The following is a 922,746-nucleotide window of genomic DNA, read 5'->3' as shown; positions in this document are numbered from 1 at the left end:
CGCCGCCGCCGCCACCACCACCACCGGCGCCCTCGGCCTGACAGGCCTCGCCGTCGGCCGAGCGCAGGCCGATCTGCTTCCACGCCAGCATCACGCCGTCGGTCATCCGCTCGGTATCGAGCAGGTAGGGCGTCATGTCTTCCTCGCCGCCGATGACGTTGTCGGTGGTGTTGACCGTGTCGGGCTGACCGAACTCCGAGTACTCGGGGTGCGAGTCGAAGATCTCCTCGTTCAGCTCATCGGTGAAGAAGAGCTGCGAGGTCGTGTAGACCGAGCCCTCGAGCCCCTCGGGCCACACGCGGAAGTGGATGTGAACCGCGCGGCTCGAGTACCAGCCGGGGTAGCAAGTATCGAAGTACACCCGGCCGTCGTCGTCCGTGACCTGCGTGCCGCGGAAGTAGAGGTAGTTCTCCGCGTCCGCGTCGTCGCCGTAGCAAAACGAGCCGCTGGGCGTGACGCCCGAGTACACGCCGGTGCGCTGGGTGTGCCAGATCTCGATGGACGCGCCCTCGATGGGCTCGCAGGTGTCCTCGTAGACGAAGCGCAGGCACAGGCGAACGGGCAGGCCCGTCCAACCGTCGCTGATGTCCTCGCGTACGGCCGTGTCCGCCGTGCAAGGACCCTCTGTGGTCTCGCAGATCAGCAGGCAGGCGTTCTCGTACTCCTCGAAGGGATCGGGGTAGCAAGCCTTGGAGACCATCGCGGCGGTGCCGCCCATGGCCCAGGCGTCGGCGGCTCCGCCACACTCGCTAGAGGTGTCGGTCGTGGTGCCCTCGGTATCGGACTCGGTACCAGCGTCACTGGTTCCGGTTCCGTCAGTGGTGTCACCGGTCTCGGTGTCACCGCTGGAGTCTGATGTATCTCCGTCAGTACCGGTGTCGGAGGCGATGCCATCGCCAGCGCCGCCGTCATCCGTGCAACCAAGGAGGTGAACGATGGGGGCGGCCACGAGGCCAGTCCCGAGTCCGCGGAGCACACGGCGCCGGGTCAAGGAGGGGGGTGGGGCTTTGGGGTCGGACATGACCACCAAGCTGAACCGACAACCTTTAGAGAATCTTAAGCATACCGACAGATTTACGTCCCGGTAAAACGCCGGCGCTGAATATTGTACTTTCGCATCTTGCTCTGGAGTGTGCTGGGTTTTAGCCCTAGAAGGGCCGCTGCACCGTCTTCTCCGTAGATTTTCCCCGCTGATGCGCGAAGCGCACTCGAGATGCACTCGACGATCGCCGCGTCTAGAGTCTGAAGGTCTCGTGAAGGTAAATCTGAAGATACCGAAATTTCGGTATCTTCAGGCTTGGCATCGAGGGCAGGAACCTGCGGAGCGCTGGCAGGGGGCTCGGAGGGAGTCTCGGCACGCTCGAGTTCACCGATGGCGCGTTGGAGATCACCGATATTTCGGTGACTCCTTCGGCACTGCGCCGCCGTGCGTGCGAGCCACACGAGCTTTCGAGAGCCGGCCTCGAGGGCCTCCAGCAGGCGCGCCTGGAGGCCCTCATCCTCCACGAGTTCGTCCACGGGATCTTCGAGGAGCACGCTCAGGAGCCCGTAATTCCCCACCGGGACGCGAACCTGCGCCCTAACCTCGGCCAGGCTGATGCGTGGCATCCCCACCGAATCCTCGGTGAATTCGGGCGCCGATACCTCCTGCCGCTCGATGAAGCGGGACGAGCGTTGCCGGGTCCAGCGCTGGCCGGTGCTCGGACACAGCGCCCGGATCATCACCGCGTCTCGCCTCGGATCCAGCTCGGCGATCTCGACCTCGACGACAGCGATATTTCGGTGGAGTGCGCGGGTCAGCCGGGGCAGCAGAGTCCGGAGGTTTGCGCTGCGATCGAAGGCCACCGAAATGTCGTGGAAGAGTTGAAGTCGATCCAGCATGGTCAAGCCGACGCTCGCACCGAAATCGAGCGGGAAAATTATCCATGGATGGCGTGACTGACTCAAGCCCACCGATATATCGGTGGGATTGTGTGCACGTTTTGTAAACCAAGACCGGACAGTCATGTCCGGTTGGCACCGAGAGCCAAGCTCGTCCTGAAGCGAGCGAAGGCGGCCATACCGAAGCTTCACTCCCACCAGGAAGATCCTTGCGACGGCGACCAGCGCCAGCGTCAGCTCCCTCCATGAGCGATTTTCCCATGGCCGTCTCTCACTCCACATGCGCCTTTCCCTCACCTGCGACAGCTTCGCGCGTGTGCCCAGGCGTGGATCCCGAACTATCGCCGCTCTAGCATGCGCCCCATGACCCGCCGCCTCGGCCTCATCTGGCTCGGCACAGCCCTCTCCCTCGTCGCCTGCAAGCACCGGCCGACCGCCGACATCGGCCAGGCGACCGCGCTCGACGGCGGCGATCTCCAGGCGCCGGAGGCCGCCGGTCAGGTCCAGGATGGAGAGGGCGCGAGCCTCGGCCCGCGCTGGGTCGACATCGCCATCGAGTCCGAGTTTGGCTGCGCCGTCGAGCGCACCGGCGGAGTCTACTGCTGGGGGCGCGGACCAGCCGCGGAGATGGCTCTGCGCGAGCTCCCGGCCCAGCCCTCGACGGATCCCCTCGACTTCAACTCGACCCGAAAGTGGGGCCCGGCCTCGCGCCTGGCGATGATTCACGACGCCACCAAGGTGTCGACGGCCTCCTCGCTGGGCTGCGCCGTGGTCGAGGGCGGGCGCGTGCGCTGCTGGGGCGCCGCGCGCTGGGGCGCCCACCACCTCTATGACATCCCGGGCATCGAGCACGCCGTCGACATCGAGATCAGCGACGGCCAGTCCTGCGCGCTGCTCGAGGGCGGCGCGCTGTGGTGCTGGGGCGTGGACGACTACGGGATCCCTCGTCAGCGCCTCGACAACGTCATCGCCGTGACCGCGAGCGACAGCCTCGGCTGTGGCCTGACCGCGCAGGGCGAGGTGCTGTGCTGGGGACAGCCGGTCTCCGACTGGCACCGCTACAACGTCCAGCTCAACGCGCCGCCAGGGACCGGGGGCACACACCAGCCGCCCTCCGAGGACCAGGACTTCCCCGACACCATGGAGGTCGGCCGCTTCCACGAGGCCGTCGACATCATGCTCTCGGGCTGGAACAACCTCTGCGTGCTGCGCAGCGACGGGCGCGTGATGTGCAGCGAGCACGACCTGTTCTCGCTGCTGCGCGGCGAGGAGCTCGCCATGCGCGAGGTCGGCGGAAACCCGGGGGTCCAGAGCTTCGAGTCCTCGCGCAGCCACAAGTGCCAGATCGACGCCCAGGGCAAGGTCCAGTGCTGGGGCCGCAACGTCTACGGTCAGCTCGGCGACGGCACCGCCACCATGCGCGACGCCCCGACCCCGGTCGTCGGCCTCGAGGGCGTGGTCGCGCTCTCGCTCAGCGAAGACCTCAGCTGCGCGGCCACCCGCGCGGGCACGATCTCGTGCTGGGGCTTCGACCGCGGCGAGGCCATGGGCCGCGAGGACGTCCACGTCAACACCATCGAGGGCCTGCGCGCCGGCTCGCTCGCCGCCTCGGGGCGGACGACCTGCGCCGTCGACGACACCCAGACCCTGCGCTGCTGGGGCACCGACATGATCGAGCAGCTCGGCATCCAGGTCGGCTCGACCCCGACGCCCATCGATCTCCCGTCCATGGCCAAGGGCCTGCGCGCGATGTCCAGCGGCTGGGAGGCCTGCTTCCTGGGCGAGAGCGGCCAGCTCCAGTGCGGCAACTGGTCGACCTCGGGGGCCTCGCCCTCGCCCCTGCCCACGCCCTCCTCCGCCGGCTCCGCCCAGGCCGCGCCGAGCTTCAACGTGACGATCACCAACACCGACGTCCGCGACCTCGCCGCTGGCCCGCCGCCGCTGTGCACGATCATCGGCAAGTCCGGGCGCAGCGAGCTCCAGTGCGGCAAGGACGTGGCCTCGCTCCGGGTCGAGTCCAAGCTCAAGGCGCCCACCTCCGTCTCCGCGGCGAACATGCGCGCCTGCGTCATCCACGACGGCGGCAAGGTCGGCTGCTTTGGCGACTACTACTTCTGGGACCAGCAGCCCCCGCCCCGCGAGATCACCAAGATCCCGGGGATCAGCCAGGCCCTCGACCTGGTCAGCAGCAACTTCCAAGACTGTGCTCTGCGCAAGGACGGGCGCGTGACCTGCTGGGTGGGCCGGACCGAGACCACTTGGACCGACGACGGCTCCCACGTCAAGGCGGTCAGCTACAAGGCGCAGACCCCCAAGGACATCGGCATCGACAGCGTCGTCCAGCTCGTCGCCGGAGGCACCAAGCTGTGCGCCCTCGACAAGCGCGGCGGCGTGCGCTGCTGGGCCGACAACCCCTACAGCGAGACCCTCGTCTGGCTGGAGGTCCCCGAGCTCGGGGGAGACGTCGCGCAGCTCGCCGCCGGCTCGGAGCACGTCTGCGCCCGCCACAAAGACGGCCGCGTGACCTGCTGGGGCGACGACACCTGGGGTCAGCTCGGCCACGTGCCGGGGCGGGTCTACCTTGAGCCGCACACGCTCCCGGTCGACTGAGAGTCTGCATCATCGGACCGACCTCGGCCCGCGCGCGCCGCCCTTCGGCTGCGCGACAACCTCGACGCCAGCGCGGACGCCTACACGGATGAGGACGAGCCGCGCTGACCCGCCCTCAGTCGGTGCAGCACAGCGTGTAGGGCTCGCTCGCCGCGACCTCGCCGACCTGCTCGGCGACGCCCTCCCCGTCGCAGCTCGCCTCGGGCTCACCCGGGTTGAAGGTCGCGAGCTCCACGTCCGCGGTGTCCGAGGGCGTGCAGTCCTCGGCGCTGACGGTGAACAGGCCGACGCAGTCGTTGTCGTCGAGCTCCTGGAGGTTGATGGTCGCCGTGCACTCGCCGACCGGATCCCCGCAGTCGCAGCCCTCGCAAGACCGGCTGTCCTCGATGCCGCCGTAGATCTCGACCTTGTTGCTGTAGCTGCCCGCGGGGCACTCTTCCACGCCGGCCTTCCAGATACACACGCCGGGCTCGAGGGGCGAGGCCGGGACGGGGGCGCACAGGCCTTCGGAGATCGCACAGGCCGGGAGGCTGCCCGCGGGCTCGCAGATCAGGTACTCGACCTCGAAGGCCGCCGGCCCGATGTCTGCGCTGATCTCGGCCTGACAGGTGCCCCCGAGGATCGCGCTGGGCTGCATGCCGAACCAGTCCAGGGCCAGGGGCTTGGAGCTGCCCCCGTCGTCCGAGAGGCTCGTGGGCAAGTTGCCGGTGATCGACTGGCAGGCGTTGGCCTCGCTGAGCACGACGGTGTGATCCGGGGTCCCGCTGCAGCCGTCGAGATCCCAGATCTCCAAGGTCCCGCTCGTCGGGCAGCTCGCCCCCGTGGCCTCGCACGAGCAGCCGCACTCGAAGGCCCCGGGATCGAGCTCGCTCGCGGCCGTGACCGCGGTCATCGAGTAGCCCTCGCCGCAGCTCGGGTTTTGGCTCGCGGGGGTCACGTCGTGGGCGACCGGCCCGTTCCAGCCATCGGGCACCGGATCGACACAGATCGAGCTCGCGTCGCACTCGTCCGGGTCGCCCGTCACCGTGCTCTCGCTCGTGTCGGCGCTCTCCTCCGAGCTCCCGGCGCTCGACGAGCTGTCCCCCTCGCCCTGCGTCCCCTCGGCCGTCACGTCGTCCTCCGAGCCCGTCTCGGCGCCTTCGGCCGCGGACGTGTTCGGGTCGAAGCACGCCGCCAAGGGCATGAGCCCAATGAGGATGAAAGCAGAAGAGGAGCGCCAGTTCATTGAAAAACGATGCCAGCGCCCCCTGGGTCAGTCCAGCACGTGGTGCCTGCACGCCCGCGCAATTCGGTGGCCCCAACGATGGGCCTGGAGAGACTTCACGAGACAGTCACCGCGGAGTCTCGCGGCTGTCACGAGGACTCCAACATCCCGCGCACGCGCTCGAGCAGCTGCATCGCCCGGAAGGGCTTCTCGATCAGATCGATGCCCCCGAGGGCCGCGACCTTGGCCTGATCCAGCTGGCCATCGGTGAACCCGCTCATGAACAGGATCTTGGTCTGCGGCCTGATCTCGCGCAGCCTGTGGGCGAGGTCGAGGCCGCCCAGGCGCGGCATCACGAAGTCCGTGAGCACGAGGTCGATGGTCCCGTCGTAGCCGGCGATCAGCTCGAGGCATGCCTCGCCGTCCTCGGCCACGAGGACCTCGTAGCCGTGCAGCCGGAGGATCTGCTCGACGGTGCGCCGGACCGGGGCCTCGTCCTCGACGACGAGCACCGTCTCCTTGCCCTGGGCCAGGCTCGGCTCGACCTCCTCGGGCTCGGGCGCCGGCGCGACCTGGCTCGAGCCCTCTGCCCAGGGCAGCCAGACCGCGAAGCGCGTGCCCTCGCCGGGCTCGCTGTCCACGGTGATCTGGCCGTCGGACTGCTGAACGATCCCCAGCACCGTCGACAGCCCCAGGCCGGTGCCCTTGCCCACGCCCTTGGTGGTGAAGAAGGGCTCGAAGATGTGCGCGACCGTGTGCTCGTCCATGCCCGAGCCCTCGTCGCTGACCTCGAGGACCACGTAGCGCCCCGGCAGCAGGGTCTGAGGCTGGGCCGGGCGCGCGTGGCGGAGCTGCTCCTCGCGGGTCGACACGAGGATCGGCCTGCCCGGCTCGCTGGCGTCGCGGGCGTTGATCACCAAGTTGAGCACGACCTGCTCGAGCTGGCCGGGGTCGACGCGGACCCGGCCGAGATCGAGGGCGAGCTCGATGTGCAGCTCGTACTCGGCCCCGAGCAGGCGCTCGAGGATCTTGCCGCTGCGCGCGACGAGGTCGTTGAGGTCGACGAGCTCGGGCTGGAGCACCTGGCGGCGCGAGAACGCGAGCAGCTGGCGGGTCAGCGCCGCCCCGCGCTCGGCGGCCTCGCGGATCACCCGGACCTCCTCGCTGCTGCGATCGACCAGGACCATGGCCGCGTCGAGCTCCGGGGCCTCGATCCTGAACTTGCGCGCGCGGCTGGTCAGCACGTCCGTCGAGCCGATGATCGTGGTCAGCAGGTTGTTGAAGTCGTGTGCGACCCCGCCGGCGAGCTGACCGATCGCCTCCATCTTCTGTGACTGGCGCAGCTGAGCCTCGAGCTCGATGCGCTCGGCCTGGCTGCGCTCGCGCTCGGCGATCTCGGCCTCGAGCTGGCTCTTGGACTCGGCGAGCTCGTCCGCGCGGGCGCGCAGCTCCTCGTTGAGGGCCTTGAGCTCGTCGTAGTAGCGCGCGTTCTCGAGGGAGATCGCCGCCTGCGAGAGCAGGATCTGCAAGACCTCGGTGCGCGCCCCGGTGAACGCCCCGGCGGTCAGCTCGTTCTCGAGGTAGAGCACGCCGACGAGCTCGTCCTTGTGGCGGATCGGAGTGCACAGCACCGAGCGCAGGCGCCGGCGCAGCACGTGGGGGTCGCCGGTGAACGCCCCGAGCTCGGCCGCGTCCTCGAGGACCACGTTCTCCCCGGTGCTCAGCACGTGGCGGACGATGCTCAGGGCGAGCTCGGCCTCGTCGAGGGGGTAGCGCTGGTGGAGGTTGATGCTGTCCTCGCTGTCGGCCGCGACCTCGACGCGCAGGCCGTCTTCGGCCTGGAGGATCAGCAGCCCGCGGCTGGCCCCGGCGTTGAGCAGGATGATCCGCATCATCCTGGCGAGCAGGCGGTCGAGGTCGATCTCGCTCGAGATCGCCTGCGAGGCCCGGGTGACCGTGGCCAGATCGAGGGCCTGGGAGCTGCCCGAGCCGATCCACATCTCGGAGCTGACGAAGGCCGCCCGCGCGCGCTCGGAGAAGGGCAGGTCGCGCAGCAGCTCGGGGAACTCGGCCTCGAGCTGGCGAGCGCGGCGTGGCGCCCCCCAGCTGCGGTAGCTGGTCAGCGCGGCCGCGAGGTAGGGGCGGGCGAGCTTGCGCTTGCCGTGGGCGAACCACATCCGGGCGGCGCGCTCGTTGGCGATGGCGTAGACCTGCACGAAGCCCTGCTCGGCGGCGGCCTCGATCGCCCGGTCGTAGAGGTCGAGGGCCCCGAGCAGGTCGTCGTCCCAGCGCGCGAGCTCGGCCGCGACCAGCAGGTACTTGTGCTCGAAGTTCTCGGGGCAGCTGCGCGCCCACAGCCGCAGCTGGTCTTGGTTGTGCTCGATGGTGACCAGCGCGAGCCGCCGACGCTCCTCGCCAAAGCCGCCCATGGCGGAGATCAGCGCCAGCGAGTGGTAGAGGTTGCGATCCGCGAGCGCGACGTGACCGAGGGCGTAGGGCGCGAACTCCTTGCTCGCGTTGATCGCCTCGAGGGCCGCGAGCGGGTCGCCGTGGATGTAGCGCGCCTGAGCCAGGTAGATCTGGTGCACACACAGCGCGATGTAGCTCTGGGCCTGGCGGCTCGCGACCTGAAACTCGCGGGACTGGACGGCGAGGGCCTCGTCGTCCCCCCCGGGCTCGTCGAGCAGGTTGGCGACGACGAGCTGCAGGCCGCGGACGACGTTGGCCGCGTAGACGTGGTTGATGCGCTCGAGCTCGGCGCGGGCGTCGGCGAGCTGCCCGGCCATGCGCGGCAGCGGGGCCCCGGAGAAGAGCTCGTGGAGCTGGCGGTGGTAGCGGATGTAGCCGACGAACTGGAGCTGGCCCGACTCGATCCCCGCCCGCAGCCCGTGCTCGTGCAGGCTGTCGCACTCGCGCACGTGGATCCGCCAGGGCAGGATGTAGCCCGCGACGATGTCGCAGACCCGGCACTCCTGGCCGAGGTCGCCCTGCTTGCGAGCCAGCGCGAGGGCGAGCTTGCCCCACTCGTGGGCGCTGACGTGGTCCCCGAGCACCGCCCCGACGAAGGTCCCGTGGTGCGCGAAGCCGTAGCTCGACTCCGGCAGCAGCCCGTGGGTCAAGCTGAGGTTGACCAGCATCAAGGTGATCAGCGGGAACAGGTGAACGTCGGCCGACAGCGCCGCGCTCATCATCGTTGCGAGCAGGCGGCCGAGCGCCATGGTCTCGCGCTCGGTCATGCTCGGCAGCTCGATCAGCGAGGCCACGGAGCGCCCGGCGAGGCCCTCGCGGTACTCGGCCAGGGCCCGGGCGATGGCCTGATCCACGCCGTCTTCGCTCTCGGGCAGGTGGACGTCGAGCAGCGCGAGCGCCCGCCGACCGGTCGCCAGGGCCTCGGCGTAGCGCGTGGCCATGGTCTGCTGAAAGACCAATAGATCGTAGAGCGCGACCTGCTCGGCCGGGCCGCGGGCGTGCTCGAGGGCCGCGGCCACGCGCCGCCGCGAGGACTCGACGTCGTCGATCAGAAACTCCGCGTTGGCGAGCTGCCGATGCAGGCGCGAGCTCAGCTCGTGGTGGTCGCGCCAGGCCGCGCGCAGCGTCGGGCCGGGCGTGTCCTCGAAGCGGTCGAGCAGCGCCAGGGCCTCGACGCCGATGCTCAGGTAGCGCACCGCGCTGGCGTAGGCCGCGGCCCCGTGCGCCCGCGAGCCGGCCAGGCTGGCCAGGCGCGCGAGCTCGACGAGCTCCTCGGGCGCGTCGATCAGCGTGCGGCCATAGTCGAGGTGGTCGACGATCGCGAACACCCGCTCGTTGAGGCGATCGCTGGGCGTGTTGGCGAGCAGCATCCGACCGATGCGCAGGTGCGTGACGGCCCGGACGCGCTCGGGCAGCAGCGCGTGGGCGGCCTCGCGGACCCGGTCGTGGGCGAAGTCCCAGCGCTCGTCTCGGCCAAAGAAGAGCATGCCCGAGTGGCGCGCGGCCTCGAGGTCGACCAAGGTCGCCGCCGCGCTGGTCTGATTGATCGCCGCGAGGGTCTCGCAGGTGAACGAGGCCCCGACGCAGGCGGCGCTGCTCAAGGTGTGCTGGGCGGCCTTGGGTAGCTGGCGGATCCGCCGGGCGAGCAGCTCGCCCACGGACTCGCTGGCCTGCATGCCGCGCATCCCGGCCTCGTCCCAGCGCCACGACAGGCTCGGGAGCTCCTCGACCAGCGCGAGCTCCTCGGCGACGAGCAGCTGCTCCTCCCAGGCCGACTGCAAGAAGGTGCGCACGAAGAGCGGGTTGCCGCCGGTCCGCTCGAGCACGAGCTCGGCCAGGGCGCGGACGCGCTCCGGGGGTCGCCCGAGGGTCTCGACGATCAGCGCCTCGACCTCGTCGAGGGCGAGCCCGCGCAGCGGGAGCTCGAGCATGTTGACCCCGCGCTCGCGCAGGCGCTCGATGGTCGCGCGGGTCGGGTGCTCGACGTCGAGCTCGTCGGCGCGCACGCTCCCGATCAGCAAGAGGTGGCCCTGATCCGCGTCGCAGGCCAGGTTCTCGAGCAGCGCCAGGCTCCCGGGGTCAGCCCACTGGAGATCGTCGAGGAAGAGGGTCAGGGGGTGCTCGGCGCTGGCGCAGGCCCGGACGAAGCGACGAAAGACCAGGTTGAAGCGGTGCTGCGACTCCTCGGGGCCGACCGCGGGCAAGGGCGGCAGCGCCCCGACGATCGGCTCCATCTCGGGGACGACGTCGAGGACCACGCGCCCGTTGCTGGCCAGCGCAGCGCTCAGCCGCGCCCGCCAGGCGGCGAAGTCGTCGAGCCCCGCCCCGAGGATCCGCCCGGCGAGGCCGCGGAAGGCCTCGGCGAAGCCCTCGTAGGCGGCGCGCCCGGCCAGCTGCCCGAACTTGCCGCTGATCAGCACGCCCGGCCGCCCGCGCAGGCGCTCCTCGAGCTCGCCGACCAGCGCCGACTTGCCCACGCCGGAGCTGCCCGTGACCAGCACCGTGCTCGCGCGCCCGGACGCCGCCGCCGCCCAGGCCCGCTCGAGCGCGGCGAGATCGCGCTCGCGACCGAACAGGCGCAGGGGCACGCGCAGCTGGGCCCCGTGGTCGTGGCGGCCGAGCTCGAAGTCCTCGATGCTCCCGTGCGCGGCCAGGGACTCGCGGCAGCGCTGGAGATCGAGCAGCAGGCTGCGCGCGCTCTGGTAGCGGTCCTCGGGCGCCTTGGCGAGCAGGCGCATGATCAGCCGCGAGAGCAGCTCGGGCAGCTCGGGGCGCAGCGAGCGGGGCGCCTCGGGCAGCTTGGCGAGGTGGCAGTGAACGAGCTCGAGGGCCTCGGAGGCGGTGAAGGGCACCCGCCCACACAGCAGCTCGTAGAAGGTGACGCCCAGAGAGTAGAGGTCGGCGCGGCGGTCGAGGCTGCGCTTCATCCGGCCGGTCTGCTCGGGCGAGATATAGGCGAGCGTGCCCTCGAGGCGGTTGGTCGTCGCCGTCAGCTCGCCGCCCTCGTCGAGGCGCGCCGAGACCCCAAAGTCGATGTACTTGACGCGCTCGAGGGCCTCGTCGACGAGCACGTTGCCCGGCTTGACGTCCTTGTGCACGACCCCGCGGGCGTGGATCGCCGCGAGCCCGCGGGCGAGCTGAACCGCGAGCGCCAAGAAGCGCTCGACCGCGAAGCCCTGCGGCGGGATGCGCTCGGCCAGGGTCAGGGCCGAGAAGTCCTCCATGACCAGGGCCGCGTAGTCCTCCCCCAGCTCGAGGCCGAGGTAGCGGATCACGTTGGGGTGCTCGATGTCGCTGGCCAGCTCCCACTCCCGGCGCAGGCGGCTGAGCGCGGCCGTGCCCCGACGATCTTCGTCGAGGGTCTTGAGCACGACCGACGTCCCGTCCTCGCGCCGAGCCCTGAGGATCCTCGAGCGGGAGCCGGCGTGGATCAGCGGGCCGGGTTCAAAGCCGGGCGGGGTGGTCACGACAGTCGGTGGGGGGTGGCGTCAGTTGCCCTTGCGGCGGTGTTTTTCGAGCTCTTCACGCATGGCCCGCTGGAGCAGGGCCATATCGAAGGGCTTGTCGATGCGCCGGGTCTGGATCTGCTCGATGAACTCGGCGGCGCGCTCGGTGAACGCCCCGCCGGTCATGAACACGACCCGCTCGGCCATCGCGGCGTGGTGCTCGAGGATGTGCTCGTAGACGTCGCGGCCCGTGAGGTCGGGCATCATGATGTCGCAAAAGACCAGCTCGAAGCTGCGGCCGTCGTCGAGCAGCTTGATGCCCTCGCGCCCGCTGGTGACCACGGTGATGTCGTGCTCGGGGAAGGTCCGCACGAAGCTGCGCCCGATGTTGGCCTCGTCGTCGATGACCAGGATCGTCGCCCGGGGCACGGTCTGCTCGGGCTGGGCTGGCTTGAGCTCCTTGCTCGGGCTGCCGGTCGCGCCCTCGGGGGCCGGCGGCAGGCGGACGATGAAGGTGGTGCCCTTGCCGGGGCGCGAGTCGACCTGGATGACGCCGCCGAGGCCCTGGATGATGTCGCGGCAGATGTACAGGCCCAGGCCCGTGCCCACGCCCACGGGCTTCATGGTCACGAAGGGCTCGAAGATCCGCTCGATCAGCTCCTTGGGGATGCCCGTGCCCGTGTCCGAGACCTTGACCTCGGCCCAGCCGTCGGCGGCCGTGCAGGTGATCAGCTCGATCAGGTTCTCGTCGGCGGCGCCGTCGGGGATCGCCTGGGCGGCGTTGACGATCAGGTTGAGGAAGACCTGGCCGAGGCGCGAGGAGTTGGCCAGGATCTTGGGCACGTCCTCGTAGCTGCGCTCGAGCTTGGCACGGTGGCGGATCTCGTTGATCGCCATGCGCACCGAGGAGTCGAGCACCTTGCGGACGTCGACGGGCTGGGTCTCCTCGGAGGAGCGCGAGAAGGTCTTGAGGTCGCGGGCGATGTCGCGGACCCGGCGGGCGCCGTCGGCCGTCTCGCGCAGCAGCTCGAGGGTGTCCTCGGAGCACAGCAGCTTGCGGGCCTTGTCTTGCTTCTCGCTGGGGACGATCGCCTTCTCGGCGCGCTTGCCCAGGATGTGCAGGTTGGCGAGGATGTAGGTCAGCGGGTTGTTGATCTCGTGGGCGACGCCAGCGGCCAGGGTGCCGATCGAGGCCATGCGATCCGAGAGCATCAGCCGAGCCTGGAGATCCTTGCGGTCGGTCATGTCGAGCATGACCCCGTCCCACACGACCGTGCCGTCCTCCTCGCGGATCGGCCGGGACTGCGCCTGCAGCCAGCGGATCTCGCCGTTGGGCATGACCAGCCGCCCCTCCCAGGTCCACAGGCTCAAGCTCGCCGCCGAGCGGGCCAGCGACTCGCCGAGGTCGTCGCGGTGCTCGGGATGGATGAGATCGAGGAAGGCTCGCGCGTCGGCGAGGACCGCGTCGGGCTCGACCCCGAAGGTCTGCTCGGCGCTCTCTGCCAAAAAGGTGAACGCGAAGTCTCCGTCGGGGCGACGCTCGAACTGGAGGAGCACGCCGGGGATGTTGGAGGCGATCCGGCTGATCCGCGCCTCCGTCGAGGCCAGCGCCTCGCGGGTGTCGCGGACCTCCGCGGTGCGCAGCTCGACGAGGCGCGCGAGCTCCTTGCGCTGCTGATCGTTCTCGGCCTGCAGGCGCCGGTTGTCGTCCTGGAGCGACTTGACCCGCGCCGCCGAGGCCACGACCTTGCGGATCTTGGTGCTCGAGACCGGCTTGGAGATGTAGTCGTAGGCCCCCGAGCGAACCGCGCTCGCGGCCGTCTCCACCGTCGGCTCGCCGGTCACGAGGATGACCTTGATGTTCGGCCAGCGCTCGGCGATCGCCTCGAGCAGCGAGACGCCGCTTCGGCGGGGCAAGATGATGTCCGAGACGACGACGTCGAAGTCGTCGGTCTCGAGCGTTGTCAGCGCTTGATCGACATCCTCCGCCGTCTCGACTTCGTGGCCATCGTCACGAAGGAAGAGGGCGAAGGTGCGACGCAAGCTGCGTTCGTCGTCGACGACGAGGACTCGGGCCATGGCTTTGTAACGCACGCCGGACGCGGACTGCGTCCGACCTTTCTCCGCGGGGTCGTGCCGGTATAACATGGCGAACCGATCCGCCGACATGGGAACTAGCGACGAAGAGTCGGAAGACCCCGACCGCGAGGGGCCTGGCGTCGGGAGGGGCGGCGACGCCCCGGGCGCGGAGCGTCTTTGGCCAAGCGATCACTCGCGCGCCCAGACGGGCAATGAGACGGGTGACGAAAACGAGACGGGCGACGAAGAAGACGCCAGGATCATCGAGCTACGGCGCGAACTCGCCCGAGCACGCGCGGAGCTGCGGCGCGCCCGCGACGACCTGGACGTGTTCTCACAGCTGACCTCCGGCTACTGGTGGTTTGCCGAGGTCCAGGCCCTGCGTGATGACAAAAGCCCCATCCTCGAGCGCCGCGCCTGGGCGACGCGCAGCTTCACGCGGACGACGGGCTACGACGCCGAGCACATCCGCCAGCTGCTATCGCCCTCGATCGTCCACCCGGAGGACTTCGAGGGCGTCTCCCAGACCATCGCGGCCGTGCTCGCGGGCCGGGAGGCCGGTGGGCGCGATCAAGCAATTCACGAATTCCGACTGCACGGTCGTGATGGCTCACTCATGTGGGTCCGCCAGCGGCTCGAGGGCCGGGGCGAGGGGATCGGCCGGCGGATCTACGCCAGCGGCGAGCTCGTCACGGAGCGCAAGCGCACCGAGGACGCCCTCGGCCACGTCGAGGCCCGCTTCCTCTCCCTGGTCGAACACGCGCCCAACGTGATCGTGACGATCGACCTCGAGGGCACGATCCTCTTCGTCAACCGCCAGATGCCCGGCGACGGCCGCGAGCCCTGGGAGCTGATCGGGAGCACGGTCTTCGACCTCGCCAGCGAGCGGGGCCAGGCCGCGATGCGCGAGGTGATCGCCGGCATCGTCGAGACCAACGAGGCCCAGGAGTTCATGCTCCAGGGGCGCGGCGACGGCCAGGACGAGCCCAGCCCCGAGGCCGCCGCGACGCGCTGGTACGAGGTCCAGGCCGCCCCGGTGATCCGCGGCCGGGAGGTCGCCGCGATCACGATGATCCTCACCGACGTCACGCAGCGACGCCTCGCCGAGCAGGCCCTGCGCCGCTCCGAGTCACGCTGGCGCTTTTTGTGGGAGAACGTCCCCGACGAGATCACCGAGCTCGACGACGAGGGCCGCGTCGTCGTCACCAACCGGGGCCTCGGCAAGCTCGACCCGGCCGCGCTCTACGGCCGACCGATCTTCGACTTCCTCGACGCGGAGCGGGCCCAGGCCCTGCGCGAGGCCATGAGCGTCGCGCGGCTGACCGGCGAGCCGACCAGCTACGAGATCGCCCGCCCGCCGGGCCCGTCGTTCGGGTCGGACGCGCGGCCGGCCTACCAGGGCATGTGGGAGACCTGGTGGTCGATGCGGGTCGTCCCCCACGTCGAAGGCGACGCGCGCGGCTTCCTGCTCGTCGGCACCGACATCACCGACCGCCGCGCGGCCGAGCGCGAGCGCGCCAACCTCGAGGCCCAGCTGCGCCAGCAACAGAAGCTCGAGTCCATCGGCACCCTGGCCAGCGGGGTCGCCCACGAGATCAACAACCCGATCCAGAGCATCATGAACTACGCGGACCTCGTGCAGATCCGCGCCGAGCCCGAGGGCCCCGTGGCCGAGTTCGCCGGCGAGATCGTCGCTGAGACCGAGCGCGTCGCCGACATCGTCCGCAACCTCCTGGCCTTCGCACGCCAGGAGAAGGAGCACCACAGCCCCGCGCGCATGTACGACATCGTCGAGTCCTCGCTGACCTTGATGCGCGCGGTCCTGCGCCGCGATCAGATCGTCTTGCGCGTGGACGTCCCCGAGGACCTGCCCAAGATCAAGTGCCGCAGCCAGCAGATCCAGCAGGTGTTCATGAACCTGCTCGGCAACGCCCGCGAGGCCCTCAACCGCCGCTACCCCGAGTTCGACGACAACAAGCTGATCACGATCAGCGCGCGCACGATCCTGCGCGAGGGGGAGCCCTGGGTGCGGACCACCGTCGAAGACCACGGCACCGGCATCGCCCCCGAGGTCCTCGAGCGCATCTTCGACCCCTTCTTCACCACCAAGGGCCGTGACGAGGGCACGGGCCTGGGACTCTCGGTCAGCCACGGCATCGTCCGCGAGCACCGCGGCGAGCTCGAGGTCGAGAGCGCCCAGGGCGAGTACACCCGCTTTCACGTCAACTTGCGCGTCGACAACGGCTGGAGCTTCGGCCGCGCGCACGAGGACTGAGCGTCAGCGCTCCGGCACGCGGCGCCCGAGTCCACAGCGTCAGCGCTCGCCCCAGACGTCAGCGCTCGAGCCACGCCGCGCGCGGCTCGGTCAGGCTGCCGATGTAGACGCGCTCGCCTTGCTGCTGCGCGCTGGTCGGGGCCGCGAAGCGCCGCCCTTCGGGATCTTGGAGCGTGCGCTGGAGGGTCCCCTGCGCGTCGAAGACCGCGAGGATGGGGTGGCGCGTGGGCGCGGGCTGGACGAAGGCGGGCAGGCGCAGCACGACCTCGCGCAGGCCGGGGCTGTCGTCGAGGGCGTCCATGATCGGGTTGCGCGTCGAGGCCAGGGCGACCCAGAACAGCCCGTCCTCGCCGCGGCTGACGCCATCGGGGAAGCCCGGGAGGTTGTCGACGAAGCCCTCGTCCTCCCCCGCCCGCGGCCCCGAGATCCAGTAGCGACGCACGCGGTAGCGCGCGGTCTCGTTGACGAGCACGAAGCTGCCGTCGGCCGCCAGCGCCACGCCGTTGGCGAAGTAGAGCCCGCTCAGCACGACCTCGCAGGTCCCCCGCCCCGGCAGCCAGCGCAGCAGCCGTCCGTCCGGGCGGTTCTCGATCAGCGTCGCGATCGAGTCGTGGTAGCTGTGGCGCGTGCTCGCGTCGGAGAACCACACGCTGCCGTCGGCGGCGATGTCCAGGTCGTCGGCGAAGTTCACCGGGCTGCCGTCCTCGGTCTGGTCGCACAGCGTCGTCAGGCTCCCGTCGGCCTCGAGGCGCAGCAGCCCCGCCTCGCCGTCGGCGATGACCAGCCGACCCTCGCCGTCGACGTGCAGACCGAGCGGCCGCCCCCCGGTGTCCGCGACGATCTCCGGCGCCCCGCCTGCCCGCGGCCAGCGGACGATGTGCCCGGCGTCGGTGCCCGTGTAGATGAAGCCGCCGAGCTCGTGGAGGTCCTCGGGCCCGGCCTCACCCGGCGGGAGCTCGAGCAGCTCGACCTCGGCCAGGGCCTCGTTGACCGCCCAATCCCCGGTCAGGGCTGGCGCCTGCGGAGCCTCCCAGGCCTCGGGCTCGAAGGCCACCGGCCACAGCGCGAGGTAGGCGAGCAGCGCGAGCGAGAGCCCGAGCGCGACCTTGGCGACGATCTTCAGCGGCTTTTGGGCCATGCGCACGAGCGTCGCACGAGCGGCGCTCTCGCGCTCGGGTGTCGCTCGTACTCAGGCCAGCTCGAGCAGGCCGCGGCGGATCGCCTGGACCACGGCCTGGGTCCGCGAGCGGGCCTCGAGCTTGTCGAGCAGCGCGTCGACGTGAAATTTCACCGTGTGCGCCGAGATGCCGAGGCGCTCACCGATGACCCGGTTGGACAGGCCGTCGGCGAGGAGCTCGAGGACCTCGCGCTCGCGCGGGGTGAGCTCGGCTAGCGGACGCGCCCGCGAGGCGGCCGGCGCTTCGGCGACGGTCTGCTCCGGAGACCAGCTCGCCACCACCGCGTCGCCGGGGTCCTCGTCGAGGATCACCAAGCCGAGCTCTGCGGCGAGGACCGCCGCGCGCAGCCGCGAGTTGCCGGCGTCGCGGTCCAACACCCCGCGCACACCCAGGGCCAGCAAGGGCATGGGGTCGACGCCCTCGGGGAGCAGCGCGACCACGGTGGGCGGCTCGCCCGACTCGCGCCGCGGCTCCAGGGCACCCGGCGGCAGCACGGGCATGCCGTCCTCGCCGAGCTCGAGGCCGAGGGCGTCCCAGATCAGCACCCGGGCGCGCTCGACCTCGTCGACCACCGCCAGCTCCCGCGCCGAGGTCAGCCGCGTGCGCAGGGCCGACTCGACCAGGGGGTCCGCGCTGATGACCGCGACGGGGATCGCGGTCAAGTCGGGCAGAGAGAGGGCGGCGGCGCTGGCGAGGGCTACGTTGCTGTCGAACATGATAGGCGGCGCAGGTGGGACTCGGGTGAGTGGCCCGGTCCAGAGGTTCGCTGCGAGGTGATGATCGTTGCATCTTCTCGCAGGGATCTGACGAAAAAACTGAAATTCCCAAGCGCCTGTCCAAAGTACAGGGTGAGGCGCGGGCCGTGGGCGTGGATCGAGCTTGAACCGCTTCGCGAGCAATTTCGAACCATCACCGCCCAGCGGCCCGCGCAACCCCGCTGCGCTCAGATCCGCCGCAACAGCGCGAGCCCTGCGACCTCCCCTGCGCCGGCCTCGCGCAGGGCCTCGAGGCAGGCCGCCATGGTCGCCCCCGTCGTGGTCACGTCGTCGATCACCAAGACGCGCCGGCCCGACACCCGAGCTCGAGTTCGTACGCGAAAGGCCCCCCTGACGTTGACGCGGCGGGCGTCGGCGCCGAGCTCGGTCTGGGGGGTGGTCGCCCGCCGGCGAGTCAGCACGCGCTGGAGCTCGGCGGCGCCCATGCGCGCGCCGTGGCGCTGGGCCCAGCGCGCGAGCTCCTCGCTCTGATCGAAGCCCCGGGCGAGGCGGCGCCGCCAGTGCAGGGGGACCGCCGTGATCACGTCCCAGGGCGCGCCGCTCGGGCTCGCGCGTAGCCAGGGATCTTCGGCGAGCAGCCGACCCAGGGGCCCCGCGAGGGCGAGGCCGCCCGAGAATTTGAGCGAGACGACGGCCCGCGCCAGCGGCCCGTCGTAGCTCCAGGCCGCGCGCACGCCCTCGCGCACGCTCAGCGAGCGGGGCAGCCGGGCTTGCTCGGGGCCGCAGCGGCTGCACAGGGCCAGGGCCAGATCATGGCGCAGCAGGCAGCCGCAGCCGAGACAGGTGGGAGGGAAGAGTAGCGTCCACATGCCCAGTCTTCGGCCCGGGCGCGCCGCGAGTGCGCTCGAGGCATGAAAAAAATTCTCGCTACTCGATCTTTCCGGTGTCGAGCAGGCCGCGCGCGGCCTCGACCGCGTGGGCAGCCCCGGCGAGCACCAGGCTGTCGCCGGGATCCAGGCGGTCTTGGCCCGAGGGCATCGAGGTCGTCTCGCCCTCGTGGGCGATCGCGATGACGGTGGCCCCGGTCAGGGCGCGGATGTTGAGCTCGGCCAGGGTCCGCCCCGCGGCCCAGGCTTCGGCGGACACGACCACCCGGGAGGTCGAGCCCAGGCCAGGGAGCAGGTCCTCGCTCCGCGGGCCGGGGCTCGGGTGCCCCCCTGCCCGGGCGTCGCCCTGCGGGTGCTCGCTCTCGTCGGCCATCTGACGCCCGAGCAATTCGACGAGCGCCGTGGCGCCGGCGCGCACGTGACCCTGGAGGTTGGTCGCCGAGCGCCAAAACAGCACGGCGAGGCCCAAGGTGAGCGCGGCCAGGCCGATCAGCCCCCAGGGCGCGCCGACCAGGGGCGCCGTGAGGGCGACGATCGGCGCCCCGACGGCGAGCACGACCATGGACTGGAGGGCCACGACGAAGGCCCGACGCGGCGCCTGGCCAGGGTCCATGGCCCCGGGCGAGCGCATCGGGATCACCCGCTCGGCGAGCAGGTGGCCGGCCCGCCGAGCCGAGCGCAGCAGCGCGATGATCAGCGGCAGGCTCAGGATCGCCCCGGCGAGGATCACCAAGATCCCCGGCACCCGCGGCCCCAGCCAAGCGCCGATCTCCACACGGAAGTGCGAGATCAACACCCAAATCCCGGCCAGGGCCAGGCCGTCGATGGTGATCACGATCGCCGTGTTGCGCAGGTGCGAGCGCTTGTCCGGCGAGGGCGGGGCCTCGCGCACGGCCTCGAACCACGACTCGCACAGGCTCGCGAAGGTCTGTAGCGGCCGCGGGAGGACCTGGTCCACGGCCTTGGCCAGGCGATCCGAGACCCGGACCATCAGCGGGGTGGTGAACGCGGTCAGCACCGCGACGGTCACGACCACCGGCTGGAGGTAGTCACCGACGATCCCCGCGCTCACGCCGATGGCGGCGATGATGAACCCGAACTCGCCGATCTGCCCGAGCGAGAGCCCGGCGGTGACCGAGCGCCGGACCCCGTTGCCGCTGAGGATCCCCGCAGTGCTGACGGCCAGGAATTGCGTGACGATCACCACCGCCGCGACCAGCAGCGACAGGCCGATGTGATCGATGGCCAACATCGGGTCCACGGACATGCCGACGGACACGAAGAAGACCGCGGCGAAGAGGTCGCGGACCGGGTGGACGAGCTCCTCGATCCGGTGAGTGCGGCCGGCCTCGGCGACCAAGGTGCCCGCGAGGAAGGCCCCGAGCGCGACCGAGTAGCCGAGGTGCTCGGCGAGGCTTGCCATGACGAAGCACAGCGCGATCGCGCCGACCAGCAAGGTCTCGGTGCTCCCGCGGTCGGCGAGGAAGCGGACCAGGCGTGGGACCACGAACAGCCCGACGACCGTCAGCCCGACCAACACCCCGAGCAGCTCGAGCAGCGTCGAGCCGAGCATCTCCGGCGAGAGCCCGGCGCCGGCGGCGACGGCGGTCAGGCCGGCGACCAGCACGAGCGCCGCGAGATCCTGGATCACCAGCACCCCGAACACCAGCTCGCGGACCCGGGGATCCGGCGGCCGCTCGGCGAACACCTTGGCGACGACCATGGTGCTGGAGATCGCCACGCTGGCCGCGAGGAAGACCGCGTCCATGACCTCGAAGCCCAGGCCCCGGGCGACCGAGAAGGCCACGGCCATCAGCGCGCAGACCTGAAACAGCCCGGTGAAGCCGGCCGTGGGCAGCACCCGCAACAGCCGGCGCACGCTGAACTCGAGGCCGACGGCGAACATCACCAGCACGACCCCGAACTCCGAGAGCGCGCCGATGCGCTCGGCGTCGGCGAAGATCGGGATCGGGATGTAGGGGCCGACCACCAGGCCCGCGAACAGGTAGCCGAGCACGCTCGACTGACCCAGGCGCTGGAAGATCACGCTGATCAGCGCGGCCACGCCCAGGAGCATGGCGAGGTCACCGACGAATTGGTGGTGCACCCAGCTTGTATGTCTCCCCCGGGCGCGGCGAACAAGTCGCGGGCGACCAGGATCGCTCACCTCGAGCACCGGCGCGGCCCGAAGCGGGCGCGGCGCGAGAGCAGGCCTCGCTCGGGAGGCCTGCTCTCGCGCGAGCGAACCCGTGAAAAAACCCCAGCGCAGCCGCGAGCGCGCTCCCGACGAGCAGCCCGGCGCTACTCGCCGGCTTCGGAGCCCTGCGCGCCCACGGAGACCTCACCTTCGGCCGCGGTCCCGGCAGGCTCCACCGCGGGCGCCGGCTCGCTCCCGCCGCGGGCCTCCGCGCCCTTGAGCACGCGAAACTCGATGCGCCGGTTGTTGGCCCGGCCCTCGCGGGTCGCGTTGCTGTCGACCGGGACGTCGGGGCCGTAGCCCACCGTGGTGATCCGGTCCTCGGCCACGCCCATGCCGATCAGGTAGCTGGCCACCGACTCGGCGCGGCGCCGCGACAGGTCCATGTTGTGGTCGCGCGCGCCCTTGCTGTCGGTGTGCCCGGAGATCTCGATGCGCACGTCCGGGTACTTGGTCAAGGTCCGCACGGCCTCGTCCAGCGCCGGCAGCGAGCTGCGCTTGATGATCGCCTCGTTGGTCTCGAAGGTGATGCCCTTGATGCTGCCGTTGAAGCGCTCGACGGCCTCGGGCAGCGCGTCGGGGCAGCCGTCGGCGTCCTCGAAGCCGTTTTCGGTCTCGGGCTCCTCGACGCACTGATCCACGTCGTCGAAGATCCCGTCGCCGTCGGTGTCGCGGATCGGGCAGCCATCGGGCTCGACGCCGGCCTCGTCGGGGCAGGCGTCCTGCGCGTCCCAAAAGCCGTCGCCGTCGCGGTCCTGCTCGGGGCAGCCGTCCTCGTCCTCGAAGCCGTTGACGGTCTCCGGATCGTCGACGCACTGATCCACGTCGTCGAAGATCCCGTCGCCGTCGCTGTCGCGCGGCTCGTCCGGCGGCGGCGGCGTCGACTTGCGCTGGGCTCGCGAGCGCCCGAGGACGATCGACAGGCTCAGCAGCGCCTCGAGGTTGTGGGCCTCGAAGGTCTGCTCGACGCCGCGGCGGTTGCTGACCACGTCGCGCACGTCGAGGCGCAGGCTCACCCAGCGGTCGAGGTAGAACTTCACGCCGCCGCCGAAGTGCAGCGCCGGATCCACGTCGTCGCCCAGGGCCTCACGGGCAGAGCGCACGCCGATCAGCCCGCCGCCGACGAGCACGAAGGGGGTCACGCTCCACAGCCCGAGCTGACCCACGACCTGACCGCGGACCATGAAGGGCATCACGCCCTGGCCGTCGTCGACGCGGCTCGGCGCGACGCCGCCCTCGGCCTCGAGGCCGAAGAAGCGCAGCGGGTAGTAGCCGATGCGCAGACCGAGGTCCGGGTTGACGCGACGCAAGGGTCGAAAGCCCTGGTCGTCCTGGTCGAGGTCGGGCTCGAAGAGCTCGTGGTCGGCCGAGAGCAGCAACACGCCGCCGTAGATCCCGATCTCACCGGTGTTCGCCTCCGGCGCCCAGCGGCGGATCCACGGGATGTCCTTTCGCTCCCCCGTCTGGCGCGCGTCGGACTCGGCGGGGCCCTCCTCCGGCGCCTCCCATCCCCCCTCTTCTCGACGCGTCTCCCAATCGTCCCCCGATTCGGGTGCTCGCGCGTCGAGCTGACCTGTGGGCTCATCCGCTGGAGTAGCGCTGACCTCCGCAGCCTCGCGCTGCTCGGCCGGCTGACCGGCACCAGCCACGGCCGGCGCTAGCGCCAGCACCACGCCGGGTAGGAAAAGGACGACACATGAACGCATGACACGACCGGGACGAGCCCGTTCATGGATCGTGCCCGATCCATGCACGCTTCGCAGTTTTTCGGCGAATCTCCGGGGCAAAGACGCTCTCTTCGTGTGAGCAGGACCTCTTTCTGCCCATCTGCGCAGCCAATTCGGTAGGTGGGGACTCTTGATCCAGATCACATTTGTCTCCAAAACCCGCGCCTATCCTGCTCCAATGCGCGCTTTTCCTAAGACCTCCCTCTTCCTCGGGCTCGGGCTCTGTTTCGCCTCCCTCGTCGCGTGCAGCGACGACGGCGGTGGCGAGGGCAGCGAGGACGTCGACGACACCGCTGGCGACTCGACCGAGTCCACCGACACCGCGGACTCGACCGACACCGACATCGACACCACCGAGTCCACCGACACCACCGAGTCCACCGATACGGACGTCGACACCACCGAGTCCACCGACACCGACGCCGACACCGACTCGACCGACACCTCGGAGACCACCGAGAGCGTGTGCGAGGTCTGGGAGATCACCTACGATCTTACCGACAGCGAGTTCGAGATCAAGGACACGCCCGCTGCTGGCGCAGGGGATCAGGTCAACGTCGTCCAGGAGCCCTACACCGACAACGACCACGTCGGCCCCGGCAACTTCGTGCTCCGCTTCCAAGATGTCGACGGCGACCCCGGGGGACTCGCGGCCATGGTCTCCTACGACATGAGCCTGCACTTCGTCGTCGAGTCCGCCGTCACAGTGGCCACGGACCTCGAGACCAGCGCCGGCCCCGACGCCTGCGGCGTGACCACCGGGACCGTGAACGGCACCACCGTCGCCTGGGAGCCGGCGGCGATCGTCGGCATGGAGTCCATGGGCCAGCTGCTGTGCACGGGACTGCTCTGCTCCCTCGGCGGATTTCCCGACGGCGAGCCCGTGCCCCAGGACGAGGTCAAGGATCAGCCGGCCAGCGACTTCGTGTTCAACGCCGACTTCAGCGGCTTCACCATGGCGACCACCGTGATCGAGCAAGACGACAACTCCACGGTGACCTGGACCTACGTCGGCACCGAGGTCAGCCGCGAGCTCGTCGGCGCGCCGGCCTGCATGTGCAACTGAGCGCCCAAACGCCGGTCTTTGCATGACACGAGCCCGCCTCGGCCACGAGCCGACGGCGGGCTCGCGCGTGTCGGCGCGCCGCAAATGACCGCGGGGCCCCAAACCAGCTACAGTCAGCGGCCATGGCCAAAATGACCGTGCGCCGCAAGCTCGCCATCGCAACCTGGCGAAGCCCCAGCGAGGGCAACATCTACGGCAAGATGACCGTCGACGCCGAGAACGCCCTGCGTTACATCGAGCACCTGCGCGCCGAGACCGGCGAGAAGGTCACGATGACCCACCTCGTCGGCAAGGCGGCGGGCATGGCCCTGGCCCAGGCGCCCACCCTCAACGGCTTCTTGCGCTTCGGTCGCTACCACCCCCACGAGCGCGTCAACGTGGCCTTCCTCGTCGCCCTCGAGGGCGGCCGCAACCTCGCCAAGGCCAAGGTCGAGGACATCGACCAAAAGCCCGTGACCGGGATCGCCGGCGAGCTCCGGGCGCTGGCCACCAAGCTCCACCGCGGCGAGGACGAGCAGTTCGAGAAGACCCAGGGCCCCCTGCACTTCTTGCCCACCTGGATCATCCGCCCGCTGGTCCACTTCACGGGCTGGCTGACCGGCGCCCTCGGCCTCGACATGCGCGGCGTCGGCCTCGAGCCCTTCCCCTTCGGCGCCTGCATCGTGACCAGCGTCGGCATGTTCGGCCTCGACGAGGCCTTCGTCCCGCCCACGCCCTTCGCCCGGGTGCCCGTCTACGTGCTGATCGGGGCCGTGCGCCCGGCCGCGACCGTCGTCGATGGCGCGCTCGAGGTCCGCAACCAGGTGACGATCACGGCGACCATCGACCACCGCTTCATCGACGGCTTCCAAGGCGGCGTGCTCGCCAAGGTCGTCAAGCAGGTGATCCTCGAGCCGTGGACCCTCGACGGCCTCGACGCGCCGCCCTGGGCGAGCGCGCCAGCACGGACCGGACCTGGCACACCGGGACTCGCCGCCACCAGCGAGCCCCAGGCCGCCGCTCTCGGGCCCAATTGAGCGCGGGCTCGGGGCCAAGAGCTGGCACCCGAGCCCACGAGGTCGTCTACTGCTCGCTCGGCGCCGGCCGGCTCAGGCCGCGCCGCCGCTCTCGGCCCGAGAGTAGCGCTGGAGCTTGCGGTAGAGGGTCTTGCGGTCGAGGCCCAGGGTCTTGGCCGCGAGGCTCTTGTTGCCGCCGACGACCTCCATGACATGGAGAATGTAGCGGCGCTCGATCTCGGCGAGCTCGGCGAGCTCCGAGGGATCGTCGCTGCCGACGACGAGCTGAGCGCGGCTGTGGGTGCGCACGCGCTCGGGCAGGTCCTCGACCTGGATCTCCGGCCCGCGCCCGAGGGCCACGGCGCGCTCGATGCAGTTGCGCAGCTCGCGGACGTTGCCGGGCCAGTTGTAGGCCATCAGCCGCTCGGCCGAGGCCGAGCTGAGGCCCTCGACGCCCTTGCCGAAGCGCGCGGCGTAGCGCTCGAGGAAGCTCTGCGCCAGGAGCAGCACGTCCCCACCGCGGGCGCGCAGCGGCGGCACGTGGATGTGGATCACGTTGACGCGGAAGAACAGGTCCTCGCGGAAGCTGCCGTCCTCGACGGCCGCCTCGAGGTCGCGGTTGGTCGCGGCGACCAGGCGCACGTCGACGTCGGCCTCCTTGTCGGCGCCGACCGGCCGGACCTTGCGCTCCTCGAGGGCGCGCAGCAGCTTGGGCTGGACCAGGAGCGGGATCTCGCCGATCTCGTCGAGGAAGAGGGTGCCGCCGGTGGCCTCGACGAAGAGCCCCGAGCGAGACTTGCGGGCGTCGGTGAAGGCCCCCTGGGCGTGACCGAAGAGCTCGCTCTCGAGCAGCTGATCGGGGATCGCCGAGCAGTTCACGGGCACGAAGGGCCCAGCGCTGCGGGCGCTGCGACGGTGCAGGGCCCGGGAGACCAGCTCCTTGCCGGTGCCGCTCTCGCCGGTGACCAGCACGGAGGCGTCGGTCTCGCCCGCGCGGGCGACCAGATCGTAGAGCTTCTGCATCGGCGCCGAGGTCCCGAGCAGGCCCTCGAAGCCCCGCTCCTCGGCGACGATCTCCCGCAGGCGCTCGACCTCTCGCTGGGTGTCGCGCTCGCGGACCACCCGATCGAGGCGGTGGACGAGGGCGTCGATGTCGAGCGGCTTCATCAGGTAGTCGTAGGCGCCCGCGCGCAGGGCCGTGACCGCCGACTTGATGCTGGAGAAGGCGGTCATCACCATGACCACCGCGTTGGCGCGCTCGGACACCACCCGCGAGCAGAACTCGAGGCCGCTCATCCCAGGGAGGTTGATGTCGGTGACGATGATGTCGTGAGCGGCGACTTCGAGCATCTCGAGCGCCCGCTCTGCGGACCCACATACGTCGACGTCGTAGCCCCCGTCCTCGAGCCCGGCTTCGAGCAGGGCGAGGAGGTCGACGTCATCGTCCACCACCAACACCCTGGCCTTCTTGCGTGCGATTGAGTCGCTGGCCATTGCTGTACTTTATGGCAGGCAGCTTCGGCGGGTGACAAGGGCCTGGGCCCGAAAGCTCCGAATTATACGCGCGCGAGCCGCTGAGCACCGCTCTCTCGCCAAGCCTGGGGGCTGGGCCGTCGCACAAATTGGTGGTCCGTCCGGGCTCGCGGCATACTCGAACGCCGGTGACTTCCGACCTACGCGAGCGACCCCGCGCCTGGGCGGATCAGCTACTGGACGCGATGCCGAGCCGCGCGGCGCTGCTCGACGCCGAGGGTCGGGTGATCGCAGCCAACGGCAATTGGCTCTCTCCGCCAGACTGTGACCCCCCGGACGCGCCGCCTCGGCGACCGATCGGCAGCTACTACGTCGCGCGCCTCAACCCGCGTGGACCCAGCGACGAGCTCGGCTCGCTGGTCGCCGGCGTGCTCGAGGTCCTCGACGGACGCCGGCGCTGCTTCGACCTGGAGATCGCCCGCGACGGCCCGCGCGGCCGCTGCTGGTACGCGATCCAGGTCAGCGCCGTGGAGGGCGCGCCGCGCATGGCCCTGGTCACGGAGGAAGACGTGACCTCCCGACGCAGGGCCCAAGAGGCGCTGCTGGCCAGCGAAAACCAGCTGCGCACGATCATCACGGGCGCGCCGATCGTGCTCTTCTCCGTCGACGCCGACGGGATCTTGTCGCTCTTCGACGGCCTCGGCGCCTCCGGCCTGGGCGTCTCTCCCGAGCGCGTCGTCGGCCGCTCGGTGTTCGAGGTCTTCGCCCACGTCCCCCAGATGCTCGGTGCGGTCCGCCGCGCCATGTCTGGCGAGACCGCGGTCACCAGCGCGCCGATCGGCCGCATGACCTTCGAGCTGCGCTGCTCCCCGGCCTTCAGCGCCACCAACCACATCGAGGGCGTGGTCGGCATCGCCACCGACATCACCGAGCGCGCCCGCATCGAGCGGCTCAAAAACGAGTTCGTGTCGATCGTCAGCCACGAGCTGCGCACGCCCCTGACCTCGATCCGCGGGTCCCTGGGCCTGCTCGACGGCGGCGTCGCCGGTGATCTGGACCCCCGAGTCCAGAGCCTCGTCAAGATCGCCCTGAGCAACACCGAGCGACTGATCCGCCTGGTCAACGACATCCTCGACCTCGACAAGATCGAGACCGGCAAGCTCGAGCTACGCAACGAGCTGCTCGACCCGGTCCGCCTCGTCGAGGACGCGATCGCCGAGATCTCGGGCTTCGCCGAGGAGTGTGGGGTGATCCTCGTCCGCGAGTTCGGGGCGACCTGCGAGATCCACGGCGACCGTGACCGCCTGCTCCAGGTGCTGATCAACTTGCTCTCGAACGCGATCAAATTCTCCAAGCCCGGGGACACGGTCACCGTCGAGCTCGAGGAGATCTCTTCGGGCACGGTGCGCTTCTCCGTGTGCGACGAGGGCCCGGGCATCCCCGAAGAGCAGATGTCCAAGCTCTTTCGCAAGTTCTCCCAGCTCGACGAGTCGGACACGCGCTCCGTCGGCGGCAGCGGCCTGGGCCTGGCGATCTCCAAGGCCATCGTCGACGCCCACGGCGGCGGCATCGGGGTCGAGAGCCAGCCCGGGGTTGGCTCGCGCTTTCACTTTGCCATCGGCGAAGGTGAGTTCGACCGCCCCCAGCGGCGCTTTCGGGCCGAGTCCAGCCCCTTCCACGCGGCCAGCGAGCGGCCGCGCACCAAAGACCGCTCGCTCGACGCGATCCTCGATCTCATCGATCAGTCGGTGGTCCTGATCGGCTCCCCCAACAGCGACGGCGATCGCAGCTTGACTCAGCGCCTGCACCTGCGCGCCAAAGAGCTCGCCCGCCAGCGCGGCCTGGCCGTGCCCGTGCGCTCGGGGCTGCTGCGCCTGTCGACGGTGCTGAACAACCTCGCAGCGAGCAACAACCTCGCCAACGAGCGCGACCACCGTCAGGCACTGGCCGAGGCCCTGCGCAACCTCGAAGACGAGACTCGCCGCCAGGCCTGAGCGGGGCCCAGCGACGCACCTGACGACGCGCGGGAAAAATTCACAGACTCCGAGCCGGCGCCGGCAAAGATCGCGCGCATGACCCTGCGCCCCGTGGCAGCGGGATTCACCCTCGACATGGAGCGCGCGCGTCCCTCAAACTGGACGTCGGCGCGCTCCCTCGAGGGCGCTCCCTCGAGGCCCCGGTGACCACCATTCGCTCGATCATGCTCGTCGACGACGAGCCCGACATTCGCACCATTGCCCAGATGAGCCTGGCCCACGTCGGCGGCTGGGAGACCTTCCTCGCAACCTGTGGTCAGGAGGCCATCGCGCTCGCCTCCAGGCACAAGCCGGACGTCATCATCCTCGACGTGATGATGCCCGAGATGGACGGCGTGGAGACCTTCAAGGCCCTCGCCGCCCAGGCCGAGACCCGCGACATCCCCGTGATCTTCATGACCGCCAAGGTCCAGACCCAAGAGCGCGAGCGCTACGTGGGCCTGGGCGCGGCGGGGGTCATCGCCAAGCCCTTCGATCCCATGCGCCTGCCCGAAGAGGTCAAGAGCATCTTTGCGCAGCCCGCGAAGCAGCGCGGCCGCAACCGCATGGACGCCCTGCGCAAGCGCTACGCCGAAGGCCTCGGCGCGAAGCTCGACGGGCTCCGCGCGGCCGTCGACACGGTCCGCACGGCCAGCGCCGAAGACTTCGCCAGCGCCGTGGAAACGGCTCACCGCACGGCGCACACCCTCCACGGCACCGCCGGCACCTACGGCTACCAGGCCGTGTCCGAGGCCATGGCGCAGGTCGAGGCCGCCCTCGAGCGCCTCGGCCAGGCCAGCGACGAGGCGAGCCTGGAGGCATGCTGGCAGGCGGTCGACGCGAGCCTAGAGGCGGCCGCTCGAGCCAGTGACGCCTGAGCTGCGAGTCCGCGAGCGCAGCGCGATTCGCAGCTGGCCCAGACACAGCTCGGGCCGCACGCTCGACCAGCCGACGGCCCGGTCAATGCGCACACGGTGCCGCCAGACTTCGTCAATCTCTGCGGGTTTAGCCGCCCTTCGGCTATTGTAGACCCCATGCCCGGACTCGAGTGGCTCCCGGAGCAGACCCGCGCGCACATTCACGAGGCAGCGAGCGCCGCCGAGGCGGCCCTCGCCGAGCGCTTGTTGGCGGTCTGTCTGATCGGCGCCGCGGCAGGCCCCAACCGCAACTATCGCGGGGGCATGCCCGAGCTCCTCGTGGTCGCCCAGACCCTCGACCCCGCGCTCCTCCATGACCTCGCCCTCGGCCTCGCCGGGCCACTGCGTGCCGGCTTGCAGATCCGCACCGTGACCGCCCTCGAGCTGCTCGGCTCGACGGACGTCCACGCCCTCGAGATCGCCGAGTGGCGGGCGCGCAACGTGGTCCTCGCCGGAGACGACCCCTTCGCTAGCCTCGAGATCACCCCCTCCGACCTCCGCCACGAGCTCGAGCGGGCGCTGCGGACCCTCAGCCACCGCCTGCGCAACCGCGTGCTGTGGTGCCTGGCCACGGATCAGCGCCGCCTCGACCCCGTGCTCCGCGAGGCCCTCGAGCGGCTGACGATGATCGGCTACCACACCCTCGAGCTGCGCGGCGAGAACCTGCCCCTCGATGAGGCCAAGGCGCTCGAGCGCTTCGTGGCCTGGCTCGACGGCGACTCGGTCCCGCTGCTCACCCTGCGCAATCGGCTGCTGTCCAACGGCATCCCCGAGGATCCGCTGGCCGAGCTCACCGCGCTCTCGCTGGTCACCGAGGCCGCCTGCGCGAAGATCGACGTGCTCTTGGTCTGAGCGTGAGCTCCATCCGTTTCGGGATGGTCGTCCGCATGCGCGGGCACGAAGGAGTCGTGAATCGAGCAGGCCAAAGCCTGCGTCGACCGACTCCCTGGTGCCCACGATAGGCGCCACGAACAGGCCAAAGATGAACCAGCAACTTCAATTACAGCCTCGTCTCGGCGAGCGCGTGCTTGCTTCGAGCCTCGCGCTCGCCAGCTCGGCCCTCACCGCGATGCTCCTGCTCACCAGCGCCTGCGCCAGCGATGACGGCCCGGGCAGCGACACCGACACGAGCGGGGGAGACGAGCTCGGCGACACCGAGGGCAGCGGCACCGAGGGCAGCGGCACCGAGGGCACAGGCGGCACCGAGGGCACAGAGGGCAGCGACACCGACGCCAGTGACACCGACGCCAACGACACCGAGGGCAGCGACACCGAGGGCGGAGAGGACCCCCTCGATCTCGACGGTAAATTCCGCGTCGGCATCAACCACGGCTACCCGAACAGCGCGTGGAGTGACGCCGATCTCAGCGCGCTCTCGGCCGCCGCGGGCTGCAACAGCCTGCGCGCCAAGCTCCCGGAGTACCACCTCGACCAGTGGGGCTGGGAGATCGAGCTCGGCGACATGCAGGCCTACGCCGACGACGGCAAGCGAGACCTCCTCGCCTTCTTGGTCGGCCCGACCCTCGAGCACGCCACCGCCCCCGCGGACACGCCCAACTGGCAGCTCGACAACTGGGCCCCCCGCAACCTCTACGAGCCCATCTTCGTCGACGGGGAGATCAACCCCGACAACTACTGGGCCGACTACGTGTTTCAGACGGTCAGCACCTACGGGGACTACGTGAAGCTGTGGGAGGTGTGGAACGAGCCCGACTGGGTCTCCGACTGGACCGTGACCCAGACCTGGGACACGCAGCCGCCGACGGCCGACCAGCTCCCGCACTTCAACGCCGACATCTTCGCCTACATCCGCATGCTCCGGGTCACCAAGGAGGCGGCGACCTTCGCCGACCCGGAGGCCAAGATCGCCCTCGGCGGCATCGGCTGGGACAACTTCCTCGACGCGATCGTCCGCTACACCGACAACCCCGAGGGCGGCGCGGTCACGACCGAGTATCCCGAGCGCGGCGGGGCGTGGTTCGACATCGTCAGCTACCACTTCTACCCCCACTACGAGCCGGCCAACTCGAGCGGCGCGGCCCGGGCCTTCGTCGCCAAGCGCGACGCCCTCGCCGAGGTCCTCGCGGCCAATGGGGTCACCGGCAAGGCCTTCGTGTCCACGGAGTCCGGGGCCTCCCACGTCGCCATCGCCGACACCCCGAGCGGGCCCGCCTACGCCCGCAACTACATCATCAAGGTCATGGCCCTCGCCCAGGGCGCGGGGATCCTCGGCGTCGACTGGTTCCTGCTCTCCGACGGTGAGGCGCTCGACTCCGGGTCCGAGAACCCCTACGCCTTCATGGGTCTCTACGAATACGTGGGAGCGCTCGCCGAGACCAACGAGGCCGCGCTGACCGACACCGGGGTCGCGCTGAAGACCTACGGCGGCCTGCTCGGCGAGGCCGTCCTCGACTCGAGCGCCGCCGAGCTCGGGCTGCCCGCGGACGTCGACGGCGTCGCCCTGCGCCTGCCCGACGCGCGCGCCGCCTGGGTGCTGTGGGCCGTGGCCGAGGGCACGAGCGAGGACGCGGCCGCCGAGTACGCGCTCGCCGTCGACGGCGATGTCGACCTCTACGCCTGGGACTACGCCCAGACCGAGGCCCTCACCCACGCCGAGCCCGAGGCCGGCACGGTGGCGCTCTCGCTGACGGGCGCGCCGTGGATCATCATCGAGAGCGCGCCCTGAAGCGCCCACCACCACCGAAAAAAGCCGCAGGGGCGACCTGCGGCTTTTTTGTTTCCGGGGAGGGTCGAGCGGCTTCAGGCCGGGACGAGCTCGGACTCGTCCTCGTCTTCGCCCGCGTCTTCGGCCTCGGGTTCGGCGGCGGACGCGTCGGCCTCGTCCGCCTTCGCCTTTGCCTTCGACTTGTCGTCTTCGGCCGCGAGCGTCCCTTCGGCCCCGTGGAAGTGCAAGAAGAGCAGCAGCAGGGCGACCCCGCAGACCAGGGCCGTGTCGGCGACGTTGAAGATCGGCCAGTACTTCTCGGGGTTCCACGGGTAGTAGAACTGCAGGAAGTCGACCACGCCGTGGCGCGGGGCGAACTCGCCGTTGATCCACACCTCGTCGATGCGGAAGAAGCGGTCGTGGAGGTTGCCGCTCGCGCCCGCGGCGATCAGCCCGACGGCCACGAAGCCGTAGGCGCGCTTGGTCGACATCTTGAGCGCCAGCCAGCCCATGTAGCCCAGGGCCAGGAAGGTCACGGAGATGAAGAAGAGCCGCGCCCAGGACTCGTCGCGCAAGAAGCTGAAGGCGGCGCCGGTGTTGAAGCCGAACTTCAGATAGAAGAAGCCTTCGATGACCTCCACCGCAGGCTGATCACGCAGGTGCTCCCAGGCCCAGGCCTTGGACCACAGATCCAGACCGAGGGCGACGAGGGCGACGACCCCCACGAGGATCAGCCTGCTGGCGCGAGAAGGCTCCCTGGAGCTGCCGGCTTGGGCCATCATGAGCGGCGAAGACTAGCAAGCGCGGTCCGCCTCGACCACCGAGGGCGTCGGGTGCGAGCGCGCGTGCTCGGCTCTGGTCATGCGCGCCCTGCCCCGAGGCTACTCGCCGCTGCGCGCGGCTCTGGCCGAGGATCGCGTCGAGCCGCCCAGAGACGCTTGCGTCAGCTCACAGCCTCTTCGCCGGCCTCGGGCGGGTCGGCCTCCGGGGGGATCAGGCTGCGAGCGTTGCGAGCCAGGTAGATCAAGAACACCCCGAGGCCGACCACCAAGAAGATGTCGGCGACGTTGAAGGACGGCCAGCGCCGCCCGGGCCAGTAGTAGACGACGATGAAGTCGACCACTCCGTGGCGCGGGAGGTCGACGAAGCTGCGCCCGCGGGTGACCGCCTCGGCCAGCGCTCGCGGGTGGTCGATCATCACGCGAAAGGGGATCCCCTCCCGGGCGATGAAGAAGCGGACATCGTCGAAGCGCAGCAGCCGGTCCACGAGGTTGCCGAGGGCTCCCCCGACCATCATCGCCAGGGCCACGGGGCCGCCGGCGCCGGTCTCGGCGGGCAGCCGACGCAAGAGCGCGACCATGTAGAAGACCGAGGCGAGGGTCAGGGCGATCAGCACCGCCCGGGCGCCTGCTCGATCCGCGAACAGGCCAAAGGCCGAGCCGGTGTTGAAGGCGTAGTCGAATTCGAACACGCCGGGGACCAGCACGCGACGCTCGCCACCGCGCAGATGGGCGAAGGCCCAGGCCTTGCTGAGCTGGTCGACGGCGATGATCCCCCCGGAGATCCACGCGGCCGTCAGCCAACGCCGAAGACCAGGGCGCATGACCGGAGGGTATGCGACGCCCGGGCGTCGGGCGAGCCTGCGCGCTCTCGCCCGCCGCAAGACATGCGGCTTTTGCTCGATCCCAGCGGACCATACTGATCTCGTGGAGTCTTTGCAGCTCGATACGGGAGTGGGCGCGCAGGTGCAGGCGGAGATCCGGCGCGAGGACATCCCCGCGCTCCCTCGTCTGGCCCGCCTGCGCGACGCGGTGCTCGACGCCGAGTACGGCCTGTGCACGCAAAAGGCGGAGCTGCTGACCGCAGCCATGCACGACCACGCGCCCATGCCCGCGCTGACCCGCTACCTCGCTCCCCTGCACTTCGCGGCCCTGCGCGAGGCCCTGGCCCGCAACCTCAGCTCGGGCGAGCCCGCCACCCGCAGGCAGCTGCAGGCCTCGAAGCTGCTCCAGACGCTGTGGCTGCGCCTCGACGAGCGCGCCGCCAGCGAGGCGACGATCGTCAGCTTCGCCCGCGGCCTCGCCCACGTCCTCGACCACGCCGAGCTGCGCATCTACCCGGACGAGCTGCTGGTCGGCAACCCGACCCGGCACCGGGTCGGCGCGGCCCTGCACCCGGACTATGGCGCTTTGCTCCTGCTCCCCGAGCTCGACTCGCTGCGCACGCGCCCGGTCAACCCCCTCGCCGTCAGCGACGCCCAGCTCCACGTCCTGCGCGAGGACATCTTCCCGTTTTGGTTCACGCGCTCGATCATGTCGCGGGCGCCGCTGCTCGCCGACGACCTCGAGCTGCAAAACAAGCTCACCGAGGGCCGCCGCTTCGTGCTCACCCAGTTCGCCGGCATCTCGCACGTGACCTTGGACTTCCCCGCGGTGCTCGAGCACGGCTTCGAGGGGCTGCGCGAGCAGGTCCGCGCGGCCCGAGCCGCCACGCCAGCGCGCGCCCGCGAGCGCCGGGACTTTTATGACGCCGCCGAGATCACCATCGACGCCGTGCTGCGCTTCTCTGCCCGCTGGAGCCGGTACTGCGCGGCCGAGGCCGCCCGACACGAGCGCCTCGGCTCGCGCGAGGCCAGCGAGCGCGCCGCCGAGCTGCGCGCGCTCTCGCAGATCCTCGCCCGCGTCCCCGCCAAGCCCGCGCGGACCTTTCACGAGGCCCTGCAGAGCGTGGTCACCACCTGGGTGGCGATCCACCAGGAGAGCTTTCAGCACGGCGTCTCCTTCGGCCGCGTCGACCAGTACCTGTGGCCCTACTACGCCCGCGACCGCGCCGAGGGTCGCATCGATCCCGCCCGCGCCGTCGAGCTGCTCGGCTGCCTGCTCGCCAAGGCCTCCGAGCAGCTCCCGCTCTTCAACCAGCTGGCCACCGACTTCTTCTCGGGCCTGTCCTCGGCCTCGGGGCTGACCATCGGCGGCAGCGACCGCGAGGGCGCCGAGGCCAGCAACGAGCTCAGCGCCCTGCTGCTCATCGCCTACGACCGCGTGCGTCTGCGCCAGCCCAACGTGCACATGCGGGTGCGCCCCGACACCCCGGCGGCCCTGCGCACCCTCGCCTGCGAGATCCTCGCCCAGGGCGGCGGTCAGCCCTCGCTCTTCAACGACCAGGCCGTGATCGCGGCGATCGAGGCCCTCGGCGTCAGCGAGGCCGACGCCCGCGACTTCGCGGTGGTCGGCTGCGTCGAGTGGGGCGTGCCCTACAAGTCCTTCCCCGCCGCGGGCGCGGCCTTCATCTCGCTGCCCGCGGTGCTGCTCGAGGTCCTCGCCGACGAGCAGCTGCGCGCCCACCCGCGCCCGACCATGGACCTGCTGTGGTCGCGCTTTTGCGCCCGCCTGGCCGAGACCGTCACCGAGGCCGTGCGTGGCAACGACGCCATCGAGGCCGCGCACATGCGCTTTCGGCCCACGCCCCTGCTCTCGGTGGTCGTCGGCGGCTGCATCGAGTCTGGCAAGGACGTGACCGCCGGCGGGGCCGTCTACGACTCCACCGGCATGCAGGGCGTGGGCCTGGCCGACGTCGCCGACTCGCTCGCGGCGATCGAGGCCATCGTCGTCGAGGGCGGCCAGCTCGGCCTCGGCGAGCTCATGACGGCCGTCGACCTCGACTTCGTCGGCCACGAGGCGCTGCGCCGGACCTTGCTCGAGAAGCTGCCCAAGTACGGCCAGGGCCGCGGTCGCCCCGAGCGCTGGGCCAAGCGCGTGGCCGAGCGCTACTGCGAGCTGGTCCGCGCCCACCAAAACCCGCGCGGAGGCCCCTACGCCCCGGGCTTTTGGTCGATGACCACCCACGTGGGCTTCGGCGCCCGGCTCGGCGCCCTGCCCAGCGGGCGCCAGGCCGGCCGACCCCTGGCCAACGGCGCCTCGCCGGTCAACGGCGTCGACGATCGCGGGCCCACGGCCTCGCTGCTCAGCGCCGCCGAGCTCGCCGGCCCCCACGTCGCCAACGGCCTCGCGGTCAACGAGAGCCTCGATCCCCAGCTCGCCCGCGGACCCGAGGGCGCCGCCCTCATCGACGCCCTCGACCGCGGCTACTTCGCCGCCGGAGGCATGCACGTGCAATACAACGTCGTCGACATCGACGAGCTCCTCGACGCCAAGCGCTGCCCCGAGCGCCACCGCGGCCTGGTCGTGCGCATCTCCGGCTACAGCGCCTACTTCAACGATCTCACCCCGGCCATGAAAGACGAGATCATCACCCGCACCCTGCACGGGCGCCCGGCGTGTCAGCTGGTCTCGCTCGAGGAGCCCGACCCCACGCGGACCATCCCCAGCGTCGGCGTCAGCGTGGACACAATCACCCAAGAAGAGCTGCGCGCGTGAGCGAGGCGAGCGAGCACCCCGATCGCGCCGTCGTCTTCGACGTTCAGCGCTTTTGCGTCCACGACGGCCCGGGCATCCGCACGGTCGTATTCTTCAAGGGCTGCCACCTGTCTTGTGTGTGGTGCCAAAACCCCGAGGGTAAGCGCCACGCCCCGGAGCTCGCCTATCACGCCGACCGCTGCCTACCCGGCTGCCGCGCCTGCCTCGACGCCTGCCCCGAGGGCGCCCTCCTCGACCAGATCCAGGCGCGCGTGAACTGGCAAGCCTGCACCCACTGCGGACGCTGCGTCGAGCCGTGTCCGAGCGCCGCCCTCGACATGGTCGGCCTGACCCGCAGCGGCGAGGACCTGCTCGCCGAGGTCCTCGCCGACGCGCCCTTTCATGCGAGCAGCGGCGGCGGCCTGACCCTGTCCGGCGGCGAGCCGGTGCTGCACGGGCGCTTCCTCGCCGAGTTCTTGCCGACGGCCAAGGCCGCGGGGCTGCACGTCACCCTCGAGACCAGCGGGCACTACCCCTTCACCTTGCTCGAGCCCCTGCTCGATCACCTCGACCTGATCTTGTTCGACGTCAAAGCCGGCGGCGAGGCCCGCCACCTCGAGCTCGTCGGTCAGCCCACGCAGACCATCGACGCCAACTTGGCCGAGGTCCTCGCCCGCGCCCGCGCTGGCGGCCCCGCCGTCGAGGTCCGCATGCCGATCGTGCCCGGCCTAAACGATGGCGACGACGCCCTCGCGGGCCTCCTCGACCGGCTGCGTCCCCTCGGCGTCGAGGCGATCACCTTGCTCCCCTACAACCATCTGTGGGAGGCCAAGCTCGGCTACCTCGAAAGCGAGCGCGCGCCCCTCGGCCTGCGCGTTGCCAGCGATGACGCGGGCGCGATCCATCGCCGAGTGATCGATCGCCTGGCCGCCGGAGGCGTGGCGGCGACCATGATTCGAGGGCGGATCCAGTAGCGGCTACTCGTGGATCTCGGCCGCGCGCAGGAGATCGAAGAGCGCGGGCTTGCGCCGGCTCGGCCAGCTCTCGGGCGACTTGGAAAGGGCCCGGCGGCCGCGAGAGACCCGCTGATCCATGGCCTGGCGCGAGAGCCCGTCGAGCGCCACGGGCCGCTGCTCTTGGAGATCCGTGACCTCCATGCGGTCCTCGCCCAGCAGCCCAGCCAGGGCGTTCTCGAGCAGCACCGACTCCGGCAGACGAAGCTCGCGCAGCGCCGCCCGCAGGCGCGCCCGCATGCGCAGGGTCTCGCGCTCGTCCTCGCTGACCAGGCGCAGCGCCTCGACGCGCTCGGCCGCGTCGCGGGCCAGGGCCAGGCTCCCGGCCGCGACCATCACCGGCAGCGGCCGGATGTCGCCCTCGCCCAGGGCCGGCTCGGCGAGCAGCGCCTCGACCTCGGCCCAGGCGATCGCGTCGATGCTCTGATCGTCTCCACCCAGGGCCTCGAACTCCGTCGAGCTCCAGGCCGTGACCAGCAGGCGCAGGCGCACCGACTCGAACATCAGCAGCTCGGACAGGGCCGCCTGGAGCTGGGCCGGGCCGTCGCCAGCGCTGGCTGGGTCGGCGCCTTGGGCCTGGACGAAGAGGTCGTCTTGGAGGTGCGCGAGCCGGCCGATCTGCTCGGCCGCGACCGCCTCGCTGATCCCCTTGGCGCCGCGCCGCGCGGGCAGGCGCTCGCTGACCTCGTCGCCGCCGATGGTCGCCACCCAAGGCTGCAGCTCTTTGGGGATCTCGAGCAGCAGCGCGTCGCGCAGGCCGCTGTGAAAGGCCACCAGGTTCGCAAAGCGCTCGTCGGTGACGGCCTCCGCCAGGCTGATCCCCCGCATCCGCGCGTCGAGGGCCTCGAGGGCGACCTGCTCGAGGTCGTCGCGGAGCTCCGCGAGATCGACGCCGGAGGCCATGGTGGATCCGGTCTCGGGGAGCGCCTGCACGACGGCTGAAGTGATCGACGGATCCATGACAGACGCTTGTAAGTCCGCATCGCAATCGCGCAAGCCGGCGTCTCGTGCGCAAGCCACTTTTCTCGAGAATGTGGCGCCAGCGAGCCGCGAGCGCGCGCTCAGCCCACGAGCTTCACGCGAACGCGTCGCTTGCGCCCGATCTGCAGGCGCAGACCCTCACCTCCGCAGCGCGCGGCGTCGATGTTCTCCATGGCCTCGGTCACCACCTCACCGTCGAGCTTGACCGCCCCGGATTTGATGCGCTCGCGAGCCTCGCGCTTGGACTTGAAGCCCACGACCTGGTCGTGGACCACCAGGTCGAGCAGGCGGATCTCCGACTCGGCGATCTCGACGCAATCGACCGCGCTCCAGTCGTCGCCGCCGCCGAAGGCCTGGACCGAGGCCGTGCGCGCCCGCCCGGCCTCATCCTCGCCGTGGAGCATCTTGGTGGCCTCGAAGGCGAGCACGGCCTTGGCCTCGTTGAGCGCCCGGCCCTCGCGGTTGGCGAGCCCGTTGATCTCCTCGATGGGCAGCTCGGTGAAGTAGCGCAGCAGCCCCTCGACGTCGCGGTCGTGGCAGTTGATCCAGTACTGGTAATAGTCGAAGGGCGAGAACTTGTCGGGGTCGAGCCAGACGGCACCCTTGAAAGTCTTGCCCATCTTGTTGCCGTCGGCGGTGGTCAGCAGCGGGTAGGTCAGGCAGTAGGCCCCCGTGCTCTCGCCTTGCTCGGCGGCCACGCGGCGGATCAGCTCGACGCCGGCGATCATGTTGCCCCACTGGTCCGAACCGCCGACTTGGAGGTCGCAGCCCTCTTCGCGCTTGAGGTGCAGGAAGTCGTAGGCTTGGAGCAGCTGGTAGTTGAACTCCAAGAAGGACAGGGGCAGCTCGCTCTCGAGGCGGTCGCGGTAGGTCTTGGCCGCGACCATGCGGTTGACCGAGAAGTGCCGGCCGATGTCGCGCAGGAACTCGATGTAGCCCAGGCCCATGAGCCAGCGCGAGTTGTCGACCATGATCGCGTCGTTGGCCGTGCCCTCGTCGAAGTGCACGAAGCGCGCGAACTGGCGCTGGATCGCCTCGCAGTTGCGCTCGATGGTCTCGAGCTCGACGAGCTTGCGAGTCTCGCTGCGCCCCGAGGGGTCGCCGACCATGGCCGTGGCCCCGCCCATGAGCACGATCGGCCGGTGGCCCGCGCGCTGGAGGTGGCGCATGGCCATGATCGTCAGCAGGCTGCCAGCGTGGAGCGAGTCGGCCGTGGGGTCGTAGCCGTTGTAGAAGGTGACCATCCCGGCCTGCATGGCGGCGTCGATGACCGCGAGATCGGAGGCCTGCTCGAAGAAGCCGCGCTCGATGAGGACCTGGAGCGCCGGCGAGCTCACGCTGGGAGGCTGGTCTGCCATGGTGGCCGAAGGTAGCGGAGGCTCCGGCGTGACGCGAGCGACGAATCCTGCGCTGTGGCCGGCCTCGTCGGCGGCACGCTCACGCGCCTCCGCGGGCCCTCGTGGCTGACCACCGACAACGCGAAAGCGGAGCGCAAAGAGCAGGGCTCAGGGCTGCGAGACCTCGAGCGCCGCGAGCTCGGCCTCGTGCTCGCCGATCGCCTGCTCGAGCGCCTCGAGCCGCGCCTCGACTCGGGCCCTGTAGCGCGCCCGCAGGTCCTTCTCGCGAAACAGCTCGTCGGCGATCTGCATGGCCACGAGCAGGGCCATGCGCTGCAGCGAGTAGGTGCGACGTCCGCCCGAGAGCGAGCGCAGGTGACCGTCGACGTAGTCGGCGAGCTCCTGCACGTACTCGGGACCCTCGTCGCTGCGGATCGACAAGGTCTGCCCGGCGATCTCCACGCTGACCGACTGCTTCACGGCACCCTCCCGCGCGCGAGCATATCAGAACTCTCGCCTGGGCTTTTGGCAGCTTGCCACATCTGGCTGTTCGACCCGATCAGGACGCGAGCTCGGCCATGCGCGCGGCCTCGTCTTCGGAGCGCAGGGCCGCGAGCACGTCCTCGATGTCGCCGTCCATGAAGCCCGGGAGGTTGTGGCGCGTGAGTGAGACGCGGTGATCCGTGATCCGGTCCTGCGGGTAGTTGTAGGTCCGGATCTTCTCGGAGCGCTCGCCGGTGCCGATCTGCTCGCGGCGCGAGGCGGCGCGCTCGGCATCGGCCCGCTCGATCTCGGCCTCGAGCATCTTGGAGCGCAGGCGCTGCACGGCGAGCTCGCGGTTCTTGACCTGGGATTTCTCCTGGTCGCAGCGGACCGCGAGGCCTGTGGGTTTGTGGGTCACTCGCACCGCCGAGTCGGTGGTGTTGACGTGCTGGCCGCCGGCGCCGCTCGAGCGCATGAACTCGAACTCGAGGTCCGCGGGGTCGAGCTGGATGTCGACCTCCTCGGCCTCGGGCATGACCGCGACGGTGGCGGTGGAGGTGTGGATCCGGCCTTGGGACTCGGTCGCCGGCACGCGCTGGACCCGGTGGACGCCGCGCTCGAACTTGAGCTGGGCGTAGACCCCCCGGCCCTGGACGCGACCGCTGATCTCCTTGAAGCCGCCGGCCGAGTTCTCCGAGAACTCGACCTGATCGATGCTCCAGCCCCGACGCTCGGCGAAGCGCCCGTACATCCGCCACAGGTCCGCGACGAAGAGCCCGGCCTCGTCCCCGCCGGCGCCGGCGCGGATCTCGAGGATCACGTTCTTGTCGTCGTTGGGGTCCTTGGGCGTGAGCAGGCGCAGGAGCTCGGCCCCGCTGGCCGCGATCGACTCGTCGAGCTCGCGCAGCTCGGACTGGGCGACCTCCCGCATGTCGGGGTCCTCGAGCAGCTCGCGGGCCTCTTCGCGCTGGCGCTCGAGCTCGATGAACTTGGCGAACTCGAGTGCCACCGGGGTGAGCTCGGCGTGCTCGCGGGACAGACCCAAAAACCGCGCCTTGTCGGACACGACCTCGGGATCACAGATCATCTCGCCGAGCTCCTCTTGGCGCTCGCTGATGCTCTCGATCTTTGCTCGCAAGCTGGGGTGCATGGCGTGTGCGGGCCTACGGGCCGGCCCCGGAGTCGGCAGACTTAGCACCGGCCCCGGGCGCCAGCAATGGCCGCCCAGAGGGTGTGGTCCATCACGATTGCCTCGCGCCGAGCGGGCAGGTATGAATCGCACGCCATGGGCGACGAGCGACGTTGGGCCGCGGGCTACCAATTCCTCGAAGAGCTGTGGCGAGGTCGGAACCGGATCATCTACGACCGGAGCCTCGAGCAGCCGCTGCATCGCGGCGAGCCCGAGGACGGCCCCCTCGCCACGCTGATCGATGCGCTGATCCCCCGGGCCAGCGCCGACGCCCGCGTGTGGATGGCCCTCGATAACGACCGCCGCGCGGCGTCCTTCGCCCGCGACCGCGGGGGCACGATCTTCCTCGACCTCGACGCCGCCGGCGAGATCGCCGGCGACGAGCCGTGGGAGGTCGCGCTCGTCGACCTCGGCGAGGGCGGGCTGTCCGACGAGTCCGGCGGCCTCTCGCCCGAGCTCGAGGCCCTGCTCGAGCTCCTCGGCGAGCGCGCCAGCGACGATCCCGAGCGCAGCGTGGCGATCACCGTGGGCTGCGCGGGCCTCGACGAGGACGCCTGCTACGAGCAGCTCGCCGACCTCGTCGACGAGCTCTTTGGCGACGGCCGCGTCTACGGCCTGACCCGGCCGCGCGTGGCTGCGTTCTACGACTTTGGCCCGGTCCTCGAGTCCGAGGGCGGCGGCGAGGGCAGCGACGACGAGCCTGGCATCGAGGTCGACAACAGCCTCGGCAGCGAGTCCCCGCGCTTCGAGGCCTTCGTCGCGGTGATCGGCCGGCGGCTGCCCAGCGAGGGCGTCACCTTCGTCGAGGTCGCCGGCGGAGGCGAGCGCCAGGTCGCCGCCTCCGCGCCTGGATCCAGCGCTGGCTCCAGCGCCGGGGACGAGGGCGCCGCGGCCCTGCGTGCCCAGCTCGCCGAGGCCCAGCGCCGCGGCGATCTCCAAGCCATCGAGCGCCAGGAGCTGCTCGAGAAGCTCGAGCTCGCGGAGGACCGCATCGCCAGCCTCGAGGAGACCCTCGAGGTCGGCGACGACGAGCCGTCCGGCGAGGCCGACGACAGCCCGCGCCTCGACGCCGCCCTCGCCCGGGAGCAGACCCTGCGCTGGGAGCTGGCGCGCCTGCGCGGTGAGCTCGAGCTCGCCCAGGCCCGCCCCGTCGAGGCCCTCGAGGCCGAGCTTGCCGGCCTTCGCGCCAAGCTCCAGACCGCCGAGGCCGCCCTCGCCAGCCGCGCAGACGAGGACGAGCTCGACGACGAGGACGACTTCGACGACGACTTCGACGACGAGCTCGACGACGGGGAGCTCACGCTGATCGTCGAAACCGCTCAGCCCAGCTCAGCCCGTCTCCGCCACTGGAAGCGCGCACGTGGCCAGATCGAGCGCTTGCTCAGGAAGCTCGAGCGAGGCGGACGGCTGTCGGCCCTCGAGCTCCACCGCGAGCTCAAAAAACTTCTATAGGCGATCTCGGCAAGTCCCTTGCCTGGTCGAAGGGTGTGGGATTATCCTCATTTAGCGCGATTCACGACCGCGCAGCACCGACCACGCCGCCTGACCAGCGGCATCGCAGCCGAACACCCCCCTTCAACGCGGGAGCCTCGTCCGACCTACGGGGCTGCGTCGGCAATTACCTTGCAGAGGAAGCCAGACTAAGCATGCGAGTTGATCCCTCCCGACCCAAACCCGATTGGTCAGCGCTCGAGACCGCCTTCGAACACAACGCCCCCGAGACCCACAGCTACCTCGACCTGGACACCGGACAGGTCGTCACGATCGTGGATAGCCGGCCCGAGGACGAAGACAAACGTCGAGCGATCCGTGTCCAAGCGGGGCGCTATGTCCACCTCGATCCAGCCTCCTCGCGGGAGCAGTACCGGTGGATGGAGCGCTTCGTCGCCTCCGTCGAGGACCCGGCCCTGCGCGAGCGGCTGATCCTCGCCATCGATGGCAAGGGCGCGTTTCGGCGCTTCAAGGATGTCCTGCTGTCCTACCCCGTCGAGCGCGACCGGTGGTTCAGCTACCGCGCGAACCTGCTGCACATCTATATAAACAGCTGGCTGCGCACCAAGGACATCGCCCTGGGCGAGAACCCGCCCTGGGGCAGCCCCGACCAGCCGCCCGAGCCCGACATCCCGCTCGAGAAGCCCGTCGGCCGCCGCGGCGAGGGGCCCACGGAGACCCTGCGCAGCAAGGCCAAGGATCTCGTGGAGCAGCTCCCCGCCCTCGAGCTGCCCTCGGCCATCGCCTACTTGCGCTTCTTGCACGAGCGCATGCCCTCGGTCCACGACTGAGGTCGATGGACCCGACACACCTCCAGCCAGGGGACCCCGGCTGTGAGCGCGCGCGAATGCGCCGCTTCGTCGGGGTCAGCCTCGGTGGTGGCCGCGGCAAGACCACGGCCATCGCCCGCTTCGAGTACGAGGGCGACGGTCGCCTGGTGCTCGCGGAGGCCCGCTCGCGCTGGGGCCAGCGCGGCGGCGGCCTCGTCGAGGACGCCGAGGGCTCCGAGCACGCCGAGGCGCCCTTCCGCGACGACGTGCTCGTCGAGTGGCTCGGCCGCTGGGTCGACGAGCGCACGGTCGTCGCCTTCGACGCCCCGCTCACTCTCCCGCCTTGCGTGCGCTGCACCCTCGCCTGCCCCGGCATCGCCAGCTGCGAGGTGCCGGTCGTCGCGTGGATGCGCGAGCACGGCGAGCGCCTCGTCATCCGCCGCGGACGCAGCGACCCCCGCAAGCCCGCGCTGACCCCCTACACCCAGCGGGCCACGGAGCTGCTGCTCGAGCGCGCGACCTTGCAGCCGCGCGAGACCCTCGGCCAGGGCATGGGTCCACTCGCGGCGCGGGCGGCCTACCTCCGCCGCGCGCTCTCGCCAGCGCTGCGTCTGCACGAGAACCTCATCGAGGTTCACCCCAGGGCCACGCTGATCCGCCTGTTTGGAGACCGCCGCGAGCGCAGGACTCGGCACGGCTCCGCCGCCCAGACCTGGGAGGTCCGCAAGGAGCTCCTCGGCGAGCTCGCCGAGGGCATGGCCTTCGACCGCGTATGGCCCGACCTCGTCGTCCGCAAGGTCCATGTCTTCCACGCCGTGGTCTCGGCCTTCAGCGCCTACTGCTGGGCCAAGGAGCGCTGGCGTGGCCCTGAAGACCTGCTCGCTTCCCCTGCGGTATCGCAGCCTCCAGACAGTCGCGAAAACGAACACGGCGACCCCGAGTTGCTGCGCGCGGCAGTCGACGCCCTCGGCGAAATGTGGCTCGAGGACGGGTGGATATGGACGCCACCGCGCCACCCTCGAGGGCCGGAAACCCAACTCTAGGAGCCTGTGGTGGAACCCAGCGCGGCCAACTGCCTGACCAACGACAACTGCCCCGGCCGCGACGGCTGCATCACCGTGACCATGTCTGTCGCTCATCGGCGGCAAGAAGCTGTGCTTCTGAGCGGCTCGCTCGCCGCGAGGCCCCTGCGCTTCGCCCGGGTCCGCCGGCGCTGAGCGAAGCCTGAAAAAGGGGGGAGGCGCGCAGGAGCGGGCGCCCACCGCTCGAACGCGCGCTCCCCGTGGCGCCTGCCTTCCACCCACGTCGCGACCCGTGAGCCGCCCTACGCTCGCGGGCTCACGCCAGGCCCCCTGTCTCCAGCGCACCGGCCAGGGCGTGGCGAGCCCACCTGTGAGCCGCGGCCTCGACTCGCCTCGACCCACCTCCAAGGCCGCCTCGCCCAGCCCCACCACAGCCTCCTAGGGTAATATCGTCGCCCAACGCGAGCGCTCGACACGCCCGCGCCGCCGGAGTCAGCCGCCTTGAAGCGACGATCCAAAGCCGAGCCCGAGGGATCCTCGACATGAAGGTCGTCGTCGTCGATCCCGAGCGCGCTCGCCAGGAGAACACCCTCGCCTGGCTCGCCGAAGCCGGCCACCAGGTCGACGCCTTCGACGAGCTCGACCCTGGCGCGACGATGCCCCGCACGGATCTGCTCGTCGTCGCTGGCCCAGATGTCCCCGAGCTGTGCGTGGCTTTCAGCCGCACCCGACGGGCGCGCTGGATCGTCGCCCTCGTCCCCCCCGAGCAGGTCCGCGTGGCGCTCGAGGCCGGGGCCCAAGACTGCCTGCTCCCGCCGCTGACACGCGAGGCCCTCGAGGTCCGCCTGCGCGTCGCCACGGCCAGCGGCGCCCTCGCCCCCGATCTGCCGCCGAGCCCGAGCCAGGCGCCCAGCCACGAGCCCCCCGGGGTCTCGCTCCCGGGCGTCGACGCCCTCGCCCTGCGCCGCGTCCTCGACGTCATGCCGGCGCCCGTCGGCCTCGTCGATCGAGACGGGCGCTTCGTGCAGTGCAACCGCGAGCTCGAGCGCGCCTTCTATCAGCCCCTCGGCAGCATGATCGGCCACCAGCTCGAGGAGTTCTTCGTCGCCGAGGACGTCCAGGACCTGCGCGAGGAGATCGTCGAAGAGGGCATCATCCACAACAAAGAGCTGCGCCTGCGCCACACCGACGGCAACACCTACTGGGTGTCCGGCAGCGCGCGGTGGATCAGCGGCGGCTACGCCGTCGGGACTTTCACCGACATCACCGAGCGCCGGCTGACCGAGGAGGCCCTGCGCCAGTCCGAGACCAGCTTGCACTCGGTCCTCGAAGCCTCGCCCGACGGCATCATCGTGCACAGCGAGGGCCGCTTCCTCTACATCAACCCCACCGCGGTCCGGCAGTTCGGCTACGACGACGCCACCGAGCTGATGCACACCTCGATCTACGATCGCATCCACCCCTCGGAGCTCGAGTCGGTGCAGACGCGGGTCGAGGAGATGCTCGCCAGCGGTCAGCCCGCCACCAACCGCGACATCGAGTTCACGCGCCGCGACGACGCCACCTTCGTCGGCGAGGTCGCCTCGATCCCCGCGATCTTCGACGGCCAGCGAGCGATCATCTCGCTCATCCGCGACGTCGGCGAGCAGCGCCGGCTCCAGGGCCAGCTCTTCCTCGCCGATCGCCTGGCCACCGTCGGCACCCTGGCCGTGGGCGTCGCCCACGAGATCAACAACCCGCTGTCGTGGGTGGTCGGCAACCTCGGCCTGCTCGCCGACGAGTTCGACAACCAGGTCCGCATGCGCGAGGACCCGAACCACGACCCCGAGTTCGTCGCGCGCTCGCGGGCCCGCGTCCGCGACCTGCTCGCCCGCGCCCAGGAGGGCACCGAGCGCGTGCGCCGGATCGTCCGCGACCTGACCCGCTTCGCCCGCTCCGACGCCATGGAGGACGAGGTCGTCGATCTCCACGCCCTGCTCGACTCGACCCTCGAGATCGCCGAGGTCCAGATCCGCCACCGCGCGCGCTTGACCCGGGAGTTTCGCGCCGCGAACACCGTCCGCGGCAGCGAGGGTCGGCTCGGCCAGGTCTTCCTCAACTTGCTCGTCAACGCCGGCCAGGCCATCGAGCCCGGCCGCCCCCGCGACAACCGCGTCCACGTCGCGACCCGCGGGCTGCCCGACGGTCGCGTCGAGGTCGAGGTCAGCGACACCGGCTGCGGTATCCCGCAGAGCAAGCTCGGGCGGATCTTCGACCCCTTCTTCACCACCAAGGCCGCCGGCGAGGGCACGGGCATCGGCCTGGCGATCTCCCACAACATCGTCAACGCCCACGGCGGCGAGCTGCTCGTCGAGAGCAAGGTCGGCCAGGGCACGACCTTCCGCGTGCGCCTGCCCGCGGCCGAGGTCCACGACCCCAGCCGCCCCGCCCGGATCGTCCGCACGCCCAGCGCCAACGCCGAGGGCCGCCACGCCCGGGTGCTGGTCGCCGACGACGAGCCGCTGATCCGCGAGATGGTCTGCGACGCGCTCTCGGCCCACGAGGTCGCCGCCGTGTCGACCGGTCGCGCCGCCCTCGACCGCCTGCTCAACGAGGACTGGGACCTGATCCTCTGCGACCTGTTCATGCCCGAGCTGACCGGCATCGAGCTGTGGGAGCGGATCAGCGAAGAGCGCCCCGAGATCTGTCAGCGCCTCGTGTTCATGACCGGCGGAGACCTCTCGGGTCACGAGCAGCGCTTCCCCGACGGCGTCGAAGTTCGCTGGCTCGAGAAGCCGTTTTCGATCCGATCCTTGCGCGAGCTGGCGGCCGCGGCCGCGGCCTCGTGACCCGTCTGCGCGGCGCGTCTACGCGGTGACGTGTCTGTGCGGCGCCTGTGCCGAGCGGCCGCCTGGCTTGCATCTGCGCGATTACGTGATAGTAATTGATTGAACGCACTTCTCGAGACGACTCACGCCACTTCTCACGACCCCGCCAGGGGCCCTCGTTCGAGGAGGCAGCGCAGAGGCCCAGAGAGTGCCCCCACGCGTCAAAGCGCCGTCCCCTGGCGCTGCGCAGACCATGATTCAAAGGAGATCAAAATGGGAACGAGTATGATAATTGCTGGAATGAGCGCCATCTTCGCCGTGGTGATGCTCGGCTTCTCGGCCTTCAGCGCCCAGGGTGCGGCCGGCGGCGTCAGCTCCAACGCGGGCTTGTTCAAGAGCGGCAACCCGACCATCGACGGCCACCCTGCAACGCAGAGCATGACCATGCCCCACGTCGAGCCGCCCGAGACCATCGAGCGCGCCCGCCATCCCCACGCCGAGGCCTGATCACACTGAGCACCCTGATCAATCTGATCAATCTGATCAATCTGATCACCATGATCACGCCGAGGCCCAGAGCCATCGACGCCAGCGCATGAGAGGAGAGAGTCTGTGAGAGGACCACTCATCGCCTGGGCCAGCGCCTTCAGACGAGCGCGCCGCCGACCTCGAGCGAGGTCGGCGGCGCGCGACTTTTCACGTGACTCGCTCAGCGCCCGATCTGCGCGGCCGCCCGCTCCAAGGTCCGGTCGAGGCGGACGAAGAGCGCGTGATCCTCGTCCTTGGGCGCGAGCGCCGAGCGCAGCTCGTTGAGGATCAGCTGGCGGCGCGGCCAGATCCAAGCGGCGACCTGGGGGATGGCCCGGCCGACCGCGGCGACCCCATCCAGGGTCGAGGTCTCGGCCGCGACCGTAGCGACCTCGGTCGAGCTCGAGGCCGCCGGCTTGCGGCTGAGCTGCGAGACCACCCAACACGGCCGGACCGAGCCCCGCCCCTCCTCCAGATCCCGCGCGAGGCGATCCACGGCCCCCTGGAGGGATTCGGTGGAGGTCAGCGAGGGCAGGGTGATGGGGGCGTTTTGCTGGCGAGTCATCGTTTGCGTCCGATTTCTTGCCTTCAAGATGCGGCCAGCCCCCCCGGACCGTCAGGGACGCCAGCGCAACCGCGAGGTCTCCAACCCGAACCCCGGGTCGGGTGGTCAAAAGTGCCCAATTCACGACCTTGGAGCCCATCTGAGCCCCACCCCTGGTGACTCGAACCTGGTGTAACCAATAGTCACCGACGCCAACCTCGGTTGGCCGCGGCTCACCGCGCTGCGCACCATCGCGCTCCATCTACAACCGCCCAGCAGCGCGTAGCGTGGCTCACCGCTGGCAAAAAGAGAGAGCCCGCCACCGGCGTACGCCGATGACGGGCTCGTCTGCTCGCGGGCTCCAGGCGCCCGCGAGAGCCGCTCAGTAGCGGTAGTGCTCGGGCTTGTAGGGGCCCTCGACGGGCAGGCCCAGGTACTCGGCCTGCTTGTTGGTCAGCTTGGTCAGCTTGGCGCCGACCTTGGCGAGGTGGAGCGCGGCGACCTCCTCGTCGAGCTTCTTGGGCAGCACGTAGAGCTTGCCGCGCTCGTACTTCTCGGGCTCCTGCCACAGGGTCATCTGCGCGAGGACCTGGTTGGTGAAGCTGTTCGACATCACGAAGCTGGGGTGGCCGGTGGCGCAGCCCAGGTTCACGAGGCGGCCGCGGGCGAGCACGATGATCGCGTGGCCGTCGGCGAACACGAAGCGGTCGACCTGGGGCTTGACGTTGATCTCGGTGATCGTCGAGTCCTTCTCGAGCGCGGCGATCTCGATCTCGCTGTCGAAGTGGCCGATGTTGCAGACGATCGCCTCGTCCTTCATCTGCTTCATGTGCGCGTGGGTGACCACGTCGCAGCAGCCGGTCGCGGTCACCACGATGTCGGCGACGGGGGCGGCGGCCTCCATGGTCGTGACCTCGTAGCCCTCCATGGCGGCCTGGAGCGCGCAGATCGGGTCGATCTCGGTGATCAGCACGCGAGCACCGAAGCCGCGCATCGACTGGGCGCAGCCCTTGCCGACGTCGCCGTAGCCACAGACCACGACGGTCTTGCCGGCGACCATGATGTCGGTGGCCCGCTTGATGCCGTCGGCGAGGCTCTCGCGGCAGCCGTAGAGGTTGTCGAACTTGCTCTTGGTCACCGAGTCGTTGACGTTGATCGCCGGGACCTTGAGCTCGCCCTTCTCGGCCATCTTGACCAGGGCGTGGACGCCCGTGGTGGTCTCCTCGGACAGGCCCTTGATGCCCTCGAGCATGTCGGGGTGATCACGGTGCACGACGATGGTCAGGTCGCCGCCGTCGTCGAGGAGCATGTTCGGGCCGCTGCCGTCGGCCCAGCGCAGGGTCTGCTCGATGCACCACCAGTACTCCTCCTCGCTCTCGCCCTTCCAGGCGTAGACGGGGACCCCGGTCACGGCGATGGCCGCGGCGGCCTCGTCTTGGGTCGAGTAGATGTTGCAGGACGACCAGCGCACGTCGGCGCCGAGGGCCGTGAGGGTCTCGATCAGCACCGCGGTCTGCACGGTCATGTGCAGGCAGCCGCAGATGCGGGCGCCGGCGAGCGGCTTGCTCTCGCCGTAGCGCGCGCGCAGGGACATGAGCCCCGGCATCTCCTTCTCGGCGAGGGCGATCTGCTTGCGACCGAGCTCGGCGAGGCCGATGTCGGCGACCTTGTAATCAGGGGTGTTGGTTTCGCGGGCGGCTTCCATGATGATGTTGCTGCTGTATGTGTTGAGTTGAACGTCAGGCGCGGTACTGGGGGACCCAGCCGGCGCGGTCCTGAAACAGACGCACGCAGCGGATCTGCTTGCGCTCGGTCAGGAAAAAGCGGTGATAGCGGTCCTTGGGGACGACGATGAGATCGCCGGGCTGGACGGTGACCCGCATCCAGCGGTCGTCATCGTCGCGGATCTCGAACACGCCCTCGCCCTCGAGCACGAAGCGGACCTCGTCCTCGGTGTGCAGGTGCTCGTCGGCGAACTTGGCACAGATCTCGTCGAGCCCCCCCGTGTCCGGGCGCAGCTCGACGATGTCCTGCTCGATGTAGCCCTCGGCGGCCTTGAGCGCGTCGAGGGGCCCCTGGTAGCGCTCCCCCGCGAGCTCGAGGCGCTCGTAGGTCACCCCGCAGCCGCGCAGGTGATCGACGCTGAGCGAGGGGTAGTCGGGCTTGGGTTCGAGCCAGGCGAGTTCCATGGCGTTGGCGTTGCTCCGGGGCGGGGGGATCGGGGCGGGGGGATCGGGGCGGGGGTCGAAACGAAGCTCAAAGCGGCAGGCCGAGGCGGTGCGCCTCGACGGCCGCGCGCATGAGGTAGTCGAGGCACTCGGCCTGGGTCTTGGCCCGGACCCAGTCCTCACCCCACACATAGATACCGTGTCCAGCGACGAGCACCGCGTCGACGTCGGGGTGCGCGACCATGGCCTCGGCCATGCTGTCGCGCAGCTGCGCCTCGCGGGCGGTGTTGGGGATGATCGGCACGCGCAGCTCGTCGAAGCAGCCGACGCCGCGCAGACCTTTTTGCATCTCGAGGTTGCGGCTGCGAAACACCCCGGCGCCACCATCGGGACAGGCGACGCGAGCGGCGAGCACGGCCCACAGCGAGTGGCTGTGGATTACCGCGCCGGCGCCCCGCAGGCGAAAGGCATTGAAGAACAGCGGCTGACACTCCGACAGGCGCAGCGCCGGGTTCGCCGGGGGCTCGATGACCTCGGCTCGATCCCAGCGCGCCTCGAGCAAGAACACGTCCTGGGGCGCGATGCGCTCCTTTTGCACCCCCGAGGGCGCCATCCAGACCCCTCGGTCGTCGCGGATCGAGATCCCACCGCCCGTGCCGCTCACCCAGCCGAGCCCGTAAAACTGCTTACACAGCTCACTGATGAGCGCAGCGGTGGCGCGCGCTTCAGATGCGGCCACAGGCGGCAATTCGGCGGCAGATAGGGGCATCGACGCGGGCCAAGGATATACGCTGGCATCGCGCTCACCAGGGGCGAGGCCGTGCGGAAGCTCCACGGCCTACGAGCCCAATTGCAGCGCGAGCGGCCTCGCAGCTGGTCTTGGGCGCTTCGCTCGGCACATGGACCCGTCGCAGTTAGCATGGCGGCGTGCGCGACCGAGCCCACGATTTTTCCTCGGTGATCTCTCCTTGCCTCGCGCTGGTGATCCTCCTCGCTCCCCAGCTCGGCTGTGAGCGGCCCTCGACCACCGCCGAAGCCTCCTCCAAGTCCGGCGAAGCGCCGCCCAAGCCCGCGGCCGCCTCTCCCGGGGCAGGGGCTGCGACCGCTCCAGGGGCTGGGGGCGAGGACCCCGAGCGCGCCGACAAGCTCGCTGATCTCGAGGACATGTGCGTCGCCATCGACCACGACTACAAGGACGGCACGCTCGGGGACTACTACGCCGACATCGAGCCCAGGACCGCCTGGGGCAGGAAGGTCCGAGACGCCGGAAACGAGTCGATCCAGCCCGGCAGGCTGCTCGAGAAGGAGATCCAGGCCCTCGACCCCAGCGGTCGGGAGCCGGCCCTGAAGACCTGCCGCGTGCTCCTCGACTACCTCGACGACGTCGAGTGATCACCCCTGATTGGGGCCCTCCCTCCAGGTCCGATCACCCTGGTCACCCACGGGGATCTCGCTGAAATCACGGGCCCACTGTAAAGTTCCCGCGCGGCCCACGTCCAAGCCGCCCCGAGCGACGCTCACTTATTCCACAAGGATCTAAACCCCACGATGCGCAACTCCTGGAACTACTTCGTCGGCGCCGCGGCCTTGGCCTCCGCCTTCTTCCTCTCCTCCACCGCCCAGGCCGGTCAGCTCGACGCCTGCGGCAACATCTTCATCGATCCCGGAGCCAACTGCGAGATCCTCGTCGAGGGCGGCTGCCAGGCCCAGTGCGAGCCCTTCGCCTTCAACGCGTCGTGCGCCGCCGAGGGCTCACTGGGCTGCTCCGGCAGCTGCGACATCGATGCCGACGTCGAGTGCACCGGCAGCTGCCAGGGCTCCTGCGAGGCCGAGTGCGAGGTCGACCCCGCGACCTTCGACTGCCGCGCCACCTGTGAGGGCAACTGCTCGGCCGACTGCTCCTCGCGCTGCGCCGCCGACTCCGACCGCGCCGAGTGTGAGGCCTCCTGCGAGGCCACCTGCGGCCTCGAGTGCGATGCCGGCTGCGACGTCGACCCCGGCGAGGTCGACTGCGTTGCCCAGTGCCAGGGCTGCTGCTCCGGCGAGTGCCGGGCCGAGATCAACATGGACTGCCAGATCGACTGCCAGGCCGATCTCTACGTCGAATGCCAGGCCGAGCTCCAAGGCGGCTGCGAGGCCCAGTGCGAGCAGCCCGAGGGCGCGCTGTTCTGCGACGGGCAGTTCATCGAGGTCAGCGAGGCGAACCTCGACGAGTGCATCGACGCGCTCGCGGCTCTGCTCGACATCGAGGTCGAGTTCGAGGCCTCGGCCTCGGCCTCGGTGAGCCTCGGCTGCAGCGTGGACGACAACGACCCCCTGCGGGGCGGTGGCGCGCTGCTTGGCTTCGGCCTGCTGTGCCTCGTCTCCATCGGCCGTCGCCGCCGCTGATCCCAACCTTCACCGCGAGGCCCTTCCGGCACCGAGCTGCCGCGAAGGGCCTCGCGCAATTGGGTCGCGCAGCCGAACAGCCACCGCTTAGCAGCCAGAAAGCGCCAAGCTCGCGATCACCTCGTTTACAGCTCAAATAGGCAGTTCAGACCGCCATGAGTAGGGTACTGGCCGCGCCCGAGCGTTACGCGCACGACTTTGAGTCGAGTCCCCGACCTGCGCGCTGTCATGTCGCGCAGCCTTTGTTTAGGGTGTCTTCGAGGCATCGATGAGCTCGACCTGGACCTTCCTCAGCAACCACGCCCATGTGCTGCTGTGCATCGCCAAGGATCCCGAGATCCGCCTGCGAGACGTCGCCGAGAACGTCGGCATCACCGAGCGCGCGGTGCAAAAGATCGTCTCGGAGCTCGAGCACGCCGGCGCGCTCACCAGGCTCCGCGAGGGTCGGCGCAACAGCTACGTCATCCACATCGACTGCCCCATGCGTCACCCCATCGAGCAGCATCAGACCGTGGGCAAGCTGCTCGCCCTCGTGATCACGCCGCAGCAGCTCAAGGAGCTGCGCGACCGGGCCCGAGCTCACGAGAGCTGAGAGTCCCGAAGCCTCCTAGGAGCCCGTGGTGGAACCCAGCGCGGCTCCTGGCGCCGGGATTTTTGTCGAGGGCGCGAAGCCAAAACGCCGCTGTACCGGGCGTACTGCAAGTTTTGGCGACAAAGCCCTCGGCGAAAAGACCAAGCGAGGTGTCGTGTTGGGTTTCACCACGGGCTCCTAGGAGCCCAGCGACGCACCTGACGACGTGCGGGAAAAATTTACAGACTCTGAGCGGGCTCAGGCGCCCGTGCTCGCGACCCGGGCGTCGACCTCGCGGATCCGGGCCTCGGTCGCCGCGATGCTCGCGTCGAGCTTGGCGCGCAGGGCCTCGTCGGTGGTGGCCAACATCCGCAGGGCAAAGAGCGCCGCGTTCTTGGCCCCGCCGATGGCCATGGTCGCAACGGGCACGGAGCTCGGCATCTGGACGATCGAGAGCAGCGAGTCGAGGCCCTGGAGGTGGCGGCTGGGCACGGGCACGCCGATCACCGGCAGCGGGGTCAGGGACGCCAGCATCCCCGGAAGGTGGGCGGCGCCGCCGGCTCCGGCGATCAGCATGAGCAGGCCGCGCTCGCGGGCGGCCCGGGCGTAGTCGAACATGTGCTCCGGCGTGCGGTGGGCCGAGAGCACGCGCAGCTCGTAGCTGACACCAAACTCGTCGAGGGTGGTCGCGGCGGCCTGCATCACCGGCAGGTCCGAGTCGCTGCCCATGCAGATCCCGATCAGGGGGGCGGCCTTCGTGGTCGCGTCGCTCATCGCCGCCATCATAGCGTGCTCAGAGCGTGATCCGCCCTGCGGCCCGCTCGGCGCGCTCGCGCAGCTCGTCGATGTCCTCGCCGAGCACCGTGAGGTGACCCATCTTGCGGCCCGGACGAGACTCGCGCTTGGCGTAGAGATGCAGCGCCACCCCCGGGACGGCGAGCGCGTCCGCGAGGCCCTCGACCCGGGTCGGCCCCGCGCGGCTGCCGAGCAAGTTGAGCATCAGCGCGGCTGGGACCACCAGCGAAGGGTCACCCAGTGGCCAGCCGAGCGTCGCCCGGAGGTGGTTTTCGAACTGCGAGCTCGCGCAGGCCTCGATGCTGTAGTGCGCGCTGTTGTGCGGGCGCGGGGCGAGCTCGTTGACCAGCAGGCGACCATCCGCGAGTTCGAACAGCTCGACGGCGCACACGCCCACGACCTCGAAGCGCTCGACGGCCGCCTGCGCGAGGGCGCGGGCCGCCTCGGCCACGCTGGCGGCGATCGGCGCTGGAGCGACGACCGCCGCGCAGCGGTGGTCGTCTTGCTCGGTGTGGACCACCGGGTAGACGGCGCTCTCGCCCTCGGGGCCCCGCGCCACGCTCACGGCGAGCTCGCGCACGAAGGGCACCCAGGCCTCGATGAGCACGCCCCCCTCGAAGCCCGAGTCTTCTTCCGGCGCCTCGGCGAGGGCCTCCCAGGCCGCGCGCAGCTGCTCGAGGTCGTCGGCCCGGCGGTTGCCGTAGCCGTCGTAGGCCCCGCGCCGGCGCTTGACGAGCACCGGCCAGCCAAACCCTCGGGCCGCGGCTTCGGCCTCGGCCAGGCTCGCGCAGCCGCGGAACTCTCCGACCGCGAGGCCAGCGTCGACCAGGGTCCGCTTTTGCACGAGCTTGTCGCGGATCAGCGCCATGGTCTGCGCCCGCGGCCAGCAGCGCGGCGGGACCTCCCCCGCCGCCTCGAGCTCGGCGAGGACCCGCTCGAGCTCGGCCAGCGGCGCCCACTCGGCCTCCGCGGTGATCACCGTGCAGCCGCGGGCAAATTCACGCAGGACCTGCGGATCTCGCCATTCGCCGACCATCAGCTCACCCACGCCAGCGGTGGCGCCGCTGTCTCGAGGGGTCAAAAAGCGGATCGCCACACCCAGGCGCAGCGCCGCGAGCCCCAGCATGCGCCCGAGCTGACCGGCCCCGAGCACCCCCACGCGAAGGGGCGCCCCTGCTTCGGCCAGGTTCATGGCCGGCATGATGGCGAGGGCCCCTGGCCCTGGCAAGCGCGCGGCCCCCGATCCCACGACGAAGTCACGGAGCGCGCGCTAGCACCCCCATGCGCCGGCTGCTAAGCAACGTCGTCATGACACAGATCCGTGTCGAAGCGGTCGCCAGTCTGGCCATTGGAGAGGTCCGCGTGTTCGACTTCGAGCGCGACGGCGAGGCTTTCGAGGGCTTCGTGGTCCGTCACCAAGGCGGCCTGTCCGCCTTCCTCAACCGCTGTCCCCACTGGAACGTCGACCTCGACATGGGCGAGCGCCGGTTCTACTCCCGCGTCGTCGGGCGGATCTTCTGCGTCAACCACGGGGCGCTCTTCGAACCCAGCAGCGGCTACTGCGAGAGCGGCCCCTGCCTCGGCGCCAGCCTCGAGCGCTTCGAGCTCCGCCTCGAGGGCGAGCACGCCCTCGTCGAGGTCCCCGGCGCGAAGGCCTGAGCGAGCGTGTCCTCCAGAGGACCTGAGAGGCCCCAGGCTCGGAGCAGCTCGCGCCCCATCAGCGACCGGCGGTCCGGCGCCCGAGACTCCTCGGGTCCACTGGAGCGCACACGCGACGCAAAAATTGAAGTGGCCCGCCGGCGAGCGCCGAGCGGGCCACAGCGGGTCATCGACCCGAAGCTCAGTTGCGGGGGAAGTGCAGGTCCAGCTCCATCGCGACCTCATCCTTGATCAGGTCGTCGGCCATGCCGGCGTAGTCGATGCCCCAGTCCTTGCGGTTGATCTTGAACTCGGCCTTGCCGGCGACCTCGCCCTCGCCGACCGTGACCGTGGCCGGGAAGGTGATCTTGTTGGTCTTGCCGTGCATCTCGAGGTTGCCGGCGATCTCGTGGGTCGCCCCGCCCTCGCCAGCCTTCTCGGTGATGCTGACGCTGGTGAACTTGGCCTCGGGGTAGGTCTCGACGTCGAAGAAGTCGCCGCTCTTGAGGTGCTCGGTCAGCTTGTCGGCGTCGGTGCTCAGCGAGGCGAGCTTGGCGGTGACCTCGAGGGACTCGGGCTTGTCGCCGGCCATGGTCAGGCTCCCGCTCACGTCGCTGAAGCTGCCCTTGTGATCGGCGGTGACCTTGGCTCCGATGAAGCCAACCTTGGAGGTGTCGGCGGCGAGCGACAGGGTCTTGGCCTCGCCAGCGTCCGCGTCGGCCTTGTCCGCGCCAGCCTCGGCGGCGGCGTCCTTGTCCTCGACCTTGGCGGCCGGCTCGGTCTTCGCCGGCGGCTTCTCGTCGATCTCACTCTTGCACGCGGCGACCGAGGCGAAGGCCATGGTCAGCACGAAGGCGTGGCGGAACGATTGGGTGCGGTTCGCAAACATCCTGCGTATCCTATTCTGCTTTCGGTCGCCTGCCTCCTGGCCGCGCCCCAAAAAAGCTCGATGGCTGCGTTCGCGCGCCGCGATGCCCAAGGCGCCCTCACGCGCGCGGGCCCACGAGTCAGGGAAAAACAGGCGACTAGACGCTGTTTTTTCTTCGCCAGCGCTCGGCCCAACGCCTCCTCTCGGGCTCCTCTCACGAAGCCCGAGGCCCGCACGCTCGTTTTGATCTCCGCTCAATCTTCGAAGAGCGAGCGCTGAGCGCTCGGGCGTCGGAAGCGCCTGTCTCGGCCTTCATGCAGCGCCTCCGGCCCGACGCCGAGGCCGAGGCGCCGCCGGTGCGCCTCGAAGACCGCCTCGATCACCGCCCAGCGCGGGCCCTGACCGCGCATCCGCGCGCCGAAGCGCGCGTCGTTTCGCCGACCACCACGCATGTCCTCGATGGCGTGGAGCACCTTGCCCGCGCGCAGCGGCACCAGCGAAGACAGGCGCTCTTCGAACACCGGGCGCACCGGCCCGGGCAAGCGCACGAGCAGCATGAAGGCCCAGCGCGCGCCGGCGTCGGCGGCCGCCTCGAGGATCTCGGGGATCTGCTCGTCGTTGAGCCCGGGAATGACCGGTCCAAGGGAGACCCCCGCGGGCACGCCCGCCTCGCTCAGGGCCGCGAACGCCTGCAGCCGTCGACTGGGCGCGCTCGCCCACGGCTCGATCTTGCGAGCGAGCGCGTCGTCGATGAAGGGGATCGAGATCGTCACCGTCGCCCCGGCCTCCGCCTCGAGGGCCGCGAGCAGCTCGGCGTCCCGCCGGACCAGCGCGCCCTTGGTGATCACCTGGACCGGGTTGCGGTGAGCCAGGCAGACCTCGAGGCACGCCCGGGTCAGGCCATAGTTGGCCTCGAGGGGCTGGTAGGGATCCGTGACCCCAGAGAACACGAGCGGCTCGCCGATCCACGAGCGCCTGGCGAAGCGGGCCTCGAGCAGCGCCGCGGCGTTGACCTTGACCACGAGCTTGCGCTCGAAGTCGCTGCCCGCACCAAAGCCCAGGTACTCGTGCCCCGGGCGCGCGTAGCAGTAGATGCAGCCGTGGTAGCAGCCGCGGTAGGGGTTGAGCGACCAGCGAAAGGGGATGTCGGGGCTGTCGTTCTCGACGACGATCGAGCGCGCCTGCTCTTCGAAGATCTCGAGCTTGGCGTCCGGCGGCGCGCCCAGCCACTCGACGTGCTCGCTCGACCAGGGGTTGGGCGGGTTCGAGACTGGGCGAGGCACGTCGATGGTCGCGCTTGGTCTGCGCTGCTGGTTCGCGTACTGGGTCTACGCGACTGGTTCACACGATGGGTTCACGCGATGGGTTCACGCTATTGGGCGATCGGCCCGTCGTCGCTGCCCGAGGGCCGCTCGAAGATCTCATCGACGTCGAGGACCTCCGAGAGCCCGAGCAGCTCCACGTAGGCGTGGAGGTGCTGGTACTCGGCCTGCGCGGTGAAGGTGGGCTGCAGCGAGGTCTGGAGCCGCCCCTCGAGCACGTGCGCGGGGGGCTGCTCGTACTCGACGCCCTGGCGCTCGATCTCCGTGGAGATGGCCTCGACGAGCACGCGGATCATCGCCGGCTCGCGCACGTGGGGCGCGTAGAGCTTCGGCAGCTCGAGCATCGTCTGTGGGTCCCACAGCGCGGGCACGTGATCGAGATGGTTTTGGATGAACTCGGCCTCGGGCAGCCGGTCTTCGAGATAGGAGATGAAGTCGCCGTTGCCGAAGCAGGGCGCGGCGAAGGCCGTGCAGTGGACCTTGGCGCGGCGCTCCGCGTCCCAGGCGGGGTCGCGCGCCCAGGCCCCGTCTTGGGTGTCGCGCAGCCACAGCGCGGCGGCGACCGCCAGCGATCCGCCGGCGCCGTGCCCCGTGACCCGCAGCGAGAAGCGACGATCTCGAGACGCGTCCACCAGGCGCTCGCGCAAGAACTCCGTGAGCGTGCGACCTGCCCCCAGGCAGCCCTCCTCGGGGGCCAGCTCGCGCAGCGCCCCGAGCTTGCGATGCAGCCCCGCGCAGATCGCCGGGGCGAGCCCGTCGGCGTCGCCGGCCCAGCTCCAGGGCTCCTGCTCGAGGCAGCCAAAGCTCTCGAGGCTGGCGTCCCACAAGCTCGCGGGGGCACCACCGCGCAGCACCAAGAAGCACTCTTGCGCCTGCGGTGCGCCGACCACGAACGCGACCACCGCGGGGGCGCTCGGTTGCCACCAGACGCGCACGCTCGCCGGGCCCCACAACAGCTCCAGCTCTCGCGTCGGCGGCGTGCGTGTCAGCCAGGTCGAGACGCATCGCCGCAGCGCCGGACCGCCCTTCGCCGCCTCCCCCGTCGAGCCCGCGTAGGCGAGCATCGCGAGGCAAAGCTGCACTTGCTCCAGGCTGGACACGATTCTCGAAGCTAGCAGGCTCGCCGCAACAACGCCACGCGGGCACATCCACGACGCACGCAGCATCGAAGCGCGAACCTGACTTCGAGGGACGTGTCGGCGCCGTGCGCCGGCTCTGCCCACGCGCGGCGTCGAGCCGCTCGGGCGCATGTCCCGGTGAGGCAAATGCGCCCCTGTCCCTCCTGTGAAAGGTCCTCAAGGCACCCCCCTGACCAAATCGGGCCACCGCCCTCACCGTGACGCCGCGGTCCAAAACCTCCGCCGCGCGGCGAATACGAGCACCTGGACGCCACAGAGGCCGGTTCGGCCCCCGGCTCGACTCGTACCTCTGCGGCCAAGTCGTCGCCACATCGGCGGATGCCGTGAGGCCCCTCGTGGGCGGCGCGCCCCAGCGGACGAGCAGCTCAGCAGCCGCGATCGAAGGCCACGCGGCGCGCGACCGCTCGCGCGACGCGATCGAGCAAGAAGATCAGCGCGTCGCGCTCGGCGTCGCCGGTCTGGCTGATGAGCAGGGTCGAGCCGCTGTTGAAGTGCACCTCGACCTCGCAGCGCGAGGAGCCGGTCCCCTCCTCCTCGCCCTGGATCTGCCGGACCGAGATCCCCCGGAGCAGGTCGGCATAGCGCGCCAGCTGACTATTCAGTCGCTTTTGAACCAGGCTACCGAGCTCTGGGTCTTCGAGGAGGGCTGGGCCTAAGTCGAGATCCACCGCAGGCAGCTTGGCTTCGGTTTTTCTTTGAACAAATAGAAAAACAATAGGTTTTAATTAGATGAAACCGAACCTTCGGCGCGGCCATGCAGTCCTGGATCAACTACCACCACCTGCTCTACTTCTGGATGGTCGCCAAGGAAGGCAGCATCGCCAGCGCGGCCAAGCGTCTGCACGTCTCCCAACCGACGATCTCGACGCAGATCCGCACCTTGGAGGAGCACCTCGAGATCGCGCTCTTCGACCGCTCCGGCCGGCGGCTCGCGCTGACCGAGGCCGGCCAGGTCGCCCTGCGCTACGCCGAAGAGATCTTCTCTCTAGGCCGCGAGATGGTCGACGTGCTCCACGAGCGGCCGACCGGCCAACCGCTGCGCCTGGTCGTCGGCGTGACCTACGTGGTCCCCAAACTGATCGCCTACCAGCTGCTCCGGCCGGCCCTCGAGCTCGAGGAGAACATCCACATGGTCTGCCAGGAGGACACCTTCGAGAACCTGCTCACGCGCCTGGCCAGCCACGAGCTCGACCTGTTGATCTCCGACGCCCCGATCGGCCCCAACGTCTCGGTCAAGGCCTTCAACCATCCCCTGGGCTCGTGCGGGCTGAGCTTCTTCGCCGCCCCCGCGCTCGCCAGCAAGTACAAGCGCGACTTCCCTGGCTCCCTGGATCGCGCCCCCTTCTTGCTGCCGATGCCCAGGAGCACGGTCCGCCGCGAGCTCGATCGGTGGTTCGACAGCCACGGCCTGACCCCCGAGGTCGTCGGCCAGTTCGACGACAGCGCCCTGCTCAAGGTCTTTGGCCAGTCGGGGGTCGGCGTGTTCGCGGGGCCCTCGGCGATCGAGGACGAGATCAAGCGCCAGTACGGCGTGCAGGTGCTCGGGCGGACCGACGAGATCCAGGAGCGCTTCTACGCGATCTCGATCGAGCGCCGGCTCAAGCACCCGGGGGTCGTGGCGATCTCCGAGAGCGCCCGGCACGAGCTCTTTGGCTAAAACACGGCTCCTAGTGTGCGCGCTGGCGCGCACACTAGGAGCCCGTGGTGCAACCCAACACGACACCTCGCTTGTTCTTTTCGCCGAGGGCTTTGTCGCCAAAACTTGCAGTACGCCCGGTACAGCGGCGTTTTGGCTTCGCGCCCTCGACGAAAAGCCCGGCGCCAGGAGCCGCGCTGGGTTTCACCACGGGCTCCTAGTGCACCTGGCCGAGGGCGTGGCTGATGATCTCGCGCAGGAGCTTGACCGCGTCGCCGTGGTCGCAGATCGCGTCGTGGGCGGCCCCGCCGTTCTTGCCATCCACGACCTCGAACTGCCGGACCGCGCCGTAGTCGGTGCCGGCTTTGTAGCGCTGAGACTGATCCGGGAAGAGCGCCCTGGCGGAGGTCGCGGGCACCGTCCCGTCGCCCCGCGTGTTGCGCGTGGTGACGTAGCCGCGATCATCCGGGAAGGCCTGGGCCTCGGTCAGGCTGACCGTCTCGCCGTTGCTGCGCGTGGCCTTGTAGAGGATGACCGGCGGAGAGTAGGGGCTCGTCGGGATCACGTCGCCGAGCTCGGGGTCCTCGGGCGGGAGTTTGAAGTGACAGCGCGTATCCGTGCCCTCGACCCCGGTCCCGTAGATCGTCCAGGTCTTGCCCTCGTACTTCCAGCGCCCGATCTCGTCGTGGAATTGCTTGGCGGTGTCGAGGTTGGAGAGCAGCGCGTCCCGGTACTTCTTGGGGATCGCCCCGCGCTCGCCCTCGGCCGCGAGCAGGCCCTCCGGCGAACGATCGCTGCGCTTGTAGAGCGTCCATGTGTCGCCCTCCCAGCTGCGCTTCACCCCCGGATCTTCGAAGGTCTCGTAGGTGTACCACCAGGCCTGCGCCGGGGCCTCGTCGCGGTAGTTGGAGGTGACCAGCAGCTGGATCGGCCCGGTCGAGTGCGAGACGATCTTTTGGAAGGACTCGCGGCTGCTGCCGAGCAGCTGGCTCATCACGAAGCCGTCCTGGGCCGCGCCGTCGAACATCCGGCGGATGAACACCGGCGCGCCGTCGGCCGGCTGGGCGACGTGGATCACCGCCAGGCACTTCTCGCGGATCCCGTCGTCGTTCTTGAGGCAGGCCCGGGTCGCGAGGCCGCCCATGGAGTGGCTGATCAGCACGAAGCGCTCGGCGTCGTTCTCCTCCATGATCTCGCCGATGCGCGTGGCGAGGTAGGCCCCGGACACCTTGTTGGACTGGCGCCAGTCGTAGCCCGCGGCGTAGACCGGGGTCTTGTAGCGACCAAAGCGCATCTTGCTCAGGTTCTCGAGCACCTTGCGATAGAAGTCCTTGGCGACCTCTCCCCAGCCTCGCGCCTCCTGCTCGTCACTGAGGCCCTTGCCCTCGCGGACCAGCGGCGCCCGGGCGCCGTCCTCGGGAGGGGTCAGCTTGTCGCTGACGAAGCTGGGCAGTGCCATCACCCAGCCGGGGAGCATGACCGTGGCGGTGTGGTCCGGGTCCCAGTCGAAGGCGTTGGGGATCGAGATCCGCGAGCCCATGACCCCGGGCACGAACACGATGGGGATGGTCCCGGTCTCGAGGACGTTGTCGTCTTGCCGGCAGACTTGGGTGTTGTGGGTGCTCGCGTCGTTGGTCATCGGGCGCCTTCCACGATCACGCTGGCGAGGAGTCGCTCATGGATCTCGCGCAGGCTCTGGCCGAGATCCCCCGGGCCCGAGAGGCGGACCTCCAGCTGGCGGATCTGAATGGGGTTGCCGACCTCGTAGCGCTGGACCGAGCGGCTGATCACTCGCTGGTCTTCGGCCGCGGCGTTCGGGTCCTGGCCGGCGCGCAGGCGCAGCCACTCACCGTGGATGATCGGCACGAGCTCGCGGGCGAGCTCGGACTCGCCGCCGCGCAGGTCCCTGCCCTGCTCGGCCTCGGCCTCGAGCTCGACGCGCGGGCCATCGAGGGGGTGGACGATCACCTCGAGCAGGGCGCGGCCGCCGAGGCCCCTGTGCTCGAGCTTGGGCGCGCAGTGGTAGCGCTCGGGCAGCAGGTAGGACAGGCCAGCCATCCACCAGCGCCGCGTCCCCGCGGGCGCCGAGCCCTCGCGGCCCGTGGCCTCGACCGCCGCGGCGATCAGCTCATCGATGGCCGCGTCGGCGTCCGCCCGCGTGCCCGGCCCAAACCAGCCCACCCGCAGGATCGCGCCTGCGCCGTAGCGCTCGGGGTCGAGGGCGACCAGCAGCTGCGCGCCGGCCTGGGCCTGCGCCGGCAGGGCGAAGCTGTAGCGCTGGCCCGCGCGACCGGCGAGCGCCGCGTCCTCGGCCTCCCCCAGGTCGGCGTCGGGCATGACCTGGAGCAGGCGAGCGCGCAGCTCGGCGACGACCTTGGCCGGCTCGCCGTCATCGCCACGCTCGACGGCGAGGGTGTGCTCGGCGTCGTCGCGGTAGTGCTGCGCGACGGGCTCGCCGAGCTCGACCGGCAACTCGAAGGTGACCTCTTCCAGACGAAAGCGCATCGCGGGGGCCCGATTCTACAGGATCTCGACGAGCCCAGGGCAGGAGCCTGCAGACCGCTCAAGTCGGCGGCTCAGCGGCCTCTACGCGGTGCGCTCCCCCCAGACCCTCGCCCTCTCCCTCGCTGGCCACCGCTTCAAAGCGCGCCCAATGGGCCGCCAAAGCCTCCTCGCTCAGGCGCTGCGGCTCCGCGATGTGCAACCCCTGATCCTCAAAGCTGGCGTACTCACTGTCACTCAGCACGGGGTTGAGGTGAACGCTGCGCCGCTGCGGGTGGACGCCGATAAGGAAGCGATCAAAGAGCTTGTGCAAGTCTGCGCGCAGCAAGACCCCGTTCGCTAGGTCGTTGTCCTTCTCTCCGCGGTAGGGAGACAGGTGGGCCGCCTCCAGGGCCTCGCGGACGCGACAGCCGGAGATCGCGCACACCGCCCCATCCCGGTCGATCAGCGCCCGACGAAAGCGCTGCTGCCCTCGCCGCTGGACCATCTCGACGAGCAGGCGCTCGCGCGTGTCGGCGTCGCTGAGCTGATAGCCCCCGGGCTCCTCCTCCGCGGACAGGGCCCCGCCCGCGCGCCTTCGCCCCGCCGCCTCCCGGTGCTCGTGCGTCCAGGGCTCCCCCGAAACGAACGCGCGCAGCCACGGCTCGGACAGCGGCGCGCTGGCCGGAAAGCGCAGATGCAGGGCCAGCTGCTTTTGTGTGTTCCCGCCGCCTGGCTTGGCGTCCGCCGCCCGGCCGATCCTCGCCGCCCCCCGCCCAATACAGATCCGCAGCGCCCGGTAGTCTCGAAGCGCGCTCAGGTCGAGGGGGAGGCGTATATCGTCAAGCGCCACCACGCGCGCCTGGATGGGTAGGCTCGCCGTCACCTGTGAGTCGACCTCCACCGCGAGCAGCGAGGCCTCCGCAGCGCCCAGGCGCTCGAGGAGCAGCTCGAGACCCTCGTTATAGTCCGCGTTGCGAGCTGGCCGGCCCCCTGCGCTCCGAAAGCGCAGGACCGCGTCGGCGCCAGAGGCCCCCGCGACCTCAAAATGCGCGTCGAGGCCTCTGCCCTCGTCACTGAAGACCTTGACGTCCATCAGTCGCCACTCACTTGATATCGTTTTACGCGAGTTTGAAGACCCTTGCGAACGCTTCGAGTAAATTGCGAAGTCTCCCAAACACCGGCAGGCCGGGGCGCAAGGACCTGCGCGCCCCCTCGGCCCTTCCCCGCGGACCCTACGCCTGGACGCTCACAGCTCGCTTTTGGGGCATCTAGGGGGGGCTATGCTATCCTCCGCCCGTCGTTTGGCTTGGACATACACATGAGCAACGCCTACCGCATCCTCCCAGCCCTGCTCTTCCCCCTCGCCCTCGCTTGCTCTGGCGGGGAGGAGACGGACGACACGGGCCCGCAGTTCACCTCGAACGGCACCGACGAAGACGGGACCGGCACTGCTGACGAGATTGGAGACGAGAGCGGCGACGCGGATCAGGGCACCGACAGCACCGGCACGGGTGAGGAGTCGAGCAGCGATGGGGTCGACACGGACGACGACACCACCACCACCGCGGGCACCGACACGACCGGGGCCGACAGCGGGGAGACCGAGGGAGAGTGCGCGACCTCCAGCGACGCCGTCGGCTCGAGCTGCGGCCAGGACAACGCCAACTACGGGTCCATCGCCATCGGCGAGACCCTCTCGGACCTGCCCCTGGGCACGATCTACATGGTCGATAACGGCCTCGGCAACGGCTACGAGGACTGGTACCGCTTCGACTTCCCCATCGACGACGCCAACCCCCGCCCGAGCGCGGGCACGGCGAGCATCAGCTTCACCACCAACGACAACGAGGACTACCGCTTCGAGCTCTTCCGCGACTGCGGCGCTCAGGTCTACGGTCAGGGCCTCGCCGCGGAGTTCGGCTCGAACGCGCCGCCTTTGCTCGAGTGGTCCTTCAACGACCTCGACCCCGGCGCCGAGGAGCAGCTCGACTACCTCGAGATGGTGCTGTGGCCGTCCACGGTCTGGGTCCGGGTGTTCCGCACGACCAACGACCAGACCTGCAGCCAGTATCAGCTCGAGGTCACGCGCTCGCTCTGAGCGCGCTCAGGCGGGGTTGCGCGCCAGCCAGCCGTTGATCCACCTGGCGCTGTCGCTCCAGCCCGAGATCACGTTGTCGGCGGCGGTCTTCTCGACGATCTTGCCGATGCCGAAGACCTTGGCCGCGACGGTGAACACCGTCACGCGCTTGCACTTGCCCTCGCCCAGGGGCTCGAGGCGCATCGTTCCGTTGATCGCCACCTTGTCGCCAAAGGCCGAGAGGACCAGGCGCCAGCGCCACTCGCCGGCGCTGCGCACCCAGTCGCCGATCTCCTCGTAGCCGGTCCTGTCCCCGACGATCTTGGCGAGGGCCTTGGGGACCTCGAGCTTGGGCACGCAGATCATCCGCCGGTGGAGGACCTCGCCGTCGTCGCGGCGCTCGGCGATCTCGCACTTGGGGAAGCCCAAGCCCTGCTCGTACATCTCGACGTTGAAGGCGTCGTCGAAGAACAGCGCCCACTTGCGCTCGATGGGGCAGTCGATGACGTTCTCGAGGCGGTACTCGGCCATGGCCGACCCCGATACCCCATCGTCACATGCCTGGCAATCACGGGCGCTCGAGGCTCCGCAGCAGCCGGAGCCCAGCGATCGGCTCGGCAGAGACTGCCGCGAGCACGCCCCCGAGCATCGCCCCCATGACGCCCACGGTCGTCACCTCGCTGCCGGCGAAGTACAGGCCCTCGATCGGCGCCCGCGGGCGCAGCCAGGGGTTGCGGAAGCGCTCGGGCGTGGGCTCGAGGCCGTAGATCGAGCCGGCGTAGGGCCGCGCGAAGTGGGCCGTGCTCAAGGGCGTGGACAGCTCGGCGTGGACGATCAGCGGCTCGAGCCCGGGCATGCGCTCGAGCAGCTGGGCGCGCAGCTGATCCCCGAGCGCCTGCTTGAAGGCCTCGTAGCTCGGGCCGCGGTGGTGCCAACGAGTGCCGCGCCAGCGCTCGAAGGCGGACCAGGGCACGAAGGTCACGACCTCCCCCGTGTGCCGCTGGTGGGGGCCGGGGTCGTGGGTCGGATCCTTGAGCGAGGGGAAGGAGCAGTAGAGCACCGGCGCCCGCCCCGGCGCCCGCCCCGGCTCGACCTCCCAGGCCGCGACCTCGGGATCCCAGCCCTCGTAGAACCACTTGTTGGCCGAGCCCGCCCCCGCGGCCCGGATGTCGCCCTCGAAGCCCAGATAGAGGCAGACGTGCGCCGGCCCGGGCGAGAGCTCGAGGATCGAGCGCGCCCAGGGCTGGTCGCAATAGTCCGGCGGGAGCAGCCGGTTGATCGTCGACCAGATCCCCGCAGCGCTGATCACCCCGCGCGCGGGGATCAGCTGGCCGCGGTCGCCGTCCCGCTCCACGAGGCGCACCCCGACGACCCGGTCGTCCTCGACGATGATCTCGTCGACGTCACCGCGGATCTTGGTCCACCCGCCGGCCGCGGCCACCGTCCGCAGCAGGGAGTGGGCGATCTGCTGTGAGCCCCCGACCGGGTAGTAGCCGCCCCAGGCGAAGTGACGCGTGACCAGGGCCTGCATGGCGAAAGAGGAGCGACTCGGCGGTGAGCCGTAATACCCCCACTGCGAGAGCAGAACGGCGCGAAGGCGTGGATCCGCGCACAGCTCCCCGGCGACGTCGGCCGAGCGCCGCTCGAAGTGCCGCTTCGCCGAGCCTGCGATCAGCCGGTCCGCCAGGCCCCCAAAGCGCGCCGGAAGGGTCCGCGCGAGGTAGTAGCGGCGCATCGCCTCGGACACCTCACGCGAGAGCGAGAGCCAGCGATCGACGGCCGCGTCGGCGCCGGGAAAGGCATCCAGGAGGTTGGTCCTGAATTGCTTTGGCGAGTCGGGGAAGTCGATCCGAAAGCCCTCTGGCCAGTGAAATTCATCATAGACCGGGCCCAAGCTGGCCCAGCGCAGCCGCCCGCCGCTGAGGTGCTCGAGCAACCGGCCCGGGAGCGTATGCTGGCTGACCTCACCAACGGCGTGTACGCCCACGTCCCAGCGCCAGCCCCTGCGCTTGAAGGTGTGCGTGAAGCCGCCCGGCTCATAGTGCTGCTCGAGCACCAGCACCCGCTTGCCCAGCTTGGCGAGCATGGCAGCGCAGGTCATCCCGCCCATGCCCGAGCCGATCACGATGTAGTCGAAGGACCCATCCGGTGTCTTATTGCTCCAGGGTCGCAGGTCGTTCACCCCCTGATCATACCCCTGGATCCAGCCATCGAGACCACACCACGTGATGACAGCAGACGAATGTGCTAGGCAATCGGCGAGGACCCGGCCACCGCCGAGCTCTCGCTCCGACGCCGTCGGCCCCGATGATTACATCCGCCTGGCCTACGTCGACGTCGAGGGTCCTCCCGAGGTCGACCATGATCGCACCACGACATAAATCACCCCCTCTCTCCCTCCACGCCCTCCCTGCCCTGCTCTTGCCCCTCGCGCTCGCGGCGTGCAGCCCCCGGGTCTTCGAGGGCAGCACGGCCAAGGTCATCGAGCCCTCCGCCCCCGTCGTCGCCGAGGCCCCCAAAGAAGAGCCCCGCGTCGAGGTCACCGACGACAAGATCGTCATCCGCGAGAAGGTTCAGTTCGACTACAACAAGGCCACGATCCGCTCCGAGTCCGACGACCTCCTGGCCGAGGTCGCCTCGGTGATGAACCAAAACCCGCGCATCAAGAAGATCCGCGTCGAAGGTCACGCGAGCTCCGAGGGCGACTACAAGCACAACGTCGACCTGTCCAAGCGCCGGGCCAAGGCCGTGCTCGACCACCTCGTCAAGCGCGGCAAGGTCGACAAGGGCCGGCTCGAGTCCGAGGGCTACGGCCCCGACCGCCCGATCGCCGACAACGACACCGAGTCCGGCCGCGAGGCCAACCGCCGCGTCGAGTTCACGATCCTCGAGCAAGAGTTCACCGAGACGACCACCACCGTCGACCCCGAGACCGGTGAGGCCTCCGTCGAGACCACCCAGAAGGTCGAATAGCCATGTCCACGCGAACCACTACCGCCGCACTGACCCTCGGCCTCGCGCTGCTCACGAGCGCCTGCTCCTTCGCCGCCCGCGACACCGACAGCTACCGCGAGGACACCTCGCAGCTCCTCGACACCCGCGAGGGCCAGCTCCAGGCCTGCTACGACCAGGAGCTCACCCGCAGCCCCGACATGGCCGGCAAGCTGACCGTGACCTTCACCGTGCAGGAGAAGTCCGGCGAGCTGACCTCCGTAACCTGGGACCGCGACCGGAGCACCGTCAGCGAGAGCCTCGCGACCTGCGTGGTCACGGCCCTCGGCGGCCTGGCCCTCGATCCCCCCGACCAGCGCGCCGGCGAGGCGACCTTCAGCTACACCTTCGCCAACTCGGCGCCGACCAGCTGAGCCGCTCTCGACGCCCGCGCCCGCGCCCGCCACTGCACCGCGGACGCGGGCGCTCGCGTCCGCGCCTCGCGTCTCACGACCCCGCAGCGCACCAGCTGCGCCGGTCTCCGGCTCAGTGCCCGGCTCGCGAGCCGCCGGTGTCGAGCAAGAAGGAGTCGAGCGCGTCGCTCTCGCGCAGGTCCGTGACGGTCTGATCTTCGATCTCCACGGTCCTCGAGTCCGAGGGCGCGTAGTGCTCCTGCGGCCGCTTGCGCACCGGCCGAGAGTCGATCAGTCCGGCGCTGAGCCGGCGCTCGCGCGTGGTTCGGACGTAGTAGCCGTTGTTGATCTCGGTGAAGCGATGCTCGGCGCGGGACAGGCAGGCCAGGGCCTCGCTGGTGTCCCCCCGGGCGATCGCCAGCTCGGCCTCGGCGCGGCACAACATCCCAGCCTCGATCAAATTGTCCTGCTCCTCGGCGCAGACGATCTCCCGGGCGTGGTCGAGGGCCGCGACCGCGGCCGCGAAGTCGTCGGCGGCGATCAACACCTCGGCGAGGGTGCGCTGAGCGATGGCGTAGTGCAGGGGGTTTCGTGCGGGGCCCGAGGACGCGCGCTCGCTGGCCTCGACGAGGTGGCTGCGGGCCTCGTCGAACTTCCCGCGCGCGGCCGCCAACGAGCCGCGGCCGATCAACGCCTGGATGACCAGCAGCTCCATGCCGGCCGCCCGCGCGCGCTTCTCCACACCCGCGAAGCGCTCCTGCGCCGCGCCGAATTCCTCGAGCGCGAGGTGGATGTGACCCGCGAGCACACAGGCGTGCTCGCGCGCGAGCATGATCCGCTCGATCGGTGAGTACTGGAGCGCCCGCGAGATCAGGGCCTGGGCCTCCTCGAAGGAGCCGCGCTGCCACGCCAGGTAGGGCTTGAGGTACTGCACCCAGGGATCCGGCGGGACGCCGATCCGTCGGCAGTTGGACTCGATCAGCTCGAGCTGCGCCATGGCCTGCTCGTAGCGCCCGGTCCACGCGTACCACAGGCAAGGGTAGGCCCAGACCTGGTTGTAGAAGTCCGGCTTTTGCAGCTCGTCGACGGCGGCGATGCCAAAGTCGACGAGGCGCTGCTCGAAGCGCTGGCCCTGAAAGACCGCGTAGTTGGAGAACACCGCCGCGCCGACCCGAGCCGAGAGCGCGAAGCTCTGGCCCTCGAGGTCCCCGTCGAAGAGCAGCTCACGCGCGCGGATCAGGATCTCGCTCATGTCGTCGAAGTGCCCGGCGGACTGCATGCAGCCGGCGACCGCGGTGCACATCGCCCCCTCGAGCGGCGTCCCGCGCACGGGCAGCAGCTCGAGCGCGCGCTCGCCCAGGCTCATCCCGCTCAGCGGCTGGCCGGCGTGACCCGAGGCCACGCAGCCGAGCACGTAGTTCTCGAGCAGCTTGGGCATCCACGCCGCCGGAGAGGGTCGGCGCTTGAACAGGCCGGTCCCCGCGGCCTCGTGGCGGTAGACCACCGGCTTGTTGAGCCCGGCCATGAAGCGCCTGCGGATGAAGGCCGGGCAACGCTCGATCACCGCGACCACCCGCTTCATCCGCCTCGACACGCGCTCGGGGTCGTCGCGGGACTCGAGGGCCTCGCGGCAGCGCGCCGACATCTCGACGGTCTTGAGCGGCCACAAAGCCAGGGCGTTCTCGGCGATCCGCGCCTGGAGCTCGAAGAGCAGCGCGTCTCGATCCTCGCGCGGCGGCGGCTCGGGGCTCTCGAGGATGTTGATCGCCTGACTCCAGTAGTCGATGGCCGAGGCGTCCGCGCCCGCGGCCTTGGCCTGGTCGCCCGCCTGCAGCGCGTAGCCGAGGGCCTTGAGCAGGTCCTCGCCGCGGCTGAAGTGGTGGGTGAGCTCGTGGAGGTGGCGCTCGATCTCGCCGGCGTAGCGCCCCTCGAGGTGCTCTCCGGCGCGCTGGTGCAGCGAGCGGCTGCGCTCGACGGGGATGTCGGCGTAGAGCGCCTCGCGGACGCGATCGTGGGGGAAGACCAGGCGGCGATCTTCGCGGGTCAGGAACTGGCGCTCGGTCAGGACCTCGACGGCCGTGAACAGCCCCTCCTCGCTGACGTCGGCGAGGGCGAGCAGGGCCTCGCGGTCGAGCGAGCGCCCGAGCACGGCCGCGACCCTGGCGATCTCGAGCACCCCCGGCTCGAGCCGGGCGAGGCGCTCGCGGACCGCGCTCTCGACGCTGCTCGGCAGCGCGTGCGGCTCCCAGTCACTCGGCAGCGCCCAGTGATCTTCACTCGCGACCAGCGAGCCCTGCTCCATCAGGTCACGGAGCACCTCGGTCACGAAGAAGGCGTTGCCCGCGGTCGCGGCGTAGAGCGAGCGCACGAAGTCCTCGGTCGCCTGGAGCCGCGGGAGCATCGACTCGACGAGCTGGCGGACCTGCTCGCGGCCGAGGGGCTCGAGCTCGAGGCGCTCGGTCTGCCCGTCTTGGACCGTGAACCACAGCGGGCTGCCCAGCCAGGTCTCGTCGCTGCGCACGGTCGCCACGAAGAGCAGCCGCGTGCCCAAGATGTTGCGGATGCAGTGGTTGAGCAGCTCGAGGCTCGGGCGGTCGCACCACTGCAGGTCATCGATCGCGACGACCACCGAGCTGCGCGAGCCAGCCAGGCTCAGCCACTGCGCGACCTCGTCGGCGAGGCGCAGCTTGTCGAGGTTGGCCTGGCCGCTGCGCAGCTCGGCCGCGGCGAGCTCGATGTCCTTGAGCACCTCGCGGTGCGCCTCGACCTCGTCGGCGTTCGACAGCGAGAGCAGCGGGCGCAGGGCGTGGAGCATCGGCTCGTAGGGGGTCACGCCCGGCTTGCACTCGGCGTGGAGGACATGACTGCCGCGAATCTTCGCCTGCATCAGGACCTCCTTCATCAGCCGCGACTTGCCGACCCCCGCCGGGCCGCCGATGAACACGGAGCGCCGCCGGCCGTGCTCGGCCTCGTGGGCGAGGACCTCGATGTACTCGAACTCCCGCGCCCGGCCGACCATCATGTCGCTGACCAGGTAGCTCTCGTTGACCGCGAGGTCCTGGCGGATGCGATGGACCCCGGCCAGGCGCGCGAGGTCGTCGGCGACCTCGGCCGCCGTCGCGTAGCGCTCACGAAGGTCGCGCGCGAGCAGCCGGCGGACGATGGCCTCGAGCCCCGGCGGCGCGTCGTCCCGGTAGGCGCGCAGCGGCTCGGGGGTCTGGAAGAGGTGCGCCTGGAGGGTCTCCTTCTTGGTCCCGAGGAAGGGCGGGCGCCCGCAGACCAGCTCGTAGAGCACGCAGCCCACCGAGTAGAGATCCGAGGCCGTGTCGAGCGGCCCGCCGAGGATCACCTCGGGCGCCATGTAGGCCGCCGTGCCGATCAGGCTCGCCGAGCTCCGGCTGCCCGACCACTCCATCAGCCCAAAGTCGATCACCTTGAGCACGCCGTCCTCGCGCACGCGCAGGTTGCCGGGCTTGATGTCGCGGTGGACGTAGAGCCGCGAGTGAACGAACTCGAGGGCGAGCAGCAGCTGGAGCGTGAGGTCGTAGATCTTTGCGAACTCGAGGGTGCCGGCCTGGAGCAGCTCCGAGAGCTCCTGCCCCGGGACATACTCCATGGTCAGGTACTCGGTCTGCCCGTCGAGGAAGCCGCAGTCGTAGACCTCGACGGTGTTGGGGTGGCGAAGCCGCGCCATCGCCCGAAACTCTTCGCGGAAACGAAGCCTCCGCTCCTGCGTGATCGGCAGGTCCGAGCGGAAGGTCTTGAGCGCCAGCTCGCGGTCGCCATCGAGGGTATCGACGACGTGGTAGACCGTGCCCATTCCGCCGCTGCCAAGCTCGCGCAGCACGCCGAATCGGTTGGCGATAAGCTCCATCGGCACTGTTATGTATGGTGCCAGATTTCTGGTTCGCACGCTCATTCGAACAAAGCGCGACCACGCCGACACCCTCGTCAGACAGATCGGCCGCAAGCGCGATTACCCTCGGCGCCACCAAAGTAGCGCGCCAGCGCTCACCCCTCCCAAAAGCGCGGATGCGCGACCGATCGCGGGCCGAGGGTCCACAGTCACCGGCCGCCCAAATACGACCCATGGGTTGAATCGCCCCACTGCGTCATATGAACCTTGGCGCCAACGCTTCGAAGCACCGGGGACGACCGATCACCCGTGGCCATCCTCGGGGCAGGCTCGTGCGGGCGACTTCAGCCCAGCTAAGTTTGCGCTCGAAAACAGGCCAGCGCCACCGCCGAGGCGCGATGACACATCGCGAGATCACTCGAGCTCCCGAGCGATGGGTGAAACGCTGGTCGCGGACGATGTCGAATTGTTTCCCCAGTGGCCATGTGAATTGACGTGGCCCCTAGGGCCATGGGATCAAAAGCCATGACCACACGCCCGCGGGTCGGTGCCCTCGCGCCGCGAGTCAGTTTGGTCAGCTTGATCGCAACGCTGTCAGCCGCGGGTGCATGCGAGCGCGAAGAGGCGCTCCCGCCAGCGCCGAGCGCAGCGCTGAGCGTCGGGCACGGGGCGATCCGCGTCCAGGCTGCCCCCGCGCGCCTCGGTCAGCTCGAGCGCCAGATCACCGCGACCGGCCTGACCGTGGCCTGGCGTGACGCCAACCTGCGAGCGGAGGCCGGCGGGCAGGTCGTCGCCCTCGAGGTCGACAACGGAGACAGGGTCGAGGCCGGCGATCTCTTGCTGCGCGTCGACGGCTCCCGCCAGCGCATCGCGGTCTCGGGCGCCTCTGCCCGGGTCACGGCCCTCGAGCAGGACGTCGAGCTCGCGCGCACGGACTTCGAGCGCAAGCAAGCCCTCGCCACCAAGGGCAGCCTGCCCACGGCCCAGCTCGACGTCGCCCGGCTCAACCTCGAGCGTGCCGAGGCCGCCCTGCGAGGCGCGAACGCGGACCTCGGCTCGGCTCGGCGCGCGACCCGGGACACCCGGATCAGCGCGCCAATCGCGGGGCTCGTCACCAACCGGCACGCCGACCTCGGGGACACCATCGGCGCAGGCACGCCGCTGCTCGACATCGTCGACCTCTCGCGCGTCCGCGTGCACGTGGGCCTCGCGGGCGCCGAGATCGCCCGCCTCGATCGCGACGCGGACGTGCAGATCGTCATCGAAGATCTCGGCGGCCGCGAGCAGCTCGGGCGCATCGCCGCGGTCGCCCCGACGGCGGACCCCGTCACCGGCCTGTTCGACGTCGAGCTCCACCTCGACAACGCCGACGAGTCCGTCCGCGGGGGGATGGTTGCGAGCGTCTCCTTGCCGCTGCGCGGCGGCCCCGAGCGCGTGCTGGTCCCGCGCGCCGCCTTGACCCGCCGCGGGGGCAAGCTCGCCGTGTTCGTGCTCGAGCCCGACGAGCCCGACGGAGCCGGCAGCGAGACGGGCGAGCGCTTCCACGTCGCCCGGCTGCGCGAGGTCCGGGCCGGCGCCTACGGAGACGATCTCGTCGAGATCCTCGCGGGCGTCGAGGTCGGCGAGCAGGTCGCGACCACCACCCAGCACGCCCTCGCCGACGCCGTGCTCGTCGAGATCGACGCCCCCCCCACGGACCCATGATCCGCTTCTTCCTCCAGCGGCCCATGCTCGTCCACGTGATCACCATCGCGGTGCTCGCGATCGGCATCCTGGTGCTCTCCCGCAGCCAGCGCGAGGGCTTCCCGGCCGTGACCATCAACGAGGTGGTGATCACCACGGTGCTCCCCGGCGCCTCCCCCGACGACGTCGAGGCCCAGATCACCGTGCCCATCGAGGACGCGATCCGCGAGGTCGACGGGGTCGAGGAGACCAGCTCCACCTCCCAAGACGGGCTCTCGCAGATCGTGGTCTCGCTCTACGAGGACCTCGGGCCGCGCGAGGTCGAGGCCGCCGAGCGCGACCTGCAAAAGGCCGTCGACGCGATCACCGACTTCCCCGACGACCTCGACGCCCCCCCGGTGCTCACGCGCTTCAACCCGGCCAAGCGCCCGGTGATCGAGATCGGCCTGACCGGGCCGCCGGCGGCGCTGCGCGAGGCCACCGAGCTGCTGCGCCCGCGCATCGAGGAGCTCGGCGGCGTCGGCGAGGTCAGCGAGGTCGGCCTCGGCGACCGCGAGATCGAGGTGCTCCTCGACCCGGTCCGCGCCCGCGCCCAGCAGGTCACCCTCGACGAGGTCATGGCCGCGCTCCAGCGCCGCAACGTCGCCAGCACCGGCGGGCGACTGACGGCCTACCCGCTCCACCGCCAGGTCGTGCTCTCCGGCGAGTACCGCGACGTCGAGGAGATCCGCGAGTCGATCCTCCGCTTTCACCCCACCGGCGGCGCGCTGCGCCTGCGCGACGTGGCCATGGTCCGCGAGACCGTCGAGGACACCGGGCTGCGCGTCCACGCCGAGGGTGAGCCCGCGGTCAGCCTGATCGTCCGCAAGCGCGAGTCCGCCGACATCCTCGACACCGTCGACGCGATCTATGCGCTGATCGACGCGGCCGCGCTCCCCGAGGGCGTCCAAGCCCACATCTACAACGACGTCTCCCGCGAGACCCGCAACCGCCTCGACGTGGTCATCACCAACGGCGTCGGCGGCGTCGTCTTGGTGCTCGCGGTCCTGCTGATCTTCCTCTCGGCGCGCGTGTCCTTCTGGGTCGCCTTCGGCCTGCCCTTCGCCCTGCTCGGCGTCACCGCCCTGCTCCCGGCCCTGGGCATCTCGATCAACATGATCTCCCTGGCCGGCTTCGTGCTGGTCATCGGCATCGTCGTCGACGACGCGATCATCATCGCCGAGCGCATCGCCTTTCACCTCGAGGCCGGGCTCCCGCCCGTGGACGCCGCGGTGACCGGGACGCGCGAGATGGCCGTGCCGGTGATCGGCTCGTCACTGACGACGATCCTCGCGTTCTCGCCGCTGTTCTTGCTCGGCGGCCTGCCCGGCAAGTTCTCTTGGGCGATCCCCGCGATCGTGATCATGACCCTGGCGGTCTCGCTCTTCGAGTGCTTCTTCATCTTGCCGGGGCATATCGTCGGCAAGGGCGAGGGCGCCAAGACCCTCGACAAGCCCAAGGCCCGCTTCATGGTCGCGCTCGAGCGGGGCTATAGCGCGCTGCTGCGCAAGATCCTGCCCCGCGGCGGGCTGATCGCCCTGCTCTTCTTGCTGCTCTTCGTCGGCACCCTCCAGTACCTGCGCACCTCGATGCCCGTGGTGCTCTTCCCTCAGGACGACTCGGACACCTTCTACATCAAGGTCAACGCCCCCCTGGGCACGCCGATCGAGCGCACCGAGGCGATCGTCCGCGACCTCGAGCGCCAGCTCCCAGCGATCGTCGGCGAGGATCTCCAGGGCGTCACCGCCCGGGTCGGGCACCAGGAGATCCTCCAGCTCGAGCGCGAGATCGGGGCCGCCGAGCACGAAGCCCACGTCAGCGTCTATCTGCGCAACGAGCCCAGCTACTCGGCCCACGCGTGGATCTCTCGGGTCAAGCGAGAGCTCCAGGTTCCCGCGGCCGTCGAGGTGCTCTACGAGGCCAAGGTCATCGGCCCGCCCATGGGCAAGCCCGTCCAGGTCCACGTGTCGAGCAACGACGACGCTCAGCGCCGGCGGGTCAGCAACCAAGTCCGCGCCTACCTCGGCGGCCTGCCCGGGGTCGCCGAGCTCGAGAGCGACGCACGCCCGGGCATCCGCCAGATCGATCTGCGCCTCGACTATCGCCGCCTGGCCCTCGAGCAGGTCAGCGTCGACACGGTCTCGCGCACGGTCAAGGCCGCCTTCTTCGGGCTCCCGATCACCGAGCTGCGCGACCTCGACGAGCGCGTCGACATCCGCGTGCGCTTCGACCCGGCCGCCCGCGCCGACCTCGACATGCTCCTCGCCACCCCGGTGCGCGGCGAGGACGGCCGGCTCCACGCCCTGCGCGAGCTCGTCGAGCCCGTCGAGGTCGACGCCCTCGCCGCCCACCACCACCGCAACGGCGTGCGGACCACGACCTTGATGGGGATGGTCGAGCAGGGCTCCGGCGAGACCGCGACCTCGCTCGCCAAGCGCATCGAGGCCGAGCTGCTCCCGGAGTACCGCGCGCTCGAGCCCGGCCTGCGGGTGAGCATCGGCGGCGAGGCGACCAAGACCGGCGAGACCCTGGGCGAGATGCCCCTGGTCCTCGGCCTCGCGCTGCTCGGCATCATCATGGTCGTGATGCTGCTGACCGGCTCCCTGACCCAGGCCCTGTTCGTGGTCTCGGCCGTGCCCCTCGGGCTGATCGGCGTGGTCTGGGCCTACGCCACCCACGGCATCCCGATCTCGCTCTTCGCCCTGCTCGGGGTCACCGGCCTGTCGGGCGTGGTCGTCAACGACTCGATCGTGATGGTCACCTCGCTCAACCGCACCGGCCACGGCGAGGGCGGCGAGCTCCACGAGCTCGTCGACGAGATCGCAACCATCGCCGCCGAGCGCCTGCGCCCGGTGCTGCTGACCACGCTGACGACCGTGGCCGGGGTCATGCCCACGGCCTACGGCTTCGGTGGCGCCGACGCCATGCTCTCGCCGATGTCCTTGGCCATGGGCTACGGGCTGATCTTCGCGACCTCGATCACCTTGCTGCTGGTGCCCTCGCTCTACCTGATCCGCCGCAAGGGCGAGCGCCGGCGGGCGCGCCGACGAGCCGCCCGCGAGGGCTGAGCGCCGTGCTCAGAGTCTGTGAATTTTTCCCGCACGTCGTCAGGTGCGTCGCTGGGCCCCGAGGCTCAGTCTTCGGAGCCGTCGAGCGCGGCCGGGCGGCCGGGCTCACTCCCCCGCAGCGAGGGGCAGCGAGCGAGCGTTGGCGTCCTCGAGGCCGTCTTCGACCTTCAAGCGCACCGGCCCGAAGAGCTCCGGGTAGCGGCCGCTCTTGTCGCCGTAAAACGCCCGGATCTGGTCCATGTCGGCCTTCACGTCGCCCGTCGGCCACAGCAGCGGGCCGTAGCCGCCGCGCTTGTTCCCGAAGTCCAAAAAGCCCATCAAGATCGGCACCTTGGCCGCCAGGGCGATGTAGTAGAAGCCCGACTTCCAGTAGTCGCGGTAGCCGCGGGTGCCCTCTGGAGGAACCGCCAGGACCATGCGCTCACGCCGCGAGAACTCCTCGGCGACCTGCGCGACCAGACCCTGGGGCGCCCGGCGATCCACCGGCACCCCGCCCAGGGCGAGGAACAGGCGCTTGCCGAAGCCACGAAAGAGCGTGTGCTTGCCCATCCACGACAGCGGGATGTCGAACACCCACGCGAAGGCCAGCATGTGGAAGAGATCCCAATTGCTGGTGTGGGGCGCGGCGATCAGCACGTACTTGGGGACTTCGGGGCGCTCGCCTTCCCAGCGCCAGCCGATCAGCCGCAGATAGCCCTTGCCCAGGAACCGCTTGAGGCGCTTCACCAAGGCCGAGCCTACGCGGGATGCGAGCCGCGCACTGTCATCGTTTCGTCGCAGAGCCCCGCGCGCCTGCGCGCGTTCACCGAGCTTCACCCATTCGCCGACACGGGTCAGGGTCGCGAGCGGCGCAGCAGCACACGCAGCCGGCTGGCCGGTGGTTCCTTCACCCCCGCCCCGCTGGCGCTGAGCTCGAGGGTCACGCTGCGACCGCGCAAGGCCGCGATGATCGCCTCGGCGCGCTGCTTGCCGAGGGTCCGGGCGGCCTTGCTCTTGTCCTCGCCGAAGCCGACGACCTCGACCTCGATGCGCCCCGCGTCGAAGCGAGCGAGGCGATCTCCGAGCTGTTCGAGGGCCGCCTGGGCCTCGGGATGCAGCGCCGCGTCGATGAACCAAGACCCGGCCGCGTCGCCGCCCTCGGGCAGGCGAAGCTCCCCCAGCGGGCCGCCCTGCGCGAGCGTCGGCGCGCCCTCGCTGCACGCCTCGAGGGATCCGGGCCCGCCCTCCCCCGCGTCGGGGTCCTGCGCGCCGAGGGTCTCGAGCGCGGTCAGGGTCGCCGAGGCGTAGACGAAGTCGCTGACCACGGGGGCCTGCGCCGCCGCGTCGCCGTCGAGGATCCCTGCCCGGCTCGCGGTCGACCACGCGCTGGCGAGGGCCTGATCCAGGAGCGAGGAGCGCCCGCCCGTGGCCACGAACCACGGCCGCGCGCCGGCGGCGTCGAGGAAGCAGCGGCCCGCGACCATGCGCTCGGCCGCCTCGGCCTCGACCCCAAAGCGCCGGATCACGCTCGCGCGCAGGGCCTGGCCGTCGCCTCCCTTTTGATGGGCCCTGACCCCGCGATAGTAGGAAGTCACGATCTCGGTGACGAGCTCGGGATCTCGATCGATGAGCGCGTTGCTGGCCACGAGCACGCCGATGATCGTCTTTGGCAGATCCGCGCTGCTCGCGACCACGCGCATGCCCGCGGCCTCCGCTCGCCCCAGCCAGGGCTCGGGCAGCACCGCCCCGACGACCCCGTTGCCCTCGGCCGAGACCGCCGCCCACGCCGCCGCGGCGTCGACGAAGCTCGCGTCGAATTTCAGGCGCGGGGGCGGGCCTTCGTCCTCGTCGCCGAGGGCAGCGAGCAGCTCGCGCAGCTCGAGGCCGAAGCGCTCGTCGGGCCCCTCGGCCATCGCCAAGCGCGGCTGCGAGGCGAAGGACTCGGCGTGCTCCGGCAGGTAGGCGGGGAGCAGCTCGAGGGCGTCGAGGCCCCCGTACTCCGCGCTGTCGAGGACCAGGCCGTCGCCGCCCGCCGAGAGCTCGACCAGGGCGACGATCTTCCCGGGCGGGCGCGCACGCAGGACCTGATCGAGGGTGGTGAACGCGAGCTCGGCCTCGCCAGCGGCCAGGGCCTCCAGGGCCGCGCCGCCGGGGGCGTCCTCGCCTTGATAGTCGACGCCCCGCTCGCGCAGCCCCGGTAGCTCGTCCGCCAGCAGCCCCTCCGCGACCAGGCCACCGCCCACGATCCTCGCCCCGTCCACGACCTGCTCGCCGCCATCGCTCGCGCCCCCGTCGAGCAGGCCGCCCAGGCTCTCGCTGAGGTTCTCGCTCAGCGCCTCGCCGTCGATCAGCCCGAGGGCCGAGGCGCCGAACAAGCCCCCCACGCCCAGGCCAGCGATCACCCCGAGGGCGAGCAGCGCTCGCAGCAATGGACGCCGGCGCCGAGGTGGTGGCTGGCCGTGATCACCCAGCGTGGGGCGCGGGCCCGTCGGCGCCCGCTGACCCGCGCTCGGCCGCGCCGCGCCGCGCCCTGCCTGGCCCACGCCCGGCCGCGGATAGTCGTCGACGTCGAGCTCCAGGCCGCTCCCGCGTCCCCGCGCGCCCCCTCGATCGCCGAGCTCGAGCTCGAGGGCCCCCGTGTCCACCGGCGCCTGGACCTTCGCCGGCGGTTCGAACTCGGACTGGAGCTCGAGCCGCTCGCCGCCTGTCGCCTGCTCGTGGCCGCGGCTGGGCTCGCGCGCCTCGGCGCCCGGTCGCGGCCCACGCGAGCCCACCCCGGTCCCCGCGAAGCCGCCCTCCGCGGGCAGCGGCGCGTCGCCTCGCGCCGGCGGATCGGGCACCGGCTCGAAGTTCACCCCCGCCCCGAGGCCGATGTCGTCGAGGCCCAGGCCCGCGCCGATCTCGTTGATCGGATCGAGCAGGTCCGACTCGAGGGCGATGGCGTCGTCGCTCTGCAAGAACGTGTCCTGGCGACCGAGGTGATCCGAGGCCTCCTCGGTGTCGAGGAAATTCTCGAGCGGCGCCTCGGCCCACTCGTTGGGCCCGCGCAGGCGCTTGACGAGCTCGGCCGCGGCCAGCGAGGCGTTGCGGTACTCGGGCCACGCGTAGACCATCTCGAGGGCCTCGCGGGCGCTGGCGATGCGCCGCCGGGCGTCGGGCTGGAGCAGCCCGCGGCGCACGGCCTCGAGGCCCGGCGGGATGCTCTGGGGGCGCAGCGGGGTCGGGACCACGCCCTCCATGACCATGCCCAGCAAGGTCGCGTCCTCGACGTTCTCGCCGCGGAACACCTCGCCGTCGAAGAGCTCCTGCATGATCGCCCCGACGGCGAAGAGGTCGACCCCCGGCGAGCGCGACTCACCGCGCAGCTGCTCCGGCGGCATGTAGCGGATCTTGCCTTTGACGTGGGTCCCCGAGGTGTCCTCGCTCGACAGCCGCGCGACCCCGAAGTCGGCGAGCTTGACCTCCCCCGAGGCCGAGAGCATCACGTTGTGCGGGGAGATGTCGCGGTGGACCAGGCAGGTCGCGAAGCCGCGGGCGTCGACGAGCTCGTGGGCGTAGCTCAGGGCCTGGAGCAGCTCGGCGACGATATAGGCGATCAGCGCCGTCGGCATGGTCTGCCCGAGCTCGCGCATGCGCTTGAACAAGCGCGAGAGGTCCTCGCCGTCGACGTACTCCATGGCGATGTAGGCCTCGCCCTCGTGCTCGCCAGCGTCGAACACGTGCACGATGTTCGAGTGGCTGAGCATCATCGACAGCCGGGCCTCCTCGGCCAGGCTCCGGCGGTAGCGCTCCTCCCGGGCCAGGCGCCGAGGCACGCGCTTGAGCGCCAGCGTTCGCGAGACCCCGGCGTCCTCGCGCCGGGCCAGCCAGACCTCGCCCATGCCGCCAGAGCCGATCTGTCGCAGGAGCTGGTAGGGGCCAAAGCGCATGAAAGACGCGCCCACTCGCGGGCTGCGTCAGTGTACACGCAGCGGCCCGGTTTTTGATCCTGGTGCGCGCTTCACAGCCTCGAAGGCCGCAAACACCAGCGCGCTGGCTGCTGGCAGGCGCCGGGGGGTGGCACCCGCCAACACCCGCGGCGCTGTGATCCATGTGCCTGGACCCCGCGCGCCTCGGCTCTTCATCATCGCCGCGCCATGAGCGAGGCGTCATTCGAACACGAGGTCGACTACATCGTCGTTGGCGGGGGCTCGGCGGGCTGCATCGTCGCCGCCCGCCTCGCGAGCGAGAGCGCGGCCAGCGTGCTGCTCCTCGAGTTCGGCGAGCACGGCGAGGACAACCCCGAGACGCTGATCGTCGACGGCTACAAGCAGGCCTTCATCAACGACCGGGTGATGTGGCCCAAGAACTCCACCCCGCAGCCGGGCTGCCTCGGCAAGTCGCTGTTCGTGGGCTCGGGCCGCGGCCTGGGCGGGAGCGGGGCGATCAACGCCATGGTCTACCTGCGCAGCTCCGTGGCCGACTTCGCGGACTGGGGCGTGGACGCGTGGCGCTGGTCCGAGGTCGTCGGCGACTACGAGGGCATGGAGCGGGTCTTGGATCCCCACCGCCGCCCGCCCACGGCCTTCACCGACGCCTGCGTGGCCGCGGCCGAGCAGGCCGGCTTTCGCCACGAAGAAGATCTCAACGCCGGCGACCTCGACGGCGTCCTCGGCCACGAGTGGATGAACTACCGCGGCGAGGAGCGGCGCAGCTCCTACGTCGCGTTCTTGAAGCCCGCCCTCGATCGCCCAAACCTCCGGGTCGAGACCGAGGCCCGCGCGCGGCGGGTGATCTTCGCTGGTGATCGCCGGGCGATCGGCGTCGAGTACGAACGCCGCGGCCAGGTCGTCCGCGTCCGCGCCCGCCGCGAGGTGATCCTCTGCGCCGGCGCGGTCGAGAGCGCCAAGCTGCTCAAGCTCTCGGGCCTCGGCCCCGCCGCCGAGCTGCGTCGCCACGGCCTGCCCGTGGTCCGCGACAGCCCCGAGATCGGCGAGAACTTCCAGGATCACCCCAACATCGCGCTCTTCTATCTCGGCCGCAACGAGGTCGACGCCAAGTACCCGCAGCTCTACGGCTTCCACCGCGCCAACACCGAGAGCGAGCTCCCGCCCGGGCAGCCCGACACCTGCTACGTGTTCTACCCGGCGCGCTCGAGCCTGCGCGAGATGGTCATGCGCATGCTGCCGACCATGATCCTCCCGGCCCAGCTGCGCGACCGAAGCCCGCTGCCCGAGGGCATCCGCGGCGCCGTCTCGCTGGCCTTCCGCAGCCGCCAGCTCCAGCGCCTCGTCGAGCGCATCTATGGGATGATCGTGATCCTCGGCAAGCCCAAGAGCCGCGGCCAGGTGACCCTGGGCGGGCCGCGGCCGAGCGACGATCCGCGCATCGACCCGGCCTACTTCAGCGACCCCGAGGACCTCGAGACCCTCGTCCGCGGCATCGAGCTCGCGCGTCGGGTCACCGGCGCCCCGGCCCTGCGCGCGTGGGGCAGCCGCGAGCTCCTGCCTGGCCGAGCGCTGCGCTCGCGCCGGGTGCTCGAGGGCTTCATCCGCGCCAACGCCATGACCACCTACCACTTCGCCGGGACCGCGCGCATGGGCGAAGACGCGAGCAGCGTGGTCGACCCGCAGCTGAAGGTCCGCGGCGTCGAGGGCCTGCGGGTCGCCGACGCCTCGGTGATCCCCGCCGTCCCGGTCTCGGCTCTCAACGCGCCGAGCATGCTGATCGGCTACCGGGCCGCGAGCATGATCCTCGGCGAGGACTGAGCGCGGCCCTGCGGGGGCTGCAGGCCCGGCACCTCCGTGCGGAAAACGCAGCCCCCGAGCGCCGTCCCCCATCGACATCCATCGAAGATCATTGAAATTTCGGGGCGGAATGATCCGTGCTTGGTGGCTACACCATGACGCGAACACTGCCCCTGGCCGCCCTCGCGCTGGCCGTCCTCGCCGCCGCAGGCTGCGATCCTGCCCTCGATGACTCGGACCTGCGTGACATCGAGGAACACGACCCCCTCGCCGACATGGAGCCTCCGGGCCCGATGCACCCCGACGCGCGCAGGCCTCCGCCCCTCGCCCACGTCCTCGAGGTCGCCGAGGCGCAGCTCGAGCTCGACGCTGCCCAGGGCGAGCTGATCGCCGAGCTGCGCGCGCAGCTCGAGGACCCGCAGACCGCCGCCGCTGCTGCCACCGCCGCCCTCGCCAGCGAGCTGCGCGAGGCCGTCGCCGCGGGCAGCCTCGATCCTGCACAGCACGAGCTCGCCGCCGCCAACCTCGACGCGGCCACGCACGAGCTCGCCGCCGTGGCGCGGCCGGGGCACGAGGCGCTGCTCGCTGCCTTGCGCCCGGACCAGGCCCGCGCGCTCCATGAGGCTCTGGCCGAGTCCGAGCCGGGCTGCAACGAGGGCGCCCCGCTCCCTCCCGGCGCCCTGCTCCCGCGGCCCAAGGCGCTCTTTCACGCCCTCGCGCTCAGCCCCCAGCAGCGCGAGCAGCTCGCCGAGGCGATCGCGGCCCCTCGCCACGCGCCCCCGCCTCCGCCCAGCGCGAGCGCGCAGGTCGATCTCGTCGCCAGCTTGCTCCCGCTCCTCGACGCCAGCCAGCGCGCGCTGTTGATCGAGCTGCTCTCGCCTCGGCAGCTCGGTTGAGCGCTCGCCTGTCACTAGTGCGGGGAACCGGGCAGCACCAAGCCCCCGCGAGCCGAGTAACATGACCCCGACCTTGCTGCTCTCGCCCAAGCTCGAGCCTCGGCTTCGTTCGCAGCGCCTGCGCGTCGGCTTCGTGCTGGCCGGCGTGACCATGGCCGCGATCATGCTGGCGACGACGATCTCGATCTGGGCCGGCGCCCGCGAGCTGTCCCAGACCGTGACCGCCGGCCAGGCGGCGCTGTTTCAGTCCACGCTCATCCGCGCCCTCGAGCTCGACACCAACCCGAACCCGCTGCTCGGCCCGCCCCCGCTCCCGAGCGCCCGCGAGCTCGAGCGCGCCAGCGAGGGCCTCGATGAGCTCGGCCTCGTCCACGTCGGCATCTATGGCCCGGGTCAACTCGTGGCCGGCTTCGGGGACTCGAGCGCGGCCCTGGATCCGCGCTTCATCCACGAGCTCATCCGCGCGCGCGTGCTCGAGCGCAGCGTCGACGGGCGAACCACCACGTGGACCGCCTTTCCCCTGCCCCGCCTGGGCGTGATCGATCCTCTCGCGGACGGCCAGTCGCCCCCCGAAGGTGCGCAGCTTCCCCCAGACGGCAGCCAGCCCCTCTCCGACGGCGCCCGGCCGCTCCCCGACGGCGTCCGGCCACCTCCCGGGGCCGGCCGTCCGCCCCGCGGCGAGGGCCCGCCCCCCGCGGGCCGGCTCCCCGCGGGGACGCCCCCAGACGGCGCCCTCCCAGACGGCACGGCTCCGCCCCCCGGCGCGCCGCGCTTCCACATGGTGGTCGAGTTCGAGCCGCTGCGCGCCCAGGCCCTGCGCGTCCAGGCCAACCGCACCCTCGCCGTGGGCATCGTCGGCGCGCTGCTCATGGTCCTCGCCTCCCTGGTGTTCTGGCGGCTCTCGCTCCGGGTCGAACGCAACGAGCGACGCATGATCCAGCAGCGCCAGCTCGCCACCCTCGGCGAGATGTCGGCCGTGCTCGCCCACGAGCTGCGCAACCCCCTGGCCTCGCTCAAGGGCCACGCCCAGCTGCTCGAAGAGCGCCTCGAGGGATCCGAGGTCGACGCGCGCACGCGCAAGAAGGCCAGCCGCGTGGTCTCCGAGGCCCGGCGCATCGAGGTCCTCAGCCAGGATCTCCTGGCCTTCGTCCGCGCCGGCGAGCTCGCCCGCGAGGACAGGGATCCCCGCCGCGTCGTCGAGGCCGCGCTCGCGGATCTCGACATCGCCCGCGTCGACCTCGACTGCGCCCGCGCGCCATCGAGCTGGTCCCTCGACCCCGTGCGCATGCAGCAGGTCCTGACCAACCTCGTCGACAACGCCCTCCAGGCCAACGAAGACCCCCAGGCCCGCGTCGAGCTCCGGGTGTTCGCGGCCAAGCGGCGCTGCGTGTTCGAGGTCCGAGATCACGGCCCCGGCGTGCCCCCCGACGCCCGCGAGGCGATCTTCGAGCCCTTCCACACCACCCGCGTGCGCGGAACCGGCCTCGGTCTGGCCATGGCCAGGCGCATCGTCGAGCTCCATGGCGGTACGATCCGCGTCGACGACCACCCCGAGGGCGGCGCCCGCTTCGTGGTCGAGATCCCCCGGGCGTGAACGAGGAGCGCAGCGCGAACATGGCCAAGATCCTGGTGACCGACGACGAAGAGGGCATCCGCGAGTTCATCGCCGAGGTCCTCGAGGACGAGGGCTACGAGGTCGACATGGCCGCCGACGGCCTCGAGGCGCAGACCAAGCTCGAGCGCGCCGCCTACCAGCTGCTGCTCAGCGACATCAAGATGCCGCGCCTCGACGGCATGAGCCTGGTCCGCTGGGCGCGGGAGCACCAGCCCGAGCTCGAGATCGTCATGCTCACCGCCCACGGCTCGGTGACCAGCGCCGTCGCGGCCATGAAGCTCGGCGTGTTCGACTACCTGCAAAAGCCCCTCGACAGCCCCGCCGAGCTGCGCCTGCTGGTCGAGCGCGCCCTCGAACGCCAGCGCCTGCGAGCCCTGCAAGAGGCGGTCGTCCGCGACGCCGAGCCCGAGCAGCCGCTGAGCTACGGCGCCCCGACCATGGCCCCCGTCATCGCCGCCCTGCAAAAGGTCGCGGTCACCGACGCCACCGTCTTGCTCGCCGGCGAGAGCGGCACCGGCAAGGAAGTCAGCGCCCGCGCCGTGCACCAGTGGAGCCGCCGCGCCGGCGGCCCCTTCATTGCGATCAACTGCGCCGCGCTCTCGGCCAGCCTGCTCGAGAGCGAGCTCTTCGGCCACGAAAAGGGCGCCTTCACCGGCGCGGGCGCCCGCCGCCGCGGTCGCATCGAGCTCGCCGCCGGCGGGACCTTCTTCCTCGACGAGGTCGGCGAGCTCGACCCGGAGCTCCAGGCCAAGCTGCTGCGCGTGCTGCAAGAGCGAGAGTTCGAGCGCGTCGGCGGCAACCAGACCATCCGCGCCGACGTCCGCTGGATCGCCGCGACCAACCGCGACCTCGAGCAGATGATCGCCGCGGGCCGCTTCCGCGAGGACCTCTACCACCGCCTGTGCGTGTTCCCGGTCCACCTCCCGCCGCTGCGCGAGCGTCGCGAGGACATCGTCCCCCTCGCCGAGCGCCTGCTCGTGCGCGTCGCCGCCGATCTCGGCCGCCCCGACATGCGCCTGGGCGCGGACGCCCGCCCGGCCCTCGAGCGCGCGCCCTGGTCGGGCAACGTCCGCGAGCTCGCCAACACCCTCGAGCGCGCGGCGATCCTCGCCGACGGCGACGAGATCACCGCCGACCTGCTCTTCGCCATGCCCGGCCGCGGCCGGGTCTCCCCGACCGGCACGGGCTCCGCCGGCACGGGCTCCGCCAGCACGGGCTCCACCAGCCCAGTCACCCCCGACGACGTCCAGACCCTCGCCGACCTCGAGCGCAAAGCGATCCTCGCCGCCCTCGAGCGCCACGAGGGCAACCGTCGCAAGGCCGCCGAGGACCTCGGCATCGGGCTGCGCACGCTCTACGACAAGCTCAAGCGCTACGAGATCAACAGCGCGAGCGGCTGAGCCAGACAAGAGCCGCCCAATCTCCCCTCCCGTATTCGGGCCTCTCCAGCTCTGGTCTTGCCCCGAAATTTCGGACGCCTGGTTTCATGCGGCCTGACTCACCGCGAGCGCCTCACAGTAGTCCCGCTCGTACGACAGGTGTTCTTCTCGGCCTCGAGGCGCTCACGGACACGCAGGGGCTCGCCCCCGCCGGTCATCACCGGTAGCGCTCGCCGTCAAAGGTCCAGCGCCGCTTCACGCTCCCCGCCTCGCAGGCGGCCCGAACACCGCCGCAGTCGGTGGTCGTCTCGGTCTCGATGACCTTTGGAAGATCCCCGCTGAGGCTCACTACCCCGGAAAGCGTCGGCTCCGGCTCGCTCCCGGTGGCGCTCTGGTAGAGCGTGAAGGGACCAAAGACGTCGGTGAGGGCATCGCCGCGCAGCTCGACGTATCGCAGGATATAGCCGCTCTCGTGCAGCTCGTTCGACTCGCCGCCGCCCTCGATGACCTCGATGGCTACGCGACCCGGCGCGCTCAATTCGACGAAGCCAAGGGTCTGCGGACCGACAAAATCGGGACGCGCAGGCCACGGCTCTGCAGGCCGTCGTTCCATGGCCTGAGTAATCGAGAGGCTCTCGTCGAGGGGGCACCAGCGCCCTGACTCGTCAGCGCGTAGAACCATCACAGCGATCCTTTCTTCGCTGCCCGTGGTCAGCCGAATCTCCACCACGCGCTCGCTCGGCTCTGCGCCGTCGAGCTCGACCTCGTGGATCTCGACGGCCTCCGCTGCGAGTGGGCGCGCGCTCGACTTCCGCCACATGAACCACCGCCGCGAGAAGCCGAGCTCGTGGAGCAGCTCGCTGGTCGCCGCGCCGGCCTCCGCGGACTGGATCGCCGAGCTCCACTCAGAGAGGTCGAGCTCGGTGCAGCCCCTCTTTGCGGCGAGCCTGGGGAGGTCTTCTGGCACCTCGCCCCAACAGCGCAGCTCGCCCTCGAGCATCACGGCGCAACCGTAGCCGTGAAAGAGAGCGAAGCCGAGGGCGCCGTCGAGCCCGGCGATCGCCCTCGGCGTCGGGGAAGCGGGCTCCCAGGGCGGGCGCCCGAGGACGCCGGTGTCGTCCTCGCCCCAGCACCAGACCTCCCCCTCGGCCGTCATCGCACAGGCCCCCGACTTCGTGCAGGCGAGCTGGCGAGCCGGCGGCAGCTCGACCTTCTGAGGATCGCTGTGTCGATCGCGGTCACCAAGACCGAGCTGACCGCGATCGTTCTCGCCCCCGCAGATCACCTCGTCGCCGACGAGCGCGCAGAAGTACCCACGTTGCTCGCAAAAGCTGGTGACTCCCTCGAGGCTACCCTGCTCACACTCGAGGACTCCCTGGCGTGTCCTGCTACAGCCCCCGGCCCGCGAAATCTCGACGATCTCCCCCTCGCGCTCGTCCTCGTCGAAGCGCAGCTCCCCATCGTCGACGAGCGATGCCTCCCCACGTCGGCCTCCGCTCGCCACGACCAAAAACAGGCCGTTGAGCTCGAAGTCGTCGATCGCTTCGTAGCTGTAGCTGGGCTGCTTTCGATAGTAGCACTGCAGGCGTCGATCCGCGTGGAGTACGCAGAGCATCGTGCGCCAGTGGCCGCTCGCTGTGACCACGTCGCTCTCGCCCGCCAGCGGATGCGTGGCATCGGGGCACTGCCAGGGCTGCTCGCCGATTCGCGCGCAGGGCCCGGACGCCAGCGACCCATCGCCCGGTTTGGGACCCGTCGCCTCGCTGGGGGGGGCGCCCTGCTCTTCGCGCGCCCGCGCCTCGCCCTCCACGGGGGGCGAGGGAGCGCGAGTGCAGGCGGTGAGCAGAGCTGTGGCGATCAACGCGCGCGCGTGCATGGGCAGAGGGTAACCCCGACTGGCGCGCTCGCGGATCCGCAAGGCCAAGCAGGAGCTGCGCTGCGTCCTCGACGAGCTGACGCGGACGCGGACGCAGACCCAGCTCGACAGCGTCATCCAGGGCCTCGAGACCTGGGCCGCCCAGCTCCGCGTCGCCTGGCAAGGCGAAGAGAGCTGACGCGAGCGCCCCACGGCTCGGGCCTGCCTCCGCTCAGCTGCGGCCGAGCTGCTCGCGCAGCTTGGCGTAGACGCCGTGATAGTCGCCCGTGAACTCGAACGCGGGGTTGAGCGACTCGGCGCGCCAAACCTGCCGGCCATCGACATGCAGTGAGGCACAGATCGACCCTGCGCAACCGTGATCGAGGATCTTGCCGACCTCGAAGCTCTTGTCCTCGATCCCGTAGACGACGAGCGACTCGGACGCACGCGCGCCGACGCAGTCGAACACCAGCCGATTGCCCCGCGCGTCCGATGCTTCGGCGTGGATCTCCCGGACGCCGTCGACCTCGGTGAAGGTGAAGTCGTGAAGCGTTCCGAAGTGGCCAGGGCTAAACGAGTAGAACGCGTCGTCGAGCTGGAGCCCGAAGCTCCAGCCGGCGCCGGGCATCTTGCCTTTTTCGTAGACGATCCCGAACACGAGCGAGGCCCTGACCGAGGGCTCGCTCCACTGCTGGCAGCCGCCCCAGATCCACGAGCTCGGGAAGCCGGTGCCGTGGTAGCGCTCCATGTAGGCGCGATGGGTCACCGGATGGAAGTCGACCCGGCCCATCGGTCCCCTCCAGTAGCCGCTGACGCTCGCGTTGGAGATCAGAATGTCGGGGAAGAAGGTGTTGAAGGGGATCAGGGTCATCAGGCCCATGATCGACTGCTGAAACCAGTTGTAGGGGTGATTGGGACCCTTGTCGGCGTAGGTCGCCGAGACCTCGAGCAGCTCGGGCACACCGCCGAGCGCGTCGAGCCTCGCGTCGTTGCTGTGGTCACCAAGCTCTCGACCCCAGTAGCGCGTGCGCGGCAACCTGAGCTCGAGACCCTCGCTCGTAAACGAGTTACCGCCAATCTCGATCGCAAACTCGAGCCCCTCGCCTTGCGCGGTCGGGATCCGGACCTCGGACAGCTCATAGCGATAGTAGAAGATCACCATCGCCGCGTAGTCGAGCACGAGGATATACGCGCCCTCATTGTTGCGATGCTTGCCGCCAGACTTGCGAATCAGGAACGCGACGTCGAGGCTCTGGCCGGAGCTCGGCGCGCTGATCGTCACGTACCAATCGTCCTGGCACTGTTGGTCCCGGCGCTTGCGCTGAAACGAGGGCCGACCGGGCACGAAGCGCGGGTGGGTGGAGTGTTTGGCCGGATCGACGAACGCGAGCACCGCGAGGGTCCCGAGCACGATCGGCGCGCACAGCCACGGGACACCTGCAACGAGCGCTGCCACGACCGAGGCCGTGCTCAGACCGAGAACGACAAATAGAGGGTGCACAGGCCACCAGCGTCGAGGGTCCCAGACATCACCACAACGGGCGCGCGGGCGGGTCTGACCCCAACCGCGTCGCCGTGCCACTCCGGGCTAGGCGAGAATCGAGATGAAGGGCTGGAGGTAAGCCTCGGCCTCGTCCCGGGTCTTGCAGACCGAAAAGGGGTGCGGCGGCGGCTTGAGCTGAAACGCGACCTTGAGCGCGCCACGAACCATGGCTGAGGGCACGACGAAGGCCAGGGCCCGGACGTAGGCCTCGAGCATCTTGTGGTTGGTCTCGCCGAACTCCGCGAAGCGTTTGACGTGGGCGAGGTCGATGCGCGTGGTTTGCTCGGCGTCGGCGAGGACACAGATCGACTCGCGCCGTGCGAGCTCCAGCTCGACCTCGGCGAAGATCTGGTCGAAGGACTCCAGGGTCGGCGTCGGCTCGAGGGTGATCCGCACGAGCGGCCTTTGCGAAGTGTCGACGGCCTCCACGAGCGCGAAGCATACTTGCTGATTGGGGTCGGGCCCACCTGAGTGCCGAGTCATCGCTGCGTCACTTGCGCGGTCCAGAAATGGCCCCTTTGGCGGCGTCCGAGGTGGGGTTTTGGATCGACCGTCGGGGTGTTCGAAGGCACTTGGCCCGCTGCTAGCGTGCAGCCGCGGTGACCGAGATCCAGCTCCATGCGCACGTCTTGACCGCTCGCGCAGCCGTGCTCGCCGAGTCCGTGACCATCGCCGTCATGGCCGCAGTCGTGATCCTCGTCGACCAACTCTCGACGACCACGCTCAGCCCCTGGCTGAGCCTTCATGTGCCACTGATCGCCCTCGGCCTTGGCCTCCTCGGTGCCGTGTTCGCCGGGTCAGGGGCGGTTGGATACATCCGCAACCCGAGCTACGTGCTCGTCTACTACGCGGCGATCGCCGCGATGATCGCCGTCGACCTCGGGGTCCGCTGGCTACTCGGTGGGGAGCTCGCCATGGTCTTCGCCAACTGGGCCGTGCTGATCGGATCGGCGAGCGCGATCAACTTGCTGCTCACACGCCTGCCCGTCCTGACGGCCCGCCACCTCGTCGATGAGACGGAGATCTCGACCTTTCATCCGATCGCGCTGGCGATCGTCGTCATCGTCCAAGTCGCGCAGGCGGCGGTCTCGGTCCTCGGCGCGGGCTGGCTGGTCGTCATCGCCTCGCTCGCCGCGCGTCGCGTTGCGATCTTGCCGATCACCCACCTGATCGCCCGGCGCAACTATGGGCCTGACTGCGCGCTCATGCTCCGGCACCGGGAGACCGTCGAGTACTGCGCGACGTGGTCGGTCGCCGACGATGACGGCCGCGTCATCGAGCCCGAGGCGCTCGAGCGTAGCGTCGTTGGGGCCATGCTGTTGAAGCTGCCGATGTTCGCGGGCGAGGCGATGAGCGCCGGCCGCGAGAGCCTCGTGCGGCTCGGCGACAAGCTGGTCTTCGTCGAGCAGATGCTGGCTTTTTCATCGCCGACGATGGTCGTCAGCCGCGTGGGGGCACTCGGTCACACCGCCTTCATTCGCATGATGCTCCAGAAAAGCGGCGCGAGCTCGAGCCACAACCCGCGGCTCGCCGATCGCGAAGCATGCAAGCTCGGGGTTCGCTACGCGCTCGCTGGCGAGTGGGCGCGCTACCGTGAGACACGCGCGAAAACACGAGACTGAGGACGGACTTTGTGCTGACCTTGGGACGAGTTACAGGCGTTCGTCCCCGGTGCTATAAGCCGAACCTCAGTTGGAGGCATGGGAGTGAAGCCACATAAAGGGTTGGCTTGGCTCGAGCTCATTCGCGTATTCAATATCCCCATTCCGCTGGCCGGGATGTTGGTTGGTGCCTGCGCTGCATCGAGCCAACTTGGCGAGTTGTGGGGGGTATTGGCGCTGGCATCGATCTTGGGTTGCGCCGCCACGCAGTGCTTCAACGACTACGAAGACCGCGAGGTCGACGGCCAGAACGCGGCGTTTCGGCCCATTCCATCCGGCGTGCTCGCTCCGCACGAGGTCTTGATCGTCGGCCACGTGCTCATCGCCATCTGGGCGGGCTTGTCGCTGATCTACTCGGGCTGGGCGGCGGCGATCGTCGGATTCGTCTACTTGCTCACCCGCTGGTATTCACGGCTCAAGCGAAGCTCGCTCATTCATCATTTACTGCTGCCAGCGGCGCTCGGCCTGATGCCCATCTATGGGTCGTTCTTGGCCACGGGCCAGGTCCACGCGCTCGCCTGGTTTGCCGCATGTTCGATCTTCTTGATTGACATTAACATGAACATAATTGGCACATTCAAAGACCTGTTCGAGGGCGCGGCTCACGAGCGCGTGCTCCCCCTCGTGTGGGGCTCACGCCCAGCCGTACTCACAGCCCTGCTCGTTGGCCTGCTTGGGATCACCGTGCAACTGCTCGCGCTCGGCCTCGGCCTGTGCGGCGCGCTGCCAGCCATTCCGCTCGCGCTCGGTGCCGCGTTGACCCTCGACAGTCGTCTGCGCTTGCTGCGGACGCCCAACGCGAGCGTGGGCTATGCCGCGCTCAAGTCGGGTCGGCTGACCGAGTGCCTGACCTTTCCAGCCTTGCTCGCGGGCGTGTTGCCCCTGCGCTTGGCGGTCTTCATCATCGCGGCGCTGACCTTGTTCGCGCTCTTCGCTCAGACCCTGATTCCCGAGGCCGAGCTGCCCGCGGGAGCCGAGACCAAGTCGGGCTAGGACGATGGCGCACTACCACTCGACGGTCTCGTGTCCCGCGCTGGCCTACCCCCCGCACCGCATGGACCTCGCCGGGATGCTCGACATGGCTCGTGAGCACTACGGCGAGACCCCTCAGTTTCGCGTGATCGAGCGGATGATCACCAACACGGAGATCGCCGAGCGGCGCTTCGTCGTGCCGGCCAACGAGCTCGGCAAGCAAAGCGGCCTCGCCGAGCGCACGGCCTCGTACATGGCCCACGCGCGACCGCTCGCCCGAACCGTGGCCGAGGCCGCGCTCGCCAACGCCGGGCTCGAGCCGCGCGACATCGACATGATCATCGTCGCCTCGTGCACGAGCTTCGTGATGCCCTCGCTCGACGCCTACCTGATTGATGATCTCGGGCTTCGGCCGACGACGCGGCGCATGCCCCTGGCCCAGCTCGGCTGCGTCGCGGGGGCCTCGGCTCTGGCCAAAGCCAACGATCATTGCCGCGCCTACCCCGACGCCCGGGTCCTGGTCGTCGCGGTCGAACTCAGCTCCTTGTGCTTCTTCAGCGAGCACAAGGACCTGACCTCGGCGGTCTGCGCGAGCATTTTTGGTGATGGCGCCGCGGCCTGCATCGTGTCGGGCTCGGCCCACGACGGGGCCGGGTGCCTGCGGCTTGGCGCGAGCCTCAGCTACACCCTGCCCAGCTCGGATCACTACATCCGCTATCTCGTGACCGACGCCGGCTATCACCTGACCCTCGACCGCGAGGTCATGCACTCGGTCCCCAAGCTCGCGCCGCTGCTGCGTCAGTTCTTGACCGACGAAGGCGTCGACCGCCTCGATTTCGTGCTCGCGCACACCGGCGGCCGGCGGATCATCGATGGCGTCGTTCTCTCGCTCGAGATCGACGAGCGGCTCGTCGACCACTCGCGCGCGAGCCTCCGCGAGCACGGCAACACCGCCAGCGTCAGCGTCTTCGACGTCGTGCGCCGGGCCTACGCGCGCGAGGCCCTCGACCTCGCCGGCCGGCCCAACGACGGGCTCGTGCTCGCGTTCGGCCCCGGCTTCACCATGGAAGCCGTGCACGCGAGCTGGGCCTGAACCAAACTCGCGCGCGGGCCAGCTCGTCGAGGGCGAGGCGCTCGGGGGCTGCGAGCGCCGCAAGGGCGAGACCACGCCGCCCGACGAGGGCGGGGACGGAGCCGAGGAAAGCGATGGAGGTGAGGACGACGCGCAGGGGAGGTTGTTGTCCCCCCTCCCTCGGCGTCGCCCCGCTGACCTGCGTCGACCAGCTGGGCACCAAAGTCTGCGAGTGACTGTCTGCCAGCGAGCCAGGGGTTCGGCATCAGGCGACCTCGACGGCGGGCGCGGCGGGCCGGACCTCGGCGTCGACGCGCTCCAGCCAGCCGCGCAGGCGGTCGAGGTAGTCCTCCGCGTCGGCGATGCCGTCGAGCTCGGCGAAGAGCTCGGCGAGCAGCGCCCGCTCGTGGGCGGCCTGGGGACAGCGCGGCCCCGGGGCGGCGCCGATCGTCGCAAGCCGGGCGCGGACCCCCAGCTCCGGGCGCGGGAGCGCGACGGCGCTGAGCCGGCAGGGGATCGCCGGGAAGTCGGCGCTGGCCTGGTCGAGCCGCTCCTCGCAGGCGATGTGCTCGAGCAGCGCGGGGAGCTCGGCCGCGGACGCCCCGAGCTCGAGGTAGAGCCCGCGCAGCTCGGCGCGCATGCGGCCGGCGTCTCGCAGCAGGTGATCGCTGGGGAAGCGAGCGTCGAGGGCCGAGGCCAGGGCGCCCGCGAACTCGGCCACGAGCGAGCTCCGAGCCATGGCCGAGAGCTGGCGCAGCCGGGCCCCGAGGGCGTCGATGACCAGCCGGACCTGGCGGCGGTAATTGCCCAGCTCCCAGCCCATGGGGTCGCCCGCCCGGGCCAGGAGCTCGGCGGGCACGGGGCCCTGGGCCCGCGAGGTGATGACCTTGGCGCACAACCCCTCGCCCAGGAGCACCGGCAGCTCGAGGTCGAGGAAGCGCCCGTCGAGGGTGAAGTTGTTGTGGTAGGAGCACCAGTGCACGCCGTGGCGCAGGGCCGCGGCGAGCCGGGCCCAGCCCGCCGTGAACGCGGCCTCGAGCTCGGCGGCGAGACGCTCGGGGGTACAGTCCTCGGGTCGCAAGCGCGGGCGCCCGGGGCCGCGGACGAAGCGGGCGATGGCCTCGCCCAGGGTGCTCAGGGTCCCCGCGAGCGGCGCGCTGTGGTGGGCGAGCCACAGAATGTTGGACCAGCGCGCGAACTCGCCGGGCTTGACCGAGATCGCCTGCAGGTGGCGGTCGCAAGCGGGCGCCGCGAGCTCGGCCGCGCCGAGGGCCGCGCGCCAATTCGCGGCGAACTCCGGCGCCATCGCGCGGACCAGCAGGCCCTCGCAGGGCACGATCAGCTCGCCGAGGCCCTTGGCCCGGAGGTAGCGGCTGGCCACGAGCTCGCGCACGCCCGCGCTCGCCGGCATGTGCCCGGTGGCGTGGGTCAGCTCCCGCGGCCTCGACCAGTTCAGAGCCAGGGGCGTGCGCCCGACCCCCTTGAGGTAGACCGTCTCGCCCGCGCGCGGATCGTGAAAGAACACCGCCCGGCCAGCGCCCTGGCGGCGGGCGTGGGGCAGCTCGGCGTCGAGCTGGTAGTCGGCGTAGCCCAGGAGCTCGACCCGCGCGGCGTCGACCTTCGGCACGCCGAAGGGCGTCAGCTGGCCCAGGTCCGTGACCAGGTCGAAGGCGGCGTGGGCGGGGTCGAGGGACGAGAAGCCCCCCGGGCGCAGGGGCACGGGCGCGGCCCAGGGGCTCGTCGCCCAACCTTGGTCGATGGCTTCGCGGTGCATGGTCACCGCCCCCTTCGCGGGCCCGCGCCCGGGTCTGACGGGGCGGCGCTCACTTGGGGAAGAACAGGTCGCGGGTCGGCGGGAAGCTCAGCCGCGAGACCGGCGTCGCCTCGACCCGCGGGATCTTGGCGAACACCCAGCGCGCCAGCGCCCCCTCGTCCTCGTCGAGGCTCGCGCGCAGGCCGGGGAGCAGCCCGAGCAGCTCGGGGTTGCCGGCGAAGCTGCAAAGGCGCAGGCGCTGGTCGAACCAGTGCAGCCGCGACGCCGGCGCGAGGCCGCGCTCGGCGATGGCGGCGTCCGGGTCGGGGAAGGCGGCGAGGTTGATGAAGCGAGCGTCGATGGGCTGAGCCATACCGCTGGAGCCGCTGGAGCCGCTGGAGCCCTGCGGGCCCCCGGCCAGGGGTGCGCGCCAGGTCTTCGCCGCGTCGATCGGCGCCCGCGACAGCCGAGCCTCGCCGCCGACGATCTTGGCCCACAGCCGCCGTCCGAGTTCGTCGAGCACCTCGCGCTGCCAGTCGGCGTCGCAGGCCACCGGCTCGCCCGCCGCCTCCCGCGAGGGCGCCGGCAGGCCGCCGAGGTGGCACAGCCACTCGCGGATGTAGCGGCGCTGGACCTCGCCGTAGCTCAGCTCGTGCTCGAGCCAGCGCAACAGCGCGGGGCTGCGGCTGACGTCCTGGAGGTCGAAGCCCTGGAAGCGGCCGTGGCAGTAGAACTCGCCCAGGGCGCGGAGGAACTCGGGGCGCTGGGCGTCGAACTCGGGCCAGGCCCGGCGAAACTCCGGGGCGTCCTCTTCGCGGTAAGAGATGGTCAGCTGGCGGAAGGTGCTGCCGATGTCGAGCTCCGCGCGCAGGTCGATGCGCGACAGCCACCAGTAGTCGAGACCGACCACGGCCACGGCCTCGGTGACCAGCAGCGCCCAAGCCTGGGTCTCGAGGCCCTCGGGGCTCAGCGTGGCCGTGCCGAAGCCCAGCGCCGGGGCGAGCTCGTTGATCTGCAGCGACGCCCAGGCGTGGAGGTAGTCGTGGACGCAGAACATCAGCTCGCGGACGAACTGATCGCGGACGTTGAGAGCGCGCAGGTCGTGCTCGCCGTCGAGCCAGCGCGCGACCAGGGAGTTTTGCGCGATGTGGACCTCGGCCCGGACCGGGTTGAAGCCCACCCCCGCCCGGGAGGTGTGGCGGCCATAGTCCCACTCGGCGTCGATGGGCTGGCGGATCGTCCGGACCTGGGGGTCCCGGAGCCACTGCCCCACGGGCCCGAGGCTGCGCAGGCGCGCCGAAGCGGCGCGCGGAGAGGTCGGTTCGGTGCGGGCGTCGAGGGGGGCGTTCATGGCGGGCTCGTCGGGGTCTGGAGGGGCAAAAAGAGCAGGGCGCCGCGCGGAGTTGGGGCTCCGCCGCGACGCCCCTCGGGAGTCGATTCGAGGCGGGCCTCAGCCCTCCCACTCGCACTTGGCGCGCTGCTCGTCGGTGGTGAAGAAGTCCTCGGCGGTGCGGACCTCGATGGTCTTCTTCTCTTCCTCGGCGGTCGCGGTCGCGGTCGCGGTCGCCTCGGCGTAGGCGCCACGGACGTTGCGGAGGTCGGCGAGGGTGAGCTCTTTTTTGGCGTTGAACATGTCTGGTTTTCCTTGATGCTGGAGGTGCTGGATGCTCGGGCGCTGCTCGGGGCGACGCGCCCTGGACACTCAGCTCATTGCCTGCGGGCCGCGAAAACCTGATGCCCGGGCGTCGATTTTTTTGAGATTTTTTGCGCCGCCCCGGAGCGCGCGCGGACCCGCGCTCACGGGAGCCCTCCAGCGGGCGGCGTCAGATCTGCGCGCGGCGCCTCGAAGGAAGCCGCGATGGAGTTCCGCACGGAAGCCATGTACGCCGACGAGGACGCCCTGGGCCCCCTGTCCCTCGCGGCCCCCCGCGCCGTCGAGATCCGCAGCCCGGCCGTGCTGCGCCTGCCCCTGCTCGCCGCGGGCGTGCTCGGCATGGCCATCGCGGCCGCCTCCCTCATGGCCGGCGACGAGCTCAGCCGCGGCCGGGCGGTGCTCCGGGCCCCTGGCTCGACGCACCTGCGCGCGGCCGCGGGCGCCAACGTCGAGTCCATCGAGGTCGCCCCGGGCGAGGCCGTCGAGGCCGGTCAGCTGCTCGCCCGCCTCGACGCCCCGGAGCGCGAGCGAGCCCTGAGCCAGGCTCGAGCCCGGGCCCGCGAGGCCATGCTCGCCTCGCTCCGCTCGCCCAACGACGCCGCCCTCGAGCGCGAGCTTCGGGCCGCCCGCGCCGAGCAGGCCGCGGCCGCGGTCGAGCTCGCGGCCTTCGAGCTCCGGGCCCCCCGGGTCGGGGTCGTGTCCTCGCTGCGCGCCGAGGTCGGGGCGCGGGTCGAGGGCGGCGACATCGTCGCGACCCTCGCCCCTGATGCCGAGGACGAGCTCGCCGCGCCCATGGAGCTCCTCGCCCACTTCCCCGGGCCCGCGAGCATCGAGGTCGGCGCGGTCTTGAAGGTCGACCTCGCCAAAGGCGGGCGCGGCCGCGAGCCCGCGTTGTTCCGGGTGGTGTCCGTGAGCCGCGACTGGATCGACCCCGAGGATCCGCGGGCGCTGACCGAGCTCGGGCGGAGCGCGGGCCTCGAGGGCGCGCCCCACAGCGTCGTCGCGGTCCGGGCCCGGCTCGAGCGCGCGCCCGCGGGCCTCGAGCTGCGCGACGGCATGCTCGGCGAGGCCCAGCTCGTGCTCCGCGAGCGCTCGGCCCTGCGCCGCGCCGCCGAGAGCCTGGGCTTCGCCCCCGCCGACCAGCCCGACCAGCCCGATCAAGAAGGAGCCCTGCGATGACCTCCGCCAGCGCCTTCATCGACGCCCTGCGCGGGGCCATGCACCGCCGCGCCGGTCGCCGCGAGCTCGTGGCCCAAGGCCGCGCGAGCGAGTGCGGCCTGGCCAGCTTGACCATGGCCCTGGCCCGGATCGGGCGGCGGACCACCGCCAGCCGCCTGCGCGCCGCCCTCGGGCCGATCCCCGCCACGGGCGTGAGCCTGGCGCAGATCGCCGAGGCCGCGGCGAGCTTCGGGGTCCGCGTCCAGGGCTACCAGATCGAGCTCGACGAGCTGCCCGCGGTCGCCCGGGGCGAGGGGCCCCTGGGCGGGCCCACGGCGACGATCCTGCACTGGGACATGAACCACTTCGTGGTCCTCGGCGGGCGCCGGCGCCGGGCCGGGCGCGTCGAGCTGGAGATCCTCGACCCCGCGGCGGGCCGGCGCTGGCTGCCACTAGCGACCATCTCCAGGCACTTCACGGGCGTCGTGCTCAACCTCTGCCCGGGCGACGACTTCGAGGTCGGCAACGACCGCGGCCAGCCCCTGTGGCCGCACATCCGCCGGGTGCTCGGCGCCCGCCGGGCCCTGGCCGCCGCCGTGCTGTGCTCGCTGCTGCTCCAGGTCGTCGGCTTCGCCGTGCCCACGGGCTTCGCCCTCGCCGTCGAGGAGCTCATCCCCTGGTCCGAGGCCCGCGGCCTCGCCATGCTCGGCGCGGCCCTGGTCATCGCCGCCTTCGCCCAGATGTGGACCCAGGTGGTCCGCGGCCGCGTCCTCGCCCAGCTCGACGTGGAGCTCGAGGCCGAGATGCGCGGCCACTTCCTGTTTCACCTCGCCCACCTCTCGCCGCGGGTGCACGCGGCGATCCCCACCGGCGACCTGCTCCAGCGCGTCAACGGCCACGGGAAGATCCGCGAGGCCATCTCGGGCCTGGCCCTGTCGGTGGTCCTCGACGCGTGCATGGCCGCGCTCTTCTTCCTCGCGCTGCTGTGGCTGGTCCCGAGCGTGGCCCTGGTCATCGGCCTGCTCGCGGGGCTCCAGGCCGCCATGGTCCGGGTGACCCGCGGCGCCCGCGAGCAGATGATGGCCGACGCCCTGCACACCGACGCCGCCTGCCAGGCCCGCCAGGTCGAGCTGCTGCACAACATCGAGAGCGTCAAGGCCATGGGCCGCGAGGTCGCCATGCTCCAGCGCTGGTCCCGGGACTTCGTCGCCAGCTTGGACCAGCGCCGCCGCCGGGCCAACTTCCAGGTGCTCGTCCAGTCCCTGTCGACACTGAACTTCGTGCTCGTCCCGGCCGCGGTGATCACCCTGGCGGGCGCGGCCGTGATGCGCGGGGACATCACCCTCGGGGCCCTGTTCGCCGTAAGCAGCCTCTCGCCCGCGTTCATCGGCCCCGTGTCCAACCTCGTGTCGGCCGTCGAGCAGCTGGCCGACGCGCGCTCCGTGGCCCGCCGCGCCAACGAGGTGCTCGCCGAGCCCACCGAGCTCGACCCCGGCCTCGCGCTGCACACCCTCGAGGGCCGCGTCGAGCTGCGCGGGGTGAGCTTCGGCTACGGCGCCGATCAGCCGGTCATCCGCGACCTCGACCTCGACATCGCGCCCGGCGAGACCGTCGCCCTGGTCGGGTCAACGGGCTCGGGCAAGAGCACCCTCGCCCGCCTGGTGCTCGGCTTCGAGCGCCCCGACGCGGGCGAGGTGCGCATCGACGGGCGGCCGCTCCAGACCCTCGACCCCGTGCACCTGCGCCGGCAGATCGGCGTGGTCCCCCAGCGCGTCCAGCTCATCGCCGGCAGCCTGCGCAGCAACATCTGCTTCGGCCACCCCGCGCCCCAAGAGGCCGTGGAGTGGGCGGCCAAGACCGCCGAGCTCCACGCTCGCATCATGGCCGAGGCCTCGGGCTACGCGACCCCCGTGGCCGAGGGCGGCAGCTCGCTCTCGGGCGGCGAGGCGCAGCGCCTGGCCCTCGCCCGCGCCCTCGTCCACCGCCCCAAGCTGATGATCCTCGACGAGGCCACGAGCGCCCTCGACACCCAGACCGAGGCCCGCGTCCACGCCAAGCTCCACGACCTGCCCTGCACCAAGCTGATCATCGCCCACCGCCTGTCCACGGTGCGCCGGGCCGACCGCATCGTGGTCCTCGAGCGCGGGCGGGTGGTCGAGGAGGGCAGCCACGCGCAGCTCCTGGCCGCCGACGGGGCCTACGCCGAGCTCGTCCGCGCCCAGGACCCGCGCGCGGCCTTCCCCAGCCCCCTCGAGCTACTCGCCGAGGGCGCGAGCTCCCCTACCCGAGCCGCGGCCCAGACCCCGAAAGGTGACGCAGCATGATCCCCCTCCGAGTCCTCCTCCACGGCCTGCTCCGCTGTCTCGTGCGCGGCTCGAGCGACCGCTCCCTGCCCGCGCTCGGCTGCGCCTTGACCCTGAGCCTGGCCGCGGGCTGCGTCGGCGAGGCGCCCCCCCGCGAGCCCCCCGCCCCGAGCCCCCAGGCCCCGGAGCCCGCCGCTTCCGCACCCGCACCCGCACCCGCACCCGCACCCGCCGAGGCACCCGCCGAGCTCGCGTGGTCGACCCCCGCCGTGGTCGTCAGCGCCCGCCACCTCGACCTCGCCGCGCCGCGCTCGGGCTTCGTGCGCTTCGCCGACGCCCAGCCCCTCGCCCGCCTGGTCCAGGCCGACGCTCCGCTGTTCGAGGTCGAGCGCGGCGTCGACCAGGCCCGCCGCGCCAAGGCCCGCGCCGCCGTCGAGGTCGCCCACGCCGAGGGCCGCCGCGCCACGGTCCGCGCGCGCCAGCACGACGACGAGCAAGACGCCCTGCGCAGCCTCGCGGGCGTCGTCGCCCAGGGCGACATCACCGAGGCCGAGCGCGCCGCCGCCCTCGCCCGCGTCGACGCCCAGGCGGCCCAGGCCCGGGCCCAGGTCGCCCGCCGCGAGCTCGAGATCGTCGACGGGGAGCTGTCCGCCGGGCAGGTCCCCGCGCCCTTCGACGCCCAGATCACCCAGCTCCTCGCCCAGGCCGGGGAGTGGGTCGAGGCCGGGCAGACCGTGCTGCGCCTCGAAGACACCGCGGACCTGCGCCTGCGCCTGGCCGTCGAGCCCGAGCGCGCCCGCGAGCTCGAGCTCGGCGCCCGCCTGCGCTGGCGCGGCCCCACGGGGGAAGTCGGCGAGGCCGAGGTCGTCGCCCGCGAGCCCCGGGTGCGCCCGATCTCCGGCCTGGTCTACCTCGAGGCGACGATCCTCTCGGGCGAGGCCGTCGTGCTCGGCGAGGCCGTCGACTGCCTCGGCGGCTGAGCCCGCGAGCCCGCGAGCCCGCGAGCCCGCGAGCCCGCAGAGGTGGTGGACCTTCGCCGACCCGGCCGGGCTCAACCCAAGATGACCGCCAGCGCCCCCACCAGCACCAGATAGGGCACGAAGGGAAGCAACCCGAGCTTCTCGATCAACGCCAACAACAAGCGCAGCGCCGCCAGCCCCACCAAGAAGCTACACACGAAGCCCACGGCAAAGGGCCCCGCCGCGATGGCCACGGGCACGTCCCCCGTGAGCAGGTCGAGCGCCTCCTTGCCCGTCGCCGCGGTGATCGCCGGGATGCTCAGCAAAAACGAGAAGCGCGCGGCCCTGGCCCGGCCCAAACCCAGAGCCAAGGCCGCCGCGATGGTCGAGCCGCTGCGCGAGATCCCGGGCACCACGGCCACCAGCTGCGCCACACCGATCACCAGCGCCGCGCGCCAGCTCGGCGGCTCGTCTCGCTCGTCGAGGGGCGCCTCTTTCCGGTGGGTGAAGCCGAGCATGGCCGCGGTCACCAGCAGGGCCACGCCGATCGCCCGCACCTGGCCCTCCATCTGCACGACCAGCTCCTCCACACCGGGGATCAGCACCACCCCCAGGGGCAGCGAGCCCACGATCAGCGCGAGCAGCGTGGGCCGAGCCCAGGGCACCCGCTGGGGATCGAAGAGCCCCCGCAGCAAGCCCAGCAGATCCTCGCGGAACACCAGGAGCACCGCGAGCAGGGTCCCCGCGTGGACCACGATGTTGAAGCTGTGCCCCGCCGCCTCGGCGTCGACCCCGAGCCAGGCCTCGAACAAGGACAGGTGACCGGAGGAGGAGATCGGCAGGAATTCCGCCACCCCCTGCACGGCGCCCAAGAAAGCTGCCAGGCCGTAGCCAAGCTCGGCGTCGGGGCTGACGAGCATCCCCTCGCTTGTATCGCGCCCCAGACGGGGCGCAAAAAAGCTGCCCCGGCGCTACCATCCGGCCATGCCCTGGGCCATCGCCATCCTCGCGCTCATCGGCCTGGTCCAGAGCGCGGTCTGGATCGGCCAGGCCTCGGCCCCCGTCGGCAGGCGCCTGCTCGCGGTCTTCCTCGCCCCCCTGGCGGCCCTCACCCTCGTCGCCGCGCTCACCGCCATCCGCGTGGACGCGCTGCTCTGAGCGGCTCCGCGGGGCTCTTGCCTACCTGTCCTGCGCCTGGAACCCCGTCGAGTCCTCTGGAGCGCGCACGAGCGCCGCTCTAGGAGCCCGTGGTGAAACCCAACACGACACCTCGCTTGGTCTTTTCGCCGAGGGCTTTGTCGCCAAAACTGGCAGTACGCCCGGTACAGCGGCGTTTTGGCTTCGCGCCCTCGACGAAAATCCCGGCGCCAGGAGCCGCGCTGGGTTCCACCACGGGCTCCTAGCTCGCTCGATAGGCAGCCTCGAGGTCGAGCCCACAGAGCTCGATGTGCGTGGCCAGATCCCCCGCGCGCGCAGGCATGAACGCGGTCGGCAGCCGCAGCGCCCCCTTGCTGCGGACCAGCAGCTCGAGCGCGATCGCCTCACGCCAGCTCTGGCTGCCCAGCGAGAGCGCCGCAGCCAGCGACGCCGAGGTCATGGGCTCACCGCCGAGGTAGCGCCGTCCATCCTCGAAGCGATCGCCGTGCGCCTCCCACCACGCCGCCGCAGCGTCTACCGTGTCCGCGCTCGCGCCCGTGGCCACGTTGAAGCCCGCGAGCGCGCGCGCGCACTCCTGCTCCTCGCCGCGCTGCGCGAGCTCGAGGCTCGCGCGGATGCCTACGGGCCATCCGCTGACGCCGAGCACCCAGCCGGCGTAGGCCGGCGCGGCCGCGCGCGAGGCCCAGCTGACGAGGCGCTCCCGATCCCGGCTCGTGCCCAGCGTGGCCAGCAGCAGACAGGGCGCGGGGAAGTCGGGGGCGCGCGCGGCTTGCTTGCACTGCATCCACGCGGAGGGACGATCCAACACCAGGCCCGCGACGATCGCCTCGCTGCGGATCGCAGGCTTGGTCGACAGCAGCTTCCGGTCGACCTGTGTGGCGAAGGACTGGGCCTTGGCATGAAAGGGGAGCATGCGCAGGCCCATCGCGAGGGCGTCCCGCTCGCTCGCGTCGAGCAGCTCGTGGATCAACTCCGCGCCCGGGTCTGCGGCTCGACGCACGAACACATCCAGCCAGCTCAGGCGCTGTGCACCGTCCACGAGCGCGCTGCCCATGGCGGCGATCGACTCGGCGCGGACCTCGTCATCGAGGTACGCGAGCGCGCGCGTCACCGCGTGATGACACCCCTCGTCGAAGCCTTCGAGCGCGTCGAGCAGCCCGGGGCTCCCCTTCATGTTCAGCAGCGCCATCGCGGCCGCGAAGCGCTGCTGCTCGGGTTGCTCTGCCGTGAACAAGGTCGGCAGCAGCACGAGCTCGGCCGCGCGCTCGCCGTTGAGCTCGAGCACGCCGAGGCTCGACTCCCAGCGCGCCTGAGCACCCTCGGCGAGAGCGCTCAGATCTCGGCCCGGCGCGTCCGAGAGCGCTTCGTGCAGCGCAGCGACGGCAGCTTCGAAGTGCTCGGCGAACACCGACTCGGACAGCTCCGGCGCCTTGGCAGGCGATGGGTCTTGGACCCTGCCGACCTCGATTGGCGCGCTGTGAGGCTCCGCCCTCGGGGCGGACTCGGGCTCACTCGTCCACGCGGGTGGCGGCAGCGCGCTCTCGTCGAGCTCGAGCGTCTTCGGCGGCCGCGCTCGCGCGTGGGTTGGGTCCTTGGGCGGAACGCTCTCGGGATCCGTCGGCGCCGGTGCAACCCGGCTCACCTCGCGCGCGATGGTCCGCGCAGCTTTCGCCATTGCGATAATTTCATCACGCGGAATCGTGATAGTTTGATCGGCGAAAATCTGTTCGCGCGACACGAGGCGCGTGGGCTCATCATCCTCACCCAGTTTCGCGGCGAGCTGCATGCCGTATAGCGAAATCACCTGCGTGGCCTGCTCGACGTCATCGACGGGGTCCACGGGGTCCATGGCGAAGGGCATCCGCTCGAGCGGCACCACCGCCGTGCCCTGGCTCTGGCCGATCCTGGGCGCGGCACGACGCGGTCGCGCCATGCTCCCCCTCACCTGCGAGGTATAGATGAGGGTCTCCGAGCGCTCGGGCGGCGCGCTGAGAACCGTCCCCCCGCGCTCGGGCGGCGCGCTGAGAACTGTCCCCCCGCGCTCGGGCGGCGCGCTGAGAACTGTCCCCCCGCGCTCGGGCGGCGCGCTGAGGACTGTCCCCCCGCGCTCGGACGGGGTGTAGCTGACGGCGAATACATCCGTCGATGGCTCATCTCGCAGGTACGCCTCGGTCTCGGCGGGCTCGTGGCCGACATGCACCTTGGCCTGCGGCGCTTCGAACCCTCGACCCTGCTCGGCGGCGAAGCGATCCATCGCGCGCCCTTCGGTGTCAACACTTGGCGGGGACGTTCGCTGGGGGTCCGAGCGTGGCATCGAGTGATGCCGCCACACCCACCACGCCAGGCCCAAGAGCAAGAACGCGACAATCGAGGCCAGGGCCAGGATGATGAGTTCCGAGTGGACCACGCAGCCTGGCGGACAGTCTATGGCTCCGTGCTGGAAGACACAAGATCGATACGCCGGCACGAAGATCGAGGCTTGACCTCGACATCGCAGATTCGAGATGCTGCCGCCAAGTTGATGAATATCGCCAATCCACTAGCACTAGCGACACTCGAGGTCGAATTTAGGTGTGAGGATACCGAGCCCGCGACCTTGCAGGTCCGTCGGCTGTCGTTGAGCGAGCAAGTCGACTGCGACTACCAAGCCAACCTCATGCTCTCCTCGCATGAGGACTTCGACCCGAACGCGCTGCTCGGCGCGGACTGTGAGCTCGTCATCTCGCGGGGCGTGATCGAGCGGCGGCGGCTGTTCGGGGTGATCGAGGAGGTCGAAGATCGTGGCGAGCTCGATCACCAGCACTGGGTCGAGCTTCGCGTCGTGCCCGCGTTCGCCTTGCTCGACATGGGCCAAAACACCCGCATCTGGCAGCACCGCTCGGTCCGCGAGATCATCAACACAGTGCTCGAGCGCTCGCTGGGCGCCTACGGTCGCAGCTTCGACTTCGGCATGACCACGCGCGGCGCCGCCAAGCGCGACTACTGCGTCCAGTATCGCGAGTCGGATCGCGCGTTCGTGCGTCGCCTGCTCGAAGAGGAGGGCCTGGCCTACGACTACGTCCACGAGCCCGGCGCGGGCGTCGAGCAGCTCACGCTGCGTGACGCCAACAACCAGTATCCCAAGCTCGAGAACCTCGACGGCAGCGAAGAGGTCCCCCTCGTCGAGAACGACGCCGCGCACATCCTCCTCGAGTCGATCCAGGCCTTCGGCTACGCTCGCAGGCTGACCGTGACCGGCGCCCTGCGCCGCGACTACGACTGGCGCGAGCCCAACAGCTGGCTCGACGAGCGCAGCGAAGGCGAGGATCAACGCGCTCGCCAGCGCCGGGTCTATCTCCACCAGCACCGTCGCTACATCCACGACGACCTCGACAACCAGGTCTCCGACACCAGCGCGGCCGAAACCTTCGAGGGCGAGGCGCTCGCGGCCCGCAGCAACATCAGCGCGCTCATGCCCGGGATGCGCTTCAGGCTGACCGACGCGAGCGCGGAGCTCGAGCAGGAGTACCTCGTCACCCGCGTCAAGCACGAGTACCAAGACACGGAGGACGGCTCGACCTACGGCAACGAGTTCACTTGCGGACCGAGCGAGCGCCTCTACCGACCGCGCCAACGCACGCCCAAGCCCCGAGTCCACGGGCCGCACACGGCGACCGTCGTCGGCGACGACGAGATCCACACGGACGAGCACGGCCGCATCCAGGTCCAGTTCCACTGGGAAGAGACGCCCAGCCACGCTGCCGACGCGTCATGCTGGATCCGCTGCGCGCAGAGCTGGTCGGGGCCGGGCTGGGGCGCGCAGTTCATACCCCGGCGAGGGATGGAGGTCATGGTCGAGTTCATCGAGGGGAACCCCGATCGCCCCCTGGTCACGGGCTGCGTGTACAACGGCGCGAACGAGTTCCCCTTCGAGGCCCCGGCCAACAAGACCCAAAGCGGCTGGCGCACGCGCAGCTCGCCCAACAGCGACGGCTACAACATGCTGCGCTTCGAGGACGCCACTGGCCATGAAGAGATCCACATTCATGGCCAGAAGGACTGGAGCATCGTCATCGAGAACGACAAGGACCAGCACATCCACCACGACGAGACCGCGCGCGTCTACCACGATCGCACCAAGACCGTGGATCACGACGAGCGCGAGCGGATCGGCAACGATCGCTGGATCGCCGTCGGCTCCAACCACACCGAGACGATCGGCCTCAACATGTCCGAGACCGTCGGCGTCAACAAGACCGTCGCCGTCGGCGTCGTGATGTCGACCACCGTCGGCGAGGACATGCACACGGTCGTCGGCGACAACATGAGCGAGGGCGTCGGCGACACGAAGACCGCGACCGTGGGCGTCGACAGCCACGAGAGCGTCGGCGCAAAGAAGGTGCTGACCGTCGGCAAGGAGTACGCGATCGTCTGCGGCAAGGCCTCGATCGTCTTGCGCAGCAACGGCGAGATCGTCATTCGCGGGACGAAGATCGACTCGGAGACCTCCGGGGATACGGACATCCGCGGCGGCATGATCAAGCTCAACTGCTAGGAGCCCGCAATGCCAAAAGCTGGACGAGTAGGTGATAACGCGGCGTGCCCGGCCGACTCCCACGGAGCGCCTTGCTGCGCGCACGGAGTCTCGGGTCCCGCGGTCGCGGGTTCTCCCGACGTCTCCATCAACAACAAGAGCGCGGTCCGTGTCGGCGACCCAGGGGTCCACTCCGCGTGCTGCGGACCCAACACCTGGCACGCGACATCGGGCTCGAGCACGGTCATGATCAACGGCGTCCCAGCCCACCGCCTGGGCGACTCCACCGCGCACTGCGGCGGCGGCGGGACGCTGGTCCAGGGCAGCGACAACGTCCTGATCGGTGACCGCGACGGCTTCACGGAGCAGCCCGTCTACGATGAAGGCTTCATCATCGTCGACGCCGACGGCGACCCGGTCCCCGATCGCCAGTACACGCTCACGCTCGCCGATGGCCGCAAGATCCGCGGACGCACGGATGAAAAGGGGCGCACCATGGTCGTGTTCAGCCTTCAGCCCGAGGACGTGAAGATCGAGGTCCTCGACGCAGAAGAGACCCTGGAAGAGGATTGGTAGACATGCGCGTGAAGGATGCATTCGACTTGTTCCCGGCGACCCTCCCGCAGGGGGACTCGTCGTGCAGCGTGGTCAGCGAAGATGGCTCCTCGACCTCTCCAACACAGAACACGGAGCGCAAGAAGGTCCAGGTCCCTGGGCGCGAGATCAAGCGGCTATTCGTGCACTGCGCGGCCACGCCCAACGGCAAGGCCTTCACCGCCGAGGACATCGATCGTTGGCACGGAGAGAGGGACTTCAACCGCAAGTCCAAGTACAAGGACACCTTCAACAAAGAGCTGAAGCATATCGGCTATCACTTCATCATCTATATCGACGGATCCCTGCATACTGGCCGGCACATCCAGGAGATCGGGGCGCACGCCTACATGCACAATAGGGATAGCCTCGGGATCTGCTTGATCGGCACGGACAGGTTCACGCTCGCGCAGTGGATCACGCTCAAGGCCCAGCTCGCAGCGCTCAAGGGGACGTACTGCGACGCGACGATCCACGGGCACCACGAGGTCTCGAACAAGATCTGCCCGGGCTTCAACGTTCCGAACTGGCTAGCGAGCGGGCAACAGATCGACAACGAGCACCTCTACCCGCCGATCACCCCGAACATCCCGGTGCCGCTCCCGCGGCCGAAGCCGCCGCAACCCTGATCCTGCCCGTGGGTGACGGGTCTCAGGCGCCGGGCCGCCGGTCCCAGACGAGGCGCGAGGAGGACTCGAAGCGCCACAGCGGCTGGCCGGTGCCCTCGCTGAGCGTGAAGTAGCCCATGGAGTCGGCGTCGATGGCCAGAGTCTCGCCCTGCGGCTCGCTCGCGACCGGGATCTCGCAGGGCTCGGCGAGCATGGCCTCGCCAATGGTCTGGCCGTCCGCGCGCGGCCACAAAAACGCGTCGATATAGCCGCGCACGGCCACGAAGTCGCCTTGCGGCGAGATCTCGCCGCCGGTCGCCAGCGCGCTCGGGTAGTTGGGATCGGCCAGCTTCTCGAGCTCGCCGGCGGCGAGCGGCGCGGCCAGGCGGTAGAGCCCGGTCTCCTCGCCCTTGGTCACGATGAACAGGTCACCGCTGACGGGATCGACGAGCAAGGTCTCGGCGTTGTGCGAGCCGTCGGGATAGGTCAGCTCCAGCGCGTCCCAGTCGGCGACCAGCAGCGGATCGTCGCCGAGCGAGGCGACGTCGGCCGGCTCGGGCAGGCGATAGATCGTGATGTAGGGCCGGGCCTCGCCGTTGTCTCCGATGTCCCCGGCGTAGAGGTAGTCGCCGGGCTCGGGCCCTGGGCCGATGGCGAGGTCCTCCCAGTCGAGCGCCCCGGCGCCCTCGAGCCGAAGCTCGGCGACGAGCTCGCCGCCGAGATCCAGCGCGAACAGCCGGGCGAGGTCCCCCGAGTCGTTGTGCACCCACAGCAGCTCCTGCGAGCGGCTGCGGACCATGCCCGAGGCCTCGTCGAGCTCCGCGAGGGTCACGGTCCCGGCGACCTCGCCGCTCGAGATCTCCGGGCACTCGCCCAAGCTACCGGTCTCCGTCTCCGTCTCACCGGCGGTCCCGGTGTCGCTATTGGTCTCGCTATCGGTCTCCGTCTCGGTCTCGGCGTCGCTCGCGTCGCTCGTGCTCGCCTCGCTGCCGCCTTCGGCGGTCGTGCCCTCGTCCTCGGTCGTGCTGGTCGAGCCGGTGTCGGAGCCGGGGCTCGACGAACAGGCGAGAGAAGCGAGCAGACAAAGCGGCGCGGCTCGGCGGATCACGGGTCCATGATAGACGTTCCTTCGCCTTCCCATCCCTTGAACTGTGCTCATGACCAGTGCGCGCATCCCCTACACCGAAGGCGAGCACATCTCCGAGCGAGATTGCGTGAAAGTCGCGCTAGCTTATTGAAGCTAACAAACCTTACGATGTGTGTCCCATGTCACACGTCAGGCCTTCGACCTCCATGCGCGCGGCCACGTACCCACCGGGATATCCGGACGGTTGGTACCGCCTGGCCGCCTCGTCGGATCTCGGGCCGGGCGAGGTGCAGTACCGCGAATGCCTCGGCCGCGAGTTGATCGTGTATCGCAGCGCCGACGGATCCACGGTCCACGCGATGTCGGCTTTTTGTCCGCACCTCGGGGCCAACCTCGCCGGCGGCTGCGTCAAGGGCAAGCGCATCGAGTGTCCCTTTCACCAGTGGCAGCTGTGCGAGGACGGCAAGGTCGGCCACATCCCTTATGCCGACAAGCTGCCGACGCGCGCGCGCCAGGAGACCTGGCCGGTGCGCGAGCGCTACGGTCAGATCTTCATGTGGTACAGCGGCGGGGATCGGGTCGCGAGCGCCAACGACGTGCCCGCCTACGAGATCCCCGACATCCCGGAGGTCGACGACGGCCGCTTCGTGTTTCGCGGCCGCCACGACGCCAACACGGTGCACATGCACCTGATCGAATTCGCCGAGAACAGCGTCGACTTCGCCCACTTCGCGCCGGTCCACGGCAAGATGTTCGTGCCTTGGACGGCGATCACCGTCCCCGGCATCGCCGTCGAGCACGTCGCCGACTGGGAGCCGGATCCCGAGCACTCGCACCTCGCCTACTTCAAGAACCGGGCCGTGCTTCACGCCTTTGGCCGGGTGCTCGAGCGCACCCGCGCCAGCGCGATGATCACCTTCATCGGCCCCGGCAGCGTGGTGACCTTTCGGTTCACGATCCCCGACATGGGGGAGATCGTGATGTTCCAGACCCACCTACCCCTGAGCCCGATGGAGCAGAAGGTGGACTTTCACTGGTTCGCCGACAAGAGCATGCCGCGGCTGCTGGTGTCCTATGTGATCGGCAATTGGGTGTCGCAATGGGCCAATGACATTGATATCTGGGAGAACAAGATCTACCTGGACAAGCCGATCTTGGCCAAAGGCGACGGTCCGATTCACCGCATGCGCCGCTGGTATAGCCAATTTTATCCCTAGAGCGGCTACTCGAGGACGGCAAAGCTCGCGCGAATCTTCGCGATCTCCTCGTCGGAGAGGTTCGTGTAGAGCAAGCCATAGACGATCCCGTCGCGGACCAGGAGATCGGCGTCGATCTGCCCGCCGACCCCCTTCCAGCGCAGGTGTCGCACGCGCTCCCCGTCGAGCTCGACCTCGTCTCGCGTGGGCGCGCCCAGCATCTTGTCGGGGCCGATCTGATCGCGGAGCAGCTGCTCCATGTAGCTCGAGACCCAGTCCTTCTCGTTCGAGCTCGCCACCTCCGTGAGCACCATGGCGGTCAGCTCCTCGCCCCCCTGTCCCCACGCCTCGACGCGGCCGCCGGGCACCTCGGAGCCAGGCTTGAGCGTGAAGCCAGCGGGGACCTCGACGCGCCAGCCGTAGCGCTGGTCGATGTGTACGCGCCCCTCGTCCTTCAGCTCCGCGAGCTCGCCCTCGAAGCCCAGGCCAGCTAGCCCCGCGGTCAAGATCGCGTCGTGAGCGGGCGAGTCCCCCACGGTCCACGTGGACACCGCGATGACCTGCCCGCGGTGCGTGCCCAGCATGAAGGCGTAGGCAAAAGGTGGATCGACGCTGCGATCGATCGCCCGCGCCCGCTCGACCTCGACGCCGTCGATGGTCGCGCGATTTCGCGTGAGCACGTCCTTGTCAGCGAGCAGCGCGTCGAGGGTCTGCGCCGGCGTCATGTCGCTGACGAAGGCCTCGATCATCAGGTGGGCCCCGAGCTCGACCTCCTGGACACGGAGCACGGTCGAAGCCGAGAGCGCGCGCGCCTTCTCGAAGTCGTCGACCTGCCAAAACCCATCTGGCGACGTCCAGGTCAGCGCGTTGGCGAAGTCGCGGAAGCGCCCTCCCCAGTACGAGCGGCGGTCTCCATAGCGACGCTGCCGAGGGGGCGTGCGCAGCAGCTCGGCGCGCAGCTGCTCGCGCTGCGACGCCGGCAGCACGCCGATCCCGGCGAGGGCGGCGTAGACCTCGGCCTCGCCCTCCTCCCCCCTGCTGCTCGGGTACCAGCACATCAGCTGCGTGATCGAGGCCTGGGTGGTCATGACCCCGTGCAGGTAGTCGATCGGGCCGTTGCGATAGTGGGTGAATTCAACGTCCTGACCCGCGATCGTGTGGACCTCGGGCTCGGCGACCGCCTGCTCGAAGCCCTCGGCGAAGTTCTCGCGCGTCACCGCGGCCAACGCCCCCGCCTTGCTCGGGGGCACCCGCTCGGAGATCAGCAGCACGTAGCTCCCCTCGGCGTCGTTGCTCAGCGCGATCTCGGCGTCGGCGCTGAGCATCTCCAGCTCGTTGCCCACGAGCATGCGCCAGGGCGCCTCGACCTCGACCGCGAGCCCGCTCAGCGCGCTCTCGAAGCGTCCCTCGCGGACCCGCCAGCCGACCCCATCGAACGCGGTCACCGGCGCGTGCTCGACCCGACGCCCGCGGACCTCCCCGGGGAGCAGCGCGAAGGCGTCCGTGAAGGCCGCCTGCCGCTCGCTGCCCTCGCCCCCCAGCGTCCAGGAGACCACCTGATAGAGGTGCTCTTGGCGATAGTAGAGCGACGACATGTAGCGGTAGCGCTGACCGTTGAGGGTGGCCGTGAACACCCGGCGCTTGCCCGCCACCCCCTCGAGCTCGACGTCCTCCTCCGACTCGATCTCCTGATCCGGGAGCGGCTCCGCCCACAGCAGCGCCGCCGCCTGCTCGAGGCTCGCCCCCGGCAAGCGCTCGACGATCACGATCCCAAACGCCCCCTTGCCGTCGAGCCCGCCCGCGATCGCGTCGGGATGCAGCTGGCTCGCGTCCTGCTCAGTGAGCAGCTTCCAGCCCTCGCCCGGCAAGTTCAGGCGAAAGCCAAAGTCCTCGTCGACGATCGGCTTGGTCGCGTCGACCGTCGAGTCGGCGGTGACCCGCCTGGCGTTGGCCTCGGCCTCGGCCTTGGACTCGGCCGCCTTCGAGCACCCGACCGACGCCGAGAGAACCGAGAGGGCTGCGAGCGCAGCCACGGCCACGAGCCGGGCACGGACACCTCGCCAAGAAGACTTCTGCCGCGAACACTGCACCGCCGCAGGCTAGCAGCCCGCGCCAGGGACACACACCATCAACCTCGCGGTCAATCCGGAAAGGCGTAGTCTTCCGGCTCGGGCTCCTCGATCTCGATCCCTGCCTCGCGCAGCGCCTCCTGGGCAGCGCGGATGCCCTCTGCCCAGCTCGACACCTCGTACCCCTTCCAGTCGTTTGGCGAGACCCAGGCCAGCTTGGCCAAGATCCCCCGGGCCTCGCCCTCGCCCACCACATGCCAGGCGCCGACGTTGACCTGGCCGTGGACCGTGTGCCGGAGGTTCGCCGCTCGATCCACGAAGATCTGGCGCACGCCGCTGGACGCGGTCTCGATCGCCCCGAGATCGTTGACGTAAGCGATGCAACCACCCTTTGCGGCGATGGCGGCGGATTCGTCGAGCAGCCAGGCGTAGAGCTTGTCGAGCACCTCCGCGTCGACCTTGCCGCGCCAGCTCGTCAGGTAGAGCGGAGCAAAGCGAGCGTCGACGAGGATCTCCCCCTTCGACCCAGTGAAGCGCTCGAGCCCGCGGCTCCCTGCGTTTCGACTCATGTGCCCCTCCGCGCCCAGAGCTGTTGGGGACACGCATCAGACTGATTTTTCCGAATTGTGTGCGCACTCGGGCACACGAAAAAGATCGATTGTGGACTCGGCACCCAGTGCATGCTCAACGAGCATAGCGCTGCTCCTTCGTGCCGCTACAAATCAGAGTCTGTGATTTTTTCCCGCAGGCCCTCAGGCGTGCATGGCGTCGTGGGGGAAAATTCACAGACTCTCAGCAGCCTCCGCCGACACCGAGATCACAGCGGAGCTGGCGAACGGCGTTGTAGACCGGCCTGGGATTGCCGCTGGTGTCCGCCCAGGCGAATGCATCCCAGCTCGCGTCCATCAGCTGAAAAGGCAAGATCGCCTGAATGCCCGCGTCGGCCAGCCAGACGTAGTTGTAGGCGTTGACCGTCCAGCTCGCGACCTGATCTTGGCTCCCGTATTCCGTGGTCCAGCCGGTCTCCGTCATGACCACGGGCAGCTGCGCCCCGATCGCCGCGAGCTCGTCTTGGTAGTAGACCAAGCCCGTCTGCGCCTGGCCGTTGACGCCGTCGTAGGCCACGAAGAACCCCCAGCCCTTGCCCTCCGCAGGGTAGGAGTGGCTCGCCCAGGCGTCGAGCTTGCCCGCCAGACCGGGCTCCGCGGCGAGCATGGCCTGGATGTACTCGATCGAGGTGATCCCGGCCTCGTAGCCGTCCCCACCACATTCACAGCTCACGGTTCCCCCCGGAGCCAGGCCGCCATTCATCACCTTGATCCGCGCGTCACCCAGACCGTGCAGGGCGTCGGCCACGTCCGCGAGCATGTGTGCGTACTCGGCGGCGGCGACCTGATAGCCCAGCCAGCCGTCGTTTTGATCGCCCGCGTCGCAGGCCCACTCGTAGCAGAGGTTGGGCTCGTTATGGACCTCGACATAGAGCGGCCAGCCCTCGCGCTTGGGCAGGCTCGCCACCGTGTCGGCGTAGGCCTGGGCGTAGGCGGCATAGTTCGCGTGCGCGCCGTCGTCCGACTGGTTGCGGACTCGGCGATCTCCCCAGGGCGGCCCGAGGCGCACGTAGGGCACCAGGTCGCGGTCGTAGGTCAGCTGCACGGCCTGCTTCCACTCGTCCGAGGCCGCGTGCATGTCCTTGGTGATCCCGGCAAAGGTCAGGCGCACGCCCCCGTGCTTGCCCGCCAAGTTGGCGGCGAGATCGAGCTGCTGCTGGTCTCCAGGCGCGACCAGGCCGATGCCAAAGATGTTGTCGTGGGCAAATTCCTCGTCTTCGCCGGTGGAGGTCGAGCCCGCGCTGGTCTCCTCGCCAGAGCTGTCCGCGCTGGCCTCGTCGTCGGTCCCCGTGCCCGTCGAGCTGCCCCCGGTCGAGCTCTCGCCCTCGCCCTCGCCCATGTCCGTGTCCGACTCGTCCCCGCCGGCGGTCGACGTGGTCGAGAACCCGTCATCGAGGTCGCCGAGGTCGCTCACGCCCTCGCCAAAGGTGTCCCCGAGCTCCTCGCCGCCACAGCCCATGACGCCCGTGACGCCCGTGACAATCGTGACGAGAGCCATGGGGCTCCACCCACCCGCGCGCAGAAATTCCATGCCGGGCTCCTACCGAGAAAGCCCGCGCTGGGCAAGCTGCCCTCCACCTGGCGGGGCCTCGGCCGCGAAACGAGAGCGTGACAGCGACGCCCGCAGCCGCTCATATTGTGAACAATGGAATTTCCATGTCTCGGCACGAGCGACCAATGACGATTCACCGACGCGAACGCCCACGCGTTCAGACGGTGAAGCTCGCTACCAATTTGATCGCGAGAGACCACCTCCAGGCGAGCTGGTAGGCTGTGGTGTGGCCCTCACCCCCGAACGAGTCCGTGCCTTCCGCGAGGACTACCGCAGCGAGAAGCTCCCCCCGCGCTACCACGGCTGGCGACATCTGGCGCTCATCAGCGCGCTGTGCCTCGCCGCCATCGGCCTGGCACTGAGCCTCGTCGATCACCTCGGCGCCGCCAGCTTGCTCGTCATCCCAACCTCGTGGCTGATCGCCAACCTGGTCGAGTACGCCGTGCACCGCGGGCCCATGCACCACCTCCAGCCCGTGCTCGGGCGCCTCTACAAGCGCCACACCAGCGAGCACCACCGCTTCTTCTCGCGCGAGCGCATGGCCATCGATGACCCACGTGACTTTCACGTGACCATCTTCCCCGCCTGGCTCTCGCTCTTCTTCCTCGTCGCGATCGGGGCCCCGGTCGCGGGCCTCGTCGCCCTCGTGTTCGGCCTCGACGTCGGCCTGCTCGCCTACGCCGGCCTGGTCTTCTACTACCTGGCCTACGAGTGGCTGCACCTAGCCACGCACATGCCCGAGGACAGCGCCTTTGGCCGCTTCCCCGGCGTCGCTCGGGCGCGGCGCCACCACAGCCTGCACCACGATCCCGCGCAGATGCGACGAGTGAACTTCAATTTCGCCATCCCCCTGGGTGACTGGTTGTTTGGTACCTGGGAGCGCTGACCCGCCCTGACGTCCGGCGCGCTTTCGTGGTAGGTCTGACCCCTTCGGAGACCCACGCATGCGCACGACCTCCCCTTCAACGAATTTGACGATCTCCTTGTCTCTCTTCCTCGCCGCGGGCCTCGGCTTCGTCGGCTGCAAGAAAGAGGGCGACACCACGGCCCCCGCCGACGCGAGCGAAGACGCCGCGGCTGGCGAGGGTGACGCGGCCGATGCCGACGCGGCCGGCGGCGAGCTCGCCTGGGCCGACATGGACCGCTCCGCCCGCATGGAATACATGGGCACCACGGTCATGCCCAAGATGAAGGAAGCCTTCATGCAGCAGGGCGTCGACTCCTTCAAGTGCGCCAACTGCCACGGCGCCGACTACAAGGAGGTCGACTTCGCCATGCCCAACGACCTCACCCCCCTCGACCCCGAGAACCCGATCCAGTCGGGCATGGATCTCGACGAAGAGGCCACCAAGTTCATGGTCTCGACCGTGCTCCCGCAGATGGCAGAGCTGCTCGGCGAGGAGACCGACGTGACCACGGGCAAGGGCGAGTTCGGCTGCCTGAGCTGCCACCTGTCCGAGTAGTCCGAGCCGTCCGAACGCGCACCCACCCCACCCGCGCGAACAGACCACCGACCCAGCCGCCCAGGCTCGGTCGGTGGTCTTTTTTCATGCCTGAGTGTGAGCGCTCGCTCGGCTTCCGTCTCCGATCAGGAGGGAAGCCGACACAAGCCCACGCTCTCCGCCCCAACCGGAGCGTCAGACTCGAACATCAGCACACACTCAGAGCCAGGGATCGCGCTACAGTCAGGGTCTGTAGTATCGCAATACGGCGCACAACAACCGAGGCTGTCACAGTCCGGCATACCTCCCTCAAAGATGCACATTCCCGAGGCACAGTCCCACAAGGAGTCACAGGCCTCGCCCGGCTCGGCAGCGTTCGTCGATATCAGGCACTCGAACATACCCGCAACACTCCCAACATAAGCACACACGCTTCCATCCTCACAATCATCCCCAAGAGGATCACAGGTGGGCCAGCAGACGAAAGGCCCTTCCTGCCCCAGAACCCGACACTTCGTCTCCGCGGGACAACTCAGGTCCTCAATGCTGTCTCCATCACAAAAGCTGATGCACTTTCCCACATACTCATCGCCATTTGTCTCGAGAAACCAACAAAAACCACCAAAGGCGCAATCATCATGCATACCAGACATCCCGTCGGTCCAACAAGGTTCTCCCGGCGCCTGGTCCCCGAGCACGTCAACGCACTTGCTGTCATTGAAATATAGCTCATTATCGCTATACGGAACGCACTTCTCCCCTTCCAGACAGTTTTGCAAGAACTGGCTGCAGTGTGATTTGCAGATTTGAAATTCAGGACTATGGCAGATCAACCCCTCATCGGAGCAGTCCGCATCTTTGGGGCTATCGACACAAAACGCCACACAGTCTCCCTCCTCACCTCCCTCATAGTCATAACAGTACGAATCAGCGTCACAGCTATCCACGCCCCCGCCTTCCCGGGTGCACGGGTCGCCAACCTGCGCCACTCCTGTGACCTCCACACAGCCCACGCTGAAGTCTTCCTCGTTCAGGTAGGTACACTTTTGGCCCTTGGGGCAGTCTCGCGCCAGCACACTACACGGGGCCTCCACCCCCGTCGTGTCGCTCTCGCTGGACTCGGCGTTCGCTTCGCCGCTCTCCGATGTCTCCGCGAGCCCCTCGCTGGCCTCACCCGCGGACGCGCCCCCACCCGGACCGGCCTCCCGTGCGGCACACGCCAACGCGCCCCCGACTACGAGTGACAGTGATAGTGATAGTGCCCGCGAAGAGCTGGCTGTGGCTGGTGTTTTAAATCGAGCTGGCATGCGACCTCGGAGCGTTGACCATCATACACGCTCAGACCCCGAACACTCGCTCACGCAGCTGCTCGGCCCAGCCCTCGAGGTTGGCGAGGGTGTCCTCGGCCGCGCGGCCCACCTCGGCTGCCGCCACGATGGACTCGGCCAGCAACAGCCGACCCCGGCGAATCCGGCTCTTGATCGTCCCCAGAGGGACGTCGAGGACCTTGGCGATCTGGGCGTCGCTCAGCTGCTCCCAGTAGTGCAGCTCGAGGGCGACCTGGAGATCCATGGGCAGCTGGCGCAGGCCCGCGAGCAGCAGGCGCTCCTCCTCCGAGCGCCCGAGCATGGTGCTGGGGGTCGGGTCGAGATCTTGCACGCTGGACACGGCCGGGTCGAAGCGCTTGTCCATGGTCGCCCGGGTTCGATAGTGCTTGCACAGCTGGCGGTAGGCGATGGCGAACAGCCAGCTGCGGAAGCTATTTTGGTTGCGGTAGCGATCGGCCTCGACGCTCTCGAGCGCCCCCAGGAAGGTCCGCTGGGTCAGATCTCCGCACTCCTCGCCGACCTTGTTGCGAAAGAAGCGGTCCACGGCGGCGTAGTGCCGCTCGAAGAGCTCACGGCCAGCGTGCTTGTCGCCCTCCCGCCAGGCCAGCAGCAGCGTGTCGTCGTCGCGCACACCACCAGTATACGCGGCACCCTCCAGTGACCCAGTCCTTGCGCAACGTGCCACCCACGAATTCCCGTGACGTTAATCCATACCCGCCCACACCGGTATTTCCCTGGAGAGCCCCCTAGGAGCCCGTGGTGAAACCCAACACGACACCTCGCTGGGTTCCACCACGGGCTCCTAGGGCGCAAAGAACGGCCATGCCAACCCCGACCCTTCACTCGAAAACTGCGCTACTTGTCGCGGGCCTCACCCTCTCGGCTTGCATCGACGGGATGACCCCCATCACAGCCGACACCGACGAAGCGGATCTCACGCTCGAGTCGGAGCCCGAGTCGGAGCCCGAGTCGGAGCCCGAGTCGGAGCCCGCGCTCCAGCTCGACTCGTCGAACCAGGCCGAGGGCAGCAGGAAGAGCGCCAGGTACATGACCTGCACCCCCGATGAGGGCATCGACACGGGCATGGTCACGGCGCGCCTCCCCGACCTCCCGATCGGCTGCGACCTCGGCGGAGGCGTCCTGCCGCTGGACTGGGACGCCGCGCCCTTCTTCGAGCCTGTCTCGGGTCTGCCGGTGCCCGCCGGCCTCGAGCCCTACTGTCTCTACACATTCACGGGCGGCACCCCCGCTCAGAGCGACTACAACGCTCTCTACCAGGCCCTCGACATCATCCCCAACATGGCCCAGACAGCCGCCGTCGACTGCGTCGCGTTCAGCGGCATGGCGGGCCTCGACGACAACTCGAGCGTCGACGACAGCCTCTACGAGGCCTTCCGCGCCAACATCGGCGCCGTCGACAGCCTCGAGGAGGAGGACCTCACCGCCGTCGGCGTCTACATCATCGACCAGATCGACGAGTGGGAGTTCGGCACGAACACGCCCCACGATCACGGCCACAACATGGGCTACATCGTCAGCGACGTGCTCTGCCCCGACAAGAGCTCGAGCTGGCTATGCGACAACCACCTGCACTTCGAAGCTGCGCTGGTCCGCGAAGAAAACGGGGCCCTCGAGTCCGAGCTGGGCGGGGGCTACGTCGGCAGCCACGTCGACATCGCGCTCGCCGTCTATCGGGCGATCATGCGCTGGCGAGCCCAGGCGAGCGACCCCACGACCAAGGAGCCCGAGCATCACGCCGTGATCATGGGCGCCTTTGGTGCCAACCCTGCCCTGGCCGTCAACACCGAGCGGGGCGCGGCCGCGGCCCTCGGCGAGGTCCTCGAGCTCGTCGCATGTAGCGGTGCGATCTTCGTCGCCTCCGCGGGCAACGCCAACGACCCGGGCTGCGAGCTCAACGAGGGCGCCCTCTACCCCGCGAGCCTCGCCGATCTCGAGGCCCCGAGCGCCGCGCGCTGCATCGACCTCGGCGCGCCCGAGATCGACGGCTACCCCGTGAGCTACGCCGACCGCGCCCTCGTCGACGCCGTCGCCATGGTCGACGCCTGGAGCGAGCTCCCCGCCCTGTCTCGAGACGCCGCGCTCCCGGATCTCGTCGCCTATGGAACCCAGGCGTGGGTCCGCAACCCCACCGGGAACATGCGACCCCAAACGGGGACGTCCGTGGCCACGGCGGTGACCGCCGCCACCATGGCCTTGGCCTGGGCCATCGAACCTGCGATGAGCGCGAGCCAGGTCCACGAGCTCGTCTATGGAACGGGCTACAAAACTGACTTGCTCCCCGACTTCGGGCTCTCGATTGCAGACTCGGTCCGCCGCCTCTCGGTCTGCAACGTCGTCTCCAAGCTGAGCTCGAACACCGTGTCCTGCGCAGCGCAAGCGCCCGCCGCCGATGGCCACCGAGAGGCCGTTCACGAGGCCCTCGACGAGGTCCTCGACCTCGGAGTTCTCGTGGATCGGGGCATGGCGACGCCTGCCCCCCTGGCGTGCATCGACCCCCAGCCCGACGCGCTGAGCAAGCCGACGCCAGAGAACCCCGCGTGCCCCTACTGCGACGTGGACACCGGCATCGACAACGAGAGCCACGCGCTCAACATCGACCTGCTCGAGAGCTTCAAGTCCGGGTCCAACGCGGTCACCTCCGGCTACCTCCTCGCCCTCGACGTGACCGGGACCCCGATCGGCCGCCACGACCTCACGAGTTCGCAGATCAGCGCGCTCAGGACCGCGCCCGACGAGGAGATCACGGTGATCGGCTTCACCCAGGCCGAGCTGAGCACGGCGACGCTGGTGTTCGGGCTGGCAAACGGCCGCACCGCCATGGGCGAGGTCATCGTCCGCTGAGCCGCCGGCTCGCCTCGCCCATGCAGCGCGCGAGGGCGAGCTTCGCCACGCTGCGCTCCTCGCCCAGCTCCGCCTCGCGCATCCTGGGCGAGAGGCACGCCCAGGTCCGCTGGCCCAGCGCGTCCATCAGCGCCCCGGCGTCCCACTCGACCTGGCCGAGGTCCCACAGGTTCACGCTCCCGTCCTCGCCGACGGACAGGGCTCGCTCCTGTCCCCCGGGCGCAAGCGCGAGGGCGAGGTCGAGGACCTCCGCGCCGTGACCCGACAAGACCACCGACGCGCCCGTGTCCAGTCGCCACAGGCGTAGCGCGCTGTCCAAGGAGGCCGACAGCACCCGGTTCCCCGGCAAGAGCGAGGCCGAGACGATCGGGCCGGTGTGTCCCTCGAGCGTGGCGAGCAGCGCCCCGTCCTCGACGGCCCAGACCCGCACGAGGCCGTCGCGCGAGCCCACGACCAGCCGCTCCCCGCTCGGGTCGAAGGCCAGCGCGGTCGCCCCCGCCTCGTCGACCCGCAGCGCGCGAGGGGCATCGAGGTCCGCGCTCGACCACAGCCGGACGCCCCCCTCGGCCGCCGCGGCCGCCAGCCAGCGCCCGTCCGCGCTCCACGAGAGCGTGTCCATGGCCAGCGGGTCCCGACCCTGGAGCACCCGCTTGACGCTCGTCTCCCCCGAGGCATCGAAACGATGCAGCCACACGCTGCCGTCGGCCCCCGCGCTCGCCAGCAGTTCGCCGCCAGGTTGAAAGGCCACGCTCACCACGCGCCCGCGGTGACCCTCGAGCTCGCGCATCCTGTCCTCGGCCAGCTCCCACACCCGGACCGTCGCGTCGGACGAGGCCGCTGCCAGGCGCGCGCCCTCGTCGTCGAAGGCGAGGTCCCAGACCTGCGCGCCTTCGTCGAGGAGCACGCGCAGCGCAGGCTCGCGCCCAGCTCCGGCTGTCGATCCGAATGCAGACCCGAGCGCCCACAGCGATACTGGGCCTCGCCCCGCGCTAGCGAGGCGCCGCCCGTCGGGGCTGAATACGGCCGCGTTGACCACGGCGTTGCCCGCGTCGAGGGTCTCGAGCAGCGCCCCGTCCTCGGCTCGCCAGATCCGCGCCCGGCCATCGAACGAAGCCGTGACGAAGCGCGTCCCCGCGGCGTCCCCCTGCGCGTCGAAGACCCGCTCGCGGTGGCGCTCCAGCGCCGTGACCAGGGGCGCCTGATCGAGGGCCCAGACCCGTATCTCTCCCGACCACGAGCCCGTCGCCAAGCGGCGCCCGCCGCCGTCCATGGCGCCCGTGAAGATGACCTGGCGATGGCCCTCGAAGGCTCGCGGCGGCCCCGAGAGCCCTGGCGCAGTCACGAAGGCGCGGGCGTCCATGCCCGCCGAGACCACCCCCTGCGGACCAAAGCCCACGAAGCGCACGTCGTCACCGTGGTCGACGAGGCGCTCGCTCGCGCCGGCGCCGGCGCGCCAGTTCGCCACGCGCACCTCCCCGTCCACGGAGCCCGTGACGACGCGCTCCCCCTCGACGGCAAAGGCCGTGATCGCTCGCTGGTGCTCGGTGATCACCATTCCCCTCGACGCCGCCCCATCCTCCGCGAGGCTCCAGCGACGCACCTGCCCGTCGTCCGCCGCCGTCAAGATCTGCCCTCGCCCGCGCCCCCCGTCCGCGCCGACGAAGGCCCCGAAGAACACGCCGCGCTCGTGACCGCGCAGCACGGCCTCGAGCGCGCCCGTGTCCGCTCGCCAGACCCGGGCGCTGCGATCTTTGGAGGTCGTCAGCACGCGCGCCTCCGCGGCGTCGAAGGCCGCCGAGTAGACCGGCCCCGTGTGACCCACGAAGGTCTGCGTCGTCCCCTTCACGAGGTCATGGACGCGAGCCAGCTCGTCCTTCGACGCAGACAGCAGCCGGCCGCCGTCGCTCGAAAAACGCAGCTGAGACACCGCCCCGCCGTAGCGCGCCAGGCTCAGGCTCCCGCCGGCTTGCGTCCACACACGCAGCTCGCCATCCACGGAGCCGCTCGCCAGCCTGCGCCCGTCCGGGCTCAGGCCCAGGCTCGAGACCTCCGCGCCGTGGCGGTAGAGCTCGCTGCCCTCCCCCGTGTCGACGGACCAGCGCCACACGGCCCCCTTGCTGTCCGCGGAGTAGAGCGCCCCGCCGGCGTCGTCGAACACCATCGCCGTGACGACGGCATCGTGACCGCGCAAGATCACCTCGCTCAGCGGCTCCCCGAGGGTCTCGTTGGCCGCAGAGCTCCACGCGCTGCTCTCACGCACCCCCGTCTCGACCTCGCGCAGCAAGAGCGCCACCACGGTCGGGTCGGCGTGCTGAACCAGCCCGCGCTCTGGTCGATAGCGACGCATCACGCTCATGCGTGCGGCGTCCCGGGCCCGCGCCCCGTCGTCGACGAGCTGGCGCAGCCCTCGCTCGCGCTCGAGGGCCAGGAGATCCTCTGTCAGGCCGCTCCAGTAGTGCGCGCGGATCTTGGCCTGGATCTGCGTCACCGCGACCCAGCTCGTGGCCGCGAGCGCAGCGATGACCAGCAAGGCCGCCAAGGTCCACAACCAGCGCCGACGCCAACGCGCCCGCGGATCCTCGGACAGGACCTCGAGCAGGGCAGCCATCGACGGCCAGCGCTCGCTCGGATCCACCGCCAGGCCGCGGCGCATGGCCGCGAAGATCCACTCGGGGACCTGCTCGCGCACGGCCTCGGGGGGCGCCTCGAGCCTGCCGCTCATGATCACGGCCGAGAGCCCCACCAGGCTCGGGGCACGGAAGGGCCGGCTGCCCACCAGGCCCTCCCACAGCGCCACGCAAAACGAGAATTGATCGCTCAGGGCGTCGCCGCGCTGACCCGAATATTGCTCTGGCGCCATGTAGGCCGGCGTACCCATGAGCGCCCCCGTGCGCGTGAGCATCTGCTCGAGCGCACCAGGCGAGGCCTCCGCGCCCGGCTCGCTCTCGGGCGCAGGCTCAGGCGTGCTCGCCAGGCCCTCCAGGCCATAGGCGAGGCCAAAATCGGCGACCCGCGCCCGCCCGTCCCGACCGACGAGCACATTGTCCGGCTTGAAGTCGCGGTGGGCCAAGCCCGCCTCGTGCGCCGCCGCGAGCCCGGCCCCGGCCTGCCTGAACAGCTCCAAGACCTCTCTCCAGCTGCGCTCGCGCGCCGCCAGCCACACCCGCAAGTCCTCGCCCTCGACGTACTCCATGGCCACGAAGAGCTGGCCCTCGTGGGTGTCGGCCTCGTAGACCGTGACCACGTTCGGGTGCGAGAGCCGAGCCATGGCCTGCGCCTCCCGCTTCATCCGCACGCGCCCGTTCGTGTTGGTGTCGGCGCTGCGCATCAGCTTGACCGCGACGCGGCGATCGAGCTGCTCGTCGTAAGCCATGTAGACGACCCCCATGCCCCCGCTCCCGAGCTTGCGCACGATCGAGAAGCGGCCGACTTTGACCGCCGGGGAGGGGTCTCCGAAGAGCGCGGCCACGACCCCTGCCTTGCGCTCGCGCGTCTCGATCCCCGCTCGGTTCTCCTGTCGAGGTGAAAGCTCCGGCAGCTCCCTCGACCCGCTCACCTCCAACACCGACGTCTTCACGTCGGCCTCGCTGCCGTCATCGCGCGTCATCGCTGGCGCGCATCCTAGCAGCACTAGTGTACGGATCAGAATCACGGAAGGCGATATCCACAGTACTTGAGCCAGCCGAGTGCGTCCGAGGCTCGGATCCGACGCAGGGACCTACGCATCGCCTTCTTGAGCTCGCTGACGGTCGTGGGCATCGCTCGGCGTATCCAAGCTTTGACCTTCGCCCAAGCGGCCTCGATCGGGTTGAAGTCGGGACTGTACCGGGGCAAGCGGACGACCTTCGCACCCCTCTCGAGCACCGCAGCCACGACCTCTGCATTCTTGTGCATGTTGATGTTATCCCAGCAAACGATGTCGCCCGGCTCGAGCGTGGGGGCCAGGCGCTGTCGGACGAAGCGCAGAAAGTCAGCGGTCTTGACCCCGCCATCGGTCGTCATCAAGGCGCTGATGCCGTCGACGCGTAAGGCCGCGATCATCGAGACGTGGCGACCGCGGGAATAGGGCTCGTGCGGTCCGTAGAGCGGCTCGCCGCGTGGGGACCAGCCCCGGCGCGGACCAATCCCTGGATGCGTGCCCGATTCGTCCACGAAGACGAGACGTCCGATGTCGAGTCGCCGCTGTCGCAACCGAAACTGGGCGCGCTCCTCGGCGACGTCAGGTCGGTCCCGCTGGGGAGCGTAGGGAGTTTTTTTTGAAGCTGAGGCCAAGTTGGTGAAGCGCCCGGAGGATCGTCGAGCGATGGACCCGGTTCTTGGGAAATCGTCGATTGAAGCGCGCCGAGAGGTGGTAGGAGCCGAGGTAGGGGTCCTTCTCCATCTCGCCACGAATCCACAGGAGGTGGCGCTCCTTCAACTTGGGCGTCCGGCCAGGTGGACTCTTCGGCACCAAGCTCTCGCCTTGGCGCAGCTTCCGCGAGATGCGTTCGACGGTGGTGACCGAGACGGAGAAGCGCTCGGCGATGAGGGGCTGACTTTCTTCGCCAGCTTCGATGGCTTCGGCGATCCGGGTGCGGAGGTCGACGGAGATTGGCGTCGTCACCCGGCCAGTAGATCACCATGGGGACTCGATGTCGATCACCCTTCCGGTCCTCTGGATCGTACACTAGTGTGCGCGGCAGAGGACTTGAAGGGTCCCAGGCGCCGGACCGCCGGTCGCTGACGAGGCGCGAGGAGGGAGTTTGTCGGGCACAAATGACTGACGAGCAACGAAGTCAGCGGCCGGTGCTCCAAGCCTGGGGCCCTTCAAGTCCTCTGCCGCGCACACTAGCTGCTACCCTGAGCGACATGCAAGCTCGCGCCGGCGCCCGCCTCCTGATCGTCACCGCGGGCCTCTCCTCGGCCCTCGCCCTCGCCTGGTGGCTGCTCTCGCCAGACTCGAGCGCGCCTTCCCCCGACGCGGGTGAAGCACAGCAGCCCAGCCAAGCCAGCGCCGTCAGCGGGCACATCTTCGACGAGGACGGCCAGCCCGTCGCCAACGCCCAGGTCTGCGCCTGGCCCTCGATTGTCAGAAACCTCAGCTACCTCGACGAGCTGCCGAGCTGCACGACCAGCGCGACAGACGGTAGCTACCGGTTGCAGCCGCCGTGGCCCGGCCCAGCCACGATCAACGCCGGCGCGCCGAGCTTCTCCCCCGGCTCATGGACCGAGCGCGTGGGCGAGCAGCACCTCGAGGACGTCCACTTCCACCCAGGCGAGATCAAAGAAGACGTCGACCTCGTCTTGAAGAGAGGGGGCAGCGCCTTGCGTGGCCATGTCCGAGACGTCTACGGCGAGCCCATCGCAGGCGCGGTGGTCTCGGGCTCGCGGGTCGCCGGAGCTCACCCGCGCCACGTGGTCACCAGCCAAGCCGACGGCAGCTTCGAGCTGTGGCTGGCTCCGGGCAAGGCCGCGGTCGAGGTCCACGCAGACGGCCACGTCATGAGGATCTCCAGCTTCACGAGCCCCGGCACCGACGCCGAGATCGCCATGCTGCCCGGCTCGACGATCTCGGGCGTCGTCGTGGACGCCGACAGCGGCCTGCCCCTCGACGGGGCCGAGGTCCACGTCCACGCCACCCTGGGACTGTTCAGCGCCGACAGCGTTCGCGGATGGAGCGACGCCAATGGTCACTTCGAACTCTCGGGGCTCCCCCCGGGGAGCTATCGGCTGAGCGCGCTCGATGACACTCACGGCATCGAGACCGCGCTGCGGACCAGCCTCGGGTTCGCGCAGAGTCGAGACGTCGGAGAGCTCGAGCTCCCGGCGACGCACGTGGTCCGCGGAAGGGTCGAGATCGGAGCGTCGCGCGAGCCCTGCCGCCGTGGCTGGGTCTGGGTCGGGAGCGAAGACGGCCACGGCGCCAGCTTCATCGACGACCGCGGTCAGGTCGAGCTCCGCGGCCTCCCGAGCGGCGAGTACCGCGTTCGTCTCAGCTGTGAGGGCTTCGTCGCGCGCGACGACTACGACAAACTCAGCGTCGGCGAGCACGACGTCGAAGGCCTGGTCTGGCCCGTCGACGCCGGCCTCGCGATCAGCGGGCAAGTCGTCGATCACGCCGACACTCCCCTTCCCGGCGTGGTCTTGCGGGCGAGCCCGAGCGACGAAAATCTCTCCCCAGTCCGCACGCGGGAGACGAGCGCCCCCTCCGATGAGCGCGGCCACTTCGAGCTTCGTGGGCTCTCGCCAGGCATCTATGCGCTCACCCCCGACGCCGGCGCCGATCGATCGGCGACGACCCCCACTCGCGCCGTGCTCGAGCGCGACTCGCTCACGGGGCTTCGCGTCGAAGTCGAACCCGAGCAGCCCCCGCCAGCGCCCGAGCCCCCCAAGAAGCCCGCGCACATCAACGGCCGCGTGCTCGACTCGCGAGCCGAGCCAGCCGCGGACGCTCTGATCTTCGCCCTTCCCCGCGACCGAGGACCCGTGAACTGGGGAGACCTGTACCACGGCTTCGAGCAGGCGCCAGCGACCAGCGGCGCGGACGGTCACTTCACCGTGAGCGGCCTACGACGTGGAGACTACGGGCTACGCGTCTTTTGCCGCGGTGGCAGCATCGCGGTGCTCGATTCGGTGACAGCCAACGCCAAAGACGTGGTCCTCGAGTGTGACCGCTTCGAGCGATTCGACGAATTCGGCGAGCTCGAAAATTGACGCATTTCGAGACGCGTCTCGAAGCACATATTTTCAATTCACAGGTCGCATCGCTGTCCCGGTGAGGCACACGACAAAAGTGACGCCGACCATGGCGCACTCGCGCACGGCCCACGAGCAATACGAGTATCGGCGCACACAGGCCTGCGTACGTCCGTGGTTGCCCCACCAATGACTGCTAGGCTCCTGCGAGCTTCGGCGACACGAGCCTGTCATGCGTACCCCCAAGTCCCCCACTGGGTCCCTCTCTCTCCACCTGATCCCCCCCTTGCTCTGCTCGAGCCTCGCCTGTTCCCCCTCTCAGGCAAACGAGGATGATACGAGCGATACGAGCGATACGAGCGATACGAGCGATACGAGCGATACGAGCACCACGAACGAGGACGAACTCGGCAGCGAAGACGACGGCAGCAGCGAGAGCGACTCCACCAGCGACTCCAGCGCAGACGACCCCAGCGACAGCAGCACCGACACCGACTCCGAGTCCGAATCCGAGTCCAGCGACACCGGCGACACCGACGACTCCCTGTTCACGATCCGCTACACCAACACCACCAGCGACACCCTGACCGTGTGGCTGGAGGGATCGCAGCCGCCCTGCTCCGCGGCCCAGGCCCTCGCCTGCGACACCCGCCCCGGCGGCGACCCGTGGCTCCCCGCCGACTACGCCGATCACTGGGCCCAGCTCGAGGCCGATGGCGTGTTCGAGGCCTCGGGCACGCGCTTCATGCTCTACGAGGGCAACGAGGCCCTGACCCAGCTGCCGGTCTCCAACCACACGGATCTCCAGCCCGGCCAGACCCTGCGCATCACCCCGCCGATCGTCGACGACCTGCCGCAGTGGTACTGGGCTGGCGACGGCCAAGCTGTCACCGCGGGGGTCAAGGCCTGGGTGACCAAGGCCGGCGTCGAGATGCCCGCCTCGGAGCAGACCCTGCTCTACGAGTACAACCTGACCGGCGCCGAGCTGTGGTGGGATCTGAGCGCCGTCGACGGCCTCAACGCCAACGCGACCATGGCCTACGCGGGGCCCGGCTGCGGCGACGCCGACTGTAGCTGCGACGCGCCCATGCCCAGGGTCTGCATGACCAAGGTCGAGCCCTACGACAGCAGCGAGGGCGGCAACGACGGCTGCCCCTACATCATCAACTACAGCGGCGCCGACACCTGCCCAAACCCCAAGTTCTACGCCGAGATCGACGAGCAGGCGGACAAGCCGGCCTGGGTCGTGCCCAGCGCTGCGTTCACGACCGACGCCGTGTCCAGCGACTACGCCGACGTCTGGCTCGCGGCGGGCAGCCCGAGCGGCGCGCAGATGGCCTCCGCGCCCAGCGGCGACGCCACCGTCAAGCCGGCCTACCACATCTGGTGGTCGACGAACCCCGTGGCCCAGGGCTGGCTCGACTACCTACAAAACAACGACGCCGGCTCCTGCAACGCCTACGGCTGGGCCTACGACGAGAAGAAGTGGGCGCCCGGCGACAGCTTCGACGAGTACGGCAACCCGCCCAACAACACCGGCGTCACCGCCAACGTCCGCTGCGACTTCTCCCCGAACACCTACCTCGACATCGAGCTGCTCACCGTGATGTAGCCGCTCGCTGGATTCACGGGGCGCGTCAGCCGTGGCTCGGGCGCGGCTCGACGGGCGGGGGCGCCGGCGCGGGCTCGATGTCCTCCGGCGCGGGCGGAGGCGTGTCGGCCGGGGCGAAGCGCCGCGAGGGATCTCCGGCGAGCAGCTCGTCGAGCTTGTCCGCGTCCATGCCCGTGATCTCGTAGTACTGCCCCATGTAGCGGTCCTGCACGTCCTCGATCAGCGCCCAGCGCTCCTCCTCGGACGCGCCCTCGTCGACGAGACGACGGATCTCGTCCTTGAACTCCTTGTTGGTGTCGTGCATGAGCGCCTCGGCGTTCTCGCGCTGCTCGGCGCTCAGCGGGGCCTCGACCAGCTCCTCGACCTCGGGCCAGCGCTGGGTCTCGAGCACCTTGAAGCCGAAGTAGGTCAGCTCGTGGACCTCGGCCACGGTCACGCCCTCCTGGCGCGCCTGGGCCTCGGCGAAGGCCGCGTTGTAGGCCATGAAGGCGTCGATGGTCGCCCGAAAGGCGACCTCGCCGGGTCGCTCCGCGCCCTCCTCGAGCGCCTTGGCGTAGGCCTCGTCCTTGATCCGCCCGATGTCCTGCGGCGCCGAGGGCTCGACCACCGTGGCCGGCTTCATGTCCGGAGGCGGCGGGGTCGAGGGTCGATCGGGGTTGAGCAGGGCCTCGCGCGCCCGCGGCTCGGCCCTGACCTGCGCCTCGTCCTCCCCCTTGGAGTGATCGGGCCACATCGACCAAACGAAGCCCCCCGCCACGAGGACGAGGGTCGCCGCCATCCACGGCCAGCGTTTTTGCATGACCGCCATGCTCACCAGCAGGGGCTGGCGATCGATACTTTCTTACCTTGGCAGCTCGAGAACTTGCGAATCCAGCAGTCGCTGTTGCAGTCGAACAGGATGTTGTAGTTGCAAGAATTCGAGCTGCTCGCGTAATTTGGCGTCCCGTACTTGCTGTTGGCCTGCTGGCCGCAGCTATCGAGCTGCGCCTTGTCCTTTGCGTGGTTCCAGTCGTACCACTGGCCATCGGGGACGGAGGCCGAATTCGCGCCGGTATAGCAGTAGCGCTTATTCGTGAATCCGTCGTAGTCCTGATCTGTCTGAACAGTGTTCCAATCGGTCAGGCAAGCGACGCGGTGGTACGCGAGCCCGATGAACAGGTTATCGCGGTAATACTCGACGTAGTTGGCCGAGTTTGCTTCGGCCGCGAAGCCGACGCTCAACATGGCGGCGAGGGAGGAGACGATGACTAACTTACGCATATCCGACTTTGTTCTTCCAACGTATCAGCGTTGTCACTATAAGGGCTGAAGCCCCGTTCGTGTCAACAATATCGTTTAATTTTTTACGCCGTATGTTCGATGACTGGAACTACACGATCGCACTGGTCTCGAGACCATTGCGTGGCCAAGAGAACACGCCTGCAAACGAATCACCGCGTGATCGCGCTTGCCTACCCGGCACTCGGCGACGCACTGGCGCTCTCGCTAGCCCCTATCGCCGTGGACAAGGCCAGGGTGCTTCGATAGGTTCACAGCGATGGGGTCCAGCAGCGATGCCACTCCCGTGGATGCGCTGGGCACCGCCAAGCCAGGGGAGCACGCGGAGGACAGCGCCTACGCCGAGGATCTGGCCCTCGCGCGCGCCGTCGCCGAGGGGGACGCGCGCGCGTGCGAGACCTATGCGCGCAGGCTCTTGCCTACCGTCCGCCGGGTCTCGCGGGGGCTGCTCCGGCGCAGCGACGATGCAAACGACGCTGCACAGGTCTCGCTCATCGAGCTGCTCCGCTCGGCCTCGAACTACGCGGGACGCGGGCCGCTCGAGGGCTGGGCCAGGCGCATCGCCACGCGCTCGACCCTGCGCTGGATGAACAAGCAAAAGCGGACGCAAGAGCGCCAGCTGGCCCAAGCGCAAGTCGCGGATCTCGAGGCCCACGCGCGGGGCAGTGAGCTGCGCACCGAGCTCCTGGATCGCCTGCCTCGCCCCCTCGAGGACTACCTGCGTCAGCTCTCCGAGCCGCAGCGCGTCGCGGTCCTGCTGCGCTTCGCCATGGGCCACACCATCCCGGAGATCGCCGAGCTCACCAGCACGCCCGTGCCCACGGTGAAGTCGCGGATCAAGAAGGGACAAGAGGAGCTGTCCCGGCTGGTCCGCCGCGACCTCAAGCTCGGCGTCCCCCGGGCCGAGTGAGCGTCTCGCGCTCAGCCTCCGCTCAGCCTCCGCGCAGGGCGTCGGCGTAGGCGCTGTTCGGGTAGTCGCGGAGGAAGGCCTCGGCCTCGGCCTCCGCCTTGGCGTCCCTGCCGAGGGCACGCAGCGCGCGGATCTTGCCGTGGCGCGCCTCCTCGGCCAGCGCCCCGCCGCGCTCGAGGTAGCGATCGAAGTGCCGCAGCGCCCTGCCCGGATCATCGAGGGGTCCGAGGTAGAGCTGCGCGAGTGACACGAGCGCGGCCCGGGCTTTTGGCGCGCTCGGGTAGGCGCGCACGAGCGCCTCGTAGCTCGCCGCCGCGGCCTCGAAGTCCTTGGCCGCGCGCTGGCTGCGAGCGCGGGCGAGCAGCTCGTCGGCGCTCGGGGTGGGCGCGGCCGCCTGTCCGGGCGATGGCTTGGCCTGCTTCGGCGCTCGCTCGGAGCCAGCGCCCGAGTCCTCCACCGCCGCCGCGTCGACGGCCGGATCCGCGGCCGGATCAGCGACCGGCGTCTCGCTGCTCGCGGACTCCCCGGCCGCCAGCGCCCGCGCCTCGCCGTCGGCTCCGGTCAGCGTCACGCTCCCCTCGTCCACGGACACCGACCAGCGCTCGGCGTGGAGCTCGGCGACGAACACCGAGCCCGCCACGGAGGTCTGCACGCGAGCGCCCGCGAGCTGAAGGGTCATGGACGCCTCGGCCTCGACCTGCGCGCGCCCATCGAGGAGCTCGAGGTCTCCGTCACCCTCGAAGCGCGCGCGGGAGCCCGGCGCGAGGCAGGCACGGGCGCCGCGACGCTCGCCGCAGCGCTCGACCTGCCCCGCGCCGACGACCCCTTCTGCCGGCGTGCCCTCGGGCTCGAGCCGCCACCTCGCCTGGGCCGGCGCGCTCGTCTGGGCGTCCGTGGCCGCAGCCGTGGCCGTGGCCGTGGCATCCGCGAGCTCGCTCGAGTCGCGCGGCACGAACCACAGGGCGAGAGCGGCCGCCGCCGCGAGCAGCCCCCCCGCCGCGATCCAGGGCGCCCGACGAGCGCGACGCGGGGCCAGCCGTGTCACCTTGGCGCCGTCGAGGTAGGCCTCGACCGCCGCCGAGATCAGCGCCTCGTCGTCCGCCTCGCTGGTTGGGCAGGAGGCGTCCTCCACGTCGGCGTGCTGACGAAGCGCAGCGAGGACGGCCGCCTCGACCCCGTCGCCCGCACTCTCGTTCGCGTCCGTGGACATCACACAACCTGCGTGGGCGGGAGAGACTCGAAACGGACGAACAAAAGTACCTTTGCGAAGTCGCTCGTTAGGTAGGCTACACTAGCTGACCACGGTGAACCCCATCACGATCACCGAGCAACTCCCTGCGCACCACTCCCCATGGCTAAAATCCTCGCAGTACGCCCGATACGGCGATGTTTGGGGCCCGTGATGGCGACCTCGGTGCGCACCTCCTTGGTGGCCGCGTGCATCTGCGGGCCCGCCTGTATCCAAGTCCACCAGCTTGGGCAGATCGACGAGGGCGAGACGGACGAGGTTGGTGCGCTCGACGAAAGCGCACAAGACGCGACCGGCGGCGAGGACTGGCCCGAGACCGGCGACACCGAGAGCGGCGACTCCGAGACCAGCGGCACCGAGACCAGCGACACCGAGAGCGGCGACTCCGAGGCCGACGACGGCGACTCCGAGACCAGCGGCACCGAGACCGACGACACCGAGACCAGCGACACCGACGGACCCACGCCCGCGTCCTGCGGTGTCATCGACCTCGGCGGAGATCCGGGCGTCGAGGTCGAGCTCTCGCTGATGACCCAGTGGGAGGATGGCTCGTGCTGGGAGGTCAGCCTCACCAACGTCTCCCCCGACAACCTGATCTGGACCCGGGACCTGCGCTTCGGCGGGGAGCTCGAGACCTACTGGAACGCCGAGGGCGAGGCGCTCAACGTGACGGACTGGCGCTTTGGCGGCACGGCCAGCGCGAGCAACATCTTGATCTTGTCTGGTGAGACCGTGGGCTTTGGTTGCTGCATGACTTGTATGCCCTAGAGCGGCAATCAGTTTGGAGGCGCGCTCTCAGGTGCGTCTGGGCGGTCTCGTGGCGAGGAGCGAGGCCGAAGCTGTGGTGGACCCACTGCGAGCGCCGAGCGACAAAGACCACGGGGCCGCCCAGATGTGCCTGAGGGTGTGAATCCAAACTGATTGCCGCTCTAGAGCGGCGATCAGTTTGAATTGTTAATAGATTCCGATCGCTTAGCGGCGCGGTTCGACAACGTCTGGCGGTCGTGATCCCGTAGGCCTCGCACGAGGCCACGCATGACGCTCCCCCGCTGGAACCCTCCCGTCACTCTGTCTCCCCGCGAAGCCCGCATCCGCAAGCGCGTCGGCAAGAAGCGCAAGCTGTTTGGCTTCCTGTGTGACCACCGGCTCGAGCTGTTCGACGACGACTTCCAAGCCGAACTCGAGCAGATGTACCGCGACACCGGAGCCGGGAAGAACCCGATGCCGCCCGCACTGCTCGCCATGGCCCTACTGCTTCAGGGCTACTCCAACGCGTCGGACTCGGAGGCCGTCGAACTCGCCGCCTGTGATGCTCGATGGCAGCTGGTCCTCGGCTGCCTTGGTTGCGATGACCCGCCGTTTTCCCAGGGCTCGCTGTTCAACTTCCGCGAGCGGCTCATCGCTCACGACATGGACCGCAAGCTGCTCGAGCGCACTCGGGAGCTCGCCAAGCGAACTGGCGCCTTCGACTTCAAGAAGCTGCCCAAGAAGCTCGACGTCGCCGTGGACTCGAGCCCGCTTCGAGGTGCGGGTCGGGTCGAGGACACCTTCAACCTCCTCGCTCACGCGGCGTGGAAGGTCGTGCTGTGCGTCGCCGAGCTACGCGCTCGACCGGCGGAGCTGCTCGTCGACGAGCTCGGCATCCCGCTGCTCGCGGAGCCGAGCATCAAGAAGGCGCTCGATATCGACTGGTCCAACCCTGCGGCCAAGAGCGCGGCGTTGAACCGTTTGCTCGGACAGATTGAGACGCTCGAACAGTGGGTCGAGACGAACCTGTCGAGCGAGAGCAGCAAGCCTCCGTTGCAAGACCAGCTCGCGCTACTCGAGCAGCTACGTGGACAGGATCTCGAGCCCGACCCCGACCGCGGAGGCCAGCGCATCAAGCGGGGCGTGGCGAAAGACCGGCGTGTGTCCGTCGAGGACCCCGACATGCGTCACGGTCGCAAGACCAAGACGAAGTCCTTCAACGGATACAAGCGCCACGTCGTCGTCAGTCTTCACACCAAGCTCATCCTCGCTGTGACGGTGGCTCCGGCGAACCAGCCGGAGAAAGACAGCCTCCCCACGCTCGTCGACCGAGTCGAACATCTGGGCCTCGAACTCGCGAGCCTGCACTTCGACCGGGGCTACATCGAGAGCTCGGACGTCCCCGAACTCGTGGCCAGCGGCGTCGAGGTCATCTGCAAGCCATGGCGGCAGTCCAACGGCGACAAATTCGCCAAGACCGACTTCAGCCTCGACTTCGTCAGCCAGACGGTGACCTGCCCAGGGGGACAGACCCAACCCATGCTCCTCGGCGAGAGCGCCCGCTTCGAGGCTGATGTCTGCAACGCCTGCGAGCTCAAGCCCAAGTGCACGACCTCGGACCGGGGCCGAGGCCTCCGAATCGCCGCCAACGAGCCGTTGCAAGCGAAACTACGGGTCCTCCAACGAGCACCGCGCGGACGCGCGCGACTGCGACAGCGCGTCGTCGTCGAGCATACGCTCGCTCATGTCGGCCAGCGCCAAGGCAACCGAGCTCGCTACCTCGGCATACGCAAGAATGAGTACGACTCCACGCGAGCGGCAGTGCTCGTCAATCTGCAGGTCATCCAGCATGAGCTGGAGTGCCCGAAGCTGGCAAATGCGGCGTAGCTCACCGAATTCAAACTGGTCGCCGCTCTAGCAGCCCAGTGCGTTACCCTGCGGGCCATGGAGCTCTCCTTCAGCCCCGAGGAACAACGATTCCGGGCAGAAGTCCGCGCATGGATCGCGGACGCCGTGCCCGAAGACCTCGCCACCGTCGCTCGGGGCTCGGGTCGCTTCAGCCACGCCCAGGTGATGCAGTGGCACAAGATCCTCCACACCAAGGGCTGGGCCGCGCCCCACTGGCCCAAGCAATTTGGCGGCCCCGGCTTCTCCCCCGCCGAGCGCTTCATCTTCCAAGAAGAGGTCGAGCTGTCCGGCATGCCCCACCTGAGCCCCTTTGGCCTGGTGATGGTCGGCCCGCTGATCCAGCGCTTCGGCAGCGACGCCCAGCGCGAGCGCTACCTGCCCAAGATCCTCGCCGGCGAGGAGATCTGGTGCCAGGGCTATTCGGAGCCCAACGCCGGCAGCGACCTCGCCAGCTTGCGCTGCTCGGCCGAGGACAAGGGCGACCACTTCCTCGTCAACGGGCAGAAGACCTGGACCACCTACGCCCAGTACGCCGACTGGATCTTCTGCCTCGTGCGCACGAGCAGCGAGGGCAAGAAGCAGGCGGGGATCTCCTTTTTGCTGATCGACATGAAGTCCGAGGGCCTCGAGGCCAAGCCGATGCTGACCCTCGGCCACAGCCCGGCCTTTTGCGACACCTACTTCACCAACGTGAAGGTGCCCAAGGAGAACCTGCTCGGGCCGCTCGACGGCGGCTGGACCCTGGCCAAGGCCCTGCTCGGTCACGAGCGCAACCTCGTGGGCAGCCCCGGCATCGTCGAGCGTTGGCTGCGGCTGGCCAAGGACATCGCCCAGGCCCAGGACCGCGGCGACGGGACCTCGGTCTACGACGACCCCCACTGGCGCCAGCGCTTCGTCGACATCGAGCTGCGCCTGCGCGGGCTGAAGATGGCCAACTATCGCGCCCTCGCCGAGGTCCAAAAGGGCCGCCACCCCGGGGCCGAGAGCTCGATCCTCAAGATCGTCGGCACCGAGCTGATCCAGACGGCCGGCGAGCTGTGCATGGAGGTCATGGGCCACGACAGCCTCGCCTGGCACCCCGAGCCCGGCATCGTGCCCGACAACGAGAGCGGCGTGGGTCCGACCTTTTGCTACGACCGCGCCGCGACCATCTACGCTGGCTCCAACGAGATCCAGCGCAACATCATCGCCAAGCACATCCTCCAGCTTCCCTCCTGACCCCGGCAGAGATCACTCGAGAGCAGAACCACCATGGATTTCGATCTCAGCGAAGACCAACAACTGCTGCGCAAGACCGTCTCGGACTTTCGCAAGTCCCGTTCGGACATCGAGCGCTTCCGCAAGCTGCGCGACGACGCGGCCGGGCGGGGCTGGAGCCCCGAGCTGTGGGCCGAGATGGGCGAGCTCGGCTGGCTCGGCGTGTGCTTCCCCGAGGAGGCCGGCGGCCTCGGCCAGGGCTTCCTCGAGGCCGCGCTGATCCTCGAGGAGCTCGGCAAGAACCTCGTCCCCGAGCCCTTCTTGGCCTCGGTGATCCTCGGCGGCTACGCGCTGAGCCTCGCCGGTGACGAGGGCCAGCACGAGCGCTTCTTGGCCCCGGCGCTCGAGGGCGAGACCAGCCTCGCGCTGGCCTGGGCCGAAGCCCACAGCCGCTTCGATCCGACGCGCGTCGCCTGTGAGGCGCGCGCCTGCGCGGGCGGCTTCACCCTCCACGGCGACAAGCGCTTCGTGCTCAACGCCCACGCGGCGGACACCATCGTGGTCTCGGCGAACACCCCAGACGGGCTGGCGCTCTTCGCCCTGCCCAGCGACGCCGAGGGCCTCGCGCGCACGCCCTTCCAGATGATCGATGGCCACCGCGCCGCGCACCTGAAGCTCGAGGGGGTGAAGGTCGGGGCGGATCAGCAGCTGAAGGCCCGGCCTGCCGCCGAGGTGCTCGCGCGCACGCTCGACTACGGCGCGGCCGCGAGCGTGGCCGAGGGCCTGGGCGTGGCCGCGCGCATGCTCGAGATGACCACCGAATACCTCGACACGCGCGAGCAGTTCGGCCGGAAGATCGGCAGCTTTCAGGCGCTTCAGCACCGCGCGGTCGACATGTTCATCGAGGTCGAGCTGCTGCGCTCGCTCTCGATCGAGGTGATGATCCGCGCTGATGAGGGCGGGGCCGGGGACGAGGACGAGGACGGCGAGCGGCAGGCCGCGATCTCGGCGGCCAAGGTCCAGCTCGGGCGCGGCGGCCAGTTCGTCAGCCGCCAGGCCGTGCAGCTCCACGGGGGGATCGGGGTCACGGACGAGGCCGACATCGGGCTCTACTTCAAGCGCATGCAGGCGCTCTCGGCGATCTGCGGGGACGCGATGTTCCACGCGCAGCGCTACGCTGGCCGTCGAGACGCCAGCGCGGCCTGATCCACGCGCAGCAGCGCAGCAGCGCAGCAGCGCAGCGAGCCCGAGCCAGGCGTCGAAGCATCGCCGGCTCGGGCTCGCCTGCGTCTGCGTCACGCGGGTCCCGTCAAAATTCGTACTCCAGCCCCACGCGGAGCTCCCCACCCGCCGGCCAGGGCGCCAGCACGCTGCGCGGCTCCCCGGACGCCTCGACGTCGACGCGCACGTTTCGAAGCCAGGCGGTCGCGCTGGCGCCGACGAGCACGGCCAGGCCCGCGTGAACGTGGAGCACGAGGTCGCCACGGACGCCCAAGCCCACGCGTAGATCCCTGCCTCCGCGCAGCGAGGGCGCGCTCCCCGAGCGCGGCTGCCAGCCGATCCACTCGCCCGTGCCCACGGCCAGCACGCGACCAGAGACGACCCGCTTTGGATCGAAGGCGTAGCCGAGCGCGAAGGACAGGGGGACCCGCTGGACGCGAAGCGGGCTGGTCTCGTCGCGGGCCTCGCTGGTGACCCAGCCCGCCGAGAGCCCGAGGGCGAGGCGCGAGCGCAGGCGAAGCCCGAGCTCCAGGCCCGCGCCGCTTTGCCAGGGGGCACTCGCGGCCAAGGTCGCGCCGAGATAGGTCAGCCCGAGACGAACATGCACGACCTGCTCCGCGGAGGGATCGCCCGCGTCGAGATCGGGCTCGGGTGAGGACTCGGGGTCAGCGTCAGACTCGGAGTCGGGCTCGGGCTCGGGCTCGGGCTCGGGCTCGGGACCCGCGTCGACGCTGCGCATGCCGCTGGGCGCCCCCGCGCGCAGGGACTCCGCGGCGCCGCGAACGATCACCGCGAGCTGCTCGGCGAGCTCGTCCGAGCCCGCGGCGCTCGGGATGTCGCGGACATAGCCGAGGTCCGTGCCCGGGGGGATCACGAAGAGCTGCACGGTCTCGGCATCGAGCCGCACCAGCCAAAACACCGCCCGACCGCGGCGCTGCGCTCCCAGGCTCCGCGCCCAGTCGAGCTGCACGAACACGTTTTGAGCGGGCCGCGAGCTCACGTGGATCTCGATGCCGAGGTCGACCAGGTTGGAGGCGAGCACCGGCTCGAGGGTCTCGGGATCGAGCTCGGGCCACTCGCCGACGAGGGCGAAGGCGATGTCCTCGACGCCCGAGGCCTCGGCCTCGTCACTGGAGGTCTCGGTCGCGGAGGCCGGGGGCGCGGGGCTCAGGACCGAGGTGCAGAGCAGGAGGCTGAGCATTCAACTCGACCTATCGAGTATCGGGAGCCGGCTACCAGGGGTCAAGCGAGCGCCACGACCTTCGGCGACGCCCACATGCACTCGCGGTGAGCACCGCGACACAACCATCAAGACCACAAATTACGGTGTCGCGCGGCCTCTCGGTGACTGTTCCAGCAAAAACGACAATGTCGGGCCCCCGGGCGTCGAGCAGGCTCCTCGATGCGGAAACTTTCATCCGATCGAAACGCGGGGCCGCACCACTTGGGTGCACTGCATGTGCCCCACCCCCAAGCGCTCCCCCCGCGAGGGAGCTCGAGGCCCAACCATGCACTCCACACACCGCCGTCACTTTCTCAAGCTCGCGGGCGCCGGGCTCGTCGCCGCGCCCTTTGTCAACCTGCTACGAACTCGGCGCGCCCGCGCAGCCGATGGCGTCGCCAAGCGGTTGATCATCTTCTTCTCGCCCAACGGCATCGTGCACTCGCACTGGCGGCCCACGGGCGGCGGGTCGGACTTCGCCTTCCCAGCGGGCGGCATCCTCGAGCCCCTCGCTGGCCATCAGGACAATTTGATCGTCATGGACGGCCTGAACTTCTTTCAGGCCGACAACCACGAGGGCGGGATGGCGGCCATGCTGACCTGCAAGGGTGACGCGGGCTCCGTCGGCGGCGGCGCGTCCATCGATCAGTACATCGCGGCCCAGCTCAACAGCGCGACCAAGTTCAAGTCCCTCGAGCTCGGGATCAAGACCAGCGACTGGGGCGGCTCCACGCAGACGCGGATCTCCTACAGCGCGGCGGGGCAGTTCATGACCCCCGACGACGACCCCCAAAACGTCTACGACCGCATGTTCGGCGACCTGCTCGGCGGCGACGAGGAGGCCGCCAAGCTCCGCGCCCGCCGCCAGCGCGTGGTGGATCTGCTCAACGACGAGACAAAGTCGCTGCGCAACGAGCTCGGGAGCGAGGAGCGCTACAAGCTCGACGCCCACCTCGAGGCCCTGGCCTCCGTCGAGCAAGGCCTCCAGGCCAGCGGCAGCTGCGACGCGCCGATCGCCCCGGACGCGGTCAGCCTGTCCCTCGACACCTCGATCCCCGCGATCGCCCAGGCGCAGATCGACCTGGCCGTCACCGGCCTGTCCTGCGGGCTGACCAACGTGGCGAGCATCCAGCTCTCGCACACCGTCAGCCCCGCGGTGTTCTCGTGGGTCGACGGGGTCAACGAGGCCCACCACTCGCTCTCGCACATCGACGACAGCAACGTCGAGGGCGTCGCCCAGTTCGCCGCCTGCGAGCGCTGGAGCGCCGAGCAGTTCGCCTACCTCCTCGACCAGCTCGCGGCCCTGCCCGAGCCCGACGGCGAGGGCACGATGCTCGACAACTCCGTGGTCCTGTGGGCCAAGGAGATGGGCGACTCGCGGGCCCACGTGTGCACAGACGTGCCCTTCGTGCTCGCCGGTGGCGGCGGCGGCTACTTCCAGACCGGGCAATACCTGAGCTTCGACGGCGAGCCCCACAACAAGCTGATGGTGTCGATCTGCCACGCCATGGGCCTGACAAACGAGACCTTTGGCGAAGCCAGCTTTGGCACCGGGCCGCTCGAGGGCCTGGCCAGCTAGGAAGGGAGACCGACATGACCCGCATGACGAACGATCTCACGAAGCCCCTGGCGGCGGCCTTGCTGCTCGGCACGCTGAGCTTTGCGGTGGGCTGCGCCAACGATGGCAGCGCCGACGAAGGCGGCGAGTGCCCCTCCGACGAGGCCTTCTTCGACGAGCAGGTCTGGCAGCCGATCGCCTCGATGAGCTGCTACAGCTGTCACAACGTCGAGGGCGCGGCCAAGGACTCGCGCATGGTCCTGCTCGGCCCCGACGAGGCCGACGCGGTCACCACGAACATGGCGACCATGGCCGCCATGGCCCAAGAGGACGTCGACGGGACGTCCCTGCTGCTGCTCAAGCCCACCTCCACCCATCCCGACGGCCACGGCGGCGGCATGGTGTTCGGCACCGACTCGGATCAGTACGCGGTGTTCGAGGAGTTCGTGGCCCGCGCCCGCGGGACCTTCGAGTGCGAAGACGAGGCCGAGTCGGGCGGCGACGCCGGCGAGCTGGTCTGCGGCGAGGACGAGCTCGCCGAGCTCGGCGTCCGGGGCATCCGCCGGCTCTCGCACATCGAGTACGACAACTCCGTGAGCGACCTCGTCGAGGTCAGCGGCGAGCTCGCCGAGCAAGGCACGAGCTTCGCCTCGGACAACGTGATCAACGGCTTCACCAAGAACGCCAGCGTGCTCACGGTCTCCAGCCTGCTCGCGGACCAGTACCGCCAGGCCGCGGAGGCCCTGGCGGATCACGTGGTCGATAATCAAGTCGAGTACCTCGGCTGTGATCCGGCCGAGGGCGAAGCCTGCGCGGAGTCCTTCGTGCGCGCGTTCGGGACCAGGGCCTTCCGCCGACCGATCACCGACAGCGAGGTCGCGCGCTACATGGACCTCTTCATCGACATCGACGCCGAGGACGGCTTCGACGAGGGCCTGCGCTGGACGGTGTCCGCGCTGCTCCAGTCGCCCAACTTCCTCTACCGCACCGAGCTCGGGGTCGACGCGGGCGACGGGAGCTACGCCCTGACCGCCCACGAGGTCGCGGCCGAGCTCTCCTACCTGATCCTCGGGACCACCCCCGACGACGAGCTCGTGGCCCTCGCCGAGAGCGGTGAGATCCTCGAGCCGGCGGTGCTCGAGGCCCAGGCCGAGCGCCTGCTCGCCGATCCGCGCAGCGAGCAGACCCTGCTGCGCTTCGTCGACGAGTGGCTGAACATCACCTTGCTATCGAGCGTGACCCGGGATCCCGACCTCTACCCCGAGTTCTCGGCGGAGATCCGCGCGGACATGCTCGGCGAGATCCACCGCGTGGCCTCCGAGGTGTTCTACGCCGGGGGCAGCCTCGCCGACCTGATGACGGTCGACTTCACCTACGTCACCGCCGAGCTCGCGGCCTTCTACGGCGTGCCCGCCCCGGACAACGTCGACGCCGAAGGCTTCGGCCGCGTCGAGCTCGACGGGGTCACCTACGGCGGCCTGCTCACCCAGGGCGCCCTCAACGCGACCCACGCCAAGCCCACGACCTCGTCCCCGATCCACCGCGGGGTCATGGTCCGCGAGCGCCTGCTGTGTCAGGAGCTCCCGCCGCCGCCGGCCTCCCTCGACACCTCGCCGCCGCCGGTCGATCCCTCGCTCAGCACGCGCGAGCGCTACGAGCAGCACTCGAGCGACCCGGCCTGCGCGGGCTGCCACGAGTTGATCGACGGCATCGGCTTTGGCCTCGAGCACTACGACGCGATCGGCCGCTTCCGCGACTACGACGGCGAGCACCCCGTGGACGCGGCCGGCGAGATCGTGCGCAGCCAGGACATCGACGGGACCTTCGAGGGCGCGGCCCAGCTCCAAGACATCCTCGCCGCGGGCGAAGAGGTTCAATCCTGCTACGTGCAGATGTGGGCCGAGTACTCGCTCGGGGCCGAGCTCGAGGGCGAGCTCGAGTGCGTGGGCGACTCGCTGCGCGAGCGCTTCGCCGCCAGCGAGGGTCGCCTCGACGTGCTCGTCGACGCCCTCGTGACCTCGCCTCACTTCCTGCGCCGCCGCGCCGATGATGGCGCGTCCTCGGGCTCCGGCGACGAGGGCGACGAGGGCGAGAGCGAGGACACCGGGACCTCGACGGACGAAGGCGGCGAGACCGAGGGCGGCGAGGACACCAGCGACGAGGGTGACGAGGGCAGCGAGGGCCCGTCGATGACCGATGGCATCGAGATCGAGATCATGGTCGACTCGATGTGGGGCCAAGGCGAGTGCGACACCGTCCACGTCTACAACGTCACCGACGCGCCGATCTCCTGGGAGGTCAGCATCGAGCTGCCAGGGACCCTGGCGAACTACTGGAACGCGGTCGCCAGCGTCGACGCCGAGCTCACCACCTTCGTGGGCGAGTCCCACAACTCGACCGTCGAGGCCCAGGGCACCGTCTCCTTCGGCTACTGCGTCGACTACTGAGGCCGCGCGAGATGGACACGATTCGTCACAGGACAATTCTCGCCGGGCTCGCGCTCGCCGTGGCGCTCGCGCCTGCGGCCTGCGCCGAGCCCAGCGAGGACGAAGGCGGGCTCACCGACGGGACCTCCGACGGGACCTCGAGCCTCGACGACGAGGCCGGCGACGGGAGCTCGGAGAGCACCGACACGAGCGAGGACGGGGCCGAGAGCGCGGGCGAGAGCTCGGACTCGACGACCGGCTCCGAGACAGACACGGACACGCAGACCGAGACCAGCGAGGGCGAGAGCGAGGGCAGCGGCACCGGCCTCGATCCCGAGCTGATCTTGTTCGAGGAGGACTTCGAGCTCGCCTCGGTGGACACCATGCCCGAGGACTGGGACAGCTTCGTCGCCTGGCAGGTCAACGCCGCCAACACCCCGGGCAGCGACAACTTCGCCCTCGTCGACGCCACCCGCCCCCACGCCGGCGCGCAGTCGCTGCACGTCGTCGGCGGGGCCAACCCCGCCATGCTGACCCGCCCGCTCCCGGACGGGACCACCAGGATCTACGTCCGCGCCTACGTGTGGCTCACGGGCAAGCTCGGCCAAAACCCCGGCAACAACCACGAGACCCTGCTGGGGATCCGCGGCACGCCCGGCCAGGCCAGCGACGAGGTCCGCTTTGGCGAGATCAAGGGCGTGATCGGGACCAACGAGGTCCCCAGCGACGACATCTCGCCAACCCAAGAGCAGTGGGGCCTGGGTCCGGAGATCAGCGCCGGCGAGTGGCACTGCATCGAGGTCGCCTTCGTCGCCGACGACGGCCCCCACCGCGTCGAGGCCTGGCGCGACGGCGAGTCCGTCCACGTCGTCGACGATCCCTCGCAGTGGAACAACAAGGTGCTCGGCACGGACTTCCTCGACGGCAAGTTCACCGAGTTCATCCTCGGCTGGCATAGCTTCAGCAACTACGCCAACGAGGTGTGGTTCGACGACGTGGTCGTCGCGCTCGAGCGCGTCGGCTGCTGAGACCCTCGCCGCTCCCCATCGGCACCCCGGCTCCCACGCCGACGGCCCAGAGCGTCGTCAGTAGGGGAAGCCGGGGACGCCGAGCTCGACCGCGTACACGCCAGCTTGGTTGAGCGTGGTCGCGTAGAGGGTGGTGCCATCGGGGCCGCCAAAGGCCAGGTTGGTGACGTTGGCCAGGCTCAGGCTCCCGTAGACCTGCTCGTCGGGGGTCACGACCATCACCTGGCCGTTCGCGGCGAAGTAGAGGTTGCCCGCGCAGTCCTTGGCCGTGCCGTCGAAGCCACCGCCGGCGACGCTGTCGACCTGGCCGCCCGCGCCCACCGAGCCGTCGGCCGCGAGGGCGTAGGCGAACAGCCCCTCGGTCCCCCCGACATAGATCTTGGCCTCGTCGAGGGAGAGCACGACGCCGTTGGGCTTGGCGACCTCCTCGGCGAAGGCCACCGCCGCGTCCGCCCCCGGGAGCACGTAGTAGGCCCGCTCCGCCGCCTGCGGGGCGGGGCTGGGCGCCTGCCAGTCGGGATCGGTGAAGTACAAGACCCCGGCGCTGCTGATCACCAGGTCGTTTGGCGAGTTGAAGCGCGCGCCCTCGTACTCGGAGATCCAAACCTGGGGCGCCGCGTCGAGCTCGTCGATGGCGTAGGTCGAGACGCTGCCGTCCTCGTGGCGCGCGGCGACGAGCTGGCCCTGGTCGTCGACCGCCAGGCCGTTGCTGCCCGCGGTGGCGAGGACCTCGACGAGGGCGTCGCCCTCGAGCCGGAGGATCCGGGCCTTGGGCGGCGGACCGCCGCCCGCGATATGCGACACGTGCAGCGCGCCGTCGATCCACACCGGGCCCTCGAGGATCTCGAAGCCCTCGGCGTAGCCGTCCTCGGGCGGCGAGGCGACGAGTTCAAAGGCGAGGCCGTCGAGGCTCGGGACCTGGCCATCGAGGCCCTCGGGACACAGCGCGGGCGGGTCTTCACCCGTGCTCGCTTCGCTCTCGCTCTCGTCCGACTCGCTGCTCTGAGCGCTCTCGCTCTCGTCCGACTCGCTGCTCTCGCTGTCCCCGGCGCTGGTGTCCTCCGTGCTCGAGCCCGCCTCCGACGAGCCCGAGCTCTCCTCGCTGCCGACGCTCTCGGTCTGCGTCTCGCCCTCGCCCTCGTCCGCGTCGCCGCCTGGCTGCTCGCCGCACGCGAGGACCAAGCTCGAGCTCATGGTCATGATCAAAAGTCCGCTCTTCGTCGCGCGCGTCGTGGCCACGCCGCATCCTACATGAGGCCGCAGCACTCCACCGCGGGCTCCTAGTCCCTAGCCTCGACCACGGCCCGCGCCGCCGCGGCCTGCTCATCATCCCCCGCCGCCTCGAAGCCCTCCGCCGCCTCTCCAGCCAACACCCGCGCCCGCTCGGGCGCCTCGTCGATCAGCGCCCGCGCCAAGCTCAGCCGCGCCTCCGCCAGCGCCTGCGTCGAAGACCTGCCCTCGCCCTCGGCCAGCAGCCCGATCCCCCGCTCGAGCTCGGCGATCCCTCGCTCGCGCTCCCCCGCCTCGAGCAGCGCCTCGCCATGGTCGCGGGCGGTGATCCCCAGGCGCGGATCCCCAGGCTCGAGCTTGTCCGCGAAGATCCCCCGCGCGCGCTCGAAGTAGGCCAGGGCCTGCGCGTGCTCACCGAGCTTGGAGTGGGTCTCCCCCAGGTTCACGCAGGTCTCCCCGACATCGACGGCCCCCTCGCCCAAGGTCCGCTCGCGGATCCCCAAGATCCGCTCGCGCAGACCCAGGGCCTCGCGACTCTCGCCGCGCTGGTCGAGCATCCAGGCGATGTGCGCGAGGACGTCGGCGATCCGCGGCGAGTTGGGTGAGCGCGCCTCGTAGATCTCGAGGGCCCGGCGGTAGTTGGCCAGCGCCGCCTCGCTCTCGCCGCTGCGGCGCTGGAGCACGGCGATGTTCGTGAGCACGGGGGCGAGGTCGACGTGATCCTCGCCCACGCTCTCGACGATCGCCGCTCGAGCGCGCTCGTAGTAGGCCAGGGCCTGGGCGTCGTCGCCGAGGTGGCGATAGATGATCCCGATGTTGCTCAGCAGGCCATAGACCTCCGGCGAGCGATCCCCCAGGCTCTCCTCGCGCAGCGCGAGGGCCTCGAGGTCGTCGGCGAGGGCCGCGTCGAACGCCCGGCGCTGGCGATGGATGATCCCCCGGACCTGAAGCAGGCCGGCGCGCAGCCGCGTGACCTGGGGGTCCTCGGTCCCCGGCGGGCTGATCCGGGTGAGCAGAGCCATGCCCACCCGGTTCCAGCGCAGCGCCGCGTCGGTCTCGTTCATCTCGACCTTGGCCTGGGCGATCTTGTGGACCACCGCCGCAGCGAGCACATCGTCCCCGCCGGCGATGGCGTCGAGGAAGGTCTGCTCGCCCAGCTCGCTGGCGGCCTGGAACTCGCCGCGTCGGCGCAGCTCGTGGACCATGCGATCCTCGATCGCCGCGCGCAGCGGCAGCCAGTCCAGGCCCTCGGCCTCGACCTCCGCCAGCAGGGCCTCGAGCTCCCCGAGCCCCTCGCTTCGCCACACTCGCCTGCGCATCACATCGATCGCCACGGCCTGATCCGCGGGCGGGCGGGGGCGCCGGCGCAGGGCCTCCTCGTGGGCGCAGCCGGCCGGCGGGCGCAAGCTCGCGACCTCGCGCACGAGATCGTCGAGGGCCTCGGGCGTGGCCTCGGGCAGCGCCGCGCTCACGCGCTCGAGCGGACCCAGGCGCTCGTCGAGGCACTCGCGGGTGAGCTCCGCCAGCGCAAAGTCGCGCTGATCGTCGACCTCGTACTCGACGCAATTGCGGACCGCGAGCTCGCGCCACTGCCCCGCGAGCTCGCCCATGCGCGCGTCGACCCGCGCCCAGCCCTGGGCGGCGCCGGGCAGCCGCGTCGCCATGAACGCCGCCTCGACCTGCTCGCGGCGCTGCCCCGACCACAGCCCATCTGCGGCCTCGCCCACCACCTCGCAGTCCTCGATCGCCGCGAGCCGCTCGACCCGCTGCGCGCCAAAGACGACGCCGAGCAGGGCCGCGCCCGCGCCCACGCCCAGCATGATCCGCCGCCGGCGCGTGGGGTCGCGCTCGAGCGCGTCGAGCATCGCCGCCATGCTCGGCCAGCGATCCTCGGGGTCCGGCTGGAGCCCGCGCACGATCGCCTTGTGGATCCACCGTGGCGCCCGCAAGCCCCGCGGCGGCGGGCGCAGCTCGCCCCGAGACACGGCCGTGATCAGCTCGCTGATCGAGCTCGCCTCGAAGGGCCGCTGACCATAAAAGGCCTCGTAGAGCGCGACGGCGAAGCTGAATTGATCGCTGCGCGCGTCGACGTCTCGGTTGGCGAATTGCTCCGGCGACATATAGGCCGGCGTGCCCATCAGCGCGCCGGTCTGGGTCAGCGGGCTGGTCAGCAGCTGGCGCTCCGCCGTCGAGCTCAGGCCCTCGGTGGGCGCAAGCTCGCGCGGCGTCGCCGAGTCCTCGCCCTCCACCGCCCGGGCCAGGCCAAAGTCCATCACCCGCACCCGCCCGTCGTCGCCGATCATCACGTTGTCGGGCTTGAAGTCGCGGTGGACGAGCCCGGCCTCGTGGGCCGCCGCGAGCCCCCGCCCGGCGGCCCCGAACACGCGCAGGATGTCGCGCCACCACCGTGGCCCCCGCCCCTCTCCCTGACCGCGCTCGTGCCGGGCCCAGATGCTGAGCTCGTGACCCTTGACGAACTCCATGGCCACGAAGAGCTGATCCCCATGCATGCCCACGTCGTAGACCGCGACCACGTTGGGGTGGTCGAGCTTGGCCAGGGCCTGGGCCTCGCGCTGTAGCCGAGCCCGCGCCGCCGCCGGATCGTCGCCGCGCGGCTTGAGCAGCTTGAGCGCCACCTTGCGATCCAGCTCGGGATCGTAGGCCGCCAGGACCACGCCCATGGCCCCGGCGCCGAGGCGCGAGAGCACCACGTAGCGGCCGATCAGCGCGCCCTGTGCGATCGACCCCGCGATCGCAGGCTTGGCCATGACCATCGAACCCGCCGCGGTCGCGTCGAGCTCGATGCTCTCGCGCATGACGCCATCTTCGGACACCCGCGACGATGCTACCCCAAGCGCGCGGCGATCATCGGCCAGAGCATCAGCCCACCGGCGATGATCACCATGACCAAGACGAACCAGCGCACGACCGCGCTGCCCTTGGCCAGCTGCCAGCGCGCCCCCAGCCAGCCTCCAGCCATGTTCCCGGCCGCCAGCACCCCCGCGGGGATCCACGCGATCTGTCCCGCGAACGCGAACACCGGCAGGGCGATCAACGTATAGCCGAGCATCAGCGTGACCTTCACGGAATTCGCCTTGACCAGGTCGTAGCCCAGGTGACCGCTCAGTAATGCGATCAGCGGGAAGCCCACACCAGCCTGCAAGAAGCCGCCGTAGACGCCGATCACCCCGGCGAGGGCGTAGGTCAGCGGGACCGGCTCGCGCGCCTCGTCGGGCGGGTTCAAGAAGCGATCGGGCTTGATGATCAGCACCACCGCCCAGACCAGGAGCACCACGCCGATCAGCGGCCGAAAGAGCGCGTCATCGAGGCGCGTCGCCAACAGCGAGCCGACCAGCGCGCCCGCCAACACCGGAGCGATCAGCCGCGCGCTCAAGGCGTGGGCGCGCACGCCCTTGCGGTGAAAGGTCGCCAGCGCGACGCCATTTTGCGCGGCGATCGCAACGCGGATCGAGCCGTTCGCCGTGCCCGCGGGCAGCCCCAGCGCGACCAGCAGCGGGATGCTCAAGAAGCTCCCGCCGCCGGCCATGGAGTTGATCAGCCCCATGAACAACCCGGCGAGCAAGACCAGGCCGACGTCGAGCCAGGGGTTGCCCAGCAAGCTCAGGCCACCGAGATTGGGGGCCACGAAGGTGGCCACGAGCGGTGAAAGTAGCGCGGCCGAGCTGCTCATCGCCCGGACGCTAGCAGCCCCCGCAAAAGCTCGCCACGCCTGCTAAGTTCCGCCCATGCGCTGGATCGTCGGCGATCTCCAAGGCTGCGCTCGCGAGTTCGAGCGCCTGCTCGAGACCATCCACTTCGACCCGGCCCGCGACCAGCTCTTCGCCGCCGGCGACCTGATCAACCGCGGCCCCGACTCCCTCGCCACCCTCCGCCTGTGGCGCGCCGTCGGCGGATTGGGGGTGATCGGCAACCACGAGGTCTACGCCCTGTGCGCGCGCAGTGGGCGATGGCCGCGAAAACACGACACCCTCGACGCCCTCTTCGCGGCCCCCGACGCCGACGAGCTCCTCGCCGAGCTGCGCGCGCTCCCGGCCCTGCGCTTCCTCCCCGGCGAGCCCAAGCGCACCGGAGGCACCCCCGACGTCTGGCTCGTCCACGCCGGCCTCGACCCGCGCTGGTCCGACCTCCACGCCCTCGCCGACGCCCTCGCCGCCCCTCCCCACGACGACGACTGGCTGCTCGGCGAGGACCTCAGCTTCGCCACCCGGGTGCGCTGCTGCACCGCCGAGGGCGAGCGCAGCCGCTTCGATCGCCAGCCCGAAGACTGTCCCCCGCCCTATCGACCCTGGGACGAATTCTACGAAGGCGACGCCCTCGTCGTGCACGGACACTGGGCCTGGCGTGGCCACTACCGCGGGCCGCGGACCCTCGGCCTCGACTCGGGCTGCGTCTACGGCGGGCCGCTCACGGCGTGGTGCATGGAGGAGGACCGCGTCGTGCAGATCCCAAACCAGAGTCAGGGCTGATCCGGCTGATCCGCTTACGGCCGGGTATCTGCGCCGATTCGTGGGATTCACGCCCCACCCGCGGTAGAGTTCGAGCGTGGCCGACCCCGCGCTTCGCTTTCGCCGCCTGCCCCCACCCCGCGTGGGCGCCCGGGCCAAGGACGCCTCGGCGCCCGAGAAGGCCGACGCGAGCCAAGCCCCCCGAGGCGAGCGCTCGACCCAGCCCGAGCACGACGAGCTCTTTGCCCACTATGGCGTGGCCGTGCGCCAACAGCCGGGCGAGCTCGCGGCGATCGTCGACGCGAGGGCTTGCCGGGGTTGTGGGTGGCGCTTGGTCAGCGCGGGAGAAGATCCGCCGCGCTGCCCGGTCTGTGGGCTGCAATAGTCACGACCACCAAAGCTGCGGCCCCAGCCGGCGCAGCGCCTCCTTCCGCGCCTCATAGTCGGGCATCGCCACCCCGAGCCGGGCCCAAAACGCCGCCGTGTGATCCGCGTGGATCAAGTGCACCAGCTCATGGGCCACGATGTAGTCGACCTGCCCCATCGGCGCCTGGATGATCCGCCAGTTGAAGCGCAGCACCCCCTGGGCGTCGCAGCTCGCCCAGCGCTTGCTCTGCTCGCGGATCAGCACCCCCGCCGCCTCCACGCCAACCACCTCCGCCCAATGCGAGACCCGCTCTTCTAGCCGCGCGCGCGCCCGGCCGCGATACCAGCCCTCCAGCGCGGCCTTGACCGCGGCAGCTCGTGCTCGGGCGTCGAGCCCCTGCGCCACCTCGACCACGAAGCGCCCGTGGTCGAGCTTGACCTCGCCGCCCTCGGCCTGTCCCCGCTCGCGGACGAGCAGCCGATGGCGCCGCCCCAGATAGGCAAAGCACTCCCCGCTCACAAACTCCCGCGCCGCCGCCGTGGGCTCGACCTGGTCGACGAGGCGCAGGCGCGCCCTGATCCACCGGGCCTTGTCGCGCACGATCGCGTCCAGCCGCTCCAGCGGCACCCCCTCGGGCGCCGTGAGCAACACCCCCTCCACCGGGTCCACCGCCACCGCCACCGTCTTGCGCCTAGGGCTGCGGCGCACCGCGTATTCGATCCGCGTGCGCCCCCACTGCACGCAGGAGCTCTCGTCACCCATCACGAGCCCCCCCGCTTCTTGGCCAGCTCGACCACCTCGACGGCCAGCTCCTTGGAGGACGCGCGGTCCATCTTGGCGGCCTTGCGCAGCTTCTTGGCCACGTTGCGGCGCAGCTCCTTGAGCACGTCCTCTTTCTTGTCCCAGTCCACGAAGCGGCTGAGCTTCTCGACCTCGTCGTCGACGCTCGCGGCCACGTCGCGGGGCAAGTTGGGGTCCGCGTCCTCGGCCGCGAACGCCCCGGCCTCCCCGGCCCGCGCCAGCAGCCCGTAGATCGCAAAGCCGCGCCCGCTCAGCCCCAGCGCCTCCGCCGAGCGTTGCCCGCCGCCCAACAGCTCCGAGCGCAGCGCCAAGCTCAGCTGGAGGCGCTTGGACTCGTCGATCCGCCCCTGCTCGTAGTCCGCGATGATGTCCTCGAGGCGCTGCTTGAGCGACCCATAGAACGCCGGATCCTGCTCGAGCTTGACGTGGATCTCGTGGCGCAGCGCGTGCTCGACCCGGCTCGCCTTGGCCTTGGCCGAGCCCAGCGCGGCCAGCTGGGCGTCAAAGGTGTCCGAGAAGATCGGCGCCTGCTCGAAGAGCACGCTCACGGACTCGGCGCTCACGGCGTCCTCGATCAGCTTCTGGACCTTGGCCCCGCAGTCGCTCATGTCGGGCCCGGCCCGCCCCGGCAAGGTCCGCGCGGCCTTGCGGACCTTGCCCAGCCAGCGCGCGTCGTCGACGAAGCGCAGGGCCTCGGGCGCGGGGTAGAGCATGTCCAGCGAGCGGGCGAAGGCGCGAAAGGCGTCGTCGAAGGCCGCCCACACGTCGTCGTCGTCGAGCACCTCCAGGCAGTCGCTGAGGCTGTCCTTGTCGCGCACGCCGTCGAAGAAGCGCAGCGCGGCGCGGTGGCGGGCCTCGAGGCGCGGGAGCTCGTCGATCTTGGGCTCGAGGGCGCCGCGGACCTCGTTGGGGTCGAAGATCCGCAGGGCCTCCTCGAGCTCCTCGGACACGCCCCAGTAGTCGACGACCAGCCCGTGGGTCTTGGTGTCCTTGTAGCGCCGGTTGGTGCGCGCGATCGCCTGGAGCAGGTTGTGCTCGCGCAGCGGCTTGTCGAGGTAGAGCACCTGCTCCACCGGCGCGTCGAAGCCCGTGAGCAGGCGATCGCAGACGATCAGGATCTTGGGGTCGTCCTTCTCGACGAAGTCCTCGACGAGCTGGGTGATCTCCGTGTCGGTCTTGGCGTGGGGGCGGAACTTGGCCTCGTCGTTGTGCCTGGACGAGATCACCAGCGCCCGCGTGGGCCCGTTGAGACGGGTGAGCTCGTCGTAGTAGCGCAGCGCGGCGTCGCGGCTGCTGGCGGCGATCTGCGCCTTGAAGCCGCTTTCCGCGATGTAGTCGCGGAAGTGCCCGATGATGTCCAGGGTGATGGCCTCGATGCGTCGCGGCGCCTCGGCCAGGGCGCGCTCGTTGGCGTAGCGCTGCTTGATCTTGGCGCGCTCCTCCTCGCTGCGATCGGCGAACACGTTGTCGAAGAGCGCGTCGAGGCTGGTCCCGATCACCCGCAGCTTGGCCAGCCGGCCCTCGTAGACGATCCGCACCGTGGCCCCGTCGGCCACGGCCTGCTGGATCGTGTAGGTGTCGATGTAGGGCCCGAAGGTGTCGAGGGTGCTCTTGTCCTTCTTGTCGATCGGCGTGCCCGTGAAGCCCAAGAACGCGGCCTTGGGCAGGGCCTCGCGCATGTTGGCGGCCAGGCCGCGGTACTGGCTGCGGTGGGCCTCGTCGACCATGACGACCAGGTTGTCGGCGTCGCTCAGGGTCCCGAAGGAGCGCCGACGCTCGCGCCGCTGGCCCTCGCCGGTCTTCTTCTTGCCCGGGTCCTTCTCCTCGCGCAGCTCCTGGAACTTCTGCACGGTGGTCATGATCGTCTTGCCGATCGGGTTGGCCAGGAGCTCGCGCAGCTGGCGGACGGTCTTGGCCCGCTCGACCTCGAAGCCGCAGCCCTTGAAGGTGCGCGTGATCTGCTTGTCGAGGGCCGTGCGGTCGGTGACGATGACCACGCCCGGGTTGTGCAGGGCGGCCTCGCGGCGCAGCTTGAGGGCCAGCCAGACCATGGTCAGCGACTTGCCCGAGCCCTGGGTGTGCCACACGACGCCGCCGCGCCCCTTGGACCCGGGCTTGGCGGTGGTGATGCGCTCGATCGCCCGGTTGACGGCCACGAACTGCTTGTAGCGGCACAGCTTCTTGACCTTGAGGCCGTTCTCGACCTCGAAGACGATGAAGTTGCGGACGACGTCGAGCAGGTTCTCGGGGCGCAGCAGGCTGTAGATCACGCGCTCTTGCTGGCGCACGCCCTGCTTTTGGCCGGCGAGCTCGGCGTCGAGGGCCTCGCCCGCCAGCGGGTAGGGCTCGCGCCACTCGAAGTAGAAGCGGCCCGGGGTCAGCGTGGTCCCGTAGCAGGCGTCCGTGCCCCAGGCGGCGATCAGGATCTGCGCGGTCTCGAAGAGCTTGGGCGCGCCCTCGTTTCGCCAGCGCTCCTCGGACTCCTGGTAGCGGTGCAGCTGCTCGATGGCGTCGCCGCGCGGGTCCGCGAGGTCGGGCCGCTTGCACTCGATCACCGCCAGCGGGACGCCGTTGACGAACACGGTGAGGTCGGGCTTGATGTGCATGTTGACGCCGCGCACCCGGTACTGGCGGGCGACGATCAGCTCGTTGTTGCGGGGGTCCTCGAAGTCGAAGAAGCGGACCTGCTTGCTCTTGATGCCCGCGCCGAGGTCCTGGCGCACCGACTCGCCGTAGGTGAGGGTTCTGTAGATCGCCTCGTTGGCGGCGAGCAGGCCCGTCGAGGGCACCTGGGTGACCATCTTGACGGCGGCGGCGGCGTTTTGAGGGGTGATCCAGGGGTTGAGGCGCTGGATCGCGCGCTGGAGGCGGCCGGCGAGGACGGCGTGCTTGGTGGAGCTGCGCTCGGCGTCGAGGGCGTCGGGGGAGACCTCGGTGTAGCCGAGGCGGACGAGGAGCTCGACGGCGGGGTCCTCGGACTGGGTGAGCTCGGTGGTGTCGCGGGCGGTCATGGGGTCACGCGGAGCTCTCCGGTGAGCAGGACGGACATGAGAGCCTGCTTGGTTACATGCAAAAACTCGCACTCTGACATGAGCGCATCAGAATAGCTGTTTGTGCTGTCCAGATGATGAGAAATCTCGGCTTGCTCACTCAGGGAGGGCATAGGAATTGGAAGCCCAAGAATATCAGGCTTCAAAACACGCGGCACGGTACTACCGCGCGTTTTGTCCAAAAGTCGTGACTGAGCATCGTCTGCAAGCAAGACGAAGATTAGGTATTTACTGAGAACCTGGCCCGCGTTGGGCCTCAGAGCCATCACTCGCCTGCTTATCTGATAGGTGCCGTTCTCGGGATAGGGCGCAACGTGGCCCACTGGAGCCTCCGTGGTTATCAAGATATCTCCTGGCCGAGTCAAACCCCTCGTAGTCCAAGCATCATAGTCAGTTGGACTGATGAACTGGCGAGGCTCCATCTTGACCCGTCCCATTCCAATATTCGCAGCGCTCAGAAGAGGGATCCCCGACTCAGACTTGGGAGGAGTTTTTCCACGATAGTCAATGACCTTCTCAAGAACACCTCCGAGGGGGGCGACCTCCCAGTCCGCCGGAATCTCCCCGATTTCGGTCCGCTTGAAGCGCTTGTGGCGACCGGGGAGCCCCTTGGTGAGCAGCTCCTGCATCAGCCCCCGCTTGACCACCTGCACCTGCTCGATCACCGCCTGCGTCTTCTCGATGGCCTCATCCACCGACGACAAGATCGCCGCGATCTTCCGCTGCTCCGCCAACGGCGGAGTTGCCACACTGAGCAAGTATGCGTCGTTCCGATTGAGTCCAGGCACTCCTGTTGCGCTATTTAATCGAGAAAGTTTTTTCTCTTTCAGCAGGTAAAATACCCACTTCAGATCACATTGGACTTGCGGGCTGACATAGTACGTAGTGTCGATAGGCCAGCATGATCCACCCGACCAGCAAACTTTCCCAACGCTGCCCTTTCGACCAACAACGATGGCTGGGCCGTCAATGAGGTGGTCGTCGTGTTGTCCAACGATACCATTTGATCCATAGACCGCAACAGAGCCAGGGCGACGCCCTTTTGCGGGCAATGGCTTGCCATATTCGAGTGCAACCACATCCCCGAGCGCGCAACCGCTCCACCCTTCAGGCAGCCCCATAGCCCAACTCCTCCAAAAACGCGTTCATCCGCGCCTCCGCCTCCCCGCGCTCCTTCTCCAGCTCCCGCAGCCGTCGCACCGCCTCCCCGAGATCGATCCGCTCCTCCTCCTCCGACGTGTCCACGTACCTCGAGATGTTCAAGTTGAACTCGTTGCCCTCGATCTCCTCGAGCGCCACCACCCGCGCGTACTTGTTCACGTCGGCGAAGCCCGCGAAGGCCGCCGCGATCTTCTTCACGTCCTGCTCGCGGAGCTTGTTTTGGTTCTTGCCCTCCTCGAACTCCCCCGAGGCGTCGACGAAGAGCACCTTGCCCTGCCGGGCCTCGTCCTTGCCGCGGGCGAGCACGACCACGGCCGCCGGGATCCCGGTGCCGTAGAACAAGCCCGAGGGCAGCCCGATCACCGCCTCGACCAGATCCTCCTCCAGCAGCTTCGCCCGGATCTTGCCCTCGGCGCTGCCGCGAAAGAGCACGCCGTGGGGCATGACCACGCCGACCTTGCCGCCCTCCTTGGTCACCGCGAGCATGTGCTGCACGAAGGCCAGGTCGCCCTTGCTCTTGGGCGGGACGCCGTAGGCGAAGCGCCCGTAGCGATCGCCCTCGGCGATCTCGCGGCCCCAGGCGTCGAGCGAGAAGGGCGGGTTGGCGATCACCCGGTCGTAGGTGATCAGCTCGCCATCGCCGGTGAGCAGCTTGGGGTCGCGGATCGTGTCGCCCTTCTCGATGCGCGTGCCCAGGCGACCGTGGAGCAGCATGTTCATCTGGCAGATCGCCCAGGTGTTGAGGTTCTTCTCCTGGCCGTGGAGCGAGAGGTTGCGCGGGTCGCCGCCGTGCGCCTCGACGTACTTGGCGCACTGCAAGAGCATGCCCCCGGAGCCGCAGGTGGGGTCGCAGATCCGCATGCCCTCGGCGGGGGCGAGCAGCTCGACGATCAGCCGCACCACCATGTGCGGGGTGTAGAACTCGCCGCCCTTCTTGCCCGCGTCGTCGGCGAACTTCTCGATCAGGTACTCGTAGGCCCGGCCCAGCATGTCGGGCTCGGAGAGGTCGGCGTTGCGCAGGCGCAGGCGCGAGAAGTGCTGGATCAGCCGGCTGAGCACGTCGTCGCGGTTCTTGGTGTCGCCCAGGCGCGTGGGGTCGTTGTAGTCGATGCCCGCGAGCACGCCGTCGAGGGCCTTGTTTTGCTCCTCCAGGGCCATGCACGCCTTGTTGAGCGCCTCGCCCAGGTTGGTGCCGGTGCGCTGCAAGGTCGACCAGCGCGCGCGCTCGGGCACGAAGAGCTCGCGGTGCTCGTCGGGGTCGCTCCAGGCGATCTTGGGGTCCTCGCCGTCGGCGATCAGCGCCTCGACCTCCTCCTCGAACACGTCCGAGAGACGCTTGAGGAAGAGCATGCCGAAGATGTATTGCTTGTAGTCCGAGGAGTCGATGGACCCGCGCAGGATGTCGGCGGCGGACCACAGGTAGCCCTCGAGCTCGGCGACGGTGAGCTTGCGGTCGCTGGGGAGCTCGAGGCCGAGCTGCTCGCCGGGGGCGTCGGCGGCGGGCTTGCGCTTGGCGGCGCGCTTTTTGGTGGTCTTCTTCTTGGGCTTGGCCTCGGCCGCGGGGGCGGCGGGCTCCTCACCCAGGATGCGCGCGGCGATCGCCGCCTTCTCCTTGCCGGAGTCGTCGAGGTCGTGGGCGCGGCAGATGTCCTTCAACTCGCTGCGGTTGAGCTCGGCCAAGACCGCGGCGAAGCTCGCCTGCTTCGAGCGCGCGATGGCGTCGATGAACGCTGCCTTGGCGTGGCTGCTGGGTAGATCCAGGTCAAAGGTCCGCGCGAGCTGGACCAGACGCTTCTTGGTGAGCGCATCGAGGGCGCTTCGCTTCTTGGGCTTGGGCATGGGCAGCGGAAGGCCGAGGATATGCCATGCGGCCGTGTTCTTGGACCAATTACGACGCGTCCGACGCGCTCGGCGCTCGCGCTCGATCTCTCGGCGCCCCGAGCTGCGCTGCGCGGCCGCTTCGTGGGCGAGCAGGGGCTCGTACGCGATTCGAGCTGGGTTCGTGCGCTGCTCGTGCTCCTCGATCTCGGTGGGTGGCGCGGGGATGAGGCGCTGATCTTCGTGGGGAGATCGGCGATGCTTGGACGGTGCGCGCTGCGAAGCCGAGTCGAGCTGGTCAGAACTCGCTGCTCGCGCTTCTGGGTCTGGTGGTGCTACTCGTGCTGCCGCCGCGGGCTGACGCGACGTCGCTGGCGGGGAGCTTTGTCCAGCGCCTGATCCTCGCGGGTCCGCTGGCTGAGAGCGCGTCCCAGCTCACCGCTTCCGCGCCCGTCGGCACGCTGCCCGGGACCTTTGTCGTCGATGATCGGGGGGCTGCGCGCTACAGCGTTCCGCTCGCGCTTCCGCCGGCTGCTCGCGGCTTCGCGCCGGTGCTGTCTCTCGAGTACGACAGCCAGCGCGGGGATGGTGGGCTCGGCGTTGGCTGGGCGCTCTCTGGGGCGTCGGCCATCGACCGCTGTCCGCGGACGCTCGCTGATGACGGCTACTTTCGCGGTGTCCACCTCGATGACGAGGACGCGCTCTGCCTCGATGGGCAGCGCCTGCGCCTCGTCGAGGGCGAGCACCTCCAGCCCGGCGCCCGCTACCGGCCCAAGCGCGATGACCTCTCGTCTGTCCGCGCCATCGCCCACGCCGAGGACAGCAAGCAGTCCTGTGCTGGCGGTCTCGGCTTCGAGGTCCGGCGCAGTGACGGCACCATCGACCTCTACGGCTGCCGCCGGGACGCCGTCGCCTTGCATCCGCGCGGCCTCGCCAGCTGGTCTCTGGCCGAGCGCCGCGACCGCTTCGGCAACGTCTACGCCCTCAACTACACGAACGAGACCGAGCTCCTCGAAGACGGCGAGGCCGACGTCGAGCGCTGGCTGACCAGCCTCGAGTACGGCGGCCACACCACGCTCCACGCCTTCACCCGCCACGTCCGCCTCGAGTGGGAAGACCGGCCAGACCCGGCCGCAGGCTGGCGCCTCGGCGCGCCGCAGCGACAGACCAAGCGCCTCGCGGCCCTGAGCACCTTCGCCGAGGGCGAGCTCGTTCACCGCTACGCCCTCGACTACGACACCCCCTCCATCACGGGCCGCAGCCTCCTTCACGCCGTCCGCCAGTGCGACGCGCAGGGCGTCTGTCGGCCGGACACCACCTTCGCGTGGACCGCCGGTGAGCTCGACTTCGACGCCGTCCCCGAGCAGACGAACTTCGCCATCGAGCTCGCCTGGCCCTACCTCGCCAGCATCTGGTCCGACACGCCCAACACCCTCGCTCCCCGCGTCCTCGCCCAGACCATCCTCGACGCCAACGGCGACGGCCGCAGCGACTTCCTGCTCGCCGTCGGCCAGTCCAACACTCCCGCCCCCGAAGGTCGCGGCTGGGAGCTGTGGACCTCCCAACCCAAGGCCGACACGGCCGTCGCCCCATGCAGCACCCGCGACGACGACCTCGCGCAATGCCTCGGCTTGGGTCACTACCTCGTCCACGAAGACCCCATCTCGGGCCTGCTCGCCGGCCCCAGCTACGACGACCTCGCCCCCGCGACGCCGCCGCTCTTCGCGGCCGACATCGACGGTGACGGCCGCGATGACGCCGTTGGGCTCGGCGACTCCATCCACTACTTCGGCGGCGCCCCACCAGCCGGCAACGCCTTCTACCTAGCCCTCGCTCGCCCCGAAGGCGGCGTCGAGCAAGTCGAGTTCGACCCTGGCGTCTCTCCAATCTGGCAGTTCACCGCCCACGACCAGACCGGCGACGGCCTCGGAGACCTGCTCTTTTGCGCTGGCGACCCGCTCCCAAACGCCCTCGACGAGCCCGAGCTCGGCACCGGCACCTGGCACTTCACTCCAAACCTGCCTGGCGAGACCTTCTCCCCCGAGCAGGTCGTCGACACCGGCGAGCCCTGCTCGGTCTACGACAAGCTCCTCGTCCTCGACCACGACGGCGATGGCCTCGCCTCGCTGCTGGTGATCCCCACCTGGGACGCGCAGCTCGGCGCCTGGATCCCCTCGTCCAAGTGGTCCAACTACCACGCCCTGCGCCTGAGCCCCGGCGACTGGAGCCTCTCGCTCGAGGACACCGGCCTTCCGCCCGACCTCGCGCAACGCTGGCGTCCCAGCCTGACCGCCCACTACAACGACGCCTACCTCGACGAGGACTTCCCCCGCTCGATGCAAGGCTTCGGCCTCGACAAGATCCTCGACATCGACGGCGACGGCCTCTCGGACATCCTCCGCTATGAGCTGGTCTCCGGCGACACGGCTGAAGACCTCGGCGTGCTCATGCAGACGATCGTCGTCACGGATCCGCCCTGGGCGGAGCAGGGCGGCATCCGTCTGTGGCGCAACACAGGCGCAGGCTTCGTCGACGGCGGCTGGCTGCTGCTCAGCCCCGAGCCGGGCAAAGGCGGCTTTCGCCGCTTTCTGGCCGCGGGCGTGCTCGACTACGACGCCGATGGCCGCCTGGATCTGCTCTCGCCCGTCAGCGATCCCAACGACGACACCTGGAACTGGTCGATCTTCAATCTCGACAGCGAAGGCGTCCTGCACGAGCACCCCGAGGTCTTTCACAGCCCGGTTCAAGAGTTCGCATCCAACGTCCACAGCGTGGGCGCCTTCGACCTCGACGGCGACGGCTTGCACGACCCCGGCGTGTTCCTGGGCAGCAGCTGGCAGCTGCGCACCCACGCCGGCGAAGTCCCCGACAAGCTGAAGACCATCACCAACGGCCTGGGCGCGCGCATCGAGGTCGACTACCGCGCGAGCGCAGACATCGACGCGCCCGAGGGCTACGCCGACGCCGAGCTCGATAGTCCGAACTGCCTCTACCCCGCCCGCTGCGACCGCAGCCCGCGGCTACTGGTCGAGGCCCACCGCGTGGACTCGGGCATCAGCGATGCCCCCCAGACCTTCACCCACCGCTACGGCACCGCCCGGCGAGACCGCGAGGCCCAGCGCAGCCTGGGCTTTCGCTTCCACGAGACCACCGAGTGGCGCGACGCGCTCCCCGTCTACCGCCGACTCGTCCGCTTCGACCCCAGCTACGACGACGACCTGCACGCCTTCCCCTTCGCAGGCATGCCCTCACTCGTCGCTGAAGACCACCGAGACCCCGAGACCGGCCGCCACGTCGTCCGCGTCACCAGCCACAGCTTGAAAGTCCATTCGACGGGCCCGGGCAGCTACCTCCCTTACGCCGCCCAGACGCTCGCCAGCCGCTACGAACTCGACGCCTGCGAAGAAGACTTCTGCGCGCTCACGGAGCTCGACGAAGACCACCGCATCACCCGCGAAGTCCACACCGTCTTCGACCTCGACGACTTCGGCAACCCCACCCACTGGACGCGCACGACCTCCACCGGCAGCGAGACCTTCACCTACCGCACCCAGACCAGCTTCCAAAACGACGCCCAGACCTGGCTGTTGGCCCTGCCCACGAAGACCGTCCTGAGCTTCGAGCAGCCGGGCATCCCCGTCCGCACGCGCGAGTCCATCGCCGCCTACGACCCCGAGACCGGCGCGCTGCTCCACCACGAGACCCAACCAAACGACGCCGAGCTGCGCCTCGTCACCGGCTACGCCTACGACGCCCACGGCAACGAAGTCACCCGCGCCGCCATCGATGGCAACGGCATCGTCCGCACGGACACCACAAAGTTCGACGACCACGGCGTCTTCCCCATCTCCACCACCAACGCCCTCGGCCACCAGACGAAGCTCCGCTGGCACCCCGGCCTTGGCGTACTCACCGAGACCCGCGACCCAAACAACCTCCGCCTCGTCGCCGACTACGACGGCCTCGGCCACGTCACCGCCTTGCGCCACTTCGCCGGCGACGACCCCCGCGGCGACGACATCACCTTCAGCTACGCCGCCCTCCAAGACCAAGACCCCGACGCCCCCGTCCTCGAGCTCCGCCAAACCACAAAGGGCCACGGCCACCGAAGCCTCGCCCTCGACCGCCTCGGCCGCATCGTCCACGAACGAGCCCTCTTCGCCGACGGCCTCGAACGCGTCACCCACAGCCGCTACGACCAAGCCGGCCACCACATCGCCCAATCTCTCCCCACCCTCGTCGGCACCCTCCCAGACGGCTACGAACGCTACTTCTACGACCACGACGACCGCCTCGTCCGCCACCTCCTCCCAGACCTCAGCGAAGAGCGCTGGGACTACGCCGGCCACGAAGTCCTCCACCACGACCTCGGCGGCACGGCCTCCCGCCTGCGCTACGACGGCGCCCTGCGCCTCGTCGAGAGCGTCCGCGCCCTCGGCTCCCCCGACGAAGAGCGCCTGTGCTTCGACTACTCGAGCTTCGAGCAGCTCACCCAAGTCCGCCCCAACTGCATCGAGCCCCACAAAGGCTTCGACCTCCCCGCCGGCGAAGCCCCACCCACCATCAAGTCCTTCGCCTACGACGACCTCGGCCGCCTCACCCACAGCCACGACCCCAGCGAAGGCCCGCGCAGCTACGCCTACAACGGCCACGGCGAGCTCGCGGCCATCCTCGACGCCAACGACCAGCTCACCACCTTCACCCACGACGGCCTCGGTCGCCTCATCACCCGCGACGACCCCGACGGCCAGACCACCTGGACCTGGGACACCACCTTCATCGGCGCCCTCGCCCACACCCAAAGCCCCAGCGGCCACGAAGACCTCTACGACTACGACCCCCACGGCCGCCTCAGCGCCCTCACCAAGGTCATCGCCGGCGAGCCCTTCACCCTGCGCTTCGCCTACGACCAGCACGACCGCCTCACCGAGATCCACTACCCCGAAAACGAGCTCAGCGAGCCGTTTTGGATCCGCAACCTCCACGCCCAAAGCGGCGACCTCGTCGAAGTCCGCCGCGGCTCCGACGACGCCCCGCTGTGGACCCTCGAGTCCCTCACCCAAGCCGGCCAGATCAGCACAGAGCGCCTCGGCAACGGCGCCCAGACCACCCGCAGCTACGACCCCCTGCGCGGCTTCGTCGAGCAGATCCAGACCCACTCCCTGCTCGGCGGAGACCTCCAGGATCTGCGCTACGACTGGAACCCCGACGGCACGCTACTGCGCCGCCAAGACCTGCTCGGCGCTCAGTCCGAAGTCTTCAGCTACGACGACCTCCACCGCCCGATCCAGACGACCACCACCAAGGCCGGCAGCGAGCACGTCCGCCACTTCGCCTACGACGCCCTCGGCAACCTCGCCTTCGCCAGCGATCGCGGCGCCTACGACTACGACGCCAACGGACGCCTCACCTACGCCGACGGCCGCACCCACACCTGGGACCCAAAGGGCAACCTCCTCGCCCGCGAAGCCCCCGGCGAGACCCTGAAGATCACCTACACCGCCTTCGACGCCCCGGCCCAGCTCCTCGAAAACAACCTGCTCACCGAGCTCGAGTACGACGCCGATCAGACCCGAGTCTACCGCTACGCCGAAGCCCAGGACGGCCCCCGCGAAACCATCTACGTCACGGATCTCTATCAGCGCCAGCGCACCCCCGAGACCACCGAGCACCACTACTACATCCCCGGCCCCGAGCGGCTGATCGCCGACGTCGTCGACACCCACAGCGACCTCGAAGCCACGCGCACGACCCACTACATCCACGTGGATCACCTCGGCTCGACGGACGCCCTGAGCTCCAAGGCGGGCGTGCTCGAGCACCGCCAATCCTACGACCTGTGGGGCAAGGCCCGCGACCCCGAAGACTGGACCCTGCCCGAAGAATTCGCCGCGCTCAGCCCGATCAACCGCGGCTACACCGGCCACGAAGCCCAGTCGGACAGCGGCCTGCTGCACATGCGCGGCCGCATGTACGACCCGCACCTGGGCCGGATGGCCTCCGCAGATCCCTTCGTGGTGGATCCCCTGAGCAGCAGCGGCTGGAACCGCTACGCCTACGTCCTCAACCAGCCGCTGGCGCGCACGGATCCCTCGGGCTTCATGCCCACGGCCGCGTCCACCGATCCCGAGAGCAGCAGCGACAGCGAGCCCCAAGACTTCGGCTTCGAGATGACCGTGCCCGTGGTCGGCACGCGCACCGCCGAGGGCGTCGCCGGCAGCGGCCAAGTCCAACAAAGCGACATCGGCGGAGGCGGCAGCGCGAGCGCGCGGGCGGATCAGCAAGCCGGCGACATCGGCCCGAGCGCAGCGCAGATCCAGCAGCTCCACGACAGCGCCCGAGCCCGCGGCGCAGGGATCGTGCGCCAACTCAACGCCCCGCCGCTCCAAGGCTTCACGGACGCCATGGTCCGGCCGGAGAACCCCTCGCAAGAGCGGCGCCGGCTGGAGGTCTCACAGGAGGCAGGCGCACGCGTGATCGCCACGATGCAAGACCCGCCGACGCACGTGGTCGTGTCGGTGGAGCTGGCGATGTTTTTCCTCTCGGGAGACGTCGAGATGGTGGGCGGTGCGCTGCGCTGGGGGATCCAGCGCGCGGGGCAGCGCAAGGCGGTGCGGGAGCTGGCGGAGGACGGTGGGGAGATCTTGATCGCGGGGTCCGTCAAGCGTAAGAAGCCCAAACCCAAGCCAGGACAAACCGGTGGTCCTGGCGCAGGTAAACGCTTCTCTGAAGGGACGAAGGACATGGCAGAGGCCCAAGCTCGCGGACGATGTGTGTTTTGCGGAAGGAAGACACAGCGAGTACGAGGGGGCACTCAGCGAAATACTGACCATGCTGTCCCAAAATCAAGGGGCGGCAACAACACCCTCGACAATGCACAGAACACATGTCGAGACTGCAACCTTCAGAAACGAACAATGACGACAGAAGAATACCTCAAAAAGGTTTCCGAATGACAGGTTCTCACGATCGCCGTTTGGTGAGGATCCTATTTCATCTGGATTCGTCAGAATGGCATGGAAGTACAACAGAGCGACTCTGGGCTGAAGGTGTAGGAAACGGCCGATACCGACTAAGGAACTCCCCCTTCTATGCATTTGGAGTCAGTCTGGGGGATGTTGTGTTTGCCAATTTGAAAGATGGCGAACTCGAGTATTGCGGAACATCAATTGCAGGAGGTCACTCCACCTACCGAATAATAAAGATCTGCGATCGCCTTTTCGCCAGCTACTGGTCCCCACTCCAAGAGATTGGCTGCACATATGAAGAAGGGCCAGTCTTCACGGTTGACATCCCTCCTTCCACTGACATTTATCAAGCTTACAATCTTCTCCAGCATGGCGAGAATGATAAGGTATGGGATTTCGAGGAAGGTCACTGTGGGCATAATGTTTGAGCCCACTGCTCCCGGGGATAGCGCCTTTTTCCTCTCGGGGGACGTCGAGATGGTGGGCGGCGCGCTGCGCTGGGGGATCCAGCGCGTGGGGCCGCGCAAGGCGGTGCGGGAGCTGGCAGAGGACGGTGGGGAGATCTTGATCGCGGGGTCCGTCAAGCGTAAAGGGAAGAAAGAAGGTGCCGCTGGCGGCCCACGTGCAGGACAGCCCTTTACCCCCCACGGGAAAAAGGAGCGTTCGTAGCCGAAACCGAGCGGAGCATGGTGGAAATCTGACATGTGAGAACTGTGGGAGGAACGATCTCATCGATCCTCCACAATCTCGGGGAGGTGTTCCAAAGCCAGAGAATGCAGGAGAGGTTGACCACATCATTCCACGTGCCCGAGGTGGCAATGGTTCTCCCGAAAACGGTCAAGTTCTTTGCCCAAGCTGCAATTTGAAAAAGGGAGCAAAATGATATTATAATCTCCAAGGTGACTCATTTTACTTCTCTCTCGGTTTTTCAGGGGGCTGTTCGCACTGCACTTGCGAGCTTAGCCTTCGAAGTCAGGTATGGAGCCGTTGAAAGCCGCCGCTGGGACAGTCCAACGCTGTACCTTGCCGATGACGGGTGCGGAAACCGTGGGGCGATACAGTTCGCAGGCCATGATTGCATTGGCGTATGCTTCATAAAAGAACTTCCTACCATTGACATCGTCTCAAAATTGACAAACATTCCTGTTTCGCTTCGAAGCGAAGTGGAATCGTTGGCAGATCTCCAATTTTTTGTTTCTAGTCAGCATTCCTCTCGTATTACGTCGGTATTTTGGAGCATTGAGGGAAAAATTGATGACAGCAACCCGTCCAAGGAGGACATGGTAAAAACTGGCGATGAGCTTTTTTCTTTTGAATTCCTATCACCTGCTCTTTGGAAGAGCCGCGCAGCCGAAGGATATGAGCTTCCTCAATGCACTCTCGATGCAATTTTTGACATCTCAACTTCCACAAACAAGCCGGGCTCACTGGTACGCTTGAGCGCAGAAAACCTCGAATTTATATTTCCTCGAGAATTTGGAGATCGAAAGTCCGCACTCGACAATCTGTTAGGGGGAGGGGCGTTTTCATTTGAAAGCACTTAGAACAATACCGCATTCGACCCGCACAATTGCACATAAAAGCTTTTGCCCAACGACACATTCATGACAATCGACCATGAATCCGACGCTCCAGTTTTCTAACTGTGCCAGACCACCAAGCCCCCCCCCCCCCGGAAATTCTTCACGTCAGGGCGGAGAAAACGAGCCACTATTCCCCGAAACAACGAGCCCTGCTGAAAGAGGATTAAAATGAACAAAACCAATACAGATGCTCAGTTGCTGACTTGCAAAAAGTACGGAGCTCGCTGGCAAGCATCTCCACTTCAGCACAAAGTAGGGGTTTCGAAGAACATTCGCTCAGGCGAAGAACCTCTCAACGGGCTGCGGCACCCTCCGCAAGGAGATACTACAGGCTGGTATCTCTGGGCAGGAGAATTTTTCGACGATGCGCCCGATTTCTTCGAGCCTCTTCATGTTGAACACCTCATAGAATGGTGTCCTTCAGTCATCCCATATCTCGGTCTTCCTCCGGGGTGGAGGTTTCTGATCACCGATGACTATGAGGATGTATGGAGCGATCCAGGCCTTCTCGCTATTTAGGAATTTCTTGGCGGCTCATCTTCTGACAAGGATTATCCAACTCCAATGCCGAAACGCTGCATCCATCACGACAAATGAGTTCTCGACAAAAGTCATTTTTTGCCACCCCCTCAGAGGTTTTCTCGTGGATTGAGGAGAGCACATCTCTACTCAGTCTGTCGGCAGTTCTTCGACATAACCCAGGCCAGGCACTTGAAGAGTGGGATGGTTCTAAGAATTCCCTTTTGACATCTTTATTCATTTATCTCGCTCAGTCAAAAACTGATCTCCGCACAGTCCCCGCTAACAACATCATGCCCGGAAAGCTGGGCTGGATAAGGGTCGTGCCCCCACGCCTGGATCAATCACGTTTATCCGAGACCGTTATTCAGTCGAGGTCTGACTGGTGGGATAATGCCATCAGGTCCACTTGTGAAAACAGGGCGACCCACCACCTATACGCAAAAATCACAAAAGTCATATCGCCGATTTTGAAGTCGCCTGTACATGCAAAGAACATCATTACGGGGCGAACATCAAGCTATCAGGATATGGGCTACACAGATGGTGCTGTCGAACTGTTCAATTCCGGTCACGGCTGGGTTCAGGAAGGGACATCTAATGTCATATTTTCCCCCCGCATCTTCTCTGAATGATCCAGTAGCGTCACCTGAGGATCGGCTGGTCACAGAGGGTCCAGAGTAGACTCTCCCCGGGCGATGATATTGCGCTCTTGAGCCAGCGCACAGCCGCTTGTCCATGCCGGCGGACGCTTAGTCGTCCAGTACGGATCCCTCGGGCTTCATGCCCACGGCCGCGTCCACGGATCCCGACAGCAGCAGCGACAGCGAGCCCCAAGACTTCGGCTTCGAGATGACCGTGCCCGTGGTCGGCACGCGCACCGCCGAGGGCGTCGCCGGCAGCGGCCAAGCCCAACAAGGCGACATCGGCGGAGGCGGCAGCGCGAGCGCGCGGGCGGATCAGCAAGCCGGCGACATCGGCCCGAGCGCAGCGCAGATCCAGCAGCTCCACGACAGCGCCCGAGCCCGCGGCGCAGGGATCGTGCGCCAACTCAACGCCCCGCCGCTCCAGGGCTTCACCGACGCCATGGTCCGGCCGGAGAACCCCTCGCAAGAGCGGCGCCGGCTGGAGGTCTCACAGGAGGCAGGCGCACGCGTGATCGCCACGATGCAAGACCCGCCGACGCACGTGGTCGTCTCGGTGGAGCTGGCGATGTTTTTCCTCTCGGGAGACGTCGAGATGGTGGGCGGCGCGCTGCGCTGGGGGATCCAGCGCGCGGGGCAGCGCAAGGCGGTGCGCGAAGGAGGGGAGATCTTGATCGCGGGGTCCATTAAGCGTAAAGGGAAGAAGCGCGGGCCCAAGACGGATCCCAACGCGCCCCACAACGCGAAAATTCGCTCGGAGGCCGAAAAGCTCGAGGAGCAAGGGTGCGAAATACTCGCAGGTGGCGGACAACGCCCCGAGAAGCTGATAAAAACTCCTGGCGGAAAAAAGTCGGGTCGACGTCCCGACATTATGTATCGCACACCCGAAGGCAAAGTCCGAGGGCGCAACATAGGAAGGACTCGAGTTGACGGAAGTCCAGTCAAACGAGAACAGGAAGCGCTCGCAGATCTAAACGGACCAGGACACACCCCTACCGACTTCACGCCTTACGATAGGTGAAAAACATGACGTCATCAATGACTCAGTTCCATGCAACCCCCGGCGAAAACACTGAATTCGCTCACCACATAGCATCTAACCAGGCAGTGCACTCCACCATATTAACCTACCCATTCCATGCGGAAGAAGTGTCTGCAGACGATATTGAGTCAAAGATGAGTGGCAGTGCAAAAACTGTTGTGTTTACCCTCAGTCCTCCCGTTCTAGAGGTAAAATCCGGTGGCCAGTTTTTCGATGCAAACCCTGGCTCTCTAGTTCTCGAAGTCGGCCGTCTACACGAACGGCAACTGGAAGAGTCTAGTTTGGGAACAACTCAAGTCGTCCCTTTGTGGCGAGGTTTTATCTCTTATCTCAAGCGAAGGACTGTCGCTGGAGCCATTGGCCGTAACGAGCAAACGGGAGCATCCGCAAGCTACCGAAGCCACCGCCTTTCCCCAGGGGCCATTGATTTTTCAAAGAAAGGCATTGTCCTACGTCAGTTCATTGGCTCACCTATTTACTTCGGTCCTGTGAGCGATGAAGCTTCTTGACAGCTGTTTTTAGGGGGATCATGTTTAAGGTAGGGCCCTCGCTAACTGTCGGAGAGTCACCTGAGTACACTCGAGAGCACGCCAACCTGGAAGAAGGCAGGAAGAGGGCGGACGGAAGTCCTGTCAAGCGAGAAGTAGAGGCCCTCGAAGACCTAAACGGCCCAGGCCAGATCCCCACAGATTTTACGCCGTGCGACAGGTAAAAAGTTGTCATCAATAACCATACAATTCTATGCAACAAGCGAAGAGCTGGCTGACATGGCGTCATTTTGGATCGATAAATATGACATCAATGCAGCAATGGTCACGTTCCCTCCATTCTCGGCCTCACCCATTCAGTATCGAGTGGGGGAGACCCTCTCATTCCTCTCAAAAGCTCAACAAATTGCGTTTTGCGAAACCGAAATTAACTATCCTTCCAATCCGGGTCTCGATTTGATGGATGTCAACAACAAACTGCTCACCCTCGAACTTGGAAGCCTCGGCCCTCGCGGGCTGTCGGAGAGCCACCTGAGCACACTCGAGAGCACTCCAACCTGGAAAAAGATTGCATCCGACCTCAAGCGACGCACGAAGGCAGGAATGAAAGGAAGGCACGAGAAGAACGGCGCCGAGGGGACATATAGGAACTTCAGGTATACGCCCGGGGCAAAGCAACTATACGACGAAGGGGTATCCTTGAGGCAGTTTGATCAGTCAGCCATCGTATTGTCTCCACTCCCAGTCAACAAGTAAGTGCCGAAGGCAAGGACGAGCACACCGACGCCAACTCCGGATCCATCGATGAGCTACGATCTCAACATCTGGGGCCGGCAACGAGAAGAACTGGCCCGGCTTCTCACCCCCAACGACGGCTGGGAAGAGCATGCTGGAGGGTTTGCGCTCTCTCGCCGAGGCTGGCAGATCTTCGTTGGAGAGCCCCAAGCAGTCGAGCATGAGGACGTCCCTCTCGAAGTTTCGAAGGCGCTCTTCGGCACTGCCTGGCTAGTTGAAATCAACCTCGAGCCTAACTCTTCGCCAGACTCTGCTCGACGGCTACTGCTAGTGTACGGATCAGAATCACGGAAGGCGATATCCACAGTACTTGAGCCAGCCGAGTGCGTCCGAGGCTCGGATCCGACGCAGGGACCTACGCATCGCCTTCTTGAGCTCGCTGACGCTCGTGGGCATCGCTCGGCGTATCCAAGCTTTGACCTTCGCCCAAGCGGCCTCGATCGGGTTGAAGTCGGGACTGTACCGGGGCAAGCGGACGACCTTCGCACCCCTCTCGAGCACCGCAGCCACGACCTCTGCATTCTTGTGCATGTTGATGTTATCCCAGCAAACGATGTCGCCCGGCTCGAGCGTGGGAGCCAGGCGCTGTCGGACGAAGCGCAGAAAGTCAGCGGTCTTGACCCCGCCATCGGTCGTCATCAAGGCGCTGATGCCGTCGACGCGTAAGGCCGCGATCATCGAGACGTGGCGACCGCGGGAATAGGGCTCGTGCGGTCCGTAGAGCGGCTCGCCGCGTGGGGACCAGCCCCGGCGCGGACCAATCCCTGGATGCGTGCCCGATTCGTCCACGAAGACGAGACGTCCGATGTCGAGTCGCCGCTGTCGCAACCGAAACTGGGCGCGCTCCTCGGCGACGTCAGGTCGGTCCCGCTGGGGAGCGTAGGGAGTTTTTTTTGAAGCTGAGGCCAAGTTGGTGAAGCGCCCGGAGGATCGTCGAGCGATGGACCCGGTTCTTGGGAAATCGTCGATTGAAGCGCGCCGAGAGGTGGTAGGAGCCGAGGTAGGGGTCCTTCTCCATCTCGCCACGAATCCACAGGAGGTGGCGCTCCTTCAACTTGGGCGTCCGGCCAGGTGGACTCTTCGGCACCAAGCTCTCGCCTTGGCGCAGCTTCCGCGAGATGCGTTCGACGGTGGTGACCGAGACGGAGAAGCGCTCGGCGATGAGGGGCTGACTTTCTTCGCCAGCTTCGATGGCTTCGGCGATCCGGGTGCGGAGGTCGACGGAGATTGGCGTCGTCACCCGGCCAGTAGATCACCATGGGGACTCGATGTCGATCACCCTTCCGGTCCTCTGGATCGTACACTAGCGCGGGTCATGACGAAGCTCGATCACCTGCCCAGGCGCATCGATCGACACGACCTCACGCAGCGGCTCCCCCTCACCGCTCACCGCCTCGACCCACACCCGGTGCTGACCGAGCAACATCGACAGCCGCCCGGAGATGACCTCGCGCTCGTCCACGAACACCCGACAAGGCTGCGCACAGCTCACCCGCAGCGAGCCCTCGCCGCCCGCCTCCAGCTCGGCGCGTCGTTCGTCATGGAGCGTCTCCAAGCGCGGGCCAAACATGGCCGCAGGTAACGCCCGCCCCCCGGCGTTTCGCAGCGCGTGATCCATGACCGCGCTGGCGATCTCCGGGCGCTCTTGCGCGAGGTAGACCCTGACCAACATCATCAACGCCAGATCTCGATTTTCGAGGACCTCGTCGTCTCCGGCCATCAGCGGGGTGTACTCGTAGAGCGCGACGATCGCCTGCTCGAGGGCGTTCGTCGCGTTCGACTGGCTGCCATTGTTCACCCAAACGAGGGTCTGCTCGAGGCGCACCTTGGCGAGCTCATAGCCGCGCGCATGCTCCGGCGAGGTCGCCTCGAGCGCCCACAGTAGCCCCCACAGCAACAGCGCGCGCATCAAAACCGGACCCCTCCGAGCCAGGCGAGATCGCTGCCCGCGTCTCGCTTGCGCGCGCGCTCCTTGCCGCCCCTGCGCTTCGTTCGAACCTCATCGACGACGAGCATGATCACCCCGCTGAGCCATAGCCCGCCACCGATCCCAAACAACGCCCAGCCACTCTCGATGTTGTCGAACACCAGCCGCGACTCACAGGGTTCCGGGCACACACCATCGAAGCCCAGCACCACCCCACCAATCAACGACAGCCCCACCCCCGTGCTGATCATCGTCAGCTCCGACCAACGCGGCGCAGCCCGGCGTGGCGCAGACTCTTCCAAGCTCACGTCGGGAGGCGGACCCACACGCTCGAAATCGATCGCCACCACATCGCCCGCAGCCTCGAGATCAACCTCCTGCTCCAGCGGTGGGCGGTGCCCATCCTTGGCGACCACCCTGACACGATAGCTCCCTTCGACCAGGAGTGGGACGGCCCCAAACACTCTGCGCTCATCAACATAGACCTCACAACGGACCTCACACTGAACGCGCAGCGTTCCGCTACCTTTTGCCTCGAGCACCGCCCGACGTTCACCGATGAGCCTCTCCAGCCGCTCCCCCAATTTATCCGCAGGGATGGTCCCCCCTAACGCCATGCGAACGGCCTCGTCTGCCGCCGCCTCAGCCTCGTCATCGTCGCCGAGATTCTGGTACGCCCGAGCGAGGCTCAGCTGCGCGAGCAAGCGAGTCTCCAACGCATTCTCGTCGAGCGGCTCTGACACCGCAATACAGGCTTCGAGCGCGGCGAGTAACACCGGTATCGCCCGTTTCGAGTCGACCATGGCTTGCTTCAGCGCATCCTCGAGCCCCCGGGTCACCGCTGCGACCTCGTTCTCGACCTCGCCCGTAGACGTCTCCCCTCCAGACTCGACGGTTAGCTCGACAACCGAGCTCAAGCTCAGCGCAACCAACATCGCAATGTTCAGACTCGACAAAATCACACCTCCTCGGAGCGCGATCAAAATCGCATCGACCAGCCCAGCATGGCCCGCTGCCCACGACGCTCGCCGACGCGGACCTCATCGACGATCAAAAACACACCGCCAAGGAGCGCAGCTGCGCCCCCAACCACAAAAAAGGGCAAGGCAGGCTTCACCGTTCGAGTGCACATCGACACCCCGCAGCTCGGGCGATCGTGAGCGAGGATCACGCCACCAACCAGAGCCAGCGTCACGCCCCCCGCGATCAGCGAGAGCTCCCCCCAGCGAGGAACGAGCCGCGACACGCTCCGCGCCTCCGAGAGGCGAACAAAGCCCACTCCCGATCGCCAGGGCGTCCCGAAATAGAGCGTCTCGACATCATCCTTGTCCGTCAGGCTCACACGTTCTCGGTGTGGCTCCCGCCTGCCCTCGGGGTCCTCGATCCACACCCGATACTCCCCAAGCAAGAGCTCGAGCGTCCCGTCTTCGACGCGGCGCTCGTTGATGTAGACGTCACAGTCGAAGCAGTCGACGATCAACTTGGCCAGCCCCTGGTTGTCGAGTGCGACCCGACGAGGGAGATAGAGGTCAACCAGACGAGGCCCCAAATTTTTGGGTTCGAGCTCACCTCCCAGCTCTCCCCGGATGGCCTCATCCATGGCCTGCTCGGCGCCCGCCTCATCGTCCACGATCAGCATCGCGCGAGCCAAGTTGAGCTGCGCCTGACTCCTGGCCGCGAGCGCATCCTGATCGGCGGCCAGCAGCGGCGCATACTCGTGGAGCTCGGTCAGCGCGGCCTCCAGGGCCTCGATCGCCGCCGCGGGGTCTCGGTTGGCCATGTCGCTCGCCATCTCGCTCGCCATCTCGAGCGCCCGCTTGGCCTGCTCATAGCCGCTCCCCTCCACCCCTGCTGAGACCGAAGCCTCGGGCGCATCGATCCCCCTCGAACTCTCGACCGGCGGCCCCGAGAAGGCCAGCACAAGACAAGCAATCATCGCGTTCATCGAGCGCTCCTCAAAAGCGGATCGGCCAGCCGAGCTCGACCTTGCGCTTATCTTTGGCCTTTTGCTTGCGTTTATCTCGCTTGCTCGCCCGGGTCTCATCGACGATCGCCAGGATCACGCCAGTCAAGTACAGCCCGCCGCCAATGACGACAAGCGCGTATCCCCCACTCCTGCCCCCATCTTCCTTTGCCTCGTGGATCAGCACGGATCCGCCAACAACCCCACCAGCGCCAACCCCCGCGAGGATCAGCTCACCCCAACCTGCGAGCAGTCGCTCTCGTTCGGGCTTCTTCGACGCCTCGGGCACCTGGAGCTCGAGCGCCTCGACCTTGGGCTTTGGCTTGGGCGCATAGCGGACCGTCACGACCTCGTCTACCTCAGTCAGCCTGGCCGTCACACGAAGCGCGGAAAATTTGCCGCTCACATCCTCGACCCAAACGCGATACTCACCCAGCGGGAGCTCCTGAGCCTCCTCGCTCATGCGCTCGTCAACATAGATCTTACACGCCCGAGCGCAGTCGACCTTCAGCTGAGCGACGCCTGCAGCCTCGATGTGGCTCATTCGCTCATCGTGAAGCTCTTCGAGCGTCGGCCCAAATTGTCCCGCATTCGGGGTATCGTCGCGCGCAGTGCGGATGGCCTCATCCATGACCGCCGCAGCCTCCTCGTTCTCCCCGGAGCGCTGGAGCTCCCGTGCCAGAAGGAGGAGCGCGCTCACTTGGCGCTCACGAGCCTCCTCGTCCGCGGCAAAGCTGGGCGCGTACTCGTGCGAACTCTCGATGGCCGCGCGCAAAGCTGGGATCGCCTGCTCCGTGGGAAGCCGCGAGTTCTTTGTCAGCTTCAGGAGTAGCGCGTTGGCCTCGGAGAAGTTCGTCGGGGTCGCATTTCCGGCGGCCTCCGCCGGCGCCTCGCCGGCGCCCTCGGGGGGAGTGAAGAGTAGGAGCGAAGAGAACAAGAGCGTGTGGAACATGGCTTGCCGTGGTTGGTAAGAGGTGGATGAAATGCGCGCTCAAGGTTGATCCGCGCCGGGGTAGCCGGGGCTCTGGATCGGATCGCCGTCTATATCTGTCAGTGGGCCGTCACCGTGACGCTCGACGTCTGCGATCAGCTTCTCGATACCACTCGACGACAAGTGGTAGTCTCCAGAGTCCGCATCTCTAAAGAAGGCCAGGTCATCCAACTCGAGGGTGCTATTTTGCGCTGTATCTCCGGGAGGTATGCACACATCATCAGAGCCCCCTACGAGGATCGAGCTAACAACGGAGAAGTATGCACCATCACTGCATTGCAGAAGGCTCCCATCGCCCACAACCGTCGAGTATGCAACATTTACCACGGCATCGTCCACTCCCACCAAGGCGTCCCCATCAGCGCCAAAGAAGCTGCTCTCCGCGGACATCTCGGCGAATGATGCCGCCTTCACCGCGACCCAGCCCTCCCCCTCGGCATACATCGCTGACGCCTCGATGAAGAGTGACGCATGACTCGATACGGAGATCACGGCGCCCCCGCCCTCACCCTCGCCTTCGCGGATCAACTTCAGCCTCGAGATTGAGAGCTCATTGCCCGCCCCCGAGATCGTGAGCACCCCGTCGCTCGAGCTCCACCGTGGCAGCGCGCCACCGACCGGCTGCCCGACAATGTAGATCTTCTTGGCTTCGGATGACACGACGATCGCGCTCGAGTGGCCTTCGTAAGGCAGCAGCCCCTCCCAGCCCAAGAGCGGCCAGACCCGGATCAGGGTCACGCCACCACCGGCCAGCTCCAGCGCTTCGACGATCCCGTCGGGATCCGCTCCCTCGACATCGATCAGCACGTCGGGCTCGGTGCACTCGCCCATTGAGCAGACCTGGTCGCTGTCGCACTCCAAGGTGCTATGGCACGGCCCAGACTCGACACCGCTGTCCTCAGCCTCCGAGTCGTCCTCCAAATCACCTTCATCCGTCTCGCCCCTCGAGCTCAAGCCGGTCTGGAGCTCGCCGCACGCGCCCTCCTCGCAAGGCTCCACACAGGCCAGCCCAACCGCTCCGAGGCCAGAGAGCCCCAGGCGGATCATCGAGGTTCGATTCATCGTTCGTGTCATTTTTCTTCTGGTCCTCTGTTTGCTCAGCGCTCGACGGGCTGGTCTGCCCCGGGGTATGAGATGGCCGCAATGCTGTCCCCATCGATGTCCTCGACCGGTCCCTCCTCTTCGAGGGTGGCGTAGTCGGACAAGACAGCAGGCGCCGCGCTTGGGCGCAGGTGAAAGTCGCCCGCCTCCGGATCCACGAAGTAGTCCGGGTTGAGCTCGAGGTCGACGTAGGTCCGGGGGAGTTCGTAGTCGCAAGCCGTCGCGCTCGGAATCCCCAGCGGGCTGGCCAGCAGTGAATTGCGCAGCTCGAGCAGCCCCTCTCCCTCGCACGCACTGACCGCCTCGGTGGCGACCACCGTGGAGTAACGCAGCAAGACCTCATCGTTTCGGTCCAAGTGGAGCCCACGCCGGCCCGAGATGAAGCTGGCCGCGACGTGGACGACCGACCCCTCGCTGAGCGCGAGCGTCTCCCCAGTCCCACGAAGCGCGGTGTTCTCGACCACCACCTCGCTGCCGACCACGCTCAAGGCTGCCGCTTCGGCCTCGCCCCCATCGACGATCAGCGAAGACAGGCGCAGCCGGCTGCTGTCCTCCACACGCACCACGCTATCTTCAGCGCCGAGCCCTTTGGGCGCCCACTGTGGGAGCACACCGTTGACGGTCTGACCGACGACGTAGATTTCGCGTCCTCCCCCGACCCGCGCCGTGCTTTGGTAGCTCGCCGCATCGCCCGACCAGCTCGCCCGTGGCCACACGCGGATCAGCGTGATCTCTTCGGTTGAGGCACCCTCGAGAGCCACCGCGAGATCGTTGGGACCCTGTTCGCGTGGGCCGATGTCGACGATGAGATCGGGCACGATGCACTCGTTGCGGTAGATGTGACAGACTTCATCCGTTGGGCAGTTGCGAGCGGTCAGGCAGGGGACGGCGGTGAGCTCTGCGCAGCCGAGGGTGCTCAGCAGGGCTCCAACGGGAAGAAGACGACGACAGCTTGATTCGAGAAACATTAGACCGAGAGCTCACAACAAAGACCCAACACACAAAAACAACCTACAGAAGATGCATGACCAACATCACACTATAGTCCCAACGCACAAACAGCGCCTCATTCTGGCTGATCCGCCCCTGGATACCCGTACCAAGGAATTTCGTCGCCATCAATATCGCACATCACAATTCCATTAGACCAGCGAGCATACTCTTTATATATCGACCACAATGGATACCCTGACACATCCACATGAAAATCACCCTCCCCCACAAACATACTACTACCTCCACTCAAAGCAGGGGTTCCGAACTGCCCTGATGTTGTTGTCGAGTACGCCATGCTCTCAACATTAGCAGCAGGATCACAAGCAAAATCCCCACTCTCACCCGGCAAAAGCGTCACATCCGACGAAAATACAGTTCCATATGACTCAACAACACCATACTGACCACTCTCCCCACAATTGTTACTGTTTTTACACTCACACAGCACAACGCTACCCGAGCCTTCACCACCTGAGAACACAGAAGAGTATTCAAAACTGACACGAGCATCATCATTCTCGAGTTTAACTGCACTGCCATCTGCCCCAACAAAACTTCGATTAACAAAAACTCGACCTTCGCCGACAGTTATCGCTACGCCATCACTCATCAGCTTAACGCGATCCAAGACCACATCCCCCCCCTCAGCAACACTAACACTACCCGAAATTTCGGCACCTTGAACAAAAACAGTTCCACCAGAAACGGTCAGAGCACCGCCACCACCTGTCCAAGTGAAGAATCCGTCGCCTTCGTCGACGTCAGAAACAATCATAACAACAAATTTTCCCCCAATGCTCAATTCAACTCCCTCACTCCACCCAGAAGACACATGAACAGCGAAGACACCGCCTTCGTCGTCCTCCAACTCCTCTTCAAGCTCACCCAGAGAGACCTCCTCATACTCACCGTCAGCATAGCACCTCCCATTGTCAACAGAAGGAATATAGATACCATTACAGATGGCATCATAGGCTACACACACCTCCTCACCTCCTTCAGAGTCACTCTCCTCCCCCGACTCTCCCTCAGTTTCAACCCCCCCACCTTCAGCATCGAACTCCTCAGTCCCATCACCCTCCGAAGTGCCGTCCTCCGACCCCCCACTCTCAGTCGACTCCTCGCTCGACTCACCACCCAGTTCCTCATCACACCCCCCTTCGTAGCACTCATTCCTAGCGCACCCTCCACCCACAACCATCGAGAGAACAACAACACCAAGTGAACCGTTGATTTTTTTCATCTTTCAAAACCTTCCGAAGATCTGAATTCCACCGTAGTCGCGAGCAACGCCCGCCGAAACTGAAACCGAAACTGAAGCCTCTCCCGGCCTCCGCCGCTCCCGCCGCGGAGCCAGGACGTAGTAATCAACCAGGACCGCCGCGATCCCCAAAGCCAACGCCCCTCCCCCGCTGACCGCAAGCACAACCCCCTCGGGGTTCAAGCACGGACAAGCCCTCGCCTGGGCCCCACAGCGCTCGCTGGTCTGAGCGCAGACAACTGTCCCCGCCACCATCGTCCCCAAGCCCGCGCCGCTCGCGGCCAGACCAGTGATCCCCAGCGGTCCGATATGCTCCACGAACTTGGACAGACTCTCCCTCTCCTTGGTCGCCTCATTCGCGGCCAGCGCCTCTGCCCCAGAGGCCGCCTCTGTATTGGAGGCCTCCTCCCACGTGGCGACCATCTCGCGGAATTTGTTGACGACCTTCTCGACTAGCCGGTCCTCGTTACACACCGGGCACTTGATGTCTTCACCCAGCGTTCGCTCGTCGGCGCTGAGCTCGAGGTGAACCGAGTAGAAGAGCGCGTCCTCGTCGACGAAGTCGATCCAGGCTCCCACACTGAGCGTGTTCTTGCCGAGCTTTCCCACGCCGTCATCGATGCGGTAGGCCTTGGCCCTGAGCGCCTTTCGGAGACTCGAGCTCATGTTCTCCTCGACCCGCTCGCTCCGGTCCGCTCCGATCTTCGAGGCGTCGACCTGTATCCGCGCGAGGGACGTGGCTGGAGCAGCCTCTCTTGGCGGAGGCGGCACCGCCTCTTCGAGCGTGGATGTAGGCGGGTCAGATGACGCCACGGGTGGGGCCGCCTGCGAGAGGCTCCCCTGGATGCTGAAGGCTACAGCGAACATGATCTGGATCGCTCGATTTGGAGCTCTTCGGACGCCAATCATGGCTGGGCTAACTTCCTTATCTTGCATCGTTCTTGCCACTTGACCACTCTGGGGTCCCTCGAAGATCTGGTCTCGGAGACGCACTCGTCGAAGAGCTCCAATTGGAAGAGCGCAGTGCCGAGTAGGTCGAGTCTGTCACCGCGATCAGCCCAACATTTCGCCTCTTCAGTCGTGATCAGCTCGAGATATTTCCAACGCCCATCTTCAAGCGCCATCTCGGCTGATTTTCGGTACTGGGCACACTCAGGCGTCTCCCAGGCATAGGTCGCTCCTCGTTTTTTCCCGTTCCCCCTAGTCCTTTTCTTTTTGGAAGCAGGAGGAGAAACTCCCCTCCCATCACTGCTCTTTTCCGGATCATCAGCAGCACTCGCGCTCGGAGGTATTCCAGACTTGTCGGACTCCGCATCGCGGACTGACGCAGACTCGGCTGGAGTCGTGGGCTGCGTCCGACGCGAGTCTGGAACCACGGGTGGCGCCGAGATCGGCTTCGGGAGGGGGTCAGGGTCCAGGACGGTGCTTTCTGACTCCTCTCGAGCAGCGCCCCCTGGCGCGTCTTCGAGTAGAAACCACGTCAGACCGAGGCTCGCCGCCACGCCGACGAGCACCACGGCGGCCAGCGTCCGCCTCGAGCCAGCGAGGATGGGCTCGCCACGCTCATCCTCGTCACTCTCGAGCGCTTCGCCGAGCCCGTGGGTCTCGACCATGCTCCTCGCCGCCTGACTCGGCCCAGATGGCAGCCTCACGAGGGGCTGCGCAGGCGAGACCGCGGCGTCCATGGCTCGAGACATCGCCTCGGAGTTCATCGACCCCCGGACCTGCGGGGCGTCTTCGGCGTCGACCCAATAGGGCTCCATCGAGACGGTGATGTCCTCTCGTTCATCCTCTTTCACCCACGCCTGGAGCCCGGCTCGCGCCACGAGCTCCCCCGCCACGAGAGGCTGCTCCCAGCTCGAGATCATCCCCGGGGGTGTACACTCGCCAAAGCCCAAGAAGCGCTCCAAGCGGACCTTGGGCACGATTTGGACATTTGAGTGTGCACAGACCAGATGTGGTTCACTGCGCACTTGCGAGGCTTCTCTTTGAGACATCGACTCGGTCTTGTGTTCTTGGTCCTGATACCGACTGTGCTCATGAATAGTGGCGGTCATCGGCGAGTCGTGCTCTCACAATATCTGAGGGACCTGCCCTCTTCCACGGCTATTATGGGACACGTGTCCCATATCTGCGCCGCTGGCTTTTGTACTTGCCAGGAAAAATTTAAAGCCCCATGCTCGGGGCATGACGCAGATTGGTGACTATAGGCTCATCCGCCGAATTGGTGCCGGCGGCATGGCCGAGGTCTGGATCGGCGAGCGCGATCACATGGGCATCACAAAGACGGTGGCTGTCAAGCTGCTGCTGCCCCATTGCGCCCAGAGCGAGGAGCATCGCCGCATGTTCTTCGACGAGGCGCGGCTATCCATGCTCCTGCGAAATTCAGCGATCGTCCAGGTCTTCGACTTTGGCGAGCAGAACGCGGAGTGCTACATGATCATGGAGTGGATTGACGGGATCAACGTCAATCAGCTCGACAGCGCGCTATGGACCCAAGGTCAGATCCTCCCGCTACACATCACCACATACGTGATCGCCGAGGTGCTTCGCGCCCTGCACCATGCCCACAACCTACACCACGGCATGTCCGAGGCGATCGTCCACCGCGACGTCTCCCCACAAAACGTGATGCTCTCCTCGGCCGGCGAGGTCAAGCTGATGGACTTTGGCGTGGCTCGCTTCGCCAACGAGGCGACTAGCGGGCTCTACGTCAAAGGCAAGCTGCGCTACATGCCACCGGAGCAGCTCAGCGGGCAGTCGGGAAACCCCTCCGTCGACCTCTTCGCCGTCGGCGCGATGTTTCAAGAGATGGTCGAGGGTCGCAAGTTCCGCTGCGAAGTTGGGGAGAACGAATCCGATCTGCTCGGCGCTGTCTTGCGTGGCGACGTGCCCGCGCTCCCGCCGAGTATCGAGCTGCCACCGGAGCTCGAGGCTTTCCGCGTGGGACTGCTCGCCCCCGCTTTGGACGTACGCACCTCCAGCGCACTCGAGGCCCTGGAGTTGCTGACGAGCTGGCCCGGCTACCGCAACGCGGCCATCGACCTCGGACGCCACGTCGAGCGCTTTCGCGAGTTCATCCCCAAGACGAACTACGCGGGGGGGAGCGACAGCCGCTCGGCCTCGGCCGTGCGCTCCTCCAGATCGAGCTCGAGTGCGAGTTCGATCTCGAGCTCACGACCGAGCGCGAGCTCGAGCGCCCCAAAGGCGCCGCTCGAGGCCGGAGAAACCTCTGTGTCTCGGCGGCTGGGAGGGGGCAACCCAGGTACCAACTCGAGACTGCGCACGCCAGCCGCCAGGCCCAGGCCCAAGCCCAGGGAGCAGCAGCACAGGAGTCTCTCTCAACGGCAGCTCGTCGCCATGCCCTTGTTCGTGTCCGCGATCACCGTCGCGCTTGCGACCATTCCCCTGGCGATGGCTCAGGGGCCCGCGGACGAACTCACACCACGAGATGAGCAGGCCCCTCTCGACCTGACCGGGTCCCAAGTCCAGTCCCCGCCAGCTCCCTTCGAGGAGCCCCCGACCGAGCCAGAGGATCCCCCCCTGGTAGAAGCCTCAGGCTCCGAGGACACCGGCTCCGAGGACACCGGCTCCGAGGACACCGGCTCCGAGGACACCGGCTCCGAGGACACCGGCTCCGAGGACACCGGCTCCGAGGACACCGGGGGGCTCATCATTTTCGATGATGATGGGCCAGATGATGAATCAGACGACCCCCCGGTCAAACCACAGACCGTCAGCGTCGTGATCAAGGCCAACGACTACTTCTATGCCTACGTGAAGATCGGCGGCAAGAGAGTGACGGTGGAGCCGGTCAAGAAGATTCGCCTTTCCCCCGGGCGCTACGCCGTGAAGATGCGCCAGAAGAAATCCGCCCCGTGGGTCAAGGCCGGCTCAGTCACGATCGAGCCCGGCAAGAACTACACGCTACTCATGACCAAAGCAGCCGGAGAGCGCCCCGGGGTCCGGGTCATCACCAATTGAGGCGAACATGACCGCCACCAGCATCATCATTCTCCTCGTTGGAGAGACACTCGCAGCCCTGCTCTTTTTGTTCGCCTGGAGGCTATGGCGCCCCCCTCCCGAGCCGCTGACCTCTGCCGAGGCCCAAGGCCACCAACAGCCAGCCTTCGTCCCCCCACGATCCGCACAAGTCCCGAGCGCCGAGCCGACCGCGTCCGCACCTCTGCCGCCGCCGGCCCCCGCAGTCGAAGAACACACCATGTTCGAGCCCCCTCCCCCGGGGATCTTCGAGGAGCCCGCGACACACATGGAGGACGAGGATGAAGACGACAGCGACTTCGAGCACCTCGACGGCGTCAAGACCATGTTCTTTTGCAGGGCCGGCGCGACCCAGATCTTGACGGATGCTGTCCCAAGCCCTCCGAGTCCCCCCAAGCCCCAGCCGCCTGCGCGCAGCAACATCTCGAGTGGACGCCAGCGGACGGCGCCAACGGCTCCGCACCGCATTCGCCAACCTCCGCTGCCTCCGCGAGGGCCCAACTGAGCTCCTCCCACGAGCGCGCCCGGTCAGCCCCGACAACGCACCAGCTTGGCCCCGTCATGGGGAGCGGGGAGTACCGCAACTGGTCGTCAATCCCGGTGCGTTCTCCTTGGCGGGGCCTTCTTTCCCCCTCACACGCGTAGCGAGGGGTCTTCCCCCCCAAACCAGGCCGACCCCGCCCGCACGGCGTTGGTCGCCGCGCCCAGGCGCAGGTTGTCGGCGGCGACGGTCAGGCACCAGCGCCGCCCGTCCTGGTCGCGGTTGTCCCGGCGCAGGCGCCCGACCAGGGCGCTGTCCCGGCGCTTCAAGGTGGCCAGCGCCGTCAGCTCGGCGCCCTCGGCCCCGGGCAGGTAGCTGACGAAGGGCGCGACGCGGAGGACCTCGGCGATCGCCTCGGCGGTGGTCGGCTCGCGCAGCTCGAGCCAGACGTTCTCGTAGTGGCCCACGGTCACGGGCACGCGACAGCACTGGGCGCCGATGCCGAGCTCGGGGAGCTCGAGGATCTTGCGGCTCTCGTTGATCAGCTTGCGCTCCTCGGAGGAGAAGCCCGAGTCGTCGGTCTTGCCGGCGTGGGGGACGGTGTTGCCGGGGTAGTTGGCGGCGTCCAGGCCCTCGCCCAGGCGATCCCCCGACTCGGCCATGGCGGCGAAGCCGGCGGCGGTCTGGGCGATGAAGTCGTCGAGCGCGGCGACCCCGGCCCCGGAGATCGCCTGGTAGCTGCTGACCGTGACCTCACCCAAGCCGAAGCGCGCGCGCAGGGGCTCGAGGGCCAAGGTCAGGGGGATGGTGGTGCAGTTGGGGTTGGCGATCAGGCTGACCGAGTCGTCGACGCGGCGGTGGTTGACGCCGGCGACGACCAGGGGGACGTCGGGGTCCATGCGGTAGGTGTTGCTCTTGTCGATCACCCGGTAGCCGAGGTCGACGAGGCGCGGGCAGTAGCGGGCGCTGTACTGGTCGTCGAGGGCGACGAAGGCCAGATCGCCTCGGGGCGCGTCCTCGGTCTCGAGCTTGGCGGCCGCGTGGACCGCGAAGCTCTCGCCGCCGTGCTCCAGGGTCTGATCCCGGCTGGCATAGAGCACGCGCTCGGCTCCGGGCCAGGCGCGATCGAGGAGGGTGAGCAGCTCGCGGCCGACGAGGCCCGTGGCGCCGAGGATGCAGATGCGCATGGCCGAAGGGTGCTATGCCCCGGCCGAGATCTCCAGCCCGCGGCGCCGAGGACCCCGGGGGCCTGCGCAAAGTAGCCAGCGAGCAGCCTCACTGTTTTGGCCGCTGCCCCCCGCAGGCCGCCGCGTCCGCGCGGTCGCGGCGCTCCCCCTTGGGGGGTCGGCCGCGCCGTGATAGCACGCGCCCATGGCCACCCGCGCGACCGCTCGCCCCCGCAGCATCGACTTCAACGCCGCCGAGCTGATGGTCAAGACCATCAAGGGCCTGACCATGGACGCGGTGCAGAAGGCCAACTCCGGGCACCCCGGCATGCCCATGGGCTGCGCGGATCTTGCCACGGTGCTGTGGACCGAGTTCTTGGTCCACGATCCCTCGGACCCGCAGTGGTTCGACCGCGACCGCTTCGTGCTCTCGGCCGGCCACGGCTCGATGCTGCTCTACAGCCTGCTCCACCTCACCGGCTACGACCTGCCGATGAGCGAGCTCCAGAACTTCCGCCAGTGGGGCTCGAAGACGGCCGGGCACCCGGAGTACGGGCACACCCCGGGCGTCGACGTGACCACGGGGCCGCTGGGCTCGGGCTTCGCCGCGGGCGTGGGCATGGCCCTGGCCGAGCGCTTCTTGGCCGCGCGCTACAACAAGCCCAAGCACCGGATCATCGACCACATGACCTTCGGGGTCGTCAGCGACGGCGACCTCATGGAGGGCATCGCGGCCGAGGCGGCGAGCCTGGCCGGGCACCTGGGCCTGGGCAAGCTGATCTACCTCTACGACGACAACCACATCTCCATCGACGGGGCCACGGACATCTCCTTCGGCGAGGACGTGGCCAAGCGCTTCGAGGCCTACGGCTGGCACGTGCAGCGCATCGACGGCCACGACCACCCCTCGATCCGCGAGGCGATCGCGTCGGCCCGCGACGACGAGCGCCGGCCCAGCCTGATCTGCTGCCGCACGACCATCGCCAAGGGCTCGCCCAACAAGGCCAACACCTCGGCCTCGCACGGCGCCCCGCTCGGCGCCGACGAGGTCGCGGCGACCAAGGAGGCCATGGGCTGGCCGGCCGATCCTTTCCATGTGCCCGAGGACCTGCGCTACGCCCTGGGCGAGCAGATGCCCGAGCACGCCCAAAACCGCGAGGACTGGGACGCGCGGCTGATCGCCTACCGCGAGGCCCACCCCGAGCTCGCGGCCGAGCTCGCCTTGCTGATCGCCGGCGAGCTCCCCTCCCAGACCTTCGCGGGCTTCGACGCGCTGCTCGAGGGCTTCGAGGTCGGCGGGGCGATCGCGTCGCGCAAGGCCTCGCACAAGATCCTGTCCAAGCTCGCCGCCAACCACCCCACGCTGCTCGGCGGCTCGGCGGACCTCGCCGGCTCCAACGGCGTGCTGCTCCCCGACACCCCCGGGCAGAGCGCGGCGCACCCCGAGGGCCGCAACCTCCACTTCGGCGTGCGCGAGCACGGCATGGCCGGGGTCTGCAACGGCATGGCCCTGCACGGCGGCGTGCGCCCCTTCGACGCCACCTTCTTGGTGTTCTCGGACTTCATGCGCGGCGCCGTGCGCCTGGCCGCACTCATGAACCTGCCGGTGGTCCACGTGCTCACCCACGACAGCTTCTGGCTCGGTGAGGACGGCCCCACGCACCAGCCGATCGAGCACGCCATGAGCCTGCGGCTGATCCCCAACCTCTACGTGATCCGCCCCGGCGACGCCCACGAGACCCTCGGCGCCTGGCGCCTGGCCATGGAGCGCAAGCACGGGCCGACGGCGCTGCTGCTCACCCGCCAAAACCTCCCGACCCTGGCCGAGAGCCGCGCCGAGGACGTCGCGCGTGGGGCCTACGTGCTCCTCGACCCCGCCGGCGAGGGGGATCTCGACGGCATCTTCATCGCCACCGGCTCCGAGCTCGCCCTGGCCCGCGAGGCCGCGCTGCGCCTGGCCGAGCAGGGCGAGCGCATCCGCGTGGTCTCCATGCCCTGCTGGGAGGCCTTCGCCGAGCAGGACGCCGCGTACCGCGAGTCGGTGCTCCCGCCCAGCGTCGGCCGCGAGCGCCACCTGGCTGTGGAGGCCGGCTCGACCCTGGGCTGGGAGCGCTACGCCGACCATGTCCACGGGATCGACCACTTTGGCGCGTCTGCGCCCGCCGAGGTCCTGGCCGAGAAGTTCGGATTCACCGTCGAGGGCGTCATCGAGCGCTGGGCGCAGATCCGCTGACCGCCGGCCCTCGCGGCGGCGCGGAGACTGCGGCGCGGAGACTGCGCCACATCCTCTGGATGCCCGCGAGGGCTCGCTCACGTCGCTCCCACCCCGATCCACTTTTGCCTTGCGGATGCTGTGGCATCCTCCGCGCGTCCGCGGGGCCTGAAGCCCCGCCATTTTCATTCCGCACACTCAACCGTCACGTAGGCACACGCCATGGACCTCGCCAAAGTTCGCAATATCGGAATCTCGGCCCACATCGACTCGGGCAAGACCACTCTCACGGAGCGCATCCTGTTTTACACGGGCCGCATCCACAAGATCGAGGAGGTCAAGGGCAAGTCCGGCGTCGGCGCGACGATGGACTCGATGGAGCTCGAGCGCGAGCGCGGCATTACGATTCAGTCGGCCGCGACCGCGGTCCAGTGGAAAGAGTACGACGTCAACATCATCGACACCCCCGGACACGTCGACTTCACCGTCGAGGTCGAGCGCGCGCTGAGCGTGCTCGACGGCGCCATCTTGGTGCTCTGCTCCGTGTCCGGCGTGCAGTCGCAGTCGATCACCGTCGACCGCCAGATGCGTCGCTACAACGTCCCCCGCCTGGCCTTCATCAACAAGATGGACCGCGCCGGCGCCGACGCCTTCAACGTCACCAAGCAGCTGCGCGAGAAGCTGCACCACAACGCCGTGCTCGTCACCTACCCCATCGGTGCCGAGGATCAGCACGAGGGCGTCGTCGACCTGCGCACGCGCAAGGCCTACTACTTCGACGGCGACAACGGCGAGAACATCCGCGTCGAGGAGTGCCCCGAGGCGCTCAAGGATGACGTCGAGGAGTACCGCGCCAAGCTCGTCGAGGCGCTGGGCGACTTCGATGACGACATCATGGAGAAGTTCCTCGGCGAGGAAGAGGTCAGCGCCGAGGAGATGGAGCCCGTCATCCGCAAGGCGACCTTGTCGCTGGGCATGACCCCCGTGTTCTGCGGCTCGGCCTACAAGAACAAGGGCGTCCAGGTCCTGCTCGACGCGGTCATGTCCTACCTGCCCGCGCCCAACGAGATCGACAACGAAGCCTTCGACCTCGACAACGACGAGGAGAAGGTGATGCTCTACTCCGATCCGGGCAAGCCCCTCGTCTGCCTGGCGTTCAAGCTCGAGGACGGCAAGTATGGTCAGCTGACCTACACCCGCATCTACCAGGGCACGCTCAAGAAGGGCGAGTTCATCTTCAACCAGAAGACCAACAAGAAGCACAAGCTCGGTCGCCTGGTGCGGATGCACTCCGACAAGATGGAGGACATCGACGAGGCCTACGCCGGCGACATCGTCGCGATGTTCGGCATCGACTGCGCCTCCGGTGACACCTTCACCGACGGCAACGTGCGCTACTCGATGCAGTCGATGCACGTGCCCGAGCCGGTCATCAGCTACTCGCTCCAGCCCAAGGACAAGGGCAGCCAGACCAACTTCTCCAAGGCGCTCAACCGCTTCTCCAAGGAGGACCCCACCTTCCGCGTCCACCGCGACGAGGAGTCCAACGAGACCATCATCTCGGGCATGGGTGAGCTCCACCTCGAGGTCTACATCGAGCGCATGCGCCGCGAGTACAAGGTCGACACCATCGTCGGTGAGCCGCAGGTGGCCTACCGCGAGACCGTGACCCGCGAGACCCCCTACAACTACACGCACAAGAAGCAGACCGGTGGCTCCGGTCAGTACGGCCGCGTGGCCGGCGTGATGCGCCCCATCGATCAGGAGACCGAGGGCGACCCCCACTACCGCTTCAACGACAAGATCACCGGCGGCGCCATCCCCCGCGAGTACATCCCCTCGTGTGACAAGGGCTTCAAGGACTCGATGGACAAGGGCGTGCTCATCGAGGCGCCGGTGACCGGCGTCGAGATGGAGCTCAACGACGGCCAGTCTCACCAGGTCGACTCGAGCGACATGGCCTTCCAGATCGCCGCCCGCGCGGCCTTCAAGGAGGCCATGAACAAGGCCGGCCCGGTGATCATGGAGCCGATCATGAAGGTCCAGGTCGAGGGCCCGGAGGAGTTCCAGGGCGGCATGCAGACCACCCTGATCCGCCGCCGCGGCACCATCGTCGGCTCCGAGAGCCACCACGGCAGCACCGTGATCGACGCCCACGTCCCGCTCTCGGAGATGTTCGGCTACTCCACCGAGCTGCGCTCGGCCACCCAGGGTAAGGCCGAGTTCACCATGGAGTTCGCGCACTACGACAAGGTGCCCGCGCAGATCCAGGAGGATCTGATCAAGAAGCACCGCGAGGCCAAGGGCAACTGAGCCCGGGTCGAGGCGCAAACTGCCAGCGAGAGGGCGGCCTTCGGGTCGCCCTCTTTGTTTTGGTTCTCGTTGGGGTTGGGGTTGATTTAGCGCGAGGTCGGCTTGGCCGTGAGCGCGAACGCCCGCTACTTGCAGCCGGTCGGCGCCAGCATCGCGGTCGGCGTGCCCTCGCTGGCGCTGACGCCGATGTTCCCGACCTTCGAGGCGCAGGCCCAGCGCACGCTGGCCCCGGCACAGCTGGCGCAGTCGACCTTCACCAAGGTGGCCTCGGCGGCGTCGCGGGCCTCGACGCCGGCCGCCCCGCTGGTCCCGCGCAGGTGCACGTGCTCGAGGTGCGTGTCGCGGGTGTGGTCGCCGAGCACGACGCCCACCCAGCGCTGACCGGCCTCGGCGGGCTCGAGGATGATCGGCGCGTCGATCGTCCCGCGCATCGCCAGGGCCCCGCGCTCGTAGTAGCCGACGCCCAGGACCACGCCGGCGGCGAAGCGCAGCCGCGTGCCCGGGGCCACGGTCAGGCCCGCGCCCTTGTCGACGAAGACGTCGCCGCGCACGAAGATCGGCGCGTCTTGTCGGGCCCACTTGGTGTCGTGCTCGATCCGCCCGCGGCTCAGCTCGATCTGCGTGTGCTCGTCGTAAATGTTGTCCGCGGCCAGGGTGCCGAGCTGCTCGGGGGCGAGGCGCAGGGCCACGGGGACGTCGACGAAGCGGTTAGCGGCGAAGGCCTCGACGCTGACCGAGGCGCCGCGCAGCTCGACGCCGACGAGGTCGTCGTGGAGCTCGCAGCCCTCGAGGCGCACGTGGGCGTCACCCTCGGCGAGGATCACCCCCTCGTCGCGCTCGCCTCCGTGGGCGAGCTCGACCCCCTCGAGGGTCAGCGCGCCGTGATCCCGGACGTGGATGCCCGCCCAGGCGCCGGCGGGCACCGGGCCGCCGCCGTCGGGGACGGCCCCGCGCAAGATCACCGCGCCGCCCTCTCGCAGACCCTCGGGGGCCTCGACGCCCGGCGGGCCGGCTTCGAAGTCGAGGTCGGCGCGGGCGCTGAGCGAGCCCGGGCCGAGGCCACCGAGGACCACGCGCGCGCCGGGGCTGAACTCGAGCACCGTCCCCGGTGACAGGCTCAGGCCCGCGGGGCGATCGAGGTCCCCCTCGACGCGCACGACCCCCTCGACTTCATAGCGGCCCGGCGACCACTCGACGGTCCGGCGGATCTCGCCTGCGCGCACCGCCACGGCGGCGCCCTCGTCGAGGTGGAGCCCCCGCAGGCCGCCGAGGGCAGCGGGCGTGCTCCGCAGCGGCGTGCCGCCGCCGGCGAGGGTGAGATCGACGATGTCCAGCTCGCCGGAGAGCGCGAGCTCCACGGCCGGGCCACCGACGACCGCTGCGATCCGCAGCTCCTCGGCGCTCACGCCCTCGCCGGTGATCTCGAGGGCCGGCCCCTCCGGACCGCCGGCGCCGGCGATCTCGAGGTGCGAGAGGCTCGAGCCCCCGGCCTGGGCGAACAGGCGCAGCCCCTGCCAGCGCACCTCGCCCGCTTCGCCCTCGCCCGCTTCGCCCTCGCTCTCTTCGGACGCAGCGGCCACCATGCGCACGGGCTGCTCGGCGCTGCCCTGGACCTCGAGCCGCCCCGGCCGGCTGCGCCCGACCTCGAGCACCGCCCCAGCTTCGAAGTGCAGGGTCACGCCAGCTGCGAGGATCAGCTCGCCGCCGTCGATGCGGTATTGGCCACGGACACGCACGCCCTCGCACGCGCTGGTGATCGTGCGCGTCCGGGTCTCGGTGCCAGTCAGGAAGTCCGGGCAGTCACCGACCAGCTCGCCGTCTTGGCCCGAGTCTGCGGGGAGCCCCGGGGCTCCCTCGCCCTCGTCTCCTGCAAGCGCCGCTTCCTCGCCCGCGTGTTTTTCAGCGCCTGAATCCGCCTGCTTGCGGGCCTTCGGCTCGTCGCTGAACAGGTAGCAGCCCGCGAGCGTGCAGGCGAGGACGAAGAGCGAGGCGCGCCTGGCCATGCCCGGCTCCTACCACAAAAAGCGGCTATATTGGCCGCCATGCCTTCGCGCCGAGTCATCGCGTCCCCCCTGGCCCTGAGCGCGGTCCTGCTGCTGACCCCGTCCATCGGCTGCAAGACCAAGAACACCAACGTCAGCGTCGCCGATCCCAACGCGCAGCAAGATGACGCGCGCGCCCGCCCCGGCCAGGAGGGCGAGGGGCAGCCCGTGCAGCGCCCCCCCGTGGAGATGCTCCAGACCTCGGGCAGCCTCAGCGGCCTCGGCGACATCCTCGACGGCGCCAGCCAGCTGATGAACATCTGGTCGCCGCCCGACCCGGGCATGCCGGCGATCAACCTGACCGACCTGGTCTCCGTCAGCCTGATCCAGGCAGGCTTCGCCCCGGGCTTCTTCGAGAGCCTGGACCTCGGCGGAGTGCACGCCTTCGAGTTCGCCTTCCCCCACGAGGGCCAGCCCCACGCGACCGACGCGGACATCGACGCCGCCTTGAGCATCGCCGCCATCGACCCGACCCGGATGATCGAGAGCCTGCCCTCCGAGGCCCAGCCCCAGCCCGTCGGCCAGGGCCTGTGGCAGCTGGTCGAGGACGACGTCGAGGTGTTCTTCCGCACCCAGAGCGCGTCGATCGAGCTGGCGACGAGCATGGAGAGCCTCGGCCGCGCGAGCAGCCTGCCCGCCAAGGCGCCCGCCCAGCCGCGCTTCAACCTCCGCGTCTCCAACCTGCCCACGGGTGACATCGACATCAGCGATCTGATCCCCCTCTACGGCGCGCCCGGCCAGGCCCTGAGCAGCGTGATCAACGAGCTCGAGGCCGTCGAGCTGCACGCCGACTTTGGCACGGACCGCGCGCTCACGGCCGTGGCCATCGCCGACGCCCCCTTCGAGCGCCTGGGCCTCGACCCCATCGGACCCGCCGCGCAGGCCGAGAGCGCGCTGGCCAAGACCCTGCCCCCCGACGCCATGGGCGTGTGGCTGATGCCCTGGGGCGACCCGGCCCTGCTCCACAAGATGCTCGACAACCTCCCCGTCGACCAGGTGCCCGCGCCCTTCGACGCCTACGCCAGCCAGCTCCTCGCCGGCGTGCACAAGTCCCTCGACGCGATCACCAAGGAGATCCTGGTCGCGCCCTACCTCGACGACAAGGGTCAGATGACCGTGGTCTTCGCCGCCGAGGTCGAGGACGAGGCCCAGGCCCAGGCCGCGCTGCGCGAGGTGTTTGGCGCCGCGCAAAAGACCATCGAGGGCCACATCGCCCTGGTCGGCTCGAACCCCGACTACAAGTACTCGGTCGCCTTCAAGCAGGGCGGCTCCAAGGCCGGCAAGTTCAAGGGCGACCTGTTCACGGTCACCGTGCCCAAGAGCATGCACGACGACGTCGACGAGATCAGCTGGTTCATCGGCCAAAAGCCCAAGCTCGAGGTCTCGGTGATCGTCGCCGAGGGCAAGCTCTTCGTGGCCATGGGCGCCGGCCAAAAGCGCTTCTTGTCGACCCTCGGCCGGCGCCTGACCAAGGCCTCGGACGCCGGGCTCGAGTCGGGCGGCGGCCTCGCCCTCGCCCGCGCGCTGACCGGCGGCTGCCAGCTCTGCGCCGCCCTCGACCCCGCCGAGCTCGCCGAGCTCGCGCTCACCGTCGTCGCCACCTCCCCCGATAGCTCCGAGCCCGAGCGCAAGGCCGCCAAGAGCTCCCTGGCCAAGCTGCGCAAGCTCGACCTCGAGGGTGAGGCCGCCATGTCCCTGCGCTTCGACGCCAAGCGCGGCAGCGTCGGCGTCGGCGTGCCCGAGCAGCTGCTCTTCATCGACCCCGCCAAGGCCACGACGATCCGCGAGCTCTTCGAGGCCATCGACGCGGCCGACACCCAGGTCGCCAGCGCCAAGTAGCGCGATCCCTTTCGCGCCCCTTCGCAAAAAGACGCGGCTGGCGAGTGACTCGCCCGCCGCGTTTTTCGTATCTTGGAGCCGTGGCCGACGCGCTCCCGCAGATCGATCTCGCCGCCATCGAGGCCGGCGGCGAGCCCTCGGCCCGGGCCCTCGCCGAGCTGCGCCGCGCCTGCGAGCACACCGGCTTCTTCTATGTCGTCGCGCACGGCGTCCCGCAGCGCTCGCTCGACGCCCTCGAGCGCGCCAGCCGGGCCTTCTTCGGCCTGCCCGAGGCGCGCAAGCTCGAGATCGCCATGGCCCGCGGCGGCCGGGCCTGGCGCGGCTACTTCCCCGTCGGCGCCGAGCTGACCTCGGGGCGCCCGGACATCAAAGAGGGGCTCTACTTTGGCGCCGAGCTCGGCCCCGACGATCCCCGGGTCCGCGCTGGCCTGCCCATGCACGGGGCCAACCTCTTCCCCGCCGAGCCGCCCGCGCTGCGCCCCGCCGTGCTCGACTACCTCGAGCGCATGACCGCCCTCGGCCACCGGCTGATGGCCGCCATCGCCCGCAGCCTCGCGCTCCCGGCCGACTACTTTCGGGCGCGCTACACCGCCGACCCGCTGATCTTGTTTCGGATCTTCCACTACCCGGCGATGGACGCAGGGACCCACGCCGCTGGCTCGTGGAGCGTGGGCGAGCACACCGACTACGGCCTGCTGACGATCCTCGCCCAGGACGAGGCCGGCGGCCTGGAGGTGCGCAGCGGCGGGCGCTGGATCTGCGCGCCGCCGGTCCCCGGCGCCTTCGTGTGCAACATCGGCGACATGCTCGACCGCGTGACCGGGGGCCGCTACCGCTCGACCCCGCACCGCGTCCGCTACCTCGCAGATCCAGACTCGGACGCGAGCGCCGACGCCACCGGTCGCGGGCGCGGTCGCCTGTCCTTCCCCTTCTTCTTCGATCCCGGCTTCGACGCCCACGTCCACGCCATCGACGAGCGCCCCCGCGTCGACGTCGAGGTCGACCGCGCCGACCGCTGGGATCGCGCCAGCGTCCACGAGCTCCAGGGCAGCTACGGCGACTACCTGCTGGCCAAGGTCGCCAAGGTCTTCCCCCAGCTGCGCGTCGAGGTCGAGCGCGAGTGCGAGTCGCAGGGCTGATCTTGGCGGCCGGCGAGGGCCGGCGCATGGGCGGCCCCAAGGCCCTCGTCCAGTTGGCCGGCCGCAGCTTCCTCGACCACGGCCTGGCCCTGCTGGCTGCCGGCGGGTGCCAGCCGCTGCTCGTGGTCGAGGGCGCCCACGCCCTGCGCGAGCGCGTCGGCCCGCGCCCGGATGTCCGCTGGGTCCACAACCCCGACTGGCCGCGCGGCCCACTCTCGAGCCTCCAGGCCGGCCTGCGCGCGGCCCTGGAGCAGGCGGCCGCCGATGGGCCGGGGCTCGACGGCCTCGACGGCCTCCTGGTTCACCACGTCGAGCGCCCACGCGTGCGCCCACAGAGCGTCCAGAAGCTGCTCGCGGCCTTCGCCGGCGAACCCCAGGCCTGCTGGCAGCCGAGCTGCGCCGGCCGCTCGGGCCACCCCCTCGTGCTCCCGCGAGCGGCCTTCACGGACCTGCTCGCCCTCGACCCGGCCACGGCGAGCTTGCGCGATCTCCTGCGCTCCTCCGCCTGGGCGCCCCGGCGGCGCAAGCTCGCCCTCGACGACCCGGGCGTGCTCGAGAACCTCGACCGCCCCGAGGACCTCGAGGGCCTCGCCTGACGGCCGGGTCTGTGTCATCACTTCGCCATGGTGGCGGATGAGCAGCTCATCAAGGGGCCGGGCGCCCTGAGCACGCGCAACTGGTTCGAGGCCCGCTTTGGCGAGGGCGTATTCACCGAGTTCGCCCGCGAGCTCGACCCGAGCTGGCCCGACCGCGTCCTCCCCGGGGAGTGGTACCCGATCCGCCCCTTCATCCACACCCTGCGCCGGGGGGCCGAGCGCCTCGGCGACACCAACCTCGAGGAGCTCACGGCCACGATCTCGATCGAGACCGCCAAGCAGGATCTGACCACGGTCTACCGCGCCTTCTTGTGGGTCAGCAGCCCACGCATGTTCCTGCGCTTCGTGCCCAGGGTCTGGGGCAGCTACGCCAACTTCGGCACCCTCGAGGACGTGAGCAGCGAGGCCGGCCGCTACACCCTGCGGATCACCGAGGTCCCCGAGGATCTGGTCAGCTGGGTGTGCGGTGCCTGGCGCGGCTTCATGCCCGCGGCCCTCGAGCTCGCGGGCGCCAAGGACACGCAGATCGAGATCCTCGACCGTCGCCCCGCGGCCAGCGGCCAGGGCTGGGAGATCAGCTACGAGGCCCGCTACAACTGAGGCGGATCCGGATCGATGCCCGCCTCTCGCAGCTCCTGGCGCCAGCGCCCCGAGCTCGTCAAGCGGCTGCGACCCATGCGGCGCTCCAGCACCAGGTAGCGCTCGAAGAGCTGCTCGCGCACGGGGTCCTCGCTGTGCTCGAAGTACCAGTCGTCGAGCACCTGAGACTGCACCATGACGTAGCTGCGCCCGTGCTCGGGGAGCTCGCGCAGGAACTGGTCGATCACGTCCTCGGCGTCGGTGAAGCGCGCCTTGGGGTAGCTCTCGCGGATCCCCTGCATCAGCGCGCGGTCGTAGCGGAGGATCGACCAGTGAAAGCCGCGGTGGCCAAAGCGGATCTGCGCGTGGGGCTGTAGCCAGCCAGGGTGAGCGTTGCCGCGCTGAAAGTGCACGCCCCGCGCGTCGAGGTACGAGCGCGACGCCCACTTGTCGTGACCCGGGCGCCCGCGCCTCCCGGTCTCCTGGTTGGCGACGAAGCTGTCCGTGAGCCCGAGGCGATCGATCAGCGGCAGGCCCGAGTGGTAGCCGATCAGCCCGATCGCCGACGTCGCGATGATCGGCTCGGGCAGCGCGGGGTCGTGCCTGGCCAGCGCCTGGCGCATGCGCCCGAGGTAGCGCCCGTCGCGGTAGTTGACGCCGCGGACACGCAGCGGCTCCCAGGTGGTGATCCGGTAGAAGTTGGCCTCGTTGGCGATGAACCACCGGACCTCGCGGTCTTCGTGCATGGGCACGGTCACGCTCGTCGCGGCGAGCAGGCCGGCGATCGCCAGGCCGGCGAGGCCCAGGGGCGCGCGCGTGCCCTCGGGCAGGCGCGTGCGCGACCGGGTCAGCTCGTGCACGAGCTGCTCACCGGACAGCAAGATCAGCGGCAGCAGCGACATATAAAAGCGGCCGAACATGAAGTCGCCGCCGATCTTCAGCACGTAGAACTCGTAGCCGAGCACCGCCGGGATCGCTAAGGCCGCGAAGCGTCGACCCGGGGTGTTGCTCGGCCGGCGGACCAGCCACAGCGCGGGCACGGCCAGCAGCACCAGCCAGATCTGGCTGGAGAGGTGGAAGCTCAGGGCGTAGATCAGGCCCTGGGCGTAGTAGCTGAGGTAGGCCGACTTGGCGTAGTAGGTGTTGGGCAGGAGCTCGCCGTAGTAGCTGAGCTTCCAGGCCGCGTGCAGCAGCCACAGGCAAAAGGGCAAGGCGTAGCCGACCATCGGCCGCAGACCCTGGCGCCAGATCCCCGCGAGCCCCTCGCTGCGCCCGCGCCAGGCCGGCACGACCCAGATCGCAAACACCACCGCCGAGCCCACGGCGTAGAAGATCGCGTGGTCCGGGCGAGTCAGCGTGGCCAGGATCCAGCACAGCCCGGCCAGCGACCACTGCACCCAGTCCTTGCTCGGCTGGCGCTCCCCCCCAGCCACGGGGCCCGGCGCACGGATCAGCGCGAGCACCCCGAGGTTGACCAACAAGCTGGCGAAGCCGGTCTCGAGCCCGCTGGTCGCGTAGTCGACGAAGGTCGGCTGGATCGCCAGGAGCAGCACGGTGATCGGCAGGCTCAGGCCGCGGGGGTCTCGCGGCGGCGCGATCTTCAGGCTGATCCGCCAGATCACCAGCAGGTTGCTCGCGTAGGCGACGAGCGCCATGACCACGGCGATCACGGGCGCCTGGAGATCCGTGACCCGGATCAGCCCGGCGATCATCACGGTCCACAAAAAATTGCTGTAGCCCTCGACCCGCTCGCCGGCGTTCCAGACCAGCCCGCGACCGTGGGCCAGGTTGTCGGCGTAGCGCAGCGAGATGTAGGCGTCGTCGAAGCAGCTCGCGACCTCGATGGCCCCGTCGACGGCGTAGGCGACCACGGCCAGGACCATGGCCAGCCGCAGCCAGCGCTCACCCGCCCAGATCTTGGGCCGGCGAGCGACCAGCGCGTTCCACAGCGTCCCCAGGAACACGGTGCCGAGCAGGGCCACGAGCATCCACGGCAGCTGCTCGCCCATGCCCTCTCGGTAGCTGGCGAGGACTTGTTCGAAGTACCCCGCCTGCGGCTCCGGAAGCTCCACACCCAAGGGTGTACCGAGCATGCCGCGCATCGATCATCTCGGCGCGCGACTCTTCGGCTTTTTGTGGGACACGCGGTGGCGAGGCGGCCGGCGGCCGGCCGGCCCGCTCAACACAGCGCGCGATAGAGGTAAGGCAGCGAGACATCGAGGCGATGGCTGACCCCCGAGTGGCCGCCATCGAACTCTTGATAGACGTGGGCGACCTCGGCCTCGACGAGCTTGCGGACCAGCGCCCGCGTGCCGAAGTGGATGAAGTACTCGTCGCGCGAGCCACAGTCCAGGTAGAGCCCGGCGAGCGAGCGCATCCCCGCCACGCTCTCGCGGCGCGAGGCGAGCTCGAGGGGATCGTGTGCCAGCCAGCGGGCCCAGCGGGCCTCGTCGCGGGCGCAGGTCGCCGGATCCACCGGCAAGCGGATGCCCAGCGGCGCGCCCTCCTCCGGGGCGTAGCTCGCGGCCATGGCCAACATCATCAAGGTGTTGAAGTGCCGCCCGGGGATCTTGCCGCCGGCCCACAGCTTGTCGAGGAAGAGCTGCGGGTCGCCCTCGAAGCCGGCCAGGGTGGTGAGCACCCCGGGGAGCTCGCGACCATAGAGCAGCTCGAAGCCGACGTCGCCGCTGTGCGAGGCCACGGCGCCCCAGCGCTCGCCGTGCTTCATGGCGTGGATCAACGCGGCGTAGCCACCGCTGGAGTGGCCGAACACCGCCCGGTGCTCGGGCCCCGGCTTGACGTGGAAGCGGGCCTCGAGCGCGGGGATCAGCTCGTCGAGGACGAAGCCCTCCCAGCGCCCGAACACCGGGGTGTCGATCCACTGGTTGCCACCGAGGCTGGTGAAGCCGTCGGGCAGAGCGAGGACCACCGGGCCCATCTCGCCCTCGGCGATCAGCCGGTCGATGCGCTGTGGCAACGACTCGCCGAAGCTCGTCCAGTTGAGCAGCTTGAGCCCGCTGCCCCCGAAGGCGGCCAGGCCGACGAAGAGCGGGACGCCCTCGTCGGCCTGATCGTCGTAGCCGGGGGGGAGATAGACCGCGCAGGTCCGCGTGGCCGGATCTCCCAGCTGGTTTTGGGCCAGCGCCTCGGACTCGATCTCGATCTCGACCAGGCGCCCACGCGGACGCGCGAAGTTGTGCCGGGGCATGGCGCGAGCGGCCGCTAATCCTCGGCGCCGAGGGCCTCGATCAGCTCGTCGAAGTCGAGCGGCTTCTCGAGGAAGCGGTTCACGAGCCCCGGGGTGATGAAGTTGCTGAGGTCGAACTGCGAGCTGCCCGAGAGCAGCATCCGCTCGCAGTCGGGGTACTTCTCGCGCACGCGCTCGAGCAGCCAGGCCCCGTTCTTGCCGTTCATGTTGAAGTCGACGAGGACCACGTCATAGACCGTCCCGTCCTCGGCGTTGGCTTTCTCCATGTGCTCGAGGGCAGCCTCGGCGCCCAGGGCGACGGTGACCTCCGCGTACTCTTGGATGAGCCGCCGAAGCGACTTGAGGACGTCGATGTCGTCGTCGACGATGAGAACTCGTTTCTGTCCGTCTTGATCCACCGTGAGTGCCTCTGATGGTTCTGCGATTGTACGGTAATCCGGGGCGGCTGCGCGGGGCGAGTTCGCCCCTTCACTCGGCCCGGCCCGCCGGGTGGCGCTGGGCGTCGCGCCCTCAGCCCTTGCCGAGGGCGACCTTCATGAGCAGCAGCGCCTCTCGGCCTGCGTTGGCGACGAGCTGGCTCTCCTCGGGCTCTCCCGAGACTGGCACCAACCCGCCCTCCCCCATGTGAAATTCCGAGTCCAGGCCGCGACCTTCGAGCTGCGAGAGGAACTCACGCTTGGTCAGGCGGAGATCCCCGCGGTAGTCGTAAACCCGCACGCGATCGATCTTCCCACGTGCGTCAACGCCGACGCCGACCTCGAGGGTCAGCACGCTACCGTCGAGGACCTTTGGTTTGGTCCTCGGATCAATGAAGATCGCCACGCCCAAAAACCGGCCCTCGCTGTCGTGGGCCACGTAGAACTCGGGGGTCTTGTCCTCGGGGTAGAGGGCGAAGCCCAGCTCGCGCTCGAGCACCGCCACCTCTTTATCCGAGTACTGATAACGCTTGATCCGCCACGCGTTGGGGTCCGCGTCGGGGAAGAGCTTCATCAGGTTGCGGTGCGTGATCTCCCAGCTGCCCCACTTGGCGAGGTGCGCCGCAGCCGGCGCGGGCGCCAGGGCGACCTGTGCCCCCAGGCCAGCGAGGGCCAGGGACGTGAGGAAGATGCGCAACCGGCTCTTGATGGGCATGGAGGGCTTCATCCGCTGGTCTCGCTGTCCGTTGAGCCAGTGTCGATGCTATCAGCTTCGTCGTCGCCACGACAAAGGTCGATGTCGACGAGGCCCTGCTTGCCCGGATCCAGGGCGTGAAACACGAACTGATAGACCTCGAGGTCGGTGATCCGCCCGGGCAGGACTCGACGCACACGCGGGCCAGGGCCCGCCATGCACGCGGCGATCGGTACGAAGGCCGCGCTGTCCGTGGGGTTCATGGTCAGCTCGGCGAACATCAGATAGCCCGGGTCCTCGTCACCCGAGGCCGAGATCGGCACCGCCGTGGCCGTGCCCCGGCTGCGCGCGCAGTCGAAGCTCAGCTGCTCGATGACCGCGCAGTCCGAGGTGTCCCAGCCCTCGGCGCAGGCCGTGCTGTTCTCGGCGATGGTCAGCTGGACCTCGAGGTCGAAGCGGATCCCGCTCTCGCTCTCGAAGCCGCAGCTGTCGGAGCGCAGGCCCTGGGGAAAGATGCGCTCGAGCTCGGCGTTCTCGATCTCCCAGTAGACCTCGACGATGCCCTCTTCGCTGGCGCACGCTCCGAGCGCGAGCGCGCCGACCACAAAAAATGGGGCGACCCGGGCAGGCGTCATCGGCCCGACGGTAGCACGTCGGCGGCGTCCCGACCGCGCTCGGCGTCGGGGCTCGCCGGCGCGGCGCTGCGAAACAGCCGATAAAAGAGCAGCGCCCCGGCGAACCACCCGCCCGCGATCCACACCGAGGGATCGCCTTGCTGGGCGAGCAGGACCAGCACGAGCACGCTCGACAAGGCATAGAGCGCCGGGGGCAGCGGGTAGAACCAGGTCTTGTAGGGACGGGGCAGGTCCGGCATCCGCCGGCGCAAGATGACGACCGCGAGCACCGTGAGCGTGCCGGTGATCAACATGGCGCTCGAGGTGTAGGCGATCAGCGTGTCGAGGCCGTCGCCGAAGATCACCAGGTCGAGGAAGAGCAGGGCCAAGGCGATGCCGCACTGCATCCACAGCGCGATCACCGGGGTCGCAAAGCGCGGGTGGAGCTCGCCGGCCGCCCGCGCGCAGTCGCCTTGCTTGCCCATGGCGAAGGCGATCCGCGAGCCCGTGAGCACCGAGCCGTTGAGCGAGCCGATCATCGCCAGGACGATCAGCCCGGTGACCACGGTGACGCCCACCGGCCCGAACATCGCCTGGGCCGCGGCCGTGCCCGCCTCGCCGACGCCGGCCAGGCCCTCGAGGGAGAACACGGCCAAGAAGCCCACGCAGAGCATCAGGTAGAGCCCGGTGACCGCCGCGGTCCCGCCGACCAGGGCCCGGGGCAGGTTGCGCGCCGGATCCTTGATCTCGCCGCCCACGTAGATCGCCGCGTTCCAGCCGGAGTAGGCGAAGTAGACCGGCAGGTAGGCCTGGGCCAGGGCGAGCGCCGTGGGCTCCTCGCCCGGCTCGACCGGAGCGATGCCCGGCGCCGCCTCGATCGCCCCCGCCGCGGGCTCGTAGTGCAGGAGCACGATCAAGCTGGTGATCAGCAGCACCGCCAGCGGCACCGAGGTGACGAGCACCTGGACCACGCCCGAGACCTTGACCCCGACGTGGTTGATGGCCGTCAAGGCGATGATGATCACCGCCGCCCACAGGTGTGAGGCTGGGATGCTCAAGCCACCGACAGCCAGCGGCTCGGCCATGCCTTCGCCGAGCAGCGTGGGCAGCTGGTACTTGGCGGTGGCCACCGCCACCGAGGCCAGCGAGCCGGGGAAGATCGCCAGCAGCTGCAGCCAGCCAGCCGCGAAGGCCACGCCGGGGCCCCAGGACTGGCGCAGGTAGGCGTAGTCGCCCCCGTCCCGGGGCATCATCGCCCCGAGCTCGGCCAGGCTCAGCGCGCCAAAGAGCGCCGCGAGGCCGCCGAGCAGCCACATGAGCATGAAGGGCAGCGAGCCGCTGACGTGGGCGGCGACCTCCGGCGGGCTGATGAAGATGCCGATGCCGAGCATCGAGCCGGCCACCAGCGCCAGCGCAGGGAGGGTCCCGAGCGTCCGAAATTGGCCGCTGGATCCGCCGTCCTGATGATCCTGGTGCACGGGCTCGCTCACGATCCGGCGCACCTTAGCCCAGCGAGGCCGATCTGTCGCCTTTGTCGCTGGCTCGCAGGGCTCGCGCGCTCGCCTCGCGCGCGCCCAGCGAGGGCGTCCCAGGGCCTCACCGCACCACCCTTGGGTGATCCCCCCCAATGGACCCCCGCAAAACCCCCCTTGTCGCTCCTGGAGCCGGTGGCCTGCGCCGTCGAAAGCGGCTAGTTTCGCGGCCGTGCGGCCCGAGCGTTCCATGCCCGTCGTTCATCGCGCCTCGACGACGCCGCGTCCGCGCCGAGGATTCCCGCGCAAGCTGCTCGTCGGCTTGCTGCCCGCGGTGCTCGTCCTCGCCAGCGGATCCGCGTCTACAGGCTGCGCCACGGGCCCCAGCCTGTCCGACGACTACGGCCAGACCGCGCGGCAAAACTACGAGCTCGCCGTCGCCAACTACACCGACCGCGACTGGGAAGACGCGATCACCTACGCGGACTTCGTGCGCATCCGCTTCCCCTTCTCGCGCTACGCCGTCGAGGCCGAGCTGCTCATCGCCCGGGCCGAGTACGAGCTCAAGAACTACGTCACGGCCCAGGACGCCTTTCGCCAGTTCATGCGCCTGCACCCCACGCACAAGCACGTGCGCAACGGCTGGGTGCCCTACATGGTCGCGGTCGCCGCCTACATGGCCTCGCCGAGCAGCGTGCCCTTCTTGCCGCCGCACTACCAGCGCGACCAGACCCTGCTGCGCGAGACCCTGGTCGAGCTCGACTACTTCTTCGATCACTTCGCGGGCTCCAAGCTCGAGCCCCTCGCCCGCGACCTCGAGGCCGAGGTCAAGCGTCGGCTGCTCGAGCACGAGCTCTACGTGGCCCGCTTCCACCTCGACCGCGACCGCCCCGAGGCCGCGATCATGCGCCTCGAGGCCGCCCACGACGTCTACCCGGGCATCGGCCTCGACGCCGAGGTGCTCTTCTCGCTGGGGATCACCTACCTGCGCATCGGCGAGATCGAGCTCGCCCGCGAGATCTTCACCGAGCTGCAGATGCAGCACCCCGAGCACCACCACGGGGCGCAGGCCAAGCTCTATCTCAAGTACATGCAGGATCGCTACGGGCCGCCGGATCCCAACCGGCCGCGACCCGAGCGCGCACTGCCCACGCCCGAGACCCCCGTCCAGGCCAAGCCCGACGAGTTCAAGGACTGGCGCTGGCGCAAGGAGCAGCGCCAGAAGAAGCGCGAGGGCGGCGAGTCGACCGAGGCCGAGCCCAAGACACCCAAGGGCAAGCGGCGGCAACCCAAGACCCCCGACGACGCCAGCGAGACGACCAGCCCGCCCGCCGAGGCAACGCCCGAGGCCGCGCCAGAAGCCACGCCGGAGCAAGATCCCGCGGCCGAGGGCTCCCCCGCAGGGGTATCTGGCGACGCCGCAGCCGAGAAGGCCGCCTCCGGCGACGCCGCGGCCGAGTTCTCCGGTGGCGCCGAGCCGCCCGAGACCGAAGCTCCGCCCGAGCCCGAAGAAGAGCCCGAGCCCGAGGAAGAGCCCGAGCCCGAGCCCGAGCCCAAGCCCGAGCCCGAGCCCGAGTAGCAGCCCAGCCCTGCCCCGTAGGCAGCCTCGGTCGCAGACCGAGACGCGCGGCTTCGCTCGGGCATCTGCCCCACCCGACGCGGGCCCTGCGAGGACACCCGCCTCTTGCCAGGGCACGGGCGTCTGCGCCATCAACCCGAGGCGGCGCTCACCACCCAAGACCAGTATGCTTGACCGACATGGTCGAGTCCTTCTCCTGGCTGCACCTGAGCGATCTCCACCAGGGTATGTGGAGCCAGGGGTGGCTGTGGCCCAACGTCCGCGAGGCCTTCTTCGACGACCTCGCCCGGCTCCACGATCGCTGCGGCCCCTGGGAGCTCGTGCTGTTCACCGGCGACCTGACCCAGCGCGGCTCGAAAGAAGAATTCGCCCGCTTCGACACGACCTTGGACGAGCTGTGGGAGAAGCTCGCCAGCCTCGGCTCGACGCCGGCGCTGCTCGCGGTGCCCGGCAACCACGACCTCGTCCGCCCGCCGCGGCTGCGCGCGGTCCATCGCCTGCTGGTCGAGTGGGAGACCAACCCCGAGGCTCACGACGAGCTGTGGAACGACCCCGAGTCGGAGTACCGCGAGGCCCTCGCCGAGATCTTCGCGCCCTACCAAGACTGGTGGTTGCGCCGCGCCGCGAGCCTGCCCGCGGACTGGCACTACCGCGAGGGCCTGCTCCCCGGCGACTGGTCGGTGGTCATCCCCTGCGGGCGCCGCAAGCTCGGCGTGCTCGGGCTCAACAGCAGCTACGTGCAGCTGACCGGTAGCGACTTCCTGGGCAAGCTGCACATCGACGTGCGCCAGTTTCACGGCGCCTGCGAGGGTGACGGACCGCGCTGGGCCCGGGACAACGACCTGTCCTTGCTGCTCACCCACCACGGCCCCGACTGGCTCGGACCGAGCGGGCTCTCGGCCCTGCGCGCGGAGATCGACGTGCCCCCGCGCTTCTTCGCCCACCTCCACGGGCACATGCACGAGCAGGCCCAGTACTCGGTCTCCGAGGGCGGCGCGGCCCTGCGGCGGCGCTGGCAAGCGCCCTCGCTCTTTGGCCTCGAGCAGGTTGGCGACGAGCTCGAGCGCGCCCACGGCTACACCGCCGGGCGCCTCGAGCTCGACGCCAACCTGGCCCGCTGTCGGCTGTGGCCGCGCAGCGCCGTGCAGACCCACGCCGGCCCCTGGCGCCTCGGGGTCGACCGCGAGATCGTGCTCGAAGAAGACGGCGGCACCCGGGCCGAGCTGCTCGAGCTGCGCGCGCTCCCGGAGCGCCCGCCCGCCGCGTCGACATCGGGTCCGAGCCCGAGCGCGAGCAGCTCGGGGGCTCGACGCGCGACCAGCAGCGGGAGCTTCAGCGACCTTCAAAAACCCGGGCAGCGCTACGACGAGCGCTGGCACATCACCCACTCCGAAGAGGAGAATTGGGCCGTCGACAGCCTGCTCGAGGGGGTCCCCGTGGCCGTGTGCGCCCCGCTGCACTTTGGCAAGACATGGTTCCTCGAGCGGATCATGGCCCTGGTCCAGACCCGCGCCCCCGAGCTGTCCTTGGCCTACGTCGACCTCGACATCGCCGACCCCAGCTCGCTCGAGTCGATGCTCCGCGGCGTGGCCCGGCAGATCGCCGGCGCCGTCGGGGCCCCAGAGCTGACCTGGCCAGGGCGCGGCAGCCCCCAGGGCCGGCTGATCGAGGTGCTCGAGACGCAGATCCGCCCGGCCGTCGCGGACGGCATGGTCCTGACCTTGGACCTGCCCGACAGCATGTGGGCCTTCCCCGAGCGCGACGGCTTCTTTCGGGTCATGCGCGTGCTCTCGGGTCAGGGCAACCCCGAGCGCTGGCGATGGTTGCGGATCTTGCTGGCCTTCTCCATGGCCCCGGCGCTCTACATCGACAGCGTGGCCCAGTCGCCCTGGAACGTGCCCGAGGTCCGGCTCGAGGAATTCTCCCGCGGCCAGATCCTCGACCTCGCCCAACGCCACGGCGTGCAGCTCGACGACGCCGACCTCGAGCGCATGCTCTCGACCGTCGGCGGCCACCCCTACATGGTCCGCCACGCCCTCTACGAGGTCGCGCGCAGCGGACGGAGCCTCGGCGAGGTCCTCGCCGACGACGAGATCGACTTTCACCTGCGCCGCCTCGAGCACCTGCTCGGCCGCGACATCGCGCTGTGCGAGTCGCTGTGTCAGCTGATCGCCGGTGAGCGCGTCGACCTGCGCCACCGCCAGCGCCTCGAGGCCGCGGGCATGATCCGCTGGGATCGCGACAGCCAGCGCTACCGCGCGCGCTTCCCCATCTACAACCGCCTGTTCGAGCGCCTGTGCCGATAGTCGGAGCCCAGCGCGGCCCTCGCTTTCAGCGCGGCGGGGCCATCGACGACGCCCGCGGCATCTACATCGAGCGCGAGGCCGACACCGCGCTGATCAACGCGCTCGAGGCCGGCGACTACTGCCTGGTGTTCGCGCCGCGTCAGGTCGGCAAGTCGAGCCTGCGGGTCCGCGCCGCCACGCGGCTGCGCGAGCAGGGCGTGCGCACGGCCTTCGTCGACCTCAGCGCCGTGGGAGCCGAGGCCCGGGCCGAGGACTGGTACTTCAGCGTCGCCCGGGAGATCGCCGCGTCCTTGGGCCTCGCCGGCGAGGTCACCGGCTTTTGGGACGAGCTCGGCGAGCGCGAGACCGCGGCCTTGCAGCTGCGCCGCTTCATGTCCGAGGTCGTGCTCGCTCGCGTCGACGGCCCGGTGGTGGTCTTCGTCGACGAGACCGACGTGACCTTGTCGCTGAGCTTCTCGCGCGACGACTTCTTCGCGGCGATCCGCGCGATGTTCAACCTCCGCGCAGAGGATCCGCAGTGGCGGCGGCTGAGCTTTTGCCTGCTCGGGGTCATGACCCGCGACGACCTCGTCGCCGACTGGGAGCGCACGCCCTTCAACATCGAGTGCAAGGAGATCCGCCTGCTCGACTTCAGCCGCGCCGAGCTCGACGGCTTCGCCCCGGGGCTGGACCTCGTCGAGGGCGACACGGCGACGATCCTCGACGCGGTCCACGGGTGGACCGCCGGGCACCCGGCCCTGAGCCAGCGCCTGCTGTGGGCGGCCGTCGACCGCGGGATCCAGCCCGGGCACGAGCAGGCCACGGTCGACGCCCTGGTCCACGAGCTCTTCCTCGATCGCGGGCGCGAGCTCGACCCGGTGCTCGGCGACACCGCTCGCCGCTTTGGCCGGCGCCGCCGCGACCCGCTGATCCCACGCATGCTCGAGATCTATCGCCACCTGCTCGCCGGCGAGCGCGTGCGCGCCGACGGCCGCGCGCTCGGGCCCGGCGGCCTCGAGATCCTCGCCCGGCTGCGCGTCGCCGGCCTCGTCGGCGAGGACGCGCGCGGCAACCTCACGGTGCGCAGCGAGATCGTCGCCCAGGTCTTCGACCGCACCTGGGCGCACAGCGTGGTCACGGATCGCCAGCTGACCGACGACCTGCGCCGCTGGCTCGACGGCGGGCGCAACCCCGCCGAGCTGCTCCACGGCCCGCGCCTCAACCGGGCGCTGCGCTGGATGGAGGGGCGCAGCGACGTGACCAACGACGAGCGCGACTTCGTGCTCGAGTCCGAGTCCGCCGAGCGCCACCGCCAGCGCAAGGCCCTGATCATCTCGGCGGCCGTCGGGGTCTTGCTGCTGATGCTGCTGATCGCCGGCGCGTGGCTGCTCTCTGTCACCCGCCAGGCCCGCGACGAGGCCCGCTGGCACCGGCTCATCGCCCTGAGCCAGCGCTGGCAGGTCGAGGGCCAGCGCCGCCTCGCGGAGCAGGCCCGGGAGAACGAGCGCGGCTACCAGGCCTCGCTCCTCGCCCAGATCGGCGGCCGCGAGCGCGAGGCCCTGTCCCTGGCCCTGACCGTCGGGAGCTGGCCGCAAGACGAGCGCCCGCGGGCGGCCGTCGCCCAGGGCCTCGTCGACGCCCTGAGCAGCTCCCACAGCCTGCGGACCATCGAGGACCCCCGCGGCCTGCCGACGCTGATGGCCCTCTCGCCGACCGGGGATCGCCTCGCCCTCGCCAGCTCCGCCGGCGAGGCGGGGGTCTGGGACGTGGCCTCTGGCGAGCCCCTGGTCGCCTTCGAACTCGACGACGAGAGACTCAACGCCCTGAGCTACTCGCCCACGGGCGACCGCCTCGCCCTCGCCACCCACGCCAAGATCGAGCTGCGTGACCCTCGCTCGGGCTCGCGCATCGGCGAGCCCATCCCCCTCGAGCAGGAGCTCCCCGAGATGGGCTTGGCCTTCTCGCCCGCGGGCGAGCTTCTGGCCACAGCGGCCGGGACCCTCATCCTCGCCGCGACCGGCGAGGCCCACGGGCGCCTGAGCGACCGCCGCCTCGGCGGCATCATGCTGCTGCGCTGGTCCGACGACGGCGAGGAGCTGATCACCGTCGACGACCGCCGCCAGGTCATGCGCTGGGATCGCAGCGGCGCGTACATCGGCACCCTCGACACCCTCGACAACATGGCCCTCGCCCTCGACGCCGCCGGCTCGCTCGTCGCGGCCTCCGTGGGCTCGGCGATCTGGCTGTGGGATCGCGAGTCGGGCGCGCCGCTGCGGGTGTTCGGGAGCTCCGAGGCGTCCTTCGGCGCGCTGCGCTTCTCTCCCGACGGCTCGCGCCTCGCCGGGGCCAACAGCGAGGGCAGCGCCCAGATCTGGGACCCCCGCACCGGCGACACCCTGGCCTACTTCGACAGCCGCGACGGCAACCTCCAGGCCCTGGCCTGGTCCCCCGACGGCCAGCTGATCGCCACCGGCGGCTTCGACCAGGCCGTGCGCCTGTGGAGCCCGAGCAGCACCGAGGCCGTCGCCGAATTCGAGACCTACCCGCGCTCCGCCCCGATGATCTACCAGCTCGCCTTCTCGGCCGACGGCCGCACCTTGGTCTCGACCTCGGAGGACGGACAGACCCAGCTGTGGGGGGTGCCCACCGGCCTCCCGACCACGCGCCTGGCCGGCCAGGAGCTGAGCGTGGCGAGCTTCGCCCCCGACGCCGAGCGGACCATCGTCGCCGGCGAGCGCCGGGCGATCCGGGTGTGGTCGAGCGCCGACGGCCAGCCCCTGCGCACCCTCGAAGAGAGCGCCTCGGTGATCAATGACGCGCTGGCCTGGTCCCCCGACGGCGAGCGCATCGCGGCCGCCGAGGGCCGCGCCATCGGGCTGTGGGAGGCGAGCTCCGGCCGGCGCCTGGCCATGCTCACGGAGCACCGCGCCGACGTCAATCAGCTGCGCTTCTCCCCCGACGGCCAGACCCTCGCCAGCGTCAGCGACGACGGGACCTTGCGGCTGTGGGACGCCAGCGCCGGCCGCCAGCTCGCGGCGGGCGAGGCCGGCGACCTCCCCCAGCTGAGCGTGCTGTGGCTCGACGGTCCCGGCGAGCTCGGCCTGGCCAGCGCGGGTGAGGACGGCCTGCTCCACTTGTGGTCCGCGGCCGGCGTCCACGTCGAGGCGCGCTCGGGCCACAGCGCCGCGATCCGGACCCTGGCCAGGCCCACGGGCGAGGACGCCCTGGCCGCGCTCACCCGGGGCAACATCCTCGCCAGCGCCAGCGACGACGCCAGCGTCCGGATCTGGAACCTCGAGGGCGACGACGACCCGCGCCTCCTCCAAGACCCGCGCCTCGACACGGTCTTCGCGATGTGCTTCGCCGGCCAGCACCTGGTCACCGCGGGGACCTCCGACGTGCTGTGGTGGGCCTACGATCCGCTCTCGATGGTCGACCAGGACCCCCTGCCGATCACCGAGCACCGCGACGACATCACCGGCCTGTCCTGCTCGCCCACGGGCGACCTGATCGCCAGCGCCGACAGTGACGGCGCGGTCGAGCTGTGGGCCGTCGACGGCGCCGAGCCCCAGCGCTACGTCAGCTTTCAGGATCGCGCGGAGATCCGCCAGCTGCTCTTCTCCCCCGACGGCGCCCAGCTGCTCACCGTCTCCAGCGAGGGCAGCGCGAGCACCTGGGACACACGCCACCAGGTCTGGGTCCAGCGCGGCTGCGAGCTGCTCTTGGACTCCGACGAGGACGAGGGCCTCGACGCGGCCAGCCGCGCGCTGTGCCTCGAGCAGTCGCCCGCGCCCTGATCTTCGACCTGATCCCCGACCTGATCCCTCGCCCTGGGGTATACAATCGCGTCCGAGCGCGTATGGAGCCCGAGACCCGAGTGCATTTCAACGTCGGTCGCGAGCACTACCTCGCCGGAGAGTACGAGCGCGCCGAGCCCCACCTGCTGGCCGTCGTCGCCCGTCACCAGGGCTTCGCCGACGTCCACAACATGCTCGGCGTCAGCCTCCAGCAGCTCGGGCGGCCCAAGGAGGCCATCGAGCACTTCGAGCGCGCCGTGGCCCTCAACCCCAACTACACCGAGGCCGCCCTCAACCTCTCGGTCTGCTACAACGAGATCGGCCGCTACGAGGACGCCAAGCAGGTCTACGAGCGCGCCGCCAACCGCGAGAGCAGGGGCAAGGCCGTCGACAACCTCGACGGCTACGTGCGGGGCAAGCTCGCCAACCTCCACCTCGACCTCGGCCTCGCCTACCAGAGCGTGAGCATGCACGAGGCCGCCATCGAGCAGCTCCGCCAGGCCCTCGAGCTGTGCCCGACCTTCGTCGACATCCGCACCAAGCTCGGCATCATCTTGCGCGACGCCGGCCACGTCGACGCCGCCATCGACGAGCTCGAGGCCGTGCTCGAGGCCAAGCCCGACTACATCCAGGCGAGGATCCACCTCGGCGTGACCTACTGGGCCGCGGGCCGACGCGACGAGGCCAGGACCCAGTGGGACGAGGTCCGTATCCGCGATCCCCAAAATCGCAGCGTGCGGGTCTATCTGCGCATGGCCACCGCGAGCTGAGCGCTGCTCTGCGCTCGTTTGTACAATTCAAACCATAGATAGCGCGAAGCCTACACGGCGCTCGTGTATTCATGGGTATTCATGCGGAAGGCTAGCCATTGATCCAAAAAAACTGGATGAACATCAGGAGTAACGTCGCCCTCGCTTGCCTCGCCCTCGCCTGCCTCCACGGCTGTGAACAAGGCCAGGGCGACGACGGTGATGAAGGGAGCACAGAGGCCGACACCGACACCGATACGGACACCGATACGGAGTCGGAGTCGGAGACCGAAGCCGACTCTACGGAGACGGAGTCCGAGTCGGAGATCGGCTCGGAGACCGAGACCGAGTCAGAGACCGAGACCGAGACCGAATCAGAGACAGAGACCGAATCCGAATCAGAGACAGAGACCGAATCCGAATCAGAGACAGAGACCGAGACAGACACAGAGACCGAGACCAGCGAGGCGATCTGCGGCGACGGGGTCGTCGACGAGGGCGAGGCCTGCGACCTCGGCGAGGACAACGCCGACGACGCGGCCTGCACCACCACCTGCGCCGAGGCAATCTGCGGCGACGGGCTCGTGTGGGCGGGCGTCGAGGACTGCGATCCCGGCGAGGGTGAAGGCGAAGGCGAGTGCACCGACACCTGCACCTGGGCCGAGGCCCCCGGCTGCGCCTGGGACTCCCCCGACCTCGAGTTTCCGCTCTTGGTGTTCTCTGGAGAGGCGGTCTACGGCGAGATCACCTTCGACGGGAACTGCGATCTCGTCGTCACCGGCGGCGAGGAAGACCCCGACATCCACCGCGTCTCGCAGCTCGACGGGAGCGTGACGACGACCCCCATCGGCCAGCAGATCGTCGCCATGACCAGCGTCAGCTACCGCGAGAGCGACGACCTCGTCTACTTCTTCGTCAACGATGAGGACTATATCGACGGCGAGGTCGTCAACACCGACGGCATCTACACACTCGACACGGACAACCAGATCGAGCTGCGCAGCTACGTCGACTCGCCCATCTTCAGCCTGGCCGTCGCCCCCGAGGGCTTCGGCGAGTTCGGCGATCAGCTGATCGCCAGCACCTACTTGCCCAGTCAGATCGTGGCCATCGACGTCGAGAGCCTCACGACCACGGTCGTCGCCGAGCTCGACAGCACGCTCCTCGGCCTCGTCTTCGACCCCGAGGGCACCCTCTACGGCGTCGACTGGAGCGCGGGGGAGATCGTGACCGTCGACCCTGGGGGCACCATCACCACGCTGACGAGCGGCCTCACCCAGCCCATCGGGCTCGCCATCCACCCCGACGGGAGCCAGCTCTTCGTCGCGCACCAGGCCGACGGTGGTCGCATCGACCCGGTCTCGCTCCCCGACGGTGTGCTCACGCCCGGCACGGTCCCTCAAAACGCTGGTTATTCGCCCTGGGGCCTGGTCGTCGACGCCGACGGCAACGTGTTCTCCGAGGTCTATGACCCAGACGCCAACGGCGCGGTGATCGAGCGCTACGCGTTTTGAAGCCAGGCAGGGCGCGGTGAGCCGAAGCGGCCTCGAGCCGCTCGCCAGGATCCGCGCTAGTGTGCGCAGCAGAGGACTTGAAGGGTCCCAGGCGCCGGACCGCCGGTTGCTGACGAGGCGCGAGGAGGGAGTTTGTCGGGCACAAATGACTGACGAGCAACGAAGTCAGCGGCCGGTGCTCCAAGCCTGGGGCCCTTCAAGTCCTCTGCCGCGCACACTAGCGCGGATCCTGGCGCCGGGATTTTCGTCGAGGGCGCGAAGCCAAAACGCAGGTGTACCGGACGTACTGCAAGTTTTGGCGACAAAGCCCTCGGCGAAAAGACCAAGCGAGGTGTCGTGTTGGGTTTCACCACGGGCTCCTGAGGTATCGTCCCCCTCGATGACCGACCCCGCCTCACCGGACGACGCCCTCGACGAGTTCCAGGCCGCTCGTCGTCGCCAGCGTTGGACTCGACTGGCGGTGACGGCCGCGGCCTTCGTCCTGGCTGCCGGCCTGTTCGCCTGGTGGAGGCTGACGGGTCTGCCTCCCCTGGACGCGGACAAGGTCGAGGAGGTGAGCAAGGCCCTCGACGACCTCGACCACCTGCCGCGAGAGTATCACGCCCTGATCGCCGCCGAGGCCATGACCGAGCTCGAGGCCGCTCGCCTCCCTCCGGCCATGACCGAGGCCTTCGCCTCGCTGAAGATGGTCCCTCCCGAGCGGATCAGCGCGGTCGCGCTCCAGCCCTTCGCCGACGATCCCGAGTCCCTCGCGGCCTGGAGCGTCGCCTGCCCGGCCGGCCCCGCGGCGATCGCCGCGGCTGGTGAGAGCGGAGACGTCGACGCGCTCTTCGCCGACTGCAAGCTCGGGCGCTGGAGCCTGATCGACGGCACCGCCGCGCGCCGCCTCAGCGTGGGACGGCTGGTCCTGGCCCACGCCGCCTGGGGCTGGTTGGTCGATCACCACTCCGAGACCGAGCTCGAGCGCCGCATACTGCGGATCTTTTTGCAGGGGTGATCGACCCCATTCGTGTGGGCTCAGCTGACCTTGTTCGCCGCCACGCCGCGATAAGCCAGCGCCCCGAGCACGCCGCCGAGGATCGGCGCGACCCAAAACAGCCACAGCTGCGTCAGCGCCGGCCCGCCCGCGATGATGGCGGGGCCCGTGGACCGGGCGGGGTTGACCGAGAGGTTGGTGATCGGGATGCCCACGAGGTGGATCAGCGTGAGGCCCAGGCCAATGGCGATCGGCGCGAAGCCGACCGGCGCCCGCGGGTCGGTGGCGCCCATGATGATGAACAGGAACATGAAGGTCAGCACGACCTCGGCCAGACCACAGGCGACGAGCGAGTAGCCCCCCGGCGAGAGCTCGCCGTAGCCGTTGGAGGCGAAGGCCCCGGCCCCATTGCCCACGGAGAAGCCCGACACCCCCGAGGCGATCACGTAGAGCACGAGCGCGGCCAGGCAGGCGCCGATGACCTGCGCGCCGATATAGGGCGCCGCCTCCTTGGCCGGGTGGCGCCCGCCGACGACGAGGCCCAGGGTCACCGCGGGGTTGAGGTGACAGCCAGAGATGTGACCAATGGCGAAGGCCATCGTCAGCACGGTCAGGCCAAAGGCCAGGCTGACCCCGAGCAAGCCGATGCCGACGCCGGGAAAGGCGGCGGCATAGAGCGCGGAGCCGCAGCCACCAAAGACCAGCCAAAATGTACCGATGAGCTCGGCGGACAGCTTACGAGACAGAGGGATCATCGACGCCGACAGTAGCGGAGAGGTCCTGTTGGGAAAACATCATTGTGCTGTGGGCGGAGGTTTTTTCAGAGAGAAGATCGCGGGCTTCACGCAAATTCACACTAGTCATGATCGACGCTCGGTCTTTGTAAAGCTCGAGAGGCTCGGCTCCCAGGGGCAATGACACGCGACGGAAACACTCGGGGCGGAGACAATGCAGGTGGGCTTTTGTCGCATGGACATCATGCTCCGCACAGTTCGCATGTCGCGATATGCGATCTATATTTCATGCTAACAAAGCCAGTTGTCCGCGTGCCACACGCAAAGCGTCAGACATCTCGAATCGAGTCAATCAGCACAGGCAGGTGGCGCGGGCGTGCTGACGCCATCGCCAGCGCGCCCGCAGCTTCAATTGGGCCGAGCGTGCCGGGACGCGAGCTTCACATATCGGTGCGGGTCGGGACATGGCCAATTGGCGGGCGTGCTCAGAGCGCGGCGCGGAGCTCGGCCACGAGCACGCGTGGCGTCGCGCCGCCGATCGACCGAAAGTCGGCGATGAGGTGCGCCTGATCGTAGTAGCCCGCCTCCAAGGCGATCTTCGACCAGTCTGGTTCGTCGGCGCCTCGCCCCGCAGCCAGCGCGCGCTGGAAGCGACGGAGCCGGGCATAGGTCTTCGGGCTGACACCCATCGTGTCCCGAAAGACGCGACGGAAGTGTCGCTCGCTCAGGCCCAGCTGCTCGGCAACCATGGCGACCGACGCGAGCTCCAGCATCTCGGTGGCGGCGGCCACCAGCCCTGTATGCCCGCTCGGGCCTCCGCCGAGCTCGACCCGCTCGGCGATGGCCTCGCGCAGGATCCCCGCGCCGCTGTCCTCCTCGTCGCGAGCACGGGCGAGCCGATCGACCAGCCGCGCCGCCTCGCTCGGTCCCCACAGATCCGAGAGCTCGACTGTATGTCCAACGATGGACGCCGGCGGAGCGCCGAGCGCCGCTCGATACGCGCCGATGGGCAGGCGCGCGAAGATGGCCCGCTGGCCGCCGAGGATGGTCTTTCGGTAGACCCTTCGGCGGGCACCCATGGCGTGGACATCGAGGCCGTTTCGCGCCGACGACCCGTAGCGAACGCCAATATGAACTTCGACGCGGGGGATCCCAACACGCACCCGGGAGCGCGCCGACTCATCGACAGACCAGACCGCGATGGGGGAAGCCTTCGCGGAGACCATGGGACGAGTCTGTCGGGGGTAGCGCACCTACGCAAGGCCTGGCCGATTCTTCCAATCTCGAGCCGAGGGCGCCCGCTACACACACCGCATGCCAGACGTGCTCGTCACTGGAGCGACCGGAAAGGTCGGAAGCCGCCTCATCCCCCGCCTCGTTCGGCAGGGCAAGCGCGTCCGCGCCCTGGTCCGGGACCTCGAGCGCGGCGCCCCCCTCCGCGGAGAGTCGGTCGAGCTCGCGCTCGGCGATCTCCTCGACCCCGAGTCTCTGCGTGCCGCCGTCCGCGGTGTAGACACGGTCGTTCACTGCGCGGCCTTCTTTCGCGGCGCCACGCCGGAGCAGGCCCACGCCGTCAACGAGCAGGGTACGCGCCTGCTCGCCGAAGCGGCGCGGGAGGCATCTGTCCGGCGCTTCGTGTTCATCAGCACCTGCCTCGTCTATGGGCCGAAGCAGGGGGCGCTCACCGACGAGGACGCGAGCTGCTCACCGGTCGACGCCTATCCGCGCAGCAAGCTCGCCGCCGAGCGCCTGCTGCTCACGATGGAGGGGCTCGACGTGCGAGTGCTACGCCTGCCCTTCGTCTATGGCGACGGAGATCCACACATCGCCGAGGCGGTCCCGCTCATGCGCCACTTTCCGCCGCGCCAACGCCTCGCCATCGCGCACCACGCCGACGTGGCCGAGGCTGTCAATTTACTCCTCGACGCGCCGGCGCCCGCCCATCACATCTACAACCTCGTCGACGACGAGGCGCCAGATCACGCCGCGCTCTTTGCTGCCGTGGGAGAGCCGCCCCCGGATGGCTCTCAGCCCGGGCGCGCCCGCGCCTTCGATGTCTTGCCGGACGGTCGTCGCATCCGCGAGGAGCTTGGCTTTCAGCCGCGCTACCCACGGCTCGCCGACGCGCTAGTGTGCGCGCCAGAGGACTTGAAGGGTCTCAGGCGCCGGACCGCCGGTCGCTGACGAGGCGCGAGGAGGGAGTTTGTCGGGCACAAATGACTGACGAGCAACGAAGTCAGCGGCCGGTGCTCCAAGCCTGGGGCCCTTCAAGTCCTCTAGCGCGCACACTAGCGACAGGAGCGCTCTAGTGCGATGCACAGCAGCGGCGTCGCAGCGTGCGCCTGGAACACCCGCGCGCCTTCGGCCCTGACCACGCGCAGCGCAACATAGTCGATCCCGCATGGCGCTCCCCCTTCGACCTGCGCACGGCCAGAGAGCTTGACGCAGCCCGCGTCCCCACGGGCGATCGCCACGGTGAGCGCTTCGACGTGGACGAGGGCGTCGACGTGGGCTGGCGCGGGCTCGCTTCCCCCTCGACGCTCACTTTCTCGTCCGCTGCTGCGCTGGCCGCTGCGCCGGTCGAGTCGATCCGCCCACAACCCCTTGGCCCAGAAGAACACCGCGCCACGCCGGCTGAAGTGCAAGCTGACGTCGACCTCCCGCAGGCCGTCCGCGCCGGCCTTCCCTACGGCAGCGAGGACGTTCACCGCGCCGGTGCTGGTGAAGAACAGCCGCTCGCTGAGGCCGAGCTCGGCGAGGCTCACCCGGCTCTCGGCCGCCTCGAGAGCCTCTCTCTCGATCTCCCCGGGGAGCGGCTCGAAGATCCCCCCACGCAGGACGCCGCGCTCCCCGAGGGCGAGGACGCGGTCGGGCGGCCAGGCTCCCTGGAGTCCGGCGCCGAGGCGTCCGGCGAGCTCTTCGAGATAGGCGCCTGCGACAGACATCGGCTAGCGCTCCATGAGCCTGGAGGCGATGAGGGCCGAGGGCGTGCGGGCCTGGATGAGAGCTCCTTCCACGGCCAACCAAGCTAGCGAGCGACACGAGCGTGAAAGACCTACCGCGAGAGTGGGTCGCATGTGTCCTTTGCGGCCATTCCTTCGGCTGGGTGGTCGGCCGGGAGAAGTCTGCGCTGGGACTGCGCGGGGACGCTCATTGCCGCTGGACCGCTCTCGTACGATGAACTCGGGCACGGCCTTCGGGGAGCTGCGCGCTGTTGGCCAGGCGCTGTCGGCGTGGCTGCGCTGGGGGATCGAGAAGTCGCGGCTGTTTCCGCGCGCGATTGGGGGACTCTGCTCGAAGAGATCCCGGGCTGTCCGCTCGACGAGCGTCCCAGACCTCCCCCGAAGACAGTCTGAGAGTCTCCTTATTGGTCTTAAGATCAAAACAAGGGCGCAAAACACGCGATGCATCGCACCTCTCCGCGGGCCGATACCCAGGAGTGAGCTCCCCCAAGACCCAGAACAGCGCCCACCGACGAGCTCGAAATCGCGCACACAGCGATGCCCGATCGCACGCACGCGTTCGTGCTCGACCCATTCACCCTGGCAGCAGCTACAAGATCACCAAGCGCTGTCTCGAGCGCCGGATGTTCCTCGCGCCTGGCCACGACCCCGAGACCCTCCTCAACTTCATCGGCTACTGCCTCGCCCACTCCGCCAACAGCCACGGCATCGAGATCCACGCCGCCGTGATGATGTCGAACCACTATCACATCGACATCACCGACCCACATGGCCAGCTCGCCGCCTTCAAGCAGCTATTCAACAGCCTGCTCGCCCGCGGTCTCAACGTCATGCGCAGACGCTTCGATCGCTTTTGGTCTGGCGATGGAGCTTGTGACACTCGCCGCTCCAGCGATGACGACACCCTGGCCGATCTCGTCTACACCCTCACGAACCCCGTCAAAGCCGGTCTCGTCAAGTGGGCTCGGCAGTGGCCGGGCTTTTCGACCAGTGGCTGGCGATTTGGTGAAACGCGGAGCTTTCGCCGGCCTGACTGGTTTTTCGATGACGCGGGGAGCATGCCCCCTGAGGTCTCGCTGACCTTGGTCCGACCACGGGTGTTCTCTGAACTCGACGACGATCAGCTCTACGAGCGGCTCATCGCTGCGGTGCGAGCTGCCGAGTTCGAAGCGCAGTCCAAGCTCCGATCGAAAGGGCGACGCTTCATGGGGCTGCGGAAGCTCGCCAAGCAAGGGTGGAACCGGGCAGCATTGAGCGCTGAAGAGCGCTTTGGTGTCGCGCCGAAGGTCGCGGCATCGTCGAAGTGGCTGCGGATGGCTCTGCTGCAACGGGACCGAGCCTGGGAGCGCGCATACGCGGCTGCTCGAGAGGCTTGGCTCGCGGGAGAACAGGTGGAGTTTCCCTCTGGGACATACTGGCTGCGGCGCTTCGCAGGGGTGGCCGTGGCTCAGGGCCCTCCATGATGCTTCGATGCGACGTAGAAGAGGATTTACAGGGCGGCGAAGGGCGGTCCTGGTAAATCGCTTTGGTTGCTCGACAGCTTTGCCCACGAGAAATCCGTTTTTGTGGGGTGACTTGGCATGCAGAAGGCTTTCAATGGTGGTTTTGAGCCCTCACTCATGGTTCGGAAGACGCCTCGCACCATCTCTCGAGTGCTCGAGCTGCAGAGACTCCCAGACCGGGATCGCCGCAAAGACTCCCAGACCGGGATCCCACCATCTCTCGAGTGCTCGAGCTGCAAAGACTCCCAGACCGGGATCCCCTATCCTGCAGACCGGGATCCCCTATCCTCCCCCCGTGGACCTGCGCACCGCCGCCCTAACCCCCCCTCGCACCACCGCCGACCTCCCCCCAACCGGCGGCCACCTCCGCGCACGCCCAGAAGACTTCCAGGTCGAAGAACTCCCCGCCTACCCCCCCGACAACCGCCCCGGCCACCTCCTCCTCACCATGCAAAAGCGCGCCTTCAACAGCGAAGACGCCCTCCGTCAGATCGCCCGCCACCTCGCCCTCCCCCGCGTCGAGCTCGGCCTCGCCGGCCTCAAGGACCGCGACGCCCTCACCCGCCAGCGGATCAGCGTCCCCGCCCCGGACCCCGCCGCCACCCTCGAGCGCCTCGCCCAATTCCACCACCCCGCGATCACCCTCGACCTCGACACCGCCGCCCCCCACTCCCACAAGCTCCGTCGCGGTCACCTCCGCGGCAACCGCTTCCTCATCGTCATCCGCCAGCCCACCTGCCCCCTCCCCGACGCCCTCACCCGCGCCCAAGCCATCCTCACCCGCCTCGCCGCAGATCCCCAGGGCGGCCTCCCCAACCTCTACGGCGAGCAGCGCTTCGGCCGAGGCGGCGCCAACCTCGACAACGGCCTCGCCGCCCTGCGCGGCAAGAGCCGCGGACGCCGACCCAAGACCGCCGACCTCATCGTCAGCGCCGGCCAGTCCGCCCTCTTCAACCTCTACCTGTGCACACGCGCCGAGCGAGGCCAGCTGCGGACCGTCCTCCCCGGCGACGTCCTCCAAAAACGCGAGACCGGCGGCCTCTTCGTGTCCGAAGACCCAGCCACCGACCAGCGCCGCCTCGACGCCGGCGAGCTCGTGATCACCGGCCCCATGGTCGGCAGCAAGACCCGCGCCCCGGGCCCCGACACCCCCGCCGAGACCCTCGAGCGCGAGCTCCTCGCCGCCGCCAACATCGAGCCCGCCCGCCTCGCCAAGCTCGGCAAGCGCGTCCCAGGCACGCGGCGCCCTCTCCTGATCTGGCCGGTCCTCGACGGCCCCCCAGAGCTCGCCCCGCCACCGGACGACGCCCCCGAGCTCGGCCCCGGTGTGGCCCTGCGCTTTTGTCTGCCATCTGGGAGTTACGCGACCGTGTTGTTGCGGGAGATCATGGGCATCAACATGGGGTGAAAGCCCTCTACGCGCGCCCCGCGACCACGCCCAGACGATCGCCTCGTCGGAAAGAAGCCCACCACAGCCCCAAAAACACCGGCCACGGGCCCAGATCCTGGTCCGAGCGCGGCCTTTCAGCTACCGTTCGCGCGGCCCGATGAACCTTCAAGAAGCCTTTCTACAAATCGCGTTGCTCGGCGCCAACTGGGTGCTGTGGATCCTGGTCCTCCTGAGCTTCGCCAGCGTGGCCGTCGTCATCGAGCGTCTGCTCTTCTTCAAGTCCGTCTCCTCGGTCGACACCGAGCTGATGAAGCCCGTCGCCGAGCGCCTCGCCAACGACGACATCGAGGGCGCCGCCAAGGTCGTCAAGAACGCCCCCTCCCCCGGCGCGCGCATGCTCGCCTCCATGCTCGGCGTCGCCAAGCGCGGCGTCGGCTCGATGAAGGCCGTGCTCGAGGGCAACCGCGCCGCCGAGAAGCTCCGACTCGAGCGCAACCTGGGCTTCTTGGGCACCGTGGGCTCCAACGCCCCCTTCATCGGACTGTTCGGCACGGTCCTCGAGATCCTCCGAGTCTTCAACCAGCTCGGTGAGGCCGGCGTGACCACCGGCGACGAAGCCAAGGAGATCATGTCGGGCATCTCCGAGGCCCTCGTCGCCACCGCCATCGGCCTGCTCGTGGCGATCCCCGCCGTCATCGCCTACAACGCCTTCCAGCGCCAGGTGAAGCGCTCCCTGGCCCGGGCCGACGGGCTCACGGGCATGGCCCTGGCCCAACTCGCCGAGCGCGAGCCCGGCGCTTTCACGGACGAAGAGGACGAGGACTAGGCCATGGCCGCCGGTGGGCTCGACGAAGACGACGAGATCACGGGGATCAACATCACCCCGATGGTCGACATCATCTTGGTGCTGCTGGTGATCTTCATGGTCACCACCACCACCATCAACCAGATCGAGGGCATGGAGGTCGATAAGCCCGACGCCGCCTCCGGCAAGAACCTCGGTGAGCTGCCCCAGAGCATCGTGCTGGTCTGCCGCGGCGAGGACGAGTTCGCCATCGACGGCGAGCCCGTCGCGGGGGACAGCGCCGAGGCCGTCGACAGCCAGATCGCCGCTGCGATCAAGGCTCGGGTCGCCCAAAACCCCGAGCTCCAGGGCATCGTCAACTGCGACACCAAGGCTCAGGTCGGGGCCATGGTCCATCTCATCGACCTGCTACGCGAAAACGGCGTGACCAAGTACGCTATCGCCACCGAGCCCCCGCCGCGCGCCGAAGGCTGAAGCCGACGAGCCCCATGGCCGTCTCCATCGACCTGCTGACCTCGCACATCGCCCTGGCTGGGCCGGTCCAGCTCGTCGATCTCCTGAGGGTCTTCATCGACCCCAAGATTTTGCCGTGGCTGGCCGCCACCGTGGCGGCGCTGCTCTACGCCCTGTCCCGCGAGAAGACCGACTACGGGATCATCGCCGTGGTCGGCGGGACCTTGGCCCACCTGCTCTTCTTGCTGCTCGCGCTCTACCTCCCGCGGCTGCTCGACCTCGTCGAGCCCGAGCGGCCCGAGCTCATCGAATTCGAGGTCGCAACGCTCCCAGAACCCGAGCCGGAGCCAGAGCCAGAGCCAGAGCCGCCCCCCGAGGAAGAGCCCGAGACGGAGCCGGAACCCGAGCCGGAGCCAGAGCCAGAGGTCAAACCCAAGGAGCCGCCGCCCAAACCCAAGACCAAGCAGGCCCCCGAGCCCGATCCCGCGCCCCCCGGCGACCCGCCGCCCCCCAAGCGCTGGGACCTGTCGAGCACCACCCAGGGCGGCAGCAGCAACGTCCAGGTCCTCCAGGGCAGCGGCGGTCAGTACGGCGGCACCGGCTCCCCCGACAGCAAGGGCACCAAGAAGGGCCCCAAGGGCGGCGGTGATCCCAAGGGCGATCCCGAAGGCAGCACCTCCGTCTGGCAGCCGCGCAGCGAGCTCTTCGTCAAGGACCTGCCCAAGCCGCTCAAGGTCCCCAAGATCGAGTGCCCCGCCACCGCCGAGCTCGGCGTCCAGGGCGACGTGATCCTCAAGGTCCAGATCCAGCGCGACGGCAAGGTCCGCCAGGTCAAGGTGGTCAAGGGCATCGGCCAGGGCTGCGACGACATCGCCAAGAAGGCGCTCAAGAAGGCCCGCTTCAACCCGGCCATGGGCACCAACGGCAAGCCCGTGGACTTCGAGCTGCGCTACGAATACGCCTTCCGCGTCAACGACTGAGCCCTTTTCGAGCTCCGGCTCCTTGCCTATCATCTCCTCCAGCGCCGGCACGTCGCCGCGCCTCGAGCCAATGCCCCGGATCCGCGCCGCCCTCGCCGCCTTGCCCCTCGCCAGCTTGGTGCTCGGCGGCGCGAGTGGATGCTCGATCGACCTCCCCGACCCGCGGCTGATCATCAGCCACCGGGTGCTGGCGATCCGCACCGCCGTCACCACCCCCCTGGTCCCGGAGGACGCCGAGCTCGCCGACCAGCCCAAGGCCCAGGCCCTGCCCTTCGAGACCGTCACCCTCGAGCCCTTCATCGTTGACGAGTCCGGGGCCGTCGACCCCGACGAGCTCGACATCGTGTGGATCGCCTGCGAGCTCAGCATCAGCCAGAGCCTGTTCGCCTGCATCCAAGACGCGATGCCCCTGACCCTCGACGCGCTCCCGGCCTGCGAGGCCCCGAGCCTCGCCGACCTCCAGTCCCTCGAAGACGGCCTGCCCGAGCTCCCCAGCCCCTGCCTGATCGCCCGCGAGGGCTCCCCGGAGTACGTCGCCCCGCTCTCGGCCAACGTGCTGCTCAGCGGCGCCGTCGAGCTCACGATGATCGCTGGCGTCCCCGAGGGCACCGACACCGACACCTGCGCCCGCGAGCTCCTCGCCGGCGAGTACGACCTCCCCGACGACTGCCTCTACGCCGTCCAGCGCCTCGAGGTCGGCCCGATCGAGCAGCTGCTCGTGCTCGCCGAGAGCTTTGGCGCGGCGATCCCCGGCTTCGAGGCCCCCGACCCCGAGGACGTGCCCGAGGCCGACCGCAACCCGCGGATCACCGAGGTCCGCGTGGGCGCCATCAACGACCAGGGCCAGCAGATCGGCAACGCCCAGATCGTCAGCGCTGGCGACCTCGTCGAGGTCGAGCTCGGCGCGACCTTGCAAGTCGAGGTCGACTCCCCCGAAGAGGACCTCCAGACCTATCAGGTCGCCGTCAACAACGGCGAGAGCTACGAGGATCGCCAGGAGACCTACGAAGGCGACTGGTACGTGACCTGGGGCGAGCTCCTGGCCGGGACCAGCGACGACCCCCAAAGCTACAACCAGTGGACCCTCGAGCCCAACGATCAGGACGAGGAAGACACCCCGCCCGAAGGCCGCGCGCGCATGTACTACGTGGTCCGCGACGGCCGTCAGGGCGTGAACTGGTTTTGGTTCGAGATCGCCGCCGTCGACCCCGAGCAGGGCGAATAGCCGCTCGGGTGAGCAGCCCGCTCAGAGCGCGCGGTTGTAAGTCTCGCCGTCGATCACCGTGTTCTCGAGCACGATCTCGCTGACCGTGCGCCCGGGCTCGAGGATCGTCGGAGGATCGATGTAGAGCCGCCCAGGATCGTAGCTCCCGTCGACGGTGAACATCCCCCAGTCGCCCTCCCAAGCCAGCTCGTGGTTATCGAAGACATGCACCCCGCGCAGGCGCAGCGTCGAGTGATAGACCCCAAAGCCGCGCAGCAGCTCGCTGTCGTTGCCGGCGATGTCGACGTCCTCGTAGACCACATCGCGTGAATTGGAGATCGTCGAGAACTGCTCGCTGCAGTCGGTGATCACGCTGTCGTGCAGGCGCAGGCCGTCGACGCTGACCAGCGACAGCCCCTCCGTCCCGCTCCCGAACAAGGTCGTGCCCGCGATCAGCACGTTGCGCCCGTCGATGATCCGGACCACGTCGCCCATGCACCACCCGTACTCGGGGCGGTGCCCGATCGTCAGGTTGAAGAGCGCGAGGTTCTCGACGTTCGTGAAGCTCAGCACCGAGGCGTAGCTGTCGGCCTGGATCAGCGCCGTCGAGCCAGGGCCCACGCCGATCAGCGCGAGATCGTGGACATCGTGGATGCTCTCCCCGTCGTAGTAAGCCGAGTCCAGCCCGTGGCCCGGGCCCTCCGACTCCGTGATTTCATAGCGCCCCGGGTGGAGCAGGATCATCGTGTTGGGCGCGATCGCGGCGAGCAGCTCGCGGGTCTCGAACACCTCGACCGCGCGCATCAGCTCGATCCCCGCCCCGGCGGCCTCTTCCATGAATTCCTCGGGCGTCGTCACCGGCCGCGCCCAGTAGCGCAGACCCTCCACCGGCGGACTCCCGGCCGCGAGCATCCCGGGATCGGGGGTGACCTCGGCCTCGACGAAGGCCGCCGGCGGGGCCCCGCTCGCAGGCGACCGGGGGGGCGGCTCGCTCTCCCCCGCCGGCTTGGTCCGCGAGCAGCCCCCGAGCCACAGCGCGCCCACACACAGGAGCCACGCCCCCCCCGCCGTCCTCGGGCTCAGACTCCGGCTCGGACTCGGGTCTCGCGGGCGACCTGCCATCGCCCGCCAGCCTACACCCGCGCGGCGCCGAGGTGCAGTCGTGCGCACGGCTCGCAAAGCCGCCGCATTGCACGGCTCACCAGCGGTTCCTCCGCGAGCATGTCCACGCGCTCACCAGCGGCCCTGCACGCCCGCGATGAACTCGTAGGGGTAGCCCGGCTCGAACTTGCGCGCCGCCGTGATCGACTCGACCTGCTCATCGCTGAGCTCGAGCGTCGCCGCCTCCAGGTTGCTCTCGAGCTGCTTCATGGTCCGCGCGCCAAAGATCACGCTAGCGACCCCCGGGCGACGCAGCAGCCAGGCCAAGGTCACCGCCGCCGGCGAAGCCTCGAGCGCCTCGGCCACCGCGACGATCGCCTCGAGCACGTCCCAGGCCGGCGTGGTCTCGATCATCTTCTCGAAGCGCTTGCGCCAGACCTCGAGGCGCGCGCCCTCGGGCGGCGGCTGGTCCCGGCGGTACTTGCCGGTCAAGAACCCGCCCTCGAGGGGCGACCAGGGGATCAGCCCCAGGCCATCGTTGACGCAGATCGGGACGTGCTCGCGCTCGAGGTCCCGGGTCAGCGGCGAGTACTTCATCTGCAGCGCGACGAAGCGCTCGAGGCCCTCGACCTTGCTGGTCCACAGGCTGTCCTTGAGCCGGTGGGCCGCGTAGTTGCTGGCGCCGATGTAGAGCACCTTGCCCGCGCGCACGAGATCGTCGAGGGCGCGCAGCAGCTCGGCCTCGGGCACGTCGAGGTCCTGCATGTGGATCTGGTAGAGGTCGATGCGATCGGTCTGTAGCCGGCGCAGGCTGTCCTCCACCGTCTTGACGATGCGCCTGCGCGAGGCCCCCGTCCCGTTGGGGCCCGGGCTCATGCGAAAGCGAAACTTGGTCGCGAGCACGACCTCGTCGCGGCGCCCGCTGTTCGTGAACCAGTCGCCGATCACCCGCTCCGAGAGCCCGTCTTGGCCGTAGACGTCGGCCGTGTCGATGAAATTGACCCCCGCCTCGAGGGCGCGCTCGAGGATCGCGTGGGCCGTGGCCTCGTCCGACGAGACCTTGTGCATGAACGACTTCTCGTCGGCCTCGCCAAAGGTCATCGTGCCCAGGCACAAGGTCGAGACCTTCAGGCCGCTCGCTCCGAGGTTGCGGTACTCCATGGCGCGACCCTAGCAGCCAGCTCCGGGTCAGCCTACGCGAGCGCGCGCGGCCCTCCCCATCCGGGCGGCCCGGCGAGGAGAGCCACGCACCGCTCGCTCACTCGGCCGCCGCGGCGTCCTCGGCCCGCGCCTGCTCGACGAGCTCGCCGAGGAATTTCTCGGGGTCTTCCTTCACCTGATCCAGGCACTCGCCCGAGCAGCAAAACACGAAGTCGTAACCCTCGTAGGTGTAGCGCCCCGAGTCCGCCTCGACCTCGAAGACCTTGCCCGAGATCGGGCACACGGTGGCATCACCGACCTGCGCCTTCCAGTTGTCGACGACCTCACGGTCCTCGGGCGCAGCTTCGGCTTCGGGCGCAGCTTCGGCTTCGGCTTCGGCGGCCGGCTCCGGGTTCGTCGTCTCGCCCTTTTCACAGGCCGTGAACGAAGCCATGAGCGCGATCGCAAAGATCCAGTGCGGTGTGCGGAACATCGCACGAATCCTACGCGAAGAAGCTTCGAATACCGAATATGCTCCTCGCCATGGAGCACTCCGAGACCGGCGCCTCTGCAATCGAGACCTCGCTGATCGCTCACCCCGAGGCCTATGACGAGTGGCTCGTATACGCCGACGCCCTGTCCAAGGCCGGAGATCCCCGCGGAGAGCTCATCGCCATCGGCGTGGCCCTGCGCCGCGGTCAAGGCGACGCCGACACATTGCGCGCACGCGAAGACGCCCTGCTCCAGGCCAACGCCGAGGCCTGGTTCGGCAAGCTCGCCAGCCACACCGACTGGCGAGACTGCTTCGCGTGGACGCTACAGACCGGCTATTGGGGACGGATCCGCTGCTGGAAGGACTACGACCACGAGCACGTCGACGTCTCCGCGCTGCTGACCTACGCCCTCGCCCACCCGAGCGCCAAATTCCTGCGCGAGCTCGACCTCGGCATCACCGACCTCGAAGCCGACGAGGGCTACGCGCCCTGCATCCGCGCCCTCGTCGAGCACGGCCCCATGCCCAGCTTGCGGCGCATGACCATCGGCGACTTCCAATACCCCGAAGAGAGCGACATCTCGAGCGTCATCGTCGACGACATCGGCCCGCTGTGGCCGCTGCTTCCAAAGCTCGAAATGCTCGAGCTCCAGGGCGCCTTCATCGAGCTCAGGCACCCACGCAGCGCTCGCCTGCGCAAGCTCGTGCTGCACACGGGCGGCCTCCCGGGCGAAGCCGCCGAGTCCCTCGCCGAGGCCGAGCTCCCCGCCCTCGAGCACCTCGAGGTGTGGTTCGGCACCGACGAATACGGCGGCACCTGCAACGCCAACCACGCCCTGGGGATCCTCCAAAACCCAAGGTTCACCAAGCTCGAGCACCTCGCCCTCGCCAACGCCGACTTCGCCGACGAGCTCGCCGCGGCCCTCGCCGCCCAGCTGCGCTTCCCCGGCCTGCCCCCTGCCCTGCGCAGCCTCGACCTATCCATGGGCACCATGACCGACGCCGGCGCGGAGCTCTTGCTGCCCATCGCCGAGCTCCTGCGCCGCCTCGGCGCCCTCGACCTCTCGCAGAACTTCCTCTCGCCAGCCATGGTCTCTCGCCTGCGCCTGGCCCTGCCCAACGCCCGCCTCGACGACCAAAAGCAGGGCGAAGAGGGCTGGTACTACGTCAGCGTGGGAGAGTGAGCATGTACGCGTTCTCCAAGGACCAATCCCAGCTCGTGTTCATGGACTGCTTTGGCCTGACCCGGCTCGGCCGCGATCAGGGCATCGCCACCAACACCACCGTCGGCGGCAGCGACTCCGCCGGCCGCGTCTCGATCTCCGCCAGCGGCAGCCTGGCCGCGAGCCACGGCAGCCCCAACGACCCGGCCTTGCTGTGGACCGTGGCCGACCTCCAGATCGCCGAGCGCCTGCCGCGACGCGGCGTCACCATCCTCCCCGCGGGGACCCACTACCTGCTCGACGCCCCCGGCAGCCTCGAGCTCGTCCCCCTCAGCCGCGCGGTCCGCCTGCCCCTGCGCCTCGACGCGCCCGCCAGGCCCAAAGCCGAGTCCAGGACCAAGCCCCGCTCCGCCCCGATCCCCCTCGATCTCGCGGGCCGCAGCGCCACCGCTGCACGCCTCCCGGCCCTCGCCCTCGGCCACGGCACCCCCGAGGTCCCCCGGCCCATACACCTCGCCCACGACGGCACCTTGCTGTGCTGGGACCGCGAGCAGCTGGTCTGCGCCACGCTCACCGGCGCCGCCCTCAGCCCGCGCTGGCGACGGACGATCACCACCGCCCCCGACGCCCGCCTCGAGCTATACGCCGACGCCCAGCGCTGTGTCTTGCTGATCCACCACGGTCGGCGCTGGACCGTCGACGTGCTCGCCGGCGACGACGCGTGGCGCTTCGACATCGAGAGCCTCGGCGTCCCCACCGTCGCCGGGCGCTGGCTCGCCTACCAGCCCGCCCACGATCGCGTCCTTCGCCTCGACCTCGGCGGCGCGGACACCAGCGAGCACCCCCTGCCCTCCACCTGCGTCGGCGTCGGCTCGATCTTCGCCAGCGCCGAGGGCCGCCTCTACTTCCTGCCCGCCCACCGCGAGAGCGTCCTCAACCTGCACACCGGCGAGGCGCACTCCCGCCAGCTCCCAGCCGACCAGCTCGAAGCCCGGCGGGCCATCCTCGCCACCGCCTTGCCCTACCGCGACGCCGCCCAGCACAGCGGCGTCACCATCGAGCTCGAGCGCGTCGAGCTCGACTCCAGGCAGGCCTCCGCCTCCCTCACCCACCGCCTCGCCGGCAGCGGCCCGCTCCTCGCGGCCTTGCTCGCTGGCCACAGCCACAGCGCCTGGCGCCGCTTCCCCATGCCCCCCGGCTGGCAGCTGGGCAGCCACGGATCCCGAGGCGAAGTCCGCAGCCCCGACGAGCCCACCGCTGGCCGCATCGTCGACAGCTACGCCGCCCTCGCCAGCGCGGGCGTCGGCTTCGCCACCACCACCCGCTACTGGGCCAAGCGCCTCGAAGACGACCAGCAGCAGCTCCGCGACCCCGCCGCCCTCGCCCTCCTCGCCCAGGCCCTCCTCGCCATCGTCCGCGACGGCCCCGACACCCCCGCAGACTTCAACACCCTCCTCGCCCGCGGCTGGCCCACCCTCGACGACGCCACCGCCGCCTTCGCTCACTACCCCCAGCGCACCCGCCAGCTCGACGACAGCGTCACCGCCCTCGCCGGCGCCCTCTTCAACCTCCTGCTTGGCGTCGAAGCCGCCCGCCTGTGGAGCTTCATCTACATCGACACCCCCTGGCCCAACGGCGTCGGCTCCCACTACGGCGACTTCGACCGCAAAGCCATCCGCCCCCTGCTGCGCGCGCACCCCAAGACCGCCCAGATCTTCCGCGCCAAGCTCCGCACCCCCGCTCGCCCTGACGACCCCCGCCGCTTCCACCTCGACCAGCTGCGCGACCTGCTCGCATAGCCAGGCACATGTGAGCCCCGGCACGTCCCCCTTGCACGACCACCCTCGCGTCGCATAGTCTGGCCGTCACACGTCGTTCCAGCGGAACAACTTCAGGGGGTGCATTGGCGTTCGACGTGGGTACGGAAGGTGAAGACAGCGTGCCGTGGGCCCAACGCCACGTAAAAACGTCGGGAAAACACAGCTGCCAACGACAGCAACTACGGCCGTATGGCCGTTGCGGCCTAATAAGCCACACGTTCACGGGTGAGGTGCTCCAGTAGTTCGTGAACGTCATCACAGGAGCTAGCGGTTCGGGCGCCCCGATCGGGCCGCGAAATTTAGGGGATCGCTCTCGAGAGGGCCCGCTGGTGGGCATGCGCGAGGGTTAAATCCAAGTACACCGGCTACGCACGTAGACGTCCCATCGGAAGGCTCGCGGACCCGGGTTCGACTCCCGGCGCCTCCACTCGAAAACGGGTAGCTAGGGCATCCTAGCTACCCGTTTTCAATTTTTGGCGTTCCATGTGCTGTCCATGTGCTGTGCGCGTGCTGCGGTTCGAGCAGCTCCACAGCGTCGCGCAGGGTCGACTCAGCAAGGTGCGCGTAGCGCATCGTGATGTCGATGCTCTGGTGACCGAGCAGCTCCTGAACGGCCTTGAGCGGCACGCCACGCATGACCAGATGCGAGGCAAAGCTGTGCCGCAGGTCGTGCCAGCCGAGCTCGAGGATCCCGGCCTTTCGCTGCGCCCGACGTAGGGGCCACTTCGTCTGGCCCTTGCTCAACATGTTCCCGTCTTCTTGGCAGAAGACCCACGGGCCCCGCAGGTGGCGATGCCGCTGCAGGGCCTGCACGACCGACGCCCCGAGGGGCATGTCTCGCGACTTGCCGCTCTTGGGCGTCCCGATCACGCCGCGCGTCACCGAGCGCTGCACGAGCATGCGACCGCGAGCGAGATCGATGTCCCCCCATTGCAGCGCCCGCGGCTCCCCGAGTCGCAACCCCGTGCGCAGCGCGAGGACGATCATCCCCTGCCACTCGGGCTCCGATTCGCTCGCGGCGATCAGTCGATCCGCTTCGTCGAAGTCGAGGAAGCGGAAGCTCGGCGCCGGAGCGGCGAGCCACACGATCCGGGGGACCTGCTCGAGCAGGCCCCAGTCGACTGCGGTGGTCAGCGTCTTGCGAAGCACGGTGAGCTGGTTATTCACCGTCTTCTTTGCGTGGGTCTTGAGCTTGGCCGCCTTGTAGCGCTCGATCTCTCGCATGCCGATGTCCCCGAGCCGCATGCGGCCGAAGAAGGGCACCAGATGCTTGCCGAAGATCGTTCGCTTGGACACCACCTCGCTGTGCTTGTTGTTGACCTCGGCGTAGTTGGCCAGGAACTCCTCGGCAAACTCCCCGAAAGTCGGCGCCTGCACGGGCGCCGGGGCTGGTGCTTCTTCCTTTCCGAACGCACCGTCGAGCAACGCCTGCCTGACCTCGCGTTCGTACTGCTCGGCACCCCGCTTGGTCTGCACCGGCGAGACCTTGCGAATGGTCTGCCGGGAGCCGTTAGGGTGTTTGTATTCGATGTGGACCATCCACTTCTCATGAACGCGACCTTGCTTGTCGCGCCATTTTCGCTTCCTAACGCTCATCTCCATTACCTTTCGGATGGGGATGACGCGCGCTTGGTTGGGCCGAGATACCATACCCGGGGACGGTGCACCACTGTGGCACGGCTCAGCCTCCCACCTGGCCGCTGGTGCGGATCCACGTCAGCACGGCCTCCCGGTGGAAGCGAAGAACACGGCCGATACGGACTACACCCGGGATCTCATCGCGCTGGACGGCTTCGTAGATGGTCTTGCGGTTGACCCGGAGGAGCGAGGCAACCTCGTCGGCTGTCATGACTTCGGGACTTGATGAGTGGTCCCTCATTCACCGATTCTGGCAGCCCTGGCTCGTCAAAACTAGCTGGCCGTGAGAGTGGACCCCGGCACACCCCGGGCTAGGGCGACTCAAGGCCCACAACGATCGTCAGCTGGGTGGACCTTCGTCCGCGACGGACAGTAGTAACTTCGTTGAGACTCAGACCGGGTGTCAATTACTCTGACTCAGAGCAACGTGACTCGGCGAAGCTCGGCGCCCCTACTATGCTCGCGGGTATAGCGAAGCTGGGGCGAGGGATCTTGAGGCTGTTGGGGCGCTTCCACGAGTGCCCGCAGGGCTGAAACACCCGCAGTTGGCGAGTAAGCGGTCAGTGAACTGCATCTGCCGCCAGAGCAGAGCCCAGGCCACGATCGGGGGATGCGTAGCACCCCCACGAACCTGGCCAAGATCCTCGACAAACGCCGCTGGACGCGAGCAGAGGCGGCCGCAGTGGTCTCGCACTGGCGTCGCAGCGGCCAGCGTCAGCGGGACTTCTGCGATGACCACGACCTCGACGTCCAGCGCCTCGCTCGCTGGGCGAAGCTTCTGCCTGCGAGTCCCGCCTTTGCCGAGGTCGTCGTGGCCGGTGGCCAACACGAGTCGAAGACCTCGACCATCGTCATCGAACTCGGCGATGCACGGGTCCTCGTCGATGCCGACGTCGACGACGCCCACCTCGCCCGAGTGCTGCGCGTCGTGGGGTCGACGTGCTGAGCCTGCCGCCGACGGTGCGCATCTTCGTGGCGCTCGAGCCCGTGGATCTGCGCAAGGGCTTCGACGGCCTCGCCAACGTCGCCCGCACAGTACTCGCCGAGAACCCGCTGTCGGGTCACCTCTTCGTCTTCCTCAACCGTCGCGGCAACCGGGCGAAGATCCTGTTTTGGGATCGCTCGGGCTGGTGCATCTACTACAAGCGCCTCGAGCGAGGTCGCTTTCGTCTGCGGCGACGCAGCGAGCTCGGTGAGGGCAAGGTCGAGCTCGAGGCCGCGGAGCTCTTGCTGATCCTCGAAGGCATCGATCTCGAGGGCGCGCGTCGACAACCTCGCTGGCAGGCGAAGAAGTCGACGAGTCGCGCTTGCACGACAGCCACTTCGTGACTATCCCCAAGAGGTGGGCAAGGGCGACGACCTCAACCTCGACACCGTCCGCGAGCGACTGGTCGAGCGACTCGCCAAGGGCGAGCACGAGGCGCTCGTCGTCGAGGTGCTGGCCTTGCTCGAGACCCTGGGGCGACGGACCGCGAACCTGGAATTCGAGCTCATGCGCCTGCGCAAGTCGGCGCAGGGACGCAAGTCGGAGCGGCTCGACGCGGACCAGCTCGACCTCTTTCTCCGGCTCGTCGCCAAGGAAGACAAGGCGCCCGAGGGAGACGAAGAGGGAGAAAGTGAAGACGGGGCCGAGGCTGCGGCGCCCTACGACGGCCGGATCGATGCCGAACTCGACAGGGCCTCGGAGGAAGAAATCGAGGCCGCGGACCAATGTGACGACCCACCGAGCGCTGAAGCGGAGCCCGAGGCCCCGAAGACGCGAGGACGCCGACGTCCTCCCGAACACCTACCAGTCGAGAAGCGGATCATCGAGCCCGATCTGTCGGACTACGAAGGACGCGAGATGGTCTGCATCGGCAGCGTGGACGCGCACACCCTCGACTGGCGACCCGGCCACTTCATCCACGTCCACACCGAGCGCCGCAAGTACGCGCCGCGTGACGGTGACGGTCCGGTGGTCATCGCTCCACCGCCACCGCAGGTGATCATCCGCGGCCTGGCGGAGGCCGGGCTTCTCGCCCACGTGATCGTCAGCAAGTACGGTGACCACCTCCCGCTGAATCGACTGGTGAAGATCTTCGCGCGGGCAGGAGTGAAGGTCACGGCGCCGACGATGGTGGGCTGGCTACGGCGCTGCGCCGAGCTACTCGAGCCGCTGGTGAATGCCCTCGGGCAGGAGGTCCGTGAGGCCTATCTGCTTCAGACCGACGACACGGGGATCCAGGTGCTGGACGTCGACGCCGACGGTGGCAGCAAGCGTGGACACATCTGGGGCTATCTCGGGGATCAGCGACTCGCGTACTTCGAGTACACGCCGAACTGGAAGGCTGACGCGGCCCGCAACTTTCTCATGCACCGCGAAGGGCCGACGCAGGCGGATGCCTACAAGGGCTACGACTGGGTCTTCAACCGGCTGGGGTCCAAGGCGGTGGAGATCGGCTGCTGGGCGCACGCGCGGAGGTATTTCGTGGAGGCGCTCGAGGGCGGGGATGCCCGAGCAGCGGTGCCGCTGCGGTGGATCCAGCGGCTGTACGTGCTGGAGCGCAAGGCGAAGGAGCGAGGGATCTCGCCAGAGAAGCTCGCAGGCTTGCGAAACAAGCTGGGGCGGCCGGAGCTCAACCGGATCTTCCGATGGATCGCCGAGCACCATGAGAGCGAGCCGCCGAGCTCGCCGCTGGCGCGAGCGATGACCTACGCGATCAATCAGCGAGAAGCATTGATACGCTATCTCGACGACGGGCTGATCCCGATAGACAACACGGGCGCCGAACGAGCGCTCCGAGGGATCGCAGTGGGTCGCCACAACTGGCTGTTTGCCGGGTCGGACAGCGGCGGCGAGCGGGCGGCGATCATGTACTCGCTGATCAGGACCTGCGAGCTCAACGGGGTGGAGCCGTGGGAGTATCTGCGGGATGTGCTGATGAAGCTGGCCCAGGGATGGCCGGCGGCGCGGGTCGGAGAGCTGCTGCCGCACCGCTGGGCTGGGGCGCAGACGGCCACCTGAGGGGAGGCTGGTAGCTGTGCCACCACAGGTCTGGTCGGGCTGCAAGATGCAGCTCGCTGACCGCTTACGTTGGCGAGCTGCAGCAGCGAGTTAGCAGGGCGCCAGAGCTAAGTCTCTCCCGCTATGTCTTGCTTCGACAAACGAACCTGAGATGTCCCCCCCGCAGACTGTATTTCGATCTTCTTATTTGACTCAAGTACACTCAGCGCATACGACAATTCACTCCCCCGAACGAGGTGGATTCGATCCTGATCAATGGGCGAGCGTGACCTCGTGGCGATGGACAGCGGCATAGGTGGCCCAAACGGCGCGCCAGCGTTTCGAGATGACGAGGGCTCGCAGTGCGAGCGTTCCTCGCAGGCCAGGCACCTCCCAGGACTGCGCGGGGCGCTTGACGCGGCGTTGCATCGTCCAGCAGGTGCTCTCGGTCGCGCCGCTACCAATGGGCAGGTTGGCCGCGTACGACGACGCATAACGCATCAGTGGTTTGCGATGGCGTATGTAGCTGAGCGCGGCCGCGACCGCCGTGCGAGCGGTCGTGTCCCGGCCCGGCAGTCGCTTCGCCCGTTCCAGAAGACCTCGCCAGATCCGCTCGATCGCTCCGTCGTCGCGCAGGAGCTCGCCGCGATACCAGCTCTTCATGTTGAAGGGATCGCCCTCGGGCTCGCAGGCATCCACGACTGCATCGAGGTAGTTGCTCGTCAGGTGCTCGAAGTCGATCAAGGTCCGGACCTTCGCGTCGCTCGGCAGCACTCGAGCCAACGCCTCGGGCAGCGCACGCAGCTCGGGCGCGGCGTCTTGGACCACGTGAACCGGGAGCTGTGGGTGGCTACGGAGGATCCACGCCACGTCCGCCGCGACCCGCTCGGCGAGCTTTCGGACGTCCTCCCCCGCATCGGCTGCGTATCGCCAGGTATGCAGCTCCTGTCCCTCCGCGTCGTGGATGGTGACGCTGCCCACCCACGCCTTTCGCCAGTGGTGCTCCTTGGGGGGCGGCGGCTTGCGGACGTACTCCGCGAGCCGCCGCTTCGGTCGCGCCGCCTCCGCGAGGTCGGCGTCGAGCTGCTCAGCCATGCGCACCGAGAAGCGATCGAGCCCGCAGCTGATCGAGGCCACTCCCGGCGGGATGGCCTCCACGGCCCTGCTCGCGGCCTCGAGCATGTCGACGTCTTCGACGATGTCGGCGGACATCAGCTTGACGCGCTTTTCGAGCAACGAACGGCTCGGAGGCCGCATCCCGACCACCCTCAGGATGTTCTCGAGCTCGCGGCTGTTCAGGTCCGCGCTCAGCTCACCAGCGATGCGGGCGAAGTCGGGGGTCAAGCGTCGGGCGATCATACCGACGCACAGCTCCAGCGGCTTGATCGTCGGCCCGTTGTGCACGCCGAGCTCCCGGTAGAGCGCCTCCTCGATCGTGTGCGGCCCCCAGCGTCCGTGGTAGGTCGCCGACGACCGCTGCGACAGGCGAGCGTAGCGTCGGCCTCCGACCTCGACCACGTCGGCCTCCGAGACAGACTCGCGCAAGTCGTCGTCCTCACGCTGCCACAGCACGTCTCGCATCAGCTCCGCCTCCAGATCACGCCGCTGCTCGAAGGTCGCATCTGGCCCGAGCTGCTCGTCGACCTTCTGCTTGATCATCGCCGCGAGCTTCCGCACCAGCTCACTGTTCGGCTTCTTGGGCTGCTTCTTGGGCTTTTTCCGGCTTGCCATGGTGACCTCCAGCCCAGCATGATCTCAGACCTCGGAAACCACAACCGGGGAGTCGCCGTCCTCCTGCAACGCGCTGGGGAGCCTGCTCAGGATCGGATCCGCCCCGCCCCCGAACACCACCAGGAATCCTATTTTCCAGTTCCGATTTCAAGACCCAGAGCTGCATCCACCCTTTGCCCTGAAGGGCGACGCAGATACGCTCACGCAGCGTAAAATCGACTACAAGAAACTGCTCCATTTGTGAGGCTAGTGTACGGATCAGAATCACGGAAGGCGATATCCACAGTACTTGAGCCAGCCGAGTGCGTCCGAGGCTCGGATCCGACGCAGGGACCTACGCATCGCCTTCTTGAGCTCGCTGACGCTCGTGGGCATCGCTCGGCGTATCCAAGCTTTGACCTTCGCCCAAGCGGCCTCGATCGGGTTGAAGTCGGGACTGTACCGGGGCAAGCGGACGACCTTCGCACCCGTCTCGAGCACCGCAGCCACGACCTCTGCATTCTTGTGCATGTTGATGTTATCCCAGCAAACGATGTCGCCCGGCTCGAGCGTGGGAGCCAGGTGCTGTCGGACGAAGCGCAGAAAGTCAGCGGTCTTGACCCCGCCATCGGTCGTCATCAAGGCGCTGATGCCGTCGACTCGCAAGGCCGCGATCATCGAGACGTGGCGACCGCGGGAATAGGGCTCGTGCGGTCCGTAGAGCGGCTCGCCGCGTGGGGACCAGCCCCGGCGCGGACCAATCCCTGGATGCGTGCCCGATTCGTCCACGAAGACGAGACGTCCGATGTCGAGTCGCCGCTGTCGCAACCGAAACTGGGCGCGCTCCTCGGCGACGTCAGGTCGGTCCTGCTGGGGAGCGTAGGGAGTTTTTTTTGAAGCTGAGGCCAAGTTGGTGAAGCGCCCGGAGGATCGTCGAGCGATGGACCCGGTTCTTGGGAAATCGTCGATTGAAGCGCTCCGAGAGGTGGTAGGAGCCGAGGTAGGGGTCCTTCTCCATCTCGCCACGAATCCACAGGAGGTGGCGCTCCTTCAACTTGGGCGTCCGGCCAGGTGGACTCTTCGGCACCAAGCTCTCGCCTTGGCGCAGCTTCCGCGAGATGCGTTCGACGGTGGTGACCGAGACGGAGAAGCGCTCGGCGATGAGGGGCTGACTTTCTTCGCCAGCTTCGATGGCTTCGGCGATCCGGGCGCGGAGGTCGACGGAGATTGGCGTCGTCACCCGGCCAGTAGATCACCATGGGGACTCGATGCCGATCCCCCTTCCGATCCTCTGGATCGTACACTAGGTCAACTATCTCGCCGTGGAAGACGATCACTGCTGGCCCGGTCAACAGGTCGAGTACAGCGGGATTATCGATTCCGAGCCCAACAGACTTGAGCACCACCATTGCCTGAACAAAAAACTGGCCGTCCTCCCTGATGGTGGAGCACCGCCGGCCTGTTGTTTTTCTCTGCCCGACTCGTCAGCTCGTCGAGCAGGTCGTCGCCGAAGCCAAGCACCTCGGAATTCCCGCCAGTCACTACGAGGGAGGGACACCGTACCCGACTCCGGATGCGACGGCTGGCAGGGAAGTCATCGTCTGCACCTACGACAAGCTGTTCAACGCAAGGTCAACGTTCAACAGAGACGACGTGCTGCTCAGGCCCTGCGCCCTCGTCTTGGATGACGCCCACGCTGGCGTCGAGAAGATCCGCGAGAACTTCTCCCTTGTCGTTACGGACAGCAGCCTCGACGCGCTCTTGAAGACGCTGAAGCCGGGCTGCAAGGACCACCACCCAGGCCCCTGGAAGGGCATCGAGAACGGGGACAGGTCTGCGCACATGGAGGTGCCGTTCTGGATATGGCGCTCATCCCTCGAGGACATCCGTGACGTGCTTGACCCGGTAGGCCAGAAGCGGCCCGGAGTGTTCTCGTGGGGGCATCTACGTGACCATCTTCGCTGGTGTCGGTGCGTGATCACCGGTGCCGGCGCGGAGATCTTCTTCGACATTCCGCCTGTGCACCTGGTCGATGCGTTTCATCGTGCCGAGCACCGGCTCTACATGTCCGCGACGCTCTCCGACGATAGCACCCTCGTACGCGAGCTTGGCTGCTCCGTCAAAGCCGCCTCGTCCCCAATCATCCCCGCGAGCGACAAGGGTGTCGGCGAGCGAATGGTCCTAGTCCCTGCGCTCGTCGACCCGAGCCTGGACCGAGATTGGGTCATGAGCTGGGCACAGGGGCTCGCCAGCTCCACCAGCATCGTCGTGTTGACCTCAAACGAAAAACTGGCCCGCGACTGGAAGTCGGTGGGCGCCGTTGTGGAGATGGGCGACGGTGTCACCGATACCGTCCAGCAGCTCCGGTCGGGTGCGACCCGCTTCGTCGCGTTTGCCAACCGCTACGACGGCGTGGACCTCCCGGACGACGCATGCCGGGTCCTCGTCATTGATGGGGTCCCACGCGGGCAAGGGATGGCCGAGGAGTACGACGGAACAATTCCGGGACGACCAGGTGGAACTCTGAGGCGTTGGGCGTACCGCATCGAGCAGGGAATGGGACGTGCCGTCCGTTCCCACGCTGACTTCGCGGTGGTGGTCCTCGCGGGTCCTGACCTGGCCAACTTCCTGGCCAAGGGCGAGGTGATGGGCTTGGTCGGCGAGGGAACCCGCGCGCAGCTCAAGTTGGCCGACGAACTGGCCGACATGGCACGCACTGCGGTCTCGGAGGCACCAACCGACGCCTTCAACGACATGGCGATGAAGTGCCTGAACCGCGATGCTGGCTGGCGTGGGTTCTACGACTCGCGGGTCCGCGGAACCTCGCCGGCCACGCCCCAGGACACAGCAGAGCGTGACATCGAGGTGGCGCATGCCGAACACGTCGCACTAATCGCCGCACTCGACCGCCGGCCCAAGGCTGCCGCCGAAGCAATCGCGAGGGTCGTCAACGAACTCGACCTGGAGCCGGAACAGGCCGGCTGGCTCCTACAGCGCAAGGCGAACTACACAGACGAGTTCGACCCAGCAACCGCTCTCCAGATTCAGGCCGGCGCGCACTCTCGAAACCGCCGGCTTTGCCCACCTCCCACAGGGGTAGTTGTTCGACCTCCGGAAGGGACTGGGCAAGTCCCCGCGGGGCTCGTTCTCGCCTGGTACAACGGGTTCGAGAACCCCAACGGAGCGATTGCAGCCGTGGAGAGCATGAAGTCGCGGCTCAGCTTCGACGCCAGCCCCGAGGCGCTCGAGCAAGCTCTTCTCGAGGTCTCCGCGGTCTTCGGAGCGACCGGCTCGCGGCCCGAGAAGGAGTACTCCCGAGGCCCCGATGACCTCTGGGTCTGGCAGAAAGTGGGGTGGGTGATCGAAGCGAAAAATGAGCGACAAGGCGAACTACCAAAGCATGATGGAGCCCAGCTCTTGTCGTCGATGCAATGGTTTTCCCAGCACTACCCCGAGTACCAGGGCACTCCGATTGTCGTTTCCCGCTCCGACCAAGCTGCTCACGACGCGACCTTCCCGAAAGGCACGCGAGTCCTCAACCCGGCTGGGCTCAACGAGTTGCGGGACAACCTGACTCGGTTCGTCGCCGAGCTCGCCACACAGACCTGGATAGCCTGGACCCAAGGGCGCGTCGCTGACCTGCTCGCCAAGCACGGCCTTCAGCACACCCAGTTCAAGAAAAATTACACCGTGCAGCTCAGGACATAATCGTGGTGAAGAGTCTGGAGCTTCCCCTGTCAATTCGCACAGTTCAGCTCTAGCTCGCGCGATGGAATTCCCACGGAGACAGCATCTCAAGCCCCTTGTGGGGATGATTCTCGTCGTAGTCCTCAAACCATTCATCGAGCTGCCCCAGGACCGTGGGGGCATCCCAGACATCTGAGGCGACCTCGATCCTGCGAGCGACGAGGCGGCCGTCGCTACGGTGGTCAGTCACTTTCGACTTTCGGGCCCGTTCGCGGGCCTGTCGGGCCCGGTGGAGCCGACGGCCTCGGCAGCTCATTGAGGAAGGCGACCCGTAGGTGAATTGTGGCGCAGAGAGCCTGAAAAGTGGCTCCAGGACTCCCATTGACCGCAAGTATCTCTGATGTCAGCATACTCCCATGCACCACTCTCAAAGAAGAAGCCTCTCGCTCCTGCTATCCTTCTCGGTCTCGTTGGCGCTGTCAGCCTGTGAAGGAAAGCTCGGTGGCGATGACGAGGTCGGCGAGCTAATTGACAATGTCTACGACTCCAACTGCGACAACCCAAAACAATGCATGCGAAAGAACAGCGCTGACAAATGGGAAGTAATCTCTGCATTTTGCGCAGACCCCATCTATGCTCTTGACAATCTAACCCTTTCTGAACAGACGGCTGAGATTCTCCTCAAGTGTCGGTCGTTGGATGACGATCCTCATGACCCGAGCGACTACCTGGCCCAGGCGCTTTCTTGCGACTCCTCAGCTCAAGCCGACTGCACGAACTGGAGCCCTGAATCGGTAGTTTCTCCAGGTGACGATGGGGCGACCGATGTCGACGGACAGACACTCCTTGCGCTCATTGAAGACCCTGATCCTTTGACGACCTGCGATACTTCTCGATTTTCCCTCCAGGACGGTGGTGGAGGTTTTTTTGCTACCAATGTAAGTGAAGGAGACCTCGCCTACGCTCTTGGGCTGCGGAGCGGTGACCTTGTCATCAGCCTCGATAGCCAGCAGATCGTTGACTACAGTGATGCCATGAATGCCCTGATTTATTTCAGCGAACTGCCAGAAGGACCGCACACGCTTCAGATTAATCGTGATGGACATACACTAAAACTTCGTTATGAGGTATCACTGTGAGTCGTCATTTTAACTGGGTTCTTCTTTGCTTGCTGGGCTTGGGCTGTTCTGAGCGACCGATTCCCGAGCCGATCCCCAATGGCACGGCGCAGCGATACGCTGCGGCTCTCTGTGCCTCTGTCCAGAACTGTGGATGCGGCTACTTCGAGTCCACCGAAGTCTGCAAAGCAGTGGTGATCGAGCAGTTCGATGCCATATCTGGGGAGCTCCGCGGCTTCGACCAAGAGTGCTTCGACGCTTTTTTAGCAAGTGGAGTATATGAGAGCTGCGCTGACCCAAGCGAAATCAGCGCCCTCTTTCCCGAGTGTGCGGCTTTCTATGGCTCGGTAGCGGAGGGAGAGTCCTGCATCCCCAACTATCTTTTTGGAGAGATGAATCCCACCGGCACCTGCGTGGAGGGGATAGACTGCTACCCCGTCACCGGTGTGTGCGATAATGACCCGCCCTTTCCAGATGTTCAGTCTGAAGGGGATCTCTGCTCTGAGGAGCTGAACAACAACTGCTTCAGTGAGTACCTCTACTGTGACGATGGAGTCTGCCAACGTCGGGCAGAGTATGGCGACCCCTGCACACACATTTCCGATTGTCACTTTGGCTTTTGCCAAGGACTACAAGAAAACGGAGAAGGGGTTTGTACACCTCAACTAAACTTCGGTGATCCCTGCGACCCAAAGGACTACAGAAGTTGTGATCCCCCACTCGAAGGTGGATATCCTTGGTGCAACCCAGCGACCCAACACTGCGAGGTCGGCATGCCCTACGCTTGCTCAACGCTGAGCGTTGCTCTTCGTCCTCCTCCTCATTACGGAGAGTAGGCTCCAGGGCTTTGGTGGCAAACTCGAACCACCAAGCTCTTCTCGTGTACACCTCCAGTGGAACTCGATACCACGCAAGTGGAGAAGCGCCCCCCGACCCCGGATTCGACTCCCGGCGCCTCCACTATATTTTTCCCTGTAATTTCAGGGACTTGCTCTGCTACGTAGCAACGAGCGTAGCAGCCGACTTCCGCCAGGATCCACCCCGCCAAGCTCGAGTAGTTGGAGGGTGGAACCGGGCGGAAAGTCGCGACTGCCTTGCAGCGCGTCGGCCAGGGGATCGTCGTGTACAGGTCGAAGGCCGCCCGCGATCCCGAGCTCGAGTGCGTCACTGGGATCAAGTGCTCGCGCTGCGCCCCATCGGCCTGCGCGAGCGAGATGAAGGTCCGCCGCGAGTCGTGGAAGCGGCGATGACGGATCCCCACGAGTTCGAGGTCTCGCCCGAAGCGTTTCCCGACCTGGTTCTTGGTCCGCATCGTCCCCGCCTTGCGGTGGCGGTGGGAGCCGTTGCCGCCGCGTGATCGTGGGCTCGGGACGATAAAGTCATCGAGCTCGGGGGTCCAGCCGATCGCCTCGCCGAAACCCTGTGCTCGCCAACCATCGAGCACCAGCCCGAGCAAGGGATGGATCGGAACCTCGCGCGTCTTGTCGTTTTTCGTCGAGCCGCCATAGCTATGAGCGATCAACAGGCGAGCGAGCGGCTCAGCGTCCTGAACGTGGCGCCAACGCAACCCTGCGACCTCGCCCAGACGTAGCCCCGTAAAGAAGGCCATCACATAGAGAACACGACGATCCGGCGGGAGCTCGGGGTGGCTGATCAGCTGAACGAGCTCATCGCGGGAGTAGACCGCCGTCGACCGCCACTCGGGATCTTTGTCCCCTGCTGGGCCCAAGTGCTTGGGGTGCACGTCGCAAGGGTCATGCTCCACGAGCTCCTCGTCGATCGCATCGGTGTAGAGCATGCGCAGCGTGCTGAGGATGTTGCGAAGCGTCCTCGGAGCCTTGTTCTGCTGGCGCAGCGCCGCGAGCATCTCCTTCACATGCGCCTTGGAGACCACCGTGAGCGGCAGCTGGCCCAAACGCGGAAGGATGTGCACTCGAAGGTGGCGCTCATCGTCCCGCCACGACCGCAACCCCCGAGCCTTGCGCGACTTCACCCAGCCATCGGCGTACTCGGCAAGCGTGGGAATCTGCTCTTCGGGTAGCTCCGCCCCGCGGCTTGCGACCGCAGCTTCAATCTCGGCGAGCGCCCTGCGAGCGAGATGTTCCTGCCCCTTGCGATAGGGCGTGCGCCCTGCCACCCGCTTCCCAGCGGGACCGCTGTAGGACCACCACAGATAAGGCGAATCATTTCGCATGTAGACCGAACCCATAGTTCTCTCCTAACGAAGACCGATTCGCGCGAGTTCCTGCGCAACCACGACTTCCTGATCAGGCACCAAATTACCTTCGAGATGATCGTCCAGTTCGCTAGCCTTGATGAGCAACTTCTGCCCCGCCCGTCGTGTTCTTCCACCGAGCGTCGCGTACGGCGATCTTCATGGCGCCGATCGACCACCGGGCCAGCTTCCTCCGCCGCAAGCCGGCCCGCGAGGCCTTCGCCACGGTGCTAGGCTGGGAGCCGGAGCGCGTGATCATGGCCCATGGGACCTGGGTCGACCGCGACGGGCGAGCCTTTCTCGAACATGCCTTTCGTTGGCTACGCTGATGGCGATACGCTCGTGGCATGAGCCACGCTCGAACCATCGCCATCATCGGCCTGCTGAGCCTCGCCTGCGGAGAGTCAGCGCCCGCACAGACGAAAACCCAACCTCAGTCAACGGCGAGCCCCATCGCCGCCCAGGCCGAAGCTGCTCCAAACCAAAACCAGCCCGCGCCGCCGAGCGAGCCCGCGTCAGCCAGAGCTCTCGCGGCGCCGAACGAGCCCAAGCCCGCGCCGCCGAGCAAGGCCGAGCGCGAGCAGAGCAAGGCCCGCTTCGGCGCCCTGCTCGATGAGGGCCGCAAGCTCAGCAAGCAGGGCAATCACGCCGCCGCCCAAACCAAGCTCCGCGAGGCGCTGACCCTCCACCCCGGCCACGGCGGCGCCCTCGGTGAGCTCGGCTGGTCCGCCTTCCAAGCCGGCGACCTCGCCCTCGCCGAACGCTCGACCCTCGCCGCGCTCAATGACGCCGACGACAACCGCCGCCGCGCCGCGCTGCTCTACAACCTCGGGCGCATCCAGCAAGCCCGCGGCCAAGAAGACGACGCCGCCAGCTACTACCGCGACTCGCTGGCGCTGCGACCCAACGCGACCGTCGAGACCCAGCTCGCGGCGCTAAACAGTGACGACAGCGACGACGACGACGACGACGACGACGACGACGACAACGACAGCGACAGCGACAGCGACGACGACGGCGGCGACTCTTCGTGGAAGGACGACCCCGACGATCTGTGCACGATCCTGCTGTCCGAGTTCGCCGGCGGCGAATTCGACGAAGGATGCTCTTGCAGCGTCGGCAAGCGCGAGACCGCCAAATCCGGCCCCTGGAGCGAGGTCGCTACCCTGGACACGATCGGCCCCGGCGACCAGCTCTGGATCGTCGAGCTCGCCGTCCACGAGGCCCGCGGGTGGCGACGACTGACCACGGTGGTCGATGAAGAAGCGCCGTGGACCGACTTTGGCGGCCAGGTCGATGTCGCCTTCGAAGAGCTCACCCCCGACAGCCCCGGCCCCGAGCTGCGCGTCGACGTCCTCGTGACCCGCACCGAGCTGACGGGCGACGATGACGATGACACCCCGACCCAGCGCGAGGCCTACACCATCATCTGCGGCTCTGCCCCCGACCTCTGGTGCGTGACCCTGCCGCGCGAGCGCGACATTCCCAAGCCCTTCGCCGCCAACCTCAAATTCGACGGCAACGGCCACGTCGACATCGAGACCACCGACCCATCCTGGTCCGGACGCAAGCGCCTACGCGACCTCCGAGCTGTCAGCGGCTTCACCTGGATCTGGCCCTGACCCCCTCCCAGCGCCGACCCAACGCCCTCCAAACGAGCCCGAGCCCAACGCCCTCCGTCCTGCGCACCTCACCGCCCTCCATTCGCAGAGTCGAAGGGCGCGACCTGGGGCCCGATCTACGCCGGCCCTCCGCGCTATGGGCCGCTCTGGTTCATGACGCTCGCGGGCGAGGAGCGCTTGCTCGCCGAGCGAGCATCGACCGAGTACCGCCTGCTCGCCAACAGAAGGGTGATCACGAGCGTCGGGATGAACGAAGACTGGATCAGAGACTTGGTCGTGGTGGGTCCCGACTCGCTCGACGAACGACTGGTCGCGCTGTCGGTGCTCGATTCGAGCTTCGACGCACCGCGGGCCGACGCCGACCCGAGCGATGCGCAGCTGCTGTACTACGTCGACGACAGGCAACCATCGAGGACGAGTGCTGCGGCGTCGACATCTTCCATGTCTGCCGGATCCAGCCGCTGAGCCCAAGCCTCCTCCTCCTGGCCCTGGGCGGCGGAGGAGAGGGGCTCGGCGCCTGTCAGAGCGCAGGTGCTCTCGCGCTCGTCCAACTCCAAGGCCGAGCGGCCAAGTGGGAAACCCAGATCCTCGACGAGCAAGACGGCATCAGCGGACTTTTGCGACTTCCAGATAGCATCCTGGTCGACTTCTGCGGAGAGATCCGAAAGTACCTCACCCCAGCATCGTGGCGAGTGTGCGCTACATGGGAATTGACGGGTCTCAGGCACCGGACCGCCGACCCTTGACGCGGCGCGAGGAGGAAGGCCCAGCTCGAGGCCCTCGCCAACGCGAAGATCGACCGGCGAAAGACCGAGTTCGAGGGGCTCGGTGAGGCCGGCGCCCTCGTCGAGGACATGCTCGGCACCGGCGACTCCGCGACCTCCACGCGCGAGGTCGACTTCATCGCCGAGGATACGGTCTTTCGCGTGCTCTCCGAGGACTTTCAAGACCCAGCCGAGCTCACTGCTGGCGCCAAGCTCATCGCCAAGAACATCGCCACGCTGGCCAACTGAGTCAGACCTCCGTGGCCAACTCCGACTCGGGGATCCCTCGAAGCCCCGCGTTCCTCCTCGTCACCGGTCGGATCTCGAGCGGAATCCTCTCCTCCAAGTCTGGCCAGTTCTCAATGTCGACATCGACAAGAACATACCACTTGATCTCGTTGCATGAAGCAGAGAAGGTCCACGGGACCTCGCCAAAGTCAGGCAGCTCGAACTCGACGCGGAAGCTGTGTTGGCCCAGCTGGCCGAGCGTCACGTGCTGTGTGTCCTCGTAGATGGTTTCGTTGCTGTAGCTCCTCTTCCCGTCCACGACGCGGTTCACATACTCCTCCGCGACGAGCTTGACGAGGGCGCCCTCGATCTTCCTGGAGCTCGCGCAGTCGATGTCCAAGGCGACGCGTCCTGCGTCTGGGCGCTCGATGTTCATGGTCAGGCGCGATAATGCTCGACGGGCGATGGCACGTTTCGTGTATATCCATAACATATACACAAAGCCCGCGCAGGCGACGATCCCAAACACGCTCATGCCGATGTCGCCCTCGATGATCGAGTTGACCGTGGAGAATACGCCGACAGCAACCATCAAGACCAAGAGCGTGGTCATGATGACGTCGAAGGTCATCGAAGACTCGGGAACACTCCGCTGGGTGATCTCGACCTCGACGTCGGTGTTCAGCTCGACGAAGAAGTCAGCGCTGGCCTCGACGTCGAGCGCCCATGGCACGTCGGCCCGAGCCTCGAGCTGCCATTCCACGCTGAACAGGCCCCCGTGATAGCTGCCCGGCTCCTCGGGACAGGCCAGATCGAAGGGGTAGCGATGGACCCCAGGTGCCCACTCGCCGCTGAAGAGCTGGAATTCGCTGCGGCCGCCGGACCTGGACTCCCCCGCCCCCTCGGCTCGCCACAGCTGGGTCAGGGCCAGCCCATCACACTTGGTCGCGGCGTCGACCTCGACACGGACCCAGCCAGTGATGCGCTCGCCGGGTCGGTAGTGACGCCTGGGGTGCTCGAGTTCGACGCTGAGCTCACACTTGGCTTGGAGCATGATGGGTTCCAGATCTGGGGGGAGCAGGTCAGGTGGTGTCTCGTGAGGTCGATGCCTCGTGAAACTGCGGTCATACTAACCCAAGTCAGCGACCGGTGCTCCAAGCCTGCGACCCTTCAGCTCCTCTGCATCGTGCACTAGTGTACGGATCAGAATCACGGAAGGCGATATCCGCAGTACTTGAGCCAGCCGAGTGCGTCCGAGGCTCGGATCCGACGCAGGGACCTACGCATCGCCTTCTTGAGCTCGCTGACGGTCGTGGGCATCGCTCGGCGTATCCAAGCTTTGACCTTCGCCCAAGCGGCCTCGATCGGGTTGAAGTCGGGACTGTACCGGGGCAAGCGGACGACCTTCGCACCCGTCTCGAGCACCGCAGCCACGACCTCTGCATTCTTGTGCATGTTGATGTTATCCCAGCAAACGATGTCGCCCGGCTCGAGCGTGGGTGCCAGGCGCTGTCGGACGAAGCGCAGAAAGTCAGCGGTCTTGACCCCGCCATCGGTCGTCATCAAGGCGCTGATGCCGTCGACGCGCAAGGCCGCGATCATCGAGACGTGGCGACCGCGGGAATAGGGCTCGTGCGGTCCGTAGAGCGGCTCGCCGCGTGGGGACCAGCCCCGGCGCGGACCAATCCCTGGATGCGTGCCCGATTCGTCCACGAAGACGAGACGTCCGATGTCGAGTCGCCGCTGTCGCAACCGAAACTGGGCGCGCTCCTCGGCGACGTCAGCTCGGTCCCGCTGGGGAGCGTAGGGAGTTTTTTTTGAAGCTGAGGCCAAGTTGGTGAAGCGCCCGGAGGATCGTCGAGCGATGGACCCGGTTCTTGGGAAATCGTCGATTGAAGCGCGCCGAGAGGTGGTAGGAGCCGAGGTAGGGGTCCTTCTCCATCTCGCCACGAATCCACAGGAGGTGGCGCTCCTTCAACTTGGGCGTCCGGCCAGGTGGACTCTTCGGCACCAAGCTCTCGCCTTGGCGCAGCTTCCGCGAGATGCGTTCGACGGTGGTGACCGAGACGGAGAAGCGCTCGGCGATGAGGGGCTGACTTTCTTCGCCAGCTTCGATGGCTTCGGCGATCCGGGCGCGGAGGTCGACGGAGATTGGCGTCGTCACCCGGCCAGTAGATCACCATCGGGACTCGATGTCGATCCCCCTTCCGATCCTCTGGATCGTACACTAGCATGTCTTTGGCTGAGCGCGGCCAAAAATCAGGAAGCCGTGCGCGCATGATCCGACGTTGTCGCCGGCAAGAGCTCGAGCATCAGCTTCTCCTCGCGGTCCGGCCACCCCTCGATGTCGAACTCGACCACCATCGACCAGCTCACATGGTTACTCCGAGCGCTAAAGCTCCAGCCGATCTCGTTCACGTCGGGGATATCGAACTCCAGACGGACTTTGCTCTCCCCCATGACCCCAACGTATGCCTCCTGGACATTCTCATACAAGAGCTCTCGGTAGGAGGTCGAGTCTGTTCCAGATCCGCTGGTCGCCGTCTCCTCGACTTCGAGCTTGGCCGTGACGCTGTTGAGCAGCTTTGTTGTTGCGCAGTCGATGTTCAAGGCGATGTGGTTGGCATCGACACGCTCCAAGCTCGCATTCATCCGCGTGAATGCCTTGCGCGCGGTGAACTTCTTGATGAGCGACATCGAGGAAATCGCCACCACCGTCAAGATCACAGAACCGATGATGAAGGACACCTTCGCGCCGTCCACCGCCATGACCATGAAGATGAGAGGAACGCCAATAACCACAGCGCCTATCCCCCGAAACATTCGCAGGGCCTTTCCGTCGTCACTATCCGACAACATCATCGCATCCACGGTGAGCTCTTCCTCTGCCACAATCTCGAAGTCAGTACCCGGCAGAGCTTCGACAAAAAATTCTATGCGCTCATCAGGATTTAGAAAGTCTGGGAGCATGGCCATGACATCGATATACCACTCCACGTTCATGTTTCGCCCGCGATAGCTCATCGGGCCCGCGGGGCAGGGAACATCAAAGGGGTACACGTACTCCCCTCGCGCCCAGTCACCATAGTAGAGCGTCACCTCACTCCCGTCGCCAGAGGCAGAGTTCCCCCTCCCATGGGTCCCCCAACGTTGGGTCAAGACCAGGCCATCACACTTGATCCTGGCGTCGGTTCGAATCCTGACCCGGCCCGTGACTCGCTCGCCCGGGTGATAACGACGATCATCGCGGTCGAGCTCGATGCTGATGTCACAAGTGGGAGAATACATGGCTCTCTCGAGGCGTTGGCCCCGAGAGAGCAGTATCAATTTTCAGCGCATCAAACCACCTCGTCGCCCTCCCTTCGCGTGACACTTCGGCGCTGACACCGAGAGACGATGGGTCCAAGTGGCGCTCGGGTTCACAAGTGAGCTGCTCTCGAGCCGAGGCCAGCTCACTGGGCCGGCCCCAACACCGGCCGGACCCTGAGCGGAACCTGCTCATCCAGCTCGGGCCCGCTCTCGACGTCGAACTCGAGGGCCACGTACCACACGAGCTGATTGTCCTTGACCTCGAGGCTCCAGCCGATCTCTCGCAGCTCGGGCAAGTCGAACTCGAGGTGAAGGCGATACGCTCCCGCGCGCCCGATGGGCTGGCGCTCTATCGCCCCGTGGACCTTCGCGTAGAAGCCGCTCTTGTTCGTGCCCACACCGCTGGTGGCCCTCTCCTCCGCCACCAAGGCGACGGTGACCTCGTTGACAACTGTGGGACTGAACCAGTCGAGCTCTGTGGCCACGCGCGTCGCGTCGATTCGCGCGAATCTGGAGTTCAGGCGCGTGAAGCCGTGACGCGCGACAGTCTTTTTCATCTCCAACCAGACGAGGAAAAGACTGAGCAGCAGGAGCGCAGATCCTCCAGTCGCCGGATAGATCCTCTGACCTTCGGGGACACGCAGAGCGATCCCGATTATGGATGCCACCCCAAATACGAGCATCAAGACAAATGCTAAAATCACGTAGTTCATGCTGACGTGCTTGCTCTTCGCCATCAGCGACTCGTGGGTGATGACCTCTTCTCCAACGACCTCGGCCTGGACCTCGGGCGGCGCCTCGACGAAGAAGTCGAGGCGTGCTTCGGTATCGATCGCTCGCGGCACGTCGGCGCGCGCCACCAGATACCAGTCCAAGCTGAACGCCTTCCCGTGATAGTTCAGCGGGTCCTTGGGGCAAGCCAGCTCGAAGGCGGGTCGTCACCGTGACGCGAGCAGTTCGTCGAGGCGAGCGCCCGAGATGGCTTCGGGCTCGGCTCCCTTGCGCGCAGACCACCGCAGGCGGCGAGCGATGATCTCTTCGAGGCGGGAGCGTGTGAGACCGCCCGCGCGTCATGGCTCGAGCGCAGCTTGGCCTAGTTGATCTCGCTGGCCTCACTGGAACCGGTGAACCTCTCCAGATTCGCGTCAGAGGGTGTCTCGAAAATCGAGATGCCTCGTGAAATGTGCGGTCTCACCATCCTATCAGCTGGTAGGTGCTACGAGCATCAGCATCGACGCCTTGGTTCATGAAACGCGAGGACCATGGAGTTCGCTTCGGACCGACCTCCCGGTTGGTGTCGGCGATCCCCGGCCATCGCGCATTGCCTCCGACGCTAGACTCGTCGGTGATGGATCGAAGCCCTGCCTCTGTCCCCGATCGTCGCCCACTTGCGTCCGCGGCTCCCTCCCCCCAGCCCGAGCCCGTCCTCGAGCGCGACCCGATCGACGAGCGCATCTCGGCCCAGGTCGCCATGATCAACCGCAGCCCTCGCGTCACCGCCCTCGCCTCCCTCCAAGCCCTGGCCTCCGCGAGTCCACGCGTCACCGCGGCCGTCCAGCGCCGCGAGGCCTTCGCCCACAGCCCCGGCGCCCAAGCCCGCGCCAGCGCCCTGACGCGTCCGGGTGGCCTGCCCGGCCCCCTCCGCGCCGGCATCGAGGCCCTCTCGGGGATGTCCATGGAAGACGTCAGCGTCCGCTACGACTCGCCCCGCCCCGCACAGCTGCGCGCCCACGCCTTCACCCAGGGCCGAGACATCTACGTCGGGCCCGGTCAGGAGCGCAGCTTGCCCCACGAGGCCTGGCATGTCGTCCAGCAGAGCCAAGGTCGCGTCCAGCCCACCAGGAGCCTCCACGGCGTGGCCATCAACGACGACCGCGGGCTCGAGCGCGAGGCCGACATCATGGGCGCTCGCGCCATCGATGTCGGCCGCTCGAGCTCCCCCGAGTCGCTGTCCGTGGGGGAGCCGGTGCGCAGCTCGGGCTGCTTGCGAGGGACGGTGCAGCGCGAGGTCATCCAGATGGATGATGACGACGCCGTAGATGCCGAGGAAGCGGATGCAGAGCCCACTGTCGACGAGCTCCTCGCGGCACTTTGGGGTCCAGGAGTAAAGAAAAAGGCCTATGTGCTCGGGGTCATGCAGTCGAATCGACATGACACAATAAAAAAAGAGTTTATCTCACGACTGGCAGGCGAAGATCGCGGAAAAAAGCTGCTCGAGTCCATGGTCAAGGGCTCTGTCATCAACTGGATCCCTGATGTCTCCAGGGTGACAAACGTCATGAAACCCATCCCACCTTCAAAAAAAGCGCAATGGGCAGCTATGATTCCAGCAGTACCCATCGCCTTGCTTGGCGGCTTCGCACTGGGAATTCAGAAGCTCCTTGCGGAGGGCTGGTCTCGCTCTCCCTTCACTAGCCATCGTGATTGGATAAAGGAACTCATGAGGCTGGAGTTCGATGTCACGTTCAGCAACCACTGGAGCGAGGCAGAGCTACGCAAGACTTATCTAGCATTTCACCTTGTCCCCGATGGAACTGTCAGGGCATGTGTGAATGGACTCGAGCGAAACAAATTTAGCATAGGATCATTCGCTAGCGGCTCAGACATCAGCATGGCAGGCCTCTTACCCACAGGATCGACCATGGGTGGCGTCGAGCCCTACTCCAGGCTGTTTGGACAGAAGTTTTTAAAAACCGGGAGCAAATACAGCAGCAGGATGAAGTACAAGAACGCCTGGACCATGACAACACTCCACGAGCTAGGACACACAGTAGACAACAAGCGAGGAGTAATGGACGCCCATGGCGAAAATAGCGAATTTGGAGGATGGACCGATTTCCACAATTCTCAGCTGGCTGACGAAATGAAAGAATCGCTCACAGTCCCTCCTCCCACACCCAACTGCATTCAGACCCCCAGGCAAATCCAAAAATGGAACCACTCCATCGAATGGTGCATAAATGACTTCGCATCCCCAGACGGAAACGGCGACAACACCATCCGAGAAGAGGCCGAAGACATCACACGCACATATAATCTCACCCCTCATGACTCTCAGGATCTAAAAAGCGCACTGGCCAGCCACCCCATGGTAAAGATGGCCAAAAAGAACTTCAAATTAGGCGCATGGAACCGAAGCGATGATACCATGAGGGAAATGGCAGCGCCATTTGGCGGACGTTACTTTCATCGCTCATATACTCAAGACTGGGTCAGCTTCGAGGTCGAATCTCGCAAAGACGCCGTCTCAAACTATCAGTACCGAGCCCCCGGCGAGTGGTTCGCCGAACTCTACGCCCACTACTACATGGGCACCCTCGACGGCCACCCCCTCAAAGGATGGTTCGAGCGCGAGATCGACCAGAATTTCGATCCCGAGACAATGCTAGCCCCACCCGCACCTCCAAACGCCGAGGATGTAGCCGCCCACGCCAACGACAACGACAACTGAGCCCCACCATGGACCGCCTCGCGCTCTTCACCACCCCCATCGTCGTCCACCCGTTCGAAGCCCAATCAACCACGAGCTCACGGCGTCTCACCGCGATCAATGACCGCCTTCTGACTCATGTCAGCTGGTGCCTCGAACACTTCATGCCCAGTGGGCTTTTCAGTCACACCATCCTCATAGTTGGCATGACTCTGTGTGCATCGGTCCTCCATACCCTCCACAATATAGCTCAGGCCGCTCTCACGGTTGGCACCAATCATCCTCTGCCATCGCCCACCGACACACGCTAGACTCGTCGGTGATGGATCGAAGCCCTGCCTCTGTCCCCGTTCGTCGCCCACTTGCGTCCGCGGCTCCCTCCCCCCAGCCCGAGCCCGTCCTCGAGCGCGACCCGATCGACGAGCGCATCTCGGCCCAGGTCGCCATGATCAACCGCAGCCCTCGCGTCACCGCCCTCGCCTCCCTCCAAGCCCTGGCCTCCGCGAGTCCACGCGTCACCGCGGCCGTCCAGCGCCGCGAGGCCTTCGCCCACAGCCCCGGCGCCCAAGCCCGCGCCCGCGCCCTGACGCGTCCGGGTGGCTTGCCCGGCCCCCTCCGCGCCGGCATCGAGGCCCTCTCGGGGATGTCCATGGAAGACGTCAGCGTCCGCTACGACTCGCCCCGCCCCGCACAGCTGCGCGCCCACGCCTTCACCCAGGGCCGAGACATCTACGTCGGGCCCGGTCAGGAGCGCAGCTTGCCCCACGAGGCCTGGCATGTCGTCCAGCAGAGCCAAGGTCGCGTCCAGCCCACCAGGAGCCTCCACGGCGTGGCCATCAACGACGACCGCGGGCTCGAGCGCGAGGCCGACATCATGGGCGCTCGCGCCATCGATGTCGGCCGCTCGAGCTCCCCCGAGTCGCTGTCCGTGGGGGAGCCGGTGCGTAGCTCGGGCTGCTTGCGAGGGGCGGTGCAGCGCGAGGTCATCCAGATGGATGGCGATGACGACGTCGAAGAACTCGATAGGCCCCCCGCTCTCGCTCCCCCCCTCACTGTAGCTCAGCTAATCACAGATTTTTGGGAAGCACCCAGCAAGAGGGCATTCCTCTCAAACAACATTCTAGCGCTTGAAAATGAGGCTATGGCCTCAGATTTCTTATATGAACTATCTTCGAACGAGGAGGGGAAGAAGGCTCTCGAGTCCGCAGCAAAGAGCGGATTCAGCGAAATACCATACATTGGAGGATACATTCCAAATATAATGTCTAAAACCAGCCTCCACCCCGCTCCCCAAGTCGCTGTGGGAGCCACGGCGGGGATAGTAACGCTAGTGGCAGGAGGACTACTCCTCGGTGCACAGAGGTTAATATCCGAGCCCATTCGTAGCAAGATTTCAAACAAGAAAAATTGGATAAAGCGCCTCATGAGCCTGGAGTTTGGCGTGACCTTTAGCGGAAGGTGGAACGAAAAGGAGCTAATCAAAACCTACATAGCCTTTCACCGCGTCCCAAGGGGAACAGCCAAAGCATGCATAGACTACATTGACCGCAACTGGAGCTCAGGATCTTTCGCACAAGAAACATCCCAGAACAAACCAGTCCCTGGACCACTAATCAACATGGGAATGCTCGTTCCAACTGAGGTAACGATGGGCAGCATCGAGCCATACTCGGCACTCGTCTCAACCTTGAGCGCATTTAACATCTTCAACTCCCAAACACGTTTCAAATTCAAGACTGGAGCATTTCTCAAAAACGGAAGCCTTTACAGCAAGAGGATGCGGACAAAAAATGCTTGGACCATGACTGTGCTCCATGAAGTTGGGCATGCTGTCGACTTCAAGCGTAAAGTCATGGACACACACGGAGAAGACTCCAACTTTGGAGGTTGGAAGACTCACCGCCCCTCGACCCTTGCCCGGGACATGCTCGCATCAATGCAAACCCCCGTTACAGCTCCGAACGGCGTCATAGATGCAAATTTCAGCCAATACAACTGGGACAAACTAGTCGAGCAATCAATAGAACTAGTCGTACACAAACAACCGATCGAAAGCGCCTTCGCCGAATCAGAGGCCCAAACAAATGTCACATTCAACCAACGAACAAAGAACGCCATAAAGTATGCAATCATGGCCCACCCCGCCACGAATATGATCAAAAAGAACAGGCCACTTGGCGCATGGGAGCGTGGTGATTCAACCATGCAGAACATGGCACAACCATTCAATGGCCGATACTTCCACCGTTCATATCCGGGAAAGATTAGCAAGGACACATTCGTTGGCATACACGGAGACACTGACACATGGATCACCGACAGTAACAGCTGGGTCAGCTTCGAGGTCGAATCTCGCAAAGACGCCGTCTCAAACTATCAATACCGAGCCCCCGGCGAGTGGTTCGCCGAACTCTACGCCCACTACTATATGGGAACCCTCGAAGGCCATCCTCTCGAACGATGGTTCGAGCGCGAGATCGACCAGGAACTCAACCCCGACGCGGTGCTCGGCGTCCCCAATGCTCCAACTGCCGAGGACCTAAATCCCGACGCCAACGATAACTGAGCTCCACCATGGGCTGCCTCGCGCTCTTCACCACCCCCATCGTCGTCCACCCGTTCGAAGCCCAATCAACCACGAGCTCACGGCGTCTCACCGCGATCAATGACCGCCTTCTGACTCATGTCAGCTGGTGCCTCGAACACTTCATGCCCAGTGGGCTTTTCAGTCACACCATCCTCATAGTTGGCATGACTCTGTGTGCATCGGTCCTCCATACCCTCCACAATATAGCTCAGGCCGCTCTCACGGTTGGCACCAATCATCCTCTGCCATCGCCCACCGACACACGCTAGACTCGTCGGTGATGGATCGAAGCCCTGCCTCTGTCCCCGTTCGTCGCCCACTTGCGTCCACCGCTCCCTCCGCCCAGCCCGAGCCCGTCCTCGAGCGCGACCCGATCGACGAGCGCATCTCGGCTCAGGTCGCCATGATCAACCGCAGCCCTCGCGTCACCGCCCTCGCCTCCCTCCAAGCCCTGGCCTCCGCGAGTCCACGCGTCACCGCGGCCGTCCAGCGCCGCGAGGCCTTCGCCCACAGCCCCGGCGCCCAAGCCCGCGCCCGCGCCGTGACGCGTCCGGGTGGCCTGCCCGGCCCCCTCCGCGCCGGCATCGAGGCCCTCTCGGGGATGTCCATGGAAGACGTCAGCGTCCGCTACGACTCGCCCCGCCCCGCACAGCTGCGCGCCCACGCCTTCACCCAGGGCCGAGACATCTACGTCGGGCCCGGTCAGGAGCGCAGCTTGCCCCACGAGGCCTGGCATGTCGTCCAGCAGAGCCAAGGTCGCGTCCAGCCCACCAGGAGCCTCCACGGCGTGGCCATCAACGACGACCGCGGGCTCGAGCGCGAGGCCGACATCATGGGCGCTCGCGCCATCGATGTCGGCCGCTCGAGCTCCCCCGAGTCGCTGTCCGTGGGGGAGCCGGTGCGTAGCTCGGGCTGCTTGCGAGGGGCGGTGCAGCGCGAGGTCATCCAGATGGCTGGTGTTGCCGCCGTGAACGCGAATGCAGCGCCCACTGTCGACCAACTCCTCGCGGCACTTTGGGGTCCAGGAGTGAAGAAAAATGCCTATGTGCTCGGGGTCATGCAGTCGAATCGACCTGACACAATGAAAAAAGAGTTTATATCACGACTTGCAGGCGAAGATCGCGGAAAAAAGCTGCTCGAGTCCATGGTCAAGGGCTCTGTCATCAACTGGCTCCCTGATGTCTCCAGGGTGACAAACGTCATGAAACCCATCCCACCTTCAGAAGGTGTACAATGGCCAGCTAAAGTTCCAGCAGTAGTCATCGGCATACTTGGCGGCTTCGCACTGGGAATTCAGAAGCTCCTTGCGGAGGGCTGGTCTTGCTCTCCCTTCACTAGCCATCGTGATTGGATAAAGGAACTGATGAGGCTCGAGTTCGATGTCACGATCAGCAACCACTGGAGCGAGGCAGAGCTACGCAAGACATATCTAGCATTTCATCTTGTCCCCGATGGAACTGTCAGGGCATGCGTGGATGGACTCGAGCGAAACCAATTTAACATCGGATCATCCGCTCCTGGTTCGAATATTGCCATGGGAGGTCTCTTACCCACAGGTTCGACCATGGGTGGCGTCGAGCCCTACTCCAGGCTGTTTGGACAGAAGTTTTTAAAAGCCGGGAGCAAATACAGCAGCAGGATGAAGTACAAAAATGCCTGGACAATGACAGTCCTTCATGAACTTGGCCACACAGTGGACTTCAAGCGGAGTGTCATGGACACGCATATGCACAGGCCGGAGTTTGGGGGCTGGCGCACTCACATGCCAACTACACTGGGTAAGTTCATGCTGGACGAAATGGATAATCAACCAGCCCCCAAATCTTTCTTCCACACAACACTGACTGGAGCAATCTCATTTCCGAAGCCGCATGGGCCATAGCAACCGGTTATCCCATCGACAATCCCCTCAACAGCTTCAGCAATATAGCAGACCCAGTGGAAAAAAACCGGACAATTCGCGCCGTCGAAGCTCACCCCGCCATCTCCATGCTCAAAAAAAACCGGCCAGAGGGCGCGTGGAACCGCGACGACAGCACCATGAGGGAAATGGCAGAGCCATTTGGAGGCCGCTATTTCCATTGCTCATACAAAATAGAAAAATCACGTCAGTGGGTCAGCTTCGAGGTCGAATCTCGCAAAGACGCCGTCTCAAACTATCAATACCGAGCCCCCGGCGAGTGGTTCGCCGAACTCTACGCCCACTACTACATGGGAACCCTCGACGACCATCCTCTCAAAGGATGGTTCGAGCAGGAGATCGACCAAAATTTCAACCCTGGCGCGGTCCTCGGCGCTCCCAATTATCCATGATCTAAACGCCGACACCAACGACAACTGAGCCCCACCATGGACCGCCTCGCGCTCTTCACCACCCCCATCGTCGTCCACCAGCTCGAGGGCATGGACCCCATCAACCACGAGCTCACCAAACGCCTGCTCACCGAGTCCGAGACCTCCCCCGGCTTCGTGCGCAGCAACGTCGGCGGCTGGCACTCCACCCCAGACCTCAGCCAGCGCGAGGAGCCCTGCTACCGCGCGCTCATGCACGCCATCGTCCACCACACCCAGCTGACCTTCGGAGAGGTCGCCAAAGCCTCGGGGCTGGACACCCGCGAGCTGCAGTTTCGCTTCGCCGTCCACGCCTGGGCCATGGTCATGCGCCAGGGGGACTACACGATCCTCCACGACCACGCCGAGTCCCACTGGTCCGTGGCCTACTACGTCGACGCCGGTGACGCGGACCTCGACGCGCACCCGACCTCGGGCCTGCTCTCGTTCGTGGATCCGCGACGCACCGGCAGCGCGATCCCTGGAGCGGAGCTCTTCCCGCCCACCTTCGACGTTCGGCCCCAAACGGGGATGCTGGTGGTCTTTCCTGGCTGGCTACAACACTACGTGCACCCCTATCGCGGCGAGCGGCCCCGCGTCTGCGTGTCGGCCAACCTGAACATGGAGCTCATGGCTCATCCTGGGCATTGATGGGGTTGCGGGGCGTACTAGAGTCTCGCCCATGTCGCTGGTCATGGCGGCGGTGCTCTGGGCCTACATCGACCACGACATCGAGCACGAGGTCACCGGGCTCAGCGCTTGCTACGGCGTCGAGCGAGCGCTCGGGCAGCGCGCGGCCGTGGGCATCGCGGAGGCGCTGCGCGGCGTCCTGGCCAACAATCGAGCCCGCCCGCGCTGTCCGAGCGCGAGTGGCAGCGAGGCCTTCAACGCCGGATCATGGCGGCGCTGAAGGTCCAGCCGTGACAGCAGCCGTCGCTGGCCGCGGTCGCGTAGATGTCCCACGCCTCGCCCGCGCTCTGGATCACCTGCGGCTCGCCGAGCTCGACGGCGTGGCTCTCCTCACCCACGCTGGCGCTGACGAAGCCACCCACGCCATACTCGACGCCGTCCTCCTCCTCGTAGCAGTAGCTGTCGTAACGCAGCTCGACGCCCTCCCACGTCACGGTCGATGTGCTGACCAGGGATTGCGCGAGGATCAGGCCGTCGTCGTCGTAGACCTCGAGCCTCTCGTTCGACCCGAAGTCGGCGGGCGTGTCCGCGTAGAAGTCGAGCACGACGCCCTGCGCTCCGCTCTCGAGGCCGACCGGCACCGCGTCCGTGGCCGCCGGCGCCTCGATGCCGACCTCGTGCGGCGTGTCGTCTCCGTCCACGAGACAAGAGAGGGTCACGCTCGAGCGCCCGTCCGCCACGCTCGAGGCGTCGACGCTGCACGCGGCGATGAAGCTGGAAGGGTCATCGTCTCCATCGACGGTCAGCGAGACCTCCGCGGGGAGGGGCTGGTTCTCGACGCACATCTCCCCAGACGTATCGTCACCGAGATCCTCAGCCTCGTCGTCGGCACAGCCCACGCCCAGGCAGGCGGCGCTGAAGCCCAGGCCGAAGGTCAGGGAGGCCGAGAGAGTTTGAAGGCGAATGCTCATCTCCCCCCAGAGGTGCCCCCAGCACGCCGTATCGATCACGGCGTGCTGAAGCAGCGCTCACGGCGTGCTGAAGCGGCGCTGGCCAGCGCGTCAGAGGCGAGGGTCGACGGGCTCGCTCTCCAGCGCCAATACGCCGAATACGGCCTCGTGGACCCGCCACAGCGGCTCGCCTTCCGCGACGCGTTGCAGCGCCTCCACGCCCAGCGCGAACTCGCGCAGGGCGAGGCTCCGCTTGACGCCGAGCTTGCGCGGACGCAAGCGCTCGAGGTTGTCTGGGGCCGAGTACTCCGGGCCGTAGATGATCCGCAGGTAGGCGGGGCCGCGGCACTTGAGCGCGGGCTGAACGAGGCCGCGTGGGCCGCGGGCCAGCCAGTGCTCCGGCTTGACCACCATCCCCTCCCCGCCGGCGTCGGTCATCTCTCGCCACCACGCCGCCGCGGCCTCGCGCTGGGCCTGATCCGCGAGCTCGACGACGCGGCACTTGGTTGCGACGAGCAGCGCCTCGTCCTGGGCGGCGAGCTTGGCCAGCTGGTCCATGTGCCAGATCTGGCTGTGTTCGAAGAAGGTCCGGCCCTCGGCGGCGAGGATGTGGAAGGGCGCCAGGCGTACGCCCTCGAGGCCCTCGGCCTTCCAGCAGTAGCGTCGCCACGCCTGGGAGTAGCTCTCGACCATGGCGCGCCTGTTGGCGACATGGCGCGGGAGCTCGCCGAGCTCGACCCCGCGCGCGGCCGCCTGCGCGACGGTGCGCTCGACCTCTGCGAGCGCGGCCTGAGCCGCCGCGCCCACGGCCGCGTACTGCGACTGCAGGAGTTCGACGGCCTTGAGCGACCAGGGCATGAGCTCCGCGTCGAGGCAGACCCAGTCGCTCGCAATCGTCGACCACCAGCCCGCGCGCTCGATCGCCTCGGCGAGGCGGGCGATCAGGGCGGCCTCGACCGCGTCATCTGCAAAGAAGGGCCGCCCCCTGCGGGTGTAGACGACGCCCTGCTTGCCGTCGCCCACGCCAAAGCGGGCCGCGGCCAGCTCGGGGGTGCGCGCGACGACCAGGACGGCGCGCGAGCCCATGTGCTTTTCTTCGCACACGACGCGCTCGATGCCCGCTTGCTCGTAGTACTCGAAGGCCTCCTCGGGCCGCTCGAGCAGGGCCGTGTCCTTTGGCGCGGTCGCGGTCGGGGCCATGGTCGGCGGCAGGTAGATCAGCCAGCGGGGATCGACCGCGAAGCGGCTCATGACCTCGAGGGCAGCGACGGCGTTCTCTTCGCGGATCGTGATGCTGTGTCGGACCCTGGTCTCGACGATCCGCGCGCCGGTGACGTCGGTGATGTCGAGCACGCCCTCGGGCCTGCTCGGCGGCTTGGGCTGCTCGAGGGGGCGCGCGGGCTCGTAGTAGGTCCGGGCGGCCTCGACCGCCACGAGCGCCATCTCGGGGTAGCGCAGCGCCGTCAGCTGGCCGCCGAACACACAGCCCGTGTCGATGCAGATCGTCCGATTCACCCAGCTCGGCTCGGGGACCGGGGTGTGGCCGTAGACCACCGTGGCCTGACCGCGGTACTCCCTCGCCCAGTCGTAGCGCACCGGGATGCCAAACTCGTCGGTCTCGCCGGTAGTCTCACCGTAGAGGCAAAAGGCGCGCACGCGCCCGGAGGCGCGGCCTTGGTAGGCCTCTTTGAGGCCGGCGTGGGCGACCACCAGGCGACCCTCGTCGAGCACGAAGTGGCTCACCAGGCCGTTGATGAAGGTCGCAACCTCGGCGCCGAAGCCCTCGGGCTCCTCGGCCAGCTGGTCCACGGTCTCCTGCAGGCCGTGGCTGAGCCGGACTTTCTTGCCGCCCAGGTGCTTGAGCAGCTTGACCTCGTGGTTGCCGGGGATGCACACCGCGGCCCCGCTCTCGACCATGGACATGACCAGGCGCAGCACCCCGGGGCTGTCCGGGCCGCGGTCGATCAGGTCGCCGAGAAAGAGCGCGCGCCGCCCTGGCGGCGGGGTGACCCGCGGCTGCTCGCGCCCGCCCTCGAGCTGGTAGCCCAGCGTCTTCAGCAGGGTCTGGAGCTCGTCGAGGCAGCCGTGGACGTCGCCGATGATGTCGAAGGGACCCGCGTCGTCGCGGCGGTCGTTCCACAGCGGCCGGCGGATCAGCTCGACCGCGTCGACTTCGTCTTGCGAGGTCAAGATGTGCACCCGGCTGAAGCCCTCGCGCTTCATGCCCCGCAGGTCGCGGCGCAGCTGGGCGCTCTGCTGACGGATGACCCGCATCCCAAAGTTGCGGTCGGGGCGATCCTCGTTGCGCGCCCCGGCGAACTTGGTCGGGAGGTTGAGGACGATCGCCACGGCCAGGCAGTCGTGCGCCCGGGCCAGCTGGACGAGCTTCTTGCGGTTTTGAGCCTGCACGCTCGTGGCGTCGACCACGGTCAGCTTGCCCCGCGCGAGGCGCTTGCCCACGATGTAGTCGAGCACGTCGAAGGCGTCGCTGGTCGCCGATTGGTCGTTCTCGTTGTCGGACACGAGGCCGCGACAGACGTCGCTGGACACGACCTCCGTGGGCAGGAAGTGGCGCCTGGCGAAGGTCGACTTGCCAGCCCCGGACACGCCGACGAGCACGACCAGGCAAGGTTGGGGGATCTCGAGCTTCATCGCGTGAACACTCCCATCTGGGTGGGCGCGCCGAGCTCGGGGTCGACGGGCCCGATCGGCTCGAGCGCGAGCGCGTAGCCGTGGCGCTCGGCGACCCCGCGCGCCCAGGCCTCGAACTGCGCCCGGGTCCACTCGAAGCGGTGGTCGCGGTGGCGCAGCTTGCCCTCGGGCAGGCTCTCGAAGCGCGCGTTGTACTCGACGTTGGGGGTCGTGACGATCACGCACGAGAGGCTCTCGGGCGTGAACAAGGTGTGCTCGAGGGCCCCGAGCCGCGAGGCGTCGACGTGCTCGATCACCTCGACGACACAGGCGGCGTCGTAGTCGAGCAGGCGCGCGTCTCGGTAGGTCAGCGAACCTTGAAAGAGCGCGACGCGGGCCCGCTGACGATCGCTCATCTCGTCCCAGCGCAGCCGCTTCTTGGCCCGCTCCAGGCAGGTGAAGGAGACGTCCATGCCGGCGACCCGCTCGAAGCTGCGGTCGCGCACGAGCGCGCGCAGCAGCTTGCCCTCGCCGCAGCCCACGTCGATGACGCGGCGCGCCCCGGCCCGCGAGAGCGCGCCGTGGACGGCCCGGAGCCGCTCTTCGTTGAGGGACAGCCGCCTCTCGAGGACCTCCTCGCTCCGGGCAGGCCGCGCCTCGTCGCCCTGCCCGCTCTGCTCGGCCGTGGCTTCGGCTTCAGCCTCGCCCTCTCCCTCGCCCTCTCCCTCGCCCTCATCCTCCAGCCGGGTCAGCAGCTCATGGGCGAGCCCGCGCTGGCGCTTGAGATAGCGCAGGGCGATCTCCTCGCGCTCGGGGTGCTCGGCCAGCCAGCCCTCGCCGCGCGCGAGCAGCTTGTCGACCTCGCTGCTCCCGACCCAGTAGTGCTTGTCGTTGTCGAGCACCGGAACGAGCACCGTCAGATGACGCAGCAGCTCGCAAAGACGCAGCTTCGCCCGCAGCGTCACGGTGGCGTAGGCGCTCTCGCCCCACTCGGGGTAGTCCGCGTCGAGCTGGTGGCGCTCGAGCTCGAGTTCGTAGCCCAGCGGTTCGAACAGCGCCCGAGTGAAGCGCTCGCCGCCACGCAGAGGCAAGACGGCGAGCTTCGCCTCGAGCGGGATCTCCTCGCTGGCCAGCTCGGGGCGCTCGCGGCTGGTGCCTGCGAGCGCCGAGCCCAGCACTCTGGAGATCGCCACGGCGAGGAAGGACGAGGCGACGTAGGGCCTGTCGTTGGTGTACTGGCCGAGGGCGAAGCCTTCGCTGCCTCTATAGTTGCGCACCAGTGCCACCGGATCGACGTCGAGGAGCAGCGCCAGGGTGCACCTGTCCTCGCTGGCCTCGGGGTAGAAAATGTGAGCCGTTCCAAACGAGAGCTCGGCGGTCTGCGCCCGCTCGGGGTGCTTGCCCATGAGGAAGCCGAGGTCCGTGGCGGGCCGTTGCGTGGTGGTAATCGTGAGTAGCATCGTTCGCGGCCGAACAGCCAGCATACAAGCCGCGGCTCGCTCGGCAAGCGTCGATCTACTCTTCGTGCCCCCTCGCTACCGCCCCAGCGCGCGCAGCAGCAAGTGTCCGAGGATCACCGCGATCATCCCCAGGTTCCGGGGGATGCTCGCCAGCCAGCGCTGGTCTTCGGGCGCGCTGCCTTCCGCCAGCGACACGGCCAGCGCGGTCAAGCTCTCGACACCGAGCGGCCAGTCGCGCACGCCCTCGAGCCAGTCTTTTGGCAGGCCCTCGAGTCCCCCCCTCGCCCCGACCAGCGCGCCGACGATCGCCGCGCACGTGTCCGTGTCGCCGCCCAGGCGGATCGCCGACTCGATCGCTCCCCGGGCGTCCTCCGACCACAGCGCGCAGTAGACCGCGGCGGGGACCGTGTCGACGATGAAGCCCGAGACCCCGCGCTCGTAGCTGCCGCGCTGCCCTCCCCACGCCTCGCGCACGCGCTGGCGAAACTCGAGATCGCGGATCATTGCGATGATCGAGTCGTCCAGCTCCCCGCGCGAGAGCTGGCGAGCCAGGCGGGCGATCAGCACCGCGCCGTCTTCCGCTCGCGGGTCCGTGTGAGTCAGCCGCGTCGAGGCCCGAGTGAGCGCGACCAGGTGCGCGTCGTCTTTGGCGCAGACGCCCAAGATCGCCGAGCGCATCGCCGGCCCGTTGCCCGCCGAGTCGACGCCGCTGCGCTCGGGCGGCACGCCCACGAGCAAGCGCAAGCTGCCGCGGAGGGTGGCGAGGCCGATCCCAGGGGGGAGCGCGAGGACCCAGCGCCTGAGCGCAGCGGCGAGAGAGCGGGTGAAGGCCTCGACCTCGCCGCCCGAGCTCGCCAGCGCGCGCGCGACCATGCTGGTGTGCTCGGTGTCGTCGCTGACCAGCCCGCAGCCGAGGAACATGCGGTGCTCGAGGGGACGCCGGCGCAGGCGTCGGGCGATCCGCTCGGGGTGCAGACCTTCGTGAGGCAGGCCGAGGGCGTCGCCGATGGCCGTGCCCAGCAACACCCCGGCGATCGTGTCGAGATCAGTCACGCATCGGCGACGAAGCAACCACCATGCCAGGCGCTCGAAGACCCGACATGGCGGCGTGACTCAGCGCCCGCGCGGGTGCTCGCTCACAGCTGCGCCACTTTGTCGGTGGCGCGCTGCGAGTCGACGACAGCGCGACACAGCTGCTCCCCGGCCTCGAAGAACGCGCTCAGGCCGGTCGCGGCCAAGCTCGCGTCCCACAGCAGACGCTCGCCCTCGGCGTCGCGCTCGGCCGGCAGCAACATCGCCGGGCCGGGCTGACCGCGACCCTCGGGGCCATAAAACGCGCCGCTTTCGACCTCGGGATCACAGGCCGCGCGCAGCAGACCCAGGGCCCCGTCCTCGACGGCGTGGGCGACCCTCAAGGTCCGCCACAAGATCAGCTGATCCAGCACCCGCGTCCCGCCGGCGTCGGAGGTCTTGGCCTGTAGCCCGCTGTTGGTCGGGCCAGGGTGGGCGCACAGGCTCTTGACCCCGCTGCCCGGGCGCTCGGCGGCGATGTGGTCGTGCAGGGCGTAGGTGAACAGCAAGTTGGCGAGCTTGGACTGCTGGTAGCGCCGCCACTTGCCAAAGCCGGGGAAGCCGTCGCCGCCGAGCTCGCCGCCCTTGGCCGCGAGGTAGTCCGCGCTCAGGGGCGCGCCTCGCCGGGCCCCGCTCGAATGATTGACGACCCGCGCCTCCCCGTGGGCCGCGGCCGCGGCCGCGAGCAACGGCCAGACCAGCGCCGTCAGCAAGAAGTGCGACAGATGGTTGGTCTGCATCTGCACGTCGTAGCCGTCGCCCGTGGCGCGATCCGGCAGACCCATGACCCCGGCGTTGTTGCACAGCACGTCCAGGCCCTCGGGGTAGCGCTGTGCGAGCAGCTCGGCGGCCTCGTGCACACTCGCGAAGCGCTGGAGATCACAGGCCACCAGCGCCGCGTCGATGCCCTCGCCCTTCAGCTCCTCCAGCGCTCGCTGTGCCCGCTGTGAGGGCCGATTGAGCATCACGATCCGCGCGCCCTCGCGCCCGCAGGTCCGCGCCATGACCAGGCCCGTGCCGCTCGTGCAGCCGGTGATGGCGATGGTCCGGCCCTCGAGGCTGGGCATGGACTCGACGAAGGCGGCGTAGTGACGGGGCTCGGGGGGCGGGTAGGACGGGATGAACATGGCTTCGGTTCCGGTGGCGCTGAGCTAGAGGTAGAGTGGTGGGATCTGCGCACTCTCGTTGGGATTGAGCAGCGCTCAGTTGAATTGAGCACTGCTTAGCGCACCTCGGCCAAAGCGGCAAGAGCTTCTTGACGCGGGCGAATTCCAATGAAATCTCGTAGGCGTGTCGGCCAAGCCAGCCCACGGCGACGCGCGCGATCACCTCGTGACCTGCGCGCTCGAGCTGCTCCACCGCGACCACCCCGACGATCTCTCGATCCGCGAGGTCGCTCGCCGCGCCGGGGTGTCATCGGGCGCGCCCTACCACCACTTCGGCGACAAGCCCGGGCTCCTCGCCGCCTGCGCCAAGGTCGGCTGGGAGGCGCTGATCCAGGACCTCGAAGCCCTCGACCACGCGCCCCCGATCGACGAGCAGCTCAGCCACTGCTCGGCGGCCTACCTCGGCTACGCCTTCGCCAACGCCGGCTGCTACCGCCTGATGATGTCGCGGCTGTTCTACGACGTCGAGCGCTTCTCCGAGCTCGATGAGCTCCGCGCCCGCGCCATGGGGGGGATCATCCAGCGGATCGCGGACTCGGGGGCCATCGGCCACGATCAGGCGCTACTCAAGGCCCGGGGCATCGGCGTGTGGTCCGTGCTCCACGGCTACGCGATCTTGCGCCTCGACGGCTCGCTCAAGGGCGAGCCCACACCTGCCGAGCAGCAGGCAGAGCTCGTGACCTTGGCGATCCGCATGGCGCTGCTACCCTCCTGATTGGCCTCCTGATTGGCCTCCTGATTGGCGGCCTCCGACCAGCTCGAGCCCCTTTGGGTGAGGCATCTTCTTCACCTCACCCAAGGGCGCCAGGCCCACGTAATTTGTCCACTTCACGACGCGGTGCTCGCTCAGCTCGTACACCGAGCAGGTGGGCGCGGCCAGCTCCTGGCCAGCCTCCGCGCACGCCCACCCCTCGCCCGCGACCGTCCACGTGTCGTCGAGTTCGAACGCGAGGCTCTGCGCCTGCTCGATGACCTGGCGGACCACGAAGTCGTGCCGCAGCGACGCCTGTGCGGAGAGGATCCCCGCGACGACCGCGTCCAGCCCGCTTTGCTCCCGCGCCTCGAAGGCGCTGTTGGGCATGTCGACCCGCACCACCTCTTGCGCGAGCCACTTCGCGTAGTCCTCGGGGTTCGTGGCCTGAAACTCGATCATGATCTGGAGACTGCGGGCGACCATCCGATCGTGAAAGTCGAGATCCGGGTCGTTCGGGTCCGTGCGCTCCGTGGGGATCAATGTGCCCTCGGAGCTCACGAACACCACCGTATTCTCGTCTGCGGCCAAGAAGTCGTTGATCAGCTCCTCACCCACGATGCTCCCGACCGTCGACTCCGTGACATGGTTGACCAGCTTGCCCCCCTCGACCTTCCATGTACCCTTGGTGACGAATTCGACGTCCTGCCCGCCGGCTTGCATCTTGCCCTTGGTCACCAAGCTGCCGTCCGCGTCGTACCAGGTCAGATATTGCATCGGGATATCATGGGTAATCTCGATGCCGCACCAGCAGCCGACCAGGAGTGTGGTGAGGTCACTGTCCGAAGGGAGGTTGTGGTTCACTGCATATCTCCTCTCACATGATCGGCACCTCGTGATCGCTCACCTGATAGAGATATATCCGGTTCGCGCCAGGGGTCCCGTACATACCGGTTCCTACTGTAGTGTAGAAGATCTCGTGGCTCAAGGTCAGGTCGCGAGTCTTTGGTGTGGTCGGGAGATCGATCCGATAGCGCAATTTGCCTCCCTTCACCTCCCAGCCCCCCTCTTCCTGGTATTCCTTCGTCACCCCGTCCGCTGCCTGGACACCCCGCGTCAGCCAGCGACCGTCCCTCGAGAAGGTCGTGACATATCGATATTGGACCGCATCGAATGTCTCGACCCCACGCCAGGATCCGAGCTGGTTGAGGGCGAGGACCTCGTCGCGATCGCTGCTCACCATGTTGTGCGCGACCTTGAAACTGTAGACAGCCTGGCCGTCCGAGTCCCTGACCGCCATCGTGTCGGTGGTCATGAACAGGATCTTGCTGGTCAGGACCCCGCCTTGGAGGTGAGGCAGGTTCGAGCGCGTGACCTTGCGCTCCAAGACCCCGCCCGAGAGCGTCCAGGTCCCCTCGTTCTCGTACTCCATGGACACCTTGCCGCTGACCATGGTCCCTTCGGAGCGCCAGTGCCCGTCATCGGTGTAGCGGGTCACGTAGCTGTAGCTGGTGCCGCCCGAGCACTCCGCCCCCTCCCAGTCCCCGATCAGCTTGTCGTGCATCCTCTGATCGTCCACGCGGTAGTTGACCAGGATCTTCTGCGTGTCCTGATAGACGACCTTCTCGCCGTCGATATCCATCACCCGCGCATAAAATCGCTGACCCCCGAGATTCGGGATGGTTGACTCCGCGATATAGTATTCGAGCGTCCCATCCTCGACGCTCCACGTCCCGCGGTTCACAAATGGGCTCACGCCAGCGACGAGGCCATTCGTCACCCACGTCTTCTCGTCATCTGACATGTTCATTTCGGACACATAGCTCATTGGCGTGCCGTGGGCGATCTCGTCCGAATACCACGACCCGACGAGGGACCTCTCGATGGCAGAGTCATCTCGATCGATTGGAGGACCAACGATCTCGACATTGGCAAAGCTCGCACCGCTGACCAGGTTCTTTTCCGCGCTCTTGGACATGACCCCCCATATCCTCCTTCAGTCATCTCCACGATCACAATGAGCGCTGACGGCGCATGTCAAAATGTTGCACACCGCCCGGGCCCGAAGCGAACAAATTACATAAAAAAACTCCACCCGGAGTCCAAGTCTCGATACTCGAGAGGAGGAGGTCCGGGTGGAGGACAGCCGGCGAGGCCGGCCTGTCAGCGCCAGGGCTCAGTTGCAGACGCCGGCGGTGTAGTTGCAGTGCAGGCTGATGCAGTCTTCCGTGATCCCGCAGGACTCGCCCGGCTCACCCGTGGTGCAGATGTTGTCGAGGTTCGAGCAGTAGGGGGCGTTCGACGAGCAGTCACCGTCGTTGACACAGGCATCGTCGGCGCCGCCGTCGGAGCACATGCTGTTGACGCAGAAGGGCGCGCTCTCCGAGCAGTCGCCGTCCCAGCTGTCACAAGCGTCGCCATCGAGGCCCTCGCTGCACGCACCCCCGCCGCAGAAGGGCGCGGCCTCCGAGCAGTCGTCGCTCACGGCACAGGTGTCACCCACGGCGCCCTCGGAGCACTGGTCGATGGCGCAGAAGGGCGCGTCCTCGGAGCAGTCGTTGTCGTAGACGCAGGCGTCCCCGATCTCGCCGGCGGAGCAGGTCCCGTCGGCGCAGAAGGGCGCGCCCGAGTTGCAGTCACTGTCGTAGATGCAGGGATCCCCGGCGTCGCCCATGTGACAGGTACTGTCGACGCAGTAGGGCGCGCCGATGCAGTCGTTGTCGTTGACGCAGGAGTCCCCGAGGCCGCCGTCCCAGCACACGCTGTCGACGCAGACGGGCGAGTTCTCGCCGCAGTGCGAGTCATAGTTGCAGGCGTCGCCCTCGTCGCCGACGGAGCAGGCCCCGTTCACGCAAACCGGAGCATACTGGCCGCAGTGCGAGCTGTAGGTGCAGGCGTCGCCCTCACCGGGGACCAGGCAGTCCGAGACGTCGAAGGTGCAAGACGAGGAGCACGCCAGGGTGCCGTCGTCGAACTGCGAGTCGACGTCCGCACAGATCGTGGAGCCAACGCCAAGGCTGGGCTCGCAGTCCTCGCCCGCGTCGAGGACCCCGTCGCCGCAGGTCTCCGAGACCGGCGTCGCGTTGGGGACGTTGGCCTCGACCGTGTCGGGGCTCGTGGCCGCGAAGTCTGCTTCGAGGTCTTGATCAACGAAGTCGTCCTCACCCTCGACGCAGCCGCCGAGGACCATGGTCACGGCGAAGAGCCCTGCGGCGGGGCGAATGAACAGCTTCAGCTTTTGGGATACTGGGGCCAGCTTCATACGCAACATGTATAAATGGAAGCCCCCAGCATGGGAAGAATTATCTTCGAATCCAAAGTCGATAATTTTCACGAGATGTGGATTTCCCGCGGCGAGACTTCACGTTGTGCCAAAGATATTGAAAATATGAAGGATCTTATCGCACAAAAGCGACATGAGACGACAGCGCCATTCTCGCACGCCCAATATCGCGCATTGCATCAAACCTGTACCAGGGGCGTGAAATATCGATGTTGAGCGCGCTGCACGGCCGGCGAAGGGCTCGCCCTGTACTCGAGCCTGGCTTCGAGTTCAGCACCACTGCCGCGCGCAAACCACGAAGCTCGAGCGCGTGGCGGGGCAGCGTCCAGACGGACACACTGCGAGTGTTTCGAGGCAGGGCCGGCTGCACAAAGGCGTGCACCTGGTCCTTTCACCACGCTTTGCTAGTGTGCGCGGCAGAGGACTTGAAGGGCCCCAGGCTTGGAGCACCGGCCGCTGACTTCGTTGCTCGTCAGTCATTTGTGCCCGACAAACTCCCTCCTCGCGCCTCGTCAGCAACCGGCGGTCCGGCGCCTGGGACCCTTCAAGTCCTCTGCCGCGCACACTAGCTCACACACGGGACTTCGAAGAGTGTGTATCAGCAGACACACAAATATCGACCAACACGCCCGACCTGTTCGCAAGATCAATCATGGGGGCTGTCCCCCACCACGCAGCGCAGCGCGGCGCGGGCTCACACCAGGCGCTCGGGTATGCTGGCCCCCATGCGCGCGCTCTCCCCTCTCCTTTGCTGCTGCTGCTGCGCTCTGAGCCTGGCCTGTGCCCACCAGGCCTCGGATCCAGACGCCACGAAAGGCCCAGGCACCACGGCAGACGCCGCGCCGGACACCGCGGGCAGCTCGGCCAGCGCCACGCCGGGGATCAACGACCGCTATCTCGACGACGACGCCGTCGACAAGTGGACCAAGGTCTTCGAGCAAGAGCGCCGCGACGTGATCTCGCACCGCGACGAGATCGTCGCCGCCCTCGAGCTCGAGCCGGGGATGGCCGTCGCAGACATCGGCGCGGGCACGGGGGCCTTCGTCGAGCCCATCGCGCGGGGCGTGGGGCCCGAGGGCAAGGTCTACGCGGTCGACATCATCCCGGACTTCCTGGCCCGGCTGCGCGGGCGCGCCGCCGAGGCGCAGCTCGACTGGGTCGAGGTCGTCGAGGCCACGCCACAGTCGCCGGCCCTCGCCCCCGCGTCCGTGGACCTGCTGTTCTTGTGCGACGTCTACCACCACCTCGAGTACCCCTCGGTCTATCTGCGAGGGCTCCGCGAGGCGCTGCGCCCCGGCGGGCGCATGATCATCATCGACTTCGACAAGATCCCCGGCAAGACCTCGGCCGGGATGATGAAGCACGTCCGCCAGGACCAGGCCACCCTGCTCGCGGAGGTCCGCGCCGAGGGCTTCGAGCTCGCCCGCGAGATCGACTCGGTCCCGCTGAAGGAGAACTACATGCTCGAGTTCGTGGTCGCTCCTAGCTCGTGACGCCCTCGGCCAGGGAGCGGCGGTGCGCCCAGTACCACTTGCGAAAGCGCAAGGTCGCCGCGTCCGAGGGGACCGAGCGCTCGTCCGCGGGCGGCGGCGCGATCGCGGGATCCGAGGACTCGACGATTCGCCGGTCCTCGTTGATGATCCGATCCTCGTACCAATTCATCGCTGGCCACAGCGGCATATCCACGCCCGCCACGAAGCGCCGCGCCGAGACCAGGAGCAGCCGGGTCTCGCCCGCCGCCCCGGGCACGCTCATCATGTGCTGACGATAGATCCCCTGCGGGCCGCTGAGCACGAGCATGGACAAGCACGGCCGATACCACCCGAGGTAGGCGCCCGAGCGCGCCGCCGGGTCCTGGAGGTCGCGCTCGCCGGTCTCGTCCCAGTGGATCTCGAACCCGAAGTCTCGGTCTTCGACGTGCTGCGCGAGCGAGCGCCCGGTGGCGTCGCGCAGGCGCTTGCCGATGGTCGCGCGGTGGACATAGGGCAGGTGCGCGACGTCCAGCATGTTCTCGGCCAGGCGGGTCCAGTGGCAGCGCCACACGAACTCGGCCTCGCGCCGGCGCAGCCCCGGCTGCTCGAGGGAGTCGGGTAGATCGGGGCCGGCCAGGACGCGCGGATCTTCGGCGCTGGCCTGCTCGTCGGCGAACACCCAGATCAGCCCGCCGCGCTCGACCGTCGCCATGGCCCCGACCCCGAGGCGATCGAGCTTGGCGCCGGGGTTGAAGGGGACGTCCACGCAGCGGCCCCCGCCGTCGAAGCGCCATCCGTGGTAGGGGCACTCCAGGCAGCCGTCGGCGGCGACGCGGCCCTGGGAGAGCTCGACGCCGCGGTGCGGGCAGCGGTCGAAGACGGCCCGGGGGGTACCGGCGCCGTCGCGGAACAAGGCGAGGCGCTCGCCCGCGAGCACGACGGCGAGCGGCCGGTCATCGAGCTGACTGGAGAAAGCGAGGGGCCACCACAATCCGCGAGCGTCGACGAAGCGCACGAGCTCTCCTTAGGCCACGCCGAAGCCCATGCAAGCCGAAGCGCTGGATTTTCTGGTCGGTGCGTGCCATGCAAACAGAGGCGGTCATGCGAACCTACGGGGCGAAAAACGCAGATCACGAGGCCAAGCGTCAGAAGATGGTCGCGCAGATTGCGCCTCTCGTCATGCGCGCGGCGCCCGAGCGCCCCAGCCTGCGGGAGATGGCCAAAGCGGCGGGGGTCAGCGTCAACAACCTGCGCCACTACTTCAAGACCCGCGAGCACCTGCTCGAGGCGGTGTTCGAGGCCATGGGCGTGGCGGGGCAGCCCTATGTTGCCCGGGCGCTCCAGTTCACCGAGCTGCCCGTCGGCGAGGGGCTGAAGACCTTGATGACCGAGCTCGGCGCGGCCTGGACGCCCGACAAGCTCGGCGGTCTGCACCGCAGCGGGATCTCCGAGGGCCTGGGCTCGGCGCGCCTCGGCCCCGCCTACGTCGAGCACCTGCTCGAGCCGACCATCGCGGTCGTCGAGCAGATGCTCGCGCGCTGGGCCGAGCGCGGCGAGATCGAGGTCGGGGATCTCCGGGTCGCCGCGATGTCGTTGATCTCCCCGCTGCTCCTCGCCCTCCTCCACCAGCGCGGGCTCGGGGGAGACTGCTCCCGACCTCTCGATTTCGAGCCTTTCATCGAGGAGCTCGTCGAGCGCTGGTTGGCAGGCTACGCACGCTGATCCAAAGCCCGATGCGCGCCTGCGCGGGCGCCGATGCTCATGGTTTCGACACCCCCCTCGCCACGGAATGTGCCAATAAAAATAGACACTATAGAGCTCACCTAAACATCATTCGGCCCCACCTCTGGGTGATCTCGAGGACAGTGTCCGAGCCTCCGAGTGGCACGCACACACAGGTGTCCGGGCTCCCGCCGAGAGCGTAATCCCCTTCACCAAGATGGGCTAAAACCGGCCCCAGGGCTTGATCTGCGCGCTTTGCAGGTTCTCACCAAAGCTAAAATTTCAATCGCGCGAGACCGCGCAGGGCGGCGCTCCGATCGTTTGGCCAGATCGTTGGTGTGGGTGACATTGCTACCCCATTTTTCACTACACAATTAATGAAATGTCGCTAGTCTAGGCGCCATGTCGACGTCGCAACTATCTCTGGAGTCCGTGCGCACCTTCGAGCTTCCCGCCAGCGTACGCGAGGCCGAGTTCGCCGACTACATCGCCGCCCTCGACCGCTGCCTCGACGACCTCGCGCCCTTCGTGATGATCGTCGACGGCAGCAACGTCGAAGGCGGCCTCGAGGAGGCACCCCGCGGCGCGTGGCCGCGGATCCGCGCCACCCGGGTCACCGCCTTTCACAAGGGCGTGGCCTTCGTGACCGGACCCAACGCCGGCAGCGCTCGCGTCCGCGCCCTGTGTGCCATGCAGCCGCCGCGTGTCCCTCACGCCTTCTTCAGCGACCGCGAGCGCGCCCTGGTCTGGGCCCGCCAGCAGCTCGAGAGCGTCTCCTCCGAGCGTCAAAACCGCAACAAGACCGTCTCGCTGATGGCAGTCGGCGGCTGACCCCAGCATCCCCCACGCGCGCCGACTTCGAGAAGACACCGAGTGCTCGCCAGCTGCATGCAGCTGGCGAGCACTCGGCTTTTTGTGACCTCCAGGCGCTCGCCGTAAGTGGACATACATGTCCACTTGAATCACGATAGGCTCGCGCGAGCGCAGCGCCACGAGCAGCGCCACGAAAGGAGTCTGTCATGAAGGTCAACGGGAAGGTCCTTGTCGTCACGGGTGCCGGGAGCGGCATGGGTCGAGAGCTGACCCTCCAGCTGCTGGCGAAGGGCGCCCGCGTCGCGGCCGTCGACATCCACGGCGACGCCCTCGACGAGCTCGCCTCCGCCGCGAACGCCGGCGAGCGCCTGTCCAAGCACGTCGCCGACATCGCCGACAAGCAGGCGATCCAGGCGCTCTACGAGGCGGTCGTCGAGCACCACCGTCATGTGGACGGCGTGTTCAACAACGCGGGGATCATTCAGCCCTTCGAGAAGCTCATCGATCTCGACGACGATCGGATCGAGAAGGTCATGGCGGTCAACTTCTTTGGCGTCCTGCACATGATCCGCACCTTCTTGCCGCACCTGCTCGAGCGCCCCGAGGCGCACATCGTCAACACCTCGAGCATGGGCGGCTTCTTGCCGGTGCCCGGCCAGGCCGTCTACGGGGCGTCCAAGGCCGCGGTCAAGCTGATGAGCGAGGCCCTCTATGCCGAGCTCATGGACACCAGCGTCCACGTGACGGTGGTCTTCCCCGGGGCGATCGAGACCAACATTACGGTCAATTCCAAGGTCAAGACGCCCTCCCTCGCGGGCGACAGCAAGGTCCCCCTCGAGCCGATGCCAGCGAGTGACGCGGCCGCGAAGATCATCGCGGGGGTCGAGCACGATCGCTACCACGTGATGGTGGGGCCGGACGCGGTCTTGCTGGACAAGCTGTGCAGGATCGCGCCCAAGCGCGCGCTGTCGATCATCCAAAAGCAGATGAAGGGGCTGCTCGAGCAGGACTGAGCCCGCTGGGCCGAGCTCAGCTCAGCTCGACGCCAAAGGTGTCCAGCAGCCCGCTCGGGGGCAGGTTCCCGATCAGCACGAAGACGCTGTCGACGGGGCGCTCGACGCTCCCGTCGGGGCCACGCAGGCGCACCCGGCCGGGCTCGATGGCCGCGAGCTCGGTCGACCACAGCAGCTCGAGGCGACCGGCCGCGCTCAGCCGGCGCAGCGCGTCGACGTTGCGCCGCTTGCCGCGCTTGAAGTCGGCGCCGCGATAGCTGACAGCGACCGCCGTGCCCGGCTGGTTGGCCAGGGCGATCGCCGCCTCCATGGCGACGTCGCCGAGGCCGACGACCAACACCCGGCGCCCGGCGAAGCTGCGGGCGTCGGCGAGGCTGTAGTGGAGGTGGTCGACCATCTCGTCGGCGACGGGGAGCGCGGCGTCGAGACGCCGCGGCGTGCCCCGGCGGCCGCAGCACAGCAAGACCCGGGCGCAGCGTAGCTCGAGCGCTCCTTCCCCCTCCGCCGAGCCCAGCGCCTCGGCGCGGATCAGCAGGTGACCCCGCGGCGGCCCGCCGACGACGCGCTCGCAGGCGATCACCCGCGTGCGCTCGCGGATGTCGAGGCCCTCGGCGTGGATGATCCGCAGCCACTTCCCCAGGAGCTCCTCTTTGGTCGACTCGCGCAGCCACAGCTCGCCGACCATGGGCATGCCCAGGGGCTGGTCGAAGACCAGCTTGCCGCGGGGGAAGCTGCGCACGCTCTCGGCGGCGCTGGCCTGCTCGAGCACGCGGTAGCGCAAGCCTCGGCGCTTGGCCTCGAGGGCCGCGGAGATCCCCGCAGGGCCGGCGCCGACGATCACCAGGTCGAGGTCGAGGGTCGCGCCGCGACGCAGGGCCGCCCGCGGGCGCTCGCTGGCCAGGGCGTCGGCGATCGCCCCGACCGCGTGGGCGCCTTGGTTGATGGCGTTGCGGATCAGCGGCAGCCCGGTGATGTCGCCGGCGAGGTGGACCCCGGGGGCGCCGAGGGCCTGGAGGTCGTCGTCGATGCGCGGGAGCTCGGGCAGGCGCTCGCCCTCCTGGATCACCAGGGATCCGTTGGGGCAGCGCTGCTCACACAAGCTCAGGCCGCAGCAGTCGTCGGGGCGGGCGAGCACGGCGACGTAGGCCCGCAGCTCGAGCACGTCGTAGGGGCAGGCGTCGACGCAGGCGTTGCAGCCGATGCAGGTAGTCGCGTCGATGGTCGGCAGGCGGCGGTGCTCGGCGGGGCGCAGGACCGGGCCGGCGGCGGCCTGCTCACCCGGGGCCTCGCTTCGCTGGCGCTCGGCCTGCGCTCGCCGCCGCGCCCGCAGCCGCGCGCCCGCCAGACCCACGCCGGCGCAGGCCAGGCTCAGGCCCAGCCACCACCAGGCCCGCGCCCCGCCGCCGCGCTCGGGGGTCGCCTCGTCCAGCCCCGGCGCCTCGGCGGCCGCGGCCTCGCGCGCCAGCTCCCACAGGGCCGCGCGCTCGCTGCCAGCGGCGTCGAGTAGGCGCTGGTGCTCGTCGAAGCAGACCACGGGCGAGCGCGGATCCACCGGCGCCCCAGGCTCCTGCACCCCCGTCTGCAGCACGCAGTGCGCCATCGGATCGTCGGGCCGCGCGGGCTCGTGACAGCGCCCGCAGCCGCCGACCTCGACCAGGGCGACGTCGCTGGTCTCGCGCCCGGTCCAGCGCAGCGCCGCCAGCTGATCGAGGTGTCCCTGCTGGCCGCCGCGCCAGCGCAGCGCCGGCTCGCCGGGCTCGAAGCGCACGCCACCTCGGGTCTCGTGGGCGCCGTGGCAGTCGACGCAGGTCAAGGCTCCGGCGGCGAGCAGGCGCGCGTGCGCGGCTCGGGCCGAGCGCTGGTCGTCGTGGCAGCCGACGCAGGCCGAGCGCGGGTCCACGCCGCCTTCGAGCGCGGGCCGAGGGCGGCCCTCGCCGTGGCAGCTGGCGCAGCCCAGGCCCGCGTCGCGGTGGGCCGGCGAGATCGCTCGGTCCACGCCGAGCTCGGCGCCCCCGCGCAGGTCGATGAGCAGGGCGGCGAGCAGGCCCAGGGCTCCGGTCGCGGCGGCGACGAGCCAGCCGCGGGTGCGCGTGACGTCGCTGGTCCGCTCGTGCCCGGGGGCGCTGCGTCGGCGACCCGCCAGCTCGCGGGCGGCGAGGCCCAGGCCCTGACCCTGACCGCGCTCGCTCATGGCCAGACCACCGTGACGATGTGGGCGACGAGGGCGACGAGCAGCGCCCCGGTGATCATCGCGTGTGGTCCATGCCAGCCGCGCAGGGCCGCGCTCCACACCCGCCGCGCCGGGAGCACGCGCAGCTCGACGCAGGTCCGCACGAGCGCGTCGAGGCCGGCGAGGGCCTCGGCCCGCGCCCGCGGGTGCTCGCCCGCGAGGCGCAGCGCCTCGGGCAGCGCCGCCTCGATGCGCGCGCGCAGCTGGGCCTCGAGCGCGCGCAGCTCCCCGCCGAGGACCAGCGCGCGCACCCAGCCCGCGGGCGCCCGGACCCAGGGGATCGCGACCTCGGCCGCGGCCTGCTTGAGCGCGGGGGAGCGCCCCGTGAGCGCGCGCTGGAGCTGATCCAGGAGACGCTCGCGCTCGCGGGCGAGGTCCTCGGGCAGCGCCCCGCTGCGCTCGAGCCTGGTCAGGCGCCGGGGGATCAACGCCTGGGCCACGGCCCCGAAGCCGCCCAGGGCCACGCTCGACCAGGCCAGCAGCGCGAGCAACCCGGCGAGGTCGAAGCGCGCGGGCAGGCCCGCGTGCGCGACGAGGGCCGCGGGCAGGAGCATGCCCAGGCCGAGGTGCGCGAGATAAAACGGGCGCACGCGCGAGCGCGGCAGGGGATCCCGGCGCGGGGCCTCGCCGCTGAGCTTCGCCCGGCGATCCTCGACCCGCGGGCGCATCCACAGACGGAGCACGCGCTTGGGCAGGGCGTAGCTGGCCAGGGCCAGCATCGTCGCCGCGGCGATCACCCCGGCGAGCCAGCCCCACCCGTGGCTCGCCGCCAGCGCGCCGCGAGCCCGCAGGCCCACGGCCAGGACCAGCGCAGCCACGCCCGCCACGCCGAGCCCAGCGAGCAGCGCCCGCCCGCCCGCTCGCCGCCAGGCGCGGCTCGATGCCCGCCGCCCTTTCCCTCGCGCGCCCTCCTCTTCGTTTTCATGTTCAGCTTCGGCGCCTCCCCCCTCGTGCCCCGCGGCGCTCGGCGGCAGGCCGAGGAGCGCCGCGACCTCGGCGAAGTCGCGCTGGGGCTCGAGGCGGACGATCGCCCCGGTCGGGCAGCTCTGCACGCAGGCCGGGGCCTGGTAGTCGCGGCACAGGTCGCACTTGGTCGCGACCTCGGGGAACATCGCCTCGAGGCTGGCCCCGCGGCGCTCGGCGGCCCGGCGCAGGCTGAGGTCGAACTGCTCGCTCGGCGCGCGGCGAGGATCCAGCGCGCGCGGGGCCATGCGGATGTTCTCCCACGGGCAGGCCTTGGCGCAGGCGCCACAGCCGGTGCACAGCGCCTCGCGGATGAACACCTCGCCCTCGACGTCGCGGCCGATCGCCCCGGTCGGGCAGTCGATCATGCACGCGGGGTTCTTGCAGTGCTGGCAAGAGTTGGGCAGCAGCAGCTCGCTGGCGCCCTGATCCGCGCTCGTGCGCAGCCGCGTGAGCACCTTGTCGCCGCGACGAACCAGGCGAGCGACGCCGTGGACCTGCGCGCAGCTCCACGCGCAGTGGCCACAGCGCACGCAGGCGTCCTGGTCGATGGTCAGCAGCGAGCGCGCCATCTGCATGCGGTAGAGATCCGCGAACACGTGGCGGGTCGAGCTCGGGGCCGCCTCGACGACCTGTGCCTGGTGCTCGTGGCGCTCGTCTCGCAGCCGCCTCGCCCGGGCGAGCAGCTCGGGGTTGCGATCGAGCAAGCTGCGATAGACCCGGGCCGGGGCGCGCAGGAGCTGGCAGCCGCCCATGGCCACGGCGCTCAGCCCCCGCGGCCGGCCGTCGAGGAGCTCGGCCTCGCCAAAGGCGTCTCCGGCCTCGAGGTAGGCGCAGACCTGCGCGCGACCGTCGAGGTCTTCGCGCTGGAGCTGCACGAGGCCATGGACGATCAGCCACAGGCCATCAGGGGCGTCTCCGGCCGTGAAGATCGGCTCGCCGCGCGCGACGGCGCGGTGCTCGACGGCGTCGAGCAGGCGCCCGCGGTCGCCCTCGTCGAGGTCCGCGGTCAAAGGCACGGCGGCGAGCAGCTCGGCGCTCGCCCGCCGCCGCAGCAGGCGAAGGGCGGGCGTGTCCTCCACGGCCCCGCCGGCGCGGCCGAGGACGCGGCGAAGGAGCGCCAGAGGCAGCTCGGCCACGACCGCCTCGCCGCGCGCCCGGGCGGCGCTGATCCGCAGCGCCCCGGCCAGCGCCGCCTCCTCGCCAAAGCTCTCCCCGGACCGGACCAGGCGCGTGCGCCCGGGCTCGAGACCGACCCCCGGCCGACTGAGCTCGATCTCGCCGCGGGCGACCACGAAGAAGGCGTCGCCCAGCTCGCCCAGCTCGTAGATCCCCTCGCCGGACGTCAGCGTGCGCAGCCGACCGGCGGCCGCGAGCGCCCCCCGGCCCACGTCGTCGAGGCTGCGGAGGATCGGCGCGGCGAACAGCGAGTCGGGCCAGGGCGAGGACATGATCAGGGCGCGAGGGTCTGGCTGACCGCGGCGAGCTCGACGACCTCGAGTTCGTCGAGCATCTCGCGGGTCACCAGGGCGCCGCTGGGCCGCAGCCCGCGGGCGGCCTGGAGCGCCTCGTAGTCCGCGAAGGCGCGGATCAAAAAGGGTGGGAAGGCACGAAAGAGCAGCCGCGCCTCGACGGTGATCGGGCCGCGCACATCCGCTGGGAGCTCGAGCTCGTAGATCCAGCGCATCGCCACGCCAGGCGGGGCCGAGCGCACGTCGATGATCGCGTCGGGTCCCTTGACCACGCCGCGGCTGGCGTCGAGGGAGCCCACGGGGAAGTAGGTCTCGAACAGCGCCTCGTCGCCGCCGAGGTTCGAGCTGCACAGGCCGGTGTCGTCGTCGAAGCCGCCGTCGGCGTAGCGCCCGGCCCGGGTCGCGGCCTGGGCTGCGTTGGCCGCCTGGCAGCGCCCCTCGCCGTCGATGAAGCCGATGCACTGCACGCAGCGCAAGAACCCGTTTTGCAGGTTGATCAGCCCGCGCCCGCGAAAGCGGGTCGGCGCGGGCTGCTGGTGCTCGCTGCGGGGGTTTCCGTCGAGGGCGCGCCACTGCGGGCGGTCGGGGCCGTCGACCACGTCGGCGCCGAACAGGCCCAGGGGTCGACCCGCGCCGTCGCGCAGCCGATCGTCGACGTTGACGCGCACGAAGAGCTTGTCGCGCAGGTCCTCGTCGCCGCGATCCACCCGCCCGACCTCGTAGAGGATCCGCCCGCTGGCGTCGCTGACCTTCAGGTGGACCCAAAACTCGCGCTCTTGCGAGAAGCCGGCGGGGATCTTGTGGCCGGCCCCGGTGTTCTCGAGCTCGATCGGCAGCTCGAGGCGGCGGCCCACGATCCGCGCGGCCGCCCCGTCGAGCTCGAAGCGAAAGCTGCGGCCGAGGAGCAGGTCCCGGCGCTGGCGGCCGCCCAGGGGGATCCCGGCGGCGTCGAGCTCGGGCTGGTCGACGTAGCGCGCGTCGAACTCGGGGGTCAGGGGGATGTCGACGCCGGAGAAGTAGTGGGTGCTCAGCTCGCGGCGCTCACCGGAGCCTGCCGCGACCCGGGTCAGCGGGCGCTCGCCGGGGCGCCGCGACTCGAAGTGGGTGCCCGGCGGGCAGCCGCGGCGCAGCGCGCTCGGATCGGTCTCGCCGGGCACGGGCGCGCTGGCCTCTCCCTCGACGCAGATCCCCGGGAAGCTGCTCATGTGGCAGTCCTGGCAGTCCGCGGGCGTCCGCCCGGCGCGGCGCTCGTCGGCGGCCCAGGCCGCCCACTCGCTGTAGGCGTTGCGCAGGCGTCGAAAGTGCTCGCCGCGGGTGGGCGTGCCCACGGCGTCGCTGCCAAACAGGCGCACGTCGTGGCAGGCCCCGCAAAATCGGCTCGACTGGAGATAGGCCCGGGCGTCGTCGCTGGGGCGGCGGTGGATCCCCCCGGGCACGCGCTCGCGGTCCAGGGCCGCGAGCGGGTCGGTGCGGCCGTCATCCGCCGCCGAGGGCTCGAGCAGATCCACGGCCAGGAGCTCGCCGGGGTCGAGCTGGTAGCCGCTGTTGGCGATCCCCGCCGCGCCCACCCGGTCCTCCGGGCGCATGAAGAAGGTCCGCCCCGTGGCCGTGGAGATCCAGCTGGGGTTGCCCTCGTAGCCGCCCAGGCGCGCGCCCCCGATCTCCACCGGGCCGTGGACCTGATGGCAAAAGCCGCAGTCGATGCCCTCGGTGGTCGACGCCGGCTGGAGGTCGCGCAGCGGTCGACGGCTGGCCTGAGCGCCCGCGCCCGCGCCCAGGCCGTCCCAGGCCGGCAGCGAGGCGCCCAGGTTCTCCCGCGGCGTATGACAGTTGGCGCACCACAGCGCCCCGCCGGCGCCGGTGATCGCGATGCCCGTGTTTGGATCCCGGCAGGCCGTGCGCGAGTCGGCGCCGCGCAAGATCCCCGCGCCCCCAGGGCAGTCGTCGCTGCGCCCGACCTGCTCCTCGATGAGGATCTCCAGGGCCTGAAAGAGCGGGCTCTTGGCCGAGTGGCCCATGACCGAGCGCTTCCACTCCGCGCTCTGGCGGGGGTGACAGCCGGCGCAGTCTTCGGGGCTGGTGTGCGCGGCGTCGAGGGGCCCGCGGGCGCCGACCTCGACGCCGGGGGGCGGCTTGGATGCCGTGGCGGTCGAGGAGTCGACGGGCGGCGCGGCCCACTCGAGCAGCCCCAGGCCGCCGGCGATCCCCAGGGCCACGAGGACGAGCGCGCCCGACAGACGCGTGGCGCTCCAGCGTCGGCGCGGCGCGGCCGGGCGCGACGCTCCAGGCTTGGAGGCGCGTGTGGGCGCTGGGGAGGTGGAGGCGCACGTGGGCGCTTGGGAAGTGGAGGTGCGCGTGGGCGCCGGGGGATTGGCGGCGGCCTGGACCCGCGCCCTCCGCTCGCGCAGCGCGGTCTTGGGATCGACGTGCTCGCGCGGGTCGGCTCGCGCGACCTCCCCTGCCAGCGCGCCCTCGAGGAGCTCGACGAGCGCCTCGGCCGAGGCCGGCCGCCGCTGGGGATCTGCGTCGAGCATCCGCAACAGGGCGCTGTGCAGCCCCGGCGGGAGCCCAGCGGCGACCGCCTCGGGCAGCGGCGGGACCCCGCGCTCGAGCTGCTCGATGGCCGCGCGCAGGCCCATGCCCGCGAAGGGTCCGTGGCCTGCGAGGCCGCGATAGAGCAGCAGACCGAGCAGCCAGCGGTTGTCGCTGGCGTCGGCCGGCCGGCCCTCGGCGGCGCTGGGCGTCAGCCACTCGCGGCGCAGCTGGCCGCCCCCGCCCTCGCTCGTCCCCCCGCCCTCGCAGGAGGGCGCGCCGAGAGATGTCGAGATCAGCGCGTCGGCGCGCAGCCAGGGCGCGCCCTCCTGCGACGGCGAACAGACCACCTCGTCCGGCCGCAGCGACCCCGGGAACAGCCCGCGGGCCTCGGCGGCGGCCAGGCGCCGGGCGACCCCGGCGAGCGAGGTGACGACCTCGACCCACGCACCATCACCGCCACCATCACCATCACCATCACCACCAGCTCGACGATCCCAGCGCTCGAGTGCCTCGCTCAGCGTCCGCGTCGCGGCCTCGCGGATCAGCCACGACCCGCCGCCCTCTTCTTCGCCGCCCTCGACGAAGCCCCCCAGCCCCAGTGCCCCGAGCGCGAGCAGCTCACGCGCGAGGGCCTCCTGGCCAGCGGGCAGGCGCCAGCGCTCCCGCCCGTCGGCCAGGACCTCGCGCTGAGCCGTCACCGTCACCGCGTCACGGTGCCCGAGCCCCGCTCGCGGCGGCAAGTCCCCTCGCAGCGTCATGGCCGGGCCCAACGCTCGCCGGCCGCGGGCGCTTTCTCCAAGGCGCGCCATACGACCACACAGCGCCGAGAACCCACGTTCGCGGGCAAAGTTCGAAGAAGGTGCAAGTCGATCCACCGCCTGCGTCGTTGTTCGCCCCGCGATGGCCCCTGCACCGGCCCCCAAGATCATCGACTGGCCTTTGGATCAGTCGGCCCAACCCGAGCCCGAGCCCGAGCCCGAGCAGACAGCCCAGCTCGCGGGCCTCCCCCAGATCGGCGACTTCACGGTCCACCGCCTGCTCGGCGAAGGCGGCATGGGTCGGGTCTACGAGGCCCGAGAGCGCCTGTCCAAGCGCCGCGTCGCCCTCAAGGTCCTGCGCAGCGAGCTCGCCCGCAGCACGGCGGGGCGCCAGGCCTTCGTCAACGAGATGGGCATCCTCGCCAGCCTCGACGACCCCCACATCGTCCGCTGCCTGCACTGCACCGAGGCCGAGGGCGAGCTGGTCATGGCCCTCGAGTATCTCGAGGGTCACACCCTGCGCGAGCACATGCTCCGCCGCGGCCCCCTGCCCTGGGACGAGGTCGTGGCCATCGCCTCGCAGATCGCCGCCGCGCTCGCGGCCGCCCACGGGGCCGAGCAGGCGATCATCCACCGCGACCTCAAGCCCGAGAACGTGATGCTGCTCGGCGCGCTCGAGCCCGGCGCCTCCGAGCGCCCGCCGCCGCGGGTCAAGGTCATGGACTTCGGCATCGCCAAGATCGTCCAGGCGGCCAGCGGGGCGACGACCCACAGCGTCGGCACGCTCCAGTACATGAGCCCCGAGCAGATCGACGCCCTACCCCTGACCCCCCGGGCCGACCTCTACGCCCTCGGCCTGCTGATGTGGGAGCTGCTCGCCGGCCGCCCGCCCTTCGCGGCCGAGTCGCCGCGCCTGCTCCTCGACAAGCAGTGCACCGAGCCCGCGCCCCAGCTCCCCGCCGACGCCCGCCGCGGCCTGCCCCGCGGGGTCGAGGCGCTGATCCACCAGCTGCTCGAGAAGGCCCCCGAGGATCGACCCGCCGACGCCGAAGCGGTCCGCGCTCGCCTCGAGCCCTTCTGCCCCGCCGAGCTCGCGCCCGCCCAGCCTGGCTGCGGCCGCGACATCGCCGTCGACGCCGTCGACGCCGTCCCCGCCCACGCCCCGGGGAGCGAGCCCACGCCGCGCGCCGACGCGGCCCCCTCCATCCCCGCGCGCAAGGACTCCGCGGCCCGGGTCGCGCCACGCCTCGACACCATCGCCCTGGTCGAGGGCACCGCCGGCCCGCGCGAGGTCTCGGCCAAGACCGCCGCGCTGGTGATCCTCGGCCTCTCTGCCCTCGCCGGGCTGATCACCTACCTCATCCGAGCGCTCCTCGCCTGAGCGCCCGCGGCACGACCTGAGCGCCCGAAACGAAACGAGACGAGACATGCGCCTGAGCACCCTCGGCATCCTCACCGCCTTCGCCATGAGCCTGACCAGCGCCACGGTCTGGTCGATGACCAGCCCCGACGACGCCCACACCGACGCCCCCCCCTCGGCCGACGCGCGCGCGAGCCTGCCCAGCTTGGGGCTGTCGACCCGCGCCCGGCTCGGCGACGCCAGCGTCGATCCGGGCGAGCCCGACCCCCTCGACCTCCCCGACGAGTCGAGCTTCGTCGCCGGCAAGACCTTGATGGTCGAGGGCCGCCTGGGCAACGCCAGCATGCTCGCCGACGCCCGCGGCGAGACCTTCTTGTTCGTCGACGTGCGCAGCGACCCCGCCGGCCTCGACCCCGGCAGCTTCACCCCCGAGCCCCTCAACCTCGCCGTGGTCATCGACCACTCGGGCTCGATGAAGGGCCAGCGCGAGCGAAACGCCCTCGACGCGGCCGCCGGAATGATCCAGCGCCTGCGCGACGGCGACACGGTCTCGGTGGTCGTCTACGCCAACGAGGCCAGCTTGGCCGTACCCGTGACCACCATCGACGCGCGCAGCCGCGCACAGATCCTCGCCCAGCTGCGCGCCGGCGTGGCCTCGCGGCCCAGCGGCAACACCTGCATCTCCTGCGGCCTCGACCTCGGCCTCGAGACCCTCGAGCGCCGCCGCCCCGGCATCGATCGCGTGCTGCTGCTCTCCGACGGCGAGGCCAACCGCGGCGTGACCGACGAGCGGGGCATGCGGATCTTCGCCCGCCGGGCCCGCAGCCGCGGCGTGACCGTGTCCTCCGTGGGCGTCGACGTCGACTACAACGAGCAGCTGATGTCGGCCCTCGCCCGCGAGGCCAACGGCCGCCACTACTTCTCCGAGACCGGCGAGAACCTCGAGCAGATCTTCGATCAGGAGCTCGAGAACCTGATCGCCGCCGTGGCCAAGCAGGGCGAGCTGGTCATCGAGCTCGCCCCGGGCGTGCGCGCGCTCGAGGTCTTCGACCGCAGCCACCAGCAGATCGGCGCCCAGGTCAGCGTACCCATGGGGACCTTCAGCGCCGGCGAGTCCAAGACCTTGCTGATGCGCGTGGAGGTCCCGCCCAGCCCCGCCGGCGCGCGGCCGATCGCCAGCGTCGCCCTGCGCTACGACGACCTCACGGGCAGCGACACCGGCGAGTGCTTTGGCGAGCTCGCGGCGCGCATGACCACCTCCCCGAGCGAGGTCGACCCCCTCGACCCCGTGGTCCTCAGCCGCCTGACTCGCGCCGAGACCTCGCGCACCCTCGAGCGCTCCAACGCGCTCTTCGCCGCGGGGCGCACCGCCGAGGCCCAGCGCGTGGTCGACGATCACCTCGACCAGCTCCGCGAGCGCCGCAAGTCGGCGACCACGGCCAGCAACGCGCCGGGCTTCTTCGATCCCTTTGGCCGCGATCTCGACGATGACTTCGCCGAGCAGGCGACCGCCCTCGACAGCGCCGCGGGCGGCTTCTCCCAGGCCGCCGAGGCCTCTGCGCCCGCAGCGAGCCGCGAGGGCAAGGCCCAGGTCAAGCGCAACACCGAGCGCGCCGACGCCTTCTCTCTTTGAGCAGCGCTGGCCCATCGCAGCCCCGAGCGCGTCCCCCGAGCTCCCGCTGGCAGCCTCCGCTGCCTCTTCGTGGTCACGTGAACACCGCAGTCACGCGACCAACTCACGCCCACGCGACGCGAGTCGACCCGTATACTCGCCGCCATGATCGCGCGCCGTGCCCTTGGTATTTGCCTCGGCCTGCTGACTTGCGGGCTCGCCTCCCTCGCTCCCACCCCGGCCCTGGCCGAGGGCCCCGAGGAGAGCGACGACTTCTCGCCCTTCTTGGAGCTGCTCTTGCTCGGCTTCGACGACGCGAGCCTCGACACCGGCTGGATCCCCCAGGGCTCCCCGGTCCAGATGCGCTTTTACGCCTCGGCCAGCAATTCCGTGGTCATGTCCCTGCCCGGCGACGCGATCTACGACTGGGAAGAGGAGACCCTGCGCTTCGAGGGCTCGCCCCTGGCCGGCGTGTTCGAATACGACGTCGGCCTCGAGCTCCAGGCCAGCGTCAAGGTCGACGTCTCCGTGGTCCAGTGGGAGTCGGACCTGCTCGGGCCCTACGACTGGGGCGTCGACGAGCTCGTCGAGTTCACCCCCTACCTGCTGCCCGGCAACCCCGACCGCCCGGCGTCGATCGTCCAGCAAAGCGACGCCTTCCCCCTGGCCTCGGTGCCGCTCATCCCCGACATCGTGATCCTCTCCGGCAACCTCGACATCGACCTCTTCGTCGACATCGACGCCCAGTTCGAGTGCGAGCGCATCGAGGTCCTCGACCCCGGCGGCGAGATCGTCAGCTTCACCAACGAAGACGAGATCCTGCCCGTGGACCCGGGCGAGGGCGAGGACGACCTCGTGCTCCCGGCCACCGCCTACTGCCGCCTGCGCACGGCCCCCACGCTGATCATCAACCCGCACCTGGTCATGGAGGTCGCCTTCCAGGAGTACGACATCGCGGGCATCGACATCCCCATCGATCTGCCGGTGGTCGACGACGAGATCGCCTTCGACACCATCGAGCTGACCTTCCCGCGCTGGGAGGCGCCCGAGCCCGAGGACACCGGCGACACCGGCGAGTCCGGCGGCGAGAGCGGTGAGGACGGCGGCAGCGCGGACGAGGTCGGCGACGAGGTCGGCGACACCGGGGACACCGGCGGCGACGATCTCGGGGGCGAGTACCTCGACGACGGCTGCAACTGCTCGAGCACCGACGCCGCCCCCGAGCGCGGGCTCGGCTGGGCCCTGGGCCTGTTCGGTCTCGTCGCCCTCCGTCGTCGGCGGCGGCGCTGAGCCTGCGGCCGCGACCAAGCCAAACCAGGCCAAACCAATCGAGAGCGGCTCAGTGGCCCTGACCGATGACCTCGATCAGCTGATGGAAGGCGTCGTGGACCCCCTCGAAGGCGGCGTCGAAGTCCGCGCGATCCCCCTCGCAGCTGGTCTGCAGGCCCTCGACGGCGCTGATGAGCCCGCTGCCGCTGGTCGTCCACGCCTCTTCGCTGCTGGCGGCCTCGGGGGCGGCCTCACCGGAGATGGTCTTGGCCTGGGTGAGCATGTCCGGGACGGCGCCGCAGGTGCCCTCGATGCGCTCCTCGCCGGGCTCGGCGTGCCACAGCGGGGCCATCACGTCGTGGAAGCTGGCCACCGACGCGGGGAAGTCGTGCTCGTGGTCCTCGCCCTCGTGAGGAGGTTGCGCCTCGGCGGTCTCGGCCCCCTCGCCCTCGGCGGGAGCCGCGTCCGCGCTCGCGTCTTCGGGGGTAGCGGTCTCGCCCTGCTTCTCGCAGGCGGCCAGGAGCATGGCGAAGGAGCAGGCGCCGATCAGGACTTTGGACATGTTCTGCATGGGGCGCGGTGCTATCCGCCCTCGCCCCCTGCGTCAAAGCTTCGCGGGCGCATAATTTCCTGATTGTCGCAGGAAAAGCCGTTCACGCGAGCAGACGCACGCGCTCAGGGGTGCCCGTCCACGCGCAGCTGAAACAGAAAATAGGGCGGCAGGCAGACCCCGACCTCCGAGCCCGTGCGCGCGCAGATGTAGTCGTCGCGGCAGGGCGCGTCGGCGCTGCAGGTGCGCAGGGCCGCCGGAAACGCCGTCTCGGCGATGCAGGTCGCGAACGGGCGCTTGGCGGACAGGCAGTCGTTGAAGCCGCGCAGCTGGGGGATCAGCCCGCAGGCGGCGTGCTCCTTGCCCTCGGCCGCGGCGCAGCTGGTCGCACACATGCCATCGGGGAAGCCCACGCGGTTGTCGTTGCAGGCCGCTGCGGGGCCGCAGGCGGGCTGTTCCTCGGGGTAGCGCACGCGATCTTTGTGATGGTCCGCCCGCGTCCGCACCTCCCCGCGCTCGCACACGCCCCCGGGACCTCCCGGCCCCGGCTCGAGGCAGGTCCCGATCTCCGCGTCGCCAAGGGCCGCGCATACCAGGCCCTCGTCGCAGGTCCAGTCGGCGAAGCCCGGGTCCCCGAGGCCGCAGTGGGTCCCCCAGGCCCCGCGATTGCGCTCGTGCTCCGAGAGCTGCCTGCGCTCGCTCGGCTGCACCCCCGCGGCGAGCTGCTCGTGCCAGACGCGGCGGCGCTCGAGCTCGCCTTGCAAGTGGGGCGAGGCGAACTCGGCCAGGGCGTCGACGGACTTGTCGGCCTCGCGCTCGGCCCCGAGCAGGTGAAAGCCCGCGATGCTCCGGCTCTCGTGGCAGCCCTGGCAGCTGAGCCCGTCGAGGCGGCGCAGGGCGGCGGCCGGCGAGCGCACCCGGTCCATGCCCGCGAAGTCGTAGTCGGCGAAGTCCTCGGGACCGAAGAGCGCCGAGAAGGGGCGGTTGGCCAGGCGCGCGAAGCCCCGCGGCGTGACCGAGACCGCCGCCTTGGCCAGGAAGCGGTCCGGCACGGTCAAGGTGCCCTGGTCGAGGCCCTCGCGCTGGTCCGCGTCGCGCAGCCAGGCGAGCAGCTCGGCCCGGGCGCCCGCGTCCTCGCGCAGGCGCTCGACGTCGGGGGTGTTCTCGAGCACGGCCGGCGCGTAGCCGCCTGGAGCGTCGGGGTCCGGGCGCAGGACCTCGAGCAGATACTCGGCGTGGCCGGCCATGTCCGGGCGGATCGTCGACGGCCAGCGCTCGACCTGCACGTCGATCTCCACGGCCTCGAGCTGCGCGGCGCCGAGCAGCTCGGGGTCGAGGGCGTGGCCGGGCGCGCGCAGCCACGCCGCCAGTTCGGTCCCGGCCAGGCCCGCGTCGGCCTGCCAGCGCCGCTGCACCGCCCGACGCCCCGCCCTCGCCTCGGCTCCGCGACTCCCCTCGCCCGCAGCCCCGCCCTCGCCCTCGCCCGCAGCCCCGCCCCCTGGGGCCGGCTGCCAAAACACCACGTTGACGGTCATCGGCAGCCGCGAGTCGACCTCGACCCCGCCTTGCTCGCGGGTGTAGGCCAGGCGGTAGATCAGCCGGGTCTCTCCCGCCGCGCCCTGACCCCGCGGGTTGGCGAAGACCTCGCGATCCATGCGGTTGACGACCCCGATCAGCTCGAAGCGCGTGTCCTCGGCCGCGAGCCAGTCCAGGTCGAACTGGCGATGGACGTAGCGCAGGCCCACGCCCGTGTGCGTGGGATCTTCGGCCGCGTTGGCGCGGAGCACCCGACGCAGCTCGCGAGCGATGGCGACGATCGGCCCCTCGCCGTAGCCCGCCAGCGCCGTGGCCTCCGGGTGCTCGTGGAGCAGGGCCGCGAAGCTCAGGCCGGCGTCTTCGAGGGCTACGAGGGCGGCGGGATCGCTGACCAGCAGCAGCGCCTCGGGCTCGGCAGCTTCGCCCGCCTCACCATCCCCATTCCCATCCCCATTCCCATCCCCCGACATCGCCGGCGACTCGCCCGGCCCAGCCACGACTGCCGGTCCATCCTGGGACCGCGCCCCACCACAGCTCGCCGCCAGCCCCGCCAGCCCCGCCAGTCCCAAGAACAAACCCGCGCTCGGCCTCACCAGGCCATCTTATCGCGCGACGAGGCTGATCCCCTCGCCATGGAGGCCCTCGTCTGGTGGCGAGTGCCATTGCCATTTCACGACGCGATGAATCATGAAAACTAACATTTTCCCAATCTAACTTCGTTTCACTCACTAATCATTGTGGCGCAGACCTTGCTTATTACTTGGGAGTATGTTGCGCCACCGCCCCTCCCTCTTGCTGTCCATGACCACCGCCCTCGGGCTTTGCTCCACCCTCAGCGCCTGCGACGGCGACGGCTCCGACGACGGCATCACCTTCGCCGGCGGCGGCGGGACCGAGGACGAGGGCGCGGACGAGGCCGAGGCCGACGACGACGCGGCGCTCCCCGACCTGCCTGGCGAAGACCAGGGCGAGGAAGAGAGCGCCGACGACGGCCCGCCGACCTGCTCGAGCACCACGGCCGTGGCCGAGAACGTGCCGCCCAACGTGGTCCTCGTCCTCGACAAGTCGCGGAGCATGGTGCTCAACACCTGGGACGAGGACGGCGATCCCCAGACCCCCGAGGTCACGCGCTGGCACAGCTTGCATCAGACCGTGGCCAGCATCGGGGCGCAGTACGAGCAGGGCATGAGCCTGGGTCTGGGCCTGTTCCCCTCGACGGCGGCGACCTCGGCCTACGACGCGGCCTGCCTGGTCAACGCGACCATCGAGGTGCCCACGGCCCTCGACAACACCGCGGCCATGCTCGCCGCGATCCCGGCCGCCGACGACATGGCGCTCTACGGCGCGACCCCGGCGACCGCGGGCATCGACGCCGCCCTCGCCCACCTCGAGGCCCTCGACGACGGGCGGCCGGCGGCGCTGATCCTGATCACCGACGGGGCCGCCAACTGCGGCGCCGACAAGCTCGAGCTCGCGCGCTTCGACGACTACGACGAGGACCTCCCCCTGGTCGTCGGCGCGGCCTGGGAGGACGCGGGCATCCCCACCTACGTGATCGGCATCGACATCCAGGAGACCAGCGAGCACCCCTTCACCACGCCGCGCGAGAAGCTCGACGAGGTCGCCGTGGCCGGCGGCGTCCCGCGTGTAGACGGCGAGGTCGCGTTCTACGACGCCGCCGACGCCCAGAGCCTGATGAGCGCCCTCGACGAGATCGCGGCCGCGGTCAGCTGTAGTGTGGAGCTCGGCCAGGCCCCGAGCGGGCCCGACGAGCTGGTGATCTCCATCGACGGCGAGGTGCTCCCGCAGCTCGAGAGCTGCGACGAGGGCGACGGCTGGGTCTACGCCAACGCCGACTACACGCGCATCGAGCTGTGCAACGCGGCCTGCGAGGCGCTCCACGACTCCGGCGAGGTCGAGGCGGAGTTCACCTGCCCTCCGCAGCCCTGATCGAGGACAAAAAAACACGCGACCGACGGCCTGGGGGCGGTCGGTCGCGTCTTTCCTTGGTTCGGAGCTCAGCCTTGGGCTCGAGCCCGGAGCCAGGGCAGTCCTCGGTCCCGAGGATCTCGGCCGCGGGGAATCACAGGTAGGGGATCAGCCACTCGGTCTGCGGCGCGGGCGTGTCGCCGTCGGGGGCGATGGAGAAGGGGTAGTCGCCCCACCACATGCCCGTGGCCCACCAGGTGAAGCCCAGCCACGCGTCTTGGTTGTCCTGCATGTACTGCAACATGTCGATGATCGCGGCCTCGCAGGTCTCGTTGTCGGCCCCGGCGAACTCGCCGAGCAGGCCGCGGTAGCCGTTGTCGCGCAGCCAGCCAGTGACCCCCGCGAGGCGCTCGCTGCCGATGGTCTCGCTCATGCACTGCTCGTGGTTGGTGCCCGAGGAGTCCGAGTCGAGGTACTGGTGAAGCTCGAACACCAAGTTGTTGGCGGGGTCGACCACGCCGCCCATGACGGCGGCGTTGGAGCCCTCGTCCCCGGCGTACCACGAGTGCGCGCCGGTCCAGCGCACCCCGGGCACGAGGATCGCGTTGCTCGCCCCGGCCTCGCGGATCGCCGCGATCGAGTCGTTGGCCGCCGACAGCCACTGCTCGGCGGAGATCCCGTAGGGCTCGTTCATCAGCCCGAACCACACGTGATCGTCGTCGGCGAACTCGACGGAGAGGCGGCTCCAGAGGTCGGCCAGGGTGTCGTTGGGCAGCTCCTCGCTGCCCACGATGTTGCCGCCGCGGTGCGCGTAGTCGTGCACGTCGAGGATCGCGTAGCCGCCCTGATCCGTGATGAAGCTGGTCAGATCGATCAGCCGGTCGAGCTCCTCTTGTTGGAGCTCCCCGTAGAGGTCGTACTGGATCCGCGCCCAGCGGAAGGGGATCCGAAACACGGTCATGCCCTGGTCGATGAAGTGCTGGGTATGATCGTGCGTGGGGTAGACGTAGTCGAAGCCGTAGTCGCCGGGGTAGCTGCTCCCGAACTCACCGCCGGACAGGTTGACGCCGCCGACCCACTCGGGGAGCTCGTTCTCCTCGCCGCCGGTCGTGTCCGTGTCCGTGTCGCCGGACTCGGTCTCGCCCACGTCGGACTCGCCGCTGCCCGTGTCTTCGCTCGTCTCGGTCTCGCCGGACTCCGACTCGCTCGATCCCGACTCGTCGGACTCGGACTCGCCGGCCTCGGTCTGCGTCTCGCCCGCCGTCTCCGAGGCCGAGTCGGCCTCGTCGTCGTTCGCGCCATCGTCCCCGCACGCGGCCAGAGGCGCGCTGAGCAGCAGGCACAGCCCAAGCGAGGAGTAGGGAAGGGACTCAAAACGATTTTTTAAACGCACACCGAACTCTGGCACCCCATGAAATCCGGCACAAGAACTAGACACATATGAAGACTGTTGCGGATGTAGCGCGCAACCTATCGGCAGTCTTCGATCCGCCGAGCTGGTCAGATGAAGAACATATATTTCGCGGACAAAAAATGGTTCAGATGCGCGCGGACCCCTGGTTTAAGCCCAGAGTTTTGATGCGCGCCCAGGCGGCGCTCAAAGCGAAAACGCGGTCCCAACACCCAGTTCGGGTACGGGGGCGCCCAACGCTCGAATCGAGACAATTGGCCATTTCGCCAATTACCTCGATTCGAGTGGGGTCAATAGTCCAATGCCCGGACCTTGTCCGGGAGCACGCGATTGATCGCCTCGCGCAGCTCGCTGCCCGTGCCGACCGCGATCGCGTAGTCTTGGCGCTGGAAGACCGCGCCGACCAGCTCGATGCCCAGCCCCGCGTCCTCGGCGATCGCCTCGCGCAGGAGCGGCGCGTCCCAGACCAGGGCGTCGATCTCACCGGCGGACAGCGCCGCGAGGGCGGCCTCCCCGGTGGCGTACTCCTCGTAGACCAGCTTGCGCTCGCCGAGGTAGTTGGCCCCGGTCGTCGCGCGGATCACCCCCACGCGCACGCGCTCGAGGTCCTCGGGGCCGCGGATCTGCTGGGTGAGGCGCTCGACGGTCAGCGAGGACGCGATCGTCGCGGTCACGCTGGCGATGATCACCATCGAGGCCAGCATCCACAGCAGGGCGACGGCGCGGCCCAGGGGGCTGCGCGGGGCCTTGTCGCCGTAGCCGACGGTGGTCATGGTCACCGTCGCCCACCAAAAGCCCGAGCCGACCCCGCGCGCGGCCTCGCTGGGGAATTGCTCGGGGTTTTGGCGACGCTCGAGCGCCCAGACCAGCGTGCCCACGCACAGCTGGATCAGCGCGAGCACGGCGATGAGCTGCAAGAAGTCCCACGAGCCCACGGTCCGCAGCACGCCTCGCCACGGCGGCTCGTGCTCGCTGGGCACGGCGATCGCCAGGCCCGTGGTGTAGAAGGGCAAGGTGAAGTCGAGCTTGGCCTCGCGCTCGGCGGTCACGGTCAAGGCCGCGACCGCGACCTCGTAGCGGCCCTCGGCCACGCCGTCGATCATCTCGGTGAGGCTCGCCTCCTCGAACTCGTAGTCGAGCTCGAGCTCCGCGGCGATATCCCGCCACAGCTCGACGCTGATCCCCGTCCACTCGCCGCCCTCTTGGTAGGAGAAGGGCGGCGCCGACTTGACGGCGACCTTGAGCGGCTCGGCCTGCTCGCCCTCGGGCGGCGCGGCCTCGGCCGACCCCGCGGCAACGAGCGCGAGCGAGAAGATGGCCAGCGCGAGGGCGCGCCCGAGCAGCCGGCGCATCGACGACTAGCAGCCCATGGTGGAGCCCAGCGCGGCTGCTCGCGCCGGGGTTTTCGTCGACACAGCCATCGGCGAAAAGACCAAGTGAAGCGTCGTGTCGGGCTTCGCCACGGGCGCCTAGCCCGTCAGCCGCGTGCTCAGGTCTTCACAGGCCGCGGCGATCTCCGCCGCGTTGCCGGTCCCGAGCAGCTCCGCCGCGTCCTCGGCGGCCGACTCGATCGAGGTATAGACGCGAGCCGTGCGTTGACGCCGGAGCATCAGGCCCAAGCCCGTGATCGCGCTGCGCAGCGCCGAGGCCCAAAACCCGCCGCCGAGCAGGACCACGTCCAGGCACTTGAAGCGCTCGCCGAGCTCGTTGAAGAGCGCGGCGGCCTTCTCTCGCGACGCGCTGTCGGGCATCGGGGTGCCCTCGAACATCACGAGCATCAACCCGACCGCAGGGTCATTCCCGAGCTGCCTGCGGAAGATATCGGCGACGCGATCGAACTTGCCGCTGTCACCGTCCCCCCCGTTATCGACCCAGATCACCAACGACCCGAGCGTAGCGATGAGCTCTTTTTCTGATTCGTAGTGGACCTGAGCCGCCACAGCGCAGAGTCTATCCCAGCCCGAGGCGCTCGCGTAGCACCCCCATGCTCGAATTATCCAAGCGAGGAGCGGGCTACACGCCAAAGTGGACGAGACTCATGGAGGCCACGCAGCTCGCGCGTGCATGGCCAGCCATGAGAGACAGCCCTGCGGCGGGGCGCCGGGCTCAGGCCTTGACGACCTTTGCGCGAAGCGCAGCCTTGCCGTCCTTGACGTAGACGCTGAATTCGACGTCTTTGACGTCGGCTCGCGCCAGCAGGCTGTCGCTTTGCTTGCGCAGCTTCTTGGCGAACTTCTCGTAGGAGAAGTTCTCCACGTCTTCACCGCAGGCAGACTTGGTCTCGACGAATTCGTCGTAGATCCGCTTGTAGTAGGACTCACGATCCCCCTCGCCACCACCCCCGGCGTCCATCCCAACGTCGAGGCCGAGACTCACCGAGTCGTCGTCGTCACTGAGCGCAACGGCTGGACCATCGGCGACGGCGTCACTGAAGGTGGGCGCGGACACTGGCGCGGGAGGCGGCTTGGGCTTGTCCTCGGCGGAGGCGTGGCGCTCGATGGGCGCCTTGGACTTCATGCCCGGGAGCTCGATGGCCTCGGGATCGTCCTCGGCGCTGCGCGGCGTGCCGCTGTCGTCGAGCTTCTTGTGGCCGCGGGTGTGCCGGCCCTTCGACCGGAGGTTGCGGGTCCCGCGGGTGCGCCGCTGGAGCGAGCCAGAGGCGGAGGGCTCGGGATCCTCCTCGCCCTCCATGGCCTCGTTCTCCCACGACAGGTGCAGGGCTTCCATGGCGCGCTGCGAGCCGAGGGCCACCTTGGCGACCTCGCCGCTGTAGGTGTCGTGGTTGACCTCGTGCTGCTTGGCCTCGGCGATCGCCCGGTACTCGGCCGCCAGCCGACGCAGGGGCGTGGAGTACTCGATGAAGGGCAGATAGAAGGTCAGCGCGAGGCTGATCACCAGCAGGCCACCGACCAGGATCCAGTTGAGCCGGCTCAGGCCGCCGCTGGCCAGGGCGGCCGAGAGCGCGGTGCTCATGTCTTGCTGCGTCGAGCCCAGGGTGTGGCTCGACAAGACGACGAACAAGGTCCCGTCCTTGCCCTTGCCGGCCGGCCCGGGCACGCGCGCGGCCGAGCCGATGCGGGCGTCGGGGCCGGTGCCGATCTGGAACACCTGGCTGGCGCCCTCGGGGGGGACGCTGTCGAGGTTGCCCTCGACCCAAGCCGTGAGGTCACCGGCCTTGGCGCCACCGATGGGGTCGCCGAGCACCTCGCCGGCGCGCACCAGGCCCGCGGGGTTCTCCGTGCCCACGACCCGGCGGAAGAAGGACCCGCCGCCGAGCTCGACCGCGCGGATGGTCAGCAGGCGACGCTGCTGCGACTCCCCCACCGGCCGCGAGACCTGGACCGCGTGGAGCTTGCCGCCGAGGGTGGCCGAGAGCCGCTCGGCCTCTTCGCTCCCGAGGGCCGTCTCGACCGCCGAGACCTTCATGAGCTCGTCGAAGAGCGGCGCGTCGAAGCCCGAGCGCGCGAGGATGTTCCCGCTCTTGTCGACGATCGCCATGCTCATGAGCGGGTACTCGTTGAGCAGGTTCTCGTTGATCACCTGCGTGAACACGTCCTGCAGCGACTGCTCGTCGGGCGAGGCGCCCTCCGGCGGCACCGCCGACTTGTCGAGGGCCTCCTTGAGGCGAGCGTCGGCGAGGACCGAGGGCCCGAGCGAGACCGGCGACGAATTGATGTCGGAGGCCAGCGCGGCCATGCCGGCCTCGGTGATCGCCCGCACCGCGGCCTCGTCGGCCTTGGTGAAGCCGCCCGAGGCGCCCGTCGACAACAGGTACATGCCGGCCAAGCACGCGGTGGCCAAGACGGCGAGGATGGCTGTCCAGATCTTGGTAAAGAGCACGACCGCCTGCGAGTGTAGGCCCTCAGCGCGCGAAGTGGAACAAAAGCCATGGGAGCGCACGAGCGCCCCGCCAGGGCCGACAAGAAGGCATGCGCAGCATCTCCTTGGCGCTCGTCTCCCTCCTGGCGGTGATCTGCGGGATCGCCTCGGCCCATCTCGGCCCCCCGCCAGGGGGGATCTTGGTCGTCCTCGCCCTGCTCTCGGCCGCGCTGCTGTCCGCGAGCCTCGGCCTGCTGCCCGTGTCCAAAAAGACGCGCGAAAGTATCGGTCTGGGGGCAGCCTTGGCCGTCGTCGGCCTGCTTCGGGGGCTGAGCCCCTCGCCCGAGGAGCCCGCGAGGGTCCCGGATCGCGGCGCCCCCTCCCCCTCCGCCGTCCGCGAATTCGAGGTCCTTCGCGCCAGCGAGCCCGGGCCGCGGTGTCAGCTGTGGGTCCGCGGGCGCGCTCAGCCGCGCAGGGCTCGGGTCCTGCGCTTGTCGGGCCCCCCCGAGCTGTGCCCCCGGGCCGCGGGGGATCGCGTCGCCGTGCTCGCGCGTCGGCTGCGCCCAGATCCCCTCGCCCGCGCCGGAGACCTCACCTTCGAACTCGGTGAGGAACGAGTCTGGTGGCCACGCCCCGCGCGTCCGCCCGAGCTCGGCGATGCCTACTGGCACTGGGTAGCTGCGCAGCGCCAGCGCGCGTGGACGCTCAGCCGCGGAGATCCCCAGGCCGGCCTGGCCGTGGCCGTCGGGGTGGGTGCGCGAACGGCCCTGCCCCCGGAGCACAGACGCGCCCTGCGACGCGCGGGGCTCGGGCACCTCCTGGCAGTCAGCGGCATGCACGTGGCCGTGGCCGCGCTGTGGATCCTGGCGGGGCTGCGCCGCGCCGCCCTCCTTTTAGGTGCCTCCCCGCGCCAGGCGACGCTGCTCGCCTGGCTCCCGCTGTGGGCCTACGTCGGCCTGACCGGCGCGCCGGCCTCGGCGATCCGTGCGGCCATCATGCTCACGGGCATCGAGCTCGCGACGATCGTCGGCCGGCCCACACACGGGCCGACCCTGCTCGCCTGGACCGCGGCGGCCATGCTGATGTGGCGCCCGAGCTGGGCCATGAACCCCGGCTTTCAGCTCTCGCTGGCCGCGATGGCGGCGATCGTCACGGATCGCGACGAGCGCGGGCCGCTGGCCATGAGCTGGCGGATCAGCTGGGCCACCGCGCCCCTGAGCGTCGCCCACTTTGGCTCGGCCCCGCTCGTCGGCGTCCTCGCCAACGCCCTGGCCCTCCCCCTCTTCGCCCTGCTCATGCCCCTGGCCGCCCTCGGCACGCTGAGCTCGGGCTGGCTCGGCGCGGCCGCCCTGGTCCCGGCCCGAATCCTGGCCGCGCCGATCCTCTCGATCGCCGCCACCCTCGAGGGCGCGCCGCCGGCCTCCGCGGCGGCCCTGGCCGGCCTCGCCCTCGCCGCGCTGATCCTCCACCGCCTGGTCCCCCACCTCGCGCGCCGACACGAGCGCTTCGCCGCCCTCCCCCCTTGGCTGCCGCCGCGGCTGGTCTGCGCGGCGGCCCTCGTCCCCGCGCTCCTCGGCTGGCTCGATGTCCCGGCGCCCGCCGACTCGCCGCGCGACGGCTCACCGCGCGACGGCTCATCGCGCTTCGACTCGCCGCGCTTCGAGTGGATCGCCGTGGGCAGCGTGGCCTCGCGCTCGCTGCTCGTCGCCGACCCCAGCCGCCCCCGCGCGGCCTGCCTGTTTCGGCCGACCCTCTCCGCCGGCCGCTGGCTCGCGCTCTTCGAGGACCAGGGCGTCGCGGTGATCACCCACCTCGACGCGGCCCTGCCCGCGCAGACCCTCGACGGCCAGGCCCCCGAGCGTGTCCACCGAGACCCCCGCGTACGAGACCTCCGCGCCCGCTTCGAGGAGGCGGGCGTCCACGTCGAGGACGGCCCTGGGCGCTGCCGCCCGCCGCCCCGCGCTCGCGTGCGCGCGGCCCTGCGAGCGTGCCGCTTTCGCCACGGCGGCCACGGCCGAGCGCTGGTCCGCGCCGAGGCCGGCGCGCTCGCCTGCTACTTCGAAGGGCGCTGGGTGGCGATGCCCGAGCTGTCCGAGTTTTCGGACCAACACTAGCCCCGGGCTATCATCCGAGGATGACCGCGACCATCGCTAGGCTGATCGAGCGCAGCGGCGACCGGGCCGGACGCAGCCACGCCCTCGGCCTCGGCGTCCACCTGCTCGGACGCGTGGGTGAGGCCGACGTCGTCCTCGGCCACGCCGACGTCTCGCGTCGCCACGCCGAGCTCGAGATCGACGCCGAGGGGGCGAGGATCCGCGATCTCCACAGCAAAAACGGCCTGCTCGTCGACGGCCGGCGGGTCAGCACCTCCACCCTCGGCGACGGGGCCGTGCTCGAGCTCGGCGAGCTCGTGCTCGAGCTCGAGCACGGCGGGGCCCGGGTCGACCGCCTGCTGGTCAACAGCGGCGAGGTCACGGTGCGTCGGCCCCTCGGCCACCGGGCCCTCGGCGCCGCGCCCGAGGACGAGCGCACCCAGACCACCGCCACCGCCACCGCGGCGGCGCCCTCGATGCTGCCGCCGGCCCTGGCCGCCCTCGGCTTTGCGATCCTCGCCGCCCTCTTACTGTTCTCTCAGCAATGCCCCAACACCCCCTGAGCAAGCTCCCCAAGGTCGACCGCGTCCTCGACCACCCGAGCGTCCGCGCCCTCGACTGGCAGCGCCGGCTCCTCCGCCACCTGGTCAACGCCGCCATCGAGGCCGAGCGCGAGCGCGTGCTGGCCGGCGACGACACCCGGCCGGTCGCCGATCTCGAGGCCATCGCCGCCCGGGTCTGCGCTCGCGTCGAGGCCCTCGCCGGCCACCACCCCCGGCCGGTGCTCAACGGCACCGGGGTCATCCTGCACACCAACCTCGGCCGCGCCCCGCTCTCCGACGCGGCCAAGGCCGCCGTGCTCGCGGCCGCGGGGACCTGCGACCTCGAGCTGGATCTGCACAGCGGCCGGCGAGGCAGCCGCTTCGCGAGCCTGCGCCCGCTGCTCGCCGCGCTCTTCGGGGCCCAAGACGCCCACGTCGTCACCAACGGCGCCGCCGCCCTGCTCCTGGCCTGCACGGCCCTGGGCGCGGGCGGGGTCGCGCTCTCTCTCGGGCAGCACGTCGAGATCGGCGACAGCTTCCGCGTCGCCGACATGGCCGCGGCCGCCGGCGTCCCGCTGATCCGCGTGGGCAGCACCAACCGCACCCACCTGCGCGACTACGAGGCCGCCCTCGACGGCACCATCCCCGGCGCCGGCCCGGCCGCGGCCCTGCTCTGGGTCCACCCCAGCAACTATGTCCAAGACGGCTTCGTCGACGCGGTGCCCCTGCCCGAGCTCGCCGCCCTCGCCCGCCGCCGCGGCGTCCCGCTGATCGCCGACCTCGGCAGCGGCTCCCTCGGCGCGGGCCTGCCCGCCCGCGAGCCGACCGTCGCCGAGGTCATCGAGCAGGGCGCGACGATCGTCGGCTTCTCCGGCGACAAGCTCCTCGGCGGACCCCAGGCCGGGCTGCTCGCGGGCGCGGCCGAGGCCGTGCACCGCTGCCGTCGCCACCCCATGGCCCGGGCCCTCCGCCCCGGCAAGCTGACCTTGGCGGCCCTGCACGCCACCGCCTTGGCCCACGCCCGCGGCCCCGAGCCGGGCAGCCCCGGCGCCCCCGAGCTCCCCGTCCACGCCATGATCGACGCGCCGCTTCGCGGCTTGCGCGAGCGTGGCGAGCGGCTGATCGCCGCCCTCGGCTGGCCGGCCGACTGCCTGCGCGAGTCCCAGGCCACCATCGGCGGCGGCTCCCTCCCCGGCGAGCGCCTGCCCAGCGTGGCCCTCGTCCCCCCCGTGGCGGTCCCCCACCGCGCGGCCGCCCGCCTGCGCCGAGCCGAGCCTCCGCTCCTCGCTCGAATCCACGACGGCCAGCTGTGGATCGACCTGCGCACGCTCCTCGACAGCGAGGACGAGGCGCTTCTCGCGGCTCTCGCGGTCCTCGACGGAGCCTGATAGATCCTCCATCGCCGTGCGCGCTGACCTGTCTTTTTGCCTCCTCCAAATTCGCAACGCCTCGGACGCCATGCGCGAGCACGAGGTCGATTGCTTCGTGCGTCGCCTCGACGTCGACCCCGGCCAGGTCACCGCCGTCGACGTGCTGCGTGACGCCATCGACGAGCGCCTGTTCGAGCAGTACGACGCGATCCTGATCGGCGGCGCGGGCGAGTACTCGGTGCTCGACGACGTGCCCCCGATCAAGCGCCTGCTCGACTTCGTCGGCGAGATCACCAACCGCGGCTTCCCGACCTTCGCCTCGTGCTTTGGCTTTCAGGCCCTCTCCCTCGCCCTCGGCGGCGCCGTCGAGCATGACGCCGGCCGGGCCGAGGTCGGCACCTACGAGATCGACCTGACCCCCCACGCCGAGGGCGACCCGGTCTTCGGCGACCTGCCCGGGCGCTTCTACGCCCAGCAGGGCCACAAGGATCACGTCACCCGCCTGCCCGAGGGCGCCCGCCACCTCGCCGGCAGCGCCCGCAGCCCCCACCAGGCCCTGCGCTTCGGCGACGCCCCGATCTGGGCCACGCAGTTCCACCCGGAGCTCACCCAAGACGACAACCGCCACCGGGTCATGGCCTACCGCGAGCGCTACGCCGACCGCCTCGAGGACGTGCTCGACATCCTCCGCGAGTCGCACGACACCCACGGCCTGCTCGCCCGCTTCGCCGACGCCCTCGCCGAGCGCTGAGCCGACCCGATCGCTACTCTAGTGTGCGCGCCAGAGGACTCGAAGGGTCCCAGGCTTGGAGCACCGGCCGGCGCCTGAGACCCTTCGAGTCCTCTGGCGCGCACACTAGTAGCTCTCGCAGCGGCTCTCGTTGGCCGCGCAGGTGAAGCGAATGTGAATATGCGAGGTGTGCCCCCTGGCGTGGCGCACGATCCCGTGATTCGTCCCGCTCTTGTTGGGGTATTGGATCACCCGCTCGAGCATGTCCTTGCTCGCCCCCGACCGCTTGGCCGCCTTGTAGAGGTACTTTTGCAGGCTGTGGCTCAAGAAGATGTACTGGATCTCGCCCGTGGCCACGAGCGCGCGGATCAGCCCCCAGCTCGCGTCCCAGTCGACCTCCGAGGCGCTGGTCGCTATCGTGCCCTTGACCCCGGCCTTGACCGGCAGGCGGATGTCGACGTCGCGGCCGCTCTGGTGCGACGAGTGCGGGCGCAACCGACCGCCCCCGCGCTTGCTGATCGACCCGATCACGAGCTTGCCCGAGAAGCCCGTGTCCTGGCGGAAGTTGGCGATCGCCAGCTGTAGGTTGTGCAGGGTGTGGGTGCTGCCGAAGGACTCGTCCGGCTTGCGGATCGTGTAGAGCTTGGCGTTCTCCGGGAGCTGGGCCCCGTTGACGATCTTGCCGCGGTTGGGCCGGCCCACGGAGACCGCCCCGCGCTTGATCGTCGACAGCGGGAGCTTGGGCCGGCCGGCGATCCCCGGCGTCGTCCCTGCGCTGGCCTTGCCCGCGCTCCCGGCGGAGCTCGACGCGGCGAGCACCGAGGGGTCGTTCAAGGGATCGAGCCAGATCACGATCTCCTGGCCGGCCTTGAACTTGCGCGGGACCTTGGGGTTCCAGCGCTCGCGCAGCTTGTCCGCGTCGACGTTGTGGGCCTTGGCGATCTTCGACCAGGTGTCGCCAAACTGGACCGTGTAGAGGATCTGCTGCTGGGGCGGCGGGATGTGCTTGGTGTAGATCGCCAGGTCCCGCCCGGCGTAGATCATCGGCCGCTTGGGGTCGAGCTTGTTCCAGCGGATCAGCGACGCCCGACGGATCTGGTAGCGGTCGGCGATCTCGTCGATGCGCTCGCCCGGGACCACCGTGTGCTTGATCCACTTGGGCTTGCGCAGGACCTTGATCTCGACCTTGGGCGCCTCGGGCTCGGACGCCTCCTCGGCCTCCGCCTCGTCCTGGTCCTGCTCCTCGACCGCGGACTCGTCCTCGATCGAGGTGTCGTGATCCTCGTCCTGGTCCTGCTCGGGGGGGCTCGCCAGGGTGCTCGCGCCCTCGCGGACCTCGGTGTCCTCACTGGGCGGGGCGAGCTCCTCGAGCTCGCCGGGATCCGGGAGATCGGAGAAGCGCGGGTCGACTGGTGGCGAGGCCGCGGTGAGCAGCGGCAAGCCGAGCAGGGCCAGCGCGCCGCCGGCCACGACCGCGCGCGCCCGTGCCCACGGCCTTCGCCTCCCCTCGAGTCGCGCTCGGGTCAGGCGGGGGCTCTCTCGTGGGTCGGTCAGGCGCATGGTCGACTCGCTCACTCGGCAGGCGATGGGGCGGGGGACGGGGCAGGGGACGGGGCAGGGGACGGGGCAGGAGACTCGGCGGAGGGCTCGGCCGGTGCCGCCGGCTCCGCGGGCAGGTCGAGGGCCGAGATGACCTCGGGCAAGACCTGCGCCGCCAGGTACTCGCTGCCGGACATGGTGAAGTGGATGCCGTCTTCGGCTCGCAGCTCGCGCTGCTTGCCCTCGACGACGGCCTGGTCCAGGAGCTCGCCCTGCTCGTCGACCAAAAATTGCGTGGTGTCCAAGTATAGGCCGCCCTCTCCGAGGGCAGCCACGGCTTGCTCCTGGATCGGACGGATCAGCTCGAGCTTTCGCTCGAGGCTGCGCATGCCCATCTTGGGCAGGCCCAGCCACAGCACCTGCGCGGCCTCCCCCCCTTCGATGGGCTCGGTGACGCGCGCGAGGAAGTCGTCGACCCGGCCGCGGTAGGCCTCGGCCCAGTCCTCGGCCTGCCAGCGCACGCGGCTGCTGCCTCGCCAGGGCGGGAGATCCTGGCCGTCGTTGCCGCCCATGATCACCACCACCAGGTCGGGCTTGCGGAACTCGACCTGCCGGAAGCCCTGGTCGAACCAATCGAAGAAGTCGGGGCGCGCGAGGCCGGACGCGCTCTTGCCCTTGCGGTAGCAGACCACGTCGGGGCGCGCGTCGAGCTTGTCTTCGAGCAGCGCGCCGAAGCCCGTGGCCGCCAGGGAGTCGCCCAGGATCAGCACGCGGCGGGGCTCCGCCGGCGCCACGTCTTGCTCGGGCGGCGCGTCCTCGGCCGCGGCGATCGCCTGCTCGGGCTCGCCCGCGTCGGCCCCGGCTCCAGCTCCGACGCCGGGCTCACCAGCTGCGAGCACGGCCTCGTCCTCGCCCTCGCCGGCTGCGCGTGCGTCCTCGTCCTGGTCGGAAGCCTCGCCCGGCTCGCCTTCGGCCTGACCCGCCTGAGGAGCGTCGAGGGCCGTGGCCTTGCTGGTCGGTTCAGTACACGCGAGCAAGGGAAAAGCCAGCGCAAAAAGCGCTGAGGCGCACGGACGCGAGAGCGAGGTCCGGATCATGGCGCTGACGCTAGCTCGGTTCGATCGCATGGGAAAATCACCTGCAAAAAGCGCGAGGATCAGTTCGCTTCGCACGCGCCGCCGGTCCTGGACATTCCCGAGCTGGGCTGGATGTGGACTGGATAGCAGTGAAAAGACTTCAGAATCGCCTTTGGCGCCACTGGTAAGCGGAGCGGGCTTGTGAAACACTGGGTGCGGAGGAACCTCATGCCGCACAACGACCCGTCCGCCATTGCCCGCTGGCGCACCGCTCGACGCCTCACCCTTGGCGCGATCGTCGTAGCCGGGACCATGTTCACCGCTGCCGCAGTCGCCCAGCGCGTGGCCGAGCACCCCTGCCACGCCAGCGCCCGCGTCGACAGCTACTACACCTACTCCGGCATCGGGGTCGAGCTCACCCAAGAGGGCGACCACTTCGTGGTTAGCCGAGTGTTCAGGGGGACCCCCGCCGACGGCAAGATCTACCCCGGCGCCGTGCTGCTCGAGGTCGACGGCCAGGCCCCCTCGGACATGCTCGACTGGACCCGCGCGATCCGTGGTGACATCGGCTCCAGCGTGGAGCTCGAGGTCGTCTACCCCTGCCAGGGTCACGAGCTCGTCTCCCTCGAGCGCGCCTTGGTCCGCGTCCGCCACTGATCCTTTTCAGGTCCTTTTTCAGGCCCTCCGAGCCTCATTAAAGGTCTACGAAGCCCGCGCTGGTCGATCCAGCGGCGGGCTTTGTTGATTTGGTCTCCCCGCCTACTGCTTTCTCGATAGAGTCCGCCCGTGCTCCGACCCCGGCTCGCATCAGCGCTCATCCCGCTGCTCCTCGCCGGCTGCCCAACTCCGACAGCCGCGCAGCTGCGGGCCAACAACAACCGCCCGCCCAAGTCCTCCTCCGAAGAAGAGGACGAGGACGAGGACGAAGACGAGAGCGGCGAAGAGGAGGCGGAGATCACGGCCAGGCCGCCCCGGACCCGCTTCCCTGCGGGCCTGCGCGCAAGCCCCAAGGCAAAGCCGCCGCCGATCGAAGACTGCGACCAAGCCATCCGCGACTACCTCGCGCTGCGCGAGCGCGCCAACCGCTGCCGCAGCGATGACGACTGCGCCGAGATCTGGCCGGGGCTGTGCCCGCACGGGCCCTACTACATCGACCGCCGCGGCCAGGGGGATGTGCTCGTCAGCCGCGAGTGGGGGATCCGCAACCAGTGCGAGATCCCCAGCTGCGAGCCCCCGGCCGAGCTCGGCCCCGCGCACTGTGAGGCGCGTCGCTGCGTCGCGGGCCGGGAGCCCGAGCCCGGCTGCAGCGACGTCTTCGTCCGCTACCTCGAGCCCAACGAGATCCACCGCCTCGTCGCCGAGAGCCCCGACCCGGACACCGCCGGGCCCGACGAAAAACGCTTCGGCCTCGCCGTCGCCAGCCGCGGCCACGTCGAGATCGAGATCGACTGGCGGCGCTGCCCCGGCTGCAGCCTGAACCTGAGCCGCCATCGTCCCGTCGACGGCCTCCAGGTGCCAAGCCGGCGGATCCGCAAAAATGGCATCGAGAAGATCGAGTTCGCGGCCAGCCGGGCGCTCTACTTCTTCGAATTGAAACCTGGACCGCGGCCCGGCGGGTCCATCGAGCTGCGCGCGACCATCCGCGACGAGAAAGACGAGCCCGTGGGCGTGTCAGCCCACGGCCGCGCCTATCTGCGCCACTGCGCCGAGACTCGCTCTAAACTCGAGCGGGAGCGCGCGGACACGCCTCCCACCAAAGGATCCCGATGACCTCCAACGCCGGACGCTTCGTACCTCGGGCCGTCGCCCTGTTCATCGATCTCGTGCTGATCGGCGCGCTCACCAGCCTGCTCGCCGGGCTGTTCGGCGTGGACAGCCACGGCGCCCTCGCCTCGCTCGTGTCCTGGCTCTACTTCGCCAGCCAGGAATCGAGCGGGTGGATGGCCACCGTCGGCAAGCGGCTCATGGGGCTCGTCGTGCAGGGCGTCGACGGCCGCCAGCTCAGCTTTGGTCGCGCGTCTTTGCGCTGGGCCGCGCGCTGGCTGTCCAGCCTGGCGATGGGCCTCGGCTACCTGCTCGCGCTCTTCAACGAGCGCCGCCAGACCCTCCACGATCTGATCGCCGGGACCGTGGTCACTCAGCGAAGCTGAGCGCCCTCGCCCTTCGAGCCCTGCTATCGTCGCGCCATGACCTTCGACGAGCTCGCGGCGCTGCTCGAGTCCACAACCCAAGATTTTCGCCAGACGGCCACGCACTGGCAGTTCGTTCACGAGGGCATCCCCATGGCCTGCCTCACGGACCTCGAGTTCGATCGCATGCGCTTCATCTCGCCGATCACCGAGCTCGTGAACCTCGACGAGCCCACCAAGGATCGCGTGCTCGAGGCCAACTTTCACACCGCCCTCGACGGGCGCTACTGCGTGTCCAACGGGCTGCTCTTCGCCGCCTTCATCCACCCGATGAGCTCCCTCGACCCCGCCCTGGCCCGCTCGGCCCTCGATCAGGTCGCCTCGCTGGTCCACAGTTTTGGGACTCGCTTCAGCAGCGGAGAGCTCGAGTTCATGCGCAGCGAAGAGGGGGAGGGCTTCGAGGACGAGGACGACGACGACGACGAGCCGCTGCTCAATTGAGGCGGCGCCCCGCAAAGCGGGTATCCTCGCCGGCGCATGCAGCAGATCTGGATCAGCCGCGCCGGGGGCCCCGAAGCCCTCGAGCTGCGCGAGGCCCCCGACCCCACCCCCGGCCACGGCGAAGTCCGCATTCGCACGGCCTACAGCGGGATCAATTTCGCCGACCTCACCGCCCGCATGGGCATGTATCCCGACGCGCCGCCGATCCCCTGCGTCGTCGGCTACGAGGTCTCGGGTCGCGTCGACGCCCTGGGTGAGGGCGTCGACGACCTGAAGATCGGCGACGAGGTCGTGGCTCTGTGCCGCTTCGGCGGCTACAGCGACGTGGTCTGCGTGCCCCGTGCCCAGGCCGTCCCCGTGCCCGCGGGCGTGTCCCTCGAGTCCGCCGGCGCCGTGCCGGTGACCTACCTGACCGCCTACTTGATGCTCATCGAGCTCGGCAACCTCAAGGCCCACCACACCGTCTTGGTCCACGCGGCCGCCGGCGGCGTCGGCCAGGCCGCGCTGCAGATCTGCAAGTCCCGCGGCGCCACGGTGATCGGCACGGCCAGCGCCGGCAAGCACGAGCGCCTGGTCCAGGCCGGCATCGATCACTGCGTCGACTATCGCACCCAGGACTTCGAGGCCGAGGTCATGCGCCTCACCGAGGGCCGCGGGGTCGACATCGTCCTCGACGCCGTCGGCGGCGAGTCCTACAAAAAGAGCTACCGCTGCCTGCGGCACACCGGGCGGCTGTTCATGTTCGGGGCGTCGAGCTTCGCGCCCACGGAGCGCCGTCGGCTGTGGCCGATCGTCCGCGGCATGATCGGGACCCCGCGCTTTCGCCCCTTCGAGCTCCTCGATCAAAACCGCGGCGTGTTCGGGGTCAACCTCGGGCACCTGTGGCACGAGATCGACCGCCTGACGATGATCTTCGAGGCGGTGATGGCCGAGGTCGGCGCGGGCACCTACGAGCCCGTGGTCGACCGCGTGTTCCCCTTCGCCGAGGCCGCCGCGGCCCACCACTACATGCAGTCGCGCAAGAACTTCGGCAAGGTCCTGCTCCAGCCCTGACCCCCTGCCCCCCTCCTCCCCCATGCTCGAGCCCATCCCCCTGTCCGAACGCCGCCGCGACCTGTGGCTGATCGCCGGCTTTTTGGTGTTCGCCTCGACGAGCGTCTTCGTCGATCGCCTGGCCGCCCTCGACGTCGACTTTTGCGGGCAACGCTCGCTCTTCGGCGCGCTGTGCTGGTACGGGCGCAACCTCGACCCGCTCTTCCTGGCCAACCCGCAGTGGCTGCGGGTGATGTCGGGGATCTCGGCGTGGGTGTTCGGCCCGCTCTACCTGCTCTTCGCCTGGGCGTTTTGGCGCGGGGTCGATGCGGTGCGCTGGCCGACCATCGCCTGGGCGGTGGCGATCCTCTACTCGATGGTCGTGCACCTGTGGATGGAGTTCTTCGGGCCCGCGCCGGCGCCCCACCCGGGGCTGCTGACGCTCATCTATCTGCCCTATGTGCTGCTCCCCATGCTCGCGCTCGCCCGCCTGCGAGGGGAGCGGCCGTTCTCGCGGGTCCGGGCCTGACTTGCGGTAGCGGTTGCGGTCAGGGGGCGCTCGTCGGCGCTTCGCTGGCTCCTCGCGCGGCGGCGCCTGGCTTGGTCGCGGCTGACTCCGCGGGTCCGCGGCCAAAGTGGCCCGCGAGCACGCCAAAGACGACCGTGGCAGCGTCCCGACGGGCGGCCTGACGCTCGCCGGCCAAGGCCTCAGCCGCGTCGGGCTCCCCGTCCTCATCCCCGTCCTCGTCCTGATCTCGGCTCGACGGCCCCGCGTCCGCGCCGGGGAGCAGCTCGCGCGCCGCGTCACCTCGGCCCGCCTCCAAATCCGCGTCCGCAGGCGCATCCGCGGGCACCCCGGCGGTGTCGGCCAGCGCCGCGCCCGGCTCACCCTCGCCTCCATCCACGCTGAGCTCCCCCGCGTCCGCGCTCGGCAGCGCTGCCGCGGCCTCCTCGGCCGCGAGCACCTCTGCCCGCCACATGTTCTGCTTCACCCGCATCAGCGCGGCCAGGAGCTCGGGCGAGTGGCCGATCCACTCGGCCCCTTCGACGAAGGCGGCCCACTCGGCCATCGAGCCCTCGCCGATGGCCTCGGCTTCGAGCACGAGGGCCTCGGAGAGCATCGGGATGTCGGCCAGCGGGAGCACGTAGCGATCGATGAGCACGTCGAGCTCCTCCTCGCTGAGCGCGAAGGCCTCGCCGAGCTCGCGGTCCACGGCGGTGCCCGCGGCGTTGCGGTAGTCGAAGCGCGCCCACTGATCCTGGACGGACTGGAGCATGCGCGCGCGCAGGACCGCCGAGGGCCCCGCCATCGGCCCGACGCCGCGCTCGACCAGGCGCAGGTCGATGCGGTTGTAGACCGCGGCCATCAGGTGATCCGCGTGCCACTCCCACGGGGAGGTCATGGCGTAGGGCCCGATCATCCCGCGGCTGACCACCGAGCTCGCGCGCAGGAAGTCCTCGCCCTGCTCGCGCTCGATCTCTTCGAACCACTGCGCCCACTCGGCCGGCGTGCTGCCGCGGTACTCGTAACGCGGCGCCGTGGCGTAAAAGTGCGGCCAGTAGAGCACGTGGACGTAGGGCTCGCCGCTCGAGTGCGGGTCGACGCGCCAGCCGTAGCGCTCGAGGCTCGAGGTGAACGTGCCGTGCGGGAAGTGGAGCTTGCGGTTCTCGCTGGCCAGGTCCTCGGCGTCGAAGTCCTGGGCCATCTGCCAGGCGTGGTCCACCTCGTGGATGAACAGGCCAAAGAGCACCAGCGGCGAGGCGCCCTCGAGCGGCCCCGCGCAGACCGTGAGCGTCTGGGTCTGGCCGAGCATGAAGCCGTTGTCGCCGGCGTCGGGGCTGATCAGCAGCTGGTCCTCGACGGCGATGGTCCGCAGCGTCGGCAGGGGCTCGCGGAACACATAGCGCAAGGTGTCCGCGGCCGCCTGCGCCAGCTCCGGCGTGAACCGGGCGCTGCGCTCGACGAGGATCACGTCGAAGTCGGCGAAGAGCTCGGCCTGGAGCTCGGGCAGCGGATCGGGCTTGCGCCGCGACCAGTCGAGGTGGTCCGGGATGCCGTCGCCGTCGCGGTCCGCGAAGCTCCCCGCCTCATCCGGGACGCCGTCGCCGTCGGTGTCCACGCCGCCCACGTTGGGGTCGTAGGGCGCCGCGTCGTAGACGTTGCGGATCCCGTCGCCGTCGAGGTCGATGTCGCCCTCGAAGAACTTCCCGCGGTACTCGCTGACGCGATAGTCGAGCACGCCGTCGCCGTCGCTGTCCCGGGTCGCGTAGGCGATCAGCTCGAGGTCGTCGCCAAACAGCCCGCGCAGCTCCTCGAGCTCGACCGGGGGCGCGGCCGCCAGGTCCCGCTCGACGCGGCGCAGCTCGGCGGCCTTTGGCGAGGGCGGCAGGGGGTTTTGGCGATAAAAGAGGTGCTCGAGGCTCTCGCGCTGCTCCGCGGCGAGCTCGCTGGCGTGGAGCTCGATGTAGGCCCCGGGGCGCAGCGGCGGGCGGTCGAAGTTCATGGCGCTCGTGCAGCTCAGCGCGAGCAACAGCGAGAGCGTCGCGGCCAGCCCTCGCGGCCGGCGTAACCGGCGTCGAAGAGGCTGCGCGGCGCTTTGGCCCATCGAATTCAAGCTATCACCCCCAACCGCGGGCGCACGCGCCTTTGCGTATTTCACCGCTGCTGCGCAGGCATCGACGCACCGCCTGCGCCAGACGTGGCGCCAGACGTGGCGATGGCTTCGCGCGCTCACGAGGCGAGCATGGGGAGACCACGCGGATCAGTGTGGTGGCCATGGCCCTTGCCACCGACCACGCGCGACCCACGAACGCCGCGTCAGCGCGCGGACGTGTCAGGACGACCCGCGACGATCTCGTCATGGTGCGATCCGAACCACGGCCGAGCGCCAGACCGCGCGGCCGCGACTTCGGGTGTCTATTTGCCGTACGTGCGCCCGCCTGCACGGCAGCTCTCGACTCGCTCGCGCGGCCTCGGCAGACCCCTCAGCGCGCTGCGCAGGACACGGCCCACGCCCAGCGTCCGCACCAGACACGGGACCGCGCCGGGTTTATCATGCCGCGCCCTCATGCCTGCGCGACCGATCACCATCGCCCCCTCCATCCTCAGCGCCGATTTCGCCCGCCTGGGTGAAGAGGTCCGCGCCATCGACGAGGCCGGCGCCGACTGGATCCATGTCGACGTCATGGACGGCCGCTTCGTCCCCAACCTGACAATTGGACCCATGGTCGTGCAGGCCCTGCGCCCCGTCACTCCAAAGCCCCTCGACTGCCACCTGATGATCGTCGAGCCCGAGCGCTACGTGGCCGACTTCGCCAAGGCTGGCGCCGACGGGATCACCGTCCACGCCGAGGCCTGCCCGCACCTGCACCGCAACCTCCAGCAGATCCGCGCGCTCGAGCGCCACGACGGCGGCCGCGTGCTCGCCGGGGTCAGCCTCAACCCACACACCTCGCTCGAGGCCATCGTCCACGTGCTCGAGCTTTGCGACCTGGTCTTGCTGATGACCGTCAACCCGGGCTTTGGCGGCCAGGCCTTCATCCCCTCGGTGCGCCCCAAGCTCCGCGCCCTGCGGGCGATGATCGACGAGCGCGGCCTCGACACGCGCATCCAGGTCGACGGGGGCGTGAGCGCAAAGACGATCGGCGCCGTCACGCGTGACGGCGCCGATGTCTTCGTCGCTGGCTCTGCGGTGTTCCGCAGCCCGCAGCACCCCGGTGACTACGCCGGCGCGATCGCGGCCCTGCGCGAGGCCGCCAACGCGACCGACGGCGCTACTGGGGGTTGAAGCAGGCGATGCTCGTGTCGATGCGGAAGTTCGACGCGCTCGTGTGGCGCTCGGCGTGGAAGATGTCCATCGAGTACTGCTGCCCGGCCGTGAGCCCGAGGTCGTCGATGTCGATCGTGTCTTCGATCGCCGAGTGCAGCCCGCCGAGGTCCATGACCAGCTGACCGTCGATGAACAGCCACAGGTCATCATCGCCGATGAAGGTGAACTGCTGGCCGGCCTCGTAGGTGAAGCTCGTGTGGATCTCGGTGGTGAAGTGGAAGTTGTGGTTGTTGCCCTCGTTGCCGAAGCCGAGATCGTCGACGGGGAAGAAGGCGTTATTGGCGTAGGAGTAGAGCCCCGGGGAGACCTCCTCGAGCACCAGCTCGACCCCAAAGGTGTAATTGACCCCGTCGACGTCGTTGTACCATTGGTTGAAATTCTCCTCGGAGGTCATCTGATTGACCATCGCCCCGGTCCCCGAGTAGACCGGCTTTTGATCGCCGCCGAGCTGCTCCTCGACGAGGCCCGTGGTCGCGCCGCTGCCCGAGAAGGACTCGAAGTCGGGGTGGCTCGAGGAGAAGTCGCGGATGGTCGCGAGGATCGTCCCGCAGTCGAGCGGGTCGCCGGTCTCGGTCGACTCTTCGCTCGAACCCGAGTCGCTCTCGCTCGACCCAGAGTCGCTCTCGCTCGACCCAGAGTCGCTCTCGCTCGACCCAGAGTCGCTCTCGCTCGAACCCGAGTCGCTCTCGCTCGAACCCGAGTCGCTCTCGCTCGAACCCGAGTCGCTCTCGCTCGACCCCGAGCCGCTCTCGCCGGATCCACTCTCGCCAGATCCGCTCTCATCAATCTCGTCGCCGCTCCCGCTCGCGCTCTCCTCGGTGCCCTGAGTCTCCCCCGAGTCGGCGCCGCTGGGGTCCTCTCCACAGCCCGCCGAGCTCGCCGCGCTCAGGGACAGCGCCAGCGCGCCCGCGTTAACCAGTCGCCTTCGTTTCATATCCTCCAAGTAGCACGGAGGCGCTCGCGATGCTCACTCGAAGCGACGCGTGGTTTCAGCGCGTGAGCCCGGACAATAACCTTGCGCGGGTCGCCGCCGCCGCGCGACACTGGCCCCGCCATGGACAAGACCTACCCATCCGCGAGCGCTGCCATCGAGGGCATGCGCGACGGTATGACCTTGATGTCCGGGGGATTCGGGCTGTGCGGCAACCCCGAGAACCTGATCGCAGCCGTCCACCAGGCTGGCTTCAAGGACATCGACGTCATCTCCAACAACTGCGGCATCGACGGCAAGGGCCTGGGGGTCCTGCTCGACGCCGGCCAGGTCCGCAGCATGACCGGCTCCTACGTCGGCGAGAACAAGACCTTCGAGCGGCTGTTTTTGTCGGGTGATCTCGAGGTCACTTTGGTGCCACAAGGGACACTCGCCGAGCGCATTCGAGCTGGCGGCGCCGGCATTGGTGGATTCTATACCCCAACCGGATACGGCACATTGGTCGCCGAGGGCAAGGAGGTCCGCGAGATCGACGGCCGCTGGTACGTGCTCGAGAAGCCGCTGCGCGCCGACTTCGCGCTGATCAAGGCGTGGAAGGGCGACCGCCACGGCAACCTCGTCTATCGCTACACGGCCAACAACTTCAACCAGGCCATGGCGACCGCGGCCGAGGTCACCATCGTCGAGGTCGAAGAGCTCGTCGAGCCCGGCGCGCTCGACCCCAACTTCATCCACACCCCCGGCATCTACGTCGATCGCATCATCGTCGGAGAGTCCTACGAAAAGCCGATCGAATTTCGGACCACGAGGGAGGCCTGAGATGGCGCTGACCCGCGAACAGATCGTCAAGCGCGTGGCGCGAGAGCTACGCGATGGTTACTACGTCAACCTCGGCATCGGCATGCCCACGCTGATCGCCAACTTCGTGCCCGAGGGCGTGCAGGTCGTACTGCACAGCGAAAACGGGCTGCTCGGCATGGGCCCCTTCCCGACCGAGGACGCCGTCGATCCCGACCTGATCAACGCCGGCAAGCAGACCGTCACCGCCATCCCCGGGGGCAGCTTCTTTGGCAGCCACGACAGCTTTGCGATGATCCGCGGCGGGCACCTCGACCTGTGCGTGCTCGGGGCCATGGAGGTCAGCGAGCACGGCGACCTCGCCAACTGGATGATCCCCGGCAAGAAGGTCAAGGGCATGGGCGGGGCCATGGACCTCGTCGCCGGGGCCAAGCGGGTGATCGTGACCATGGATCACTGCAACAAGGCCGGTGAGCCCAAGCTGCTCGAGCAGTGCAAGCTCCCGCTCACCGGCAAGGCCGTGGTCGGCGAGCTCGTCACGGACCTCGGCTACTTCCGGCTCGGACCCGAGGGCTGCCGCCTGGTCGAGATCGCCCCGGGCGTGAACGTCGACGAGGTCCGCAAAAAGAGCGGCTGCAAGATCCTCGTCGACGCCGACCCTGTGGTCATCCAAGTCGACTAGCGGGGCGCCGCCAGCCTCGGCGGTCGGGCGCAGGACGGCGCCCGACCACCGGCACCAAACATGATGATCGCGCCGGTCGGGCGCGCGAAGGCGAGGGTCGTCAGCAACCCTCGCCTTTTGAATGTTCACACCGCAAACGCGTGCATGCGCGTCTGCGCCGAATATCTTCGAGCATGGTCGAAGGTCCCCGGGCGACCTCCAAGGTGCTCGAGCGCGCCCTCGCGCGCGCCCTCGTCCTCGAGGTCGGCGCGATCATCCCAATGGCGATCACCTGGGCTGTGCTCGGGGTGGTGGATCTGCGCCTCTATCTCGCGCTGCACCTGCCGCGGATGCTCCTGATGCGCCTGCACATGCGCCGGCTGCTCGCGCCCATCCGCCGCTGGCAGGCCCTGGGCGAGGCGGCGAGCGACCGCGACTGCGTCACCGCCGACGAGACGATCCAGCGGCTGTTCGCGCGCTTTTTGCCCGGCTACGCGCTCGGCTGGCTGGCGGTCCCCGGCCTGTCGCTGCTCGCAAACGTGTTCGGTCTGAGCGACGCGCGACCCCTGGCCCCGGCCGAGCTGATCGCCTCGGGCGCGCTGCTGCTGATCGGCGTGACCATCAACCCCACGCTGCACTGGCCGCACTGTCGCCAGCTCAGCAACGACTTGATGCGCGCGCTCGGGCCGGCCCTCGTCGCCCGCCGCCTGCGCCCGCAGCGTCCGCGGGCCTCGCTCGCGCGCGAGCTCCCCCTGGTCGCGCTCAGCGTGGTCCTGGCCATCGTCTCCACCCTCGGCGCGGTGACCATTCAGCTGCGCTCGCAGGTCATCCGCGAGCGGACCGGCGCCGAGCTCCGCGAGGCCCTCACCCGCGAGGCCGCGCAGCTCGGCGCCCCTGGCTCGAGCCTCGCGCGCCCGCCCGCGGTGAGCGACCCCCTCGACGGCCCGACCCTCGTGCCCGTGGACCGCGTCCCCCCGACCCTGCTCACCGCCGCGCCGGGCGAGGACCCCCGCGCGCCACGCAGCAACTTCGACGCCCGCCGCGAGCTGGTGCTCGCCGCTCTCCCCCTCGACGGGCAGCGCTGGCTGCTGCTCGAGCGCCGCCCCCCCGAGCAGCTCGGGATCAGCCTGCTGATCCTCATCTCGCTCACCCTCGTCGTGCTCGTCTTGTCCGCGCAGATCATCGGCTCGCTGACCCGCGTGATGCTCGAGCCGCTCGCGCTCCTCGATCGCGCCACCCGCAACATGGTCGAGGCTGGAGAGATCGGCGCGCTGGTCCGCGCGACCCCGGTGCGCGCCGACGAGGTCGGCAGCCTGACCACCAACTTCAACGACATGCTCGACATGCTCGAGGAGCTGGCGACGGCGGCCAAGGCGATCGCCGCCGGCGACCTCCGCGTCGCCCTCGAGCACCCCGGCGAGCTCCACGACGCCTTCAGGGCCATGCTCGCCCAGCTCCACGACATGGTCGCGCGCCTGCAGACCACCACCTTGGAGGTCAGCTCCGCCGCCGCCGAGATCCACGCCGCGATGCAGGAGCAGGAGGCCGCCGCCCACCAAAACACCTCGGGCGTCGAGGCCCTGCGCCAGACCACGGCGGGCCTGGCCAACGCCGCCGTGGAGATCAACGAGGTCGCCGCCAAGGTCCTCCACGACGCCGAGCAGAGCCTGGCGACCACCGACGCCATGGTCACGAGGATCAACGAGCTCAGCGAGCAGACCGGGGGCATCCGCGAGCTGCTCGCGCTGATCAGCGAGGTCGCGGATCGCAGCGACCTGCTCGCCCTCAACGGCTCGCTCGAGGCCGCCCGCGCCGGTGAGGCCGGACGCGGCTTTGCGATCGTCGCCGCCGAGATGCGCCGCCTCGCCGAGCGCGTGACCGGGACCGTGGCCGACGTCCGCGACCGCGTCGCGGCGATCGAGTCGGCGACCACGACCACCGTGGCCGCCACCGAGCACAGCCGCAAGCTCGCCCAGGACACGGCCGAGGCCGCGCGGATGATCTCGACCCTCACCCAGACACAAAACGCCGGCGCCGCCGAGGCCTCGGCCACCGCGCAGTCCATGGCCGCCTTCGTGATCGCGTCGTCCTCGAGCACCTCTCAGACCAGCGCCGCCGCCGACGGCCTGCGCCGCCAGGTCGAGGCCCTCGAGCGCACGACCCGAGAGTTCAAGCTCCGCGGCGAGCCTTGAGTCTGGCGACCGCCGCTACCCCAAATACGAAGAGCCGCAGCGGTCCACCGCTGCGGCTCTTCGTTCAGCACACGCTCGAGCGTGGCGAGGAGGGCTCAGATCGTGCGCTCGAGGTCGGCGTCGTTCACCTCGGAGCCGCGAAAGCGGCTCGCCGAGGTGCAGGAGTAGGGGTAGACGTCCTCGGGGCAGCTGTCGCCGGAGCAGGTCGTGCTCGAGTAGGTCGTGGCCACGCCGTTGATGTTCTTGCCGTTGATCGCCAGCTCGACCTCGACGGTGTACTCGGCGGTGGTCTTGCTGTCGTCGTCGGGGTTGATCACCGTCACGTCGATGGAGGTCCCGCTGAAGTTGTAGGTCGACCCGCTGCGGGTGCCCTCGAGGGCGGTGACTCCACCCATGCCGTCGTCGCCAAACTCGAGGAAGTAGACGTCGTCGAAGGCGAAGATCGCCATGGACGTGGGCGTGGTGAAGTCGGACTCGTCATCGATGACGTCGTCGCTGGGCTCACCACAGTCGGCTCCAGCCTCGGACTCCGAGAAGGCGACGCGGTAGATGACGTAGTCGCCGGGCTGGATCGCGCAGCTCATGCAGGCGAAGAGGGGGGCGGCGAGGACCAGGGAGCGGAATTTAGCGAACATGATGACTCTCTATTGGGGTGCGGAGGGTGCGGGGATTGATGCGGGATAGAGCCAGGTCCCGTCAAGATTGAGCGTGGCTTTTGCGCAAAAAAATCGTCTCCTCTGACCGGAGCGAACCCACGAACTATCGATGAATCTTCTCTCGAATCCCGACAACACGGGTGACGAACCCGTCGAAAGTGGTTTTCAACGCCGGCGAGGGCCTCGCCGGAGCTGCACTAAAAACTCATTTTCCTGAAATTGGTTTTCGAGCTTCGCCCGCCGCAGAGACCCTCAAAAATCGATGTTTTGCTCGAATTCGGGGTCGACCTCGTTGGACCACTGGGGGAAGCTGCCGCGATACATCAAGTCGTAGACGGCCTGAACCTCCATGACCCGACGCGCGTATTTGGCTGTCTCGGAAAAGGGGATCTCTTCGACGAATTCGTCGAGTCCCACCCCCCTTGGGCCTTGGGCCTTGGCCTTCAGCCAGCGCGCGACATTGCTGGGACCGCCGTTATAGCTGGCGTAGGCGAAGGTCGGCTGGCCATGGAACTTGGCGAGCAGCTCGCTGATGTAATAGGTGGCCAGGCGACTGTTGTCTTCAATACGAAACAGCAGGTCGGGGTCGAAGCGCTCGCCGGGCTCGAGCTCGCCCAGGCGCTCGGCCAGCTGGCGCCCGGTCCAGGGCATGATCTGCAGGGCGCCGCGGGCCCCGACGTAGCTGACCACGTGCCGGCGGAAGCGTGATTCGGTGTACATCAGCGCCCACAGGTGATGGGGGTCGACCTCGCGCGTCCAGGCGTGGCGCTCGATCGGCTCCCGGTAGGCTCGCAGGTGCCAGCGCGTGCGGTAGGGGTAGGTGGCGGCGCTGAGCTTGGCGAAGCGGTAGGGCTCCTGCCCCGCCCAGGCCAGCTCCATGAACAGCTCGCGCATGTCCTCGCGCAGCTGCTCGTCGCGCATGGCCTGGCGACCGGCGCGGCCGACCACCGCCTTGGGGTGGCGCCACTGCGGCGCCCAGGCCAGGCCAGCGACCAGGGCCTCGGTCCGCGTGCCCGGCATGTCGCCGCCCTCGTAGACGCTGCGCGCGTTGATGTACTCGTCGAGGGCGACGCGGAGCTCCCGGCTGCCCTCCTCGCGCCAGCCCGCGGCGTAGAGCTGCTCGGCGCGGACCAGCGAGGAGAAGTACTCGCCGTAGCGCGTGGCCGCGGTCTTCAGCAGGTCCAGGGTCTGCGCGTGGTCGATCCACCGCGACTCCCAGTCGAGCGGGCCGAGCACCGGCTCGGGCCCCGGATCCTCGCCGGCCTCGCGCAGCCGGGCCCGCGCCATCAGCCCGTAGTAGATCGGCGTCCCGCCGATCACCCCGCTGGCGGCGACGCGCTGGTCGCCCTCGCCGGCCAGGTCTTGCAGGCGCTGCACGCCCTGGAGGTGGCGCGCTCGGTCCTCGCTGGCGAGCTCGAGCTTGCCCAGAAAGTAGCGCGCGGCTCGCTCGCGCTCGCCCGCGCGGCCTTGCTCGACGAGCTCGGTGAAGGCCACCCGCGCCTGCTCGTCCAGGCCCAGGCGCAGGGGCAGCCAGGCGTGCAGCCAGCGGCGCTCGCTGGCGTGGTAGCGGTGGTGCTTCTCGAACACCTCGAGCAGATCGCTGGCCCGCTGGTAGAGCCCACCGTCGACGGCGAGCTCGATGGCGGTCCACAGCGAGGCCGCGCGCGCGTCCTTGGGCTCGTCGCCGGCCCACAGATCCACGGCCTCCTCGTAGCGCCCGCCTCGCTCGAGGCAGCGGCTGAGGTCCCCGCGGGTGTCGTGGGAGGGGACCTCGCGGTAGAGCGCGGCGAAGATCTCGGCGCAGGCGTCGTAGTCCCTGGTCTTGTAGTAGGTCCAGGCCAGGGAGCGCCCAGCCTCGCGGCGCACGTGTCGAGGCTGGTCTTCGTCGGTCCACAGCGGCTCGAGCAGCGCCGCGGAGCGCTCGAGGCGACGCAGGACACGGGCGGCCCCGCCAGCGTCGATGGCCTCGCGGGCGCTCAGCGGACCGGCGTCGAACTTGGGCCGCTCCTGGTCCGCGGCCAGGGCCGTGAGCGCCTCCCAGGCCTGCTCGGCCTCGGGCTCGCCGGCGCGCTCGATGTACACGCGACGCAGGGCCGCCGCGCCCTCTTCGGTCGCGCCCGCGCGGAGCTTGGCCAGGGCGCGCTCGAGCATCCAGACGCCGACCTCGGGGTGGTTGGGGAAGCTCGAGATCAGCCGCTCGAGCGCCTTGTCGGCCTTCTTGGCCGCGCGCTTGCTGGCCCGCTCGTCCTCGCCCTGGATCGCCGCCATGGCCTCGCCCTGAGCCGCGCGCATGGCCGCGCGCATGCGATCCGGGGACAGGCTCTTGAGCGCGCCGAGCTCGTCGACGGCCTTGCGCAGCTGGATGTCGGCCGCGGCGCGATCGAGCGCGCCGCTCTTGGCCCAGGCCACCCGCGCCACGGCGAGCTCGTAGCCGACGATGTCCCGGGGCAGCTGATCGGCGAACTGCTTGCTGGCCGCGAGCGGCTCGAGGGCGAGGACCGCCTGGTCGGGCTGATCCAGGCGCATGTGCGCTCGCCCGGCGATCGCCCCGGCCAGGAACCACTCGCGCGACTCGGGGGTGCGCTCGGGCCTTCCTTGGCCAGACTGGCTATCCGCATCGGCCCCCGAGTCGCCAGCTGGCGCGCCGGCGAGATCGCCAGCCCCGCCGAGCGCATCGAGCCCGGCGAGGTGATCCAGCGCGTCTCGTGCCCGACCGAGGGCGAGGAGCTGGCCCGCCCCTTCGACGCCGGAGAGGATCGTCTCTCGCGGGGGTGACCAAGGTGGCGCGCGCTCGGCCTGCGCTGCTTCGGCGTCGAGGGAGTCGGCCGCGTCATCCTCTGGCGAGCCAGCTTCGATCGCCTCGGCCTTCGCCGCCTCGCTCGCCTCGGCCGCGCCCTCGCTGTCGCTCAGGGCCACCGGTTGCTTGCTCGGCGGGCTCGGATAGGTCGCGCAAGCGACGAAGCCGAGGCATACGCCGAGGGCCGCTCCGAGGGTGCACAAGGCGCCTTGTTTATGGTGCATGCCAGCCATGGCTGCGCGCGAACGCCTCGAATTCTAGCAAATCGTGAGCTCTGTACCATTTATCTGGCGCAGATATGGTCAAGCCCCCCAGCGGGGTCTATCGTCCGCCCCGTGACGCTGAACCGACCTCCCCACCAGCTGGTAGCGACCGTGCTGGGTGCCGGGACGATGGGCGCTGGTATTGCCGCCCACCTCGCCAACGCAGGCATCCGCACCCACCTGCTCGACATCGTGCCCAAGGGCGTCGACGCCGACGCCCCCAAGGCCGCCCGCGACAAGCTCGCGGCCGGAGCCCTCAAGCTCCTGCCCAAGGCCAGGCCTCCGGCGCTGATGTCCAAGGACTTCGCGGCCCGGATCATGCCGGGCAACTTCGACGACGACCTCGAGCGGGCCGTCGCCGAGAGCGACATCGTCATCGAGGCCATCGTCGAGCGCCTGGACATCAAGCAAACGGTGTTCAAGAAGGTCGCAGCGGCGGCCAAGCCGACCACCGTGTTGGCCAGCAACACCTCGGGCATCCCGATCTCGGACATCGCCGAGGCCATGCCCGAGGACGCCCGCAAGCGCTTTTTGGGCCTGCACTTCTTCAACCCCCCGCGCTGGATGCACCTGCTCGAGGTCATCCCCTCGAGCTTCACGGATCCCGCCGTGGTCGAGGACGTCGCGCGCTGGTCCGACGTGGTCCTGGGCAAGGGCGTGGTGCTGTGCCGCGACACCCCCAACTTCATCGGTAACCGCATCGGCATCGGCGAGATGCTGCTGACCTTCAGCACCACCCTCGAGGGCAAGTACACCATCGAGGAGGTCGACGCGCTCAACAGCAAGCCCGTCGGGCGGCCCAAGACCGGCAGCTATCGCCTCGGCGACATGGTCGGCCTCGACGTCGCCGCGCACGTGATCAACAACCTGCGCGAGAACCTCTCGGGCGACCCCGCGGCGGACAACTACGACCCCCTGCACGCGCTGATGCAGCCCTCCGCGGCCATGCAAAAGCTGATCGAGGCGGGCTGGGTCGGCGACAAGGCCGGCCAGGGCTTCTACAAGAAGGCCAAGGACGCCCAGGGCAAGCGGACGATCCTGTCCTTCGACCTCGAGACCCTCGACTACCGCGAGCGCAAGGAGCCGAGCTTCCCCGAGCTCAAGCTGCGCGGCTCGCAGGAGTCCAAGGTCAACCAGGCGATCCGCCTCGAGGGCCGCGCCGGCGAGTTCTACCGCAAGGTCTACCTCCCGCTGTTCAACTACTCGGCCCTGCTGACCGGGAAGATCTGCGACACCCCCAAGCAGATCGACGACGCGATGCGCTGGGGCTACGGCTGGGCCATGGGACCCTTCGAGCTCATGGACGCCGCCGGCGTGTCGTGGTGCGTCGAGCAGATGAAGGCCATGGGCCTGACCATCGCCCCGGCGATCACCAAGCTGCTCGAGACCGGCGGCGCCGAGGCGACCTGGTACAAGGGCGTCTACGGCAAGGGCCAGCAGGTGTTCGACGGCGCGAGCTACGTCGACGTCGAGGTCCCGGCGGGGATGCTGATCCTCGACGCCTACAAGCCCCAGGCCGAGATCACCAGCAACTCCACGGCCGCGCTGATCGACATCGGCGACGGCGTGGCACTGCTCGAGTTCCGCAGCAAGGCCAACGTCCTCGACGATGGCGTGGTCACGATGATGAACGAGGCCCCGGCCCTGCTCGCCGACAAGGGCTTCTCGGCCCTGGTCATCGGCGGTCAGGACGACCACTTCTGCCGCGGGGCCAACCTGCTGCAGATCGGCATGTGGGCGATGCAAAAGAAGTTCGACGAGCTCGACAAGGCCGTCGACGCGCTCCAGCAGACCGTCATGAACCTGCGCCACGGGCCGCTGCCCGTGGTCGTCGCGCCCTACGGCCAGACCCTGGGCGGCGGCTGCGAGGTCTCGCTCCACGCCGACCACATCCAGGCCAACGCGGACCTGTTCATGGGCCTCGTCGAGATCGCCGTGGGCGTGCTCCCGGCCGGCGGCGGCCTCAAGGAGATCGCGCGTCGGGCCTCGGCCCACGCGAGCCTGGTCCCCGGCGGCGACGTGTTCGCCTGGGTCCGGCGCGGCTTCGAGGCCGCGGCCACCGGCAAGGTCTCGATGTCCGCCTTCGAGGCGCGCGAGACCGGCTGGCTGCGCCCCAGCGACGGCGTCAGCTTCCACCGCAACCGCGTCCTCGCCGACGCCAAGCGGGCCGCCCTGGCCCTCGCCGCCAGCGGCTACGTGCCCCCCGACCGCAACGAGCCGATCCACGTCATGGGTGCCCCCGGCGGCGCCAACTTGATGCTCGGCGTCCAGGAGTTCGGCTGGGGTGGCTTCGCCAGCGAGCACGATCAGCTGATCGGCTCGAAGATGGTCCACGTGCTGTCCGGCGGCATGACGCCGACGGCCCGCACGGTCACCGCCCAGACCCTCCTCGACCTCGAGCGCGAGGCCTTCTTGTCGCTGTGCGGCACCGACAAGACCCTCGCCCGCATCCAACACATGCTCGAGTCCCGCAAGCCCCTCCGCAACTAGGCGCTGACGACGAAGGAGAACCAAGCCATGCCCGAAATTCGTGAAGCAGTCATCGTCGCCAGCAAGCGCTCCGCGGTCGCCAAGGCCCCGCGCGGGACCTTGCGAAACACTCGCCCCGACGACATGGGGGCCGAGGTCCTGCGCGCCACCATGGCGAGCATCGAGGGCTTCGACCCCGCCATGGTCGAGGACATCGCCATCGGCTGCGCCATGCCCGAGGCCGAGCAGGGCCTCAACATCGGCCGGACCATCGGGATCGGGGCGGGCTGCCCCGATCAGACCCCCGCGTTGACCGTCAACCGCTTTTGCAGCTCCGGCCTGCAGACCATCGCCATGATCGCCGAGCGCATCATGGTCGGCGCCATCGAGTGTGGCGTCGGCGGCGGCGTCGAGTCGATGTCGATGGTGCCCATGGGCGGCAACAAGCCGCGCGTGAGCCCCAAGATGGTCGCCGAGCGCCCCGAGGTCTACGTGTCCATGGGCGTGACGGCCGAGAACGTCGCGCGCAAGTACGAGGTCAGCCGCGCCGACCAGGACGCCTTCGCCCTCGAGAGCCACCGCCGCGCCCTCGCGGCCATCGAGGCCGGTCGCTTCGTGGACGAGATCGTCCCGGTCACCACCCTCGAGGGTCCGATGTTCGCGGTCGACGAGGGCCCGCGCGCCGACTCCAACGCGGCCGCCCTGGCCAAGCTGCGCCCGGTCTTCCACGTCAAGGGCTCGGTCACCGCCGGCAACTCGTCGCAGACCAGCGACGGCGTGGCCATGACCGTGGTCATGAGCGCCGAGAAGGCCAAGGCCATCGGCGCCAAGCCCCTGGCCCGCTTCGTCGGCTACGCCGTCGCCGGCGTGGCCCCGGAGCTCATGGGCATCGGCCCGGTCGAGGCCATCCCCAAGGTGCTCGCGCAGTGCGGCCTCGAGCTTGGGGACATCGACCTGTTCGAGCTCAACGAGGCCTTCGCGGCCCAGTCCCTCGCCGTGGTCAAGACCCTCGGCCTCGACACCGACAAGGTCAACGTCAACGGCGGCGCGATCGCCCTGGGTCACCCCCTGGGCTGCACCGGCGCCAAGCTGACGGCCACGCTCGTCCACGAGCTGCGCCGTCGCAAGGGCCGCTACGGCATGGTGACCATGTGCATCGGCGGCGGCATGGGTGCCGCGGGCATCTTCGAGGCGCTCTACTAGCTTCGAGTTGGCCCCGAGCCGACCGGGGCCGACCTCGGCCGCGCAGCCCTGCGCGCGGCCGCCCCAAAGCGGGCCAAGGACCACGTCCTTGGCCCGCGTTTTTTGCCGCCTGCGCCCAAAGCTCGCGTGGGCGTGGCTATCATGGGCGCATGCCCGCCCCCCGGCACCTGCTCGTCGCCCTGCTGCTCGGCGCCGCCGCGCTGACCCCCGCGTGCAAGAAGCAAGACGCGGCCAGCGTCGACCCCGAGGCCAAGGACCCCGCCGACGCCCTCGCCTACGACCTGCTCTCGGCGCTGTCTGCCGCCGACGAGGACGCCCTCGACGCCCTCGCTGGCCCCGAGCTCGGCCCCGCCCTCGCCGGCCGCGACCTCGCCGTCATCGCTCGCACCTTGCGCTGGCTCGGCCCCGTCGAGCTCGAGACCCAGTCCGAGGAGGTCGTCGCCGACGGCCAGACCCGGCGCTACCTCGCGCACTTCGACCGCGGCAGCGTCGAGCTCGAGGTCACCGCGGTCGCGGGCAAGGTCGAGGGCTTCAGCTTCGCCGACGCCCAGTGGCAGGCCATGGTCGACCGCGCCCTCGAGGCCGAGGCCGGCAGCCTGCGCGTGACCGCCTTCGCCTTCCTCGACGACGAAGACCAGCCCCTGCCCGCGCCCACGGACCCCGCCGACGTCTACTACGCGCTCAGCGTCGAGGGCCTCGACTCGCAGTTCCGCGAGCACCAGCTCAACGTCGCCAAGGTCGTCTATGACGCCGAGGGCCAGCGCGTCTACCACCAGCGCGAGAGCGACCACCTGCGCTTCCCCCAGGCCGAGGCCGGCAGCAAGGGCGGGCGCGTGACCGGCAACGTGTCGGTGCCCGGCCCTGGTCACTACACCTTGGAGCTCGAGATCACCGACCTGTTCGCCGGTCAGTCGATCACCCACCGCATCGAGTTCGACCTCCAGAGCCCCTGATCCACCGAGACCGCGAGGACCCCATGACCCAGCCCGCCTACACCCACGGCGCCAGCGCGACCCCCCTGCTCGGCGAGACCATCGGCCAAAACCTCCGCCGCACCGTCGAGCGCGTCCCCGATGGCGAGGCCCTGGTCGCGGTCCACCAGGACTTTCGCTGCACCTACCGCGAGCTGTGGGCGCACACCAGCCGCGCCGCCAAGGCGCTGATCGCCTGCGGCGTCGACAAGGGCGCGCGCGTGGGCGTGTGGTCCCCCAACCGCTTCGAGTGGGTGATCTTGCAGTACGCGACGGCGCGGATCGGGGCGATCCTCGTCAACGTCAACCCGGCCTACAAGGCCAGCGAGCTGCGCTACGCCCTCGGCCAGAGCGGCGTGAGCGTGCTGGTGATGAGCGCGGGCTTTCGGACCACCAACTACGAGGCGATCTTCGCCTCGGTCGCCGCCGACTGCCCCAGCGTCGAGCAGGTCTACGTGCTCGACCGCGACTGGGACGCGCTGCTCGCCAAGGCCGAGGGCGTCGACGACCAGACCCTCGCCGCGCGCGAGGCCCTGGCCCAGTTCGACGACCCGATCAACATTCAATACACCTCGGGGACCACCGGCGCGCCCAAGGGCGCCACGCTCTCGCACCACAACATCCTCAACAACGGCTACTTCTGCGCCCAGATCCTGCGCTACACCGCGGCCGACCGCGTGTGCATCCCGGTGCCCTTCTACCACTGCTTTGGCATGGTGATCGGCAACATGGCGTGCACGACCACCGGCGCGACGATCGTCGTCCCCGCCGAGGCCTTCGACCCCGAGGCCACCTTGCGCGCCGTCGAGGCCGAGCGCTGCACCTCGCTCTACGGCGTGCCGACCATGTTCATCGCCGCCCTCGACCACCCGCGCTTCGAGGCCTTCGACTGTAGCAGCCTGCGGACCGGGGTGATGGCCGGCTCGCCCTGCCCGATCGAGGTCATGAAGCAGGTCCAAAGCCGCATGCACATGGGCGAGGTGACCATCGCCTACGGCATGACCGAGACCTCGCCGGTCTCGACCCAGTCGCGGACCGACGACCCCCTCGACAAGCGCGTGTCCACGGTCGGCTCGATCCACCCCCACGTGGAGATCAAGATCATCGACCCGGAGACCGGCGCGACCTTGGCCCGCGAGCAACAAGGCGAGCTGTGCACCCGCGGCTACAGCGTGATGCTCGGCTACTGGAACGACCCCCGCGCCACCGCCGAGGCCATCGACGCCGGCGGGTGGATGCACACCGGCGACCTCGCGACCATGGACGCCGAGGGCTACGTCAAGATCACCGGGCGCATCAAGGACATGATCTGCCGCGGCGGCGAGAACATCTACCCGCGCGAGATCGAGGAGTACCTCTACACCCACCCCGAGATCGCCGACGTCCAGGTGATCGGCGTGCCCAGCGAGAAGTACGTCGAGGAGGTCATGGCGTGGATCAAGCCCAAGCCCGGCGCGAGCCCCAGCCCCGCGCAGCTCGTCGCGTTTTGCAAGGGTCAGATCTCGACCTTCAAGATCCCCGCGCACTGGAAGTTCGTCGACGAATTCCCGATGACGGTGACCGGCAAGATCCAAAAATATCGCATGCGAGAGATCGCCATCGACGAGCTCGGGCTGCACGAGATCGAGACGGCCTGAGCACCCGAGCGCGGCTGCCTCAGGCGTCCTCGGGGAGGTCGAGCTCGATCCCCGGGTCGCGGCCACGCAGCACCGTCGCCGCCCAGCCCACGGTCGCCACGGCCCCCCAGCCCAGGCCGATGACCACGCCCGCGTCCACGGCCCCGCGCCACGGCTGATCCAGCATGCGCACGAGCAGGATCATCGTGATGATCGCCCCGACCAGCCCCCACGAGCCGATCAGCCGCCGGCGCGTGGCGTGGACCAGGCCCATGACCATCGCCGGGGCCAGAGCGATCAGCCACCACGGCGAGGGCGTGCGCGCCAGGTGCATGGCTCGGGCGGCGACCCGCGGCGAGAACCGGCACTGAAAGCCGCGGTAGCCCTCGCTGTAGCCCAGGCCGACCATCGCGGCGAGGTAGGCGGCGGCGCCGAAGAAGTCGAGCTCACCGGCCATCACCGGCTCGAGGGCCCGCGGCAGCAGCCGGACGATGGCGTCGACGAGGACCGCGAGCACCCCAGTGACAGCCCAGAGCAGGGTCAGCAGCTGAGCGCCGCGGAGCACGGGGGCACGGCCATGAGCCATCGTCTTTCGATGGTAGGCCGCCAGCTCGCTCACCGCCACACCCGAGCGCGCTCACTCGCTGGGGAATCTTCCGCAAAACAACGTGATTGTGCGCGGTCGCCCGCGCCCCGACCGCGAGGTCAGACCATTGGATGGCCATGCGAAACTAAGCAGGCGCTCGCACGCTCCCAAGCTGCCGAATCACCATCATGAAGAAACTCAGCCACCTCCTCACCTCCGGCCTCTTCCTCTCGACCCTCTGCGCCCTCGCGGCCTGCGAGCCCAAGACCGGCGACGCCCCCGCGAGCGACGCCGCCAACGAAGCTGAGAAAGACGACGGCGAGGACTCGGACGACGACGACGAGAGCAACCCCTTCTCGGCCATGGCCCAAAACCCCTTCGCCGCGATGCTCGGCAAGAAGCTCGGCGAGCCCGGACCCTACGATCCCCCCAAGCAGTCCGAGGGCTTCGACGCCGACGCCCCGCACCTGCGCGTGCTCGCCCTGTCCGGCGCCGTCCAGGAGGTCGAGAGCTTCGATCCCTTCGCCTTCGGCTCGAGCGGCGGCAAGCAGACCCGCGCGCTCCTCGACGAGCTCGACGAGCTCGGCGAGGAAGAGCAGCTCGAGGGCCTGGTCCTGCGCGTGGGCTCGACGAGCATGGACATGGCCCGGGCCGCGGAGCTGCGCGCCGCCCTGCTCGAGTTCAAGGCCGGGGGCGAGCGCAGCGTGCACTGCCACGCCGAGGTCCTCGACAACCACAGCTACTACCTGACCTCGGCCTGCGACGACCTGACCATGGCCCCCGTCGGCACCCTGGTCCTGCCCGGCCCCGCGGCCACCCCCGTGCACCTCAAGGGTCTGCTCGACAAGCTCGGCGTGAAGGCCGACTTCCTCCACGTCGGCGCGTTCAAGGGCGCCGCCGAGCCGCTGACCCGCGAGGCCCCCTCGCCCGAGATGATCGAGACCCTCCAGGCGATCATCGACCACGGCTACGAGACCATGGTCAGCGGCATCGCCGAAGGCCGCAAGAAGCCGCGCGAGACCGTCGAGGGCTGGATCGACACGGCCCTGTTCACCAGCGAGCAGGCCGCCGAGGCCGGGCTGATCGACACCGTCGAGCCGTGGGAGGCCTACCTCGAGCGTGTGCGCGGGGAGGGTGACCAGGCCATGGGCTGGGCCAAGGTCGAGTCCAAGCAAGACATGTTCGCCGACCCCATGGCGCTGCAGCGCTTCATCGGCCTGGCCCCGCCCAAGCGCCCCAGCGAGCCGCACGTGGCCCTGATCTACGCCGTCGGCAACATCATCGACGGCAAGGGCCAGGGGGCCGTGGGCGCCCGCCAGGAGATCGCCTCGGCGCAGCTCGTGCCCGTGCTCGATCGCGTCGCCGCCGACGACAAGGTCCAGGCCGTGGTCCTGCGCGTCGACTCCGGTGGCGGCAGCGCCCTGGCCTCGGAGCAGATCTGGCACGCCGTCGAGCGCCTCAAGACCAAAAAGCCGATCGTCGTGTCCATGGCTGGGGTCGCGGCCTCGGGCGGCTACTACATCTCTTGCGGCGCCAATGAGATCTACGCCGACGCCGACACCCTGACCGGCTCGATCGGCGTGGTCGGGGGCAAGATCGTCCTCGGCGAGGCCCTCTCGCGCCTCGGCATCGAGACCTACGCCGTGACCAAGGGCGAGCGCGCGCTGATGTGGTCGGCCATGGATCCGTGGACCGCAGGCGAGCGCGAGCTGGTCCAGGGGATGATGGAGCAGACCTACGAGGTGTTCTTGTCGCGGGTCGCCGCCGGCCGCGGCATGGAGCGCGACGCCGTCCACGAGATCGCCCAGGGCCGCGTGTGGACCGGGGCCGACGCCAAGGCCCGCGGCCTCGTCGACGAGATCGGTGGCCTCGACCAGGCCCTGGCCGCCGCCCGCGAGCTCGGCTCCGTCGGCGCCGAGGTCGAGCTCGAGGTCTACCCCGGCGAGCCGACCCTCAAGGACCTGCTCGGCAGCTTCGACCAGGCCGCCGCCGTCCAAGCCAGCGTCGGCCTCGGCGCCGACGGGCTCCCGCCGGGGCTGAGCCTGGTCCTCGACGAGCTCGCGCTCGGCCTCGGCCCGGCGCAGGCCCAGCTGGTCGAGACCGTGCGCGGCTCGCTGCATACGCTGATGCAGCTGCGCGGGACCACGCTGTGGGCCGTGGAGTGGGCCCAGCCGGTCTGAGCGAGGCCAGACACCGGCTCCCCTCGGAGTCCATTGGGGTCCGTGCGCTGGCACGGGCCCCTTTTCGTCTGCGACCATCCTCGCCCATGTCCGCTCCCCCCGTGCTGCTCCTCGACGTCATGGGCACCCTCGTCCACGACCCCTTCTTCGTCGAGGTCCCCGCCTTCTTCGCCATGGACATGGACACCCTGCTCGCGGCCAAGTCCCCCCACGCCTGGCCGGCCTTCGAGCGGGGTGAGCTCGATGAAGACGGCCTCGCCGCCTGCTACTTCGCCGACGCGCGCGCCTTCGACCTCGCGGGCCTGCGCGCGTGCATGGCCGAGGCCTACCGCTTCTTGCCCGGCGTCGAAGCCCTGCTCGACGAGCTGCGCGAGGCCGGGGTCGAGATGCACGCCCTGTCCAACTATCCGCGGTGGTTCGAGCTGATCGAGGCTCGGCTCGGGCTCTCGCGCTACCTGGACTGGAGCTTCGTGTCTTGCGACACGGGCGTGCGCAAGCCCGATCCCCAGGCCTATCTGGGCGCCGCGCAGTCCCTGGGTCGGGAGCCGGGCGCGTGCATGTTCGTCGACGATCAGGCCAGCAACTGCGCCGGGGCGAAGGCCGTGGGCATGCCGGCGCTGCGCTTTCACGACGCGGCGAGGCTGCGGGCGGAGCTGTGCGCGCGAGGGCTGCTCGGCTGAGCGAGGGCGCCGCCCAGGCTGCGAGGGTGGGTCACGGGCTCCTAGAGCGTGGTGGAACCCAGCCCTGCTAGGATCGCGCCATGGCAGCGACGAGTGATTCTTTCAGCGAGTTCGACTTTCGTGGCACGCCGGCCGAGGCCGCGGCCATGCGCGAGGCCCTGAGCGCCCACATCGAGCGCGGCGACGTGAAGATCATCATCGCCCTCGGGGGTGACCTCGATCCCCTCGAGGTCGCCCAGACCGTGCGCGTCTCCAAGCAATCCCCCAAGCACGCCGAGGCCTGCGCGCTGGTCTCGAAGTGGACACAAAAGAGCGAGGCCTGAGACCAGACCCCGCTCCGCTCGGGCGTGGAACGCAGCGCTCGCTCAGCTCGTGAGCCGGTCCAGCGCCCCCGTGCAGTCGATGCTCCCGCCTCCCGCCGCAGGCATCGAGGTCGCGCCGACCGAGTCGATGTTCAGGCCGTAGGCCTGCGCGAGGCTGACCAGCAGCTTGTTGTGCGCGGGGCCGATGTCGTGGCTGCTCCACGCGCCCGCGAGGACATCCGTGGGCGCCCAGCGCACCCAGCGGCCCAGCGAGAAGTGGCTGTCGCCGCCAGCGATGACCACCGGCCAGCGCTTGAAGTCGTGGCTGCCCGAGGACAGCTCGTTGGCCCAGACCACCACCGTGTCGTCGAGCAGGCTGCCGTCGAGGTCCGGGGTCGCGGCCAGCTCGTCGATGAGCTGGGCGATCCAGGCGGCGTGGAAGCGGTGGTAGGCGGTCATCACCTGCTTGGCCTCGTCCGAGTCCTCGACCCCGTGGGCGAAGTCGTTGTGGATGTCTCCGGCCGGGGCCCCGAGGGTCGCGTTGAACATGGTGTCCGCGCGCAGGGTGATCACCGGGGCCAGGTTGCAGCTCAGGGCGATCTTGGCGATGTTCAGGTAGGCCTGAATCATCTCCAGGGGGTACTCGGCCGTGGCCCAGTCGGGCAGGCCGCTGGGCGGCTCGGGGGCGTCGCACTCGATCGCCGCGAGGCCGTCGAGCTGGAGCTCGAGGGCGCGGATCAGGTCGCGGTGCTGCTCGAGCTTGATCCGGTCCTCGCCCGAGAGCTTGGGCACCATGGCGTCGTATTGGTCCCCGACGAGGTCGAGCACGCTCGGCTGGGCGGCGCGGATGCGGTCGGCCTCGGTGGGGATCGCCTCGGGGTCGGCACCCCCGGGGAAGAGCCGGTTGTAGGCCTCGAAGACGTCGACCTCGTAGGGGATCGGCTGACCGAGGTTGTCGAAGCTCACCGGCCAGCCGCCGACGCTGTACTCGAGCGAGGGGTACTGGCCGGCCGTGGCGATGCCCTGCGAGATGATCTGGTCGATCGAGGGGCCGGTGGCCACGGCCAGGGCGTTCTCGACCTCCTGGCCGATGGTCCCGGTGAGCGCGGCGACGTGGCCGGCCTCGTGCTCGTTGATGCCGGCCACGCCGATCGGGCAGGCGGCCAGGCCGTCGAGGATCAAGGTGCGATCGCGGACGGCGTGGAAGGGCGCGAGGATCGTGCTGAACTCCTCGGGCGCGAGGCCGGTGAGGTCGAACTCCCAGTCGCTGACCTCGTCTTGGCCCTGGGGCCGCATCTTCCAGTTGTCGTAGACCGTGCCGTGACTGGTGACGATCATCAGCAGGCGCTTGGGCGCGCCCATGGCCGTGCGCCCGGTCCGAGGCGCGAGCGAGGGCAAGAAGGCGGCGCTCCCGGCCAGGCCGAGGGCGCGCATGAGGTTGCGGCGGCTCATGCCCTCGCGGGGCAAGGTGCGGCGCGCCTGGGCGCGAGCCAGGTGACGACGGGCGCGGAATCGGTTGTTGGACATGCTCATCCCTCGCTCCTGCGGGTGCGGAAGGCCTCACTGAGGACGATCTCGAGGACCAGGGTCTGGAGGTCGCCCTCGCTCTCGATGAAGGCCGCGTCGATGTCGGCCTCGAAGCACAGGTCGTCGAGGGTCGGCGAGCGACCCAGGGCCCAGCGCAGATAGTTGTTCACGGCGCAGCGCTGCGCGACCTCGCTGACCGCGAGGCGCTCGGCGAGCTCGACGGCCCCGTCGAAGGGTCCGTCGACGTCGCTGCCGAAGAGCTCACCGCTGGCGTCGACGGGGAAGCCGTTGTCGAGGTCCCGCCAGGCTCCCAGCGAGTCGTAGTGCTCGAAGCCGAAGCCGATCCCGTCGATGTTCTGGTGGCAGCCCTGGCACAGCGGATCCGTGGTGTGCGCCTGGTAGCGCTCGCGGTTGGTCTTGGGCTCGCTGGGCTCGTCCTCGGGGACCTCGGTGGACACGTTGCCCGGGGGCGAGGGCGGCGGCTGGCACAGCAGGTGCTCGAGCACGAACACGCCGCGCTGGACCGGCGAGGGGTTGACCGCGTGGGCCCGGCTCGACAAGAAGCCGGTCGTGGTCAGCACGCCGGCGCGCTGCGAGGCGTCGAGGTCGACCAGGGCCCAGTCCTCGCCGGGAGCGGCGACGCCATAAATCGCGGCCAGCTCGGGGTTCACCCAGGTCTGGTCGCTGGTCAGCAGCTGCGCGTAGCTGCCCTCGCTGTCGAAGACCACCCACTCGACGAAGCGCTCGAGCTCCTCGCGCATGGACGCGTTGAGCTCGGGGGTGAAGCTCGGGTAGGTCGCGACGTCGAGGTCGATCTGCTCGATCGAGTCGAGGTCGAACCACTGACGAAAGAAGTTGACCGTGGCCGCCCGCGCGCGCGGGTCGGCGAGCAGGCGCTCGGTCTGGGCGAGCAGCCCCGCCTCGCTCGTCAGCTCGCCGGCCTCGGCCGCGGCGAACAGCTCGGCGTCGGGCATCGTGTCCCACAAGAAGTAGGACAGGCGCGTGGCCATGCTGTAGTCGTCGAGGGTGAGGACGTCCGAGCCGCTCGACGCTCCCGACTCCAGGAAGTAGATGAATTGCGGCGACTGGAGCATCGCCTGCAAGGTCAGCTGCGCGGCGATGCGGAAGTCCTCGGCGGCCAGCTGCTCGTCGAAGAAGCCCTCGTAGGTGGCCTGGAGCGCCGCGTCGAGCGGCCGGCGGAAGGCCCGGCGCCCGAAGTCTGCGATCAGCTGATGACCGCAGCCTTGGGGATCGGCGCCGCCGTCGTCGGTGCAGGGCAGCCACGCCTCGGGCGTGACCATGGCGGCGGCCGTGACCGCGACGGCCGCCCGCTGGTACTGCTCGATGAGCAGCGCCGAGGGCGTCTGAGCCTCGGCGTTGTTCTCGTAGCCGGCGACCAGGGGATCCACCAAGATGGTCTGCTCGGGAATCTCGGCGCCGACGAAGAGGTCGCGGACCGTGTTGTTGTATTGGCTGCCGGTCAGCCGACGAAGGGGCGCCGGGCCAGGATCGTGGGGAGCCTCGCACTCGACGAGCTCCGCGTCGTCCTCGCCCTGGTCCTCGCCGGCGCTCTCGCTGCCCTCTTCACCGACGTCGTCTCCCTGGCCCTCGCCCCCGCCCGGCGTGCAGGCCGGCAGCGCGAACAAACAAAGGCCTGCGAGCGCGACGGGGCGCTTCGTCATCCAATTCATCACGCGACGACCCTAGGGTGATCGCGCATCAGGTGCAATCAGAAAGGTCGGTGAGGTCGACCATGACTTGGACCTTCCCTGGCCCATCGGGGTCTGGCGTCCCCACCCACCCCCGAGGCGCACGATCCATCCCAGGCCTCCGGAGTTGCCAAGATCATCGACTTTCGATCTCATGGCCATTCTTGGCTCGGTCCATTGAAGACGCCCAGTAAACTATCGGCACACTCTCATTTCCTGATTGCCAATGATCCAATGTGCGAACACGGTCACGCCAAGGACACGGTCCAACAGGCCGCGCCTGGGCCCTCAGCCAAAGGCGACGGCATCGAGGGAGCCGCGGCCGCGCGGCGAGACCCGGGCCCGCAGCGCCTCGAGCCCGGCCTGGTAGCCAGCGGCGTCGATCAGGTGGATCGCCGAGCACACCCGCCCGACCTCGGGGTAGCGCTCCTCGATGACCCCCAGGCGCCGGGCGTGGGCGCGGACCAGCAGCGGGAGCGCGGCATCGTTGACGATCGGCTCGACCACGGTCGTGGTCAGCACCAGGTCGTGGTCCGCGAACAGCTCATCGAGGGCGCGCACGGCCAGGAACACTCCCCAGTAGCGGTTGCGGCGGTCCGGGAGCACGGCGAGCTGATCGAAGTAGGCGATCCGCGAGCCGAGCAGCGCCTCGGGGTCGAGGCCCTGCGACCAGTCGACCTGCTCGCGGCGGTCCCACAGCGCCGAGCGGCGCAGGGCCGCGTCGTCCAAGGTCACGCTGAAGCCGACGACCTCCCCCGCGACCTCGAGCAGCCACACGCGCCCGCCCGCGAGCAGCTGGCCGTAGACGGCGGGGTCGCTGCCGAGCAAAAAGCCGCCGCTGCGGGTCCGCGCCCCCCGGGGCATGGGCAGGCCAGCGCGGATGGCCAGGAGCGCGTCGAGATCCCCACGTCCCCCGCGGCGCAGGCGTGCGCCCGGCTCGAGCTCGATCATCGGCCCTGCTCCCCGGGCGCGGGCTCTTCTGCGCGCTCGATGATCTTCGGGCCGCGGAGCTGAAGCAGGATCGCGCCCAGGATCGTGTCGACCTTTTGGTTGCCCTGGTGCTCGGGCGGCAGCGCCTCGCGGTGCTCCGGGAGCTGATACCAGGTCAGCTTGGGCGCGCGGTGGTGGGTCGCGTGCTCGTTGAAGTTGAGCAGCCACCACGAGGCCAGGCGGTTGGGTCGCAGGCTGCGGACGTGAAAGCGGACGTCCGGGCCGTAGTCCGTGTCGTAGTGATAGATGTAGACCAAGACCGAGTAGATCCAGGCGAAGGCCAGCAGCGGCGCGCCCAGGGTCAGCGCCCAGGCCCGGGCGCCCAGGGTCAGGCCCACGCTCAGGTGCAGGCCCACGCCCAGGCCAAAGGTTGCGAGCGAGCGCAGCTGGTCCGTGGTCCGCCAGCCCTTGAAGGCCGGAGAGATCCGCCGGGCCACGGGCAGGGGCATGGCCAAGAAGAGCACCACGGAGATCAGCGAGTGGATGAACCATCCCCCGCCAAATACGGCGACCAGCCACAGCAGCCAGCACCACGCCCGGCGCGGCGCCGAGGCGCGGCCGCGGACCACGAAGGTGTCGAGGGCCGAGGTCCGATGATCCCGGCGGTTGTGGCCGTGGTGAAAGGCGTGAATCTTGCGATGGATCCGCAGGGGCAGCATCAGCGGCAGGAGCAGCAGCTGGCCGAGGATGTCGTTGAGCCGCGGATCCTCGGGCCACAGCTTGCGGTGCGAGGCCTCGTGGGCGACCACGTAGAGCCGGTGCAGCCAGCAACCCTGAGCGGCGATCAGCACGGCCAGGGCCGTGCGCTTCAGCCCCGGGAACCCTGCCGCGCGCGCGTCGAGCTCGGCGAGCGCGTCACCAAAGGCGCCAGCGCGCCCGGTGCCCAGGCTGTCGACGGCGAGCAGCGCGGCCGCCAGCGCCAGCAAGCCCACGAAGGACTCGAGCAGGAGCCGCGCCGTGATGGGACGGTGGCGGGGATCGACCGACACGCTGCATTTTTCGCCCACCGCCGCCCAGTGAGCAAATCCGCGCGAATCTGCCCGCAGCCCTCAGCGCCGCCACTCGAGATCGATGCGCACGTCGACGAGCTGCATGCCGTCGCCGTGGCGCCCCTTGGGGATCAGCCGCCCGGCGATCTTGGGCTCCCGCCCGCCGGCGGTCTCGATCAACACGGCGCCGTAGCCCCTGATCATCGGCAGAAACCACGAGCCCAGGGGCTGGGGGACGCCGTGAAAGACCAGCCGCGTGCCCCCGGCCTCGGCGCTCTCCGAGGTCTCGGTCTCGCCAAAGTCGAAGTACTCGAGCGCCGCCTCCTGGAGGCGCTCGACGACCTTGCCCAGGCCCGCGGCGCGGACGAAGACCCGGCGCAGCACGGTGAGGTCGCGGCGGGCAGCCGCGCGCGCTCGCTCGGCGACCGAGTCCTCCCAAGGGAGGCGGGCGAGCTTGGCCGCGACCTCGGTGACCGGCCGCAGCGGGAGGGCGTCGTACCACTCGTCGGCGTCGAACTCTTGGAGCGCGAAGTTGCGATGCGGTCCCTCGGGCAGGGCCCCGGCGACGCTGCGCATGCCCCCAGGGACCCGCGCCTGAACGTCGTCGTGAATGCCCAAGTAGGCGATTCCGCGCACGTGGAAGGGGCTCTCACCAGGGATGTACACCAGGCTCACGTTGCCACAGTCGAGCGCCGAGGTCGATTTTCATGGCCAAGGCACCGCGGCGCGAGTAGAGCATCGCGAAGTGAGCAACCATCGCGAGCACCTCGTCCAGATCGTCGAGTCCTTCGATCCCAGGGATGTCGAGCCCGGCAGCGCCCGGCGCCTGCGCCTGTCCATGGTCGGGAACGGCCTCGGCGGGCTGATCACGGTCCCCGTGGTCGTGCTCCGCGGCCAGGAGCAAGGCCCGACCGTCGGGATCACCGCGGCCATCCACGGCAACGAGCTCAACGGCATGCGGGTGGTCCAAAACGTGATCGAGGCCGTGGATCCGCGCGCTCTCCGGGGCACGATCATCGCCGTCCCCGTCGTCAATGTTCCCGGCTACCTCAACAACACCCGGCACTTCAACGACGGCTACGACCTCAACCGGATGATGCCCGGCAAGCGCGACGGCACCATGTCGCAGGTCTACTGCCACCGCTTCATGTCCCGGGTCGTCTGTCACCTCGACTACCTGCTGGACCTGCACACGGCCAGCTTTGGGCGCATCAACACCTTTTATGTTCGCGCCGACCTCGCCAATCCGGTGACCGCGGGGCTGGCCCGCTGCCTCAACCCGCAGATTGTCCTGCACAACACCGGCGCAGACGGCACCTTGCGCGGCGCGGCCCAGGACAGCGGCGTCCAGTCGATCACCGTGGAGATCGGTAACCCCAACCGTTTCCAGGACACCCTGATCCGCGAGAGCACCCAGGGGGTGTTCAACGCCCTCGAGCACCTCGGCCTGCGCCCGACCACGCCCCCCGCCGAGCCCCCGAGCACCGTGGTCTGCGAGCGCTCCTACTGGATGTATACCCAGGTCGGCGGCGTGCTCGAGGTGCTCCCGGACCTCGGCCAGCACGTGCGCAAAGGCGAGCTCGTCGGCCGGGTCCGCGACATCTTCGGCGACATGCTCGAGGAGTACTTCGCGCCCGAGGACGGCGTGATCATCGGGCGCTCGGTCCACCCGGTCAATCAGACCGGCTCGCGGATCATCCACCTGGGCATCGAGGGCGAGGTCCAGGCGGTTCAGGCCTGATCAGGCCTGACCAAAGCGGCGCGCGCGAGCCTCGATCCACGCCCCGGGCACCTCCGGGGCGGACAGCTTGGCCTTCATGTGCAGCATGCGGGCGGCGATCAGATCGAAGTAGACCTGCATGCGCAGCGCCGGAGCCGGGCCCTCGAAGAGCTCGACGAGGCGGATCGCGGCCTCGAAGCTCGACAGCCGCCCGGGCTCCGAGGCCGTGCGCACGCCCCAGTGCCCGCCGTCCGAGCCCGGCGCCTCGCTCAGGCCCCAGGCCGGCAGCGCGGCGAGCTCGGGCACCCGCCGGCTCATGCGAGAGCACTGGGCCCAGGTCCCGTCGAGGAGCACCAAGGTCAGCGGCTTGCCCGCGAAGCTCGCGGCGGACGCGGCGTCGAGGCTCGGGGCGGGGCGCGGGTTCGGGCCCTCGGGGTCGTCGACCCGCGGGAAGATCAGCAGGACCTCCCGGCCCGGTCGCGCGAGCACCTCCCCTCGCCACGGCTCGTCGCGCGCGCCGTAGTAGACGAGCTGCGAGTGGGTCAGCAGCTGGGGGATCATTCGCCCGGTGTTCGTGGGCTTGTTGCGCTCGCGGTTGTTTTGCAGGACCACGATCTCGGTGCCCAGCGTGATCTGCGGGCGCTCGGCGCAGGCGCAGAGGTGAGCGTGCAGGCCGCAGTCGGGGCAGCGCTCGGCTACGAAGCGTCGCTGGCCCATCAGCGCAGGTCCTCCAGAGCCGCGGCCGCGGACGCGCGGATCGACGCGGGGAAGAGCGCCCGGTGAGACACGAAGCTCTCGCTGGCCAGGCCGTTGAGCACCGGCGAGGCCGAGCGCAGGCTCTCGACGCCGCCGCCCGAGAGCACGACGAGGGCCTCGTCCTCGACATAGGCCTTGACCGAGACGCGGTCCGTGGCCGTGAAGTACTCGGGGTCGAGGCCGAGTTCGCGGACCAGGGGATCGATGCGCCCGTGGACCTCGGCGTCGTCCACGTCGTCGCGCAGCTTGACGCTCTTGAACAGCCTGCGGTCGCGCATCGCCCCAGCCAAGCTGGCGAGGACCGGGTCCGCGCTGCGCGCGTAATGCCACATGGCGGCCTCGAGCAGGGAGTCGTCGAGGCTGAGGTAGTCGACCGTCGAGATCTCGCGCCCGCGCAGCAGCGCGGCCAGGGCCGCGGGTGTACCCGGGACCTCGCGCTCGCCCTCGGCGTGACGCGCGAGCAAGCGACGAAAGAGCGCCCGGACCACGACCTCGGCCGAGCGCACGGCCTTGTGCAGGTAGACCTGGCGATACATGTAGAGCCGGGCCAGGAAGAAGCCCTCGACGGCCGTCAGCCCCTTGGCGCCGTCGACGGCCAAGGTCGCGGCGCTCGCTCCCTCGGGCAGATAGAGGCGCAGCGAGGCCAGCAGCCAGTCGAGATCCAAGAGCCCGTAGCGCACCCCCGTCATGTGGCTGTCACGCATCAGGTAGTCGCAACGATCGACGTCGAAGGTGCCGGACACGGCGCGGGCGAGGTGGCGGATCGGGCACTCGCCGTGGATCAGCCGCTCGACCGCCGCGGGGGCCTGAGGGTCGAAGTCCCGCAAAACGGCGTGTACCTCGGTGTCGGGGTCCAAGATGATCTGCGAGGTCCAGCGCTCGTGCGCGCGAGCCCCGGGGAGCAGGGTCTCGAAGGTGTGCGAGAAGGGTCCGTGGCCGAGGTCGTGGAGCAGCGCGGCGGCCATGCCGATGGCCTCCCAGTGCGCGTCGAGGCGATCGTGCGCCGGGAGCTCGTCGGCCAGGGAGTGCACGCGCTCGAGGTAGCGGCTCATGACGTGGGCCGAGCCCACGGCGTGAGCAAAGCGAGAGTGCTCGCCGCCGGGGAAGGCCAGGCAGGCCAGGCCCAGGGCCCGGATTCGCCGCAGACGCTGGACCTCGCTGGTGTCCATCAGCCGGATCAGCAGGCGGCAGGCCGCCTCCTTCGCCCCCCCCGCACGGGGGGCGAAAGAGATCAGGCCGTGGACGGGATCACGCAGAATCACGGCCCGCCTTATACCCCCCGGGAGCCGCTGGATCCCCTGGACATGGGCCAACGGGCCGTCGATGTTATGCTCCTGCGCGTCCGCACCGCACCCAGCGCTCGACGGACACGCAAGATCCCCACGCCATGTTCACCTGCTCGAACTGCGGCCACAAGATCGACGACACCAAGGTCAAGGTGCCGCCCTTCTGCCCTCGCTGCGGCGCCGACACCGGCCTGCACCCCTCGCCATTCGATGACGACGACGACAGCGCGTCGCCCCTGCCGCCCCCGCCGGCCATGGGCTCATCGCTGCCGCCACCGCCCCCTTCCGGGCGAGGCACGCCGTCGAAGACCCTGTTCGGCATGCCGGGGCTGAGCATGGAGAGCAGCACCCACCTGACCTTGGCGCCCGAGGACGGCGGCCTGCCCTTCCCCGTCGACGACGATGACGAGAGCCCGCTCGCTTCCCCCTCGGCGGCGGCGGCCCCAGCTCCTGCTCCAGAAGACAGCGGCATCTCCTTCCCCACGGACGACGACGACGACGACGCCCTGCCCTTCCCCGTCGACGACGACGACGACACGCCGATCCTCCCGACGCCGCCCGAGTTCAACCCTGGCGTCCCTCCCGGGCCCTCGAGCGCAGGACCCAAGCCTGCGGGCGCGCCACCCATCGGCGCGCCACCCATCGGCGCGCCACCCATCGGCGCGCCTGGGGGCCGGCCGCCGATCATCAAGCCGGCGACCGGGGCCAAGCCGCCCCCCGGCGCGCCACCGCTGCCCAGCGCCCCCTCGACCCCAAGCGCCCCGCGCACGCCCACGATCCCGCCCAGCCAGGCCTTCGCGAGCGGCGTGTATCCCGAGGAGTCTGGCGTCTTTGGCGAGTCCGGCACCTTCGAGAAGGACGACCCCTTCTTCACCGGTCGCCCCGACGAGGTCCCCGAGCTCGGCTCGATCACCTCTGGCGACGCCACCAAGTTCATCGACGAGGACCCGGCCGGGCTCAGCGGCGTCCGCAGCCGCGCCGTCCCGGAGTTCGAGTTCGAAGGTGGCGACAGCGTCGGCCTCGAGCTCGGCGAGATCGAGCCGCCGAGCGAGTCCCAGGCCGCGATGCAGCGCGGCGCCGTGACCAACAACCTCGCGCCCAGCGGGATCGAGGGCCTCGACGTCGACGCCCCCACCCTCGCCCCCGACGACTCCCTGGCCCTGCCCATCCCCAGCGACGATGACGACGACGGCCTCGAGCTGCCGCTCGCGCCCCCCGATGGGACCCTCGAGCTCGAGTTCTCGGGCCCGCCCGCGGATCGCCCGGTGCTCCAGCCGCCGCCCTCCGCCCGCGCCCCGGGCCAGCCGCCCCGCGCCCCCGGCCAGCCGCCCGGGCGCCCGCCCGCTCGCGGCCCGGGCCAGCCGCCCGCCGCTCGCCCGCCGGGAGCCCCTCCTGGGCGCCCGCCGGGCCTGCCCCCGCGCGCGCCCGGTCAACCTCCCGGGCGCCCGCCGGGCCAGCCTCCCGCGGCGGCGCGCGGCCCCGGTCAGCCACCTCGCGCCCCCGGCCAGCCGCCCCGCGCACCCGGCCGCCCGCCGCTGACCCCCGCCGCCCCCGAGCCCCCCGACGAGCCGCTCTTCACCCCCGTCGAGGGCCCCGGCCTCGGCGAGAGCAGCCCCGAGCTGCCCGCCCCCGTGGGCGCGGCCGACAGCGGCCTCAACCTGCCCAGCGCCGGCTTCGACCTCGAGCTCCCCGAGTCCGATCTCCCCAGTCCGGGCCTCGACGACAGCCTGAGCTTCGACGACCTGCCGATGCCCAGCGCCGACCTGCCGGTGGCGGTCGACGACTTCCCGGCCCCCGTCGACGACTTCCCGGCCCCCGAGCTCGGCGGTGACCTCGAGCTCCCGGAGCTCGACGACTTCGACGACCTGCCCACCCCGGGCGACGTCCTCCCGACCCCGGCCGACGTCCTCCCGACCCCGGCCGACGTCCTCCCGACGCCCGCCGATGTCCTCCCGACCCCGGCGGACATCCTCCCGACCCCGATCGACGAACACGAAGACGTCGAGTTCGACTTCGACGACGACGCCGCCCCCGCGGGCGAAGGCGCGGACGAGCAGCCGGCCGAGCCGAGCGAGCAGCCCGAGGCCGCCGCGCAAAAGACCGGCGCGACCAAGCCCAGCAAGCCCAGCAAGCCGAGCAAACCCAGCAAGCCCGGCGCGATGCGCTGGGCGGTCTACGGCGTGCTCGGCCTGGCCGTGCTCGGCGTCGGTGGCTTCTTCGCCGCCACGGAGCTCGGCCTGATCGGCGGCGACACCGGCCCGGATCAGCCGCCCGCCCAGGGCTCCGGCGACGAGGGCGAAGACGGCTCGGCCCAGGAGTTCGACGGCACCCTCGGCGAGCGCGCCGAGACCTTCCTGGCCAAGCTGGATCAAGACTCCCCCGCCGCCTACGTGCAGACCCTCGAGGGCGCCCCCGATCCCCTGACCCAGGCCGAGGCCGCGCTCTTGCTGCACCTGCGCTACGGCCCCGACGCCGAGCGCCTGGCCAAGGCCGCGGAGCTGCTCGAACCCCACGGCGCCATGGAGGAGCCCTACGTGGCCCGCCTCGTCGGCCTCGCCCTGCTCGCCAACGGCCGCCTCGACGACGCCCTCGCCAAGTTCGGCGCCGAGGAGCCGCGCAGCCAGCTCTATCGCGCGTGGGTGCTCCAGGCCCAGGGCAAGCCCGAGGAGGCGCGCACGGCCGCGAACCTGGCCAAGACCGCCCGCGCCAACGACCTGGCCGCGGCCTTGGTGATCCTCGAGGCCCGCGTCGCTGCCAACCCCGAAGACGGCCTCGCGGCGCTGCGCAAGCACACCGACGACCACCCCAATCACATCGCCGCCAAGGAGGCGCTGCTCGACGCGCTGTTCGCCAACGGCCGCCTCGCCGACGCGGCCAGCCTCGGCGACAGCATCCAGACCGGGCCGGTGAGCAGCGCCCACAAGGCCCAGCTCCTGCGCACCCGGGCCAGCATCGCCCGGGAGCAGGGCCGCAACGACGTGGCCCTGCGCCTGCTCGAGCAGGCCCTGGCCGCGGACCCCAGCCTGCTCGCGGCCCGCATCGATCGCATCGACCTGTGGATCGCCAACCAGGACCTGGCCTCGGCGCGCAGCGACGCCGACTTGATGCAGCAAGAGCACCCCGGCGACCCCCTCGCCATCAAGGCGCAGGTCCGCGTGGCCATCGAGACCGGCGACCGCAAGGGTGAGGCCCTGACCATGCTCGACGGCCTCGGCGAGGCCGCGCAGACCGACCCGGAGGCCTACGACCTCCGCGGCCAGGTCTACGCCCTGACCATGAACGTCGCCGAGGCGCGCAAGGCCTGGGCCAAGGCCCGCGAGCTCGATCCCTTCTACATCGACGCCACGGTCCGCGAGGCCATGCTGCTGCTCAAGGCCGAGCAGGCCAAGCGCGCCTTGACCCTGCTCGACGAGCAGCGCGAGGCCCTCCAGGCCCTGTCCGAGGACCCCCGCGCGAGCGCCCCGCTGGCCGTCCTCGGCCGCCTGCGCGCCGAGATCCTGCGCGAGACCGACAAGCTCGACGAGGCCCTGGCCGCCATCGACCGCGCCGTCGAGGAGAACCCCGGCGACAACGCGGCCCAGCTCCTGCGCGCCCAGATCCTCGGCGCGCTCGGGCGCCGCGAGGCCGAGGAGGAGGCGCTGCTCGAGCTCCACGAGCGCACCGGCGGCTACCCCGGCCTGACCGCGCCCCTGGGGCGCGTGCTCCTGCGCCAAAAGAAGCTCGACGAGCTCGAGCAGCTGCTCGGCTCGAGCCTCGAGGCCCCCGGCGCCTCCGTGGAGATCCTGCTGACCGGCGCCGCCTTGCGCCTGGCCCAGAGCCGGCCAGAGCCGGCCAAGATCCTCGCCCAAAAGGTCCTCGACCGCGACTCGACCTCGAGCCGCGCCCACCTCCTGCTCGGCCGCGCGCTCCTCGACGAGGGCGACTACACCGGCGCGCTCACGGAGATCGAGGCCGCCCAGAGCCGCGACGGCGACCCCGAGGTCGAGCTGTGGCACGGCCAGGCCCTCGAATACAACGGCCGCCCGGACCAGGCCCGCGCCCACTACCAAAAGGCCATCGACCTCGACCCCAACGCCCTCCAGGCCGCCGCCCTCCTCGGCCGGCTCTACGCCTACGAGGGCGCGGCCAAGAAGGCCATCGAGCTGATCGAGCCCGTGGTCGCCCAGACCGACGAGTTTGGCTACGCCTACCTCGCCTTGGGCATGGCCCAGCGCGACCTCGGCAAGCGCGACAAGGCCGTGACCAACTTCCAAAAAGCCCAGGAGCTCGACTCCGGCTTGTTCGAGGCCTACTACCAAGAGGGCCGGCTGCACAACGACGCCAACAAGCACCGCGCCGCCGTCAAGGCGCTCCAGGCCGGCATCGACAACGCCATCGACAACGCCCAGCAGCGCCAGCTGATCGACACCTGGCGCCGCCTCGGCGAGAGCTACTACGAGCTCGGTCGCCGGCCCGACGCCAAGAAGGCGCTCGAGTCCTACCTCGAGCTCGCCCCGGGCAACGCCGCTGGGCGGGCCGAGGTCGAGCGGCTGATGCGGGACCTCTGAGCCGAGCGCGCAGCCAAGCAAAAGAGCAGCGGGGGCGACCTCGCTGCTCTTTTCTCGAACTCGGGCGCACACTGGGAGCCCGTGGTGAAACCCAGCACGGCTCCTGGCGCTGGGTTCCACCACGGGCTCCTAGCGCCGCCGCAAGAGCATGACCGGCGCGCCCAGGACCACGCCCATCAAGCAGGCCCACAGCGCCCCGAGTTCGAACTGATCCACTCCGCCGTCGATCGCCCCGAGCGCGACCAGGAGCACCGCCAGCAGCAGCCCCGCGCGCACTCGGATCTCGACCAGCGGGTGCCCGCCCAGGTCGCAGCGCGAGCGCGGCTGCGGATAGAACAGGCCGACGAGCAGCGCCAGCCCGGCGATGGTCCCAAACACTGGCAGGTGCGCCGGCACCCGCAGCGGCTCGACCCCGACCACGACCCGCGCCACCGTCACGGCCGCGACCACGCCCGCGAACACCAGGTGTCGCGGACGAGCCGCCTGCGTCCCCGCCCGGGGCAAGCCCGCGTCCAGAGCCAACGCCAGGGCGCCGACCACCCCGCAAGCCCAGCTGTTCAGCCAGGCCATCGCCGAGAAGATCGCCACCAAGATCAGACCATCGGCCAGCTCCGCGGCCTTGCCCGTGCTGCGGTTGACGATCCGCACGGCCCCCATGGCCACCACCAGGAACATCAGCGACTGGCCCCCGACCCGCGCCCAGGCGGCCAGCGCCAGCGCCATCGCCACGAAGGCCGCCGGGTCGTCGTCGGGGGAGAGCTCGCGGGTCAGGGCCCAGCTGAGGAAGGCGAGCAGCGCCGCCCCCAACCCCGCGAGCGCCGCCCCGCCCACGGACGCCCCGCCGCGCAGGGACCACAGCGCGCCGAGCACGAGGGCCGCGGCCATGAGGATCAGCAGGGCCTTGTTCGTGGGGTAAGCCGGGTCGACGGGGCGACCGATCCCCGACACGCGGTAGATCGGGCTGGGCTCCGGGGCGCCGGCGCTGACGGGAGGTTCTGGAGTGGACACCGAGGCCGAGCATAGCCCGCCCCGCGCCTTGTCGCGCCCGCGGTGCTCTGGCATGCTCTCGACCCCAGATCCACGGAGGAGTGGTCGAGTGGTTTAAGGCGGCGGACTTGAAATCCGTTGTACTCGAAAGGGTACCCAGGGTTCGAATCCCTGCTCCTCCGCATCACAAAGCGCCCTCTTGGGGGCGCTTTTTCGTTGCACTGAAAGCCAGGGCGCGCGCTGGCGCTGCGCTGCTTTGGCCCCTCGGCAGGCCATGGCGCGACGGGTCCCCGACTGACGCCCGACAACACGGCGTGTAGACTTTCGGTCCCTGGACCTACGTGCCTCACCAGGGATCAACATCCTCATTGGCGCCAACGGCACCGGGAAGAGTCACGAGATGAAGGCTGCCTACGCCGCCTGCGATCTCAGCCGCAACGAGCGCATGGACTGAGCCTGCCCCAGTTTGGAGGGCACCCCAGCTCCGCCGACTCGAGCAGCTCGTCTTGGTGATCGACGCGGAGGGGGCGACTTCAAGGGCCTGCCGGTGGCGGGAGAGCTCGAGCTCCCGCTTGGGGGAAGAAGAATGCGCTCTTCAAGCCCGAGGGCGATCAGATCAACATCGGGCTGGGAACGGGCCGAGCGCTCGACACGTTCAACGAAGAATTCCGGCGGCGCTGTTTTGCCGGCATCACGCATACCCACGGCCATGCACGTCAGGGTCCAACGGGGATTCAATCCTCGAGCCGTGCACGCGCGCGCGCGCCCGTCTCGTCGTCGAAGCTGGCGATCGTGCGCAGGACCTCGACGGGCGTCCGCGGGTGCGTGGCCAGGCGATGGCGAACGGCGTAGCCGAGCGTCTCATGATCGCGGTAGCGCGCGAGGATGTCCGCGAAGTCCTCGACCGGACCCTCACGCAGCGCCAACTCGAGCGCGGCCATCTCGGCGTGCTCGCGCACGCTCGGGCTCGTGGAGCGACGCAGCGCTTCGATCTGCGCGGGCGTGGCCTTGCCGGAGGTCAAGACCGAATTCGCGACCTCCGACGACGCTCCGCCGAGCTCGAGCAGGAGATCGAGCAGGGCCGGGTCGCAGGCCGGGTGGGCGATCACGAGATCGAACACCGGGACCGCGTGCTCGAAGCTGGCGTGGGCCCGGGCGAGCGCCTCGAGCTCCTCGCGGGGGACCTCGGGCGGGATCGCGTAGGCGAGCAGGGTCCCGTTGGCGGCGAAGTGCGCGGCGATCGTCGCCGCGGGGGTGCTCGCGCGCAGGTCTAGCTTGGCGAGCGCCATCAGCTGCAGCCCCCGGTCTCGAACACCTCGCGGGTCTTGCGTGCGAGATCGTCGAGGTTCTTGCTGATGACCTTGCGGGCGCGCTTCGACAGCGCGGGGTCACCCGGGTAGACGTCGCCCATCGCCCCCTTGAACCGGCCGTTGTCGATCCAGTCTTCCATCAGGACCCGGACCTCGCGGTTGCCGTTCTCGACGACGTGAGCGTGCAGCGGCGCGTGCTCGATGCCGCCGGCGGCGGGGCCTGCGAAGGCGTTGACCGCGACGCCGTTCTGAGTGTGGATGCGAACGAGGCCGAAGGGATCGACCCAGACCAGCGGATCCCCGACGTAGGCGTAGAGCGAGGTCGAGCCGTGGAGCTCGTCGAGGTGGTGGGGGCCGACGTCGCCGCTACGTACGTAGGAGCCGAGGACCAGCCCGCCGATGCAGCGGATCGGATCGGGCGTGATGTAGTGGCCGAGCTCGGGGTCATAGTAGCGAAACCGATTGTAGGATAGCCCGGTGGCCGCGTCGTGATACTGGCCAGCGTGGCGAAAGGGGCACAGGCTCGGATCGCCCTGACCGAGCTCGAGCGCGCCCTCGGTGTCCATGCGCCCCTCCCAACGCAGCTCGCCCGCGGCGTCGAACATCGCCCGGGGCGCGCCGCGGTGGTCGACGACGACGGCCATGAACTCGTCGCCCGAGACGCGTGCGAGCGGTGCGATGCCGTCGGCGTCGCTGATCCAGGTGACGAGCCCGTCGTTGTCGACCTCGTGGAGCAGCGCGTGTCCGTCCCAGTACCAGGTCCGCTCGCCGAGCGAGCCCGCCTGGGACACGCGGCGACCAAAGGCGTCGTAGGCGAAGCGGACCACTTCGCCGTCGGGTCGCTCGACCTCGCGCAGGCGACCGGCGCCGCTGTAGCGGTAGCGCCAGCTGGCGCCGTCGGGCGTGTGCTTGGCGATCAGCCGGCCCTCGTCGTCGTACTCGTAGCGCGTGGCGCCCTCGGCCGCGAGCGCGACCAGGGTCTGGCCGCGCGCACCGTACTTGCGCTCGCGGCGATCCTCGCTGCGGTAGAGGTTGCCGACGCGGTCTCGCGCGCGCCACCGGGTCGATCCCTCGGGGCCCTCGCAGCGCACGAGGTTGCCCTCGTCGTCGTGGCTGAACTCGACCGGCGCGCGGCGATCATCAGTGAGCACCGTGAGCCGACTGCCCGCACCCCAGGTGTAGCGGACGTCGTGGATGATCCCCCGCGGCGACCACGACACGTGGCGTTCGGGGCGACCGCTGGGATCGCGGGCCCACTGCAGCTGCACGTCGCCCGGGAGCCGCCGGCCGAGCTCGGCGCCCTCGCCATCGTGGGCGAAGCTCATGGCCCAGGCCCCGGCCCGGGTCTCGACCGCGACCCCGGTGACGTTGCCGAGCGCGTCGCGGGAGAGCTCGCTGGCGACCGCCTGCGACGAGCGGACCGCGACCCGCAGGCCACCCGAGTCGTAGCGCGACTCGACCCGGACGTCGTCCTGGCGCTCGCACAGGATCCGGCCGAGCTCGTCGCGCTCGAGCTCGATCGCGCGGGCCGAGTTGGTCGCCTCGATCAGCGCGCCGTCGGCCCGATAGACGTAGCGCGTGGCTTCGCCGTCGCCATCGCGGACCTGCGTCGGCCGTCCGCACGCGTCGTACTCGTACTCGGTCTTGCGCCTGCCCGGGGCGTGGTGCTCGACCACGCGACCGAGCGCGTCGCGGACGTAGCGGTGCTCGCGACCTTCGAAGTCGCGCTCGACCGACACGAGGCCGCGCTCGTCGAGTTCGAAGCGGTAGGTCCGGCCCTCGGCGTCGCGGATCCCGGTCAGGCGCGCCTCGCTGTCGTACTCGTAGTGAACCTCGGCCTGGCCGCGACGACGCGCGCGTACGCGTCCGCGACCTTGGAGCACAAAGCGGGTCTCGCCGGCGTCGTCGTGGATAGCGATCACGCGACCTTCGCCGTCGTAGTCGAGCCGGGCGTGGGAGCCGTCGCGCGCGGCGACCTCGACGAGCCAGCCCTCGCTGTTGTAGCGCTGCCGACGGACGACTCCGCGGCTGTCGCTCCGGCGCACCGGGCGACCGAGGCGATCGTGATCCCAGCGCTCGAGCACGACGCCCGCGGCCCGAAGCGAGCTCGGCAGGCGCTGGTCGGAGTAGCCGATCGCCCGCTGTGCGCCGCGCTCGTCGATGATGCCCACGAGCAGGCCGCGCTCGTAGAAGAAGCGCCGCTCGCTCCCGTCGGGGGCCCGCTCGATCGTCAGGCGTCCGTGGCGGTCCCGCTCCCAGGTCCACTGCGCGCCGATCTCGGTCATCATGCGCCGGGGTAGTCCGCGCTCGTCGTACTCGACCTCTACCTCGCCGCCGTCGGGCTGGCGGCGATGGACCTCGTTACCGCGCGTGTCGTGGCGGATCAGGGTCTCGCCGCCGAGCGCGTCGACCACCCGGGTGCGCTGCAAGCTGACCGCATCGTATTCGTAGCAGGTCTTGGCGCCGAGCGGATCGACGATCTCGACGACCTGGCCGACGAGGTTCATGTGGTACTGCGTGGTGAGGCCGCGCGAGTTGGTCACGAAGGTCGCGCGCTTGCGCTTGTCGTAGCTGATGACGTGGTCGAAGATCCCGCCGTCGCCCCAAGTCCGCACGCACCACGCGTCTTCGCCGAGGCCGTCGTAGGCAAAGTAGAAGCTCAGGCCCGTGCGGTCGCGCTCGCGGGTCAGCAGGTGGGTGACGTACTCGAATTGCCAGCGGTTGCCGAGCGAGTCGCCGACCTCGACGAGATCCCCGGCCGCGTCGTAGTGGAAGCTGCGGTGGCGCTCGTGGCCCTCGGCGTGGGGGCGGAGCAGGTCGATCTCGCGGACGCGCCCCTGCTCGTGCCCGTGCTCGTAGTAGTTGATGCGGATCCATCGCTCGCTGCTGTCGCGGACCCACTCGAGCCGCCCGCGCGGATCGTAGCGAAACTGGATCTCGTGAAAGCCACACCGCGACCGAATCACGCGGATCATCGCCCGGCCGTCGGCGCGCCCGTCGACCGGGGCAAACTCTCGAACCAGGCCCGCGTGATCGCGCAGCTCCCAGGCCCCGTCTTGCATGCAGCGCAGGCGCAGCCGCTCGATCGGGTTGTAGACCTCGTGGCCGGGCGCGAGCCGATGGTGCGGGAAGTCGAAGGTGTCAAACTCGATCTCGCGCCCGTCCTCGGCGAGCAGCACCAGCTTGCCGCGCTCGGCCCAGATCGCCTGGTCGAGCGACAGGCTCCAGCCGTGGCCGAGCGGCCCCTCGCGCGCGGCGAAGGCCGACGAGTAGTGGCGCTCGATCGTCAGCGGCAGCGGCCCCGGGAGCTCGGCGTCGACGAACGAGGTCACGACCTTGCCCGAGGCCACGTCGACTGGGTGACCAGTGAAGAAGCAGACCGCCTTGTGAAGGAAATTGCGAAACCGGCTCGGCTTGAGCCGGCTGACCAGCGCGTGCAGCGAGTCGGACACGAACCGGGTCCGCAGCGAGGCCATGACCGCGGCCATCAGATCGAGGGAGGGCGGCCCGCCGATGAGGATCGGCGCGCCCTTGGGCACGGCGAGGACCACGGACGAGGGCAGGCGCAGGGGCTCGGAGCAGCTCAGCGCGATGTCGCCGAGGCGCACCGCGTTGCTGCCCATGACCGAGACGGTCTTCGAGCCGAACACCACGATCGCGTCGTTCTCGGGCTTGACCGGGAGCCCGGGCGTCGGCGTCTCGCCCGGGTGGATGACCGGCTTGGGCGCCTTGGGAAAGGGCGCCCACATCGTCCCGGGCGGGATCAGGATGTGGCCGGGGATGTGCTTGGCCTCGGTGCCGGTGTTGGTCGCCGGAAACGCGGTCCAGTAGAGTACCGGGCCCTGGAAGGGCGCGCCGACGACCGCGCCGATCGCCGCGCCGAGGGCGATGCCGCAGGCGAGGCCGATCGGATCGAACACGATGCCGATGAAGGGGTTGGGGATCGGCGTCGGCACCGGGGCCGGCATCGGGACCATCTCGAAGTGGACGTCGAGACCGAGGACCGGGTCCATGAAGCTGCTAGCGATCATCGCGGGGACTCCTCAGTTGGGGCGGCCGCGTCGACCGATTGATCGAGGTCGCGCTCGTAGAAATAGACGCAACAGGGCTCTGAACCAACATGAATATGGCACAGCGACAAAGCCAGCGGTGGAAGCGCCTGAGACATCCGACCGGGCAATTTTGGCTTGCGTCAACCCCGCAGATTTATATGAACGGTGATTACTGAGGCATCTCGGTCGGGGCGTGATGAGCGCGTGACGGTCGGCGTGCCCTACGACTGCCCCGACGCCCTGCAAAACCCCGGCGATCCGGCGGTGGGCTGGGTCTACCCCGAGGGCAACTGGCTCAACCGCTACCTGTTCAGCCCCGGCACCGGCAGTTCGCTGTGGTGCCACGATCACGTGACCATCGTCGCCGCGCTCTCTGATTGGGATCAGTGGAGCCGACGGATCGGGCCCGCTGCAGGGCTCCCTCGAGCTAGCTCGATTTTGAGCGCAGCATGAGCACGCGGGCGACCCCGCCAGCGCGCAAGACGATCACCGTGGCCGGATGCCCATCGACTAGGGTCGAGTGTAGTGCCACGATTTCGCCGTCGCCGAGGTCGGTGAGCGCCTGCTCTCGCCAAGCGCGTTGGGGCGGATCGAGCGTCAAGGCGGTGAGCGTGCTGTGGTCCGAGGTGTAGAGCACCTGGACCGACCCCTCCGGCGAGCGCGACGCCGTGACCAGCTGCGGAGTGAAGGGCTCGGGGAGCCGCGCGAGCGGGGTGAAGCTGGGCCCTGTGGCGCCGAAGCTGAGGCGGGCGACCTGCGCGACGCCAAAGCGCGCCGCTTCGATGTGCAGGTCCTGTTCGAGAAAGATGTCGGGGTCGAAGAGCCAGCCTCCCCCCCTGAGCTCGAATACGCTGTCTTCGTCCAGGGGCCACGATGCACATTCGAGCAACATGGCTGGCACGTCGGCCGCGGTCGTCATGCACAAGACTTGACCCTGTGGCGCCTGAAACCAGCGCAGAGCGAGCACGTGGGCGTTGTTGGCGGAGTGGCGACTGATCGCGCTCAGCTCACAGTTCGCGACGGTGAAGATGTGCAGATCATCGAGTTGGTCAGCGACGACGAGGGTCCCCTCCGGGCCGCGTGCGACCGCGACCGGTTGGACATCGAGCGCCTGCTCGGCGCGCGCGCTCACCTCCCACGCTGTCCGCGGCTGACCACACTCGAGCGTCAAACGAGCCCTGCGGGCGTCGTGACTCGAGATAGCGAGCACCCCTGGCTCGAGCGCCACGAGCGTCGCCCAGTCGTACTCGAACGCGTACGCTCGCCACGGGGTGTCGAGGTCGCAGTCCCCCACGAGCAGCTGCTGCGCGTCCCATGTGCCAACGAGGAGCTCCGGGCAGCCGTCATGATCGCTGTCCGTGGACACGATCTGCAGCGGGGCCGCGCTTGCGAGGGGGCCGCGATAGAGCTCCCTCGTCGTGAGGGAAGCCGTGCTCATCGTTCGTGGCCCTGCCTCGCTCAGCACTCGCCCGCGGGCTGTGCTGGGGGTGTGCTCGTCAGTTTGGCAAGCACTCGCAAGCGCAATCACGGTCACGAGTGATACGAGACTCGGCGCGCTCACGTCCAGTTCCCATACCACGAGTTTCCCTGCCTCAGTTGACTCGTCAGCCGGTGAAAGAAGGGGCTTCGTGTCACACGGGAGCTATTTTTATCCGGGCGGGTTTGGCTTGCAGGAGCTGAACCCGGCGGGGGAGGGGTCGTGTGCGGTGTAGGGACGAAGCTGGCGGCCGTGTCTGTCAAATCCCCAAACTCGCGGCGCCTGAGACATCCGACCGGGCAATTTGGCTTGCGTCAACCCCGCACACTTACATGAACGGTGATTACCGGGGCATGTCGGTCGGGGCGTGATGAGCTCGTGACGCTCAGCGTGCGTCCTCGAGCCCCATCGGAGTCACTTTCCGAGCCTCGACACGCCGCGCCAAGCACGAGCTCCAGCGCGTGCTCGATCGCTAGCGGCGCTTCCACGACCGGCCGCCCACGACCGAGACCGAGCTCGCCGACTGGGCGAGGGACGTCCGGGACTAAGTCGAGGCGGCCGGACAAAAAAATGAACGGGTCTGGCCAGGCGCTGCACCTCATCATCGAGCGCCCCGCGCTGACGAGGTGAATGCGGCCATGACCACGACCATCGAGAGCGATCGCCCGGTCCTCCGGCGCCCCGGTGACCGCAATTCCTGGGAGCGTCGCCGGGGGGATGAGGGCTACCCCTACCTCCCCTACGCCTTCGTGAAGCCAGCCGCCCGCGACATGTGGACGATCCCGAAGAGCGAGTGGTTCGACGAGCGCCCGCTCGCCTGAGCCACCGCGTCCCCATCACCCGCTGGTTTCGAGCTTGGCGCGCACGCGAGCGCGCCGGAGGAGTCCTGCATGCCTTCTTGGCACATCGAATGGTTGTCCCTTGTCACGTTGGGCGAGCGAGGTCGCTGGGGAGCGGGCTTCGAGGTCGCCTTGCTCGACTCGGGGGCCGCCCCTGTCTCCGGCACCATGAACGAGCGCTTCTCCCACTTCAGCGCCGATGGCCAGAGGCAGAGCCCGAGGGATCGCCGCCGCGATTTTCACGGGACCATGGCCGCGGGCGCGCTGGCCTCGGATGACGTGCACACGCCCGGCGTCGCCACTGGGGCTCGCTGCGCGTGCTTTGACGTCTACGGCTCGCTGGCGAAGCCCGTGCCCTGGAGGGTCGCGCGCGCGCTCGAGGTCGCGCTCGAGCGCGGAGTGGACGTCGTGTGCTGCCCCTTCTCGTTGCCACAGCTCTCGCCGGAGCTACGGCGCGCGCTCGAGCGCGCCGCGCGGCTCGGTGTGCCGGTGATCGTAGCGCAGGGCAACGATGGAGACCCGGGGCACGAGTTCCCGGAGCGCGCCCGCGGTGTGATCGCCGTAGCCGCCTCAAACGAGCGGGGCCGGGTCTTGCCGGGGCGGATCGGTCCGTGGACGACGATCGCGGCCCCCGGCTGGAAGATCATCGCGCGGACCCCCGGCGGTAGCGAGTACTTCAACGGGACCTCGGCCGCCGCCCCGGTGCTCGCCGGCGTGGTGACCCTGGCCTTGGGCTACGCGCGAGCGCGCGGCGGCGAGGGCTTGGAGCGGTGGCTTCGTCATGAGCTGGTGGAGGTGCTGCGGCGCAGCGCGATCCACGGCGGTGGCGTGCCGATCTTGAACGCAGCGGGCCTCTTCGAGGCCATCAACCAGAAAGGCTGAGACGAGATGAAACGTACATGTTTGGGCGCGATCGTGGTCGCGCTCGTGATGATGGCGCCGGCGCGAGCCTGGGCGATCGGTGGGTCGGGCGAGGCGGACGCGAGCAAGACGAGCGAGCCCAGCGCGCTCATGTTCTTGAACGAGGACGAGCGCAATCGGATGAAAAAGGTCGCGTCGCTCGAGGTCCTCGTCGAGCCGGTCGAGGTAAGCGAGGTCGGGCAGCTCGCGCAGTCGGTGGGCGTCGCCTTCGCAGCGGTCTGCGATGGGCTGCCCTGGGAGCTGCCCTCGGAGCTGCCCTCGGAGCTGGAGGGAGCGCCTAAGTCGAGCGCGATCACGCTGAAGCGCGAGCTCGGCTTGGAGGATCCCAAACCGGCGCTCGGCGGGCTTCTGCGTGAGCTGAAGAGCCCCAAGGTGAAGAAAGTCGAGGAGGCGATGTTCGGGCTGTGGCAGGTGGGCAAGGAGACCCACGCGCTCTGCGGGCGGGTCCGCGGGTCTGCGCTCGTCTCTGGTGACGTCGCGCTGCTGCGAGAGATCTACGCCGGTGATGTCCTCGCGCTGGCTGCCTACCAGGAGCTGCTGAGCAAGACGCTCCAGGACGGAAAGCCGCTCGCTAGCACGATCGCTGCCTACTTCAAAGAGAAGGAGGCGATCAAAGAGGGCGTCGAGGAGGCTGAGAAGAAGCTCAAGGACGCGAAAGACAAGCTGGAGAGGGCGAAAAACCCCAAGGAGGAGGAGAAGAAGAAGGAGAAGGTAGAGGAGGCTGAGCAGGAGCTGGAGGACGTCCAGGCATCGGCGACCAAGATGAGGCAGGCGTTCGTAGCGAACGCGCGCCTCGGGGCCCTCGGGAACGCGAACTCGATCTCGCTGAGCGGTGGCTTCGGGGCGGTCGCCGAGCCCGTGTTCGAGGGGCTCGCCGAGTTCCTCATCGATCGCGCCAAGGAGGAGGCGCTGACCTTCATCCGCGAGGAGCTCACCAACGAGCTGTGTGCCAGCGACGTCGGCCTCTTCATCCCCGTGACCTGCGAGGCGCTGACGGAGCTCGAGTCCTCGATGGCGCTCACCGCCATGGGCGCGGCCTTGCACGCGGCGGTGCTCGAGGATCTCGAGGTGCTGCCCGATCGCCTGCTGGTCCTGGCGTCGATGCGCGACAAGGACGTCGCCTACGCCGCGACGCTGACCCGCGCCTTCCTGCCGATGATCACCGACGCGCAGGCGCGCAACAACCCGGTGAACTACGTGGCCTCGATCCACGGCGCCGCGCTCGCTCACTGCGAGGAGTCCCCCGGCGACTCCGACTCGAGCGAGGCTCGCTGTGCGACGACCCTGGCCCACCTGCGCACGGGCTCGGCGCTCTTCCGGGCGGCGGCGCGCAACGTTCGCGGCGACCTGAACGCCGAGCAGGCCAAGTTCGTGAGCCTCGCCGTCGCGATCGACTTTCAGGGCCTCTTCAACGTGATGCCAGAGGATGTCCGCAAGCACGCGCGCGGGACTTCGTCCAAGTTGAGCGACGACGATGTCCAGGCGATCGCCACCACGGTCGAGGGGCACCTCGCGCGCTTCGAGTGGCTAGCTCGGCAGATCGCAGCGCTCAAGCGGCGAGAGACGCCAGAGGCGACCAGCGAGCAGGAGGTGCTCGCCCTCGCCCGCCACGCGGCGGTCACGCTGTCCACACTCAGCTGCATGGACCTCCCCTCCAAGGCGAACCCATGCGGGTTCGACGAGCTCAATCAGGTGTTCGAGGCGAGCGCCGAGCTCGTCTCGATCGCCGAGGAGATCAAAGACGGCGACCGGGCACGCGCGACCTTGAAGCTGCTGGGGCTGACGCTCGAACTCCTCGAGACCCACGGCGGCGAAGCCAAGGACTCGAACTTCGAGCCGGTCGTCGAGGGTCTGCGCAAGTACCTGCCCTTGCTGATCGAGATCGGCAACGCCGAGTCGAGCGCGGACGTCAAGGCGGCGCTCGAGGCGGCCTTCCCGGCGGGCGGCTACAAGCTCAAGTACCAGCGCCCCTTCGTGGCGCTCAACGGCTTCCTGGGTCTCTACGGCGGCGGCGCCTACGCCTTCGAGGCGGACCAGGCCGTCACCGAGGAGGTGGCCATGTTCGCGCCGATCGGCGTCGAGTTTGGCGGCCCCGTGCGCGCGGGGGATGGGCGCTACTGGCGGCTGGGCGGGATGATCTCGATCATCGACCTCGGCGCGATCACGACCTCGAAGTGGCTCGAGGCCGAGTCGGGCGAGCCTACCGGCGCCGCCGAGGAGACCGTGACCACGATCGAGGAGCCGGCCAACTTCAACGTGGCCGGGCTGCTCTCGCCGGGGCTCTACTTGACCGTGGGCGTCGCCGAGTCGCCCTTTTGCTTCGGTGTGGGGGCCTCGATGAGCCCCTTTGCCCAGCAGCAGCGGGACACGAGCTACGTCGCGGGTGAGATCGACGATGAGACCCAGCGCTACCTGGCCACGCTCCGCTTCGGCGCCTTCGCGGCCGTCGACATCACGATGCTCGCCTACGGTGTGGGCGGCGGCAAGAAGCGCCGCGGCAAGCGGCGCCGCTAGAGGTTGATCGAGCGCGCTCGCTCGCGTAGCGGCGCGCCTTCGGGCCGGAGGCCGGGACCCACGCCCAGCCTCCGGCTCGACGCCGAGCACGAGGGCCACGGGTCTTCGCCCGCGAACGCTCAGTCGTCCCGCCCCCCGGGGAAGAGCGCCTTGCCGCCAAAGCGGCGGCGCACTTCGCTGAGCACGTCCTGCACCGCCTCGCCCTCGCTCTCGGCCTCGGCGCTCTCTCGCTCGTCGCTGGCTGCGCGCGCCTCGAGCAGATCGAGCTGCTCCGGCCCGCGCGCGCTCGTGCTCACCTCACTGGCGTCGACGAGCTCGCCCACGCCCACCCCGGTCAGCCGAAAGCGCCGCCCCTCGAGCTTGCCCTCGGCGTCGAGCTTGGTCAGCAGCTCGCGGGCGGCGGCGAAGATCTCCCGGGCCTCGCGGGTGGGCCGATCCAGCGTCGCCTGCCGCGTCCAGGTGGTGAAGGAGACGTCGCGGAGCTTGATCTGGACCTTGCGCCCGCGCATGCCCGTGGCGACCAGGCGGTCGGCGATGCGCGTGGCCTGGCTCAGCATTCAGTCCTCGATCTGCGCGCGGGTGACCAGGTCCTCTTCGGCGCCTAAGACATCCGACCGGGCAATTTTGGCTTGCGTCAACCACGCAGCCTTACATGAACGGTGATTACTGGGGCATGTCGGTCGGAGCGTGATGAGCTCGTGACGGTCGGCCTGCGTCCTCGAGCCCCATCGGAGTCACATCCCAGGCCGCGACGCCCGAACGTTTCAGCTCGTCGCATGCGCGTCATGGCGAGTCCGTCTTGGCGGACTGGGCTGTCGTCAAGTAGTGAGGTCGAACTCGAGTTGTCCGGGCGGCGGCGGCCGTGGTCGAAGCGGGGGCCTCGGGCCGAGGCCCCCTTCGGCGAGCACGCGGGCGATGGCCTCGGCCGTCCCCGCACTCGAACCACGAGCCGTTGAAGGTGCAGTTGCCCCCGTCGCAGTCGGCGTCGCTGGAGCACTCGGAGCAGAGGTGCTCGCGTCATCGCCGTCGTCGGTGCTGGCCTCGTCCGCGCCCTCGTGCCTCAGTCGATCTTGGTCTTGTACCAGTTCAGAGAGCCAGGAACGATCGCCTCCAGCTCGGCGGTCGGGTAGAGCTGATAGACGACGGAGTCGGGGATCGAGCAGCGCACCGTGAGGCGGGTTGTGTCGCGGTTCTGCGCGAACCTCCACATCTTGGCCTCCATCCACCCATGCTTGGCGCGGTTGACGGCCATGGCGTCAGGCGCGTCCTGCAATTGATCAATCCACGAGATCTCTAATTTGCTGCCATTCTTGATCGTGGGAACAGTAATTGTGTGCCAGCGATTGATGGACATGGAGAACATGTAGAGGCCGTCTTTTTGCCCGCTGAGCCGATTTTTGATGATGTCGATGGGGGAGGGGTCCCAGCGCGGGCCGCTGCTGCAGTTTTTGGGGAACCTGCCGTTCCAGGGGTTGCACGCGTCTTTGTTGCCGGGGTACGCGGGGGTGCCTTTCCATGCCCACGGGTCGTCCTCGTCGGGAGGGTTATCCTCGTGGAATTCGGCGTGCTCGTAGCAGTGATCTTTGTCGAAATATGATGTCCCGATCTCGCGGGCGATGCCCATCTCCTCCATGACATCGATGATGTCGCGCAGCAATAGCCCTCCCGCTTTGTGGACTCGGCGTTTGGAGCCCTCGGCGTTGACACGCTTCGTCGATACTTCTGATGCATCGTTCCAGATTCGGCTCGCCATCATTGGAAATAGTTCGTCATAGTTGAGGGCGACCTTGCCCATGCATGAGTTTTCGTCTTTGTCCCGATCGATCGGGTCGCAACAGGATTTCAGCCGGTCGAGCAGCACGCTCTTGTCAGAGTCTCCGATCTTGCCATACGATTCCAGCCGTGCGTGCCCCTTCAGGATGACTTCGCTGCGGATGAGCTCAATGAAGTCGCGGCCGTGAGGTGTCGAGGTCAGGTGCAAGAAGTCGGCGTCACTGATTCGGGTGAGGAATCCGAGGACGACGTCTTTCTTGACGTTGTCATTGCGAGAGAGCCCCTGGTCCCAGAGTATGGAGAACACGCCGAACATGGTCTGGGGATCGTTGGCCAACTTGAGCAGCGCTGTAACGATTGGCTCGGTTTGGCTCGCGCGCAAAGTTTCCAGTGCGCGCTTTTGTTGCTCGCTTTGAAGGCGAATTTGGTCTTGATCTGCCCGTAGTTCCTCTGCCCCCTTTCCTTGTAGACGATAGAATGGTAGCATGTATTCCATTCCCGCGATCTTGGCGTTGCCGAACATGTCGATCTCGCTCTCGCGGAGGTCGATGGCTTCGAGTTTTGAGGCGAGGTTTTCGATGCTGTCCTCGACATCGTCTGGATCTGAGCTGTTGCCACGCGACATGATATACGCAGCAGACTGGGTTAGCTGTTCCTCGGTCCTCCGATCTGAGGGGCGCGCGCTCAGCAGCGGCGCCATGTCGGGATCGAACTTGCCGGCGAGATCGGCGATCATTTGAGAGTCGACCTTTGGGGCGTCGGTGGTCCCGATTTTCGGCATCGCTAGCGGGAGCAGCAGTCGGCTCTCCCAGTAGAACATGGAGAATTTGGGGCCGTCGGAGGTCATGCTTGCGAAAAGGCGATCTTTGTTGAGCATGAAGATCGCCTTGGCAACATCGTCTATTTCGACTGATCCGGAGACGCCAGCCTTCTTTGCCTTTTTCCAGATGTCATTGAGTTCTTTTGCGACTTCGGAGATGGTGCGATAGCCTTTTCGCTTGCGGACGATTGTGTGGTATAGTCTGTCGCCTTGAACATCGATTTTCCCGTCCTCGACCTTCTGGATGTTCGTGTAGAGATTCGAGGAACGCTTCCTGCGCTGGATTCGTGGCTGCGGATCGAGCTTTTGCTGCGCAGCATGCGCCATCTCATGCGCGATGGTGTGCGGATCTTTGCTTGCGCTGTGGCTCAGATAGATGGTGTCGTCATAGGTGAAAGCCGAGGCGTCGAGTTGTTCAAATTGCGGCGCAGTGTCACTTCCCCGGAGGACCTTCGTGTCGGCGAGCCCGACGGAGCTTAGTGAGGACACCCCCCGCCTGGCAGCTTCGACGCTGGGGCTGGTGAAGGGGCGTAGCCCGGTCCTCGAGATGGCATTCTTCGGTGGTTTTTTGGGACGGGAAGTCTGGATATTGTTTTTTGACTGTAGCTTGAACATGATGATACCTGTCCGAAGGCTATCCTTGGAGCGGGAGGCCAACAAGCTGGCTCATAGAATGGGAAAGATGCAGGTCGTTGTGGTAGTGTGGGTTATGCGTGCTCGCGTCGGGTTCACGATCGCTCTCCTCGGAGTCGGGCTCACGAACTGCCGTGTGGACGTACCGGCGAAGGAGGAGCGGCCTGACGAGCCTTCACGTCTCTCCCCTTCGGGGCTCGACACGCGAGACGAGCCCGCGGGTGACTCGGCCCCTGAGCGGGACATCGGGGAGCAATGCGAGAGTAGTCCGCGACAGCTAGAGCTGCCGGCGATCGGAGAGGGCCCGACCGCTACGCTCGAAGTTTCTCGCAGGTGGTGGCGTGACGACCCCACGCCAGGCCGAGAGTCGAGCGAGGGCCCGACGTGCGTACGACGAGGACAAGGAGCCTGGGAGGTGCTCGATACCCCTGCCGAGATCACGATCTCCGCAGATCCAGCCCGCCCGCAACGTTGGCGGATCCGAGGTGCGGCTGTGCTCGTGCGAGTGATGCCCGATGAGGTGCTCGGGCTCCGCAACTTCGCTCATGGGTGGGGCCTCCGAGGGGAGCGTTTCACGCCTCGCCTTGCGCCGGGTGGGCCGTCCTGTATGGACGAGCAAGGCTGCTCGGTGGGGTTTCAGCCAAGCCCCGAGGGAGATTGCCTGCCGCCGATGCCGGGAGAGGTGGCTGCGGCATGTGTGGAGAGCGCCAGCTTGTGGATCACAGCTAGCCCAAAACGGCTCTCTCCATCGCGGCTAGCGGAGCTGAGCACCTTGCAAGCGGCGATCTTCTCCAGTGGAGAAGGCGGCACCGAGTCGAGCTCACAGCTAGGTGCGCTCGTCATCGAGTCCCTGAGACCCAAGCGGGGGTATCGCCTGTTCGTGGGGAACCATCACGAGCCGGATCGCATTTGGGTCCGCGAGCACGGGGTTTTCCGCATCATGGCGGGCTTCGGAGAGACGTGGGTGGTGTCTTTGACGCCAGAGGGAGAGTTGGAGGTCAGGGTCGAAGACTGACCTGGCCCCACGAGACGCGGTCGCCTCTGCACCCTGTGGACTTGGGCTCTCGAGCCAGGTCCGCGACATCGATCGCGTTCTTTGCAGTCCGCCGTCCCGACGAGCAGCCCGGAGGGCGCGCACGCCCCGTGCGCGGCGCTCGGAGCCTGCTGCGCCGTGCTCGCGGCGCTGCGGCGCTACATCCAGGTCGTCCGGCACTGCAACCACTTTTGCGGGTTCTGCTCGAACCCGACCACGCCCTACACCCACGACTTCGAGTCCATGCGCGTGCTCGTCGACGACTTCGTCGCGCGCGGCTACTTCGGGGTGATCCTGACCGGCGGCGAGCCCAGCTTGCACCCCGAGCTCCCGGCGATCTGCCGCTACGCCAGCGAGGCCGGCCTGCACGTCCGGATGATCACCAACGGCACGCGCATGGCCGATCGCAAGTTCGCCCAGGCCATGGCCGAGGCCGGGCTGAAGCTGGTCTACGTCTCGATCTACTCGGTGATCGAGGCCCTCGAGGACAGCCTGCGCGGGACCCCGGGGACGGGCACGGATCGCTGCCTGAGCAGGACTCGCTGGGTTTCCGAGCGGAGGCGGTCGAGGCCAGGGCCAACGACAACTCGACAGAATCATCGGGTCGAGCAGCGAAGCCGTGCATGGTCAATTTGGCAGTCGAGTCCGAGATACCCAGCCGGCGTGTCGCAGCGATCAAGTCAAACGCTCGACATCGAACATCATACACATGTGACCGTCACGATATTTGCAGACGAGTATAAGAGGGCAGAGCGCGTCAAACTTCAGTCGCCAAACAAAAAGAAAAACGCGATGCCCAGGAACGCAAGGATCCCACAAGTCGACCGTACTGACAAGCGCCTCATGATGATCGGCCAGCTCATCACCGAGGTCGTCGAAGAACGAATGGGAGGTGAGCGAGGGTGGATGGAGACCTCGCAGGCCGAGCTTTGCGTCGTGGCCGACGCCCTGTGGCTCCGAGAAGAGCAACGACTCGAGGCTGCGCGTACAGACGCCGCCAGGATCATCGTCGATGGCGAGCCCTACCGCCGCATGGCCCAGCCTTCGAGCCGGCTGTACCATGGTCGATGGGGAGCCCACCGGATCGAGGAGCCTCTGTACCGTCGAGAAGGAGTGCGCAATGGGCCAACGCTCCGACCTCTCGATCGGGTCATCGGTGTCGTCGATGGCTCGCTTCTCCCCGAGCTCGCACTGGCGCTGGGCAGCCTCTGCGCCGTTCAGACGAGCCGGGAGGTCGAGGAGACGCTGACCCGACTCGGCTTTCGCCCCCCAAGCCGGGCCACGATCCCGCACCGTTCGCCGCCGGGCGGTCTACGCTGCGGATCACGGAGCCCGCCAATGCTCGGCGTGCACGACCTTAGTCGATCAGCTCGGGGTTCATGACGACGCCGTCCACGATGATCAGCCAGTCATCTTGCATGAAGATGACGTTTCCGACATCACCAGTGACGATCACATCTTCGAGGACGATCACGCCACCACGAGGAGCACCGCCGCCGCAGTAGCCACAGTCGTCATCGTCGTCATCGTCGTCATCCTGCGGGATGACGTTTACGAGGAACTCGTTGTACCAGTTGGTGAAGAGCAGTCCGTTGATGCTGGCGTCGAGGGCTGCCGCGGACGTGGAGTAGTGGGCGACGCCCTCCACCCACGTCATGCCGATCGGCATCTCGCCGCCCGGGCCGCTGATCGAGCCGCTGCAATCGAGGACCTGGACGGCATTGTCCACCAGGCAGTCGAGCGCTAGCGCGGTCGGTGCGGGCGCGAGGCCATTGCTGATCGATCCGACAGCCGTCAGGCTCGAGGAAAACTGGCCATCGCCGATGTCGGTGACTTCGACCGCGGCATGGGTGATGGTGAGCGCCCCCTCGGGGGTAGCCATCGGCTCGGCGACGGGCTCCGAGGCGAAGGGGCCAGAAACGAACAGGCTTAGGAATGCAGGAGCCAGCGTTGAAGTGAGCATGCCTTCTCATTGACGGTGGTCGCGGCTGCGATGACGGGCACTCGCAATAAAAGATCGGGGCCTGGGTCATCGGGCGAGCGCGTAGAACGCCAGCTCTTGTTTGGCTTCACAGCCGAGGCGCCTAAGACATCCGACCGGGCAATTTTGGCTTGCGTCAAACCCGCACGCTTACATGAACGGTCATTACCGGGGCATGTCGGTCGGGGCGTGATGATCTCGTGACGCTCGGCGTGCCTCCTCGAGCCCCATCGGAGTCACATCCCAGGCCGCAACGCCCGAACTTTTCAGCTCGTCGCATGCGCGCGTCATGGCGAGCCCGTCTCGGCGGACTGGGCTGTCGTCAAGTAGTGAGGTCGAACTCGAGTTGTCCGGGCGGCGGCGGCCGTAGTCGAGGCGGGGGCCTCGGCCCGAGGCCGACTTCGGCGAGCACGCGGGCGATGGCCTCGGGCGTCTTCGCGACCTTCTTCAGCGACATCCTTCAGCGACATCGGGCCCTGGCATTTGGCGCAGGTCAGGACGTCGACCGCGAACACCCGCCGCAGCGACCAGGCCCACGTGTCGGGACGCCAGCTTGCTGCGAACCTCGAGCTCAGTTGCTTCACCGTCGAACTCCAGTCGCAGCTGGGTCGGTTCGAGTGGCTCGGGTGTGGGGCCGGGGACGACCTCGCTGCGCGCGTTGGCGTGTGCTGCGAGCACGCCGTGATACCCGAGCATGTGAAAGTTCGGCGGTGGGATCAGAGCGGGCCAGCCGGCCGTCGCCCAGGACCTCGCCTTCGTCCCGCCCGACGCCGTGCTCGGCGGCTACGTGACCGAGTCGGCGGCGGCGCGCATCGAGGCCGACGTCGGGCCGCTGCCCGAGGGACCGATCTCCCCGCCCAAGCCCGAGAAGCACGGGAGCCTCGGTGGTGGCGGGGGCGGGGGCGGCTGCGCCTACTGTTCGAATCGCGACGAGGAGATCGCCGGGTGGCTAGCGATCCCGGCCTTCGCGCTGCTCGGGCTGCTCGGCCTACGCCGACGACGGCGACGCGGTGAGGCGAGCCCGGCCTGCGGCCGCACCCAGCGAGCTCGCTCGGCCCCGCGCTCAGCGAGATTCGCGGATCGAACATGGTTGAACTCCCGCTCGCTCGTCGCCCACAATGGCGACAGTGAGCGCCGACTCGATCAACTTTGCGTTCCTCGCGAAGCACTCGCCGCTGATGGTCAAGACCGCCGCGCAGGCGGAGCATTACTTCGCGAGAGACCCCACCGCGGCGCTGACCAAGCTGCGCCGCCTCGGCGAGCTCCTCGCCCAGCACGTCGGCGCCAGCAACGGCCTGGCCGACAAGCTCGTCGCCCACCAGGCCCGGCTGATCGACGCCCTCGAGGACCGCGGCCTGATCGACGCCGAGCTCGCTCGGCTCTTCCACGGCCTGCGCAAGGCCGGCAACGCCGCCGTCCACGCTGACGAGGGCAGCGACCAGGACGCCCTGCACCAGCTCGAGATGGCCCACGCCCTGGCGGTGTGGTTCCACCGCGCGACCGCTGAGCCGGACTTCGATCCCGCCCCCTTCACGCGCCCTGACGCCGCCGCGCCCGACGACGGCGCGCCCGACGAGGATCCCACGGAGCGCGCCGCCCACGAGGCCCAACTCGCGCGCCTCCAGGCCCTCGCCGAGGGCGAGGACGCCCAGCAGCTGCGCCTGCGCCTCGAGCGGGCGCGCGCCGCCGCCGGCAAGCTCGAGCTCAACGAGGCCCAGACCCGCGAGCTGATCGACATCCAGCTGCGCGAGGCCGGCTGGGAGGTCGACTCCAAGCGCCTGACCCACGCCGCGGGCACGCGGCCCGAGAAGGGCCGCGATCTGGCCATCTCCGAGTGGCCCACGCGCTCGGGCCCGGCCGACTACGTGCTCTTTCGCGGGCTCAGCCCCATCGCCGTGGTCGAGGCCAAGCGCGAGTCCAAGGACGTGCGCGGGGCCATCGATCAGGCCAAGCGCTACAGCCGGGACTTCGAATTCGACGACGACATGCAGCCCCTCGGCCCCTGGGGCGAGTACGAGATCCCCTTCTTGTTCTCGACCAACGGCCGGCCTTACCTGCGCCAGTACCTCCAGGCCTCGGGGATCTGGTTCCTGGACGTCCGCGAGCCCACCAACCACCGCCGGGCCCTCGAGGGCTGGCGCCGGCCCAAGGGCCTCGCCGAGCTCCTCGATCAGGACCTCGCCGCGGCCGCGACCAAGCTCGAGGCCGAGGCCCTCGACTACCTGCCCCTGCGCCCCTACCAGCGCGAGGCGATCCGCGCGATCGAGGCGGGCGTCGCCGCCGGGCGCCGCGAGCTGCTCTTGGCCATGGCCACGGGCACGGGCAAGACCCGCACGCTGATCTGCCTGATCTACCGACTGATCAAGGCCGGCCGCTTCCAGCGCGTGCTCTTCCTGGTCGACCGGACCAGCCTGGGCGTCCAGGCCCACCAGGCCTTCGACAACCTCGAGCTCGAGCAGCAAAAGACCTTCTCCAACATCTACGACGTCAAGGAGCTGCGCGACGCCTGCCCCGACGACGACACGCGCCTGCACATCGCCACGGTCCAGGCCATGGTCCGGCGCCTCGACGCCGACGCCGGGGCCCCCGCGGTGGACCAGTACGACTGCATCGTCGTCGACGAGTGCCACCGCGGCTACAACCTCGACCGCGAGCTGGCCGAGAGCGAGGCCCACTACCGCTCAGAGCGCGAGTACATCTCCAAGTACCGCCGCGTCCTCGACCACTTCGACGCCGTCAAGATCGGGCTCACGGCCACGCCGGCCCTGCACACCACGGAGATCTTCGGCGAGCCGGTCTACCGCTACCGCTACCGCCGCGCCGTCATCGAGGGCTACCTCGTCGACCACGAGCCCCCGCTGCGGATCACCACCGCGCGCAGCCAAAGCGGCGTGCGCTGGGCCGCCGGCGAGGAGGTCTCGGTCTACCGCGTCCGCGAGCAACGCACGGACCTGATCCACACCCCCGACGAGATCGACATCGACATCGACGGTTTCAACCGCAGGGCGATCGTCCCCGAGTTCAACAAGGCCGTCTGCAGCCAGCTCGCCCGCGAGATCGACCCCTCGCTCCCGGGCAAGACCCTGATCTTCTGCGCCAACGACCGCCACGCCGACGAGGTCACGGGCTTCATGCTCGACGCCTTCAAGGAGGTCTACGGCGCCGTCGAGGAGGACGCCGTCGCCAAGATCACCGGCGCCGTCGACCGCCCCGGCGAGCTGATCGCCCGCTACAAAAACGAGCTCAACCCGCGCGTGGCCGTGACCGTCGACCTGCTGACCACGGGCATCGACGTCCCGCAGATCGTCAACCTGGTGTTCCTGCGTCGGGTCCGCAGCCGCATCCTCTACGACCAGATGCTCGGCCGGGCCACGCGCCTGTGCCCCGACATCGGCAAGCGCCACTTTCGGATCTTCGACGCCGTCGACCTCTACGACGCCCTGGCCGGCTACACCGACATGCGCCCGGTGGTCAGCGACGTGCAGACGCGCTTTGCGACGCTGCTCGAGGGCCTGGCCAAGCTCACCGAGGGCGACGGGGGCGCGGGCGAGCACGAGGACGAGCGCCGGCGCCTGTGCGAGCAGCTGATCGCCAAGCTCCGGCGCAAGCGCGTCGCCCTGCGCGGCGCCGCCGGCGAGCACTTCACGACCCTGACCGGCCTCGAGCCCGACGCGCTCCTGGCCCAGATGCGCGCGTGGTCCCCGGACCAGACCCTGGACTGGTGGCAGGCGCGCCCGGCCCTGGCGCTGTGGCTCGACGAACTGCGCAGCGGCAGCGGCCCCGTGCTCCCGATCTCCTTCGAGAGCGACGAGGTCGTCGACGTGCGCGCCGGCTACGGCGAGCACGGGCGGCCCGAGGACTACCTCGACGGCTTCGCGGCCTTCGTGCGCGACAACCTCAACACCATCCCCGCGCTGAGCGTGGTCACCCAGCGCCCCCGCGACCTGACCCGCGCCCAGCTCGTCGAGCTGCGCATGGCTCTGGCCCAGGCCGGCTACACCGAGGCCGTCCTCGAGGCCGCCTGGCGCCAGTCCACCAACCACGAGATCGCCGCCTCGATCATCGGCTTCATCCGCCAGCAAGCCCTCGGCGAGGCGCTGGTGCCCTACGAGCAGCGGGTCCGCGCCGCCCTCGATCGCCTGCTCGCCGCCCGCAGCTGGAGCGCCCCCCAGCGCAAGTGGCTCGAGCGCATCGCCAAGCAGCTCGAGGTCCAGCGCGTCGTCGACCGCGCGGTGATCGACGAGGACGAGGCATTCAAGGCTCAGGGCGGCTTCAAGCGCCTGGACAAGATCTTTGGCGGCGAGCTCGAGCAGGTGCTCGGCGAGCTGCGCGAGGCGGTCTGGGACGACGCGGGTTGAGGCCGAGGGTCACAGCGGGTATGGGAGCTCGAAGACCCCGAGGACTTCGACCCGGCGCTGGGCGATGTCCCGCCGGTGACCTCCGCCTTCCGCGAGCAGTATGTGCTCGCCCTCCCCGGCGGCGAGGACCACATCCTCGACCTCGTCCCCGGGCGCTACGAGCTCACCGCCTTTCAGCAGGACTACCTGCGGCGCGAGATCCAGCTGAGCATGTCGACCGTCGCATCGAGTAGGAACGGCAGCCACGGCCTCTCTCACGGCGTCGGGTCCAGCCGTGAAATCTCTACGCCCACCGTCCTCGGCCCGCCCTCGACCACGATGAGCTCGTAGCGACCCGCCGCGAGGTCGAGGACCTCCCCCGCCCCCACCGCGTCCACGGTGTAGACGAGCCCCTCCGGTGAGGCCGCCGTCGCCGACGGGACATCCCCCGCCTCGGGGTCCTCGCCCTCCGGCTTGACCGGCAGATCCTCATCCGGGCAGCGTTGGATCATCAGCGTGCTAGCGTCGGAGCTCAGCTGAAAGTCGCCGCGCGCCGAGACCTCGAAAGTTCGAAAGGTCCCGATGCCGCCCGAGGCGTCGGACAGGGTGTCCGAGTTGGCGCAGTCGATGACGATCGACTCGCTCCAGCGGGTGTCGCCGTCGCGCGTGAGCTCGGGAAATTCGCACGAGGCGAGCTGCGCGAAAGCGTAGGGCGCCTCGGCGAGATACTCGGCCTCGGCCTCGGCGAGGGTCTGCCCCGTGACGGCTTCGAAGGCCAGCTCGGGATCGCGGGTGTCGGTGAGCAGGTCCCGCACCGCCTGCGAGCCGTGCCGATCCCAGACCCAGCGCACGAAGTGACCCGCGCTGGCGTAGCTGACCTCGTCCTCGCCGCGGAAGAAATTGTCCGTCGGCAGCACCGAGCCCCGAAAGCTCCGGCGCATGTCGAGGGCCTCGGCGATGCCCTCGGACCACATCGGTGAGGGATCGCCCAGGGGGATGGCGAGGGCATGGACCAGCTCGTGGCCCAGGGAGCCCTCACTGGCATAGATGGTCTTCGTCTCGCGGTGGTAGCAGCCCCAGTCGCCGCCGCAGTAGCCGTCCAGCGCCGCCGGCGACGAGCGCCACAGGTAGACGTCGGCCTTGCCCTCGAACTCGGTGGACAGCTGGCCCTCGAGGTTGGCGATGTGCTGCTCGAGCCTGGCCAGATCCCCGCCGCACAGCTCGCCCTCGGCCACGCCGAGCCGCAGGTGCTCCGTCTCGTAGCGCAGCTCGAAGGGCGGCTGATCCACGCACGCCCCCACGACGGCGATCGACGCGAGCACGAAGGGGAGGTGGCGGCCGCCCTCAGGCGAGCGGGTCACGGTAGACACGGTCGACCTCGAGCGAGACCCCGATCGCGCCCAGCTCGACGGCTTCGCCGGCCCCGGCCTCGGTGAAGATCCACGCCCCGTCTTCGCCCTTACTGTAGACCTCGAGGCGCGCCTCGCCCTGCGAGACCAGCACGTAGTGGCGCAGGCTCGGGAGCCGCCGGTAGTGGGCGAACTTCTGACCGCGGTCGTAGGCCTCCGTCGAGTCCGAGAGCACCTCGACGATCAGGATCGGGTTGAGGGCCGCGTCGCCGTCCTCGTCGGCGGTCTCGAGGGGTCCGCAGACGACGCTGACATCGGGGTAGGTGCTCAGATCCGTCGCTTGCACGCGGACCCGCAGGTCGGAGCCATAGACCCGGCAGGCCCTGTCGCGCAGGGCGACGCCGAGCTCGATGGTCACGGCGGCGATCAGCGCGGCGTGCTCGGGGGTGCCCCCGGCCATCGCGTAGACCTCGCCGCGCAGGTACTCGTGCTTGGTGTCGCTGCCCCGCTCGAGCCGGAGGTACTCCGCGTAGCTCATGCACGTGACCTCGGCTTCAGCCATGGCAGGAGCATAGCACGCTCTGGCCTCCCACCCCCTCGCACTCAGGTCCCGCCGCCGCCTGGCTCCCCGCGGCGCGAGCGGCTAAGGTGCCCCCCCGATCATGAGCACGACCTCGGACATCGTCGCGCGCCTTTGGAACCTCTGCCACGTCTTGCGCGACGACGGCATCACCTATCACCAGTACGTCACCGAGCTGACCTACCTGCTCTTCCTCAAGATGATGCAGGAGACGGACAACGAGGCGCTGCTGCCCGCAGGTCGGCGCTGGGGCGACCTCGTGGCCCTCGACGGCCTCGATCGCCTCAATTTCTACCGCAAGCTCCTGGTCGACCTCAGCCAGCCGACCTTCGAGGATGAGCAGGGCAAAGAGCAGCGCGTCGCCCCCGAGGTCACGGCGATCTTCGCCAACGCCAGCACGGCCCTGCGCGAGCCCAAGAACCTGACCAAGCTGGTCGCGAGCATCGACGAGCTCGACTGGTACGAGGCCCGCGAGGAGGGCCTGGGCGACCTCTACGAGGGCCTGCTCGAGAAGAACGCCAGCGAGAAGAAGTCCGGCGCCGGCCAGTACTTCACGCCGCGGCCGCTGATCGACTGCATGGTCGCGCTGACCAAGCCGGGGCCCGGCGAGGTCGTCCAGGATCCGGCCGCGGGCACCGGCGGCTTCCTGGTCGCCGCCAACCGGGCGATCCGCGAGCAGACCGACGACCTCTTCACCCTCGGCCCCAAGCAGCAGGAGTTCCAGCGCCGCCACGCCATGCGCGGCCTCGAGCTCGTGCCCGACACCCACCGGCTGCTGCTCATGAACCTCATGCTCCACGACATCCAGGGCGAGGTCGGCCGGGGCGACACGCTCTCGGACGCCGGCGCCGCCCTGCCCAAGGCCGACCTGATCCTCAGCAACCCGCCCTTCGGGACCAAGAAGGGCGGCGGCGGCCCGACCCGCGACGACTTCACCTTTCAGACCAGCAACAAGCAGCTGGCCTTCTTGCAGCACATCTACCGCGGGCTGAAGCCCGGCGGGCGCGCGGCCGTGGTCCTGCCCGACAACGTGCTCTTCGAGGACGGCGTCGGCCAGAAGATCCGCCGCGACCTCATGGACAAGTGCAAGCTGCACACGATCCTGCGCCTGCCCACGGGGATCTTCTACGCCCAGGGGGTCAAGACCAACGTGCTCTTCTTCGAGCGCGGGCGCAGCGAGACCGGCAACACCGAGGCCGTGTGGGTCTACGACCTGCGCACCAACATGCCCAGCTTCGGCAAGCGCACGCCCTTCACCCGCGAGGCCCTGCGGCCCTTCGAGGAGGCCTTCGGCGACGCCGTCGACGGCAGCGGGGCGCGGCGGGACGAGGGCGAGGAGGGGAGGTTTCGCTGCTTTACGCGGGGGTTCATCCGCGAGCGGGGGGACAACTTGGACATCAGCTGGCTGCGGGATGAGTCGACCGGGCGGGTGGAGGACCTCGCGGCGCCGGAGGTGATCGCGGCGGAGATCTTGGAGCACCTGCGGGTGGCGACGGAGGAGATGGAGGGGCTGATGGAGGGGCTGATGGAGGAGCTGGAGGGATGAGCTCGAGCCTTCCTACAGGCTGGGTCTCGGCCTCTATCAGCAGCCTTTGCCGAGCCGACAAACCTCTGTGCTATGGAGTCGTACAACCAGGCCCCGAAGTCCCCGGCGGCATTCACCTCGTTCGTGTTTGCGATATTAAAGACGGAAAAATAGACACAAGCGCACTTCGCACAATCGCTCCAAACATCGACGACCAATACGCCCGTTCCCGTCTAGAAGGCCGAGAGGTACTAATATCCATCGTGGGCTCCATCGGACGAGTCGCCGTCGCCACAAAAGAACTTGCAGGAGCGAACATCGCCAGGGCCGTAGCCAGGGTTTTTCCTGAGCACATTGCTCTTCCAGAGTGGACAGCATTCGCACTTTCCACTCCATACGTTCAACACCACCTCATTCTTGAGTCACGAGAGGTGGCCCGCAAAACCCTGAACCTTCGAGAACTTGGGGCAACGCAAGTCCCCGTCCCCCCCCTCAACGAGCAGCGCCGCATCGTCGCCAAGATCGAGGCCCTCCAGGCCCGCAGCGAGGCCGCGAAGCGGGCCCTCGACGCGATCCCGCCGCTGCTCGAGGCATTCCGCCAGTCCGTGCTCGCGGCCGCCTTCCGGGGCGACCTGACGAAGACCTGGCGCGAGCAGCACCCCGACGTCGAGCCCGCGAGCGCGCTGCTCGAGCGCATCCGGGCCGAGCGCAAGGCCCGCTTCATCGCCGCCGCCGGGGACAAGGCCGAGGCCAAGGCCCGCGCCAAGGCCCAGGCCGCCGGCAAGCCCTGGACCGAGGCCGACGCGGCCGAGGTGGTGGAGGCCGCGCGCGCGAAGGCGGAGGCGAAGTATGTCGAGCCGGAGCCGGTCGATGAGGAGGGGCTGCCGGAGCTGCCGGAGGGGTGGTGTTGGGCGAGTACGGCTGAGATTGTTCACCCTGACACGATAATCACCTATGGCGTTGTCAAGCCAGGCCCCGAAATCGATGACGGAGTCCCCTATGTTCGAGGTCAAGACATTGTCGATGGAACCGTCTTGGTCCATCAGCTGAGGCGCATGTCGCCCGAACTTGCTGCCACCAAACCCAAATCCGAGCTCAAAGAAGGCGACATTTTACTGTGCATCATCCGTCACCTTCGCGTTGCCATTGTCCCTCCGGGCCTCGACGGCGCAAACATTACCCAGGGCGCTGTCCGCATGCGCCCCTCATTTGCCGTCCAAGGCGACTATCTTGCTGACTACCTGAGCTCTCCCCAAGCTCAAGAATGGATGAAGAGCAAACATTTCGGACTCGCAATGCCGAGGATCAACGTTGCGGATGCAAGGCAAGTCCCGATCGCTTTGCCACCTATCGACGAACAGACCCGAATTTCTGTTCTTACTCGACAGTATCTCGATCGAGCGACAAGGACCATGGCCGCGGTAGAGTTCAAACGGGAGCGCCTGCCCGCCCTCGACCAATCCATCCTCGCCAAGGCCTTCCGCGGCGAGCTCGTCCCCCAGGACCCGAACGACGAGCCCGCCAGCGTGCTCCTCGAGCGCATCCGCGCCGAGCGGGCCGCCGCCTCCCCCAAGAAGAAATCCAAGCCCGCCAAGCAGCGCGCGCCCAAGCCCGAGCCCGAGCCCCCCGCCGCGAAGCCGCCCCCCCGCGGGCAGCTCGAGCTCCCCACCCTCCCCGTCCCCGCCCCCGCCCCCACGCCGACCCGCGTCGATCCCTCCGAAGAAGCCCCCGCCGTCATGGCCCAGCTGCGCGTCCTCCTCCGGGGCCGCGGCGCCGTCGAGCGCGAGGCCACGCTCCACGCCCTCGCCGAGCACCTGGGCTACCAGCGCGTGAGCGCCCCGCTGCGCAAGCGCCTCGACGGCCACCTGCTCGCCGCCGTGCGCCGCGGGGTCCTCGAGGGCGGCACCGGCGACGAGCTGCGCCTGGCCACGCGCCGCCTCGAAGACTACGAGCGCGACGAGCTGGTCGCGGCCCTGCGCTCGATCACCCGGCGGCGCTGCGTCTACGCGCGCGACGAGCTCGCCCGCGCGCTCCTGGCCCACCTGGGCTTTCACCGCCTCACCAAGGGAGCCCGGGCCGCGATCAAGTCGGCCTTCAACGCGGCCGTGCGCCGCGGGGTGTTCGAGCGCGTCGACGCCCAGCAATTGCGCCGCGCGAGCTGAGCCCGAGGCTCGAATCAGCTCGGGCTCGACCGCCGCCGGCGCATCCCCACGAGGGCGAGCAAGGCCAGGGCCAGCCACCCGCCGGAGCGCCCGCGCTCGCTGATCCGACAGCCCTCGACCTCGTCTCCCTCGCAGGGCGGATAGTTGCGGCCCATCGACGCGAACTCGCCCTCCGCCCACCAACCCCCCGGGAGCCAGGTCCCCGCCTCGTAGTGCTCCAGGCAGTCGTTCGAGTCGGCCTCGTAGGGCACGGCCAGGGTCTCGCAGAGCTCGTAGAGCATGTCGTCGAGCTCGTCGTGGCGCGACTTGGTCTCGAACTCCTCCTCGGTCAGGCACAGGCAGGCTGAAGCCGAGCGGCCGCTGCCGTCGAAGATGACCGTCGTGCGCCCGTCCTCCCAATAGACCCGGCCGCCGGCCATGATCATGCACGCCTTCCGGCGCTCGAGGCCATCGAACACCGCTGGCAGATCGACGAGTTCGCCCCTGCTAGTGTGCGCGGCAGAGGACTTGAAGGGTCCCAGGCGCCGGACCGCCGGTTGCTGACGAGGCGCGAGGAGGGAGTTTGTCGGGCACAAATGACTGACGAGCAACGAAGTCAGCGGCCGGTGCTCCAAGCCTGGGGCCCTTCAAGTCCTCTGCCGCGCACACTAGACTCTCGGCATGATCTCTCCTACCGAATGCAGGGTAGGGCTCCTCGCCCAGCTTTCGCTCCTGGGTCTGCTCGCCAGCTGCGTCGGCCGTCCGGCGGGCTTCGACGAAGGCGACGAGGACGACCTGGGCACGACCACCGAGGACAGCGACAGCGCAGGTGACAGCACGGAGGGCTCGAGCACGGACGAGGTCGGCACGACGACGAGCGAGACCGGCAGCGGGACGGAGACGGAGACCGGCGTGGTCGACGGCTGCAATCCGGTGCAGTTCGCCGACCCCGAGCTCGAGGTCCGGGTCCGATTGCGCCTCGGTCTGCCCGACGATGTGCCCATCGACGCCGAGGCCATGGCCGGGCTCGACCGGCTCATTCTCGACGGAGATGTTCACTCGCTCGAGGGTCTCGAGTGCGCCCTGGCCCTCGAGGAGCTCCACCTCGGCGGCAGCGCCATCGACAATCTGGCTCCGATCGCGGGTCTGCCCGCGTTGCGCGAGCTCTTCTTGTCGGTGTCGGGCACCCCGGACATCCAGCCGCTGGCGACCTTGCCCGCCCTCGAGAAGCTGGAGGTCCTGCTCTTCGACGGCTTCGACGTCGCGATCCTCGCCGAGAGCAAGGCACCCCTGAGCCGGCTCATCTTCACGTCCAGCGTCCTCGAGAACCCGCAGGAGCTCGGCGCTCTCGTGTCATTGGAGGAGCTCCGGCTGAGCTGGACGCTGCTACCCGATCTGTCCTTCATCGGCGAGCTCGAGCAGCTTCGAACGCTGTGGACCTACAACGCCGGCATCGAGGACATCGCTCCGGTGGCCCAGGTGACCGGGCTCGAGACGCTGGAGCTGTACGGGAGCCCCTTTGGCGACATCGGGCCTCTCGCCGGTCACCCGGCGCTGATCGAGCTCGGCTGTGGTTCGAGCGGGGTCGATGACATCAGTGCGGTGGCGACCATCCCCACCCTCGAGAGTCTCAATGTCTCGGCCACGGCGGTGGCGGATCTCGGTCCGCTGACCGGTCACCCGGCCCTGGGCAGCTTGGGGGTCGGTGAGACGCCGGTGGTGGACCTGAGTCCGCTGGCGACCGTGCCGACGCTGTGGCGGCTCGTGGCCTACGCCATGCCCAACCTCGGTCCGCTGCCCGAGGGCCTGAGCGTCGTCGAGGTCCACCTGAGCGACAGTGGACTCACCGATATCTCGCCCATGGCGACCTGGGCTCCCTTCCTGCACTGGGACCTCATGAACAACCAAATCGAGGACCTCGGCCCGCTGCTCGCGGCCGAGTGGATGTTCGACCCCGATCCCGACCTCTGCCACGAGCTCTATCTCGACGGAAACCCGCTGGCGCCCGAGAACGAGGCGGTCGTGGCCGAGCTGTGCCAGGGCGGCGTGAGCACCTTCGCCAGCGAGCCGGCCCTGAGCTGTGCGGTGGGGAGCTGCGGGCTCATGCCGCCGTGATCCACAGTCTCTCATCTCTTCTTTCGAACACACCCATCTACCCTCGCAGTCACCTCAGGGCAGGCGAAGAACCGCGCTCTACTCGCCCTAGCCACGCCAGACACCTGGGGTCACACTCCCACCATGACATCCCCCGTCCTCGCCGCGTTCGAGCTCGGCTTCGCCTGGCCGGCCTTCGATCCCTTCTTGTTTTGCGTGCACCACGAGGACCACTACCCCGCGGGCACCGACACCCTCGGGCCGCCGCCGGCGAGCCTCGCGGGGCGCAACATCGGCATGGACTTCGAGCCCCAGGAAGGCTGGCGCATGTACCACGGCGACGTGGTCCCGGGCTTCCCTCGCCACCCGCACCGCGGCTTCGAGACGGTGACCTTGATGCGCCGCGGCTACGTCGACCACAGCGACTCCCTGGGCGCCACGGCGCGCTTTGGCCAAGGTGACGTGCAGTGGATGACCGCCGGCGCGGGCATCGTGCACTGCGAGATGTTCCCGCTGCTCGAGGCCGAGGCGCCGAACCCCGCGGAGCTCTTTCAGCTGTGGCTCAACCTCCCGGCCCGCAACAAGATGGTCGAGCCGCACTTTGCGATGCTGTGGAGCGACACCGTCCCCAAGCTCGAGCTCGAGGGCGGAGCGGTGCGCGTGACGGTGGTCGCCGGCGCGCTCGAGGGCGCCAAGCCGCCCGCGCCGCCGCCCAAGTCCTGGGCCGCCGAGCCCGACGCCGACGTGGCGATCTGGTCGATCGAGCTGGCTCCCGGGGCGCGCTGGACCCTGCCCCCCGCGCAGCCCGGCAGCAACCGCACGCTCTACTTCTTCGCCGGCGAGAGCCTCCAGGTCGGGGATCAGGTCGCGCCACCTTGCGGCATGCGCCTGCGCCCCGACCAGCCGCTGCCGCTGGTCAACGGCGCCAAGAAGGCCGAGCTCTTGCTGCTTCAGGGCAAGCCGATCGCCGAGCCCGTGGCCCAGCGCGGACCCTTCGTGATGAACACCCAGGCCGAGCTTCAACAGGCCATGGTCGACTATCGGCGCACGCACTTTGGCGGGTGGCCGTGGAAGCGCGACGACCCGGTGCATCCCCGCGAGGCCGGGCGCTTTGCGATCCACGCCGATGGGCGCCGAGAGGAGCGCTGAGCCGACTCGGCCAACTCATGGACGCGGGCGAGGCCGACGCTCGAGGCACGCTTTCTCGACGTCTTGGCCCTCTATGACAACAAGTGTGAGACAGCGAAGTCCCCGAGAGGCGAAATACCGACCCGAGTATCCCGGGCGCTTCGATGATCTCTCCGATGCCGAGAGCCACTGCCGCGACTTCTTCAACTGGTACAACAACGAACATCACCACAGCCGCCTGGGGCTGATGACCCCCCACGACATCCACCAGGCGCTCGAGAAGCGAGCCTGTGGCTACCGCAACCGCGCTCGCTTTTGCAACGCCATCCTGTTCCACTGCGGCAGCCTCGACCTCTATCCCAGCTCTCTTGCGACCAACCCGAATTCCTGAAGCCCCTTCCTGAAGCCCGTCGAGATCAAGGACCTGAAGTTCGGAAAATGAACGCGAATGAGATAACGGTGGTGCTCGGAGATGAACACGACGAGGGACTACGACGGCTCGTCGAGGACGTTCTTGGCAAGCTGGGGGCTGAATCGAGTACTCATGTTCGTGGAGTCGGAGGCTCCCAGGACATGGAGACCCTCGAAGTCGAAATCGATGGCCAACGGCTTGTGGTTGAGGCCGAGACCTACGTCGGGCTGTCGATTCACGGACCACCGGAACTCGTGCGTCGAGTGGAGTCTCAGGTCAAAACTCTGGCAGCATCAAAGCCGTAGGTCACGGGTCGAACGCTCTCCGTGTCCGCGGACCGGAACGCTGCCCACGATCGCTACCGGGCCTGGCTGGTCGAGCTTCTCCGCGAACGCACGGTGCAGCTGGTGACCGCCAGACCCACCCGCTACGAGGCCCCGGCAAGGAGTAGATCGATGTACAACGACATCATCAAAGGACTATCAAGCTCAGACCCGAAGATGAAAGAGCGCTCCGCAGACGAAGTGACCGATGTGGCAAATAATCTGCCGGAAAGCGAGGTTCAAGTGCTCGCTCAAGTACTCGCTGAGCAGGTACTTGCGGATAGCTCTGCGTCCTTCCGAGAGGCCGCTCTCAATGCACTTTGCGAGCTTCAGGATCAGATCAAGGCCGACATCGATGCCGGCGGCTATGTGGACGACCCTGAGTTCTGCATGATACGGAGCCGCCACGACCGTACCGGCTCCACCGACGCTCGGCTCGTCTATGCGGACGCCCTCTTCGTCGGAGGGTCGATGACGGCCCATGACTAGCTCGGCATCCGCTGGACCCACGCTAGTGATCACCAAGCAGGCGTCTCTTCCATCCGCAGCGTCTTCGCTGCGAGCGCAACATCGTGCAGTTGGGGGGCAAGGCGAGTCTGCCCCCACCTGCACGATGTTGCGCCCGCGCGTCCCTCAGACCGGCTTCGGCCGGGCGTCGATGCGCCTGCGGACCTCCCCATGCACCAGGTCCTCGACCCGATCCGAGCCCAGGAAGTCATGGGGAAAGCCCAGCTCGATCTCGCTGGCCGCGTCGAGCTTGGCCAGCTGCGCCTCGCTGAGCGTGACCGCGCTGGCGCCCATGGTGTCGGTGATCTGCCCGACCTTGCGCGCGCCCACGATCGGCAAATAGCGGTAGCCCTGCGCGCTGACCCAGGCGGTGGCGACCTGGGCCGAGGTCACGCCGAGCTCGTCGGCGACGGCGTCGACGACCCGGGCGATCTCCAGGTTGCGCGCGGCGGTCCGCCCGTGGGCGTCGTTGCCCTGCTTGCGCAGCGAGTCGCTGGCGTCGCCGCGGGTGTACTTGCCCGTGAGCACGCCGCCGCCGAGCGGGGCCCAGGCGAGCACCGAGAGCCCAAAGTGCTCGGCCATCGGCAGCAGGTCGCGCTCCGGGGTGCGCTGGAGCAGGCTGTACTCGATCTGTAGGCCCACGAAGGGGGTCTGGTTGCGCAGCTCGGCGGCGACGTTGGCGGCCGAGACCACCCAGGCTGGGGTGTCGCTGACCCCGACGTAGAGCAGCTTGCCGGCGCGCACGAGATCATCGAGGCCGCGCATGGTCTCCTCCCAGGGCGTCCACGGATCCCAGGCGTGGACCCACAGCAGGTCGATGTAGTCGGTCTGGAGCCGACGCAGCGAGCCCTCCACGGCGCGGACCAGGTTCTTGCGGTGGTTGCCGGCCGCGTTCGGGTCACCATGGTCCATGGTCAGGGTGTACTTGGTCGCGACCACCGTGCGATCCCGGCGACCCGAGGCGGCTTGCAGCCAGTTTCCGACGATCTCTTCGGTCTCGCCGCCGTGGTACTTGTTCGCGGTGTCGAGGAAGTTGCCGCCGGCCTCGGCGAAGGCGTCGAGGACCTGGTGGCTGGTGGCCTCGTCGGCGCCAAAGCCCCACTGGTTGCCGAAGCTCATGGTGCCCAGGCAGATCTCGGACACGCGCAGGCCCGAGCGACCCAGGAGTCGATAGCGAAGTTCGTTGGACATGCGCCGATGATACGAGGCTTCGCCCCGTGTCTTTACCGACGGCATGTCACGCTTCGTCGCGACCTCCCCAAGTCGGGAGGAGCGGCGCTCAAGCCCCCCGGTAGAGCTCGAGATCGAGGGAGAAGAGCTTGCCCTCGACGACAAAGACCCAGCGATAGGGTCGCGCCTCGACGTCCGTCAGCGAGCCGCGGGTGTGCAGCTGGACCTGCTCGTGGGCCTCGCCGAGCCACGGCTTGCTGCGGCTGGTCACGGTCAGCTCCTGCTCGAGGTGCAGGGGCGGGACCTCGTTCCTGGCGGCCTCGCCGAGGCGCGGGGTCCCGCTGAGCTGAATGTCGATCTCGAGCTCGCCGCCGTCGAGGCGCACGGTCTGATCGATGTTCGCGTTCATGGCGTAGATCGTGGTCACCACCGGCTGCGAGAGCACCCGGGCCTTGGCGTCGATCTGCGGGTCGACCTCGCGCACGTCCATGTCCACGCGGGGGTAGAGCCGCAGCGTCGCCCGCATCTGCACGGCCTGGGGGTTGGGCAGCTGCGGGTCGAACTCCTGGGCGGGGGCCTCGCCGACCAAATCCACGGTGGCCTCGTCGAGGCGGACCTGCTCCGGCGGCTCGAACTCGACGACGTTGAACAGCACCATGACCGCGCCGGCGGCGAGCAGCATCCAGCTGTTGGCGAGGATCCACTGCGCCAGCGCGCGGCCTCGCTGGCCGCCGGCGCCCGGACGGGGGCGCGCCTGGTGCTCGCCTTCTTCGATATCAGCGTCGGCGTCGGGCTCGGGCTCGATCTCCGCGTCGATATCGGCCTCGGTCTCGGACGCCTCGCTGGGCTCGCCTTCGCGCATGGCGGCACGCTGGCACAGCCGTGCTCGGCCTGAAAATTTTTGGCCGATGACGGACGGGCAAGACGACGGGCAAGACAAGGAGAGCGGCGGGCTCGACGCCCACCGCGCTCGCTCCACTCGGCCTGCCGACAGAGTCAGTCGAAGGGCACCTCGTCCACGCAGGCCACGGTCACCCAGGGCGCCGCGAGGTTGTTGCAGTTGTGCGGCAGGTCGCCGATCGCCTCGGCGTGGCCGGTGTCCGTATCCACGCTGTAGAGCACGTAGTTGTTGTTGGCGTTGGTGCAGGCGTAGAGCTCACCGGTCTCGGGATGCCACTCGATCCCCACGGAGTCGAAGGGCACGTCCAGGGGCGCCACCGGGGTCGCCGTGCCGGTGGCCGTGCTCAGGGTGTAGAGGGTGTTGGTGGTGTCGTTGATCGCGTAGAGCCCACCGATCTCGCTCGACCACGAGGTCCCCGAGTAGTGGAAGTCCAGGCCCAGCGGGCCGATCTCCGTGCCGTTGCCGGTCAGCGTGCTCATGGTCAGGAGCACGTCGTAGGACACGCTGACGCCGTAGAGCGCCTCGAGCTCGAGGCCGTTGGCCGTGATCCCGGGGATCGAGCCGAAGTTCGTCGGCCCGATCGGCGTGACCTCGCAGGTGCAAGGGTCGATGATGTCCAGGGTCTGATCGCTGCTGTTCGAACCATAGAGCGTGCCGTCGAGGCCAAAGGTGGTCGAGGGGTAGCCGTCGGTGACGTCGAGCTCGCAAAGGGCCACGGCCGCGCCGTCCGAGACCCGGAGCTTGAGCAGCTCGTGGGTCTGGTTGTTGACGCTCAGCAACCACGGCTCGACCACGTCGCCGGTCTCGGACTCGCCAGTCTCGCTCTCCGAGCTCGTGTCCGCGCTCTCGCCCTCGCCTGAGCTCGTGTCCGCGCTCTCGCTCTCGCCTGAGCTCGTGTCCGCGCTCTCGCCCTCGCCAGAGCTCGTGTCCGCGCTCTCGCCCTCGCCTGAGCTCGTGTCCGCGCTCTCGCCCTCGCCTGAGCTCGTGTCCGCGCTCTCTTCCTCGCCGCTGCCCGAGCTGCCCTCGCCGCTGGCCTCGCCGCTGCCTTCGGCGGTGACATCATCCTCGCTGGCGGTGTCCGTGTCGGTCCCGAGCCCGCCGCCGGTGGAGCCCGCGTCGTCGCCGGCGCAGGCGAGGCTGAACACGAGGCTCGAAGACAAAAAGAGGTTCACGCGTCGTCCCATCATCGCTCGACTCTTCCACGACATTGAGGCCGCTTCAACGGCGATCTGAACGGGTTTACAACCGCTCTGCGGGCGAGCACGAAATCGAACATCGACATTTGAATGTAACGATTTCACTCGGAACAATAGCTCGTATTCATACCCAAGCTCATGTTCACGACGGCCTCGCGCACAACGCACGGGCGCGCGCGCTCGTTCTCGCGCAAGCTCAGAGTCTGTGAATCTCTCCCGTACGTCGTCAGGTGCGTCGCTGGGCCCCGAGGCCCAGGACCGGAGCCGAAGGCATAGCGGGTGTATTTCGAGGCCTCGGGACACCGGCATCGGGGTCCTCGGGCGTGCATGGCGTCGTGGGGGAAGGATTCACAGACTCTCAGGTCACGACGACGCCGGGGCCGTGACGCAGCAGATACGCAGCGACCCCAAAGGCCACTGACACGTTGAGCGAGCCCTTGGTACCGGCCATCGGGATGCGAGCGATCCGCTCGCACAGCGCGAGGATGCGCGGGTCGACGCCCGAGACCTCGTGACCCAAGACGAGCACGATGCCCGGGTCCTGGGGCCCGCCGACGTCGGCCAGCAGCTCGAAGATGTCGCGGCTGCCCGGGCCGCCCTCGATCGCCCACAGGCGCAGGCCCGCGGCGGCCAGCTCGGTCGCGGCGGCCAGCGGATCCGCGTGGCGCGTCCAGGCCACGCTGGCCTCGGCTCCGAGGGCGGTCTTGACCAGCTTGGGGTGGTCCGGCGTGGGCGTGAAGCCGCCCAGGTGGAGGTGCTCGACCCCCGCCCCGTCGGCCGCCCGAAAGATCGAGCCGACGTTTTGCAGGCTGCGGACGTTGTCGAGCAGGGCCTGGATCGGCGGGCCCGAGGGCACCCGGGTCGAGCGGATCTCGTGGGTCTCGTAGGGCTCGCCCACGAAGTGGGTCGGCGCGCCGCACAGCGGGCAGCTCGCGCCCAGCTCGCTGCCTTCGGCCACGGGGAAGCGCAGGCCACAGGCCGCGGAGGAGCACAGGCGCGGCTGGTAGCGCACGGCGGGGACCATACGCGGGGGCTGGCGCGCTGAAAAGCCGCGCGCCCGTCATTGGCAGCGCGGCGGCGCCCCCTGCTCCCGGGCCGCGCAGGGCCGCCGATGATGGGCCCTCGGCCCCCCGTAGGCTGGCCCTGGGCCGGCTCGAAGACCAGGCGAGACCAGCGGCCGCGAGCGGCGATATACTCGTCGCGCGCGATGTCGTACCGGGACGAGCAGCAGGCGCTCTTGCTCGAGGTCAAGATCCTCGAGCGCGAAAACCAGCGCCTGCGCGAAGCCCTCGAAGCGTCCGAGGATCGCTTCAAGAGCGCGCTGCGCGAGGAGTTCGAGGCCCGGCGCAAGAACGTGCGCATGAGCTGCGTGATGTGTCAGGGCAACCTCCTGCCCGTGGCCATCGTCGCCGGCCACGACGTCCGCAACCCCCTGCCCCTGAAGATGAGTACCCTGCGCTTCGGCTCCCCCGACGGCGGCTTCACGGCCTCGGCCCCGGTTCGCTCCTACGCCTGCACGAGCTGCGGCTACATCCACAATTTCATCGACATGGGCTGAGGCTCCGGGCTCGCGCGAAGGCCTCGGGGACCCCTACAATGGGGCCCCGGCCCTGCGGCGCACCAGCCATGGCCATCGACGGCACCCCCAGCAACTCCGAGCACTCGGTCGATCGCTCGGTCGATCGCTCGGACGAGCGGCTCACCCACGAGCCGGCCGAGCCCCAGCTCGGCAGCGGGGATCCCATGGCCTCGATCCGCCCGGCCTACCCCGACTCGCCGCCGCCGCTGGCCCCGACCATCGAGCTCGACAGCGACTCGCCGACCCGCGACCCCCAGCTCCACGCCTCGGTCTACGAGATCACCGAGCAGCCCCACGGGGTGCTCTCGACCCAGGACAGCGGGCCGTTCGTGATCCCCGTGCGCGAGGCCGGGGAACGCTCCGAGCGCGACGCGAGCGACCCCGCCCCGGGCGCGCCCGAGTCCGGCGTGGCCTACGAGCTGATCGAGCGCATCGGCGAGGGCGGCATGGGCGAGGTCTGGCGGGCGCGGCAGCAGTCGCTGGGCCGGCGCGTGGCCCTCAAGCGCCTGCGCAAGGGTCGCGAGCGCCTGTCCTCGGTGGTCCGGCAATTCGAGAGCGAGGCCCGACTGACCGGCGCCCTCGACCACCCCAACATCGTCACGGTCCACGAGCTCGGCCGCGACCAGGTCGGCCGGGTGTTCTACACCATGAAGCTGATCGACGGCACGCCCTGGGATCAGGCGCTGAGCGCCTATCGCCGGCGGACCGCGGCCGGCGACGAGGTCGTCCTCGATCTCCGCGACCACCTCGAGATCCTGCTCGAGGTCGCCCAGGCCGTCGCCTTCGCCCACAGCCGCGGGGTCATCCACCGCGACATCAAGCCCGGCAACGTGATGCTCGGCGACTACGGCGAGGTCCTGCTCGTCGACTGGGGCCTGGCCGTGGCCCTCAGCCCGCTCGCGGAGCTCGGCGAGGCCAAGACCTGGATCCTCGCCGACCTCCCGCGCTCGGCCCTGGTCTGCGGGACCCCGGCCTACATGTCCCCGGAGACCGCCAAGGCCCAGCGCGAGCGCATCGGCCTGGCCACCGACGTCTACCTGCTCGGGGCCGTGCTCTTTCACGTGCTCTACGGCCGCCCGCTGCACGAGGGGCGCAGCGTCGAGGAGGTGATCACCCGGGCCAAGGCCAACGTCTGGTCCTTCCCCGAGGACATCCCGCGCAAGCTCAGGCCGTGGCACACGCTGCTGCGCCCGGTGATCGTCCGCGCCCTGGCCAGCGAGCCGAGCCTGCGCTTTCACGACGCCGAGGCCTTCGCCACCGCCCTGCGCCAGGCCCTGCGCAACTACGACTCGGCCAAGCAGGCCAGCCGCGCCCAGGACAAGCTCGCGCTGCTCGAGCGCGGCGAGCTCGACGTCGCCGTCGACTACCAGAGCATCGCCAAGATGGTGGCCAGCTTCGAGCAGGCCCTCGAGTCGTGGCCCGGCAACCTCACCGCCTACCACGGCCTCGGCCGCGCGCAGCTGCTCCTCGCCCGCGCGGCCCTCGACAACAGCGACCTCAACCTCGCCCGCTTCGGCCTGCGCTCCTTCGCCGAGCGCCCGCCCCCGCCCGAGCCCGAGCCCGAGCTCCAGCTCGCCCGGCTGACCTTGCATGGATCGGACCAGACGCTGATCGGCGCCCCGCGGCTCACCGACACCCTCCTGGCCATCGCCAGCTCGCGCAATTGGGTCAGCAGCGCGCTGCGGATCTCGAGCGCGGACCCCCTGGGCGGATCGAGCATCTCGGGCGAGCGCGCGGCCGCGAGCGCCTCGTCCGCGTCCGCGTCCGCGTCCGCGTCCGCGCCGGCGATCTCCCCGGCGGCCGCGACCGTCGACGCCTTCGGCCTCGTCGAGCAGCGTCGCTGTGTCCGCGCCGACGGGACCGGGGCCTCGGCGAGGCTCGAGCGCGGGCAGCTGTCGAGCCTGAGCGTGAGCCTGAGCATCGAGGGCCCCTACCTCGACGTGCGCCTGGCCGACGAGCAAGCCCTGTCCGATTGGGCACAGGCCATGCAGTCCGAGCTGGGGATGCGCGAACTTCGCGAGCAACGCCGGCGCATCACCTACGCCGGCCTGCGGATCCTCGCGGGCGTGCTCGCCCTCGGCCTGGTCCTCGTCGGCGCGACTGGCTGGCGCGCTCTCATGCGCGCGCAGGTCGAGGGCGATCGCGTCGCCCAGGTCCTGATTGACGAGCTCGCCGGGGCGATCGAGGCGGATCTCCTCGCTGGCCAGGCCGCGGAGCCGCGGGCCCTCACCGCTTCGAGCGCCGCGCTCCCCCGCGGCGTGGCCCGCGGACAGGTGTTCGTCTTCGACGCGAGCGCGCGCGTCCTCGGCCTCCCGCGTGAGGTCCCGGAGAATGATCGCGCGGCCTTGCTGGCCGATCCCCCGCGGATCCAATCCCTCGACCAGGCCCCCCTGTCCCAGGCGGCTCACCGCGAGTGGGTCGAGCGCGGGCGCCCCGAGGCGGTCTTCCGCGTCGAGCTGAACGCTCGCGCCGGGTACTGGGTCGGCGTTCGCCGCCTCGCCAGCGCCGGCGACCCGGGCCTGTGGGTCGGCGTCGTCGTGCCAGAGGACCACTTCGTGCCGCCGGGGTGAGGCCTGCGCTGCACGGATCTTGTACACTCGCGTCAAGCATGGACGCCGAAGCCGCGCTCAGCGTACACAACCTCGCCTTCCTCGAGGCCCTCTACGAGGCCTACGAACGCGACCCCAGCTCCGTCGATCCCCAGTGGATCCCGCTGCTCGAGGATCGTCAAGGCGAGGACTCGTCCACCCCTGCCCGCCTGCACAGCGCAGAGCCTGGATCGACCGCAGAGCAGATCGCTCTCCAGACCGCCGTCGACAACCTGATCGAGGCCCACCGCCTCCACGGACACCTGGGCGCGGACATCGATCCGCTCTCCCGCCCCCGCCGCGCCGACGCCACCGAGCTCGACCCCAAGCACTACGGTCTATCGGAGGCCCACTACGATCGCCTGTTCAACTCGAGCGGGCTGACCCCCGGCAAGGCCACGCTGCGCGAGATCCTCGACCGCCTGCGCAAGACCTACTGCCGCCACGTGGGCGTGGAGTACTGGCACCTCTACGACACCACCCAGCGCGCCTGGCTCCAGCAGCGCATGGAGGGCTGCCTCAACGAGGTCACGCCGCCCAAGGACGAGCAGCTGCGCCTGCTCAGCAGCCTGGTCAACGTCGACACCGTCGACCACTTCCTGCACTCCAAATTCCTCGGCGCCAAGCGCTTCTCGATCTCCGGGGCCGAGAGCCTGATCCCGCTGCTCGACTGCCTGATCGAGGGCGCGGCCGACCACGCCATCGGCGAGGTCATCTTCGGCATGGCCCACCGCGGGCGCCTCAACGTGCTGATGAACATCCTCGGCAAGTCGCCCAAGGAGGTGTTCTCGGAGTTCTCGAACACCGACGCCGAGAGCTACATCGGCGCGGGCGACGTCAAGTACCACCTCGGGTACCACCGCATCCGTCGCACGGCCACGGGCAAGGACATCTACCTGGCCCTGGCCTTCAACCCCAGCCACCTCGAGGCCATCACGCCGGTCATCCAGGGCCGGGTGCGGGCCAAGCAGGACGCCGTGTCGACCCTCGGCCACGCCGCCAGCTTGGCGGTGACCATGCACGGCGACGCGGCCTTCTGCGGCCAGGGCGTGGTCGCCGAGACCCTGAACATGGCGGCCCTCGACGGCTACGAGTGCGGCGGGGTCATCCGCGTGGTGATCAACAACCAGATCGGCTTCACCACCGACCCCAAGGACGCGCGCTCGGGCGTCTACGCCACCGACGTCTCTCACGTGCTCGGCGTGCCGGTCTTCCACGTCAACGGCGACGACCCCGAGGCCGCGGCCTACGTCGCCCGCCTGGCCGTGGACTGGCGCCAGCGCTTCCACCGGGACGTGATCATCGACCTGATCTGCTACCGCCAGTTCGGGCACAACGAGGGCGACGATCCGACCTTCACCCAGCCGCGGATGTACGAGATCATCAAGAACCACGCCTCGGTGCGCAAGCAGTACGAGGCGCGCTTGATCGAGCGTCAGACCATCAGCGAGAGCGAGTGCGAGGCCATGGCCGAGCGCTTCACCGCCGAGTTCGACCAGGCCCTCGACGAGGCCAAGACCAGCGATCCCAAGCTGGCCTTCGCGCCCATGCACGGCATCTGGGAGCGCTACAAGGGCGGCCCCGAGCGCGACGCCGGCGAGCCCGAGACGGCCATCCCCACGCCCGAGCTCGAGCGCCTCGGCGCGGCCCTGACCACGATCCCCGAGGGCTTCCACATCCACCGCAAGCTCCAGCGCCTGCTCAAGCAGGCCAGCGAGATGTACGCCGGCGAGGCCGAGCTCAACTGGGCCGCGGCCGAGCTCCTGGCCTACGCCTCGATCGTCGATCAGGGTCACCCCGTGCGCATGTCCGGCCAGGACGTGCGCCGCGGGACCTTCAGCCACCGCCACGCGGTGTTCACCGACACCAAGAACAACGAGACCTGGACCCCGCTCCAGCACATCCGCGACGGCCAGGCGCCCTTCTCGATCTACAACAGCCCGCTGAGCGAGTTCTCGGTGCTCGGCTTCGAGTTCGGCTACTCCCTGGCCGCGCCCCACGGCCTGACCATCTGGGAGGCCCAGTTCGGCGACTTCGCCAACAGCGCCCAGGTGATCATCGACCAGTTCCTGTCCTCCTCCGAGGACAAGTGGAACCGGATCAGCGGCCTGACCTTGCTGCTGCCCCACGGCTACGAAGGCCAGGGCCCGGAGCACTCCAGCGCCCGCCTCGAGCGCTTCTTGCAGCTGTGCGCCGAGGACAACATGCAGGTCTGCTACCTCACCACGCCGGCGCAGCTCTTCCACTGCCTGCGCCGCCAGGTGCTCCGCAACTGGCGCAAGCCCCTGGTGATGATGTCACCCAAGAGCCTGCTGCGCTTCCGGCCCTCGTTCTCGCCGCGCGAGCGGATCATCGAGGGCAAGTTCCACCGGGTGATCGACGACCACGCCGCCGACCCCGAGAAGGTCGAGCTCGTACTGCTCTCGGCCGGCAAGGTCCACTACGACCTCCGCGAGGCCCGCGAGACCCGCGCGCGCGAAGACGTCGCGCTCGTCCGCGTCGAGCAGCTCTACCCCTTCGACTCGACCGAGGAAGAGCTCGCCGCGGCCCTCGCCCGCTTCCCCAAGGCCAAGATGGTCCGCTGGGTCCAGGAGGAGCCGCGCAACATGGGCTCGTGGCCGTTCATCTACCCGCGCCTGCTCGAGCGCTTTGGCCAGTCCCACACCCTCGAGTACGCCGGCCGGGCCGCGAGCGCCTCGCCGGCCACGGGCTCCCCCGAAGCCCACAAGGTCGAGCTCTCCCGCGTCCTCGACGCGGCCTTCGCCTGACACCTCTCTCTCGCTCCGCTCTCACGCTCTACTCCGCTCCACCTCCCCGTACCTCCGTACACGTCCGTCATGGCAACTAATATCGAAGTCCCCGCCCTCGGAGAGTCCATCACCGAAGCGATCGTCGCCCGCTGGATCAAGCAGGTCGGCGAGCGCGTCGCCACCGACGAGCCCATCGTCGAGCTCGAGACCGACAAGATCACCGTCGAGGTCCCGGCGCCCAGCGCTGGCGTGCTCAGCAAGCAGCACGCCGCCGAGGGCGACACGGTCAACGTCGGCGACCTGATCGCCGAGATCGACGCGAGCGCCGAAGCCAGCCCCGAGTCCAAGCCCGCGGCCTCCAAGTCCGAGCCCGAGTCCAAGCCCGCGGCCTCCGAGCCCGAGTCCAAGCCCGCGGCCTCCAAGCCCGCCCCCGCCGCGAGCGGCGGCCAGACCCTGATGCCCGCCGCCCGGGCCGAGGCCGCGCGCACCGGCGTGGACACCGCTGGCGTCCAGGGCAGCGGTCGCGGCGGCCGCGTGCTCAAGGAGGACGTCCAAGCGGCAGCCTCCAAGCCCGCGGCCTCCAAGCCCGCGGCCTCCAAGCCCGCCCCCGCTCGACCCGCTGCGCCCTCCGAGCCCGGCGAGCGCGAGCGTCGGGTCCGCATGACCACGCTGCGCAAGCGCATCGCCGAGCGCCTGGTCCAGGCCCAGCAGACCGCCGCGATCCTCACGACCTTCAACGAGGTCGACATGTCCGCGGTCATGAAGATGCGCTCCTCTCTCAAGCAGGACTTCATCGACGCCCACGAGGTCAAGCTCGGCTTCATGTCCTTCTTCGTGAAGGCCACCGTGTCCGCGCTGCGCAAGTTCCCGGCCGTCAACGCCGAGATCGACGGCGACGAGATCGTCTACAAGAACTACTACAACGTCGGCGTGGCCGTCGGCGGCGGCAAGGGCCTGGTCGTGCCCGTGGTCCGCGACGCCGACGCGCTGTCCTTCGCCGACATCGAGAAGGAAATCTCCCGCCTCGCTGGCTTGGCCAAGAACAACAAGCTCCAGCTCTCCGATCTCACCGGCGGCACCTTCACCATCTCCAACGGCGGCATCTACGGCTCGATGCTCTCGACGCCGATCCTCAACCCGCCGCAGACCGGTATCCTCGGCCTGCACAACATCGTCCAGCGCCCGATGGCCGTGGACGGCAAGGTCGAGATTCGCCCGGTCATGTACCTGGCGCTGTCCTACGACCACCGCCTGGTCGACGGCCGCGAGGCCGTGCAGTTCCTCGTCCACATCAAGGACGCCATCGAGGACCCGCGCCGCCTGCTGCTCGACCTCTAGTCGACGCCACGCACCAAAAGCACAGGACAAGCCATGGACAGCTATGATCTCGTCATCATCGGCGCGGGCCCTGGCGGCTACGTCGCCGCCATCCGTGCCGCCCAACTCGGCCTGAAGGTCGCCTGCATCGAGAAGGACGCCACCTTGGGCGGCACCTGCCTCAACGTCGGCTGCATCCCCAGCAAGGCCCTGCTCGAGTCGTCCGAGAAGTACGAGGAGGCCATGGGTCACCTCAAGGCCCACGGCGTGCTCGTGGGCGAGGTCGGCCTCGACCTGCCCGTGATGCTCGGGCGCAAGGACAAGATCGTCAAGCAGCTCACCTCGGGCGTGGCGATGCTCTTTCGCAAGAACAAGGTCGCCGAGCTCCACGGCTTCGGCCGCTTCACCGGCGAGCAGGAGGGCGAGGCCAAGGTCATCGAGATCGTCGATGGCGAGGGCAAGGTCAGCCAGCGCGTCGCCGCCAAGCACGTGCTGATCGCCACCGGCTCCAAGGTCGCGACCATCCCCGGCGTCGAGCTCGACTACGACAAGGTCGGGACCTCGACCGAGGCGCTGGCGTGGACCGAGGTCCCCAAGCACCTCGTGGTCATCGGCGCCGGCGTGATCGGCCTCGAGCTCGGCTCGGTGTGGTCGCGCCTGGGCGCCAAGGTCACCGTGCTCGAGTACATGCCCAAGATGCTCCCGAGCATGGACCCCGAGGTCGGCCGCACCGCCGAGAAGCTGTTCAAGCGCCAGGGCCTCGACCTGCGCTTTGGCGTCAAGGTGACCTCGGCCAAGGTCGGCGGCCCCGAGGGCGCTCAGGTCAGCTACGAGGACGGCGAGGGCAAGGCCCAGACCCTCGACTGTGACCGGGTGCTGGTCGCCGTCGGCCGCCGCCCGATGACCGACGGCCTCCAGCTCGACACCATCGGCCTGGCCACCAACCAGCGCGGCTTCATCGAGGTCGACGAGCACTACGCGACCAAGGTCGCGGGCGTGTGGGCCGTCGGCGACGTGATCCCCGGCCCGATGCTCGCCCACCTGGCCGAGCACGAGGGCGTGGCCGCCGTCGAGACCATCGCCGGCCAGCCCGGCCACGTGAACTACGAGGCCGTGCCCAACGTGATCTACACCCACCCGGAGATCGCCAGCTTGGGCAAGACCCCGGCCGAGCTCGACGAGGCCGGCGTCCCCTACCGCGTGGGCAAGTTCCCGCTCACGGCCAACGGCCGCGCCAAGGCCCTCAACGCCACCGACGGCTTCGTGAAGATCATCGCCCACGCCGAGACCGACCGGATCTTGGGCGCGTCGATCATCGGCGCCCGGGCGGGCGACCTGATCGCCGAGATCGCCGTGGCCGTGGAGTTCTCGGCCTCCTCCGAGGACCTCGGGCGCTCGATCCACGCGCACCCGACCCTGGCGGAGACCGTGAAGGAAGCGGCCCTCGGGGCGCTGGGGCGGTCGATCAACTTCTGATCGAGCGCGCGCTCGGGCCGAGGAGGCTGCGGGCGAAAGGAGAGGGTCGACGGCGCGCCGTCGGCCCTCTCTTTTTCATGCCCTTGCAGCGAGGATCAGGGAATGTAGATCACCTCCCCCTTCATCCCCCCCGGATACCCGTACCCCGACGAGGGATCTTCATACCCATTGAAGTCGCTATACCCGTACTGAATGATCCCAAACGACCCCTCGCTGTGGATCTCGTGCGGCCCCTCCTCGACGGCGACGTTGGCCACCTCCCAGTCCCCGATCACCGCAAACGCATCGGCGATCACCACATCGTCGAGCACCACGTCGGGCCCGCCTGCCTCGCGGATCACCTGCACATAGTGCTCGTCGTAGTTGTAGCCCGTCACGAACACATAGCGATCCAAGAATTGCGCCGTGGGCACCATCTGGACCATGGCCGGCGAGCCGCGGTTGTCCGCCTCGTAGTGCCCGGCCACGTACTGCACGGGCATGAAGGGGCCGTCGGCGCTGAAGTAGAGGTTTGTCGCGTTGTCGACCACGAGCTCGGCCCAGTCGCCGCGCTTGGCCAGGGCGATCGGCGTGCCCTCCTGGGGCGGATCGACGCTGACGGTGATGTCGTCGGCGCCGGCGTAGATCCGCCAAAAGTGGCGCTCCTGGCCGCGCAGGGGCGAGTGCGGGCCGACGTACTCCATGCCCCAGTAGTCGAGGGGCAGGACCTGCTCCTGGACGAAGTCCGAGCCGCGGTTGCAGGCCGTGTCGACGTCGAGGGGCGGCGAGCAGCCCTCGATGGCCGAGCCCGAGCAAAAGGGCACCCGCAGGCCGCGGATCGCCGAGACCAGCCAGATCGGCTTGTCGGCGGTGACCACCGTGCCCGAGAGGTCCTGCGCGCAGCTGGGCGCGCCGTTCTCGAGCGAGGTGTCGATGCGCACGTTGTCGAAGCGGTTGAGCAGCTGCTCGCCCATCTCGCCGCCGGCCACGAAGGGCAGCGGCAGGTTGTCGCCGGCCGTGTCGACGCTCGGCCACCAGCGCAAGGTGGTCTGGTCTTCGAGGGCGATGGCCACGAAGTAGCTGGGCACGACGTAGGCCTTCTCGCCAAACACCACGTACTCGCCGGTGAGCATGTGCTCGGGCAAGAGCAGCGAGGAGCCGTTGGTCGAGGAGCCCTCGAAGGGCGAGTGCAGGTAGGCGACGACGGGCAGGTCGCTGACGACGTGGTGGACCGCGCCCGAGCGATACATGGAGGTGACCTCGTAGTACTCGGTCAGCTCGCCGGGCAGCTTGAACACGTGGGACTCGCCGGGCTGGAGGGTGATCGGGCCCTCGACGAGCTCCTCGATGTTGCTGCCCTCGGGGGCGAAGCGCAGCTCCACGGTGGCCGGGAGCTCGAGCTGCGGGTTGCCGACGACCATGGCGTCGTCGGGCAGCTCGTCGAGCTGGGAGTCCGCCTGGTACATGCTCGTGGCGTAAAACGAGCAGCCCTCGGAGCTGGCCGTGTCCTGCAGGGCCTCGCAAGGGCCGACGCAGGCCGCCACGCAGCTGCCGTCTTCGCCCTCTTCGAAGCAGGTGTTGCAGCTCTGGTAGGTCCCGCAGGCGCTCGCCTCCCACTCGAGGCCCGTGGCCGCGCAGGTCTCGATCACGCTGGCGTCGTCGGTGCAGCGCGTCTCCTCGGGCACGCAGATGATCGTCGGGCCGTCGTCGGTGGACTCGGAGTCCCCCGAGGGCGTGCCCTCCTCGCTGCTCTCGGCCTCGGCCTCGTCGTCGCTCCCCGGCGGGGGCTGACAGGCGAGCATCGAGATCGCCGCGAGGGAGAGCGCGCCCGAGTAGAGGAGGCTCGCTAGGGGTTCACGGTTGGGGCCAGGGATGGGGACGGCGGCGGGGGAGCGCTCGAAGTAAGTCATGTTAGGTAACCATCGATAGCACAGGCGCACGCTGGAACTTGCGTGCGCCTGTCCGTCCGGGCAGCCTGGCCGCCGTGCCCGACAACGGCCGATCCCTGGCCGCGCTCTTGCGGCCGCTGCTCTCGCGCCTGCGCGAGCAGCCCCACGTGGGCGCGGCCGCGTTGGCCTTGCTCTTCACCTACGCCTTCTTCGTCGGGCCGCCCGCCTGGAACCAAAACTCCCGCCTCGCCCTGACCCGCGCCCTCGTCGAGCAGCGCGCCGTGACCATCGACGACTGGCAGGTGACCACGGGCGACAAGAGCTTCCGCGACGGCCACTTCCATAGCGACAAGGCCCCCGGGGTCTCGCTGCTCTCCACCCTCCCCTACGCGCTCTTCGTGCTCGAGCGCCGGCTGACCGGCGGCGACCTGCCCGACGTCCGCGTCGCCCCCCTCGACCCCACCTTGGTCGCCGCGGACGCCCTGCCCGAGCCCGAGGATCGAGCCCCCGGCGACGCGCTGGTCTACAACCCCGCCCAGCTGACGGCGCTGTGGCTGTGCCGGATGTTCGCCGTCAGCCTGCCCACGCTCCTGGCCGGCGGGCTGCTCTACCTGCTGATCCTCGGCGACGCGCCCATGCCGACCCAGGCCCAGCGCCGCCGGGCCATGGCGGTGAGCTTGCTGTGGCTGCTGGCCACCCCGGCCCTGGGCTACGGCTGCGCCCTCTATGGCCACCAGCTCACGGCGGCGCTGCTGATCTCGAGCGTCGCCCTGGTCGTGCTCACGGCGCCCACGCTCGCGCGGGATCCCAGCCCACGCGCCGAGCGGGGTCTGGGCCTGCTCGTCGGCGGGCTGCTGGGCTGGGCCGTGCTCGCCGAGTACACGGCCGCGGTCCCGGTCGCGATGATCGTCGCCTGGATCGCCTGGCGCCGCGGCTGGCGCCTCGCGCTGTGGACAGCAGTGGGCGGCCTGCCCTGGGCCCTGCTCCTCGCCGGCTACCACCAGTGGGCCTTCGGCGGCCCGCTGAAGACCGGCTACGACTTCGTCTACCTGCCCGAGTTCGCCGAGGGCATGGCCGTGGCCTACGGCATCGGCCGACCCGACCCCGCCGTGGCCGTGCAGCTGCTCTTTGGCAGCTACCGCGGGCTCTTTTATCTCTCCCCGGTCCTGCTGCTCGCGGCCTGGGGCCTGGCCACTCGCAAACGCGCAGCTGACGCCGATTCTGACCCGCTCGCTTCGCTCCGCGGCGGCGACCTCGTGCTCGCTGCCGGGATCTTCGCCTGGTACCTGGGCCTCAACAGCGCCTACTACATGTGGGATGGCGGCGCGTCCCTGGGGCCCCGGCACATGGTCCCCGCCCTGCCCTTTTTGGCCCTCGGCCTGGCCGTGGCCTGGGATCGCCTGCCCTGGGCCACCCTCGTCCTCGGCGCCCTGTCCTGCGCCCACATGGTGCTGATCACCGCCGCCGGCCCCGAGGCGCCGGGCTACGGCAACCCGATCTGGGCCTACGCCCTGCCCGAACTCTTCGCCGCCGACCAGCCGGGGACGGCCACCACCCTCGGGCGCCTCCTGGGCCTGCCCGGACCGCTGAGCCTGCTGCCCCTGGGCCTGCTGTGGTGGCTGCTGTGGCCCTTCGGCTCGAAAACGCCCTGACCTGAGCGCCCCTGCGCGGACCAGACGCCGGGCTAGCGCGGCGTCTGCGGGTAATTGCATCATCTGACATTCGCCGTCGTGATCGGATCCCTCCCGTGGTGGCACGTGAAGGACGCCCACACCCCCACCGAGTCGACCATGAAGAACAGCTCTCGCTTGACCTTGTCCCTCACTGCCGCCGCGCTCGCCGCCGCGCTCCCCATGCTCACCCCGGCCGAGGCCCAGGCCTGCGGCGGCACCTTCTGCGACACCGGGCCCACGGCCATGCCGGTCGACCAGACCGGCGAGAACATCGCGTTTCACATCGGTGAGGACTCCGTCGAGGTCCACATCCAGATCCAGTACGACCCCGAGACCGAGGCCGCCCAGTTCGCCTGGGTGATCCCAGTGATGGCCCTGCCGGAGTTCGAGGTCGGCTCGCAGCTCTTCTTCGACGCCCTGCTCGCCGGCTCCGTCCCCAGCTACGGCAACCTGATCTCCCAGGACTTCTGTGGCGACGGCGGCGACGAGATCGGCGGCGGGCTGACGACCGCCGCCGACGAGGGTGACGGCAGCGGCGAGGGGAGCGACCCCGAAGATGAAGGAGGCAACCCCGAGGTCGTCTACCAGGGCACCATCGGCGCGTTCGAGATCGCCGTGCTCGACGGCGGCACCGTCGAGGGCGTGATGACCTGGCTGGGCGACAACGGCTACGAGCAAGACCCCAACGCCGAGCCGATCCTCGCCGAGTACCTGGCCGAGGAGTACCTCTTCGTCGCCATGAAGCTGTCGAATACGGCGGGCGTGGACGAGATCCACCCGATCATCTTGCGCTACGCCGGGCAGGAGGCCTGCGTGCCCCTGCGCCTGACCCGGATCGCCGCCGTCGAGGACATGGACATCCGCGTGTTCGCCCTCGGCGACGAGCGCACGGTCCCGGTCAACTACCGCCACGTGCTGGTCAACCCGCTGAAGATCGACTGGTTCAACAACGCCAGCAACTACAAAGAGGCGATCTCGCTGGCCGTGGACGCCGACGGGGCCGACGGCAACGCCTTCGTGACCGAGTACGCCGGCAGCTCCAACGTGGTCGCGACCGGCACCTTCTTCAGCGATCTGTGGGACGAGACCCCCTTCCTCGACCTCGCCGACAGCCCCGTGGGCGCGATCGAGCTGCTCGAGCAGCAGGGCCTGATCTTCTGCGACATCGACTGGGACACCACCTGCACGACCAACCACCCGCTGCTCCAGCCGCTGCTCGACGAGTTCATGCCCGTGCCCGAGGGCGTCGACCCGGTGCTCTACTACGACTGCATGGAGTGCTACGCGGACCAGATCGACCTCGAGGCCTGGGACGCGGCGCTCTTCGCCGAGCGCTTCGACGAGCGCATCATCAAGCCGGCCGAGAAGGCCCGCGATCTGGTCCAGGACAACGCCTACCTGACGCGGATGTACACCACGATCTCGCCCAACGAGATGTACGACGACCCCTTCTTCCGCGAGAACAGCACGCTCCCCGACGTCCAAAACCTGCGCTTTTCGACCCAGACCCTGCACTGCGACGGCGGCACGACCGTGACCTTGCCCGACCTGCGCGAGGTCTACTTCCCCCCGGGTGAGCCGCTGGTCTGGCCCGAGTTCCAAGACGAGATGCCCGTGGTCGAGGACGTCGATCTCGAGGGCATGGCTCAAAACGCGCCGCTGATCAACGTGGTCGACAACACCGAGGCGATCGACGAGCTGCTCGAGGAGTGGAACCAGCGCAAGCAAGACGAGGCCGACGCGGCTGCCGAGGACGCGGGCCTGAGTGCCGGCTGCGGCTGCTCCGCCAACGAGCGCGGCGGCGGGGTGGGCTTTGGCCTCGCGCTGCTCGCCCTCGCGGGGCTGATCCGTCGTCGACGCAGCTGAGCCGACGAGGGCCGCGCGTGCGCGAGCCCACCCCTGGGCCCCGGACGGCCGGGTCAAAAACGCCGTCCGGGGGCCCAGGCCACGCGTCGGGGGTACACTGGCACCCGCCCCCGTGGACACCGCCAAGACCCCAACTGCTCCGGGCGCCCGCGCCCTCGGCCTCGCCCTCGCGGCCTTCGCCGCCCTTTGTGCCTGCGACAAGGGGGCGGAGCAGCGCGATGTCTCCGGCGCGAGCATCAATCAACACTCGACGCACAGCCAAAACCCTGCGACCCAGGCCGAGCACGGCGCGAGCGAGGCCACGCCCGCGCCTCCCAGCCGGGCCGCCACCACCGGCGCCGACGCCCCGCGCTGGCTGCTGGTGCCCTGGGGCAGCCAGCTCTACCTGCACCCCGAGGCCAGCGCCCAGACCCTGACCCTCGCGGATCCCCGCGCGGCCATGAACAACGCGGCCATGAACGACGCGGAGCTCGGCCAGGCCGGCGCCGTCGTCGAGCTGCTCGAGACGCGCGAGGGCTGGCGGCGGGTCCGCTCCGTCGACGACCGGACGCTGCGCAACGCAGGGCTGCGCGAGGTCCAGCCCGTCGAGACCCTGGCGCGCTACGCCCTCGAGCTCTACCTCCCCGAGGACGTCGGCGCCCCGATCTCGGCGACCAGCCAGGCCCAGATCTCCGCGGGCTCGGGCAAGCAGCCCAAGCCCGAAGACGCGCTCGAGTCTGCGCGCGACGACTACTTTGGCGCCTGGGAGCTCGACCCCGGCAGCGACGTCTACTGGCCCGACGGCACCCTGGCCGGCGCCGTCGCCTGTCGCCACGGCTTCGAGACCGCCGGCGAGCTGCGCGAGACGGCCGCGGGCGCGCTGCGCTGCTTCGAGGTCGCGCTCGGCGAGGACCCCCTCGAGCTGTGCTTCGACCCCCAGTCCCTGCACGAGGGCGGCGCCATGCCCAACCAGCAGCTCCAGCCCCTCGACATCCCGAACAAGCACAACAAGACCAAGAACAAGACCAAAGATCAGGACTCGGACTACGCCAGCGGAACCAGCGGGAGCGGGGGCACGGTCCGCCTCCAGGCCGCCGAGGCCACCGGCATCGACGCCGAGCTCGCCCGCCGGACGATCCGCGCCCACCTGGCCGAGCTGCGCGCCTGCTACGAGCAGGCCCACGCCAAGGGGCTCGCGGGCAAGGTCAGCCTCAGCCTGAGCGTGGATCGCCGCGGCGCGGTCAGCGAGGCCGCGGCCCGGGGCTTCGACGAGCAGACCGCCCGCTGCGTCAGCGAGCAGGCGAAGACCTGGAGCTTCGCCGTCGGCCAGCGCAGCGAGATCGAGATCTTCATGGAATTCGCGCTGCGCTAGCGCGCGCGAGGAGCAGGTGTGTCCAAGCACTACGACTATCTGGTGATCGGCTCGGGCTTCGGCGGCAGCGTCTCGGCGCTGCGCCTGGTCGAGAAGGGCTACGACGTGCTCATGCTCGAGAAGGGCCGCGAGCTCAAAGCCCAGGACTTCCCCAAGACCAACTGGAACCTGCGCAAGTGGCTGTGGATGCCCAGGCTCGGCTTTCGCGGGCTGTTCGTGATGCGCTTCTTCAAGCACGTCACGGTGCTCGCCGGGGCCGGCGTCGGCGGGGGCTCGCTGGTCTACGCCAACACCTTGCCGATCCCCAAGTCCGGGTTCTTCAACGCGTCTTCGTGGTCCGAGCTCGCCGAGTGGGAGCGCGAGCTCATGCCCCACTACCGCGTGGCCCGGCGCATGCTCGGCGCCCAGGTCGTGCCCTTCATGACCGAGCCCGATCGCCTGCTGCGCCAGATCGCCGCGGATCGCGGGCAGCCCGAGGCCTTCGAGAACACCCACAACGCGGTCTACTTCGGGAGCCCGGGCAAGTCCGTGCCCGACCCCTACTTCGATGGCCACGGCCCCCCGCGCACGGGCTGCATCAAGTGCGGCGCGTGCATGACCGGCTGCCGCCACGGGGCCAAGAACACCCTCGACAAGAACTACCTCCACCTCGCCCGCGGCCTCGGCCTCGAGCTGCGCGCCGAGTGTGAGGTCGTGGATCTGCGCCCGCTGCCCGGCGGCGGCTACGAGGTCCACACCCGCGAGGGCGCCGGGCTGCTCGGGGCCTTTCGCAAGCGCGGGCGCTACACCGCCGACAAGGTGATCTTCTCCGCCGGCGTGCTCGGGACCGTGGACCTGCTCTTGCGCCTGCGCGAGCGCGGCAGCTTGCCGCAGCTGTCCGAGCGCGTGGGCTGGCGCGTGCGCACCAACTCCGAGTCGCTCACGGGCGTGGCCGTGGGCTCGCGCGAGCACGACCTCAGCCACGGCGTGGCGATCGGCTCGATCTATCAGACCGACGCGCACTCGCACCTCGAGGTCGTGCGCTACGGCGACGGCTCGGGCTTCTTCCGCACCTTGATGGCGCCCCACGTCGGCGGCGACGCGCCCGGGGCCATCAAGCTGATCCAGGCCGTGGCCAAGGCGATCCGCCACCCGCTCGGCGCCCTGCGCTCCTACCTGATGCCCAACTGGGCGCGCAGCGTGATCATCTTGCTCTACATGCGCTCGACCGAGGGCACGCTCCGCTTCCGCCGCAAGGGCCTGCTCGCCAAGCGCATGGGCAGCGACGTCGAGCTCGGCGAGAAGCCCACGGCCTCGATCCCCGAGGCCACCGAGCTCGCCGAGGCCATGGCCGAGAAGACCGGGGGCTTCGTGGGCTCGCTGCTGCCCGAGACCGCCTTCAACATCCCGACCACGGCGCACATCCTCGGCGGGGCGTGCATGGGCGACTCGCCCGCGGCCGGGGTCATCGACGAGCAGCACCGGGTGTTCGGCCACGAGGGCCTCTATGTCATCGACGGCTCGGCGATCTCGGCCAACCCTGGGGTCAACCCCAGCTTGACGATCACCGCCCTCGCCGAGCGGGCCATGAGCAAGATCCCCTGCAAGCAGGCCGGGCGCAGCTCGCCGCTGCCGCCCTCGGCCCGCGCGGCGCTGCCTCTGCTCCAGCCCGGCGAGGACTGGGCGGCGCTGCGTCCGAGCGCCGACGAGCCCTCTGCCGCCGCCGACGCAGGCTGAGAGTCTATGACGGGGCGCGACAGCCCGTACCCGCGCTCGCGTCCGCAGCAGTGGGCGCGACGCCGCTGGACCTCCCCGCTCGCGGCTGTCACCTTGTAGCGGTGTCTGCCCCCCGCTTCGCCCCGGCCGCCCGCGCCCGCCTGCTCGCCCCGCTCCTGCTCCTGACACTGGGCGCCTGCAGCTCGGTCCCCAACGGCCACGAGCCCGGCGACGATCCAGCCCAGTCGAGCGCGAGTCAGGACGAGGGCGCGACCCACATCGAGCGCGTGCTCGCGATCTCCATCGCCGGCCAGCCCGTCGGCTACGTCGAGACCACGCTCGACAAGCACCCCGACGGGACGTGGACCAACGCCGAGCGCGTGACCTTCTCGATGATCCGCCAGGGCGGAGGCGACGACGCCCAGTTCTCGAGCACGACCGAGTCCACCTCGGTCTACGATCCGGCCCACGAGTTCGTGTCCGAGACCGAGATCGAGCGCGAGGCCGGGATCACGATCACCCGCAGCTTGACCCTCGAAGGCCGCGAGTTCGTCAGCAGCTACACCGGCCCCAGCCGCGACACCCCCGAGATCAAGCGCTTCCCCCTGCCCGAGGACTACCGCAGCTCCCTGGCCGTCGACTTCGAGCTCGTCGAGGAGTTCGAGCGCACCGGCCAGCCCGCGACCCGGCGCTTCGCCAGCTTCGACGCCGAGCGCGAGCGCTTCGAGCGTAGCGAGCTGACCTTGCTCGGCCGCGAGGACTTCGAGCACGGCGGACAGATCATCCCCGCGTGGCGCTTTCGCGCCGTCGAGGAGGACGGCACGGTGATCGAGAGCCTGACCGACGCGGACTTCATGCCCTTGATGCTCGAGGCCGGCGGGACCTTCCTGGCCAGCTTGGTCGACGCGCCGCCGGTGCTCGACCCCAGCGCCCTCGGCAAGATCGACTCGGAGCTGCCCGTGCTCGGCAAGACCGCGCCAAACTGGTGGATGCTCGCCAGCCAGGAGGTCACGGTCACCGTCGAGGGCGACGACCCCGAGCTCCCGCCGCTGTGGGAGGACGGGCACTACCACGCGGTCGAGCGCGACGGCTCGCGCTACACGATGACCCTGCTGTCCACGCGCCCGCCCGCGGACTTCGAGCACCCGCAGCTGCCCCTGAGCGTCGACGACCCCGAGCTGCGCAAGTACCTCGCGCCCACGGCCATGGCCCAGTCCGACGACCCGGCGATCGTCTCCGTGGCCCGGCAGCTCGCCGGCGACGAGACCGACGCGCTCGTCGTCGCCGACCGCATCATCGCGGCCGTGTTCAGCGGGATCGACAAGCAGGCCGGCATGCGCGGCAGCGCCACGGCCTCGGAGGTGCTCCAAAACGCGGCCGGCGACTGCACCGAGCACGCGGTGCTCGTGGTCGCGTTGATGCGCGCCGCCGGCATCCCGGCCCGGGCCGTCGACGGCATCGTGCTCGCCGCCGACAGGAGCGGCCAGGGCGTGGCCGGCTACCACGCCTGGGCCGAGATCTGGGTCGGCGAGTGGATCGGCGTCGACGCGACCGTCGGCGAGACCGGGACCTCGGCGCGCTATCTGCTGTTCGGCGTCGACGAGCCGGGGACCCTCGGCGCGGGCGGCAAGATGATGCGCACCATCGGCAAGACCAAGATCGAGCTCGGCGCACACCAGCTCCTGTCCGACGACTGAGCCCACGAGCCAGCGCCCTTAAGCCAGATCACGGGCGCCCTGCGGCGCGGCCGGGTCGATCCCCGCCCACGCGCTCGGGGCAGCGTGATAAAACCGCGGCGATGACTGGATTGCTGCGGACGTGCGAATTTCGAGCCCTCGTTGGCACCTTGGCCCTCGCCTGCGTGGCCGTGAGCGGCTGCGGAGACGACGGCCCCGGCACGATCTACTCCGACGGCACCGGCAACGCCGACGACGTCGGCTCGAGCTCGAGCAGCGAGGACGAGGGCGCCGAGAGCTCCGACACCACCGCCGACACCAACGCCGAGTGCGGCTACTGCGAGGGCACCGTGTTCACCCCCTGCGAGGACGGCCTCGCCGGGGAGCCCGTCGACTGCCAGGACACCGACGAGGTCTGCATCGGCCTGCTCGGCTGCCTGCCCTGCGCGCCCGGGGTCAACACCTGCGACGGCAACGCGATCTACACCTGCGGCGAGGACGGCCAGCCCGAGGACCTCGTCGAGGAGTGCGACTCCGAGGCCGGGCAGGTGTGCAGCAGCGGGCTTTGTGTCGACGCCTGCATCGACGCCGCCGACACCCCCTCGAACGTCGGCTGCGAATTTTGGGCGGCGGATCTGCCCAACGAGCGCGGCGTCAGCGACTCCGCGTCCAAGCCCTGGGGCGTGGTCCTGGCCAACGCCGGGCAGATCACCGCCGACGTGATCATCGAGCGCAACATCGCCGCGCTCGGCGAGGAGCCCAACTTGGTCGTGCTCGAGCAGACCACGGTCCCCTCGGGCCTGCTCAAGACCATCGAGCTGCCCCAGGCCGAGGTCACCGGCTGGACGCCCGAGACCGAGGACCCGCCAGGGCCCACGGGCACGGCCAAGACCAACAACGGGTTTCGCATCACCTCCACGGCGCCGATCGTCGTCTACCAGTTCAACACCTTCACCAACGACTACAGCACCGACGCCTCGCTGATCTTGCCGACCACCGGCCTGGGCACCTCCCACCGGGTGATCGGCTACCCCACGGCCAACCCCATCGCCCCGATCCCCCTGGCCGGCGTCCCCGACCGCTCCTCGGTCACCGTGCTCGGGACCGAGGACGGCACCAGCGTGGTCATCCGCCCGGGCACGACCACGGCCTCGGACATGCAGAGCATCATCCAGGCCGAGGCCGGCGACGAGATCAACGTCTCGCTCAACAAGTGGGAGGTCGTCAACATCGCCAGCCGCGGCATCCCCGGGGACATGACCGGGACCGTGGTCGAGTCCGACAAGCCCGTGGCCGTGTTCTCCACCGGCGAGCGCGGCATCGGCCCGATCTACGACGGCGACGACTTGCCCGAGCCGCCCGGCTGGGACGGCGAGCTGTGCTGCACCGACCACCTCGAGGAGCAGGTCTTCCCGGCCACCGCCCTGGGCTCGCGCTTCGTCATCGCCCACAGCCCGCTGCGCAACGACGGCGGCTGGGTCGAGCCCGACATGCTGCGCTTCATGGCCGTGGCCGAGCCCGCGACGGTGACCACCAGCCTGCCCGCGCCCCGGGATCAGTTCACCCTCCAGCCCGGCGAGATGTTCGAGACCTGGACGCAAGAGGACATCACCATCGACTCGACCACGCCGATCATGGTCGCGCAGATCCTCGTCAGCCAGTCTTACACCGTGGCCTACACCGGCGACCCCGCGCTGACCTACTTCCCGCCCACGGCCCAGTACCGCCAGCGCTACGTGTTCTTGACCCCGCCGACCTGGACCGCCAACTACATCGTGATCACCACGCCCTACGCCATCGGCGGCGACGGCCAGTCCTCGGGCAACTTCACCCTCGACGGCGCCGGCCTGCCCGACGACTGCATCGAGCAGGTCGTCGGCGAGCTCGCCAACGTCGAGTACTGGTCGATCACCTGCCCGATCGACGAAGGCGTGCACCTGCTCGAGAGCGACGGCAACTTCGGCCTGGCCGCCTACGGCTACGGGCCCGCGGGCTCCTACGCCTACACCGGCGGCGCGGACGTCAAGCCGATCTACGACGTCCCGCCGATCCCCTGAGCCGCCGCGGTCTCGCAAAAAAGCCCACAATGGGGCGGCCCCGCCACCTCCCCCCAGAGGAGGCAGCGCCGCCCCACCGTGAGCGCGCAGCTCAGGTCTGATCCGCCGGCGGCACGCCGTAGACGTAGTCGGTCTGCGCGACCTCCTGGTGGCAGCCGACGCAGTTGCCCACGTCGGGGCCGCTGGCCGAGAGCTCGCCGCCGATCAGATCGCCAGCGCCGAACCACCAGTCGCCGAGCTCGGGGTTGTAGCCGGCCTCGGCCTTGAACATCACGGTCCCGCTGACGGGGTCACCCATCTCGTCGATGACCTCCTTGACGATGAGCGCGCCGACCGGGAGCGTGGTGTCGACGGGGTTCTCGGGGTCGATGGCCCGAAACGCGTCCGCGACGCCCGGCTCGGCGTAGACGTTGACCGTGGCGCCGCCGTGCTCGCTGGTGAAGGCCGCCGCGTTGATCAGCACGAAGTCCTCGCGGTAGCTGGCGATGCTGTCGAGGATCGCCTGTTCGTCGACCTCGACCTCCTCGCCGGTGTCCGTCTCGGTGTCCGTACCGACCTCCTCGCCGGCCGTCTCCTCGGTGTCCTCGCCCTCGCCGCCCGCGTCGTCGGAGCAGGCGGAGGCGCATAGCGCCGCGCAGAGGCCCAGGCACAGCGAGATGGGGCTGGAAGTGTGGGGTGAAAAGCGAAGGGTAGTCATGGGTGGCCGGCCAACGACGCCCAGCTCGCCGATGTTTCTCCAGGTCGAGCGTCGGGCGCAGAAAAATGCCCTGAACTTTCGCTCAGGGCATTCCCCGCCACCTCGGCGCGCTCAGCCGCGCGTGAAGGTCAGCATGTACTGATACTCGAGCAGCTCGTCGTCCTCGGAGACGAGGGTGTAGCCGGCGTCGGTCATGATCTCGGTGATCTGCTCGGCCGTCATGCGCATCTTCGCCGGCGGACCCGGGGCGTCCTCGGGGTTGTCGGCGCGGAAGTCGACGATCACCACCTTGCCCTCGGGCGCGAGCTTGCCGGCCACCGCCTCGAAGTAGGCCTTGGGATCTCCGAGGTGATGAAAGACGTTGCACATGAACGCGACGTCGACGGCCTCCGGGAGCGCCGGGGCGTTGGCCTCGCCCTGGATCGCCACGAGGTTGCTCAGGCCGTCGCGCTCGGCTCGCTTGCCCAGCCACTCGACCATCGCCGGCTCGATGTCGACGGCGAAGACCTGGCCCTGGGGCGCCGCGGCGGCGAAGCGCACGGAGAAGTAGCCCGTGCCCGCGCCGAGGTCGGCCACGCGCGCGTCCGCGGCCAGGCCCAAGCTGGCCACGACCTCGTCGGGTTTTTGCCAGGCGGTGCGCTCCTCGGACTCGAAGTGGGCCGTCCACTTCTCGGGGTCGTCGAAGCGGTGGTGGCCCTTGTAACCGTGCTCGTTCACGCTGGCCTCCTGGCCGCCCTGACCGTGGCCGTGTCCCTGTCCCTCGGCCGCAGGCGCCTCGTCGCCCTGGGCGTCCGCGTGCTCGTGCGGAGCCTCGGTCGATTCTTGCGAGTTGGCGCAAGCGACTGCGGTCAGCAGCACCGTCGCCATGAGCAAAAGGGGAGTCCTCATGTTTGAGCCATATCCCATAATCATCGTCCTTGCACGGCCTCGATCGACCGCTTGTGGTGATCGCGGTCATCGACGACCACGCGGATCGTCGGGAGATCCACGCCGAGGTGTTCGAGCGTCGCCTCGAGATGTTCCTCGCCCAGGTCCGCAACCTCTTCGCCCAGGCGCGCCGCGTCGAGCTGCGGGTGACGTGCGACAAAGAGTCCTATTGCGCGCTCACGGTAAGCTGCGACAGCCTGAGGCTGGAGCACGAAGACCTGATCGTGTTGACCCCGCGGCTCGATCAGCGGGACCGCGCCGACGGGGTGCTCGGCCTCACCAGCGACCTCCACGTCGAGGATCGCGTGCTCCTCGTGGTGGCCGCTGAGGACCACGAAGCGCGTGGTCTCGGGCGCGCGCCACAGCTGCTCGTAGAAGCCGACGATCACCGCGCCGGCCAGGGCCGGGCGGACCGAGTAGTCTTCTGGCGCGCCGAGCACCGAGCGCAGGTGCCCACAGCCCACGCTGCTCGGCTCGACGAGGTGCGCGAGCAAGGCCGCGCGGCCGGCCTCGTCGAGCGGCGGATCCCGCAGCCACGCCTCCATCGCCGCCGTATCGCTCGTCTTCGGCAAGCTATCCGCCAGGCGCGGATCCGCAGCCACGGCCCGGCGCAAGCTGACGAGGGCGTGGGTGTCGGTGTGCATGTAGAAGCTGCCGAAGTCCGCCACCCAGGCCGCGATCAGCCCGGGGACCTCGTCCACGGACACCTGCACGCCCTCGCGCTCGGCCGCGGCGAGGAGCAAGAGCAGCTCGCCGGCGTCCCCCCCCGGCGAGCCCAGGATCTCGCTGTCCGCTCGACCGTCGATGCAAGACAGACCCGCGCCGTCTCGACCGAGCTCGACCCAGTGCAGCTCGGCCATGTCCTGGGTGTGCTCGACGGCCTGGACCTCTGCCTCGAGGGTCTGGCGGAAGCGGCGCAGGCGCTCGCGTGGCGCGTCCGGAGACTCCTTGGCCCCAGAGCACCCGAGGGCGCCGACCCCCAGGGTGAAGATCAGCGCCGTGAGCCAGCCCCGACTTTGGGGGAACACAAATGATGAGCGCGCGATGTCCATGACACCGCGTTCAAAAGCAGGCACCGTGCCAGGCTCGAAACCGCCGCGAACGCCGGTTTTAGCCATGTTTCACGGCCCCTCGTTTCGGACCCATCCCGGCGTTTCGCCGCCTCGCGACGATTGACCCCCGCGCGCTCGCAGCCGAGCATCGATCATCGTGTCGCTCCTCGAAAGAGCCCACGCCTTCGCCCCCCCGCGCTGGTGGGCGGGCCTCTTTGCCCTGGCGATCTCTGCGGCCTGCGCCGCGGGCTCGCGCGCGCCCAGCCAGGCGCCGGACCCCGCGACCTCGACTCAGGCGTCCGCCACGACGGCGCCCGAGCCCGCGCCCGCGCCCGCGCCCACGAGCGCGGCCGAGCCAGCGCCCGCGGCCGAGCCAGCGCCCGCGGATCAGCCCGAGCCCGCGCTCGAGCCCGCGCCCACACCAGCGCCCGAGCCGGATCCGCCGCCCTTCGACGACGATCAGCTCGAGAAGATCCGCGCCGTGCAGGCCATCGTCCACGCCGCCGCGACCGAGCACGGCGTCGACCCTGCGCTGATCAACGGCATGATCTGGGTCGAGAGCAAGTTCGACGTCAAGGCCCGCGGGCCCGCGGGCGCCCAGGGCCTGATGCAGCTGATGCCCAGGACCGCGCAGGGCATGGCCAAGCGTCTGGGTCGCAAGCGCAAGTCCTACGACCCCGACTTCAACATCCACGCCGGCACCTTGCTGCTGTCTCGGCTCATCGATCGCTTCGACGGCGAGCTCGACCTGGCGATCGCGGCCTACAACCGCGGCTCGGGCATCGTCGCGGGCTGGGAGCGCGAGGGCGAAGAGATGCCCGAGCGCACCCGCAGCTACGTGGACCGGGTGCTCCGCGCTGCCGCATGGTTCGAGGGTCCGATCCCCGGGCTCGAGCCGACCCCCGCGCCCGCCCCCACCGCCGACGCCAACGCCGAGGACACGCCCGCGCAGACCCCCAGCGACGCGTCCGCGCAGACCACAAAATGACCGCGCCCAGCCCCCGCGCCTGGCTCCCACATCTGCGCGGGGCGCTGGTCGCCCTGCACATCCTCGCGATCAGCCTGCTCGCGCTCCCGGACGTCAGCGGGGCCCGCAACCGCTCGGCCTGGCGCTCCGCCACGGTTCAAGACGAGCTCGCGGCCTGGTCCGCGCGCCTGAACGACGTGGGCGTCGCGCTCGGCCCCGACGAGCTCGAGGCGAAGGCCTGGGACATCATGCAAGCCTGGGCCAGGCTGCGCACCGCCCTGCTCGCGCCCTTTCAGCCCTACGCCGACCTCGTCGGCGCGCGCCAACGCTGGCGGATGTTCGCCGCCCCCAACCGCGCGCCGGCCCGGCTGCGGATCGCCGTGAAGATCGACGGCGAGTGGCGCGAGGTGTACGAGGGCCAGTCCGAGGTGCACACCTGGCAAGCCGCCCGCTTTGGGACCGAGCGCATCCGCGTCCACATCCACCGCGCGTCCTGGGCCCACCGCCGCGGCGACAACGAGCGCCTGGTCCAGTGGATCGCCGACGAGGCCGCGCGCGACTTCCCCGCGGCCACGCAGGTCCGCGTCAGCTGGCTGCGCGCGCGCTCGCCCACCCCCGCCCAGGTCCGCGACGACGCCAGGCCCGAGCCCAAGGAAGAGCGCGTGCGCGTCCTGGATCTGGAGGCCCGGCGATGACCGGCGACGACGCAACGCGCGAGCCCCCCCGCAAAGCAGGCCGCCTGCGCCGGCTGTGGTCGTGGTGGATCGCGCTGCTCGGCCGCGAGGAGAGCGGCGAGAGCCTGGCCGCGATGCGCATCCTGGTCGCGCTGACCGTGCTGATCATGGTCGTGACCATGGTCCGCCAGGACATCGTCGGCGTGCTCTACTACGCGCCCGAGCAGGGCGGCTACCTCCAGTTCAGCGAGCTCCCCTGGCTGGTCCAGACCCTCGGCGGGGCGACCCCCCAGGTGGTCTGGGGCCTGCTGATCACCACGAGCGTCGCCGCCTTGGCCCTCGGCCTCGGCATCGGCGGGCGCGCGGCCGCGCTGATCGCCGGCCAGTGCCTGCTCGCCCTGCGCGGGATCAATTCCTTTCAGGGCAGCTACGGCGCCCTGGTCGGCAACGCCCTGTGGCTGTGCGTGCTCGCCCCCTGCGACCTGACCTGGTCGCTGCGCGCCCGCCTGCGCGAGGGCAGCTGGGTCAGCGCGCGCACGGCCCCCTGCTGGCCGCGCCTGCTGGGCGTGGTCCAGCTGGTCATCCTCTACACCTGGACGGGCCTGGCCAAGATCTCCGCCGCGTGGATCGGCGACTTCTCGGCGCTCTACTACATCCTCCAGGACCCCAACTGGCAGCGCGCCGACATGAGCCGGGCGGCCTACGTCTACCCGCTCACGCAAGTGCTCAGCGCCCTGGTCTGGGTGTGGGAGGCGAGCTTCGGCCTGATCCTGGTCTCGGCCTACTTCCGCGAGACCACCGACAACGCGGGGAAGAAGAGCCGCCTGCGCGCGCTCTTTCAGCGCGTCGACCTGCGCGTGCCCTACATGCTCTTTGGCGTCGCCACCCACGCCGCGATCGCCACGCTGATGGTCGTCGGCCCGTTCTTCTGGGCGACCATGGCCTTCTACCCCTGCCTGTTTTCGCCGGCGCGCTGGCGCGAGCTCCTGGCCCGGCTGCCCGGCGGCCGGCGGCTCACCACTCGAACTTGAGCCCGACCGAGGGCAGGATCGGCAACCCGGCGAGGATCGTGTTCTCGGTGTAGTCGTAGGAGTAGATCCGGCCCTCGATGTTGCGCCGGTTGTAGATGTTCTGGATGTCCACGTAGGCGTTGAGCGAGACGTAGCGCCACGTCCACTTCTTGTCGACGCGGACGTCGAGCTGGTGGAAGGCGGGGTTGCGCTCGGAGTTGCGCGGGGCGTTGACGGCGAAGGTGCCCCCGGTCGAGGCGTCGACGATGCCGTTGTAGGCCGGGCGGTAGGGGTTGCCGCTGACCAGGCGAAAGCGCCCGCCGAGGCTCCAGCCGCGCGGCAGCTTGTAGACCGCCAGCGCCGTGAGGATGTGCGGCTGATCGTAGTCGAAGGGGATCAGCCCCTCGCCGTCGTCGAGGTCGTAGAGCGCGCGGCTGAAGGTGTAGCTGACCCAGCCGAACAAGTTGCGGGTCAGGTCCTTGCGGATCAGCAGCTCGAGGCCGGCGACGTGGCCGTAGCCCGCGTTGTCGTAGCGCTCGGCCACCAGCAGGTCGCCGCGGCCGGTGTTGAGCAGCACCGCGTCGGTGGGCACGGCCAGGGAGTAGACGTACTTGTAAAAGGCCGTGGCCTCGATCAGCAGGTCGTAGTCCTCGAACACGTGGGCCACGCCCAGGCTGTTGTGCACGGACTTCTCGAGCCCGATGTTGGGGTTGCCCCAGACCTCGTTGAGCTCGAAGACGTCGGGATACTGCGAGTAGAGCCCGACGCCGCCCTTGAGCGTGGTCGCGTCGGTGATCTCCCAGGCGAAGCGCACCCGCGGATCCAAGCCGGCGCGGTCGAGCACCACCCCGTTGTAGGAGAAGCGCAGCCCCGGGTAGATCACGAAGTCCTTCGTGGCCGCGATCGTCGCCGTGGTGTAGAGCGAGAGTATCGCGAAGGGCCCGCCGACGTCGGCCGAGAGGTACTCGCCGCTGTCGCCCACCCCGGCGCTGGGGATCCCCGGGGCGCGGGCCTCGAGCAGGTAGCTGCCGGCGTTGACCTCGGTGCCCACGCGGATCGCCGCGCGCTTGGAGATCCGGTAGCCCAGCTCCCCGCGGAAGTTGAAGCTGTCGCGAGTGACCCGGAAGGAGAACAGGTCGCCCCCGCTGCCGGTCAGCAGCTCGTGGCGGTAGCTCGGCGTGAGCAAAAAAGTCCACGGCCCGTGCTCGGCCTCCCAGACCAGGTCGGCGCGGTGAAAGGCGATCTGCGTGTCGAAGGCGTCGTTCGCGTCGGCCTCCTCCTCGTTGACGCTGGGGCTGACCACCGCCAGCTGATCGTCCGAGCCGAACACCCGCACGCTGAGGTTGCCGCCCGCGAGCGGGTAGTCGAAGAGCGCCTGATAGTCCCAGTAGCGCGGGGCCGCGTTGAAGTCGATGCCCGCGTCGTCGGGGATGACCGCGAGCAGCACCGCGTCGATGTAGCTGCGCCGGGCCGAGACCACGAAGCTGCCCTTGCCCACCGGGCCCTCGACCAGCGCCCCGGCGTCGAAGAGATCGGCGTCGATGTAGCCGTGGTAGCCGTCGCGCCGACCCTTGCGCGGCTGGACGTTGATCACGCCGCCGATCGCGTTGCCGAAGCGCGCGTCGAAGTTGCCGGGGATGAAGTCGATCTGCGCGAGGATGTCGCTGTTGAACACCGAGGTCAGCGCGCCAAAGTGAAACAGCTGGGGGATCTCGTGGTAGCCCAGGTAGGTCTTGGTGTCGCTCGGGGCCGAGCCACGCACGACCAACAAGCCGGCGCCGAAGGGCGCCCGGGCCACGCCGGGGAAGTTCTGGATGCTCTTGAGCGCGTCGCCTTGCGTGCCCGGGAGCGCGTTGATCTCCTCGGGGGTGATCGTCCGCCGGGTGACCTCGGGGAGGTCGCGGTCGACCACCACCTCGGTGCGGTAGGGGTTGCTCGCCTCGCGGCGGTCGAAGTACTCGAGCTCGAGGATCGCCCCCTCGCCCGCGAGGACCTCGATGTAGTCGAGGCGCTCGTAGCCCGGCGAGAGCACGACCAGGCGCACCCGCCCCGGGGGCACGCCACGCAGCTCGAAGCGGCCCTCGGCGTCGGTGATCGTCTCGAACTGCCAGGCCGGCTCGCTGGGCGCCTCGTAGCGCTTGCCCCGGACCTCGCCCTCGGGCCAGTCCGGCGGGGCCGGGACCGCGAGGACCTTGGCCCCGTCCACGGGGGTGCGCTGGCCGGCCTCGCGGATGCGCCCGCGGATGCGCACCGGCAGCGCGCTGGGATCGACCTCCCCCGCTCCCGCCTCACTGCCCTCGCCCTCGCCCTCGCCCTCACCAAGTTCGCCCGCCCCTTCGCCTTCACCCTCGCCCTCGGGCGGCAGCACGGGCGTGGGCGGGCCGAGCTCGATGGCGATCGAGAGCACGACCTCGACCGCCTCCCCTTCGTAGCTGGCCGGCTCGAACTCGAGGCTGGCGACCGCGTCGAGGGCGACCTGGTCGAGGGCCGGGTCCACGGACTGGAGCACTTCGAGCTCCTTGGTCTTGCCGTCGACCCCGACCACATACTGGACGATCACCGTGCCCGCCGGCGGCTCCTCGCGCTCGAGCAGCGCCGGCGGATACTCGACCGTCACCGAGCCCTTGGCCGTGGGCGGGACCAGCTGCGCCTCGGGGCTCGCCTCCGAGGGCGGCGCGGCCTCGGCCACGCCTGGGGCCAGCCCGGCCAGCAGACCACAGAGCAACAACCCGCCGAGCATCGGGCGAGGGTCGAGGCGCCGCGAACTGGGGCCGCTCACGCGCCGAAGCATCGCCGTTGACGGCCCCCAGTGCAACGTAGCCCGCCCAGGTAGGGCTCGGGCCCAACCACGAGCACCTGCGCGGTCGACATCCGGGACCGCGCCGGGACTCGTACTTCACGTGACGGCGCCCGCCGAGCCCGGCGACCCCTGGCGCCTCGCTGGGCCTCCCCCGCCGCGACCTGCTACCGTCCGACCCAGGTCATGGATGATCCCGGCGTCTACCTCCTGATGATCGGCGGCCTCTTTCTGCTCGGGGCCGCCGGCGAGATCATCTTCTCGCGCACCCAGATCCCCGACGTCGTGTGGTTGATCCTCGCCGGGGTGCTGCTGCGCACCACCGGCCTCGTCGACCCGCGCAACCTCGACGCGATCCTCCCGCTCTTCTCGGCCCTGACCCTGATCGTCGTGCTCTTCGACGGCGGGCGTCAGCTGGTGATCAAGGACCTCGTCCAAGCGGCCCCGCGAGCCTCGGCCATGGCCGTGCTCAGCTTCATCATCTCGACCCTCGGCGTCGCCGTGCTCCTCCAGCTCGCCGCGCTCACCGGCCTGCTCCCCGACACCTGGAGCTTCTTTCACAGCCTCATGGTCGGGGCCATGCTCGGCGGCTCGAGCTCGCTGATCATCATGCCCTCGATGAACCTGGCCAAGGTCGAGGCCAAGGTCTCGAACCTCGTCGGCCTCGAGTCCGCGCTGACCGACGCGCTGTGCGTCGTCGTGGCCGTCGTGCTCATGAACATCATCAGCTCGGGCGAGGCCAGCGCGGGCGACACCTTCGCCGAGCTCGCCCGCAACTTTGGCTTTGCCCTGCTGATCGGCCTGCTCGTGGGCTGGGGCTGGATCCCCGTGCTCCGCCTGCTCTCGGGCAACCAGTACGGCTACCCCGTGACCCTGGCCGCGCTGCTCTTCTTGTACGTGCTCGTCGACCGCATCGGCGGCAACCCGGCCATGGCCGTGCTGACCTTCTCGATCATCGTCGGCAACGCCGGCCCGCTGATGAAGCGCATCGGCTTCAGCCTCGGCGACAAGCCGCTCGAGCTCGACAGCACCGTCGTCACCGTCCACACCCAGGTCGCCTTCATCATCAAGTCCTTCTTCTTCACCTACATCGGCCTGATGCTGGCCCCGCCGTGGAGCCTGCTCTTCTTGGGCGTGGTCGTGGGCGCCTCCTTGCTGGCCGCGCGCATCCCCGTGGTCATGCTGATCGCCCGCAAGCCCGCGTTCTCGGACCCCGAGCGCAAGATGATCTCGATCTCCCTGCCCCGGGGCATGGCCGCCGGCGTGCTCGCCACCTTGCCCGCCTCGGCGCGCTACGGCATCGAGGGCACGGAGAACCTCCCGGCGATGGTGTTCGCGGCGGTCGTGACCTCGATTGCGATCTTCGCCGTCGGCTTTCGCAAGGTCCGCGCCGAGGAGCGCGCCGCGACCCTCCCGGGGCCCGTGGCCGGGCCGGGGATCGAGCCGGGCGTGAGCGACCCTGCGCTGGCGGAGGCGATGCCCGACGGGCACTTGCCCTCGGCGGATCCCGAGCTCGAAGCAGGCGAGGGTGGCGAAGCTGTCGGCGAGGGCGAAGCTGCTGGCGAAGAGGCCGCGACCCGCGTGGACCTCGACGCCGCCGCTGCGCAGGCCGATGCGGCTGCCGATGCCGATGCCGATGCCGACGCCGACGCCGCTGCCGATGCCGACGCGGCGGCTTGGGCCAGCCCCGACATCGCCGAGGCTCAGCCCGAAGCCGCGGCCCAGGCCGATCCGGCCGTGGGCTCTCCTCCCTCGCCGAGCCAGCCCGCGAGTCCAGAGCAGCCCGCGCCCACGCCCGACTCGAGCCCTGCGCCCGCTCCCGCAGCGCCCGCGCGCACCTCGACCGCACCGGGCATCTCCGTCGGCGCCCCCCGAGCGACTCAGTCTCCCCAGGCGGCCCAGCCAGCGCCCGCGACTGCGACGTCGACCTCCAAGCCGACCACGCTCTACGGCGTGCCGGCGCCGAGCATCGATCCCCTGCCTACACCCGTGTCTGGGCCCGTGTCTGGGCCCGCCCCCCAGTCGGCCTCGCCCGCCCAGCCCAGCGCGCCCGTGCCCCAGTCGGCCTCGCCTGACCAGCCCAGCGCGCCGCGCTCTGCGGCTCGCTCGGGGCCACAGTGGCACCCGCCCCAAGCGAGCCCGCCCACCAAGCCCAAGCCCAAGCCCGAGCCCGAGCCCGAGCCCAAGTGAGCGACCCTCGTGAACGCTGGCGCTCGCCCCTGCTCGGCGAGTCTCCCAACGATCCATGACACCTCGCTCCGGTTCATCACTGTGATGGCGGCGAGCCACGGATATCTTGCATACGATTGCAACTGCCTCGGAGTAACGATCTCGGGCGCAACGAGGCGAGAAGTGCAACATGGCCAGCACTTCGACCCAGCCCGCTACTCTCACCTATACAAAGACACAAACATGGCCGTAGACTATCGGCCATGTCCCCCTCCCTACCCCGCAACTTCGGCCTCATCCTCCCCTTCGCGCTCGCCCTCGCTTGCAGCAGCAAAGAGCCCACCGCCAAGTCGACGAGCTCGGCCTCGCCTGACGCCGCCCCCCAGACCGCGGCCGCCGATCCCAAGGCCCTTCTCGACGACTACCTCGCGCAGACCCCCGCCGAGGCGCCCAGACTGTCCACGGAGATCACCGGCACTCCCGGCGCCCTCCCCGACACCGACATCTCCCGCTGCCAAAAGACCGGCTGGTCCTACTTCGAGTGCGCCCAGGTCTTCCCCGATCAGGGCCGCGAGTGGGTACGCTGGGAATGTGCCCACGGAGATCCCCCACAGCACCGCGCCATCTTGTGCTCCCGCCTCGCCGAGTACCTCCACCAGGGCATAGGCGGACCCAGGCAGCCCGAGCTCGCCTCCGCGCTCTTCGATCGCCAGTGCCAGCCCGACGAAGCCAATTACTACGGCAGCTGCTTCGTCGCCGCCCGCGTCCTGATGTTCGACGATCCCGATCGCGCCCTCGAATTCGCAAGGCGAGGCTGCAGCTCCGAGACCGAGAGCCCGGGTGGCTGTAGCAGCTTGCTCCCGCGCCTCGAGGCCGGGCTGAAGTCGCGCAAGGTCATCGTCGAGCAGGTCGAGGGGCTCGCCGGGGTCACCGTCGGCAGCGAGTGCGCGGTCTGGCTGTGGCCGACCACCCCGGGGAGCTGCGGCGCCCGGCTGGCCTGCGGCGACCTCGTGCTCTATGGCTCGGAGGAGAGCAGCGTGCCCTGCAAGGAAGATGGCACGGGCGGCGAAGACATGACCACCGCCAAAGACGGGGACCCGGCCTTTCGCCTCGAGGAGGGCGCTGTCAGCTTGCGAGACGATGACGAGGGCACGCTCGGCGCGTTCTCCTTCGAGGGCAGGGTCGAGTGAGCCACGGCCCTCTCATGAGAGGGCCAGCTCGAGACCTCCCTCGAGCTTGAAACCCGCCCCCCGAGTCGGCATCGTCCGGCCGTGCCCGACATCAAGCTCACCGCCTCCGACGGCCACCAACTCGACGGCTTCCGCCTCGACCCCAAAGCCTCCCCCCGCGGCGGCCTCGTGGTCCTGCAGGAGATCTTCGGCGTCAACGACCACATCCGCTCGGTCGTCGCGATGTACACCGGCCTCGGCTACGCCTGCCTCGCCCCCGCGCTCTTCGACCGGATCGAGCCCGGGGTCCGCCTCGGCTACGGCGACGCAGACTTCGGGACCGGGCTCGGGCTGGCGCAGAAGCTCGATCCAGAGCAGGTCATCCTCGACGTCAACGCTGCGATCGCCAACCTCGCCGCCAGCGGCGTCGGCAAGATCGCGGTCATCGGCTACTGCCTCGGCGGCGCGCTGACCTGGCTGTCCGCCGCGCGGGCCGAGGGCCTGAGCGCGGCCATCAGCTACTACGGCGCCCAGATCCCGATGTTCGTCGACGCGCGGCCGCGCGTCCCGACCCTCTTTCACCTCGGCCAGCGCGACGGCTACTTCCCGATCGCCAAGGCGCGCGAGATCTGCTCCGCGGTCGAGGGTGGCGAGGTCCACGAGTACGACGCCGACCACGGCTTCGCCTGCGACCACCGCCCGCCAGTGTTCGACGCGGCCGCGACCGCGCTGGCCTTCGAGCGCAGCATCGCGTTCTTGGCCGAGCAGCTCGGCTAGTGTGCGCGGCAGAGGACTTGAAGGGCCCCAGGCTTGGAGCACCGGCCGCTGACTTCGTTGCTCGTCAGTCATTTGTGCCCGACAAACTCCCTCCTCGCGCCTCGTCAGCAACCGGCGGTCCGGCGCCTGGGACCCTTCAAGTCCTCTGCCGCGCACACTAGGAGCGCAGGCCCGCCTCGCCGCCGAGCAGGACCATCACGAGCATGCGGTGGTCCAGCCGCGTCGCCGCGGTGACCAGCGCCTCGAACTCGTCGAAGTCGTAGAACTCCATCGCGGTCATGGGCAGCTCGAGCATCTCGATCTCGAGGAGGGGTTGTTGGGGCCTCACACAGTGAGCGAGTTCTCGTTCCCGCCGAGGCCCCGGGAAGCGTTCCCGGCGCCGCGACCCATGCATCTGACATGCGCTAAGTACGGCCCGTAATTCATGCGTTTGGAGTTCCTACACGCCATGTGGAAGCGGGGCGGCGGGATCAGGGCAGCGAGACGCGCGAGAAGATCGAGCGGTTCGAGGACGACGGCGTAGCTGCCGTCCCTCCACGCGCGCTTGAACGAGTAGACCAACCGCTGGCCGTCCTGCGCGACCGAGAGGCGCTCCTGCGAGACCGGAGGCCGCGCGATCCGAGTAGAACGCCGCCAACGCGTCGCGGAAGGTCGAGCCGGGCGGGAGGAGGACCACGTTGTAGTAGGCGCCGCGCTCGGCCCAGTAGTCCTCGATCGGCAGGCCCCGGAGCAATCGCTTGGACCGCCATGTCGTGTAGATCAGGGCCCAGGGCTCAAGGGAGATCGGCAGCTCGAGCTGCATCCCATGATGCTTCGTCCGCGATCGACTTCCTCACGAATGTGAGCGGGCATGTCCTCAATGTCATCGCGGCTGACGATGGACCAGCCGGTCGCTGCCTGGCCTGACGAGACCATCGCCAACGACCGGGCTTGCAGTCGTGCCCGTGGTGGCGTCAGGATGGGCCGTGACCAGCGACACCAACGACACCAGTCCGACCGCGCTCGGCAGAGCTCACGGCTTGCTGTCGAGCCTCAACAACTTCCTCCTCCTCCCCTTGTTCGCCCTCATGGCGCTCGAAGCCTCGGACCCGAGCGTCCGTGCGGCGGCGACCAGACTCTACTTCTGGTTCTGCGTGCCGTTCTTACTGGAGTGGTGCGTCGGTCTCGCCAATGCGGATCGCAAGTGGGCCTACGTCAAGGAGCCGAGCAACGTCGCGGACCTCCTGTCCTCGGTCCCGTTCGGCGCCGTGTTCCAGGGGTTCCGCCTCGTTCGGCTCCTGCGGCTGATGAGACTGCTCAGGATCGTCGTGCGGACCCAGAGATTCCAGGGCCGTGCGGCGAAGCTGATCCGAGCGCTGGGGCTCGTCTCGTCGCTGGTGCTCGCGGCCGCGATCGCCTTTCGCACCGTCGAGCCCCAGTCCACCACGGGACTCGAGCAGGCGCTCTGGTGGGCGATCGTCACGCTCAGCACCGTCGGCTACGGCGACGTCATGCCGACGACGCCCGCTGGTCACGTGGTCGCCGCAGCCGTCATCTTCGCGGGCCTCGGTGCGTTCGGCTACGTCGCCGGAGTGATGACCGCGGTCCTCGACGAGCCCCAACCACCCGCGCCGACGCGGGAGGACTTCGACCGCCTCCGGGCCGAGCTGGTCGAGATCAAGGGGCTGCTGGCGAGCATGCAGCCGGCCGAGCTCTCCTCGCAGGTCCAGCACGGAAGACAGTGAAACCAGTCCCGTGAGGCAGTTGCGTCCGCGAGGCGCGGCAGCAGGCGCTCGCGCTGGGCGCTGATCCGGGCCACTTCCCCAAGAAGCTGCGGCTGCTCGAATCGGTCACGGCGCTGCTGGACACCACGGCGGCCATCGAGGCCACGACGGAGGAGCAGGCCATCCAGTCCGAGTTCGACGCCGCCGGCCGGCCAAAACCAATAGAGGGGCGAGGCCTCGCAGGTCTCCCGGATCGGGGGAGGCTGCGACCTTCGGGCTTTGCTAGCATCGAGTCGGTGACGAGGATCCGCCTGCGGCGTTCGGTTCCAAGCTCGGTGTGGGCCGTGGTTGTGGCCTTGCTGGCCCTGGCCGCCTGTCGCCGAGAGCCACCCGCACCCAGCTGTGATCTCGGCGAGCTCGGCGAGCTCGCCGAGACCCTGCCCTCCGCATCGATCTCCGAGCAGGCGAGTCGGGTGTGGCCCGCCCTCGCCGGGGCATGCGCTGGCGCGATGCCCCAGCCCCTCGAGGCTCACTTCGGTGGGCTTCACGATCCCGACTCGAGGCCCCAAGTCCTGCTCCGAGAGCGAGATCCCGAGGCGGCCAGGCTCCAGCGCGCGGCCTGCCCAAGATGGGACGAGATCGCCCCTCAGCGCGCGGAGCAGAGCGCGTCGGCTCGGATCTTCGAGGACTGCGCGTTCGGACGCTACGCGGTGCTGAGTCCCGACGAGCTGGGTCCCGACCCCGCGATCATGACCTGGGCTGCGCACCAGTGGCTGCTCGACCAGGGCCTGAGCGCGGACACGGCTGCCCCCATCACGCGGGCGCTCTACGCCCTCGATCAGCTCGGCCACCGCCCGAGCTGGCGCATGAGCGAGCTACGCCTCCCGGAGTTTCGAGGCGTTGCCCTCGACGAGGGCCCCACGCTCTACGTCACGCTCGACTCCTTGGGTTTCGAGGGGCGCCCGATCCCCGGCGCCCTCGAAGCGGACCCCCTGGCGCAGCGCTCGCTCGCGGAGGTGCTCTCGCAGGCGGCCGCGGAGGCGCGAGGCCAGCGCGTGGAGGCCGGGGGTCCGACGCTCTTGGTCGCTGCCCACGTCGAGCTCTCCGCCGCTGCGCTGACGAGGCTCCTGCGCGCCGCCAAGAGGGCCGGCTTCGCGCGCGCCGGCTTCCTCGTCGAGCCCGAGGCCTACGCCCCCACCTACGTGCTCATCGCCCTCGCGCACGACGAGCCTCCGAGTACGCCCCCCTTCATGAAGGTCGAGGTCGATCGCGAGGGACTCGACCTGACCCGTGGAGAGATCGGCAGTCCCGAGCGCCACGGACCCGACGATCTCGACGCGGTCGCGAGTTTCGCCGCCGCGCTGCGACGAGACGAGCCAGAGGCTCGCCTCGCCCTCATCGCCACCACCGGGCACATCTCGCTCGCGCGGTTCCTCGCGCTCGCGTCCGCGGCACGCGGGCCGAGCTGCCGAGGCGCGGGTGTGGACTGCGTGCTCCCGGAGGTCGCGCTGCGGGTTCGAGACGAGGAGCCGCCTCGCCCCCCCCTTGGCGGTCGCATGCTCTCTGCCGAGCCCCCGCCGAGCCCCGCGACCATCGAGGGCGAGCTCGAGCGCTCGCTCATCGACCGGATCGTCCGCGCTCACCGTGCTCAGCTGCGAGCCTGCGCGACCTCGACGCTCCCCTCCGCGCAGCTCCCGAAGGCGCTGACCATCGAATTCGTGATCGACGCCAGGGGCAGGACCTCTCAGATCGAGCTCGCTGCTTCCCCGCGAGAGCAGGAAGAACTCCGCGCTTGCGTCGCAGGGATCGTTCGGGAGTGGCGCTTCCCCAAGCCCGAGGACGGTGGGAAGGTTCGAGTGATCTACCCTCTCGCGCTCCACGATGACGCGGCCTCGCCCTCGTCCTTCACCAAAGGACAGTAGACGAGACGTCCTGGCCCCCCGGATGATCGGGGAATGGCTGCGAGGCGCTGAGCGATGGGCACCATGCTCTTGCGCTCGCCATCGAGGAGAAGCCCACGCATGTAGTTGGCGAGGGCCTCGCGCCGCTCGCTGCGACCCATCTGATGAGTGATGTAGCCGAAAAACTCCTCGAGTTCGGCCTCCACCCGGGAGATTTGTTCTGGAGTCACCCCCGCAGCAGATCACAGCCGGGGATCGTTGCCGATCCCCATCTGACCAAGTAGTCCTAGGAGCCCGTGGTGGAATTCAGCCGCGGCTGATGCTGACGCCGCCGTCGGCCGAGACCATGCTCCCGGTCACGAAGGAGGCGGCGTCCGACGCCAAGAAGAGCGCGACGCGGGCGATCTCCTCGGGCGCAGCGATGCGCCCGAGGGCGTGGAGGCCCTCGACGTGGGCCCGCGCCTCGGGGCTGTTCGCCACCGTCGCGCCCAGGGGCGTGTCGACTCCGCCCGACAAGATCGCGTTGGCGCGGATCCCCTGGCGCCCGAGCTCGACCGCGAGCACGCGGACGAGGCCGCTGAGCCCCGCCTTGGCGGCCGCGTAGGCGGCCATGTTGGCGAAGCCGACCTGCGGGCCGACGAAGGACGACGTGAAGGTCAGCGAGCCGCCGCCGCGCCGCAGCAGCGCGGGGATCTGGTGGCGAGCGCAGCAAAAGGCGCCGTCGAGGTTGACCGCGAGGGTCGCCCGCCAGTCGGACAGGCTCAGCTCGTGGGCTGGCGCGAGCGCGCCGAGGGTCCCGGCGTTGTTGAACGCGAGGTCGAGCCCGCCAAAGCGGCGCTCGGCGGTGTCGACGAGCGCAGCGGCGAAGGACTCGTCGCAGAGGTCACCGGGTACGGCGGCGGCCCGACCGCCCTCGGCCTCGATGTGTTCGACGAGGGCGTCGAGCTCGGCGGCCCGGCGGGCGCCGAGGACGAGGGCGGCGCCCGCCCGAGCAAAGAGCAGCGCGGCGGCCCGGCCGATGCCCGAGCTCGCGCCGGTGATGATGGCGACCTTGTTGGAGAGCGTGTGCATGATCCCCTCAGACCACGGACGCGCCCACGAAGCTCGCCACATTCGGACCTCGCACCAAAATCAGGTGCGGCCCGAAGCTCGCACGGGCTCTTCGCTCGGGTCAGCAGACGGACCCGCCGCGTGCTTGGCTGGGATCGTCAATTTGAATTGCACGACTGATACGTGCCAGCGCTGCCGTTGCTGCTCGAGCACATGCAGCCCACGCCATCCGTGGCGTAACACGAGGTCCCAGTGCAGGTCACGGGCTTCTTCGTGCCGCAGGTCGCGGTCACCGTGACGCGGAAGCCCTCGTTTCCCCCGAGCTCACCGAAGGCCGAGACGAGACTCTCCTCCTCCTCCTCACAGCTTCCCCCGCTCTCCATGCACAGCGCGTAGTCCTCGAAGGCCAGCTCGACCCGCTCATCGGCCGAGTAGCCGTCTTCCGGCTCGGGCGCGCACGCGAACGCGAAGCTCGTGAGCCCAAACAGGCAGGCCAGTAGGGATGACTTGATACCGGTTTTGGTGGTCATGTCCGGCAGACTAGGAGTCGGCTGGGACGAGCTCCATACGACTAATGGCGCATGGCCATCGGCTCACTGTGAATTGCACATCTTGTATTCGGAGACGACCCCCTCGAGATTCGTACAAAAACACCCCAAGCCATCGTAGCCCAGACAGTTGAGGCCAGAGCACATCACGGTCTCGCCGCCGCCACACTGTATGAGCACGGGCGAGCTCCCCGTGGTGCGCAGCCCCTCGCTGGCCGCGATCTCATCGAGCGCCGAGGCCAGCGCCTCTTCTTCCTCCATGCAAGCGCCTCCGAGTTCGATGCACAGCGCATAGTCCTCGAGGTCGTGCTCCGCTCGCTCATGGGCGGAGCCGCCGCCCTCACGCTCGGCCACGCAGGCGAGCGTGAGGGTCGTGATCCCGAGCAAACAGGCCAGTATGTGTGACACGGTGCCGATTTTTGTGGTCATGGCCGGCAGGCTAGGCGTCGGCCAGGACAGCAGCCATACGACTAATGGCGCATGGCTGCCGCCACCACATTAAATGTGAGCTTGCGCAATCCCCATCTCACCGCAGAAGGGAGAGTTTCATGACTGAAGCCTCGCTCGTGATCACTCCATTTCAGAGTCGGCCGTGATCATGCAGCTCGAGCAACTCCCACTCAGCCCCTTGCGCACACACACGCACTTCGTCGAGGACCTGCTCTCGACCATGGCCGAGCGCGTCCCCAACGAGATGCTCTCTTACAACGAGATCCCAGCAGGGTGGCGGATCCAGCCAGAAGACGAGGCCTTCTCGCAGGCGGGCCTCGTGGTCTGGACCCCCGCTAGCCCGACCGCGGCGCTCAGCCTCGATGACCAGCGCGCGCTCACCCTCCGCAGGCTCCACGAGCACCCCGGGCGCTTGCGTCGAGATCAGCAGGTCGCCCGCAACTCCGACCTGTGCGAGCCCAGGCGGTGGCGGGCGACCGCGCTCTACAACGAGCTCTATCGCCCCTTGCACATCGAAAACCAGTGCCTCCTCTACCTCCCGGCCCCGCCGGGCATGGAGCTCGTTCTCGCCTACAACCGCGAGCGCGGCGACTTCTCCGACGCCGAGCTCGCCGAGCTTGGCGCGGCCCAGCGCGGCCTGACGCCGATCATCCGCGATCACTGGCGCTACCTCGAGCTCCTCGCCGAGCAGGCGCGCTGGCGTGCGCTCGCCGAGAGCGAGGGGCGCGGCGTGATCCACCTCGACGAGCGCGGCCGCCCGCGCTGGGTGAGCCCCCGCGCCCGCGCGCTGCTGCGCGAGCATGGCCTCGCGCTCGAGGGACAGCGCCTGCCTGCGCCCTTGCGGCGCTGGCTCGCCCCCCTCCATCACGCTCGCCAGCGGACCCTACCCGCGTTTCGGTGCTGCGCTCGGGATCAGCTCCTCGACGTCTCCCTCCACCCCGGGGACTCGGGCGGAGTCCTGGTCCTCGAAGCTCGGGCCGTGGCCAAGGACCCCGCGACCGCGGTCCAGGCCCACACACGCTCCCTCGCCGAGGCGCTGGACCTGACGCCACGCCAGGCAGAGGTCGCGCTGTGGCTGCGCTACGGCAAGTCCAACGCGGACATCGCCGCGCTGCTCTCGATCCGCCCGGCCACGGTCAAGAAGCACCTCGAGCGCGTGTTCGACAAGCTCGGCGTCGAGAACCGAACCAGCGCCGCGAGCCGCGTGCTCGAGGTGCTCGAGGTGCTCGAGTCAGGCTCCACGGCGCCTGCTCAGCGAAATATACATTAGCCCGCCTGCGGTGCGTCGGCGCGCACTGGCCAGGGCACCTCGACGCGTTCGTCCACGGACACCTGCTCGCCGATCTGCGTCGCCGAGGCCCGCACCAGCAGGTCGCGGTAGCGCCACTCCACGCGGATCGCCTCGAGCCGCGGCGGCGCGTCCCCGGGCAGGGGCAGCTCGCCGCTTCGCACGCTCGGCTCGCCGTAGGTCGCCTCGAGCCGCGCCAGGGTCTCGCGCAGGTCGAGCATCGCGGCCTCGGCCTGGCGGTAGCTGCGACGCAGCGAGGCGTGGCGCAGCGGGTGCTCGGGGCTGTCGAATACGAACAGCGCCCGGCCCTCCACCGGGGGGCGGCTCGCGTCGTCGAGCGCGGCCAGGGTCTCGAGCGTGCAGGCGAGGCGAATCTGCGGGTTGGACTCGCGGCTGGAGCGACGCCAGACCACCGAGGCCCCGCTGACGGCGTCGGGGTCACCGGCCGCGGCGATCTGCTCGCGCTTGTGCTCGCGCAGCCGGGCGACGCTGGCCCGCGCGCTGGTGTCGACGCAGTCGAGGCCGCGCGCGGCGAGGGCTCGGCGCAAGCTCTCGAGGTCGTCGAAGCCCACCCGCGCGCCCAGGGCCGCGCTGCTCGGCGCCCTGGCCAGGGCCTGCTCGGGCTCCTCGAATTCCGGCAGCCGGGTCTCCAGCGGTGGCAGCTGCGCCGCGGGCTCGCGGCCGAACTGCCACCACAGCGCCGCCGCGAGGCCGATCAAACCCAGACCCAGGCCCAGCCAAAACAAGCGCCTGCGCCACAGCGCCTGGCGCTCGCGCACCAGCGGCGAGGAGGTCGTCGGCTGAGGACCCTTGGCGCGCATCAGGGGCAGTTCCCGGGCTCGTCGACGAGCTCGGCGCACAGCGGGTCGAGCACGGCCATGATCGCGTCCTCGTCCTGCGTCGAGATCTCGGTCTCGGCGGCGGCGAGCACCATGTCGAGGTCATCGGCGAAGGCCTGGAAGTCCTCGACGGTGAGGGTCATGCCCTCGTGGGCGCTGACCATGTCCTTGCAGACCGAGCCGCCGTAGCTGGGGTCGAGCATGGTCGCCTCGTTGCCATAGAGGCAGGGGCCATCGATGGCGCACAGCTGGCGGGTCAGGCAGGCTTCGAAGCGAACCTGGTCGGCGCCGGCGAACAAGCCCATGATCGCGGGATCCGAGCTCACGGTCGTGTAGAAGTCCGTGACCACGGCCTGGATGCCCGGCTTGCGACCGACCCGCTGGTAGATCGTCGCGTCGTTGCTGGGGTCCTCGACGATGTCCGCCTGCATGTCGACGAGCGCGGCGACGATCGTGTCGATGTCGGCCTGGGCCACGCCCGCGTCGGTCAGCGCGCCGACGAAGTGATCCGCGAGATCGAGGAAGTCCTGCTCCGAGATCCCCAGACCTTCGTGGGACTCCTTCATGTCGCGGCAGTCGCTGCCCGGGTAGGCTTGCGGACCGCCGGAGATGTTGCCGAGCTGATTGACCAGGCAGGTGATCGTCACGCCGACGTCGACGTCGTCGTTGAGGAAGTAGGCGTTGATCTTGGGGTCGGCGGCGATCCGGTTGACGACCGCGTCGGTGACCACGGCCTCGATGCCCGGCTCCTCCCCGAGGCGCTCGTAGAGCGTGCTCCCGGCCTCGTCGTCACCGTCCTCTCCGCCCTTGCAGCCCGCGGAGAGCACGAGGGCCGAGCCCAGGCAAAGACCAAGCGCGATGCGGTGTGGCATACGCGCAGGATAGCGCGTACGTGCCCTTCGCGCGCCTGGTCCATGGACCAAAACTGGGCCCAGCCCAGCTCAGCTCTTGGCGAAGAGCGCCAGCGGGTCACGCATGGCCTTGAACTCGAGGGCGTTGCCGGCGGGGTCGAGCAAGAACATCGTCGCCTGCTCACCGACCTCGCCCGCGAAGCGGATCTGCGGCTCGATCTCGAAGCGCACCTCGGCCGCCAGCAAGCGGTCCCGCAGCTGCGCCCACTCGTCCATGGTCAGGACCACGCCAAAGTGAGGGACCGGCACGTCCTCGCCGTCGACGAAGTTGCGCCCGTGGATCCCCTGGTGACCGTCGACCTCGTGGATCACCAGCTGGTGGCCAAAGAAGTCGAAGTCGACCCAGCGCGTCGAGCTGCGGCCTTCGGGGCAGCCCATGAGCTCGCCGTAGAAGCGCCGGCAGCTGGCGAGGTCGTCGACCGGGATCGCTAGATGGAAGGGGCCCGACGCGGCGGTGGACATGGCCAGAGGCTAGCGGGTCGGGGCAGGCTTGCGGGCGGGGTCGGGCACGAAGTAGGCGCGCGCGCCCTCGACACAGGCGATCCCCCGGGCGCGGCGACCATCGAGGGACTCGCCGGCGCGGCTGACCACGCGGATGTCGTAGGACAGAGCGCTCGCCGGCTCGAGGTCCGCGAGGTAGCGGATCACCAGCTCGCGGGCCTCGTCTTCGTCGGCGGCGATCACCGTGAACCCAGCGGTGTAGCCCTGGGCGCCCACGGGCCAGCTCTCCATGAGCGACACGGCCGGCGGCGGCTCGCAGGGCTCGGGCCTGGGCTCGATGCCCAGCTCGGCCTCGACCTCGGCGCGGACCGAGACCCGAAAGGCCTCGGCCGGCTGGGCGAGCAGTCCGTGGTCGACCCGGTTGATCGTCTCGAACATGTGCGGGGTGGTCCAGTCGCGGCGACCGGACACGCGCGCGACCTCGCGGGCCTCGGCCCGGCGGCCGTGCTGCCACAGCGCCTCGAACACCTCCTCGGCGACGAGACTCGCGTAGCCGCTGCCGAGCTCGCCGCGATCGTGGAGCGTGACCACGAGATCGAGGGCCTGATAGAGCATGCGCAGGGCCTCGTCGAGATCGCCCTGGGGATCTCCGAGCACCCACGAGCCGAGCACCGCCAAGGTCAGCGGGTTGCTGCGGTCGGCCTGGTGAGCCCGCTCCATGGTCACCCGGGCGCCGTCGTAGCGGCCGAGGCGGTAGAGGGTGATCGCCTGGTTGTAGAGCGCCCCGCTGTTGAGACCCTCGAGCGAGAGCGCCGACTCGAACCGCTCGATCGCCTCCTCGAGGCGGTCGAGGTCCGACAGGCAGATGCCGTGCTCGACGAGCATCTCGACGTCGAGGGGATCTTCTTGCAGGTAGGCGTCGTAGATCTCCTCGGCCTCGTCGAGGCGACCCTGGCGACGCAGCAGAGCCCCGAGCGCGGCGTTGGCCTCGACCATGCTCGGCGCGCCCTCGTCGAGGTTGAGCGCCCGGCGGTAGCAGGTCTCGGCCTGCTGCTCGTCGCCGAGGCGCTCGAGCACCGCGCCGAGGTTGTAGTGCTGAAGCACGCCGTTGGGGTCGAGGGCGACGGCGACCTCGAAGGCCTGGCGGGCCTCGTCGAGCTTGCCGTGAAGATCCAAGACGTTGCCGAGCGCGGTCAGGATGTCCGGCTTGCGCGGGAACTCTCCGGCCGCGCGACGGGCCAGAGTCAGCGCGTGGCCGTAGTCTCCGATGTCACACAGGCCGCGGATCCACATGCAGTAGATCGGCACGCGCTCGTTGTCGGGGAGTTCGGGTTCCCACGAGCTACGGAGCAGTCGAACCGCCGAGTCGGCGGCGCCTTGATCGAGCAAGGTGGCGATGGCGTCGAGTTGCGGGCGCATTTGCAGACGCAAGGGGGTCGAAGATTTTTTGCATGAACCGCCGAGCGCTGGCAACAAAGAGTTGAGTTCCTTCGCGCTCGGCGGAGGTCGCGACGCCGAGCACGCGACGACCATTGATGGCTCTAGTGTTCGCGCCCGGCGCGGCGACCTTGCCCAGAGTTTGGTGCTCGACTCGGCGAAAACTCAGGCGCCGACGGCGGGCAAGCGCTCGCGGACCAGGCCGAGAAACATCTGCATACCGATCGGTATCAGTTCGTCTTCGAAATCGAAGTCGGGATGGTGACAACCGGGCGTGTCCTCTCCCTCGCGGCCAGCGCCAAGGAAGAAGTAGGCCGCCGGCACCTCCGCCGCGAAGTAGGCGAAGTCCTCGCCTCCAGCCATGGGCAGCCCTTCGCTGCTGGCCGCGAGGCCGACCTGCTGTGATACGCGTTGCACGGCCGCCACACACTCGGGGTGGTTCACGAGCACGGGGTAGCTGGCCTCCAGGGCGAGGTCCACCTCGACGCCATGGGTCATGCCGACACCCTTGCAGATCTCGCGCGCGCGCGAGAGCACTCGCTCGGTGACCGCGGCGGAGTAGCTGCGGATGGTGCCAGTCATGCGCGCGAACTCGGGGATGACGTTGCTCGTGGTGCCGCTCTCGAAGCTGCACACGCTGAGCACCGCCCCGCCCGCGGCGCCCAGCCCCCGAGAGACCACGGTCTGGAGCGCGCCGACGAGGGCCGCCCCGGCCACGATGGGGTCGCGGCAGTCCTGCGGCTGGCTGCCATGGCCACCGCGACCGCGCACGGTGATCTCGAAGGTGTGGACCTGCGCCATCGTCGGGCCGGCGATGACCCGCAGCTGGCCGCTGGGATAGCCGGGCCAATTGTGCAGCCCATAGACCTCGCTCACGCCGTCGAGGGCGCCCTCGGCGATCATGACTTTGGCGCCGCCACCATCGACGCCCTCTTCGGCGGGCTGAAAGAGCAAGCGGACGTTGCCGGCGATCTGCTCGCGGTAGCGGGCGAGGATCGCGGCCGTGCCCAACAAGATCGCCGTGTGCCCATCGTGGCCGCACTTGTGCGCGCGGCCGTCGTGGACCGAGCGCCAGGGCAAGTCGGTGTGCTCGGGCATCGGCAGGCAGTCGAGGTCGGCGCGCAGGGCGATGGTCGGCGCGCGTCCCTGGAGCTCGGGGCGAAGGTCGGCGATGAGCCCCGTCTTGGCGCTCTCCCGCGGCTCGTAGCCGAGCTGGCTGAGCCAGCCCTTGACCAGCCGCTGGGTCCGGAGCTCCTCGAAGCCGAGCTCCGGGTGCTTGTGGATGTCTCGCCTGATCTCGACCAGCGTCGGCTCCAGGCCGCGGATCTCTTCGCTCGGATCCTCCCAAGACATGGCGCGCAGGGTAGCTGATTTTCCGTCACAATACAGACGCCCTGCGACGCGCTACGCTGGCGCCATGGGCTCGGCAATTCGCAGCAAGGCGCTGATCCTCTATGAGGGCGAGCGCACTCCACACCGCTCCTGTGGCATCGCCCTCGCCGAGACCTTCGACCGCCCGACGGCCGCCTACCAGAGCCTGCGCCGTGGAGGGATCACGGGTCGTGGAACCTGCGGAGCGGTGGTCGCCGGGCAGCTGATCCTCGGCGAGTTCCTCGGCCACCCCGATCCCACGGGGCCGACGACGCCCGCCCTCGAGCGCGCGATGAAGCGCTACCAGGCGCGGGTCGAGGCCGAGCTCGATCGCGGGGCGAGCCCGAGCCTGATCTGCAACGACCTGACCGCGCCACACGGTGATTTTCGCGGGCCCGATCGCCATCGATTTTGTACCGCGCTCGTCGCCCAGGTCGCCCAGCTCGTCGACGAGACCCTGCGCGAGCAAGGCCTCGCCCACCCGGTCACTCCCCTGACCACGGACGAGGGCGAGCGCCTCGACTTTCGCTGACGCGCGGCCCAAAATGCCGCGCAGCCCCCAAAGGGGCGTGTTCAAAGCGTCCCCTACCGCGAACGCGCGGCCGCGGGGGTATAACCATCCAACCATGGCTGGAGAGCCGATCACCTTCGACCAGCTCGTCGTGTTTTTGGCGATCGTCGAGACCGGCAGCTTCTCTGGTGCGGCGCGCAAGCTGGCTCGGGCGCAGTCGGCCATCAGCTACGCGATCGCAAACCTGGAGCGGCTGCTCGAGCTCGAGCTCTTCGACCGCACCGGCCGCAAGCCCGTGCTGACCGCGGCCGGCCGCGCGCTCCTCGATGACGCCCGCTCCGTCAACGGTCAGGTCGATCGCCTGCTCGCCCGCGCCCGCCAGATGCGCGAGGGCCTCGAGCCGCGCCTGGCCATCGCCGTCGACGTGTTCTTCCCGATGCCCGTGCTGCTCGAGGCCCTGGCCGCGTTTCGCCAGCGCTTCCCCACGGTCCCGGTCCACCTGCACACCGAGGCGCTCGGTGCCGTGGCCAAGCTCGTCACCGACGGCGCGGTTCAATTCGGCATCAGCTTGCCCCTGCAAGAGTTTCCCGGCGGCGTGGAGCGCGAGCCCCTCGGCGTCATCGACCTGGTCACGGTCTGCGCCGCCAACCACCCCCTGGCCATGCAGTGCGGCGAGCCGATCCCCCTGGCCGCGCTGCGCGAGCACACCCAGCTGGTGCTCACGGACCGCTCGTCACTGACCGCCGGCATCGACTTCGCCGTCGCCGGCGACGACAACTGGCGCCTCGCCGACCTGCCCGCCAAGAAAGCCTGCCTGCTCGCGGGCTTCGGCTGGGGGAACATGCCCCTGCACATGGTGGCCGAGGAGCTCGAGGCCGGGCGCCTGGTGCGGCTGCACGTCCGGGAGTGGGGCACCAGCTTTCACACCGTGGACATGTTCTTGATCCATCGGGCAGCCGCCCCACCGGGGCCTGCGGGCCGCTGGTTGGTCGAGTACTTCCACGGCAAAAAAAATTCTCCATGACGCAATCTCGATCGGGGTCGCCGGGTACTACCCCGCCGTCCCGTGATGAGCGCGCCACAAGCAGTCGTCCTCGTGAGCAACCCCTCCCCCAGCTCCGGCCCCACGCCGCCCGCGCCCGAGGCCTCCGCGCTGGAGCTCGAGCGCCTGCGCCAGGAGGTCAAGGCCAGGCTGTTCGGCTCGGCCCGGAGCCCGCTGAAGATCGGCCGCTATCAGGTCATCGACTGCATCGGCTCGGGGGGCATGGGCATCGTCTACTCGGCCCGAGACGAGCGCCTCGGCCGGACCGTGGCCATCAAGCTGCTCAAGCCCGAGCTCTCGGGTAGCCAAGCCAGCAACCTCGGCGCCGAGGCCCAATCGCTGGCCAAGCTCGCCCACCCCAACGTCGTCGCGGTCTACGACGTCGGCGAGCACGACGGCCAGCTCTTCGTGGCCATGGAGTACATCGAGGGCCAGAACCTGCGCCGCTGGCTGCTCGGCAAGCGGACCTTGGACCAGGTCCTCGACGTGTTTCTGGCCGCGGGCGAGGGCCTCGCCGCGGCCCACAAGGCCGGCCTGGTCCACCGTGACTTCAAGCCCGACAACGTGCTCGTCGGCCTCGACGGGCGCCCGCGGATCCTCGACTTCGGCCTGGCCCGGGCGCCCGACGGCCACGAGGACACGGCCACGCCCCCGAGCTTCGCCGACGACGCCGAGGCCACCGCGACCAGCATGTCCCGTCACGGGGTGCTCCTGGGAACGCCGGCCTACATGGCGCCGGAGCAGCACCTTGGCGAGCGCGCCGACGCGCGCAGCGACCAGTTCGGGTTTTGCGTCGCGCTCTACCAGGCGGTCTACGGGCGCCTGCCCTTCCCCAGCGACGACCTGCGCGCGCTGTCCCTGGCGATCGTCGGCGGACGGATCACGCCGCCGCCGGTCGAGGCTCGGGTGCCCGCGAGCTTGCGCGCGCTGCTGCGCCGCGGCCTGTCCGTCGATCCCTCGAGCCGCTTCTCGAGCATGGACGCCCTGCTCGCCGAGCTCCGCACGATCCGCGGCGAGCTCGACGTCGGCGCCTCGCCCCTGGCCACCGCCCCGACGCAGCCGAGCGACGAGCTCGTCTACGACACCCAGGCGATCGCCCAGGTGTTTGGCGCCCAGCACTCGGGGCCCGACGAGCGCCGGCCCCCGCTGAGCGAGCACGAGGTCCGCGAGATCGCCGACGAGGTCGGCCTCGAGCTCTCCGACCTGCGCCCGCCCAGCCCCGCGCCCGTCCCCACCCACGGTCACAAGCCCGCCAAGCGCAAGCGCAACCGCGACCGGACCTACATGGGCATGCCCACGCAGATCCACTGCGAGCGAGCCCTGCCCGCCGTGCCCAGCCCGGAGGTCACCCGCCGGATCGTCCGCGAGCTCGAGCAAAACCTCGGCGGCGCCGGCCTGGTCGAGCACTTTGGCAGCGGCCTGGCCTGGTCCAACAGCGAGTCCGAGGCGAGCATCGATCGCCGACCCGAGGGCGCCCTGCTGACCGTGCGCCGCAACTTCTATCGCCTGGCTCGCCAGCGCCGGCGCAAGGGGGCGTTCTTCGGCCTCTTTGGCGGCCTGGTCGCGGGCGGCGTGCTCACTGACATCGTCCCCAGCCTGCTCGCCGTCGTCGAGCCCTTCTTGGTGTTCGGGGGGGCCGCGGCCGGCGTCATGGTCGGCTACGAGGTCGTCAAGAAGATCCACCAGCGGCACATGGAGGAGGAGCGCCGCGCCCTCGACTGGGTCGGCGAGCGCGTGCAGGTCCTCGTCGAGGCCGACGCGCCCCAGGCCCTGCCCCCGGGGACGCGACGTGCTTGAGGATCCCGAGCCCAGCGCGCGGCCCGGTCGCCCACCGCCATCGCTCTGCTTGCCCCCGCGCAGCCGCGCCCTCGCCCTGCCGAGCACGGTGGGCCTGGGCGCGGCCCTGGTCGCCGCCTTGATCCTGGTGACCGCCTTTGGCGTGGCCCCCCTGGTCGTCGGCGCGGGGCTCCTCGCCCTGCTCGTGGTCGACTGAGCTCGAGCCGACTGAGCTCGAGCCGACTGGGCTCAGGCCGCCCGCGCCTGGCCGCCCGCGCGATCTTGGCCGAGGTAATCCGCCAAGGTCGCGGCCACGGCCTCGTCGACAGGCGTGGCCGCGACCCCAAAGGTCTCGCAAAAGCGGCGATCGTCGATGAGGTAGGGCAGCTCCCACTGATAGACCATCTCGAGCAGCGACCGGGCCATGGGCGAGGCGATCGCGATCCCGCGCAGGGCCCACTTGGGGACCACGCGGATCCGCAGGTCCACCCCCGCCTGCGCGGCGAAGCGCGAGAAGAGCTGGCGCGTGCTCTCCTGGGCCGCGGTCGGCAGGTGCCAGACGCGACCGATCGCCTCCTCGCGCTCACCGAGCACGCTCAGGGCGTGGGCGACGTCCGGGCTGTAGCTGTAGCTGTGGGGCATGTCTGGATCCCCGCCGACCATGTACACGGCCTTGCCCGCGAGCAGGCGGGAGAAGGCGTCCGGGCGAAACACCGCGGTGTTCGGCGTCTTGGGCCCAAAGTAGTCGCTCGCCCGGCCCACGCTGACCTGCACGTCGCCGCGGGCGTGGCTGGCGAGCAGCTCCTCGGCCCAGGCCGCACGCAGCGCTCCCTTGGCGCTGCACGGGCGCACGGGCGTGTCCTCGTCGAAGGGCGCGCGCTCGGGGCGGCCGTACATGTAGAGATTGTCGAGTTGCACGAGGCGCGCCCCGGCCCGCGCCGCCGCGTCGCGGACCGCCCGATAGAGCGGGAGCAAGCGCTCGCCCCAGCTCGCATAGTCCGGCGGGTTGGCCGTGTTGTAGACCACCGCCGCCCCGCGGCAGACCGCGTCGGCGAATTCGGGCTCGGTGATGTCGCCGCGCATCCACTCGATCCCCGGGCTCGCCTCGCCCGCGGGCCCGCGGCGGACCAGCCTGACCGCCTTGCCCTGGCCGGCGAGCACCTCGGCGAGCTGGCGGCCGATCTGTCCGGCGCCGACGACGACGTGTAGAGGAGCGGGTTTCGATGTCGTTGGGGCTCGCGCCATGACGTCAATCTAAGGTTTGCAGATAGACTTGAGAATCTCGCTATGAACAAGCTAGGTTTGCGGATATGCAAACCCAGGAAGACCCGCGCTGGGACGACCTCGCCCTGCTCCTCGCCCTCGGCCGCAGCGGGTCGCTCAAGCGCGCCGCCGAGGTCCTCGGGGTCAACATCTCGACCGTCGCCCGGCGCCTCGACGCCGCCGAGGCCCGCCTCGGCGTGCACCTCTTCGACCGGACCCCCGACGGCACCTTGCCCACGGCCACGGCCGAGCGCCTGCTCCCTTACCTCGAGGGCATGGAGCAGGCCGCCGCCGACTTCAGCCGGGCGCTCGGGGGGATCGAGACCGAGGCCGAGGGCCGCGTGCGCCTGGCCGCGCCCCCGGGGGTCGTCGATCACTTCCTCGTCGCCCGGCTGCCCGCGCTGCTCGAGCGTCACCCGCGGCTGCACATCGAGCTGCTGTCGAGCGTCGACTACGTCGATCTCCACCGCCGCGAGGCCGACCTCGCCCTGCGCACGCGTCGGCCGACCGCCGGTGACTTCGTCGCCGCGCGCCTGGCCACGATGCCCTTCGCCGTCGCGGCCTCCCCCAGCTACGCGGCCGAGCTCGGCCGCCTGCGCTCCCCGGCCCGCGCCCGCTGGGTGTGCTGGGGCCCGAGCCTCAGCCACCTCGCCGAGTCGTCGTGGCTGACCAGCCAGGTCGACGACGCGCAGATCGTGTTTCGCTGCGACAGCATGACCGCGCTGATCGAGGCGACCCGCGCGAGCGTGGGCGCCATGCTCGTGCCCGCGGCCTATACCCAGCTCCACGGCCTGGCCGAGGTCGCGCTCACGGCCAAGCTCCGCGCCAGCGTCAGCGAGATCCCGGCCAATCAGCTGTGGCTCGTCGGCCACCGAGCCCTGCGCGACGTCCCCCGCATCGCCGCGGTCTGGACGTGGCTGCGCGAGCAGTTCGCACACTAGTGTGCGCGCCAGAGGACTTGAAGGGTCTCAGGCGCCGGACCGCCGGTTGTTGACGAGGCGCGAGGAGGGAGTTTGTCGGGCACAAATGACTGACGAGCAACGAAGTCAGCGGCCGGTGCTCCAAGCCTGAGACCCTTCAAGTCCTCTGGCGCGCACACTAGAGCCTCAGTCCTCGTCGAAGAGCCCGGCCCGCAGCTCCCGGGCCCAGCTGTCGAGCTGCATCGAGCTGGTCTGCGCGCTGACCTCCCCGCGGTGCAGCGCGTCGAGCTCGACCCCGAGCAGCTGCTTGGCCCGGCGCAGCCGGGTCTTGGCCGTGCCCAGCGGGATGCCGAGCACCTCGCCGATCTGCGCGGCGGTCATCGACTCCCAGTAGTGCAGCTCGAGGGCGACCTGGTGATCCAGGGGGATCCGGCGCAGAGCCATGAGCAGCAGGCGCTGGTCCTGGCCGCGAGCGAGCACCGCGCTCGGCGAGGGCTCGAGGTCGTGGACCGACATGGTCTGGAGATCCACGCGATTGCGGCTGCGGCTGCGCCAGTGCTTGGCGAGCTGGCGGTGGGCGATGGCGAACAAGAAGCTGCGGAAGCTGGCCTCGCCGCGAAAGCGATCTCGAGCCTCGACGCAGCCCAGGAAGGTCTGCTGGATCAGGTCCTCGTGGCTCGCGTCGGCCGAGAGCTTGTTGCGGAAAAACCGGGCGACGGCCTCGAAGTGTCGCTCGAAGAGCTGCTCACCAGCGAGCTTGTCGCCAGCGGACCAGGCCTGAAGCAGCGCTGCGTCGGTCACGAGGGTCGAAGGTACCATCCGCGCGTTGCGCCGCACACCGGCCCCAGCCGAGCCGAACCCGGCGATCCCTCGCCCTCGCCGCGAGCGAGCGCCGGGGGACCGCGCTCGGGGCTGTCAGGAGGCTCGGTCGCGACGCGAGCTCCCAGCCCGATCCGCCTGCGCAAAGCGGGCATCCCTGTTAAAACAGGGGAGATGCGGCGCCACCTTCACCTCCCCTCGGCCTGCGCGATCACGACGCTGTGCGCCGGCGCCTGCACCTTGGTTCCAAACCCCTACCACCAGGCCGAGTCGGACACCGAGACCGCGGGCGAGACCGGGCTCGCAGATACGAGCGCCGAGGACACCACCGAGTCCGGCACCGAGAGCAGCACCGACACGGAGACCGAGAGCGGCAGCGACTCGGAGACCGACACCTCGACGGAGACCGGCGACCCGATCTGCGGCGACGAGCCCTGCCCGCCGCAGAACTGGTTGGTCACCGTCGACAGGCCGCTCTTCCTCGGTAACCGGCTGATCCGCGTCGGCCTGGTCGAGGACGAGCTCGGCGTCGGTCAGGTGATCTGCGACGCCCTCGAGGTCGACGCGGCCCTGCCCGCGGCCGCCGAATTCGTCTCGCTGACCTTCCTCGGCGACCGCCTGCTGGGGATCACCGACAACGAGGTCCTCGTCGAGATCGACCCTTGCGCCTGCACGGCCACGATGATCAGCCCCTTCGAGGGCGAGGGCGGCGCCAACATCCAGGTGCTCGCGCTGTCCGCCGAGCACACCCCCGAGCCCGGGCGGCTGCTCGGCGTGTCCCTGTCCGAGGGCAACGTATCCGTCGTCGACATCGACCCCGCGACCGCCCAGACCCAGACCACCGCGTGGCTGGGGATCGAGTGGGGCTCCGCCGGCCTGAGCTGGCACCTGCCCAGCTCGCAGCTCGCCTACGTCATCGACGCCAAGGACTCGCTGATGCTGAGCTTCACCGGCGACAACAACCAGGTCGTCGACAACCTCGTCCTCGACGCGAGCTTCGACACCGACACCGGCGTCGGCATGACCTACCACCCCGACCTCGACGCGGTCTTGCTGTGCGGCGTGCTCGGCTCCAACGCGGGGCTCTACGCCATCGACCTCGAGTCGGGCGCCGTCGTGCTCGGCGCGGACATGGTCGTGGACGGCGAGGACAGCGTCGACTGCAAGAACCTCGCGGCGCCCTCGCGCCCGATCGCCTGCATCTCCGACGACCTTTGAGCCCTGCTCCCCGCAGCGACTCCCCCCCAGCTACTCCCCCCAGCTACTCCCCCCAGCTACTCCCCCCAGCTACTCCCCCCAGCTACTCACTGCGGCTGCGGTTGAGCAGCAGCCCCATCTGGTAGCGGCGGCGCGCAGACTCGGGGTCGGGACCCTCGAGGTCGGCCTCGACGGCCTCGTAGCCCAGGCGGGTCAAGGTGGGGTTGCAGATCCCCGCGAGCTTGGCGAGCACGGGCTCGGGCAGGCCCTGCCAGCGACCCACGCTGGACCTGTCGATGGCCTTGCGCGCGTAGGTCTTCCAGTCGCCGAAGCCCATGGTCCCGGCCTCGCCCAGGGCCCGCGGCAGCAGCTCGGCGTCCCAGGGCTCGTCCAGAAACTCGAGCAGGCGGCGGACCTCGGCCTCGGGGTCTTCGACGAGATCCTCGTAGCGCAAACTGATCGCGTCCTCGCCCTCGGCGAGCTCGGCGATCTCGGTCTCGACGTCGACCCAGGCCCGGGTCAGGGCCTCGAGCGGCTCGGGCCAGCGGCGCAGGTAGTCGTGCAGCTCGCTGACGTAGCCGCCGGTCTTGTCGACGAGGTCGCGCAGGGAGACGGCGACGTCGAGGCCGTGGCGGTGCAGGCAGACGAACTTGACGTGGCCGGTGCACAGCCGGCGGATCGCCGGGAGGTGAAAGCTGTGAAAGGCGGTCTTCTCGGCCCAGCGCGCCTTGCCCTGGCGGGCCGCGTAGTCGTCGAGGAAGCCGAAGCACATCCCGCGCAGGCGGGCGAGGACCTCGTCCTCTTCGAAGCCCGCGAAGGCCAGGCCGTCGACCACGCCGATGCGCAGCCCGGCGGCGAAGCGGTCGTGATGTAAAAAGCGCGCCGCGGCCGAGAACACGTAGGTCTCGGGCGGGCAGGCGATGCCCGGGTGAGCGTCGAGCAGCCGACGCAGCAAGGTCGTGCCCGAGCGCGGGCTCCCGACGACGATGATCCCCGGCTTGGAGCTGGACTCGCCCATGCGCGCCTACTTGTTGCGGGCGTTGGCCGCGGCGAAGGTCAAGATCCGCTCGACGGTGTCGAAGTTGTCGTAGCTGACGTCCTCGGGCCCGACCTTGACCTTGTTCTTCTCGAGCCAGGTCATCAGATCGATCATCGCGAAGGAGTCGATGGTGCCGGTCGAGAACAGCTCGGTCTGGTCACCCACGCCGCTGATGTCGGCGCGGGTCTTGCGGTTGAGGAACTTGATGAGGTCGTCTCGGGAGATCGTCACGGCTCGCCGGCCACGCTAGAGCACCCGACGGCGCTCTGGCAAATTCGCCCCGAGGCTTCTCCAGGCCCAGGCCCCGAGCGCGGGCCCAGGCGCGGCTCGGGGCGCCCGCCGCCGGGCTCAGTCCTCCTCTTCGCGCAGCCGCGCGAGCAGGGCGCGCCGATCGATCTTCCCGTTTTGGTTGAGCGGGAAGGCCTCGAGCACGTGCAGATCGCTGGGCACCATGTAGCGCGGGAGGCTGACCTCGAGGGCGTCGAGGATCCCATCGACGTCGATGTCGCCCGCGCGCACGCGCGCGGCTCCCGGGGCCACGAAGGCCACGACCCCGCTGGCGCCCGCCGGCGTCTTGGGCCAGGCCACGGCCACGGCCGCGGCGACCCCGGCCTCGCGGCAGATCGCCGCCTCGATCTCACCGAGTTCCACGCGGTAGCCCTTGATCTTGACCTGGGTGTCCATGCGCCCGAGGAAGGTCATGGGCGCGCCAGCCTGCGCCGGGCGACGCACGCGATCTCCCGTGCGATAGAAGCGCTCGGTCTCGCCCGGGGGCACCATGAAGGCCGCCGCCGTCTTTTGCGGATCCCGCCAGTAGCCGAGGGCGCGCTGCGGCCCGGCCATGATCAGCTCGCCGCTCTCGCCCGGGGCGACCTCGGCGAGCTGGGCGTCGACGATCTTGGCGCGCATGCCCGGGAAGGGCTCGCCGATCGGCACGACCTCGTTTTCGCACTCCCCGGCCGTGTGCGCGCCGATCCGGTAGGTCGTACACGCCAAGGTCAGCTCCGTGGGCCCGTAGATGTTCTCGAGCACGGCCGCCGGCGCGGCCGCGGCGAAGCTCTCGGCCACGGCCAGGGGCAGGGCCTCGCCGCAAAACAGGGCCAGGCGCAGCTCGGGGAAGGCGTCGGGGGTCAGCGCGCGCAGCTGCTTCATCAGCAGGGCCGCCGAGGGCACGGAGAAGTACACGCTCAGCCCGGCCTTGGCGACGTAGCGGGCCGGGAGCATGCGGTCGCGCTTGTCGGGCACGCACAGGCAGCCGCCCACGCTCCACGGCGCGAAGAGATCGAAGAGCGAGAGGTCGAAGGTGATCTCGAACAGGTGCGAGAAGCGGTCCTCCGGCCCGAGCTCGTAGCGCTCGATGACCACGTCCAAAAAGCGCGTGATGTTGCGGTGGGCCACCATCACGCCCTTGGGCTCGCCGGTGCTGCCCGAGGTGAACAGCAGGTAGGCGATGTCCTCGGGGACGACGCGCGGGCGCGACCACTGGGCCGCCGGGGGCAGCTCGTCGCGGCCGACCAGGGTGTGGCGCGGGTGCCTGGCCCGGCGCGCGTCGTCGACCTCGGCCTCGAGCAAGACCACGAGCATGGGCTGCTCGAGGCTGTCGAGGAATTCGTCGAAGCCGCCGTGCTCGTCCAGGCCGGCCTCGCCCTCGGCGTCGAGCAACAGCGTGCGGGCCTCGCTGCGGGTGATCATCAGGCGCAGGCGGGCCGCGGGCAGGCCGGGGACCATGGGCACGTAGCCGTGGCCCGAGCACAGCGCGCCCAGGATCCCCGAGAAGCCCGCCGCGCTGCGTCCGACCAGGGCCGCCGTCAGCCGCGGGCCGGCGTCGCGCTGGGCCGCGTGGGCCATCAAGCCCGCCGCCAGCGAGGTCGCGCGCTCGCGCAGCTGGGCGTAACTGAGGGTCTCGCCGTCGACCTCCATGGCCGGCCGCTCCGGGTGAGCCGCGGCGGCGGCGAGCACATAGCCGTGCAAGCTGGCTTCTCGCATCTGCTGCTCCACTGTCTGATGCCTGATTCTGAGGGTTCGGGTTGGCTCAGTTTGGATCCGGCGAGCCCCCGCTCGGGGTCGCCGGCTCGGGCTCGGGCGCCGGCTCGGGCTCGGGCGCGGGCGCGTCATCCTCGTCGCGGGTCCGATAGGCCACGTACTGCTCGAGGATCGCCCGGTAGATCATCTCACCGATGACCACGTGGCCCTTGGCCGTGGCGTGGCCGAGGTCGCCGCCGATCAGCCGCGGGCTCTGCTTGTACCAGCGCCCCGCCGAGCCGTCTCCGCCCATGGCCGACCAGGTGTCGAAGAAGGCGCAGCCCTCGGCCTTGGCCACGTTGCGCTGGGCCGCCACGAGCATCGGCACGATCGGCAGCGACACGATGCGCACGCCCTCGCGCTTGCCGTGGTCGAGGGGCGACATGATCAGGCAGTCGAGCTCCGGGTCGGCGCGGCGGACCTTTTGGACGACCGCGGCGAGCTCCTGCTCGTACTCCTCCTGCTTCATGTACTTGCGGGTCATGTCGTTGCCCCCGAACATGAACACCGCCAGGGCCACCGGCCGGTGGCCCAGCTGCGTGCGCAGGTGGTCCTCGTCGAGCTCGCCCAGGCGGCTGGTGAAGGCGCCGACGAGGGCGAGGCTGTTCCAGACCACCCCCGGGACCTCGCGCTCGAGGGTCACGCCGTAGAGCCGGACCTGGCCGCCGCCGCTGGCCCGCAGCTGGAGCTCGTGCGCGCCATCCTCGACCTCGAAGCTGTGGAAGCGGTCTTCGATCAGCTCGCCCTCGGTGGCGGTCTCGATGAACACCGGCTCCCGATCGTCGAGCTGGAGCTTGAGCTTGCCGCCCCGAGGCTGGGCCATGTAGGCGACGTCGAAGCGGCCCACGCGGCCCGAGCTGTGCTTCTCGCTCGGCGCGAAGCGGCTCTGCCCGCCGCCCGCCGACCAGGCCGTGACCCCGCCGAGGCCGTAGCGCCCGTCGTCCTTGCAGCGGAAGATGATGAAGCACTTGCTCCACTTGCCGTTGGTCTCGAAGTCGACCTCGCGGTGGCGGTAGGAGGTGTTCGGCGGGGTGATCGCGTGGAAACCATGGCCGGCGTCGCCGAAGCGCGCCTGCATGCGCTGGCGGATCGCCCCGGGGATGCCGTCGATGCCGATCACCGAGTCGCCCCAGTGGACGACGCGGGTCACGGCGACCTCGCTGCGCTCGCCCGCTTCCCCAGCTTCGCCCTCCTCGGCCCCCTCGCCCCCCTCGCCCCCTTCGGCATGGAGCTTGCGCGCCACGCCCTCGTCGCTGTAGGCCAGCGACTCGAGGAAGCGGTCGAGCTCGTGACCGGTGAACAGCTCGATCGAGCGCACCGGCGCCTCGTCGTCGCCGGGCTGGGGCACGTAGGCCGGGAGCGCGTCGCCCTCGTCGAGCTCGACGATCTCGACAGGATCCGGCCGGGGCGGAGGCGCCGCGGCGGAGGCCTCGGCCAGGGCCTCGCGGGCGAAGTCCTCGACCTCCTCGTGGTGCTGCTCTTGCTCCTGGGCCTCGCCGCTCTCGAAGGGTCGGCCGATCAGGTTCCAAAAGGGCAGCGGATCCTCGGGCGTGAGCGGGCGGGCGAACTCGAGCTCGGGGACCAGGTAGGTCACCACCACGCAGAACACCACGGTCAGCATCGCCGGCCCCACCTGGCGCAGCGTGGCCCAGGTCGGCTTGCTGGTCTCGACCTCGTCGGCCGGGATCTGGGGCTGGGGCGCGGACATCAGAACTGGAAGTAGATGAAGGCCCGCGGGCTGCCCGCCATGAGCAGCATCAGGCCGAGGATGAAGAGCGCGAAGAGCAGGCCGAGGATCGGCCCGGGCAGCTTGCGGAAGATGTTCTTGGCGTGGACGTCGACCCACTCCTGGGGCGTGAAGTGATAGACGAGGCCAAAGATCAGCGCGGCGGCGATCCACGGCGAGACCAGGCCCGGGCGCACGCCGTGGCTGAAGTCCGGGTGGACCAGGCCGTGGACGAAGTCCCGCGCGGTGTCGAGGTCCTGGGCGCGGAAGAAGATCCGCGAGAACACGACCAGGTGAAAGGTCAACGCGACGTGCGCGACGGTGTTGAGCTTGCTGCCGGTCTCCGGCAGCCAGGCGACCAGGGCGAAGACCGCGGCGATCACCCCGCCCAAGGTCAGCGCGCCGGCCCACTCGAGGTGCATCACCCCGCGGCCCAGGCCCACGAAGGCCGCGCCCACGGCGACCAGCAGCATCGGCCACAGCAGCAGCTTGTAGCCCCAGGAGCGCTCGCGCTCGCGGACCTGGTTCCAGCGCGAGAACACCCGCGCGCCCGCGTGGATGTTCGCGTAGATCACGAAGTTCCAGCTGGCCCCGTGCCACATGCCGACCAAGAACATGGTGATCCACACCGCCACGTAGGCGAAGCGGGCGCCCATGCGCGCGACCAGCGGGAAGAACAGATAGTCGCGCAGCCAGCCCGAGAGGGTCATGTGCCAGCGCTGCCAGTACTCGGCGATGTCGCGCGACTGGTAGGGGCGGCGGAAGTTCTCGGGCAGCTCGAAGCCCAGCATCTGGGCGACGCCGATCGCGATGTCCGTGTAGCCCGAGAAGTCGGCGTAGATCTGTAGGGTGTAGGCGTAGAGCGCGATCAGCAGCTCGGTGGTCGTGAAGGTCGCCGGCGCGTCGAAGATCTTGTCGGTCAGGTGGACCGCGATCCAGTCGCCGAGCACGACCTTCTTGGCCAGGCCCTTGGTGATCCGAAACGCCCCGGCCTCCATGGCCGCCGCCGAAAAACGCGGGCCCAGGCGCAGCTGGGGCATGAGCTCGCGGGCGCGGACGATCGGCCCGGCGACGAGCTGCGGGAAGAAGACCACGAAGAGCGCGAAGCGCCAGAACTTCTCCTCGGGCTCGAGGCGCCCGCGGGCGATGTCCAGGGTGTAGCTGAGGCTCTGGAAGGTATAGAAGCTGATGCCCAGGGGCAGGATCACGTCGAAGTGGTAGGGCGTGATGTCCCCGATACCCACGGCCCCCGCGACGTCCGCGACCGCCTGGAGAAAGAAGTTGGCGTACTTGAAGTAGCCGAGCAGCCCGAGGTTCCCGATCAGGCTCGCCGCCATCCACAACCGCTTGCGCCTGCGCGCCGGGCCGACCACCTCGCGGTCGATCTCGTCCTCGACCGCGTCGGCCAGGGCGTGCACGCGCTCGCCGCAGACGAAGTCGAGGATCGTCGAGAACACCAGCAGGCCCACGAAGTAGGCCGGGGCAGGCGCAGGCTCGGTCTTCGGACCGGCCATGTAGAAGAAGTAGCTGGCGAAGAGCAGCCACAGCCCGCGCGCCACCGGTCGATCCGCCAACAACCAAAACCCGACCAGGGTCGGGATGATGAAGAGCAGGAAGTCGAAGGTCGGAAAGAGCACGGCGGGGTCGGTCGGATCCGAGTCGGGGGCGACCCTAAGGGCTTGGATCTCGCGCGTCTAGCCCAGCGTGCTCGGCGCACGCGCACACTTCACACAGACTCGAGCATCTCCGCGTACTTGGAAATCTTGTGCCGGAGATAGCCTTCGAGCCCGCCGAGACCATCCCCCATGAAGCTCGTGAACTCGACCGAGCGGGACTTCCGGGAGATCGCGCGGGTGATTGCATCGGACGTCCCCGCAGTGGAGGCGATGGCGCAAGGCTCGTACTCGGCCAGGATCAGGTCGGGACGTAACTTGGGGTACGCGGAAAATCCGCGGCTGTAGGACGAGAAGTGCTCGGCGATCATCGGCTCGTAAACGACGCTTCGTCGCTGGCCAAGACGCTCCAGCTCGTCCATGAACGCATTCACCCCCAGCGCGGCAACGTCGAGCTCGCCGAGCTCCTCGTCCACCGCTTCGATGAGCTCGGCCATCTTCTGGGTCTCCTTGGGCTTCCCGACGGAGGGCGCGAACTTCACGATCTCCAGGAGCTTGTCGTCCAAGCTGGGAACGAGACCTTTTTTCAAAGACCGAGTCGCGCGCGGCCCGAACGCGACCCAACGAAAGGCGAACTCCGACTCGACCAACGCTGCCTGACGAGCGAGCTTCGCGTCAGCGCCCGTCACCAGCGCGGATGCCCAAGAAGAGCGAGCCGTCGACCATACCGCGATGTGCTCCCCGAAGTACTCCTCCTCCAAGGGCAGCTCCCTCGCAGCGATGAAGTCTTTCGCGTCGGAGGTCGAAGAGGCCAGCGTGCACAGCGTGAGCAGGTTCTGGTTTGCTGGGCGCCCCGGGCGGTTGGAGACCGTCGTCCGCAGCGCATCGTCGACAGCCCGAAAGGTATCCGTGAACCCTCGCTTGTCGTGCAGGACTTCGTAGAGATACTCCCGCCCCTCTGGTCGCGCCCCATCGAGACAATACCAATAGCTATGAGAATTGAGCGAATTGGTGTTCTGACGGACGATCTCTTCCTTGATCTCGGCCTCTGGGAGCGGGAGTTCAATTGTCCGCGAGAGCCCCCGGTGCGTCTTTTCGATCGCCTCGTGTAGGCCGAGCATCAGCTCGGCATCCACGGAGAAAAACACGAATAGAGACTGCCGGAGCTGATTTCGGCACAGCTCGACCATGCGCTCGGCGATCGCCGGCAAGGCCGCCTCCTTCCCTGTCCGTAAAAAAGCCTCCTGGTTGAGGCCCGCCCAACTTCGCAAGAAGCCAGCCTTGTGGACGTCATCGGCGATGAACACCCGGGCACGGTGTTCGGGGCGCTCGTAACGCTCGACCAGCGCGTCGAGCCAGCCATTTTGGGCGTTGATGGTCTGGACCGTGGTCGAGTTCGTCGCCGTCTGCACGACACCTGGATTCCCGGGCTCTCCGACGAGCGCGTGCCACAGGTTGTCACTCGGCGTGCCATGCTCCGCGTTGAAGCAGCGGTCGAAGTCGGCTTGCAAGCGCCGCGCGAACAGCGTCTTCCCGGCCCCCTGCTCCCCATGGATCAGCAAGATGGCCGCGCTTCCTCGCTCGTAGACCTCCCGAAAGCAGGCTTTGAAGGGATCCGAGAGCGGGTGCCAGTGCTCGAAGCGGACCTTGTAGGCCGAAAAGCGCCCCAAGTTCTCCGCTCGATCGGGGAACAGCAGCACCTGCTGATAGAGGGGCGACATAGCCGCAGTCTGCACAAGTCCCGATCGAGGGACAAGCCCCATGATCCCTGGCAGCCGCCGCTCGCGCGCAGCGAAAGGGAGCCCGCGCCGACCTCAGCCGTGCTCGCGCCGGTAGTCCACGTAGGCGGAGATCACCGCGTCGTAGATCCACCCGCCCACGAGCACGCGCCCGGCGTGGTTGAGGTGCTTGAGGTCCCCGGCGGCCAGCGGCGGCTTGCGCTTGCGCCACTCGTAGATGCTCCCGCCGCCGCCCATGGCCGTGTAGATGTCGAAGAAGGCGCAGCCAGCCTTGGCCGCGGCCTCGCGCTGGCCGGTGATCAGCACCTCGACGTGCTCCGGGCGGATGTCGAGCTCGAGGGACTTGCCGCGATCGCTGATCGACGTGACCAGGCAGGCCGCGCCGGGCTTGCCGCGGCGCACGTGCTCGATCACCTGGGTGTACTCGGCGACGTACTCGTCCTTGCTGAGCTTGCCGCTGGCCACGCGCCGCGAGTCGTTGCCGCCGTAGGTGAAGACGAGCAGATCCGGGTCGCGGTGGGCGATCTGCCCGGCGAGGTGGTCCGCGTCCCACTCGAGTACGCGGTTGGTGAACACGCCGAGCTTGCTGAACTGGTCCCAGACCAGGCCGGGGCCGTCGGTCTCGAGCAGCACGCCGTAGGCGCGGACCGAGCCGAAGCCCAAGCTGGTGACCTCGATCTCGTGCGGTCCCCGGGGCACGTCGATGCGGTAGTAGCGATCCTCGAGCTCCGTCGCGTCGGCCGAGGTGTCGATGACCTGGCGCTCGCCCTTGTCGACGCGCACGCCCATGCGCCCGCCGCCGGGCCGCGCCAGATACCACAGCTCGAAGGTCGAGACCTCGTCGCCGAGCTCGTCCTTGCGCGTGGAGATCGTCGTCTCGGCGCCGCCCTTGGAGTAGAAGGCCGTCCCGCCCAGGCCGTAGTGCCCGTCCTTGTAGCACTTGTAGGCGATGTAGCAGTGCTCCCAGCCCGAGGCCTTGAGCTTGACCCAGCGGTGCAGGTAGTTGGGCATGTAGCGGGCGAGGAGCACGAGCCCCGCCCCGCCGTCGCCAAAGCGGGTCTGGAAGCGCTCGCGCAGCACGCTTGGGAGATCGTCGGCGCCGATCATCGACGCGCCCATGTGCACGACCCGAACGACCCGCTTCTCGCCCTCGTCCACGGCTTTGAGCGCGTCGAAGAAGGGCGCGAGGGCCTCGGGGTTCTCGAGCGGCTGATGGACGTCCTCGATCAGGTCTTCGGGTCGCGGCTCGTAGGCGGGCGGCGGCGGCTCGGCGGGGGCTGGCGGGGTGTTGGCGGCGACTTGCTCGGGCTCACCTTCGGGCTCCGCGGCGTCTGCATCGGCGTCGGCGTCGGCGTCGGCGTCGGCGGCCGGCTCGTGGACCTCGGCGGGGTCCGGGCCTGCGCTTCGGCCGGACTCTGGGCTCGAGCAGCCGGCGGCGAAGAGCGCGAGCGCGAGCGAGAGGGACCGGGCGGCCGAAGGGAGGATGCGGGGGGAGGTCACGATTAGACGAGATCACCCGGGAGCGATCGGCTGTCAAGCGGATCGCGTGGTCGCCAGCGCGGCTGGTCGAGACCCCCATAATGACGAAGGACCATCGACAAACCTGGGGTACTCTTCGGCCTTGCAATGAGCGATTTTCTGCAGCCCTCTGCAGTCCCCCAAGCCGACCGCGTCGAGCGTGCCCTCGAGTACGCGGTCTTGCAGCACTTCCAACAAGAGCCCCTGCAAGAGCTGCTGTTCAGCGGCCGGGACGCGCTCTATTACCGCACGGCCGCGCGCCTGCTCGAGCTCATTGACACCTCGGGACAGCCCACGCAGCAGCTCGTCGACTTCGTCGAGTCGAGCGGCGACCCCCAGGCTTTCTTGCGAGACTGCTTTTCGCGCAGCGAGGTCGGCGTGACCTGGGCTCGCTGGGCCAAGACCTCGCTGTGGAGAATCGACCCCTCCAGCGCAGAGGCGTTCTTGGACGCGCTCACTCAGCTGGCACCTGCGACGCGCCTTCGCCGGGCCAAGACCCTGCGCAGCTGGCTGGAGGCGCTCGCCCCCGAAGACGCGGGCTCCACCCCCGAGGAGCTCCGCGGCCTGCTCCTGTCCCGCCCCCTCGCCCACTTTCACCTCTCGGCGCGCACCACCAATGTGTTTCATCGAGAGCGGCTCGAGTACGTGCATCAGGCCGTCTCCCTCGGCAGCGAAGGGTTGCTCGAGCTGCGCGGCTTTGGTCGGACCTCGCTGCGCGAGTTCGAGGCCGTGCTCCAGCGAGAGGCCCCTGGCGAGACCCTCGACGAGCTGGCGATGGCGCTGCGAGAGGGCGCGCTGAGCTGGCCCGACGGCGAAAAAACCGCCGCTGACTCTGCACCCCCTCCTCCGCAAGATCAGCTCGATCAGCTGAGCTGGGCCGAGCTCCCCGAGCGCTTGCCCGCGCACATCCTCGAGCTCCCCATCGCTTACCCCGAGCTCGATCTCCCGACGCGCATCCTGACCCACTGCACCCGCGAGGACCTGCAGAGCGTCCGCGACCTCGTCCGCCACTCCGAGGCCGAGCTGCGTGAATTTCGGGGACTGGGACCAACCACGCTGGGCGGCATCGCCCCTCTCCTGTGGTGTGTAGCTTCAGGCTGCTCGGCCATGCGACCGGCCAAAACCGAGTCCTCTCGACCAGGGCTCCTAGGATCAGATCGGCTCGGACGCGCCGTTTAGGATCCACGACAGGTTGAAGCGGTGGAATTCGATCCCCCGGTGCCCCCCGCTCCCCGACTCGATGCGCTCGACCAGCGCCCCCACGTGATAGTCGGCGGTCTTGGTCATGCTCGAGTAGCCGCCCAGGTTCTGGTCGCAGGTCTGCTGGGCGGTGAGGGTGTCGTGGAGCTGGCGGCTGATCGGCCAGGTCTCGCCGTCGTCGTAGCTGATCCGCACCCGCATCTTGCAGCGCGAGACCGTCGAGGCCGGGTTGAGGAAGTAGATCCGGTGCGGCGAGGAGCCGGTGTAGCGGATCGCCGAGCCCTCGACCCGCGGGTCGTAGAGGGTGCCGTGGGGGTAGAAGGTCTCGAAGCCGCCCTCGATGGTCCCGCGCGAGAGCCAGCGGCGCTTGGCGGTGTTCCAGACCGAGCCCACGGCGCGATCGTTGCGCAGCAGGTCGCCGTTGGAGAGCTCGACGATGGTGCCCTCGCTGGTCCCCGAGGGGATGGTCTCATAGTCCCAGGTCGCGCCGTGGTCGTCGCTGTAGATGTTGCGGCCGATGGCGGGGACGACGAGGCGGCCATCGTTGGCGCCGACGCTGAGCTGGATGCCCACGCCGGGGCCGACGGCGTCCCAGGCCGTGCCGGGTGGCTGGAGGGTCGAGGTCATGTCCACGGGCGTCGACCAGGTCGCGCCGTTGTCGTCGCTGTAGGCGAGCTTGACCGGGCGATCCCCGACGCCCACGGCCGTGGTCGCGGCGCCGGTGCAGGGGTTGGTGTTGGCCGACTGGCTCTTGTCGCTGGCGTTCCACGACATGAACAAGAACACCCGCCCGGTGTCGTCGTCGACGACCGCCGTGGGGTTGCCCCAGGTGCCCGCGCCCGTGCCGACGACCTCGCTCAGGGAGGTCCAGGTCTTGCCGTGGTCGAAGGAGCGCTTGTAGACCAGGTTGATGTTGCCGTGGTCGGCCGCCGAGCACTGTCGGCCCTCGGCGAAGGCGATCAGCGTGCCGTTGGCGGTGCGCACGATCGAGGGGATCCGGAAGCTGTGGTAGCTGATGTTGTAGGCGTCCGTGTCCGGGTCGAAGAGCATCATGGAGCTGTGGTCTTGAGCGCGCAGCTGCTGCTCCGACTCGTCCATCAGCTCGTCCTCGTCGTCGAGATCGAGCTCGCCGTCGCAGGCGGCCAGGGCCAGGCACAAGCCCACCAAGCGCAGCGCTCGCCGCGGACGCGGCGGCCGTGTCTGAACAACGCGAGGGCTCTGGGGGGTCTCGTTGACGCTTCGCATGGGGGCCAGTCTAGGGCTCGCGGCGCGGCGCAGCGCCGACCCGGCAAGGGGGTGAGGGCCACGCCGCGAAGCTGCGCGCGCGCTGCTGTCGTCGACGTCGTGTAGACTCGGGGCGTGCGCCGCCCCCGACCGCCCCGCCCCACCATGGCCGCGCTGCCGCGGCCGTGGCTCGCCCTCGCGGCCCTGGTCCTCGCGCCCGGGTGCGGGCACGGTGGACAGGCCCCAGCCGAGGGCTCGCGAGGGAGCGCGCCCTCGGCTGGAGCCACGAGCCAGGCCGACGCGACGCGGTCCCAGACCAGCCAGGGCGCTCACCACGGGGCCAGGGCCAGCTCGGCGACCGGCGGCCGCTCGTCCACCCCCACCCAGCTCATCGCCGTGGTCGGCCTCGACTCGGCCCAGGCCGGCGTGTGCGAGCGCCTGTGCGGGCGCGTGAGCGACTGCCTCGTCGACAAGGGCAGCTCGCGCAGCTCGGCCAGCCACCTCGAGCTGTCCTGCCTGTCGATCTGCGCGACCACCGAGGACCCGGCCGGCCAGGAATTTCGCGGCTGTGAGGCCGAGGGCCAGTGCGATCCCCTGCTCGCCTGCGCGCACCGCCACTGGCGAGACGAGCACACCCTGGCCACGACCGTCGACTACGCCGTCCAGGACCCCTGCCGCCTGACCTGCGAGGGGCTCTACTCGTGCATGTACTTCAACACCCCGCGCGGCTCGATGACCGACAGCAGCGGCGACGAGCAGTACCGGCGCGACGTCCAGAGCTGCCTGGACTCCTGTGATCCCTCGGATCCCTTCATCACCGGCTTCGCGGCCTGCACCGACGTCAGCAATTGCACGGAGCAGTGGGAGTGCTCCTCGCTCCTCAACTAGGAGCCCATGCGCACACGCCAGCTCATCGTCGTCGTCTTCGCCCCCGCGCTCGCCATCGCCATCGCCTGCGCGGGCAAGGACGGGCCAGGCGCGGCGAGGGTGACTACCGCGACGGGCTCGCGCGACGCCCAGGGCAGGGCGGCCTCCCAGGGCGCAGCTGGGGACCAGGGCGCAGCCTCGGGCTCGCGCGCCCCGAGCTCGAGTCAGCGCCCCGCCTTCGCCCTGCGTGCGGGCGAGCCCGTCGCGGTGGTCACCCTCGCCGCGGACGAGCGCCGCCCCTGCGAGCGGGCCTGTGGCCAGCTCGGTGACTGCCTGCGCGACGAAGACCCCGCGCACGGCTCCAGCGCCAGCCACCTCGAGCTCGAGTGCCTCGACCTTTGCGTCCACGCGCCGGCCGACGCCGCGGCCCGCGACCAGCTCCTGGCCTGCGGCGAGCGCTCGAGTTGCGGCGAGCTCACCGAGTGTATGGCCGCGCCGTGGTCGGCGCTGCGCGAGGTCCGAAAGCCGGCCGCCCCCGGCAACGTCGTCCTCGTCCAAGACGAGTGCAACCTCAGCTGCACGTGGCTCTATCACTGCCTGTTCACGGGTGCGCCCCCCGGCGAGCTCTCGCTGTCCTCGGACCTCGAGCTCAGCTTGCAAAACTGCTACGCGCAGTGCGAGAGCTCCTCGGACGCTGACGGCATCAACGAGCTGGTCAACGCCTACGAGTGCCTGAGCGGCCAGGGCTCGCCAAGCTGCACGCAAAACCCCTACGAGTGTCTACGCTGATTTTTTGGGTCGTCGGCGCGGACGTGCCACGGTCCTCGCATGCAGCTCGCCGCTCTCGAGGCCCGCATCGATGAACTGGTCCTGGACCTGGCCTGCTACAGCGGTCACCGCACCCTGTGGCTCGACGACCGAGGGGAGATCATCCACAGCGAACCGGATGATCTGCTCGAGACCCGGGGCTACAGCTATATCGCCACCTTGTTTCAGCCCGAGCGCGAAGAGCTGACCACGGCGATCCTGATGCTCGTCCCCGTCGAGCTCGACGAGCCCGTGCGTCGGGCCGTGAGCGACTGGGACACGCCGGCCTCGGCGATGCCCGCCTTCGCCTGAGCCCGCCCCTCCCCAGACCCCGCCCTCGCCAGATCCCGAGCGGTCGCTCGACTCCCTCGCGCCCGCGATCCCGGGCGCCAGGTCAGAGCCACGAGCGCCCCCCCCCAAAACCCCCGTCGAGCGCCCCAGGCTCGCGCTGTGCCACAGCCCGCGATCGGGGCAGCCGAGGCGAGCGCCAGCGCCCGCAGCCGACATCTGCCCCCGATGAATGGGTGCGCCTGCTACCCTCGCCTCGGTGGATGACGCGGGCAGAGACGAGCAGGGGCTTCGTCGCGAGCTCTCGGCCATCGACGCCACCGCCGTGGTGATCGGGGCGATCGTCGGCGTCGGCATCTTCTTCACGCCCAGCCGCGTCGCCGCCCTGGCCGGGAGCGCCGACATGGCGATGCTGGCCTGGGTGATCGGCGGCGTGATCGCGCTGCTCGGCGCCCTGACCTTCGCGGAGCTCGGCGCCCTCGTCCCCCGCGCTGGCGGCCAGTACGAGCTCCTGCGCGACGCCTACGGCCCGGCCACGGGCTTCGTCTATGTGATCTGCAACGCCACCGCCACCCAGGCCGGCTCGATCGCGGTGATCGCCTTGGTCTGCGTGGACAACCTCGCCGTCGGCCTGCGCGGCGAGGTACTCGGCGCCGGGGCGACGCTGGCCTGCGCCCTCGGGCTGACCTTGGGCGTGACCCTGGCCAACGCCGCGGGCCTGCGCTGGGGAGCGCGGATCCAAAACCTCACCGTCGTCGCCAAGCTCGCGACCTTGCTGGCCGTGGGCGCCGTGGCCTTGCTCGCCGCGCCCGGCCCCGAGCCTGGCCTCGAGCCGCTCTTCTCTGGCGGCCTCGCTCCTGGCCTCGCTTCAGACCTGGCCTCGGGCCCGCCGCCCTCGCGCCCACCTCTGCATCCCCTCGCCGGCCTGGCCGCGGCCCTGGTCCCGACCTTGTTCACCTTCGGCGGCTGGCAGCAGGTGCTGTGGATGGGCGGCGAGGTCGAGGCCCCCGAGCGCAACTTGCCGCTGTCGATCCTCGCCGGCGTGATCGCGGTGATCCTCGTCTATCTCCTGGCCAACTGGGCCTACCTGGCGCTGCTCGGCGACGTCGGGGTCGCCAGCAGCGAGACCCTGGCCGCCGACGCCGTCGCCGTCGTCTACGCCGATCCAGGCCGGCGCGCCGTCGCCCTGGCCGTGGCCGTCTCCGCCCTCGGGGTGCTCAACGCCCAGCTGCTCACCGGCCCGCGCCTGCTCCTCGCCCTGGCCCGCGACGGCCGGCTCTTCCCTGGCCTGGCCCGCGTCCACGCCACCCGCGGGACCCCGGTCCCGGCCATCGCCCTGCTCAGCGCCATGGCCGTGGCCCTGCTGCTGATCGCCGGCCCCGAGGGCCTCGACCGCCTGCTCACCGGCGTGGTCCTGGTCGACGCGGTGTTCTTCATGCTCACCGGCCTGGCCTCGCTGGTCCTCGCTCGCCAGCGCCCCCACGCCGAGCGGCCCGTCCGCATGCCCGGCTTTCCCCTCGTCCCCCTGCTCTTCGGCGTCGCCGAGCTCGGGGTGATCATCGGCGCCTGGCTCGACCCCGAGGTCCGCGCCGCGGCGGCGATCGGCGCGGCGTGGATGCTCGCGGCCTGGGTGCTCTACCTGCTGCGCTTTCGCAGGCCGCGAGCACCCAGGCAGCCGGCTCAGAGCGACTCGAGCACGACCACGTAGCGCATGGACTCCTCCAGGACCTCGCCCACCGCGGGCGCGTAGCGGAGCACCTCGACCTGCGTCCCGCTGAGCAGCTCGAGGTCTGCGAGGGCCATGAACACGGCCGTGTCTTGCACCGCGTCCATGACCTGCTCGAGCACCTCGCTCGACAGCTCCGCCGGCGCATCGCCCACGGACAGGTCGTAGCTGGCCTGGACCTCGAGGAAGATGTTCGGGTGCTCGCAGCCTTCGCCGAGCGCCGCCGGATCCTCCAGCTCGGGGTAGGTGAGCTCACCGACGCCCGACCAGATGATGCTGCCCTCGAAGAGCAGGCCCGCCTGGTTGCTGATCCAGCTGGCCCCGCCAAAGTCGCCGGGCGGGACGTAGAACAAGAAGCTGCCCGTGTCCTCGGCGTCGCTGATGTCCGTCCCCTGCCAGGTCACCTGCTCCCGGGCCGCGTCCTCGTCGAGGCCGAGGTCGCCGGTGTCGCAGACCACCGCCCAGCCCGTGGGCGCGAGGCTCTGGTAGTCGAAGGTCAGGATCAGCGCGCAGGACTCGTAGTCGGTGACCACGCTGTCTTCGAAGGCTGTGACCAGCAGCTCTCGCTCGCTCGTGCACGCGCTCGGCTCTCCGTCGTCTCCGTCCGTGACCTCGCCGCCGTCCGTGCTCTCGCCGCCGTCCGTGCTCTCGCTATCGGCTTCGCCCTCCGTGTCGGCTTCGCCCTCCGTGTCGGCTTCGCCCTGTGTGTCCTCGTCGAGCTGCCCGATGTCCTTGCTCGGCGGCTCACAGGCCAGCAGCAGCGGCGAGAGCACGAGGGAGAGGGCGGCCAGCGCCCGGGGAGGCATGCAGTCAAAGCGTGTTCGCATGCCCCCTCATTGCCGGGCGCCCCGGGATCCGTTCACCTCTCCACGACGTCGACGAACCACGCCACCGGCTTGCGCGGACTGACCGGCGCGGCGTAGTCCTCGGGCGCGACGAAGCTCGTCCGCAGCAAGAACTGCGGCCAGCCCCCGGACCCGCCAAACTCTTCGAGCACGAGGTCGACGTAGCCCTTCTCCTCGAGGGCCTGGGTCATCGGGTGGAAGGCCACCCCCAGCTCCCGAGCCAGCAGGAAGCTGCGCTGCCACTGGCGCCCGGTCTGGATCAGCCCCTCGAGGCCGCTCAGCCCGCGGATCACCAGCCAGCCGCCGTAGGCGTCGAGCTGCTCCCGGACCATCTTCAAGCTGCGCTCACGAAAGCGCTTCGACATCACGTCCTCGTTGTCGTAGCGGCGGACCACCGCCCCGGCGATGCCGTGGATCTCCATGCCCTCCGGGGTCAGCCCGTCGCGCTGGGCCTCGACCTCTTCGTCGGCCAGGCGCATCCACATCGCGAGCTCGCGCTGGGCGTCGTCGCGCCAGGTCTGCTGCTCGTTGGCGCCGTAGGTCAGCTCGGCCAGGCGCCGGCCCTCGGCGGAGTCGGCGGGGAAGAAGGCGAAGTGATCCAGCGGCCCGGTCAGCGCGGCCAGGGTCGTGTTGTCGAGGGGGCGATCGAGGTGGCCCTTGCGCAGCGTCCGGCGCTGTTCGAGACGCTCGAGGTTGTAGCCGCTGGCCTCGCTGGGGATCAGGCTCACGCGCGCGAGCTCGTGATCTTCTTTGGGGTCCTGGCCGACGATCTCGATCTCCGCCGTGAAGCCCGCCGCCCCCGCCGCCAGGCTGAGGTTCTCGATGAAGGCGCCCACGCTCAGGGCGAGCTCGCGGTTTTGGGGATCCACCGCGGGCAGCTCGCAGGACTCGTCGCGCTGAATGCTCAGGTTCATGCCCTCGATGGCGACGAACCAAGGCTGCGCGTTGTGCCCGCTGGGCGCGAGCGCGGCCAGGCGCAGGATCTCGACCAGCGCGGGATCGACCCCCTTCGGCGGGGGCTGCGGGCTGAGGCTCTGCCGCGTGGCCCCCGGCGCGCAGCCCAGGGCCGCCGCCGCGAGGCCAGCGCTGGCCCCACACACGAAGATCCGCCGTGAGACGCCCCCCAAGGAGCTCCTGGCCCCGCTGGAGGCTGTGGGGCCCCTGGCCCCGCTGGGGCTGCGCTCGATGTTCGTCAGCAGGTGCTCGGCCCCCGCGGGCCCCCTGGTCTTCCTCGACCCGTCAATCATCGAGTGCAAAATACCCGAGCTTCAGCCGATGCCACAGAAAGCCGAAGCGGGCTCGGAGGTGTTGTCGTCCTCCTTGCACTCCACGAAGGTCTTGTTCTCGGGGTCGATGATGATCTCGCCCTCGAACTCGACGGTGTCGTCGAGCTCGAGCATCGAGTCGAGCTCGATGACCTCGATCTGCCCGGGATAGAGGGCCTTGGTCGTCTCGACGGTGCCGATCACCGTGCTCGGCAGGCGCCGGACCTCGACCTGGACGCCCGCCGGCAAGGGCGCGAGGCCGACGTTGCGTACCTTGACCGAGATGATCATGGGATCCCCGCAGGCCACGTCGAGGTCCACGGTCGCGTTGGGCGCGTCGAACACCCCGTCGTCGAGCACGTTTTGCCGGAAGTTGTTGAGCCAGGGCAGCAGCCAGTTGGGCTGCTCGTAGCTGGGGATTCCGCCGTAGAGGTTGGGCGCGAGGCAGGCGCCATCGCCCGAATCACACACGTTGGTGACGTTGTAAGCGTGCTGGTTCCAGACCGTGCGCGTGCCCACCCAGCTGCTGTCGGCGCTGCCGAAGATCGTCAACCCGCGGTAGTAGCTCTGCGTGTCGCTGGGCGGCACCCAGGCGGGCAGGCCGGTCTCGGGGTCGCCGTCGATCCACGGCGAGGTGTTGCAGTTCCAGTTGGCGCTGTTCGAGACCCGGGCGATCTCGGCCGAGCCGTCGCCGTCGACGTCGGCGACGATCAGCGCCTCGGTCGCCGTGAAGGTCGTGTTGGGCGCGGCAAAGCGCAGCTCGCCGGTCGAGCCGTCGAGCACGCGCAAGAAGCACTCGTCGGAGTAGACGACCTCGGCCGAGCCGTCGCCCTCGAAGTCGAACACCGAGGAGCCCGTCACCGCGCTCGAGGTGTCCTTGGTCTCGTGCTGCCAGAGGATCGACAGGTCGGACTCGTAGACCACGTAGACCGTGCCGCCGGCGATGCCGATCTCCGGGACCCCGTCGCCGTCGAAGTCGGCGATGGTCGGCGGGCCGCCGCGGGTCTCCTCGAAGGGGATGTCGACGGGGCCGACCTCGATGGTCCCGGTCGCCGCGTCGAGGATCCACACGTCGCCGCGGACGACCACCAGCTCGGGCTGGCCGTCCTGGTCCGTGTCGCCGATCGCCGTGAAGCCGTCGTTGACGTTGGCGTTTTGCCACAAGATGCTGCCGTCGAGGTTGTAGACGGTGTTGCCGGCGATCAGGTCGCCGATCCCGTTGCCGTCGACGTCGGCCATGTGGCTGAGCTCGCGCCCGGTCCCGCCGCCGGTGCCCCCGGTCCCGACCCACAGCCGCGTGATCGCGTTGTCGGTGGTGCTGAAGAGCGTGCGCCCGTAGGCGATCTCCGGGTAGCCGTCGTGGTCCATGTCGGAGATCGCAATGCCGCCGCCCCAGCCAAAGGAGCCCGGGTAGTTGCCGACGATCTGATCGCTGATCCGCTGGACCACGCCGTTGCTGTCGACCATGGCGATCTTGCCCTCGCCGGTGGCCGCGATCACGTCGAGGCGCGCGTCCCCGTCGATGTCGCCGATCGCCACCGACACGCCCGACCAGCCCGTCGAGCCCTCCTCGGGCAGGCTGTTGGTCCAGATCGCCTCGCCCGTGCGCCCGTCGAGCAAGTTGAGGTCGCCGGCCTTGCAGGTCCCGCCGCCGTCGCAAGAGCAGCAGGTCAGGTTCGAGTTGCCCGACACGAAGACCACGTTGGGCGGGTCGTTCTCGTCATACTCGCCGTCGCAGTTGGCGTCGTAGACCCGCGCGACCGTGGGCGTGGACCAGATGTCGGTCTTCTCGGGCAGCGGCGACTCGAGCCCCCACTGCCACTCGGCCACGGCGTTGAGCGGCTGAGCCTCGGCCATGACCTCGCAGGCCTCGACGCAGTCCTCGGGGTCGTCGGCCGAGCCGGTGCAGACCACCGGCAGGTCCACACACTTGCCCGTGGCCGGGAGATCCAGGGTGCAGCTCAGACCCTCCGGCGGCGTCCCGGGCCCGGGGCTGGGCTCGCCGAGGCCGAGCTCGCAGTACTGGTCCTCGCCGCAGTCGTCGGCCGTCGTGCACTCGGACCCGGGCGTGATGCAGCTGTCGAACAGGCAGACCTCGGCGTCGCCGCAGCACACGTCGCCGCAGGTGCTCTCCGTGTCGCAGCAGGCCCCGCCGAGGCAGACCCCGCCAACGCAGTCGGCGTCCATGAAGCACTCGGGCCCGGTGTCCGTGCCCTCGTCGAGGGTGTCGAAGGTGGTGCTCGCCTCGTCGGCGCCCTCGTCGGTCCCGCTCTCGCTCTCCCCGCCGCTGCCGCTCAGACCGACGTCGTCATCGTCGCCGGCCCGCCCGTCGTCACCGCAGGCCAGCGGCGCGAGGCAGATCAGCGAGAGGGGCAAAAAGAGGGTGCGGGTGCGGGTCGACGGCTTGTTCATGGTGTCCTCATGCAGACGAAGGCAAAAGCGAGGGATGTACTATCTGCTACCCCTTACACCTACATCGCCACGAATGTCGATGAAAATTGCCGTGACGGGGACCTGGTGTCGCAGCAGACGGGTCGAGCCCACACCCACGCGGCGGCTCGACTCGGTGAAAGCACGCATTGCTGATCCGATCACCCCCTGAGCTCGATGCGCAGGACGTGCGCTGCGCAGACGGGCTCGCGCTGCGAAACATGCGCAAGCCGCCTCCGTGGGAACACTCGGGCAACCGGACCTCGCCGTCCACGCTCACCCGGGCCGCCCAACCAACCCGATCAGCCAAGCTCGCCAGCGCGACCAGCCGCATGCGAACACCGACGCTCAGCCGGTGGTCGTGTCGGTGTCCGTGTCGGTCTCGGTCGTGTCCGTATCCGTGTCGGTCTCGGTCGTGTCCGTGTCCGTGCTCGTGCCCTCGTCGGTCGTCGACTCGGTGCTCTCGGTCTCGCCGCTGTCCGCGGTCTCGCTCCCGGACTCGTCCGACTCGCTGTCCGTGTCCGTGCCCGAGTCCCCGCTGCTGTCTTCGTCGTCCCCCTCCGAGGTCGCCGGGCCCACGGGCTCGCAGGAGTCCTCGAGGCACTGACAGATGCCGTCGACGCAGGTGAGGTTGAGGTCGCAGAAGTCACCCGGCGCGCAGGCGCACTCGAGGTCGCCCTCGATGCAGCCGTAGTCCTCGACCGCCTCGTCGCCGTAGGTCTCGAGCTGCGCCTCGGGGCTGGTGTTGCACGCGAGCAGCGAGAGCGCAGCAGCGCAAAGGCCGAGGCTGGCCGCCGCGAAGGCCGTCCTGAAGGTCATGGCCGCCATGATAGCCGCTGCCCGCCTACTCGTCTTCGATCGCGCCGTTGATGATCCAGGTCTCGATGTCGGCGATCTCGGCCTGGGTCAGGGTGCCTTCACCGGTCAGCGGGTTGTAGGGCATGGGGTTGCCCACGATGTCCTCGTGCCCGGTGATCTTGAGGTAGAGGTAGCTCGACTCGGGCTCGCCCGGCTCGATCAAGTTGAGCGCCGGGTTTTGCTGCGAGGGCTCGAGCAGGCGCTCGTAGACCCCCTCGCCGATCAGCGCGAGGTCGGCCTCCGGGGTGATCTCGTTGTGGCAGCCCGAGCAGTTGTACTCGAGCACCTTCTCGATGCGCGCGGCCCAGGTCACGCCCTCGCCCAGCAAGTTGAGCCCGGCCGGGTCGGCGCTGTAGGAGCAGCCGGCGTAGTCGACCGCGCGGGCGAGGTCGGCCTCACCCGGATCCTCGGGGATGGTCTCGACCAGGCAAAAGAGCGCGAGCATCTCGGCGATGCTCAGCGGCTGGTTGGCCAGGGGCATGCGCGAGCCGGGGACCTCTTCGCCGCTCATCACCCCGCGCAGCCGGGCGATCAGGTAGCTGTTCTCGGGGTCGCCGGCCGAGAGCATGTGGATCGGGTCGCCCTCGCGCGCGCCGAGGGTGCCGTTGCGGTTGGCGTCGCCCTCGATGATGCCCACGGACAGCAGCTCTTGGACCTGGTCGCCCTGGTACTCGCGGACCTCACCGATCACGTGGGTGCGCCCGGGCAGGATGTACCAGAGCGTGGTGTAGTTCGCGAAGGTGAAGTCCTTGACCTCGCCGTCGGTGATGAAGGTGCGCTCGAAGCCGCCGGAGGTGTAGACCTTGGTCTGCTCCCCGGGCATCGGGTCGGCCAGGTGGATGTGCAGGCCGGGCGAGTCCTCCGGGGGCAGGTCCTCGCCCTGGTAGTAGTCGCCGGCGATGCTCTCGATCCACCCGATCTCGATCTGCCCGGACTCGTAGCCGCCGCCGCTGATCCGGAAGCGATCCCCGGGCCGCTCGCAGCGGTCGTAGACCGACTCGTACTCGCCGTACTGCACGTTGCAGTTGGCGCCAAAGGCCTTGACGAAGTTGGCCGGCGTGCGCAGGTCGGGGAATTCCTTGCTGTTGTGGCAGACGCCGTCGAAGGGCGTGCAGGTCCGCCAGATGATCTTCTGGTGGACGTCGAGGCCGGTGCGGAACTGCGACTGGGCCTCGAGCACGATCTCGTCGTCCCCGGTGTAGGGATCGGGGTCGTCGCTCTCGCTGAGCTCGGGGCGGTCGGGCTCGAACTCGATCTCGCCGGGGTCGAAGTCGCTGCCGATGGTGCAGCCGGCGGCGCCCATGGTCAGGCTGGTCAGACCGGTCAGACTGATCAGGGCGGCGAGGGGCAGAGGGCTGAAGCTAGAGGCGAAGGTGCGGGCCATGGTCGCGCTCCTCAGGCGATGAACAGGTCGTCGAAGGGCTGGTCGGCGGGGAAGAACACGTCGTGGTCGCAGCCGAGCGCGTCCATGACCGTCTTCATGGTCGCGCGGTAGCTGACCACCGTGCCCAGGGGCTCGAGGTCCTCGGCCCGGGTCTCGCCGATCCGCCGCCCGAGGGCCTGGATCGGCCCGCCAAAGAAGGGCATGGCCATCCAGCGCGTGGCGTAGTCGCCACCGTGGTCGCTGCCGCGGGCCGAGTTGAAGCGCCCGCCGCGAGAGCTGCGCGAGAACTCGCTGCCCAAGGACACGATCGTGTGGTCCCAGTAGGTCCCGCCCGAGGGGTGCTGCATGGTCTTGAGCGCCCAGTGCAGCGCCGAGAGCAGGCGGTTGAGCTCGGCCATGCGCCCGGGCAGGCCCTCCTCCTCGCCGGAGTGCAGGTCGTAGCCGCCCTGGTCGAGGTAGATCGCCGGGCAGCCGAAGGAGAACAGGCGCAGGGCCAGGCGCAGGTTGCGAGACGCGCTGCTCTGGCCGAAGGCCGTGGCCAGCTGGGCGTTGCTGACCCCGTCGATGACCTCGTCGGAGCCGTTTTCGATCTTCAGGGCGTCGCTCGAGAAGATCTCCGAGTAGGCCTTGGTCGCCTCGCGCGACTGGAGGTAGGCGTCGACGGTCGAGAAGTGCGGGCTCTGCTGGCGATCGCGAAAGCGCGCGTCGTAGTCCTGGGTCATCTCCCGGGCCCACTCGGGCAGCAGCGCGTCGGTGTTGAAGCCGAAGCGCTCGAGGTCGTCGCCGCGCAGCACCGGCGGGCGGTAGGCCGCGTACTCGCCGGACCCGCGGCCCATGCCCGGCTGACCCATGATGATCGCCGGGAGCAGCACGTTGCCCTCGGCGGCGGCGGCCTCGACCTTGGCCCGCAGGCCGTAGTTGATCATCGTGAAGATGCCGGTGCTGCCGTTGACGTAGCCGGTCAAGAAGCGCTCGAGGCCGGTGAGGTGGTTGCCGTCGGCCGAGCCCGCGAGCGGCTCGTGGTCGACGCAGGGGATCACCGCGATCTCGTTGGTGAAGTCGGTGACCTTCTTCATGCCCAGGCCCGAGAGCTCGTCGCTGAGCCAGTCGGAGCGCGAGAGCAGGTCGCCGGGGCCCCACTCGGTGCCCGAGGCCACGCTGCTCGCCGTGCCCCAGGGCGAGAACTCCGAGCTCACGTCGCAGTTGAAGGCCGTGGTGAAGCGAAAGCCGCCGGACAGGCGGATGTAGATGAAGTGCTTGGCCGTGTCGAAGCCGGAGGTCGCGGCGTGGGCCTTGGGGATCCACAGGTAGGGCGCGCCGATCGCCGCGCCCGCGGCTGCGCCGCCCGCCGCCAGGGTCTTGAGGAAGCCGCGCCGGGTCGAGGCGAAGGTCTTGGGTTGCTTGGTCTTCGTCATCGTTGGGCTCCGGCTCAGTAGAAGAGCATCTCCGCCGAGGACAGCAGCGAGAAGCAGACCGGGCGAGCGAAGCGCTCGACCGTGCAGGGTTTGGGGGTGCACTGGTCGGCGTAGCCCGCCGCCTTCTCGTATTCGGACTCGGTCGGCTCGCGGCCAAAGAACAGCCGCGTCTGGCGAGCGACGACCTCCTGGGCGTTGTCGCTGTCGAGGGCCGTCTCGCTGCTCATGCCCTCGGGCAGCAGCAGCGAGGCATCGGTCCCGCCGCCGGCCATGGAGGGGTCGCAGACCTCGGCGATGAAGGCCTCCTGGACCGCCGTGTTGAGGATCGAGACCGTGGTGAAGCGCCCGGCGATCTCGTTGGTCGGGCAGCCGCCCAGGGACTGGGCGATCCCGCGGTAGTCGGTGACCAGCTCGCGGTTCTCGTCGATGACCCAGCGGCTGTTGTTGACCAGGGCGAAGGTCCAGCCGTTGGCCGGGTTGCCGTCGTCGCCGTCGAGGTAGTCCCCCGGGTAGGAGATCCGGTGGTCACAGGTGCCCATCTGGGTGCCCGTGGTCCGCTTGATCGAGTCGATCCAGATCTCGGGGCTCGCCTGCTTGAGCGGGCCGGCGGACCAGCGGAAGTCGGTCTCGAGCGCGCCCTGGGAGCTCTGCAGGTAGGGGATCGAGGTCGCGATCGCGTAGTAGACCGAGCGGATGTCGGCCTCGTTCTCGAGCAAGTACTTGACGAGCTCGTAGCGGACCTCCTGAACCTCGGTCCCGAGGTCGTAGCCGAGCAGCTGGATGACCACGTCGTCGACGGCGGACTCCCAGAAGGTGTCCTCGCTGGCCATGATCCGCCCGGGCAGCTGGACCATCTCCCACTCGTCGGCGCTCATGTAGCCGCTCCACATCAAGCCCTCTTGATCGCCGGACTTCTCGCGGCGCTCGTCGGGCTCGAGCGTGAGCTCGTGGTAGCCCCACAAGATGCTCGTGCACTGGCCCTCGTCGATCTCCCCGTCCTCGTTGGCCGAGGGCGAGCAGTTGTAGTTGACGTAGGCGTCGGAGACCGTGCCGAGGTGCGAGTGGTCGCGGTAGCCGTTGGTCCACACCGAGTAGAGCCGGCCGAGGTCGCTGCGCTCGTCCTCGTAGGGCGGGCGGTGCAAGAACAGCTTGAACGCGGCCTCGGCCCGGTCGCCGGCGGTGTCGTAGCGCCGGGTCAGGACCGGGTGCGAGGCGGCCACCGAGGCGAACAGGTCCCAGGACACGTAGCCCTGGTAGACCTTGCGCACGAGGTCATCCATGTCGTAGATGCGCTCGACGTTGACCGTGCGGTTGTTGTAGAGCATCAGGTCGGCCCAGCGTCGCTGCTGCACGAGCACGAACTCGTCGGTCGCCATCAGCGTCTTGACCGTCTCGCCCCAGTCCTCGTGGTCGCAGACCTCGTTGACCTCGGAGGGCGTGGGGTAGCGGCCGACGAAGTCGGCGTAGAGCTTGCGGCAAGCTTGGCGGCGGTCGATGGGCTGCGAGGCGATGCCCACGCCCCACATGCTCGAGCACACGCCGACGTTGACGGGGTTGGTCAGGCCGAGGCCGTCGCAGTAGCTCTGGCAGGCGACGTCGCAGACGATCGGCTTGTCCGTCGGCGCGGTCACGTCGCGGGCCTCCGGCGCCTCATCGTAGCCGCCCGGGAAGTTGCCGTCGGTGATCGGGGCCCCATTGCCGACGAGCTCGCCGGGTCCGCGGGCGGGGTTCGCGGGGTCCATGCCTTCGACGTCCAGGCACGCGCTCGTACCGGCGAGTACGAGCAACGACAGCCCGGCGGCGACGATATTGATTCGATGGGGGCTTGCAGCCATTGAGGGCTCCTGCGCTGACACCGAGGAGCCCAGGTGGGTGGACGGGTCGACCTGCGGCGGCATCACTCGCCAATCATAGGCCAGCGCACCAGGGCCGCCCAGCCTCCCCAAAGCCACAGTCGCGGGCCCCATCGTGGTCCCCAAGCCCCACCCAAACCCTTCAGTGGGGGTGCGGTCTCGGGCCCCGTGATCTTCTCGTATCAGCACTCGCACGACCAATCTCGCCAGTCGAGGGCGGCGGTATTGCTTTGGCGCCGGCGCTGCTCGCGGTATCGTCCCGGCCATGAAGCTTGGCCAGGTTCAGCGTTTCGCCGCGGCAGCTGCGGCGTTTGCGGTGCTCGCCGCGACCCCGGAGGTGCAGGCCGCCCCCGGTAAGAAAGACAAGGCAAAGGCGGAGCCAGAGGCCGCCTCGGAGCCAGAGGCCGCCCCGGAGCCGGAACCAGAGCCGGAGCCAGAGCTGGAGGTCTCGGCCGACGCGGATCTGGAGCGAGACGCGGCCAAGCCCAGCGCGGGCATGAAGGGCCGCTTCGGCCTCGGTGGGACGCGCTCGCTCTCGGGCGTCAACGCCATCTCGGCGCGCTACTACGCCACCGACAAGCTCAGCATCGGCGCGCTGATCGGCGCCGCGACCTACTCCTACAAGGAGCCCGACGACAACGGCGACTACAACGCCACGCGCACCGTGGGCCTGCTCGGCGCCGGCGTCCAGACCTTCTACTGGCCGGTCCAGGGCGACCGCAGCAAGTACATCTCCGCGGACTTCGGCGTGGGCTTTCGCGGCCTCGTCTACGTCGGCTTCGGTGCCGACGACGACGAGAACCCCGAGACCCTCGAGGGCCCGCTCGAGATCGACCTCGAGCTCCCGCTGACCACCCACGTGTTCATCGGCGACTCCGTGGCGATCACCCCCGAGTTCGGCCTGGTCGCGCGCATCGTCCCCGGCAACCGCGAGCCCGACGAGCAGGACAACTCCGACACCAACCCGGGCAGCGGCGCCGGCGGGCGCCTGGGCGGCGACGACGGCCCCGGCCTGGGCTTCGAGCTCGGCGAGCACGGCGGGCTCTTCTTTGGCCTGTCGATCACCTACTTCTTCGGCAGCAAGAACAAGGGCGGCAAGAAGAAGGGCAAGAAGTAGCCGCGCCCGGGCCGCGCCAACCAAATCGAAAAGCCGCGGGCTCAGCTCGCGGCTTTTTTGTTTGGCCCTCGCGCGTGCGCGCGGACCGACTGCTGGCTGACTGCTACTCGCTGGCCCCGGCTGCGTTCGTCTGGGCCTCGCTGAAGAGGATGATGTAGCTGACGACACCGAAGCCGACGAGCACGAAGAGCAGGGCACCAAGGATGATGCCGTTGGGGTTGAGTTCGATGTTGGAGTCGTACCCGGCCATCGGCGTGAGTGTAGCCAAGCGTGGGCGGCTGTGAAGCCCCCGAGGGCCCATCACGCCTCCCGTGCGCTGCGCGGCCGTCTTGGGCATCCTCCAGCCCTCGCGTCCTTCACGCCTCGTCGGCGCGAGCGCTCGCAGCAGTGTCCTCGGGCGGCCCCCAGCCCCCGCCTCCGGGGGTCTCGAGCACGAAGCGATCCCCGGCGAAGACCGCGACCGTGGCCGCAGCGCCGAGCACCTCCACGCGCCCGTCGGCGCGCTCGATCCAGTTGCGGCCGGGGGCGCCGGGTGAGCCGCCGGCCGCGCCAAAAGGCGGGATCTCCCGGCGGTTGGCGAGGAGCACGAGCTGCATGTCCTCGAGGAAGCGCAGCGCTCGGCGGACCCCATCACCGCCGCGGAATTGTCCGGCCCCGCCGGAGCCGCGGCGGATCTCGAAGGACTCGAGGCGCACCGGGTAGCGGCGCTCGAGGACCTCGGGGTCCGTGAGCCGCGAGTTTGTCATGTGGGTGTGCACGGCGGAGGCGCCCGCAAAGCCCGGGCCGGCACCGGCCCCGCCGCAGACGGTCTCGTAGTACTGGCGGCGCTCGTCGCCGAAGGTCAGGTTGTTCATCGTGCCTTGGGCCGCGGCCATCACCCCCAGGGCGCCGTAGAGCGCGTCGCAGATCACCTGCGAGGTCTCGACGTTGCCGGCGACCACCGCCGCCGGATAGCGCGGGTCGAGCATGCTGCCGGGCGGGACCACGAGCTCGATGGGGTCGAGGCAGCCCTCGTTCATCGGGATGTCGGCGTCGACGAGGGTGCGGAACACGTAGAGCACCGCGGCCTGGCACACGGCCAGGGGCGCGTTGAAATTGTTGTCGCGCTGGGCCGAGGTCCCGCTGAAGTCCACGCGGCAGCTGCGGGTCTCGGGGTCGAGCTCGACGCAGACGACGACCTCGCTGCCCTCGTCCATGGCGTAGCGAAAGCGGCGGCGAAGGCCCTCCCCATCCTCCCCCTGGTGAACCGCGGCCAGGCGAGCGATGGCGGCGCGCACCGACTCCGCCGCGTTGGCGCGCACGTGGCCCATGTAGGCCCGGACCACGGGCAAGGTCCAGCGCGCGACCATGCGCCGCAGCTCGCCCGCGCCCTTGTGGTTGGCGGCGAGCTGGGCCTCGAGGTCGGCGAGGTTCTGGTCCGGGTCGCGGGCTGGCCACGGTCCCGCGAGCAGGCGCGCGCGCACGGCCTCGCGGCGCAGGGCGCCGGCGTCGACGAGCAGGAAGTCGTCGAAGCGCACGCCCTCCTCGTCGACGTGGCGGCTGTGCGCGGGCATCGAGCCGGGGCTGATGCCGCCGATGTCGGCGTGGTGGCCACGGCTGGCCACGAAGAAGTCCGGGCTCGACGCGCCCTCGCTGCTGGCGATGAACACCGGCGAGATCACCGTGACGTCGGGCAGGTGCGTGCCGCCGTTATAGGGCGCGTTGACCACGTAGGCGTCGCCCGGCAGCAGGCCGCGCCCGTCCGCGCGGCGCCCGGCGATCACGGCTCGCACGGCCGCGCCCATGGACCCGAGGTGGACCGGCATGTGCGGGGCGTTGGCGATCAGCTGGCCGTCGCCGTCGAAGACTGCGCAGGAGAAGTCGAGGCGCTCCTTGATGTTGACCGAGTGCGCGGTGTTGCGCAGCGTCGCGCCCATCTGCTCGGCGATCGAGCCGTAGAGGTTGTTGAAGACCTCGAGGCGCACGGGGTCGGGGCGGCTCAGGCTGGCCGTCGCGGCCGCGCCCGCGCTCGCGTCCCCCTCCCCCGCGTCCCCCTCCCCCGTGTCCCCCTCCCCGCGACACAGCAGCAGGTGCCCGGTGTCGAGGACGCGCGCGGTCCAGCCTGGCTCGACCACGGTGGTGCCGGTGCGCTCGGCGATGATCGCCGGCCCGGGCAGCGCCGGCGCCCCCGGGCGCAGGCGCTCGCGGCGAAACACCGGCGTGGCTCGCCGCGCTCCGGCCATGTAGACGTCCACGCTCAGCTCCGGGGCCCCGCTCCCCTGCCCACCGCCCGAGCCCGCGTCTGCCCCCAGCGCCTCGGGCCCGAGCAGCGCCTCGATCCCGAGCGCCCCGGCCTCGCTGGTCGCCACCGCCTCGGCCTCGAGGGCGTCGAGGGTGAGCTCGGCCGCGGCGTCGAGGCGAAAGCCGTAGCGCTCGCCATGCTCGGCCTCGAAGTCGGCGCGCATGGCCGCGGCCGCGCTCGCGTCGGACCCACGCCAGGTCACCGCCAGCGGCCGGTCGCTGCCGGCGTAGCGCAGGTGGGCCCGGGCCTCCACGCGCGTGGGCTCGAGGCCCTGCTCACGCAGCGCCGCGGTGACCTCGGCCCGCAGGTCGTCGAGGGTCGCCGCGCTCGCGGCCAGGGCGTCCGCGTCGAGGCCCGCGCCCACGCTGCGCTCGCGCACGGCCCGGACGTCGGCGAGGCCCATGCCGTAGGCGGAGAGCACCCCGGCGAGGGGGTGGATCAGCACGCTGCGCACACCCAGGGCGTCGGCGACCAGGCAGGCGTGCTGGCCCCCGGCCCCGCCAAAGCAGCACAGCGCGTAGTCCTCGAGGTCGCGGCCGCGCTCGATCGAGATCTTCTTGATCGCGTCGGCCATGCCGACCACCGCGATCTCGATGAAGCCCGCGGCGATCGACTCGGGCGCGCGCCCGTCCAGGGCCTGGCTGAGCGCGGCGAAGCGCTCGTGGACGGCGCCGAGGTCGAGGCCCTGATCCCCCCCCGGCCCAAACACCCGCGGGAACAGCTCCGGGCGCAGCTTGCCCAGGAGCAGGTTGCAGTCGGTCAAGGTCAGCGGCCCGCCGCGGCGGTAGCAGGCCGGGCCCGGGTCCGCGCCCGCCGACTCGGGGCCGACCTGTAGGCGGCCGTCGGCGAAGCGACAGATCGAGCCGCCGCCAGCGGCGACCGTGTGGATCTCGAGCATCGGCGCGCGCACCCGGACCCCCGCGACCTCGGTCTCGAAGCTGCGCTCGAGCTCGCCGGCGTAGTGGGTGACGTCCGTCGAGGTCCCGCCCATGTCGAAGCCGACGATGCGCGAGAAGCCTGCCTGGGCGCTGGTCACCGCGGCGCCGACGATGCCCCCGGCCGGCCCCGACAAGATCGCGTCCTTGCCCCGGAAGCTGCGCGCGTCGGTCAGCCCGCCGTTGGACTGCATGAACTGCAAGGGCGCGGCGCCGAGGGCCGCGGACACCCGCTCGACGTAGCGACGGAGGATCGGCGAGAGGTAGGCGTCGACCACCGTGGTGTCGCCGCGGCCGACCAGCTTGATCAGCGGGCTGAGCTCGTGGCTGACGCTGACCTGGGTGAAGCCGAGCTCCCGGGCGACCTCGGCGACCACGCGCTCGTGCGCGCCAAAGCGCCAGCCGTGGACCAGGACGATGGCCACGGCCTCGACGCCCGCGGCGGCGGCCGGCGCCAGGGCGGCGCGGACCTGCTCGCGGTCGATCGCCCGGATCACCTCCCCCTCGGCGCCGACGCGCTCGTCGATCTCGACGACCTGCTCGTAGAGCATGGTGGGCAGGCTGATCTCGCGGTCGAAGAGGCGCGGGCGGTTTTGGTAGCCGATCCGCAGGGCGTCGGCGAAGCCGCGGGTGATCGCCAGGACCACGCGCGCGCCCTGACGCTCGAGCAGGGCGTTGGTCGCCACGGTCGTGCCCATCTTGATCCCGCGGAGCTGGTCTCCAGGGATGGGCTCGTGCGCGGCCAGCCCGAGCAGCACCCGCACGCCCTCGACGACCGCGTCGGCGTAGCGCTCGGGGTTGTTGGACAGCAGCTTGTGCGTGTGCAGCCGCCCGCTGGGGTCGCGGGCCACGATGTCCGTGAAGGTCCCCCCGCGGTCGATCCAAAATTCCCAGCCGGGCGCGTGTTCGGGGCGGGCGGTCATCGAGCGCGGCCAGCATAGCAGCTGGCGTGCCCTGCATCGCACACTACTGCGCCGGCGCGGCGTCCGAGCTCGCGGGCACCCGCGTCGCCGTGAGCGGATCCTCGACGCGGAACACCGCCCGGTCCTCGTTGCACATCAGCAGGCCGCGCGCGTCCCAGGCCAGGGCCTCGATCTGCCCGACGTAGCTGGGATCGAGGGCGACGCGGTTGACGAGCTCGTCGAGCAAGCTGGCCGCGCTGTCCGGCGCCGGCGTGGCGAACACGTAGACGGCGTCGTAGCTGAGCAGCGCCCAGTGGGCGCCGTCTGGGGCCAGGTCCGCCGCCGTCGTGCGCCCGGCGAACTCGCTCGGCTCCTCGTCCAGGTAGGGGCCGAGGTCGAAGTCGTCGACGAGCTCGAGCACGAGCTCGTCCTCGCTCGCGTCGAGGCTGGGGAAGCGATAGAGCCGGGTCGCGTGGTCGAGGCGGTCCTTGCTGAGCACCCACAGCGTGTCGGCCCACCACAGCAGCGACTCCGCGTCGAAGTCCCCGTGCGTGCGGCCGTAGCTCTGCTGGTCCGGGTAGCGAAAGCTAAGCTCGCGATCGACGAGCACCTTGCCGACCTCGCCGGGCTCGCCCGCGGGCGCCGGCTCGGGGATGCGCAGGACCGCGAGGTCGCGGCGCTCGCTGCTGTTGTTGCCGATGTCGCCGAGCCACAGGTTGCCGGACTCGTCGCGGGAGATGTCCTCCCAGTCGATGTTCTCGGCGTTGCTGACCCGGTAGCGCGCGAGTAGCTGGCCGTCGGCGTCGATCGCAAACAGCCAGTTGCCGTTGCCCGAGTCACCGTGCGTCCAGTAGACGCCGGGGTGGGCAGCGCTCTCGACCAGGCCCGAGGGCTCGCGGACCTTGCGATCGATGGCCACGCCCGTGGGCGAAGGCTTGGCGCAGGCGGCCCCGAACAGGCCGAGGGCGAGGCAGGGGCAGAGCAGCGCGCGCATCGTCTCCACGCTAGCGCGTGATCGACACCCGGCGCATCAACTATCGCGCGCGGCGTCGTATACTATTCGCCGTGCTTCGCAACCGCGCCAGGCCACCGCTCCTCCCCCTCGGCCTCGCCACGGCGAGCCTGCTCGTGCTCGCCTGCGGGCGGACCTCCCCCGGCACCGCCTCGTGCGTGGAGCCGCACCTCGACGTGTCGACGAGCCCGAACATCGAGTCGAGCGACGACCCGAGCGCCGATGCGCTCGCCGCCTGGATCGCCTCGAACTACGCCAAGCGCGAGGTCAGGATCCCCATGCGCGACGGGGCGACCTTGTTCACGGCGATCTACACCCCAACCGAGGCCCTCCACGCCGGCGCGCCACGGCCGATCTTGCTCAAGCGCACCCCCTACTCGGTCAAGCCCTACGGCGAGGACGAGTACCCCAGCTCCCTCGGGCCCAACTCGCAGCTGGCCCGCGACGGCTACATCTTCGTCTACCAGGACGTGCGCGGGCGCTTCATGTCCGACGGCGAGTTCGTCAACATGACCCCGCGGCGGACCACCGAGGGGCCCGAGGGCGTCGACGAGAGCAGCGACACCTACGACACCGTGGCCTGGCTGCTCGACAACGTCGAGGGCCACAACGGCCGCGTGGGCCAGTGGGGGATCAGCTACCCCGGCTTCTACGCCGCCGCCGCCGTGGTCGAGCCGCACCCGGCCCTGGTCGCCGTCTCGCCCCAGGCCCCGATCGCCGACTGGTGGTACGACGACTTCCACCACAACGGCGCGTTCTTGCTGCCCCACCTGTTCAACTTCATCTCCAGCTTTGGCGTGCCCCGCGACGGCCACACCACCGAGTGGCCGCCGCGCTTCGAGCACGGTACCCCCGACGGCTTCGAGTTCTTCACCCGCCTCGGCCCGCTGAAGAACGCCAACGCGCGCTACTTCGAGCACGGGCTGCCCTTTTGGGACGCGGTCATGGCTCACCCCAACTACGACGAGTTTTGGCGGCGCCGAAACCTGCTCCCCCACCTCGCCGCGCTCGAGTCCGTGGGCCCGGCGGTGATGACCGTGGGCGGGTGGTTCGACGCCGAGGATCTCTACGGGCCGCTGCACATCTACGCGGCCCTCGAGGGCGCAGATCCGCAGGCCCGCAACAGCCTGGTCATGGGCCCGTGGTTCCACGGCGGCTGGTCGCGCAGCGCCGGCGACGGCCTGGGCGACCTCAGCTTCGGGCGCGAGACCTCCCCGGGCTACCAGCGCGAGGTCGAGCGCCGCTTCTTCGCCGTCGAGCTCCAACACCCGAGCGCGGCCGAGTACGCCGACTGCCCGGCCCTGCCCGAGGCCCTGATCTTCGAGACCGGGGCCAACCGCTGGCGCCAGTTCGAGCAGTGGCCGCCCGCCGCGGCCGAGCCCGGCGCGCTGTGGCTCGGGCCCGAGGGCGCGCTGCTCGACGCCGCCCCGCGCGATGCCGCAGCCAACGACGCCTTCATCAGCGACCCCGCGCACCCCGTGCCCTTCACCACACAGGTCGCCAAGGGCATGACCCGCGAGTACATGACCGACGACCAGCGCTTCGCGGCCCAGCGCCCCGACGTGCTCGTCTACGCCGGCCCCGTGCTCGAGGCCCCGCTGACCCTAGCCGGCCCGATCGAGGCCGCGCTGTGGGTGTCCACGGATCAGCGCGACGCCGATTGGATCGTCAAGCTGATCGACGTCTTCCCCGACGACGCCCCGGACCACGACGGCCTGCGCGAGGGCATGCACATGGGCGGCTACCAGATGATGGTGCGCAGCGAGATCATCCGCGGCCGCTTTCGCAACGACCCGGCCAAGCCCGAGCCCTTCACCCCCGGTCAGCCCACCCAGGTCAGCGTGCCCCTCCAGGACGTGCTGCACACCTTCGAGCCCGGGCACCGCGTGATGATCCAGATCCAGAGCAGCTGGTTCCCGCTCGTCGACAAGAACCCCCAGGCCTGGGTCGACAGCATCTACGCGGCCGAGGCCGCGGACTTCGTCGCCGCCGAGCACCGGCTGTGGCGCGACGCCGAGCACCCCTCGGTGATCCGCTTCGCGACGATCGATCCGGGCGAGGATCAGACCCCCGCCTGCCTGCCCGCGCCCGCCGACGAAGCCAGCGGCGACCAGCCCTGAGCTTCAAAAGCGCAGCGACCAGCTCAGGCCGACCTGCTCGCGGCCAACAACGGGCAAGGGCAGCGAGAGCGACAGCGGCGAGGCGAACATGGCCTCGCGGCGCTTTCGCTCGCGCACCCGGCCCGCGGCGATCAGCGCGATGCCGGTGATCATCAGGGCCCCCGCCGAGGCGCCCCCGGTGATCGCCAGCGTCCGACCCAGCGCGGCGCGGTCGGCCTGCTTGGCGATCTTGTCGGCGTCGGGCTCATCGGCGACGGACAGGGCGTCGTGCTGGCGGCTGGCGTCGGCGCCCACGGCCAGGCCCGCGGCCATGACGATGAAGGCCGCGCCCCCGAGGCCGACGAGCACGTCGCCGGCGAGGACCATGCGGTAGTTCTTGGGGTCGACCGCGATGGCCTGCGGCGGGGCGGGCACCGCGACGGGCCCCAGCGTCGCCTCGCCCGCCGCCTGCTCGCCCGGCTCGCCCGGCTCGCCCGGCTCGGGGCTGCCCTCAGACGGGCCGTCGAGCGACGTCGCGTCGCTCTCGGCGGTCGAGGTGGCCGCACCCGACTCGAGCGCCCTCGCGTCCTCAGCGGGAAGCTCGGGCGCCTCGGAGGGCTCCGGCGCCTCGGCGCCCTCGACCGCACCGCCGGCCTCATCACCAACCTCACCGCCGGCCTCGTCACCGGCCGCCTCGGAGTCTCCGACACCCGGAGCACCGCTCGGGCCGCCGCTCCTTGGTGACGCCGTCGAGGGTTCAGGCGCCCCCGTCAGCGCGAGGGTCAGCGCGAGGGTCGCCGCGATCGAGCTCGGGATCATCACCCCTCGATTCCACGCCTGCGACCTGCGGTCAAACTCCGCGCCCCGGAAACGCCGAGAGGGCCGCCAGCCAAGCCAGCGACCCTCCCACGCGGACTCGCCGCGAGCGGCTCAGTCCTCGACGAACTCGCGCAGCTGTTTGGCACGCTCGGCCTTGCGCAGCTTGCTGAGCGCCTTGGCCTCGATCTGGCGGATGCGCTCGCGGGTCACCGAGAAGTCGCGGCCGACCTCCTCGAGGGTGTGGTCCGAGGCCTCGCCGATGCCAAAGCGCAGACGGAGGATCTTCTCCTCGCGCGGGGTCAGGCTGGCCAGGGCGCGGCGGGTCTCGTCGGCGAGGTGGCGGTCGACGACGCCGGAGCCGGGGTCGAGGGCGGTCTTGTCCTCGATGAGGTCGCCGAGGCTGGAGTCGCCGTCCTCACCCAGGGGCGTCTCGAGGCTGATCGGCTCCTTGGCGATGCGCAGTATTGCCCGAACCTTCTCCACGGGCATGCCCATCTTGCCGGCGATCTCCTCGTGGGTGGGCTCGCGGCCGAACTCCTGCACGAGCTGACGCGTGGTCCGGATCAGCTTGTTGATGCTCTCGATCATGTGCACCGGCACGCGGATGGTCCGGGCCTGGTCCGAGATCGCCCGGGTGATCGCCTGCCGGATCCACCACGTGGCGTAGGTCGAGAACTTGTAGCCGCGCTGGTACTCGAACTTGTCCACGGCCTTCATCAGGCCGATGTTCCCCTCCTGGATCAGGTCGAGGAACTGCAGGCCGCGGTTTGTGTACTTCTTGGCGATCGAGACGACGAGGCGGAGGTTGGCCTCGACCAGCTCGGCCTTGGCGGCCTCGCGCTCGCGCCGGGCCTTGGTCAGGTCGTCGTAGAGCGCGACGAGCTCGTCGGCCGTCACCCCGAGGTCCTGCTCGACCCGGCGGATGCGCTTGTTGGCGACCTTCATGCGCGAGATCAGCTCCTGCAGCTCCCAGGGGTGCAGGCCGAGCTTGCGGCAGAGCTTGAACTCCTCTTGCTCCTTGAGGCGCACGCCCTCGAAGGTCGAGCGCAGCTCGTCGAGGTCGACCCCCGCCCGGCGCTCGCAGGCCAGGAGCTCGCGCAGCGAGCGACGCACGGTCTCGACCGTCTCGCTCAGCTCCTCGCTCATCTCCTCGATCGACTTGCGGCTCAGTCGCATGTCGTTCATCGAGCGGACCGAAGCCAGGCGCAGCTCCTCGCGCTTGGCCGCGCTCGCCTCGTCGACCGGGGCCTCGGCGACCGGGGGGCCCTCGCCAGCCACGGCCTCGCCAGCCACGGCCACGGTCACGGGCACGGACTCGCCCTCACCCTCGTCGAGCTTCTCGATCTCGCGCTGGTGCTTGCGCAGCTTCTTGAGCTGCACCTTCATGTTCTCGAGCGCCGCCTCCTGGCCGGTCGGCTCCTCGGCCTCGCCGGGGCGCTTCTCGTCGTTCTTGGCCGGGATCACGAACGCGTCCTTGACCCGGACCAGGTTGCGCTCGACCCGATCGCACAGGTCGATCACATAGGGCACCGCGATCGGGCTGTTGAGGACGATGTCGATGACCTTGTTCTCGCCGGCCTCGATCCGCTTGGCGACCTCGATCTCACCCTCGCGCGTGAGCAGCGAGATGGTCCCCATCTTGCGCAGATACATCCGAACGGGGTCGACGCTGCGGCCGCGCTCGTCGATGAGCCGGGTCTTCGCCTGCGACTTGCTGCTGGCCTTGCTGGCCTTGCTCGGAGCGTCGACGTCGGGCTTGAGTGGAATCGGGCTGTTGCTCATGGGCAGGTCCTGGAGCGTCGAAGCGCTGGGCTCTCCGCGGCTCGTCCAGTGGCGATGGAGCGAACGAGCAAAAGCGGCGAGAGCGAACCCTGGGGATCCGCGGCTCGACGAACGGTGTGCAGGTATATCCGCAAAGCGCGGATGAGCCACCACGCAGGCGTGCAGGTGCACCCTGCGGCGATCGCCTCCGCGCGCGCTGACGGCTCCGTGCTCGCCGATCTCGCCGGCGCGGGTGGAGCCGAGTGGCGTCGAGAGCCGCTTTGACGCGCCCCCACGCAGGCGCAGCCGCTCGCGCATGAATGCGCTTCATTGGCCGCGAATTGACCTCAATTGGCCCCGCGAAGCCGATTTATCCCCGCTTCATCCGCCCTACAGCAGCGCCCTGCGAGCAATTGACTCCACATCGGAGGCCGCCGCAGGGTCCCCTTCTCACCGCTTCGGGCTCGCTCGCATCCCCCGCTCGAAAGCAAAGTGCGGGCCATGAAACCATCCCCAAACTCGCCCCGAGGGCCCGGACTAAGAGACGGGGCTCACGTAGCGAAATGCCACTCCCCTCTCCACTGACCCCCCTCAGACCCCTTCCTGCGCGGCGCGCAGAGCACGCATCTCGGAATCGCGCCTTTTTCGCGTTTCCCCCCACGTGCGCTTGCCAATCACGACAGTAGCCAATAACGCCCTCGAAGAATCATGAAAACACGGCTTTCTTGATACAGTCCGCGCAGTGGATGAACTGTCCGAACGCTTCGCGCTCGCCGAACGACAAGGCCTGATCGACATCGTCCGTACGCACCCGAACCTCCCGCTGCTCGAGTTCCTAGAGCTCATCCAGCACGGTCGGACGGGGCGCCTGCTCGGAAGCCTGACGGTGGCGGAGTGTCAGGCGGGCGCCGCCAAGGCCGAGGCCCTCGAGAGCTCGGAGTTCCAGGCCACCGCGGACAAGACTTCACAGCGCGCCGCCTACGACGCACAGGTCGTCGACGCGCTGCGCAAAGCCAACGAGCCGCTGACCCCCGCCGAGGTCCACGCGCTCGTCGGCGGGACCATTCGCCAGGCCCGCGTCGCCCTCCAGCGCCTCGCCGCGGCGGGCAAAGTCGCGCGGACCTGGAAGGCGCGCAGCCAGAGCTACCGCCTGGTCTGAGCGCCGCGAGCCTGCTGCGCCACGCCCTGCTCCGAGCTCCGCTCTCAGGCGCGCAGGCTCGCAGGCTCAGCCCGCGACGCGGCGCGCCGAGAGCACGACCGGCAGGCCCTCGAGGCGACCGAGCACGCGGATCACCTGCTCCGACTGATCGACCTCGAGCTCGAGGGTGATCGTCTGCGTCCCCGAGCGCTTCTTGCTGCGCGAGGAGTGGGTCGCCCGCATGTTGATCCCCATGTTCGAGATCACGTCGGCGATGTCGCGCAGCACCCCGGGCTGGTCCAGGACCTCGAGGCTGAGCTTGACCGGGTAGCGGTGGCGATGCTTGCGACCCCAGTCGATCTCGATCAGCCGCTCGGGCTCTTGATTGTGGACGACGTTGGGGCAGTCGCGGCGATGGATGACGATGCCCCGGCCGCGGCTGATCCAGCCGATCACGTCGTCGCCGGGCACCGGTGAGCAGCAGCGCGCGGGCTGGCTGAGGATGTCCCCGACCCCGGCGACGCTGACCCCGGCGGCGTCGCGCGGGCGCTCCTCGATCTGGATCGGCGAGGGCTCGGGCTCGGGCTCGACCGCCGGCTGCTCGCGCTCGAGGATCTGCGCCGCCAGGCCCTGGGGCCCGAGGTCGCCGAAGCCGATCGCCGCGAGCAGGTCCTCGCCGCTCTTGTAGTCGTGCTGCCAGGCGAGGGCGTCGAGGTTCTCGGGCAGGGCGCCGGCGCCCAGGCCCGCGCGGGCGAGCTCGCGCTCGAGGGCCTCGCGCCCGCTGACTACGGCCTGGCCGCGGTCTTGCTGGCGGAACCACTGGCGGATCTTCTGCTTGGCGCTGGCCGTGTGCAGGTAGCCCAGGTGCGGGCTGAGCCAGTCGCGGCTGGGCTCGGGCTGCTTCTTGGTCAGGATCTCCACGCGGTCGCCGGTCCGCAGCTGGTGGGTCAGCGGGACCATCACCCCGTTGACCCGGGCGCCGCGGCAGCGGTGGCCGACCATGGTGTGGATGCGGTAGGCGAAGTCGAGGGGCGTGGCGCCCTCGGGCAGGTCGATGACGTCGCCGCCCGGCGTGAACACGTGGACCTGATCCCCGAACAGGTCGGTCTTGAGGGCCTCGGCCAGCTCCTTGGGATCGACGAGCTGCTTTTGCCAGTCGACGAGCTGGCGCAGCAGGTTGAAGCGCTCGGCGCTCTTGGCCCCGGCGCTGCGCTTGCCCTCTTTGTAGGCCCAGTGGGCCGCGACGCCGAACTCGGCGAAGAGGTGCATCTCGCGGGTGCGGATCTGGATCTCCAGCGGCTCGCCGCCCGGCCCGATCACCGCCGTGTGCAGCGACTGGTAGCCGTTGTCCTTGGGCCGCGCCACGTAGTCGTCGAACTCGCTCGAGATCGGCGTCCACAGCCCGTGGACCATGCCGAGGACCGCGTAGCAGTCGCGCTTGCCGGCCGCCGGGTCCTCGGCCTCGATGATCACCCGCAAGGCGGTGACGTCGTAGATGTCCTCGAAGGCGACCCGCTTGCGCCGCATCTTGTTGACGATCGAGTAGATGTGCTTGGGCCGGCCGTTGACCTCGGCGACGACGCCGAGGCTGTCGAGCTCGGTCTCGAGCAGCTCGAGCACGCGATCGACCACGCGCTGACGCTCGGCCCGCTTGGCCGCGAGCTTGGTGGTGATCTCCTTGTACTTGGCCGGCTCGAGCTCGCGCATCGCGAGGTCCTCGAGCTCCCACTTGAGCTGCCAGATGCCCAGGCGGTTGGCCAGCGGGGCGAAGACCTCGCGGGTCTCCTGGGCGATGCGCCGGCGGACCTCCTCGTCGCTGATCTCGCGCAGCTCACGGATGACCTCGAGGCGGTCGCACAAGGTGATCAGCACCACGCGCACGTCGGCGGCCATGGCCACGAACATCCGGCGCAGGGACTCGGCCGACTCCTCGTCGAGGGCGTCCCAGTGGATCGCGGCGAGGCGCTCGACGCCCTCGAGCAGCGCGGCGACCTCCCCCGCGGCCGCGGGCTCGGGGCTCGGGGCGGAGCCGGTCTCCGGGCCGCTCTCCTGCGCGCTCCCGTCGAGGCCGACCCCGACGAGGGCCTGGGCGCTGGCGATCAGCGTGGGCGGATCCAGGCGCAGCGCGGCCAAGGTGGCCGTGCGCCGCAGGGCTCGCTCGCAGCCGACGTCGCCGAGCTCGCGGCGGCGGCGGAGCCGGGCCTCGAGCTGCTCGAGCGCCGCCTCGTCGGCCGCCCCGCCGTGGTGCTCGCGGCAGGTCTTCAGGGTCCGAACGATCGGATCGTCCCCACCGTCTTCGAGGATGCTCGCGCCGCCCTCGCTTGCCCCGGAGATCATGGCCGCGCAGTTTAGCAAACACGGCCACACCCGCTAGACGCGGGCCCAAGCGCCCGCACAGCCAGGCTGAAGACCGCTCACGCGCGCCCGAATGTTCGAGCTGCGCGCGCGAGCCCGCGGATGAGCAGCTCGCGCCCCGCGAGCTGCCCTCCGCCGCGCTCGCTCAGCCGATCAGCTGCGAGCAGTAGCCGCCAATGCAGTCGGCATCCTCGTCGCAGCAGTCCGCGGAGGTCTCACAAACGCTGCCCATCGGCGAGCACATCGGGACCTCGTCGTCGCAGGCGAACACGCCCGGCTCCGCCTCCACGCAGTAGCCCGAGCAGCAGTCGTAGCCCGCCTCGCAGTCCTGACCGATCTCGCGGCAAGCGTCGAGCGCCGCGTAGCCGCGCATGTTGTTGTTGCCGAGCTCCTGACCGGGCAGCCAAAACGCCGGGTGGCTGGGATCCGTGCCCGCGGCCGCGTTGGGATCGATGGCCGTGACCCACAGCTGCTTGGTCCGCGTCGCCACGGCCTGATCGGTCAGCGTGTTGCCGTACTGGCGCTCTGACACGAACACCAGCCAGTAGTAGCCGCCGGAGGCCACGGGCACGAAGGTCGGCTCGTAGTTGGCCGCGGTCTGGGCGTCGGCGATGTGGCCGAAGCCGTTGGCGTTGTCGATCCGCACCGGCTCGCTGCCGTCGGCCCGGACCATCCACAGCTCACCGTTGGCCCCGCGCGTCCGCGCCTGCGTGGACCGGCCAAAGGCCAGCCACTCGCTGTCGGGGCTCCAGGTCGGGTAGCTCACCGTCGGCCGCGTCGCGTCGTTGGCGACGATCTGCTTGTGGTTGGAGAAGGCCGGCTGGTTGAGGTCGACGTCCGCGACCCACAGCGTCGCGTTGACGAAGTCGAGCCAGTTGCCGTCGGTGCGCACGCCGTAGGCGACCTTGGTCCCGTCGTGCGACCACGCCGGGTGCACCGGGTAGCCGGTCTCCACGAAGAGCTGCGCGAGCACGCCCACGCTGTCCTTGGTGCTCAGCGCCATCCAGCTGTTGGGCTGGGCGTAGAACGAGCCGTTGCTCTGGCCCCACAGCACATAGGCCCCGTCCGGCGAGACCGCCTGGAAGGCCGAGTAGCCGGCCCCGCCGGCGGCGTCGAAGGTGTTGGTGCCCTCGGGATCGAAGGCCGCCCATGGGTAGCCGCTCATGTCCTGGGCCGTGACGATGGTCGAGCCGTCGGTCGAGACGCTGTGGCAGGCCAGGCAGCCCGCGCCGGCGGGCTTTTGCAGGAACTGCTCGGGCGCCGCCTCGCCGGGCTTGATCCGCAGCACGTCGCCTTGGTTCACCGCCCAGTAGTAGATCGTCCCCGCCAGGTTCGCCGGCGCGATCGTCCAAAACTGCACCGGCGTCGTATAGGCCGTCACCCCGTCGTAGCGACGGATCTCGAAGGTGATGTCGCCCTCCGTCGAGTCCGTCAGCTTCAGCCACATGTCCTCGGGGAGCGCCGGGAAGTCCCAGCGCGAGGGGTTCGCCGCCGTGCCGTACCAGTCGAGCTCGAAGGTCGAGCTCTCCGCGTGGATCTTGTACACGTCGGCGTCGTTGCCACCGTTCCACTGCACCGTGGGCCCCAGCAGTCCACGCGGGAACACCGTGTTGTTGTAGGGGTAGAGCAGCGAGAGGCTCGGGTCCGCCGTGCTCGCCGCGTCCAACATCCCCAGCGCCAGCGGATCCCCGATCTCGTCGATCGTGTAGCTGAGCTTCACCGTCACATCGGCCGTCGCCTCGAGGCCCTCGTAGGTGAAGCTCAAGGTCCCCTTGCCGCCCAGCAGGCCCGTGGCCGTGAGCGCGCCCGGGCCGGGATCCAACTCCGCGATGTCGAGGCGGTCCCAGCTCCACACGCCGTTGCCGTCGACCTGGTACTCCTCGTCGAGGTTGTTGGTGACGATCGCCGAGAAGTCGATCTGCTCGGGGATGACCCCGTCGACGACCTCGATGACCACCGCCGGCGGGTCGATCTGCAGGTCGATGAAGGCCGGCTCGTCGGGCATGTCGAGGATCAGCCCCGAGTCCGCGCCATCGCCCGCGTCCAGGCCGTCGTCGCTCCCGTCTCCGGCCTCATCGAGGCCGACGCCGTCACCGTTGTCGTCGCTGGGCCGACCTTCGTCGCCAGCGCAGGCGGCCAGGGTCAAAGCAGGGATCAAAGAGAGGGTCAGTAGGCTTCGGTGCATGGACATGGCAGGGCTCCTCGCGGGGTTCATCATGACGGATCCAATGTCTTCAAAGGTAGGACTTTATCCGACTATCAATGAGAGCAAACTCGGGTGTGATGCCCACCGAGGACACGACATGACAGATCCGTCAAAGCATGCCGGCGCATACGTCAATGACGGCGAGCGCAAAATCGAGCGTCTCCCCAATTCATCGACTCGACACAGATAGAGCCTCCATAAAACCAACGCGCCGAGAGGCGCGGGCAGGGGGTGGGGGGAGGGACCGGCGACGGTCCCTCCATAAAACCAACTCAGCCGATCAGCTGCGAGCAGTAGCCGCCAATGCAGTCGGCTTCCTCATCGCAGCAATCCGCAGAGGTCTCACACGCGCTGCCCACCGGCGAACACATCGGGACCTCGTCGTCACAAGTGAACACGCCCGGCTCCGACTCCACGCAGTAGCCCGAGCAGCAGTCGTAGCCCGCCTCGCAGGACTCGCCGAGCTCGTGGCAGGCGTCGAGGGCCGCGTAGCCGCGCATGTTGTTGTTGTTGATCTCCTGGCCGGGCAGCCAAAACGCCGGGTGGCTGGGATCCGTGCCCGCCGGCGCGTTGATGTCGATGGCCGAGACCCACAGCTGCTTGGTCCGCGTCGCCACGGCCTGGTCGGTCAGCGTGTTGCCGTACTGGCGCTCGGACACGAGCACCAGCCAGAAGTAGCCGCCGGAGGCCACGGGCACGAAGGTCGGCTCGTAGTTCTGCGCGGTCTGGGCGTCGTCGATGTGGCCAAAGCCGTTGGCGTTGTCGATCCGCACCGGCTCGCTGCCGTCGGCCCGGACCATCCACAGCTCACCGCTGGCTCCGCGCGTCCGCGCCTGGGTCGAGCGCCCAAAGGAGATCCACTCGTTGTCGGGGCTCCAGGTCGGGTAGCTCACCGTCGGCCGCGCGGCCTCGTTGCCGACGATCTGCTGATGGTTGGCGAAGGCCGGCTGGTTGAGGTCGACGTCCGCGACCCACAGCGTGCAGTTGTTGAAGTCGAGCCAGCCGCCGTCGGTGCGCACGCCGTAGGCGATCTTGGTCCCGTCGTGCGACCACGCCGGGTGCACCGGGTAGCCGGTCTCCACGAAGAGCTGGGCGACCACGTCCACGCTGTCCTTGGGGCTGAGCACCATCCAGCTGTTGGGCTGGGCGTGGAACGAGCCGTTGCTCTGGCCCCACAGCACGTAGGCCCCGTCCGGCGAGATCGCCTGGAAGCCCGAGGTGCCCGTGGCGATGCTCGTGTAGAACACGTTGCTGCCGTCGGGGTTGAAGGTCGCCCACGGGCTCTCGCTGCCGTTTTGCGAGGCGACGATGGTCGAGCCGTCGGTCGAGACGCTGTGGCAAGCCAGGCAGGTCGTGCCGGAGGGCTTTTGCAGGAACTGCTCGGGCGCCGCCTCGCCGGGCTTGATCCGCAGCACGTCGCCCTGGTTCACCGCCCAGTAGTAGATCGTCCCCGCCAGGTTCGCCGGCGCGATCGTCCAAAACTGCACCGGCGTCGTATAGGCCGTCACCCCGTCGTAGCGCCGGAGCTCGAAGGTGATGTCGCCCTCCGTCGAGTCCGTCAGCTTCAGCCACATGTCGGCCGGGAGCGCCGGGAAGTCCCAGCGCGAGGGGTTCGCCGCCGTGCCGTACCAGTCGAGCTCGAAGGTCGAGCTCTCCGCGTGGATCTTGTACATGTCGGCGTCGTTGCCACCGCTCCACTGCACCGTGGGGCCCAGCAGCCCGCGCGGGAACACCGTGTTGTTGTAGGGGTAGAGCAGCGAGAGGCTCGGGTCGGCCGTGCTCGCCGCGTCCAGCATCCCCAGCGCCAGCGGATCCCCGATCTCGTCGAGCGTGTAGCTGAGCTTCACCGTCACGTCGGCCGTCGCCTCGAGGCCCTCGTAGGTGAAGCTCAAGGTCCCCTTGCCGCCCAGCAGGCCCGTGGCCGTGAGCGCGCCCGGTCCGGGATCGAGCTCCGCGATGTCGAGGCGGTCCCAGCTCCACACGCCGTTGCCGTCGACCTGGTACTCCTCGTCGAGGTTGTTGGTGGCGATCGCCGAGAAGTCGATCTGCTCGGGGATGACCCCGTCGACGACCTCGATGACCACCGCCGGCGGGTCGATCTGCAGGTCGATGAGCGTCGGCTCATCGGGCATGTCGAGGTTGAGCCCCGAGCTCATGCCCTCGTCGGACTCCGTGCCCTCGTCGCTCTCCGAGCCGACCTCGTCGCCGATGCCATCTTCGCTGCTGCTGTCGTCGGGACGACCACCGTCACCGGAGCACGCGGCTAGGGCCAAGGCGGGGATCAAGCTGAGGGTCAGTAAGTTTCGATGCATGGACATGGCTGGCTCCTAGGGCCGGCGCCATGATGGCGGATCCAAACGCGCGAATGCGAGGGGTTTTCCCCTAGTGCAGAAATAACCACTGGCGGCGTTTGCTGCGGAAAACTGCCAAAACAGAGTTCGTCCCCCAGGCAAGCTCACTGTGTGACAGGCGTGGAACCCACGTCACCGAGTCGGGGGAGCTGCCCCCCGATATCAGGGTCGAAGCTGAGGGTTCGTAGCGGCACCCCGCGAGTACCGCGCAACAATCACTCGCGGTCGAAGTCCGCCATGATCGCGTCGGTCACCGCCATCCCCAGGCGCACGTAGCCGCGCTTGGAGAAGTGGATGTGATCCCGGCTGGCCATGCGCGGGTTCGAGGTCGCCCAGGTGTGCATCGAACCCACGCCGCCCATGAAGGCCAGCGTGTCCCAAAAGCCGCAGCCCATCTCGTAGGCCAAATCGCGCTGGACCTCGATGATCTGCGCCAGGCGTGGGCGCGGGACCCAGACGTCCTCCTCGACCTCGCGCGGGAAGTCGCCGGGGCCGATCAGCAGGCAGCTGGCCTCGGGCGCGGCCCGGCGCAGGCGCGCGAGGACCTCGCGCAGATCGTCGCGGTAGGCCGAGATCGGCTGGTTCTCGTCGGTGGCCTCGTTGGTCCCGTAGAAGAGCGTGTAGAGGTCGGGCTTGCGGTGGGCGAATTGCTCGGCCCACACGACCTCGTTCCAGCGCAGCATGTTGGCGGCGCGGGTGCCCGAGATGCCCAGGGTGTCGACGACCACGCCCGGGCTGGTGCGCTCCATGGCCACGCCGAAGACCCGGACCTCGCCGTCGCCTTTGACCCGGACCTCGATCTCGTGGCCGGCCTCTTCGGGGGTCGTGAACTCGTAGAAGCCGGCCTGGTAGTCGCCGGTCTTCGACTCGGTGTCGACCGTGGCCACGCGCTTGCCGTCGACGTAGAGCCCGAGCTGGCCGCCGCCGGGCTGGCGCAGGAAGTGGAGCTCGTACAAGCTGGCCACCGTCGAGTCGTTGCGCGGGATCAGCTTGGTGCGGTCGCGCTTGCTGTCGCTGGCTCCGCTCGCCCCGAGCAGGCCGTAGAGCCCGTCCTTGCGCGCGCTCGAGCGCTGGGCGTGCTCGCTCTTCCAGCCCTTGGTCTCGTCGATCGACCAGTCGGCGTAGCGATACCAGCGGTTGACCTTGACCAGCGAGTAGAAGCCGGGGCCGCCGTCGCCGAAGCGGCGCTGGAAGTAGGTCCGCATGTAGCCGGGGTAGACGTCGGCCTGGGTGTGCGAGCCGCCGTAGACGGCGATGTGGACCTTGCCGTCGTCGTCCTCGCCGGATCGAAGCTTGCGCAGCGCGTCGTGGAAGTGGGCCAGCGCCGGGCCGCTCGCGGGGTTCTCGATCGGCACGTAGAGCCCCAGAGCGTTGCCGTTGACGGCCTCCGACTCGCCGACCAGCCCGCCCCCGGCGCCCATGCCCGAGGAGCCCGGCAGCGAGAGCAAGATGTCGTCCTCGACGCTGCCGACCTCGGCCCCGCCGGCCTCGATGACCTCGAGCTTGGGCGCCATCGGGTTGCCCTCGGCGTCCTCGAAGAGCGAGTCCTCGCCCAGGAAGACACGCTGCGCCTCGAGCCGGGCCGAGAGCGCCTCGGGGTTGTAGGCCGGCAGGACCTCGTCCTCGGGGCCCTCGTCAGCCTCGACCGGAGGCAGGGCCGCCGCGACCGTGCTCGAGTCGCCCTCGCCCGCCTCGGCCTCGTCCTGTGCCTGGGGCACGCGCGGCGGGCCGCCACAGGTCAGCGCCCCGCAGGCCAGGGGGAGCAGGACCAGCAGGCCCCAACGCAGCGGCCCCCGCTTCCACACGCGGGGCTCGATCTTCTCTCGGGCGGGCCATGCCACCAGCTCGTTGTGTCCGCCAGATCGCGCCTAGTCAAGCGCGCCCGGGCCCTGGCAGCCCGCGCCCACGGGCCGAGCTGCGAGCTAGCAGCCAGACCTGCGGGACTGCTACAAATGTCGGGCATGGCCGTCGAGTTCGCACAGGCCCCCACCCGGGGCCAGGGTAGGCGCGTCGAGCCCAGCGCGGCCCGCCTCGCGCGCGAACGCCTCGCCCTCGCCTCGGGCACCCCCCTGCTCGCCCCGCTCGCCTCACAGGAGCCGCTCGGCTTCGGCCGCTGAGCCGCGACCGCCATGACCGGCCTGCTGCGCTCGCTGCATACCCTCGGCGCGATGGTCGTGTTCATCGCCCAGGTCGCGCGCGCCACCTTCAGCCCCCCGCTCTACCTGCGCGAGACCCTGCGGATCATGGCGATCCTCGTCCAGCGCTGCATCGTCCCCGTGAGCCTCGCCGTGGCCCCGGTCGGCGCCGTGATCTCGCTCCAGGGCATCTCGATCTTCGCGCTCTTCGGGGCCGAGCGCATGCTCTCGAGCTTCCTCGGCACCGCGATCTTCCGCGAGTTCAGCCCGGCGCTGGCCTCGGTCATGGTCGCCGCCCAGGCCGGCTCGTCGATCGCCGCGCGCATCGGCACCATGAAGGTCCGCGGGCAGATCGACGCCCTCGCCGTGATGTCCATCGACCCGGTGCGCTACGTGGTCGTGCCCGGCGTGATCGCCTGCGTGCTCGTGGCCCCGCTGCTCAGCGTGCTCACCAACCTGCTCGGCGTGCTCTCGGGCTGGGCCTTCGCCGTGCCCCTCGGCGGCGTCGACCACGGCGCGTTCATGGACAACCTCACCGCCCAGATCACCCCCGCGGACCTGTGGGTCGGCCTGGGCAAGTGCGCCCTCTTCGGCCTCGGCGTCGGGCTGATCGCCGGCTACCGCGGGCTCGACGTGGGCAAGGGCGCCGCCGACGTCGGCAAGGCCGCCAACGACACCGTCGTCAGCACCATCGTGCTGATCCTGCTCACCGACTACCTCCTGAGCATGATCCTGCTCCAGGCCGGGCTCTAGCGCGGGCACCCCATGCGCAAGCTCGCCGACTTCGTCCGCTTCCTCGGCCTCGCCCTGCGCGTGCAGTTCACCAGCCTGCCGCCCCGGGACGTGCTCGTCACCCAGCTCGTCGACGCCGGCTGGGGCTCGCTCGCGCTGTTGACCATGCTCACCGTGTTCGCCGGGCTCAACCTCAGCGTGCAGAGCTACGCCTCGTTCGAGCGCTTCGGCGGCCAGGACCTGCTCGGGCTGTTCGCGGGCGTCGGTGGCGTGCGCGAGCTCTTCCCGGTCATGGCCGCCGTGGTCTGCGGGGCGCGGATCGGCGCCAACTTGGCCGCGAGCCTGGCCAACATGAAGATCTCCGAGCAGATCGAGGCCCTCGAGGTCATGGCCGTCGATCCTCTGCGCTACCTCGTCGCCCCGCGGCTGTGGGCGGTGACCCTCGCGCTCCCGCTGCTGTGCGGCTACGCCGACGTCGTCGGCCTCGCGGCCAGCTACTACGGCGCCGTCCACCAGCTCGGCCTCGACCCCGGCAGCTTCGTGACTCAGATCCAAGAGCAGGTCACGCTCGCGGACCTCGGCGTCGGGCTGTTCAAGGGCCTGGTCATGGGCTGGCTGATCGCGGTGATCGCCTGCTTCCACGGCTACAGCGTGGCCAAGCGCGACGGCGCCGACGGGGTCGGCGTGGCCACCAACTTGGCGATCGTCCACGGCGCCGTGATGTGCATCGTCGTCAACCTGCTCCTGTCCTGGCTGATCTATGGCTAAGCGCGAACAGCCCCCCGCCGTCGTCCTCGAGGACGTCAGCAAGTCCTTCGGCAGCCACACCGTGCTCGACGGGGTCAGCCTCACGATCCCCCGCGGCTCGATCTGCGTGATGCTCGGGCCCTCGGGCACCGGCAAGTCGGTGCTCCTGCGCTGCCTGGTAGGCCTGCTCAAGCCCGACCGCGGCCGGGTGCTGGTGTTCGGCGAGGACGTCGCGGCCCTCGACGAGCGCCGCGCCAAGGACCGGGCCAAGCTCTTCGCGATCCGCCGGCGCTTCGGCATGCTCTTTCAAGACGGCGCGCTCTTCGACGACATGAGCGTGTTCGACAACATCGCCTTCCCCATGCGCCTGCACACCACCATGAGCGAGGCGCAGATCCGCGACAAGGTCCGCGACCGCCTCGCCCGGGTCGGGGTCGGCCACGCCGAGCACAAGTTCCCCAGCGAGCTGTCCGGGGGCATGCGCAAGCGCGTGGCCTTTGCCCGGGCGATCGCCATCGACCCCGACATCGTGCTGTGCGACGAGCCGTCCTCGGGCCTCGACCCGGTCATGTCGGCGACCCTCGACGAGCTGATCCTCGAGCTCCACCGCAGCTTGGGCATGACCTTCATCATCATCAGCCACGACACCGCCGAGGCCCGCATGGTCGCCGAGCACATCGGCATGCTCGCCAACGGCAAGCTCGTGACCTTCGGCCGCGCCGAGCAGGTCTTCGCCGAGAACCACCCGGCGCTCGAACAATTCTTCACCCGCGCGACGCAGGGCCCGATCAAGGTCGTCTAGACCCTCGCCAGTCCGCCAGCCAGCTCCCCCACCAAGAGGTCCGCCTTGAATCGCAAGTACATCTTCCTCGGAGCCTTCGTGGTCGTGACCTTGGGCCTGCTGCTGTGGCTGGCCCAGAACATCGGCGCGCTCGGGGGCAGCCAGGGCACGCGCTACCTCCTCGACCTCGACCACGCCGCCGGTCTCGTCGAGGACAACGCCGTGAAGATCGCCGGGGTCAAGGTCGGCCGCCTCGAGCGCGTCGAGGTCTACCAGGGCCACGCCCGCCTGACCTTGCTCGTGGAGCCCGAGGTCGAGGTCCACGACGACGCCGTCGCCCTGGTCCGCGCCAAGAGCCTGCTCGGCGAGAAGTACCTCCAGCTCGACCCCGGCAGCCCCGAGGCCCCGCGGCTCACCGACGGCGCCGCGATCACCCACGTGCGCAGCACCTTCGAGGTCGACCAGGTGCTCAACGCCCTCGAGCCGATCCTGGGTAGCGAGGGCTCGATCGGCGCCGCCATCGAGCCGCTCCTGAAGCGCCTCGACGGCCTGATGGGCGCCGCCGCGGGCGAGGACGGGGGCGAGCCCGTGCTCACCCGCGAGGAGCTCGGTCAGACCATCGACGACGCCCGAGCCACGGTCACCGCCGTGCGCGAGCTCGCCGAGGACAACAAAGAAGACATCGGCCGGCTGATCGACAACGCCAACGCGCTCATGGAGGATCCGCGCGTCGACCGGATCATCGGCAACCTCGACCGCATCACCACGACCACCGCCAACCGCCTGCCCGGGCTGCTCGACAAAGCCGACCAGACCCTGACCCGGGCCGACAACGCCCTGGCCAGCGTCGAGAAAGCCACCGACGAGCTCACCCCCGAACGCATGGACGCGGTCGGGCAGATCCTCGACGACGTCGCCGTGGCCTCGAGCAACCTCAAGGACCTGTCCGAGGCGCTCGGCGGCGCCGGCGAAGACCTCGGGCCGATGGTCTCCAACCTCTCGCTGCTGGCCAAGCGGGCCGCGGGCCTCGACGAGCTGACGATCCGCAAATTCCTCCAAGAAGAGGGCGTGCTCGTGCGCGTGGGTGGAGGCGACCGCAAGAGCGCGACGCAGCGCATCGACGAGCTCGAGGAGTAACGCTCGAGAGCCCGGCTCGAGAGCCCCTTTCAAGGCGAGTAGCGGCGCATGTACATGTGCATCAAAAAGCGCCGAAACCAGGTGTTGATCCGCGACAGCGGCAGGCTCAGCCCGCCATGGACGACCAGCGACTCGCCGCCCGCGCTGACCCCATGGGGGAAGTCGGACCACAGCCGGTGGGGATGCAGCGGGGGCACGCCTGCCGCGTAGCCCGGGTCGCAGCCGGCCAGCCGCAGCAAGTTGTCGGCGATGGTGTGGGCCGCGAAGATGCCCTCGATGGCGCGCTGCATCGTCGGCCAGCGCCCCTCGCCGCCGTAGATCCGCGCGACGTCGCCGCCCGCGAAGATCTCCGGCTCGTCGACGCCGGGGTAGCACTGCAAGCTCGGGCCGACGCGCAGCCAGCCGTCCTCGGTCAGCGGCAGGCCCATGCGCGCGAGCACGGGCGGCGGCTGCAGACCGCCGGCCCAAAAGCCGAGCTCGAAGGCGAGCTCGCGGACCTCGCCCGCGGCGTCGCGCAGCCGCGCGAGCTTGGCCCCGCCCTCGCCCTCGCCTCGAGCCACGATCTCCTGCAGGCGCGTGCGCATGTGCAGCTCGACGCCCTGCTTCTCCAGGGCCCGGGCCGCCCACGCGCCCGCGCGCGGATGCAGGCCCGGGAGCAGGCGCTCGCCGCCGTGGACCAACACCACCTTGGGGGCGCGCCACGGCCCGGGGCGCGTCGACGCCCGGGCCAGGTGGGCGAGCTCGCCGGCGATCTCGACCCCCGTGATCCCTCCGCCCACGACCAGCGCCGTGGGTGCTTGTTCGGCCCCGGTCAGCGCCTCGCTCACCGCCAGCTTGGCGCGCTCGAAGTCCGCCGCGAACTTGTAGCTTTGCAGGGCCTCGGCCCCCTCGATGGCCGCGGGCGCGCCCACCTCGGAGCCGAGCGCCACGACCACGAAGCGCCCGCTGAAGCGCCGGCCGTCGGCCAGGGTCACCGCGTGGGCCTCGGGCTCGAAGCCGACGATCTCACCTCGCTCCCAGCGCGTCTTGGGCCGCCCGCCGACGTAGCGCGCCGTGGGCAGCACCGTCTTGGCCGCGACCCCGGTGGCCATGCGCTCGGTGAGCAGCTCGTGGCCCAGGGGGATGTAGGGGTGCTCGGCCTGGCGATCGACGACGATGATCTCGAGCGCGCGGCCGCGCCTGTGCTCGCGCAGCGTTCGGACCAGCTCCACGCCCGTGAAGCTGCCGCCGAGGATGAGCACGTGGGCGTCGTGGTCGCGCATGTCTGGCTCGCGGAGCGAGGGGACGATGACAGCCGGGGGCAGGGGCGTCAACGCGAGCGCAGACTCGGCGCCGCGCCGCTACTCCCCGAACACGAACACCTTCTCGCGCAGGTGCGCCGGAAAGCGCCGCCGGACCACCTCCTGCGCGAAGTGCTTGCTGTGCCGCAAGCTGCGATGCACCAAGACCAGCGCCTCGCCCTCGAATTTCTCGGCGTGCTCGATCAGCTCGTCCACGTGCGTATGTCCCCACTCCCGGGTCGACGCAGGGCTGCGCTCGTCGCTCCACGAGGTGCACTCGTGGACCAGGACCTGGCAGCGGCGCACGAGCTCGTTTTCCAGGAATGTGTCGATGGTCGTGTCGCCGGTGACGCAGAGGATCGGGACCTCGCGGGACTCGGTCACCGCCTCGCCGCGCTTGCGTCGGGCGTGGATCTCTTCGCCGGGCAGGCCGCGCAGCTCGGGCAGCAGCTTGTCGACGCGGCGCTCGATCACCCAGGCCAAGCTGGGCACGCGGTGGTGGGTGCGGACCGCTGTGGCGCTGAGCTTGCGACCCACGGGCACCCGATCTCCGGGCGAGGCCGGGCGAAGCTCGTAGCGGTAGTCGAAGCCCTCGATGCTCGACCAGGTGTGCATCAGCGACTCGACCGCCGGGGCGATCTCGGCGGGGAGGTGGATGATCCCCGGGGGCAGGTTCATCATCCCGCGCTGAGAGATCCAGTAATGGATCCCGCCCATGTGATCGCCGTGACCGTGGCTGATCATCAGCCGGCTGACGCTCAGGGCCTTGGGCGGGCACATGCCGATGTCGAACATCAGATCGAGCTCGGGCACCCGCAGGTTGGTCTCGACCCCGCCCTCGGCGACCCCCTGGAGGTGGAGGCCGTGAATCAGCAGCTCGTCTTCGGGTGGTCGGGGCACGTTATCGGCGTTTTAGCAGCACCGCCCCGCCCCGCAAGCTGGGGCCTTGTGCTCGCAGCCATAACTTGGTGATCTGCGCGCGGGACATCGCCATGAACAACGCACTCGATATTGGAGCCACGCTCAATCAAGCGTGGGAAGTGTTCTCGAAGAACGCCGCCGCATTCATCCTCGGCTTCTTGTTGGTCGGACTGGTCGGCGCCGTCACGCTCGGGATCTGCCTCGGGCCGCTGCTGGTCGGCTTCAACCGCATGGTCCTGCGCGCGCTTCGAGGCGAGAAGGTCGAGGCCGGCCAGGTGTTCGCGGGCTTCGACATGTTCGGCCCGGCCTTCGTGCTGATGCTGCTCGTCGGCCTGACGGTCTTCGCGGGCCTCTTGCTGTTCTTCATCCCCGGGCTGATCGCCGGCTACCTGCTGTTTTGGTCGCTTTGGTTCATGGCTGATGGCGAGCAGTCGGCGGTGGAGTGCATGAAGAAGTCCTCCGCCCTCGCCCGCGCCGACATCGGCGGCGGGCTGATCTTCGTGATCGTCAACGGGGTCATCCAGAGCGCCGGTAACGTCGTGCCCTTTGGCGGCCTGCTGACCGCGCCGCTCGCCATCACCATGGCGGGCAGCGGCTTCAGCCGCGCCGTCCATGGCATGCAGCCCCAGCCGGTCGACGCCTACGGCGCCCCCCAGCCCGGCCAGATGAACATCCAGCAGCCCTACGGCGCCCCCCAACCCGGCCAGATGCACACCCAGCAGCCCTACACCCCGCCCGGGCAGATGCAGCAGCCCTACGGCGCTCCCCCGCCCGGACAGCTCCAGCAGCCCGGCCAGGTCCAGCAGCCCTACGGCGCCCCTCAGCCGCCCGCCCCGACCAACCCCTACGACCTCCCCCCTCAGGCCTGAGCGGAGGCGCAAACACCAAGGCGGCGGCGCAGCGAGCGACCGCCGCTTTTTCAATTCCACGCGCCGAGCCCCGCCTCCCGCCGCGCGCCTCATCCCTCATGGATCGGGCAGCGGGAGCTCGAGATGAAATTTCGTCCCCACCCCGAGCTCGCTCTCGGCCCACAGGTCGCCGCCGTGATCCCTGGCGATCCCGTGGCTGACCGAGAGCCCCAGGCCGGTGCCCTGGTCGCGGCCCTTGGTGGTGTAGAAGGGATCGAAGATGTGGGCGTAGACCTCCTCGGGCATGCCCGCGCCGGTGTCGATGACCGAGAGCCTCGCCCAGCGCTTGTCCTCGCGCTCGACGACCCCGCCCTGGATGAGGATGCGCTTGTCGTCGTGGTGCCCCTCCCAGCGCTCGTTGAGGGCGTCGCGGGCGTTGGTCACCAGGTTCATGAGGATCTGCTGGATCTGCTGGGCGTGGCAGGGCACCCGCGGGAGCTCGTCGGAGACGTCGAGCTCGAGGGAGATCTGATCCTTGCGCAAGGTGCTGTGGATCAGCGAGAGGGTGTTGCCGACGATCTCGGCCAGGGAGGTGGGGGCGCGCTCGGGGGCGGTGTCGCGGCGCGAGAAGGCGAGCAGGTTGCGGACGATGGTCGCCACGCGCTCGGCCTCGTTGGAGATCTCGCCGGAGAACTCGACCACGAGCTCGGGGTCCTCCTTGCTCAGGCCGAGCAGCTCGGCGTAGTTGAGGATGCCCTGGACGGGGTTGTTGATCTCGTGGGCGACGCCGCTGGCCAGGGTGCCGATCGACTCGAGGCGCTGCTGCTGACGCAGCTGGGCCTCGAGGTCGAGGCGGCGGGCGTCGGCGAGCTTGCGCTCGGTGATCTCGGTGGCGATGATCATCACCCGGCGCGGCTCGTCTTCGATCTCGACCGGGGCGATGTGGGCGTCGTACCAGCGCTGGGCGCCCGCGCGGCCGTTGAGGGCGATCTCGACCTCGCCGCGGCGGCCGTGCTCGAGCGCCGCCTCGAGCACCTGGCGCCAGGGCTCGGCCGAGACCGGCTCGATCGCCGGCGCGCGACCTTGGGTCCAGCCCGGCAGCGGACGATTGACGAAGGTCAGCTCGCCGTTGGTGTCGAGCAGGGCGATCAGGTCCGGGGCGCCGTCGACGAGCGAGCGCCACTGGACCTCGCTGCGCCGCAGCGCGCGGTAGAGGTTGGCGTTGTCGATCGCCCCGCTGGTCTGGGCCGCGACCAGGGTCAGCAGCTGGAACTGGGCCTCGCCAAAGCATGACGCGCGCTGGCGGTTCTCGAGCACGAGCGCGCCCAGGCGGCGCTGGGCCTTGCCCAGGGGCATGCACAGCAGCGAGCGCACCCCCGTGCGGTCCACGTAGGCGTCGCGGGCGAAGCGAGTGTCGACGCGGGCGTCCTCGATGACCAGGGTCTTGCCCGTGCGCAGCATGTGGTTGACGAAGGTCAGGGGCACCAGGGCCGCGGCCGAGGTCAGCTCGAGGGGCGGCGAGAGCACCTGGACGCGGCGGGCCACGCCGCCGAGGGCGACGAGCTCGAGGCCCGCGTCGGACTCGAGCAGCAGCGCGCCGCGGTCGGCCCCGGTGTTGGCCATCGCGACCTCGAGGGCCTTGCTGACCACGGCGTCGAGGTCGAGCTCCTCGGACACGGCCGCGAGCGCCGTGGTCACGGCGTCGAGGTCGATGGTCGCCCGCGACAGCCCCAGGTTGCTGTGCCCGTCGATCGGCTCGAAGGAGATCTCCATCTCGCGCTCGATCAGGTACTGCTTGGCGCGGGCGCCCCAGCGCTGATACAGGCCCCAGGCCTCGCGCAGCGGGCCGTTGGCCGCCGTCCGCAGCCCGCGGGCCTGCATGTGCGCGGCCATGCGCTCGCAGGCCAGGGCCGCGACGTAGTAGCAGCCGCGCGGCTCGGCCTCGGTCCGCGCGGCCTCGAAGGCGTCGAAGCCCGCGACGTAGTCACCGCGCAGCATCTCGCGCTCGGCGAGGACGAGCAGGCGCAGGTGCTCGAAGTTCTCGGCGCAGGCCTCGGTCCAGCGCGTGAGCATGGCCAAGCTGCGATCCACGATCCGCTCGAGCCTGCGGCGCTCGGGCTCGGCCGCCGTGGGGTGGACGGAGGCGGCCGCGAGCGCGTGGATCAGCGCCGTGCGCGGGACCGAGGACGAGCCCATCATCCCGCGCGGGTAGTCGGCGATCTCGTCGATGATCTCGAGGGCCTGCTCGGGCTCACCCATGATCATGTGAAAGAAGGCGCGGCTCGTGCTGCTCGAGTAGCGCCACAGCTTGGGGCCCTCGGCGTAGCGCAGCGGGTCCACGGGCATGACCCTGGGCGCCCCCCCGCGGGCCTCGAGCGCGCCCAGGCCCGCGTCGATGTCACCGACCAGGGCCGCGGCCAGGCTGCCGTAGATCCGCATGACCGCCCGCGAGCCCTTGGACGCCCAGCTGCCGATGTCACGCTCGTGCTCGCGGCTGAGCTCGATCAGCTGGCGCAGATCCGTGCCCAGGTCGAAGCGCAAGCTGACGCCCACCCCGGCGAGGTAGCCGGCGAGCTCGAAGTCGCCGAGCTCGAGGGTGCGCTGGTAGGTCACCTCGACCTCCTGGGCGACCCTGGCCAGCGACCGCCCCATCTGCCAGATGAAGGCGATCGCCGCGACCTCGGTCCGCGCCTGATAGACCGGGCGCTCGCTGCCGAGCACGAGCGCGGCGTCGATCAGGGCGCAGCCCGCCTGCGGGCGACGCAGCGCCGCGCAGACCATCATCGCCAGGGTCGCCAGGGCCAGCGGCGCCGTGGGGTGGCGGCCGTGGGCGAGCATCAGCTTGATGTGCGTCGCCCCGAGCATCAGCATCAGGCGCACGTCGATGGAGAAGGCCGGGAGCACGAGCGTGGCGATGATCTCCATGGCCGCGACCACCTCGGGCTCGCTCGCGGGCTCGAGGGCGAGCAGCGCGTCGAGGTCTCGCCGACGCATGCGCAGCCACGCGAAGAACATCGCCGCGCCCGCGCGCAGGTTCCCCGGCGACTCCGGGATCCCGTAGCCGCAGCGCTCGAGCGCCCACAGCCCGAGGGTCACCGCCTCCTGCGGGCGATCTTCGAGGTTGAGCAGGCGGACGCGCCGCGCCACGACCGTGCCAAAGGCCTGCCAGTCCAGCTCGCGCTCGAGCAGCTGCTCGAACACGTGATCCGCCTGGGGGCCGCGGCCCGCCAAGGTCAGCGCCTGCGCCCGGGCAAACTCCACGCCCACGCCCAGCTGCTCGAGCGCCGGCTTGCGCTCGCCCCCTCGCCGCGTGTGCCTGTCGAGCAGCGCCGCGCCCAGGCCCAGGTAGCGCAGCGCCGGCACATAGGAGGCCATCTCGAGCGCCCGCTCGCCCGCGTGGAGGTTGAGCTCGACGAGCGCCGCGATGCCCTCGTCGTCGAGGTCGAGGCTCACGTCGATGCCGGCGTCGATGTGATCGATGACCTCGAAGCGATAGTCGAGCCCGGCCCGCGCTCGCCCAGCCTCGCCCAGGCGGCGATGAATCTCGCGGCGCCTGGCCGTGCGCGCGTCGGCGTAGATCACCTCGCGCACGAGCTCGTCGCGCAGGTAGATCCCGAGCACGTCTCCGTTCAGCTCGCCGATGATGTAGAGCCGCTCGAGGTGCTCGATCAGCTGGTCGAGGGCGAGCCCGCAGGCCTCGGAGAGCTCCTCGAGCGAGAAGTGCCGAGGCATGCACGCCGCGCCCAGGAGCAGCGCGCGCTCGCCCTCCCCGAGCAGCGCGAGGCGCTCGCGGACCATGCTCTTGACGCCCGCCGGCAGCTCGGCGGCGGCGCCCTCGAGCTCGTCCATGGACCAGCGCTCGCCGCTGCCGCGCGAGAGCCTGTCGTGGATCAGCAAGTAGCGCACGCTCTCGAGCACGAAGCGCGGGTTGTTTCCGGTGTGGCGGATGATCGTCCGCGAGAACCCGTCCTCGACCTGGCCGAGCATGTCGGCGAGCAGCTGGGTCACGCCGGTGTCGCTGAGCGGGCCGAGCTCGAGGTGGCGGCCTCGCAGCGAGCGATCGCGCAGCTTGGCGCTCAGGTAGAGCAGCGGGTGCCCGTCGTAGATCTCCATGGGCTGGTAGCAGCCGACCACCAGCAGCGAGCCCAGGCTCCCGCCCTCGAACAGCGCCTTGAGCAGATCGAGGCTCCCGTCGTCGACGCCGTGCAGCCCGTCGAGCACCAGGACCACCGGGGTCTCGGCGGCGAGCCCGGCGAGCAGGCGCGAGAACGCCAGGCGCAGGCGGTTGCGCGACTCGCTGGGCTCGAGCGGAGGCACCGGCGCGTGCTCGTCCCCGAGCAGCGCGGCGAGCTTTGGCAGCAGCGGCGTCAGCACCGAGACGAGCGCCCCGAGCTGCCCCCGCAGCCGCGCTCGCCAGCGCTTGCGCAGGCCGACGCTGGCGCTGAGCAGCTGCTCGCAGACCCCGTCGAGGGCGTGCAACCACACGCCATAGGGCACCGCCGGGCGCTGGCCGTCGACCTGGCCGCGCCCGAACAGGCCGCGGCTCGCGTGGGTCAGCTCAGCGAGCTCGGCGCACAGCGCCGACTTCCCGACCCCCGCCTCCCCCGAGACCAGGACCAGCCGCGCCTTGTCACCGCTCGCGCTGCGCTCGAGCTCCCCCGCGAGCAGCGCGCGCTCACGATCGCGCCCGCGCAAGACCATCCGCCCCGCGATCGTCGCCCACAGCGCGGGCCCGTCCTCACCTCGAAGTCGGCGATCTCCCTGGGCGAGGACGAAGCCGTCCTCGTTCTCGTCCTCGTCGAGCAGCTGCTTGATGCGCAGCAGGTCCTCGACCAGCGAGTCCGCGCGCTGGTAGCGACGCTCGGGCTGCTTCTCGAGCAGCTTGAGGATCAGTCGCGAGAGCACCTCGGGGATCTCCGGTCGCTGCGCGCTCGGGGAGCTCGGGACGTCGGCGAGCAGCGCGGCGAGCAGCTCGTCGGCGTCCTCGTGGGCGAAGGGCACCGCGCCCGTGAGCAGCTCGTAGAAGATCGCCCCCAGCGAGTAGAGGTCGCTGCGCGGGTCCACGGGGCGCAGCGACCAGCCGCTCTGCTCCGGGGCCAGGTAGGGCACGACCACCTCGCGCTCGCGCGCGTCGTCGAGGTTGGGCCGGCGACGCTCGAAGGCCGCGAGCAGCCCAAAGTCGGTGAGGAAGAGCTTCCCGCAGTCGGCCGTGATCCACACGCTGCACGGGCGCAGGGCACGATGCACGATCCCCTTGCCGTGGAGGATCACGAGCAGCTCGGCGAGCTGTCGGGCGATCGGCAAGAAGGTGTCGACGGCCAGGGGCACGCGACCACGGAACTCGGTCAGCGTGAGCCCGGGGACGCGCTCGCGGACCAGCGCCACCCCCTGCTCGCCAGCTTGCTCGATCGCCTGGAGCTCGGGGATCACGAAGCAGGGCTCAGCGATCGCGCGCAGCTTCTCGAGCTCGAGCTCGAGCAGCTTGCCCTCGACCTCGCTCATCCCCTCGATGATCTTGACGACGACCTCGCGCCCGTCGTCGCCTTGCGCTTCGTAGACGCGCGCGCGATCCCCCGAGGCACGCAGGAGCCTCGAGTTCGAATATCCAGTGATCGGCACGCCCATCGGCAACGGGCCTCGCGCGCGAGGCCACCCGATCACTATTTTGTCGTCGCACGAATCGAACCGCCACCACGAGCGCACATCAGCACCACGTAGCGGCCTCTACCTAGCCACTCCTAGCCCCCCCGTGGCGACTTCCCCGCGAGTGACCCCTCCCCCGCGATGCCGACGACCTACCCGCCCAGCCTGGGCTCAACCCTGAGCGAGAGCAAAGCCAATCGCCTCTTCGCGACTGGCAAAGACCTCACTGGGGAGATCGTGAGCCTGGTTGGTGCGAGCGAAGAAGCGCCGACGGTGTTCGTTGGAGCTCCAGCGCACGACCACCGAGAAGGCCCGGGTGATCAGCTTGTCGACCATCTCGACATAGCGCCGCTCGAGCTTGGGCGCCACCCACAGGTTGTCCACGCCCACCACCAGGGGCACTTTTCCCCGGCCCTCGTTGAGCGCCGCGATCCGCCGCTCGAGCTGCGCCTCCCAGGCCAACATGCTGGCCTCGTCCTCGATGCGCGTCTCCTGCGGATACTCCAGCAGGGCGACCCCTCGGTCGTCCCAGCTGAGCTGAAGCTCCAGCGTGCTCGTCCCCAGCTCCCGCTCGAACTCGCGCCGAGCGTCCTCGCTCACCGCAGCCGGCAGCACGTGGGCCCCGTTCACGTCGCGCTCGATCGTCTGCGCACGAACGACCGCCTCACGAGCGATCCGCCCATAGTAGTGCGGGAAGAGCCCCTTGCGGCGCGCCCCCTGATCCTCGTGGATCGAGTGCTCGAAGTAGAGCCCCTGCTTGGACAGGCGCCCCGAGTCGATGGTCAGCAAGACCAGGTCGGAGATCCCCGTGAAGTATCGGCCCAGGGTCTGGGCGACTTGTCCCGCCAACGACAGGTGGACGAAGCCATCCCGCTCGTCGAGAGCCGACAGCGGCAGCGTGCCCTCGGCGCACGCCTGACCCCAGTCTTCAACGGTGCAGATTCTGTAGAGTAGCTCGGTCACGACACAAAAATGCACGCCCAGTGGCGCGTAAAAGGGCCTGTGGCTACGAAGATGCGTCATCTTTGCTCCGAGCGCCACCGCCGACCCCCTCCAGGGTCCGGCAGTTCGTGCGACCTCGATACCCCTGTTGTGCTGCGCACAGGTGCCCGATCCGCGTCACGCCGGTGAAGAATCCACGCCAAACGAGACACAGCCCGCGCGCTTCGCCCTCGCGCCTCCCTCCCACTCGCCCAAAAACGACACCCGGCCCCCCACCTCGTGCCCCCGCCCCTGTCGAAAGCTCGACCCTCCAGTCCAGGCCCCTCTCGCCCGCCAGCCCTCCCGAAGATCACTCCACCAAAAGCGCGGCCTCGAACACCCCGACGAGCGCCCCCAAGACCTCGTCGCCCTCGAACACCCCCGGCTCCGCGCTGATACACCCCGGCGGAATCTCCAAGCGCACGCCACCTCGCCCGTCGCGAGCCGCGACCTCTCCCCAAAACCCCGGGAGCTGATCCTCGAAGGCCTTGCGCACCCGCCCGAGCGCCTGACGGTGTCCGCTGTCCAAGCCCGGCACCTCTCGCAGCACCATGAACTCCCCCGGGCGCTGGCGGGCGTGGGCGCAAAGGTGGGCGAAGAGCCGAAACTGCTGGCGCGCGAGGTCGACTCGCTGCCCGTCGATCTGCAGCTGACTGCGCCGACGATGCTCGCGGCCGATCAGCCGGACCTGCGGTCCCCCGTCCTCGCGCCCAGCAAAGGCCTCCCCCGACGCCGCCCCTTTCTTGGTCGCCCTCGCCGGCTCGCGCTCGCGTCGACGCGCCCCCTGCAGGCGCTGCAACAAGCGCTGGACCCGAGGCGCCGGCCACTCCGACTCGCGGTCGTAGGGCTTCTTCAAGAAGTCGTCCGCCCCGGCTCGAAAGGCCCGCCGACACAGCTCGTGATCCCGACCGAGCTGCGTCGTGGCGATCAGCCCGGGCCGCCGCGCCGACGGCAGCTTGGCCGCGTGGCTGATCAGGTTGAGCCCGCGCTCGACCCGGGGCGCTCGCCCGGCGTCCCAGGGGATCTGCAGATCCACGAGGGCGTAGTCGAAGAGCGTATCCGAGAGCCGCTGCTCGGCCTCGCGCTGCGAGGTCGCCAGCGTGATCTCATGCCCCAGGGACTCGAGGGTCTCGGCTGTCAGCTCGCGCTGCGAGCGATCACAGTCGACGATCAAGGCGAGCGGTCGGAGGCTGGTGGTGGTCATGGCAAAGCTCGGCTGACGGTTGGGAGCGCCGGCGGCGGCCCGCTCCAGGGCCGTCCCGAAGATGATCAGCCAGGAGGTTTGTGTGCCATCCCCGGCCGCCCTCGTCATCCTGGACCGGGGGTCGGCTCGACCGACGATGGGGATCCAGACGCCCCGCGCTCGCCCGCGCTCGCCCGCGTCGAGCACGGACATCGCCCACAAAACGACGTGCTCGCCTCGCGCCGGTCTCGCCCCTCGGGCTCGCCTCGAGTACCGGCCCGAGCGCTCGACGACCCCGATCCCCGACCGACGTCGGGGTCCTCCAGCTGGTGGCCCGGGGCCCGACCCTCGGGACGTCGGGCACGCTCCGAGGCGAGATCGCTCAGCTCGCGCTCGGTCTTCGAACCCGCCGCTCAGCCTGGACGTCTCGCCAGCGCGGCGAGGCGCTCAAAGCTCGCAGACGCTGAGCTCATCGATGAGGCCGACGTTCACCGGCGCCGTCCTGCGCGCCTCGAAGCGCTGGCCACAGCGCGCCTCGACGATCTCGCCCGTGTCCACCGAGAGCACCATGCCACCGCCGAAGGCGGTCGACACCGCCACGCGGCCGCCCTCGTCGGACCAGGCGATGCTCGTGACCGTGGCGGGGACCGGCCTGGCCCAGCGCAGCTCGTCTTTGCCGAGGTCGTAGACGCTGAGCACGGCGCCGCTGCTGCGCTGCAAGACCACCGCCACGCGCTCGCCCCTGGGATCGGGCGAGAGCTTGATGACCGAGCCTGTGCCCAGCGAGAGCGCGCGGTCCTCCTCGCCGTCGATGATCTCCAGCGTCGCCTCTCCCCCCGAGCTCGACCCCCACAACAGCCGGCCCGAGGCGTCCACGGCCATCATCCCGATCCGGCTGACGTCGACCATGGCGCGCTCGACCTCCCCCCCCGCGAGCGCATCGACGCCAGCGCGGAGGTGCTCGAGGTCGAAGCTGTGCAGCCCCCAGCTTGCCCGCGTATAGGTCCAGACCCCCCAGCGCTCGAGCGGCTGCCCGCGCGGGGCGAGCACGCCCGCCATGCTGTCCCTGTCCTCGACCAGGAAGCGCCGGCCAAAGCTCTGGGCGTGGACCTCGATCAGCACGGGGTTCGTCCACATGCCCGAGCGCACGAGCAGCACCCCGCCCTCGGGCCCCATGACCATCTCGGCGCTCACGACGTTGGTCCCGAGGTCGACGGCGTCGAGCACCTCTCCGCTGGCCCAGCGCAGGAGCTTGACCGCGCCTCCCCAGTCGACGAAGAGCAAGGTCTCGTCGTCGATGAAGTCGACGAAGATCGCGTTGAAGAGCTCCACATCCGGGACCTCGAACAGCTCCCCCGCGCCCTCGAGGTCATCGACCAGCACGCGATCCCCCGTGGTCCAGGCGACCCGGCGCCCATCCGGCGACAGCCCGGCGCCGTTGAAGGTCGCCTGCCCGTAGCCGAGATAGAGCGACTCGTCGGCCTCGAGCTCGTGGACGACCAGCCAGTTGCTCATCGACACGATCCGGGTCGAGCCGACGGCGTCGGCCACCAGCGGGCTGAGGTTTGGGTTCGAGCGCAGCGGCTCGAGCAGGACGCGGCCGCCCGCGAAGTCGACGATCCGCCCGACCCCCGTGCCGTCGTCGAGCAGCGCCCGGTCGCCGGGCAGCGCCATCACCCGCGGCTGCGCGGGGGAGACCAGGCGCGAGTCGACGCTCCGCCGGCGCCCGGTTTCGAGATCGACCTCGCTCACCACCCAGGCGCCGTCCTTTGCCTGGCGGCCCTCGACGAAGACCAGCCCGCGCCCGTCGGCGGTCAGCGAGGGGTTGTCGCGGGTCGGCGCCATGTCGAAGAGCAGCTTCTCGCGGCCCACCCCGAGCGCGATCGACTCGGGCCCGAGCTCGAGGGGCAGCACCTCCACGACGAAGCGCTCTCGCTGCTCGTCGAACTCGGCGGCGGTCAGCGCGATGACCCGCGCCCCGCTCCCCGACCCACTCTCCGACTCGCCCCCTGCCTCGCTCCCCGGCTCGGGGCCGGCGACCACGCGCAGCTCGGCGGGGCGCAGGCTCGGCTGATCCAGGCGGGCGAGCTCGCGGCCGTCGAGATCGAAGAGCCGGAGCACATGATCCGCGCCGACCCCCAGCAGCCGCTCCCCGCCCGGCAACACGAGCAGGTTCGTCAGCGGCTGCGTGGGCGGCAAGCTGGCCCGCGCGCGCATGCCCCCGTCCGCGTCGACGTCGACCACCCGCGCCCCGCCAGCGGCGTCGACGAGCGCGAGCACCCAGCTCCCCGCGTTGGGGCCGCGGGCCAGGCTCATCGAGCGCGGGTCCCGGATCGGCACGCGCATCGGCTCGCGGGAGCCATCGAGGGCAGCCCACAGGCGCACGCCACCTTTGGCGTCGCAGGTCAGCGCCCCCTGGCCCGAGGGATCGAGCCTGACCATCGCGATCTCCGCGAAGTGAGGCGTGCCCTCGCTGGCGCGATAGACCGGTTCGGACGCCCCTGAGTCAGCAGCTGCCCCGGCCTCTTGCGCGTCGGCCTCGGGGACTCGCGAGCGCTCGCCCTGCGTCGACTTGCACGCGAGGGCGCCCCCGGCCACGGCGATCACGACAGACAGACGAGCGAGGCGGGTCAAAAAGCGCATGCGAGGTTCTCTCCAACCAGGCAGCTCAGAGGCTCTCGAGGTAGGCGATCAGGTCATCGACCTGGCCGACGCTCAGGTGCGCCGTCGAGCCCATGTCGTGCACGCTGCCCTTGTCGGTCAGCAGCGCCCGCAAGGTCCGCGCCGAGCCGTCGTGATAGTAGGGCGCGCTGTGGGCCAGGCCGATCAGCGAGGGCGTGTCCACGGCCCCGATGTTGGTGTCGAGATCGTACTGGTTGCCGTCGGCCAGGCGCGGGCCGTCGTGGCAGGCCGAGCAGGCCGCGTCGGCGCTCTCGAACACCGCCCGCCCACGCACCACGGCCCCGCTGTCCGTGACGCTGGGCGCCTTGGGCGGGGGCAGGCTGCTCAAGAAGGCCTCGAGGTCGCTGACCTCCTCATGGCTCAGCCCGCTGCCGCCGAGCCGACCCACGGTGTTGGTCAAGCTCGTGCGCAGGTCCGCGTCTTTCCCGTCCCACTTGAAGGGGTGCGCGCCCTGGAGCCGCCCGCCGAGCATCGGGGTCTGGAGGTTGTGGCCCTCGATCCGCCACGACAGCCCGTCGCTGCGCCCCTCCGCGTGACAGCTGGCGCAGGCCATGACCCCGCCCCCCGACAGCCGCGTCTCGCCTCCGCGACGGAACAGCTCGGCGCCGCGCTGGGCGGCCTGCGAGCGCGCGCTCGCGGTCAGGGCCGGGCCGACCGTGGTCTTGGCCACGCCGCGCTCGCCCATGCTCGCCAGGTCGTGGCGCACGAGGTTGCGGCCGAGCTCGCAGTGCACCCACAGCCCCTCGGCGTCCACGGCCAGACCGTCGACGCCGCAGCTGTGCCCGGGGTTCGCCCAGGTGCTCCAGGCCATGTGCGCCGTGCTGCGCGAGACCTCGGCCACCGCCATGATGCGGTCGTCCCCGTAGCCCGCGAGGTAGAGCGTGTCGCTGGCCGCGTCGTAGGCCAAGGCGCGCGGCTGGTGCACGCCGATCGTCGCAAACACCACCGCCGGCGCGACGCTGTGCTCGCTGTCGACCATCGCCAGGCGATGGATGATCGAGGGCAAGAACCCGCCTCCGCCGTAGGTGCCCTCGTCCTCCCTGCCGGCGTTGGCCATGTGCGGCGCGCTGAGCTGGTGGGGCGCCACGATCAGCCCGTCGCCGACGAAGCCCACCACGTAGGTGTTGCGCGCGAACCCGCGGCCGATGTCCTGCACGTCCGCGAGCGAGGGCTTGCCCTGATTGAAGCGCTGGTTGGACAGCGAGTTATTGGTGTTGAACTGCTGCGGCCCCGAGAAGGCGTCTGCCACGGTGTTGCCCCGAGCGATCGTCCTGCCCGGGTCGAGGGCGATGTAGCTGACGCTGGGGCTGAGCCCGTCGAGCTCGACGCTGGCGAGGGCGCCCATGGACAAGAAGCCGACGACGGCCCGCTTGCCGTCGGCCGAGACCGCGACGCCGCGTGGCTCCGGGGCCAGCTCGACCGCCCAGCGCTGCGCCATGGTCTGGGTGTCGAGCGCGACGAGCTCGTGGTTGGCGACCGAGGTCACGTAGAGGGTGGCCCCGTCGGGGCTCAGCGCGAGACCGTGGGGCTCGCGGATCTGCGCGCCCGAGAGCACCTCCAGCCCGCGCCCGCCGGCGTCCCCGGGGGCGATCATCACCACGCGGTCGTCGGCCCGATCCGCCAAGAACACCGCCCCGCTCGCGCCATCGCGGACGAGCTCGCCAGCGCCAGGCGAGAAAGCCAGGCTCGCGACCGCGCGGCCGGAGGCGTCGCTGCGGACCAGCGCGCCGCTGTCACGATCGATGCTCAGCGCGCCCTCGCCATCGGCGATCACCGTGCCGCCGTGGCTGCCGACGTGAGGCAGCACCGTCGGCGCCGACACATCGCCGAGCGGGGCCCCCTCGAAGGCGAAGTCCGGCGTCGCCGCGACCTGCGGGCCGAACTCGTGGGTGTCCTCCATCATCAGCTTGCGGCCAGCGGCGTCGTCGGCCGCCGCCAGGCCCAGGCCCAGCACGGCCGCGCTCAGCAAGGACCAGGTCATCCCGGGCTTGGCGGTCATCGGGGACCAATGACGCCCGAGCGGCTGGAATGTTTTCGGCCAAGGTCAAAAAAAGTTGGCACCCGAGCCCACCCCGACCAAGGAGCCCGTGGTGAAAGGCCGCAAAACTCGCTCCGGGTACGGCCCCGAGCGCGAGAGCGCTCGATCGCTAGCCCTCAGCAGCGATGCACCAGACCGCCGCCCCCTCCATGTGAGCAACAGCCAATCGCGTGCTGTCCGAGGAAACCGCGAGTTGCCTGATCTCCGACGGCATGGGGCCGAGCGAGTACAGCTCTCCCCCGCTCTCCATGTTCCACTGGCGCAACGTCCCCTGATCTCCGCCAACGAACAACCGTCCATCTGCGCTCGACGTCATCGCCGTCATTTTTCGCGGGAACTCTCCAAATCTGAAGCTCATCAACAATGCGTGCCCTTCCACGTCCCACAGCCACCCCTCAGTCCAGTCCGCCAGCCCTGCGAGACGTCGACCGTCTCCCGTCACCTCCAAGGTGCTGTACGAACCTAGTGTGCGCGGCAGAGGACTTGAAGGGCCCCAGGCTTGGAGCACCGGCCGCTGACTTCGTTGCTCGTCAGTCATTTGTGCCCGACAAACTCCCTCCTCGCGCCTCGTCAGCAACCGGCGGTCCGGCGCCAGGGACCCTTCAAGTCCTCTGCCGCGCACACTAGTCCAACACCGCTCGGGACCTCCCCAAACAGGACCTCGCCTCCGTCAACATCCCTGAACATCAGCTGACCCGTAGTCTGCGCCACCAACCGGTGCCCACCGGGGAGAAATTTGAAGTCCGCAGATAGTTGAAGAGGCGGCTCGACATCGAACACCGCTCCCAGCTCTCGCCCAGACGGCAGTTCGTAGGCCACCAGCTCCCCTCGGTTTTTTAAGGCTACGAGACGATCCTCGCCATCAGAGATCGCCACCGGCCAAGGGCTTCCATCGTTTGGGACGCTAGCGATCGCCGAGGTCGTCGCCACGTCCCAGATCGTCAGCATCTGGGTCCCGAAGTATTCATCGATCGTTCCTGTAGTCAGAACGTATTGACCGGAACGAGAGACCTGCAGGTTCGTGAGCAACGGATCAGGAAAACCATGGACAACCCGCCCTCGCGACTCTCCCGTATCGATGTCGTAGAAATTGATCGCCTTCTCCTCCGCCAGCAAAAAGGTGTGCCCTCCCACGAAGTTCACCGGCGAGATGAAGCTATCCATGGGATCCGGCAAGGAGGCGAGCAGCTCGAAGCTCCAGCCATCCCAGGCATGCACGGGCTTACGGAGACCCACCGTGACCAGGATCTCCCCATCGGGTGAAAAGCCCACTCCGGTCCGACCCTGACCGTCGAAGTCGAACGCCTTTAGCAGCTCCCCCGCCCGACAGGGCTCATCACTCACCGCCGCCAAGGTCGTGGCCGCGCCTGTCTGGGCTGCGGGGGGAGCGGCCTCACTCACAGCCGCAGTAGCCCCGGGCGTCGCCGCCGGGACTCTCCTACATGCGCCGGTGGCCAGCGCCACGACCAGCAGTCCGATGAGCTGCACACAGCTTCGCATCGACGAGAGTCTACAGCCTCCCCGAGCTCGAGCACGAGACGCGGCGACAAAGGGCGAGCCCCGACTCGCTCGGGCCTTGCCCCCGAGCTCGAGGAGACCCTCGGTGACGCCTCCAGAACATCAAACCGGAAGATTCTCGCGCGACCACCTCGACGCGGGCCCCCGCGCTGATCCACGATCCCCCCATGAGCGGGGACCAAGCAAATAAAGACACCAGCGCCGCCTCCAAGCGCCAGGGCTGGATCGGCAAGCTCGCGGGGCTGCTGATCTTGGTGGCGATCCTCGCCTTCGTGGCCCTGCGCCTGCTGCCCAAGCTGGTCAAGCTCTTCTTGCTCGCTGTCGTCGTGGGCGCGGTGCTCTACCTCGTCCGTGAGGGTCGCCGAGACCCGACCAAGTCCGAGCCCAAGTCCGAGCCCAAGTCCTGACGCGACCGACGCGGCCGCCTCAGCCCTCGCCCGCGGCCTGGCGCTCGCCGTCGTGGGCGGCGTTGAGGCCCAGGCCGCCGGTGAAGCGGCGCGGCTGGTCCCCGTGATGGACGCGGGTGCGCACGACGTTGACCCGCGGCACGCTGCGCATGTCCTCGGCCATGTCGCGGCACCACTGCTCGCTGTGGACCCACAGCTCGGCGTCTTCTTCGAGGGTCTCGCAGTCGGCGTCGGCCCCCCGCGGCTCGGCCTCGCCCTCGTGCTCGGCACACCAGCCGCGGGCCTCGGCCCACTGCTGCGCGTGGGCCTCGAAGCTCACGCACCAGGGCGTGCGTCCGGCCAGCGGATCCGCGATCCCCCCCTCGGTGATCACCATGGTCAACACCGCCTTGGAGCCCTGGGTCTGGAGGGCCTCGTAGGCGACGTCGGACCAGCCCTGAAAGCCCGCGTCGAGGAAGAGGTACTCGCCGACGAGCTGCGTGCCGACCACGGCGATGTTGCGCAGCGCCATGCCCCCGGCGCTGTGGCCCTCGGCGAGCACCGGCGTGCGGATCTTGCTGGGGTGCGCGCCGAGGCTGTCGACGAGGACCTCGACGACCTCGGCGTGCAGGCGGTCGAAGCTGTCGCGGAAGTCCGGCGGCTGGGCGGGGTCCATCCACATCCGGTCGTAGGCCGCGTTGTGCCAGCCGCGGTGCCACGGCTCGATGCGCTTGCCGGCCGAGAAAGGGTAGATCAGCGCGACGTTGTGGTCGCGCTCGGCCTGGAGCTGCGCGGCCGCGGCCATGGTCTGCTCGAGGCGGTCCCAGCCGACCCACTTCTTCTTGGCCAGGCCCTCGCGCTTGGCCTCGACGTGCTCGCTGTAGGTTCCGTGAAAGTGATAGATGAGCTCGAAGGGCGCGGCGTCGTCGGCCCCCGGGGGGATGTAGATCAGCACGTCGCGGCCGCCGTTGCCCTCGAGCTTGCCCACCCACAGCGCCCCGGGCTGCGCCACGGCCTGGCTAAATTCGAGCAAGCCCGGCTGCGCGTCGGCGGCCAGGAAGCGGCCCGTGACGAGCTGCGAGTCGACCTCGGGCGGAGGCTCGGGCTGCTCGGGCTCGGGCTGCGCTACCGCGGGCTCCGGCTCCGGCTCCTCGAACTGGGCGTCCGCAGCTCGAGCCTCGCCAGCGCCCGCCTCGCCCTCGCCGGTCTTCGTCTTCGCCGGTCCGGCGTCCGGCGCGTCCGTCGAGCTCAGGCTCGGCCCCGGCGCGGACTCCCGCCCGCCCTGCGCGGGCAAGCAGGCGAAGGCCGCGAGACCGAGCGAGAGCGTGGACGAAAGTGAAACGAGGCGCGCGCGCATGGCCGAGTCCGATTGTGACTCAGCCACGCGGAACCGGCCAGCCTGCTACTCGAGCACGACCACGCCCGCGGGGATGTCCCCGTCGAGCCCGGGCGGCGTCTGCCCCTCGGGGGTCTCGACGTCGCGGATCACCACCCCCGTGAAGCCGGGCATCTCCTCCCCGCTCTTGAACCGGAACTCGTCGATGCGCGCGTGCTCGACCAGCGAGTCGGCGAAGGTCAGGTTGCCGCCGCGCAGGTAGAGGTTGCAGGTGCCCACATCGCAGCTCACCCGGCGGTAGACGTGGGCCGCCCCGAGCACCTCGCCCTCGAAGCTGTCCGCGCTCGAGGTCGTGGTGAAGGAGTTGAAGCTGGTCGCGTTTCCGGCTTGGACCTCGTTGTCGAGCACTTGATAGTGCCACGCCGGCGCGAAGCCGTCGTAGTGCAGGCCTGTCCACGCCGGGAGGTTGAGGGTGTGGCCGTCCATGCCCATGCGGTTGTCGGCGAGGATCGAGTCCATGGTCACGAAGTACTCCTGGAGCAGCGGCTCGTTGTCGAAGTCGTTGTCGACGAAGAGGAAGCGGCCCTGAAAGTTGATCACGCTGACGATCGAGGTCTCGTCGAGGGCGACGTCGAAGGCCCGCTCGATCTCCAGCGTCGACTCGCTCGGCCCGGCGTCGAGCACCAGCCGCCACTGCCCAGCCCCCGCGCCGTCGAGCACCTGGATCATGCAACCCGCCCAGTCGTAATCGAGCGGCTCATCGGTGCTCGGGTGGTACTTCTGCACGGTCGCGCCATCGAGCTCGATGGTGGTCCCCGCGGCGCTGACGACGTGGCCGGTGAAGATCGCGTCGCCGCCGTCGGAGGTCTGGCCGACGTAGGCTTTTTGCGGCTCGTCCGTGTCCCGGCTCGAGTGGTTGCCAACCCACAGCACGTCGCGGGTGTAGGGCCCGCCTTGGTACCAGTCCCCATTAAAAGTGGTGAACCACGCCCCGGGGTTGGGGTTGGGCTCCGTCACCCAGCCGTTGCCCTCCGCCGTGCCCAGCTGGTGGACCTCGTTGTCGTGGACCACGAAGGCGTGCGAGCGCCCCGACATGTGATAGCTGGCCCAGTACCAGTTGAGCGCCGTACCCGTGAGCGCGACGTAGTGCACGCCCTCGCGGGCGAAGAAGCTGATCGCCGCCTCGAGCTCGCAGTCGCTGATCTCGATGTTCGAGGTGTTGCGCAAGAAGAGCGCCATGGCGCCCCACGCCTCGCCGAAGTCGACGGCGATCCGCACGCCGCGGAGCCAGCCTACGGCCCCGGGCTCGGTGGCCTCGCGCGAGACCACGCGGTTTGCGAAGTCGGTCCCCGCCTCGAGGCTCAAGTCTTCCAGGGAGAAGTTCCCGCGGTAGCTCGTGTTGGGGATCGTCGCCCCCCTGACCAAAGACTGCTCGTCCAGCGGCGCGACCGGCCAGCGGATCGTCGTCTGGTCCATGCCCGCGCCCACCAGCAGCGTGTCGTCGGGCAGCTCGAGGGGCGCGCTGAGCTCGTAGCTGCCCGCGGGGATCTCCAAGGTCCCGCCCTCCGCCAGCAGCTCGAGCGCCGCCGCGAAGCGCTCGTCGTCGGTCTCGCCCAGGCTGTCCTCCAAGACCACGGTGGTCTGCGGCCACGCCGGCGCGGCCGCGATCGTCACCGTCTCGATCGGCGCCGAGTCGAAGCTCGCGTAGCGCGACCAGCCGTTGGTGCCCCCGCGACCGTTGTGGACATAAAGCGCGTACTCACCCTCGGGCACGTCCTCGGGCACGTCGAAGACCAGGCCGTAGCCGCCGGTGGTCAGGCGCTCGGCGAGGGGGAGCTCGGCCACCACCTCACCGTCGGCGACCAGGGCCGCGAGGGGATCCAGGCAGCCGCCCGCGTCCAAAGAGGTGCCCGCGACCGTGAACACGCCCCCCGGCGTGGCGCTCTCGCCTCGGTCCCCCCTCACGAACCACACCTCCGGGCGATTGACGAAGATCGCCTCGCTGCTCGCGTCGCCCATGCTCAGCCGCGCCGCGTAGACGCCCTCGCCCCAGTCGGCCGGGACCGTGAAGCTCGCGCTGCGCTCGGTCGCCGTCGGCAGCTCCACGGAGGTCCACGCGGGCACCGGCGCGGCCGCGTCCAGCGGGTCGCCGCGTGGCCAATCCGAGAGCTGGACCAGCGCGGCATCGAGCCCTTCGCCCATGCGCCCGCCCGTGACGATCACCGTGTCGTCGGGCAACACCGGCTGCGAGACCCAGTAGGCCACCGGCCCGCCCTCGCTGCCCTCGCCCAGCTCCGCCGGCGCGTCCTCGGGCACGAAGCAGTCCTCCGGCACGCTCTCGCCGCCATCGTCGGACGAAGTCTCGGTGGCGCTCTCGCCCACGTCGTCGTCGCTGCTCTCCCCCGAAGACGACCCCTCGGCCTCGTCCGCCGAGCTCTCTGCGGTCACGTCGCTCCCCGTGTCCGAGACTGGCGCGTCGTCGCCACCACATGCGGCGAGGGGCAGGGCCAGCGCAAAGATCAATTTCGACTTGGTCATCGCCGCGCACTCTCGCACGAATGCATGTTTGGCATTGCGAGGGAATGCGCGCCATGAACGAACCCATGTTCATCATGTGCAGCGCCGGCTCACCGCCGCTGCGCAATGACCTCGACAATGAAGTGTCACTCGAATGCCGGTGCCTTGCCGGCCTTCGAGGCCGACTCTCAGCTCCCCCAGGGCGTGAGCAGGTCACCGACGGTATCGCGCGTCCAGCGGACCCGCGGCAGCCTGCGCGCGCTCGCGTGGCAGACCAGCCACGAGGTCATCGCCAGGGCGTCGAAGGGCTCGCCCACCCGGGTCAGCTGCGCCTCGTTGTCGCCGGCGTACTGCGGCAGCAAGACCAGGCCGGCGCCGGCGATCGCGGCGGTCATGGTCAGCAAGGAGTGGCTGACCACGAGCGTCGGCGGCTCGCCCTCGGCGGCCGCGATCGTTTTTTTCAGCCAGCGCACGCTGGGCAGCTCGGCGTTGTCGGGGACGATCCACCGGCAGCCGCGAGAGCGCTCGATTGCGTCGAAGGCCTGAGGATTGACTGCTCGCTGGAACCCTGCTCGGGGTCGTGTCGCCTTTCATCATGGGCTGCTAGACTCGACGCCGTGCGGGGCACTCGACACGCGCTCCCGAGCGCCCTCCTGGTCCAGCTCGCCGTCGCCACCAGCGGCTGCGCGGCGCCCCTCCCCGGCGGCCTCGACGACGACGAAGCCGGCCCCACCGAGACCACCCAAGACACCGGCGAGACCAGTGATGCCGGCGAGCCCTTCGACCCCCTGGTCTGCGGTGACTGGGACCCCCCGGCCGCCACGCCAGCCGGCACCCCGCCGAGCGAGCAGGCCTGCGCCGGGGAGCTCTGCCCCGTGTTCACCGAGGTCGGCGAGGCCGCGGGCCTGGGCACGCTACAGTACCGCCAGACCCACCCCGCCAACTACGAGTGCATCTTTCCGCGGCCCTCGGGCGCCTCGCTGAGCCCTTTTTTGGACTGCGAGCCGCAGTGGTTCACCGGCGGCGCCAGCGTCGGCGATCTCGACGGCGACGGCTGGCCCGAGATCTACATGACCCGGCTCGCCGCCCCGGACCACCTCTTCCTCAACCAAGGCGACGGGACCTTCGTCGACGTCGCCGAGCAGGTCGGCCTGGGCGGGTGCAGCTGGACCAACGGGGTCAACTTTGGCGACGTCGACAACGACGGCGACCTCGACCTGTTGCTGACCACGGTCGGCGACTACAGCTACCAGCTGTGGATGAACCAGCTGGTCGAGACCGGCGCGCTCGGCTTCGTCGAAGAGGGTGAGGCCCGCGGCTTCGCCCTGTCCTCGCCGACCATGCACAGCGGCGAGAGCGTGACCTTGGGCGACTACGACCGCGACGGCTGGCTCGACCTCCACGTCAACGAGTGGCTGCGCCTCGAGCAGGCCCCGCAGCCCGGCGATCCCGGGTTCGCGTCGCACCGCGCCCGGCTGCTGCGCAACACCGGCGGCGGCTACTTCCTCGACCGCACCGAGGCCCTCGGCGTCGACCTGTGGGGCGCCGACGTCGACGGGACCTTCGCGTTCTCCTCGACCTTCGCCGACCTCGACGACGACGGCTGGCAGGATCTGGCGATCACCGTGGACTTTCACCGCTCGCGGCTGTTTTGGAACCCCGGCGCCGAGGACCCCGGCGGCCCCTTCATCGACGGCAGCGTCGCGGCCAAGATCAACCGCGAGTCCAACGCCATGGGCTCGAGCTTCGCCGACGTCGACCTCGATGGCGCCTTCGACTGGTTCGTGACCTCGATCGCCGAGTCCCGGCCCTGCGACATCGACGAGCAGCCGCCTTGCTGGGCCGGCTCGGGCAACCGCCTCTACCGCTACTTCGGCGCGCGCGAGTTCCAGCTCTACACCGACCTCGCCGGGGTCCGCGACGCCGCCTGGGCCTGGGGCGCGAGCTTCTTCGACGCCGACAACGACGGCGACCCCGACCTCGCGGTAGCCAACGGCTGGCCGGGCCGCGACATCTCCGGCGGCCTCTACCACGCCGACACGCCCATGCGCCTGTGGCTCAACCAGGGCGTGGGCGTGATGAGCGAGGAGGGCGAGGCCCGCGGCGTCGACGATCGCGGCCAGGGCCGCGGGCTCGTGAGCTTCGACTACGACCGCGACGGCGACCTCGACCTGCTGGTGATCAACCACGCCGGCCAGCCCAGGCTGCTGCGCAACGACGGCGGCAACGCCCTGCCCTGGCTGCAGGTCGAGGTCGAAGGTCAGGTCAGCAACCGCGACGGCCGCGGGGCCAAGATCCGCGTCCAGGTCACGGTAGAGGGCCCGACGCAGATCCGCGAGGTCGGCGTCGGCAGCCACTTCCTCGGCGAGGGCGAGCTCGTGCAACACTTTGGCCTCGGCCCCGACTTCGACCCCGCGCTCGACCGCATCTATCGGGTCGAGGTCGAGTGGCCGGCGAGCGGGGCCGTCCAGGTGTTCGAGCAGATCGAGGCCGGACAGCGCCTGCAGGTGCTCGAGGCTCTCTGAGCCCGCCAGGAAAGGCTAACTAGCCTTCGGCCTTGTAGTCTGCGAGGGCACCGTTGGCGGTCTGCTTCATCTCGTCGTTGAATTTGGCGCCAGCGGCGACGGTCTCGGCCAAGGTGATGAGCTTGGCCATGAAGTCTTTCTTGTCCTCGCGCTGGTCGAGCTCGAGGACGGCGTAGAAGACCGACTCGTGCAAGGTCCCGGCCTTGGCCTGGGCGATCGCTTCGTCGATCAGCCCAGGGAGAACCGCGGCGCAGGTCTTGACCGCGTCGCCCTCACCCGACTCGAAGTGGGCGAGTTCGTAGAGGGTCGAGCTAGCCCATTCGTGGGGGTCGAACTTGGCGTCCTCGGCCGCGGGCGCTTCTTTGCTCAGCACGGTGATGAGCTCGATGCCGGCCGCGCAAGCCTCGGGGTGCATACCTTCGACATCGTACAGGGCGTACGCGGCCTCGGCCCGATTGCGGAGCGAGGGGTTTTGCTTGACGGCCGCGACCAGCAGACCCCAACAAGCCTCGGTCGTGCACGCGCTCGACGGCGGCAGGAGGTGGTCGAAGGCCTCGTCATCCTCGACCTTGACGAGCGCCGCGGTGAGGCCCGCCTGGACGCTGGGGTTGGCGAGCACGCTATCCTCGAGAACACCGAAGCTGCCGGCGATGTTGCGCGAGATCTCCTCGTTGGTCTCGGTCGCCAAGGCGGCGAGGGCCATCGCTAACAGCGCCGGATACGACTGCAAGTCCAAGCTACCGAGCCGGTCGCTGGCGGCCCAGCGGACGACCTCGTTTTGGTCGCCGAGGAAGTTGACGAGGGTTCGGCTGACGGCTTTGTCGTCCTCTTGGGCCGAGACGGCGTCGTAAAACTCGTCGAAGCCGGCGCATTCACCATCGAGGCCGCCCTCGGCCGAGAGCTTGCAGGCCTCGAGACCCGCGACGAGCTCGACGAGGGGCGCGAGGTTGTCGCTCGCGCTGCGGCCACCGGGCGGCGTGACCGAGCCGGCGGCAAGGGCAGCATTCCCGCCGGTCGCGGGCTCGCCGGCCTTGGCCGCGCCTGCTTTGGCATCCGCGTCGGTCTTGGCGTCACCTTCGGCACCGGCATCTTTGGACTTGCACGCCGGCAGCGCGAGCAACGAGAGCGAGATCGACAAACACAGGGTGTGCGACAGATGTTTCATGGTTGGTGTGGTCTCCTCGCGGGCTATAATCGATCATGAAGAAAACACAACTGTGCATTTGTTCCTCTAAAAAAGGTTCCTGTGGAGGCACACAGGGATTTCTTCATCCAAGCCCCAATCGATTCTAGAGCGGCGACCGGCGATGGCGATGGCGATGACGATGACGAGTCGTGGCCGATCATGTGCTCGAGGCTCTCTGAGCGCGCTCGCTCGCCCCCCATTCACCCACGGCGCGAGAGCGTGACCAGGACCCGCGCCGGCTCCACGCACTCCCACTGCTCGACGCCATGGTGACCGCGCCCAAGCCAGTCCAAGGTCCGCGCCTGCGCCCGCGCGGCGCGTGCCGCCGGCGGGGGCTCCAGACCCAGCAGCCGACGCAGCGCCCGGGGCCGCGGCAACGCGAGCTCGACGACCAACGCCCCCGGGCGCAGCCGAGCCAGGAGCGACTCGGGCAGCTCAGGACGCTCGAGGCGAAGGCCGAAGATCAACACGTCGAGCGCATCGAGCTCGGCGAGGGCCGCCGGCTCGTCGGCGTCGAGGCGCGGCCACTCGGCCAGCGTCGCTCGCAGCCGACGTGGCGTCCGGGCAGACGACCACGCCCCCACTCGGCCCTCGGCGAAGCGAGCGGGCAGCCACTCGTGCAGCGGCGGGCAGGGCAGGTGGACGTCCACGGGCCCGAGTGTACGCAAAGCCAACCCCAGCTCGGAGGCCCCCGCGAGCGCCACGGCTCACGTGCCCCGCGAGCGCGGCTCGATCCCGCGACGCCGCGCGGTCTACAATCCCCGGCGGTGAGCTTCTTCCTCGGAGCGCCCCCCGATCGGGTCGACCTCGCGCACTTCCCCAAGGTCGCGCGCCAGCACGCGCTCGCAGCCGACGGTCTGCCCGTCCCGCCGGGCGTGGTCCTCGATCTCGCCCGCGCGCAGCAGCTGTTCGCGGCCACCGCTTCCCTCGAGCCCAACGCCGCGACCGACTCCGATCCCGCGCGGCTCTGGGTCCGCGAGCAGCTCGACGCCGGCCGCTCGCTGATCGCCCGCTGCGCGAGCACCATCGAAGATCGCGAGCACGCGAGCGGGGCGGGGCTGAGCATGTCCGTCGCCGGCCTGTCCTCGACGCGCGCGCTGGCCTCGGCGCTGATGATGATCGCCGCCCACGGCCGCGCCGCCGGCCTCGACGATCCCGGAGGCAGGCGCACGCTGATCCTGATCCAGCGCGAGGTCCCCCGCCACGCCCTGCTCGTCGCGGTGCGCGGCGGCGCGACAACGGACCGCTTCTACGCCGAGAGCCACGGCCCCGAGGCCGGCCCCGAGCCCCTGGCCGAGGGCCGCTCCCCCGAGTGGGCGGGCGCCCTCGACGAGTGGCCAGACCCGGCCCGCGAGCGCGTCGTGGCCCTCGCCGAGCGCGTCGGCGCCCGCGAGGCCGGGCCCCAGGGCGTCGACCTCGAGATCGTCGTCGACGGCGGCGGCGACCCCTGGCTGGTCCAGGCGCGCCCGCTCACCGCCCCGCTCCACCCTGGCTGGCCCGACTTTCTCGCCGCGATCGCGGCCGACCCCGACGCCGAGCCCACCCCCAACGCCGACCCGGGCAGCGCCCTGCCCCGCGGCCAGCTGACCCTCGACGGCGAGCACAACCCCGCGCCCTTGTCCCCCGCCCACGCCTGGATCACCCGGCGCCTCGCCGCGCTGCGACCCGAGCACTCGGGCAGCGCGGTGATCCTCGCGGGGTGGCTCTACATCCGCGCGACGCCACCGAGCCAGCCCGCCGAGGATCCGCCGATGTCCGCCCGCGGCGCGCTGCTGTGGCTGCGCGAGCAGGCCCTGCCCGCGGCCCGGCGGGACCTCGACGCCTTCGATGATCTCCTCGGCCAGCGCCCGCCCTTGCGCGAGGCCCTCGCGGTCGCCATGGCGCACTTCTCGACCATGAGCGACGACTACGCCGAGCGCCTCGGCCCCGCGCGGCGAGCCGCCCTGGCCTACGCGCCGCTCTTCGTCGACTCGCCGCTGCGCCCGGGCGCCCTGCCCACCACCTTGCGCGGGCGCGAGGACTTCCTCGACGTGCTCCCGGCTCAGTGGGACATCGCCAGCCCGAGCCTCAGCGAGCTGCTCGGTGACGAGCCCGACCCGCGCGAGGCCGACTCGAGCGCGGCGTGGCAGCCCGACCGAGACGCCCTGCCGCGAGACGAAGGCGAGGCCGCGCGCCTGCTCGGCGAGTGGGACGACCACCTCTTCGCCCTCGGCCTCGCGCCCCTTCGTCAGCTGTGGCTCCACGCCGCCGACCGCCTGCGCTTCGCCGCCCCCGAGCGTGTGTTCTTGCTGACCGGCGACGAGCTCGTCGACCTCGACGAAGGTCGGGGCCCCCACGGTCGGGCCCTCGACGCCCACCTCGACGCGCGCGCCCGCAGGTGGCACGCCCACGCCCGCCTCGATCCACCCACGCGCATCGTCGACGGCGCCCCCATGCCCCAGCCGATCGGCGGCCACCTCCGCGGGCTGGCCATCGGCGAGACCTTCACCGGCCCCATCGCCCAGCGCCGCGACCTCCGCGACCTGCTCTCGGACCCGCCCCCACCACAGGCCGTCCTGTGCACGCCGGCGCTCACGGCTCAGGCCGCCGTCGCCCTCCATCGCCTCGGCGTTCGGGCCGTGTGCACCGAGTACGGCGGCGCCCTGGCCCACGGCGCCCTCATGGCCCGCGAGCTCGGGCTCTCGGCGCTGATCGGCTGTCGAGGCTGCACGCGCATCATCGAGGGACGCCTGGCCACGGTCGATACCCGTGCGCGGCGGCTGGCGCTCGCCCCCGCTCGCCCACCGGCCTCCAAAACGTCTTGAAATCGCTCACTTTTCCGACCTAAGATATGCGCGATGCGGACGTCGCCGACGCATCCCGGAGCACGGTGACCAAGTCAGAGCTCATCGAGCGATTCGCTCAGGAATCAGGCCTCACCAAGGGCCGCGCCGAGATGGTGGTCAACACCATCTTCGACGCGATGACCAACGCCCTCGTCGCTGGAGACGGCGTCGAGATCCGTGGCTTCGGTAGCTTCACGGTGCGCCGCTATCAGCCCTACGAAGGCCGCAACCCGCGGACCGGAGACGTGGTCCACGTCGCCGCCAAGCGCCTGCCTTTCTTCAAGGTCGGCAAGGAGCTGCGCGAGCGCGTCAACGGCAGCTGGGACGCCACGGATGACCACGACGAGTCGAGCGCGAGCCCGCGACCCAGCGCGCCCGCGGCCGAGCGCAAGCCGTCCACGCCGCGGCGCCGCGACGAGAACCTGTCCGAAGACGTGATCTGATCCGCGGGCTGCGAGGGCTCGGCCTGAGAGCCCGCTACTCGCCTTGCGAGCTCGAGGACGGCTGGCCCACTGACGGCCGCGGCGCTCGCTCGCGCTCGAGCAGGTCCCCCGCGGCGATCATCGCGTCACGATCGTGGCGGACGATCGCCAGCTCCTCGGCCACGAACACCCGCGCCTCCCAGCTCGGCTGCGCCCGCGGCCGCTTGTTCATCACGCTCGCCGGATAGCGCGAGTGCGGCAGCCCAAAGAAGTGCCCGAGCTCGTGGCCGAGCACCACCTTGGAGCCGATGCTCGACACGATCACCCAGCGCTTGTCGGTGTTGCTGCGCTGGCGCCAGTGGACCCCGCGGATCTGCTCGCCGGGCGCGTCGACGTCGTCGAGGCGGGCGACCATGAACACGTGGACCCGGCCGCGATCGAAGCGGTCACGGCCGATGGCGTCGCGCTGCTCCCGGGTGGCGACGTGCTCGAAGTCCGCCGAGACCACGTCGACCGCCTCGATCTGAAAGCCGACATCGACCGGCTCGAACAGCGTCGCCGCGTGCTCGAGCCCCGCCGCCAGCCATGCCGGGGTCTGCACCGGACCCTGCGCGCCCACGACCACGTGGAGGTGGATCCCAAAGCAACGCGCGCGCCCCTCGGGGCACGCCGGGGTCTGGTCCACGAAGCAGGCCAGCGCGGGCGCGACCTCGGGATCGAGGAGCGCCGGGCACTGGCGCGCGCCCAGGGCGACGGGCAGCACGAGCAGGGATTGAAGCAGCACGACTTGGAGACCTTTTGGCGACCCTCTCAGTCACTATCAGACTGCTCTGTGAGTTCCCCAGAAGGAGGGCCATCACGCGCAGCGAGCACCTTTCGTTTTGTTCTCTCTCGATAGAGGAACGCAGCCACCACCGAACCAATCGTTCCCACAGCAAGGGTCGTCCCGGCGCTCGGGTGCCCTAGCCAAGCGATGACCACACCTGCCACTAGCCCGAGAACCGCAAAAAATTAGTGCAAAAAATTGTCCCTTGGACCGGCGTCTGTTGCTCTCTTCAACCACCCGAAGCTGGGACTCAACTTGTTTCTCATGAATCACCAAACAGCGCTCTGTAAAGCCCGGAACCAGAGCCTCATATTCCCTCGCAAGAGTAGGGGGAGGCATCGGTCCAGCAAAGTGAGCGGTATGAGCGAAGAACGCGAGTTCGGGGGCCGTGGGAATCGCGCCAATCGCTTGGGGCTGAGGACCCACTGGCGAGGAGTTCCCTTGAATTTTATCCGCAACGCGCTTGGCCAGAGCTTGCTGACTGAGAGATGAGGAAGAGCTCTCTTCTGTGTCCGTCTCTGCCGTTTCAGCCTGTGAAAGCACCACTTCCACCAGTCCAAGCAAAGACTCAGGGGCGCTCTCTGCTTCTTCAGAAGCAGACTGGCTAGACCTCTGCTTCATGATCTCCTTGGCCACGAGATCAGCGATCTGTGGCTCGGTCATGCCCTGACTCAACAATCGATTATAGTAATCTTCGAGGTTCATCCATCAGCTCGAAGGACACGTTCCCGGCATCGCTGATATACAGGAGCCTCAGCCGGGGTCTCGTCATCGGGGAAAAAATCGACCAGCCCAGCCGCACCATCGGCAATCGCAACCGGCCAGGACGTCACCTCACCTCGAGCATGTCCATCAGACATGGTCTCTCGCCCCTTCGCTTCAGGCCCAGCGGCCAAAATCGCCTTGACATGATCTCGTACAGCCTCCCGCTCGTACCGCTCGACGTCCTCCCGAATTAATTTTGCAATCGCCTTGGCTGTGACAACGGCGACTGCGCCTAGTGCGACCGCGCGCACGGCGGCAGCAAATTCATCTGACTCTGCGATGGCTTTTACGAGCGACTTCTCCAGAGCATCTCCCCGGTCTCCCGGTGCCGTGGTCTGCGCATCGTTGCTCATAAACATGGTGTAGCACCTTCTTGGCCTACGGAGACAACTAGCCTCCTGTTCTGCCTGCCAAGAACACGCCACTGAACACCCACATAGAGGGTGAAGCCTCCTTGACTGCTCGGGAACCATCCCCCCGGCACAGGCAGAAGAACAACACGACGGTGCCATCGGCGACTGGATACCGTGAGCCAGGCTGGCCTCGTATTTTGAACCATCGAAAGACAGCAAAAAGGGGACGGAAATGCACAGGAATCGAACCTGCCCAGGGCGCTCACGCACCCCACACCGGTTTTGAAGACCGGGGGCCGCACCAGCGGGCCGTGCACTTCCTCGAGGCCCGCCGCCTCAGCGCAGCGACGGGAAGCAGCTCATCGCGCACTCGTCGAGGTCGGGAGTGCCGTCCTCGTCGATGTCGGCCGCGGTCCAGATGGTATCGGCCTTTTTTTGGAACACGTGCTTGGAGATCGAGCCGTCGCTGTCGAAGAGGCCCTCGGGTAGCGAGGCGAACTCGTAGGTCTGGGTCGCCCCAGTCGCCTCGAGCAGGATCTCGTGGGCGCCGGAGCCCTCCTCGTCGCCTTCGTCCCCCCCATCCGCGGCGTTGTCGGGGAAGCCCACCGCGGGGGGGGCGTCACCGGGGGTGAACTCCTGCCAGACCATGCGCGACTCGTCGTACTCGTAGGCGAAGCAGCGGCAGTCCCAGGTCGAGTTGGCACCGTCGACGCAGTTGGCCTCGTTGACGCCGCTGCCGCCCCCCTCGGAGTGACAGTTCGCAGCGGCCACCACGCCATCGCCCGAGCTGAAGTTGAGCAAGAACAGGTTCTTGCGCAGCTGATCGATGGACTGGTAGCCGGTCCCGAGCAGCGAGTAGCTCTCGAGGGCCCAGACGCCCTCTTCGTCGAAGAGCCGGGTGTCTTCCTCCTTGCAGCTGCTCATGGCGGCGAGGGCGGACACAAACAAGGTAGAGGTGAGTGCGAAGCGTGCGCGCGACATCGTCGTGGATCCCCAATTCGGGTACGGGACCATACCACAGCGCGCGTTGGTGAGCGCTCGCCTCTCGCGCGCCGGTCGGCCCTCCGGCCTGCGCTTCACGCGGGTGCAGACAAGGCATTGACTGCGGCTTCCCCCAGACTTAGCTTCCTGCGCGCGGTGTCCGCAAAACGCGATTATTACGAGGTGCTCGAGGTCTCGCGCGAAGCGAGCGTTACGGAGATCAAGAGGGCCTATCGCAAGAAGGCCATGCAGTTCCACCCGGACCGCAACCCGGGCGACGACGAGGCCGAGGAGCGGTTCAAGGAGTGCGCCGAGGCCTTCGAGGTCCTCAGCGACGACCAAAAGCGCCAGCTCTACGATCAGTTTGGGCACGAGGGGCCACGCAACGCGGGCTTCCAGGGCTTCAACGGCGCCGACGAGATCTTCGCCCACTTCGGCGACCTCTTTGGTGACCTCTTTGGCAACCTCGGCTTTGGTGGCGCCCGCGGCCGCCGTGGCGGACCCCAGCGGGGCGCCGACCTCAAGATGGTCGTCGAGATCCCCTTCATGGAGGCCGTCGAGGGCAGCGAGCGCGAGCTCTCCGTCCCCAAGCGGGTCGACTGTGAAGTCTGCGATGGCACCGGCGCCGAGCCTGGGACCTCGCCCACCACCTGCCCCGAGTGCAACGGCCGCGGCCAGGTCGTCCACTCCCAGGGCTTCTTCCGCGTGCAGACAACCTGCCCGCGCTGCCGCGGCCGCGGCCAGATCATCGAGCACCCCTGCAAGGCGTGTTCGGGCAGCGGCACGGTTCAAAAAGAGACCACGCTGACGGTCCGCATCCCGCCGGGTATCGATCACGGCCAGACCCTGCGCGTCCCCGGCGGCGGTCAGCCGGGCGTCCTCGGAGGACCGCCCGGAAACCTCTACGTCGTCATCAGCGTCGAGGCTGACCCCCGCTTCGAGCGTGAGGAGTACGACATCTTCAGCGAGGTCGAGATCTCGATGTTCCAGGCCGCCCTGGGCACCAAGGTGACCATCGACACGCTCGACGGCGAGACCGAGATCGACATCGACGCTGGCACCCAGCCCGAGACCGTGATCACCCGCCGCGGCGAGGGCATCCCCGTCCTCGGTGGCCGCGGCAAGGGAGACCACCACGTGCGCGTGAAGGTCAGCGTGCCCAAGAAGCTGTCCAGCGAGCAGCACGACAAGCTCAAGGCCCTCGCCGAGGAGCTCGGCTTCTCGGTCGCCGACAAGAAAAAGGGCCTGTTGGGCTCGCTCTTCGGCTAGCCGCTCGATCTCCCCCGCCCCGCCACGGGCCCCGCCACGGCCAGCCCGCGGCGCAGGGGCGGCCGTGGTGTGCTGCGCAAAGGGTGCGGGGCGCAGGCTTCAAAGAGCCCACATGGCCCTGCTATTGTCCGGGGCCATGAAGTTCCCTGCCTTCTTCGCGCTCGCAGGCGTGTTGACCCTCGCGGCCACCAGCGTGGCCTGCGGACCGACCTCCAACAAGAACCAGGCTCGGCGTGTCGGCAAGGACGCGACCCTCGACAGCGACGCCCCGAGCACGCTGAACAACGTCGAGTTCATCGAGAGCGAGCGTGGCGGCGACCCCTTCACCGTTGGCTGCGCCGACGGCCAGCGCGAGGGCTTCGCCGACATCGCCAAGTTCCCGACCATCGCCGGCTGCCTCGGCGTCTGGGACGACGAGATGAACCTGCGCAAGGGCAAGACCAGCAAGGCCTGCGGCGACGACCTCGACGTCTGCTCCTCGCCGGCCGACGTCTGCGCCCCCGGGTGGAACGTCTGCGCGCGCACGGGCGACTATCACGATCTCACCGATCGCATCAGCGCCAACCAGTGCAGCGAAGGCGCCGGCCCGGGCAAGTTCGTGGCCGCGATCAGCCACGTGAAGATCAAGGGCGAGTGCGCCGAGGCCCCTGGCCCGACCACGCGCTACCCCTGCCTCGACAAGGGCTACGGCGCCGAGCCGATCTGCTGCGGTGAGGGCTGCGGTCAAGGTGGCTGCAAGGACAGCGTGTGGCCCGGCGAGACCCGCATCTCCATGGGCAAGGCCGAGGGCTGCTCGGCCGTCACCTCGGATCGCAACGGCGGCATCCTCTGCTGCAAGGACCCCAACGCCAAGCCGCCCGCGCCCCCGGCCAAGGCCGACGAGACCGGCGGCACCGCCGAGACCGGCGGCACCGCCGAGACCGGCGGCACCGCCGAGACCGGCGGCACCGCCGAGACCGGCGACGCCCCCGAGGCTGGCGACGCCGCGGCCAAGGCCGATCCGACCAAGATGCCCACTGGTGCCGGCAAGGACGCCGCGGCCAAGGACGGCTGAGCCAGGCTGAGCCGGGCCGAGCCGAAGAACTCGACCCATCATTCCGCCCATCCAGCGAGCCCTCTCCAACACCGGAGAGGGCTCTTTCATATCTATCGAATCGAGGGGCGCGTCGGCACCCAGAGGTGGCTTCACCCGACGCGCGCAGACCATGGCGCGCTACAGGGGGCTGTAGCGCGTCCCCCTGGCCTTGCCCTGCCAGGTGACGCGCTCGGCCTCGATCAGCCGCGCGACCGCCTTGCGAACCTGGAGCGAGGTCCCACCGACGAAGCTGCGGATCTCCGTGGCCGAGACCGGCTCTTCTGCATGTTCGATGAACTCGAGCACGCGGTTGTCATACTCGCGTCGACCTTGCGCCGTGCGCGTGTTGACCTCGTAGTTCAAGATCGGGAGCTCGCGGTCCTTGACCGTCGTCTCGGTCGTCGGCTCTTCTCCCCCGACGCCGGCGCTGAGGACGTCTCCCACCGTCACGCTGGACAGCAGCCCCGAGAATTGCCCCTTGCTGAGCTTGGACAGCTCCGCGAGGGTCATCTCGGGGTGCGAGCGGATTAATTCCAGGAAGACGCTGCGCTGCACTTCCTTGACGGCCTCGGACATTTCACGTTCGAAAGTGGACACCCACATAAGATAGCAGGAGTATTTCTTGCTGACTATAAATTCACCGGCGATCAGCAACACTTTTTCCAGGTGGCGCTAGTGAAGACGCCCTCGATTGAACATAATGCTCCTACATCCTCACGATGGGGCGATTTAGTTTGTGTGGGGCATTTTACCGCGGTTACGCTGATTGTTGCTAAATCTATCCCTTCGCGGCGTGTTTAAAGCGCGCGAACATGAGAGTCTCGGCCACACTTTTTGCAGTGTGACCATTCCCTCGAATCACCTATGCGCATAGTGCGTGGCGATATGGTAGGCTCATTTTGATTCGATGCTGCTGTGCTTCGAAATGCCGCTCACAGACTCATGGCTGGTCAATTGCCATCCCCGCTCTCGGGCGTGCCAGCCTGGAGCTTGCTCTCTAGCCAGCCCAGAACCTCATCATGCCACAGTTTGGCGTTGGCAGGGCTCAATACCCAGTGATTCTCGTCTGGAAAGTGCAGAAAGCGACTCTCGATGCCTCGACGCTGAAGCGCAGTAAAGGTCGCCAAACCCTGCTCGACGGGGACTCGATAGTCCAAAGAGCCGTGGATGACCATCATCGGCGTTCGCCACTCGTTGACATGATCGACGGGGTTGAAGCGACTATATCCCTTCGGATTTTCGAATTCTGGCCCACCTTGCTCCCACTCGGGAAACCACAGCTCCTCAGTGGCATAGTACATCATGCGCTGATCGAAGATCCCATCGTGATTGACCAAGCAACGAAAGCGATCGGGCCAGTTGCCGGCGATCCAGTTGATCATGAACCCGCCGTAGGAGGCCCCCAGGGCGCACACCCGATCAGCGTCCATCCAGGGATAGGCCTCCAGCGCATGATCCAGGCCTGCGCGCAGATCCTCGAGGGGTTTGCCGCCCCAATCACCACGGATCGCGTCAGTAAATGCCTGTCCGTAGCCCGTGGATCCGTGAAAGTCGATCATCACCACGGCGTAGCCCGCCCCGGCGTAGGCCTGGGCGTTCCAGCGGAAGTGGAACATGTTGCCAAATGAGCCCTGGGGACCCCCGTGGATCAGGAACGCGACCGGGTAACGCTCGTTGGGGTCGAAATTCGTAGGCTCGACCATCCACCCGTAGACCCTGTCGCCGCCGGCGCCCTCGAAGCTGAATTGCTCGGGGCGGCCCATGGAGACCCGCGCCATGAGCTCGTCGTTGGTGTGCGTCAGCTGTGCGTCCGCCTGCCCTCCGCCGGCCTCGCCTGCAATTGTGCCAACGTGGATCTCGGTGGGGTGGCGCAGGTCATGGACGAGCCAGGTGAGCCGCTCGCCCGCGATCCCGGGGCTCGAGACGGTGCCCTCGCTGACCCTGAGCGCCGTCTCACCGGTGGCCAGATCCACGCTGAAGAGCGGCTTTTGTCCAAGGTGCTGCGCCGTCGCCAACACCGACCGTCCATCGGGGGTGAACACATACTCGGCGACCGAGCGGTCCCATGCTTCGGTCACGGCGCGGGGCTCTCCCTCGAGGCCATTGTCGCCCCAGGGCTGCACCATCAGCACGAAGCGATCCGCCTCGAAGCCAGGGCGCGCCATGGCCAGCCAGGCTAGCTGCGTCCCGTCGGGGCTGAATTGCGGCGCGGTGTCCCAGGCAGGATTTTGGGTCAATCGATTGGGCACAGCGGCGCCGTCCACTGGCGCGTGGAAGAGGTCGAAATTTGTCGACCATGGCTCGCCGCCGCCCCCCTTGGCGTCGCGCGCCGCGAAGATCAGCCCGCTCCCGTCGGGCGTGAAGGTGAGCTCTTCGAAGCCGCCGAAGGGCTTGGAGGGGACATCGGCGTCGAGGCCCCGGCTGACGATGCGCGCGTCCTCGACCCCCAGGCCGACGTCGGCGGTGAGCAGCATCGAGCGCCGCCCGTCCTTCCAGGTGTCCCAATGGCGCACGAACATGCGCTCGTAGACGACGCCGGTGCTCGGATCGGCCGCCCGCGCGGCCTCGCGCTCGGCGGTGCAGGCGAGGTCGGGACAGTCCACGAAGAGCTCGGCGCTCATGGCCATGGTCGCGCCCTTTGGGCCGAGGGCCAGGTTGGTCACGGGCACCGGCAGCTTGGAGACCTGCTCGGGCGGCCCGGCCGCGGCGCCCTCGGCCATGGGCAGGCGCCAGACCTGGCTGTCCCCGGAGCGGCTCGACAAAAAGTAGATGAATTTGCCGTCGGGCGACCAGCTGGGCTGGCTCAGGCCCTTGGGGTGGGCGTCCAGGCGGCGCGGCGCGGCGCCGTCGAAGCCCACCACCCACAAGCTCGTGCGCCCGCGATTGGCTGCCATGTCGGTCTCGCGCAGGACGTAGGCGACGAGGCTGCCGTCGGGAGAAGGCGCGGGGCTCGACACGCGATCGACCTCGAGCATGTCGAGGATCGAGAAGGCGTGCTCCCCGGCGGGGGCGATGGCCGCGAGCTCGACGGGCGCGTCACCTTCGTCGTCTGCGCCCTTCGCCTCGAGGCCGGGGATCGGCTCGATCCCCTGGCCGTCGCTCGGCGCCTCGGCCTCGCCCGCTTTGTCTTTGTCACCTTTTGAAGCGCTGTCCCCTTGATCTGCGCACGCAACGAGCGCGGCAAGTGAAGACAATCCGAGGAAGAAACTGAGGGATGAACCGAAGCGGATAATGCGCATCTGCCTAGAGCCTATGCCATTTGCCCGCGCCTTGCCCACCCGGGCTACCCTCGATCCATGCGCACGTCCGCAAAGCTGGCAGTGTCCCTGCTCCTGACGGCCTGCTCGTCCACTGGCGAGCCAGCCGCTGCACCCGACACCCACGCGCGAGACAGCGAGGCGTCGGGCGAAGGTCGCGCGACCGACACCAAGCGACAGCAAAATGTGAACAGCGGGCCGGCCACCCGGGATCCCGTCGATGTGCCCATCGACGCGGCCGCCCTCGAGGCCGCCGGCGGCGTCGCTTACTTTGCGGGCGGCTGCTTTTGGGGTGTCGAGCACTACATGTCGCAGCTCCCCGGGGTGCTCCGCGTCGAGTCTGGCTACATGGGCGGCAGCGTCGAGGATCCCAGCTACGAAGATGTGCTCAGCCACGAGTCCGGCCACCTCGAGACCGTGCGCGTCTACTTCGATCCTCAGGTCGTGGGCTACCGCGAAGTCGCCAAGCGCTTCTTCGAGATCCACGACCCCACCCAGGCCAACGGCCAGGGTCCCGACATCGGACCCCAGTACCTGTCGGCGATCTTCGTCACCGACGAGACCCAGCGCGCGGCCGTCGAGGAGCTGATCTCGCTGCTCGAGGCCCGAGACTACGACGTGGTCACGACCATCGAGCCCGCCGGGGAGTTTTGGCCCGCCGAGGACTACCACCAGAACTACTACGTCGAGAAGGGCAGCCAGCCCTACTGCCACACCTGGACGGACCGCTTCGGCGACGGCCGCTGAGCCGCCCCGGGCGCTATACTGCCGGCGACATGGCTATCGTGAAGCTCGTCTGCCAAGGCTGCGGCGCCCGCTTGGACGCGGACTCGAACATGTGCGTGGTCACCTGCCAGTACTGCGGGACGAGCAACGCGCTCCAGCACCAGCAAGCTCCCCCCCAGCCGCGGCCACAACCCCAACAGATCCCGCCGCAGCAATTTCAGGCCCAGATCAAGCCGGCCAGGGCCAGCAAGATCGTGGGCAGGATCCTGCTTGGCACCCTGCTGCTCCCGATCCTGATCACGGGCTTCGTCGTCTTCGTCATCAACCGCTCCGTCACCCAGTTCGCGGAGGACCTCAGCGAGGGCATGTCGGGGTTCGCGGCGGGCCAGGAGCGCTTCATGTGGCGCAGCGGTCGACCCTTCGTGGCCGACTTCGACGCCGACGGCAACCAGGACGTCTTTGGGATCATCCTGAACACCGCCGAGCAGACGCTCCAGCTCGCGGCCTACTCCGGCGCCGACTGGAGTCAGCTGTGGGCCGTCGACATCGGGCCGCAGTCGAGCATCCCCGGCCAGCCCGCGCTCTACTTTCACGAGGATGAAGGTCAGGGCCAGGGCCAAGGCACCGCGCTGCTCTTCGTGGGCACGGCGCTGCGGGCCTACGACACCAAGACCGGCGCCGAGCGCTGGGTCACCAACTTGCCGGACAAGCTCCAGTCGGTGGTCCGCGACGGCCAGTCCCTGCTCGTGACCAGCATCGACGAGAGCGTCAGCGCCATCGACACGAGCACCGGCAAGCTCAGCCCCGCCGCGGCCGATCTGCCTGCCTCGGCCGTCGCCATGCGCAGCGACGAGGGCTTCGAGCTGATCCCCAAGGAGGACACCCTCGATCTGAGCAGCAATCAGTTCGACGACCTCCGCATACGAGCCGCCTTTTGTCCCCCGCAGGACCTGCCCCCGAGCTCCAGCCGCACCAACCGGCCACAGTCCTGCGCGTACCTGGTCGGCGTCGCCTTTGCGACCCGCGCCAAGGGCTCCGAAGTGCCCTACCTGCTCGGCTACGAGCGCGAGACCAAGGCCGAGCGCTGGCGCGTGCAGCTGACCCCGGCGGGCAGCCTGGCAACGGTCGAGGGCGGCTTCAGTCAACCTCGCGTGATCTTCGACCGCAACACCCCCTCGGACCAGAGCGACGCCTACCTGAGCTTCACCCCCGCCGGCGAGAGCAACGCGCACATCCGCCGCTTCTCCCTGGCCGATGGCGCGAGCGAGTGGGAGGTCGAGCTCCAGCCCAGCCCCGCCGCGAACATCGACGGCATGGTCCTCGGCGACGAGTCGCTCTTCGTCGTCTACGGCACCCGCATGCACATCCTCGACCTCGCCGACGGCTCCGAGCGCGCTCGCCTCGGCGGCTTCTGAGCGCGCCCGGTCAGACACTCGCGCGCTTTTGCTAGGGTGGGCCGTGGACCAGGCACCCGCCGCCAACCCCAGCTTGCTGCGTCGCTTCATGCGCTGGTCGATGGTCGCCGCCGCGGCCTTGCTCGCGCTGCTCGTCGCCGTGCTCTTCGCTCGCCCCGAGGCCCTGCTCTTTCACCCCCTGCCCCACGTGGGCACCACCCCGGCGAGCATCGGCTGGGACTTCGAGGCGGTCGAGCTGCGCACCGAAGACGGCGAGACCCTGGCGGGCTGGTACCTGCCGGCGGATCCCCAGGGCGCCCTCGCCAGCCAGGCGATCGCGGTGCTCTACTGCCACGGCAACGCCGGCAACATCGGCGGGCGCATGCCGGCCCTCGAGGGCCTGCGGCCCCTCGGCGTGTCGGTGCTGATCTTCGACTACCGCGGCTACGGTGAGAGCAGCGGCCGCCCCACCGTCCCCGGCACGCGCCTCGACGTGGACGCGGCCTGGCGCCACCTCGTCGAGGTCCGCGGCTTCACGCCGGCGCAGATCGTGCTGTGGGGGCGCTCCCTCGGCGGCGCCATCGCCATCGACCAGGCCGCCCGGCAAAGCGAGGCCGGCGCGCCGCCGATGGCCGTCGTCGTCGAGTCGAGCTTCACCTCCACCCTCGAGCTCGGCGCCGAGCTCTACCCCTGGCTGCCCGTGCGCAGCTTGGGCAAGGGCCTCGAGTATCCCTCGCGCGAGCACATCGCCACGGTCAGCGCGCCCGTGCTGATCGCCCACTCCCCCGACGACGACCTGATCCCCGCGGCCCACGGCGACGCGCTGCGGGCCGCCGCCGAGGCCGGCGTCGCGCCGCGGGTGGACTTCGTCTCACTCACCGGCGGGCACAACGGCGGCCACCTGACCCAGGCCCGCTACCGAGACGCGGTCGTCGACTTCCTGGCAGCGGCAGGGACGACAGGAACGATGGCAGGCGCGCGCGCAGCTCAACCGAGCTTGCGGTAGGCGTCGGGCTCGATCTCGAAGCGCTCGATCCAGCGGTGGATCTCTTTTTGGTCGCGGTGCAGCGCCCGCGCGACCTCGGCCGTGTCGCCGCCGCTCTTGGCCAGCTCGCTGACGAGCTTGGCCCGCAGCTGGCTGACGCTCTCGGGGCTCTGGGGCATGTCGCGGCGGCTGGCGAGGATCTCGTCGAGGAGGTCGCGGGAGATCTCGTCGCCCCCAGCGAGGATCGAGGCCGTCGCCAGGGTCTGGTGGAGCTCGCGGACGTTGAACGGCCAGGTGTGGCTGAGGATGCGTCGGAAGGCCCGGGTCGCCAGCTTGACCTTGCCGCCGGTGACCACCCGCGTGAGCACGCCGAGGTCCTCACGGCGGCGGCGAAGCGGAGGCAAGGTCGCGGCGAAGCCGGCCAGGCGCGAGTAGAGGTCGGGGCGGAAGTCGCCCGACTCGACGCCCGCGCGGATGTCGTGGAGGGTCGAGCAGATCACCCGCACGTCGAACTTGCGCGGCTGCTGCTCGCCCACGCGCATGACCCGACCCTCGGCGAGGGCCGCGTGGAGCTTGGTCTGGGCCACGGCCGAGAGCTCGCCGAGCTCGTCGAGGAAGAGCGTGCCGCCGTCGGCCTGCTCGAAGATCCCCGGGGTGTCCTCGTCGGCCCCGGGGAAGGCCCCACGGCGGTGACCAAAGAGCATGGAGTCGACCCGCTCATCGGACAGGGCGGCGAGGTTGGCCGCCAAGAACGGCCCAGGTCGCTCGCTGAGCTTGTGCACCGCCCGCGCCGTGACCTCCTTGCCGGTCCCGGTCTCGCCGTGGAGCAGCAGGGGCACGTCGCTCTTGGCGAGGCGCAGCAAGGTGCGCTGTGTCGCGCACAAATTGGGGTTGGAGGTGCCCGAGGGGTCGAGGAGCTTGACCGGCTCCGGGGGCAGGTCCGCCTGGTTGACCTCGCGGATCATCCAAAACGAGCGCCCGACTTCGAACACCTGCCCCGGCAGCAGCCGCGCCATCCCGGGAATCGGCTGGCGCTCGATGTGCGTGCCGTTGCGGCTGTCGAGATCGCACAGCTCGAACTCGAGACCCGTGGCCGAGGGGATCACGCGCAGCTCGGCGTGGCGACCGCTGATCCACCCGAGGGGGATCCTCATGTTGAGGTCGTCGCCCTCGCGCTCGGCGACGATCGCCTCGCCGCTGACCCGCCCGAAGCGAACCTTGGCGAGGCTCTCGACCGCCCACACCTGGCCCGCCCCAGCGAAGTCGTTCTCGCTCGACCCGATGTAGATCAGCCACGCGTGCGAAGGGCCCCGGCGATGAAGCTGCGGGGAGTCGTCGGAGAGCGTCTCTTCGGGGATCGTCACGTCCATCACCAGCCGGAGTGGAGGCCCGCGATTCTAACCGGCTTTTGGCCGCGGGCACATCCGCGCCCGCAAAGCGGCCGCTAGCGGCCTCTAGCGGCCTGTGCGGCGCCATCCGCACTGGCGCAGGCCGACACCTGATCCCGGGGTATAGTCCGCGCCGCCCATGAGCCTGCAAAACACCAGCTTCCTCGACGCTTGCCGCGGCCATCGTCCCGAGCGCACTCCGGTGTGGCTGATGCGCCAAGCAGGGCGCTATCTCCCCGAGTATCGCGCCATTCGGGCCAAGGTCTCCTTCCTCGAGCTGTGCCGAACTCCCGAGCTCGCCGCCGAGGTCACCGTGCAGCCCATCGATCGCCTGGGCGTCGACGCGGCGATCCTGTTCTCGGACATCTTGGTGGTCTTCGACGCCATGGACGTGGCCGTCGAGTTCAAGCCCGGCCCGGTGCTCCCTCAGCCCGTCCGCACCCGCGCCGACATCGAGGGCCTGCGCTGGGGCGACCCCGTGGCCGAGGTCTCCTATGTCATGGACGCGGTTCGGGCCTGCAAGCGCGCGCTGGCGGACCGCGTGCCGCTGATCGGCTTTTGCGGCGCGCCCTTCACCACCTGCAGCTACCTGATCGAAGGCGGCGGGAGCCGCGACTTCCTCGAGGTCAAGAAGCTGATCTTCAGCGCCCCCGAGCTCTTTCGCCAGCTCATGGCCAACATGAGCGCGCTGCTGGCCGACTACCTGATCGGCCAGATCGACGCGGGCGTCGACGCCGTGCAGATCTTCGACAGCTGGGCCGGCGCCCTCGGCCCCCGCGACTACGTCGAGCACGTCCTGCCCCACACCCGCGCCCTCGTCGAGCGCGTCCAGGCCCACGTCCCCGCCGGCCGCGAGCGCGTCCCGGTGATCCTCTTCGCCCGCGGCAACGCCAACCTGCTCGCGCACACGGCCACGATCCCCGCCGACGTGCTCGGCGTCGACTGGAGCATCGGCATGAGCGAGGCGATCGACATCGTCGGGCCCGAGCGCGTGGTCCAGGGCAACCTCGACCCCGGCGTGCTGCTCGGGCCCAAGGCGCTGATCCACGCCCGCGCCCAGGAGATCGTCGCCGCCGGCGCCAGGGCCAAGGCCCACGTGTTCAACCTCGGCCACGGCATCTCCCGGGTCACCGACCCCGAGCACGCCAAGGCGATGGTCGACGCGGTCCACGAAGCGCCCACAGCAAAGCCACGACGCCATGCACGCCTCTGAATTGAGCATGCTCGCTCCGATCGCCGCGCCCGCCCCTTCCGCCCCCGCCCGCAAGTGGGGGCGGATCGCCCCCCTCGCGGCCAGCGTCTTGCTGCTGGCCTGCCCCAAGCAGGCCAGCGAGCCCACCGCCGAGCCAGCCGAGCCCCCGCCGGCCGAGCCAGCCGCGCCGATCGTCCCCGAGGAGCCCGCCAAGTTCTCCGCTGGCGAGACCCTCGAGGCCACGATCCCCCTCGTCGGCGGTGAGTCCCTCGAGCTCGCCAGCTTGCGCGGCCGCCCGGTCCTGCTCGAGATCTCGGCCAGCTGGGAGCCCGGCTGGGACGCGGCCCACACCCTCTACGCCGAGCTCCTCGCCGAGCACGAGCAGCTCGCGGTGATCGTGATCGCGGCCCAGCCCGAGGACCAGGACATGCTCGAGCTCGACCCAGGGATCCACGCGGGCTGGGACCCCGCCGGGGCCCTCGCCGCCAAGTTCTCCGTGGCGATCTTCCCGACCATGTTCGTGCTCGCCCCCGACGGGCAGATCCTCGCGGTCCTCAACGGCTGGGACGAAGGCGTGCGCGCGCGCCTGCGCGAGGCCGTCGCCGCCGCCGCTGGCGGCTGATCCCCCTACGGCTCCGGGTCTCGGCCCGGAGCTTGGTCCGGGTCTCGACTACACCGGCGGCGGCAGCGGCGGTGTGCTCACGAGCGCAGTCGAGCTCGCGCAGCGCCATCGCCATCGCCCCCCAGAGCCTACAGCTCCCCCAGGGCGGACAGCTCGCCAATGATCGCTGGCGGACGCGGCCCGAGCATGTCAGGCCAACATCGAGTCAGGCGTGAGTCAGGCGCGCTTCCCCGGCGCGCCTGACTCCGGACGTTGATTCAGCACGAAACAACGTCATACGAAAACGCCCCAAGCAAAGACGACAAACAAATAGCCCAATTAATCAAACGATGATGATGACTGGGCAATCATGGATACTATCCACTATCGCCTCTCCCGAGGACGGGACCACCCCACACCTTCTGCCTCGATAGTCAACGCCTCACTTTCGAGCGAGGCCATGGAAAAGACGCATGAAAACCCAACTAAAGCCCATACTCATTGCGACATTGTTCGCGCTCTCACTGAGCCACACGGCGCAGGGAGCCGACCACACCGACTCGCCTGCGGCCGCGGCCGACTCCGCCGTCGATCTCGCCGACTTCTACGCCTGGCACACCGAGAGCGATCACCTGGTCCTCGCCGTGAATTTCGCGGGCCTCGCTAGCCCCGGGGCCGACGCCACCTACGACGCCGAGGCCCTCTACGGCTTCCACGTCGACCGCGACCAGGACGGGGTCTCGGACCACGACATCTGGATCCGCTTCGGACAAAACGGCGCGGGAGAGTGGGGCGTGCAGGTCAGCGGCCTGCCTGGCGAAGATCCCCTGGTCGGCCCGGTCGACACGGTGCTGACCAGCGACGCCGGCAGCATGGCCTTCGCCGGCCCGCGCGAGGATCCCTTCTTCTTCGACTTCGAGGGCTTCCTCGCGACCCTGGACACCGAGACCCTCGCCTTCGATCCGACGCGCGACAGCTTCGCGGGCACCAACGTGACCTCGATCGTGATCGAGACCGGCCTCGACGGCGTCGCCGACGGCTCCACCAACATCGACGTCTGGGCCACGGCCGCGCGCAAGGGATGAGCACCATGAAGACGACGATGAAGATCAACACGACGCTGTTCAACGCCAGCTTGCTCACCTTCGCGGCCATGTTTGCGAGCGCCTGCTCGGACGACGGCGAAGGCAACGACGACGAGGTCGGCGACACGACCACCGACACCACAACCGACGCCGGCACCGACACCGACTCGGACACCGAGACCACGGACTCGGGCACCGATACCGACACCGACTCGGACACCGACACCGGTGAGGACCCCTTCGTGTTCGACGAGTCCGCGCCCGAGGCCTACTCGCAGGTCGACCGCATGGGCATGCCCGCGATCAACACGGCGGTGATCACCTCCAAGGACGCGTACAACGCCGACAGCCCGGAGTCCGACATCCAGGGCGACTACGCCGGAGAGATCAGCGACAACCTCACGGCGATCCACTCGATCCTCGACGACGACCTGATCAGCCTGGCGCTCGTCCCCTGCGCCGTGGACGACTGTCTCGGGCAGGCCGGTCCGCTGGTCATCCCCGACACTCTCAAGCTCGACCTCGAGACCACGGCCGGCTTCCCCAACGGGCGCCGGCTCAGCGATCCGGTGATGGACGTGACCTTGGCGGTGGTCCTGCTCGACTTCACCATCCCCGGCCAGGACGCGGCCGCCCTCGTCGGCGCGCTCAACCCCACGGAGAACGACGTCCCCTTCCTCGACGAGTTCCCCTACCTCGCCGCGCCCAACTGAGCGCGAGCCCGCGACGCGGCGCGAATCTGATCTGATCGACGGGGCCACGGAGGGCCCCACGCCGCGGCGTGCTCAGATCGGGTTACAGGTGATCGCGAAGACCAGCATGATCAAGAAGATCACCAGGCATATCCCCATGCCGATGGTCCCCTGTCCGATGCGATCCTCGATGCCGTAGTACCAGTCGTCGAAGGCGCTCGGCTTGGACACCCGCGTGGCCGCGTCGACGAAGAGCTCGCCCTCGCCCGCCTCTTGTCCAGACTCGAGCTCGACGCCCTGCTCCTCGGCCTGTCCCGACATCGACCTTGAAAAAGCACCGATCCCCGGTGAGCGCAAGGCTCTGGCCGATCTACGCCAATTGTGCGCGCGCCAGCCCCCTTGGCGCCGCGTTCCACCAGCGTTTAGACGTGTCGCCACGCCGCCCGAGAGACGCTCAGAGCTCTGCGTCGATCCTGGGGGTCTGCGCGAGGCCACGCTCGAGCAGGCAGCGCCCAGGATCGACGACCTCGCCCCGCCGGTAGCGCGCGAGCAGCTGGCGCGAGCGCTCGGCGAGCAAGCGCCGGACCTCGCGGCGCATGCCCTTGACCCGCGGGATGCTCATCGAGTCGTAGGCCGTGGTCTGGTGGCGCAGCCAGGCGATGGTCGCGGCCTCGGCCCGACGCTCGAGCGGGATCCGCTTGGTCCGCGCGACGGTGCCGCTGCCCACGGGCACGGCGTGGTCGGCGATGGCCTTGGCCATGCGCTCAGCGAGCCCGGCGTAGCGCGGAGCGAAGGCCAAGAAGGTGAGCACGGCGACCTCGAACTCGTCGGCGTAGTCGGCCTGCTGCTTGGCCCGGCGCACGCGATCCCCAGCGAGGCGCCGCGCGTAGCTGGGGTCGGCGCGCTCGACCTCGAGGGACTCGCGGGCGGCCTCGATGTTCTCGGCCGGCGCCCAGACCCCGCGCGAGAACACCTTGCGCCCGCGGCGATGCTTGACCGTCCAGCTTGGGCCGGCCTTCTTGACGCGCCGGGTCAAGGTCGCGTCGCCGGGCAAGAGCAGCTCCCAGCTCTCGGGGACCGCGAGCATCTCCCCGCTCGGGCCGATCACCTTGCGGGCGTCCGGGCCAGGGCCAACATCGAGGGTCTGGGCGTAGACGGAGGCCTCCATGAGCCTGTGCTCGATAGCCCACCGCAGGCCGAAAGTCGATGCTCGACCCGATCTCAGCCGCAGCCTCCGAGCTCGCCCTCCCCCCGCTCGAGCGCGAGGTCGTCGACGAGCAGCGCGCCGCCGGCTCCGTCCACGTCCGAGATCCGCAGCTCGATCGCCGTGACCGCCGAGAGGTCCACGCCGGCCTCGCAAAAACGCGTCAAGGGCAAGCGGACCGGCCGCAAATAGTCGATGGCGTGGCAGTCGTCGCGGATCCACGCGCCAAAGGTCTGCGGCGCGAAGCGATCCGCCGCGGGGATCCGTCCGGCTTCACCCAGGTCGAGGTCGCCATCGCCAAAGCGCAGCTCGGCCTCGCCTTCCGCGTCGAACAAGCGTAGGCCGAACACGGGCAGCTCCACGGGCGTGGGCGAACAGCCCTGCGCACCGTCGAAGCCTCGACCCACGCGCAAACTCAGCGCCGCGTAGTCACGCAGATCACCGAGCCCGGCGGGCAGCTCGACGCGGACCACCGGGCTCGCCCCCGCCGACCAGCGCAAGCCCAAGCCGCGGGACAGGTTGCCCGTCGACCAGGGCGCGTCGAGCTGCGCCAGCTCGCCGCCCGTGGCCTCCGCGAAGCCGTCGAGGCTCAGGCTCGGCCCACCTCCGGGCTGGACGATCGTGTCGCCCTCGAAGTCGAGCAGCGCGCGGCGAGCCGCGGCGCCGTCGCTGAGCCCCGCGAACACGCCGGGCTCCCCGACCCAGCTCGCCGCGACCGAGGCCGGGACGCGCTCGCCCGTGAACAGCTCGCGGTAGCCCTCGCGCCCGAGCAGCCGCCACATCAAGAACCCGCCGATATAGGCCCGCGCCACGCTCCAGTGACCCTCGGCGTCGAGGCTGGCCTCGAGCTCCCCGCTGCCGGCGGCCAGCAGGCCCTGGTGAAAGCGCTGGTGCGTGGCCCCGTGGATCCACGCCAGCGCGTTGACCCGCTCGGGGTCGCCCGCGCGGGCGAGGTCGAACCAAGCCAGCGAGGCCCCCGGCGTCTCGGGGTCGCGCGCGCCCTGGAGCGTGAAGTAGGCCGGCGTGGCCGCGGGTGAGAGCGCCCGCTGACCGGTGCGCGTGGGCGCGAGGGCGACGATCGCCTCGACCTCGACGCCCTCGCCGGCGATGCCATCGGCGATCGCCTCGGCCGCGAGGGCCACGGCCGCGCCGCCGCGGCTGTGGCCGATCAGCGCGTAGCGATCCTCGAGGCGCGCGGCCTCGGGCCACTCGCCGCGCAGGCACTCGAGGTAGACGAGCAGCCGGTTGGCGCGGAAGGTGATGTCTCGCCCCGGCGTCCCGTCGAAGGCCGCGATCACCACGCCGTTGGCGGCCACGTGCTCGAGCAGATCGTAGTAGTCGGCCGGGTCCTGGCTGGCGCCGTGGGTCAGCACGGCGACGGGCAGCGCCTGCGCAGGCCAGCTGCCCTCGGCGTCGACCGCCGGGCGGACGATCACGCTCTCGAAGCGCTGGCCCTCGAGGTCCACGCAGCTGTCGAGGTGCTCGACGGCCACGAAGGCGTGGGCCTGGACGCAGCCCGGGTCGTCGCCCTCGCAGGTCCGGGGGCGCACGGCGTGGACCCCCGGGGCCGGCGTCGAGCAGGTCTCGCCCCGGGCCCCGGGGTCGCAGACGCAGCGCGCGGGGCCCTCGGCCTGGGCCTCGCACGCGCCGTGGCCAAAGCAGCACTCGCGCACGCCGTCGAGCTCGCGGCAGGCACACAGCGAGCCCTCGCTCGCGTCGGGCTCGGAGTCGGCCGGCTCGCAGGCGGTCAGGCCCGCGAGCGCGAGCGCGAGCGCGGCGATCATCGAGGCGCGCACCTCGTCATGGTAGCGCCTTCGCACCCACCAGCGCCGCCTTGGCCTGCCCCCCCGACCTCTCAGCCCCGACCTGCTACCCTCGACGCCATGCGACCCGCGCTCGTCAGTGCCTGCGCCCTCGCCTGGCTCGTCGCCTGCACCAAGCCAGAGCCAGAGCCCACGCCCTCCGCCAAACCGAGCAAGCGCCGCGGCGCCGGCTCGCTGAAGCTGCGCGCCGAGCCGGAGCCCGCGCCCGAGCCCGCGCAGCCCGTCGAGCGCGTCGAGGCCCCTTTGCCCGCGCAGCCCGCCGGCCAGTGGTGGTGCCTGTGCTACCAGCGCGAGGGCGCCGAGGGTCCCGAGCCGATGACCGCCTGCCGCGAAGATCGCGAGCAATGCCGCAAGCTCGAAGGTCGCGTGGCCAAGGGCAGCAAGGAGATCATCGCCGGCTCGCTGACCCAGTCCTGCCTCCAGATCTCTGGCAACCATCCCAGCGACGCCGCCGGGACCCACGACCAATGGCAGCCCTCGGCCCTCGCGGGGTCCTGGGCCAGCGAGGGCGTCTGCCAGCTCTCGGGCCTCGTTCGTGGCTCGGACCCGGCGCCCACGCAGCCCGAAGACGCGCCCGAGGAGCCGCCCGACTTCCAGCTCGACTTTCTACGCAGCGAGCTGATCGGCGACTTCGCCCTCGGCCAGGGCACCGCCAAGGTCCGCCACGCCCTCGGCAAGCCCGAGACCAAGTCGGCCATCGTCGAAGAGGCCGCGACCGGCGAGTGGGTCCAGACCTGGACCTACCCCGAGGGTCTGAGCTTCATGATGAGCGCGGACACCGAGGGCGGCCCGCAGACCATCAGCACGATCTCCATCGAGGCGCCGAGCAAGCTGAAGACGCGCCGCGGGATCGGCATCGGGGCGCGCCGCGAGGCGGTCGAGCGCGCCTACGGGGACGTGCGCAACCCCGAGGAGGAGTTCGGCGAGGACGACTTCGTCGCCGGCTCGATCTACGGCGGGCTGATGTTCCACTTCGAGGGCGACGCGGTCGAGAGCGTCTTCTTGGGCGCCGCCGCCGAATAGATCGACAAAGGGGGCTTTGCGAAAGCCCGCTTCAAAACAAGCCCACGAGGTCGTAGATCGCCTCGCGCAGGCGCATGAGCTCGGTGACCATGCCCTGGTTGCCCTCGTGCATCGCCAGGCCCGTCGCCCGGGACTCGGCGACCAGCGCCTCGACCAGCGCGGGCGCCAGGCCCAAGCTCGCGCCGAGCTCCACGCAAAAGTCCCGCTCCTCGTCCGAGAGCCCGTCGATCGCGGCGATCGTCGCCGTCCCCGAGAGCACGTAGCAGGCCTTGCGACTCGCCGGGGGGAAGAGCGCGGCGACGTCGTCGACCCGGGTGGTCGAGGCGTCGAAGTCGAGCACGTGCTGCTGAATGCTCTGGGGCAGCCCCGAGATGATCAGCAGGTACTTGAGACCGACGAGTTCCTCGCGGCTGAGGCCGTCGATCCCGGCCACGCACTTGATCGCCTTTGTCAGGTTGATCTCGTCGGCGAGGCTCATGGCCACGCCCTCGGCGCGGACCGAGTCGCGGAGCATCACCTGCTCGGCGCGCTCGCGCTCGCCCGGGTCGAGCTGCTCGAGGAAGCGGGCGGTGCTCTCGGCGATCGGGTTGTTGCTCATCGCGGCCTGTCCGCGGTCAATTTGCCACGCCTGCCCGCGCGTCTCAATCACGACGAGGGCACGACGAGGGCACGACGAGGGCACGACGAGAGGGCTGTTTCGCTCAGGGCCCGCCGCCGACACGCCCGTGTGTCGAGCGCTCGGCGGTGGGCGGCCGGCCATGGGCCAGACTCTCAGCCCCTGGGCCCGCGGTAGCTGGCCAGGGCGCGCAGCAGCATGCGCTTGGCCTGCTCGAGGTGCTCGTGATCGCGCTGGTGCGGGCCGCGGCCGCCGTGCGGCCAGCGCTGGACGAAGCGCATGCGGCCCTCGGCGGTCCAGTAGGTGATCAGCCCCGAGGAGCGGTTGCCCCCCATCATCTCGAGGGCGCGCTCGAGCACCGCGATCTTGACCGCGTCCTCGGGCTCCCAGTCGGGGTCGCCGACGATCGCCACGCCGAGCTCGTGGGCCGCGTCGGAGAGCAGCCCGCTGGCCTGCTCGTCGCGCAGGCGCAGCCACATCTCGTCGAAGCCCTCGCGCTCGCCCGTGGCCTGGTAGGCCAGGGCCAAGTTGATCGTCCCGCTCGCGCGCGCGGGGTGCCAGCGCACCGACTCGCGCAGCTCCTCGATGGCCTCGGCGTGGCGGCCGAGCTTGCGCTTGGCCTCGCCGCGGTAGACGTAGATCGCCGGGCCCTCGGTGTTCTTCATGACCTCGACGCCGTGGGCGTTGATCGCCAGGCAGCCCTCGGGGTCGTCGGCGAGCAGGTTGAGGGTCGACAGGCCCATGTAGGCCCAGCGCGTGCCCTCGACGAGCTCGACGGCCTGCTCGAGGTCGGCGCGGGCGAGCTCGAAGTTGCCCAGCCACAGGTGGAGCTCGCCGCGGTGGCAGATCGGCAGCGAGGAGCCGGGGTAGCGCGGGAGCATCTCGTCGAAGAGCGCGAGGCACTCCTCGCCCGGAGCGACGCGCAGGAGCTGGAGGATCCACCGCGACTCGAAGCGGCAGCCGCTGCGCGCGTGCAGCCGCTCGAGCCCGCCATCGACCACGTGGGTCGCGTAGATGCTCCGGTTGCCGCGCAGGGCCGCGAGCGCGGCCTCGACCGCGGCCACGGTGTCGTCCACGTCGCGGCTGTCGAGCGCCTTGCGGCCGAGCGCGGGCGCGAGCTCGACGAGGGCGGCGGCGAACTCCTCGGTGCGGTTGGGGGTGATGTTCTCGAGCGGCGCGTTCTCGGAGTAGGCGACGATCAAAAAGCGCAGCAGCCAGGCCACGAACAAGAACCCGCCGGCGTTCATCGTGCCCTGGTGGAGCTGGGCGTGGGCCTCCTCGTAGCGCTCGCTTCGCAGGTAGGCCTCGGTCAGCCACACGTGGGCCTGATACTCCTCGACCCTGCTGGCGATCGCCCGGGTCAGCAGCTCGATGGCCGCGTCGTAGTCCTTGGCGAGCACGGCCAGGCCGCCGAGCATGCGCAGGGCCCCGGCGTGCTCGGGCGCGAGCGCCAGGGCCTGCTCCGCGCGGGCCTGGGCGGCCGCGGCCTCGCCCTTCCAGCTGTGGATCTCGGCCAGCTGAACGTGGACCTCGGGCTGGTTGGGGTCGAGCTCGAGCGCGCGCTCGAGGCAGGCCACGGCGAGGCCGAAGTCGCTGGCGTCGACCGCCACGCGGGCGCCCTCGAGGCGGTAGATCAGCTCCGGGCGCTCGCCGTCGGTGTCGGCCAGCGCGAGCGCGCGCTCGAGGGCGGCGAGGGCCTGCTCGCGCTGATCCAGGCGGGCGTGCAGGCCCGCCGCCTCCATCCACAGGTGGGGGGTCTCGGGCGCGATCTCGAGGGCACGCAAGGCGTGCTCGAGGGCCTTGGTCCAGTGCCGGCCACGGGTGAAGAAGCGCACGGCCTGGGCGTGCCAGGCCGCGTGCTGGGGCTCCTCGGAGACCGCCAGCTCGAGCAGGTGGCGGACGTCGTGCTCCCAGCCCAGCCCGCCGGCGGCTCCGATCGCCAGCTGTCGCCCGCGTCGGCGGGCCCGCGGTGAGAGCTCCCCGGCCTGCTCGAAGAGATCGAGGGCGCGCTGATAGTCGCGCGTGGCGAAGCAGACCATCCCCGCGGCCAGGCTGATCACGGGGTTGTCGGCGCGGTGCTCGAGGGCCGCGTCGACGTCGGCCCTGGCCGAGCCATAGCGCCCCTCCTGGGCCAGGTAGCAGGCTCGCAGCAGGCGAGGGAAGGCGCTCGGGGTGTCGAGGATGCGGCGGACCAGGGCCGAGTCGAAGCGCCCAGCCTCGAGCTCGCTGAGCAGCTGCTCGGTCACCTTCGAGTTTCGTCGCTGCATCATCTCGTTGGTGCTCACCGCGGAATGGTCGCCCAGTGCCGACCTCGCGACAAGGGTCGACCCCCCGCCCGCGAGGCACCGCGCGACCGCGCGTATGAAGCCCGCGAGATCGGTGTCACAATGCCGACTAGTGGTTGTCCCCCTGGCCGGCTATTCGACCCGGAGGATCTTGCGCGCGTCACCCAGGGCGCAGGTCTACGAGGCCGTGCGCAAGCGCGACGACAGACCCGTCGTCGCCAAGGTCTTCGAGCTGCGCGACGGCGGGGTCGAGGCCCGGGTCGAGCACGAATTTCGCCTGCTCCAGCAGCTCGACGTCGAGGGCGTGGTCCAGACCCTGGGCATCGAGCGCGCCGGCGACCAGCTGGTGTTGCTGCTCGACTACATCGCCGGCAGCAACCTCGCGCAATTCACCGGCGGGCAGCCGATGACCGTGGACCAGTTCTTGCCCACGGCCCTGAGCCTCGCGGCGACCCTGGCCCGGGTCCACGAGCGCCGCGTCGTCCACCGCGACATCAAGCCCAGCAACGTGCTCGTCGAGTCCGAGACCGGCGCGGTCTTCCTGGTCGACTTTGGGATCTCGGTGCTGCTCGAGCGCGAGCGCGCCCACCTCTACGACCCCGAGGTCCTGGCCGGGACCTTGCCCTACGTCTCCCCCGAGCAGACCGGGCGGACCACCCACGAGGTCGACTTCCGCAGCGATCTCTACTCCCTGGGCGCGACCTTCTACGAGCTGCTGACCGGGCGCCGCCCCTTCGAGGCCGCCGAGCCGCTCGAGCTGATCCACGCCCACCTCGCGCGGCGCCCCAAGCCCCCCAACGAGCTCGTCGCGCTCCCGCGGACGATCGCCGCGATCGTCATGAAGCTGCTCGAGAAGGCCCCCGAGCACCGCTACCAGTCGGCCAGCGGCTTGCTCGCCGACCTCGAGCGCTTCGCCGCGGCCCGGGCCCGCGGCGAGCTCGACCCCGCGTTCGCGCTCGGCGGTCGAGATCACCCGACCACGCTCCAGCTGCCCCACCAGCTCTACGCCCGCGCCGGCGAGCGGGCGGCGATCGAGCGCGCCTTCGAGGCCGTCCGCGAGCATGGCCAGCGCCGCCTCGTGCTCCTCGCTGGCGGCCCCGGCCTGGGCAAGACGGCGCTGCTGCGGACCATCGCCGCCCCGGTCAGCGCCGCCGGGGGCTACGTCGCGATCGGCGACTTCGGGGGCCACGGCCGCACCCAGCCCTACGCCGGGTTCATCGCGGCCTTCGCCAGCTTGGTCGAGCAGATCCTGACCGAGAGCGACGAGCGCATGGCGAGCTGGCGCGAGCGCCTGGGCCGGGCGCTCGGCCCGATCGCCGGCGTGGCCGCAGCGATGATCCCCGAGCTCGCGATGATCCTCGGCGAGCTCCCCCCCGTGCCCGCGCTCGAGCTCGCCGAGGGCCGCAACCGCCTGCACCTCGCCCTCGCCCGCTTCGTCTCCGCCTTCGCCGAGGTCGGGCCGCTGGCCGTGCTGCTCGACGATCTCCACCGCGCCGACAGCGAGAGCGTCGAGCTGCTCCGCGCGCTGCTCGACGAGGGCGCCGAGCGCCCCGTGCTCTTCGTGGCCAGCTACCGCGAGGACGCCCTCGCCGAGGATCACCCGCTGCGCGCGCTGATCGCCCGACCGCAGGTCACCGGCCTCGCGCTGCGCCCCCTGAGCGTGCCCGACCTCGAGGCCATGCTCCGCGACGTGCTCGGGCGCGAGGGCCCCGCGCTCACCGAGCTCGCCCGCCAAGTCTCGCGCAAGACCGGCGGCAGCCCCCTGCTCGTCCGCCAGCTCCTGCTCCGCCTCGAGGCCGAGCGCCTGCTCCAGCCCAGCCCCACCGGCTGGCGCTGGCAGCCCGAGCAGGTCGCCGCCGCCAGCCCGCCCGAGGACCTGCTCGAGGTCATGCAGCTCACCCTCGCCGAGCTCGAGCCCGGCCCCCGCGCGCTGCTCGAGCTCGCCGCCTGCGCTGGCCCGCGCTTCGAGGCCAGCGCCCTCGAGGGCGGCTCGGGGCGCCCGCGCGAGGCCGTGGCCGCGGCCCTCTTCGAGCTCGAGCGCCGCGGCCTGATCCACCCCAGCGGCCAGGGCTACGCCTTCGGCCTCGAGCGCATCCGCGAGGCCGTGCTCGAGGCCATCGACCCCGAGACCAGGCGCGGCCTGCACTGGCGCCTGGGCGAGCACCTGCTCGCCCGCCACGGCTGCGATCCCGAGACCCTCGGCGAGCGGCTGTTCGAGATCATCGATCAGCTCGACGGCGGCCTGCCCATGGCCGACCTGCCCCAGCCGCGGCGCTCGCTGCTGGTCACGCTCAACACCCACGCCGGGCAGCGCTCCCTCGACCGCGCGGCCTGGGGCGCGGCGCGGCGCTACTTCGAGCTCGCCGCCGACTTGCTCGAGGCCGCGGCCGAGCCCCACCCGCTGGCCTTCGCCGCGACCTTCGGCCGCGCCCAGGCCATGGCCTTGCAGGGCGACACGAGCTCGGCCGACGCCGCCTTCGCGGCCCTGCTCGAGCGCCCGCTCTCCCAGGTCGAGCGCGCCCGGGTCCTCGCCCGCCGGGTCCGCATCCTCGAGCTGCGCGAGCAGGTCGACGACGCCCTGGCGACCGCGCTCGCGGCCCTCGCCGAGTTCGGCGTCGAGCTACCCGCCGAGCCGCGCATGGCCCAGGTCGCCCTCGCCTTCATCCGCGCCCAGCGGGCCCTCGCCAGGATCGACCGCGAGACCCTGCTGACCAGAGCGCCGGTCAGCGACCCGCGCGAAGACGCGATCTTGCACCTGCTCGACGCCGCCCGCGGCCCGGCCTGGTTCAAGGCGCAGAACCTTTGGGCGATGATCACCGCCCACCACGTCGAGCGCTGCGTTCGCGCCGGGCACCACCCGACCGCCCCGCACTCGCTGGGCTCCATGGCCATGGTGCTGATCACCATGGCCAAGGTCCCCCAGGCCCGCGCGCTGGTCGAGGACGCCGTCGCCCTGGCCAGCGCGCGCAGCAGCACCCCGGCCGCGGCGATCAGCGCCCGGGCCAACTCGCTGACCATGGTCGGGCCGCAGTGCCGGCCCTTTTGCGAGGTCGCCGGGCCGGCAGAGGCCGCCCAGCTCGAGGCCATCGAGGCCGGTGAGCGCGACGCCGCCGGGCTGATCGCCGCCTTCGGGCTCATCAACCACCTCGAGGCCGGGACCCACCTGCGCGAGATCATCGAGCTCGACGCGCGCGTGCGGGCCGTCGACGACAGCTTCGGCACGCCCGAGTTCAAGGTCGTCGCGGACTTCACCTCGCGGCTGATCGCGGTCATGGCCGGGGTCGAGGGCGCCAGCTTCATGACCCTCGACGAGGTCAGCGTCGAGCTCAGCTCGCTGACCCGCTACGCGGTGATCTGTGGCGAGGTCTGGGGCCGGGCGCTGCTCGGCGAGGTCGACGAGGCCTGGGCCCTCGTCGAGCCGCTGCTCGGCGACTACGAGCGCGTGCTCATGGGCTCGGTGGTCGTGCCCCGCGTCGCGATGCTCGCGGCCTTCCTCGCCGCGCGCCGCTCCCTCGGCCGCGGACCTCGCCAGCGCCGCGTGCTGCTCGCCTGCGTCCGTCGCCAGCACAAGGTCATCTCGCGCTGGGCCGAGATCTGCCCGCAAAACTACGCTGCCATGGCCGCGCTCGTCAGCGGCGAGCTCGCGGCCATGCGCGGCAAGTCGGGCCGGGCCCTGCGCCAGCTCGAGGCCGCCCACGCCCTGGCGACCAAGCACGACGCGCACTACGTCGCCGGCCTCGCCAGCCTCGCGATCGCCGACTGGGCCGGGCGCGAGGGCCTGGGCTCGGCCCGCGAGGGCGCGCTGCTGCGCGCGCGGGCGGCCTTCGAGGAGTTTGGCGCCTGGGGGCTGGTCGCGGCCCTCGACGCCCGCCACGGCCTCGGCGGACACCTCAGCCCGAGCGCCTCCCAGACCCTCACCCAGACCCTCACGCACAACACGAGCCTCGACGCCCCCGCGGCGGAGGGCGCGAGCCCCTCGCACCCGAGGCTGCTCTCGGCCTCGCTTGGCGCGGGCAACTCGGGCCTGTCCCTCGACCTCGCGACCTTGCTCTCGACCATGCAGATCATCAACGAGGCCCTCGACCTCGAGCAGGTGATCAGCAGGGTGCTCGGCGCCGCGATCGAGAACGCCGGGGCCGACCACGGCTTGCTCTTGCTCGAGCGCGACGACGAGCTCACCCTGGTCGCCGAGGGCGGCGCCCGCGAGCCCGCCGCGTTCATGGCCGAGCCGGTGCCCCTGGCCCTCGCCCACGAGCGCCTGCCCGTGTCCGCCGTCCACTACGTGCTGCGCACGGGCAGCGCCGTGGTCGTCGACGACGTCGCCGACTCGCGCTTCGCCGCCGACCCCTACCTGCGCCGCGAGGGCGTGCGCTCGCTGCTGTGCATGGCGATCGTCAAGCCCTCCGGGCGCGTCGGCGCGCTGGTCCTCGAGAACCGCCTGACCCCCGGCGTGTTCTCGGCCCAGCGCCTCGAGATCCTGCGCATCCTCCTGGCCCCGGCCGCCAGCGCCCTCGACAACGCCCGGCTCTACGCCGCGCTCGCGCGCAGCGAGGCCCAGTGGCGCTCGCTCGTCGACGGCATGCCCGACATCATCGCGCTGATGGACGCGCAGGGCCGGCTCGAGTTCGTCAACCACCTCCAGCCCTACGCCGCCGACCCCAGCGTGGTCATCGGCCTGAACACCGAGCAGAGCCTCGCCGAGGCCTCGCGCGAGGTCTGGCGCGAGGCCTTCGCCAGCGTCGTGGCCGGGGGCGGCCCGCGAGAGATCGAGATCTGCATCAGCCCGGCCGGCATGCCCGCGCGCTGGTACATGACCCGCCTCGCCCCGGTCGCCGGGGGCGACGTCACCAAGTACCTGTCGATCTCCACGGACATCACCCAGCGCAAGCAGCTCGAGGCCCAGGTCCGCCAGCAGCAGCGCCTCGAGTCCATCGGCACCCTGGCCAGCGGCGTCGCCCACGAGATCAACAACCCCGTCCAGGGCATCCTCAACTACGCCGAGCTGATCCACGAGCACGCCGAGGACTGCGGGACGGTGCGCGAATTCTCGGCCGAGATCACCCAGGAGTCCGAGCGCGTCGCGACCATCGTCCGCGACCTCCTGGCCTTCTCGCGCCAGGAGGTCGACCTCCAGCGCGAGCGGGTCTCGGTCCCCGCCCTCGTCGAAGCCACGCTCTCCCTGGTCCGCGCCGTCATGCGCAAGGACGACGTCCGCGTGCTCGTCGACCTGCCCGAGGATCTCCCCGAGGTCCACTGCCGCGCCCAGCAGATCCAGCAGATCATCATGAACCTGGTGACCAACGCCCGCGACGCCCTCAACGAGCGCTACCCGGGCTTCCACGACGACAAGCGCATCGAGTTCTCGGCCGCGGCCTTCACCCGCGCGGGCCTGCCCTGGGTGCGGCTGAGCGTGGCCGACCGCGGCGCAGGCATCCCCGAGCCGATCCGCGCGCGGATCTTCGACCCCTTCTTCACCACCAAGGGGCGCGACAAGGGCACCGGCCTCGGCCTCGCCGTCAGCCACGGCATCGCCACGGACCACGGCGGCGAGCTGCACGTCGAGAGCGAGGCCGGCGTCGGCACGCGCTTTCACCTCGAGCTCCCCGCCCAGGCCGCGGCCAGCTCCCAAGCTGAGCAGCCTGATCGAGCTGATCAGGCTGAGCAGCTTGATCGCTAGCGCATCCCCGGCGGCGGGAGGCGCTCGATCAGCGCGCGCGCGAGGGCCATGCGGTCGCCCGCAGCCGGCAGGTACCAGTCACCATTGACCAGCCGCCCGCCCATCTTCGCCCGGCCACACACGACCTCGGGGAAGTAGGGCAGCAGGTGCTCGGCCATGCCCGCCGGGAGCAACGCGCGAACTCGTGGGCGTTCGTCATCGACCTCGTTGTCGATGCCCAGGGCCAGCGTGTGGTCGATCGTCACCGGGACGCCGATACGCGGGGTCTTGCCGTTGCTCGCCTCGAGCCCCGGCAAGAACACCAGCTCGGGGTCCATGGGCTCGTAGCGCCAGACCAGCGGCTCGTACTTGCGCACCGCGGTGTCGAAGCAGCACAGGGCGATATGCCAGCCGGGGTACCAGCTCATGTAGTAGCTGAGCAGCAGGGGATCCACCTTGGGCCGCCTGCTCTCGGGCACCCCCTCGAGCGCGTCCTCGATGTCCCCGAGGCTCGCCGACTGGGCGAGCACGACGCTGTAGTTCCCGCTCTCGAACACCTGAGTCTTGCCCGAGAAACCGCGCGGCGTCGGCGATGAGAGGGCGTCGCGATAGCGCTCGAGCAAGCCCCGGCAGCTCGAGACGTCGAGCAAATTGTCCGGGCCCATGGGCGCGGCCGCGGGCAGCGGCAGGATCATCGCGTTGGGACCCCCGCTGAGGTTCTCGGCCAGGTTTTGATAGCCGAGCACGTGCTCACACCGCCCTTTGATCACCACGGAGCGACCGTAGAGGACCGTCGATGAGAAATGTGCGGGGGTGAGCGAGACGGACATGGCAGTGGGGGTCTCCAGATGCTGGCACGCACGACTCGCTGGCGAGCCGGCAAAATGCGCGCTCAGGTTGAAAATGGGCGCAGCTCGTCCGTGCCGTAGAGACTCACGTAGCCGCGACGCACCCCCCAACAGCGAGCCTGCTGGCTGCACGTGACGCAGACCGGCGGCTTCTCGAACTCCGCGGCCGACTCGCCGACGCCGAGCTCCGCCGGCGAGAGCTGCTCGTAGTCCCCCAGCCCGTCGGGCTTGAGGCAAAGCGGGATCGCACACATCGACTCGAAGCCGGTCACTGTCACGCCGAGGGCGCGCGCGCGCTCGAGGCCGGCGAGCAGCGGGGCGAAGACCTCGGAGTAGCGGGGGATCAGCGCCTGCGTGCGCGGGACCAGATCCGTCGACGGGGCCACGAACGAGAAGGTCAGATCCGCCCGCGGCCAGCGTGAAGCGACGAGCTCGACCACCGCGGGGAAGTCCGCGGCGTTTTGCTGGCACATCACGAAGTTGACGCGCACGCCCACCTGCTCGTGCCGCGCGAGCTGATCCAGGCCGGCGACGGTCTTGGCCCAGGTCCCCGGCGCGTTGGTCACGGCGTCGCAGATCTCGGCACGGCTGCCGTGCAGGGACACGAAGGCGGTGTCGATCCCAGCCTCGACCACCGCGCGACACAGCGCGGGATCGGCCAGGCGTATGGCGTTGGTCTGGAGCTCGATGGCCGCGACCCCGGCGGCCTTGGCGTGGCGCACGTAGTCGCACAGCGCCGGCGCCAGCGTGGGCTCGCCACCGGACAGGGCCACCGCCGCGCCGGCCGAGGCGGCCGCGTCGATCGCCGCGTAGATCGCCGCCGACTCGGCCTTGGGCAGGTGCGTGGACACGAAGCAAAAATCGCAGGCCTGGTTGCAGCGAAACTGCACGCGGATCGTGTGCACGACCCAGGTGTTGCCGGCCGTGTCTCGGCCGAGGTCATGGGAGACCAGCTCGCGGGCGATCTGGGCGTCGACGTCGGCGACCAAGGTCAGCCGTCGGCGCGCGCGGTCGGCCTGGATCGGCGCCGGCGCGAGGCTGGGGTCGCGCTCGAGATCGGGGATCGGGAAGCCCGGGCAGCGATCCGCGACCTGGCAGCCAGCGCAGCCCTCGGGGCGCGCGTAGCCGGGGCGCTCGGCCCCGCCGCGGGTCAGCGAGAACAGGTGGCCGCTGCGCCCCGGCGCGCGAAACAGACAGGGCGGGGGCGTGCGATCCATGGCCAGGCGGACGCGCGGCTCGGCCGCGCCCGCGGGTAGCTCGAGCTCGCCCAGGGCGCGGTCGCAGGCCTCGATGGCCGCGACCGCCTCGCGCAGCGGCAGGGGATCCGGGTCGCTCGGCAGGCGCAGGTGGACCGCCGCGGGGACCAGGCCGCACGCGTCGAGCAGCCGCGCGCAGAGCGTGGGCGCCTGCGCCAAGTTGGCGCGCAGCAAGGGCAGCTCGACCTCGACCGCGAGGCCCCCATCGCTCGCTGCCGCTGCCGCTGCCATGAACCCGGCCCGCGCCCGGGCGAAGCTCCCGGCCACGCCCGTGACCGCTTCGTAGGTCTTCTCCCAGCCGAACAGGTGCAGGCGCAGGCGGTCCAGGCCAGCCGCGCGCAAGGCTCGAGCCCGCTCGTGATCGAGGCCGACGCCCGTGCTCTCGACCACCACCTCGCCCACCCGCGCCCCCGGCCCGGCCTCCTCGGGGCGCGCCACCTTCCCGGCCTTGGCGAAGGCGATCAGCCGCTCGAGGTCGCGGCGCAGCAGCGGCTCCCCGCCGGCGAGCACCAAGCTGGTGAAGCCGCGCTGCTTGGCCGCGGCGATCTCTCGTGGCGCCGCACGCACGACCTCGGCGCGCTCGCGTGGCTCGCAGGCGCAGTGGCGGCAGCGCAGCGGGCAGCTGCGGTTGGTCTCGACGCGGACGACTCGCACCGGGCTCTATCCTACTTCACCATGACCGCCGCCGTGACCTCGCCCTGACCCCGCCCTGTCCCTCGCCCTACCCCCGCCCTTCATTGGGGGTTGAGCTTCGAGCAGCCCGCGAGGTCCGCGGTCCCGCTGTTCGTCGGGATCGGGTCCTCGTAGAGCAGGCTCTCGGCCAGCTCCGGGGGCTGCGCGAGGTCGAGGATGAAGATGTCGTCCTCCCCGCGGATGTCCATGGCCACGATCTCGTCGGCCTCGCCCACGAACACGATCCCCGCGGCGTAGATGTCCTCGGGGCCCTCGACCGCCGAGAGCACCGTGGCCGTGGCCCGGTCGACCTCGAGGTAGCGGCTCAGCGGCTCGGGCGGGGGCGGCCCGGGCTCGTTGGCCGAGATGAACATCGCGCCGTCGAAGCGAAAGGCCACGTCGCTGACGTGGGTCGAGTACACGCTGACCGGCTCGCCCGCCTCCGTGAGCGTCGTCGGCCCGTCGAGGAACTCGCCCGAAGCCGGGTCGACCCGAGCGATGCGGACCTCGGTCGGCTCGTTGCGCTCGTAGGTGTCGAAGACCGTCACCCAAAGCTCGCCCGCGTCGTTCATCGCCGCGCCCATGACCCACACGCCGAGGCTCGGCCCGATCACGGCGAGCTCGCCGCTGTCGACGTCGACCGCGACCAGCTGGCTGCCGCTGTCGAGGTCCTCGGTGTCCCCGGCGAAGCCATAGACCGCGTTGCTCGGGTCCGTGTACATCGCGTCGAGGTGGCGCGCCTCGCCCTCGATGGTGGTCTCGGGGCTGAGCGCGATGTGGCTGCCGTCGACCGACAAGGTCGCCAGCTGGCAGACGTTGGCCAGCGGGCTCGCCTGGCCAAAGGGCGCCCCCGCGCTCGCGCACTGGACCGCGTTGAAGCCCGAGATACAGGGCTGGCCGGGCTCGAGGCACAGGTAGCCGCACTCGGTCGCGCAGCTCGAGTCGCAGCCGTCGCCGCCGACGAGGTTGCCGTCGTCGCAGGCCTCGTCGCCCTCGACGATCGCGTCGCCGCAGCCCTCGGCGCCCTCGCTGGTGTCCGCGGACTCGCTGGTGTCAGCGGACTCGCTGGTGTCCTGCGTGTCCGTCGACTCCCCCGTGTCCTGCGTGTCCGTCGACTCGCTGGTGTCCTCCTCCGTCGTGCCCTGGGAGGTCGAGCTCTCGCCGACGTCCTCGTCCGTCGAGGACGCCTCCTCGTCCGTGCTGCTCTCCCCCTGCGTCGCCGCCTCGGTCCCCTCATCGCCCCCCTCGCCCTGATCGCCAGCGCTGTCCGAGCAAGCGAAGAGCGCGAGCGAGGCAAAGCCTCCAGTGAGGACCAAGGACGCGCGGGCGTGCTTCATCGGCGGGCAGACTACCACCGACCCCGCCCAGCCAAGCACCGCTGGGAGGCCGCGCGCGCCGTCAATCGCCGTGCCGGCGCCCCCCCACGAGACCGGACCGGCGACGCCGGCGGCCGAGCACGCACGCGCGCATGACCGCCAGCGGCCGCGCACATGCTCACTGCGCCGCGGCTTCGACCGGCTGCATCAGCGCGAAGCCGTGGGCGCGGATGTAGCTGATGTGCATCCCCCGGCAGCTCTCGGCGTAGACGCAGGTCTTGCAACGCAGCGACTTTCGCCAGTAGCGGTCGAGGATGTAGCGCTTGATGTAGCGGAAGATCTCGAGCTTGCCCGCCATGGTCATCATGCTGGTGTCGAGCTGCTCCCGGCGGCGCCGCGCGGGGCGACCGAGCACGCAGCTGGGCACGTCGTCCACGGGGACCTCGTGGCCAAAGCGCGAGAAGAAGGCCGGGAGGTCCAAGTCGCGCTCCACGGACTCGGTCAGGCGTTCGTGGGTGGGCTGGCACAGGGCCAGGCGCGCCGGGGCGCTGGGCTGCTCGGCGATCTCCAGCAGCCAGTCCTCGACCTCGCGGCTGAGCTCGACGCAGACCTCGAAGTCCGCGTCGATCGCGAGCATGGCTTTGGCCTGGGCCACGGTCTCGACGGTGACCTTGCGCAGCTTGCGACCGAGCACGCGGCCGTCCTCGTCGAGGGCCTCGGCCAGGCCGGCGTAGTCCTCGAGGTCGAGCTCGAGCTCGCCCGCCGGGGCGAAGCGCTCGAGCTCGCCGGCGGCCGCGGCCTCGAGGTCGTGGGCGACCAGCAGCAGCGGCGGCGCGTGGCCGAGCTTGGCGGCGGCGCGCTCGATCTGCTCGGCGATCGCCGGGTACTCGGGCTTTTGGTAGCCCGAGCCCGGCTGGCCGAGCAGCGGCAGGCGCAGCTTGCGGTGCTCGATCTGCTCGGGGTCCTTGCCCAAGGCCACGGCCGCCGCCTCGGCGGTGATCTGGCTGCCATCGGCCTCGGCCTGGTTGAGCAGCTCGATCATCTGGCGCCGGGTCTTGCTGCGCTCGGCCGAGGCCGGATCCCCGCCATAGACCGGGCCCTGGGCCGCGTCCCAGGCGACGTCGTAGCGCACCACCTCGAAGCTCGACGCGGCCACGGTCCCGCGGATCTCGTCGAGCTCGTCGCAGACCGGCTCGAGGTAGCAGTGCCCGCAGCGGTGCGGCGCGCGGCAGTCGAGGGGCACGCCCTCGTCGAGGAGCAGCTCGTACTCCTCCTTGCGCCCGCGGATCTCGTCGTTGAGCTTGTAGGGGTCCTGGATCAGGTTCTCGTAGCCCTCGAGGTGGGGCACCGGGAAGCGGTTGAGCCAGATGTGCATGTCCGGCCGCTTGCTGTACTCGAAGGCCTGGAGCAGGTAGGGGCGCATCTCCTCGAGGTCGTAGAAGAGCGTCTCCTTGCCCTCGGTGTAGGCGCGGCCAAAGGGGATCACGTGGAGCAGGTCGTACTCCTTGACCCCCATGTTGGTGAACTTCTCGAGCAGGTCGGGCAGGGTCTTGACGTTGCCCCGGTTGACGCAGACGTCGATGTTGATGATCACCCGCCCGTCGTCGAGGGCGTTTTGCAGCCCGATGACCTCCTGATCGAAGGCGCCCTTGGTCCCGACCAGGGCGTCGTGGATCCGCCCGTTGACCCCGTGGATCGAGAAGGTGATCTCGCCCAGGCCCGCGTCGATGCAGCGGGTCAAGAAGTCCTTGTAGGCGAACAGCCGGCCGTTGGTCACGGTCTGGACGCGCTTGTAGCCGGCCATCTGCCCGAGGCGGACGAACTGCACGAAGTCCGGGTGGATCGTCGGCTCGCCGCCCGAGAGGATCAGCCGCTCGGCGCCCTTGCGCCGACCGTCGAGGATCTGCGCCTTGATCTCCTCGCGCGAGCGGTTGGTCCCGTTGTGGGTGTGCGCGTCGAGGCAGAAGATGCAGCGATCGTTGCAGTCGAAGGTGAGCCGCACCCAATTGCGCTTTTGGTGCGCGGCCTCCTCTTTGGCTACGTCCTTGCGGGCTGGGGATTGCGCGCTGCCGCCGTCCATCCTCTGCATCATACTCGTGACAGCCCTTCCGCGTCGAAGTCAGCGGGCGAATTCGGGCGCTCAGCGATGATCGAGCTGCGCCCTGACCAATCGTGACCATCTCACCCTCACCGGCAGCTAGCGACAGGTGAGGGTCCTGACGCGCAGACGCCGGCACACCCTCGGCGAGGCCGATCTCGGTGCCGAACCCGCTCTTGGCCCGCGCAGCGCCTGCTTGGGCCGCTCGCAGCCGTGCTAAGTTGTCCGGCGATGCCCGAGCCGCGAATTTTGGTGATCCACCCGCCGATCTCCGTGGCCCGGGACTTCATCGACTACCCCTACTTCGCGGATCTCGGCGCCCTACAGCTCGCCGCCGTGCTGACCGCCGCCCTGCCCGAGGCGCGCGTCGATCTCCTCGACGCCTTCGCCCTCCCGGGCGCGCGGCTGCGCTGGCGCGAGGACGGCCGCGCCCACCTCGGCGTCGAGGTCGAGGCGCTGCTCGAGCGGGTCGACGCCAACATCGGCGCGGACCAGCGGGGCTACGACGCCGTGGTCGTCGCCTACACCGTCTTTCACCGCCCGCCCACGCGCGACGACCTCCTGGCTGCGCTGCTCGACGGCCTGGCCGAGCGCCTGAACCAAGACCCAGCTCGAGACCCAGCCCGGCGCCCGCCGATCATCCTCGCCGACTGCTACCAGTCCGGTCAGCACTACGTCGAGGTCCCCGGCGAGGCCGTGCTCGCCAGCTACCCCGAGGCCGACGCGCTGATCAAGTACGAGGCCGAGGTCGACGCGCCCGAGCTGCTGCGCGCCTGGCTCGAGCACGGCGAGCGCCCGGCCGGGGTCCACCGCGGCGCCTCGCCGAGCCTCGACGCCCTGCCCTTCCCGGCCTGGGCCAGCGTCGACCTCGACGCCTACGACAGCTTCCACGCCTCGGTCGTCGCCGACCTCGGGCGCCCCGTGTGGACCTTCCCGATCGACGGCCGCACCCTGCCCATGGTCAGCAGCCGCGGCTGCCCCTTCACCTGCATCCACTGCTCGAGCAACCCCGAGACCCCCCGCGATCAACCCAAGCGCCAGCGTCGCTACTCGCCCGAGCGCCTGCGCGACTACCTGCGCCACCTCGCCAGCCCCGAGATCGCGGCCACCCGCCTCGAGGTCCTCGACGAGCTGATCAACGTCAACGAGCGCCACTTCGACACCTTCTTGGACGAGGTCGTGGCCCTCGACTTGAAGTTCGACTGCCCCAACGGCATGCGCGCCGACTACCTGCTGCCCCGGCACCTCGAGCAGATGCACGGGCGCGTGGCCATGCTCAGCGTCAGCGCCGAGTCCGGGGTCCAGCGCGTGGTCAGCGAGGTCGTCAAAAAGCGCCTCGACCTCCAGGCGATCCGCGACGCGGCCAGCCACGCCCACGCGGCCGAGGTCCCGCTGATGATCCACTACATGATCGGCCTGCCGGGCGAGAGCGCCGAGGAGATCAACGGCACCTTGGCCTTCGCCCTCGAGCTGTGGGACGAGCACCGCGCCTGGCCGGCCGTGCAATTCGCAACCCCGCTGCCGGGCACCGAGCTCGCCGAGCGGGTCGAGGCCGCCGGCGCCAAGCTCCCGGTCGTCGACGACTGGGGCCCCTACTTTCAGACCGCCGCCAGCAACCCGACCACGGCGGTCGAGCGCGAGACCCTCGAGAAGTTCATGTGGACCTTCCAGCAGCGCCTGGCCGCCTCCCAGGGCGCCAAGAAGCTGATCATGAACGTGACCTACGTGTGCAACAACCGCTGCACCTTCTGCGCCGTGGGCACACGCACCCAGCTCGACGGGCACCCCACTCGCCAGCGCGAGATGCTGGCCAAGTACCGCGCCCAGGGCCTGAACATGGTCGACTTCGACGGGGGCGAGCCCACCCTCAACCCCGAGCTGGTCCCGCTGATCAAGGCCGCCCGCGCCATGGGCTACCAGCGCGTCAACGTGACCACCAACGGCCGGCGCTGCGTCTACGACAAGTACGCCGCCGCCCTCGTCAACTCGGGCCTGACCACCTTGCTGTTCTCCGTCCACGGCCACGACGCGCGCACCCACGCCCAGCAAGTCGGCGTCGCCGAGGCCTTCCAGCAGACCACCGAGGGCATCCGCAACTGCCTGAAGTACGCCCCGCGCGGCGTCGAGCTGGGCATGAACATCACGGTCACGAAGGGCAACCACGACAAGATCGACAAGCTCGTGCAGCTGTGCTGGGACCTCGGTCTGCGCTGGATGAACATCCAGTTCCTGACCCCCTTCGGCCGCGCGACCAGCTGGGTCGCCCCCGACACCCAGGCGGCGGCAGACCACGCGGTCGCCGTCATGGACGCCTGGCGCGACCGGATCAAATTCCAGGTCATCAATTTACCCTTTTGCTTCATGCCGAAGCACCAGCACCTCATGCAGGGCGACCTCGCCAAGCTCGAGCGTCACATGGTCTTCGTCAACAACGAGACCGTGAACCTCGCCGACTACCTGGCCGAGCGTCGGGTTCGCAAGCCGGTGTGCGAATCCTGCCCCCACGCCTGCTTTTGCGGCGGCTTCTACGAGCTCGACAAGGTCCCCGAGCCGCCGTGGCTGATCGCCGCCGAGGACCTCGTGCGCCCGATCGACGATCCGCGCCGCCACGAGTCGGTGCCCGCGGGCTTTTCCGAGCGCGTCAAAAACCGCCTGCGCGACGAGGGCATCGAGACCGTCTAGTCGCCCGTGGCGAAACACGCGACCCGCCCTCGTGCTCGGGTCTTGGCGACCACCACCCCAGGGGCGCTGGCGCCGGTTCGCGGGCCTCGGCGAGGCGTCGCGCGGCGCTCTCTTGGATGAGCTCCCCGCGCGCGCCAGCGAGTGCCTAAAATGAATGGCATGGACGCAGCCCCGCTCGAGCTCGAGACCTTCATCGACGCGCTGAGCATCGGCGTGTGCATCTGGCAGCTGGGTGAGCCGGGCGAGCGCGCGAGCTTGGTGCTGCGCGCCTGCAACCCGGCTGCGGCCAAGTTCCTCAGCGTCGAGCGTGACGCCGTGATCGGCAGGCGCATCAACGAGGGCTTCCCCGGCGCGCTCGAGACCCCGCTGCCCGGGGTGTTCACCAAGGTGATCGAAAGCGGCGAGATCATGGAGCTCGGCGACGTCCCCTACCAAGACGAGATCGTGCCCGACGGCGTGTTCTCGATCCGCGTGTCGCCCCTCCCCGGCCAGCGCGCCCTCGTCGAGTTCACAAACGTGACCAAGGAGCGCCGCGCCCAGGCCGAGGCCCAGCGCATCCTCGAGGAGACCAAGATCCTCGACGAGAAGCTCGGGCTGATCGAGAGCCAAAAGCGCGAGATCCAGCAGCTCACCGCCCCGATCCTCGAGCTGTGGACCGGCGTGCTGACCTTGCCCCTCGTCGGCCGCTTCGACGACGAGCGCAACGAGGTCGTGCGCGAGAAGCTGCTCGCGGCGATCGCCGACAAGCAGGCGCGGCAGGTGATCATCGACGTCACCGGCCTCGAGTCGATCGACGAGGGCGTCGCCGACGATCTCGTGCACCTGTCGCAGGCCGCCGCGCTGCTCGGGGCCAGGACCTACTTCTCGGGCATCTCCCCCGCCAACGCGCTGACCATGGCCAAGCTCGACCACGGGCAGCTGGCGAACAAGTGTCTGCGCAACCTTCGGGACGCGCTCGGGGTCGTCATGGGCCAGCGCGAGCGCTGAGCTCTATTCGTCGGCCCACTTGCGGAGCTCTCGCGCGAGCTTGGCCTCGACCTTGGGCCCGAGGGTCTCCCAGTCGGCGTCAGCGTCGGTCTCGGCCCACTCGCGGAGCTTGGCGTCGAGCTTGGCCTGGACCTTGCGACCGATCGCCTCCCACTCCTCGTCGCGCTTGCGCTCCTCCTCGCGCCGGCGCGCCTGCGCGCGGCGGTGACCAAGCTTCCCGCCGCCGCCACCGGAGATGAACAGGATCCCGAGGAGGAAGCCCGCGTCGTACCACCAGCCGCTGTTGTCGGCCTCGTAGAAGCGAACCTCGGTGAACGAGCTGAGGATCAACGCGATCAGCGAGATGATCCCGTGCCACAGCCCCGCCCAGAAGCCCGCCGGCGCGTCGACGCTGTAGCGCGGGTCTCCGGCCGCGCAAGCGCCGAGGATCGCGAGCAGCAGCGTGAGGGCGGCGAGGCCGGCGAGCGAGCGGCGAGGCGCGGACATGGCATGACGATGGACCGCGCCCGCGGCGAAGTCAGCTGCTCGTTTTTCGCCGCCCGCTCTCGCCGAGCGCAAGCGCTGCGTCTCGCGACGGCTGCGTCCCGAGAGCGCGCACGCCAGCGCGACCGGCCGTCTTGCCTCCAATGATTCGACCTGGCGAGGGAGGTTTCGGTCACAGCCAGTGGCCGACACCAGTTGCCAGGCCCAGGCCCTGCTCGCCTGCGAGCGCCTCCAACAAGTCTTCGAGATCACTCGAGAATGTGGGCCCGCATGGGTTGGTGCGCACATCGCAGCACCGACACGCATGGATGTCATCGCAGTCGCAGTCGTCGTTTTTCCCCTCGTGATGGGCGCGTTCGTGCTCTTGCGGGAGCGCGGTTATAGCTTCGACCTTCGCCGCCGAAAGTCCAAGCCCTTGAGCGGAGGTCGCCGCGCCTACGACCGCTGATCCCCCAATTGGGACAGTCTCGGCGACGACGAGAGGTCGTCTCACGCTGTGGTTCCGCGTCGACGTGACGAGCAGCGACGAGGCGGTCTGTGACAACCTTCCCCAGTCCTGTGCGTGGCATGACGACAGCGAGGAGCCCGTGGTGAAACACCCTCAGGTGCGCCTCCAAACTGATCGCCGCTCTAGACCGTTGTCACGACGCTGATGATCGGCGGGCTCATCGACGGCCAGCTCGTCGCTTTTTTGAAGCGGATCGAGCAGCGCCCGCGCGACGCGGCCAGCGAGCTGCTTCAGCAACCCATCCTCGCGCCTGGGTTCTCACCACCAACTCGGATAAGCTGTGTCCCACTCGGGCAGGACGCCCGCGGGGACACAGTCATCATGCAGCTCGACATTCAGCAGATCCGCCAGATCGTCACCGCCCAGCTCGCCGGCGCCGACCAGAGCCTCGAGGGCGTTCGCGCCGCCTTCGAAGCCATGGGTGCCGCCGCGATCATGCCCGAAGGGGTGAAGGTCGAGGCCGCCGAGGTCGGCATGCCGGGCGAGTGGATCACCCCCGACGAGGTCGACGGCGACCGGACCTTGCTCTACTTCCACGGCGGCGGCTACATGGCCGGCTCGCCGGCGTCCTCGCGCGCGCAGGCCTGCCGCATCGCGATCGCCTCGCGCGCGCGGATGTTCTCGTCCAGCTACCGCCTGGCGCCCGAGAACCCCTTCCCCGCCGCCCTCGACGACGCCATGAAGGTCTATCGCGCGCTCCTCGACCAGGGCGTCGACGCGAGCAAGCTCGGCCTGTCCGGGGCGTCCGCGGGCGGCGGTCTGTGCGTGGCCGCCTGCCTGCGCATCCGCGACCAGGAGAGCGGGCTGTCGCTGCCCGCGGCCGTCGGCGTCTACTCGCCCTGGCTCGACCTCGTCTCCGACTCGGCCTCACTGCTGCGCAACGACGATCCCCTGTGCCAGACCGCGCCGGTGCAGATGATGGCTCAGGCCTACCTCGCTGGCCACGACCCCCGCGACCCGCTGGCCTCGCCCGGCCACGGCGACCCCGTGGGGCTGCCGTCCACCAAGATCCTCGTCGGCGGCGCCGAGGCCCTGCGCGACGAGAGCGTGGCCTTCGGCGAGAAGGCCAAGGCCGCCGGCGCCGAGGTCGACGTCGAGGTCTGGGACGAGATGATCCACTCCTGGCCCGCCTTCGCCCCGCTGCTGCCCGAGGCGCTGCGAGCCATCGAGACCCTCGGCGCCTTCTTCCGCGAGCGCGTGCCCTGCTGAGCTGAGCCGAGCAAAGGTCGCGTCAGCGCTCGGCCAGCCCCCGACCGGGCCCCGAGCGCTCAAGAACAGCTCTGATCATCCGGCGCGCACGCGAAGCGCACGTGCAGGTGATCGTCGTGCTTGGGCTCGTGGCGAACCATCCCGTGCTTGGCGAAGCGCCCGTCGGGATACTGGAACACGTCGACGAGGGCGCGCTTGGACCAGCCGTCGCGGCGCGCGGCGGCGTAGAGCCAGCCCTGCACCTCGTAGTCCAAGAAGATCTTCTCGACCCCGCCGGGCTCGTCGGCGGTGCGCACGAGGGCCTCGACCAGGGCCCAGGTCGCGTCGGCGTCGAGGCTGTCCTCGCTCGCCGCGACGAACTCCTTGGGGTAGTCCACGGGCTTGCGCGTGTAGAACAGGCCGATGTCGATGTCGCGGCCCGACTGGTGCGAGGCGTGGCCCGAGAGCGGCCCGCCGTCGCGATCCGAGAGGTCGCCGATGGCCAGCGAGTGAACCTTGGGGAAGGCGTCCTTGACCGCGAGCACGGCGTTGATCGTGTAGTCGATCACGTGGGCCGCGGCGTAGATCCGCTCGGTCCGGCGGCGGTAGTAGTGCGGGCTGCGGGGCAGCGCGCTCGCGGCGTGGAGCCAGCCGTGACCGGGGCGCCCGCGGCTTTGACCGGTCAGCAGGCGGATCTCGCGGCGGGGGTTGGCGGCGCCGGGCAGGGTCAGCACCTGGCCCACGCGGATCATGCTGCCCTCGATGTCGTTGAGCTCGCGCAGGGCCTCGACAGTGGTTTTGTGCTTGCGCGCGATCGTCGAGAGGTTGTCGCCGGCGACCACGGTGTAGCGGCGGGGCGCGGCCTTCGACTTGGACTTGGCGGCGCGCGCGGCCTTGGCCCGGGAGCAGCGGCTGAGGTCGAGCTCGCGCCCGACGACCAGCGGATCCTCTGGGCCCATGGCGTTGGCCTCGCGCAGGCCCTCGACGCTGCAGCCGTTGTCGCGGGCGAGCTCCCACAGGGTGTCACCGGGCTGGACCACGTAGGCCCGCGGGGTCTTCGCGGCGGCGCTCGTGGGGACGAGCGCGAGCGCAGCGAGGGCGATGAGCCCCGAGGCGGCGAGCAGCGTGCGCAAAGACCCGTGCATGCCAGCACCCTCCGCCAACTCGGTACGGCGAGCAAAAAACCGGCGAACTCGCGCCACACGCACGCGCCACGGGCGGACCCGCGCGCCGAGCACCCTCCCTCCCGGGGGGCGGGGCAAATCTTTCGCGGATGTGCTAGCGAGCCCCCAGCATGATCTTCCTCGACGTCGATGAGGTCCTCGCCGACTGGAGCGGCGCCGCGCTGCGCCTGCTGGGCGTGGACGGCCAGGCCTTCAAGGCGCGGTGGTTCGCCGAGGCCCCGGAGATCTGGAACATGTTCGACGTCCCGGGCTTCCCGATCCCCCGCGACGAGGCCTGGCGGCAGATCGACGCCGCCGGGGCCAGCTACTGGTCCACGCTCGAGCCGCTGCCCTGGGCCCACGAGCTCATCGAGGCCTGCCGTGCCATCGCGCCCACGGTGCTGCTGACCAAGCCCAGCAGCCACCCCTCCAGCGCCCAGGGCAAGCTCGCGTGGATGCAGGCCCAGTTCGGCGGACGTGGGTTCTCGGACTACCTGATCGGCCCGCCCAAGCACGCGGTCGCGCGGCCGGGCGCGGTGCTGGTCGACGATCACCCCGCCAACTGTGCGGCCTTCGTCGAGCACGGCGGGCAGGCGCTGCTCTTCCCCGCCGTCGGCAACCGCATGCGCGGCCACCTCGACGATCCCCTGGCCGTGGTCCTGCCGAAGCTGCGGGCGCTCTACGGGCGCTGAGAGTCTGTGAGTCTCTCCCCACGACCGCGCGCCAACGCTCGCCAACGCGCTACGAAGCGGGCGCCCCCTGCTGCTAAAATCGGCCCGCCCCATGCGCGAGCCAAACGCAGACCCCCACGGCCTCCTCGATCCCAGCTACCGCACGGACCCCTACCCCGCGCTCGCCCGCCTGCGCGAGCACGCCCCGGTCTATCGCTTCGAGCCGTGGAACTGCTGGCTGATCACTCGCTACGAAGACGTCGTCACCTGCTTTCGTGACGACCGGCTCTCGGCCGACCGCGCCGGCGGCTACGCGGCGAGCCTGCCCCCCGCGATCCAGACCAAGCTCGCCCCGCTGATCGGCAACTTCGCCCGCTGGGCGCTGATGAAGGATCCCCCGGATCACACGCGCCTGCGCGGGCTGATCAACAAGGCCTTCACCCCGCGGCTGATCACTCACCTGCGCCCGCGCGTCGAGGCGATCTGCGACGAGCTGCTCGACGAGATCGCGGCCAAGGGCAGCTTCGATCTGATCGACGACTACGCCTTCCCCGTGCCCGTGCTGGTGATCGGCGAGATGCTCGGGCTCCCGCCCGAGGACGCCAGTCGCCTCAAGAAGTGGTCGACGGCGCTCTCGGCCTTCTTGGGGGCCACGGCCATGCGCCAGGAGATCGTCGCCGCGGCCCTCGGCGCGATCGTCGAGCTCGAGGTCTACTTCCGCGAGCAGTTTGCAATGCGCCGGGCCAACCCCGGCGAAGATCTGATCAGCTCGCTGCTCGCCGCCCACGAGCAAGACGACCGCCTCGACGAGGCCGAGCTGCTCGCGACCTGCACCATGGTGCTCTTCGGCGGCCACGAGACCACCACCAACTTGATCGGCAACGGGACCAAGATCCTGCTCGACCACCCCGAGGCCCTGGCCAGCGTCCGCGCCCTGCCCGAGGACGCCGAGGGCGAGCAGGCCATGGCCGCCGCCGTCGAGGAGCTGCTGCGCTACGACTCGCCGATCCTCCGCATGGGTCGCGTGACCAAGGAGGCGATCGACTTGCGCGGCGTCGAGATCCCCGCGGGCGAGCGCGTCTACCTGATGATGGCCGCGGCCAACCGCGACGCCGCCCAGTTCGAGGACCCCGACCGCCTCGACCTCGGCCGCGCCAACAACCGCCAGCTGAGCTTCGGCCATGGCCGCCATTTTTGCGTGGGCGCGGCGCTGGGTCGCCTCGAGGGTCAGATCGCCCTGCGCAAGCTCGTGGGCCGCTTCCCGACCCTGCGTGCCCTCGACTCGGACCAGGTCTGGCTCGACAACCTGACGATCCGCGGGCTCGCGCGCTACGGCCTGGCCTGCTGACCGCGGGCCGCAGGGCCGGACCCTGCCGCCCCTGCCGCGTTGATCGCGTCGTTCGCCTCGTCGAGTTCGAAGCGGTACATGCAGCCGAGCCGGCCCTCGGCCGCGCCGTAGATCCGCTGCGGCGTGGCCTCGGCGCCGGTGATCAGCTCGATGAGCCCGTGGCCATAGCCCATGATGGTGAGCTCGATGCAGGCGTGCCAGCGGTCGAGCTGATCGACCTCGATCTCGAAACCCTCGGGGCTTCGCGTCGCGCGGTAGCGACCTTGGTCGGTGTAGACCGACCACAGCCGGACCATCAGCTCCTGGAGCGTCGTCAGCCCGCGCTGGGCCCCCGCCAGGAGATGCGCGTAGGGGCCTTCTGTCAGCGCCCAGCGCCCGGACTCGTAGCCCAGCTTCCAGTACGCCTGCTGGTCGCCGCCATAGAGCAGCTCGATGGTCAGCTCCTGAAAGGCGATGTAGTCGTCGATGTCGACGCGGCTCGTGGGTGTGATCAGGCCACGAAAACGAGGCAAGCGCTCTTGCAGCTCGGCCTCGAAGCGATCCCAAGTGGGCTGCCCTTGGTGCGCACAAACGTAGCGCCGACGCCCAGCATAGAAGGTTCCTTTGATGATCACTGTGATCGATCCGTAGCACCAGGTTAGGGCATCGCAGATGCCAGGCCAACGATGAAAACTCGGAGCATGTGCCGCGCAGCACGCGTACTCGAACAAAAACAATGTGCGCCTTTGACGGTTCACCGCGGGATCACCGACCATCGACGAAGCCATGAACGAGGAACGCCCAGACATCATCGACGTCGACGAGTGGGTCCGCGAGGGGAGCCGCTCGCCGATTCAAACCATGGCGGCCTACCGCGAGCACTGGGCCCGCGCAGAGGCCGACCCCGACGGCTACTGGCTCGCCCAGGCCAAGCAACGCGTCCAGTGGCGCAAGCAGCCCAGCTACGGACTCGAGGGCAACTTCTCGAGCGTGCGTGACAGCCCCATCGCATGGTTTGGCGACGGCGAGCTCAACGTGACCGAGTCGTGTCTCGACCGACACCTCGAGACGCGCGCAGACAAGACCGCGATCTTGTGGGAGGGCGACGAGCCCGGTGACACCCGCAGTCTGAGCTATCGCGAGCTCCACGAGGCCGTGTGCCGCTGCGCCAACGCCCTGCGCGAACTCGGCCTCGAGAAGGGCGAGCGCGCGATCATCTACATGGGCATGGTCCCCGAGGCCGCGATCGCGATGCTCGCCTGCGCCCGCCTCGGCGCCGTTCACTCGGTGGTCTTCGGGGGGTTCTCGGCAGAGGCGCTGCGCGACCGCGTGCGCGACTGCGGGGCCTCGCTGATCATCACCCAGGACGTGGGCAAGCGCGGGAGCAAGAACATCCCGCTCAAGCAGACCACCAACGCCGCCCTCGAGGGTGAGCACGGCGTCCGCAAGGTGCTCGTGTTCCAGCGCGATCCCAGCGTCGAGGTCGAGATGAAGGCCGGCCGGGATCTGTGGTGGCACGAGGCCGTCGACAAGGCCTCGCCGAGCTGCGAGGCGGTCTGCTGCGCCGCCGAAGACCCGCTCTTCATCCTCTACACCTCGGGCTCGACCGGTCGACCCAAGGGCCTGGTCCACACCTGCGGCGGCTACCTGACCTGGACCGCCTACACCCACGCCGTGACCTTCGACCTGCGCGAGGACGACGTCTACGCCTGCGTGGCCGACGTCGGGTGGATCACCGGGCACAGCTACATCGTCTATGGCCCGCTGTGCAACGGCGCGACCAGCCTGATGTTCGAGTCGATCCCCACCTACCCGGAGGTCGACCGCTACTGGGACATGGTCGAGCGCCACAAGATCAGCGTGTTCTATACGGCGCCCACGGCCATCCGCGTGCTCGCGGCCCACGGCGAGGGGCCGGTGCGCAAGCACGACCTGTCCTCGCTGCGCGTGCTCGGCACCGTGGGTGAGCCGATCGATCCCGCGGCCTGGCGCTGGTATCACGAGGTCGTCGGCCAGGGCCGCTGCGCCGTCGTCGATACCTGGTGGCAGACCGAGACCGGCGGCCACTGCATCACGCCGATCGCCCCGGCGACCCCGGCCAAGCCCGGGTCCGCGACCTTGCCGGTGCCCGGCATCATGCCGATGATGGTCGACGCCGAGGGAGCGCCGCAGATCGGCCCCGCCGAGGGTCGGCTGTGCATCGTCTACCCCTGGCCGGGCATGGCCCGGACCGTTTGGGGCGACCACGGGCGCTACGTCGCGACCTACTTCGACACCTTCAAGAGCATGTACTTCACCGGCGACGGCGCCCGGCGTGACAGCGACGGCTACTACTGGATCACCGGCCGCGTCGACGACGTGCTCAACATCTCCGGCCACCGCATGGGCACGGCCGAGTTCGAGTCCGCGCTGATCGCCATCGACGAGATCGCCGAGGCGGCCGTGGTCGGCTACCCGCACCCGGTCAAGGGTCAGGGCGTCCACGCCTACGCCGTGCTCCAGCCCGACGCCGGCGACGACCTCGACGCGATCGGCAAGCACGCCCACGCCGCCGTCCGCGAGGCGATCGGCGCCCACGCGCGCATCGATCGCCTGCAGTTCGTCCCCGGCCTGCCCAAGACCCGCTCGGGCAAGTGCATGCGTCGGATCCTGCGCAAGATCGCCGAGGGTGAGCCCGAGCGCCTGGGTGACGTCTCGACCCTCGCGGACCCCTCGGTCGTCGAGGTCATCGTCGAGGGCGCCAAGCCCTTCACCTCGCGCTAGCGCGAGACAGGTGTCACTCTAGGAGCCCGTGGTGAAACCCAACACGACACCTGGCTTGGTCTTTTCGCCGAAGGCTTTGTCGCCAAAACTTGCAGTACGCTCGGTACAGCGGCGTTTTGGCTTCGCGCCCTCGACAAAAATCCCGGCGCCAGGAGCCGCGCTGGGTTCCACCACGGGCTCCTAGCCCCGATGCGCGGCACGGCCCAGCGTCGACAGAGGGATGAGCCCGACGCGAGCGCTCATCCTCCGGCCGTGGCCGAGCCGATCGCCTCGCAGGCGGCCAAGGTCCTCGGCTGGTCCCTGGCCGTGTCGGGCGCGGTCTTGCTGCTGATCGGCGGGTGGCTGCTGGTCCGCTGGGTCGAGCACGGGCCGACGCCGCCCTACCTGAATTCGATCACCTACCTCGACGCCTTCCCCGAGCTCGACCCCGAAGCTCGGCCCGCCCCCAAGCCTGCCAACCTCCTGCGTCTGGCCGGCTCGGGCAGCAACCTGCCCCTGACCCGGGCGCTCGCCGAGGCCTTCGTGCGCACGCGCCCGTGGCTGCGCGTGCGCGTGCACGAGGGCATCGGCAGCAGCGGCGGCGTCGAGGCCATGGACGATCGCGTGATCGAGATCGGCCTGAGCTCGCGCCCGCTGACCGCCGAAGAGGGCGCCCTGGGCCTGCGCGAGATCCCCTACGCCCGGGTCGCCGTGGTCATCGCCGCCAACTCCTCGGTCCCCGTCCGCGGCCTGACGAGCGCGGCCCTCGTCGACATCTACGCCCGACGGCGGACGCACTGGGACGATGGCTCGCCGGTGGTCGTGCTCCAGCGCGAGCCCGGAGACTCGAGCCACCTGGCCGCGGCCGCGGCGATCCCCGGCTTCGCCGAGGCCGACGCCGAGGCGGCCGAGGGCCAGTACTGGCGCGTGCTCTACAACGAGCGCGCCATGCAGGACGCCCTGGTCTCGACCTTCGGATCGATCGGGCTGTTCGACCGCGGCCTGATGGTGCTCCAGGACCTCCCGCTGCTGACCCTCGAGCTCGACGGCCAGCGGCCCAGCGAGGCGGCCTTGAGCAGCGGGGCTTACCCCCTGCGCAAGGACCTGGCCTTCGTGATCCCCGACGAGGCCGCCGGGGCGGAGGTCGATCCCCTGGCCATCGAGTTCATCAGCTTCGTGTTCTCCGACCGCGGGCGGGCGATCATCCGCGAGAGCGGCTACGTCCCCCTCGAGCCCCCGCCGCGCTCGACCTTCGCCCAGCTGCGCGCCGTCGGCCCGCCCCCCGAGCAAGCCGAGCAGGGCGACCAGGGCGAGTCCGCCGGGACCGAGTCTGGCGACGACGCGACCACCGACACCGACACCGACACCGATGATGCCTTCGTGATCGAAGCGGGCGAGGAAGCCATCCCCGTCCCTGCGCCGACCCCCGAGCCCAGCAGCGAGCCCAGCAACGAGAAGGGAGCCCGCGAACCTTGAGCGCGCCAGAGCCAGCGCCGAGCCCGGCCGCGCGCAGCGACTCCCTCGCACGCGCCGACGTCCTCGACGAGCTCGAGGCCCTCGCCGACTCGGCCGCCTCGACCCGCGCGAGCCTCAGCACCCGGGCGGTCGACCTCGAGCGTCACCTCGCCGCGCGCCTCGGGCCGCTGGCCTTCTTCTTGTTCATCGTCGTGACGATCTCCGCGCCCCTGGCCTACCTGGCCATGGGCGTGAAGACGATCCAGACCCGCGCCACCGCCAACGCCGAGCTCGTCGCCGAGCTGATCCGCGAAGAGGCGCTCCAGCGCCCGGTGCTGTGGCGCTACGACGCCGGCAAGCTCGTGCGTCACATCGACCTCCAGGCCCGGCACCAGAGCATCGTGCGCATCGACCTGACCGACGATCAGGGCGAGCTGATCGAGCTCGGCCTCGAGCCGCCCTCGGCCGAGGACCGCGAGCTGCTGTGGGCCTCGGCGCCGATCCCCCTCGAGCCGGATCTCGAGGCCGGCCGCGTGTGGGTGGGGTTCACGGCCCGCGAGGTCGAGCGCCAGGCCCTGCTCGTGCTGCTCGGCTTCGCGGCCCTCGGGGCCCTGCTCGCCGGGGTCATGTACGCCCTCCCGCTCACCGCGATCGTCGAGGCCGAGGCCCGCATCGCCCGCTCGCGCCGGGCCCTCGAGCACCTCAACGTCACCCTCGAGCATCAGGTCGCGGTCCGCTCCTCCCAGCTCTCCGAGGCCCTCGACGAGGTCCGCGACAAGGAGCAGCGCCTGCGCGAGCTCTCGGGCCGCGCCGTGGCCCTGCAGGAGGCCGAGCGCAGGTCCTTGTCCCGCGAGCTCCACGACTCCGCCGGCCAGGCGCTGACCGCCGTGCGCATCAACCTCCAGCTGCTCGTGGCCATGACCGAGGGCGCCGGTCACCAGGCCGCCCGCGACCTCGCCGCGCGGACCATGGACCTCGCCGACGCCACCCTCGAGGAGATCCGCCGGGTCGTCGACGCCCTCGCCCCGGCCGTGCTCGACGACCTCGGCCTGCGCGGCGCCGTGGAGCGCCAGTGCGACGACTTCTCCGAGCGCACCGGCGTGGACGTGGACTACATCCTCGAGCAGCTCGACGAGCCCGGCGTGGACACCGGGGTCGAGACCGCCGCCTACCGCATCGTCCAGGAGAGCCTGACCAACGTCGCCCGCCACGCCGAGGCCGAGCGCGTCGAGATCCACCTGCGCCGCGCCGACCTCGGCACCCCCAGCGACCGCATCGTGATCGACATCGACGACGACGGGCGCGGCTTCGACGTGGAAGAAGTCCGGCGCAAGGGTCGGCGCGGCCTCGAGGGCATGCGCGAGCGCGTCGAGCTGCTCGGCGGGCGCATCGAGATCGCGGCGATGCCCGGGGCGGGGTCGTCGATCCACGTCGAGCTCCCGGTCAAGCCCGAGGACGAGTAGCCGCCTCGCTCAGTCGTCCTCGCGCACCCCGCCGGGCCGCAGCGCTCGCCCGCCAAAGCGCCGCCGGACCTCGCTGAGCACGTCCTGGATCGCCTCGCCGGCCTGCTCCTTCGCCGCGGCCTCGGCCTGCGCCGCTCCCCCGAGGCCGAGCAGGGCGAGCTGCTCGCCGCCGCCTTCACGGCCCTCGCCCTTGCCCTCGACGAGCTCTCCCACGCTGACCCCCGTCAGGCGAAAGCGCCCGCCCTCGAGCTTGCCCTCGGCCTCGAGCTTGTCGAGGAGCGCGCGGGCGGCCGCGAAGATCTCTCGGGCGTCGCGGGTCGGCCGGGCCAAGGTCGCCTGCCGCGTCCAGGTGGTGAAGCTGACGTCGCGCAGCTTGATCTGGACCTTGCGCCCGCGCAGGTCCTTGGCGACCAGGCGATCCGCCACCCGCGTGGCCTGCTGGAGCATCCAGTCCTCGATCTGCGCCCGCGTGCTCAGGTCGTCTTCGAATGTGTTCTCGTGGCCGACCTGCTTGCGCTCGCGCCCCGGCACGACCGGCCGCGGATCGATGCCCAGGCTGAGCGCGTGCAGGTGGCGACCGTGCTCGCCGAGCTCGCGGACCAAGGTGAGCTCGCCCAGGCGAGCGATGTCGCCGATGGTCTCCACGCCATAGCGAGCCAGGGTCTGGGCCGTGCGCGGGCCCACGCCCCACAGCGCGCGCACGGGCAGCGGCTCCAAGAACGCGCGCTCCTCCCCGGCCGGGACCTGCGTGAGACCGTCGGGCTTGTCGCGCTCGCTGGCGATCTTGGCGATGAACTTGCAGCTCGCGATACCGACCGAGCAGGTCAGCCCCAGCTCGCTGTGCACCGCAGCACGAATCTGCTCCGCCGCCCGCCTGGCCGGACCATGGAGACGCTCGGTGCCGCTGAGATCCAAGAAGGCCTCGTCGATGGACAGGCCCTCGACCAGCGGGGTGAAGCGCTCGAAGATCGCAAACACCTCGCGCGAGACCTCGACGTAGCGACCGTGGCGGGGGCGGACGACCCTGGCCTGGGGACACTTGCGCAGGGCCACGGCCATGGGCTGGGCCGAGTGGCAGCCGAAGCGGCGGGCCGCGTAGGAGGCCGCGGCCACCACCCCGCGCTTGCCGGGGGAGCCGACCAGCAGCGGCAGGCCACGCAGCGAAGGATCGTCCCTGGCCTCGACGGACGCGAAGAAGGCGTCCATGTCGACGTGGAGGATCGTCCGCGAGGCAGACACGGGGCGCAGGCTAGCCGCCTGGCCGCCCATGGTGGAAGCCAGCGCGGTCCCGAGTGCGTCGCTGGGCGCCGAGGCCAAGGCACCTGGTCGCGCCGTGACATCGAGCGCCCCGAGCTGGGCTCGATGCACGCTCGGCGATCGCCCGCCTTCACTAAAACGTAATCAAAACAACAAAAAACCATATAAAAAAATCTCACAAACCAATATTTATTTAATTAATAACAAAACGTTGAATCCGAACATCCATCTGTGTTCAAGTCGAGCCATGAAAAAGACCATCTCCCCCATGTTCATGGCCCTGGCAGTCTGTTCCTCATTGGCAGCATGTGACACCGATGAATATCAAGATTATCAATTCGAACAAGACCGCTCGATCGAGGTCTCCTCTGCGGATCAACTGAGCGCGCCAGACGCCCAGCCCACCATCGTCCTCGGATCATCCGGAGGCGAGCTCCTCGCCAAGTCTGGGCCACTCCTCGCCTCCGACGATTTCGCCCCTCCTGCCCAGAACTTCGGTCCTGGCACCCATAGCATCAGCATCCCTGCGCTCTCCTGTGTCGCCCAAGGAGGCGCCATCTCGGGTGATTTGAACGGGTGCGAGGGGGGCACGACGACCCGAGCCAACGGAGACTCGGAATTCCCCTGCGCCATCACGGCCGAGGCCCCCGATGTCCGGACCACCTTCATCTGCCCGCTGGAGCTCCCCAGCGGCGCAAAGATCAACTCGGTGACAGCCCACGGCTACGACGACTCCAGCGACGCCTACATGGAGGCCGCGATCTGGCGGACCAGCAACGCCCACTTTGCGCCGGACTACTTCAGCCCGAGCTTCGAGGGGCAATGGCAGAGTTCAGGTCTCGCCAGCACGCCCGGGGCGTTCTCCTTCCCCGTCTATCTGAACACCGACCCCGCCCACACGGTCTCGGCGGGCTATCGCTACACTCTTGGTTTCGGCCTGGAGTATTCGACCATGACAGTGTTGGCCTTCGGCTTCGAGGTGACCTACACCGTGTCCTGAGGCGCACCTGCTCACCACGGCCGCCAGCTAGTGTGCGCGCCAGAGGACTTGAAGGGCCCCAGGCTTGGAGCACCGGCCGCTGACTTCGTTGCTCGTCAGTCATTTGTGCCCGACAAACTCCCTCCTCGCGCCTCGTCAGCGACCGGCGGTCCGGCGCCTGGGACCCTTCAAGTCCTCTGCCGCGCACACTAGCGACGTCGAGCTCCGTCGCGTGTAGATAGGCGACGTCGGGCTCGCGCAGCAGCGCACGCAGCAGCTGCGCGGGCCCGACGATCACCGCGGCGCCGCCTCCGGGCAGCACTCGCAGCGCGTAGCGTCGCCTGCGGGCCGCCCGAGCGCGGCGCTCGACGAGCGCGGCCAGCCCCTTGGCGCCCGCACGCACGCCAGGCGCAGCAGCACAATTGCCTCGAGCTGGTCCCCGCCGAGGCCCAGCTTCATTGCCCGCGCGAGCTTGGGATCGCAGCGCGGCCGCCTGGCCCAGTCGATCTTCGCCTGCGGCGGCCGGCGTCCCGGACCGCTGCGCAGCAGCTCGAGCGAGGAGCAGATCCCGGCCGACCACAGCCGGGCCTTCTCGGCATCGGACTGCCCGCCCCGCTTGGCTTGCAGGCGATAGTTGGGCCGCTTGCCGAAGGCCGCGAGGTGCATGAGCGTGATGGGGATCGCCAGCAGCCAGGTGAGCACGGAGAAGAAGGTGGTCTTGCCGCCAACGACAAAATTGTAGATGTCGACGAAGATCGAGTCGCCCTTCTTCTTCTTGCCGGGGAAGAGGTCGAGAGAGCCGACCTCGAGGGCGAGCTTGGCAACCTCCTCGACCGCCCCAAAGACGACGCCGATGACCCCGCGCAGCACGCCCACCCCCACGTCGAGGATGCTCTTGACCAGCTGGTGCGCGCACTAGCCAGCAGAACCGGCGCCTGCGCTGGTTTCTTGGCGATCGCGGCGATGTTGGTGATCGCCGCCCCGAGCCCCTCGGGGAGCACCTTGCCAGCCGCGACCATGGCCTCGCCGAGCTCTGCGATGACCTTGCCCAGCCGCTTGGCAGCCTTGGCCATGACCTTGGCGATCTGATCGACCAGGGGGATCTTGGAGAACAGCTTGCTGAGCAGCCAGTTGATGTATTCGAGCGGCTTGCTCAGCCAGCCCATGACCTTGTCGCTGACCTTGCCGACCTCCTTGGCCACCCCCTTGGCGACCTTGCTCACCTCGGTCCCGACCTCGGCCACGCCCTTGCCGGTGTGGACCTTGCCGCCGAGCTTGCGCGTGAGCGCGTCGAGGGCGTCGCCCGCCTCGTCGCCGACCCGGGCCAGACCCTTGTCGAGGGCCGCCTCGATCTTGCTCATGTCGCCCTCGGCGAGCTGCGCCAGGCCGCCCTCGAGCACCTCGAGCAGCTGCTTTTGGGTCTGGGCGATGGCCTTCCAGGGCAGCAGGTCGATCAAGAACTCGAGCAGCTTCAGCAGCTTGGCGCCGAGGCTCTCGAGCAGCTGCCACATCAGCTTACCGAGGGCCACGGTGCGGTCGAGGACGAACTCCACAGCCTCACCGGCGACGTTGATCACCGTGACCACGGTGTGCTTGCCAAGCTTGGTCACGTCCTTGCCGAGCCGTAGGCCGCCATGGCCCAGGTGCTTGCCGAAGCTCTCGATGTCGCCCTTGGCGACGTCCTTTTTCAGCTTGCGCCCAAGGGACTTGGTGCCCGAGGCCGCCGCGACCTTGGTGACCTTGGTGGGCCCTGCTGAAGAACCCCTGGAACCTCACCGACTTCGAGAGCCGAAAGCTCGACCAACTCCAGCGGACCACCCAGCGCATCTACCGGGCCTATTTGCTCGAGGAGGCTCTCGCTGCGGTGCTCGACTGCCGCTACATCTGGCTCGCTCGGTCCAAGCTCGACGAGTGGCTCAGCTGGGCCAGCCGCTCACGCCTGCGTCCCTTCGTCAAGCTCGCGCGGACCATACGCCAGCACCGCGAGGGCATCCTCGAGTACGTCCGCGACCGCCTCAACAACGGCCGCGTCGAGGGTCTCAACGGCAAGGCCCGGACGATCACCCGCCGGTCCTACGGCTTCCACTCGGCCGCCTCGCTCATCTCCATGCTCTTTCTATGCTGTGGCGGCATTCATGCGTATCCTGCCCACATCTACCCATTCTGGACCCACTAAACCTTGAGGAGAGCCATCTGTGTCCGCGTCGACGCCTGGACGCTGCCGAACGCTTAGTCGGCGATCTCAGCGAAGCAAGAGATTGACCACCAGCAGCGAGATCGCCACGACCACCACGGCCACATTGATCAGCAGCGCGGGCTTCCAAGGAGGCTTCGGCGTGGACACGGGCTGCTCAATCCGCGCTTGCAGCGAGGCGATCTTCTCCTCGAGGGCCAAGGTCTTCGCTCGACGTTGCTCCCGCATGGAGAACCTTTTCAGCGCCAGACCCAGGACGATCAGGGGCAGGTAGAGCAGGTAGGCCATCGCTCCCAGGGTCCAGGCGCCCCCGGGCACCACCTCCTCATGCCACTGGTTGAACCGCCGAATCTCCTTGGTAACGGGCCGCTCACATATTGCCCCGTAGTAGGGCTCCCAGGGGACATTTTGCAGCTTGTAGGGCCCGGTGCAGGTCTCGCAAGTGTGGGCACACAGCGCGTCGGCCTCCAGTCCAAAGAGGGGGCCACGGCCCGTGGCCATGCCGACGATCGACAAAAGGACCACCAGCACCAGCGTCACGAAATTGGCAGAGAACATGAAGCGCCCCGCCCTCACCGTCTTGCTCTTGCGATCGGCGAGCTCCTGCATGGCCCGCTGGCATCTCGCCGTCAGCTTGCGCTGCTTGAGCCGATGGCGGCTCTTGGGTATCAGGCCCAGCGCCCGCGCCCGCGTGGCGAGCCCAGGGACTGCGATGCGATGATAGGTGCCGATCGCCGCGTCGATGTCCCCGGCGAGCTCCTGCAAGTGCGCGCGAACCAGGCCCATGTCGGCCTCGCGTTTCTTGGTGACCGGGATCGCCGAGGCGCTGGCTCCGACTAGGGTCTCGACCTCGGCGATGCGCCCCCGTGCCAAGAGGCAGCGCACCCGCGCCCAACGATAGGCCGTGTCGAGCTCGAGGACCTCCGCGGCCTGATCGCAGTGGGCGAGCCAGTCCTCGGCGGCGTCGAGCTCACCGACGCCGACAGCCGCCTCGGCGAGGGCGCAACGAATCAGGTGGCGGTGGCCCGAATCACGCAGCAGGTCCAGCGCGAGCTCCAGCCGGGCGCGAGCACGGTCACCCACGCCAGCCGCGAGCATGAGCCGGCTCGAGTGGAGCGCCGCCCAACACAGCGCGTGCTGCTCTGCGCTCGAGTCGGTCCCCGCCACGGCCGGATCCTTGAGCTTGACCCACAGACTCTCGAGCTTTTCCGCCGCCCCCCCATGGGCCCGGGCCACCGCCGGGACCTCATCGAGGTCGTAGATATGACCGACGATCGGATGCTCGAGCTGGCCCCGCAAGCGCGAGAGTCTGGCGAGGTCCTCGGCCGGCGACAGCGGCTCGCGGCCATCGTCGCGATGCATCTCGACCTGGTACTCGGCGCCGCAGTAGTTGCAGCGGACCCGGTCACCGGCGTCCAAGATCAGCGCGGCTCCGCAGCCGCGGCACTCCAGATGACGGACCTCGAGGGAGAAGCTGGTCACCGCTACAACATAGCCAAAATCAGACCCCGACGCCGGGGAGCGCCGCGTCTATCAAAAATACGTCGGGCACCACCGTGCGCAGCCGCGACAGCGCCCCCACGGCCTCGCGGGCGCCGGCTTTTTGCAGCGCGGCCACGCCCTCGACCGCGGGCACCCGGATCAGCTGCTTGCGAGCCCGCGCGGCCTCCGACTCGCGACCACAGGCCGACAGCGCCCGCGCCTGCCACAGCAGGCACAGGGCCCGACGGTAGGACCCCTGCTCGCGCTCGAGAGCCCGGCCCAGGTGCCGGGCCGCGCCGGCGAAGTCCCCGGCCGAGATGGCGAAGATCGCCGCCAGGAACCGGTAGTTGGGCCCGCTGGGCGTGGCCGCGACCACTCGCTCGAGCATGGCCCGGACTTCGATCGGTGAGGCGCCCTCGAGGTGGGCCCGGGTCACGGCCACGTAGCCACGCATGGCTGCGGCCTGCGGCGTGGCCCAGCGGCCCTCGTCGAGAGCCGGCGACGCCGGGAGCTCGACGCGACCGACGGGGCCATCCCAGGAGTAGTCGACGTCGACGTAGGGCCCGAGGCCCGTGGGCGCGACGCCGGTCGAGATCCACACCCGGCTGGCCTCGGGCTCGAAGATCACGCTCTTGACCGTCATCGCCGAGACGATGCAGTTGCCGCCCAGGCGATCGTGAGCCTCCGGATCGGGAGCTCCCGGATCGCCGCAGTCGGCCAGCACGCCCTCGAGATCCTCACGGCTCAGCTGGCCACCGTGGCGAGCGCGGGCGCCATCGGCCCTTCACGTAGCGAAGCTCAGCTCGAGTTGCCCGGGCATCACCCGCCGCGGACGCGGAGGCGGCCGCGGACCCAGCCCCGCCTCCGCCAGCGCTCGCGGCGCAAGCATCGACCATGGAGGTCGGGTCGTGGGCGGAGGTTCGCCAGGCCGTGTTGGCAAAATCGCCGGGTTCGATCGCCGAGCTGAATATCGTTGGCCACGGAAACAAGAACTACCTCGGTCTTGCAGGCAAGATCACTCCAACTGCGCACGGGGTCGATGTCGACTTCACATCGTGGATGGACATTGGCGACTTCGAGACCGAGCGGATCCGAAGGATCGATCTCGAAGCCGCAAAGACCCAGACCGTGCCGGAGGATCCCGAGTCCATGGCGAATCGCTTCGCGCCGGGCGCGGCGATCAACATCTACGCTTGCCACGCGGGCGGCGGCTTCGCATTTGGGGAATCCCTCGCTAAGGCGCTGTGTGTGACCGTGCGAGCCTTCAGCCGCACGATCGGCTACTGCCCCGACATCGCCGACAATCGCAGCCGGATCACAGACCGCAGCTGGGTAGCGATCGGGGACTCGTGCGAAGGCCGAACCCGCGGCTTCACCAGCCTCCTCGGTCAGTTTGGCCAGGTCGGGCCCAACAAGCCGAAGAAGCCCGCCCTCGACCTATCGGGTGATCTATCCGACCTCTGACTCTCTAATCGCATCCGCGGCGCAGCGCCCGACTGACGACATGCTGGGGATCGTACTGGTCGACGAATAGGGCCTCGGGTCGGCCATCACCATCAAAGTCTCCGTACGCGACGGCGCCGAGGCTCAGGCCTTCGGGCAGGGGCAGCGAGCGGACCTCCGTGACGGCGCCGTCCTCGACGAGGAACTTGGAGACCGCGCTCGAAGACACGGCCTCGCCGCCCGGCTCGGCCGAGAGGTGGCGGGCGACGACCTCCAGGCACAGCCGACTCGAGTCGAGCTGCGACCGCTGGCCGAAGACCACCAGCGGGGTCGTGTCGTGCAGCGCCAGCGTGTCGTGTCGTCGCGCGGGGAGCTCGATCTGCGCGTCGACTCCGTCGTCGTCGAGGCGCAGCAACGCGACGCTGTCGCCTTCGAGGTGAAGGGCGAGCCCGATCTCGTCACCGACGACCGGCACGCTCTCGCACGCGCGCGGGACCAGGTACTCGCGGGCCTCGCCGAGGTCGAGGCGCCCGGCGTCTCGCCGCGTCGGCCACTCCAAGACGGCCAGACGACAGTGGTTCGTCCGCGGCTTGGGATGCGCGAGCAAGACCAGGCTCGGCGCTCCATCGCCGCGCAGATCCACGAGCGCGAGCCGATCGAACTCACCGAGCTCGGGCACCGGCCAGCTGCGCAGGACATGTACGGCTCCGGCCTGGTCAGCCTCGCGGCGCCACTCGAGCTCCACGATCGCGCCGGGTCCGGCCGCATAGGCGATCCCCTCGCGCAGCGTTCCTCCATCGTCGAGCACCAGCACCCGCCCTGGGCGCGCCTCGCCGGCGTCGTCGCGCCACGCGTCGACCTCGACGAGGCTGGTCTTCGTGTCCCAGCCTCCCTCGCCGCGCTCGGCTTCGACCACGATCACGCTCGTCGTCCTGTCGCCCCCGAGCAGGTACGCCTGATGGTCCCCGCGCGTCAGCGACGCGGCCGAGTAGACCAGCCTGTCGAGCCCGTCGAGCTGAACGCCGGGCTCGAGGGTGCTCGCCGCACCAAACGACACGGTGAGCTCGTTGGAGCAGCCCAGCAGCAGGTCGTCGCGGCCATCCTCGTCGAAGTCGCGCACGACCGACACGAACCACGGCATCCAGCCACACGAGCTCAGCCGGGCGTCGAGAACCCAGGAGAGGGCGTCGTCCGTGCTCGTTCCGTCGGGACTCGATGGCGCAGGGAGCTCGGGGTGGTCCGCGATCGTTCGTGGGCTTGGCTCGCACCCCGACGATTGGAGCACGCCCGTGCACAGCAGCGCGAAGACCCCCAGCGCTCGGGTCGTGGACCTCACCTGGCGATCATGGTTGACCGAGCCCGCGCGCGCAGCGAGCCGATCACGGGCTGGCTCAGGGAAGTCGGCAGACCGAGGTGGCGCGCAGCACGGCGGGGTGATCGGGATCGGGAGCGAGCTCTCCGGTCGCCAGGTAGCGCTCGCTCCCGCCGGTCACGAGCCCGCAGCAGCCGTTGTGACAGCGCAGATTGGGTCCTCCGGGGGCGGCGACGAGGGTCAGCTTGGGTCCGCGTCCGGTGTCACGCAGCGCGAGCGACGAGGCGCAGCTCGGCGGAGCGGAATTGGTGCAGGCCGTGTCGGTCTCCTCGGCCGTTCCCGCGACCTCGACCACGCCCGACGGCCGTTGCTCGAGCAGGCTCGCGATGTCGAGAGGCGTGTGCTCGCCGGCGCAGGTGGGCACCGACGGCGCGGGGCATCCCGCGGGCGGACCACCGCTGAGCGTGGTGAGCACGCCGACGGGCTCGGGCTCGGGCTCGGGCGTCGCGTCGTCCGTGTCTGGCTGCCGCACCTCGGCGGTCTCCGGCGTCGCGGTCGGACCGGCGTCGCAAGACAGCGCCCGCCGTCACGCCCAGCATCGCCAGGGAGATCACGAAGAAGGCCAGGTGGTACCAGGCGATCACGCTGGTGACCCGGGTCAGCAGGACCTCGAGCATCAGGGTCGACAGCGCGACCGCGAAGATGCCCAGATAGGTCAGCGGGCGCGAGGGGCTCGGATCGACTGCGCTGGCCTCGGTCAAAGTGGGGGCAGGCTATCAGGGGGCGGCATCCCAAAGCGCGGCGCTCGCGAAGCGCGAAATGCCGGCTCTACCCGCCCGCAGACAGGGCCAACTCGCCCTCGGCCATCCCCTGCCAGCAGGCGCAGGTCCAGGCGCTGTAGCCCTGAGCCTCGACCATGGCGGAGCCGGCCCACGCCGCGCTCTGCTCATCGCGGAGCTCGACGCTGATCGAGGCGCCCTCATCGAACTCGGGCAGCTCCGCGCTGATCCGCGCGCGGCCCTGGTCGACCTCGACAGCTGGGTCATCGCAGCTCACCTGGTCCTGCGGGCTGTCGGCGAAGACCGAGCTGCAGGTGGCTCGGAGCTCGCCGTCGACGCGGAGCTCGACCGTGTAGCTGCCCGCCGCGAACTCGCCGTCGGCGAGGGTGAAGCTGAGGATGGTGCGATCGGGTAGGCAGTCGCAGTCGTCCTTGCAGCTGGCGGGGAGCAGTAGCAGACAGGTGAGGGTGAAGGCTCTGAATCGCATGCGGTCTCCTGGGGGACGACTTTACCAGCGAGCGCGAGGCGGGTCACCAGCTCACGCACGCCTCCCATGCATCTTCTTCGGCCTTGCACTTGCGGCCGACGCGGTGGCAGCCGTCCTCGAGGTAGTCGATGACGCAGGCGTTGATCGCCACCCCCTCGGCGAAGCACCCTTGGGACGCGTCGATGTCGAGGTTGGACCAGCAGTTCACGTAGCAAAAGCCGCCGGGCTCGTAGTTGTCGTAGCCGCAAAACTCTGCGAAGTCGCAGAAGGCGTGGCAGACACCCGAGCCCGGCCGCTTGTGTCGCGCCTGCGCGCAAGAGTCCCACATCGCCGCGAAAGTCTCGGAGCAAGCGTCCCACTCTCGCTCTGGTGGGTTGGCCGACGCACATTGAAGCACCGCGATGGTGGCTGCCTCGCACACGTCCCCTCCAAGCATCCGTCCCGTTGCTAGCACATCCTCGCAGTCCTGTAGACAGCTACATGAACGGAAGCCGTTCCGCTCGTACCAGGCGCAGTACTCGACGCAGACGGGGTCGTGAATAATGAGCGGATCTTCTTCTTGACACTCGAGGACCTTTTCGCCACACGCTAGCGCCGAGAACGCTATCGCGAGGCTACAGGCGGTCAGGGACCTGCGCGTCGTCATTTGCAGCCCGGCCCAGTCCACTCGTAAGCGCCGCAAAACGAACTCGGATGAGCGTTCATGGCCGAGACTAGCGTGTCGAAGACAAAGCCTCGGATCCTGAGATTCCGACTCTCCACGGCCGAGTACTTGCCCTTCACAATCGCCACAATGCTCCGCCTCCCTCCATCCCATTTGTACACCGGCCCACCGCTATGACCCAATTGCATATCATGAGCCGTAAAAACGTATGAAATCTCCGTCCGACGGACCGACTTCAGATGGCCATACATTGATGAGCGACAGTTATCATCGGTGAGAGGCGAATCCACACAGCTGTTCCCTGACGAGGGAATTCCAAAGTTCCACACAGACTCCCCGGCCAGCGCATAGTCCTCCTTGAATCCAAAGCTTGGAAACTGAGCACTCGAAGCGTTGTCGTAGAGAACGAGAACTGCAAAGTCATGAGAGCTCCTTTCTTCCTCATACCACTTCGGCGCGATGAAGTACCACGACACATTCTTCACACCATTCGGCGTATCGTCGACCGCCACGCCACTAGTGTGCGCGGCAGAGGACTTGAAGGGCCCCAGGCTTGGAGCACCGGCCGCTGACTTCGTTGCTCGTCAGTCATTTGTGCCCGACAAACTCCCTCCTCGCGCCTCGTCAGCAACCGGCGGTCCGGCGCCTGGGACCCTTCAAGTCCTCTGCCGCGCACACTAGTTGCAGCGACACCATCCTCCCCAGCCCACCAGTCCTTGGGATAGAAGAACCCGTTCGCCCAGACCGCATGACCGACAGTGAGGAGATGACGCGGCCCGATCTTCGTGGCCGTCCCCGAGGTATTATCGATATCACTGTCTTCGAGATCCCAGCCATCTGGTGGCAGCCCACCAATCCTGACCCAGGACTGTTTCACGCTGGTCATCGAGTGACCACTATATGCGCTGCGAATCTCCCGATCATCCGAGCCGATGATCCCCTCCGCACGAAAGGTCTCCCCCTCGCCGTCATCTGCTGCTTGCGGCTCTTCCTGGTCGGCTCCCTGAACATTGGGAACCACCGAGGGCACGGTCAACTCGATGAACTCATCACGATTGCCCCGGCGAACATCCATATAAGCGGCAGCGCGTCGCCAAGGTGTTTGGCTGATCCGAGCCGATTACGGCGAAGCCAGCGCGAACTCACCGATGATCAGCGGCTCGGAGGCGGGTCCGACCTCGGGCAAGTCGTCTCTGAAGTTGTGAAGCTCCGGGTTGCTCCTGCGACTCAGGGCGATCCGCAGCCGACCCTCGAGCTCGACGGCGGCGAAGGCCAGCAGCCCCGAGGAGACCGAGCCGAGCAGCTCGCCCTCGCTGTCGAGGACGACGAGCTCGAAGGGTACCGCGGTCATCGCCAGCATCGCCCCCGACGGGCTCGCGGAGGCGGCATTCCACGATGAGATCGCGGGCGGCAGCGCCACGGTGCGCTCGCTGAGGAGGGTCTCGCCGGTGCTGGAGAGAAAGCGCAGGGTCGTCTGCGGCTCGTCCTCGTTTGTTGGGGCGCCGAGGACGAGCGGCGCGGAGCCGAACACGACCAGCTGACCCGCTCGCGGTCCGCCGTCGATGGCGACGGCCGCCATCCAGATGCCGTCGACGTCGAAGGTCCCGCGTTCGTCCCCGGTGTCGATGTCCAGCGAGATCAGTCGCCGCAGGTCCTCGTCGACGACGACCGCGTCCGCCCAGGCGCTCAGCACCCTGGGCGCGAACGCGAACGACCGACGCCAGCGCGCGTGACCGTCGAGGTCGTAGGCCACGAGCTCACCGAGGTTCGCCGACAAGTCGCGCGTGAGCACGAACAGCCGGCGACCCAGCGCCAGAAGCTTGGTCGTGGTCCCCGGTCCCAACGCCAGCGAGGCCGTGAGTCGACCGTCATGATCGAAGATCAGCAGCGCGTAGCGGTCATTCATGCAATGGATCGTGGTCGCAAACCAGCCCTCGTCGCCGACCGCGAGCGACACCAGGCCTGAGGCCACCACCGGCGAGCCGGCTTTGCAGCCAGCGATGTCGATGCCCGAGAGGTCCATGGTGGCCAGTAGCCGGCCCTGACCGTCGTAGCGCATCATGGCGTCGCGGAGCTCGAACGCACCGCGGGCGAGGAGCTCGTCGGGGCCGCGCCAGGCCAGGGCCAAGGGCTCCACGCGGTGGTAGGGGTGGGTCTGCACCCACGCGGGCTGCCAACGCGCTTTCTTGGACTGGGGGTGGAGTCGCTTTGGTTTCCAGCTGGCTGGGTGGGCGGGAGCTTGCCACAGGCTCGGTCCCTCGCCGACGGGCAGGGGGAGCGGCGTGCTGTCGGGTGCCCGCGCGGCCTCGGGTGCCGGCGCGGTCTCGGGTGGATTCTCGGGCGCCGGCGCGTTCTCGAGTACATCCTCGGCGGCCGGCGCCGCCCCACCCGACGGCCTCGCTCCGTCCCCGCAGGCCACGCCGACGATCAACGGCATCAGCGCCAGCACCAGCCTCGATGGACCAAGTGACACGAGCGATCGTACACCGCTGTTGCGACGCCATCAACAAGGGCCGGTGGGGTGATCTCTGAGCGGCTAAAATGCGTTCAACACATGGATCAGCCGCGATGTCGACCTGGCTGCCCACGAGGCGGCTGGGTTTCTCCACGACCCCAGGCCGTTGTGGAAGAGACCCGTGTTCAAGATCATCGAGAAATGGCACGCGCGCCACTCGTCCAAAAACCCCCGACCCCCCGAGCCCGAACCGTTCAGACGTCGGCCTCGACGCTGCGCGCGAACTCCCAGGGTCAGCGCCTCTCTCCCTCGGTCAAGGCACAGGTGACCGGGCCCACGGCAGCTCCCGCGCAGGAGGTCATCGTCCATGACGACGGCTTCTCCGACCACACCTGCGCTCGCCTCAACACCGCGGCCTTCACGGTCTCCAATCACGTCTTCATGTCGAGGTCGAGCGCGGACTTGAGCCAGCCGCAGAACCTTCGCACGCTAGCGCACGAGGTCGCCCACGTCGGTCAGCAGACCCGCGGAGACGTCGCACCACGCATCCAGCGGGCGAATAGCAAATACACGACCATCGCTCCCGTCGAGGCGCCCGAGGCATATGACAGCAAGCCTTCCAACCCGGCCCTCGAGAGCAGCCCCAGCGACGCTTATAAGCTCCAGCGCGTACAGGATCGCAATTATACCGATCGTGAAAATGGACTCAAGGACTCAATCAAGCTGTACTTTGATCGCCTGACATCCGAGTGGGAGGAGCAGGGGTTCTTCAATCCAGACTATCATGAAGGGCTCAAGGAAAGCTACCGAGATCTCCTGAAGAACTCGACCGACAGGCTCACCCATCACTGCATGGCGGCCGAGGCCTACGACATGGCGATCATGCAGAAGCTCTTTGCGCTCGATGGCTTGATCAATTCTGAGTACATGCTCGAGTTGCAAAAAGACTACAAATCGCAGACCAAGAAAGTCAATGATCTAATGACGAAGCGAGGTAGGCTCCGTGGCCTGGGAAATCAGAGCCTGGTCTCTGCACAGACCTGGGTGGAAAAGACCTATCCGAGTCTCGCTCGTGCTGCAAAAAAGAAAGGAAATCTCGAAAACGAGACGAATTACGAGCGCCTGCGGAAGGAGAAGGCCGTGAAGGTGGCGGCTGCGACCGATGAATTGAAGAACAGTGATCAGTACAAGAAGTTGCATGAGACCGAGGCGATACTCAATGATGTCATCTCGCCCTATTTCAATGACATGGTCACGCTCAACAAGTTGTATGAGACCGAGCTCACGGCCATCGACGAGGCCAAGGCTGCCGCTACCGAGGTTGGGTTCACGTTCCTGCCCACGAACAAACCGCGGCAGTGGCGGACGAAGGGCATGTCCAAACCGCTCAAGGCCACCATCCGCAACCACGATCTCGAGCAGGTCATCGCCAGCGCGATCATTCCCTACTGTCCGGTCATCGAGTTCGCCCCCGATCCCGACCGGAAGGCGACGTCGGAAGATATCCGCAAGCTCTATCTCAAGCTCATGGTCGCGCGCAAGCTCGACACGATGAGCGTCGACGAGATGACCACGTTCATCGAGGAGGTCGCCGTCGCGGATCCACAGCTGATGCAAGACTTCGTCGTCCTCAGCGTACTCGAATTCGCCGGGACCGAGTGGGGATCCGCCCACGGCTCCTGGCTCGATCCTCGCGGCTTGGTCAAGCTCCTCGTCGCCGACACCCTGCTCTTCGAACTGTCGAGGAAGAGTAAGCTGAAGACAAATGAAGCCAAGTACTTCAAAAATCTCAAAGACACGAAGATGGTCACCCACTACCCCGGCAGCGTCGGCGGCAACCCAGGCAAGGTGCTCGCGGCCATCTCGGAGATGCAGCCAGGTGCCGCGCTGACCTACCTCGTCGAACTGCGACGAACGTCCGGCCCTGGCGAGACCGCTGACTATCCCGACTTTGCGTGGGTCCAGACCGTGCTCAATACTCAGCTGTTTTTGCAGGACTCGTACTACAATGATGTCGCCAGTAAGTACAACAAGTACCTGACCGCTGACAGCAAGGGCCGCCTGGTGTATGATTACGCCAGTGACAATCGCATCAGCGGCAACAAGGCCGGCCGCTGGCGCCGACACATGCAGGAGTGGATGCAGCGGGGCGCGGTGTCGTGGCGAAAGATGGCGGTCGGAACGGTTACCAGCGAAGATGACAAAATTACCGCGGAAAACCCAGTTCGAGAGCCAAACTTCATGCTCAACGAGGCCGTCTGCAACGAGATCGCCGAACTCACACAGGCGAAGTGCGGCCGCGTCCAGCCCGGCGGGCTCTCTGGCAACGCGAAACAATTTGCTCTTGCACGTGGGGGGCTTCATGTCGTCAGTGATCCATCGGCGCAGTTGGTTCCGTGCGCGGCGTTGTTCTGGCTCGATTGGAGCAAGCGGAAACCCAACCCCGAGAATCGGGTGGACTATCGTGCATACTTCGAGTTGACGACGGAGGAGAAGACTCCCTTCGTGTTCGAGAAGAAGCCTGATGCGCCGAAGGAAAGTGACGAAGATAAAAAGGGTGAAGAGAATGGTGCTGACAAACCTTCATCGCCGAAGTTTGCGACTTTTGTTGAGAGCCCCTATACGTACAAGGTTCCCAATGCTTGCGCCGACGGGTCCGCTTCGGGGCAATGCCCGATCTCGAGGACTGGGCCAGACGGCTTGCAACATCTGTGGTGGAAGCATGAGGCGACCGTGGCCTTCCCTCCCTATCGCGGCCAGCTGATTACCTTTGAACCGGAGAACCCCGACCATACCGAGGGCGCGCTCAACGTCGCCCAGCTACGCAAGCGACCGCTGTCCAAGCTGGAGAAGCAATGGGATGTGCGTGTTGGTTCGGACGCCCACTCCAAGAGCGGGACAATTCTTCCGTCGCGTGCCCCCTGGGAGTTGCTCGATCGGAAAGGATCTGGAGGCGGGGGCTTCCGCGATGTCGGCAACACCGACTCCAGCTGGGGGACCTTCCTCGGCGTACCCAAGCGCGAAGCGCCGGCCGCCAAGAAGGCGGAGACCAAGCCGTCCCTGCCTACGCTCGACGATATCATCGCCAAGGTGTTTGGCTGATCCGAGCCGATTACGGCGAAGCCAGCGCGAACTCACGGATGATCAGCGGCTCGGAGGCGGGTCCGACCTCGGGCAAGTCGTCTCTGAAGTTGTGAAGCTCCGGGTTGCTCCTGCGACTCAGGGCGATCCGCAGCCGACCCTCGAGCTCGACGGCGGCGAAGGCCAGCAGCCCCGAGGAGACCGAGCCGAGCAGCTCGCCCTCGCTGTCGAGGACGACGAGCTCGAAGGGTACCGCGGTCATCGCCAGCATCGCCCCCGACGGGCTCGCGGAGGCGGCATTCCACGATGAGATCGCGGGCGGCAGCGCCACGGTGCGCTCGCTGAGGAGGGTCTCTCCGGTGCTGGAGAGGAAGCGCAGGGTCGTCTGCGGCTCGTCCTCGTTTGTTGGGGCGCCGAGGACGAGCGGCGCGGAGCCGAACACGGCCAGCTGACCCGCTCGCGGTCCGCCGTCGATGGCGACGGCCGCCATCCAGATGCCGTCGACGTCGAAGGTCGCGCGTTCGTCCCCGGTGTCGATGTCCAGCGAGATCAGTCGCCGCAGGTCCTCGTCGACGACGACCGCGTCCGCCCAGGCGCTCAGCACCCTGGGCGCGAACGCGAACGACCGACGCCAGCGCGCGTGACCGTCGAGGTCGTAGGCCACGAGCTCACCGAGGTTCGCCGACAGGTCGCGCGTGAGCACGAACAGCCGGCGACCCAGCGCCAGAAGCTTGGTCGTGGTCGCCATTCCCAGCTTCAGCGAGGCCGTGAGTCGACCGTCATGATCGAAGATCAGCAGTCCGTCGTGGCCGTCCATGCACTGGAGCGTGGTCGCAAACCAGCCCTCGTCGCCCACGGCGATCGCCACCAGGTTCGACGCCACCACTGGCGAGCCGAGATCGCAGCCGGCGATGTCGATGCCCGAGAGGTCCATGGTGGCCAGTAGCCGGCCCTGACCGTCGTAGCGCATCATGGCGTCGCGGAGCTCGAACGCACCGCGGGCGAGGAGCTCGTCGGGGCCGCGCCAGGCCAGGGCCAAGGGCTCCACGCGGTGGTAGGGGTGGGTCTGCACCCACGCGGGCTGCCAGCGCGCTTTCTTGGACTGGGGGTGGAGGCGCTTTGGTTTCCAGCTGGCTGGGTGGGCGGGAGCTTGCCACAGGCTCGGTCCCTCGCCGACGGGCAGGGGGAGCGGCGTGCTGTCGGGTGCCCGCGCGGCCTCGGGTGCCGGCGCGGTCTCGGGTGGATTCTCGGGCGCCGGCGCGTTCTCGAGTACATCCTCGGCGGCCGGCGCCGCCCCACCCGACGGCCTCGCTCCGTCCCCGCAGGCCACGCCGACGATCAACGGCATCAGCGCCAGCACCAGCCTCGATGGACCAAGTGACACGAGCGATCGTACACCGCTGTTGCGACGCCATCAACAAGGGCCGGTGGGGTGATCTCTGAGCGGCTAAAATGCGTGCAACACATGGATCAGCCGCGATGTCGACCTGGCTGCCCACGAGGCGGCTGGGTTTCTCCACGACCCCTTTTGGCATGACCAGCGAGCACACCGTGGTAGCGGATCATGTGGAAACTCGGCGGCGGGATCAGGGCGGCGAGTCGACCGATGAAGTCGAGCGAGTCGAGAACAACGACATCGGCGTAGATCTCCGCTTCCCCTTTCACGCCGCTGCGCTGGAGCCTATGCACTGGATTTAGGATTAGTAGATCACCCTGAGGTCTTCAGGGTTGTACTCAACCGATGTTCCTCCATAGCCCAACTTCCACATTCGATAGGTTTCGCAGGCGACGAACCCCCGCTTCCGGCCAAGGTGAGTAGTCCGAGAACTACTGCTGCATAGCACCTGTGTCCCCTTCTTGACCGAAACCCAATCTCCGTCCGAGTCCAAGCCCTTGGCGTTTGAGACGACTTCGGCAATGAATGGCCAGCCGCGGCTGGAGGCTTTGTTTACCCCGCACGTCCAGTAGGGGGTTGCAACGAAGTTCCTCTTGTCGATGTAAAAATAATCGGTTCCGCCGACTTCCCGCACGAGTAGCACTCCCGTGTAGTTGCCCCATCCATGGTGTCGAAGGACTTGCTGCTCCACGACGATCGGCGTCTTGTGCGCGACAGTCTTGTTTGTGGGCTTGTAGTTTTCCGGGCCTGTCTGGACATGAACCCGCGCTTTCCAATTATTCTTGGGGAGCTTGTTGGTGTAGGTTGATGGGATGCTCCCCATGACGAATCCACGCAATCCGCTGAACCTGGGTTCGTTCCTCCCTTCCTGAACCACGAATGCATCGCAATCCGGCTCGGGTTGATCGGCGGATTCGCTCCCGCTCTCCTGCTCCGGAAGTTCGTCCTCTTCCTCCACGGCGATGTCAGCGGTTGGGACTGGGGTCTTGGTTTCGCTGCTCTCGATTGGCGATTGCTCCTCAACTCGGGGAGGCTCAAGACCGGGTCCTACCGCCATCTCGGCGGTGGTGGCGGGGGGCGTGTTCTTGGCCGCTGTGGCACGGGTTTGTGTTGCTGCGGACTCGCTCGTCGCGCCGCTTGTCATCTGGCTACAGACAGACGCTGGCACTCCACATAGAATTGGGCTGACAAAGACCAGAGCGAACAGGATTCCATTCCGTTTGGCGCGTTGGTCGCTCATATTCTTGGACCTCAGCTCGTCGCGCTGGGGCATTCGCCCTTCGCCCCGACTGAAAGGGGGGAGCCAGGTTCGTGGGATGACAGGCCACGGCAGCAGCTCGTCGCTCGCGGAGCGCCTGGAGCGTCGGCCCCGACGGGCGGCTCGCTAGTGCTCCGCTCGGCCAGCGACGGTATCGGCGGATTCGACGAAGATCCCTGGACGTGCTCGAGGTGAAAGAGACGCTCGCAGTAGACCTGCTCGTTGCACATCCTGACGGGGAGCAACTCTGCGTCGAGATGGGCTGACTTGAAGCTTGGGTGTTCCATGGCTTGCATTTCAGTGGTGACGCTAGGCGGTGGAAGGATCGCTCTCACCCCGAAATAGTTCTGAAAAGCCGAGGAAGCTAGCACCGGGACTCTGTTCATGGACGAGGTCGGCGAGCTGACCCTCGACCTTCAACGGAAGCTCGTGTGTAGGAACTCCAACCGCATGAAACATACCAGCGCCCTTCGCGCATATCAGGCGTGTCCCATCACGGCACCGGGAACGCTTCCGGGCGCCTCGGCCGCCTCGGCCGCCTCGGCGGGAACGAGAGCTCGCTCGCTGTGTGAGGCCCCAACAACCCCTCCTCGAGACGACGAACAACTCCAGCGCTTATCTCACGATCAGCAACCCGACCCCTGGCCGTGCCTCCCTCGCCGCGGCCAGATCAGGTCGCGTGCTTCACGCAGCGAAGCTCCGCGTGGGGCATCGCGGACGAGGTCATCGCCGGGTCGCGGGAGCTTCCGATCGCTTTGGTCGCGCAGCTTCAGGCCATTGGCTTCGAGCTCAGCGAGCGACGCGTCCACGCCAGAACGAGCGATCCTCGAGCCCCAGCGCCTCGGCGAACACCTGCAGCTCGTGGCCGCGCAGGCGCCGGGCGAGGTCCAGGCGCTGACGGCCGAAGTGACGGCCGAAGCACAGCTTGACGTGGTCGCCACCCCCCGTCGAGTAGACATAGTCCACCGCGACGGCTGCTTCGGCGAAGGTCCGCGCGACGGCCTCGCGCACGTGGGCTTCGTAGGTCTCGTCGTGTGGCAGTCGCAGGAGCCGCCCCTCCCCGAAGCAGCTGTCGGCGACGAGCTCCTCGGCCGCGAAGCTCACGCGATCGATCGCGTGGCGGAGCTCGCCGTCCTCGACCCGAATCACGGTCCCGCTCGCGGCCCTCGCGGCGTCAGCCAGGGCCTCGATCACCCTCACGTGAGCCCCGATCTCGTCGTGCTCGAGCTCGACCTCGAACCCGGCGAACACCGGCCCGAGGAACGGCGCCTCGGGGACCGCCACGGCGCTCGTCCAGCGGGCGAGCTCGGCGTCGCTCAGCCGCCGGTGCGTGATGGTTGCGCTCGGGTCCTCATCCGGAAAGCGCTCGGCGACGTCGATCAGGCTCTCGGCCTCGACCCGGTCGACGACGTCGTCGGTCAGCCAGCCCGTGAGTCGGAGGAGGAACACGAAGCGCCCGCGAAGCTCGGTCATGGCGCCAAGCTCTAGCATGAACACACGAACCGAGTCACCGTCATGGCTCGTCCTCCTTGGGCTCGTTGGTCGTCAACGGCGGCATCATCTGCTTTTGCACGTCCGGAGGCAGGTTGTCCCAGAACTCCATGACCACGGCGCGGAGCGTGCCTGCGTCGTAGGGGAGGTTGTCGATCTCCGCGATGACACGCCAAACCTTGCCATCGCCCTCGCGCATGGTGAAGCGATCGGGCTCGGGCTGGCCTGCGGCGACTTCGTCGGCGATGAATTGATCGATGTTGGTATAGCCGGGGACCTCCTTGACCACGAGCGTGGCGCTCTCCGTCACCGATTGATCCGGGCCCAGGTCCGCCCGCAGCTGCTCGCGCGCGATCATCTCGGCGATCTCACCCGGCAGCTGCGGCTTGCCCTTGTCGTTCGCCCAGTCGATGAGTCGCCGGAGTCGGGTGCTGTGCTTGGCGACGCGGTCCAGGATCGGCTTGAGCCGATAGTACGCCGACTTGAAGCGAATCCCGGCCTGAACGTCGGGGTCGACGGCGTAGCCGTCGGCGATCATCTCGGCCCGGGCCAGCTGCTGCTTGGCCTTGCTGAGGAAGGCCTGGGCGAAGCCGACGATGTCGTGCCAGGCAAACATCGTCAGCAGGTAGGCGGTCAGGACCGCGGCGATGCCCTTGGTCACGCCGGAGGGATCGGGGGCGACCCACAGATACACGTGAAAGGTCGTCAGCGCCGCGAGCTGAGCCAGGAACATGCCATCGGTAAACGCGACATAGGCCGCTTCTTGGAGCTCTTCGGGCCAGTAGCGCCAGCTGAGCTTCAGCGCCATGCGTAGCTTCATCCCCGTGGTCACGGCGGTGAAGTCGACATCGCCCGGCTCTTCTCCGGGGTTGGCCTCGAGCCACTCGATCAGCAAGCGCTTGTCGGCCTCGGACAGCTTGTCCCACTCGGGATCCTTCTCGAGCTGCTTGTCGTACTGCTCGAGCTTGGGCGCGCTGACACCATCGCTCACGTCGGGCAGCTCGGTCGGCTCGGACGCCTGAGCGGGCTTGGCTTCGACGACGCCGGTGTCAGCGTCGCCGTCCCGCGGGTGAGCTGCCCCGAGCACGGCGTCAAGCAAGTCCAGGCACATTCGAGAAGCGAGCCTGTGGCTACCGCAACCGCGCTCGCTTTTGCAACACCATCCTGTTCCACTGCGGCGGCCTCGACCTCTATCCCAGCTCTCTTGCGACCAACCCGAATTCCTGCAGCCCCGCGCCGGGATTTGGTCCCGGCTTCGGGAACAAGATCGGGTGAGAGCCGATCATGCGCAGGTGAGCCGCTTGAACGCCTGGATCGTCACGCCCGCGGCGGAGACTGTGTCGTGGACGAGCTCGAGCAGTTGCGTGGCGTGTGGGGTCGTATCACTCCTTCAATGGGTTGATGACCATGCAGCGAGCCCTCGCACGAATGCGAGAGCTCGCTGCATGGTGGGGACTCGGGCTGGCCGAGTGCGGCTCAGTAGAGGTAGACGGCTCCGCTCGCGGAGGCGGAGTCGGCCGCCTGGTTGCCACCGATGCCCGTCGCGTTGCTATCCTCCCGATGGGCGCCGACCGCCAGCGTGTTGCCGTCGCCCGACAGCGTCATCCTCTCGCCAAAATGGTCGCTGGCGCCGGTGTTGGACGCCTTGACGTAGGCTTCCTGCGACCACGCGCTGCCGTTGCGCACGAACACGTAGACCGCTCCACTGCGGGTGGCGGAGTTGTTGGCCTGGTTGCCACCGATGCCCGTCGCGTTGCTGTCCTCCCCATAGGCGCCGACCGCCAGCGTGTTGCCGTCGCCCGACAGCGCCACGCTATCACCGAAATAGTCGTCGTCGCCGGTGTTGGAGGCCTTGACGTAGGCTTCCTGCGACCACGCGCCGCCGTTGCGCACGAACACGTAGACCGCTCCACTCCCGGAGTTGGAGTTGTTGGCCTGGTTGCCACCGATGCCCGTCGCGTTGCTGTTCTCCCAATGGGCGCCGACCGCCAGCGTGTTGCCGTCGCCCGACAGCGCCACGCTATCACCGAACTGGTCGCCGGCGCCGGTGTTGGAGGCCTTGACGTAGGCTTCCTGCGACCACGCGCCGCCGTTGCGCACGAACACGTAGACCGCTCCACTCCCGGAGCGGGAGTTGTTGGCCTGGTTGCCACCGATGCCCGTCGCGTTGCTGTCCTCCCCAGAGGCGCCGACCGCCAGCGTGTTGCCGTCGCCCGACAGCGCCACGCGGACGCCGAACCAGTCCTCGGCGCTGGTGTTGGAGGCCTTGACGTAGGCTTCCTGCGACCACGCGCCGCCGTTGCGCACGAACACGTAGACCGCTCCGCTATCGGAGGCGGAGTTGTCGGCCTGGTTGCCACCGATGCCCGTCGCGTTGCTGTCCTCATCGGCGCCGACCGCCAGCGTGTTGCCGTCGCCCGACAGCGCCAAGCTATCACCGAACTGGTCCTGGGCGCCGGTGTTGGAGGCCTTGACGTAGGCTTCCTGCGACCACGCGCCGCCGTTGCGCACGAACACGTAGACCGCTCCACTGCCGGAGGCGGAGTTGTCGGCCTGGTTGCCACCGATGCCCGTCGCGTTGCTGTCCTCCCAGGCGCCGACCGCCAGCGTGTTGCCGTCGCCCGACAGCGCCAAGCTCCAGCCGAACCGGTCGTAGGCGCCGGTGTTGGAGGCCTTGACGTAGGCTTCCTGCGACCACGCGCCGCCGTTGCGCACGAACACGTAGACCGCTCCGCTATAGGAGGCGTAGTCGTTGGCCTGATTGCCACCGATGCCCGTCGCGTAGCTGCTCTCCTGATTGGCGCCGACCGCCAGCGTGTTGCCGTCGTCCGACAGCGCCACGCTATAACCGAACTCGTCGTAGGCGTCGGTGTTGGAGGCCTTGAAGTACCCGACCGCCTCGGCGAGCGAACCGACCACGTCGACCACCGCCGACTCGGAGCAACCATCCATGTTGCACGCCAGCAGCTTGTAGCTCGCGTCGAGCCGGAAGTGCAGCGGCATCGTGACCGACACCGACTCGCCCTGGATGTCGCCGCCGACCTGCACGAAGGGCGCCACGCCATCGACGCTCTCGTACAGCTGGTAGTACTCCGCACCCAGCACCGCCGCCCAGCTGAAGTTGAACTGCTTGACCTGCGAGAAGCCGAGCTGCAGCGTCGGGGTCTCCGGCGAATCCGTGCACACGCTCGTGCAGGTGTCGAAGTCGTCCATGTTGCCGTCGTCGCACTCCTCGTTGTTCCCCCACACGAACCCGTCGCCGCAGCTCGCCGCCGCGCAGGTGTCGAGGCAATCGTCGGTGTTGTCGGCGTTGCCGTCGTCGCACTCCTCGTTGTTCCCCCACACGAACCCGTCGCCGCAGCTCGCCGCCGCGCAGGTGTCGAGGCAATCGTCGGTGTTGTCGGCGTTGCCGTCGTCGCACTCCTCGTTGTTCCCCCACACGAACCCGTCGCCGCAGCTCGCCGCCGCGCAGGTGTCGAGGCAATCGTCGGTGTTGTCGGCGTTGCCGTCGTCACACAGCTCGCCCGGCTGCATCACCCCATCGCCGCAACTCGCCGGGACACAAGCGTTACTGCACTCGTCGTCGTCGTCGACGTTCGCGTCGTCGCAACCCTCACCCGGACCGACGAAACCGTCGCCACAGGTGGCCTCGACGCAGCCCGTGAGGCAGATGTCGGTGTCGTCGTCGTTGCCGTCGTCGCACTCCTCCACGCCCGCGGCCAGATCAGGTCGCGCACTTCACGCAGCGAAGCTCAGCTCGAGTTGCCCGGGCATCACCCGCCGCCGACGCGGAGGCGGCCCCGGCCCCAGCCCCGCCTCCGCCAGCGCTCCCGCGATCTCCTCCGGCTTGACTGCGCGCGGCCTTCGGCCGTGCTCGTCTACCTACGCGTACTCCGGCCAGCAAGCTGGCCTCCCTCCGCTCCGGTTGGTGGCGATCTTCAGCAGCCGCATCGGCCCCTGACAGCGTGGGCAGGTCATGATGTCCACCGCGAACACCCCCTGGAGAAGCCACGGCCACGGGTGCCGGGAGGACGAGCGCGGCCTCGAGATCGCTCGCCTCGCCCTCGAACAACAACCTCAGCTGCCTCGGCTCCGCCGGCTCGACAGAGGCCAAAGTCGATGCTTGCGTCGGCGGCGAGCTGGAGGCGGGGAGCGGGCTCCTGCCTTGCGTGCGGCTGCGCGTTCGAGGGCCCGGTGAATATCAGGCGAAATGTGGGCCCTGAAGCTGCCGGGCTCGCGCTCGCCGAGACCAGCGCGCGCGACCGGACGCGACAGCGAGTCGGCGACGCCGCGCGAGCGCATCCACTCGTAGAGCATGTGCGCGTGGAGGTCTTCGTAGACAAAGGGCTCGCCCTCCGCGACCAGGCCAAAGCGAGCCAGCTGACAGGCTTCGAACAGAACCCCAGGATCGGGACTGACGAGCGCCTCGCGCCAGGCGGCTTCCGAGCAGGGACAGGTCGCTCTACGCAGCGCGAGGTAGGCCGGGTCGTCGAAGCTTGCTTCGAGCGAGTCGATCGAATGGGGCTCGGGGTCGCGGGCGAACGCGAGATCGAGGCTGCGAGTCAGCCCCGGGGGAAGCTCGGGGCAGGCGCGGGAGTTGGTCGAGGGCGGCGTCGGGTCCCGTCGGGCTGCGAAGCGATACCCGTGATCTGGCGCTTTTTCGCGTCGATCTGGTCGCCGAAGGCCTCGCTGTCGGGACCTGCGGGGATGGAAAATCGGCCATCTCGACTATCCGAGTGCTATCCGAGCACTACCAGAGTGTGGACATCCAATTTTCAGTGTGATGATATCACGCACATTCGAACAGATCGCGACAATCGTGCGCACGATCGGGTATGTTGGACTCATGAGCAACGATCCCGAGAACGCCGACGAGCGAACCACCACGAACAATGACGGCGTCATCGGTTGGCACGACCTCACCGTGCCCGACGCGGACGGCCTGCGCAGCTTTTACGCCGAGGTCGCGGGCTGGTCCGCGACGCCCGTGTCCATGGGCGACTACGACGACTACGTGATGAAGACCGCGGACGGGACCGTGGTCGCGGGGCTGTGCCACGCGCGAGGCTCCAACGCTGGCCTGCCCGCGCAGTGGATGCTCTACATCGTCGTCGACGACCTCGACGCGCGCCTCGCCAAGGTCTCGGCTGGCGGCGGCGAGATCATCGACGGCCCGCGCTCCGCCGGTGACGGCCGCATGGCGGTGGTCCGCGATCCCGCAGGAGCGACCTTTGCGCTCCATCAGGCCGGCTGAGGCCTGCCCGCGCTCCGTGCTGTGCTCCGCGGTGAAGCCCGGCGCGGCCACGCGTGCGTCGCCGAGCGCCCGCAGGCGTGGTCGTGGTGGGTTTCAGCGGGGGCTGCTAGCATCTGCTCGCCCCCATGCGCCGCCTTCGCTCACTCGCCACCGCGCCCTCCCTCGTCCTCGCCCTGGTCGCCGCCTCGACCTTGGTGGCGGGCTGCGCCAAGAAGCCCTCCCAAGACCAGTGCGAGGCCTTCGCCGAGCACTTCATCGAGCTGCTCCAAGAGTCCCGCGAGAAGCCCAACTCGCGGATCCGCAAGCTCGCCGAGGACAAGCACGACGAGATCGTCACCGCCTGCGTCAGCGAGGGCTCGGTCGAGGAGGTCGAGTGCGTCCTCGCCCAGTCGTCCATCGGCGAGGTCGAGGCCAACTGCAAGTGAAGTCCGGCCCGCGGCCGCGCTCGCTGCCATGACCCCGGCCAGCCTCAGCGAGCTGCCACGCTTTCCCGCCGTCGGTGGGACCTGCCTGCTCGCGATTGGCCTCTACGCCCTCGCCCCGCCCGAGGCCGTCGAGCTCCTCGGCCTCGACCTGCGCGCCTTTGGCCGCGAGCCGTGGCGGCTGCTGACCTCGACGCTGCTCCACGCCAGCCAGCTGCGCAGCGACGACCCCTTCCCTGGCCTCTTTCACGTCGGCTTCAACGTCTACTGGCTGTGGACCTTGGGCGCGCCGATCGAGGCCCGGCTCGGGCACCTGCGCACCCTCGGCCTGCTGGTGCTCTTCGCCCTCGCCGGCTCGCTGCTCGAGTACGCCATGAGCGGCTCGGCCGTGGGCCTGTCCGGGGTCGTCTATGGCCTTGTCGCGATGCTCGCCGTGCTCGGCCGCCGCAGCCCGCGGTGGTCGGGGCTGCTCGATCGCCGCGCGCTCAACTTCTTTGGGTTTTGGTTCGTGCTGTGCGTGGCCATGACCATCACCGACCTCGTCCCCGTGGCGAATTTCGCCCACGCAGGCGGAGCGAGCGCCGGCGCGCTCCTCGGCTGGGCCATGGTCGAGCGAGGGCCGCGTCGAGCCGGGGCGATCTCCACCCTGGTGGCGAGCCTCGCCCTGTTCAGCGCCGGCGCGACGGTCCTGCGCCCCACGGTCAACTTCAGCGCGCGCGCAGGCCTGGACGCCATGGTCCTCGCCGCCGAGGCCGAGCGCGCGGGGGATCTCGCGGCCGCCGTCGCGCTGGCCGAGCGCGGAACCAACTACCACCGTGCGCCAGCAGAGCACTGGGCCTATCTCGCGCGCCTGTACTACCTCTCGGATCGCATCGACGACGCACATCGTGCGCTGCGCGAGGCCGTGCTCCGTGATCCCGAGCACGCCCTGTATCGCAGCGCCCTCGCGGAGATCGAAGAAATGCTCGCCCCCACACCTCACTAGAGTTCCAAACTCAATTCCGATTAGGTGTTTTGTCCGTTCGGTCTGACACGAAAGGATCAGCGGCGAGTGACACAAAGCACGATATTCATTGCTCGGCTGGGGACTTCTTCCCCACCTCGTGCTGCCGCTTGCAAAAAAAAGTCGGGTTTATAGGCCAACATAGGCCGTTTAAGGTGGCATTTCTCCCGACGGTCTCGCTTGTGAGCGTCATCCATCCCCCCAAACAAAACGCCCGGCCCGGGGGTTGGCGATTCACGCTCTTTCGCATAGTAGCCTCCGCATCATGCGTACCCCCACTTTGCGCTTCATTGTCCCTTCCATGCTCCTCATCCTCGGCGCTTGCTCCGACGACGGCAGCAGCGACGACACCACCACTGACAGCACCACTGACAGCACCACCGACGCCGGCACCGACGAGACCGCCGGCACCTCCGAGACCACTGGCGAGACCACGGCCGAGGACGACGTCGGCACCACCACCGAGGGCGGCGGCGAGAACTACTGCGCGCACCAGTGCACCAGCGACGCCGACTGCACCATCGGCGGCGTCGACTCTGGCCTGACCTGCGTCGACAGCTTCTGCACCGGCGAGTCCAGCGGCTGCAGCACCGACGACGAGTGCATCGCGACGCTCAGCGGCTGGAGCTTCGGCACCGCTTGCACCGCGGGCGGCGGCGAGTGTGACGCGCTCGGCCAGATCTGCATCGAGGTCGAGGGCGAGGGCCACTGCGTCACCGGTCCGACCGACGTGATCAGCTGCGAGACGCTGACCATGGACGAGATCCCCACCACCGACATCGATGGTGAGGACGTCATCGTCTGCGGCCAGGCCGACGCGGCTTGCCACGAGGACGGCTACTGCTTCCTCCCCTGCTCGAGCGACACCGACTGCCTGAGCACCGCCTACCCCAGCTGCAACGTCGACACCGGCACCTGCGAGTGCGCCAGCGACAACGACTGCGCCACCCTCGGCGAGCCCGAGTTCGGCACCTGCAACGCCGGCGTCTGCGGCTGCTCGGCCGACGACCAGTGCGTCGAGGGCGACGCTGGCGACGTCTGCAACAGCAACGGCGCCTGCGGCTGCTCCGACGACGCGGCCTGCGCGAACGTCGAGTCCTCCTTCGACGGCGGCGAGATCAGCTGCGTCTCGATCTGAGCCTCCGCTCGGATTCTTCACAGGGGACGCCCGGGTGGAAGTCGCAGCAGCGGCGACCGCCCGGGCGTCGCCCTTTTCGAATACTCGGGGTTCGGCCAGTCGAGCTCGGCCAGTCGAGCTCCGGCGGTCAGGGTCGGGCCGCGTCGCGCTCGGCTCGATCGAGCACCGCGGGCGCGACGAGCGACTCGCCCCGCGCGTCGTAGACCGGCGAGGGCTGGTGGCGACCGCCGAAGTAGCCGCGAGCCAGCTGTCCGGCGACGCGGACGAGCAGCCCAAAGGGCGCGCGCTCGTAGCTGCCCGGGGGCAGCGGTCGCTGGCCGAAGCGGCCCATCACCCGGGCGCGGATCGGGCCCAGCGCGTCCTCGCGCGCGTCACCCTCGAGGGCGATGAAGGCTCCGTGCACGCCGAGGAAGGGCACCCGCGGCTTGTCGAGACCGTTGACCACCGGGGTCTTGCAGCAGCCCGCGTACCAGCGCATCAGCCCCTTGGGCGAGAGCCTCGCGCAGCGCAGGTGCTCGCGCCCTTCGTCGAGGGTGACCTGGTCGGGGTAGAGCTGGACGACCTCCGTGCCGCCGCTGGCATCGAGGAACGCTTGGCGATCGAGCCAGCGCATGTAGGTCTGACAGTCGTCGCACATGCATACCAGGTGGTTGGCCCGCCTGGGCTCGACGCGATGCATTCGACCACGCAGCGCGCCGCAGCGGCACGCGAGAGGGACATCCTGAGCCACGCCGCAGTCTATCAAGGTAGGGGGTGCCCAGGGCATGCTTCACGCGCGTCCCGCTCACACCGCTCGCGCTACCTCGATTGTGGTACTCATCGCCGACGATGCGCTTGGCCCTCGAGACGCTGTTTTGGCTGTCAGTGCTCGGTTCGCCCGCTCCAGGCGAGCAAGAGGGTGCCACGCTCCCAGACGTCGACACGCCGCCGGCCGAGAGCCTGAGCCCGGCCGAGGCCGACGCCGCAGGTCAGGCCGACGCCGCAGGTCAGACCGACGCCGCGGGTCAGGCCGACGCCTCAGGTCAGGCCGACGCTGCGGGTCAGGCCGACGCCGCGCCAGCGAGCGAGCTCCCGGCGCCCGAGCCCGCCTCCGCTTCGGACCAGGTCCAGACGCCTCCCGCTCCCCAGCTCGCGGATCCCAGCGAGCCCGCCGCGGGCGAGCCCGCGCCGCTGCCCAACATCGAGGCTCTCCCGCCGCCTCGCCACGTCCGCCGGGTCCACCGCTGCCTCCCCGAGGTCGACCCCTGCGTGCGCCCGACCAGCACCCGGCTGATCCTCGGCGCTGGCGGCCTGCTCGGCACGGTCATCCCCGTGGCCTTGATCTTCACCTACGGCGACCGCAACCGCATCGGCGACCCGGCCATGCCGATCGCTGGCTCCGGCGTCATTGCGATGAGCGCCGCGGCGATCGGCGGCATCGCGGCCCTGCTCGGCGGCGACGGCCCGACGATCCCCGATCGCATCTCGCCCTCGACCTTCGCCATCGGCCTGGGCCTGGGCGGGACCGGGACCACCGACGAGAGCGCCCCCTACTCGCTCAGCGGCTCGATCGCCCCGACCATGTCCTTCCCCCACGACCTCGGCCGCCTGCGGCTGATCGGCTCCTTTGGCGGGGACCTGGGCGCGAGCCTCGACCGCGACCCGCGGACCTCGACTGCCCTCGAAGACAACGGCGCCGGCGGGACCTTCGACCAGGCGCTCACGCGCTCGGGCTGGCGCAGCTCGATCGGCCTCGACCTCGCCTTGCGCCTGCCCTACCCGCTGATCCCCAAGGCGCCGGGTCACCTCGGCCAGCTCGAGCTGCGCTACAAGCCGCAGTTCTTCGTGGCCCGCGACAACCTCGGCCTGGGCAGCGACGCCGACCCGCGCATCAACGAGCGCGTGATCCTGACCCCGCTGACCTTTGGCTTCCGCTGGCACGTCTCGCCGCGTCAGCGCTTCACCTTTTACATGGGCCCGCGCTGGGATCGCGTCGCCCACGGGGCCCCCGACGATCTCGTCGCCGGCAGCTTCGAAGCCGGGCCGATCTACAGCGAGGCGTGGTTCGACCTCGACATCCCGATCTCCTTGCTGCCCAAGGCCCGCCGGGCCACGGTCGTCGGCCAGCTGACCTTGGGCTACGTGCACTCGCGCTTCTCGGCCCTGGGCATGAACTTCGGCTCGATCGTCGGCTTCCTCGGCCACATGGTCGCGCAGTTCTCGATCCGCGTGCGCCCCCGCGACGCGGCCGTGGCCTACCAGATCGACCTCGGGGCCCGGGTCGGCGACGGCCTCTCGCCCTTCTTGCGCTTCGGCGTCGTGCTCCCCAACCTGACAATCCCGAGCAAGCCATGACCACCGCCCGCGTCCACACCACGCTCCTGGCCTGCGCCAGCTTGACGCTGATCAACTGCACCGAGGCCGAGTGCGCCACGCCCGACTACACCCGGGCCGAGTGCCGCGTGCTCGCCGAGGACGGCTTCGCCCGGGCGCTGACAAACTCCGGCGTCGAGGTCCGCATGCAGGCCGCGGACGCCACCGACGCCGAGGCCGGCTGGCTCGCCCACGGCCTGGTCCGCGAGCGCGAGGGTCGGGTCAACGTCCGCGTGGCGCACATGGGGGACTTCGCCCTCTCGCTGCGCGCCTCGGACGAGCGCGACGCCAGCGTGGCCCTGACCCTGACGAACCTCCACCCCCGCGCCGAGCTCCGCGTCGGCCCGCTCGGCGAGGAAGCCCTGAGCTCCGCCGCCGGCGAGGGCCCGCGCCGCGAGCTCGAGATCGAGGTCCCCGCCGGCGAGGTCGTGTGGATCCGCGGCAACCTGGCCTGCACCGAGCGCTACCGGCTGATCGCCCTCGCCGACATCCAGACAAACCCCACGCACTTCTCGCGGATCATCGATCGCATCCAGACCGAGGCCCAGGACGCCGCCGCCGCCGGCGAGCTGCTGACCGGGGTGCTCGTCGCCGGTGACCTGACCGAGAGCTCCGTCGAGGACGAGTTTCGGATCTTCGCCGACCTGCTCGAGCCGGTGCCCGTGCCCTTCGCCCTGACCCCGGGCAACCACGACGTCTACGAGTCGCACCTGCCCTACTTCAACCAAAACTTCGGCCCGGGGAACTACGGCTTCGACATCTGCACCACCCACGTGGCGATGCTCGACTCGGGCTCCGGGGCCGTGGCGACCTCGGTGATCGGCCGGCTGCCCGAGCTCTTCGACCCCGGCGACACGCAGCTACAGATCGCCGCCATGCACCACGCGCCCTACCCCGGCCTGACCTCGGCCGGATGGAGCGACGAGGACCTCGCCGCGATCACCCTCGGCGAATTCGCCTACCAGGGCGGCGACCTGGTCCTCGCCGGCCACGCGCACATGCTCCGCGACTTCCCCGACCTCGAGATCGCCGGCGCCACGATGCGCGAGATCATCGCCGGGACCGCCGGGGCCTGGCAGGGCGCGGGGCCGCCGATCTACGGCTACATCCGCCTGACCATCGAGGGCGGCGACTACGAGACCTGCTTCGTCGAGGTCCCGCCCCCGGGCGCGCTGCCCCAGACGGTGACCCCGACCACGATCCCGCTGTGCACGGATCCCTGAGTCGGGATCCCCGAGCCCGGGTCTCCCCAGCTGCCCCCGGGCCCTTCATCCCGGTCTCCGGCCGAGTCCGAGCGTCTGCAGGACCCGGCGCGACCCCGAGCGCTCAGAGCAGCGGCAGCTGCGGCGTGGTCACGAGCGGGCGGACCTCGGCCTCGACCACGTCGAGCCAGTCCTCGCGGGCCGTGGGCTCGAGGCGGAGCACCGGGAGCTCGCGGGCCTCGAGCTCCCGCAGCAGCCGCTCGTCGACCGCGCGCTGGAACACCGCGTCCGTCGAGCGCATCCCGTCCTCGCGCGGCTCGTCGACGATCGGCACGTAGATCAGGCGCTGGTAGCCGCGCAGCCACCAGTTGACCAGGGCCTCGAGGCCCGGCTGGCGCCCGCAGGTGAGCAACAGGTAGACGTAGTTGTCGAGCACGCTGCGATCGCAGAGCACCGCCGGGTGGCGGGCCGCGGCCACGAGCTCGTCGGAGATCTGCGTGTGCAAGATCCACGACTGCGCCGCCAAGCTGGTGTCCTCGTTGATCGGGAGCGGGCAGCGACGCGCGACCTCGTGGACGATGTCGAGGACCACGTCCGCGGCCTTGAGCCGAGCCGCGAGGCCGTAGCACAGGGTCGTCTTGCCCACGCCGTGGGTGCCGATGAAGGCGAGCTTGAACTCCGCCACGGGGCGCAGCTTACTCGCCCGCGGCCGCGTCGGCGAACCCGCGGTAGCGCAGCGCCTCGACGAGCAGCTCGAAGGCCGCGGAGGGCTGCCGGCGGCTGGGATCGTAGAGGTGATAGCCCGAAAAAGACGGGCGGCTCGCTACGCGTCCTCGCGTGCGAGCCGCCTCCGCGTTTGACACGAAAATCCCCCGGCGCGATCGTTCCTTGGAGCCCATGAGCGCCGCGCCAGACCCCCTCGGCGAATTCCACCCCGCCGTGCGCGAGTGGTTCGGCGCCGCCTTCCCGGGCGGGCCGACCCTCGCCCAGCAAAAGGGCTGGCCGTCGGTGCTCGCCGGGAACTCGAGCCTGCTGCTCGCGCCCACCGGCTCGGGCAAGACCCTGGCCGCGTTCTTGGTCGCCATCGACCGCCTGATGTTCGAGCCCGCGCCCGAGCGCGAGCAGGTCCGGGTGCTCTACATCTCGCCCCTCAAGGCCCTGGGCGTCGACGTCGAGCGCAACCTCCGGGCGCCCCTGGCTGGGATCGCGGCGGTCGCCAACCGCCGCGGCGAGGCGCATCGCGTGCCCACGGTGGGGATCCGCTCCGGCGACACGCCTCAGCGCGAGCGCGCGCGGATGCTTCGCCACCCGCCGGACATCCTGATCACCACGCCCGAGTCGCTGTTCTTGCTGCTCACCTCCCAGGCCCGCCAGACCCTGCGCGGCGTGGACACGGTGATCGTCGACGAGATCCACTCGATGGTCGCCAGCAAGCGCGGCGCTCACCTCTTCGCCTCGCTCGAGCGCCTCGAGCACGAGCGCGGCCTCGGCTCGGAAGACGACCCCCAAACCCCGACAACTCCAACGGCAGCAGCAGCAGCAGCAGCCACGCCTCGGCCCAGCCAGCGCATCGGCCTGTCGGCCACGCAGCGCCCCCTCGACGAGGTCGCCCGGCTGCTCGGCGGCTACGAGCGCGCGCCCTCGAGCGAGGACCCCGAGCGCATGCGCCCGCGCCCGGTGACGATCATCGACGCGGGCCGGCGCCGCGCCCTCGATCTCGTCGTCGAGGTCCCCGTCGAGGACATGGCCCGGCTGGCCGCGCCCATGGCCGCGGCCGAGGATGGGGAGGAAGACGCTGACGATCTCGAGGACCGGATCCCCTCGGGCCCCGCCGCCGGCGTGGCCGCGGCCGTCGCCGCCGGTCAGGGCAGCGGGACCTCGATCTGGCCGTCGATCCACCCGCGCCTCGTCGAGCTGATCGAGTCGCACCGCTCGACGATGCTCTTCGTCAACAACCGCTCCCTGGCCGAGCGCCTCAGCCAGGCGATCAACACCCTCGCCGGCCGCGAGCTGTCCATGGCCCACCACGGCAGCGTGTCCAAGGACGTGCGCGCCGTCGTCGAAGACCGGCTCAAGCGCGGCGACCTCCCGGCGATCGTCGCGACCAGCTCCCTCGAGCTCGGCATCGACATGGGCGCGGTCGACCTCGTCGTCCAGATCGAGGCCCCGCCCTCGGTAGCCTCGGGGCTCCAGCGCGTGGGCCGGGCCGGGCACCAGGTCGGCGGGGTCTCGGCCGGGGTGCTGATCCCCAAGTACCGCCACGATCTCCTGGCCTGCGCCGCGGTCGTCAGCCACATGCGCGAGGGCCTGGTCGAGCCCACCTACTACCCGCGCAACCCCCTCGACGTGCTCGCCCAGCAGCTCGTGGCCATGGTCGCGATGGCCGGCGGCCCCGTGGCGGTCGAGGCCCTGTGGGTCCAGGTCCGCCGCGCCGCGCCCTTCGCCGAGCTCGGCCGCCGCGCCTTCGAGGGCACCTTGGACATGCTCGCCGGCCGCTACCCCAGCAACGAGTTCGCCGAGCTGCGCCCGCGGCTGATCTGGGATCGCCTGGCGGGCACCGTCGAGGCCCGCAAGGGCGCGCAGAAGCTGGCCGTGACCAACGCCGGCACCATCCCGGATCGCGGGCTCTACGGGGTGTTCATGCTCGGCGAGGACGGCGGCCCGGGCACGCGGGTCGGCGAGCTCGACGAGGAGATGGTGTTCGAGTCGCGCGAGGGCGACGTGTTCGTGCTCGGGGCGAGCTCGTGGAAGATCGCCGAGATCACCCGCGACCGCGTGATCGTGACCCCGGCCCCGGGCGAGTCCGGGCGCATGCCCTTTTGGCACGGCGAGGGCCCCGGGCGCCCGCCGGAGTTCGGCCGGGCGATCGGCGCCCTCGGCCGCGAGCTGATCGCCATGCCCCGCGAGCGCGCCGAGGCCAAGCTGCGCTCGGACCACGCCCTCGACACGCTCGCCGCCCGCAACCTCGTGGACTACCTCCACGACCAGCGCGAGGCCACGGGCGTGCTGCCCAGCGACGAGGTCATCGTGGTCGAGCGGTGGATCGACGAGATCGGCGACTGGCGCGTGGCCGTGCTCTCGCCCTTCGGCGCCCGCGTCCACGCGCCCTGGGCCACGGCCATCGCCGGGCGCCTGCGCGAGGGCTGGGGCCAAGGCGGCGGCCTCGAGGTCGACATGCTGTGGACCGACGAGGGCATGGCCTTTCGCCTGCCCGAGACCGACACGCCCCCGCCCGCGGCGGTGTTCTTCCCCGGGCCCGACGAGGTCGAGCACCTGGTGGTCGAGAACCTCGCCGGCTCGGCGCTCTTCGCCGCGCGCTTTCGTGAGAACGCGGCCCGGGCCCTGCTGCTCCCGCGCCGCCAGGTCGGCAAGCGCACGCCCTTGTGGATGCAGCGCAAGCGCTCGGCGGACCTGCTGCAAGTCGCGACCCGCTACCGCAACTTCCCGATCATCCTCGAGACCTACCGCGAGTGCCTGCGCGACGTCTTCGACCTGCCCGCGCTCACCGAGCTGCTGCGCGCCGTGGCCGAGCGACGGATCCGCGTGCGCGAGGTCGAGACCCGCAGCGCCTCGCCCTTCGCGGCCTCGGTGGTGTTCTCGTGGGTCGGGCAATTTCTCTACGACGACGATCAGCCCCGGGCCGAGCGCCGCGCCCAGGCTCTGGCCCTCGACTATGCCCAGCTGCGCGAGCTCCTCGGCGACGCCGAGCTGCGCGAGCTCCTCGACCGCGACGCCGTCGACGAGGTCGAGCGCCTGCTCCAGCGCCTGGATCCGCGCCGGCACATCCGCGACCGCCACCAGCTCCACGACGCGCTGCGCGAGCTCGGGGCGCTCAGCCGCGAGGAGATCGTGGCGCGGGCAGCCGACGAGCCCGCGCCCGAGGAGCCCGAGGAGACCGATCCCGCTCGCGCACGCGCGAGCAAAGAAGCAGCCCGGCGCGCCCGCGTCGACGAGTGGATCGCCGCCCTGCTCACCGAGCGCCGCGCCGCCGAGGTCTCGATCGGCGGCGTCCTGCGCTCGATCGCGGCCGAGGACGCCGGCCGCTACCGCGACGCCCTCGGCGTGGTCCCGCCCATGGGCCTGCCCCTGGCCTTCCTCGAGGTCTGCGAAGACCCCCTCGAGGACCTCGTCGCCCGCTACGCCCGCACCCACGTGCCCTTCACCGCCGCCGACGTGGCGACCCGCCTGGGCCTGGGTCTGGGCCCCGTGCGCGCGGCCCTCGAGCGCCTGCGCGGACAAGACCGCCTGCTCGAGGGCGAGTTCATGCCCGGCGGCCGCGAGCGCGAGTGGTGCGACGTCGACGTGCTGCGCCGGCTCAAGCGGGCCTCGCTGGCCAAGCTCAGCGCCGCCGTCGAGGCCGTCGAGGCGCGGATCTACGCGCGCTTCTTGCCGGGCTGGCACCGCATCGACCAGCCCGGCGAGGGCCTCGACGATCTGCTCGGCGTCATCGAGCAGCTCCAGGGCATCCCGCTGCCGGCCTCGGATCTCGAGCGCGCGATCTTGCCGGCGCGCCTGCGCGGCTATCAGCCCGGCATGCTGGATCAGCTCTGCGCCATGGGCGAGCTGCGCTGGCGCGGCGTGGAGGGCCTCGGCAAGGACGACGGCAAGATCGCCTTGTACCTGACGGACCACCTGGCCACGCTCTCGCCTGCGCCCGCCGCCGAGCCGCCGAGCAACCCTCGCCACCAGCAGATCCGCGCGGCCCTGGGTCGGCGCGGGGCGATGTTCTTCGCCGACCTCGAGCGCGAGGTCGGCGGCTTTGGCCCCGAGCTGCTCGAGAGCCTGTGGGAGCTGGTCTGGGCCGGCGAGGTCTCCAACGACACCCTGGCCCCGCTGCGCGCCCGGGCCCGCGCCGGCAGCGGGCTGGCCAAGCGCCGCGCCCAGACTCGCCGCCGCCCCTCGCTCCACGGCATGGTCCACGGGCGACGCTCGGGGCCGCCCGGCAGCGAAGGGCGGTGGTTTCTGCTCGAGTCACGAGCCGAGCCCGAGCCACGGGCCGAGCCCGATCCCCAGCTGGCGCCGCCCAGCGAGACCGAGCGCGCCACCGCCACGGCGATCCAGCTGCTCGAGCGCTACGGCGTCGTGACCCGCGAGGCCGTGCGCAGCGAGGGCCTGCCCGGGGGCTTCTCGGCCTACTACCCGCTGCTCAAGGCCATGGAGGCCGCCGGCAAGATCCGCCGCGGCTACTTCGTGGCCGGCATGGGCGGGGCGCAGTTCGGCCTGCCCGGGGCCGAGGACCGCCTGCGCGAGGAGCCCGAGCGCGAGGGCGAGTCGCCCATCGTCGTGCTCGCGGCCTGCGACCCCGCCAACGCCTGGGGCGCGGCCCTGCCCTGGCCGCGGCGCGAGACCGGAGCCAGGCCGCAGCGCGCCGCCGGAGCCCACGTGTTCCTCCACGACGGCCACCTGCTCGCCTGGCTGTCCCGCAGCGAGCGGCACCTGCTGAGCTTCGTGGGCGAGGACCTCCACCCCGACGTCGCCGAGCGCGAGCGCCTCGGCGAGCACCTGGCCGCGGCCCTCGTCGAGCTCCTCCACCACGCCCCGGCCCGGCGCAAGGCCCTGCTGCTCGAGAAGATCGACGACGAGCCCGCCAACGAGCACCCCCTGGCCGCGACCCTGGTCGCCGCGGGCTTTCGCAAGACCCACGACGGGCTGCTGCGCCAGCGCGACCGCGGCTGGGCCCGGGAGGACCCAGCCGAGGGCGCGCCGCGGGTGATCGGCGTGTCTTCGGAGCTCTAGAGCCCGAGCAGCGCACGCAGCTCGGCCTCCCGTGCGCGCCCACGCCGGGTCATGCCGCGCAGCTCGACGATCGCCTGGGCGGGGATCCGCCGGGCGAGAATCACACCGTTGGGCGCCTCGTAGATCCGCACGCCAGCGTCGCGGACCCGGGCTGGATCCACGCCCAGCATGATCTCGACCTGCGCCCGCTTGCCGACCTTGCTGTGCAGCCCGGCCGCCAGGTGGACGTGGGTGCGCTGCTGCGGCGACAGCCCCTCCCGCGCGACGATCGGGATCACCTCTCCGCGCGTCCCGTGCCAGATCCTGTCCTCGCCGGTGAACTCGGCCCACGAGGCCTCGAGCGCGTCGAGGCGCACGCCCGCGTCCTTGGAGTGGCCCTGGCAGGCCCGCACGCGCTCGCCCTCGATCTGGATGCGGTTCTTGTCGTTGGTGCGCACGACCTCGTCGAGGGTCGCGCGGTTCATGCGGAGGTGGCCGAGCAGCGCCGGGATGTCGACCCAGCCGGCCGGGTCCATGGCCAGCCCGACCTCCCGGGCGCCGTGGCGGAGCAGCCACGACAGGCGCTTGCTATGTTGGGTGACGCGCTGGCGGCTCATGTTTGCCCTCGTCGTCATGGTAGCGATGGTCATGGCCATAACCTAGGCCTCCCCATCATCATCGAAAAATAGTAGTTCATGATGAACTATAATTTCATGCGATAGTTTGGCATGCGCCTGAACCTCGAGTGGGTCGACGCCTTCGTCGACTTCGCCGACCAGCTCAACTTCACCCACGCGGCCCGGCTCAGGCACGTGTCCCAGCCGGCTCTGCACGCGCAGATCCGCAAGCTCCAAGACGAGGTCGGCGCGCCCCTCTACCACCGCCGCGGCCGCAACCTCGAGCTCAGCGCGGCCGGCCGACGCGTGGCCGCCTTTGGCCGAGAGCTGCGCTCGCGCGAGCGCGCCTTGCTGGCCGAGCTCCACGGCCAAGACGACGCCCCGGTGGTGCTCCAGGCCGGCGAGGGCGCCTATCTCTACCTGCTCGCCCCGGGGATCCGTCGCTTCACCCGCGGGCGCGCCAACGCCCTGGCGCTGCGAGTCGGCGACGCCCCGGCGACGCTGGCGGCGGTCCGCGAGGGCCGGGCGGACGTCGGCGTGCTGCCCCTGAGCTCGAGCGACAAGGGCGACGACGCCCTGGCCTCCGGCGCCCTCGAGGCCGAGCTCGTCGCCGAGGTCGGCCAGATGTTGGTGCTCCCCCGCGACCACCCCCTGGCCGAGCGCGCGGCCGTCGAGCTCGAGGACCTCGCCGGGCTGAGCCTGATCGTGCCCCCTCGGGATCGCCCGCTGCGGCGCGCCCTCGCCAGCGCCCTCGACGAGCGCGGCGTCGACTGGAGCGTGGCAGTGGAGGCCAGCGGCTGGGCGCTGATCCTGCAACTCGCCGCCCTCGGCGTCGGCGCGGCCGTCGTCAACGACTTTTGCCGGCTGCCCCGCGGCCTGGTCGGCGTCCCCGTGCGCGACCTGCCCTCGCTGCGCTACGTGGCCCTGCGGCGCGCTCGCCAGCCGGTCTCCAGCGCCAGCGCCAGGCTGTGGCAGCTGCTCACGGGGGTCTGAAATTCAACGATGATCTTTTCAGCGGCCTGGAGGAACAACCATTGGCCATGCTTTGCGCTCCCGCCCGCGTTCTCGCCCTCGCCCTGCTCCCCCTGACCTTCGCGTGCCTGCCCGACACCAAGGGCACCGGCCAGGAGATCGGTGAGTCTCAGGATGGCTCGGACGAGGTCGACACCGCGGTATCGGAGTCATCGGAGTCGGATTCATCGTCCGGATCATCGGAATCATCGGAATCATCGGGGTCATCGTCCGAGTCATCCGGTGGCGAGGGCGAGTCCTCGAGCAGCTCGGGGGTGGACGAGGCAGACGCGGAGTCGAGCTCCAGCGGCGCGGACGACGACCCCGATGATCCCGATGACGCCGTCGACGACGACGATGACGGTCCGAGCGAGAGCTCGTCCTCCAGCTCCGGATCGGGGGGGTCTTCTTCGGAGTCGGGCGCAGAGTCTTCCTCGGAGTCGGGCGCAGAGTCTTCTTCGGAGGAAGAAGAGGAAGAGGAAGAAGAAGAAGGGGGGTCCTCCAGCACCACCGGCGACCTCTTGTCCAACGGTGAAGCGTGCACGAACGCCAGCGGCGACCAGTGCCTGTCTGGCGAGTGCTACACGATCTCCATTTTGAGCGCGCAGTGTGGCGAGTGCGACGCTGACGAGGACTGCCCCAACGGCGGCTGCACCCCCCACAACCCCAACGCGAGCATCGGCTCGACCTGCAACATGGGCGAGCTCGGGGGCGGCTGCAGCTCCGACGGCGTTTGTCAGGACGGTCTCGTCTGTGCGCAGGTCGCCAAGCTCATCGGCGTCATCGAGCTCCGCACCTGTAGCCTCTGTGATCAGGACGCGGACTGTGGCGCGGGCGAGCTGTGCGTGCCGCTGTTCGATTTCGGAGAATTCTCGGGGGTCGAGGACTGCATCGACGCCGGCAGCTTGGCGCAAGACAGCTACTGCGACCTCGAGGGCAACGGCGACCAAGTCTGCGCCTCGGGCAGCTGCGCGCCCGTCGACTACATGGGTTTGCTCGAGCTCGGCACCTGCGGCGAGTGCAAGACCGACGCGGACTGCCCTCCGGACCAAGGCTGCGTCCCCGGCGAGTTCGACTACGACCTGGTCGAGGCCATCGGCTCGACCTGCCAGTAGCACGCGGTTACCACGAGCTCGACGAGCAGTCGGCTCGCGTCCGCGTGTGAGCTGCCCCGCGTTCGAGCCCCGAGCCCCGGCTGCAAAAAAATCGAGATGCCCCCGAGCGCGTCGCGTCTTGGAGGTGACATGACCGCTTCATTCAAACTGACAATGCTCTTCGCCCTCCCCCTCCTGTTCCTGGCCCCCGCTTGCGATGGGGACGAGGGCGACGGCGGAGACGACGTCGCCGACGAGACCAGCGGCGGCTCGGGCGGCTCCGGTGGCGACTCCGGTGGCGACTCCGGTGGTGACGCCGACGGCGACGCCGGTGGCGACTCCGATGGTGACTCCGGCGGCGACGACGACCTCGGCGAAGCCTGCTTGTACACCGACGACTGCTCCTCCAGCGTCTGCCTGGTCACCGGCGACGACGACTGGGGCTACTGCTCGAAGCCCTGCGAGGACTGGACCGACTGCCCCGACTTCTGGGACTGCGTCGACGTCGGCAACGCGGCCTTCGACGCCTGCGTCCCGAGCTGAGCAGGCCGACCGAAGACCCGGACCAACGGCCGGATCAGCCGAGGTGCCGCTCGATGGACAGGTCAATGCGACTGGCGATCAGCGCGAACAGGCGATCGAATTCGTCGCGGTTCGTAGCCAGTCGCGCGGCCAGGCCGCGGCGGGTCTCGGCGAGCAGGGTCTTGCGAGCCTTGTCGATCCGCCGGGCCACGCTCGAGCGATGCAGCGAATAGATCCCGCCGATCTGGTCGAAGCTCAGGCCGTGGAGGTAGTGGTGGCGCAGCAAGTTGCGCTGCTCGGGGCTGAGCCCGGCCATGGCCGCGCTGAAGGCCTGCTCGAACTCGACCCGGTACTGCTCCTTGACGAGGCCGAGCTCGGGGCTAGTCAGCGATGCCTCGACGTCGAGGCTCCCGCTGTCCGAGTCGGACCAGGGCTGGCTGCGGCGCTTTTCGCTGGTCGCCTCGCGGATCGCCACGATGCGCACCCAGGCGTCGATCGGGCCGCGACCCGCGTAGCTGCGGATCCGCGCCGGCCGCTCGCCCTCGGCGACGAGCAGCTTGGTGCGCACGCGCTGCTTGATGTCGTCGATGAAGTCCGGCGAGGGATCCACCCGGCCGATGACCCCCCCGAGCGGCTCGATGCAGCGCGCCTCGAGCCGGGCGAGGGCCTCGGGGTCGTGCGCGGCGCAGCGCAGCGCGAGGTAGAGATCCCCGAGCTCGACGTTGACGGCGGTCTGCGAGCCGAGCTCGTGGCGGCGCAGCGCGTCGAAGAGCTCCGGGAGGCCATGCAGCGCGCTCCAGCTGGCCGCGAGCTGCTCGAGGGCGCTGGCGAGCTCCGGGCGGTCGAGATCGGGCGGCAGCTGATGTTGCACGGCGAAAGACCGCGAGTATACACGGGCCCCCAGGAGCCGGGCAGCTCATGATCACCCTCGACGAGACCAAGATCGCGGCCTATCTCGACGGCTCGCTCGACGCCGACGAGCGCGCGGCGGTCGAGGCCGCGCTCGATCGTCAGCCCGAGTGGCTGCGGGTCGTCGCCCTGCTCGCCCGCGATCGCCAGGCGGCGCGGACCGAGGGCAGCGAGCCGGCGCCCACCGAGGGCAGCGACTCGCTTTGCGACGACGATTGTGACGAGGACAGCCCCGACGCAGCCATCCATGGCCACGGGCGCGAGCGTCGGCGTGGACGCGTGAGCTTGACCCCCGGCACCCGGGTCGGTCGCTTCGAGATCCTCCGGCGGCTGGCGACCGGCGGCATGGGGGTGGTCCACGAGGCCTGGGATCCGACATTGGAGCGCGCGGTCGCCGTGAAGATCGCCTTCGACCGTCCCCGCGATCCCAAGGCCCGCGAGCGCCAGCTCCGAGAGGCGCGGACCCTGGCCCGGCTCTCGGCGACAAACGTGGTCACGGTCTACGACGCCGGCGAGCACGACGGGCGGATCTACCTGGCCATGGAGAAGCTCTCGGGGCCGACGCTGCGCACCCACCTGGCGACGGCGCGGGCCGGCGCGGGGCTGAGCGCCGCGCAGATCGTCGGCCTGTTCATCGAGGCCGCCCGCGGACTGGACGCGGCCCACCGCAAGGGCGTCGTCCACCGCGACTTCAAGCCCGACAACGTGATCGTCGAGCGCGAGCGCGTGGTGGTCGTCGACTTCGGCCTGGCGCTGCGCTCGGATGACGAGCGGCCCGGCGGCGACGAGACCCTGGCCCTGGCCCAGACCCACTCGGTCGCCGGCACGCCGGCCTACATGGCCGGTGAACAGCGCCGCGGCGAGGCGGTCACGGCCCGCAGCGATCAGTACAGCCTGTGCGTGGCCCTGACAGAGGCCCTCGACGCGGCGCAGGTCCGGGTCTCGCCGCAGCTGCGCAAGATCATCGATCGCGGCCGCGCCGAGGATCCGAGGGCCCGCTACCCCGACCTCGGCGCGCTGATCACCGCCTTGGAGCGCGCGATGACCCGCCCGCGCCGGCTGCTGCGGGGCGCGGCCCTGGGCGCGGCCGGCCTCGGGCTCGTCGCCGCCTTGCTCCTGGCCCGCGGCGAGCCGCCGCCGGTGGCCGTGCTGCTCCCAGAACAAAGCTGCGCCGCGACCCGCAGCGAGCTCGACGCGACCTGGAACCCGGCGGCCCGCGAGCGCCTCGCGACCCGGCTGCGCAGCTTCGAAAAACCCTATCTCGACGAGATGGCGACGGCCCTGGGCGCGGCCATCGACGCGCGCGCCCAGGCCTGGACGCGCGCCCGACACGAGGTCTGCCTCGCCCTCGAGCTCGGCCTCGAGTCGGCGCAGACCCACGACCTGCGCGTGGCCTGCCTCGAGCGCCGCCGCGACGAGCTCGAGCTGTTCTTGCAGCTCGACTGGGACGAGGGCGACGAGTCGAGCGCGGCCCGGAGCCTGACGGCGCTGGCCGAGCTCAGCCCGGCCGCGGTCTGCGACGACCTCGAGCTCCTGCGCGCCGCCACGCCTCTGCCCGAGACCCCGGCGGCCCGCGAGCAGGCCGAGGCCCTGCGCCGCGAGCTCGCCAAGGTCGAGCTGCTCCACAGCGCCCGCCGCCTCGAGCAGGCCGAGGCCCTCGCTCGCGAGCTCATCACCCGCGCCGAGGACCCGGGCCTCGAGCCGATCCTCGCCGAGCTCCACGGTGAGCTCGGCTGGATCCTCGTCACCGCCGGCGATCACGATCAGGCCAGCGCCGAGCTCGACGCGGCGCTGCTCCTCGCCGAGGCCAGCGGCCACGACCTCTTGCTCGCCACGCTGTGGGTGCGCAAGCTCTGGGCCGAGGGCCACATCCAGGCCGACCTCGAGCGCGGTCGCGCGGCCGCGGCCCACGCTCGGGCCTGGCTGCGACGCATCGGCAATCCGGTCGAGCTGAGCTTCGACTACCAGACCAACCTCGGCTGGTTCGAGTACAGCGCCGGCGAGCCGCGCTCCGCCGTCGCGGCCTTCGAGGCGGCGCTCGAACTCGTCAACGACGATCACTCCCGGGCCGTGGCCCACAACAGCCTCGGCGCGGCGCTCTTCTCCATCGGCGACACGGCTGGCGCCGAGCCGCACATGCGCCAGGCGACGGCGCTGAGCACGGCCCTGTTTGGCGAGCGCCACCCGGAGACGGCCAAGATCCGCAACAACCTCGCGGGCCTGGTGCGGGTGCTCGGCGACTACGACGAGTGCGCCCGGCTCTTCGCGCTCAACCTCGACAGCTTCACCGAGGCCTACGGCCCCGATCACGAGCTGGTCGCCCAGACCGAGTTCAACCTCGCGGTGCTCGCCGCCGATCGCGGCAACTACGAGCAGAGCCTGCGCTACGCCGGCGCGGCGCGGACCAAGCTCGCCGCCAGCCTCGGCGAGGACCACCCGATCATCCTCACGGTCCAAGGCCTCGAGGCCGACGTGCTCATCAACCTCGATCGCAGCGAGGCCGGCGTCGCGCTGCTGCGCGAGGTCCTCGACGCTCAGCGCCGCACCCTCGGCCCCGAGCACCCGAACCTGGTCCCAACCCACCACAACCTCGGCATCGGCCTTGCCAAGGCCGGCCGCCACCAAGAGGCCCTCGTCGAGTACGAGCGCGCGCTCGCGCTGCTCGCCTCCGGCAAGGGCGAGGACCACTACGAGCTGTCGGCGATACTGATCAACCTCGGCCGCGCGCAACAGCAGCTCGGGCGCATGCAGGCAGCCGAGTCGGCCTATCGCCGCGCCGTCGAGCTGGCGGTGCCGATGAGCGAGCCCGAGGCCCGCAGCCACCTCGGCCGGCTGCTGCTCGAGCGCGGCCGAGACGAAGCTGGCATCGAGCAGCTCGAGCGCGCCCTCGAAGGACAGCGAGACCTCGACGCCGACGACGTGTTCATGGCCCAGACCACCTACGCTCTGGCCCGGGCGCTGTGGGAGCGCGGCGAAGAGGACAGGGCCCGCGAGCTCGCCGAAGAGGCGGCGGGGCTCTATCTCGACAACGGCGACGAGCAGAGCGCCGCCGATGCCCGGACTTGGCTCGCCCGCCGAAAGTAGGATCTGGTAGCATGACGCCATGACAACGAGAACGCCTCTGGTCGTCGGTGCCCTGCTCGTCCTGGCCTGTGGCCCCGGGAACCTCTCGGGCGACGAAGGGGACGCGAGCGCGTCCGATGACGCGAGCACGAGCGCGACCACCGAGAGCGCCAACGACAGCGAAGACTCGAGCGACTCCCAGACCGACGCGGATACCGATACCGATACCAGCAGCACCTCGGCGGGCTTCGTCCCCCAGCCCGACATCCCTCCCTCGCCGCAAACATGTAATACCTTCACTCAAGACTGCGGCGCTGGCGAAAAGTGTGCCCCCACTACATCTATGGGAATATTGACTATTATTGCGTCCCCGTCCTCGGAGATCAGGCCGTGGGCGAAGCATGCACGTCGGACGGCCTCGACGTCGCAACCGACGACTGCGACGCCGAGAGCTTTTGCCTCCCAACGAATGAAAACTACGAGGGCCAGTGTTTACCCTTTTGTCAGGGCGGCACCGACGAACTCGAGTGCCCGGCCAAGAGCACCTGCCTGTGGCACTTCTTCGTCTGTACGCCCATTTGTGACCCCATTACACAGGAAGGGTGTCACACCGCCGGGACCGGCTGCTACTGGGATGGCTCGAGCTTCGAGTGTGTAACAACGTCGCAGGACATCCCGATCGGTGAATCTTGCGGATACATCAACGACTGCACACCAGGCAGCATCTGCATCGACAGCCAGTTTTTGGTCGACTGTGCCGAGTCGGCTTGTTGCGCAGGCTACTGCTCGCTAGCCCTCGGCGACCAGGGTTGCGCAGACCAGCCCGGGACCAGCTGCTTGCCCTTGTTCGCAGACGGTGAGGCCCTGGAGGGCTTCGAAGACGTAGGCGTGTGCATGGTTCCCTGAGCGCTCGAGCTCGGACTCTGCCATGCTCACCTTCAGCTCTCACGGCACAAGCGATCCACCCGCTTGAGCATGGTCGGCAGGCGAAACCGCCCGTGCATGCGCTCGATCTGCTCGGCGGCGGCCCGGGGGTCGACGCCGAGGGCCGTGACGAAGAGCGGGCGCCTGCTCTCGCCGCGGCAGACCTCGATCGCCGGCGGGTTGTCGCGAAAGGGGTTCTTGGCCACACCGATGACCGGCAGCTCGCGCCCGAGGACCTCATAGAGGTGGCCGCCGAGGCCGTAGCGCCCAGCCGCGTCGAGGATCACATAGCCGTCGACGACGACCGTCTCGAGGGGCAGCGCGATCGTGTCGAGCAGCGCGAGCACGCAGGGCAGCTCGCGCTCGTAGAACCGACCCGGGACATAGTCGGCGACCTCGGGGATGTGGCAGACGCGCTCGAGCGCAGCTTGGGGCGCGCTGAAGTCCGGCAGCACGACGCCCGCGGCGACGGCAGCGGTCTTGCCCTGTGGCCTGTCGCGGTAGTCGACGTCGACGCACACGATCATGACGTGCAGGAGTAGCAGCCCCGACGGGGAGCGCCAGCGCCGAGATCGTGGCCCTCGCAACGCAGACGAGCTGCGCCGGCGAGGCCGACGCAGCTCGTGGTTCAAGGCGCGCTCAGGAGGCGAAGCGCTTGGTCATCTCGAGGCGCATGGCGAAGGGCACCTGCGGCATATCCATGGTGTAGGTCTCGACGCGATTGACCGAGTCATCACCGCTGAGCGTGAAGCCGGCCCCCGTCAGGACCTCCACGTCGGCGGCCACGGCCAGCTTGGTGTCGAGGCAGACCGAGATCGAGCCGTAGTAGAGCTCGGTGATGATGAAGGAGCGGCGGATCGTCATGTCGTACTTGCCCCACTGGTTGTTCTTGACGCCGTTGAGCAGGCGATCGATGCGCACGCGCAGGTCGTTGGACATGGCCCGCACCTGGATGTTGCTGAAGTTGAAGGCGCTCAGCTTGTCGAGCTCGATCTTCGTGGTCACCTCGGTGATCGCCGGATACTCGAAGCCGCCAGCGTGGTGGGCCTCGACGTGCATCGAGATGTTGGCCATGTCCCCGGACCCAAGGGGCGTGGCTTCGGCGACTGCCTGCAGGCGATGACGCTCGTCGGCGCTGATCTCCTCCATCACCTCGAGGGCGTTGAAGACGTTGCGCGGCGCCCCGGGGCGATCGAGGCGAGGCGGGATGATCCCAGCCGCGTCCCAGACCATGTCGCCGACGGCCATGTTGGCCCGCGAGGCGATGATCAGGTCGAGGTCGTAGATGCGTTGGAATTTTCGTGGTGAGTAGGAAGTCGTCATTGCACCCCTACTCGTCCCGCTCCCCTTCAATTCCGTTCGCGATTTTTCAGGGGTCGGACGAGCGCCTCGGCTCCACGCGTACGACAACTCGAGCACACCAACTCGCCTTTGCCCACGAAGCTCGAGACTCGACGATAATTTCGGGGGCCCTCGCCCTCGAAACGCGGCCGCATCGCGTCACAGACTCGAGCTTCGCACCAGAAAGTCCACCAGCGCGGGGGCCAAGGACCCCGAGTGATCTCCCGACACGATCACCCGCTCGAAGGGCACCCCCAGCGTCCAGGCCTGGTCCGCGAGCGCCCCCGCGTTGTCGATGAACCACGGATCCCCCTCGCCGACATAGGCCACGTGCGGCCGGACCATCCACGCGAGGTTCGGCCCGAGCACGCGCAGCTCGGTCTCCTCGGGGTCGCTGGGGTCGAAGCGCACCAGCTTCTCGTCGCGCGCGCTCGCGGCCCAGCGCCCGAAGGTCTCGGGCACGTAGATCCCCCCGCAGCTGCCCGTGGCCCGCAGCGGGAGCTCGGGGTAGAGGCTGAGCATCGCCGCCACGCCGCCGCCGATGCTGTGACCAAAGGCGTAGACGCGCTCGCGGTCCACGACCGGCTGGGCCGCGAGCCACTCGACCGCCGCCCGACCGTCGTCGACCTCGCCCCACAGCAGTTCGAAGTCTCCGGGGTTGCCGTTCTCGCCCCGGAGCATGGGCGTCATCACGGCGAAGCCCGCGTCCACGAAGGGACGCACGGCCTCGAAGTCGGCCCGCTCGAAGGCGAAGTCGCCGTGAAAGTAGACGAGGCCCGGCGCCGAGCCGGGGGCGGCGGCGTAGGGCTCGGCGTACCAGGCCTGAAGCTCGAGCTCGCCCGAGGGGTAGGCGACCGCCGCCACCTCGCGCGGGGGCGTGAGCTCGGCCCACTTCCCCGGGGAGGGGCCGCGCTCGCGCAGGACCGTTGCGTGCGCGTGACGGCGGCCGAGATAGGGCGCACGCGCGGCCTCGACAGGGCGCTCCTCACTCGCGGCCGAGGCTTCGGAGCCGGCGTCCGCGGGCGCTTTCGGGCTCGCACGCCCAGGCCCGCAGGCCGCGCTCGTGGCCAGGCACAGCCCGAGCAGCGCAGCCGAGACCCCTTTGCCCGAACCCGAGGCGATCTCGCGCATGGCTCATTGTAACGTCCGCGCGACCCGCGAGCGCCCTTCACCCGCGCGCATCGGCCTGTGAGCGCGAAGCGGCGGGGCCCTCGCGCTTGCACCCGGCCGGTCCCCCGTGCATGTTCCGCCGCGACCGTGCGCACCCGCGAAGACATCCGAAACCTGGCGATCATCGCTCACGTCGACCATGGCAAGACCACTTTGGTCGACGCCCTGCTGTCCGAGGCCAACGCTTTTCGCCGCGGCGAGGTCGCGACCGAGCGCGCCCTCGACAGCGGAGATATCGAGCGCGAGCGCGGGATCACCATCACCTCCAAGCCCACCGCGCTGACCTGGAAAGATCACCGCATCAACCTCGTCGACACCCCCGGCCACGCCGACTTCGGCGGTGAGGTCGAGCGCGTGCTCAACATGGTCGACGCCGTGCTCCTGGTCGTCGACGCCTTCGAGGGGCCCATGCCCCAGACGCGCTTCGTGACCGAGAAGGCGGTCGAGCTCGGGCTCAAGGTCCTGCTCGTGGTCAACAAGATCGACCGCGATGGCTGCGATCCCCACGGGGCCGTGGACGCGACCTTCGACCTGCTCGCCAACCTCGAAGCGAGCGAGGACCAGCTCGAGTTCCCGGTGATCTTCTGCTCGGCGCGCGAGCGCTTTGCGATGCTCGACCCCGACGACGAGCCCGGGCCGATCTCGCTGATCCTCGACCAGGTGCTCGAGCACGCCCCGCCGCCCCAGGTGAACATCGACGCTCCGCCGGCGATGTGGGTCTCGACCCTGCTGCACGACACCTACCTCGGCTACCTGGCCATCGGTCGCCTCGACGCGGGGACCATCGCCCCCGGCCAGCGCCTCGCGCTGATCCGCCCCGAGCCCGGGAGCGAGCCCGACGTCGAGGCCGACTGCGCCGAGGTGTTCCGCGTGACCAAGCTGCTCGCCTTCCAGGGCCTGCGCCGCTTCGAGATCGAGGGCGCCGAGGCCGGCGACCTCGTGGCCGTGGCCGGCATGAGCTCGCTCCAGGTCGGCGACACCCTGACCACCGCCGAGGTCGAGACGCGCCGGGCCTTCCCCGCCCTGGCCGTCGACCCGCCCACGCTCTCGGTCCGCTTCCGCGTCAACGACGGCCCCTTCGCGGGCCGCGAGGGCAAGTGGGTGACCTCGCGCAAGCTCGGCGAGCGCCTGTTCCGGGAGCTGCGCTCCAACGTCGCCCTGCGCGTGGAGAACACCGAGAGCGCCGACGAGTTCGAGGTCTCGGGCCGCGGCGAGCTCCACCTCTCCGTGCTCATGGAGACCATGCGCCGCGAGGGCTACGAGTTTTGCGTCTCGCGCCCCAAGGTGATCCTCCGCGAGGGCGCCGACGGCAAGCTCGAGGAGCCCTACGAGAACCTCGTGGTCCAGTGCGACGCCGAGTACTCGGGCGCCGTCATCGACAAGCTCGGGCGCCGCGGCGGCGAGCTGCGCGGGATGGAGAACTCGGACACGGGCCGCGCCCGCCTCGAGCTCTACATCCCCTCGCGCGGGCTGATCGGCTACCGCTCCGAGTTCATGACCGACACCCGGGGCACGGGCATCATGGCCTCGATCTTCGCCGGCTACGGCCCCCACCTGGGCACCCGCAAGACCCGCCCGCGCGGGGTGCTGATCGTCCTCGATAACGGCGAGACCATGACCTACTCGCTGGCCCGCCTCCAGGACCGCGGGGTGCTCTTCGTGGGCGCGCAGGTGCCCACCTACGCCGGCATGATCATCGGCGAGCACAGCCGCGAGAACGACCTCGTGGTCAACCCGAACGTGAACAAGAAGTTCACCAACGTGCGCTCGGCGGGCGCCGACGAGAAGCTGTTCTTGACGCCCCCGCGCGAGCTCACCCTCGAGCAGGCGCTGGCCTACATCGAGGACGATGAGCTGATCGAGATCACCCCCGACAACCTCCGCCTGCGCAAGCGTCACCTCGACCACAACCTGCGCAAGCGCATGGAGAAGCTCGCGGGCTGAGCCAGCGGCGCTCCCCGAGACGACGAAGCCCGAGCCCACGCTCGGGCTTTTGTCGTTTTGCGCGGGCGCTCCCGCGAAGGCGAGCGTGCTATGCATGGGCGGTGGCCCACGCCGGTCGCATCGCGCTGGCCGTGGCGCTGGCAGCCTCGCTCGTGGCCGGCTACCGCTGGTCGCTCGGGCCGCGCCTGCGCCTGGGCCCCGCGGTGGACCTGCGCTGGCGCGCGCCAGCGACCTGCGTCGAGGTCTATCGCCTGCGCATCGACGAGGACTTTCGAGATCCAGGCGTGGCCGTCTTCCTCGGCCGCGAGGAGGCCCACGAGACCTGGCTGGCGGCCTTCGAGGGCGTGGATCTCGAGCGCCGGCGAGGCGGCGAGCCCGAGCACGTGCGCGCGCTGATGATCCCCGCGGCCGCGCTCGACGGTCTCGACCAGCCCCAGTCCCAGCCCCAGCCCCAGTCCCAGCCCCAGCCCCAGCCCGAGGGAGAAGCCGAAGACCCCGCGCGCTTTCGTGACGCCTGGTGGTCGCCGAGCGCGGTCGGTCCGGCGGCGCCGGACTTCGCCTGCCGCCGCCACACCTGGGACCCTTTCGAAGACCTGCTGGCCCTGGGCTGGCCGCGGCTGCCCGCGGCGCCGGTCCGCCCCGGCCAGAGCTGGACCGGCGCCCGCGTCGAGGGCCGCTGCCACGAGACCGTCTGCCTCGACGCCGACGGCCGCTTCGCCCACGACCCCCAGCAGCCCTGCCGCGCGCGGCCGTGGTCCGAGACCCTCGCGGCCGTGGACCCAGCGACCCAGATCGCGACCGTGCGCGGCGAGTGGCGCGACGGGCACGACCCCGCGGACCCGCAGATCGGGATCCTCACGTCTCGCACCCTGGAGCTCCACGCAGGCCGGCCCCTGCGGGCGCAGCTCCAGGTCGAGCAGCGCTGGTCTGGCGTCACCCGCACGCTGACCCTCGAGGCCCTCGACGGCTGCCGCGGGCGCCCTGGCGAGGCCGCGGAGGGGGGCGAGGCGCCCGACGAGCACACCCGCAGGCAGATCGAGGCGATCCGTGCGAGGCTCGACGCTGGCCCCCGGGCAGGGCGCGCGTCTTCCCCGCGAGCCCCCTGAACACCTGGCCCTGACACGGCCTGGGAAAAGCTCCCTGCCCTCGGGCGTACTACGACCGACATGGACAAGATCGAGATCTCCGGCAAGCACCCTGGTCCCCCCGGCACTGGCCTGTGCGGCAAGCTGACCATCCGCGGGGCCAAGAACGCGGCCCTGCCCATCCAGTGCGCCGCGCTCCTCGGCCAGGGCACCACCCGCCTGCGCCACCTCCCGCGCCTGACCGACGTGTCGACCATGAACGGGCTGCTGCGCGAGCTCGGCTGCAGCGTCGCCGCGGACATGGACGCGCGCACCGTCGAGATCGACCCCGACCAGGTCGGCGCGGGCACCCTCGAGGCGCCCTACGAGCAGGTCAAGACCATGCGCGCCTCGGTCACGGTCATGGGCCCGCTGCTCGGGCGCTTCGGCCGGGCCCGCGTGTCCTTGCCCGGCGGCTGCGCGATCGGGGCGCGACCCATCGACCAGCACCTCAAGGGCCTCGAGGCCCTCGGGGCCGAGGTCGAGCTCGCCCACGGCTACGTCGAGCTGCGCGCCAAGAGGCTGATCGGCGCGCGCTTCAGCTTCGACAAGGTCACCGTCGGCGGCACGCAAAACGTGATGATGGCGGCGAGCCTGGCCAAGGGCCACAGCCTGCTCGAGAACGTCGCCCGCGAGCCCGAGGTCCAGGAGCTCGCGGTCTTCCTCAACAAGATGGGCGCGCGGATCAGCGGCGCGGGCACGGACGCGATCGAGATCGAGGGCGTCGACGCGCTCAACGGCATCGACCACGCGATCTTGCCCGACCGCATCGAGGCCGGGACCTTTGCGATCGCCGCGGCGATCACCCGCGGCGACGTGCTGCTCGAGCACGCCCCCGTGGATCACATGCACGCGGTCATCGACAAGCTCGTCGAGGCCGGCGTCGAGTGCCGCGTCGAGGACGGGGGCCTGCGCGTAATCGGGCCCGAGCGCATCCGCCCCATCGACGTCGTCACCCGCCCACACCCGGGCTTCCCCACGGACATGCAAGCGCAGATCATGGTGCTCGCCGCCATGGCCGACGGGGCCAGCGTCATCCGCGAGACGATCTTCGAAAACCGCTTCATGCACGTGCCCGAGCTCAACCGCCTGGGCGCCGACATCGTGGTCAACGGCAACACGGCGGTGATCCGCGGGCCCACGCGCTTCTCCGGGACCACGGTCATGGCCACCGACCTGCGGGCCAGCGCCTCCCTGGTCCTGGCCGGCCTGGTCGCAGACGGCCAGACCGAGGTTCGGCGGGTCTACCACCTCGACCGCGGCTACGAGGCCATCGAGGCGCGCTTGCGCCCGCTCGGCGCCGAGATCACGAGGTATCATGGCGCCGGTGCCTGAGCCGCTGACCTTCGCCCTGCCCAAAGGACGGATCCTCGAGCGGGCCACGCCGCTGCTCGCCGCCGCTGGCCTCGAGCTCGGCCCCGCCCTCGAGGCGGCCGGCCGCAAGCTGCTCTTCGAGCTCCCCAGCGGCGACCGGATCCTCCTCGTCAAGCCCGTCGACGTCCCGACCTACGTCGATCACGGCATCGCCGACCTCGGCATCGCCGGCCTCGACACCCTGCTCGAACAAGGTCGCGACCTCTACGAGCCCGTGGATCTCGGCATCGGCCGCTGCCGCATGGCCGTGGCCGAACCGGCGGACCGGCCTGCACGCCTGCGCCGTGGCATGACCTTGCGAGTCGCCACCAAGTATCCTGCCTGTGCCCTGCGCCACTATCGCGCCAAGGGCATCCAGCCCGACATCATCCACCTCTTCGGCTCCGTCGAGCTCGGCGCGATCACCAGCCTCGCCGACCAGATAGTCGATCTGGTCGAGAGCGGCGAGACCCTGCGCCAAAACCGGCTGGTCGAGGTCGAGACCGTCTTCGAGGTCAGCAGCCGACTAATCGTCAACGCCGCCAGCTTGCGCTTGAAAGAACCGGCCGTCTCGCGGACCATCAGTGCTCTGCGCGTCGCACTCCAGCGGCAGCGCCAAGCCAGGAAGGCAGCAGCGGCTTCGTGAGTCTGTTCGGGCGCAACAGGAACAAGGGCAACAAGGCGCCGCCGGGGCCTCCCGGTGAACCGCCAGCCAAGCTCGTCGCCGACGCCTTCGATGATCTGCGCGTGCACGTGCGCCTGGCCGACCAGGGCATCGCGCCCGACGAGGACATGCGCCGCAAGCTGCACGAGGCCATGCCCGAGCTCGTGCCCTACGGCTCCAACCGCTACGCCGCGGTCCGGGCGGTGCTCGACTGGGATCACCAGCTCCCCAGCGAGTACGTGCTCTTGCGGATCTACGCCGCCTACAGCCGCCACGAGGCCCGGCTCCTCGACACGCAATTTCGGGCCCGCGACCAGGCCATCGCCGCCGACAACCTCTACCCCGAGTTCGACCTGCGCGACTACGGGGAGCTCGACGCCAGCGAGACCTACATCGCCGTGCTCCGCCCTGGCGGCGCTGAATTCGAGGAGTTTCGCTTCTTCAGCGACTGGCGCAAGGAGGTCCGCCCGCCCGTCGCCCGCGCGGCCCTGTCGGCGGTCAAGAGCCTCGACTCCTACCAGGAAGCCTACCGCGAGCGGCAAAACGACGCGCTCGGCTCGGCGGTGGTCGTTGGCTGGGTGCCGCCTTGCCTGGCTCACTCCAAGGCCTGGGCCGTGGAGATCTGGCTGGTCGTGGAGTTCGACGGCCAGGTCGGCAAGGCCAAGGTGTTCATGGTCGACTCCGAGAGCCTCGAGGTCACCCGCGAGTATCTGACCGAAGTGCACGTGCCTTGAGCAGGGCCTCGAGTGGGCCCTGAGCGAGCCGAGCCGCCTATACCTCGCAGAGTTCGCAGGACTCCATCATGCACGCGTTGAGGCTATCGAAGAGCGTCGACGTGCCGCCGCACTGCGTCGTGCAATCGTCCACATCGCTGCTTTCGAAGAAGCAGGTGGCGTAGCAAAAACAGTCTGGCTCGAGAGCCGGCAGCGGAGTCGACGACTCGGCGAAGCACTCCTCGAACGCTTCGCAACACTTCGCCTTTGCGCAGCTTGCGCAATCTGTGATCTCTCCCGTGAACTCGCAGACGTCGACCGAGCTGTCGTCGCTCTCACCCTCGCTGCCATCTTCGCTAGCGCCGTCATCGGTGCCCTCCGTGCTGGCGCTGCTGCCCGAGCCCGAGCCGCTCTCTTGCCCCGTGGCGCCCTCGCTCGACGAGTCTTCGTCCGAGCCCGCGGCGTCGGTCAGCTCCCCCACCTCGTCCGCGTCGTCCCCGAAATAGGGGTTGTCCATGGTGCAGCCAAGCACCGCGCCGATGCCGACTACACCGAGGAGGGAGACGAGCGCGGCCACTGAACGACACACCATGCTCCCTAGGGTAGCGGGCCAGAGCCGCGCTCACCAATTTTGACCCGCGGGCACGCGAGCGCGTGTGCTGCCTCGCCCTGCCTGCGATCGCGGCGTTTCAGTCAGTGTCGAGTAGACCCAGGCGCCGCGCACGGGCTCGGATCTCACCCGCGGCGCCATGGATCGTCGCAAACACCGACGCGCGCATCCACATGCCGTTTCGGACCTGGCGCCAAACCACGAACCCGGGGTGATCCTCCCAGCTCTCGGGCAGCTCGTTGATGCGCGGGAGCGGGTGCATGATCACGCAGTCCTCGCGGATCAGCAGGCGGTAGTCGCTGCGCAGCACGTAGCGGTCGTCGGCGTCGAGGTCGTCGGCGCTGGCCTTGGGCTGCCCGGCCTCGCCGCCCGCGTCCCACTCTTTTTGCAGCCGGGTCATGTAGATCGCGTCGAGCTCACGGCCGCGCTCGCGCAGCAGCCCCTCGAGCTCGTTGGTGACCTCGACCTCGATCTCGTGGCGGCGCAGGTAGCCGAGCAGCTCGTCGTCGGGCTCGAAGTCCTGGGGCGAGACGAAGTGGATGCTGCCCGGGCGGAACTTGGTCAGGACCAGGGCCAGCGAGCGCGCGGCGCGGTTGCGCGCGACGTCGCCGACGATCACCAGGCGCTTGCCGTCCACGCCCCCGTGCTCGTAGAAGCTGTAGCGCAAGGTGTAGAGGTCGAGCAGCGCCTGGGTCACGTGCTGCGACTTGCCGCTGCCGGCCGAGACCACGGGGATCGGCCGCTGGCTGCGGTGCAGGGCCCAGGCCGCCTGGGTCGCAAAGTCGTCGTCGGGGTGGCGGACCACGATCGTGTCGAAGAAGCTCGACAAGGTCCGCACGCTGTCGGGCACCGACTCGCCCTTGGCGAAGGACGAGGTCCGCAGGTCCGAGACCAGCGAGACCGTGGCCCCGAGCTTCTCGGCCGCGGCCATGAAGCTCTGCGAGGTCCGGGTGCTCGGCTGGGCGAAGAGGTTCATGATCCGGTGGCCACGCAAGATCGAGAGCAGGAACTCGCGACCGTCGCGATGACGATCCAGGCGCCGGATCGCCGTCGCGGTGTCACACAGTTGCTCGAGCTCGGCTCGGCTGAACTGCTGACTCAAGAGGACGAAGAAGGGGCGACCGTCACGGTTGAGCAGCTGGCGTCGGCGTGCGCCGTCTTGGATCGCGTCTTTGAACTCGTCGTAAGAGATGCCCATGGTCCCGACCGGCGGGACTGTAGGGTAATTTTCGGCGCGGCGCGGCCTCGCTGACGCCGCGCCTGCCTGCACCTTTCGCTGGCGCGCTCACGGCCTCGCGCGAAGTCAGCGCGCCCGGTTCTCACCGCCACGCAGCCCTCGCCCGCCCCTCGCCCCATCCCTCACCAACCCTCGCCCCCCTCGCCCCCCTCGCCCCCCTGCCCGTCTGCGCACCTGTGGGAGGAGCGCCACCGCCCTGCGCCTTGCGCCCACGCCCGGCTCCCCTCGCAGCCAGTGCCGACTTCGGCGATCGAATTCGATCTCCAGGGTCTTTGCAGGTGCCTCAACACACACGTTTCACCGATCGCAGCGCTGATCTAGACTCGGGCGGTGGCTCTTCGCAGCGGCACGAGCTCGAAGGTGAGCGAGGACGGCCGTGGCGCCGGGCACGAGCGTTCGACTCGATCGAACGAGAGTGAAGAAGACACGCTCGCGCCTGGTCGCAGCGACCTTCTGGTCACGGGCGAAGACCTCAGCGGCAGGCTCAGCGAGCTGCTCGTCGGCATGCAGCCACAGGTGGCCGTGCACTACGTCGACCAAGACGAGCTGCTGGCGATCTTCACTGGCGGCGCCGTGCCCGGCGAGGGCATCGAAGAGCCCGAGATCATCGTGGTCGCCGTGTCCTTGCTCGACATGGCCACGCTGTCTTGGATGCGCCGGCTGATCGCCAGCAGTCGCCTGCCGATGCTCGCGATCGTCAAGGCCCACGCCGAGCAGCGCTCGGCCCTGCGCCGCCGCGCGCAGGAGGTCGGCGCCATCGACTGCCTGCTCTACGGCGAGCTGACCCCGGCCTTGCTCGAGGCCGTGATCGTCCACGCTCGCAACCACATCCACCAGAGCGCCCGCCTCGCCGAGCTGCGCGATCGCTTCTCGCTGGCGATCCGCGGCGCCCGAGACGGCATGTGGGAGTGGGACCTGGTCCGCAGCCGGGTGTTCTACTCGCAGCGCTGGCGCGAGCTCATGGGCATCGGCTCCGGACCGGTCGAGCCGACCATCGAGAGCTGGCTGAGCCTCGTGCACCCCCAGGACGTCGACGACCTGCGCGGCAACCTCGAGAACCACATCAAGGGCCTGCTCCCGGTCCACGAGCACGAGCACCGCGTGCGCGACAGCGAGGGCGACTGGCGCTGGGTCCTCAGCCGCGGCGTGGTCCACCGCGACATCGACGGCCGAGCCATGCGCATGGCCGGCTCGCTCACCGATCTCACGCCCTACCGCCAGCGCGAGCTCAACATCCGCGAGCGCAGCCGCGAGGACAAGCTGACCAAGCTCCCCGATCGCCCGGTGCTCTTCGAGCGCCTGGCCCGGGCCGTCGAGCTCGCCCGCGCCCACGAGGACTTCGAGTTCGTGGTCATGCTCGTCGAGGTCGACCGCATGACCCAGCTGCGCGACAGCTACGGCGTCGTCGAGGCCGACGCCGCGTTCGCTACCATCGCCGCCCGCCTGCGCGAGGCGCTGGGCTCCGAGTGCGCGCTGTTCCGCTTCGAGGGCGACAAGCTGGCGATCCTGCTCGAGGACGTCGACCACCCCGGGGTCGGCACCCACGTCGCCGACCAGATCCACCGCGTCGTCGCCGATCCCTTCGAGGTCGCCGGGGCCCTGAGCTTCACCACGGTCAGCATCGGCATGACCTCGAGCGCCCACGACTACGCCAAGGTCGAGGAGGTCATCTCCGACGTCAGCGCGGCCACGGACACCGCCCGCGAGCGCGGCCGCAACCGCCACGAGATCTTCGACACCAGCATGCGCATCGAGGCGCGGACCTTGCTCGCCCTCGAGATGTCGCTGCGCCAGGCCATCGACGAGGGCGAGCTGCGCCTGCACTACCAGCCGATCTACACGATCGCCGCCGGGCGCACGCCCGAGGAGTCGCGCTGGGTGATCGCCGGCTTCGAGGCGCTGATGCGCTGGGAGCACCCCGAGCGCGGCCTGGTCTCGCCCGGCGAGTTCATCCCGATCGCCGAGGACACCGGGCTGATCATCCCCATGGGTCGCTGGGCGATCCGCCAGGCCGCGCGGACCTTGCACGGCTGGCACGAGGAGTTTGGTCGCACCAACCTCTCGTTGAGCGTCAACCTCTCGGCCAAGCAGGTCGACGATCCGCTGCTGCTCGAGACCATCGACACGATCCTCGCCGAGACCAGCCTCGACCCCGCCTGCTTCAAGCTCGAGCTGACCGAGTCGGTGATGATGGACCGCGTCGACGAGGTCACCGAGCTGCTCCAGCAGATCCGCTCGCGCGGCGTGGAGATCTGGATCGACGACTTCGGCACGGGCTACTCCTCGCTCTCCTACCTCCAGCGCTTCCCCGTCGACGGGCTGAAGATCGACCGCAGCTTCGTGATGCAGCTCGACGGCAGCGAGCGCAGCGAGGCCATGGTCCGCACGATCATCGCCCTCGCCCAGGGCCTCGGCCTGCACGTGATCGCCGAGGGCATCGAGGAGCGCTTCCAGGCCGAGCAGCTCGGGCGCCTGGGCTGTGAGCGCTTCCAGGGCTTCATGCTCGGCAAGCCGATGCCCGAGTCGAGGATCCGCGAGCTGCTCGCGAGCCTCGACTGAGGGTCGGGGGTCGCCGCCGAGTCTCGCGTCAGCTGGTCACGCAGCTGGCCCGGCGCGCCGCCAAGAAGGCCCGCGCGGCCTCGCTGGGCGCGGCCGCCATCGCCCGCTCGTACTCCCGCGCGGCCTCGTCCAGGCGCCCGACCCGGCGCAGCAGATCCGCCCGCGCCGCGTGGTAGGGCTGGTAGCCGCGCAGCTCGGCCTGGGCAGCGGCGCCCTCGAGCACATCGAGGCCCGCGCGCGCGCCGTGGGCCATGGACACCGCGACCGCGCGGTTGATCTCGACCACGGGCGAGGGGTAGCGCCGAGCGAGCTCGAAGTAGAGCGCGCAGATCTGCGGCCAGTCGGTCTCGGCGAAGCTCGGCGCCTCGGCGTGCAGGGCAGCGATCGCCGCCTGGAGCGGATAGGGCCCCGGCCGCCCCATGCTCAGCGCACGGCGGACCGCGGCCACGCCCTCGGCGATCTTGGCCCGATCCCAGCGCCCGCGATCCTGGTCCTCGAGCATCGCCCCCCTGGTCGCCCGGCGCGAGTCGTGCAGGAGCATCAGCGCGAGCAAACCCAGGGCCTCGGCTTCGATACCAGGCAGCGTGTCCACGAGCACTCGCGCCAAGCGGATGGCCTCGTCACACAAGTCGTGGGCGAGCAGGCCCTCGCACTCGGAGTAGCCGTGGTTGAAGATCAGGTAGATGACGGCGAGCACAGCCGCGCAGCGCTCGGGCAAGGCGGCCGCGCCGGGGACCTCGTAGGGGATCTTGGCGGCCGCGATCTTGTGCTTGGCCCGGGTCAGGCGCGCGGCCATGGTCGGCGCCGAGACCAAGAAGGCCGCCGCGATCTGGTTGGTGCTCAGCCCGCCCAGGGTCCGCAGGGTGAGGGCGACCTGGGCCTCGCGGCGCAGCGCCGGGTGGCAGCAGGTGAAGATCAGGCGCAGGCGCTCGTCGGGGATCGTCCACTCGGCCCCCGCGGCCTCGGCCTCGGCCTGCGCCCGCGCCTCGGCCTCGAGCGCGATCACGGCCGAGACCGCCGCCGCCTTGTCGCGGGCCGTCGCGCCCCGGCGCAGGCGATCGATCGCCAGGCGCCGCGCCGTGGTGTTGACCCACGCCCCGGGCTTGTCGGGCACGCCCTCTCGCGGCCAGCGCTCGAGGGCCCGGGCCAGCGCGTCCTGGAGTACGTCCTGAGCGAGTTCGAAGTCGCCCAGGACGCGGATCAGACCAGCCAGCACCGCGCCCGCCTCGCGCCGAAACACGCGCTCGACGGCGACGCGGGCGGAGATCACGTGTCGAACACCATCACGGGACGGACCTCCATGGTCCCCATCTTCGCCCCCGGGCACCTCGCCGCCCACTCGATCGCCGCGTCGAGGTTGGCGACGTCGACCACGTAGTAGCCGCCGAGCTGCTCTTTGGTCTCGGCGAAGGGCCCGTCGGTGATCATCTGCTCGCCCTCGCGCACGCGCACCGAGGTGGCCGTGGCCACGCCCTGGAGCGCGTCCCCGGCGACGTAGGCCCCCGCCTCCTGGAGCGCGGCGGTGTAGGCCATCCACTCGCCAAAGCTGGCCTCCTGCTGCTCGGGGGTCTGCTCGGCGTCTTTGGCTTCGTTCGTGTAGATGAGGAGGATGTACTGCATGGTTTCACCAACTCGACGCGCGGGCGGGAGCGAGATCGACAGGGCGGTCGAAAAAGTCTCTGCCGCGAAGTTGTGAGCATACACAAGGGTGTTCGGCTTCACCTGTCGAGGACGAGGCGAGCCTGGCGCGCATCCTCGGTGACCTGCACCCGGGTCCCCAGAGCCGAGATCTCCAGCGTACCGCCAGGGACCCCCTCGAAGCGCGCTCGCCCCTCGGCGTCCGAGATGTGGGTACCCAGGTCGACGTCGAGGCTGCTCCCGAGGCCGGCGCCCTCGCGCTGCGCTCGGACGGCGACACCCGCCACGGCCGCGCCCGAGCCATCGACGACCTCGACCTCGAGGCTGCGCTCGCGCGCCTCCAGCACCAGCTCGAGCTCGATGGGCGCCGCGTCGACGATCGAGACCTCGACATGATCGACGAGCGGCGCCTCGCCAGTCTGCGCGAGGCGAAGGCCGCCCGCGAACACGCTGTGCTCGGTGGACTCGAGCGCCGGAAAAGAGAAGCGACCCTCGTCGTCGGTCACCGTGAAGCCCGCGCTGCGACCTGGCTCGGACCCGACGATGCTCATCCACACCCCCGCCGCGGGCTCCCCTCGAGGTGTCCGCAGCACGCCGCCGACCGTGGCCCGCGCCTGAAGCTCGAGCTCGACGAAGCTCCCATCCCGATCCAGCTCGATCGTGACGGGCCCCGCCCCCATCCCCAGCCGCCTCGCTCGCGCCGACACTTCATAGCGACCCGGCGGTAGGACCTCGAAGCTGAACTCGCCGCGCGCGTCACACAGCGCAGACAATTCCATCGGACCGCGCACCTGCACCAGCGTCCGGGGGCTCGGCTCCCCCTCCCTTCCCACCACCCGGCCAGTCAGCGCCCCCGTGGGCTCGAGATCCACCCGCCTTCGCTCGCGCTCCCCCGCCGCGAGCTCGAGGCGCAGCGAGTCGAGCCTCGCCCCGCGGCAACCAAGCTCGAGCTCGACCTCCCCCGGGGCCAGCCCCGAGAGCACGACTGGCTCCCCCCACACCCGCACCACCTCGCGGACCAAAGACGTCACTTCGACGACGTAGCCGTCTTTGCAAGGCTGGCCTGCGAGGGTGAGCATCAGCTCGAGATCAGCCCCCGCGTCGACGACGAGCTCGACCTCCCGCGGCTCCCCTGGATCACCGCCTGTGAGCGCGAGGCTGCCAGCGACGCCCGGACCACGGGCGATCAGCAGCTCGTCCTCCTGGGTGAGCACGGGCAGCTCGAAGCGACCGCGCGCGTCGGAGCGGGTCCGGGCGCCCGCCTTCTTTGCGAGGACCTCCACGTTGGCGAGCGGCTCCCCCCTTGGCCCCCACACCACGACGCCCTGAACGACGGTCTCGGGGACGAGGACGATCTCGACCACGCGGCCATCGAGCGCGAAGGATGCAATGCCAGGGGCATAGCCCTCCGCATAGGCGGTGAGCATCCGCAGCCGCGGCCCGGCGAAGAGCTCGAAGGCGCCGTCCTCATCGGTCCGCGCGAGCGAGCCCGGCTGCGGGATGGAAGGGTGCGAGGCGATCAACACCCGCGCCCCCTCGACGACCCCTCCGAGCGCATCTCGAACGACCCCGTGGACGCGCCACCCAGGCTCGTCCATCACGAAATCGAGCTCGAGCTCGGCGTTGGCCGTCAGCGTGACGACGCTGCCCGCCAGCCGCGACGGCCCAAACACCGAGGGCGCGTAACCCTGCGCGGCCGCACCAAAGCGCCAAACTCCCAGTCCAGCAGCGAGCGCGTAGCGGCCGTCGTCATCGCTGCGTTCGCACACCATGCGCGGAACAGGCAGCGAGACGGGATGCGCGACCCCACACACCTGCGCACCAGCGACGCCTTCACCACCTGCATCGACGACGCGGCCAGAGACCCGCGCCTGGCCGATCGCCACCTCAGGCGCGTCGATGTGTAGCGCTCGCGGAAGGCTCGCCGAAGCCGATCCCCCGACTTCGACCACCGGCTCCGGCCCCGGCGGCACATCTGCGCCTGGCTCCTCGTCACGAACCAGGAGCCAGGCAACGACCAGGAGAACCAACAGCGATAGGACCGCGATCAGCGTCGCATATCGACGGGCTTTCCTCATGCTGCTGGCACGTCGACGGGGCTCAGCCCAGCACGACCCGAACCCGCGAGATCATCTCGCGCAGCAGCTCCGTCGCCCCCTCGGTGCTCTCGTGGCGGATGATCGCCCAGCCCTCGCCCTCGTAGCTCGAGGCCCGGGGCTGGCCGACCTTGGGCAGCTGGGCCTCGACGAGCGCGTCGCCGAGGCGCTCGCGGACCTCGTCCCAGCCGCGCAGCTCGACGACCCGGTCTCCCCGCCCCTGACCGCGGAAGAAGGCCGTGCCCGCGGCCCACTTGCGGACCTTGGGCTCGAAGCGCTCGAAGCTCATCAGCTCGGCCCAGTCGGCGATCATGTCGGTCTCGTGGGCCAGGCTCATCATCGGCATGATGTGCACGCCGGGCGGGCGGGCGCCGACCTCGGAGACGAGCATGCTGCCGTCGGAGCGCTGGAACCACTCCATGTGGGTCAGCGCCGTGCCCACGCCCAGGGCCGAGAGCGCGGCGTCGTTGACCGGGTCGAAGTCGCGCCAGGTCGGGTCCTCGTACTCGCGCGGGAGCAGGACCACGTACTGCATCCACGGGTTCTCGAGCACCTCGAGGGGGCCGGGGTAGTAGCGGGTCCCGCACCGCCAGACCGGCTTGCCGGCGATCGCCACGGTCTCGCAGGTGAACTCGCGGCCGACCACGAACTCCTCGGCCTGGGCCGGCTGAGTGGGGCTGGGTGACAGGCCCAGGGCGAAGAGGCCGCGCAGCTGCTCGTCCGAGGTGACCCGGAAGGTGGCCTTGGAGCCCAGGCCCGCCGGCGGCTTGACGACGATCGGGTAGCCCACCTTCTCGGCGAAGGCACGCAGCGCCTCGGCCGAGGTCGCCAGCGCGCTCTGGGCCACGGGCACCCCAGCCTCGCGCAGCACCGACTTCATGCGGTCCTTGTCGCGAAAGTTGCGAGCGGTCGCGGCGCTCATGCCCTCGATGCCCACGGCGTCGCGCGCCTGGGCCAGCGGCAGCTGAAGCTGCTCGAGCACCCCCGCCAGGCGATCGATGGGGCCCACGCCCTTGGCGATGGCCTTGCAGGCCCGGGTCAGCTCGCCGCCGTCGAGGCAATTGTCGACGCGGTAGTGCCCGGCGATCCGCTCGCGCAGCGCCTCGGGCAGGCGCGACTCGGGGTCCTCCGAGATCACGCTGACGCGCGCGCCCTCGAGGCCGATGAAGGCGGCGGTGTAGCGCAAGGTGTTGTGGAGGAAGCGAGGGGCGACGAAGACGACGTGGCGCACGCTCGCCTTCTAGCAGGATCGCGGCGGCCGACGCCATGGGTCCAAAAACACGGCGCGCCGAGAAAGAATGCACGGATCCGCGACCACGGGGGACTCATCAGGCGAGCTCATGTTTTGCCACGGCTCCGCAGCCCGGTGTGGCTGCGCGACGGCCCCGACTATGACGGACCGTCGCGCAGCCTCGCTGCTATCACCCGGCTCGCGCCTGCGCCCTACGCCTCCGAGGCGATCGCGTCCAAGGCCGCCGCGAGGCGCTCGAGGTCCTCGTCGGTGCCCACGGAGATCCGCAGGCACCCGGAGAGCATCGGCACCCGCGTGAGGTCCTTGACCAGGATCCCCGCCTGCGCCAACGCGGCCCGCAGCCCTCGCGCGCGCGCGTCGCTGGGGAAGCGGACCAGCACCAAGTTGCCGTGATCCGGGAACAGCTCGGCGTCGGGCAGGCGACGCAGGATCTCGACGAGGCGCCGACGGTTGGCCGTGGTCTTGGCGACCATCGCGTCCTGGGCGTCGGCGAAGCGGGTCAGGGCGAGCTCGGCCAGGGCGATGCTGGTCTGCGAGACGTTGTAGGGGTGGCGGACCTTGTTGAGGGCCAGGGCGAGCTCGGGGTCGGCCACGCAGTAGCCCACGCGCAGGGCGGCGAGGCCGACCTTGGACAAGGTGGCCATGTGCACGTAGTTGGACGGGCGATCCGGGCGCCACAGCGAGCAGCCGGGGTCGTAGGCGGCGTAGGCCTCGTCGATCACGAACACCGTGCCGGGGAAGTCGGCGATCAACCCCTCGATCATCGCCTGGTCCCACAGGCTCGCGGTCGGGTTGTTGGGCCGGGCCAAGAAGCAGATCGCGGCGCCCCCGTCTCGGCCCAGGGCGGCGCGCATGGCCGCCTCGTCGAGCTCGAAGTCCGGGCGCAGCGGGACCTCGTCGACCTCGAGGCCGAGCACCCGGGCCGAGTGGGCGTACATCACGAAGGTCGGGCAGGGGATCACCAGGCGGCTGGTCTCGGGGCCGCCGGAGACCGCGGTCAGCAGCATGCCGATGATCTCGTCGCTGCCGTTGCCGAGCACGACGCGGCCGGAGTCGCAGCCGTGGCGCTCGCCCAGGACCCGGCGCAGGGTTCGACCGGAGGTGTCGGGGTAGCGCCCGAGCTCGAGGCCGCGGACGACCTCGGCGAGGGCGTCGCGGACCTCCTGCGGCCACGGCTCTGGGCACTCGTTGGCGTGCAGGCGGCTGGGCGCCGTGGACGGGGGGACGTCGTAGACCTCGAGGGCGGCGAGGCTCGGCCGCAGGTGGCGGCGCCAGTCGGTGCTGTCGGTGCTCACGGTTGATCCTCTTCGCGCTGCGCGAGCCGGAGCTCGACGGCCCGAGCGTGGCCCTCGAGGCCCTCGGCCCGGGCGAGGCTGGTGATCGCCAGCGCCTGGGCGCGCAGCGAGCTCTCACCGAGCTCGAGCAAGCTGGTGTAGCGCACGAAGTCCCAGCAGCCCAGAGGCGAGGAGAAGCGGGCTCCGCCGGCGGTGGGCAGCACGTGGCTGGGCCCGGCCGTGTAGTCGCCGGCGGCCTCGGGGGTGAAGGGGCCGATGAAGATCGCCCCCGCTCGATGGATGCGCTCGGCGAGCTCGCGCGGGCGCTCGACGAGGAGCTCGAGGTGCTCGGGGGCGTAGGCGTCGGCCTCGGCGGCCAGGGCGTCGCGGTCGCCGACGATCACGGCCGCGCCCTGATCCCGCAGCGCGGCCGCGGCGATCTGCTGGCGCGGGAGCGTGGCCAGCTGCGCCCGCAGGGCCGCGCTCACGGCCGTGGCCAGCTCGACGCTGGTGCACAGCAGCACCGGCGAGGCCTGGACGTCGTGCTCGGCCTGGCTGATCAGGTCGGCGGCGACCATGGCCGGGTCCGCGCTCGCGTCGGCGACCACGAGGATCTCCGAGGGTCCGGCGATCGAGTCGATGTCGCAGCGACCAAACACCTGGCGCTTGGCCGCGGTGACGTAGGCGTTGCCGGGGCCGACGATCTTGTCGACCCGGGGGACGCTCTGCGTGCCGAAGGCGGCCGCGGCCACGGCCTGGGCCCCGCCGATCGCGAAGATGCGATCGACCCCGGCCAGGGCGGCGGCCGCGAGCACGACCTCGCTGGGCCGCGGGGTGAAGAGCAAGACCTCGGCGACGCCCACGACCTTGGCGGGGATCGCCGCGTGGAGCACCGAAGAGGGGTAGGCGGCCGTGCCCCCGGGGGCGTAGACGGCCACGCGCCGAAGCGGCGCCACCCGGCTGTGCAGGGCCGCGCCCTCGTCCTCATCCTCGAGGCCGGTGGTGGTCAGGGCGCGGGCCTGGGCGACGTGGAAGCGACGCACCCGCGCGGCGGCCTGCTCGAGAGCGGCGCGCAGCGCTGGGTCGAGGGCGGCGAGGGCGGCCTCGGCTCGCGCGCGCGGCAGCTCGAAGTCACCGGGGGCGAGCTCGCGGCCTTCGAAGCGCGCGGTCAGCTCGGAGACGGCCGCGTCGCCGCGGGCGCGCACCTGCTCCAGGATCGATCGCGCGGCCGCGTCGGCCTCACCGTCCAGGCCAAAGGATCGCTCGCACAGCGCCCGCCAGCGGGCCCGGTGCTCGGGCGCGCTGCTCGGGCGCAGATCCAGGATCGTCAGGGCCGAAAACTCGCTCGCGGCGGCCATGGAGCCGGGACCTTAGCAGAGCGCGGGGTCAGGCGCGCAGCTGGCCGAGGACAGCCGGCTCGGCGGCCGCCAGGGCCGGCGGGAGCGCGCTGCCCAGGTGACTCCAGCAGCGCTTGGTCGCCGCCTTCTGCGTGGGCGCGAGCTGCTTGAGCACCTGCCGGCGACGGATGCCCTTGCGCTGACTGTCGATGCTCAGGGCGTAGCAGGCCTCGGGCATGGACAGGCCGGCGCGAATGCTGCGCAGGTCCACCCCACAGCCGCCGCCACAGCAGGCGTTCTCGTACACGTAGGCACCGTTGGCCACCCACACGCCCATGCCCAGGAGCACCGCCGCGATCTCGGCGTCGGCCTCCCACTCGAGCAGCGCCTGACGCGGGTCGCCGTCCTCGAGCGCGGGGCGTTCCCCGACGCGGTCGAGGGCGATGCGCCCGAGCTCCCGCGCGACGCTGGCGAGGAGCAGCTCGCGGACCTTGAAGGCCGCGGGCGCGAAGAGCATCAAGTACTCCTCGGGGCCGCGGAAGGTGTGGAGGAGCTTGCCGTTGGCGTCACCCAGGCTCTCGTAGCCGTCCTGGAGCTGCGGCCCGGCGCTTCGGGCGTCGACCTCGAGCAAGGTCATCTCGACCTCGCCTTGGCCGACGAATTCCTGGACGCCGCAGATCATGTCGAAGAGCGAGTCGAGGTCCCAGGGCGAGGCCGCGCGGCCGAGCTTCAGGTCTGCGGGGTCGGTGAGCAGCCGGGGCTGGCGCGCGGGCTCGCCGAGCTTGCCTGCGAGGTCCACGAGGCCGGCGGCGATCCACTCGCGGGCGTCCTCGTCGGGCACGAATTCGGGCGAAGCCTTGGCCGCTGAGCCGAACTGAAACATGGGCGGAATGTAGCACGCGAACCCAGCCCTCCGACGCTTAGAACCGCACGGCCGCGACCCCCGTTGTCATGAATCTCTTGCAGATCATCGGGATGCTCACACACTGAAATTCGAGGTAGCGATCACGCAGGTTCGAGGCGGGGCGTGATCGTGCACGAGGCGCGTGGGTTCGATTTTGGCCCACGCGAGCGTGGCCGCGAACACGTGGGTCGTCGTCGACCCACGCGCTCCGCCTCGTCGATAGCGGAATTGCACCTTGTCCAGGCGAGGAGGACAGCGAAATTCGAGTGGCGCGCGCCGAGGCGCGGACCTGCGATTGCTGACTCTCCTGCTCCCCCTGCTCACTTTCTTTGGCCTCGCCTTCGCCCCGACCGCGGCGTGGGCGAACCCCAAGGCGATCCGCGTGCCCCTGACGATCCACGTGGGCAACGAGGGCGGGCGCTCGGTGGTCCGCGAGCACCACATCGTCGACTCCGTCCGCCGAGCCAACCGCGACCTCGCCCGCTTCGGGATCCACCTATGGATCCGCGACATCGTCCCCATGCAAGCCGGGCCGCGGGTCGAGAGCTCCGACGAGCGCCTCGACCTCGCCCGCGAGACCGCCAGCGACGGCAGCGTGCACGTGTTCTTCGTCGACCGGGTGGCCCTGGCCAACCCGCGCAAGGGGGATCGCCGGGTCAGCGGCATGCACTGGCGCTACCACGGCTTCGACGCCCGGATCCGCGCCCGCGAGTATCTGGTGGTCGCCCGCGACGCGCCCAACACCACCTTGGTCCACGAGGTCGGCCACGCCTTTGGCCTGAGCCACGACAGCGACACGGACAACCTGATGTGCTCGTGCCGCCGCGGGGTGGACCCGGCCTTCGACAGCCGCCAGGGCCGACGCCTGCGCGGAGGCGCCCGACGCTTCATGTCGCGCCACGGGCGGCTGGCCAAGCGCCGCGCGGCTCAGCGCGCCGCCCGAAGCCGACGAAGCTCGCGGAGCTGATCGAACACGAACGAGCTCCAGGTGCCATGGGCGGCGGCCGAGTGGGGCGGCCAGACTACATGCAGTCTTCGATGTCGTCGGGGCCCTCGCAGGCCTCGAAGCCATCGGGCGCGCAGCTGTCCGGGAACAGGTAGAAGTCGTCACCCTCGCAGTACCAGGTCAGCGCGTCGTCACAGCCTTGGGCCGGGATGCAGCCCAACCACGCCGCGCTGTCGAGGCAGTTGCCCCCCGGCCCGGCCAGCACGACCTTGGAGCCAGACACCGACTGGCACAGCGGCTCGGTCTCGCAGTCCTCCTGCTCGAGGCTGGGGCAGTCGGGCTCGACCACGTCGGTGCTGTCGGCGCCCTCCTCGGCCGTGCCCTCTTCCGCCGTGCCGCCCTCGCCTGCGGTGCCGCCCTCTTCCGCCGTGCCCCCCTCTTCCGCCGTGCCCTCTTCCGCCGTGCCCCCCTCGCCTGCGGTGCCGCCCTCTTCTCCCGCCGTGCCCCCCTCTTCCGCCGTCCCGCCTCCATCGGCGGTCCCGGTCGTCCCCGAGTCACCACCCTCGCCGCCACCGCCACCGGAGCCGTCGGCGGTAGCGTCCGCCTCGGTGTCCTCCGTCTGCCCGGCCGCCTCGTCTCCGCTGGTGATTCCGTCGACGGGATCGTCGCCACAAGCTGGCGCAACAAACATGATCGCGGCGCTCCAGGCCGCTGTGAGGAGGAGGTCACGTGAGGTCATGGGCGAAGCCTAGGGCCAGGGATCTCGTCCTGCAAATGGGCCAGCGCCTCGGCCCGAGGCCGCGTACACGTCGATCTTCCGCGACCTGTAGCAACGGACCGGCCCGAGAGCCGCTGGTTCCCAGCGAGCCGTGCCGGCGAGGCTGTGCAGCAGACCGAGCGACAATCGCCCCCGTCCACGTTCGCCGGTCTGGCTCATCCGATGCGGCCCAAGTCAGCGCTCCTCGAGTCGCTTGGAGTCGACAACCATCAACGTCAGGAACGCTCGAGCCTGGGCATCTTTGCGGATGGCCATCCATGCATGGTGGGCATAGCGACATCGGTCCAAGTCTCCTCATGGCCCGCCCGCAGGACGAGCGTCCAGCCGGCAGACCACCCACGCCCCCAATCGCCGCCTCAAGTCGTTGGGATCACAACACTCGAGATTGGCACGATCTTCGTAGAGACATCCCCCATGCACCTCGAGCTGGTCCCCCCCCCGAGCCCCCAAGAACGAGCCGGCACCCGTCCGCCTCGCCACAGGCGTCCTCGCCCTCACGAGCTCCCCCGGGAGCGCATGTTGCTCTACGGCCCCGGCGCCCTCGCCGACCACGAGCTCGTCGCGCTGCTCCTCGGCGGCGGCCGAGCGGTCCAGCGCGCCCAGGGGGTGCTCGACGCCCTCGGCGGCCTGGGCGGGCTCAGTCGCGCCTGCGCCCACGAGCTGCGCGAGCTCCCGGGCATCGGCGACGCCGGATCCACGGCACTGGCCGCCGCCGTCGAGCTCAAGCGCCGCTTCGATCGCCTCGAGCTCCCCTGGGGCCGGCAGCTGCGCTCACCTCGGGAGGTCGAGACCTTCCTGCGCTCGCTGCTTCAGGGCGCCACGCAAGAGCACTTCATGATCGTCGGCCTCGACGCTCGCCAGCGCGTGCGCATGGTCAGAACGGTGGGCGTCGGCTCGCTCAGCCGCGTCGAGGTCCACCCCCGCGAGGTCTTTCGACCGCTTCTGCGGGCGGGCATGCACAGCTGCATGATCGTCCACAATCACCCCAGCGGCGACGCCCGGCCCAGCGAGGCCGACATCGACCTGACCGAGCGCCTCGTCGACATCGGGCTCTTCCTCGGCGTCCCGGTCCTCGACCACGTGGTGATCAGCGACCGCGGCTTCGTGTCTCTGGCCGAGCTCGGCCTGGTCCGCGGGGCCGTGAACACCGAGACCGACGACTGACCCAAGTCGAATCCGGCCACGACTCCGGCCCAAACTTCCGGCCCAAACTTCCGGGCCGCTCACGCGGGCCCCGGCTACAGCGCCGCGTCCGTGAACACGCAGCTCGACGCGTCGCCAAAGTTGTAGCCGGGCGCGAGCTCGGCGTAGAGCGCCGAGAGCTCGCGCCAGTCGAGGTAGCCCTCGGCGTCGAAGCACTCGTGCAGGGCAAAGTCCCCGTGGAGCATGTCCCCGACCCCGTCCACCTCCTCGATCAGCCCCCGGGCCCGGCCGGCGCCGCTGGCCTGCCAGCGCATGTCCAGCTGCATGCGCTCGCGCTCCGGGCCGCTCCAGCCGTAGCTGTCCCACTCGCCCATGAGCGCGAGGTGGAAGCTGCCCGAGCCGTCCGCGGCGCGGTGGTACGCGTAGGTCTCGTCGCTCGAGAACTCGTCGTCGTCGAGGTAGCCGGTGCGCTTGGCCTCGAAGCCCTCGAACTGCAGCGCGATGGTCTTCTCGCCGCTGGCCACGTCGCGCTCGAAGTCGATGACGACGTCGCCCGCGTAGCGCCACAGCAAGGTCGTGTCGAGGCCCGGGTAGCTCTCGAGGGTGTCGAAGTCGATGTGCACGCTCCCGTAGCGCAGGTCGTCGGCGACGGTCAGGCTGCCCTCCGAGAGCAGCTCGAAGGCCGCCGGATCCACGCTGCCCCGCGGCGCGACCAGGAACTCGAACTCGGTGTCGAGCTCGTTGCCGATCACCCGCACCATCCACGCGACCTCGCGGCCGCCCTCGTCGTCGAACGGCCCGTAGACCCGCCACGCGCCGTCGAGGCTGGTCTCGCGGTGGTCGTCGAGGAACGCCACGATGTAGCCCGAGGTCTCGACAACGGTGGTCACCCAGCCGTTGACGTCGGCCGCGGTCTGGTTGGCCCACCACCACGCGTCGCCGCGCAGGTCTCCCTCGGCGCGGAAGTCCTCGGCGGCGCTCGGCAGCTCCAGGCTCACGTCCTCGGCCTCGAGGTAGGCGCTCTCGTAGCCGCCGCCAAAGGTGCAGGCGCTGGCGCCCAGGCCAGCGAACAAGAGCGAGGAGAGCGAGAGGGCGCGCGTGAAGGTCGAGTGGGCCATGCTGCCCGCTGCCATTTACGAAACCCGGGCCAGGTCGAGTTGGCGCAAAAAACCGAGTGATTCCGGGCGCGGGCTGATCTGGCGGCGTTGCGATGAGAGACACTCGGGCGCGCTGTTGTGGTTCGCAACGTCGCCCGCCACCACGCGGCGCGAATACGAGCGCGGCTCGGCGCTCGGCTCGACCAAGCATGTTCTCGGGGAGCTCGAAGTCGAGGTAGCGAAGCCCCGCTTCGAGCTTCGCGCTCGTCGAGCGCCTCTCGGAGCATGCTCAGGGGAGCGTCGAAGTCGAGGTGGCGAAGCGCTGCTTCAGGGCTCCTGATCCTCCAGCCCCTCCAGCCCCTCCAGCCCCTCACGCCACTGGTTCAAAGGGTCATTGAAGTTGAGGTGGCAAAGCTCCGCGGGCGGCTCGGCCCACTCGAGCGGGCTGATCTTGAAAGACTCGCGGTCCTTCTCAGCCCAGGCCAACCGCCACTCTCGCTCCACCCACTTGGAGCGGGCCGCGGCTCGGCTCCAAAACAGCAGGTAGAGATCCCGGTTGAGAATCTCGTCATAGATCCGGGCCTCGAACTCTTCGCCGGGGCGCAAGTCCAGACAGTCCAAGAAGACCTCGACGTCAACGCTCTTGAGACTAGCGACGCGATCCAACACGCGCGCCCGATCTCCGTGGGCGTAGGAGGCAAAGGCCGAGCGGAAGGCCTCCCCGCGCGCGCTCGCCAGCACCTCGGGGTCCGTGGTCGCCGTCGCCGACACGACCTCGAGCTCGACGCGGACCCGCCCCACTGGCAAGCCGGCCACGCGCGCGTCGAACTTGAGCAGCCGCTTGCAGGGCGCGAGGTCTGCCGGCACATAGACGCTGAACTCGACGATCTCGAAGCCCCCGGACCAGCGAAAGCGCTGGACGGCGTCCTCGACCTCGAGATCGCGCATGCGCAGCTCGACGCTGACCTCGGTGCCCACCGACCAGCGCGTGCGCGCCAACGCGAGCCGGTGCGTCGCGTCGGCGCTGCGCCGCTCGAGCTCGGCCGCGAGCCGACCTTCGAGCTCCTCGCTGTAGACCACGAAGCGGGCGATGAACTCGTCGCCCGGGCGGACCCGCGCCGGGGCCGAGGCGCCGAGCTCGACGCTGTGGACCTCCTCCGTGAGCGCCGGCGCGTCGGCCTCTTCCCCGTGCGAGGCCTCCAGCGCATCCGCGTCGTCCTCGTCGTCCTCGAGGGGAGCGAGGGCGCTCTCGATATCGTCTCCTGGCTCTGCGGGCGCCCGCACCGGCGAGGGCTCTGGCCGCTCGCTCGGCCCGCTCGGCCCGCCCGGCACGAAGGACTCGCTTTTGTTGCCATCGCGCGTGCGCACGGGAGGCGAGGACGCCGGCGCTGGAGGAGCGCCACGACCGCCGCGCACGACCTCGCCCGGCAAGGGCGGCCCCTTGGGCTGCGGCGCGGACTCGCCTGGCGAAGCGCGTAGCGGCAGCCGAGCCACCAGCCCCCGCCCCCGCTCACCGACCGGATGCGCGCGGACCTCGAGCTCGAGCGAGCCCCCGCGCGGAACATCCACGGTCACGACGCAACCCGACGACTCGCGCCTGCCCTGCGAGACGCTCACTTCCCAGCGCAGACTCTGGGCCCAGAAGTCCGAGATCGAGATGTCGACCGGCCCCCGACCGACGAGCTCGAGCGCGTCGACCAGCTGTCCTCGCCAACGCAGGCGCAGCGCGCCGCCAGCGAGCTCGGGCTCGATGCGGAGGGTGACTCCGGGGACGACGTCGACTCTGGCCATGGCGCGCCCCAATGATAGCGGCCCTCTCAGGGCGCGGTGAAACCCATCACGACCGCAGCGCGGCGCTTCGCCGCGTCCGCCACGTCCATCGCCAGCCCGCGCTCACAGCGGCTGAAAGTGCACCGTGACCTCGGCCCCCGCCTGCGCCGGGCCGGGCGGCAGGCTCTGGCCGACCGCCAGCCCCGTGCCCGTGGCCCGCAGCTCGACGTGGGCCTTCTCGGCCTCGGCCAGCGCCTGGGTCAGGGTCAGGCCGCTGAAGTCGGGCAGCCCGGTCGTGAACTCGACCTTGCGCATGCCCGGCAGCGGGGGCTGAACGTCGAGGTCGGGGATGAAGCCCTCGACCAGCTCCGGGGCGTCCGCCGCGATCGCAATCGCCTCGGGCGAGACCTCGGTGCTGTCCTCGTCGGGCACGCCCATGTAGGCGAGCACCCGGGTCCCCAGCCGGGCGAAGGTCGGGGCCGCGACCTCGTTGCCGTAGTGGCCGCCCTCGGGGTTGTCGACGGACACGAGGATGACCAGCGCGGGGTCCTCGGCCGGGACCGCGCCGATGAAGCTGGCGTAGTACTGGTCCTCGAAGTAGCCGCCCTCGGGGTTGGCCTTTTGCGCCGTCGAGGTCTTGCCGGCCACGGTGTAGCCCTCGATGCGCGCGTTCTTGCCGGTGCCGTTTTTGGTGTGGACCACGGCGGTCAGCATCTCGAGCACGGTGTCGGCGGTGGCCTTGCGGACGATCCGCTCGCCGGCCTCGCCGTCGCGCTCGTGGTCCCAGGCCGGCTCGCCCTCGGCGTCGAGGATCTGCGAGACGATGGTCGGCTGGCGGTAGACGCCGCCGTTGGCCAGGGCCGCGAAGGCGGCCGCGACCTGCAGCGGGCTGGCGCTCATGCCCTGGCCAAAGCTGATGTTCGCGGCCTGGATGTCCGACCACTTCTGCCAGTCGGCGACCAGGCCCTTGGTCACCGCGGGCAGCTGGATGTCCGGGCGCTCGCCGAAGTGGAAGCGGTGAATCCAGCGGTAGAGCGCCTCCTTGCCCAGGGTCTCGTAGATCTTCGTGGTGCAGATGTTCGAGGACACCGCGAGGATCTCCGTGACGTCGAGCCAGCCCTTGCGCTTGGTGTCGCGGATCGCGTGGCGGGGCGTGTACTGCCAGCGCCCCTCCTCGCAAAAGAAGGTCTGGTCCGGGCGGATCGTGCCCTGCTCGAGGGCCGCGGCCACGGTGATCGCCTTGAGGGTCGAGCCGGGCTCGTAGGCGTGCTGGACGGCCAAGTTGACGGTCTGCGCGGCGCTCGGGACCGGGTGGTTGGGGTCGAAGGTCGGCCGGTTGACCATGGCCAGGACCTCGCCGCTGCGCGGATCCAAGACCAGCACGCTGGCGCCCACGGGGTGCCAGTTGCGGACCAGCGTGTCGATCTCTTCCTCGGCCATGGCCTGGATCGCCGAGTCGATCGTCAAGACCACGGTCTGGCCGCGGGACACGGCGTGGTCGGGGTGGCCGTCGACGAGCAGCTTGGTGCCCATGCCGTCGAAGGCCGCGTAGTAGGCCGGGCTGCTGGCCTCGCGCCCGGCGAGGGACTCGTTCATGCCCAGCTCGACGCCGAGGTTGCCCTGGCCCTGGGCGTTGACCCGACCGAGCACGTGCGCGGCCAGGGAGCCGCGCGGATAGACGCGGTGCGGATCCTGCTCGAGGCGCACCCCCGGGAGCTTGGCCCGGCGCACGGCCGCCGCCATGTCGTCGTCCAGAGGCAGGCGGAGCTTGCGGTAGGCCTTGTCGCGCTCGAGCTCCTCGGCGATGTAGTCGGCGTGCTCCGAGCCGAACATGGTCAGCAGGAACTCGAGCACCTCGTCCTCGCGGCCGTGCGAGCGGATCAGCCGCGGGTTGAGCACGATGCGATCGAGGCGATCGTTGACCGCCATCGAGATGTGGTTGCGGTCGACCACGTTGCCGCGGCTGGCCTCGAGGGTGTAGGTGCGCAGCTGCTGGCGGTTGCCCTGGGCGGCGTACTCGGCGTGGCGACGCACGCACAGATCCCAGGCGCGGTAGCCCATGCCCATGAGCCCGGCGACGATCAGCGCGCCGACGATCGTCGAGCGCCGCTGGATCGAGCGCGGGTCGCTGGCCATCTTGGGCACGCTTCGCCACATCTCGGCGCCGCGGCTGCTGATCAGGTCGATGTTCTCGCGGACCTTGGGGCTCATCGCGTGGCTCCTGTCTCGTGTGCTGCGCCCGCGTCGGCGGCCGGCTCGAGCTCGATGCGCTGGATCCTCGTGGGCGGCGCGGGGACCATGCCCAGGCGCGCCGCGGCCTGCTCGGCCACGCGCTCGGGTCGGCGCAGGTAGGCGCGCTCGGTCTCGAGCCGACGCTTGCGATCCAAAAGGCGCTTTTGCTGCTCGCTGAGCTCGGTGATCTCGTTGGCGGCCTGGAGGACCTCGATGCGCGCGCTGACCCGGGCCAGGCCCACGGCGGTGAGCACCGCGAGCACGGTGAAGAGCAGCAGCGGCGTGCCGTTGGCGCGGCGGCGCTGGAGCAGGCCGCGAGGCGTCCGCGGGCGGGCGTCGGGGTCCTCGGCGCGACCCCAGCCGTGGGCGCGGGCGCCCTCGTCCTCGCTCGCCTTTTGGGCCCGCTGCTTGCGGCGGCGCGCGGCCAGGGCGTCCGACTCGCCGCGTCGACGCGAGCGCGGCAAGGTCACGACGACCTGGCGTTGGGCTTCGGAGGCTGGCTGTGCGTTGCGTCGTGCCATGGTGATCTCTGTGGTCAGCTGCGGCGCTCGAGCACCCGCAGTCGGGCGCTGCGCGAGCGAGGGTTGCGGTCGCGCTCGGCCGCGTCGGCCACCACCCCGCGCCGAGGGAGCTCGGCCGCGAGCTGGAAGGGCGCCTTGGGCAGCTGGTCCGCGGTCAGGGGCAGGCCGTGGGGCAGCTCGGCCACGCGGCTGAGCGCGGCGAAGCGCCGCTTGATCCGGCGGTCCTCGAGCGAGTGGAAGCTGATCACGCCCATGCGCCCGCCCACGGCCAGGCGCTCGGGGCCGGCCTCGAGCAGCGCGTCGAGCTCCTCGAGCTCCTCGTTGACCGCGATGCGCAGGGCCTGAAAAGTCCGCGTGGCCGGGTGGATGCGCCGCCCGAGCTGACGCCGCGCTCGCGCCGACATCGCCTCCTCGACGACCTGGGCCAGCGCCCCCGTGGTCCGCGGCCGCGCCACGATCACCGCCTTGGCGATGCGCCGGGCCTCGGGCTCCTCGCCGTAGCGACGCAGGAGCTCCGCCAGGCCGGCCTCGTCGATCTCCGCCAGGAGCTCGCCAGCGCTGCGACCGCGCGTCGGATCCATGCGCATGTCCAGGGGGGCGTCCGCGCGGAAGGAAAAGCCCCGCTCCCCGGCGTCGAACTGGTGTGAGGAAACACCGATATCTGCGATCAGCGCCGCGACCGACTCGATCCCGAGCTCGTCGAGCACCGCCGCCAGGCTCGAGAAGCGCGCGTGGACGAAGTGGAGCGCACACTCGGCGCCCTCGAGGCGCGTCCGGGCAAATTCGAGCGCCGCCGGGTCCCGGTCCAGGAGCACCACCTTCGCGGGTGAGCAGCGGGCCAGCAGCGCCGCCGTATGCCCGCCTGCGCCGCAGGTCGCGTCGACCAGCACCGCCTCTGGGGTCGCGGCGATCGCGGGCACCAGGGCCTTCGCCACCGCCTCGGCGAGCACGCTCTCGTGGAACTCGGGCACCAGCTTCGGTCGTGCCAGCGACCCTCTAGCTGGTCAAAATTTGCGCTTTTCCAGCCCCCGTGCCGCCACCGGATCTCGGGAGCGCGATCACGCCATGACCCGCCTTCTGGCCCCGCAGGCCACGCGAGCGCCGAATCACCTGCAATCACGACGACTTAGCGTCCTCGCCGGGGAGTTGACCACGGCCGGAGCGGGCAGTAGCTTCCGCAACCCCACCGTCCGATCTGTGCGGACGCGGGCGCGCCGAAGGGACCCTAGATGCCGCCTCGAACGAGGAATTTTCGCCAGCTCCACGAGTCCTCGGAGCTCCTGCTCGAGAAGCTCGGGATGCTCGGGCCGCGCCAGCGAGCGCAGTTCGACGAGCGCTTTCGCATGTCGTGGATCTTCCACGACTTCGCGCTCGAGGGGACGGTGCTCACCGTCTCCGAGATCAAAGCAGCGATCGACCCGGAGATCATCTCGACTCCAGCGTTGATCCCCGCCTACAACCACATCGCCTCGCTCTACGACGGCATCGAGTTCATCCTCGCCTCACGGGGCAAGCGGATGACGCTCAACCTCGACTGGCTCAAGCGTCTGCATCAGATCTTGCTGCCAGCCGACAAGAAGGATCAGGTCCAGTACCGCAAGGACAACCCGATCCACCGCATGTATTTTCACGACCTCGCGCAGGCCGACAAGATCAGCTACCGCATGCGGAAGCTGACCGATTGGTTCCGCACCGAGGAGTGCAAGCGTGCCCATCCGATCGAGCTGGCCTGTGAGGTTCACCGCGAGCTCATCCGCGTGCTGCCCTGGCCCGACATCAGCGGGCGCGTCGCGCGGTTGGCCATGAACCACATCCTCATCAACGAGAGCTACTGGCCAGCCATCATCCACCACGTGGATCGTCAGCGCTACTACGACACCTTGCAGCGCGACCAAGATGAGCTACTGGAGCTGGTAGTCGACTCCATCGAGGAGGGGATGGTTGCCAGTAACAAGCTCTACCAAGGCATCGTTGACTCGAGCCGTGGCTTCTGAGGTGCTCTCCATCGCCCCGGCCGTTCGGGTCTACGCCCGCGCAAAGCTGCCCACACGTCACGGGCAGCTCGAGATCGTCTCCTTCACCAACGCCGAGGGCCACCGCCTGGACGATGTCGCGGTGATCAGCGGAGAGGTCGCCGGCCGCCGCGACCTGCCCACCCGCCTGCACTCGGAGTGCCTCACCGGCGACGTGTTCGGCTCGCTGCGCTGCGACTGCCGCGACCAGCTCGAGCTCGCCCTCGACCGCATCATCGCCGAGCGCCCCGGGCTGGTGCTCTACATGCGCCAAGAAGGCCGCGGCATCGGCATCGCCGAGAAGGTCCGGGCCTACGAGCTCCAAGACGAGGGCTACGACACCCTCGAGGCCAACTTGCACCTCGGCTTCGACGGAGACCTTCGCCGCTACGACCAGGCCGCCGCCATGCTGCGGGCGCTGGAGATCGAGTCGATCGTGCTGTTCACCAACAACCCCGCCAAGGTCGAAGGGCTGCAGGCGTGCGGGATCGAGGTCAGCCGACGCGAGCCGATCATCAGCCCGCCGCGAGATGAGAACGCGGTGTACCTGAGCACGAAGAAGGCCAAGATGGGCCACAAGCTCTGAGCCGTGTCTGGGTCGGCAACGTGAGCCCCATATGTGTATTTGATGTTCTGGGCTAGCCCGAGCGCGAGTACGCAGCGCAGGTGACGCGCGGCGCCACGTGTCGCCACGCTCGCGCATGAAGTACCCTCGCGGCCATGATGGACTTGAGCCCCATCACCCAGGCGATCCTCGTCTACACAGCCCTCGCCGTCGGGCTGATCGTCACCGCCCTCACCGGCTTCGCCCAGCTGCGAGAGCTGCCCAAGGCGCTCAGCGCCGGCAAGCCCAGCGCCGCCCTGGTCCGGCGCGGCTTCTTGGCCGCGAGCGTGGGCATGGGCTCGGTGGGAGGATCGATCCTGGCCATCGAGCTCGGCGGGCCTGGAGCCATCGTCTGGATGTGGGTGGCGTCGCTGCTCGGCATGGGGGTCGTCTACGCCGAGGTCCTGCTCAGCGTGCGCCTGCGCGCCGAGGGGCGGATGAACAGCGCGCGCGTGCTCGAGGCCGGGCTCCCCGGCGGCCTGGGCAAGGCGCTGGCGCTGGTCTTCGCCCTGCTCGTGATGATCTTCGCGCTCTCGGCCGGCTCGCTGCTTCAGACCCAGCAGAGCACCGAGCTGCTGGCGACCATCGGCGGTGAGCCCTGGCAGGTCGCCGCGGTGCTGTGCGCCGCGGCGGCGGTCGGCATGGCCGTCCCCAAGCTGCGCGCCTTCGTGGCCGCCCTCGGCCCGGTCGCGGTGATCCTCTACGTGTTCGCGCTGCTGCTGATCATCGTGCGCACGCCCTACCCCGTGGGCCCGGCCCTGTCCTCGATCTTTGCCGGCCTGAGCTCCGGCGGCGCAGTGGCTGGCGGTGTCGCTGGCGGCGGGCTGCTGATGGCCATGCAGGCCGGCTTTTTGCGGGCCACGCTGGCCACCGAGGCCGGCCTCGGCAGCGCCGGCTTCACGCCCGAAGCCGACGCGATCAAGGATCCCAAGGCGGCCGCCCGCGCGGCCATGCTCGCGCCTTTGGCCAGCGGCATCTTGGTGCCCACGGTGACGGCCCTGGCGGTGCTCACGGCCTCGCCCTGGACCGGTCAGCGCATCGACGAGGCCGGCGAGCGGCGGGCCAGCGCCGACGCGCGCTCGGCCAGCGAGGCCGAGCTCGAGCAGATCGCCGCGTCGCTCGGCGAGGGCGACGTCGAGGCCCTGCGCGAGGCCGACGCCCTGCGCGTCGTCGCGGCCTGGGTGCCCCTCGAACTGCCCATGTCCCGAGGCATGGCCGGCAGCCTCCAGACTGGCCAGACCGTGGTCCTGCCCAAGGGCACCGTGCTCGACCCCGAGCGCGCCTCCCAAGACCCCGCCATCGACCCCACGGACGCAGGGCCCAGCTCCCCGGGCGCCCCGACCCAGGGCCTGCGCGAGAACTACGTCTACCCCATGGTCATGCGCGGCAGCCCGCGCGGCAGCCGGATCGAGGTCAAGGATGGCCAGCGCTCGATCCTCCTGCCCTCGTCCCCGGAGACCCAGGAGATCACCGAGCTCGTCTACCGCGACCTCGACCCGGACCTCAACCGCTACCCGGCCTTCGACGTGCGCATCCCCGTCGACAACGAGCTGCTCGAGACCGGCCGCGGGACGCTCGTGAGCCTGACGCCCAGCGACCCCTCCGTCGACCTCTACCGCAAGTCCAAGGTCCGCGACGGGCCCTACGTGGTCTTTGGTGACTACTACTTCGATGCGCGAGTCACCCGCATGTTCCACCCCGAGTGGGGGGCCTTCGACGCCGCCTTCGCGGCCGACGAGCTCCCCGGCGCGCTGACCTTGCGCAGCGCGGTGACCAGCGCCTTCAGCGGGCCCTACCTCGACAACGGCGACCCCCGGCCGCCGCGAGCGATGATCGCCCGCGAGGACTTCGACGCCCCGATCGGCGCGCGCCTCCACCTCGACTACCAGGTCCCCGAGCGCGGCATGGCCATCGGCAAGCTGCTGCCCAACGGCAGGCTCATGACCCCCTCGTGGCGCTTCCTGGCCGAGACCACCCACGCGATCTTGCGCCACAAAGAAGACCCGAGCCTCGACAAGCGGATCCGCGTCCACGTCGAGCCGAGCGCCGACGGCAACAGGCTGCTGTTCACCAGCGCCCAGCCCGAGGTCGCCGACTTCATCGACGCCGGCCGCTGGGCCAACTACACCGGCCCCTACCTCGACCCGCCCCCCTACCGCTTCGAGGTCGAGGTCCACAGCGGCACGCGAGCGCCGGCGTCCAACGACTACCTGCTGCGCACCAACCAAGAGCGCAGCGGCTTCGTCTCGCCCTTCGCCGAGCGCCGCACCCTGGTCCCCACCATGTCGGCCATCGAGGCCCAGGGCTCCCGCGGTCAGCTCTACGACCCCCACCCCGAGGAGGTCGCGCCCTTCATGGCCGGCCCCTTCGTCGCCGGCGCTGGCATCGAGCGCCTCGGCTGGGCCTCCTTCTTTGGCAGCGGCCACGGCGGAGAGGTCCTGCTGGGGATCTGCGTGCTGATCCTCGCGCTGACCACGATGATCGCCTGGTCCAGCTACGGCGCCCGGGCGGCCGATCACGCCCTCGGCCGCGGCGCGAGCTGGGGCTTCCGCGTGGTCTTCGTGCTCGTCGGCTTCGCCGGGGCCAGCGCCAGCCTCGAGCTGCTGCCGCTCATGCGCCTGGTCGACTCGGTGATGATCGGCCTGCTCGCGCTCAACGGCCTCGGCCTGGTGCTCGCGTGGCTGCGCCTGCCGAAGTCCGACGACGCTCGGAACGCAGCGAGCGAGTGAGCAGCCTGACGCAGCGGCGCGCCCAGGCAGGTGACGCCGCCGCAGGGCTCGCCTGCGCGCGCACGCTCACCCGAGCCAGGGCCCCCGCGGCCGCGGCTCACAGCCCCGTGCGGATCGGCGCCTCGCCCTCGCGGGCCTGGCGATCGAGGCGAAAGAGCCAGCGATAGAGGCGAAAGCCCGAGTAGAGGATCAGCGTCCACATCAGGGCGAAGACGATCGCGGCGGCCGTGGTCGGTGCCATGGAGCGCCTTTTTAGCACGGCCGCGGCCGTGGGCGGCGCGCGATGATTGCCGGGCCCTCGCCCCGCGCGACCCCTCGGCGCCCCCTCGGTCTGGCACGAGGCCGCGGAATCAGCCAACCTCTCGGCTCCGATGCGCCCTGACGTCCTCGCATTCGAAGTCGCCAAGCTCCTCGCCCCGCACCTGCCCGAGGCCGCCGGCCTCGACGTCGACGCGATCGCCGAGCTGCTCGCGCCCCCCGCCAAGCCGGAGTTTGGCGACCTGGCCTTCCCCTGCTTTCGCCTGGCCAAGGCCCTGCGCAACGCCCCGCCCAAGATCGCCGCGAGCCTCGCCGCCGAGCTCGCCCCGGCCCTCGCGGCCGCCGGCGAGGCCGGGCTGATCGCCGCGGCCAACCCCGCCGGGCCGTTCTTGAATTTCCGCCTCCGCCCCCACGTGCTCGGCGCCCTGCTGCTCCCGGCCTGGGCCCGAGGCGAGCGCCCGAACTTCTCCGCCACGCCCGTGCACACCGACCAGAAGATCATGGTCGAGTACTCGCAGCCCAACACGCACAAGGCCTTCCACGTCGGGCACATGCGCAACCTGTGCCTGGGCGACGCGCTCGTCCGCCTGCTGCGGGCCACGGGCCACGAGGTCGTCGCCGCCAACTACCTGGGCGACGTCGGCACCCACGTGGCCAAGTGCCTGTGGGGCATGGAGGCGCTCTTCGCCGACCAGCAGCCGCCGCAGGAACACAAGGGCGAGTGGCTGGGCAAGATCTACAACGTCGCCTCCAACCAGCTCGAGGACTGGGAGAAGGCCGGCAAGGACGGCGACACCGCGGCCGCGGCCAAGTACGCGGCCGCCCGCGCGCGCATGACCGAGATCCTCCGCGGCATCGAGACCCGCGACCCGGTCTACCGCGAGCTGTGGGAGCGCACCCGCCAGTGGTCGCTCGACGAGTTCGACCAGATCTACGCCTGGGCCGGCGTCGAATTCGATCGTGTGTTCTACGAGAGCGAGGTCGACGAGCCCGGCCTCGCCCTCGTCGACGAGTTCCTGCAAAAGGGCGTGTTCGTCGAGAGCCAGGGCGCCGTCGGCATCGAGAACCCCGAGATCGAGCACATGCCCTTCTTCATGCTGCGCAAGAGCGACGGCACGGGGCTGTACGCGACCAAGGACCTCGCCCTGGCGCGGACCAAGTTCGAGGAGTTCGGCGTCGACCGCTCGATCTACGTCGTCGACGCCCGCCAGAGCGACCACTTCCGCCAGGTGTTCTTGACCCTGAAAAAGATGGGCTTCGCCCAGGCCGAGCTGTGCGAGCACGTGGCCTACGAGATGGTCGAGCTCCCCGACGGCGCCATGTCCAGCCGCAAGGGCAACATCATCACGATCCGCGCCCTGCGTGAGCAGCTCGCCGAGGCGCTGTGGGCCAGCTTCTTCACCGCCTTGCGCGAGAGCGAAGAGGGCGCGAGCTGGACCGACGCCGAGTTCGAAGCGGCCATCCACCAGGTCTCCCTCGGGGCGATCAAGTACGGGATGCTCAACCGCGACAACAACCAGAAGATCGTGTTCGACATGGCCGAGTGGACCAAGGTCCAAGGCGGCGACGGCGGGCCCACGCTCCAGTACGTGTGCGCGCGCTCGGCCTCGCTGCTGCGCAAGGCCGACGAGCGCGGCAAGGCCATCGACGCCGCCCTGGTCTCGGGCGAGCGCGCCCCGGCCCCCGGGACCCTGGGCGACGCGGCCGAGCTCGCCTTGATGCGCGAGATCATCAACCTGCCCAGCGCCATCGGCCACGCCGCCTCGCGCCTGCGCCCCTCGATCCTCTGCTCGCAGCTCTACACCCTCAGCCGGGCCTACAACCGCTTCCAGCAGCAGTGCAACGTGCTGCGCCAGGACGACGAGGCCGTGCTCCAGGCCCGCCTGCTGCTCGTCCAGGCCAGCCGCGAGGCCCTGGCCTGGGGCCTGTCGCTGCTCGGCATCCCCGCGCCCGAGCGCATGTGATCGAAGCTCCCCGCCGCCCTCGCCGGGCGGCCGTGAGACACTCTCGCTCATGTCGGCTGGAAGACTCGCCACGACCCGCGCCGCGACCCTTCAACTGATCGCCGCCCTGGGGCTGGTCGTGTGCGCCGCGTCGAGCCTGGCCTGCGACAGCCCCAAGGACGTCGCGGCGCCCAGCGAGGGCTCGCCCAACATGGCCGGCTTCGAGGGCTCGGCCGAGTCCGAGGACGGCGGCTCGAGCGACGAAGCGGGCAGCTCGAGCACCAACACAGGCACGGGCACGAGCACGAGCACGAGCACCGAGGGTGAGGGCGACGCCGGCTCGGGCGAGGGCGACTCCGGCTCCAGCGAGACCGACACCGCCGCCAGCGAGACCGACACCGGCGAGAGCTGCGAGCTCGACATCGAGCTCGAGGACACCGCTTGCGTCGCCTGCACCATGGCCGCCTGCTGCCCCGAGCTCACGGACTGCCTCGAGGTCGACGCCTGCGTCTGCGCGCTCGAGTGCATCGAAGCCGGCGGCCAAGCGAGCTCCTGCCAGCTCGACTGCGAGGCGCAAGATCCAGTCAGCGTCGCCCTGGGCAGCTGCGCGATCGTCAATTGCATCCAAGTCTGCCCGTGAGCCCGCCGACTACCGGCTGACGCGCGGCGCTGCTATCGTGCCTTCGTGGACGGCGGCGGCCCGAGCAACGACGACGAGCGAGTTCGGCGCCTGCCGATCGCGGGCACGGGCAAGAGCTCGGCCGCGCGGGTGCTCGACGACTGGTACGTGGCCTGCACCGTCAAGGAGCTCGCGGCCGCCGGCTCGCGGCCCTACGCGACCTCGCTCTACGGCGTGCCCATCGTGCTCTTCCGCGACGCCGAGGGCAGCGTCGGGGCGCTCCTCGACCGCTGCCCGCACCGCAACGTCCCGCTCTCCGACGGCCGCGTCGAGGGCTCGCGGCTGCGCTGCGGCTACCACGGCTGGGCCTTCGACACGCGCGGCCAGTGCCGCGAGATCCCGACCTCCTGCAAGGCGCCCGAGGGCCCCGCGCGCGCGGTCCAGCGCTACGCGACCCGCGAGCAAGACGGGCTGATCTGGGTCTACGCCACCCCCGACGTCGAGCCCGTCCGCGAGCCCTACGTGTTTCGCTACGTCCGCGACCCGGCCTACCACTCGGGCTGCGAGACCTTCGAGGTCGAGGGCACGATCCACGCCGTCGCCGAGAACGCCCTCGACGTCCCGCACACCAAATTCTTGCACAGCGGGCTGTTTCGCAAGTCCGGCGCCGGCAACCAGATCGAGGTCGTGGTCCGGCGCTGGCACGACCGCGCCGAGGCCGAGTTCATCGGCGAGCCGCGGCCCACGGGCATCGTCGGGCGGATCCTCGCCCCGGGCGGCGGCGTCGTCACCCACTTCGACCGCTTCGTGCTGCCGAGCATCACCGAGGTCGAGTATCGCCTGGGCGAGCGCAGCCACATCGCCACGGTCAGCGCCCTGACCCCGCTCACGGACACGCGCACCCGGCTGACCGCGATCATCAGCTTCCGCCTGCCGATCCCCGCGGCCCTGGTCCGCCCGGCCCTCGGGCCGATCGCCAGGGCGATCTTCGAGCAGGACGCCGTGGTCCTCGAGCGCCAGGCCGAGACGATCGCCGCCTTCGGGGGCGAGCACTTCGCGTCCACCGAGGTCGACGTGCTCGGGCCGCAGATCCTCCGGCTGCTGCGCAACGCCGAGCGGGGGGATCGCCAGGTCGTGGACGAGCCCCACGAGCACCGCCTGGTCATGGACGTCTGAGCCGACGACGAGGAGTCGTGGGCAGATGATCGATTGCACGCCCACGAGGACTCGTAGGGCATGTCCTTCACCCTTCGCGGCCTCCTCTCCCCCCGCCCACGGCTCGGCCTGCTGGCGTGGGCGAGCCTGTCTGCCAGTCCCCTGCTCGCGGGCTGTGAGAGCGACCCCGCAGCGGACGAAACTGGCGACGAAACTGGCGACGAAACTGGCGACGAGTCCAGCGAAGACCCCTGCAACGACCCGCTCCAGGGCGTGATGCGCTTCGAGGTCGTCGACGGCGAGCCGGCCACCACCTTCATCGAGCTCCCCTTTCCAATCCTCGGCCTTTCCGATCTCGCCCCCGCAGCCATCGGCGACTTCGACGGTGACGGCCACGCCGACTACGCCCTCGGCCGACGGATCAGCTTTGGCCCCCTGGGCCCCGAGAGCGAGCAGCTCAACCTCTCGCTCAGCGGGTTCTCGCCGACCAGCGCGCTCGCCCTCGACGTCGACGGCGACGGCAGCGACGAGCTCGTCCTCGGGCTATCCCACTCGGAAAACGGTACGCCCTCCCTCGCCTACTACACCATCTCGGCCGCCCGCGAGGCCGAGGCCAGCTCGCTGAGCTGGGCCGAGGCGCCGAGCTGGGGCCAACCCGAGCTCGCCGCGGGCGACGTCGACGGCGACGGGCTCGCGGACCTCGTGAGCATCGGTCTGGGCAGCTTCGTCATCTTCCACGCAGATGGCCAAGGCGGCTTCGAGGCGCAGCCGCGCCTGCTCGACTACCCGCTCGAGGACACGGCCACGGCGATCTCCCTCGCCCAGGTCGACGGCCAAGGCGGCCTCGACATCCTCACGACCCACAGCGAGACCTTCACCAGCAGCCTGCTCGTGACCACCGGCCTCGAGGGTGACACCCCGAGCTTCACCAGCTCCCCCATCGACACGCCGATCTACGCCGCCACCTTTGGCGACTTCAGCCAAGACGGGATCATCGACGCCGCCTTCCCCTCGGTCACGAGCTTCTACCTCGCCATCGGCGCCGAGGACGGCAGCTTCGCCAGCGAGACCCTCGCCTTCGAGAGCCTCGTCTACGCCTCCCCCGAGGCCGTGTTCAGCGCGGACTTCGACGGCGACGGTCGCCTCGACGTCCTGTTCGGGCCGCTCGGAGACGCCAGCCAGGAGCTGCTCTTCGCCCCCGCGCTGGCAGGAGGCGGGCTCGAGGAGCCCCAGCGCATGCGCGTGCTCGACTTCGAGGCCTACCTCTCGAGCCCGGCCATCGGCGACATCGACGGCGACGGCGCCCCCGAGGCCCTGGCCTTCGCCAGCTCCTGTCAGATCGGCCAGATCGAGTGAGCGCAGCGAGGGCCGAGCGTCCTGCCCATCCTCGACCGTCACACCTATCAAGACCCCTGCTCGAGCACCGGGCTCGAGCGGGGGTCTGTTGATCACCCGGAGAGGGCGGCCCCAGTCGAGGGTTCTTGGCTACTTGCGGCTGATGGAGACGACATCATCCTTGACACCAAGTTCATACTCGACATTATTGATCCAGACAACCTCTCCGTGCACACCAATCGAATTGGCGTACTCCTTGACGACCTCCGGAACAATACCATCATCCCAGTCGTCAATTTTAAATATCGTCTTACGCTCGACCCTAGTTACCGCTTTGGGATCTTTCGTAAAGCGGTGCGTAACCTCCTGCACAACGCTTCCGCTCTCAAGCTTCCGCTCGTATGATGCACGGTACCAAGTGTCTCCAGACCCCCCATTTCCGCCGTCCTTGCGCACCCATCCGCTGACGACATCTTCCGCCTCAACAATTGCCTGAGAGTGCGCATCATCGTACTCCTTGCCGGCACTTTGCTTGACAAACTGCTCATGGAGCTCATGAGCCAGAACAGCCAAGCCACTGCTTGCGACCTCACGCGACATATCCATCCCCTCCCAGCCAAACTTGGAAATATCATCGATAGATATATTACCCTTAGCAAAGGACGCAATCACAACGGACTTATCGTTCGCAGTAATAATAACAGAAGTATCAGATTTCAATATCTCACTCACAATATCAACAAATCGTTTAATCTGTGGAACATCACCACTGTACGCGATCTCCAAAATTTCATCACGAGTCACAGCCCCTCCATAACGAGGGACCTCACGATGCTCAATCTCAATTTTACCAGAATCCAATTTCTTTATTGCCTCAATAAATTTCTTTCGCCCATCACCAATTTCCAACTTGTATTGAACAGGTGCCTCCCCTGATCGCCCCCCAGACACTCCACCCCGCGCTCCTCCATCGAGCAACCCCTCTGCAGACCTCCCAGCAACGACGGCGTCGGCCACGGCGTCAGCGTGCCTTTCATAGCGATCCCCCGCCTTGCCCACCCCCCCCTCGAGCGAGACCCCCGCACGCTGCTGAACCACATGAGCAGCCTCGTGCGCAGCAGTGTGCAAGGTCGGGGAAGATACAAACCCTACCCGCTCTCCCGTGGTAAATGCCTCGGCGCCGACCGACTCACACGCGGAGGCCGCAGAGCCACCAACCTCGGCGCGAACCCCTTGAACGTCATGATCACCAAATGACCTCTGGATGGCATCGGCATATGGGAGCTTCGCATTTGCGCCAGCCACACCACGCGATGCCACTTGACGCAGATCAGCGAGGCGCTGAAGTTCATGAATCCTCGTCACACGCTCACTTTTGTCAGCCAGGCGCTGAAGCGGCGAATCGGGCCATGCGTCAGGACGCGAGAGATCCGCATTTGCCGAGGAGCTGCGTTGCATATTTCGAGAGAAATCGTGGGCCATACTTCATCAACATAATCCATTAATATGACATTCACCAACCGTCCTCTTCAGCCATACTAGCGACCTGGACATTGAGGATCTTTTGTCATGAATGACGACCGCGCGATACACGAGCAACGGCCCGGGCCCCAACTGGGGACACCGGGCCGCGCCGCGCTCGTCGCTCGGACGAGCCTCGCTGTGAACTGCTAACTCAGGGACAGGCCCCGAGCTCGGGGTAGTCGCACACCCCACCGTCGCAGTAGTTGCCCACCACCCCGGTGCGGAAGAAGGCGTCGAGCTGCGCGCGCGCAGCCTCGAGTTTGCGCAGCTCGCCGTGGGGGTCCTCGCAGGACTCCTGGGGCACGTTCTCGAGCGGATCCTCGGGCAGACCGAAGGCGTACTCGACGTAGGTGGTGCCAGCGTTCTCGTCGCTGACCGTGTCCAGGCCCCAGATGTCGCGGATGCCCGTGTCGAGGTGCGTCGCGCCCATGGCCCGGGCCATGATGTGCGCGCCCAGGGTGGTCACCTGGTGATCCCCGACCGCCGCGCGGATCAGCACGTCGTGGGCCGGGGTGTCGGGGAAGAGGTCCGAGGTCGCCCGGTGGCTGTAGCCCGTGGGCTCGGCGTGATCCCAGAGCATCTGCATCAGCGCGAGCAGGATCTGCAGATCCCGCGAGTCGCCAAAGCCGGCCTGGAGCAGCGCGAAGTACTGGTCGAAGTCGACGCTGCGGTTGAGCAGCAGGTTGTAGGGCTGGCCGGGGACCTCGACGCAGCCGCGCTCGATGTCCTGGCTCAGGGCCAAGAAGGTGCCGCCAAAGATCCCGCCCTGGCTGATGCCCCAGTAGTGCGCGGCGCTCGGGTCGATGTACTCGCCAAAGCTCGGGTCGTTGGCGAAGCTGGTCCGCATCATCCGCGTGCCCAGCAGGAAGTTGAGCATGCCCTGCTGGAGGCGGTCGGTGATCTGCTCGAACTGATGCATCGAGCCCTCGTTGAGCATCTGCGCGATCGGGATCGCGTCCTCGTCGGCCATGCCGATCCAGTCGACGGCGAAGATGATGTAGTTGTACTCGTTGAGGAAGCTGCGCAGGTGGCCGCTGCTGGCCTCGCCGATGCCGCCGAGTAGACCGTGGCCGTACTGCATGACCTGGGCCGGCTGCTCGAGCGCGCTGTTGGGGATGATGACCACGAAGGGGTACTCCGCGGTGCCCTGCTGCTCGGGCAGGCCGTCGGCGCCGTAGACCAGCTTGCCGCCGGCGTCGGGGCTGTCGAGGTAGAGCGGGACCTCGATGGTGCCCTGGATCCGATACGCGATGTTATCGGTGTTCCAGTCGTTCTCGACGTTGGTGACCATGTAGCTCGGGCCCTCGCCCTCGGCGTAGCTGGCCATGGCCTCGTCGCGCATGTGCAGCATGCTGGCCGTGTTGTTGTCGGTGCTCGCGGTCGTGAAGTCCCAGGCGATCTGCAGGCTCTCGCGCTCGACCCCGGCGTCCGCGAGGCGGGCGAAGATGTCGGCGTAGAGCGGGCGCCGGGCCTCGAGCTCGGCGTTGTCGGTGGCCGTCAGGTCGCGCAGCGTCGCAAAGTCGGCGCTCGCGGGGATCAGCTCACCGCTCTCGTTTTGCACGTCGCGCACGGCGACGATGTAGCGGGTGTTGTCCGCGAGGCGCTCGACCGGGCGGATCATCAAGGAGCCGTCGGTGTCGGCGGGCAAGGACACGTCGACCTCGGCGAAGTGCGGGACCCACTCGCCGGTCTCGGCGTTGATGATCACCGTGGGCGAGGCCGGATCCAGCGAGGCGTCGATGTCCTTCCAGGTGGCCAGCCCGGTCGTCGCGACGTTGGGCATGTAGGTCAGCATGACCTGCCCGGCGGAGAAGCCGTCGGCCATGTTGAAGGGATCCGCGAGGACCTCGACGTTGTTCTTGCTGGGCAGCTGGGCGCTGACCAGGGACACGCGGCGGCCCGTTGGCGTGGCCGCGTCCTCGGCCGTGAACACGTTGTTGGGGAAGGGGTAGAGGCAGTACTCGGGGACCAGCGAGTCGCACTCGAGGGTGGCCCAGTCGACCTCGGGCTCGGGCTCGGTCAGCCCGGTGTCCGTGCCCGTGTCGGCGGTCTCGGTCTCGGTCCCGGAGCTGCCCACCTCGGAGTCCGTGCCCGTATCGGCGGTCTCCGTGCCGGCGGTGGAGGTGGCCTCGTCGTCGCTCGCGCCGCCGTCGTCGCTACAGGCGAGGGCGAGGCAGGAGATCAGGGGCAGGGCAGGAAGCAGAAAGGGTAGACGGCGCGTCATCAAATCATCACTCCATTCGCCGCGGCGCTCCCGAGCAAACAGGGGGCCCAGCGTTGGCGCAGGATACACGAAAAGGCGTGTGCCCACCCCTCCCCAAGTCAGGCTCGCGTGGGGGTAGACTCGCCGCGTGCGCCCTCTTCGCTCCGCCCTCCTGGCCCTGCCTCTGATCACGTGCACCGCCCTCGCCTGCGCCACCTCGGGCGACAGCCTGTCCGGCGAGCCCGCGACCCCGGTCGAGGTCGACAAGCCCAACGTGCAAGAGGACGGCTGGGCCGAGCGCACGCTGATCGACCTCGAGCGCAGGCTACAGCAGGCCCAGCGCGTGGAGATCAGCTTCGAGATCCAATCGGAGGGCGCCGTGGCCTCGGCCCTCGCTGGCGAGCTGGCGTGGACCCGCGACGGCGAGATCGAGCTGCGCGCGAGCGGCAGCTTCGCGGGCCAGGAGCTCGAGCTCGGCTGGTCCGGCGACGCCGAGCGCTTCTCCACCCTGGTCGCCGGTGAGCAGCGCTGGACCGGCGAGCGCCCAGCCGCGCTGGTCGAGGCCGTGGTCATCGGCCTGACCCGCCAGGGCCTGCTCCACAACCTCGCCGTGCTCACGGGCGGCCTGCCCCCGGATCACGCCGAAGGCAGCGCGAGCGAGTGGCTCGGCGCCGTCGAGCCCCAGCTCGGGCCGCCCGAGCGCTTTGGCGAGACCGAGGCCCAGCCGCTCGAGTTCGGCGTCGCCGTCGACGGCCAGTACGTCGGCAACGCGACCTTGTGGCTGCACGACGGCCTGCCCCTCGAGCGCCGCCAGACCGTGCAGTTCCCCGAGGGACAGATGAAGGTCGTCGAGCGCTACACCAAAGTCGTGGTCACGGACTGAGGCGCTCGGCGCCCGCGTAGACGCAAAAACGAGGGCCGCGCGCGAAGCCGATCAGGGTCATCCCCGCGCGCGTCGCCAGGTCCACCGCCAGCGACGAGGGGGCCGAGACCGCGGCGAGGATCGGGACGCCGACGGCCGCGGCCTTTTGGGTGATCTCGAAGGAGACCCGACCCGAGACCATGAGCAGCTTGTCAGTCAGCGCCGTGTCGGTGATCGCGGCCCAGCCGATCACCTTGTCGACGGCGTTGTGCCGCCCCACGTCCTCGCGGACCACGAGGCGCTCGCCGGCGGCCGTGAACAAGCCCGCGGCGTGCAGCCCCCCGGTGCGCGCGAACACTGGCTGGCCCTCGCGGAGGCGCTCGGGCAAGGCCTCGACGAGCGCAGCCGAGATCCTCGGCGTGTCCGCGGCCGGCTCCCCCTCGCGCCCGGCGAGGACAGCCCGACCCGGGGCCAGGACCGCGGCGATGCTCGCCTTGCCACACACCCCGCAGGAGCTGCTCGCATAGAGGTTGCGGCGCAGCGCCGCGAGGTCGACCGCCACCCCCTCGGCGAGGCGGATCAGCATCACGTTGTCCTCGGCCTCGGGCTCGTCCACCGTGGTGCAGTGGCGCGCGCTGGCGATCTCGCTGGCCGCGGCGACGATGCCCTCGCTGAGCATGAAGCCGCGCGCGAGCTCCTCGTCGTGACCCGGGGTGCGCATGACCACGGCGAGGGGCGCCCCGGCGACGCGCAGCTCGAGCGGCTCCTCCCGGGCCAAGAGGTCGTCCTCGAGCGCGCCCGCGACCCCTCCGCTCCACGCGCTGCGGCGCACGCCGACGAAGCGCTCGTCGTCCTCGCCCTCGCTCATCCGCGCGAGTGTACTCGCAGCCCAGCGTGCAAGACCTCGCACGGCTGCACCTGCGCCCCGAGCTGCGGGCGGCCGCGCGAGGGCGGTAAAAGAAGCCCGTGCCCCTCGTGCGCAGGTCCTCGACGCCGCTCGCGGCGCTGGCGCTGGCGACCGCCCTGCTCGGCTGCGCCGCCAGCAACCGCCAGCCGCGGCCGCGCTACAAGCCAGCGCCACAGCTGCGCGGCTGCGGAGCCAGCGAGTGCGTCGAGGCCCAGCTCGAGCTGCGCCCCTGGGCCGACACCCGCCACCGCCGCGGGCGGCTGATCTACCACTGCGATCCAGGCAGCGAGCTCGACGGTCGCGAAGACCCCGAGGTCGAGCGGCTGATCTTGGTGATCCACGGCCACGCCGAGCCCAGCCAGATCCCCGCGATGACCATGGCCCCGGGCCTCGGCCAGCTGCTGGCGATCCGCAGCGCCATGTCCCTCGCTGCCGAGCGCGACCCGAGCTTCGACCCCTCGCGCGTGGCGATCATCGCTCCCACCTTTCAGCGCGCCGGCGAGTGGCAGCCCTACACCGACGAAGACCCGCGCATGTGGGCCTGGTCCGGCAGCAGCTACAACACCGGCGGCCTGTCCGAGGAGGGCCGCGGCCGGCTCGGCGGCGTGAAGGCCGAGCCCGTGTCTTCCTTCGAGATCCTCGACGAGCTGCTCCGCCAGAGCCTCGTCAAATTCCCCCAGCTCCAGCAGATCGTGCTCGTCGGCCACTCCGCAGGGGCCCAGGCCGTGCACCGCTACGCCCTGCTCGGCGTCGGCGTGCACGAGCATCTCGAAAAGCAGGGCGTGCGCCTGCGCTATGTCGTGGCCAACCCCGGCCTCTACGCCTTCCCCCTGCGCCGCCGCAAGCTCCCCCCTGGCCGCGCCCAGGTCCCGCCGGGCCGCGGCCAAGGTGACACCCAGCACTGGCGCTGGTCAGTGCCCAAAGCTTGCCCGGGCTACGACGACTGGGGCCACGGCCTCGCCGGCCTGCCCGAGCGCGGCGACGAGCGCGGCCGCCGTTCAGTCGATTACGCAATCGAGCAATATCTGCGCCCCGTCGACCGCAAGCTCGCCCGCCGAGGCCGCCACAACCTCTGGTCCCACGACGGTCAGCAGGCCCTGCGCCGGGCGCTTTGGTTGCAGTACGCGAGCCGTGAGGTCTGGCATCTGCAAGCCGCTCGCGACTACGCCTCGACCTTTGGTGACAGTTGCAAGGCCACCTCGCAAGGTCGCTCACGCTTTGAACGCTTCAGCAACTTTCAAGAAGCGTGGCTCGGCCTGCTGGGCGTCGACGCGTCGAATTTGCACTTTGTCGCCGTCGAGCACCTGCACGATCAGCACGACGCCCGCGCCATCTATACGTCCGAGGCCGGGCTCCACCTGCTCTTTCGCTGACCAACGACAACCACGAAGTTATTGCATTGGAAACAATGCGACCCAAAACACAGGATGTTTCACTTGCATCCGTTCAGTGGGATTAATACCATTCGAGTCGATGGCGACTGAAGTTGGAATTGCGACACTAGTGACAACGAATGTCCCCTATGCCGGCGAGCGCCAGCGGATCACCCGGGCAAAGACTCGGATCAACGATCTCGTGGGCGCGACGGGCCTACAGCTCGCCCTCGCCATCGGCCGCGTGGTCATCGAGGAGCTCTACGACGGCGATTTCCACCACTGGCGCAGTCGTGGGGCAAAAGAACACACCTTGCGAGAGCTGGCCGCCGACCCGGATCTCGGCGTCAGCGCGTCGGCCCTCTTTCGTGCAATCGCGATCTACGAACTCAAGTCACGAATGCCCGATCACCCCTTTTGGCATCGCCTCAACGTCAGCCATGTCCGAGCGGTCATTGGTCTTCCGGACAGGGAGCAGCGCCGCCTGCTCGAGCGCGCCGGCGACGAGGGCTTGACCAGCCCCGAACTCGAGAAAGCGGCCGCAGAGGTCCGCTCTCGCCACAAAGCATCGCGTGGCGGGAGGCCGCGAAAGCCTCGCTTTGCCCGGTCCATCGAGCACGCAGAGCGGGCTCTGGCCGACGAAACCGCCGCATTTGGCGATCTAGACGCCCTCGGCTCCATGAGCCCCGAGCAGCGCGTCGAGATCGCCAAGCGCCTGAGCTTCGTCCGTCAGCGCTGTGAGGAGCTCGCCTCGCTGATCGACGCCTGATTCGTTTCCGACCGAGAACAAGCCCTCGCCCGCGCACACGAACTAGTTTCAGCAACTAAATATTGATCCTTTGCCGCGAGCCGCTTTTTTGGCGCAGTGGCCACGCGCTCCTATGCTCGCCGACGGACCGAATGTCGACGGTACCATGAGCGAGCGTCTCCCTCTGCCAGCCGAGCTCCTTCGCGGACGTCGCCCGGCCCCCGCCAAGCTCGACGGCCACGCCAACGCGACCGCCCACCGCCTCCTGGACCTCGCCGACCGCGGGAACTACCTCGAGGCGGCCGAGGAGGCGGCCGAGCTCCTGCGTGACTCGGCCAGCGACCCGCGGCTGATCACCTTGTTCTTGATGGGCAGCTTCGTCGAGCGTGGCGTGGTCGCGCTGCCCGAGCTCCTCGCCGGCGTGGGCGGCCTGCTCGACGGGCGCGCGGGCGCCTCTGCCCGCGACACCAAGCGGCTCGAGTCCGCCGTCGAGTGGCTGCTGCGCGCCGTGGCCGACCGCGTGGCCTTTCACACCAAGCGCCGCGACGAGACCTGGCAGCGCTGGCTGGAGACCGTGAGCTCCGAGCAGATCGAGCTGCTCGGCGAGCGCTGCGAGCAGCTGCTCTCGCGCTCGCCGCCCGGGGAGACCATGCTCCACAAGCTCTCGCGCTGGTCGCGGGACAAGCTCGCCCCCGCAGCCAAGCGCGCCCAGCCGATCGTGGTCGAGCCGCAGGAGGCCGAGGTCGAGCCCACGCCCGCTCTCGCAGAGGACCCGCGCGCCTCGGAGGCCGACTGGGACTCGCCAGAGCCCGAGGCCGCGCTCACGGGTGACTCGCCCTGTGAGGCGGATCCCGACGCCGATGGATTCGACACTGATGGATTCGACGCCGATGATTTCGACGCCGATGATTTCGACGCCGATGATTTCGACGCTGATGGTTTCGACGCTGATGGTTTCGGATCCCCTGAATTCAACGCCCATGGATTCAACTCTCATGGATTCGGCGCAGATGGTGGATTCGACCCCAGTGGTTCCAACCCCCATGGATTCGCCCCCGACGCTCGCGGACTCGGCCCCGAGGCCTTCGACGCATCTCGCTTCGGGCCCCCGCAGCACCCCAGCGCCCCGCCCGACCCCCGTGACCCCTTCGACTCGCCGGCCCTGACCCAGCTTCGCCACAAGCTCCAGGGCTTCGAGGCGCTGGTCACCCGCGGCGAGTTCTCGAAGGCCGCGGTGATCGCCAGCGACATCCAGGCCGCGATCGAGGACTTCGACCCCCTCGTCTACCTCCCGCGGCTCTTCGCCCGCTACCTCAGGCTGCTCAGCCGCGAGCTCGAGACCATCTCGGCCCACTGGGAGGCCGAGGAGAGCACCGCCAGCCGCGTCCTCGAGCAGCTCTACCGCGCCGATCTCGAGGGCTTCATCGATGATTGAGCTCGGCCGCGAGGTCGACGCGGCGAAGCTCGATCTCGACTACCTCGAGGCCGAGCTGCGCCGGCGGATCCGCGCCTTCGAGATCCCCGCCCTCCTCGACCTGCTCGAGTCCATGGGCTACGGCCCCAAGCGGGTGGTCTTCCGCGGCCGCCTGGCCCGCGGCCCGCAGCCGACCCTGCTCCACGCCATCGACTTTCCCCCGCGCGTCGCGTCCCCCCACCACAGCGCCAAGGTCGTCGTCACCGTCAACCTCGGCCTGCTCAGCTGCCGCTCCCCCCTGCCCAGCTACTTTGGCCGCTACCTGCGGGACATGGACACCCGCGACGGTCTGCTCGAGCTGCTCGAGCTCCTGGATCACTCCCTGCTCCAGGCCCGGCTGCGCTGCGACCGGATCGAGCGCGTGCTCGACGACTGGCCCGAGACCCGCCGGGACTTCGTGCGCGCCTTTGGCCTCGACACGCCCCTGGGTCTCGAGTGGCTGTTCGCCCGGGTCTTCCCGGAGCTCGGTGTCCGCGTGCGGCGGATCGGCGACGAGCTCGGCGTGCCCTTCGGCAACGCGGCGCTCGGGGTCTGCCAGCTCGGCGAGTGCAGCTTTGGCCCGCGCACCCGCGTGGGCGTGCACAGCATCGAGGTCACCTTGATCTGCGAAGACGCCACCGTCGACGGCGAGCGCTCGTGGATCATCGAGGGCGAGCGCCGGCTGCGTGACGTGGTCTTCCCGCTCCTCGACGAGGTCTGCATGAGCCTCACGGTCAGCTTCGTGCTCCTCGATAGGCGGACCCGGGCGCGGCTGAGCCGGCACAGCTACGCGGGCTTCGACCCGATGCTCGCCGACGCTGTCGAGCTCGACTCGGGCCGCGCTCGAGCGATTCGGCCGGAGCAGTCGAAGCAGTCGGAGCAGACAGAACAGACGAGTCAGGCGAGCGAAGCGGGCCTCAGCCTCGACCTCGAGCTCGAGCCGAGCGCCGACACCCCCGCCAGGGTCGAGCTCTACCGCGGCGCGCTGCCCAGGGACGAGCCGGGCACCGACGCCCTCGAGCTCGAGCTCGAGCTCGGCCGGGATGTCGACGGCGAGCTGCGCGTGGATCCCTACGCGCCCATGGACGCCCCCCAGGTCGTTGGCCGAGCCGTCGGCTTGCGCTTGATCTTCACAGCCCCGGGGCGGCGCCACGACTACGAGGCCACCGTCCACTGGGGCGCGCGTGCCTGGTACAGCGACGAGCCCCGAGCCATGCGCCTGTGCTGCCGCGGCGTGGTCGAGGCGCCGCCCACCGCTCGCGCGCACCCTCGGCTGTGGGCCCGGCTGCGCGACGAGGCCCGCCGGCGGCTGGCCGATCGCCTGACCCACGAGATCATGGCGACCACCGAGAGCGAGCGGGTGACCCTCGCGCTCGTCGACGCGCTGATCGACGCCGGGGAGCTCGAGCACCTGCACGCGCTCACGCTCTCGCGGGTGACGGCGATGACGAACTGGGACGACGACGCCTGGCGGCGCTTTTCGAGCTGGAGCGCGCGATTGTGAACGACCCGGGACGGAGCGCCCCGGCTCACTCCTCGCAGCGCGCGTCGCCCAGCTTCCCGCCCATCACCGCGATCTCCCGCTGGCGCACGACCATCACCCGCTCTTCCCCGACCTCGACCCAGACATTCACGGCCGCCGGCGCTGCCGCGTCGCCGCCTCGCGGCAGCGGCCCACCGAGGCGCTCGCGATCCGAGAGCGCCCGCCCCCGCAGCCGCTCGCCCCGCTGGAGCTCCGTCAGCGCCGCCCGCCTCGCGGGAAAGCTCAGCGCGCAAGACATCGTCAGCCCCACGCGCCGCGCCTCGGCCTCCGAGGTCTCCCCGTGAGAGCGACTCGCCCCGGGCCCGGGCCGCGCCTCACCGACGATCACCCGCGGGCTCGGCGAGGAGGACGCGAGCGCCTCCGACCAGGCCGCGAGCGCGGCGGCTTTGTCCGCGTCCTCCGGCCCGCCCCCGCCGCCTGCCTCGTCCGCGCTCATCCAGCCATGACCACGGTCTGGCCGGGGTTGAGCACCGAGATCGAGCCGCCCCAATTACACATCAGCGTGCAGCTGGAATCGACGGCCGCGCTCGCGCCGTCGACCACCGTCGACACGCCCGGGGTCCACGGCGAGCTCGTGACCGGCACGCAGGGCATGGGCGTGAGCACCCCCAGGGCCGCGGACGTGGCCGAGGCGACGGAGGGGTTGGACATCGAGGTGCACGAGCCAAAGGAGGGGATGTTGGCGATCGGGGCGAAGCTGGTCGTGTCCGCCGAGGGCACCGCGGGCGTCATCGCCTGGCCGCTGGGGATCACCACCAGGCTCCCCGGCGCGACGCCGAAGCTACACATCATCGTGGCACCCATGCAGACCGCGACAGCCATGGCGCCACCATAGGCGAGGTCGCGGCGCGCTGACAATTTTCGAGGGCTGCGAGGCCGCCCTCACAGCTGCCTCAGGTGCTCGTCGAGCAGGCGCGGATCATGGGCGTGGCGCCGCGCCTCGGACTCGGCCACGCGGCGCCCCCGGACCAGCTGCGCCAGGCTCAGCTCCAGCGGCACCATGCCCTCGTTGCGCCCCTTTTGGATCTCCGAGCGCAGCTGGTGCCCGCGACCTTCGCGGATCTTGGTGGCGACGGCCAAGTTGACGCGCATCAGCTCGTAGGCGGCGACCCGCGGGCCGCGGATCCCCGGGAGCAGGGCCTGGGTGACCACGGCGCGCAGCGAGGAGGCGAGCTGCTCACGGATCTGGCGCTGCTGGTGCTCGGGGAACACGTCGACGATGCGGTTGACGGCCGAGCCCGCGTCGGCGCAGTGCAAGGTGGAGAGCACCAGGTGCCCGGTCTCGGCGGCCGTGAGCGCCGCGCTGATCGTCTCGCGGTCGCGCATCTCGCCGACGAGGATGATGTCGGGGGACTCGCGCAGGGCCGCGCGCAGGCCCGAGGAGAAGCTGTCGACGTGGGTGCCGATCTCGCGCTGGTGGATCAGCGCGCGGCCTTGCGGGTAGACGTACTCGATCGGGTCCTCGAGGGTGACGATGTGGCAAGGCGAGCTGCGGTTGAGCTGCTCGAGCAGGGCGACCAAGGTCGTGGACTTGCCCGAGCCGGTCGGCCCCGTCATCAGCACCAGGCCCGAGTTGAATTGTGTCAACGTGCCCAGCTCCTCGCCCAGGCCGAGGCTGCGCAAGCTCGGCGGGTCGCGGCGGATCGGCCGAAACACGGCCGCGAGGCCGCCCAGCTCACGAAACAAGTTGACGCGAAAGCGCGCGGCTCCGGGGCCCACGCCCACGCCCAGCGCGAAGTCGACGCTGCCCTGGCTGTCGAGGGCCGGGCCGATGCGCGGCCACATCGGCGCGAAGCAGTCGGGCAGGCGCGCGGCGTCGATGCCCGCGTTTTGAAGCTCGACGAGCTGGGCGCCCACGCGCATGCGCACGCCGCCGTAGTTGGAGATGAACACGTCCGAGGCGCCCTGGAGCGCCGCGCGCTCGAGCAGGTTGTCGAGGTCGGGCTCGGCGCTGGCGCTGGACAGGCCGGCGGACAGGCGGGGGGCGGCGGGCGCTGGCAGATAGATCGGCGCAGCGCCTGGCGCGGTCGCCTGGACGCCCGCCGCCGCGGCTGCGGGGGGCGAAGCTTGGGCTGGCCCGGCTGCGCCCGACCCGGCCACGCCCGACACGAAAGCCGGGGCAGCGCCTGGGGCCGAGGGCGCCGCGGGGGGCGAGGCCGGCTTCGCTCGGGCCGCCCGCGCGGCGCGGAACACCAGGCGCAGGCCGCCCTCGTTCTTGGTGATCGTCAGATCGAACTCGATCCCCGCGTCCGTGCGGTGCTTGGCGCTCAGCTCCCGCCCGGCGTCGAGGCGCTCGCGCCCGGCGTCGTCGGTCAGCTCGTCCACGATGTCCGTGATCATCCCGCCGTCGAGGCCGGGCATCGACAGCGGCCTGCGCTCGCTGCCCCGCATCAGCACCGGCGGCTTGCCCGGCTCGAGGATCAACGCGTCGGCCCGCTGCTGGGGCAAGAAGTCGAGGAGCGCATCGACGATCACGAACGAGATGATTGCAGCCTTCGTGCCACGGCGCACTCGCTCCAGGAGCCGCTCAGCCCCCGGTGTCCGCCTCGGACTCCGTGTCGGACTCCGCCTCCGTGTCGGACTCCGCATCCGTGTCGGACTCCGCCTCTTCCGCCAGCGTGGAGATGGTGTCGAGGGCCAGCTCGAGCTCGATGGCTTCCGGGGACTCGAGCAGCAGCTTCCAGTCGCCCTCGCTGGCCACGCTGAACAGGCCGTAGACGGCGACGAGCTCGGGCAGGGCGTCGATCTCCACCAGCTCGTAGGCGGTCGAGCCCGGGAAGACGAGCACGGCCGCGAGCACGGACTCGTCGGGCTCGAGGACCAGGGCCGCGACCTCGGCGTAGCTCTGCTCCAGGAAGGTCTGCTCATCGACCGCGCGCACGAGCACGTAGACCGGGCGACCGTCGTTGCTGTCGGCGGCGGCGCGGACGACGATCGGCAGCTCGAGCGCGACCGCGGGTGACGCGGGCTCGGCCTTTGGTTTGCAACCGCCCATGATCGCCACTGCCGCCGTGGCCGCCGAGATCGAGAGCGCCATGAGCACGCGCCTCACCAGCACCTCCGCACGGCGAAGGCCGCCCAGGGATCGCTGAGCAGGACCACGCTGACCTCGCGCACGGTCTCGCCCACGAGCACGCCCCAGCCCAGGCTCACGCCCTTGGTGCCCACCGGTCCGCTCCGAGCGCAGCGCGTCGCTCGGCTCATCGCGACGGCGGTGATCGAGTCCTCGCGGGCGCCGAGGTCCGGGCTCACGGCGCGATCCAGCAGGTGATAGAAGCTGAAGGTCCCCGCAGCGAAGATCCGATAGCGGCGCTCGTCGGGCCGCGCCGTTCCGCTGAGCGCGTCCTGCTCGTCGACCGGCGCGCTCATGGTCAGCGAGAGCACCGCGCTGCCCTGATCCCACCAGTCGAGCACCAGCACCTGGGGATCCGGGCGGTTGTTGAAGCCCGTGACCGAAGAGCCGCCCGCGGCGACCGAGGCCATGGACGCGCTGCGACCGTCGACGGGCTCCTTGGGCAGGGGCTCCACGCGCAGGGCGATCTCCAGGGGCAGGCGCTCGCCCTTCTCGTCCCACAGCGTGTTCGACATGCGCTCGAGATCGCGGACCGTGGCCAGCATGCCCGCGGGCGCGCGCACGCCCGCGAGGGTGCTCAGCCGACCCTCTTCCATGGCCGGGCGGGCGAGGCTATCGAAGCGCTCCCAGAAGCTCCCGGGCAGCTTGCCCTGCATGCGCACGAGCGCCTCGAGCTCCCCGGCCTCGATGTCCTCGCTCGACTCGGGCGAGAAGGGGTACTTGTCGAAGAGCGGGTCGAGCTCGGGGCGCAGATCGTGGATCCACGCCGTGGCCAGCTGGTCCTCGATGTTCTCGCGACCGTAGCCCATCGTGGCCTCGACCGGCGCCAAGAAGGGATCCCACCACTGCGAGTCGACGCCGGCGCCGAACAGCCAGTCGGTGACCTGATCCCCCACGTCGTCCTCGGCGCCCGTGAGGATCGCCAGGCTCAGAGCGCCCAGGCCCGACAAGCGCATGCTCAGCTCCTCGGCCTCCGGGTCTCCGCTGACCTCGGCGGCCTCCTCGACCTGCTTTTGCAGCCCGGCCATCAACCCCTGGTAGGGCTCGAGGCCGGGGACCGTGCCCGCGTCCTCGGCCAGCAAGGTCAGCAGCGGGCCGTAGTCGGCCAAGGACGCGCGCAGATCCGCGTAGTAGCTGGCGATGTCCTCGTCTTCGCTGGGTAGATCCAAGCTGGCGTTGTCGACCACGGCGCGCAGGAAGTCCGTGAACCACGAGCTTTGCTGGGCGAAGGGCTTGAGCACATAGGGCAGCGCCACGGCCGAGCCGGGGCTGAACTCGAAGCTCCCCCAGTACTCGTCGAGGGCCTGGCGGTAGGCGCTCGCGTAGCTCGCGGTGGCGCTGCGGATCTCTCGCTCGAGGCGGGCCTCGTCCTCGGCGAGGAGGTCGACCACCTCGGGCTGAGCGCTCGCACTGCCCGAGTCCGCGTCCGCCCCGGCAGCGGAGCCAGCCGCGTCGCCTCCGGCCCCACCATCCCCCGCCGCCTCGTCCCCCGCCGACCCGTCCCCCTCGACCACCGCGGCCGCCCCAGCGCCGCCCAGCTGCGCGTCGGCGAAGCCCAGCACCGGCGCCACCGAGGCCTCGTAGCTCTCGCGGGTGTACATGCCGGGGATCCGCGAGCTCGGCCCCCCGCCGTAGCCCCGGACCTGGCCGGCGTCGATCAGCCGCGCGCTGGCGTCGAAGAACCCGCGCCCGCCGATCGGCCGGCGGCGCTCGATGTCGTCGAGCACCGTGGTGATCAGCTCGTGCCTGCGGCTGCGGCGGATCACGGTGTCGAGGGTCTCACTCTCGATGTGGACCTCGCCGACGTCGAGCTCGTAGCTGGTGCCCGAGTGATTCGGGAGCTTGGTCAGCGTGGAGACCAGCCGGCTCAGGCCCCAGCCCTCGAGCTTGCCCACGCTCAGGCGCAAGCCAGCGATCGTCTCGCTCAGGCGCTCGAGGGCGTCATAGTTGCTCCCCGACCACGAGTCCAGCGACTCCGTCAGCAGCGGCGCCAGGCGATCGTGGAGGTCTTCGTCCTCGCGCATCAGCGTGCGGACCTGGCCGAGGACCTCGTACTCTCGCGGCCCTCGCAGCCGCGGCAGCTTGTCCTGCAAAAGCTCGACCTCGCTGTGCTCGAGGCGCCCGTCGGTCAGGCAGGCGTCGAGCACGGTCAGGTAGGCGGTCCACTCGCGGCCGGTCTGCTCGATGGGATCCGGCAGCTCCACGGCGCGCTCGTAGGGCTCGCGGCTCGCGTCCACGTAGGCGTCGATCACCCAGTCGGAGAGCGACAAGTTGTCCGCCCACAAGGTCCGGTTGTCGCGGACCAGCTGGCCGAGGTCATTGTCCCGCGAGGCGTAGATCAGCGCCGTGACGTAGAGCAGCTCGACGCGGTCGGCGTCCTCGAGGTGCGGCTCGAGGTAGGACTCGCGGATCACCTGCTCGAAGCGATTGTCGATCTCGAGCTTGCTCGGGCCGTAGCTGGCCGCGAACCACAGGATCTCCGAGGCGTACATGCGCTCGATGGTGGCGGAGACCACGTTGGCGGCCTCGGTCTCTTTGTCGCTGACATCGGCGAGGCGGTCCTGGCTCGCGTCGAAGTCATCGACGGCCTGCTCGGCGGCGGCGACCCGGCTGCCGTGCCACGAGAGCAAGCCCACGCACAGCCCCGAGATCCCCACGCCCATCGCCGCGCTCCCGCCCAGGCCGCGGCGGCGCTGACGGAGCATGCTCGCGGCGATCCCCGCACGATCCACGACGAAGGGGTCCCCGACCCGGCTCTCGGGGCTCAGCGAGCCCAGGTAGAGCTCGCCGACGCCGTAGCCCGTGGCGAAGGGATCCCCGGCGCCGGCCAGGGTCTCGAGCAGCGGGCCGAGGCCGATGATCAGCTTGGGCAGCTCGGCGTAGAAGCCAACCAGACGATCGAACTCGTCGGCGCTGCGCGTGGTCAGGCCATAGACCAGGTGCTCGTCGAAGTGCGCGAGCAGGCGCTCGGCCTCGGCCTCGGCGCCGGCCTCCGGCTCGAGCTCGAGGCAGCCGTGGGCGTTGCCCAAGACCGCGGCGAAGCCCTCGTAGCCGGGGATCTCGTCGAGGTGGCTGAGCAGCACGCGGACCTTCAGGTCGGCGCGGCAGCGCTGGGGGAACAGGCTGATCTTGCCGCGCACGAGCTGACCGAGGTCGCGCAGCGCCGCGGGCTGGGTGCTCAACAAGGTCCGCGCGTCGACGACCACGAGCACCGTCGCGCTCGGGCCCATGCGCCGCCACAGCTCGCTCAGCGCGTGCTTGGCCGCGCTGCCGACGTCGCGCAGCACCGCCGCCGAGAGTTCGTGAACGACGACGTCCGGGCCCAGGTAGAGCTGCATCGCGGCCCCGTGGTCGACGCTCGACAAGAACTGGTTGCTCTGCCCGCGCCAGTCGACGTTGGTGGCGATCGCGTGGCTCTTGCCCGCCCCGGCCTCGCCCATGACCACGATCGTGGGGAAGTGCTCCGCGCGCGCTGGCAGGCCGCGATAGAAGGGCTCCCACAGCGTGCGCAGGCGCTCGCCGATCCCGGGACCCTGGGGCTCGAGGCCCGCCGCGGCCGCCTGCCGGCGACGCCACACGATCACGCCCCAGACGATCAGCGCGACCACGAGGATCACCGCCAAGATCACCAGCAGCGTGCCCCAGGGCAGCGTCGACCACACGCTGGGGTCTTCGCTCGAGCTCGCCTCGCTGGCTGCACCGGCCTCGTCTGCGGCGGGCGCGAGCAGCCCCAAGAGCACGCCCGTGTTCACGCCCCAGCTCATCGAGCGCCCTCCCCCGCCTGCGGCCAGCCGGCCTCGCGCATGCGCGACTCGAGCAGGTCCTCGAGCAGATCCAGGGCCTGCCAGGCCGCGTCCGTGTCGTCCTTGGCCAGCGCGCGCTCGACCGCCCGCAGCCCCGGAGCGACCGCGGCCGCGGCCACCGTCCCCGCGGGGAAGCACGCGGCGATCTCCCCTCGCAGCGCGAGCAGGCAGTCCTCGACGCTCATCGCCCCCGCCTCCCGACCTCGGCCCGACGGTCGAGGACGTCCTCGTGGTTGGTCGCCGTGGTCACCAGCGCGACGAACACCACCGCGAGCACGAAGGCGATCGCGTAGTAGGCCCACACCGGCCACGGCCGACCCAGGCGCGGTGCGGGGCCGCCCTCGAGGCCCGCCGCGCCCTGGAGCTTGGGCCGCTTGATCCGCAGCAACAGGCGGCGCTCGTAGCCCTCGACCTCGGCCAGGGCGCTGGCGAGCCGGCCGCGAAAGCCGTGGCGCAGGCAGAAGTACTCGACCTCGAAGATCAGCGAGGGCGTCCCCGGCTCGTCGAGGTCGACCTCCACGAAGCGGTAGAAGTCCACGCCCCCGGAGGTCGAGCCCGTGACCTCGGTCTGGAGCAGCGGCCAGCTCAGGCGCAGGTAGTCGGGCAGATCACCCATGATCCGCTCGTCGAAGTAGATCAGCAGCGTCCGGCGGACGCCCTCGAAGCCCGGCTCCCCGCGCAGCTTGGACCACAGCCGCTCGAGCTCGTCGCGGACCTGGGCCTGGAGCTGCCCCAGCACGCCGCGCTCGAGCTCGCCGCCCTGCTCGATCACCCGCAGCGCGCTGGCGCCAAAAGGCTGGGCCTCGGCCTGCGCGGGGCCGGCCTGGGGCCAGCTCGCTGCGGCCGCGCCCGCGCCCGCCTGCGCCCGCCCGGGCTCGCCCTCGAGGCCGCGCCAGGCCGTCTCCAGCCGCGGCGCACGCGTGCGCGCAGGCGCCCCCTCGAAGCCAGGGGCCGCCGCGCGCATCCCCGTGGGCGGCCCCGCGCTCGAGCGGTCGCTGATCTGCGCGGCGACCAGGCGATCGACCGCGCGCGAGCTGGCGAGGATCGCCATCCACAGCTCGTGGCGGGTCACGACGCGGACCTCACGATCTCGGCCGACCGGCGCGCCCCGGCCTCGTCGACGCGGATCACCGAGGTCGTGCTGCTCCACGTGTTCAAGAGCTCGCCAAGGCAGCGCAGGTAGTCGTCGACGAGCCCGCGCCGGGCCGCGTCGATCTCCGCCAGGCGCACGCGATAGACGTGGCGCAGGCCCCCGCCGCCGCGGCGGACGTCGGCCGGCTCGTCGAAGACCTCGACGTTGCGCAGCTCCCCGACCACCTGGCCGTGGTGGCTGCGCGCGTCGGCCCCGAGCACCGTCATCACCTTGGCGATGTCCTCGCGGCTGAGCACGCGCTTGGACCGGCGCGAGAGCGTGTGCAGCGTGGCCTTGGGGTCTCCCCACAGCGGGCTCGGGCGGTGCGGGATGAGCCCGCCCTGGACGCGAAAGCTCACCCCCTCGACGTGGCGGCTCTGGAGCTGGGCGTCGAGCCTGCCCAGGGCCTGATCCGCGAAGCCCGGCTGGGTCCAGCGCGCGCGGACCATGACCATGCGCGGCTCGAGGAAGGCCCCGGGCAGGCGCAGCTCGAGCAGCGGCACGGCCCCGCCCTCGCCATGGTCGATCTCCCAGCTCTCCTCGCCGCCCGCGAGGTAGCCCGGCAAGATCAGGTCCATGCCCGAGGGCAGCTCCTGCTGGACCTCGGCCACCGAGTGAAAGGCCACGCCCTCGTCGACCCGCCACGCGCGGATCGGGTGGTGGGTGCGCGTCCCGTCGCACTTGATCGGCTCGGCGAGCTCGGTGAACAGGTTCTCGATGCCCACGCAAAACAGCCGGAACATGTCCTTGTTGACCGGCTGCCCCTCGGGCCAGGCGTCGAGGTCGAGGCACAGCCAGGCCTGGCGCCACGGCCGAGGCGGGCGCGGCAGGTCCAGCTCGAGGCTCAGATCCTTGGCCGGGAAGTGCAGGAACTCGCGGATCTTGGCCACGGCCCCGTCGCCGGACTGGGCGCTCAGCTCGTCGATGAAGCTCGCCGCCGAGTTTGGGTCGCGCCGCCCGCTCGCCTGCGTGCCCAGGCGAAACTCGCAGTCTTCGCCCGCCTCGCTCGGCGAGGGCGGATCACCATAGACCACGCCGACCCGCTGCAGGTGAGCCTCGAGGTGGGCGAGGAGCTGGCGCGAGCGCTCGTAGTCGCCGAGCTGATCGAGCTGCAGGCGCAGCGGCTCGCCGACGTGGACCGTGGGCCCGAAGGCGCGCAGGCGGATCAGCACCCGGACCCCGACCCCGCGCAGCTGGAGCTCGGCGCGGTCGAGCTCCAGCGGGCGCACGACCAGCTCGCGCATGGTCGAGAACAGCCCCATGTCGCCGTCGAGGGTCTCGAGGCGCACGCGGGTGCCGCGGGGCAGGACCGCCGGCTCGGTCAGCCGCGGGCTGGGCTCGGCGCGCAGCAGCGCCCTGGCCGGCTGCGGGTGCACGAAGTCGTCGAGCAGACCCTGGGTCAGGCGGTGCACGGCCCCGCGCAGCTCGGTGGTCGCGATCTCCCGCGTGCGCGCCGAGAAGAAGGCCAGCGACTCCATCAGCCGGCGGACGTCGGGGTCCTCGGCCTCGACCGCGCGCGCCACTCCGCGACGCCTCGCCAGGTGGTCATCGAGGGCCGCGAGCTCGCGCAAGAAGCTGGTGTCGAAGTCGATCGCCATCGCCGCTCACCTCAAGATCCGGCCTTGACCAGCGAGCCCTTGATCGTGGTCGTGCTGCCCTCGAGATCGGCCGTGCCCGAGGACGCCAGCGACAAGCTGCTGTCGGCGCTCACGCTGACCGAGGGCCCCGAGAGCGTAGCATCGCTCCCGCCCGAGAGGCTCAGCGAACCCGAGGCCGAGGCGCTGACGTCGCTGCCCTCGAGCTTCGCCGCGCTCGTCGCCGAGACCGTCGTATTTTGCCCCGAGAAGCTCGCGTCCTTGCTCGCCGCGCAGCTCAGCTTGGCCCCAGCGCTCAGGCTCATGTCCTCGTCCGTGGTCTTCAGGTCCAAGGTCTTGGTCGCCTCGCAGACGATCGAATTGCTGGCCGTGACTGAAAAATCCTTGCACTTGATGGCGATCGCCTCGGCGGTCTGCGTGAAGGTGCTGGTCTCCTGCTTGCCCGCCACGCTCAGCGTCAAGGTCGTGCCGTCCATGGTCACCGTCTGGGTGATCCCGTCGTCGGCGTTGACCACGGTCACGCTCAGCCCGTCCTCCTTGCTCATCTTCAGCGTGCAGACCAGCGGCATCGCTACCCCTCCCCCGCCTGCTCCTCGACGTGGAGCACCAAGTTGCCCTCGGACAAGGTCAGGCGCACCGTGTCCGAGGCGTTGGTCCGCAGCAGGTCCAGGACCGGGGCGTCTTCCTCGTAGACGTGGCTCAGCGAGGTGTTGCTGGTCCCCGACTTGCCCCACAAGATGTGCTCGCCCTGGACGTCCTTCGACAGCGCCGCGCCCTCGCGCCAGTCGAGCAGGCGATCGACACGGGCGTCCTCGAGCTCGAGGGCCAGGAGCACGCGCTCGTCGCGGTAGCAGGGCAGGTAGACGTTGCCCGAGCCCATCAGCGGGGCGAAGGGCGCGTAGACCACCTGGCTGTCCCACAGCGGCACGGCCACGGCGTACTCGTCCAGGGAGGTGTCAGCGTTGCGCGTGCTCTCCCAGGTCTTCTCGCCGTCCTCGCCCAGGCTGCACACGACCTTGCCCTCGACGAAGCCCGGGTAGCTCGGGGCGCGATAGTCCGGAAGCAGCGGGCGGGCGTCCTCGCGCTGGATCAGCCGCGCCGAGAGCTGGATCGCGTAGCCCGACTCCCCGATCTCCAGGTCGCCGTCGAGCTGCTCGTCGACGGCCGCGGCCCGCAGCGAGAGCCCGCAGACAAGCCAGGTCTGCCCGATGATCGCGCTGGCCGTCGACCAGCGGTTGGCCGCGAGCAGCTCGACCAGCCCGCCGGGGATCGGCGTGACGATCGGCATGCGCGCGAACTCCAGCTCGGCCTCGTAGCTGGGCAGCAGCAGCCGCGCCTTCTCGAGGGTCACGCGATCGTCGGCGTCCTGGGCGATGGGGCTGCGCAGCAGCCGGTCGTGGCGGATCCCCGTGGCCGCCTGGGCCTGGGTGATCGCCGCGGAGGTCGGCTCCTCGGCGTAGCTGTTGCAGACCTCGACGGCGTGACGCGGGACCTCGGGCACGCGCACGCGCAGCTTGGCGAGGTCGTCGCCGAACAGGCCCGCGACCTCCCCCGAGGTGTCGCGGCTGCCCGCCAGGCAGTACTCGGCGCACGCGTAGTCGTAGGAGAAGTAGCCGCCGCGCACGTCGGCCTGCCAGATCACGAAGTCGAGGAAGCTCGCCCCATGCTCCACCGGCAGGTGGACGAAGACCATGCGCCGATCCTCGCCGAGCGCCGACCAGTCGTAGCGCACGCTGATCTCGTCGCCGAGCTGGTCGTTGATCACCGCCTCCAAGCTGGCCGTGGTGTAGAGCCGGCAGGGGAAGTGCTGGGTCCACAGCGCCCGGGCCGGATCGCAAAATTCCACGCGGTAGCGCCGGGCGATCAGCGGCAGGTCGGCGTGCTCGCGCAGCTGGATCTCCTCGAGGCTGCGCCGGGTGACCAGGCCCGCGAGGGTGATCGGGTCGGGGCTGGTCGCGCCCTCGGGCGCGTCGAAGACCGGCGCGAGGCTCAAGCTGATCTCGGCCGGCGCCTGAGCGATGAAGTCGCTGACCAGCGCGTCCGTCGAGCCGCCGCCGTAGCTGGCGTCGTCGAGCACCGTGAACTCGACGACGCCCCGAAAGCCGTGCAGCGCGAGCTCGAGCTCGACGAGCTTGACGCTGCCGCCGGGGAGCTCGTGACTGGTCCCCGCGAAGCTCAGGCTCAGCGTGATCGCCAGGCGATCCTCGAAGCCGCCGAGGTTGGGGTTCGCGCTCGCGCTCACGGCCCGACCTCCACGACGATCGCAACCTCGACCGCCCGGGTGGTGGTGTCGAGGTCGAGCCAAAAGAGCTGGCGAGCGCCACGCAGGCGCCCGCGCAGCTCGAAGCGGACCTTGCTGTAGCCAAAGCCGCCGAGCAGCTCGAGCTCGGGCTCGGCCAGGCGCGGCTCGTAGCGCCTGACCTGACGCAGCAGCTCGCCACGCAGCGCGCCCACGGCCTCGGCGGCGTTTGGCGCGGCCTCGTAGTCGCCGAGGCCGAGCTCCCCAAACACGCTCCCGCAGCCCTTGCGGGTGTTGAGCAGGTGCTCGAGGTTGCGCGCCAGGGCCTCGGGCTCGGGGCGCGCCGGGCCGCCGGCGAGGCGCGTGATGAAAGGACGGGTCCGCGCGCTCATCCGCGTCCGCCTCCGCCCCAGATCAGCGCCGCGCTGACGGACTCGAGCTCGCGCCAGGCCGGGAAGCACAGCTCGCCGTCGCGGGCCGCCGTCGCCCACTCCGGGTCGTCCACGGCGATCTCGTAGAAGACCGCGTCGCTGCCGTAGACCTGGGCGAAGCTGGCCGCCAGCGCCGTCGGCATCGGGCGCAGCGGGACGCCCGAGAGCGCGCGGGTGTAGACCTCGTCGACGCGCTGAGGGCTGGCCAGCTTGACCCCCGTGAGGTCGACGGGCTCGCCGCTGGTCGACTTGACGACCAGGTAGACCTCGCCGACCGCGGCCAGCGACTCGGGCATCGGCCCGGCCACCCACCACGCGCCGCGGCGCTCGAAGACCAGGCGCTTGCTGCTCAGCGAGCTCGCCTCGAGCATGCCCTCGATCTGCCAGCGCGTGGCCTCGAAGCACTCGGCGAGCGCGTCGTGGCGGTAGCGAGGCGGCTCCTGCGAGCCGCTGGTCTGGAGCACGCCGGCCTCGAGCAAGAACTCGCGCAGGCCCGAAAACACCAGGTAGGGGTGCAGTGAGACGACCTGGCGCTGGTCCTCGCCGCAGCCGTGATCCGCGAGCAAGACGGCTGCCCGGCGCGCAGCCGCCTGGACCCGGCGCAGCTCCGCGACCTGCTCGTGGCCGAGCAGCGCGTCCCTGATCCGTCGGCTGAGCTGGGCCTCGACGACCCGGACCGCGCGGTGGCAGGCGCCGAGCAGCCGGCGCAAGAAGGGCGAGCTCGCGGCCCCGGCGGCCAGCAGCGGCGGCGCGTAGTCGGCCAGCGCCCAGCCGCTCTCCTGGCGCTGCAGGCCCATGAGCTTGACCGACTCGCGGGCGTCGTCGAGCTGGGCCGTGGTCGTCAGCTCGCCGTGAAACACGGCCCGACGCACGCTGCGAGGGTCGTCCTCGTAGCGCGTCAGCCCGCTCGCGTCGGTGAGCTCGTTGTCCACGTGCAGGTAGATGCTGGCCGTCTCCGAGCTGGTGTCGCTCAGGTTGATGTTGGTCGTGACCATGTTGCCGGGGACGTCCACGAGCAGGCCCGAGGGGAACAGGTAAGTCAGCGCCTCGACGCGCAGCGCCCCGCTGGCGAGCAGCGTCTCGTCGATCTGCAGGCGCAGCAGGCCGTGACTCGGCAGCCCCGAGAGCTCGGCGCGCGCGGCCACCTGGGCCAAGATCGCCTCTTGCTGGGCCACGAACTGCTCGGGCAGCAGGACCTGGCCCATCACCCAGCTCGGGAAGGCCAGCTTGCCCGCGCTCATCGCCTACTCCTCGCAGCCGCCAGTGTCGATGGGATCGCCTCGCTCAGGTCACCGTCAGGCCCCAGGCCTTGACGACCTTCTGCGAGAACGAGGTCGCGATCGTCAGCTGCTGGGCCGATGGCTGCGGCTTGACGCCGATCCGGAACGCGAAGTTCTCCGGCGACTGGACCTCGCTCGAGGGGTCGTCGGCGACGTTGAGGTTGAGGTCGCTGCCGTCCTTCTCGAGCACGCCCTTGAGCGTGGCGTCGTCGGTGCTCAACATGGTCTTGAAGTACTTCTTCTCGGCCAGGTCGTAGTCGTAGACCGTGAACACGAAGGTCACGTCGACCTTGGTCATGTCCTTGTAGGTCAGCAGCTTGATCGACTGCTGATTGCTGGTCGAGATCTGCCCCGATAAGTGGAGCGTGTCCGTGACCCCGAGCTCCCACAGCGCCCCGCTGAGCACGGCCACGACCTTGAGGTCGTCCTCCGGCGAGAGCGGGTCCTTGCAGGTCTGATCCGCGGTCATCTTCACGTCGCCGATGGTCATCGCCGTGAGGAAGCCGACCGGGGTCTGCACGTCCTTTTTGTAGTTGTAGCCCTGAAAAACGTCGCAGGTTTTCTGGTAAATAGCCATCTTTAGCGTCCTTTTGCGGTGGCCTTGTCAAATGTGGCGTTCATCAGCCGCCGAGCGCGGCCTCGAGGCGCAGCTCGACGTCCATGCCCTGGAACTGAATGTGGGGCAGCACCGAGACCACGCAGTTGTACCAACCGAAGGGCCCGGGCTTGGGCTCGACGACCACCGACATCGCCTTGAAGGGGTAGTAGAGCAAGGTCAGGTCGTCGGGGTTGACCGCGGTCGTCACATATTCGACCAGCCACTTCTCGAGCATCGCCTGAATGTAGGGCGCGTCGGCGGTCGAGCCGATGTAGTCGCGGACCATGCGCTTGACGTAGTGAGCGATCCGCGTGATCGACAGGGTGTAGGCCAGGTTGCACACCAGGTCGGCGTTCTTGGTGTCGAGGTCGTCCTCGAACTCGATCGCCTTCTTGATCGAGCGCGCGCTGAAGAAGGTCGCGTCCGCGGAGCCCTTGCAGTGGACCAGGGGGATGAAGCCGGCGTTGGCGAACTGGAGCTCGCGGTAGTCGGCGATCTCCATCTCGACCGGGGGCTGGAGCTCCTCCTGGCCGTGGTGCATGACCATGTGCACCGGCAGGCCCTTGATCATCCCGCCGCCCACGGGCCCGGCGATGTGCTGACACCAGCCCGAGTTCTCGAACGAGCGGATCATGTTGCGGGCGAAGAGCACCGCCGCGCTGCCCCACAGGTAGTCCTCGGGGCCGCCGATCTGCTCCTCGAAGCGGACGATCTCGTTGCGACCGCCGCGGGGCTTGTAGGGCGAGCGCAGCATGTAGCGCGGCAGGCACAGGCCGATATAGGCCGCCCCGTGGCTCTCGCGGAAGTCGCTCCAGCGCCCAAACTGCGGCAAGTTGAGCAGCTCCTCGATGTCGTCCTTGCGGTCGAGCTCCTCCCAGCTCTCGACCTGGAAGAAGGCCGGGCTGACCGCCGCCACGAAGGGGCAGTGGGCCGCCGCCGAGATCTTCGACATGGTCTGGAGCCAGTCGATGTCCTCGTCGGAGCTGTCGAACTCGTAGAGCCCGACCATCGCGCCGAAGGGCCGGCCGCCGTAGCGGTCGTACTCGTCGACGTAGACCTGGCGGAAGAGCGCGCTGTTGAGGATGTAGCTCGAGTGATCCTCGAAGTCCGCGCCGAGCAGCTCCTTGGTCACGTCCATGAAGTCGATGATCACCTCGTTCGAGCTGACCGCGCTGGCCAGGGCGTCGAGCGAGCGCCAGCTGGTCTCGAGCCGGCGCAGGCTCTCGCTTTGCACGACGCGCTGCATCCGCTCTTGGATCAGCGCGTCGATGTGATCCGCGAGCGTGTCGATCTCGATCATCAAGGTGCGGATCGAGTCGACGCGCAGGTACTCCTTGGCGTCGTCGCCCTCGCCGCGGGTGCCGAACAATTCGATGTTGGCGAAGAGCGCGGCCAGGCTGTTGGCGAAGCGGTCGGCGTAGCTGAAGTCCGTGTCGCGGTCGGCGAAGGCGATGTTCGCCTGCTCGCCGGCGGTCCGCCGGACCAGGGCACGCTGGGTGCACTCGCCGGGGTCCATGCCCGAGCTCGAGATCAGCTTGTCGAGGAGTTGCTTGGGGCTGTCTTCCATGTTCCTTGCTCCGTGCGCAGGCTGGGCCTACTCGTTGGTCTCGTCCTCGGAGGGGGTGTCCTCCGCGCTCTCGTTTCCGCCTGCTCCACCGCCCGCGTTCGCCGGCGCGAGCGCGCGCGGATCGACCAGCAGCTGGGGATAGAGCGCGCGCAGCTCCTTGCTGAGCTTGCCCAGGCGCGTGTCCTCGCCGGCGCTCCCGCCAACGACCTGAGCCTTGGTGTCGGCGAGCTCGGCCTTGACCACCTCGCGCAGCTCCGGGAAGCTCGAGATGAAGTTGCGGGCCTCGAGCACCAGGCGGTGCAGGAGCACCAGGCGGCGCAGCTCGGGCACGGAGGCCGCGAGGTGCAGGGGCTTGAAGTCGCTCATCGAGCGCAGCGGGATCGTCACGTCCACGGGGACCTTGTCGGCCGCGACCGCGCAGCGCAGATCCACGCTGAAGTCGTCGTCGTCGATGGACTTGGCGGTCAGCGTGACCTCGATCTTGGCCTCGACGTTGCCGGTCACGCCGACCTCGGCGCCGGCGGGCGGCTCGACCTTGCCGTAGAGGGTGAGCGTGACCTTGGACCCGTCCTCGGGCAGCTTCACCGCGCGGTTCTCGACCGGCAGCTCGACCTCGCCGCTGACCTCGACCTCGCCCACGAAGCTGCCCAGGCCGTTGGCCCCGGCCTCTCCGCTGACCACGGCGCGGCCGCTGATCTTGAGCTTGGCGGCGCTGTCGTCCTCGCCCGGGGCCTTTGTGAACTTGCCCTCGACCTCGCCCGTGAGCGCGCCAAACAGGCGCTCGCGCAGCAGCTCGTCGTCGATCGGCGCCGAGACCTTGAGCTCCTCCATGAACGAATCCAGGCGCATACCCGGCATGATCGAGTGGACCTCCCGCTCGTCGAGCAGGCTGCGATCGTGGGCCGTGAAGTCGCCGAGCACGAGGAAGCGCATCGGCAGTTTCGCCTTCTTCGGCCTACCGTCGATCTTCGTCCGGTAGGAGATATTCAGTCGTGATCGGGGGATTGGCTTACTCATGGATTCAGGCCTCGGCCGCTATTGGCTATCGCAATCGCAATCATCGATTAGATTTTCTGGCCCAGCAAAAAAGTGGTCGCAACGCGGCAAAGTGGCAGCAATTACAACGGCATAATTTAACCTTCGCTGTTCCCGATCGAGAACAAATCCGAGCGCACCTCGAGCGAAGTTAGGCCCGCAAAATGCCCGCGCGAGCGAGCCATGGCCGTGAATTTGGACGCCCCTCGACCGCCCGCTAGCGTCGCCAGCGATGGCCCCCCACGCCCTCGCAGACGCCCTCGCTCTCCTCCCGCAGCCCGGACGCCGCGGCCTGGATCTGCGCTGGCTGGTCGACAGTCACCGCGCGCCTGGGCAATTCTTCGAGCGGCTCTTTGCCCTGCTCCCCGAGGTCTCTCAGGTCGGGGCGCAGAGCGCCCTCGGGCGCAGCTTCGACCTCTATGCAGACATGGTCACGCGCCACCTCGGCAGCGGCGCGACGGCCCTGCGCGTCCACGACCCCAGCCGCTCGGCGCCCTCGCCCTGGCGCACGCTCTCCTATGAAGGACTCGACCAGCGCTGCGCCACCATGGCCCGCGCGTGGCGGGCCCAGGGGGTCGAGGCCGGGGCCAGCGTGTGCGTGGTCTCGCCATTTGGCGAGCAGGCGATCATCGCCCTGCTCACCGGCCTGCGCCTGGGCGCCTGCGTGTCCTTGCTCGAGCCCGACGGGCCCGACTACCTCGCCCGTCGCCTCGCGCTGCTCGCCCCGGCCTACGTGGCCTGTGATCCCTTTCATGCCGGCTGGCTCGGCGAGGACCCGGACGCCCTCGACTTCAGCTTGCTCCGCCCCGAGCTCGACGCGTCGGCGCTCCCGCCCTCCCCCTCTGTGGCGGGCTCCCACTGCTACGACCCCGAGGCGGCCTGCGCCCTGCTCTTCTCCCCGCTGCGCCCCGAGGCCGAGCAGCCCGTGCCGCTCACGGCCGCGAACGCGTTCTCGGGCGCGCTGCGAGACGGCGCCCTGTGCCTGGCCCTGCGCCCCGGCGACGCCCTGGCTGCGCCCGGCTTCGACGCCCACCAGCACCAGCCCGCGCTGCTCTTCGCCGCGCTGATCATGGGCGCGAGCTACGTGCACATCGACGAGGACGCGCTGCTGCGGGCGCCCGAGCTGCTGAGCCGCTGGCCGCTGCGCAGCCTCGGCCTGCGCGCCGGGGTCCGCGACGCCCTGCTGGCGGCAGGCCCCGGCCAGCAGCGCCCGCGCTGGGAGCACCTGTTCAAGAACCCCGAGGAGCCCTGCGACTGGCTGGCCTGGCGCGAGCTCATCGAGGGCTTCGGGCTCGAGAAGATCGCCCTGTCCAACCTGGTCTTCGACGCGGCCGCAGGCGGCTGCCTGCTCGCCTCCCCGCGGCGTCCCGCGCTGGCCGCCCTCGCCCAGCTCATGGACGTCTGCGCCGCCCCCGGGCGCGCGTGGGCGCTGCTCGACTTCAGCAAGAGCGGCCAGCGCACGCCCGCGGACGTCGGCGTGTTCGCCCCCCTCGAGGGCGTGGTCACGGCCGAGGACGAGGGCGACCTGGGCGGACCGGCCTACCTCGTGCTCGGCCACCGCCGCGGCCCCGAGTACCTCTACGGCGGCACCACCGAGCCCCGGCGCTGCGGCCAGGTCTACCCCGTCGACGAGGTCCTCGACGCCCTCGCCGACTGCCCCTTTCTCCACGCCGCCAGCCTCGTGCCCGTCGTCAGCGGCGGCGCGACCTTGGCCTATCGCTTCGTGCTGCTCGGGTTCACCGGGTCCGAGGACGAGGCCCACTTCATGAAGCTGCGGGCGCCGCGGATCTCCGAGCTGCTGCGCGTGCTCGACACCCGCCTGGGCCCCAGGCTGCTCCCCGACCACGTCGAGCTCTTCCCCTGTCACGCGCGCCTGCGCGACGGCCAGGTCGACCACGCCTGGTGCCGCGACCAGTACCTCGGCGGCGCGCTGCTGCAAAAGCGCCGCGCCCCGGCCTTTCGTCGCCTCGACCAGCTGCGCGCCATGCTGCTGGAGACACCGGCCTGAAATCACACGGTCGCAACATTGTGCACGAGCGCCGACGCGGCGACCTTCGAGGCGCTGTTCATGCAGACCACGCTCTCGTCTGGCTGAGCGCGCAGACAGGCTCACCGCGGGGCGCGGCGCAGGACATAGCGGTGCGACGCGGGCACGCGCAGATAGCCCTCGTCGGGCACCGGCGGCGCCGACCCCCACAGCGTCGCAGGGTCGCCAAACCAGCCCTCGAAGCTCGGGCGCAGCCTGACCAGGCGCGAGGCCGAGCTCCGCTCCCGCCGGTAGAGCCCCTCTTTGCCCTGCGCCCCCGTCACCACGCAGACCTGCTCGGGCTGACCGGCGCGCAGGGCCTGGGCGTTGGCGAGGAGCGCCGCGCTCGGCTCGTCGTCGTAGCGCCTGCGCATCCCCGCCTCCCACTCGTTCAGCGCGCGAGCCAGCGGATAGCGCTCGTCGTTCAGTAGCTGCCGCGCCCAGTCCGAGTCGTCGTCACCGGGCTCGACGAGCGGGCGCAGACTCTCGACGGACTCGCGCCGCGCCTCACGCTCGGACCTCGACAGGCTGAAGTCGGTCCCGCATTCGTGATGGATCCCCAGCGCGAGCGCAAAGCAGCGCCCGTCGATCACCCCCTCGGTCGCCGCCGACAAGATCTGCTCGAGCAGCTCGAGGGTCTCGAGCTCGGCGTCCGGCCCCCGGACGGGCTCGCTGACCAGCGCCGTGGCGCGCGGGTTGGGATCCCAAAAGCTCGGCAGCGACTGCTCGATCCACAGCGTCGGCTCGCCGCCACCGACCGCGATGATCCGCAGGCGCTCGGGCACCCGGTGATAGCCGATCGTGTAGACGCGCACGCCGAGCTCGAGCAGCTGCGCCCGGTCGTGCTCACGGACCACCACCAGCCTCGCGGCCGAGAGCAGCCGCCGCGCCCAGCTCAGCCCCTCGCCGAGCTGCGCCGCGGGCCGCTCACAGCCCAGCGCCTCGCAGACCCGCGGGCTCAGGGCCGAGACCTCGATGACGTCGACCTGGCGCTTCCACTCGTCGAGCGGCTGCCAGCGCATCTCCCAGCCGCTGGCGGCGTCGAGGCGCAGCGTCGAGCTGGTTTCGCCCTCGTCGAGGGCGATCAGGCCGGGATAGGGACGGACGATCATGGCGCCAACAGCCCCAGCTTGGCAAAGCCAGCCCAGCCCGGCTGGTCGCGGATCGGCGAGGACGAGCCGCCCGCGAGCGGCGTCCGCCACAGCTGCAGCGCCTCGCCCGTCTCGGCGAAGAAGACGACCTGCTCCTGGTCCGCCGTCACCACCAGGCGATCGCTGACGCTGAGCCCCGCGGGCAGATCTAGGGCGAGCTCGGTCACGGTGATCGACTCGGGGTCGAGCTCGGGCCCGAACTCGACGAGCCATAGCCCGCGATCGGACGCGCCCTGAGCCGTCCCGCGGACGAGGAGGCGCTGCGCGTCGAGGCGCTGGAAGCCGCTCCCGGCCGTGAAGCTGGCGAGCTCGACCCCGACCCCCGGCGCGTCGAACTCGACGACCTCGAGACGCTCGCTGCTGCCTTCGGTGACCAGGTAGAACAATCGCTCGCGGTCGAAGCTCAGCAGGGCGTCGCGGATGCGCTCGCCGGCCGCCACGACGACGGGCTCGCCCGGCACGTCGCCCGAGACGTCGACCATGTGGACCGCCGAGGTCACCGTGCCGTCGCCGACGAAGTAGAGCAGCGTGTCGGCGCGCTGCAAGACGCACGAGCCCATGGCGAGCTCCTCGGGCGCGCTGACGACGAAGGGCTCGCTGAACTCGAGGCCCGCGAACGCGATCGCGTGGACCTCATCGTTCTCGACCATGCACATCCAGTGACCTTCGCTGTCGAAGCTGGCGCTCAGCAGATCCCACACCGTCGGCCCGGCGACGGCCCCAGCCTGGAGATCGTCGAGAGAGAGCAGCCAGGTCTCCCCCTCGTCACTGTCGAACCTGTAATTTCGCGCGATCACCTTGTCGCCAAAGAGCTCGTAGCTCGAGATGGCGCCAGGCGTCAGCCCCACAGACGCGCCCGGTGTCGGCTCCAGCGGCGTCATCATCAACTCGGTGGGCACGAAGAGGTCATCGGCGGTGTGGAGCCAAAACGCCGCGTCCTCATCTGGCGTGAAGCCGACGTTGAAGAAGCAGCTCCCGTCGATGATCATCTGGCCATCGACGACCTCTCCCTTCGCGTCGAAGTCGACGAGCCACAGCTCCTCGGGCGGCCACCCCAGCTCGTGACTGAGCGCCGCCAGCATGCGCTCCCCCGCCGCGTCGAAGTCCATCGAGGTCACCCAAGTCGGCGCGCCCTCGGGTGCCAGGTTTGCCCACTCGAGGTCTCCGTCGTCATCGAGACGCAGCTGCCGAGTGCCCTGGGAGTCCCAGACCAGCCAGGACCCCCACGGCGTCTGCTGCGAGAGCGCCAGCTCGCCGTCGTCACTGATCAGCCGCTGCTGATAGAGCACCGTGTCCGGCTCGCTGATGTCGAAGGCCCACAGCTCGGCGCTGAGCCCCGAGCCGACCTGGACGAGGGCCCACAGCGGCTCTCCCTCGCGCTCGTAGCCCCCATCCGTCTCGTCAGCGGAGGGCTCGACCTCGTCATCGCCGCAAGCTGCGGCGAAGGCGAGCGTGGTGCAGATCAGGATGGCGCGCGCGTGAAGAGAGTGCACGCCACGGATGTGCCACGGCGGCGGGGAAGCGATCATTCGAAGCGCAGCCACGGCGACGCGGCCGCTCGGCGCAGGATGTCGGCCTGACTCCACGAAGCCGCGACGACACCGAGATCGCCCTCTTCTCGCCCCCTTCTCGCTATCCTCGAGGCCAGAGAAAGCTCGCGGAGGACTCCAGCTTCGGCCTGCTCACACCTCGAACGACGCGCTCCAGTGAGTCATCGCAACCCATGACCCGTCCACCACCGCGCTCGCTCACCTCCAAACGCAGCACCTCGCGACCCGCATCCCCGCCGGCCTCGCGTTGTCGGGCACCGGCTGTAGCGACGCCGCCGCTGAGGACGACAACCTGCCCGCGCTGACCTGGGAGGGGGTATCGCCGCAACCCTCGACGGCGACAGGGAAGCCTCGAGTCAACGAAATGTGACGTGGCCAAGCTCGACGCTCTGCTCGCCAAAGAAGACTCGAGCGCGCTGCGTCTCGCCGGCAGCCATGGACTGCGCCTCGCCCGAGGTGCTCACTGAATTCAGCGACTCATCGAAGGGGATCATCAAGTGGGGGTTCCACCCGAGCCCCGAGCAATCGGGAAGCTTTCGGGTGCCCTGGTCACCCGATGCGCTGGTGAGGATCCAAGGCTGCCGGCCAGCGATCTACGAAAACCATCACCTCGCGGACCTCGGCCCCATGAATGGTCATGGAACTCCCTCGCCGCCGCAGCTCGAGATACCAGTGCACGATCTGGAACGAGTGCCAGGACGAAGATCCCGCGCACGGCGTCGTGCCGTCCGTCCACTCGCCATCTCCGCAAAGGTGCGGCTCGCAGGCAAAGCGCGAGCACACCAGCGAAGAGTAGCACCAATCGATTCGTGGCCCTTTGTATGTCGATGCAATGCTACGCCGTGGACATCGGATCCATGGCAGCGTGGCACCTGGCGACGTCAGCTCACACACCAACGCGCACACACTTGCACTCCCCTTCAATCCTCCCTTCCAGTTGTCCCTTCAACACCCCTCGGGTAGCGTGCGCCCATGTTGAAGCTTGCTCGTTCGCCTTCGTCCTTGCTCCCATTGAGCCTGCTCGCAGCCCTCTCGGCCTGCAGCGATAGCGCCGCCGACGGCGACCAGGACGAGGCCGATGAGACAGGCGAGACCGGAGACACGGGCGAGGAGCTCGTCGAGCCCTTCGACGAGTTCCCGGGGCTCAGCGCCGCCGTCGAGATCCGCATCGACGAGCGCGGCATCCCCCACATCTACGGCGAACACGACGACGACGTCGCCTACGCCTCTGGCTATCAGATGGCCAGCGACCGCCTGTTTCAGATGGACCTGATGCGCCGCCGGGCGCTCGGCCGCCAGGCGGAGGTCCTCGGCCCGGACTTCGTCGACCAGGACGTGGTCTCGCGGACCTTCGATCTGAAGCGCTGGGGCAACCTCAACGCCGAGCGCCTGCGCAGCGAGGCCCCGGACATCTACAACTACGTGATCTCGTGGCTCGCCGGGGTCAACCAGCGCATTGCCGAGGTCCAAAGCGGCGCGGCGTCGCTGCCCTATGGCTTCGCCGAGGCTGGCTTCATGCCCGAGACCTGGGAGCGCGACGACGAATTCGCGATCGCCAAGCTGCTCTACCTGGGCAACTCCAACAGCTTCGACCGCGACCTGCTGGCGACGATCCTCCACGACAACCTCCAGGACACCTGGGCGGCCTTCGAGCTCGGCAAGCCGCTCTTCGACGTGGCGATCATGCCCGATGACGAGATCCCCACGGGGCTCAAACCCGACAGCGGGCCGTCCTCGCTCGAGCTCGCCCGCCCGCCGCGGCCGATGGACCCCTACTCGCCCGCGCTGATCGCCGAGGCCGTGGCCAAGCTCCAGCACGCCACCGCGCACCTCGGCAAGCGGCCCTTTGGCAGCAACAACTGGGCCGTCGACGGCCGGTTCACCGCCGACGGTCGGCCGCTGATCGCCAACGATCCCCACCAGCCGCTGCAGAGCCCGTCGATGATGTACGCCCAGCACCTCGACAGCGCCAGCGCCGGCAAGGGCGGAACGCAGGAGGTCATCGGCTTCTCCTTCGCCGGGACCATGGGCGTGCAGCTCGGCCACAACCGCCACGTTCAGTGGGCCGCGACCACCAACTTTGGCGACGTCACCGACGTCTGGGACGTGCGCGTCGAGGGCGAGGGCGTGTGGATCGGCGACCAGTTCGTCGACTGGGTCGAGCGCGAGGAGGTCATCGAGGTCGCCGGCGAGGAGTCCGTGGTCCTCAGCCTGCACGACGTCCCCGACTACGGCGTGATCGTGCCCGAGCAGCTGATCCCCCTGCCGGTCGCCAGCCCCGGGCGCGAGCTGCTGGTCAACTGGACGGGCTTTCGCGCGACCGCCGAGGAGCTTTGCTTCGCGCGCATGGGCCAGGCCAGCGACCTCGACGAGTGGGAGGCCGGCGTCGACCTGATGGAGGTCGCCGGCTTCAACTTCGTCGGCGCCAGCGCCGAGGGCATCAGCTATCGCGTCAACATCCTCGTCCCCGACCGCGATCTCAGCGGCGGCGCCCTGCCCTACCTGGTCATCGACGGCGACGACGCGGCCAGCTACTGGCGCAGCTACCTGCCGGCCGAAAAGCTCCCGCGCAGCCGCGTCGAGAGCCGCGGGTGGATCGGCACCGCCAACAACGACCCCTGGGGCTTCACCTTCGACGGCGACGTCACCAACGACCCCTTCTACTACGGCTACTTCTACGCCGCCGGCCACCGAGCCAAGCGCCTGCAAGACGAGCTCGAGCGCCTGACCGGCGAGGGCGAGGTCAGCGTCGCCGACATGCAGGCGCTGCAGCTCGACACACACAGCGTCATGGCGGATCTGCTGCTGCCGATCGTCCTCGACGCCGCGGACCAGATCGGCACCAACCCCGACCTCGCCGACTACGAGGGCAACGCCGACCTCCAGACCCTGGCCGCCGTGCTCGACGGCTGGGACCGCAACATGGACCGCAGCTCCGCGGGCGCCCTGGTCTGGCACCTGTGGCTGCACGACATGGCCTGGGAGACCATCTCCGACGACTTCGCCTTCCTCTACACCCTGGTGTTCGCCGAGGAGCCGCCCTACATCCTCAAGATCCCCGCGCTCGCCCTGACCCACGGCTACTCCACCGACGAGCTGCTCCAGACCAGCCGCGAGCGCATCGCCGTCGAGGCCCTGGCCAGCGCCGCGACCTGGCTAAACGAGCGCTACGGCAGCGTCGACCCCGAGGGCTACAGCTGGGCCGACATGCACGGCACCGACTTCCAAAACCCCTTCGGCATGGAGCTCGACGGCGGCTGGGTCCCCACCAACGGCGGCGAGGACACCCTCAACGTGTCCTCCTCCGTGTTCTACGCCAGCTCCCAGGGCGAGCCCAACGAGCGCTTCGACTCCCACCACGGCCCGATCTTCCGGCTCGTGACCCGCTTCGCCGAGGACGGCGTGCCCGAGGCCGTCATCAACTTCCCCCGCGGCAACTCCGGCGAGCCGAGCTCCCCGCACTGGGACGACACCCTCGACGACTGGATCGAGGGCGTCTACTCGCCGCTGCCCTATCGGATCGAGGACGTCGAGGCGGCCACGGTCAGCCAGTATCGCCTCGAGCCCTGAAGCGCGCTGGGCCTGGGCGCCGCGGCGAGACACGCCGCGTGCGCCCATCGAGGTCGAGCTCAATATATCGCCCTCCGCCTCATCCGAGGTTCGACAGGGAGTCATCAGCGGATCGACTCACTGATCGATCCAGCTGTCATCCTCGTCATAGTCGAAGTCGTCGTCGTCATCCATGCCTGGACGAACTGGGAGATTTTCTTTCAAGGCGCGAATATAAGCTCGGTACCACTGCCGGTCTTTCGTATCGATGAAGCTAGGCTGAATGGGATCATAACCCTTCCGCTCCAGAACCTCGCCGAGAATCTCCGCCATTGGACGCATATCCCCTCCAAGCCGGGCCATGACTGCATTGGTAACCATCGCCCCACGACTTTCTCCGTGACTCCCTCCCCCCATGTCTCGTGCCGTATACTCCGCGTAGCCAACACCACGGGAGATCGGCTCCATCCCCGGGGGCGTCGCGTTTTGCCGGGGTCCGGTGAGGCCCAGTTCACCGGACACAGCTTCGGCCACTCGCAAGCCGGGCCTGCGGAGATAAATGACCCCGTCATCCACGCGCTTCCCAATATTCGCAGGCCCCATGATCTTACTCTGGGATATGAGACGACTCCCCTTGGACACGGCGCCATACATCTTTCGAGCGTTCGCCCCGCCCTCACCAACATCCATATTCAAGCTCAACCTAGCAGAATTCCCATCTTGCGCATCCCTCCTCACCGTGGGGTTCATACGATAGGCAAAAGTCGACAAACGGCTATCACCGCTTCGATGAATCGACTCGAGTTTGCGAATCCTCTTGACCCTTGACTCAATCTTCCTGCGCAGTTCTTTTTTCTTCCTCCTGTTTCGGCAACCATGATACAATATAAAGAGCTGTTCCAAGCCACGCTTCAACTTCTTTACCTCCCCGGGAATCCGCCCCATCCTTTTATCATAGTCACTGGGCTTCACCTTCTCACCAAGTCCTTCAAAAGCCTGAGCATAGACATTCATCCCCTTACGGGACGCAGACCTCACCCTCCGATCCCCCAAGCCCTCGATGACTTGAAATGTCTGATTAGCGTGACCAACTCGATCATTCTCACTTTCATTCGGAGCATCACGCCAGTTGTCATACAACGAGCGAACGATGTCCACCACGAGTTCCCGGTCGTTCGGGCCCAAGCCTTCGCACACCATCGCCGCGACCGTCGCCCACTCGATCATCGACCTCCTGGCATAGGTGAAGTCGCCAACAGCCACCGGAGAGTCCGTACGCCTGCTCCGCAAGATCAGGAGTCCTCGCCGCTGGCGCTCGACAATCTCGGCAAACTGATGACCCGCCATGCGGCTCGTCCGCCACAGTTTATTCCCGCTGACATCCAAAGGCCCGAGACTCACCCCTCCGTCCCTTTCCCCAACCCGGCGCAGATCCCGACGCGCATCGTCGAGTTCATTCGGTATTGGGGTGGCCTGCTCGCGCCTCCGCCTATCGATAACCTCCCTCACTCCCGCCTGCTGAAAAGCCGCCGCCATCGCCCGCTTGAACTCCTCCGGCGTGAACCCTTGGCGCTGCACCACCGTGCCTCCTCCGCCCGCACCCAACCCACTTCCGCCAAGGCCCGCAGCCTCCCCCCGCGCCGCTCGCTCACCCGCCCCGTCCGCCTCCCGCTCCAACCCCGCTTGCGTGTTCACCGAAACGCCCCCGATCTCCACGTTCCCTCGCACCCGCCCCTGCCGCTGCTGCACCACATGCGCCAGCTCGTGCCCGATCATCCGCTGCCCTGCCGCGCTCTGCGGCCGATACTCCCCGGGTCCGAAGTGCAGCTCCTCCCCCCGCGTGAACGCCCGCGCTCCCACCTGCGCCGCCTCGGGCCCCTCACTCACCCGCACGCTCGAGAAGTCTGTCTCGAAGGCCGCCCCCATCTTCGCCGCTAGCCCCCGCGGCAAGCTCCGCCTCGGTCCGTCCGTCCCCGCCCCTCCTGTCCGTGCGTCCGCCAGCGCCTGCAGCCGCGCCAGACGCTGAACGCAGGGGCTGCGGTCCGCCAGCGCCTGCAGCTCGCTCAGCCGCGCGTCCCCGGGGCGCTCCGGCATCCCCTCGCTCGCTCGCGACGTCTGCCCGCGCGAAGACGTTGGCGTGAACTGCTGCTCGAGGTCATGCATACGCGACACCTCTTCAGCTTACCGTCGTCAATGATGGTCACCCTGTGAAATCCAAATCATTTTCCCAAGCTACCTCGTGCAAAGAATCTCCTCAGCCAGAGGCCCCGCTCGTCGCTACAGACTCCACCTCGCCAAGAGGCGGGGTTAGCCCACCGTGGGTTCAGACTCGCTGCCCATCACTGCTTTATTCCGGCACAGCGAGTCCTCCAGCATCGAGTTGGCCAGCGGCGAGACACGCCGTGTGCGCCCAGAGCGGAGCCGACCTACTATTTCTTCTTCTTTTTTTTCTTTTTAATCAACTTACTGACAGCACGCATGAATTTACTACCCTTAGTGTCGACTCGGCTAGGTCGATTTGGGTTATACCCAGCTTGCTCCATCAGCCCTCCGAGAATCTCGGCCATTGGCTCCCCCGAGCGTGCGCCAAGCCTGGCCATGACTGCGTTGGTAATCATCTCCCCACGGTTATTTCCGTGACTACTCGAGCTGCCCTCAACATACTCTGCATAGGCGACGCCAGACGCGATTGGATCCATCCCTGGAGGAGCCGTATTTAGCTCCGGCCCGGTGAGGTTCAACTGATTCGAAACTCCCCTGGCCTTCTTCAGCCCGGGCTGTTTGAGGTAGACCACTGCATCATCCACGCGCCTGCCGATGTTCATTGGGCCCATAATTTTACTCTGCTCGATATTCCCGGTGTCCCGAGAGACCGAACCGTGAATTTTCCTGACATTCTCAGCACCACTTCGAGAGTCCATATTCAGGCTCAAGCGAGCAAAGGTGCCGCGGCGCTGACCTCGCGCCACTGCAGGGTTCATCCGATAGGCAAACGTTGACAATTTATCCCCCGCCATGGCCGAGAATGAGCGCAGGTTATCCAATTCATTCTCCCTATTCCTCATCACCTCTCGTAGCCCCCTCACCTCATCCGCATCATCAGTGGCATCCAGTCCAATTTTCAATTCCTCGATTTTCCCTTCGAGATATTTGATCCGCGCATGTACTTCCTCCATCTTGGCTTGATACTCATGGGGACTCACCATCCCAGCACGCTCAAATGCTTGGGCATGGACGTTCATAGCACGAGGATCGCCATGCGGAGCGTTTTGCGGAGCGTTTTGCTTTCCCAGATTTTCGAGGCTTTTAAACGCTTGCTCCGCATGTCGCCTATGGGCCTGGTCGCTGTCATCCGAGACATTTCGCCAGTTATCATACAGAAGGCGAACGATCCTCCTGACCATTCCCTCATCATCGGTCACATGCCCCTCGCTCACCATCGCCGCCATCCTCGCCCACTCGTTCATCGACTCCCTGGCGTAGGCGGTATCTCCAGCAACTACCGGGAGATCTTCACGCCTCCCTCGCGAGATCGCAATTCCCTGCCGGAGGCTCGCTACCAGATCCGCAAACTCGTGGCCCGGCATGGCGTTCGGCCGCACAAATCGATGCCCGGTGACGTCTATGGGCCCGAGGTTCACCCTTCCGACACTCCTGAGCCTGCTTCGCCCCTCCACCAACGCCTCGGCGCTCGCGTGGGCGGGCCAGTCGCTTTCATTGGGATCTGGCTCGCGCTCCTGTCGGTGTTGGATCAGCTCGTAGACCCCCGCTTGCCGAAAGGCCCCCCTCATCGCTCGCTTGAAGCCCTCGGGGCTGAACCCCGGCTCCTCCTCGTCCTCCCTACGCTGCACCACCCCCGGGGACCCCGCGGTCCCGGAGCCCAGCGACGGCGGAGCCACTCCTTGCGAGCTTTCCCCCATCCCCGCAGCCTCTCCCCGCGCCGCTCGCTCACCCGCCCCGTCCGCCTCTCGCTCCAGCCCCGCTTGCGTGTTCACCGAAACGCCCCCGATCTCCACGTTCCCTCGCACCCGCCCCTGCCGCTGCTGCACCACGTGCGCCAGCTCGTGCCCGATCATCCGCTGCCCTGCCGCGCTCTGCGGCCGATACTCCCCGGGCCCGAAGTGCAGCTCCTCCCCCCGCGTGAACGCCCGCGCTCCCACTCGCCCAGCCTCGGGGCCCTCACTCACCCGCACGCTCGAGAAGTCCGCGTCGAAGGCCGCGCCCATCTTCGCCGCCAGCTCCCGCGGCAAGCTACGCCTCGGCCCGTCCGTCCCCGCCCCTCCTGTCCGTGCGTCCGCCAGCGCCTGCAGCCGCGCGAGACGCTGGACGCAGGGGCTGCGGTCTGCCATCGCCTGCAGCTCGCTCAGCCGCGCGTCCCCGGGGCGCTCCGGCATCCCCTCGCTCGCTCGCGGCGTCTGCTTGCGCGAAAATGCCAAAGTGGACTGTCGCTTCATGTCATGCTTGCGCAACACCTTTCAACTCTAGCTGAATGTCGGCTCCAAATGGCGAAGATCATCAATTTGAGCCTGTAATTTGCTCGCGCATGCACTCGCCCACGAGCCGCTCGAAGATGGATCCCCCACGCTGCTCCGGGCTTCCCCAAAACCGACGGGTTCAGCCCCACCGAGGGTTCAGAGATCGCCCCAGCCTGCCTACTGGACAGGCTCGTCGACTCCAAGAGAATTCTGAACACCAAGACCCGGCGAAGCGCTCGGCCTCAGTCTGAATCAAAATCCCAGTCTTCTTCCTCCTCTTCTCGGATGAGACTCGGACGCGCAGCATCATACCCATGGTATTCCAACCAATTATCGAGAATTTCCCCAATCGACACATCCTTACCCCTGCGCTTCGCATTGAGCTTCGAAATGATGACATTTAGGATAATCTCGCCACGATTTGCCCCGTGACTGCTCGAGCTGTCCTCCACGTTCTCTGCGTAGGCGACCCCGGGAGCAATCGGCTCCATGCCCGGAGGCGCTGTCCCGCGCTTCGGCCCGGTAAAGTTGGCCTGACGAGCGACCTCCTTGGCACCGGCAATTCCTGGACGCCGCAAATAGATGACAGCATCATCTACACGTTTACCAATATTCGCTGGCCCCATAATTTTACTCTTATAGATGTTAGTTGTATCCTTAGATACCACCTTGAGCAATTTTCGCGCGTTACCCTCGGCATTACCAATATCCATATTCACACTCAAACGAGCACCTCCGCCCTTGCTCACTTTCCGCCTCACAGCCGGGTTCATGCGATAGGCAAAAGTCGACATATGATCGCGCTCCTTCATCTTTTTCTTGACCTTCGCCATCTCACTTTTCAGAAACCTAGAATCCACCTCATCATACTCCCCACTTTTGAGCATGGAGATGATCTCATCATGCTCATCTATCAGAGACTCACGACGTTCTTTGAATTCTGTCGGTGAAATTTTCTTACCCTCGTGCTCGAACTGCTGGGCGAACACGTCCACGCCATGTCGCCTCGCCTTCCTTGCCTTTTTCCTGGACGGCTCGCCATCGATCTGTTCTCCCAGCTCCAGGCCTCGAAAATACAGGTCCTCGAGGGCCTCGAAGGTCTGCGTTGCCATCTCCTCACGGTGTGCCGTGCCTTCATCTGGAGCACCACGCCAGTTATCGTACAATGACCGAATGACACTTTCGATGACATCACGGTTCTCAGGGGCCAGCCCTTCACACACCATATACGCGAACCTCGACCACTCGAGCATCGAATTCTTCGCATATCCGGTATCCCCGTCGTCGACCGACGAATCCGTACGCATCATTCTCAATATTAATATTCCTCGCCGCAGGCGCTCGACCAGTTCGGCAAACTGGTGGCCCTCCATCGTGTTCATTCGCCGCAGAGAATTTCCACTGACATCCAAGGGCCCGAGGTTCACCCTTCCGACACTCCTGAGCCTGCTTCGCCCCTCCACCAACGCCTCGGCGCTCGCGTGGGCGGGCCAGTCGCTTTCATTGGGATCTGGCTCGCGCTCCTGTCGATGTTGGATCAGCTCGTAGACCCCCGCTTGCCGAAAGGCCGCCCTCATCGCTCGCTTGAAGCCCTCGGGGCTGAACCCCGGCTCCTCCTCGTCCTCCCTACGCTGCACCACCCCCGGGGACCCCGCGGTCCCGGAGCCCAGCGACGGCGAGCTTTCCCCCATCCCCGCCGCCTCTCCCCGCGCCGCTCGCTCACCCGCCCCGTCCGCCTCCCGCTCCAACCCCGCTTGCGTGTTCACCGAAACGCCCCCGATCTCCACGTTCCCTCGCACCCGCCCCTGCCGCTGCTGCACCACGTGCGCCAGCTCGTGCCCGATCATCCGCTGCCCCGCCGCGCTCTGCGGCCGATACTCCCCGGGTCCGAAGTGCAGCTCCTCCCCCCGCGTGAACGCCCGCGCTCCCACCTGCGCCGCCTCGGGCCCCTCAATCACCCGCACGCTCGAGAAGTCCGTCTCGAAGGCCGCCCCCATCTTCGCCGCCAGCCCCCGCGGCAAGCTCCGCCTCGGTCCGTCCGTCCCCGCCCCTCCTGTCCGTGCGTCCGCCAGCGCCTGCAGCCGCGCCAGACGCTGAACGCAGGGGCTGCGGTCCGCCAGCGCCTGCAGCTCGCTCAGCCGCGCGTCCCCGGGGCGCTCCGGCATCCCCTCGCTCGTACGGGACTGCTGCGCATGCGAAGGCGTTGACGTGGACTGCTGCTCGGGGTCATGCGTACGCGACACCTCTTCAGCTTAACGTCGTCAATGTTGGTCACCCCATGAAATCGAAGTCACTTGCCTGATCAACCTCGTGCAAAGAATCTCCTCGACGAGCTGTCCCCATTCACCGCTCCAGGCCTCACCCCAACTCGGCCGAGCCAGCCCCACCAGAGGTTCGGAGCTCATGCCCTCTCGTCCGTGCTCGACCATCGACGCGACGGACCGGCGCGCAAAGCCCGAGACTCATCGAGTCCTCTGCAACGCAAACGAGGGATGCCGAGACCTCGATGGCGAGCGGGGCCGGGATACCCTCGCGCACGAACACGAGGGCGCGTCAGGCCTGGGCGCAGCGGCGAAAGATGAAGGGCTGGCTCTTTGGCGGACCGAGGGTGGCTTCCAGCTCGTCGAGCTCTCAGCCGCGCTCGAGTCGGGCCAGCCAAAAGCCATCACTGCGCGCCCCCTCGGGCGTCCACGCCTCTTCCTTCACCACCCGAAACTCCCCGCGCTCGGCCACGAAGTCCGCCACCACCTGCGGCCCCTCCTCGGGCTCGAGGCTGCACACGGCGTAGACCAGGCGCCCACCAGGCCGCACCCAGTCGGCGCAGCGCCGCAGCAGCGTGGCCTGGAGCGCCGCGCAGGCTGGCACGTCGCCGGGCTCGGCGGTCCAGCGCAGCTCGGGGTGACGGGCGAGGTTGCCCAGCCCCGTGCAGGGAGCATCGAGCAGCAGGCCGTCGACGCTCCCTGGCTCGAGCTCGATGTCCAGCTCGAGGGGATCCTCGGCGAGGTCGGCGTGGACGATCTCGAGCGCGAGGCCCTCGGCGTCGAGGTCCACCCGCTCGCGCGCGGCCTCGAGCTCGGCGAGGCGCTCGGCCGAGGCGTCCATGGCCACGAGCCGACCCTGGCGCTGCATGAGCTCGGCGATCTGGGCGGTCTTGGTGCCCATGCCCGCGCAGGCGTCGATGATGCGCTCGCCGGGGCGCGGGTCGAGGGCGCGCACGGCCTGCTGGGAGCCGAGGCTCTGGATCGAGATCAGCCCCGACTCGAAGAGCGGGCCGTAAAAGAGGTCGCCGGCTCCCTGGACGCGCACGGCCTGGGGCTGGTCGCCGGCGGCCGCGGGCAGTTCGACGAAGCGCAGGCCAGGGTGCTCGGCCTCGAGGCGCGCCCGGACTTCGTCGCGGGTGGTCCGGCCGAGGTCGATGCGCAGATCCAGCGTCGGCGCCTCGGCGAGGACGCGGGCGCGAGCCAGCGCTCGCTCGGGGCCCAGGGCGGCGAGCCAGCGCGCGGCCAGCCACGCCGGCAGCGACCAGCGCTCGCGCAGGGCGGTGAGCGGGTCGCCGGCTTCCCAGGCCGCGGCGCGGGCCGGGGCGTCCCGGGCGACGCCCGCCACGATCGCGGTGATCAGCCCGCGCAGGCGACCGCGCGGGTCGATGCGCTTGGCGACCTTGACCGCCTCGGCGCCGGCGATCGCAGGCGGGCGGTCGAGCTCGACGAGCTCGTAGGCGGCGACGCGGAGGATCGTCCGCAGCTCGCCCTTGAGCTTGCCGGGCTTGTCGGCGGCGGCGTCGATCAGCGCGTCGAGGCGGGCCTGGTGACGGAGCACGCCGTAGACCAAGGTGGTGATCAAGCCGCGATCTCGGCGCGCGAGCTCGACGTGGCGCTCGAGCTGGTCCGAGAGGATGCGGTTGGAGAAGCCGCGGCGCTGCTCGATGTCCCGCAGGGCGCGGACGGCCACGCGCCGCGGGTTGGGGGGCTTGGCCGCGCTCACGAAGCGCCGGGCTCCAGGAGCACGTTGTCGATCAGGCGCACGCCGGAGAAGACCACGGCGAGGGCGACCAGGGTCGGCGCCTCGACGCGCACGACGGGCTGGAGGTCGTCGGCGTCGACGGCCGAGACGTAGTGGACCTCGCCGGCGCCCAGGCGCTCGCCCGCGCCCGCGAGCAGGGCCTCGACCTCGCGCTCGCCGGCTTCGAAGCGCGCCCGGACCTCGTCGAGGAAGCGCGGGATCGCCAGGGCCTGCGTGCGCGCGGCGGGGTCGAGGCGGACGTTGCGGCTCGAGAGCGCGAGGCCGTCGGGCTCGCGGACCGTGGACACGCCAACGACCTCACCGCACAAGAACAGGTCGCGGTGCATGCGACGCAGGATCGCCAGCTGCTGGTAGTCCTTGCGACCAAACAGCCCGTAGTCGGGGGCGACCAGCTGCCAGAGCTTGGTGACCACGGTGCACACGCCTCGGAAGTGACCCGGGCGCGACGCCCCGCACAGGTGGTTGTCGAGGCCGCCGACCTCGACCCAGGTGCTCGCGCCCTTTGGGTAGAGCGCGTCGGGCTCCGGGCAGAAGGCCACGTCGACGCCCTCGGCCGCGGCCAGCGCGAGGTCGCCGGCTTCGTCCCGAGGGTAGGCGGCGAGGTCGTTCGCGTCGTTGAACTGCGTGGGGTTGACGAAGATCGAGATCACCAGCTCGCCGCGCTCGGCGGGGACCCGGGCTCGACCGGCGCGCATCAGCTCGAGGTGGCCGGCGTGCAGCGAGCCCATGGTCGGCACGAAGGCGACCTGGCGCCCCGCCGCGCGGACCTGGGCCCGCCAGCGCTGGAGTTCTTCCACCGTCCGCAGGACCTTCACCATCGTCGTACTCCCAATCAGGTCGGGTCGGTTCAGCTCGGGTCGAGCCGGTCAGGCCGGGCCGTAGCCCGTGCGCTTGGGCGCCTCGCCCTGGGGCTCGCCGCGGCCCTCGTCGACGGGGCGCAGCTTGCTGCCCTTGCGCGCCTTGAAGCTGTGCTCGGGGCCAGGGAAGGCGCGCGAGCGGACCTCGGCGGCGTAGTCGGAGAAGGCCTCGCGCACGACCCCGGCGAGCTCGGCGTAGCGCTTGACGAACTTGGGCTTGAAGCTGTCGTCGAGGCCGAGCAGGTCCTGCATGACGAGGACCTGGCCGTCGCAGCCCTTGCCCGCGCCGATGCCGATGGTGGGGATGCTCAGCGAGGCCGAGACCTCGGTGGCGAGCGGGGCCGGGATGCCCTCGAGGACGATGGAGAAGCAGCCCACGCTCTCGAGCAGGGCGGCCTCGCGGCGCAGGCGCTCGGCGTCCTCTTCCTCGCGGGCCTGGACCTTGAAGCCGCCGAAGGCGTGGACGCTCTGCGGGGTCAGGCCGAGGTGGCCGACCACCGGGATGCCGGCGGCGACGATGCGCTCGATGGCCGGGGCCACGCGCTCGCCACCTTCGAGCTTGATCGAGGCTGCGCCGCCCTCTTTGACCAGGCGCCCGGCGTTGCGCAGGGCCTCCTCGGGGCTGACCTGGTAGCTCATGAAGGACATGTCGACCGTCAGGTGAGCGCAGCGCAGGGCCCGACGCACGCAGCGGGCGTGGTAGATCATGTCCTCGATGGTGACCTCGAGGGTGTGGTCGTGGCCCTGCATCACCATGCCGAGGCTGTCGCCGACGAGCACCATGTCGACGTCGCAGGCGTCGACGAGGCGGGCGAAGGTCGCGTCGTAGGCGGTGATCATCACGATCGGCACGCCGTCACGCTTGCGCGCGAGGATGTCGGGCACCGTGACGGGCTTACGCGGGATCATGTCGACCATATTGGCTCACGTACGATGTTTTGCCTGGCTTAGCAAATCAGCCCCCCGACGCGGGCGCCTCACCTGGACGCGCCGGTCCGCCGAGGTCGCTGGGCAGGGGGGCGACGGCGTCTCGGTGACGCTCGGCGAGGCGACGCTCGGGGTCCTCGGGCTCGGAGCGGGCGAGGTAGGCCGCCCACAGCCGCAGGGCTCCGCTGGCCTCCCTGCGCACGGTCTTGGCGTATGCGCGCAGATAGAGCCGCTCGTGGAGCGGCAGCGCGGCCTCGAGGGCCTGCATCTGGGCGAGGTCGCCATCGCGCCCGAGGGCGAATTCGACGCGCCGCCGCGCGCCAGCTGGATCTCCGGCGCGATCGAGGACAATCCCCATGACGTAGTGGGAGACGAGGCGCTCGTGGTTTGGCGCGTCGATCACGGCGCGCGAGGCGAGCTCGAGGGCAGCGTCGAGGTCACCTCGAAAGAGCATGGTCAGCGCGAGTAGCCGGCGGACCCGCCAGCCGTCGACGCTGCCCTCGGCGAGGGCGCGCTCGAAGGCCTCGCGGGCGCCCTCGTAGTCGCCCAGGGACAAGCTCGCCCGCCCTCGCCAATACTCGAGCCCGTAGGACTCGAGCACGCGGCGACGGACGAGCTCGGCCTGCGCGTCGTCGATCCAGGTGACGACCTGGGCGCGGCTCTCGACGATCTCGCCCTCGAGCTTCGACAGCTCCGTGTCGCCGTCGAGGCCCTCGGGCAGGGAAAAGCGACGCATCAGCTCGCTGTGCGCCGCCATGACCAGGACCTCGGGGGCGTTGGGGCACTCGCGGGCCTGGAGCTCCCAGTGGTGGTTGTCGCGGCTGAGGTTGACGTCCTCGGAGAGCGTCAGCAGCTGGTTGCCGGCCTCCTTGGCGATGTTGCTGCAGCCGGTCCACGAGCGGCTGCCGGCCAGCGCCCAGACCGTGGCGGTGGCCTCGACCAGGCTGCCTTGGCTCGCGCGGGGCTGCTCGTCATCATCGACCGCCCGGATCACGTCGACCGGCTCCTCCTCCTCGACCGGCATCGGCTCCGTCACGCGCCTGGCCGCGGCGGCCTCGGGCCCGGCAGCGAGGGTCACGAGGCCCACGAGGAGCATCGGCGGCACGAGTGCGCGAGCGCGGATCACCGGGTGAGTATGCCACCGACCGCCACCGAGCGCTGTCCCGCGGCGGGGATCCCGGCGTGCAATCAGCAGGAAAATTGACCCCTGGGCGCGAGTGGAGACACTCGACGCGATGGCTTCGCGCCCCGCCAAGCGTCCCCCGCGCAAAACGCCGCCGCCTGGTTCCAGGCGGCCGCGAACGCCCGAGGTGCCGCCTCTGGTCGACCCCGACACGGTGGCCGCGGTGCGCCGCAGCACCGCCAAGGCCGTGCATCTGACGGTGCGCGTGACCAGGGCGATGGCCGCGGCGCTGAAGACGACCGGCCACTTCATGTCGAGCTGGCTGGGGCCGCGCCTGCGTCGCGGTGCCGCCGTGGCGGCCAAGGCTGCGGTCTCCGCCTCGAGCGCCGCGGCCCGCTGGTCGTGGGCACATCGCTCGGGCCTGACCCGCGTGGGCCACCGCCTGATGTGGTGGACCGCGCTGGCGATCCTCGTGCTCGTCGGCCGCGCCCTGCTCGGCAGCGGTGGCGATCCCGAGCTGCTCGCGTCGGCGACGTTTTGGTTCGCTACCGGCCTGGCGATGAGCGTGCTCGTGCTGCTCGGCGCGCCCGAGGCCCGCATGCGCGTCGGGGCCTTCGCCCTCGCCGGCGGCCACGGGTCGCTGTGCATGCTCGCCTACCTCGTCGCCAACGGGGCCTGAGCACAAAAAACATCCACCCCCTCGTCTGCATTCGACGCGCTCATGGTGTCGAAGGCGGACGAATGGCGTCATCCCGAGCTGTGGGACCTCGGGACCGCTGCTGGCGCAGAGGTCCTGAGGGGTCCCGAGCGCGGCCCGCCAGCCCTTCGCATCATTGCTCGGTAGTCGAGGAATGCCCTTCCCGACCGCCGGGGTGACGAGCTCGCACCCGGGTCCCTCCAGGACTTCTGCGCCCCAGGCTCCTAGAGCTTCGGCCTCGCTCCTAGCCACGGAACCGCCCAGACGCACCTGACGGCGCGCCTTCAAACCGGTCGCCGCTCTAGCCGTATTGGATGGCCGAGATCCGCGTGCCCATCCAGTCGTCGTTGAAGGTCACCCGCCCCGTGTCGTCGTGAGCTGCGCCCGCGACGACCATCAGCGGCAGCAGGTGCTCCTCGCGCGGGTGCGCATCGCGGGCGCTCGGGGCCGCGCTCCACTCGGCGAGCAGGCGCTCGCGCTCGCGGCCGGGCTTGGTCGCCGCGTCCCGCAGCCACTCGTCGAAGGTGATCGAGGCCGGCCGCCCGCGGCCAGAGAAGAAGCCGCGCATGTTGTGGTAGCTCATCCCGCTGCCGAGGATCAGCACGCCCTCGTCGCGCAGGGGCGCGAGCGCGCGCCCGAGGGCGATGTGCGTCTTGGGGTCCAGGCCGGCCTGGAGCGAGACCTGGATCGTGGGCACGTCGGCCGCGGGCCACGAGACCTTGAAGGGGATGAAGGTCCCGTGGTCGAAGCCGCGCCGACTGTCCTCGGCGTAGGGCACACCGGCCGCGCTCAGGAGCTCGCCGACGCGCTTGGCGAGCTGCGGATCCCCAGGCGCGGGCCACTGGATCTCGTAGGACTCGGGGGGGAAGCCGCCGTAGTCGTAGAGAATCGGCGGGGCCGAGGCGGTCATGATCGTCGGCACCCGGGCCTCCCAGTGGGCCGAGATCACCAGCAGGGCGCGGGGCGGCGCCGGCAGCTGGCCGGGGAGCGCCTCGAAGTAGCCGCGCAGCACCTCGACGTCGCGGCTCGAGATGAAGCCGGGGAGCTCGACGAAGGGCCAGGGGCCGCCGCCGTGGGGCACGAAGATCGCCGGCTGGCGCGGGCCCGCGCCCCCTGTCTTCTCGCTGGGGTCCGCCGCCGCGGCCCTGCCCTCACCGGCGCCGCCGGCCTCTCCGGCGCCGGCCTCTCCGCTCGCCGACGCGCCCTCGAGGAGCGTCGCCGCCACGCCAACCCCACCTGCCGCCACCGCGACGCCGGCGATGAGCTCCCGACGGGTGAAGCGATCCTTGCTGCTGGTCTCGTGCATCTGGTCTGCCTCGCGCATGTCGCAAAGAGGAATCTGACACCGATTCCCCCGGCGCAACAGCGCTGCGACGATCAATCCAGCGTTGCGAATTCGCAACGCTGGATTGCCCACGAGGATCCCAAGCCGGGCTCAGCGCGTGCTAGCGCGGCCGCGGCCGCGAGGCTCCAGGCAGCTCAGAAGCGGACGACCGCGCCGGCCCAGGTCAGCCCGGCGCCGAAGGCCGCGAAGGCCACGACCGAGCCGTCGACGACCCGCCCGGCCTCGCGGGCCTCGTGGAGCGCCACGGGGATCGTCGCCGCCGACATGTTCCCGTAGCGGTGCACGATGGAGAACATCTTCTCCTCGGGCACGTTGAGGCGCACGCGGCAGGCTTCCATGATCCGCATGTTGGCCTGGTGGGGGATCAGCAGGTCGATCTGATCGGCGCTGAGCCCCGCGTCTTCGACGGCCTTGACCCCCGCCTCGGTCATCGCCCGCACGGCGTGGCGGAACACCGAGCGCCCCTGCATGGTGACGGTGTGCAGGTTCTTGGCCACGGTCTCGGCGCTCGCGGGCATGCGCGTGCCGCCGGCCGGGGCGTGGAGGATCGGCGCGAGGTTTCCATCGGCGCCCCAGTTGGACGCGAGCAGGCCGCGGTCCTCTTCGCAGGTCTCGATGATCGCCGCGCCGGCGCCGTCACCAAAGAGCACGCAGGTGGTGCGGTCCTCCCAGTTGACGACCTTGCTCATGACCTCGGCGCCGATCACCGCGATGCGCTTGCAGGTCCCCGCGCTGAGCATGCTCGACGCGACCTCGAGGGCGTAGAGGAAGCCGCTGCAGCCGGCCGCCACGTCGAAGGCAGGCATGCCGCGGATGCCCAGCTCGTGCTGCACCCAGCACGCGGTCGAGGGAAAGATCGCGTCGGCCGAGGAGGTCGAGACGATGATCGCGTCGACGGAGTCGGGCTCGATGCCGGCCTGGTCGCAGGCGGCCTTCATCGCGCGCGCGCCCAAGGTCGCGCTCGAGGTCTTCTCGTCGGCGATGCGGCGCTCGTGGATCCCCGTGCGCTCGCGGATCCACTCGTCAGAGGTCTCCACGACCTTCTCGAGATCGGCGTTTGTCATCACGCGCTTGGGCAGCGCGGTGCCAGTTCCAAGGATCTTGAAGCGCTTCACGCCGGGCTGGGTATAAACGTCCGCTGGTGAGCTTGGCCAGCAATTTGAACGACCGCCGCGCTCACAATTTCGTTCGTGAATCCCATTCGGTACCAAGGGCTAGTGAGGGGTCCGCTCATTGTGAATGAGCATGCACGCCGAGCGCAGATCCAGCGAACGCGCTTCGCAAATTGATGAATCCCGATCACGCCGCATGGACGGCCTCCGCTGACGAATTGTCAGGGCGTGAACGAGGCTCAGGTCTGCCTGTCTTCGCAGGCTCCGGGTGCCTCTGCGAGGGCCTCTGCGCGCCATGAATTCACACACGCGAGCGAGGCACGTGGGTTGCAAAAAGCTCGCGTCGCCATGAACCGCTCTCGCCACAAGACCGCCTTTGTCCCCTGGCTCGCCGCGCTCCTTCTTGGAGCAACGGCGCACGCTGGCTTGCTGATCCACGAGCTGCGCGAAGACGCGGAGCGACGCGCGGACACGGCCGAGCCGCGCGGCTTCGAGCTCGACGTCGACGTCGACGTGAACGTCGCCCTCGCGCTCGACGAGGCGCGCCTCGGCGCGGATGATCCCCGCGCCACCGCGACCAGGCGCGGGCGCCTCGACCGGGCCCTGCTCGCCTACGCGCGCCGCGATCGCAGCCGCGATCTCGACGACCTCGACCTGTGGATCCACCCCAGCGAGCGCTACACCTACACCGTCGATCGTCGCGTGCTCGAGCGGGTCGCCAGCGCGGAGCTCGACAACCTCGGCCTCGACGCCAGGTCACTCGATGGCGCGCTGGCCACGGCCGAGCCCATCGAGCTGCGAAACATCCGCGCGGGCACCCCCCTGCACCTGCTCGGCCTGCGCACGGGCGACCGCGTCCTCGCCGTCGACTCCCGCCCTGGGGCGGGCGCGGGGGCCACGGTGGTCGTGCTCCTCGAGCGGCGCGGACGCGGGATCTCCCTGACCTACGAGCTGGTCTGAGCCCTCGGGGCGCGCCGCGGTAGCAATCCCACTCCAGGAGACGTATGTGGACCTCGTCTCCGCTCCATGGATCTCCCGCGCGTGCTCTTCTTCATCGTCTTCCTGAGCGCTTGGGGCGCTTTGCACTGGCTGGTGGGCCGACGCCTCAACGCCCACGGCAGCGAGCGCCCCGCGTGGATGCAACGGCTGATCTGGGCCGCCGTCAGCGTCCTCGCCCTCCTGCCCCTGCTCGCCTTCTATGGCCGGCGCACGCACATGGCGGGCGCCGAGCTCGAGGTGGTCCAGTGGCTGGGCTTTTTGTGCATGGGGGTCTCCTCGCTGCTGATCTCCTTCACCTTGGCCGTCGAGGTCCCGCGGCTGATCGCCCGCGTCGGCCTGGCCGCGCGCAAGCGCCTGCGAGCGCGACGCTCCTCCACCACGGACACCTCGGCCGACACCGCCGCCCCCCCGACCGAGGCTGAGCTGCTCTCGCCCCAGCGCCGGCGCTTCTTCGCCGACGTCGCCAACTACGGCATCGTCGGCGGGGCCGCGGGGCTGAGCGTGGCGGGCTTCGCCATCGCCAGGCGCGTGCCTCGGGTCGTCGAGGTCCACGTCCCCGTCCCGGACCTCCACCCCGACCTCGAGGGTCTGCGCATCGTCCAGCTCAGCGACGTCCACGTCGGGCCGACGATCCGCGGGACCTGGCTCGACCGCGTGGTCGAGGTCGTCAACGCCCAGGGCGCCGACCTCGTCGCCCTGACCGGCGACTTCGTCGACGGCTTCGTCGACGATCTGTCAGCGGAGCTCGCCGGCCTCGGGCGGATCCAATCGACCTACGGGTCGTTCTTCGTGACCGGCAACCACGAATACTACTGGGACGGTCCCGCGTGGTGCCGGGCCATCGCCGGCCTCGGGCCCACGGTGCTGTGCAACGAGCACCGGGTCATCGAGCGCGGCGCGGCCAGGCTGCTCGTCGCCGGGGTCACGGATCTCCACGCCGAGCGCAACGAGCCCAGCCACCGCTCCGACCCCGCCAGGGCCAAGGCCGACGCCCCGGCTCACGACTTCTCGCTGCTCCTCGCCCACCAGCCGCGCAGCGTCTACGCCGCGTCCGCGGCCGGCTTCGACCTCCAGCTCTCGGGCCACACCCACGCCGGGCAGTACTTCCCGATGAGCGTGCTGATCTACGCGCTCCAGCCCTACGTGTCCGGGCTCAACCGCCACGAGGACATGCAGATCTACGTCAGCCAGGGCACCGGCTACTGGGGGCCGCCCAACCGCGCCGGCGCGGCTCCCGAGATCAGCTTGCTGATCCTCGAGCGGGCCTGAGCGTCGCCCTCCCGCCCGCGGGCCCCCAGGCGGGCCGGCCAGACCCGCCGCTCGGGTCCTCGACGCGACCCACCAACAAAAAATGAATAGCCTCCCAGCCGCCCGAATTCGCCGGATATATGGCGTTTTGACCTGATCTCGCCGAGACCATCTGCGGGGTCGAATTCCCTGGCCGGACCAGCCTCGCGTTGGTATCGAGGACCCCCAATGGCCACCGCTTCGACGCCCTCCGAGATCGAGTCCATGGACGCCGCCGCCATCGAGCGGGGCCTGCCCGAGTTTGCCCCGGCGACCCTGGCCGCGCTGATCCGCCGGACCAACGACGAGTACTGGAACGAGAACGCGCCGACGATCCCGGACCCGCTCTACGACCGCATCGTCGAGGCCCTGCGCCGGGTCGAGCCCGAGCACCCCGTGCTCGACGAGCTCGGCGAGCGCACCCCCGAGGGCGAGGTCATCGAGGCCGACGCGATCACCTCGATCCCCCCGGAGGAGCGCCTCGGCGCCCCGGTCCGCCACGCCCGCTCGATGCTCTCGCTCGACAAGTGCTACGGCCCCGAGGACCTCTACAGCTGGGCCGAGAAATTCGAGGGCGATGTCCTGGTCATGCCCAAGATGGACGGCGTGGCCTGCTCGCTGCGCTACGACCAGGACGGCAAGCTGGTGCTCGCGGCCACCCGCGGCAACGGCAGCGAGGGCGAGGACATCACCGTCAACGCCCTCGAGGTCGAGGACATCCCCAAGCAGCTCGAGCGCGACGGCCACGGCCTGAAGGACCTGGCGATCGAGGTCCGCGGCGAGCTCTTCATGCGGCTTTCGGTGTTCGAGCGCTTCAAGGAGCAGTACTCCAACCCCCGCAACCTGACCGCCGGGGCGATCAAGAACAAGGAGCGCGGCAAGACCCGGGCCTACAGCCTGAGCTTCTACGCCTACGACCTCGTCAACCACGAGCTCGAGCACGAGCGCGACAAATTCGCGACCTTGAAGGCCGCGGGCTTCGTCGTCGAGGAGTGCGACTTCGTCGCCCGCGACCAGCTCCAGGCCGCCTACGAGACCTGGTCGCAGCGCCGGGCGAAGATCGACTACGAGATCGACGGCGTGGTCTACCGCGCGGCCGAGGTCGGCGAGCAGCAGCGCCTGGGCGAGACCGGGCACCACCCGCGCTGGTCGATCGCTTACAAGTTCCAGGGCGACACGGGCACCACCAGCCTCGAGGACGTGCTGTGGTCGGTCAGCCGCACGGGGACGATCACCCCCGTGGCCCTGTTCAAGGCGATCGAGCTGTCCGGGGCGATGATCGGCCGGGCAGGGCTGTTCAACCTCAACCACTTCGAGGACCTCGGCCTGAGCAAGGGCGCGACCATCGAGGTCACGCGCCGCGGCGGGGTCATCCCCTACGTCGAGCGCACCGTCAGCCCCGGGCCCGGGGCCGAGCTCTTCGAGATCCCCAAGCGCTGCCCGGCGTGCAGCAGCCCGGCCGTGCGTCGCAAGAAGCGCGACGGCGAGTTCCTCTACTGCTCCAAGCCCGAGGCGTGCGTCTCGGCCCGCCTCGGCGAGCTCCAGCACTTCGCCAAGGTCATCGACATCCAGGGCTTCGGCCCCAAGGTCGTGGCCCAGGCCGTCGACGCCGGGCTGCTCTCGAGCCCCGCCGACTTCTACATCCTGCGCGCCGAGGACCTCGAAGAGCTCGAGCGCCTCGGCCGGCGCAGCGCTCAGAACCTCGTCGATCAGGTCGAGGCCCACAAGCAAGTCGAGCTCGCCACCTTCCTCCAGGCCCTGGGCATCGACCACCTCGGCAAGCAAAACGCCGCGCTCCTGGCCAGCGAGTTTCGCACCCTCGAGGCCGTGCGCGGCCTCGACCGCGACGCCCTGCTCGAGGTCAAGGGCATCAAGGACGCGATCGCCGACGCCCTGCTCGCCGGCCTCGCCGCGCGCGCCGAGCTCATCGACCACCTGCTCGAGCACGTCCAGGTGATCGATCTCCCCGCCAAGCTCGAGGGCGAAGACGAGGCCGCCGCCGTCGAGGGCCCGCTGGGCGGGCACAGCTTCTTGTTCACCGGCACCCTCGAGGCCTTCGGCCGCAAGCAGGCCCAGGACAAGGTCGAGCAAAACGGCGGCGTCGCGGCGTCCGGGGTCAACAAGGAGCTCGACTACCTGGTGATCGGCGCGGGCAAGGGCGCCAAGTCGAGCAAGCAAAAGAAGGCCGAGAAGCTGATCGAGGGCGGAGCCAAGCTGAAGATCATCACCGAGGGCGAGTTCCTCGAGATGATCGGCGAGGCCTGATCATCGCGCACGAGGCCGGTTATCCTCGCGCCATGACGGTCCAGCGCACCTATCGTCCGCACGCGCATGTTCGTCACCGACATCTCGCGCTGGCAGGCCTTTGGCGCGGCCCACGGCGCGTTCTTTGCCGAGCACCACCCGACCACCACCATGGTCGAGGTCCGCGCGCTGATCGACCCCGAGATGCTGATCGAGATCGAGGCCGACGCCTACGTCGGCAAGACCTGAGCAGCTCGCCTCCCGCGTCGAGCCGGGCGAGTCAGCGCATCGCGACGACGATCACCCCGGAGTCCGCCGGGTCCACGTCCTCGGCCCGCGGCGCGCCCAGATCGTCTTGGCCCTCGCCGAGGACCTTCTCGATGTAGACGACCTGGACCAAGACCATGGTCACGACCAGCAGCGGCGTGCTGAACAGGACGCCCACGAAGCCGAAGAGCGAGGCCGCCAGGACCTGGCCGAGGAGCAGCAGCGCCGGGGGCACGGAGGCCTTCTCCTGCTGGATCATCGGGGTGATCAGGTTGCCCTCGACCTGCTGGATCACGGCGTAGGCCAGGCCCACGTAGAGCGCCATCATCGGCGACTCGGTGAAGCCCAGGAGGATCGCCGGGACGGCCGAGAGGATCGGTCCCACGTAGGGCACGAAGGCCATCACCCCGGCGAACAGGCCGAGGGCCAGGGGCATGGGGATGTCCATGATCCACATGGTCAGCCCGGTCAGCACGCCGACGGCGGCCATCGACAAGCAGCGCCCCACCAGCCAGCTGCGCAGCCGCGCCGCGACGCGCTCGAGCACCTCGCGGGCGCTGCCACGCATGTCTCGCGGGAACAGGCGCTCGACCCCGCGGGCGTAGAGGTCGGGCTGCCAGGCGAGGTAGATCCCGACGATCAGCGCGATCAGGGCGCCGCTGATCGCCGTCGACACGCTGTTGATCGCCGTCATGATCGACGAGCGGAAGCGCATCAGCTCCTCGCTGAGCTCGGATACGGGCGGGATGTTGGCGACCAGGGGCGCCGACCAGGGCTGCGAGGACAGGTAGTCCATGGCCTGGGAGGCCGCCGCGGGCAGGGTCTCGCGGACCTCGTCGTACTGTTGGATCGCCGAGGCGCCCATGGCCGCGTAGCTGCCGGCGGTGACCAACAAGAGCCCGACGAGCACGGCGACCAGCGACCAGCGCTCGCCGATCTTCAGCCGGCGGCTCAGCGCGCGCGCGGCCCCGTGGAGCGCCACGCCCATCAGCGCGCTGGCGAAGCCGAGCATGAGGAAGGCGGGGTGCCACAGCGCCAGCCCGAGGAAGGCGGCGAGGGCGACCACCGCGGCGATCTGCACCTTGCGATCGGACCGAGGAGCGCGCATGCGCGATGACAGTGCGAGGACCGTGCCACTGCGGGCCGAGCCGCGGACCGAGCGGTGTTCCGAGCCGGGGCGAGTCGAGTTGCCACACCCCGGCGCGCAGCCGTGCCGCGAGGTCTCACCGCTCAGCGCACGCGCAGCTCGTAGCGCTGGAGCTGACGGTTGAGCGGCGAGGTCAGCGACCACTCGGGCGCGCCGACGGGGGCCAGCTCGGGGAAGCGCTCGAGCATGCGCGAGAAGGCCACCCGCCCCTCCATGCGCGCGAGCGCAGCGCCCAGGCAGTAAAACCCGCCCATGCCAAAGGTCAGCGTCTTGGGCTTCTCGCGGGCGACGTCGAAGCGCAGCGGATCCTCGAATTCGCGGGGGTCCATGTTCGCGCAGCCCAGGCCCGCGACGATCATCGCGTGCGCCGGGATCTCGACCCCGGCGATGACCCGCGGCTCCCCGCCGTTGATGCGCATGGTGAGGGTCGCCGGCCCCTCCCAGCGCAACATCTCTTCGATGGCGTTGGCCATCAGCTCGGGCTCGGCCCGCAGGCGCGCGAGCTGCTCGGGGTGCTCGAAGAGCGCGACGGTCCCGTTGGCGATCAAGTTGGCGGTGGTCTCGTGGCCAGCGAAGAGCAAGAGCACACAATTCGAGAGGATCTCTTCGACGGAGACCCGGTGCTCGACCTCGGCCTCGATGAACGCCGAGATCACGTCCTCCTGGGGGTTGCCCCGGTGCTCCTCGACGATCGGTACCATGTAATCGATCATCTCCTGCATGCTGCGCTGAGCGGTCAGGATGTCCTCGAAGGCCACGCTGGTGAACACCTTGGTGATGTCCGCGGACCAGCGCTGGATCGCCTCGTGATCCTGCGTGGGTACGCCGAGCATGTGCGCGATGACCCGCGCCGGTAGCGGATAGGCGAAATCATCGACGAGCTCGAAGCGCCCGGCCTGCTCGGCCGCGTCGAGCAGCTCGTCGGCGATCGCCGTGGCCACGGGCTCGAGGGTGCGCACCGTCTTGGGAGTGAAGTAGCCCTGGAGCAGGCGACGCAGGCGGGTGTGGTCCTCGGGGACCGTATGACCCATCCACAGGCGCACGGTCTTGCGCAGCCACTCGATCGCCGCGGCCTCCTCGGGCGGGCGCATGTCGAGGGCCGCGGTCATCAGCCCAGTCGAGAGCTCCGGGTCGCGCAGCAGCGCCGCGCAGTCCGCCCAGGACGAGAGCACGAAGCCGTGCAGCTGCGGAGCGAAGTGCACCGGGCACTCGCTCGCGAGCTGATGCCACAGCCGCTGCGGCGCGCGCTGCATGTCTTCGCCCATCAGATCGTAGGGAGGCTGAAGCGTCTCGGGGGTCTGCATGTCCCGAGTGTGGCACGCATGGCGGGCCCGCCCCCCTCGACCTTCGCGACAAAAAAACCTCCCCCCTTGTCATTACCTGTCAGGCCGACGGCAAGGGTGGGCGCGAGATGAACGAATCGATTTCTGCACCCCGCACGCACCGCCCAACCTCGCGGTGGTTGAGCCTCCCGCTCCTGCTCGCCTTCCTCGCCCCGGCGTGTGAGGCCGAGCCAGGACCCGATGGCGCAGGCCCAGGCGCCTCACTGGAGCTGGCCCCGGAGCCGGGCGCCGAGCAAGCCGGCGCCGCGGACGTCCTCGCCGCGCAGACCCTGGCGAGCGAGGCTGACGCCGTGTTCATTGGCCGCGTCGTCTCGATCACCCATCAGCTCTCCTCCCCCGACGAGCACGGCCAGCGCCTGCCTTTCACCGTGGTGACCTGGGAGATCGAGGACGAGCTCAAGGGCCTCGACGGTGAGCCCGAATACGCGGCGCGCTTCCTCGGCGGCCCGCTGACCGACGGCAAGGTGCTCCAGATCGCCGAGATCCCCACCTTCGAACTCGGCGACCGCGACCTGATCTTCGCGGCGGGCAACGGCGAGCGCGGCTGCCCCCTGGTCGAAGGCGCCAAGGGCCGCGTCCAATTGCTCGAGCCCGGCGAGACAGGCGACGGCGTGTCGGCCTACGCCCCCCGCCCGGGCTGGGCCGCGGCGATCATCGACGAGCTCCGCGAGCTCGGCCTCGATGGTGCCGATGTCGACGCCGAGGCCGCGCCCGTCCTCGATCTCGACGCCCCCTTCTCGTTCGCTGGCCCCCGGCAGGCGACCCCCGACGAGCTCGCGGCAGCCTATGCCAGCGCCCAGGCTCACCGCGCGCCCGCCACCGTCGCGGCGCCCGAGAGCGAGGCCGAGCGCGCCGAGCGAACGGCCCTCGAGGCCAATGACTTCAACCCCGTGCTTCCGCGCTGAGCGAGAAAGCGAGACGACTCATGACCATCAAGCTGAACACCAAGCTGATCTCCTCCCTCGGCGTGCTCGCGGCGGCCTGCCTGCTCCAGGCCCCGAGCTCCGCCGAGGCCTACAACCTCAACAACGCCCGCACCGGCAGCTCGACGACCCTCTACCTCGCGCCCTGGGTCGCCTCGTTCGCGCCGGACTACGACACCGCGCTGCACAACGCGGCGTCCAAGCTCAACGCCAACCCCTCGAACATGCGGGTCTCGCTGGTAGACGACAACGACAACACCGTCGCCGGCAACAACGGCGAGTCCGAGGTCACCTTCACCACCAACAGCACCTCGCTGTGCGGCTCCTTGGCCTGCACCTGGATGTGGAGCTCGGGCGGCAACCTGGTCGAGACCGACGTCTACTTCGACTCGAGCTACGCCTGGGCCACGACCGACGCCAAGTCCGACAGCGTCGCCTACAAGAGCAGCGGCAAGCGCCCGCTGCTCAACACCGCGCTGCACGAGTTCGGCCACGCCCTGGGCATGGCCCACGAGGGCGACGTCTTCAACGTCATGGGCAACGCCTGGAACGTGGTCAACACCAACGGGAGCTCGACCGAGTCGGTGATCAGCGAGGACACCAGCAACGGCTTGATCGCGCACTACGGCCAGCGGACCACCCCCAACGAGGATCTGTCGATCTACCACTGGGAGTGGAGCGCCAACGTCAACGGCTACTCGCGCCACGCCCGGACCCCGGTCACCGACGCCTCCGGCACCACCTTGGCGAGCGCGACCCCCTACGACAGCGCGCTCAACGAGCCGGCCTACTCGGTCGCCGCCGGCGACACGATCAAGGTCCGCCAGACCGCCGAGAACCGCGGCACCTACCAGAGCGTGACCGTGAAGTGGTTCATCTCGACGAACTCGACCATCAGCACCGCTGACACCCAGATCGCGAGCTCGACGCTCAACAAGGGCCGCAACGGGCCGTTCACCTGGACCCGCTCGCTGACCTTGCCCAGCAACCTGAGCTCGGGCAGCCGCTACTGGATCGGGGTGATCATCGACAGCGAAGACGTGGTCTCCGAGCAAAACGAGAGCAACAACGCGGCCTACCTGGCCGAGCTGGTGATCCAGTAGCTCGACCTCGAGTCGCTCAGCCGCCGTGAGCCGCGAGCCAGCCCTCGATCTCACGGCGGACCAGCACCGCCCCCTCGGCCCGCTCGAGCTCGGCCAGCCCGGCTCGGGCGAGCTCGCGGGCCGTCGCCTCCTCGACCTCGTCACCCTCGGCCAGGTCGAAGCGCGCCGCCGCGAGGGCGAGCTGGGCCTGGGCACGCTCGCTCGGCGCGTTGTCTTCACCGCTGAGCGAGACGGCCCGGCGCGCGAGCAGGAGCGCCCGCTCGCCGTGGTCGAGGGCCCGCTCGATCGCGCTGAGCCAGGCCAGCGACTCGACGAGCTCGACGTGGTCCTCGCCGTAGAGCCCCTCCTTCGCCGCGAGCGCGCGCTCTTCGGCGGCCAGGGCCTCTTCGTAGCGCCGCAGACCAGTCAGCGCGATGGCCCGGTTGTGCTCGAGGGAGGCCATCGCCGGGTGCTTGCGACCGAAGGCCGCGACGAGCAGCGGCTCGGCCCGCGCGAGGCTGTCGAGGGCGGTGCCCGAGTCCTCGCGCGAGCCCTCGAGGATCCCGCGCTCGGCCTGGCTGGCGCCGATGTTTTGCAGGCATACGCCCACGCTCACGTGCTCGGCGCCCAGGCTCTCGGACAAGATCCCGCGCGCGACCTCGTAGTGCACGATCGCCTCGTCGTAGCGGGCGAGGTTCTGCTTGGCCGAGCCGATGTTGACCTCGACCACGGCGACGTCGGGGTGCTCCGCGCCGCGCCGCGCGATCAGGATCGCCCGCGCCCGCTCGAGCACCCGCGCGGCCTCGCCGTAGCGCCCGGCCTCGTCGTGGATGATCGCGATGCTGTTGAGGGTGCGCGCGACGGCGGCCGAGCTCGGCCCGCCGAGCTCCTCGTTGATCGCCAAGGAGCGCTCGGCGAGGGTGAGGGCCTCGTCGAGGCGGCTCTGCTCGGTGAGCACGTTGGCGAGGGCGTCGAGGGTGCGCGCGACCTCGGGGTGCTTGGGGCCCCAGACCTCGGCCGCCTGCTCGCGGGTCCGCTCGAGGATCTCGGTCGCCTCGGCGAAGCGCCCGAGCTCGCGCAGGTCGTCGCTGAGCTTGCGCAGCGCCCGGAGGTGAGTGGGGTGGCGCTCCCCGCTGCGCTCGCGCACCAGCTCGAGGACCCGGCGGTGGTGGTCGAGGGCCTGCTCGTAGTCCCCCTCGACCATCGCCAGGTCACCGAGGGCGAGCAGCAGATCGATCTCGAGCTCCACATCGCCGCCGAGGCCGTCGAGGGTCGCGCGCGCGAGCTCGGCCCACAGCCCGGCGAGCTCGACATGGCCCAGGGCGTGCTCGTCGATCAGGGCCGTCGCCGCGCCCACGAACACCCGCTCGGCGCCCGAGCGCTGGGCGAGCACCGCGGCCTCGCGAAGCACGGCGCGGGTCCGCTCGGGGTCGCTGGCCTGGCCGTGCAGCGCGAGGCCGAGGATGCGCAGGGCCTCGGCCTCGAGCGGCGCGTCGCCGAGTTCGCGGGCGTCGTCGACCACGCCCTCGGCGCGCGCGACAGCCTCGTCGTAGCTGGCCGCGTCGATCAGGCCCTCGACGCTGGCGATGCGCTCGAGCAGCTCCTCGCGGACCTCGTCCGAGATGACCTGGGCGTGCTCGCTTCCGCCGCGCTCGAGGATGCTCAGGGCGTCGCAGCGCTCGGGGCTGGGCAGGCGCTCGCGCTGCTCGATCAGCTGATCGAGCAGCGCCTCGGGATCGAGCTCGCGGGCGCGCAGGCCGTCGAGGGTCGCCTTGAAGCGGACCAGCTGACGATCGAGGCAGGCCAGGCGCAGGTCGAGGACCTCGACGGTCTGCTCGCCGCGCAGCCGGGTGGCCTCGCAGGCCTGGAGCCGAGCCGCGCGCCAGCTCTCGCTCCAGCCCTCGAAGCCCTCGGCGATGGTCGTCCAGGTGCGCTCGGCGTAGGGCAGGTTCGAGACCAGCGCGCGCTGGTGGAATTCGTCGCGCACGCCGGGATCCCAGATCCCCTCGAACATCGCCGCCCCGTCCTCGCACACGAGCTCCGAGCTCCCGACCTCCTGGACGAGCTCGACCAGGAGCACGCCCAGGACCAGGGCCACCCCGGCCATCAGCGAGACCCGCAGCCAGCGCTGACGTCGGCGCGGGCCGGCGGCGGCGTCTTGCAGGCCCACGAGCAGCTCGGCCATGTTGGCGAAGCGCCGCCCGGGCTCGAGGCTCAGGCCATGAACGAGCACGCGCTCGACGCTCGCGGGCATGTCCGCGGGCCGGGTCCCCGGCAAGCTGCGCAGGCGCTCGAGGCTGCGCCAGCGCCGGGGGTCGTCGAAGCGCCCGTGGAAGGGGCGGACGCCGTAGAGGGCCTCGTACATCGCCACGCAGAAGCTGAACTGATCGCTGCGCGCGTCGGCGCCGGCCCCCGCCGCCTGCTCCGGGGCCATGTAGGCCGGCGTGCCCATGACCTGGCCCTCGCGGGTCACCGCGGGGCCGCGGCCAGAGCCGTGGCCGTAGGAGCTGTGCTCGAGCCGGCTCGGCTCGAAGATCATCTGCTCGTCCTCTCCCGACTCATCAGCCTCGGCCCGGCGCAGCGCCGCGAGGCCGAAGTCGAGCACGCGGACCCGGCCGTCATCCCCGACGAGCACGTTCTCGGGCTTGAAGTCGCGGTGGACGATGCCGCCTTGGTGAGCCGAGCACAGGCCCTCGCCGGCCTGGATGAACACGTCGACGATCTCCGCCCAGGCCCGCGGGCGCTCCTCGAGCCAGCCGATCAAGGTCGTGCCCTCGACGAACTCCATGGCCAGGTAGATCTGCCCGTCGAAGGTCCCGACCTCGTAGATCGGGACCACGTTGGGGTGCGAGAGCCGGGCCAGGGCCTGGGCCTCGCGCAGCATCCGGCGCCGGCGGGTCTTCGTCGCGCGCGGGTTGCCGCCGCGCTTGCTCGCGCGCAGCAGCTTGAGGGCGACCTTGCGATCCAGGTCCGCGTCGTAGCAGGCGTAGACGATGCCCACGCCCCCCGAGCCGATGGTCTCGAGCACGGTGTAGCGCGCGATCTTGTCCCCGGCGCGGAAGGTCTCCTCGGCGGCCTCGCCCGCCTCGTCCTCACCCTCGCCAGCGCGAGCACCCTCGCCGCGACCTCGGCGGAGGTCGACGAAGGTGTGCTCGTCTGAGACGTCGCTCTCGCGACTGTCGCGGTTCTCGCCCGGCGAGCCCTCGCTGTTCGGTTCGTGCATCGGGGGGGCCCGATGGTACCGCTACCAGACCTCGCAGACCTGCCCGGCGCGCATCGCCTGGCCTTCCCCGCAGCCAGAGCCCTCCCCGAAGCCCGGGAAGCGCGCGAGCGAGACGTCGACGCTAGCAGGGCGCCCTGCCAGGAGCCCCTCGACGGGCGGGGACAAATCGTTGCCCTCCCTGCCGGGCAGGCAGAGCGCCGCTCAGCGCGTCGATGGCAGCGAAGGCGGTCACTTCGCCACGTCCACGCCCAGCGCCCGCAGGTGATCCTCGTGATTTTGGACGATCCCCTGGTAGCTGGCCGCGAGCTCCAGGGCCGTGCTCATGTCGGCGCCCCAGCTGCGGTAGGCCGCGCGCTTGGTCAGCTGCACGGCCAGCGGGGGCAAGGCCGCGATCGCCTCCGCCCGGGCGCAGGCCGCGTGCATCAGGGCCTCGGGCTCGACGACCTCGTGGACGAGGCCCATGCCCAGGGCCTCGTCGGCGTCGACCACCCTCCCGGTGAGCACCAGCTCGAGGGCCCGCGGGAAGCCGACGACACGGGCGAGGAAGTAGGCGCCGCCGTCACCGGGGACCAGGCCCACGCGCACGAAGGTCGAGCCGAGCTTGGCGCCCCGAGCCGCGACACGCAGGTCGCACATGCACGCCAGGTCGAGGCCCGCGCCGATCGCCGGCCCGTTGATCGCGGCGATCAGCGGCTTTTCGAATTCGGCGATCCGCCGGGGCACCGCCTGGATCCCCCGCTTGTAGCGGCCGCGCAGCTCCCCGGGGTCGCCAGCGAACATGCCCTCGCGCGCGCGCATGGCCTTGATGTCCCCGCCGGCGTGGAAGGCCTTGCCGGCGCCGGTGAGGATCACGCAGCGGACCTCGTCGTCAGCCTCGGCCTCGTCGAGGGCCGCGACGAGCTGCGTGCACATCTCGTCGCTGTAGGCGTTGCGGGCCTCGGGGCGGTCGAGGGTGATGGTCGCGAGGGGGGCTGCGCTGGAGTAGCGAACGTGGGTCAAAGTCGCCATGGCCGCCATGGTAAGCGAGGCGCGGCCGCTCAGCCGACCTCGAAGAGCGCGTCGGCGTCGGGCCATGGGCCCAGGCCCTCAGATCTGCGGACATCTCGTCGGAGAAGGAGACGACGATCGTCCAGCAGGGGAGCTCCTGGTCACTGGCCAGGACGGCCTGGAAGAAGGGCAGGCGCCAGCGCAGCCGCCAGTCCCGGGCTCTTTGCGCCTCGATCGAGAGCACCGTCCCGCCCAGAATATGGGCCACGAGCGGCCGCGCACGCCCCTTCCACAGCGCCGCCGCGCCCACTATCGTCGCCCCACCATGGGCCCCAGCGACCGCCGCCAGCGCTTCGAGGAGCACGGCTACCTCGTCATCCCCGACTTCTACCCGCGCGAGCGCTGCGACGAGCTGCGCGCCGCGGCCGAGGAGATCGTCACCGCCATCGATCCCGCCCGCCTCGAGGTCGAGTTCGACACCCACGGCCAGCGCCACGCCCAGCCCTACTTCTTCGAGTCGGCCGGAGAGATCCGGGCCTTCCTCGAGCCCAAGCGCGACGCCGGGCAGCCGCGGGTCAACAAGCTCGGCCACGCCCTGCACGATCTCCACCCGCTCTTCGACCGCTTCTCTCGCGACCCTCGCCTGGCCGCGCTGGTCACCGAGCTCGGCTGCGCCGAGCCCCTGCTCTTGCAGAGCATGGTGATCTTCAAGGGCCCGCGCGTGGGCGCAGAGGTCCTCGCGCACCAGGACGCCACCTACCTGGTCACGGATCCGCCCTCGGCGATCGGCCTGTGGTTCGCCCTCGAGGACGCCAACATGGAAAACGGCTGCCTCGAGGTCCTCCCCGGTGCCCACCGCGAGGGCCTGCGCTCGCGCTTTCGTCGCGAGGGCGACCGCTGCCGCACCTTGCTCCTCGATCCCCGGCCGTGGCCCGAGCAAGGCTGGCAGCCCGTCGAGGTCCCGGCCGGGACCCTGGTGGCCTTCGACGGGCTGCTCCCCCACCGCAGCACCGCCAACCGCTCGCCCCACTCGCGCTGCGCCTACACCCTGCACGTGATCGACGGGGCGGCGAGCTACGCCAGCGACAATTGGCTTCAGCGCCCGCCAAACATGCCTCTGCGAGGTTTTTGACCACCCTCGCCCCGTCCCACGATGCCTCCCCCGAGGGATCGCGGGCCGCGACGCGTCGACGCCCGCCCTGCTGGCGCAGTTGGGCGGACCGCCGCCCTTGGTACTCGCTAGACCAAAATCGTTGATATAGTCGCGCGCGGAGCCTAACCCTTGCACAAGACTCACTCTCCCCCTCGTGCCTTGCGACCGCGCGCCCGCCTGCTCGCGTGCACACTCGGCGCCTGCCTGCCCCTGAGTGCCATCGTTCCCCCTGTCCCCGCCTACGCGGCGGCCCCCACGGAGGACAGCGAGGCAAGGGCGATGCGCATCTACAACGAGGGCCAAGACGCCTACGACGCCGGCGACTACGAGACGGCGCTCCAGCGCTTCCTCGAGGCTCAGAGCCTCTACCCCTCGCCGGTCTTCCACTACAACATCGCCCTTTGCCACGAGTCCCTCGAGAACTACGAGCAGGCGATCATCTCCTACCAGGCCTATCTCAATTCCTACGAGAGCGCCTTCGGTGAGCCGCCCGAGGACACCCGCTCGACCGAAGACAAGATCGAGCGCCTCGAGGCGCAGATCGAGGCCCGCAACGCCCGCGAGGAGGCCGAGCGCGCCAAGGCCTCCAAGCCCAAGGTCATCGTTCAGCAGGTCGAGGTCGAGGCCGAGCGCCCGCCCGGGCGCCCGCTGATCATCACGGGGGCCGTGCTCACCGGCGTCGGGGTCCTCGCCGCGGGTGTCGGCGGCGGCGTGTTCGGGATGCGAGCCAGCAACTTCGGCGCGCAGATGAACGCGGTCTACGAGGAGGGCAACCCCGAGCGGGTGACCCTCGCCGAGGCGCGAGAGCTCGACGCTTCGGGGCGCTCGGCCCAGCTCGGGCAGATCCTCAGCCTCTCCGTCGGCGGGGCCATGGCGATCACCGGCGTGGCCTTGCTGGCCGTCGGCCTCGGCCAAAAGAAGCGGGGCAACAACGAGAAGACCCCGAGCGTCACCCCCACCGCTGGCCCCGAGGGCGCCGGCTTGCTGATCCGCGGACGGTTTTGAGGCTGACATGACGACGACCAAGATCTCCACCGACACCAGCCAGCCCCGCCACCTGCTCGCGCGCCTGAGCCTCCTCGCCGCCTGCGGGGGCCTGCTCGGCGCCTGCTACGGCGTCGAATTCGACGAGCGCATCGAGGACGTCTACTACTGCCAGTCGAGCGACGAGTGCCTCGAAGACCAGGCCTGCAAGGAGTTCCGCTGCGTCGACGACATCGGCCCCGCGCTCCAGCTCAACTTGCCCGAGGTGCTCACGACCCTCAACAACACGGACGAGCTCCAGGTCGCCTTCACCCCGAGGGACTTCGTGCTCAGCAACTCCGACGAGCGCATCGACGGTCAGGGCATGGTCGTGGTCGCGATCGACGGCCAAGAGGTCGCCGTCATCACCGACGAGCCCGCGGCCCTGATCACGCTCACGGACTTCGACCCCGGCGGCCACCAGGTCAGCGTCCAGGCCGTACACGGCGACGGCACCCCCTACGAGAACCCCAGCGCCTTCGCCTTCACGACCTTCTTCCTGCGCGACACCAACGGCCTCAAGCCCCAGCTCGCGGTGCTCCAGCCGTCCTATGGCCACGTCCACGTCCTCGGTGAGGACCTGACCATCGAGATCGCCACGCGCAACTTTGGGCTCACCGCCAGTCCGGAGGCGCCCTGCCACTGGAACGCGGAGTGCGACCCCTTCGGCGACGAGGCCGCGACCTGCGTCGCGACTTGCGACGACGGCACCAACACCCCCCCCACCAACGAGGGCCACGTCCACGCCTACCTGCTGCCCAACTACCCCGACTGCCTGTTCGAGGGCCTGCTCGGCTGCAACGGCGACTACGTGCTGACGGCCATCCCCCCCGAGGGCCCGACGGTCACTCGCTTCGAGACCACGATCCCCGCCGACAAGATCCTCCGGGACGCTCCCGAGCCGGGGACCTACACCTTGACCTTGTCCTTGCAGTACTCGGATCACCTGTCCTTCCCCAACAAGGAGGCGGTGATCTTCGAGCAGGTTCAGGTCGAGATGATCGAGAAGTAGCCCGCAGTCGCTCACCTCGAGCCGCGGCGAGGCCGGCGTGTCCATGGGGCCCGCCGGCCTCTGCTCTTGGGGAGGACGAAGCGCCGAGCGGGCCATATAGCGACCCGCTCGGCGCTCTTCTTCATTTTGCTCCCGCGGCCCGCTCAGGCCGCTCGCGCCGCGTCTTTTTTGTCTTCCGGGGCCACGAGCGCAGCCGCGGCCCCGGACCCATCGGGGCTCCCCCCGCCCTCACCATCGAGGTCGACGGCGCTCGCCCCCTCGCGCAGCGCCGCGACCAGGCGCTCGCGCGGCCCGGGGTTTTGGCGCAGCCACTCGAGCACGTTGTTGCGCCCCTGCCCCAGGCGCGTGTCCCCGCAGGAGAACCAGCTCCCGGCCTTGCTGATCACCCCGAGCTCGAGGGCGCGGTCGAGGATCTCGGCCTCGTGGTCGATGCCTCGACCAAAGGCGATCTCGAACTCGGCCCGGGCGAAGGGCGGCGCGCACTTGTTCTTGACGACCTTGACCCGGGTGCGCGAGCCCACCGGCTGGTCGCCGTCCTTGAGCGTGGCGATGCGGCGGATGTCGAGGCGCACGCTGGCGTAGTACTTGAGCGCGTTGCCGCCGGTGGTGACCTCGGGGCTGCCGAAGGTCACGCCGATCTTCTGGCGCAGCTGGTTGATGAACACCATGGCGGTGTTGGTCTGCGCGGCCACGCCCGAGAGCTTGCGCATGGCCTGGCTCATGAGCCGCGCCTGGAGCCCAACGTGGTGGTCGCCCATCTCGCCCGCGAGCTCGGCCTTGGGGATCAGCGCGGCCACGGAGTCGACGATGATCAGGCCCACGGCGTTGGTCCGCGCCAGCGAGTCGACGATCTCCAGGGCCTGCTCGCCGCAGTCGGGCTGGCTGACCAGCAGCTCGCCGACGTCGACGCCCAGAGCCTGAGCGTAGTGGACGTCGAGGGCGTGCTCCGCGTCGATGAACGCGCAGATCAGCCCGCGGCGCTGCGCCTCGGCGATGAGGTGCAAGGTCAGCGTGGTCTTGCCCGAGGACTCGGGCCCGTAGATCTCGGTGATCCGCCCCAGGGGCAGGCCGCCGATGCCCAGGGCGTCGTCGAGGGCGATCGAGCCGGTGGGGATGACCTCGTAGCGCGGCTGGTCGCCCGCGTCGCCGCCGAGGGCCATGATCGCGCCCTTGCCAAAGCGCTCGCAGATCGCGGCCACGGTCTTGCGCACGGTCTGGCGAAGGGGCGAGTCGGCCGCGCTGCCTTCGGGCGCGAGCGCGGTGGATTTGGGGTTGGACTTGGATTTGGAGTTTCGTGCCATGCGTGTTTGCAATAGCGAAGCGCACGCCAGGTCGAAGTGTTGTGATCTCGCGGACTTGCGAAGGGGCGCGGGGAGCGTGGTGGCCTGCCAGCGGGACGTTGGCCTGTCACCCGGCCACCGCAACCCGGCCAGATCGCTGCTGTTTCGCCCCCAAAACCTGGGGCTGGGGTAGTTTCAAGCCTGGTCGGTGGAGACATTTTGGAGGCGGCTCCCCGCCGATCCTGGCCCGTCCCTTGCGTTGGCCTGAGCGTACCCTCGGAGATCATCACCTGCTCCCTCGTTGCACGCGGCCAAGCCCCGGGTCTAGTGTGCGCGCCAGAGGACTTGAAGGGTCTCAGGCGCCGGACCGCCGGTCGCTGACGAGGCGCGAGGAGGGAGTTTGTCGGGCACAAATGACTGACGAGCAACGAAGTCAGCGGCCGGTGCTCCAAGCCTGGGGCCCTTCAAGTCCTCTGCCGCGCACACTAGGGCGCTACCACGGCCTACTTCGAGTCAGCACAAGCGGCCTCCCCCTTCGTGCGATCGATAGTATCGATGGCAATTGGGAGTGGTCATATGACCGTCACGTAAACCTGATCTCCCGTATCGATCCCGAATGAACACTACAATCGCTGGCGATACTACGATCCCAACATGGGCGGATACATATCGCCCGATCCACTGGGGCTACTCGGAGGCCTTCGCCCCTACGGATATACGTCGCGCAGCAGGCTAATTTGGGACAAGTTCACCCGAACGACCTTGGTCCCAAAGGAATGAATCAGCTGAACAAGCTCCTCGATGGCGGCATGCCCCTTCCCCTCGGTGAGCAACCCGAGGTACGCTCCTGCTCCTGAGGCCGATGATGACCAAGCAGGACAATGACAAGACCCATCACCTGTGGACAGGGGCGATGTCTGTGGCAACCGAGCGTGCCGGAGAGTTCGCTGTACTCGTCGCTGAGAGCTCACCGTTGGCCTCGCCAGGGGTGGTCCAACTCAGTTTCCCCCGTACGGTCTGCCCACCCGAAGAGCACGAGCACCATGTCGACTTTTTCATTTCGGAAGAGACGGCTCGACGGCTGGCTGAACAATTGATCAAGGTCATCGATCGAGCCGAGAGTCTGCGAGTGCTCCATCGCATGGGCTCTCTGTGTGGCACAGTTCACCTGCGACCTGGGGCCTCTCCGTGGCGCCTTCACGACGAGCAGACTGCCGCTCTAAAGTCGAAGAGTTCGCCGCCTTCTGCCTTCGAACGAAGCTACGATGGAAGGAATTTACCGCTGCAGGATCGAGAGGGCCGAGCGCTGGCTTGGCTAGAGCTGCGATGGCGAGAGACCCGAACCCAACAGCATGGCGACGAGCTTCTGACTCTTGACATCTACGATGCCACCGCCGTGGCCCATGGCGCCGAGTGGCGAGCGAGTGAAGTGCGGCGACTTCTCGACGAAGCTCGGGCGGCAGGGACCCAGGGCGAGGGCGCGGTCTATGACGCAATCCAGGCCCAGCTTCAGCAAGCCGCTGTGCTGACTGACTATGGCGAGCGACGGGTTCGGTTCTTCACCATGGATCGGGACGACAGGGGCTGGAAATTGGTGCTGGCTCGGGGAACAGGCGATGCTGGCGAGTAGCCTGATCGGCAGTCCGCCCTCGCTGCACACCCGCTTCGTGTCGGGCTCCCCGAACACACCGTCGATAGCGACTATCTTCAGTTCTCCTCAAGGTTTAGTTGGTGGCGGGAGAGCTTGAACGGCCGAAGAAGGGCATGTCCACGGACGAATTCGGGATTTTGGAGGGGATAAGAGATGCGCACGGAGAGCGGGCGAGAGACTGTTCGAAGTGCTCCTCGAGCAAGTCCCAGCGGAGCAAGCGCGAGCTCATCGTATCTTCGTCCATTGGTGACGCTCACACCTCAAGAGGTCGCCCTCCCCCGCAGACCACATCACACCATTGTGGGCAGCAAGATAGCCGACGGTCCCGTTGCAGGGACCGACCTCGGTCGCGGGGACCCAGTCGTCGAGCTCACGCCGCAGGAGCATCCGCATGCCGGCCACGTAGAGGGTCTCGTCGACGAACTCGATGCTCCACAGGTCGAGGCCACGGTAACGATCGGAGTCGATCCGCTTCCAGTGGTCGTTGCGCCCCTCGAGGATGACGCCCGCTTGGCCGCAGATGTAGACCTTGCCATCTGAGGCGCAGCGAACATGCCTGAGACCAGGACCTCGCCGTGCTCGCCGACCGCGACGAACTGATGCTTGGGAATACGAGCGACACAAATCCCGGCAGTCCACCACTCGGGGAGATCCAAAAAGAGGCTCTGCTCACCCGAGAGGGGCTCGTTCGCGTCGAGACGCCGGGGCGGAGCGCGGCTCGCCGCGACGAAGCGGCGGCGCTCTCGGACGACGGCGAAGTCCTCTGCGCGAGCGAGGACGATCGAGTGATGGCCTGGAGCCGGGAAGGGACGCCCTCGTGGAGCCTCACCCTGTCCCAGGAGCGGGGCCCGCTGACTCAGCCCTATCCCGCTGGCGCTCGCAGCTTCGCCGTGGGACACGACGGGGGGGTGAGCCTACTGTGCGAAGGTGAGCTCCTCGCTCGCCGCGAGCTCCCGTGGATCGGGCGAGCGGTGGTCCGCGCGCACCTCGACCCAAGACCAGTCGTGGCTACACGGTTCGCGCCAGATTGCGCTCCGCTCGAGCGAGGGCGACGAGGGCGACGATCCAGCACACGAGCCCCCAGATCGATAGAGCGAGGAGCGGCCCGAGGTTCGAACGGGTGAGATCGGTCGGCTGCGACCGGTACGCGGGGGGCGTGCCCTGTACGAGCGCATCGAACTCGTCGCGGCCGAGCGGCTGCTTGGCCCAAGTCTTCTCGATGACCCAGTGGACGCGGTTTCCAACCGCATCCATGAGGTAGGCGCGATAGCCAGCGGCGGCTTCGGGGCCCACGCCCGCGACGCGCTCACACGCGAGCCCGACCGCGACGACTGGCGTCAACCAGGCAGCGGCCTCCGACACGGCCTGCGCTCGGCGTTCTTGCTCGCGCTGAAGGCGATGACGCTCGACGCGGTCCTCGTGGATCAGGAGGTAGTAGAGGTTGCCGGCGACGTCGGGTTCGAGGGGCTCGTCCTTCGCGGCCGCCAGCTGCTCGAGCTCGGGATACCGCGCGTAGAGCTCTGGCAGCACGGACTCTGGCTCGCGCTCGACGATCGCTAACTTGGAGACGCGGGCATCGAGCGTGTCTGCGATGGCGAAGTCGGCCTCCACCCGGCTCAGCGACACCTCTGCGGCAAGGGTCGGCAGCAGGACGCACAGGGTGGTCCAGAGCATGCCAAAGGCAAACGCGGCGCCACGGACCGACTGGGCACGCGCATTGACGATGAGGGTCAGCCCACTCCACACGATGGTGTTCGAGATCGCGACGCCGACCAACAATCCGAGCTCCATCCCATGCGCGCCTCCGAGGAGGCCGGCGAGGATGCACAGCGCCACGGTGGCGCTGCCGGCGATCACAGCGACGGCGATCATGCGTGACACGAGCCAGCGGCGGGACTCTCCTGCTTGCACGGCGACCAGCCGATCGATGCCCTCTTGGCGCTCGCCGCCTCCGATCTCGATCCCGAGGACGCCGATCAGCAAGGGCGCCAGCACAGCCAAGACAAAGGTCAGATCGATCCCGCCTGCATCGATCTCGGGGTTCTCGATGCGGTAGCCTCCAGTAGCCAGAGGATCGGCCCACGCGGTGATGTGGAAGGTGGCCGGCGCGGAGTCGACTGCCCCCGCCGCGATCCCGGCGAGCGGCCCAGGCTCGCGAGGAACCCGCATGGCCGCGTACTCGCTCTGCCACATCGGCTCCGTGAGATTGATCCACGGACGATCGGCGGGCCCCGGCTCACCGCGATCGAGAAAGCCATATGCCTCGTCGACATCTTCCTCCTGCGCACGCTCGGCGGTCGCAACCACATCGCGCCACTCCGACACGAAGCGCTGACCCACCAAGATGGCCGACACCCCGACGACCAGGAACGCGAGTACGGCGAGCATCCTCGCACGGTTGCGCAAGAGCGAGCGCAGCTCGAAGCCCAGCGCGAGGCTCAGCATGGCAGCGTCCCCCGCTCGAGACGGTCGGCCGCGCGGCGCAGCGCCCCGAGCAACAGCGCGGTCCAGAGCATCAGACCGATGAGCTCGGGAATGCGCCGCCCTAGCGCGTCGAGCAGGCTGGGGGGGTGGTACTCGAACGACTCGAGGCCGGCAAAGAATTCGGCGGGCGCCTCCCAAGACCAGTCATCCGTTCGCGATCCACCGTAGGCGTGCTCATGGTTGAGCTTGGCGATCAGCTCGCGGCGGTAGGCTTCGACCTGCTCCTGGAAGGCGAGGTCGTGGACGAGGTCGGTGCCGGCGAGCGACATCGAGAGGTGGTCGATCGCTTGGAAAGGGTTGATCGCCCCCACGACGCTGGCCACCGCCACCTGCTGCTCGAGCCGCCCCCGCAGCTCCCCGTAGTGCTCGTCCCACACGCGATTGCCAAACTCCTCGTCGAGCTGCATCGCGATCCCGTCGAAGTTGAAGGGCAACGCCTCCACGCTGTCGACCCCGTGCTCGTCCAAGACCGCCTGCTTGCGCGCAGCGAGCTCGGCGTCGAGGGGGTTGTGGCCGTCGGGTCCGGCCTGCCTCGCCTCCCGCAGTTGCTGCTGAAAGGCATCCTGACTGGGCAGAGGAAGCACGGCTGCGGCCGCCCCGGCCGTCGCCCGAGGGAGCAACGCCGTCCCTGCGACCCAGGCGACGAGCAGGGTCAGCAGAGCGGCCCGCGCTGAGCTCATCCACGTGGTCGCGGCCACCACAAAGGCGGCGACGAACGCCAGGAACAACGCGTAGATGGCGACGAACGCAGCCAGCCGGGCTGCGGACAGGGCGGACAGGACGGCTGCGCCTCCGCAGATCCACGAGGTCGCGAGCGAAGCCATGAGGACGAGGGCGAGCAGGGCCAGCCCGAGTCCCCACAGGGCGAGGATGTGTCCGCGCAAGATCTCGCTCGCCGCCGCGCCCTGCACCAGCGAGAGCTTGAGCGAGCCGCTGTCGCGATCGCGCGCCAGCCCGGTCGCACCGAGGAAGATCAGCAGCAGCGGCACCACCATCTGCAGGAAGAACCCTGGGTCGGGACGGACGAAGCGGGCGACCGTCCCAGCGCGCGCGACATCGGCATGCATGGGGACGCCTTGCCGATGTCCCCCGACGAACACGACCTTCCCGAGCCGCGCTTGCACGCCGCGATCGAGCTGCGCGAGCGGCCCCGTCGGCCGGAACACGTAGTCACCGAAGTGCGCCATCCCGTGGGGATTCGCGGCGCCCTGGCCCTCCCACTGCTCGCGGGCAGCAAGCGCCGCTTGCTGCTGCGCGTCTCGTTGCCGAACGTCGCCCGCGGTCGACCAGATCGTCGCGCCGACGAGCACGAGCGCCGTGACGCAGAGCAGCCCAAACACCCGCGGGTCTCGCCGCCATTGGACGAGCTCGAGCCACAGCACCAGCCGCGTCACGCCGTCGCTCCGAGGCCGTGCGCCGCGACGCCGTCCGGGGCCGCGCGCATGTGGTTGAGGTACACGCGCTCCAGCTCCTGCGCGTCAATATCCTTGGCCTGAAGCTGCTCGACCAGTCGACCTGCGCGCATGATGCCGATCGTGCCGCCGAGCTCTTTGGCCCGAAACAAGTCGTGGGTCGTCATCAGCACGGCCGCGCCAGCGTCACGGATGCCAACGAGCTCCGCGCAGAACTCGCTGGCCGCAGCGGGATCCAGACCCGACAGCGGCTCGTCGAGCACCAGCGCCTCGGCCTCGCGCGCGTACGCGATCGCCAGGCCGATCTTCTGGCGCATCCCCTTCGAGTAGCCCGACACGCGACGCCTGGCTTGTTCGCGGGTCAGACCAGAGCGCTCGAGCAAGCTCTCGAGCGCGGCTGGGTCGAGCCGGTTGAGGTCTCCGCCCATCCGACAGAAGAGGTCGACGCACTCGATCCCGGTCAGGTGCGGATAGAGGGCGACGTTCTCTGGGATGTAGGCCAACTTTCGGCGCGCGGCCTTCGGGTCGACGACCGGGTTGATCCCGGCGACCGTGACTGTCCCGCGATCGGGCGCCAAGAACCCGAGGAACAGGTTGATCGTCGTGGTCTTGCCTGCGCCGTTGGCCCCCAACAGGCAGAACAGCTGCCCCGGCGCGACCCTGAGGTCGAGGTTGTCAACGGCCGTGACGGCGCCGAAGCGCCGAGTGACGTGGGAGGCAACAAGCATGGCGCGCCCGTGACGATGCTACAGATGCAACCCAATTGCAATTGCGCAAAATGCGAGATTTGGCTCCGATCCGAGCCGCTCGAGGGGAGAGATCTGTCGAGCAGCAACGGCCGGCCGATCCGGCCCTCGCCGGCGAGCGGATCAACACCACTTTGACTCCTCGCTACTGGTCCCAGCTGGCCACCTCCAGGCAGCTGATCGTCTCGACCCTCTGTAGCCGGTCAGCCCGGCGAGCAGCGACATCGCCTCGCGTCCGTTGGCGATCTCGACGAGCATCATCGCGCCTCGGCAGCGAGGACACGTCATCACGTCGACCGCGAACACTCGCTGGCGGGGCACGCAAACCTCGCCACCACCGAGCAGTACATGCACCTCGCGCCCGGGACCTTGCCCCGTGAGTTGGCCGGCCAGCCCTGCTATGGTCCCCACCCGCTCGAATGCCTGCACGATCCCGCTTCGACTTCGACCGCCCCTGCGATCCTCCCCTCGTCCACGTCGACGTCGCCCCTTCGGAGGACGCCCAGCTGCCAGAGCCCGTGCGCGACCGCGTCGTCGTGTACGCGGTGCACGACGGCCAGGCCATTCCCCCGCGCTTTCGCGTCCGCGAGGACGGCAGCCCGATCGTCGACCCCGAGGAGCTCGACCGCGAGTTCGTGCGCATGCGCGACTGGGGCGCCAACATCGTGGCCGAGGAGCTCGCCGCCGCCCTGGGGATCTCGAGCTACGCCTCCTGCCGCGTGGCCCGGGTGCTCCTCGACTTCAACCGCTTCCCCGGCAGCACGCCCCTCGACAACGAGGACGCCCTCGAGGCCATGGCGATCGCCCCGGTGTTCGGCCGCGCCCTCGACCACCGCCAGAAGACGGACCTGCTCGAGAGCTGCTACGACCCGATCTCCGCCGCGATCGAGACCCTGGTCGCCGACAGCCTGATCGGGATCTCGGTCCACACCTACGACGAGGCCCACCGCAGCAACAACAAGCGGGCCCACGTCAGCATCATCAACCTGGCGCTCAGCTATCAGCGCCACGCGCGGCTGCCCTTTGGGGTGTTCGATCCGATGTACCCCGACCACCTGGCCGAGTCGACATGCAGCCGGATCCTCCGCGACCGCATGAGCCTCAACCTCGAGCGCTCGGGCTTTCGGGTGACCCACAACCACCCCTACGCCCTGCCCGACGGCAGCATCGAGATGCGCGCGCAGGTCTGGCACTTCTTCCGTTACCTGCGCCGGCGCTTCGAGGCCGAGCACCCCGAGATCGTCGGCCACCCGGCCTACGAGCGCGTGTTCACCATGCTCAGCGACACCAACTTGCGCATGGCCGACGCCGAGGAGCTGCGCAGCTTCCTGCATCGCTTCCGCCGGGCACACAACGCGCGCCGCGGCGACCTGCTCGCCGCCCTCGGCGCCTACGAGCACATCGCCGCCTACGTGCGCGACTCTTCGGTGGTCCAGGACTATCGCCGCTCGCCCGAGCGCCCGAGCTCCGTGGGTATCGAGGTCCGCAAGGATCTCGTCTGCTCCTTCGACCCCGAGACCGGCATGCCCCAGCCCACCAGCCCCGAGCAGCGCGAGGTGGCCCGGCAGATCGCCCAGTGCATCGCCAGCTCGATCCGCACCTACTTCGCCACGGATCGCCAGGTCTACGAGACCACTCCCCGCGCCCCCCTCCTCGACGACGAGGGGCCCTGATGCCGCCCGCGCCGGGTGAGGTTCTACACCGCTGCCTGCGAGCGCTGCGTACACCCGCGCCCCTGTCCACGACCGAGCTGCTCGCCCGGGCCGAGTCCGAGCGCTACTTCACGGTGCTCGAGAACCCGGGCGTGGCCAGCGAGTACGGCCGCTACGCCTGGGTCTGCGCCGACCCGTTTTGGATCCTCCGCAGCAAGCGTGGGCGCTGCTGGTCCGGGCCGCCCGGCGCCGTCGCGCCCGTGGACGCCTCGCCCCTCGATGAGCTCGCGCGGCTGATGGCCCGCCACGGCGCCGAGCCTGGCCCGGGCTCCGACCCCCGCGAGGCGCTCCCGCCCTTCGTCGGCGGCGCCCTGGGCTACCTCGGCTACGAGCTCCTCCACCTGATCGAGGACGTCCCCGAGGCCGGCCGCGACGACCTCGACCTGCCCGACACCTACCTGGCGTTCTTCGATCTGGTGTTTGCCACGGACCTGCTCGCGCGGACCAGCTGGATCCTGGCCACGGGCTTCGGCCCGGATGCAGCCACGGCCCGCGCCCGCGCCGACGCCCGCCTGGCCGAGGGTCAGCGCTGGCTGGCGGTCGGCGAGGGGGTCCAGCGCCCGACAATCGGCGGGCCGCTCGACGGACCAAGCCTGCGCGAGCGGGCCGCCGCCGTCCGGGCCCGGGAGCCGCGGCTGAGCGAGGCCGGCCTGCGGGCGCGCGGCGTCGAGGCCACCGTCGACCGCCCGGCCTACCTCGAGGCCATCTCCGAGATCCGCGAAGAGATCAGCGCCGGCCGGGTCTTCGAGGTCTGCCTGACCCAGCGCTTCGACGCCGACTTCGACGGCCGCGGGCGCCAGCTCTACGAGATCCTGCGCGCCATCAACCCCGCGCCCATGTCGGCCTACCTGCGCACGCCCGAGGCCGAGGTGCTCTCCGCCTCCCCCGAGCGCTTCTTGCGCCTGGATCGCCAGGGCAAGGTCGAGACCCGGCCGATCAAGGGCACGCGCCCTCGCGGATCCAGCGAGGCCGAGGACCTCGCCCTGCGCGACGACCTGCTGACCGCCGAAAAGGACCGCGCCGAGAACCTGATGATCGTCGACCTGTGCCGCAGCGACCTCGGCCGGGTGTGCCGCTTTGGCAGCGTGCGCGTCGACGAGCTGTGCGGCGTGCACCCCTTCGAGTTCACCTGGCAGATGATCTCCACGATCCGCGGCCAGCTGCGCGAGGACTGCGGCGTCGTCGACCTGCTGCGCGCCACCTTCCCCGGCGGCTCGATGACCGGCGCCCCCAAGGTCGAGGCCATGAAGGTCATCGCGGGCCTCGAGCCCACGGCCCGCGGGGTGTTCTCCGGGGCCATCGGCTTCTTCGACTTCGACGGCGGCCTGGACCTCAGCATCGTGATCCGCACGATCATCAAGACCGGCGCGCGGCTGAGCTTCCACGTCGGCGGGGCGATCGTCGCCGACTCGGACCCCGCCGAGGAGTATCAAGAGACCCTCGACAAGGCCCACGCGCTGGTCCTGGCCATCGAGCTGGCCCGCGAGCGCGACCCCGCGGAGGAGAGCACGCCGTGAGCCTGCGCCCGGTCGTCATCGACAATTACGACTCCTTCGTCTTCAACATCGTGCAGCTCATCGGCGAGCTCACGGGGGTCGAGGCGCAGGTGTTCCGCAACGACCAGGTCCGCGCGGCCGAGGTCGCCGCCTGTGCGCCCACCCACCTTTTCATCTCGCCGGGCCCCGGCCGCCCCGAGGACCCCGCCTACTTTGGCGTGTGCAGCGAGCTGATCTCGAGTCTGGGTCGGAGCATCCCCGTGCTCGGCGTCTGCCTCGGCCACCAGGGCATCGGCGCGGCCTTTGGCGCCCGAGTCATCCGTGCGCCGGCGCCCATGCACGGCAAGACCAGCCGAGTGGTCCACGCCGGCGACGGCCTGTTCGCGGGCCTGCCCTCGCCGCTCTCGGTGATGCGCTACCACTCGCTGATCCTGGACGCAGACAGCCTGCCTGCGGCCTTGCGCGTGACCAGCCGCAGCGAGGACGGGCTGATCATGAGCGTGGTCCACCGCGAGTGGCCGATCGCCGGCGTCCAGTTTCACCCGGAGTCCATCGGCACCGAGCACGGGGCCGCGCTGCTCAGCAACTTCCTCTCTTGGGGACCTGGGCCAGCTGGGCGAGCTGGGCGAGCTGGGTCCGGGCTCGACTGAGAGCCCAGGCTCCAAAGCGGTCATCACCGGCGGGCCACCCCCGAGCACCTGACTTTTGCTCGAACATAGCCCGCCGGTGAGCCGGCCTCTCCACCCCCTCTCTTCCTTCGTGCCATTCGCCACGGCCTCTCGGCTCGTGTCACCCAGCTTTTGGGTAGCCCTTGGGATTCGAGAAGGCGCGCCCTTCACCCCGATGTTTGGGGACGATGTTTCGAGGTGCCGAGCGCTTTCAACCCTTTAGTCGTGGGAGCGAGGAAATTGATCCCCGAATTGCGCCCCAAATTGTGCGACGAGGGAGTCGAAGATCTCCTGAAGGTAGGTCGCGGGGATGCCGTGCTCGACCACCCCCTGGCGATAGTGCTCGAGGTAGGCCGTCGTCGGGGCGAGCTCGGCGACCGCCTCGCAGGCCACGAAGGACAGGGCCTCGACGCGGCCGAGGTGGGCGGCGTCCATGCCCAGGCGTGCCTCGCGGTAGCCCGACTCGAACGCGCGCAGGGCCTCGAACTGCGCCGCGCCGAGGTCGTAGAGCACCCCCCAGACCAGGTCCTGCGCGGCCCGAGCCTCGACGTTGCCCTTGCCCGTGCCGTCTCGGCCGCGCTTGGAGAAGCGGTGGACGTGACCCGGCAGGTGGATCGCGCCGAGATCGCGCACCACCCCCACGCGCGCCTCGAGGCGCGCTCGTGACATATTCGAACCATAGGCAAAGTAGAGCGGCACCCGGAGAGTGTAGGCCGCGGTGTGGACGGCCACCCCCAATTCCGAGTGTCCGTGCACATTTGCCTTTCGCGGGCGTGATTTGTTCTTGTCTGACATCGGCGCACACCGCAAACTGCGGCCATGGTTCGGTCTTCGCAGGTGTTTGCCTCTCTCTCGCTCATGAGCCTGGTTTTGGTGGCTGCGCCGGCCTTCGCGGGAGGGCCCCAGCTCGGCCTCGACATCGAGCCCGAAGATCACCACGACCGCCCCGAGTTCTACGAGACCCCGGGCTTCGCCGACGACTACATCCCGCTCCCCTCGCAGGAGGACGCCGAGTATCCCCTGGCCGCCTCCTTCAACCCGGCGGACGCCTCGAACTACAGCGCCGGCGGGATGATCTCCTACGACTACGTCGTGGTGCACACCGTCCAGGGCTCCTATGCCGGCTGCCAGAGCTGGTTTCAAAACTCCGCCGCCAACGTCTCGGCGCACTTCGTCGCGCGCAGCTCGGACGGCGAGGTCACCCAGATGGTCCACCTCTCGGACAAGGCCTGGCACGTGGGCAGCTCCAACGGCTACGCCATCGGCATCGAGCACGAGGGCTTCATCGACGAGCCGGCCTGGTACACCTGGGAGATGTACTCGGGCTCGGCGCTGCTGAGCCGGTGGATCGCCGACGAGCTGGCCATCCCCCTCGACCGCGACCACATCGTCGGCCACGTCGAGCTGCCCAATCAGACCCACACGGATCCCGGGGACAACTGGAACTGGGCGCTCTACATGGCGCTGATCACCGACATCGTCGACGAGGGCCGCGTCGAGGGCTACGTCGTCGACAACACCGCGCAGTGCACGATCACCGCGACCAGCGACACCTGGGTGAAGACCACCCTCGAGGACTCGGCCGAGCTCGACGACACGCAAAAGTGCTCGATCCCCGCGGGCACGCAGCTGACCTACCTCCACGCCGACGACGACATGTACGGGCACCACCGCCTGTACTACGAGGCCGGCGGCCCCTGTGACGGCTTCATCGATCTCGACCGCCAGGGCTTCGTCTACGACGGGCACTTCTCCGGCTTTTGCGAGGACGCCGAGGTGGCCGCCGCGGGGGTCACGGTGGTCCTCGACGGCGGCGCGCAGGTGGAGACCGACGCCAACGGCTACTTCGCCTTCGACGGCGTCGGCCCCGGCGCGCACACCATCGACCTGCTCGAGGGCGACTACGAGGCGACCCTCGAGCCCATCGAGCTCGACGTCTACCCTGGGACCCGGGTCGTGATCGGCGCGGATCCGATCGCCGATGGAGGCAGCGGGGACAGCGGGGACAGCGGGGACTCCGCGGACGAGGGTGGCGCGGACGACGAGGGTGAATGCTGGATCGGTGCGCAGGGCTGTGCGTGCACCCCGGGCGGCGGATGCGATCCCGGCCTGGTTTGTGACTCGACCAACATCTGCGTCCCCGAGGGGTCCGGCGAGAGCGGCGAGGACGGCAGCGGTGGGAACGGCAACGCCGACGAGGTCGGAGGCGAAGAAGACGCCGGCCTCGACTATCTCGAAGCGGACAGCTGCGCGGTCGACGAAGAGCGCCAGGGCGCGCCTTTGGGACTCGCCCTCGTCGTTCTGATGAGCGTTTTGAGGCGCCGAGAAAAATCACTAAAAAAAGCGTGATTGGTTCAGCGCTTCGAGACACAACCACAAATGAACGCTGCACTGCTCGTGTCTGCCAAGGACTGGCGGCCACGAACCTACACGCGGAGGGGGCCTGGTTAGGGGCAATTTTCCAGGTCTCCATCGTTCTAACGGACACCGCGTCACCACCGACCCACGCACCGTGCGCCCACTTCCTGGGGGGCTCTCGGTGCGTGCTTTTTTAACCCCCGCGGGGGGTGGTGGTGTTCGCCGCAGCGGGCCGCTGGCGCGGCCCTCGAGACCACCTCCGGCGGTCTCGGGCGGGGAGGCATGTGGTGGTTGTTGGGTACGTAGTGACCCCCAGAGGGGGTCTGGGAGCTGCTGAAACCTCAATCCCCCTTGTTAAATGGGGCAGGGGGTGAGCAGGCTCAGAAGAGGGAGTCTGCAGGCTCAGAAGAGGCAGTCTGCAGGCTCGAAAAGGGGATTGGGCGGGTGGCTCGATGGGAGAGTTTGCGAAGGGTGCCTGGTTCCCCTGTCAATTGGGACAGGGGGCGATCTATGAATGGGACGCGTCGGAGTCGCTCTCGCGGGGGGCGACGAGGATGGCGGGGCGCTTTTCGTAGAGGCGATCCCACTCGAGCTCGACGTTGAGGAGGTCGGGCCAGGGCTCCCTGGACTCGCGGTCTTGGATCAGGTCGACGCGGTCGATCAGCACGCCGGTCGCTTCCAGGCTGTCGAGCCAGGACATGGGGATCTCGCCGACGCCGACGCGGGCGCCCAGGATCGCGCCGACCATGGCGCCGATGGTGTCGGTGTCGCCGCCCAGGTTCACGGCGGTGACGAGGCCGTGCTCGAAGTCTTTGGCGAGGTCGGCGACCAAGAGCGCGGTGAGGACGCTGCAAGGGGCGAAGCCGCTGGTGGCTTCGACCTTCTGCGCGGCGCCTCCGCGTCGCATGGCGCGGTCGCGGATGCCGTCCAGGAGCTGGTCGAGGTCGCTGGTCTGGCGGCGGTGGTCGACGAGCGAGGCGAGGAGGTCGACGAAGCGGCGGTCGTTGGCGACGCCGAGGAGCTCGGAGGCGCTGGCGGTGGCGCGCTGGAGCGACTCGATCAGGGCCTCGTCGAGGATCGGGCCGGGCTGGGCTTCGAAGGCGTTGGAGACGACGATCGCGATGGCCTGGGCGCCGGCGATGCCGCGCAGGTCGTGGTGGGTGACGGCGGAGATCGCTGCGGCGCGGCGATCCCGGGTGGGGGGATCGTCTCGCCACCACAGGCCCACGGGCGCGATGCGCATAGCCGCGCCGTTGCCGGCGCTGGGGACGGCGTGGCCGAAGGGATCCCTGGCGTCGCTGGCCTGGAGGCCGCGGACGGTCTGGCGAAAGTTGCGGCTGACGCCTCGGTGGAGACCCCAGCGACCGGAGCGCTGGGGCATGGCGTCGCGCAGGGCGACCATGAGCTGGGCAAACACGCGCTCGGGCTGCTGGGGGTCGCAGCAGATCGAGTCGATCACGGCGAGGGCCTGCTGGCCGTCGTCCGAATGCAGACCGCGAGGTCGCCAGCCCGGACCGGGGACGTCGACCATCTCGCGCAGCTCGCCGCCGAAGTGGGCGCGGATCTCCGCGGCCGTCCATCCTTCGACCGGGCAGCCGAGGGCGTCGCCCACGAGGAGCCCATGAATGCACCCGGCGATCCGGTCCCAGGTGGCGTCGCGGCTGAGCGGCACGTCCAAACGCTAACAAGGATAGCCGCGTTGCGGCAGGGCGTTTGCCAAGCGCGGCTCCAGCCCTACCATCGGCCGGGCGCGACCGCATGAGCACGCGAAACGATCTTCAACGCGCGGGGTCGGCGACGGCCCACGCTTCCCTCGAGACCCAGGGCGCTCATCTGGCACCGGGCACCATGGACTGGGAGCAGCTGCTCTCCAACGCGCGCCTGCGCGGCGGGGCGCCGACGCACAGCACCGAGCCGCGCAACGAATTCGAGCGTGACTACGATCGAATCTTGTTCTCGACGCCCTTTCGCCGGCTGATGGACAAGACCCAGGTCTTCCCCATGCCGGAGCACGACCACGTGCACAACCGGCTGATCCACAGCCTCGAGGTCGCGTCCATCGGTCGCTCCATGGGCCGCCTCGTCGGCCGCGACATGAGCGACGATCGCTCCGGGGTGCTCGGCGACGTGGTCGCGTCGGCCTGCCTGATGCACGACATCGGCAACCCGCCCTTCGGCCACGCGGGCGAGGACGCGATCGCCAGCTGGTTTTCGCGCGCGGACAACCAGGCGCTGCTCGCCAACCTCGACGCGCGCGAGCGCGCGGACCTGTGCGCCTTCGAGGGCAACGCCCAGACCTTCCGCTCGGTCGCCCGCCTGGCCATGTACGTCGGCGAGGGCGGCATGCGCCTGACCCTGGCGACCCTGGCCGCGGCGGCCAAGTATCCCTGCGCGGCGCAGTCTCCCCTCTACAAGAAGTTCAATTACTTCTGCGACGACGCCGAGCTCTTCGCCGAGGTCGCCCAGGGCGTCGGGCTGCTGTCCCGCGGGCCCGGTGCGTGGGTCCGCCACCCCCTGGTCTACCTGGTCGAGGCCGCCGACGACGTCTGCTACACGATCATGGACTTCGAGGACGGGGCGATCTTGCGGCTGATCGACGAGCGCACGGCCCGGGTCCAGCTGGCCACGCTGACCGGAGATCCGAGGCGCGCGGACCGAGCCTCGCACTCGCTCTCGAGCCTGCGCGCGCTGGCCATCAACGCGCTGGTCAAGCAGTGCGCGGCGGCCTTCGTCGAGCACGAGGCGGCGCTGCTGGCCGGCGAGGCGATCCCCCCGCTGACCAAGCTGATCCCCGCCCGCGACGACCTCGGCGAGATCCATCGCCTGTCGATCGCGCACTGCTACCGCGCGGCCGAGGTCCTGCGCGTCGAGCTGGCCGGCTACGAGGTCCTCGGCGGCCTCCTGGATCTGCTGATCCCCGCCGTGCTCGCCGAGCGCCCCGACGCCCGCGAGCGCAAGCTGCTCACGCTCCTGCGCCTCGAGCCGCCCGCCGCGGCCAGCCCCTACCAGCGGATCTTGGCGGTCACCGACAGGCTCTCGGCGATGACGGATCGCTACGCGGTGCGGCTCTTTCGTGAGCTGCGCGGCACCCAGCTCGCGGGCGCCCGCGGGGTCGACTGACCGAGTCGACCAAAGACAGACGCCAACTACTCGGCCCGTGCTCGCCGCCCAAAGAGGCGCGCGAGAAAACCCTTGGCCGGCGTGCCCGCGGCGGCCTCGAGCTCGGCCAGGAGCGGGGTCATCGACGGCCAGCGCTCGTTGCGGTCCGCCGCGAGGCCGCGCTCGAGAGCCTTGCGCAGGCGCCGGGGCAGCGCGGCCGCGTCCGGGGGCGCGACGATCTCTCCTGCGTCGATGGCCCGAGCGAGGTCGCCGGCGGTCCGCCCCGCGTAGGGCCGCTGGCCGCACAGCGCCTCCCACAGCGACACGCAAAACGCGAACTGATCCGCGCGCGCGTCGGTGAGCCGACCAAAGTGCTGCTCGGGGGCCATGTAGGCCGGCGTGCCCGCGCAGCCCATGGTGGTCAGGAGATCCGGGCCAGCCTCGAGGGCCGCGGCCAGGCCCGGGGTCATGTTCTCGAGGGTCTGAAAGCTGTCGGTCCCACGCGAGCTGCGGGCGAGGCCAAAGTCGGCCACGCGGACCCGGCCGTCGTCGCCGAGGAGCACGTTGTCGGGCTTGAAGTCGCGGTGGATCAGCCCCGCGGCGTGGGCCGCCGCGAGCCCGCGGCCGGCGTGGAGGTAGGCGTCGAGGATCTGCGCCCGCGTGGGCTCGGAGGTCTCGACCCAGTCGCGCAGCGATCGCCCCTCGACCAGCTCCATGGCCAAGAAGGTGCGCCCGCGATGCTCGCCGACCTCGTAGATGTGGACGACGTTGGGGTGGTCGAGGCGCGCCATGGCCTTGGCCTCGCGCAAGAAGCGAGCGCGACGGTCGGGCCGGGCCGAGCCGCCGCCGTGGAGCACCTTGATGGCCACGGGCCGCTCGCCCTGCGCGTCCCAGGCCGCGTAGATCACCGCGCTCGCGCCGACCCCCGCGAGCTCGCGCACCTCGAAGCGCCCGATGGTCTCGGGCAGCTCGGCCCGTCTTCGCTCCTCGACCACGGCGGCATCTTAGCACCCGGCGAGGAGTGAGCCCGGAGGGCCCGCGGGACTCTCAGCCGAGCTGCTCGTGACCGTCCGGCAGATAGGCATAGTTGGGGACAGTAGACGCGCTCTGCCTCCGGGTCGGCCGTATCCAGGACCCCCTCGGCCTGCGTGGCCTGCGAGATCGCGCGGATGCGCATGACCTACAGACCCTCGGGCTCGCGCGTGGGCGCGATCAGCCCGGGCAGGCGCTCCTCGTAGCAGTGGTAGCAAGCCGGCGCGTAGCTCTCGTTGGCGCCGAGCTGGACCTGCGCGCCCTCCCCCACCGGCTCGCCGTCGACCAGGCGCATGTTGAACACCGCCTTGCGGTTGCAGTACTGGCAGGTGACCTTGACCTCTTCGATGGAGTCGGCGAGCTCGAGCAGGCGTTTGGAGCCCGGGAAGAGCTGGGTCCGAAAGTCCGTGCGCAGGCCGTAGCAGATCACCGGGACGTTCTGGGTCCGGGTCAGCACGCGCAGCTGCTCGATCACCCGCGGCGACAAGAATTGCGCCTCGTCGACGAGCACGCAGTCGAGCTCGGCGAAGAAGGGCGGGTCGAGCTCGCTGTCGTCCTCGAGCAGGAGATCCACGGGCTTGTTCAGCCCCGAGCGCGAGGCGATCACCGAGCCGCCGAAGCGATCGTCGAGCTTGGGCTTGAGCAGGGCCACGCGCTTGCCCTGCTGGCGATAGTTGTGGGCGACGGCCAAGAGGTTCATCGTCTTGGCGCTGTCCATGGTGCCGTAGCGGAAGTAGAGCTTGGCCATCAGCCTTGTTTCTCGGCGGCGGGTTTCTCTGACTCTGTTGTCTCGGGCACGGGCTCGGGCAGCTCGCGCTCGGCGAGGATATAGGCCATCAGAGCCATGGCCGCCGCGTTGCGCTCGAGGTGGTAGGGCGCGATCTTGTCGATGGTGTCGGCGGGGCTGTGGTGGAGGTCGAAGTAGTGGCTGGCGTCGGGGCGGAGCGCCAGGCCGAGCACGCCGGCCTTGGTCAGCGGTGAGATGTCCGCCCCGCCCCCGCCGAGCACGAAGCTCCCGGCGCCGAGGCCCTCGAAGAGCGGGGCGAAGGGCAGCAGCGCGTCGAGCTCGGCCTGCTCGTCGCCCACGCCGAAGCCCCAGGGCGCCCCCGAGCCGACGTCGGCCTCGATCGCGGCGACGTGGCGCTCGCCCTGGTGGGCCTCGAAGTAGGCCTTGCCCCCGCGCAGGCCGTTCTCCTCGTTGGTGAACAGGACCACGCGGATCGTCCGGCGGGGGATCAGCCCGAGCTCTTTGAGCATCAGCGCGGCCTCCATGGCCATCAGGCAGCCCGCGCCGTCGTCGGTGCTCCCGTCGCCCACGTCCCACGAGTCGATGTGCCCGCCGATCACCACGACCTCCTCGGGCTTCTCGCGGCCGATCAGCTCGGCGACGACGTTGGCGCTCTCGGCATCGGGCAGCTGCTTGGCCCCGAGCTCGAGGTGGACCTTGGGGGTCTGGCCGCGGGCGGCCGTGCGCGCGAACCACTCGGCGTCCTCGGGGGTGATCGCCGCCGCGGGGATCTTGGGCAGGTCCTCATCGTAGCTGAGCATGCCCGTGTGCAGGGTCCGCAGGCTGCTCGCGGTGACCGAGCGGATCAGCACCGCCTTGGCGCCGTACTTGGCCGCCCGCGACGGACCGAAGGCACGGATCTGCACCGTGGTGCCATAGTGCGAGTCGTGGTTGTCGTCGTCGTAGGGCGGCATCGCCTGGTTGATGACCACGATCTTGCCCTTCAGGGTCTCGCCGAGGACGTCGAGCTGGTCGAGCTCGTCGACGACCACGACCTCCGCCGTGATCCCCCGCCTGGGCGTGCCCACGGTCATGCCCAGGCCGAGCACCGGGAGCTCGCGCTCGACCGGCCCGAGGATCTTGGCGCTCTCCTTGCCGCGCACCCAGTGCGGGACCATGACCTTCTCGCGGCGCGCGTTGGCCAGGCCGTCGGCGCGCATGGTCTCGACGGCCCAGTCGATGGTGTCCTCGAGTGCCTGCGAGCCCGAGAGCCGGTGGCCGAAGGTGTCGGCGACGAAGGCCAGGCGGTCCCAGGCCCGGGTGTCTTCTTCGGCCATCGCCGTGAGCTTGCGCGCGACGCTGACGTACTTCTCATCGAGGGCCGGCGCCGGCTCGCGCACCGACTCACTGGTTGGCGCGACCACGCCCGGGCCCGCGCCCGCGGCCCGCGGGACCGCGGGCTCGGGCCCCGCGGGCTGAGCCCAGACGGTGCTCTCGCCTGGATCTCCCGCGCAGGCGACCAGGGCGAGGAGCGGGAGCGAGAGCAGGGCGCGAGACATCGCTCAAGCCATACCCGCCGCCTCGACGGTGGCGCAAGCGCTTCGCGTCGAGAGGCATCCGCGCGCCCCGCGTTCCTTGGTAGGGTCCGCCAGACAGAACAAGACGCGCGAATCTGCGTCTGAGGCCGACCCATGACCCGAGCCACCGAGTCCACGATCTCCGACCCGCGCCCGCGGCGACTGCTTCGCGGCTGGACCCTGCTCGCGGTCCTGCTCATGGTCTTTGGCCTCGCGGCCTGCAAGCCCGGCTACGGCTACGGCTACGAGAGCTACCCTGGAGGGGGCGGCGGTGGAGGCGGGGGCATGGACGGGCCCACCTCGATCGACGAGGTCGAGTACGCCGAGATCACCAGCTCCCGCGCCACCCGCTCCCGCGCCAAGCGCTCGCGCATGGTCCAGCGTGACAGCTTCGCCGCCGAGGAGTCCATGGCGGCCCCGCCCGAGCCGAGCGCCGCCCCGGAAGCCGAGCTCATCAGCGTCGAGCGAGAGCAGGGCGCCAACCAAGATCAGGGCAAAGATCAGGCTCAGGGTCAGGGCCAGCCCCCACCCAAGCAGGCCAGCGCGCGCCGCTTCGTCGTCTACACCGCGCAGATGCAAATCGAGGTCTACGACCGCGAAGCCTCCGTCACCATCGCCGAGCAGCTACCCGCGCGCTTCGGCGGCTGGCTGCAGGAGCGCCGCGACACCATGCTCGTCCTGCGTATCCCCGCGGAGCACCTCGAGGAGGTCATGGCGGCCATCGGAGAGCTCGGCGTCGTCACCTCGAGCCGGCTCCAGGCCGAGGACGTCACCGCCGAGTACACGGACCTCGAGTCGCGGATCCGCGTGCTCGAGGAGACCCAGGCCCAGCTACAGCTGCTCCTCGACCGCGCCAAGAACGTCGAGCAGGCCCTCGAGGTCCGCAAGGCCCTGGATCAGGTGACCATGGAGCTCGAGGTCGCCCGGGCGCGAATGCGCGAGCTGTCCAAGTCCGTGGCCTTCTCCACCCTGACCCTGCACTTTTTCCAACGCGGCCCCGAAGTCGCCACACCGAGCAGCAACGACCCCTTCCGCTGGGTCGACGAGCTCGGCGTCGAGGCGACCGAGTATCGCTGAAGCTCCCCCGTAAGCGCCCGTCCAGCGCCCGCGTTCGCGGACCATCCGACCCCGGACACTCTCCCCTGGTGATTTCATGAACCCACGAGCCCTCTCTCCCCGCCCCCTCTGGTGGCAGCGGCGGCATCGACTGCCCCGCCTCGCCTCTGGCCTCACTCCCCTGGCCTTGCTCCTGTGCCTCGGCGCTGTCGGCTGCGCGAGCAAGAGCAGCTACAACTACGCGTCCGCGGAGCTCAGCGGCCCCGACGAGCTGCCCCCCGCGCCGATGGTCGACGTGTCCACCGCGGCCCGCTCGGGCGGCTCGAGCGACTACGCCTACGACGCCGAGTACGACTTCGACGACGACCTCGCCGAAAACGAGAGCATGGCGATGGTGTTGGGTGACGCCCCCGCCCCGGCCCGCAAGGAGTACAAGCGGCAAGAACGCCAGGCGAATTTCAAGGCCAAGGCCAAGGCCAGCGCCCCCGCGTCCGAGCCCGCCCCCGCCAAGGACGAGGCCAGCCAGGGCGAGGCCCCCCTGTCCGAGGGCGACGACCAGTCCCCCGACCACGGGCGGCAGATCATCTATACCGCCGGCCAGCAGATCAGCGTCTACGACCTCGACGCGGCCATGGCCATCGTCGAGGCGCTCCCCGACCGCTTCGGCGGCTGGGTGCACATGCGCAACGCCAGCCAGGTCGTGCTCCGCGTCCCCGCCACGCACCTCGCCGAGGTCATGACCCTGGTCGCCGAGCTCGGCGTCGTCGAGGCGCGCTCGCTCCAGGCCCAGGACGTCACCGCCGAGTACGTCGACCTCGAGTCGCGGATCCGCGTGCTGCGGGACACCCAGACCCAGCTGCTCGAGCTCCTCGCCAAGTCCAAGACCGTGGAGGAGGCCCTGCACGTGCGCCAGGCCCTGGATCAGGTGACCATGGAGCTCGAGGTCGCGCTCGGGCGCATGCGCCAGCTCGGCGACCTGATCGCCTTCTCGACCCTGACCGTGACCCTGGTCGAGCGCGGACCCCAAGACGCGATCCCGACCAGCAACGATCCCTTCCGCTGGGTCGACGAGCTCGGCGTCGAAGCCACGGAGTGGAGGTAAGCCCATGCTCTCGTTCAAGCCCCTGTCCAAGCTCTCGTTCATCGCCGCCTGCCTGTGCGTCGCCAGCGGCTGCGCCAGCAGCTTCAAGCTCGACGACCCGCCGCCTGGCTTCATCGAGGTCAGCAACTACGACTACAGCGGCGACGCCGAGCTGCGCATGAAGGCGCCCGACAACGTCGGCCTCAACATCACGAGCTTCGCCAACCACCGCGGCGGCAAGCTCCCGCTGTGGGCCGACGACCTGGTCAAGAAGCTCGGCGCCCGCGGCTACGCCCTCGTCAACCAGATCCCCGTCGAGTCGGCCAACGGCGTGGCCGGGACGCGCTTCGACTTCCAGTATCAGCCCCCGGCTGGCGGCGATGAGAAGTTCTACACCGCGGTGCTCTTCGTGACCGACGAGTGGCGCGTGGTCGTGCAGCTCGCCGGCATGAGCGAGCTCGAGGGCAGCCACGGCGAGGACCTCGAGCGGATCTTGAAGGAGATCAAGATCGGCGGCTGCAAGGCCAGCGAGGACACCTGCGACGGACCGCAGCCCCCCCCGCTCTCGACCCCGGTGAAGCCCAAGCCGGCCAAGCAGGCCAAGCAGGCCAGCGAGGAGAAGGCGCCCGAGGACGCGGCCGAGCCCGCAGCCGAGCCCGAGCCCGCGCCCAAGCCCGAGCAGGCCGACGCGCCCGAGCAGGCCGACGCCAAAAACTGAGGCCGAGGGCGACCCCGCCCGAGCCCGATCGCCAACCGTGAGCGCAGCGCAGAGGATCGCGCTGCGCTCGTGTTTTTGCGCCGCTACCTGGGCTCGAGCGCCAGGCGGATCGCCCTGCCCTCGTCCACGAGCTCACCGCGGAGCTCGTGGGGCTCCATGGCCAGGCGCTCGCGCAGCCCCTCGGCCCCCGCCCGGGTCTCGAGCTGGCTGGGCAGCGCGCCCACGGGGAACTCGACCTCCCACGACTCGATGCTGCCCTCGACGCTCCCGGGGTTGGCGGCCTCGACCGCCGCGAGCACCTTGGGCAGGGCCGTGGGCCCGGCGAAGAGCAGCTGCTCGACGGGGGTCCCGCGCAGCAAGAACAGCGCCTCCACGCCCTTGCGCGTGGGCTCGTACTCGGGGACGAACTCACCCAGGCCGAGGGTGCTCAGGGCCTCGACGAGCGACGTGTCGGCGGCCGCGCTCGCCCACTGGCGGCCCTGCTCGGTGAGCCTCAGATAGGCGCGCAGGCGCTTGCCCTCGGTCCCAAAGGGCACCTGCAAGCTGATCCGATCCACGAGCAGGGGCGGGTTTTGCCGGTGCTCGTGGGTGTCGTCGTAGCCCACGCCCGAGAACTGCGCGGAGATCAGCGCGGCCTGGTCGGCGCGCTCGAGGGCGTCGCGGTCGAGCTCGATGAGGTAGCCGTCGCTGGGCTCCAGCGGATGGCTGCGGATCAGCGCCGGCGCGGCCAGGGCCTCGCGGTAGCTCGCGGTCTGGGTGTCGTCGAGATAGGACAGCAGGATCTGCAGCTGCGGATCCACGCGCCCCGACCACTTGGGGTAGCCGAAGTGATCGAGGACCAGCAGGTCGCCGACCTCGCGGACCACGAGCAGCGCGCGGCCGCTGTCCTGGCTGACCACGGCGACCACGTCGTCGAGGCTGAGCAGCAGCGAGACCAGGCGCATGCCGTGGCGCGGGGGCAGCGGGGTCTTTTGCAGGTAGACCTCCGAGCCCCCGGGGTGGCGGGCGATCAGCTCGGCGTGGCGGACCTCGAAGCGGCCCAGGCGATCGCTGCGCCCGACCATGCGCCAGTGCGTCCTGGGGATCAGCGCGCGCTCGAGCTCTGCGCGCAGCGGGTCGAGGATCTCGTCGAGGGCCGCGACCTTGTCGGCCTCGGCCGCGCAGCGCTCGCTGGTCGGCCGGTCGTAGCAGCCGGGGATCAGCCCCGCGGCGTCCATGGCCTCGGCGTAGGTGCAGCGACACGGCCCGAGCTTGCGGGACTCCACGGCGACGTCGCGGCGCAGATCCTCGAGGTTGTCGAGGGTCTCGCGGGCGCGCTGGATCTCCTGGGCCGAGGGCGCCATCAAGCTCGCGCAGACCGGACGATCGCGCTCGTAGCCGAGCTCGTCGAGGGCGATCGGGTCCATGTTGAGGGCGAGCATCCCCGTGGGCGGCGTGGGCGTGGGGAGCTCGTCGACGAGGGCGGGGAGCTGAAAGTTGGGCCCGGCGACGGTGCAGCGCACGACGGCCGCGTCCTCGGGGATCCACTTCTCGACCGCCTTGCTCGAGCGGCAGCCCGTGGCCGCGACGAGCAGCCCCAGGCCGAGGAGCAAGGCGGACCGGGCGGGGGATGGGGCGCGAAGGCGGAGCACCGCGGACGAGCATAGCAGGACGCGCGCTCGGCTTGCGCTACCCTGTCGCTGGTGTTCCTGCGCGCCGCCGCCATCCTCTCCGCCCTGGCGATTCCGCTCCTGCTCACCTTCGACGTGATCTCGGAGCTGCTCTACGCCCTGCCCCTCGTCGGCCCCTACCTCGGGCCGGCGCTCGCGGCCCTGTGCGCCCTGCCGGTGATCATCGCCGGCCGCGAGCGCGGCCAGGCGATCGTCGGCGCGGCCCTGTGTGCCCTGGCGGCCGGGCTCAGCCCCGAGGTCCCCGAGCTGCTCGAGGTCAGCGGGCCCCAGGCCCTCGAGGTCCACGATCTGCGCGAGGCCCCGCTCCCCCGCGCCTACGAGGGCCAGCGCAGCTACCTGGCCGCGCGCGGCTTCCTGCGCGAGGAGTGGGTGATCGACGAGTACCCCGGCGGCGAGCGCCCCGACCAAAACGAGCGGCCCAAGGCGGTGCTCTTGCCCCTGCTCGGGACCGAGGCCGCCCAGGTCGACCTCGACCCGGAGGCGGGCGTGGTCGTCGTCGCCCGCGTCGCCCCCGAGCGCCTCGACCAGCCCAGCCCCCAGACCCTGCGCGGGCGCCTGGGCCCGATCTCCCCCGAGCTCGTCGAGGTGCTCTTCGTGGTCACCGACGAGGCCGGGCAGGCGGTGATCCAGCGCCCGCCCGCGGTGCTCCTCGACACCCTCGACGTGCCCAGCCGCGGCGAGGCCCTGACCCGCGCCGGCCTGGCCGCGGGCGCCGCCCTGCTCGCGCTGCTCTTGCTGCTCACGGCCCTCCCGCGCCGCGAGCCCGAGCTCCCCGCGACCCGCTGAGCTCAGGGATTGTGATTTTTTCCCGCACGTCCTCGGGTGCGTCGCTGGGTAGTGAGGCCTAGGACCTCGGGGGTCAGAGGCGTGCATGGCCTCGCGGGGGAAAAATCACAGGCTCTCAGCGCTCTTGCTTGGCCAAAAAGCGCAGGCAGGCGCGCAGGCCCTGCTTGAGATCGCGCAGCGTGACCACCCCCGAGAGCATCGCGTCGAGGGAGACCAGGGTCTGGGCGACGCTCGGGTTGATCCCCGTGATCACGCAGTAGGTCCCGAGCAAACTCGCCGCCTGGACGACCTCGAGCAGCGTGTTCGAGACGTGGGTGTCGACCATGTCGACGCCGGTGATGTCGATGATCACGCAGCGCGCCTGGCCGCTGACGATCGCGTCGAGGAGCTTGGTCATGATCGCCAGGCCGCGGGCCGAGTCGATCGTGCCGATCAGCGGCAAAACCAAGATCTCGTCCCAGATCTCGAGGATCGGCGTCGACAGCTCGGAGATCGCCACCCGCTGGCGCTCGTTGAGCACCTGAAGCTCGCGCCGCTGCTCGCGGATGATCCGCAGCTTGTCCTCGAGGGTGCGGACCATGGAGCTCTGCGTGGAGAACAGCGCCTCCCGCCACGGGTCGGCCTCGGTGCCCCAGCTCTCGGCGTCGCGCATCTCGAACTGGCAGTGCGTGTGGCCCATGCCCATGCACTCGTGCTCGATGCACAGCACCGGGCGGCCGAGGAGCGCCGTGAGCCAGCCCGAGGCGTAGCCGGTCAGCGAGTGGCAGACCGGCGAGTCGCTGCGTCCGATGATCTTCAGGTGGTTCTCGGCCTCGTAGGAATTGATCCACCTGCCATCGATGTGCACGCGGCCGGTCTCACGATCGAAGTCGAAATGATCGTGCTCCGACGAGACGACCCCCTCCCAGGCGTGCAGCGCAGCGCCGCTCTGCAGCGCCTCCATGTCCGTCTCCCAGCCATAGATCTCGCGCAGGTTGAGGTAGTCCCCCTGCCCGCACTGATAGCCAAACTGACAGAGCAGCGCGCGCGCGAGCTTGGCCCCCAGCTGCTCGTACATCAGCCCGCGCAGCGCCCCCATGGCGCGCTGGCGAAAGATGATCATCCGCTCTGTCCCGAGCTTCAGCGTGCCCTGCTCGGGCTTGAACTCGAGCATCTGCTCGAAGTTGATGTCGCGCATCGTCATGCTCGTCTCGCCTGGCCAGGATATCGCGCTGACGAGGCGCCAGAGCACGAACACAATCTAATTACACGAGGGGCAAAGTCGCCCCCCTCCACGCGCGCGCCTCCTCGTGAGCGCTCGAAATCTCGTTTTGAAGTCGCTACAGCCGATCTGTGATCCAAAGCGTCTGCGAGCGAAACGCGCGATACAGATCCTCACGAAAACGGACGACCAGCCGCGCGACCTGGGCCGCGCCACCACTCACGAAGACGCGTGATGCACGAGCCGCAGCTCAGTCGCGCTCGGTGGGATCGATTAGATCAGCTGGATCAGCTGGATCAGCTGGATCAGTCCCCGGGTCCTCGCTCGCCGGCACCCGCAGGGACTCGGCCAGGGCCCGGTGGCTCGCAAAGGGCGGCCCGAGCTCGCTCAGGGGCACGACCGCCGGAGCCTGAAAGCGGGCCTTGAACGCGACCACGCGACGCAGCGCGTCCTCGACCAGCGCGTCCGGGGCCGCCTCGAGCTTGGCGATCACCTCTTCGCGCAGGTCCGCCGCGGAGCAGGCCAAGATCACGTCGACGCCTGCGCGCAGCGCCCCGAGGCTGCGCGCCTCGACGGAGAAGTGATCCGCGACGGCCCGCATCTCGATGTCGTCGGAGAGCACCAGGCCGTCGTAGCCGAGCTCGTCGCGCAGCACCCCCATGACCTCGGGGGAGAGCGTGGCCGGGCGCTTGGGGTCGAGGCGCGGGTAGAGCACGTGGGCCGTCATCACGCTGGCCACGCCAGCTTCGACCGCCGCGCGAAAGGGCGGGAGCTCGACGCGATCGAGGCGCTCGCGGCCGTGGTCGAGGCGCGGCAGCGCGAGGTGGCTGTCGAGATCCGTGTCGCCGTGACCGGGGAAGTGCTTGGCGCAGGCGGCCAGGCCTTTGCCCTGCATGGCCTGGATGAAGGCGGTGGCGTGAGCCGAGACCCGAGCCGCGTCGCGGGCGAAGCTGCGGTCGCCGATCACTGGGTTGTCGGGGTTGCTGTCGACGTCGACCACCGGCGCGAAGTCGAGGTCGAAGCCGCAGTCGAGCAGCTCGAGGGCCATGGCCGCGGCGAAGCGGGCCGTGTCCGCCACGCTGCGCGAGCCCAGGGCGCGCATCGGCGGCCACTCGGTCCAGGGATCTCGCAGGCGTTGGACCCGGCCGCCCTCCTGGTCCACGGCCACGGTCAGCGGCGCGTCCGCGGGGGCCAGCGCGTGGAGCTCACGGACCAGCTCGCGGACCTCGCTGGGCTCGCCGACGTTGCGCTTGAACAAGATCACCCCGCCGACGCGACCTTCGCGGATGCAGGCCGCGAGGTCTGGGGGGATCGTGCGACCCGGGAAGCCGACGAAGAGCAGCTGGCCGGGGTGCCACTGGGCGCTCATCGGGCCAGGGTACGCCAAGCCGAGGGCCGCGTGCGCTGCCGCGATCGCGCACCCCCAGGGCGCCCCCAATCCTGGCGCAATTTGCACCTAAAGCCTCTAAACGAGCTCCAGGCCCGGCGTTGACGGGTCATCGGACGCTGGCTATCGTGCCCCGCTTTCATGCCCACTCCTCGGCGACCACTGTGCTTCGCGACCTCTGTCTTGGGTCCGATCTTGGGATCGACCCTCGGCCTCGGCGTCGCAACTGGCCTTGGATTGGGCCTCGGATTGGGCCTCTCGGCGACGGCCTGGGCCGCCCCGCCGATGGGGGGGACCGGCTCGGGTGCCATGCCCGGCGGCCAAGCCGGCCCGGGTGGCCCAGGCGGCCCGCCCGGCGGCGGCGACAGTGAAGACGGCCCGGCCGAGGCCGCGCCCAAGGACAAGGGCGCCCTCGCCCCGGTCGTCCCGGTCCCGGCGCAGCCCGAGGGTCGGCGCAAGGTCCAGCTCTTCGAGCTCCACGGCTACTTCCGCATGCGCGCGGACTACTTCCACCGCCTGGACCTCAACCTCGACTACGACGATCTCGACACCGAGACCAACAAGTTCTTCATCCCTCCGGCCGAGACCGCCGAGCTCAACGACGAGGGCGACCTCTCGTCCAACGACGCCAGCTGCTACCAGCAGCTGAGCTCCGCCGGAGTGAGCGCGACGAAGATCAGCCAGCGCTGCGCCCGTCGCCGCGGCACCTCGAGCGCCAACCTCCGCCTGCGCCTCGAGCCCACGATCCACGTCACCGACACGGTCAAGGTCCACGCCCAGGTCGACCTGCTCGACAACCTGGTGCTCGGCAGCACCCCCCAGGGCTTCGCCGCCGAGAACCCCTGGGCGCCCGTCAGCCTGTTCACCCGCTCGATGGCCGCGCCCACCCAGGGCGTGAACTCGCTGACCGACAGCATCACGGTCAAGCGCGCCTGGGGCGAGATTCGCTTCGGCTTCGGCATGACCCTCGAGGCCGGCCGCATGCCCAACCACTGGGGTATGGGCATCTTCTATAACGACGGCAACGGCTACGATCGCGGCGAGCACGCCGACATCGTGCGCATGGTCGACACCGACTACGGTGACTCCGTCGACTCGGTCAAGCTGACCTTCGACTTCGGCCCCGACAAGCGCAACGCCCTGACCTTCGGCGTGAGCTACGACTGGGCGTCCAGTGGCCCGACCACGGCCCAGCTGCTCGGCGCCGAGTGGGACTCGGGCAACCTCGTCGCCCAGGCCTTCTCGGCCGAGAAGTACGACGACGTCCGCCAGTTCAGCATCTTCCTCGAGCGCCGCGACGACCCCGGCATGCTCCAGCGCAAGCTGTCGAGCGGCCTGCCCGTGGTCAACTACGGCTTCAAGTCCTGGTTCCGCTGGCAGACCCTCGATCGCGCCATCGGCACCCCCGGCATCGGCGACGGCCTGGGCGGCAACGCCACCGTCGACTCCGAGGTCGACCCCAGCGGCCTGTCCCACGCCGGCGTGTCCCTGGGCAACGGCGGCTACGACGACGACGGCGACAGCGGCCTCGAGAACTACGCCTACTCGCTGGTCCAGCGCCGCGGCTGGCTGCTGACCCCCGACCTGTGGCTGCGCATCAACTGGCGGACCATGCGGGTCGAGCTCGAGGCCGCCGGCGTGTTCGGCAGCTTCCGCCACCGCGACCTCGACGAGGACCGCACGAGCACCGACTTCGACGAGATCATCGAGACCGCGCTCGCCGACGAGCTCACCCGGGTGATCCAGTTCGGCTACGCGCTCGAGTTCAAGTACGGCCTGTTCAACGACCGCTTCCACATCGGCGTCGACCACGGCATGGCGACCGGCGACAGCTCGCCGCCCACGGCCCTGAACTACGCCTCGGCCTTCCCCAACGACACCAGCTCCATGGGGACGCTCAGCGACGGCTCGCCGAGCACGCTCTCGGCCTTCCGCTTCAACCCCGCCTACGTCCAGGACCTGCTGCTCTTCAAGGAGCTGCTCGGGACCGTGTCGAACGCGGCCTACGTCAAGCCCTGGCTGGCCTTCTACTTCTTCCAGAACAACTTCAGCGCCCGCGCGGACATCGAGTTCGCCGGCGCCTACGACAGCCGCGGCACCCTCGCCGGCGACAAGTCGATCTGGGGCCTCGAGCTGGCCGGCTCGGCCCGCTACCACGACGTCGACGACCCGATCTTCATCCAGCTCCAGTACGGCGTGATGTTCCCCTTCGGCGGCTTCGAGCCCATCGTCACCTCCGGCTCCGGCGCGGACGCGACGACCGAGCGCCTCGACGCCAAGGCGGTCCAGACCGTCCAGGCGCAGCTGGGCATCCGGTTCTAGAGCGGGCTCGCCTCCGCGCAGAGCTCCTGGATCTTGCGCACGTCGCTGGCGTGCAGGGTCATGTCGTCGCTGCCTTTCGCGCGGGCCATCGACTGGATCAGCCGGACGTCCTCCATCGTGGTCTTGATCGCCTTCCCCTTCGCCTTATCGCCGCTGCTGGACGAGCGCTGATGCTTGGGTTTGCTGTCGCCCTTGATGTCGACGGTCTTGTTCTGGAGGGCCGCCTGGATCGCCGGTGAATTGGCGAAGGCCGTGAGCCGGTAGCACATCACCGAGGCGTTGTTGTAATTGCCGTCGCTCTCGTTGAAGAAGCTCCGAGCCCCGTTGGCGTGGTTGTTCCAGTCCTCGTGGTCGACGCCCTGGAGGTATTTTCCGAGCTTGCAGCGGGCGAAGTAGTGCTGGTGGCCAAGGCCGAGGCAGTGGCCCATCTCGTGGAACAAGCAGTGTTCGTCGTAGGAGAGGATCTGGGGCCCGCCCTGACGACCGACGGGAGACGCACCTCCGCCACCTCCGCCCGTGTACCGGAACACGACGTAGTCCTCCTCGTCGTCCCGCGGGAACCACAGGTCGAGGCCGACGCTGACGTTGAAGCTGTGGAGCATCGCCATGAGGTTGTTCTCCGTGAACCTCGCGCTGTCGTAGGACTGCGCCTCGATCACGCAGGGCACGCCCCTACGCCAGTGTTTTTTTTGACTCCGAATCCACACGTTCATGGTGCTCTCTCCTAGGAAAACAGACCGCCGATGGTCTTGCCGAACTTCTCGGCCTCCTTGCCGATGTTCTTGCCGAACTTCTCGAACTCCTTGCCGAGGCCATTGAAGGCCTTCTCGATGTCCTTGGGCGCGAAGCCGGCGCTCTTCATCAGCTTCTCGACCTCCTTGGGCCCGGCGCCGTAGGCCTTGGCGATGCCCTTGGCGAAGTCATCGGCCCCGGACTCGACGGCGAGCCACCCCTTCTCGACGGCCTCGGCGACGTCGTCGAGGCCGCCGAGGACGTCCCCGAAGATCTGCTCGGCGCCGTCCTCGATGGCCTGCAGCGCGTGGCTGGTCAGGGACTTCATGTCCGGGAGCGGCGTCGAGATGATCAGCTTGGGGAATTTCAGGGTCGTGCCCTCCCACTTGAAGGTCCCCGTGAGCGTCAGCTTGAAGACCCGCGCGGTGATCAGCAGGTCGACGCTGCCGCCGAGGCTCGTGTCGAGCTTGATGCGCCCGAGGCTCGTCTTGGTGCCCGGGATGTCGAGCTTCAAGTTGAGCTTGATCGCCAGCTTGATGCTGCCCTTGGCCTTGAAGCCCTTGTCGTCGACGGTGCAGGCCAGCTGCGAGCTGACCGCCCCGGTCTTGCGCGAGAGGGCGAACTTCATGCCCGACTTGCCGGCCTCGATCAGGACCTGCTCCTCGAAGAAGCCCAGCAGCGCCACGCGGGCCGAGAGCATGAAGCTGGGGGTCTCGTAGAGGCTGAGGCTGGCGCGGATCTGCGGGCCGCCGAGGGCCGCGGACCGGGTGACAGGGACGGGCTCGCCGTCTTTGGCGCGCTGCTCGACCACGGCGCTGCGGGCCTCGGCTCGGCGATCGACCCCGGGCGCGTAGAGGGCCGCGCCCTCCCAGGTCGCCGGCTTCCACACCAAGTCCCGGCCGCCCGCGCCAAAGTCCTGCACGCGCGCGCCGGCGCCCTCGTCGGCGGGCCAGTAGGCGAGCAGCCCGGCCTCGCCGCCGGTGAGCTCGCGGCGGGCGTGGCCGCGGATGTCCTCGGGGCTGCGGGCCCGCTCCCAGATCCGGACCTCCGCGATCGCGCCTCGAAAGCCCGCGGCGTTGCGCGGCCGGGCGCCGACGCCGACGCCCTGGCCCGTGGCCACGGCGGCGCCGCGAAGCTTGGCCTTGCCCACGGCGCGGCCGTCGAGGAAGAAGGTCAGGGTCTTGCCCTTGCGGCTGACCGCGACGTGCTGCCACTGCCCCGGCGTGACCCGACCCGCCGGGCCCGCGCTGACCAGCTCGGGGCCGGCGGCCCTGGCCTGCTGAGCCAGCTTGGCGAGCTGAGCCGGGCTCGGCGGTCGCTTGGACGGCTTGGCCAGCTTCGACGGACCGCCTCCCTGCGCGAAGCAGAGCGTCCCCGCAGCGTCGATCTCGAAGCTGAAGTCGCCGGCTGGATCCTTGGACACGATCGCCGCGGCCTTGCCCCGACCCTCGGGCTTGATCCAGGCCTCGATGGTCAGCTCGCCATTGAGCGCGAGCCCCTTGGTCTTGGGTGCGCGGGCGGCCTTGCCCCGCGCGTCGATGCCCGTGAGCAGCAGCGCGTAGGCCGGATCTCCAGGCGGGGCCTCACGGGTCGGCGCGGGCTTGGCCCGGCTGAGCCTGAAGCCCTCGCCCGCGTCGAGGCTGTAGGCCGCGATCACGCCGGGCTCGTCGGCGTCGAGGCGCTTGTAGCGATCGAGGCGGAGATCGACCTCGGTGCGGAGCTTGGACCACACGCGCAGCTGGGCGACCTGAACGCGATAGTTGGCCTTGTTGCCCCCGAGCGCGAGCCCCTTCAAGGTCGGGGCGAAGGCGCCCGCTGGCGTGGCCGTGGCCACGCGCTCCCCGTCGATCCACAGGCCCAGCGCCTCGCGGGCCTTGCCGCCGCAGGTCACGGCGAGGTGGATCCAGCGATCGTAGCGCTTGCCAAAGGGGGCCTCGATGCGCTCGCCCTTGCCCTTGCCGACGATCCACAGCAGCTTCCCGGCGGCCGTCAGCCGCAGGACCATCCGCCCGGCCTTGGGCGAGCTTCCGAGGTGCAAGAGCAAGGCGGCGACGCCCCTCTCCCCCTTGCCCGGCGCCTTGATCTTGACCCACAGCTCGGCGGTCAGGGCCGAGCCGGCGGCGAGCTCGAAGTCGCCGCGCTCGACACGGGCGGCGGTCTTCTTGCGACCCTCGAGGATGAGGCCGCCGAGGGCCACGCGGGGGACCTGGGCCTTGGCCTGGGCGGTCGCGTTGGGCTCGGCCTGCTTGGCGGCTTGCTTGGCGACCTTCTTGGCCTGCTTGGCGCCCTTCTTGGCGGACGTCTTGGCCTGCGTGGCCGGGAGGGCGAAGGCGTTCGGCGAGCCCTTCGACTTGCGCTCGAGATCGGCGAACAACTTCGCGCTGTCGGCCGCGGTGATCTCGAGCACGTAGACCTTCGACTTGCCGATCCTAGCCAGGCGCAGCGGCTCGGCGCTACCCTCGAGCTTGATGCCCTTGGACCAGTCGGCGCTCGCGTCGATCTGCGCGTTCCAGCCCATGATCTCGATCTTGGCCTTGAAGCGGAAGCCCTGCTGATAGTAGAGCGAGCCGATGTAGGTGCTCTCCGGGCAGATGTAGATGTCGACGTCGCGAAAGCCCGAGTCGAACAGCGAGATCAGCTGCTTGGGCAGCTTCTTGCGCGCGGCGGGGGCGATCGCCGCCTTCAAGAAGGTCCCGAGGGTCAGCTCGTTGAAGCGCAGCGAGAGCACGCTCTCGGCGGGGTCGATCGAGTTGATGAGCACGGCGAAGGAGCCCTCGAAGCCGCCCATCTTCGCCGCGCCGGCCAGGCCCACGCTCGGCAGGCCCGACACGCTCACGCCCACGCTCAGGGCCACGTCGGCGAGGGTGAAGCCCTCGATCCCGAAGGCCTTCGTCCAGGTCCCCGTCATCGTCGCCGCGAGCATCATGCCCGTGGCCTCGACGGTCATGCGGGCGTCGAAGAGCAGCTTGTCTCGCAGCTCGACGGCGACCCGACCGAACACGGCCATCGCTACGTCGCCGTCCTTTTCGAAGCCCAGCCGGAAGCCGGCGCTCTCGAAGCTCACGCCCTTGGCGACCTCGAAGCCGGCCATCGTGGCCTCGAGGGCGCAGCCCTCGCTGGTCAGGGCACCGCGCAGCATCAGCGAGGCGCCGTCGTCCCCGATGACCTTGGCGAGGGGGGCGAGCGCGCCCGAGGCCGAGAGCGCGACCGGGAGGTAGAAGTTCACGCCGCGCTGGACCGTGCCCGAGCCCGCGGGCTGACCGGGCATCCCGAGGGCCCGCGGGCTGAAGGACGACAGCAGGATGTAGGCGTTGGCGATGCTCAGGCCGTCGAGCAGCGCGAGGCTGTCGTCGATGCTCGAGAGCTTGAAGCTCGAGTCGAGGGTCAGCCCCAGGCCCATCCCCCAGCCGGCGCCCTCGGGCTTCTCGACGAAGAGCTCGGGCCGGCCGAGGCCCGGCGCCGTCGCGCCCAGGGAGAAGGACCGGCGCTCGAGGTCGGCGGTCACGACCACGTCCTCGAGCGAGGCGTCGAGCATCGCGGTCGGGAAGGGCAGCGACTTCAGGGTCTGCTTGCCGAGCAGGGTCTCGGTCGTCGCTAGCAAGCTGAGCTCGGGGACGCGGGCCTCGAGCATGAGGCTGCCGGGGATCCTCCAGTCGGCGGCGAGCTCGACCCCGCCGATGTCGATCACGCCGCCGAGTTGGGCCGAGGGCGTGGCCGTGGTCGACACCTCGAGGCGCAGCCACAGCTGCTCGAGGGTGAGGCTGGAGACCCCGATCGGGATGCTCCAGTCCCCGGCCAGGACGGCGAAGATCGCGAACCTGGCCGGCGTCACGCAGCCGAGGACGTCGAGGCGCTCGATCTCCAGGTCCGGGCCGCGAAGCTCGGGCACGAGCGCCTCGACGATCGCGCCGAGGTCGATCTCCTCGCCCTCGTCGAGGTAGATCCCGAAGTCGAGGCTCGGGAGGTTGAGGCGACCCCGGAAGCGGGCGCCAAAGCACTCGGCCGCGCACTCCGCCCAGGCGCTGACCCGAGACATGCGCGTGCCCGGGCTGGTGATCACGAAGCTGAGCCTGAAGTCCTCGAAGGCGAGGCGGTCCGCCATGACCTCCATGCGCGCGTCGAGCCCGACGCGCAGCTCCACGGCGAGCAGCCCCCGCGTGCGCATGTTGATCGTCAGCCCGACGCGCTCGAGCACGACGTCATCGAGCGCCGGGAACACGCCCTCCATCTCATCGAGGACGCCGCCGGCGTCGAGGGCACGGGCGAGGCCGTCGAAGGCCAGCGCCGAGAGATCGGAGGTCCCGACGTCGAAGGTGATCTGCTCGTGCTTGGGGCTCTCGAGGCGCGCGCCGATCGGCAGCTCGAAGGCGTCCTCACCCTCGCCGTAGGTCGCCGTGGCGCTGACTCGGACGAAGGCCCGGGCCTGGACCTCGAGGGACTTGGACTTGGACTTGGACTGGGACTTGAGCTTGGGGCTGAGCACGCTGACGAGTTCGACGCAGGCCGGGAAGCCGAGCTCGCCGAGCCTGGCGTCGCCGAGGGTCTCGGAGCGGCACCACATCCGCGGCGCCCCGGCGACCAGCTCCATCGGCCCCTCGACCTTCGCGCGCTCGCCCTGGAGCAGCCAGGCCATCGTGTTCAGCGGCCCGAGGTCGACCTCGGCCGCGAAGCTCAGCCCGCGCAGCACCGTGTCGTAGACGGCCTGGTCGGCGGGCTCGAGCCCAAAGTCGGTCTGGAAGTCGCGAGCCAGGCGCCAGCTCGGGGGCTGCTCGGGATCGTAGTCGGCCTCCTGCCCGCGGCTGTCGATGGTGATCACCGGGTGGCGGAGCCCGAAGCCGTCGAGGTAGCTGCCCTTCATGGCCGGAAAGCTCGACGACAGCGTCCAGACCGTCGGGAAGTTGCTGGCCGCGAGGACCATCACCGTGAGCTCGCCGTCGACGAAGAAGCGGGCGCGCAGGTCGACGCTGATCTGGCCGAAGAGCGCGCCCTGCCCCGCGACGCTGACCGTGCCGTCGTCGTCGGTGGAGAGCTCGGCGTCCTCGATCTTCAAGATCCCGTCGGCGCACAGCCCGCGGATCGTGGTTTGGATCGAACGGACGCCGAGCTCGTCGGCGCGCAGGGAGAAGGAGCGCCCGCTCGAGCACGCTTCGATCCGAGACTGGAGATCCATGCTAGCCACGCTAGCAAGCGATGTGCCGCCGCCTGGCTCGTGTTTTATCTTGGTGACTTGGCGAAGTCCGACGCCGATCGCTCATGCGATCCTGGCATCACCTGCGGTTCTCGCAGTGCGACGGGGCGTCGCCAGTCTACGAAGGCGAGCGCGAGACATGAACGAAGCGCTGGAAACTTGGCGCGCCTCACGACGAGCTCGCGCCCATCGCCCGGCGGGCGAGGCTCAGCGGCAAGGTCAGGGGCGCCGCGAGGTGGGCGACGACCTTCATGATCCGCAGGCGCTTTTGCATGGCCTCACGGTCGTTGACCCGGGGCATGGGCTCGCTCGGCACGGGCAGCTCGAGGAACTCGCACAGCGGCTCCCAGCCGTCGCGGATCTCGTAGACGAGCAGGCGCTCGGCCGGGATCGTGCGCTTGACGGCCTCGGTGTGCGCTTCGAACACGGAGATGGCGTAGTCGCGGTCGGCGAAGCGCCCGTCGAACTCCCCGTCCCAGACGACCGCGTGGACCATGTCGGGCATCGCCCGCATCTTGCTGCTCAGCGGCGTCAGCCAGGTCTGCGGCGCCTGCCTGACGATCTTGGACAGCTCGAAGATCGAGTCCTTGGCGCTCTCGTACCAGCGCCCCGGGTCGCGGACCGAGAGCACGACCTTGGCCTCGGGGTAGCGCTCGGCGAGGTCGGCGTAAAAGCGCGTCGTCGGCCAGTCGACGGCGGCCACGTAGTCGCCCAGGACCTGTTCGAAGTCGACCGCCTCGCCCCGAGCCTTGCGCAGCCAAAAGTCCGCGTGGCCGTTCTCGATGACCTCCATCATGTGGTAGCAGCGCCCGCCCAGGAGCGTCTCCAGGGCGTGCTTGAGGCTCAAGGTCCCGGTCCGACCAAACCCAGCTCCGATCACGCGTAGGCTCATCGCAGCAATGATGGCACACATCCGAGACGGGGCGACGACCCGCCTCGCTGCGCCGCGGTGACAGGGTCGTGGGTGCGCGCCGCTCGCTGTGGCATGCTGGTGCCATGCGCGCCCACGCCCCCTCCTTGGTCCTGACCGCGGCCCTGGCCCTCGCCTCCATGGCCACGAGCGCCTGCAAGGAGAGCGGGAACGACTACTACGCCGAGGGCCTGCGCCTGCTCGGCGAGGCCGAGCGCGGCGACTGCAAGCTGGGCTTCGACCGCGCCTCTGGCCAGCAGGTGATCAACGCCGAGCGCGTCCGCACCTGCCTCGAGAAGACCAAGGCCGGCCTCGAGCAGCTCCAAAAAGCCCGCGAGCTCGGCGTCGACCACCGCGAGATGAGCGACCTGATCGAGAAGACCGAGCTCGAGGTCGAGCGCCTCGAGAAGATGTACAAAATGGTCAGCCGGATGCAGGGGCAAAAGAACTTCGAGGATCTCCCCGGCACCTGAGCGCCCTGGTTCTCGCTAGCTGGCGCCAGCGCTGGCGCCAGCCTCGGCCCGGGTGACGCAGGCCTGGTCGCCCTGGGCCTGGCAGATCTGGATCAGCCGGTTCCAGGCCACGCGCTTGTCCGCGTCGAGCTCGACGGCGAGCTCGGCGAGCTCCCGGGCCTCGCCCAGGCTCGCGGGCTCGCGCGAGAGATAGAGCGCGAGGTTGGTCAGCGCCGTGCTGCGCTCGGGATCGAACTCGAGCACGCGGCGGGTGAGGGCGATGGCCTCGTCGGTGGCGCCAAAGCGATCCCGCGCCGCCGCCAGGCCGATCAGCGCGCGCGGGTGCTCGGCGTCGACCTCGTCGAGCACGAAGCGATAGCCAGCCTCGGCCTCGAGCCAGCGCAGCGGAGAGTCCGGGGCGAAGGCGAAGCGGCCCTGGATCCACAGGCACATGGCGTCGGCCAGGCGCCGGCGATCTCCGCGGGCCTCGAGGCGCCCGTGCCAGCGCTCGACGGCCGCGCGCAGCTCGGGGGGGAGCTCGCCGGCGCGGCCAGAGCCCTGGCTGGGCAGGCGAGCCCCCGGCGGCAGGGCGTCGCGCGGCGGCGGGAGCTCGCCGACCCACAGCGGCGGCTCACCCCAGCCATCGCGCGAGGGGACCGCGAGGCCGCCGAGCACCATCGTCGCTGGCGACTCGATGGCGAGCGGCCCCTCCCAGGCCTCGAAGACCGCGACCAGCCGCCCGGCGTCGCCCCTGGCAGGGTCCGCGCCCCTGGCCGCGCGCAGGATCCTCGCGCGTCGAGGCTCGCGCAGCTGCCAGGGCGTGGGCTCGCGGTAGAGGTGCTGGGCCGGCTGGGCGATCACGTCGGGGCGCGCGCCCTCGATGATCCGGGCGGCGAGCAGGCCCGCGCTGAGGTCGTCGCTCTGGCTGAGCAAGAGCGCGCCCTGGGGCGTGCGCGCGAGCACCTCGTGGGTCCACTCGTGCGGCGCCCACGAGCGCGTGAGCGCGATGTCGGAGGCGCTGACCAGGCCCGCGGGGATCCACAGCGCGCAGGCCAGCAGCGGCAGCGCCACCCAGCCGCGCGCGCCCAGCCGCGCACGCCCGTCGCGGATCAGCCAGCGGTGCACGCCAAGGCCCAGGGCCACCGCCGCGACCAGCCCCAGCGCCAGCCCCGTCTGACGATCCCGGCCGCCCATGGGGTTGATGGCCACGGCGTAGACCAGCTCGACCGCCGCGATCCACCCGAGCCAGCGCATCAGCCGGTGGTCGTCATCGACGAAGCGGGACAGCTTCGCCTCGGGATCCTTGGTCGCCCGGGCCCGGGCGAGGGCCGAGAGCGGGCGGCTGAGCCCGAAGCTCACGGCCGCCAGGGCGATCAGCACGCCAAAGGGCCCGAGGTCCTCGAGCAGCCGGCCCAAGCTCGCCCGCGCGTGCAGGGCGTAGGCGCGCAGGCCCATGCCGTGGAGCTTGACCGCGAAGCTCTCGCGAATCGCCGTGGCCTGCACGTGGTCCCAGATCGCCGCCAGGCTCTCGGGGTGCCCCCAGTCCGTCATCGGCCCGCGCGTCGCCGCCAGCGGTAGGCTCACCACCACCGCCGAGCCCAGGGCGACACAAAGCGGCGCCCAGCGAGCCCAGGGTTCGCCTCGCCGCCAGTCGAGCACCCACGCCAGCGCCACCGCAGGCGCCAGCGCCAGGCGCAGATCTCCAAAGCCCCAGGCCGCCACCACCGCCGCCAGCACCCCCACGCAGCGCCGCGACACTCGCCGCGCCTGCCCCACCGCCGGATCGAAGCCCCACAGCGTCGCCATCACCAAGAGCCCCGCGAAGGCGTAGATCTCGACCACCCGGCCGTGGCGCACGAAGGTCAGCCCCAGCGGAAGCCACAGCCCGATCACCCACAGCAGCGCCCAGTGCACGCGCCGCCGCGCCAGGATCGAGATCGTGAGCGCCAGCGCCCCCGCCATGCACGCGCTCGAGCACAGCGCCATGCGAAAGCCCAGCGAGCCAAAGGGCAGCGCCGTCGCCAGATGCAGCAGCGGCACATAGCCCGGCGCGCCCGTCGGGTGCATCACCCCGAGCTCCGCCCCCGCCGCAGCGATCTCCCCCGAATCCAGCCAAAAGTGCGCCGGCGAGGCCCCGACAACCAGGAACAAAAAACAGATCCACCCCAGCCACAGCCCATGCGGCACCCCCAAAACCCCCCCAGCACCCTCTCCCTCTCCCTCTCCCTCGGGATCGCCGTCCATCGCCCGCAGGGTACACCACAGAATCCTGGATGCGCCCCTAAGAGCCCGTGGTGAAACCCACCACGGGCTCCTACGCGTAAGCCCCGAGGCTGACGAGCACGGTCAGGACCTCGAGGATGTCGACGGCCGCCAGAGGCGGGTGGGCGTGGCGGCCGAGGATCGCGTCGACCTCGATGACCCCGCGGGTCTGCTCGAGGTCGTCGATCAGCGCCGCCGCAGCGGCGGCCGAGCTTCGCTCGGGCCACTCGAAGCTGCGCCCGCACACGCCGATGATCAGCGCGTCCTCCCAGCGCGCGTGGGCCAGACGGATGCCGGCCCGACGAACGAGGCGGGCGCCAGGGTCGACGGGCGCGGCGAACTCGTCGACGGCCGGGAGCGCCGCGGTCCCGCCCATGGTCGCGACTTCCAGCGCGCGTACGACCTCGGCCCGCGACAAGGGCGAGGCCCGATCGATGACCATGCTCAAGGCCATCGAGGGCCCGTCGGGCTCGAAGCCGTGGACGTGGGTCCCGGGCCAAAACACGAGGTCGCCGGGCTCGAGCGAGAAGCTGTGCTCGGGCGGGATCCTCGGCTCGGCCAGGCCGTTGGCGTCCTCGACCCACTCGGCGTCGGCGTCTTGCAGGATCAGGCCCTGCCAAAAGTGGGCGCGACGCGAGCCGCTGAGGACATACTGGAACACGCCTTCTTGGTGGGGGTCGACGTGGTAGCCGAAGGGCGTGCGGGCGTAGTCGCCGACGAAGGCGTTGTAGCGATAGCTGCGTGGGCCGGTCTCGGCGAGGACCGGGCCGAGCAGGGCCTGGAGCCGGCCGAGGGCGTCGAGGCTCGCGCACTCGAGCCCGGGAGCCTGCATGCCAAAGGACCCGCCGAGGGCCTCGTGGGTCTCGCGGACCCAGGCTTCGAAGCTGTCGTGTTCGGGTCGCGGCAAAAAGGGCGCGGGCTCGAGGATCATCGCGCCGGCTCGATAGATCTCGGCAGGCCGACCGGGATCGGGATCGGCACTCGCCAGTGGGGGCTCGATATCGAGGCCCCAGCTGCGCTTGACGGCATCAATTTTATCGCGCGCGCTGCTGGCCTTGGCCTGGGGGTGGACACGCTTGATCCAGGCGAAGACCTCCTCGACCTCGAACAGCGGGCCGAGGCCACGCAAGACCGCGGGCTCGCCAGCCTCGAACACCGCGTACATCTGCACCGCGGCCTGTTCGAGGAGCTCGGGCAAAATAGCGCGTCGATCTTCGCGGGTGCTCACCGCAGACGTCTCGCAACTTTGGCAGCGTTCGTAAAGCGCGTATTCGTCGGCCGCGTCATGCTCGACCGCGCACATGAGCGCAAGTTGCGATTGGCGGCACCGACGAGCAAGCCTTGCAGTCGCCGTGAACCGAGCTGCTCGGCATCGAACGAGTTGGGAGCTACCGCAGCGAGGGCGAGAACGTCGACGCGGACATCCTCCGACTCGGCGCCGGCGCGGGCGTCGTCGAGAGGGCCGGCCCAAGGTTCACTCGCCCGCGCTCAACCACATCGCAAGGGGCTCCTGGCGCAGACCCCTCACCCCCAACGAGCACGCCCCACACCCCCTCGCAAGCTCCCAGACCCCCCTTTGGGGGTCAGAGGGGGCGTTCGACCGCGGAGCGGGCGGACGTGCATGGCCCCAGTCGCCAACGCAGCGCGGGGGGCCATAACAGTGCTAGTTTCCGGCCACTCTCCCGATGCGCCTGCTCGATCTCACGGCCCGCCCCGCCACCGCCGCTCCCCAGAGCGATCCGCGCGCCCTCCTCGGTGAGACCTACGCGGCCTGCCTCGGGGCCTTCGACGGCATGCACCTCGGCCACCAGGCCCTCGTCCGCCAGGCTCGCGCCCTCGCCCCCAAGGTCGCGGTCGTGACCTTCGAGCCGCGCCCCACCGACATCCTCGCTCCCGACCGCGCCCCGCCGCGGCTCCAGACCCCGGGCCAGCGCGAGCGCGTGTGTCGTGACCTCGGCGTCGACGCGCTCACGGTGCTGCGCTTCGATCGCGAGGTCGCCGGCCTCTCGCCCCAAGCCTTCGTGGATCGCTTCTTGATCGATCTGCTCGCCCCCTCGGCGGTGGTCGTGGGCTACGACTTTCGCTTTGGCGCGCGCCGGGCCGGGGGCACCCCCGAGCTCGCGCAGATGCTCGCCTCGGCGGGGATCGCCTCGGCGGTGGTCGAAGAGATCAGCCTCCCCGACAGCGAGACCAAGCTCGGCTCCACGGCGATCCGCCAGCTCGTGTCGAGCGGCGCGGTCGAGCGCGCCACCGATCTGCTCGGCCGGCTCTACGCCCTCGCCGGGACCGTGGTCCACGGGGCCGCCCGCGGCCGCGGCCTGGGCTTCCCCACCGCCAACGTGCGCAGCACCGGCCTGCTCCCCGCGCCCGGGGTCTACGCCTGCTTCCTGGGCCTGCTCGGCGAGTCCGAGGACGGTGGCCGCTGCGAGCTCGAGCACTGGCCGGCGGTCGCCAACCTCGGCAGCAACCCCACCTTCGACCCGGACTCCGGGGCGCTGCATCTCGAGGTCCACGCCCTCGACGTTCAGCTCGGCGAGCGCCTCTACGACCGCGAGGTCGAGGTCGCCTTCGTCGCCCGGCTGCGAGACGAGCAGCGCTTCGACGGCCCCGAGGCCCTGCGCGCGGCCATCGCCAAAGACATCCAGGACGCCCGGCCGCTGCTCGCCGCGGCGGATCACCTGCGCCACCCCGCGCCGGTTCGCGCCGCGCCCGGCGCCCAGCCGCCACCAAAAAACCCCAACGCCCCCGAGGACGCGCCATGAGAGACGCCATCGCCAGCCCGACCTTGGCCTTGCTCTACCTCGCCCAAGGTCACCCCGAGCGCGCGCGCGCGACCCTCGACGAGGTCCTCGGGACCGAGCCCGAGAACGGCCACGCCCTCGCCCTGCTCGAGCGCCTCCAGCCGCCGCCGGCACCTCGCGTCGAGCTGCACTTCATCCCGGGGGCGATCGCCGACGCCGGCGAGATCGAGCTGCGCTGGTCCGTGCCCCCGGCCTACGTCGACGCCACCGGCCTCGCCGCCGAGGCCCTCCACCTCGCCCTCGGCATCGCCCGCCCGCGGGAGCACGCCGGGCTGCGCTTCACCTCGCTGCGCTGCGCCGCCTTCGAGGGCACCCACCGCCTGCCCTCGCGCCTGGGGCCCGCCGCCCTCGCTGTCTCGCTCGTCGCCGCGCGCCCTGGTGAGGATCTGCGCGTGCTCGCCGTCGCCGAGTTGCTGAGCTGGTAGCCGCGCGGCTGGCCGCCCTGGCCACCGTGCGCTCCAATTGCTACCGTCGCCGCCCATGGCGGATACGCACAAGCTCTTTCGCGGCGTGCTCACGGCCCTCGTGACCCCCATGCACGAGGACGGCCGCGTCGACGACGAGGCCCTCGTCAAGCTGGTCGAGGCCCAGCTGGCCGCCGGCGTCCACGGCCTGGTGCCCTGCGGGACCACCGGCGAGGCCACGACCTTGTCCCACGCCGAGCACATCCACGTGGTCGAGGTCGTGACCCGCGCTGTCGCGGGCCGCGTGCCCGTGCTCGCGGGCGCCGGCTCCAACTCCACCCGCGAGGCCATCGAGCTCACCCGGGCGTGCAAGGAGCTCGGCGTCGACGGCACCTTGCAGGTCGTCCCCTACTACAACAAGCCGCCCCAGGCCGGTCTGATCCGCCACTTCGAGGCCATCGCCGACGCCGTCGACCTGCCGATCGTCCTCTACAATGTGCCCAGCCGCACGGTCCGCGACCTGCTCCCGGAGACCGTCGGCGTGCTCGCGCGCCACCCCAACATCGTGGGCATCAAGGAGGCCACGGGCGACATGCACCGGGCCGTCGAGGTCCGCGAGGCCGCCGGCGAGGAATTTTGCCTGCTCTCCGGCGACGACTTCACCATGCTGCCCTTCTTCGCCGTGGGCGGCGACGGGATCATCTCGGTGGTCTCCAACCCCGCGCCCAAGCTGGTCGTCGATCTCTTCGCCGCGACCTGCGAGGGCGACCTCCCGCGCGCGCAGCTGCTCAACCGCCAGCAGCTCCAGCTCACCCGCCTGCTCTTCACCGAGCCCAACCCGATCCCCGCCAAGGCCACGACCATGCGCCTGGGCCTCGGCGGGCCCACGGTCCGCTCGCCCCTCGTCCCCCTCGACCCCGACGCCCCGCTCCAGGCTCAGCTCGACGCCTGCATGCGCGAGCTCGGCCTGATCGCCTGACCCCTTCCTCTACTCCCTGCTCCTCAGGACTGACCTCGTGAACACCCGCATGATCTCCATCATCATCGTCGGCGCCCGCGGGCGCATGGGCACTGCCCTGATCCGCGAAGTCATGGACTCCGACGACCTCACCCTCGGGGCCTGCGTCGACCGCTCGGGCGGCCCCGGCATCGGCCAGGACGCCGGGCGGCTGATCGGCCGCTCCGAGCTCGGCGTGCTCGTCACCGACGAGCTCAAGCCCCGCCGGGGCAGCGTCGTCGTCGACTTCTCCCTGCCCAAGGCGACCGAAAACAACGTGCGCCGCTGCGTCGAGGCCGGCGTCCCGCTGATCATCGGGACCACCGGGCTCAGCGCGGACCAGGAGAGGCTGCTGGCCGAGTGCGGCGAGCACATCCCGATCGTCTACGCCGCCAACTTCTCCGTGGGCGTGACCTTGCTGCTCCAACTCGCCGGCGTGGCCGCGGCCGCCCTCGGCCCCGACTGGGAGGCCGAGATCTTCGAGCTCCACCACCGCCACAAGCGCGACGCCCCCTCGGGCACGGCCCTGCGCATCGGCCAGGCCGTCGCCGAGGCCAGCGATCGCGTGTTCTCCGACGTTGCGATGCTCAACCGCGCTGGCGGCAACGCCGTGCGCACCCGCGACGAGATCGGCGTCACCTCGCTGCGCGGCGGCGACTCGGTCGGCGAGCACACTTTGATGTTCCTCGGCGAGGGTGAGCGCATCGAGCTCGCACACCGCTCCGGCGACCGCAGCATCTTTGCCCGCGGCGCCCTGCGGGCCGCCCGCTGGTCTCTGGCCCAAGAGCCCGGGCTCTACGACATGTTCGACGTGCTCGGGCTCTGAGCCCCGCGCCATCGCTCGGGCTCTGAGCCCGCGCCATCGCTCGGACCCCGACACCGACCCCGACCCCGACCCCGACCCCGACACCGCCGCGCCAGCCTCTCGCGCATGCTGGCGCGCGGAGGTGTCCATGTCCGAGTTCCCCGGAGCGCGCGCGCTTGGGGCACCATCATCGCGTGACCCTGGGATCTCGCGCCCCTCTCTGGCAGCTCGACGCCGCCCTCGACCGCCTGCTCACCGCCGAGCGCGAGGACCCCGTCCGCGCCACTCGCTCGCCCGAGGACCTGCGCGCCGAGCTCGGCGACCTGCGCCCGCCCGCCCACGGCCGCCCGGATCACGAGGTCCTCGCCGCCCTCGAGCGGCTGATCCGGCTCAGCCCCGCGACCTGCTCGCCGCGCTTTTTCAACCTGCTCTTCGCCGGGAGGATCCCCGCGGCCGCGGCCGCCGACATGCTCGCCGCCTTCGCCAACCACACGATGCACACCTTCAAGGTGGCGGGTCCCATGGTCCTGGTCGAGGCCGAGCTGCTCGAGCACATGCTCGAGATCGTCGGCTTCGCCGAGGGCGAGGGCAGCTTCGCCCCCGGCGGCTCGCTCTCCAACCTCCTGGCCATGGCGATCGCCCGCAACCACGCCCAGCCCGAGGCCCTCGACCACGGCTGCGCCGGCGCCCGGGCGCGGATCTACAGCTCCGCCGAAGACCACTACTCGATCGCCAAAAACGCCGGCCTGCTCGGCATCGGCCGGGCCAACGTCGTCCCCATCGAGGTCGACGACCGCGGCCGCATGCGCGTCGACGCCCTGCACCACGCGATCGCGGAGGACCGCGCCCGCGGCTATCTCCCCGCGATGATCAACGCCACCGCCGGCACCACCGTGCGCGGCGAATTCGACCCCATCGACGCCCTCGCCGAGCTCGCCGCCGAGCTCGACTTGTGGCTGCACGTCGACGCCTGCCTCGGCGGCGCCCTGCTGCTCAGCCCCGACGCCCGCCACCACCTCCAGGGCATCGAGCGCGTCGACAGCCTGACCTGGGACGCCCACAAGATGATGGGCGTCCCCGTGACCTGCTCTGCCCTGCTCCTGCGCGATCGCGGCCACCTCGCCCGCAACCTCGACGTCGCCGCCAACTACCTCTTTCAGGCCGACGGCGCCCTCAACCCCGGCCGCCGCTCCCTCCAGTGCGGCCGCCGCAACGACGCCCTCAAGCTCTGGGCCGCCTGGCAGTCCCTGGGCGACGAGGGCTACGCCGCCCGCGTCGACCGCCAGCTCGCCCTCACCCGCCACGCCGCCGCCCACATCCAAGCCGCCCCCGACCTCGACCTCTACCAGCCTCCCGCCTCCACCAACGTCTGCTTCACCCACCGCCGCGCCACCCCCCAGGCCCTCACCGCCGCCTTGCGCGAGCAACAGCGCGCCCTGGTCAGCCACGCCCAGATCGGCCCCACCCCCGTCATCCGCCTCGCCTGCCTCGACCCCGACATCGACGACACCGACATCGACACCTTCTTCGCCGAGCTCGACACCGTCGCCGCCGCCCTCCCGACCTGAGCTCGCTCGTACGCGAGCACCTGCGCTCTCTCCAGCCAGCCCCTCAGTCCTCCGGCCACAGCCCGTCGAGCTCGAGCTCGATCGCCTCGAAGGGCTCGACACGCACGCGCTCCCCCGCACAAAAATCACGCACGAAACGGTAGCCCTGCCCCTCGAGCCGATAGAGCTCGAGGACCTTGGCGACGGGATCGATCAGCCAGACGTTGTAGACGCCCTCGCGCGCGTAGACCGGCAGCTTGACCTTGCGATCCATTCGCGCCGTGGACCTGGAGAGCACCTCACACACCCAGTCCGGCGCCAACGCCACGAAGGCCGTCTTCGGCCGAGTGGGCATCCGATCCCGCCGCCACCCCGCGAGATCCGGGACCAAAATGTTCTTCCCAAAGTGTAGCTCCGGCTCATGGACGATCACCCACCCGCCAGGGTCACCACCACCATCGAAAGCGCCCCCCACCGAGATCGTCAGCCGCGTCGACGTCGTGGCGTGGGGAAAAGCCGGCCGCGGGCTCAAATACAGCACACCATCGATGATCTCGGCGATCACCTCAGGCCGCGCGTCGAGCACGTCCTGATACGTCGCGCCCCCACCGACGCGCTCGGGGCCGTCAGCGCCATCAGGGCGCTCGGGGCGATCGGGGCGCTCGGGGCGATCGGGGCGCTCGGGGCGATCGGACGACATATCCAGCGGAATGATAACGCCAATGAACCTAGTCCGATACGAAGTCACCGAAACATCCATGCCCTACCCCCTGCTCCTGCTCGAAATCCTGCGTTTCGCGAATACTTTCGCGACGAGTCGCGACATATCTGCACTCTTCTCGACTTCGGCGGGAATGTCGCGACCGGAGCCGCCCCACCACCTTCGCCCGTTTTCTGCCTCGCGTCCCATGATTCAAGCAGTCCGCCCATGTAGTCGTCGCTTTCCCCCAAAGTGATCCCGAGAAAACAAAACCACGCCCACCTGCCCCCCAAGACCAAGAAGACCCACGCGGCTCACCTCCCCGAAAGCAGCTCAATCCTCGAGACGACGCCTCCAGCCACCCCCTCCACTCACCGAGACGGAGCCCCTCCACTCCCCGGGCCAGAGCCCTGAGCCTGCCCCAGGACGGAGCCCCTCCACTCCCCGGGGCGGAACCTCTCCCCGCACGACGACGCGCGCACAAAAGGGGCTGCAGGGGACCCTCTGGGCGAGTTTAGCGAACGTACCCGCCCTTCGACGCACATCTCTCCCCCAAAACAAGCCAATCGCCCTACGCAGATACGGCCGCAGTCAGCGATCTGTTTGAGCCCAGAGGGTCCCCTGCTGACCCGTGCGCGCCCTCGCCGGCCGAGATCCCTCTCGCAAAAAGACCAGGATCCCTTCTCGCAAAAAGACCAGGATCCCCTCACAAAAGACCCGGGGCAGAGCCCCTCCACTCCCCGGGGCGGAACCTCTCCCCGCACGACGACGCGCGCACAAAAGGGGCAGCAGGGGACCCTCTGGGCGAGTTTAGCGAACGTACCCGCCCTTCGACGCACATCTCTCCCCCAAAACAAGCCAATCGCCCTACGCAGATACGGCCGCAGTCAGCGATCTGTTTGAGCCCAGAGGGTCCCCTGCTGACCCGTGCGCGCCCTCGCCGGCCGAGATCCCTCTCGCAAAAAGACCAGGATCCCCTCTCACAAAAAGACCCTCTCACAAAAACCAAAGAAAAACCCCGAGACCCAAAAGCCCCGGGGCATCCAATCACCAGCTCCGCCCCTCACCCCACAAACGCCCGATTCGGCGTCCACAACACCCGAGTCCGAGCCGGCTCCACCACCGCCGGCGCCCGCCGCTTCTCCCCACCAGAAGCCGAGGGAGCAGCCCCCCGCGCCACCTTCGTCGCCATCGTCTCCTCCGCCGCCTTCACCACCTTCTCCGGCGACACCGTGATGTGGTGCTCGAGGTTGATGTTCTGGGGGATCCCAGGCACGGGGTCCTGCCCCAGCACCCGCGTGACCACCGGCTCCCCCCACTGCGCCGCCGCCTCGACCACCTGGCCCTGGAGTTCGCGCCCGAGGCTCGAGAACACCCGGTCCTCGTGGACCACCAGGAGCCGCCCCGTCTTGCGCACCGAGGCCAGCACCGTCTCCATGTCCGGCGGCACGATCGTGCGCAGGTCGATCATCTCGACGTCCACGCCGCGCTCGCTCAGGGTCTCGATCGCCTCCTTCACGAAGAGCGTGCACCGCCCCCAGGTGACGATGGTCAGGTCCTTGCCCTCGCGGCGGATCGCCGCCTTGCCCAGGGGCACGCGGAAGTCCTTGGGCAGGTCGGGGATCAGCCCGCGCATGCCGATGGCCTGCTTGAGGCGCTTGACCTCCTCGGGGTCCGAGGGCTCGCCGGGGAAGGCCTCGCCCAGGGCCATGCGATACAGACCCTTGGACTCGAACACCACCACCGGGCCGGTGTACTCGGCCGCCGAGCGCAGCAGGCCGTAGAAGTCCCGCGAGGTCGTGGGCGCGATGATCGTCAGGCCGGGGATCGCCCCGTAGAAGCCCTCCATGCACATCGAGTGATAGACGGCCCCGCCGTGGAGCGGCTCGACCGGCAGGCGGGTGATCACGTTGGCGCGCAGCGTGCCGTTGCTGGTCCACAGCAGGTTGCCCATGTAGACCAGCCAGTGCAGCGTGTTGAGGCTGTAGTCCGAGAACTGGATCTCGGGCAGGGCCGTGGCGCCCTCGTGCAGGCCAAAGCCCACCGCGGTGCCCAAGATCAGCGGCTCGTTGATCGGCGCGTCGCGGATCTGCTCGGGGAAGCGCTCCCAAAGCCCCTTGGTCGCCTGCATGACCCCGCCGCGCTCGGCCACGTCCTGGCCGTAGATCCACGTCATCGGGTTGTCCTCGAGGATGTCGCGCATCGCCGCCCGGATCGCGCCGTTGAGCGAGATGACCGTCTCGCGGCCGACCGCCGGCGGCTCCACGGCCGCGGGGTAGGGGTCGTAGATGTGCTCGTAGATCGTGTCGTAGCTGGGCTCGGGCTCCGACTCCGACTGGTTGATCGTGCCCACGATGTAGTCGTCGGCGCGCTGGCAGATCTCGCCGAGGTCGTAGCGCTTGTAGAAGTCGCCGCGGGTCTGATCGTTGCGCCGGACGATGTCCCCCGCGCCGAGGATCCCGCGCTCGACCAGCGCCTCGCCGAAGTCGAGCAGGCAGTCGTGGGCGTCGAAGTCGAAGTTATAGTCGCCAGCGTTGGAGTGGCCGTTGAGCCGCGAGAGGTTGCGGATCCACATCAGCGCCGGGCGCTGCTGGTCGCGGCAGTAGATCGCCGCAGCCTTGGTCACGGTGTAGACCTCGAGGAAGTCGTTGCCGTCGGCCGTGAAGAAGGCCAGGTCGAAGGCCTTGGCGTAGGCCTCGAGGTCGTGGAGGCCGCGGCCGTCCTTGGGCTTGACGCTGATCGCCACGTTGTTGTCGGTGACGCAGACCAGCACCGGGACCTGGAGGATCGAGGCCCCCGTCACGCCCTCGTGGAAGTCGCTCTCGGCCATGGTCCCGTCGCCGACCACGGAGACCACCACGCCGTCTTGCTGACCGCGCTGCTGCAGGCCGCGGGCGTAGCCGACGGCCTTGCCCAGCTGCATGCCCAGGGCGCTCTGGGCCGGCAGCGTGTTGAGCTGCAGGTCGTTGAAGTGCGAGGTCATCTGACGCCCGCCGCTCCACGGGTCGGTGGCCCGGGACAGCTGCTGGCGCATGTGGTCGAGGTGAAAGTCCGGGTAGCCACGCAGCCGCGACCACATCGACAGCAGCCCCGCCGAGCGATAGTGCCCGGAGATCCCGAAGGCGTCGGGGTTGACCACCTCGCTGTAGGCGATGGCCTGGGCCGCGCCGTGGAGCTCCTCGCCGGGGCCCCAGATCGCGAACTTGATCTTGCCCTTGGAGCACTCCTGGACCACGCGCTCGACGTGGCAGCGAGCCCTGCACATCTCCTCGTAGACCTGCCGCAAGAGATCGGGGGTCAGCGAAGGGTGCTGGTCGAGCGTCGTCAGCGGGTACTTGGCGGCCATCTGCCGGGGAAAGTAAGCGATCACCGGTGAGGGGTAAACCGGTGCGCACGCCGCTCACGCTGCCGTGAGACAGCGCGCGAACCCAACTTCACAGCCGAGATCGACGACCCAGGACGCCGCTCGCGGCGTTGCGCTTGGCGCTACTGGCGAGGCCAGCCGTTGCCGCCGCCATGGGGCGGCTGTCCGCCTTGCTGCGGATAGCCCTGCTGCGCCTGACCCTGCTGCGGGTAGCCCTGCTGCGGCTGTCCGCCTTGCTGCGGATAGCCCTGCTGCGGATAGCCCTGCTGCACCTGCCCACCTTGCTGCGGGTAACCCTGCTGCGGGTAGCCCTGCTGCTGCGGCTGTCCGCCTTGCTGCGGATAGCCCTGCTGCTGGTAACCCTGCTGCTGCGGGTAACCCTGCTGCGCCTGCTGCTGCGGGTAACCCTGCTGCTGCGGGTAACCCTGCTGCGCCTGCTGCTGGTAGCCCTGCTGCGCCTGCTGCTGATAGCCCTGCTGCGCCTGCTGCTGGTAACCCTGCTGCGCCTGCTGCTGGTAACCCTGCTGCTGCGGGTAACCCTGCTGCGCCTGCTGCTGGTAAGCCTGCTGCGCCTGGGCTTGCCCCGCGTTGGGGTCGGCGTCACCGACGTCGTTGATCCCCGCCTCGAAGCGCTCGATCCCCTTGGCCATCAGGTCGTCCACGTCGAGGCCCTGAGCCTCGGCCATGTCCACGTAGAGATCGAAGCCGACCACGGCGAGCAAGGTCATGACCACGCCGGAGCCGGCCTGCGTGAGCAAGTTGATGATCCCCGCGGACAGATAGTCGCTGAATAGCCCAAAGAGGAAAGAGAGCAGCCCCCCGACGATCCCAACCGCGATCATCCCCGCGAGGCCCACGAGGCAGATCAGCAGGACCTTGGCCCAGTCGCGCTTGAAGTACTCGAGCGAGCCCAGGTTGATGGCGAGCAGCCGCTTGTTCTCGACGAAGAACATCGGGACGATGAAGAAGCCCAGGGCGATGCCCGGGACGATCAGGAAGATCGAGCCGAGCCCGGCGATGAAGCCGGCGAGGGCGAAGTTGACCCACACGGGGATCGGCGACTTGAACGCGGTCTTCCACGCGTCCACGGCCGTGACCGGCTGACCCATGCGCTGCTTGATCACGAAGTAGCCGAGCGCGGCCGCCGAGATCGGGCCGGCGATCAGCGTGACCAGGCCCATGAGCCCGGCGAAGATCGACCCGACCACCGGGATCCAGCCAAAGACGAGGTTGACCAGGGCGGTGACGATGGTCACCGCGGCGAAGGTCAGCAGCGCCTGGACCAAGTTGGGCTGGAGGCGCCCCCAGCCCGTGGTGAAGCGCTGCTTGAGCTCGCCCTGACCCGCGCTGGCGCCAGCGGCGACCTGCTGACCACCCTGGTACACGGCCTGGCCAACTTGATGCCCAACCTGACCGACTTGCTGACCGACTTGCTGACCAAATTGCTGACCGGCCTGCTGCGCCTGCTGCCCTGCCTGGGCGGCAAAGCCAGCGCCGGCCTGGGCGCCGTAGCCTCCAGCCCCGGCCTGCGAGCCACCTGGTGACGGCAGCCCCGGGCCGCCCTGCATGGCGCCGGCCTGCGGCGGACCGCCCGTCGGCGCGACCCCGGGCTTGGGCATCGCCGGCATCATCATGGTCCCGCCGGCCGTGGCCTGAGCGATCGCGGCCTGCTTGAGCAAGATCATGCTCCCGCCCATGCGCACCGGCTGCTCGGCTTCGAGCTGCTTGGGCGCGTAGAGGCGCTGGCCGTAGTTGTCGAAGGAGCCGTTGGTCGAGCCGAGGTCGCGGAAGGTCAACCTGCTGCCGTCCCAGCGCAGCTCGGCGTGGCGGCCCGAGGTCTGCGGGTCGCCAAGCACGATATCCCCCTGCTCACGGCCGATGACCACCACCGGCTGATCGAAGGTCCGAACCTCGGGGGCCCGGTTGGCATAGCGGATCTCGAGGGTGTAGGGCATGGACCCGGCGAGTGTCTCGCCCTTGGCGGCCGCCTACAACCAGATAGCCCGCGAACTTCGGGTGAAGTTCGGACCAATTGACGCTTGGGGCGGCCGGGCATACGCAGTTTTCTGATGACGAAGCGCCGCGGACGCGGCCTGACTCGCGGGTCAGCCGGCTCCTCCCCTGCTCCTCCCCCCATCCCCCACCCTCCCCGTGGACCCCGAGCGGCGAGCCCGGACCCAGCGACGGGGATCGGGGCAGCGGCGACTCCAGATTTCACCACCCATGTCCGCGTCCACCGGCGAGCGTCGGCCATGCCCGACGCATGGTCGGCTCGGGAACGCCCACCCCTGCGCGACATCAATGAACATCGCTCAGCGAGTCGACTGCTTGACCCGGGCAATCTCGACGACAGACTGCACTCGATTGTCCAGGAGTGCCATGTCCGAAATCTTCAAGTGGAAACGGGTCGACAACATTCTAATCGGCGTTACGACCAATGGCGTGCTGACAGACGAGATATGGGATCCCTTCACGGACGCCCTCGATCACGAGCCGATCAATAAATATCTGGGGGTCAGCCTCGGCACGTTGCGTGTCTCGGGCGCCCAGCGCCGGCGGGGCGCCGAGATCCTCAAGCGCCGCAAGATCGCCGCGTTCGTCGTCACCGATGATCGACTCATTCGCGGGATCGCTACCGCCGTGGGGTGGCTGGGCGCCAACACCAAGGCCTATCCGCTCCAGGATCTCCCGACCGTCATCGAGTCGCTGCACGCCGAGCCTCGAGTGCACCTACAGGCGATGGCGGCGTTCGAGGAGCTCTCTGCCCAGCTGGGCGAATTTCCCCGCCTACAGCCGACCTTCAGCGCGCACTAGGAGCCCGTGGTGGAACCCAGCGCGGCTCCTCGCGCCGGGGTTTTCGTCGAGGGCGCGAAGCCAAAACGCCGCTGTACCGGGCGTACCGCAAGTTTTGGCGACAACGCCATCGGCGGAAGGACCAAGCGAGGTGTCGTGTTGGGTTTCGCCACGGGCTCCTAGGACTACTTGGTCAGATGGGGATCGACAACGATCCCCAGCTGTGATCTGCTGCGGGGGTGACTCCAGAACAAATCTCCCGGGTGGGGGCCGAACTCGAGGAGTTTCTCGGCTACATCACTCATCAGATGGGTCGCAGCGAGCGGCGCGAGGCCCTCGCCAACTACATGCGTGGGCTTCTCCTCGATGGCGAGCGCAAGAGCATGGTGCCCATCGCTCAGCGCCTCGCAGCCGCGCCCGGTGACAGCGAAGCCATCCGCCAGCGACTCCAGCAGGCGATCACGATCGCTGATTGGGACGAGTGGGAGCTGTTTCGCCGACTCGCCCTGCGCGTCGAGGACAAGCTCCCGGGCCTCGACGCCTTCGTCATCGACGACACCGGCTTCCCCAAGAAGGGCAAGCACTCCGTCGGGGTACAGCGTCAGTACTCGGGGACGATGGGCCGCGTCGACAATTGCCAGGTCGCAGCAAGCCTCCACCTCGCCAGCGAGGCGGGCGGCGCTTGCATCGGCATGCGCTTGTTTCTTCCCGAGGTCTGGGCCAACGACCCAAGGCGCCGGACCAAGGCAGGCGTCCCCGAGGAGCTCTCCCATCAAACGAAGCTCGAGCTCGGCCTCGGCATGCTCGACCGCGCCCTCGAATGGGGGCTCGCGCCTCGACCGGTGCTCGCCGACGCGGCCTACGGCGACTCGACGGAATTCCGCAAGGGACTCGAAGAACGCGGGCTCCACTACGTACTGCGCATCTCCGGCAACGCGGTCGTATGGCCGCCAGGGACGTGCCCGAGCCCTCCTCCGTCCAAAGCTCCCGGCACCAGGGGGCGGCCACGAACAAAGTGGGTCTCCCCCGAAGGAGTCGAGCCCGTCTCGGTCGAAGAGCTGGCGAAGAGCTTGCCTGCCAGGCGCTTCCGTCACGTCGAATGGCGCCACGGGACGCGCGGGCCTCAGCGGCGGCGCTTCGCGGTGCTACGCATCCGAACCGCGCACCGGCATCGGTCAGGGCACCCACCGGGTGAAGTGCAGTGGCTGCTGTGTGAGTGGTCCTACAAGAAGAAGGAGCCAACCGCGTTTTATTTGTCGAACTTGCCCGCGAAGACCACGGTCAAGAGGCTGGTCTACCTGGCCAAGCTTCGCTGGCGGATCGAACGGGACTACCAGGAGATGAAAGGGGAGCTCGGCCTCGACCACTTCGAGGGACGAACATGGCGAGGCTTCCACCACCACGTCGCCCTGGTCGCCGCGGCTCACGCCTTTCTCACGCTCCACCGCGTGATTTTTTCCCCGGAGGACCCGGAGGCGGAAAGCACAGCGAGCCGAGCCGGGGCTGACCATCCAGGCATTCCGAGCGTTGCTACAAGTGGTCCTGCTTCACTTGCTGGGTCACTGTCCCATGTGCGGACGTGACATCGACCCACGGGGGCCACCGATCAGGCCCTCGCGGATGTGATCAAGTCGTACTAGAGCGGCGATCAGTTTGAATTGTTAATAGATTCCGATCGCTTAGCGGCGCGGTTCGACAACGTCTGGCGGTCGTGATCCCGTAGGCCTCGCACGAGGCCACGCATGACGCTCCCCCGCTGGAACCCTCCCGTCACTCTGTCTCCCCGCGAAGCCCGCATCCGCAAGCGCGTCGGCAAGAAGCGCAAGCTGTTTGGCTTCCTGTGTGACCACCGGCTCGAGCTGTTCGACGACGACTTCCAAGCCGAACTCGAGCAGATGTACCGCGACACCGGAGCCGGGAAGAACCCGATGCCGCCCGCACTGCTCGCCATGGCCCTACTGCTTCAGGGCTACTCCAACGCGTCGGACTCGGAGGCCGTCGAACTCGCCGCCTGTGATGCTCGATGGCAGCTGGTCCTCGGCTGCCTTGGTTGCGATGACCCGCCGTTTTCCCAGGGCTCGCTGTTCAACTTCCGCGAGCGGCTCATCGCTCACGACATGGACCGCAAGCTGCTCGAGCGCACTCGGGAGCTCGCCAAGCGAACTGGCGCCTTCGACTTCAAGAAGCTGCCCAAGAAGCTCGACGTCGCCGTGGACTCGAGCCCGCTTCGAGGTGCGGGTCGGGTCGAGGACACCTTCAACCTCCTCGCTCACGCGGCGTGGAAGGTCGTGCTGTGCGTCGCCGAGCTACGCGCTCGACCGGCGGAGCTGCTCGTCGACGAGCTCGGCATCCCGCTGCTCGCGGAGCCGAGCATCAAGAAGGCGCTCGATATCGACTGGTCCAACCCTGCGGCCAAGAGCGCGGCGTTGAACCGTTTGCTCGGACAGATTGAGACGCTCGAACAGTGGGTCGAGACGAACCTGTCGAGCGAGAGCAGCAAGCCTCCGTTGCAAGACCAGCTCGCGCTACTCGAGCAGCTACGTGGACAGGATCTCGAGCCCGACCCCGACCGTGGAGGCCAGCGCATCAAGCGGGGCGTGGCGAAAGACCGGCGTGTGTCCGTCGAGGACCCCGACATGCGTCACGGTCGCAAGACCAAGACGAAGTCCTTCAACGGATACAAGCGCCACGTCGTCGTCAGTCTTCACACCAAGCTCATCCTCGCTGTGACGGTGGCTCCGGCGAACCAGCCGGAGAAAGACAGCCTCCCCACGCTCGTCGACCGAGTCGAACATCTGGGCCTCGAACTCGCGAGCCTGCACTTCGACCGGGGCTACATCGAGAGCTCGGACGTCCCCGAACTCGTGGCCAGCGGCGTCGAGGTCATCTGCAAGCCATGGCGGCAGTCCAACGGCGACAAATTCGCCAAGACCGACTTCAGCCTCGACTTCGCCAGCCAGACGGTGACCTGCCCAGGGGGACAGACCCAACCCATGCTCCTCGGCGAGAGCGCCCGCTTCGAGGCTGATGTCTGCAACGCCTGCGAGCTCAAGCCCAAGTGCACGACCTCGGACCGGGGCCGAGGCCTCCGAATCGCCGCCAACGAGCCGTTGCAAGCGAAACTACGGGTCCTCCAACGAGCACCGCGCGGACGCGCGCGACTGCGACAGCGCGTCGTCGTCGAGCATACGCTCGCTCATGTCGGCCAGCGCCAAGGCAACCGAGCTCGCTACCTCGGCATACGCAAGAATGAGTACGACTCCACGCGAGCGGCAGTGCTCGTCAATCTGCAGGTCATCCAGCATGAGCTGGAGTGCCCGAAGCTGGCAAATGCGGCGTAGCTCACCGAATTCAAACTGGTCGCCGCTCTAGAGCGGCGCCAAGACGATCGTCAGCTCGCCAGCGCCAGGCTCGAGCTCACCGGCGCCAAACTGCCCAGGCCGAGCCGCGACCACGACCCACGGGCCGTCTCCCGACCAATGCTCGAGGGTCATACGACCCGCGCTGTCCGTGAGCGTGAGCGTGTCCCAGCCCTTGCTCCAATCGACGCGCACAGGCAGCTCGTCGACCCCGAACATTGGCCTGCCGAGCTCGACGATGGCCCTGGCCACGGGCACGCCATCCGCGTCGACGACCCGCACGCGCGGCGCCGACGAGCCGCGCGCGTCCCCGCTCAGCTCGACATGCCGGGTGCCTCCCGCGACGACCTCGACCCTCGTGGCGCGCGAGTCGTCACAGCTCGGGTAGTCGTCGAGCGCGAGGACATGTTCGCCCACGGGCGCGACCTCGAACACCGCTCGACTCTCGGCGTCGAGCATCTCGCGTGCGTTCCACGGCGCCGCGTCCCCGGCAAACCGGCTGTCACAGCGCCGAGCGCCGACCCCTCGCCCAACCGCGCCCCCGCTGACGTGGACCTCGATGCGCCCGCTCGGCGGCAGTTCGAAGCGAGCCGTGGTGACCGGCGCGTCCGCGATCGTGAAGACCAGCGGCGCGCCAACTTCGCCCCACCCCGAGACCGCGAGCTCGTAGGCGCCGCGGGGCAGTCCGCCGAGCTCGAAGCGCCCCTCGGCGTCGGTCTCGGCGCCCTCGTCGAGCGCCGCGAAGTCATCGACCCGATGCCCGGGCTCGCGCTCGCCCGCATCGAGCTCGCGCGCCTGCGCCCAGACGCGCTGATGCGCGAGCGGCTGGCCCGTGGCGTCGAGCAAGCGACCACGCAGCGCGCGACCGCGCTCGAGCCCGAGCGTGGGGATCTCGGCCTTCGACCTGCCCGTGGCGATCGCCTCGTAGGGCGGCATCCCGACCAGGCCGGGGCACGAGAGCCCGAGAACCCGGTAGCGACCCTCGACCACGGGCGCGTCGAGCAGCCCCTCGTGATCGGTCCAAAAGTAGATGCCGACCCTCGAGCCCTCGCCTTCGTCACGCCCGACTCGGACGAGGCAGCCCGCCGCCGGCTCACCTCGCGCGTCGACGAAGCGCGCGCGCAGGGGCTCCAGCGGCGTGTCGAGCACGATCCTCAGCCCCTCGTGGGTCGCAGCAAAGTCGACGTAGACCGTCTCCATCCCACCGCGCTGATCGCTCGCAGCGACCAGCGTGTACTCGCCAGGCATGAGCTGCGCGAGCCTGAATTCGCCGTGCTCGTCGGTCAGCGTGGCGTTGCGGGGAAAGCCGTAGCTCGCGCCCCAGCGGCTGACGTGCGCGACCCGAACCCCGGCGACCGGCCTGCGCCAGCGATCGACCACCTTCCCCGTGATCACCGATTCGGGCAGCAGCAGGGCGCGCTCATCGTCGCGCGGGATCATCTGCGCGTAGCCTGGCGCGCTCACGCTGATGCTCGCCGCCTCGCTCGTCCACAGCGTGTAGCGGCCGTGCGCGTCGGTGATCGACCTCGCCCCGACCCTCGTCCCTCTACCGAGCGGCAGCATCGCTTCGACCATGGCGCCCGCGACCGGCTCGCCCTCGAGATCTTCGAGCGTCCCCGAGAACCTTCGGCCACCACGCCTCAGCGCTAGCTCGACCGCCCCGGGCGTCGCCCCCACCCGGAGCACGACGTCCTCGGTGCTCGGCAAGTACCCCTGGGCCGAGGCCACGATCCCCCAGATTCCCGGCGCGAGCGCCAGCGCGAAGCCGCCCGAGTCATCGGAGAGCGTACAAACCGGCGCGACGGCTTGCGCACGCACGACTCGCTCGTTGGGACCCCGGTTCCACGCGCACACGCTGGCGCCGGCGAGCGCCTCGCCACCTTCGCCCCCCTCGCCCCCCTCGCCCCCCTCGCCCCCCTCGCCACGGATCGCCCCCTTCACCTCGATCGGCACAGGCGCCGGCTCGGCCGCCGCGCCGCGCCGCGCCTCGCACCCGGTGCTCGCCAGGCATGTCGTCGTGAGCAGCAGCGCCGTGACGATTCGAGCCATCCATCTCATGTTCGAGTGCATTGTAGCGCCCTCGACTCGAGCGAGACCCGCGCCATTCCCCGGCGAAGCCGAGCGCGCGACCTTCCCGCGTCAGCTCCGCCTGTCTTCCCCCTACACTTGGTGTCCAACGGCACCCGGACTGCCCGACATATGAACAATCGGATCCCATCTACAACAAAGCGAGCATTCACAACCTCACGAGAATCACAACTCACCCATCATATTTTCACTCCAAATCATCGCGGAGAGAATCTACAATATTTCATCTAGGAGTCGTCATGTCCGAGAACTTCACGTGGAAACGAGTCGACGATATTCTCGTCACCGTTGCGACCGATGGCATACTCCCCAAAGAGGCATGGGATCAGTTCATCGACGCCCTCGAGCGCGAGCCAGTCACCAAATATCTCGCCATCAGCCTGGGCACCATCAACCTCTCTGGCGCCCAGCGCAGGCAGGGCGCCGAGATCCTCAAGCGGCGCGAGATCACCTCGTTCATCATCACGGACGACCGCCTCGTCCGCGGGATCGCGATCGCCGTGAGCTGGCTGGGCGCCAACGCCAAGGCCTTCCCGCTCAAGGAGCTGCCGAGCGTCGTGGAGTCCCTCCACGCCGAGTCCCAGGTTCACCAACAGACCATGGCGACGCTCGAGGAGCTGACCGAGCGGCTGGGGAAGGCCAGCAACCTACAGCCGAGCGCCTGAGCGCCGAGTGAACCGGGTTGGGCGCTCAGAAGTGGTGGTCCTCGATGAACTGCGTCGGCGAGATGAAGCCGTCTTGGTAGTAACCACAGCCCATCGGCGTGTAGTAGTAGGGCTCCTCGGCCAGGGTGTCGACGTCGCTGGGGCCGCCCGCGTCATAGCCACAGATCGACCCGCCGCTGTTCGCCGCCGAGACGTCGCATAGGGTCTTCGACAGCAGCACGTAGTGCATGTGGGTGTTGGTCGAGGAGCCGCCGTCCAGACACAGCGCCCAGTCGCGCACGCTGGTGATCTGCTGGCCGCGCACGACCTGGTCGCCCGTGGACACGATCGGCGGGTTGACGTGGCCATAGAACGAGCAGACCGAGCCGCCCTCGCCGTCGTCGTGCTCGATCAAGACCACGTTCTTGTAGCTGCTCCCGTTGCTCCCCGCGTAGCGGACGACGCCGTCGGCGACGGCGTAGACCGGGGCGTTGATGCCGGCCACGCCACCGCCCGGCGCGGCGATGTCCTGGGCGAGGTGGCGGCCGCTGTAGGCGCTCCAGTAGTGGCCGAGGACCTGCCAGACCTGCCAGCCGCCGGCGGGGTAGCTGGTCTTGTCGCCCACGGGGTAGCCAAAGCCGCCGCCGCCGCCGCCCGTGGTCGTCGTGCTCCCACCGTCGACCCCGCCGCAGCAGACCTCGCAGTCGTAGGTGGGCGTGCCCTGGCCGTTGCAGGCCCCGTTTTCGTTCCACTCGCAGTTGGCCCAGTCCCAGCCCTGGAGCCCCGCGTACTCGCCACAAGAGGGCCCCGAGCAGCACAGATCGCAGTCGTCGGAGACGACACCATCTCCCTCGCAGATCCCGTTGCCGTTGTCGCAGTAGTAGGTGCCCCAGCCCTGATCGCTGGCGTAGGACGAGCACGGCGGGCCGCCGTTGTCCCCGCCATCGGAGGTGTTGGGGACGCCGCCATCCTCCTCGCTGCTCGAGTCCCCGGACTCGCTCGAGCTCGACTCGCTCGAGCTCCCCGTGTCCTCGGCGGTGGTCGTGCCGGTGCTCGACTCGCCCCCCGTGCTCGTCCCCGAGCTCTCGCCGCTGCCGCCTTCGAGGCTGTCGCTGGTGTCGATCTCGTCGGCCCCGTCCGCGCCCACGGAGCTCACCGAGTCCGCGGTGAAGCCAAAGCTCTCGCGCGAGCCGCCGCCCGGGCTACAGGCGGCGAGCGTGACGACGAAGACAACGGGCAGGTTCGACGCGAGCGAGCAGGTGCGCATGGCGGCACCACGCTAACACCGCCACAGCAGCTTGGGATCCAAGCGCAGCGGTCGGCCTCTACCCCGGACCGGTCAGTTCTCCATCCACGTCACGAGAATTTCATAGGCGAGGTCTTCACTCGTCGCCGCGGGCGAGGCCGCGTAGGGCCGCATGCGCTCGGCCGCGAAGGCCTGGCGCTCGGTGAGGCCAGCGCCAGACTTGGTCAGGCCCAGCGCCCCGATCAGCGCGAGGATCCGCTCGTGGACGAGGGAGTCCTCGGCCGTGAATTCGGCCGCCGCGAGGGCCTGCATCCGCGGCCCGTCGCGGCGCAGGGCGGCGTCGAAGAGCTCGACACCGCGATGAACCGGATCCGTGACCGACTCGGAGCGCGCGGTCTCGAGGACCTCGGCCCAAAAGTCCGTGTCCTCGAGGCGGATCCACGGCGCGGCCTCGTAGTAGACCCCGTAGACGGCGTCGAGCCAGGCCTTGGCCGTGGCGGGATCACCCGGCGACTCGGCCAGGTTGTCGCGCTGGGTGAAGTAGCTGTCGATCGCCGCCGAGCCGGCGTAGCTGCGGTGATCGTCGAGCTCGAACAGGCGCATCGAAAAGAGCGCGCGCTCGGGCTCCTCGAGCACGTGCTCGTCGGTGCGGCGATCCGGGATGCGCTCGTCGTACTCGTAGGGGGCGCGCTCGAGGCCGCCGAAGATCTCGGCGATCGGCAGCGGGATGAAGCGCAGCTCGAGCATGGCCTCGGCCGAACGCCGGAAGAAGCGCGCCTTCTCGGCCCCGGTGTCGAGCAGCGGGTGGGTGTCGCGGTTGGGCTCGACGCCGCGCAGGTAGGGCCGCAAGAGCTCGTCGTTGGCGACGAGCAGCGCGTCGATCTGGCTGACGTGCCCGATGCCCAGCAAGGCGGCGTCGGCCTTCAGCTCGGGCCAGTCCGAGAGCGGCGCGGCGGACAGCCGCCCGACCCCGTCCTCCTGCTTGCTGGCGAGGATCAGCCAGTCGCGGTCGCCCACGCGGTAGACCCGGTAGTCGGCGAAGCGGCTGTCGAGGGCGGCGAACACCGAGAGCAGCAGCTCGTCGGAGAGCTCGTAGCCGTGGACCCACTGGCACAGCAGCCCGTCGTCCTTCAGGTAGCGCGAGATCTCCTCGTAGAATTCGACGGTGAACAGGCTCGAGACCCCGGCCACCCAGGGGTTGGAGGGCTCCGAGACGATCACGTCGTAGTGGGCCTCGGCGGCGGCGAAGTAGGCCTTGGCGTCATCGAAGATGATGTGGCTGCGCGGGTCCTCGAAGGTCCGGCGGTTGACCGGGTGGAAGAACCTGGCGCCCTCGGCCATGTAGGGCTCGATCTCCACGGTGTCGAGGCGCTCGATGTTGGGCGAGGCGAGCAGCGTGTGGCTCGACAGCCCCGAGCCCATGCCGATGGTCGCGACCTGGGTCGCCTGCGGGCGGGCGAGCTGAGGGATGATCCCGAGCAGCAGCTGGGTCGGCTCGTCGCCGGCCAGGCTCGGCCCCTCGTGCTTCTCGCGGCCCTCGGGCCAGCGCTCCGTGCGGATCGAGGCGTCGGGCTTCCCGTTGGTGAACAGCGTGTGATAGCCCTCGCGCTCGACGTCGCGGGTGACGGTGACCGTGGCCGTGCGCCCGTCGACGTGCATCAGCAGCTGGTAGTCCTCGTGCATCTTTGTCGTCCCGCGGCGAAACACGCCGGCGGCGAGGATGCGCGGGTTGACGTCCATGACCCCAAAGCCGATCACCGCCGCCGAGACCGTGGCCACGGTCGTCGAGCGGACCAGGCGCTTGACCTTGACGTCGGGGCGCAGCGACTGCTCGCGGGTCACCAGCCACACGCCGAGGACCATGTCGATCATCGCGCCGAGCACGATCACCGCCTTGAGGCCGATCAGCGGGAGCAAGAGCAGGCCCGCGCTCACGGCCCCGATGATCGAGCCCAGCGTGTTCACGCCGTAGACCCGGCCGACGGCGGCCTCGGGCTGGCCGCGGCGCAAGAGCACGTGGGTGACCAGGGGCAAGGTCATGCCGGCGCAGAAGGTGGCCGGGAGCATGATGCCCAGGCAGATCAGGTAGCGGGCGGCGTTGAAGAGCATCCACAGCGCCTCGGTCCGCTCGCCGTCCATGTACTCGGCGCTGAGCCAAAACACCCCGCCGATGCCGAGCACCCCCAGGCGATACAGGGGGATGGTCGCGATGGCGCACACGCCCATGATCAGCTGGATCAGCCCCAGGCTCAGCTCGGGGCGCTCGAACTTGTCCATGCGCTTGCGGACCCACAGCCCGCCCAGGGCCAGGCCGAGCACGAACACCGAGAGCATGACCTCGAAGGAGTGGGTCGCCGAGCCCAGGACCATGGACAGCATGCGGATCCACCCGATCTCGTACATGAACGAGCTCAGCCCCGTGCCCAGAGCGACGAGCAACATCATGGTGACCAGGCCGGGGCGCACGTCCTCGACGGCCTTGGCCGCGGCGGCGTCGGCCGCGTCGGCGGCCGCGACCGCCTCGCGGGTGTTGCCCAGGCGCAGCTCGCTGTCTTCGCCGTCACCATCCTCGCCGGTATCGCCGGTATCGCCGGTATTGCCGGTATCGCCGGTATCGCCGGTATCGCCGTCCTTCCCGGCGCCCTCGAGCGGCGCGTCGGCCTCGCGCCCGCGCTCGCGCAGGCAGACCGCCATGATCCCCAAGTTGAGGGCCGCGGCGGCGACCAGGGTCCCCGGCAGGCCCAGGGCCGGGACCAACAAGAAGCCCGAGAGCAGCGCGCCCAGCGAGGCGCCGAAGCTGTTCGAGAAGTACAAGAAGCTGAGGATCTCGCCGGAGCGCTCACGGTCGCGGCGCAAGATCCCCACGCTCATCAGCGGGAAGGTCGTGCCCAGGAGCACGCAGGGGATCGCGATCAACAGCCCCGCCGCGGTCCACTTGATCACCGCGACCCCCGGTCCGCCGCCCACCGCCGGGAACAGCCCGTCGTAGCAAAGCCGGGTGACGCCCGCGTAGAGCCAGGGGAAGACCAGCGCGTAGAGGCCGATCAGGCCTTCGACCATCCCGTAGGCGAGCACCGGCTTGTGGACCCGCGCGCTGATCCGACCCGCGAGCAGCGAGCCCAGGGACATGCCGCCCATGAACAGCGCCAGCACCAGGATCTGGGCCGTCGCCGCGCTGCCCACGAAGAGCTTGAGATAGCGCGACCACAGCGACTCGTAGAGGAGACCGCTGATGCCAGAGAGGAAGAAGAGGAGGAAGAGGTGCCGCGAGCGGCCCATAGCGGCGGAGCATACTGGCATTTCCCCCGCCCTCGGGGCTGCGCTTGTGTACAGTGAGTTCGCGCAGTCCTCGTCTTTGCTTGCCAAGGCTCGCCTCGCGGTCCACACTCCTCTCACGACTTAGTGTCGTTCGTACACAAAGACTCCGCCACGGAAGTCGCCACGGACACCGCCATGAACGAGCACCAGCCCACCGGTCTACAGACCGACCTCTACCAGCTGACCATGGCCCAGGGCTACTGGAAGCTGGGCCGCGCCGACGAGGAGGCCGTCTTTCACCTAGGCTTTCGCAAGCACCCCTTCGCGGGCGGCTACGCCCTGGCCTGCGGCCTCGAGCAGGCCGTCGAGCTGATCGAGGGCCTCGGCTACTCGCCGGCCCAGCGCGACTTTTTGGCCTCTTTGTGCGGCAACGACGGCCGCCCCCTCTTCGACCCCGGCTTCCTCGACTGGCTGGGCGAGCTGCGCCCGAGCGTCGACCTCGACGCCATGGCCGAGGGCACGGCCTGCTTCGCGCACGAGCCGCTGCTGCGCGTGCGCGGGCCGTTGATCCAGTGCCAGCTGCTCGAGACGGCGCTGCTCACGATCATCAATTTTCAGACCCTGATCGCCACCAAGGCCGCGCGCACCGTCGCCGCCGCGCGCGGGGGCGCGGTGCTCGAGTTTGGGCTGCGCCGGGCCCAGGGCCTCGACGGCGGGCTCTCGGCCAGCCGCGCGGCCTACCTGGGCGGCTGCGCGGCTACCTCCAACGTCGCCGCCGCGGCGCGCTTTGGCATCCCGGTCCGGGGCACCCACGCCCACGCCTGGGTGATGTCCTTCACCGAAGAGCGCGAGGCCTTCGCGGGCTACGCCGCGGCCATGCCCAACAACTGCGTGTTCCTGGTCGACACCTACGACACCGCGCGCGGCGTCGACCGGGCGATCGCGGCCGGCCTCGAGCTGCGCGCCAAGGGCCACGAGATGATCGGCATACGCCTCGACTCCGGCGACCTCGCGAGCTTGTCCAAGGACGCGCGCGCGCCTCGACGCCGCCGGCTTCCCCGACGCCAAGATCATCGCCAGCAACGACCTCGACGAGCGGCGGATCAGCGCGCTGATCGACGCGGGCGCGGCCATCGACATGTGGGGCGTGGGCACCCGCCTGGTCACCGGTCACCCCCAGCCCGCGCTGGGCGGGGTCTACAAGCTCTCGGCCCTGCGCGCCCCCGGCGAGGCCGGCTGGCGGCGCATGGTCAAGCTCTCGGATACGCCGATCAAGACGTCGACGCCGGGGATCCTCCAGGTCCGGCGGCTGCGCGAGCGCGCGACCGGGATGGCCCGCCTCGACGTGGTCTACGACGAGGACTTTGGCCCGCCCCCGCCCTGCTCCAACTCGAACGGCCCCAAGACAGCGATGGCCGCGAACATCGACCCGCTCCGCGACGAGCAGGTCGAACTGCCCACGCTCGGCGAAGGCGGCGAGGCGGTCGCCGAGGACCTGCTCCAGCCGATCCTCCGCGCTGGCGCCCGCGTGTGGACGCCCCCGCCGATCACCGAGAGCCGCGAGCGCGCCCTCGCCGAGCTCGCCAGCTTGCCCGCGGCCGTGCGCGACCTCGACGAGCCCGCCACCTACCCCGTCGCCATCGAGTCTCGCCTGGCCGCGTGCAAGCGCGAGCTGATCGCCCGCATGCGCGCGCACTGAGCCCTCCGTCATGACCGTCAGCTACGAGCACCCCCGCCCCGCCCTGAGCGTCGACTGCGTGGTCTTTGGTCTCGACGACGAGCTCCAGGTCCTGCTGATCCGCCGCGGCATCGAGCCCTTCGCCGGTCAGTGGGCCCTGCCCGGCGGCTTCGTCCACCTCGACGAGACCCTCGAGCAGGCGGCGCTGCGCGAGCTCAACGAAGAGACCGGCCTCGAGCGCGTGTTCTTCGAGCAGCTCTACACCTTCGGCGACGTCGACCGAGACCCCCGCGAGCGCGTCGTCACCGTCGCCTACTACGCCCTGGTCAAGCTCTCGGATCACAAGGTCCGCGCGGCCACGGACGCCACCGACGCGGCCTGGTTCGCGGTCAGCGATCTGCCCGAGCTGGCCTTCGACCACGCCGAGATCTTCGAGACCGCCCGCCAGCGCCTGCGCAACAAGGTCCGCTATCAACCCCTGGGCTTCGAGCTGCTCCCGCGCAAGTTCACCTTGACCCAGCTCCAGCGCATGTACGAGGTCATCCTCGAGCGCCCCCTCGACAAGCGAAACTTCCGCAAGAAGATCCTCGGCATGGACCTGCTCGTCGCCCTCGACGAGGTCGAGAAGGACGTCGCCCATCGGGCGGCGCGGCTCTACAAGTTCGACGACCGCCGCTACCGCAAGCTGGCCAAGCAGGGCTTCTCCTTCGAGATCTGACGCGCACGATTTTTCTCCACACACCAGGAGCACACCATGAACACCCCAACCAAGCGCGCGCTGCTGATCATCGACCTCCAGCCGGACTTCCTGCCCGGCGGACCGCTGGCCGTGCCCGAGGGCGACGCCGTGATCCCCCCGATCCTCGCCCTCGCCCGCTCGCCCCGCTACGCCCACGTGGTCGCCAGTCAGGACTGGCACCCCGCCGATCACGGCAGCTTCGCGGCCAACCACCCAGGGCGGAGCCCCGGCGAGTTCATCGAGCTCGACGGCCTCGAGCAGGTCCTGTGGCCGGTGCACTGCGTGGCCGGCAGCCCCGGCGCCGCGCTGATCCCCCCGCTGCTCGCGTGCGAGCCCGAGGCCGTGTTTCAAAAGGGCCGCGACCCCGAGGTCGACAGCTACAGCGCCTTCTTCGACAACGCCAGGCGCAGCGCCACCGGCCTCGAGTCGTGGCTGCGCGAGCGCGGCGTCACGGCCGTCGAGGTCTGCGGCCTGGCCCAGGACTATTGCGTGAAGTTCACGGCCCTCGACGCCCTGAGCCTGGGCTTCTCGACGACCGTGATCGCCGACGCGACCCGTGCCGTGAACCTCCAGCCAGGCGACGACGCTCGCGCGCTCGCGGCCATCCGCGAGGCTGGCGGCGAAGTGGTCGACAGCGCGGCCGTGCTGCGCGAGGCTCAACAACCATGAGCGGCAAGCATGAGGGCGCAGAATTTCTCGAGGCCGAGCCGATCGCCGAAGGAAAGTGGATCAAGCTGATGCGGCGCGGTCGCTGGGAGTTCGCCCAGCGCACCGTGGGTCAGACGGCGGCGCTGATCGTCGCGCTGACCGAGGCCGGTGAGCTCGTGCTCATCGAGCAGCCGCGCCCGCCCGTGGGCGGCCGGACCATCGAGCTGCCCGCCGGGCTGATCGGCGACATCGCCGGCGAGGAGGACGAGGCCCCCGAGGTCGCCGCCTTGCGCGAGCTCGAGGAGGAGACCGGCTTCACCGCCGCCCGCATCGAGCGGCTGACCCAGGGCTCGACCAGCCCCGGGCTCAGCGACGAGCAGCTGATCCTCTTTCGCGCCCACGAGCTGCGCCGCGTCGGCGAGGGCGGCGGCGACGAGGACGAGGACATCACCGTGCACCTCGTGGCCCTCGACGAGGTCCCGGCCTGGCTCGCCAGCAAGCAGGCCGAGGGCCTGGTCGTGGATCTCAAGGTCTGGTCGGCGCTCTACTGGGCTCGACGCTGAGGATTCGACCCTCAGCGAACAAAGGAGCGAGCCGAGGACTGCCCCGGCTCGCTCCTCGTCCACGGCTCGTCCAGCTCAGCCCAGCTTGGGCTCGGTCTTTTGCCAGGCCGGCAGCTCGGCGATCCGGCCCATCCACGCGCGGATGTTGGCGAAGTCCTCCAGCGGGACCTTGGCCGGGACCGCGTAGCCCAGCGGCGCCGCGAGCACCAGATCGGCGATCGTCAGGTCGTCGCCAGTCACGAAGGGCCGCGCGGCCAGCTGGTCGTCGAGGACCTTGCCGTGGCGGCCGAGGTCCTTGGTCGCCTGGCCCAGGCGCGCCGCGCTGGGCTCCCCGCCGCCGAGGTAGACCTTGAACATGTTCTCGAACACGAAGGTGTTGACCGTGGGGCTCCAGTGCGCGGTGTCCCAGGTCAGCCAGCGCATCACGTCGTAGCGCGCCTGGCCCTCGGGCCACAGCGTGGTGTCGCCGGACTTGTCGGCGAGGTAGGCCATGATCGCGTTGCTCTCCCACAGCGTGAAGTCGCCGTCGACGAGCACGGGGATCTTGCCGTTGGGGTTGAGCGCCAGGAACTCCGGCTTTTGCTGCTCGCCCTTGGTCAGGTCGACGAATTCGAATTCGACCTCGAGGCCGGTGTGGGCGATGAGCGCCGCGATCTTGCGGGCGTTTTGCGAGGCGGGGTGTTGGTAGAGCTTCATCCTTCGGTCTCCTCGTCGGTCTGCTCCGACGGCTCGGGTGTGGACTTGGACTTGGACTTGGGCGGCGCGAGCGAGACCTCGGCCTTGACCAGCGGGATCGTCGGCGGCGGGTCGCCGGCGATCTCCGAGGAGACCCGCAGCATGCCCCGCGGACGCTCGACGAAGAGGCCGACGTAGTCGATCTTCAGCTGGCCGCCCTCCACGATCATGCGGAAGGCGAGCACGTCCTGGCCGTCATCGGAGAAGTAGGACGCCCAGACCGGCTCGGCGCCGGAGGCCGCGAACATCTCGAAGCCCGGGAGCGGCTCGAGGATGAACTTCGCCCGCTTCTTGAAGCGCGAGGCCGACGTGCGCAGGGCCGAGAGGAACTCGATGCCCAGGGGATCGTCCTTGGTGAAGACCGGGCGCGACTGAAATTGCCGGCGATCCGGCAGGCCCCAGCGCGCGTTGCTCGACAGGATCCGCCCCATGCCCGCCGGGTCGTCGTCGGCCGCGACGATCAGCAGCTCGGCGATCGCCGCCCGCGACTGCCAGGGCAGCTGCCAGCGCTCGACCTCCTCTTGCTTGTTGGGGCTGCGGTCGGCGTAGCTGGCGAGCAGGCTGCCGTCGGAGCCGGGGCTCTGGGCGTCCCAGCTCGGCTCGGGCAGCGGCCGCGGCGTGTGGGTGGGCGCCGGCGCGTCGACCCAGGCGTCGGGGACGAGCTGCCCGCCGCGCTCGCAGCCCGTCACGAGGAGCACGGCCAGGGGGACCAGGAGAAGGGACGAAGAGAGCGGCCGAGACCAGTCCATCGCCCGCAGGTGTAAGCCGCCAGGCACGAAGGGGGCAAGCCCAGCGAGATTTCTCGGGATTTGCGCCGCCTCCCTCCGCGGGCGTCGACCCCGAGATCCGCCCGTGGTAAAAGCTTCGCACGCGCTCGTAGCTCAGTCGGATAGAGCACCAGGCTTCGAACCTGGGTGTCGTTGGTTCGAGTCCAGCCGGGCGCGCTCATCGTTCATCTCTGGGCCACAGCCCCGAGGCCCTCGCCGCAGCACCTCCTCAGATGCGGCGCAGTCGGCCCCACGCGCAGGTTGCTGGCCCGGCGGCGCCGCTCCGCTACCATGGCGACGCGAGCTCGCCCCATGCCCTCCAGCCTGCTCACCCTCCTCGACGACATCACCTCGGTCCTCGACGACGTCGCCCTGCTGACCAAGACGGCGACCAAGCAGACCGCCGGCGTGCTCGGCGATGACCTCGCCCTCAACGCTCAGCAGGTCACCGGGGTCGAGCCCAAGCGCGAGCTCCCCGTGGTCTGGGCCGTGGCCAAGGGCTCGCTGCTCAACAAGGCGATCCTCGTGCCCGCCGCCCTGGGGATCAGCGCCTTCGCGCCCTGGGGCATCACCCCCCTGCTCATGCTCGGCGGCCTGTTCTTGTGCTTCGAGGGCGTCGAGAAGCTGGCCCACAAGCTGCTGCACAGCGCGGACGAGCGCGGCGAGCAGGCCAGGGCGCTCAGCGAGGCCGCCCAAGCCGGCGAGGTCGACCTCGCCGCGTTCGAAAAAGACAAGGTCAAAGGCGCGATCCGGACCGACTTCATCCTCTCGGCCGAGATCATCGTGATCACCTTGGGCACCGTCGCCGACGAGCCCTTCGGCATGCGCCTGACCGTGCTCGCCGGCATCGCCGTGCTGATGACCGCCGGCGTCTACGGCCTCGTCGCGGGGATCGTGAAGATCGACGACGCCGGGCTCTACCTGTCCAAGCGCGAGGGCGGGGCCAAGGCCTTTGGCGAGTTCTTGCTGCGCGCCGCGCCCTGGCTGATGAAGTTCCTCTCGATCGCCGGCACGGCCGCCATGTTCCTGGTCGGCGGCGGCATCGTCGTCCACGCCATCGAGGTGCTCCACCACGCCGTCGAGCACGCCGGCGAGTGGGCCATGGGCGTCCACCCGGCGCTCGGCTGGCTGATCCCTCAGCTCGCCAACGCCGGCATCGGCATCGCCGCGGGCGCCGTGCTCGTGGCCGTGTTCACTGGGATCGAGAAGCTCGTCGCCAAGCTCCGCGGTCGCGGCGACTGAGCCCAGACCCCACCCAAATCAGACAAAAAAACACGCCGGCCCCTCGAGGCGCCGGCGTGTTTTTTGTTCGCGGAGGCGGGCGGCTCAGCCCTCTTGCTCGGTCAGCCAGCGCTCGGCGTCGATGGCCGCCATGCAGCCCGTGCCGGCCGCGGTCACCGCCTGGCGGTAGACGTGGTCGGCGACGTCGCCGGCCGCGAACACGCCCGGGACCTTGGTCCGCGTGCTCCCGGGCTCGACCTTCAGGTAGCCGGCCTCGTCCATGTCGAGCTGGCCCTCGAAGATCTTGGAGTTCGGCGTGTGGCCGATGGCCAGGAAGAAGCCGGTGACCGCGACGTCCTCGCTGGCCGCGCCCACGGTGCTCTCGAGGCGCACGCCCTCGACCTGCTCCTCGCCGAGGACCTCGGCGACCACGCTGTTCCAGTGGACCTTGATCTTGGGGTTCTCGAGCGTCCGCTTTTGCATGATCTTGCTGGCGCGGAACTCATCGCGGCGGTGGATCAGGTGGACCTCCTTGCACATCCGCGTGAGGTACTGGGCCTCCTCCATCGCCGTGTCGCCGCCGCCGACCACGGCCACGGCCTGGTCGGCGTAGAAGTGGCCGTCACAGGTGGCGCAGGCGGTCACGCCCTTGTTGCGCAGGCGCTGCTCGCTGGGCAGGCCGAGGTACCGGGCGCTCGCGCCCGTCGAGATGATCAGCGCGTCGCAGGTGAAGGTCTCGCCGCCGTCGACCTCGATGGAGAAGGGCCGCGAGGAGAGATCGACCTTGACGCCCATGTCGTAGTGGATCTCGGTGCCGAAGCGCTCGGCCTGCTCGCGCAGCTCCTCCATCATGTCGGGCCCGGTCACGCCCTTGGGGTAGCCGGGGTAGTTCTCGACGTCGGTGGTCGTCATGAGCTGGCCGCCGGGCTCGTTGCCGGTGATCACCAGCGGCGCGAGGTTGGCCCGCGCCGTGTAGATCGCCGCCGTGTAGCCGGCGGGGCCGGAGCCGAGGATGATGATCTTGCGGTGGATGGGCTCGCTCATGGGTCGCTGAGCATAAGAGCGCGCTGGCGGATCGTCGAGTCCCCCAAGGAGAGGGGGAGCCCCGATCCGCCCAGGCTCGCCCAGACCCAACCAGATCCGCGCAGGCCCGCGCTCAGCCCTCGCTGCTGCCTGCGGCCTCGAGCGCCGCGCCCGCGACTGCGCGGCCGGCGTTGACCGACTTGTTGACGCCGAATTTCCCCTTCGTCGCGTCGACGATCACCGGGATCAGCTTGCGCACGCCCTCTTTGAGGATCGGGTCGATGAGGTTGTCGGGCAGCCAGGGGATGTCGGTGTTGTCGATCACGTAGTCACAGACCCCCTCGACCGCGGCCTGCTTCTCGGCGCCGTTCATCTGGGTCGCGTCCTCGACGAGCTCCATGACCGTCGGGACGATCACGAACAGGTCGGTCCACTGCCAGCCGTCATCGAACTGGGCCATGATCTTCTCGGCCTGCGCCTTGATCTCTGCTTCGCTCAATTGTGCCATCGGCGAGCAGTCTAGGGACACGCAAGGGGCGAGCGCGCCGGCCGAGCGGGCCCTCCCCGCGCAGGGGGAGCGCTCGGCGGGCGCGAACGCGAACGCAGGAGCGCTCAGCCCCACGAGCGAACCCTCAGCCGCGCGGGCGAAATTGCAGCACCCGCGCGCCCTTGGGCGTGGGGTCGATGGGCGGCAGCGAGAGCACGAGGTTCTCGATGGCCGGGAGCGCGCGCTGCATGACACCGGCCGCGCCGATCTCCGAGAACAGCCCGTCGTAGACCAAGATCACGTGGTAGATGCCGCCGAAGTCCCGCGCCAGCCAGCCGAGGCCGTCCTGGACCTCCTCGTGGCGCTCGGGGGCCCGGCGGACCGCGGCGATCGCCCGGCAGGTCAAGAAGTGCGTGCGCCAGGCCTCGGCGTCGCGCTGGCCGCCGAGCTCGCGGACCACGGGGAGCTTGCGGAGCAGCCGCTCGCGGAGCTTGCGGGGCTCGACCGCGGCCAGGGCCTCGCGCCGCGCCGCCTTGTCGAGGTCGATCAGCGCGACGAGATCCAGCCCGTCCTCGCCCGCCGGGCCCGAGTACTGCGCCGCGCTCTCGGCCAGCTCGCCGATCCACATCGCCTCCTCCACGTCCTCGGGTCCGCGCGGGACCTCGGAGCTGCCCCAGAGCACGGGCGAGTCCTCGTCGATGACCACCGCGCGCAGGGCCTTGGCCCGCTCGGCGAGCACGCCCAGGGCGTCGTCGACCTCCTGCGAGGCCACGCTCACGCGCCCGCGCGGGCCCGAGTGCGCGAGGCGGTCGACGATCCCCACGAAGGAGTGGACCAGCCCGTCGAGCTTGGCGGCGTGCTCGGCCAGGGCCTCCTCGGTCTGCGCCGCGTCGAAGACCGCCACCGCCCGCCAACCCTGGGCCCCGCCCTGAGCCTGGCTGTGCGGCACCGAGGCCCACACGCGGTCGTCGCCGCTGGGCTCGCGCCCGCCGAGTTCGAAGCGCGCGTCGTCACTGCCGAGCTCTCGGCGGACCAGGTCGAGGAAGCGCTCGAGGTCGTCCACGGGGGGAGGATAACTCAGAGTTCGCGGAGTTCCGCTGCCCGCGGTGAACTGCCGGTCTGCGCGAGGAGAGCGTGAGAGAACACAGGGGCACACCGCGCCCGCTCGGGGCTCGAGCTGTCACGAGGCACACTGCATCGGACACATGTTCGAACGCCTCGCGCACGGCACCGCTGGCCGCGGTGGACAGGCCCAAGCGCCCCTGCGGTCGCGTGAGACGACCGGCTTGGCGCAGCAGAAGATGTCGGAACATGCCGAGGGTCTCGAGCTCATCGTGCGGCGCACGATCGGCGCCGGCGGGTCCCGAAGCGACCGAGCCTCAGATTGAACAGCCCCCGTCGAGGGTCGCCATCTCGCCGGCCGAGGGCACCTCGAAGCTCGTCGACTCACCGCCGTACTCGAGGGTGTAGGTCCCCGCGGCGAGGGGCTCGGACTCGCAGCTGACGAACACGGTCTCGCACACCGTCAGGCAGGTCTCGACGCTCTGATCGATGGTGTAGTCGGCCGTCGCGTGGACGTGCAGCGTCGTGCCCTCCTGGTCGACGCTGCAGGTCGTCGTGACCTCCGACGCGCCACACTCGAGGCACTCGACCATCAAGACCCGGAGCTCGACGCTCTCGTCTTCGACGTAGGTCCCGCCGTCGTCCGCACCCCAAACACACAATCCGCCGACGTCCTCGAGGGAGACCTCCTCGACGCCCTCGCAAGCGAGCAGGGAAGATAGCGAGAGCAGGGTGAGCCAGAGCTTGGTGCGCATCATACCCTCACCAAGCTAGTACCTCACCCGCTCGAGCGCCACGTGCCCGCGGCCCTTGTCACGCTGTGCGAAGTAGTCGAAGACACGCCGGGTGCTCGAGCCAGATGTGGGGTTGGCGGAGGCTAGGAGCCCGTGGTGAAACCCAGCGCGGCTCCTGGCGCCGGGATTTTTGTCGAGGGCGCGAAGCCAAAACGCCGCTGTACCGGGCGTACTGCAAGTTTTGGCGACAAAGCCTTCGGCGAAAAGACCAAGCCAGGTGTCGTGTTGGGTTTCACCACGGGCTCCTAGGGTGGGCGCTCGCGCCCGGCCTCGGCCGGTCCGCTCACACCTCGCCGAGCTCGCCCGGCGCGAACACGCCCCGCTCGGTGATGATCTTGGTGATCAACCCCGCCGGCGTCACGTCGAAGGCCGGGTTGCGCACGGGCACCGTGGCCGGGGCCCGCAGCGCGCCGCCGTGCATGCGGACCTCGTCGGCGCCGCGCTCCTCGATGGGGATCTGCGCCCCCGAGCTCAGGCTCAGGTCCACGGTCGTCCAGGGCGCCGCGACGTAAAAAGGGATCCCGTGGTGCTTGCACAGCACGGCCACGGTGTAGGTGCCGATCTTGTTGGCGGTGTCGCCGTTGGCGGCGATCCGGTCGGCGCCGACGATCGCCGCCTGGATCTCGCCGCGGGCCATGAGCGCACCGGCCATGTCGTCGCAGATCAGCGAGCAGGGCACGCCCTCCTCGACCAGCTCCCAGGCGGTCAGCCGCGAGCCCTGGAGCAGCGGGCGGGTCTCGTCGACGAACACATGAAGCGCGGTCCCCCTGGCCCAGGCGCTGCGGATCACCCCCAGGGCCGTGCCGTGGCCCGAGGTCGCCAGCGCGCCGGTGTTGCAGTGGGTGAGCACGCCGCCGGCGGGGAGCAGCCCGGCACCCTTGGCGCCCATGCGCAGGCACGCGCCGAGGTCGACGTCGACGTGGGCCTGGGCCCGGGTCCGCAAGGTCGCGCGCCACGAGCTCGCGTCCCCGCCCCGGACCTGCGCGGCCGCGAGGGCGTCGCGCTGCTCGGTGATCGCCACGAAGAGGTTGACCGCGGTCGGCCGGGTCGCCGCCAGGCGGGCGGCCGCGGCTTCGAAGTCGGCCGCGAAGGCGTCGCGCGCGTCGGCGAAGCCCTCGGCCAGGACCGCCAGGCCCAGGGCCGCCGCGCAGCCGATCGCCGGGGCGCCGCGGACCGCGAGGGTCTCGATCGCCTCGGCGATGTCCTCGAGGCGATCGAGCTCGAGCCAGCGGGTCTCCCCCGGCAAGGCGCGCTGATCGAGCAGCCGCAGCTTGCGGGCGTCGGCGCTGAATTGCACGGGGCGCAGGCCCTGGTAAGCGGAGGGGTCGAGGGAGGGATCGCTGGCGTTCATGGCACTCGTGCGGGCTATTGGGCGCGCTCGCCCAGGAGATGATCGATGGCCTGCTGGACCAGCTGCGGGTTGGCCTGGCCGCTGGAGCGGCGCATGACCTGGCCGACGAAGAAGCCGCGGACCTTGTCCTTGCCGGCGAGCAGCTGCTCGAGCTGGGCGGGGTGCTCGTCCATGACCTCGCGGACCATGGCGATGATCGCCCCGAGGTCCGAGACCTGGCGGTGACCGTCGCGCTCGACGATCTCCACGGGGGGCAGGCCCTCTTCGAAGACCGTGGCGAGCACGGCCTTGGCCGCGCGGCCCGAGATCGTCTGGGTGCTGATCAGGTCGACGATCTCGGCGAGGGCCTCGGGGCTCACCGGGCAGCTGGCGATGCTCAGGCCCTCGGCGTTGAGCAGCGCGAGCAGCTCCTGGGTGATCCAGTTGCACAGCGGCTTGGCGGCGGGGGCCGGCTCGTCGCCCTCGTTGGCGATCCCCCTCGCCCGGGCGAAGGCCTGGTCGAAGTAGTCGCCGAGCTCCCGCTCGGCGCACAGCACCCCCGCGTCATAGTCCGACAGGCCGAGGCCCAAAAAGCGCCTGTAGCGTTCCCAGGGCAGCTCGGGCAGGTTCGCGCGGACCTCGGCGATCCACGCCGCGTCGATCTGGAGCGGCGGCATGTCGGGCTCGGGGAAGTAGCGGTAGTCCGCGGCCTCCTCCTTGCTGCGCATGACCTTGGTGCGGTCGCGGCTCGGGTCGTAGCTGAGCGTCGACTGGACCACGACCTCACCGCGCTCGAGCAGGTCGACCTGGCGGCGGACCTCGGCGAGGATCGCCGCCTCGAGGAACTTGAAAGAGTTGAGGTTCTTGATCTCGCAGCGCGTGCCCAGGGCCTCGCTGCCCACGGGGCGCAGCGAGACGTTGGCGTCGCAGCGCAGCGTGCCCTCTTCCATGTTTGCCTGGCTGATGCCCAGGTAGCGGACCAGGGTCCGAAGCTCGCGCATGTAGGCCGCGGCCTCGGCCGCCGAGCGCAGCTCGGGCAGCGAGACGATCTCGACGAGGGGCGCGCCGGCGCGGTTGTAGTCGACGAGGCTGTGGGTGTCGCTGGCGTCGTGGGTGTTCTTGCCGGCGTCCTCTTCGAGGTGGATGCGCTGGAGGTGGACGCGCTTGCTGCCGCCCCCGTCCACGGGGATCTCGAGGGCCCCGCCGAGGGCGTAGGGCTGGTCCGACTGGGTGATCTGATAGCCCTTGGGCAGGTCCGGGTAGAAGTAGTGCTTGCGAGCCCAGCGCGACACCGGCTGGATCTCGCAGCCCAAGGCCACGGCCAGGCGCAGGGCGTAATCCACGGCCGCGCGGTTGGGCACGGGCAAGGTCCCGGGCAGACCCCAGGTGTAGGGGTCGGTGCGGGTGTTGGGCGGCGCACCGATCTCGTAGCCGCAGGCCGAGAACATCTTGGTGCGCGTGTCGAGCTGGCAGTGGACCTCGAGCCCGATCACCACCTCGTAGTCGGACACGGGCATCAGCGCGGCTCCTGGCTCGGATCGAGGTGCGCCGCCAGGGCTGCTGGCGTCCGCGGCCGCCAGCCGAGCGCGGCCTCGTGGGCGGCGGCGGTTCGCAGCAGGCTCGCCTCGCCAAAGCGCGGCGCGAGCAGCTGGAGGCCCATGGGCAGGCTCGGGCAGCCCTGGTAGGGCTCGCAGATCCCCGCGGGGATCGAGATCGCCGGCAGCCCCGCCAAGTTGGCGCCGATGGTGAACACGTCGCTGAGGTACATGGACAGGGGATCGTCGAGCTTCTCGCCCCGCCGCCAGCCGGGCACCGGCGAGACCGGGCTGGCGATCAGGTCGCAGCCCGCGAAGGCCGACGCGTAGCCGCGGGCGATCAGCGTGCGCACCTTCATGGCGCGGCCGTAGTAGTCGGCGTAGGACTCGGCCCGGAGCACGAAGGTGCCCAGGAGGATGCGGCGCTTGACCTCGGCGCCGAAGCCCGCGTGGCGCGTGGCCGCGTAGCGCCCGAGCAAACCGCCATCGCTCCCCTCTCCTTCGGGGTCACGGCTCAGGCCGTAGCGCAGGCCGTCGTAGCGCGCGAGGTTGGAGCTGGCCTCGGCGGTGCACAGCACGTAGTAGGTGGCCACGGCGTGCTCGAAGTGCGGCAGCTCGACGTCGACGAGCGTCGCCCCGAGGCCGCGCAGGCGCTCGAGCGCGCCCCCGAAGCTCTCCTCGACCGCGGGGTGCAGGCCCAGGCCGAGCTCGCTGGCCAGCAAAGATCGCGGCACGCCCACGCGCAGGCCCGAGAGCTCCCCGCGCGCGCCCTCGTCGACGGCGGTGAGGTAGTCGGGGACGGGCTCGCGCGAGCTGGTCGCGTCGAGGGGGTCGTGACCCGCGATGACCTGCAGCGCCAAGCCGACGTCCTCGACCTCGCGGGCCAGCGGCCCGGCCTGGTCGAGGCTCGACGCGAAGGCGATCATCCCATGCCGCGAGACCCGGCCGTAGGTCGGCTTGAGGCCGACGACGCCGCAGAAGCTGGCCGGCTGGCGGATCGATCCGCCCGTGTCCGAGCCGAGGCTCAGCGCGCAAGAGCGTGCCGCGACCGCGGCCGCGCTGCCGCCGGAGCTGCCGCCCGGGACGTAGTCCAGAGCCCAGGGATTGCGCACTGGCTCGAAGGGCGTGTTCTCGCTCGACGAGCCCATCGCGAACTCGTCCATGGCGAGCTTGCCCACGAGCACGGCACCAGCCTCGCGCAGGCGCCGGGCGTGGCTGCCCTCGTAGGGGGGGATCCAGCCCGAGAGGATCGCCGAGCCGCAGCGGGTCTCGATCCCCTCGGTCACGAAGATGTCCTTGAGGCCCACGGGCACCCCCGCGAGGGGCCCGAGGGCCTCGCCTTTTGCCCGCGCGGCGTCTACCGCGTCCGCATCCGCCAGCGCGCGCTCGGGCGTGCGCAGGCAAAAGGCGTGCACGGCAGCCTCGCTGGCGTCGGCCCGGGCGAGGAAGGCCTCGGTGATCTCACGGGCCGAGCGCTCGCCGCTGCGTACGCTCGCAGCCAGCGCTCGGGCGCTCTCGGCCAAGATCGCTTGGTCAGCCATGGATGTCGCCACGGGCTCCTAGTCCTTGAACTTCGGCACCAAGAGGCTGCCCTCGCGGACGGCCGGCGCCCCAGCCACGGCCTGCTCCAAAGACAGCATCGGGCCGACCTCGTCATCGCGCAGGGCCGAGTCGGGCTGCTCGGCGCTGAGGTACTCGGGCACGCCCTCGACGTCGACGGCCCGCAAGCCCTGGAGATAAGTGAGGATCTGGCGTAGCTGGGCGTCCAGAGCCCTCGACTCCTCCTCGTCGAGGGCCAGGCGAGCGAGGGCTGCCAGCGCCCGGGACGGCACGAAGGCGCCCGCTTCGGTCACGAACTTCCCTTGGTCGCCGTCGCTCGGGGTCGACATCGCCCGGAGGGTATCAGCTCCGGCGGCCGGCCTCTCCCCACCTCGTCGAGCTGCCCCAGGCTGGCACCAGCCGCCCATTCTCGTCCATTTGATGACACCTCGGACGAGCCGCGTTATGCCTATGGTGATGCCGAGCCGTCCGAATCGGCGCCCGCGCGCCCCCCGGCTCGCGGCACTCGCCGGCCTCGCCGCCCTCCCTGCGGTGAGCGTGGCGGTGAGCGTGGCGGCGGGCTGCGCCGACGAGAGCGCCGAGTCGACCGCGGCCATCGGCTCCGATCCCTCCGCCGCGGCCGAGCCGTCCTCGGGCCACCTCGGCCAGGTCCACCTCGTCATCCAGCCGACCCCCGACGAGCTCGAGCCCGAGCCGCAGCTCCAGGTGCGCGCGCGCTTCGTGGAGTATCGCGGCGTGTCCGAGACCTTCGTGCGCGCGCGCACCAACCTCCCGGTCGCGCCCTGGCGTCAGCTCGTCCCCGGGCAGTGCATGGCCAGCGAGAGCCTGCTCCCGCAGCCGAGCAAGTCGGAGCTCGAGCAGGCCCAGGACCAGGGCCGAGCGCCCCGGGAGCTCTCGCTGATCGACGCCGGCGACCTCCGCGTCCAGCTGGGCAGCCGCGAGCTCGTGGCCCCGCTGGTCCTGGTCCCCGACATCCTGCCCTGGCTGACCGGCGTCGAGTATGTCCACGTCGATGATCGCCTGCCCTCGCTGGCGGTCGATCCCGACGGCACCGCGCCCGTGACGATCAGCCTCGACGGCTCGCCGGACGGCGCGATCGAGCCGTTCAGCAGCGGGGCGGTGATCCCCGAGCAGTTCGAGCTGGTCGCGGCGAGCGTCGACGACGGGCGCATGAACATCGCCTGGCGGCCGCCGGGGCGGGGGATCTCGGGGCCGGGGAACATCGTGCTCCAGCTCCAGGCCTTCGCGCCGGTCGACGACGGGTTGATCGAGCCGCGGGGGGAAGAGGTCACCTGTCTGGTCGCGGATACGGGGCGGGCGGCGCTGGCGTTGGCGCCGCTGTCTTCGGCGGGGCTGGGGGTGGATGCGGAGCTGCTGCGGGTGGCGGCGAGTCGCTTTGATGCTTCGGTGGTTCGGGTGGGGAGTTTTGGGGAGGTCGAGGTCGTGGTGGAGTTGCGGGTGCTCGAGACTCTGGGGCTTTGAGTTCTCTATTGGGGGCTTCTTCTTTCGAGCGAGGGTGTTCTCGGTCTTTTGCGGAGGGCTGCTCGCCCGGCGGGCAGGCGCACGGGACAGCAGGGGACCCTCTGGGCTCAGACAGGCTTGCGGACTCCGACGGGGCGGCTGCGAGAGGGTTTTTGGCCGTTGCGAGAGGTGTCGCTCCGAAGTTTTGGTACGTATGCAAAACTCGCCCAGAGGGTCCCCTGCTGTCCCTTTTGTGCGCCTCTTTTGCGGGGGGGTCGGCCGCCGATGACAGTCGGGGATTTCAACCCCATCATGTCACCTTCTTTGATTGGGAGTCTTCGGTGGGCTCGACTGCTCGAGGAAATCCACGATTCGAGAACTTCCGTGGCTCGAGGAGCGTAGGGCTCGAGCGACTCTGAGGTCGCGGGATTCGAACGACGAAGCGCGCGGGTCCGAGGGACGCCGCGCGCTCTGGCTGGGGGAAGAGATGTGTGGGGTCAGGCCGTGGCAGCAGCGGGCTCGCCGGGGCAGACCAGGGGCAGCGGCTCGACCTGCTTGGTCATGAGCTCGTAGCCGGTCTTGGTGACGAGCACGGTGTGCTCGAACTGGGCGGTGGGGGTGCCGTCGTGGGTCACGGCGGTCCAGCCGTCGTCGAGGATGACGACGCGGGGGTGGCCGATGGTGATCATCGGCTCGATGGTGAAGGTCATGCCCTCGCGCAGACGCATGCCGCGGCCGGCGTTGCCGACGTGGGAGACGTGGGGGGGCATGTGCATCTTGCGGCCGATGCCGTGGCCGCCGAACTCTTCGACGACGCCGCAGTCTTCTTTGTTGGCGATCTCGAGGATGGCGGCGCCGATGTCACCGAGGCGGGCGCCGTGGCGGACGACCTCGATGCCGGCGTGGAGGCAGCGCCAGCACACGTCGGTGACGTGCTTGGCCGCGTCGCTGACCTCGCCGATCTGGAAGGTGGCGGAGGTGTCCCCGTGGAAGCCGTCGATGTTCGAGGTGATGTCGACGTTGACGATGTCGCCGGGCTGGAGCACGTGCTTGGGGTTGGGGATCCCGTGGCAGATGACCTCGTTGCGGCTGGTGCAGACCGAGGCGGGGAAGCCCTTGTAGCCGAGCTGGCTGGGCTCGGCGCCGCGGCGGGCGGTGTCCTCGCGGACCCACTCGTCGATCTGCCCTGTGCTCACACCTGCGCGCAGCTTGCTGGCCACGTAGGCCAGAGTCCCCGCAGCGACCTGACCGGCGACGCGCATCTTGGCGATTTCGTCCGGTCCGTGGATGACGATGGCCATGGATCCGTTGGTAACCGAGGTGTAGAGGGGCGTCAACCAATGCGCGAGCCAGCTCACAGCACGGACCGATCGAGCCTGACCTGGGCTGGGGGACGGGTCGGATTTCTTGATAAGAAGACTTCGCCGCTGGAGCCCTTCGAATTATGAGCGAGCCCAAATTCCCCCCGGTAGACCGCGCAAAATGGCAAGCAAAGGCCGAACGAGACCTGCGCGGACGCCCCCTCGCGTCTTTGACCAAGCGCACCCTCGACGATGTCGCGGTGCCCCCGCTCGCGATGGCGGAGGATGTAGAAGAGCTCACGCTCGGCGCTGCGCCCGGGCGCTTCCCGCGGCTGCGCGGGCGCACGCGCTTGGGCGCGGGTGTCGGCGCGGGCTGGTTGAGCGTGCAGACGCTGCGCCACGCGGACCCGCAGGCGGCGAACGCCGCGGGTCGAGCGGATCTTCAATTTGGGGCGCACGGGCTGCGCTTCGTCCTCGATGGCGAGCTCCAGGCCGGGCGTGAGCCGAGCAGCTCTCCCGACGGGCTGGTCTTCGATCCGCACACGCAGCTCGACGCGCTGCTCGAGGGGATCGATCCCTTCGCGCACCCCATCTACTTCGAGGCCGGGCTGATGGCGCCGGAGCTCATCGACGCCCTCGAGCTGTGGCTCGACGAGCACGAAGGGGAGCACAGCGACAGCGAGCGCAGCGACGCGAGCGAGGGTGAAGACGAGCAAGGGCCCGCTCGGGGACCGGCGCGCGGCGGGGTGATCTACGACCCGGTGTCGGCGCTGCTGCGCACCGGCGAGATCGAGCGCGGCTTCGAGGCGGCGCTCGGCGAAGGAGTGGACGCAGTGCTCGGTACGCAGCGCGGGCTGATCGGGGTGTCGACGGCGCCCTGGTACAACGCGGGGGCCGGCGAGGCCGAGTCGCTGGCGCTGGCGCTCTCGACCTGCGCCGAGATCCTGCGCCGCGGCGCGCCCCTGGGTCTCGAGCCCGGCGACCTCGCCGAGGGCCTGACGTGGACGGTGGCCGTGGGCGGACGGCCCTTCGAGGCCATCGCCAGCCTGCGCGCGGCTCGGGTGCTGTGGTCGAAGTTCGCGGCGGCCTGCGGCCTGGGCGAAGACGAGCAGGGGCTGTGGATCCACGCGACGCCCACGCGGCGCACCCAGACCCGCTTTGGCTCGTGGGTGAACCTGCTGCGCGGGACCGCGGGCAGCTTCGCGGCGGCGATCGGCGGGGCGGACTCGGTGGCCACGGCGGCCTTCGACGGGCTGTGCGGCCCCGAGGACGAGCAGCGCGAGGGGCTCGGCCGCGGCAGCGCGCTGGGCCGCCGCCTGGCGATCAACACCCAGGTGCTGCTGCGCGAGGAGTCCCACCTCGGCCGGGTCATCGACCCCGCCGGCGGGAGCTGGGCCGTGGAGTCGCTGACCGACGCCATCGCCCGGGCCGCGTGGACCCGCTTTCGCGCCATCGAGGGCGCGGGCGGGCTGGTCGCGGGGCTGCAGAGCGGGGCGCTCCAGGCCCGCGTCGGCGAGCAAGGCGAGCAGCTGCGCCGGCTCGCGGCCACGCGCAAGCGCCCGATCACCGGGGTCAGCACCTTCCCTGCCCTCGACGATCGCCCGCCGCCCGAGCAGGGGCCGAACACCACCTCGGCCGCGGGCCCGGACCTCCACCGCGCCGCGCCGCGCCTCGACAACGCGCGCATCGAGGCCCCGCTCCCGCGCCTGCGCCTGGCCGCGCCCTTCGAGCAGCTGCGCGCCGCGAGTGACAGCTGGGCGGCCAGCCACGACGGCCAGCGGCCCACGGTCGCGGCGATCAACCTCGGCAAGCTCGCGGCCCACCAGGCCCGCCTCGACTTCGCGGCCAACCTGTTCAAGGCCGGCGGCCTGAGCGTGGAGACCCTCGACGAGCAGGGCTTCGCGATCGGTGAGGGCGAGGATGGAGGCGAGGGCAGCGGCCTCGCGCCTTCGGCCGCGGCCAGCGAGCGCCTCGCCGCGCGCGGCCTCGGCCTCGCGGTGATCTGCGGCCACGACCGCGACTACGCCCACGGCCTGGGCGCGCTGGTCTCCAGCCTGCGCGCGGCCGGGGCCAAGGCGGTGTGGATCGCCGGCAAGCCGCCCGCGGGCGAGCTCGCGGCCTGGGGCCTCGACCCCGCCCTGCCGCCCGCCTTCATCCACCTCGGCTGCGACGCGCTCGCGGCCCTCGACCACGCCCTGACATCCCTCGGCGTGACCGCCGACGCGACCACCACCACCGAAGGCTGAGGACAAGGACATGAGCGAGATCAAACTCCCCGACTGGTCGAGCCTCGACTTCGACGCGATCCCCACCCCGAGCGGCTCGGACGAGGGCGCGGCTGCGCCCGAATTGCCCGCGCCCTGGACCACCCCCGAGGGCCTCGAGCTCGCGGCCCTCTACGGCCCCGAAGATCTGCGCGCGCCCGCGGCCACCGGCCAGCTGTCCACGGCGCCCGGCCTGCCCCCCTTCCTGCGCGGACCCTACTCCACGATGTACGCCGTGCGCCCGTGGACGATCCGTCAGTACGCGGGCTTCTCCACGGCCGAGGCCAGCAACGCCTTTTACCGCCGCAACCTCGCGGCCGGGCAAAAGGGCCTGTCGATCGCCTTCGACCTGGCCACGCACCGCGGCTACGACAGCGATCACCCCCGAGTCGTCGGCGACGTCGGCATGGCCGGCGTGGCGATCGACTCGATCCTCGACATGCGGATCCTCTTCGACCGCATCCCCCTCGATCGCATGAGCGTGTCGATGACCATGAACGGCGCGGTGCTGCCGATCATGGCGCTCTACATCGTCGCCGCCGAGGAGCAGGGCGTGAAGCCCGAGCAGCTCGCGGGCACGATCCAAAACGACATCCTCAAAGAGTTCATGGTGCGGAACACCTATATCTATCCGCCCGCGCCATCGATGCGGATCATCGCCGACATCTTCGAGTTCACGGCCAAGAACATGCCGAGCTTCAACTCGATCTCGGTGTCCGGCTACCACATGCAAGAGGCCGGAGCGACGGCGGACATCGAGCTCGCCTACACCCTGGCCGACGGCCTCGAGTACATCCGCGCCGGACGCTCGGCGGGGCTGGCCGTCGACGACTTCGTCCCGCGGATCTCCTTCTTCTGGGCGATCAGCATGAATTTCTTCATGGAGGTCGCCAAGCTCCGGGCCGCGCGGATGCTGTGGGCCGAGATCGTCGGGCGCTTCGAGCCCAAAAACCCCAAGTCCCTGGCCCTGCGCACGCACTCGCAGACCTCGGGGTGGTCGCTGACCGCCCGCGACCCCTTCAACAACGTCGCGCGGACCTGCGTCGAGGCCATGGCCGCGACCTTGGGCCACACCCAGTCGCTGCACACAAACGCCTTCGACGAGGCCCTCGCCCTGCCCAGCGAATTCTCGGCCCGGATCGCCCGCAACACGCAGATCCAGCTGCAAGAGGAGACGGGGATCTGCGAGCTCGTCGATCCCTGGGGCGGCAGCTACCTCGTCGAGCGCCTGACCCACGACCTCGCCAACAAGGCCCGGGCGCTGATCGCCGAGGTCGAGGACATGGGCGGCATGGCCAAGGCGATCGAGGCCGGGCTGCCCAAGCTGCGCATCGAGGAGGCGGCGGCGCGGACCCAGGCGCGCATCGACGCCGGGCTGCAGACCGTCGTCGGGGTCAACCGCAACGTCCTCGACCCCGAGGACGAGACGCCGATCGAGGTGCTCAAGGTCGACAACAGCGCCGTGCGCGAGGCTCAGCTCGCCCGCCTGGCCCAGCTCCGCCGCGAGCGCGACGACGCGGCCGTGAACGCGAGCTTGGCGGGTCTGCGCCGCTGCGCCGAGACCGGCGAGGGCAACCTCCTCGCCCTGGCCGTCGACGCCGCCCGGGCCAAGGCCACGGTGGGCGAGATCAGCGACGCCCTCGAGCAGGTCTGGGGTCGGCACCGCGCCGAGACCCGTACAATCGCGGGGGTGTACTCCAGCGAGATCCGCCGCGAGGGCGACGACTCCGTCGAGCGCGTGCTCGCGCGGACAGCCAAGTTCGAGGGCCAGGAGGGCCGGCGCCCCCGCCTGCTCGTCGCCAAGATGGGCCAGGACGGCCACGACCGCGGGGCCAAGGTGATCGCCACCGGCTTCGCCGACATGGGCTTCGACGTCGACGTCGGCCCGCTCTTCCAGACCCCGGAAGAGACCGCGCGCCAGGCCGCCGAGAACGACGTGCACGTGATCGGCGTGAGCTCCCTGGCCGCCGGCCACCTGACCTTGGTCCCGGCGCTGAAGGCCGCGCTCGCCGAGCTCGGCCGCGAGGACATCCTCGTGGTCGTCGGCGGCGTGGTCCCGCCCCAGGACTATCCGGCCCTCGAGGCCATGGGCGTGGCCGCGATCTTCGGCCCGGGCACGGTCCTGGCCGACGCCGCCGACACGGTCCTCGACGCCCTCGCCCGCAGCTTGGAGCTCCAGCTTTGACGCGAGCCCGGCCCAGCGTCGACGAGCTCGAGCGCGGGGTCTCGGCGGGCGAGCGGCCGGCCCTCGGGCGGGCGATCACCTTGGTCGAGAGCCGCCTGGCGGCCGACCAGGTCCTCGCCCGCGCCCTGCTCGAGCGCCTGCTCCCGCGCACCGGCGCCGGCCTGCGCGTGGGCATCACCGGCGTGCCCGGGGTCGGCAAGAGCACCTTCATCGAGGCCCTCGGCAAGCAGCTGACCGCCGCGGGGACGCGCGTGGCCGTGCTCGCCGTCGACCCCAGCAGCACGCGCAGCGGCGGCTCGATCCTCGGCGACAAGACCCGGATGCAGGAGCTCGCCCGCGACCCCCTGGCCTTCGTGCGGCCCTCGCCCAGCCGCGGCTCCCTCGGCGGCGTGGCCCGGCGGACCCGCGAGGTCATGCTGCTATGCGAGGCCGCCGGCTACGAGGTCGTGCTCGTCGAGACCGTGGGCGTGGGCCAGAGCGAGACCATGGTCGCCGGCATGGTCGACTTCTTCTTGGTCCTGATGCTCGCGGGGGCCGGCGACGAGCTCCAGGGCATCAAGCGCGGGATCCTCGAGCTCGCCGACATGGTCGCGATCAACAAGGCCGACGGCGACAACCAGGAGGCGGCCCGCCGCGCCCGGGTCGAGTACGCCCGCGCCCTGCACCTCATGCCCCGCAAGAGCGCGCACTGGACCGTGCCCGTGGTCACCTGCTCGGGGCTCAGCGGCCTGGGCGTGGCCGAGCTGTGGGCGCAAATCCAGGCCTTCCGCGCGGCCCTCGAGCAGGCCGGGGAGTGGCAGCAAAAGCGCGCCGAGCAGGGCGTGCAGGCGATGTGGCGGGCGATCGAGTGGGGGCTGCTCGATCTCTTCCGCGGCGACGCGGCGCTGCGCGAGCGCGTGATCGCGCAAGAGTCGAGGGTCCGCGCGGGCGAGCTGACCCCCGACCACGCGGCCCTCGAGCTGCTGCGCACCTTTCGGCCCTGAGCTCGGAGTCTGTGAATTTTTCCCGTACGTCGTCAGGTATAGCGGGTGGATTTCGAGGCTTCGGGACACCGGCATCGAGGTCCTCAGGCGTGCATGGCGTCGTGCGGGAAAGATTCCCAGACTCTCAGTAGAGGTAGACCGCCCCCGAGGCGGAGGCGCCGAAGTTGCTCTGGTCCCCGCCGATGCCGACCGCGGCGCTGCTCTCCTCGCTCGCCGAGACCACGAGCAGCTGCCCGTCGCCCGAGAGCGCGACCACCTGGCCGAAGTGATCGAAGACGCCTGCGTTGCTCGCCTTGAGGTAGGCCCGCGAGCTCCACACGCCCTCGCGGCGCTCGAACAGGTAGGCCGCCCCCACGGCGTCGCTGCCGAAAGACCCCGGATCGTCCACGCCCGTCCCCGAGTAGCTCTCCTCGACGGCCCCGACCACGAGCAGCGTGCCGTCGGCGGACAGGCTGATCGAGTTGCCCATGCCTGCCCAGGTGCTGGTGTTGCTGGCCTTGAGATAGGCGACCTGCGCCCAACCATCGCCGCCTTGCTCGAACACGAAGCTCGCCCCGGCGTTGGTGCTCGCGTTGTCGCTCTGATCCCCGTCGACCCCCGTCGCCGCGCTGTCCTCGTGCATGGCGCCGACCGCCAACACGCTCCCGTCCGCGGAGAACGCCACGGACGCGCCGAAGAAGTCGCCGGCTTCGGTGTTCGAGGCCTTGACGTAGGCCTGCTGCGACCAGCCCTGGCCGTCGTCCTCGAACACGTACACGGCCCCGGCGTCCGCGGCCGCGTCGTCGTCGGCGCCGTTGCTCCCGGTCGCCGAGCCGTCCTCCTTCCACGCGCCCACGGCCAGGCGATCCCCGGCGCCCGAGAGCGCGACGCAAAAGCCAAAGTTGTCGCCCGCGCCGGTGTTCGAGGCCTTGATATAGGCCTGCTGCGACCACACGCCCCCGCTGCGCTCGTAGACATAGACCGCGCCAGAGTCCGCCGTCGCGTTGTCGGCGATCCCGTCGACCCCCGTCGCCGCGCCGTCTTCTTGCCAGGCGCCCACCGCCAGGCGATCCCCGCTGCTCGACAGGGCCAGCGCGTTGCCAAAGCGATCCCAGCTGTCGGTGTTCCCCGCCTTGATGTAGGCCTGCTGCGACCACACCCCATTTTCGCGGACGAACACATAGGCCGCCCCCGCGGCGCCCATCGAGTTGTCGGACTGGTCACCATCGACGCCCGTCGCCGCGCTGGCCTCCTTCCACGCGCCGACGACCAGGGTGTCGCCGTCAGCCGAGATCGCGAGGTCGCGGCCAAAGGAGTCCGGGCCGGTGTTCGAGGCCTTGATATAGGCCTGCTGCGACCACACCCCGCCCTCGCGGACGAACACGTAGACCGCGCCAGCGTTGAAGTCGTGGTCCTCGTCGGCGAAGGGGTCCCCGTCGATCCCGGTGGCCGGGCTGTCCTCCCAGGGCGCGCCGACGACCAGGGTGTCGCCGTCGGCCGAGAGCGCGAGCCCGTCGCCAAAGTACTCCTCGGACTGGGTATTGGACGCTTTGAAGTAGCCGACGGCCTCGGCGAGGTTGCTGGCGATGTCCAGCGGCTCGGCGCTCACGCAGCCCCCCGCGTTGCAAGACTCGAGCACGAAGCTGGCCTGCGCGCTGAGGTGCAAGGGGACGGTCAGCGCGAGCGACTCTCCGGCGACGTCCTCGCCGAGCTGCACATAGTCGTCATCGGGGAGGGCGCGACCGAGCAGGCGGTAGAAGTCGGCGTCGGGGACCTGCGTCCAGCTGAACTCGAACTGCTTGATCGCCGAGATCTCGAGCTCGAGCTGCGCGGCCTCGGCGGGCGGCTCGACGCCGGTGTCGGTCTCCGTCTCGGCCCCGCAGTCGGTCTCCGAGTCCGATTCCGTCTCCGTCTCCGTCTCCGACCCGACGTCGGTCTCGGTCTCGGTCTCGGACTCGGAGTCCGTCTCCGTCTCCGCGTCGGTCTCCGTCTCGGCGCCCGAGTCCGACTCGCTCGTCCCTTCGCTCGAGTCATCCTCTTCACTCTCGCTGTCCGATCCCTCGTCCTCCGAGCATGGCTCTCCAGGCTCGTAGACGCAGCCGAGCGACCACGGGCCAAAGAGGGTCAAGGACAGGGACAAAGACGAACGCCAGCGAGAGGACATGTCTCACCATGGCCCACGCCCGCGCGCGCGCTCAATGGCGTCCCCGCGTCCAATCCGCGCACGCCTCGAAGGGTCGCGTCGATGGGCCTGGAGCCAGTCCATCCGCTCGCAACTGCGTGCCAGGATCGAGCGTCGGCGGGCTCGCGCCGACGGACCTCCGTGCCATCGCCTCGGTGGCCGAGCGGGCACCGAGGCGATGGCACGGGGTCTTCGAATCAGCTGGACTCAGCCGGGGCTCGAGTCACCCAGCACGCCGCGCGGACCGACCGGCACGATCCCCGTGGGGTTGAGGGCGGCGACCGAGTAGTAGCCAGCCTTGATGTGCTCGAGGTTGACCGTGCTCGCGGCCCCCGGCAGGGCGTAGACCCGCTCCATCAGGGCCTGGAGCCGCGGGTAGTCGGCGATCCGCCGCAGGTTGCACTTGAACAGCGAGTAGTAGACGGCGTCGAAGCGGATCAGCGTCACGAACAGGCGCACGTCCGAGCCGGTCATGGCCGCGCCGAAGAGGAAGGGGCGGCCGTCCTCGAGCCGCGCCTCGAGCTCGTCGAGGGCCGCGAACAGGCGCTGCACCGCCTCCTCGTAGGCCTCTTGCGAGCGCGCGAAGCCTGCCCGATAGACGCCGTTGTTCACGGCCTCGTAGAGCTCGGTGTCGAAGCGCGCCATCTCGTCGGCGAGGGCCTCGGGGTAGAGCTCGAGCCCGGGGACGGCCTGCGGACCCGCGGGGAAGGCCGTGGCCAGCATGCGCATGATGTCCGCGGACTCGTTGTTGACGATGGTCTGCCGGGTCTCGTCCCAGAGCACCGGGACCGTGGCCCGGCCGGTGAAGGCGGGCTCGACCCGGGTGTAGAGCTCGTGCAGATGCTCCGCCGACGACAGCGGGTCGCCCTCGGGACCAAAGGTCCAGCCCTGCTCACCCAGGCGCGGGTCGAGGACCGTGATGGCGATCTGATCCTGGAGGCCGCGCAGGGCCCGGACCAGGGTCGTACGCGAGGCCCAAGGACAGATCCACGCGATGTAGAGCCGGTAGCGACCGGGCTCCGCCGGGAAGCCGCCCTCGCCCGTGGGCCCGGGGCTCCCGTCCGGGGTGATCCAGCTGCGGAAGCTGGAGCGCTGACGCACGAAGCGTCCCTTCGCGTCGTTCTTTTGGTAGGGGTCCCAGTCCCGGGTCCAGCGGCCGTCGACGAGCATGGCCGCTATCCTAACCCGCCAGGCCGATCTGGACGAGGAAGGCCTGGTTGTCCCAGAACAGCCACTCCTCGACCATCACGCCGTCCTCCCAGCGGCCGATGGTCGCCATGGGGATCTCGAAGGCCAGGCCGGTGGGCTCGATGAAGGTCCCGTCGCCCGCGGGCATGGGCTCGGTGAAGGTGCCCTCGAGCACGCCCGTGACCGAGGTCCACTCCTCCGAGGCGATGCGGATCGGGTGCTCCTCGATGCGCGTGTCGGGGGCGTAGACGAACATCCCCGAGAGGTCCGCGATGTGCACGTCGATGCCCTCGGTGGCGTGGCCGTCGGGCCAGTGGACGATCACGTCCTCGGCGTGGCTGTGGTCCAGGTCCTCCCAGCGCTGGTTGGTGAAGACCTCGAAGTCGAGCTCATCGAAGGTCTCGAGGTGCGCTTCCTCCTGGGCCGTGAGCGCGCCGGTGGGCTCTTCGGCGTCGCAGGCCACGCCGAGGGCGCCGAGGGCGAGGGCGGGGACGAGATGAAGGATGGTGGTGAGCTTGGTGGCGATGTTGGCGTGCATGTTGTGCCTCGTTCCTGGACATCATGCCTCGTTCCGAAATAGCTACAATATATCATATCAAAGACTTTTAGTTGCGTTTTAGCAACGTATGAACCATCCTCTGGTCATGCAGACCGAAGACCTCCAGGCCTTCCTCGCCACGGTCGAAGGCGGCAGCTTGAGCGCGGCGGCGCGCACTCTCGGCGTGCCCAAGTCGACGATCAGCCGGCGCCTCACTCGGCTCGAGGACGAGCTCGGCGTGCAGCTGATCGCCCGGGGCTCGCGCTCGCTCCAGCTCAGCGACCTGGGCGAGGAGCTCCATCGCCGCGCGGCCCCGGTCCTCGCCGACCTCGATGAGATCGCCCGGACCTTGCGCGACCAGGGCTCGGAGCCCGTCGGCGAGCTGCGCGTGGCCGTCCCCGAGGACCTGAGCATGGCCTTCATGGGCGCTCTCGCCGGCCGCCTGCTTCGCCTCCACCCCAAGCTCCAGCTGCGGGTCAGCTCGAGCAACCGCCTCGTCGACCTGATCGCCGAGGGCGTCGACGTGGCCCTGCGCGTGCACATGAACCCGCTAGCGAGCGTCGCCAGCCTCAAGGTCCGCCGCCTCGGCAAGGTCGAGCTCGCGGCCTACGCCGCGCCCAGCTACCTCGAGAGCGCGCCGAGCCTGCGCCGCCCCGCCGACCTCGGCGCCCACCCTTGCCTGACCATGGCCTCACTGGGCACGCGCTGGACCTTGACCCGCGCCCGCCCCGAGGAGCGCGAGCAGATCGAGGTCCACGCGGCGATGCTCACCAACGACCACTTCGCCCTGCGCGACGCGGCCTGCGAGGGCGCTGGCGTGTGCGTGGCGCCCTCGTTTTTGTGCACACAGGCCGTGGCCGAGGGTCGCCTCGTCCGGGTGCTCCCGCGCTGGTCGCTGCAAAACGCGAGCTTGTCGATGCTGTGGCCCAACGCCCGGGTGCGCTCGCCTCGGGTCCAGGCTTTCATCGACGTCGCGGTCGAATTCTTCGCCGAGGTCCCGGGCCTGAGCCAGCGCTGACAACGCTGCGCTCACTCGCAGCTTTGCAGCGCGGCGCTGTTCGTGCCCGCGGCGATGCACTCGAGCAGGCCCTGATAAGACTCGGGGCTGCGGTTGGGCTTTTCGCCCTCGAGCAAGCTGAGCACGCACTCCTCGTGGAGCGAGCGCAGCTCGTCCTCGCTGAGCTCCGGCATGGCCCCCTGGATCTCGGCGGTCTCGGTGATCACGATCTCGAGCATGTGCACGCAGACCTGGCTCTCGACGCTGTTCGGGTCGATGGCCATGCCGGGCCCACCACCTTGCTGACCAGGCATGGGGTGGGCGCGATCGCAGGCGTCGATCTCGAGCTCGGAGCTGGCCTGAAGCACACAGTTGCCGACGGCAGCCCAATTCTCGGGCCCGCGCATTTGTTGCTCGGCAGACAGCTCGCGCTGACACTCGTCCATCATTTGGGGATCGACTGGCGCGTCGGGCTGGCCTGCGTCGGCGGCGACGATCTGGTACAGGTGCATGCAGACGTCCGAGACCGAGGGCCCGCTGCCGTAGGCCGCGCTCGCCGAGGGCCCCGCCTGTGTCTCGCCCCCCGCGGTCGTGCCCTCCTCCGGGTCCGTGCTGTCCTTGTCGCGCTTGCAGGCGACGAAGCACAGCGAGAGCGCCGCGGAGGCGCAGAGCAACCAGCGAGAGGGGCGGGAGGGCATCGAGGTGAGTATGCACTGCGCAGGCGCCGGGTTCACCCCTCTCGCCGTGCACAGCCCGAGCAAGCGTTCCTCGTGGACTGATGGCGCCGAGAGAGCGCCCTCGAGCGCGCGAGCGCCCTCCATGGCGCCCGCGGCCATCCTCTGCCCGCGGCTGTCCTCTACTCGAAGAGCGCGCCCACCCGAGTCACCTCCCGCGCCGCCGCGGCCCAAGCCCGCAGCCGAGCCAGCGACCGCTCTCCGCGGATCCGCGCTTCGCTGGCCGCGTCGACCTCGACGCCACGCACCTCCAGCAGCGCCAGGGTCATCTCTGCCAGCACCGCCCGCTGGCCCTGTGCTCGCCCCTGCTCTCGGCCCTCTTCTCGGCCCTCTTCGCGCCCCTGCTCGAGACCGAGGTGAAAAGTCCCGCTGTTCATCTCGATCTCCCACAGCGGGTCGTGTTCGTCTTTTGGGATCAGCTCCATCAATTTCCTCCTGTCCGCGCGGCTCACCGCCGCGAGGATCGTCATAGTGTACGCCTGTCGCTGCGCCTCCGGCAGCGTCCGGGTGGCCTGCAGCCCGGCCGTTGCCGCCTTCAAGTCTCCCCTGGAGCCGTGCAGGGCCGCGGCCAGCACCGCTGCCTGCGGGCTCTTCTTCGCCTGCTCGGGATCACGGATCGCCGCCACCGTGTGGACATCCAGCACCATCGCCTCCACTCGCGGCGGCGGACCCTCAGCCCACACCCGCAAGTCCGCGGACATCTCATCCGAGAAGGACACCACGATCATCCAGCACGGGAGCTCGTGGTCCTTCGCCAGGACCGCCTGAAAGAAGGGCAAGCGCCACCGCAGCCGCCAGTCCCGAGCCTTTTGCGCCTCGATCGAGAGCACCGCGCCATCGGGCCGCGACGGCGAGGCCCGGCCATCGGGGCCCAGGCAGACCAGAACGAGGTCCGGGAAGCCCTGGCGGACCACCATCTGCTCGCCCTCCACCGGGACCTCGACCTCCGCCCGCCGATCGATCGGCTGGCCATCCACTGGCCGCGGGATCCCCTGGAGGTCGAAGGCGAGCCACGGCTCGTCTCGAAAGAGTTGAAGGATGCCTTGATGCAAGATTCCAGTCACATCCTCTCTTCGGCCCGCGTGCATCTTCGATGCAGGGTTTTTTCCTACCTCCGGATCTCTGGGCTGAGCTGGCCGAGATTTGGGACAGAAGGATCTGCCGCCCACAGCCTCGCCTCTATTCGAAGAGCGCGCCCACCCGAGTCACCTCCCGCGCCGCCGCGGCCCAAGCTCGCAGCCGAGTTAGCGACGGCTCTCCGCGGATCCGCGCTTCGCTGGCCGCGTCGACCGCGACGCCGCGCACCTCCAGCAGCGCCAGGGTCATCTCCGCCAGCACCGCCCGCTGGCCTTGCTCGCGCCCCTGCTCGCGCCCCTGCTCGAGACCGAGGTGAAAAGTCCCGCTGTTCATCTCGATCTCCCACAGCGGGTCGTGTTCGTCTTTTGGGATCAGCTCCATCAATTTCCTCCTGTCCGCGCGGCTCACCGCCGCGAGGATCGTCATAGTGTACGCCTGTCGCTGCGCCTCCGGCAGCGTCCGGGTGGCCTGCAGCCCGGCCGTTGCCGCCTTCAAGTCTCCCCTGGATCCGTGCAGGGCCGCGGCCAGCACCGCTGCCTGCGGGCTCTTCTTCGCCTGCTCGGGATCACGGATCGCCGCCGCCGTGTGGACATCCAGCACCATCGCCTCCACTCGCGGCTGCGGACCCTCAGCCCACACCCGCAAGTCCGCGGACATCTCATCCGAGAAGGACACCACGATCATCCAGCACGGGAGCTCGTGGTCCTTCGCCAGGACCGCCTGAAAGAAGGGCAAGCGCCACCGCAGCCGCCAGTCCCGAGCCTTTTGCGCCTCGATCGAGAGCACCGCGCCATCGGGCCGCGACGGCGAGGCCCGGCCATCGGGGCCCAGACAGACCAGGACGAGGTCCGGGAAGCCCTGGCGGACCACCATCTGCTCGCCCTCCACCGGGACCTCGACCTCCGCCCGCCGATCGATCGGCTGGCCATCCACTGGCCGCGGGATCCCCTGGAGGTCGAAGGCGAGCCACGGCTCGTCTCGAAAGAGTTGAAGGATGCCTTGATGCAAGATTCCAGTCACATCCTCTCTTCGGCCCGCGTGCATCTTCGATGCAGGGTTTTTTCCTACCTCCGGATCTCTGGGCTGAGCTGGCCGAGATTTGGGACGACAAGCCCTGCTTGCTGCCCAGAGCCTCTACTCGAAGAGCGCGCCCACCCGAGTCACCTCCCGCGCCGCCGCGGCCCAAGCTCGCAGCCGAGCCAGCGACCGCTCTCCGCGGATCCGCGCTTCGCTGGCCGCGTCGACCTCGACGCCACGCACCTCCAGCAGCGCCAGGGTCATCTCCGCCAGCACCGCCCGCTGGCCCTGTGCTCGCCCCTGCTCTCGGCCCTCTTCGCGCCCTTGCTCGAGACCGAGGTGAAAAGTCCCGCTGTTCATCTCGATCTCCCACAGCGGATCGTGTTCGTCTTTTGGGATCAGCTCCATCAATTTCCTCCTGTCCGCGCGGCTCACCGCCGCGAGGATCGTCATAGTGTACGCCTGTCGCTGCGCCTCCGGCAGCGTCCGGGTGGCCTGCAGCCCGGCCGTTGCCGCCTTCAAGTCTCCCCTGGATCCGTGCAGGGCCGCGGCCAGCACCGCTGCCTGCGGGCTCTTCTTCGCCTGCTCGGGATCACGGATCGCCGCCACCGTGTGGACATCCAGCACCATCGCCTCCACTCGCGGCGGCGGACCCTCAGCCCACACCCGCAAGTCCGCGGACATCTCATCCGAGAAGGACACCACGATCATCCAGCACGGGAGCTCGTGGTCCTTCGCCAGGACCGCCTGAAAGAAGGGCAAGCGCCACCGCAGCCGCCAGTCCCGGGCTTTTTGCGCCTCGATCGAGAGTACCGCGCCATCGGGCCGCGACGGCGAGGCCCGCCCATCGGGGCCCAGACAGACCAGGACGAGGTCCGGGAAGCCCTGGCGGACCACCATCTGCTCGCCCTCCACCGGGACCTCGACCTCCGCCCGCCGATCGATCGGCTGGCCATCCACCGGCCGCGGGATCCCCTGGAGGTCGAAGGCGAGCCACGGCTCGTCTCGAAAGAGTTGAAGGATGCCTTGATGCAAGATTCCAGTCACATCCTCCTCTTCGGCCCGCGTGCATCTTCGGTGCAGAGTTTTTTCCACCGCCAGAAACAAGCGACCGAACCGGCCAGAACCCGGGCCACTCTGGACAAAGCCCTCGGCGAAAAGATCAAGCATTGCCGCTCTAGTGTGCGCGCCAGAGGACTTGAAGGGTCCCAGGCGCCGGACCGCCGGCTGCTGACGAGGCGCGAGGAGGGAGTTTGTCGGGCACAAATGACTGACGAGCAACGAAGTCAGCGGCCGGTGCTCCAAGCCTGGGGCCCTTCAAGTCCTCTGGTGCGCGCACGAGGAGCTCATGAGCGAGGTGTCGTGTTGGGATTCGCCACGGGCTCCGAGGGCTCCGTCGCCACGAGCTCCGCGTCGGCCTCGGCCTTTGCCCCCGCGAAGAGCGAGCCCGCCCACCCGTTGGCGATCACCCCCGTCAGCAGCGACGCCGCCGCGACCCCCGCGAAGATCCCCATCAGCCCCCACAGCGCGCCCCCGAGCAACGCGAGAGGGACGGCGAGCAGCAAGCTCTGGAGCGCGGAGATCACCGTGGCCCGCAGCGCCTGGTCGATGGCGTTGAAGGTCGCGCCGATCACCCGCACCAGGGCCACGCCGGCGTAGCCGGCGGGGACGATCCAAAAGAAGCGCTGGAGGGGATCGTGGACCGCGGCGTCGCTCGAGAAGATCGTCGCCACCCAGCCGCCGAAGGCGATCAGCACCAGCCAGCCGCCGAGGCCCCAGGCGATCGCAAAGCGCCGCGCGATGACCAGGGCCCGGCCGACTCGATCCTCGCGCTCGGCCCCCCAGTTTTGGCCGACGAAGGGGGTCATCGCCGAGCCCAGGGCCAGGGGGGCGATCAGCACCAGCATCTCGAGGCGGGTGCCCACCCCCCAGGCCGCCACGGCGGCCTTGCCGTAGTCGGCGATCAGGGCCGTGAGCACGCCGGCGGCGAGGGGCGAGAACATGTTTGTCAGCGAGGCCGGCAGACCCACGGAGAGGATCGCTCGCCACGAGGCGATCAACTCGGACATGCGCGGGACCCGAAACTCGAGCAGCTTCATGCGCCAGCCCAGCACCCACAGCGCGGCCGAGAGCGTGAACACCCGAGACGCCAAGGTCGCCAGCGCGGCCCCGCGCACGCCCATGGCGGGGATCGGCCCAAAGCCGAAGATGAACATCGGGTCGAGGATGCCGTTGGCGATCGCCCCCGACATCATGATCAACATCGGCGTGCGCGCGTCACCGGTCGCGCGCATCGCCCCCGAGCCGATCATCGGGACCACCAAGAAGGCCGAGCCCGCGAACCAAATCGTCATGTACTCGAGCACGATCTCGAGCAGCACCCCCTCGGCGCCGAGGCGCGCAAAGAGCCAGCGCTGACAGATCAGCCCGAGGAGCGAGAGCGCGGCGACCACGGCCAGAGCGAGGATCAGCGCGTGGGTGGTCAGCTGCCGCACGCGGCGCTCGTCGCCAGCGCCGATCGCCCGAGCGATCGCCGAGGTCGTGCCCACGCCCAGACCCAAGGTCGCGCTGGTCACGACCATGACCACGGGGAAGGTGAAGCTGATCGCCGCGAGCTCGTCGGTGCCCAGGCGGCCGACGAAGTAGGTGTCGACCAAGCTGACGGCGAGGATGAACACGATGCCGAAGGACATCGGCACGCCGAGGCTCACGAGCGCGCGACGGATGTCGCCCTCGATCAGGGTCGCCTGCCGGGCCGCCTCGGGTTTGGCCATGTTCGGTCCTCGCGCCGCGTCCGCGGGGCGCTAGCGGTGCGTCCACTCGCCCAGAGGCAAGTGAGCGACTTCGTTGAAGCCGTCGAGGGTCAGCCGCTCGCCGCTGTAGAGCACCCGGGTGATGGAGGTGTTGTAGAGGCGCCAGGCCTGCTCGAAGGCCCGCTGCGGAGGGATGCCCAGGACCTCGTGGAGGAGCACCGCCTTGGGGCCGACCGAGGTGAAGAGCGCGATCTCTCCGCGGGCGCGGCTGCGCAGCTCGGCGAAGGCCGCGAGCACCCGCTCCCGAAAGGCGGCCCAGGTCTCGACGCCCTCGGGCGCGATCTCGGCGCGCAGCCAGCGAGCCATGATCCCCTCGAAGAGCAGCTGCCAGGCCCGCAGCCGTCGGTCGCGGTCACCGGTGGCGTCCATCGCCTCGGTCGCGAGCCGGCGCAGCTCGACCTCGCCCGCGCCGAGCGAGACCTCGCCCGCGCCGAGCTCCGCGATGAAGCCCGCGACCAGGCCGTGGCCGTCGTGCTCGTCGAAGCCGGGCAGCTCGACGAGCTCGGGGAGCTCGAGGCCGGCGGCGGCCAGCCCCTCGCAGGCCAACCCGGCCGTGTCGTGGTGACGCCGGGCCGGGCCGGTGAACAGCGCGTCGAAGCCAGGCCGGCCGGCGGCGGCGAAGCGCTGACCGAGCGCCACACCGAGCACCCGCGCCTGCTCCCGCCCCTTCGCCGAGAGCTCGTCATAGTTCGCGGCGAACATCGAGGCCTGGGCGTGGCGAATGACGTGGAGGGTGCTCACCGTCGGCGATGGTACTCGACACCGGCCCCAGGTCAGACCGCGCGCGCCCGCACGCCACCGCGAGGACGGGCCGCGCCCCGCGCGGGAGGAGAGCGCTCGCGCGAGCTGGCAGCCTACTCGGAGGCCCGGGTGAGGCGCTCGAGGGTGTCGGCCTGGAGCTTGAGGCCCTCGGCGGTCGCGCGGGTCTGTGAGTTGGCGGCCGCGCTCGCGCGGACGGTGTCGGCGACCTGGTGGATGTTGGTCGCCACGGCCTCGGTCTCGACGCCCTGGCGCTCGATCAGCGCACGGATCTCCCGCGCCGCCGCGGCCGTGCTCTGGGCGAGGGCGCGGCTGCGCTCCGTGACCGCCGTGGTCCCCGCGCTCGCCGCCTGGATGTTGGTGACCCGGGCGTGGACGTCCGCGACCATGCTCGTGACCCGCTCGGCGAGGCGACGCATCTCGGCGGCGACGAGGGCAAAGCCGCGCCCCGCCTCGCCGGCGCGGGTGGCCTCGAGGGCGCCGTTGAGCGCGAGCAGGTCGCTGCGATCCGCGATCTCGCGGATCCCCTCGAGGAGCCCGCCGATGCCCTCGGCGTAGGCCCCGAGCTCGGCGATCTTCTCGACCATGGCGTCGGTCGCGGCGAGGGTCTGCTCGGCGTCCCCAAGCACGCCCCCGGCCTCGCGCGAGATGTCCTCGGCCGCGCCGACCAGCGAGGTGATCGTCTCGCTGACCATGAGCACCGCGTAGGACTGCTGGTCCCCGGCGGCCTCCTGCTCCTGCGTCGAGGCCTGGATCTCCGCCGCCGCGGCCGCGAGCTCGATGGCCGTCGAGCGGATCTGTGCGATCGCCCTGTCGAGCTGTACGACCATGCCGCGGAAGGCGTCCGGGAGCTCGCCGCGGCCCCCGATCTCCACGTCGAGCTCACCGCGGGCCACGGCCCCAGCCGCCCCGGCGAGCTCTTCGAGCATGTCGAGCATGCGGTTGAAGTTTTGGCTCAGCCGACCAAACTCGTCGTCACGCGTGAGCGTGAGCCGGCCGAAGGCGCGGATGTCCCCGACCTCGACGACCCGCCGCGTCGCCTCGTCGAGGGCCTCGAGCTGCTCGCGCTGAGCCGACCACAGCGAGAGGCTGATCATCGCGCCGGAGATCACCCCGAGGCTGGTGAGCACGAGCACCGTCAGCACCATCGCGCCGACATGCTCGTCGAGCGTGGTCGCGGTCAGCAGCCAGCGACCCTCGCCGAGCTCGACGGCGGCCGACGCCTGGGTCTGGTGGCGGTCGTAGCCCCTCAGGGTCTCGGGCCGCTGGGGGAGCTCGAGCTGCGCGGCCAAGACCGCGGGCAAGGCCTCGGTCCCGACCACGCGGATACCCTCGGCCCCGTCCACGCGGACGCCCTCGAGCAGATCGGGCGCGGCGTCGTGCTCACCGCGACCCAGGCGCGCCGCGGCGACCTCGACGAGCCGACGTTGCTCGGCGACCGCGGCCGCGCGCCTGCCCTGGAGGCGGACGTAGCCGCCGACCATGAACAGGCCGAGCAGGCTGGTCAGCACGATCGCCACGATCGTTACGACGAGCGCGCGACCGACCGAGCTCGCGGGTCGCTGCACCGCCAGGCCGCGCGCGACGATCTCGCTGCCCACGCGATCGTGGATCGGCTGCAAGAGCGCGTGGAGCACCTGGTGCGTCAAGCTGCAGCTCGCCGCCATCGACACCATCATGACCAGCGAGGTCGCGAGCTCGGCGGGGCCGAACACCACCGGCGCGGGGACGCCGAGCCACGCGAGCACCAGCACCCCCGCGAGGCTCAGCTCCCAGCCCAGGGTGTAGATCAGCACGAAGCGCGCGCAGACGCGCTGGAGCAGGGCATCGGCCGCGAGCAATTCTGCGTCCGTGGCCTCGCCCTCGGCCCGCACTCGCCGCAGCGGATCCAGGGCGCGCCACAGCCACAGCCCAACGAAGGGCGCGCGCGCGAAGACCAGCAGCACGAGCGCCCGGGGGTCGGCGATCGCAACGATCTCGACCCACAAGAACCCCATCAGCACGGCGATGCCGAGGTCGAACACGCCGACCCACAGCAGAATCTTCCAAGCGACGTCCTTGTGGTGCACGGTCCCGGAGGCGCGAAACCGAGGGGCTCGGACGCGCGCCACCTCGCTGATTGTCAGGGTGAAGAGGACTGGCTCGCGCGCGCGCGTCGACGCGAGGCGAGCACACTACCGATGACCTCGACGAGCTCGCCGCAGTCGGGCGTCTTGACCGCGCCCCCGTCCGCGCCACAGGCCCTGATCGTCGCGGTCAGCTCGCTGCGCGAGCGGTCGCTGAACAACAACACGGGACAGTCATGGCGGCGGTCCTCGTGGATCAGCCGCAGCAGCGAGGGCCCGTCGAGGGCGGGCATCGTGATGTCGAGGACCAACACGTCCGGGCGCAGCTCGGCGATCTTCTCGCGGCACTCGAGCGGCTCATCGATCGTCTCGACCCGATAGCCCTGCTCTCCGAGCACCTCGCTGACGACCTCGAGAGTGATCGGGCTGTCGTCGACGACGAGGATGGTGGCTTGCACTTCGCTCATGGTGACGCGGGATCAGTATGACAGACCCTACACGATTGCGACTGCGCGGCCGCGAATGATTCCTCATGCCCCCCTGCGCCACGACCAGGGTGGACCGGGGCGGAGAAACTGCGCCAGGAGCGGAGTCGCGCCCATACACGAGTCGAGCGCGCCCTCGACCGGTTCGTCAGCCGGTCCGCTGGGGAATCTCGAGCGGGATGTAAGGCATGCGCTCGGCGGCGGGCTCGGAGCCGTAGATCCAGCGATAGATCGCCCAACGCCCGAGCACCGACTGGGTGTAGTGGCGCGTCTCGTCGAAGGGGATCGCCTCGATGAAGAGATCGAGATCCCAGTCACCGCGCTCGCCGAGCCACTGGTCCGTGCGTCCCGGGCCGGCGTTGTAACTCGGGATCGCCAGCGCGGCCGCGCCGCCTGCGTTGTCTCGCTGCCAGCGGGACACCAAGCCAGCGAGGTAGCTCTGGCCCAAGTTCAGATTTACCGCCGGATCGTAGAGCTCGCTGGATCGCACCTTTAGCCCGAGGCGTTTCGCCACAGTCTCTGCGGTCGCAGGCATGAGCTGAATGAGGCCGCGCGCGCCAGCCCAAGAGGTCGCGCCAGGATCGAAGCGACTCTCGGTCTGCATCACGGCGTAGGTCAGCAAGCTCGGGACATCGTGCTCGGCCTCGCCCTGCTCGACGAGGGCGCGAAAGGGCATGGGGTGGGCGAGCTCCCACAGCGCGCGCCGATCTCCAGTTGGGGGCTCGCCCCGCCACGCGCCGCCGCGACTGGCGAGGGTGCGCTGCGCCTCGGCGTAGAGCCCGGCCTGCGCGAGCACGGCGGCGGCTGGCCAGCCACCGATCCCCCCGGCGTCGAGGTCTGCGCTGGCCTGTTCGCCCAGGCCCAAGCTCGCCCACAGCTGCGCGCGCTCGGCCGCGGGCGTGCCGGGCAGCTCGAGCGAAGGAATGACCGCGCCGTCGGCGGACTCGAGCACGGCCAGACCCTCGGCGAGGGCCTCCTCGCCCTGATCCCGCAGCCGCGACATCGCCTGCATCGCGGGGTAGCTCAGCGGCCGCGTGCGCACACACTCGACATAGGCCGCCCGCGCGTCCGCCTGCTCGCCCGCGATGCCCAGAGCCCGCCCGCGAAAGTAGTGCAGCTTGGCGAGGGTATCCCCGCTCACGCGTTTGCTGGCGATCGCCGCGTCGATCAGCGCGAGGGCGTCCTGCGTGCGCTGCTCGGCGAAGGCCTGCACGAGCAGCCGGCGCAGGGCTTCGTCGGCCATGTCACCGTCGGGGTGATCCGCCAAGGAGCGCTCGTAGGCCGCGCGCGCCGACTCGGGCTTGCTCGCGCTCTCCCACGACTCCCCGGCCTTGATCAACGCGTCGTCCGCGTAGCTGTGATCGGGGTGGTCCTTGGCCAACGCCTCGAAGCGCGCCGCCGCGTCCTCGTACTTGCCCGCGGCGTAGCGCCCACGCGCGGCCTGGTAGCGGCTCTTGACCTCGCGGCCCTGGTCCTTGGCCTTCGCGCAGTGCTTGCTCGCCTGATCGAAGACCGGCTGAGACGCGGGCCGCTTGCGCTGCTTGAAGATCGCCGAGCCCTTGAGATAGAGCACGCGGCAGCGGTCGCCCTCGTCCGCCGCGAGCGACTTGGCCTGCTTCATGAACCGATCCGCCCCCGAGATCACCTGGCCGTAGCTGCGCCGCGCGAGCAGATCATCGAGCTCGGCGAGGGCGCGGCGGCGTTCGAAATCCCGGCGCGCACGCTTGTCGCGCGTGATCACCTTGGCCTTCTCGAGCTCGGTGAGGGCCTCGCTGGCCTCGCGCCCGTAGTCGGACAGGGGCACGTCGAGGGCCAGGCCCTCGAAGAGCTCGGCCGCGGCCCGCTGATCTTCGGCCTCGCCCTCGAGCAAGAGCACGGCGAGCTTGCGCCGGGCCTCGTAGGCGCTGCGATCGTCGGCCTCGGCGAGGTAGGCCCGGTACGAGGCCACCGCCCCCGCGCGATCCATGGTCCGCGCTTGCGCGTCGGCCTTGACCAGGCGCGCGCGCGCGGGGATGCCCGCCGCCGGATCGGGCTCGAGATCCTCGACCAGCGCCAGGGCGGCCGCGCTGTCTTGCGCGTCGAGGCGCGCCTGGGCCTCGAGCACGCGCAGCTGCGCCGCGATCGGGGCGAAGGCCGCGACCTCCCGAACCCTGGCGAAGCGCGCGGCCGCGTCGGCCCACGCCTCGTCCTCGAGCGACTCGAAGGCGCGCAGCAGCTCGGCCGCCGCGCGGTCCTCGGGCGAGAGCGAGCCCTCGGCCAGCAGCGCGTCGAGCAGCGCCTTGGCCTGCTCGTGATCCCGGCGCTCGCGGGCGATGATCGCCTCGCGGCCAGGACCATCGGCGAACCACAAGGCGCGCGATGCAGACTCGGGCACCTGCGCCTGTTCGCCCTCGTCCGCGTCTTCTTCGCCCTCCGCGAGCTCGTCGGTGCCCACCGTCGCGCTCTCGGCCATGGCGAGCGCCGGCGGCGACTCCGTGTGGCAGCCCCCCAGACAGGTCAGGAGCAGCACACAGGGCCAATTTTTCGCTCGCCTGGTCATCTCTTCAGCGTTTTAGCCGCCCTCCGGCACCTCGCCAAAAGAGCAGCACAAAAGCGCCCCGAATGTCGACGCGCGAGGCCCTGCGCGCCTTCCTCAGCCCACGCCAGGCAGCGCGGTGGGCAGCGCCTCGAGCAGCTCCAGGGCCCCCTGATCCACGTCCAGGCGGGCGCGCAGGCCAAAGGGCAGCGCCGCGTTGCGCCCGGGCGCGTGGCCAAAAGGCAGGCCGATCAGCACCGGCACACCCAGGCGAGCGAGGCGCTCCTCGACGACCTCGACGGCGCTGGCGCCGTGGCTCTTGCCCGAGGACGGCTCGACGCAGCCGTGCAGCTGACCAACGGCGACGCCGACCACGCCCCGCAGCGCGCCGCTCTCGAGCAGCTGGGTCAAAGCCCGATCCAGGCGGTAGGGCCGCTCGCCAACCTCCTCGAAGGCGAGGATCGCCCCGCGCAGATCCGGCATCTCCGGCGTCCCGATCAGCGTGCGCAGGACCTCGAGGTTGGCGGGGATCAGCGTGCCCTCGACGCGGCCACCACACAGCGCCGCGGCCTCCTCCCCCTCCGCCACCAGCGGCTCGGGCAGCTCGCCCTCGAGCAGGGTCCACAGGCGCTCGCGATCTTCGTGACCGAGCTCGTCGAGCTGCCCGACCACGGGGCCGTGAATCGAGGGCACGCCCGCGCGCGTCCAGGCCCAGCACAGCAGCGCCGTCACGTCGGAGAAGCCGACGATCAGCTTGGGGGGACGGCCGCCAGCGGGACGCAGCAGCGCCGGATCCAGGCGCCGCAGCAGGCGCGTGGCCCCGTAGCCGCCCCGCGCCGCCCAGATCAGCGCGGCCTTCGGATCACGCAGAGCCGCGTTCAAGGCCCCCAGCCGCGCCTCGTCGTCGCCGGCAAAGTAACCGCTGCGCTGCTCGAGGTTGGCGGCCAGGACCGGCTCACCAAAGCGCCGGCGAACGTGCGCGAGCCCACGTCCCAGCCGCTCGAGATCCACCGGCCCCGAGGGCGCGACCACGTGCACCCGCCTCGCTGCGCCTTCCCCACGCGCCCCGGCGCCGCGGTCAGATCCGTCGCTCGAAGCGGTAGCGTTGCCTCGGTTCACCATCTCGTCGCCCGCAGACGCGAGATCTTATCCCAATCCGTCGCGCCCGGGATGGCCATCGCCCCGCCCGCGTAGACAGCGCGACGCCCCACCACTACCCTGCTCGCCCACCACCGGCTCTGCCCATGTTTCAGCGCGTCCTCAAAAAGGTCTTTGGCACCAAGCACGATCGTCAGATCAAGAAGATCCAGCCGATCGTCAACCGCATCAACGAGCTCGAGGCCAAGCTCCAGCCCCTGCGCGACGACGAGCTCCAGGCCAAGACCGCCGAGTTCAAGGAGCGCATCGACCGGGGCGAGCCCCTCGACGACATCCTGCCCGAGGCCTACGCCGTGGTCCGCGAGGCCGGCAAGCGGACCTTGGGCATGCGTCACTACGACGTGCAGATGATCGGCGGCATCGCCATGCACCGCGGCATGGTGCTCGAGATGCGCACCGGTGAGGGCAAGACGCTGACGGCGACCTCGGCCCTCTACCTCAACGCCCTGTCCGGTCGCGGCGGCCACCTGATCACCGTCAACGACTACCTCGCGTCCCGCGACGCCGAGTGGATGGGCAACATCTACAACTTCCTCGGCCTGTCGGTGGGCACCATCGTGCACGGGCTCTTCCACCACGAGCGCCAGAAGTCCTACCGCGCCGACATCACCTACGGGACCAACAACGAGTTCGGCTTCGACTACCTGCGCGACAACATGAAGGAGACGATCGAGAAGTACGTTCAGCGCGAGCTGAACTACGCGATCGTCGACGAGGTCGACTCGATCCTGATCGACGAGGCCCGGACCCCGCTGATCATCTCGGGTGAGAGCGCCAAGCCGGCCGAGCTCTACAAGACCGTCGACCGGGTGATCCCCTCGCTGCGCCGCGACCTCGACTACGTCGTCGACGAGAAGGCCAACAGCGTGCAGCTGACCGACGCCGGCGTCGACCGGGTCGAGAAGCTGCTCGGCTGCGGCAACCTCTACGACCGCGACAACGTCCAGCTCAAGCACCACGTCGACCAGGCCCTGCGCGCCCACGTGCTCTACAAGCGCGACGTCAACTACCTCGTCGAGCGCGGCGAGGTCGTGATCGTCGACGAGTTCACCGGCCGCAAGATGGAGGGCCGGCGGTGGAGCGACGGCCTCCACCAGGCGATCGAAGCCAAGGAGAACGTGGCGATCCAGTCCGAGTCTCAGACCCTGGCGACGATCACCTACCAGAACTACTTCCGCATGTACGACAAGCTGGCGGGCATGACCGGCACCGCCGACACCGAGGCCGAGGAGTTCCACAAGATCTACAACCTCGAGGTCATCGTCGTCCCGACCAACCGCCCGATCCAGCGCAACGACATGGACGACGTCGTCTACAAAAACGAGCGCGGCAAGTTCAAGGCGGTGGTCGAGCAGATCCGCGAGTGCCACGAGCGCGGCCAGCCGGTGCTCGTGGGCACGACCAGCGTCGAGAAGTCCCAGGTCATCCACCAGCTCCTCGACCGCTCCGGCGTCCCGCACTCGATCCTCAACGCCAAGAACCACCAGCGCGAGGCCTACATCGTGGCCCAGGCCGGGCGGAAGCACGCGGTCACCGTGGCCACCAACATGGCCGGCCGCGGCACCGACATCATCCTCGGCGGCAACTCCGAGATGATGGCCAAGGCCCACTTCGACCCCGAGGAGAAGCCCGAGGAGTTCGCCAAGCTCCACGCCGGCCTCAAGGAGCAGTGCGAGGCCGAGAAGCGCGAGGTCCTCGAGCTCGGCGGGCTGTTCATCCTCGGGACCGAGCGCCACGAGAGCCGACGGATCGACAACCAGCTGCGCGGCCGCGCCGGTCGCCAGGGCGACCCCGGCACCTCGCGCTTCTTCCTCTCGCTCGAGGACGACCTCATGCGGATCTTCGGCGCCGACCGGATCACCGGGCTGATGGAGCGCCTGGGCATGGAGGAGGAGGTCCCGATCGAGGCCCCGATGGTCAACAAGGCCATCGAGAACGCGCAGACCAAGGTCGAGGCCATGCACTTCGACACGCGCAAGAACCTGTTCGAGTACGACAACGTGATGAACGAGCAGCGCAAGGCGATCTACGCCCTGCGCCGGCAGATCCTCGAGGGCCGCTACCAGCCGGAGATCCTCGACGACGAGGCCCGCAAGGAGCAGCGCGAGAAGCTCCCGCCGCCGCCCGACACCTCGGGCCCGCACACCCTGCCCTCGCTGCGCGAGACCATGCGCGAGCGGACCGTGGCGATCATCGACCACCACTGCCGCCGCCGCCTCGCCGACGCTGGCCTGCCCGCCGGCGAGGAGGTCAGCGAGCCGTGGCCGCCCGAGGGCATCATCCCCCACGAGCTGACCCACGACCTCTACCGCCACTACGGCTCGATGGTGAAGTTCGACGACGTCGCCAGCGAGCGCGCGGCGGTCATCGAGCGCAGCCTCGACGTGGTCGCGGCCTCGCTGATCCAGCAGCGCGAGCGCATCCACGACCTGTGCTACGGCCACGTCGAGAGCGCCGTGACCGAGCTGTGCCCGGCCGACGTCCACCCCGACGAGTGGGACCTCGACGGCGTCGAGAAGGAGATGAAGGCCCGCTTCTACCTCGACATCGAGATCCACGAGGTCGAGGAGGACGTCGACGCCCTGGTCGACTCGTGCTGGGATCAGGTCGAGGCCGCGCTGCTCGCCCGCGAGCAGGAGTTCGGGCTCTACACCTTCCTCTATCACATCCGGCGGATCTACCTGCGCGAGATCGACGAGCAGTGGATCAGCCACCTCAAGAACATCGAGGACCTGCGCGCCGGCATCGGGCTGCGCAGCTACGCCAACCGCAACCCCAAGAACACCTATAAGGTCGAGGGCTTCAAGCTCTTCAACGAGATGTGGGAGAGCATCTCGCAGACCGTGCTCGACAGCGTGCTCCAGATGCGCCTGTCCGAGGAGGACCGGCGCCGCGCCGAGGAGGGCGAGGAGTACGAGTCGACCCTCACCAAGGCCTCGCAAAAGCGCGAGCGCGCCGCGGCGGTCAGCCGCAAGGGCGGCTCCCTCGATCGCCTCGACGCCGCGGCCAAGGCCGCCGTCGCCAAGCTCAGGGCCTCCGGGGCCGCGCCCTCGCAAAAGCCCGGCGCGTCCGCGGCGATCGCCGAGGCGGCCCGCCGCGCCGCCAAGGCTCAGGCCGTGCAGCCCGCCCAGGCCCCGAGCGTCGACGAGAGCCTGGCCAAGGCCCAGGCCCAGGCCCTCGAGAGCCTCAAGAGCGACAAGCCCGGCGCCAAGAAGTCCAGCCGCCGCAAGCGTCGCAAGTCCGCCGGCGCCTGAGCGCGGCCCCTTCCAAAAAAGCGGGCAGGCGGCCAACCCCGCCTGCCCTCTTTGTATGCCGCGAGCATTTCCGCGCGATGCTTCATCTCCCAAACGTCAGTACTGGTGAGGCGCCTCGCGCCACCCTGCGGGCCCCGAGCCCCCCTCGAGCCCGCTCCGCACCCGATCTCGTCTTCCAGGTACCAGCTTGTATCCATCGATTCACGAGTGATAGCGTCATTGGGTCATGAATGACGTGCGCGTAAAATTCGCATCAGTCACAGCAGGATTCATATTGTCAATCTTCGGCACCTTGATGTTCGCCGAGCCCGCGACCGCAGACGTCGATGACGAGTGCACCGCGCAATGCGGGCCGGCGCCCTGCTGTCACATCCTATGGACGACCTGGTGCGGGTGTCCGTGGGCGGACGAGCAAGCGCTCGAATAGCGTCCCGCCGCCGAGACCTCTGGCCTTCGTGGCTCAGCCCGACAACCTGCTCGCGCTCCGCGACCTCGAAGCCCGCGCGCGCGCGCTCGCCAGCCAGCGCTACGCCGAGGGTCTGATCGACGCCGACGCGCTCGAGCGCAGGCTCGAGCGCATCCTCGACGCCACGAGCGAGGCGCAGCTCGCGGCCGCGGTCGTCGATCTCCTGCCCCCCGGGCTGCCCGTCGAGGACTTCATCGCGCCCCGCACCAGCCAGGCCCTGGCCCGGGTCGCGCCCGAACGCCAGCGCCTGCTCACCGCCTTCTCCGCCACCCGCCGTGAGGGTCGCTGGGCGCCTGCGCGCGAGACCACCCTCGTCAGCGTGTTTGGAGAGGTCGAGCTCGACTACGGCGAGGCCTTGCTCCCGCCCGGGCCGACTCGCGTGGAGCTTCAGGTCAGCGCGTCTTCGCTGCGCGTGTTCGTCCCCGAGGACGTCGCCGTGCGCGTGGACGCGAGCGTGATCCTCTCGTCACTTCGGGTCGACCCCAGCATTCGCCGCGAGCCAGAGCTGGGCGGACCCATGCTCGTGTTTGGTGGTCATATCGTATTTTCCTCGTTCACCGTCCAAAAGTCCAAGCATTGTTAAAGAGGACAGTTTGCCAATCTCATGGATAGTATTAAATGCGCAGGCGCCCTTTTTAACCACACATGTTCCAAAATCCCTTGCATGACATTCTGACATCCGTATGATGTTTCATGAAAAGAGGCGATGACCAATACGCGTTTTTCGCATATCACCTCTATTCATAGATGGACCCCCAGAGGATCGAACACAATGAAGAACAATAAGCTCTACGCTGCGGCCACCGCATTGGCCGTGGTCTCCGCGACCATATCTCTCACAGCCGCGCCCCCCGAGGCCGAGGCCGCGACGCAACTCGTCGTCGAGGCCGAGCCCCAGGAGGCCGCGATCTTGCCCGCGATCGGACTCGTCGCCGTCGGCGGACTCGTCGGCGCCTTCGCCCTCGGCGTCGCCCAGGGCTACATGGAAGAGGTCAACTCTCAAGGTGGGACCCAGGAGCCCACGACCAACGAGACCCTCTCCGAGGCTCGGCCCCAGGAGTTCGACTATGTCCTCAACTGAGCTGTCCAAGGGTAAGTTCCGCCGGCTGCTCGTCGCCGGCCTGGTCTTCGGCGTGGCCTGTGCCTCGAGCCTGAGCTTCTCCTCGAGCGCGCAGGCTCAGATCGAGACCATCGAGTCCGAGCCCGTCGCCGCCGCGACGACCGTCGAGGTCGCCGTGGTCACCGGGGCGCTCGTCGCCTACGGATGGCTCGCCGACAAGACCTATGACCTCGGCAAAGAGGTCGGCAAGTGGCTGGCCGGCACGACCGAGGAGCAGCTCTCCGAGGCGGCCCTCGTCTCCGAGCCCGACGCCGACTACCTGCTCAACTAGTCGCTAAAGACCAGTCGATGGGCCCCGCGCGCGAGGCCCATCGACTGGATTCTATTTATTGCAAATCGATCATGTCCAATCGAGCAAAGTCAATTTTGATCGTCCTCGCGCTGATCGTCACCGCGGGCGCGCTCTGGTCACTCTCTGGCCAGCGCGGCGGCGAGGCCGGGACAGCGCTCGCAAGCGCCGACGCCCACGCCGGCTCGGGCGCGGACACTGGCGGGCGCGGGCAGGGCTTCGAGCCTCCGCCGCGCCCGTCCGCAGGCGCCGACACTGGCAGGCGCGCGCTTCGACTGTGCGGCGTGGTGCTCGGCTATCAGGCCCCCGAAGCGCCCGGCGCGGCGCCAGGGATGATCACCGTGTCGGTCGCCCGCCCGGGCACCGCGCACCCGGTCCGCAGCGCCCGGCTGTCCGCCGAGGGCCGCTGGCAGCTCGACCTCGTCCCCGGCGCCCCCCTCCAGCTCGCGGCCAGCGTGCCCGGCTTCGTGGCGACCAGCCAGCACATCGCCGACCCCCAGCCCTGCGCCAAAAAGGTCTACGAGCTCACGCTCAGCGACGAGGCGGGCACGCGACTGCACGGCACCGTCAGCGACGTGTTCGGCGGCGCGATCTCTGGCGCCGAGGTCGACGTGATCCCCCGCGGGCACCAAAACGGCTTCGGCTTCGAGCAACCGATCTATCGCGCGCTCAGCGATGACGAGGGCGCCTTCGAGTTGCTCGTCCCCAGTAACCGCTACGTCGTCCGCAGTCACTTTCCCGGCTACGCGAGCGCGAGCGCGAGCGCCGACACCCAGCTGCGCGAGCAGGCGAGCGTCTCGCTCGTGCTCAGCCCCGCGGCCTCGATCAGCGGCCGCGTCGTCGACGCCCAGGGCGCGGGGATCCCCGACGCCGAGCTGCGCATGGTCCCCCTCGCCGGCGGGAGCTCCTTCGTCAACTACGCGGCGCGGGCCGACGCGGTGTCCGGGCCCGAGGGGGTGTTTCGCATCGACGACGTCGCCTTCGGCTCATGGGCGATCTACGCGCGGTCCGGCGAGGCCGTGAGCTCCGCGCCCGCCGAAGTCGCGATCGAGCTCTACGATCAGGTCGAGGACGTCGTCGTCAGCCTCGACCGCGGCACCCCGGTCTACGGCGCGGTCCATCTGCGCGGCGAGGACACGCCGATCTCCGACGCGCTCGTGACCCTCAAGGGCGACAGCGCGACGATGACCTGCACGCCCAGCGACGACAGCGGCGTGTTCGACTGCGGCGCGGTCCCCCAGGGCACCTACAACGCCATCGTCGCCCACGAGCAGTACGCGGGGAACCTGCTCGGCGCCAGCGTCAGCGTCAGCGCCGAGCAGCGCTACATCGAGCTCGAGGTCGAGCCGGGCTACACGCTCAGCGGCCGAGTCAGCCCGGCCAGCGAGGGCGTGGCCGTCCGCGTGCGCATGGACGCCGACACCCTGTCCATGGGCGGCATGGGCTACTCGATGATGAACGCGTTTCGAAGCGCGAGCACGGACCGCGAGGGCCGCTTCTCCATCGGCCCGCTGGCGCTGGGCTCGGTCACCTTGATCGCCGAGCACCAGGCCTTTGGTCGCGCCGAGGTCCAAGTCGACCGCGCCCTCGCCGAGTCCGGCGCCGAGCTCGAGCTCGCGCTCGCGCCCGCGGCCAGCCTCAGCGGTCGCGTCGGCGGCCTCGGCCAGACCGACGCCACCACCCTCGAGCTCGTGCTCTCCCCCCTCGGCGAGCCTCAGCGCATCGACGGCACCCGCAGCACCGGCGCGGCGATGTACACCCTGCCCGTCGACGCCAGCGGGGCCTTCGCCGCTACCGGCCTCGAGCCCGGACGCTACGGCCTGAGCCTCCGCCACACCCTGGGCGCCGTGGACTACAGCGGACCCGAGACCCTCGAGCTCGACGACGGCCAGCGCGCCAGCCTCGAGCTCGTGCTCTCGGCTCAGCAGCAGCGCTTCGCCGGCGCGGTCGTCGACGCCGAGGGCAGCCCGGTCGAGGGCGCGGTGGTCTACGCGAGCAAGGATCCCAGCAACCGCGCCGTCTCGGACGTCGACGGGCAGTTCAGCCTCGTCGCCTGGTCCGACGCCGAGTCCCTGCGCGCGGGCTTTCACCGCGCCGGCTACTCGACCGCGGCGAGCTCGACCACGCTGCAAGCCGGCGGCGGCAACCGCCTCGAGGTCCCACCCGAGCTCGATCTCGTGGTCGAGCACGGCGACGCCAAGACCGGCCGCCTGGTGATCACCGGCAAGACCCGCGTCGTTCGCCCGCTCTCGCGCTCGGGCACGACCACGGTCAGCGGCCTGCTCGAGGGCGAGTATCAGGTCCACGTCTGTGCCGACGAGCGCTACGGCGCGGCCAAGGTTCGGCTCATCGGTGGCCCCGCCAGCGTCCCCGTCACGACCCACGCCTGGCGCAGCGCCAGCGGCCAGGCGCTCGCCCCCGACGGCCAGCCGCTGGCCGCCAGCCAGGTGTTTGCGATGCCGACCCGGGACCCCTGCGGGGTGTTCAGCCGCGCGGCCAGGGCCTCGTTCACCGGCGAGCCGCTGCGCACGGACGCCGAGGGGCGCTTCGAGATCAGCGGCCTGCCCCCGGGGCCGACGGCGCTCTACTTCATCGACAGCGGCGGCGAAGAGCCCCGCGAGCTCACCATCACCGTCGACATCGAAGACGGTGAGGGCACCCATGACCTCGGAGAGGTCCAGCTGTGACTAGCGAAGCCATCGATCCCATGTCCACGACCGACGACCAAGCACCAGCCGCGGACACGGCCGCCACCGCGGCCGCGGACGCCACCGCCGAGTCGGCGCCAGACCCTGCGCCAGCTCCAGCGCCAGCTCCCTGCGAGCCGCGCCCGCCCCTGCCGCGGATCGTGACCTGCCTCGGTCTGCTCGCGCTCGCCTTTCACTTCACCGTGACGGCGATCTACATCAACCCGATCAGCGTGATCGGTCTGGCCTGGAGCACCGAGATCAACGCATACCTCGAGCCGCTCTTTCGCCAGCGCTGGTCGCTCTTCGCCCCCAACCCGCCGATGCTCGACCGCCGCCTCGACTATCAGTGCGAGGTCGATGGCCGCCCCGGCGAGTGGCTCAGCCGCAGCGAGGGCCTGCTCGAGACCCACGCCCGTCGGCGCTTCAGCCCCGCCGCTCGCCTGCGCAGGCTCGAGACCGCCGCCATCGTCGCCACGGTCGGCTCCCAGGACCTGATGCTCGAGCAGCTCGTCGCCGCCCAGGACGACGCCAGCGAGGAGACCCGCGGGCGGGTCCAAGACGCCCTCGCCCAGCGCGTCGCGGCCAGCATCGTGTCGAGCGAGACGGCCTATCGCCTGGTCCTCGCCTACTGCCGCCAGGACCTCGGCCACGACCCCGAGCGCATGCGCTATCGCGTGGTGACCAGCGCGATCAAGCCTTTCTCCGAGCGCGAGTCGCCCACGCTCAGCGAGGCCAAGGGCATGACCATGCCCTGGCTCGCGCCCGACGAATTCGACGTGCTCGAGCAGCGCGCCATCGAGTACCTCGAGGTCTACGAGCAGCAAAAGCGGGCCGAGGCCGAGCGCCAGCCCGACTCGCCCACCCCCGAGGCCGCCAGCGCCGCCAGCGAAGGAGCCCAAGACCATGATTGACCACGCGCTACGCCTCATCGATCGCTTTGGCGACCACCCCCGCCACCTGCGCGGCGCCGCCGTGTTCCGCTTCGTCGTCGGGATGACGCTGCTCTATCAGCTGACCATGCTGATCGGTCACTTCGACCTGACCATGGCGCCGAGCTCGATCTATGGCTTCGAGAAGTTCGCCTCGGGCTTCGGCGACATCCACTACTCCTACATGGCGCTGTCCTCCTCGTCCGCGTGGCAGTGGGCGGGCTTCGCCTTCGCCATCGTCATCGTCGGGCTGTGGACCACGGGCTTCGCGGCGCAGCACGGCAAGCTCGGCCACGTGATCACGGCGCTGACCTGGTGGGCCGTGCACAGCATCCACAGCCGCTGCCCCACGCTGTGGGACGGCGGCGACAACTTGATCGAGATCATCTTGATCTACGCGGTGTTCATCGATCTGTGGGGCCCCGAGAAGGAGCAGCGCATGGGTCGGCTGGGCGTCAGCCTGCACAACCTGGCGATCCTCGCCTGCGCCCTGCAGATCTGCATCATGTACTTCACCGCTGGCATCGCCAAGGTCCCCGGCAAGTACTGGCAAAACGGCACGGCCTTCTACTACGTGCTGGCCTCGCGGGAGTTCGGCATGACCGGGCTCGGGCCGCTGATCTGGAACAGGCGCGTGCTGCTCGGGCTGATGACCTGGGGTCCGCTGGTGCTCCAGCTCGCCTTCCCGTGGATCTACTTCTTCGGCCGGCCGTGGCCGCGGCGCATCACCGTGCTCCTCGCCATGTCCTTCCACGTCGGCATCTTGGTGCTCATGGGCCTCAACACCTTCGCGGTGATCATGGTCGGGGCCGAGTTCTTGCTGCTCTCGGACGACGACTTCGAGGCGCTCCGACGGCTCGGGCGAACCTTGCGTCAAAAGCTCCCACGCCTGCGTCGCCGCGAGCCCGCGGGCGCCTGAGCCGAGCGATCACGGCCCGACGTCGAGCAGCGCGTCGATCTCGTCTCGCAGCGCCTCGGCCCCCATGGTCTCGTCGTAGCCCTCGTGGACCGCAGCCACCCCGCCCAAGCTGTCGATGACGTAGGTCGTCGGCATCGTGGGCGGGGCCCAGCGCGAGGCGATCGCGTCGTCGGCGTCGTGGATCACGACGAAGGACACGCCCATGCGCTCGACGAACTCGCGCATCTTCACCGGGTCGTCATCGACGCTGACCCCAACGACCACCACCTGGCCGGCGTACTCGGCCGCGAGCGCCTCCAGGCCTGGCATGGCGCGCTTGCAGGGCTCGCACCAGGACGCCCAAAAGTCGACGATCACCACCTTGCCAGCCTGGGCCGAGAGCTCGAAGGGCTGGCCGTGAAGATCCACGCCGCTCAGCGCGGGCGCGCTGGCCCCGACGCTCGGGGTCGCGGTCGCGGACTGGCTCGGACCGTCGCAGGCCGCCAGGGTCGAGCTCGCCAGGCCGAGGGCCGCGGCCACGCTCAGGCGGAGCAGGCGAGTCGGGAGAGAGGAGCGAGGGGTGGACGTGGTCATCGCTGCGGTCATGGGTGTGGTGTGGAGTGTAGTCGTCGCGGTCGTCAGCGCAGAGCCACGGAGAAGCTCACGCTGCCCTCGCCAGCGACCACCCGCGCCAGGCCGGGGAAGTCGTCGTAGCCATAGAGCACCGCGCCGGCCCGCACGCCGAGGCCGAGCTCGACGGCGGCCACCGAGAGCGCCCGGGTCCAGCGCAGCGCGGCCATGAATTCGTGGTCGTACATCGAGGACAGCTCGCGGTCGCGGGTCACGAAGGGCCCCGCGTCCAGGTCGTAGGCCGAGCTGTAGAACCACGCCGCGCCCTGAAAGTAGGCCCTGTACTCGGCCGAGATCATCAGCGAGGGCCGCGGCACGAAGCGCAGGTCGCCGGCGGCGGTGTGCGACTGGAGCAGCCAGCTGTCGATGTAGTAGCGATAGCCCACCCCCAGGGACAGGCGCCGCGCCAGGGACTGGCGCAGGCGCAGCGCGAGGGCGTAGCGATGGCGGGTCGCGGGCACGACCTCCGGGACGCACAGCGGGGTCTGGGCCGTGCAGGTCACCGGGCCGCCGAGGCCGACCCAGCGGTAAGGGCTCGCGTGATAGCCGAAGCTCGAGCGGTGCTCGCCCGCGATCTGCAGCAAGGTCCCGCGGCCGAGCACCTGGGTGTAGCCGAGCCACACGGCCAAGCTGGTCAGCTCGCGCTCGAAGTCCGGGTCGCCCGCGCGCCCGACCCGATCTCGACTCAGCGCCGCCCGCCCCTCGAGACGAATGTTGCGCTGAAGCCCCTCCCAGGCCGCGCTCAAGCTCGGGCCGTGGGCGCGGTAGTCGGCCTCCTGGGAGTAGCGATAGCCCGCGCCCACGAGCCAGGTCCCACGCTCGTGGTCCACGCCCACGTCGAGCTCGTCGCGCTGCTCGCTCACCCGCGGCGACGCGGCCGTGCGGATGTCGACGGAGGCGCTGGTCCAGACGTCGGTGGTGTAGACGAGGTCGACCCCCGTGCGCCCGAAGTCCTGGTGAAAGTGGATCCGCGGCGCGACCACGGTGGTGCCGTCGCTGTCGCTGCGGACGTAGAGCGAGGTAGCGACCTCGGCGCTCACCGGCGGCGCCCGCTCGGCTTCGTTTTCGTCTTCGGTCTCGGCCTCGGTCTCGGTCTCGGCTTCGTCTTCGTCTTCGGTCTCGGTCTCGGTCTCGGTCTCGGTCTCGGATGGCTCGCCCTCATCGCTCGATTCGACGGCCTCGGGCGCATTCCCTCGTGCCGCCAAAGCCCTGTCACCGAGTGACTTTGATTTTCGAAGTGAACCCTGGAAGGGAAAGATCAATCCGATAATCGCGCATGAAAGCGCCAATATCTCGAGAATGGCGGTCAAGCGCAGGGACTCTACAAGAGGTGAAAATGATTGTCAGTTGTATTTTCGGGTGTTAGGAGTCTCGTCGTGCGGAGCACCCTCGCGCTCGCTTGGTTCCTCGGAGGCTGCGTATCGAGCACGGCCGAGGTCCCTGCGCCCGCCTACGACGACTTTCGCACCCAGGTCTATCCCCTGCTCCTGCGCGACTGCGGCTTCGCGCGCTGCCACGGCGACGTCGATCGCTTTTGGGTGATCTGGGGGCCTGGGCGCACGCGCCTCGACGAGCCGGGCGTGGACCCCGAGCTCGACCCCGAGGCCGCGCTCCAGCCCTTCGATCTTCCGACGGATCGCGAGCTGTGGATGAGCTACCAACGCACCCGCGCGGCGTTGACCCACGACGAGGCCGTGGTCGACTCGCCCCTGCTGCGTCGCCCGCTCGAGGGCCGTGAGCACGGCGGTGAGGATCACTGGGGCCACAACCTGTGGGCCGAGGACGACCCGAGCTGGCAGCTCGTCGCCCGCTGGGCCGCCGGCGAGGAGCTCGATCCATGAGCAGCCTGAGCCTGAGCCTGAGCGCGGCCCTGCTCGGCGCGAGCGCGCCCGCAGCCTACTCGAGCCCCGCGCTCTACTCGGCGCCGACCTGGGAGGGCGGCGGCGGCGGGCGGCACTTCACCGGTACCCGCGTCGACGGCCAGAGCTGCGAGGTCTGCCACGGGGGCGGCGAGCCGCTCGCGCTCGAGCTCGCCGGCCTGCCCGTGGGCGGCTGGGAGCCAGGCGCGACCTACACCATCGACATCAGCTGGTCGCCGATGGTCGAGCACGCCGGGGTGCTCGCGGAGATCGCCGACGCCAAGGGCGTGGCGGTCGGCGAGCTGAGCTTGCCCCCCGACGAGCTGCTGACCAACGCCGAGCGCTGTAGCAGCGGGACGCGAGCCGCGAGCGACCTCGCCCTCGAGGACGGGCGCCAGCTCCTGGCGATCGGCGACTGCGGCGCTCACCGCCTGCGCTTCCAGTGGCAGGCGCCGAGTGAGCCACCTGCACGCGTTGACGGTCAGGCCGACGCCGGCCCGTGGCTGCACCTCGCCAGCGTCCGCGGGGACGGCTCGGGCGACGTCCAAGGTGACGGCCCCGGGCTCCAGGTGATCCCCCTGCCGATGAGCGGCGAGGTCCAGACCTCGGGCTGCCAGCTCAGCGCGCCCAACGAACACAGCCGGCCGGCCATGGCTGTGGGCGCCGGTCTGCTCGCGCTGCTCGGCCTACGCACGCGCCGGCGCCGACGCCCGCACCAAGGCCGCGGCCGCCCGGCCTCGCTCGAGCGCGGCCAGCTGCGCTCTCCCAGCGCACGCGAGCTCCTGCACGAGCCGCCTGCCCTGCCGCGCCGACCCGGCAGGCCCGCTCGCCTCGCGCTGCTCGGAGCCTCGCTGCTGCCCTGCCTCGCGCTGCTCGGCTGCGTCCGCGTCCAGCCCTGGGAGCGCGAGCGCCTCGCCCAACCCGACATGCAGATGGCCGTCGACCCCGAGCTCTCCGCGGGTCCAGACCACGCCGTGGAATACCGCGAGGGATCTGCCGGCGCCTTCGGTGGCGCGGGAGGTGGCTGTGGCTGCAACTGAGCGCCGCGCTCCGTCGAGGACGCTCGCCCTCGCGCTGCTGTGTGCGGGCGCCTGTGATCAGTCGGGCCTCGAGGTCGACGAGCCGAGCCCGCCCGCCGACGAGTGGGCCGGCGACGAGTGGGGCGAAGAGGACGAGGGGCCCCCAGCCGACGACGAAGGCGCCCCGAGCCTCGACGACGAGGGTGGAGCCGACACCGACAGCGGCGGCAGCTCGGGCGACGCCGCGACGGCCGTGCTCGTGTCCCCCGGGCAGAGCTGGCGCTACGAGAGCGGCGCCGCGGCGACCAGCGGCTGGCGGGCCCCCGACTTCGACGACAGCGCCTGGGCCAGCGGCGCCGCGCCCTTCGGCCAGGGCTTCGAGGTTGCGACCGCGCTCTCGCAGACCAGCCGCCTGCGCGCGAGCTTCGAGCTCGACGACCCCAGCGTGATCGCAGGCCTGGTCCTGCGTCTGCGCCGAGACGACGGGGCGATCGTCTGGCTCAACGAGATCGAGGTCTTCCGCAGCAACATGCCCAGCGGCGACGACCCGGGGCTCACGGCGCAGAGCAAGGCGACGGGCTACGACCCCTACTACTACTATCACGCCTTCCCCGATCCGGCCCTGCTCACGGCCGGCACCAACGTCCTCGCGATCTCCTTGCACCCCCACGGAAGCGACGACGACCTCGTCGTCGACGCGATGCTGCGGGGCGTCGACCCCGAGGCGCCGCCCGACGAGCTGAGCTTCCGCGTGCGCACCTTGGGCTACGACGGCAAGTACGGGCCCAAGCACGTCGGCGCGATCTGGATCGAGGACGCCCAGGGCTTCGTCCGCACCCTCGAGGTCTGGGGCGACACCCGCCGCGAGCACCTCGTCGCCTGGCGTCTGGCCAGCGACAACAACGACGTCGACGCGGTCACCGGCTCGACGCGCTCGAGCCACGGGACGCACCTCGCGACCTGGGACCTGCGCGACGCCGCGGGCACCCTGGTCGAGCCCGGCGCCTACCGCCTGCGCGTCGAATACACCGAGGCCAACTCGAACAAGAACGCCGCCGCGGGCCCGCAGATCGCCGTGGACTTCGAGCTCGGCGCGGGCCCAACCATCCTCTCGGCTGCGACCAGCGGCGACACCAGCGACTTCGCCGAGATCCTCCTCTACGCCCCCTGACCTCGAGAACACATCGTGAGCCAAGCCAAGCACCACCCCCGCGTCTGCCTCTCGCCCACCCTGGGCCTGACCCTCGCCATCGCCCTGACCAGCGCCTGCTCCGGCCTCGGCGGACAGGACTCGAGCTCGACGACCGCGACCACGGACACGCCCCCCTGGTCCGAGACCGACTCCGACGATGGTTCGACGGGAGACTCCGGCGACGAGGTCGGCGAGAGCACCTCTTCCTCGGACACGGACACGGACTCGAGCTCGGACACGGACTCGGACAGCGACTCGAGCGAAGACGAGAGCAACGACACCCTCCCCTCCATCCCCGACCTGCCCTCCACGACCTCTAGCGGGGGCGACGATGACGACGACGATGACGACGACGACGACGACGATGACGACGACGACGACGACGACGACGATGATGACGACGACGACGACGACGACGACTGGGACGACGACGACGACGATGGCTGGGGTGACGACGACGACGACGACGACGACTGACCCGAAGCCATAGAGGGCCCTGCGCATGGGCCCCGAGCGAGCGGAGCGCGGGATTTTCGTCCCTCCTCCGCTCCTTGCTTTTGGGCGTGCTTCAATCCTCGATGCGAAAATTAATGCACAGTTTTGATGGTGACAGACCGCCAACTGTCACCGCGCGGCTGCGCGAAGCAGCCATAGATCCCAGAACGATGTAAAGCAGCCTCGCGGCGCGCGCAACCGCGCAATCTGTCAATTAGACCAATATGATGCGACAGCAGGTCAATGTGCAATCGAGTGCGCAGCGAGATTATCATGGATCCCCGAACACACCGAATACGAGCATTATTGACAGCAGTCAAAGAGCCACAGACTACCATCATAAATTCACAAAGAACGCGCACACTTTCGCCAAAGAATACTTGTCTCAGCGAACAGCCCCCTGTTATCCGTTCGCCCATGGCTGCACGCTCACGCCCCTCGTCGATCTGTTTGGCTCTCTCTCTCCTGCTCGCGCCCCTCGCGTGTGTGACCGCTGGAGACGACACGGTCGAGGAAGAGTGGCGCAGCTGGAGCACCACGAGCTACGGCGGGGTCTCGGGCTCGGTCTACACCCCGAGCACCGAGGGCGTGATCGGTGAGGGCCGCAGCCTGCTGATCGTGCTCCACGGCTGCACGCAGAGCTACTCGGACCTGCGCGACCAGGGCAACTGGGTCGACACCGCCGAGGACTACGGCATGGTCGTCTCGATCCCCGCGGTGCCCAACGGCGGCGTCTATGCCGGCTGCTGGGACTATTATGGTTCGAGCCACTCGCGCTCCTCGGGCCACGCCGGCGCGATCATGGACCACGTCGACGCCCTGCTCGCCGACAGCAACCTCGACATCGATCCCAACCAGGTCTACGTCGCCGGCCTGTCCTCGGGCGCCGGCATGTCCATGGTCATGGGCTGCCTCGCTCCCGACGTGTTCGCCGGCATGGGCATCGTCGCCGGGCCCACGGTGGGCACCTCTGCCTTCCAGATCTCCTCGGTCGGGACCTCGGCCTCGGCGGGTGAGTCGACCTGCCTGAGCCTCGCCGGCTCGGCGAGCGGCAGCTTCGCCACGCAGATGACCTCGGCCGTCGCCGGGACCTCGGACTATGTCGTGGCCCAGGGCTACGCCGACCTCAACGCCGAGATCATGTCGAGCATCTACGCCGACGAGGCCGGCCTGGGCTCGCTGAGCAGCTCGAGCTTCGCCGTCAGCGAGCTGCCTGGGGTCTCGCCCGCGGGCACGGGCACCGAGTACAGCGACAGCGAGGGCCCGCGGGTCTCGCTGATCTCCGCCTCCGGCATGAGCCACGCCTGGCCGGCCGGCGACGGCGGCTCGGGCGGCAGCTTCGTGACAGGGACTGGCATCGACTACGCCCGCTACCTCGCGGAGTGGTTCTCGGCCAACAACCCCCGCGTCGTGGACGGCGGGAGCACGGACGACGGTGGCGACACCACCACCGACGACGGTGGCGACACCACCACCGACGACGGTGGCGACACCACCACCGACGACGGCGGCGACACCACCACCGACGACGGCGGCGACACCACCACGGATGACGGCGGCGACACCACCACCGACGACGGCGGCGACACCACCGATGACGGCGAGGAGCTCTGCGAGCCTTGGGTCTCCGCCGTGACCGCGACCTTGAGCAGCCACTTCTCGCGCTTCGCCGTCTACCCCAACGGCTACGGCGTGGCCGACGAGACCTACCTGAACCTCTTCTACGCCTACGGGACGAGCACCGCCTTCACGCTCTACGAGGGCACCGACGGCAGCTGGTACGCCTACCCGGAGAACCTCCCGGGCGCCGACTGCCTGTGAGCACCCCGAGCTGACGCGCGGCGTCCCGCTCGAACCTGGAAGACCCGCCAGGGCTCTCGAGAGCCCTGGCGGGTCTTCTCGTTGGCCGCGGGCCCTATCGGGGTGTCAACACGACTCATCGACCTCTACGCGAACCGGGGAGAAGCCAGGTGCCGAAACTCGAAGCTCCGCGCCCGCGTCGACCTCGAAGTCTTCGAGGGCGATGAGGCTGGCGTCCGCAGCGTAGACCACACCATCGATGACGCGCTCTTCGGCTCGGCGCTGGCTTGGTGAGCCCTGCGTCACGCCCTGCGCACCAGGGACATCAATTGCGAAGACCACCACGACCCGACATATCTTCGGGGTAGGTTGAATAAAGGGACTATGCCTTTGAAGTCGCAATAAACGCTGATCGAGAGCCCTTTCGCCGCTTTCCCATGTCCCCCGAAAAGGCCATCGTCACCCAGTGCGGCCCAGCCGCAGACCCGACCCCCCGACCCCTGCAAGGGTCGGGGGCTCCGTGATAGCCTGGCTCGATGCCGTATCCCCCCCGCCCTCGTGTCCTCGCAGCCTTGACCCTGAGCACCGGCCTGCTGGCGCTCACCGCCTGCAAGAGCAGCGAGGCCGAGCTCGAACAAAAGGCCAAGGAGGCCCTCGAGGAGCCCCTCGAAGATCCCTGGGTCGCCGCCTTGGGCAGCGAGGGCGACGACGCCTTCGCCGAGGCCGAGATCGATCCGGCGGCCGAGGCTGGCGAGCTCGCGGCGGCCGAGGCTGGCGAAGCCGAGGCCGGTGAAGCCGCGGCGGCCGAGGCTGGCGAGGCCGAGGCCGGTGGCGAAGTCGCGGCGGCCGAGGCTGGCGAGGCCGCCGAGGGCGACGCAGCGGCGGCCGAGCCCGCCGCCCCCTCCGTCGCCGCGACGGCCGACGCCCAGCCTCGCAGCGCGACGGCCGAGAAGACCGGCGACGCGGACGAGCCCTCTGGCGCGACCGAGGCCGTCGCAGCCGCGCCCGCCGAGCCGACGCCCTCCGCCGAGGAGCCAGCCGCGGTCGCCAGCGCGGCTCCGGCGGCTACCAAGCCCGCCGCCGAGCCCGAGCCCGCCAAGCCCGCGCCGATCACCTTGGCGGACTTCGATGGCAGCTACAAATACGTCGGCGGCAGCAAGCAGCGCGAGGGCCTCGAGAAGGCCATCGAAGAGGCCGTGCTCCAGCTCAACGCGGCGATCCGCGGCATCGGTCGCCGACGCCTGACCAAGACCAACCCGATCCCCACGGGCCTCGACATCAGCGTCAACGGGACCAAGCTCAAGACCGCGTTCAGCAGCGGCTTCGACCCGGAGTGCAACGTGGGCTCGAGCGCCGTGACCTGGTCGAACGGCAAGGACAGCTACAAGGTCAAGGTCGTGCAAAAGGGCAGCAAGCTCGTCCAGGTGATCGTCGGCGAGGACGGGGTCAAGACCACGGTCTACGTGCTGTCCGCGGACCGCCAGCGCCTGACCGTGCACCACAAGATCTCCTCCGATCGGCTCCAGACGCCGATGACCTACCGACTCAGCTACGCGCGCAAGTAGCTCGGGAACCCGGGAATTTCCGGGCTGGAATGCCGGCGTGGGGCCGCGCGTCGAGGCGTGCTACAAGTCCGCCAAGGCATGCGCACCCTCGCCCTCGACGTCGGCTCCAAGACCATCGGCCTCGCCCTCAGCGACGCGGCCGGCGAGCTCGCCTCGGCCCTCGAGGTGCTCGCGCGCAAGGGTCAAGTCGGCGACACGGCGGCCGTGCTCGAGCGCGTCGCCTCCCTCGAGGTCGACGCCCTCGTCGTCGGCCTGCCCCTCGAGCTCGACGGCAACGAGGGCCACCGCGCCCGCCTCGTCCGCCGCTTCTTGAAGGTGCTCGAGGCGGCCATCACCGAGCGCGGCCTGAGCCTGCCCGTGCACACCTGGGACGAGCGCTTCTCGACGGCCGCGGCCGAGCGCACCTTGCTCGAGGCCAACTTGTCGCGAGCCAAGCGCAAGCAGACCATCGACGCCGTCGCGGCCCAGTTCATCCTCCAGGGCTGGCTGGATCGTCAGCGCCGCGCTAGCGAGGAGCGCCTCCCGTGAGCAGCGCACGCTCGACGCCGAACAAGGGCGCGCGCAGCTCTAACGTGCGCAACGCCAGCCGGGGCAAAGCCGGGGGGGGCAAGGGCGGCCCGCGCCCCTGGTATCGCCCGCGCCGCTCCAGGCGCCCGCAACGCTGGGCGCTGGTGATCATCGCCAGCTTGCTGCTCTTCGCCGTGCTCAGCGCCCGCGCGGGCTGGAAGCACCTGACCAGCTACCCCGACCGCCCGGGCAGCGGCGGCGCCGAGGAGATCAGCTTCGTCGTCCCCGCCGGCTCGAGCTTCCCCAAGGTGCTCGCCCAGCTCCAAGACGAGGGGGTCATCGCCGAGGACGACGCCACCGCCTTCCACGTGTTCGTGCTCCACCGCGGCGCGGCCAGCAAGATCACGGCGGGCGAGCACAGCTTCCGCGGCGACATGACGCCCAACCAGATCCTCGACGAGCTCATGCGCTCGCAGCCCAGCCGCGAGCGCCGGGTCACCATCCCCGAGGGCAAGCACCACCTCCAGGTCGCGCAGATCCTCGCCGAGGCCGACCTCGGCGGCGGTGAAGAGGCCCTGCTCGCGGCCATGCACGACCCCGAGCTGCTCGCCTCGCTCGGCGTCCCCGGCGACAGCGTCGAGGGCTACCTCTTCCCGGACACCTACCAGTTCAACACCGAGGCCAGCGCCGAGCAGATCGTCTCGCGTCTGGTCGAGCACCATCAAAAGGTCTACGCCGAGGTCCGCCGGGCGCACATCGACGGCGCCGAGCGCCTCGCCGAGGACTTTGGCTGGGGCGACCACGAGATCGTGATCATGGCCTCGCTGATCGAGAAGGAGACCGGCCAGGCCGCCGAGCGCCCGCGCATCGCCAGCGTGTTCCTCAACCGCCTGCGCTTCCCCACCTTCAAGCCCAAGCTGCTGCAGACCGACCCCACCATCATCTATGGCTGCACGGTCCCCGAGCACAAGTCCGCGGCCTGCCAGGACTTCGAGGGTCGCATCCGGCGAATTCACCTGCGCGACCCCGACAATCCCTACAACACCTACACCCACGAGGGCCTGCCCCCGGGGCCGATCAGCAACCCCGGCGCGGCCGCCCTCGAGGCCGTGCTCGCGCCCGAGCGCACGCGCTACCTCTACTTCGTCGCCCGCAACGACGGCACCCACCACTTCTCCAAGACGCGAGAAGAGCACGAGGCGGCCGTCGACAAGTACATCCGCGGCGGGGCCAAGGGCGACGGCAGCGTTCAGCAATAGCCCGGTCGAGGGGGCGAGCCGACGGCGCGAGCAGGACCCGGTGCGGGCCCCGTGCGGGCCCCGTGCGGGCCCCGTGCGGGATTGCCGAGAGCGCGAGTGCGCACCCAAAAAGCGCGGGCGCCAGGTCACCTCGCATACCCCGCTAGGCACATCTGACCCGCGCGTCCCGTGCTATCGTCCGCCCATGATTTTTCCCGCGGCTCGCCTGCGCTCCCCGGCCGCCATCGCCACCGCGCTCGCCCTCGGCCTGGCCACGATCCCGGGCTCGGCCATGGCGGCGCCGCCCAATGGTGAGCCCGAGGCGGACATGGAGGCAGGGGGGGAGACCAGCGAGGCGCCGAGCCCAGCACCCAGCACTCCTCCCGCGCCAAAGGTGTCCAAAGAGGACGGCACGCGAGCCGCGATCCTTCCCCTGGTCGTCAGCGGCCAGCTCCTCGACAACGATCGCCAGACGCTGACCGACGCCCTGGTCGAGGGCCTCCAGCGCGGCAACTTCGACGTCGTCCCGCCCGACGCGGTGATCGCCGCAGGCCACCGCGACTGCAGCCGGGCCGGCTGCATGCAGTCCATCGCCTCGAGCACCGGGGCCTCGCACGTCGTGCGCGTCGTCGTCGAGGTCGTCGACCGCGACTACAGCGTGCAGGTCGAGCTCTACGACGGCAAGGACGGGACCACCGTGGTCACCAGCAGCGACGGCTGCGAGATCTGTGGCGTCGCCGACGTCAGCGCCCTGCTCTCGACCCAAGCCGCGACCTTGCGCACCAAGCTCGACGCCCTGTCCACGGGCCCCGCGGCGATCGTCGTGACCTCGACCCCCGAGGGCGCCGAGGTCACCCTCGACGGCGAGCCCTATGGTGTCACCCCCCTCGACAAGCCGGTGATCCCCGGTGACCACGTGATCCGGGTCAGCGCCGAGGGCTACATCTCCATGCAGGAGAAGCGCACCTTCGTCGAGGGCGCGCGCGAGACCTTGAGCTACGAGCTCGAGAAGGTGCCCAACCGCCTGCCCAAGCGGCCCTGGGGCTGGGCCGCCCTCGGGGTCGGCGTCGCGGCCCTCGGGGTCTCGATCGGCATGGCCGCCGGGCTCCACGGCCGCGTCGAGTACACCGTCGCCGGCAACTGCGAGGGCAACGACAAGGACTCCGACGACAATTGTCGCTACCTGTGGGACACCATGGCGATCAGCCTGCCCACTGGCATCGTCGGTGGTGCGCTGACCACCTTGGGCGTGGCGATCTTGATCAACACCGCCAAGAACCCGCACAAAAAAGCCAAGCGCCAGGCCGCGACCGCGCACATCCAGGCCAGCCCGGGCGGGCTCAGCCTGCGCTTTTAGTGCGGACGCATGCTGGCCTGGAGTGACCCAGGCCGAGCCCCACCAAAGCTGCCCGCGCGCTCACCAACAATTTTTTGAGGCCGGCGTGGCTGGTTTTGTGACTGGGCCGCGCGCCGCCTGCTAAGCTCGCAGGCGCAATGTCGAAGTCCGGCATGGGAGAGCTGGTCTCGGAGGTCGCCCACCTCAACGACCAGCTCGACACAACCAGCTACTACGCGATCCTCGACATCGATCAGGGCTGCGACTACATCGGTGTCCGCGACGCCTTCTACGCTCGGGCCCAGCGCTTCCACCCCGATCGCTTCGTGATCCTCGAGAACGAGCCGGTCAAGAAGGCCGTCTACTCGGTCTACAAGCGCATGACCGAGGCCTACCAGGTGCTCACGGATCCGCAGCTGCGCGCGGCCTACGACGCTGGCCTGGCCGAGGGTCAGTTTCGCCTGTCCTCGGAGCAACGCTCGCGCCGCCTCGACGCCGACGAGCGCCAGGTCTCCAACCCCTTCGCGCGCATCTACCTGCGCTCGGGCCGACAAAAGTTCGAGCGCGGCGATCTCAACGGCGCGTGGATCGACTGCGAGCTCGGCCTGTCCGTCGAAGAGACCCCGCCGCTGCGCAACCTCCACGTCGCGGTGGTTCGCGCCCTCGCCGGGCGCTGAGGCGCGGCTTTCGTCATGACAGCTCCAGCAGCTCCAGTAGCCCCAGCAGCAGGGCGCCGCGCCGAGGTCGTCCGCGAGACCCGCGAGACCAAGATCCGCGTGGCCCTGACATTGCCCGGCGACGCTCCGGCCGCGCCGAAGATCTCGACGCCGGTGCCCTTCCTCTCGCACATGCTCGAGGCCCTCGGCCGCCACTCGGCCATGGCCCTCGAGGTCGAGGCCGAAGGCGACGTGGAGATCGATGACCACCACACCGTCGAGGACGTCGGGCTAGTCCTCGGGGCGGCGATCGATCAGGCCCTCGGGGACCGCAAGGGCATCTTTCGCTACGGGCACTTCTCGCTGGCGATGGACGAGACCCTGGTCGACGTGGCGCTCGATCTCGGCGGGCGCCCCTATCTGGTCTACGAGCTGCCGGCGATCGCCGGCAAGTGGATCGGGCGCTTCGACTGCGAGCTGGTCCGCGAGTTCTATCAGGCGCTGGCCGTGCAAGCGCGGATGAACCTGCACCTGCACCTGCGAGCCGGCGGCAACGCGCACCACGTGGTCGAGGCCAGCTTCAAGGGCCTCGCTCGGGCGCTGCGCATGGCTTGTGCGGTGGATCCAGCGCTCGATGGAGGGACACCTTCCACCAAGGGCGTCATCTAGGAGCCCCGCGGGGTCCCACCACGGGCTCCTAGAGCATCGCGCTCGGACTCAGAGCCGGCTGGCCACGGAGCCGTCCGTGTTGAAGCTGTTTTGCGTGCGCGCGATGATGGCGTCGACCTCGGCCTGAGGCAGGCCACCGAGGACACGCATGGTAGCGACCTGCTCTTGACCAGTGTCCTGGTCGAGGGCGCGGACTTCGAGCAGACCATCGGTGTTGATCTCGAAGGTCACCGCCACGGTCACGGCGCCACGAGGAGCCTCGCGCAGGCCGCTGAGCATGAGCTCGCCGAGCTTGGTGTTCTCCTCGAAGCGCGGGCTCTCGCCCTGGCAGACCTGGATGCGGACGTAGCGTTGCTTGTCGGCGGTGGTCGTGAACAGGCGGGTGCGCTCGACGGGGATCACGGAGTTGCGCTCGATGATGAAGTCGACGTTGCCGCCGATGGTGCCGACGCCGAGGCTGCGCGGGGTCACGTCGAGGAGCACGGCCGTCTGGGCCATGGTCGGCATGGAGACGCCGCCGGAGGCCATGGGCACCAGGGAGCCGAGCAAGGCGGCGCCCTGGATCGCGGCGCCCACGGCGACCACGCTCATCGGGTTGATCGAGGTCTGCGGGGCCTTACCGAAGAAGCTCTGGACGAGCTCGCGGACCAGGGGCAGGCGCGTGGTCCCGCCGACGAGCACGATCTCGTCGATCTGGCTGGGGCTCAGGCCGGCGACGCGCATGGCGTCTTCACACACGCCCACGGTGCGGCCGATGATCGGCTCGGCGATGGTCCGCAGCTCCTCGGCGGTCATCGCAAATTCCAGATCGCGGTCGCTGCCCGCCGGCACATCGTCGACGCGCAGCGAGGTCTGCGGGTGATCCGAGAGCTGAATCTTGACCTGCTCGGCGACGACGCGCAGCTGCTCGAGGGCGCGCGGGTCGTGGCGGAGGTCGACACCGTGCTGCTTTTGATAGGCCTCGACCATGGCCTCGAGCACCGCGTCGTCGACATCGTCGCCGCCGAGGAACATCTCGCCAGAGGTCGAGAGCACCTCGAACACGTTGCGGGTGATCTGGAGGATCGTGACGTCGAAGGTGCCGCCGCCGAAGTCGTAGACGGCGATCCGCCGGTCCATGTCCTCGATGTAGCCGTAGGCCAAGGCGGCGGCGGTCGGCTCGTTGATCACCCGGATCACGTCGAGGCCGGCCAGGCGCGCGGCGATCCGCGTGGCGCTGCGCTGCGAGTCGGTGAAGTTCGCGGGCACGGCGATGACCGTCTTCTTGACCCGGCAGCCCAGGGCCTCCTCGGCCATCTCCCGCAGGTAACGCAAGATCACCGCCGAGAGCTCGACCACGCTCATGCGCCGGCCACCGACCTCGATCATCACGGTCTCGTTGTCGCCCTCCATGATCCGGTAGGGCACCGAGCGCATCATTCGCTGGACCTCCGGCGAGGAGAAGCGCCGGCCGATCAGCCGCTTGGCGCTGTAGACGACCTGGCTTGGGTGGATCGCTCGCTGACGCTTGGCCTCGAGGCCGACGACCAGCTGACCATTGGGCAGCGCGGCGACCACCGAGGGCACGATGCGGTCTTCGCCGCGCCGCACCACTGAAGCCCGCCCGTCCTGAACGACCGCGCAGGCCGAGTTCGTCGTACCGAGGTCGATCCCCAGGACGATGTTTGGATCGGCCATTCGAACTTCAGTGTATCTGAAGCCACGCCTGGTTCAGAAAAAACCGGCCACCACCGACGGCGACCAGCTGCGACCCGTCACGATCGAAAGCGCTCGCTCAGATCGGGCTCTCGGGCACGAAGATGATGTCCCCGGGCTGAAGCAGGATGTCCGGCTCGCGCCCGTCGGTGATCGCCTTGACCGAGACCTCGAAGGTCTCGGGGCCGCTCGCGGTCTTGCGCGTCAGTCGAACCCGGCGCACCCGGGCGACGTCCGTGGTCCCGCCGGCGTCGGAGATCGCCTGGACCAAGGTGAGCTCCTCGATGAAGGCGAAGGTCCCCGGGGAGACGACCTCGCCGAGCACGCTGATCTCGAGGTTCTCGCGCTCGAGCAAGACCACGGTCACCTGGGGGTCGCGCAAGAAGCCGTCGCCGAGGAGCTGCTCGAGGTGCGAGGCGAGCTCGGCTTGGGTCTTGCCCGTGACGACCACGGTGCCGAGCAGCGGGAAGTTGATCGTGCCGTTCTCCTGGACCTGAAAGTTGCCGCCGACGTCGGGCTCGCCGAAGACCCGGACCTCGAAGCTGTCACCAGAGCGCAGCCCGGAGGTCAGCTCGACGGGCTGCGCCGGGGGGATCAGGCTGTGGTCCGGCTCGAAGCAGGCCAGCGGCGCGACGCAGCACAGCGCGAGCGCCAGCGTCATCGCTACACCGGCGCCGATGCCTGTGCCGGTCTCGGAGGGCATCAGTACCTCACGGCGCCAAAGGCCATCAGCAGGTGGCGGGAGAACTGGCCCGGCTGACTGAAGCCGTTGGAGTAGGTCACCGAGAAGTCGGTGAGGTCGGCCGCGACGGCGTAGCGCGCCCCGACCACGAAGTACTTGCCCAGGGCCTGCTCGATCTGGAGCTTGAAGCTGACCAGGGTGTCCTTGCGGATGAAGCCCGGCGCGTTCTCGTAGCCGAGGATGTCCTGGGTGTCCTGGCCGGGGATCGGCAGGCCGGCGTAGCGCCTGGCGTAGACGCCCAGCCCGCCCTCGATGCGCATGTTCCAGTTGAACACGTGGAAGGCCGCGATCGAGCCGCCGGTGTCGTTGAAGTAGTTGCCCCACAGCGAGTCGTGGAAGGTCCGGCTCAGGCGCACGGACAGCTGCGTGCGCGGGCTCGGGAACCAGCCCACGCCGACGTGGCCGATGAACTTCTCGTGGTTGGGGCCGTTGCTGTCCTGCTTGTAGAGGCCCCAGCCCCAGCCGGCGAAGGCGTCGAGCACGACCTTTTGACCGAGCTGGCCGACGAAGCCCCCGAGCAGGCGGTGGGCCTGGGAGTCCTCGTTGCGCCCGGTCCCGACCTCGGTGCAGCAAAAGTAGTAGGTGTGGTGAAACTGATAGCGCACGACCAGCGCCGTGCGATCCCGGAAGCGATACTTGGTCTCGGTCTCGAGCCCGTTGACCATGCGGTTGCTGGTCCGCGCGTAGTCGGCGTTTTGGAACGCCAGGATCTCGTTGCGGTAGCCGGCCTCGAGGGAGAAGCGCCCGCCGCTGGGCCGCAGGATGAAGCGCAGCGCGCCCGAGTGGTCGATGCGGTTGAAGTTGTAGCTGCGCCCGGCTTCGAAGTTGGTCGGCTCGGCGAGGCGGTAGAAGTCCTCCTCGAAGGCCACGGAGAAGCGCCGCCCGGGGGCGAACATCGTGCGCAGGTTGGCGCCGACGTTGAACTTGCTCGCCTGCCAGACCGTGGGCTGACCGCTCATGTAGGCCCGCCAGCCCGCGAGCACCTGGAGGTTGTAATCGACCTTGCGGCGGTCGGCATCGGGCGGGAGCTTGGGCGGGCTGTCGAGCACGCCGCCGCGCAGCGCCCGGTTGCCGATCGAGATCCAGGCCGAAGGCAGCGCATAGGCGGCGCGCCGCGGCGGGCGATCCTTGGGCTCCGAGAACACGTTGGAGTCGAAGCCGATCGCCAGCGCGGCGCCGCCGTGGAAGACCGAGTTCTTGCCGAAGCGCTTGCCCGGACCCGGGGCGACGTAGGGCACCTGGGTCGCGGGGTTGCCGGGGCTACCGCTCGGCGACTCCGCCCGCGCGCGGCCTGGGCACAGGGCCAGCGCGAGGATCGAAAATAGGAGCAGCGCGATCGGCTTCGACACGCGACGCCTCGCCCGGGCGCAGCACGCCCCGCTCTTCATCGCGCGCGGGAGCCTCACTCGATGGGGCTCGCGGCCGGCGGCCAACCGCGGTCGACCGGCGGAGGCACCGGGCTGTGGCCGAGACCGGCCGTGGGGTTTTGCATGGGCCCAGCCTGCTCTTCGTAGTCGCGACGGGTGACGTCGATCTCCTCTTCGGGTCCCTCTCGACCCGAGCAAGACTTGGCCTCTCGGACCAGCTTCTCCAGGCGCAAGGCCGCGGCGTCGAGCTTCTCGACGGCGAACTGGCGGGCCTGGTCGCTGGTGTTGACGTCGCGGATGACCAGCAGCTCGCCGGTGCCCAGGTCCATGACGTCGTTGCCCTTGTCTTGCTTGTCGAGCACGCAGGTAGCGCGCACGAGGTCCTCTTCGGCGCGCGCGTCGACGGCGAGCTCACCGAGCTCGGCCATGGACGCCTCCATCTTGCTGCGCAGGCCGCTGGCGCTGCTCGGCAGCGCGCCGGGCAGCTCGCTCGCGGGCGGGGCCACGAAGGGCTCGCGCTCACCGAGGGCGCCATCGACATCGCTCGAGCTGGCCACGGGGTCGACGGAGCCGAGCCCCCCGCCCTCGGGTGTGCCGGCCTCCGCCGCGCTGGCCTCGGCGCCATCGCCAGCGTCTGCGGCCTCCCCAGCCTCGGGCGAGCTGTCCGCGGCCGGCGGGCCGCCCCAGACCGTGCCAGCGAGGCCAAGCCCAGCGATCAACGCCAGCGACGCCGCCAGCTTGGTCGTGCTGGAGCGAAGCGATCGGGTGTTCTTGGGGTCACGCATGGGGTCCTCCGGTGGTCAATGGCATCCGAGTCCGGATCCTTTGCGGGAACTCGAAAAATGCCGGCCTTTGACGAGCTTGCCTCGCAGGGTGTCAGAGATCCAGTCGCGCCATCGGCGCATGGGTCCAGAAGAGCTCAATTCACGGGACTCAAGAGGAGAAGTTGACCGAGAAGCTGACCTCGGCCGACTCCTCGGCGTCGCGGTCGACCAAGAAGCGCCAGCCCTTGATCTTGGCCACTGCACAAGACTTCACCCTGGCGTCGTTGATCGTGTCGACCTCGACGTCGACCTTGCTGACCCGGCCCGAGGTGTTGATCGTGATCGTGAAGCTCATCTTGCCCTTGAGCCCATCGTTGGTGCTCAGGGCCTTCTCGTAGCAGGCCTGGAGGCCCGGCATGCGCCGCTGGATCGTCGCCGCCACGGCCTTCTTGTCGGCACCAAAGACGTCGCCGGTGCTCCCGCTGGCCTTGCCCTTGACCTTGCGCTCCTTCTTCTCGGTCTTGCCGACCTCGGCCGGGCCCTCGCCGGTCTGCAGGGCCTCGTTCTTGGTCAGCGTGCCGGTCGACTCGATCCCGCCGCCGCCGGCCACGAAGTCGCCGATCTCGCCGCCGCGGTACTCCTCGGTCGAGGTCATGCCCTGAGCAAAGAGCTCGCCGAGGTTGTTCTCCGTCGACTCGATGACGTCGAGGACGGTGCCCTCACCGGGGCCGCCGTAGGTACCGAGCACCCGGGCCACGCCCACGCCGCGAGCCTCGCGGAAGGCCTTGTCGGACACGTTCTTGGGCTTCTCGAGGTTCTCGTCGAGCTGCCGCTCCTCCTTGGCGTCCTCTTTGAGGTCCTCGTCCTTCTGCTCGAGGGTGTCCTCCTGCTCCTCCTCCTCGATCTCGGGCTCCTCCTTCTCCTCCTCGTAGAAGGAGGCGGGGATGCCCATCTCTTTCAAGAAGCGCTCGGCCGGGGGCGCGGGGGTGCGGTCGGCCACGAACACGAACCAAATTGCGAGCAGGCCAGCGATGCCCGCGGACGCGCCGATCGCCGCGAGGTCGAGGCCCGTCAGCCGCAGGTGGGCGAAGGGATCGGCGAGCTCGCTGGGGAAGACCGGAACCTTGACCGGGCGCGCCGGCTTGACGGTCTTGAACACGATCCGGGTCTGGCCGATGAGCAGCCGGCCCCTGGCGGCCTTGCCCAGCTTGACCCGCAGGTCGCCATCGGGCTGGCCCGCGCGCTTGCGCAAGGACGCGACCGAGGCCTTGTTCTTGCCCAGCGCGACCTTGCCCCGGGTCTCGGGGGGGAGCACGAGGTAGTAGCTGCCCTCGTCCCCGGCCCACTCGAAGAGCTTGTGGTGGCTCGGCGCGTGGCCGCCCTTGGGCTTGCGCTTGCGCGGCTTGGGCGGCTGCTCGCGCAGGCCCATCACGCCGATCACCCCCGGCACCAGGCCGAGCAGCATCAACGCCAGGCCGAGGCCACCGGTGCCCTCATCCTCGCCCTGCTTGAAGGCCGAGAGGTCACCGCGGGAGGCCTCGGTGATCGGGGCGTTGGGGTCGTGCTTCGAAACCTCGTAGCCAAAGAGCCCGCCGCCGCCGATGACTAGCACCGCGCCGAGGCCCAGCCACAGCGGCGCGCGCTTGCGGTAGTCCTTGGGCGTGAGGTGGCCGTCGTAGATCGTCAGCGCCTGCTTGCGCTTGCGCCGACGGCCGCGAAGCATGCTCGTGCCGGTGACCAGCGGGACCACGCCGAGCAGCGCCACGGCCAGCGCGATCGTGCTCGTGTTGTCCTTCTCGGGCGCGCCTTCGCCCTCGGCCGCTCCATCGCCGGCCGAGGCCTCGCTGGTCGGGCCCTCGAGCACGGCGTTCTCCGACACGTGCTCGCCGACCTCGGCGGCGAACCACCCGCCCGCGGCGATGATCATCAGCAGGCCGACGAGGATCAGCGCCAGGGGAGTGCTCGCGTCCTTGCCCTCCGCCGCCGCCCCATACTCGAGGGGCGTGCTCGGTCCGATACCGAGGCCCGTCTGCGCACCGCGGACAATCTCGATATCGCCCGGCTCGCTCTGGTGGAGCTCCTCGCAGGACTCCCCGTCTACGATGACGGCAACGCGGAGGACCTTCTGCTTCCCTGGGGCGGACATTTGGCGCTAGTTTTCTCGGCTTTCGGAGCTTTCGGCGCTAGCTAGCACGGTGGCCGAGACCACTCGAGGCCGATCATAGCAGTCCCTTGGAAGGTCCCCAAACGACGCGCACTCGGCACGTAGCGACGTTCTTTGAATGTCCACTGCCCGCCGATCCTTTCAGGTAGTTCAGGGCGCCACCAAAAGAAGAAGCCCGACAGCGCATCCTGCGCTGTCGGGCTCGTTGCACAAGCGCGAGCTCAGCCCTTCTGAATGATGCAGAAGGAGTACTCGGAGTAGTTCAGGCGGCCAGCCGTGTACATCACGTCGACGATGGCCGAGAACTTCAGCGCCTCGTCACCGATGAGGATGATGTGGCCGACCCACTCCTCGCCGCGATCCTCGAACACGGCCTTGGACTTCTCCGTCTCCTCCTCGAGCTTCTCGTAGAGGGGCGTGATCACGTGGCCCTGGACCACGTTGGCGTCGAACTCACCCTCCTTGAGGGTGGCGAGCTGCTCTTCGTTGAAGATCAGCTCGCGCGAGGACACGTAGATCGCGACGCCTTCCTTGATGGGTGCATCCATCTTGGACATCGGGATCTTTTGCTCGGCGATCGGCGTGATGAGCACCGGGTCGCTGGCGTAAGATTTGAGCAGGTAGACAACGATGATGGAGACGATGTCCATCAGCGAGGTCATGCCGAGGTTGGCTTCCTCGGGCGCCTGGTCGCGGCGCTTGGCTCGCTTGATTTCCTTCTTGATCTGGAAGAGCTCGTCGGGAGTCATGATCTCGCTCCTTGCTACGGCTGAGGACGGCTAGAACGCGCGGGGTTCCCAGCTGGCGGGATCAGCCCGCACCAGCTTCGACGATGGGCTGGAAGAACAGGCATTCCTCGGGGAACTCCTCGCCCTCACCGATGGAGAGCAGCTTGCACTCGGTCCCGCGGACCGCGTCCATGGTGCTGATCACCACCTGCATCGGAATGGTGTTCTCGGCGCTGATCGTGACGACCGTCTCGTGCTTGTACTTCGACTTCAGCTCTTTGGCCTTGGCCTCGAGCTTGGCGTAGTCATAGCGCTCGTAGTCGTCCTCCGGCGCGCTCGGATTGGCCAGGGGAATCGTCGGCTTGCTGCTGTCCTGCTCCTGGCCAGCCTCGGCGCCCTCTTGCTGGGCAGCGGTGCTGATCCGGAAGCCGTCCTCGAGGATGTTGACCTTGAACTTCAAGGGCTTCTCCTCTTTCTTCTCCTCCTCCTTCTTGTCGGAGGGCGCAGCGGCGAACTTGGGGGGAGAGACGGCGACAGCCGCCATGCTCGCAACCTCCATGGCCAGCAGAAGCGCTGGGATGAGCAGGAACATGATGTTCATGACGGGAAGCACGTTGGCTTCCTCGACCGCAATTTCATTCTTCTTCCTGTATCGCTTGCCCATGACGGTCCTCTATCTGGTCCTCGATTCTAGAGTTCGAGGTGCGAGCCTGGTGCCTGTGCCGTGAATCGGGAAGGTCCCGATGAAGGGCCGCGAGAGACGATCTCTCCCGCGGCCCGGGGGCCACGCAGCACTCGGGCCTAGTTTCAGCTGTGGCGCACGCGAGCGGCGAGCAGGTTCTCGAGCTTGACCGAGTAGAGCTCGACCTCGTCAGAGATCTTCTTGGACAGGTTCGAGATGAAGATGTGCGAGGCCAACAGCGGGATGGCGATCATCAGACCGAAACCGGTCGTGTTCATCGCGATACCGATACCGCGAGCCAGAGCGGTGGAGCGCTGGTCAGCGGGGGCGTCGGCGACGGCCGCGAACGCGTCCAACATGCCGAAGATGGTGCCGAGAAGGCCCAGCAGGGTGGCGATGTTGGCGATGGCGGCGATCATGGCCACGCGCTTGTTGATGGCGGGGCCAACCTCGAGCATCGACTCTTCGATGGCGGCCGAGATGTCGGCCTCGCTCTTGTTGGCGCGGGTCAGGCCAGCCTTGACCACGCGAGCGAGCGCGGCCTTGTCGGCGGCGTTGCAGAGCTTGATGGCGCGATCGATGTTGTTCGCCATCACCAGCTTCTGAATCTGGTTGAAGAACTGCTGTCCGTTAATGTTGAAACGGAAGAACAAAAAGATGAAGCGCTCGACCATGACGGCGAGGCCGAGGATTGCGCAAAGAGCGATGGCGTGCATGAACAGACCACCGTTTGCGTAGAACGTTGCAAAATCACCCATGACCGGTGTCCTCCTGAGGGCTGGCTTGTTGCCCGAGTGCTGCTGTGGTGCCCGAGGTGGGCAGGTTGTCGAACTGCGTGGTTCTTGTTTGCGGCAAAGGCGCTGGCTGCGCCTCAGACCTAGGTATTAGAACAGAGGATCTTGTACGGACTCAAGTACGAGCGGCGCGAATTTCGCGTCGAGACGAGCCCAGTCGTAGTCGAGGCTTGCTCGCTTGAAGACGAAGAAGGCGCTTGGCTTCTCGAGCTTGCCCTCGACGAGAAATTCGTCGTCCAGGGAGATCCGCTTGGAGCCGCCCGCGCTCGACGAGGCAGAACCGGACCCGGTCCCATCCTCGGAGCTGGAGGGGCTCGCTTCCGGTGTCGGATCCTGTGCGAGAGCCCAACAAGGAAGCAGCATCGTAGACAAAACGCTAGCCACTGCCAAGACCGAAAAAGCGAGCTTTCGTATCAACACCTGCGCCTCACACGTCCTGTGTCGCGCCGAAGCTGTTCCCTACACTGCGTGGGGATCTCGGCGCGAACACCGATCTGCACCGCTGTATCGTGAACACCCGCGCAAGCCACCGGGTGCAATCCGTGGCCGCGGCTCGGGGATCGCCGGTCGGCGCGGCCACCTTCGTGGGCACGACATCCGACAAGTTCCCAAAATTCGAGCATTCCTTGCTTCTCGCGGCCATCCAGCCCCTGCTTCGGGGCTCGCGCGCTGTCTTCGAGGCCCATCGCGCGTTCAACGGGCTCAAAACACCGTCGTGTGGGCTGGCGCATATTAGATCGGAGAACGGGTGCAGCGATAGTCTCTAGTGAACATCGCGAGTCACGTTTGTGACTCGCCAGGCGCGAGTCGCTCACCTCTACCGACTTCTGGACGCTGACTCGCATCTGCCGGCTGGACCGAACGGCTACCATTCCTCGAAGATCTGACTTAGCAGCTCAACCGCCGGGTTTTTGAGGCTTTGGCTTTTGAGGCTGCTGAGGCTTGGGCTGCTGCGGTTTTGGCTGCTGCGGCTGTTGCGGTTGTTGATCAGGCGCCGGCTGCTCGGGCGCGGGCTGCTCGGCCTCGGGTGACTGCGGCTGCTCCGGGGCGGGATCGCCTCCCTCGTCCGGCTGCGCGTCACCCTCACCTGACTGCTCGTCATCCGACTCGGCCTCCGCCTCTTCCTGCCGCTGCTTGCGACGCTGCTCGCGCTCGAGGCGACGCTTGGCCGACTCGATGCCCTTGTTGGCGGCCTTGATGTAGAGGTCGGCCTGCGCCCCGGAGACCAGCTCGTTGCCCATGGCGTCCGTGGGTCCGCGCTTGTTGGCGCTGCGCTCGACGGTGCTCTTGCCCTGGCCGACGAGGGTCTTGTAGCGCTCGAGCTCGTCGATCGCGGCCTCGAGCCGGGCGATCTCGTCGAGGCTGCCGACCTGCTCGGCGTCGAGGTAGAGCACGCCGAGGTTGAAGTGGATCTCGGCCCAGTCGGGGCGCTCCTTGGCGACCTTCTCGAACTCGCCGACGGCCTCACTGACCTTGCCGTTGGCCCGCAGCGCCGTGCCGTAGTTGAACCGGGCCTCGATGAATTTGTCGTCGAGGTCGATCGCGTACTCGAAGCAGGACTCGGCCGTGGCCGGATCCCCGCGCCACATGTACTGGACGCCGAGGTTGTTCCAGGCCGTGGCGTTGTGCTCGTCGGTCTCGGCCGCGCTCTTGAAGGCCTTGAAGGCCTCGCCGCGCGAGCCGGCCTGGAGGTAGGCGAAGGCCATGAGGTTGTAGGCCTGGGACTTCTCTTCGGGGCTGAGGACCTTGGCGTCGACCTTGAGGATCGACGAGGCGACCGACTGCACGAGCTCGTGCTTGCCCTGCTTGTAGAAAGCCTCGGCGATCACCAGCATGGCCTCGACGTTCTGCTCGTGCTCGCGCAGGGCCTTGCGAGCCTCCTCGATGGCCTTGTCGCTCTGGCCGCCGCGCAGCAGCTGGCGGGCCGTGGCGCTGGCCTGGCGCGAGCGCGCCATCTTGGCCTTCTCTTGGTTGGGGTCGCGGTCCTGGGGCGTGGCGATCGCCGGCTTCGCGGCGGTCTCGGCCGGCTCGGCCGTCGCGGTCTTGCCCGCCCTGCCCTCCCCCGCGTTGCCCTCGCGCTCCTCCGCCCGGGTGTCGGCGACGCGCGCCTCCGGCGGGAGCTCGATCTCTTCGGGGGCGGAGGTCCCCGCCCCGCCCTTGGCGCAGCCAGCGAGCGCGAGCGTGAGCAGCAACGCGTGGAGCGTCGCGGCGGGTGCGGATGCGGGCACAGACTTCATCGGCGGTCCTCTAGCTCGAGGCTCAGGGCGGGGTCGCGGAGCAGCGGGTATTCGTCGGCCTTGTAGACGTGCAGGCGCTCGAGGGCGCGCGAGGTCCAGGCGTTGGAGATCCTGTACTCCTTGCCCCGCTTGACGCACTCCTCGTAGAGCCCGATCGCCTTTTGGATGAAGGGCTCCATCTGCTCGGCCACGGTGATCTGGTAGGCGTAGTAGGCCTCGCTGCCCTCGCGCAGCTGCGAGGGCACGGGCGCCTCGATCACCTTGTTGGCGGTGTTCTCGAACGCGTAGCCGCGGCGGAACATGGCCGCGAGCACCCAGTCCACGGAGCGGTAGGCGAACACCGCGTCGTAGCCGGTGGTGACCTTGACCAGGGCGTCGAAGAGCTTCTTGGCCTCGCCCTCGAGCTTCTTGGAGCTGGTCGCCTTGAGCTTGAGCTTCATGGCGTCCTCGAGCGCGTACTCGGCGAGGATGAACTGGGCCTCGGCGGGCAGCGCCGCCGCGGGCGTGCCCTTTTGCAGGCCGCGGGCGTCGAACAGGTCGATGGCCGCCTGGAGCTCGCGCTCGGCGTCGCGCCGGCCCTTCTTTTGCTCGCGGTAGAGCTTGCCCAGGCGCAGGTGGGCCTCGACCTCGCGCACCGCCTGGCCCTCGGCCCCGGCGAAGCTCTTGAGGTACTTCTTGTAGGCCGCGATCGTCTTCTTGTCGCTGCCGGTCTTCTCGAGCACCTCGGCGGCGCGGTAGTAGGCCTCGGCCTTCTCCTCGTCCGAGCCGGCCGCGTCGGCGACTTGATAGTAGAGCTTGGCCGACTTGTCGTAGTTTTGCAGGCTGTCCTGGAGCGAGGCGGCGTTGCGCAGGGCCGTGAGCCGGTACTCGCTGTTGGCGTAGTCGGCCCCGGTAGCGAGCACCAGGTAGCTCTTCACGGCCTGCTCGAACTCGAAGAAGCGCGCGTGGTTGAAGCCCGTGCGCAGCAGCGCCTCGTCGGCGAACTCGCTGCACTTGTCGTCGGGCCCGAGCTTGGGCGAGTCGCAGGGCTTGTAGGTGGTGTAGATGCGCTCGTAGGTCTTGGTCGCGCTCTCGAAGCGGCCGATGTTCTCGTAGGCGACGGCGGCGTTGTTGAGCGCGTTGTCGGCGTTGGGGTCGTCGGGGGCCTGGTTGACCAGGGCGACGTAGCGGTCCGCGGCGGCCTCGTACTCTCCGGCCTCGAAGAGCATCGTCGCCTCCTGGAAGATCACCGCGTTGCCGATCGAGCGCAGCTTGCCGGCGAACTCGTTCTTCGCGTCGCCGGTGCCGCAGGCCTTGGACTCGAGCATCTCGACGGTCTTCGAGGTGTTCTCGAGGTCGCCCTGCACGGTGTAGCCGTCGAGGATCGCGTAGCCGGCGTTGATCGCCACGTCCTCGCCGCAGTGGCGATCCACGACGCGCTGGAAGCGATCCCGGGCCGCGGCGAAGCGATGGTGACGCTGGCTGATCTCGCCGGACTTGTACATGATCGTGGCCACGTCCTCGGCGTCGGGGACGAGCTCGGCGTACTTGTCGTAGGCGTCCTGGAGGGCCAGGGCCAGCGGCGAGATCTCGAGCGGCTCGTAGGGCCCCGCGTCGGGGTCCTTGGGCATGTCGGGCAGGCTGTAGTTGCCGGCGTCGGTCTCGAGCTCGGCGTAGCCCTCGAGGGCCGAGACCACGCCCGCCGCGGCGTCGCGCTGCAGGCGGTTGTCGAGGTTCGAGTCGCGGACGATCGCGAATTGCTTGGCGGCGTCGAGGTACTGGTCCGAGTAGTAGAGCGAGTCCGCGTAGTTGTAGCGGTACTCGTAGGAGCTCGGCGTGTTCGGGAAGCGCTCGAGGTAGGCGGCGTAGGCCCGCGCGGCGATCTCGTACTCGGCCTTGGCCTCCGCCTCGCGGCCCTCGGCGCGCAGCGTCTGGGCCCGAGCCTGGTGGTCGACGGCGGTCGCGACCAGAGCGTCCTCGGCGAGCTTGAAGGCCTTCTCGATCGCGTCGGGGTCGCTCTCGTTGGCGTAGTACCAGGTCGTCCCGCGCAGGTAGTTGGTCGCCAGCGCGTCGCGGGCCGCGGTGACCTTTCGGTCCTCGCGCAGGGCCTTCCAGGCCGCGAGGATCTTGAATTGGATCTCCGGGGCCGCGGCGGCCAGCGGCCAGCGCGAGAGCGCGAGCTCGTAGATCTCGATCGCCCGCTCGAACTCGGTCTCGTAGGCGAGCAGGTCGGCGTAGGCCGCGTAGATCTCGGGCACGTGCGGCTCGGACTTGCGCTCGCCGTAGTCGGCCTCGAGGCGGCCGAGGCCGTAGGGGCGGTCGCGGCGGCCGTTCCCGTCCCAGTCGTCCTCGTTGTAGGTCTTGGCCAGCCAGCCGATCGCTTCCTCGCGGAAGTTGGGGATGTCGTCGTACTCCGGCGTGCCCTTGTAGGAGTCGAGGTAGCGGATGTACTCGTCGAGCTTGGCGACGGAGCCCACGAAGTCGCGCTTGAGGTAGAGGGTCAAGGCGATGCGGATCAGCGCCAGGGCGTAGAGGCTGCTGCCCGGCTCGCCGCGGGCGTTGGTGAACGCGGCCAGGGCCGGGTCGAGCTCGTTGACGTCGTAGTGGAGCTCGCCGACGCGCAGCCAGCTCTCGGCCAGGAAGCTGCTGCCCGCGCGCATCGGCGTGCAGCGCTCGTAGTCGCTGGCGCCCACGCTGCTCGAGGCCACGACGTTGCTGAAGTCCGCGGTCGGGACGGCGTAGCGGTTGGTGCAGACCAGCGCCAGGAAGGACTGGCGGCTCGCGTCGTAGTCCTCGCTCTCGTAGAGCAGCACGCCCATGCGGTAGAGCGCGGCGTCGTTGAGCCCGTAGTCGGGGAAGCGAGTCACGACCTGGCTGAGCAGCTCGATCGAGCGCTTGTAGTCCACCGTGGGCGCGGGCGGGGGATCCGGGACGTTGTCCTCGCCGGCCTCGCGGCGCGCGTCGAGGGCCAGGACCTGGTCTTGCCAGGCCTCCTCTTGCCGCTGGTAGCGCTCGAGCGAGCCGTCGAAGTGCAGCTCCGCGAGGCGGAACATGATCTCCGGGGTCCACGCGCCGTCGTCGGGATGCAGGCGCAGGAAGTCTTCGTAGCGGGTGATCGCCTTGCTGCGCAGCACCCGAGCCTGGGCCCGGTGCTCGCGGATCTGCGCCTCGTAGCTGTGCTCGAGCTCGCCGCGGCCGGTCTCGGCCTCGATGACCAGCTGATCCAAGAGCGTGTCCTCGGTGGCCTGGGCCGCCGACTCGAAGCGCTGGAAGATCTCCTCGAGCTCGTCGATGGCCTGAGCCTCCTCGGCGCTGCGGGGGCGCCGGGGCAGCGGGGCCTGGAGGCGGTTGGGGTTGCCCCCGCCCTCGACCACGCGGCCGACCCCCGAGCCGGGCTCGCCGGGCAGACCGAGCAGCTCGCCGGCGTCCCCGGTCGGCCGAGAGGCCCCCGCCGGCGCGGCGCTGGCCAGCAAGCTCGCGCTGGCCAGCAGGCTCGGCAGCACCACCGCGCGGGCCCACGACCTACGCCCACGCATGTCTTGGAGCCTGGCCGCGAGCATGTCTGCGAGCTTTCCTCCGGGCGTCTTCATTGCGCCTCCTCGAAGGTCTGGTCGAGGATCCGGTCGAGCTCGCGCATGTCTCGCTCGCGATGGGTCTCGAGCCGGCGGATCTCCTCGGCCTCGACCTCCTGGATCGCCCAGGCGACGTCGAGCAGGCCGACCTCGGAGCGCGTCACCAAGTTGGCGAGCTCGCCGACGACGTCGCGGTAGCTGGCTTGCATGACCTCACCGACGAGCTCGCGGGTCTCGCCCTTCTTGCCCTCGAGCTCGTCTTTGTAGGCGTCGAGGTTGATCCGCTCCTCGCGGAGGATCTGGATCGCCCGGCGCAGGCGTCGGCCGGCGGCGGCGTCGAGGCGCTCGCGGCCCTCGTCGACCCGGTCGTGCAGGCCGCGGGCGCGGTCCCAGACTTTGCGCGCGCCCGAGTCGGGCTTGGCCTCGAGCAGGGCCGAGAACGCGCGGTCGAGGAAGTTGGCGTAGGCGTCCACGGCGGCGCGCTGCGCCTCGGCCCAGGGATCGGAGAAGCGCATCGCGGTCTGCTCTTTTTCGACCTCGGCCTCGAGCGTGGCGACCTCGGCCTCGAGCGCGGCGACCTCGTCGCGCAGCTCGGCGGCCTGGTTGAGGAAGCCCTGACGATCGATGCGCTGATCCTCGCGGGTCTCGTCGTAGTAGCGCTCGGTCGCGATCAGCTGGGCGCGCAGGGCCTGGACCGTGAGGTCGAGCTGGTGGATCTCCTCGGCGCGCTCGCGCAGGTCGACGCTGACGTCGTCGCGCGAGCTGCCGTCGCCCAGGGGGTTGTCGACGCGCTCGCGCAGGGTCTTGCGCTGGGCCTCGATGTCGGCCAGCCCGGCCCCGCTCACGCCCCGGCGGGCGCGGAAGAGCAGCTGCTCCTCGAGGTCGAGCAGCTCGATGTCGAGGGCGTCGAGGGAGCTCAGGTGCGCGCCCAGATCTGTGAACAGGCGCGCGCGCTCGCGGGCGGCGACGGCCTCCTCCATGCGCGCGAGCAGGGCTCGGGTCTCGAAGAGCATGGCCTCGACCTCGCCGACCTCGTTGGCGAGGTCGACGGTCTGCGTGGCCCGAGGCAGGCTCTCGGCCACGCCCACGGCCTCGACGGGCATGACCGCGGCGAGCGAGAAGTGCTCGAGATCCTCGGCGGCGACGGCCGAGAAGTAGGTCGCGGCGTCGCCCTTGGTCTCGAGCGAGGCCCCGAGGCGCCTGGACAGGTCGTCGAACTCCCGGCGCAGGGCCAGGAACTCGCCCTCGGCCTCCTGCCAGCTGCGCATCTGGATCTTGACCTTGCCGCGCAGCTGCTTGATCTCCGGGACGATCGGGCTGTCGGGGTCGTAGACCAAGAGCAGGTCGAGGGCCTGGAGCGCGCGGTCGTAGGACCCGGCCGCGAGCAGCGTCCAGGCGGTCTCGTACATGGCCTCGGGGAAGAAGGGCGAGTCGCGGGAGATGCCGCGGTAGTAGCGGACGGCGAGCTCGGTCTCGCCTTGGTCGTGGTGGATGCGGGCGCGGGCCAGCATCGCGAGCTCGACGATCCGCTTGTCTCGCTCGCCCCGGGGGTAGGACTGGGTCAGGGCCGTGAACCGGGCCAGGGCGTCGTCGATCTCGCCCTCGGCCAGGGCCGCCGCGCCCGCGAGGTAGGCCGCGCGGACCCGCCACTGAGCCCCGATCCCGCCGGTGGACATCGGCACGTCGAGGGGCGAGACGCTGTCGAGCGAAAGGATCGCCTCGTCGTGGCGGCCCTGGAAGTAGAGCCAGCGCCCGTAGCTGTAGCGCAGATCGAGGTCGCGCTCGCCCCCGGGGATCGCCTCGACGGCCGCGGCCACGCGCAAGATCGCGGCCGCCTCGACCAGGCCCTCCGGCGGCTTGCTCTCGGTCTCCATGCCCAGGGACTCGAGGCGCGCGCGGACCTCCGGCGTGGCCGAGAGCCCCGGGCGCCGGGCGAAGCCGGGCTCGCGGCGCGGGACCGCGAGGTCGAAGAGCCGCGCCATGCTGCGCTGGTGAAAGCGCCGGCCGTCGTTGCTGCTGTCGAGCAGGTTGCCCTGGAAGCACTCGATCGCCCAGCGGTCCATCTCGAGCAGGGCCAGGGCCTCGCCCAGGAAGTAGAGCGCCTGGCTCGCGGCCTGGCTGTTGGGGTAGTTCTCGAGCACGTCGAGGAAGACGATCGCCGCGCCCTCGAGGTCTCGCTCGGCGAGCATCAGCTGGCCGGTGACCACGCGCTTGGCGAGCTCCTCCTCGCTCGCCTCGGGGTCGGCGTTGGCGGCCTTCTCGGCCGAGACCAGCACCGACTCGATGTCCGCGAGGCGCTCGACGGCGTCGTCGAGGGCGAAGCCCTCACCCTGGCGCGGCGAGGCGGCCGCGGCCGTCGCCGGGCGAAGCGAGGCGAGCGCGAGCAGGCCGGCCACGGACAGGCCGACGAGGCAGCGACGAGCTGGGGAGCGCGCGCGCATGGTGGTCAATCGCCGGCGGGCTTTTGCGCGGCGGGCTTTTGCGCGGCGGGCTTTTGCGCGGCGGGCTTTTGGGCTCCGGGCGTCTGGGCTCCAGGCGTCTGGGCAGCGGCCTCACCGGTCTTCTTGGCCGCGGGCTTTTGCTTGCGCTTGGACTTGGACTTGGACCCGCTCTTCTTGCTGGCCTTGCGCTGGCTCTGCGGCAGGGGCTTGCCCGAGGCGTCGAGGGGGATCTCCTGCCAGTCCACGGACGGCCGGTCCTTCATCTCGGTGCTCAGGTTGCCCTTCTCGAAGCCCGAGCTCATCAGCCGCAGGGCGCCGTTTTGCGGGGATGTGAAGTTGTGCGAGCTGCGGCTCTCGAAGGTGTAGCCGTTGAGATAGCTGAACACCCCGAAGCCCTGGCCCTGGTAGGTGAGCTCGACGGTGATCGTGTGCGGACCGGGGACGATGTTGCCGTCGAGGACGACGAGCTCGTCTTCTTTGTCGAGCGCGCCGCTGTCGTCGGTGCGCGCGTAGATCTGCGCGCCGTCGAGGATCACCGCGATCTTGGTCAGGCGAAACTGCGAGCCCATCAAGTTGCGGTGGACGATGATCAGCCGGCTGCCCGCGAGCACGCCCTGGAGCACGGTCTCCTTGAGCACCGAGAGCCTGGCCTTGGACCGGAAGATCCGCTCCTTGAGATCGTCGACCTCGACCTGCATGCCGTCGATGCGCGCGCCAAAGATCTCGGACTCGCGCGTGCTGCTGTCGACACCCTCGGGGGTCTCGGTGGTCTGGAACAGGCCGTCGTCACCGCTCTGATCCCCGCCCGAGGGCGCCGGCGGGGGCCCGCCCTGGGTCTCGCTCGGCGGGATCGCCTGGCCGGTGCTCGGGGGAGGGGGTGGCGGCGCGGCGGCAGCTTCGGCGCTCGACCAAAGCAGCGCGCAGACCAACATCAAGCTCGCGAGCAGCGACCACACCCCCGCTGGCCAAGCACGGGCTGCTACAGGGCTTCGACGGGCACGAGACACCCCGTTACGGTATCAGGGCCAATCGGTGCTGGCCAGCAACGAACAGCCCGCGCCAGCTCGGCGAGGGCGGGCGTTCAGTGGGTCGAAGGCCGCGCCTGGTGCCAGACGAGCTCGGCGTCGATTTTCGTGAAGGCGCGGGCGCGAGGGGTCATGTACAGACCCCGATCGACCCAGGCTTCGGTCTAGGTCTCGCCCTCGGTCTCGGTCCCCTCGGCCTCACCGGCTGCGGCCTGCGCCTCGACGCGACGGACGAGCTCGAGGCGACGCCACAGCGCCTCGAGCAAGGCATCCGTGCCCTCGCCGGTCACGGCGCAGACCGGGAAGAGCGGGATGTTGCGCTTGCGCAGCGCCCGGCGAGTCTGCTTGATCAGCTCCTCGCCCTCGGGCGTGTCGATCTTGTTGAGCGCGACCACCCGCGGGCGGTCGTCGAACATCGCGCCGTAGCGGCGCAGCTCGCCCTCGAGGGCCTCGAGGTCGGCGAGGGGCTCCCGGCCGGGGGTGGGGTCCGGCGCGAGCAGGTGCAAGAGCACCCGCGTGCGCTCGAGGTGGCGCAGGAATTCGTGGCCGAGACCGCGGCCCTCGCTGGCGCCATCGACGAGGCCCGGGACGTCGGCGACGACCATGGTCCGGTCGTCCGAGAGCCCGACGACCCCGAGCTGGGGGACCAGGGTCGTGAACGGGTAGGCGCCGATCTTGGGCCGCGCCCGTGAGATCGACGAGATCAGCGTGGACTTGCCGACGTTGGGGTAGCCGACGATGCCGACGTCGGCGAGGAGCTTGAGCTCGAGGCGCAGCCACATGGCCTCGCCATCGGTCCCGGGCTCGGCGCGGTCGGGGGAGCGGTTCGTCGACGACCGAAAGTGCACGTTGCCGCGGCCACCGCGGCCGCCCTGGGCGATCAGCAGGCGATCCCCGACGCTGTCGAGATCCCCCATGAGCTCGCCGCGGGCGTAGGTCGGCCGGGCGTCGCGCGCCGGCCGACGGTGCTCCGACATGCGCTTGCGCTGCGCCGCGCCGGAGATCGTCTCGCCTTGGGCCACGACCTCGGCCGGGGCCCCGGCCGAGAGCAGCGTCTCTTGCTCATCGCTGATCCCGGCCCCCTCGAGGCCGACCACGGGGCCCTGGTCCTCGACGACCCACACGTTCTCCATGCCCCCGGCCTCGGCCTCGCCCTCGTCCCCTGGCTCCCAGACGATGCCCTCGCCGGCCTCGTCGTCGAGCCAAGGCGGGCGCTCGCCGAGCTCCCCGGCCTCGCCCTCGTAGTAGATGGACGTGCCCACGGGGACCTTGATGAACAGATCCTCGCCGCCCTTGCCGTTCTTGCTCGCGCCCCCGCCGGGGCGGCCGGGCTCGGCGCGCAGGTGCTGGCGGAACTTGAGGTCGAGCAGGGTCGAGACCTGGTCGTCGGCGACCAGCCAGACGCTGCCTCCGTCGCCCCCGTCTCCCCCCGCTGGGCCACCCTTGGGTACGTGGGACTCGCGGCGCCAGGCCACGGCCCCGTCTCCGCCATCTCCGGCGCGGACTTGGATGCGGACGCGATCGATGAAGCGCATGTCTCGAAACTCGAAAGCCCTCTCGACCAAAATTTGGTCGGAGGGCGGTCGGAGGGTTGGTGTCTCGACGCTGGCGCCGAGGCTCGGCCGCTACTCGGCGGCTTCGGCGACGGGGGCGGGATCGACGGCCACGTAGGCCCGTCGCTGATCCTTGGCGCCGCGCTTGTGGAAGCGGACCACACCGTCGCGGGTGGCGTAGATCGTGAAATCACGACCCCGACCTGCACCCTCGCCGGCCCAGAAGCGGGAGCCGACCTGACGGACGATGATGTTGCCGGCCCGCACGAACTGGCCACCGAACTTCTTCACGCCGCGGAACTGGGCGTTGGAGTCGCGGCCGTTCTTGATTGAGCCCTGACCTTTTTTGTGTGCCATGTCGCTCTTCCCTTTCCTGCGTCAGGCGGAGATCCCGGTGATCTCGACCTCGGTGTAGGCCTGACGGTGGCCTTGCTTGCGCCGATACTGCTTGCGGCGGCGGAACTTGTACACGATCAGCTTGGGCCCGCGGCCATGGGCCTTGACGGTGCCGCTGACCTTGGCGCCCGCCACGAGGGGGGTGCCGACCTGGGCTTCGGCGCCGCTGCCGACGAGGAGGACCTCCTCGAACTCGACGTTGCCGCCGACGTCCGCGTCGAGCTTCTCGACGCGCAGCTTGTCGCCCACGACGACGCGGTACTGCTTGCCGCCGGTCTTGATGATGGCTTGATCGCTCACTGGCCTGACTATCCGTTCGACGATGCGCCCGTCTCGGCGGGGGACTCGACCCAGTCCCCGGGGCCACCGCGTGTGCGCGGGGGAGGCGAAGGATATGGATCTGTCGGCCTCGGTCAAGCCGAGAGTGGGTGAGCGATGACGTGGATCGAGGGCGCCCGCAGGGGCGGATCTCCTGGATCGCCGTTCAGTCGACGCCCGAATTGCGGATAAATTCACTCCCCTCCCACCTAGACCTACAGTGTACGCATGGCCCCCCGTGCGCGTCTTTTCCGCCCGCTCCTCATCGTTGCGTGCTCTTGCGTACTCGTCGCATCCGCAGGATGCGCGACAAGCGGAGCCCAACGAGTCGGGACCTCCACGGCCTCCGCCCCCACGAGCGCGAGCCGCGACACCGCCCTCGAGGCCTTCTCCGAGGGCGAGCGCGCGCGGATCTTGGCGGTTCAGGAGGTCGTCGACGGAGCCGCCGCCGAGCACGGCATCGACCCGAGCCTGCTCAACGCGATCATCTGGGTGGAGAGCCGCTTCAACCCCAAGGCCAAGTCTCCGGCCGGCGCCCGCGGGCTGATGCAGCTGATGCCCTCGACCGCCGCCTACCTCGCCAAGCGCATGGGAGAGCGCTCGGCCCGGGCCTACGACCCCGACTTCAACGTCCGCGCCGGCGCGCTCTACCTGTCCGAGATGATCGGGAAGTTCGGCGACGAGGCCTACGCCGTCGCCGCCTATCACGCTGGCCCCGGCAACGTCGCGCGCTGGCTCGAGAAGGGCGACGACTTCCCCGACTACTCCCAGGCCTACGTCGCCAAGGTCATGGACGCGCGCAGCCGCTTCGTGGGCGTCGACCAGCATGGGCGGGGGAGCAAAGCCCGCACGCTCCGCGCGGGCGCGCCCAGCAGCTCGGCCGCCAGCGCGGTTGCGAGCGAACCCGCGCCCGCGCCCGATCCCGAGCCGCTCGACGTCCCCGATCCCGCGTCCTTGCCCGACGCCGCCGAGATCCACGGCGTGCCCAGGGTCGTGCGTGAGGATCCCCGGACGAGCCCCACGCCTGCCGCCGCCTCGAGCACGCGCGGCGACGAGTACGAGGCTGTCTTCGAGCCTCACCCCGAGCTCGACATGCACCCGCAACAGACGCGGGAGCCGAGCCGCGAGCGCGCGCCCGTGCGCAGTCGGCCGGCGACTCGGGATCGGCCCGCGACCCAGGATCGGCCTGCGACCAAAGACAGGCCTGCGCCCAAAAAAGACGAGCCCGCCAAGGACGAGCCCGTCGGACTCGGCGTGCTCCCGGATCTCTAGCCATGAGCTGCTAGGCCCACCAGGCCGGGCCATGCCCCTGCCCGACCCCTCCGGCCACACGCTCGGCCCCCCTCGCTCCAGCGCCCCCGCGCAGGCGCCCCCGCGCCTCCGACGGGTGCTGGCACCGAGCGTCTCTCGGACACGAACATCAATGGCGCCGAAGTCGATGGCGCCGAAGTCGATGGCGCCGAAGTCGATGATCCCCACGGCCTCGACCTCGGCGCTCGCCTCGGGCGTCCACGGATCCCCTCGCTCGCCCGCGCCCCGCGTCGCTCGACCCGCCCTCGACTTTTTCTGCTTTCGTCCGCACGCGTTCGCGACGAGCGAGCGCGGCTCGGGCCTGGGCGAGCGGCGACACGCTCGCGTGTCCAGAGCATCCCCCCGGGTATCGACCTGCGCTGCGTCGCCACGCGCTCGCGCCTGCGCTGAAGCTCGCGCCTGCTCGTGAGCGGCGCCGTCATCATCGCCGGCGCTTCCTGCAACACCTACTCACAATACGTATAAAAGGATACAAAAACATGTCCCAATTCAAAACCTCGACAATCACACAGACTTCATGAGACCATAAGAAAACGAACCTTCGATAAATCGCGAGCAAAAAACCTGTACCCCAGCCCGCGAGACGCGAAAGAGGAGACTCCCATGGTGTCCAAATACACGTTGGAGCGCGAATTCGAGCGACGAAAAATTCGCTTCGACTTGGGCCTGGTCGAAACCTTCGAGCCCATCCCCGTCGACGCGAAGGGTCGCTTCACGCTGCTCGATCGCCTAGGCGGCGGTGGCGCAGGATCGGTCTTTCTTGCCCGTGACAACGCCCTGGAGCGCCTAGTTGGCCTCAAGGTCGTCTGCGAGAGCGGGCGCGTCGAGGCCCACAAGCGCGCTCGCCTGCTGCGCGAGGCTCGAGCCATCGCCAGGGTCAAGCACGACAACGTCATCGTGATCTACGACGTCGGCGAGACCTCGGCGGGTGAAGTCTACATCGCAATGGAGCATGTCCGGGGCGGGACACTTCGCGAAATACAGGCCCATTTGGAGCTCGAGGACATCCTCGATTTATATATACAGTCCGCGCGAGGGCTCGGCGCAATTCATGACAGAAATATAGTCCATCGTGACTTCAAGCCCGAGAACGTGCTCATCGACGACGCCTCCAATCGCGCGGTGATCATCGACTTCGGCCTCGCGGGGATCGATCAGACCAGGTCCGCGGGCGGCGGCGAGGAGCCGGTGACCCGGGCCGTGGGCGGCACCCCTGGCTACATCGCCCCCGAGCAGGCCCGCGGCGAGGTGACCCCGGCGAGCGATCAGTACGCCTTTTGTGTGGCGCTGTGGGAGGCCGTCACCGGCGAGCGACCGGGGCCCGGGGGCGCGCGTTCGTGCGCGACCCCGGGGCCGCCAGCGTGGCTGCGCGGGATCTTGACCCGGGGTCTGTCGCCCGCGCCGGCGAAGCGCTGGCCGAGCATGAACGCGCTGATCCAGGAGCTCGAGCGCCGCCGTCGCTGGCTGCGCTCGTGGCCGCTCCTCGCGGGCGTCGACCTCGAGGCCGGCACGGGCTCGCGGGAGGCCCCCTTTGCCTGGGCGGGCGTCGTGGTCTATCGCCCCGAGGCCTGGCGCGCCCGCGCGAACATGCGTTGGTCGCGGGCGCTGACTTCGCTGCTGACTTGGGTCAACTCGAGCTGAGCGCGGCTGCTACCATGGGGGGCCGCCCATGCCCCTGGCGAAAGCAGCTCTGGCTGGGCTCTTGCTCATCGAGCCCGCGCTCCACCTCGAGCTCCCCGAGGGGGTCGAGGCCGGCGACGTCGTCCAGGCCACGTGGCTGCCGGCGATCGACGCCGAGACCGTCGAGGTCCCGCCCTGGCAGCGGCTGTGGCGTGGCGACGAGACCGAGTACATCGAGCGCGGCCGGTGGATCCGCCACCGCACCGGGCCGCGCGAGACCCTGGCCGACATCGCCGCGCGCTACGGCGTGCTCGAGACCCACGAGCTGCGCGAGTGGAACCCCAAGACCCTGGCCGAGCGCCGCCGCTACGTGCGTGAGGACGTCGAGCTGCGCGTCAAGGCGACCCGCGTCCCGCCGCCGCGCGTCCGCCTCGAGCTGCGCGCCGAGCCCGGGCAGAGCTGGGAGCGCCTGGCCGTCGACTACCGCGTGGATGTCCGCGACCTCAAGCACTACAACGACGCCAGCGAGGAGGACAGCATGGCCCCCCTCGAGCCCGGGCGCGCGCTGATCTTGTGGTTCGACCCCGCCCTGGCCTGGACCGTCAACCGCGAGCTCGGCCCGGCCATCGACCCCGCGTGGTTCGACATCCCGCAGACCGCCAAGAGCCACGGGCACCCCAACAAGGGGCGGATCCGCGGCGAGCCGGTCCAGCTCCCCGAGCTCCCCCAGCTCTACACGCGCCGCTTCGATCGCATCGCCCACGGCAGCAGCCACGCCGTCGAGGTCATCGTCACGGCCTTCGCCAACTTTCGCCACGACACCGGCTACGCCGGCGAGGTCATCGTCGGCTCCCTGTCCCGGCCCCGGGGCGGGCGCTTCCCCCCGCACCGCTCGCACCAGTCGGGCCGCGACGTCGACATCCGCCTCCCGCGGCTGCCCTGGTTCGAGCCGACCCTCTCGCCTCGCCCCGAGGAGGTCGACTGGCGCGCCACCTGGGCGCTGATCGACGCCTTCTTGGCCACCGGTCAGGTCGCGATGATCTTCTTGGACCACGACCTCCAGCGCCCGCTCTACTACGCGGCCCTGTCCATGGGCGCGAGCGTCGAGGAGCTCGACGAGATCATCACCTGGCCGGTGCGCGGCGGCGGCAAGGGCAAGAAGCTGATCCGTCACGCCCGCGGCCACGACGGACACATCCACGTGCGCATCAAATGCGGCGAGGACGAGCCGACCTGTCGCACGCGGCGGCGCTGGCGAGCCCAGCCCCCGGCATCGTCGCCGACACCCTCGCCCTCGCCCTCCCCCTCGCCCTCCCCCTCCGCGACAACGTCACCCTAGGAGCCCGTGGTGAAACCCAACACGACACCTCGCTTGGTCTTTTCGCCGAGGGCTTTGTCGCCAAAACTTGCAGTACACCCGGTACAGCGGCGTTTTGGCTTCGCGCCCTCGACGAAAATCCCGGCGCGAGGAGCCGCGCTGGGTTTCACCACGGGCTCCTAGCGCCACACGCCCGATCAAACCGGATTGACCCCGTTCAGTCCAGTCGGTCCCGCGCCCCTTCCCCGCGCCGGGGTGCCCTCTCGAGGCGCGAGGAAGCTCTTGCGCCCAGCCCAACTCGGACCGACGGCGCAGCCTCAGTGCTGGTACCATGCGCCGCAGGAGCTCAGGATGTTCAAGTTCGTCAAAACCAGTGGAAACGATACCCGCGCCGAAGGCCTCCTCTACCTCAATGGGAAGACCTTCGCCGCTGTCTCTGGCGGCTATGGCAACGGCGCGCTGTCCAACGGCAGCTACAGCGTCAAGGTCACCCGCGCGGTCGAAGGCAAGCACCTCAAGTCCGGCTTCCAAGCTGGCGGCGTGGGCTTCTTCATCCCGATCGAGCACACCAGCGACTCGAGCCGCAGCGGCCTGGGGATTCACCCCGACGGCAACAAGCCTGGCACCCTCGGCTGCATCGGCATCAGCGCCAAGGATGCCTCGAACTTCCTCAAGGCCTGGACGCGCATGTCCCTGGGCAGCCGGCCGACCAAGCTCATCGTCAGCGGGCCCTGAGCCCGCCCCTCGACGCCGGCACACGCTGGCGCCGAGCAAAAACTGCGCGCTTGCAGCATGCGCGCTTCGCTAGGGTGCCAGCGTGTTCGGTCGACGCCAGAACATTCGCTGGCTCCCCCGTTTTTGGCTGGTCAACATCCGCTTCATCGGCGTCGTCGCGCTGGTCGCTGCGCTCGTCTCACCGAGCCTCGCCTGGGCCGGAAACGACCTCGAGTGGGTCGAGGTCGAGCTGCGCGTGGCCGCCGACGGCCAGGCAGAGGTCGGCTACACCACCCGCTGGCGCAGCGGCGGGGACATGCATGGGTTCTACTTTCAGGGCACCGCGGGCCAGCCCGAGTGGATCCCCGAGCGCTGCGTCGCCGAGCTCCCCGGCGGCGAGAACGTCCCCCTGGAGGTCAAAGATCTCGGCTCGCGCTGGGACATCGTCCTCGACGAGGGCAGGAGCTGGGGCCCGGGCGAGGGCACCTACTTCTTCAGCTACCGCGTCGACCTCGGCGCCTCGGGCAACCTGGCGCGGACGACCTCCGACGAGGGGGAGGCCCTGGTCGTCCTCAATTGGTCTCCGGTCGAGTGGGATGAGGCCCTCGAGCACGAGACCCTGAAGGTGATCTTCGAGTCGGTCCCGACGCCGCTGGGTGAGCAGGACCTCGAGATCGCCACGAGCCTCGGCCTGCGCACCGAGCCTTGGGTCAACAGCCGCTATCAGATCGTCTACGAGGGCATCGCCGGGCCCAGCTCTTTTGGCGCGACTGGCGACTCGGGCCAGCTCTCGATCCTCCTGCATCGAGACGAGGTGCGCACTCGAGAGGATCACCGCGTGCAGCTCTACCTCCCGGAGCGCTACTTCGAGCAGCTCTCGGCGCCGAACAGCGCGAGCGCGGGGGGCTCGAGGTCCTCGAATTCGGGCTCGAGCACCAACTTCAAACCCCATGAGCCGGGCTGGCCCGATCTGCTGGTCATCACCGGGCTGCTGGGCATGGCCGCCTTCATCACGCTGCGCAAGCACAAGGGTCTGGCCCAGGCCGCGGCGACCGCCCCCGACATCTTGTGGGAGCGCAACGACTGGGAGCCGCCCAAGATCCGCGTGTCGACCTTCCGGGTCGTGGGCAAGGTCGCCACGCTCACCGAGATCGAGGCCCTCGTGGTCCTCGGTCTGCCCTTTGGCGTGCTCACCCAGATGGTCATCGACACCCTGGCGGCCAAGGGCCACGTCACCCTCGGCAAGGGCGGTCAGCTCGCCCGGACCGCCGACCAGCCAGAGGATCCCTACCAGCGCTTCGTCTGGGATCAGCTGCCCATCGCGCTCGCCAAGCCGCCCGAGTCACTGGCCAAGGACTTCGGCGAGCTGCTCGTCGGCACGATCCAGCGCAAGGCCTGGGACGCCGACCTCGAGGCCACGGCCGAGCACTACCGCGCGCAGCTTCGCGCGCGCTACCCCACCCCCTTCGAGCTCGACGACCCGAAGCTGCCCAAGCCGGACGAAGGGGCCGCGCGCCAGACCGAGCTCTTCTACGCCTGGTGGCTGTGGCAGCACCATGGGGCCGAGTCCAACCTGTGGCTGCCGACGAGCTTTGGCCGCCACTTCGCGCCCAGCTACACCTTCGCGGACGCGGACCACTCCTACCTGAGCTTCGGCGAGCAGGACTTCGTGACCGCCTACGAGCACTCGGCGTGTCACTCCGCCTGCCACTCCGCGTGTCACTCCGCCTGCCACTCGGCGTGTCACTCCGCCTGTCACTCGGCGTGTCACTCCGCCTGCCACTCCGCCTGCCACTCCGCCTGCGTCTCGGGAGGATCTCACTGATGTCTGTGTGGCCCAGCCAAGCCGAGCGCACGAGCTTGCGCTTCGTCTTCATCCCCAAGCTCCCGCTGCTCCTGCGCTACCTGATCGCGGCGGCCGCGTTCTCGGTCGGCGGGTACTTGTTGTTCTTCTACTACAGCGACATCGGCGAGGGGCTCTTCTATATACCGCTGCCCTTCTTGTTCGCGCACCTGGTGCTGTGGACGAGGTCGCAGACCAACGCCCCCGGCGGCGCGACCCCGAACAGCAAGGACCTCAACTGGGTCCCCGTCGACGACGACTGGCCAAAGAAGCTCCAGCAGATCGAGGCCAAGGCCAGGGCCTGGGACCTCACGCCCTGGGAGATCACCAATTGGCAGGGCATCCTCACCGCCATCGTCGTGATTGGGCTCCCGGCCTTCGCCATCAGCAGCCTGCGCGGCCTCGAGAGCCCGAGCTTCGTCCTCCGCAGCCAGGTCATGCTCATGCTCACCCTCGCGCCGATGTGGCTCAGCGGCACCCGCTCGATCTGGCACCCCAGCGAGCTCAGCCTCAAGCTCGACGCCCTCGCCAACGCACGCAAGCGCGCCAAGGAGCACAGTGATCGCTTCGAGATCGTGACCTTGATGGCCCTGACCGAGACCCGGCGCGGCAAGTACCCCGTCGACGTGCGGATGATGCTGCGGCCCAAGGCCGGCGCCGAGGGCTTCATCGGCGTCCAGATCCAAGTCGCCCTCAACAACGTCCAGGGCAGGGACTACCCCTATCTCTACTGCGTCATCCTGACCGAGGAGAAGGGCCGGCTGCCCGAGCTCGTCCAAAGGCCCGGCCTCGTCATCGAGCCGGGCAGCGGCTCCGGGGCCCAGTACCTCGTGGTCCGCCAGCGCGCCGATAACAGCGGCGGCTGGCACACCTCGAACGCCGACATCTTTCGGATCCTCAACCACACGCTGAAATTGACCGAGGGCATGGCATGAAGCGTCTGCTACGCGCGCTCGAGGGTTTGGGCCGCCGCGCCCCGAAGCTCGAGCTCGAGGCCCAGAACCTCGCCCTGAACCTGCCCACGCCGCGCCCCGACGGCCCGATCCTCGTCGAGCTCGGCCCCGAGCAGCCCCACCCCATCGACCTGCGCTGGGTCGACGAGCTCGTCACCAACTTGCGCCCGCACGTGATGCTCCGGCCCGAGGACGAGCTGCTGATCGTCGTGCCCAACAGCCCGCACAAGATGAACGCCACGGCCCTGCGCGTGCTCGCGGCGATGATCGAAGGTGGCGCGACGATCGCCGACGTGCTCGCCCGCGAGGGCGACTCGGCCCAGCGTCGCCGCGAGCTGCACTGGTTCTTCAGCGACCTCCACGCCCTGCTCGAGGGCCGCCTGGGCGAGGGCCACGGCCGCCGGGCCGTGCAGACCGAGGCCTTCTCCGCCGACTTTTGCCGCTACCCGGTGATCTCCGAGATCGCCTTGACCTACCGCTGCAACCTCAGCTGCGAGTTTTGCTACGCCGGCTGCGAGGCCACCGGCTTGCCCGCGGGCTGGTCCGAGGACGCGACCATGTCCGACGACGAGGTCTGCCGCGCCCTCGACATCATCCGCCGCGACGGCCGCTGCCCGAGCGTGTCCTTCACCGGCGGCGAGCCGACCACCCGCCCCGCCCTGCCGCGCTTCGTGGCCCACGCCAAGGGCCTGGGCATGAAGGTCAACATCATCAGCAACGGCCAGCGCCTCGGGCCCAAGCTCGTCGCCGCCCTCGCCGCGGCCGGCCTCGACTCGGCCCAGCTCAGCCTCGAGGGCCCGAGCCCCGAGATCCACGACACCATCGTCCGCCGCCCCGGCGCCTTCGACCGGCTCTTTGGCGCCGTCGAGCGCCTGCGCGCCGCGGGCATCCGCGTCCACACCAACACCACGATCAGCCGCTCCAACGTCGAGCACCTCGAGGCGATCGTCGACCGCATCGCCGACGCCGGCCTCGCGCGCCTGACGATGAACCTGATCTTGCCCTGCGGCACCGCCAAGGACGGCCAGGACGGGCTCCAGCTGCGCTACAGCGACATGGGCCCGATCCTCCTGCGCGTCCGCGAGCGCGCCGCGGCGCGCGGCGTCGAATTCATCTGGTACTCGCCGATCCCCGCGTGCGTGTTCAACACCGTGGCCCACGGCCTTGGCAACCAAGGCTGCGCCGCCGCCGACGGGCTGATCCACGTCAACCCGGCCGGCGACGTGCTGCCCTGCTCGAGCTTCGACCACCACGAGAGCCTGGGCAACCTGCTGCGCGACGGCTTCGACGCGGTCTGGCAGTCGAAGACCGCCCGCTTCTTCCGCGACAAGCAGATGAGCCCGGCGAGCTGCGAGGGCTGCCCAAACGCGGCCTTTTGCCAGGGCGCGTGCACGCTCTACTGGCGCGAGGTCGGCCTCGAGGAGCTCGGCGGGCAGGCGGCGGACCGACCGCCCAAGCCACCAGGCTGGGCGGCCGCGACCCGCACGCCCGAGGGCCGGGTGCACCTGCCGATCTTGGCTGGCTGAGCCAGCTCGCGCTCACAGCTCGATGCCGAGCTTATAGCGCCGCAAGATCTTGCTCTTTTGCGGATCGTCCAAAAACGACCCGCGCGCCGGATCGCAGATCCCCAGCCCCTCGAGCTCCGCCAGGCAGGGCACCAGCGCGCCGAGCTCGAGCTTGGAGAGGATCTCGAGCTCGTCGGCGGTCACGGCGATCAGCCGCAAGAAGAGCAGCGAGCCGTTGATCGTGTCGATCTTGCCCAGGGCCGGATCGGGCACGCAGACCAGCGCGCTGAGCTTGCAGTCGTCAGGGCCGTCGCTGCCCGGCGGGACCAGGGGCGCGCCGAGGTCGAGGATGTGCCCGGAGTCGAAGCCGCCGCCCGTGCTCAGGGCGTGGTGACCCAGGGCCTGCATCAGCTTGAGCGGCCACAGCGGCGGATGCTCGTTCAAGCTCCCGTCGGGGTTGTCGGCGGGCAGGCGAAAGCTCAGCTCGAAGCCGAAGCCCGACAGGTCCGGGTCCGGCGCGCTCTTGTCGAACAGCTCGGACAGGCCGTAGCTGACGTAGAGCCACCCCGCCGGCGCCCGGGTCTCGAACACGGTGATCGCCGGCAGCGGGCTGGGCTCGTCGAGCTCGTAGGGCGTGCGGCTGGCGAACTGGTGGGGGGTCGCCGCGGGGAAGTGGGTCGTGACCCAGCGATCGATGGCCTGCCAGCCCGGCGCCTCGCTGATGTCGACGCCCTGAGTCTCGTCGCGCTCGTCGCTCACGCCTTGCGCTCGAATTCCGCCATGAAGTCGACGAGCTTGGTGACGCCCTCGACGGGGAAGGCGTTGTAGATCGAGGCCCGGCAGCCGCCGACGCTGCGGTGGCCCTTGAGGCCGTCGAGGCCCGCGGCCGCGGCCTCGCTCAAGAAGCGCTTGGTCAGGGCCTCGCGCTCGGCCTCGGGGGCGCCGCCCAGGGTCCAGGTCACGTTCATGCGCGAGCGCGAGTCGGCCCTGGCGTGGGGGACGTAGAGCGAGGAGCCGTCGAGGGCGGCGTAGAGGGCGTCGGCCTTGGCCATGTTGCGCGCGGCCATGGCCTCGACGCCGCCGTGGGCCTTGACCCACTCGAGCACGAGCTCGAGCACGAGCACGCCGAAGGTGTTGGGCGTGTTGAACAGGCCGCCGGCGTCGGCGTGGGTCTTGTAGCGCAAGATGTTGGGCACGCCGGCCGGGACCTCGCGCTCGAGCCAGCTGCGATCGATCCACACCAGCGTGACCCCCGACGGCCCGAGGTTCTTCTGCGCCCCGGCGTAGCCGATGGCCGCGCGCTCGAGGCCCATGGGGCGGCTGCCGATGTCGCTGCTCGCGTCGACGACCAGGGGCACGTCGACCTCGGGCATGGTCGCGTACTCCGTGCCGTAGATCGTGTTGTTGGAGGTCAGGTGGAGGTAGGTCGCGTCGGCGGGCAGCGCAGGCAGCGCGGGGATGTGGTCGTAGCCGCTCTGCTTGGCGCTGCTCACCACCACCGTCTCGTGCCCGCGGCCGCCCGCGGCGATCTCACGGCTCTCCTTGATCGCCTTGCTCGACCACGCGCCCGTGTCCGCGTAGCAGAGCTTCGCGCCCGGCGTCGCGAAGTTCAGGGGCACCATCGCAAACTGCAAGGACGCGCCGCCTTGGAGGAGCAGGACCTCGTGGGTGTCGGGAATCCCCAGTACTTCGTGGGAGAGCGCGATCGCGGCCTCGTGGACCGCCGCGAAGGGCTTGCTGCGGTGGGAGATCTCGAGCAGCGACAGGCCAATCCCAGGCGCGCCGGGGGCGTGGCCGTCGGCTCGAAGCTCGCGCACGGCCTCGGCCGCGCGCTCGAACACCTCGGGGGGAAGGATCGCGGGGCCAGCCGAGAAATTGTAGATCGGGGTGGCAGCCATGGCGCCGAGGCTAGATCGCCACCCGAGCGGATGGTAGCGTCTGCATCCGTGCCCCATCGCACGAGCTTCCCCCCAGTCAAGGAGCTGATCCCCGGTGATGGCGAGCTGGTTGCGACCTTCGTGACGAGCATGGGCGACTTCCGAGTGCGACTGCTCGAGCGCCTCGCCCCCAACACCGTGTCCAGCTTCGTCGGCTTGGCCACTGGCCTCGGCGAGTGGGTCGACCCCAACACCGGGCAGACCGGCAGCGGTGGCTATTTCGACGGTGTCATCTTTCACCGCGTCATCCCCGGGTTCCTGATCCAAGGCGGCGACCGAACTGGCACCGGGCGCGGGGACCCCGGCTACACCTTCGACGACGAGTGCTCGCCCGAGGCCGCGCACGACCGGCCGGGCAAGCTGTCCATGGCCAACGCGAGCGTGCGAGGCGGGCGGGGCACCAATGGCAGCCAGTTCTTCATCACCCTCGGCGCGGCCTCACACCTCGACGGAAAACATACGGTCTTCGGCGAGATCATCGAGGGCATGAGCATCGTCGAGGGCATCGGCAACGTCCGGACGACCACCGAAGATCGCCCGCTCCAGGACGTTCGCATCGACCGCGTCGACGTCGCTCGCGTCGACGGCTGACGCGGCGCAATCTCGGGCGCGGCCGGCTGCTCGGCCGGTGTTCGTATGCGCCAACTGCGGCGAAAAATACGCGCTTTTGTGGCGCTGCGTGCATGACACTATCCACGCTCATGCCCGAAGAGACCGAGGCCGGCTCCCCCTTCCCAGTCCGCATCGTTGGCGTTGGAGCCTCCGCCGGCGGACTCGAGGCGCTCGAGCAGCTCTTCCGCGCGATGCCCGAAGACACGGGCATGGCCTTCGTCGTGGTTCAGCACCTCTCGCCCGACTTCAAGAGTCAGATGGACGAGCTGCTGTCGCGCTGGACCAAGCTCGAGATCCACATCGCCGAGCACGAGATGCCCCTCGAGCCCGACGCGATCTATCTGATGCCGCCCAACGCGGAGCTGATCATCGCCGACGGCCGCCTGCTGCTCAAAGAGCGCAGCGAAGGCCTGGCCCTGCCGATCGACCAGTTCCTGCGCTCCGCCGCCCGCGACCTGGGCGAGCGTGCCGTGGCGATCATCCTCTCGGGCACCGGCAGCGACGGCTCACGCGGCATCCGCGAGGTCCACACCGCCGGTGGCCTCGTGATGGTCCAAAGCGAGGAGTCGGCCAAGTTCAACGGCATGCCCAAGAGCGCGATCGAGACGGGCATGGCCGACTACGTGGGCGCACCTCGGGATCTGCCCGAGATGCTCTTGCGCCACTTCGACAAGCACCGCCCGCTGGCCGAGGGCGCGACGGACCCGGCCGAGGCCGTCAAGCTCGGCGGCATGCGGGCGGTGTTCGCCCTGCTCCACGAGCGCTACAACATCGACTTTTCGGCCTACAAGCCCGGGACCATCGGCCGCCGCACCGAGCGGCGGCTGATGATCAATCAGTCGGAGAACCTCAGCGAGTACATCGAGCGCCTGCGCAGCGATCGCAGCGAGCTCGACGCGCTCTATCAAGATCTGCTGATCGGGGTCACCGGCTTCTTCCGCGACGCCGAGGCCTTCGATCTGCTCGAGCGCGAGATCCTCCCGCAGCTGGTCAGCGAGGCCAACTCCGGCCGAGAGCTGCGCATGTGGGCGGCCGGCTGCGCGACGGGTGAAGAGGCCTACTCCCTGGCCCTGCTGACCGCCGAGGCGATCGAGCGCAGCGGCCGGACCCTGACCGCAAAAATCTTCGCGACCGACGTCCACCGCTCTTCGCTCGACTACGCGAGCGCGGGGATCTACCCCGAGGCCGAGCTCACCGAGGTCGGCCAGGGCCGGCTCGAGCGCTTCTTCAGCCGCGAGGAGCACGGCTACCGCGTGTCCGCCGAGCTCCGGCGGATGATCGTGTTCACGCCCCACAACGTGATCCGCGACGCGCCCTTCACCAAGCTCGACCTGGTCAGCTGCCGCAACCTGCTGATCTATTTTCAGCCCACGGTCCAGCGCAAGGTGATGTCGCTGTTCCACTTCGGCCTGCGCACCGGCGGCGTGCTCTTCCTCGGGCCGAGCGAGACCCCTGGCGACCTCGGCGACGAGTTCGAGCCCATCGACCAGCACTGGAAGATGTTCCGCAAGCGCCGGGACGTCCGCCTGCTCCCGGGCCTGCGCGGCTCGCATATCGCCGCGCCGATCGCCCCGGTGCTGTCGAGCCGCACGCCCAGCAACGACAGCCCGCTCTTCGAGGTGTTCAGCGGTCTGCTCGACATGTCGCTGCCCCCGAGCGTGCTGCTCGACGCCCACCACCAGGTCGTGCACAGCTTCGGCGACATCACCCCGCTGCTGCGCCTGCCCCGGGGTCGCCCCTCGCTGAGCCTGCTCGACATGCTCGAGGGCGAGCTCAAGCTCGCTACCGCCGGCGCGCTGCATCGCGCGGCCCGCTCGCGCGCGCCCGTGTCCTTCACCGGCGTCAACGCGGGGACCAGCTTCAGCGACCGCGTGCTCGACATCCGCGTGACCCCCGTCGAGGTCACGCGCATGGCCGAGCCCTTCTTCCTGGTCTCGATCGGCGACAGCAGCGAGCCCCCGGCCCTGACCCGCATCGAGGACGAGGCCCTCGACCTCGACGCCGTGTCCCGCGACCGCCTCGAGGCCCTTGAGCACGAGCTCCAGCGCACCAAGGAGAACCTCCAGGCGACCATCGAGGAGCTCGAGGCCAGCAACGAGGAGCTCCAGGCGACCAACGAGGAGCTGCTCGCCAGCAACGAGGAGCTCCAGAGCACCAACGAGGAGCTGCACTCGGTCAACGAGGAGCTCTACACGGTCAACGCCGAGTTCCAGCACAAGATCGGCCAGCTCACCGAGCTGACCGACGACATGAACAACCTGCTGGTCAGCACCGAGGTCCACACCCTCTTCCTCGACAACCTGCTGTGCATCCGCAAGTTCACCCCGGCCATGGCCGAGGTCTTCAACCTGCGCGACGGCGACATCGGCCGGCCGATCGAGGGCTTCGCCCACAACATCTCGATCGAGAACCTCGGCGACATCCTGACCCGGACCCGCGACAGCGGCCAGCGCTACGAGGCCGAGGTCGAGAGCCGTCTGGGGCCCTTCTTGCTGCGCGTGCTGCCCTACCGCGGGCGCCGGGGCGCGGGCGGCGTGGTCGTGACGCTGATCGACATCACCAAGCTGCGCGAGGCCGAGCAGGCCCTGCGCCAGCAGATCCAGCTACGCGACCGCTTCTTGGCCATGCTCTCCCACGAGCTGCGCAACCCCCTGGCCGCGGTCAACAACGCCCTGACCCTGGTCGATCGCCGCCTGCCCGAGAGCGACGACGGCCAGCTGCGCAGGCCGCTGGCGTTGATCGCCCGCCAGTCGCGGCACATGCAGCGCCTGCTCGACGATCTGCTCGACGTCTCGCGGGTGACCCAGGGCAAGATTCACCTGCGCAAGCAGGTCTTCGACCTGTGCGCCCTCGCCCGCGACGCCACCGAGCAGTTCCGCGTCCAGGCCCGAGAGCGCGAGCAGAACTTCAGCGTCGAGCTGTGCGAGCAGCTGTGGATCAACGGGGACAACGCGCGGATCCTCCAGATCCTCGACAACCTGCTGACCAACGCGGTCAAGTACACGCAGCGGGGCGGCAATATCCGGTTCCAGCTCACCGCCGAGGGCGACCAGGCCAAGATCATCGTCCGCGACGACGGGGCGGGCATCGACACCCAGACCCGGGCGCAGATCTTCGACATGTTCATGCAGGCCGACACCACCTTGGACCGCAGCCAGGGCGGGCTCGGCGTCGGCTTGACCCTGGTCCACAACCTCGTCGAGCTCCACGGCGGCCACATCGAGGTCCACAGCGAGGGCCTCGGCCAGGGCAGCGAATTCGTCGTCACCTTGCCCCGCGTCCCGGCCCCGAACAGCCTCCTCACCGAGGCGGCCATCACCAATGCGCCCCACCTGGGGCCGACCAAGCTCGCCCTCGTCGAGGACCGCCCGGAGATCCGCGAGACCCTCGCCGAGCTCCTGCGCGACGACGGCTACCAGGTGTTCACGGCCTCCAACGGCCAAGCTGGCCTCGAGCTGATCCGCAAGGAGCGCCCCGATGTCGCCGTGCTCGACATCGGCCTCCCGGGCATCGACGGCTACGAGCTCGCCCGGCGGCTGCGCGATGATCCGGCGACGCGCAAGCTCCCGCTGATCGCCATGACCGGCTACGGCCGCGGCGACGATCGCGAGTCCGTGCGCGCGGCCGGCTTCGACGAACACCTCGTCAAGCCCGTCGACGTCAACGAGGTCATCGCGGCCCTGCGACGCCTCGGCCAGAGCTGAGGCCGGGGCCCCTCGCGGAGCTCGGCGCTCAGGCGTCGACCTCGGCGAGGCGTTCGAACCAGGCCGCGTTGAACACCTTGGCCTGCTCGAGCTGCGGCGCGTGGCCAGCGTCGGGGATCACGACCAGCTGCGCGAGCGCGCCGAGCTCCTCGCGCAGGCGGTTGGCGCTGAGCAGCGGGAAGATCTCGTCGTGCTCTCCCCAGATGATCTGCGTGGGCTCCCGCGGCACCCACTCGTGGGCGCGCAGCTCGTCGATGTCGCCCTGGATCGAGGCGAGCATGCGCTCACGAGCCTCGCGGTGCGCCCGATAGAAGTGCTCGAGGACCTGGGCGCGGATGAAGCGAGGCACGCGGGGCGGCCGAGCGTAGGCCAGGTCGAAGAGCCGGCGGACCTCGTCTGGGGTCCGGGGCAGCAGCAGCTCGGACATGCTCGACACGCCGTAGGCCGCCCGCAGCTCGTCTTGGTCGCTGGCCAAGAAGGCCCGGCCCGGGCTCGACACCAAGGTCACGCTGCGCACCCGCCCCGGCCAGATCGAGAGCAGCTCGTGCGCGACCATGCCGCCGTAGGAGATCCCGATCATGTGGAGCTCTTCGATCTCCAGCGCGTCGAGCAGCGCGGCCATGGCCCGCGCCTGGTCTGGGATCGTGACCTGGTCCGCCGGCGCCTCGGAGCCGCCGAACCACAGCAGGTCGGGGACGATCGGCGCGTAGCCCGATTTGACGAGCGCGGGTACCTGGCGGTGCCACTGCCAGATCCCCGACGCGCCAAAGCCGTGCAACATCAGCACGGGTGTGCCACCCGCGGCACACCATGCGTGCACACGCGCCTCACCGAGTTCGTAGCGCCGCGCGTCCAGCCCCGCCCGCGCAAACTTGCGCTCCAGGCCGCGCTCACGCTGCGCCACGAAGGCGCAGGCAGCCGGCGCGAGGGCGGCGAGGGTCATCCAGCTGCGGCGAGAAGAGCGAGTCAATGGGCGTGCAGGGGGCTTTAGAGGGTCGGGCATGCGTTCGGCACAGACTTTGCTGTGTAACCAGTCATGATGGAAGCACGCGCCTATTTCAACAAGCACCCCCGCCGGACCCCCATGTACACCCTCGGCTGTGTCGGCGCGCTCTCCTTGTGTCTCGGCATGTCGAGCCTGGTCAGCGCCAACGGACCGAGCGGCGCCCCGGATGGTGACTTCACCGTGGCCAGCGACGAGCTCGGGCCGCGCGACGAAGCGAGCGAGGACGGTACGGCCCAGGACGACGCCGACGCGCAGCCCATGGCCGCGAGCGAGGCGACGGTCTCGGCCTACTCCGCGACCTGGACCTACGCCGACGGCGGCAGCGGCCGCGACGAGGTCCGCGCCGCGATCGAGCGCGCGACCGAGGACATGGACCTGGTCTCGGGCAAGGTCGCCCGCGAGCGCCTCGAGGACGGGCTGATCCCCAAGGACAGCGACACCATTGCGATCGCCATGCACAGCGACAGCGTCGACCTCAACCTCTCGGGCTGCCCCGGCATCCAGGGCGCGCAGTTTGGTGAGTGGGTGTCGTGGACCTGCGACGGCGAGTCCTTCCGGACCAAGCACGTGCTCGGCGAAAAGGCGCTCACGCAGTGGTCGAAGAGCGACGCGGTCCAGATCAAGCGGCGCTACGTGGTCGACGGCGACAAGCTGACCCTGCACTTCAAGCTCAGCCACGGAAAGATCCCCGAGGCCGTGCACTTCTCCCTGCACTACAGCCGTTGAGCGCCGCCACCTCCCCTTCCCAGCTGCACCCCACCAGACCGCCGCCACCCGTGCCAACCTCGCCAACCTCGCCAACCTCGCCAACCTCGTCCACAGTGGAACACGCTCGACGAGCCAAGACCCTCACCGGCCTCGACGCGAACTTTTTGTACCGCGAGTCCGTGGGTCCGGCGATGCACACCATCAAGGTGCTCGTGTTCGAGCCGGGCTCGAGCGCCCGGCTGAGCTGGTCCGTGCTCCGCAAGCGCGTGCTCGACGTGGCCCAGCGCCTCCCTCCGCTGCGACGCCGCCTGCTCCGCGTCCCGGGCGGCCTGCATCACCCGCGCTGGCTCCACTCGAAGATCGAGATCGACGAGCACCTGCACCACATCGAGTGCAGCGGCGGCATGCCCCTCGAGTCCCTCGACAAGCTCGTCGGTCTGCTGCTCGAGCGTCGCCTGCCCCGAGACCGCCCGCTGTGGTCCGCCCATGTGGTCACCGGCCTCGAGGGGGAGCGCGCCGCGGTCATCGTCCGCCTGCACCACACCCTCGCCGACGGCCAGGCCTCCGTGGCCCTGCTCGACGCCCTGAGCACAGCCACCCGCGGGCGCTGGACGCCCCCTCCCGCGCGCACCCGCGAGCTCCCGACCCTCGGCCCCAGCCGCCTCCGCCTCGCCCTGCGCGGGCTGTGGTCACGGCTGCTGGCGATCCTGAGCCTGCCCGCGCTGATCGTCCGCAGCGCGCTGCGCTGGCTCCGGGCGCGTCGCCGCGAGCGTCCCGCCAAGGCGCTCTTCTCGGGGGCCCAGACTTTCTTCAATGGTGAGCTCGGCCGCGCCCGATTGTTCACCCACCTCGAGCTCCCCCTCGACGAGCTGCGCGCGATCAAGGCCGGCTTCGACGTCAGCTTCAACGACGCCCTGCTCGCCATCGTGTCCGGCGCCTGCGCGACCTTGCGCGACGCCGAGCTGCTGCGCGGGCCCTCGCTGACCGCGTCCATGCCCATGGCCAGCGCCATCGATGACGCTGACAATGACGAGGGTGACGACAGCTCACGCCGGCGGCTGCTCGGCAACGCCTTGGCCAACGCCGTCGTCGATCTCCACGATGACCTCCTCGACCGCCGCGCTCGCGTCGCGGCCATCGCCCAGAGCACCCGGGCGGCCAAGGCCGACAACCAGCTGCGCGGCCCTCGGCGGCTGATCGAATGGTCCGAGCACAGCAGCGTGCTGTGGCAGCGCATCACCAAGCGCCTGCTCGGGTGGACCAGCGTCCCGCCCCTGAACCTGATCGTGTCCAACGTCCGCGGCCCCGGCGAGCACGTCTACATCGGCCGGACCCGGGTCGACGAGATCTGGTCGGTCGGCCCGCTGGTCGAGCGCGTCGGCCTCAACCTCACGGCGTGGAGCTACGCCGGGCGCGTGTTCTTGTCCCTGCAGGCCGACGGCTCCCAGTGGCCACACTCCCTGCTCCACCAGCTGCGCGACGCCATCGTCGAGGAGCACCGCCAGCTGCTGCGCGCCGCCAAGGCCGACCCCAAGGCCGACCCCAAGGCCGAACCCAAAGCCGAAGCAGACGAGACCCGCGCCGCCTGAGCGCGCTCAGAACTTCGAGGTCGCCGTCAGCATCATCAGCCGGTCGTTCGAGTCGCGCAGGCGCGCGCTCAGCCCCCGGACGAAGCGCCACAGCAGCTCGTAGGCGAGCTCGCGGTCGACGAACATCAGGTCGCGCAGGTCGTGCTTGGGCAGCTTGAGCAGGCGCGCGGCCTCGTGGCAGACGGCGTCCGCCGAGCGCGGGATGTCGTCGTCGATCAGCGACATCTCGCCAAAGTGCTGACCCTCGCGGAGCACGGCGAGGGCCTCCTCACCCATGCCGCTGACGTTGCGAGAGATGCGGATCGCCCCCGAGACCACCAGGTAGAGCCCGTCGCCCTCGTCGCCGTGACAAAACACGTACTCGCTCTTGGCGTACTCGTACTCCGCGGCCTGCTTGGCGATGCGATCGAGGTGCGTGGGCAGCAAGCCGGCGAAGAGCGGGATCTCTTGCAGCGCCGTCTTGATCTCGTCCTGGCTCATGCGCTGACTCGGAGACGTCACCAGCTTTCCGCCGGTCAGCTCCTTCGACTTCGCAATCGGGGCGTCGTCGTCGACGATGCCGAACTCTTCCAGGCCCGAGGTCATCGTCGGACAGGTTATCCGAGCGGTGGGGTGATCCCAAAGCTTCCGGTGAGCCCCAAACCCGTCCTCAGCGCCTGCGTCCGGCCGCGCGCGCGAGCAGACCGAGGGTGACGCTCGGATTCGCTTGCCTACAATTTATTTTGTTAGTTATTTGATTGGATACGCGAGAAGCCATGGCCGTTCGGACACTGTCCAAAATGGCGAATATCGCGGAAATGAGCACTTTTTGATGATATCACCAGCCTTTTCATATCAAGATTTTGATGTATCTTGAAGCACGATGAATTCAGGCAATGTTCTCCCCTGCCTCTTGCTTGGAGCGTGCATCGGCCTGCCGGCTTGCGTGGGCGGGGCCGAGCCCGAGGCGTTCGAATTCGCCGGCGAGGGAGAGACCCAGGGGGGCGATGAGCTCGGCGACGAGCTGGGTGACGAGCTGGGCGACGAGGGCCAGGGCGAGGTCCCGCGTGCCCCCACGGACGCGGCCGGCGACGAAGACACGGGAGAGAGCGAGGGCGGGAGCGGACAAGAGAGCGAGGCGGGGAGCGACGAAGGCGACGCGGCCTGTCTGGAGTTCTCGAACAACCTCGCCCCCGTCCCGCCCAGCGTGCTCTTCTTGCTCGACCGCTCGGGCTCGATGACCAACGTGGGCTTCGACCCCGAGGAGCCCGACAAGACCCGCTGGCAGAGCCTCCACGAGGCGGTCGAGGCCGTGCTCCTCGACGCGGGCATGGAGGCCTACGTCGAGTTCGGCGCCAAGACCTTCTCCACCAAGGGCTGGGGCGAGTGCGGCGTGTCCCCGCAGCTCGACGTGGGGATCGAGCTCGGCAACGCCAGCACCCTGCTCGCGACGATCCCCGCACCCACGGAGCAGGTCAACGGCGGGACCCCGACCCTCGCGGCGCTCTCGGTCGGCCTCGACACCATGCGCGACTACCAGGGCGCGGGCAGCAAGGCCGTCGTGCTGATCACCGACGGCAGCATCGGCTGCGCCGAGGATCCGCAGGCCGCCCTCGCCGAGGCCGTCGCGGCCCTGAGCCAGGCCCGCGAGGTCGACGGGATCGCCAGCTACGTGGTCGGCATCGCCCCGACCTACAGCTCGGCCAAGGCCCAGCTCTCTGCCATGGCCGTGGCAGGCGGCGGCGCGGAGGACTACTTCGAGGCGACCAACGCCGACGCCCTGGTCGCGGCCCTCGAGGCCGTCGTCGACGCGTCCTACGCCGACAGCTGCCTGCTCCAGTTCGACCAGGCCCCGAGCGCCCCGCACCTGACTCGGGTCGAGGCCGGCGGGCAGAGCTGGCCCGAGGTCGAGGACTGCGACAGCGGCGACGGCTGGGTGTGGGCCAACGACGCGATGACGCGCATGCAGCTGTGCAACGCCGCCTGCGACGTGCTCCTCGACACCCACGACGTGAGCGTCGAATTCTACTGCGACCCGGGCTGAGCGGCCGCGGGTCGCCCCTGGCGGAGGTAGGCGTGGAGCCAGCGCTCGGCCTCGGTGAGCTGGGGGCTGGACAAGTCGGGGTGGGCCGCGAGCAGCTGGCGCGCCTGCTCGGCGAGCTGGAAGGCCAGCCCATGCTCACCCTTGGCGGCGGCGAGGCGGGCCTCGGCGTAGCCCAGCAGCCCCATGTTGGCGTCTTCGTTCAGCACGCCCTCCCCCTCGCTCAGGGCGCGGGCCTCGGCGAGCGATCTCTCCGCCTCGCGCAGCCTCCCCCTGGCCATGTTCACGCGGGTCAGCTGCAGGGCGTAGGCGAAGCGCTGCGAGGGTGAGCCCGAGCGCTCGGCCTCGCGCAGCGAGGTGGTGATCGCCTCCGCCGCGGCCTCGAGCTCCCCCGCGCACAGCAGCGCGTCGCTGAGCAGATAGAGCGCGAGCATGGTGTCGTAGTGCGCGGGCCCGCGCACCGCGGTGATGATCTCCAGCGCCCGCTGGGCCGTGTCGACCGCCCGGCTGCCCTCGTCGAGCATCACGTAGACCCGCGAGAGGTTGGCGAGGCCGTGGCCGACGTAGAGGTTGTCGGGGCCGAACTCGCGCTCGCGGATCGCCAGCGCGCGCTCGTAGCTGCGCCGCGCCCCGGCGAAGTCCCACAGGTTTTGCTGGGCCACGCCGAGGTTTTGCAGCGCGTCGGAGACCTCCGGATGGACGGGGCCGAAGACCGCCTCGCGTCGGGCCAGGAGCTCGGAGAAGCGCGCCTTGGCCGTCTCCCAGTCCCCCGCGGCGCCGGCGAGCAGCCCGGCCGCGTTGAGCATGCCCAGGCGCAGGCGGTGGCTGGGAGCGAAGCGATCCCCCCACGCGGCCTGAGCGTCGTCGTAGCGGTCTCGGCTCTCGACGTAGCGGCCCAGGTGATAGAGGGCCAGGCACTGGCGATAGCGGGCGAGGCCGAGGGCGTAGCTGTCGTCGCCGACGAGCGCGACGGCTCGCGTCGCCGCGTCCAGGGACGCCTGGAACTCGCCCCCACGCTCGAGCACCTCCGCGCGGGTGAGCTCGACCTCCGCGGCCAAGGCAGGATCCCCCGCCCGCTCGGCGATCGCCGCGGCGATGCGCAGCAAGACCAGCGCGTCGTCTTGGCGGGCGTCCCACTCGGCGACGAGCTGGGCGTCGGCGAGGGCCGAGCGGACCGCGAGGTCGTCAGCGCCGATCGCCAGGGCCCCGGTCAGCGCGTCCAAGAACGCGGCCTCGCCAGCGTCGAGCGCCTTGTCCTTGGCGAGGCTGCGCCCCTGGAGGTAGCGCAGCTCGGCCACGAGGGGCGGCCAGCCCTCGGCCTCGACCGCCGCCGCCACGGGCACGAGCGCGCGCCTCACCGCCTCCCAGTCCTCGGCCAGGCTCATCGCCGCGATCGCGTCGAGCTCGGCGGCGAGGCGCTCGACCTGCGCCCGGCTCTCCAGGTCCTCCGGCGGCGCGGCCCCACGCATCAGCCGCTCGAGGTCTTCGCACTCGTCGGGCGCGTCGAGCTCGTCGAAGTTGTCGAGCGCCCCGCGGAGCTGCTCGCCCTCGCCCTCCTCGAGCAGCGCGACGTAGGCCGAGAAGCGCCGGCGCTGGCGCTCGAGGCAGGCGACGCGGCGATCGTGCAGCGCCTCGGACTGCTCCCCGCGCGCGTGGGTGGCCTCGCAGGCGTCGATCCAGCCGTCTCGCCACGCGCCCGACCAGCCGTCGAGGCGCGGGACCAGGCGCGTGAAGGTCCAGGTCGCGCCGGCCCCATCGAGCGCGGCCGCGCGCTCGGCCAGGGCGTCGCGGCGCGCGGGCGTCCAGGTCGATCCCAGGGCCGCGATCGCGTCGTCCTCGGAGCACGGCCCCTCCGCCACGGGCGAGCGCTCGCGGCTCAGGGCCAGCCCCGCGGCGAGCCCGGCGATCACCAGCGCGCCCCAAAAGAGCGGCCGACGCCCGCGCTCCTGGGGCGCCTCGGTGAGCGCGGCGAGCAGCGCGTCCATGTCGGGCCAGCGCGCGCGTGGGTCCGTCGCCAGGCCGCGGGTCAGGGCCTCGTTGATCCTCTGGGGCACGGCGCTGTCGCGAGGCGGCGGCGTCACCTCCCCGCGCGCCACGGCGCGCATCAGCGTCTCGACGTCGTGCCCTACGAAGGGCCGGCGGCCATGGAGCGCCTCGAAGAGCGCCACACAAAACGCGAACTGATCGCAGCGCGCGTCGACCTCGGCCTGGAGGTACTGCTCCGGAGCCATGTACGCCGGCGTCCCCAGCCACGCCCCCGTCCGCGTCAGCGTGCGCCCCCCCAGGACCCAGTCCGGCACCGTCGTCGTGGTCAGCGGCGAGTCCGACTCCTCGTCCTCGACGGTCCGCGCGATCCCAAAGTCGGCGACCCGCGGGCGCCCATCTTCGCCGAGCAAGACGTTGGCGGGCTTGAAGTCGCGGTGGACGATGCCCACCGCGTGCGCGGCCGCGAGCCCGCGCCCGGCGGGGATGAAGCGCGCCAAGACTTCCGACCAGGGCCGAGGCCCCGGGGCGCTGGCCATCCACGCCTCGAGGGTCCCTCCGCGCACGTACTCCATGGCCACGAAGACCTGCTCGGTGCCCTCGACGCCGACGTCGTAGACCCCCACCACGTTTGGATGGTTCAGCTTGGCGATGGCCTGGGCCTCGCGGCGCAGACGAGCACGGCGCGAGCGGGCGCGCTCGTCATCGCCCGTCACTCGGACCAGCTTGAGGGCGACCTTGCGATCGAGCTCCGGGTCGTAGGCGCCCCAGACCACCCCCATGCTGCCCTCGCCGAGGTGCTCGAAGATCAGGTAGCGCCCGACCCTCTTCCCGCCGACAAAGACCTCCTCGTCACCCGGAAAAGCCCGCTGGTCCTCCGTCTCATCGATCCCGGTCGAGCTCGCCCGACCCTTGGCCGTTTGCAGATCCGCAGGCATGGGCCCAGGCCCATGCTATCAAGACCGCGCTTGCCCACGCGCTGCAATCATGGTGATGATGGCGACTCGATGACGACTCCCGGCCAATCTTTCAACCCCTACCAGGCGCCAGTTGCTACCGCCTCGCCCTACGAATCGGCGCTCCCTCCGGAGGCCAACACCTACTGGAGGCAGGGCGATCAGCTCGTCGCCATGAAGGGTGCGATCTTGCCTGCCCAGGTCTGCCTGGCCACGGGCAAGGCCGCCGACGGCGTGGCCGTCACCAAGAAGCTCCAGTGGGCCCACCCCGCCGTGGCGATCGCCATCCTCTTCAACGCGCTGATCTACGTGATCCTCTACCTGGCCCTGCGCAAGCGCGGCTCGCTGACCTACGGGCTGAGCAGTGAGTTCCGCTCGCGCCGGATCAAGGGCATCCTCCTGGCGGTCCTCGGGCCGGTGGTCTGCATCTTGTTGATGGGCGTGGGCGCGCAGACCCAGGGCTTCGAGTGGGCGCTCATCATCGGCGTGATCGCCCTCTTCGCCACGCTGATCGGCGGCATCATGCTCGCGCAGCCCTTCCGCGTGATGAAGATCGACGAGCACCACATCTACCTCAAGCTCAAGCCCGAGGTGTTCTCGGCCCTGGGCCTCTAGCCGCGAGCGCGACCCCGAGGGCCGCGAGTTGCTCGCGCTCCTTGGGCGTCTGCTTGCCGTCGATCGCCGCCAGCTCCTCGAGGCAGCCCAAGGTCCAGCTGCGGACCTCTGGCTCGGCCTTCGAGAGCGTCGCCACGGCCTCGTCGAGGGCGGCCTGGCCGGTCGGCAAGCCACGAAACCACGGCACGAAGCTCTCGAAGGCGACGGGCGACCCCGTCAGGCGGCGCTGGAGCTCGCAGGCATAGACGAGCTCCCGCTCGTCGATGCGTCGGTCCACGCCGACCAGGTGGCGGACGAGCAACATCACCGCCGGCGCCCACCACGGCGGTGCCACAGGTGAGGGCGGTGCCATAGGCGAGGGCGCCGCCACGGGCGAGGGCGCCGGCGCCGCCGGTGAGGGCGCCGCCACAGGCGTTGGCCAGGGTGCAGGCGCGTGAGCGGGTGAGGGTGGCGAAAGCCGAGCTGTCGACGGCGCCGGCCGCCCCGCCTCGACACGAGTTCGCGCGCGCTGACCGAGGGCGAGCAGGGCGTCCGCGGCCTGGCTGGCGGCCCGCGCCGTCGAGCATTGCAAGAAGATCCGCAGCCCGGAGCTCGTCCCCAGCTGCAGCTCCCCGTACTCGACCACCGGGAGCTCGCGGTTGTCGTTGAAGCGGCGATCGGGGCCGCCCCGCTTGTTGACGTAGCGCCACGTCGTGTCGATGACCCGCGCGTCTCGAGGCGGCCTGTCCTCCTCGATGAATCTCGTCGGCTGGGCCTGCACCTGCAGGTGCTCGTAGCCCACGCCAGCGAGGTTGCGGCCGTCCCAAACCAGCAGGCGATCCGGCAAGAAGAGCAGGCGCTGTGGCCCGACCGGGACCGCCCACGGCTCGATGTTCAGCTCGATCCCAGGCAGCGAGCCCGGCCCGGCGCGCGTCGGCGTGCGCTGGATCAGCGTGCTCGCGCCGGCGTTGTGCTTCCAGTCGCTCGTCGCGACGGCGTGGTAGATGTGCCAGAGCGTCGACGCCGAGGCCAGCGCTTCGCCCACGCGCGAGGCCATGGCCAGGCGAGTCGAGATCTCGGGGTTTTCGAGGTCGTAGACCAGCTGTGAGCAGCGCCAGTCACGATCGAAGCGGTAGACCAACACGCCCAGGCCCACGAGGGCGGCGAGCACAAAGCCAGCCAGCGCACCGATGCTCGCCAGGGCATGGACCGCCAACGCGCCCGCGACCCACACGTAGTAGTAGAACACCCGCGGCCGTCTCAGCCGCGCCTGCAGCTCCAAGAGCACCTCGTCGGGAGAGAGCGCGGCCAAGGTCGTGGCCGAAGCCGTGAGGATCTCTCCCGAGGGCTGCGCCGCGTCCGTCAGCGAAGGCATCGCCGCTGACGCGGCAGCGACTTCGGAGCCAGCTCGTCTGCGGTAGTGGAATCCCCTCTCGTCGAAGGAGACCTGCGTGCCGGCGGAGATCCGGCGAGGGCGTGACGCACCAACATGAGGCAGCTTGGGCACGACTCGACCGTGATCGATCCGCCCGAAAGGATCAACGTCGGGGCGTGATCGAGCTCATCACTCGCCCCTCGATCCAAACGCCGTCCTTCTCCACCTCAGCGAAACCATGCCCAAGAAGATCGATGACGTCCTCAACCCCAAACCCAACTCGATCGAAGAAGGAATCCTCGTCGTTCTGAGCCACGCCGCAAAAGAGGGTCTCGCCTTGACCAAGCCCGAGCTCTTGAGCAGCTGCCGCGTCAACTGGCTCGACGTCGCGCCGGTCGGTGAAGGAGGCATCCTGTTGGCCCTCGGAGCGGCGCTCGTCGACTCGGAGCTCGGCATCAGCAAGCACATGGACGAGCAGCGCGAAGCGGCCCTGACCAAATTGGTTGAACAAGGCCGCGTGAAGACCAGGCGTAGCAACGAAGCGCAGTACTACTGGGTCGAGAAACGGCCCGAAGCGCTGACCAGCTGAGCGATCAGGCCCGGTCGACCCAGACCTGCAGCTGACCGCGCTCGTCTCGGCTGACGACCACGCGCCACGGCCGGCAGCACACGTCGCAGTCCTGGATCATCTCCCCCGCGCTCTGCGGGTCGATCCACAGCTCCTGCAGCTCGCCGCACCAGGGGCAGCGCACCTCGGCGCTGTCCTCCAGGCTCACGCCGCCGCTCCTGCGGCGCCGTCTTCGTCGTAGCCGAGGTTGGGCGCCAGCCAGCGCTCGACCTCGGCCACGCGCATGCCCTTGCGCTTGGCGTAGTCCTCGACCTGGTCGCGGCCGATCCGCCCGAGGGTGAAGTAGCGGCTGCGCGGATGCCCGAGGTAGATGCCGCTGACGCTGGCCGCCGGTGACATGGCGTAGCTCTCGGTCAGGCTCAGGCCCTGGGCCTGGGCGCCGAGCAGCTCGAAGAGCTTGCCCTTTTCGGTGTGGTCGGGGCAGGCGGGGTAGCCAAAGGCCGGGCGGACGCCGCGGTAGCGCTCGGCGATCAGCTCGTCCTTGCTCAGGCGCTCGTCGCCGGCGTACCAGGCCCGGCGCGCGCGCTCGTGGAGCAGCTCGGCGTAGGCCTCGGCCATGCGGTCGGCGAGGGCCTTGACCATGATCGCCTTGTAGTCGTCGTGCTCGTCGCGCTCGTAGCGGGCGGCGAGCTCGTCGGCCCCGACCCCGGTCGTGCACGCGAAGGCGCCGATGTGATCGACGACCCCGCTGCCCACGGGCGCCACGAAGTCGGCCAGGCTGCTCAGCTCGCCCGCCTCGGCCGAGGGCCCGCGCACCTGCTGCTGGCGGAGCATGCAAAAGCGGGTCAGCTCGCGCTTTTGGGGGGCGTCGGGGCGCCACAGCACGATGTCGTCGCCGTCGGCGTTGGCCGGCCAAAAGCCCTGCACGGCCCGCAGGCCCAGGGCGTCGCTGGCGATCAGCTCGTCGAGCAGGGCGCGGCCGTGGTCGTAGAGCTCGCGGGCGGCCGACCCGTACTTGGGGTGCTGGAGGATGCCGGGGAAGCGCCCGCGCAGGTCCCAGGCCGTGAAGAAGAACGTCCAGTCGATGTACTCGGCGACCTCGGCGAGGCTGACGTCGGCGATCACCTCGGCGCCCAGGAAGCTCGGGGTCCCCAGGGCCTGCGCGTCGAACTCGAGCTTCGGCGCCCGGGCCCGAGCCTCGCCCAGGCTGATCAGCGGGCGCTGGCGCTTGCGCTGGTGGAGCTCGCGCAAGCTGGCCTGCTCCTCGCGGTTGCGCGTGTCGAGGTTCGCCCGGCGCCGGGGATCGAGCAGATCCGAGACCACGTTGACGACCAGCGAGGCGTCGAGCACGTGGACCGTGGGCTGCTCGAAGTACGGGGCGATCTTGACCGCCGTGTGCTGGCGGCTGGTGGTCGCGCCGCCGATCAGCAGCGGGATCTCGAAGCCCTGGCGCTGCATCTCCTTGGCGACATGGACCATCTCGTCGAGGCTCGGCGTGATCAGCCCCGAGAGCCCGATGACGTCGGCGCCGATCTCCTTGGCCGAGCTGAAGATCGACTCGGCGGGGACCATGACCCCGAGATCCTCGACCTGGTAGTTGTTGCAGCGCAGCACGACCGCGACGATGTTCTTGCCGATGTCGTGGACGTCGCCCTTGACCGTGGCGAGCACGACCTTGCCCGCGGGCTCGAGCGCGCCGCCGCCCTCTTGCTCGGCCTCCATGAAGGGCGTCAGGTAGGCCACGGCGCGCTTCATCACCCGCGCGCTCTTGACCACCTGGGGCAGGAACATCTTGCCGGCGCCAAACAGCCGGCCGACGACCTTCATGCCCTCCATGAGCGGGCCCTCGATGACCGCGAGCGGCCGCCCGAGGCTGACCCGAGCCTCCTCGGCGTCGGCCTCGATGAAGTCCGTGACCCCGTGGACCAGGGCGTGGGCGATGCGGGCCGAGACGTCCTGCTCGCGCCAGCTCAGGTCGAGGGCGCGCTCGCGCTTTTTGCCCTTGAGGCCCTCGGCCAGCTCGATCAGCCGGTCGGTGGCGTCGGGGCGCCGAGCGAAGAGCACGTCCTCGACGCGCTCGCGCAGCTCGGCGTCGATGTCCTCGTAGACCGCGAGCTGCCCGGCGTTGACGATGCCCATGTCGAGGCCGGCCGCGATCGCGTGGTAGAGGAAGGCCGCGTGCATCGCCTCGCGCACGTGGTCGTTGCCGCGGAAGGAGAACGAGAGGTTGGAGATGCCGCCGCTGGTCCGCGCCCCGGGGCAGGCCGCCTTGATCGCGCGCACGCCCTCGATGAACTCGAGCGCGAAGCGGTCGTGCTCCTCGATGCCCGTGGCCACCGCGAGCACGTTGGGGTCGAAGATGATGTCCGTGGGCTCGAAGCCCAGGCGCCCGGTCAGCAGGTCGTAGGCGCGCTTGCAGATGCTCAGCTTGCGCGCGGCGGACTCGGCCTGGCCGCGCTCGTCGAAGGCCATGACCACGAGCGCGGCGCCGAAGCGCTTGACCTGGGCGGCCTTGGCCAAAAACTCGTCCTCGCCCTCCTTGAGCGAGAGCGAGTTGACGATCGCCTTGCCCTGCACGCACTCGAGCCCGGCGGCGATCACCGACCACTTGGAGCTGTCGATCATGATCGGGACGCGGGCCACCTCGGGCTCCGAGGCGATCAGGTTCAAGAAGGTCCGCATGGCCTGCTCCGAGTCGAGCATGCCCTCGTCCATGTTGACGTCGATGATGTTCGCGCCGTTGCGGACCTGCGAGACCGCGACCTCGAGGGCGCGCTCGTAGTCGCCCTTCTTGATCATCTTGGCGAAGCGCCGCGAGCCGGTCACGTTGGTCCGCTCGCCGATCATCACGAAGCCGGTGCTCGCGTCGATGGTCAGCGGCTCGAGGCCCGAGAAGTGCGAGGCCCATGCCTGCGCGGTCTCGGGCTCGGGCTCGGTTCCAGCCTCGGGCTCGGGCTCGGGCTCGAGCTCGGGCACGCGCCGCGGCTGGTGGCCGCGCACGTAGGCGGCGATCGCCTCGATGTGCGCCGGCGAGGTCCCGCAGCAGCCGCCGACGATGTTGACCAGGCCGCTGTCGACGAACTCGCCGAGCTCGGCGGCGGTCTGCTCGGGCAGCTCGTCGTACTCGCCGAAGGCGTTGGGCAGGCCGGCGTTGGGGTAGCAGGACACCGCGCAGCCGGCGAGCTCGGACAGCTCGGCGACGTAGGGGCGCATGGCCGCGGCACCCATGGCGCAGTTGAGCCCGACGCTCAGCGGCTTGGCGTGGGCGACGGAGCGCCAGAAGGCCTCGATGGTCTGGCCCGAGAGCGTGCGCCCGCTGCGATCGGTGATCGTCACCGAGATCATCACGGGCAGCTCGACGCCGGTGCGCTCGAACACGTCGAACATCGCCATGATCGCCGCCTTGGCGTTGAGCGTGTCGAAGATCGTCTCGAGCAGCAGGAGGTCGACGCCGCCCTCGATCAGCCCCTCGATCTGCTCGACGTAGGCCGCGCGCAGCGTGGCGAAGTCGATCGCCCGGTAGGCCGGGTCCTCGACGTCCGGGGACAGCGAGAGCGTGCGGTTGGTCGGGCCGATCGCCCCGGCCACGAAGCGCGGGCGCTCGGGCGTGGCGTGGCGGTCGGCGGCCTCGCGGGCCAGCCGCGCCGCGGCGATGTTGAGCTCGCGGGCCAGGGACTCGAGGCCGTAGTCGGCCTGGGCGATGGCCGTGGCCGTGAAGGTGTTGGTCTCGACGATGTCCGCCCCCGACTCGAAGTAGATCGAGTGGATCTCGCGGACGACGTCGGGGCGGGTCAGCGAGAGCAGGTCGCTGTTGCCGGCCAGAGGGCGCTCGTGGTCGGCGAAGCGCTGCCCACGAAAGTCGGCCTCGGTCAGGCCGTAGCTCTGCAGCATCGTGCCCATGGCCCCGTCGAGCAAGACGATGCGCTCGCGCAGCAGGGCCCTGAGCCGGTCGGCGGAGTCGAGGGAGGAGGGTTCGAGGGTGTGCTGGGTCGCGCTCACGTGCTCGGCTTTCGACAAAAGGCGGTCAGGACCTGGAAGTAGGGCTTGCGGCGCTCGCGGGAGCTGACCTCGCACTGCTCGACGAGCAGCCCGGCCGCGCCGAGCATGGTCTCCAGCTCGGCGGGCGTAAAGCCGCTGTTGACGTGATCGTAGGCCGCCGCGATCTTCGCGTGGTCGTGCGCGGCGAGGGTGACCAGGGCCAGCGCGCCGCCAGGTCGGAGCACGCGCGCGGCTTCGGCCACGGCCAGCGCAGGGCGCCGCGAGTAGGTCAGCGCGTGGAGCATGAGCACGGCGTCGAAGCGCCCCGCCATGAAGGGCAGGTCGTGCATGTCACCGACGCGAAAGTCGACGTTGGCAAAGCGCTCGAGGCGGCGGCGCGCGGCCGCGATCACTCGCTCGCTGATGTCCAGACAGGTGAGGTTTTGGGCCCGGGGCGCGAGCAGCTCGGCGTTGACCCCGTCGCCGGATCCAAGGTCGAGGACCTCGCCCAGGCGCATGAAGCCGAGCAGCCCGCGGGCCGTCGCCTCCCAGGTCCGCCCCGGCGAGTAGTGGCGCTCCATCTGCCCGGCGACCTCGTCGGGCCAGCGCAGCGTGGTCTCGCGCGCGGCCAGGGCGGCCTCGCGGCGCCGGCGATCTTGCTCGAGCAGCGCGTCGTCGAGGCGGCCCTCGACGAGCTGCCACAGCTCGCGGGCCGCCTTGCCCATGTCCTCGCGGGCCACCGAGTAGAAGCTCGAGCTCCCGTCCCGGCGGTCGCGGACGAGCTTGGCGTCCTTGAGCTTGCGCAGGTGCGTCGAGACCCGCGACTGGGGCAGGTCGGTGATCCGCGTCAGCTCGGCGACGCTGAGCTCGGCCTCTCCGAGCACGCACAAAAGGCGCACCCGGGTCGGGTCGGCGAAGACCGAGAGCAAGTCGACGGTTTGGCTCAGGTCGGGCACGGGTTTGCCGGCGGCGAGCCGGATATCAGGTCATCATGATGACATGATATCCGTGATCTGCCACAGCCTGAGCCGTCAAACAAGCCATTTCAGCCATGCGGAGGACACGCCGGGGGACACCGCCGAGGGCGTGAAGGTGTACGCTTCGCGGCTCGTGCGCCAGTTCGAGACACCGCCCCCCACCCTCGTCGATCAAGCCGGGCGCGTGCGCTTCGGGACGTTCTCGGGCCCCATCCCCGCGCTCAACCTGCTCGACGCCAAGCCGTGGCCGCTGCCCATGCCCAGGGCGCTGCGAGCCTTTCGCCTCAAGGAATGGCAGGCGATCCAGCTCGGCAACCGCCGCTACTTCGTGCTCGTGGCGCTCTTCAACGCCAAGGTCCTCGCCCTCGCGCAGGTGAAGATCTACGACCGCGAGCGCCGGCAAAAATACATCTTCGAGCGCAAGCTGCCCGGCTGGGCCTTCGACGCCCCCGACAACCTGCTCGACTCGCGGATGCGCTGGTCCGCGGACGGGGCCACGATCGCCTTTCACAACGAGCTCGCCGAGGGCCGGCTCACCCTCGAGCTCGAGCTCCCCGCGAGCGCCGACATGCCCGCGCTGCGCGGGACGATCGTCGCCGACGCCCGCGGCTGCGATCCCCAGGTGGTCAGCATCCCCTTCGCGGACAACCGCGGGATGTACTCGCACAAGGGCTGCATGGTCCCCAGCGGCGCGCTGCGCCTGGGCGAGGACAGCCTCGACTTCGGGTCCGAGGACGCCTTTTTGATGATCGACGATCACAAGGGCTACTACGCCTGGGTGATGCGCTGGGACTGGGTGACCGGCGGAGGCCTCGACGCCCACGGCCGGCGCGTCTCCTTCAACCTCACGCGCAACGCCTCCATCGATCCCGCGCGCTACAACGAGAACTGCCTGTGGATCGACGGCCGCGCCCACCTGCTGCCGCCGGTGGAATTCACGCGCAGGCCCGAGCTCGAGCCCGAGGTCTGGGAGGTCCGCGACCTCGCGGGCACCGGCGAGGTCGCGGTCGACTTCGTGATCGAGGTCGACGGCTACGTGCGGGTCAACGCCCTGGTGATCGAGAGCCGCTACCGCGGGCCCTTTGGCTCGGTGCGCGGGACGATCCGCAGCCCCGAGGGCGAGGCGATCGCCCTCGACGGGATGTTTGGCATGGGCGAGGACTTCTACCTGCGCTGCTGAGGCTCAGCGCGTCGACTTCAGCTCGAGGAAGCGCTCGCGCTGGACTGGAGGAGATCCGCCCGACAGCTCAGAGCGCCGACTTCAGCTCGGGGAAGCGCTGGAGGATCCGCCCGACGTGCTGGCCGTCGGGGTGGTGGTGCAGGTAGGCGCGCGCGCTCTTGCGGCCCTGCTCGATGTAGCCGGCGTCGATCGCCGCGAGCGTGAGCTTGTAGCGCGCGAGCTCGGCCTTGGGATGCCCGGGGGCCCGGCGCAGGAACTCCTCGAAGCTGCGGATCGCCGACTGGTGATCGTGGCCGAAGTCCATGCGCAAGGTGCCGAGCAGCAGCAGGCCCTCGACGGCCTCGGGCTCGCGGCCGTGGGCCTTCATGAAGTCGCTGAGGCAGCGCTCGGCGCGAAAGCGGGTCACCGAGTCCTCGTAGAGCGAGCGGCAGCGCTCGAGGGCGCGCTCGATGGTCTGCTTGCGCTCGCGCTCGCGCTCGGCCAGGTCGACGAGCAGCGAGCGGTCGACGCGGGGCTCCTCGTCCCCGCGCGGCATGAAGCTCGACACGCTCGAGCGGGCCAGGGGATCGCGGGGCTTGGCCGCGGCCGCGAGCCCGCGGGTGTCGTCGGCCCCGGAGTCGAGCTCGGGCCCCAGCTCAGGATCGAAGACGTGCTCGAGGGTGCGCAGGCTCGGGTCGTCGCTGAGCCCAGGGACGACCCAGGAGTCGGGGATCTGCCCGAGCGCGACGACGCGCGCAGGCAGCTCGTCCGCCATGGCCAGGCGCACGCCCTCCGCCGGCTCGACCGCGGGCCTGACGACCTGCTCGGCGAGCACCTCCGCCGCGTCTGTCTGACCGGCCTGACCGGTCTGGCTCGTCGCCGCGCTGGCCAGGCGCGCGTGGGCCTGGCTGGGGCGATCGGCGAGCTGCTCCGAGAGCGCGAGCGCGGCCGCGACCTCGCGGCGGCCGATGTCGTGGGTGGTCGCGTCGTCGACGTCGAAGACCCGCCCGGCCTCGACCTCGGTCAGCAAGCTGCCCTCGCCGTCGAAGACCTCGACCTCACCGCGGAGCACCGCCACCGAGGTCCCGCCGTCTTCGGCGACGCGCACCGTGAACACGGTCCCGGTCACCCGCACGAGCGCGTCGGGGGTGCGCACCTGCAAGATCGGATCTTCGAGCTCGCGGTCGTAGCGGACGGCGAGGGTGCCCGCGTCGAGGCCGAGCTCGACGAGGCCCGGCGCGGCCTTGCGCCAGCGCGCCAGGCTGCGCGGCTCGATGCTCGCCAGCAGCCGGCCGACGAGGGCGATCTGCAGGCTCTCGTCCTCGGTCTCGATCCGCGTGCCCACGGTCAGGCTCTCGCCGGTGCTCGGCCGGCCCTCGGCGTCGGTCATCCGCGCGTGGCCGCCGACGACCCGGCCAAAGTGCTGGGCCTGGTGCGAGAGCCCCGGGCGCACGGGGATGTGCACGCGATCGCCGTACTCGATCACGCTGGCGTCGACGACGAAGTCGAGGGTCTCGGCGGGCGGCGGCGCGAACAGGCGCTCGCCGAAGCTGGGCACGAGCAAGGCCAGGGCGAGGACGGCGGCCGCGGCCGAGAGCCCGACGACCGAGGTGGCCGTCATGATCCGCCCCAGCTCACCGCGCTCGCGCCCCCGCGCCCCGCGGGCTTGGGCGAGGATGGCCGAGAACTCGCGCTCGCGGGCGAAGCGGGCGAGCTTGGGCATGGCGGCGGGCCTGCGATAGACGGCCGCGAGCCGCCGGTGGTAGCGGCGACACTCCACGCAGCGCGTGCGGTGTGCGTGGTAGAGCTCGACCAGCTCGGGGTGCGCCCGCCCGCAGATCACCCGCTCGGCGTCCTCGCGCAGCTCCTGGCAGCCGTAGTGCACCGCGCGCGACCGCCCCTCGCCCTCGGGGGGATCGAGGGGATCCCGAGGGTCGAGCGGATCGAGCGTGGGCGCGTGGCTCATGGCAGCTCAGTCCTCGCTGACCAGCTCGCGCAGCTTCTTGCGGGCCGCGTTCAGGCGATCCCCCACGGTCGAAACCGGGCGCTCGACCACGTCGGAGATCTCTTGCAGGGTCAGGCCCTGGTAGTGATAGAGCACGAAGATCTGGCGTAGATCCGGGTGCAAGCCCTCGAGGATGCGCTGGGCCTCGTTGCCGGCCTCGAGGTGACCGGCGCTGACGCGGTCCGCCCCGCGGCCGAGGTCGAACAGGCGCATCGCTCGGCGCATCCGCTCCCGGCGAAAGCGCTGACGCAGCGTGTTGTGCGTGGTGTTGGCGGTGATCCGATACAGCCAGGTGGAGATCGCCGCCTTGCCCTCGAACTGATCGATGGCCGCGAAGGCGCGGGAGAACACGATCTGCACGAGGTCGTCGACCTCGCTGTCGGAGCCGAGCAGGCGGTGGATGTGGCAGCGGACCTGGTGCTGGTGGCGCTCGTAGATCGACCGCAGCGCCCGCTCGTCCCCGGCCTTGGCGCGCGCGAGCAGCTGCCGCTCCTCCAGCGCCACGGGGCTGACTGGACGGGCGCTCAGGCTGGCTTGCGTACCACCGGGCGCGAGCTCGGTGTTGTCGACCGTGAGCGACTGCATGGGCGCGAGCCCGTCACCTTCGACGGGATCGATGTTTGGGACACCGCTAGCCATGACTTTTCCGGTCTGCTCGACCAGCCTAGCAAAAAGTAGGCTCACCCCTGCACAAATCACTGCAATTTCAGCAATTGACCTCACGAATTGGCCCCACGAATCGCGTCCGCGGCTGCTATGAGAGCGAAGTGCTCCAAGACCAGATCAGCCGGCGCGTGCCGGGGCTGGAGCCGGCGGACTTCTGGCAGGCGGAGCCAGGCGCGCAGTGGTCGGCGATGGCGGCCAAGTACGTGGCTCTCGCTGCGCTCGCCCAACTCGACCAGCCCGACCGAGACGCGACCCGCAAATCGGCCGTGCGCGCGGCGGCCCGGCGCTGGCCGGGCGCCCTGCGAGAGGCCGAGCTGATCGGACCCACGCGCGTGGCCGCGCGCCTCGAGCTGGCCCGAGCCGGCGCCGCTGGGGCGTTGGGGACCACCCGGGCCCAGGCCGCGGCGCTGGCCGCAGCCCGCCTCCACCCAGACCAGGGGCCAGACCAGGGGCCAGACCAGGGGCCAGACCAGGGGCCAGACCAGGGGCCCCATCCAGCCCTCGAAGACGGCGCGAGCGCGGCCATGGCCGTGCTCTTGTGGGCCGAGCTCCACGAGCTGCTCGGGGATCAGCTCCGCTTTCGCGCCGCCAGCCGCGGAGACACCGGGACCGCCGCCTTCGCAGCCTTCATCGCTCGAGATCTCGCCGCCCAGCGCTGGCCCCAGGCGCAGCGCCTGCCCGCCCTGGTCGGCCCCAGGCTGCGCGTGCGCGTCGCCTACCTGTGGCTGGCCGCGCGCGCGGGCCTCGACCTGCCGCGGCTCAACGCCCTGCTCCTCGCCCGCGCCGGCCACTGGGACTCGCGCCCGGACGATCCCCCCTGGTCGCGGCCCTGAGCCCAAAACAAAAGAGCCCCCTCGCCAGGCGAGAGGGCTCCTTCGAGCACGAGCGAGCGCGAGGGCTCAGCTCGCCTCTTTCTTGTCGGCGTAGACCAGCACCGGGCGCTTGTTCTCGGTGATCGTCTCGGCGTTGATGTGGACCTCGCTGATGTTGTCCACGCTGGGGATGTCGTACATGACGTCCAGCATCGCCTTCTCGAGGATCGAGCGCAGGCCACGGGCGCCAGCGCGCTGCTCACGAGCCTTGCGGGCGATCGCGTTGAGGGCCTCGTCGGCGAAGGCCAGCTCGACGCCGTCCATGCGAAGCAGGCGCTTGTACTGCTTGACCAGCGCGTTCTTGGGCTCGGTGAGGATCGAGACCAGGGCCTCCTCGTCGAGCTCCTTGAGCGGCGCGACCACGGGCAGGCGGCCGATGAACTCGGGGATCAGCCCGAACTTCATCAGGTCCTCGCTCTGAGCCTGCTGGAGCAGATCCCAGTGGCGCTTCTCCTTCTTGCGCTGGACCGAGGCGCCGAAGCCCATGGTCTTGGCGCTGACCCGAGCCTCGATGATGTCCTCGATGCCCGCGAAGGCGCCGCCGCAGATGAACAAGATGTTGGTCGTGTCGACCTGCAAGAAGTCCTGCTGCGGGTGCTTGCGGCCGCCCTTGGGCGGGACCGAGGCGATCGTGCCCTCGAGGATCTTGAGCAGGGCCTGCTGCACGCCCTCGCCCGACACGTCGCGGGTGATCGAGGGGTTGTCACCCTTGCGCGCGATCTTGTCGATCTCGTCGATGTAGATGATCCCGCGCTGGGCCTTCTCGACGTCGTGGTCGGCGTTTTGAAGCAGCGAGACGATGATGTTCTCGACGTCCTCACCGACGTAGCCGGCCTCGGTCAGGCTGGTCGCGTCGGCGATCGCGAAGGGCACGTCGAGGATCCGCGCGAGGGTCTGCGCGAGCAGGGTCTTGCCCGAGCCCGTGGGCCCGATCAGCAAGATGTTGCTCTTTTGCAGCTCGGGCTCGTCGCCGGAGGTCTTGACGTTGATGCGCTTGTAGTGGTTGTAGACCGCTACCGAGATGATCTTCTTGGCCCACTCCTGGCCGACGACGTAGTCGTCGAGGATCGCGCGGATGTCCTTGGGCTTGGGGACCTTGCCCGGACCCTCCTGGCGCTCTTCCTTTTGGACCTCCTCGGCGAGGATGTCGTTGCACAAGGAGATGCACTCGTCGCAGATATAGACCGATGGCCCCGCGATGAGCTTTTTGACCTCCTTTTGCGACTTGCCGCAAAACGAGCAGCTGAGGTTTCCGCTTCCCTTGTTCGTTGAGGCCATGATCGTCCTTACTGGTCGTCTTTGCCCTTGCCCTCGGCGCCTTCGTCCTTGGCGTCTCCGCCTTCGGCGCGCTCACGGTCCTCCGTGCGCCGGAGGACCTCGTCGACGAGGCCGTACTTCTTGGCTTCGTCGGCGCTCATGAAATTGTCGCGGTCGGTGTCCGAGAGGATCTCGTCGACCGTGCGGCCGCTGTGCTTGGCCATGATCTCGTTGAGCGTCTGCTTGAGGCGCAGGATCTCGCGGGCCTGGATCTCGATGTCCGTGGCCTGCCCCTGTGCGCCACCGTGCGGCTGGTGGATCATGATCCTCGCGTTCGGCAGGGCGAAGCGCTTGCCAGGGGCGCCGCCCGCCAGCAAGAAGGCGCCCATCGAGGCCGCTTGGCCCATGCAGTAGGTGGCGACGTCCGGGCGCACGTACTGCATGGTGTCGTAGATACCGAGGCCAGCGGTGACCACACCGCCGGGCGAGTTGATGTAGAGCCGGATGTCCTTGTCGGGATCTTCAGACTCGAGGTAGAGCAGCTGGGCGATCACCAGGCTCGCGACCTGGTCGTTGACCCCCGTGCCAAGGAACACGATGCGGTCCTTGAGCAGGCGGCTGTAGATGTCCCAGGAGCGCTCTCCTCGATGGGTCTGCTCCACGACGAAGGGGATGTTGGGCATTCGTAGGCTCCGTTACAGTCTCTCGTATGTTGACGTCGAGAGCGCGCGGTTGCAAGGGTGAGCAAAGGTACGGAAGACAGGAGCGTTTAGCGCCTGGTGGTTTATCCGTCAGGGGCGCCGCGCCCGAACGGGACTCGAGCACTGTACCGTGCTCGACGCAGCGTACCGGTGATGGGTTCCCACGCCACCATAGCAGCTCACCAGGACGAACAAACCCTGCCCGTTTGGTGAGGAGGTCGCAGCATCGCTGCCCAAAGGTACAAGGGCGATGGGGCTTGCGCGGCGCGAGCATATCGAGCGGGGCACGCTGCAAGCGCGCTTTCTCAGTTCGAGCAAAGCGCGGAACAGACAAAAAACAAACGAGCCCGCCACAGGCTTGGCCTGCGGGCGGGCTCGCGCGATCGAGCGTCGGCTCAGCCAGCGTCTTCGCTGGTCTCCTCGGGCTCGGGCTCGGGGTCCGGCGCTTCCGTGACCTCGGCGCGCTCCATGAGAAAGTCGAGCACTCGCTCCTCACGCATCTGCGCGCGCAGGAGCAACAGCTGGTTGTTGCGCTCCATGGTGGCACGCAAGCGCGCCGGGTTTTGTCCCTGCTCCTCGGCCATCTCCTCGACCTCGGCGTTGAGCTCTTCCTCGCTGACGTCGATGCCCTCGGCCTCGCGGATGGCCTCGAGCAGCAAGAAGGCGCGGACGCTGAACTGCGCCTGGCCGCGGTAGTTCTCCGCGAGCTGGCCGTCGTTCATGCCGAGCTGGGCCAGGCTCATGCCCTGGCGGGCGAGCTGGCGCTTGAAGTTTTGGACCTGCGCGCGGACCTCGTTGTTGATCATCGAGGGCGCGGGCTCGAACTCGTTGCGCTCGAGCAGGACCTCGACGAGGCGCTGGCGAGCCTCTCGCTCGGCCACGTCGGCGTCCTCTTGGCGGACCTTGCCGCGGATCTTCTCTTCGAGCTCGGCGTAGGTCTCGGCCTCGCCCGTGTCCTGGGCGAAGTCGTCGTTGCGCTCGGGGACGATCTTCTCGCGGACGTCACGCAGCGCGACGGTCAGCTTGATCTCGGCGCCGTGGAACTCGGCCTTCACGCGGTCCTCGGGGGGCGTGAAGCTGACCTCGGTGGTGCCGCCGACGGCCGAGAGCTCGAGCTCGGAGAGCGCGGCCCCGAGGCCCGGGACGACCTCGCCGGTCTCCTTGCCGATCTCGACCTCGACGTCCTTGCGGTTGAGCGGCGAGTCGCCGATCGAGCCGTTGATGTCGATGGTCCACACGTCGCCGGCCTGGGTCTTGGTCCGGGCGCCATCGGCCTCGCGGTCGATCGGGCGGATCTCGGTGAACTCTTCTTGCTTCTTGGCGATCTCGGCCTCGACCTTGGCCTCGTCGACAGTCGCCGGGCGCCGGCGCACGGCCACGCCGGTGTAGTCCTTGGGCTCGATCTTGGGCGCGACCTCGAAGCGGGCGGCGTAGGTGAAGTCCTCGCCCTTCTCGAGCGAGCTGTTCTCGAGCACCGGCTGGGTCAGCGGCCGCTTCTCGTGGCTGGTCACCGCGGTCTGGAAGGTCTCCTCGACCAGCTCGCCGACGAGCTCTTGGCGCGCGCTCTTGCCGAACATGCGCTCGAGCACCTTGGGGGGCACCTTGCCGGGGCGGAACCCAGGGACACGGGCGCGCTTACCAAGGGTGCGCAGCTTGGTGTCGAGACGCGGCCCGACGTCGGACCAGGGCACGGTGACGCGGACGCGGCACTCGACGGGGGAGATCTGTTCGATCTGGCTGTCCATGCGGAGCTTCTCTCGAAAAGAAGAGGGGCCCTATAACAGAGGTAGGCGAGCTGGTGTAGGCGTCGGCGGGGTAGTCGCGGCTCCCGACGTGAGAGCGAGCCCACACCGCGGTGGGCGCGGGCGCTCCTTCGACCTCATGCGCGACAGACGCCCCACCTGCTGGGCTGCGCTATAGTGCGCAGCCGATGCCCGACGCCGACCTGATCCTCGCCATTGATCAAGGCACGACCGGCACCACCGCGCTGATCTTGGATCGCCAGCTCGCGGTGCTCGCCCGCGCCAACCGAGAGTTCACCCAGCACTTCCCCCACTCCGGCTGGGTCGAGCACGAGCCCGACCAGATCTGGACCTCCGTGGGCGGGGCGATCGTCGAGGCCCTCGGCCGGGCCAACGTCGACGCCGCGCGGATCGCCGCCGTGGGCATCACCAACCAGCGCGAGACCAGCTTGCTGTGGCGGCGCAGCGACGGCCGGCCCGTGCACCGCGCGCTGGTCTGGCAAGACCGGCGGACCGCCGACGTCTGCAAGCAGCTGCGCGAGGCCGGCCACGAAGAGACCATCAGGTCGCGCACCGGCCTGGTCCTCGACCCCTACTTTTCGGCGACCAAGCTGGCCTGGACCCTCGACCACGTCGAGGGCGCGCGGGCTGCGGCCGAGCGCGGCGAGCTCGCGGCGGGGACCATCGACACCTACCTGGTCTGGCGCATGACCGGCGGGGCCGTGCACGTGACCGAGCCGACAAACGCCTCGCGGACCTTGCTGTGGCCGCTCGCGGGCCGGGCCCGGACCACGGGCAGCGGCGACAGCGACTGGGATCACCGGCTGTGCGAGATCTTCCGCGTCCCGCCCTCGGTGCTCCCCGACGTCCGGCCGTGCACGAGCCGCTTTGGCGAGACCAAGGGCGTCCCCGGGCTCCCCGACGGCGTGCCGATCCACGGCATCGCCGGCGACCAGCAGGCCGCGCTCTTCGGCCAGGCCTGCTTCGCCCGCGGCCAGGCCAAGTGCACCTACGGCACCGGGGCCTTCGTGGTCCTCAACACCGGCGACGAGATCGTCCGCTCCGAGCACGGGCTGCTGACCACCGTCGGCTGGCAGATCGGCGACCAGACCACCTACAGCCTCGAAGGCAGCGCGTTCATGGCCGGGGCCGTGGTCCAGTGGCTGCGCGACGGCCTGGGCATGATCGAGACCGCCGCCGAGGTCGAGGACCTCGCCTACACCGTGCCCGACTCCGACGGCGTCGTCTTGGTCCCGGCCCACGCGGGTCTCGGCGCCCCGCACTGGCGCCCCGACGCCCGCGGGCTGATCCGCGGGATCAGCCGCGGCACCACGCGCGCCCACATCGCCCGCGCCGCCCTGGAGGGCATCGCCCTCGAGGTCACGGACCTGCTCGAGGCCATGGCCTCGGACCTCGGCGCCCCCATCGAGGGCCTGCGCGTCGACGGCGGGGCCGCGGCCAACGACCTGCTGATGCAGATCCAGTGCGACCTGCTCGGCGTGACCCTGGCCCGACCGACGATCCTCGAGTCGACGGCCCTGGGCGCGACCTTCCTGGCCGGGCTGGGCGTGGGCCTGTGGCCCGACACGCAGGCCGTCGCCGCGTCGTGGAAGCAGGACCGGCGCTTCATCCCCGCGGGCGACCCGGTCAAGCTCGCGGCGCTGCGCGAGGCCTGGACCGTGGCCGTCGGCCAGGCCTGAGCCAGCCTGATCAAGCCCAACGAGCCCGCTCTCGGCTCCCTCGTCGCATCGCTCGAGTCAAAGCGCTCGAGTAAACGATGCGACGAGGGCCGTGGTCCGCGTCAGCGTTGGCGTCGCGCCTTCCCCCAAGTAGCGGGCCAGCGCGCGGCAACCATCCGCGTCACGGCGACCAAAGTCCGCGCGCAGGATCTTGGTCCACGTGTCCCCGAATTCTTCTGGCCACTCGCTCACCCCTGCCCGCCGACAGAACTCCAGACAGCGCCAGACATCGAAGGCGTCCTTGTCAGCGCCCTGCTTGCGCCTGCGATCGTCCCACGCGAGGATCTTGCACAGCAGCGCCCCGCGCTCGTCTGCCGTGGCGATGATCCCCCGCCGCGGCTCTCTACCGCCAAAGTCGACGCGAAGATCGATGCGCTTCGCGGGCTGGCGAAGGATCTCTGCCAGGCCCGGTGTCTGAAAGCTGAGGATATCCCCAACCATCGTGTTCGTGCCGCTGCGCGAGGTGTAGCTGGGGACCAGCACGTCGATGACAGCCTCGTGCGTCCCCGCCTCATCCGGCAAGGGGCAATAAAAGCGATGCCCCTCCCGCTTCTCGTAGCCGCGCGCGGCGAAGCGCTCGACGAGATCGAGACCACGCAGCGCGACCTTGTCGAGGCCGACGTCCGCGTCCAACGTCATTCGTCGATAGAGCGGGCCGTCGAGCTGGTGGCGAAGCGCGTGCAGCTCGACCATGTGTCCGCCGATCACCCGCGTACTGGCGACGTCGATCGGCGCGTCGGCGAGTAGATCCGCGAGGTCCAGCAGCGCGCAAAAAGCAGCCCGCTCAGCATTCGAGCGCGGCCGGTGCTCGACGATCTCCGCGTCCATCACTTCAACAGCCATCGCTCGAGTTCCTCCGCGGCCTCCAGGCGATCGGAGCCGCCGAGCCGATGCAGGTCAATCAACATCTGCGTGGGGTCAGCGAGCGTCGACACTCCGCCCTTTGGGCTTCCAGGGAGCGAGAACACACTCATGTCTTCGGGGTATTGAATCAAGACGTTCGCGTCGGCTCGCGCCTCCGCCGGCACGAGACCAAGGTTGCTGAGAAGCTGGGGACTCTTCATGTAGACGACCAGTGTCGTCGGTGCTCGCCAGGGAATGATCCTGTCGGGACCGACATCGGCCGACAGCCCAACCATGGGCCCCATCGCCTCCTCCATCCGCGCCGCGAGCTCGCCTGGAGCGTCGAGGCTGTAGGCATACTCGGTCCGCCCGCCCGCGCCTGGATACTCGCGCATGAAGGCGTGGAGCAGTCTCTCGCGGTCGACCTCGGAGATCCCCCTACTGCCCCCGACAAAACCGAGCTGCCGCAGCTGACGGACGATCTGCGAAACCGCCGGAGCCGAGACCTCGAGCCGCTGAGCGAGATCCTTGAGTTTTAGCGTCTCTGACGAGGTCTCCCCAACCCCGGCGATCAGCCAGCGAACGAGCCGCTTCCCAGCCAGACCCCCAGGAAGCCTCGGAGACTTCACCTCGGCGACCTTGCCCACCTGTCGCAGCCAAAACCCCGGCGCACGCAGATCATAATTGCCCTGCTCATCGGCCCAAGACCAGCCGCGCTCGACGAGTTCCTTTTGCAATCTCGCGCCCAGCTCGGGGACGAGCAACAGCGGGGTCCCTCGTACGCGCAGCGCGTCAGTCTTCGCTAGCAGACGATCGAGCTCACCTCGGTAGGGTCCTCGCCGCTTGACCTCGACAACGAAAGTCTCACTCGAAGAGCCGAACGCGATGCTCAACTGGCAAGCTACTGGGACGAGCTCAGGAACCGTTTTGCCAAGCCCATCAGGAACCTCGACCGCGCAAGAGACGCCTGCTTTCTCCAGCTCCGATAGCAGCGCCCTCAGCTGGTTGAGTCCCGAATTCATGACTTCCCAAAAGATAAGTCACGTGCTTAATTTATCAAATCCAATTAATTTGATCAGAGTTTAGCGGCTACTGCGCCGCCTCGCTCCCGTCGGCCTCCGCCGCCTCGACCCGCACCGCGCAGACCTTGTACTCGGCCGTCCCCGTGGTCGGATCCCCGGCGTCGTTGGTCAGGTAGTTGGTGTTCGCGTCCCCAAAGTGCAGGGGCATCCACACGCAGCCCCGGCGCATGCGCGGGCTGACGTTGACCCGGGCGAGCACGGTCCCGCGCCGCGAGCTGACCCGGACGAGCTGACCGTCCGCGAGGCCGCGCCTGCGCGCGTCCTTGCGGTGCATCTCGATGAAGTTCTCGGGCTGGCGGGCCACGGCCCCGGAGCTGCGCCGGGTCTGGGTCGCGGCGTTGTAGTGGTAGAGGGTCCGCCCGGTGCTGAGCAGCAGCGGGTACTCGTCGTCGGGGAGCTCTTCGCTCGGCCGGTAATAAGCGGCCTGGAACTCGGCCTTGCCCTTGAGCGGGCCGTCGCCGTGGAGGAACTCCGTGCCCGGGTGGCTGGGGTCGGGGCAGGGCCACTGGATCCCGCCCTCGGCGTCGATGCGCCCGTGGCTGATGCCCGCGAACTTGTCGCACAGCCCGGCCATCTCGGCGTAGACCTCGGCGGGGCTGTGATAGTCGGGCATCGGGTAGCCGCAGGCCCGGGCGACGTCGCAGAGGATCTGCCAGTCGGCGCGGGCCTGGCCCGGCGGGTTGACGGCCTTGCGCACCCGCTGGACCCGGCGGTCGGAGTTCGTGAACACGCCGTCCTTCTCGGCGAAGCAGGTCGCCGGGAGCACGACGTCGGCGAAGCGCGAGGTCTCGTTGAGGAAGATGTCCTGGACGACCATGAAGTCGAGGGCGTTGAGGCCCTGCTCCATGCGCGAGGCGTTGGGCTCGGACAGCAAGATGTCCTCGCCCATGACGTAGAGCGCCTTGACCTCGCCGCGCATCATCGCCTTCATCATGACGTTGAGGTTCATGCCCTCGTCGCCGCTGAGCGCCACGCCCCAGGCGCGCTCGAATTTCTCGCGCGCGGCGGGGTCGTCGACGCGCTGGTAGCCGGGGTAGAAGATCGGGCTGGCGCCGGCGTCGTTGGCCCCCTGGACGTTGTTTTGCCCGCGCAGGGGGTTCATGCCCGAGGCCCGCACGCCGAGGTGGCCGGTCATCAGCACCAAGTTGGCGAGCGAGTGGACGTTGTCGGTGCCGTGGGTGTGCTCGGTGATCCCCAGGGTGTAGTAGACGCCGGCGTGGCGCGTGGTCGCGTAGGCACGGGCGGCCTCGCGGATGTGCTCGGCCGGCACCGTGGTGATCGTCTCGGCCCACTCGGGGGTGGTCTCGCGGGTCGCCTCGCGCACGGCGGCGAAGCCCTCGGTGTGCTTGGCGATGAAGTCCTCGTCGCACAGGCCCTCGGCGATGATCACGTGGATCATCGCGTTGAGCAGGGCCACGTCGGTGCCCGGCTCGAGCTGGAGGTGGCGGTCCGCGATCTCGGACAGCCAGATCTTGCGGGGGTCCGCGACGATCAGCTTGGCGCCGCGCCGAACCGCCCGCTTCATCTCCATGGCGATGATCGGGTGGGCCTCGGTGGTGTTGGAGCCGATGACGAAGAGCAGCTCCGCTTCACGAATCTCGGGGATCGAGTTTGTCATCGCCCCCGCGCCGAACATGGTCACCAGACCGGCGACCGTGGGAGCGTGTCATGTCGCGGCGCACTGATGGCAGTTATTCGTCCCGAACGCGGCCCGGGACAGCTTCTGCATCAGGTAGTTCTCTTCGCCGGTGCAGCGGCTCGAGGACACGAAGCCGAGGGCGTCGGCGCCGTGGCGCTGCGCGACCCGGGTCAGCCCCTCGGCCACGCGGCGCATGGCCTGCTCCCAGGTCGCGGGGTGCAGCTCGCCGTCCTCGCCGCGGATCAGCGGCTCGCGCAGGCGGTCCTCGTGGTGGATGAACTCGTAGCTGAAGCGGCCTTTGACGCAGAGGTTGCCGTCGTTGACGGTGGTCCCCGGCGCCGGTGAGGTCACGCGCACGACCTCGTCGCCCTCGACGTGGAGGTCGAGCTGGCAGCCGACGCCGCAGAAGTTACAGGTGCTGCGGACCTTGGTGGCCGCCTGGGGCAGGCGCGTGACCGAGGGCTTCTCGGTCATCGCCCCCGTGGGACATACGGCGATGCAGCCGCCGCACAGCTCGCAGGAGGTGTCGAGCAGGCTGCGCTGGTCCGCGGTCCCGATCGTCGTCCCCGCGCCGCGCCCGACCAGGGCGATCGCGCTGACCGCCTCGACCTCGTCGCAGTAGCGCACGCACAGGCCACAGACCACGCAGGACTCGGGGTCGAACTGGATGTAGGGGTTTTGCTCGACCTGGGCGTCACGGGCCAGGCGCGGGGCCTGGATCGGGGGCAGCTGCGGGCCGGTGCCGTAGCTGTCGACGTAGTCGGCGAGGCGATCGTGGACCCCGCGCGAGACCGGGCGGCCGTCGACGTCGAGGCGGTGGTCGGCCTTGTAGAGCGAGAGCAGGCCCTTGCGGTGGCGGTCGACCCGGTCGCTGTCGGTGCGCACGACGAGGCCCTCGCTGGCCGGGTAGGCGCAGGAGGGGTGCAGGCGGCGCTGGCCCTCGACCTCGACGAGGCACATGCGGCAGCAGCCCGCCGGCGCGACGCGGTCGTCCATGCACAAGGTGGGCACGTGGATGTCGAGGGCCCGGGCGGCGTCGAGGAGCGTGGCGCCCTCCTCGACCTCGACCTCGCGGCCGTCGACGGTGAGCGTGATCGTCTTTTTGGACTCAGTCACCAAAGTCCTCCTGAAAGTATGCGAGCGCCGAGGTCAAAGGCGCGCTGGCGACCATGCCCAGGCCGCAGATCGAGCCGGCGTCCATCTCCCAGGCGACGGCCTCGACGTTGGCGAGGGCGGAGCGGTCGCGGCCCTGCTCGAAGAAGCGATCGATGGCCTGACGCTGGACCCGGCAGCCGATCCGGCAGGGCGCACACTGGCCGCAGCTCTCGTCTTCGAAGAAGATCTGCTGCCAGCGCGCGGCCTCGGCCATGTCGACGGTGTCGTTGAGCACGACCACGCCGGCGCTGCCGAGCATGCTCCCGCGCTTGGCGAGGCCGCCAAAGTCGAGTGGTTGGTCGCGCATGCTCGCGGGCAAGAAGCCCGACGAGGCCCCGCCCGGCGAGAACGCGCGCAGCGTGCCCACGTAGCCCCCGGCGGCCGCGACGAGCTCGTCGAGGCTGACCCCGAGGGGGAGCTCGTAGATCCCCGGGCGCTGGACGTGGCCCGAGACGCAGTAGAGCTTGGTGCCCGGCTCGGTCCGCCCCAGGGCCCGAAACCACTCGCCGCCGCGGCGGATGATCGCGGGCACGCAGGCCAGGGTCTCGACGTTGTTCATCAAGGTCGGCTTGCCCCACAGCCCTTTTTGCGTGGGGTAGGGGGGCTTGAGTCGCGGCATCCCGCGGCGCCCCTCGATGGCCTCGAGCAGGGCCGTCTCCTCGCCGCAGATATAGGCGCCGTGACCCTCGACGACCTCGAAGTCGAGCCAGTCGAAGCGGTGCCCGCCGTCGGCGATCGCGGCCTCGAGGGCGCGAATGCAGTCGCGGAACTCTCCGCGCACGTAGATGTAGGCCGTGGACGCGCCGGCGACCCAGGCCGCGATCGCGCTGCCCTCGATCACCAGGTGCGGCCGGTGGATCATGATCTCCCGGTCCTTGAAGGTGCCGGGCTCGCCCTCGTCGGCGTTGACGACGACGTAGCGCTCGAGCTCGGCCTGGCCGCGGACCGCGTCCCACTTGAGGTGGGCGGGGAAGCCGGCGCCGCCGCGGCCCTGGAGCCCGGCGAGCTTCAGCTGCTCGATGACCCAGTCCGGGCCGGCGTCGCGGGCCGTGTCGAAGGCGGCGTAGCTGGGGTCGTCCTCACCCTCGAGGTCGATGGCGAGGTCGTCGCTCGAGGGCGTGCGCGCGCCGCTGGGCGCACCGGGGAGCAGCTCGCGCTCGGGATCGATGGCCGCCGGAGCGCGGTCGCACTGGCCGAGGCAGCTGACCGCCCGCACCGGCGTGCCCGCGGCCTTCAGCGCGGCGATCTTCGCCTCGGCCCCCGCGAGCACGCAGCTGAGGCCCTGACAGACCCGGACCTCGTGCCCGGGCCCCGAGAGCAAGGTGTAGAAGCTGGCGACGCCGTAGACGTCGGCCTCGGGCACCCCGGTCTCTGCGGCCACCCGCCTGGCGACGCCTGGGCGCACGCCGCCGTGCTCTTCGAGCAGCGGCAGCACCACCTTGCGATTCGCGCCCTTCTTCTCCATGCGGTACAGGCCAGTGTATCAGAGCCGGCCCAGCGGCACGGCCGGGCGCGCCGCGTGAGCCATGCCCGTGAACGCCGGAGCGCCGCGCATGATCCTGCGCCAAGACCGTGTGTCCGCGGCGAGTCTCGTGCTCGGCTCGCGGTGGCTGCGCCCAGTCAGGGCGTCGAGCAACACGGTTTTGTGCTGGCATGGAAAGCCACTCCAGCTCCACGCGAACGCGATCGAAAAATATTGATAACGCCCCCGACGTCGGAGCCGTCCCTGGGAAGATGCCCGCGGCCGCAACGCCCTCGCCTGCGCCCATGACCGCGCCCGCCGATCCACCCGAGCGACCCCCGCCGAGTTGGCTGGCCGAGGTCGAGGCCGCGCGGCGCAAGGACGAGCTCGCCTTCGCGGCGCTGCACCGGCGCTTTGGCCCGATGGTCCACGGCCTGCTCCTGGCCCGGGTGGATCCGGCGAGCGCCGACGACCTCACCCAGGAGGTGTTCTTGATCGCCTGGCGTCGCCTCGAGCGCCTGCACCAAGCCGCGGCCTGGCCGACCTGGCTGGCGACCATCGCCCGCAACCGCGCCTACGACCACCTGCGCGCCGGGGCGAGCCGGCCGGGGACGCTGCCCCCGGAGCTGCCCTCGGCCGCGCCCGACCCTGCCCAGCGGACCGAGGCCGAGGCCCTCTTGGCCCACATCCGCGCCCTGCCCGAGGCCCTCGCCGAGCCGCTGATCCTGCGCCTGGTCGAGGGCCTTTCCGGGCCCGAGATCGCCGAGCGCACCGGGCTGAGCCCCGGCTATGTGCGCGTGAACCTGCACCGCGGGATGAAGGCGCTGCGCCAGCGCCTCGCCGACGTCCGCAAAGAGACCCAGCGATGAACGAGGCCGACATGAACGACGCGAACGACTACCTGTGGACCGCCGAGGGGCCCGAGGACCTCGAAGTCGCCGGCCTCGAGCGCGCCCTCGAAGACCTGCGCTGGCGAGCGAGCGCCCTCGCGCTCCAGACCCACCTCGAGCTCGTGGCCCCCGAGCCCGCCGAGGGTCGGGCGCCAGCCTCCGCGAGCGCAGCGAACGCCCGCCCCGCCCAGCCAAGCTCGCTTCAAATCCGCCCCCTCGGCCGCGCCAGCCAGTGGTGGCCGGCCGCGGCCGCGGCGATCGTCGCCGCGGCCGCCGTGACCGTGGCCATGCTCTGGCTGCGACCACCGCCGGCCGAGCTCCTCGACGACGAGCGCCCCATCCCCATCGCACCCGCGGCCTCTCCCCTGCCCCCCGAGCTCGAAGACCCCTTCCCCGGCGCCGCCCCTGCCCTCGAGGATCCCAGCTCGACTGGCAGCGGCCTCGTCGACCCCTTCACGCGGGACCCCCTCCCCTCCTCGGCGCGGACCTACGGCTCTCCGGATCTCAAAGACCCCTTTGCGGCGCCGAGCGAGCGCGGTCCCAAGCTCGAGCCGGAGGCTCGCCGACGAGGCGCTCGCAATTCCAGGCCCGCGCGCCCCTCATCTTCACCGCGCGCGCGCTACCCCGAGCTCAAAGATCCCTTCGCCGAGCGCAGCGCGACGACGCCCGCGGCCCCGCCCGCGCTCGGGGAGGATCCCCAGGCCATCGGCGACGCGCAGCGCAGCACCGGCCAGCTCTTCGATCCCTTCGCCGCCCAGCCCCGGCCCACCGCGCTGCGCGGGCCCGAGATCAAAGACCCCTTCTCGGAGCGCTGAGCGCGTCCGCCCCCTCGGGTATGCTCGCGCCGCCATGGACTACGTCGGCCGCATCTACCGACCCCCGAGCGAAGCCCACAGCTTGCTGCTCCAGGTCACCTTGGGCTGTAGCCACAACCGCTGCGTCTACTGCGACATGTACCGGGACAAGCAGTTTCGGCCCAAGCCCTGGGAGACCATCGAGGCCGACCTGCGCGAGGCGGCCGCGGCCGGACGCAAGGGCTTTCGCAGCGACAAGGTGTTCTTGTGCGACGGCGACGCGCTGATCCTCGGCCAGCGTCGGCTGCTCCAGATCCTCGCGGGGATCCGCGAGCACCTGCCCTGGGTCACCCGCGTGGGCACCTATGGCGACACCCGCAGCGTCGGGCGCAAGTCCGTCGAAGCGCTCGGCGAGCTGCGCGCGGCCGGCCTCGGCATCGTCTATCACGGCATGGAGACCGGCTCCCCCGCGGTCCTCGAGCGCATCGACAAGGGCGGCACGCGGCCCGAGCTGATCACCATGGCCGACAAGCTGCGCGCGGCCGGGCTGACCCACTCGGTGATCGTGCTCCTGGGCATCGGCGGCGTCGCGCTCTCGCAGGAGCACGCCCGCGAGACCGCCGAGGCGCTCACGCGCATGGACCCGCCCTTCGTCGGGGCCCTGACCACGACCGTGGTCCCCGGCACCCCGCTGTGGGAGATGCAGACCCGCGGCGAGTTTCAGCTGCCCAGCAAGTTCCGCATGCTCGAGGAGCTGCGCGAGATCGTCGCGCACAGCGAGTTCTCGCGCTGCCGCTTCTCCAGCAACCACGCCAGCAACTACGTGCCGCTGCGCGGGACCTTGCCCCAGGACAAGGCGGCGATGCTCTCGGTCCTCGACGAGATCATCGCCCGCGGCGACGAGCGCCTGCTCAAGCCCGAGCACCTGCGCAGGCTGTGAGCCCATTCTGAACTGGCTGCGCTTACTTGGGGCTTCTCAGTGCGGAGCAAACTTCTTCGCTGTGGCTCCGACTGCCCTCCCGGAGTCACATGAATATAAACACAGCCTACCTAACGGACTGCTCCTTCCACGCATATGATGCTTTGACCAGGATCATAGAGGAAAATGCCGGAAAAAATAACTTGTTCAAGATTGGAATGTCTGTGGCTCCAGTCCGGAGAGTCACCAATATTAGGGCTGCATTCAACAAGCCCAGATACACGGGAAAAATGAACATCACCTACAGATGGGGCGTCGGAACACTGTACATATTATACTATACTGAAGAACGCTACAGATGCCAAAACGTCGAGAGATCGTTCATAACGCACCTCAAAAACATTGCAGGTAAATCATGCTTGAACGCCACCGGCGGCGGCGGTGGTCGCCCCGGAACCGGGACTCACTTCGTCTACCTGGCCCATGGTCACCTCAAGCCTGCGAACTGAATCAACGCTCACTGGCAGGCCAGGTAGACGTCGACGACCTCGCCCACCTGCACGCGCCCGCCCGCGCCCACGAACTCGAAGCTCGAGCGCTCGCGCCCGCAGTTGCCCCGGGCGTCGCACTGCTCGCGCACGCCATAGTCCAAGCTGATCCCCTGGACGCCCTCGTCGGCGAGGCTGGTCAGCTCGTGGGGCAAGGAGCGCTTGTCCGCGTCCCCGTCGCGCCACACCAAGAGCTCGCCGAAGCGCGCGTCGAGGGCGTCGACCCGGCCGTCGCCGTTGTCGTCGAAGCTCGCCAGGGCGATGAAGCCGTTTTGCGCGTGGCGCCCGGAGCCGAGCACGCTGCCCGAGCCAAAGAGCTCGTGGCCGCCGTCGATGAACCCGTTCTTGTCGAGGTCGACGGCCAGCCAGGGGGTGCTCGCCGCCGGCCAGTCCGTGTCGAGGCAGATCCCCGCGCCCGAGATGTCGAAGGCCGCGCTGCTGGTCAGCATCTCCACGGGGGCCGCGTCGAAGCTCAGGACCAGCGGCGTGTTGCAGTCATCCGCGTCCCACACGGGCACGCCCTCGTCGTTGATGATGCAGTCCTGGTAGATGCCGAGCTCGACGTCGCACACGTTGGTCTCGCCGGGCATGCACTCGAAGTCCTCGAGGCAAGGTCCCCAGGTGGTCTGCGGCCAGCCGCCACAAAACTGGGTGCCCGAGCCGTCCTCGCACTCGCGCATCTGGCCGGCGCCGCTGCAGGCCTCGGCCTCCTCCTCTTCGGACTCCTCTTCGGCGTCCTCTTCGGCGTCCTCTTCGGCGTCCTCCTCGCCCTGGAGCTGCTCGTCGCCGTCCGCGACGTCCTTGTCGAGGACGATCGGCCCGGGGTCGCAGGCCGTGGCGGCCAGGCTCAGGATCATCGAGGAGGCGAGGGTGAGCGTCTTGGGCAAGCGAAGCATGGCGTCGGTCTCTGCCTGGGAGGTGCCACCGCCGCTCGGGATCGATCACCCAAACCGCGGATCCGTCGCGTATGCCCTCTCTGGGCGCTCTCACAGGGGCTGGGACTCGAGTACGATCTCGCGGTCGCCAGTTTGGATCGGGGCGATCCACGCGGCCCGAGCACCTCGCACACGCGCCACGGTCTCCTGCCCCGAGGGCAGCGCCAGGCAGCTGTCGGCGGTGTGTAGCTCGACCGGCGCGGCGCCCTCGAACTCCAAGATCAGCTCGGCCCCGGCCGCGGGCATGCCCCGGAGATTCACCCCGACCAGGCCGCCGGGGAGCTTGCGCGGCTCGGCCCAGTCGTCGGCGATCTTCACGGCGCTCAGGCCCGCCGACTCGGGGACCGCGAGCTGTCCCCAGAGGCAGCCCCGACCCGAGCGCAGGTGACCTCGCACCCGCCGCCCCGTGCCCGTGGCCTCGACCTCGACGGCCTCGAGGCGCAGCCCCGCCGGGGCCTCGGCGGCGAAGCGCGGCCCGGCGAGCAGGCTGCCCCAGGTCCAGGCGCGGCGCGGGCTCGGCTCGTGGGCGAGCGCCATGGCGTCGAGCTCGTCGGCGGGGGGCATGTAGCCGTAGACCTCGGCGAAGAGCTGGGCTTCTCCCTCTTCCCCCCCCTCTTCCCCGTAGACCGCGATCAGCGAGAGCGGCAGCGCGTGGTCCTCGGAGAACACCGGCATGAACCCAGCGATCACGGCGGTGAGCGTGGCCAGGCCCAGGGCGCCGGCGGGCGTCCACGCGCGCAGCCGTGGCCAGCGCGCCACGCAGCTCGCGAAGATCCCCAGCGTGGGCAGCAGCGCCAGACACAGCACCGCCCCCAGGGCAACGGCCAAGGTGAAGCCAAAGGCCTCGGCGAGGGCCAGCGCCAGGTCGAAGACCAGCCAGGCCACGAGCAGCGCGGTGGCTAAGTCGAGGGCCGCCCGCCCGCCGGGCGTAGCCAGCCGCGGCCAGGTCACCGGCAGCAGCGGCAAGGCCGCGGCCGCGGCGAGCAGGCCAAAGACCATCACGCCTCCGGGGAGCAGCGCGGCCACGAGCAGCGCGAGCAGGCTCGCCCACGCGGCCGAGGCCACGCGCAGCTGGTCCGCCGTGCAGCGCTCGCCGACCAGCGCGACCAGGCCAGCACCGGCCGCGAGCGCGCCCAAGACGAAGGCCAGCCAGCGCGGCCAGGGGTGGAGCACGATGCCGATCTCGCTGCCAGAGAGCGCCTGCATCAGCATGCCCAGGAGCTGGTCGACCCCCGCGGCGAGGACCAGCGCGGCCAAAGGCAGGACCAAGGCGAGGCCCAGCCCCCGCCTGCGGACGCGCTCGCGACGAAGCGCGAAGATCGTCGCGGCGACCACCCCGAGCATCAGCAGCGCGGCCAGGGGAAGCCCCAAGAACCCGGGCATCCGCGGGACCACACCAAAGGCGGGGTGGTAGATGGCGTCGCCCTCGGGCGGCGCGGCGCCCAGGTCCACCGCCGCCAGGCCGCGGGTCGCCGCGAGCACGTTGTCGCCCTGCTGCTGGAGCGAGCCCACGCTCAGGTGCTCGAAGTCGTCGCTCGGCCGGTGGTAGTGCTCGAGGCCGCCGATGAACGCGAAGTTGAGCCCCGACATGCCCGCCTCGCCGAAGATCGTCAGGTCCGTGTCGTTGGGCATGCGCTCGTAGATCGCCGCCGAGAGCGAGCTCGGCTTGGGCTCGAGGCCCCCGGCCTCGCCCAGGTAGGCCGCGAGCATCCACGCGCTCTCGCCCTTGGTCTCGAACATCCGCGACGGCCCGCGGGCGCCCCGGGCCTCGGTGTTGACGACCACGGCCACGCGCTCGGCGAGGGGGTGGTGGCGGACGAAGGCCAGCGCGCCGAGCAGGCCGACCTCTTCGCCGTCGTCGATCAGCAAGACCACGGGGCTTTGCGGCGGCGGCCCGGCGAGCAGCGCCCGGGCGCTCTCCAACACGATGCCCACGCCGCTGCCGTCGTCGCCGATGCCCGGGCCCGCGGGCACCGAGTCGTAGTGCGCGGCGATCATCACGGCCGGCGCCGCGGGGTCTTCCTCCGCCCCGGGGATCACCGCGATCACGTTGGCGACCCAGCCGCAGACCGAGCCGTTGCAGACCACCCGCTCCTGGACCTCCGGCTCGAGGCCGAGCGCGCGCAGGGCCGCGACGATGCGCCCGCGGGCCGCCGCGTTCTCCGAGCTGCCGATCGGGTGCGGCGCGGCCTCGCCCTCGGGCGCGAAGATCCCCTTCATGGTCTCGAGCGCGCGCCCGGCCGAGAAGCGCTCGGGCGCCGCGTCGGCCGCGAGCGGCGCGGGCGGGCGGACACCGAGCAGCGCGAGGGTGACCGCCAACACCAAGCTCGCGAGGGTCATCGCCGGGAGGCCACGCCAGGTCTCGTCGCTCGCGCCCATGGACCAGCCCTACTAAACACCCGGACCAAGCCCAAGAGCGAGGTCGTGCTTTCTTCGGGAGGTGAATTCTCCAGCGCGCAGAACACGCAAAGCGGCGACAATTCCGGTGACCATTGGTGACGCCTGGTTCGGCGTCACCGGACGAACCGTTCCCCGGCGCAAAAGCGCCCTCAGACGCCCTTCGTGACCAATTTTGCCCCCGACCCAGCGGTTGGCTCGGAGACCCACCGGTGTCGCTGCGGTCCCTGACGGTCCGGGGGGTCAGGACGCATCTTGAAGGCGTGAGGGCGACGCCCCCACCCGAAAGACACCGACGATGAAGACCTCCACCGCCTCCGCCTCCGCCTCCGCCGCCTCCTCCTTCTCCTCCAAGTTCGCCGCCCCCGCCCCCGTCCGCCGCGACGCCCCCGTCCGCCTGAGCACCGTCATCACCGCGCTGATGCCCGGCCTCGTCCACACCTTCGAGTTCAGCGTGATCGAGCAAGACGTGCTCCAGCTCGTGCTCATGGGCCGCGACAGCGAGACCATCGCCCGCCGCCTCGGGATCACCGCGCGCTCCGCCCGCTGGCACATGCACCGCGTGTTCACCAAGACCGAGACCGAGAGCCGCGAGGCCCTCGTCCACCTCGCCCTTCGCCTCAGCGACGAAGGTGAGCGCGCCCAGGCCTGAGCGGCGGCGGGGCTCCCCTGCCCTCTTCATCTTCAGCTCTCGTCTTCCCGCTTCTCTCCCTTTCTTTCCCTGGCTTGCTTCGCTTCTCCCTCTGGCTTTCTTCGCAGCGCTCGAAGCCGAGCCGCGCGTCCCTGCCTCGCGGCTTTGCGCTGCGCCCGCCTGCACCAAAGCTCCGCCATACCGAGCACAGCGCGAGCTTCGGGACGCCGGTCTTCGCCCTGAGACAGGCAGGAGCGCGTCCAGACACGCCTCGGGACTTGAATTCGGGCCGGTCGCCGCTCTAGGGTCCGCCGGTGACTGCCCATCTGAGCGCGCCGCCCTTGTTTGGCCGGCGAAAGTACTGGGCCAAGCGCTTCGGCGTCGCTCCCTTCTTGCCCACCACCCGGGCCGAGATGGACGCGCTCGGCTGGGACACCTGCGACGTCGTGCTCGTCACCGGCGACGCCTACGTCGACCACGTCAGCTTCGGCGCCGCGGTCATCGGCCGCGTGCTCGAGCGCCAGGGCTTTCGCGTGGGCATCCTGACCCAGCCCGACTGGCGCAGCGTCGACGACTTCATGGCGCTGGGCGTGCCCGCGCTGTTTTGGGGGGTGACCGGCGGCAACATGGACTCGCTGGTCAATCACTACACCTCCGACCGCAAGCGGCGCTCGGACGACGCCTACACGGCTGGCGGCGAGGCCGGTCAGCGCCCCGATCGCGCGGTGATCGTCTACAGCGAGCGCTGCCGCGAAGCCAACGCACTCGCCGTCGAGACCGGCGGCGAGGCGGCGCCCGTGGTCCTCGGCGGCATCGAGGCCAGCTTGCGGCGCATCGCCCACTACGACTACTGGTCCGACAAGGTCCGGCGCAGCGTGCTGCTCGACGCCAGGGCCGACATGCTGATCTACGGCAACGCCGAGCGGGCCATCATCGAGCTCGCCCACCGCCTCGCCGAGCGCGAGCCGATCGCCGCCATCGACGACCTGCGCGGCACCGCCATCGTCCGCCGCGAGCTGCCTGAGGACTTCGTCGAGCTCGACTCCAGCGAGGTCGATCAGCCCCCCGGCCTGGTCCGCCTGCGCCGCGTCCGTCAGCGCGAGACCCCGCGCGAGCGCACGGCCGTGCGCCTGCCCAGCTTCGAGGTCGTGCGCAACGACAAGCTGCTCTACGCCCACGCCTCGCGCGTGCTCCACCAGGAGGCCAACCCGCACAACGGCCGCGCCCTGGTCCAGCGCCACGGCAACCGCGAGCTGTGGGTCAACCCGCCGCCGATCCCCCTGACCACCGAGGAGATGGACGCGGTCTACGAGCTGCCCTTCCAGCGCCGCCCGCACCCGCGCCACGAGCCCGGGGGCAACATCCCCGCCTACGAGATGATCAAGACCTCGGTCATGCTCATGCGCGGCTGCTTTGGCGGGTGCTCGTTTTGCTCGATCACCGAGCACGAGGGGCGGATCATCCAGAGCCGGTCCAAGGACTCGGTGATCCGCGAGATCGAGCTGATCCGCGACACCGTGCCCGGGTTCACGGGGATCATCTCCGACGTCGGCGGGCCCACGGCCAACATGTGGCGCCTGGGCTGCAAGAGCCCGCAGATCGAGGCCTCCTGCCGCAAGCCCTCGTGCGTCTACCCGGGGATCTGCGAGAACCTGCGCACCGATCACAGCGAGCTGATCGCCCTCTACCGCGAGGCCCGGGCCCTGCCCGGGGTCAAGAAGATCTTCGTGGCCTCGGGCCTGCGCTACGACCTGGCCGTGGAGTCGCCCGAGTACGTGCGCGAGCTGGTCAGCCACCACGTGGGCGGCTACCTCAAGATCGCCCCCGAGCACGTCGCCGACGGCCCGCTGAGCAAGATGATGAAGCCCGGCGTGGGCACCTACGACCGCTTCAAGGCGCTCTTCGAGCGCTACAGCGCCCAGGCCGGCAAAAAGCAGTACCTGATCCCCTACTTCATCGCCGCCCACCCGGGGACCACCAACGAGGACATGCTCGAGCTCGCCTTGTGGCTCAAGCAAAACGGCTTTCGCCCCGACCAGGTCCAGGCCTTCCTGCCCTCGCCCATGGCCACGGCCACGGCCATGTACCACTCGGGCCGCAACCCCCTGCATCCGCTCCACCGCGATGTCGAGGGTGAAGGGGGTGAAGAGGGCAGCGAGGGCAGCGAGCGCGTCGAGGTCCCCAAGGGCCTCGAGCTCCGCCGGCTGCACAAGGCCTTCTTGCGCTACCACGACCCCAACAACTGGCCGATGTTGCGCGCGGCGCTCCAGCGCATGGGCCGAGAAGACCTGATCGGCAACGGCAAGCACCACCTCGTGCCCACCTATCAGCCCAAGGGCACCGGCGGTGGGCGCAGCGAGGGTCGCCGGCACAAGAAGCCAAAGGGTCGCAAGCGCAAGCCCGGTCAGCCCCGCCAGCCGCGCGAGGGCACGGCGCTCACGCAGCACACGGGCCTGCCCCCGCGGCGCACCGGCGGGCGTTGAGCCCGAGCGTCGCGGCCGGGCCTTGCGCCCTGGCCTCGATCGGCGACACTCCCCCGCATGTCCCAACAGGGCAAGCAAGGCAAGGGAAAGCAAGGCAAGGGCCAAAAGCAGCACGAGCTCGCGATCACGCCGCGAGCCGAGGACTACCCCAAGTGGTACCAGGACGTGGTCCGCTTCGGTGAGCTGGCGGAGCCGGCCAAGGTCGTCAAGGGCTGCATGGTCATCCGCCCCCATGGCTACGCCGTGTGGGAGAAGATCCAGCGCGACCTCGACGCGCGCTTCAAGGCCACCGGCCACCAAAACGCCTACTTCCCGCTGCTCGTGCCCCAGTCCTTCATCATGAAGGAGGCCGAGCACGTCGAGGGCTTCGCCCCCGAGCTCGCCGTGGTCACCCGCGCCGGCGGTGCCGAGCTCGAGGAGCCCTACGTGATCCGGCCGACCTCCGAGACGATCATCGGCCACTTCTTCGGCAAGTGGATCAGCTCGCACCGCGACCTGCCCCTGAAGATCAACCAGTGGGCCAACGTGATGCGCTGGGAGCTGCGCACGCGCATGTTCCTGCGGACCACCGAGTTCTTGTGGCAGGAGGGGCACACCGCCCACGCCAACCACGACGAGGCCATGGAGGAGGTCCTGCAGATGCTCCACGTCTACGGCGACTTCTCCGAGCAGGTCCTCGCCATGCCGGTGATCCGCGGGATCAAGACCGCCAGCGAGCGCTTCGCCGGCGCGCTCGAGACCTTCTGCATCGAGGCGATGATGCAGGACGGCAAGGCCCTCCAGGCCGGGACCAGCCACGACCTCGGGCAAAACTTCGGCAAGGCCTTCGACGTCAAGTTCCAGAGCGAAGACGGCGAGCTCGACTACGTGTGGCAGACCTCCTGGGGCGTGAGCACCCGGCTGATCGGCGGCCTGGTCATGACCCACGGCGACGACGACGGCCTGGTCCTGCCCCCGCGGGTCGCCCCGATCCACGCGGTGATCATCCCCATCTACCGCAACGACGAGCAGCGCGTCCGGGTCATGGAGGCCGCCGAGCGCATCAAGAACGCCATGGGCGAGATCGACATCGCCCCCGAGCGCGCCCGCTACCGCGACTTCCTGGAGGTCGTGATCGACGACCGCGACATGCGGCCCGGGGCCAAGTTCTACGACTGGGAGCGCCGCGGCGTGCCCATGCGCATCGAGCTCGGGCCCAAGGACCTCGATAAGGGTCAGGTCTGCATGAAGATGCGCATCGACACCCCGGCCTGCTCGGGCAAGCAGTTCCTGGCCGAGACCGAGTTCCTGGCCAGCGTCCGCCAGCGCCTGCTCGACTTTCAAGACGCCCTGCTCGAGGCCGCCAAGGCCCGGCGCGAGGCGGCGACGACCCAGCTCGACACCTGGGAGCAGTTCGAGGAGGCCTTCGCCGGCGACGCGAGCACCTTCGCGTGGTGCCACTGGGACGGGACGGCGCAGACCGAGGCGGCGATCAAGGAGAAGACCAAGGTCACGATCCGCTGCATCCCCCTCGAGGGCCAGGGGCCGGGGCCCGAGGATGGCAAGTGCATCTTCTCCGGCAAGCCGTCCAAGCAGCGCGTGCTGATGGCGAAAGCCTACTGATCTAGACCCCCCGGGGTCTGTGCCTCTCGCCGCGCCGATCTGCTGCTTCGCAGACCTCGAGCCCACTTCCGGCGGGCTCGAGCGGGGAGGCATGTCCTTCGCCTCGGTATGTCGTGACCCCAAAAAGGGGGTCATGTCGCCACTCGCTGGTGGTGTTTGTCGTGGAGGGGGGAAAGTTGGTCTTTCGCTCGGGCGGGATAGACTCGGGGGGTGAGCGAGCCGCTCGAGCATGATCCTCGCACCCTCCGGGCCATCGCCCGGGCCAGGCGGGCGCACGTGGAAGCCAGCGAGGTCTGGACGACCGAGGACGATGAGGACGACCCCGCGGCCGAGGCGGAGCAGCTGGCTCGCGACGCGCTCGCGCACCTCGAGGGCGGGCGCTGGGACGAGGCGCGGGCCTGTGGCGAGGCGGCGGCGGGCCTGGCCGAGGAGCAGGGGGAGGATGTCTGGCGCGAGTTTGCGATCTTGGTCGACGAGGCGGCGGAGACGGGGCGGGCTGCGCCCTCGCCGGGCTCCTAGGAGCCCGTGGTGAAACCCAACACGACACCTGGCTTGGTCTTTTCGCCGAGGGCTTTGTCGCCAAAACTTGCAGTACGCCCGGTACAGCGGCGTTTTGGCTTCGCGCCCTCGACGAAAAACCCGGCGCCAGGAGCCGCGCTGGGTTCCACCACGGGCTCCTAGTTCGCGCCTTCGTCGGTGAACAAGCCGGCCAGCGCGGGGCAGGTCCAGCCCGGGGCGGCGTGGTCGGCCAAGCTGGCCTCGAGCAGGGCTGCGTCGAGCTCTCCGGCGCGCGCGGCTGCCTCCAGCGTCTGGCGGACGGGACCCGACTCGACCGCCTCGGCTGCGCGCTGCATCCAGACTCGAACCCGCGCGCTGGCTTCGACCTCGGCGTCTTCGCCGACCTCGGCGGCCAGGCTGCACAGGGCGTCGACCTGGGCGGTGAGCCGCGCCGTGGCGCCAGGCTCGGTGTCGTCTTCGCCCGCGAGGATCATGGTCATATGAGCCTCCAGGCTCGGACATGGCTCGTCGCCGTAGCCGCGCGCCGCGAGCTCGGCCTCGACATCCTCCCAACGCGTCGCGTCCTCCGAGACCTCTTCCAGGAGCTCGATCGCGTCCTCGTCGAGGGCAGAGACGATCGCCTCGCGGCGCTCGTCGAGGGTCAGCGAACGATCCCCAGCGTGGGCGTCGAACACGGCACAGACCTGCGCCATGATCGACGGCTCGCTTTGTTCGCTCGCTTCGCTCGGTTCCTTCGTCTCGGTCGAGCTCGGGTCTGGAGCACGGCAACCCGCGACGGCGAGCGCCGAGAGGACGACGAAAGAAAGGGCCAGGGCGCGAGGCGTCGCCATGGCGGAACGATATCACCTCGACGCAGGCCGCCGGCTCTCAGCCGTCGAGGTCGAGGAGCGCCAGGCGGAGGTCTCGCAGCAGCTTGCGCTGATGCTCGTCACGCCGGCGCGCGGCGTGGTGCTCGGCCCTGGCCTCGAGGATCAGCGCCTCGATCAAGTTGTCGCGCTGACCCAGGGCCGCGCCCACCTCCCGGCCGCGCGCGGCCTCGTCGTCCGAGAGGCCGTCGAGGGCGGCGAAGTGGAGGATCGCCGAGAGCAAGAAGCGCGCCTCCCGGCCGCCATCCGGGGCGAGCTCGCCGACGTGGGTCGACTCGACCGTCGACTCGTCGAACTCGAGCAGGTGCCACTGCACGGCCTCCGGCAGGCCGAAGCTGCCCATCATCATCTTCATGCCGCGCAGCTCCACGGCGCTCAAGCCATCGGCCGCGGCCACGAACTTGGCGGCCTTGATCAAGTTGAGGTCCGCCTCGAGATCGACCTCCTGGCCGAGGACCTCGCGGGAGTGCGCGCGCACGCTGTCCTCGGCCGCCGTCCGCGTCCCGTCATCGAGGCGCTCGAGCAAGGCGACGGTGGTGTCGATGATTGGGTTGGACATCGAAGCACCACGAGCCTAGCAGGCCGCTCAACGAGCGACCACGACCCCCTCTCGCGCCGGCCGAGGGGTGGGGTCGTGAGCAAGCCCATGTCTTGCAGGCACATTTTCTGACCTCAGGTCACTTGTTTCGTGACCCGAGGTCACTCATAAACATGACCTCGGGTCACGAAAAGAGCGCAAAAGATGTCCACAGCCAACGCCAGCCTCGAAAAGAACGCCCCCCTCGCCCTCGTTACTGGTGCATCCGGTGGAATCGGCCTCGAATTTGCGCGACAGCTGGCCGCAGCGGGGCACGACCTCGTGCTCGTCGCACGCAGCGAAGCCAAGCTACGCGCGCTCGCCGATGAGCTGGAGTCGAGCCACAGCATCCGCGCGCGGGTCGTGGCCATGGACCTCGGCAAGCCCCACGCTGCCAGCGAGCTCGCGGCCGAGCTCGACGCGCTCGGCCTCGCGGTCGACGTGCTGATCAACAACGCGGGCTTCGGGCTCTTTGGCGAGTTCGTGGACACCGAGCTCGACGAGGAGCTGGCGATGATCCAGCTCAACATCGTGGCGCTGACCGAGCTGAGCAAGCACCTCGTGCGCGCCATGAAGGCGCGCGGCCGCGGCCAGGTGCTCAACGTCGCCTCGACCGCCGCGTTTCAGCCCGGCCCGCTGATGGCCGTGTACTACGCGACCAAGGCCTACGTGCTGTCCTTCAGCGAGGCGCTCGCGGCCGAGCTCGAGGGCAGCGGAGTGAGCGTGACCGCGCTGTGTCCAGGACCGACCACCTCGGGCTTTCAGGCGGCCGCGCAGCTCGAGGGCTCGAAGCTGATCAAGGGCAAGATGGCCGGCGCCGCCGAGGTCGCCACCCACGGCATGCGTGCCCTCGCGCGCGGCAAGGCGGTGGCGATCCCAGGCGCGCAGAACTGGATGATCGCCCAGACCAGCCGACTGCTCCCGCGCAAGACCGTCACGCGCCTGGTCAAGCGCGTGCAGGCCCCCGTTTGAGGGGGTGAGTTTTTTCCTCGCGCGAAGGTCCTTCACGCTGAAACCCGAGGCGCGATCGTCGGGTCGACTGGCGCCGAACACTCGGCGCTCCCGGCTGACGATCGCCTGCCTCGAATCGGCTATCATCGACGTCATGGCGGTCGATAGCTTTGGCGCGACGCTCTTCGAGTCGTCGCTCGAGGAGCCTGTCTCCACGCCGGCGCCCGGCAAGCTGGGCGGGCTGCGGCGCGGGGCCAGCATCTCGCGCTATCTGCTGCTCGAGCGCGTCGGCGCCGGCGGCATGGGCGTGGTCTGGGCCGCCTACGATCCCGAGCTCGATCGCCGCGTGGCCATCAAGCTGCTCCGCCCGCGCCGCGGCCAGGGATCCAGCGAGCAAGCGCGCGCCCGGCTGATCCGCGAGGCCCAGGCCATGGCGCGGATCAGCCACCCCAACGTGATCCCCGTCCACGACGTCGGCGAGCACGGCGGGCGGGTGTTCGTGGCCATGGAGTTCGTCGACGGCCAGACCCTCGGCGAGTGGGTCCGCGCCCGCAGCGAGCGCGGCGACTGGCAGACGATCATTGCGATGTTCGCCCAGGCCGGGCGCGGGCTGGCGGCGGCCCACGCCGCGGGCTTGGTCCACCGCGACTTCAAGCCCGACAACGTGCTCGTCGGCGATGACGGCCGGGCGCGGGTCACCGACTTCGGGCTCGCGCGCTCCGTCGACGTCGAGGACTTCAGCGCGGCCAACGAGCAGCCCGCGCCGCGCTCGAGCGCTCGCGCCTCGCTCGGTCCAAACGCACACACCGGGACCGACGAGCACATCGACGATGACACCCTCGCGCCCCCCGAGCAGCTCGAGCTCGTCGAGACCAGCGAGGCCGACCCGCGCGCGGCTCGGGTGCTGCACACGCCGCTGACGCGCACGGGGATGATGCTCGGGACCCCGGCCTACATGGCGCCCGAGCAATTCGCCTCGGGGCGCTTCGACGCGCTCAGCGATCAGTTCAGCTTCTGCGTGGCGCTGTGGGAGGCGCTCTTCGGCGTGCGCCCCTTCGCCGGGCGCACGCTCACCGAGCTCAGCGCGGCGGTGACCGAGGGCCGGATCCAGCCCGGGCCTGAAGACTGCTGCGTGCCCAGCTTCGTCGAGAGGGCCCTGCGCCGCGGCCTCAGCGTGGCGCCGACGAAGCGCTGGCCGGACCTCGAGGCGCTGCTCGAGGTCCTCGAGCACGACCCCAACATCAACCGTCGCCGGCGCCGTCTCGTGCTCGCCGGTGCCCTGACCCTCGGCGCCGCCGCGCTCTTGGCCGTCGTCCCTGGCCTCAGCGCGCGCAACCAGGCGGTCGAGACCCCCGTGCTGTGCCCGGACGCCGACGAGCGCCTGACCGGCGTGTGGGACCAAAGCCGCCGCGAAGCCCTGCACGCCGGGCACACCGACGGGGACCTCGACGAGGCCGCCGCGAGCGCCGAAGACCACCACACCGCGCGCTGGATCGAGTCCGAGCTCGACGCCTACGCGCAGCGCTGGCTGGCGATGCACAAGGACGCCTGCGAGGACACCCACGTGCGCAACGAGCAGTCCGAGGACATGCTCGACAAGCGCATGCAGTGCCTCGAGGAGCGCCGCGAGGCGCTCGCGGCCACCGTCGAGCTGATCGTCGACAGCGGCGACATGGGCGACAGCTTCACCGCCCTCGCCGGGCTGCCCAGCGTCGAGCGCTGCGACGACCGCGACTACCTCGAGGCCCAGCAGCCGATCCCCGACGACCTCGCGCTCGCGGCCCGGGTCGCGGCGCTGCGGGCCGAGCTCGCCCCGCTGCGCGCCCGCGTCGACATCGGCCGCGGCGTCGGGGCCCTCGACGAGCTCGCCAGCTTGGTCGAGCGCACCGAGGCCCTCGGCTACGCGCCCCTGCACGCCCAGGCCCTGGCCGAGTACGCCTTCGCCTCGGCGGTCGAGAGCGAGCCCAGCGAGAGCCGCGACCGCCTCCAGCGGGCGATCGTCGCGTCGATCGAGACCGGCCAGGACGAGCTCGCCGCCCGGGCGGCGACCGAGATGATCTTCGTCCAGGGCTGGAAGCTCCAAAACGTGTCCGCCGGCCTCGGCTGGGTCGGGCTGGTCGAGGCCTGGAACGCGCGGATCAACGCCCCGGCCCCGGCCCGCGCCTCGGCCAAGGTCAGCGAGAGCCTCGTGCGCATCGTCGCCGGAGAGGACGGCGAAGAGCAGCTCTACGCGGCCTTGGCCATGCTCGGCGTCGACGAGAGCTTCGCCCAGATCGGCAGCCTCGACGCGACCGCGGCCCACCCCGCCGGCATCGCCCTCAACGTGCTGTCGATCGCCAACAGCTACCGCGGCGAATTCGAGGCCGCCAAGCGCACCAACGCGGCGCTCATCGAGCTGCGCACGCGCTTCTTTGGCGCCGACGATCCCTCGGTCGCGACCTTCACCTCGCACCGCGCCGCGGCGGACTTTTGGCTCGGCAATTGGGCCGAGGCCGCGCGCGTCGACGCCGAGCTGCTCGCCGAGTTCGACAGCCTCGACGATCCCAAGGAGATCGGGCCGCTGCTCGTGGCCTCTCACGCCCTCCAGCACCAGCTCGCCCTGAGCGCGCTGCTCGCTGAGCCGCCGCCTTGCGGCGAGACAATCGAGCTGCTCGCCGACGAGCTCGCCGCGACGCCGAGCTCCCCGATCCACCCTCGGGCCACGGTCGTGCTCGCCACGGCGCGGCGGCGCTGCGGCGCGCTCGATGCCGCCGCGTCCTTGCTCGCCCAGGTCGAGGTCAGCGACCACGCCTACGCGCCGCAAAACCCCATGCTCTGGCTCGAGCGAGGCGCCCAGCACCTCGCTCGCGGGCGCACCGCCGAGGCCCGCGCCGACTTCGAGCAGCTCATCGCCCACGCCGAGACCCTCGATGACGAGGGTCTCCACCCGGACATCGCCCTCGCGCGCCACGGCCTCGGTGAGCTCGCCCTCGTCGGGGGCGACAGCGAGGCCGCGCGCGCCCAGTTCGAGGCTGCGCTCACAATCTGGGATCATCGCCGCCCCGACGGCCATCCCTTCGCCCACGCCACGCTCTCGCGCCTCGCCGAGCTCGCGCCCAGCGACGCCGAGGCACAGAGCTACCGCGCCCGGGCCGAGGGGATCCGCGAGCGAGTCCGCCGAGAGCTCGGCGGCGCGTGATTTTCCCTGGCGGCCCGTGGTATCAGCAGGCCATGTCCGCCTTTGGTGCGCCGTCGATCCCCCTGCCCGTCAACGAACCCGTCCGCGCCTACGCCCCCAGCAGCGCCGAGCGGGCCAGCCTCGAGGCCGAGCTCGACCGCCAGCTCGCGACCCAGGTCGAGGTCCCGCTGGTCATCGGCGGCGAGGCGCTGCGCACCGGGACGACCCAGGACATGGTCATGCCCCACGACCACGGCCACGTGACGGGGACCTGCCACCAGGCCGGCGAGGCCGAGGTCGCCAAGGCGCTCGCGGCCGCCGAGGCGGCGCGCCCGGCCTGGGCCGGCCTGCCCTGGGAGGAGCGCGCGGCCGTGTTCTTGCGCGCGGCCAAGCTGCTCGAAGGTGAGTTCCGCGACCGCATCAACGCCGCGACCATGCTCGGCCAGAGCAAGACCTGCCACCAGGCCGAGATCGACGCCGCCTGCGAGCTGATCGACTTCTTCCGCTTCAACGTCCACTTCCTCGAGCGCATCTACGCCGAGCAGCCGGGCTCGCCCAACACCGGCGAGTGGAACCGGCTCGAGTACCGCCCCCTCGACGGCTTCGTGTTCGCCGTCACCCCCTTCAACTTCACCTCGATCGCCGCCAACTTGTGCGCCGCCCCGGCGATGTGCGGCAACACGGTGATCTGGAAGCCCGGGCCGACGGCGCTGCTCTCGGGCCACGT

734 protein-coding genes, 3 tRNA genes, 1 other RNA gene and 9 pseudogenes (2 of these 747 cut by a window edge) are annotated in these 922,746 nt (G+C 69.5%); 353 read left to right on the top strand and 394 right to left on the bottom strand.

Annotated elements, in window-relative coordinates; all coding sequences use genetic code 11:
* A protein-coding gene (locus G6O69_RS18100) for a protocatechuate 3,4-dioxygenase (protein WP_346017060.1) crosses the window boundary here: on the bottom strand, window positions 1-949 show its 5' portion. 26 nt of this gene lie to the left of the window's left edge; only the first 949 of its 975 coding nucleotides appear in the window; it begins with the start codon at window positions 947-949; its stop codon lies beyond the left edge, outside the window.
* Between the two features lie 125 nt (window positions 950-1,074).
* A complete protein-coding gene (locus G6O69_RS18095; protein WP_176396526.1) occupies window positions 1,075-1,947 on the bottom strand; it encodes a hypothetical protein in 873 nt (290 codons plus the stop codon).
* 297 nt (window positions 1,948-2,244) lie between these two features.
* Between G6O69_RS18095 and G6O69_RS18090 the strand changes: the two genes are divergently transcribed.
* Window positions 2,245-4,491, top strand: coding sequence for a hypothetical protein (locus G6O69_RS18090; RefSeq protein ID WP_172304751.1), 2,247 nt, complete (start codon window positions 2,245-2,247; stop codon window positions 4,489-4,491).
* A 115-nt stretch (window positions 4,492-4,606) separates the two neighbouring features.
* Here G6O69_RS18090 and G6O69_RS18085 read toward each other — a convergent pair whose 3' ends face one another.
* From G6O69_RS18085 to G6O69_RS18075, 3 genes are all read right to left on the bottom strand, one after another.
* Complete coding sequence (locus tag G6O69_RS18085) at window positions 4,607-5,674, bottom strand: hypothetical protein (RefSeq protein ID WP_172304750.1); 1,068 nt, start codon at window positions 5,672-5,674, stop codon at window positions 4,607-4,609.
* Window positions 5,675-5,844: 170 nt separating this feature from the next.
* Window positions 5,845-11,631: an AAA family ATPase gene (locus G6O69_RS18080; RefSeq protein WP_172304749.1), complete on the bottom strand. Its 5,787-nt coding sequence runs from the start codon at window positions 11,629-11,631 to the stop codon at window positions 5,845-5,847.
* A 21-nt stretch (window positions 11,632-11,652) separates the two neighbouring features.
* Window positions 11,653-13,758, bottom strand: coding sequence for a response regulator (locus tag G6O69_RS18075; RefSeq protein WP_172304748.1), 2,106 nt, complete (start codon window positions 13,756-13,758; stop codon window positions 11,653-11,655).
* 19 nt (window positions 13,759-13,777) lie between these two features.
* On the opposite strand from G6O69_RS18075, the gene G6O69_RS18070 reads away from it, so the two are divergent.
* The gene (locus tag G6O69_RS18070; protein ID WP_172304747.1) at window positions 13,778-15,964 is read left to right on the top strand and encodes a PAS domain S-box protein; all 2,187 of its coding nucleotides are present in this window, start codon (window positions 13,778-13,780) and stop codon (window positions 15,962-15,964) included.
* A 58-nt stretch (window positions 15,965-16,022) separates the two neighbouring features.
* Here G6O69_RS18070 and G6O69_RS18065 read toward each other — a convergent pair whose 3' ends face one another.
* The 5 genes from G6O69_RS18065 to G6O69_RS18045 form a co-directional block, all read right to left on the bottom strand.
* A complete protein-coding gene (locus G6O69_RS18065) occupies window positions 16,023-17,102 on the bottom strand; it encodes an SMP-30/gluconolactonase/LRE family protein (RefSeq protein ID WP_172304746.1) in 1,080 nt (359 codons plus the stop codon).
* A gap of 51 nt (window positions 17,103-17,153) precedes the next feature.
* On the bottom strand, window positions 17,154-17,858 hold the full coding sequence (locus tag G6O69_RS41615) for a response regulator transcription factor (protein WP_275943084.1): 705 nt from the start codon (window positions 17,856-17,858) through the stop codon (window positions 17,154-17,156).
* A gap of 227 nt (window positions 17,859-18,085) precedes the next feature.
* Window positions 18,086-18,727: a ComF family protein gene (locus G6O69_RS18055; protein WP_172304745.1), complete on the bottom strand. Its 642-nt coding sequence runs from the start codon at window positions 18,725-18,727 to the stop codon at window positions 18,086-18,088.
* 58 nt (window positions 18,728-18,785) lie between these two features.
* On the bottom strand, window positions 18,786-20,852 hold the full coding sequence (locus G6O69_RS18050) for a cation:proton antiporter (protein ID WP_172304744.1): 2,067 nt from the start codon (window positions 20,850-20,852) through the stop codon (window positions 18,786-18,788).
* 194 nt (window positions 20,853-21,046) lie between these two features.
* Window positions 21,047-22,615 carry an OmpA family protein gene (locus tag G6O69_RS18045; RefSeq protein ID WP_172304743.1) on the bottom strand — a complete coding sequence of 523 codons (1,569 nt, stop codon included), beginning with the start codon at window positions 22,613-22,615 and terminating at the stop codon, window positions 21,047-21,049.
* Window positions 22,616-22,847: 232 nt separating this feature from the next.
* Between G6O69_RS18045 and G6O69_RS18040 the strand changes: the two genes are divergently transcribed.
* Entirely contained in the window at window positions 22,848-23,735 is an 888-nt protein-coding gene (locus tag G6O69_RS18040) for a hypothetical protein (protein WP_172304742.1), read from the top strand.
* 122 nt (window positions 23,736-23,857) lie between these two features.
* A complete protein-coding gene (locus tag G6O69_RS18035; RefSeq protein ID WP_172304741.1) occupies window positions 23,858-24,751 on the top strand; it encodes a 2-oxo acid dehydrogenase subunit E2 in 894 nt (297 codons plus the stop codon).
* 72 nt (window positions 24,752-24,823) lie between these two features.
* Here G6O69_RS18035 and G6O69_RS18030 read toward each other — a convergent pair whose 3' ends face one another.
* The gene (locus G6O69_RS18030; protein WP_172304740.1) at window positions 24,824-26,224 is read right to left on the bottom strand and encodes a sigma-54 dependent transcriptional regulator; all 1,401 of its coding nucleotides are present in this window, start codon (window positions 26,222-26,224) and stop codon (window positions 24,824-24,826) included.
* A gap of 167 nt (window positions 26,225-26,391) precedes the next feature.
* On the opposite strand from G6O69_RS18030, the gene G6O69_RS18025 reads away from it, so the two are divergent.
* The 4 genes from G6O69_RS18025 to G6O69_RS18010 all read left to right on the top strand — a co-directional run bounded on the left by G6O69_RS18025 (window position 26,392) and on the right by G6O69_RS18010 (window position 31,821).
* Entirely contained in the window at window positions 26,392-28,197 is a 1,806-nt protein-coding gene (locus G6O69_RS18025; RefSeq protein ID WP_176396928.1) for an ATP-binding protein, read from the top strand.
* 185 nt (window positions 28,198-28,382) lie between these two features.
* Window positions 28,383-29,096 carry a response regulator gene (locus G6O69_RS18020; protein WP_172304738.1) on the top strand — a complete coding sequence of 238 codons (714 nt, stop codon included), beginning with the start codon at window positions 28,383-28,385 and terminating at the stop codon, window positions 29,094-29,096.
* A gap of 156 nt (window positions 29,097-29,252) precedes the next feature.
* Window positions 29,253-29,987 carry a hypothetical protein gene (locus G6O69_RS18015; RefSeq protein WP_172304737.1) on the top strand — a complete coding sequence of 245 codons (735 nt, stop codon included), beginning with the start codon at window positions 29,253-29,255 and terminating at the stop codon, window positions 29,985-29,987.
* Window positions 29,988-30,117: 130 nt separating this feature from the next.
* Window positions 30,118-31,821 carry a hypothetical protein gene (locus G6O69_RS18010; protein ID WP_172304736.1) on the top strand — a complete coding sequence of 568 codons (1,704 nt, stop codon included), beginning with the start codon at window positions 30,118-30,120 and terminating at the stop codon, window positions 31,819-31,821.
* 74 nt (window positions 31,822-31,895) lie between these two features.
* Here the strand turns inward: G6O69_RS18010 and lspA are convergent, their stop codons facing one another.
* Both lspA and G6O69_RS18000 read right to left on the bottom strand, forming a co-directional pair.
* Complete coding sequence (gene lspA, locus G6O69_RS18005) at window positions 31,896-32,582, bottom strand: signal peptidase II (RefSeq protein WP_172304735.1); 687 nt, start codon at window positions 32,580-32,582, stop codon at window positions 31,896-31,898.
* 161 nt (window positions 32,583-32,743) lie between these two features.
* Window positions 32,744-33,403 carry a signal peptidase II gene (locus tag G6O69_RS18000; protein ID WP_172304734.1) on the bottom strand — a complete coding sequence of 220 codons (660 nt, stop codon included), beginning with the start codon at window positions 33,401-33,403 and terminating at the stop codon, window positions 32,744-32,746.
* A 103-nt stretch (window positions 33,404-33,506) separates the two neighbouring features.
* Between G6O69_RS18000 and G6O69_RS17995 the strand changes: the two genes are divergently transcribed.
* Together G6O69_RS17995 and G6O69_RS17990 are read left to right on the top strand one after the other, a co-directional pair.
* Window positions 33,507-36,176, top strand: coding sequence for a pyruvate formate lyase family protein (locus G6O69_RS17995; RefSeq protein WP_172304733.1), 2,670 nt, complete (start codon window positions 33,507-33,509; stop codon window positions 36,174-36,176).
* The gene (locus tag G6O69_RS17990; RefSeq protein ID WP_172304732.1) at window positions 36,173-37,129 is read left to right on the top strand and encodes a glycyl-radical enzyme activating protein; all 957 of its coding nucleotides are present in this window, start codon (window positions 36,173-36,175) and stop codon (window positions 37,127-37,129) included. Before G6O69_RS17995 ends, G6O69_RS17990 begins: the two co-directional genes overlap by 4 nt.
* A gap of 3 nt (window positions 37,130-37,132) precedes the next feature.
* On the opposite strand, the gene G6O69_RS17985 is transcribed toward G6O69_RS17990, so the two are convergent.
* The 4 genes from G6O69_RS17985 to prfA form a co-directional block, all read right to left on the bottom strand.
* Window positions 37,133-38,128, bottom strand: coding sequence for a hypothetical protein (locus G6O69_RS17985; RefSeq protein WP_172304731.1), 996 nt, complete (start codon window positions 38,126-38,128; stop codon window positions 37,133-37,135).
* A 101-nt stretch (window positions 38,129-38,229) separates the two neighbouring features.
* Window positions 38,230-39,507, bottom strand: coding sequence for a tyrosine--tRNA ligase (gene tyrS / locus G6O69_RS17980; protein WP_172304730.1), 1,278 nt, complete (start codon window positions 39,505-39,507; stop codon window positions 38,230-38,232).
* Window positions 39,508-39,654: 147 nt separating this feature from the next.
* Window positions 39,655-39,966, bottom strand: coding sequence for a cell division protein ZapA (locus G6O69_RS17975; protein WP_172304729.1), 312 nt, complete (start codon window positions 39,964-39,966; stop codon window positions 39,655-39,657).
* 79 nt (window positions 39,967-40,045) lie between these two features.
* Entirely contained in the window at window positions 40,046-41,119 is a 1,074-nt protein-coding gene (gene prfA, locus G6O69_RS17970) for a peptide chain release factor 1 (RefSeq protein WP_172304728.1), read from the bottom strand.
* Window positions 41,120-41,254: 135 nt separating this feature from the next.
* Between prfA and G6O69_RS17965 the strand changes: the two genes are divergently transcribed.
* The 7 genes from G6O69_RS17965 to G6O69_RS17935 all read left to right on the top strand — a co-directional run bounded on the left by G6O69_RS17965 (window position 41,255) and on the right by G6O69_RS17935 (window position 47,755).
* Window positions 41,255-42,610: a hypothetical protein gene (locus G6O69_RS17965; RefSeq protein WP_172304727.1), complete on the top strand. Its 1,356-nt coding sequence runs from the start codon at window positions 41,255-41,257 to the stop codon at window positions 42,608-42,610.
* A gap of 194 nt (window positions 42,611-42,804) precedes the next feature.
* A complete protein-coding gene (locus tag G6O69_RS17960; RefSeq protein WP_172304726.1) occupies window positions 42,805-43,440 on the top strand; it encodes a UPF0158 family protein in 636 nt (211 codons plus the stop codon).
* Between the two features lie 5 nt (window positions 43,441-43,445).
* The gene (locus tag G6O69_RS17955; RefSeq protein WP_172304725.1) at window positions 43,446-44,462 is read left to right on the top strand and encodes a DUF429 domain-containing protein; all 1,017 of its coding nucleotides are present in this window, start codon (window positions 43,446-43,448) and stop codon (window positions 44,460-44,462) included.
* A 9-nt stretch (window positions 44,463-44,471) separates the two neighbouring features.
* The gene (locus G6O69_RS17950; protein WP_172304724.1) at window positions 44,472-44,636 is read left to right on the top strand and encodes a hypothetical protein; all 165 of its coding nucleotides are present in this window, start codon (window positions 44,472-44,474) and stop codon (window positions 44,634-44,636) included.
* A gap of 97 nt (window positions 44,637-44,733) precedes the next feature.
* Window positions 44,734-44,883: a hypothetical protein gene (locus tag G6O69_RS17945; RefSeq protein WP_176396927.1), complete on the top strand. Its 150-nt coding sequence runs from the start codon at window positions 44,734-44,736 to the stop codon at window positions 44,881-44,883.
* Window positions 44,884-44,983: 100 nt separating this feature from the next.
* Window positions 44,984-47,269: an ATP-binding protein gene (locus G6O69_RS17940; RefSeq protein ID WP_172304723.1), complete on the top strand. Its 2,286-nt coding sequence runs from the start codon at window positions 44,984-44,986 to the stop codon at window positions 47,267-47,269.
* Between the two features lie 279 nt (window positions 47,270-47,548).
* A complete protein-coding gene (locus G6O69_RS17935) occupies window positions 47,549-47,755 on the top strand; it encodes a hypothetical protein (protein WP_172304722.1) in 207 nt (68 codons plus the stop codon).
* Window positions 47,756-47,957: 202 nt separating this feature from the next.
* Here G6O69_RS17935 and G6O69_RS17930 read toward each other — a convergent pair whose 3' ends face one another.
* The 4 genes from G6O69_RS17930 to mtnB form a co-directional block, all read right to left on the bottom strand.
* On the bottom strand, window positions 47,958-48,341 hold the full coding sequence (locus tag G6O69_RS17930; RefSeq protein WP_172304721.1) for a hypothetical protein: 384 nt from the start codon (window positions 48,339-48,341) through the stop codon (window positions 47,958-47,960).
* A gap of 361 nt (window positions 48,342-48,702) precedes the next feature.
* Window positions 48,703-50,025, bottom strand: coding sequence for an adenosylhomocysteinase (ahcY, locus tag G6O69_RS17925; RefSeq protein WP_172304720.1), 1,323 nt, complete (start codon window positions 50,023-50,025; stop codon window positions 48,703-48,705).
* Window positions 50,026-50,059: 34 nt separating this feature from the next.
* Complete coding sequence (locus G6O69_RS17920; RefSeq protein ID WP_172304719.1) at window positions 50,060-50,509, bottom strand: cupin domain-containing protein; 450 nt, start codon at window positions 50,507-50,509, stop codon at window positions 50,060-50,062.
* Window positions 50,510-50,576: 67 nt separating this feature from the next.
* Complete coding sequence (gene mtnB / locus G6O69_RS17915; RefSeq protein ID WP_346017059.1) at window positions 50,577-51,227, bottom strand: methylthioribulose 1-phosphate dehydratase; 651 nt, start codon at window positions 51,225-51,227, stop codon at window positions 50,577-50,579.
* Between the two features lie 188 nt (window positions 51,228-51,415).
* Between mtnB and G6O69_RS17910 the strand changes: the two genes are divergently transcribed.
* The 3 genes from G6O69_RS17910 (at window position 51,416) to G6O69_RS17900 (ending at window position 53,468) form a co-directional block, all read left to right on the top strand.
* Entirely contained in the window at window positions 51,416-51,880 is a 465-nt protein-coding gene (locus G6O69_RS17910) for a hypothetical protein (RefSeq protein ID WP_172304717.1), read from the top strand.
* Between the two features lie 156 nt (window positions 51,881-52,036).
* The gene (locus tag G6O69_RS17905; RefSeq protein ID WP_172304716.1) at window positions 52,037-52,876 is read left to right on the top strand and encodes a hypothetical protein; all 840 of its coding nucleotides are present in this window, start codon (window positions 52,037-52,039) and stop codon (window positions 52,874-52,876) included.
* Window positions 52,877-53,144: 268 nt separating this feature from the next.
* Window positions 53,145-53,468: a winged helix-turn-helix transcriptional regulator gene (locus tag G6O69_RS17900; RefSeq protein WP_172304715.1), complete on the top strand. Its 324-nt coding sequence runs from the start codon at window positions 53,145-53,147 to the stop codon at window positions 53,466-53,468.
* 237 nt (window positions 53,469-53,705) lie between these two features.
* On the opposite strand, the gene purE is transcribed toward G6O69_RS17900, so the two are convergent.
* Window positions 53,706-54,221: a 5-(carboxyamino)imidazole ribonucleotide mutase gene (gene purE, locus G6O69_RS17895; RefSeq protein WP_172304714.1), complete on the bottom strand. Its 516-nt coding sequence runs from the start codon at window positions 54,219-54,221 to the stop codon at window positions 53,706-53,708.
* 19 nt (window positions 54,222-54,240) lie between these two features.
* A complete protein-coding gene (locus G6O69_RS17890; protein ID WP_172304713.1) occupies window positions 54,241-55,434 on the bottom strand; it encodes a 5-(carboxyamino)imidazole ribonucleotide synthase in 1,194 nt (397 codons plus the stop codon).
* A gap of 116 nt (window positions 55,435-55,550) precedes the next feature.
* On the opposite strand from G6O69_RS17890, the gene G6O69_RS17885 reads away from it, so the two are divergent.
* Window positions 55,551-55,901 carry a Rieske 2Fe-2S domain-containing protein gene (locus G6O69_RS17885; protein WP_172304712.1) on the top strand — a complete coding sequence of 117 codons (351 nt, stop codon included), beginning with the start codon at window positions 55,551-55,553 and terminating at the stop codon, window positions 55,899-55,901.
* A 181-nt stretch (window positions 55,902-56,082) separates the two neighbouring features.
* Here G6O69_RS17885 and G6O69_RS17880 read toward each other — a convergent pair whose 3' ends face one another.
* From G6O69_RS17880 to G6O69_RS17865, 4 genes are all read right to left on the bottom strand, one after another.
* Window positions 56,083-56,769 (bottom strand): YceI family protein, encoded by a 687-nt coding sequence (locus G6O69_RS17880; RefSeq protein ID WP_172304711.1) that lies wholly within the window; start codon window positions 56,767-56,769, stop codon window positions 56,083-56,085.
* A gap of 233 nt (window positions 56,770-57,002) precedes the next feature.
* On the bottom strand, window positions 57,003-58,031 hold the full coding sequence (locus G6O69_RS17875) for a PA0069 family radical SAM protein (RefSeq protein WP_172304710.1): 1,029 nt from the start codon (window positions 58,029-58,031) through the stop codon (window positions 57,003-57,005).
* 89 nt (window positions 58,032-58,120) lie between these two features.
* Window positions 58,121-59,170: a hypothetical protein gene (locus G6O69_RS17870; protein WP_172304709.1), complete on the bottom strand. Its 1,050-nt coding sequence runs from the start codon at window positions 59,168-59,170 to the stop codon at window positions 58,121-58,123.
* A 404-nt stretch (window positions 59,171-59,574) separates the two neighbouring features.
* Window positions 59,575-59,877 (bottom strand): hypothetical protein, encoded by a 303-nt coding sequence (locus tag G6O69_RS17865; protein ID WP_172304708.1) that lies wholly within the window; start codon window positions 59,875-59,877, stop codon window positions 59,575-59,577.
* An 86-nt stretch (window positions 59,878-59,963) separates the two neighbouring features.
* Here G6O69_RS17865 and nhaR point away from each other — a divergent pair, with 86 nt between their 5' ends.
* Entirely contained in the window at window positions 59,964-60,866 is a 903-nt protein-coding gene (gene nhaR / locus G6O69_RS17860) for a transcriptional activator NhaR (protein WP_172304707.1), read from the top strand.
* 196 nt (window positions 60,867-61,062) lie between these two features.
* Here nhaR and G6O69_RS17855 read toward each other — a convergent pair whose 3' ends face one another.
* Genes G6O69_RS17855 through G6O69_RS40300 form a run of 3 tightly spaced genes read right to left on the bottom strand, consistent with a single transcriptional unit; the run spans window position 61,063 to window position 64,422 of the window.
* The gene (locus tag G6O69_RS17855) at window positions 61,063-62,484 is read right to left on the bottom strand and encodes a hypothetical protein (protein WP_172304706.1); all 1,422 of its coding nucleotides are present in this window, start codon (window positions 62,482-62,484) and stop codon (window positions 61,063-61,065) included.
* On the bottom strand, window positions 62,481-63,350 hold the full coding sequence (locus tag G6O69_RS17850) for a hypothetical protein (protein ID WP_172304705.1): 870 nt from the start codon (window positions 63,348-63,350) through the stop codon (window positions 62,481-62,483). Before G6O69_RS17850 ends, G6O69_RS17855 begins: the two co-directional genes overlap by 4 nt.
* 58 nt (window positions 63,351-63,408) lie before the next feature.
* Window positions 63,409-64,422 carry an HNH endonuclease signature motif containing protein gene (locus G6O69_RS40300; RefSeq protein WP_172304704.1) on the bottom strand — a complete coding sequence of 338 codons (1,014 nt, stop codon included), beginning with the start codon at window positions 64,420-64,422 and terminating at the stop codon, window positions 63,409-63,411.
* Between the two features lie 225 nt (window positions 64,423-64,647).
* On the opposite strand from G6O69_RS40300, the gene G6O69_RS17840 reads away from it, so the two are divergent.
* On the top strand, window positions 64,648-65,427 hold the full coding sequence (locus tag G6O69_RS17840; RefSeq protein ID WP_172304703.1) for a hypothetical protein: 780 nt from the start codon (window positions 64,648-64,650) through the stop codon (window positions 65,425-65,427).
* Window positions 65,428-65,433: 6 nt separating this feature from the next.
* On the opposite strand, the gene G6O69_RS17835 is transcribed toward G6O69_RS17840, so the two are convergent.
* Together G6O69_RS17835 and G6O69_RS17830 are read right to left on the bottom strand one after the other, a co-directional pair.
* Window positions 65,434-65,937 (bottom strand): DUF2505 domain-containing protein, encoded by a 504-nt coding sequence (locus tag G6O69_RS17835; protein WP_172304702.1) that lies wholly within the window; start codon window positions 65,935-65,937, stop codon window positions 65,434-65,436.
* A 37-nt stretch (window positions 65,938-65,974) separates the two neighbouring features.
* A complete protein-coding gene (locus G6O69_RS17830) occupies window positions 65,975-67,588 on the bottom strand; it encodes an NAD(P)/FAD-dependent oxidoreductase (protein WP_172304701.1) in 1,614 nt (537 codons plus the stop codon).
* 46 nt (window positions 67,589-67,634) lie between these two features.
* Between G6O69_RS17830 and G6O69_RS17825 the strand changes: the two genes are divergently transcribed.
* Genes G6O69_RS17825 through G6O69_RS17815 form a run of 3 tightly spaced genes read left to right on the top strand, consistent with a single transcriptional unit; the run spans window position 67,635 to window position 68,771 of the window.
* Complete coding sequence (locus tag G6O69_RS17825) at window positions 67,635-67,787, top strand: hypothetical protein (RefSeq protein WP_176396926.1); 153 nt, start codon at window positions 67,635-67,637, stop codon at window positions 67,785-67,787.
* Window positions 67,768-68,379: an OmpA family protein gene (locus G6O69_RS17820; protein ID WP_172304700.1), complete on the top strand. Its 612-nt coding sequence runs from the start codon at window positions 67,768-67,770 to the stop codon at window positions 68,377-68,379. The genes G6O69_RS17825 and G6O69_RS17820 overlap by 20 nt, the downstream gene beginning before the upstream one ends.
* 2 nt (window positions 68,380-68,381) lie before the next feature.
* Entirely contained in the window at window positions 68,382-68,771 is a 390-nt protein-coding gene (locus G6O69_RS17815; RefSeq protein WP_172304699.1) for an AgmX/PglI C-terminal domain-containing protein, read from the top strand.
* A 112-nt stretch (window positions 68,772-68,883) separates the two neighbouring features.
* Here G6O69_RS17815 and G6O69_RS17810 read toward each other — a convergent pair whose 3' ends face one another.
* Window positions 68,884-72,624 (bottom strand): protein kinase, encoded by a 3,741-nt coding sequence (locus tag G6O69_RS17810; RefSeq protein ID WP_172304698.1) that lies wholly within the window; start codon window positions 72,622-72,624, stop codon window positions 68,884-68,886.
* Between the two features lie 507 nt (window positions 72,625-73,131).
* On the opposite strand from G6O69_RS17810, the gene G6O69_RS17805 reads away from it, so the two are divergent.
* Both G6O69_RS17805 and G6O69_RS17800 read left to right on the top strand, forming a co-directional pair.
* Window positions 73,132-74,310: an efflux RND transporter periplasmic adaptor subunit gene (locus tag G6O69_RS17805; RefSeq protein WP_172304697.1), complete on the top strand. Its 1,179-nt coding sequence runs from the start codon at window positions 73,132-73,134 to the stop codon at window positions 74,308-74,310.
* Complete coding sequence (locus G6O69_RS17800) at window positions 74,307-77,396, top strand: efflux RND transporter permease subunit (protein WP_172304696.1); 3,090 nt, start codon at window positions 74,307-74,309, stop codon at window positions 77,394-77,396. Before G6O69_RS17805 ends, G6O69_RS17800 begins: the two co-directional genes overlap by 4 nt.
* Window positions 77,397-77,501: 105 nt before the next feature.
* Here the strand turns inward: G6O69_RS17800 and G6O69_RS17795 are convergent, their stop codons facing one another.
* Window positions 77,502-78,122, bottom strand: coding sequence for a lysophospholipid acyltransferase family protein (locus tag G6O69_RS17795; protein WP_176396925.1), 621 nt, complete (start codon window positions 78,120-78,122; stop codon window positions 77,502-77,504).
* Window positions 78,123-78,229: 107 nt separating this feature from the next.
* Window positions 78,230-81,319 (bottom strand): serine/threonine-protein kinase, encoded by a 3,090-nt coding sequence (locus tag G6O69_RS17790; protein WP_172304694.1) that lies wholly within the window; start codon window positions 81,317-81,319, stop codon window positions 78,230-78,232.
* A 192-nt stretch (window positions 81,320-81,511) separates the two neighbouring features.
* Here G6O69_RS17790 and G6O69_RS17785 point away from each other — a divergent pair, with 192 nt between their 5' ends.
* The 4 genes from G6O69_RS17785 to G6O69_RS17770 all read left to right on the top strand — a co-directional run bounded on the left by G6O69_RS17785 (window position 81,512) and on the right by G6O69_RS17770 (window position 87,012).
* Complete coding sequence (locus G6O69_RS17785; protein WP_172304693.1) at window positions 81,512-83,122, top strand: GMC family oxidoreductase; 1,611 nt, start codon at window positions 81,512-81,514, stop codon at window positions 83,120-83,122.
* 134 nt (window positions 83,123-83,256) lie between these two features.
* Window positions 83,257-83,997: a hypothetical protein gene (locus tag G6O69_RS17780; RefSeq protein ID WP_172304692.1), complete on the top strand. Its 741-nt coding sequence runs from the start codon at window positions 83,257-83,259 to the stop codon at window positions 83,995-83,997.
* 61 nt (window positions 83,998-84,058) lie between these two features.
* Window positions 84,059-85,591 (top strand): ATP-binding protein, encoded by a 1,533-nt coding sequence (locus G6O69_RS17775; protein WP_172304691.1) that lies wholly within the window; start codon window positions 84,059-84,061, stop codon window positions 85,589-85,591.
* Window positions 85,588-87,012: a sigma-54 dependent transcriptional regulator gene (locus tag G6O69_RS17770; protein WP_346017058.1), complete on the top strand. Its 1,425-nt coding sequence runs from the start codon at window positions 85,588-85,590 to the stop codon at window positions 87,010-87,012. The genes G6O69_RS17775 and G6O69_RS17770 overlap by 4 nt, the downstream gene beginning before the upstream one ends.
* Window positions 87,013-87,208: 196 nt before the next feature.
* Here G6O69_RS17770 and G6O69_RS17765 read toward each other — a convergent pair whose 3' ends face one another.
* The 3 genes from G6O69_RS17765 to G6O69_RS17755 form a co-directional block, all read right to left on the bottom strand.
* A complete protein-coding gene (locus tag G6O69_RS17765; RefSeq protein ID WP_176396924.1) occupies window positions 87,209-89,059 on the bottom strand; it encodes an RCC1 domain-containing protein in 1,851 nt (616 codons plus the stop codon).
* A gap of 19 nt (window positions 89,060-89,078) precedes the next feature.
* Window positions 89,079-90,302, bottom strand: a complete 1,224-nt coding sequence (locus G6O69_RS17760; RefSeq protein WP_172304689.1) for a hypothetical protein — start codon at window positions 90,300-90,302, stop codon at window positions 89,079-89,081.
* A gap of 132 nt (window positions 90,303-90,434) precedes the next feature.
* The gene (locus tag G6O69_RS17755; RefSeq protein ID WP_172304688.1) at window positions 90,435-90,818 is read right to left on the bottom strand and encodes an STAS/SEC14 domain-containing protein; all 384 of its coding nucleotides are present in this window, start codon (window positions 90,816-90,818) and stop codon (window positions 90,435-90,437) included.
* A gap of 170 nt (window positions 90,819-90,988) precedes the next feature.
* On the opposite strand from G6O69_RS17755, the gene G6O69_RS17750 reads away from it, so the two are divergent.
* The 3 genes from G6O69_RS17750 (at window position 90,989) to G6O69_RS17740 (ending at window position 94,115) form a co-directional block, all read left to right on the top strand.
* The gene (locus G6O69_RS17750; RefSeq protein ID WP_176396922.1) at window positions 90,989-92,011 is read left to right on the top strand and encodes a hypothetical protein; all 1,023 of its coding nucleotides are present in this window, start codon (window positions 90,989-90,991) and stop codon (window positions 92,009-92,011) included.
* 78 nt (window positions 92,012-92,089) lie between these two features.
* Entirely contained in the window at window positions 92,090-93,043 is a 954-nt protein-coding gene (locus G6O69_RS17745) for a UbiA prenyltransferase family protein (RefSeq protein WP_172304686.1), read from the top strand.
* A gap of 4 nt (window positions 93,044-93,047) precedes the next feature.
* On the top strand, window positions 93,048-94,115 hold the full coding sequence (locus G6O69_RS17740; RefSeq protein ID WP_172304685.1) for a type III polyketide synthase: 1,068 nt from the start codon (window positions 93,048-93,050) through the stop codon (window positions 94,113-94,115).
* A 244-nt stretch (window positions 94,116-94,359) separates the two neighbouring features.
* Here the strand turns inward: G6O69_RS17740 and G6O69_RS17735 are convergent, their stop codons facing one another.
* The 3 genes from G6O69_RS17735 to G6O69_RS17725 all read right to left on the bottom strand — a co-directional run bounded on the left by G6O69_RS17735 (window position 94,360) and on the right by G6O69_RS17725 (window position 97,480).
* The gene (locus G6O69_RS17735; RefSeq protein WP_172304684.1) at window positions 94,360-95,868 is read right to left on the bottom strand and encodes a hypothetical protein; all 1,509 of its coding nucleotides are present in this window, start codon (window positions 95,866-95,868) and stop codon (window positions 94,360-94,362) included.
* Window positions 95,869-95,917: 49 nt separating this feature from the next.
* Complete coding sequence (locus G6O69_RS17730) at window positions 95,918-97,198, bottom strand: hypothetical protein (protein ID WP_172304683.1); 1,281 nt, start codon at window positions 97,196-97,198, stop codon at window positions 95,918-95,920.
* Window positions 97,199-97,297: 99 nt separating this feature from the next.
* Window positions 97,298-97,480: a hypothetical protein gene (locus G6O69_RS17725; RefSeq protein ID WP_172304682.1), complete on the bottom strand. Its 183-nt coding sequence runs from the start codon at window positions 97,478-97,480 to the stop codon at window positions 97,298-97,300.
* Between the two features lie 225 nt (window positions 97,481-97,705).
* Between G6O69_RS17725 and G6O69_RS17720 the strand changes: the two genes are divergently transcribed.
* Genes G6O69_RS17720 through G6O69_RS17710 form a run of 3 tightly spaced genes read left to right on the top strand, consistent with a single transcriptional unit; the run spans window position 97,706 to window position 101,942 of the window.
* The gene (locus tag G6O69_RS17720; protein WP_172304681.1) at window positions 97,706-98,680 is read left to right on the top strand and encodes a biotin/lipoyl-binding protein; all 975 of its coding nucleotides are present in this window, start codon (window positions 97,706-97,708) and stop codon (window positions 98,678-98,680) included.
* Complete coding sequence (locus G6O69_RS17715) at window positions 98,677-100,983, top strand: peptidase domain-containing ABC transporter (protein ID WP_172304680.1); 2,307 nt, start codon at window positions 98,677-98,679, stop codon at window positions 100,981-100,983. Before G6O69_RS17720 ends, G6O69_RS17715 begins: the two co-directional genes overlap by 4 nt.
* Window positions 100,980-101,942, top strand: coding sequence for an HlyD family secretion protein (locus G6O69_RS17710; protein ID WP_172304679.1), 963 nt, complete (start codon window positions 100,980-100,982; stop codon window positions 101,940-101,942). Before G6O69_RS17715 ends, G6O69_RS17710 begins: the two co-directional genes overlap by 4 nt.
* Before the next feature lie 71 nt (window positions 101,943-102,013).
* On the opposite strand, the gene G6O69_RS17705 is transcribed toward G6O69_RS17710, so the two are convergent.
* Window positions 102,014-102,841, bottom strand: coding sequence for an undecaprenyl-diphosphate phosphatase (locus G6O69_RS17705; RefSeq protein WP_172304678.1), 828 nt, complete (start codon window positions 102,839-102,841; stop codon window positions 102,014-102,016).
* 64 nt (window positions 102,842-102,905) lie between these two features.
* On the opposite strand from G6O69_RS17705, the gene G6O69_RS17700 reads away from it, so the two are divergent.
* Window positions 102,906-103,079 carry a hypothetical protein gene (locus G6O69_RS17700; protein ID WP_172304677.1) on the top strand — a complete coding sequence of 58 codons (174 nt, stop codon included), beginning with the start codon at window positions 102,906-102,908 and terminating at the stop codon, window positions 103,077-103,079.
* Between the two features lie 241 nt (window positions 103,080-103,320).
* On the opposite strand, the gene G6O69_RS17695 is transcribed toward G6O69_RS17700, so the two are convergent.
* The gene (locus G6O69_RS17695) at window positions 103,321-105,546 is read right to left on the bottom strand and encodes a hypothetical protein (RefSeq protein ID WP_176396921.1); all 2,226 of its coding nucleotides are present in this window, start codon (window positions 105,544-105,546) and stop codon (window positions 103,321-103,323) included.
* A 54-nt stretch (window positions 105,547-105,600) separates the two neighbouring features.
* On the opposite strand from G6O69_RS17695, the gene tssI reads away from it, so the two are divergent.
* Genes tssI through G6O69_RS17680 form a run of 3 tightly spaced genes read left to right on the top strand, consistent with a single transcriptional unit; the run spans window position 105,601 to window position 108,815 of the window.
* A complete protein-coding gene (gene tssI / locus G6O69_RS17690; protein ID WP_176396920.1) occupies window positions 105,601-107,613 on the top strand; it encodes a type VI secretion system tip protein TssI/VgrG in 2,013 nt (670 codons plus the stop codon).
* 9 nt (window positions 107,614-107,622) lie between these two features.
* Entirely contained in the window at window positions 107,623-108,168 is a 546-nt protein-coding gene (locus G6O69_RS17685; RefSeq protein WP_172304674.1) for a PAAR domain-containing protein, read from the top strand.
* A 2-nt stretch (window positions 108,169-108,170) separates the two neighbouring features.
* Window positions 108,171-108,815 carry an N-acetylmuramoyl-L-alanine amidase gene (locus tag G6O69_RS17680; RefSeq protein ID WP_172304673.1) on the top strand — a complete coding sequence of 215 codons (645 nt, stop codon included), beginning with the start codon at window positions 108,171-108,173 and terminating at the stop codon, window positions 108,813-108,815.
* A gap of 22 nt (window positions 108,816-108,837) precedes the next feature.
* On the opposite strand, the gene G6O69_RS17675 is transcribed toward G6O69_RS17680, so the two are convergent.
* A complete protein-coding gene (locus G6O69_RS17675; RefSeq protein ID WP_172304672.1) occupies window positions 108,838-109,902 on the bottom strand; it encodes a hypothetical protein in 1,065 nt (354 codons plus the stop codon).
* Between the two features lie 158 nt (window positions 109,903-110,060).
* Here G6O69_RS17675 and G6O69_RS17670 point away from each other — a divergent pair, with 158 nt between their 5' ends.
* Window positions 110,061-111,098, top strand: a complete 1,038-nt coding sequence (locus G6O69_RS17670; protein ID WP_172304671.1) for a Rieske 2Fe-2S domain-containing protein — start codon at window positions 110,061-110,063, stop codon at window positions 111,096-111,098.
* Window positions 111,099-111,103: 5 nt separating this feature from the next.
* Here the strand turns inward: G6O69_RS17670 and G6O69_RS17665 are convergent, their stop codons facing one another.
* The 3 genes from G6O69_RS17665 to G6O69_RS17655 all read right to left on the bottom strand — a co-directional run bounded on the left by G6O69_RS17665 (window position 111,104) and on the right by G6O69_RS17655 (window position 115,285).
* Entirely contained in the window at window positions 111,104-113,167 is a 2,064-nt protein-coding gene (locus G6O69_RS17665; protein ID WP_176396918.1) for a hypothetical protein, read from the bottom strand.
* A 50-nt stretch (window positions 113,168-113,217) separates the two neighbouring features.
* On the bottom strand, window positions 113,218-113,715 hold the full coding sequence (locus tag G6O69_RS17660; RefSeq protein WP_172304669.1) for a hypothetical protein: 498 nt from the start codon (window positions 113,713-113,715) through the stop codon (window positions 113,218-113,220).
* 223 nt (window positions 113,716-113,938) lie between these two features.
* On the bottom strand, window positions 113,939-115,285 hold the full coding sequence (locus G6O69_RS17655; protein ID WP_172304668.1) for a hypothetical protein: 1,347 nt from the start codon (window positions 115,283-115,285) through the stop codon (window positions 113,939-113,941).
* Between the two features lie 247 nt (window positions 115,286-115,532).
* On the opposite strand from G6O69_RS17655, the gene G6O69_RS17650 reads away from it, so the two are divergent.
* Entirely contained in the window at window positions 115,533-116,192 is a 660-nt protein-coding gene (locus G6O69_RS17650) for a sterol desaturase family protein (protein ID WP_172304667.1), read from the top strand.
* A 58-nt stretch (window positions 116,193-116,250) separates the two neighbouring features.
* Entirely contained in the window at window positions 116,251-116,769 is a 519-nt protein-coding gene (locus G6O69_RS17645; RefSeq protein WP_172304666.1) for a hypothetical protein, read from the top strand.
* A 1,317-nt stretch (window positions 116,770-118,086) separates the two neighbouring features.
* Here the strand turns inward: G6O69_RS17645 and G6O69_RS17640 are convergent.
* Window positions 118,087-118,707 (bottom strand): RNA polymerase sigma factor, encoded by a 621-nt coding sequence (locus tag G6O69_RS17640; protein WP_172304665.1) that lies wholly within the window; start codon window positions 118,705-118,707, stop codon window positions 118,087-118,089.
* A 266-nt stretch (window positions 118,708-118,973) separates the two neighbouring features.
* On the opposite strand from G6O69_RS17640, the gene G6O69_RS17635 reads away from it, so the two are divergent.
* On the top strand, window positions 118,974-120,938 hold the full coding sequence (locus G6O69_RS17635; RefSeq protein ID WP_172304664.1) for a S8 family serine peptidase: 1,965 nt from the start codon (window positions 118,974-118,976) through the stop codon (window positions 120,936-120,938).
* Here the strand turns inward: G6O69_RS17635 and G6O69_RS17630 are convergent.
* From G6O69_RS17630 to G6O69_RS17620, 3 genes are read right to left on the bottom strand one after another with little or no spacing between them, the layout of a single operon-like run.
* Window positions 120,925-124,545, bottom strand: coding sequence for a serine/threonine-protein kinase (locus G6O69_RS17630; protein WP_172304663.1), 3,621 nt, complete (start codon window positions 124,543-124,545; stop codon window positions 120,925-120,927). The genes G6O69_RS17635 and G6O69_RS17630 overlap by 14 nt on opposite strands.
* Before the next feature lie 41 nt (window positions 124,546-124,586).
* Window positions 124,587-125,210: an IS630 family transposase gene (locus G6O69_RS17625; protein WP_172301966.1), complete on the bottom strand. Its 624-nt coding sequence runs from the start codon at window positions 125,208-125,210 to the stop codon at window positions 124,587-124,589.
* Window positions 125,158-125,541: a hypothetical protein gene (locus G6O69_RS17620; RefSeq protein ID WP_172301967.1), complete on the bottom strand. Its 384-nt coding sequence runs from the start codon at window positions 125,539-125,541 to the stop codon at window positions 125,158-125,160. Before G6O69_RS17620 ends, G6O69_RS17625 begins: the two co-directional genes overlap by 53 nt.
* Before the next feature lie 245 nt (window positions 125,542-125,786).
* On the opposite strand from G6O69_RS17620, the gene G6O69_RS17615 reads away from it, so the two are divergent.
* Window positions 125,787-127,631, top strand: a complete 1,845-nt coding sequence (locus tag G6O69_RS17615; protein ID WP_172304662.1) for a carboxypeptidase regulatory-like domain-containing protein — start codon at window positions 125,787-125,789, stop codon at window positions 127,629-127,631.
* A gap of 214 nt (window positions 127,632-127,845) precedes the next feature.
* The gene (locus tag G6O69_RS17610) at window positions 127,846-129,225 is read left to right on the top strand and encodes a hypothetical protein (protein ID WP_172304661.1); all 1,380 of its coding nucleotides are present in this window, start codon (window positions 127,846-127,848) and stop codon (window positions 129,223-129,225) included.
* A gap of 25 nt (window positions 129,226-129,250) precedes the next feature.
* Here the strand turns inward: G6O69_RS17610 and G6O69_RS17605 are convergent, their stop codons facing one another.
* Both G6O69_RS17605 and G6O69_RS17600 read right to left on the bottom strand, forming a co-directional pair.
* Window positions 129,251-130,033, bottom strand: coding sequence for a hypothetical protein (locus G6O69_RS17605; protein WP_176396917.1), 783 nt, complete (start codon window positions 130,031-130,033; stop codon window positions 129,251-129,253).
* 2 nt (window positions 130,034-130,035) lie between these two features.
* On the bottom strand, window positions 130,036-130,485 hold the full coding sequence (locus G6O69_RS17600) for a hypothetical protein (RefSeq protein ID WP_172304659.1): 450 nt from the start codon (window positions 130,483-130,485) through the stop codon (window positions 130,036-130,038).
* A gap of 277 nt (window positions 130,486-130,762) precedes the next feature.
* Between G6O69_RS17600 and G6O69_RS17595 the strand changes: the two genes are divergently transcribed.
* On the top strand, window positions 130,763-131,413 hold the full coding sequence (locus tag G6O69_RS17595) for an RNA polymerase sigma factor (protein ID WP_176396916.1): 651 nt from the start codon (window positions 130,763-130,765) through the stop codon (window positions 131,411-131,413).
* 22 nt (window positions 131,414-131,435) lie between these two features.
* Here the strand turns inward: G6O69_RS17595 and G6O69_RS17590 are convergent, their stop codons facing one another.
* Complete coding sequence (locus G6O69_RS17590; RefSeq protein ID WP_172304657.1) at window positions 131,436-132,623, bottom strand: tetratricopeptide repeat protein; 1,188 nt, start codon at window positions 132,621-132,623, stop codon at window positions 131,436-131,438.
* 192 nt (window positions 132,624-132,815) lie between these two features.
* Between G6O69_RS17590 and G6O69_RS17585 the strand changes: the two genes are divergently transcribed.
* The 4 genes from G6O69_RS17585 (at window position 132,816) to G6O69_RS17570 (ending at window position 137,720) form a co-directional block, all read left to right on the top strand.
* On the top strand, window positions 132,816-133,430 hold the full coding sequence (locus tag G6O69_RS17585; RefSeq protein ID WP_217909860.1) for a hypothetical protein: 615 nt from the start codon (window positions 132,816-132,818) through the stop codon (window positions 133,428-133,430).
* Window positions 133,431-133,697: 267 nt separating this feature from the next.
* Complete coding sequence (locus tag G6O69_RS17580; protein ID WP_172302407.1) at window positions 133,698-135,296, top strand: IS1182 family transposase; 1,599 nt, start codon at window positions 133,698-133,700, stop codon at window positions 135,294-135,296.
* 57 nt (window positions 135,297-135,353) lie between these two features.
* A complete protein-coding gene (locus G6O69_RS17575) occupies window positions 135,354-136,535 on the top strand; it encodes an acyl-CoA dehydrogenase family protein (RefSeq protein ID WP_172304655.1) in 1,182 nt (393 codons plus the stop codon).
* Window positions 136,536-136,568: 33 nt separating this feature from the next.
* Complete coding sequence (locus G6O69_RS17570) at window positions 136,569-137,720, top strand: acyl-CoA dehydrogenase family protein (protein WP_172304654.1); 1,152 nt, start codon at window positions 136,569-136,571, stop codon at window positions 137,718-137,720.
* Between the two features lie 103 nt (window positions 137,721-137,823).
* Here the strand turns inward: G6O69_RS17570 and G6O69_RS17565 are convergent, their stop codons facing one another.
* Window positions 137,824-138,936: a hypothetical protein gene (locus G6O69_RS17565; protein WP_172304653.1), complete on the bottom strand. Its 1,113-nt coding sequence runs from the start codon at window positions 138,934-138,936 to the stop codon at window positions 137,824-137,826.
* A gap of 307 nt (window positions 138,937-139,243) precedes the next feature.
* Between G6O69_RS17565 and G6O69_RS17560 the strand changes: the two genes are divergently transcribed.
* The 3 genes from G6O69_RS17560 to G6O69_RS17550 are packed head-to-tail and all read left to right on the top strand — an operon-like array spanning window position 139,244 to window position 143,969.
* Window positions 139,244-140,536: a DUF1552 domain-containing protein gene (locus tag G6O69_RS17560; protein ID WP_172304652.1), complete on the top strand. Its 1,293-nt coding sequence runs from the start codon at window positions 139,244-139,246 to the stop codon at window positions 140,534-140,536.
* 14 nt (window positions 140,537-140,550) lie between these two features.
* Entirely contained in the window at window positions 140,551-142,962 is a 2,412-nt protein-coding gene (locus G6O69_RS17555; protein WP_172304651.1) for a DUF1592 domain-containing protein, read from the top strand.
* Between the two features lie 11 nt (window positions 142,963-142,973).
* Window positions 142,974-143,969 (top strand): hypothetical protein, encoded by a 996-nt coding sequence (locus tag G6O69_RS17550; protein ID WP_172304650.1) that lies wholly within the window; start codon window positions 142,974-142,976, stop codon window positions 143,967-143,969.
* Between the two features lie 57 nt (window positions 143,970-144,026).
* On the opposite strand, the gene G6O69_RS17545 is transcribed toward G6O69_RS17550, so the two are convergent.
* Genes G6O69_RS17545 through G6O69_RS17535 form a run of 3 tightly spaced genes read right to left on the bottom strand, consistent with a single transcriptional unit; the run spans window position 144,027 to window position 148,890 of the window.
* On the bottom strand, window positions 144,027-145,208 hold the full coding sequence (locus tag G6O69_RS17545; RefSeq protein ID WP_176396915.1) for an SMP-30/gluconolactonase/LRE family protein: 1,182 nt from the start codon (window positions 145,206-145,208) through the stop codon (window positions 144,027-144,029).
* A 41-nt stretch (window positions 145,209-145,249) separates the two neighbouring features.
* On the bottom strand, window positions 145,250-148,033 hold the full coding sequence (locus G6O69_RS17540; protein ID WP_172304648.1) for a protein kinase: 2,784 nt from the start codon (window positions 148,031-148,033) through the stop codon (window positions 145,250-145,252).
* An 11-nt stretch (window positions 148,034-148,044) separates the two neighbouring features.
* The gene (locus G6O69_RS17535; protein WP_172304647.1) at window positions 148,045-148,890 is read right to left on the bottom strand and encodes a sulfite exporter TauE/SafE family protein; all 846 of its coding nucleotides are present in this window, start codon (window positions 148,888-148,890) and stop codon (window positions 148,045-148,047) included.
* A 55-nt stretch (window positions 148,891-148,945) separates the two neighbouring features.
* Here G6O69_RS17535 and G6O69_RS17530 point away from each other — a divergent pair, with 55 nt between their 5' ends.
* The gene (locus tag G6O69_RS17530; RefSeq protein WP_172304646.1) at window positions 148,946-149,686 is read left to right on the top strand and encodes a metallophosphoesterase; all 741 of its coding nucleotides are present in this window, start codon (window positions 148,946-148,948) and stop codon (window positions 149,684-149,686) included.
* 76 nt (window positions 149,687-149,762) lie between these two features.
* The gene (locus G6O69_RS17525) at window positions 149,763-150,050 is read left to right on the top strand and encodes a hypothetical protein (RefSeq protein WP_172304645.1); all 288 of its coding nucleotides are present in this window, start codon (window positions 149,763-149,765) and stop codon (window positions 150,048-150,050) included.
* Here the strand turns inward: G6O69_RS17525 and G6O69_RS17520 are convergent, their stop codons facing one another.
* The 4 genes from G6O69_RS17520 to G6O69_RS17505 are packed head-to-tail and all read right to left on the bottom strand — an operon-like array spanning window position 150,051 to window position 156,463.
* Window positions 150,051-150,740, bottom strand: coding sequence for a SprT family zinc-dependent metalloprotease (locus G6O69_RS17520; RefSeq protein WP_176396914.1), 690 nt, complete (start codon window positions 150,738-150,740; stop codon window positions 150,051-150,053).
* A gap of 53 nt (window positions 150,741-150,793) precedes the next feature.
* A complete protein-coding gene (locus tag G6O69_RS17515) occupies window positions 150,794-153,844 on the bottom strand; it encodes a type I restriction endonuclease subunit R (RefSeq protein WP_172304643.1) in 3,051 nt (1,016 codons plus the stop codon).
* Window positions 153,841-154,962: a restriction endonuclease subunit S gene (locus G6O69_RS17510; protein WP_176396913.1), complete on the bottom strand. Its 1,122-nt coding sequence runs from the start codon at window positions 154,960-154,962 to the stop codon at window positions 153,841-153,843. The genes G6O69_RS17515 and G6O69_RS17510 overlap by 4 nt, the downstream gene beginning before the upstream one ends.
* A 28-nt stretch (window positions 154,963-154,990) precedes the next feature.
* Window positions 154,991-156,463 (bottom strand): class I SAM-dependent DNA methyltransferase, encoded by a 1,473-nt coding sequence (locus G6O69_RS17505; protein WP_346017146.1) that lies wholly within the window; start codon window positions 156,461-156,463, stop codon window positions 154,991-154,993.
* A 668-nt stretch (window positions 156,464-157,131) separates the two neighbouring features.
* Here G6O69_RS17505 and G6O69_RS17500 point away from each other — a divergent pair.
* The 8 genes from G6O69_RS17500 to G6O69_RS17460 all read left to right on the top strand — a co-directional run bounded on the left by G6O69_RS17500 (window position 157,132) and on the right by G6O69_RS17460 (window position 168,862).
* Window positions 157,132-163,818 carry an RHS repeat-associated core domain-containing protein gene (locus tag G6O69_RS17500; protein WP_176396912.1) on the top strand — a complete coding sequence of 2,229 codons (6,687 nt, stop codon included), beginning with the start codon at window positions 157,132-157,134 and terminating at the stop codon, window positions 163,816-163,818.
* Window positions 163,819-164,124: 306 nt separating this feature from the next.
* The gene (locus G6O69_RS40295) at window positions 164,125-164,499 is read left to right on the top strand and encodes a hypothetical protein (protein ID WP_255215807.1); all 375 of its coding nucleotides are present in this window, start codon (window positions 164,125-164,127) and stop codon (window positions 164,497-164,499) included.
* Window positions 164,500-164,729: 230 nt separating this feature from the next.
* On the top strand, window positions 164,730-165,374 hold the full coding sequence (locus G6O69_RS17485; protein WP_172304637.1) for a hypothetical protein: 645 nt from the start codon (window positions 164,730-164,732) through the stop codon (window positions 165,372-165,374).
* A gap of 207 nt (window positions 165,375-165,581) precedes the next feature.
* Complete coding sequence (locus tag G6O69_RS17480; RefSeq protein WP_172304636.1) at window positions 165,582-165,932, top strand: hypothetical protein; 351 nt, start codon at window positions 165,582-165,584, stop codon at window positions 165,930-165,932.
* Window positions 165,933-166,006: 74 nt separating this feature from the next.
* Complete coding sequence (locus G6O69_RS17475; protein WP_176396911.1) at window positions 166,007-166,567, top strand: hypothetical protein; 561 nt, start codon at window positions 166,007-166,009, stop codon at window positions 166,565-166,567.
* A 148-nt stretch (window positions 166,568-166,715) separates the two neighbouring features.
* The gene (locus tag G6O69_RS17470; RefSeq protein ID WP_172304635.1) at window positions 166,716-167,597 is read left to right on the top strand and encodes a hypothetical protein; all 882 of its coding nucleotides are present in this window, start codon (window positions 166,716-166,718) and stop codon (window positions 167,595-167,597) included.
* A 5-nt stretch (window positions 167,598-167,602) separates the two neighbouring features.
* A complete protein-coding gene (locus G6O69_RS17465; RefSeq protein ID WP_172304634.1) occupies window positions 167,603-168,127 on the top strand; it encodes a hypothetical protein in 525 nt (174 codons plus the stop codon).
* A gap of 258 nt (window positions 168,128-168,385) precedes the next feature.
* Window positions 168,386-168,862, top strand: coding sequence for a hypothetical protein (locus G6O69_RS17460; RefSeq protein ID WP_172304633.1), 477 nt, complete (start codon window positions 168,386-168,388; stop codon window positions 168,860-168,862).
* Between the two features lie 324 nt (window positions 168,863-169,186).
* On the opposite strand, the gene G6O69_RS17455 is transcribed toward G6O69_RS17460, so the two are convergent.
* From G6O69_RS17455 to G6O69_RS17405, 11 genes are all read right to left on the bottom strand, one after another.
* Window positions 169,187-169,810, bottom strand: coding sequence for an IS630 family transposase (locus G6O69_RS17455; protein ID WP_172304632.1), 624 nt, complete (start codon window positions 169,808-169,810; stop codon window positions 169,187-169,189).
* Window positions 169,758-170,141 (bottom strand): hypothetical protein, encoded by a 384-nt coding sequence (locus G6O69_RS17450; protein WP_172301967.1) that lies wholly within the window; start codon window positions 170,139-170,141, stop codon window positions 169,758-169,760. The genes G6O69_RS17455 and G6O69_RS17450 overlap by 53 nt, the downstream gene beginning before the upstream one ends.
* A gap of 63 nt (window positions 170,142-170,204) precedes the next feature.
* Complete coding sequence (locus tag G6O69_RS17445; RefSeq protein WP_172304631.1) at window positions 170,205-170,810, bottom strand: hypothetical protein; 606 nt, start codon at window positions 170,808-170,810, stop codon at window positions 170,205-170,207.
* Window positions 170,810-171,784, bottom strand: coding sequence for a hypothetical protein (locus tag G6O69_RS17440; protein WP_172304630.1), 975 nt, complete (start codon window positions 171,782-171,784; stop codon window positions 170,810-170,812). The genes G6O69_RS17445 and G6O69_RS17440 overlap by 1 nt, the downstream gene beginning before the upstream one ends.
* Before the next feature lie 23 nt (window positions 171,785-171,807).
* The gene (locus G6O69_RS17435) at window positions 171,808-172,764 is read right to left on the bottom strand and encodes a hypothetical protein (protein WP_176396910.1); all 957 of its coding nucleotides are present in this window, start codon (window positions 172,762-172,764) and stop codon (window positions 171,808-171,810) included.
* 19 nt (window positions 172,765-172,783) lie between these two features.
* A complete protein-coding gene (locus tag G6O69_RS17430; RefSeq protein ID WP_172304628.1) occupies window positions 172,784-173,743 on the bottom strand; it encodes a hypothetical protein in 960 nt (319 codons plus the stop codon).
* Between the two features lie 39 nt (window positions 173,744-173,782).
* Window positions 173,783-174,856, bottom strand: a complete 1,074-nt coding sequence (locus tag G6O69_RS17425) for a hypothetical protein (protein ID WP_172304627.1) — start codon at window positions 174,854-174,856, stop codon at window positions 173,783-173,785.
* A gap of 23 nt (window positions 174,857-174,879) precedes the next feature.
* The gene (locus G6O69_RS17420) at window positions 174,880-175,851 is read right to left on the bottom strand and encodes a hypothetical protein (RefSeq protein ID WP_172304626.1); all 972 of its coding nucleotides are present in this window, start codon (window positions 175,849-175,851) and stop codon (window positions 174,880-174,882) included.
* Window positions 175,852-175,949: 98 nt separating this feature from the next.
* Window positions 175,950-177,122, bottom strand: a complete 1,173-nt coding sequence (locus tag G6O69_RS17415; protein ID WP_172304625.1) for a hypothetical protein — start codon at window positions 177,120-177,122, stop codon at window positions 175,950-175,952.
* Window positions 177,123-177,125: 3 nt separating this feature from the next.
* Window positions 177,126-178,049 (bottom strand): hypothetical protein, encoded by a 924-nt coding sequence (locus G6O69_RS17410; protein WP_176396909.1) that lies wholly within the window; start codon window positions 178,047-178,049, stop codon window positions 177,126-177,128.
* A complete protein-coding gene (locus G6O69_RS17405; RefSeq protein WP_172304623.1) occupies window positions 178,046-179,065 on the bottom strand; it encodes a hypothetical protein in 1,020 nt (339 codons plus the stop codon). The genes G6O69_RS17410 and G6O69_RS17405 overlap by 4 nt, the downstream gene beginning before the upstream one ends.
* Window positions 179,066-179,327: 262 nt before the next feature.
* Here G6O69_RS17405 and G6O69_RS17400 point away from each other — a divergent pair, with 262 nt between their 5' ends.
* Both G6O69_RS17400 and G6O69_RS17395 read left to right on the top strand, forming a co-directional pair.
* Window positions 179,328-181,124 carry a serine/threonine-protein kinase gene (locus G6O69_RS17400; RefSeq protein WP_172304622.1) on the top strand — a complete coding sequence of 599 codons (1,797 nt, stop codon included), beginning with the start codon at window positions 179,328-179,330 and terminating at the stop codon, window positions 181,122-181,124.
* Window positions 181,125-181,131: 7 nt separating this feature from the next.
* Window positions 181,132-181,647 carry a hypothetical protein gene (locus G6O69_RS17395; RefSeq protein ID WP_176396908.1) on the top strand — a complete coding sequence of 172 codons (516 nt, stop codon included), beginning with the start codon at window positions 181,132-181,134 and terminating at the stop codon, window positions 181,645-181,647.
* Window positions 181,648-181,775: 128 nt separating this feature from the next.
* Here the strand turns inward: G6O69_RS17395 and G6O69_RS17390 are convergent, their stop codons facing one another.
* Window positions 181,776-182,810 (bottom strand): aspartate-semialdehyde dehydrogenase, encoded by a 1,035-nt coding sequence (locus G6O69_RS17390; RefSeq protein WP_172304620.1) that lies wholly within the window; start codon window positions 182,808-182,810, stop codon window positions 181,776-181,778.
* Window positions 182,811-182,994: 184 nt separating this feature from the next.
* Between G6O69_RS17390 and tkt the strand changes: the two genes are divergently transcribed.
* Both tkt and fusA read left to right on the top strand, forming a co-directional pair.
* Window positions 182,995-185,022, top strand: coding sequence for a transketolase (tkt, locus tag G6O69_RS17385; protein ID WP_172304619.1), 2,028 nt, complete (start codon window positions 182,995-182,997; stop codon window positions 185,020-185,022).
* Between the two features lie 201 nt (window positions 185,023-185,223).
* A complete protein-coding gene (gene fusA, locus G6O69_RS17380; protein ID WP_172304618.1) occupies window positions 185,224-187,314 on the top strand; it encodes an elongation factor G in 2,091 nt (696 codons plus the stop codon).
* A 125-nt stretch (window positions 187,315-187,439) separates the two neighbouring features.
* Here the strand turns inward: fusA and G6O69_RS17375 are convergent, their stop codons facing one another.
* Window positions 187,440-189,317, bottom strand: coding sequence for a hypothetical protein (locus G6O69_RS17375; protein WP_172304617.1), 1,878 nt, complete (start codon window positions 189,315-189,317; stop codon window positions 187,440-187,442).
* 39 nt (window positions 189,318-189,356) lie between these two features.
* Here G6O69_RS17375 and G6O69_RS17370 point away from each other — a divergent pair, with 39 nt between their 5' ends.
* From G6O69_RS17370 to G6O69_RS17355, 4 genes are all read left to right on the top strand, one after another.
* Window positions 189,357-191,195: a hypothetical protein gene (locus G6O69_RS17370; protein ID WP_172304616.1), complete on the top strand. Its 1,839-nt coding sequence runs from the start codon at window positions 189,357-189,359 to the stop codon at window positions 191,193-191,195.
* Between the two features lie 80 nt (window positions 191,196-191,275).
* The gene (locus tag G6O69_RS42225; protein ID WP_172304615.1) at window positions 191,276-192,334 is read left to right on the top strand and encodes an isopenicillin N synthase family oxygenase; all 1,059 of its coding nucleotides are present in this window, start codon (window positions 191,276-191,278) and stop codon (window positions 192,332-192,334) included.
* Window positions 192,316-192,930, top strand: a complete 615-nt coding sequence (locus G6O69_RS17360) for a nucleotidyltransferase family protein (RefSeq protein ID WP_172304614.1) — start codon at window positions 192,316-192,318, stop codon at window positions 192,928-192,930. The genes G6O69_RS42225 and G6O69_RS17360 overlap by 19 nt, the downstream gene beginning before the upstream one ends.
* Window positions 192,931-192,957: 27 nt before the next feature.
* Window positions 192,958-193,530 carry a hypothetical protein gene (locus G6O69_RS17355; RefSeq protein WP_172304613.1) on the top strand — a complete coding sequence of 191 codons (573 nt, stop codon included), beginning with the start codon at window positions 192,958-192,960 and terminating at the stop codon, window positions 193,528-193,530.
* Here G6O69_RS17355 and G6O69_RS17350 read toward each other — a convergent pair.
* From G6O69_RS17350 to G6O69_RS17325, 6 genes are all read right to left on the bottom strand, one after another.
* Window positions 193,521-195,602 carry a hypothetical protein gene (locus G6O69_RS17350; protein ID WP_176396907.1) on the bottom strand — a complete coding sequence of 694 codons (2,082 nt, stop codon included), beginning with the start codon at window positions 195,600-195,602 and terminating at the stop codon, window positions 193,521-193,523. The two genes, G6O69_RS17355 and G6O69_RS17350, sit on opposite strands and share 10 nt — an antisense overlap.
* Before the next feature lie 86 nt (window positions 195,603-195,688).
* Entirely contained in the window at window positions 195,689-196,717 is a 1,029-nt protein-coding gene (locus tag G6O69_RS17345; RefSeq protein WP_172304611.1) for an alpha/beta hydrolase-fold protein, read from the bottom strand.
* Between the two features lie 14 nt (window positions 196,718-196,731).
* A complete protein-coding gene (locus tag G6O69_RS17340; protein ID WP_172304610.1) occupies window positions 196,732-197,115 on the bottom strand; it encodes a response regulator in 384 nt (127 codons plus the stop codon).
* Between the two features lie 112 nt (window positions 197,116-197,227).
* On the bottom strand, window positions 197,228-197,848 hold the full coding sequence (locus G6O69_RS17335) for a hypothetical protein (protein ID WP_172304609.1): 621 nt from the start codon (window positions 197,846-197,848) through the stop codon (window positions 197,228-197,230).
* An 8-nt stretch (window positions 197,849-197,856) separates the two neighbouring features.
* Window positions 197,857-198,462 (bottom strand): hypothetical protein, encoded by a 606-nt coding sequence (locus tag G6O69_RS17330; protein ID WP_172304608.1) that lies wholly within the window; start codon window positions 198,460-198,462, stop codon window positions 197,857-197,859.
* Window positions 198,459-199,931 carry an amino acid permease gene (locus G6O69_RS17325; protein ID WP_172304607.1) on the bottom strand — a complete coding sequence of 491 codons (1,473 nt, stop codon included), beginning with the start codon at window positions 199,929-199,931 and terminating at the stop codon, window positions 198,459-198,461. Before G6O69_RS17325 ends, G6O69_RS17330 begins: the two co-directional genes overlap by 4 nt.
* Before the next feature lie 214 nt (window positions 199,932-200,145).
* On the opposite strand from G6O69_RS17325, the gene bamD reads away from it, so the two are divergent.
* From bamD to G6O69_RS17295, 6 genes are all read left to right on the top strand, one after another.
* On the top strand, window positions 200,146-201,492 hold the full coding sequence (bamD, locus tag G6O69_RS17320; protein ID WP_176396906.1) for an outer membrane protein assembly factor BamD: 1,347 nt from the start codon (window positions 200,146-200,148) through the stop codon (window positions 201,490-201,492).
* A 179-nt stretch (window positions 201,493-201,671) separates the two neighbouring features.
* Window positions 201,672-203,798 (top strand): AAA-like domain-containing protein, encoded by a 2,127-nt coding sequence (locus G6O69_RS17315; RefSeq protein ID WP_172304606.1) that lies wholly within the window; start codon window positions 201,672-201,674, stop codon window positions 203,796-203,798.
* Window positions 203,789-207,574 carry an AAA-like domain-containing protein gene (locus G6O69_RS41600; RefSeq protein WP_172304605.1) on the top strand — a complete coding sequence of 1,262 codons (3,786 nt, stop codon included), beginning with the start codon at window positions 203,789-203,791 and terminating at the stop codon, window positions 207,572-207,574. Before G6O69_RS17315 ends, G6O69_RS41600 begins: the two co-directional genes overlap by 10 nt.
* Before the next feature lie 62 nt (window positions 207,575-207,636).
* Complete coding sequence (locus G6O69_RS17305) at window positions 207,637-208,344, top strand: tetratricopeptide repeat protein (RefSeq protein WP_176396905.1); 708 nt, start codon at window positions 207,637-207,639, stop codon at window positions 208,342-208,344.
* A 116-nt stretch (window positions 208,345-208,460) separates the two neighbouring features.
* The gene (locus G6O69_RS17300) at window positions 208,461-209,837 is read left to right on the top strand and encodes a hypothetical protein (protein WP_176396904.1); all 1,377 of its coding nucleotides are present in this window, start codon (window positions 208,461-208,463) and stop codon (window positions 209,835-209,837) included.
* 379 nt (window positions 209,838-210,216) lie between these two features.
* Window positions 210,217-210,834, top strand: a complete 618-nt coding sequence (locus G6O69_RS17295) for a hypothetical protein (protein ID WP_172304603.1) — start codon at window positions 210,217-210,219, stop codon at window positions 210,832-210,834.
* A 20-nt stretch (window positions 210,835-210,854) separates the two neighbouring features.
* Here the strand turns inward: G6O69_RS17295 and aqpZ are convergent, their stop codons facing one another.
* Entirely contained in the window at window positions 210,855-211,568 is a 714-nt protein-coding gene (gene aqpZ / locus G6O69_RS17290) for an aquaporin Z (protein WP_172304602.1), read from the bottom strand.
* 464 nt (window positions 211,569-212,032) lie between these two features.
* Entirely contained in the window at window positions 212,033-212,773 is a 741-nt protein-coding gene (locus tag G6O69_RS17285; RefSeq protein WP_176396903.1) for a helix-turn-helix transcriptional regulator, read from the bottom strand.
* A gap of 88 nt (window positions 212,774-212,861) precedes the next feature.
* Here G6O69_RS17285 and G6O69_RS17280 point away from each other — a divergent pair, with 88 nt between their 5' ends.
* Window positions 212,862-213,731, top strand: coding sequence for an NAD-dependent epimerase/dehydratase family protein (locus tag G6O69_RS17280; RefSeq protein WP_172304600.1), 870 nt, complete (start codon window positions 212,862-212,864; stop codon window positions 213,729-213,731).
* A gap of 104 nt (window positions 213,732-213,835) precedes the next feature.
* On the opposite strand, the gene G6O69_RS17275 is transcribed toward G6O69_RS17280, so the two are convergent.
* Window positions 213,836-214,492, bottom strand: coding sequence for a hypothetical protein (locus G6O69_RS17275; RefSeq protein WP_172304599.1), 657 nt, complete (start codon window positions 214,490-214,492; stop codon window positions 213,836-213,838).
* 641 nt (window positions 214,493-215,133) lie between these two features.
* On the opposite strand from G6O69_RS17275, the gene G6O69_RS17270 reads away from it, so the two are divergent.
* From G6O69_RS17270 to G6O69_RS17245, 6 genes are all read left to right on the top strand, one after another.
* Window positions 215,134-215,973 (top strand): hypothetical protein, encoded by an 840-nt coding sequence (locus tag G6O69_RS17270; RefSeq protein WP_172304598.1) that lies wholly within the window; start codon window positions 215,134-215,136, stop codon window positions 215,971-215,973.
* A gap of 334 nt (window positions 215,974-216,307) precedes the next feature.
* Entirely contained in the window at window positions 216,308-217,420 is a 1,113-nt protein-coding gene (locus G6O69_RS17265; RefSeq protein WP_172304597.1) for a tRNA pseudouridine(13) synthase TruD, read from the top strand.
* A gap of 139 nt (window positions 217,421-217,559) precedes the next feature.
* A complete protein-coding gene (locus tag G6O69_RS17260; RefSeq protein WP_172304596.1) occupies window positions 217,560-218,228 on the top strand; it encodes a MotA/TolQ/ExbB proton channel family protein in 669 nt (222 codons plus the stop codon).
* A 3-nt stretch (window positions 218,229-218,231) separates the two neighbouring features.
* Window positions 218,232-218,681, top strand: a complete 450-nt coding sequence (locus G6O69_RS17255; protein ID WP_172304595.1) for a biopolymer transporter ExbD — start codon at window positions 218,232-218,234, stop codon at window positions 218,679-218,681.
* Window positions 218,682-218,695: 14 nt separating this feature from the next.
* Entirely contained in the window at window positions 218,696-219,640 is a 945-nt protein-coding gene (locus G6O69_RS17250; protein WP_172304594.1) for an energy transducer TonB, read from the top strand.
* 22 nt (window positions 219,641-219,662) lie between these two features.
* Window positions 219,663-220,865, top strand: a complete 1,203-nt coding sequence (locus tag G6O69_RS17245) for a hypothetical protein (RefSeq protein WP_176396902.1) — start codon at window positions 219,663-219,665, stop codon at window positions 220,863-220,865.
* A 21-nt stretch (window positions 220,866-220,886) separates the two neighbouring features.
* Here the strand turns inward: G6O69_RS17245 and G6O69_RS17240 are convergent, their stop codons facing one another.
* From G6O69_RS17240 to G6O69_RS17230, 3 genes are all read right to left on the bottom strand, one after another.
* Entirely contained in the window at window positions 220,887-221,888 is a 1,002-nt protein-coding gene (locus G6O69_RS17240) for a hypothetical protein (RefSeq protein ID WP_172304592.1), read from the bottom strand.
* 189 nt (window positions 221,889-222,077) lie between these two features.
* A complete protein-coding gene (locus G6O69_RS17235) occupies window positions 222,078-223,106 on the bottom strand; it encodes an aldo/keto reductase (RefSeq protein WP_172304591.1) in 1,029 nt (342 codons plus the stop codon).
* Between the two features lie 97 nt (window positions 223,107-223,203).
* Window positions 223,204-223,578, bottom strand: coding sequence for a hypothetical protein (locus G6O69_RS17230; RefSeq protein WP_172304590.1), 375 nt, complete (start codon window positions 223,576-223,578; stop codon window positions 223,204-223,206).
* Between the two features lie 50 nt (window positions 223,579-223,628).
* Between G6O69_RS17230 and G6O69_RS17225 the strand changes: the two genes are divergently transcribed.
* The 3 genes from G6O69_RS17225 to ssrA all read left to right on the top strand — a co-directional run bounded on the left by G6O69_RS17225 (window position 223,629) and on the right by ssrA (window position 226,991).
* Window positions 223,629-224,762: a hypothetical protein gene (locus G6O69_RS17225; RefSeq protein WP_172304589.1), complete on the top strand. Its 1,134-nt coding sequence runs from the start codon at window positions 223,629-223,631 to the stop codon at window positions 224,760-224,762.
* Window positions 224,759-226,540 carry a hypothetical protein gene (locus G6O69_RS17220; RefSeq protein ID WP_172304588.1) on the top strand — a complete coding sequence of 594 codons (1,782 nt, stop codon included), beginning with the start codon at window positions 224,759-224,761 and terminating at the stop codon, window positions 226,538-226,540. Before G6O69_RS17225 ends, G6O69_RS17220 begins: the two co-directional genes overlap by 4 nt.
* A 95-nt stretch (window positions 226,541-226,635) precedes the next feature.
* Window positions 226,636-226,991: a transfer-messenger RNA gene (gene ssrA, locus G6O69_RS17215) on the top strand.
* A 26-nt stretch (window positions 226,992-227,017) separates the two neighbouring features.
* Here the strand turns inward: ssrA and G6O69_RS17210 are convergent.
* Together G6O69_RS17210 and G6O69_RS17205 are read right to left on the bottom strand one after the other, a co-directional pair.
* Window positions 227,018-228,157 carry a tyrosine-type recombinase/integrase gene (locus G6O69_RS17210; protein ID WP_255215805.1) on the bottom strand — a complete coding sequence of 380 codons (1,140 nt, stop codon included), beginning with the start codon at window positions 228,155-228,157 and terminating at the stop codon, window positions 227,018-227,020.
* An 85-nt stretch (window positions 228,158-228,242) separates the two neighbouring features.
* Complete coding sequence (locus tag G6O69_RS17205; protein WP_275943083.1) at window positions 228,243-228,410, bottom strand: helix-turn-helix domain-containing protein; 168 nt, start codon at window positions 228,408-228,410, stop codon at window positions 228,243-228,245.
* A 399-nt stretch (window positions 228,411-228,809) separates the two neighbouring features.
* On the opposite strand from G6O69_RS17205, the gene G6O69_RS17200 reads away from it, so the two are divergent.
* Genes G6O69_RS17200 through G6O69_RS17190 form a run of 3 tightly spaced genes read left to right on the top strand, consistent with a single transcriptional unit; the run spans window position 228,810 to window position 231,203 of the window.
* Window positions 228,810-229,145, top strand: coding sequence for a hypothetical protein (locus G6O69_RS17200; protein ID WP_172304585.1), 336 nt, complete (start codon window positions 228,810-228,812; stop codon window positions 229,143-229,145).
* A complete protein-coding gene (tnpB, locus tag G6O69_RS17195) occupies window positions 229,139-229,528 on the top strand; it encodes an IS66 family insertion sequence element accessory protein TnpB (protein ID WP_172304584.1) in 390 nt (129 codons plus the stop codon). Before G6O69_RS17200 ends, tnpB begins: the two co-directional genes overlap by 7 nt.
* Before the next feature lie 13 nt (window positions 229,529-229,541).
* Window positions 229,542-231,203 (top strand): IS66 family transposase, encoded by a 1,662-nt coding sequence (locus tag G6O69_RS17190; RefSeq protein WP_172304583.1) that lies wholly within the window; start codon window positions 229,542-229,544, stop codon window positions 231,201-231,203.
* Between the two features lie 252 nt (window positions 231,204-231,455).
* Here the strand turns inward: G6O69_RS17190 and G6O69_RS17185 are convergent, their stop codons facing one another.
* From G6O69_RS17185 to G6O69_RS17175, 3 genes are all read right to left on the bottom strand, one after another.
* A complete protein-coding gene (locus tag G6O69_RS17185) occupies window positions 231,456-232,913 on the bottom strand; it encodes a hypothetical protein (protein WP_172303514.1) in 1,458 nt (485 codons plus the stop codon).
* 264 nt (window positions 232,914-233,177) lie between these two features.
* Window positions 233,178-233,801: an IS630 family transposase gene (locus tag G6O69_RS17180; protein WP_172301968.1), complete on the bottom strand. Its 624-nt coding sequence runs from the start codon at window positions 233,799-233,801 to the stop codon at window positions 233,178-233,180.
* Window positions 233,749-234,132, bottom strand: coding sequence for a helix-turn-helix domain-containing protein (locus G6O69_RS17175; protein ID WP_172301969.1), 384 nt, complete (start codon window positions 234,130-234,132; stop codon window positions 233,749-233,751). The genes G6O69_RS17180 and G6O69_RS17175 overlap by 53 nt, the downstream gene beginning before the upstream one ends.
* 200 nt (window positions 234,133-234,332) lie before the next feature.
* Between G6O69_RS17175 and G6O69_RS17170 the strand changes: the two genes are divergently transcribed.
* Complete coding sequence (locus G6O69_RS17170) at window positions 234,333-236,600, top strand: hypothetical protein (RefSeq protein ID WP_172304582.1); 2,268 nt, start codon at window positions 234,333-234,335, stop codon at window positions 236,598-236,600.
* Window positions 236,601-236,649: 49 nt separating this feature from the next.
* Here the strand turns inward: G6O69_RS17170 and G6O69_RS40280 are convergent.
* Window positions 236,650-236,763: pseudogene (locus G6O69_RS40280) on the bottom strand (integrase core domain-containing protein); the annotation flags it as partial.
* A 232-nt stretch (window positions 236,764-236,995) separates the two neighbouring features.
* Between G6O69_RS40280 and G6O69_RS17165 the strand changes: the two are divergent.
* Window positions 236,996-237,718: a hypothetical protein gene (locus G6O69_RS17165; protein WP_172304581.1), complete on the top strand. Its 723-nt coding sequence runs from the start codon at window positions 236,996-236,998 to the stop codon at window positions 237,716-237,718.
* 802 nt (window positions 237,719-238,520) lie between these two features.
* Here G6O69_RS17165 and G6O69_RS17160 read toward each other — a convergent pair.
* Window positions 238,521-239,906 carry a site-specific integrase gene (locus tag G6O69_RS17160; RefSeq protein ID WP_172304580.1) on the bottom strand — a complete coding sequence of 462 codons (1,386 nt, stop codon included), beginning with the start codon at window positions 239,904-239,906 and terminating at the stop codon, window positions 238,521-238,523.
* Between the two features lie 131 nt (window positions 239,907-240,037).
* Here G6O69_RS17160 and G6O69_RS17155 point away from each other — a divergent pair, with 131 nt between their 5' ends.
* From G6O69_RS17155 to G6O69_RS17140, 4 genes are all read left to right on the top strand, one after another.
* Window positions 240,038-240,241, top strand: a complete 204-nt coding sequence (locus G6O69_RS17155; RefSeq protein WP_176396901.1) for a hypothetical protein — start codon at window positions 240,038-240,040, stop codon at window positions 240,239-240,241.
* 18 nt (window positions 240,242-240,259) lie between these two features.
* Entirely contained in the window at window positions 240,260-241,534 is a 1,275-nt protein-coding gene (locus G6O69_RS17150; protein ID WP_172304578.1) for a tetratricopeptide repeat protein, read from the top strand.
* 153 nt (window positions 241,535-241,687) lie between these two features.
* Window positions 241,688-241,999, top strand: coding sequence for a hypothetical protein (locus tag G6O69_RS17145; protein ID WP_172304577.1), 312 nt, complete (start codon window positions 241,688-241,690; stop codon window positions 241,997-241,999).
* A gap of 389 nt (window positions 242,000-242,388) precedes the next feature.
* Window positions 242,389-242,547: a hypothetical protein gene (locus G6O69_RS17140; RefSeq protein WP_172304576.1), complete on the top strand. Its 159-nt coding sequence runs from the start codon at window positions 242,389-242,391 to the stop codon at window positions 242,545-242,547.
* A gap of 1 nt (window position 242,548) precedes the next feature.
* On the opposite strand, the gene G6O69_RS17135 is transcribed toward G6O69_RS17140, so the two are convergent.
* The 5 genes from G6O69_RS17135 to G6O69_RS17115 form a co-directional block, all read right to left on the bottom strand.
* The gene (locus G6O69_RS17135) at window positions 242,549-243,580 is read right to left on the bottom strand and encodes a hypothetical protein (RefSeq protein ID WP_172304575.1); all 1,032 of its coding nucleotides are present in this window, start codon (window positions 243,578-243,580) and stop codon (window positions 242,549-242,551) included.
* A gap of 155 nt (window positions 243,581-243,735) precedes the next feature.
* Window positions 243,736-244,359 carry an IS630 family transposase gene (locus G6O69_RS17130; RefSeq protein ID WP_172304574.1) on the bottom strand — a complete coding sequence of 208 codons (624 nt, stop codon included), beginning with the start codon at window positions 244,357-244,359 and terminating at the stop codon, window positions 243,736-243,738.
* Window positions 244,307-244,690 carry a helix-turn-helix domain-containing protein gene (locus tag G6O69_RS17125; protein ID WP_172304573.1) on the bottom strand — a complete coding sequence of 128 codons (384 nt, stop codon included), beginning with the start codon at window positions 244,688-244,690 and terminating at the stop codon, window positions 244,307-244,309. Before G6O69_RS17125 ends, G6O69_RS17130 begins: the two co-directional genes overlap by 53 nt.
* A 95-nt stretch (window positions 244,691-244,785) precedes the next feature.
* Entirely contained in the window at window positions 244,786-245,529 is a 744-nt protein-coding gene (locus G6O69_RS17120) for a hypothetical protein (RefSeq protein WP_172304572.1), read from the bottom strand.
* A gap of 449 nt (window positions 245,530-245,978) precedes the next feature.
* On the bottom strand, window positions 245,979-246,710 hold the full coding sequence (locus G6O69_RS17115; protein WP_172304571.1) for a hypothetical protein: 732 nt from the start codon (window positions 246,708-246,710) through the stop codon (window positions 245,979-245,981).
* Window positions 246,711-247,081: 371 nt separating this feature from the next.
* On the opposite strand from G6O69_RS17115, the pseudogene G6O69_RS42220 reads away from it, so the two are divergent.
* Window positions 247,082-247,600, top strand: a pseudogene (locus tag G6O69_RS42220) (hypothetical protein); the annotation flags it as partial.
* A 5-nt stretch (window positions 247,601-247,605) separates the two neighbouring features.
* On the opposite strand, the gene G6O69_RS40270 reads toward G6O69_RS42220, so the two are convergent.
* Window positions 247,606-247,848 (bottom strand): hypothetical protein, encoded by a 243-nt coding sequence (locus G6O69_RS40270; protein WP_255215803.1) that lies wholly within the window; start codon window positions 247,846-247,848, stop codon window positions 247,606-247,608.
* Here G6O69_RS40270 and G6O69_RS17110 point away from each other — a divergent pair.
* Window positions 247,832-249,286, top strand: a complete 1,455-nt coding sequence (locus G6O69_RS17110; protein ID WP_255215802.1) for a hypothetical protein — start codon at window positions 247,832-247,834, stop codon at window positions 249,284-249,286. The two genes, G6O69_RS40270 and G6O69_RS17110, sit on opposite strands and share 17 nt — an antisense overlap.
* 77 nt (window positions 249,287-249,363) lie before the next feature.
* On the opposite strand, the gene G6O69_RS39405 is transcribed toward G6O69_RS17110, so the two are convergent.
* Window positions 249,364-249,546, bottom strand: coding sequence for a hypothetical protein (locus G6O69_RS39405; RefSeq protein ID WP_217909858.1), 183 nt, complete (start codon window positions 249,544-249,546; stop codon window positions 249,364-249,366).
* Between the two features lie 41 nt (window positions 249,547-249,587).
* On the opposite strand from G6O69_RS39405, the pseudogene G6O69_RS42215 reads away from it, so the two are divergent.
* Window positions 249,588-250,004, top strand: a pseudogene (locus G6O69_RS42215) (DUF4157 domain-containing protein); the annotation flags it as partial.
* A 90-nt stretch (window positions 250,005-250,094) separates the two neighbouring features.
* Entirely contained in the window at window positions 250,095-251,831 is a 1,737-nt protein-coding gene (locus G6O69_RS17105) for a hypothetical protein (RefSeq protein WP_275943081.1), read from the top strand.
* A gap of 77 nt (window positions 251,832-251,908) precedes the next feature.
* On the opposite strand, the gene G6O69_RS39400 is transcribed toward G6O69_RS17105, so the two are convergent.
* The gene (locus tag G6O69_RS39400; protein WP_217909858.1) at window positions 251,909-252,091 is read right to left on the bottom strand and encodes a hypothetical protein; all 183 of its coding nucleotides are present in this window, start codon (window positions 252,089-252,091) and stop codon (window positions 251,909-251,911) included.
* Window positions 252,092-252,132: 41 nt separating this feature from the next.
* On the opposite strand from G6O69_RS39400, the pseudogene G6O69_RS42210 reads away from it, so the two are divergent.
* The 5 genes and pseudogenes from G6O69_RS42210 to G6O69_RS17085 all read left to right on the top strand — a co-directional run.
* Window positions 252,133-252,549 (top strand): annotated as a pseudogene (locus tag G6O69_RS42210) (DUF4157 domain-containing protein); the annotation flags it as partial.
* A gap of 90 nt (window positions 252,550-252,639) precedes the next feature.
* Window positions 252,640-253,734 carry a hypothetical protein gene (locus G6O69_RS17100; protein ID WP_275943079.1) on the top strand — a complete coding sequence of 365 codons (1,095 nt, stop codon included), beginning with the start codon at window positions 252,640-252,642 and terminating at the stop codon, window positions 253,732-253,734.
* A 56-nt stretch (window positions 253,735-253,790) separates the two neighbouring features.
* Window positions 253,791-254,165 (top strand): hypothetical protein, encoded by a 375-nt coding sequence (locus G6O69_RS17095; RefSeq protein ID WP_172304568.1) that lies wholly within the window; start codon window positions 253,791-253,793, stop codon window positions 254,163-254,165.
* 36 nt (window positions 254,166-254,201) lie between these two features.
* Window positions 254,202-254,834: a TIGR02466 family protein gene (locus G6O69_RS17090; protein WP_172304567.1), complete on the top strand. Its 633-nt coding sequence runs from the start codon at window positions 254,202-254,204 to the stop codon at window positions 254,832-254,834.
* Window positions 254,835-254,865: 31 nt separating this feature from the next.
* Window positions 254,866-255,093: a hypothetical protein gene (locus G6O69_RS17085; protein ID WP_172304566.1), complete on the top strand. Its 228-nt coding sequence runs from the start codon at window positions 254,866-254,868 to the stop codon at window positions 255,091-255,093.
* Here G6O69_RS17085 and G6O69_RS17080 read toward each other — a convergent pair.
* From G6O69_RS17080 to G6O69_RS17060, 5 genes are all read right to left on the bottom strand, one after another.
* Window positions 255,068-255,784, bottom strand: coding sequence for a hypothetical protein (locus G6O69_RS17080; RefSeq protein ID WP_172304565.1), 717 nt, complete (start codon window positions 255,782-255,784; stop codon window positions 255,068-255,070). The two genes, G6O69_RS17085 and G6O69_RS17080, sit on opposite strands and share 26 nt — an antisense overlap.
* Window positions 255,785-255,874: 90 nt before the next feature.
* Window positions 255,875-258,415 (bottom strand): polynucleotide kinase-phosphatase, encoded by a 2,541-nt coding sequence (locus tag G6O69_RS17075; RefSeq protein WP_172304564.1) that lies wholly within the window; start codon window positions 258,413-258,415, stop codon window positions 255,875-255,877.
* On the bottom strand, window positions 258,412-259,854 hold the full coding sequence (locus G6O69_RS17070) for a 3' terminal RNA ribose 2'-O-methyltransferase Hen1 (protein WP_172304563.1): 1,443 nt from the start codon (window positions 259,852-259,854) through the stop codon (window positions 258,412-258,414). The genes G6O69_RS17075 and G6O69_RS17070 overlap by 4 nt, the downstream gene beginning before the upstream one ends.
* A 75-nt stretch (window positions 259,855-259,929) precedes the next feature.
* A complete protein-coding gene (locus G6O69_RS17065) occupies window positions 259,930-260,907 on the bottom strand; it encodes an ADP-ribosylglycohydrolase family protein (RefSeq protein ID WP_172304562.1) in 978 nt (325 codons plus the stop codon).
* A gap of 83 nt (window positions 260,908-260,990) precedes the next feature.
* The gene (locus G6O69_RS17060) at window positions 260,991-262,052 is read right to left on the bottom strand and encodes an SDR family NAD(P)-dependent oxidoreductase (protein ID WP_172304561.1); all 1,062 of its coding nucleotides are present in this window, start codon (window positions 262,050-262,052) and stop codon (window positions 260,991-260,993) included.
* 163 nt (window positions 262,053-262,215) lie between these two features.
* Between G6O69_RS17060 and G6O69_RS17055 the strand changes: the two genes are divergently transcribed.
* Window positions 262,216-262,806, top strand: coding sequence for a TetR/AcrR family transcriptional regulator (locus tag G6O69_RS17055; RefSeq protein WP_172304560.1), 591 nt, complete (start codon window positions 262,216-262,218; stop codon window positions 262,804-262,806).
* Here G6O69_RS17055 and G6O69_RS17050 read toward each other — a convergent pair.
* The 3 genes from G6O69_RS17050 to G6O69_RS17040 all read right to left on the bottom strand — a co-directional run bounded on the left by G6O69_RS17050 (window position 262,795) and on the right by G6O69_RS17040 (window position 266,044).
* Complete coding sequence (locus G6O69_RS17050) at window positions 262,795-263,646, bottom strand: hypothetical protein (RefSeq protein WP_176396899.1); 852 nt, start codon at window positions 263,644-263,646, stop codon at window positions 262,795-262,797. The two genes, G6O69_RS17055 and G6O69_RS17050, sit on opposite strands and share 12 nt — an antisense overlap.
* Window positions 263,647-263,659: 13 nt before the next feature.
* A complete protein-coding gene (locus G6O69_RS17045; protein WP_176396898.1) occupies window positions 263,660-264,424 on the bottom strand; it encodes a hypothetical protein in 765 nt (254 codons plus the stop codon).
* 534 nt (window positions 264,425-264,958) lie between these two features.
* Window positions 264,959-266,044 carry a hypothetical protein gene (locus G6O69_RS17040; protein ID WP_172304557.1) on the bottom strand — a complete coding sequence of 362 codons (1,086 nt, stop codon included), beginning with the start codon at window positions 266,042-266,044 and terminating at the stop codon, window positions 264,959-264,961.
* A 746-nt stretch (window positions 266,045-266,790) separates the two neighbouring features.
* On the opposite strand from G6O69_RS17040, the gene G6O69_RS17035 reads away from it, so the two are divergent.
* Window positions 266,791-267,558: a methyltransferase domain-containing protein gene (locus G6O69_RS17035; RefSeq protein WP_172304556.1), complete on the top strand. Its 768-nt coding sequence runs from the start codon at window positions 266,791-266,793 to the stop codon at window positions 267,556-267,558.
* Here G6O69_RS17035 and G6O69_RS17030 read toward each other — a convergent pair.
* Window positions 267,548-268,552 carry an aromatic ring-hydroxylating dioxygenase subunit alpha gene (locus G6O69_RS17030; protein ID WP_172304555.1) on the bottom strand — a complete coding sequence of 335 codons (1,005 nt, stop codon included), beginning with the start codon at window positions 268,550-268,552 and terminating at the stop codon, window positions 267,548-267,550. The genes G6O69_RS17035 and G6O69_RS17030 overlap by 11 nt on opposite strands.
* A 137-nt stretch (window positions 268,553-268,689) precedes the next feature.
* On the opposite strand from G6O69_RS17030, the gene G6O69_RS17025 reads away from it, so the two are divergent.
* The 3 genes from G6O69_RS17025 (at window position 268,690) to G6O69_RS17015 (ending at window position 271,085) form a co-directional block, all read left to right on the top strand.
* Complete coding sequence (locus tag G6O69_RS17025) at window positions 268,690-269,259, top strand: TetR/AcrR family transcriptional regulator (protein WP_217909856.1); 570 nt, start codon at window positions 268,690-268,692, stop codon at window positions 269,257-269,259.
* A 402-nt stretch (window positions 269,260-269,661) separates the two neighbouring features.
* A complete protein-coding gene (locus G6O69_RS17020) occupies window positions 269,662-270,090 on the top strand; it encodes a hypothetical protein (RefSeq protein ID WP_172304553.1) in 429 nt (142 codons plus the stop codon).
* A 188-nt stretch (window positions 270,091-270,278) separates the two neighbouring features.
* A complete protein-coding gene (locus G6O69_RS17015) occupies window positions 270,279-271,085 on the top strand; it encodes an SDR family oxidoreductase (RefSeq protein ID WP_172304552.1) in 807 nt (268 codons plus the stop codon).
* 16 nt (window positions 271,086-271,101) lie between these two features.
* Here the strand turns inward: G6O69_RS17015 and G6O69_RS17010 are convergent, their stop codons facing one another.
* From G6O69_RS17010 to G6O69_RS17000, 3 genes are read right to left on the bottom strand one after another with little or no spacing between them, the layout of a single operon-like run.
* Window positions 271,102-273,276 (bottom strand): NAD(P)-binding domain-containing protein, encoded by a 2,175-nt coding sequence (locus tag G6O69_RS17010; RefSeq protein WP_172304551.1) that lies wholly within the window; start codon window positions 273,274-273,276, stop codon window positions 271,102-271,104.
* Complete coding sequence (locus G6O69_RS17005; protein WP_172304550.1) at window positions 273,273-275,729, bottom strand: cyclic nucleotide-binding domain-containing protein; 2,457 nt, start codon at window positions 275,727-275,729, stop codon at window positions 273,273-273,275. The genes G6O69_RS17010 and G6O69_RS17005 overlap by 4 nt, the downstream gene beginning before the upstream one ends.
* A 2-nt stretch (window positions 275,730-275,731) precedes the next feature.
* A complete protein-coding gene (locus G6O69_RS17000; RefSeq protein WP_217909855.1) occupies window positions 275,732-279,043 on the bottom strand; it encodes a hypothetical protein in 3,312 nt (1,103 codons plus the stop codon).
* A gap of 142 nt (window positions 279,044-279,185) precedes the next feature.
* Between G6O69_RS17000 and G6O69_RS16995 the strand changes: the two genes are divergently transcribed.
* The 3 genes from G6O69_RS16995 to G6O69_RS16985 all read left to right on the top strand — a co-directional run bounded on the left by G6O69_RS16995 (window position 279,186) and on the right by G6O69_RS16985 (window position 283,305).
* A complete protein-coding gene (locus G6O69_RS16995) occupies window positions 279,186-280,424 on the top strand; it encodes a serine/threonine-protein kinase (RefSeq protein WP_172304548.1) in 1,239 nt (412 codons plus the stop codon).
* Window positions 280,425-280,470: 46 nt separating this feature from the next.
* On the top strand, window positions 280,471-282,036 hold the full coding sequence (locus tag G6O69_RS16990) for a VWA domain-containing protein (protein ID WP_172304547.1): 1,566 nt from the start codon (window positions 280,471-280,473) through the stop codon (window positions 282,034-282,036).
* A gap of 144 nt (window positions 282,037-282,180) precedes the next feature.
* Window positions 282,181-283,305 (top strand): MYXO-CTERM sorting domain-containing protein, encoded by a 1,125-nt coding sequence (locus G6O69_RS16985; protein WP_172304546.1) that lies wholly within the window; start codon window positions 282,181-282,183, stop codon window positions 283,303-283,305.
* Between the two features lie 49 nt (window positions 283,306-283,354).
* Here G6O69_RS16985 and G6O69_RS16980 read toward each other — a convergent pair whose 3' ends face one another.
* Together G6O69_RS16980 and G6O69_RS16975 are read right to left on the bottom strand one after the other, a co-directional pair.
* Window positions 283,355-283,846, bottom strand: coding sequence for a hypothetical protein (locus tag G6O69_RS16980; protein WP_172304545.1), 492 nt, complete (start codon window positions 283,844-283,846; stop codon window positions 283,355-283,357).
* 113 nt (window positions 283,847-283,959) lie between these two features.
* Window positions 283,960-285,867 (bottom strand): hypothetical protein, encoded by a 1,908-nt coding sequence (locus tag G6O69_RS16975; protein ID WP_172304544.1) that lies wholly within the window; start codon window positions 285,865-285,867, stop codon window positions 283,960-283,962.
* A 271-nt stretch (window positions 285,868-286,138) separates the two neighbouring features.
* Here G6O69_RS16975 and G6O69_RS16970 point away from each other — a divergent pair, with 271 nt between their 5' ends.
* Window positions 286,139-287,320 (top strand): vWA domain-containing protein, encoded by a 1,182-nt coding sequence (locus G6O69_RS16970; RefSeq protein ID WP_176396897.1) that lies wholly within the window; start codon window positions 286,139-286,141, stop codon window positions 287,318-287,320.
* 133 nt (window positions 287,321-287,453) lie between these two features.
* Here G6O69_RS16970 and G6O69_RS16965 read toward each other — a convergent pair whose 3' ends face one another.
* From G6O69_RS16965 to G6O69_RS16950, 4 genes are all read right to left on the bottom strand, one after another.
* Window positions 287,454-288,707 (bottom strand): glycoside hydrolase family 5 protein, encoded by a 1,254-nt coding sequence (locus G6O69_RS16965; protein WP_217909854.1) that lies wholly within the window; start codon window positions 288,705-288,707, stop codon window positions 287,454-287,456.
* 293 nt (window positions 288,708-289,000) lie between these two features.
* A complete protein-coding gene (locus G6O69_RS16960) occupies window positions 289,001-290,062 on the bottom strand; it encodes a transporter substrate-binding domain-containing protein (RefSeq protein WP_172304542.1) in 1,062 nt (353 codons plus the stop codon).
* Between the two features lie 117 nt (window positions 290,063-290,179).
* Complete coding sequence (locus G6O69_RS16955; RefSeq protein WP_172304541.1) at window positions 290,180-290,590, bottom strand: hypothetical protein; 411 nt, start codon at window positions 290,588-290,590, stop codon at window positions 290,180-290,182.
* Between the two features lie 226 nt (window positions 290,591-290,816).
* Window positions 290,817-292,550 (bottom strand): MXAN_5187 C-terminal domain-containing protein, encoded by a 1,734-nt coding sequence (locus G6O69_RS16950; protein WP_172304540.1) that lies wholly within the window; start codon window positions 292,548-292,550, stop codon window positions 290,817-290,819.
* 89 nt (window positions 292,551-292,639) lie between these two features.
* Between G6O69_RS16950 and G6O69_RS16945 the strand changes: the two genes are divergently transcribed.
* Genes G6O69_RS16945 through G6O69_RS16930 form a run of 4 tightly spaced genes read left to right on the top strand, consistent with a single transcriptional unit; the run spans window position 292,640 to window position 297,285 of the window.
* A complete protein-coding gene (locus G6O69_RS16945) occupies window positions 292,640-294,643 on the top strand; it encodes a ComEC/Rec2 family competence protein (RefSeq protein WP_172304539.1) in 2,004 nt (667 codons plus the stop codon).
* A 20-nt stretch (window positions 294,644-294,663) separates the two neighbouring features.
* Entirely contained in the window at window positions 294,664-295,185 is a 522-nt protein-coding gene (locus G6O69_RS16940; RefSeq protein WP_172304538.1) for an FHA domain-containing protein, read from the top strand.
* Entirely contained in the window at window positions 295,167-296,552 is a 1,386-nt protein-coding gene (selA, locus tag G6O69_RS16935; RefSeq protein WP_172304537.1) for an L-seryl-tRNA(Sec) selenium transferase, read from the top strand. Before G6O69_RS16940 ends, selA begins: the two co-directional genes overlap by 19 nt.
* A 16-nt stretch (window positions 296,553-296,568) precedes the next feature.
* Complete coding sequence (locus G6O69_RS16930) at window positions 296,569-297,285, top strand: type 1 glutamine amidotransferase (RefSeq protein WP_172304536.1); 717 nt, start codon at window positions 296,569-296,571, stop codon at window positions 297,283-297,285.
* A gap of 105 nt (window positions 297,286-297,390) precedes the next feature.
* Here G6O69_RS16930 and G6O69_RS16925 read toward each other — a convergent pair whose 3' ends face one another.
* Window positions 297,391-298,839: a penicillin-insensitive murein endopeptidase gene (locus G6O69_RS16925; RefSeq protein ID WP_172304535.1), complete on the bottom strand. Its 1,449-nt coding sequence runs from the start codon at window positions 298,837-298,839 to the stop codon at window positions 297,391-297,393.
* Window positions 298,836-299,900: a DUF459 domain-containing protein gene (locus tag G6O69_RS16920; protein WP_176396896.1), complete on the bottom strand. Its 1,065-nt coding sequence runs from the start codon at window positions 299,898-299,900 to the stop codon at window positions 298,836-298,838. The genes G6O69_RS16925 and G6O69_RS16920 overlap by 4 nt, the downstream gene beginning before the upstream one ends.
* Window positions 299,901-300,107: 207 nt before the next feature.
* Between G6O69_RS16920 and G6O69_RS16915 the strand changes: the two genes are divergently transcribed.
* From G6O69_RS16915 to G6O69_RS16890, 6 genes are all read left to right on the top strand, one after another.
* Window positions 300,108-300,536, top strand: a complete 429-nt coding sequence (locus G6O69_RS16915; RefSeq protein WP_176396895.1) for a PDZ domain-containing protein — start codon at window positions 300,108-300,110, stop codon at window positions 300,534-300,536.
* 129 nt (window positions 300,537-300,665) lie between these two features.
* Window positions 300,666-301,649 (top strand): hypothetical protein, encoded by a 984-nt coding sequence (locus G6O69_RS16910; protein WP_172304532.1) that lies wholly within the window; start codon window positions 300,666-300,668, stop codon window positions 301,647-301,649.
* Window positions 301,646-302,029 (top strand): RDD family protein, encoded by a 384-nt coding sequence (locus G6O69_RS16905; protein ID WP_172304531.1) that lies wholly within the window; start codon window positions 301,646-301,648, stop codon window positions 302,027-302,029. Before G6O69_RS16910 ends, G6O69_RS16905 begins: the two co-directional genes overlap by 4 nt.
* Before the next feature lie 36 nt (window positions 302,030-302,065).
* Complete coding sequence (locus G6O69_RS16900) at window positions 302,066-302,509, top strand: hypothetical protein (protein ID WP_172304530.1); 444 nt, start codon at window positions 302,066-302,068, stop codon at window positions 302,507-302,509.
* A gap of 36 nt (window positions 302,510-302,545) precedes the next feature.
* Window positions 302,546-303,562, top strand: a complete 1,017-nt coding sequence (locus G6O69_RS16895) for a zinc-binding dehydrogenase (RefSeq protein WP_172304529.1) — start codon at window positions 302,546-302,548, stop codon at window positions 303,560-303,562.
* A gap of 22 nt (window positions 303,563-303,584) precedes the next feature.
* Window positions 303,585-304,070 (top strand): emopamil-binding family protein, encoded by a 486-nt coding sequence (locus G6O69_RS16890; RefSeq protein WP_172304528.1) that lies wholly within the window; start codon window positions 303,585-303,587, stop codon window positions 304,068-304,070.
* Window positions 304,071-304,089: 19 nt separating this feature from the next.
* Here the strand turns inward: G6O69_RS16890 and G6O69_RS16885 are convergent, their stop codons facing one another.
* Window positions 304,090-306,147, bottom strand: a complete 2,058-nt coding sequence (locus G6O69_RS16885) for a thrombospondin type 3 repeat-containing protein (RefSeq protein ID WP_176396894.1) — start codon at window positions 306,145-306,147, stop codon at window positions 304,090-304,092.
* A gap of 462 nt (window positions 306,148-306,609) precedes the next feature.
* Here G6O69_RS16885 and rpe point away from each other — a divergent pair, with 462 nt between their 5' ends.
* Complete coding sequence (gene rpe, locus G6O69_RS16880; protein WP_172304526.1) at window positions 306,610-307,329, top strand: ribulose-phosphate 3-epimerase; 720 nt, start codon at window positions 306,610-306,612, stop codon at window positions 307,327-307,329.
* Here the strand turns inward: rpe and G6O69_RS16875 are convergent.
* Complete coding sequence (locus tag G6O69_RS16875) at window positions 307,316-308,305, bottom strand: fibro-slime domain-containing protein (RefSeq protein WP_172304525.1); 990 nt, start codon at window positions 308,303-308,305, stop codon at window positions 307,316-307,318. The genes rpe and G6O69_RS16875 overlap by 14 nt on opposite strands.
* A gap of 120 nt (window positions 308,306-308,425) precedes the next feature.
* Between G6O69_RS16875 and G6O69_RS16870 the strand changes: the two genes are divergently transcribed.
* From G6O69_RS16870 to G6O69_RS16860, 3 genes are all read left to right on the top strand, one after another.
* Window positions 308,426-309,121, top strand: coding sequence for a CoA transferase subunit A (locus G6O69_RS16870; RefSeq protein WP_172304524.1), 696 nt, complete (start codon window positions 308,426-308,428; stop codon window positions 309,119-309,121).
* A 1-nt stretch (window position 309,122) separates the two neighbouring features.
* Window positions 309,123-309,782, top strand: a complete 660-nt coding sequence (locus G6O69_RS16865; RefSeq protein ID WP_172304523.1) for a 3-oxoacid CoA-transferase subunit B — start codon at window positions 309,123-309,125, stop codon at window positions 309,780-309,782.
* 173 nt (window positions 309,783-309,955) lie between these two features.
* Window positions 309,956-311,953 (top strand): methyl-accepting chemotaxis protein, encoded by a 1,998-nt coding sequence (locus G6O69_RS16860; protein WP_172304522.1) that lies wholly within the window; start codon window positions 309,956-309,958, stop codon window positions 311,951-311,953.
* A 95-nt stretch (window positions 311,954-312,048) separates the two neighbouring features.
* Here the strand turns inward: G6O69_RS16860 and G6O69_RS16855 are convergent, their stop codons facing one another.
* Window positions 312,049-312,588 (bottom strand): hypothetical protein, encoded by a 540-nt coding sequence (locus G6O69_RS16855; protein ID WP_172304521.1) that lies wholly within the window; start codon window positions 312,586-312,588, stop codon window positions 312,049-312,051.
* 273 nt (window positions 312,589-312,861) lie between these two features.
* Window positions 312,862-315,630 (bottom strand): lytic transglycosylase domain-containing protein, encoded by a 2,769-nt coding sequence (locus tag G6O69_RS16850; protein WP_176396893.1) that lies wholly within the window; start codon window positions 315,628-315,630, stop codon window positions 312,862-312,864.
* Window positions 315,631-315,741: 111 nt separating this feature from the next.
* Between G6O69_RS16850 and G6O69_RS16845 the strand changes: the two genes are divergently transcribed.
* The 4 genes from G6O69_RS16845 (at window position 315,742) to G6O69_RS16830 (ending at window position 321,949) form a co-directional block, all read left to right on the top strand.
* Window positions 315,742-318,159 (top strand): 3-hydroxyacyl-CoA dehydrogenase/enoyl-CoA hydratase family protein, encoded by a 2,418-nt coding sequence (locus G6O69_RS16845; protein WP_217909853.1) that lies wholly within the window; start codon window positions 315,742-315,744, stop codon window positions 318,157-318,159.
* Between the two features lie 36 nt (window positions 318,160-318,195).
* Entirely contained in the window at window positions 318,196-319,341 is a 1,146-nt protein-coding gene (locus G6O69_RS16840; RefSeq protein ID WP_172308258.1) for an acetyl-CoA C-acyltransferase, read from the top strand.
* Window positions 319,342-319,490: 149 nt separating this feature from the next.
* Entirely contained in the window at window positions 319,491-320,294 is an 804-nt protein-coding gene (locus G6O69_RS16835; RefSeq protein ID WP_172304518.1) for a hypothetical protein, read from the top strand.
* A 23-nt stretch (window positions 320,295-320,317) separates the two neighbouring features.
* On the top strand, window positions 320,318-321,949 hold the full coding sequence (locus tag G6O69_RS16830) for an AMP-binding protein (protein WP_172304517.1): 1,632 nt from the start codon (window positions 320,318-320,320) through the stop codon (window positions 321,947-321,949).
* 19 nt (window positions 321,950-321,968) lie between these two features.
* On the opposite strand, the gene G6O69_RS16825 is transcribed toward G6O69_RS16830, so the two are convergent.
* A complete protein-coding gene (locus G6O69_RS16825; RefSeq protein WP_172304516.1) occupies window positions 321,969-322,514 on the bottom strand; it encodes a hypothetical protein in 546 nt (181 codons plus the stop codon).
* Window positions 322,515-322,702: 188 nt separating this feature from the next.
* Between G6O69_RS16825 and sppA the strand changes: the two genes are divergently transcribed.
* From sppA to G6O69_RS16810, 3 genes are all read left to right on the top strand, one after another.
* Window positions 322,703-324,694, top strand: a complete 1,992-nt coding sequence (gene sppA / locus G6O69_RS16820; protein ID WP_172304515.1) for a signal peptide peptidase SppA — start codon at window positions 322,703-322,705, stop codon at window positions 324,692-324,694.
* Between the two features lie 86 nt (window positions 324,695-324,780).
* Window positions 324,781-325,374, top strand: coding sequence for an HAD-IA family hydrolase (locus tag G6O69_RS16815; protein WP_172304514.1), 594 nt, complete (start codon window positions 324,781-324,783; stop codon window positions 325,372-325,374).
* 80 nt (window positions 325,375-325,454) lie between these two features.
* Entirely contained in the window at window positions 325,455-325,697 is a 243-nt protein-coding gene (locus tag G6O69_RS16810) for a hypothetical protein (protein ID WP_172304513.1), read from the top strand.
* A gap of 42 nt (window positions 325,698-325,739) precedes the next feature.
* Here G6O69_RS16810 and G6O69_RS16805 read toward each other — a convergent pair whose 3' ends face one another.
* From G6O69_RS16805 to G6O69_RS16785, 5 genes are all read right to left on the bottom strand, one after another.
* Window positions 325,740-327,203 (bottom strand): DUF1552 domain-containing protein, encoded by a 1,464-nt coding sequence (locus G6O69_RS16805; RefSeq protein WP_172304512.1) that lies wholly within the window; start codon window positions 327,201-327,203, stop codon window positions 325,740-325,742.
* 2 nt (window positions 327,204-327,205) lie between these two features.
* Complete coding sequence (locus tag G6O69_RS16800) at window positions 327,206-328,894, bottom strand: DUF1592 domain-containing protein (protein WP_255216363.1); 1,689 nt, start codon at window positions 328,892-328,894, stop codon at window positions 327,206-327,208.
* A 306-nt stretch (window positions 328,895-329,200) separates the two neighbouring features.
* Entirely contained in the window at window positions 329,201-329,863 is a 663-nt protein-coding gene (locus G6O69_RS16795; RefSeq protein WP_172304510.1) for a hypothetical protein, read from the bottom strand.
* A complete protein-coding gene (locus G6O69_RS16790; RefSeq protein ID WP_172304509.1) occupies window positions 329,860-330,891 on the bottom strand; it encodes a fatty acid desaturase in 1,032 nt (343 codons plus the stop codon). The genes G6O69_RS16795 and G6O69_RS16790 overlap by 4 nt, the downstream gene beginning before the upstream one ends.
* 60 nt (window positions 330,892-330,951) lie before the next feature.
* Entirely contained in the window at window positions 330,952-331,566 is a 615-nt protein-coding gene (locus tag G6O69_RS16785; protein WP_172304508.1) for a hypothetical protein, read from the bottom strand.
* 70 nt (window positions 331,567-331,636) lie between these two features.
* On the opposite strand from G6O69_RS16785, the gene G6O69_RS16780 reads away from it, so the two are divergent.
* Window positions 331,637-332,632: a succinylglutamate desuccinylase/aspartoacylase family protein gene (locus tag G6O69_RS16780; RefSeq protein ID WP_346017057.1), complete on the top strand. Its 996-nt coding sequence runs from the start codon at window positions 331,637-331,639 to the stop codon at window positions 332,630-332,632.
* Here G6O69_RS16780 and G6O69_RS16775 read toward each other — a convergent pair whose 3' ends face one another.
* Together G6O69_RS16775 and G6O69_RS16770 are read right to left on the bottom strand one after the other, a co-directional pair.
* Window positions 332,633-333,328, bottom strand: coding sequence for a tRNA-uridine aminocarboxypropyltransferase (locus G6O69_RS16775; RefSeq protein WP_172304506.1), 696 nt, complete (start codon window positions 333,326-333,328; stop codon window positions 332,633-332,635).
* On the bottom strand, window positions 333,328-334,629 hold the full coding sequence (locus G6O69_RS16770) for an HD domain-containing protein (protein WP_172304505.1): 1,302 nt from the start codon (window positions 334,627-334,629) through the stop codon (window positions 333,328-333,330). The genes G6O69_RS16775 and G6O69_RS16770 overlap by 1 nt, the downstream gene beginning before the upstream one ends.
* Before the next feature lie 125 nt (window positions 334,630-334,754).
* Between G6O69_RS16770 and G6O69_RS41585 the strand changes: the two genes are divergently transcribed.
* A complete protein-coding gene (locus G6O69_RS41585) occupies window positions 334,755-339,200 on the top strand; it encodes a tetratricopeptide repeat protein (protein ID WP_172304504.1) in 4,446 nt (1,481 codons plus the stop codon).
* 129 nt (window positions 339,201-339,329) lie between these two features.
* Here G6O69_RS41585 and G6O69_RS16760 read toward each other — a convergent pair whose 3' ends face one another.
* Window positions 339,330-340,208, bottom strand: coding sequence for a hypothetical protein (locus tag G6O69_RS16760; protein WP_172304503.1), 879 nt, complete (start codon window positions 340,206-340,208; stop codon window positions 339,330-339,332).
* Between the two features lie 74 nt (window positions 340,209-340,282).
* Between G6O69_RS16760 and G6O69_RS16755 the strand changes: the two genes are divergently transcribed.
* Window positions 340,283-340,369 (top strand) — tRNA-Ser (locus G6O69_RS16755).
* A 552-nt stretch (window positions 340,370-340,921) separates the two neighbouring features.
* On the opposite strand, the gene G6O69_RS16750 is transcribed toward G6O69_RS16755, so the two are convergent.
* Together G6O69_RS16750 and G6O69_RS16745 are read right to left on the bottom strand one after the other, a co-directional pair.
* Entirely contained in the window at window positions 340,922-341,476 is a 555-nt protein-coding gene (locus G6O69_RS16750) for a hypothetical protein (RefSeq protein ID WP_172304502.1), read from the bottom strand.
* On the bottom strand, window positions 341,476-345,528 hold the full coding sequence (locus G6O69_RS16745) for a DUF6531 domain-containing protein (protein ID WP_172304501.1): 4,053 nt from the start codon (window positions 345,526-345,528) through the stop codon (window positions 341,476-341,478). The genes G6O69_RS16750 and G6O69_RS16745 overlap by 1 nt, the downstream gene beginning before the upstream one ends.
* A 225-nt stretch (window positions 345,529-345,753) precedes the next feature.
* Here G6O69_RS16745 and G6O69_RS16740 point away from each other — a divergent pair, with 225 nt between their 5' ends.
* The gene (locus G6O69_RS16740; RefSeq protein ID WP_172304500.1) at window positions 345,754-346,002 is read left to right on the top strand and encodes a hypothetical protein; all 249 of its coding nucleotides are present in this window, start codon (window positions 345,754-345,756) and stop codon (window positions 346,000-346,002) included.
* Here the strand turns inward: G6O69_RS16740 and G6O69_RS16735 are convergent.
* Entirely contained in the window at window positions 345,977-346,987 is a 1,011-nt protein-coding gene (locus G6O69_RS16735; RefSeq protein WP_176396891.1) for a hypothetical protein, read from the bottom strand. The two genes, G6O69_RS16740 and G6O69_RS16735, sit on opposite strands and share 26 nt — an antisense overlap.
* Window positions 346,988-347,664: 677 nt before the next feature.
* Here G6O69_RS16735 and G6O69_RS16730 point away from each other — a divergent pair.
* The 3 genes from G6O69_RS16730 (at window position 347,665) to G6O69_RS16720 (ending at window position 351,300) form a co-directional block, all read left to right on the top strand.
* Window positions 347,665-347,847 (top strand): hypothetical protein, encoded by a 183-nt coding sequence (locus G6O69_RS16730; RefSeq protein WP_172304498.1) that lies wholly within the window; start codon window positions 347,665-347,667, stop codon window positions 347,845-347,847.
* Between the two features lie 69 nt (window positions 347,848-347,916).
* Window positions 347,917-348,747, top strand: a complete 831-nt coding sequence (locus G6O69_RS16725; RefSeq protein WP_176396890.1) for a S8/S53 family peptidase — start codon at window positions 347,917-347,919, stop codon at window positions 348,745-348,747.
* A 6-nt stretch (window positions 348,748-348,753) separates the two neighbouring features.
* Window positions 348,754-351,300 carry a hypothetical protein gene (locus G6O69_RS16720; protein ID WP_172304496.1) on the top strand — a complete coding sequence of 849 codons (2,547 nt, stop codon included), beginning with the start codon at window positions 348,754-348,756 and terminating at the stop codon, window positions 351,298-351,300.
* Window positions 351,301-351,419: 119 nt separating this feature from the next.
* Here G6O69_RS16720 and G6O69_RS16715 read toward each other — a convergent pair whose 3' ends face one another.
* From G6O69_RS16715 to G6O69_RS16705, 3 genes are all read right to left on the bottom strand, one after another.
* Entirely contained in the window at window positions 351,420-351,857 is a 438-nt protein-coding gene (locus G6O69_RS16715; protein ID WP_172304495.1) for a hypothetical protein, read from the bottom strand.
* A 503-nt stretch (window positions 351,858-352,360) separates the two neighbouring features.
* Window positions 352,361-354,508 carry a DUF4157 domain-containing protein gene (locus G6O69_RS16710; protein ID WP_172304494.1) on the bottom strand — a complete coding sequence of 716 codons (2,148 nt, stop codon included), beginning with the start codon at window positions 354,506-354,508 and terminating at the stop codon, window positions 352,361-352,363.
* A 295-nt stretch (window positions 354,509-354,803) separates the two neighbouring features.
* Entirely contained in the window at window positions 354,804-355,073 is a 270-nt protein-coding gene (locus G6O69_RS16705) for a hypothetical protein (protein WP_176396889.1), read from the bottom strand.
* A gap of 225 nt (window positions 355,074-355,298) precedes the next feature.
* On the opposite strand from G6O69_RS16705, the gene G6O69_RS16700 reads away from it, so the two are divergent.
* Both G6O69_RS16700 and G6O69_RS16695 read left to right on the top strand, forming a co-directional pair.
* Window positions 355,299-355,541, top strand: a complete 243-nt coding sequence (locus tag G6O69_RS16700) for a hypothetical protein (RefSeq protein WP_172304493.1) — start codon at window positions 355,299-355,301, stop codon at window positions 355,539-355,541.
* Window positions 355,542-355,622: 81 nt separating this feature from the next.
* A complete protein-coding gene (locus G6O69_RS16695) occupies window positions 355,623-356,942 on the top strand; it encodes a radical SAM protein (protein WP_176396888.1) in 1,320 nt (439 codons plus the stop codon).
* On the opposite strand, the gene G6O69_RS16690 is transcribed toward G6O69_RS16695, so the two are convergent.
* Together G6O69_RS16690 and G6O69_RS40260 are read right to left on the bottom strand one after the other, a co-directional pair.
* Window positions 356,917-357,522, bottom strand: a complete 606-nt coding sequence (locus tag G6O69_RS16690) for a hypothetical protein (RefSeq protein ID WP_172304491.1) — start codon at window positions 357,520-357,522, stop codon at window positions 356,917-356,919. The genes G6O69_RS16695 and G6O69_RS16690 overlap by 26 nt on opposite strands.
* A 340-nt stretch (window positions 357,523-357,862) precedes the next feature.
* Window positions 357,863-357,997 carry a hypothetical protein gene (locus G6O69_RS40260; RefSeq protein ID WP_255215801.1) on the bottom strand — a complete coding sequence of 45 codons (135 nt, stop codon included), beginning with the start codon at window positions 357,995-357,997 and terminating at the stop codon, window positions 357,863-357,865.
* Between the two features lie 661 nt (window positions 357,998-358,658).
* On the opposite strand from G6O69_RS40260, the gene hsdR reads away from it, so the two are divergent.
* Complete coding sequence (gene hsdR / locus G6O69_RS16685) at window positions 358,659-361,898, top strand: type I restriction-modification system endonuclease (protein ID WP_172304490.1); 3,240 nt, start codon at window positions 358,659-358,661, stop codon at window positions 361,896-361,898.
* A 75-nt stretch (window positions 361,899-361,973) separates the two neighbouring features.
* Window positions 361,974-362,228, top strand: coding sequence for a hypothetical protein (locus tag G6O69_RS16680; RefSeq protein WP_172304489.1), 255 nt, complete (start codon window positions 361,974-361,976; stop codon window positions 362,226-362,228).
* Here the strand turns inward: G6O69_RS16680 and G6O69_RS16675 are convergent.
* The gene (locus G6O69_RS16675; protein WP_217909851.1) at window positions 362,153-363,238 is read right to left on the bottom strand and encodes a hypothetical protein; all 1,086 of its coding nucleotides are present in this window, start codon (window positions 363,236-363,238) and stop codon (window positions 362,153-362,155) included. The two genes, G6O69_RS16680 and G6O69_RS16675, sit on opposite strands and share 76 nt — an antisense overlap.
* The gene (locus tag G6O69_RS16670) at window positions 363,222-363,788 is read right to left on the bottom strand and encodes a Uma2 family endonuclease (protein ID WP_172304488.1); all 567 of its coding nucleotides are present in this window, start codon (window positions 363,786-363,788) and stop codon (window positions 363,222-363,224) included. The genes G6O69_RS16675 and G6O69_RS16670 overlap by 17 nt, the downstream gene beginning before the upstream one ends.
* 100 nt (window positions 363,789-363,888) lie before the next feature.
* Here G6O69_RS16670 and G6O69_RS16665 point away from each other — a divergent pair, with 100 nt between their 5' ends.
* Window positions 363,889-365,352, top strand: a complete 1,464-nt coding sequence (locus tag G6O69_RS16665) for an N-6 DNA methylase (protein WP_172304487.1) — start codon at window positions 363,889-363,891, stop codon at window positions 365,350-365,352.
* Window positions 365,349-367,493: a restriction endonuclease subunit S gene (locus G6O69_RS16660; protein ID WP_172304486.1), complete on the top strand. Its 2,145-nt coding sequence runs from the start codon at window positions 365,349-365,351 to the stop codon at window positions 367,491-367,493. The genes G6O69_RS16665 and G6O69_RS16660 overlap by 4 nt, the downstream gene beginning before the upstream one ends.
* 14 nt (window positions 367,494-367,507) lie before the next feature.
* Here G6O69_RS16660 and G6O69_RS16655 read toward each other — a convergent pair whose 3' ends face one another.
* Window positions 367,508-368,083, bottom strand: a complete 576-nt coding sequence (locus G6O69_RS16655; protein ID WP_176396887.1) for an MYXO-CTERM sorting domain-containing protein — start codon at window positions 368,081-368,083, stop codon at window positions 367,508-367,510.
* Between the two features lie 70 nt (window positions 368,084-368,153).
* On the opposite strand from G6O69_RS16655, the gene G6O69_RS16650 reads away from it, so the two are divergent.
* The 5 genes and pseudogenes from G6O69_RS16650 to G6O69_RS16630 all read left to right on the top strand — a co-directional run bounded on the left by G6O69_RS16650 (window position 368,154) and on the right by G6O69_RS16630 (window position 371,918).
* A complete protein-coding gene (locus tag G6O69_RS16650) occupies window positions 368,154-369,587 on the top strand; it encodes a hypothetical protein (protein ID WP_172304484.1) in 1,434 nt (477 codons plus the stop codon).
* A gap of 123 nt (window positions 369,588-369,710) precedes the next feature.
* Window positions 369,711-370,715 (top strand): pirin family protein, encoded by a 1,005-nt coding sequence (locus G6O69_RS16645; RefSeq protein ID WP_172304483.1) that lies wholly within the window; start codon window positions 369,711-369,713, stop codon window positions 370,713-370,715.
* Between the two features lie 112 nt (window positions 370,716-370,827).
* A pseudogene (locus G6O69_RS40255) lies at window positions 370,828-370,962 on the top strand (integrase core domain-containing protein); the annotation flags it as partial.
* 170 nt (window positions 370,963-371,132) lie between these two features.
* Window positions 371,133-371,411 carry a hypothetical protein gene (locus G6O69_RS16635; RefSeq protein ID WP_172304481.1) on the top strand — a complete coding sequence of 93 codons (279 nt, stop codon included), beginning with the start codon at window positions 371,133-371,135 and terminating at the stop codon, window positions 371,409-371,411.
* 150 nt (window positions 371,412-371,561) lie between these two features.
* A complete protein-coding gene (locus tag G6O69_RS16630; RefSeq protein WP_172304480.1) occupies window positions 371,562-371,918 on the top strand; it encodes a hypothetical protein in 357 nt (118 codons plus the stop codon).
* A 144-nt stretch (window positions 371,919-372,062) separates the two neighbouring features.
* Here G6O69_RS16630 and G6O69_RS16625 read toward each other — a convergent pair whose 3' ends face one another.
* From G6O69_RS16625 to G6O69_RS16610, 4 genes are all read right to left on the bottom strand, one after another.
* Window positions 372,063-373,127: an aldo/keto reductase gene (locus tag G6O69_RS16625; protein ID WP_172304479.1), complete on the bottom strand. Its 1,065-nt coding sequence runs from the start codon at window positions 373,125-373,127 to the stop codon at window positions 372,063-372,065.
* Window positions 373,128-373,215: 88 nt separating this feature from the next.
* Window positions 373,216-373,968, bottom strand: a complete 753-nt coding sequence (locus tag G6O69_RS16620; protein WP_172304478.1) for a hypothetical protein — start codon at window positions 373,966-373,968, stop codon at window positions 373,216-373,218.
* A 134-nt stretch (window positions 373,969-374,102) separates the two neighbouring features.
* Window positions 374,103-375,194, bottom strand: coding sequence for a hypothetical protein (locus G6O69_RS16615; RefSeq protein WP_172304477.1), 1,092 nt, complete (start codon window positions 375,192-375,194; stop codon window positions 374,103-374,105).
* A 367-nt stretch (window positions 375,195-375,561) separates the two neighbouring features.
* Complete coding sequence (locus G6O69_RS16610; protein WP_217909850.1) at window positions 375,562-376,215, bottom strand: TrmH family RNA methyltransferase; 654 nt, start codon at window positions 376,213-376,215, stop codon at window positions 375,562-375,564.
* A 195-nt stretch (window positions 376,216-376,410) separates the two neighbouring features.
* Here G6O69_RS16610 and G6O69_RS16605 point away from each other — a divergent pair, with 195 nt between their 5' ends.
* From G6O69_RS16605 to lpdA, 5 genes are all read left to right on the top strand, one after another.
* Window positions 376,411-376,761 carry a hypothetical protein gene (locus G6O69_RS16605; protein ID WP_172304475.1) on the top strand — a complete coding sequence of 117 codons (351 nt, stop codon included), beginning with the start codon at window positions 376,411-376,413 and terminating at the stop codon, window positions 376,759-376,761.
* Window positions 376,762-376,829: 68 nt separating this feature from the next.
* On the top strand, window positions 376,830-379,352 hold the full coding sequence (locus G6O69_RS16600; protein WP_172304474.1) for a serine/threonine-protein kinase: 2,523 nt from the start codon (window positions 376,830-376,832) through the stop codon (window positions 379,350-379,352).
* Window positions 379,353-379,390: 38 nt separating this feature from the next.
* The gene (locus tag G6O69_RS16595; RefSeq protein WP_172304473.1) at window positions 379,391-382,138 is read left to right on the top strand and encodes a 2-oxoglutarate dehydrogenase E1 component; all 2,748 of its coding nucleotides are present in this window, start codon (window positions 379,391-379,393) and stop codon (window positions 382,136-382,138) included.
* Between the two features lie 69 nt (window positions 382,139-382,207).
* Window positions 382,208-383,458, top strand: coding sequence for a 2-oxoglutarate dehydrogenase complex dihydrolipoyllysine-residue succinyltransferase (gene odhB, locus G6O69_RS16590; protein WP_172304472.1), 1,251 nt, complete (start codon window positions 382,208-382,210; stop codon window positions 383,456-383,458).
* A 33-nt stretch (window positions 383,459-383,491) separates the two neighbouring features.
* Window positions 383,492-384,913 (top strand): dihydrolipoyl dehydrogenase, encoded by a 1,422-nt coding sequence (gene lpdA, locus G6O69_RS16585; protein ID WP_172304471.1) that lies wholly within the window; start codon window positions 383,492-383,494, stop codon window positions 384,911-384,913.
* Window positions 384,914-385,008: 95 nt separating this feature from the next.
* Here lpdA and G6O69_RS16580 read toward each other — a convergent pair whose 3' ends face one another.
* Window positions 385,009-386,802, bottom strand: a complete 1,794-nt coding sequence (locus G6O69_RS16580; protein WP_172304470.1) for an IgGFc-binding protein — start codon at window positions 386,800-386,802, stop codon at window positions 385,009-385,011.
* 38 nt (window positions 386,803-386,840) lie between these two features.
* Between G6O69_RS16580 and G6O69_RS16575 the strand changes: the two genes are divergently transcribed.
* From G6O69_RS16575 to G6O69_RS16550, 6 genes are all read left to right on the top strand, one after another.
* Window positions 386,841-388,433 carry a hypothetical protein gene (locus G6O69_RS16575; RefSeq protein WP_172304469.1) on the top strand — a complete coding sequence of 531 codons (1,593 nt, stop codon included), beginning with the start codon at window positions 386,841-386,843 and terminating at the stop codon, window positions 388,431-388,433.
* A gap of 78 nt (window positions 388,434-388,511) precedes the next feature.
* Window positions 388,512-390,320 carry a DUF2330 domain-containing protein gene (locus tag G6O69_RS16570; protein WP_346017056.1) on the top strand — a complete coding sequence of 603 codons (1,809 nt, stop codon included), beginning with the start codon at window positions 388,512-388,514 and terminating at the stop codon, window positions 390,318-390,320.
* 112 nt (window positions 390,321-390,432) lie between these two features.
* Window positions 390,433-391,671 (top strand): AgmX/PglI C-terminal domain-containing protein, encoded by a 1,239-nt coding sequence (locus G6O69_RS42205; RefSeq protein ID WP_172304468.1) that lies wholly within the window; start codon window positions 390,433-390,435, stop codon window positions 391,669-391,671.
* An 18-nt stretch (window positions 391,672-391,689) separates the two neighbouring features.
* Window positions 391,690-393,387 (top strand): GMC family oxidoreductase, encoded by a 1,698-nt coding sequence (locus G6O69_RS16560; protein ID WP_172304467.1) that lies wholly within the window; start codon window positions 391,690-391,692, stop codon window positions 393,385-393,387.
* A gap of 101 nt (window positions 393,388-393,488) precedes the next feature.
* Window positions 393,489-395,063, top strand: coding sequence for a transglutaminase domain-containing protein (locus G6O69_RS42200; protein ID WP_172304466.1), 1,575 nt, complete (start codon window positions 393,489-393,491; stop codon window positions 395,061-395,063).
* A 101-nt stretch (window positions 395,064-395,164) separates the two neighbouring features.
* Window positions 395,165-397,099 carry an IgGFc-binding protein gene (locus tag G6O69_RS16550; protein WP_172304465.1) on the top strand — a complete coding sequence of 645 codons (1,935 nt, stop codon included), beginning with the start codon at window positions 395,165-395,167 and terminating at the stop codon, window positions 397,097-397,099.
* Between the two features lie 91 nt (window positions 397,100-397,190).
* Here the strand turns inward: G6O69_RS16550 and G6O69_RS16545 are convergent, their stop codons facing one another.
* The 3 genes from G6O69_RS16545 to G6O69_RS16535 form a co-directional block, all read right to left on the bottom strand.
* Window positions 397,191-397,796: a cytochrome P460 family protein gene (locus tag G6O69_RS16545; protein ID WP_172304464.1), complete on the bottom strand. Its 606-nt coding sequence runs from the start codon at window positions 397,794-397,796 to the stop codon at window positions 397,191-397,193.
* Window positions 397,797-397,907: 111 nt separating this feature from the next.
* Complete coding sequence (locus G6O69_RS16540; protein ID WP_172304463.1) at window positions 397,908-398,684, bottom strand: class I SAM-dependent methyltransferase; 777 nt, start codon at window positions 398,682-398,684, stop codon at window positions 397,908-397,910.
* A gap of 20 nt (window positions 398,685-398,704) precedes the next feature.
* On the bottom strand, window positions 398,705-399,775 hold the full coding sequence (locus tag G6O69_RS16535) for a hypothetical protein (RefSeq protein ID WP_172304462.1): 1,071 nt from the start codon (window positions 399,773-399,775) through the stop codon (window positions 398,705-398,707).
* 157 nt (window positions 399,776-399,932) lie between these two features.
* On the opposite strand from G6O69_RS16535, the gene G6O69_RS16530 reads away from it, so the two are divergent.
* Genes G6O69_RS16530 through G6O69_RS16520 form a run of 3 tightly spaced genes read left to right on the top strand, consistent with a single transcriptional unit; the run spans window position 399,933 to window position 402,447 of the window.
* The gene (locus G6O69_RS16530; protein ID WP_172304461.1) at window positions 399,933-400,763 is read left to right on the top strand and encodes a lytic transglycosylase domain-containing protein; all 831 of its coding nucleotides are present in this window, start codon (window positions 399,933-399,935) and stop codon (window positions 400,761-400,763) included.
* Window positions 400,760-401,437 carry a hypothetical protein gene (locus tag G6O69_RS16525; RefSeq protein ID WP_172304460.1) on the top strand — a complete coding sequence of 226 codons (678 nt, stop codon included), beginning with the start codon at window positions 400,760-400,762 and terminating at the stop codon, window positions 401,435-401,437. Before G6O69_RS16530 ends, G6O69_RS16525 begins: the two co-directional genes overlap by 4 nt.
* Window positions 401,434-402,447 (top strand): hypothetical protein, encoded by a 1,014-nt coding sequence (locus G6O69_RS16520; RefSeq protein WP_172304459.1) that lies wholly within the window; start codon window positions 401,434-401,436, stop codon window positions 402,445-402,447. Before G6O69_RS16525 ends, G6O69_RS16520 begins: the two co-directional genes overlap by 4 nt.
* Here the strand turns inward: G6O69_RS16520 and G6O69_RS16515 are convergent.
* On the bottom strand, window positions 402,431-405,205 hold the full coding sequence (locus G6O69_RS16515) for a TonB family protein (RefSeq protein ID WP_346017055.1): 2,775 nt from the start codon (window positions 405,203-405,205) through the stop codon (window positions 402,431-402,433). The two genes, G6O69_RS16520 and G6O69_RS16515, sit on opposite strands and share 17 nt — an antisense overlap.
* 204 nt (window positions 405,206-405,409) lie before the next feature.
* Between G6O69_RS16515 and G6O69_RS16510 the strand changes: the two genes are divergently transcribed.
* The 3 genes from G6O69_RS16510 (at window position 405,410) to G6O69_RS16500 (ending at window position 409,338) form a co-directional block, all read left to right on the top strand.
* Entirely contained in the window at window positions 405,410-407,413 is a 2,004-nt protein-coding gene (locus tag G6O69_RS16510; protein WP_172304458.1) for a cation:proton antiporter, read from the top strand.
* A 242-nt stretch (window positions 407,414-407,655) separates the two neighbouring features.
* Window positions 407,656-408,582, top strand: coding sequence for a hypothetical protein (locus tag G6O69_RS16505; protein WP_172304457.1), 927 nt, complete (start codon window positions 407,656-407,658; stop codon window positions 408,580-408,582).
* 81 nt (window positions 408,583-408,663) lie between these two features.
* The gene (locus G6O69_RS16500; RefSeq protein ID WP_172304456.1) at window positions 408,664-409,338 is read left to right on the top strand and encodes a dienelactone hydrolase family protein; all 675 of its coding nucleotides are present in this window, start codon (window positions 408,664-408,666) and stop codon (window positions 409,336-409,338) included.
* Between the two features lie 157 nt (window positions 409,339-409,495).
* On the opposite strand, the gene G6O69_RS16495 is transcribed toward G6O69_RS16500, so the two are convergent.
* Window positions 409,496-409,633, bottom strand: a complete 138-nt coding sequence (locus G6O69_RS16495) for a hypothetical protein (protein WP_172304455.1) — start codon at window positions 409,631-409,633, stop codon at window positions 409,496-409,498.
* A 144-nt stretch (window positions 409,634-409,777) separates the two neighbouring features.
* Window positions 409,778-410,140, bottom strand: a complete 363-nt coding sequence (locus tag G6O69_RS40240) for a hypothetical protein (RefSeq protein WP_255215800.1) — start codon at window positions 410,138-410,140, stop codon at window positions 409,778-409,780.
* Window positions 410,141-410,303: 163 nt separating this feature from the next.
* Here G6O69_RS40240 and G6O69_RS16485 point away from each other — a divergent pair, with 163 nt between their 5' ends.
* Complete coding sequence (locus tag G6O69_RS16485; protein WP_172304454.1) at window positions 410,304-411,062, top strand: potassium channel family protein; 759 nt, start codon at window positions 410,304-410,306, stop codon at window positions 411,060-411,062.
* A 275-nt stretch (window positions 411,063-411,337) separates the two neighbouring features.
* Entirely contained in the window at window positions 411,338-412,963 is a 1,626-nt protein-coding gene (locus tag G6O69_RS42195; RefSeq protein WP_172304453.1) for an AgmX/PglI C-terminal domain-containing protein, read from the top strand.
* Here G6O69_RS42195 and G6O69_RS16475 read toward each other — a convergent pair.
* From G6O69_RS16475 to G6O69_RS16460, 4 genes are all read right to left on the bottom strand, one after another.
* Window positions 412,903-413,172 (bottom strand): transposase, encoded by a 270-nt coding sequence (locus G6O69_RS16475; RefSeq protein WP_172304452.1) that lies wholly within the window; start codon window positions 413,170-413,172, stop codon window positions 412,903-412,905. The two genes, G6O69_RS42195 and G6O69_RS16475, sit on opposite strands and share 61 nt — an antisense overlap.
* Before the next feature lie 76 nt (window positions 413,173-413,248).
* Window positions 413,249-414,013 (bottom strand): SDR family oxidoreductase, encoded by a 765-nt coding sequence (locus tag G6O69_RS16470; protein WP_172304451.1) that lies wholly within the window; start codon window positions 414,011-414,013, stop codon window positions 413,249-413,251.
* A gap of 137 nt (window positions 414,014-414,150) precedes the next feature.
* A complete protein-coding gene (locus G6O69_RS16465; protein WP_172304450.1) occupies window positions 414,151-414,522 on the bottom strand; it encodes a hypothetical protein in 372 nt (123 codons plus the stop codon).
* A 63-nt stretch (window positions 414,523-414,585) separates the two neighbouring features.
* Entirely contained in the window at window positions 414,586-414,969 is a 384-nt protein-coding gene (locus G6O69_RS16460) for a hypothetical protein (RefSeq protein WP_172304449.1), read from the bottom strand.
* Window positions 414,970-415,138: 169 nt separating this feature from the next.
* Here G6O69_RS16460 and G6O69_RS16455 point away from each other — a divergent pair, with 169 nt between their 5' ends.
* On the top strand, window positions 415,139-416,260 hold the full coding sequence (locus G6O69_RS16455) for a helix-turn-helix transcriptional regulator (RefSeq protein ID WP_176396884.1): 1,122 nt from the start codon (window positions 415,139-415,141) through the stop codon (window positions 416,258-416,260).
* Here the strand turns inward: G6O69_RS16455 and G6O69_RS16450 are convergent.
* The 5 genes from G6O69_RS16450 to G6O69_RS16430 all read right to left on the bottom strand — a co-directional run bounded on the left by G6O69_RS16450 (window position 416,257) and on the right by G6O69_RS16430 (window position 421,259).
* Window positions 416,257-417,099, bottom strand: a complete 843-nt coding sequence (locus G6O69_RS16450; RefSeq protein WP_172304447.1) for a hypothetical protein — start codon at window positions 417,097-417,099, stop codon at window positions 416,257-416,259. The two genes, G6O69_RS16455 and G6O69_RS16450, sit on opposite strands and share 4 nt — an antisense overlap.
* The gene (locus G6O69_RS16445; RefSeq protein ID WP_172304446.1) at window positions 417,099-417,989 is read right to left on the bottom strand and encodes a group 1 truncated hemoglobin; all 891 of its coding nucleotides are present in this window, start codon (window positions 417,987-417,989) and stop codon (window positions 417,099-417,101) included. Before G6O69_RS16445 ends, G6O69_RS16450 begins: the two co-directional genes overlap by 1 nt.
* A gap of 69 nt (window positions 417,990-418,058) precedes the next feature.
* The gene (locus G6O69_RS16440; RefSeq protein WP_172304445.1) at window positions 418,059-418,490 is read right to left on the bottom strand and encodes a VOC family protein; all 432 of its coding nucleotides are present in this window, start codon (window positions 418,488-418,490) and stop codon (window positions 418,059-418,061) included.
* Window positions 418,491-418,499: 9 nt separating this feature from the next.
* On the bottom strand, window positions 418,500-419,888 hold the full coding sequence (locus G6O69_RS16435) for a tetratricopeptide repeat protein (RefSeq protein WP_172304444.1): 1,389 nt from the start codon (window positions 419,886-419,888) through the stop codon (window positions 418,500-418,502).
* A gap of 183 nt (window positions 419,889-420,071) precedes the next feature.
* On the bottom strand, window positions 420,072-421,259 hold the full coding sequence (locus G6O69_RS16430; RefSeq protein ID WP_172304443.1) for a M20 family metallopeptidase: 1,188 nt from the start codon (window positions 421,257-421,259) through the stop codon (window positions 420,072-420,074).
* Window positions 421,260-421,323: 64 nt separating this feature from the next.
* Here G6O69_RS16430 and G6O69_RS16425 point away from each other — a divergent pair, with 64 nt between their 5' ends.
* From G6O69_RS16425 to G6O69_RS16410, 4 genes are all read left to right on the top strand, one after another.
* Entirely contained in the window at window positions 421,324-421,809 is a 486-nt protein-coding gene (locus G6O69_RS16425) for a C-GCAxxG-C-C family protein (protein WP_217909849.1), read from the top strand.
* A 94-nt stretch (window positions 421,810-421,903) separates the two neighbouring features.
* A complete protein-coding gene (locus G6O69_RS16420; RefSeq protein WP_172304442.1) occupies window positions 421,904-422,812 on the top strand; it encodes a LysR family transcriptional regulator in 909 nt (302 codons plus the stop codon).
* A 72-nt stretch (window positions 422,813-422,884) separates the two neighbouring features.
* On the top strand, window positions 422,885-424,627 hold the full coding sequence (locus G6O69_RS16415; protein ID WP_172304441.1) for a serine/threonine-protein kinase: 1,743 nt from the start codon (window positions 422,885-422,887) through the stop codon (window positions 424,625-424,627).
* Window positions 424,620-424,823 carry a hypothetical protein gene (locus tag G6O69_RS16410; RefSeq protein ID WP_172304440.1) on the top strand — a complete coding sequence of 68 codons (204 nt, stop codon included), beginning with the start codon at window positions 424,620-424,622 and terminating at the stop codon, window positions 424,821-424,823. The genes G6O69_RS16415 and G6O69_RS16410 overlap by 8 nt, the downstream gene beginning before the upstream one ends.
* A gap of 32 nt (window positions 424,824-424,855) precedes the next feature.
* On the opposite strand, the gene G6O69_RS16405 is transcribed toward G6O69_RS16410, so the two are convergent.
* The gene (locus G6O69_RS16405) at window positions 424,856-425,851 is read right to left on the bottom strand and encodes an NAD-dependent epimerase/dehydratase family protein (protein ID WP_172304439.1); all 996 of its coding nucleotides are present in this window, start codon (window positions 425,849-425,851) and stop codon (window positions 424,856-424,858) included.
* 65 nt (window positions 425,852-425,916) lie between these two features.
* Here G6O69_RS16405 and G6O69_RS16400 point away from each other — a divergent pair, with 65 nt between their 5' ends.
* A complete protein-coding gene (locus G6O69_RS16400; RefSeq protein ID WP_172304438.1) occupies window positions 425,917-426,810 on the top strand; it encodes a LysR family transcriptional regulator in 894 nt (297 codons plus the stop codon).
* Window positions 426,811-426,975: 165 nt separating this feature from the next.
* Here the strand turns inward: G6O69_RS16400 and G6O69_RS16395 are convergent, their stop codons facing one another.
* Window positions 426,976-427,590 (bottom strand): sigma-70 family RNA polymerase sigma factor, encoded by a 615-nt coding sequence (locus G6O69_RS16395; protein ID WP_172304437.1) that lies wholly within the window; start codon window positions 427,588-427,590, stop codon window positions 426,976-426,978.
* A gap of 192 nt (window positions 427,591-427,782) precedes the next feature.
* Between G6O69_RS16395 and G6O69_RS16390 the strand changes: the two genes are divergently transcribed.
* Window positions 427,783-428,826, top strand: coding sequence for a hypothetical protein (locus G6O69_RS16390; protein WP_172304436.1), 1,044 nt, complete (start codon window positions 427,783-427,785; stop codon window positions 428,824-428,826).
* 82 nt (window positions 428,827-428,908) lie between these two features.
* On the opposite strand, the gene G6O69_RS16385 is transcribed toward G6O69_RS16390, so the two are convergent.
* From G6O69_RS16385 to G6O69_RS42190, 7 genes are all read right to left on the bottom strand, one after another.
* On the bottom strand, window positions 428,909-429,823 hold the full coding sequence (locus G6O69_RS16385) for a sulfotransferase (protein ID WP_172304435.1): 915 nt from the start codon (window positions 429,821-429,823) through the stop codon (window positions 428,909-428,911).
* Between the two features lie 6 nt (window positions 429,824-429,829).
* Window positions 429,830-430,075 carry a phosphopantetheine-binding protein gene (locus G6O69_RS16380; protein ID WP_172304434.1) on the bottom strand — a complete coding sequence of 82 codons (246 nt, stop codon included), beginning with the start codon at window positions 430,073-430,075 and terminating at the stop codon, window positions 429,830-429,832.
* A 117-nt stretch (window positions 430,076-430,192) separates the two neighbouring features.
* Complete coding sequence (locus G6O69_RS16375; protein WP_176396883.1) at window positions 430,193-431,842, bottom strand: amino acid adenylation domain-containing protein; 1,650 nt, start codon at window positions 431,840-431,842, stop codon at window positions 430,193-430,195.
* A 34-nt stretch (window positions 431,843-431,876) separates the two neighbouring features.
* Window positions 431,877-433,574, bottom strand: a complete 1,698-nt coding sequence (locus G6O69_RS16370; protein ID WP_172304432.1) for a GDSL-type esterase/lipase family protein — start codon at window positions 433,572-433,574, stop codon at window positions 431,877-431,879.
* A complete protein-coding gene (locus G6O69_RS16365) occupies window positions 433,574-435,229 on the bottom strand; it encodes an MBOAT family protein (protein ID WP_172304431.1) in 1,656 nt (551 codons plus the stop codon). Before G6O69_RS16365 ends, G6O69_RS16370 begins: the two co-directional genes overlap by 1 nt.
* An 89-nt stretch (window positions 435,230-435,318) precedes the next feature.
* Complete coding sequence (locus G6O69_RS16360) at window positions 435,319-436,926, bottom strand: hypothetical protein (protein ID WP_172304430.1); 1,608 nt, start codon at window positions 436,924-436,926, stop codon at window positions 435,319-435,321.
* 93 nt (window positions 436,927-437,019) lie between these two features.
* Window positions 437,020-438,444 carry a GDSL-type esterase/lipase family protein gene (locus tag G6O69_RS42190; RefSeq protein ID WP_217909847.1) on the bottom strand — a complete coding sequence of 475 codons (1,425 nt, stop codon included), beginning with the start codon at window positions 438,442-438,444 and terminating at the stop codon, window positions 437,020-437,022.
* A gap of 126 nt (window positions 438,445-438,570) precedes the next feature.
* On the opposite strand from G6O69_RS42190, the gene G6O69_RS16345 reads away from it, so the two are divergent.
* Complete coding sequence (locus tag G6O69_RS16345) at window positions 438,571-439,641, top strand: DNA-directed RNA polymerase subunit alpha C-terminal domain-containing protein (protein WP_172304429.1); 1,071 nt, start codon at window positions 438,571-438,573, stop codon at window positions 439,639-439,641.
* On the opposite strand, the gene G6O69_RS16340 is transcribed toward G6O69_RS16345, so the two are convergent.
* Window positions 439,615-440,907, bottom strand: coding sequence for a sialidase family protein (locus tag G6O69_RS16340; RefSeq protein ID WP_217909846.1), 1,293 nt, complete (start codon window positions 440,905-440,907; stop codon window positions 439,615-439,617). The genes G6O69_RS16345 and G6O69_RS16340 overlap by 27 nt on opposite strands.
* A 114-nt stretch (window positions 440,908-441,021) precedes the next feature.
* Here G6O69_RS16340 and G6O69_RS16335 point away from each other — a divergent pair, with 114 nt between their 5' ends.
* From G6O69_RS16335 to G6O69_RS16320, 4 genes are all read left to right on the top strand, one after another.
* On the top strand, window positions 441,022-441,774 hold the full coding sequence (locus tag G6O69_RS16335; protein ID WP_172304428.1) for a hypothetical protein: 753 nt from the start codon (window positions 441,022-441,024) through the stop codon (window positions 441,772-441,774).
* Between the two features lie 6 nt (window positions 441,775-441,780).
* A complete protein-coding gene (locus G6O69_RS16330) occupies window positions 441,781-442,542 on the top strand; it encodes a hypothetical protein (RefSeq protein ID WP_172304427.1) in 762 nt (253 codons plus the stop codon).
* Window positions 442,543-442,581: 39 nt separating this feature from the next.
* A complete protein-coding gene (locus tag G6O69_RS16325) occupies window positions 442,582-442,872 on the top strand; it encodes a hypothetical protein (protein WP_172304426.1) in 291 nt (96 codons plus the stop codon).
* A gap of 235 nt (window positions 442,873-443,107) precedes the next feature.
* Window positions 443,108-444,556, top strand: coding sequence for an amino acid permease (locus G6O69_RS16320; RefSeq protein WP_172304425.1), 1,449 nt, complete (start codon window positions 443,108-443,110; stop codon window positions 444,554-444,556).
* Here the strand turns inward: G6O69_RS16320 and G6O69_RS16315 are convergent.
* From G6O69_RS16315 to G6O69_RS16285, 7 genes are all read right to left on the bottom strand, one after another.
* Window positions 444,529-445,401, bottom strand: coding sequence for a hypothetical protein (locus G6O69_RS16315; RefSeq protein WP_172304424.1), 873 nt, complete (start codon window positions 445,399-445,401; stop codon window positions 444,529-444,531). The genes G6O69_RS16320 and G6O69_RS16315 overlap by 28 nt on opposite strands.
* A 32-nt stretch (window positions 445,402-445,433) precedes the next feature.
* The gene (locus tag G6O69_RS16310) at window positions 445,434-446,666 is read right to left on the bottom strand and encodes a nitroreductase (protein ID WP_172304423.1); all 1,233 of its coding nucleotides are present in this window, start codon (window positions 446,664-446,666) and stop codon (window positions 445,434-445,436) included.
* Window positions 446,667-446,687: 21 nt separating this feature from the next.
* Window positions 446,688-449,096: a VCBS repeat-containing protein gene (locus G6O69_RS16305; RefSeq protein ID WP_172304422.1), complete on the bottom strand. Its 2,409-nt coding sequence runs from the start codon at window positions 449,094-449,096 to the stop codon at window positions 446,688-446,690.
* A gap of 366 nt (window positions 449,097-449,462) precedes the next feature.
* Window positions 449,463-449,933 (bottom strand): hypothetical protein, encoded by a 471-nt coding sequence (locus G6O69_RS16300; protein ID WP_172304421.1) that lies wholly within the window; start codon window positions 449,931-449,933, stop codon window positions 449,463-449,465.
* A 25-nt stretch (window positions 449,934-449,958) separates the two neighbouring features.
* The gene (locus G6O69_RS16295) at window positions 449,959-451,356 is read right to left on the bottom strand and encodes a hypothetical protein (RefSeq protein WP_217909845.1); all 1,398 of its coding nucleotides are present in this window, start codon (window positions 451,354-451,356) and stop codon (window positions 449,959-449,961) included.
* A gap of 11 nt (window positions 451,357-451,367) precedes the next feature.
* On the bottom strand, window positions 451,368-452,771 hold the full coding sequence (locus G6O69_RS16290; RefSeq protein WP_172304420.1) for a DUF1501 domain-containing protein: 1,404 nt from the start codon (window positions 452,769-452,771) through the stop codon (window positions 451,368-451,370).
* Between the two features lie 14 nt (window positions 452,772-452,785).
* Window positions 452,786-454,606, bottom strand: a complete 1,821-nt coding sequence (locus tag G6O69_RS16285) for a DUF1549 domain-containing protein (RefSeq protein WP_176396882.1) — start codon at window positions 454,604-454,606, stop codon at window positions 452,786-452,788.
* Between the two features lie 283 nt (window positions 454,607-454,889).
* Between G6O69_RS16285 and G6O69_RS16280 the strand changes: the two genes are divergently transcribed.
* Window positions 454,890-455,741 carry a hypothetical protein gene (locus tag G6O69_RS16280; RefSeq protein ID WP_172304418.1) on the top strand — a complete coding sequence of 284 codons (852 nt, stop codon included), beginning with the start codon at window positions 454,890-454,892 and terminating at the stop codon, window positions 455,739-455,741.
* 103 nt (window positions 455,742-455,844) lie between these two features.
* On the opposite strand, the gene G6O69_RS16275 is transcribed toward G6O69_RS16280, so the two are convergent.
* The 3 genes from G6O69_RS16275 to G6O69_RS16265 form a co-directional block, all read right to left on the bottom strand.
* On the bottom strand, window positions 455,845-455,991 hold the full coding sequence (locus G6O69_RS16275) for a hypothetical protein (protein ID WP_172304417.1): 147 nt from the start codon (window positions 455,989-455,991) through the stop codon (window positions 455,845-455,847).
* A 106-nt stretch (window positions 455,992-456,097) separates the two neighbouring features.
* On the bottom strand, window positions 456,098-459,880 hold the full coding sequence (locus tag G6O69_RS16270) for a hydantoinase B/oxoprolinase family protein (RefSeq protein WP_172304416.1): 3,783 nt from the start codon (window positions 459,878-459,880) through the stop codon (window positions 456,098-456,100).
* Between the two features lie 43 nt (window positions 459,881-459,923).
* A complete protein-coding gene (locus tag G6O69_RS16265; protein WP_172304415.1) occupies window positions 459,924-460,853 on the bottom strand; it encodes a hypothetical protein in 930 nt (309 codons plus the stop codon).
* A gap of 71 nt (window positions 460,854-460,924) precedes the next feature.
* Between G6O69_RS16265 and G6O69_RS16260 the strand changes: the two genes are divergently transcribed.
* On the top strand, window positions 460,925-462,991 hold the full coding sequence (locus G6O69_RS16260; protein WP_346017054.1) for a CocE/NonD family hydrolase: 2,067 nt from the start codon (window positions 460,925-460,927) through the stop codon (window positions 462,989-462,991).
* A 3-nt stretch (window positions 462,992-462,994) separates the two neighbouring features.
* Here the strand turns inward: G6O69_RS16260 and G6O69_RS16255 are convergent, their stop codons facing one another.
* Together G6O69_RS16255 and rpoD are read right to left on the bottom strand one after the other, a co-directional pair.
* On the bottom strand, window positions 462,995-463,789 hold the full coding sequence (locus G6O69_RS16255) for a hypothetical protein (RefSeq protein ID WP_172304413.1): 795 nt from the start codon (window positions 463,787-463,789) through the stop codon (window positions 462,995-462,997).
* Window positions 463,790-463,900: 111 nt separating this feature from the next.
* Complete coding sequence (gene rpoD / locus G6O69_RS16250; RefSeq protein WP_172304412.1) at window positions 463,901-465,571, bottom strand: RNA polymerase sigma factor RpoD; 1,671 nt, start codon at window positions 465,569-465,571, stop codon at window positions 463,901-463,903.
* A gap of 141 nt (window positions 465,572-465,712) precedes the next feature.
* Here rpoD and G6O69_RS40225 point away from each other — a divergent pair, with 141 nt between their 5' ends.
* Both G6O69_RS40225 and G6O69_RS16245 read left to right on the top strand, forming a co-directional pair.
* Window positions 465,713-465,835 (top strand): hypothetical protein, encoded by a 123-nt coding sequence (locus G6O69_RS40225; RefSeq protein ID WP_255215797.1) that lies wholly within the window; start codon window positions 465,713-465,715, stop codon window positions 465,833-465,835.
* 457 nt (window positions 465,836-466,292) lie between these two features.
* Complete coding sequence (locus G6O69_RS16245; RefSeq protein WP_172304411.1) at window positions 466,293-466,709, top strand: hypothetical protein; 417 nt, start codon at window positions 466,293-466,295, stop codon at window positions 466,707-466,709.
* 66 nt (window positions 466,710-466,775) lie between these two features.
* Here the strand turns inward: G6O69_RS16245 and G6O69_RS16240 are convergent, their stop codons facing one another.
* The 4 genes from G6O69_RS16240 to G6O69_RS42185 form a co-directional block, all read right to left on the bottom strand.
* Complete coding sequence (locus G6O69_RS16240; protein ID WP_172304410.1) at window positions 466,776-469,025, bottom strand: bifunctional (p)ppGpp synthetase/guanosine-3',5'-bis(diphosphate) 3'-pyrophosphohydrolase; 2,250 nt, start codon at window positions 469,023-469,025, stop codon at window positions 466,776-466,778.
* A 163-nt stretch (window positions 469,026-469,188) separates the two neighbouring features.
* Window positions 469,189-471,234 (bottom strand): PD40 domain-containing protein, encoded by a 2,046-nt coding sequence (locus G6O69_RS16235; protein ID WP_172304409.1) that lies wholly within the window; start codon window positions 471,232-471,234, stop codon window positions 469,189-469,191.
* 287 nt (window positions 471,235-471,521) lie between these two features.
* Window positions 471,522-473,567, bottom strand: a complete 2,046-nt coding sequence (locus tag G6O69_RS16230; protein WP_172304408.1) for a hypothetical protein — start codon at window positions 473,565-473,567, stop codon at window positions 471,522-471,524.
* Between the two features lie 248 nt (window positions 473,568-473,815).
* Window positions 473,816-475,441, bottom strand: coding sequence for a GDSL-type esterase/lipase family protein (locus tag G6O69_RS42185; protein ID WP_172304407.1), 1,626 nt, complete (start codon window positions 475,439-475,441; stop codon window positions 473,816-473,818).
* Window positions 475,442-475,561: 120 nt separating this feature from the next.
* On the opposite strand from G6O69_RS42185, the gene G6O69_RS16220 reads away from it, so the two are divergent.
* The 5 genes from G6O69_RS16220 to G6O69_RS16200 are packed head-to-tail and all read left to right on the top strand — an operon-like array spanning window position 475,562 to window position 479,132.
* Complete coding sequence (locus G6O69_RS16220) at window positions 475,562-475,717, top strand: hypothetical protein (protein WP_172304406.1); 156 nt, start codon at window positions 475,562-475,564, stop codon at window positions 475,715-475,717.
* A 12-nt stretch (window positions 475,718-475,729) separates the two neighbouring features.
* Window positions 475,730-476,488, top strand: a complete 759-nt coding sequence (locus G6O69_RS16215; protein WP_172304405.1) for an ABC transporter permease — start codon at window positions 475,730-475,732, stop codon at window positions 476,486-476,488.
* 12 nt (window positions 476,489-476,500) lie between these two features.
* Window positions 476,501-477,235 (top strand): ABC transporter permease, encoded by a 735-nt coding sequence (locus tag G6O69_RS16210; protein WP_172304404.1) that lies wholly within the window; start codon window positions 476,501-476,503, stop codon window positions 477,233-477,235.
* Window positions 477,228-478,016, top strand: a complete 789-nt coding sequence (locus tag G6O69_RS16205; protein WP_172304403.1) for an ABC transporter ATP-binding protein — start codon at window positions 477,228-477,230, stop codon at window positions 478,014-478,016. Before G6O69_RS16210 ends, G6O69_RS16205 begins: the two co-directional genes overlap by 8 nt.
* Before the next feature lie 45 nt (window positions 478,017-478,061).
* Window positions 478,062-479,132: an MlaD family protein gene (locus G6O69_RS16200; RefSeq protein WP_172304402.1), complete on the top strand. Its 1,071-nt coding sequence runs from the start codon at window positions 478,062-478,064 to the stop codon at window positions 479,130-479,132.
* A 29-nt stretch (window positions 479,133-479,161) separates the two neighbouring features.
* On the opposite strand, the gene G6O69_RS16195 is transcribed toward G6O69_RS16200, so the two are convergent.
* Complete coding sequence (locus G6O69_RS16195; protein ID WP_172304401.1) at window positions 479,162-480,394, bottom strand: FAD-dependent oxidoreductase; 1,233 nt, start codon at window positions 480,392-480,394, stop codon at window positions 479,162-479,164.
* A gap of 78 nt (window positions 480,395-480,472) precedes the next feature.
* A complete protein-coding gene (locus G6O69_RS16190) occupies window positions 480,473-481,312 on the bottom strand; it encodes an MBL fold metallo-hydrolase (protein ID WP_172304400.1) in 840 nt (279 codons plus the stop codon).
* A gap of 92 nt (window positions 481,313-481,404) precedes the next feature.
* Between G6O69_RS16190 and G6O69_RS16185 the strand changes: the two genes are divergently transcribed.
* The gene (locus G6O69_RS16185) at window positions 481,405-482,202 is read left to right on the top strand and encodes a hypothetical protein (protein ID WP_172304399.1); all 798 of its coding nucleotides are present in this window, start codon (window positions 481,405-481,407) and stop codon (window positions 482,200-482,202) included.
* A 96-nt stretch (window positions 482,203-482,298) separates the two neighbouring features.
* Here G6O69_RS16185 and G6O69_RS16180 read toward each other — a convergent pair whose 3' ends face one another.
* The 6 genes from G6O69_RS16180 to G6O69_RS16155 form a co-directional block, all read right to left on the bottom strand.
* Window positions 482,299-487,800, bottom strand: coding sequence for an AAA family ATPase (locus G6O69_RS16180; RefSeq protein WP_176396881.1), 5,502 nt, complete (start codon window positions 487,798-487,800; stop codon window positions 482,299-482,301).
* A 195-nt stretch (window positions 487,801-487,995) separates the two neighbouring features.
* Window positions 487,996-488,787 carry a DUF952 domain-containing protein gene (locus G6O69_RS16175; protein ID WP_172304397.1) on the bottom strand — a complete coding sequence of 264 codons (792 nt, stop codon included), beginning with the start codon at window positions 488,785-488,787 and terminating at the stop codon, window positions 487,996-487,998.
* A 328-nt stretch (window positions 488,788-489,115) separates the two neighbouring features.
* A complete protein-coding gene (locus tag G6O69_RS16170; RefSeq protein WP_176396880.1) occupies window positions 489,116-490,201 on the bottom strand; it encodes a response regulator in 1,086 nt (361 codons plus the stop codon).
* A 234-nt stretch (window positions 490,202-490,435) separates the two neighbouring features.
* Window positions 490,436-492,631, bottom strand: coding sequence for a hypothetical protein (locus tag G6O69_RS16165; RefSeq protein WP_172304395.1), 2,196 nt, complete (start codon window positions 492,629-492,631; stop codon window positions 490,436-490,438).
* A gap of 25 nt (window positions 492,632-492,656) precedes the next feature.
* On the bottom strand, window positions 492,657-494,669 hold the full coding sequence (locus tag G6O69_RS16160; RefSeq protein ID WP_172304394.1) for a c-type cytochrome: 2,013 nt from the start codon (window positions 494,667-494,669) through the stop codon (window positions 492,657-492,659).
* A 609-nt stretch (window positions 494,670-495,278) separates the two neighbouring features.
* The gene (locus tag G6O69_RS16155) at window positions 495,279-496,196 is read right to left on the bottom strand and encodes a WD40 repeat domain-containing protein (protein ID WP_172304393.1); all 918 of its coding nucleotides are present in this window, start codon (window positions 496,194-496,196) and stop codon (window positions 495,279-495,281) included.
* Between the two features lie 197 nt (window positions 496,197-496,393).
* Between G6O69_RS16155 and G6O69_RS16150 the strand changes: the two genes are divergently transcribed.
* Window positions 496,394-496,633: a hypothetical protein gene (locus G6O69_RS16150; RefSeq protein WP_172304392.1), complete on the top strand. Its 240-nt coding sequence runs from the start codon at window positions 496,394-496,396 to the stop codon at window positions 496,631-496,633.
* Window positions 496,634-496,652: 19 nt separating this feature from the next.
* Here the strand turns inward: G6O69_RS16150 and G6O69_RS16145 are convergent, their stop codons facing one another.
* The 3 genes from G6O69_RS16145 to G6O69_RS16135 all read right to left on the bottom strand — a co-directional run bounded on the left by G6O69_RS16145 (window position 496,653) and on the right by G6O69_RS16135 (window position 500,938).
* On the bottom strand, window positions 496,653-497,996 hold the full coding sequence (locus G6O69_RS16145; protein ID WP_172304391.1) for a hypothetical protein: 1,344 nt from the start codon (window positions 497,994-497,996) through the stop codon (window positions 496,653-496,655).
* Between the two features lie 18 nt (window positions 497,997-498,014).
* A complete protein-coding gene (locus tag G6O69_RS16140) occupies window positions 498,015-500,486 on the bottom strand; it encodes a hypothetical protein (RefSeq protein WP_172304390.1) in 2,472 nt (823 codons plus the stop codon).
* 167 nt (window positions 500,487-500,653) lie between these two features.
* On the bottom strand, window positions 500,654-500,938 hold the full coding sequence (locus tag G6O69_RS16135; protein WP_346017053.1) for a LysR substrate-binding domain-containing protein: 285 nt from the start codon (window positions 500,936-500,938) through the stop codon (window positions 500,654-500,656).
* A gap of 144 nt (window positions 500,939-501,082) precedes the next feature.
* Here G6O69_RS16135 and G6O69_RS16130 point away from each other — a divergent pair, with 144 nt between their 5' ends.
* Window positions 501,083-502,990 carry a CRTAC1 family protein gene (locus G6O69_RS16130; RefSeq protein ID WP_172304389.1) on the top strand — a complete coding sequence of 636 codons (1,908 nt, stop codon included), beginning with the start codon at window positions 501,083-501,085 and terminating at the stop codon, window positions 502,988-502,990.
* 19 nt (window positions 502,991-503,009) lie between these two features.
* Here the strand turns inward: G6O69_RS16130 and G6O69_RS16125 are convergent, their stop codons facing one another.
* Both G6O69_RS16125 and G6O69_RS16120 read right to left on the bottom strand, forming a co-directional pair.
* Window positions 503,010-504,155 (bottom strand): hypothetical protein, encoded by a 1,146-nt coding sequence (locus G6O69_RS16125; protein ID WP_172304388.1) that lies wholly within the window; start codon window positions 504,153-504,155, stop codon window positions 503,010-503,012.
* Between the two features lie 221 nt (window positions 504,156-504,376).
* Complete coding sequence (locus G6O69_RS16120; RefSeq protein ID WP_172304387.1) at window positions 504,377-504,826, bottom strand: hypothetical protein; 450 nt, start codon at window positions 504,824-504,826, stop codon at window positions 504,377-504,379.
* 117 nt (window positions 504,827-504,943) lie between these two features.
* On the opposite strand from G6O69_RS16120, the gene G6O69_RS42180 reads away from it, so the two are divergent.
* Entirely contained in the window at window positions 504,944-506,980 is a 2,037-nt protein-coding gene (locus G6O69_RS42180; protein WP_172304386.1) for a PEP-utilizing enzyme, read from the top strand.
* A 65-nt stretch (window positions 506,981-507,045) separates the two neighbouring features.
* Window positions 507,046-507,444, top strand: coding sequence for an HU family DNA-binding protein (locus tag G6O69_RS16110; RefSeq protein ID WP_172304385.1), 399 nt, complete (start codon window positions 507,046-507,048; stop codon window positions 507,442-507,444).
* 34 nt (window positions 507,445-507,478) lie between these two features.
* Here G6O69_RS16110 and G6O69_RS16105 read toward each other — a convergent pair whose 3' ends face one another.
* The 5 genes from G6O69_RS16105 to G6O69_RS16085 form a co-directional block, all read right to left on the bottom strand.
* Window positions 507,479-508,207, bottom strand: coding sequence for a matrixin family metalloprotease (locus tag G6O69_RS16105; protein ID WP_172304384.1), 729 nt, complete (start codon window positions 508,205-508,207; stop codon window positions 507,479-507,481).
* Window positions 508,208-508,279: 72 nt separating this feature from the next.
* Window positions 508,280-508,954: a hypothetical protein gene (locus G6O69_RS16100; RefSeq protein WP_172304383.1), complete on the bottom strand. Its 675-nt coding sequence runs from the start codon at window positions 508,952-508,954 to the stop codon at window positions 508,280-508,282.
* Window positions 508,951-509,373, bottom strand: coding sequence for a hypothetical protein (locus G6O69_RS16095; RefSeq protein ID WP_172304382.1), 423 nt, complete (start codon window positions 509,371-509,373; stop codon window positions 508,951-508,953). The genes G6O69_RS16100 and G6O69_RS16095 overlap by 4 nt, the downstream gene beginning before the upstream one ends.
* A gap of 221 nt (window positions 509,374-509,594) precedes the next feature.
* A tRNA-Sec gene (locus tag G6O69_RS16090) sits at window positions 509,595-509,688 on the bottom strand.
* Between the two features lie 15 nt (window positions 509,689-509,703).
* Complete coding sequence (locus G6O69_RS16085; RefSeq protein ID WP_172304381.1) at window positions 509,704-510,291, bottom strand: hypothetical protein; 588 nt, start codon at window positions 510,289-510,291, stop codon at window positions 509,704-509,706.
* Window positions 510,292-510,322: 31 nt separating this feature from the next.
* On the opposite strand from G6O69_RS16085, the gene G6O69_RS16080 reads away from it, so the two are divergent.
* The 3 genes from G6O69_RS16080 (at window position 510,323) to G6O69_RS16070 (ending at window position 512,671) form a co-directional block, all read left to right on the top strand.
* Window positions 510,323-510,469, top strand: a complete 147-nt coding sequence (locus G6O69_RS16080; RefSeq protein ID WP_176396879.1) for a hypothetical protein — start codon at window positions 510,323-510,325, stop codon at window positions 510,467-510,469.
* Between the two features lie 35 nt (window positions 510,470-510,504).
* On the top strand, window positions 510,505-511,617 hold the full coding sequence (gene dnaJ, locus G6O69_RS16075; protein ID WP_172304380.1) for a molecular chaperone DnaJ: 1,113 nt from the start codon (window positions 510,505-510,507) through the stop codon (window positions 511,615-511,617).
* A 136-nt stretch (window positions 511,618-511,753) separates the two neighbouring features.
* Window positions 511,754-512,671, top strand: a complete 918-nt coding sequence (locus tag G6O69_RS16070) for a hypothetical protein (RefSeq protein WP_172304379.1) — start codon at window positions 511,754-511,756, stop codon at window positions 512,669-512,671.
* Between the two features lie 159 nt (window positions 512,672-512,830).
* Here G6O69_RS16070 and G6O69_RS16065 read toward each other — a convergent pair whose 3' ends face one another.
* Both G6O69_RS16065 and G6O69_RS16060 read right to left on the bottom strand, forming a co-directional pair.
* Window positions 512,831-513,289 (bottom strand): hypothetical protein, encoded by a 459-nt coding sequence (locus G6O69_RS16065; protein WP_172304378.1) that lies wholly within the window; start codon window positions 513,287-513,289, stop codon window positions 512,831-512,833.
* A gap of 353 nt (window positions 513,290-513,642) precedes the next feature.
* Window positions 513,643-515,931 carry a S9 family peptidase gene (locus G6O69_RS16060; RefSeq protein WP_172304377.1) on the bottom strand — a complete coding sequence of 763 codons (2,289 nt, stop codon included), beginning with the start codon at window positions 515,929-515,931 and terminating at the stop codon, window positions 513,643-513,645.
* A gap of 57 nt (window positions 515,932-515,988) precedes the next feature.
* Here G6O69_RS16060 and msrA point away from each other — a divergent pair, with 57 nt between their 5' ends.
* From msrA to G6O69_RS16045, 3 genes are read left to right on the top strand one after another with little or no spacing between them, the layout of a single operon-like run.
* A complete protein-coding gene (gene msrA, locus G6O69_RS16055; protein ID WP_172304376.1) occupies window positions 515,989-516,696 on the top strand; it encodes a peptide-methionine (S)-S-oxide reductase MsrA in 708 nt (235 codons plus the stop codon).
* A gap of 29 nt (window positions 516,697-516,725) precedes the next feature.
* Entirely contained in the window at window positions 516,726-518,090 is a 1,365-nt protein-coding gene (locus G6O69_RS16050; RefSeq protein WP_172304375.1) for a PQQ-binding-like beta-propeller repeat protein, read from the top strand.
* A gap of 43 nt (window positions 518,091-518,133) precedes the next feature.
* Window positions 518,134-519,075: an alpha/beta hydrolase gene (locus G6O69_RS16045; RefSeq protein ID WP_172304374.1), complete on the top strand. Its 942-nt coding sequence runs from the start codon at window positions 518,134-518,136 to the stop codon at window positions 519,073-519,075.
* Here the strand turns inward: G6O69_RS16045 and G6O69_RS16040 are convergent.
* Entirely contained in the window at window positions 519,057-520,424 is a 1,368-nt protein-coding gene (locus G6O69_RS16040; protein ID WP_172304373.1) for a sigma 54-interacting transcriptional regulator, read from the bottom strand. The genes G6O69_RS16045 and G6O69_RS16040 overlap by 19 nt on opposite strands.
* Window positions 520,425-520,581: 157 nt before the next feature.
* On the opposite strand from G6O69_RS16040, the gene hemE reads away from it, so the two are divergent.
* The 4 genes from hemE to G6O69_RS16020 all read left to right on the top strand — a co-directional run bounded on the left by hemE (window position 520,582) and on the right by G6O69_RS16020 (window position 524,033).
* The gene (gene hemE / locus G6O69_RS16035) at window positions 520,582-521,655 is read left to right on the top strand and encodes a uroporphyrinogen decarboxylase (RefSeq protein ID WP_172304372.1); all 1,074 of its coding nucleotides are present in this window, start codon (window positions 520,582-520,584) and stop codon (window positions 521,653-521,655) included.
* Window positions 521,642-522,256 (top strand): hypothetical protein, encoded by a 615-nt coding sequence (locus G6O69_RS16030; protein WP_176396878.1) that lies wholly within the window; start codon window positions 521,642-521,644, stop codon window positions 522,254-522,256. Before hemE ends, G6O69_RS16030 begins: the two co-directional genes overlap by 14 nt.
* Window positions 522,257-522,744: 488 nt before the next feature.
* A complete protein-coding gene (locus tag G6O69_RS16025) occupies window positions 522,745-523,320 on the top strand; it encodes a DUF4331 family protein (RefSeq protein ID WP_172304370.1) in 576 nt (191 codons plus the stop codon).
* Window positions 523,321-523,325: 5 nt separating this feature from the next.
* On the top strand, window positions 523,326-524,033 hold the full coding sequence (locus G6O69_RS16020; RefSeq protein WP_172304369.1) for a DUF4331 family protein: 708 nt from the start codon (window positions 523,326-523,328) through the stop codon (window positions 524,031-524,033).
* 72 nt (window positions 524,034-524,105) lie between these two features.
* Here G6O69_RS16020 and G6O69_RS16015 read toward each other — a convergent pair whose 3' ends face one another.
* The 3 genes from G6O69_RS16015 to G6O69_RS16005 form a co-directional block, all read right to left on the bottom strand.
* Window positions 524,106-524,333: a hypothetical protein gene (locus G6O69_RS16015; RefSeq protein WP_172304368.1), complete on the bottom strand. Its 228-nt coding sequence runs from the start codon at window positions 524,331-524,333 to the stop codon at window positions 524,106-524,108.
* Between the two features lie 133 nt (window positions 524,334-524,466).
* A complete protein-coding gene (locus G6O69_RS16010; RefSeq protein ID WP_172304367.1) occupies window positions 524,467-525,180 on the bottom strand; it encodes a DUF2293 domain-containing protein in 714 nt (237 codons plus the stop codon).
* 53 nt (window positions 525,181-525,233) lie between these two features.
* Window positions 525,234-527,012 (bottom strand): hypothetical protein, encoded by a 1,779-nt coding sequence (locus G6O69_RS16005; protein ID WP_172304366.1) that lies wholly within the window; start codon window positions 527,010-527,012, stop codon window positions 525,234-525,236.
* An 87-nt stretch (window positions 527,013-527,099) separates the two neighbouring features.
* Between G6O69_RS16005 and G6O69_RS16000 the strand changes: the two genes are divergently transcribed.
* A complete protein-coding gene (locus G6O69_RS16000; protein ID WP_172304365.1) occupies window positions 527,100-528,062 on the top strand; it encodes a hypothetical protein in 963 nt (320 codons plus the stop codon).
* 31 nt (window positions 528,063-528,093) lie between these two features.
* On the opposite strand, the gene G6O69_RS15995 is transcribed toward G6O69_RS16000, so the two are convergent.
* Window positions 528,094-528,660 carry a hypothetical protein gene (locus G6O69_RS15995; protein WP_172304364.1) on the bottom strand — a complete coding sequence of 189 codons (567 nt, stop codon included), beginning with the start codon at window positions 528,658-528,660 and terminating at the stop codon, window positions 528,094-528,096.
* Window positions 528,661-528,833: 173 nt separating this feature from the next.
* Window positions 528,834-530,963, bottom strand: a complete 2,130-nt coding sequence (locus G6O69_RS15990) for a tetratricopeptide repeat protein (protein WP_172304363.1) — start codon at window positions 530,961-530,963, stop codon at window positions 528,834-528,836.
* Between the two features lie 112 nt (window positions 530,964-531,075).
* Here G6O69_RS15990 and G6O69_RS15985 point away from each other — a divergent pair, with 112 nt between their 5' ends.
* A complete protein-coding gene (locus G6O69_RS15985) occupies window positions 531,076-536,640 on the top strand; it encodes an AAA family ATPase (RefSeq protein WP_172304362.1) in 5,565 nt (1,854 codons plus the stop codon).
* Here G6O69_RS15985 and G6O69_RS15980 read toward each other — a convergent pair.
* The 4 genes from G6O69_RS15980 to G6O69_RS15965 all read right to left on the bottom strand — a co-directional run bounded on the left by G6O69_RS15980 (window position 536,637) and on the right by G6O69_RS15965 (window position 542,791).
* Complete coding sequence (locus tag G6O69_RS15980; protein ID WP_172304361.1) at window positions 536,637-537,449, bottom strand: hypothetical protein; 813 nt, start codon at window positions 537,447-537,449, stop codon at window positions 536,637-536,639. The genes G6O69_RS15985 and G6O69_RS15980 overlap by 4 nt on opposite strands.
* 62 nt (window positions 537,450-537,511) lie before the next feature.
* Window positions 537,512-539,377, bottom strand: coding sequence for a radical SAM protein (locus G6O69_RS42175; RefSeq protein ID WP_172304360.1), 1,866 nt, complete (start codon window positions 539,375-539,377; stop codon window positions 537,512-537,514).
* 80 nt (window positions 539,378-539,457) lie between these two features.
* The gene (locus G6O69_RS15970) at window positions 539,458-540,732 is read right to left on the bottom strand and encodes a myxococcus cysteine-rich repeat containing protein (RefSeq protein WP_172304359.1); all 1,275 of its coding nucleotides are present in this window, start codon (window positions 540,730-540,732) and stop codon (window positions 539,458-539,460) included.
* A gap of 157 nt (window positions 540,733-540,889) precedes the next feature.
* Window positions 540,890-542,791, bottom strand: coding sequence for a radical SAM protein (locus G6O69_RS15965; protein WP_172304358.1), 1,902 nt, complete (start codon window positions 542,789-542,791; stop codon window positions 540,890-540,892).
* A gap of 249 nt (window positions 542,792-543,040) precedes the next feature.
* On the opposite strand from G6O69_RS15965, the gene G6O69_RS15960 reads away from it, so the two are divergent.
* Together G6O69_RS15960 and G6O69_RS15955 are read left to right on the top strand one after the other, a co-directional pair.
* Window positions 543,041-545,491: a radical SAM protein gene (locus G6O69_RS15960; protein WP_172304357.1), complete on the top strand. Its 2,451-nt coding sequence runs from the start codon at window positions 543,041-543,043 to the stop codon at window positions 545,489-545,491.
* A 159-nt stretch (window positions 545,492-545,650) separates the two neighbouring features.
* Complete coding sequence (locus tag G6O69_RS15955; protein ID WP_172304356.1) at window positions 545,651-546,478, top strand: STAS domain-containing protein; 828 nt, start codon at window positions 545,651-545,653, stop codon at window positions 546,476-546,478.
* 3 nt (window positions 546,479-546,481) lie between these two features.
* On the opposite strand, the gene G6O69_RS39395 is transcribed toward G6O69_RS15955, so the two are convergent.
* Window positions 546,482-546,964: a hypothetical protein gene (locus G6O69_RS39395; protein WP_217909843.1), complete on the bottom strand. Its 483-nt coding sequence runs from the start codon at window positions 546,962-546,964 to the stop codon at window positions 546,482-546,484.
* 301 nt (window positions 546,965-547,265) lie between these two features.
* Here G6O69_RS39395 and G6O69_RS15945 point away from each other — a divergent pair, with 301 nt between their 5' ends.
* Together G6O69_RS15945 and G6O69_RS15940 are read left to right on the top strand one after the other, a co-directional pair.
* Window positions 547,266-547,409 (top strand): hypothetical protein, encoded by a 144-nt coding sequence (locus G6O69_RS15945; RefSeq protein ID WP_176396877.1) that lies wholly within the window; start codon window positions 547,266-547,268, stop codon window positions 547,407-547,409.
* A gap of 204 nt (window positions 547,410-547,613) precedes the next feature.
* Entirely contained in the window at window positions 547,614-548,678 is a 1,065-nt protein-coding gene (locus G6O69_RS15940) for an alpha/beta hydrolase (protein WP_176396876.1), read from the top strand.
* 59 nt (window positions 548,679-548,737) lie between these two features.
* On the opposite strand, the gene G6O69_RS15935 is transcribed toward G6O69_RS15940, so the two are convergent.
* Window positions 548,738-549,802 carry a penicillin-insensitive murein endopeptidase gene (locus G6O69_RS15935; RefSeq protein WP_172304354.1) on the bottom strand — a complete coding sequence of 355 codons (1,065 nt, stop codon included), beginning with the start codon at window positions 549,800-549,802 and terminating at the stop codon, window positions 548,738-548,740.
* A gap of 149 nt (window positions 549,803-549,951) precedes the next feature.
* Here G6O69_RS15935 and G6O69_RS15930 point away from each other — a divergent pair, with 149 nt between their 5' ends.
* Entirely contained in the window at window positions 549,952-550,512 is a 561-nt protein-coding gene (locus G6O69_RS15930) for a hypothetical protein (RefSeq protein ID WP_172304353.1), read from the top strand.
* Between the two features lie 91 nt (window positions 550,513-550,603).
* On the top strand, window positions 550,604-551,839 hold the full coding sequence (locus G6O69_RS15925; protein ID WP_172304352.1) for a cytochrome P450: 1,236 nt from the start codon (window positions 550,604-550,606) through the stop codon (window positions 551,837-551,839).
* Here the strand turns inward: G6O69_RS15925 and G6O69_RS15920 are convergent.
* Window positions 551,821-552,453 carry a hypothetical protein gene (locus G6O69_RS15920; RefSeq protein WP_172304351.1) on the bottom strand — a complete coding sequence of 211 codons (633 nt, stop codon included), beginning with the start codon at window positions 552,451-552,453 and terminating at the stop codon, window positions 551,821-551,823. The two genes, G6O69_RS15925 and G6O69_RS15920, sit on opposite strands and share 19 nt — an antisense overlap.
* 151 nt (window positions 552,454-552,604) lie before the next feature.
* Between G6O69_RS15920 and acs the strand changes: the two genes are divergently transcribed.
* Window positions 552,605-554,581 carry an acetate--CoA ligase gene (acs, locus tag G6O69_RS15915; protein ID WP_172304350.1) on the top strand — a complete coding sequence of 659 codons (1,977 nt, stop codon included), beginning with the start codon at window positions 552,605-552,607 and terminating at the stop codon, window positions 554,579-554,581.
* Between the two features lie 18 nt (window positions 554,582-554,599).
* Here the strand turns inward: acs and G6O69_RS15910 are convergent, their stop codons facing one another.
* Complete coding sequence (locus tag G6O69_RS15910; RefSeq protein WP_172304349.1) at window positions 554,600-554,752, bottom strand: hypothetical protein; 153 nt, start codon at window positions 554,750-554,752, stop codon at window positions 554,600-554,602.
* A gap of 81 nt (window positions 554,753-554,833) precedes the next feature.
* On the opposite strand from G6O69_RS15910, the gene G6O69_RS15905 reads away from it, so the two are divergent.
* On the top strand, window positions 554,834-556,036 hold the full coding sequence (locus tag G6O69_RS15905) for a substrate-binding domain-containing protein (RefSeq protein ID WP_172304348.1): 1,203 nt from the start codon (window positions 554,834-554,836) through the stop codon (window positions 556,034-556,036).
* On the top strand, window positions 556,033-557,478 hold the full coding sequence (locus tag G6O69_RS15900) for a sensor histidine kinase (protein WP_172304347.1): 1,446 nt from the start codon (window positions 556,033-556,035) through the stop codon (window positions 557,476-557,478). Before G6O69_RS15905 ends, G6O69_RS15900 begins: the two co-directional genes overlap by 4 nt.
* Window positions 557,479-557,487: 9 nt before the next feature.
* Here G6O69_RS15900 and G6O69_RS15895 read toward each other — a convergent pair whose 3' ends face one another.
* Window positions 557,488-558,846: a DNA polymerase IV gene (locus G6O69_RS15895; RefSeq protein ID WP_176396875.1), complete on the bottom strand. Its 1,359-nt coding sequence runs from the start codon at window positions 558,844-558,846 to the stop codon at window positions 557,488-557,490.
* 187 nt (window positions 558,847-559,033) lie between these two features.
* Here G6O69_RS15895 and G6O69_RS15890 point away from each other — a divergent pair, with 187 nt between their 5' ends.
* Complete coding sequence (locus G6O69_RS15890) at window positions 559,034-559,735, top strand: hypothetical protein (RefSeq protein WP_176396874.1); 702 nt, start codon at window positions 559,034-559,036, stop codon at window positions 559,733-559,735.
* Window positions 559,736-560,008: 273 nt separating this feature from the next.
* Here the strand turns inward: G6O69_RS15890 and G6O69_RS15885 are convergent, their stop codons facing one another.
* Window positions 560,009-560,173 carry a hypothetical protein gene (locus tag G6O69_RS15885; RefSeq protein WP_176396873.1) on the bottom strand — a complete coding sequence of 55 codons (165 nt, stop codon included), beginning with the start codon at window positions 560,171-560,173 and terminating at the stop codon, window positions 560,009-560,011.
* Window positions 560,170-561,324, bottom strand: a complete 1,155-nt coding sequence (locus G6O69_RS15880) for a methyl-accepting chemotaxis protein (RefSeq protein ID WP_176396872.1) — start codon at window positions 561,322-561,324, stop codon at window positions 560,170-560,172. The genes G6O69_RS15885 and G6O69_RS15880 overlap by 4 nt, the downstream gene beginning before the upstream one ends.
* A gap of 140 nt (window positions 561,325-561,464) precedes the next feature.
* Between G6O69_RS15880 and G6O69_RS15875 the strand changes: the two genes are divergently transcribed.
* Window positions 561,465-561,890 carry a transposase gene (locus G6O69_RS15875; protein ID WP_172308248.1) on the top strand — a complete coding sequence of 142 codons (426 nt, stop codon included), beginning with the start codon at window positions 561,465-561,467 and terminating at the stop codon, window positions 561,888-561,890.
* 66 nt (window positions 561,891-561,956) lie between these two features.
* Here the strand turns inward: G6O69_RS15875 and G6O69_RS15870 are convergent, their stop codons facing one another.
* Both G6O69_RS15870 and G6O69_RS15865 read right to left on the bottom strand, forming a co-directional pair.
* Window positions 561,957-563,390, bottom strand: a complete 1,434-nt coding sequence (locus G6O69_RS15870; RefSeq protein ID WP_172304341.1) for a hypothetical protein — start codon at window positions 563,388-563,390, stop codon at window positions 561,957-561,959.
* Between the two features lie 19 nt (window positions 563,391-563,409).
* Complete coding sequence (locus tag G6O69_RS15865; RefSeq protein WP_172304340.1) at window positions 563,410-564,114, bottom strand: hypothetical protein; 705 nt, start codon at window positions 564,112-564,114, stop codon at window positions 563,410-563,412.
* A gap of 206 nt (window positions 564,115-564,320) precedes the next feature.
* Here G6O69_RS15865 and G6O69_RS15860 point away from each other — a divergent pair, with 206 nt between their 5' ends.
* Window positions 564,321-564,854: a hypothetical protein gene (locus G6O69_RS15860; protein ID WP_176396871.1), complete on the top strand. Its 534-nt coding sequence runs from the start codon at window positions 564,321-564,323 to the stop codon at window positions 564,852-564,854.
* A 4-nt stretch (window positions 564,855-564,858) separates the two neighbouring features.
* Here G6O69_RS15860 and G6O69_RS15855 read toward each other — a convergent pair whose 3' ends face one another.
* The 6 genes from G6O69_RS15855 to G6O69_RS15825 form a co-directional block, all read right to left on the bottom strand.
* A complete protein-coding gene (locus tag G6O69_RS15855) occupies window positions 564,859-566,169 on the bottom strand; it encodes a hypothetical protein (protein WP_172304338.1) in 1,311 nt (436 codons plus the stop codon).
* Between the two features lie 55 nt (window positions 566,170-566,224).
* Complete coding sequence (locus G6O69_RS15850; RefSeq protein WP_172304337.1) at window positions 566,225-566,677, bottom strand: hypothetical protein; 453 nt, start codon at window positions 566,675-566,677, stop codon at window positions 566,225-566,227.
* Window positions 566,678-566,973: 296 nt separating this feature from the next.
* Entirely contained in the window at window positions 566,974-567,411 is a 438-nt protein-coding gene (locus G6O69_RS15845) for a hypothetical protein (protein ID WP_172304336.1), read from the bottom strand.
* A gap of 43 nt (window positions 567,412-567,454) precedes the next feature.
* The gene (locus tag G6O69_RS15840; RefSeq protein WP_176396870.1) at window positions 567,455-567,832 is read right to left on the bottom strand and encodes a hypothetical protein; all 378 of its coding nucleotides are present in this window, start codon (window positions 567,830-567,832) and stop codon (window positions 567,455-567,457) included.
* 724 nt (window positions 567,833-568,556) lie between these two features.
* Window positions 568,557-569,150, bottom strand: coding sequence for a hypothetical protein (locus tag G6O69_RS15830; protein ID WP_176396869.1), 594 nt, complete (start codon window positions 569,148-569,150; stop codon window positions 568,557-568,559).
* 45 nt (window positions 569,151-569,195) lie between these two features.
* A complete protein-coding gene (locus tag G6O69_RS15825) occupies window positions 569,196-570,548 on the bottom strand; it encodes a PQQ-like beta-propeller repeat protein (RefSeq protein WP_176396868.1) in 1,353 nt (450 codons plus the stop codon).
* 81 nt (window positions 570,549-570,629) lie between these two features.
* Here G6O69_RS15825 and G6O69_RS15820 point away from each other — a divergent pair, with 81 nt between their 5' ends.
* Window positions 570,630-573,632, top strand: a complete 3,003-nt coding sequence (locus G6O69_RS15820; RefSeq protein WP_346017052.1) for a DUF4157 domain-containing protein — start codon at window positions 570,630-570,632, stop codon at window positions 573,630-573,632.
* 10 nt (window positions 573,633-573,642) lie between these two features.
* On the opposite strand, the gene G6O69_RS15815 is transcribed toward G6O69_RS15820, so the two are convergent.
* Complete coding sequence (locus G6O69_RS15815) at window positions 573,643-574,995, bottom strand: PQQ-like beta-propeller repeat protein (protein ID WP_176396866.1); 1,353 nt, start codon at window positions 574,993-574,995, stop codon at window positions 573,643-573,645.
* A gap of 95 nt (window positions 574,996-575,090) precedes the next feature.
* On the opposite strand from G6O69_RS15815, the gene G6O69_RS40200 reads away from it, so the two are divergent.
* Window positions 575,091-575,309, top strand: coding sequence for a hypothetical protein (locus G6O69_RS40200; protein WP_255215792.1), 219 nt, complete (start codon window positions 575,091-575,093; stop codon window positions 575,307-575,309).
* Window positions 575,310-575,311: 2 nt separating this feature from the next.
* Here G6O69_RS40200 and G6O69_RS15805 read toward each other — a convergent pair whose 3' ends face one another.
* The 5 genes from G6O69_RS15805 to G6O69_RS15785 form a co-directional block, all read right to left on the bottom strand.
* On the bottom strand, window positions 575,312-575,965 hold the full coding sequence (locus tag G6O69_RS15805) for a hypothetical protein (RefSeq protein ID WP_172304329.1): 654 nt from the start codon (window positions 575,963-575,965) through the stop codon (window positions 575,312-575,314).
* Between the two features lie 1,089 nt (window positions 575,966-577,054).
* Window positions 577,055-577,738 (bottom strand): hypothetical protein, encoded by a 684-nt coding sequence (locus G6O69_RS15800; RefSeq protein ID WP_172304328.1) that lies wholly within the window; start codon window positions 577,736-577,738, stop codon window positions 577,055-577,057.
* A gap of 40 nt (window positions 577,739-577,778) precedes the next feature.
* Window positions 577,779-578,843: a hypothetical protein gene (locus G6O69_RS15795; RefSeq protein ID WP_172304327.1), complete on the bottom strand. Its 1,065-nt coding sequence runs from the start codon at window positions 578,841-578,843 to the stop codon at window positions 577,779-577,781.
* Window positions 578,844-579,232: 389 nt separating this feature from the next.
* Complete coding sequence (locus tag G6O69_RS15790; RefSeq protein WP_172304326.1) at window positions 579,233-581,467, bottom strand: DUF4215 domain-containing protein; 2,235 nt, start codon at window positions 581,465-581,467, stop codon at window positions 579,233-579,235.
* Window positions 581,468-581,480: 13 nt separating this feature from the next.
* The gene (locus tag G6O69_RS15785; protein ID WP_176396865.1) at window positions 581,481-581,870 is read right to left on the bottom strand and encodes a hypothetical protein; all 390 of its coding nucleotides are present in this window, start codon (window positions 581,868-581,870) and stop codon (window positions 581,481-581,483) included.
* Between the two features lie 732 nt (window positions 581,871-582,602).
* On the opposite strand from G6O69_RS15785, the gene G6O69_RS15780 reads away from it, so the two are divergent.
* The 4 genes from G6O69_RS15780 to G6O69_RS15765 all read left to right on the top strand — a co-directional run bounded on the left by G6O69_RS15780 (window position 582,603) and on the right by G6O69_RS15765 (window position 585,573).
* On the top strand, window positions 582,603-583,010 hold the full coding sequence (locus G6O69_RS15780; protein ID WP_172304325.1) for a VOC family protein: 408 nt from the start codon (window positions 582,603-582,605) through the stop codon (window positions 583,008-583,010).
* Window positions 583,011-583,135: 125 nt separating this feature from the next.
* Window positions 583,136-583,435, top strand: a complete 300-nt coding sequence (locus G6O69_RS15775) for a hypothetical protein (RefSeq protein ID WP_172304324.1) — start codon at window positions 583,136-583,138, stop codon at window positions 583,433-583,435.
* A gap of 28 nt (window positions 583,436-583,463) precedes the next feature.
* Window positions 583,464-584,417, top strand: coding sequence for a rhomboid family intramembrane serine protease (locus G6O69_RS15770; protein WP_172304323.1), 954 nt, complete (start codon window positions 583,464-583,466; stop codon window positions 584,415-584,417).
* 283 nt (window positions 584,418-584,700) lie between these two features.
* Entirely contained in the window at window positions 584,701-585,573 is an 873-nt protein-coding gene (locus G6O69_RS15765) for a hypothetical protein (RefSeq protein ID WP_172304322.1), read from the top strand.
* A gap of 127 nt (window positions 585,574-585,700) precedes the next feature.
* Here the strand turns inward: G6O69_RS15765 and G6O69_RS15760 are convergent, their stop codons facing one another.
* Complete coding sequence (locus G6O69_RS15760) at window positions 585,701-586,339, bottom strand: DUF6151 family protein (RefSeq protein WP_255215791.1); 639 nt, start codon at window positions 586,337-586,339, stop codon at window positions 585,701-585,703.
* 62 nt (window positions 586,340-586,401) lie between these two features.
* On the opposite strand from G6O69_RS15760, the gene G6O69_RS15755 reads away from it, so the two are divergent.
* Both G6O69_RS15755 and G6O69_RS15750 read left to right on the top strand, forming a co-directional pair.
* Window positions 586,402-587,907, top strand: a complete 1,506-nt coding sequence (locus tag G6O69_RS15755) for a hypothetical protein (RefSeq protein WP_172304320.1) — start codon at window positions 586,402-586,404, stop codon at window positions 587,905-587,907.
* On the top strand, window positions 587,904-589,148 hold the full coding sequence (locus tag G6O69_RS15750) for a metallophosphoesterase (protein ID WP_172304319.1): 1,245 nt from the start codon (window positions 587,904-587,906) through the stop codon (window positions 589,146-589,148). Before G6O69_RS15755 ends, G6O69_RS15750 begins: the two co-directional genes overlap by 4 nt.
* Window positions 589,149-589,251: 103 nt before the next feature.
* Here the strand turns inward: G6O69_RS15750 and G6O69_RS15745 are convergent, their stop codons facing one another.
* Together G6O69_RS15745 and G6O69_RS15740 are read right to left on the bottom strand one after the other, a co-directional pair.
* A complete protein-coding gene (locus G6O69_RS15745; RefSeq protein WP_172304318.1) occupies window positions 589,252-589,812 on the bottom strand; it encodes an ATP-binding protein in 561 nt (186 codons plus the stop codon).
* A gap of 10 nt (window positions 589,813-589,822) precedes the next feature.
* A pseudogene (locus G6O69_RS15740) lies at window positions 589,823-589,942 on the bottom strand (LysR family transcriptional regulator); the annotation flags it as partial.
* 82 nt (window positions 589,943-590,024) lie between these two features.
* On the opposite strand from G6O69_RS15740, the gene G6O69_RS15735 reads away from it, so the two are divergent.
* Window positions 590,025-594,863 carry a DEAD/DEAH box helicase gene (locus G6O69_RS15735; RefSeq protein ID WP_172304317.1) on the top strand — a complete coding sequence of 1,613 codons (4,839 nt, stop codon included), beginning with the start codon at window positions 590,025-590,027 and terminating at the stop codon, window positions 594,861-594,863.
* Here the strand turns inward: G6O69_RS15735 and G6O69_RS15730 are convergent.
* Window positions 594,860-595,492: a tRNA 2'-phosphotransferase gene (locus G6O69_RS15730; protein WP_255215790.1), complete on the bottom strand. Its 633-nt coding sequence runs from the start codon at window positions 595,490-595,492 to the stop codon at window positions 594,860-594,862. The genes G6O69_RS15735 and G6O69_RS15730 overlap by 4 nt on opposite strands.
* 78 nt (window positions 595,493-595,570) lie before the next feature.
* On the opposite strand from G6O69_RS15730, the gene G6O69_RS15725 reads away from it, so the two are divergent.
* From G6O69_RS15725 to G6O69_RS15715, 3 genes are all read left to right on the top strand, one after another.
* Window positions 595,571-596,452: a LysR family transcriptional regulator gene (locus G6O69_RS15725; RefSeq protein WP_172304316.1), complete on the top strand. Its 882-nt coding sequence runs from the start codon at window positions 595,571-595,573 to the stop codon at window positions 596,450-596,452.
* Window positions 596,453-596,493: 41 nt separating this feature from the next.
* Window positions 596,494-597,585: a hypothetical protein gene (locus tag G6O69_RS15720; RefSeq protein WP_176396864.1), complete on the top strand. Its 1,092-nt coding sequence runs from the start codon at window positions 596,494-596,496 to the stop codon at window positions 597,583-597,585.
* A 153-nt stretch (window positions 597,586-597,738) separates the two neighbouring features.
* Window positions 597,739-598,107: a hypothetical protein gene (locus G6O69_RS15715; RefSeq protein ID WP_172301254.1), complete on the top strand. Its 369-nt coding sequence runs from the start codon at window positions 597,739-597,741 to the stop codon at window positions 598,105-598,107.
* 34 nt (window positions 598,108-598,141) lie between these two features.
* On the opposite strand, the gene G6O69_RS15710 is transcribed toward G6O69_RS15715, so the two are convergent.
* Window positions 598,142-598,957: a sigma-70 family RNA polymerase sigma factor gene (locus G6O69_RS15710; protein WP_172304314.1), complete on the bottom strand. Its 816-nt coding sequence runs from the start codon at window positions 598,955-598,957 to the stop codon at window positions 598,142-598,144.
* A 47-nt stretch (window positions 598,958-599,004) separates the two neighbouring features.
* Here G6O69_RS15710 and G6O69_RS15705 point away from each other — a divergent pair, with 47 nt between their 5' ends.
* Window positions 599,005-602,079 (top strand): tetratricopeptide repeat protein, encoded by a 3,075-nt coding sequence (locus G6O69_RS15705; RefSeq protein WP_172304313.1) that lies wholly within the window; start codon window positions 599,005-599,007, stop codon window positions 602,077-602,079.
* Between the two features lie 768 nt (window positions 602,080-602,847).
* Here the strand turns inward: G6O69_RS15705 and G6O69_RS15700 are convergent.
* From G6O69_RS15700 to G6O69_RS15685, 4 genes are all read right to left on the bottom strand, one after another.
* Window positions 602,848-602,988 (bottom strand): hypothetical protein, encoded by a 141-nt coding sequence (locus G6O69_RS15700; RefSeq protein ID WP_172304312.1) that lies wholly within the window; start codon window positions 602,986-602,988, stop codon window positions 602,848-602,850.
* Between the two features lie 8 nt (window positions 602,989-602,996).
* Window positions 602,997-603,509 (bottom strand): endonuclease V, encoded by a 513-nt coding sequence (locus G6O69_RS15695; RefSeq protein ID WP_172304311.1) that lies wholly within the window; start codon window positions 603,507-603,509, stop codon window positions 602,997-602,999.
* Between the two features lie 112 nt (window positions 603,510-603,621).
* Window positions 603,622-604,305, bottom strand: a complete 684-nt coding sequence (locus tag G6O69_RS15690; RefSeq protein ID WP_172304310.1) for a hypothetical protein — start codon at window positions 604,303-604,305, stop codon at window positions 603,622-603,624.
* A gap of 177 nt (window positions 604,306-604,482) precedes the next feature.
* A complete protein-coding gene (locus G6O69_RS15685; RefSeq protein WP_172304309.1) occupies window positions 604,483-605,454 on the bottom strand; it encodes a CocE/NonD family hydrolase in 972 nt (323 codons plus the stop codon).
* Between the two features lie 126 nt (window positions 605,455-605,580).
* Between G6O69_RS15685 and typA the strand changes: the two genes are divergently transcribed.
* From typA to G6O69_RS15660, 5 genes are all read left to right on the top strand, one after another.
* Window positions 605,581-607,437, top strand: a complete 1,857-nt coding sequence (gene typA / locus G6O69_RS15680; protein WP_172304308.1) for a translational GTPase TypA — start codon at window positions 605,581-605,583, stop codon at window positions 607,435-607,437.
* Between the two features lie 101 nt (window positions 607,438-607,538).
* Window positions 607,539-608,543 carry a hypothetical protein gene (locus tag G6O69_RS15675; protein ID WP_172304307.1) on the top strand — a complete coding sequence of 335 codons (1,005 nt, stop codon included), beginning with the start codon at window positions 607,539-607,541 and terminating at the stop codon, window positions 608,541-608,543.
* A gap of 60 nt (window positions 608,544-608,603) precedes the next feature.
* The gene (murA, locus tag G6O69_RS15670) at window positions 608,604-609,896 is read left to right on the top strand and encodes a UDP-N-acetylglucosamine 1-carboxyvinyltransferase (protein ID WP_172304306.1); all 1,293 of its coding nucleotides are present in this window, start codon (window positions 608,604-608,606) and stop codon (window positions 609,894-609,896) included.
* Entirely contained in the window at window positions 609,880-610,560 is a 681-nt protein-coding gene (gene hisG / locus G6O69_RS15665; RefSeq protein ID WP_172304305.1) for an ATP phosphoribosyltransferase, read from the top strand. The genes murA and hisG overlap by 17 nt, the downstream gene beginning before the upstream one ends.
* Window positions 610,557-611,312 (top strand): hypothetical protein, encoded by a 756-nt coding sequence (locus G6O69_RS15660; RefSeq protein ID WP_172304304.1) that lies wholly within the window; start codon window positions 610,557-610,559, stop codon window positions 611,310-611,312. The genes hisG and G6O69_RS15660 overlap by 4 nt, the downstream gene beginning before the upstream one ends.
* A 37-nt stretch (window positions 611,313-611,349) precedes the next feature.
* Here G6O69_RS15660 and G6O69_RS15655 read toward each other — a convergent pair whose 3' ends face one another.
* Window positions 611,350-611,883, bottom strand: coding sequence for a hypothetical protein (locus G6O69_RS15655; protein WP_176396863.1), 534 nt, complete (start codon window positions 611,881-611,883; stop codon window positions 611,350-611,352).
* Window positions 611,884-611,980: 97 nt separating this feature from the next.
* On the bottom strand, window positions 611,981-613,099 hold the full coding sequence (locus G6O69_RS15650) for a hypothetical protein (protein WP_172304302.1): 1,119 nt from the start codon (window positions 613,097-613,099) through the stop codon (window positions 611,981-611,983).
* A 369-nt stretch (window positions 613,100-613,468) separates the two neighbouring features.
* On the opposite strand from G6O69_RS15650, the gene G6O69_RS15645 reads away from it, so the two are divergent.
* Window positions 613,469-615,697 (top strand): GGDEF domain-containing phosphodiesterase, encoded by a 2,229-nt coding sequence (locus G6O69_RS15645; RefSeq protein WP_172304301.1) that lies wholly within the window; start codon window positions 613,469-613,471, stop codon window positions 615,695-615,697.
* 28 nt (window positions 615,698-615,725) lie between these two features.
* Here G6O69_RS15645 and G6O69_RS15640 read toward each other — a convergent pair whose 3' ends face one another.
* From G6O69_RS15640 to G6O69_RS15610, 7 genes are all read right to left on the bottom strand, one after another.
* Complete coding sequence (locus G6O69_RS15640; protein ID WP_172308246.1) at window positions 615,726-616,964, bottom strand: DUF6596 domain-containing protein; 1,239 nt, start codon at window positions 616,962-616,964, stop codon at window positions 615,726-615,728.
* Entirely contained in the window at window positions 616,964-617,317 is a 354-nt protein-coding gene (locus G6O69_RS15635) for a YciI family protein (protein WP_172304300.1), read from the bottom strand. The genes G6O69_RS15640 and G6O69_RS15635 overlap by 1 nt, the downstream gene beginning before the upstream one ends.
* A 98-nt stretch (window positions 617,318-617,415) precedes the next feature.
* Window positions 617,416-619,107, bottom strand: coding sequence for a carboxypeptidase regulatory-like domain-containing protein (locus G6O69_RS15630; RefSeq protein WP_172304299.1), 1,692 nt, complete (start codon window positions 619,105-619,107; stop codon window positions 617,416-617,418).
* Between the two features lie 328 nt (window positions 619,108-619,435).
* Window positions 619,436-620,662: an ATP-grasp domain-containing protein gene (locus G6O69_RS15625; protein WP_172304298.1), complete on the bottom strand. Its 1,227-nt coding sequence runs from the start codon at window positions 620,660-620,662 to the stop codon at window positions 619,436-619,438.
* A 212-nt stretch (window positions 620,663-620,874) separates the two neighbouring features.
* Entirely contained in the window at window positions 620,875-621,978 is a 1,104-nt protein-coding gene (locus G6O69_RS15620; RefSeq protein ID WP_172304297.1) for a histidinol-phosphate transaminase, read from the bottom strand.
* Window positions 621,975-623,315 carry a histidinol dehydrogenase gene (gene hisD / locus G6O69_RS15615; protein WP_172304296.1) on the bottom strand — a complete coding sequence of 447 codons (1,341 nt, stop codon included), beginning with the start codon at window positions 623,313-623,315 and terminating at the stop codon, window positions 621,975-621,977. Before hisD ends, G6O69_RS15620 begins: the two co-directional genes overlap by 4 nt.
* Before the next feature lie 28 nt (window positions 623,316-623,343).
* Entirely contained in the window at window positions 623,344-624,177 is an 834-nt protein-coding gene (locus G6O69_RS15610) for a hypothetical protein (RefSeq protein ID WP_172304295.1), read from the bottom strand.
* Window positions 624,178-624,493: 316 nt separating this feature from the next.
* Between G6O69_RS15610 and G6O69_RS15605 the strand changes: the two genes are divergently transcribed.
* On the top strand, window positions 624,494-625,165 hold the full coding sequence (locus tag G6O69_RS15605) for a hypothetical protein (protein ID WP_172304294.1): 672 nt from the start codon (window positions 624,494-624,496) through the stop codon (window positions 625,163-625,165).
* Between the two features lie 55 nt (window positions 625,166-625,220).
* Here G6O69_RS15605 and G6O69_RS15600 read toward each other — a convergent pair whose 3' ends face one another.
* Window positions 625,221-625,883 (bottom strand): hypothetical protein, encoded by a 663-nt coding sequence (locus G6O69_RS15600; protein ID WP_172304293.1) that lies wholly within the window; start codon window positions 625,881-625,883, stop codon window positions 625,221-625,223.
* A gap of 201 nt (window positions 625,884-626,084) precedes the next feature.
* Here G6O69_RS15600 and radC point away from each other — a divergent pair, with 201 nt between their 5' ends.
* The gene (gene radC, locus G6O69_RS42170; protein WP_346017051.1) at window positions 626,085-627,086 is read left to right on the top strand and encodes a DNA repair protein RadC; all 1,002 of its coding nucleotides are present in this window, start codon (window positions 626,085-626,087) and stop codon (window positions 627,084-627,086) included.
* 74 nt (window positions 627,087-627,160) lie between these two features.
* Here the strand turns inward: radC and G6O69_RS15590 are convergent, their stop codons facing one another.
* The 5 genes from G6O69_RS15590 to rsmH all read right to left on the bottom strand — a co-directional run bounded on the left by G6O69_RS15590 (window position 627,161) and on the right by rsmH (window position 633,656).
* Window positions 627,161-628,198, bottom strand: coding sequence for a hypothetical protein (locus G6O69_RS15590; protein WP_172304291.1), 1,038 nt, complete (start codon window positions 628,196-628,198; stop codon window positions 627,161-627,163).
* A 291-nt stretch (window positions 628,199-628,489) separates the two neighbouring features.
* A complete protein-coding gene (locus tag G6O69_RS15585) occupies window positions 628,490-629,953 on the bottom strand; it encodes a toll/interleukin-1 receptor domain-containing protein (RefSeq protein WP_172304290.1) in 1,464 nt (487 codons plus the stop codon).
* A 102-nt stretch (window positions 629,954-630,055) separates the two neighbouring features.
* Window positions 630,056-632,143 (bottom strand): penicillin-binding protein, encoded by a 2,088-nt coding sequence (locus G6O69_RS15580; protein WP_172304289.1) that lies wholly within the window; start codon window positions 632,141-632,143, stop codon window positions 630,056-630,058.
* Window positions 632,140-632,685, bottom strand: coding sequence for a hypothetical protein (locus tag G6O69_RS15575; RefSeq protein WP_172304288.1), 546 nt, complete (start codon window positions 632,683-632,685; stop codon window positions 632,140-632,142). The genes G6O69_RS15580 and G6O69_RS15575 overlap by 4 nt, the downstream gene beginning before the upstream one ends.
* A gap of 14 nt (window positions 632,686-632,699) precedes the next feature.
* Window positions 632,700-633,656 carry a 16S rRNA (cytosine(1402)-N(4))-methyltransferase RsmH gene (gene rsmH, locus G6O69_RS15570; protein WP_346017050.1) on the bottom strand — a complete coding sequence of 319 codons (957 nt, stop codon included), beginning with the start codon at window positions 633,654-633,656 and terminating at the stop codon, window positions 632,700-632,702.
* Between the two features lie 258 nt (window positions 633,657-633,914).
* On the opposite strand from rsmH, the gene G6O69_RS15565 reads away from it, so the two are divergent.
* From G6O69_RS15565 to G6O69_RS15555, 3 genes are all read left to right on the top strand, one after another.
* Entirely contained in the window at window positions 633,915-634,679 is a 765-nt protein-coding gene (locus G6O69_RS15565) for a Fic family protein (RefSeq protein WP_172304287.1), read from the top strand.
* Window positions 634,669-635,283 (top strand): GTP cyclohydrolase II, encoded by a 615-nt coding sequence (ribA, locus tag G6O69_RS15560; RefSeq protein ID WP_346017049.1) that lies wholly within the window; start codon window positions 634,669-634,671, stop codon window positions 635,281-635,283. The genes G6O69_RS15565 and ribA overlap by 11 nt, the downstream gene beginning before the upstream one ends.
* Window positions 635,284-635,417: 134 nt before the next feature.
* Entirely contained in the window at window positions 635,418-638,030 is a 2,613-nt protein-coding gene (locus tag G6O69_RS15555; protein ID WP_172304286.1) for an alanine:cation symporter family protein, read from the top strand.
* Window positions 638,031-638,127: 97 nt separating this feature from the next.
* Here G6O69_RS15555 and G6O69_RS15550 read toward each other — a convergent pair whose 3' ends face one another.
* On the bottom strand, window positions 638,128-638,271 hold the full coding sequence (locus tag G6O69_RS15550; protein ID WP_172304285.1) for a hypothetical protein: 144 nt from the start codon (window positions 638,269-638,271) through the stop codon (window positions 638,128-638,130).
* Window positions 638,272-638,401: 130 nt separating this feature from the next.
* Between G6O69_RS15550 and argS the strand changes: the two genes are divergently transcribed.
* From argS to G6O69_RS15530, 4 genes are read left to right on the top strand one after another with little or no spacing between them, the layout of a single operon-like run.
* Window positions 638,402-640,252 carry an arginine--tRNA ligase gene (gene argS, locus G6O69_RS15545; RefSeq protein WP_172304284.1) on the top strand — a complete coding sequence of 617 codons (1,851 nt, stop codon included), beginning with the start codon at window positions 638,402-638,404 and terminating at the stop codon, window positions 640,250-640,252.
* Between the two features lie 49 nt (window positions 640,253-640,301).
* Window positions 640,302-640,871, top strand: a complete 570-nt coding sequence (locus G6O69_RS15540; RefSeq protein WP_172304283.1) for a hypothetical protein — start codon at window positions 640,302-640,304, stop codon at window positions 640,869-640,871.
* A 45-nt stretch (window positions 640,872-640,916) separates the two neighbouring features.
* Window positions 640,917-642,026, top strand: coding sequence for an aromatic ring-hydroxylating dioxygenase subunit alpha (locus G6O69_RS15535; RefSeq protein WP_172304282.1), 1,110 nt, complete (start codon window positions 640,917-640,919; stop codon window positions 642,024-642,026).
* 60 nt (window positions 642,027-642,086) lie between these two features.
* On the top strand, window positions 642,087-643,361 hold the full coding sequence (locus tag G6O69_RS15530; protein WP_172304281.1) for a VCBS repeat-containing protein: 1,275 nt from the start codon (window positions 642,087-642,089) through the stop codon (window positions 643,359-643,361).
* A 129-nt stretch (window positions 643,362-643,490) separates the two neighbouring features.
* On the opposite strand, the gene G6O69_RS15525 is transcribed toward G6O69_RS15530, so the two are convergent.
* Both G6O69_RS15525 and G6O69_RS15520 read right to left on the bottom strand, forming a co-directional pair.
* Window positions 643,491-644,822 (bottom strand): DUF4157 domain-containing protein, encoded by a 1,332-nt coding sequence (locus G6O69_RS15525; protein ID WP_172304280.1) that lies wholly within the window; start codon window positions 644,820-644,822, stop codon window positions 643,491-643,493.
* A 193-nt stretch (window positions 644,823-645,015) separates the two neighbouring features.
* Window positions 645,016-647,088, bottom strand: coding sequence for a hypothetical protein (locus G6O69_RS15520; RefSeq protein ID WP_172304279.1), 2,073 nt, complete (start codon window positions 647,086-647,088; stop codon window positions 645,016-645,018).
* Between the two features lie 127 nt (window positions 647,089-647,215).
* On the opposite strand from G6O69_RS15520, the gene G6O69_RS15515 reads away from it, so the two are divergent.
* Window positions 647,216-647,950, top strand: coding sequence for a hypothetical protein (locus G6O69_RS15515; RefSeq protein ID WP_172304278.1), 735 nt, complete (start codon window positions 647,216-647,218; stop codon window positions 647,948-647,950).
* Here G6O69_RS15515 and fdhD read toward each other — a convergent pair.
* Window positions 647,940-648,797, bottom strand: coding sequence for a formate dehydrogenase accessory sulfurtransferase FdhD (fdhD, locus tag G6O69_RS15510; protein ID WP_172304277.1), 858 nt, complete (start codon window positions 648,795-648,797; stop codon window positions 647,940-647,942). The two genes, G6O69_RS15515 and fdhD, sit on opposite strands and share 11 nt — an antisense overlap.
* A gap of 98 nt (window positions 648,798-648,895) precedes the next feature.
* Between fdhD and G6O69_RS15505 the strand changes: the two genes are divergently transcribed.
* The 4 genes from G6O69_RS15505 (at window position 648,896) to G6O69_RS15490 (ending at window position 653,914) form a co-directional block, all read left to right on the top strand.
* Entirely contained in the window at window positions 648,896-650,209 is a 1,314-nt protein-coding gene (locus G6O69_RS15505; RefSeq protein WP_172304276.1) for a hypothetical protein, read from the top strand.
* Between the two features lie 130 nt (window positions 650,210-650,339).
* Window positions 650,340-650,978 carry a hypothetical protein gene (locus G6O69_RS42165; RefSeq protein WP_172304275.1) on the top strand — a complete coding sequence of 213 codons (639 nt, stop codon included), beginning with the start codon at window positions 650,340-650,342 and terminating at the stop codon, window positions 650,976-650,978.
* A 145-nt stretch (window positions 650,979-651,123) separates the two neighbouring features.
* Window positions 651,124-652,392, top strand: a complete 1,269-nt coding sequence (locus G6O69_RS15495) for a type VI secretion system protein IglI family protein (RefSeq protein ID WP_172304274.1) — start codon at window positions 651,124-651,126, stop codon at window positions 652,390-652,392.
* Entirely contained in the window at window positions 652,385-653,914 is a 1,530-nt protein-coding gene (locus tag G6O69_RS15490; protein WP_172304273.1) for a hypothetical protein, read from the top strand. The genes G6O69_RS15495 and G6O69_RS15490 overlap by 8 nt, the downstream gene beginning before the upstream one ends.
* Before the next feature lie 25 nt (window positions 653,915-653,939).
* On the opposite strand, the gene G6O69_RS15485 is transcribed toward G6O69_RS15490, so the two are convergent.
* The 15 genes from G6O69_RS15485 to G6O69_RS15415 all read right to left on the bottom strand — a co-directional run bounded on the left by G6O69_RS15485 (window position 653,940) and on the right by G6O69_RS15415 (window position 670,688).
* Window positions 653,940-654,389 (bottom strand): hypothetical protein, encoded by a 450-nt coding sequence (locus G6O69_RS15485; RefSeq protein ID WP_172304272.1) that lies wholly within the window; start codon window positions 654,387-654,389, stop codon window positions 653,940-653,942.
* Window positions 654,386-654,775 (bottom strand): DUF4280 domain-containing protein, encoded by a 390-nt coding sequence (locus G6O69_RS15480; RefSeq protein WP_172304271.1) that lies wholly within the window; start codon window positions 654,773-654,775, stop codon window positions 654,386-654,388. The genes G6O69_RS15485 and G6O69_RS15480 overlap by 4 nt, the downstream gene beginning before the upstream one ends.
* A gap of 60 nt (window positions 654,776-654,835) precedes the next feature.
* Complete coding sequence (locus tag G6O69_RS15475) at window positions 654,836-656,464, bottom strand: PilT/PilU family type 4a pilus ATPase (protein WP_176396862.1); 1,629 nt, start codon at window positions 656,462-656,464, stop codon at window positions 654,836-654,838.
* 16 nt (window positions 656,465-656,480) lie between these two features.
* The gene (locus G6O69_RS15470) at window positions 656,481-657,005 is read right to left on the bottom strand and encodes a hypothetical protein (protein WP_172304269.1); all 525 of its coding nucleotides are present in this window, start codon (window positions 657,003-657,005) and stop codon (window positions 656,481-656,483) included.
* A complete protein-coding gene (locus G6O69_RS15465; RefSeq protein WP_176396861.1) occupies window positions 657,002-660,778 on the bottom strand; it encodes a hypothetical protein in 3,777 nt (1,258 codons plus the stop codon). Before G6O69_RS15465 ends, G6O69_RS15470 begins: the two co-directional genes overlap by 4 nt.
* 8 nt (window positions 660,779-660,786) lie before the next feature.
* Window positions 660,787-661,014 (bottom strand): hypothetical protein, encoded by a 228-nt coding sequence (locus G6O69_RS15460; RefSeq protein ID WP_172304267.1) that lies wholly within the window; start codon window positions 661,012-661,014, stop codon window positions 660,787-660,789.
* Window positions 661,011-661,979 (bottom strand): DotU family type IV/VI secretion system protein, encoded by a 969-nt coding sequence (locus G6O69_RS15455; protein WP_176396860.1) that lies wholly within the window; start codon window positions 661,977-661,979, stop codon window positions 661,011-661,013. Before G6O69_RS15455 ends, G6O69_RS15460 begins: the two co-directional genes overlap by 4 nt.
* Window positions 661,898-663,559, bottom strand: a complete 1,662-nt coding sequence (locus tag G6O69_RS15450; protein WP_172304265.1) for a type VI secretion system baseplate subunit TssF — start codon at window positions 663,557-663,559, stop codon at window positions 661,898-661,900. The genes G6O69_RS15455 and G6O69_RS15450 overlap by 82 nt, the downstream gene beginning before the upstream one ends.
* Window positions 663,560-663,570: 11 nt before the next feature.
* Window positions 663,571-664,125 carry a hypothetical protein gene (locus G6O69_RS15445; RefSeq protein WP_172304264.1) on the bottom strand — a complete coding sequence of 185 codons (555 nt, stop codon included), beginning with the start codon at window positions 664,123-664,125 and terminating at the stop codon, window positions 663,571-663,573.
* Window positions 664,126-664,127: 2 nt separating this feature from the next.
* The gene (locus G6O69_RS15440; protein ID WP_172304263.1) at window positions 664,128-665,798 is read right to left on the bottom strand and encodes a hypothetical protein; all 1,671 of its coding nucleotides are present in this window, start codon (window positions 665,796-665,798) and stop codon (window positions 664,128-664,130) included.
* Window positions 665,795-666,187 (bottom strand): GPW/gp25 family protein, encoded by a 393-nt coding sequence (locus G6O69_RS15435; protein WP_172304262.1) that lies wholly within the window; start codon window positions 666,185-666,187, stop codon window positions 665,795-665,797. The genes G6O69_RS15440 and G6O69_RS15435 overlap by 4 nt, the downstream gene beginning before the upstream one ends.
* Complete coding sequence (tssK, locus tag G6O69_RS15430; RefSeq protein ID WP_172304261.1) at window positions 666,184-667,467, bottom strand: type VI secretion system baseplate subunit TssK; 1,284 nt, start codon at window positions 667,465-667,467, stop codon at window positions 666,184-666,186. The genes G6O69_RS15435 and tssK overlap by 4 nt, the downstream gene beginning before the upstream one ends.
* A 43-nt stretch (window positions 667,468-667,510) precedes the next feature.
* On the bottom strand, window positions 667,511-668,026 hold the full coding sequence (locus G6O69_RS15425) for a hypothetical protein (protein WP_275943077.1): 516 nt from the start codon (window positions 668,024-668,026) through the stop codon (window positions 667,511-667,513).
* A gap of 100 nt (window positions 668,027-668,126) precedes the next feature.
* On the bottom strand, window positions 668,127-669,671 hold the full coding sequence (tssC, locus tag G6O69_RS15420; protein ID WP_172304259.1) for a type VI secretion system contractile sheath large subunit: 1,545 nt from the start codon (window positions 669,669-669,671) through the stop codon (window positions 668,127-668,129).
* Between the two features lie 27 nt (window positions 669,672-669,698).
* Window positions 669,699-670,688, bottom strand: coding sequence for a type VI secretion system contractile sheath small subunit (locus tag G6O69_RS15415; RefSeq protein WP_172304258.1), 990 nt, complete (start codon window positions 670,686-670,688; stop codon window positions 669,699-669,701).
* Window positions 670,689-670,938: 250 nt separating this feature from the next.
* Here G6O69_RS15415 and G6O69_RS15410 point away from each other — a divergent pair, with 250 nt between their 5' ends.
* On the top strand, window positions 670,939-672,714 hold the full coding sequence (locus G6O69_RS15410; protein ID WP_172304257.1) for a long-chain fatty acid--CoA ligase: 1,776 nt from the start codon (window positions 670,939-670,941) through the stop codon (window positions 672,712-672,714).
* Window positions 672,715-672,815: 101 nt separating this feature from the next.
* Here G6O69_RS15410 and G6O69_RS15405 read toward each other — a convergent pair whose 3' ends face one another.
* From G6O69_RS15405 to G6O69_RS15395, 3 genes are all read right to left on the bottom strand, one after another.
* Complete coding sequence (locus G6O69_RS15405) at window positions 672,816-673,844, bottom strand: hypothetical protein (RefSeq protein WP_172304256.1); 1,029 nt, start codon at window positions 673,842-673,844, stop codon at window positions 672,816-672,818.
* Window positions 673,841-675,469: a hypothetical protein gene (locus G6O69_RS15400; RefSeq protein WP_176396859.1), complete on the bottom strand. Its 1,629-nt coding sequence runs from the start codon at window positions 675,467-675,469 to the stop codon at window positions 673,841-673,843. The genes G6O69_RS15405 and G6O69_RS15400 overlap by 4 nt, the downstream gene beginning before the upstream one ends.
* Window positions 675,470-675,789: 320 nt before the next feature.
* The gene (locus tag G6O69_RS15395) at window positions 675,790-675,927 is read right to left on the bottom strand and encodes a hypothetical protein (RefSeq protein WP_172304254.1); all 138 of its coding nucleotides are present in this window, start codon (window positions 675,925-675,927) and stop codon (window positions 675,790-675,792) included.
* A gap of 143 nt (window positions 675,928-676,070) precedes the next feature.
* On the opposite strand from G6O69_RS15395, the gene G6O69_RS15390 reads away from it, so the two are divergent.
* Window positions 676,071-676,229: a hypothetical protein gene (locus tag G6O69_RS15390; RefSeq protein WP_176396858.1), complete on the top strand. Its 159-nt coding sequence runs from the start codon at window positions 676,071-676,073 to the stop codon at window positions 676,227-676,229.
* Window positions 676,230-676,405: 176 nt separating this feature from the next.
* Complete coding sequence (locus G6O69_RS15385) at window positions 676,406-679,003, top strand: penicillin acylase family protein (RefSeq protein ID WP_172304253.1); 2,598 nt, start codon at window positions 676,406-676,408, stop codon at window positions 679,001-679,003.
* A 117-nt stretch (window positions 679,004-679,120) separates the two neighbouring features.
* Here the strand turns inward: G6O69_RS15385 and G6O69_RS42160 are convergent, their stop codons facing one another.
* The 7 genes from G6O69_RS42160 to G6O69_RS15350 form a co-directional block, all read right to left on the bottom strand.
* Window positions 679,121-680,560: a T3SS effector HopA1 family protein gene (locus tag G6O69_RS42160; RefSeq protein ID WP_346017048.1), complete on the bottom strand. Its 1,440-nt coding sequence runs from the start codon at window positions 680,558-680,560 to the stop codon at window positions 679,121-679,123.
* 851 nt (window positions 680,561-681,411) lie between these two features.
* Entirely contained in the window at window positions 681,412-683,331 is a 1,920-nt protein-coding gene (locus G6O69_RS15375; RefSeq protein ID WP_255215789.1) for a DUF4157 domain-containing protein, read from the bottom strand.
* Window positions 683,332-683,699: 368 nt separating this feature from the next.
* Window positions 683,700-685,700 carry a DUF4157 domain-containing protein gene (locus tag G6O69_RS15370; protein WP_217909839.1) on the bottom strand — a complete coding sequence of 667 codons (2,001 nt, stop codon included), beginning with the start codon at window positions 685,698-685,700 and terminating at the stop codon, window positions 683,700-683,702.
* Between the two features lie 388 nt (window positions 685,701-686,088).
* A complete protein-coding gene (locus tag G6O69_RS42155) occupies window positions 686,089-687,441 on the bottom strand; it encodes a transcription antitermination factor NusB (protein ID WP_172304249.1) in 1,353 nt (450 codons plus the stop codon).
* A complete protein-coding gene (gene panC, locus G6O69_RS15360; protein WP_172304248.1) occupies window positions 687,438-688,298 on the bottom strand; it encodes a pantoate--beta-alanine ligase in 861 nt (286 codons plus the stop codon). The genes G6O69_RS42155 and panC overlap by 4 nt, the downstream gene beginning before the upstream one ends.
* 48 nt (window positions 688,299-688,346) lie before the next feature.
* On the bottom strand, window positions 688,347-689,255 hold the full coding sequence (panB, locus tag G6O69_RS15355) for a 3-methyl-2-oxobutanoate hydroxymethyltransferase (RefSeq protein WP_172304247.1): 909 nt from the start codon (window positions 689,253-689,255) through the stop codon (window positions 688,347-688,349).
* 37 nt (window positions 689,256-689,292) lie between these two features.
* Window positions 689,293-690,390 carry a hypothetical protein gene (locus tag G6O69_RS15350; protein WP_172304246.1) on the bottom strand — a complete coding sequence of 366 codons (1,098 nt, stop codon included), beginning with the start codon at window positions 690,388-690,390 and terminating at the stop codon, window positions 689,293-689,295.
* Between the two features lie 109 nt (window positions 690,391-690,499).
* Between G6O69_RS15350 and G6O69_RS15345 the strand changes: the two genes are divergently transcribed.
* Complete coding sequence (locus G6O69_RS15345; protein WP_176396856.1) at window positions 690,500-691,066, top strand: hypothetical protein; 567 nt, start codon at window positions 690,500-690,502, stop codon at window positions 691,064-691,066.
* A 319-nt stretch (window positions 691,067-691,385) separates the two neighbouring features.
* Here G6O69_RS15345 and G6O69_RS15340 read toward each other — a convergent pair whose 3' ends face one another.
* Both G6O69_RS15340 and G6O69_RS15335 read right to left on the bottom strand, forming a co-directional pair.
* Window positions 691,386-692,408, bottom strand: a complete 1,023-nt coding sequence (locus G6O69_RS15340) for a class III extradiol ring-cleavage dioxygenase (RefSeq protein ID WP_255215787.1) — start codon at window positions 692,406-692,408, stop codon at window positions 691,386-691,388.
* Between the two features lie 155 nt (window positions 692,409-692,563).
* On the bottom strand, window positions 692,564-693,544 hold the full coding sequence (locus tag G6O69_RS15335) for a beta-ketoacyl-ACP synthase III (protein ID WP_346017047.1): 981 nt from the start codon (window positions 693,542-693,544) through the stop codon (window positions 692,564-692,566).
* Between the two features lie 345 nt (window positions 693,545-693,889).
* On the opposite strand from G6O69_RS15335, the gene G6O69_RS15330 reads away from it, so the two are divergent.
* The 4 genes and pseudogenes from G6O69_RS15330 to G6O69_RS15315 form a co-directional block, all read left to right on the top strand.
* Complete coding sequence (locus G6O69_RS15330; RefSeq protein ID WP_172304244.1) at window positions 693,890-694,501, top strand: hypothetical protein; 612 nt, start codon at window positions 693,890-693,892, stop codon at window positions 694,499-694,501.
* A 66-nt stretch (window positions 694,502-694,567) separates the two neighbouring features.
* Window positions 694,568-695,809 carry a metallophosphoesterase gene (locus G6O69_RS15325; RefSeq protein WP_172304243.1) on the top strand — a complete coding sequence of 414 codons (1,242 nt, stop codon included), beginning with the start codon at window positions 694,568-694,570 and terminating at the stop codon, window positions 695,807-695,809.
* A 207-nt stretch (window positions 695,810-696,016) separates the two neighbouring features.
* The gene (gene ligA / locus G6O69_RS15320) at window positions 696,017-698,092 is read left to right on the top strand and encodes an NAD-dependent DNA ligase LigA (protein WP_172304242.1); all 2,076 of its coding nucleotides are present in this window, start codon (window positions 696,017-696,019) and stop codon (window positions 698,090-698,092) included.
* 51 nt (window positions 698,093-698,143) lie between these two features.
* Window positions 698,144-698,320 (top strand): annotated as a pseudogene (locus tag G6O69_RS15315) (Rid family hydrolase); the annotation flags it as partial.
* Between the two features lie 31 nt (window positions 698,321-698,351).
* Here G6O69_RS15315 and G6O69_RS15310 read toward each other — a convergent pair.
* Window positions 698,352-699,446: an AI-2E family transporter gene (locus G6O69_RS15310; RefSeq protein ID WP_172304240.1), complete on the bottom strand. Its 1,095-nt coding sequence runs from the start codon at window positions 699,444-699,446 to the stop codon at window positions 698,352-698,354.
* Between the two features lie 122 nt (window positions 699,447-699,568).
* The gene (locus tag G6O69_RS15305) at window positions 699,569-700,789 is read right to left on the bottom strand and encodes a cytochrome P450 (RefSeq protein ID WP_172304239.1); all 1,221 of its coding nucleotides are present in this window, start codon (window positions 700,787-700,789) and stop codon (window positions 699,569-699,571) included.
* A gap of 158 nt (window positions 700,790-700,947) precedes the next feature.
* On the opposite strand from G6O69_RS15305, the gene G6O69_RS15300 reads away from it, so the two are divergent.
* Both G6O69_RS15300 and G6O69_RS15295 read left to right on the top strand, forming a co-directional pair.
* Window positions 700,948-701,733, top strand: a complete 786-nt coding sequence (locus G6O69_RS15300) for a hypothetical protein (protein WP_172304238.1) — start codon at window positions 700,948-700,950, stop codon at window positions 701,731-701,733.
* A gap of 20 nt (window positions 701,734-701,753) precedes the next feature.
* Entirely contained in the window at window positions 701,754-702,854 is a 1,101-nt protein-coding gene (locus G6O69_RS15295) for a matrixin family metalloprotease (RefSeq protein ID WP_172304237.1), read from the top strand.
* Between the two features lie 16 nt (window positions 702,855-702,870).
* On the opposite strand, the gene G6O69_RS15290 is transcribed toward G6O69_RS15295, so the two are convergent.
* The 3 genes from G6O69_RS15290 to G6O69_RS15280 form a co-directional block, all read right to left on the bottom strand.
* A complete protein-coding gene (locus tag G6O69_RS15290; RefSeq protein ID WP_172304236.1) occupies window positions 702,871-706,056 on the bottom strand; it encodes a serine/threonine-protein kinase in 3,186 nt (1,061 codons plus the stop codon).
* 21 nt (window positions 706,057-706,077) lie between these two features.
* A complete protein-coding gene (locus tag G6O69_RS15285) occupies window positions 706,078-706,221 on the bottom strand; it encodes a hypothetical protein (protein ID WP_172304235.1) in 144 nt (47 codons plus the stop codon).
* Window positions 706,222-706,284: 63 nt separating this feature from the next.
* A complete protein-coding gene (locus G6O69_RS15280; RefSeq protein WP_255215785.1) occupies window positions 706,285-707,064 on the bottom strand; it encodes an enoyl-CoA hydratase-related protein in 780 nt (259 codons plus the stop codon).
* Here G6O69_RS15280 and G6O69_RS15275 point away from each other — a divergent pair.
* The 3 genes from G6O69_RS15275 (at window position 707,063) to G6O69_RS15265 (ending at window position 710,231) form a co-directional block, all read left to right on the top strand.
* Window positions 707,063-708,175, top strand: a complete 1,113-nt coding sequence (locus tag G6O69_RS15275; protein ID WP_255215784.1) for a phytanoyl-CoA dioxygenase family protein — start codon at window positions 707,063-707,065, stop codon at window positions 708,173-708,175. The two genes, G6O69_RS15280 and G6O69_RS15275, sit on opposite strands and share 2 nt — an antisense overlap.
* A 180-nt stretch (window positions 708,176-708,355) precedes the next feature.
* A complete protein-coding gene (locus G6O69_RS15270) occupies window positions 708,356-709,201 on the top strand; it encodes a tetratricopeptide repeat protein (RefSeq protein WP_176396855.1) in 846 nt (281 codons plus the stop codon).
* Window positions 709,202-709,208: 7 nt separating this feature from the next.
* On the top strand, window positions 709,209-710,231 hold the full coding sequence (locus G6O69_RS15265; RefSeq protein WP_172304232.1) for a hypothetical protein: 1,023 nt from the start codon (window positions 709,209-709,211) through the stop codon (window positions 710,229-710,231).
* A gap of 143 nt (window positions 710,232-710,374) precedes the next feature.
* Here G6O69_RS15265 and recA read toward each other — a convergent pair whose 3' ends face one another.
* Window positions 710,375-711,532 carry a recombinase RecA gene (gene recA / locus G6O69_RS15260; protein ID WP_172304231.1) on the bottom strand — a complete coding sequence of 386 codons (1,158 nt, stop codon included), beginning with the start codon at window positions 711,530-711,532 and terminating at the stop codon, window positions 710,375-710,377.
* Window positions 711,533-712,376: 844 nt separating this feature from the next.
* On the opposite strand from recA, the gene G6O69_RS15250 reads away from it, so the two are divergent.
* Window positions 712,377-713,141 (top strand): hypothetical protein, encoded by a 765-nt coding sequence (locus G6O69_RS15250; protein ID WP_176396854.1) that lies wholly within the window; start codon window positions 712,377-712,379, stop codon window positions 713,139-713,141.
* Between the two features lie 246 nt (window positions 713,142-713,387).
* Here G6O69_RS15250 and G6O69_RS15245 read toward each other — a convergent pair whose 3' ends face one another.
* From G6O69_RS15245 to G6O69_RS15225, 5 genes are all read right to left on the bottom strand, one after another.
* Entirely contained in the window at window positions 713,388-713,786 is a 399-nt protein-coding gene (locus G6O69_RS15245; protein ID WP_176396853.1) for a hypothetical protein, read from the bottom strand.
* Window positions 713,787-714,170: 384 nt separating this feature from the next.
* The gene (locus G6O69_RS15240) at window positions 714,171-715,607 is read right to left on the bottom strand and encodes a hypothetical protein (RefSeq protein ID WP_172304228.1); all 1,437 of its coding nucleotides are present in this window, start codon (window positions 715,605-715,607) and stop codon (window positions 714,171-714,173) included.
* Window positions 715,601-717,040: a DUF3526 domain-containing protein gene (locus tag G6O69_RS15235; RefSeq protein ID WP_172304227.1), complete on the bottom strand. Its 1,440-nt coding sequence runs from the start codon at window positions 717,038-717,040 to the stop codon at window positions 715,601-715,603. Before G6O69_RS15235 ends, G6O69_RS15240 begins: the two co-directional genes overlap by 7 nt.
* A complete protein-coding gene (locus G6O69_RS15230) occupies window positions 717,037-717,786 on the bottom strand; it encodes an ABC transporter ATP-binding protein (RefSeq protein WP_172304226.1) in 750 nt (249 codons plus the stop codon). The genes G6O69_RS15235 and G6O69_RS15230 overlap by 4 nt, the downstream gene beginning before the upstream one ends.
* A 141-nt stretch (window positions 717,787-717,927) precedes the next feature.
* Window positions 717,928-718,125 carry a hypothetical protein gene (locus tag G6O69_RS15225; RefSeq protein WP_176396852.1) on the bottom strand — a complete coding sequence of 66 codons (198 nt, stop codon included), beginning with the start codon at window positions 718,123-718,125 and terminating at the stop codon, window positions 717,928-717,930.
* 98 nt (window positions 718,126-718,223) lie between these two features.
* Between G6O69_RS15225 and G6O69_RS15220 the strand changes: the two genes are divergently transcribed.
* Genes G6O69_RS15220 through G6O69_RS15210 form a run of 3 tightly spaced genes read left to right on the top strand, consistent with a single transcriptional unit; the run spans window position 718,224 to window position 721,662 of the window.
* A complete protein-coding gene (locus G6O69_RS15220; RefSeq protein WP_172304225.1) occupies window positions 718,224-719,477 on the top strand; it encodes an N-formylglutamate amidohydrolase in 1,254 nt (417 codons plus the stop codon).
* The gene (gene pabB, locus G6O69_RS15215; protein ID WP_172304224.1) at window positions 719,477-721,033 is read left to right on the top strand and encodes an aminodeoxychorismate synthase component I; all 1,557 of its coding nucleotides are present in this window, start codon (window positions 719,477-719,479) and stop codon (window positions 721,031-721,033) included. The genes G6O69_RS15220 and pabB overlap by 1 nt, the downstream gene beginning before the upstream one ends.
* A complete protein-coding gene (locus G6O69_RS15210) occupies window positions 721,030-721,662 on the top strand; it encodes an aminodeoxychorismate/anthranilate synthase component II (protein ID WP_346017046.1) in 633 nt (210 codons plus the stop codon). The genes pabB and G6O69_RS15210 overlap by 4 nt, the downstream gene beginning before the upstream one ends.
* A gap of 237 nt (window positions 721,663-721,899) precedes the next feature.
* Here the strand turns inward: G6O69_RS15210 and G6O69_RS15205 are convergent, their stop codons facing one another.
* Window positions 721,900-722,412: a gamma-glutamylcyclotransferase family protein gene (locus G6O69_RS15205; protein ID WP_176396851.1), complete on the bottom strand. Its 513-nt coding sequence runs from the start codon at window positions 722,410-722,412 to the stop codon at window positions 721,900-721,902.
* Between the two features lie 87 nt (window positions 722,413-722,499).
* Between G6O69_RS15205 and G6O69_RS15200 the strand changes: the two genes are divergently transcribed.
* On the top strand, window positions 722,500-724,029 hold the full coding sequence (locus tag G6O69_RS15200; RefSeq protein WP_172304222.1) for an N-acetylmuramoyl-L-alanine amidase: 1,530 nt from the start codon (window positions 722,500-722,502) through the stop codon (window positions 724,027-724,029).
* A gap of 517 nt (window positions 724,030-724,546) precedes the next feature.
* Here the strand turns inward: G6O69_RS15200 and G6O69_RS15195 are convergent.
* A complete protein-coding gene (locus G6O69_RS15195) occupies window positions 724,547-725,710 on the bottom strand; it encodes an ADP-ribosylglycohydrolase family protein (RefSeq protein ID WP_172304221.1) in 1,164 nt (387 codons plus the stop codon).
* Window positions 725,711-725,796: 86 nt separating this feature from the next.
* On the opposite strand from G6O69_RS15195, the gene dgt reads away from it, so the two are divergent.
* Entirely contained in the window at window positions 725,797-727,158 is a 1,362-nt protein-coding gene (gene dgt / locus G6O69_RS15190) for a dGTP triphosphohydrolase (RefSeq protein ID WP_172304220.1), read from the top strand.
* 26 nt (window positions 727,159-727,184) lie between these two features.
* On the opposite strand, the gene G6O69_RS15185 is transcribed toward dgt, so the two are convergent.
* The 3 genes from G6O69_RS15185 to G6O69_RS15175 all read right to left on the bottom strand — a co-directional run bounded on the left by G6O69_RS15185 (window position 727,185) and on the right by G6O69_RS15175 (window position 730,455).
* Window positions 727,185-728,132 carry a serine/threonine-protein kinase gene (locus tag G6O69_RS15185; RefSeq protein ID WP_172304219.1) on the bottom strand — a complete coding sequence of 316 codons (948 nt, stop codon included), beginning with the start codon at window positions 728,130-728,132 and terminating at the stop codon, window positions 727,185-727,187.
* Between the two features lie 185 nt (window positions 728,133-728,317).
* A complete protein-coding gene (locus tag G6O69_RS15180; protein WP_172304218.1) occupies window positions 728,318-728,917 on the bottom strand; it encodes a thymidine kinase in 600 nt (199 codons plus the stop codon).
* Window positions 728,917-730,455, bottom strand: a complete 1,539-nt coding sequence (locus G6O69_RS15175) for a M20/M25/M40 family metallo-hydrolase (protein WP_172304217.1) — start codon at window positions 730,453-730,455, stop codon at window positions 728,917-728,919. Before G6O69_RS15175 ends, G6O69_RS15180 begins: the two co-directional genes overlap by 1 nt.
* A gap of 132 nt (window positions 730,456-730,587) precedes the next feature.
* Between G6O69_RS15175 and G6O69_RS15170 the strand changes: the two genes are divergently transcribed.
* The 3 genes from G6O69_RS15170 (at window position 730,588) to G6O69_RS15160 (ending at window position 733,328) form a co-directional block, all read left to right on the top strand.
* Complete coding sequence (locus tag G6O69_RS15170) at window positions 730,588-731,550, top strand: DUF4349 domain-containing protein (RefSeq protein ID WP_172304216.1); 963 nt, start codon at window positions 730,588-730,590, stop codon at window positions 731,548-731,550.
* A 166-nt stretch (window positions 731,551-731,716) separates the two neighbouring features.
* Window positions 731,717-732,631 carry a DUF4349 domain-containing protein gene (locus G6O69_RS15165; RefSeq protein ID WP_172304215.1) on the top strand — a complete coding sequence of 305 codons (915 nt, stop codon included), beginning with the start codon at window positions 731,717-731,719 and terminating at the stop codon, window positions 732,629-732,631.
* A 4-nt stretch (window positions 732,632-732,635) separates the two neighbouring features.
* Window positions 732,636-733,328 (top strand): hypothetical protein, encoded by a 693-nt coding sequence (locus G6O69_RS15160; protein WP_172304214.1) that lies wholly within the window; start codon window positions 732,636-732,638, stop codon window positions 733,326-733,328.
* An 83-nt stretch (window positions 733,329-733,411) separates the two neighbouring features.
* Here the strand turns inward: G6O69_RS15160 and G6O69_RS15155 are convergent, their stop codons facing one another.
* Window positions 733,412-734,959, bottom strand: a complete 1,548-nt coding sequence (locus G6O69_RS15155; RefSeq protein WP_172304213.1) for a hypothetical protein — start codon at window positions 734,957-734,959, stop codon at window positions 733,412-733,414.
* 51 nt (window positions 734,960-735,010) lie between these two features.
* Between G6O69_RS15155 and G6O69_RS15150 the strand changes: the two genes are divergently transcribed.
* On the top strand, window positions 735,011-735,784 hold the full coding sequence (locus tag G6O69_RS15150; RefSeq protein ID WP_172304212.1) for a hypothetical protein: 774 nt from the start codon (window positions 735,011-735,013) through the stop codon (window positions 735,782-735,784).
* A gap of 115 nt (window positions 735,785-735,899) precedes the next feature.
* Here the strand turns inward: G6O69_RS15150 and G6O69_RS15145 are convergent, their stop codons facing one another.
* Window positions 735,900-737,015, bottom strand: coding sequence for a XylR N-terminal domain-containing protein (locus G6O69_RS15145; protein WP_176396850.1), 1,116 nt, complete (start codon window positions 737,013-737,015; stop codon window positions 735,900-735,902).
* Window positions 737,016-737,235: 220 nt separating this feature from the next.
* Window positions 737,236-738,354, bottom strand: coding sequence for a beta-N-acetylhexosaminidase (nagZ, locus tag G6O69_RS15140; protein WP_172304210.1), 1,119 nt, complete (start codon window positions 738,352-738,354; stop codon window positions 737,236-737,238).
* A gap of 159 nt (window positions 738,355-738,513) precedes the next feature.
* On the opposite strand from nagZ, the gene G6O69_RS15135 reads away from it, so the two are divergent.
* Complete coding sequence (locus tag G6O69_RS15135) at window positions 738,514-740,694, top strand: TIGR04551 family protein (protein ID WP_176396849.1); 2,181 nt, start codon at window positions 738,514-738,516, stop codon at window positions 740,692-740,694.
* On the opposite strand, the gene G6O69_RS15130 is transcribed toward G6O69_RS15135, so the two are convergent.
* From G6O69_RS15130 to G6O69_RS15120, 3 genes are all read right to left on the bottom strand, one after another.
* Window positions 740,691-741,407 carry a M12 family metallopeptidase gene (locus tag G6O69_RS15130; RefSeq protein WP_172304208.1) on the bottom strand — a complete coding sequence of 239 codons (717 nt, stop codon included), beginning with the start codon at window positions 741,405-741,407 and terminating at the stop codon, window positions 740,691-740,693. The genes G6O69_RS15135 and G6O69_RS15130 overlap by 4 nt on opposite strands.
* An 11-nt stretch (window positions 741,408-741,418) precedes the next feature.
* Window positions 741,419-746,596 (bottom strand): LamG-like jellyroll fold domain-containing protein, encoded by a 5,178-nt coding sequence (locus tag G6O69_RS15125; protein WP_172304207.1) that lies wholly within the window; start codon window positions 746,594-746,596, stop codon window positions 741,419-741,421.
* Between the two features lie 187 nt (window positions 746,597-746,783).
* On the bottom strand, window positions 746,784-747,506 hold the full coding sequence (locus G6O69_RS15120) for a sulfotransferase family protein (protein ID WP_172304206.1): 723 nt from the start codon (window positions 747,504-747,506) through the stop codon (window positions 746,784-746,786).
* Window positions 747,507-747,610: 104 nt separating this feature from the next.
* Between G6O69_RS15120 and G6O69_RS15115 the strand changes: the two genes are divergently transcribed.
* Window positions 747,611-747,997, top strand: coding sequence for a hypothetical protein (locus tag G6O69_RS15115; protein ID WP_172304205.1), 387 nt, complete (start codon window positions 747,611-747,613; stop codon window positions 747,995-747,997).
* Window positions 747,998-748,012: 15 nt separating this feature from the next.
* On the opposite strand, the gene G6O69_RS15110 is transcribed toward G6O69_RS15115, so the two are convergent.
* Together G6O69_RS15110 and G6O69_RS15105 are read right to left on the bottom strand one after the other, a co-directional pair.
* The gene (locus G6O69_RS15110; RefSeq protein WP_172304204.1) at window positions 748,013-750,220 is read right to left on the bottom strand and encodes a DUF2723 domain-containing protein; all 2,208 of its coding nucleotides are present in this window, start codon (window positions 750,218-750,220) and stop codon (window positions 748,013-748,015) included.
* A gap of 70 nt (window positions 750,221-750,290) precedes the next feature.
* Window positions 750,291-751,436 carry a cupin domain-containing protein gene (locus G6O69_RS15105; RefSeq protein WP_172304203.1) on the bottom strand — a complete coding sequence of 382 codons (1,146 nt, stop codon included), beginning with the start codon at window positions 751,434-751,436 and terminating at the stop codon, window positions 750,291-750,293.
* 487 nt (window positions 751,437-751,923) lie between these two features.
* Between G6O69_RS15105 and ribF the strand changes: the two genes are divergently transcribed.
* The 5 genes from ribF (at window position 751,924) to G6O69_RS15080 (ending at window position 756,813) form a co-directional block, all read left to right on the top strand.
* Window positions 751,924-753,000, top strand: coding sequence for a riboflavin biosynthesis protein RibF (gene ribF / locus G6O69_RS15100; RefSeq protein ID WP_172304202.1), 1,077 nt, complete (start codon window positions 751,924-751,926; stop codon window positions 752,998-753,000).
* On the top strand, window positions 752,997-753,464 hold the full coding sequence (locus G6O69_RS15095; RefSeq protein WP_172304201.1) for a hypothetical protein: 468 nt from the start codon (window positions 752,997-752,999) through the stop codon (window positions 753,462-753,464). The genes ribF and G6O69_RS15095 overlap by 4 nt, the downstream gene beginning before the upstream one ends.
* 55 nt (window positions 753,465-753,519) lie before the next feature.
* Complete coding sequence (gene dapA / locus G6O69_RS15090) at window positions 753,520-754,422, top strand: 4-hydroxy-tetrahydrodipicolinate synthase (protein ID WP_172304200.1); 903 nt, start codon at window positions 753,520-753,522, stop codon at window positions 754,420-754,422.
* A 37-nt stretch (window positions 754,423-754,459) separates the two neighbouring features.
* Complete coding sequence (gene dapB / locus G6O69_RS15085; RefSeq protein WP_217909837.1) at window positions 754,460-755,266, top strand: 4-hydroxy-tetrahydrodipicolinate reductase; 807 nt, start codon at window positions 754,460-754,462, stop codon at window positions 755,264-755,266.
* Between the two features lie 173 nt (window positions 755,267-755,439).
* Window positions 755,440-756,813, top strand: coding sequence for an aminotransferase class V-fold PLP-dependent enzyme (locus tag G6O69_RS15080; RefSeq protein ID WP_172304199.1), 1,374 nt, complete (start codon window positions 755,440-755,442; stop codon window positions 756,811-756,813).
* A gap of 43 nt (window positions 756,814-756,856) precedes the next feature.
* Here G6O69_RS15080 and G6O69_RS15075 read toward each other — a convergent pair whose 3' ends face one another.
* The 3 genes from G6O69_RS15075 to G6O69_RS15065 form a co-directional block, all read right to left on the bottom strand.
* Window positions 756,857-757,492, bottom strand: a complete 636-nt coding sequence (locus G6O69_RS15075) for a Uma2 family endonuclease (protein ID WP_172304198.1) — start codon at window positions 757,490-757,492, stop codon at window positions 756,857-756,859.
* A gap of 1,063 nt (window positions 757,493-758,555) precedes the next feature.
* Window positions 758,556-760,838, bottom strand: coding sequence for a thiamine pyrophosphate-dependent enzyme (locus tag G6O69_RS15070; RefSeq protein ID WP_172304197.1), 2,283 nt, complete (start codon window positions 760,836-760,838; stop codon window positions 758,556-758,558).
* A gap of 140 nt (window positions 760,839-760,978) precedes the next feature.
* Window positions 760,979-762,811 (bottom strand): FHA domain-containing protein, encoded by a 1,833-nt coding sequence (locus tag G6O69_RS15065; RefSeq protein ID WP_172304196.1) that lies wholly within the window; start codon window positions 762,809-762,811, stop codon window positions 760,979-760,981.
* A 487-nt stretch (window positions 762,812-763,298) separates the two neighbouring features.
* Between G6O69_RS15065 and G6O69_RS15060 the strand changes: the two genes are divergently transcribed.
* From G6O69_RS15060 to G6O69_RS15050, 3 genes are all read left to right on the top strand, one after another.
* Window positions 763,299-763,670: a hypothetical protein gene (locus G6O69_RS15060; RefSeq protein ID WP_176396847.1), complete on the top strand. Its 372-nt coding sequence runs from the start codon at window positions 763,299-763,301 to the stop codon at window positions 763,668-763,670.
* 218 nt (window positions 763,671-763,888) lie between these two features.
* Complete coding sequence (locus tag G6O69_RS15055) at window positions 763,889-765,232, top strand: IS701 family transposase (RefSeq protein ID WP_172302544.1); 1,344 nt, start codon at window positions 763,889-763,891, stop codon at window positions 765,230-765,232.
* Window positions 765,233-765,391: 159 nt separating this feature from the next.
* Complete coding sequence (locus tag G6O69_RS15050; RefSeq protein ID WP_172304194.1) at window positions 765,392-766,990, top strand: IS1182 family transposase; 1,599 nt, start codon at window positions 765,392-765,394, stop codon at window positions 766,988-766,990.
* A 27-nt stretch (window positions 766,991-767,017) separates the two neighbouring features.
* Here the strand turns inward: G6O69_RS15050 and G6O69_RS15045 are convergent, their stop codons facing one another.
* Entirely contained in the window at window positions 767,018-769,057 is a 2,040-nt protein-coding gene (locus G6O69_RS15045) for a carboxypeptidase-like regulatory domain-containing protein (RefSeq protein ID WP_172304193.1), read from the bottom strand.
* A gap of 278 nt (window positions 769,058-769,335) precedes the next feature.
* Between G6O69_RS15045 and G6O69_RS15040 the strand changes: the two genes are divergently transcribed.
* On the top strand, window positions 769,336-769,761 hold the full coding sequence (locus G6O69_RS15040) for a hypothetical protein (protein ID WP_172304192.1): 426 nt from the start codon (window positions 769,336-769,338) through the stop codon (window positions 769,759-769,761).
* Between the two features lie 25 nt (window positions 769,762-769,786).
* Here the strand turns inward: G6O69_RS15040 and G6O69_RS15035 are convergent, their stop codons facing one another.
* Together G6O69_RS15035 and G6O69_RS15030 are read right to left on the bottom strand one after the other, a co-directional pair.
* Complete coding sequence (locus G6O69_RS15035; protein ID WP_172304191.1) at window positions 769,787-771,007, bottom strand: M23 family metallopeptidase; 1,221 nt, start codon at window positions 771,005-771,007, stop codon at window positions 769,787-769,789.
* 72 nt (window positions 771,008-771,079) lie between these two features.
* On the bottom strand, window positions 771,080-774,265 hold the full coding sequence (locus G6O69_RS15030; protein ID WP_172304190.1) for a hypothetical protein: 3,186 nt from the start codon (window positions 774,263-774,265) through the stop codon (window positions 771,080-771,082).
* A 174-nt stretch (window positions 774,266-774,439) separates the two neighbouring features.
* On the opposite strand from G6O69_RS15030, the pseudogene pncB reads away from it, so the two are divergent.
* The 5 genes and pseudogenes from pncB to G6O69_RS15010 form a co-directional block, all read left to right on the top strand.
* Window positions 774,440-775,222: pseudogene (pncB, locus tag G6O69_RS40180) on the top strand (nicotinate phosphoribosyltransferase); the annotation flags it as partial.
* Window positions 775,223-775,382: 160 nt separating this feature from the next.
* Window positions 775,383-775,943 carry a hypothetical protein gene (locus tag G6O69_RS42150; RefSeq protein WP_346017145.1) on the top strand — a complete coding sequence of 187 codons (561 nt, stop codon included), beginning with the start codon at window positions 775,383-775,385 and terminating at the stop codon, window positions 775,941-775,943.
* 10 nt (window positions 775,944-775,953) lie between these two features.
* Complete coding sequence (locus G6O69_RS15020) at window positions 775,954-776,640, top strand: NUDIX domain-containing protein (protein ID WP_172304189.1); 687 nt, start codon at window positions 775,954-775,956, stop codon at window positions 776,638-776,640.
* A gap of 36 nt (window positions 776,641-776,676) precedes the next feature.
* The gene (pncA, locus tag G6O69_RS15015) at window positions 776,677-777,330 is read left to right on the top strand and encodes a bifunctional nicotinamidase/pyrazinamidase (protein ID WP_172304188.1); all 654 of its coding nucleotides are present in this window, start codon (window positions 776,677-776,679) and stop codon (window positions 777,328-777,330) included.
* Window positions 777,327-777,872 carry an NUDIX hydrolase gene (locus G6O69_RS15010; protein WP_172304187.1) on the top strand — a complete coding sequence of 182 codons (546 nt, stop codon included), beginning with the start codon at window positions 777,327-777,329 and terminating at the stop codon, window positions 777,870-777,872. The genes pncA and G6O69_RS15010 overlap by 4 nt, the downstream gene beginning before the upstream one ends.
* Window positions 777,873-777,947: 75 nt before the next feature.
* Here the strand turns inward: G6O69_RS15010 and G6O69_RS15005 are convergent, their stop codons facing one another.
* Both G6O69_RS15005 and G6O69_RS15000 read right to left on the bottom strand, forming a co-directional pair.
* Window positions 777,948-778,568 carry a glutathione S-transferase family protein gene (locus tag G6O69_RS15005; RefSeq protein WP_172304186.1) on the bottom strand — a complete coding sequence of 207 codons (621 nt, stop codon included), beginning with the start codon at window positions 778,566-778,568 and terminating at the stop codon, window positions 777,948-777,950.
* The gene (locus tag G6O69_RS15000; protein ID WP_176396846.1) at window positions 778,565-779,383 is read right to left on the bottom strand and encodes a hypothetical protein; all 819 of its coding nucleotides are present in this window, start codon (window positions 779,381-779,383) and stop codon (window positions 778,565-778,567) included. Before G6O69_RS15000 ends, G6O69_RS15005 begins: the two co-directional genes overlap by 4 nt.
* A 94-nt stretch (window positions 779,384-779,477) precedes the next feature.
* Between G6O69_RS15000 and G6O69_RS14995 the strand changes: the two genes are divergently transcribed.
* Both G6O69_RS14995 and G6O69_RS14990 read left to right on the top strand, forming a co-directional pair.
* A tRNA-Arg gene (locus tag G6O69_RS14995) sits at window positions 779,478-779,551 on the top strand.
* 114 nt (window positions 779,552-779,665) lie between these two features.
* A complete protein-coding gene (locus tag G6O69_RS14990) occupies window positions 779,666-780,616 on the top strand; it encodes a DUF808 domain-containing protein (protein ID WP_255215782.1) in 951 nt (316 codons plus the stop codon).
* 84 nt (window positions 780,617-780,700) lie between these two features.
* Here G6O69_RS14990 and trxB read toward each other — a convergent pair whose 3' ends face one another.
* The 4 genes from trxB to G6O69_RS14970 all read right to left on the bottom strand — a co-directional run bounded on the left by trxB (window position 780,701) and on the right by G6O69_RS14970 (window position 783,925).
* Complete coding sequence (gene trxB, locus G6O69_RS14985) at window positions 780,701-781,639, bottom strand: thioredoxin-disulfide reductase (protein WP_172304183.1); 939 nt, start codon at window positions 781,637-781,639, stop codon at window positions 780,701-780,703.
* Between the two features lie 112 nt (window positions 781,640-781,751).
* Entirely contained in the window at window positions 781,752-782,126 is a 375-nt protein-coding gene (locus G6O69_RS14980) for a hypothetical protein (protein ID WP_172304182.1), read from the bottom strand.
* 124 nt (window positions 782,127-782,250) lie between these two features.
* Window positions 782,251-783,168 carry a hypothetical protein gene (locus G6O69_RS14975; RefSeq protein ID WP_172304181.1) on the bottom strand — a complete coding sequence of 306 codons (918 nt, stop codon included), beginning with the start codon at window positions 783,166-783,168 and terminating at the stop codon, window positions 782,251-782,253.
* A gap of 316 nt (window positions 783,169-783,484) precedes the next feature.
* Window positions 783,485-783,925, bottom strand: coding sequence for a hypothetical protein (locus G6O69_RS14970; protein WP_172304180.1), 441 nt, complete (start codon window positions 783,923-783,925; stop codon window positions 783,485-783,487).
* 132 nt (window positions 783,926-784,057) lie between these two features.
* On the opposite strand from G6O69_RS14970, the gene G6O69_RS14965 reads away from it, so the two are divergent.
* Window positions 784,058-784,210 (top strand): hypothetical protein, encoded by a 153-nt coding sequence (locus G6O69_RS14965; protein WP_176396845.1) that lies wholly within the window; start codon window positions 784,058-784,060, stop codon window positions 784,208-784,210.
* 34 nt (window positions 784,211-784,244) lie between these two features.
* On the opposite strand, the gene mtnA is transcribed toward G6O69_RS14965, so the two are convergent.
* From mtnA to gatC, 4 genes are read right to left on the bottom strand one after another with little or no spacing between them, the layout of a single operon-like run.
* Entirely contained in the window at window positions 784,245-785,312 is a 1,068-nt protein-coding gene (gene mtnA, locus G6O69_RS14960; RefSeq protein WP_172304179.1) for an S-methyl-5-thioribose-1-phosphate isomerase, read from the bottom strand.
* A 14-nt stretch (window positions 785,313-785,326) separates the two neighbouring features.
* A complete protein-coding gene (gene gatB / locus G6O69_RS14955; RefSeq protein WP_172304178.1) occupies window positions 785,327-786,808 on the bottom strand; it encodes an Asp-tRNA(Asn)/Glu-tRNA(Gln) amidotransferase subunit GatB in 1,482 nt (493 codons plus the stop codon).
* Window positions 786,808-788,367 (bottom strand): Asp-tRNA(Asn)/Glu-tRNA(Gln) amidotransferase subunit GatA, encoded by a 1,560-nt coding sequence (gatA, locus tag G6O69_RS14950; RefSeq protein WP_172308237.1) that lies wholly within the window; start codon window positions 788,365-788,367, stop codon window positions 786,808-786,810. Before gatA ends, gatB begins: the two co-directional genes overlap by 1 nt.
* 18 nt (window positions 788,368-788,385) lie before the next feature.
* A complete protein-coding gene (gene gatC, locus G6O69_RS14945) occupies window positions 788,386-788,715 on the bottom strand; it encodes an Asp-tRNA(Asn)/Glu-tRNA(Gln) amidotransferase subunit GatC (protein ID WP_172304177.1) in 330 nt (109 codons plus the stop codon).
* A gap of 127 nt (window positions 788,716-788,842) precedes the next feature.
* Between gatC and G6O69_RS14940 the strand changes: the two genes are divergently transcribed.
* Window positions 788,843-789,868, top strand: a complete 1,026-nt coding sequence (locus G6O69_RS14940; RefSeq protein ID WP_176396844.1) for a hypothetical protein — start codon at window positions 788,843-788,845, stop codon at window positions 789,866-789,868.
* A 476-nt stretch (window positions 789,869-790,344) separates the two neighbouring features.
* Here G6O69_RS14940 and map read toward each other — a convergent pair whose 3' ends face one another.
* A complete protein-coding gene (gene map / locus G6O69_RS14935; RefSeq protein WP_172304175.1) occupies window positions 790,345-791,148 on the bottom strand; it encodes a type I methionyl aminopeptidase in 804 nt (267 codons plus the stop codon).
* A gap of 143 nt (window positions 791,149-791,291) precedes the next feature.
* On the opposite strand from map, the gene G6O69_RS14930 reads away from it, so the two are divergent.
* The 3 genes from G6O69_RS14930 to meaB are packed head-to-tail and all read left to right on the top strand — an operon-like array spanning window position 791,292 to window position 796,580.
* Complete coding sequence (locus tag G6O69_RS14930) at window positions 791,292-793,394, top strand: methylmalonyl-CoA mutase family protein (RefSeq protein ID WP_176396843.1); 2,103 nt, start codon at window positions 791,292-791,294, stop codon at window positions 793,392-793,394.
* A 10-nt stretch (window positions 793,395-793,404) separates the two neighbouring features.
* Window positions 793,405-795,597, top strand: coding sequence for a methylmalonyl-CoA mutase (scpA, locus tag G6O69_RS14925; protein WP_172304173.1), 2,193 nt, complete (start codon window positions 793,405-793,407; stop codon window positions 795,595-795,597).
* Window positions 795,594-796,580 carry a methylmalonyl Co-A mutase-associated GTPase MeaB gene (gene meaB, locus G6O69_RS14920; RefSeq protein WP_172304172.1) on the top strand — a complete coding sequence of 329 codons (987 nt, stop codon included), beginning with the start codon at window positions 795,594-795,596 and terminating at the stop codon, window positions 796,578-796,580. Before scpA ends, meaB begins: the two co-directional genes overlap by 4 nt.
* Window positions 796,581-796,704: 124 nt before the next feature.
* Here the strand turns inward: meaB and G6O69_RS14915 are convergent, their stop codons facing one another.
* The 3 genes from G6O69_RS14915 to G6O69_RS14905 all read right to left on the bottom strand — a co-directional run bounded on the left by G6O69_RS14915 (window position 796,705) and on the right by G6O69_RS14905 (window position 800,467).
* The gene (locus G6O69_RS14915; RefSeq protein ID WP_172304171.1) at window positions 796,705-798,723 is read right to left on the bottom strand and encodes an FG-GAP repeat protein; all 2,019 of its coding nucleotides are present in this window, start codon (window positions 798,721-798,723) and stop codon (window positions 796,705-796,707) included.
* Window positions 798,724-798,948: 225 nt separating this feature from the next.
* Window positions 798,949-799,911, bottom strand: coding sequence for a glutathione S-transferase C-terminal domain-containing protein (locus tag G6O69_RS14910; RefSeq protein WP_172304170.1), 963 nt, complete (start codon window positions 799,909-799,911; stop codon window positions 798,949-798,951).
* 10 nt (window positions 799,912-799,921) lie between these two features.
* Window positions 799,922-800,467: an ester cyclase gene (locus tag G6O69_RS14905; protein WP_172304169.1), complete on the bottom strand. Its 546-nt coding sequence runs from the start codon at window positions 800,465-800,467 to the stop codon at window positions 799,922-799,924.
* Window positions 800,468-800,555: 88 nt separating this feature from the next.
* Between G6O69_RS14905 and G6O69_RS14900 the strand changes: the two genes are divergently transcribed.
* Window positions 800,556-801,485 carry a LysR family transcriptional regulator gene (locus G6O69_RS14900; RefSeq protein ID WP_176396842.1) on the top strand — a complete coding sequence of 310 codons (930 nt, stop codon included), beginning with the start codon at window positions 800,556-800,558 and terminating at the stop codon, window positions 801,483-801,485.
* Between the two features lie 11 nt (window positions 801,486-801,496).
* Here G6O69_RS14900 and G6O69_RS14895 read toward each other — a convergent pair whose 3' ends face one another.
* The 10 genes from G6O69_RS14895 to G6O69_RS14850 form a co-directional block, all read right to left on the bottom strand.
* Window positions 801,497-802,162: a hypothetical protein gene (locus G6O69_RS14895; RefSeq protein WP_172304167.1), complete on the bottom strand. Its 666-nt coding sequence runs from the start codon at window positions 802,160-802,162 to the stop codon at window positions 801,497-801,499.
* 158 nt (window positions 802,163-802,320) lie between these two features.
* Window positions 802,321-803,250 carry a hypothetical protein gene (locus tag G6O69_RS14890; protein ID WP_172304166.1) on the bottom strand — a complete coding sequence of 310 codons (930 nt, stop codon included), beginning with the start codon at window positions 803,248-803,250 and terminating at the stop codon, window positions 802,321-802,323.
* 127 nt (window positions 803,251-803,377) lie between these two features.
* Window positions 803,378-804,283 (bottom strand): hypothetical protein, encoded by a 906-nt coding sequence (locus tag G6O69_RS14885; RefSeq protein ID WP_176396841.1) that lies wholly within the window; start codon window positions 804,281-804,283, stop codon window positions 803,378-803,380.
* A gap of 126 nt (window positions 804,284-804,409) precedes the next feature.
* On the bottom strand, window positions 804,410-805,327 hold the full coding sequence (locus G6O69_RS14880) for a hypothetical protein (protein ID WP_176396840.1): 918 nt from the start codon (window positions 805,325-805,327) through the stop codon (window positions 804,410-804,412).
* A 311-nt stretch (window positions 805,328-805,638) separates the two neighbouring features.
* Window positions 805,639-807,066 carry an MATE family efflux transporter gene (locus G6O69_RS14875; RefSeq protein ID WP_172304163.1) on the bottom strand — a complete coding sequence of 476 codons (1,428 nt, stop codon included), beginning with the start codon at window positions 807,064-807,066 and terminating at the stop codon, window positions 805,639-805,641.
* A 30-nt stretch (window positions 807,067-807,096) separates the two neighbouring features.
* Window positions 807,097-807,846, bottom strand: coding sequence for a histidine phosphatase family protein (locus tag G6O69_RS42145; protein ID WP_172304162.1), 750 nt, complete (start codon window positions 807,844-807,846; stop codon window positions 807,097-807,099).
* A 113-nt stretch (window positions 807,847-807,959) separates the two neighbouring features.
* Window positions 807,960-809,975 carry a HAMP domain-containing methyl-accepting chemotaxis protein gene (locus G6O69_RS42140; protein ID WP_176396839.1) on the bottom strand — a complete coding sequence of 672 codons (2,016 nt, stop codon included), beginning with the start codon at window positions 809,973-809,975 and terminating at the stop codon, window positions 807,960-807,962.
* 11 nt (window positions 809,976-809,986) lie between these two features.
* Complete coding sequence (locus G6O69_RS14860) at window positions 809,987-810,397, bottom strand: response regulator (protein WP_172304160.1); 411 nt, start codon at window positions 810,395-810,397, stop codon at window positions 809,987-809,989.
* Window positions 810,398-810,563: 166 nt separating this feature from the next.
* Window positions 810,564-812,954 carry a transglycosylase SLT domain-containing protein gene (locus tag G6O69_RS14855; RefSeq protein WP_172304159.1) on the bottom strand — a complete coding sequence of 797 codons (2,391 nt, stop codon included), beginning with the start codon at window positions 812,952-812,954 and terminating at the stop codon, window positions 810,564-810,566.
* A gap of 93 nt (window positions 812,955-813,047) precedes the next feature.
* Entirely contained in the window at window positions 813,048-813,962 is a 915-nt protein-coding gene (locus G6O69_RS14850; RefSeq protein ID WP_172304158.1) for an LD-carboxypeptidase, read from the bottom strand.
* A 212-nt stretch (window positions 813,963-814,174) separates the two neighbouring features.
* On the opposite strand from G6O69_RS14850, the pseudogene secA reads away from it, so the two are divergent.
* The 9 genes and pseudogenes from secA to G6O69_RS14810 all read left to right on the top strand — a co-directional run.
* Window positions 814,175-816,169, top strand: a pseudogene (gene secA / locus G6O69_RS42135) (preprotein translocase subunit SecA); the annotation flags it as partial.
* 87 nt (window positions 816,170-816,256) lie between these two features.
* Complete coding sequence (locus tag G6O69_RS42130) at window positions 816,257-817,342, top strand: hypothetical protein (RefSeq protein WP_346017144.1); 1,086 nt, start codon at window positions 816,257-816,259, stop codon at window positions 817,340-817,342.
* A 274-nt stretch (window positions 817,343-817,616) separates the two neighbouring features.
* Window positions 817,617-817,769, top strand: coding sequence for a hypothetical protein (locus G6O69_RS14840; RefSeq protein ID WP_176396838.1), 153 nt, complete (start codon window positions 817,617-817,619; stop codon window positions 817,767-817,769).
* Window positions 817,770-817,797: 28 nt separating this feature from the next.
* On the top strand, window positions 817,798-818,391 hold the full coding sequence (locus G6O69_RS14835) for a LiaF domain-containing protein (RefSeq protein WP_172304156.1): 594 nt from the start codon (window positions 817,798-817,800) through the stop codon (window positions 818,389-818,391).
* A 189-nt stretch (window positions 818,392-818,580) separates the two neighbouring features.
* Window positions 818,581-818,889 (top strand): hypothetical protein, encoded by a 309-nt coding sequence (locus tag G6O69_RS14830; RefSeq protein WP_172304155.1) that lies wholly within the window; start codon window positions 818,581-818,583, stop codon window positions 818,887-818,889.
* Entirely contained in the window at window positions 818,876-819,199 is a 324-nt protein-coding gene (locus G6O69_RS14825) for a hypothetical protein (protein WP_172304154.1), read from the top strand. The genes G6O69_RS14830 and G6O69_RS14825 overlap by 14 nt, the downstream gene beginning before the upstream one ends.
* Window positions 819,200-819,270: 71 nt before the next feature.
* On the top strand, window positions 819,271-821,904 hold the full coding sequence (locus G6O69_RS14820; RefSeq protein WP_172304153.1) for a carboxypeptidase-like regulatory domain-containing protein: 2,634 nt from the start codon (window positions 819,271-819,273) through the stop codon (window positions 821,902-821,904).
* The gene (locus tag G6O69_RS14815) at window positions 821,901-822,818 is read left to right on the top strand and encodes a DUF5819 family protein (protein ID WP_172304152.1); all 918 of its coding nucleotides are present in this window, start codon (window positions 821,901-821,903) and stop codon (window positions 822,816-822,818) included. Before G6O69_RS14820 ends, G6O69_RS14815 begins: the two co-directional genes overlap by 4 nt.
* Window positions 822,811-823,755 carry a hypothetical protein gene (locus G6O69_RS14810; RefSeq protein WP_172304151.1) on the top strand — a complete coding sequence of 315 codons (945 nt, stop codon included), beginning with the start codon at window positions 822,811-822,813 and terminating at the stop codon, window positions 823,753-823,755. The genes G6O69_RS14815 and G6O69_RS14810 overlap by 8 nt, the downstream gene beginning before the upstream one ends.
* 9 nt (window positions 823,756-823,764) lie before the next feature.
* Here the strand turns inward: G6O69_RS14810 and G6O69_RS14805 are convergent, their stop codons facing one another.
* Window positions 823,765-824,328 (bottom strand): TlpA disulfide reductase family protein, encoded by a 564-nt coding sequence (locus tag G6O69_RS14805; RefSeq protein WP_172304150.1) that lies wholly within the window; start codon window positions 824,326-824,328, stop codon window positions 823,765-823,767.
* A 44-nt stretch (window positions 824,329-824,372) separates the two neighbouring features.
* Complete coding sequence (locus G6O69_RS14800; RefSeq protein WP_172304149.1) at window positions 824,373-825,569, bottom strand: DUF3570 domain-containing protein; 1,197 nt, start codon at window positions 825,567-825,569, stop codon at window positions 824,373-824,375.
* Window positions 825,570-825,740: 171 nt separating this feature from the next.
* On the opposite strand from G6O69_RS14800, the gene G6O69_RS14795 reads away from it, so the two are divergent.
* The 5 genes from G6O69_RS14795 (at window position 825,741) to G6O69_RS14775 (ending at window position 830,750) form a co-directional block, all read left to right on the top strand.
* Window positions 825,741-826,205 (top strand): hypothetical protein, encoded by a 465-nt coding sequence (locus tag G6O69_RS14795; RefSeq protein ID WP_172304148.1) that lies wholly within the window; start codon window positions 825,741-825,743, stop codon window positions 826,203-826,205.
* Window positions 826,202-827,263 carry a DUF4266 domain-containing protein gene (locus tag G6O69_RS39390; RefSeq protein ID WP_217909835.1) on the top strand — a complete coding sequence of 354 codons (1,062 nt, stop codon included), beginning with the start codon at window positions 826,202-826,204 and terminating at the stop codon, window positions 827,261-827,263. Before G6O69_RS14795 ends, G6O69_RS39390 begins: the two co-directional genes overlap by 4 nt.
* Window positions 827,250-828,413 carry a DUF2271 domain-containing protein gene (locus tag G6O69_RS42125; RefSeq protein ID WP_172304147.1) on the top strand — a complete coding sequence of 388 codons (1,164 nt, stop codon included), beginning with the start codon at window positions 827,250-827,252 and terminating at the stop codon, window positions 828,411-828,413. The genes G6O69_RS39390 and G6O69_RS42125 overlap by 14 nt, the downstream gene beginning before the upstream one ends.
* A gap of 15 nt (window positions 828,414-828,428) precedes the next feature.
* Window positions 828,429-828,911, top strand: a complete 483-nt coding sequence (locus G6O69_RS14780; RefSeq protein ID WP_172304146.1) for a hypothetical protein — start codon at window positions 828,429-828,431, stop codon at window positions 828,909-828,911.
* A gap of 435 nt (window positions 828,912-829,346) precedes the next feature.
* Complete coding sequence (locus G6O69_RS14775; RefSeq protein WP_172304145.1) at window positions 829,347-830,750, top strand: PHB depolymerase family esterase; 1,404 nt, start codon at window positions 829,347-829,349, stop codon at window positions 830,748-830,750.
* Between the two features lie 105 nt (window positions 830,751-830,855).
* Here the strand turns inward: G6O69_RS14775 and G6O69_RS14770 are convergent, their stop codons facing one another.
* Window positions 830,856-831,074: a hypothetical protein gene (locus G6O69_RS14770; RefSeq protein WP_176396837.1), complete on the bottom strand. Its 219-nt coding sequence runs from the start codon at window positions 831,072-831,074 to the stop codon at window positions 830,856-830,858.
* A 191-nt stretch (window positions 831,075-831,265) separates the two neighbouring features.
* Between G6O69_RS14770 and G6O69_RS14765 the strand changes: the two genes are divergently transcribed.
* The 6 genes from G6O69_RS14765 to hisB all read left to right on the top strand — a co-directional run bounded on the left by G6O69_RS14765 (window position 831,266) and on the right by hisB (window position 836,700).
* Window positions 831,266-832,294: a hypothetical protein gene (locus G6O69_RS14765; RefSeq protein ID WP_176396836.1), complete on the top strand. Its 1,029-nt coding sequence runs from the start codon at window positions 831,266-831,268 to the stop codon at window positions 832,292-832,294.
* A gap of 78 nt (window positions 832,295-832,372) precedes the next feature.
* On the top strand, window positions 832,373-832,822 hold the full coding sequence (gene ruvX / locus G6O69_RS14760; RefSeq protein ID WP_172304142.1) for a Holliday junction resolvase RuvX: 450 nt from the start codon (window positions 832,373-832,375) through the stop codon (window positions 832,820-832,822).
* Window positions 832,819-834,060, top strand: a complete 1,242-nt coding sequence (gene mltG, locus G6O69_RS14755) for an endolytic transglycosylase MltG (protein ID WP_172304141.1) — start codon at window positions 832,819-832,821, stop codon at window positions 834,058-834,060. Before ruvX ends, mltG begins: the two co-directional genes overlap by 4 nt.
* A gap of 184 nt (window positions 834,061-834,244) precedes the next feature.
* The gene (locus G6O69_RS14750) at window positions 834,245-835,396 is read left to right on the top strand and encodes a PEGA domain-containing protein (protein WP_172304140.1); all 1,152 of its coding nucleotides are present in this window, start codon (window positions 834,245-834,247) and stop codon (window positions 835,394-835,396) included.
* A 137-nt stretch (window positions 835,397-835,533) separates the two neighbouring features.
* Window positions 835,534-836,052 carry a DnaJ domain-containing protein gene (locus G6O69_RS14745; RefSeq protein ID WP_172304139.1) on the top strand — a complete coding sequence of 173 codons (519 nt, stop codon included), beginning with the start codon at window positions 835,534-835,536 and terminating at the stop codon, window positions 836,050-836,052.
* Window positions 836,053-836,067: 15 nt separating this feature from the next.
* Window positions 836,068-836,700 carry an imidazoleglycerol-phosphate dehydratase HisB gene (hisB, locus tag G6O69_RS14740; protein ID WP_172304138.1) on the top strand — a complete coding sequence of 211 codons (633 nt, stop codon included), beginning with the start codon at window positions 836,068-836,070 and terminating at the stop codon, window positions 836,698-836,700.
* Between the two features lie 48 nt (window positions 836,701-836,748).
* Here hisB and G6O69_RS14735 read toward each other — a convergent pair whose 3' ends face one another.
* From G6O69_RS14735 to rplU, 16 genes are all read right to left on the bottom strand, one after another.
* Complete coding sequence (locus tag G6O69_RS14735; protein ID WP_172304137.1) at window positions 836,749-838,377, bottom strand: Hsp70 family protein; 1,629 nt, start codon at window positions 838,375-838,377, stop codon at window positions 836,749-836,751.
* A gap of 97 nt (window positions 838,378-838,474) precedes the next feature.
* Window positions 838,475-839,098 carry a polysaccharide biosynthesis/export family protein gene (locus G6O69_RS14730; RefSeq protein ID WP_172304136.1) on the bottom strand — a complete coding sequence of 208 codons (624 nt, stop codon included), beginning with the start codon at window positions 839,096-839,098 and terminating at the stop codon, window positions 838,475-838,477.
* Entirely contained in the window at window positions 839,098-840,486 is a 1,389-nt protein-coding gene (locus G6O69_RS14725) for a hypothetical protein (protein ID WP_172304135.1), read from the bottom strand. The genes G6O69_RS14730 and G6O69_RS14725 overlap by 1 nt, the downstream gene beginning before the upstream one ends.
* Window positions 840,487-840,539: 53 nt before the next feature.
* The gene (locus G6O69_RS14720) at window positions 840,540-841,289 is read right to left on the bottom strand and encodes a hypothetical protein (protein WP_172304134.1); all 750 of its coding nucleotides are present in this window, start codon (window positions 841,287-841,289) and stop codon (window positions 840,540-840,542) included.
* A gap of 148 nt (window positions 841,290-841,437) precedes the next feature.
* A complete protein-coding gene (locus tag G6O69_RS14715; protein ID WP_172304133.1) occupies window positions 841,438-843,414 on the bottom strand; it encodes an AgmX/PglI C-terminal domain-containing protein in 1,977 nt (658 codons plus the stop codon).
* A 239-nt stretch (window positions 843,415-843,653) separates the two neighbouring features.
* Window positions 843,654-844,181 carry a biopolymer transporter ExbD gene (locus G6O69_RS14710; RefSeq protein WP_172304132.1) on the bottom strand — a complete coding sequence of 176 codons (528 nt, stop codon included), beginning with the start codon at window positions 844,179-844,181 and terminating at the stop codon, window positions 843,654-843,656.
* Window positions 844,182-844,242: 61 nt separating this feature from the next.
* Window positions 844,243-844,824, bottom strand: a complete 582-nt coding sequence (locus tag G6O69_RS14705) for a biopolymer transporter ExbD (RefSeq protein ID WP_172304131.1) — start codon at window positions 844,822-844,824, stop codon at window positions 844,243-844,245.
* 143 nt (window positions 844,825-844,967) lie between these two features.
* Window positions 844,968-845,600 (bottom strand): MotA/TolQ/ExbB proton channel family protein, encoded by a 633-nt coding sequence (locus tag G6O69_RS14700; RefSeq protein WP_172304130.1) that lies wholly within the window; start codon window positions 845,598-845,600, stop codon window positions 844,968-844,970.
* A 126-nt stretch (window positions 845,601-845,726) separates the two neighbouring features.
* Window positions 845,727-845,999, bottom strand: coding sequence for a hypothetical protein (locus tag G6O69_RS14695; protein WP_176396835.1), 273 nt, complete (start codon window positions 845,997-845,999; stop codon window positions 845,727-845,729).
* Window positions 846,000-846,532: 533 nt separating this feature from the next.
* Window positions 846,533-847,873, bottom strand: a complete 1,341-nt coding sequence (locus tag G6O69_RS14690; protein ID WP_172304129.1) for a tetratricopeptide repeat protein — start codon at window positions 847,871-847,873, stop codon at window positions 846,533-846,535.
* Window positions 847,870-851,442, bottom strand: coding sequence for a tetratricopeptide repeat protein (locus G6O69_RS14685; RefSeq protein ID WP_172304128.1), 3,573 nt, complete (start codon window positions 851,440-851,442; stop codon window positions 847,870-847,872). Before G6O69_RS14685 ends, G6O69_RS14690 begins: the two co-directional genes overlap by 4 nt.
* Window positions 851,439-853,865: a tetratricopeptide repeat protein gene (locus G6O69_RS14680; protein ID WP_172304127.1), complete on the bottom strand. Its 2,427-nt coding sequence runs from the start codon at window positions 853,863-853,865 to the stop codon at window positions 851,439-851,441. Before G6O69_RS14680 ends, G6O69_RS14685 begins: the two co-directional genes overlap by 4 nt.
* A 5-nt stretch (window positions 853,866-853,870) precedes the next feature.
* Window positions 853,871-854,821: a hypothetical protein gene (locus G6O69_RS14675; RefSeq protein ID WP_172304126.1), complete on the bottom strand. Its 951-nt coding sequence runs from the start codon at window positions 854,819-854,821 to the stop codon at window positions 853,871-853,873.
* A 233-nt stretch (window positions 854,822-855,054) separates the two neighbouring features.
* On the bottom strand, window positions 855,055-856,425 hold the full coding sequence (locus G6O69_RS14670; protein ID WP_172304125.1) for a GTPase Obg: 1,371 nt from the start codon (window positions 856,423-856,425) through the stop codon (window positions 855,055-855,057).
* Between the two features lie 90 nt (window positions 856,426-856,515).
* Window positions 856,516-856,800 carry a 50S ribosomal protein L27 gene (gene rpmA / locus G6O69_RS14665; protein WP_172304124.1) on the bottom strand — a complete coding sequence of 95 codons (285 nt, stop codon included), beginning with the start codon at window positions 856,798-856,800 and terminating at the stop codon, window positions 856,516-856,518.
* 21 nt (window positions 856,801-856,821) lie between these two features.
* Complete coding sequence (rplU, locus tag G6O69_RS14660; protein WP_172304123.1) at window positions 856,822-857,139, bottom strand: 50S ribosomal protein L21; 318 nt, start codon at window positions 857,137-857,139, stop codon at window positions 856,822-856,824.
* Window positions 857,140-857,385: 246 nt separating this feature from the next.
* Here rplU and G6O69_RS14655 point away from each other — a divergent pair, with 246 nt between their 5' ends.
* The 7 genes from G6O69_RS14655 (at window position 857,386) to G6O69_RS14625 (ending at window position 866,442) form a co-directional block, all read left to right on the top strand.
* Entirely contained in the window at window positions 857,386-858,429 is a 1,044-nt protein-coding gene (locus tag G6O69_RS14655) for a lytic transglycosylase domain-containing protein (RefSeq protein ID WP_172304122.1), read from the top strand.
* Between the two features lie 699 nt (window positions 858,430-859,128).
* On the top strand, window positions 859,129-860,109 hold the full coding sequence (locus G6O69_RS14650) for a serine/threonine-protein kinase (protein WP_176396834.1): 981 nt from the start codon (window positions 859,129-859,131) through the stop codon (window positions 860,107-860,109).
* Between the two features lie 28 nt (window positions 860,110-860,137).
* Window positions 860,138-861,427 (top strand): penicillin-insensitive murein endopeptidase, encoded by a 1,290-nt coding sequence (locus G6O69_RS14645; RefSeq protein WP_172304120.1) that lies wholly within the window; start codon window positions 860,138-860,140, stop codon window positions 861,425-861,427.
* A gap of 330 nt (window positions 861,428-861,757) precedes the next feature.
* Entirely contained in the window at window positions 861,758-862,141 is a 384-nt protein-coding gene (locus G6O69_RS14640; RefSeq protein ID WP_172304119.1) for a hypothetical protein, read from the top strand.
* Between the two features lie 82 nt (window positions 862,142-862,223).
* On the top strand, window positions 862,224-863,945 hold the full coding sequence (locus G6O69_RS14635) for a hypothetical protein (RefSeq protein ID WP_172304118.1): 1,722 nt from the start codon (window positions 862,224-862,226) through the stop codon (window positions 863,943-863,945).
* Entirely contained in the window at window positions 863,945-864,898 is a 954-nt protein-coding gene (locus tag G6O69_RS14630; protein WP_172304117.1) for a hypothetical protein, read from the top strand. Before G6O69_RS14635 ends, G6O69_RS14630 begins: the two co-directional genes overlap by 1 nt.
* Window positions 864,895-866,442: a radical SAM protein gene (locus G6O69_RS14625; RefSeq protein WP_172304116.1), complete on the top strand. Its 1,548-nt coding sequence runs from the start codon at window positions 864,895-864,897 to the stop codon at window positions 866,440-866,442. Before G6O69_RS14630 ends, G6O69_RS14625 begins: the two co-directional genes overlap by 4 nt.
* 12 nt (window positions 866,443-866,454) lie before the next feature.
* Here the strand turns inward: G6O69_RS14625 and G6O69_RS14620 are convergent, their stop codons facing one another.
* Window positions 866,455-867,180, bottom strand: a complete 726-nt coding sequence (locus G6O69_RS14620; protein WP_172304115.1) for a suppressor of fused domain protein — start codon at window positions 867,178-867,180, stop codon at window positions 866,455-866,457.
* Window positions 867,177-868,319, bottom strand: a complete 1,143-nt coding sequence (gene serC, locus G6O69_RS14615; protein ID WP_172304114.1) for a 3-phosphoserine/phosphohydroxythreonine transaminase — start codon at window positions 868,317-868,319, stop codon at window positions 867,177-867,179. The genes G6O69_RS14620 and serC overlap by 4 nt, the downstream gene beginning before the upstream one ends.
* A gap of 48 nt (window positions 868,320-868,367) precedes the next feature.
* On the opposite strand from serC, the gene G6O69_RS14610 reads away from it, so the two are divergent.
* Together G6O69_RS14610 and G6O69_RS14605 are read left to right on the top strand one after the other, a co-directional pair.
* A complete protein-coding gene (locus tag G6O69_RS14610; RefSeq protein ID WP_346017045.1) occupies window positions 868,368-868,949 on the top strand; it encodes a peptidylprolyl isomerase in 582 nt (193 codons plus the stop codon).
* Between the two features lie 110 nt (window positions 868,950-869,059).
* A complete protein-coding gene (locus G6O69_RS14605) occupies window positions 869,060-872,674 on the top strand; it encodes a chemotaxis protein CheB (protein WP_172304112.1) in 3,615 nt (1,204 codons plus the stop codon).
* 28 nt (window positions 872,675-872,702) lie between these two features.
* On the opposite strand, the gene G6O69_RS14600 is transcribed toward G6O69_RS14605, so the two are convergent.
* Window positions 872,703-873,644 (bottom strand): alpha/beta hydrolase, encoded by a 942-nt coding sequence (locus G6O69_RS14600; RefSeq protein ID WP_172304111.1) that lies wholly within the window; start codon window positions 873,642-873,644, stop codon window positions 872,703-872,705.
* A gap of 69 nt (window positions 873,645-873,713) precedes the next feature.
* Here G6O69_RS14600 and G6O69_RS14595 point away from each other — a divergent pair, with 69 nt between their 5' ends.
* Window positions 873,714-874,406 (top strand): hypothetical protein, encoded by a 693-nt coding sequence (locus G6O69_RS14595; RefSeq protein ID WP_217909834.1) that lies wholly within the window; start codon window positions 873,714-873,716, stop codon window positions 874,404-874,406.
* A 95-nt stretch (window positions 874,407-874,501) separates the two neighbouring features.
* Window positions 874,502-875,977, top strand: coding sequence for a wax ester/triacylglycerol synthase domain-containing protein (locus tag G6O69_RS14590; protein WP_172304109.1), 1,476 nt, complete (start codon window positions 874,502-874,504; stop codon window positions 875,975-875,977).
* Between the two features lie 6 nt (window positions 875,978-875,983).
* On the opposite strand, the gene G6O69_RS14585 is transcribed toward G6O69_RS14590, so the two are convergent.
* The gene (locus G6O69_RS14585) at window positions 875,984-876,562 is read right to left on the bottom strand and encodes a cyclic nucleotide-binding domain-containing protein (RefSeq protein WP_255215779.1); all 579 of its coding nucleotides are present in this window, start codon (window positions 876,560-876,562) and stop codon (window positions 875,984-875,986) included.
* Between the two features lie 277 nt (window positions 876,563-876,839).
* Between G6O69_RS14585 and G6O69_RS14580 the strand changes: the two genes are divergently transcribed.
* On the top strand, window positions 876,840-878,000 hold the full coding sequence (locus G6O69_RS14580; protein ID WP_172304108.1) for a vWA domain-containing protein: 1,161 nt from the start codon (window positions 876,840-876,842) through the stop codon (window positions 877,998-878,000).
* Here G6O69_RS14580 and G6O69_RS14575 read toward each other — a convergent pair.
* The gene (locus G6O69_RS14575; protein ID WP_172304107.1) at window positions 877,982-880,918 is read right to left on the bottom strand and encodes a serine/threonine-protein kinase; all 2,937 of its coding nucleotides are present in this window, start codon (window positions 880,916-880,918) and stop codon (window positions 877,982-877,984) included. The two genes, G6O69_RS14580 and G6O69_RS14575, sit on opposite strands and share 19 nt — an antisense overlap.
* A gap of 69 nt (window positions 880,919-880,987) precedes the next feature.
* Here G6O69_RS14575 and G6O69_RS14570 point away from each other — a divergent pair, with 69 nt between their 5' ends.
* On the top strand, window positions 880,988-881,551 hold the full coding sequence (locus G6O69_RS14570; RefSeq protein ID WP_172304106.1) for a hypothetical protein: 564 nt from the start codon (window positions 880,988-880,990) through the stop codon (window positions 881,549-881,551).
* On the opposite strand, the gene G6O69_RS14565 is transcribed toward G6O69_RS14570, so the two are convergent.
* Window positions 881,517-883,037, bottom strand: coding sequence for a hypothetical protein (locus tag G6O69_RS14565; protein ID WP_176396832.1), 1,521 nt, complete (start codon window positions 883,035-883,037; stop codon window positions 881,517-881,519). The genes G6O69_RS14570 and G6O69_RS14565 overlap by 35 nt on opposite strands.
* Window positions 883,038-883,143: 106 nt before the next feature.
* Between G6O69_RS14565 and G6O69_RS14560 the strand changes: the two genes are divergently transcribed.
* Window positions 883,144-883,494, top strand: coding sequence for a hypothetical protein (locus tag G6O69_RS14560; protein ID WP_172304105.1), 351 nt, complete (start codon window positions 883,144-883,146; stop codon window positions 883,492-883,494).
* Window positions 883,495-883,498: 4 nt separating this feature from the next.
* On the opposite strand, the gene G6O69_RS14555 is transcribed toward G6O69_RS14560, so the two are convergent.
* Genes G6O69_RS14555 through G6O69_RS14545 form a run of 3 tightly spaced genes read right to left on the bottom strand, consistent with a single transcriptional unit; the run spans window position 883,499 to window position 888,407 of the window.
* A complete protein-coding gene (locus G6O69_RS14555) occupies window positions 883,499-883,681 on the bottom strand; it encodes a CPXCG motif-containing cysteine-rich protein (protein ID WP_346017044.1) in 183 nt (60 codons plus the stop codon).
* Complete coding sequence (gene metH / locus G6O69_RS14550; RefSeq protein WP_172304104.1) at window positions 883,678-887,472, bottom strand: methionine synthase; 3,795 nt, start codon at window positions 887,470-887,472, stop codon at window positions 883,678-883,680. Before metH ends, G6O69_RS14555 begins: the two co-directional genes overlap by 4 nt.
* Complete coding sequence (locus G6O69_RS14545) at window positions 887,469-888,407, bottom strand: metalloregulator ArsR/SmtB family transcription factor (protein WP_172304103.1); 939 nt, start codon at window positions 888,405-888,407, stop codon at window positions 887,469-887,471. The genes metH and G6O69_RS14545 overlap by 4 nt, the downstream gene beginning before the upstream one ends.
* A 43-nt stretch (window positions 888,408-888,450) precedes the next feature.
* On the opposite strand from G6O69_RS14545, the gene G6O69_RS14540 reads away from it, so the two are divergent.
* Window positions 888,451-889,608, top strand: coding sequence for a DUF2804 domain-containing protein (locus G6O69_RS14540; RefSeq protein WP_176396831.1), 1,158 nt, complete (start codon window positions 888,451-888,453; stop codon window positions 889,606-889,608).
* Window positions 889,609-889,675: 67 nt separating this feature from the next.
* On the opposite strand, the gene G6O69_RS14535 is transcribed toward G6O69_RS14540, so the two are convergent.
* On the bottom strand, window positions 889,676-891,553 hold the full coding sequence (locus G6O69_RS14535; RefSeq protein WP_172304101.1) for a FecR domain-containing protein: 1,878 nt from the start codon (window positions 891,551-891,553) through the stop codon (window positions 889,676-889,678).
* A gap of 6 nt (window positions 891,554-891,559) precedes the next feature.
* The gene (locus G6O69_RS14530; RefSeq protein WP_172304100.1) at window positions 891,560-892,231 is read right to left on the bottom strand and encodes an RNA polymerase sigma factor; all 672 of its coding nucleotides are present in this window, start codon (window positions 892,229-892,231) and stop codon (window positions 891,560-891,562) included.
* A 128-nt stretch (window positions 892,232-892,359) separates the two neighbouring features.
* On the opposite strand from G6O69_RS14530, the gene G6O69_RS14525 reads away from it, so the two are divergent.
* Complete coding sequence (locus G6O69_RS14525; RefSeq protein ID WP_172304099.1) at window positions 892,360-893,091, top strand: hypothetical protein; 732 nt, start codon at window positions 892,360-892,362, stop codon at window positions 893,089-893,091.
* 66 nt (window positions 893,092-893,157) lie between these two features.
* Here G6O69_RS14525 and clpX read toward each other — a convergent pair whose 3' ends face one another.
* The 3 genes from clpX to tig all read right to left on the bottom strand — a co-directional run bounded on the left by clpX (window position 893,158) and on the right by tig (window position 896,833).
* Window positions 893,158-894,408: an ATP-dependent Clp protease ATP-binding subunit ClpX gene (gene clpX / locus G6O69_RS14520; RefSeq protein ID WP_172304098.1), complete on the bottom strand. Its 1,251-nt coding sequence runs from the start codon at window positions 894,406-894,408 to the stop codon at window positions 893,158-893,160.
* Window positions 894,409-894,416: 8 nt separating this feature from the next.
* On the bottom strand, window positions 894,417-895,070 hold the full coding sequence (gene clpP, locus G6O69_RS14515) for an ATP-dependent Clp endopeptidase proteolytic subunit ClpP (protein WP_172304097.1): 654 nt from the start codon (window positions 895,068-895,070) through the stop codon (window positions 894,417-894,419).
* Window positions 895,071-895,483: 413 nt separating this feature from the next.
* On the bottom strand, window positions 895,484-896,833 hold the full coding sequence (gene tig, locus G6O69_RS14510; protein WP_172304096.1) for a trigger factor: 1,350 nt from the start codon (window positions 896,831-896,833) through the stop codon (window positions 895,484-895,486).
* 185 nt (window positions 896,834-897,018) lie between these two features.
* Here tig and glpK point away from each other — a divergent pair, with 185 nt between their 5' ends.
* Window positions 897,019-898,530: a glycerol kinase GlpK gene (glpK, locus tag G6O69_RS14505; RefSeq protein WP_172304095.1), complete on the top strand. Its 1,512-nt coding sequence runs from the start codon at window positions 897,019-897,021 to the stop codon at window positions 898,528-898,530.
* Between the two features lie 57 nt (window positions 898,531-898,587).
* Here glpK and G6O69_RS14500 read toward each other — a convergent pair whose 3' ends face one another.
* The 5 genes from G6O69_RS14500 to G6O69_RS14475 all read right to left on the bottom strand — a co-directional run bounded on the left by G6O69_RS14500 (window position 898,588) and on the right by G6O69_RS14475 (window position 904,927).
* Entirely contained in the window at window positions 898,588-899,412 is an 825-nt protein-coding gene (locus tag G6O69_RS14500; RefSeq protein WP_172304094.1) for a hypothetical protein, read from the bottom strand.
* The gene (locus G6O69_RS14495) at window positions 899,397-900,305 is read right to left on the bottom strand and encodes a hypothetical protein (RefSeq protein ID WP_176396830.1); all 909 of its coding nucleotides are present in this window, start codon (window positions 900,303-900,305) and stop codon (window positions 899,397-899,399) included. Before G6O69_RS14495 ends, G6O69_RS14500 begins: the two co-directional genes overlap by 16 nt.
* A 196-nt stretch (window positions 900,306-900,501) precedes the next feature.
* Window positions 900,502-903,249: a formate dehydrogenase subunit alpha gene (gene fdhF / locus G6O69_RS40150; RefSeq protein ID WP_346017043.1), complete on the bottom strand. Its 2,748-nt coding sequence runs from the start codon at window positions 903,247-903,249 to the stop codon at window positions 900,502-900,504.
* Window positions 903,242-904,753, bottom strand: coding sequence for an NADH-ubiquinone oxidoreductase-F iron-sulfur binding region domain-containing protein (locus tag G6O69_RS14480; RefSeq protein ID WP_172304090.1), 1,512 nt, complete (start codon window positions 904,751-904,753; stop codon window positions 903,242-903,244). The genes fdhF and G6O69_RS14480 overlap by 8 nt, the downstream gene beginning before the upstream one ends.
* Window positions 904,754-904,771: 18 nt before the next feature.
* Complete coding sequence (locus G6O69_RS14475; RefSeq protein WP_176396829.1) at window positions 904,772-904,927, bottom strand: hypothetical protein; 156 nt, start codon at window positions 904,925-904,927, stop codon at window positions 904,772-904,774.
* 95 nt (window positions 904,928-905,022) lie between these two features.
* Here G6O69_RS14475 and G6O69_RS14470 point away from each other — a divergent pair, with 95 nt between their 5' ends.
* The 4 genes from G6O69_RS14470 (at window position 905,023) to G6O69_RS14455 (ending at window position 907,862) form a co-directional block, all read left to right on the top strand.
* Window positions 905,023-905,619, top strand: a complete 597-nt coding sequence (locus tag G6O69_RS14470) for a sigma-70 family RNA polymerase sigma factor (protein WP_176396828.1) — start codon at window positions 905,023-905,025, stop codon at window positions 905,617-905,619.
* Window positions 905,616-906,455 (top strand): hypothetical protein, encoded by an 840-nt coding sequence (locus tag G6O69_RS14465; RefSeq protein ID WP_172304088.1) that lies wholly within the window; start codon window positions 905,616-905,618, stop codon window positions 906,453-906,455. Before G6O69_RS14470 ends, G6O69_RS14465 begins: the two co-directional genes overlap by 4 nt.
* 34 nt (window positions 906,456-906,489) lie before the next feature.
* Window positions 906,490-907,374 carry a radical SAM protein gene (locus tag G6O69_RS14460; RefSeq protein WP_172304087.1) on the top strand — a complete coding sequence of 295 codons (885 nt, stop codon included), beginning with the start codon at window positions 906,490-906,492 and terminating at the stop codon, window positions 907,372-907,374.
* Window positions 907,375-907,463: 89 nt separating this feature from the next.
* Window positions 907,464-907,862 (top strand): hypothetical protein, encoded by a 399-nt coding sequence (locus G6O69_RS14455; RefSeq protein WP_172304086.1) that lies wholly within the window; start codon window positions 907,464-907,466, stop codon window positions 907,860-907,862.
* A gap of 8 nt (window positions 907,863-907,870) precedes the next feature.
* Here G6O69_RS14455 and G6O69_RS14450 read toward each other — a convergent pair whose 3' ends face one another.
* Entirely contained in the window at window positions 907,871-908,797 is a 927-nt protein-coding gene (locus G6O69_RS14450) for a calcium-binding protein (RefSeq protein WP_172304085.1), read from the bottom strand.
* A gap of 90 nt (window positions 908,798-908,887) precedes the next feature.
* Window positions 908,888-911,215 carry a M28 family peptidase gene (locus G6O69_RS14445; RefSeq protein ID WP_172304084.1) on the bottom strand — a complete coding sequence of 776 codons (2,328 nt, stop codon included), beginning with the start codon at window positions 911,213-911,215 and terminating at the stop codon, window positions 908,888-908,890.
* Between the two features lie 316 nt (window positions 911,216-911,531).
* Between G6O69_RS14445 and G6O69_RS14440 the strand changes: the two genes are divergently transcribed.
* The 4 genes from G6O69_RS14440 to G6O69_RS14425 all read left to right on the top strand — a co-directional run bounded on the left by G6O69_RS14440 (window position 911,532) and on the right by G6O69_RS14425 (window position 916,468).
* Window positions 911,532-911,885: a helix-turn-helix transcriptional regulator gene (locus G6O69_RS14440; protein ID WP_176396827.1), complete on the top strand. Its 354-nt coding sequence runs from the start codon at window positions 911,532-911,534 to the stop codon at window positions 911,883-911,885.
* A gap of 305 nt (window positions 911,886-912,190) precedes the next feature.
* On the top strand, window positions 912,191-914,347 hold the full coding sequence (locus G6O69_RS14435; RefSeq protein WP_172308233.1) for a YgiQ family radical SAM protein: 2,157 nt from the start codon (window positions 912,191-912,193) through the stop codon (window positions 914,345-914,347).
* Between the two features lie 57 nt (window positions 914,348-914,404).
* Entirely contained in the window at window positions 914,405-915,949 is a 1,545-nt protein-coding gene (gene proS / locus G6O69_RS14430) for a proline--tRNA ligase (RefSeq protein ID WP_172304083.1), read from the top strand.
* A gap of 210 nt (window positions 915,950-916,159) precedes the next feature.
* A complete protein-coding gene (locus G6O69_RS14425; protein ID WP_172304082.1) occupies window positions 916,160-916,468 on the top strand; it encodes a hypothetical protein in 309 nt (102 codons plus the stop codon).
* Between the two features lie 158 nt (window positions 916,469-916,626).
* Here the strand turns inward: G6O69_RS14425 and G6O69_RS14420 are convergent, their stop codons facing one another.
* The gene (locus G6O69_RS14420; protein WP_172304081.1) at window positions 916,627-917,298 is read right to left on the bottom strand and encodes a hypothetical protein; all 672 of its coding nucleotides are present in this window, start codon (window positions 917,296-917,298) and stop codon (window positions 916,627-916,629) included.
* Window positions 917,299-917,335: 37 nt separating this feature from the next.
* Window positions 917,336-917,893, bottom strand: a complete 558-nt coding sequence (locus tag G6O69_RS14415) for a hypothetical protein (protein WP_172304080.1) — start codon at window positions 917,891-917,893, stop codon at window positions 917,336-917,338.
* Window positions 917,894-918,076: 183 nt separating this feature from the next.
* Here G6O69_RS14415 and G6O69_RS14410 point away from each other — a divergent pair, with 183 nt between their 5' ends.
* The 3 genes from G6O69_RS14410 to pruA all read left to right on the top strand — a co-directional run.
* On the top strand, window positions 918,077-918,883 hold the full coding sequence (locus G6O69_RS14410; RefSeq protein ID WP_172304079.1) for an SDR family oxidoreductase: 807 nt from the start codon (window positions 918,077-918,079) through the stop codon (window positions 918,881-918,883).
* Window positions 918,884-919,016: 133 nt separating this feature from the next.
* Window positions 919,017-922,040: a serine/threonine-protein kinase gene (locus G6O69_RS14405; RefSeq protein WP_172304078.1), complete on the top strand. Its 3,024-nt coding sequence runs from the start codon at window positions 919,017-919,019 to the stop codon at window positions 922,038-922,040.
* A 32-nt stretch (window positions 922,041-922,072) separates the two neighbouring features.
* Window positions 922,073-922,746 carry the 5' portion of an L-glutamate gamma-semialdehyde dehydrogenase gene (gene pruA, locus G6O69_RS14400; RefSeq protein WP_172304077.1) on the top strand. The gene runs 958 nt beyond the window's last position, so only the first 674 of its 1,632 coding nucleotides appear in the window; it begins with the start codon at window positions 922,073-922,075; its stop codon lies off the right edge, out of view.

It is taken from the genome of Pseudenhygromyxa sp. WMMC2535 (genome assembly GCF_011083025.2).
The sequence above is the reverse complement of the archived record's forward strand: the minus strand, read 5'-3'. Positions and strand labels throughout refer to the sequence as shown.

What these genes read in the sequence shown, in the direction of transcription:
- G6O69_RS15960 (WP_172304357.1), top strand. Translation starts at nt 543,041, where the DNA reads ATGCCCGAGCCGCGAATTTTGGTGATCCACCCGCCGATCTCCGTGGCC.
- G6O69_RS16875 (WP_172304525.1), bottom strand. Translation starts at nt 308,305, where the DNA reads ATGAAACGAAGGCGACTGGTTAACGCGGGCGCGCTGGCGCTGTCCCTG.
- G6O69_RS17635 (WP_172304664.1), top strand. Translation starts at nt 118,974, where the DNA reads ATGACCCCCATCACAGCCGACACCGACGAAGCGGATCTCACGCTCGAG.
- G6O69_RS15610 (WP_172304295.1), bottom strand. Translation starts at nt 624,177, where the DNA reads ATGTTTCAGTTCGGCTCAGCGGCCAAGGCTTCGCCCGAATTCGTGCCC.
- G6O69_RS14730 (WP_172304136.1), bottom strand. Translation starts at nt 839,098, where the DNA reads ATGCCCTCCGAGACCGGCACAGGCATCGGCGCCGGTGTAGCGATGACG.
- G6O69_RS14450 (WP_172304085.1), bottom strand. Translation starts at nt 908,797, where the DNA reads ATGCTTCGCTTGCCCAAGACGCTCACCCTCGCCTCCTCGATGATCCTG.
- G6O69_RS15200 (WP_172304222.1), top strand. Translation starts at nt 722,500, where the DNA reads ATGGTTCGGTCTTCGCAGGTGTTTGCCTCTCTCTCGCTCATGAGCCTG.
- fusA (WP_172304618.1), top strand. Translation starts at nt 185,224, where the DNA reads ATGGACCTCGCCAAAGTTCGCAATATCGGAATCTCGGCCCACATCGAC.
- G6O69_RS16750 (WP_172304502.1), bottom strand. Translation starts at nt 341,476, where the DNA reads ATGGCGCTCGCCAAGCTAGACCTGCGCGCGAGCACCCCCGCGGCGACG.
- dapA (WP_172304200.1), top strand. Translation starts at nt 753,520, where the DNA reads ATGGCGGATACGCACAAGCTCTTTCGCGGCGTGCTCACGGCCCTCGTG.
- G6O69_RS17600 (WP_172304659.1), bottom strand. Translation starts at nt 130,485, where the DNA reads ATGCGTAAGTTAGTCATCGTCTCCTCCCTCGCCGCCATGTTGAGCGTC.
- G6O69_RS17090 (WP_172304567.1), top strand. Translation starts at nt 254,202, where the DNA reads ATGGACCGCCTCGCGCTCTTCACCACCCCCATCGTCGTCCACCAGCTC.
- recA (WP_172304231.1), bottom strand. Translation starts at nt 711,532, where the DNA reads ATGGCACGAAACTCCAAATCCAAGTCCAACCCCAAATCCACCGCGCTC.
- G6O69_RS15230 (WP_172304226.1), bottom strand. Translation starts at nt 717,786, where the DNA reads ATGCTTGTTGCCTCCCACGTCACTCGGCGCTTCGGCGCCGTCACGGCC.
- G6O69_RS17965 (WP_172304727.1), top strand. Translation starts at nt 41,255, where the DNA reads ATGGGCGACGAGCGACGTTGGGCCGCGGGCTACCAATTCCTCGAAGAG.
- G6O69_RS16725 (WP_176396890.1), top strand. Translation starts at nt 347,917, where the DNA reads ATGCCTTCTTGGCACATCGAATGGTTGTCCCTTGTCACGTTGGGCGAG.
- G6O69_RS17475 (WP_176396911.1), top strand. Translation starts at nt 166,007, where the DNA reads ATGAGTTCTCGACAAAAGTCATTTTTTGCCACCCCCTCAGAGGTTTTC.
- G6O69_RS17170 (WP_172304582.1), top strand. Translation starts at nt 234,333, where the DNA reads ATGGTGGAGCACCGCCGGCCTGTTGTTTTTCTCTGCCCGACTCGTCAG.
- G6O69_RS17445 (WP_172304631.1), bottom strand. Translation starts at nt 170,810, where the DNA reads ATGCGCGCGCTGTTGCTGTGGGGGCTACTGTGGGCGCTCGAGGCGACC.
- G6O69_RS17350 (WP_176396907.1), bottom strand. Translation starts at nt 195,602, where the DNA reads ATGCTCGGTACACCCTTGGGTGTGGAGCTTCCGGAGCCGCAGGCGGGG.
- G6O69_RS14540 (WP_176396831.1), top strand. Translation starts at nt 888,451, where the DNA reads ATGATATCCGTGATCTGCCACAGCCTGAGCCGTCAAACAAGCCATTTC.
- G6O69_RS15125 (WP_172304207.1), bottom strand. Translation starts at nt 746,596, where the DNA reads ATGGATCTCCAGTCTCGGATCGAAGCGTGCTCGAGCGGGCGCTCCTTC.
- G6O69_RS16940 (WP_172304538.1), top strand. Translation starts at nt 294,664, where the DNA reads ATGACCGCGACCATCGCTAGGCTGATCGAGCGCAGCGGCGACCGGGCC.
- G6O69_RS16540 (WP_172304463.1), bottom strand. Translation starts at nt 398,684, where the DNA reads ATGAGGACTCCCCTTTTGCTCATGGCGACGGTGCTGCTGACCGCAGTC.
- G6O69_RS15330 (WP_172304244.1), top strand. Translation starts at nt 693,890, where the DNA reads ATGAACCGCTCTCGCCACAAGACCGCCTTTGTCCCCTGGCTCGCCGCG.
- hisB (WP_172304138.1), top strand. Translation starts at nt 836,068, where the DNA reads ATGACAGCTCCAGCAGCTCCAGTAGCCCCAGCAGCAGGGCGCCGCGCC.
- G6O69_RS16800 (WP_255216363.1), bottom strand. Translation starts at nt 328,894, where the DNA reads ATGAATTGGATGACGAAGCGCCCCGTCGCGCTCGCAGGCCTTTGTTTG.
- G6O69_RS16835 (WP_172304518.1), top strand. Translation starts at nt 319,491, where the DNA reads ATGCCCGCCCCCCGGCACCTGCTCGTCGCCCTGCTGCTCGGCGCCGCC.
- G6O69_RS40270 (WP_255215803.1), bottom strand. Translation starts at nt 247,848, where the DNA reads ATGACCTCGCGCTGCACCGTCCCTCGCAAGCAGCCCGAGCTGCGCACC.
- G6O69_RS15755 (WP_172304320.1), top strand. Translation starts at nt 586,402, where the DNA reads ATGCGCTTGGCCCTCGAGACGCTGTTTTGGCTGTCAGTGCTCGGTTCG.
- G6O69_RS14735 (WP_172304137.1), bottom strand. Translation starts at nt 838,377, where the DNA reads ATGGCCGATCCAAACATCGTCCTGGGGATCGACCTCGGTACGACGAAC.
- G6O69_RS16890 (WP_172304528.1), top strand. Translation starts at nt 303,585, where the DNA reads ATGCTCGAGCCCATCCCCCTGTCCGAACGCCGCCGCGACCTGTGGCTG.
- G6O69_RS17400 (WP_172304622.1), top strand. Translation starts at nt 179,328, where the DNA reads ATGACGCAGATTGGTGACTATAGGCTCATCCGCCGAATTGGTGCCGGC.
- ahcY (WP_172304720.1), bottom strand. Translation starts at nt 50,025, where the DNA reads ATGGAAGCCGCCCGCGAAACCAACACCCCTGATTACAAGGTCGCCGAC.
- G6O69_RS14455 (WP_172304086.1), top strand. Translation starts at nt 907,464, where the DNA reads ATGAATATAAACACAGCCTACCTAACGGACTGCTCCTTCCACGCATAT.
- G6O69_RS15065 (WP_172304196.1), bottom strand. Translation starts at nt 762,811, where the DNA reads ATGCCCTACACCCTCGAGATCCGCTATGCCAACCGGGCCCCCGAGGTT.
- G6O69_RS40200 (WP_255215792.1), top strand. Translation starts at nt 575,091, where the DNA reads ATGTCGACCTGGCTGCCCACGAGGCGGCTGGGTTTCTCCACGACCCCT.
- G6O69_RS16340 (WP_217909846.1), bottom strand. Translation starts at nt 440,907, where the DNA reads ATGCGAAGCGTCAACGAGACCCCCCAGAGCCCTCGCGTTGTTCAGACA.
- G6O69_RS16525 (WP_172304460.1), top strand. Translation starts at nt 400,760, where the DNA reads ATGACCGCGCCCAGCCCCCGCGCCTGGCTCCCACATCTGCGCGGGGCG.
- G6O69_RS17260 (WP_172304596.1), top strand. Translation starts at nt 217,560, where the DNA reads ATGAACCTTCAAGAAGCCTTTCTACAAATCGCGTTGCTCGGCGCCAAC.
- G6O69_RS17890 (WP_172304713.1), bottom strand. Translation starts at nt 55,434, where the DNA reads ATGAACCTGGCCGAAGCAGGGGCGCCCCTTCGCGTGGGGGTGCTCGGG.
- G6O69_RS14915 (WP_172304171.1), bottom strand. Translation starts at nt 798,723, where the DNA reads ATGTCCTCTCGCTGGCGTTCGTCTTTGTCCCTGTCCTTGACCCTCTTT.
- G6O69_RS16290 (WP_172304420.1), bottom strand. Translation starts at nt 452,771, where the DNA reads ATGACGAAGACCAAGCAACCCAAGACCTTCGCCTCGACCCGGCGCGGC.
- G6O69_RS17225 (WP_172304589.1), top strand. Translation starts at nt 223,629, where the DNA reads ATGGAGCACTCCGAGACCGGCGCCTCTGCAATCGAGACCTCGCTGATC.
- G6O69_RS16855 (WP_172304521.1), bottom strand. Translation starts at nt 312,588, where the DNA reads ATGTTCGCTAAATTCCGCTCCCTGGTCCTCGCCGCCCCCCTCTTCGCC.
- G6O69_RS15180 (WP_172304218.1), bottom strand. Translation starts at nt 728,917, where the DNA reads ATGGCCAAGCTCTACTTCCGCTACGGCACCATGGACAGCGCCAAGACG.
- G6O69_RS17255 (WP_172304595.1), top strand. Translation starts at nt 218,232, where the DNA reads ATGGCCGCCGGTGGGCTCGACGAAGACGACGAGATCACGGGGATCAAC.
- G6O69_RS16450 (WP_172304447.1), bottom strand. Translation starts at nt 417,099, where the DNA reads ATGCGCGCCAAGGGTCCTCAGCCGACGACCTCCTCGCCGCTGGTGCGC.
- G6O69_RS15310 (WP_172304240.1), bottom strand. Translation starts at nt 699,446, where the DNA reads ATGCGCGCTCCTCGGTCCGATCGCAAGGTGCAGATCGCCGCGGTGGTC.
- G6O69_RS16615 (WP_172304477.1), bottom strand. Translation starts at nt 375,194, where the DNA reads ATGATGGGACGACGCGTGAACCTCTTTTTGTCTTCGAGCCTCGTGTTC.
- G6O69_RS16255 (WP_172304413.1), bottom strand. Translation starts at nt 463,789, where the DNA reads ATGATCCCGAGCTCGATCGCGGCGACCCTCGCGCTGACCCTCGCGCTG.
- G6O69_RS16850 (WP_176396893.1), bottom strand. Translation starts at nt 315,630, where the DNA reads ATGCACCATAAACAAGGCGCCTTGTGCACCCTCGGAGCGGCCCTCGGC.
- gatC (WP_172304177.1), bottom strand. Translation starts at nt 788,715, where the DNA reads ATGTCGACCCCGAGCGACGGCGACCAAGGGAAGTTCGTGACCGAAGCG.
- G6O69_RS17550 (WP_172304650.1), top strand. Translation starts at nt 142,974, where the DNA reads ATGGACACGATTCGTCACAGGACAATTCTCGCCGGGCTCGCGCTCGCC.
- G6O69_RS15520 (WP_172304279.1), bottom strand. Translation starts at nt 647,088, where the DNA reads ATGACGCGCCGTCTACCCTTTCTGCTTCCTGCCCTGCCCCTGATCTCC.
- G6O69_RS14710 (WP_172304132.1), bottom strand. Translation starts at nt 844,181, where the DNA reads ATGACTCCCGACGAGCTCTTCCAGATCAAGAAGGAAATCAAGCGAGCC.
- rpoD (WP_172304412.1), bottom strand. Translation starts at nt 465,571, where the DNA reads ATGAGCAACAGCCCGATTCCACTCAAGCCCGACGTCGACGCTCCGAGC.
- proS (WP_172304083.1), top strand. Translation starts at nt 914,405, where the DNA reads ATGTCCCAACAGGGCAAGCAAGGCAAGGGAAAGCAAGGCAAGGGCCAA.
- ruvX (WP_172304142.1), top strand. Translation starts at nt 832,373, where the DNA reads ATGCGCACCCTCGCCCTCGACGTCGGCTCCAAGACCATCGGCCTCGCC.
- G6O69_RS17465 (WP_172304634.1), top strand. Translation starts at nt 167,603, where the DNA reads ATGACGTCATCAATGACTCAGTTCCATGCAACCCCCGGCGAAAACACT.
- G6O69_RS16020 (WP_172304369.1), top strand. Translation starts at nt 523,326, where the DNA reads ATGAAGACGACGATGAAGATCAACACGACGCTGTTCAACGCCAGCTTG.
- G6O69_RS15280 (WP_255215785.1), bottom strand. Translation starts at nt 707,064, where the DNA reads ATGGCGACTTTGACCCACGTTCGCTACTCCAGCGCAGCCCCCCTCGCG.
- G6O69_RS14980 (WP_172304182.1), bottom strand. Translation starts at nt 782,126, where the DNA reads ATGGCACAATTGAGCGAAGCAGAGATCAAGGCGCAGGCCGAGAAGATC.
- G6O69_RS14820 (WP_172304153.1), top strand. Translation starts at nt 819,271, where the DNA reads ATGTCCAATCGAGCAAAGTCAATTTTGATCGTCCTCGCGCTGATCGTC.
- G6O69_RS15325 (WP_172304243.1), top strand. Translation starts at nt 694,568, where the DNA reads ATGGATCTCCCGCGCGTGCTCTTCTTCATCGTCTTCCTGAGCGCTTGG.
- tssK (WP_172304261.1), bottom strand. Translation starts at nt 667,467, where the DNA reads ATGAGCGCGGGCAAGCTGGCCTTCCCGAGCTGGGTGATGGGCCAGGTC.
- G6O69_RS17820 (WP_172304700.1), top strand. Translation starts at nt 67,768, where the DNA reads ATGATCGCACCACGACATAAATCACCCCCTCTCTCCCTCCACGCCCTC.
- G6O69_RS16385 (WP_172304435.1), bottom strand. Translation starts at nt 429,823, where the DNA reads ATGGGCGAGTCCAGCTCCAAGCCGGGGATCATCGTCGTCGGGAGCCCG.
- G6O69_RS15405 (WP_172304256.1), bottom strand. Translation starts at nt 673,844, where the DNA reads ATGATCGTCCGTCCCTATCCCGGCCTGATCGCCCTCGACGAGGGCGAA.
- G6O69_RS16710 (WP_172304494.1), bottom strand. Translation starts at nt 354,508, where the DNA reads ATGTTCAAGCTACAGTCAAAAAACAATATCCAGACTTCCCGTCCCAAA.
- G6O69_RS15115 (WP_172304205.1), top strand. Translation starts at nt 747,611, where the DNA reads ATGCGCGCCCACGCCCCCTCCTTGGTCCTGACCGCGGCCCTGGCCCTC.
- G6O69_RS16215 (WP_172304405.1), top strand. Translation starts at nt 475,730, where the DNA reads ATGACCGGCCTGCTGCGCTCGCTGCATACCCTCGGCGCGATGGTCGTG.
- G6O69_RS16505 (WP_172304457.1), top strand. Translation starts at nt 407,656, where the DNA reads ATGTCCCCCTCCCTACCCCGCAACTTCGGCCTCATCCTCCCCTTCGCG.
- G6O69_RS17060 (WP_172304561.1), bottom strand. Translation starts at nt 262,052, where the DNA reads ATGTTCATCCCGTCCTACCCGCCCCCCGAGCCCCGTCACTACGCCGCC.
- rpmA (WP_172304124.1), bottom strand. Translation starts at nt 856,800, where the DNA reads ATGGCACACAAAAAAGGTCAGGGCTCAATCAAGAACGGCCGCGACTCC.
- G6O69_RS15935 (WP_172304354.1), bottom strand. Translation starts at nt 549,802, where the DNA reads ATGCACGGGTCTTTGCGCACGCTGCTCGCCGCCTCGGGGCTCATCGCC.
- G6O69_RS15130 (WP_172304208.1), bottom strand. Translation starts at nt 741,407, where the DNA reads ATGAACGTGTGGATTCGGAGTCAAAAAAAACACTGGCGTAGGGGCGTG.
- G6O69_RS16980 (WP_172304545.1), bottom strand. Translation starts at nt 283,846, where the DNA reads ATGTCCAAAGTCCTGATCGGCGCCTGCTCCTTCGCCATGCTCCTGGCC.
- G6O69_RS15965 (WP_172304358.1), bottom strand. Translation starts at nt 542,791, where the DNA reads ATGGACGGCGGCAGCGCGCAATCCCCAGCCCGCAAGGACGTAGCCAAA.
- G6O69_RS15290 (WP_172304236.1), bottom strand. Translation starts at nt 706,056, where the DNA reads ATGCACGAACCGAACAGCGAGGGCTCGCCGGGCGAGAACCGCGACAGT.
- G6O69_RS16650 (WP_172304484.1), top strand. Translation starts at nt 368,154, where the DNA reads ATGATCTCTCCTACCGAATGCAGGGTAGGGCTCCTCGCCCAGCTTTCG.
- G6O69_RS16345 (WP_172304429.1), top strand. Translation starts at nt 438,571, where the DNA reads ATGAGCGATTTTCTGCAGCCCTCTGCAGTCCCCCAAGCCGACCGCGTC.
- radC (WP_346017051.1), top strand. Translation starts at nt 626,085, where the DNA reads ATGCGGCCCAAGTCAGCGCTCCTCGAGTCGCTTGGAGTCGACAACCAT.
- G6O69_RS39395 (WP_217909843.1), bottom strand. Translation starts at nt 546,964, where the DNA reads ATGTCCGCGCCTCGCCGCTCGCTCGCCGGCCTCGCCGCCCTCACGCTG.
- G6O69_RS17940 (WP_172304723.1), top strand. Translation starts at nt 44,984, where the DNA reads ATGAAGGTCGTCGTCGTCGATCCCGAGCGCGCTCGCCAGGAGAACACC.
- G6O69_RS16630 (WP_172304480.1), top strand. Translation starts at nt 371,562, where the DNA reads ATGTACAACGACATCATCAAAGGACTATCAAGCTCAGACCCGAAGATG.
- G6O69_RS17000 (WP_217909855.1), bottom strand. Translation starts at nt 279,043, where the DNA reads ATGACGCTGCGAGGGGACTTGCCGCCGCGAGCGGGGCTCGGGCACCGT.
- G6O69_RS17935 (WP_172304722.1), top strand. Translation starts at nt 47,549, where the DNA reads ATGAGCGCCATCTTCGCCGTGGTGATGCTCGGCTTCTCGGCCTTCAGC.
- G6O69_RS16040 (WP_172304373.1), bottom strand. Translation starts at nt 520,424, where the DNA reads ATGGACGTGACGATCCCCGAAGAGACGCTCTCCGACGACTCCCCGCAG.
- G6O69_RS15735 (WP_172304317.1), top strand. Translation starts at nt 590,025, where the DNA reads ATGAGCGCCGCGCCAGACCCCCTCGGCGAATTCCACCCCGCCGTGCGC.
- G6O69_RS17300 (WP_176396904.1), top strand. Translation starts at nt 208,461, where the DNA reads ATGAACATCAGGAGTAACGTCGCCCTCGCTTGCCTCGCCCTCGCCTGC.
- G6O69_RS16715 (WP_172304495.1), bottom strand. Translation starts at nt 351,857, where the DNA reads ATGCTGAGCCAGGCCACGCGCATCGCCGACCGCCTGGTCGCCACGGGC.
- G6O69_RS16665 (WP_172304487.1), top strand. Translation starts at nt 363,889, where the DNA reads ATGAGCACGACCTCGGACATCGTCGCGCGCCTTTGGAACCTCTGCCAC.
- G6O69_RS17810 (WP_172304698.1), bottom strand. Translation starts at nt 72,624, where the DNA reads ATGGAGCTTATCGCCAACCGATTCGGCGTGCTGCGCGAGCTTGGCAGC.
- G6O69_RS17805 (WP_172304697.1), top strand. Translation starts at nt 73,132, where the DNA reads ATGACCACACGCCCGCGGGTCGGTGCCCTCGCGCCGCGAGTCAGTTTG.
- hisD (WP_172304296.1), bottom strand. Translation starts at nt 623,315, where the DNA reads ATGGCCGCCGCGAGCGAGTTTTCGGCCCTGACGATCCTGGATCTGCGC.
- G6O69_RS17580 (WP_172302407.1), top strand. Translation starts at nt 133,698, where the DNA reads ATGACGCTCCCCCGCTGGAACCCTCCCGTCACTCTGTCTCCCCGCGAA.
- G6O69_RS17005 (WP_172304550.1), bottom strand. Translation starts at nt 275,729, where the DNA reads ATGTCCTCGCCCTGGCCCGACTCGCTGTTCGCCGCGCCGATCCTCCGC.
- G6O69_RS40225 (WP_255215797.1), top strand. Translation starts at nt 465,713, where the DNA reads ATGAGCCACCACGCAGGCGTGCAGGTGCACCCTGCGGCGATCGCCTCC.
- G6O69_RS14905 (WP_172304169.1), bottom strand. Translation starts at nt 800,467, where the DNA reads ATGCACGCCAACATCGCCACCAAGCTCACCACCATCCTTCATCTCGTC.
- G6O69_RS17800 (WP_172304696.1), top strand. Translation starts at nt 74,307, where the DNA reads ATGATCCGCTTCTTCCTCCAGCGGCCCATGCTCGTCCACGTGATCACC.
- G6O69_RS16885 (WP_176396894.1), bottom strand. Translation starts at nt 306,147, where the DNA reads ATGGGCCAAAGCGCCGCGCAGCCTCTTCGACGCCGGTTACGCCGGCCG.
- G6O69_RS16390 (WP_172304436.1), top strand. Translation starts at nt 427,783, where the DNA reads ATGCGGCGCCACCTTCACCTCCCCTCGGCCTGCGCGATCACGACGCTG.
- G6O69_RS14570 (WP_172304106.1), top strand. Translation starts at nt 880,988, where the DNA reads ATGACGACTCCCGGCCAATCTTTCAACCCCTACCAGGCGCCAGTTGCT.
- G6O69_RS14460 (WP_172304087.1), top strand. Translation starts at nt 906,490, where the DNA reads ATGGACTACGTCGGCCGCATCTACCGACCCCCGAGCGAAGCCCACAGC.
- hsdR (WP_172304490.1), top strand. Translation starts at nt 358,659, where the DNA reads ATGGCGACAGTGAGCGCCGACTCGATCAACTTTGCGTTCCTCGCGAAG.
- G6O69_RS16185 (WP_172304399.1), top strand. Translation starts at nt 481,405, where the DNA reads ATGAACAACGCACTCGATATTGGAGCCACGCTCAATCAAGCGTGGGAA.
- G6O69_RS17295 (WP_172304603.1), top strand. Translation starts at nt 210,217, where the DNA reads ATGACCGACCCCGCCTCACCGGACGACGCCCTCGACGAGTTCCAGGCC.
- G6O69_RS17955 (WP_172304725.1), top strand. Translation starts at nt 43,446, where the DNA reads ATGGACCCGACACACCTCCAGCCAGGGGACCCCGGCTGTGAGCGCGCG.
- G6O69_RS16205 (WP_172304403.1), top strand. Translation starts at nt 477,228, where the DNA reads ATGGCTAAGCGCGAACAGCCCCCCGCCGTCGTCCTCGAGGACGTCAGC.
- G6O69_RS17330 (WP_172304608.1), bottom strand. Translation starts at nt 198,462, where the DNA reads ATGACGCCTGCCCGGGTCGCCCCATTTTTTGTGGTCGGCGCGCTCGCG.
- ribF (WP_172304202.1), top strand. Translation starts at nt 751,924, where the DNA reads ATGCGCCTGCTCGATCTCACGGCCCGCCCCGCCACCGCCGCTCCCCAG.
- G6O69_RS17235 (WP_172304591.1), bottom strand. Translation starts at nt 223,106, where the DNA reads ATGGAGTACCGCAACCTCGGAGCGAGCGGCCTGAAGGTCTCGACCTTG.
- G6O69_RS16605 (WP_172304475.1), top strand. Translation starts at nt 376,411, where the DNA reads ATGTCGTACCGGGACGAGCAGCAGGCGCTCTTGCTCGAGGTCAAGATC.
- G6O69_RS14715 (WP_172304133.1), bottom strand. Translation starts at nt 843,414, where the DNA reads ATGTCCGCCCCAGGGAAGCAGAAGGTCCTCCGCGTTGCCGTCATCGTA.
- G6O69_RS16810 (WP_172304513.1), top strand. Translation starts at nt 325,455, where the DNA reads ATGGCAGCGACGAGTGATTCTTTCAGCGAGTTCGACTTTCGTGGCACG.
- G6O69_RS14940 (WP_176396844.1), top strand. Translation starts at nt 788,843, where the DNA reads ATGCCGAGCCGTCCGAATCGGCGCCCGCGCGCCCCCCGGCTCGCGGCA.
- tig (WP_172304096.1), bottom strand. Translation starts at nt 896,833, where the DNA reads ATGGACAGCCAGATCGAACAGATCTCCCCCGTCGAGTGCCGCGTCCGC.
- G6O69_RS17900 (WP_172304715.1), top strand. Translation starts at nt 53,145, where the DNA reads ATGAGCTCGACCTGGACCTTCCTCAGCAACCACGCCCATGTGCTGCTG.
- G6O69_RS17150 (WP_172304578.1), top strand. Translation starts at nt 240,260, where the DNA reads ATGAGCCACGCTCGAACCATCGCCATCATCGGCCTGCTGAGCCTCGCC.
- G6O69_RS17390 (WP_172304620.1), bottom strand. Translation starts at nt 182,810, where the DNA reads ATGCGCATCTGCATCCTCGGCGCCACGGGCCTCGTCGGCCGCGAGCTG.
- G6O69_RS17395 (WP_176396908.1), top strand. Translation starts at nt 181,132, where the DNA reads ATGACCGCCACCAGCATCATCATTCTCCTCGTTGGAGAGACACTCGCA.
- G6O69_RS17275 (WP_172304599.1), bottom strand. Translation starts at nt 214,492, where the DNA reads ATGTCTGTCGCAGGCGCCTATCTCGAAGAGCTCGCCGGACGCCTCGGC.
- gatA (WP_172308237.1), bottom strand. Translation starts at nt 788,367, where the DNA reads ATGGCTGACCAAGCGATCTTGGCCGAGAGCGCCCGAGCGCTGGCTGCG.
- G6O69_RS16670 (WP_172304488.1), bottom strand. Translation starts at nt 363,788, where the DNA reads ATGGCTGAAGCCGAGGTCACGTGCATGAGCTACGCGGAGTACCTCCGG.
- G6O69_RS14895 (WP_172304167.1), bottom strand. Translation starts at nt 802,162, where the DNA reads ATGCCCTCCCGCCCCTCTCGCTGGTTGCTCTGCGCCTCCGCGGCGCTC.
- G6O69_RS17720 (WP_172304681.1), top strand. Translation starts at nt 97,706, where the DNA reads ATGGAGTTCCGCACGGAAGCCATGTACGCCGACGAGGACGCCCTGGGC.
- G6O69_RS14480 (WP_172304090.1), bottom strand. Translation starts at nt 904,753, where the DNA reads ATGGAGAAGAAGGGCGCGAATCGCAAGGTGGTGCTGCCGCTGCTCGAA.
- G6O69_RS17835 (WP_172304702.1), bottom strand. Translation starts at nt 65,937, where the DNA reads ATGGCCGAGTACCGCCTCGAGAACGTCATCGACTGCCCCATCGAGCGC.
- G6O69_RS16460 (WP_172304449.1), bottom strand. Translation starts at nt 414,969, where the DNA reads ATGACCACAAAAATCGGCACCGTGTCACACATACTGGCCTGTTTGCTC.
- argS (WP_172304284.1), top strand. Translation starts at nt 638,402, where the DNA reads ATGCGCCCTGACGTCCTCGCATTCGAAGTCGCCAAGCTCCTCGCCCCG.
- G6O69_RS17725 (WP_172304682.1), bottom strand. Translation starts at nt 97,480, where the DNA reads ATGTTCAACGCCAAAAAAGAGCTCACCCTCGCCGACCTCCGCAACGTC.
- G6O69_RS17840 (WP_172304703.1), top strand. Translation starts at nt 64,648, where the DNA reads ATGAGCAACGCCTACCGCATCCTCCCAGCCCTGCTCTTCCCCCTCGCC.
- panC (WP_172304248.1), bottom strand. Translation starts at nt 688,298, where the DNA reads ATGGTGAAGGTCCTGCGGACGGTGGAAGAACTCCAGCGCTGGCGGGCC.
- G6O69_RS16435 (WP_172304444.1), bottom strand. Translation starts at nt 419,888, where the DNA reads ATGCGCCCGCAACTCGACGCCATCGCCACCTTGCTCGATCAAGGCGCC.
- G6O69_RS17145 (WP_172304577.1), top strand. Translation starts at nt 241,688, where the DNA reads ATGACGCTCGCGGGCGAGGAGCGCTTGCTCGCCGAGCGAGCATCGACC.
- G6O69_RS16100 (WP_172304383.1), bottom strand. Translation starts at nt 508,954, where the DNA reads ATGAACCTCGAAGATTACTATAATCGATTGTTGAGTCAGGGCATGACC.
- G6O69_RS15135 (WP_176396849.1), top strand. Translation starts at nt 738,514, where the DNA reads ATGCCCACTCCTCGGCGACCACTGTGCTTCGCGACCTCTGTCTTGGGT.
- G6O69_RS14500 (WP_172304094.1), bottom strand. Translation starts at nt 899,412, where the DNA reads ATGGCTGTTGAAGTGATGGACGCGGAGATCGTCGAGCACCGGCCGCGC.
- G6O69_RS17730 (WP_172304683.1), bottom strand. Translation starts at nt 97,198, where the DNA reads ATGAACGCCCCCCTCGACGCCCGCACCGAACCGACCTCTCCGCGCGCC.
- G6O69_RS15830 (WP_176396869.1), bottom strand. Translation starts at nt 569,150, where the DNA reads ATGGATGTTCGCCGGGGCAATCGTGATGAGTTCATCGAGTTGACCGTG.
- G6O69_RS17460 (WP_172304633.1), top strand. Translation starts at nt 168,386, where the DNA reads ATGGCGTCATTTTGGATCGATAAATATGACATCAATGCAGCAATGGTC.
- panB (WP_172304247.1), bottom strand. Translation starts at nt 689,255, where the DNA reads ATGGTCGACATGATCCCGCGTAAGCCCGTCACGGTGCCCGACATCCTC.
- G6O69_RS40260 (WP_255215801.1), bottom strand. Translation starts at nt 357,997, where the DNA reads ATGTCGCTGAAGAAGGTCGCGAAGACGCCCGAGGCCATCGCCCGCGTG.
- G6O69_RS17085 (WP_172304566.1), top strand. Translation starts at nt 254,866, where the DNA reads ATGTCGCTGGTCATGGCGGCGGTGCTCTGGGCCTACATCGACCACGAC.
- G6O69_RS16990 (WP_172304547.1), top strand. Translation starts at nt 280,471, where the DNA reads ATGCGCCTGAGCACCCTCGGCATCCTCACCGCCTTCGCCATGAGCCTG.
- G6O69_RS17605 (WP_176396917.1), bottom strand. Translation starts at nt 130,033, where the DNA reads ATGGCGGTCATGCAAAAACGCTGGCCGTGGATGGCGGCGACCCTCGTC.
- G6O69_RS15715 (WP_172301254.1), top strand. Translation starts at nt 597,739, where the DNA reads ATGCTCTTCGCCCTCCCCCTCCTGTTCCTGGCCCCCGCTTGCGATGGG.
- clpX (WP_172304098.1), bottom strand. Translation starts at nt 894,408, where the DNA reads ATGGCCTCAACGAACAAGGGAAGCGGAAACCTCAGCTGCTCGTTTTGC.
- G6O69_RS42150 (WP_346017145.1), top strand. Translation starts at nt 775,383, where the DNA reads ATGTGGGGCGTGGGCACCCGCCTGGTCACCGGTCACCCCCAGCCCGCG.
- G6O69_RS17285 (WP_176396903.1), bottom strand. Translation starts at nt 212,773, where the DNA reads ATGGTCTCCGCGAAGGCTTCCCCCATCGCGGTCTGGTCTGTCGATGAG.
- G6O69_RS14875 (WP_172304163.1), bottom strand. Translation starts at nt 807,066, where the DNA reads ATGGCCAAACCCGAGGCGGCCCGGCAGGCGACCCTGATCGAGGGCGAC.
- sppA (WP_172304515.1), top strand. Translation starts at nt 322,703, where the DNA reads ATGAAGAAACTCAGCCACCTCCTCACCTCCGGCCTCTTCCTCTCGACC.
- rpe (WP_172304526.1), top strand. Translation starts at nt 306,610, where the DNA reads ATGCCTGCGCGACCGATCACCATCGCCCCCTCCATCCTCAGCGCCGAT.
- G6O69_RS14690 (WP_172304129.1), bottom strand. Translation starts at nt 847,873, where the DNA reads ATGAAGTCTGTGCCCGCATCCGCACCCGCCGCGACGCTCCACGCGTTG.
- G6O69_RS16580 (WP_172304470.1), bottom strand. Translation starts at nt 386,802, where the DNA reads ATGACTTACTTCGAGCGCTCCCCCGCCGCCGTCCCCATCCCTGGCCCC.
- G6O69_RS15770 (WP_172304323.1), top strand. Translation starts at nt 583,464, where the DNA reads ATGACCCCGGCCAGCCTCAGCGAGCTGCCACGCTTTCCCGCCGTCGGT.
- G6O69_RS16285 (WP_176396882.1), bottom strand. Translation starts at nt 454,606, where the DNA reads ATGGCTGCAAGCCCCCATCGAATCAATATCGTCGCCGCCGGGCTGTCG.
- G6O69_RS17680 (WP_172304673.1), top strand. Translation starts at nt 108,171, where the DNA reads ATGCGCGTGAAGGATGCATTCGACTTGTTCCCGGCGACCCTCCCGCAG.
- G6O69_RS42130 (WP_346017144.1), top strand. Translation starts at nt 816,257, where the DNA reads ATGCGCGAGCGGACCGTGGCGATCATCGACCACCACTGCCGCCGCCGC.
- G6O69_RS40295 (WP_255215807.1), top strand. Translation starts at nt 164,125, where the DNA reads ATGAAGAAGGGCCAGTCTTCACGGTTGACATCCCTCCTTCCACTGACA.
- G6O69_RS40300 (WP_172304704.1), bottom strand. Translation starts at nt 64,422, where the DNA reads ATGGACGTCAAGGTCTTCAGTGACGAGGGCAGAGGCCTCGACGCGCAT.
- G6O69_RS17375 (WP_172304617.1), bottom strand. Translation starts at nt 189,317, where the DNA reads ATGGCCAGGCGCGCCTCGCTCTTCGTCCTCGCCTGCACGCTCGCGGGC.
- G6O69_RS15460 (WP_172304267.1), bottom strand. Translation starts at nt 661,014, where the DNA reads ATGAGCGTCGAGGACTGCCTGCTCGCGCTGCGAGGGGAGATCGCCGCG.
- G6O69_RS16720 (WP_172304496.1), top strand. Translation starts at nt 348,754, where the DNA reads ATGAAACGTACATGTTTGGGCGCGATCGTGGTCGCGCTCGTGATGATG.
- G6O69_RS17035 (WP_172304556.1), top strand. Translation starts at nt 266,791, where the DNA reads ATGCGCGCGCTCTCCCCTCTCCTTTGCTGCTGCTGCTGCGCTCTGAGC.
- G6O69_RS16970 (WP_176396897.1), top strand. Translation starts at nt 286,139, where the DNA reads ATGTTGCGCCACCGCCCCTCCCTCTTGCTGTCCATGACCACCGCCCTC.
- G6O69_RS17555 (WP_172304651.1), top strand. Translation starts at nt 140,551, where the DNA reads ATGACCCGCATGACGAACGATCTCACGAAGCCCCTGGCGGCGGCCTTG.
- G6O69_RS17660 (WP_172304669.1), bottom strand. Translation starts at nt 113,715, where the DNA reads ATGAGTCGAAACGCAGGGAGCCGCGGGCTCGAGCGCTTCACTGGGTCG.
- G6O69_RS16330 (WP_172304427.1), top strand. Translation starts at nt 441,781, where the DNA reads ATGCGCACACGCCAGCTCATCGTCGTCGTCTTCGCCCCCGCGCTCGCC.
- G6O69_RS14445 (WP_172304084.1), bottom strand. Translation starts at nt 911,215, where the DNA reads ATGGGCGCGAGCGACGAGACCTGGCGTGGCCTCCCGGCGATGACCCTC.
- G6O69_RS16945 (WP_172304539.1), top strand. Translation starts at nt 292,640, where the DNA reads ATGCGCAGCATCTCCTTGGCGCTCGTCTCCCTCCTGGCGGTGATCTGC.
- G6O69_RS17685 (WP_172304674.1), top strand. Translation starts at nt 107,623, where the DNA reads ATGCCAAAAGCTGGACGAGTAGGTGATAACGCGGCGTGCCCGGCCGAC.
- G6O69_RS16465 (WP_172304450.1), bottom strand. Translation starts at nt 414,522, where the DNA reads ATGACCACCAAAACCGGTATCAAGTCATCCCTACTGGCCTGCCTGTTT.
- G6O69_RS14685 (WP_172304128.1), bottom strand. Translation starts at nt 851,442, where the DNA reads ATGAAGACGCCCGGAGGAAAGCTCGCAGACATGCTCGCGGCCAGGCTC.
- G6O69_RS17135 (WP_172304575.1), bottom strand. Translation starts at nt 243,580, where the DNA reads ATGCTCCAAGCCAAGTGTGAGCTCAGCGTCGAACTCGAGCACCCCAGG.
- G6O69_RS17785 (WP_172304693.1), top strand. Translation starts at nt 81,512, where the DNA reads ATGAGCGAGGCGTCATTCGAACACGAGGTCGACTACATCGTCGTTGGC.
- ligA (WP_172304242.1), top strand. Translation starts at nt 696,017, where the DNA reads ATGGCCACCGCTTCGACGCCCTCCGAGATCGAGTCCATGGACGCCGCC.
- G6O69_RS17985 (WP_172304731.1), bottom strand. Translation starts at nt 38,128, where the DNA reads ATGGATCCGTCGATCACTTCAGCCGTCGTGCAGGCGCTCCCCGAGACC.
- hemE (WP_172304372.1), top strand. Translation starts at nt 520,582, where the DNA reads ATGAGCCTGCAAAACACCAGCTTCCTCGACGCTTGCCGCGGCCATCGT.
- G6O69_RS16510 (WP_172304458.1), top strand. Translation starts at nt 405,410, where the DNA reads ATGGATGATCCCGGCGTCTACCTCCTGATGATCGGCGGCCTCTTTCTG.
- G6O69_RS17120 (WP_172304572.1), bottom strand. Translation starts at nt 245,529, where the DNA reads ATGAACGTGGAGTGGTATATCGATGTCATGGCCATGCTCCCAGACTTT.
- G6O69_RS15955 (WP_172304356.1), top strand. Translation starts at nt 545,651, where the DNA reads ATGGACGCAGCCCCGCTCGAGCTCGAGACCTTCATCGACGCGCTGAGC.
- G6O69_RS14560 (WP_172304105.1), top strand. Translation starts at nt 883,144, where the DNA reads ATGCCCAAGAAGATCGATGACGTCCTCAACCCCAAACCCAACTCGATC.
- G6O69_RS14805 (WP_172304150.1), bottom strand. Translation starts at nt 824,328, where the DNA reads ATGACCACGTCCACCCCTCGCTCCTCTCTCCCGACTCGCCTGCTCCGC.
- G6O69_RS16240 (WP_172304410.1), bottom strand. Translation starts at nt 469,025, where the DNA reads ATGATCTCCGGGGCAAGCGAGGGCGGCGCGAGCATCCTCGAAGACGGT.
- G6O69_RS18075 (WP_172304748.1), bottom strand. Translation starts at nt 13,758, where the DNA reads ATGTTATACCGGCACGACCCCGCGGAGAAAGGTCGGACGCAGTCCGCG.
- G6O69_RS17710 (WP_172304679.1), top strand. Translation starts at nt 100,980, where the DNA reads ATGATCCCCCTCCGAGTCCTCCTCCACGGCCTGCTCCGCTGTCTCGTG.
- G6O69_RS18065 (WP_172304746.1), bottom strand. Translation starts at nt 17,102, where the DNA reads ATGGCCCAAAAGCCGCTGAAGATCGTCGCCAAGGTCGCGCTCGGGCTC.
- G6O69_RS16165 (WP_172304395.1), bottom strand. Translation starts at nt 492,631, where the DNA reads ATGCGCTTTTTGACCCGCCTCGCTCGTCTGTCTGTCGTGATCGCCGTG.
- serC (WP_172304114.1), bottom strand. Translation starts at nt 868,319, where the DNA reads ATGGCTGCCACCCCGATCTACAATTTCTCGGCTGGCCCCGCGATCCTT.
- G6O69_RS16625 (WP_172304479.1), bottom strand. Translation starts at nt 373,127, where the DNA reads ATGTCCAACGAACTTCGCTATCGACTCCTGGGTCGCTCGGGCCTGCGC.
- G6O69_RS16995 (WP_172304548.1), top strand. Translation starts at nt 279,186, where the DNA reads ATGGCCCCTGCACCGGCCCCCAAGATCATCGACTGGCCTTTGGATCAG.
- G6O69_RS14900 (WP_176396842.1), top strand. Translation starts at nt 800,556, where the DNA reads ATGAACCATCCTCTGGTCATGCAGACCGAAGACCTCCAGGCCTTCCTC.
- G6O69_RS17435 (WP_176396910.1), bottom strand. Translation starts at nt 172,764, where the DNA reads ATGATTGCTTGTCTTGTGCTGGCCTTCTCGGGGCCGCCGGTCGAGAGT.
- G6O69_RS17590 (WP_172304657.1), bottom strand. Translation starts at nt 132,623, where the DNA reads ATGTCCACGGACGCGAACGAGAGTGCGGGCGACGGGGTCGAGGCGGCC.
- G6O69_RS15565 (WP_172304287.1), top strand. Translation starts at nt 633,915, where the DNA reads ATGCCGCCTCGAACGAGGAATTTTCGCCAGCTCCACGAGTCCTCGGAG.
- G6O69_RS41585 (WP_172304504.1), top strand. Translation starts at nt 334,755, where the DNA reads ATGTTCACCTGCTCGAACTGCGGCCACAAGATCGACGACACCAAGGTC.
- G6O69_RS14750 (WP_172304140.1), top strand. Translation starts at nt 834,245, where the DNA reads ATGATTTTTCCCGCGGCTCGCCTGCGCTCCCCGGCCGCCATCGCCACC.
- G6O69_RS15305 (WP_172304239.1), bottom strand. Translation starts at nt 700,789, where the DNA reads ATGCAGACCCCCGAGACGCTTCAGCCTCCCTACGATCTGATGGGCGAA.
- G6O69_RS15970 (WP_172304359.1), bottom strand. Translation starts at nt 540,732, where the DNA reads ATGAAGCACGCCCGCGCGTCCTTGGTCCTCACTGGAGGCTTTGCCTCG.
- G6O69_RS15635 (WP_172304300.1), bottom strand. Translation starts at nt 617,317, where the DNA reads ATGCAGTACATCCTCCTCATCTACACGAACGAAGCCAAAGACGCCGAG.
- G6O69_RS17920 (WP_172304719.1), bottom strand. Translation starts at nt 50,509, where the DNA reads ATGGAACTCGCCTGGCTCGAACCCAAGCCCGACTACCCCTCGCTCAGC.
- G6O69_RS17740 (WP_172304685.1), top strand. Translation starts at nt 93,048, where the DNA reads ATGGCGCACTACCACTCGACGGTCTCGTGTCCCGCGCTGGCCTACCCC.
- G6O69_RS17735 (WP_172304684.1), bottom strand. Translation starts at nt 95,868, where the DNA reads ATGCACCGCGAAGCCATCGACCAAGGTTGGGCGACGAGCCCCTGGGCC.
- G6O69_RS17420 (WP_172304626.1), bottom strand. Translation starts at nt 175,851, where the DNA reads ATGTTTCTCGAATCAAGCTGTCGTCGTCTTCTTCCCGTTGGAGCCCTG.
- G6O69_RS16210 (WP_172304404.1), top strand. Translation starts at nt 476,501, where the DNA reads ATGCGCAAGCTCGCCGACTTCGTCCGCTTCCTCGGCCTCGCCCTGCGC.
- G6O69_RS18035 (WP_172304741.1), top strand. Translation starts at nt 23,858, where the DNA reads ATGGCCAAAATGACCGTGCGCCGCAAGCTCGCCATCGCAACCTGGCGA.
- G6O69_RS16960 (WP_172304542.1), bottom strand. Translation starts at nt 290,062, where the DNA reads ATGCGCCGGCTGCTCGGGCGCGCCCTCGCGCTGGCCATCTTCTCGCTC.
- G6O69_RS15275 (WP_255215784.1), top strand. Translation starts at nt 707,063, where the DNA reads ATGGCCGCCATGGTAAGCGAGGCGCGGCCGCTCAGCCGACCTCGAAGA.
- G6O69_RS15450 (WP_172304265.1), bottom strand. Translation starts at nt 663,559, where the DNA reads ATGGCGATCGACTTCGACACCAGCTTCTTGCGCGAGCTCGCGGCCCTC.
- G6O69_RS16985 (WP_172304546.1), top strand. Translation starts at nt 282,181, where the DNA reads ATGATCGCGCGCCGTGCCCTTGGTATTTGCCTCGGCCTGCTGACTTGC.
- G6O69_RS16795 (WP_172304510.1), bottom strand. Translation starts at nt 329,863, where the DNA reads ATGATCGAGCTCGAGCCGGGCGCACGCCTGCGCCGCGGGGGACGTGGG.
- G6O69_RS14810 (WP_172304151.1), top strand. Translation starts at nt 822,811, where the DNA reads ATGATTGACCACGCGCTACGCCTCATCGATCGCTTTGGCGACCACCCC.
- G6O69_RS15110 (WP_172304204.1), bottom strand. Translation starts at nt 750,220, where the DNA reads ATGGACGGCGATCCCGAGGGAGAGGGAGAGGGAGAGGGTGCTGGGGGG.
- G6O69_RS16865 (WP_172304523.1), top strand. Translation starts at nt 309,123, where the DNA reads ATGGCGCTGACCCGCGAACAGATCGTCAAGCGCGTGGCGCGAGAGCTA.
- pabB (WP_172304224.1), top strand. Translation starts at nt 719,477, where the DNA reads ATGCCGCCCGCGCCGGGTGAGGTTCTACACCGCTGCCTGCGAGCGCTG.
- G6O69_RS17020 (WP_172304553.1), top strand. Translation starts at nt 269,662, where the DNA reads ATGTCGACGTCGCAACTATCTCTGGAGTCCGTGCGCACCTTCGAGCTT.
- G6O69_RS15095 (WP_172304201.1), top strand. Translation starts at nt 752,997, where the DNA reads ATGAGAGACGCCATCGCCAGCCCGACCTTGGCCTTGCTCTACCTCGCC.
- G6O69_RS14530 (WP_172304100.1), bottom strand. Translation starts at nt 892,231, where the DNA reads ATGGCTAGCGGTGTCCCAAACATCGATCCCGTCGAAGGTGACGGGCTC.
- G6O69_RS17075 (WP_172304564.1), bottom strand. Translation starts at nt 258,415, where the DNA reads ATGAAGCTCGAGATCCCCCAACCTTGCCTGGTCGTGCTCGTCGGCGTG.
- G6O69_RS16070 (WP_172304379.1), top strand. Translation starts at nt 511,754, where the DNA reads ATGAAGTTCCCTGCCTTCTTCGCGCTCGCAGGCGTGTTGACCCTCGCG.
- G6O69_RS16370 (WP_172304432.1), bottom strand. Translation starts at nt 433,574, where the DNA reads ATGTCCGCGCCCCAGCCCCAGATCCCGGCCGACGAGGTCGAGACCAGC.
- G6O69_RS15040 (WP_172304192.1), top strand. Translation starts at nt 769,336, where the DNA reads ATGTCCGAGAACTTCACGTGGAAACGAGTCGACGATATTCTCGTCACC.
- G6O69_RS17230 (WP_172304590.1), bottom strand. Translation starts at nt 223,578, where the DNA reads ATGTTCCGCACACCGCACTGGATCTTTGCGATCGCGCTCATGGCTTCG.
- G6O69_RS16050 (WP_172304375.1), top strand. Translation starts at nt 516,726, where the DNA reads ATGGCTATCGTGAAGCTCGTCTGCCAAGGCTGCGGCGCCCGCTTGGAC.
- G6O69_RS17930 (WP_172304721.1), bottom strand. Translation starts at nt 48,341, where the DNA reads ATGACTCGCCAGCAAAACGCCCCCATCACCCTGCCCTCGCTGACCTCC.
- msrA (WP_172304376.1), top strand. Translation starts at nt 515,989, where the DNA reads ATGCGCACGTCCGCAAAGCTGGCAGTGTCCCTGCTCCTGACGGCCTGC.
- G6O69_RS17630 (WP_172304663.1), bottom strand. Translation starts at nt 124,545, where the DNA reads ATGACGCGCGATGACGGCAGCGAGGCCGACGTGAAGACGTCGGTGTTG.
- G6O69_RS18040 (WP_172304742.1), top strand. Translation starts at nt 22,848, where the DNA reads ATGCGCGCTTTTCCTAAGACCTCCCTCTTCCTCGGGCTCGGGCTCTGT.
- G6O69_RS15160 (WP_172304214.1), top strand. Translation starts at nt 732,636, where the DNA reads ATGCTCTCGTTCAAGCCCCTGTCCAAGCTCTCGTTCATCGCCGCCTGC.
- G6O69_RS14765 (WP_176396836.1), top strand. Translation starts at nt 831,266, where the DNA reads ATGCCGTATCCCCCCCGCCCTCGTGTCCTCGCAGCCTTGACCCTGAGC.
- G6O69_RS15045 (WP_172304193.1), bottom strand. Translation starts at nt 769,057, where the DNA reads ATGGCTCGAATCGTCACGGCGCTGCTGCTCACGACGACATGCCTGGCG.
- trxB (WP_172304183.1), bottom strand. Translation starts at nt 781,639, where the DNA reads ATGAGCGAGCCCATCCACCGCAAGATCATCATCCTCGGCTCCGGCCCC.
- aqpZ (WP_172304602.1), bottom strand. Translation starts at nt 211,568, where the DNA reads ATGATCCCTCTGTCTCGTAAGCTGTCCGCCGAGCTCATCGGTACATTT.
- G6O69_RS16900 (WP_172304530.1), top strand. Translation starts at nt 302,066, where the DNA reads ATGACCTTCGACGAGCTCGCGGCGCTGCTCGAGTCCACAACCCAAGAT.
- G6O69_RS15575 (WP_172304288.1), bottom strand. Translation starts at nt 632,685, where the DNA reads ATGGCACGACGCAACGCACAGCCAGCCTCCGAAGCCCAACGCCAGGTC.
- G6O69_RS14625 (WP_172304116.1), top strand. Translation starts at nt 864,895, where the DNA reads ATGAAGCGTCTGCTACGCGCGCTCGAGGGTTTGGGCCGCCGCGCCCCG.
- G6O69_RS16125 (WP_172304388.1), bottom strand. Translation starts at nt 504,155, where the DNA reads ATGAAACATCTGTCGCACACCCTGTGTTTGTCGATCTCGCTCTCGTTG.
- G6O69_RS16430 (WP_172304443.1), bottom strand. Translation starts at nt 421,259, where the DNA reads ATGTCTTGGGAGGATCCGAGCGAAGAGATCCGCGGCCTGGAGCCGACG.
- G6O69_RS16535 (WP_172304462.1), bottom strand. Translation starts at nt 399,775, where the DNA reads ATGGACATCGCGCGCTCATCATTTGTGTTCCCCCAAAGTCGGGGCTGG.
- G6O69_RS17745 (WP_172304686.1), top strand. Translation starts at nt 92,090, where the DNA reads ATGGGAGTGAAGCCACATAAAGGGTTGGCTTGGCTCGAGCTCATTCGC.
- G6O69_RS16325 (WP_172304426.1), top strand. Translation starts at nt 442,582, where the DNA reads ATGCAGCTCGCCGCTCTCGAGGCCCGCATCGATGAACTGGTCCTGGAC.
- G6O69_RS16660 (WP_172304486.1), top strand. Translation starts at nt 365,349, where the DNA reads ATGAGCTCGAGCCTTCCTACAGGCTGGGTCTCGGCCTCTATCAGCAGC.
- G6O69_RS14680 (WP_172304127.1), bottom strand. Translation starts at nt 853,865, where the DNA reads ATGCGCGCGCGCTCCCCAGCTCGTCGCTGCCTCGTCGGCCTGTCCGTG.
- G6O69_RS14775 (WP_172304145.1), top strand. Translation starts at nt 829,347, where the DNA reads ATGGCTGCACGCTCACGCCCCTCGTCGATCTGTTTGGCTCTCTCTCTC.
- G6O69_RS17165 (WP_172304581.1), top strand. Translation starts at nt 236,996, where the DNA reads ATGCACCACTCTCAAAGAAGAAGCCTCTCGCTCCTGCTATCCTTCTCG.
- nhaR (WP_172304707.1), top strand. Translation starts at nt 59,964, where the DNA reads ATGCAGTCCTGGATCAACTACCACCACCTGCTCTACTTCTGGATGGTC.
- G6O69_RS16150 (WP_172304392.1), top strand. Translation starts at nt 496,394, where the DNA reads ATGAGCGGGGACCAAGCAAATAAAGACACCAGCGCCGCCTCCAAGCGC.
- G6O69_RS17025 (WP_217909856.1), top strand. Translation starts at nt 268,690, where the DNA reads ATGGTCGCGCAGATTGCGCCTCTCGTCATGCGCGCGGCGCCCGAGCGC.
- G6O69_RS14860 (WP_172304160.1), bottom strand. Translation starts at nt 810,397, where the DNA reads ATGAGCGAAGTGCAAGCCACCATCCTCGTCGTCGACGACAGCCCGATC.
- lspA (WP_172304735.1), bottom strand. Translation starts at nt 32,582, where the DNA reads ATGATGGCCCAAGCCGGCAGCTCCAGGGAGCCTTCTCGCGCCAGCAGG.
- G6O69_RS14575 (WP_172304107.1), bottom strand. Translation starts at nt 880,918, where the DNA reads ATGCCTGCGGATCTGCAAACGGCCAAGGGTCGGGCGAGCTCGACCGGG.
- G6O69_RS14465 (WP_172304088.1), top strand. Translation starts at nt 905,616, where the DNA reads ATGAACGAGGCCGACATGAACGACGCGAACGACTACCTGTGGACCGCC.
- G6O69_RS16730 (WP_172304498.1), top strand. Translation starts at nt 347,665, where the DNA reads ATGACCACGACCATCGAGAGCGATCGCCCGGTCCTCCGGCGCCCCGGT.
- scpA (WP_172304173.1), top strand. Translation starts at nt 793,405, where the DNA reads ATGAGCGAGATCAAACTCCCCGACTGGTCGAGCCTCGACTTCGACGCG.
- G6O69_RS15775 (WP_172304324.1), top strand. Translation starts at nt 583,136, where the DNA reads ATGCGCCGCCTTCGCTCACTCGCCACCGCGCCCTCCCTCGTCCTCGCC.
- G6O69_RS14470 (WP_176396828.1), top strand. Translation starts at nt 905,023, where the DNA reads ATGCCCGCGGCCGCAACGCCCTCGCCTGCGCCCATGACCGCGCCCGCC.
- G6O69_RS17855 (WP_172304706.1), bottom strand. Translation starts at nt 62,484, where the DNA reads ATGACCAACGACGCGAGCACCCACAACACCCAAGTCTGCCGGCAAGAC.
- G6O69_RS16445 (WP_172304446.1), bottom strand. Translation starts at nt 417,989, where the DNA reads ATGCCACACCGCATCGCGCTTGGTCTTTGCCTGGGCTCGGCCCTCGTG.
- G6O69_RS17250 (WP_172304594.1), top strand. Translation starts at nt 218,696, where the DNA reads ATGGCCGTCTCCATCGACCTGCTGACCTCGCACATCGCCCTGGCTGGG.
- G6O69_RS15075 (WP_172304198.1), bottom strand. Translation starts at nt 757,492, where the DNA reads ATGTCGTCCGATCGCCCCGAGCGCCCCGATCGCCCCGAGCGCCCCGAT.
- G6O69_RS16860 (WP_172304522.1), top strand. Translation starts at nt 309,956, where the DNA reads ATGGTCGAAGGTCCCCGGGCGACCTCCAAGGTGCTCGAGCGCGCCCTC.
- G6O69_RS16030 (WP_176396878.1), top strand. Translation starts at nt 521,642, where the DNA reads ATGCACGCCTCTGAATTGAGCATGCTCGCTCCGATCGCCGCGCCCGCC.
- G6O69_RS17570 (WP_172304654.1), top strand. Translation starts at nt 136,569, where the DNA reads ATGGATTTCGATCTCAGCGAAGACCAACAACTGCTGCGCAAGACCGTC.
- G6O69_RS15750 (WP_172304319.1), top strand. Translation starts at nt 587,904, where the DNA reads ATGACCACCGCCCGCGTCCACACCACGCTCCTGGCCTGCGCCAGCTTG.
- G6O69_RS16830 (WP_172304517.1), top strand. Translation starts at nt 320,318, where the DNA reads ATGACCCAGCCCGCCTACACCCACGGCGCCAGCGCGACCCCCCTGCTC.
- G6O69_RS16000 (WP_172304365.1), top strand. Translation starts at nt 527,100, where the DNA reads ATGCGACCCGCGCTCGTCAGTGCCTGCGCCCTCGCCTGGCTCGTCGCC.
- G6O69_RS15295 (WP_172304237.1), top strand. Translation starts at nt 701,754, where the DNA reads ATGACCATCAAGCTGAACACCAAGCTGATCTCCTCCCTCGGCGTGCTC.
- G6O69_RS17885 (WP_172304712.1), top strand. Translation starts at nt 55,551, where the DNA reads ATGACACAGATCCGTGTCGAAGCGGTCGCCAGTCTGGCCATTGGAGAG.
- G6O69_RS15445 (WP_172304264.1), bottom strand. Translation starts at nt 664,125, where the DNA reads ATGCCGCTGGTCTGCACGCTGAAGATGAGCAAGGAGGACGGGCTGAGC.
- G6O69_RS16170 (WP_176396880.1), bottom strand. Translation starts at nt 490,201, where the DNA reads ATGTCCGTGCTCGACGCGGGCGAGCGCGGGCGAGCGCGGGGCGTCTGG.
- G6O69_RS16230 (WP_172304408.1), bottom strand. Translation starts at nt 473,567, where the DNA reads ATGTCCATGCATCGAAACTTACTGACCCTCAGCTTGATCCCCGCCTTG.
- G6O69_RS17535 (WP_172304647.1), bottom strand. Translation starts at nt 148,890, where the DNA reads ATGAGCAGCTCGGCCGCGCTACTTTCACCGCTCGTGGCCACCTTCGTG.
- G6O69_RS16400 (WP_172304438.1), top strand. Translation starts at nt 425,917, where the DNA reads ATGCAAACCCAGGAAGACCCGCGCTGGGACGACCTCGCCCTGCTCCTC.
- fdhD (WP_172304277.1), bottom strand. Translation starts at nt 648,797, where the DNA reads ATGAGCGAGGGCGAGGACGACGAGCGCTTCGTCGGCGTGCGCCGCAGC.
- tssI (WP_176396920.1), top strand. Translation starts at nt 105,601, where the DNA reads ATGAATATCGCCAATCCACTAGCACTAGCGACACTCGAGGTCGAATTT.
- G6O69_RS16265 (WP_172304415.1), bottom strand. Translation starts at nt 460,853, where the DNA reads ATGCGCGCGCTGCTCTGCCCCTGCCTCGCCCTCGGCCTGTTCGGGGCC.
- G6O69_RS16520 (WP_172304459.1), top strand. Translation starts at nt 401,434, where the DNA reads ATGACCGGCGACGACGCAACGCGCGAGCCCCCCCGCAAAGCAGGCCGC.
- G6O69_RS15435 (WP_172304262.1), bottom strand. Translation starts at nt 666,187, where the DNA reads ATGAGCGCGCGGACCCGTCCTTTCATCACGCGCCTCGCCGGCGGCCCG.
- G6O69_RS14970 (WP_172304180.1), bottom strand. Translation starts at nt 783,925, where the DNA reads ATGATGCGCACCAAGCTCTGGCTCACCCTGCTCTCGCTATCTTCCCTG.
- G6O69_RS16815 (WP_172304514.1), top strand. Translation starts at nt 324,781, where the DNA reads ATGTCCGCTCCCCCCGTGCTGCTCCTCGACGTCATGGGCACCCTCGTC.
- G6O69_RS15780 (WP_172304325.1), top strand. Translation starts at nt 582,603, where the DNA reads ATGAGCAACGATCCCGAGAACGCCGACGAGCGAACCACCACGAACAAT.
- G6O69_RS15480 (WP_172304271.1), bottom strand. Translation starts at nt 654,775, where the DNA reads ATGGCTGTCGCGGTCTGCATGGGTGCCACGATGATGTGTAGCTTCGGC.
- G6O69_RS17430 (WP_172304628.1), bottom strand. Translation starts at nt 173,743, where the DNA reads ATGTTCCACACGCTCTTGTTCTCTTCGCTCCTACTCTTCACTCCCCCC.
- G6O69_RS15385 (WP_172304253.1), top strand. Translation starts at nt 676,406, where the DNA reads ATGTTGAAGCTTGCTCGTTCGCCTTCGTCCTTGCTCCCATTGAGCCTG.
- G6O69_RS16745 (WP_172304501.1), bottom strand. Translation starts at nt 345,528, where the DNA reads ATGATCGCTAGCAGCTTCATGGACCCGGTCCTCGGTCTCGACGTCCAC.
- G6O69_RS18070 (WP_172304747.1), top strand. Translation starts at nt 13,778, where the DNA reads ATGGGAACTAGCGACGAAGAGTCGGAAGACCCCGACCGCGAGGGGCCT.
- G6O69_RS14930 (WP_176396843.1), top strand. Translation starts at nt 791,292, where the DNA reads ATGAGCGAGCCCAAATTCCCCCCGGTAGACCGCGCAAAATGGCAAGCA.
- G6O69_RS16060 (WP_172304377.1), bottom strand. Translation starts at nt 515,931, where the DNA reads ATGCGCATTATCCGCTTCGGTTCATCCCTCAGTTTCTTCCTCGGATTG.
- G6O69_RS14990 (WP_255215782.1), top strand. Translation starts at nt 779,666, where the DNA reads ATGGCGACGCGAGCTCGCCCCATGCCCTCCAGCCTGCTCACCCTCCTC.
- G6O69_RS17010 (WP_172304551.1), bottom strand. Translation starts at nt 273,276, where the DNA reads ATGAGCGAGCGCGGTCAGGGTCAGGGCCTGGGCCTCGCCGCCCGCGAG.
- G6O69_RS14830 (WP_172304155.1), top strand. Translation starts at nt 818,581, where the DNA reads ATGAAGAACAATAAGCTCTACGCTGCGGCCACCGCATTGGCCGTGGTC.
- G6O69_RS16085 (WP_172304381.1), bottom strand. Translation starts at nt 510,291, where the DNA reads ATGAGCAGCTGCAAGGAGGAAGACACCCGGCTCTTCGACGAAGAGGGC.
- tkt (WP_172304619.1), top strand. Translation starts at nt 182,995, where the DNA reads ATGGCCACCCGCGCGACCGCTCGCCCCCGCAGCATCGACTTCAACGCC.
- G6O69_RS14580 (WP_172304108.1), top strand. Translation starts at nt 876,840, where the DNA reads ATGAATTCAGGCAATGTTCTCCCCTGCCTCTTGCTTGGAGCGTGCATC.
- G6O69_RS17530 (WP_172304646.1), top strand. Translation starts at nt 148,946, where the DNA reads ATGCGCTGGATCGTCGGCGATCTCCAAGGCTGCGCTCGCGAGTTCGAG.
- G6O69_RS15885 (WP_176396873.1), bottom strand. Translation starts at nt 560,173, where the DNA reads ATGAAGCTGGGCCTCGGCGGGGACCAGCTCGAGGCAATTGTGCTGCTG.
- G6O69_RS39400 (WP_217909858.1), bottom strand. Translation starts at nt 252,091, where the DNA reads ATGATTGGTGCCAACCGTGAGAGCGGCCTGAGCTATATTGTGGAGGGT.
- G6O69_RS15765 (WP_172304322.1), top strand. Translation starts at nt 584,701, where the DNA reads ATGCGTACCCCCACTTTGCGCTTCATTGTCCCTTCCATGCTCCTCATC.
- G6O69_RS14645 (WP_172304120.1), top strand. Translation starts at nt 860,138, where the DNA reads ATGCCCCTGGCGAAAGCAGCTCTGGCTGGGCTCTTGCTCATCGAGCCC.
- G6O69_RS17200 (WP_172304585.1), top strand. Translation starts at nt 228,810, where the DNA reads ATGCGTAGCACCCCCACGAACCTGGCCAAGATCCTCGACAAACGCCGC.
- G6O69_RS18090 (WP_172304751.1), top strand. Translation starts at nt 2,245, where the DNA reads ATGACCCGCCGCCTCGGCCTCATCTGGCTCGGCACAGCCCTCTCCCTC.
- G6O69_RS15495 (WP_172304274.1), top strand. Translation starts at nt 651,124, where the DNA reads ATGAGCGAGCGTCTCCCTCTGCCAGCCGAGCTCCTTCGCGGACGTCGC.
- G6O69_RS15170 (WP_172304216.1), top strand. Translation starts at nt 730,588, where the DNA reads ATGACCCGAGCCACCGAGTCCACGATCTCCGACCCGCGCCCGCGGCGA.
- G6O69_RS17210 (WP_255215805.1), bottom strand. Translation starts at nt 228,157, where the DNA reads ATGAGCGTTAGGAAGCGAAAATGGCGCGACAAGCAAGGTCGCGTTCAT.
- G6O69_RS15250 (WP_176396854.1), top strand. Translation starts at nt 712,377, where the DNA reads ATGACCAAGCAGGACAATGACAAGACCCATCACCTGTGGACAGGGGCG.
- G6O69_RS15220 (WP_172304225.1), top strand. Translation starts at nt 718,224, where the DNA reads ATGCCTGCACGATCCCGCTTCGACTTCGACCGCCCCTGCGATCCTCCC.
- G6O69_RS15340 (WP_255215787.1), bottom strand. Translation starts at nt 692,408, where the DNA reads ATGCGCGAGGCAGACCAGATGCACGAGACCAGCAGCAAGGATCGCTTC.
- G6O69_RS16195 (WP_172304401.1), bottom strand. Translation starts at nt 480,394, where the DNA reads ATGCGCGACCACGACGCCCACGTGCTCATCCTCGGCGGCAGCTTCACG.
- G6O69_RS15530 (WP_172304281.1), top strand. Translation starts at nt 642,087, where the DNA reads ATGTCCTTCACCCTTCGCGGCCTCCTCTCCCCCCGCCCACGGCTCGGC.
- G6O69_RS16635 (WP_172304481.1), top strand. Translation starts at nt 371,133, where the DNA reads ATGAACGCGAATGAGATAACGGTGGTGCTCGGAGATGAACACGACGAG.
- G6O69_RS17040 (WP_172304557.1), bottom strand. Translation starts at nt 266,044, where the DNA reads ATGAAGCTGGCCCCAGTATCCCAAAAGCTGAAGCTGTTCATTCGCCCC.
- G6O69_RS15940 (WP_176396876.1), top strand. Translation starts at nt 547,614, where the DNA reads ATGATCGGCGGGCTCATCGACGGCCAGCTCGTCGCTTTTTTGAAGCGG.
- G6O69_RS16915 (WP_176396895.1), top strand. Translation starts at nt 300,108, where the DNA reads ATGCCGCACAACGACCCGTCCGCCATTGCCCGCTGGCGCACCGCTCGA.
- G6O69_RS15700 (WP_172304312.1), bottom strand. Translation starts at nt 602,988, where the DNA reads ATGGCAGAGTCCGAGCTCGAGCGCTCAGGGAACCATGCACACGCCTAC.
- hisG (WP_172304305.1), top strand. Translation starts at nt 609,880, where the DNA reads ATGGCGCCGGTGCCTGAGCCGCTGACCTTCGCCCTGCCCAAAGGACGG.
- G6O69_RS15820 (WP_346017052.1), top strand. Translation starts at nt 570,630, where the DNA reads ATGGATCAGCCGCGATGTCGACCTGGCTGCCCACGAGGCGGCTGGGTT.
- G6O69_RS15035 (WP_172304191.1), bottom strand. Translation starts at nt 771,007, where the DNA reads ATGCGCACCTGCTCGCTCGCGTCGAACCTGCCCGTTGTCTTCGTCGTC.
- G6O69_RS14825 (WP_172304154.1), top strand. Translation starts at nt 818,876, where the DNA reads ATGTCCTCAACTGAGCTGTCCAAGGGTAAGTTCCGCCGGCTGCTCGTC.
- clpP (WP_172304097.1), bottom strand. Translation starts at nt 895,070, where the DNA reads ATGCCCAACATCCCCTTCGTCGTGGAGCAGACCCATCGAGGAGAGCGC.
- G6O69_RS14585 (WP_255215779.1), bottom strand. Translation starts at nt 876,562, where the DNA reads ATGACCTCGGGCCTGGAAGAGTTCGGCATCGTCGACGACGACGCCCCG.
- G6O69_RS16275 (WP_172304417.1), bottom strand. Translation starts at nt 455,991, where the DNA reads ATGGCCGGGTACGACTCCAACATCGAACTCAACCCCAACGGCATCATC.
- G6O69_RS16140 (WP_172304390.1), bottom strand. Translation starts at nt 500,486, where the DNA reads ATGACCAAGTCGAAATTGATCTTTGCGCTGGCCCTGCCCCTCGCCGCA.
- G6O69_RS17775 (WP_172304691.1), top strand. Translation starts at nt 84,059, where the DNA reads ATGACCCCGACCTTGCTGCTCTCGCCCAAGCTCGAGCCTCGGCTTCGT.
- G6O69_RS17140 (WP_172304576.1), top strand. Translation starts at nt 242,389, where the DNA reads ATGCTCGGCACCGGCGACTCCGCGACCTCCACGCGCGAGGTCGACTTC.
- G6O69_RS16620 (WP_172304478.1), bottom strand. Translation starts at nt 373,968, where the DNA reads ATGCGCGAAGGCGAGCCCAGCGAGGCGTCCGAGACCGAGGCCGATATC.
- G6O69_RS17070 (WP_172304563.1), bottom strand. Translation starts at nt 259,854, where the DNA reads ATGCTACTCACGATTACCACCACGCAACGGCCCGCCACGGACCTCGGC.
- G6O69_RS16095 (WP_172304382.1), bottom strand. Translation starts at nt 509,373, where the DNA reads ATGTTTATGAGCAACGATGCGCAGACCACGGCACCGGGAGACCGGGGA.
- G6O69_RS15010 (WP_172304187.1), top strand. Translation starts at nt 777,327, where the DNA reads ATGAGCGGCAAGCATGAGGGCGCAGAATTTCTCGAGGCCGAGCCGATC.
- G6O69_RS17480 (WP_172304636.1), top strand. Translation starts at nt 165,582, where the DNA reads ATGAACAAAACCAATACAGATGCTCAGTTGCTGACTTGCAAAAAGTAC.
- murA (WP_172304306.1), top strand. Translation starts at nt 608,604, where the DNA reads ATGGACAAGATCGAGATCTCCGGCAAGCACCCTGGTCCCCCCGGCACT.
- G6O69_RS16920 (WP_176396896.1), bottom strand. Translation starts at nt 299,900, where the DNA reads ATGATCCGGACCTCGCTCTCGCGTCCGTGCGCCTCAGCGCTTTTTGCG.
- map (WP_172304175.1), bottom strand. Translation starts at nt 791,148, where the DNA reads ATGGCCATCGTCATCCACGGACCGGACGAAATCGCCAAGATGCGCGTC.
- G6O69_RS15540 (WP_172304283.1), top strand. Translation starts at nt 640,302, where the DNA reads ATGTCGGCTGGAAGACTCGCCACGACCCGCGCCGCGACCCTTCAACTG.
- G6O69_RS17815 (WP_172304699.1), top strand. Translation starts at nt 68,382, where the DNA reads ATGTCCACGCGAACCACTACCGCCGCACTGACCCTCGGCCTCGCGCTG.
- G6O69_RS16295 (WP_217909845.1), bottom strand. Translation starts at nt 451,356, where the DNA reads ATGGCCCGCACCTTCGCCTCTAGCTTCAGCCCTCTGCCCCTCGCCGCC.
- G6O69_RS14440 (WP_176396827.1), top strand. Translation starts at nt 911,532, where the DNA reads ATGAAGACCTCCACCGCCTCCGCCTCCGCCTCCGCCGCCTCCTCCTTC.
- G6O69_RS16470 (WP_172304451.1), bottom strand. Translation starts at nt 414,013, where the DNA reads ATGCACACGCTCTCCAACAAGGTCGCCATCATCACCGGCGCGAGCTCG.
- G6O69_RS15390 (WP_176396858.1), top strand. Translation starts at nt 676,071, where the DNA reads ATGGAACTCCCTCGCCGCCGCAGCTCGAGATACCAGTGCACGATCTGG.
- G6O69_RS16015 (WP_172304368.1), bottom strand. Translation starts at nt 524,333, where the DNA reads ATGTCGGGACAGGCCGAGGAGCAGGGCGTCGAGCTCGAGTCTGGACAA.
- G6O69_RS14700 (WP_172304130.1), bottom strand. Translation starts at nt 845,600, where the DNA reads ATGGGTGATTTTGCAACGTTCTACGCAAACGGTGGTCTGTTCATGCAC.
- G6O69_RS15120 (WP_172304206.1), bottom strand. Translation starts at nt 747,506, where the DNA reads ATGAGCCTACGCGTGATCGGAGCTGGGTTTGGTCGGACCGGGACCTTG.
- G6O69_RS15930 (WP_172304353.1), top strand. Translation starts at nt 549,952, where the DNA reads ATGATCTTCCTCGACGTCGATGAGGTCCTCGCCGACTGGAGCGGCGCC.
- G6O69_RS14745 (WP_172304139.1), top strand. Translation starts at nt 835,534, where the DNA reads ATGTCGAAGTCCGGCATGGGAGAGCTGGTCTCGGAGGTCGCCCACCTC.
- G6O69_RS17585 (WP_217909860.1), top strand. Translation starts at nt 132,816, where the DNA reads ATGGCGACCTCGGTGCGCACCTCCTTGGTGGCCGCGTGCATCTGCGGG.
- G6O69_RS16495 (WP_172304455.1), bottom strand. Translation starts at nt 409,633, where the DNA reads ATGCTCGAGCTGCCCATGACCGCGATGGAGTTCTACGACTTCGACGAG.
- G6O69_RS39390 (WP_217909835.1), top strand. Translation starts at nt 826,202, where the DNA reads ATGAGCAGCCTGAGCCTGAGCCTGAGCGCGGCCCTGCTCGGCGCGAGC.
- G6O69_RS14420 (WP_172304081.1), bottom strand. Translation starts at nt 917,298, where the DNA reads ATGGCGACGCCTCGCGCCCTGGCCCTTTCTTTCGTCGTCCTCTCGGCG.
- G6O69_RS15725 (WP_172304316.1), top strand. Translation starts at nt 595,571, where the DNA reads ATGCGCCTGAACCTCGAGTGGGTCGACGCCTTCGTCGACTTCGCCGAC.
- G6O69_RS17370 (WP_172304616.1), top strand. Translation starts at nt 189,357, where the DNA reads ATGCCTTCGCGCCGAGTCATCGCGTCCCCCCTGGCCCTGAGCGCGGTC.
- G6O69_RS14655 (WP_172304122.1), top strand. Translation starts at nt 857,386, where the DNA reads ATGGCCCCCCGTGCGCGTCTTTTCCGCCCGCTCCTCATCGTTGCGTGC.
- G6O69_RS17715 (WP_172304680.1), top strand. Translation starts at nt 98,677, where the DNA reads ATGACCTCCGCCAGCGCCTTCATCGACGCCCTGCGCGGGGCCATGCAC.
- G6O69_RS17470 (WP_172304635.1), top strand. Translation starts at nt 166,716, where the DNA reads ATGCCCACGGCCGCGTCCACGGATCCCGACAGCAGCAGCGACAGCGAG.
- G6O69_RS16870 (WP_172304524.1), top strand. Translation starts at nt 308,426, where the DNA reads ATGGACAAGACCTACCCATCCGCGAGCGCTGCCATCGAGGGCATGCGC.
- G6O69_RS17355 (WP_172304613.1), top strand. Translation starts at nt 192,958, where the DNA reads ATGGTGGCGGATGAGCAGCTCATCAAGGGGCCGGGCGCCCTGAGCACG.
- G6O69_RS16735 (WP_176396891.1), bottom strand. Translation starts at nt 346,987, where the DNA reads ATGAGCACGGCTTCCCTCACGACGAGGGAGCTCTATCGCGGCCCCCTC.
- G6O69_RS14410 (WP_172304079.1), top strand. Translation starts at nt 918,077, where the DNA reads ATGTCCACAGCCAACGCCAGCCTCGAAAAGAACGCCCCCCTCGCCCTC.
- G6O69_RS17595 (WP_176396916.1), top strand. Translation starts at nt 130,763, where the DNA reads ATGGGGTCCAGCAGCGATGCCACTCCCGTGGATGCGCTGGGCACCGCC.
- glpK (WP_172304095.1), top strand. Translation starts at nt 897,019, where the DNA reads ATGCCCGACGCCGACCTGATCCTCGCCATTGATCAAGGCACGACCGGC.
- G6O69_RS17575 (WP_172304655.1), top strand. Translation starts at nt 135,354, where the DNA reads ATGGAGCTCTCCTTCAGCCCCGAGGAACAACGATTCCGGGCAGAAGTC.
- G6O69_RS15945 (WP_176396877.1), top strand. Translation starts at nt 547,266, where the DNA reads ATGGATGTCATCGCAGTCGCAGTCGTCGTTTTTCCCCTCGTGATGGGC.
- purE (WP_172304714.1), bottom strand. Translation starts at nt 54,221, where the DNA reads ATGAGCGACGCGACCACGAAGGCCGCCCCCCTGATCGGGATCTGCATG.
- G6O69_RS15695 (WP_172304311.1), bottom strand. Translation starts at nt 603,509, where the DNA reads ATGATCGTGTGCGTCGACGTCGACTACCGCGACAGGCCACAGGGCAAG.
- G6O69_RS15980 (WP_172304361.1), bottom strand. Translation starts at nt 537,449, where the DNA reads ATGTCCGTCTCGCTCACCCCCGCACATTTCTCATCGACGGTCCTCTAC.
- G6O69_RS17645 (WP_172304666.1), top strand. Translation starts at nt 116,251, where the DNA reads ATGCGCACGACCTCCCCTTCAACGAATTTGACGATCTCCTTGTCTCTC.
- G6O69_RS17280 (WP_172304600.1), top strand. Translation starts at nt 212,862, where the DNA reads ATGCCAGACGTGCTCGTCACTGGAGCGACCGGAAAGGTCGGAAGCCGC.
- prfA (WP_172304728.1), bottom strand. Translation starts at nt 41,119, where the DNA reads ATGCACCCCAGCTTGCGAGCAAAGATCGAGAGCATCAGCGAGCGCCAA.
- G6O69_RS17850 (WP_172304705.1), bottom strand. Translation starts at nt 63,350, where the DNA reads ATGCGCTTTCGTCTGGAAGAGGTCACCTTCGAGTTGCCGGTCGAGCTC.
- G6O69_RS14910 (WP_172304170.1), bottom strand. Translation starts at nt 799,911, where the DNA reads ATGCTCGTCGACGGCCGCTGGACCCGGGACTGGGACCCCTACCAAAAG.
- G6O69_RS17185 (WP_172303514.1), bottom strand. Translation starts at nt 232,913, where the DNA reads ATGGCAAGCCGGAAAAAGCCCAAGAAGCAGCCCAAGAAGCCGAACAGT.
- G6O69_RS15650 (WP_172304302.1), bottom strand. Translation starts at nt 613,099, where the DNA reads ATGGGCATCTCTTACGACGAGTTCAAAGACGCGATCCAAGACGGCGCA.
- G6O69_RS18015 (WP_172304737.1), top strand. Translation starts at nt 29,253, where the DNA reads ATGCCCGGACTCGAGTGGCTCCCGGAGCAGACCCGCGCGCACATTCAC.
- G6O69_RS17080 (WP_172304565.1), bottom strand. Translation starts at nt 255,784, where the DNA reads ATGAGCATTCGCCTTCAAACTCTCTCGGCCTCCCTGACCTTCGGCCTG.
- G6O69_RS15525 (WP_172304280.1), bottom strand. Translation starts at nt 644,822, where the DNA reads ATGGCCCACGATTTCTCTCGAAATATGCAACGCAGCTCCTCGGCAAAT.
- G6O69_RS15585 (WP_172304290.1), bottom strand. Translation starts at nt 629,953, where the DNA reads ATGGCCAGAGTCGACGTCGTCCCCGGAGTCACCCTCCGCATCGAGCCC.
- G6O69_RS17560 (WP_172304652.1), top strand. Translation starts at nt 139,244, where the DNA reads ATGCACTCCACACACCGCCGTCACTTTCTCAAGCTCGCGGGCGCCGGG.
- G6O69_RS15800 (WP_172304328.1), bottom strand. Translation starts at nt 577,738, where the DNA reads ATGACCGAGCTTCGCGGGCGCTTCGTGTTCCTCCTCCGACTCACGGGC.
- G6O69_RS16595 (WP_172304473.1), top strand. Translation starts at nt 379,391, where the DNA reads ATGGACGCCGAAGCCGCGCTCAGCGTACACAACCTCGCCTTCCTCGAG.
- G6O69_RS17655 (WP_172304668.1), bottom strand. Translation starts at nt 115,285, where the DNA reads ATGGAATTTCTGCGCGCGGGTGGGTGGAGCCCCATGGCTCTCGTCACG.
- G6O69_RS17610 (WP_172304661.1), top strand. Translation starts at nt 127,846, where the DNA reads ATGCGTACCCCCAAGTCCCCCACTGGGTCCCTCTCTCTCCACCTGATC.
- tssC (WP_172304259.1), bottom strand. Translation starts at nt 669,671, where the DNA reads ATGGAAGACAGCCCCAAGCAACTCCTCGACAAGCTGATCTCGAGCTCG.
- G6O69_RS16455 (WP_176396884.1), top strand. Translation starts at nt 415,139, where the DNA reads ATGCAGCTCGAGCAACTCCCACTCAGCCCCTTGCGCACACACACGCAC.
- G6O69_RS15240 (WP_172304228.1), bottom strand. Translation starts at nt 715,607, where the DNA reads ATGCTGAGCCTCGCGCTGGGCTTCGAGCTGCGCTCGCTCTTGCGCAAC.
- G6O69_RS15705 (WP_172304313.1), top strand. Translation starts at nt 599,005, where the DNA reads ATGATCACCCTCGACGAGACCAAGATCGCGGCCTATCTCGACGGCTCG.
- G6O69_RS16545 (WP_172304464.1), bottom strand. Translation starts at nt 397,796, where the DNA reads ATGACTACCCTTCGCTTTTCACCCCACACTTCCAGCCCCATCTCGCTG.
- G6O69_RS16775 (WP_172304506.1), bottom strand. Translation starts at nt 333,328, where the DNA reads ATGGGCCAGCGACGCTTCGTAGCCGAGCGCTGCCCCGACTGCGGCCTG.
- G6O69_RS15580 (WP_172304289.1), bottom strand. Translation starts at nt 632,143, where the DNA reads ATGAGCCCCAAGGTCCGCGAGAACATCGACCTGATCAGCAGCCGCGGC.
- G6O69_RS14405 (WP_172304078.1), top strand. Translation starts at nt 919,017, where the DNA reads ATGGCGGTCGATAGCTTTGGCGCGACGCTCTTCGAGTCGTCGCTCGAG.
- G6O69_RS16420 (WP_172304442.1), top strand. Translation starts at nt 421,904, where the DNA reads ATGGCTGGAGAGCCGATCACCTTCGACCAGCTCGTCGTGTTTTTGGCG.
- G6O69_RS16895 (WP_172304529.1), top strand. Translation starts at nt 302,546, where the DNA reads ATGCAGCAGATCTGGATCAGCCGCGCCGGGGGCCCCGAAGCCCTCGAG.
- G6O69_RS15415 (WP_172304258.1), bottom strand. Translation starts at nt 670,688, where the DNA reads ATGAGTAAGCCAATCCCCCGATCACGACTGAATATCTCCTACCGGACG.
- G6O69_RS17960 (WP_172304726.1), top strand. Translation starts at nt 42,805, where the DNA reads ATGCGAGTTGATCCCTCCCGACCCAAACCCGATTGGTCAGCGCTCGAG.
- G6O69_RS15485 (WP_172304272.1), bottom strand. Translation starts at nt 654,389, where the DNA reads ATGAGCGCGGACGAGGCAGGCGGCGGGGGCGGGCCGGAGGACGCGGAC.
- G6O69_RS15730 (WP_255215790.1), bottom strand. Translation starts at nt 595,492, where the DNA reads ATGACCATCGCTACCATGACGACGAGGGCAAACATGAGCCGCCAGCGC.
- G6O69_RS17315 (WP_172304606.1), top strand. Translation starts at nt 201,672, where the DNA reads ATGGTCGAGTCCTTCTCCTGGCTGCACCTGAGCGATCTCCACCAGGGT.
- G6O69_RS17160 (WP_172304580.1), bottom strand. Translation starts at nt 239,906, where the DNA reads ATGGGTTCGGTCTACATGCGAAATGATTCGCCTTATCTGTGGTGGTCC.
- G6O69_RS16160 (WP_172304394.1), bottom strand. Translation starts at nt 494,669, where the DNA reads ATGACCGCCAAGCCCGGGATGACCTGGTCCTTGCTGAGCGCGGCCGTG.
- G6O69_RS17615 (WP_172304662.1), top strand. Translation starts at nt 125,787, where the DNA reads ATGCAAGCTCGCGCCGGCGCCCGCCTCCTGATCGTCACCGCGGGCCTC.
- G6O69_RS15590 (WP_172304291.1), bottom strand. Translation starts at nt 628,198, where the DNA reads ATGGCAGCGGGCAGCATGGCCCACTCGACCTTCACGCGCGCCCTCTCG.
- G6O69_RS14535 (WP_172304101.1), bottom strand. Translation starts at nt 891,553, where the DNA reads ATGAGCCACGCGCCCACGCTCGATCCGCTCGACCCTCGGGATCCCCTC.
- G6O69_RS17415 (WP_172304625.1), bottom strand. Translation starts at nt 177,122, where the DNA reads ATGAAAAAAATCAACGGTTCACTTGGTGTTGTTGTTCTCTCGATGGTT.
- G6O69_RS17045 (WP_176396898.1), bottom strand. Translation starts at nt 264,424, where the DNA reads ATGGATATCGACGGCGAGAAGGTCGTCTATCAGGACACGCAGAAGATC.
- G6O69_RS14640 (WP_172304119.1), top strand. Translation starts at nt 861,758, where the DNA reads ATGTTCAAGTTCGTCAAAACCAGTGGAAACGATACCCGCGCCGAAGGC.
- G6O69_RS16440 (WP_172304445.1), bottom strand. Translation starts at nt 418,490, where the DNA reads ATGTCCACCGCCGCGTCGGGCCCCTTCCATCTAGCGATCCCGGTCGAC.
- G6O69_RS14670 (WP_172304125.1), bottom strand. Translation starts at nt 856,425, where the DNA reads ATGCGCTTCATCGATCGCGTCCGCATCCAAGTCCGCGCCGGAGATGGC.
- G6O69_RS14415 (WP_172304080.1), bottom strand. Translation starts at nt 917,893, where the DNA reads ATGTCCAACCCAATCATCGACACCACCGTCGCCTTGCTCGAGCGCCTC.
- G6O69_RS15925 (WP_172304352.1), top strand. Translation starts at nt 550,604, where the DNA reads ATGCGCGAGCCAAACGCAGACCCCCACGGCCTCCTCGATCCCAGCTAC.
- G6O69_RS16235 (WP_172304409.1), bottom strand. Translation starts at nt 471,234, where the DNA reads ATGTCCATGCACCGAAGCCTACTGACCCTCTCTTTGATCCCTGCTTTG.
- pncA (WP_172304188.1), top strand. Translation starts at nt 776,677, where the DNA reads ATGAACACCCCAACCAAGCGCGCGCTGCTGATCATCGACCTCCAGCCG.
- G6O69_RS15600 (WP_172304293.1), bottom strand. Translation starts at nt 625,883, where the DNA reads ATGACCTCACGTGACCTCCTCCTCACAGCGGCCTGGAGCGCCGCGATC.
- G6O69_RS15630 (WP_172304299.1), bottom strand. Translation starts at nt 619,107, where the DNA reads ATGGTGTGCGAACGCAGCGATGACGACGGCCGCTACGCGCTCGCTGCT.
- G6O69_RS15070 (WP_172304197.1), bottom strand. Translation starts at nt 760,838, where the DNA reads ATGGCCGCCAAGTACCCGCTGACGACGCTCGACCAGCACCCTTCGCTG.
- G6O69_RS16310 (WP_172304423.1), bottom strand. Translation starts at nt 446,666, where the DNA reads ATGATTGACGGGTCGAGGAAGACCAGGGGGCCCGCGGGGGCCGAGCAC.
- odhB (WP_172304472.1), top strand. Translation starts at nt 382,208, where the DNA reads ATGGCAACTAATATCGAAGTCCCCGCCCTCGGAGAGTCCATCACCGAA.
- G6O69_RS16690 (WP_172304491.1), bottom strand. Translation starts at nt 357,522, where the DNA reads ATGCTCACTTCAACGCTGGCTCCTGCATTCCTAAGCCTGTTCGTTTCT.
- G6O69_RS16405 (WP_172304439.1), bottom strand. Translation starts at nt 425,851, where the DNA reads ATGGCGCGAGCCCCAACGACATCGAAACCCGCTCCTCTACACGTCGTC.
- G6O69_RS17345 (WP_172304611.1), bottom strand. Translation starts at nt 196,717, where the DNA reads ATGCCCCGGCACAACTTCGCGCGTCCGCGTGGGCGCCTGGTCGAGATC.
- G6O69_RS16280 (WP_172304418.1), top strand. Translation starts at nt 454,890, where the DNA reads ATGAAGCTTGGCCAGGTTCAGCGTTTCGCCGCGGCAGCTGCGGCGTTT.
- G6O69_RS16550 (WP_172304465.1), top strand. Translation starts at nt 395,165, where the DNA reads ATGACTGGATTGCTGCGGACGTGCGAATTTCGAGCCCTCGTTGGCACC.
- G6O69_RS41615 (WP_275943084.1), bottom strand. Translation starts at nt 17,858, where the DNA reads ATGTTCGACAGCAACGTAGCCCTCGCCAGCGCCGCCGCCCTCTCTCTG.
- G6O69_RS17515 (WP_172304643.1), bottom strand. Translation starts at nt 153,844, where the DNA reads ATGACCGCCCGCGACACCACCGAGCTCACCCAGTCCGAGGACCCCGCC.
- tyrS (WP_172304730.1), bottom strand. Translation starts at nt 39,507, where the DNA reads ATGGCAGACCAGCCTCCCAGCGTGAGCTCGCCGGCGCTCCAGGTCCTC.
- G6O69_RS15265 (WP_172304232.1), top strand. Translation starts at nt 709,209, where the DNA reads ATGACGACGACCAAGATCTCCACCGACACCAGCCAGCCCCGCCACCTG.
- G6O69_RS15760 (WP_255215791.1), bottom strand. Translation starts at nt 586,339, where the DNA reads ATGCCCTGGGCACCCCCTACCTTGATAGACTGCGGCGTGGCTCAGGAT.
- lpdA (WP_172304471.1), top strand. Translation starts at nt 383,492, where the DNA reads ATGGACAGCTATGATCTCGTCATCATCGGCGCGGGCCCTGGCGGCTAC.
- G6O69_RS16705 (WP_176396889.1), bottom strand. Translation starts at nt 355,073, where the DNA reads ATGAGCGAAGTTGCGGAGCCCGAGCACCTCATCGGGCATCACTCGCAC.
- G6O69_RS17905 (WP_172304716.1), top strand. Translation starts at nt 52,037, where the DNA reads ATGCGCAACTCCTGGAACTACTTCGTCGGCGCCGCGGCCTTGGCCTCC.
- G6O69_RS17205 (WP_275943083.1), bottom strand. Translation starts at nt 228,410, where the DNA reads ATGACAGCCGACGAGGTTGCCTCGCTCCTCCGGGTCAACCGCAAGACC.
- G6O69_RS16300 (WP_172304421.1), bottom strand. Translation starts at nt 449,933, where the DNA reads ATGACCTTCAGGACGGCCTTCGCGGCGGCCAGCCTCGGCCTTTGCGCT.
- G6O69_RS15550 (WP_172304285.1), bottom strand. Translation starts at nt 638,271, where the DNA reads ATGGCACCGACCACGGCCGCCGCGATCGTCTTCGCCCTGATGTGGACG.
- G6O69_RS16825 (WP_172304516.1), bottom strand. Translation starts at nt 322,514, where the DNA reads ATGGCTCATGGCCGTGCCCCCGTGCTCCGCGGCGCTCAGCTGCTGACC.
- G6O69_RS17705 (WP_172304678.1), bottom strand. Translation starts at nt 102,841, where the DNA reads ATGCTCGTCAGCCCCGACGCCGAGCTTGGCTACGGCCTGGCAGCTTTC.
- G6O69_RS15410 (WP_172304257.1), top strand. Translation starts at nt 670,939, where the DNA reads ATGGCCCCCCACGCCCTCGCAGACGCCCTCGCTCTCCTCCCGCAGCCC.
- G6O69_RS14605 (WP_172304112.1), top strand. Translation starts at nt 869,060, where the DNA reads ATGCCCGAAGAGACCGAGGCCGGCTCCCCCTTCCCAGTCCGCATCGTT.
- G6O69_RS16315 (WP_172304424.1), bottom strand. Translation starts at nt 445,401, where the DNA reads ATGCGAACACGCTTTGACTGCATGCCTCCCCGGGCGCTGGCCGCCCTC.
- G6O69_RS18055 (WP_172304745.1), bottom strand. Translation starts at nt 18,727, where the DNA reads ATGTGGACGCTACTCTTCCCTCCCACCTGTCTCGGCTGCGGCTGCCTG.
- G6O69_RS15690 (WP_172304310.1), bottom strand. Translation starts at nt 604,305, where the DNA reads ATGACGACTTCCTACTCACCACGAAAATTCCAACGCATCTACGACCTC.
- G6O69_RS17565 (WP_172304653.1), bottom strand. Translation starts at nt 138,936, where the DNA reads ATGCTCAGCCTCCTGCTCTGCACCTCGGTCCTGAGCCCCGCGCCCCCG.
- G6O69_RS17335 (WP_172304609.1), bottom strand. Translation starts at nt 197,848, where the DNA reads ATGCCCATCAAGAGCCGGTTGCGCATCTTCCTCACGTCCCTGGCCCTC.
- G6O69_RS15175 (WP_172304217.1), bottom strand. Translation starts at nt 730,455, where the DNA reads ATGTCTCGCGCCCTGCTCTCGCTCCCGCTCCTCGCCCTGGTCGCCTGC.
- mtnA (WP_172304179.1), bottom strand. Translation starts at nt 785,312, where the DNA reads ATGAACGCCAGCGATCCCTCCCTCGACCCCTCCGCTTACCAGGGCCTG.
- G6O69_RS14695 (WP_176396835.1), bottom strand. Translation starts at nt 845,999, where the DNA reads ATGCTGCTTCCTTGTTGGGCTCTCGCACAGGATCCGACACCGGAAGCG.
- G6O69_RS15005 (WP_172304186.1), bottom strand. Translation starts at nt 778,568, where the DNA reads ATGAAGCTCTACCAACACCCCGCCTCGCAAAACGCCCGCAAGATCGCG.
- G6O69_RS16270 (WP_172304416.1), bottom strand. Translation starts at nt 459,880, where the DNA reads ATGACCGCCCGCCCCGAACACGCGCCCGGCTGGGAATTTTGGATCGAC.
- G6O69_RS15395 (WP_172304254.1), bottom strand. Translation starts at nt 675,927, where the DNA reads ATGATCCCCTTCGATGAGTCGCTGAATTCAGTGAGCACCTCGGGCGAG.
- G6O69_RS17410 (WP_176396909.1), bottom strand. Translation starts at nt 178,049, where the DNA reads ATGATTGGCGTCCGAAGAGCTCCAAATCGAGCGATCCAGATCATGTTC.
- G6O69_RS15375 (WP_255215789.1), bottom strand. Translation starts at nt 683,331, where the DNA reads ATGGCAGACCGCAGCCCCTGCGTCCAGCGTCTCGCGCGGCTGCAGGCG.
- G6O69_RS14630 (WP_172304117.1), top strand. Translation starts at nt 863,945, where the DNA reads ATGTCTGTGTGGCCCAGCCAAGCCGAGCGCACGAGCTTGCGCTTCGTC.
- nagZ (WP_172304210.1), bottom strand. Translation starts at nt 738,354, where the DNA reads ATGAGCGCCCAGTGGCACCCCGGCCAGCTGCTCTTCGTCGGCTTCCCG.
- G6O69_RS16905 (WP_172304531.1), top strand. Translation starts at nt 301,646, where the DNA reads ATGACCTCCAACGCCGGACGCTTCGTACCTCGGGCCGTCGCCCTGTTC.
- G6O69_RS14595 (WP_217909834.1), top strand. Translation starts at nt 873,714, where the DNA reads ATGGAAGCACGCGCCTATTTCAACAAGCACCCCCGCCGGACCCCCATG.
- selA (WP_172304537.1), top strand. Translation starts at nt 295,167, where the DNA reads ATGCCCCAACACCCCCTGAGCAAGCTCCCCAAGGTCGACCGCGTCCTC.
- G6O69_RS17015 (WP_172304552.1), top strand. Translation starts at nt 270,279, where the DNA reads ATGAAGGTCAACGGGAAGGTCCTTGTCGTCACGGGTGCCGGGAGCGGC.
- G6O69_RS15845 (WP_172304336.1), bottom strand. Translation starts at nt 567,411, where the DNA reads ATGCGATTCAGAGCCTTCACCCTCACCTGTCTGCTACTGCTCCCCGCC.
- G6O69_RS15345 (WP_176396856.1), top strand. Translation starts at nt 690,500, where the DNA reads ATGGCTTCGCGCCCCGCCAAGCGTCCCCCGCGCAAAACGCCGCCGCCT.
- G6O69_RS18010 (WP_172304736.1), top strand. Translation starts at nt 30,118, where the DNA reads ATGAACCAGCAACTTCAATTACAGCCTCGTCTCGGCGAGCGCGTGCTT.
- G6O69_RS17425 (WP_172304627.1), bottom strand. Translation starts at nt 174,856, where the DNA reads ATGACACGAACGATGAATCGAACCTCGATGATCCGCCTGGGGCTCTCT.
- G6O69_RS17700 (WP_172304677.1), top strand. Translation starts at nt 102,906, where the DNA reads ATGCCCTGGGCCATCGCCATCCTCGCGCTCATCGGCCTGGTCCAGAGC.
- G6O69_RS16645 (WP_172304483.1), top strand. Translation starts at nt 369,711, where the DNA reads ATGACATCCCCCGTCCTCGCCGCGTTCGAGCTCGGCTTCGCCTGGCCG.
- G6O69_RS17880 (WP_172304711.1), bottom strand. Translation starts at nt 56,769, where the DNA reads ATGTTTGCGAACCGCACCCAATCGTTCCGCCACGCCTTCGTGCTGACC.
- G6O69_RS14705 (WP_172304131.1), bottom strand. Translation starts at nt 844,824, where the DNA reads ATGGGCAAGCGATACAGGAAGAAGAATGAAATTGCGGTCGAGGAAGCC.
- G6O69_RS16600 (WP_172304474.1), top strand. Translation starts at nt 376,830, where the DNA reads ATGGCCATCGACGGCACCCCCAGCAACTCCGAGCACTCGGTCGATCGC.
- G6O69_RS15030 (WP_172304190.1), bottom strand. Translation starts at nt 774,265, where the DNA reads ATGGGCCGCTCGCGGCACCTCTTCCTCCTCTTCTTCCTCTCTGGCATC.
- G6O69_RS18030 (WP_172304740.1), bottom strand. Translation starts at nt 26,224, where the DNA reads ATGGCCAGCGACTCAATCGCACGCAAGAAGGCCAGGGTGTTGGTGGTG.
- G6O69_RS17305 (WP_176396905.1), top strand. Translation starts at nt 207,637, where the DNA reads ATGGAGCCCGAGACCCGAGTGCATTTCAACGTCGGTCGCGAGCACTAC.
- gatB (WP_172304178.1), bottom strand. Translation starts at nt 786,808, where the DNA reads ATGCCCGTGTCCGACTACGAGGTGGTGATCGGGCTCGAGGTCCACTGC.
- G6O69_RS15020 (WP_172304189.1), top strand. Translation starts at nt 775,954, where the DNA reads ATGACCGTCAGCTACGAGCACCCCCGCCCCGCCCTGAGCGTCGACTGC.
- G6O69_RS16360 (WP_172304430.1), bottom strand. Translation starts at nt 436,926, where the DNA reads ATGTCGCCCCTCTATCAGCAGGTGCTGCTGTTCCCCGATCGAGCGGAG.
- G6O69_RS16425 (WP_217909849.1), top strand. Translation starts at nt 421,324, where the DNA reads ATGGGCTCGGCAATTCGCAGCAAGGCGCTGATCCTCTATGAGGGCGAG.
- G6O69_RS17780 (WP_172304692.1), top strand. Translation starts at nt 83,257, where the DNA reads ATGACGCGAACACTGCCCCTGGCCGCCCTCGCGCTGGCCGTCCTCGCC.
- G6O69_RS15655 (WP_176396863.1), bottom strand. Translation starts at nt 611,883, where the DNA reads ATGGTGTGTCGTTCAGTGGCCGCGCTCGTCTCCCTCCTCGGTGTAGTC.
- G6O69_RS16305 (WP_172304422.1), bottom strand. Translation starts at nt 449,096, where the DNA reads ATGAACAAGCCGTCGACCCGCACCCGCACCCTCTTTTTGCCCCTCTCG.
- acs (WP_172304350.1), top strand. Translation starts at nt 552,605, where the DNA reads ATGAACGAGGAACGCCCAGACATCATCGACGTCGACGAGTGGGTCCGC.
- dgt (WP_172304220.1), top strand. Translation starts at nt 725,797, where the DNA reads ATGAGCACGCGAAACGATCTTCAACGCGCGGGGTCGGCGACGGCCCAC.
- G6O69_RS16220 (WP_172304406.1), top strand. Translation starts at nt 475,562, where the DNA reads ATGGCCGTCGAGTTCGCACAGGCCCCCACCCGGGGCCAGGGTAGGCGC.
- G6O69_RS18085 (WP_172304750.1), bottom strand. Translation starts at nt 5,674, where the DNA reads ATGCCCTTGGCGGCGTGCTTCGACCCGAACACGTCCGCGGCCGAAGGC.
- G6O69_RS15050 (WP_172304194.1), top strand. Translation starts at nt 765,392, where the DNA reads ATGACGCTCCCCCGCTGGAACCCTCCCGTCACTCTGTCTCCCCGCGAA.
- G6O69_RS18000 (WP_172304734.1), bottom strand. Translation starts at nt 33,403, where the DNA reads ATGCGCCCTGGTCTTCGGCGTTGGCTGACGGCCGCGTGGATCTCCGGG.
- G6O69_RS15555 (WP_172304286.1), top strand. Translation starts at nt 635,418, where the DNA reads ATGATGGACTTGAGCCCCATCACCCAGGCGATCCTCGTCTACACAGCC.
- G6O69_RS17825 (WP_176396926.1), top strand. Translation starts at nt 67,635, where the DNA reads ATGACAGCAGACGAATGTGCTAGGCAATCGGCGAGGACCCGGCCACCG.
- G6O69_RS15685 (WP_172304309.1), bottom strand. Translation starts at nt 605,454, where the DNA reads ATGCGCGAGATCGCCTCGGGTTCGGGCAAAGGGGTCTCGGCTGCGCTG.
- G6O69_RS16805 (WP_172304512.1), bottom strand. Translation starts at nt 327,203, where the DNA reads ATGTCCAACAACCGATTCCGCGCCCGTCGTCACCTGGCTCGCGCCCAG.
- G6O69_RS14720 (WP_172304134.1), bottom strand. Translation starts at nt 841,289, where the DNA reads ATGCGTGACCCCAAGAACACCCGATCGCTTCGCTCCAGCACGACCAAG.
- G6O69_RS14855 (WP_172304159.1), bottom strand. Translation starts at nt 812,954, where the DNA reads ATGACCAGGCGAGCGAAAAATTGGCCCTGTGTGCTGCTCCTGACCTGT.
- G6O69_RS15995 (WP_172304364.1), bottom strand. Translation starts at nt 528,660, where the DNA reads ATGAGCAACAACCCGATCGCCGAGAGCACCGCCCGCTTCCTCGAGCAG.
- G6O69_RS15490 (WP_172304273.1), top strand. Translation starts at nt 652,385, where the DNA reads ATGATTGAGCTCGGCCGCGAGGTCGACGCGGCGAAGCTCGATCTCGAC.
- G6O69_RS17270 (WP_172304598.1), top strand. Translation starts at nt 215,134, where the DNA reads ATGTTCCTCGCGCCTGGCCACGACCCCGAGACCCTCCTCAACTTCATC.
- G6O69_RS16010 (WP_172304367.1), bottom strand. Translation starts at nt 525,180, where the DNA reads ATGGAGGCCTCCGTCTACGCCCAGACCCTCGATGTTGGCCCTGGCCCG.
- G6O69_RS17670 (WP_172304671.1), top strand. Translation starts at nt 110,061, where the DNA reads ATGTCACACGTCAGGCCTTCGACCTCCATGCGCGCGGCCACGTACCCA.
- G6O69_RS40240 (WP_255215800.1), bottom strand. Translation starts at nt 410,140, where the DNA reads ATGCAGCTCGAGCTGCCGATCTCCCTTGAGCCCTGGGCCCTGATCTAC.
- G6O69_RS39405 (WP_217909858.1), bottom strand. Translation starts at nt 249,546, where the DNA reads ATGATTGGTGCCAACCGTGAGAGCGGCCTGAGCTATATTGTGGAGGGT.